Below are 922,746 nucleotides of genomic sequence, written 5' to 3' on the forward strand. Positions count from 1 at the left end.
GTTCGAGTCCGACTCCGGGCACCATTTTTATAAGTGGCCGTTTACGAAGGGGAGCGTGAGAACGAGTGGAGCCGAAACAGGCCGACTCCTAACACCATTGCCAACGAGTACGGCACGGTTCGCGTCTTTGTTTAATGCGATTTCCGTCCTCTGCCGATCCTGTTCACGGTGCTCTGGTCGTTCGAATTGATTACACGGATGCGGGCAATTGGGGCTTCTGGTAACAAAGAGCGCAGCCCAATCCTCTTCAACTCGCGTCTGCCCACCCGCGTGTGTCTGGCTTTCTTTTGTATTCGAGGTTTGGGTATGAAGCGGGCGGATTTGAGTCTTTTGGCGCTCCCGCGCTTCGCTGCTTGAGGCTTGGTTTGCTCGGGTAGCAGAGGAGGAATTCATGCGCTGGAGGGGTATTGTGAATTGGTTGAAAAAACCGCTTGCGTCCAACTCGTGCGTCAGGCTTTCTGCACCTTCTTCAGTTCGGGTTGTAGCGTAGCCTGGTAGCGCGCTTGCATGGGGTGCAAGAGGTCGTGAGTTCGAATCTCACCAGCCCGACCATTTTCCCCGCCGCTTATGCGGTTAGATTCAGGGAAATAGCCAGAGGACATAGTGCGCAGCATAGTCCCGGCATTAACCCTCACGTTTACTGCGAGTTGTGGCTGCAGTTACAACCATTGCGCCCCGGGAATTACGTCCGACGGCTGGCACGTCACGCCTAGATTAGCGCGGGCGGTTTGTATGCCGTTGAGGGTCGAAAGGGTCGCGTCCGATTCAGACCTCAGTCGTTGGAAAACTTCTTTTTGCCGCCCCACTTGCGGTCGTCGGCGATTTCCAGGTGTTTGGTCTCAAGCTGCACCCCCGCCACCGCCGGGTGCTGGCGGAGCTCTTGGAACTTGGCCGGGGTCAGCTTCCAGCCAAGCGCCCCGCTCACCTCTGAAAACGCCGTTATGCGGTCCTCAAATACAAAACCGAGGCTCGTTTTGGTTTCGCCAGCCGCCTTGTCGAGCGTCGTTCGCAACGTATGCAGGAACTCGTTTAACTGCGGGTGGTGCGGGTGCAGCAGCCAGATTACGCGCCTCACGTTGGACATCACGTAGGCTTCCAGAGGCCGGCACTCCTTCACGTTGATACGTGGGCCTTCCTGGCCGACGATGATGTTGCCCAAAATCACCACCTGCGCGTTCTCGGCGAGGTTCATGGCAAACTTCGCCGTGGCGTCGGCAAACATGTTGAGCGGCATCGAGGCGCTGCGCGTCGACAGGGTGAACATGTACCAAGGCCGGTTGTCTTTTTTTGCCAGTCGTTTGACCAAGTTGCTTGAGAGGCCGCAGAGGCGGAACTCGACGCGGTCGCCTAGGTTGAGCAGGTCGCCCGGCGCGCAGGTGTCGAGCGCATCGGCCAAGCCGATGTAGGCGTTCATCGGGTGGCCGGTGACGTAGAAGCCGAGCAGCTCTTTCTCAAACTGGAGGCGCTCGGTGGCGGTGAAATCGTCCTCCTCCGCGCTCATCGACGTGAGCTTGGAGGTGGGCGCGGCGACGCGGGTTTTCTTCGGCGCGGGCTCCTCGGCGAGCATGTCGAAAAAGCCGCTCTGGCCGGAGGCGCGGTCGCGGGCGTTGGCGGCGGCGGTGGCCAGCGCGTTGTCGATGTTGTCGAAGAGCTTTTTGCGCGACGCTCCGGAAAAATCGAAGGCACCGGTTTTCACTAGGTGTTCGAGCACGCGCTTGTTGAGCGCCTTGGCGTCCACGCGGGTGACGAAGTCGTTGAAATCGACGAACGGACCGTTGCGTTCGCGCTCCTCGATGACCTTGAGCGCGGCGCCTTCGCCCACGCCTTTGATGCCGGCCATGCCGAAGCGGATTTTATCGCCGACGGGGGTAAACGCATCGCGCGATTCGTTCACGTCCGGGCCGAGCACGACCAGTCCCATGGCCTCGGCTTCGGCGACGAAGTGCGACACCTTTTCGGAGTTGCCCAGCTCGGCGGTGAGCACGGCGGCCATGAACTGCACCGGGTAGTTGGCCTTCAAAAAGGCGGTCTGGTAGGCGACGATGGCGTAGGCGGCCGAGTGCGATTTGTTGAAACCGTATTGGGCGAACTTGTTGAGCAGGTCGAAGATTTCGTTGGCTTTGACCTCGGAGATCTTGTGCAGGCGGCCGGCGCCTTCGACGAACTTGACGCGCTCCTTGGCCATGCCCTCGACGTCCTTTTTACCCATGGCGCGACGGAGCATGTCGGCGCCGCCGAGGGTGTAGCCGCCGATCACCCGGGCGCACTCCATCACTTGCTCCTGGTAGACGATAATGCCGTAGGTTTCCTTCAGCACTGGCTCCAACAGCGCGTGCGGATAAACAATGGTGGAGGGGTCTTTTTTGCCGCGGGCGTAGTCGGGGATGAACGCCATCGGGCCGGGGCGGTAAAGCGCCGAGATCGCGTTGATGTCGTCAATGTTGGAAATACCCACCTGGCGCGACGCGTTTTGCATGCCGCCGGACTCCAGCTGGAACACGCCGACGGTTTTGCCGACGTTGAGCAGCTCGTAGGTTTTGGGGTCTTCGAGCGAAATGGTCTCGATGTCGAAGGTCGGGTTAACGGTGCGGCGGACGTTGTTCACCGCGTCGGAGATGACGGTGAGCGTCTTTAGGCCGAGGAAGTCCATTTTGAGCAGCCCGAGCTTGCCGACGGCGTTCATGTCGAACTGCACCGTGACGTCGCCTTCTTGCAAGGTGAGAGGCACGAAGTCGTCGAGCGGCTGGTCGGTGATGATGATGCCGGCGGCGTGTTTGCCGGTGTTGCGCACCATGCCTTCGAGCACGCGGGCCGAGGTCATAATCTTTTTGGCTACCGGGTTGCGCTCGACCTCGTTGCGCAGATCGATCGACTTGGTGAGGGCGTCCTCCAGCGAGATGCCGATTTCGTCGGGGATCATCGTGGTGAGGCGGGCGGCTTCGGCGTAGGGCAGGTTGTTTACGCGCGAGACGTCGCGGATGACCATCTTGGCGCCGAGCGTGCCGTAGGTGATGATGTTGGCCACGCAGTCGCGGCCGTATTTGTCGCGCACGTAGTTGATAACCTCTTCGCGGCGCCGCATGCAGAAATCGATGTCGAAGTCCGGCGGCGACACGCGCTCGGGATTGAGGAAGCGCTCGAAGAGCAGACCGAAGCGGATCGGGTCGACGTTGGTGATTTCCAAAAGGTATGCGACGAGGCAACCGGCGCCCGAACCACGGCCAGGGCCGACGGGGATGTTCTGGACCTTGGCCCAGGCGATGAAATCCCAGACGACGAGGAAGTAGTCGACGAAGCCGGTGACGTTGATGATGGACAACTCGTAGCCGGTACGCAGGACCAAGAGCTCTTCGGGTGAGAGGCCGGAGTAGTCGGGCGGCTGAGGTTTTTGGCCGGGGGGCAGGTCGACGAGTTTGGCCAGACGCGGGGCAACGTTGGGGTGGACTGCGACGGTGTCGTAGTCGAAGTGGTAGCGTTTTTTTAGACCCTCGATGCAGAGCTGGTGAACGTAACTGGCGGCCGTGTAGACGGACTTAATCTCGGGCGGCAGCGGGTAACGCGGGTAACGTTCGGAGCCTTTGGGGAACGGAATCGCGAGGTCGCACATGTCGGCGACGAGGCGGGTGTTGGTCAGCGAATCCGGGCGCTCGCCGAAAAGCTTAAACATCTCATCGGCGGTCTTCAGGTAGAACTGATCGCCGGAGAACTTCATGCGGCTCTCCTCCTCGATTTTGGCGCCGGTTTGGATGCACAACATGGCGTCGTGGGGCGCGGCGTGTTCGTGGCGCACGTAGTGAACGTCGTTGGTGCAAATCACCTTCAGGCCGAACTCCTCGCTCAGTTTGAGCAGATCAGGGATGATTTTGAGCTGTTCGGGAATGCCATGGTCCTGGATCTCGACGAAGAAATTTTCACGGCCGAAGATTTCGACGAAACGCCCGCAGGCGGCACGCGCCGCATCGTAGCGGTCGTGGAGTAGGTGCTGAGGGACGATGGCGGCCAGGCAGCCGGTGAAGCCGATCAGGCCGTCGGCGTATTTGGCGAGGGTTTCCAGGTCAGCGCGCGGCTTGTAATAAAAGCCCTTGAGGTGGGCGTCGGAGACGAGTTTGAGCAGGTTCTGGTAGCCGGTGAGGTTTTTGGCCAGCAACCCCATGTGGTAATAATTTTTACCATCCTCCGATTTGCCGGCTTTTTCGAGGCGCGAGGTTTCGACGATGTAGATCTCGCAACCGATCAGCGGTTTGATGCCCTTGTACTTGGCGGCGTTGTAGAACTCGATTGCGCCAAACATGTTGCCATGGTCGGTGAGAGCCATGGCGTTCATGCCCAGCTCGCTGGCGCGTTCCATCAACCGATCGATCCGGCAGGCCCCGTCGAGCAGGCTGTAGTCGGTATGAACGTGGAGGTGGACGAAGTCTGAGGCGGCGAACGACACAGCGTTTAGGCAACACGGGCGGGCGCGCCCTTCGCAAGCACGCGTTGGAGCTAAATTTTGGGGCTGAGCGGACTGCGCTGTTTACTTGGCGGGGGCGGTCTGTTCGTGGCGCTCGGGGCGGGCGTCGCGGTTCCAGCGGCGCACGTCGAAGAAGGTCACGTAAATGACCATCGAAAACAGTAGCACCATAAAAACGCTCTGGGCGGCGGCGATGAATTCGTGGGGCAGGGCGCGTCCGCGCAGCTTGCCAATCGTGGCGAAAAGCATGTGGCCGCCGTCGAGCACGGGGATCGGCAGCAGGTTAAACACCGCCAGGTTGATGTTCACCAGGATTGTGAACCAGAGCACGTAGCGGATATCCGACTGCGCGGCCATGTGGAAGACGCGCGCGATGCCGACCGGGCCGCTGAGCTTGGAAATACCCACGTCGGACTGCGGGTTAATCAGGCTGGCGAAGGTGTGGTAAGTCATGCCGAGAACGTCGCCGATTTGTTTGAACGGGTTCGGATACACCAGGCTCGTTTCGGTGGTAAAGCTGAGGCCGATTTCGGCCGCTTCCTTTGCGGAGGCCCTAGCGGGAATGAGCAGCGCGACGGTTGCGGTGCCGCGTTGAACGCTCGCGTTGACGGCACGGTCTGCGGAGCGCGAGAGGATTTCCGCGTAAGTCTGGATGTTGAAAATGGGCGTGCCCTCGAGGGCGACGAGGCGGTCGCCGGGCTTGAAGCCGGCGGTGGCGGCCAGGCCTGCGGGGGTGGTGGCGTGCACGATGAGTTGATAACCGGGGGCGATGCCCACGCGGCGATCCTTGTCGTTGCCAGCAATCACCGGATACACGCGAAGGTCGATTAACGTGCCGTCACGCTCGATGGTGAACGTGGCTTCGCGCCGGCCTTCTAGGGTGCGCCCGGCGCTGGTGAAAAGCACCTGCATGAGTTCCTGCCAGGTCTCGGTTTTACGGCCATCGATGGCGCGGACGATGTCTCCAATGCGCAGGCCGGCTTCGCTGGCGGGGCTTTTAACGCGCTGGCCTTCGGAGGTGGTGAGTTGATCGACTACGTAGCCGATGCGGGTGGTGGCCTGCTCGCTGCTGGTAGGTAGCCCGGTCGTCCAGATGATGCAGGCAAGGGCGAGGGCGAAGAGGATGTTAAAAAACGCGCCTGCGCCGAAGACGATCATGCGGGTGGCGTAGCCGGGAGCCGGGAGTTTTTGCAGGTCGGTGCGGGATTCGCCCTCGATGCTGCGCATGTCGGCGAGTTGGGGCAGGGCGACGTAGCCGCCCAGCGGGAGCCAGGACAGGCGGTATTCGACGCCGTCTTTGCCCTTCCACGAAAAAATCTTGGGGCCGAAGCCGATCGAGAAACGCTCGACGAGCACGCCGCGCCGACGGGCTGCGAGGAAGTGGCCGAGTTCGTGGACGAAGATCGATCCGCCAAAAAAGATCGCGATGAGGAGGATCGACCAGAGGTTGGAGGTGAGGGTGTTGAGGATATCCACGGGGAAATAGGGGATGCGGAGGGAGGCGGGCAGAGGGGGGGCGGTCAGAAGACAGATTTCAGCGGGCAGAGGTCGGACGAGGTCGGAAAGTGGGCGGAGGCGGAAAACGTTCAACGTCCAACATTCAACGTCCAACGCTCAAAGTTGAACGCATGATGTCGGCGCTCTTAGGACAATGCGCATTTCAGGGGGCTCACAGTTGCGATGCGGCGATGCGGCGGGCTTCGGCATCAACCGCTAAGACGGTGGCCAGATCGTCGGGCTCGCTGGAGGGGAGTTTCTCCAGGGTTTGGGCCACAACGCGGGGGATTCCCACAAATGGCAGGCGTGCGTCGAGGAAGGCGGCCACGGCCACTTCGTTGGCGGCGTTATAGATGGCGGGAGCGGTTCCGCCTGCATGCATGACTTCGCGGGCGATCCGCAGCATGGGGAAACGGCTTTCGTCGATGGGGCGGAACTCCAGCGAGAGCAGCCGACTGAAATCCAATGCGGTTTCAACGCCGGGCGCACGCTTCGGGTGGAGCAATGCGTGCTGAATGGGGAAGGTCATCGAGGGCGGGCAAAGTTGGGCGATCATCGAGCCGTCGTTAAACCCCACCAGAGCGTGCACGATGCTTTGCGGGTGGATGACGGCGTGGCATTGCTCAGGGCGCAGGCCGAAGAGCTGCTGGGCCTCGATCAGTTCGAGCCCCTTGTTGGCGAGCGTGGCTGAGTCGACCGTGATCTTCGGGCCCATCGACCAGTTGGGGTGTTTGAGCGCATCGGCCACGGTAGCGTGGGCCAGGCGCTCGGCGGGCCAGTCGCGAAACGCGCCGCCGCTGGCCGTTAGGGTGATGCGGGCGACATCAGCGGACGCGTGACCCTGAAGGCATTGAAAAACTGCGTTGTGTTCACTGTCGACGGGGAGCAGTTGGGCCCCGCTGGCGCGTGCGGCGGCCATGACAAACTTGCCTGCCAACACGAGGATTTCTTTGGACGCGAGGGCGAGGTCTTTGCCGGCGGCGAGGGCGGCGAGTGCCGGGGCCAGGCCGGTCGTCCCCACAACAGCAACCAGCACGGTGTCGGCTTCGGGCAGGCGGGCCAAATCAGTGAGTCCGGCCAGACCACCGTGAAACTGGGTGCCGGGGGCAAACGCTCCGGAGTTACGTGCGGCGGCGAGCGCGGTGTCGTCGAACAGGCCGACGTGGGGCACGCGGAATTGTTGGGCGATGGCGGCGAGTTTCTCCCACTGGCCACGCGCGGCGATTGCAACCAATTCCAGTTTGTCCGGATGGGCCGCGATGACGCGCAGGGTGTTTTCACCGATCGAGCCGGTGGCACCGAGCAGGACAACGCGTTTGCGGGGTGGATTCATTTGGGGCGGGAAATGCGGGATCTTTCTCGTTCTTCTTAATCGTTCTCTTTCGTCACGAGCAGGGGGGCGTTCAGCTCAGGTGGAGAAAGATTAAGATAAAGAGGAACGAGAACGAGTCGGAGTTACAGCAGGCAGAAGATCAGGTAGCCGGCGGGCGCGGTCAGGATCAGGCTGTCCGATAAATCGAACATGCCGCCGATGCCCGGAATGGTGGTGCCGGAGTCCTTGGTGTTGGCACGGCGTTTGATAACTGACTCCACGAGGTCCGAGATGATGCCGAGGCCTGCAACGGGTAACGCGATGGCCGCCGCTACCCACGGCGTGAGTGTGGTCGGGTAATAACTGCCGAAGCCCCAGGCGATTCCGCCACCGAGCGCGGCCGAGGTTAGCAGGCCGCCGACCGCGCCTTCCCAGGTTTTCTTGGGGCTGATGACCGGCGCCATCTTGTGTTTACCCAGAGCCATGCCGGTGAGCAGTGCGCCCACATCGCAGAATTTGGATACAGCGATCAGCCACAGGACGAGTGCGAGACCGTTTTGCGCATGCGGGCCTTCAAGCAGCAGGATGCGCACAAGAAACTGCAGCATGAACGGCACGTAGATCAGGCCGAAGAGCGTCCAGCCGAGGGACTCTACGCGGTTCTCGGAGTTACGCTCGCCGACGATGCGGATGGCAAAAAGAATGGCGGCGAGCGCGAGGATGTTTTCCGGGGTGAACAGCGGGGCGTTCGCCGAGAGCAGGGGGGCGACGGTGATCAGTGCGCCCAAGATCAGGCCCAGCTTGGCGAAGGGCGCGTGGCCCATGCGGGTGACCATCTGGTAAAACTCGCGCTGCGTGAAGGCACTCACCAAGACGGCGAGCACGATGCCGCCGTTGGTCTGGAAAAAATACATGGCCCCAAGGACGATGAGCCAAAGGGTGAGGGTGCTGAAGATGCGTTTGGCCACGTTTGTTTGGGGGTTAGCGAGAGGCGTCGGGTTTGAGTTGTTCGCTGGTCTGGCCGAAGCGGCGCTCACGTTTGCCATAGGCCGCGACTGCGGCCTCCAAATCGGCGGGGCCAAAGTCAGGCCAGAGTACCGGAGTGAATACAAATTCGGCGTAGGCAGCCTGGAGCAGCATGAAGTTGCTGACGCGGTATTCGCCCGAGGTGCGGATGACTAAGTCGGGGTCGGGTAAATCGGCCGTGTAAAGGTGGCGGGCGAAGGTTTCCCAGGAGTTATCGTCAGCTTGTATAGTCCCGGCGGCGATAGCTGCGGAGTAGGCGCGGGCGGCGTCGACCACCTCGGTGCGCGAGCCGTAGTTAAGCGCGAGCACCAGCGTATAATCGGTGAAGTGGGCCGTGGCGGCGATGGTGGCGTCGAGTTGCCGCCGCACCGCTTCGGGTAGTTGGTCGGTGCGGCCGATGGTGCGCAGGCGGATTTGATCGCGCACCAGCGTGGTCAATTCTCGTTTCAGGAAAAACTCAAGCAGGCCCATAAGCGCGCCCACCTCGGATGCCGGGCGTTTCCAGTTTTCGACGGAGAAGGCGTAAAGGGTCAGGTAACGCACGCCGAGCGCCTTGGTGGCGTCGATCATGGTGCGCACGGTTTCTACTCCGCGCCGATGGCCCTCGATGCGTGGCAGGCCGCGTTGTTTGGCCCAACGCCCGTTGCCATCCATGATAATGGCGACGTGGTGAGGGATGGGGCCGGGCGTGTTGGGCATGGGCAAAGGGGCGAGTTAGGTTGGGTCTGGGGGCTTTGACAAGCCGCCTTACAACGCGTTTTGCGATCAGGAGTGGCGGCCGGAAGGGTGAGTGGGCGGGGAGGTGTTCGGTTGTGGCCTTGAGCGTGAGCTCAAGGTCCAGGGCGGGGCCAGCGTTACAGGGCGGCGTTGGGCAGTGATCGGGACCTGTTTCGGGTTAAAACAGGCGCAAGAGCGAACGCGGCCCCACGTCGATGAACGCTCCGGTCGAGTCGCTCGCAGCGAGGGGAAGCGAGCGCTGCCATACCCCTTGGCGGTTAAACACCCCGATCGCCGCTTCTTCTCTCAATCGCAGGTAAAACTCGGCGGCGACAGAATCGTAAGCGAGCGAGCTCCGGTCCACGTTGCGATCAAGCGTAACGCAGCCGAGGCGTTTACCCGTAAGATCGTGGGTGGAAATCTGCGCCGGTTCATCGCTGGCGAGGATGAGAAGGCGGTCCTTTTTCTGGTCGTAGGCGACGCCGGCGGGCGGCCCGGCCAGTGTGTCCAAAGTCAGGGTACGCACGAACTGACCGTAAAGCGTGCTTTCAACCACGGCCGGCAGGGTGGGGTGGGCAAAAAAGAGGTGGCGGTCACTGGAGCGGATCGCCAAGTCGCCGCTGCCCTCGGGCAAACCGGCGACAGAGAAACTGCGTTTAATTTTGCGCGCCGGACGGTCGATGACGCGGATGAAGTTGCCGGGATAAACGCGCAGGAAGAGGTGGTCGGTAAACGGGTCGTAGGCGATGCCGTAAAGGGTGTTGGAGGCAGACAGAAAAGTGGGGACGGGCACCGCGGGGTGAGCGGGTAGTAGGTCCATCACCGGATTTTCGGCCCGACTGGCAACGTAGGTGTGGTTAGGGCCGGGCGTGGCGCAACCGGCTAAACCGAGGACGACGAGCCCGAGTCCGATTTGCCAGGTGCGGCTGATTCGCGTTGTCAACGCGAGGGCGGAGGGCGTGAGTCGATGCATGGGCATCGCATTCATAAGTGGTACGAGCATCGTAAATTCGCCGCTGTTCGCGGCTTGGGAGGTGCGCCGCGTCGAGACAAAATACGGAGTGGTCACGTTTAAAACCGATGGCGCGAGGGTTTTACTCAACCGCCATGGTTTCGGGGTTCCGCTGCCACCGCACGCCATCAACCATCGAGCGCATTTTCGCGCCATCGCAGACCTCGGTTGCCGAGATGTGGTTGCGCTCAACTCGGTGGGCTCGCTGCGTGCGGATTTGCCCCCGGGTTCGCTGGTGTCGTGTTCCGATTACGTGGCGCTGCAGCAGGGGCCGGCGACCTATTTTGACGACGAGCTCAAGGGCGGCGCGCCCGGCATCGCCAACAACTTGGTCCCCCTGCTAGTGGCGGAACTTGCCCCTGAGTTTCTGATTCAGACCGGCCAGGTGTATGTGCAGATGCGTGGGCCGCGGTTCGAGACGCAGGCCGAGATCCGCGTAATTCGCCAGTGGGGCGACGTGGTGGGTATGACCCTCGCCCACGAGGCCGATCTGTGCACCGAACTGGGGCTCAACTACAACTCGCTCGCCATCGTGGACAACTACGCGAACGGCCTAGTGGAGGGGGCTTCTATCGACTTCGCGCGCTTCAAGGACCTGGTGCGCGACAATCAGGCCCGGGTGAATGCCTTGTTTGCCAAGCTGCTGACGGTGTTGCGCTGAGGAATCGCTCCCTTGTTTTTATCGGGCAAAAGTAGCGCAGACTGGAAGTCTTCATCGGCCGGATTCAATCCCTCCAAGCAGACCGAAAGTCTCCGCTACTTTTTCTGCCCTTCACCTGTTTTCCATTCCGACACGACCACGGCCAGGATCAGCAGCGCGAGACTGATCAGCAGCCGAGGAATACTGGCTGGTTGATCGCCAAAAAAGATCAGCGAACAGGCAACTCCGAGGGGAACCTTGGCGTTGTTAAATACCGCCAGGGTGCCGGTGTTGACCCGTGTCGCCCCGTAATTCCATAGGAAAAAACCCACGCCCGACGCCAGCATTCCGAGGTAGGCGAGCACGCCCCATTGGCTCGCGGTCGGCTGAAACGCGCTCCAATCCGTCATGAAGCCGGAGGTTAGCGCGGTTGCCACCAACGCACCGGCGCAGGGCCAGAAAAAGATGCCAGCGTCGCTCACGCCGGCCGGCAGGGTGGGGCGGATGCGTTTATAGGCGATCTGGCCTGCTGCGAAGCAGAGGTTGGCGCCCTGCACGATCAGGAAGCCGGTGATGATGGTGTCACTGGTGCGGTTTTTCCAAAGCAGCACCGCTGCGCCGAGCACCGCCAGCGCAGCCGCGATAAGGTGCCGCCAGCGGGTGCGGTTTTCCACCGCAGCATCGAGCAGAGCCACATATACGGGCGTGAGGATCGTGGCCAACGCGACCTCATGCGCCTTCAAGTACCCGAATGCCGTGGTGTAGAGCACGTACATGAGGCCAAACTGAAAAACGCCGATCAGCGCCAGGGTGACCACGTCGCGCCGGGGCAGCGCCCTCGGCCGTAGAAAGGGGAGAAAAACCAGGGCCGCGAAGGCAATCCTGATGGTGCTCACCGCCACCGGATCAAGCCCCGCCAAGCGGCCCTTGATCAGGCCAAACGAAAACGCCCACAGTAGCGAAACACTCAGTAGCGGGAGCATGGAAAGGGGGCGGTTTTCAGCTGATCAACCGTTGCGCACTGCGGCGGCGGATTCGATGGCGGCCTGCACCTCGGTGATTGAGCGAAGTTGGTCTGCGGGAAACAGGCTGTTTATCCGGGTAATCACCTGTTGGATGACGCCGTCGGGGCACGATGCGCCCCCGGTAATCAGGATGCGTCTCGGCACCGGACTTACGCCTTCCGGCCAGAGTGCTTTAACCTCGCTGTGCCCGCCTTGCGCCGGGCCGGATGCAGGGAAAACAAAATGATCCACTTCAGCCAGCGAGAGGATGTCCGTTTCGCTTTGGATGAAGAACGCTTTGTCACCGAGTTTTTGCGCGCACAGGCGATACAGCTGGTAGGTGTTGGAGGAGTTTTTACCGCCGATAATGAAGGCCGCGTCGAGGGGCTCTTCGAGGGCGCGAGCCAGGGCGTCTTGGTTGACCTGCGTGGCGTAGCACAGGGTGTCGTTGCGACCGCTGCCGCCGATACGGGCCGGTGCATCGGGCTGGTCCGGGCCGAAGACGTTGGCGTAGGTCGCGCGCAGGTGGGCGATGATCGCCTGCGTCTCGTTCATGAGCAGGGTCGTTTGGTTAACCACCGCAACGCGGTCCAGCTCGACGACCACGTTGAGGCCTGGCGTGTGACGCTCGGCAAAAACGGTCTCGAATTCCCGCTGCGCCTTCTCGGCGTCGTGGCGGCCGAGGGCGATGATTTCGCCCAGTCGGCGGGTCTCGGCGAGGTCGCGCACGATCACGGCGGGGGCGTAGCGGCGGGTATTGGAAAAGGTTGCCTTGGTTTCCTCGTGCTCGTGTTTGCCGTGGATCACCACAGTGTACCCAGCCCGACCATAGGCGCGGGCCGCCTTCCAGACTTTTTCCACCAGCATGCAGGTCGCGTCGTACTGGCACACCGCGAGGCCCTTGCGAACCAGGCGTTTTTTATCTTCATCGGTCGCGCCGAAGGCGGGGATAATCACCACGTCGTCAGGTGTCAGGGTATCCCAAAGCAGCGGCAGTCCGGGGGACGCGCTGGCCTTCTGGCCGTTAACCGCGAAGGGCACGCCTTTCTCGGTTTGTAGATAACGCAGGCCGCGGCGCAACAGGTCCTCGTTGACGAAGGGATTATGGATCAGTTCGGAGAGCATAAACACGCGCCGACCGGGATTGGCGGCGAGTGTTTCGTAGGCGCGGTCGATGGCGTTTTTAACCCCAAGACAAAAACCGAAATGACTCGGGATGAGGTAATGCACGGAGCCGAAATCGAGCGGGATCGGCGCTGCCGCAATGCCCTCGCGGCGCCGCGCAATGGCCTTGATGGCCGTGCACAACGCCGACTGGTACAGGGCGCTGGTGTGACCGTCTTGCGAATACAGCGTGAGGTTACGGTCCTTCTCCGGGCGGAACTTGTAGATGAAGTCGTGCTCGCCGAGCTGCAGGTACGGAATGTGAATCAAATGCGGCTCAAGTGCAGGCAGCAGAGCGGCGAGTAGCGGGAACAGGGTGGACGGCGCCGATGCCAGCCATTCCAGCGAACGAAAAACCGCCCCGCCCGACTCGGGAGCGGCGCTCGAAAAAACGCGCCCGCTCTCGGCTGAGTCAGCGGTTTGGGCGAAAAACACGCGGTGCTGCACCTCGCCGTGTGCGAGGAAAAAAAACTCCCGCGGCTCGGTGTGGCCAACGAAGGCGGAGGCGGGCGCCGGTTCCCAACCGGCCGCGCGCGCCTGGACCGCGAGGCGGTTGTTGGAGTCAAAAACGAGCGTGAGGGAAACGCTCACGGTCAGTCCTCTTGGTCTTCGGCGTCGACTTCGACCTCCGCTTCAGCTTCGTCGGCGAAGGAGTGGCCTGCGAAGCCGCCCTCAAATACGTTTTCTTCCTCCAAAAACGCCATGACCGCATCCGTCACAATTTTGCGGTCAGCCGGAATGATCCCGGAGTACTCGATAGCGATAAACTCGGTGAGCTCAGCCCGCGCTCGTGTGCGGTCGGTGATGCCTTTTAAGAAGTCTTCCGCCTGGCTGGCGATTTCGTCGATGATGGGCCTGAGATTCATAGCAAAAGTCGATAGGTGGTTTTGGTGGGGAGCTATCCAGAAAGAGAAAACTCCCCGGCGGCAAGACGGCGACCGTTGATCTGCAATTCCACGCGGTGGCGCCCCGGGTGGTGGCGCCTTGTGGAGAAGTCGCGGATCACCTGCCGTTTGCTCAAAGTGACGCTTTCACCGGCGGCCAAGGTGAGTTGTTTCCACTTAAACACCTTCTCGGCCGAGGCTCCACCGGGCCGGGCGTAATGAAGCACGTAGTCGACAATCAACGACTGCGTGCGCGCGTGGGTGGAAACGAGGCTGGCGGTTAATGTCAGTGTGCCACCGAGCTTTAGGCGGGCAGGGCCGACTTTGAAGTGGGCATCAAGTTTGGGCGTGGCACCGGCGCCCATTAAAGCCAGCGCCTTGGGATGGCCGCGTTTGATCAGGGTGCGCAGGGCGTGGCGAACGATCCAAGCGGTGCGCGCGTCGGTGCGATCCCAGTTGGTCACGAAATCCAGCACCAATTCAGGGTGGTTTTTGGTGATGTCGTTGAGGTGGTTGGCGACCGACTTGCGCACGTAGAGGCTGGGATCGGCGCGCAGCGCAGTGAGAATCGGCAGGGTGGGGGACGGATCGGCGATGAGCGCGGGCAGGTTTCCGCCCCACGGCAGGCGCGGACGCGAGCCCTCGCTGGCAAGGCGGCGTACGTGTTCATCGGCGTCACTGGCCCAGCGACGCATTACCGCAATCGTTGCCTCCGGCGCGAGGATGATGAAGGGGCGAATGGCGAACTCAGCCGAACCGAACCGAGTGAAAAATTTGAGGGCGTCGAGTGCCGTCGCCGGGTCGTTAATACCGTGGGTGGTGACGTGAGCGCAGGGCCAGATTGCGACGAAACCATGGCCGATCTGAGGTGCGTGGGTGCGCAGGACGACGAGTTGCTCGGCGAACGGAACGGGCAATGCGAGGTGGAAAGCCTCAGCGGTGCGGTGCAGGCGGGCGAGCAGTTCACGGTCGGAAAGGCCGTCTAGTGCGTGGGTCAAAAAACGGACGGAGTCGAAGCGCGGGTGCAGCGCGGCGAGTTGCGCGGCGGTTTGGCGGTACCGCCCGGCGTCGAACAGATCCTTGAGCGCGTCGGCCATCGGAGGGACGGAGTTTTTTTACCGCTAATGGCCGCTAATAGACGCTAATTCAGAACAAGCCGATTTCCGTAATTAGCGTCCTTTAGCGTTTATTAGCGGTTAAAAACTCGGTTCGGCGGTTACCCGAGTACCTCGGCCAGCTTGGCAACGTCTTTGCCGCCACCCATGGCGAAGTCGGGTTTGCCGCCGCCTTTGCCTCCGAGTTGCGCAGTCAGCGCCGAGATGATCTTGCCGGCCTGGTGGCCGGCCTTGATCGCCGCCGGCGAGGCGAAGGCGACCAGCGAAACCTTGTCGGCACCAAACGCAGCACCGAGCACCACCACGCCTTCACCCAGCTTGGCTAAAACCTGCGAGCCGAGCTCACGTAGCGTCTCCGGCGCATCGACCGCGACCACGGCGGAAACGTAGGGCAGGCCATCTTTCTGGCCGGCCTTGGCTGCGAGGTCGGTGGCGAGAGCGGCGGCGGCGCGCTGTTCGTGGGCTTTGAGCTTTTTCTCGGACTCGGCCTTTTGGCTGAGGATCGAGTCGAGCTTTTGCTCCACCTGGGCCAACGGCACGCCCACTTTGACGGCGAGGGCGTTGAGCTTTTCTTCGTGCGAACGCACGTAGTCGTAGGCGGCCTGTCCGGCAACGGCTTCGATGCGGCGGGTGCCGGCAGCGACACCACCTTCGGAGATGATTTTAAAGAAGCCGATCTCGCCGGTCGTATTCACATGGGTACCACCGCACAGCTCCAAGCTGTAGCCGCCGATATCGACCACGCGCACGCGTTTGCCGTACTTTTCGCCGAAGAAGGCGAGGGTGCCCTTGGGCTTGGCGTCGAAGTCGGTTTCGTAGCCCTTGACCTCGGCGTTATCCAAAATGCGCCAGTTAACGATGCTCTCGATTTCGTGGAGTTGGGCCGGGGTGATCGCTTCGAAATGAGCGAAGTCGAAACGCATGCGGTCCGTGGCGTTGAGCGAGCCGGCCTGGCGCACGTGGGTGCCGAGCACGCGGCGTAGCGCAAAGTTGAGCAGGTGGGTGGCGGTGTGGTGGCGCTGGATGGCGCGGCGGTGAATCATGTTCACGCCCGCTTCGACCGTCTGGTTGACCAGGGAGTAAATGAACTCGTTGGTGACCGTGCGGGCTCCTCGCGGCGCATCGGGCAACAGGTTGCCTTCTACGTTGGAAACCTTGTGCAGGTAACGCCCGGACTTGTCCTTAATCGTGTCACTGATCTGCACGGCTTCACCGTGAGCCAGCAGCACGCCGCAGTCGCCCAGTTGGCCGCCCATCTCGGCGTAAAACGGGGTCTGATCGAAGACTAAGTAGGTGTCGGTTTCGGTGCGCACCACCTCGGTGACGACCACGCCAAAGGATTGGGATTTCCCAATAACGTAGCCGATAAACGGCGTGGGTTTGGCCTCGGCGGCTTCGGCACCCTCGGTGGCGGCGACGACGATTTCTTTCTTGGTGGAGGCGCGGCCGCGGTTGCGTTGTTCCTCCATCAGGCGCTCGAACTCGACGTTGTCCACGGTCAGGCCGCGCTCGGTGGCGAGCAGTTGGGTCATGTCGAGCGGGAAGCCGTAGGTGTCGTAGAGTTCGAAGGCGAGTACGCCGCTGATTTGCTGGGCGCCTTGGGCGGCTTTGGTGAAAAGGCCCAAGCCGCGGTCGAGCGTGCGGCCGAAGGATTCCTCCTCGCTCTTGATCACGCGGCGGACGATTTCCTGGCGCTCTTTTAGCTCGGGGAAAACGTTGCCCAAGCTCTCGACGACGGGCGTGACGAGTTGCTCAAAGAAGCCGGTTTTGAGGCCGAGTTTGGTGCCGTAAAGAATGCCACGGCGCAGGATGCGGCGGATAACGTAGTTGCGGCCGTCGTTGCCCGGCATGATGCCGTCGGCAATGGCGCAGCTGATGGTGCGGGCGTGGTCGGCCAACACGCGGAAGGCGATGTCGGTGTTTTCCTGCTCGGTGAGGCCTTCGCGTTTGGTGGGAACCGTGCCGGTGTAGGTCTTGCCGGACAGCGCGGTGACCGTGGCGAACAACGGGGCAAAAACGTCGGCGTTGTAGTTGGACGGCTCAGGGGAAAAATCGGTGAAATTCTTCGTCGTGGCCATGATGCCGGCGACGCGCTCGAAACCCATGCCGGTGTCGACGTGTTTGGCGGCCAGCGGCGAGAACGTGCCGTCGGCATTGGCGTTAAACTGGATGAAAACGTGGTTCCAGATCTCGATGCAGCGCGGCGAGGAGCTGTTCACACCCTTGCGGCCCTCGGCCTCGTCGTCGTTTTCCAAAAGATTAAAATGGATCTCGGAGCACGGGCCGCAGGGGCCGGTGTCGCCCATTTGCCAGAAATTGTCCTTACGATTGCCGTGGACGATGTGGAGCGCGGGATCGAGGCCCTCGGCCTTAAAAAGCTCGGTCCAAATCGCGGCGGCTTCGTGGTCGAATTCGGACGGATCGCCGGGTTTGGGGGCGTAAACGGTGGCGTAGAGGCGCTTGGCGGGAATGCCCCAGACCTTGGTCAACAGGTGCCAGCCCCAAGTGAGCGAGTCTTTTTTGAAGTAATCGCCGAAGGACCAGTTGCCCAACATTTCGAAGAGCGTGTGGTGGTAGGTGTCGTAGCCGACGTCCTCTAGGTCGTTGTGTTTACCACCGGCGCGAATGCACTTTTGGGTGTCGGCGGCGCGGGTGTTCGATGCGGCGCGGACACCGGCCCACTTGGAGACGTCGGCTTGTTTATCACCGAGGAAGATCGGCACGAACTGGTTCATGCCGGCGTTGGTGAAGAGCAATCCGGGTGAGTCCGGCAGCAGCGACGACGAGGGCACGATCGTGTGCTGCTGGGCGTGGAAGAAATCGAGGAAGGACTGGCGGATTTCGGCGGAGGTCATGGAGCAAAAATAAAGGGGATGACAACAAGGCGAGGGAGCAGCGTTAGCAAGGCGTGAATCGGCCCCTCGGCAGGTCGGCAGCGCCGATTCATAGCGGGAAGTTTACCGAGGTAAGTGCGCGGAGCGCGCGACGGTCATGATTTTCGGACATGTGGGCGATAAAGTCGGAGGTATAAAGGTGGCGTTTTTTAGTTCGTTGACCGCGCCAGTGCATGAACAGGCTGTTGGCCCAGCGGTTGAACATGCCGTGGATGCGCACCGCGTTCGGGCGGCGTAATCGGCAGCGATCATCCTGGCGCGAGGCGTCGAGGCGGGCATGCAAACCGGTCTTGATTCCCCAGTGCGCAATGTTGACCTCCAGCCATTGGGCGGGAGTCAACTCGGCGGCGGGGCGACTGGTGATCAGCGCCACGGTCTCGGTGGGCTTGCCGTGGCGTTTTCGGCAGATTCTCGCGGCTTGCGCCACCAGGGGGAAGCAGGCGCTTTCCGCGCTCAACTCGCGCGCCACCAGGGTGCGCGTCACGGGGTGCTTCTTTTCCTGGGTGGTACGTTGCTCGGCAGCGGGATCTTTTAACGGGTCAAAAAAGGGGCGCCCGGATCGGGCACTTGCGCTGCTACGATTTTCTGCAAGCCGGGCTGATTGCCTTTGACGGTGAACAGGTAGTCGCCGCCATGCTCCAGTACGATCGCCCGCGCGGTGTCCGCCTGGGTATGCAGGGCATCAAGGCTCACGAGTTTATCGACCAAATCGAGTCTCTCACACAGGGCGCGGGCGGCGGGAATCTCGTTACTTTTTTCGGCGACGACCTCGCTGCCGAGATAAAACAAGCTCGGCGAGGTAACCGCGGTCACGACGTTTTGTCCGCCGCTGTGCTTGGGGACTTTGCCGTCGATGACCACGATCTCGGTGGCGGGAGGCTCGCCTCGCACCTGGCGTTGGTGGGCGAGTAAAACCTCCTCGATGCGCGCGGCCTGCACACGGGCGAACAGACGGCTGAAGGTGGGCTGGCTGGGAGCGCCGTATTTGCCGCGGCGGCGGATCACCCCGAGGGCTTGGCGTTGGACCGGGGAGAGCCGGCGGGCGAAAGCGGCCAGGTCACGTTGGCCGCGGGGTGCTCCGGCCAGATAGGCCGCCGCCGTGATCGCCAGCAGCGCGTGCAAGGGATAGGCCCCGATGTAGGCGCGGTATTCAGGCACTTGCCGGAAGGCCTCCGCCAGGCTGATTAAATCGGGGGCCTTCAGGGTACTTCGCACCGGAACTTTCGCCTCCACCGCAGCCAGCGAGGGTTTGATCTGCCCTGCCTGAAGAGCTCTCCGGGCCCGGGGCTCCAGCTCGCGCACAAACAAGCGCTTGGGCTTGGCGTGGTGCTCGTAGTAATCGCGCGACTTACGCGTGTTGCCCTTGGTCAGGCCCAACTCGGTCCACCCGGATGCCTTGTATACACTTCCCGTAAAACGCTCGGGGTCGACGAAGGTTTCCACGACGAGCACGGGGTGCTCGTAACGCGACTGCCAGTCGGCACTGAGCCGGCCGAGCACCCGGCTCAAAACCGCCGAGCCCAAGTTGGGCACCGCCGGCTTGGGCAGCAGCAGGAACCGCACGTTGTTGACCACCAGCGCCAATCGGCGTCGGCGCTGTTCTCCACTCCAGCCAATCCACGCCTCCCGGCCGCGCAGGTGCAGCGCCGCCGCCGCAAACACCAGCACCGCCACCCAGGTGCCCTGCGCATCGCTCACCGCGTACAGCAGCCGCTCGCCCACCGGTTTCACCGCGCCCAGATAGTGATGCTCCTCAAGCAGCCCCTGCGCTCGGGCGTTTAACTCGGGGCTGTCTAGCACCTGCACCTGCAAGTGGCGCAGCGAAATCACCTCCCCTTGGGGGTTCGACGGGTTCGTTTCGGCCGGCATCATTCACCCAGCCAAAATGATTTCCTGGGGCTTGTCCCGCTTATTCCGCTCCTTTGTTAGTATTCAGGTGTTTAGCTGTTCAATGAATCGGCGGTGGCAGGTCGGTTTAATTTGGTGATATACTCGCGCCAAAAACGTCCATTAGCTGCGCCCACCAATGGCCAAGCGTAAGCCCTCCCGTCCCGCACCCAAAAACGTCACTCCGGTTTCAGCTAAACCCACCGTTAAACGTACGCCGGCGGCATCCCGCACTCCTGGCACTGCTGTAGCCCCAGCCAACACGCCCCCGAAGCGTGCCCTGACCCTCATCGGTGTCGGAGCCTCGGCAGGCGGACTTGAAGCGATCGATGCCTTTTTACGGTCAGTTCCCCTTGGCGCTAACTGTGCAATTGTGGTGGTGCAGCACCTTGATCCGACGCACAAAGATTTCCTCCCTGAATTACTCCAGAAAGTGACGCCACTGAAGGTTCAACGTATTCAAGACGGCACCCGCGTCCGGCCTGATAACGTCTATGTGATCCCGCCAAACCGCGATGTCTCGATTAAGGCAGGGGTGTTGAAATTGCATGTTACGGACGGGGCGCAGGCCGTGCGCTTGCCGATCGACTTCTTTTTCAGCTCGTTGGCAGAAGCTCAGCAGGAACAGAGTATTGGGGTTGTCCTCTCGGGCATGGGCAGTGATGGAACGGCGGGGGCCAAAGCGATTAAAGAGCACGGTGGCGTGGTTCTTGTGCAGGACCCCACGCAGGCTAAATTCGCCAGCATGCCGAGCAGTGTTATCAACGCGGGGTTAGCTGATGTTGTGGCGCCCGTGGAGGGGCTGTTCGCGAGCCTAGAGCAATACTTGCAGCATGTTCCCCTGCTGCTTCGGCCCGTGACGGCCTATGAACCTACTGAGGAAAACTCGATGGAGAAGGTGGTGCAAATTTTGCGCAGCCACACCGGCCACGATTTCTCGCTGTATAAACGCAGCACGTTGTATCGGCGTATCGAGCGGCGCATGGCGTTGCACCAGCTTGAAAAGATCGAACGCTACGTGCGGTTCCTGAGCGAAAACCCGCAGGAAGTGGATCTCCTGTTTCGTGAGTTACTCATCGGTGTAACGCAGTTTTTTCGCGACCCCCTGCTGTGGGAAACGCTCAAGAGCCAGACCTTGCCCGGCCTGCTTGCCCGCGACGCTGGTTCGCCGACGTTGAGGGCGTGGATACCGGGTTGCTCGACGGGTGAAGAGGCTTACTCGCTCGCCATGGTGTTTAGGGAAACCCTCGACAGCTTGCCTGGAAAAAGCGCGTTGACCCTTAAAATCTTCGCCACCGACATCGATCCCGATGCGGTCAGTAAAGCCCGACAAGGATTGTTCCCCGCCTCGATTACCGAGTCCGTGTCGGCGGAGCGCCTGAGCCGCTTTTTCACGAAAGAGCCCCGGGGCTATCGAATCGCCAAAGAAATCCGTGAGATGATCATCTTTGCGCCGCACAATCTGATCATGTCGCCGCCGTTCACCAAGTTGGACCTGTTGAGCTGCCGCAACCTGCTGATTTATTTTACGGCTGAGCTGCAAAAGAAACTCATCCCGTTGTTTCATTACTGTCTGAACCCCGGCGGAGTGCTTGTGCTGGGGAGCGCGGAGACAATCGGCAGCTTTACGGATTTGTTTAACCCCTTAGATGGCCCGGCGCGGGTTTTTCAACGACAAGAGAATTGGCTAACAGGACACAGGTTGGAGTTCCCCTCCTCGTATGTAGCGGCCTCTTTAATACCTCCCCACCTGGAGAGTTCAGCGGACGTAGGGCATGACAACCTGCAACACCAGGCGGAACAATGGTTGCTCAAAAATCAGGCTCCCGCCGCAGTGCTCGTGACGACAAAGGGCGACATCCTTTATATCAGTGGGCGCACCAGCCGTTATTTGGAGCCGGTTGCGGGTAAGGCCAATTGGAACCTCTTCGCCATGGTGCGCGAGGGCTTGAGTTACCCGCTCCATCAGGCCTTCGAGAAAATCGCCGGCCAGACCCACTCGATCACCACGCGTTCCTGTAAAGTGGATACCGGGGACTCGACCTGTTTTGTTAAAGCGACGCTGCAGCAGATCACCACCAAGGGTGCCTTGAGCGGGCTGGTGATGATCGTGTTCAGCGATGGGGTAGATCCGGCGCAACCGCAGGTGCAGCGTCGGGTAAAGAACGCCAAAGGCAGTGATCGCTTGCGTGAGCTCACTCAAGAGCTCGCGCACATGCAGCAGCAGTTGCAAACCACGCGCGAGGACATGCAGACATCGCAGGAGGAACTCAAATCCGCCAACGAGGAGCTGCAGTCGGCAAACGAGGAATTACAGTCCACCAATGAGGAGCTCACCACCGCGCAAGAGGAGATGCAGTCGCTCAACGAAGAATTACAAACGGTGAACGGCGAATTGGAGGCGAAGTTAACCGCGCTGGCCTCTGCCAGCGAGGACATGGCCAACCTGCTCAACAGTACGCAAATCGCCACGCTTTTTCTCGATGGTAAGCTGCGGGTGCGCAGCTACACGCCGCACGCCACGGCGCTTATCCACCTCATCCCGAGCGATGTCGGCCGACCGGTCACCGACTTGGCCAGCCACCTGATTTACCCCGAGATGATGGCTGACGCACGCGAGGTCTTACGGACCTTGGTGCCGATTGAAAAGGCGCTGATCACCCAGGACGGCCGCTGGTTTGCGCTGCACGTGATGCCTTACCGCACCATGGATAATCGAATCGACGGCATCGTGATCACCTTCACCGACATGACCGGCGTGCGAAAACTCGAAAAGCAGTTGCGTGAGACGATGGGCAAAAAGAAATCGAAAGCGTAGCGGATGGGGTGGGGCGGTTTATTCCGAAAAAGTAGCGCAGACTTCCAGTCTGCTTTATGCTGATCTCAATCGATCTCCGCTGAAGCAGACTGGAAGTCTGCGCTACTTTTTCGAGCGGTGCCGGAGCCCTTACATTCCATTCATCAACTGGTTCAGGTTTCCGATATAGCCGGCGTAGGCTGAAATCACGATGCAGAGGACGAGACCGGCGACGGCAAAAAAGAGCACGCTGGGGTAGATCGATGCGGCGAGTTTGAGCTGTTTTTGGGCGAGTTCTTGGTGGGTGGCGGCCAGGTGCAGGAGGTTTTGGTCGAGATTGCCGGTGATTTCGCCGGTGCGGTACAGGGAAACGAAGGCCGCAGGGAACACGGGTTGGGCGTTGAGTAAGGTGCTCGGGGCTTCGCCGCGGTCGATCGCCGCGCAAATCGTCGTGGCGGCCGCCGCAATGCGCGGGCTGTTGGCAATCGTCCCCGCTTTGTTCCACGCGTTTCCAATGGGTGCGCCGGCTTCGAGTAGGTGGCCGAGGGCGAAGGCGAAGTCGGCGAGCGCCTGCTGGCGGCGGTACGCACCGATTGCCGGCAGCACGTTGAGCAAGCCGAGCGCAAACGGGTTGCGGCGGCGCACCAGTACGCTCAGCAGCACCACTGCACTCCAAAAGGGCAGGATAATCATCAGCACTCCGGCAATAAATCCGGGCGTGCTCCAGTGCAGGCCGGTTTCCCAATTCAGGAGGCGGAAATAAGCGAAAACGAGCGCGCCAAAATGCAGCACGCCGACCGGATAAAGGCAGGCTTGCACCATGCGGCCTTGCTGGAGCCCGAGTTCCTCGTGTCGCACGGAGAGGTTTTGCAGGATGCGCGGAAGTCGGCCGGTGTCGGCTGCTGCGATGAGAAAGGGGCGATCGTCGGCGGGCAACCAGTCGCCGGCCGCGGTGAGGATGGCGGCGATGGGCTCACCGGCTTCGATGCGCTGCACCAGTTGGGCGCAGTCGTCGGCCGGTGCGGCGGAGCGATCAGCGAGGGCCTGCGCCAGAGTGAGGCCGGCACCGAGCTGCTGGCTGATTTGGAGGTAAAACGAGGCGAGTTTGGCGTGTGATAGGGGCAAGGCGTTAAACCAATGCAGGTGGCCGCTGGATGCGAGCGCGCAAAATGAGGGGGCGTTTCCAGTTCTAAAAAGCCTGCCGACAAGATTGCCGTGGGGGGGAAATCGACCCACAAGGGAGGAATTATGTTCACCCTTGGCACCTTCGCCCCGCCCGCCTCAGCCCGCGCCACGCGCGTCTTGCTCCTCGGCTCAGGCGAGTTGGGCAAGGAGGTTGCCATCGAGCTCCAGCGCTTGGGCTGCGAGGTCATCGCCTGCGATCGCTACGCTGGTGCCCCGGCCATGCAGGTTGCTCATCGTAGTCATGTGTTTTCGATGCTCGACGGGGCCGAGTTGCGCCGCGTCATCACGCTGGAAAAACCCGATCTGGTGGTGCCCGAAATCGAGGCAATCGCCACCGAGGTGTTGGTCGAGCTGGAGGCGGCCGGCCAACGCGTGGTGCCGACCGCCCGCGCCGCGCGTCTGACCATGAATCGCGAGGGCATTCGCCGCCTGGTCGCCGAGGACTTAAAAATGCCCACTTCGCCGTACCGTTTCGTGGGCACCGCCGAGGAGGCTAGCGCTGCGGGCGCACAGTTGGGTTACCCGTGCGTGCTCAAGCCGCTTATGTCGTCGAGCGGGCATGGCCAGAGTGTGGTTAAAACAGCCGCCGACATGGCCGCTGCGTGGACCTACGCCCAGGAGGGCGCGCGGGCCGGGGCGGGGCGGTGCATCGTCGAGGGGTTTATCCGTTTCGATTACGAGATCACCGTGCTGACCGTGGCGGCGAGTAACGGTATCCAATGCTGCCCTGCCGTCGGCCATGTGCAAATCGACGGTGATTACCGCGAGAGTTGGCAGCCGTGCGCGATGTCGCAAAAGGCTTGGGAACAGGCGCAGATCATCGCCAAGTCGGTGGTGGCGAATCTCGGTGGCTGGGGGCTGTTTGGCGTCGAGTGTTTTGTCTGTGGCGACGAGGTGATTTTCAGCGAAGTGAGCCCGCGTCCGCATGACACCGGCTTGGTGACGATTGGCAGCCAGCAGCTGAGTGAATTTGCGCTGCACGCACGGGCGATTTTGGGGCTGCCGGTGCCGCCGGTGGTGCTGCTGCGGCCGGCGCACAGCGTAGCATTACTGGGCCATGGTGAGGGAGTTCCGGTTATCTCCGGAGTTGCCGAGGCGCTGGCCGTGCCCGAAAGCCAGATCCGCTTGTTCGGCAAACCCGAGTGCCGCGGCCATCGCCGCCTGGGCGTCGCCGTGGCCACGGGAAATACCTCTGAAGAGGCCCGCGAGCGCGCCCGCGCCATGGCAGCGGCCATCACCATCACGGTGGGCTGAGGCGGGCGTTGGATAAATCCGGAGCGAAATCCCCCGCGTAGTTCCGCGCCAAATCCGCGACTGGAATCCTCGTTGGGATTCCAGTTGTCCGTCGCTTGGAGTTGCTTCTCCTTAGGGCCGAGCGGGTAAGGGGTTTTTGGCGCGCCCTTTTGGGCGTCTAGCCGTTGGTTTTTTCCCGCGCATTCAGCGGGACTTTAGCTTTTGGGTGGTTTTTTCTTTGGTTTTTTTTGGTCCTGTTTAACCCTATTTTGTCGAACGGGTTAGGGTGATTTCTTGGGGGGTTTGGCCGGCTTTTTCCTGATTATTTTTAAAAATAATTCAACTGCGCGCTAAAGTTTCCGCCGAAAGCGTCGTTATTAAAGGCATCTGAGGGAAACCCCTCAGCTGGATCGGCCCGAATCCTTCTTCGGCCCGTCGCCCTACGGACAGGGTCGTTTAATCAAGGAAGAACATCATGTCTGTCGTCATTAACACCAATTACGCGGCTACGGTCGCTTCGAATAACTTAGCCACGTCCAATAGCATGCTGCAGAAGAGCCTTAACCGGCTTTCTAGCGGCTCGAAGATCGTTTCCCCTTCTGACGATGCGGGCGGTCTTGCTGTATCCATGAAGCTCAGCGCCACGGCCAAGCGCCAGGGTGCGGTGAACAACAACATCGGCAATGCGGTTTCCCTCCTGCAGACGCAGGACGGCGCATTAAAAGTCACCGGCAGCGTCCTGGCCCGCATCAGCGAGCTGAAGGTGCTCAACAGCGATGTCACCAAGAGCTCGAGCGACAAGGATAACTATAACACCGAATTTGTGTCACTGCGCGCTCAGTTGACCGCGCTCACCAGTGAGAAGTTCAACGGTATCAGCCTGTTCGGTACCAGCACCATGGCGATCGCCACCACCGAGGACGCTTCGACCTCCTCCTCGGTCACGGTTGCCGCCCGCGATTTAGGCCATACTTCCTCCGGTGTCGGCGCCGTCGCCACCACCGCCACCAGCTTGACCGGCCTTCTGCTGACCGATGTCACCACCGCCTTGGAAAATGTCGCCAACATGCGCGCTTCCAACGGTGCCGAGCAAAGCCGCCTGGGCTTCGCTTCAGAACTGTTGACGATCAACAAGGCCAACCTCGAAGCCGCCACCAGTCGGATCACCGATGTGGATGTGGCTGAAGAATCTACCAATCTCGCCCGGTGGAATACGCTGGTCTCGGCAGGCACCTCGATGCTGTCGCAGGCCAATCAAAGCGCGCAGACCGCGCTCAAGCTGCTCCAGGGCTAATAGTAACCTCCGCGTCCGCCGCCTTCGCTTCCGGCGAGGTCGAGCCGACGGGTGGATAGAGCGGTGGGTTTCCCACCTTGTCGGTTGCCGTGGGTGGTACCGCCACCCGGCACTATATAAATCCAAAAAAAAGGGCTTTGCCCCTGCATGGCCTGATCCGGACCCCTCCGGTTCCGTGACGACGACGGATGTCGTGTAAAACTATCAAGGAAAGATAATCCCATGGCTGTTGTATTAAATACCAACTATTCAGCGACGATGGCGGCCAACAACTTGGCCACGTCGAGCTCGATGTTACAAAAGAGCCTCAACCGGCTCTCCAGCGGTTCAAAAATAGTAAACCCTTCCGACGACGCCGGCGGTCTGGCCGTCGCAATGAAGCTCAGCGCCACCGCAAAGCGCCAGGGCGCGGTTAATAATAACATAGGTAACGCCGTTTCATTACTGCAAACCCAGGACGGCGCCCTCAAGGTGGCCGGTAATATACTAGCCCGCATCAGCGAACTGAGAACGCTCAATGATGACGTGACCAAGAGCACCGGCGACAAGGCCAATTATAATACGGAATTCACCGCCCTGCAGTTGCAGCTCACCGCGATCACTTCGGAAAAGTTCAACGGGGTTTCAATGTTTGGCACCGCTTCAAATATGACGGTCAACGGCACGGAGGATGGTTCCACCAGCAGCCAGATCGCCATAGCGACCCGTGATTTGGGCAATACAGGCAGCGGCGTGGGGGCGGTTACCGCAGCCGCATCTCTCAGTGCAATCACTTCGGTTACAACCATTACCACCGCTTTGGAGAACGTGGCCAACATGCGTGCCACCAACGGCGCTGAACTCAGTCGACTCGGGTTCGCCTCGGAACTTTTGATTATAAACAAAGCCAACCTGGAGGCCGCGACAAGTCGGATAACCGACGTGGACGTGGCGGAGGAATCCACCCAGTTGGCACGTTGGAATACGATGGTCTCGGCGGGCACCTCGATGCTCTCGCAGGCCAACCAGAGTGCGCAGACCGCACTCAAGTTGTTACAGTAATCAGGTTTTATACAAAAGTAGCGCAGGCTTCCAGCCTGCTGGTTTTAAACTTCGGGCAGACTGGAAGTCTGCGCTACTTTTTCGCACCTCTCGCGTTCAGCGATGATCGCTCCCCCTTATTTTAGATATAATAAAGCCTGATCAGGACTCCTCCTGATCCGTGACGACGACGGATGTCGTTCAAACCATCAAGGAAAGATAATCCCATGGCTGTTGTACTAAATACCAACTATTCAGCGACGATGGCGGCCAACAATTTGGCCTCCTCCAGTTCAATGTTACAAAAGAGCCTTAACCGGCTCTCCAGCGGTTCCAAAATCGTTAACCCCTCCGATGACGCCGGCGGTCTGGCCGTCTCGATGAAACTCAGCGCCACCGCCAAGCGACAGGGCGCGGTTAATAATAACATCGGTAACGCGGTTTCACCCCTGCAAACCCAGGACGGCGGCCTTAAAGTGGCCGGTAGTATTTTGGCCCGCATCAGCGAACTGCGCACCCTCAACGATGACGTCACTAAGAGCACGGGTGACAAGGCCAATTATAATACCGAGTTCGTTGCCTTATCGGCCCAGTTGACGGCCATTGCCTCGGAAAAGTTCAACGGGGTGTCCATGTTCGGCACCAGTTCGAGTATGACCGTCAACGGCACGGAGGACGGCGCAACCACGAGCCAAATTGCCATCGCCGCCCGAGATTTGACACACACCAGCACGGGTGTGGGAGCGGTTACCGCCGCGACCGCACTGAGTATGATCACCTCGGTGACAACGATCACCACCGCACTGGAAAATGTGGCCAAAATGCGTGCCACCAACGGCTCAGAGCTGAGCCGGCTGGGTTTCGACTCCGAACTGTTGACGATCAACAAGGCTAATCTGGAGGCGGCGACGAGTCGGATCACCGACGTGGACGTGGCGGAGGAATCCACTCAGCTGGCGAGGTGGAATACCATGGTCTCGGCGGGCACCTCAATGCTCTCCCAGGCAAATCAGAGTGCGCAGACCGCACTCAAGTTACTGCAGTAAGATTTGGAGATATAAAGTAGCGCAGGCTTCCAGCCTGCTGGTTTTAAACTTCGGGCAGACTGGAAGTCTGCGCTACTTTTTGGCTCTTCTCGCGTTCAGCGATGACCGCTCCCCCTTTTTTCATAGATATACCATGGCCTGATCTGGACCTCTCCAGATCCGTGGCGACACCGGATGTCGTATTAAAAAATCAAGGAAAGATAATCCCATGGCTGTTGTATTAAATACCAACTATTCGGCAACGATGGCGTCCAATAATTTGGCGTCCTCCAGTTCAATGCTACAAAAGAGCCTCAACCGGCTCTCGAGCGGTTCCAAAATCGTAAACCCTTCGGACGACGCCGGCGGTCTGGCTGTCTCGATGAAACTCAGCGCCACGGCAAAACGCCAAGGCGCGGTTAATAATAATATCGGTAATGCGGTCTCACTCCTTCAAACTCAGGACGGTGCACTTAAAGTCACCGGCAATATTCTGGCCCGTATCAGCGAGCTGCGCACCCTTAACGACGACGTCACCAAGAGCACCGGTGACAAAGCCAACTATAATACCGAGTTTGTGGCATTATCGAGCCAGTTGACCGCCATTGCCTCGGAAAAGTTTAACGGGATCGCGCTATTTGGCACCAGTTCCGCGCAAACGGTCAATGGTACGGAGGATGCCGCCACCAGTAGTCAAATTTCCGTGGCGGCACGTGATTTATCGCACACCAGCACGGGTGTGGGCGCGGTTACTGCGGCGACCGCACTGAGCATGATCACCTCGATTTCGACCATTACCACCGCACTGGAAAACGTGGCCAATATGCGAGCCACCAACGGTGCCGAGCAAAGCCGCCTCAGCTTTGCCTTCGAATTATTGACTATTAATAAGGCCAATTTGGAAGCCGCCACCAGTCGAATCACCGACGTGGATGTGGCGGAGGAATCCACCCAGTTGGCGAGGTGGAATACGATGGTCTCGGCGGGCACCTCGATGCTCTCGCAGGCCAATCAGAGTGCGCAGACCGCACTCAAACTGCTCCAGTAATCTGGTTGTATATAAAAGTAGCGCAGGCTTCCAGCCTGCTGGTTTGTGAATTCAGGCAGACTGGAAGTCTGCGCTACTTTTTCGCCCACCGCTCACGGCGGTGACGGCTCCCCCTTATTTTTAGATAAACCCAGGCCTGATCGGGACCTCTCCCAATCCGTGGCGACTCCGGAAGTCGTATAACAAAATCAAGGAAAGATACCACCATGTCAGTCGTACTTAATACCAATCAGACCGCAACGATGGCCTCCAACAACTTGGCCACCTCCAGTTCCATGCTGCAAAAGAGCCTCAACCGGCTTTCCAGTGGTTCGAAAATAGTTAATCCCTCGGACGATGCTGGCGGTTTGGCCGTCTCCATGAAGCTCAGTGCCACGGCCAAACGTCAGGGCGCGGTTAATAATAATATCGGTAATGCCGTTTCATTACTACAGACTCAGGATGGCGCCCTGAAGGTTGCGGGCAAGATCCTCGATCGTATCAGCGAGCTGCGCACGCTCAACGATGACGTCACTAAGAGCACCGGTGATAAGGCCAACTACAATACCGAGTTTACTGCTCTGCAGAGCCAGTTGACCGCGATCACCTCGGAAAAGTTTAACGGGATTGCCTTGTTCGGCACCTCAACCAGTACGGTCAACGCAACCGAGGATGCCAGCACCAGCACCCAGATTACGGTTTCGGGGCGCGATCTCGGTTCTACAACCACAACGGTGGGTGTGGGTAACATCACCGCAGCGGGCTCGCTCAGTGCGATCACCTCGATTGATACGATTAAAAACGCGATCGAGAACGTCGCGACGATGCGCGCCACCAACGGTGCCGAACAAAGCCGTCTCGGCTTCGCTTCGGAGTTATTAACTGTCAATAAAGCCAACTTGGAGGCGGCGACCAGCCGAATCACCGACGTTGATGTCGCGGATGAATCCACGCAGTTGGCTCGCTGGAATACGATGGTCTCAGCGGGCACTTCGATGCTTACCCAGGCCAATCAGAGCTCGCAGACCGCGCTCAAGCTCCTGCAGTAAACTATATATAATGGGTTCGACCGAATAGTAGCGCAGGCTTCCAGCCTGCAGGTTTGAGGTCGGAGCAGACTGGAAGTCTGCGCTACTTTTTCGTGACCCATTAATTTCCTCACTTTCCCAATCCCGCTTTTGGCGGGGCTGGTTCCCACTTTAGGGCTTACGCCCCAAACGGTTTGATCTGAGCCGCTCCTTTTCAGATCCGAGGCGACGACGGACGTCGCATTTATAATCAAGGAAAGATACTACCATGTCAGTCGTACTTAATACTAATCAGACGGCCACAATGGCCTCCAACAACCTGGCCACCTCCAGTTCGATGCTGCAAAAGAGCCTCAACCGGCTCTCCAGCGGCTCTAAAATTGTTAACCCCTCCGACGACGCCGGCGGTTTGGCCGTGTCGATGAAACTCAGTGCCACAGCCAAGCGCCAGGGTGCCGTTAATAGTAACATCGGCAATGCGGTCTCACTGCTGCAAACCCAAGACGGCGCCCTCAAGGTTGCCGGTAAGATCCTCGATCGTATCAGCGAGCTGCGCACGCTCAATGATGACGTGACCAAGAGCACCGGCGACAAAGCCAACTACAACACCGAGTTTACGGCGTTGCAGAGTCAGCTCACGGCGATCACCTCGGAGAAATTCAACGGCGTGGCCTTGTTCGGCAGCACCACCAGCACGGTGTTCGCTACCGAAGATGCCTCCACTAGCAGCCAGATCGTTGTGTCTGGCCGTGACTTGGGGGCCACGGGCAGCGCTGGCGGTATTGGTTCTGTAACGTCCGCCAGTTCGTTGACCGGCATAGCTGCGATTTCAACCGTGACCACAGCGATCGAAAACGTGGCTACCATGCGCGCTCAGAATGGTGCCGAGCAGAGCCGGTTAAGCTTCGCCTCTGAACTGTTAACAGTGAACAAGGCGAACCTTGAGGCGGCGACCAGTCGGATCACCGACGTGGACGTGGCGGAGGAATCCACGCAGCTGGCGCGTTGGAATACGATGGTCTCTGCGGGCACCTCGATGCTCTCGCAGGCCAACCAGAGTGCGCAGACCGCCCTGCGTCTGCTGCAGTAAGTTGGTTCGTTATATAACAGGATCGACCGAGAAGTAGCGCAGGCTTCCAGCCTGCAGGTTTGAGGACGGAGCAGACTGGAAGTCTGCGCTACTTTCGAGCGTTCCATACTATTAAATTCACACACCATTTCGTCCCATTCCCATCGGAATCGGGATACCCACTTTAGGGCTTACGCCCCAAACGGTTTGATCTGAGCCGCTCCTTTTCAGATCCGAGGCGACGACGGACGTCGCATTTATAATCAAGGAAAGATACTACCATGTCAGTCGTACTTAATACTAATCAGACGGCCACAATGGCCTCCAACAACTTGGCGACCTCCAGTTCGATGCTGCAAAAGAGCCTCAACCGGCTCTCCAGCGGTTCGAAAATCGTCAATCCCTCGGACGACGCCGGCGGTTTGGCCGTGTCGATGAAACTCAGTGCCACGGCCAAGCGCCAGGGCGCAGTTAATAGTAACATCGGCAATGCGGTCTCACTGCTGCAAACTCAGGACGGCGCCCTCAAGGTTGCCGGTAAGATCCTCGATCGTATCAGCGAGCTGCGCACGCTCAATGATGACGTGACCAAGAGCACTGGTGATAAGGCTAACTATAACACCGAATTCGTGGCATTATCCAGTCAGTTGACGGCAATTGCCTCGGAGAAGTTTAACGGTGTAGCGATGTTCGGAACCAGCTCTGGTGCCACGGTCAACGCAACCGAAGACGCCTCCACTGCCAGCCAGATATCGATTTCGGCTCGTGACTTGACTAGCACCGCTACGGGTATGGGCGCGGTCACCGCAGCCACCGCGCTGAGTATGATCACGGCGATCTCCACGGTGACAGCCGCGATCGAAAACGTGGCCACCATGCGCGCCTCCAACGGTGCCGAACAAAGCCGTCTCGGCTTCGCCTCGGAACTGTTGACCGTCAACAAGGCCAATCTGGAGGCCGCGACCAGTCGGATCACCGACGTGGATGTGGCCGAGGAATCGACCCAGTTGGCGCGTTGGAATACGATGGTATCGGCGGGTACGTCGATGCTCTCGCAGGCCAATCAGAGTGCGCAGACCGCGTTGCGGCTCCTGCAGTAAGCCGGGTCGTTATATAGTAGGATACGCCGAAAAGTAGCGCAGGCTTCCAGCCTGCATGTTTGAGGACGGAGCAGACTGGAAGTCTGCGCTACTTTCGCCTGTTCTATAATATATAAAACACACCTCATTTCGTCCCATTCCTATCAGAATCGGATTGCCAACTTGGAGTTTATACTCCGAACGGTTTGATCTGAGCCGCTCCCTTTCAGATTCGTGGCGACGACGGACGTCGCATTAATAATCAAGGAAAGATACTACCATGTCAGTCGTACTTAATACCAATCAGACGGCCACTATGGCCTCGAACAACTTGGCGACCTCCAGTTCGATGCTGCAAAAGAGCCTGAACCGGCTCTCCAGCGGTTCGAAAATCGTCAATCCTTCGGACGACGCCGGCGGTCTGGCCGTGTCGATGAAACTCAGTGCCACGGCCAAGCGCCAGGGCGCGGTGAATAGTAACATCGGCAATGCCGTTTCATTACTCCAAACCCAGGACGGCGCCCTTAAGGTGGCCGGCAAGATCCTCGACCGTATCAGCGAGCTGCGCACGCTCAATGATGACGTCACCAAGAGCACCGGTGACAAGGCCAACTACAACACCGAGTTCGTGGCGTTGAAGACCCAGTTGACCGCCATCACCTCGGAAAAGTTCAACGGGGTGGCCTTGTTCGGCACGGGCTCCAATACGGTGAACGCGACCGAGGATGCCAGCACCAGCAGTCAGATCACGCTGTCGGGAAGAGATTTAGGTTCCACCACCACCACCACCGGAGTGGGTAACATCTCGGCTGCGACCTCCCTCAGTGCGATCACCTCGATCGATATTGTGAAAACCGCGATTGAAAACGTGGCGACGATGCGCGCCTCCAACGGTGCCGAACAGAGCCGGCTGGGCTTCGCCTCGGAACTGTTGACGGTGAATAAAGCCAACTTGGAAGCGGCAACCAGTCGGATCACCGACGTGGATGTTGCGGAAGAATCCACCCAGTTAGCGCGTTGGAACACAATGGTTTCTGCGGGCACCTCGATGTTGTCGCAGGCCAATCAGAGTGCGCAAACCGCGCTGCGGTTGCTTCAGTAATAACAGGCCCCGTCCTGGTTGGGTTCAAAGCAACCCCGCCCGCATTATGCGGGTGGGGTTCTTTTTGTTTTTGTGTACCGGGATGGAAAGGCCGAAAAGGCGACGGATGAGAGAACGAGTAGGAGTAAGAGAACGAGAACGATTTTGGACGGGGCGGCACGGCCGCTCTGACTTCAACCGGCGCGGATGTTCAGCTCGCGGACTTGGGCGCAGCCGGGGAGTTTTTGGATGCGTTCAACGATCATCTTGCGGTGCAAAAACAGTTCGTTGCGCACCACGGCGTGTCCCGCCAGCACCGTTAACCGTCCGCGCGGATCGATCTGCACGGCGTGCGAATAGTGTGCATGCGCCGGCCCCACCAGTTCCTTCCAGTTGTCGCGAATCGTCTGCTCCGGCGACTCACGCCCAATTTGGAACTTCATCATCAGCTCCTCGACCAAGCCGGAGAGCTCCTTGGTGGGGCGCTTTTTCATGCGCTCCGGGGTCGTGTCGGGCACGCGGCGCAGCGCGGCGATGAGTTTCTCGGCCTGAAACGAAAAAACGGCGGGCTCCTTCTTCGTCGACATGGTGGGCGGGCGGGGCTGCGCGTGGGGCGACTCAGTCCTTGGCGGCGCGCACGTCCAGTGCGTCGCGCAGGCCGTCACCTAAGAAGTTGAGCGAGAACAAGGTGAGTGAGAAAATGGTGCCGGGGAAGATCAGCATCCAGGGGTATTCTTCCATACGCTCGGCGCCGTCTTTGATGAGCACGCCCCAGGAACTCATGGGCGGTTGCACGCCGAGGCCGAGGAAACTTAAAAACGCCTCCAGGAGCATCACGCCGGGAATGGTCAGCGTGGTGTACACGATGATGGGTCCGAGGATGTTGGGGATCATGTGGCGAAAAATGATGCGCGGGGTGCTCAGCCCGAGCGAACGGGCGGCCTCGATGTAATCCATGCGTTTGATTGACATGATTTGGCCGCGCACGATGCGCGCCATGGTGAGCCATTCGACCGCGCCGATGGCGACGAAGAGCAGCAGCAGGTTGCGCCCAAAAAACACCATCAGCAGGATCACAAAAATTGTGAAGGGCAGGGCGTAAAGGATGTCGACGATGCGCATCATCACGCGGTCGGTTTTGCCCCCTGCGTAGCCGGAAATCGCCCCGTAAACCACCCCGATGGTGAGGGCGACAAAGGTGGCAACCAAGCCCACCATGAGCGAGATGCGCCCGCCGAAAAGCAGGCGGGTGAGCAGGTCGCGCCCGAGTTGGTCGGTGCCCAACCAGTGCTGAAACGAGGGCGGCGAAAAGGTGTTGTAGAGATCGGTTTGCTCGTAGCCGTAGGGGCTGAACCACGGGCCGATGACGCAGAGTAGCGAGAGCGTTATAAGGACGGCGCCGCCGAACACAGCGAGGTGGTTGCGGCGCAGGCGTTGCCAGGCATCGCGCCAGGGCGACACGCCGCGTTCAGGCGCTGCGGACGGAGGCGCGGAGGCGGCGGGGGACGCGGAAGGTTTTTGGACGACGGGGGCGGACATGGTGGGTGGGCGTGGCTTACTCGAATTTGAGTTTGGGGTTGAGCCACACCTGCACCACGTCGACGACGAGGTTCAGGCCGATGATGAGCACGGCGTAGAGGATAACGGTGCCGAGCACCAAGGTGTAGTCGCGGTTAAAGGCGCTATTAACAAATTCACGACCGAGCCCAGGGATTTGGAAAATCGTCTCGATGACAAATGAACCGGTGAGGATACCGGCGATTGCCGGCCCGAGGAACGACACGACTGGCAGCAGGCCGCCGCGCAGGGCGTGGCGGAAGATGATGCGGGCCTCGGAAGCGCCCTTGGCTCGGGCGGTGCGAATGTAATCCTGGTGAAGGACTTCCAACATGCCGCCGCGGGTCAGGCGGGCGATGGAGGCGGCGTAGACAATGCCGAGGGTAAGCGAGGGCAGAATACGGTCGGGCCACTCGTACCAGCCGGAGGCGCTAAACCAGCCGAGTTTTATGGCGAAAATCAGCACCAGAACCGGCCCGAGCACAAAGGTGGGCACACAGATGCCGACCATGGAAAAGGTGGAGGTGAAGTAATCGATCTTGGTGTTGCGGTTCACGGCCGCGACGACTCCGGCGGTTAAGCCCAGGATGAGGGCGATTAACAGGGCAAGTGAGCCGAGTTGGAGGGACGCGGGGAGTTTGTCGGCGATGATCTCGTTGACGGTGCGGCTGGCGTATTTGGTCGAGCGGCCGAGGTCGCCGTGGAGAACCACCGCTTTGAGGTAGTTAATATACTGCTGGTGCAGCGGTAGGTTGAGGCCGTAGTAGGCTTCGAGATTGGCGCGGATTTCCGGGGTGGTGGCTTTCTCGCTATCAAAGGGGCCACCGGGCACGAACCGCACCATAAAAAAGGTGGCCGTGACGATGATAAGGAGGACGGGGATCGTCTCCAGAAGACGGCGGGCGATGAAGCGAAACATGGTAAACTTTTGGGAATGGCGGAACGGCGGGTTAAAGCCAGTGAATCCTTTGTTCCACTCGAATTGTCGGATCGAACTGAGGCAGTTTGGCCGCGAAAGAACGCAAGGAGCGCAAAGAACAAACCCTGTATTTCTATGCGTTCTCTGCGTTCTTTCGCGGCTAAAAGGCTCTAAGTTTTCCGTTGATTTTAGAGGGCCGGCAGATGCGACAACTCAAATGTTACTGGCTGCTTAGATGTAGAGGTAAACGTAAAGGGCGAAGACGATCGCGATCAGGCCTGCGCCTGCGGCGAGGCTCCAGAGCAGGTTGCGCTGCTTGGCGGCCATCGCGAGGGTGCTGATAATCACACCCATTTGGGCGGCCAACATGCCGAAGAAAAAGCGCTTGCTGCGCTGGTGGTGGCGCTCCGCAGCGACATTGCTTTTTTGCACTTGCAGCTCGTACAGGCGGGCAAGGGTGGAGTTGAGCTGGGCTTCGTTATCGTAGCGGCTGGCGTTGAACCGCAGTCGCGCCACGGCGGGGGCGGTTTTCGCGATCTGTTTGATCAACGGGGAGGTGACCGCGTCGTAGGCGGCGGTTTGCGCTTTGGCGGTGCGTTGGGCGGCCAGAATATCGTCGAGCTTTAACGCGTTGAGGAGCGGGTTGAGGGTCTCGGCGGGGGCCTCGTCATGCAGCGCTTTGAGGGCGTTGGCGATGGCTTCGGGCAGGGGCGGGGCGGGGGCCGGGGCGGGCGCCTCTTCGGTGGAGGTGACGCCGCTCTGCGCCGAGAGCAGTTCATAGGTGTCGCGCTGCATCTGGCCGCGCAAGCGCTTGGCCTGGAAGAACGACCACTGGTCGCCCGCCTTGGATTGGATCTGCGCGGCGTAGGAGCGCTCATATTGCGCTTTGGTCATTTCGCTGGAGGCGAGGCCGGCCAACAGCGTGGCAATCACCGTCATGACGACGGGCGTAAGGCCGAGCATTTTGCCCCATTGGTTGTGCGGGAGATCGGCTTTGACGGATTCGGGAATTTTAACGGCCATAGGTTTTGGAACGGAGAGTGGGTTTTGGCGGACTTAGGCCGCGACGGTCGGGACGCTCAGGCTGAGGCCGTTGTCCTTGGCACCGAGTTGGAGGATGAACGGGGCGGCAACGCGGGCCCAAGCCTCGGCTTTCGGGTAATGGGCGGCGTCTTCGCCGCAACATTGGCGGAGCATGTCGGTATCGGTCGCGCAGGGGTTAAGCGGCACCGCCGCCATACCTGCGGGCAATTCCTTGGCCAACGCCTGGGTCAGGCCCTCGATGGCCCATTTACTGGCGCAATACGGCGCGACCTCGGGAGACACTCCGCGGCCCCAGCCGGAGCTCATGTTAACAATCACGCCCTTTTGGGCGGCGACCATCGCGGGCACGAACTCGCGAATGACGTTGGCCACGCCCGTGATGTTGACGTTGACCAGATTGGCAAACTCCTCGGCCGGCACCTTCCAGAGTGGCGCTGGGGTGTTCATGACGGCGGCGTTGTTGATGAGCAGGTCGGGGGTTTCACTGAAGGCGAGGGCGCGGGCGCCCCACATGCCGACCTTGGTGGCATTGGCCACATCGACCACGTCGAAACTGTGCGGCGCGCCGAATTTCATGCGCAGGTCGAAAATCCCCTCCGAGCCGCGCCCGCAGCCGATCACGGTGTGCCCGAGCCGGATAAACTCAGCGGTGAGCGCACGCCCCAAGCCACGGGTAACGCCAGTGATGATGATTTTCATGGGGTGGAGATGGGGCGGTGCTTCAGCGATATTTAAGCGCGTAAAAGCGGCTATCGTTTAGCCGATTTTGAGCAGTTCGACGTCGAAGATCAAAGTGGCGTTGGGCGGGATGGCGCCGGGGTAGCCGCCGGCTCCGTACCCCAACTCGGGCGGCAGGGTGAGTTTGACCTTGTCGCCGATCTTCATTGTGGCGACGCCGATGTCCCAACCGGAGATGACTTGGCCGGCGCCCAGAACGAAGGAAAACGGCGATCCGCTGTCTACGGAGGAGTCGAACTTCTTCCCCGTGGTTAACCAGCCGGTGTAGTGGACGGTAACGAGTTCGCCCTTTTTGGGGCTGCGACCGCTACCGACTTTGAGTTGCTCAATCTTGATTTCAGGTTTGGCCATAAAGACCGCATAGTCAGTCGGTCAAACGCGCCGGGTCAAGGGGCGGGGTGGGGGAAGGAGAAATGACCAAGGACCAATGCCCAATGCCCAAGGACCAATGCCCAATGCCCAAGGACCAATGCCCAATGCCCAATGGCCAATGCCCAATGTCCAATGCCCAAGGACCAATGTTCAATGCTCAAGGGCTAAGGTCCGACTAACGAGGACCACGGTTCAATAGGGGCCAATGGCTATCCGATCATTGGGCCTTGGTCATTGGGAATTGGTCATCCCCCCACCTTCACCAGCAGCGTCTCATCGGCAAAACTCACGCGGTCGCCGCCCATCACCTTTTTGCGCTTCTGCGTCTCGACGACGCCGTTGAGCAGCACTCGGCCTTCGCTGATAAACGCTTTGGCGGCACCGCCATTGCTGGCTAGTCCGGAGAACTTTAACAACTGGCAGAGCTCGATCGGCTCGGCTTTGACAATAATGGTGCGGGGTGCGGTTTCGGCAGCAGACATGGTGGTTTTAATGGATTGTTAAATTATTTCTTGGCAGCGGGTTTGGTCGCGTCCGCTAGTCGGATGCCGTGCTGCGTGATGACGATGCGGCGGTCTTTGAAGAGCGAGCCGATGGCTTGCTTAAACGCCTTTTTGCTCAGGCCGAAAGCGATGCGGATCTCCTCGGGCGAGCTGTTGTCGTGGAAGGGCAGGCGGCCGCCCGCTTTGGTCAGCGCGTCGATGACCGTGCCGGTGTTGGGCTCGATGCGGCGGTGGCCGGCTTGGTCGAGGCTCAGGTCGATCTTGCCGTCCTCTCGCGCCGCACGCACGTAGCCGTCCACGCGCAAGCCGGTGCCGAGAGGCGAACCGAGGTCGCTGTGATAAAGCAGGCCGAGGTGGGCGTTTTCCACGATGGCGTTGTAGCCCAGCGGCGACTCGCCGGTGATGAGCAAATTGACTTCTTGGCCCTCGGTGTAGGTCGGCAGCTGGGTGCTGAGGTGGCGTTTGAGACGCATGCTGGCGACGATGCGGTCGGTTTTGGCGTCGAGCATGACGTAAACCACCAGCCAATCCCCTTGCTGCACGCCCTCTTTTTTGAGTTCGCGGATGGGTAGGAACAGGTCTTTCGCCAGCCCCCAGTCGAGGAACACGCCGAGGCCTGGGGCGACACTGACAACGCGCAGGTAGGCAAACTCACCGACTTGGGCGTCAGGGGTTTCCGGGGTGGTGACGAGGCGGTCCTCGGAGTCGCGGTAGAGGAACACATCGAGGGTGTCGCCGATCTTGGCCCCTTCCGGGATGAGCACGCCGGGCAGCAGCAATTCGCCCAACGGGCCCCCGTCGAGGTAGAAGCCGGGCGGGGCGCTTCTGAGGACTTTGAGCTGATTGCGTTTACCAATAATGGCCATGTTGCCCACACCGTGACGATGCGGCGGCGGCGCGCAACCGAGGATTGCAGCGCGTGCAATTTCAGTCGTGGATGAGGGTTTTAATGAAAGCCCGCGCCCGTATTCTCCTCGTCCTGTTTGCCTGTGCGTTGCTGTCGGGGTGCATGTCGCTGGAACGTAAAGTCGCCGCGCCCGGCCGTGATTTTAAGGGCGAGAAGCGGTTTTTCGTTCTGCGTAACCTCAAGGACAACCACGGGATCGAGGACCGGCTGGTGCGCACGCTGATAGCGCGTGGGTTCGAGGTTACGAGTGGTCCGGCGACGATGCAGCCAGACTCGGCGCAAGTGGTCATTGGCTATGACGACTACTGGGCGTGGGATTTTGGCGAGCACATGGTGATGCTGAAACTGACCGCGCGCGACCCACAGGCGGCGTTCCCTTACGTCACGGCCTCTTACGTGAAACACGTCGCGTTCTCGACCGATGCCGATCGCGTTGTCGGCCAGGTGGTCGACGAGCTGCTCGGCACGCGGAAGAAATAGGGGGCGGGGCGTCTTTTCCTACTCCTGCGCTTACGCATTCTCTTACCTTTACGCCTGAGGTGATCGGAACGAGAGCGAGTAGGAGTAAGAGAACGAGAACGATTCAATCCATCGGTCCGCAGGCCTGAACTCCGTGGCCACCTCCGAAGTCCGCATCGTTCTCCTACTCTTGCTCCTACTCTCTCCCGATGCCTTTTGCTCGCGTCCTGGTCTCGTGCATTCCCGATCGGACAACGCCCGCCCCAACGCCCACGCCACGCCCGGCCTTGCGCCCGGCCCCGGGCCGTGACTAACGTCCGCCCCCATGCACCCCCTTTGGCTCGCCAATCAAGACCCCGCGTCCTCCTGGGCCCATCAAACGTGGAGCGATCTCGCCGCGCGCCACGATAAGGCCCTGACGGTCGTCGTGTTGCCCGTCCATGGGTTCGCCGATCACGCGCTGGGGCTGCCGCTCGACGTCGAGGAGGCGGTAGGTTCGGCGGTGCTGGGCGCCGCTCTCACAGCGGGCGCATTGCAACCGTACGCCCTCGTGCTGCCCCCGTTTTGCCTAGGCGCGGCGCCCTACGGGCATTGCCACTTCGGCGTGGATTGTGAAACCGCCCTCGATGCCTTGGCCGAGATCGCCGCCAGCGTGAAGGCCGCGGGCTTTTCCCGCCTGCTTTTTTTTAACACCAGCCCGTGGAACGCCGAGCTCGTCGCCACTGCCGCCATCGATGCCCGCACCGCCCTCGATCTGCGCACTTACGTGATCGCTTCGGCCAACCTCGGCCTCGGCTTCCATCCGGCTGAAGCCCAACGGGTTCAGACCCAGGCCGTCGCCGCCCGTTTGTTGGGCCGCACGCCCGTGCTGAGCGCGGCCAGCGCCGACGTGCGCGACACGGACTTCCGCCCCGGTTTTTTTGGCCAACCTGCACCGGTTGCCCCGGATTTTTCGTTGGACGCAACGGCCGTGTTCAGCGCGGCGGCACGCAAACTGGCCGGTTTACTGGGAGAAATTGTCCTCCACGAGACCTCGGCCGCAGACGGCACGGGGGCGGTTAACACCCCCACGCTTCCGCCGGTGGCCACGGCCATCGCGTTTCCTCAACCCGGCGAATCCTCCGCCGCTCTCCCGCGCGCCCTGACTGCGCTCACCGCCGCCGAACTCGCGGCGCTGCCGGACAAGGCGCGTGCGCTGGTCATCCTGCCCACCGGTGCCATCGAACAGCACGGCCACCACCTGCCGCTCGGCACCGACGCGATGCTCGGGCGGCTTTGGCTGACCCACGCGTTGCCCCGACTGGCCGCGGATGCGCCCGTGTTTGTGGCCCCGCCGATCGTGTTTGGGAAAAGCAACGAACACCTCAGGTTTGCCGGCACGGTATCGATCTCGGCGCGCACCTTGCGTCGGCAGTTGCTCGCCCAGGTCGCCCACCTGCAGGCGCTCGGTTTCCGGCAGTTCGCGGTGTTAAACACCCATGGTGGCAACACCCCGGTTGTCGTGACCACGCTGCGGGAGATTCAGGCCATGGCTGGCGTGCGCGCCGGCATGTTGAGTGGGTATTATCAACCCGTGCAGGAGCCGCAGGAGGCGGCGTTTGGGTTTCATGCCGGCGAGTGGGAAACCTCGCTCATGCTGGCCGGCGCGCCCGAGTGGGTGCGTATGGACCGCGCAGTCTGCGAATACCCGGCTCAACTCGATGCGCCCGGCGGCCTGCGACCTGAAGGCGGGGCGGCGGTGTTTGCGTGGAAAACCGCGGATATTTCCAAAAGCGGCGTGATGGGTGACGCCACCCGCGCGACGGCCGAAAAAGGCGCCCGTTGGCTCGACGAAGCCGCGGCGGCTCTCGCCCGCAAACTCACGGCGCTACTCGCCGGGTAGGTGTTACCCGTTGCCGCCATTAACATTCAAAAATCACTGGGATACTTCGATCCTTTTAGCCGCGAAAGAACGCAGAGATCGCATAGAAATACATGGTTTGTTCTTTGCGCTCCTTGCGTTCTTTTGCGGCTAAACTGCCTTGGTGGAGTCAGGTTTGCCGTTACTACTCGCTCGGCTTATTTCCAGATCGGGTCGGTCTGGTAGTCCTTGGGCTGGTTCAACAGCGGCCACACCTCGGCGACGGTCGGGGCGACGGCGAGCAGTTCGGCCAAGCCGTGTGACTTGAATTTCTCCTCCACCATGCGCTCGAAGAAGCGCAGCAAGTCATCGTAAAACCCATCCTGATTGAGCAACACCAACGGCTTCTGCGTGAGGTTGAGGTAACGCTCGCTCATGATCTCGGTCATTTCTTCGAGTGTGCCGATACCGCCAGGCAGGGTGAGGAACGCATGGGCGCGTTCCGCCATGATGCGTTTGCGCTCCCGCATGGTGGGCACGATCACCAGTTCGGTCGATTCGGCGTAGGCGAGTTCGCGCAACTGCATGAAGTCAGGGATCACGCCCACCACGACTCCGCCAGCCTCCTTCACGCTGCGGGCCACCGCGCCCATGAGCCCGACGTTGCCGCCCCCGTAAATCAAGCCCCAGCCCTCCGCCACCATTTCGCGCCCCAAACGTTCACCGACCTCGTAATACTTCGGGTCGAGCCGGGCGCTGGACGAACAGTAAACACACAGGAGCTTGGTCATGGCTTTTTCTAACCTTTTTCAATCCGCCTTGGATAGCAATTAAGGCTGTTTTTTTTAACGAATTCGTGCCCAGTAGGCGTTCTTCGTGGTGAACTCCCGCTCCAGTTACCTTGGCCGTTTGGCACCTTCGCCAACTGGTCTCCTACACCTCGGCCATGCGCGCACCTTTTGGGTCGCCCACCAACGCGCCCAGGCCGCCGGGGGCCGTCTCCTCCTGCGCAACGACGACCTCGACGCCGTACGCATCCGCCGTGATTTCGTCGCCGCGATGCTCGAAGATCTGCGCTGGCTCGGCCTCACTTGGGAGGAGCCGATGATCACCCAAAGCGAGCGCCTGCCGCATTACCGCGCCGCCCTCGTTAAACTGCATGCAGCGGGGCTCATTTTCCCCTGCGCCCATTCGCGCCGCGAACTCGCCGAGGCGTCCGTCTCCGCGCCCCACGAAGGCGCGAACCTCGACGAGCCGCTGTATCCGCCCGCGTTTCGTCCGGCCGTGGGCGAGCCATTGCCACCCCTTGACGCCGCAGGGTGGGGCACCAATTGGCGTTTTCGTGTCCCCGACGGCGAAGTTTTATCGTTCACCGACGGGCATTTCGGCGCGCAGGAGGCGGTGGCAGGGCGGGATTTTGGCGACTTCTTGGTGTGGCGCAAAGACGGCGTTCCCAGTTACCAACTGGCCTGCGCGGTGGACGACGCGGAACTGGCCATCACCGAGGTGGTGCGCGGCGCCGACCTGATAAAATCCACCTTCCGCCAACTGCTGCTGATTCGCGCGTTGGGTCATGAGGTGCCAGCGTATCATCATTGTCCGCTGGTGTTGGACGAGCGCGGTGAGCGCCTAGCGAAGCGCCACGACGCGCTGGCCTTGCGAACGCTGCGCGCCCAAGGCGTCGCGCCCGCTAAGCTGCTCGCATGAAGGCGGGAGGGTGACCGCAAAGAGGCGCAACCGGCGCAAAAAGTAGCGCAGACTTCCAGTCTGCTCACTGGAGTTTGGCCCCAAAACGAGTTGAGATCCCCCCCCCAGCTAAGGTAGAATCGTACCGCAGGTAGCAACGGCATGGGTTTCGATGAGTTCGTTGACGTGAGGGTGGCTGTTGCGAAGTCTGCGAAACTCTCCGGAGTGATCAGCTCAGATCGCCATACATGATGCGCAGCACCTGTATGGTTCTTGGCACGAGTTAAACCCGAACGCCGAAGTTTTAACCACGGAATTCACAGATGAGCACAGATAACAGAGTGTTACTGAATTTGAAGACAGGATGAAAAAAAGGGAATCAAGCTGAGTCCGTTTACCTCCTAAGGGATTGTATCTGTGCAATCTGTGTAATCTGTGGTTGGTTTGAACTTCGGAATTCAGGTGTGCGACCATGAAACTAACAACCATAACAGTGAAAGTCTGTTCGACCGAATTTAACGATTCGCGGTCGAAGGGCCCGGTCACGGATGCAGGCCGCGAGGCCTCGCCGGAAAGCACGACCGTGTGCCCGAACCAGTCAGCCGCAACGAAGGTGAACCCCATCCAATGAGCTCCGTTACCGAAACAACCGACGAGTCCAGCCGCTACCTGAACGGTGAAGCCTGCAAGGATCGGAAAAGGCAGTCTCGCAAAGACGTAGGACCTAAATCGTTGATTTCCGATCAACACGTCGGCGGAGTCAGCGGGGGCGGCGGGGTGGGAAAGGTCGTTAGGTTAAGTGGTGAGACCTGCGGCGGTGGGGCGTCTTGCGATGCCTCAACCACCGGCACAAGCGCGGCAAAACCTCGTAAGGCCGGACGGGCCGTGGCAGGAGTCGGAGACCTCCATAGTAGTGATGATCTAGCGGACATTAAAACCGCCGGGGAGCGAAGGGAGGGCACTTGTTCCCACGCATCACAGAGCGGCAAAGGACCCGACGATGGCTGGGGTGATGAACTCTGGATAAAAACGTCACCGAAGGTTCGGAAGCTGCAACGTGTGCTATATCGGAAAGCAAAAGCGGAGCCGCATTGGCGGTTCTATAGTTTGTATGGAGAGCTGTATCGGCAGGACATTCTGTCGGATGCGCTCGATCAGGTGATCGCCAATGACGGCGTGCCGGGAGTGGACGGGTTCGAGGTGGAAACGCTCGTAAAGAACGAAGCCTATCGGGCGGCATGGCTGCTTGCGCTGGCGGAGGAAATGCGAACGAAAACCTACCGACCCAGTCCGGTCCTGCGCGTCTATATATGGAAGGATCAGGCCAGGACCAAACGTCGTGCGCTGGGCATCCCCACGGTAAAAGACCGTGTGGTGCAAAGTGCGGCGGCGATCGTGTTGCAACCCATCTGGGAGGCGGACTTCCATGACCACTCCTACGCCTACCGGCCGAAACGCCGGACCCATCAGGCGATGGACAAAGTTAAAGAGGCCCTGCTGAGCGGAAAGGTGGAGGTGGTGGACGCGGATTTATCGAGCTACTTCGATATGATCCCGCACCGCGAACTCCTGCAATTGGTGGCCAAACGGGTGAGCGATGGGAGCGTGTTGCGTTTAATAAAAACGTGGCTGCGCGCACCCATCGTGGAAGAGGACCGGGACACGGGGTGCCGCAAGGTGAGCGCGAACCGGTGTGGCACGCCACAAGGCGGAGTTATATCGCCTCTGCTGGCGAACCTCTACCTCAACGACCTCGATCATGCGGTGAATGAGAAGTGCGAACAAAAGCCGACGATGGTGCGTTACGCCGACGACCTCCTGATCCTGTGCAAACCGGGTCAAGGGGCGGGGCTGCAAACGCGACTGAAACGGTGGCTGGAGGCACGTAAGTTAAAGCTCAACGAAGAGAAAACCCGACTGGTGGATACACGAAAGGAAGGCTTTGAGTTCCTCGGTTTTTCCGTCGCATGGCGGCAAGGCATGAAGAGCAAACGAAGGTATCCGCACGTGGAACCCAGTGCGAAAAGTCTGGCCAAGTTACGCGACAAAGTGCGGATGGAGCTAGATGTGCGAACGCGCAACCAACCGGCGGTGGCGGTGGTCCGCAAGGTCAACCAAATCACTCGCGGTTGGGCGACGGCGTTTCATTACGGCAACAGCACGCACGTGTTTAGTAACCAGCAGGCTTTTGTGCGCAACCGGTTGCGGCGGTGGCTGTGGCGAAAGTATAGCCGCACCCACGGACTCTTCGAGTTCTTCACCGACGACCGTTTGCATGGTCAATACAAACTATGGCACTGGCCGCTTGCGGCGGCTTGGAAGCAATGAACTCCGCTGAAACCAAACCGAAAGAATGGGGACTCGGTAAGCCGTGTGCGGGAAAACCGCTTGCACGGTTTGACGAGGGGGAGGGTCGCGCTGACGGGTTACCGACGCGCGGCTCTCTCTACTCTACTAAACGGCCAAACTCCAGACCTTGAGCTCACGCTCAAGGCCACAAGGAGTGTGTTCGCGAAGCGTGTGGCCTTGAGCGTGAGCTCAAGGATTCGGCTGATCTGCGTTCGACTAGTCAGGGGCCAAACTCCAGAGCGCAGACTTCCAGTCTGCTCAGGGTTTCCGAGCTGGGATTGAGTCAAAGCAGACTGGAAGTCTGCGCTACTTCCTTCGCGAGCCTTCGCGGTTAAAGGGATCATTGCCCTCGTTTTGTGTCATTTGGTGTTTTTTGTGGCCAATGGATTGGCGGTCGTCCCACCGAAATCGTCGCGGGCTCGTTTTGCGACTCCTGCGCTTTTTTGCGGCTAAATCATCCGGTTTTTATCCTGAAGGTACGCATTTTAAGGCCTGCTCCCCGCGAAAAAAAAGGCGGGCCAGCCCTCAAGGGCCTGCCCGCCTTCGCTGGATCGCTGAGCGGTTTGTCTCCCACACGCCTACGCCTGCGGCACTCTTTTCAGGGTTAACTTTAACAACACCTTGCCCGCTGGTGCGGGGTCGTCGGTTGCGGCATTTCACGGGCTTCGCGTCCGTTGGTGGGGTGGGGGGGCGGGGGACACTCGCGTCGACCGGACGTAATCAGGCGGCTTTGACGTCGATCTGTTTGGGCTTGGACTGTTCGGTCTTCAGCACTCGCACGTGAAGGATACCATTCTTGAAGTCCGCCGAAACGTGCTCGCCATCGGCATCATCGGGTAGGGTGAAACTGCGAACGAACGACCCGTAGGAGCGTTCAATCCGGTGGAACCGTTTTCCCTTCTCTTCTTTTTCGGCCTTACGCTCGCCGGAGATCGTCAGAACACTGCGCTCCAGCGTAACCTTGATATCATTTTTCTCCACCTCGGGCAGTTCCGCCTTGATGAGGTAGGCTTTGTCATCCTCGGCGATGTCGACCAACGGGGCCCATTCGCTACTGGTCATCAATTCGGACGACTCATCTTGTATCGCAGGCAGGACCGACCGGCCAAAAAAAGGCGCTAGTCGATTCTGGAACTCATTCAATTCCCTCACGGGATCCCAACGGGTAATCGTTCTCATGGTGCGTGCTTCCTTGTCCGGGTAATCACTGGCTTTTCTCTGCTTCCGTTACCCGAGCCGGAGGCCGAGAGCGGCCGCGGGGTGCGGCCTGATCACAAGCTTGCATGGACAGTGCCACCGCCCCGCGGCAGGTGGGCGCGCAGTGCTTGTTATTTTTGCGCAAAGGGTAGCGGATTTCAGGGCTAAAGAGGCTCGCGCGGGGCTGCGCCGAGCTGCCACCTTTTGGCGCTAATCGGCGCCGCGCTGTCGCGCTTTGCGTCTCATTTTAGTGTGCCACCGCACGCGTTCACACCCCGGAGGGACGACCTCCGTCAAGTAGCGCAGACTTTCAGTCTGCCTCAGCTGCCTGCGTGTGCCGGCCCCAAAGCAGACTGGAAGTCTGCGCTACTTTTCCCGAGCCAGCCCACACGGAGGTGGGCCCTCCCTTGGTCGGCGAAACGGCCTCCGTGTCGTCCGAGTCTGCGTTCCTAAAAAAACGCGACGCTCCCCCTCGCCAACGGCGCCACAACCTGTCCATCGTCTGCGCATGCCATTTTCCAAACTCGGTCTTTATTCCAGCCTCGTGCGCGGCGCCCAGGCCTTAGGTTACACCGAGCCCACGCCCATTCAAACCAAGGCGATCCCCGCCGTGCTCTCCGGCCGCGACCTGGTGGCATCCGCCCAGACCGGCACGGGTAAAACCGCCGCGTTTGCCCTGCCCATCCTCAACCGGCTAGGCCCCCACCGCGATTCCGGCCCTCGGGTGCTCATCCTTGAGCCCACCCGCGAGCTCGCCATTCAGGTCGAACAAGCATTCATCGCCTTGGGCAAATTCACCGACTTTAAGTCTGTTGTCCTGCACGGTGGCGTAACTGTTGGGCCGCAGCGCAACGCCCTGCGCGCCGGCACAGACGTGGTCATCGCCACCACCGGCCGCCTGCGCGAGTTCCTCGACACCAAGATGCTGCAACTCGACTCCATCGAGGTCCTCGTCCTCGACGAGGTCGATCGCATGTTGGACATGGGCTTCATCGAGGACGTGAAAGCCATCGTCAAAGCATGCCCGGCCCAGCGCCAAACCCTGCTGTTCTCGGCCACGATGCCGCCTAAGTTGGCCGAAGTCGCCCGCTTCGCCCTGCGCGACCCCCAACGCATCGCCATCGCCAGCACGCAGCCGGTGACCGATTCGGTTAACCACGCCATTCACGCGGTACTCGACCACCAAAAAATCGAGCTCCTGCTGGAGTTGCTCAAGCGCGACGATTTTAAAAGCGTGATTATCTTCGCGCGCACCCGCCGAGGCGCCGATGCCATTGCCCACCAACTGCGCCTGGAAAACCACCCCGTTGGTGTCATCCACGCCGAGCGCAGCCAGTCGGAGCGGGTGGCCGCGCTGGAAGGCTTCCGCAAGGGCAAGTACGGCATCTTGGTGGCCACCGACATCGCCGCGCGCGGCATCGACGTGGCGGGCATTTCCCATGTGATCAACTTCGACGTGCCCCAGCACCCCGAGGACTACGTGCACCGCATTGGCCGCACCGGGCGCGCCCAGGAAAAAGGCGACGCGATCATGCTGGCGACCCCGCAAGAGGCCAACGACGTCGTGGCGATCGAGAAATTCATCGGGCAAGCGATTCCCCTGCGCACGCTTGACGGCTTTGCCTACGAAGGCGGCCAGCCCCCGCGCATCGATCCGGGCAACGCGCAGGCCAGCTCCCCGCGCCGCGCCGGCCAGCAACGCCTTGGCACGGGTGGGCAACGCAAGGGCGAACGCGGCAAAAACCAGAGTTTTGAATCGAGCGGAAAACCCTTTGGTGGCGGCAATCCGAATTGGCATTCCAAGGGAAAACCCGGCGCCCACTGGCGCGACCGTAAGGGCCGCTAACGGCGCTAACCCCAGCGCCGGAGTCGGCAGTAACCGCTGAAGCGTCTCAAAAAACCGGGATGCGCCCGGCCACAAAGGGCGCCCGAGTTTTCGTTCGACTCGGTCACCATGAGGGGCAGTGTTTTTGTCGGCTTTGACCGGTTCCTGTTCTCTGATCTGACCTTTGTGCAAGGACTTCGCCCCAAGCGATAAATCGCACAATAAACATTATGTCTAATCAGGGTGCGGGGCAAAATCCCGCCGTTTACAGCCCTTGCGCGCCTTGACTCATCCTCTCTTCTCCTGGCTCCAAACACGCTCCTCCGGCGTTCTCCTTCACCCCACCGCGTTGCCCAACGATCAAGGCATCGGCGTTCTCGATGGTTCGGTTAATTCACTGCTCGGCTTCATGAAAGACGCCGGGATTCGCCAATGGCAGATTTGCCCGCTGGGGCCAACGGGTTATGGGGATTCTCCTTATCAGTGCTTCTCGGCATTTGCCGGTAATCCTTACCTGATCGATCTGTACCCGCTTGTTCAGTGCGGTTTGCTCACGGATTCCGACATGGATGACGTGCGCCAACTGCCCCGTGATCACGTGGATTACGGCTGGTTGTACGTCACCAAGTTCCCGCTCCTTTTCAAAGCGTTCAGCGCGTTTGTCTCCCAGGGGCGAAAAGCGGCCCTGCCCTACGGTGACTTTGAAGCGTTTAAACACGCCCATCGGTCCTGGCTTGAGCCTTATGCGCTGTTTTTGGGGTTAAAGGACCACTTTGAGGGCGCCGCTTGGTGGGAATGGCCCGCCGAGGTGCGGTTTTTCGCCAAAGCCAAGAAATCCGCGCTGGCCAAAACAGTCGCCGCACGCGCCGAAGCACATGCCTTTTTCCAGTACCTGTTCTTTGGCCAATGGGCTCGGGTCCGTGACCATGCAAAGTCACTGGGCATCGAGATTATTGGTGATGCGCCTATCTTTGTGGCCCGCGACAGCGCCGATGTCTGGGCTGCGCCACAGCTATTCCTTGTCGATTCCAAGACCGGCGTTCCGCTCGCGGTTGCGGGCGTGCCACCGGACTATTTCTCCGCCGACGGTCAGCTTTGGGGCAACCCGCTTTACGATTGGTCAGCGCATGCCGCAGAAGGCTTCGCGTGGTGGATCAGCCGCTTGAAGGCAAACTTCGCCCTGTGCGATATCGTGCGCATCGATCACTTCCGCGCCTTTGATACCTACTGGTCGATTCCTGCGACGGCCAAAACCGCCAAAACGGGTGAATGGAAACAGGGCCCGGGCCTCAAGTTCTTTGCCGCCGTCCACGCCGCCCTACCCGAGGCGCGCATGATCGCAGAAGACTTGGGCGACTTGTTTCAATCGGTTCGCGACTTGCGCGCCGCCACAGGGTTACCCGGGATGACGATTCTTCAATTCGCCTTCGGGGGCGACGCCAAGAACTGTTACCTGCCGCACAACCTCACGGCTAACTCCGTTGTTTACCCGGGTACTCACGATAATAATACCACACTCGGTTGGTATCGGACGGCCTCCGAGAAGGAGTGCGATCATGTTCGCCGCTACCTGCATGTCACGGGCGACGAAATCGGCTGGGATTTTATCCGCACGTCTTACGCTTCGGTCAGCAATATGGCGATAATCCCGCTCCAGGATCTCTTCAGTTTGGGCTCCGAGGGCCGCCTGAATACCCCTGGGGAAGCGGCTGGCAATTGGCAGTGGCGTTATTCTGAGTCGCAACTTCGAGCGCTTCACTTTGAAGGCGGTGCGGCCTACCTGCGCGATCTCGGCGTCCTCTACGACCGCGTTTGACAACGGGATAAACCACCCAGGAGCTCACCCAGCGGCCTAGCCACAACCGGCTGCCCTGGGTGAATTCCCGTAGATCGCCAAACTCCCCAGCCCAATAACCCGAGGAAAAAAATTGGGAACAATTCAAGATTACGCGCGTCAGACGAGCTCCGAACTTATGTCCACCAAAGCTCAGGAGGTCGCCTTGGATCGTCTGTTGGTTGATCGCTTTAAAAGCGGTGACGATGCCGCGTTTAATGAAATGGTGAGCCGCCACTGGGACCGCATCTATGGAATGGTCCATCAGCTCCTGCGAAACCAGCAGGATGCCGAGGAGGTCACCCAAGACGCGTTTATCCGGGCACATCGCGGGCTGGGGAACTTTCGCGGTGAGGCCGCGTTTTCGACTTGGCTGTACCAAATCGCCACCAACCTGGCGCGCAACCGCTACTGGTATTGGTGGCGGCGTCGGCGCGATCAGACGGTCTCGTTTGATCAACCGGTGAGCGACAGCAACAGCACGCCGCTTTCGGAGGTTTTCTCGACCGACATGGCCACCCCGGGTGACATCACGGTGAACCAGGAACTCGTCGATCACATCGCTTTGGGGATGGAGAAAATTGGTGCCAAGCACCGTGAGGTTTTGATTCTCAGAAACGTCAAAAACCTATCCTACGAGGAAATCGCCGCGGTTCTCGGCATTTCGGTGGGTACGGTTAAAAGCCGGATCGCCCGCGCCCGCGAAAGCCTGCGCGCGGCTATCGGAAAGGACTTCAAATGAACGACCGCCGCTTTACCGAATTGCTCAACCTCTACCTTGATCATCAGATCACTGCAGCGGAGGCCGCTGAGCTCGAAGCCGCCGTGCACAGTAGCCCCGCCCGGCGCCGGACCTACGAAGAATACTGCGCGCTTCAACGCGCTTGCAGTCAACTTGGCAGCAACGCCCGCGCCTGCGCCCCGATTGCGCCCCGCTTTGCCCGTTCAGTACAGGACGTGGAGCGCAAGATCACGGCCCCGCGCCGCGCTCACCGCTGGTATCCGCTTCAACTCGGCGGCCTTGCCACCTTGGCCATGGCGGCGGGTTTCGCGCTGGTCATCATCCTCAACCAAGCGCCCCAATCGGATCCGGCATCCGTGGCACGGAACCCAGCGCTGGCCGCAGTCCAATCGGCACCGGTTTTGGTGGCTGCGGGTTCGCCTAGGCAGCCTGAAGTGGTGGTGGTAACGCCCTTCACTGTTCACCCTTCGCTCGTCGCAATTGGTTTAGCGGCAGCACAGAACGCGGACGATTCTCAAGTCGCCGGGCCTGACCGTGAGGCCCTTGAGTGGATGCAACGGGTTGACCAGCTTCCCCGCAGCACGCTCGTTCTCGACGAACAGGCCTTCACGGCACGCACCATGGTCCCGGTGGATACGCACGTGTTTAAGCGCCCCCATTCTCTGCAAAATTCCGCTGAGTTCACCGGGTTCCAGTTGTCGCGGTGAGGCGAGCCACTCGGGTCGTCGGACGCCGTGTACTAAGCGGCGTCCGGATTTACCGGCTGAAATTTAGCCGTTATACCCAATCGCGTTCCCGACAGCTTAACGATGAAACCGGTTCTTTTTGGGGAGAGGAAAACCTCGACGTAAACTCCTTGAGCTCACGCTCAAGGCCACACCCTGCGCGAACACACTGCTCGTGGCCTTGAGCGTGAGCTCAAGGATGCCCGAAACCTAAATTTGAACGCTGATGAGCATCAGGGCAGTTTGGCCTGGATCAGCTTGCTGACGGCACCGAAATCGATGAGGCCTGCGTCGGGGTGCTGCTTGAGCGCGCCGATCACTTTGCCCATCTCCTTTTTGCTTAACGCACCGGTTGCGGCAATGGCCTCGGCGACGAGTGACTCCAGTTTGCCGGCGTCGAATCCCTTGGGCAGGTACTTTTCGACCAGGGCGATCTCCTTGAGGTTGGCCTCAATCAGGTCGTTGCGACCGCCTTTGGCGAACTCGATGTTGGCAGCCACGAGGTTTTTCACGGCTTTGCGCAAGGTCACCAAGACCAGCTCATCGTCGATGGGCTTATTGAGGTCCATCGCCGCACGCTGAATGGCGCCGTCGTTGGTGCGTAGGATCGTGGCAAGGGCGCTGTCGCGCGCTTTGACTGCGATGATGATGTCGGCTCGGAGGGTTTCGTAAATCGTGGCCATGGTTTGAAGGCGCAGCGTGAACGCCCGCGAGCCCCTGTCGAGCCGACTGATACCGGTTTAACGAAGGAACTGCGTGATGCGCGGGATCGCCTCGGTATTGGCGTCCGCCAGCACATAGTGGCCGGCATCCTCTAGGTAGTAGCTTTGCGCCTGGGGCAGGCGCTTGCCCCACTCCTCGTAAAAATAGTCGTTAAAGCAGAAATCCCTTCCGCCCCACATGATGAGGGCGGGGTTGTTTTTAAAGTTCTTCAGGCCTGCCGCCGTATCGGTGAGCGTGCGCCAGGTCGGATGCGACGGCAGCATGGGAATATCCTTAACGAAGGCGTCCACCGCGACCCGGTTTGCCCACGAATTATAGGGGAGCAAAAACCCGCGTTTCTCGGCGGCGCTCAGTTTGCGGCGGTGCATCGACATCCACACGGCGGGGGCCGCGAAACCGTTGAGCCCACGCACCAGTGCGGAGCCGGGGAAACGGGTTTTGCACAGGGCGATGCGACTGGGGATGTGCGGCGAGGGAAACGCCCCGGTGTTGAGCACGACGAGTTTGCCGATGCGTTGGGGATAACGCGCCGCATAGCCAAAACCGATCGCCCCACCCCAATCATGCACAACTAAATGAATACGCTTAACCCCAAGGTGGGTGAGGAGCGCATCCACGTCCCCTATACGCGATTCCAGCGTGTACGGGTAGTCCTGGGGCTTTTCGGATAATCCCATGCCGATGTGGTCAGGCACAATGCAGCGCATGTTCGGCGCGACCGCCCTCACCAACTCCCGGTAATAAAACGACCAGGTCGGATTACCGTGCAGCATGAGCACGGCCTCATCGCCGTCGCCACCCTCATCGAGGTAGCTCATGCGCGCGCCGCGCGGGGTCGCGAACGAGCGCGGCGTGAAAGGATAAAGGGGCTTAAGCCAGTCGGGTAGTGTTACCATTCGAGTGCGAGCATCAGACAATTTAGACCGCTGCCGATTCCGAGCAGCGCAACCTTGGTTCCGTCGGTCACCGCGCCTGCTTCAACCGCCTTGGCGAGCGTGGAGGGCAGCGCAACTGAACCGGTGTTACCCAGGGTTTCAAACGTGGAAAAATCTTTGGCGAGATCCAGACCCAGCGCCTCATAAAGTTTGCGCCGATGCGTACTGCCAACCTGGTGACAGATAAACCGGTCCGCCGTGTTCGCATCGTAACCGGTTTCGGCGGTGAACGCATCCCAGGTGTCCTTCGCCAGCGCCAGACCCGCGGTGAGCAGAGCCTCGCTGTCGGTTTGCATGGCCAGCGCCTCGGCGCCGTGGTTGTCACCTTGGCAAAGCTCGCTGTGCACGGTAGCCGCGCGGGCGATACCACCCAGCAGGCGATGCGGGCTTGAGTCGCGAGGCAAAACCGATTCGTGGCACACAACCGCACCCACCGCTCCCGAGCCAATGGTGAGATTGGCGAAAAACGGCTTGATGCCGTTTCGATCCAGCGGCGACTCCAGCAGCGTTTTGAGTGTCTGCTGGACAAGCGGGCCGCCGTTTTCGCCGGAGACGATTAGGGCGCATTTGATTTGTCCGCTCTCAATCAGACCCGCGGCGATGGTGAGCGAGTTGAGAAAACCCAGGCAGGCGTTCGACACATCGAAAATCTGGGCGCTGGCAGGCAGGCCGATCTTGCGGTGGGCAAAGGACGCGGTGGCCGGTTCCATCATATCGCGGCACACCGCACTGTGTATAAACAGCTCGACCTGCTCAGCACGCAGGCCGGACTTGGCCAGGGCCGCTTTGCCGGCAGCTGCGCTGGCGTCGGATGGACGCGTGCCAGCTGGCCAGACCCGGCGCTCACGAATGCCGGTCATCAACTCGAGGCGGCCAAAGGGCAGCTTCAGACGCTCGTAGAGCGGACGCAGGCGCTCCTCGATGTCGGTCGTGGTCAGGACCTCGTCGGGCAAGGCGACGGCGAGGGATTCGATGCAGGTGTGGTTGAAACGCATCAGGCTTTGGACTCCATGCGCATGGCCAACCGCACGACCTCTTTGTCGAAGTAGTTACTGCCGAGACCGGCGTCGACGACGAGAGTGGTGCCATTGACGCCACTGCTACGCTCGCTGAGCAGGAAAACCGTGGTGTTGGCCACTTCCTGCGTACTCAGATTACGCTTACGGAAGGTGAGTTTTTCGGCGTAAAGATAACTTTCCAAATAGCCGGGGATGCCGGCCGAGGCGCTGGTTTTAAGCGGGCCGGAACCGACGACGTTGAAGCGCACCTCGCTGTGATCGCTGAATGATTTGGCTAAAAACCGGGAAGCTGACTCGAGGGCGGCCTTAATCGGGCCCATGTAGCCGTAGTTGTCGGGCGTCACCTGCAACGAGGAGATGCCGATGGTCACCACGGAGGCGTTTTTGACCAGCAGGGGCTTGAACGCGTTGGCCACCTCAACAAGCGAAAACGCCGAGATGGCGGTCGCCTGAAGGAAGTCCGCGCGCTTGGTTTCGTGAAACGGTTTAAACCCCTCGCTGTAGTTGGCGAAGGCGATCGAGTGGACGATGCCGTGGATCGCGTTAAACCCAGCGGCGGCGACGTCAGCGGCGAGGCGGGCGGCTGCGCCCTCCTGCTCCACGTCGCACACGAAAACCGGCTTGCCCGCCAAGGTGGTTTCCAAGGACGCCTTTCGGGCGGGACTGCGCACGCTGTAAAGCACGACTGCGCCCTGCTCCTCCAGAGTTTTGGCGGTGAACCAGGCAACGCTCTTTTTGTTGGCGACACCCAGGACCACGAAGGTCTTGCCGGTGAGATTTAAGAAATCACTCATCACTGCTGTTGCTGCTGCTGCTGTTGAGCTGCGGCGGCGCCACCCTCGGGCGTTTTCCAGGCCACGGCGAATTCCACTGTCAGCACCCGGGTGCCATCGGCCTTTTTGATCGCACCGGTCATCATGGTGAAGGCGCCGACCACTTCCTTTTTCTTCACCTCGATGAGAATCGTGTCACCGGGGTAAATGGGGCTGCGGAAGCGCACATCGGCTATCTTGGCCAAAAGCGGCACGCCTTCGCCGGGTTTGGCACCCGCGGCCAGCGCCTGCTTGGCCATGAACAAGGCGCCGGTTTGAAACACCGATTCGCACAGCAGAACGCCGGGCGTGATGGGTGCCGAGGGGTAGTGGCCCTTGTAGAAATCTTCCTCGGCGCGCCAGGTGCGGCGGGCGGTGAGGCTGTCGGCGGTTTCGGCGACGATATCGTCGACAAAAAGAAAGGGTGGCCGGTGCGGGATGAGGTCGGTGACGGCGGTGGACATGGAAAGGCTGAAACCACACCGAGACTCCCCTTGCCCTGCAAGGTCGGAAATGCCCGATTCGGCGCTAGTTTTTTCGTAGCGCGGCGAGGATGGCCGGCACATCGGCCTGCAGGTCGAGGCGGTTCCCACGGGGTTCATGGCGAATCGCATCCGGTCCAGGGGGTATCACGGCGTGGTAATCGAGGGTTTTCAGTTCCGCCAGGCGGCCGAAGCAGGGGTTAACATACGCGCGGTGGAAAAACTCCACCACCCGCGTGCCCGCTGGACTGAAAACCAAGTTGGCCAGCCCCGCTCCATGCGGCGCCACCACTTCGCGGGCATGGGCGAAGGCGTTGATCTGGTCCAGCCAGGAGAGCTCCTCGAGCCGCAATTTCGTGAACCCGCGCGCCTCCAATTGCGGCCACAGCTCGGCTTCGTTGAGCACGCGCCTGCGTTCGGCGTTTTCGCGACTCACGTAAATTTTATCGCCAAAAACAGGCGCAGTCCCCCGCCAGGGTGCGGTGAACTCATACACGCGCTTGACCCCAAGTGGGCTCGGGTTCCCTGCCCTGTCCGTGAGCGGTGGAATCAAAAGCTGTTCGCACTCAAAATGCGTATGGCGCCCAACCGCCAAAATCGGGCCTGAAAAACGGCCCAAATCAAAGGCTTCTCGAATAAACGGCGCGCGCTGACTGACAATAATGCCCGTTCCCGCCGCTCGCTCCAGCGCCAGCAGCCGTGGCAACTCTTCGAGCAACCAGTGGCAATAGCGGGTGCCGAGATTGACCGCGACCACCGCCGTCGCACCGGCAATTCGCACCGGTCGCCGGATCTGGGGGTAACCGAGTAGCCAATGTGAATCGGCCGGCCCGCCGAAATCGGTGGATACATCAATAGCCACGGAGCTTCCATCGGGGGCGAGCACGGTGCCGGAGCCAAAAACCCGGCCGCCTGGCAACTGCGCAACCCAGCTGGCTGCGGACGTTGCGCCTGACTCAGTCTCTACGTTTTTCGAATCAAGATAACTCCCGCCAAAACGCGCGAGCAGGGCGTCCAGCCGCTCGCAGGCGACGGGCGGCGGCAGGTAGCTGGAGGTGCTCGTCTTCAAGGGATTTTAATGCGGGTGAAACCGTCCGCAGGCAGCGACTCCAGCATAGGCTCCATCTTAGGCTCCCGCCTGACGCTTTAGCGGCGGCGCGGCTGCAAACGCGGCGACCACGAGAAATACTCCTTGGGCTCCTCGGCCATCGGCGCAGCGGCCGATTTTCCGGCACTTGGAGGCGGCGTGGTCGGGGGCAAGCCCGCGGCCTCGCGCAGTTTATCCTTTTTGCTTTTGCGCTTACCCTTAACGCCTCCCGTGCCCGGCGCAGTCGGCACGATGACGTCGGTGGGCTCCAGCCCTTCGAGTTGTTCTCGCACAATCGACAGCCGGTTCCGCTTCTCAATGAGGCGGAAATGCGCGTCGGTTTCCGCGCTGATAAAACTCACCGCGACCCCGCTTTCGCCGGCGCGCCCGGTGCGGCCGATGCGGTGAACGTAATCGGCCGGTGAGCGCGGCAGGTCGTAGTTCACCACCACAGGCAGGCTGGCAATGTCGATGCCCCGCGAGGCGACATCGGTGGCGATGAGAACGCGCACCTGGCTCGCCTTGAAATCCGCCAGCGCCTGCGTGCGCGCGCCTTGGCTGAGTTCGCCGTGAAGCGCGGCCGCGTCGATTCCGGCGCGTCGCAGTTTTTCGGCGACGTGCTCGGTGGTGTACTTTGTGGCGACAAAAACCAGCACGCGAGTCCAGCCATTGAGCTCGATGAGATTGCGCAGGAGTTGGGTGCGCAGCGGCGCGTCGACCTCGAAGGCGCGTTGCTGAATGTCGGGCGTGTCGGTGGGCGCCGCGGGCATTTGGATGCGCGTGGGATTAAGCAAAAGATTCTCGGCGAGTTTCCACACCGCCGGAGGAAAGGTGGCGGAAAATAGCAGGTTCTGGCGGCGTGCAGGGAGCAGGGCGATAACGCGCGCGAGTTCATCAGCAAAACCCAGCGAGAAGAGCCGGTCGGCCTCGTCGAGCACCAGTGTGGTCACTGCGGACAGCGACACGGCGTTGTGATCAACCAGATCGAGTAGCCGCCCGGGTGTGGCCACGATGATGTCGGCGCCGCCGCTGAGCGCCATCATCTGCGGATTGATGGAAACGCCACCGGTGACGACCATGGTTTTAAACGACTCGGTGCCGGGCAAATGGCGCCCATAGGCCAAAAGGGCTTCGCCGATTTGCGCGGCGAGCTCGCGCGTGGGAACCAGAATCAGCGCCCGCACAAACCGGCCGCGACCGCGCGGGGTGGCGGCGAGGGTTTGCAGCAGCGGAAAGGTGAAGGCGGCGGTTTTACCGGAACCGGTTTGTGCGGAGGCCCAGACATCGCCCCCGCGCAGGATCGCAGGAATGGCGGCGGATTGAATCGGCGTGGGCGTGAGGTAATTGCGCTCGGCGAGGGCTTGGAGCAGTGGCGCGGACAGGCCGAGAGAAGAAAAAGACATGGCCTAGCGATGAGCGCAGGTCGGGCGGGTGGGAATGCTAAAGATTCGCCCCGCCCTTTCGTCCGTTTCCGGCTACCCGCCCGAAGGCGCACCGAGAGTGTTTTTTTGCGCGAGATCCTTACAGCCCTTGAGGTCGAGTTTGCCTGTGCCCAAGACAGGGATCTGGTCGACGCGCACCACCACCTTCGGCACCCACAGATTCGGCAAACCGGCGGCGGCGAGCGTTACCCTCACCCGCTCCACCGTGAGCTCGTCGCTGGTGGTAAGGATCACGAGTTGTTCTCCCTTGTTCGCGTCGGCCACCCCGATGACAACCAGCGCATAACCCTCGTCCTGGTTGAGCGCGAAGCCCTCGATCAGGGCCTGCTCAACGTTGCCATGTGGCACCATCTCGCCGGCAATTTTAGAAAAACGCGAAAGGCGCCCCTCGATAAAAAGAAAACCGTCTTCATCGAAGCGCCCGAGGTCACCGGTCAGGTACCAGCCGTCGTGAAACACCTCAGCGGTTTTCTTCGGGTTATCGAGGTAGCCGCGAAACAGGTTTGCCCCGCGGAACGCCACCACACCGGTCGCGCCCAGAGGCAATTGCTCCAGCGTCTCGGGGTTAAACACTCGGGCGGTCATGCCGGCCATCATGCGCCCGACCGAGCCAAAGCGCTTGCCCTGCTGCGCGGCTGCGGTGTCGGTCGGCAACAGGGGGTCAGGCTGGTTCACATTGGTTGCCGGCGAGGCCTCCGTCATCCCATAGCCTTGGAGAACGCTGAGGTGAAACTTACCCAGAAATCCCTCGTACAGGTCGATCGGTAAGCGCTCGGCGCCGGAAACAAGAATCTCCAGCGAACGAAGGTCGGCGGGCACCGCTTTTTTTAAGATGGGGCGCATAAACGTGGGGGCGCCCACCATCACGCTGACCGCTTCCTCGCGAATGGCATCGATGATCTTTTGGGTTTCCAGCGGACTGGGAACCGACACCGAGCGGCAACCGCGCAGCAGCGGGTACCACATGTTCACCGTGAAGCCGAAACTGTGGAAAACCGGCAGGCAGCTCAACATCACGGCGGAGGGCGGAAACAGGGAGAGCGTGGAAAATTGCCAGCAGTTGGCCAAAATGTTGCGATGGCTCAGCACCACACCCTTGGGCTCGCCCGAGGTGCCGCTGGTAAAGAGCAGGCCCGCCTCTTCGGTGTCGCCGCGATCCGGCAAACGCAGGAGCCAAGGCAGACATTGGTTGGGCAATATCATGGCGGCCAAATACCAGGGCAACAGCGCGCGCTTGCCGCCGATCTGTTGAAACACCGAGGTTAAATCCAGCGTGGATTCGGGCCACGGAAAGCCGGTGATTTTCGCCCGCATCGCGTCGGCGGAGACGATCGTTTTTAGGCCCGCCATACGCAGGCTCGCCTCGATGGCGGCGCGTCCGGCTGTGAAATTGAGGTTCACCGGAATCTTGCCCGCACAGAGCACCGCAAGGTTGGCGATGGTCGCTCCAGCCCCCGGCGGCAGCACGATGCCCACGCGTCGTTCCGGCACGTTCCGGCGCAAATGAACAGACAGGGCAGCCGCGGCAGCAAAGAGCTGGGCCGCGGTCAACTCACGACGAGCCGCCGTGCGATCAACCATGACCACCGAACGCGGGTTACGGCCCAGGCGGCGAACGATCTCGTTACCCAGATTGCGTTTCAATTGCGGCCGCTCGTCATAGGCCGCGCAGCCCAGGTCCAATAGCGCATGGCGCACTTCACCCGCCTGCGCGCGCTCGGCGGGAATCGGCTCGCCCCAGGCCACACAGACGGCAGAACGCATGAGCCGCGGTGATTTAAAAAGATACTTGTTATCTGAAAACGAAAACACCGAGCCCCAGAGGCCATCGTGCGCCACGGGAATGACGGGCACCCCGGCTTTACGAGCCATTAACTCAAAGCCCCGTTCCAACTTCATGAGTTGCCCTGTGCGCGAAATGCCGCCCTCAGGGAAAACCAGGACCAATTCTCCTGCTTGGAGCGCCAAGGTGACGCGGCGAACCGTTTCGAGCGCACTGGTCGGGGAGACCGGGATGGTTCCGGTGAGCTGAAAAACCAAACGGAAAAACCAGCTTTGTTTTAGGAATGTCTCATGCCCCACGTAGCGAATGGGCCGCGGGCAGGCCACCTGCAGCACGATGACGTCCATGTAGGACAGGTGGTTGGCGACGATGAGCGCCCCACCCGCCTGCGGCACGCGCTCGGCGTTGAGCACGCGGATGCGGTAAAGGAACCGGCAGGCTACGGCTACCGGCCATGCCAACCAGCGGCTCACATGCGCTGGGGGAAACAAAGCGGTTTCATCCATGTGATTAAAGGGGGGGGTAAACAAAACCGGTGCGACGCGGGGACTGGAGTTAAATCAGGCTGAGGATCGGCGGTGTGTTAAGTGGTGGCGGATCAGGATGCGAAGCGTTTAAGCCTTCAGCAGCGCGCGCAACGTGGTGCAAGCGGCGGTATTGCCGGCGACGAACTGGATGCGATCCATTTTGAGGTTAAACACCTTCATCGGGAATTGTTCGCCATTGAGGAACTGGACCTGCCCGCCACCCGCCCAAACCAGCGGGACGGCAGCGGCGATATCCCAAATCCGCACATTGTGGTCGACGGTGGCATCAAGCAGGCCGACCGCCACATAGCCGAGGTGCAAGGTGCTGCTGCCCAGGCCGCGCAGTTTGAAGTTTTCCACCAAGGCGGTGGCGTGATGCGAGAAGGCTTTGTCACAAGGACTGTGGAATCCGAGCATGCTATGGCTGTCGGGCGGCGTGGTTTTAACCGTTGCCTCCAGCTCGCCATCCCACAGCCCAAACGTCGGTCCGCCATGCATCAGAACGCGGCGCGCCATATCGTAAATGATGCCGTAAACTGGGATTCCGTTCTCCAGGAGGGCGAGCGAGATGGCACAGTAGGGAATGCCGGTTGCGTAGTTGTTGGTGCCATCAATCGGGTCGAGTACCCAGGCAAAGCGCTGCGTCAGCGCTGTGGGCTCGTCGGTCTCGGCAAGCTCCTCACTAAAAAAATGGTCGACGGGAAAAAGCGCCCCGAGGTCCTTGAAGATGCCCGCCGAGATGGCCAGATCAGCGGCGGTGACCCGGGTGCCATCGTATTTCCACTCGCTCTTCACCTTGCCGAATTCGCGGTGCATGAATTCGGTTTGGGCGAGCACGGCGGTTTTACCGGCAGCAATACGGGCGAGCAGTTCAGGGGAATGCATACGTTAAGGTCATTCCACGGAAGCCCGGCGAAGGAAAGTCGCGAACGTAAAATTTATCGGCGGCAGGCTTCGTTTTTCAGGCATTGTGAAAGTCACGCCGGTTACTGGGTGCGTGCGAAACCCCGCAGGCCCCGCGCGCGACACCGGCCGCCAAATAAGGCTTCCCCTCCCCGCCCGCCACCTGTTGCGTTGGGGGTTTCTTCATGACGCCCGCCCAGGAAATCGCCCGCCGCCGCACCTTTGCGATCATCTCGCACCCCGATGCCGGCAAAACCACGCTGACCGAGAAATTCCTTCTCTACGGCAACGCCATTCATTTGGCCGGCGCCGTCACTGCGCGTAAAAGCCAGCGCGCCACCACCTCCGACTGGATGGAGCTTGAGAAACAGCGCGGCATCTCCATCTCGTCGACGGTCCTGCAATTCGACTACCAGGGCTACGCGGTGAACCTGCTCGACACCCCCGGTCACAAGGACTTCTCCGAGGACACCTACCGCGTGCTCACCGCCGTGGACGCCGCCCTCATGGTGATCGATGCCGCCAAAGGCATCGAGCCGCAGACCCGCAAACTTTTTGAAGTCTGCAAACGCCGAGGCGTGCCCGTGTTCACCTTCATGAACAAGTGCGACCGCCCCACGCTCAACCCGATCGACCTGTTGGATGAACTGGAGCGTGTACTCGGCCTCACCCCATGCGCCGTCACTTGGCCCCTGGGTAACGGCCCCGGTTTCCGCGGGGTTTTTGATCGCCGTTCCAAGGAGGTCCACCTCTTCGAGCGCACGCCTCACGGTGCTTACCGCGCTCCGGTTGACGTCACCGGATTGAACGACCCGCTCGTGCGCGACCGCCTCGACGACTACACCTTCAATCAAGTCTCCGAGCAAATCGAGATCCTCGATGGTGCCAGCGCCCCGTTCGACCTCGCCGCCATCCAAGCCGGGCAGCAGACGCCCGTTTTCTTCGGTTCGGCGGTGAATAATTTCGGCGTGCAGCTCCTGCTTGAAGGGTTTTTGAAAAACTCCATTCCGCCGACCACACGCTCCTCGGTGAGTATGAGTGTGCCCGGCGCACCGGCGCCCTCCTCCGCTCGCGAGATCCTCGTCACCCACGAAAAATTCTCGGCTTTCGTCTTCAAGATTCAGGCTAACATGGACCCCAAGCACCGCGACCGTATCGCCTTTGTGCGGGTGTGCTCGGGTAAATTCACCCGCGACATGAGTGTCGTTCACCAACGCACCGGCCGCACCGTGCGCCTCTCCTCGTCGCACCGCCTTTTTGGCCAGGAGCGCGAGACCGTTGACGAGGCCTGGCCGGGCGACGTCATCGGCTTGGTGGGCCACGACGCCTTCTGCATCGGCGACACCCTTACTGAGGATCGTACCATCGCTTACGATGAAATCCCGCGCTTCCCGTCGGAGGTTTTCACCTACATCTCGAATCCCAACTCCGGCGATTCCAAAAAGTACCGTGCCGGCCTCGAACAGTTGCTGCAAGAAGGCGTGGTTCAGTCGTTCCAGCCCCGCAACGCGCCGCCTGGCTCAACGCTGCTGGCTGCGGTGGGTAACCTCCAGTTCGAGGTCGTGCAGTATCGCCTCAAGTCGGAGTACAACGCGGAGTCCCGCCTCGAGCCCACGCCCTGGACGCTGCTGCGTTGGCTGGAGCCGCATCCCGCGCTCAAGGACACTAGCACGCTGATCGTGGCGAGCGGAGTGAGCTTCGGCGTAGACAAGTTCGACCAACCCATCGTCCTGTTCCCCAACGACTGGACGATGCGCTACTTCACCGACAAAAACCCCGAGCTTAAACTCCACGAACAGCCCATCGAGCTGACGCGAAAAAACGGGTAAGTGTTTTGGTTATTGGGCCGCGTCAGCGGCCCACCGCGGAGGGGCGCAGGCGTAACAGAACGTGATGCGTCTCCTTCCCAGCGATCGGGCAATGTGGCCGACGTCTCCACAAGCGGCGCCGGCACCAGCCCACGGCAAGCGGCGAATGTTCTCACACGGGGAACTTGCGCTGCCGTGCGCCCGATTTCAGCTTTTGCGATCTTTAAGCATCCACCCCCGATGACCCCCAAACTGACCACCCCTGAACGCCGAGCGCACGTCGTGGAGTTAATTCGTGCCTGTGGCAGCGTGCTGGTTGCCTGCTCCGGTGGCGTCGACAGCGTGCTGCTAGCGGCCGTCGCCGCCCAAACCCTGGGCGACAAGGCCGTCGCCGCCACCGCCGTTTCCCCAAGTCTGGCCACTGGCGAACTCGAAGATGCCCGCGCCGCTGCCCTTGCCGCAGGCATTCGCCACTTGGAGGTCCCCACTAACGAAATCGACAACCCCGCCTACGCCGCCAACGCCCCCGACCGTTGTTTTCATTGCAAGGATACCGCCTACAGCACCTTCGCCGACCTCGCGCTACGCGAGGGCATCGCGGTGGTGATCGACGGCACCAACGCCGACGACACCGGTGACTTCCGTCCCGGTCGCCGCGCCGCCCGCGAGCGCGGCGTACGCAGTCCGCTGGCCGAGGCCGGCATGACCAAACAGGAAATCCGCGACTGGGCCCGCGAACTCGGCCTAGCGGTGTGGGACAAGCCTGCCGCCGCCTGCCTATCTTCGCGCGTCCCTTACGGCTCGCCGGTCACGGTGGAAAAACTCACGCGCATCGACCGCGCTGAGTCCGCCCTCAAACTCCTGGGCTTTCGCCAATGCCGGGTGCGCGACCACGGCACGGTGGCCCGACTGGAAATTGAGCCAGCGCAACTGGACGCCGTGCTCGCGCAACGCACTGCGGTAGTCGCTGCGATTAAAAACGCCGGCTTCGGTTACGTCTCCCTCGATCTTGAAGGCTTCCGTTCCGGCAGCATGAACGAGGTCATCGCCGTAAAACCCCAAACTTAAAAAGGACCCCGCCGCGCATGTCCGCCGAACCCCACAGCACCCTCGATCCCGACCGCCTAGCCCGCCAGGGCTTTCCTGAGATTGTCTATTGCCAGGGCAAGACCGCCCGCCAGATCAGCGACAACCTGCGTGCGTTGGCGCTGGCTCACGGCAACGCGTTCGGCACCCGCTTGCCCGCCGAGCGCGCGCCTGAGGTGCTCGCCGCTTTACCCGAGGCGAACTACGACCCGCTCAGCCGGACGATTTCGCTCGGCCTGCTCCCAGCGGCGGCTGGCCGTGGTGTCGCCGTGATGTGCGCCGGCACCTCCGATCTGCCGGTCGCCGGTGAGGCGGCGGCTACACTCGCTTTTCTAGGCCACCGCGTCACCCGTTTCCACGACATCGGCGTGGCCGGCATCCACCGCCTGCACGCCCGTATCGACGAAATCCGCACGTCCGGGGTGGTGATCGTTGTCGCCGGCATGGAGGGTGCCTTGCCCAGCGTGGTCGGCGGCTTGGTCGCCGCTCCGGTCATCGCGGTGCCGACCAGCGTTGGTTACGGCGCGGCCTTCGAGGGCCTGGCCGCCCTACTCGGCATGCTCAATTCCTGCGCATCCGGACTGACGGTGGTAAACATCGACAACGGCTTCGGCGCCGCCCTCGCCGCCCACCGCATTTTAAAACCCGCTGCTTCCCACTCATGAAAATCGCCTACTTCGACTGCATCGGTGGAGCCAGTGGCGACATGCTGCTCGGTGCCTTGGTCGATGCCGGCCTGCCTGCCGCCACCCTCGAAGCGGAGCTGGCCAAACTCAACCTGGCCGACTTCCACCTGCACGTTTCAAAGGTTTCCAAAAACGGCTTCGGCGCCACCAAGGTCGACGTGCACGCCCACGACAACGCCCCCGAGCGCCACCTGCGTGACATCCGCGCCATCGTGGAAAAATCCGGTGTATCCGAAAAGGTGAAGGAGCGCGCCCTGCGGGTGTTTACCCGGATTTGCGAAGTCGAGGCCGACATACACGGCCAGTCGGTCGACACGGTTCATTTGCACGAAGTCGGCGGGGTGGATGCGATTATTGATGTGGTCGGCGTGCTCGCGGGCGTCGAGTGCCTCGGGCTGGAACGCATCGTGGTGTCCGCACTGCCGATGGGGCGCGGTTTCATCAAAGGCGCGCACGGCCAGATCCCGTTGCCCGCGCCGGCAACGCTCGGTCTGCTCAAAGGCGTGCCGGTCTACGGCTCGCCCATTGAAAAGGAGTTGGTCACGCCGACCGGTGCCGCGCTGTTGGTGGAGTTGGCCGATGCCTGGGGCACGCTGCCAGCGATGACATTAACAAGCGTCGGCTACGGTGCCGGCACCCGCGATTTGGTCATACCCAACGTAGTCCGGCTGATGGTCGGCGAGACCAGCTCCACGGGCCCGTGGTTGAGCGAAACGATCACCGTGCTGGAAACCCACCTCGACAACGACCGCGGCGAAACCCTCGGCCACACCGTCGAACGCCTAATGGCGGCAGGCGCGCTCGACGTTGTCACCCAGCCCGCGCAGATGAAGAAAAACCGGCCGGCCCACGTCTTCACGGTGCTGACACGGGTCGAGGACGCCGACCGTATGGCGGGGATTATCTTTAAGGAAACGTCCACCTTGGGTATCCGCCGAACGGATACCCGCCGCGACGCGCTGCATCGGCACATGGAAACGGTGAACACCGCCTACGGTCCGATCAACGTGAAGGTGGCCCAACTGCCCGACGGCGGCGTGCGGGCGACCCCGGAGTACGAGGACTGCCGCAAAGCGGCCGAGGCCCACGGGGTAAGCCTGCGGGTGGTTACCCAAGAAGCCGAACACGTCGCAGCCCACCGGTTTGGCATCCCGCATTGAGGCGATTCCACGAAGTCGTGCAGGCAAATTAACCCGATTCATGGGGGAGCGACTACCAGAGGGGATACACCTTGAGCTCACGCTCAAGGCCACGACGAGCTTGCACACGAGGAGCGTGTACACGAGGAGTGCGCACATGAGGAGTGCCACACGAGGAGCGTGTACACCAAGGGTGTGACCTTGAGCGTGAGCTCAAGGATACCGTAAGGCTTAACTGGAACGCTGATTAGCCCCCAGACCGGCTGCGGCCTGCTTCAAGGCGAAGAGGTACTTGTCGATCTTGTTCGAGGTGATCACCCCGTAGTTAATCGTGCCCAGCCAGCCCGACATGATGATGCCCACGCTGCCGGCATGGAAAAGGCCGGGCAATTTATCCGATAAGTTCATCGAAACAGGCAGGCCTTCAAATTTGGTGCCGAAGGACGTACCCAACGTATGCGTGGTGTAACGCTCGATGGTCCGCGGGGTGGCGGCCTCCTTCCAGTCGATCTTGGCGCGTACATCGGGGATGTATTTCTCCAACGCCACGATGCTTTCCTCGATCATGCGCGCCTTGTTCTTTTCGTAATCCTCCTCCGACAGGTTGTTCCAGTCGGGGTAGCGCCCGTTGAGCGATGCCACCACCGTGTAGCGGTCGGTGCCAGGACGGGTTTCGGGGTAATACACCGAAAACGTGCGGCTGGTGGTGTTCAAATCGGTGAGCTCCTCGTTGCTGTACGTGGGGGCTTCTGAGGTGAAAACCAGGTCGCCAATGTTGGGGATCGTCTCGCCTTTGCGAATGCCCAGATACACTTGGCACGAGCTGGTGTTGATGCGCACGGCCTTGGCCTGCTCGACAAAGTCGGCGGGGAAGTTCTCCGCCCCGGCCAGGCGGAAAATCGTATTGTGGATATTGGCGTTGGACAGGACTGCCTTGGCGCGGATCACGCGGCCGTTTTTGGCGACGATGCCACAGGCGACTTTTTTGCCGCCACGCTCTTCGACCAGGATCTTTTCAACCAGAACTTTTTTGCGCAACTCGACGCCGTTTTTACGCAGCTCGACCGCCATTTTCTCGATGAGCACGTCGGAGCCGCCTTGAAAGGTGAATACGCCCGAACCCATGAAGTTGGAAAACACGATGCCGAAGGTGATCGCGGGGTCGTCAAAATTGGAGCCGTTGGCGTAGGAAATCGGCTCCATCAACAAGCGATGCACATCGGGGCGGCCGGGGAAAAACCGGTTGAACATTTCACCCGTGGTCTCGGGATTGTTGTCGTAATAGTTCATCGCCCGCAGGTGGTCGTAGAACGCCTCGACCGCAGACGGAGCCAGCTTGAACTGCTCGACCAAAACCCGCGTGTAATCTTCGCGCGTAAACGTGGTCCACACATCCATCTGCGGATTGACGAAACGCACGTCCTTTAACTGGTGAATCGAGTCGGCGATCTCCTTTGTCCAGTATCGCTTGCAGCTCTTGATCATGCCGCTCGGAAAGCCGTGCAACGAGATGTCGAAAATGTGTCCGCCCTTGCGGGTGAACCAGGTGGCGAGACCGCCGAACTGGTAGTGGTGCTCGAGCAAGAGAACCTTGTGGCCAGCCTTGGCCAGCACGTTAGCGCCGGTCATGCCGCCAAGGCCTGAGCCAATGACGATCACGTCGTATTCATCTGCAACACCTTTGAGCCAGTCGTAAGCCATGAGAAAGGTGCGAGTGAAGGCGCGAAGGGCGCGGGCGCAAGGGACTTTTCGCGAGATTCAGGCGGAGGGCGTACCTCGGTTTTGAGCAAAGGCCATTCATCGGCTTTCTTAAACGCGCCGACGCCACGAGAAATCAGCAGTACAGAGGAAAGCCGTGCATCAGGATGGTCGCGTTCGCTCGACTTGAGGGGAGCCGCGAAACCGGTAAGTCTTCAAAAAACACCACCTCCACCCACGCCGACCGAGGGTTGACCGGTGCGGCGGGTTAACGTTAGTACCCCACCCTCATCCTATGAGTCTTCCGCTGCCACACTGCCCGCACCTCCCGCCGCCCCGCAGCCAAATGGATTGGCGGGTGCTGTCCGCCCACGGCGACCTACGCGACGCCGGGTTTTATCTGAGCGCGTTGGAGTACGGCCACTACCTTTGGCAAGGAGGCTTCGCCGCGAGGGCGATTCTGTGCCTGGACCGAGCAATGGGGGCGGATCTGACGGCGGATGATGTTACCGCGAAAACCTGGCCCATCCCCTACGCGGCGATGGCTTGGTTTCTCACCCACACCCCCGAGGACGTTTTTATCGGTAACCCGCGCGTGCACTTCCAGCACTACGCCGATCGACTGAAGGGCCCGCGCCGCGATCAACGCCGCTGGCGGGCGTGGGCCTGCTGGGCACTCACCCGCCGCTTGCACCCCTACCTCCCCAACGACCCTCGCCACCTCGTGACCGAGCCCAGCGAAAACGACATCGCCACCGGCCTCACTGAGCATGGCCACCCCGAAGAGTCTGCCTACTGGTACGAGGTTTTAAGCACCTGCACACCGGTTCGCCCGCGGGCTTAAAAAGAATCCAAAAAAAATCGACTGGACTCTTGACAGAAGCAAATCGGGCCCTACGGTCTGCCCTCTTTCCTCATCCGGGGTGATAGCTCAGCTGGTTAGAGCGTCTGCCTGTCACGCAGAAGGTCGCGGGTTCGAGTCCCGTTCATCCCGCCAGTTTTAATCCCTCATCTCTAACGAGATGAGGGATTTTTTTTGCCCCCTCGGATTCCGGTGATTCGCCTGCGTCGGGCCAACATTGGCCCACTTAAACCTCAGCTACGGTTCTTCGACCGCTCCACTGTAGAGAAAACTGAACAACAGGGGCCCGCATGGCTGCCTCAGAGCCTCGCCCGGGTTAATAACACAGCGGAACACGGCGCCCAACCCAATTTCGTTCTCGTTCTCTTTCACGTTCTCTTTCTGCTCGGTGGTTTTTCCATCATGTCCGCCGCTCCCGATCTCACCGCCGTCAAAGCCTACCTCCTCGATTTACAGGATCGCATCTGCCGCACGCTCGAAGCCGAGGAAGATGGCACCCGCTTTACTGAGGACCACTGGACGCGCGCCGAGGGCGGTGGCGGACGTTCCCGCGTACTGGCCGAGGGCACGGTTTTCGAAAAGGCCGGAGTGGGCTTTTCGCACGTCCACGGCACCCAGTTGCCGCCTTCGGCTACGGCCCATCGTCCGGAGTTGGTCGGCAAACCCTGGCAGGCGCTCGGGGTCTCGTTGGTGATTCACCCGCGCAATCCCTACGTGCCCACCAGCCACGCCAATGTGCGCTTCTTCATCGCCGATCCCGAGGGCGCCAATCCAGTCTGGTGGTTCGGTGGCGGCTTCGACCTCACACCGTATTATGGTTTTGAGGACGATTGCCGTCACTGGCACCGCGTGGCCCGCGACGCCGTTTCGCCCTTCGGCACTGAGCTGTACCCGCAGTGGAAAAAATGGTGCGACGATTATTTTTTCCTGAAACACCGGGGCGAACCGCGCGGCATCGGCGGACTCTTTTTCGACGACTACAACGCCCCCGGTTTTGAGCAAAGTTTCGCCGCTTTCCGCGCCGTGGGCGACGCCTACCTGCCCGCCTACGTGCCCCTCGTTCAAAGCCGCAAAGCCACCCCCTACGGCGAGCGCGAGCGCGACTGGCAGCTGTACCGGCGCGGGCGTTATGTGGAGTTTAACTTGGTCTGGGACCGCGGCACCCACTTCGGCCTGCAAAGCGGCGGCCGCACCGAGTCGATCCTCATGAGCCTGCCCCCATTGGTAACGTTCAAATACAACTACGCCCCCGAGCCTGGCAGCGACGAGGCCCGACTCCACACCGATTTCCTACGCCCCCGCGACTGGACCCATGCATGATGCTCGCTACTCGCTACTCACTACTCGCTACTTCGATCCAATGACTTCCCGCCAACGCTTTCTCGCCGCCCTGGCCTGCCAACCTCTCGATCGACCGCCGCTCTGGGTCATGCGCCAAGCCGGCCGTTACTTGCCCGAATACCGTGCGCTCAAGGCTCAATCCTCCTTCGTGCACATGGTGCAGACTCCCGCGCTGGCAGCCGAAGTCACGCTGCAACCCCTGCGCCGCTTCCCAGGGCTCGACGCCGCGATTTTGTTCTCGGACATCCTCGTGATTCCTGAGGCCCTCGGCCAACCCTACTCCTTCCGCGATGGCGGCGGTATTGAGATGGCACGCCGCATCTCCACCCGCGCCGACATCGAAGCACTCGCGCCCGTCACCGCAGTTCCCGAACGCCTGGCCTACGTCGCCGACACCCTGTCGCTGCTGAAAAAGGAACTCGCCGGTGAGAAAATGCTGCTCGGTTTCGGCGGTTCGCCGTGGACACTCGCCACCTACATGGTGGAGGGCGGCAGCTCGGATGATTTTGAGCGCATCAAGCTGCTGTTTTACACCGACCGCGGGACCTTCGACGCGCTGCTGGAAAAACTCACCGAGTCACTGATCGCCTATTTCCGCATGCAGATCGCGGCGGGGGCCGACGCGATCCAGATTTTTGATTCGTGGGGCGGGCTGGTTGCCGGCCAAGACTACGAGGCCGCCTCGTTAAAGTGGATACGCCGCATTGTCGCCGCTTTGCCCGCCGATTTCCCAGTGATTTTGTACGCCAAGGGCACGGCGCCCCACCTCGTTGATCAAGCGTTCACCGGGGTGCGTGCGATCAGCGTCGACTGGACCAACGACCTTTCGATCGTCCGCCGCACCCTGCCTGCCAACGTCGCCGTTCAGGGCAACTTGGACCCGGTGCTCATGCAAACGACGCCCGAAATCGTCGCGCGCGAGGCCGCCCGCCTGCTGGAGTCAATGCGCGGCACCGCCGGCCATGTGTTCAACCTCGGCCACGGCATCACCCCGCAGGCCAAAATCGAGTGCATGCAGGCGCTGATCGATACCGTGAACAACTGGAAGTAAAGCACCGCCCCTTCATGAACAAAACCGCGATCGCCGACGTGCTCACGCACATCGCCACCCTGCTCGAGCTCACCGGCGAAAACCCCTTTAAAATCCGCGCCTACATTTCGGGCGCGCGCCAACTCCAGTCCCTCGAACAAAGCGAGCTGGAGACCCTGCTGCGTGAAGAGCGCCTGCAGTCGGTTAAAGGAATCGGCGCGGCCCTTGCCCAGCAGATCGGTGAGCTGCACGCCACGGGACGCTCGGCGCTGTTGGAACAACTGCAGGCCTCCATCGCGCCCGGCTTGGTCGAGATGCTGGAGGTGCCCGGCCTCGGACCGAAGAAGGTCAAAGCCATCCACGACCAACTCGGCATCACCACCCTCGCCGAGCTCACCACCGCCTGCAACGAAGGGCGTGTCGCCGAATTGGCCGGCTTCGGCGCCAAAACTCAGGAGAAAATCCTGGCCGGCATCCGCAACCGCGAGGCCTATGGGAAACGCCACTTGTGGTGGGCGGCGCAACAGGTGGCCGAGCCCATCATCGCCGGGCTGCGAGCACTGCCGCAGGTCTCCCAGGCCGAAGCCGCAGGCAGTCTGCGCCGTTGCATGGAGACGGTGGGCGACCTCGATTTCATCGTCGCCGCCACGGATGTTGCCCCCGTGGTCGAATGGTTCGTGACCCAACCCGGGGTCCAGGAAATCACCGCCCGAGGTGACACCAAGGCGAGCGTGCGCTTTGACACCGGCTTGCAGGCCGACCTGCGCCTCGTGCCGCCCGAGCAGTTCGCCTTCGCACTGCATCACTTTACCGGCTCAAAGGATCACAACGTGCAGATGCGCCAGCGCGCCCTGTCGATCGGTCTTTCGCTCTCCGAGTGGGGCTTGGTGCTTTCAACCGGCGAGGGCACAACCAAAGAAAAGGCCGCAGCCGAATCACTGCCGGCCGCCTCCGAGTCGGCGCTGTTCACCGCCTTGGGTCTCGCGTACATCCCGCCCGAATTGCGCGAAGGACGCGGCGAGATTGAGGCGGCCGAAGCCGATGCGTTGCCGCATTTGATCGAACTGGACGACCTTCGCGGGGCGTTTCACAACCACACCACGGCCTCCGATGGTAACAATACCCTGGAGGAGATGACCGCCGCCGCCGATGCACTGGGTTGGTCGTATCTCGGTATCGCCGACCACTCGCCGTCGAGCGTTCAGGCCCGTGGGTTGAGCGAGGCGCGCCTTGCCGAACAGGTGGCGCAGATCCACGCGCTCAACTCCACCGGGCGCTACCGCACCCATGTGCTGACGGGAACGGAGTGCGACATCCTGCCCGACGGGCGGCTCGACTTCGACGACGGCGTGCTCGCCACCCTGGATTACGTGGTCGTGTCAGTGCACAGCGCGTTCACCCAATCGCAGGACGACATGACGGCGCGAATCATCCGCGCGATCGAGCACCCGCGCACCACCATGCTCGGCCACCTCACCGGACGGCTATTGCTGCGGCGGGAATCCTACGCCCTCGACGTGGAAAAAATCATCGACGCGGCGATCGCCAACCACGTGGTCATCGAGCTCAACGCCAACCCGTGGCGCCTCGACATGGACTGGCGCCACTGGCGCAAAGCCTCGGCGCGCGGGCTGCTCTGCGCGATCAACCCCGATGCCCACGACACGGCAGGCTTGGAGTTCGTGGCGGCGGGTGTTAACGCCGCGCGCAAAGGTTGGCTGACGAAAAACGCGGTGCTCAACACCCGCCCGCTGGCAGCGGTGCAATCTTGGCTGGCGCACCGCCGCTCCGGAGGCCACGGCCACGTCGCGCCTGCTCACGTTCACGCCTGATAGACAGTAACATTCAAGATGTAGCATTCTGCCGGCCCTGAAAAAACAGAAACCACTTCGATCCTTTTAGCCGCGAAAGAACGCAGAGAACGCATAGAAATACAGGGCTTGTTCTTTGCGCTCCTTGCGTTCTTTTGCGGCTAAACTGCTGCGGTTTTATTATTTCCGCACGGTTTCCATCAACTCACGTGCACGCCGGGTCGCCGCTTCGATTTGGGCTCGCGAAACGTCCTTCTCCAGTGACTCGCGCCACGCCCGCGCAGGTTCAGAGCCGAACGCACTGGCGACATTGAGCCACGCAAAGGCTTCAACGGGGTCCTTGAGCGCGCCCTCGCCCAGCCAATACGCAATGCCCAGGCAATACTGGGCGCTGGCAACCCCCTGGTCGGCGGCTTTGCGGTACCAACTCACGGCCTCCGATGAATCCTTGATGACGCCAACGCCCGCCCCGTACGCGCAGCCCAGGTTAAACTGCGCCTTGGCGAACCCCTGTTCCGCGGCTTTGCGATACCAGTAAACCGCGTTCACGGGATCCTTGATGACACCTGCGCCAAACCAGTACGCGATGCCGAGGTTAAACTGCGCCTCGGCATTGCCCTGTTCCGCTGACCGGCGGAACCATTTCACGGCCTCGATAGGGTTTTTGTCCACGCCTTGGCCAACATAATAAACCCGCCCCAGGTTGCACTGAGCTTTGGCGTCCCCGCGCTCTGCCAACTTGCGCAAGGCGTCGGGTCGATCCCCAGCCTCCGCGGCCGAAATCAGTGTTAGGAACACCACTAAAAAGCGGATCGTTCTCATGCCGCCGATTAAGGCGAAAAGGGGGCCTCGGCGCAAGCCCCCATCCACTGTACCCAAACGCCCGTGACGCCCCTGAAACATTCTCAGCTCCGATGCTGACAGACGGCCAAAATCCAGCCATTTCCTAGGCGCTCCGCCCCCTACCCTGCACGTGAACAACTCAGCTCAAACCCCAATCGCCGCCCTTGGCTGGGTTGCAGTGACGTTGGCCGCAATCCTCACGCTCGCGCTCTGCTTGCACCTGGCGCCGGAGTGGCTGCACAACCCCGACCTATCGCACGGGTTGCTCGCCCCAATCTTGTTTTTTCTGCTCATCCGCGAAGGCCGTCTGAGCAATCACGCGGGCTGGCACCCCGCCGAAACCGTGGCGTTAAAAGTGCTCCGCGCCGGCACGCTTGCCGCGGGATTGGCGCTGGTGGGGATGGCCGGTCTTTATGCCGCCACCACCGACTGGACGCACCCGCTGGTCGGCTTCTGCCTGGCGGTGGCGTTGTCGGCCTTGCTGCTCGGCGCGCTGCTGTGGTGCGCGACGCCCCGCGTGCGTGTCCTGCCGCTGAATTGGAGCACCCTCGTCGCAGTGGGCTTCTGGCCGCTGTGCGCGCCGATTCCCCCCGGCACTTATGCGCGGATCACCCTTCAGCTTCAGTTGTGGATAACGCAGCTGGTACTCGAGTCGCTGCACGTGCTGGGCATTGCCGCATCGAAAGCGGGTAACATCATCCTGCTCGCCCACACGCAGGTCGGAGTGGAGGAAGCCTGCAGCGGGGTGCGCAGCCTGTTATCGTGTGTCGTGGCGGCGCTGGTTTTCTCGGCCACGCTGGTCACCCGGCCCTGGCGTCGGGTGCTCTTGCTGCTGCTGGCGCCACCGCTGGCCTTCGTGCTTAACTTTGCGCGTTCGCTCGCCCTCACATTGCTGGCCCACAAGGGCGTCGACATCACCGGCCACTGGCACGATCTGACGGGTTTCGCGGTACTGGGCGCCACGGCGCTCATCCTCGGGGCGCTAGCCTTCGCACTCGCCAGCCCTCCCTCCCCACCCGCCCCGACTACGTCCCCGTCCACCGCGTCCCGCGTCACTCTCACCGGAGCCGGAAAACCCTGGGATGTGTTAACCGCCTACGTATTCGCTTTACTCCTACTCACCGGCTTCGTGGTGAACACCCACCGCGCAACCGCCCTTGATCCCGCCCCACCCAACCTGGAAGCGATGCTACCGACCACCGCCGCAACTTGGGACTGGGTTCAAACGGAGAACTTGCAGCCCTTCGCCCCGGTCCTGAAAACCGATCACCTCGTCCAGCGCACGTATGTGCGGCGCCAAGACACCCACCCCGAGGCCGAGCCGGTGCAACTCACCGTTTACCTGGCCTATTGGGCGCCCGCCCAAGTCAGCGTGAGCGCCGTGGCCCTGCACACCCCCGAAGCCTGCTGGCCGGGCAACGGCTGGACAGCGGACCGAGTCGAGTCGAACGCCCCGGTGCGGCTGCCGCAACGCGAGCTCCCGCCGCCGCAGTACCGTAGCTTCACCCAGGCGGGTAATCGCCAGCATGTCTGGTACTGGTACCTCTACGCGGGGCATTCGATCACGCAGACCAACCCGTATTCGGCGGTGGAACTGCTCCGCTTCGCGTGGCGTTACGGCTTCCGCACCGAAGGCGCGCAGGTATTTGTACGGATCTCCAGCAACCGCCCGTGGTCAGAGATAGCCAATGATCCGCTGCTCGCCGGAATCCTCGGCCGGCTGCAACCGTACGGATTGTAACTCGCATGCTCTTTCGACTCACCGCCAGAGAACGTTACGCCCTGTCAATTGTCGCCTTGCTCATCGCCCTAGGCGTACTCGGCTTGGCAGTACTCTGATTCCTCCCCAGGCCCACCCGCAGCTACCGGCCAGGGCCGCTCCTGCGCTAAGCCCCCGCGCCTGTTTTTTCGTTGCCGCGCCCTCGCCGGCCGCAAACATCCCCCGACCGTGCTTCCAGACGCCGACTACCGCATCAAGCTTCCGGCCTTTGAGGGGCCCCTCGATCTCCTGCTTTTTCTGATCAAGAAAAACGAGATCGATATCTACGACATTCCCATCGTCTCGGTCACCCGCCAGTACATCGACGTCCTGCATTCCCTGCGCGATCTCGACTTGGATATCGCCGGCGAGTTTTTCGTCATGGCCGCCACCTTGATGGAAATCAAAAGCCGCATGCTCCTGCCGCGCGGGCTGGCGGCGGTCGACCCCAACGCCACCGATGAGGAAGTGGACCCGCGCTGGGAACTCGTCCACCAGCTGCTTCAGTACAAAAAGTTTAAGGAAGCCGCCGTTAAACTCGACGAGTTGGCCATATTCCAACGCGATTTGCTCGCCCGCCACGTCTCCGAACTGGCCGTGAGCGACTCGGATCGCCCGCTCAAATCCGTCGATCGCATCGAACTGTGGAATGCCTTCAACATCGTGCTGCGCCGCCTCGCCGAAAAACTGGTGGTCGGTCAGATTCAGGACGAACAGATCACCGTCTCCGACAAAATGGAGGAGATTCTTGAGTACATTCGTACCCACAGGAGCTTCGTTTTCACCGACCTTTTTGGCAACGAGCCGGTGACCGTGCGCCTTCTGGTGGCCACCTTCATCGCCGTGCTTGAACTCACCCGACTCGGTAAACTCCGCGTACGCCAAAACGAGGCCTACACCGACATCGAATGCTTCGCGCGTGAGGAAACCGACATCCCGATTTTGCTCGTCCAAGACGAACCGGCGCCGGTGCGCGTGCCCGATTTGCAAAACCCGCTTGAAACACAGGTGGAAGCCCCCACCGTTATTGCGTGAGCAAGAAACCCACCCCAACCACCCGCAAAAAACCGGCCCAAACCGCCGGCCTGCTTGGTCTGGGCCTCGACAACTCAGATGGCCACAAACGCATCACCCAGGGGGATCAATTCGTTCTGGTGGGTGGCTCCGAAGAAACCCACGGTCGCATGACCGAAACCACGCTGAAAACCTTCGAGGAACTCAAACGTCGCGACAAACGACTGGAAACGGTCGACCCGCGTGAGCTCGCAGAGATTGTCCACAAATCCACCCCCCGTTAAAACCTGCGTCCCGTGGAACCAGCCTTGAACGAAACAACCCCGCTGCCCATTCGGGCGTCCACCCTGAAACTTCCGGAACGCCGCCGGTTTGTTTCACCCATGCCCAAGGCCAAAGCCCACACGGACTCCATTCCAACCGTGCTAACCGTGGTCGCCGGCTGCGCGGCCCTTGTCTCACTCACTTTCGCTATCCTCATCTACCTGAAACACTAAAACCCAGACTATGTCCGACAAAATTGCCAATCTGACCGAACAAACATTTAAAGCCGCCGTTGCCGTTGCCGGTCCCGTCCTTGTGGACTTCTGGGCTCCTTGGTGCGGGCCGTGCAAAGCCATTGCTCCTATTCTCGATGAACTCGCCACCGAACTCGACGGCAAGGTGACCATTGCCAAGGTCAATGTGGACGACTGCGGCAGCATTTCATCCGAATTCGGCGTTCGCGCCATTCCCACCATGCTGCTCTTCAAGGACGGCAAAGTGGTGGAAACCCTGGTCGGCATGATGCCCAAGGCCACGCTCAAGGAAAAGCTCCTCGCCAAGGTCTAATACCAACAGCTGAATGCGTTTAGACTCAAATCCCACGGGCGAGACGCCCGTGCCACGTCGGGCGGTTCCGAGCGTGGCTTGGGCGTCTCGCCCATGTCGGGGAAAAGTATAAAACAATCCTATCGTTGGTATAAGCTGCTTCAGGCCGGAACCCTGTGTTTCCAGCCACAAAAAAAACCGCCGCATGATATGCGGCGGTTTTTTTATGCCCGTTAGACAGACAAAGGAATAGAAAGGCTAACGCCGTCACGGCGGTTTAACGGCGGTTGGGGGTGAGTGCACAAACAACTTGCGCATCAAGTCCTTACTTAGATTCCCGTTCCACACGGCGGTTATATTGGCTGCGGTGATACGCGCTGTTTGGCCCGCGTAGGCACGCTGCACGGCACTTGCCTCATGGTTCTGGTAAGCGCGAGGCACGAGGATCGTTTCGACGAGACGGACTCCAGTCGTCTCGTCGAAATCGTTGCCATCAGCGGATAGGCCATATTCAGCCTGCTGGGTGTCGGCGGTAAAGGGTTCTATATGCATAAGGATAAAGAGGATCGGGTGCGAAGGTGGGCGGGCGGGGCCGCGTTGGCGCGGGGTCTAGGCGCCGGCACAACGAGCGTCCGCAGAAAGTCGTTACTCAGACTGCCACTCCAAGCGGCGTCCTTGTTGGCAGCCGAAAGTCGCGCGGTTTGCTCCGCGTAGGCGCTGTAACTAGCAGTCGCCGTAGCGGGACGGTCTCCAGTCGTCTCGCTACGGCGATTTCCATCAACCGATACTACCTGTTCAGCCCGCTGGTTTGCAGCGGGAAGGTGGGTGATATTCATAGGGGAGAGTAATTGTCCGTAGTTTGTCTGCCTGTTCAGCGTGCAGGGGCCGCCAGCGCGACCGGAGTGGCGGTTGTGAGGGCGGAAAGCAGGTGGGGCGCAGTCGGCGACGCATCCGAGTGGAAAGTCGCGTAAACCACGCCGACGAGGTTTTTGGCGGTCACCGGCGTAGTGTCCGCCGAGGGGTTGTTAAAACCACCCGCAGTCCAACCGGCGGGGGTGGATTCGATCAATCCGTGAGCCACGGTTTCGTTGAAGCGGTTGGTGTAGACGGCCACCATGCCCGCCCGAAGCTTTTCGGCGCTCATGTGTTTAACCACCAGCACTGCGCCCGGCCCGAAAAACGGCAGCATCGAGTCGCCCTCGACCCGCAGCACGCGCATATCAGGGCGATTGGCGACCAGCGAGTGGGCGTCGCGCAGGGCGGTATCCAAAGAAACCCCGGTGACTGGATTACGAAAACCAGCCGCTTCGCCCGAATAAATAAACGCGGAGAAAGTGAGCACCAATCCAGCGAGTGTGTGGGCCTTTCTCATGGCTACACTCTAGTCCGATCAGGGCTTTCCCGCTATCGAGCCAACCCCTCAACTGGCCCCAGTACATGCCCTCATTTTGCATTAAGTACACCCCCTGGTCGGAGTCGGATTCACCCGGGCCCCCGACAGGGTGGAATCCCTAGTCCGCCTAGGGGTTATACCCGTGGCTCACGACTGAAAACCCAATTAAACCCGAACCGCCAACACCGGGCGCATCCCGGCTTTTGAGCAAAGGCCGTGCAGCGGCATTTTTACCGCAAAGACACCAAGAAGTAAGGCCAGCAGCTGAATGCGTTTAGACTCAAATCCCACGGGCGAGACGCCCGTGCCACGTCGGGCTGTTCCGAGCGTGGCTTGGGCGTCTCGCCCATGTCGGGCTGTTCCGAGCGTGGCTTGGGCGTCTCGCCCACGTCGGACTGTTCCGAGCGTGGCTTGGGCGTCTCGCCCATGTCGGGCTGTTCCGAGCATGGCTTGGGCGTCTCGCCCATGTCGGACTGTTCCGAGCGTGGCTTGGGCGTCTCGCCCATGTCGGGGAAAAGTCTAAAACAATTCGGTCATTGGTGTAAGATCCCGATCGCAACGCATACCGGCCTTAACGTTGCGGCCTTCGACTACCTCCTCTTGGCAGCTTGTTAAAACCTCCGCTTCGCCGCCGCCGTACCCAGCAGCAACTCCGATGGGGCCCCACGTTGTCCAGACAATGGGACGTCCCACCTGCCACCCTGCGTAAATACGGGCATTGCTTGACTAGGTCGGTTCATTTTACTGGGCTTTTACCATAGGGTGTTAGCCCTATGCGATGTTCGGTCAGGTCCCCACGCCCCACCCCCGCCCACGTTCGGTTACCTCCTTGGGAAGTGACGGGGCGAAGCTGGGTTAACACTCCACCCCATGTGCGGCATAGCCGGTTATCTTAGTCCAAGCCACTCGCCCGAAATCCGGGCCGGGGCCGTGGCGCGCATGAACGCGGCAATGGTTCACCGTGGCCCCGACGACACCGGTGTCACCACCTTCGGCGAAGCCACCTTGGGGATGCAGCGACTGGCGATTTTCGACCCCGCCAACGGCCACCAGCCGATGAGCACCCCGGACGGGCGCTGGCACCTGGTGTTTAACGGGGCGATCTACAACTTCCGCGCCCTGCGCGCCGAACTGGTCGCTACGCACGACTTCAAAACCGAGTGCGACACCGAAGTACTGCTCGCCGCCCTCGCCCGCTGGGGCCGCGACGCCCTGCCCCGCCTGCGCGGCATGTTTGCCTTCGCCTTGTGGGACGCCCGGGAACGCACGCTGCTGCTCGCCCGCGACCCGTTCGGGATCAAACCCCTTTACCTCCACAGCACGGCTGACGGGAGCCTGCTGTTCGCCTCGGAACTCAACGCCCTGCTCGCCTCCGCTTGCGTGCCCGCCGCGATCGACCCGCAAGCGGTGAGCGACTACCTCGCGTGGCTCGCGGTGCCGGCCCCGCGCACCATTTATCGCGGGGTGCGCAGCCTCTGCGCGGGGGAATGCGCAACCTGGCGCGACGGCCGACTCACGATCAGCCCCTACGATAACGCGCGGGATTTGATCACCCCGGCTGCCGGAGCTAAACCCGCCCGTAACCGCGCCGAGTTTACCGCCGGCCTACGTGCCCAACTGGAGGATACCGTCCGCGCCCACGCGGTCGCCGACGTGCCGGTGGGAGCATTTCTCTCGGGCGGACTCGATTCGACCGCCCTGGTCGCACTGATGGGGAAAATCAGCGGCACCCGCATTAAAACCTTTTCGATTGGCTTTGACGACGCCGGCTATTCTGAAGCCGCCGAAGCCGCCGCCAACGCCCGCCACCTCGGCACCGATCATCACGCCACGGTGCTCACCGGCGAACGCGTCGCCGCCGACCTTGGCGCCCTGATCGCCGCACTCGACCACCCCACCGGCGACGGCATCAACACCTACTACGCCAGCCAAGCCGCCCGCGCCGGCGGGGTCACCGTGGCGCTCTCCGGACTGGGCGCCGACGAACTTTTTGGCGGTTACCCGTCGTTCAAAAACACCGCGCTCATCCAGCGCTGGCTTCCGGCGTGGCGAGCCCTGCCGACATCACTACAGAAAAGTTTGCTCAACCGCTGGAGTCACGGCGACACCCGCTCCCGCAAGCTGGCCGACGCTCTCAACCACGCCACCAGTCCCGCCTCACTCGCTCTCCTGCAACGGCGCGTGTTTTGCGAAACCACCCGCCGCTCGCTGCTGGCCCCCGAGTTCGCCTGCGCCTACGCGCCGCACCCGGCAGAAGCCGCCCTCGCCGCCCAACTTGGCGGAGCCGACCTGTTCATGACCACCAGCCTGGCTGAGATGCGCGGTTATATGACCGACGTGCTCCTGCGCGACAGCGATGTGATGAGCATGCGCCACTCGCTGGAGCTGCGCGTGCCCTTTGTCGATCGTCCGCTGGTGCGCTGGCTGGCGGGTCAGCCCACCGCGTTTAAATACACGCCCAAACACCCCAAATCGGCACTCGCCGCCGCTGTATCCGATTTGGTCCCACCGGAACTTCTGGGACGCAAAAAACGGGGTTTCACCCTGCCTTATGCGGTGTGGATGCGCGGGCCCCTCAAGTCGTTTCTCGAGGACACGTTTTCGGCGGCTAGCGTGGGACGCAGCGGGTTGTTCGATCCCGCCGCCGTTCAAGCCTACTGGCGGCACTTTTTGGCTGGCCATGACGCGATTGAATGGTCGCGGGTGTGGTCGCTGGGAATTCTCATCGCCTTCATCAACCGCTCGCGCCCTTTTACCCCATGAACACGCTGCTGCTCGCCCCCGAGCTGTTTACCACCGACAGCGGCATCCCCCGCATCCTGCGCCTTTACCTCAAGGCGCTGTGCGAACTGGCGGGGGAAAAGCAGCGGGTGCGCTTCGTTACGCTCAACGACGTCGAGGTCGATTCCAGAGATCTGCGGCCCTGCACCGACCCGCGCGTGCTCACGCAATGGGCGGCATGTGGCCGCGACAAACGCCGCTTTGTCGCCGCGACCCTGCGACTGAGCGGGAGCACCCGGCTGATCATTTGCGGACACGTCGCCCAATTACCCGTGGCGTGGCTGGCGAGTTGGCGGAGGCCGGGTCTGCGCTACGCACTGGTGGCGCACGGCATCGAGGTGTGGCGACCGTTCACTTGGGTCGAACGCCGGGCGCTGCGCGGGGCATGGAAGATTTTTTGCGTAAGCGAGTTCACTCGAGGGGAAATTCTCAAACAAATCGACCTGAGCCCGGAGCGCCTGGTGGTATTACCCAATGCCCGCGATCCCGGACTGGATAACGCCGGCCCACTGGCGAACGCGGGGGCGACGCCGGTGCCGACGGCCACAGCCGCAGCGATGCCCGACCCAGCGGCGGCAATATCGCCCGAACCGTCAGCTACGCGCCCGGTGATTCTCACCGTTGCGCGGCTGACCTCGTTTGACCGCTATAAGGGCATCGAACACCTGATCGACGCCATGCCCGCGATCCTTGCCCAACAACCGAGCGTCAAACTCCGCATCGTCGGGCGCGGCGATGACCGCCCGCGTCTCGAACAACGCGCCCGCGACCTGCGCCTCGGCGATGCCATTGAGTTCACCGGCTACGTTGAAGACGCCCGGCTCAAGGCCGAGTTTGCTGGCTGCAACCTGTTTGCCCTACCCAGCAAAAATGAAGGGTTTGGGTTGGTGTTTGCCGAGGCGATGGCCTGCGGCCGGCCCTGTTTGGGCGCGCGCGAAGGGGGTATCCCCGAAGTCATTACCCCGGAAAGTGGCGTCCTGGTTAACTACGGCGATGTGCCCGCGCTGGCCACGGCCTGCCTGCACGCACTCGATAAAAACTGGGACAGGGACGCGATTCGCGCGCGCGCCGAGGAGTTTAGTTACACCCGCTTTCGCAGCCGCTTAAAAGAACATCTTTGCGGATCCTCGACGATTTAGAGCCTGTCATGCACTTGAGCCAAAATATGGCATGGTCTCTAGCAGTAACATTCGAGCAGGAAATCCATTTAGCCGCGAAGGAACGCAAGGATCACAAAGAACAATCCTCCCGTTTTTCTATGCGTTCTCTGCGTTCTTTCGCGGCTAAATGGATTTGGCTGAAATCATAAGATTGGTTTCAGCAAAATCTTAAGTTTTGTCGCCTGCCTTCTTCGCTCCCCCAACCAAGTAGTTCATGACAGGCTTTATGTGGGTTGTCTGAGAGGCGCACACCAAACATCAAGCCGGTTAACCACTGATTAGCTCTGATCGCCACTGAAAAAGCCCAACCAGAGGCAACTGCCAGTCAGTTGAGTAAGATATCTTGGTCTCTGCGGATTGATCAGTGGTTATAAGTGTTCATAAGTGGTTAACGTTTTGAATCCGAACCCGCTCTCTTTTACCCACGCCAACGTCAAGGCACCGAACCTCTCTGCATGAGCGCCAAACCATCAACCCCGCCGACCGAACTCGTGATCGAGGCCGGCCGCACCGAACGCCACTACTGGGCCGACCTGTGGCGCTACCGCGAACTGCTCGGCTTCCTCGCCTGGCGCGACATCAAGGTACGCTACCAACAAACGATCCTCGGCGCAGCCTGGGCCCTGGTTCAGCCCCTGGCTTCGGTGGTGATTTTCACGTTCGTGTTCGGGCGACTGGCCAAGATGCCCTCGGGTAATGAACCTTATTTCATTGTGGTGATGGCCGGGCAGCTCGCCTGGCAATTGTTTGCGAACACCCTCGGCAACACCAGCGGCAGCCTGGTCGGCAATGCCCACCTCATCTCCAAAATCTACTTCCCCCGCCTCACCGTGCCCTTGTCCACCGTCGGGGTGGCGCTGGTGGATTTCGCCATCCTGTTGGGGCTTTTTGCCGCCTCGCTGGCATGGACGGGATTGATCCCCACCTACCGCGTGGTGTTTCTGCCGGTATTTGTCCTTCTGACGCTCTTACTCGCGCTCGGCGCAGGTCTGTGGCTGGCGGCGCTCACCGTGCGATTCCGCGATTTCCGCATCGTCGTCCCCTTCCTTTTGCAGATCGGCGTCTTCGCCACCCCGGTCGGTTATCGCACGGATTTCCTACCCAATTGGCAGAGCCTGCTCGCGCTTAATCCGATGACCGGGGTGATCGACGCCTACCGCTGGTGCTTGTTGAGTGAAGGCACCGTCTTTTACTGGCAAAGCCTGCTGTTCACCTTGGCCTGGACGGCGATTTTACTGGCCACGGGAATCTGGTATTTCCGTCACACCGAAAAGTCGTTTGCCGACATCATCTAAACCATGAGCAACGACATCGTCATCCGCGCCGAAGCCATCTCCAAGCGCTACCGCATCAGCCACCAGGCGAGGCAAACCACCCTATGCGAGACCCTGCCTCACTTGGCCCGGCAGGCGTGGCAACGCTTACGCGGCGCGGCGTCCCCCACCTGCGAGGACTTCTGGGCCCTGCGAGACATTAACTTCGAGATCAAACGCGGCGAAGTGGTGGGCATCATCGGGCGCAACGGCGCGGGCAAATCCACCCTGCTGAAAATCCTCTCCCGCATCACCGATCCCACCAGCGGTCGAATCACGCTGAAGGGCCGCGTTGCCAGCCTGCTGGAGGTGGGCACCGGCTTTCATCCTGAGCTGACCGGCCGGGATAACATTTACCTCAACGGGGCCATTCTTGGGATGAGTCGGGCCGAGATCCGCCAGAAATTCGACGAAATCGTGGCCTTTGCTGAGGTGGAGCGGTTTGTGGATACGCCGGTCAAGCGTTATAGCAGCGGCATGTACGTGCGCTTGGCCTTCTCGGTCGCCGCCCACCTCGAGCCGGAAATTCTCATCGTGGACGAAGTGCTCGCAGTGGGGGATTCCACTTTCCAAGCCAAATGCTTGGGTAAACTTCGGGATGTCACCCTGAATCACGGACGAACCGTGCTGCTGGTGAGCCACAACCTGGCCGTGGTAAAAAGCGTCTGCGACACGGCCATTTACCTTAAAACTGGCTGCATGGCCATGAAGGGGGACACCACCGCGACGGTGGATGCCTACATGCGCGCAGCCACGGCCGGTGCCGTTGAGTTCTCGCCAGTGATTGGCGATGAAGTCACACTCACCGACCTTCGGCTGTGCACCCCAGGCAGCTGTGAAGCCATACAGCGGATCACATTTGATTGCCCGTGCGAACTTCGAGTCACCCTGTCAGGTAATGACGCCTCCCTACGCATCTCGCCGGTAATAAAGCTGCACGATGCCTACGGAACGTTGGTCTCCAGCATCTGCGGTGCCGAGGAAGGACTAGATTTTACATCCGTGGAGCAAGCTCGCACCTACATCTGCGAGATATCGCGTTTGCCGCTCATGCCCGGCCACTATTTTATCTCAGTCGCGGCCTACAGCCTCGCCAGCAAAGCCCACTTGAACGCGGAGCAAATTCTCTCATTCGAAGTCGCGCCCTCCATGCTGCCCGGCGCCAACCGATCCTACCGGCAGGACCACGGCCTGGTCCGCGTGATCAGCCACCTGCGGATGGAGCAGGGCGAATCAAGTCGGCATCTTTGAGCGTATGAAGCTGTTGTTTATAATTCCGGAATACCCGCCCGGCTTCGGCGGAGGCATCGCCACGTTCTACGCCACCCTTCTTCCTGCGTTAGTAAAACAAGGACTAAGCGTCACCGCAGTGGTCGGCTCGGCTCTCGCCGCCGGGCCGATCGCCTACACCGATCAAGGCGTGGAGGTCATCCCGCTCGATCAAACGCGAGTCACCCGACTGACCGGACGCTTCACCTCGTTTGCCCTCGCCCCTGATTTCAGCTGCCACCTTGCGGCAGCTTGGACGGCCTGGGAGCAAACCAATGGAGGACGAGGTTTTGATTGCGTGGAATGCTGCGATTGGGGGCTTTCATTCGTCCCTTGGCTAACCCAAAGCGGTGCCCCGCCCACCCGCGTCCGCCTGCATGCCAGTGCCGGTCAGATCGCCCTCTGGGAGCCCCAACCTGGATTTGCGCTCACCGAAAGCCTCTTCCAGCTCGCCGAAACCTTGCTGCTGCCCTACGCCGCAGAATTAGTGACCTTCGGCCAGGGCAACCAGCAGTGGTGGCGCTCGCGGCTGAACACCACGGTTGCTCACCTCAACCCGGCGTTCACTCCGCCGGCCCCGACCGAGCGCAGGCCCCAAACTCCAAACGCTCTGGTGGTCGGCCGCATCCAATCATGGAAAGGGCCAGACACCTTGTGCCGCGCCCTCACAGAACTTGGCTCGGCCGCACCCCAATGCGATTGGATCGGACGCTCCACGGTTGGCCCCGACGGGCGCGACACTACGGCCCGGTTGACTGAACAATTTCCCGAAATCTGGGGCCACCGAGTCAGGCCGCTCGACCCCTTACCCCCGATAGAAATTCGCCAGCGGCAGGCATCCGCCAGTTTCGTAATCGTACCGTCGGACTGGGATGTTTTCAATTTCACCGCCGTCGAAGCGATGAGCGCACATGCGCTGGTCATCTGTTCAAGCGGGGCCGGGGCATCCAGTCTGATCCAACACGGGGTCAACGGCTTTGCCTTCCCCTCCGGAGACCATGGCGCGCTGGCCGAAGCCATCCGGACGATTCACCGACTCTCCCCCGAAGAGCGCCAGCGCATCGGCCAAGCAGCGCACGACACAGTGACAGACGCCCTGTTGCCCGAAAAAATCGCCCACCTAGAAATAGCCCACCTGCAGTCGATCGTGACCGGTCCCCGCCGAGCCAACCAAGGCGCTGAACTCAACTCGATCTTCGCGCCGGTCGAACTGAAAAAGGAAATCCCCGGCCAGTTGGCCTGCTCTGGACTCTCCCGCATTCCGCTCGCAGCTCTCTGTCGCCATGTCGTGAGCCGGATAAGCCAGCGTTTGCTGGGCAAGCCATGAGACCCCAAACGCTCGCCCTGTGTATCCCCGCTTACAATGCGGCGGAATTTCTTCCGCGTTTGCTACAATCGGCGGCCAAACAAACCTCCCGCTTTGACGAAATCCTCGTTTACGACGACGCCAGCCCGGACCACACGGCGGCGGTGGCAAGCCAATGGGGCGCGCAGGTGATTCATGGGGCGGAAAATCGCGGCTGTTCGGAAGGTAAAAACCTCCTCGCCGCCGCCACCGCCTGCGACTGGATTCACTTCCATGACGCCGACGACGACATGGCCCCCGACTTTGTGGAGCGGGCGCGCCGCCGAATGGCCAACCCGACCTGTCCGGACATCGTATTGTTCGACTACGAATACCGGGACATCGCCAGCGGCGAGCTCATCGCGATCCGGCACTTTGACCCCCAGGCGCTGGCCACCGATCCCCTGCGCTACGCGATCACCGAGCAGATCAACCCATTCTGCGGACTTTACCGCAAAGCGGCATTTCTCCGGGCGGGCGGCTACGACACCGACCCAGCGGTGCTCTACAACGAGGACTGTGCGTTTCACCTGCGGATGGCCGTGGCCGGCCTGAGTTTTGGCGCGGAAGACGGGGCCTCGATTATCAATCTACGCCGGCCCGGCTCGATGTCATCGGCCAACCAAGCCAAATGCGTCCTGGCCCGATTGGCGCTTCTGCGAAAAACCGCCCACCGACTCGCCCCGACCCACCACTTGGCGCTGGCTGATGAGCTCTGGCGCACAGCTCGGCACCTCGCCCACCATCAACGCCCCGAACTCACCCATGCCATCGCGCTCGCCCGTCGCCTAGGTCGGCGCTCGCCTCAGACCGAGCCCCGCTGGGTGCGCGCCCTCAGTTTTTTTTTACCCGTCACGACCTTTCGGTTTAGGGCCGGCTATATTCGTCGGCGCGATCACGCATGAGCCCGCTGGTCAGCATCATCATCCCTGCCTACCGCGCCGCCCCGTGGCTGGCCGCAACGCTCGATTCGGCCCTCGCGCAAACCCACCCGCGTTGCGAAATCATCGTTGTCGATGACGGCTCGCCGGACGACACCCTGCGGATCGCTAGCTCCTACGCGGACCGCCACCCTGGACGTCTGCGCGTTTTCACCCAACCCAACGCCGGAGCCTCCTCCGCCCGCAACCACGGCCTGCGCCTCGCCCAAGGCGATTTCATCCAATATCTCGACGCCGACGATCTGCTCGCCCCGGATAAGATCGCCCGCCAGCTCGCCCGTCTGGCCACCGCCCCCACCATTTCCATCGCATCCGGCCCCTGGGGCCGCTTCACCCGTTCGCCCGCCGACACCGTATTCAGCCCCGAAGAAAATTGGCGCGATTCTCACCCACTCGACTGGCTTCGCTTAAACTTTTCCGGCCGCGGCATGATGCCCCCCTCCGCGTGGCTTCTACCGCGTACGCTCACCAACCGCGTTGGCCCTTGGAATGAAACCCTCTCCCTCAATGATGACGGCGAATACTTCTGCCGCGCCCTCCTCGCCGCCTCGAACGTCTACTTCATTCCCGACGCCTACTCTTACTACCGCAGCGGCATCCTCGACAGCCTTAGCCATTCACGGTCCCGCCGTGCATGGAATTCCGCTTGGCATTCCCACGAGGCTTGCGCTTGCCACCTGCTCGCAGCCGACGACACACCCGCATCGCGTCGCGCCTGTGCGGACCTCTTTATTCGCCTCGCCTTCGCCATGTATCCTGACGCCCCCGATCTCGTCGGAGCCTGCGAGCGCCGCGCCGCTGATCTAGGCGGTTCCTCGCTCCGCCCCGCCGGCGGCCGCGCATTCCGCATCGCCTCCACCCTGCTCGGCTGGCGCGCCGCTCGCAGACTCCAAATTCTTTCCGGAAAACGCCCCGCATGAGAGCCAGCCTACTTTATAACCCCGCCATCATCCTAGAACGGCTTGCCCTTTCCCTGCGCCGCCACAACCGACGCCGTCCTCTTCAGGGCACTCCCGCCGCCGCCCTTTCCCTCGGCCATCTCGATTCACTTGAACTGCTCCAACTTCTTTCCAGCCATCCGCCGGCCATCGTCCACGACATCGGAGCTAACGCCGGCACCTGGACCTGCCTGCTAAAAAGCCTCTACCCGGCCGCCCGCGTAGAGGCTTTTGAACCCCTTGATCGCTTCGCCGCTGACTTCGCGCGCTGGACCTGCACTTGGCCCGGCGACATCCGCCTACACCGCCTCGCACTCGGTGACTGCCTCGGGCAAGCAACTCTCCACGTTACCGACTTCGCAGACGCCTCCAGCCTCCTTACGCTATCCGATGCCGGCCGCGCCGAGTTCAAGGTCGTCCCCACCTCCACCGTCACCGTGCCCGTCGCCCGCCTAGACGATCTCCTCGCCTCCGGGGCCGTCGCCCCACCCGACCTCATCAAACTCGACGTGCAAGGCTTTGAGCTCGCCGTCCTGCGCGGTGGCGAAACTGCACTAGCCTCCGCCCGTGCAGTCCTCTGCGAAGTCAGCACTCGCGCCTTCTATGACGGCCAGGCCCTTTTCGGGGATGTCCTCTCCCACCTCGAGGCACGCGGCTTTCGCCTCCACGCACTCGGCGCCAACCTCGAGCCCGGAGCTCCCTTCGCCCAAGCCGACGCACTTTTTCTACGCAGCGCATGAGTCGGCCCCTCCGCATCTGCCTGGTCTCCCAGCAAGACCTCGGTGGCCCGCCCCACCCCGTGCCCGCGTACCGTTTCTGGCGGCGGTATTTCGCCGCTGCTCTCAGTGAAGTGGGCCATGAACTCCTTGAAGCCCCCGGCTGCGACTGGGCCGCCAGTCTTCTGCCCCTCCCTCCGAGCGAACTCGCCGAATGGCGTGAGGCGACTTGGTCACGCGCCCTCAATTGGCTTCGCGCCGAACATAACCGCCGGCCCATCGACCTGTTCTTATCCTATCTCTACCCTGGACAAATCCACCCCGGATCGCTGGCGGATATCCGCCGCCTCGGAATACCTCGGGTTAACTTATTCTGCGACAACGTCCGAGAATTCCGCCGCATCCCCCGAGAGTTCACCCACTTCGACCTGCACTGGGTCCCCGAGTTCACGGCCCTCCCACTCTACCGCCGCGCCGGCCTCCCGTTCATCCACGCCCCCATGCCCTGCTGGATCGAACCCTCACTTCACTCTCCGCTAGTGCTTGAACACCGCCCCGCCTCCTTCATCGGCACCCGCGACCACACCCGAGCGGCACTCTTTGCTGAAGCCTTTTCGATCGGACTCAAAGCGACCGTCTTTGGTCCCGGCTGGAAGGATCCCGCCCCCGCGATGATTCCGTCACCCGCCCTGCCGGGAACCTTTTTTGCCAACCAGCTGGCCTTTTTCCGCCAGCACGGCGTGTCCGCACTCCTGCGCAAAGTAGAGTCCCGACTTCGCCCAGAGCCGCCAATCAACTTCGATTTCGCGCCCTTCGCGGGTCCGCTGCTTTCCGACGATGATTACTGGTCGGTCACGCGAGGCGCAGCCGTGTGCCTCGGGGTCAACCGATACCCAAGCCCCCGCCACCCACTCTCCAAGCCGGACACTTATTCCCGCTTGCGGGATATCGAAGCCCCGATGGCCGGTGCCTGTTACCTCACCGAGTGGACCGAAGGAATCGAGCAACTCTACGAACCCGGCACCGAAATCGAAACCTACCGCGACGCCTCTGAACTAGTGGAAAAAACCCGCGCCTTGGCATCCGATCCAGCCCGGTGCGCCCGTCTGCGCGCCGCCGGCCAGCGCCGCGCACTCGCCGAACACACTATCCCCTGCACGCTGGATCGCCTGGTTCGTCAACTCGGCATCTTATGAGCGACGCCGCACCGTCCACCGCCATCCTCGTGCCGCAGGCCCGCCGCTCTGGGATGATTGACCTCTGGCGCGCCATCGCGTGCCTCGCCGTCGTGCTCTACCACGGATCTGAAACTCCAAATCTACCCACGGACTCCCCGCTGGTTACGGTCATGTCATCCCTCGGTCACCATGGATGGTTGGGTGTGCCCATGTTTTTTGTGATTTCCGGCTTCTGCCTCGCACAGGCGGTGCAAATCCGCGCGGCCCAAACCTGTGGGGTGATCGCATTCTGGAAAGACCGGCTCCTGCGCATCTATCCGGTCTATTGGGCCGCACTTCTGCTCGCACTGCTACTCGCCCTGATCGCTACGCCGTTTAACGGCCTGCCTCCGTCCTCCGCATTCCCCTCATCAACCTCCGCCTTACTATCGAACCTCACCTTGGTCACCAACTGGACCGGTCACCAACCGCAACTGATGGTCAGTTGGAGCCTCGACTACGAAATTGGTTTCTACGTGCTGGTTGGGGCCGCTTTATTTGCACCACTGCGAAGGACCTCGCACCGCCTCTGGCTTTACATGGCGATCACCACCCTCGCCCACATGGATTCGCCAGTCGCTTGGTTCCCCTTGCTGGGCTCCTGGCCCGCCTTCGCCTGCGGGCTCGCCGTTCACTCAGCCCTGCAAACCAAGCTCTCAAGCCCAGTCAGGTTTCTCGCGCTTCTGTATCCCCTCGCTCTCGCGGCGCTCGCCTTATTAACCGAGGTTTCTCTCTCGGCCGCCTTCGCGCCGGCTTTTGCTCTATGCCTGCTCGCCTCGCTAGCGTGGGAGCCTCGCCTACCGCCACCGCCCCGCGCCCTCTGCGCCATTGGACTCGCCTCATATTCAATCTATCTGGTCCATATCCCTTTTATGAGCCCGATGCTAAACCTCTTCCATCGTTTGCTCGCGCCGGATAGCGCCGCTTACACGTGGGTCTGGATCGGCCACCTCATCGTCGGGGTTACCAGTGGGCTGCTGTTTTATCATCTCATCGAGCGTCGTTGCGAAACCCTACGCACCCGTCTCTCTTCCCACTCCAGCAGTCCCTATTCCGTCGCCACCGCGTGATTCAAATGATTTTTTCCCGCATTCGAAAAACCCGCCCCTACGCCTTACTACGCGAAGCACGCTACCTTTGGCGACATCGCGCCCGTCGCGCATTCTACGCTGCGTTCGTGAAGCCCGGTTCGCTGGTATTCGACGTGGGGGCAAACGTCGGCAACTACACGCTGATTTTCCGCAGCCTGGGCGCCCGTGTGGTCGCAATTGAGCCCCAATCCAAGCTTGCCGCCGACCTGGCCCGACGATTTCCGCCCGGACGCAAGGGAGTGCACCTGGAACGGAGTGCAATGGGTGCCGCCCCCGGCCAGGCCGTGCTGCACAAGACCGCCGATTTGAGCGAAGTCGCATCCCTGCGATCCGACATCGGCCAAACCAGCCGTTTCGCCGCCGAACATCCCTACGTTGCCACCGAAACCGTGCCCGTGCGAACCCTCGCCGAACTGATCGCGGTCCATGGCAAACCCGACTTTTGCAAAATCGACGTCGAAGGCTTCGAACATCAGGTATTGGCGGGTCTTGATACTCCGATTCGCTGGCTGTCCTTCGAATTCAACCGCGAATATCTAGACGTTGCCGAAACCTGCCTCGCTCGCCTGCAAAAACTTGGCCCCTACGAGTTCAATTATACTTTGGGTGAAGACAACCACTTCACCAGCTGCCAATGGCTCGACGCCACCGCCCTGCTTCGGATTCTACAAACCTCCCGAGACCCCCTTCTCTGGGGCGATATCCATGCCCGACTGCCTGCTTCCGCACGATGAAGCCGAGCATGATTCCCCGAACGCGCCACCCAGCAGGTTGTGCGAAATGTTTTCGGAGCCGCTCACAAAGGGCAGACTTCGAGCCTTTTAGCCGCGAAAGATCGCAGAGAACGCATAGAACTACAGGGTTTGTTCTTTGCGCTCCTTGAGTTCTTTCGCGGCCAAACTGCCTTGGTTTGATCCGACTCTTTGAATGTTACAGCCTACCCGTTAAATGAAATCGCGTTCGATTCTGATTCTCGGGTCAGGCCAACTCTGCCGTAACCCCCGCGTTCTCAAGGAAGCGATCACCCTGAGCGATGCGGGCTACACGGTCACGGTCATGAACGTGGCCAACAGCGAGCGCTTCGAAGCGCATGACCGGGACATCATGCGCGGGTGCCGCTTCCGCAAAATCAGCCTCGATCAGCTCAGCTCCACTTGGTCGGGCCGTTTGGCCAAAAACTCCGCGCGGCTGCGCAGTTATTTAGCCCGCAGGATTGGACTGCGACTCGGCTTCGAATCGCCCAATGCGCTCGGGCCGGTTTCAGCCCTGGCCCAACTCGCGTTGCGGTACCCGGCCGATCTCACGATTGTGCACACGGAGATGGCCTTTTGTATTGGCGCGGAGCTGATTGCCCGCGGCCGCAACGTGGCGGCCGATTTTGAAGACTGGCATTCTCAGGATTTACTTCCTGAAGCCAGGTCGGAACGCCCGCTCAAACTGCTCGCCCGAGTGGAGCAGCAACTCCTGCAGCACGCGATTTACAGCACCACGACTTCGAAGGCGCTGGCTCAGGCGCTGCAGGTGACGTATGGCGGCCACCGTCCTACGGTGCTGACCAATTCCTTTCCGCTGCAAACCGCACCCGCATTCACGGCCAACACGCCACCGGTGTTTATTTGGTTTTCCCAAACGATTGGCCCGGGCCGCGGGCTGGAGGCGTTCATCGATGCGTGGAGCCTGATGGATTCGCCCAGCTGCCTCCGGCTTTTGGGTGATAGCTGTGAAACCTACCGCACCGCGCTCCAAGCCCGCGTCCCCGCCGGGCGCCGCCAGCAACTCGAATTTAGAACCCTCGTCACTCCAGCGGAACTGCCGGGGATTTTAGCCCATCAGGATATCGGTTTGGCGCTGGAACCGGATTCACCTGTTAGCCGGAGTCTCACCATCACAAATAAAATTCTTCAGTACCTGAACGCCGGCCTCGCGGTACTCGCCACCGCCACAGCCGGCCAGCGCGAGGTGCTCGAACAAGCCCCTGGAGCCGGGGAACTGATCAACCTCACCGATGCGCCGACCCTCGCGCGGCACCTCGATGAATTACTCCGCTCGCCGGGCCGCCTGATGACGATGCGCCGGGCCGCTCGCCGGGCCGCCGAGACAACCTTTTGCTGGGAACAGGAAGCTCCTCGGCTCCTCTCGCTGGTGGAATCCGCGCTCGCGCTCCCCGCTCAATCAGCCGTTCCCCGGGGCAGCACTGAGACGCAAAAGCGGCAGGCATGAGCGGCTGCCACTCAAATATTCCCGGCAGCCCTACCGCGGTCTCAACCCCTGCATCCATGCGCATCCTTCTTGTTGCCGATCCGATGATTCCCGTGCCGCCGGTGGGCTACGGCGGGATTGAGCGGATCGTGGATTCCTTGGTGGGTGAACTACGCGCCAAGGGCCATGTCGTCGCGCTCACCGCCAAGGCCGGCTCCACCTGTCAGGCGGATGCGTTCTTCCCCTGGCCTGGCGAACGCGTCGGCAGCACCCTCGACACGTTGCGCAACGCCGCCGCACTCCAGCGGGCCGTGCGTAAGTTCCGCCCCGACGTGGTCCACAGTTTTGGCCGCCTCGCCTACCTGTTCGCGCTGCTGCCCACTCGTCTGCCCAAAATCATGTCCTACCAGCGGCATGTCACGCCCCGCCCCATTCGCATCGCGCAATGGCTGGCCCGGCCAGGCACCCTACGATTTACCGGGTGCAGTGAGTTTATCTGCCGCCAAGGCCGCAATGGCGGCGGCGACTGGACCGCGATCCCCAATTTCGTGGATCTCACCAAGATTGATTTTGTGCCCAGCGTGCCGGCGGATGCCCCACTCTTGTTTCTTAGCCGGGTGGAGTCGATCAAAGGGCCGGACCTAGCCATCGAGATCGCCCGTCGCTCAGGACGGCGGCTGCTCATCGCAGGTAACGCCCCCACCGCCGGCCAAGAAAAGGATTTCTTCGACCAAAAAGTGGCTCCGCATTTGGGGCGCGACGGCATCGAATGGATTGGCGAAGTCGGCGACGTCAAAAAAAACGAGTTGCTCGGCCGCTCGGCCGCCCTCTTGGTGCCCATCCAGTGGGATGAGCCGTTTGGGATCGTTTTCGCGGAAGCCCTGGCCGCGGGCACGCCGGTAATCACGTGTAATCGCGGTGCGTTACCGGAAATCATCCGCCAAGGAGTGACCGGTATCACCATTCAAAGTGTGGAAGACGGCGTGGCTGCGGTGAAACGCTTACCCCAGCTGGATCGAGCCGCTTGCCGGAAGTCAGCGGAAAATCATTTTAGCACCCAAGTCGTGGCGGCCCGTTACGAATCGCTCTACGGGGTGCAGGTGTGGGTAAAATAACTCAGTGCCATGCCCCACTTCCGTCTACTGTTGCTCCGCTTGCTTCGCCTGATCCTGAGTTGGCGCGCCCGGCCCCTGCTCCTGCCCCCGGGGCCGCTCCTGATTATCGCGCCCCATCCCGACGATGAAACGCTCGGTTGCGGCGGCCTGATCATGCGTGAACGCAAGGCCGGCCGACAGGTTCACATCGCATTTTTAACCGACGGCAGCCAATCGCACCGCGGCCATCCCTCGCTCACACCGACGGCACTCGCCAAACTACGACAGGCCGAGGCGATCGCGGCGACGGCTTGTCTGGGGGTGCCAGCCGACGAGCTCACCTTCATCGATCTGCCCGACGGTGAACTGCCCCGACTTGCGCCAGGCGAACGCGAACGAGCGGTGAACGCTCTTAGCTCGCTCCTTTGCCGGCTACAGCCGGCAACCAAGTTGGTCGCGTACCGGCGAGACGGCAGCTCTGAACATGAGGCCGCCTTCCCGCTGGTCACAGCAGCCCTAAACCATGCCCAGGTTCGCCCCCTACTCATCGAATACCTTGTCTGGGCGGCCTATAGCCCACGCCTGTTTCTGCGCGTCTTGTTTTTGGCGGGACAGGTTCACTGCCTGAGCTTTCACGGAAAGGGTGCCACCAAAACCAAGGCGCTCGCCTGCTACCGCTCCCAGTTCCAGCCAACTCCGCCGTGGACCCAAGCGGTGGTGCCGCCCCAGTTCGCCAACGCCTTCTCGCCCGAGGAGGAATTTTTCCTAAAACTTCGCTCATGAACTCCGTCCCCTCCCGCCCCTCCTTGTGGGCCCGTATTCGCCACCAGATTAGTTTTCGCCTGTACGGTCGCCGCTTGGGCCTCGGGCAACCCATCCACGCCGCCGCGCTCGACCACGAATACGCCTCCGGTGCCTGGGACCACTTTTTCGGGCCCGATGAACTTGCCCGCAACGAACGCCTCGCCGCCTGCATCCACGCAGCCAGGCCTCGCCCCCGCTTGCTGGACCTAGGCTGCGGTTCCGGAAGGCTGGTCAGTTTGCTCAATCCGGCCGCACTCGACGGTTATCTCGGAGTGGACCTGTCAGCCGAAGGAATCCGTTTAGCCAAAGCGCTCGGCCGTCCTGCCCCGCTCGACCAATTTCAACTCCACGACTTCGAAACGTGGACCCCGCAGCCGGGAAGTTACGATGTGATCACGTTCAATGAATGCCTCGGTTACGCGCCCGATCCCCTGCGCACCGCGCTACGTTTCGCCGCCACCCTACCCGCCGACGGCGTCCTCTTGGTCTCGCATTTTCAGTCGGGCAATCACGTCGAATTCTGGCAGCGACTCGCCCGCAATTTCGATTTTTCCGATTCTCAGGTGATCACGAACACCAAGGGTCAGATCTGGGACATTCGATCGTTGCGTCTGCGCGCGTAGAATCACCTCCCATGCGCCGCGTCCTCATCATCAGTCCGCATTTCGCGCCCACCAACGCGCCGGACATGCAGCGCGCCCGCTTGGCGATCCCCTACTTGAAGGCGTTGGGCTGGGAGCCGGTGGTGCTGGCCATTGCACCCGAATTCATCGAGGGCGGTGTGCTTGATCCCCTGATGGAGTCCACCTATCCGGCCGACACGCGGATTGTGCGGGTGCGTGGAATCTCGCCCAAATTCACCCGCTGGGCTGGCATTGGCAGCCTGTGGCTGCGCTGCGGGCGGGCGTTTCGCGCTGCCGGTGATCACTTATTGCGAACGGAGAAATTCGACCTGGTTTTTTTCACCACCACTCAGTTCGACGCCTTCACGCTCGGCCCGCGCTGGAAGCGCCGCTTTGGCGTACCTTACGTACTCGATTACCAAGACCCCTGGGTGAACGACTACTACGCGCGCACCCGCACCCGGCCACCCGGCGGAGCCTTGAAATTCGGCTTTTCGCAATGGTGTGCCAAACGTCAGGAACCAGAGGTGTTGCGACAGGCCTCCGGCGTCATCGCCGTGTCCGATGCCTATGCTAAAACCCTGGCGGCAGCCTATCCGTGGTTTCACACCGCGCGCGTGAAACTGATCCCCTTCGGCGCTGCCGCCCAGGACATCGAAATAGCCCGTCGGCATCGCCCCGCTAACCCGCTGGTCGATTTTTCGGATGGTCTCTTTCACCATATCTACGCCGGCCGATGTGGTCCGGACATGACCATTTCGCTCACCTCGATTTTTCGCGCTTTTAAAGTATTCCTCGCGACCCACCCCGCAGAGGCCAAACGCATCCGCTTCCACTTCATCGGCACCGACTACGCACCACCGCCGCTGGGCCGAGAGTGGGCCCTGCCCATCGCGAAAGCCGAAGGGGTGGCTGAATTCGTTAGCGAACAGTGCTACCGGGTCCCCTATTTCGACGCGCTCTATTACCTTGTTAACGCCGACGCCCTGCTCGCTGTGGGCTCCAATGATCCGACCTACAGCGCGTCCAAGATCTTCCCCTACATTCTGGCCGAACGACCCATGGTGGTAATCTTCAACCAACAAAGCCCGATCCTCGCCATTGCACGTCAGGCCGAGTGCGGACAACGCTTCAGTTTCAAAACCTACGACGACATCGACACCCTTGCTGAGCAAATAAACCTCGCGTGGTTTCAAGGTGGCGGGATGCGCAAAGTCAGTCCGGTTAATCCCGTCGCCTTTGCACCCTTCACTGCCGCCAGCATGACGCAACAGTTGGCTGACTGCTTTGAGTCAGCCGTACGGTCCGGATAATCCCGCCAAGCCCGATGAAAGCGCGCCTGCAAGTCCTCGATCGTTACACCCAAATCAGCGAATTGGGCGGGGTGGTGCGCGGGGTGATCCAGCGAGGGGTAATTCCCTTGATCCTGGCCGCCGTGCTGGTGCCGGCGTACTTTTTTTTCAAAAACGATTCCAGTTGGCTCGCCCTCGCTGCGATGGGGTTCAGCACCGTACTGGCGCTGGGCATCTGGCAGAGTAAGGCGGTTGGGTTACCGCTACTGCCAATGATGGCCGCGCAGCACCTGGCGGCCTATGGCATACCGCTGTTATCCCGAAATGAAACGCTGGAGCGGTATTCGAGCGCGTCCATTACCCAGGCGGGGGTCGAGGTGGGCGTATTCATTGTCACCCTGGCGCTCGCTTGGCGGTTCGGCATGGAGCTTTTTCGCCCGCGTCCAACCCAATGCTACGCACTCAGTGCTTTTGCCAAAAACGAAGACCGAACCCGCAGGGTCGGCGGCATCGTTTTAATCCTGATTGCGACCGGCTACAATGTGCTCAGCAGCCTGCAACTCATCGATTTTATCCTCGGGCTATTACCCGACGGCACTTACTCCATTTTTACCGCCAGCATCAAGTCGGTCACCATGGCGGGTTATTTTGTAGTCGCGATGAGTCTGGGCTCGGGCGAGGGAAAAACAGGCATCCGGCTGTTGTTTTGGGGCACGCTCATCCTCAACGCCGTGATCATGGCGTCAGGCATTCTCCTCTCGACGGTGACCAACCTGTTTGCCGCAGTGGTGCTCGGGTTGTTTTGGAGCTCAGGCCGCCCCCCTTGGCGCTTTTTGATATTGGCAACCCTGCCCTTGGCGCTGCTTCACCTCGGCAAATTTGAAATGCGCGAACGCTACTGGGGCGAACGGGCCCAAGAAACCTTCAACCCCACGCTCCAAAACCTGCCGAAATACTACGGTGAATGGCTCGATTCGAGCCTTAGCAACCTTTCCGGATCTGGAGCCAATCAATCCGGCTTCGTGCAGGAAAAAAAGAGCCCGAGCTCGCTCCTGGCCCGCGTGGACAACCTGCAAAATCTGCTCTTCGCCATCGAAGCCATCGAAGGCCAATCGCTGCCCACACTCGGCGGGGCCACCTACCGTTTGATCCCCCCGTTGCTGATCCCGCGGATTTTATGGCCCGACAAACCGCGCACCCATGAAGGTCAGATCATGCTCAACGTTCACTTCGGACGCCAGGGGATCGCCGACACGTTTAACACGTATATTGCCTGGGGGCTTCTGCCGGAAGCCTATGGCAATTTCGGGTCGATCTGGGGCGGGGTTATTCTCGGTTTAGGCTTGGGACTTTTTTTCGCTTGGGCGGAAGTCATCACCGCCACCAAACCGCTGCTCTCGCTGGAAGGCCTGATCACGTTCGCCCTGTTCATGGAGTTAACTGTCTCATTCGAGAATGTGGCCAGCGTGCTGATCACCGCGCTGTTTCAATCCGGCGTGATTATCGCCCTGGCCTGCATCCCGTTTGTTTACCGGACGTGGGTCATTCGCCCGGAATCGGAGGCGGTGGAATCGTGATGCAGGCTCCGCCCCAGCGACTCGCGGTGGTCGTTTCCCACCCGATCCAATACTATGCCCCGTGGTTCCGGTGGATGACCGCCCGTGGCTGGACGTTGCGGGTATTTTACCTGTGGGACGCCGGTGTCGCCGAGCACAGGGACCGCGAGTTTGGGCGCACCATTGTCTGGGACGTGGACCTGCTCTCCGGTTATGAAGCGGAATTTGTGCCCAACATTGCCCGCGAGCCCGGCACGCACCACCTGCGTGGCCTGAACAACCCCGAACTCGGCGCCCGCCTGCGCGCGTGGCAACCCGACGCCATCCTGCTGTTCGGCTACAAATACCTAACCCACCTGCGCCTGCTGCTGGCCCCGCCGGCCCCCGTGATTTTCCGGGGCGACTCCCACCTGCTCGGTGCCCCCGCGCCCCGTTGCCTCAAACGCTGGGCACTCCGGCTCGTCTATGGTCGCTGCGCGGCGATCACCTACGTTGGCCAGGCCAATCGCGATTACTTCCGCGCCTTCGGCGTGAAACCCGAGAAACTGTTTCACGGGCCCCATTGTGTCGATGCAGACCATTTCACACCCACATCTGAAACCCGTGCGACCGCCGAAACCCTGCGGGCTTCGCTCGGATTGAATGGCAAACGCATCGTGCTGTTTGCAGGAAAACTCATTCCGAAAAAACGCCCCCTCGAACTTCTTCAAGCGTTTCTTGAACTGGCAGACGCGAACGCCGCCTTGGTGATCGTCGGCGAAGGCAGCGAACGGTCCGCCTTGCAACAACTGGCGGCATCTCGCCCGGAGAGTTGCGTGCGCTTTCTACCTTTTGCCAACCAAAGCGAAATGCCCTCCCGCTACCTGCTGTCCGATGTGTTCGTTCTACCCTCGGGTGGTCCCGAAGAAACCTGGGGGCTCGTGGTCAATGAAGCCATGCACGCCGGCGTGCCCTGCCTGGTCAGCGACCGGGTCGGTTGTCAGCGCGACTTGGTCACCGAGGGTGAAACCGGCTGGGTCTTTCCTGCGGACGCGCCCCTCGGCCTGGAGTCGACGCTGCGGCGGGCGTTGCTCGCAACGGCGCGGGACGCCGAGGGCTTTCGCCAGCGCGTAATCAAGCGCATCGCCGGCTACACCTACGCCACCGCCACCGCCGGGCTGGCCCAAGCCGTGCACTCAGTGGGAAACCGCCGGGTGGTTTAACGATTGCCCTGCTCCGAGCCCCTCAAAAAACTTTGCGCGTGGCCCCTCCCCCATCCACCCCCTATCTCGGCGAAGGCAACGTCTGCCCCAACCCCCGCCGCGAAATCGCGCGACGCTACCTGTGGGCCGCCGTGCAACACTCCCTATTCCGCTGGAGTCCGCGCGGGCTGCACTGCTTCCGCATCGCGCTCCTGCGCCTGTTCGGCGCCACCATTCCCGCCAACGGCCAGGTGCGCATTTACCCGACGGCCCAGGTGATTTATCCGTGGAAACTCACCTGCCAGGCCCGCGTGATGATCGGCCCCCATGTTAACCTTTATAATCTCGCGCCCGTGACGCTCGGCTACGGCGTGCAACTGAGCCAGTCGGTCCACCTCTGCGCCGGCACCCACGACTACCTGCGCTGGGCCATGCCTCTGGTGGCGCAACCGATCAAAATCGAGGCCAACGCCTGGCTCGGGGCCGAGGTTTTTGTGGGACCGGGAGTGACCATCGGCGAACTCGCCGTCATCGGGGCGCGCTCCGTGGTCGTCAAAGACCAGCCCGCCCGCATGGTGTGCGCCGGCAACCCCTGCCGCCCACTCAAGCCCCGCCCCGAGCCGCAATGAAGAGGTTCTTCGACACTTTTAGCGGGTGGATTGGCAGCGAAAGCGGCAGCCTGAATGGTATCACAGAGCCAAGCCGGAGCCCTGAAACAGAGGCCACGGAGTCAAACCGTTCAAAATCGGCAACAACCTCACGATTAAGGAACGAGTTTACAGGCCAGGCTGAGTCCGAGCAGTTCGGCGATTTTGAGCCAACGAAGTCGTTAAGGCCTCCCTGTCTGCGCTCTGTGAGCTGGGCTCCGTGGACTCCGTGTAACCTGCTGATGTTTTTTCATCCTGGCAACCCACCGAAATCGTCGAGTAGCCCATGAAGATCGCGCAAGTCGTCCCCAGTCTGCTCGCGCGCCATGGCGGCCCGTCCCGCTCCGTCCGTGGCCTCGCCTGCGGACTGGCCCAGATCGGCCATTCGGTCGACCTGCTCACCACCGGCCCCCTCGAGACAGGCACCCACGCCGTCACCAGCCCGGCGCTCGACACTTTAAAAAACCACGCCTTCGCCCGCGATTTCCCCCAACTGCTGGCGCGTTCCAGCGCGCTGGACCGCCACCTCGCCGCGAACGCCTACACCGTGATTCACAACCACGGTCTCTGGCTGCGGCCCCTGCATTACGCCAACCTCACCGCGCGCAAATCGGCCGTCCCCTTGGTCATTTCACCGCGCGGCATGATGAGTCCGTGGGCCTGGCAACACCGGCGCTGGAAAAAGCGCCTCGCCTCCTGGCTCATCCATCCCGGTGCGTTCGCGGGCGCCGCCGGCTGGCACGCCACCTGTGAGGCCGAGGCCGACGACATCCGCCGCCTCGGCTTCCGCCAGCCAATCTGCGTCGCCCCCAACGGCGTGGTGCCCCCAACGGCTGCGGCCGAGGCTGGCGAGGCTCAACCGTGGCGCGCGCGTCTACCCTCGCTGGCCGGTCGCCGCGTGGCGCTGTTTTACTCCCGCTTTCACGCGAAAAAGCGCGTGATCGAATTGATCGACCTCTGGTTGGCAAAACCCCGTGGCGACTGGGTGCTGCTCATCGCCGGCATTCCCGAAGCCTACTCAGTTGACCAGCTCGACGCCTACGTTCTGCGCCACGGCGGCAGCGGCCGCATTTTGATACGGGACGGTGCCGGGCAACCACCGCCCTACGCCGCCTGCGATCTGTTTTTACTGCCATCGCATTCGGAAAACTTCGGCTTGGTCGTGGCCGAGGCGTTGGTGCGAGGCGTGCCCGTACTCACCACCGATGGAACCCCGTGGCTGGAACTGGAAAAAGTGGGCGCTGGCCACTGCGTTCCCTGGGCTGACTTCGGCTCGGCGCTCGACGCGCTGCTCAACGAGCCACGCGAGGCGTTAACCGCTTCCGGCGAACGCGGGCGCCGCTGGGCCTGCAAGACCTTCACCTGGCAAAAAACCGCGCGCACCCTAGCGGACTTTTACGCCTCACTCACCTAGTAGACCTTAACATGGATTTCATCGTATTAAACCAATTCAATTTGGCCGCGAAAGAGCGCAAAGAGCGCAAAGAAAAACACCCTGTATTTCTATGCGATCTCTGCGTTCCTTCGCGGCTAAAAGGATCGAAATATTCCAATGATATTGGCGGGGCAGACAGATGCGGAAACTCGAAGGTTACTGGCTACTAGCTGCATGACGCATTCCCACGAGTCGCATCGGCTATCTTGGCTGGAAAAAACCGTGCTCGTTCATGTCGGCGCGCTGCTCCTGTTTTCGAGCTGGGCGTTTGGCGGTAACATCTGGTGGGCGCGGCTCACACTGTCGATTTGGGGCAGCCTCGCCCTGCCGCTGTGCATCGCCGCGTTTTTACAGGGCCACGGCCGAGGTCGGCACGCCCGCCGCAAGCTGGGGTGGTTGATCCCGCCCGCCCTATACGCCGGCCTGGTCTTCGCCAGCACCTACAACCCGAGCTTCGCCTCCACGTTCATCGACGGCGGCCTGCTTTTAGCGCATAAGGGGGCCGCCCACCCGCAGTGGCCGAGCACGGTGAGCGCGGCGCAGTCGCTCGATTCGCTCTGGTTCGGGGCCGGCCTTTACCTCTCGGCTTTCAATCTGGCGGTGGTGATCCGCAGCCGGCGCGCGCTGCACTTTTTATTGATTCTCATCAGCGTAAACGCGGTGGCCCTCGCGGTGATGGGCACGGTGCAAAAGCTTTCTGCCGCCGGGTTCTACTTTGGCGCGGCCACTTCGCCCAATGCACGGTTCTTTGCCTCCTTCATTTATTACAACCACTGGGGCGCTTTTATGGTGCTGTGTTTGGCGACAACCGCCGGACTGCTGTTTAACCAAGCGCGGCACCACCACGGGCGGGATATGTGGCAATCGCCCTTCAGCGCGGCGCTGGTCGGTTTCCTGTTCATCGCGATCAGCGGTCCGCTGAGCGCATCCCGGGCCGCCACCGTGATGTCGGCGTTCCTTGTGCTGGTGGCCACCGGGCATGCCCTGCTGCGGTTGGCCGCAGCCCGCCACCGCGCCCACCGCCCGCTCTGGCCCGCCGCCACCACCCTTTTGGCCGTGGTCACCCTGACCATCGCCGCGGTCGCCTGGCTGGGTTTTCGTGGCATCAGCGAACGTTACCACCAAACTCAAATCGCCTTGGCACAGAACCAATCGCTGTGGGGTGAGCGCATGGCCGTCTATGCCGACACGGCCGAATTGGCGCGCCGCCAGCCCGTGTTTGGCTGGGGGCTGAACAGTTACGACATTGCCTTTCAGCTGGTCCGCCCGCGTCCACTACAAGCCAGCCGACAGTACGAAAATCACTATGCCACCGCCCACAACGACTGGCTGCAATCGCTGGCCGAAACCGGTCTGGTCGGCACCACGCTGCTAATACTAACGCTTGCCGTGCCCTTAGCGCATTTAACCCGCCGAAAACTCCGCCACCCGCTGGTCGCCTACCCCTTGCTCGGACTGGCCGTCGTCCTGCTTTATGCGCTGATCGAGTTCCCCTTTTCTTCGGGCGCCTTTCTGATCACCTTCTGGGTTTTGTTTTTCACCGCACTGCGCAAAGCCGAGCTTACCGTCGATACGCCGCCCCCGCCACAAGCCCCATGAGCCATCAGCGGCCTATTTCCATCGTCATCCTGACCCTCAACGAGGAGCAAAATCTCCCGGCCTGCCTCGCCACCACCGCCGGCTGCGACGACGTGGTGGTGCTCGATTCCGGCTCGACCGACCGCACGGTTGAAATCGCGCGTGCGGCCGGAGCCCGGGTTTTTGTTAACCCCTTCAAAAACTTCGCGCAGCAGCGCAACCACGCTCACGACGTGATCGCGTTCCGCCACGAGTGGGTGTTCCACCTCGACGCCGACGAAAAACTCTCGCCCGAGCTCATCGCCGAGTGCTCCGACTGCGCCACTTCGCCGGCGGCGGCGCAACTCGATGGTTTTTATGCCGCGCCCCGGATGTTTTTCCACGGCCGCTGGATTCCTCGCTGCACCGATTATCCGGCCTGGCAGGCGCGCTTCGTGAACACCCGCCGATTTCGCTTCATTGAAGTCGGCCACGGCCAGCGCGAAGCCCCGGGCCTGCGGCTCGGCCGGCTCTCGCACCCCTACGACCACAACCTCTCCTCGCAAAGTGACGCCGAGATCCGCGTCAAACACGCCCGCTACGCCAAGACCGAGGCCGCCGCGTTTATGGCCACGGCGCGCCCGGCCAACACGCTTTGGCGAGATCTGCGCGCACCCGATGCACTGGCCCGCCGCAGAGCGTTAAAAGAGGCCAGTTATCACCTGCCGGCCCGCGGTCTCCTGCGTTTTGTCTACCAGTACCTCCTGAGGCGCGGCTTTTTAGACGGTGCCCCCGGCCTAGTTTACTGCCGCTTACTCGCCGCTTACGAACAGGCGATTTCCGCCGAGCTGCGGGCCCTGCGCTCCGCAGCCCCAAAACGCTGACCGCCCCCCCCGCAACTGTCCCGCCACTCCCCCCTGCCCCCGCCCCGCATGCACAAAAACCGCACCGTCGCCTACCTGCTGCTCTTCCTCGACGTGGGGTTGCTGGTGGCCGCCTTCAACTCCATCGCCTGGCTGCGCGGCATCTTGGCTAACAACGTCTGGATCTACACCCCGCTGCTCGCTCCCGCCGCGCTGTTAGTCACGACGTTTTTCCTCATCGACGCCTACAATTCGAAGACCGACATGATGAGCCTCGACTACACCAGCGAGCACATCATCGCGGTACTTTCGGCCCTCATCTGCACCCTGCTGGTGACCTTCACGATCCTCCCCCAAGGTTATCCCCTCCAGCAGAGCCGCACCGTGATCGTACTCAGTTTTCTGGCCTGCATTCCCATCTCGCTGGCCTACCGCCGGGTCATTTATTCGCGCACCCACGCCTCTCGCAAAGGCCGCTCGCTGCTCTTCATCGGTGACGCCGAAAGCGCCGAAACCTTCGCCCAAGAGTGCACCCGCATGGGCTACCAGCAGCCCGTGATCTACGCCTCGCCCGAGGCTGAAACCGCCAGCGGCCCTGCATCCACGGCCCTTGACGAGGTCCTCGGGCAGATCGAAACCGGTGCCATCGAAATCGAGGCCATCGTGTTACGCGAAAACAACCGCGACCTGCGCACCCGCCTGTCGCTGCGCTTGGTGGACCTCTATTTCCACGCCGTGCCCACCTATACCCTCGAGCTTTTTCATCAGGTGTATTGGCGCAAAATCCCGCTCTACCGCCTCAACCAAACCTGGCTGTTCCAGGAAGGCTTTAAAATCGCCCGTGAACCGGTGTTTAAGCACCTCAAGCGCTTCTCCGACATCGGCTTTTCGCTCGTTGCCCTGACGCTGGGTGCCCCGCTGTTTCTCGCCATCGCGCTGGCCATCTGGTGCGGTGACCGCGGGTCGGTCTTGTTTAGCCAGACGCGCATCGGCCAAAACCGCGTGCCCTTTCGCATCTACAAATTCCGCACCATGCGCCCCAACGACGGCGCCGACGCCTACACGACGGTGGGCGATATGCGCATCACCCGAGTCGGCAAATTCCTGCGCACCTACCGCCTCGATGAACTGCCGCAGATGCTCAACGTGCTGTTTGGCGACATGAGCCTGATCGGCCCCCGCGCCGAATGGGACAAACTGGTCACGGATTACGAGCAACAGATCCCCTGTTACCACTTCCGCCACCTGGTAAAACCCGGCATCACCGGCTGGGCCCAAGTTAACTACCCCTACGGCGCCAACATCGACGACACCCTGCGTAAGTTGGAATACGACCTCTACTACATCCGCCATTTCTCCTTTCAGATCGACGCCTCTATCGTCCTGAAAACCATTCACATCATGCTGTTTGGCAAAGGCCGGTAAGCCTGACGCGGTAAGCTCATAAGCGGCTTAGGTGAATCAAAACAACCTAACACTTCCCCCCTACCTCACCACTCGTAACTTAAAGACATGTAACCCAATTCTTTTAACCACTAATGAGCACTAAAAGGCACTAATAAAACAAGATATACATTTTCCAGATTAGTGCATCTTAGTGTCCATTAGTGGTTGAAAATTCAGTGGATTTAAATTCAGCCGGCTTGCCGTAACTGCTCTATCCAACGCCAATAATAGGGTTTTAGCCGTATGAATTCAACGTGGCACCGCCCCATCAATCTTCCCCTAAATTAATCAAGTTATTTAGCATAGCATCCTAACTGACTTACTCCCGATCCCTTTCCCCATGCCCAAACCCTACGATCTACTCGTCATCGGCAGCGGCTCGGCCGGCTTCAATGCCGCCCGCGTCGCCGTCTCGCTCGGCAAACGCGTCGCCATCGTCGACAGCGCCCCGCAACTCGGCGGGTTGTGCATCCTCAAGGGCTGCATGCCGTCCAAAACGCTCCTCTACTCCACTGAGATCCTCCACCTCGCCCAAAAGGGCAAAACCTTCGGCCTGCGCATCCCCTCCGCCTCCGCGGACATGAAGGCGCTCCACGCCCGCAAAAAGAAGATCATCGGCGAATTCGCCGGCTACCGCTCCCAAGCCCTCGAATCGGGTAAATACGACGTTTACCGCAGCCACGCCCGCTTCGTCGATCCGCACACCATCGCCCTCACCGATGGACGCACGTTAACCGCCGAAAAATTCCTGATCGGCACCGGCTCCAAAGTCAGCGTTCCGTCCGCCATTCCCGGTTTGGCAACCACCCCGTTCTGGACCAGCGACGACGTGCTCGACCTCGATTTTGTCCCCGAGAGCGTCATCGTGCTCGGCGGCGGCATCGTCGCCTGCGAACTCGCCCAGTTCCTCCGGCGCATTGGCTCAAAGGTGATCCAAATTCAGCGCAGTAAAACCATTCTTAAGGACTACTCCCCCGCCGCCAGCGAAGTGGTCCAGCAGGCCTTCCGCGACGAGGGTATCGCTCTGCACACCGACACCCAAATCGAGAAAATATCGGACGACGAGGCGGGCGTAGCGGTTACGTTCACCTGCGGCGGAAAAACCCTCACCCGCCGGGCGCGTCACCTGTTTAACGCGCTGGGCCGCGAGCCCAACACCGACTCGCTGCAACTCGCCGAGGCCGGGGTAAAACTCACGCCGGCCGGCCGGGTAAAGGTCAACCGCTGGCAGCAAACCACCGCCCCGCACATTTACGCCGGGGGCGATGTCTGCGGGCCCTACGATCTGGTGCACCTCGCGGTGGCCCAAGGCGAACTGGCCGCCCGCCACGCCTTTGGGGGCAAAGGCCTAAAACCCATCGATCCTAAGCTCCTCCTGAGCGTGGTTTTCACCGAACCTGCCCTCGCCAGCATCGGTGAACAAGAGCGCGAGCTCACCGCGCGAGGTGAAAAATTCCTCGTCGCAACCTACCCGTTCAACGACCACGGCAAGTCGATCCTGATGGAGGCCAATTACGGCTACGTGAAGGTCATCGCCGAGCCCAAACGCGGCCGCATCCTCGGCGCCGAAATCGTCGGACCGCACGCCGGCGAACTGATTCACATTTTCAGTGGTCCGCTGGCGATGAAGGCCACGGTTTTCGATCTCCTGCGCGCGCCCTGGTATCACCCGACATTGGCGGAAATTCTCACTTATCCGCTGGAGGAAATCGCCGAGCAGATTCACCGCTAGTAGGCAGTAACATTTAAAGTGTCGCATCCAGAGCCCCCTTAAAATCAACGTAAACATCGATCGTTTTAGCCGCGAAAGAACGCAGAGAACGCATAGAAATACAGGGATCTCGGCGGATTGAGTTCTGAGGTAGTGCGGTGCTTTAGCCCGCAGCTTTGATCTTCGCACAATCGCCAATGCGGGCTGAAGCACCGCACTACTTTCGATCCGACACTTTAAATGTTACAGCCTACCAGTGGACAGTGGGATTGGGGCGGGTTGTTTTTGTGGCATTTCGTGTTTTTTGTGGCCAATGGGTTGGGTCCACCCAGTCGGCGCGTTCGCAGCCGCGGGGTTTGTCGGACAGACACCGACAGAGGAATCGGAGATGCTCCGACATTAGTGGGGATTCAAACCCGCTAAGGTTGAGCGATGAATCCCTTCATACGTCTCCCGAGGTGGCTGACACTGGCCGCCTCCCTTGTCCTCGCCGCCGGTTTCGCCTCCAGCGCTTCCGCCCAGCCCACCGTTAACGTGGTCGCCACCGGCGCCTCAGCCGTCATCGGCACCACCGACTACGCGACACTCGCCTTCTCCCGCACCGGTTCGACCGCTGCGGCATTAACCGTCAACTACACCCTCGGCGGCACCGCCGTTAAATGGAACGACTACTGCCGCATCCAGGGCGACATGCCCGTCGCGGTGACCATCCCCGCCGGCGCCGCCTCCACAGTCATGACCATCATGGCCCGGGCCAACTCCACCGGGGCCAACCCGGAAACGGCGATCTTCACCCTGTCGGCCAACTCCGCCTACATCCTCGGCACCCAAAAAACCGCCACGATCACCCTCCTGGCAACCAGTGCGCCACCTCCGCCGACTCCAACCTTGCCGGTAGTCACGGTCAGCGCGACGGACGCCTCGGCCACCATCGGCACCACCGACACCGGCTCGCTGCTGTTCACTCGCACCGGCGCCACCACGGCGTCCTTGACGGTTAACTACACCCTCGGCGGCACCGCTGTCCCCTTAACCGACTACCGCCTGCCCACGGGCACCATGCCGGTCACCGTAACGATCCCCGCCGGCGCCAGTTCCACCGCTCTGACGATCCAAGCGCTCGCCAACAGCACCAACGCCAATCCGGAAACCGCAAAGTTCACCCTTGCGGCGAGTACGACCTACACCCTCGGCACCCCGAGCGTTGCCACGATCACGATCGCTGCGGCAGTCGTGCCGGCCCCCACCCCCACGCCCACCGGCCTGCCGAGCGTCACCGTGACGGCCACCGACGCCACCGCAGTCATCGCCACCACTGATTACGCCGTGCTGACCTTCGCCCGCACCGGCGCCACCACCGCAGCCCTGACGGTTAACTACACCCTCGGCGGCACCGCCGTTAAATGGAACGACTACTGCCGTATCCAGGGCGACATGCCGGTCGCCGTGACCATCCCCGCCGGAGCCGCCTCGACCACCATGACGATCATGGCCCGGGCCAACTCCACCGGTGCCAACCCGGAAACGGCGATCTTCACCCTGTCGGCCAACTCCGCCTACAGCCTCGGCACCCCGAGTACGGCCACGATCACCCTGCTGGCCACCGCGCCCACACCGCCCCCAACGCCGACGCCAACGCCGACGCCGACGCCGACGCCGACGCTCCCCGTGGTCACCGTGACCGCGACGGACGCCTCGGCCGCCATCGGCACCACCGACACCGCCACGCTGACGTTCAACCGCACCGGTGACACCGCCGCGACGTTGACCGTCAACTACACCCTCGGCGGCACCGCGGTCGCGCTCACCGACTACCGGCTCGCCAACGGCACCACGATGCCCGTCTCGGTAACGATTCCGGCCGGCTCCGCCTCGACCGCGCTGACGCTGCAGGCCCTCGCCAACAGCACCAACGCCAACCCGGAGACGATCATCCTCACCCTGGCGAGCAACGCCGCCTACACCTTGGGCAGCACCACCTCCGCCACCGTGACGATCGCCCAGGTTATCGTTACCCCGCCGCCGCCCCCAACGCCGACGTTGCCCGTGGTCACCGTGACCGCGACGGACGCCTCGGCCGCCATCGGCACCACCGACACCGCCACGCTGAGCTTCACCCGCACCGGTGACACCACCGCGTCGTTGACCGTCAACTACACCCTCGGCGGCACCGCCGTGGCGCTCACCGACTACCGGCTCGCCAACGGCACCACCATGCCCGTTTCGGTCACTATTCCGGCCGGCTCCGCCTCGACCACGCTGACGCTGCAGGCCCTCGCCAACAGCACCAGCGCTAACCCGGAGACGATCATCCTCACCCTGGCGAACAACGCCGCCTACACCCTGGGCAGCGCCACCTCCGCCACCGTGACCATCGCCCAGGTCGTGACCCCGCCGCCGCCCACGCCGACGCCCAACCCGGTGCCGACGCCGGTTGTGCTCAACGAGCTGGATTACACCGGGCTGATCATGCCCAAAGTGGGCGAGCAGGCCCTGCGCGTGCTTTCGCCGACCTACCTGGAGCTGCGCAAGCTCACCACCAAGGCCCCGGACCCCGCCACGGTCACGACCTGGAACTTCGTAAACTCCTCCGGCGTGCTCTCCGCCCCGGCGAGCAGCCAGTTCGCCGTGACCGTCAACGGCCAAGCGGTTTCAGTCCTCTCGGTGGGCTTCAAACGCCGCGCCTTCTCCGCCGACCTCGATGTGCGCGACCTGCGTATCGACAACGCGATCTACCTCCAGTTGGCCTCCCCGATCGCCGAGGGCCAAGCGGTCGTCGTGACCAACCCGAGCGCCCAGCTCTGGCCGGCCACCGAGAAGTACGCGGTGACGACCGATCCGCTGCGCTACAGCCCGGCGATCCACGTCAACCAGGAGGGTTATGTGCCCACCTTCCCCAAGAAGGCCATGGTAGGTTACTACCTGGGCAACCTCGGTGAGCTACCGGCCGCAGGGCTGACCAGCTTCACCATCAAAAACGCCGCCACCGGGGCGACCGCCTACCAGGGCACGCTGACCGCGCGCCGGGATGTCGGTTACACCTATGCGCCGCTGCCTTACCAGAACGTGCTCCAGGCCGACTTCAGTGCCCTGACCACGCCCGGCGAATACTACCTATTGGTCCCCGGCCTGGGCGCTTCGCTCCCGTTCCTGATCAATGACGGCATCGCCATGAACTGGGCGCGCACCTACGCACTCGGCCTCTATCATCAACGCTGCGGCAAATCCAAAGCCCTTCCCTTCACCCGCTTCACCCACGACGCCTGTCACGTGGCTAAAGCCGAAGTGCCCTCGCCGCAGTCCTCCTACGCCTTCACCTGGACGACCATCGCCTCCAAGAGCGCGCCCAGTGCCCACCAAACCGCGCCCCAGTTGGCCTCGGAAGCCTCCCAGCTCTATCCGTTCGTCAACAAGGGCACGATCGACGTCTCCGGCGGTCACCATGACGCTGGCGATTACAGCAAGTACACCACCGACGTCGCGTCTTTGGTTCACCTCCTGATGTTCACCGCCGACAACATGCCTTCGGGCAACCTCGACAACCTCGGCATCCCCGAGAGCGGCGACGGCGTCAGCGACATCCTTCAGGAGGCCAAACAGGAGGCCGACTTCGTGGCTAAACTCCAGGACGCCGACGGCGGTTTCTACTTCATCGTCTATCCCAAGACCCGTGAATACGAAGGTGGCCTCTCCGGCACCGCCCCCGGTGACACCCAGGTCGTGTGGCCCAAAAACACCTCGGCCACCGCCGCCTGCGTAGCCGCCCTGGCTCAGTGCGCTTCGTCGCCCAAGTTCAAGCAGGCCTACCCGGCGACCGCCGCGCTCTACCTGCAAAAGGCCCAGCTCGGGTGGACCTTCCTGATGAACGCGATCGCCAAGTACGGACTGGCCGGCTCCTACCAGAAGATCACCTTCTACGGAGACGAGTTCGCCCACATGGACGAGTTGTCCTGGGCCGCCGCCGAAATGTATCTGGCCACCGGTGACGTGAAATACCAGCAGCAGCTCTTCACCTGGTTCCCGAACCCCAACGACTACGCGACCTACCGCTGGAGCTGGATCCGCATGGCCGAGTCCTACGGCAACGCCATCCGCAGCTACGCCTTCGCCGCCCGCTCGGGCCGCCTGGCCGCCAGCCAGCTCGACGCCGCCTACCTGACCAAGTGCAACACCGAGATCATCGGCGCCGCCGACAAAGAGCTCCTGTCCTCGACCCAAAGCTCCTACGGCTCCGCCTTCGCCGCCGAGAACAAATCCTACCGCAATGCCGGCTGGTATTTCTCGATGGACCAGGCCGCCGACATGGCCGTGGCCTACCAGATCGACCCCAAGCCGGAATACCTCGACGCCATCGTGGGCAACTTGAACTACGAAGCCGGCACCAACCCGGTGAACGCATCCTGCGTGACCGGCCTCGGCCTCAAGCGTCAACACACGGTGGTTAACCAGTTTGCCCGCGGCGACGCCCGCCAACTGGCCCCCACCGGCATCCCGATCGGCAACATCCAGGGCGGTTTTGATTACCTCGCCCTCTATGCCAACGAACTGGGCACGCTCACCTACCCCACGGACGGCGCCACCACCGCGCCCTACCCGTTCTATGACCGCTGGTCCGACACTTGGAACACCACCACCGAGTTCATCACCGTGAACCAGGCCCGCAGCCTGCTGACGGCCAGCGCGCTAGTCGGTCAAACCAGCGCCAAGTCCACCCCATGGACCTCCGGCACGGCCGTGATCACCGTGCCCACCGGCGTAGTGGCGCTCAATGCCGTGACCACCCTGAGCGTGTCCGCGCCCGGGATGGACCTGAGCAACGCCCGCATCGTCTGGGAAGGCCGCGACCAGCAGCCCGCCTTCGGCCCCACCTACGCCTTCGTTCCCAAGAACAACGGCACCCAGTGGGTCGAGGTGGAGATCTGCTGGCCGGACGGCCGCCGCGTCTTCGGTGCGGCCAGTTTCACCGCCAACAGTGCGGTGGTGAACTGGATCAATGGGGCCCTGCCCACGGGGGCGGTGGCCAGTGCCGACGGCGGCGACGCCTGGACCTGGGTGACTAGCAACCCGACGCCCTACTCCGCCCCGGCGGTGCACCAGAGCAACGTGGCCGCCGGCATCCACGGCCACGGGTTTGATTCGGCGACAGCCACGTTGGTGGTCGGCACCACCGACAAGCTGTTTGCCTACGTTTACCTCGATCCGACCAATCCGCCCACGGAGGTCATGCTGATGTGGACGGACAGCACGGGAAACAGCGCACACCGCGCCTATTGGGGTGCCAACCAGATCGCCTGGGGCACCAACGGCACCGCCAGCCAATTCCCGGTTGGGGCGCTGCCCACGCTCGGCCAGTGGGTGAGATTGGAAGTGCCGGCCAGCTCCGTCGGTCTGGGCGGGGCGACGATCCAAGGTATGCGCTTCACCCTCTACGGAGGCCGCGCCAGCTGGGACATTGCCGGCAAGTCGAACTAAGCGAATGAAATAAACTATAAACCAGTAACATTTAAAGAGTCGGATCGAAAGTAGTACGGTGCTTCAGCCCGCATCGGTAATTGCAGGAGAGAATTCGCTGCAAACCTGCGGGCTAAAGCACCGCTACCTCAGAGCTCACTCCGACAACTCAAATGTTATACCCATTACACAGCTATTCAGGCCTTTTAACGTAAAAACTCTAAGGCGCGAAGTATGAGATAAGGTTCGTCTTCGCGGTTAAAAAACCGGCGCCTTGGTTTTGCGTAGAGAATCCACCGATTGCCTTCGGCATCAGCGCCGACACCAGCGTCCATTTAAGCGAACGGGAAAAAGTGAAACCAGAGGCCCCGGGCTGGTGTCGGGGAATGGGGTGGTTCTCCACCTTGCAATGCGCGCCCAAGGTCTCATTAGTCACGCCACTTCGTCCTCCGCGCCCATGCTTTCCGTCACCGATCTTTCCGTCACCTATGGTGCGATTCAGGCCGTCAACGGCATCTCCTTCGAGATTCCGCGCGGCGCCATCGTCACACTCATCGGTGGCAACGGGGCCGGTAAAACCACGACCCTGCAGGCGATCTCGGGGCTGATCCGCCCGCGCGCTGGCAGCATCCGCTTTAACGGTGAGGATATTACGCGCCTTGCCTCACACGAGATTGTAGCCCGCGGGCTTTGCCACGTGCCCGAGGGACGCTTGGTGTTCGCCAACTTGACGGTGGCCGAAAACCTCGCGCTCGGCGCCTACCTGCAACACGACACGGAACTGATCGAACGGACCCGCGAACACGTTTTCATGCTCTTTCCCCGGCTTAAGGAACGCCTCAAACAAACCGCCGGCACCCTCTCCGGTGGCGAGCAGCAAATGCTGGCGATTGGCCGCGCACTAATGGGGCAACCGAAGTTCCTCATGCTCGACGAACCCTCGCTGGGCATCGCCCCCCGCCTCGTCTCGACGATCTTCGAAAAAATCGTGGAGATTAACCGCGTTGAAGGCCTGACCATTTTACTAGTTGAGCAAAACGCCCACCTCGCACTGGAAATCTCCTCACACGCCTACGTACTGGAAACCGGGCAAATCACCGTGTCCGGGGCCAGCAGTGAACTGCGCGACGACCCGCGCCTCAAAGCCGCCTACCTCGGCGGCTAACGACTGGAGGCGAGCGTCGGCTTAATGCGAGTGCTCCAAGCTGAGCATCACCACGCCCAGCACGGTAAACACCAGACCGAGCAACGCCGCCTCCCAGTGTTCGATGCGTTTGAGCTCAACTTTTTCGAGCCCCACCAAGGTTAGCCACGTAAACAGTAGCATGCCGCCGAGGGTTCCCACCGCGAGAATACCGCTCAGCACGAAAAAGCCATGCCAACCAAATTGGACGCCCGACAGGTAAATGGGCAAAAAACCCTCGCACGGCGAGAGTGTCAGCATGACAAAAAGGCCGCTTATCGCCGCCCAATCACCCTGGCGGGTGGAGACGAGCGGACTGCCCTCCAGTTCAGCTTCGAGGTGGCTGTGGGCTTTGTCATGGCCGCAATGCGAACTCGGTTCGTGGCGACCGCCCGGAGTGTGGTGATGCATGAGCCCCTGCCCCCGCCACTGGCGCCAAAAGTAAAAGGCCGCGACGGCGAGCAGGACAACACCGGCAACTTGGGTGAATGCATGACCGAAGTGCTCATCGAGCTGAAAACCGAACCACGCGATCGCCAGACCGAGCAAGCTGGTCAGGCCCACATGCCCCAAGCCGGCAAAAACGGCCACGCCCAAAGCCTTGGGCCGGCTCCAGCGACGGGCACGCGCCACGAGTACGAAGGGCAGCCAATGCGTGGGGATCGCCGCATGAAAAAACGCCACGGTAAAACCGGTCATTGCGATCGTGGCTAGGGCTGTTGAATTCATGCGTTAAAAAAAGACGTAAGCAGACATCAAGCCACCAGGCTCGGTCCGCTGTCGAATGTGAACTGTAGCAAAGTCGTCAAGCCCACCCCCAGCTCTGGCGCGCCAGCAGCCCGCGCGCCTTCTGCGGAAGCGCCCCATCCCCTTTCGATCAAAAATAATCTTGGATCAGCCAGAACAATCTCGCCTGAGCCGAAATTTCCCTTTGCGCCTACCCCGCATTTTTGAGCCGATTGGGACACATGGATCGAATTGCCAATGCCTTCTCCCGCGCCCGCGCAGAAAATCGCGCCGCTTTCGTCGCCTACCTCTGTGCCGGCGACCCCGATTTCGACAACTCCCTGGCCGCCTGCCGCGCACTCATTGAAAGCGGTATCGACGTTCTGGAGCTGGGCGTCCCCTTCAGTGATCCCCTCGCCGACGGGCTCACCAACCAACTCGCCGCCCAACGTGCGCTCGCCGGCGGAATGACTGCCTCGCGCGTGTTCGAACTGGTGCGCCGCATCCGCGCCTTCGCGCCCCACACGCCCATCGTTTTCTACACCTACTACAACCTGGTTTTCTCCAACGGCGTGGACGCCTATGTGAGCGACGCCAAGGCGGCCGGAGTCGACGGCATGTTAACCCTCGACCTGCCACCCGAAGAGGCTTCCGACGTACAGATTTCCTGCGCCCAACACGGCATCAAAACCGTGTTCATCGTGGCCCCCACCACCCCCGAGGCGCGCCTCGCCAAAATCGGCGCCGCCGCCACGGGCTTTATTTACTACGTTTCCCGCGAAGGCGTGACCGGGGTGCGCGACTCCGTTGCCACCAACATACTCGAGGCGGTCGCCGCGATCAAACGTCACACCGGCCTGCCTGTGGTGGTGGGCTTCGGCATTGGCCAACGCTCGCACGTCGCCGAAGTTGCCGCCCATGCCGACGGCGTCGTGGTGGGCAGCGCACTGGTCAACGTCATCCGCGACCACCTTGCCGATCGCGCTCAAATCGCCCCCGCACTCGCACGGCGCGCCACCGACTTGGTCGCCGGTACCCAACGCTAAGCTACACCGGCTCGCCCGCCCCCACCCAACGACGCCCACGCGTTTCCATCCCGTGATCCCTGTCAAAAAAATCCTCATCATCGAGGACAACCTTCTGCAATATAAGGTGACAGATCGCATGCTCGCGAACGCCCAAGTCGGCCGCTTTCAATCCGACTGGGCGCAGACCTACGAGGACGGCCTGCGACTCCTGCTTACGGGCGACTACGCGGCGTGCCTACTCGATTACCAACTCGGCGAGCGCAACGGCTTGGACCTGCTTCGGGCTGCACGCGAGGAACGCTGTGAAACCCCGGTGATTTTCCTCACGGCCGATTCCTCCGAGCAGGTGGACGAGGCGGCGATGGAGGCCGGGGCTGCGGATTATCTGGTTAAAGGCGAAATCACCCCACGCATGGTGGAGCGCTCCATTCGTTACAGTTTAAAATTGGCCGGGGCCATGCGAGAGCTGCGTCGACTGGCCACCCACGACGAGCTCACCGGCCTACTCAATCGCCGGGCATTCGACTCACTGCTCAACGAGGAGGTGCTGCGAGCACGCCGCTTCAACCACCCGCTCTCGCTGATCATCGTGGATCTGGATCACTTCAAGTTCGTCAATGATACCTATGGCCATGCGGCGGGTGATGCTGTGCTGGTGGCGGCTGCCCGTCGTATCGAATCGGGAATACGCGGGATCGACCGCGTCGCGCGTATCGGCGGCGAGGAGTTTGCGGTGCTGCTGATGGAAACCCCCGCGCATGAAGCGATCATAGTCGCCCGCCGCTTGGTGGCAGTGATGCAAGCGGCCCCGTTTCATGCTACGGCCGCAGTGAGTTTGCCGATCACGCTGAGCGCCGGCGTGGCGTCGCTGCCCGTATCGAGTCCCCCGCATTTTTCGCTTCAGGTGGCTGCCGACAAAGCGCTCTATGCGGCCAAGCATGCAGGACGCGACCGCGCCGTGCTTGCCTCCTGAACTGCGGGCAACAAACCTGCCGCCATGGCGTTCACCGACTCAGCGACAACCCTGGCCGAAATCAAATCCCGCGTGCTGGCCTTTGCAGTCCAGCGCGACTGGGAGCAGTTCCATTCACCCAAAAACCTGAGCATGGCTCTGGCCGCCGAAGCCGGTGAACTGATGGAGCACTTTTTATGGGCAACGCCCGAGGCATCCCGCAGCATTTCACTCGACGAGGCCAAGCGTAAGAAAATCGAGGAGGAGCTGGCCGACGTGGTGATCTACGCGCTGGAGTTTGCCAACATGACCGGGATCGACGTGGCCGCCGTGATCGAGACCAAGATGGCTGCCAACGCAGCCAAATACCCGGTCGAAAAAGCCAAGGGCCGCTCGGACAAGTACACCGAGTTATAGGGCTAATTGGCGTTCAAGTTGAGGGTTTAGCAGGGGAAGCCCAGAAGCCCATTATGCTGATATGCCATTTTTAACGCCAAGGTTAGCCACAGTGAAATGCGGTTTTCTTGTCCTAATTCGTTAATGGCCGTTCGACATTCGCCCAAAGGCGCAGGATGTTTTTCCCCGTTATGCCTGATCTTGCTGCTACCGACCTACAGTCCGTCTTAGCCGCCACGCCACTGTTCGAGGACAAATCGTGGCAACTCTCGCCCGATGCGTGGGCGTTATCGCCGGCCCAAGCCGCCGAGCTCTCTGACATTGGCACCGCCTGCCTCGACTATCACCAGGCGCTCGAATCGCTTTATCTGCGTTCAGCCGCTGGAAAAAACCTCCTGCGTAACCGCCCCCTTTTCGCACCCTGGGTGGCCGACTACCTTGACCGGGGTAAACCCCCCGCGCTCATCGCCCATGCCCGCGATCCCCGCAACCGGGGGGCATTCCCCACCGTACTCCGCCCCGACTTGCTGCTCACCGACGAGGGTTTTGTGATGACCGAGCTCGATTCGGTGCCCGGAGGTATCGGCCTGACTGCGTTTCTCAACCGCCTCTACTCGGGGGAAATCCCCGAGACCCAATTCCCAAAGAACAACGAAATCCTTGGATCCGGCGACACGATGATCCGCGGGTTTTATGATTCGCTGGCCGCGTTGAGAGCCGACCTGCGCAATCCCCTGATCGCCTTGGTGGTTTCCGAAGAAGCGGCGACTTACCGCCCAGAAATGCGCTGGCTCGCCGAGCAGCTGCAACTGCAAGGGAAACGGGTTTTCTGCCTCAGTCCCGACGAGGTTTTCCCACTAGGAACGACGCTGTGTTTCGACCTCGAAGGCAACCCGGAGAAAATCGACATCGTCTACCGTTTTTTCGAGTTGTTCGATCTGGCGAACATCCCGACTGCGCCCTATTTTTTCGCGGCCTGGGCCGCCGGAGAAGTCGTCATTGTGCCACCCATGCGTCCCTACCAGGAGGAAAAACTTGGGCTGGCGCTGTTTCACCACCACCAGTTGCAAGATTACTGGGCCGAAGCCCTCAGCTCGCGCACCCTAAAACTCCTGCGCCGCCTCATACCGCCCTCCTGGGTGTTGGACTCCACGCCCTTGCCACCGGGCGCAGTGCTCGATGGGCCCAAGGTGGGTGGGCGCGCATTAACCGACTGGCGACAACTCACCGGAGCGTCGCAAAAGGAACGCGATCTGATCATCAAAATCTCCGGTTATCACGAGACCGCCTGGGGGGCGCGCAGTGTCATCTTAGGCAGTGACTGCTCGCGCGATGAATGGCAGGCCGGTATCGACCTCGCCCTCGCCGACTCGCCCCGTAACCCGCATATTCTCCAGCTTTATAAAAAACCCTGCCGGGTGAAACACCGCGTCTACGACCGCGAGCAGCAGGTGCGCGAGGTTGAGGGCCGTCTGCGGCTGTGCCCGTATTACTTCGTGAAGGGGGGAAAAGCGCAGTTGGGCGGAGCGTTGGCCACCTTCTGCCCTCCCGACAAAAAAATCATCCACGGCATGCAGGACGCAGCACTGCTGCCCTGCCGGATCGTTCAGCAGGAGTCGACCGGATGAGGTTCGGCGTCATCGTAACTCCGACGCCCGGCCGGAACGCCTGGAAACCTAGGCATTACACTCATTCGCTTTAAAGGGGTGAATTACGCCGTTTCTCGTACTCACTCCGAGGGTATCAAGGAATGTGGCCCTGCGCGTGCGCGCAGGGCGTTTCCCGCTCAATGGGGCTTTTCCAGAACACAATAAATGTTGTGCGTACAATATTCCTCCAAAAACGATACGCGGCGTAACACAGAGAGCACCCGCGATAGACCGTGCTTACTGCGGTTCACCTCAAAACGCACCACCTTTAAGCCACTGCCATAAATAAAACGCCGATAATCGGCCAAGGAATACATGCTTAATCCAAGATCCCGAATGCTGGCCAGCGGCGCGTCTGAGTACGTAAAAACAGGTTCACCACGGGCGCGGAGTCGGTTCAACCGCTGCACGATTTTCGCCTCGGACTCCCAAAGGTGGGCCCAGGGAAACTGCCTCCACGGCAACCGTGTCGCCACCCGACCGTGGTGGCCGAACGGACTGTTGTAGAGAGGCCCGAACCCCGAGTAAATCCGCCCGCCGGGTTTTAAGTGGAACGCCATTGCTCGGATCATTCCTTCCAGATCCATGATGTGCTCGAAGGAGTCCTTGGAGACGATAATGTCGAACTTCCCTTGGTTGAACCGTGCCAGATCCTCGTCGTAAAACTCCAGTACGGGCTGCAAATCAGGAAAGGCCTGAGCGGTGTGCTGGCGAGCGAACGCGATCAGTTTAGATTCGGTGTCCAACCCGACCACTCGGGCCGCTCCCCCGGCCGCCATGTCCACACACAGCGAGCCCAGCCCGCAGCCCACATCGAGCACGTGTTTTCCAGAAAACTGAGGGCGGCCAACGAGCCGCCACCAAAATTCGGGGTTCTCGTCGGCACCCCGATTAAAATAGTCCACGTCGGCCGGATCCAGCCCCCGCCCCCCCCCGTCCCCGCGCGAGGACGACGAATCCGGGGGTATTTCCGGTGGACGGGCGCCCGGGAGGTGAGCGCTTTCGCCCCCCCACCCCGGTTGCACCCCCGATTGAGTCTGATTTTTACCACGGGGATCACGACTCATCGGATCGTGACGAAACCAAGCCTGACAAAAGCCCTGCCAGTAGGTGTGTGCGGTGCGCAGAAGCGCTTGCGGATTTTGGATCATGGTCTTGAGCGATTCAGGGTGGTGTAAAGTTAACCCCGGCCTGTCGTCCTGCACCGGGACCACCAGTTTCGCACATCACCGTGAGCGGGCCTATGGGGTGGGCCGCGCAGACCCAGCTAAAATCAACCCACCTACGCCAACCCCGAATCCAGCCAAACCCGACACGGGGCACTCCGAGGGGCGATTAAGATCAGCAGTTCTTTCACACGCCACCCGGCTTGCTTTGCGCTCGGCATTGGGCGCACCCTAAAAGCTCAAACTGAACTCACCCGCTGTACGATGAAACCGCTCCGCATCCTTATCCTCGCCCTAAGTTTTTTGGTGCTGCTTTTAGGCTTGATCGTAGCCCTCGCATTTAACCCGGGGGCCCAGACTTGGGCGGCGCGCCGATTCGCGCCCGCCTCCCCTGCCCTCACCGTCACTTTTGACAGCGTCGACGCCGGGCTACAGCGCACACGCGTAAACAATCTTAAAGTCGTCCAACCCGGTCTTGTTTTCACCCTGCCCTCCGCCGAGGTGGACGTTAACTTGCTCGACGCGGCCCGTGAAAAAATCGCCGTCAAACGCCTGGTTGCCCATGGCTGGATTCTGGACCTAACCACACCGGGCACGGCGAAAGCCCCGCTTGCGATCGCCACCCCGCCAACCACGAACGCCTCAAATGTCCCCGCGTCCACCTTGGCACCCCGCGCCGCTTCGGCCGAGCAGCAGGCCCGGGCCGCTTTCAATGGGCTATTCGCCCGCCTGAAACTGCACTTTGACCTCGCAATCGACGGGATTGATCTCGAAGGCGATGTGATCCTCCCCGAAGGCCGTATCCACGTCGCAATCACCGGGGGCGGGCTTAAGGCCGGACATGAGGGCAAGTGGGCCATCATCGCCACGGTGGTCGGGACCGATGCGACTCCCATGACGGTTCAAGGGGAGCTCGTTGCCCGCTTGATGACCCCGCGTAGCTTTGACCGCATCGAACTCGCGCTTAACGTCGCAGCCACTCGCAGCCCCAGCCCCCAACCGTCCGCAGGCGCAAGCCTCTCGGTTAACCTGCGCGCGGCGAGCGAGTCCCAACGTGAAACCTACGCCGCCATTTTGACCTCCGGGCCCCGCGAGCTTCTCAACGTCAACCTCGTCATGCCCACCGGCAGCGAGCCGCTGACCGGCTCGTGGAAACTCGACGTGACCACGGCGGATGCCGCGCCCTTCGCTCTAGGCCATGCGTTGCCGGATTTTGCAGGCAGTGGACACGGGGATTTTTCAACCGACCGCACCTTCACGCAAATGAGGACATCGGGTTCACTGGATGCGTGGGGCGATAAACTCGCCCTGCTGCGACCTGAATTCGGCTCGCTTGGCCGCCTAGATTTGCGCGCCGCCTTTGAGCTCAGCGCCATCGATCAGCTTGTGCACCTCAAGCGCTGCGACCTGCGCCTGAGCGCCGGCACCAAACCGGTGGTGAGCATAACAGCCCTGCAACCCATTGCGTTTAACCGCACCACCGGCGCGCTCGCCGCCACCCCGGACGCAACACCCGAACTGATGAGCCTGGTCATCGACGGCATAGCCCTGGCCTGGGCCCAGCCATTCCTGGGTGAGCTTGAACTCACGGGACAGGACCTGAGAGGGGCGTTTACCGTCCTCGCCAGTAATGGAGGGTTGTCCTTACGAAACTCGCAGCCGCTCACGCTCGCCAACCTCAATGTGGCACAACGGGGCCGCCTACTCGTCAATGGGGTGGACGTAGCCCTCGCCGCTCAGGCCGACTACTCACCCCAAGGATGGAACACCGAAATCACCCGATTGACCGTCTCGCGGGCCCAGGCACCGATTCTGAAACTTTCCGCTAAAGCAGGACAACCCGCCGGCGAGCAGCAACCGCTCACCGCATCCGGAACGTACGAACTGGAGTTACCCGAGATGCTGGCACAGCCACTGGCGAGCGGATCGTTGGCCTTGTCAAAGGGCGTGGCCCGAGGGGATTTCAGCGCATCGTTCGGGGCAGCGAAGACGGCCTCGTTAACCCTGCAACTCACGAACCTCGTCGCCGCCAATGCCGGGGCCACGCGACTGCCATCCGTTGTCGTGCTGGCTAGGGCCGATGTTGATGCAGCCGGGCGCCTCAACGCCCAGATGCCGATTGTCATATCCCAAGGCGCGCGGCGCTCCGAAATCACCCTGAAAGCAGCGCGTAACTCCACTGCGGGAGCGACCCCGCTCAGCGCCCAGGTTACAGCAGGTACGGTCTACCTCGAAGACCTGTTAAGCTTCGCAGCGCTGCTCGCGCCGGCACCGGCCGATTCATTCGCCAGTGCAAAGCCAACCTCGCCGCTTTCGTCCCAGCCCCCACTCAATCCCGCAAAACAGAGTCAGTCCGCGGCCGCGATTTCGGCTTCACCGATTGCGCCAATCTGGGCGGGGGCTTACGGCGACTTCAAACTCGACATCAAGTCGCTGGTTTATTCGCGCGAGTTAAAGATCAATGAGATCAACGCTGGCGTTCAACTCACCCCCGGCGCACTCAAGCTGGACGGGCTACGGGCCACGTTGAGCACCGGCGGTCAGTTTCAGGCTGCAGGCGCACTGCGCTTCGATGCCAAGCAGGCCGAACCCTACGAGCTAAAAGCGGACGTTTCCCTCGATGATCTCGAATCGGCACCGCTGCTGCGCGCGCTCTCACCAGGCCGTCCCTCGCCCCTTGAGGGCAAATTCAAGCTCACCACGCAACTCGCAGGCCGAGCCCCCACGCCCTCGGGCTTTGGCGGCACAGCCATCGGCGACATCGCCTTGAACAGCACGGGGGGAACCTTGCGTATCCTCAGTGTTAAGACGGGCGCCCAGGCCGACACCGTTGCCACGGTCGCTGCGGTTGCAGGACTTTTCGGTGCCTTCACCGGCAGCGATGCGACCGTCAAAAAAGCCGAGCAGGTGCGCGCCGCGGCCGTGGTTGCCAAACAACTCTCGGCGATCGCCTACACTCAGCTCAACGTGGTCGTCGGCCGTGACGACCAGCGAAATCTGGCGGTTAAAGACCTCACGTTGCTCTCGCCGCAAATCCGCTTGGCCGGTTCGGGCCAAATCACCCAAAAGGCGGGCGTGCCGCTATTCCAGCAGCCGCTTCTGTTGAGTCTTAAACTCAGCTCACGCGAGCCGCTCACCAGCAGCCTGCGCAGCCTTAAACTGGTGGCGGAAACGGCCGACGCGCAGGGCTACTCATTCCTACTCGATGAGGTGATTCTCGACGGTTCACTTCAATCGATCGGCACCGGCCAATTACAGCGACTGCTCGACCGGGCTCAGGCTGAGTAAGGCTGCGGCGGAGCTCATCCGTCTCGAAGACCAGGATGAGCTCCTGAGGTGATCATCAGGTGCGCTGACGATCGCTCACCGCCCACGCCAGGTCGCGGGCGAAAAACGGGCCACGGTAAATCATACCCGTGTAAACCTGCACGAGTGTCGCTCCGGCATCGAGTTTCTCGGCCGCGCTCGCCGGGTCGGAGATGCCGCCCACCCCGATGATCGGCAGTTTTCCCTCGGTGGCCCGCGAAATGTAGTTCACCACCTCCGTGGATTTTTTGCGCAGCGGTTTGCCACTGAGCCCGCCCGTCTCGTTGACCTCACTGAAGAAGCCCGGCCGCGCCAAGGTGGTGTTGGTGGCAATGATCCCCGCCAAGCCGAACTCGGCGATCACCCCGAGCGCCGCATCGATCTGCGGCCACGACAAATCAGGGGCGATTTTGAGCAACACAGGCAACAACGCGCAGCCGCGTTTGGCCGCACGCTCTCGGTTGGCCGCCATGATCGCGCCCAGCAACTCGCGCAGCGGTTTCTCATCCTGGAGCTGACGCAGGCCCGGGGTGTTGGGACTGGAGACATTGAGCACGAGGTAATCAGCAAAATCCGCCAGCCGGGAAAAACTGGTCAAATAATCGGCGACCGCATCCTCCAAGGCAGCCGCCTTGGATTTACCCAAATTCACCCCGAGCGGGATGCGGCGCTGGCCGGGGCCGGGTTGCTTCGCCAAACGTGCCGCGACCGCAGCCGAGCCCTCGTTATTAAAACCCATGCGGTTGATCACCGCCTCCTCCGCTGGATAGCGAAACATACGTGGCTTCGGATTGCCCGGCTGCGCCAGCGCGGTGACTGTGCCGATCTCCACATGGCCAAAACCGAGAGCGGCGGCCGCCTCCCAGGCGCGCGCGTTTTTATCGAAGCCGGCCGCCAGCCCCACCGCGTTGGGGAACTTCAACCCGAAGGCCTCCACCGGGCGGTAGCACGAGGCCGGCAGCTGCATGCACGACTCCAGCAAACGGCACACCGGCGTCACACGCCCAAGCAGGGCAAGCGCCTCGACGCCCAGCTCGTGAGCCGGCTCGGAATCCATCTTGAACAACGCCGGACGCAGCACCTTTTCGTATATGAAACCCATAGATGCTCGGCACAGTGGGAAGCTGCCGCCAAAAATCAAGTTCACCGCAGTTTCAACCCACCAGAATCGAGGCCGCTTTTATGCTTGTTATCCCGATCAAAACGCTCGCACGCTGACAACGAAACTACCCCCCTGAGCCGCACGGTAGCAGCGCCTGCAAAATCTTTTTAACTAAAGTCGTTTCGCAGTTTGACTCCACTACGGCGCGCGCTCTTTGCTCCGACTAACTCCCTAGAAAACTGTCATGGCAAAATCATCTGCAACTCTCGATTGGTGTATCGTTCGTCTTGGTGACGACCACAACTGGTGGGTCAACGAAGTCAGCGACTCTGTACGCTGGGACGTCGATGGTCTCAGCATCATCGACCCGCGCCAAATGGCCCACCTCATTGAACTGGTTGAGCCGCTCCGCGACTACGGACTGGACCAGGACCTGATGGAAGCCGCGTTCATCCCTTTCCGCATTGAAAAGGAAGCCGGCGAGCAGCTCGTTCGCCTCAAGCGCGTTAAAGATTCCTTCTTTGAATCCGAAGAAAAGCTATTCGCCCTAGCCGACATCCTCGACGAGGAAAACGGGCCCTACGCCGACCTGCTCGACCATCTCACCCGGTGCCGCGTAAAGATGCTCAACGACCTGTTTAACTTTGAGTCCAAGCTCACAGTGGACGAGGTCGAGGACGAGATCCGCGAGGACCAAAACGCCAGTTTCATCGAGGGTAAGGCCATCCATACCTTCGACGAGCTGAGTGCCATTCTTGACTACGTCCCCGCCGGTTGGGAATCCGAGGAAGGCGAAGAGCGCGCCAGCAAGAGCGATGACGACATCGACGACGAAGACCTGCCCGAACTCGACGAAGAAGACGAAAAGACCCTCGCCGGCGACTCCACCCTCAAATGGGACGAGGAAGACGACGCCAAGGACGACGACGGCGAAAACAAAAAGCCCTCGGACGATGATGATGACGACGAGGATGAAGATGAGGACGACGAGGACGACAAGGATGATGACGACGAGGACGAGAAACCCAAAGCCAAGTCGAAGGCCAAACCCAAGAAGCGCTAAGCTTACGCTCAGCGGTTAGAAAAAAACGGCGCCTGCATGAGCAGGCGCCGTTTTTGTTTTTTTACCCAGGCGTGTGCTAGCCAGCCCTTCGCGTCTTTACGTTAAAATTCCGCCTCAAAATCCCCCTCGCCGCACAGGCCTGCCTGCGCGGGTAACCCCATTCAACAGATAGCAAAATCCGCTGGTGCAGTGAGGCTGCCGCAAGCGTTTGGCGGGCAAATTGGTGCGAGTATGATTTTTTTTCAAAAAAATCACTTAACCCACTAGAGTCGGAGCCGATTCGTGTCGTATTGTAACCTATCTACCATGACTACCACTTCGATTTCCGACGAAAAGATCCTCACCGCAGCAAAGTCCCTCCCCGTCGCGCCCCAAATCATGGCCCGACTGCATAAGATGCTTTTGGACTCCAACTCAGGCCTTCCTGAAATCGCCACCCTGCTCAAACGCGACGTCAGCTTGACCACGCGCATCATTCGCATCGCCAACAGCCCCGCCTACAACGGCGGCGGTCTGGGTACGATCGAGGAGGCGCTGCAACGCGTCGGCTTTGGCGAGGTGTTCCGCCTGGTCGGTGTGGCCGCCAACGCGAGCCTCGCCGACGCCAACTTGGCTTTCTACGGCTACTCGGGGGATTTATTCCGCTCTAACAATCTCTGCACCGCTTTAGTCGCGGAGCGGGTTGCCAATAAAACCAAAGCCGACCCGCGCGTCGCCTACACAGCAGGCCTGCTACGCGGAATCGGCCAGCTCCTGCTGGACCGCATCGCCCGCGATGTCCTCACCCCCGCCGATAAGTTCAAGGAAATCGGTGGCGGCCGGCTCCAAGAATGGGAGAGCAAATGCTTCGGCACCACCCACCAAAAGGTCGCACGCCTGGTCCTTAACCACTGGGGCTTTCCCGAGCTGGTCGTCCAAGCGGCAAGTTATGATCCGGCCGAGGCTACCCCGGCCACCCCGCTTAACAACACGCTGCAGCTGGCTGCTTCTATCGTGCGTCTGGCCGGCTTCGGCCTCGAGGGCGAAGATTCATCATGGGGAATTCCTCACGAGGAGCTGGTCGCCACTGGCCTGAGTATCGACGACACCACGATCATTCGCACCGAGGCACTCGCCGCCATGCAGGCTTTGCAGGAGAGCTAAGGCACGCGGACTCTTTAAGCGGTAAAGGTAGCACGGTGGGCGGTGGCCAAGTCCGCCCCCCACGCTACCGAAGCTCAGACGACGAACGGATTAAAAGTCCGTTCGTTTTTTATTGTCGTTAAAGGTCCATGCCCGGGAGCGACCACGGTGTCGTCCGGCAAAGTCAGCAGGCGCTTAACGTGCAGATTGAGTTTCTCACTGCAAAAAAACGCACAGCCCACCGAGCCGGCAAAAAGAATGTCCCCTGAAATGAGCAGCGCACGGCTCGACCACAGACCGGCCGCCCGCACGAGGTAACAATTATGCGCCTCGGCGTGTCCGGGGGTCGCCAGCGTTTCCACCTCCAAAACGCCCAGCTTCATGCGGGCCCCCTCAGCCAGCGCCAGCGCCCCCGGGATCACCGCCCCGACCGGCCCGAAAACCGGCACCGGCCCGAACCGGCGCTGCACCTCAGCCAAACCACCCACATGCTCGGTTTCGAGGTGGGTAATGAAAATCGCATCCAAATGCCGTATACTGGACGGCCACGCCTGAAGCACCGCGCAGGGATCCGCGCCCGTATCAAAGAGGATGCCGCGCGAAGACCCGCTGTCGGCCAAAATGTAGGCGTTGGCCACCCCGATCCCATGACGGGTGTGCAGGGCATGCAGGCAAAACGGCAGGCCCCCGATTTCGGGCAACGGATAATGGCCGGAGGCCAGCGCGGCCAGGCCCACCTCGTTGAGCCTCAAAACACCCGCCAGCCGCGAAATCTCTTCCAGGCTGAAATCGTAACGATAATCGATGGCATCGCGTATCTTCTCCGTAGCAACACCGGCACGCTCCCCGAGCGATTCTTCGCTGAGCTCGGCGCAACGCATGGCCTTTTCCAGGACGTCGCCCAATTCGTCCTCCAGGGGTGCTGCGGTTTCAATGGCCATGGACACAGAGTTAGCCCCATCGCGCGGACAGGGCAAAAATGTTTTTGTTTTTTTCACGAAGCCCCACAGCGTCGGCGGTTTTAACACCATGGATTCCCAGCAACAGGAAGTGCTCGATATTTTCACCCGTACGAAGGCCCTACTCACCGGCCACTTCGTCCTGCGTTCCGGCCTGCACAGCGGCCATTATTTCCAATGCGCCCAAGTCTGCCAGCGCATGGACGCGGTCACCCGCCTGACCGAGCTGCTCCTGCCCCGGCTGGCTGGGTTTAAGTTCACCACCGTGCTCGCCCCGGCGATGGGCGGCCTGGTGATCGGCCAGGAAGTCGCCCGCCAGACTGGGGCACGCTACATTTTTGCAGAAAAGGAAAACGACCGCCTGGTGCTGCGCCGCGGCTTCAAATTCGCTCCCGGCGAAGGCGTCCTGATTGTCGAGGACGTGGTCACACGCGGCGGACGCGTGCTGGAGTGCATCGAGATCATCAAACAAGGCGGCGGCGTGCCGGTGGCCGTGGCCATGCTGGTGGACCGCAGCGCCGGCACCCTGCGCTTCGAAATCCCCGCCCTGTCACTGCTGGAGTTGAGTTTCCCCACCTACCCCGCCGACCAAGTTCCCGCAGCCCTGGCCGCGATTCCCGTCGAAAAACCGGGCAGCTAAACCGCAGTCGCGGTCAACGTGAGCTGAATTGGCCGAGGACGGCCAACGCTGGTACATCGCACACTCAGTGCCACACTCCCCGTGGCCTTGAGCGTGAGCTCAAGGTCTGGAGTTTGGCCCCTGACTAGTCGAACGCAGATCAGCCGAATCCTTGAGCTCACGCTCAAGGCCACACGCTTCGCGAACACATTCCCCGTGGCCTTGAGCGTGAGCTCAAGGTGTTTAGCCCCGCCCCCGTTCCGCCGTCGTGGGCCCAACACCCGCCACGACCGCTTCGGCACCCGCTTTTACCGCTCGCGAAGCGCGCAATTTGCGCATGAGTTTTTTTCGTCACCGTCGTATTCACCGTGGGCCGACGGTTGCTGCAGCGTATCGCCGCCTACGCCGAACGCGGGCCCGACGCCGACCAAGCCATGTTTGGCGTTGTGCTCATGCTGTGAGCGGCGGCGCGAACACCGTCTATTTCTGGCGGTTACAAAATCACCTGTCGTAAAAGCCGATGACCGGCCCCGCCAGGGGCCGATCATCAGGCCCGGTCAGCTTGCAGGTTCGTCGGCCAGGCGGTCTTTCATGCGGTAGGATTTGCCCTCGATGACGACGGTCTGGGCCCGGTGCAGTAGGCGGTCCAGGATCGCCGCGGTGATGCCAGCGTCGTTGTTAAAGATCCCTGCCCAGTGTTTGTAGGCCTTGTTGGTGGTGACGATCAGCGAGCCGCGTTCGTAGCGTTGGCTGACGATCTGGAAGAGCAGGTCGGCCCCCGACTTGTCGAGCGGCAGGTAGCCGACCTCATCGAGCACGAGCACCGCAGGGGTCATGTAACGCTTCAACTCGGCTTGCAACCGGTGCAGGGACTGGGCGGTGACCAGGGCGTTGATCGCGTCCACCGCCGTCGTAAACAGCACCGTGTAACCCGCCTGGCAGGCCGCGTAGCCCAACGCGCTCGCGAGATGTGTCTTCCCAAGCCCCACACCACCGCAAAACACCGCGTTGGTGCGCTCCTTGACAAAGCCCAGTTCGAAGAGGTGCCGCACCTGCGCTTCGTTCAACTCCTTGGGCCAGTCCCACTGGAACTGGTCGACGGTTTTCTTGACCGGGAAGCGCGCCGCCTGGATACGCCGCTCCAGCGCCCGGATCTGGCGGTCCTGGGTCTCGGCCTGCACCAGTCGGCGTAAAAATTCGGCGTGCGAACAGCGCGCCTTGGCCGCCTCGGCCGTCAGTTCGCCGTGGTGACGCAACAGGTAACCGAGTTTCAGATACTTGAGCTGGTCTTTTAATAAATCGGGTTTTTCGGGTTCTGTTTTCATTGGGTATAGGGGCTTAAATCCGGGGGACGCAGTTCGAGTTCCAGTGCGGCCAACGCGTCGGCGCGGGTGAGGTGGATCGGCCCGGCTTGCGGCAAGGCCCGCGCGCGTTGTTCGAGCAAGTTGAGGATGTAATCGCTGGAGTAGGCGCCGAGTTCATGGGCGCTTTCGATCGCCCGGCCGACTGCCTCCGTTCCATACAGGGCCACCAAACCCACGATAGTCGCCAGGTGGTGTCCCGCGTTGAGCCGGCGCTCCTCCAGCCCCCGTTGGTAGGCGGGTGCCGCCGGGCTCAGTTCCAAAAACCGTAGCCGCAGGCGCTGCCGCGCCCCCTGCCGTTTGCGCTCCTCGAGTTCGCGCACATGCTCGGGGTTTTCCACATCGGCGCGGCGGGCAAAACTGCGGGCATGCTCGGCCACCAGGGTGCGGTCCGCATAAAACCTCACCTGCGCCCCCTCGATCTGCGCGGTGAGTAGCGCCCCGGCAAACTTCGTGGGCACCGAGTAGCGGTTCGTTTCGATACTCACCCGGCACCGCCGCGACGCCCGCACGCTTAAGGTGCGCACCGCCGGACTGGCCACCGGGTTAAGCGGCAGGAGCGCAGCGCGCTCCTCGGGCAGCCGGTCCACCGGCCGGCCCTGGGTTTCAGCGTGCACGCGCACGTTGGCCACCGTTTCCAGCCACAAGCTGGCGGCCGGCCCCAGCTCGGTAAACCCATTCATCTGCCTCCCGCCAAGGAAGCTTTTTTTCACGTAACCCACCGCGTTTTCCACCATGCCCTTGGACTGCGGATGCCCCGGCCCGCACGCTTTTATCGTAAACCCGTAGTGCCGGGCAAAGTCCAGGTACTGGGCGTTGTACACCGGGTCGGTCCCGGGCACATGCGAGAGGACGGCCGTCTTGCAGTTATCGACCATCACCTCGCGCGGCACCCCGCCGAGTTTTTCAAAGGCGCGCCGGTGACAGCCCAGCCACCACTCCTGGCCCTGCCCGAGGGTAAATTCCACATGCAGGAACCGGCTGTAGCCCAAAACCATGACGAAAAAACTTAAAGCCCGCCGGGTGCCGTCCACCTCCACCGAGCCAAAGCTGCCCCAGTCCACCTGCGCGGTCTGGCCGGGGGCAAACTTGAGGGTAAGAAACGCCTCCAGGTTCCTCGGCCGCACCCGCCGCACGTAGTCTTTCAAAATTGAATACCCGCCCGTGTACCCCCGCTCGCGCACCTTTTGCCAGAGCTGCATGGCGGTGAACGGATGGGCCTCCAGCCACCGCGCGATCGCCGGCTTGTGCACGTCGAGCTTGCTTGGCCTAGGCACCTGCGCGGCCTGGCTGCGCGCGTACTTTTCCTGCGCCTGCCAGCGCCTCACCGTCTGCACGTGCAACTGGAGCGAGCGGGTGATTTGCGGCGCACTGTGACCGGCAGCCTCCGCCTGTTTTATCCGGCAATACAGTTCGTAATTGATCACGCCCCCACCTCCCGGCTCGGCGACGGCGTTACCGCCAGCGTGTGCGATGGCCTGCCCCGGTCCAAGGAAAGCACCTGGTAAAGTGGCGCGGCGTAGGCGATCACCCCGGCCTCGATTAACTGCCGACGCGCCTCGACCAGGCCGTCCTCGCTGAGCGTGAGCAGCCGGGCCAGGGTGCGCGTGGCGTAGTAACTCAGCCCGTCGGCGTCACCCACGGTTACCAGGACCAGATAAAGTCCCCAGGCGGGGGCACTGGCCCGCCCCAGGTAATTGCCCCGCACCAGCCGGTGGTCCAGCCAGCTAAACTGGGCCGGCGTGCGCCGGAGTTGTTCGCGATCGATCGGTTGTTTTTGCATAATCGGGCGGCTGGACGTCGATGCCCAGGATCACCCGCCCCCGGGATTGCAGGTGTCGCAGCATGGGTTCGAGGTCCTCTTGTAACGTCACTCCGGCGAACTGCGCGATAAGCCCCACGAGCACAGGGTTTTGCGACTCCCAGCTGTCTTGTAACGCCGCGCAGGGATTCGGTAACGCCACCTCGGCGACCGGCTCGGCTTTAGGCTGGTGCACAACGGATTGCGTAGTTGGGATGTCTTGTAACGCCACCCGCCGTCGCGGCCCCCTCCGCCTTGAGTACCCCGGATTGGCCTTCCGCCACTCCTGCACCCGTTGGACATTTTCTGGGCCTTTCCAGTGGTCGAGGTTCTCCGGCTTCGCCAACCATTTGGCCTGACTGGCCGCCCGGCTCGCCCGTCGGCATCCCGGCTTCCCGCAGTAGCGCTGACGCTCGCGGTTATGCGCGTCGGGCAGAAAGAAATCGGCACAGTGCAAACACTTGCGTGAACCGGTTGGATGCATCGCTGTGCATCCGCCAAGCGTCCCGCCGGTTCAATCTCCACCCATTCGCACCCCTCATATCCCCAGCCGGACAGGGAAGAAAACCCACCCACGGAAGAAGAGTATTACTCTTTTTAAGGGGAAGAAGATCCACCGAAGAAGAAGTGCATTCCTAACCGCCAGAAATAGACGCTTTCCCGCTCGCCGCTCACACTCATGCTGCTGCTCCTGGCGGCCTGGTACACCGACAGCATCGGCATCTACGCGGTGTTCGGCGCCTTTGTGCTGGGGGCCGCCGTTCCGCGCGGGCCCTTCGCCGACCGGATGAGCGCTAAAATCGAGCCGCTCACCGTGCAACTTCTGCTGCCGTTGTTCTTCATTTATTCGGGACTCAACACCCGCTTCGACCTTTTGACCGATCCCAGCCAATGGCTAATCGCGGCTGTCATCCTTATTGCCGCCGTGCTCGGTAAAGCCGGGGCCTGTTACCTGGCCGCGCGCCTGTGCGGCGAAAACCACCAGGAGGCCCTCGGCGTGGGTTCACTCATGAACGCTCGCGGACTCATGGAGTTAATCATCCTCAACATCGGGTTGGAACGCGGCCTGATCACCCCGGCGCTTTTTTCGATCATGGTCTTCATGGCGGTGGCCACCACGCTCATGGCCACCCCGATGTTTAACCGGTTCTACCAAAAGGCGGCCGCCTAAGCTGGGTCCAACCTCCGCCCCGCCCCCACTCATTCTCGTTCCTCTTTATCTTAATCTTTCTCCCTCCGATTCCGATCCCCAGACCCCTGACGAACGAGTAAGAGAACGAGAACGAGCCGAATTTCGCAAACCACTGTCCCGCCGTTCCGCATCTTTCTCGTTCTCCTACTCCTACTCCTACTCGTTCCGTTACCGCTGCCGCTTCTTCCAGCAGCCCTCCGATCTTCACGGCCACCACTCACAAAAAAACCGCCCCGTTGCGGGAGCGGCTTTTTAAAAAGCGGGACGCGGCGACGCGTTACTTGATTTCCTTGTGGAGGGTGTGGCGCTTGAGGAAGGGGTTGTACTTCTTCTTCTCGATGCGCTCGGTGACGGTCTTCTTGTTACGCTTGGTCAGGTAACGGGAGACGGGTTTACCCTCTTTACGGGCTTCGGTGCATTCCAGGGTGACGGTTTCTTGGGCCATGATGTTTAAAAGTTAAAGGGTCAGAGCAAAGGCCCGTGCCCAGTCCGTGCAACCTCAAAATCACCCTTATTCGCCTTCGCCTGAAAATAACCGCAGAATCCGGCCGTGCGACCTCCGCAAAACGTCATCGCCCGCCGCGCGCCGCCTCCGCCAATTCCACCGTGCGCTGGTACTGGTTGCGGAATTTTTGGGCCAACTCCTTAGCCAAAAGTAGTTCGTCCACCTTGTTCGATGCTCTCAACGCGCCGCGGATCCGCCCCTGCGTCGCCGCGTAATCCACCGCCGTCAGCTCCTGAAAAACCGCCAGCGCCTCCACCGGCATCCCCGCGGCGATCAGCGCCTGCCACGCCTGTTTTAGCTCCGGCTGGGTGTCCAAACACATCACGCGGATAACAAAAGCCATTTCCCGAAACAGCCGTCCGGTGCGTTCCGCGTGGTAAATCAGCCGGTCCTGGGGCCCATAGGGATTCTCGTCTGGGTCGCTGCGCAGCGCCGCGATTCCGGGCTGAGTATAAAAATCGCGCCGCACCGGCAGGCGTCGGAGCGCGAAATACGCCGGCCCGTCCGCCTCGCCCGGCTTCAGGTTCCAGAGTTTCTGCCCCTCCAGCGAAAGCGAAAACTCGATGAACGCCTCCGCTACCACGCGGTGCGGAGCCCCGCGCAGCAGACCCACCGGATCGACCGAGGCCACCGCCCCGCCCTCCGGCGACACATAACTCACACGGTCATCAGCCCCGCGCCGCCACACCGCCTCCTGTTGCTGGCGCCCAAAAAAATCGATGCCCATGCCCACCGCACAATCCCCCGCCGCCACGTCGATCGGCACCTTCTGCGCGGAGTCGGTAAAGTAACGCGCGTTGGCGCCGATCTGCTGAATCAATTTCAAGCCCTCGTTCCACCCGGCCGCCACCGCCTCTTGCTCGGCCGAGCGCCGCGTCGCTTCGTCCACCGCGCCCAGCGCCGCCAAGCGCTTCGCGACCACCCGCTGCATCTGCTGCTGAATGACATTTTCAAACGCCTTGGCCATCGAACCGCTCTTGGTTGGATCGGCCAGCGCCACTTCGCCAAAAAACCGTGGATCCCCCAAGTCGGCCCAAACGCGCGGCGGCGCGGTTACGCCCAGACGGCGCAGCGCGTCGCGGTTGGCGATGATACCAAAGGAGCTCAGCACCGTGCCCACCCAGCGCCCCTCGCGGTCCCAAAACGCCTCACCGGCAAAGGACGGCGGAATGACCGCCTCGGTGAACCACTCGGGGTGTTTTTTAAAAACCTCGCTGGCCACCAAGCGCCCCGCCTGCGCCTGGCGGATAAAATCGTAACTTCCTCCGCCAAAAAACAAGTCGATGCCGCAGCCGACGTTGGACGCGAGAAACGCCGCCCGCGCTTCTTTTGCGAGGGCGGGCGCATCGTTCGCCAGCGCGCCGTTGGCGAAGGCGTTAAGCACCGCGTTGCTCCACGGGCGGCCCAGCGTGTTGACCCAGTGGTTTTGAAACGCCGCAGTGTATTCACCTTCCAAATAGCGGGCGATCTCACTGGTGCCGCCAATCAAGCGCCAATCGATCGCGACCGCACGACCGGTGCGCGCCTGATACCAGCGGGCAAAGGCCAGGCCGAATTCTTGGCGGATCGCCTCGTTATGCGGCGTGATGATGACGAGAGTTTCCTCGACGTGGCCGGTAGTCTGGCCGCTGGGGCGCAGCGCAAACGGCAGCACCAGGGTGGCCAGCAGGGTTAAAACGATGATCGCCTGCTTGAACATGCTCACACTTCTGCGCGTTCAGGCTGCAGACTCCAGCATCCCTGAGCTCACGCTCAGAGCCGCACTCGGAGTGTTAACGCGTTTCAGGGCAACAGGGCGGGGAGGGCCCTTCCCCGTGGCCTTGAGCGTGAGCTCAAGGTGTTTCCTCCAGAGATATCCGCCCCGTCCTCGAACTGATTTCGTTATACTCATCGTGAAAGACTTCTGCGCGTTCAGGCTGCAGACTCCAGCATCCCTGAGCTCACGCTCAGAGCCACACTCGGAGTGTTAACACGTTTCAGGGCAACAGGGCGGGGAGGGCCCTTCCCCATGGCCTTGAGCGTGAGCTCAAGGTGTTTCCTCCAGAGATATCCGCCCCGCCCTCGAACTGATTTCGTTATACTCATCGTGAACGCAAATTGGACTCACTCGGCCAACACCACCACGTCGTCCGGCTCGACACTCGCCCACAGCTCCGAGGCGCCGGCCGCGTCGACAAAGCGGGGGTTCAACTCGTAGACCTTCAACAATGCGCCGGCGGCGATAAATTCGTACTGCGCCACCTCGCCGAGGTACACCGCAGCGCCAATACGGCCCCGCACCGAATTGACCGGGCGTGCCTCGCGGCCCAGCGACCAACACTCGGGGCGGATCGACAGCGTCACCGCCGTGCCTGCGGGCGGATTAAACCCAGGCGCGCCGACCACACCCAGGAAACGGCCCAGTGCGGTTTCCACCGCGAGGTAAGCGCCTTCCGGCCCCAGCACCCGCCCGGCAATAAAATCGGTCTCACCAATAAAATGCGCCACCGCTTTACAGACCGGGCGGCGGTAAACTTCACGCGGAGCCCCCACCTGGAGGATTTTGCCGCCGTCGAGGATGGCCATGCGATCGGCGATGGAGAGCGCCTCCTTCTGGTCGTGGGTCACGTACACGGTGGTCAGTTTAAACTCCTTACACACGCGGCGGATTTCCGCACGCATCTCCAAGCGCAGTTTGGCGTCGAGATTGGACAGCGGCTCATCAAGCAGCAGGCAGCGTGGGCGCACGACCAAGGCGCGGGCAAGGGCCACGCGTTGTTGTTGCCCACCGGAAAGCTGGTTGGGTTTGCGCTCGGCGTAGGCCTCCATGCGCACCGACGCCAGAGCCTCGGCGACCCGGCGCTTGATCTCGGGTTTGGGCACCTTGCGCTCCTCCAGCCCGAAGGCGACGTTCTCGGCCAGGGTCATGTGCGGCCAGAGCGCGTAGCTCTGAAACATCATGCCGGTGTTGCGCTTGTGGGGGGCCAGACGAGTCACGTCCTCCGCGCCGAACTGAATGGAGCCCTCCTCGGGAAAATAAAACCCGGCCAAGCTGCGCAACAACGTGGTTTTGCCGCACCCGCTCGGGCCGAGCAGGAAAAACAGCTCCCCCGGTTCGATCACCAGATCGAGGTTGCGCAGGGCCACGGTGGAGCCGAAGCGCTTGGTGAGGTTTTGGATGCGAATCGAAATCATTCGGGAAAACCGAGGAGGGCGGCCGCCCAGAAAGCTTTCGGCGGTGGCTTAAGTCAAAAGAATAGGCCCCCGGCTGAATTGTTACAGTTACGAGAGACGACCAAGAAGCTGTTGCGCTCGACCGAAGCGAAGGGCAAGTTCGCCGACTCTTTCCCCATGACCAAGGCCAAAAAATCACCGCTGCACGCTGATCTGGAAACCGTTTTGGTATCCGCTACGGACATCAAAAAGCGGGTCAAAACCTTGGGCGCGGAGATCGCCGCTGCCTACGGCGACGAGGAGATCACGGTGGTCTCCATCATCAACGGCGCCATTTTCTTCACGGCCGATCTGCTGCGCGAAATCCCCAATCCCGTCCGCCTGGACTGCATCCGCATCTCCAGCTACCGCAACGACACCAAATCCGTCGGCCAGCCCAAGCTCCTGCAAAGCCTCACCCTCGACATCAGCAACCGCCACGTGCTGCTCATCGACGATATTCTGGACACCGGCAAGACCTTCTCGGCCGTGGCCAACATGTTAAAAAAGCTCAACCCGGCCAGCCTCCACACCTGCGCTTTGTTGAACAAACGCGGCCGCCGCGAGGTCGCGTTTGAGGCCGACTTCGTGGGATTCCAAATCCCCGACAAATTCGTGGTCGGCTACGGCCTGGATTTCGCCGAGCGCTACCGCAACCTGCCGTGCATCGGCGTGCTCCGTCCCAACCTGCAAAACCCGCCCGAGTGGGCTTGAGGCAGGGCTTCACGGCCAATGTCGGCGGCACCGCGCGCGGTCGGCAAAACCTGCGCAGTCTAGGGCAAGCCCTGCGCAGTCGGAATCGGCGCAGGCAGGTTAAGGTAGGCTTACCGCATCAATTCGATGCGCTCATCGTAACCCTGACCACATGCAAAACCTCCGCTTCGCCACCATCGCCGCACTTCTGTCCGTCGGCGCTTCACTGACTGGATTCAGCCAAAGCGCCCCGGCCGTCGCTCCGGTCTCCTGCTGCCCCGCCACCAGTCCCTGGTCGGTCCGTTTGGCCGCCACCTACATGAAAACCGTCGATAAGTCCGACCTGGACATCGACGTGGAAGACATCGTTCTGCCCGAATTCGACATCACCTACGCCTTCAATGCGCACTGGTCGGCCGAACTCGTCCTGACGGTCCCGCAAGAGCACACCGTCAAACTCAGCGGCAACAAGATCGGCACCTTCCGCCATTTGCCCCCCACCCTGCTCGCCAAGTACACCTTTAACCCCGCCGACAAACTCAGCTTCTACGTCGCCGCCGGTGTTAACTTCACCCTGATCTTCGACGACAGCCTCTCGACCTCCGGCACCGCCATCAAACTCGAAGATTACAGCTTCGGCCCGGCCGGCCAGATCGGCGCCGACTACAAGGTCAACGAACGCTGGACGCTCAACGCCGACGTCAAACGCGTCATGATCCGCACCGATGTGATGACCAGCAGCGCCACCCTGACCGAGCTCCAGCTCGATCCGTGGCTGTTCTCGCTGGGTGCCCGCTACAGCTTCTAATACGCCAACGCGCTTCATATGAACGCTGCACCTTGAGCTCACGCTCAAGGCCACATCCACGCTCAAGGCCACGTCCATCCCAATGCCACGTCCATCCCAAGGCCACGTCCCAACACACGGCCCCACCCGACCGCCACACTCCCCGTGGCCTTGAGCGTGAGCTCAAGGTCTTCACCATCGCCCCGCAGTCCGCCCCGGACGCGGGGCTTTTTTGTGGGTAAAACTTCAGTTGTACTTACGACCCACGCGCTCGTTGCGCCCCCCCCCCCCCGCCACAGCGCACCTCCCACACCTACCGCCGCCGTTTCGCTTTCGGGTACGCCCGGCCCTTGCTCGCCGTCTGCGCCGCCTTGCGATAATCGCCCGATTTCAACGCCTCGATCTGGTCGCGCAGCAACGCCGCTCGCTCAAACTCCAAGCGCCCCGCCGCCGCCGTCATGTCCTCCTCCAACTCGGCGATGACCGCCTTCACGTCCTCCTCGCCACCCTCGGCGGCGAGCGCCGCATCCTCGGTCTTCCCGCTGCCGTCGTAGACGTGCAAACTCGACTGCGCGGTGCGCTTGGTGCTGCGCGGGGTGATCCCGTGCTCCAGGTTGTAGGCGATCTGTTTGGCGCGCCGCGCCGAGGTGATTTCCTGCGTGCGGCGAATCGATTCGGTGATCTTGTCAGCGTAAAAAATCACCCGGCCGTTTTCGTGGCGGGCCGCGCGGCCGGCGGTCTGAATGAGCGAGGTTTCGCTGCGCAAAAACCCCTCTTTGTCGGCGTCGAGAATCGCCACCAGCGCCACCTCGGGCAGGTCGAGCCCTTCGCGCAATAAATTGATGCCCACCAAGACGTCGAAGTTGCCCAGGCGCAGGTTGCGCAAAATCTCCACCCGCTCGATCGCGTCGATGTCACTGTGCAGGTATTCCACGCGGATCTTCGCCTCGCGCATGAAACTGGTGATGTCTTCCGACAACCGTTTGGTCAGCGTAGTCACCAGCACGCGCTCGCCCTTTTCCACCGCCCGGTTGATCTCGCCGATGAGGTGCTCGACCTGGCCCTTGGTTGAATGAATCACGATCTCCGGGTCGAGCAGCCCGGTCGGGCGGATCACCTGCTCGGCGATCACGGCGGATTTCTCCAACTCGTAGGGCGCTGGCGTGGCCGAAACGAACAGCGTCTGGCCGGTGATCGACAAAAATTCCGCAAAGGTCTGCGGGCGGTTGTCCAACGCCGAGGGCAGGCGAAAACCGAAGTTAACCAGGTTCATTTTTCGCGCCTTGTCGCCATTGGACATGCCGCCGATCTGCGGGATGGAAACATGGCTCTCGTCGATCATCAGCAGCGCGTCCTTGGGGAAAAAGTCCACCAGGCACACCGGGCGCTCGCCGGGTTTGCGGCCGGCGATGACGCTGGAGTAGTTCTCGATGCCGTTGCAGAAGCCCATTTCCTGCAGCATCTCCAAATCGTAGTTCGTGCGCATGCGGATGCGCTGGGCTTCGAGCAGCTGGCCGTTTTTCTCAAACACCGCCACGCGCTCATCCAGCTCCGTCTTAATCGCCTGAATGGCACCGGCGAGCTTGTCCTTGCTGGCGACGTACTGGGTGGCCGGGTACAGGTCGAACTGGTCGAGGGCGCGCGTAACCGTGCCGGTGGTCGGATCGAACTCGCTCAACGCCTCGATCTCCTCGCCCCAAAATTCCACACGCAAACCGAGTTCAAGGTAGGCCGGCATGATGTCGACGACGTCGCCGCGCACCCGGAACGAGCCGCGCTTGAGCTCGTAGTCGTTGCGCTCGTAGAGCACGTCCACGAGCTTTTGTAGCAGCACGTTGCGGCCAAGCGCCTCGCCCTTGCGCAACGCGATGCGCATCGACTGAAAATCTTCGGGCGAACCCAAGCCGTAGATACACGACACCGAGGCGACCACGATCACGTCGCGGCGCGAGACGAGCGAACTCGCCGTGGCGATACGCATGCGTTCGATTTCTTCGTTAATCGACGAGTCCTTTTCGATGTAGGTGTCGCTGGAGGCGACGTAGGCCTCGGGCTGGTAGTAATCGTAATAACTGACGAAGTATTCGACGGCGTTCTCGGGAAAGAAATTTTTGAACTCCGAGTAAAGTTGGGCGGCGAGGGTCTTGTTGTGTGAGATGATCAACACCGGCCGGTCGCACTGGGCGATGACGTTGGCCATGGTGAAGGTTTTCCCCGAGCCGGTGACCCCGAGCAGCGTCTGGTAACGGTTACCCGCCTGGATCGACGCCATGAGCTGCGCGATCGCCTGCGGTTGATCCCCCATGGGCTTGTAGTCGGCGTGAAGTTTAAACAGCGAAGACATGGCTCGATCCGGCAAAAATCCACCATGGCCCGAGTCGGGCCCGCGATGCAATCGCAACCCCGCCTACAACCCAAAGAGTTTAAGCAGCTTCACCGCCGGCCCTTCGTTACCGCGCATCCGCTGGCGCGCCTGACCGCCGGACTCACTGGCTAAAAACACCCCCGTGCCACTGATCTCCACTTCATAGAGCGGGCGACGCTCGGTGTAATAACGCCAAAAGCTCACGCAGCGCACCGGCTTGAGCGCGAGCTGCGGGCTGAAGCCCACCACACCCGCCTGCGCCACCCAGCGCGAAGGCTGTTCTCCGGTCTCATCGGCCGCCCGCATCACCTCGACGCTCACTGCGCTCACGCACGAAACAATCAAGCGGCACGGGCCAAAGAACTCCCAATAACCAAAGCGGCCCGACACCCACGACTGCCAATGAAACAGGCGCAAGTGGCGGCGGATCGCCACGGATTTACCGCCCGAGGTGATCACTCCAACGAGGAAACCCGCGCGCAAAATAAACGAGCCGCCCTCCGGCACCGAGACGATCGAGAGATCGGCAAAGGGATCCGCGCTGCTAGCAAAGGTCACCCGCCGCTCGCCTGCGTTGCGTTCATTGCGCAGCTCCACCAAGCCGGTCAATCCAGAGGCCAGACACGAGAACGCGCGGCGCCAGTTTAACACCAGACACCGCCGGCGAGTGAGCCCCTCTTCGCTGGACTGCAGGAAGTGCGGCCGCACCCGCAGCACCTCGCCCGGCCACAGCTCATCGGCGACCGACAAGGCGCTCTCCTGCACCGCCGGCAGCACCACGTCGCCCTGCACCAGTTGAACGGCCCTACCGCGCGCAATCCACGGTGCCACCCCGTAAAACAGCGCCAAATCCACGAAAAAACGCCCGATCAAATAAGCGCCGACCACCGCCGCAACCAGCCAGCGCGCCTCCGCCCATGCCATACGCAGGTAATGAAAAACCGCCTGCTGCTCGGCCACTAGCGCCTGCTGATTTTGCTCCACAAGCGGGAGTCGCTCGCTCACCACCGCCAGCCGCGCCTCGGTTAACGCCAACTGCTTTTGCAACTCCACGACGCGTTTGGCCGCTTCGATCCTGATCGTAGCCAGTCGGGTGATTCGCTCCGCGTGGGCTTTCTGCTCGTCCGCATCACCCAAGACCCGATCAAGCAAACCGGGATCGAGCTGGTGCAGGGTTTTAACCGTCTTTTCGGCCTGCTGCTGGCGCGATTGTTGAGCCGTGAGCGCTGCACTGGTTTCGGTTTTGGCGTTGGTCAACTGGGCTAATTCCCCCTGCAAACGGGTTAATTCCAGTTCATTGGCGGCGACGAGCGTTTCACGTCTAACAGTGAAGCTGGCAGGCTCCTGCACGTACAGCCACAGGCTGTAGGCGGCCAGGGTTAACAGCCCGACCACCAGGGCCATAACCCACTTACGCAGCAGTTTCCCTAAAAAATTTTTAACCAAATTTGCCATGACGATGACTCGTTCAAACGGGTATTGCGGCGGATTTCAACGCCCATGCGTGCGCGCACTCAAATTCGCCCGCCCGCTTTAGCCTGCGTAGGTTTGTGCCGATTACCCCTAGAACCTCCGCCCCGCTCGCCAGCCCCCCTTCCCCGCCATGTCCAAAGCCATCGTTTCATCCCTCTACGACTCCGACGTATTTAAGATGGCCTGCCGCCAGTTCGACCTCGCCGCCGACGCCATCAATCTGCCCGAAATCATCCGCGATCGCACCAAGTATCCCCGGCGCTGCCTGGCCGTCGCCCTGCCGATCAAACGCGACAACGGCAGCGTCACCGTCTTCGAGGGCTACCGCGTCCAACACAACCTCACGACCGGCCCGGCCAAGGGCGGCATCCGTTTTCACCCCGACGTCACCCTAGGCGAGGTTGCCGCGCTCTCCATGTGGATGAGCTGGAAATGCTCGCTGGTGGGCCTGCCCTACGGCGGCGCCAAGGGCGGCGTGATCGTTGATCCCGCGCAGCTCTCAGAGCTCGAACTTGAGCGGCTTTCGCGCCGCTACATGCAGGAGATCGCCCCGTTCATCGGCCCGCATGTCGACGTGCCTGCACCCGATGTCGGCACCAACGAAAAAATCATAGGCTGGATGATGGACACCTACTCCAGCCACGTGGGCCACAACGAGCCCGCCGTCGTCACCGGCAAACCGATCGCCCTCGGTGGCTCGCACGGCCGCCGCGAAGCCACCGGCGTGGGCGTCGCCTACCTGATCAAACGCTACCTTGAGGACCTGCAAATCCCCCTCGTCGGCGCGACCGTCGCCATCCAGGGTTTTGGCAACGTCGGCAGCGAGACCGCACTCGCGCTGGCCAACTACGGGGCCAAAATCATCGCCATCTCCGACTACACCACCGGCATCTACAACGCCGCCGGTATCGACATCAAAAAAGCGCTCACCTTCCTGCAATGCCAGAAAGTCCTGCGCGACTTCGATGGCGGCGAACCCATCACCAACGAGCAGTTGCTCACCCTCGATTGCACGGTTCTGGTGCCGGCCGCTCTCGAACGCGTCATCACCCCTGAGATCGCGCAAAAACTGCGCTGCCGCGTGCTCGCCGAGGCGGCCAACGGGCCCACCACCTTCAGCGCCGACAAGATTTTAGAGCAGCGCGCCGACATCGAGGTGATTCCTGACGTGTTGTGCAACTCGGGCGGGGTGATCGTCTCCTATTTCGAGTGGCTGCAAAACCTCCAAAACTTTTATTGGGACCGCGAAGAAGTTTTCCAAAAACTCTTCGTCATCCTCGACCGGGCCAAAAGCTCGGTGGACTACCAAAAGCGCAAATTCAAATTCAGCCGCCGCCTCGCCGCGCTCACCCTCGGCATCCAACGCGTCGCCGATGCCAAACAAAGCCGCGGCCTGTTCCCCTGAGCTCAAACCACGCCCGTCAACGGCGTATCACCCTGCGCTCACGCGCAAGGCCACGATGATTTTAGTCAATCGGAGCGTGGCCTTGAGCGTGAGCTCAAGGTCTGGATGGAAACCTAACCGTGAATGCGAATGGGCATGCGACCAGACTTTGCCCAACGCCAAAGTTAACCCGACTGTCGCCCCCGCATATAACCAAAAAACATCACACATTCTGCGACTTGCAAAAGCAGCCCGCCGTGATTCGATCCGCGCGACTATTCAGCCCATGATTTTCAACCCAAGGGATATAACCGGACTCAAGCCCGTTTCACTCACAGTGGACGGGCTCACTCCGGCATTACCCCCCTCTGCCGCCCCGCGTCGCGGCCTGTGAAATTTCCAGCCATAAAAAAGTCCAAACAGCGCCCCGAAACCGCCGCTGCGCTCCGCCGCAGGGCTCAGCAGCAGTTGCCCACGCAGGGAAAGGACGTGGCAACCGCAGATCCTGCCACGCTCAACACGCAGCGACTGATCCACGAACTCCGGGTTCACCAAGTAGAACTGGAGCTGCAAAACGAGGAGCTCAAACGCAGTAAAGCCGAGGCCGAAACCTATCTCGAAAAACACACCTCGCTCTACGATTCCGCCCCGTTGGGTTATTTCACCCTGTCGGCCGAGGGTTTGATCAAACAGGCCAACATCACCGGTGCCGGACTCGTGGGTATCGAGCGCAGCAAACTGATCGGGCAACCCTTCCTGCGGCTGGTGAGCCCGGTGTTGCAACCGAGCTTTCAGGACTTTCTCCAGCAGGTGTTCGCTGGCCCGTCCCAGCGCTCGGCCGATTTTGAAATGATGACCGGCTCCATCGAGCAGCCGCCGCGTCAGGTCAACATCAAGGCCAAGCGCTTGCCTAATGGCCAAGACTGCCAAGTGGTGGTTGCGGACATCACCGAGCGCAAACGCGCGGAGACGGCCCTCGTCCACAGCAAGGCAGTGCTTTCCACCCTCATTGCGCAGGCGCCTTTGGGTATATTTGTGGTCGGTGCCACCTTTTGCCTCCAACAGATCAACCCGGCTGCGTTGCCCGTTTTCCGCGCGGCCCATCCGCTCATTGGCCGCGACTTCGCGGAAGTCTTGCACCTGGTCTGGTCGCGGGCCGAAGCGCACCCGATCATCGAAGCGGTGCTGGAACGCTTCCGCCACACGCTAAAAACCGGCGCCCCCTATCACTCGCCTGATTTGGCCCACCACCGCTGCTATGACCACCGCAAGCAGGTCTACGAGTGGCAAATCCAGCGTGTTACCCTACCCAGCGGCGACATGGGCGTGGTTTGTTTTTTCAACAATGTCACCGAACGCCTCCGCGCCCAACAGGCCATGCAGCGACTCGATTTGGTCACCGCCGCCAACAAGCAACTCAAGCAGGAGATCGTGCGGCGCAAAGCGGTCGAAAAGGCCCTGACCAGAAGCGAGCGCAAGACCCAAAAACACCTGGAGGATGCGCGCCTGCTTCAGGAAAAACTCCGCCAACTCTCCCACAAGATCATCCGCATGCAGGAGCTGCAGCGGAAGGAAATCAGCACCGAATTGCACGACGGCATCAGCCAGTTGCTCGTCGGCATCAACGTGCAACTGGCCACCTTCGCCAAAAAGGCCGCGATCGAACCCAAGAGTATTCCCGAGGGCCTCGCGCCGGTTTACAAATTGGTCACCAAGTCCGTGCACGTCCTGCACCACTTCGCCCGTGAACTGCGCCCGGCCATGCTCGACGAGCTCGGCCTGATCCCGGCCCTGCGCTCCTACCTCGAGGACTTCCCCAAGGAGAACGGACTGCGAATCGCATTCACGGCCGACTGCGATTTGACCGAATTGGACAGCGATCGGCGCACGGTACTCTACCGCGTTGCCCAAGAATCGCTGACCAACATCTCCCGCCATGCGCAGTCCAGCCAGGTGCGCATCGCCGTGGCCAAGGCGCGCGGCCAGGTCACGCTGGTGGTTGCCGATGACGGCATCTCCTTTGACGTCCAGAAAATCGCCTCCAAGGACTGGATTAACCGCCTCGGTTTGAGCAGCATGAGAGAACGCGTGGAGATGGTCGGCGGACGCTTCACGGTGACCTCCACCGCCGGAATCGGCACCACCATCCGCGCCGTGGTTCCGCTGCGCTAAGCGCGTTAAAAAAACACTAGCCGGCAGATCACGGCAGCTAACAACATGGAATGCAGCTTTTTAACGTAACGATCGCCATATCCTCGCAAAGATCGAGACACCAAGCCCGGGGCTGCAATCCTCAACCCCCAAAGACGAGAGGTGGCCGCAAAGAGGCGCAAACGGCGCAAAAAACGGAGGGTCTTCAGATGAATTCCCCTTTGCGAATCCTGCGCTTTTTTGCGGCTAAATCATCCGTTATTATCCCTGAAGGTACGGCAATGGAGGGGGGCTTTTTTTGTGTCATTTGGTGTTTTTTGTGGCCAATGGATTAGGGTGCTAGCCCCCCTATAACTCTCAGGCCCACTGCCGCTCCATGCCCAAGCCCATCCACCTCATCGTCGCCTGCGCCGAGAACCGCGTCATCGGGCGCAACGGCGGCCTGCCCTGGGCGATTCCCGAGGACACCCGCTTTTTTCAGGAAAAAACCCGCGGCCAGACCGTCATCATGGGTGCGCGCTGTTTTGCCGAGTGGCCCAGTTGTGTGCACACGCGTGATGTCGTTGTACTCAGCCATGAACCCCAGTCGCTGCCGCCCTTGGTTCACGGTGCCACCAGCCTCGCCGAGGCCATCGCGCGGGCCCAATCCCTTCGCGGCGAAATTTTCCTGTGCGGCGGCCAACGCGTTTACGAGGAAGGCATGGCGCTTGGCGATTTCCTCCACCTCACGCTCGTCCATGCCCACATCGAAGGCGGCGACACGTTTTTTCCCGAGTGGCGCAGTCAATTCCCCCGTGAGCTCTCGCGCCGTGAAAGCCACGACGCGAACTGGCGCTACACCTTTCTGTGCCTCGGCAAGTAGACGCCGCCCGGTAAAGCCTGTGGCCTTGAGCGTGAGCTCAAGGATGCCGTAAACCTCAACTTGAACGCCTTCGCGCTTACCGGCGTGCGGCGTGGGCCTTGGCCACCTCGACGTATTTGGCGGAGAGCCGCCGGCCCGACTCGCGCTGCTCGGGAGCGAGCGCGCGCACCACCTTGGCCGGCGCGCCAAACACCAGCGATCCGGGTGGGCACGTGAACCCCTGCGGCACCAAGGAATTTGCCCCCACCAGACTGTCCGCACCAATGTGCGCCTTGTCCAAAATCGTCGCCCCCATGCCGATCAGGCAGCCGTCATCGATCGTGCAGCCGTGGATAATCGCCGCATGCCCCACGGTCACATGTTTGCCGATACGCACCCCGGCGTCGTCGGACAGGTGAACCACCACGTTATCCTGGATATTACTGCCCTCGCCCACCTCGATGGTGTTGATGTCACCGCGCAGTACCGCCCCGTAGAACACGCTGCTGTTTTTGCCCAGCCGCACATCGCCCACCACCGTGGCGGTCTTGGCGATAAATAGGGCTCCGCTCACGTCAGGAGCGGCACCAAGAAACTGGGCGAGTTGATCGTGGATAGTCATGTTGAAACCGATCGAGGTAGCCGAGTCTAAGCGCTCCGGCAAGCCATCCGGCACGCCGCACTAGTAGGCAGTAACATTTAAAGTGTAGGATTCCGAATCGGAGTTTTAACGCTAAGGCGCAAAGGGACGCAAAGTTCGCCAAGCAATTCAGGGCCTTACTTGGCGTACTTCGGGCCGATCTTAGCGTCTTTGCGTTAAAACTCTGCCGTATGCCCTCTGTGAACTTTTTTAACCCTGCGACAACTCGAAGGTTACTGCCGCACTAGGCGCCGCTTTCATGGGCGCCGCCCCGGCTCACTGATCGAAGCGGAAGATAAACTCCTCGGGTCGGGCGTAGCCCAGGCGCTGGCGAATCTTCATCTCCACATAAGCCGGGTCGGTGCGCAACCGATGTAACATGCGCTCCTGCTCACGCAAACGCTCCTCGGCCTCCAACAACCGCCGTTGGGTCGCCAGTTCGACTTGCCGCAACTGGTTGTACTCCTGCCGCGTCTGCCAAAAAAACATCGACGAGGCCGCCCCAAAACTCAGGAAGAGCACCAAGTAAAAAACGACGATGATCTGACGAATGGGCATGGCGAAAACGCAGCCATCACACAGAGCAGATGCCGGCCTTAGCGAAAGCTTTTTCCAAGCTATTTTCGCGATACTCGCGCCCGCCCCGCCGGCCGAAAAATTATTTCACGCCCACTCCGCTCTTTCAGCGTGCGTTCCACGACGGCCTCGGCTACTTCCATCCCCATGTATCAGAGTTACTACGGGCTGAACGAAATGCCGTTCAACATCACCCCCGACCCCAAGTTTCTCTACCTCAGCCCCACGCACCAGGAAGCCCTCCAGCACCTCAAGTACGGGGTGCACGAGCGTAAAGGCTTCATCGTGCTGATCGGCGAGGTCGGCTGCGGCAAAACCACCCTCTGCCGCCGCTTCCTCAACGAGCTCGATCCGGCCCGCTACGACACCGCTCTCATCCTCAACCCCCGCGTCACCGAGACGCAGATGCTCAAGGCGATCCTCACCGAGCTGGGAGAAACCAAACTCGGGCGCAGTCAAAACGACTTGGTTGCCCAAATGAATCGTGTGCTGCTGGAGCGCATCGCCCGCGGCCGCGACATCGTGCTCATCATCGACGAGGCCCAAAACCTCTCCTTCGAGGTGCTCGAGCAGATCCGCCTGCTCTCCAACCTGGAAACCGACCAGCAAAAGCTGCTCCAAATCGTGCTCATGGGCCAAACCGAGCTCAAAGCCGTCCTCGCCCGCGAAGAGCTCCGCCAGCTCCGCCAACGCATCCTCATTCACTACGAACTGAACCCGCTGACCCTCGGCGACGTGGAGCACTATGTGCAGCACCGCATCACCCTCGCCGGCGGCATGGGCCGGCCCGCCTTCACCCGCCGCGCGCTCAAATCCGTCCACCACCACAGTCGCGGCATTCCGCGCATCATCAACAACCTCTGCGACAAGGCCATCCTCGCCGCCTTCATCCGCGACTCCGACGAGGTCAACTGGTGGGACGTTCGCCGCGCCCAGAAAGACGTCCGCCGCCTCACGCAATGAGCCCCCATTGCGCAAGCCTGCTAGTGGGCGGTAAAACCCCAAGTTTCGCATCCCGAGCCCCCTTAAAATCAACGTCTAACATCGATCTTTTTAGCCGCGAAAGAACGCAAAGAGCGCATAGAAATACAGGGCTTGTTCTTTGCGTTCTCTGCGTTCTTTCGCGGCTAAACTGCATTGGTTTTATCCGACACTTTAAATATTAATGCCCATCCCGGCTCGTCACCGCGCACAAGTTAAGTTGCCTGCCCGCCCCGCCCCCGCCCAATCTGCCCCGCCACGCCACCTACCCCGCGCCCATCCCCAGCCATGAGCCTAATCAATGAAGCCCTAAAAAAGGCGCAAAACCAGCGCACGGTGGAATTGACTGCGGCCCCCTCGCCCGCGTCGCCCTCCGCCACCACCGGCGCCCAACCGCAGGTGCGCATCGCCAAGCGCCCGCCCCCCCTTTCCGCGCGCACCCTCATCGGCCTGATCGGCGGCGGCCTGTTCGGCCTTTTGGCCGTCGGAGTGGTGAGCTTTTTTTATTTTTCCGCCCCTGCAAATCCCCCCGCAACGCCGCCCGCAGCAGTCGTCGCCAAGCCCTCCGCTTCCGCGCCTGGGCCCGCGCCCGCGCCGGGAGTCAACTCCCCCCCTGCCGCACTCGCCACCGCCGCCCCGGGCGCAGGGCCGTCCCAAGCCGCACCGATCACACCGGTCGTACCCGCCGTAACGCCCCAGCCAATGGTTACCGTTACGCTGCCGCCCATCCCCGGCGCCGCCCCCACCGGCGTGGCCCCCGCGGCAAGCTTCACCCCTCCCCGCCCCACCCCACCACCGGCGCCCGCCGTCCCCACAACAAACCCCACAATCAGCGATTTCGTTGACGCCCTGCGCATCTCCGTGGTCCGCCTGACGCCCACCGATCCCAAGGTGGTGCTCAACGGCCAAGTTTTCCGCATCAACGACGTGGTGGATCGCGGCCTCAAGGTGCGCCTCCTCAAGATCGAGGCAGCCCGCCTCGTTTTCGGCGACGCCAACGGCTTCGAATACGTCAAAACCTACTAATCCTAAAAACGCCCGCCACCGTGTCGCTCCCCCGCTCCTTCCACCCGACCCACACACGACATCAAGCCGCCGCCCTGCGCTCGTTCCGCGGCGACATGCGCGCCAGCGCCGCCCTACACCCGCTGGAAAACGCCCTGATTATCATCGCGGGCAGCCTGCTCTGTTTTATGCCGTGGGCGCTCGGCACGATGCACGTCTGGAGCCAGTTCATCAGCCTGGGGCTGGCCGCCCTGGCCTTCGTCGTGGCGATGCCCAACCGCCATTACCGCGACGAACTCGCGCCCCAAGGCGACTTCAAGCTGATCATGTGGCCCAAGCTGGTGCGCTTCCCCCTCTTTTGGCTCGGGCTGATGCTGCTCGGCTACATCCTCATTCAGGCGCTCAACCCGGCGTGGACCTACATGCGCGACGGCACGTCCTGGTGGCTGCAACGCGTCGAACACATCGCTTGGCTGCCCGCCGGCATGGAGACCCCCTTCGAAGACATGAACCCGTGGCGCGTACTCCTCTTCTACGGCGCGGCGTGGTTGCTGACCTGTGCGCTATGGGTGGGCGTCACACGCCGGGCCGCCGTGCAGCGCCTCTTTACCATCATCATCGCCAACGGCGTTTTGCTGGCGATCATCGGCATCCTGCAACGGGTCACCCACGCCAAGTACGTCCTGTGGGGACTTAAAGACGTCAACACCGCGGGGAATTTCTTCGCCACCATCATCTACAAAAACCACGCCGGCGCCTATTTTAACCTGGTGCTGATGCTCGCCGTGGGCCTGTTGTATTGGCACTTTGCCCGCGCCGAACGCCGCCTTGAACGCGCCAGTCCCGCCCCGGTGTTTGCCTTTGGCTCCGTGGTGCTAGGCCTCGGGGTGCTGCTCAGCTTCTCGCGCGCCGGAACCCTGTTGATGCTCGCCTTCATGCTGATAGCCTTCATCGGCTTTGTCATTCGGTGCACGCTGACCGAAGGCGAAGGCCGCAGCCCCTGGGTAACCGCCCTACTCTGCCTCGGCTTTTCCCTATTTATCGGCCTCGGAGCGTATTTCCTCAACACCGACCAATCCTTCAACCGCCTGGGCAAACTCATCCAAGACGGTAAGACAGACAGCTCCGTGGCCACGCGAGTATTAGCGCGCACGGCGACCCTCGAAATGGCCAAGGATAATATAGTGACCGGCTGGGGCGCGGGCAGTTTCCGCCACTATTTCCCCGTTTATCAACGCCACTACCCGGACATCTATAATGTGTCTTGGAACTCCAAGCTAAAGATGCGCTGGGAATTTGCGCACAATGACTACGTACAAGTCCTGGCCGAACTCGGCCTGATTGGTGTTGCCCTACTCCTGGCGATGGTGGGAGCTGCGATACGACACCTACGCAAACAAAAAGCCCACCTACGCCCGCACCTCATGTTTATGATATTGGCGCTGGTGATTACCGCAGCGCACGCGTGGGTGGATTTCCAATTCCACAACCCGGCTATATTAGTACTCTGGTGCGCGTCCGCCGCCCTAATCGGCCGCTGGGCCGAGTTCGAAAACCAGCGAAACTAAAACGCGTGCCGTTAAGGCTTGTTAACCAAGAAACCCAGCCAACAAGCTCAAATAAACCAAACCAGTTAACCGCAAAAGTCGCGAAATCACGCAAAAACGAACCACCTCAATTCTGATGCTCCCACTTTCGCGACATTTTGCGTTTTTTGTGGTTCAAAATGCTGGATCAGGAATTAACATCGTTACGCGAAGTTATAATCCCCAATCCGATTCTCCGCTTCGCGAGTCTATGGATCGACTTCGCGGTTAACCAATCAGTAAAGAGTAGCGGGTAGTTCAGAGCTAGGAGCTCATAGCTATTAGCTTATAGCTCAATCTCGTGTAATTTCGTGTTTGTCGTGGGCAAAAATCCATCTGCCGTTTCTTCCGTGTATTCAGTGTTTTCCGTGGGCAAAACACCGCTACTTCGCACCCTTCGCTGCTAAACAATCCATAGCAAACCGTGGGCATGAGCATGCCTGAACCCTTAGCACGCCTTCATTCAATTGAGTAACCCTATTGACGGCACTCCACCGCAAGGTAATTTGTGCGCATGGGGCCATCCTATGCTAAGTTAACACTGCGGAATCCGAAGAACTCCGAACTTGCGGGCGTTACCGTCGAAGCTCTAGCAGACACCGGTTCAGTTTATTTGATTATACCTGAACATGTTAGACTACAACTAGGCCTTCAGGAGCAGTCAAAAAAAGAAGTTGAACTGGCGGATGCATCTAAGCGGATGGTGCCCTATGTCGGGCCGATTGAGGTATCATTTAAGAACCGAGTGGCCTTTGTTGGTGCAATTGTCATGGGTGACGAAGTTTTGCTCGGTGCCATTCCGATGGAGGATATGGATTTGGTCATTATGCCCCAGCAACGCCGCGTGGATATAAATCCACAGAACCCCAATTACGCGGCCGCCAAAGCCAAGTAATTTCCGGAATTCGCGTCCATCGTTCAGATCGAGCTTCGTGACCCTTCGCGTACTTCGCGGTTAAAAAACTCCATTTTCCTACTTCCGCCTTTCGTGTCATTTCGTGTGTTTCGTGGGCCAAAATCCATCTGCCGATTCTTCCGTGTATTCAGTGTATTCCGTGTATTCCGTGGGTAACTCTCTGAAATCCTAATTCAACCTAAATCCGGCATTAGAATTTAACCACGGATTACACAGATTGCACGAATTTAATAACTTACATGCTATTACGCATTAAAATGTAATTCGACCCGTGGTGTGCATTAGGATTCTTTTATTCGTTAGTAATCTGTGGATTCCGTGCAATCTGTGGTTCTAATGCTTTTTCTCGGTTAAAACGACCAAGCCGCTTTAACCGCGAAGACGAACCAGAGACTCGCAAAGTATAATCCCCAATCAGATTCTCTGCTTCGCGAGCCTATGGATCGAGTTCGCGGTTAAAAACTCCGGTTGGTTCGCTGGGGTGGCGCCAAGCTCCATATCGTGTTCCCGTGTTGGAACAAATCCGGTCACTTACCATGAAAATTCGATGTGTCACATCGAGAATTCAATGATGCTACCACCGTCCGCTGCCTTAAGGTGGTCACAAAATAGGCGAATGCTGCTCAAAGCTAATAGCTCATGGATTTTAACTTGAAAATCCGCAACATGGTTGCATGATTTCAACCATGATCGACCGCCCCAGCTACCACCACGCCGTAGAACGGGCCTTAGCGAGGAGTCCAATTGTCGCGCTTTTAGGGCCACGCCAATGCGGAAAAACCAGTTTAGCCCGGCGGTTTCTCCCCGTCGAGCATCCCCAGTATTTCGACCTTGAGGACCCAGTGGTCGCTTCCTTGATGGAGAATCCCCTCACCGCCCTGCGGCACCTCAAGGGACTGGTGGTGATCGATGAAGCCCAGCGCCAACCGGGGCTGTTTCCGGTCCTGCGGGTGCTGGCCGATCGCTCAGAACAACCGGCCACGTTTTTGATTTTAGGCAGCGCTTCGCCGGAATTAGCCCGTCAATCCTCCGAGTCGCTGGCTGGGCGGGTTGAAATCATCGAAATGCGCGGCTTTGACCTCAGCGAGGTCGGCCCCACAGCACAAGAAAACCTTTGGCTACGCGGAGGCTTCCCCCGCTCCTTTTTAGCGGCGACCGACGAAGACAGTACTGTTTGGCGCAAGCAGTTTATCGGCACCTTCCTAGAGCGGGACTTGGCGGCCCTGGGCTTTGGTTTGTCACCCGCCCTGATGCGCCGTTTCTGGCTGATGTTGGCCCACTACCACGGCCAAATTTGGAATGGGACCGAAATCGCCGCCTCGTTGGGGGTGGCCCCGAATACCGCCCGCGCTTATTTGGATGCCCTGGAGCAAACTTTTATGGTGCGCCGGCTCCTGCCATGGCACAATAACTTGGGCAAACGCCTGGTTAAAACCCCCAAGTTGTATTTCCGCGACACCGGACTGCTGCACACCCTATTGGGGGTTGGCACAGGCATGGAATTATTAACACACCCCAAGTCCGGCGCATCCTGGGAAGGTTTTGCGCTGGAAGAGCTCATCCGCGCGGAGGCTCCGGACGAGGTCTATTTTTATGCCGTTCATAGCGGCAGTGAGCTCGACCTATTAATGATCAAAAAAGGTCGACGGATAGGGGTGGAGTTTAAGCGCGCCGATGCACCGAAGTTGACCCGATCGATGGAAATATCTTTAACCGACCTAGTATTGGACGAACTCTGGGTAATCTATCCAGGAACCCGCAGCTACGGTCTCGCCGATAAAGTCACAGCGCGTCCTTTAATAATTAAGGGGGAGAGCTAGGAGCTGGGAGCTAAGAGCTAGGAGCTAGGAGCTAGGAGCTGGGAGCTAAGAGCTAGGAGCTAGGAGCTGGGAGCTAAGAGCTAGGAGCTAGGAGCTAAGAGCTAGGAGCTAGGAGCTAAGAGCTAGGAGCTAGGAGCTAAGAGCTAGGAGCTAGGAGCTAGGAGCTCCAATTATTCCGTGGGGCACCAATCCGACTTTTGTGTACTTGGTGTGTTTCGTGGTTAAAAATTTAAACCCACAGAGTTGTTAACCGCAAAAGATGCAAAAGGACGCAAATATACGCTCCTAGATATATAACTTCACTACTCGCGAGTTTGTGCGCAATTTGCGGTTAATAAATTCGGGATCCGCGAGCACCGCAACCAATCCGTTTTAACCGGGAAGATGAGCCAAAGACTCGCTAAGTGAGGAATGGGATTATCGAGATCTACTTCGCGAGCCTATGGATCGACTTCGCGGTTGCCAAAACAGTAGTGAGTAGTGGGTAGCGAGTAGTGAGTAGATCAATCCCCTTCGCGAGCCTATGGATCGACTTCGCGGTTAAAAAAATCAGTAGCGGGTATTAGTCGTTGCGTAAGTTTCGGCAGTTGACTCAAATTGCAGCATACTTCGTGTTTTTCATTTGGAAAAACGATTTTATCAACATGGAGGTGCTCTTTATGTCCTTCATTATTTGAACGATCGAGCGCTTAAATTCTTTTTTAGTAATGATAAATAGTTTTGAGAGTCGAGCCTTGGCGTGATTCCAGACCTGTTCATCGGGGTTTACCTCTGGTGAGTATCGTGGTAGGTTAGCGATGGTGATTTCACCATTTTGTGTTGCAACAAAGCTGTTTACCTCAGCTGAATTGTGGTAGCTTGCATTATCAGCAATCACGATAATCGGACACTCGGCGTCTTGAAGTAGTTTTTTAAGGAACTCGATAAATCGGGCTGAATTCATAAAGCCCTCAAAGCATGTGAAATGCATGTCGCCTCGGGGGCTGACGGCACTGATCAGCTTTAGGCTGAATCTATCGCCGCTGTCCTCTACTTCTGGAGTCTCCCCTATTTTACCCCAAGTTGTTCCCCTGTGCGAATCGGAGCGAATGGCACTCTCATCAACAAAAAAGATCTGTGCGCCGGTTTTTAGAGCCAATTCCCTTAATCCAGGGAAGGTCGTATTCAGGTAGCACTTCATTTCATCCGGATTTCTCTTATAGCTTTTATAGATAGGGCGTTGCGGGCTTAATCCGAGGTGTCCGAGTAAGCGGCTGACGCCGCTTTTGCTCAGCTCAACTTTATGCTCCTTCTTCAATACGGCCCGAATTATATTTAGCGTCCACAAGCAAAACGGTAGTTGAAATTGGCGAGGATCGCCTAGCGTTATTGCTTTATAAAGCCACTCCATCACTTCCCCATTCACCTTTCTTGGCCGACCGCTTCGGTCAGACTCCAGTAGCGCGTGGTGCCCGCCGTGCCGATAAGCCGATAGCCAGCTAAACAGTGTCCGGTGTGGTATACTCAGCATGCGGGCAACATCGGAGATGGCCTCCCCCGACTGGATTGCATCTACGGCCATTTTCCTCTTTGCGTTACGCACCTGTATCTTTACGCCTGATTTTGTGGTCTTAATTTCGGTCATTACGAAATTTATACAATTAAGCTATACTATGCAATGACTTTCGCAACGATTAATAGTGAGTAGGTTCGAGCCTTTCGCGCCGCTTCACGTAACTTCGCGCCCTTCGCGGTACAAAAATCAGAAGCTCCCAGCTCATAGCTCATAGCTCCCAGCTCTCAGCTCCCTGCTCGCCGCTCCCAGCTCCCATCCCTAAGCGGCAACCGCGAGAGGCTCCACCTCCGCTTCGATTTTATCCATCTCCAAGGTTTCTAGGTCATAAAGGGACTGCAGTCCTAGCCAGAACTGGGCGCTATTCCCAAAAAAACGCCCCAGCCTTGCCGCAGTGTCGGCGGTGATGCTGCGACGGCCATTAATAATCGATGAAAGCCGACTCTGCGGAATATGCAAAGCCTTAGCTAAGGCATACTGAGTGAGTCCATAGTCAGCCAAAAAATCCTCTTTGATAATTTCCCCCGGATGCCAAGGGCGTAGAGTTTTTACGTTCATAAAATAAGTGTGTCGATTAAAATGAAAGTTAATGATAATCCTCAAAAAGCACATCGCTGGGACCGGCGGTTGACCAAATAAAAGTGATGCGCCACTGCATATTTAGAGCCTGTCCCGAAAGCATAAAAACCTAGCAGTGAACTATTAGCATAAGTTTAATGATGCCTAAAGAGGGGTAATTCCCTGGTTTTGGTCAAAAAAAAGCCGCTATAATCGGCCATGAAGTCAAAACCCGTATCCGCCACCTCGGCCATTGCCCTGCAACGCTGGTTGCGTCCGGCGCTAACGCCAGTCGGTGCCAATAAAGATTACGCCGAGTTTCGCCAGCAATTGGAAGGACTCGACGCGTTGTTGCGTGGCAGCCACTTGGAGACGATGGCGATGGACTTTGCCAAGGCGGGGGCAGGCCAAGCCAGTGTCGCACAACTACGCCAGCGTATGGAGTTTGCGCTCAAAGCGTTACGCTTTGAAGTGTTGCGGGTGCATTTGGGCAACATATCCTTTCGCGAGCTTTCCCGTAGCATTGCCTCAAGTGATTTACTGGCGGATTTTTGCGGTGTTCGCACGCTTGAGGGAATCAAGGGGGCGTCCAAAAGTGTGCTGGAGCGGGCCTCGAAGTTTTTCACCGCCGAACAGGTGCGCTGGATGGGGCAAGTGTTGGTGGAGATGTGCGGCGAGAAGGATCGCGCCACTGAACTCGGGTTGAGCGCGCCGCTGGACATGGATGTTTGCCTCATCGACGGCACGTGCTTGGAGACCAACATCCACTTCCCGGTGGACTGGGTGCTGTTGCGTGATGTGTCCAAGACTTTGCTCAAGGCCATGATTTTAATCCGCCGCGCTGGACTGCTCCACCGTATGCCTGAAGAGCCGGAGTGCTTTGCCAAGCAGATGAACAAGTTGTGCATGTCAATGACCCACGCAGGCCGCCGCAACGACGCCAAGCGCGCGCGTAAACAGATCCTGCGCAAGATGAAGACGCTGTTACGCACGATCGGAGAACATGCCCGCCGCCACCGCGACCTGTTGGCGCAGAAGTATAGCCAAACCCATTACAGCCAACGCCAAACCAAGCGGATAACCACCCGCATCGACGCTATGCTCGGCCAACTGCCCGCCGTCATCAAGCAGGCCCACGAGCGCATCATCGGCGGACGCCCGGTGCCCAACGACCAAAAGATCCTCAGCGTGCATGAACTTGATGTGAACGTACTGGTTCGCGGCAAAGCAGGGAGCCAAGTCGAGTTTGGCAACTCGTTGCTGTTGAGCGAGGCGCTCTCCGGTTTAATCACCGACTGGCAACTCTACCAGGGCGCGGCTCCGGCAGAATGGTGCCAACTCGAGGAAAGCCTGGCGCGGCAGAACCGCTTTGACCTGAGTGCGCCGATTAGCGCGGTCGGCACCGACCGCGGCTTCGCCACCAAAAAAACTTCCGCAATGCTCAAGCAACAAGACGTTTACGATGCGGTATGCCCGCGTGATCCGCACGCGCTCAAGGAGCGTTTGAGCGAAAAACGCTTCGCCCAATTGCAGCGGCGCCGTTCGGCGACCGAAGCGCGCATTGCGATCCTCAAACAACGCCTCGGCGGACGCTTGCGCTGTAAAGGGTTTGCCAACCGCTACCGTTCGGTGGGTTGGAGTGTACTCGGTCACAACCTCTGGCTGGTGTCACGAATCCTTGCCGAGGAAATAACACTTCCGCTGGCCGCTTAATTCAATTTTCCGGCAAAAATGTGAATAACCCTGGGGCTCGCCCCGGCTTTGCCGTACCTTACTACCGCGCTTGGGGGCGGGAAAAATCGATTCGGGCCGCCGTTTAACGTCGCTGGGGTGATTCGTGCCACCTCGTTCGCCCGCAATCCCAATGGACCTCTGCGCACTTTTTAAAAATCCGGAAATTTGGGACAGGCTCTATTTACCCGTATTGCGTAGCGACCTTTGCCGCTGAGCGCATGAAAATGATTGGAGGGTGGAATATAGAGATCGTCGAGTCGCTGAGCGAGTTTGAGGAAATTTAGTCGTTTAAGCGCTTGGCGCTGGATTTCAACGGGGAGTTTGCGGACGAAACACCCATTAGCCAACTGCTCGGTGATTTCGTCAGCGAAACTCTGGATCATTCCGGACAATGTGAACCCCAAAATACTTACGTCAAGCGGAAACCCAAGTATTGAATCAGCCCGTCCCTAGTCTAGTTCGTCATTCACACTTCGTGCCCCCTCGCGTACTTCGCGGTAAAAAAACTCCGGTTTCCTACTGCCGCATTTCGTGTTTTTCGTGGGCCAAAATCCAACTGCCGATTCTTCCGTGTATTCAGTGTATTCCGTGGGCAACCTGCTCCACTTCGCGAGCCTTCGGATCGACTTCGCGGTAAAAAACCCGAATTAATACATGTGTTAACCGCGAAGAACGCCAAGTCACGCTAAGTTAAAAAAAACGAATCTTCGTGCCCCTTCGCGTACTTCGCGGTTAAAAAAACTCCGGTTTCCTACTGCCGATTTTCGTGTCATTTCGTGTGTTTCGTGGGCACCAATCAGAGCTCCCAGCTCCTAGCTCCTAGCTCCAAGCTCCACTAGCTCAAACCCCGCCTAAGCTGCAATCGCTTCGTGGGGGGTGATGTGATCAAGCTCTCGGGCAATTCTCCTTTTAGCAGCTCGAATGTCGCAAGCAAGCTGGACTCGAAGCCAATACCCTTCAGATAATCCAAAATAGCGATCAAGCCGCAACCCGGTATCTGCGGTGATGCCCCTCTTCCCATTTATAATTGATGAAATTCTTGAGAGTGGAACGCCTATGTCCTTGGCTAGGCGGTAAGAAGAAATTCCCACAGGCTTGAGGAAGTCCTCAAGAAGAACTTCTCCAGAAAAAAGTAGCGGGAGGTTTTTCATATTAATGGTAGTCTACGATTTCGACTTGGGTTGAGTCACCCCCGACCCAATTAAAGCAGATGCGCCATTGGTCATTTATTCTAATTGAATATTGCCCCTTACGGTCACCTTTCAGTACTTCCAGTTTATTTCCTGGAGGAATGCGAAGGTCCGACAACTACTGGGATGCATTTAATTGAATGAGTTTACGGCGTGCTGTTTTTAGAATAGTGGGAGGAAGTCCGGGATAACTGAAGTCATTAAAAATGGCTTCAGCGCGTTCGTCGCTGAACGAGAGGATCATGAGATAAGAAACCTAAAACGTGGTTTTGGTAACGTCAAGCGTAACCATTTCACTACCGGATGCCGATTCGTCCGCGTATTCAGTGTATTCCGTGGGCAACACCGCTCTACTTCGCTAGCCTATGGATCGACTTCGCGGTTAAAAATTCCGGTTTCCTACTGCCGATTTTCGTGTCATTTCGTGTGTTTCGTGGGCACCAATCAGAGCTCCCAGCTCCTAGCTCCAAGCTCCTAGCTCCCAGCTCCATCCGCCGCTTCGCCGCCCAAGCCGAGTCCCCATTGCGTAACACCACAATTCACATCAAACATCAAAGTTTTATATAAATTCAATTTTAGCGGGCTAATTTCAAAGCGTATTAAAAACTACAAACGACCTGCTATTGCTTCATACCTCCGTTTGATCGCCGACGCGACTGCTGTTGGCGAATACAATGCCTCAATCGTCGCCTTAGCCGCCCCACCTATTTCAGACCGCAGTTTGGGATTGGCCGCCAAAGCCACTATATACTCAGCAGCATGTTCAACTCTCGGCTCCGCCCACACCTGTCCTTTTTCGTAAGGTCCGATTGTCTCCACCAACTCCACCAACGTGTAATTCACAGGGCAGGAGTTCTCAGAATTCATATAGTCCACATTGGCCGACCAATTCGTAGCTATGATCGGCTTCCCCAGCGCCATACACTCCGCCAAGTTAAGCCCAAAGCCCTCCGAACGATGCAATGAAATAAAAACATCACAAGTGGCCTGCAGCCTCGTTAGGGTGGCACGAGGTAGTACATCTGTAATTAATGTGACGGCCTCTAACCCTACTAAATGTTCTTGAAGGATTTTATGTGCCTGCGGGTTCCGAACAGCATTGTTAACTTTTAACACCAAATGCAGATCTTTATTTTTCTTATGCGCGAGTTTGAACGCCGCGATTGCGGCCTCAGGGTTTTTCCGCTGTCGATATGAATTCAGATCAAAAACAGACAAAACACATAATTTATCAACGGGCAGACCAAACTCACTTTGAGTGACTACGCCGGGAGCGACTACGGAAACAACGGGCGGAATGATATAAACGGGGATTGGTGAAACCGCATGAACCGCATCATAAACAAACCGACTAGCAACCCAAACCTCTTTAAGGCCATTAAACCCTTCACACCAAGAAACCGGCAACCGAGGCAACTCATAGTACCAATATCCAATATTGTACTGACCATTACTAAAAACTCGCGACCACCGCTTGCGGACAAGCGACATATCTGGCGCGTTCAGATTAAATAAATTAATTTTATATTCCAGTGCTCGGCCGATTCGTGTGTAGTCGAAATCGTTGCACTTGACTGAATTCCTAACCATTGGCGCTAAAATGGCGGCATTAGGTATACCAGTACGTTGCACTGCCTGGACCATCCCGCGCGCAGCCTCGCCCAACCCGAACTCATAGTTGAGCGAACCAATGACATTGATTCCATTCGGAAGGTTTTTCGCGTTCCGCGGTATGCTGACCCGCGGGCCAATATCCTCATTCCGGACGATTATATAGCGAATGCCGATCACCGTCTCAATACCGGTATCGTCAAAGGCTACAAACACGAATCGCTTAAGTCCAAAACCAAGTCGATATTGAGCCGTTGCTTTAAAACCATGGGCACTGGTGCAATGCCCATCAGGGGCCACCTCAAGGGGAATGATGCGGTCACCCACACGGGCGTAGAGCGCCTTGGGAGGCAATTCAGTGAGGGGAATCACGAATTGAACACAAAGTTCAACAAACTCACTAGCCCGATAGACCCCAAAATTTTTCGGGCTGAGGATTTTCATGAAAAAGCGATAGGAGTTAGGAACTTAGAGCGAATACTAAATAGCTTTAGGGATTAATTGGCCAGGAAGGCCAACCCTAGAGCGGAAAGCATGTGTCGTGTTGGCAGTCCACGGCCAAAGGGTTCTCAGATTGTAGCTTCCAAGCTCCCTGATTTAAGTGCTAAGCTCAACGCTCACAGCGCCTAGCTCACAGCTCCAAGCTCATTCAAACCAACTTATCCGCTTCGGATTTCACCAAGCGCTCAACCATCTCTTCGAACTTCACGGTGTTTTGCCAGCCGAGCAGCCGTTGAGCTTTGCTAGGATTTCCACAGGGAGAGATTGGCTCCACCGTTGTAACCAAGTTCGGGTCAAACTTAACATGGTCGCGCCAATTAAGCCCCAAACTGGCAAAGGCCTGCTGAACCAATTCTTCAACGCTATGCAGTTTTCCCGTGGCCAGAATAAAATCATCGACCGTGTCGGCTTGGAGCATAAGCCACATACCCCGGACATAATCCGGCGCCCATCCCCAATCACGCAAGCCACTCAGACTGCCTAACTCCAAGTCCTTTTGCAGGCCTTTTTTGATCCGTGCCGCAGCCCGGGCAACCTTCATGGTCACAAAGTGTCCACCCCGCCGAGGTGATTCGTGATTATATAAAATAACCGAACATGTGGGCAGTTTATAGGCGATGCGATAAATGCGGGCCATCTGCTGCGAAAACGCCTTAGCCGCACCGTAGGGCGTCGTCGGATTAAGGGGAGTGAGTTCGTCCTGGGGAGAGTATGATGGGGAACCGAACACCTCACTGCTGGAGGCATAGAGAAATTTAGTTGGACTATCAAGATCGCGAAGGATTTCCAATAAACGGAGCGTTGCCATACCCACGCTTTCAACCGTGGCTTCTGGAAGCTCTAGGCTGATGCGGGGACTGGATTGGCCGGCAAGATGGTAAAACTCCGTTGGTTTGGCGCGACTAATTACACGGCGGAGATGAGTGGCGTCCTCAAATGAACCGTTGTGCAAAAAAAGACGTTTGCCCATGATCACCGGATCAGAAACGAGGTGGCGAATATTGCTGCTGCCGACCGAATCAGGTCGATGAACGAGACCGTGGACGATGTAATCTTTAGATAAAAGAAGGTCGGCGAGGTATGAGCCGTCTTGGCCGGTGATTCCTGTGATAAAAGCGATTGGAGTGGGCATGGGAATGAGCGATGAGCTAGTAGCTAAGAGCTGGGAGCTTCAGAGGTTGTGTCGAGGCAGGTGTTTGAGGCTGAATTAGCTGTGAGCGATTAGCTGAAAGCTTCTGACCGAAGGCTCCAAGCTCATAGCTCCTAGCTGAAGGTTTTTGTTTCCTAGAACGAAAAACCTAGCTCATTCCGACGTAAGTCGGAAGCCACCATCATTTGACAAAGTTCTTCAAGGGTAGTCTTAGGCTCCCAGCCGAGGACTTTTTTGGCTTTGGCTGGATTGCCAATTAACAACTCGACTTCGGCCGGGCGGTAGAACTTGGGGTTGATTCGCAACACGAGCTTACCCGTGGCTGCATCTTCAGCAATTTCTTGCTCGGCGTGCCCCTTCCATACTAGTTCGAGACCAACGGCCTTAAACGCCATGATCACGAAGTCGCGTACCGTCTCGGTACGATTGGTGGCGAGGACAAAGGTATCGGGTGCATCTGCCTGTAACATGCGCCACATGCCTTCGACATACTCTTCAGCAAAGCCCCAATCCCGCTTGGCGTCGATGTTGCCTAGCTCAAGTACATCAAGCTTACCCAATTTTATTTTGGCAACTGAGTCGGTAATTTTACGAGTTACAAACTCGCGACCTCGTAAAGGGGATTCATGATTAAACAAAATCCCGCTACAGCCAAAAATATCGTAGGATTCGCGATAGTTAATCGTGATCCAGTGGGCGTAAAGCTTGGCCACACCGTAGGGACTTCTTGGCCAAAAGGGAGTCTCCTCAACCTGAGGAATTGCCTGTACCTTACCGAACATTTCGGAAGTGGATGCCTGATAAAAACGGATCTGAGTATTTACGGTGCGGATGGATTCAAGTAGATTGAGTGCTCCAACGGCAGTAATCTGAGCGGTGGTTTGAGGTTGATCAAACGAAACGCCGACAAAGCTCTGTGCGGCTAAATTATAGATTTCGGTTGCCCCGGTATTCTGAAGTAGGCGGATGCAAGTCCCCAGATCAGTGAGATCAAACTCCACTAGGTGTAAATCGGGGTGTTGGGCGATCCCGAGTTCCTCAATCCGCCAAAAATTAACGGAGCTTGTTCGTCTATATGTGCCGTAAATTTTGTAGTTTTTATTTAAGAGGAGCCTAGCGAGATATGCACCGTCTTGTCCTGAAATACCAGTAATGATGGCCGTTTTTTTATACATGAATTTGTGGACGATCTTAAGTTCGGCTGCGAAAATTAATGGGCTTCAGGCGTGCTCCCTAGTGTGTATTTTAGAATCTGTAAGCCATTTCGACTGGGTCAAATTGGGTGGGGGCATGCTGTGGTTCCGGCCCTTCTTGCTTCCCGCCCAATTTAAGTTTATTGATGTGTTATATTAAGGTTATATACCCCAAAGACAATTTTTCGTGGATCTCCGTTTGGTATCGGCAAGCTATCTGATTTGAACAGGATTTCAGTTATTCCGGGTTGAAGTCGGATATTTTTAATAGTTTTTTGGAGCGCACTATTAAGTTTTAATTCTTCGGTTTCACCATTAACGTTGATTACGAGGTGGGGTGCGTTAGCTCCTGGTGTGGCTAACTCCATGGAAATTGATGCGGACTTAGGTTGATCCGATAAATTATAGAGCTTCAGGGTGAAATTCCCTGAAGACCAGCGGACGTTGCTTTGCGCATTACCTTCTTTCTGGAAAATCCCCCCAGACCATACGACTTCCACTTCCCCGGCTTTATAGAAATCGTCGTCGAGTGGTTTTATTTTTGATATATCGAGTGTTTGAATCGACAAGATCTTCATGAAGTCAATGGGGCGTTCATTAAATTCATACAATTTAATTGTGTCGGACCTAAGGTCATACATTTTCACTTCACTGACGATAACTTGAAGTGGTTTTTGCGGGCCCGTGCTTTGGATAATGCGATTTATTCTACTTAGGAAGACACGCCCATTGTCTCCGGTTTTAATTGAAATGTTGTACGATGATATCCATGCACTTTGGTTGCCTAGTTCTATGACTTCTATACCCAGGGACGAGCGCTTACTTTTAGCTGAAATTTCAATTTTGGATATACCGGCGGCATAAGCCGCTGGATCGGTGATCTCGCACACGTCATATACCTTGCCGGTATGGGGTGTGTAGAAGGTCGTGTAATCAGAGGGGACTTGCATGGCACGTATTAAGAGTGCCCTGTCAGGGATTTCACTTAACAAGCCTTTGTGTAGGGCTGCTTTTAGTAGCTCGGAGGGATACTTGAACGTTGCATTTGTGTTAAGTGCAACGGCGCGGTTGAGTCCGAGATTTAGTCCCGCCATAACTGTAAGTGCGCCACTTAGTGTAATTGCCAACAAAGTTAGGTGGCGTGGCTTGATTTTAATGACAATCAAGTATAGTGTTCCGACTGCTATAGCGGCTAAGCCGAAATATTGCATGTAGACTGTTATGTACCCAAAACCAGGCCCAGCTTGGATGATTTCAGCTTGGTGGCCTGAAACACTGCTCAGTGCTGCTGGAATAATTAGCATGATGGATCCACATATCATCCAGCTTTTGTATTTTAGGTCTGTTTTACCGCGGCCGATTTGGTGTATCAAGTATGCAGTGCCAGCCCAGAATAGTGCTAACGCTATTAGGTCTATTGGCTGGTATAGCGATTTGAGGTGAGCAGTGTTGAAGAAAAAGAAACTCAGGGGGAATGTGGAATAAACCTGAATGATAAGCGCATGTATAAATTTACCGACATGTAGGTTGAGTTCGGTTCCTGAATAAAGTGCTTGCGGTGTGGTTCCTTCTTTTGCGGAGTGCCTTATAATGAGGGAAGCGCCTATTAGTGATAGGCTTGCGAGGGTGAATGGCAAGCTCACGACAATTGCATTTATTAATTTGCGTCCACGTGCAATGGCGATGGCTATAAATAGAATAAATAAGAAGAGGGTGATCTCGTAAATTTGCAGGGCCAGTAAGTGGATAACTGATGCTGCAACAAGGTATCGAGTTCTTCCGTTATCAAGGTATTTTTGGAAGAGAACTAGGGCTCCAATGATAAGCGCAAAGCAAGTGGGAATTAAGAATGTGAAGAAGAGTATCGGGTCATGCCACTGGCGGAATTGAAACAATATGGGGAGGGTGAAGCAGGCCAGCAGTGCTAAAAGCTGAGATCCGGTTTCTCGTTTAGAGAAAAAGTAAAAGAGTGTGACTCCGCTTAGAATTAATAGTATGTTTACGGATTTTACGATTATCGGGTTTTGGGTTACGCAGTATGTTCCGTATGACATGTACCATCCTAATGCAGTAAAACGGCCTTGTTCTTTCGTCCATGCTTGGACTTCAGTCATGATCGCTTGATTTACAGAGACTCCCTTTTGGATAGATGATCCTACAATTTGTGAATTGTAGGCGTCATCGCCGATAAATCCGGTTTTTAGTAGGACGATGATGTTGTAGAGCACCCAAATTAGCAGAATCGTCAGTGCTATTTTTTCGTGTTTTTTTTTCATGACTCCGGTTGGGTGTGAGGTGCTTGCGTACCGATAATATTCGGCGTACTTATGCTTTTAAGCTGAGCTTATTTCGATTCTGCTGTAATCTTAAACCCAATTAATTTAATGGATAGTTTACGCGGATCTCCGTTTCCTGGGTTGATAGCCTTGGCGTCGGTTTCAAGTATTAGTTTTGTTTTTCCTGATTTAAGTGTGATTGGAGTCTCGTAGGCAATGACTTCTCCGGGAGATTTAATGGTTATGGTAGTCATTAGCTCTCCGTTGAGCATCACCCTGATAACTCGAGGCGTTAATGCTGAAAGTGAAAAATTAATTTTATAGGACGTGGGTTTTATGTCGAATGTTGATAGACTGATCGGCACGCGGCATGCCTCAGACCACCTGTGAGTACCTTCATCGGGTGACCATCCTGAGCCAAAGGCAATCATGGGGAGGCGAATCAAGGAATTGGGACTTAATTTAATGGCAATCAGGTCCCTGCTGTCTGCAATTATTGAGTGGCCGCTTTCGGTTAAATTTTTTATTATAGTTTCCCCTGAGTCTAAAAACCCCTTTTTATTTATCATGATCACACTAAATCCCATGGACTCCAGTTGTTCAGCCATCTGACTTGGGGGGAGTTTTGCTGTTTCTGCCTGCCAGTCATTGTCGCCTCGACCTCTTTCACCGCCATAAGAATAGTGAAGCGTTTTAGTGTAAAGAAATGGCCTAAAGTGTTCATAATCACACATTTTATTGATGGGCCCAACTTCAGGGAACCCAGCTACAGGAAGTTGGAAGACACGACTATTTGGCAACTGGCGCTCGATTGATTGTGCAAATTCACGGTCCGAATTAACCTCCACTTCGATAGTGTTCACCCCTGTTTTCGGCCCTCTATAGGGAGCGTATTGCTCTCCTAGTGCAACAGCCACAATCAAAACCGCAAAAAAGGCAGTCCATAATCTATTGCATTGTTTCGTCAAAAACCTTATGAGAAACAATAAAACTACAACTAATATAAATATGCTGTAACGATTGGTGGCGCGAAATAGGGAAAAGCCCAGCACTCCGATTACTAGATTGACACCCCCTATAAGTGAATACAGCAATATCCACAGGACGTGCCAAAAGTGAACAGAGATAAGTTTTATTTTCCCGCTAAAAAAATGGCGTAATGAAACCGAAACCATTAAGGCTGCGGCTGCTATTCCAACTAAGCCAAGAAACGGACTCCAAAGTTCTCCTTTAACGTAGGAAGGAATATAGTAATTTCCCTGTGCAAAACGCATGAACCAGTGCCAGGGGTGATAGCCGGCTGGAAGCAATAATTCTGGAATTTTTAAACCATAAACTTCAAGTGCCGCAAGATTTCGTCCTGCGAATTGTACATTTGCCCCATTTAACCGTGAAAAAATCATTGTATTGGCATTCATTGATAGGAATGCCAATATGGATATTGCTATTATGATAGCTGGTGTTATCGCATTTTTATAATTCCTTCTGCTTGCATGGAAAATGATGGAGAAAATCAATAACTGAATGAACATCCCCGTGTAATACGGATTTAGCACGCCGCAGGCAGCGGCACTAATCGCTGACAGCCAGAATTTTCTTGAGTATATTACGGTGCAGTCCTTCGAGTATGACCAACCTGAAACCATGACGAGTAGCGGTATATGCCAGGCATATGTAAGGGTAATGTGTCCCAGTCCACGCGCGAAAATATATGGACAAAATGCAAAAGCCAAACCACCCGCCAATGAAAGAATGGGGCTATATTTCAATTCACGGCAAACAAACCAAAAGGAGAGTCCCGCCAAAACATGGGCCAATGCGAGCACCAAATTTGCCGCAGCAAAAATACCTATAATTCTACCCAGCCAACCGATTGCTGCAAAAATAAAATCTTCGGTAATTGGATAGTCGTTCCAACTTGCTGTAAATGGAGCATTTAGTGTCGGAATAAACTTAAATAAAAAGGGATCTATGATTCCATCCATGTAGGCTTTTGCTATGCCGAAACTAAACCAAGCATCACCTTGGTAACCCAGGGGCACAGCCCATGCGTGGATTTTCAGCAAATTAAAGATCCAAGCCCATATAAATAGTATGCTTATTCCCAATAAAATGCCTGAGATTTTTTTCTCATTTTGCTTAATTCGGCTGATTGTCTTGTTTCTCATTAAATTCAATTTATTGTTTTGCGGGGCCAGGCATTCTCTAAGTTTGAAACGGTTGACCTCAAATCAGCATTTTCGCGCTTGAATTATTTAAGCCGTAAAGCGAAAAACATTATTTAGAACTGTCTAATCAAGTCCCCAATAGCAATCGATAGAGGCTGAAATGTTTTGCCATTTGGAGGGGACGATTTCGCTGTTTTCACTACAGCGCAAAGCCATTGCATGTGGACCGCCCGTTTAAGTCTTTATCAGATTATTTTAATCGAATAAAACTTCTTGAGAATCATGATAAGTTCATGGTTTCTGCAATGATATAAAGGGGGCGATTTTTGCCTTGTCGATAAATTCGCCCCACGTACTCCCCAATTATACCAAGGAACAAGGAATTTAATCCCACCAGAAAAAGCGCTAGAATAATCAGGGTTGTAATACCAGGCGGGGGCGCATTCAAGAAACTGGGTCTTATAAAATAGAGGGCCGCATATACAATAGAGCCCAAAATCGAAAAGCTGGTTAAACCCAATCCAAAGAACATGCTCAAATGCATGGGTTTGGAGGAGAAGCAAGTGATAGCATGGAGTGCAAATTTAATACAATATAAAATACCCGCGTTTGATTTGCCTGCCACTCTCTTATGCCGATCATACACAAATGAATCCTGTTTGAACCCAACCCAATGAACCAGCCCACGAAAATACCGATCGGGCTCCCGCAAAGTTTTCAGGGCATCCACCACTTTCCTGTCCAATAATCTAAAATCTGTAGCGTTAGGCGGAATTTTTGATTCAGTTAGTCTATGTATAAGAAAGTACGCAATTTTAGCCCCGATTGTTTTCAAGGGATTTGAATCATTTCTTTCGTTAATTACACCGTAGACAACCTCAGCACCTGCATGCCACTTTTCCAGCATGATAGGAATGTTTTCAGGCGGGTCTTGCAGGTCGGAGAATATGATTATGGCCGCATCACCCTTAACGTGGTCAAAACCTGCAAGTACTGAGGCTTCCGCACCAAAATTACGGGAATAGCGCAGAAATTTCCATCGCGGATCGATTTTACACTGAGCTAAAACAAGTTCTCGTGTCCGATCAGTGCTGCAATTGTCCATCACCAGGAACTCAAAGTCATACAAGTGCCCAAGATTGAGCGCCTGCTTAGTCAGTCGCTCGATTACACTTGGAATGTTTCCCTCCTCATTATACGCAGGCACTAACAAGCTTACTAATTTCTTTTGATCGTTCATGTAATAAACTCCGATTCTCTTTCAGTAATTCTTTGTGAATCTAATGCGGCTGATAATGGACGGTCCGTTAAAGCTTAATCATTTCTGATTTCTGCAGAATCGGCACCTGTATATTTTCTGCTAATACCGAGCGCGGCAAAAACGGGGACAAGTCCTCGAGTGGAGGCGAAATGAGCGTACCATCAGGTTGCACCGCAACTCCAAGCTTGGGGTGAAAAAATTGTTCGGGGTGCATGAATACCTCACAGATGACCGGCCCCTCATGCGCTTGCACCTTGGGGATTTCGCGATCAAAGTCCGCCCATGTGCGAATTTGATAAGCAGGAATATCAAAGGCTTTGGCCACTTTACTATAATCGGGGCAGGATACCCCTGTTTTTTTATCGGTTCCTGCGTAGCGACCCTTTAGCACTGCCTTCTGGGTGTGTTTGATCATAAGATACCCATCATTATTAAATATGATCAGCTTAATCGGCAATCGATAGTGAACTACGGTCTGCAGTTCTTGAAGGTTCATCATTAGACCTCCGTCACAATTTAAGCAAAGCACCTCGCCACGATTTCGGGCAATGGAGGCACCAATCGCGCCTGGTAGGCCAAAACCCATTTCGCCTAAACCTTGGGAAGTAAGTAGCCGTTGCGGGGGGGTAATAGGAAGGGCTTGGTGACCACTCAGCAGCGCGGTGCCCATGTCGGTAACTACTATCTGGTCTGGCTTCATCAAACCCGCCAACTTGTCCAAGAACCGGTATGAATTTATAAATCCCGCCTTATCATCGTGTTCTGGGCCAATCCACGGGAAGCGTTTCTTGACTTGGCTGCACCAGCCAACCCATTCCGCTTTATCTGGTAGCGGCATGCAGGCGACCTGCTTGAGCATTTCTGCAATAAAGTCCCCTGCATCTGCGCATATAGGGTGATTAAAGCGCTGCGGATATTTTTTAAGCTCAGTTGGATCAATATCCACTACGGTTATATCCTTTGCCGCACGTGCTAGTTCCGAGATATCATACCCGACTTGGGGGATGGCCATTCGGGTTCCAATCGTGACGAGGCAGTCGCAACTTTGCAGAATGAAATTAGCGGCGCGCTGTCCGTAAACACCCGCGCTTCCCATAACCAGTGGGTGGCCCGAAGGCAAAAGATCAATTGCCGACCAAGTCACCAAAACGGGGAGACCGAGTGACTCAACAAGACGAGCGACCTGCGTGGCGGCACCGGACATACGAATACCTACGCCGAGCCATAGAAGCGGCCTGCGGCCTGCACGAAGATGTTCTAGCGTTGTGTTTACCGCAATGGAGAGCGCGTCCCCTTGCAGTTTATTGCCTCCAAGTGCAGGTAGGGCTGTTTCGGGTTCGTAGTGGGGCAAGGTGTCCTCCTCGACCATTGCTGCCTGCAAGCTCATGGGAAGATCCAGCCAACAGGGACCAGGTCTACCGCTCGTTGCGTAATGCCAGGCCTTCTCCAACTCGTAGAGTATTTGCTCGGGTTGCAGCAGCGTTGCGCCGTATTTGGTCATCTTGCTGACAGCAAATGGGCTGTCATAACCCTGAATCCCATACATACGTAGATCGTGGTCAGGCGGAATGTAACGAGCGTTTTCTTGCCCAGAAATCACAATGCAAGGAATTGAATCGGCCCAAGCCGACAAAACCCCTGTTATTGCGTTGCTTGAACCGGCACCGGCAGTTACGAGTGCAAATGTAGGAACACCAGTAATTTTCCAATACGTCTGCACTGCCATCGTACAGGCCTGCTCGTGATGATTGCAGACCATTTCAATGGAGGAATTATAAAAAATTGAATCAAAGATATGGGCATTCGCTGAGCCTATGATGCCGAAGGCATGCTTAACGCCTTTCTGCTCAAAAAAACGTACGATAAGGTCGCTGACTTTGGTTTTCATGAAGATTGAGTGTAACGATTCCAATTGATGGTGCGTTGTATTGCCTCAGCGAGTGGCACGGTGACCTCAAGATTGAGGTCTCGTTTTGCCTTACCGATATCCGGAATGAGACGATTTCGCTCGTGTCCCTTTTGACCCAAACCGGTGCGTATTTCTGGGCTGGGATTAAATGACTGAGTTATCATTTTAGCCAATGAAGCCAAGTCCACGGGTTCAGCGCTACCAATGTTATAGGTTTCACGTGGGCGCCCTTTGGCCAAGGCGGCCAATACCCAAAATGCGTAATCACTGGCGTACATAAGACTGCGTACGGTGGTGCCATCACCCATAATACGAATCGGGCCACCAGTAAAACTGTCTCGGATGAAATCCGTTACCGCCCAGGGTAATTGCAGGGATTGATACGGCCCAACAAATGCGAATGGTCGTAACGTAACTATAGGCAGCTTCGTTTCGCTTATGGAACTTTGCGCCACGACTTCCGAAAATCGCTTAGACTCGGCGTAGACTGCATTGACATCGTCGCAACGCATGGGGCCAGCAAAACTTTCATTGATACTAGGGAGGTCCCACGGTTGAGCACCGTAAACTAGTCCGGAACTGAGCAGGACAAATTTATGGAGGTCTTCCAGTAAGTTGGCGGCTTTCAGCAACCGCTGGATCCCAATGCTGTTAACCTCCGCTACCGCGCTGGGTTGGGAGGCAAGTAGCCGGCGATCTGTTAGTGCGGCGGCATGAATTATGTAGCGTACATCTCTAGGTAGTTCGGTGAAATAACGGATGTCGCCTTCCTCAAAGCGTACTCCGTCCATTTGTCCTAGGTGAGGTAATTTGGCTGCGAACGAACGGGCATGACGACTGTAAACTGTAACTCGCAGACCAAAGGAATGGCGCTCATTGAGCACTTTGATTAATTCCAGCAACCATGTGCCGAGAAAGCCCGTGCCACCTGAAATAAAAAGGTGTTGGCCTCGCAGGGAATCAAGAATTTGGGTGCGGCCGCCGACTACGGCTTCTGCATCGGATCGAACTAGGGCTAGGGCGCGATTCATGGCGTTATAACTGGGGTTGGGTTGATTTGCGACGAGCCAACTCGGCCGCAACCTCGATAATAAGGTCCTCCTGGCCACCGACTACCTTACGTTTACCGAGCTCGAAAAATACGTCACGGGGATCAACCGCCATTTGTTTGGCGGCACGCTGCACGGGTTTGGCGAAGCCAGAAAAGACCCCTGCTAATCCACTCACAATGGTGATGCCGGTTGAATCGGGCAATGAGCCGGCAAATAATTCCCCGGCCAACTCGGCTGCATCAAGGGCTTTATAGAGATCCACCGAGGTCGTGTAACCTTGTTGCGTTAAAACAGCAGCCAGCATTTCTAGCGGAGCGTTGCCCGCACCTGCGCCGAATCCTTTGGCTGTGCCGTCGATGATGCGGGCTCCAGCCTCAAGGGCGGCAAGTGAATTAGCTATGCTTAAACCGAGATTGTTATGGGCGTGAAAGCCTATTGGGACTTCTAGTTTGGATGCGAGTAAACCAATCTTTTCTGATACCTCTTTGGGTAGATAGGCACCAGCGGAGTCCATGAGCACTATGCCCTGAGCTCCGTAGGACTGCATTTTTTTCGATTCTTCAAGGAGTACATCGGCCGAAGCCATATGGCTCATCATGAGCACTCCCCACACTTCGCGGCCTGCTGCCCGTACGTAACCGATGTGGCGTTGTGAAATATCGGCCTCAGTGCAGTGGCAGCCAATACGAAACAGGTCCACGCCGGATTCCAATGCATTGACGATCTCGCGTTTGATGGTGGCAAAGCCCGGGATCACGTGGACGCTTAACTTGGTTCTGTTAAGGCACTTTTTGGCAGCACGCAGCATTTCGTCTTCAGGCACGAGACTCTCGCCGACCTGGAGTGAAGACGCGCCTAAGCCATTGCCATGGCCAACTTCCAGAAATGAGAAACCGGCTGCCTCGGCGGCGGTGGCATATGCCGTTACTTGCTCAATTGTAATTTGGTGACTGTAGGCGTGTGATCCGTCGCGTAAGGTTGCATCACAAACGGTGATGAAGGGTTTAGTTTCCATAGTTGCGGGATTAAGCGTTACGGCGGCGGGCATAGGCTTCGGCAAAAGCCACGGCTGCACAATTAATAATATCAAGATTACCCGCATATTTGGGCAAATAATCACCCAGTCCGTCAACCCGCACCATGGTAATCAAGCGACCGTTTTCTATGATGGGCTCGAGGATCAATTGATACCCCGGCACATATTGTTTAATTAATGTGACCACCTCGGCTATTTTTTCGCGGGTTTTCGCCAAATCAGGGTTGGTGATTTTGGCCATCACCGTGGTCTGCATGTGAACACAGGGCTGGGCCGGGTTAAGATTTATAATCGCTTTGGTGTGCTTACAACTCGAAAACAGGGCCAAGCCGGTTTCTGTAGTATATAGATATTCGTCGAGGTTGATGCGTGTTGCCGGCCCAGCGCTGCGCGAGGCTATACTGGAAACGGTTTCTATGTACTCCACCTGTTTATTGGCTTGGGCTATGGCGTAGGCCAAGGGTATCGAGGCCTGGCCACCGCAAGTGATCATGTTCACATTTGGCAGATTCAGACATGCATCTAAATTAACAGCTGGCACGCACATTTGTCCCACCTTAGCGGGGGTCAAATCTACCGCGACAATACCCGCTTTTTCAAAGAGAGGGGCGTGCTTAAAATGATCCTCTGCGCTTGTGGCATCAAAGACTAAAGCGATTTCATTTTTTAATTCGAGAATACTTTCAACTCCTTTGGCAGTGACGGCGACACCCAGAAGACTCGCTTTGGTCATACCGGGTGAAGCTAGGTTTCGACCGGCAAATATGCGGCATTCAAGAACGGGCGACCGGTGGATCTTCATGAGAAGATCCGTGCCGATATTGCCGGTGCCTAGTATCGCCACTTTTAGCTTATTGGATGTCATGGTCGTATGAGTGAAGGCTTTTTTGAAATCAATTTAGCCTGAGCACGGTATTTCAATCAACTCTCGAGATCGGTGTTAAAATTAAGAATCAGGCAGGTAAAGGATCTTGAAGCCAAGCAGCAGTACGTTGCAGAGCTGCAGGTAGGCTAACCCTTGCAACTAACCCGAGTTCCTCTTGGGCGCGGTTAGCAGCGGGCACATACCTGGAAACGGGCGCATTAGGTGTCGCCTGTCGTGCAATGGTAACTGCCCCCCCACCACTCAAAGTCGTCGCTACCAATGAAGCGAGTTGTTTGATACTCAGGTCGTCTGCTGAGCCTACATTATAAGCGCGAGCCGAGGGGGCGCGGAACAAGAGTGTCCACAACCATATCGCTAGGTCCGAGGCATAGAGATAACTGCGCATGGGAGTGCCATCCCCAGCGATCTGAATTGGGTGGTCTCGCAGCGCATCGCGGATGAAGTTGCCGATCGCGAAATGACTGTCGAGCGGTAGATGGGGGCCGACGAAGGCAAAGCAGCGGGCGATTTTCACCGCATAACCGTGTTGGCGGGCATGGACTGCGCAAAGGTGTTCGGATACCCGCTTGCCTTCGCCGTAAGCTGAACTGGGTAAGAGTGGGTCTGGGGCGCCTTGATAATCTTCAGAGACGTGTGTAATTTCTGAGGGCTGTTTACCGTAAACGGCTCCTGAACTCGTGAGCAGGAATTTTTTTACGCGACATTGCGCAGCCAAGTCCAACACTTGGCGGGTGCCGCCTATGATCGCGTCGAACATCTCCTGCGGGTCCTCTTGGTTCAGTTTGACGCTAGCTTCCGTGGCAGCGTGCACAATGTAGTCGAAGTGCCCCGTCGGAAGCGTAAAGGAGCGCACATCGCCTTGGATAAATCGCAGATCTGAACGACTCGTCAGGTGCGGAGCTTTGCGAGCGAATGCCGCTGGGTCGCGGCTGAGCACCACGGCGAGCATATTTAAGCCGAGTGAGTCGTTTATATAGGCAAAGCTCTCCAGCAGCCACATGCCAAAAAAGCCGGTACCACCTGTTACGAAAAAAGAGCGATCGCGTGCTTCCGCCCATAGCTCGCGGGTGTGCTCAAGCACGTGGGCGAGGTCTTCGGGCGGAAGTGGTTTTACTGACATGACTGGAGGTACACCTGATCTGCGGTCCCTAATCAGGCGCGTTTAGACTTCACGAAATCGAGAATGACTTCGATCTCGTAGGCAAGCATCGCAGGGGTGAGACCGGGATAAGTGCCGAGGAAAATCGCCTCGTTCATGATGGCGTCGGCGCCGGGGAAAGCCGCTCCAATTGTTTCGCTGGTGACCGGGGTAATCGTCGCACCATTGGCACCAACCAAACGGATGGCCGCAGGGCGGTCCTTGCGAAGTTGCACGAACACAGGCTGACGAAGCAGATTGCCGCCGAAGAACATACGGTTGCCAATATTTTTTTCGTTAAGGTGGCGGGCAAAGTCTGAGTGGCTGAAGGGCGCGGTGGGTTTGACCCGGAGCATGAAGCCAAACCAAGATGTGTCCACCCGGCACCCAGTCGCGTCCCACTCGAAACCTTTGGGCGTCCAGCGCGTAGCATGGGTGGGTAAAGTAAAGTCGAAGCTGTCTTCTAGGTCGGCCAAACCGGCACGTAGGGTTTCCCAATTTTGCTTACGCGCTTCGATGAATGAGGGTAACTTTTTGAGTTGTTGACGACCGATGGCAGCCTGGGGGTCGAGGGGTTTTAAATTATAACCCAGATGGCTATAGATATACTTGTGGTCATAGCCTTTGGGCAGTTCACCAAGTTGCCAGCCAAAGCGCTTGCAGCAGGTATCGTCCTTCCCGGAGGGACACCAGCAATCGCGGCCCCAATCGCGGAAGCTTTCCGCGTAGGTTTTTAAGGGGGGCTTACTGATGATGTTAACCGCCCCACCCTCGCCCATGGTTAAGTGGTGCGGGGGGTAGAAGGATTGGGTGGAGATATCGCCGAAGCTGCCGGTGTAAGCGGTCAAAATGCCATTCTCAACGAATGGAATTTTAAGCTGGGAGCTGTGAGCTGTGAGCGTTGAGCTGGGAGCTTGGAGCTGGGAGCTGCTAGATCCTATCTCAGAGCTCTTAGCTCCTAGCTCTAGGCTACTAGCTCGTAGCTCTAGGCTACTAGCTCGTAGCTCTAGGCTACTAGCTCGTAGCTCTAGGCTACTAGCTCGTAGCTCTAGGCTACTAGCTCGTAGCTCACCGTTCGCTTCCGCGAGCTTGAGCAGGTGATCGAGACCCAGTGCTTTGGCGCGGGCAATGGGCAGCGAATAGGTGCAGCCAAGGGCGTCGCAATTGTCCTCGATTAACCAAAGGTCGTGGGTTTTGCAGAACTCCAAGACCGAACCTAGATCGAACGGATTACCCAAGGCGTGGGCGATCATCACGGCTTTGGTTTTTCCTGCGACGTAGGCGGACTCAAGTTGCCCGGTGCAGATGTTGCCGGTGACCGGATCGTTATCAATAAAAACGGGGACCGCACCGAGTTGCAGGATGGGCGAGACTGTGGTGGGGAAACCGGCCGCAACCGTAATGACCTCGTCACCAGGCTGTATGCGTTTATGTGCGGGCAGTTTATGGGTGGTCAGCGCGGCGAGGGCGACCAAGTTGGCCGAGGAGCCGGAGTTGACCAACAGGCTGTATTTAACGCCTAGCAAAGAAGCTAATTCGCGCTCAAAGGCTTCACCTTCGGGGCCGAGCGTAAGCCAAAAATCAAGCGTGGACCCGACGGCGGCCTCGACTTCGTCTTGGTTAAATAGAGCCTGTCCCAAATTTCCGGATTTTTAAAAAGTGCGCAGAGGTCCATTGGGATTGCGGGCGAACGAGGTGGCACGAATCACCCCAGCGACGTTAAACGGCGGCCCGAATCGATTTTTCCCGCCCCCAAGCGCGGTAGTAAGGTACGGCAAAGCCGGGGCGAGCCCCAGGGTTATTCACATTTTTGCCGGAAAATTGAATTAAGCGGCCAGCGGAAGTGTTATTTCCTCGGCAAGGATTCGTGACACCAGCCAGAGGTTGTGACCGAGTACACTCCAACCCACCGAACGGTAGCGGTTGGCAAACCCTTTACAGCGCAAGCGTCCGCCGAGGCGTTGTTTGAGGATCGCAATGCGCGCTTCGGTCGCCGAACGGCGCCGCTGCAATTGGGCGAAGCGTTTTTCGCTCAAACGCTCCTTGAGCGCGTGCGGATCACGCGGGCATACCGCATCGTAAACGTCTTGTTGCTTGAGCATTGCGGAAGTTTTTTTGGTGGCGAAGCCGCGGTCGGTGCCGACCGCGCTAATCGGCGCACTCAGGTCAAAGCGGTTCTGCCGCGCCAGGCTTTCCTCGAGTTGGCACCATTCTGCCGGAGCCGCGCCCTGGTAGAGTTGCCAGTCGGTGATTAAACCGGAGAGCGCCTCGCTCAACAGCAACGAGTTGCCAAACTCGACTTGGCTCCCTGCTTTGCCGCGAACCAGTACGTTCACATCAAGTTCATGCACGCTGAGGATCTTTTGGTCGTTGGGCACCGGGCGTCCGCCGATGATGCGCTCGTGGGCCTGCTTGATGACGGCGGGCAGTTGGCCGAGCATAGCGTCGATGCGGGTGGTTATCCGCTTGGTTTGGCGTTGGCTGTAATGGGTTTGGCTATACTTCTGCGCCAACAGGTCGCGGTGGCGGCGGGCATGTTCTCCGATCGTGCGTAACAGCGTCTTCATCTTGCGCAGGATCTGTTTACGCGCGCGCTTGGCGTCGTTGCGGCGGCCTGCGTGGGTCATTGACATGCACAACTTGTTCATCTGCTTGGCAAAGCACTCCGGCTCTTCAGGCATACGGTGGAGCAGTCCAGCGCGGCGGATTAAAATCATGGCCTTGAGCAAAGTCTTGGACACATCACGCAACAGCACCCAGTCCACCGGGAAGTGGATGTTGGTCTCCAAGCACGTGCCGTCGATGAGGCAAACATCCATGTCCAGCGGCGCGCTCAACCCGAGTTCAGTGGCGCGATCCTTCTCGCCGCACATCTCCACCAACACTTGCCCCATCCAGCGCACCTGTTCGGCGGTGAAAAACTTCGAGGCCCGCTCCAGCACACTTTTGGACGCCCCCTTGATTCCCTCAAGCGTGCGAACACCGCAAAAATCCGCCAGTAAATCACTTGAGGCAATGCTACGGGAAAGCTCGCGAAAGGATATGTTGCCCAAATGCACCCGCAACACTTCAAAGCGTAACGCTTTGAGCGCAAACTCCATACGCTGGCGTAGTTGTGCGACACTGGCTTGGCCTGCCCCCGCCTTGGCAAAGTCCATCGCCATCGTCTCCAAGTGGCTGCCACGCAACAACGCGTCGAGTCCTTCCAATTGCTGGCGAAACTCGGCGTAATCTTTATTGGCACCGACTGGCGTTAGCGCCGGAAGCAACCAGCGTTGCAGGGCAATGGCCGAGGTGGCGGATACGGGTTTTGACTTCATGGCCGATTATAGCGGCTTTTTTTTGACCAAAACCAGGGAATTACCCCTCTTTAGGCATCATTAAACTTATGCTAATAGTTCACTGCTAGGTTTTTATGCTTTCGGGACAGGCTCTAAATACGCGGCCGGCATAGGGAATCGTCTGGCCTGGGGCCCAGGGGGCGTGGGCGGCATCATCACCGGGGCGTTGGCCTGTGTGAACAAGGGCGGAATAGTGGCGGGTATCGCTGAGGATGATGCGCTTGCGGACGCTGGCAAGAAAGGCTGGGGTTACGCAAGCTGCCAGGGGGACGAGACGATCTAAGTTTACCCGAATGGATCGTCCCACCCGTACGGAGGAATCATGGGGTAGCGGGCCATCTACGTAATCCCCTTGGTTGATGGGAACTGAATCGGAGTGATATTGACGACTGGTCACCATGAGTAACTCAACGTCGCCACGCGAATCTTCAGCGGAAATCGCTAGGGCGGGTCGATTCTTGGCGTTGGAGGCATCGGTAAACGGCCAGTCGGCAACAAATAACTGGCCTGGTTTGACAAGGGATTCGGGCATGGAAACTTATTTCTGCGGTTGAAATTTAAAAGGGGGAAGGCGCAAGGAGTCCAAGGTATCACCCCAATCCTCATCGTCCTCGTTAAACACGGATTCGAGTTGAGCAAGATCCCAGGCATCGGGAGATTTTACTTGAAGCTCCAGAGGCGTGTTTTCCGGAATCGGTTCAGAGGAACTGAGGATGCGTAAGACGTTACCTTCTTTGATGACGGTGATACTCATAAAACAGGATGTTTAATTAGGGAATGAAGCGGCGGTCAACAGCCCAGCTGACTCCAGCGGTTTTCGCAGCTTTGGTGTATGCCGCAATCTGGCCCGTGGTGAGGGCGTTGAGATCGGTGGGGGCAGCATTGGCCTCACGGTACCAGCGTACTGTTTGGGCTATGGTTTCGGCAAACGACCAAGCGGGTGACCAACCGAGGAAATGGTGGGCTTTGTCTGTCGCTAGGTTAAGCAGCTTGGCTTCGTGAAGGGCGTGAGGATCGCTTTGATCATCCCACTGCCCCGGCCAGTGTTTGAGGATTTCTTGGACCAGTTCGGCAACGGTGCGGTTGGAGGCGAGGGCGGGGCCAAAGTTGAAGGCACCCGGAAGCTGAGAGCTAAAAGCTGAGAGCTGGGAGCTACTTAAACAGGCACCTAGCCAGAGGTAGCCGGAGAGGGGTTCAAGTACGTGCTGCCATGGGCGCGTGGCGATCTTGTTGCGCACCGGAATTGTTTCGCCGCGGGAGAGGGCACGGATGCAGTCCGGCACGATGCGGTCCAGCGCCCAGTCGCCGCCGCCGATCACGTTGCCGGCGCGGGCTGAAGCCAGCTTGACCGGGGAGTCGGGGGACGAAAAATAGGAGCGACGGTACGAGGCGATGACCAACTCGGCGGCGCCTTTGGAGGAACTGTAGGGGTCGTGGCCGCCCATGGGATCTTCCTCACGGTAACTGTGGACCCACTCTTTGTTCTCGTAGCATTTATCGGTGGTGATAGCTACGACACTACAAGGTAAACCAGCCAAGCGTATCGCTTCCAAAATGTTTACCGTACCCATCACATTGGTCGCATAGGTTTCGACAGGCTGTGAATAAGAAAGCCGAACCAAGGGTTGTGCGGCGAGGTGGAAAACGAAGTCGGGCTTACAAGCATAAACAGCGGCCTGTACTGCAGGCAAATCACGAATATCTCCTTCTATGTGGCGTAGGCGGGAGCTGAGCCCAAGTTGATCAAACAGTGATGGCGTGGTGGGAGGAGGCAGCGCAAAACCGGTTAACTCGGCGCCAAGCGATATGAGCCACTCGGCTAACCATGCGCCTTTAAATCCCGTATGGCCGGTCAATAATACCCGCTTACCTTGATAGATCTGGGCGAACGACATGGCGTGCTTATTTCCAGGTTTTCCACGGAGCCTGCCCCGAGGACCAAAGCTCCTCTAAGTGCTGCCGATCGCGCAGAGTGTCCATAGGTTGCCAGAACCCAAAGTGTTTATGAATGCTGAGTTGATTTTGGCGAGCGAGCGCTTCCAGCGGCTGACGCTCCCAAATGGTACTATCACCCTCGATCAAATTAATGACCTCGGGATTGAGCACAAAAAAACCCCCGTTGATCCAACTCCCATCCCCCTCAGGCTTTTCTTGAAAACTGTTGACCGAATGGCCATCGATATTGAGTGCTCCAAACCGCCCCGGGGGCTGTACGCCTGTCAAGGTGGCTTGACGACCTTCGCGCTGGTGGAAGGCGATCAGTTCGGTGATATTGACGTCGCCAACACCGTCGCCGTAAGTCAGGCAAAAGGGCTTCTCGTCTAGGTAGTCGCGGACCCTTTTAAGACGGCCCCCGGTCATGGTGTTTTCTCCGGTATCGACAATCGTAACCCGCCAAGGATCAGAACGGCGGTGATGAACCTCCATGGTGTTACCCGTCATGTCAAAGGTGACATCCGACATGTGCAAAAAGTAGTTAGCGAAGTACTCTTTGATGATGTACCCTTTATAGCCAGCACAGATAACAAAATCATTAATTCCGTGGGCGGAATAAATCTTGAGCACATGCCAAAGGATCGGCCGACCACCGATTTCGACCATAGGCTTGGGTTTGAGGTGCGTCTCTTCACTGATACGCGTGCCGAGACCGCCGGCGAGAATAACTGCTTTCATTTTAATTAATTTTGATGGAGTTGAGAATCATCGGTAGAAAATCGGGGAGGAAAATAATGAGGGACGGCTAGCCAGCAAAGAATGAGGCTAAATTAACACTGCGGCGATAAATACATGATCTGGGCCAATAGTTCTTGGCTGCTCTCTTTCCACGTCAACCATTTTAAATTTTCAGACTTTGGGTGACACCCCATCGAATAAAGCGAAAGCCAGTCTTCAATCGAGGAAGCGATACCTTCGATCGATCTACTATTGAAATAATGCACATGGTCACCTGCAACTTCACGAAACACCCTGATGTCTCGCGCAATTACAGGCATTTTCTTCTGGGCTGCCTCAACAATAGGAAGCCCAAAGCCTTCATCATAAGAGGCAGCTATTAAACAAGTCGCATTCGAATATATTAACTCAAGAAATTCATCACTTACATTAGTGAGGTGATGAAAGTGCTGCCCCAACTCGGGATGCGCTTTAACTGAAAGCATCAGCGAGTTAACCGACCACCCGGTATTTCCGATAAAAACAAGATTAATATCATGACGTTTAGCCCACAGTAAACTGAATGCGGCAAGAATATCGGCGTGCCCTTTTCTCGGTTCGAGCATCCCGACCATGATAAAAGTAGGCGCAGATTTTATTTTTTCAATAAACTTAACGGCATCTGGAGGAACGCCTGCGCTGGGAATTGAGTTCTTAATATCCGAACCCAGGCGAAAAGAACCCAGAAGAGGAACTGCCCCCCCAAGAGGGACATTCGAAGCAAACCAAGCCGACAAATTACACTTAACGGTATTCGAGATACAAATCATGAAATCGGCTGAGCGGGACGCACTTTTCAGCCAATCAATAAATGCGGAATGCGTCTCAGCGGGGAAAAAATGAGGATAATGAATTGGAAGGATGTCATAGGCGATAAACCCAACAGAGACCCTGGCGGCACGAAGTTTATTATACAAACCAGCCCGCTCGGCCTGCACAACCAACCCCCCGGTCAAGTCGGCGACAAGATAGACGTCACCAGCCTGAAAAGTGACCAACGTGTCTTCTATGACGGCCCTAGCGGCCCCTTCCGTACTTACAAGCAACCAATTATTCGCCTGTTTGTAGTGCCAATAATAACCGTCTCCGGCCTGGTATATTGGAACAACGGTAAAACCATGTTCGGTCGAATTCATTAATTCGTGCGTGAGGGCACGAACAACCCGTTGAATTCCTGTCTTATAGTCATTATGACAAGTAATGGAAACATCAATAAACAAAGATTTAGGCCTCCGCTCACCTTCATTAATATTAAAAGGTTCCGGATCGACATTTGTCGGACGTGTATTATCAATCGCAGAAATGGAATTGTCGGGCCTTTGGTCGCGCCCCCAAACAAGAGTCTTTAATGCGCGCCCCAAATGAACAAACACAGGGGCCTTCCGAAACGTCGTAATATCAACCACACTCCGATACAAATGGGTGTGCCAAGGTACATTTAAATCATGGTACGTCCGCCAAACCTGTTTATCGCGAAACTCTTTCAACGCAAAATCGAAACGCTGAATCGACTGATTCAAAAGAACATTGAACTGTTTTTGTTCGGCGATGGTGACATTAAGTGTTTGGAGCAAAACCTTACCCTCCAATATTGCCGCAATGTTTTTATCCTCATACCGCAACGCCATTGAAACCACGTCAAAACCAGAATTTCCAGATAAAATCGCATTAAACTCATATTCCGTTAAACCCATTGCCGTTTTTTGGGCAATAATGGCATAGTCTGCACTTGAGCCAATAAGAACATCAATAAGTGTTGGCGCCCCCGCAATGGCGTTATTACTGCTGGCCTGCAATCTCAATAATTTAACCCGACTAAAGCCATGATATTCACATAAAAATGAAAGTAGATTCGGCGGGATCGGTTTTACGTGTGTAGGGTCGAGATGGAAAGTATGCGCACCGACATTAAGATTCTCAGGATTGGGCGTTTCGAGTATTAGCAGGCCACCGGGCAAAAGAGCCTTGAGCGCATCAGCAATCAACGACTGAAGTTTCTCGAAACTAATATGCTCAACGACATGAAGTGCTGAAATAATCGCATGACTGCTAGGGGCTAAATTCTTTAAATAATCCAGCGCATCCCCATTTTTAGTAGGCAACCCGTGCTCAATACAGGCAGAAAGCATACCTTCATCTTGATCAATGCCGAGTGGGCTAAAGCCTGATTCTTGGAGCAGTTCCAACCACTCACCTCGACCACACCCTAGATCTAACGCACTGGAACCGGGATAAAGTATATTTATCGACGCGAGGAGGGGGCGGTATACCTCCAATCGAGCTTTAACCGTTTCGCGTGAACCACGAAAACGCTCTTCAAATGCTCGGTAAAAGTTTTTATCCATAAAACAAGATTCTCGCGCAAATATTAAAGCTTTATTGCCGAAAAGCTACAGGGCAAAGACACACAACCAACAAAGTTCCTGCCATTTTGTGGGATAATCTGAAAAATTAAAGCATGATCAATCCAATCGTAACTTTCCCCAAGGTGGTCACGCTCGGAGTGTAGTGCTGCAGTGAGTGAATATGACCCAATGCCTAAACTTAACTCAATTTGTATATCAATTTGCAGCCTCGATCCTGCCTGTGTTTCAGGCAGGGGTTGTTTTTGGTTAAAAGTATTGGTGCCAAAAATATCCATTCCAAGTCGGTCACGAATTAAAATACCGAGGGTCGGACAGACAATTTTTTCATTAAAAGTGACCGTGCAACGAATCGTTGCTCTAGCCCCACTGGTAAAACAAAGAGTCGGCCGCTCTTTATCATCGAAAATAACGATCGATTCGATGAATGCCTTACCATTACCCGACCTTGTTTTCATTTTCCCCGCTTCACCTTGTTGTTGAACAATCAACATGCCGTCTTGTTTCTTGGCAATCAATGAATTATAATAATCCAGCACGGAATCAGCCGGGCCATCTTTAATAATAACACCCTGATCAAGTAGAATGGCTCGACTACAAATCAACTTAACGGCGCCCGGATCATGAGACACAAACAGTAGCGTGCCACCTTGCTCCTTAAATTGGCGTATGCGAGCGACACATTTATGCTGAAAGTAGGCGTCACCTACCGCCAATGCTTCATCAACAATCAATATATCGGGATCAACTTGGGATATAGCTGAAAACGCCAGTCGCACTACCATACCGCTTGAATAAGTTCTGACTGGTTGGTCAATAAACTCAGCCAGTTCCGAGAAGCTAATGATCGACTCTAAACGTTTATCGATTTCATCTTTTGAAAGCCCGAGTACCGCGCAATTAAGGTAAATGTTTTCGCGCCCGGAGAATTCAGGATTAAATCCGCTACCGAGTTCAAGTAGAGCTGCGATTCGGCCTTGAGTGGAGGCATGCCCATTGGTGGGTGAGAGGGTGCCAGCTAATATCTGCAATAGAGTCGATTTCCCTGATCCATTCATACCAATGATGCCCAGCGCTTCGCCTTTTTTGACTTCAATGGAGACGTCCTTGAGTGCGTAGAAGTCCTTGTAATAAGGGCTTAAACTGTACGCTGGGAGCTTGGAGCTGTTAGCTCCTATCTTCAGTCTCTTAGCTATAAACTTCTGCCATGTGCTCCAGAGCGGTGCTTTGAGCCGGGCTGCTGGGTCGCGCCAGATGCGGTAGGCCTTGCTAACGTTTATGACTGAAATTGCGATGTCGTCTGACATTGATTTATTTACCACGAAGAAAGGCTGGCAGAAACTAAGAAGTTAGGAATTTTGCCCACGAAATTCACGAAATGAAACGAAAAAGGGGAAATGGGAAACCGGATTTTTAACCGCTAATGGGCGCTAATTGTCGCTAATGGTTTGGATCTAACCACTACCCGCTACTCAGTACTCGCTACTGATTAGTTCGCCTGGAATGCACAGGTTCTTCCCGTTTTGTTGTGGGTTCGGGCATAAAAGCAGCTAAAAAGTAAAGATGAGCATAAGCGCACATGAACATTACCGGCGGTTGCTGTTGCTGCCGGAACCGTGGGAAGTAACCAAAGTGGAGGAAGACATTCTCGGACTAAACGTGACGGTCTGGTTACGATGGCCAGACGGGGCCAAGGTGCCGTGCCCAGTGTGCGGTCAGTTGATGCCTATTTACGACCGAATGAAGGAGCGGAGTTGGCGTCACCGTGATGTGATGCAATATCGACTCGAACTGCGGTGCGCGGTGCCCCGCTGCGATTGCGAGGAGCATGGTGTTAAAACGATGCACGTGCCGTGGGCCGAACCAGGCTCGCGGTTCACCTCGCTTTTTGAAAGCTTTGCCGTGGCCGTGATCGCCTCTAGCCGATCGCTAAGCCAAGCCGCCGAGTTGCTGGGACTTCATTGGGATAGTGTACAACGTATAATCGATCAGGCTGTTGAGCGAGGCTTGGCGCGGCGAAACCTCGACGGCATCACCCGAGTTGGCTTAGACGAAAAGAGTTTTTTGCGCGGTCAAAGCTACGTTTCATTGATGACCGATCTCACCGGTCGGCGGGTACTGGACGTGGTTCCAGGCCGGGATACAGGGAGTGGGTTAAAGCTTTGGGCATCATTATCAAAGGAGCAAATTGACGGGATTGAAGCCGTCGCGATGGACATGGGTGCATCCTTCATCGCCGCCACCCACCAGGCCGCGCCCAACGCTGACATCGTTCACGACCGCTTTCATGTTTCAAAGCCTATGAACGAGGCGGTCGATCATACCCGCCGGGATGAGGCCGCTGAACTCGCTGCCAAAGGCGATGACATCTTAAAACGCACTCGCTTTCTTTGGCTGCATGGCATCGTTCCTGATGACCGCAAAGAGCACTTCGAGGCGCTGCTGGAGTCCAATCTTCGTACGGCCAAGGCATGGGCTTATAAAGAGCAGCTGGTCGAGTTTTGGGGACAACCCAACGCCGATGCGGGTAATACTTTCTTCCAGCTGTGGTATCGCTCGGTTATGAGTAGCCGCCTGCCCAGAGTCAAAAAAGTAGCAAAGTCACTAAAAGCCCATCTGGCCGGATTACTGACTTACTTTAAGCACCGTATTTCGAATGCACTCACCGAGGGTTTTAATTCAAAAATCCAAGCAATTAAAGCCGATGCTCGTGGCTTCCGTAAGTTCGAAAACTATCGCACCCGTATTCTTTTCTTTTGTGGTAAACTCGACCTCGAGCCTAATTTCCCCCCAGCCCTAACCCACAGTATTCCGTGAAGAACCAATGCACAGTGCACACGGAAGAACCGGAGTAACGCTTTGAACTTAGGATTAAGGGGGTTATTCTACTCACTACCCGCTACACACTACTCGCTACTGTTTTGTGCCCACGGATTGCACGGAGCACACCGAGGAACCGAAGTAAGGTTTTAAATTTAAGTATAACGGTGATTTTTATACTCACTACTCGCTACTGTTTCATCAAACGCTTATAGGCACGCATAAACGATATTAAATCGGAGCTATAAGCTAATATCTTGGAGGAGTAACCAACACTACGAACTGGAATAAATTGCTTTTATTTCAACTGTTTTAAGCTCGGACTGCCAAGGATTGATTTAATTTGGGTAATTGCCACACGATTGAGAATTTCAAGGCGTTCTGCTTGGCTTAATCCTTGCCGAATAAGTTCTGCATTCATGCTTTCCAAATTAGATAAGACCACGAGTTGCTCTACAGCTGCATGGTCACGCATGTTTCCCTCTTTTTGTGGATTTTCTGCTTTCCACGCCTTTGCCGTTGTGCCAAGGTTCTTCACGGAATACTGTGGGTTAGGGCTGGGGGGAAATTAGGCTCGAGGTCGAGTTTACCACAAAAGAAAAGAATACGGGTGCGATAGTTTTCGAACTTACGGAAGCCACGAGCATCGGCTTTAATTGCTTGGATTTTTGAATTAAAACCCTCGGTGAGTGCATTCGAAATACGGTGCTTAAAGTAAGTCAGTAATCCGGCCAGATGGGCTTTTAGTGACTTTGCTACTTTTTTGACTCTGGGCAGGCGGCTACTCATAACCGAGCGATACCACAGCTGGAAGAAAGTATTACCCGCATCGGCGTTGGGTTGTCCCCAAAACTCGACCAGCTGCTCTTTATAAGCCCATGCCTTGGCCGTACGAAGATTGGACTCCAGCAGCGCCTCGAAGTGCTCTTTGCGGTCATCAGGAACGATGCCATGCAGCCAAAGAAAGCGAGTGCGTTTTAAGATGTCATCGCCTTTGGCAGCGAGTTCAGCGGCCTCATCCCGGCGGGTATGATCGACCGCCTCGTTCATAGGCTTTGAAACATGAAAGCGGTCGTGAACGATGTCAGCGTTGGGCGCGGCCTGGTGGGTGGCGGCGATGAAGGATGCACCCATGTCCATCGCGACGGCTTCAATCCCGTCAATTTGCTCCTTTGATAATGATGCCCAAAGCTTTAACCCACTCCCTGTATCCCGGCCTGGAACCACGTCCAGTACCCGCCGACCGGTGAGATCGGTCATCAATGAAACGTAGCTTTGACCGCGCAAAAAACTCTTTTCGTCTAAGCCAACTCGGGTGATGCCGTCGAGGTTTCGCCGCGCCAAGCCTCGCTCAACAGCCTGATCGATTATACGTTGTACACTATCCCAATGAAGTCCCAGCAACTCGGCGGCTTGGCTTAGCGATCGGCTAGAGGCGATCACGGCCACGGCAAAGCTTTCAAAAAGCGAGGTGAACCGCGAGCCTGGTTCGGCCCACGGCACGTGCATCGTTTTAACACCATGCTCCTCGCAATCGCAGCGGGGCACCGCGCACCGCAGTTCGAGTCGATATTGCATCACATCACGGTGACGCCAACTCCGCTCCTTCATTCGGTCGTAAATAGGCATCAACTGACCGCACACTGGGCACGGCACCTTGGCCCCGTCTGGCCATCGTAACCAGACCGTCACGTTTAGTCCGAGAATGTCTTCCTCCACTTTGGTTACTTCCCACGGTTCCGGCAGCAACAGCAACCGCCGGTAATGTTCATGTGCGCTTATGCTCATCTTTACTTTTTAGCTGCTTTTATGCCCGAACCCACAACAAAACGGGAAGAACCTGTGCCAAAGAGAGGGTTCTTCACGGAATACTGTGGGTTAGGGCTGGGGGGAAATTAGGCTCGAGGTCGAGTTTACCACAAAAGAAAAGAATACGGGTGCGATAGTTTTCGAACTTACGGAAGCCACGAGCATCGGCTTTAATTGCTTGGATTTTTGAATTAAAACCCTCGGTGAGTGCATTCGAAATACGGTGCTTAAAGTAAGTCAGTAATCCGGCCAGATGGGCTTTTAGTGACTTTGCTACTTTTTTGACTCTGGGCAGGCGGCTACTCATAACCGAGCGATACCACAGCTGGAAGAAAGTATTACCCGCATCGGCGTTGGGTTGTCCCCAAAACTCGACCAGCTGCTCTTTATAAGCCCATGCCTTGGCCGTACGAAGATTGGACTCCAGCAGCGCCTCGAAGTGCTCTTTGCGGTCATCAGGAACGATGCCATGCAGCCAAAGAAAGCGAGTGCGTTTTAAGATGTCATCGCCTTTGGCAGCGAGTTCAGCGGCCTCATCCCGGCGGGTATGATCGACCGCCTCGTTCATAGGCTTTGAAACATGAAAGCGGTCGTGAACGATGTCAGCGTTGGGCGCGGCCTGGTGGGTGGCGGCGATGAAGGATGCACCCATGTCCATCGCGACGGCTTCAATCCCGTCAATTTGCTCCTTTGATAATGATGCCCAAAGCTTTAACCCACTCCCTGTATCCCGGCCTGGAACCACGTCCAGTACCCGCCGACCGGTGAGATCGGTCATCAATGAAACGTAGCTTTGACCGCGCAAAAAACTCTTTTCGTCTAAGCCAACTCGGGTGATGCCGTCGAGGTTTCGCCGCGCCAAGCCTCGCTCAACAGCCTGATCGATTATACGTTGTACACTATCCCAATGAAGTCCCAGCAACTCGGCGGCTTGGCTTAGCGATCGGCTAGAGGCGATCACGGCCACGGCAAAGCTTTCAAAAAGCGAGGTGAACCGCGAGCCTGGTTCGGCCCACGGCACGTGCATCGTTTTAACACCATGCTCCTCGCAATCGCAGCGGGGCACCGCGCACCGCAGTTCGAGTCGATATTGCATCACATCACGGTGACGCCAACTCCGCTCCTTCATTCGGTCGTAAATAGGCATCAACTGACCGCACACTGGGCACGGCACCTTGGCCCCGTCTGGCCATCGTAACCAGACCGTCACGTTTAGTCCGAGAATGTCTTCCTCCACTTTGGTTACTTCCCACGGTTCCGGCAGCAACAGCAACCGCCGGTAATGTTCATGTGCGCTTATGCTCATCTTTACTTTTTAGCTGCTTTTATGCCCGAACCCACAACAAAACGGGAAGAACCAAAGAGAGCGATATTGAGTAGGTCTGCCTCCGTGGCATAAATTAAACCCGCTTGCCCTGAGACGATTTCTGCTGGGATCAGGGTTTGAGCTATCGCGTCCGTATGAATACGGTAATTTATTTTGCTCAAACTTCGGGTGAGATTCCATTCCAGTGCCTGCTTCTCATTTTCGTTGGATTTTAATCTCTGGAACTCACGAATCAAAAACAATTTGAATTCGGCTGAAATCCAGGCGGCAAACTCGAATGCTATATCGGGGTGGGCATGGGTGCCTCCATTACGCCCCACGGTGCTTCGTAGTCCTATCGAATTTGTGGCTTCAATCCACTTATTTGGAGACAACGTAAAACTATTGGTTCCTGCCGCTCGAAGAAAGGAGTCGAATTCGACCCCTTTAAAGTCGGGGTTGTTGATTTTTTCCCAAAGCCCTAAAAATTCAATGGTTGAGCGGCTTCTTAACCAGTTCTTAACCACATCTTTAGGTTCATCTGGGTTTTTAAATCGGGCGATATCGGTCAGCGAAATGAAATCACGACCGTTTATGCGCATGAGCGCGACCACGGTTTGTTGCACCCTGATTTCACTTTTTGACATGGTTTCCTGTATTTCGATTTAGACAAACGGGCGCTTGAGGAGGGCCGAGGGGGCGCGCCAGATGCGGTGGGCTTTGCTGACGTTTTGGACGGAAATGGCGATGTCTTGCATGAACTAGGAGCGGTGAGCGAGGAGCTAGGAGCTGGGAGCTAGGATGGGTTGCCCGCGAAACACACGAAAAAACACGAAAACGGATCGGGCCGAGGGTTTTGAGCCCATAGCTTTAGGCTTCAAGCTCATAGCTCATTTGTACCCACGAAATACACTAACTACACGAAACTCTGATTGGGCTGGCAGCACGGAGCTTTTCGAAATTGTCTTAAGCTCCTAGCTAATAGCTCTTAGCTCTAAGCTCGCTGCTAATCGTTACTCGCTCCTGTTGAGTGCCCACGGAAAAAACGGATACCGGATTTGTGAACCGCGAAGCCGATCCATAGGCTTGAAGCCATTGTTATTTTTGGAATATACTTCGGAAACCTAGCTAGGTTTTGAGCGACTCAACCATCGGTTTACTTTCCAGATAAAGCATATCCGGGCAGAAGTCCTGGCCTTCTGGCCAACACGCCGTACCGTCCTTCGCCCTTACTTGATTGAAGTAGGACTCAATTTTTAGTTTTTTAAATACCCCTATGTCTAGGAGCCTGTCGGACTTGGAAAAATAAACGCATTAAATATTTGTTTTATATTGACTACCAATTAAAAGCGTAACTAAGTAGTTCCATGGCAACCAAGTTCGTTATAATTGATCGGCGCACTCCGTTACTGCTGCCGCCCGACCTGCGGGATTGGGTGAAGCCGGATCACTTGGTGCATTTTATCATCGATGCGGTTGACTTGATCGACGTCAGTTCGGTGTCCGTAAATCAGCGTGGGAGCGGCAGTGCGCAATACCCGCCGTCGATGCTCCTGAGTTTACTGACTTACAGTTACGCGACGGGAGTTTTTTCCAGCCGCCAAATTGAGCGCACGACCTATGAAAACGTGGCAGTGCGCCTGCTCTGTGCCGACACGCACCCCGACCACGATACGATTTGCACGTTCCGCCGGGAGAACCGGGAATTGGTGCAAAAAGCTTTTGCTCAATTACTTCAGATGTCTGCGGCGTGCGGAGTGTTAAAGGTCGGCAACGTCACGGTGGCCGTCGATGGCACCAAAATACTTGCCAACGCCAGCAAGCACTCGGCGGTGAGTTATGCCCATGCGGTTAAGACGATGGAAGTCCTTGATCTGGAAATCGCTGAACTGTTGCGCAAAGCCGACGCTGCGGACGCGATCCCGCTGCAAGACGGGTTGACGATCCCCGCAGAGATCCAGCGGCGCGAGGAGCGCAAGGCGACGTTGGCCAAGGCCAAGGCGGAAATCGAGGCCCGGGCGCATCTGCGGTTTCAGGCGGAACAAGCTGAGTATGAAGCTAAAATGGCAAAACGCTCCGCGTCCGAAGCCGACACGGGTAAAAAACCGCGTGGCCCAGTTCCCGTTCAGCCCGACCCCACTCCGGGCACGAAAGACCAGGTCAACCTGACCGATGAAGTCAGCCGGATTATGAAAACGGGCAACGGCTTCCAGCAGTGTTATAATGCACAAGCCGGGGCCGACACCGACTCGCGCCTGATCGTCGGTGCGCGGGTCTGTAATGCGCCCAATGATAAACAGCAGCTTGAGCCAAACCTGGCGGCCATCGCGCAACATATTGAGGTGGCGAACGTACTGATTGACAGTGGTTTTGTGAGTGAAGCGGCGGTGACAAAGGCCGAGTCCGCACCGGACGCAACCACAACGGGCGTAACTGTATATGCAGCGATGAAACGGGAGCCGCATGGCCGCACGATCGCCCAACTCGAACAGCACGAAGACCCGCCGCAACCGGGCCCCGAGGCGAGCTTCGCCGAACGCATGATCCACCGCACCGCTACGGCCACCGGACGAGCGTTATATAAACTACGGCAAGAAACCATTGAACCGATTTTTGGTATTATAAAAGAGGCGCTCGGCTTCCGACGTTTTTTAATGCGCGGACTGGAAAAAGTATCCCTCGAATGGGAGCTGGTGTGCCTGGCCTACAACTTTAAGCGTCTTCATCGCCTCAACGCCAAACTGCGGCCGGCCTAACCTCGCCAACGCAGGAAAACCAACCCTCAAACACCAAAAAAATCCGGACGCGCCATTGATTAACCGCCCTAATCCAACGGGCCACAGCCCGAAGGAGTATTTTAGGCCCCAAAATCTATCCGCCACACTCAAAGTTGGCGCGCGGGCCGGGGACTTGGCCCGAACCCGCTTTTTTCAGTCCGACGGGCTGCTAGGTAGTGGGAGCAATCAAATATCCGTTCTTCTTGATTATTAAATTTGAGCCGCAACTGATAGTTCGGCATGGGAGACACCTGTTGTATGCGTGGCAACATCGCTTTAACGGAGTGGGTCGATTTTAATCCCAAATACCGAAGTTTTAACCACAGATTTCACGGATTGGCATAGATATCAGAATGTTACTGAATTTTAAGAGAGGCTGAAAAAAGGGGGATAAAGCCGGGGTTGATTACCTCCTAATGGATTGTATCTGTGCCATCTGCGTAATCTGTGGTTGGTTTGAACTTCGGAGTTCGGGTTAAATGGATCGGTGCCCACTTTTGTGTCATTTTGTGATTTTTGTGGCCAATGGATTGGGGGCCACCCAGCGAAAACGCGGAGTACCTAATCGGATTAGGGCATAGGAGCTAAGAGCTAGGAGCTGGGAGCGATAGGTCGGGAGGGTTAACCACGAGAGACACTGGCTGCCCGAAATTCGGATGCGGCCCTGAGCCAGGGGGATTCTGCGTTGGCTTTTAGCTCATAGCCCCAAGCTCATAGAGCTATAAGCTATAAGCTCTTAAGCGGTAGCTGAAAGCGGCCGGCTAGGATTCCGGGGACACTAATGTCTTCGTCGAGTTCTTCCCAGCGTAAGGCATACCCATTGACCTGGACTTCCACCCGCTTCAGTTGCTCTTCGGTGGCCGCTGCCAACAAACGGAAACGATCAGCAGGGAATCCAATGGTGCGTCCGTCATGCAGTTCGATGTAAATCGTTCGGCCGTTGGCCCAGGCGCGTAAGGCGACGCAGTCCGTAAGCAAACTTGATTCAACGCGTAAGGTGTTCATTATATGCCTTTTTCAATAAGATCTGATGTTCAAACACAAGTTGCTCAATTAGCCGAAGGTCATGACCTCGAACACCTTTGTTTTCCGCCAAACGAATGGTGGGCTCAAGCCAATATTTGCATTCGCCGTCGGGTGTGCGAATGTGGATGTGCGGCGGCTCGGTGCCTTCGTCTGAATAAAAATGAAACCTGAATGACCCTATGCGGAGTATGGTGGGCATTTTGTAAAGGCCAGTGATTTAACGACGAAGGAAGAGGCCTGATAACAAGGGTGCAGTTGGAGGTATTTCTCTCAACGCTGTTGAGAGTTTTACTGGGGAGGATTTCGGAGGGTTACACAGAGACGATCTTGCGGGCTGACTGGGAGCTTAGAGCTGGGATCGATGAGCTAGGAGCTAGGAGCGGTGAGCTAGGAGCTAGGATGGGTTGCCCGCGAAACACACGAAAACGGATCGGGCCGAGGGTTTTGAGCTCATAGCTCTAGGCTCCAAGCTCATAGCTCATTTGTGCCCACGAAATACACTTACTACACGAAAATCAGAGTGGGATGAGAGTACGAAGCTTTCCGAGATAGTTTAGAGCTCCTGGCTAATAGCTCAAAGCTCCCGGCTCGTATTTACCCGCTACCCACTACTCGCTACTGATTTTGTAACCGCGAAGTCGATCCATAGACTCGCGAAGGGGATCGATCTACTCGCTACCCGCTACTCACTACTCGCTACTGATTTTGTAGCCGCCAACAATCAGATACTTAACGCGTTTTTGGTTGAGTAACCGTATAAAATCTTGGAAGTCTTGCGGTATCGGGATCATACTTGGGATGGTTAAGTTGGCGCATAAGCTCCAGTGCCCGAATGCGCTGAATGGGTTTCATGTTATGCCATGAGGTAGTTTCAGCTTTTTGCGCATCCGCAAAATTAGCGTAGACTGATAACGTTCGAACCACCCTGGCAGAATTGTATATTTTTCTACTCATGGATTTTGGCGAGTTTTGTATTGTTGTGTGTGTCGCGCCAGATGCGGTAGGCGTTGCTGACGTTTTTGACGGAAATGGCGATGTCTTGCATGAGCTAGGAGCGATGAGCTTGGAGCTGGGAGCTAGGAGCTGGGAGCTAAGAGCTAAGAGCTTTCGGAGGGTTACACAGAGGCGATCTTGAGGGCCGACTGGGAGCGGTGAGCTTGGAGCTGGGAGCTAAGAGTTGGGGGCTACTGAATTTCAACCACGAAACACACTAAATACACGAAAGCCGAATTAAGATAACGGAGCTTTTAACCACGAAGTACGCGAAGGGATCAAATCTACTCATCATTTAATACGGTTGGCTGCCCACGGAATACACTGAATACACGGAAGAGCTGGAGATGGATCACCTTTAGCAGATTGCACTTAGCGTAACTTCGCGGTTAAATCGGATTGTGGCTTGTTGTATTGAATGCGAAATTGAAAATCTCCACAGACATCATGGTTTTTAACCACAAATGGCCGGGCAAAAGATCGCTAAAGTCGACGGCTCGGAAACAACCTATTTTCGGCGTATATTTTCGTCATTTGCTGTTACCCGGTTTGTTGAATTAATTTATTTCGTTCCTAAAAATACTACCGATGTTCGTCTAAAGGAGTCGATATCGACCCCTTCTAAATCTGCTGGAACCCTAATTGTCTCAGCAGTGCTGAGACAATTTTAAGAAGCACTCCCCACAGCATTCCATGAAGAACCTAGTTTAGGTTGTTGTTGTTGGCGAGCCGGGACTGTTTTTTCATTGGCTTTTTGAGTGGCCCGGGCTGTCGCGATTTCTTTGGCTAAAAGGGCCTCGTCGGGCAGGGCTAATTTATATTCCCTCGCTAAAATTGGATTGGCTAGATTTTCCAATGTATAATGAACAAGATTTTTTCCTGCTTCCGAACAAAGAATCAGTCTGATGGGCGGGTTTTCATCCGAATGCGTCCAGTGTTCTTTTGCGTAATTAATATAAAGGTTCATCTGCCCGGCGTCGGCATGGGTAAACTTGCCGAGCTTTAAATCTATAATCACTAAACAGCGTAAGCGTCTATGATAAAAGAGCAGATCTACCCGATACCATTCGTCGTCAATTCGCAGGCGTCTCTGGCGCCCAACAAAGGCGAAGTCGCTGCCGAGTTCGAGAAGAAAGGTCTCAAGGTGCCTGATAAGGGCGGCTTCAAGATCCGACTCTGCATACTCGTCACGGAGGTCGAGAAACTCCAGAACCAGTGGGTCGCGAATCGCAGTTTGCGCGGTTGGGTTTCACCCGTTAGCGAGTTCTGCCCGCTCCGAAGCAGAGATGCCTTGTTTTTGGAGAGGGCGATGCGCTCGTAAAAGAGTGAAGTGATCTGGCGGTCTAGTTGGCGGACGCTCCATCCGCCGCGAAGGGCTTCACAATGGTAGAATTCGCGGGCATGAACCGAGGCTACGCCGAGCAGGCGAACATAGTGATACCAAGGTAGGGGAAAGCTGGGCTTGGCCGATTGTTGTAAGCTGGCTGTAAATTGATTAACTGGCTTTGAATCATTCGTCTGCGAGGGTGTCTCCATGGATTTTGCAGACGCTGTCTGTAAAATCTCAGGGTAGCTGAGATAGAAGGCACGCATGTGCGCCAAGTTGCGCTGGCCAAATCCATTGCCCATACTTGCGGTTAAATCCTTGGATAAATTAGCGATAAGCTCTTTCCCGTAGGAAGCGCGTTTTTCACCTTTTTGCTCGAACTCCACGATACGGCGTCCGATTTCCCAGTAGGTTGCCGTCATGAGACTGTTTAGGGATCGGGCGGCAACCTGGCGACTGCCTTCAACGAGCAAACCAATGCCCCCGATTAGGGCGTTATAGGCCTTGTCGGGAGTTATTGATTTGGCTTTAGGTTTAGGCATTGAAGCTGTTGGACTAAAAAGGTGCCCGATTGACCGAATTTATTGGCCGCGAAACACACTATAACTGAAAGTCGGATTAAGAAATCGGTGTTTTTTTTCCACTAATCTACACTAATAGACACTTAGACCCCTAACTTACTCAATGCCGCCACTGATTATTTGCCTGCGGGCCAAGGTCGTTTTTCCTGCTTGGCGTGGACCGGTGATCACCACCACCGGGTAACCGGCTGCAATCGAAGGAAGTTGCTCCATTAAGCTCCTGTTAATCATGGGCTTTACTCCTGTTCCCGATCTTATGGAATGCAATTCCCGTTTTTACGGAATGAGGGGGCGTCACGGGGATGCGCTAGAAGCTAGTGCTTACTTGCAATAATAAGTGATATTGTATCCGCTTTGTAGATGGGACGAAAAGCCGTGCGAATCACTTGTAGCGAGGGGGATCAGCAATCCCTAGAAAAACGGGCAACCAGCCGGATTGAGTCGAGGCAGCGAGTTGAGCGCGCCCGGATGATCCTTGGGTGCGTGAGTGGCGAGCAGGTGCAAGAGGTGGCGCGCCGCTGCAACACCAGGCCGAACACCGTAATAAAGTGGAGGGATCGCTTTGTGCTGCTTGGCATGAAGGGGCTGGATGATGCGGCACGGCCGGGCGCGAAGCGCACCTACGGTGAGGACTTTCGAGATCGGGTGCTGGCTTTATTGGAAGGGCCACCCCCTCCGGGGCAGGCGCGCTGGGATGGTCCAGCGGTGGCCCGTGTGCTCGGCGGCTCGGTGCACGCGGTCTGGCGAGTGCTGCGCAAGGAGGGCATTTGCCTGCAGCGCCAGCGCTCGTGGTGCGTGAGCACTGACAAGCAGTTCGCAGCCAAGGCAGCCGATATCGTCGGGCTCTACCTGAGCCCACCGGAAAAGGCATTGGTGATAAGTGTGGATGAAAAGCCTGGCATCCAAGCCCTAGAGCGCGCCACCGGTTACGTGGAGACCGACAATGGTAAAATCGTCCAGGGACTCAAAAGCACCTACAAGCGCCACGGTACACTCAACTTGTTCGCTGCCCTTGATGTGGCCACGGGCTTGATCAAGACGCAGAAAACCACCCTTAAGCGCCGGGAGGAGTTCCTGCTGTTCATGGACCAAGTGGTGGCGGATCACCCGCCCGAGAGAGAACTCCACGTGATTTTGGATAATTATTGCACCCACAAAAAGTGCGACGCTTGGCTCGCTCGGCACCCCAATGTCCACTTCCACTTTACCCCAACCTCGGCGAGTTGGCTCAATCAAGTTGAAATCTGGTTCGGCATACTAACAAGGAAGGCGCTACGGGGCGCGAACTTCAGAAGCGTCGCCGAACTTAGTCAGGCCATTGACGCTTTCGTCGCCGCCTACCTGCCCAATGCCAAGCCGTTCAAGTGGCGCAAGCGCGAGGTCAAGGGAAGCCAACTCAGAAATACTATCATTAATCTACGCAATTAAGCACTAGGAGCTGGGAGCTGGGAGCTGGGAACGATGAGCTGGGAGCGGTGAGCTATGAGCGATGAGCTGGGAGCTGGCATGGCTTCGCCCCGTCACTTCCCAGTGACGTTCGCTCTTAGCTCCAAGCTCCTGGCTAATAGCTCAAAGCTCCCAGCTCGTATCTACTCGCTCTTCGTGATTTCAGTAATGATGCGTGGGAGTTCACACATGGGAACGATTTCGATGTCGTCACCGATGCTGAATGATTTCTCTCCGGGATAGACTACATATAACTTCTTTAGTCCTAGTGATTCAATCGATGCGGTCATTGCCCGGGTTCGAGTCGGGGCGGCACTTGCCTTACATTCAATCCCAAATAGCTGTCCGTTGCTTCGTACCACCAAATCTACTTCGGCTCCACTTTGAACCGACCACGTGAACACATCTTGCTCGGGGAGTCGGGCGAGGGTTAAAAATTGTTCTATAACAAATCCTTCCCAGGAGGCTCCAAGTTGCGGGACACCATATAGGGTCGTGATGTCCCGTATTCCGAGCAGTGCATGAAGCAGTCCGCTATCTCGCCAGTAGAGCTTCGGCGCCTTACGCAGGCGTTTACCCAGATTTTCGTGATAGGGGGCCAGTTCCCGGAGCAGGTAGAGACCCTTGAAAACTTCTATATAGCGTTGTACTGTCTTGCCTGTGATACCGAGAACGCTGGCGATTTCTGAATGATTCCAATATTGACCGTGGTGATGCGCCAATAGCAGGGCTAGGCGGCGTAACTGCTCAGGACGTAGGCGGGTGTCAACGAGTGCGGGGATGTCCCTCTCTAAAATTTGGCTAAGGTAATGTTGGCGTCTTTCCCATGAAAGGCTGTCCGGGTCGTCAAGGTAGAAGCGGGGAAATCCGCCGCGCAGCCACAAGCGCTCCCAATTTGAGGTGCCTGCTTCTTCCACGTTAAATCCATTCAGCGAGAGCAGTCGGGCTCGGCCGGTGAGACTTTCGGCGGTTTCCTTGGATAGGTGGGGTGAGGCGCTGCCGGTGAGGAGAAAGCGGGTGGTGCGCCCGGGGCGATCCGCGAGCACACGCAGTTGCCTTAAAAGTTGGGGCATTTCCTGGGCTTCGTCGATGACCACCACGCCTTCGAGGCCATCGAGGATTTTGAACCCGGTATCTTCGAGTCGAGTGCGATCGATCAGGGCGTGCAGATCGAAATAATGGTTTAGCGAGGTGGCGAAGTTGCGAACGAGGAAGGTCTTACCGCACTGGCGCGGGCCGAGGAGAACGGTTACCGGCCAATGAACCAGGCCTTCACGAATACGGGTGAGTTCCTGGGTACGATCGATGACGCCGTTATTCATCCCCGCAAATTAGTCGCTGGAAGTCCTAATCCGCAAGGATAATTGGATTTGAGCTTGGTTTTAGGCCCACGGGGAGGTCGGAGGCGCGGCCAGATGCGGTAGGCTTTGCTGACGTTTTTGACTGAAATGGCGATGTCTTGCATGAGCTAGGAGCGATGAGCTTGGAGCTAAGAGCTAGGAGCTGGGAGCTAGGAGCTGGGAGCTGGGAACTAGGAGCTAAGAGCTAGGAGCTAGGAGCTGGGAGCTGGGAACTAGGAGCTAGGAACTAGGAGCTTTCGGAGTGTTACACAGAGGCGATCGTGAGGGCCGACTGGGAGCTAGGAGCGGGGAGCTTGGAGCTGGGAGGGGAGGGTTAACCACGAAAAACACTAACTACACGAAATCAGAGTTGGCTCAGAGGGCCGTTCCGAGATTGTTTTGATCTTTTAGCTAATAGCTCCCAGCTCCAAGCTCCCTGCTCATTTTAACGGCCCAACCGTTCTAGTTTATATCCACCGCTTAAGATATTCGCGGTCCACTCGTTGTTATCTAAATACCACTGCACCGTTTTACGGAATCCGGAGGTGTGGTCTTGTTTCGGAATCCAGCCTAATTCAGTTTTGATCTTGGTAGCATCTATCGCGTACCTCAGATCATGCCCGGGACGGTCTTTCACAAAGGTGATCTGCTCGGCATAGCTTTTTCCATCAGCGCGGGGTCGGAGTTCGTCTAGGAGAGTACTGAGTAATCGGACTAGGTCGATGTTTTGGCGTTCGTTATTTCCACCTATATTGTACGTTTGTCCAATTCGTCCTTTGGCTATAACCGTATGCAGGGCTTCGGCGTGATCGCCAACATACAGCCAGTCGCGGATGTTTTCGCCTTTGCCGTACACCGGGATCGGCTCACCACGCAGGGCTTTGAGGATAACCACCGGGATGAGCTTTTCCGGGAACTGATACGGGCCGTAATTATTGGAGCAGTTGGTCACCAATACAGGCAGTTTATAGGTGTCAGCCCAAGCCCGGGCGAGGTGATCGCTTGCCGCTTTGCTCGCCGAATAGGGGGAATGCGGGTCGTAGGGAGTTTCTTCGGTGAACAGGCCCTCGACGCCTAAGCTTCCGTAAACTTCGTCGGTGGAGACGTGCAGGAACCTGAAACGGTCCTGCGCGGATCCGGTTAGGCTTTCGTAATGGGCGCGGGCAGCTTGTAGTAGGGTAAAGGTGCCGGTGATGTTGGTTTGGATGAAGGCGCCGGGGCCGTCGATGGAGCGGTCAACGTGGCTTTCAGCGGCGAGGTGCATGACCCAGTCGGGTTGGAACTCGGCGAAGAGGCGGGCCATTGCGGGGGCATCGCAGATGTCGGCTTGAGTGAAGCGGTAACGCGGGTGGGATTGAATATCCGCTAAGGAGTGGACATTACCTGCATAGGTGAGCGCGTCGACGTTGAGAACCGAGCTGGGAGCTAGGAGCTGGGAGCTAGGAGCTTGCGTCAGCAGGTGCCGAACAAGGTTGGAGCCGATAAAACCAGCTCCTCCGGTGACTAGAATTTTCATGAATACAGATTCGGAATTTTTAACCGCGAAGTACGCGAAGGGGCACGAAGTTTAGAAAGGTCGGACTTAGCGAGACTTGGCGTTCTTCGCGGTTAACAAATCCTTTATCTAGGCCTTCAAGTGCGATTAGTTCAGCCATGGGAGAGAATAATACGTTCCCATTCAAGGCGGCCATGAGATCCGAAATTGACAAGTAGGCCGATCTGAAGGCCTGTGACTTTTAAATAATTGATGACTTGCGCCCGATGCTCTTCAGCCAGCGATTTTGCAGCTTTGAGTTCAACGATGATTTTATCATAACACAACAAGTCTGGAGTGTAGGGTTCTTCCCGTTTTGTTGTGGGTTCGGGCATAAAAGCAGCTAAAAAGTAAAGATGAGCATAAGCGCACATGAACATTACCGGCGGTTGCTGTTGCTGCCGGAACCGTGGGAAGTAACCAAAGTGGAGGAAGACATTCTCGGACTAAACGTGACGGTCTGGTTACGATGGCCAGACGGGGCCAAGGTGCCGTGCCCAGTGTGCGGTCAGTTGATGCCTATTTACGACCGAATGAAGGAGCGGAGTTGGCGTCACCGTGATGTGATGCAATATCGACTCGAACTGCGGTGCGCGGTGCCCCGCTGCGATTGCGAGGAGCATGGTGTTAAAACGATGCACGTGCCGTGGGCCGAACCAGGCTCGCGGTTCACCTCGCTTTTTGAAAGCTTTGCCGTGGCCGTGATCGCCTCTAGCCGATCGCTAAGCCAAGCCGCCGAGTTGCTGGGACTTCATTGGGATAGTGTACAACGTATAATCGATCAGGCTGTTGAGCGAGGCTTGGCGCGGCGAAACCTCGACGGCATCACCCGAGTTGGCTTAGACGAAAAGAGTTTTTTGCGCGGTCAAAGCTACGTTTCATTGATGACCGATCTCACCGGTCGGCGGGTACTGGACGTGGTTCCAGGCCGGGATACAGGGAGTGGGTTAAAGCTTTGGGCATCATTATCAAAGGAGCAAATTGACGGGATTGAAGCCGTCGCGATGGACATGGGTGCATCCTTCATCGCCGCCACCCACCAGGCCGCGCCCAACGCTGACATCGTTCACGACCGCTTTCATGTTTCAAAGCCTATGAACGAGGCGGTCGATCATACCCGCCGGGATGAGGCCGCTGAACTCGCTGCCAAAGGCGATGACATCTTAAAACGCACTCGCTTTCTTTGGCTGCATGGCATCGTTCCTGATGACCGCAAAGAGCACTTCGAGGCGCTGCTGGAGTCCAATCTTCGTACGGCCAAGGCATGGGCTTATAAAGAGCAGCTGGTCGAGTTTTGGGGACAACCCAACGCCGATGCGGGTAATACTTTCTTCCAGCTGTGGTATCGCTCGGTTATGAGTAGCCGCCTGCCCAGAGTCAAAAAAGTAGCAAAGTCACTAAAAGCCCATCTGGCCGGATTACTGACTTACTTTAAGCACCGTATTTCGAATGCACTCACCGAGGGTTTTAATTCAAAAATCCAAGCAATTAAAGCCGATGCTCGTGGCTTCCGTAAGTTCGAAAACTATCGCACCCGTATTCTTTTCTTTTGTGGTAAACTCGACCTCGAGCCTAATTTCCCCCCAGCCCTAACCCACAGTATTCCGTGAAGAACCGAGTGTAGGTGTGCCTGAGCGTTATGTTGCGATATGTAATTGGGAAGTTACGTTGCGCATCGAATGGGATGCCAAGATGACTGAGTTCAATCTCCATGCAGTCTTGATAAACGGGCTCCGCGTAACCGTTGCCTTTGTTAGAGTGCACCGCAATACAGGCACCGATGATCTGGAAAACCTCGGTTTTGTAGATAATCGGATCGTGCATCGGATCGGACTTTTTAACCGCGAAGTTCGCGAAGGGGCACGAAGGTTCGGAGGGATTGGACTTCGCTCAACTTAGCGTACTTCGCTGTTAAACCTGCTGCCAGTTATGAAGGGCCGATTTGATCGCTTCGCGGACCGGGGCCATCGCAATACCCACTGAGGCCAGTTTCGATGAATTCATCACACAGTTGCTACGGCGGGCTTTGGCGGCTTTTTGCATGAAATCGGTTTCATCCGTAAAAAACTGATACTCTTTCCGGCACACGCCACTCTCTTGAATTAGCTCAACCACTTCGCGGGTGGTCACGTGCCCGGGATTGGTCACATTATAAATCCCAAACGGGACTTTTTTCTCCCAGCAGGCCAGGGTCGAGGTTACAAATTCATCCAGTTGCGAGACGCTGTTGGTTGCTTCCAACAGGCTCTGATAACGCATCAACTTGGTCAGATAATTGCGCGGACTTTCGCGGTGATCGAAGGGGATACGCAAGCGCCAGATGTAGATATTTGGACGTCCGGCGAGGATTTCTTCACCGAGTGCTTTGGTGCCGGAATAAAACGAGCAGTTGTTTTGGCGAAAGGTGAAATTAGGTTCGTCTTCTTCTGTAAACCCAGCGCCGTCGGAGCGGGTTCCCGTATATATACAGCCGGAGGAAACGTGGCCCCAGGGGACGCCGGCGGCGGCACAGGCTTCGGCGATGCGTCCGGGGAGGATGGCGTTGCCAAAAAGGCAGTTGGTCTTGTCGGTTTCGCAGGCGTCAACGTTGGGTTTCCCGGTGTAACCGGCGGCGTTGATCAGGAACGATACTTTGTCGGCGCGCAGAGCGGCGGTCAGTGCGGCGGGATTGGCGTAGTCGAGATCGGCGCGGGCGATGCTTTTAAAAGCGATGCCTTTGATGGTGAGAAATTGTTGATAGGCCTGGCCGACATAGCCGGAACCGCCGAGAAGATAGATCATGGTGAATGAGCGATGAGCTAGGAGCTGGGAGCTAAGAGCTTGGAGCTAGGAGCTGGGAGCTAGGAGCTAAGAGCTAGGAGCTAGGAGCTAAGAGCTAGGAGCTGGGAGCTAAGAGCTAGGAGCTGGGAGCTAAGAGCTAGTGCTTACTTGCAATAATAAGTGATATTGTATCCGCTTTGTAGATGGGACGAAAAGCCGTGCGAATCACTTGTAGCGAGGGGGATCAGCAATCCCTAGAAAAACGGGCAACCAGCCGGATTGAGTCGAGGCAGCGAGTTGAGCGCGCCCGGATGATCCTTGGGTGCGTGAGTGGCGAGCAGGTGCAAGAGGTGGCGCGCCGCTGCAACACCAGGCCGAACACCGTAATAAAGTGGAGGGATCGCTTTGTGCTGCTTGGCATGAAGGGGCTGGATGATGCGGCACGGCCGGGCGCGAAGCGCACCTACGGTGAGGACTTTCGAGATCGGGTGCTGGCTTTATTGGAAGGGCCACCCCCTCCGGGGCAGGCGCGCTGGGATGGTCCAGCGGTGGCCCGTGTGCTCGGCGGCTCGGTGCACGCGGTCTGGCGAGTGCTGCGCAAGGAGGGCATTTGCCTGCAGCGCCAGCGCTCGTGGTGCGTGAGCACTGACAAGCAGTTCGCAGCCAAGGCAGCCGATATCGTCGGGCTCTACCTGAGCCCACCGGAAAAGGCATTGGTGATAAGTGTGGATGAAAAGCCTGGCATCCAAGCCCTAGAGCGCGCCACCGGTTACGTGGAGACCGACAATGGTAAAATCGTCCAGGGACTCAAAAGCACCTACAAGCGCCACGGTACACTCAACTTGTTCGCTGCCCTTGATGTGGCCACGGGCTTGATCAAGACGCAGAAAACCACCCTTAAGCGCCGGGAGGAGTTCCTGCTGTTCATGGACCAAGTGGTGGCGGATCACCCGCCCGAGAGAGAACTCCACGTGATTTTGGATAATTATTGCACCCACAAAAAGTGCGACGCTTGGCTCGCTCGGCACCCCAATGTCCACTTCCACTTTACCCCAACCTCGGCGAGTTGGCTCAATCAAGTTGAAATCTGGTTCGGCATACTAACAAGGAAGGCGCTACGGGGCGCGAACTTCAGAAGCGTCGCCGAACTTAGTCAGGCCATTGACGCTTTCGTCGCCGCCTACCTGCCCAATGCCAAGCCGTTCAAGTGGCGCAAGCGCGAGGTCAAGGGAAGCCAACTCAGAAATACTATCATTAATCTACGCAATTAAGCACTAGGAGCTGGGAGCTTCTGGTTTAGGCTAAAGTTTAAGTCTGACTGTATGCTTATTAGTGAGCACGGTCGGTGGTCATTAGCTCATAGCTGGTAGCTCTAAGCTCCTAGCTCATGCAACTAGGTTGCGTAGGTAGGTTCCGTAGTTGGATTTACCTAGGCGCTTGATTTGGGACTCCAAACCCGCGCGGTCCAGCCAACCTTGGCGGTAACCGATTTCTTCTAAACAGGCTATTTTCAATCCTTGGCGGTTTTCAATCACCGCTACAAATTGTCCGGCGTCTATCAAACTGTCGTGCGTTCCCGTATCCAACCAGGCCGTGCCTCGACCTAGGAGCTCAACTTGGAGTTGGTTTTTTTCCAAATACAGGCGGTTCAAATCTGTGATTTCCAGTTCGCCTCGGTGAGAGGGTTTTAGGCTGCGTGCAAGAGCGACCACTTGGGCGTCGTAAAAGTATAAGCCGGGAACGGCGTAGTTCGACTTGGGTTTTTCAGGCTTTTCCTCCAACGAGAGCACGCGGCCGTCGGGGGCAAACTCGACCACGCCGTAGGCTTTGGGGTCGGCAACATGGTAGCCGAAGATTGTGGCGCCGGTGGTGGAGGCCGCCGCGGCCATGACCGACTTAGCGAAATCGTGGCCGTAGAAAAGGTTGTCGCCGAGCACGAGCGCGGCCGGTTCCTCGCGGAGGAAGCCGACGTCGGCTGCGATGGTAAAGGCTTGGGCGAGACCGTCGGGGCTTGGTTGCTCGGCGTAGCTGAGGATTAGGCCGAACTGGCTGCCGTCGCCGAGTAGGCGTTTGAACAGGGGGAGATCGGCGGGGGTCGAGATGATTAATATTTCCCTAATTCCTCCGAGCATGAGCACGGAGAGGGGATAATAAATCATCGGCTTATCATAGATCGGCATCAGTTGTTTACTGATGGCAATAGTCAGCGGATAAAGGCGGGTGCCGGAGCCGCCAGCAAGGACGATGCCTTTACGGGTTTGCATTGTTATACGGTTGTTTAACCGCGAAGTGTGCGAGGTGGCACGCAGGAAAACTGATTACTATCCACGAAATGCACGGATGTAGGAGTTTTTAACCGCGAAGTGCGCGAAGGGGCGCTAAGTTCAGGAGTGGTTGAACTTCGCAAGACTTAGCGTTTTTCGCGGTTAACAAATGCTTTATTTCGTATTTTTTACCGCTAAGTCGATCCATAGACTCGCTAAGATCGCAATCGGATTCGGTATTATACTTCGCGTATCTTCGCGCACTTCGCGGTTAATAATGATTTCAGATTACATCCGCGAAGGCGGGTTTTAGTTTTTTGAAGGTCACTAGACCTACTGCTAGGAGCACCAACCCAAAGGCGAAACTGTAGGCGAGTCCGTGCCACTGTAGGGGTTGGTGCCAGAGCAGTACCCCTCGCGCTTGTTCGATGATATGAATCAGGGGGTTGTACTTAATAAAAACCCAGATCGCCGGGGGGATCATATTGGCGGAATAAAAGACCGCACTCGCATACATCAATACCATACAGAGGGGGCCTACTGCATATTGGATGTCACGTAAAAAGACGCCTAGGGATGATAAGATTAGCGCCGCACCCAGCGCCAAAGGAATGAGGGGTAGAAACGCCACGAAAAAGAGTAGCGAGTGAAAGCTCAGTCCGTTACCGAGGGTCGCCACTCCGAGGAGGACGAGGATCAAACTGACGCCAAATTGATAAAAGGCGGCGCCTAGATTGGCCAGCGGCAGGATTTCGAGGGGGAAAACTACTTTTTTGACTAGATTGGGTTGTGCTACAATCGCGGCGGCCGAACTGCTGATTACTTCGGAGATGGTTTGGAAGATGGTGATGCTTAAAAATATTCCGAGTGCGTAATCCATCGTGGACTGGTTTTCCACGCCTTTATAGCGGCCTTTAAAGATCAGACCGAAGACGACTGTATAAATAGCCATCATCGCCAGTGGACTGAGCACGCTCCATATCATTCCCAGTGCACTACCGCGGTGGCGTTGCTCGATCTGGCGCTTGGTGAATTGCCAGAGGAGATAGCGATGCTGGGTGAAAACTTTTAACATGGAATGAGCTGTTGAGCTGGGAGCTTAGAGCTTAGAGCTAGGAGCTAGGAGCTTAGAGCTTAGAGCTAGGAGCTAGGAGCTTAGAGCTTAGAGCTAGGAGCTAGGAGCTTAGAGCTAGGAGCGGATTGACTTGATTAGGCCGGTTATCATTTTGGAGATTTCCTCAAGTTCTTGATCGTAGATCTTCGTTTTATCGATAGGTAGTAATTCCAGCTCTGCTGCGATTTCTAATTGGGTTTGCAGCTCCGCTAGCGATCCTTTGGCAATGATTAGAAAATGGCAGCGGTCCGGTGCACTCTCGCGGTTATACCCTTCCGCAATATTTGAGGGAATGGAAACAGCGGAGCGTTGGATTTGATCGCGTAATCCAAAGTCTTTCGCTAAAGGGTAAATCCGGATTGTACGATATAACTCAACGGTGAAATCCTTGGATCGCCGCCAGACTTCAAGTTTTCGAAAATGCATGGTCCGATTGAGCTATGAGCTGCTAGCTATGAGCTAGAAGCTGTTAGCTCAACATGGCTTCGCCCCGTCACTTCCCGGGTGACTTTCTTTGTAAATATTTTAGCTCCCAGCTCCCAGCTCCCAGCTCCCAGCTCCCAGCTCCCAGCTCCCAGCTCCCAAGCCCTAACTCGCGAAGGTCTTAAGCAAAGCGAGTAGCGGGGTGGTTTTGGCGCCCCAACGGTCCAGTTTCTCAAAGCGGGCAATAAGGTGATCCGCTCCGCTTTGCTGGGCTTGCGCAGCCAAGTCGGCGCGGCGACGGGAGAGCTCTTCAATGCGTGGGAGCATGCGGCTGTTGAGAAACAGACGCATCAATACACCGAGGTCTGTCTGCAGCTCATAGTGGTCTTTGCGGCTTTGCACCCCGGTGGACGGCCGGATGGCGCCCATTTCGGACAATTGCTTGAGCGCTTGGCCGGCTCCGCTTCGGCTCACCCCTAGCTTTGCAACGATGTCGTCGGCGTTGAGGGGTTGCGCGGCGAGAAAAATAACCGCGTAAGCTTCTGCTATGGAATGTGAAACACCGATTAAATCAGCCACTTCCACCCAAAACGCGAGGGTCTCGCGATCGAGTTCGGGGTTGGTGGTGGCGTCTGTCATTTGCCGAATTTACAATTTTTTTTGCAAACTTCGTCAAGTGTCCTTTTTGGGTAGGGGCGGCGCATGGCGGAGAAGTGGTGCCCACGGAACACAAAATTGAGCTCTGAGCTATCAGCTTGTAGCCCTAAGCTTGAAATTACCCGCTATTCACGACTCGCGGTGGATGGGTTAACCGCGAAGAACGCGAGGGATCACGAAGCTAAGGATTATTGCCCACGAAACACTCGAAATGACACGAACGGAAGGCATCCGCAAAACGTGAAGGGTTAATTCGTGTGGAATACCCACTACTGCCCACATCGCTGCGGACGGGGTAATGCGAAGAGCGCCCTGCGGTCGAAACTCGGCTTGCATCGGCGCGGGTCGGTCGCCATCCCCTTGCGCCTATGGCTAGTCTTCCCACCCAATTCGCCGGCGTCACGGTCGTGACCAAGGCCAACGTTTACTTCGACGGCAAAGTCGTCAGCCACACCGTGCTTTTCGCCGATGGCTCCAAGAAAACCCTCGGCCTGATCTACGCCGGTTCCTACCACTTCGGCACCGATGCGGCCGAACGCATGGAGATCGTCGCCGGTGAGTGCAAAGTCACCCTCGATGGCCAATCCGAGGTCAAAACCTACGCTGCTGGCACCTACTTCGATGTCGCCGCCAAGTCCGGCTTCACCATCGAGGTTTCCGCAGGCATCGCCGAATACATCTGCTCGTTCATTACGGCGTGAGTGAGCTTGGAGCTGGGAGCTATGAGCTTGGAGCTATGAGCTTGGAGCTTGGAGCTATGAGCTTGGAGCTATGAGCTTGGAGCTATGAGCTTGGAGCTATGAGCTTGGAGCTTGGAGCTTGGAGCTTGGAGCTTGGAGCTACATGCCCCAATCTTCTAGCTCTCAGCTCCTAGCTCTTAGCTCCTAGCTCCGCCCCCCATGCGCTCATTTTTCATCCTGCTTTTTTTAGGTGTCGTGCTCGCCTGCATCGCCTTGGTGGTGCGTTCGGGGATTTTGGCGCGTAAAAATCCCGGCCAACCGATCAATGCGGCCATGCGCGCCGCACTCGCCGGCGAAATCCAGCCTTGGTCGGAGCGCGACATTCACCTTATCTCTTTGCGCTACAACGGTGCCCGCGACACGCCGTCCGGTGTGCGTTACCTTGTCCGCACCCCCGGGACCGGCGAAGCCTCTCCGCAAAAGGGGCAGGTCGTGACGGTTAACTACGAGGGTCGCTTCCTCGAAACCGAAAAGGTCTTCGACACCTCCGCCAACCATGACGGCCCGTTTAACTTCCGCATCGGCGAAGGCGCGGTCATCCCCGGTATGGATGCCGGAATCATTTCCATGAAAAAGGGCGAAAAACGCACCGTGCTCGTCCCCTACGGGCTGGCCTATGGGGACAAGGGGGTTTTGGGGCGGATTCCCGTGCGCGCGGCGCTGGTTTTTGACATCGAGCTGCTCGATTTTAAGTGAGGGGCCAGTTGGCGGTGTCCGTATTCGGCGTGGTGGGCGGGTGACGCACGCCCCCGACAAACGTGGCCTTGAGCGTGAGCTCAAGGTTTCGGGTCCGCATCCGCCGCAAAAAAACAATTCACCCCGTGCTCACGCACGAGGCCACGCAGAATGCTAGCGCCTCTGCGCACGAACCCACACCCCGTGCTCACGCAGAATGCTCGCGCCTTTGCTCACGCACCCACACCCCGTGCTCACGCACGAGGCCACGCAGAATGCTCGCGCCTCTGCTCACGCACCCACACCCCGTGCTCACGCACGAGGCCACGCAGAGTGCTCAGGCATGCGCACTTGCCCCCCACCCACCCCGTGCTCACGCACGAGGCCACACGGAGTGCTCGGGCACGCGGCCTCGCCTGTTTCCGCACCTACGAGCGGAAAAGGACGCTTTCGCGGCGGAACATCGCCACACACGCCGCTAACGCCACGCCTGCATACACGCAGGTTGACCCGAAAATCAGCGCCAGTTGTCCCCACGGCCAGACTCCGGATACGAGCGCCTTGCACGCCAGCGCCACGTTGAGCACCGGCACCAGCGCGAGCAGGCCGTCCAGCTCCACCCCAGGTAGCAATCCCGCCGCCGCCGGTAACAACACCACCATACTGAGCGGTGCCAGGTAGGTTTGGGCCTCTTTTTGCGAGCGGGCGAACGACGAGATCGCCAGCGCCGCCGCCGCAAACAACACGGCCAGCGGCACCACCAGTCCCACCACCCCGAGCAGCCCCACCGGATCGAGCGTCGGCAGCGTCGCGACGCTTGCCCCCCCTGCCCCGCTGACACCTCCACCGCCCGCCAGCCCCGCCGCGAGTCGCCCCGAACCCACCAACGCCAGACCGCCCGCAAACAGCGCCCCCGCCATCGACGCCAGCGAACACGCCACCGTCGTCAGCGAAACGGTCAGCACCAAGAAAAATTTCCCCAAAACCAGATCGCTGCGCGCCGCAGGACTGCTCAGGAGCGTTTCGAGGGTGCCGCGCTCCTTCTCGCCCGCCATCAGGTCGATCGCCGGGTAAATCACGCCGGCAAAACTGAGCAGAATGAGCACGTAGGGAATAAACCCGCCAAAGGTGTTGCCGCCGACCTTTTCGGGCGGAGCGACGTTTTCGGTGCTGATTTCAAAGGGGCGCGCAAAACCCGCCGGCAGGTCGTGCGCCACCAGTCGCGCCGCCAGCGCCTGCTCGCGTTGCTCGACGAAAAACCGCCGCAACTCAGCCACCGCGAACCCCGACTTAAACTCGCCCTCATAAAAAAACAAATTCACCTGCGCGGGCCGCTGGTCGGCCAGCGCCGCCTCGAAGCCCGCCGGAATCTCCACTACGGCACGCAGGCGTTTTTGCGCGATCGCGTCGCGCCAGTCCGCCGGCGCGGGCTGCACGGCGAGCCCGCTGTGGGCCTGCAAGGCGGCGCGCACGAGCGGCGAATCGTCGCCACCGAGCACCGCCACCACGGGGGTTTCCTCGCGGGCCTTTTGGGCGATTTTGTGCGTCGCCGCGCCGAACAAAAACACGATCGCCGGCATGATCACCGCCGGCACCAAAAACATGGAAATCAAGGTGCGCCGGTCGCGCAGGGCTTCGCAAAGCTCCTTGCAGTAAACCACCCAAATGGTGCGGGCGTTCATCGCGGTTCGCCTCCGCCGTTATCAGAATTCGCGTTCAAGATGAGGTGAATAGCCGGTTGCAAACGCTTGAACTGGGAGGGACGACCTCCGTGTCGTCCGTAAGTCCACACGGAGGTGGACCCTCCCTCGATCACCTCAGCAATTACAGATAGGTTCATCTTGAACGTAAATTGGTATCATCCCCGCCGGCCACTTTGACGAAAATCTCCTCCAGATCGTGTTCACCGTGGTGCTCGCGCAACTCCCCCAGCGTGCCCTCGGCGAGCAGGCGCCCGCCATGGATAATGCCCACCCGGTCGCAGAGTTTTTCCACTTCGCTCATGATGTGCGTCGAGTAAATCACCGTCTTTCCCCGGTCGCGGCACTCGCGCACAAAGCGCACGATGCCGCGCGCCGCCATCACATCGAGACCGAGCGTGGGCTCGTCCAAAATGAGCACGTCAGGATCGTGCACGAGGGTGCGCGCGATGGAGGTTTTCTGCTTCATGCCGGTGGAAAAGGTGCCCACGCGCCGGTCGAGAAAGTCGTCCATGCCGAGCTCGGCGGACAATTGAGCGGTGCGCTCGGCGATGCGGGGGGCGTCGAGCCCGTGGAGGCGGCCGAAATAGGCGATGGTTTCGCGCGCGGTAAGACGTGCGTACAGGGCGGTGCTGGCGGCAAGAAAGCCGACCCGCGCGCGCACCCGATCGGGGTGGGCGACGACGTCACAACCGGCGATTGTTGCGGAGCCGCTGGAAGGCGAGAGCAAGGTGGCGAGCAGACGCAAGGTGGTGGTTTTGCCCGCGCCGTTGGCACCGAGTAGGCCGTAAATGCGCCCCGCTTCGCAGGTAAAGGAAACGTCATCGACGGCCCGGACCTCGCCGCGTTTGCGGTCGCGAAAGATTTTGGACAGATGGCGCGCTTCGATCATCAGGAGGTGGACAACCCAGGCAGAGTTTCAAGTTATCCGAAGCGCATCAAGGCCGCATAGGCGGGCCGGGCGATGGAACCGATGCGGGCTGAAGCACCGCACTACTTTCGATCCGAAAACTCGAAGGGTACTGCCCACTGGTTGGTAGTAAGATTTAAAATGCGGCATCCCGAACCGCCTTAAAATCAACGCCGAACATCAATCATTTTAGCCGCGAAAGAACGCAGAGAACGCATAGAAATACCTGGCTTGCTCTTTGCGTTCCTTGCGTTCTTTTGCGGCTAAAATGCCTTGGTATTTATCCGACACTTTGAATGTTACTGCCTTCCTACTGGGCGCAAAAAACTGGAAACCGCACCGTTACCGCTCACGGTAGCCGCCATGTTGTTTTGGTTAAAAAAAGTCGTCGGCTTTTGGCTCATGCCCCTCCCCTTCTCGATCGTGCTGATCGTAACGGGGCTTTTGCTCCTGCGCTTCAGCCGCCGCCGCACCCTGGGGCGGATCTTGGCCGTTTGCGGCGGGGTTTGGCTGCTGGCCTGCGGAAACGTCGGCTTTGGCACGTGGCTGGTGCGCGGCCTCGAAGGCCAGTTTCCTGCGCAACCGGTGCTCACCGCCGAATCGCCGCCACCCCCGGCGCTCTCGCGCTGCCACTTTGTCGCCGTTCTTGGCGGCGGGCATTGCGTTCAGCCGGGGTGGTCGGCCAACCAGCAACTGAGTGCCTCGGCGTTGGCGCGCATCGTCGAGGGCGTCCGGCTGGTCCGGCAGTTGCCCCACGCCAAATTGGTCGTCAGCGGGCCGCGCGACGACCGCGAGGGAGGTCCGACCCACGCTGCGCTCCTGCATGAGGTGGCGGTGGCTCTGGGCGTGCCCGACGAACGCATTGTCAAAATTGATACCGCTCGGGATACCGAACAGGAGGCACTCACGTTGCGCGGCGTGGTCGGCGGGGGGCCGGTGGCGTTGGTCACCTCCGCCTGGCACCTGCCGCGGGCGATGGCGTTGTGCCGCGTGCAGGGCCTCGACGTGCTCGCCTGCCCGACCGATTACGCGGCCCGCCCACCCCGCCTGCGGCCGGTGGATTTCCTCAGCTGGAACCTCGGCGGGCTCGAGCGGAGCACCAAGGCGGTTTACGAATATATCGGGGCAAGCTGGTCACGGTTGCGGGGCCGGGCCTGATGCGTTTTTAACAGGCCCCCCCCTAACAGCCCACCGTACTTTCAATATGCACCCGTCGATTAAATCCACTGGGTTGAGCCCCGCACACGCCAAATGCCTGGTGCGCAGTTACGCCCACTTCACCGGCCGGAAGCTCATTCAGGATCAAGCGTCCGACGCAGAACTGGTGCAGGCACTCGACGAGGCGCCGTTTGTTGTCGTTTCCCACGGAACGGAGGCCGATCCGGTTTTGAATTATGGCAACGCCACCGCGCTGGCGCTCTGGGAAATGAGCTGGGCTGAGTTTACCCGAACGCCGTCTCGCCTGACTGCGGAAGCGCCCAACCGCGAAGAACGCGCGCGGCTTTTGGCGGCGGTGAGCGCCCACGGTTTTATTGATAACTATTCGGGGGTTCGCATCTCCAAAACCGGCCGCCGCTTCCTCATCACGCAGGCCACCGTTTGGAACCTGCTCACCGATGACGGGCAGCCCTGCGGCCAAGCCGCCAGTTTCAACTCGTGGACGTGGCTGTAGGTTCGGAGTTTTGGTGACGCGACGAGTGCCGTGGGTCGCCCCTCAATCCATTGGCCACAAAAAACACGAAATGACACAAAAACGGTCCCCCATCCGTTTACCCCGCCAACTGCGGAGCTCCGTTTAACCTAAATCCGGCAATAGAAACTAGCCAAAAATCACGCAGGTGATTGTTTGGCTGTCATATGCCGCCGTTTTTACCGCCGGAAAAAGCTCACCCCGAGGGTGAGTCAGAAAACCCTGATCACAAGGCAACGCCAAGCGATGCCGCCGAGGTGTTGATTGTGGATACACCCGGAGGACGTTTTCGTGCGCAGTTCGCCCCAGAGTTGCCGGTGAGCCCCTTGGGGGCACTGGTGTTTTTCACGCAGTACTTGTGTGCGACAGGAGGCTTCGAGGCACTGGTTGCGGACACGCCGCTTTGTTACAGCAGCAACCGCGCACACCGCCCTCGCGACGTGATTGGAACCCTGCTTTTGGGGATGCTCTCCGGGCACTATCGCTACGCGCACCTCGCGGCCCTGCGCGGCGACGACATTGCCCCGAGCCTGCTCGGACTTAAGTCGATTGTCAGCGAGGATTGTGTGCGCCGGGCGCTGGCTCGCATCGGTGCCGAGCAGGGGCAGGACTGGTTGCGGCGTCACCTCGACCAAACCTGTCATGGGTTTTTGGATAACCAGTGGATCCTCGACATCGATGTCACCATCAAGCCCATCTATGGACGTCAGGAAGGTGCCAGCATCGGCTATAACCCGCAAAAGCCCGGACGCCCCAGCCACGCCTACCACACCTACTGGATCGCCACCTTGCGCCTGTGTCTGGACGTGGAGGTGCACCCCGGCGATCAATCCGCCGCCGGACATGGTTTTGCGGGGCTGTGGGCGCTCATCGACCGACTGCCAGCCGAGCGCCGGCCCCATCTTTTGCGCGGTGACTGCGCCTATGGCCAGGAGGCGCTGCTCAGTGAAGCTGAAGCGCGTAAACTCAACTATTTGTTCAAACTGCGCCGCACCGCCAAGGCCCGCGAGCTGGTGGCCGCGCTTGAACGCACCACCACCACCGCTTGGACCGACGCCGGACAAGGCTGGCAGGGCTGCGAAAGCTGCCTGCGCCTGCAAGGCTGGAACCGGGCCCGACGTGTGGTGGTCTTGCGCCGTCGCCTCAACGACCAACGCCACCCCCGGGCCCGCCGCCGCCTCGTGCGCGAGCAAGCCGACCACGCTTTGCTGCTGAACATCCCCGACGCGGCCGCCTGCGAGCCGATCATCTACGAACATCAGATCCTCGTTACGAGCCTGCCCTACGAGATCCTTACCCTTGCCACCCTGTATCGGGAACGTGGGGGCGCGGAAAACCCCTTCGACGAGCTCAAGAACCAGTGGAGCTGGTCGGGGTTTACCTCCCAGGAGCTAAACTCCTGTCAGCACGCCGCGCGTTTGGCCGCACTGGTTTACAACTGGTGGACGCTCTATCACCGCCTGCTTCAACCCGGTCAGCACCACGAGGCGGTGAGTACACGTCCCCGTCTGCTCTGCGGAGCGACCCGGCAGAGCGAACACTCCGGTCAACGCCGCCTGGACGTGCGCTTGAGCCATGCCGAGGCACCTCGCCTGAGTGAACTCATCACAAAGCTGGCCAGATGGTTACATGGTATCCTTCATAATGCGGAGCAATGGAGTGTCGCCCAGCGCTGGGGGCAAATCGTAGCGAGGATTTTACAGGAAAACTTCCCTGTACTCGGCCCTGAACCGCCTTTGGCCACCGCCCCAAGCTGATCGCGCTTCCGTTCAGCCTGCCGCAGCACTCTCCACCCTCATCTATCCGACGGGCAACGCCCGCCGGCCGCACTTTCTATTGCCGGATTTAGGCTTAACCGCGAGGGCTCCTGAAGTTGCGCGAAGACTAACGCCATCACTGGTTCATCCATTGCCGCCAGCGGTCAGGCCCGGGAGCGGGGCAGTTTACGGGTGATGCGGCTGCGAATCCACTCGCCGAGCACGTCGAGGGTCGTCACCAGCACCAGGATAAACAGGAGCACCGTGGCGAACTTTTCCCATTGGTAATATTCTTGGTATCCGGCCAGTTGCACGCCGAGGCCACCGGCGCCGACATAACCGATGATCGCAGCCGAGCGCAGATTGTACTCGATCATCCACAGCACGTAGCTCCAGACCAGCGGCTTGGCGTGCGGCCACACACCGTGCTGGAAGGCCTGCAGGCGACTGGCACCAATCGCGCGCAGTCCCCGGGCGACCTCCAAATCCACCGACTCAAACGCGTCGCTGAAAAATTTCCCCAAATACCCCACGCTGTAAAACGTCAGCCCGATCACCCCAGCCAGAGGATTGGCCCCCACGATGGCCACGCCGATGAGCGCCCAGATCAGGCTGGGCACCGTGCGGATAACATTGAGCAGCATGCGCGAGACGCTCACCAGCCAACGCGGGGCGAGTGTGCGGGCGCCGGCCACCCCGAGCGGGAGCGCGAGCACAATGGCAAAGGCCGTCGCCATGACCGCGATCTGCGCGGTTTCACCGAGCGCGCGCAGGGTCTCCGGCCAAACCGAAAAATCCGGCGGCACAAAGTAACCGAGGAAACGTCGCAAGTTGCCCACATAGTCGAGCTGACGGCCGGACCCACGCAGCGCCGGGGTCGAGGCGGCGCAGGCGAGCAGGAAAATGATCAGGGAAACCCCCAGCACATTGAGCCGTTCATACCAGCGAAGTTCGGGTAACCGAGGCGGCTCGGGCGGACTGGCTAGGGACGCACTGCCGGACGGACCGTGGACGGGTTCGAGACCCGCCAACGGGGAGGAAGACGGGGCGTTCGAAGGGGGCGGAAGGGACGGGTCGCGGGCGTTCATCGGGAGGCCACTTTCCGGAGTTTCCACGCGCCGTCGCCGGACGGGTCAAAGCTGAGGACGAGCTCGGCAAAACGGTCCACCAGCTGGGGGTTGTGGAGCACGCAAAAAACCGTGCGGCCATGTCGGGCGGCTTCTTGGCGCAAGATCCCGAGGACACGCCCGGTCAGGTAGGTATCGAGGTTGGAGACGGGTTCATCGGCCAAGTAGAGTGCCGGTTCTTGAAACAAGGCGCGCGCGATGGCCGTGCGCTGTTGTTCACCGCCGGAGGTTTCACAGACCCAGCGGTGCACCTTTTCGCCTAGGCCGAGATCGCACAGGATGCGGTAGGCCAATTCGCGCTCGGCCCGTGGCAGGCCGAACACCGTGCGCCACCACGGATAGCGCCCTAGGCGGCCACACAACACATTGGACAACAGGGAACTGGTGGGCACCAGCAGGTTATTTTGAAACACCACGCCAGTCGCCCCGGGCACGCCACCGGGGGCGTGACTACGGCCGGCCGCATCGTGGATTTCAAGCTGCCCCTCGGTCGGGGCGAGCAGGCCGGCCAGGCAGGCAAGGAAACTGGATTTACCGATGCCGGAGGGCCCGACCACGGCGACAAAACTGCCGCGCGGCACACTCAAATCGAGACCGCGAAACAGCCAGCGCTCACCGCGCTTAAGCCCGAGTCCGCGCGCGACCACATGCGGCGAGGTCGGCTTGGCTGTTAATGCGGAAGTGAAGTCGGCTGAATTCACTGGCGGAGCGCACGACCAGCCAACGCAAGTCCGTCGGCAAGAGGAGCCAGGTGGGCGGCCTCGTCAACGGGCACCAAGCGGGTGGTGAAAAGTTTGTCGCGCAGGACGGATTGCTCCGGGGTGTTGAGCCCAAGAACGGCGGAGCGCAGCAGCGCGATATCGGCGTCGCCGAGCGAGGCGCGCACGGCGATGACGTGACTGGGCACGGGTCCCTGTTTTTGCAACACGCGCAACTGCGAACGTTGGTCGGCGGAGAGGTGCTTATCCCGATCGAGCACGTAGTAACTCACTGCGGCGGCCTCGGCGTCACCGGCCAGAACGCGCTCGATGGCGGACACATAACCGACACCGAAATAGAGGTTGCCCCGGCCAAAAAACGCCTCGGCGTTACCATCCTCGCCGATCAGGCCACGACTGCGCAGGTCGAGCAGCGGGATGACGAACCCGGAGGTGCTGGTCTTACTGGCAAACGCCACGGGGCGGCCGCGAAGGTCGGCGATCGAGCGGTGCGGCGAATCTTTTTTCACCACCCAGTAGCTATCGTAAGCGGTACGGCCATCGGCGAACTCGCCCGCCAGCAACACGCGGGCGATACTGCGGTTACGGGCGTTGACCATGTCAGTGGCACTCAGATAGCCGAGGTCGATTGAACCATTGGCCAAGCCTTCTAAAATCGTAGCGGCAGACAGCGGAATCACCACCTCGACCGGACGGCCCACCTCGCGTGTAAGGAAGCCCTCCAGCGCGCGCTTTTCCTGAAGCATGAGCTCGGGGTTTTTATCGGGCTTGAGGGCCACGACGAGCTTGGCGAGCGACAGCCCGGACGCAGCGTCGGGTGCAGCTACCGCGACCGGGGTGAGCGCCGCGCCCCCCAAAGCCAAACCGATCCAACATGCCAAAGCGAGAAAGCGGCGACCGGTAAAAAAGCGGAATGATTTCATGAGAATGATACCCATGAGCGATGCCACCGCCTCAACTGAGAGCAAGTCTCAATTCATATCTTTGACGGGAATCTAGGGAAAAGAGCAGGGCAAAAAACGCGTAGGCTGCGTGGATTTACGGGTAAACTGCGCGCTTTTCAGACGTAGCACGGTTTATGTCGACCAAAGGAGTTGAGGGCGGGAATTCCGTAACTTCTGCTGAGAGGGGCGAACGGTTCTACACTTCCCCATTTTTTAATTGCCACTTTCCGCGCCCCGAAAGAGAACCGTAACCTTATAGGCTACAGTGTTATGCTTAAAATGAAGCCTCTGCGTAAGCTAAATAATCAAAGTCGGCAGTGATGCCGTCGCCCGTCAAATCTTGGGCATAAAGGCCGATCATGGTTCCCGTGAAACGCAGTGCCCCTCCCGCTTCGTCGGAGAGTTCGGCGGCGGCGAACGCAGGGCCGATTGGCTGCCACAAGACGGCGTCGAGCGAGTAGATAAATTGAAGGGTCGACTCGCGCCACTCGACGGCGAGGTAAACGGGGCCGTCAGCCGGTTCTGCGTGACTCCCTCACGGCTCCTTCTACACCCTTCCGCCGTGAAAGCCCCCGCCCACCCCTCCCCTGCTTCGGAGCGAGGACCGCTCGTTAAACTCATTCTTCCGGTGGTCTTGGGGGCTATCACCGTGTTACTGGTGTTGCAAACCCTCGCGCCCGGCCCCCATTGGCGCAGCTCCTTCGGACTGGCCGTCTTAGACTGGGTGCCGTGGATGATTCTCGCCCCCGCCGTCATTTGGCTGGGCCACCGCGTGCAGATCAACGCCCGCACTTGGCTGTGGTCCCTTCCTCTGCACCTCGTGATCGGCCTAGGCATCGCCTTTTCACTCGGTGTGCTGGCCCAACACGCCCTCCTCGCCGGCCTGATTAAGTTTCCGATTCTAACGCCTTCGGACAACCCGAACGTGCCGTCGCTCGATGTCACAAGCTTATCTCCGACGAGATGTTTCGCGGCGTGGTCGCTCGCTTTGCCTTTCCCATCTACGCCGTCCTCATCGCCGCCAGCCACGCGCTCGCCTATCACGAAAAAAGCATGGAGCGTGAACGCCGCGCACTCCTCGCCGAGGCCCGTGCGGCCGAGAGCCGCCTCATGGCGCTGCAAATGCAGCTCAACCCCCACTTCCTCTTCAACTCCCTCAACGCCGTCTCCAGCCTCATCCACGAAAACCCGCGTCAGGCCGACGCCATGCTGTGCTCGGTGTGCGACCTGCTCCGCTCTGTCCTCGACTCCGGCGAACGCCGTGAAGTCACCCTCGCCGAGGAGCTCGCGCTGGTCGAACGTTACCTCGACATCCAGCGCATTCGCTTCGCCGACCGTCTCACCCTCAAACTCGAGATAAACCCCGACACCCTCACCGCCGCCGTGCCCACGCTGCTCCTCCAACCCCTGGTAGAAAACGCCATCGTCCACGGCATCGCGCCCCACACCCGACCGGGCCTCGTCACCTTGCGCGCCCGCCTCCACGGCCATCGCTTGCACCTCGAAGTCGCCGACGACGGACCCGGCGCGCAAACCCAACATCACCTCGACCCGCGCCCTACACCCTCCGCCTCCTCGGTCGCTTCCTCCGGCAGCATCGGCCTTAACAACACTCGCAACCGCCTCGCCGCGCTTTACGGTGACGACCACTCCTTCTCCCTCAAAACCGGCCCCGGCGGTGCTCTCGCCACCGTCGAACTTCCTTTACGAGCCGTCGCCGTATGAACCTGCGCATCCTCATCGTTGACGACGAGCCTCCCGCCCGCGCTCGCCTTCGCCGCCTACTCGCCGCCGAGACCGACGTCGAACTCGTCGGCGAAGCCGGCGACGGCACCGAGGCCATCCGCCTCATCGGCGAACTCCGCCCCGACCTCGTATTTCTCGATATCGAGATGCCCGCCCCCAACGGAATCGAAGTTCTGCGCGCCGTGCGCGACGAATGGATGCCCCTCGCCATCTTCCTCACCGCACACCGCGAACACGCCCTCGACGCCTTCGCCGTCGAAGCCTTCGACTACCTTTTAAAGCCCTGCCCCCCCGACCGCTTCGCCGACGCCCTCTCTCGCGCCCGCGCTCGCCTCGCCGCCCGTGCCGCCAACGCCGAGGCGGCCGAAACCAAACCGCTCCCGCCCTACACCGCTCCGCTGGAACGCTTCCTCGTAAAAAATAACGAGCGTTACCACGTCGTGCGAGCCGACGAGATCGACTGGATCGATGCTGCCGCCAACTACGCCATCCTCCACACCGCCGGCGGCAACCATGTGCTGCGCCGCACTCTAACCGTGCTCGAGACCGAGCTCGACCCGCGCCACTTTTTCCGCACCAGCCGCTCGACTATCGTCAACCTGAACCAAGTGCACGAGATCCAGCTCATAGCAGGCGACGAATACGTCGTCATCCTCAAGTCCGGCGCCCGCCTTCCCCTCACCCGCAGCTTGCGGGATTTGCAGCAGCGCCTGCGTTGAAGCGTGCCTTTCAGGGTCGGAGCCAAGCGGCGTCTATCCCCAAATTCCGGTACCTAGCGGCAAATTCCCCCTGCTTTATCCCTAAGTCTTGGCGGGGCACGCCCGGTTCTCCGCAAGATGGATAAATGCCCTCCGTCCCTTCCGTTTTTCGCCGCTTTTTGCTCCTGGTTTTGCGCCCGCTCCTCGCTCACACCCTCGCCGCCGCCAGCGACACCTGGGCCGTCACCACCGACCAAATCGGCGTCTAAGTCCCCATGGTCGACATCGCCCTCAAGATGCTCTTTGGCGACCGCGCCAGATACGCCATGCTCATCAGCGGCATCGCCTTCGCCACCATCTTGATGACCCAGGGCTTCGCCCTCTTCTTCGGCATCCTCAGTTTCTCCTACGCCACGCTCGCCAACGTCCGCGCCCCCATCTGGGTCTTCGATCCGCTCGTCCAGCAGATCGCCGACAACCAACCCCTCCGCGACACCGACGTGGACCGCGTCCGCTCCGTCGAAGGCGTCGCCTGGGCCGCCCCTCTCTACATCGGCGGAGCCACCGCCAAACTCCTCGGCGACGGCGGCTCCTCCCAACAGGTCACCCTCATCGGCATCGATGCCAACACCCTCGTCGGTGCACCCAACACACTACTCTCGGGTAACGTGCTCGACCTCCGCATGGCCGAAAGCGTCATCGTGGACGCCAACTTCATTTTGCAGGTCAAAGCCCTGCGCGGAAAAGAACTCAAACTCGGCGACATCTTCGAGATGAACGACCGTCGCGCCCGCATCGTAGGTGTAGCCTCCCTCAGCCAGGGCATAGTCGGAGCCACCTCCATCTACACGACCTGGGACCGCGCCAAAGACTACGCCCCCAGCCAGCGTAAAATGCTCACCCACGTCCTCGCTGCTCCCCAGGTCGGCCTCTCCACGCCCGAGGTCTGCCGCGCCATCACCCAAGCCACCGGCCTAAAAGCCGTCTCCGAAGCCGAGTTCAAACACATGAGCGAGCTGTTCATGCTCAAATACAGCCCCATCCCCTTCGTCGTTGGCCTCATAGTCGTCATCGGCTTCGTCATCGGCGTGGCCATCTCCGGCCAGACGTTTTACGCCTTCGTCCTGGAAAACACCCGCTACCTCGGCGCCCTCAAAGCCATGGGCTCCAGCAACGGCACCCTCGCCGCCATGATCCTCGTCCAAGCATTGATCGTTGGCCTCACCGGCTTCGGCCTTGGTGTCGGTGTAATGAGCGCATTCTTCGCCGCTCTCCCCGTCGGTCGCGTTCCCCTCCTTCTGCTCTGGCCCGTGCCCGTGTGCGTGCTCTGCGCCGTTCTCTTCATCTGCATGGGGGCCGCGCTCCTGAGCGTCCTTCGCGTCTCCCGCATCGAACCCGCCATCGTCTTCCGTTCATGAGCATCACAACTCCCGCCGAAACCACCGCCTTCCCCACCCCGGGCCTCCCCGCCGTCCACCTCCGCGCCGTGGACAAATCTTTTCGCAATGGCGACCAAGTCACACCCGTCCTTAAGCAAGTCGACTTAACCGCCTTCGCCGGCGAGATGATGCTCCTTGTCGGGCCCTCCGGTTGCGGCAAGACCACACTCCTCTCCGTCCTCTGCGGCACCCTACAAGCCGACGCCGGTCACATCGAAGCCTTCGGTCAACCCCTATCCCTCCTCCCTCCTGACCGCGTCACCCGTTTTCGCGCCACCCACGTCGGCTTCGTTTTCCAGCAATTCAACCTTCTTCCTACCCTCACCGCCGCCGAAAACGTCGCCGTCCCCCTCCGTATCCAGGGCCTCTCTGCTGCCAACTCCCTTCCTCGCGCCCGCGAGATGCTCGCCCGCGTCGGCCTCAGCGACAAAGCCGGCGAACTCCCCAATCGTCTCTCCGGTGGACAACAACAACGCGTCGCCATCGCCCGTGCTCTCGTCCACGACCCCGCCCTCATAGTCTGTGACGAACCCACTTCCGCCCTTGATTCCGTCACCGGCCACCAAGTCATGGACCTCCTCCGTGGCATCGCCCGGGACGGCCGCCGCACCATCATCGTCGTGACCCACGACCCCCGCATCTACCGCTACGCCGACTGTATGGCTGAGATGGAGGATGGCCGAATCATCCGTGTGCTCCACACCCCTGCCGCGATCGCCGCCGCCCACCGCTACTCCCACGCCTGAGCACGACCCTTTTTGCGCATGTTTCTCCTCAAAAAAATCACCCTCTGGCTCGCCCTCTTTGGCATCGTCGGCGTCATCCTCCTCGTCCGTAAGACCACTACGGAAGCGCCCATGCCCCAGCCCCCGCTTGCCCCTGCCGTTAAAGCCATCCCCCGCGGCATCAGCGCCTCCGGCATGGTCGAAGCCCTCCTCGAAAACACCGCCATCGGCGTCCCCGTCGCCGCCCTCGTCACCCACGTCCACGTAAAAGTCTGGGACAAGGTCAACGTTGGCGCGCCTCTCCTCCAACTCGACGACCGCGAACTCCGCGCCCAACTCCCCGCCCTCGACGCCGAACTCCGCGTCCAAGAAGCCCAACTCGCCTCCACCCGCCGGCAATCCGCCCTCACCGAAGCCCTCCGCGCCAACCGAGTCATCTCCGCCGACGAAGCCGACACCCGTCTCGACGAGCTCGCCATCCAGGAAGCCCGCGTCGCCTCCGCCCGCGCCAAACTCACCCAAACTCAGACACTCCTAGAACGCCTCACCGTCCGCGCCCCTGTCGCAGGCACCATCCTCCAGCTCAACACCCGCACCGGCGAATACGCCACCCCCGGCTCCGCCACCCCGCCCCTCCTGCTCGGTGCCATCGACCAACTCCAACTCCGCGCCGACGTAGACGAACAACTCGCCACTCGCGTACACCCCGGCGGCCCCGCCACCGGCTACCTTAAAGGTGATACCCAAAGGCCCATTCCCCTCACCTTCCTCCGCATCGAGCCCTACGTCATCCCCAAGCGTAATCTCACCGGCTCCAGTTCCGAACGCGTGGACACCCGCGTCCTCCAAGTGATCTACACCTTTCCTGTCGACCCCGTCCGGCCCCTCTACGTCGGCCAGCAGATGGACCTCTTCATCGAGGAAACTACCCTGCCGCCAGCCGCCGCCACGCCATAAATCCCCCTCTGCAGCCCCGCTTCGCACTCGCCCAGCGCTATGCGCAAAGCGAAGAGCCCTGGGCACCACAGCGAAGAGCAACGCCGGCAATGTGTGCGCTCACGGACTGCCCTTATCCTGATAGCCATTCTGAACGGCATAACTCAATTTACCTCCCCCCTCTCGGAGACGGGTGAGGTTCCGCAGTCACCCGTATTCAAGCGCGGCTGGGTTCGGCGAGCGCCGCGCAAACACCGGCAGTCCACCCCATCATCGCGGGCATCTTGTACTCGTTGCGCACCTGAATATCGCCGGTGTCGGCGTTGTACTTTTCCCACAGATCGCCGGTCGTCGCGAGGTTTCGCGCCACGGTTGAAATAAACGCATGGGCCACGCGATGGGCGTCGTCGAAGCGCCCACAGACTTGGAGGGCGCGCACGGTGGGAAACCGCAAAGACATTTTCACGCGTCAGCGCCAGCCCAAGCAAGCAGCCCGGCTGCTCCGTTCACGTTGGACACGCTCGATATAGTGTGGCCAGCCGTAGCGATTGTTCACCCGTGAATACGGCCGATTTGTAAAAGCAAAATCCAGTTTATTGAATTGATACAATTGTTTTGAACTCGGCCTGACGACTGAGCTGTTGTCTCACGATGCAAACGCGCGATCATCCCGCCACGCCCCTCCAGCGCCTGTGGACGCTAATTCGTTTTGATGATGGCCTACTCCGCGCCGCAGTCGTTTTCCAGATCCTGCAATCGCTCAGCTACCTGCCGTTCTATGCAGGCGTGGGCATCTTGGTTGACCATATTTTACAGAACACTGCGTTGACCTCGGAGGAACGCATCAGATGGATCGGAATTTACGCGTTAGCCAACCTCGCGCTTTGGCCGTTGCACGCATGGTTTACCGTGAAGGCGTTCGCCTTCAGCCAACGCTTGGTGCGAGCCTCCACCGCTCGCCTGCGTCGCTTGCTCGTCGATCAGCTCCAACGCATGTCGCTCGGGTTTTTCACCCGAAGGGGCGCCGGTGCGCTGGCCAATCAAGTCACCGTAGATTTGGGCCGGGTGGAGGCGTTTTTGGTTAACTTGTCCGGGTACTTGATTGTTTCCATCACCCTGGGACTAGGCGCGCTGGTCTATCTGGCCTGGCTGAGTCCGCTGCTGGCTGCGATCACCCTGTTGGCCGTACCAGCGCAAGTGCTTGTAATCCGCGGCGTACGTCGGCGACTGGAGCGGCTGAACCAGAGAGTACAGCAGACCGGCGAGGATTTTTCCGCCCGCGTGGTCGAGTTCATCGGCGGAATGAGGGTGACCAAGAGCTTGGGCAACGAGGAGATCGCCGCCGCCGAGTTAGCCGAGGTCATCGAGCGCGTGCGCGGCAGCGGCATCGAAGCAAGCGTGACGATGCGCTGGGTGATGATGGGCATGCAAATGATCGGTGAATACCTGGGCGTGGTCGTGTGGTGCGTAGGCGGCCTACTTTATCTGAACAACTCGCTCCCGTTGGGCTCGCTGGTCGCCTTCGCCGGCATGTTGGGTTTTGTACGTGGAGGGTTTCAGTCATTCTTCGGTGCCTACGACGCGTGGATGCAGGCCAAGCCCGGTTTGGAGGCTATGTTGGCCATTCTCGACTCGCAGGAATTGGAAGGCTACCGGCCCGACGGCCAGAGCGCGCAACCGCCCGTCCTGCGCGGTGAGCTGACCCTGCGCAACGTCTCGTTCCGCTATCCCGGCGCTGATACAGGCACACCCACGATGGTCGACATCAACCTCCACATCCCCGCCGGCCAGCGCATCGGTTTGGTTGGAGAGACCGGTGCAGGCAAGAGCACACTGCTCGACCTATTGATGGGCTTTTATCAGCCTGATAAGGGAGACATTCGTTACGACGACCAGCCGATCGCCGACATCGGCCTGCGTGCGTTACGCCGCTCGGTTGCGATCATGGGACAAGATGCGTTTATATGGAACACCAGCGTCCGTGAAAACATCCGCTTTGGCCGACCGACCGCCACCGATGCCGAAATCGAAATGGCCGCCACGAAGGCGCAAGCCGACGACTTTATCCGTAAACTGGAGCGCGGCTACGACACCCTTTGCGGCGAACGCGGTGGTAGGTTATCGGGTGGTCAACGCCAGCGCATCGCCTTGGCCCGGGTCTTTCTGCGCGATCCGCGTATTGTCATCCTCGACGAGCCGACCAGCGCCCTCGACTTGGAGACAGAAGCGCGCCTTCAGGACGACCTCGATATACTCTGCCAAGGCCGCACCACCTTCATCGTCGCCCACCGACTTTCAACGCTGCGCGGGGTGGACCGCGTCTTGGTGTTCCAACGCGGCCGAATTATCGAAGATGGTTCAGTGTCGGCCTTGCTAGCTAGACCCACTGGCCATTTCGCGCGTCTGATGGAATTGCAAACCCGCGGCTTGCCCAAGCTAGCGTAACCACGAGCAACCATTACTTTTCTCGAATCTACAAAACACCTGATGTGAACGGCAAAATCGTGCCGTTGAGATTGTAAAACGAGCGCAAGGGCGCGGGCGTATTTTTTCCTGTTTCCTCGCTCCGGCCGTCTTCGACCATCTCGGCCTCACCCGCCGGGCTTTTTCGTGCCCCGACGGGGCGACGAGGGGTTTTGTCGGTTCTGGCGGGCATTCCCTCTACACACGGGGACGGGGGAAGCGTCGGGCAAAAATTCGTAACACTAGGGTTTCGTCAGTTCTGTTGGGGGGGGCCTCATCAGTAATAAGGGTATCGGTGGGCCCGACCACCAGCTTCATCAACGAGTTCGTCTGGTTTGCGCCTTTTCGCGTGGAGGCGAACTATGGTTCGTTATGGCAGATGGCTCCGGTCAGCCATCGTTCTGCAACGAACGAGAAGCCTTAGGACCTGTTTTGGCCCTCACTGATTCTCTGCGTTCAATGGCGGACTTTTAGGAGCGCAGGCACGCTTTTTTAGGAGTGAGCCAGCATCCAGAAACAAAAAGCCCTGTAACCTTTTGGGTTACAGGGCTATCCCTTAAAATGGAGCAGGCGAAGAGACTCGAACTCTCGACGTCCACCTTGGCAAGGTGGTGCTCTACCAACTGAGCTACGCCTGCGTGAGAGAGGTGGAGAACAAGAATTTCCTACCCGTTCGTCAATAGCTTTTTTAAAAAATCTTAAAGCACCTCCAAATCGAAGATCCGCTGGTTGCGAATGCGCAGCGGCAGGGGCACCAACTGCGCGCTCTCCCAGAGGGGAACGGCGTCTTCACTCAACAAATAATGCACCGTCGACTGCAGGCGCTTGGCCGCATCTTTGCGAAACACCAAATACACCGGTAAGCGAACCGGGTAGTCGCCCGTGTAAAGATTGTCGGCCGTCGGCCCAAAGGCCACGTCGGCCCCGCCCTTGGCAACCAAAAGCGCCTTTAACTGCGGCTGGTTGGCCGGGAGCAGCGGTAGCACCGCCACCCCGCCCTCCTCGCCAAGAATACGCGTCATGCTCTCCGCCATGCTCGACTGCACCCCCACCGTGGGCCGCAACGAAGGAGCGGCCAAGACCGTGTAACGAAATAAATCATACGTCAGCCCGCCGCTCGCCCCAAGCAGGTTGGGCAGGATGTTGCGATGCGCCCAATCGCCGGCAACCCCGAGGTCCTTCCAGCGCTTCAGCCCCGATTGCGCGCTGTCGCCATAAATCATGTTCAGCTGCTCAAAGGTGATCTGCGTGAGCGGCAACGCCGTCGGCACCACCACCACCGCCGTCTGGTACGCTACCGGCCAGGCAACATAAGGCGCCTCGGGGAGTTTCTCGCTGGGTGAAAAAAACACCAGCGCCAGGTCGGCCTGCCCGCTTTCAAGTTTCTCCATGCCAGCTCGACTCCCCTCGAGCTTCAGCTTAAGCCCGAGGTCGTTGCGCTGCGAATACGCCTCCAGCGCAGGGGCAAATTCCTTACCGAATAGGTCGGAGCCAACGAGTCGCACCTCGGCGCGACTCACCGACAAACTCAGGGCAGTAACCAGTAATAACGAGAGGGGTCGCATGGTTTTAGTAATTGGGAGGAAATATCGCCCCCCTGCTGAGGCAACCCCTAAGCCAGTCGCACCCCACCCACCCTGCGCTCACGCGCAAGGCCACGGGCACTCGTTCACTCGACCGCGTGGCCCTGAGCGTGCGCTCAGGGATTCCCCAAAATACACCCTGCGCTCACGCGCAAGGCCACGGGGGCACGTGGATACTCGACCGCCCGTCTCAGCCGTCGATCACGTCGAGCTCGGGCCACTGCGCGAGTTTGCGGTGCAGCGTGCGCCGGCTAATCCCCATCAATTCCGCTGCCTGAGTGCGGTTTCCTCGCGCCTTATTAAGCGCCTCCCGCAGCAACCGCTTCTCGTTTTCTTCAACCGAAAGGGAGGCGCCATTAAAGGGACGCGTGGTCACCACACCGGAGCCCGCACCCGATGGATCGGCGGCGACAACAGGGCCAACTGCTGGCGCCGGCAACGCGAGCCGTTCGCCCCGAAAACGCGCGTCCAGGTCGTATTCGGTCAACTTGGCGCCCCGGTGCAGCACCACCGCGTTCTCAGTGAAATTGCGCAGCTCACGGATGTTACCCGGCCAGGGATAAGCCTGCAGATAACGCAGCGCGCCGGGCTCGATGGAGAGCGAGGGAACACCGTTTTCCTGCGCGAAATGCTGAAGGTAATGCGCCAGCAGCAGGGGGATGTCGTCGGGGCGTTCCCGCAGCGGCGGCAGGGTAACACGCACCACGTTGAGGCGGAAAAACAGGTCTTCGCGAAACTTCCCCTCCCTAACCATTTTTTCCAAATCGCGATTGGTCGCCGCCACCAGCCGCACATCCAGCGCGATCGGCTTGGAGCCGCCCACCCGCTCGATCGATTTGGTCTCCAAAAAACGCAGCAGCTTGACCTGCGTGGACGCCGAGATCTCGCCGATTTCATCAAGGAAAAGCGTCCCGGTATCCGCCGCCTCAAACCGGCCCACTCGCTTCTCCATCGCGCCGGTAAAAGCCCCGCGTTCGTGACCAAAAACCTCGCTCTCCAGCAGGTTCTCCGAAAGCGCGGCGCAGTGTACCGCAATGAACGGTGCCCGAGCCCGCGGGCTGGCCTGATGAATCGCCTGGGCGATCAGCTCCTTGCCCGTGCCCGATTCGCCGTCGATGAGGATCGTGGCCTTGGAGGGCGCCACCAGGCGCACCCGCTCAATCACGGTTTTCAACTTATCGGAGTGCCCGATGAGCCCCTCGATGTTGAACTTTTCGTCCAGCCGCTCGTTAAGCTGTTTGACCTCCACCTCCAGTGTGCGGGCCTTGAGCGCGCGCAGAATGAGCACCTCTAGCCGCTCAATATTCACAGGCTTGGTCAAAAAATCGACGGCGCCGCGCTTCATTGCTTCGACAGCGGTATCGATGCTGCCGTAAGCGGTCATCATGATGACCGCCGGCTTGTTGGGCAGCGCCAGCGCCCGGTCGATGACCTTTAGACCGGACTTGCCGGGCATGCGCAGGTCGGTGAGCACGACATCGAACTCCTGTGATTCGAGTTGGTTAAACGCCTCCTCGGCGCTGGCGGCCACGGACACGTCATAGTCCTCCTCGAGGGCTTGGCGGAGCCCGTCGCGGGTGTGTTTCTCGTCATCGACGATGAGCACGCTGGAAAGCATGGCGCTATAACACGCGTAAGCGCGGCTTGGTCAAGGCGCCGGCGCAATCCTTCGCGCGCCTGTGGCCCCGGACGTGAGCGCAGGGGCATCCCACCTGTCAGCCAAGCCCCGCCAACTCGACATCCCTGCGCTCACGCGCAAGGCCACGCCGACGAATCCAGCCTCACATCCGTCGCGCCCCCCATTACTGCAAGAGGCGTACGCGGCGGTTTTTGAGCGGGAACTGCAGGGTGACCACCGTGCCCACCCCGGGGTTGCTCTCCACGCCGACCTGGCCGCCGTGCTCGCGCATGATGCGCTGGACGATCATCAGCCCCAACCCGTTGCCGCCCTGCTTGGTCGTGTGGTAGGGCTGAAACAGTTTCACCAGATCGGCCTGTTTGATGCCGCTGCCCGTGTCCCCGCACAGCAAGTACACGCTGTCATCGTCAGCGTAGGTTTTGAGCCGCAGCACGCCGCCGGGCTGCATGGCCTCCATCGCGTTTTTAATGAGGTTAAAAAACACCTGCTTGAGCTGATTTCGGTCGGCCATGATCGCCGGTAAATCCCGCGCGATGGCCGCCTCCACGCGGATCGAGCGATCGGCCAATTCACGTTCTTGGAACCGCACCACTTCCTCAATGACCTCGCCCAGATTAGTCTCGGCCAAATCGGGCGCACGCGGCCGAATCGCCTCCAGAAAATGCGTCACGATGCCGTCCAGCCGCAGCACTTCGTCCTGGCAGATGCGAATCGACTCGGCGAGCGAGGCGGTCTCCTGGTCGCGGGCGCTGATCTTGAGCTTTTTCAACCGGCGCTCGATCAACTGCAGGTGAATGGTGAGCGAATTGAGCGGATTGCCCAACTCGTGAGCGACCCCCGCAGCCAGCAACAAAATCGACGACGTACGCTCATCCTCGATACGCGCCTCGGTGGTCTTTTTGTCGCGGGTGATGTCGGTGAGGATAACCGTAAAGCGCCGCTCCGGCCCGTCGCCCTCGCTGGAAAACGGCACCATGTACAGGCGCACCGTGCGCAGCTCGGGGTAAGTCAGTTCGATCTCGCGCGTCACCACTGGCAACGCGGGCGAGGGGTCGGCCAACGATGCCTCCAGGGAGGGCCGCAACCCCGGCACCAGCCGCCAAAGCACCTTGTCGGTGAGGTCGTCGGAAGTCTGACCGATGAGGCGATGTGCCGCGGCGTTGGCGTAATCGATCACTCCGTCGGCGTCGATGACCAGCACGCCTTCCTGCAGAGTGTTAAACACGTTTTCGAACTGGCTGCGCTCGCGCGCGAGGCGCTGCACCAGATTGGCCAGATTGGTCGGATCGAGTGAGTCGAGCCGCCCCAGCACACGATCAAGCGAGGTGTTTTTTATGCCGGCCATTGGGATAAAAGTTTCAACACTGCGGGAGGTTAATCGGCGAATAAATCGACCTGACCCGGGTCCACCCGGGTCGCCAGCAGTTTGCGCAGGAACATCTCGCGATGCTGCGGGCAACGCCCCTGCCGGAGCACGGCCTCACGGTGCTCCTCGGTACCGTAGCCCTTGTGTTGGGCAAAACCATAACCGGGAAAACTGCCGTCCAGTTCGGTGAGCATCCGGTCCCGCGTGACCTTGGCGATGATCGAGGCCATCGCGATACACAGCGAGCGCCCATCGCCGCCGACTAGGCCCTGGTGCGGATACGGGAAATGCTTAAGCGGCAACCCGTCGACGAGGATGCGCGCCGAAACCATCGGTTGATAAGCGGCGACCTCGTCAGGCGTAGAAAACAGATCGGGCTCCTTGGGCGATGCAGCAAAAGCCTGCGGGGGATAAATGCCCTCCAGCGCCCTGCGCATGGCCAGTTTGGTGGCGCCAAGGATGTTGCACTGCTCGATCTCGGCCACGTCAGCGACGCCATAGGTGGCATGAATCGCGCCCTCGGCCATCAGGGCATCAAAATCCATCCAGAGCGCGTCACGCTCGCTGGCGCTGAGCTGCTTGGAATCATTGATGCGACGCACGTTTTCGTCCGCCCAACGGCTCTCCAGAAACGCCGGGGTCACCATCACCGCGCCGGCCACGACGGGCCCGGCAAGCGCGCCGCGCCCAGCCTCATCCACCCCGATCAACTGGGAAAAACCCGCGATCTGCTTAAGATCGAAAGCGCGGAGTTGGCGTCGTTTTACTGGCATACGAAGGTCGAGTGCGATGAGGATTTATTCGCGACCGAAACCGAAGCGTTCCTTCGGTTCAGGCAGCGGGAGTTCGTCGAGTTTACCGGCATCCTTGACCACCTCGTAGGCCGTGCGGAAATGGAGTTTGGCCACGTCCTTGAGAGCATGGACGCCGAGCTGGTTGATGATGTCGAGGGCCTGCTTTTTCACCAGCGGGCCAGCGCCCTTTTGGAGTTTAAAACCGACGTGCTTGGACAGCTGGTTCATTTGGCGGACAAACTCGGCGCGGGCCACGATCGAGGCGGCGGCGACCACCGGGTCGGACTCGGCCTTGGTGCGCATGCGCAACTCGAAGTTTTCCACCTTCTTTTTGACCAACTCGCGCTGCACCAGCGGCTGTTCGGTGAACTGGTCGAGCAGGCCCCACTTGACGGGTTTTTCGGCCAACGCCTGCGAGAGCGCGGTGCCGTGCAGCCAAGCCAGCAGCAAGTTGAGATTGGCACGGGGGCGGGCCATCAGCTCGTTGTACTTGGGCATGCCGCAAAAACAGACCTTCACCGCGACACCAGGCGTGGTGCGAATGAGGTGGTCGAGCTCCAGAATCTTACCCTCGGTCATTTTTTTAGAGTCCTGCGCGCCGGCCTTGCGCCAGGCCTCGATCATCGACTTCTGACCAATCACGGTGGCGGCAATCACCGGGCCGAAAAAGTCCCCCTTGCCGCTTTCATCAAGGCCGGCGTGGGCCTCGAACCAATCGGGATTGAGCACCTCGTCGTAGCCGAGTTTGGGCGCCTGGGTCACCTCGGGTTCGAGCACATCGCGCACGAAGTCCTCGGTGCCCTTGCCGGCGAGGACGAGCTTGCCGCTGGTGTATGCGGTGAGGTTGAGCTTAAGGGCCTCGGCCTTGTAGGCAAAGCGGGTGTAAGCGACCGGGAAAGCGGTCCAGTGGCGCGCCTCGCAAATCGCCCGCAACCGCTCCATCTGGGTGTCATCCAGTTTGATCGTGTAACTGCTAAGCTTCTTGGGTTGGTCGGAGTCGGCGTCCGGCTTTTTGAACATGGCAGCATTGGCCACCAAAAGCGGCCAAAGGACAAAAAGAATCTTCGCTGGCTTAGCGCGGGGTTTTGCTCCTTCTGAAAGCTTTCCCGTGCCCGACTCCCTGATACCGCAAACCACCGAATTTCAACGCGAGCTGCTCGGCTGGTATCGCCACCACCGGCGCTCCTTGCCGTGGCGGGACGCGCCCTCGCTCTACAAAACCGTGGTCAGCGAGTTCATGTTGCAGCAAACGCAGGTGAAAACCGTGCTGCCGTACCTCGCGCGGTGGCTGGAAATTTTCCCCGACTTCGCCGCGCTGGCCGCAGCGAGCGAGGATCAGGTGGTGAAAAATTGGGAAGGCCTCGGTTACTACACCCGCGCGCGCAATCTCCACAAACTGGCGCGCGCCTTGGTCGCCCGCCCCTCTCCGCCCCGCACCCGCGAAGCCTGGCTGGAGCTGCCGGGCATCGGCCCGTACACCTCGGCGGCCATCACCAGCATCAGCTTCGGCGCGCCGGCGGCGGTGGTCGACGGCAACGTGGTGCGTATCCTCACGCGCCTTACCGCCGACGGCACCGCGTTTCGCGACAGCGCGGCGGCCTCGAAGGCGCTCGCCCCGCTGGCCGACGCCTTGCTCAACCGCGCCGAGCCCGGCGACCACAACCAGGCGATGATGGAACTCGGGGCCACCGTGTGCCACCGCCGCACCCCGCTGTGCACGGTGTGTCCGGTGCGCCCGTATTGCGCCGCCAACCGGCGCGGAGAGCCGGAGCTTTACCCGCGACTCGCGCCAAAGCTGATAGAACACCTTGCGGTGACGCGGTTGTGGTGCCGCCACCAAGGTAAACTCCTGTTGCACCGCACCGCAGGCGACGCCCGTCGCTTGGCCAATCTGCACGAGTTACCCGCGCTCGAACACGCCGGGCTGGGTGAGTTTTTTTTCGCTGGCGCCACGCCGATCGCCACGAAAAAACGCGGCATCACCCGCTTCGCCATCACTGAGAATATCTACGCGGTTCCGGCGGCCAAACTGCCGCTCGGCACGTTGGAAAGAACAGGGTTGGTGTGGGTGACGATGGAGGAACTGGCAACGATAACGCTCTCGGGTCCGCACCGCCGCTGGGTCTCGGAACTGTTGGCCACAGCGCCGTAGCGAGCGCCGCGTGGCTACAGTCACCACTATTAGTCAGTAGCATTTAAAGTGTCGGATCGAAAGTAGTGCGGTGCTTCAGCCCGCATCTGCGATTGTGTGAAGAATGCGATACAAACCTGCGGGCTAAAGCACCGCACTACCTCAGAGCTCAATCAGACAACATCAAGTTTACTTCCTGCCCAATCCGAACGGGCTTAACCCTCAGGCGCCGAAACGCGCCGCGATCAACGCCTCGATCTTGGCCTTGGAGGAGACAACATCCGCGGCCTGAACGCGCGGACTCAGCTCCAAGGTAAGGAGGTGCTCGGGACGCCAAAAACCACTGATCATGTTAAAGTCGATACGACCCGCCCCGATCGGTTGATGGTCCTTACCGTCGGCGGTGACATCGTGCAGGTGGAAGCCGAGGAGTTGCGCCGCGTTTTTCTCCAAGTGGGTACGCTGCTCGAGCATGCCCATGCTTTGTTTGATGTCAGCGTGGCCGGTGTCGTGCCAGTAGCCTGCTGAGTGCGGCGTAGACAACCCGGCAAGCAATGCGCCGAAATCGTCATCGAGGGGTAACTCTTCAAACTTTTCACGATTCTCAAACCCGAGCTTGATGCCGCGCTCCAGAGCGTAGGTGCGAATCCCCTCAATGCTCCGTTGAACCTGTTGCCAAAAGGGCCCCATTTTCGAACGCAACCGCGCGCATGACTTGGCCAAAACGTACTGGTAATGCCTGTCGTCGGGAACCGAGGCAGTCGGATTGTCGCGGACGAAGTTCTTGAGTTTGTGCGCCGGATTGAACCAGAAAAACTTCACGCTCCCCAGGTGCAGAACGAGCACACGGGATTTCACCTGTTGGGCGAAATCAATGGAGCGCTTGGTGTGGCGTAACCACTGCTCATGCTCGCGGCGATCGCTCACGGAGGGCTCAAACAGATTGGGGGCCGCCTGCGTGATCCCCGTCGGTAAGGGACAAAAATTGTGCGTGGAGCTGATTTTGATGACGCCCTCCTCGACCGCACGAATCACCCCTGGCAACAAAACGATGCGAATGCCATGGCTTAGTTCGGCATGGGTGAACCCCAGATCCGCTATCTCGCGCAGCATCGCGTAACCATCGGTGTGACGGTACGAATTCCAGCATGTTGAAAGTGCTAGCGAGGATTTTTCCACGAGGAGTTAATAACGGCACAAATCAGTCGCGCCTGAAGCAAAAAATTGTGCGCAAAAAAACCGCGCAGACCGAAAGAATTCGGCCGACGCGGTTTTTAAAACAGCCGCCCGGAGGCAAACTTTTACTTGGAATGGCGGTCGCGCAGCATCTGGGTGAAGGCCATGACCTTCACCTTGCGACGACGGCGCTCGGTGGGCTTTTCGTTATAGCGCTTAGCACGGACATCTTTGATGATGTTTTCGCGCTCGAGCTTCTTTTTCAGACGGCGCAGGGCGCGGTCAACCGGCTCGTTTTTGCGGATCTTGATTTCGATTGGCATGATGAAATTGGCGTGGGTTTTAGCGGAAAAGTCGAGGAATAGGTCAAACGCAGGCGGCGGCGTCAATGGCTTTTTTCACGGAATGCATTCTATTCTATTTAAGGGCTGGTTTTATTCGGGCAGGAGTTGATTTCCCTCACGTCCGCCGCACGCTCGCCGCCATGGACATGGAAATCGTAATCCCCGAGGAACTCCCGCTGATGACGCTCCCGCGCATCGCGTTTTTTCCCCAAGCGATGCTCCCTCTCCACATTTTCGAGCCGCGCTACAGGGAAATGCTCCGCGATGTGCTGGCCACCAATCGGCTCTTCGCGGTTGCAGGCCTCGATTCGGGAAAATCCGGTGTGTTTGAACCCCCGCACCGCATCGCCACTCTCGGCATAATACGGGCCTGCCAGGAAAGCAAAGACGGCACCGCCAACTTGCTTTTGCAGGGCCTGAGCCGGGTTGAAATCCATGAGATCGTGCGCAACGAGCCGTATCGCGCCGTGCGTATCCGTGCTTTGGATAGTGATCCCGGCGCCATGTTCGAAGAGAACATCAAATTGCGTGCGCGCCTCTCGCGCCTGATCGCCACCCGCCTTCGCCTGAGCGGTGAACCGACCAACCAACTCACCCGTTTCGAAAAGACCGTAGAAGACCCTGCGACATTCGTCGACTTAGCGGCCTTCAACTTCTGTGAAAACGTGCGCTTGAAACAAAAGCTGCTCGAAACGCTCAGCGTCCACCGCCGACTTGAGTTACTCAGTGAAGAGATCCGGGCCAACATCGACCTGATCAAACTGCGGCTAAAACTTCAGGGCGGCCTGGCCGACGACGGCATAGCGAACAACTGAAGCGCGGCAATTAGCCAATCGGCACCACGAATACCGCACGGGGTGCAGAGGCTACCAGCTAAAACACTGGAGCCGATGGTCGGGATTGAACCGACGACCTGCGGTTTACGATACCGCTGCTCTACCACTGAGCTACATCGGCTAACATGAGTTGCCCCGACCTTTGGTTTACGCCCTGAATTGCCCTTATCGCTCGGTTAAATTGATCAACCGGCCAAAAGAAAAACTCAGTGAGTTAACACTACAAACGAGGCAAAGAACTTCCCTTTCGCCAAAGAAGGCAGGAGGGAGTTCGCTACTAGGGGCGGTTTTCCAACCGCAGCAAGACGAAATTCACACCATACGGCCAAAGTCTAACAACGGCGCATCCCTGTTTCAGCGCAAACGCCATACATCGTTATTGTTTTTGGTGGGATACAGAGTGCCGCGAAGCAGCGTACCGTAGCGTTCATCAGCGGGTGATAATTCTACTGCCTTAATAGCACTCCACCCTCTAGTCGGAGCACCCCATCACCGTCAGAGCCGAGACGGAAAAAGTGCATCTCTGCCGCGGGGCAGAAACCATCCGCGGAAATCAACGCTCAAGTTACTACTAATCTGGTGGCCGTGCCTCGACAGATCTTGGTGGAGCAGATGAGGATCAAACTCACGACCTCGTCATTGCGAACGACGCGCTCTATCAACTGAGCTACTGCCCCAAGAACCAAGTAAGCTTTTTCTGCACAGCCTGCATTCACGAGTAAACATCATTTTTGGGAAGCGGCTCCTTCTTTCATGCTTAAGAACCAGTTAATTCTGCGCGTGTCTGCCAATTGGTCCTTAATTTGCTATTGAAGCGGGATCACGGTCGTGAACAGTCCACCTTCGAATTTCAATAACCTTCACTCAATCATCATCATGAAGAAAGCCTCGCCCAAAACCACCAAAGCAACGGCAACTGCGCCTAAGGCCAAGCCCGCCAAGACGAAGGCCCCAGTTGTGATCGCCAAGGTCGTCGTCGCCAAAAAAGCGCCAGCCAAAACTGTCGCAAAACCCGCGGTCACAGCCGCTAAACGTCCCGCTGTTGCAGCGGTCAAAGCGACGGCACCCAAGGCCGCTGCCGCCAGCGCCCCTGGTGTTAAAGCCCCGGCCAAGAAAGCCGCTGGCACCGTGATCACCGCTTTGGTCGATGTCGGTTTCGGCAACACCCTGTATGTCCGCGGTGAAGGCGCCGGCCTGAGCTGGGATAGCGGCATTCCCCTCGCCAGCGTCGCCGATGACAAATGGGAAATCGCCTTGCCCGCCGCCTCCAGCCCCATCGTCTACAAATTCCTGATCAATGACTTTAATTGGTCCGTGGGCGAAGACTTCCAATCGAACTCCGGTTCCAGCGTGACTGTCACCCCCGCGTTCTAATCTGAGTGGATTAGCTCAGCGATTATCCAAACCGCCGCAAACACGGTTAACCCCGCTGGCCCCACGTAACGGGAATTAACACTGCTTCACGTCGTTAATCCGCCGTACGTCTAAAACCCCAATTGAGGCCCGCCTCACTTGGGGTTTTTAATGGGCGGAATTTAACACTGCCGCGTCCAACAGGTAAGCGTCAGGGCCCGCCATTGATTCGTATCGCCCGCACCATTACGCCCCCCCGCAGCTCGGCTATTCGACGCCTAGAATCCGGGCCGCGTTGCCGCCTAAAACCGCTTCCTGCGCCTCGCTCGTCACGCGCGCTCGAGCCTCGGCCAAGAACCCTGGCAGCGTTTCAATTCCGCTCGTTTGCGGATATAAAACCAAGGGGTAATCGGTCCCCCAAAGCACTCGCCCGGCACCAGCCGTAGCCATGCTTTCGGACCAGATTCCGGCATCAGCAGCGTAGAGCAAGGGCGCCGCTGCGGTATCCACCCAGACGTTGGCCGGCCACGCTCCGCCGGCACGCCACAGCCGCCCGCCCCAGTGAGCTAGAATGAATTTCACCTGAGGAAACGCGGTCGCCAGGGCGATAAAATCAACCAGCGGAGTCTCCACACGCCCCGGGTAGGTGCGGGACTCCGGCTCGGTCACGTGGAGGTTCACCGGCCAGCTCCACTCGCCAGCCAACCCGAGCACAGCCCGCCAGCGCGGATCATCGAGCCCAATGCCCTGCGCATGCGACGAGAGTTCACCCAAGCCGATCAGCCCCGCGTCCCGCGCGCGGTGCATCTCGGCCAATGCATCGGCCCCTGCCGCCGGGTGCACGGTAGCGAACGCCGACAAGCGGTCTGGGTGGGCGCGCACGCACTCGGCGTAAAACCGGTTTTGCGCGACGCAGTTCGCATTGTTTTCCCAATACCAACCCAGTAAGACGGCGCGGTCCACGCCCGCTTTATCCATATCGCGCAACAGCTCGGCAAGCGAGGGAAACCCCTGCACCGGCAGGCCGCTCGCTTTGCGCACGCGCGTGCACATCAGCGACCACTGCGGTTCACCGCGCGCGATGGCCCACCCCGCCGGATCGCGGTTCACTTCAGGCGGATACAAATGCACATGGGCGTCGATCACCGGCATGGGGGTAAAAATCGTTCGTTGCTCCGCCAAGGACAACCTGCAAGTTATCCGCTCACTCGCATCGAACTCCGTTATGCCCAAGAAAAACCCGGTTGATTCCGCCCTGCCCCACACCCCCGAGCCCGATTTCACGGCGCTCATCGCGCAGCTTCAGCATGCAATCGGCAGCGTGGCCAATCCGCAAATGATCGACGAGCGCCCGCTTTACGGGACGACGCTATTTTTGGCCACCTGCCCGCTGGCCACGCGCTTCGGCCTGTTCCGCGCCTACATTTTCCAAGACCTGATCGACAAGCACTACATCATCGCCCTCAGCCACGGCGATATCCTGCAGGCCAAGACGCTCCACACCCGCATCCACTCCTCGTGCGTGACCAGCGAGACGCTGCGCGGCTGCGACTGCGATTGCGTGCAGCAGCTGGAGGGGGCCTTTAAAGTCATCGCCGAAAAGGGCCGTGGCATCCTGTTTTATCTCATGCAGGAAGGACGTGGTGTGGGCTACGTCGGTAAGTCACGCGACCGCATGCTCGTGCAGGCATCGCTCGACCAGCTGTCCACCTTTGAGGCCTATGCGGCAATGGGGCTCAAAAAGGACCATCGCAACTACGAGAGCATTTCCCACATCTGCCACCTTTTAGGGATCAAGGCCGCCTTCACCGTCCTGACCAACAATCCCGATAAAGTCGACGCGCTGCGCGCCCAGGGACTCGAAGTGGCCGGCACCGAGGCGCTGGAATTCGAGCCTGGCCCATTCAACCTGGCTTACCTCACCTCCAAGGCCGCCGGTGGCCACATCCTCAAGCGACCTTCGGCCACCAAGGTCAAACGCGCCCTGCCGCCCGAGCCCGTCGTGCCGTTTAAACCCTACGCACTTCCCGAAGCCCGACGCTTCATCTATTCGGCCAGTTACTTCCTGCCAATGAAACCGGTGGACAACGACATTTTGCTCACCGAGGCGCAGTTCCAAACGCTCTTCAAACACCACGCCATCGAGCACTACATGTCGGGCCCGCGCCCCATCGTGCTCGGTTACCAGCGCATCCGCGACCAGCGTTACCTGGTTAAAATCTCCGTCGACCACCTCACTGCTTTCAAAAAGCAGCACCCCCACGATCCGATGGTCGACCTGCTGACTACGCCCTACTGGTTCCGCGTCCACGTGTATTACGACATCGTCACGAGTGAGGACGTCGTCGTGCTGACCCACGGCAAACCCACCCCCGCCGACAGCCCGGTGGTGCGCATCCACAGCGAGTCGCTCTTCAACCGTTTCCCGCTGTGCACGATGGAGAACCGCGACAAACTCAAGCAGTCGGTTAAACACATCATCAATTATGGCAGCGGCGCGCTTTTACTCCTGCACAACGACGGGCGCGGGGCCGGCTTCGGCGCTTTTGCAACCGACGCGATGATGGCCGAAACCCATCAGGCCTGCTCCTCGGACGACGCCTACCGCAAGCTTGGCATCGCCTACGACAGCCGCGACTACGATGCCTCGCTGGTGCTGCTCAAGCACCACATCCCCAACGATCGGATACAGATGGTGATGAACTCGCCCGACAGCTTGGTCAAAAAACCTGAATACGCCGAGGCGCTCAATCGTCACAAAGTCGAGGTGGAGCGCTGGATTTTCCTCGATAACGAGACGCCGATTCACGCTGCAAACGCAGGCCACAGCTCCTGACATCGGCGGTGCGCCCGCCCATGTATACGCGCCCCTACATTCGTTGTTTCGTCGTCGCATCTCGACATCAAGACAAATTCGACAATCTTTGGCCAAATTCCAGCGCCGATTCATAGCGGGAAGTTTAGCGAGGTAAGGGCGCGGAGCGCGCGACGGTCATGATTTTCTGACATGTGAGCGAGAAAGTCGGAGGTATAAAGGTGATGTTTTTGGGGGCGTTGGCCGCGCCAGTGTATGAAAAGGCTATTGGCCCAGCGGTTGAACATACCGTGGATAGAAACCGCGTTCGGGCGGCGTAATCGGCAGCGATCATCCTGGCGCGAGGCGTCGAGGCGGGCATGCAAAGCGGTTTCGATTCCCCAGTGCGCAAGGTTGACCTCCAGCCATTGGGCGGGAGTCAACTCGGCGGCGGGGCGACTGGTGGTCAGCGCCACGGTCTCGGTGGGCTTGCCGTGGCGTTTTCGGCAGGTTCTCGCGGCTTGCGCCACCAGGGGGAAGCAGGCGCTTTCCGCGCTCAACTCGCGCGCCACCAGGGTGCGCGTCACGGGGTGCTTCTTTTCCTGGGTGGTACGTTGCTCGGCAGCGGGATCTTTTAACGGGTCCAAAAAGGGGCGCCCGGATCGGGCACTTGCGCGGCTACGATTTTCTGCAGGCCGGGCTGATTGCCTTTGACGGTGAACAGGTAGTCGCCGCCGTGCTCCAGTACGATCGCCCGCGCGGTGTCCGCCTGGGTATGCAGGGCGTCAAGGCGCACGAGTTTGTCGACCAAATCGGCCTCTCGCACAGGGCGCGGGCGGCGGGGATCTCGTTGCTTTTTTCGGCGATGACCTCGCTGCCCAGATAGAACAGGCTCGGCGAGGTCACTGCGGTCACGACGTTTTGTCCGCCGCTGTGCTTGGGGACTTTGCCGTCGATGACCACGATCTCGCTGTCGGGGGGGCTCGCCTCGCACCTGACGTTGGTGAGCGAGCAAAACCTCCTCGATACGCGCGGCCTGCACACGGGCGAACAGCCGGCTAAAGGTGGGCTGGCTGGGTGCCCCGTATTTGCCGCGGCGGCGGATCACCCCGAGGGCTTGGCGTTGGCTGGAGGAGAGTCGGCGGGCGAAGGCGGCCAGGTCACGTTGGCCGCGTGGCGCTCCGGCCAGATAGGCCGCCGCCGTGATCGCCAGCAGCGCGTGCAAGGGATAGGCCCCGATGTAGGCGCGGTATTCAGGCACTTGCCGGAAGGCCTCCGCCAGGCTGATTAAATCGGGGACCTTCAGGGTACTTCGCACCGGAACTTTCGCCTCCACCGCAGCTAGCGAGGGTTTGATTTGCCCTGCCTGAAGAGCTCGCCGGGCCCGGGGCTCCAGCTCGCGCACAAACAGCCGCTTGGGCTTGGCGTGGTGCTCGTAGTAATCGCGCGACTTACGCGTGTTGCCCTTGGTCTGGCCCAACTCGGTCCACCCGGATGCCTTGTATACACTTCCCGTAAAACGCTCGGGGTCGACGAAGGTTTCGACCACAAGCACGGGATGCTGGTAACGCGCTTGCCAGTCGGCGCTGAGCCGGCCGAGCACCCGGCTCAATACCGCCGAGCCCAAGTGGGACACCGCCGGCTTGGGCAGCAGCAGAAAACGCACGTTGTTGACCACCAGCGCCAGTCGGCGTCGACGTTGTTCGCCGCTCCAGCCAATCCACGCCTCCCTCCCTCGCAGGTGCAACGCCGCCGCAGCAAACACCAGCACCGCCACCCAGGTGCCCTGCGCATCGCTCACCGCGTACAGCAGCCGCTCGCCCACCGGCCTTACTGCGCCCAGATAGTGATGCTCCTCAAGCAGCCCCTGCGCTCGGGCGTTTAACTCGGGGCTGTCTAGCACCTGCACCTGCAAGTGGCGCAGCGAAATCCCCTCCCCTTGGGGGGGGGGGGGGGGGCGACGGGTTCGTTTCGGCGGGTATCATTTAGGCCAGCCAAAATGATTTCACGGGGCTTGTTCCGCTTATTCCGCTCCTTTGTTAGTATTCAGGTGTTTAGCTGTTCAATGAATCGGCGGTGTGATGAATTCTGTCGCTTCATGCGATTTAAAAACGGTATCGATTTTAAAGAATAGCGACTGGCAACAAAACCGCGAAGGGATGCGTGGATGCCCCACATTGGAGAGCTGAAAGAGCCGACGAGAAATTCCCAAAACTCACGCTTGACGACGGCCCAGAAAACTAAACTCTTCACCGCTCCAACAGACGCCCTCATCGTCTATCGGTTAGGACAAGGGATTCTCAATCCTTAAAGCGGGGTTCAACTCCCCGTGGGGGCACCACTTTCAGCGGTAATTGGCCTAAGAGTTAGGCGTATTACACCATTTCGCTTTCTAAGATATAATGACCAAGCCTTCTGAGGGTGCCCCAGAAGGCTTTTTTATGCGCCCACCTAAAGATTTTCCGGCAGATACCGCCGGAGAGGATACGGGTCTTGCTTCGCCGAGCCAAGGACGTGCCGGAGCAGCGGCGCATCCAAACGGTTTTGATGCGAGCTTCGGACGCATTGCCCCCGGCCAAGATCGCCGAGTTGCCGGTACCAGAGCGACTTCGCCTCTGGCACCTGCCTGCCTATTGCCCGGAATGTAATCCGCGCCGAACACATCAGAGGCGAAATCAGCGAAAAGGGCTGTGCAAACCAGCTTTTCGCTACCCTTGCCGATGTTGAAGTTCGGCTAAAAGCCCTACGAGAGGAACTCGCGGCGGCCGATCGTCCGAAGGCCAAAGAACTCGCCGAAATCAAGGCTGCCCAACTGGCCGCTGGGTTGAGCGAGGGGCAGTACCTCAATCAATCAATCCGACGTATTCGACTTCATTAGGTGGCAGCGCCATCGTCGGCAATATTTCGAATCTGACCGCGCTCAATTCGGTGCCATCACTCAATTACATGAGTTGCACGGTTGATTAACCGGTTCGACGCCCGCAGCTCTTTTGTTTTTGAGTGCCCGTTCGTTCCGCGTTTATCGCCGACAGGATCGCTTCAACTCGGCCCCGGCGCAGACACGAACCCCGCGCTATTTTTCCATCCCCCATTTTTCATTCATTTTTTTCGTGCCCCTTTGCGCAGTGCCCCTGAATTTCCCCAAATCATGAAACCCACGCCCGCTTCCGACTCACCCGCCGTCTGGCGGGGCATTCCCTGGATTATAAAAATGCCCTCGTGGCTGTCGTTCCTCGGCTGGCTACTGGTCGCCCTCACCGGCGCAGGCACGCTCGCCCACCTCGCCTTCTTGCACGGCGAGCGGGTCAACGCCGTCTGGATGGTCGTCGCCTCGCTGTGCGTGTTCACCCTGGCTTACCGGTTTCACTCGGCCTGGCTGATGGCCAAGGTGCTCACGCTCGATGACCTGCGGGCAACTCCCGCGAAGACTCACGCCGATGGCAGGGATTTCGTGGCGACCAACCGCTGGGTGGTGTTCGGCCACCATTTCGCGGCGATCGCCGGGCCCGGCCCGCTGGTCGGCCCTGTGCTGGCGGCCCAATTCGGCTATTTACCCGGCATGCTGTGGATCCTGGTCGGCGCGACCCTGGGCGGCGCGGTGCATGACAGCGTGATTTTATTCTGTTCGATCCGGCGCGGCGGCAAATCGCTTGGGCGCATGGTGCGCGACGAGGTGGGTTCGTTCGCCGGCAATGTCGCCTTGGTGAGCATCGTCGCCATCATGGTTGTCCTGCTGGCGGTGCTGGCGCTGGTGGTCGTTAAGGCGCTGGCGGAAAGCCCGTGGGGCTTATTTACGATTCTCGCCTCGATCCCAATCGCGATGGTCATGGGCGTGGCCATCCAGTACGGCCGCGTTTCGGTGGGTTGGGCGAGTGTGTTCGGGGTCATCGGCTTAATGGGGTCGGTCGTCGGCGGTCACTGGATCGAGGGTTCGGCCTGGGCCGCGCCACTCACCCTCGACGGCACGTCCCTGGCTTGGGCGATCATGGGCTACGGGCTGCTCGCCTCGGTGCTGCCGGTGTGGCTGCTGTTGGCACCGCGCGATTACCTCAGCGCGTTTTTGAAAATTGGCGCGGTCGGGGTGTTGGCGGTGGCGATCGTGATCCTTGCGCCGACTTTGGAAATGCCCGCGCTAACCCGGTTCATCGACGGATCGGGGCCGGTGTTCGCCGGGCCGGTATTTCCCTTTATTTTTATCACCATCGCCTGCGCGGCGGTTTCGGGCTTTCACGCCCTGATCGCTTCGGGAACCACGCCCAAACTGGTGACCAGCGAGCGCGACATCCGGGTGATCGGCTACGGCGCGATGGTCACCGAAATGCTCGTCGGCATCATGGCGCTGATCGCCGCCTGTGCGATGCCTCCGGGTGAGTATTTTGCCATCAACATGAAGGGCCTGCCAGCCGACGTGACCCACGCGGTTACCGCCCTGGGTTTTCCTGTGACCGAGACGCAAATGGCCGATCTGGCCACGTCGGTGGGCGAGAAAAACATGGTCGGCCGCACCGGCGGGGCGCCGACCTTTGCTGTGGGCATGGCGCAGATGTTTTCCGGAGTGCTCGGCAGCGGCATGGCGGTGTCGATCTGGTATCATTTTGCTATCATGTTCGAGGCTCTGTTCATCCTGACCACGATCGACGCCGGCACGCGGGTCGGCCGCTTCCTCGTCCAGGATTTGCTCGGTAGCCTGTGGAAACCGCTCGGGCGCACCGAGTCCACCGGCGCCGCGTGGCTGGCGAGCGTACTGTTCGTCGGCGCATGGGGATACTTTTTATACCAAGGCATCGTCGATCCGCTCGGCGGGATCAATTCGCTCTGGCCGATCTTCGGGGTGGCTAACCAGCTGCTGGCGGTGATCGCCTTCGCGCTCGGCACCACCGTGCTGTTAAAAATGGGTCGCGTGAGGTACATCTGGGTAACGGTGGCCCCGCTCGCTTTCCTGCTGGTGGTGACGCTCTCGGCCGGGTGGATGAAAATCTTCAGCGCCAACCCGAAGCTGGGCTTCTTGAGTGCGGCCGATTCCTACCGGCGCCTGATCGCCGGCGGCGGCACGGCCACGCAAATGGACGCTTGGAAGCACCAGTTATTGAACAACCAAATCAACGCGGCGGTGGTGGCGATTTTCATGATTCTGGTACTGCTGGTGGTCGGAGCTTGCGCGCGGGTGTGGTGGCGGCTGCTGGCGGGACGCAGCGTGCCGGCGCTCACCGAAGCGCCCTACGTGACGGCGGCGGCGAAGTGAGGGGAGTTCAAGGAATTGAACCGCAGCCTTTCACGAACGTCCTCTAGCGGTTAGTCGCCCCTCACCGTTTTAGATGGGTCGCCCCCACCCCAAACCATGGGCCACCAAAAAACACCCTATGACACCGAGTCGGGACTGCGGCACGGCTCTTTAATACCACTCAGGCTGCCGCTGGGTTTCGTAAAGTCATTGCCCCGTGGCGAGCATTCGGGGCAGGGTTTCACCCCATGACGTGGAAATTCTGGAAGTGGTCCGGCGCTGCCCTGATTTTGTGTGGACTGGTTCTGGGTGTGGTGGCCGGCATCATCGTCAATCAACGCGTGGTTACACCCGAGGGTTTGGCGCGCTTGTCGTGGTGGCTTACAAACGCGGTCCAGCCCCTGGGGAAGCTGTTTATTAGGATCATTTTCATGATCGTGATCCCGCTGATTTTTTCCGCGATCGTGCTCGGTGTGGCCGAGATGGGCGATGTGCGAAAACTAGGGCGCGTCGGCCTGAAATCGCTCGGATTTACGTTGCTGCTCACCAGCACGGGCGTGCTGGTCGCCTTGGGAGTAGTTAATGTGTTCGCGCCGGGGCACCACATGACCGAGGCGACGCGCGATACGCTCCGGGCGCGTTATCTCGGCGCCGCCGCCGAGAAGGTCGCGCAGGGGGTCAAGGAGACCCCGCTGGCAGACACGCTACTGGGATTGATACCGCAAAATCCACTGGCTGAAGCCGTCAATGCCTTCACGCCCAACTACACGGGAGGTGGCTTGATCGCGGTCATGGTCTTCAGCCTGTTTTTCGGAGTGGCGCTGGCCATGTTGCCGCAGGAGAAAAGCGCGCCCCTCACCGCTGTGTTGAAGGGGGTTTTTGAGGTCTGCATGGTCATTATCAGTTTTGCCATGAAATTGGCGCCGCTGGGCGTGGCTTGCTTAGGTTTCGCCCTCACCGCACAAATCGGCGCCGATGTTTTGCGCAGCCTCGGGTTTTATACCGCCGTGGTGATCCTCGGTCTCGGCATCCAGCAATGCGTAACCTACCCGCTAGTCCTGAAGTTTATTGGAGGTGTGTCTCCGCTTGCGTTTTTTAAAAGCATCAAAGAAGTCCTGCTCACGGCGTTCAGCACCTCGTCGAGTAACGCCACGTTGCCGGTCTCATTGCGGGTGGCGGAGACCAACCTAAAACTCCCGGCGCGGATCAGTCGATTTGTGCTCACGGTGGGCGCGAGCGCCAACCAGAACGGCACCGCGCTATACGAAGGGGTGACCGTGTTGTTTCTCGCGCAGGTCTTCGGCGTGGATCTGTCGTTGGGGCAGCAGGGGGTGGTAGCGTTGATGTGCATCATGGCCGGACTCGGTACGGCGGGCGTTCCAGGCGGTTCACTGCCGCTGGTGGTGGGGGTATTGGTGACCATTGGTGTGCCGGGCGAGAGCATTGCGATCATCCTCGGTATCGACCGGTTGCTCGATATGTGCCGAACGACACTCAACGTGACCGGCGATCTCGTTATCGCGGTGCTGGTATCCAAGAGCGAGGCGGACGCAAGCGACGGGGAGCGGGCGGCACCTTCGTTGACCTGAAGTCGCGTCGGCCCGCGCGGAAAACGGGTGTAGCACTCTCGAGATAATGATTGGGTGTTTGCCCACTGACTTCCGGCCCCAAGAAGCGACTTCGTGAAGATCATCTAAAAACACGAATTGGGATGCGCGTTCAACGCGGCGAGAGAGGCGGGCGAGTGATAGGTCGATTTTCTAGATGAGAGAACGGAGTTTCCGAGGTTTACCGCGCCATCGGCGGCGAGCAGTTCGGCGCGGAACGCGGGCGGCGTGGCCTGGCGACTGGCCAAAAACACCCCAAGGCTTAGGTAGTAAATGGCACTGAAGGCGAAGCCTTTACACGATTTTTTCAAGGTCAGGCCGGCCGCGAAACTCACCTCCCCGCTAGTGTAGTGGACGATAAATAACATTACTTATTATTGATCGATGAGCGGGCGCGCTGAACCTTGGCGAGGATGTCGGAGGCCTTGGCAGTCCAGATGAAGGGTTTGGGCGAGCGGTTATGATCGGCCAAGTAGGTTTCGATGGCAGCGAGCAGTTCGTCGAGGCTCCTGAAGATGCTGCGGCGGAGGCGATTGACGGTAAGATCACGGAAAAAGCGTTCGACCATGTTCAGCCAGGAAGCCGACGTTGGGGTAAAGTGGATCGTGAAACGAGGGTGCTTGGCCAGCCAGCGGCGGACCTTCTCGTGCTTGTGGGTGGCATAGTTGTCGACGATGAGGTGCAGGGGCTTGTCGGGCGGGGTGCTCGCGTCGATCAGGCGCAGGAACTTCAACCATTCCTGATGGCGGTGGCGTTTTTGGCAGGTACCGATGACCTTTCCGTCGGCCATATTGAGGGCGGCGAAGAGTGTTGTGGTGCCGTGACGCTTATAGTCGTGGGTTTGGGTTGCCACCTTGCCTTGTCGCAAAGGCAGGCCGGGTTGGCTGCGGTCCAGAGCTTGGATCTGGCTTTTTTCATCGCAGCACAAAACCAAGGCGTGCTCGGGGGCGTTGAGATAGAGCCCGACGATCTCCTCGAGCTTCTCCACAAAGCGCTTGTCCTTCGATAATTTGAAGCCCCGCACCAAGTGCGGTTTCACTCCGTGGTTGCGCCAGATCAAGCCTACGCTGCTGGCGGCCAGTCCGCTGACTGCCGCCATGCGCCGCGTGCTCCACTGTGTCGCCATGGGAGGTGTTTCCGCCAGTGTGCGCCGTATCAGTTCGGCCTTGTCCTCCGGCTTGATCTTGGCGCGACGACCTCGCCCGGCACGGTCCCGTAGCAGTCCCGGCAACCCCGACTCCAAATAACGCCCCCGCCAGCGCGCCACCTTCTGCCGACTCATTCCCAACTTATTGCCGATCCATTCGTTGCCGTTGCCTTCAGCGGCAAGCAGCACGATCCGGCACCGCTGGGCATGCTTCTGCGGTGTGCCGCCTCGTTTCGCCCATGCGCTCAATTCGGCCTTCTGCTCCTCCTTCAAATTAACTGGGGCTGCTTTTCTCATTCAGCTACAGACGCTCGGCCGTTAATTTAGTTACACTATTTCTCGCACACTACACTAGGTTTCGGATGCCAATACAGCGCTTGCTGGCCGGACATGCGAAACAACCTGGCTCAGGTCGCCCCGCCCGTCCTTGAATTCGACGCCCGCCAGTGGCTTAGGCCCGTCGAAATCGTAGAGCAATTCCCATTCACCCTGAAATAGCAGGGCGTCGCTGGCCTCGTCCCTGGCCACGCCGAGGCGCTCGGGCAGGTAGGTGTCATAGTGCGAAGCCGCTCAGTTGAAGGAGACTGCGCCTAGGGTCGGAAGCGGGAGCAGTAAAAGCAGGGATTTTAGATTACAATGAAAGGTGGACCGGAGAATTAGGGAAAGTGCATGCCAAACGGACTCCTGGAGCGCAGGCGGCTAATAGCCACGCACGGTGTAAAGGGGCGTTACTGTGAGCGGCGGCGCGAACACCGTCTATTTCTGGCGGTTACAAAATCACCTGTCGTAAAAGCCGATGACCGGCCCCGCCAGGGGCCGATCATCAGGCCCGGTCAGCTTGCAGGTTCGTCGGCTAGGCGGTCTTTCATGCGGTAGGATTTGCCCTCGATGACGACGGTCTGGGCCCGGTGCAGTAGGCGGTCCAGGATCGCCGCGGTGATGCCAGCGTCGTTGTTAAAGATCCCTGCCCAGTGTTTGTAGGCCTTGTTGGTGGTGACGATCAGCGAGCCGCGTTCGTAGCGTTGGCTGACGATCTGGAAGAGCAGGTCGGCCCCCGACTTGTCGAGCGGCAGGTAGCCGACCTCATCGAGCACGAGCACCGCAGGGGTCATGTAACGCTTCAACTCGGCTTGCAACCGGTGCAGGGACTGGGCGGTGACCAGGGCGTTGATCGCGTCCACCGCCGTCGTAAACAGCACCGTGTAACCCGCCTGGCAGGCCGCGTAGCCCAACGCGCTCGCGAGATGTGTCTTCCCAAGCCCCACACCACCGCAAAACACCACGTTGGTGCGCTCCTTCACAAAACCCAGTTCGAAGAGGTGCCGCACCTGCGCTTCGTTCAACTCCTTGGGCCAGTCCCACTGGAACTGGTCGACGGTTTTCTTGACCGGGAAGCGCGCTGCCTGGATGCGCCGCTCCAGCGCCCGGATCTGGCGGTCCTGGGTCTCGGCCTGCACCAGTCGGCGTAAAAATTCGGCGTGCGAACAGCGCGCCTTGGCCGCCTCGGCGGTCAGTTCGCCGTGGTGACGCAACAGGTAACCGAGTTTCAGATACTTAAGCTGGTCTTTTAATAAATCGGGTTTTTCGGGTTCTGTTTTCATAGAGTGTAGGGGCTTAAATCCGGGGGACACAGTTCGAGTTCCAACGCGGCCAACGCGTCGGCGCGGGTGAGGTGGATCGGCCCGGCTTGCGGCAAGGCCCGCGCGCGTTGTTCGAGCAAGTTGAGGATGTAATCGCTGGAGTAGGCGCCGAGTTCATGGGCGCTTTCGATCGCCCGGCCGACTGCCTCCGTTCCATACAGGGCCACCAAACCCACGATAGTCGCCAGGTGGTGTCCCGCGTTGAGCCGGCGCTCCTCCAGCCCCCGTTGGTAGGCGGGTGCCGCCGGGCTCAGTTCCAAAAACCGTAGCCGCAGGCGCTGCCGCGCTCCCTGCCGTTTGCGCTCTTCGAGTTCGCGCACGTGCTCGGGGTTTTCCACATCGGCGCGGCGGGCAAAACTGCGGGCGTGCTCGGCCACCAGGGTGCGGTCCGCATAAAACCTCACCTGCGCCCCCTCGATCTGCGCGGTGAGTAGCGCCCCGGCAAACTTCGTGGGCACCGAGTAGCGGTTCGTTTCGATACTCACCCGGCACCGCCGCGACGCCCGCACGCTTAAGGTGCGCACCGCCGGACTGGCCACCGGGTTAAGCGGCAGGAGCGCAGCGCGCTCCTCGGGCAGCCGGTCCACCGGCCGGCCCTGGGTTTCAGCGTGAACGCGCACGTTGGCCACCGTTTCCAGCCACAAGCTGGCGGCCGGCCCCAGCTCGGTAAACCCGTTCATCTGCCGCCCGCCAAGGAAGCTTTTTTTCACGTAACCCACCGCGTTTTCCACCATGCCCTTGGACTGCGGATGCCCCGGCCCGCACGCTTTTATCGTAAACCCGTAGTGCCGGGCAAAGTCCAGGTACTGGGCGTTGTACACCGGGTCGGTCCCGGGCACATGCGAGAGGACGGCCGTCTTGCAGTTGTCCACCATCACCTCGCGCGGCACCCCGCCGAGTTTTTCAAAGGCGCGCCGGTGACAGCCCAGCCACCACTCCTGGCCCTGCCCGAGGGTAAATTCCACATGCAGGAACCGGCTGTACCCCAAAACCATGACGAAAAAACTTAAAGCCCGCCGGGTGCCGTCCACCTCCACCGCGCCAAAACTGCCCCAGTCCACCTGCGCGGTCTGGCCGGGGGCAAACTTGAGGGTAAGAAACGCCTCCAGGTTCCTCGGCCGCACCCGCCGCACGTAGTCTTTCAAAATTGAATACCCGCCCGTGTACCCCCGCTCGCGCACCTTTTGCCAGAGCTGCATGGCGGTGAACGGATGGGCCTCCAGCCACCGCGCGATCGCCGGCTTGTGCACGTCGAGCTTGCTTGGCCTAGGCACCTGCGCGGCCTGGCTGCGCGCGTACTTTTCCTGCGCCTGCCAGCGCCTCACCGTCTGCACGTGCAACTGGAGCGAGCGGGTGATTTGCGGCGCACTGTGACCGGCAGCCTCCGCCTGTTTTATCCGGCAATACAGTTCGTAATTGATCACGCCCCCACCTCCCGGCTCGGCGACGGCGTTACCGCCAGCGTGTGCGATGGCCTGCCCCGGTCCAAGGAAAGCACCTGGTAAAGTGGCGCGGCGTAGGCGATCACCCCGGCCTCGATTAACTGCCGACGCGCCTCGACCAGGCCGTCCTCGCTGAGCGTGAGCAGCCGGGCCAGGGTGCGCGTGGCGTAGTAACTCAGCCCGTCGGCGTCACCCACGGTTACCAGGACCAGATAAAGTCCCCAGGCGGGGGCACTGGCCCGCCCCAGGTAATTGCCCCGCACCAGCCGGTGGTCCAGCCAGCTAAACTGGGCCGGCGTGCGCCGGAGTTGTTCGCGATCGATCGGTTGTTTTTGCATAATCGGGCGGCTGGACGTCGATGCCCAGGATCACCCGCCCCCGGGATTGCAGGTGTCGCAGCATGGGTTCGAGGTCCTCTTGTAACGTCACTCCGGCGAACTGCGCGATAAGCCCCACGAGCACAGGGTTTTGCGACTCCCATCTGTCTTGTAACGGCACGCAGGGATTCGGTAACGCCACCTCGGCGACCGGCTCGGCTTTAGGCTGGTGCACAACGGATTGCGTAGTTGGGATGTCTTGTAACGCCACCCGCCGTCGCGGCCCCCTCCGCCTTGAGTACCCCGGATTGGCCTTCCGCCACTCCTGCACCCGTTGGACATTTTCTGGGCCTTTCCAGTGGTCGAGGTTCTCCGGCTTCGCCAACCATTTGGCCTGACTGGCCGCCCGGCTCGCCCGTCGGCATCCCGGCTTCCCGCAGTAGCGCTGACGCTCGCGGTTATGCGCGTCGGGCAGAAAGAAATCGGCACAGTGCAAACACTTGCGTGAACCGGTTGGATGCATCGCTGTGCATCCGCCAAGCGTCCCGCCGGTTCAATCTCCACCCATTCGCACCCCTCATATCCCCAGCCGGACAGGGAAGAAAACCCACCCACGGAAGAAGAGTATTACTCTTTTTAAGGGGAAGAAGATCCACCGAAGAAGAAGTGCATTCCTAACCGCCAGAAATAGACGCTTTCCCGCTCGCCGCTCACAGTCGGCCATGTGAAGGTTGCCACGTCAACTGGCAACCTAGGAGCCTGTCGGACTTGGAAAAATAAACGCATTAAATATTTGTATTATATTGACTACCAATTAAAAGCGTAACTAAGTAGTTCCATGGCAACCAAGTTCGTTATAATTGATCGGCGCACTCCGTTACTGCTGCCGCCCGACCTGCGGGATTGGGTGAAGCCGGATCACTTGGTGCATTTTATCATCGATGCGGTTGACTTGATCGACGTCAGTTCGGTGTCCGTAAATCAGCGTGGGAGCGGCAGTGCGCAATACCCGCCGTCGATGCTCCTGAGTTTACTGACTTACAGTTACGCGACGGGAGTTTTTTCCAGCCGCCAAATTGAGCGCACGACCTATGAAAACGTGGCAGTGCGCCTGCTCTGTGCCGACACGCACCCCGACCACGATACGATTTGCACGTTCCGCCGGGAGAACCGGGAATTGGTGCAAAAAGCTTTTGCTCAATTACTTCAGATGTCTGCGGCGTGCGGAGTGTTAAAGATCGGCAACGTCACGGTGGCCGTCGATGGCACCAAAATACTTGCCAACGCCAGCAAGCACTCGGCGGTGAGTTATGCCCATGCGGTTAAGACGATGGAAGTCCTTGATCTGGAAATCGCTGAACTGTTGCGCAAAGCCGACGCTGCGGACGCGATCCCGCTGCAAGACGGGTTGACGATCCCCGCAGAGATCCAGCGGCGCGAGGAGCGCAAGGCGACGTTGGCCAAGGCCAAGGCGGAAATCGAGGCCCGGGCGCATCTGCGGTTTCAGGCGGAACAAGCTGAGTATGAAGCTAAAATGGCAAAACGCTCCGCGTCCGAAGCCGACACGGGTAAAAAACCGCGTGGCCCAGTTCCCGTTCAGCCCGACCCCACTCCGGGCACGAAAGACCAGGTCAACCTGACCGATGAAGTCAGCCGGATTATGAAAACGGGCAACGGCTTCCAGCAGTGTTATAATGCACAAGCCGGGGCCGACACCGACTCGCGCCTGATCGTCGGTGCGCGGGTCTGTAATGCGCCCAATGATAAACAGCAGCTTGAGCCAAACCTGGCGGCCATCGCGCAACATATTGAGGTGGCGAACGTACTGATTGACAGTGGTTTTGTGAGTGAAGCGGCGGTGACAAAGGCCGAGTCCGCACCGGACGCAACCACAACGGGCGTAACTGTATATGCAGCGATGAAACGGGAGCCGCATGGCCGCACGATCGCCCAACTCGAACAGCACGAAGACCCGCCGCAACCGGGCCCCGAGGCGAGCTTCGCCGAACGCATGATCCACCGCACCGCTACGGCCGCCGGACGAGCGTTATATAAACTACGGCAAGAAACCATTGAACCGATTTTTGGTATTATAAAAGAGGCGCTCGGCTTCCGACGTTTTTTAATGCGCGGACTGGAAAAAGTATCCCTCGAATGGGAGCTGGTGTGCCTGGCCTACAACTTTAAGCGTCTTCATCGCCTCAACGCCAAACTGCGGCCGGCCTAACCTCGCCAACGCAGGAAAACCAACCCTCAAACACCAAAAAAATCCGGACGCGCCATTGATTAACCGCCCTAATCCAACGGGCCACAGCCCGAAGGAGTATTTTAGGCCCCAAAATCTATCCGCCACACTCAAAGTTGGCGCGCGGGCCGGGGACTTGGCCCGAACCCGCTTTTTTCAGTCCGACGGGCTGCTAGGCAGCGGATTTTCCTCTTGAGAGGAGAATTTTGGCGGAGAGGGAGGGATTCGAACCGCCCTTGGGCAAACAACCGAAAGCCTTCGTTTAGTGTGCTTTATGTTGGTAGTTAATATTTTGAGAAAGGAAAGAAACTAACCCTAACTGCGCCTAAGTGAAGCCAGAAACACCTTTGCTGGCAAATCGCTGACAAATAATTTGGGACTGAATGAGGGAGGGCTCAGATCCCGCGACGGAGATCAGCGGGCAATACACGGTGGCCCTCCGCTTTGGCACTTCCACTTTCGAATACGGAAGGCCCGACACCGTTTCACTCCTCGCCGTGCTTTTCGTGCTCACAAAATCACTCAGGCTTTTTGATCGTCGCCTGCAACGCCTTCGCCCGCTTGGTTGCCTCGGCGATTTGTTCTTTTGTCATCTTCCCTTCGAGCTCATGACTGAATGTCCGCGCATCTTCATCACCAGCAGCACTGGCTAGGTTGCACCACGCGTGGGCTTCAATTAAATCCTTTAACACTCCAGTGCCTTTGCTATATGAGAAACCGAGGTTATACTGGGCAGTGGGGTCGCCCTGCTCTGCGGCTTTGAGATACCACTTCACTGCCTCCACCTTGTCCGTGAGCACTCCTTGACCGTTGGCGTAAGCGCAACCGAGATTATACTGGGCATCAGCATAGCCCTGCTCTGCGGCGTTTTGATACCACTTCGCTGCTTCCGCATGATCCGTCAGCACTCCTTGACCGTTGGCGTAAGCGCAGCCGAGGTTATGCTGAGCAGGAGCATAGCCCTGCTCAGCGGCTTTGAGATACCACTTCGCTGCTTCCGCCTGATCCGTCGCTACTCCATGACCGTTATCGTAAGCGCAACCGAGGTTATACTGGGCAGAAGCCTTACCCTGCTCTGCGGCTTTGAGATACCACTTCACTGCTTCCACCTTGTCCGTGAGCACTCCCCTGCCTTCATCGTAAACTAAACCGAGGTTAAACTGTGCAGTGGCATCGCCCTGCTCAGCAGCTTTACGATACCATTTCACTGCCTCCACCTTGTCCGTGAGCACTCCTTGACCGTTGGCGTAAGCGCAACCGAGATTACACTGGGCATCAACATAGCCCTGCTCAGCAGCTTTACGATACCACTTCGCTGCTTCAACCTGATCCTTCGACACCCCTTCGCCCTTAGCGTAAGCACAACCGAGGGCAAACTGTGCTCCAGCGTGCCCCTGCTCAGCAGCTTTGCTAAACCACTTCACGCCCTCCACCACGTCTTTCTTCACTCCATCGCCAAAGAAATAAGCGAATCCGAGAAAAGACTGTGCATCAGGTAATCCATTCTCGGCATTCTTACGCACATCATCGGGAACTTCATCAGCCAAAAAGTTCGACATCAGCCCAATGGACAGAAATAGGACTTCAAAAAAAATCATTTCGCGAAATAGAGCAAACGGGTAACGCTAGGCAAGACGACTCTCTTCGGTTAAAACTAAAGCCGTGCGAAAAACGATTCTGTTATCATTCTTCCTGCTCGCTTCGCTCTGCAAAGCTGACCCCATTTCAGGCCGCCTACCGAAACCATAAAACTCACAAAACACGGCCAGGCCCCTTTGTGACGCTTTCCGACGTTCTGGTTTGCGGCCGACTTATCCACTGACATCACGAGTGGCCATCAGCGGACTGCGAAATACGCAGCCCGCCCCGATCACCCCAATAAGGGGGACATCCCCTTAGCTATATAATTATAATTCGTGACTATTTAATGTTTCAGGCAGGCGATAATTCCATTCGCCAGATCCAGCAAGGGACCTCCTGTATCAATAGGTATAACCCCGTCGGCAATCAGCTCCTCAACTTGGTGAACGAAGGCAGTGGTCAAGTTGATGGTTGCTTTGGGATTCTTGGGCAGTTTGGCGAGCGCCTGCTCCAGTTTAACCGTCAAGGCCTTGCCTTGGGCACACGTTAATACTCCGTTTTTTACCAGGTTTTTGACTGCTTTTTCAAGTTCGGTGAAGACTTGCCCCAAGGGCTTCGCAAAAACTTGGATGATGTCAGCGGTGCTGCAGACGTGGCCATCGTTGACGACAAGCTTTATAGTATACAGGCCGATTTGGTCGGGCACGAATGAGGGGAACGCCGTTGTCCGGTTGCGTAATTTAGCCTCACTGCACGCTGGTTTGCCGATCAATTCCCATGAATAGGTAAGCGGATCACCGTCGCAGTCGAAGGAATTGGATCCATCCAGCTTGACCAGGCAGCATTTTACGACGGCTTGATCGGGGCCGGCGTTGGCCACCGGCGGAGTGGTGTAGCCCCACACTTTGAGTTCATCTATGACGCCATCTACATTCGGTTCCCAATTATGCCGCTGCCAGTCTTCCGGATAGGGCCGCGAGCCAACATACAAGTTCATCGGTTCATTCCAAACAAAGCCGCCCCCGTTTCCCTCAGCGAAGTTCTCGGAGGGATCCATGCCAAAGGGAGTCGTGTCATTAAAAAGCAGTTGAGTTTTAATCGTGCCATCCGGCAGCCCGCCATCCCACTTCATCGTTATTTTTATCGGCTTATTGAGGGTCCATTGCGGTTCAAAGGCGGGGTAATAGTATGCGCCTGAACGGTTCGCTGTATCATAGTCGATTGCCAAAAAAGCTCCTCGGTCCTGCCAGTCATTGAATGTTAATGACATGGATATCTTGTCTGGGGCTGCCTTGAGGCCATAATAGAGGAGGTCCACCACATGGCCGACGCGATAATCGCTCCAGGATGGGGTGTACCAGAATTCGATTTCCCCCTTGGGCGCTAACTGTAAATCACGAAACTCGATGTAGTTATTGGGGATGTCGAGGTTTCCCGTTCTGGGCGCCGAACGGAAGCCATTGCCCGCATGACCGGGTTGATAATAAAGATCACCAATCTTTACGCCTGGCACTCCCACTTTACTCTTGGCCACCTCACAGTCGGACCCCAGTTTATTCCATAGTTGCAGGTATTTAACGGGTTCCGGGCATTGAACTGGTTCAGGGCATTGGTTGGCTTCGCAAATCGAGGGTAATCCGAGTTGGGCCATGATCAACAGCCCGAGAGAACTGGCACGCCATGTCTTTTTCATATGGTTCCTGCGGTTGGGGGTATTATAGTATTTGGGGGACTTTACGCCCGAGGTAAAGCGGGTGCCTAATATTTTGCATGGTTGCCCAATTAAATCAACCGCGGTGGCATCTTTATTGAGTTGAGTTTTGTCTGCGGGGTTGGCCTCCATATTACTGATAGGAAACTGGATTTTGTAGACCATGAGCCGGACGTGGTTTTAAAGCGTGAATGGTGCATTAAACCTAAATCCGGCAATAGAAACTAGCCAAAAATCACGCAGGTGATTGTTTGGCTGTCATATGCCGCCGTTTTTACCGCCGGAAAAAGCTCACCCCGAGGGTGAGTCAGAAAACCCTGATCACAAGGCAACGCCAAGCGATGCCGCCGAGGTGTTGATTGTGGATACACCCGGAGGACGTTTTCGTGCGCAGTTCGCCCCAGAGTTGCCGGTGAGCCCCTTGGGGGCACTGGTGTTTTTCACGCAGTACTTGTGTGCGACAGGAGGCTTCGAGGCACTGGTTGCGGACACGCCGCTTTGTTACAGCAGCAACCGCGCACACCGCCCTCGCGACGTGATTGGAACCCTGCTTTTGGGGATGCTCTCCGGGCACTATCGCTACGCGCACCTCGCGGCCCTGCGCGGCGACGACATTGCCCCGAGCCTGCTCGGACTTAAGTCGATTGTCAGCGAGGATTGTGTGCGCCGGGCGCTGGCTCGCATCGGTGCCGAGCAGGGGCAGGACTGGTTGCGGCGTCACCTCGACCAAACCTGTCATGGGTTTTTGGATAACCAGTGGATCCTCGACATCGATGTCACCATCAAGCCCATCTATGGACGTCAGGAAGGTGCCAGCATCGGCTATAACCCGCAAAAGCCCGGACGCCCCAGCCACGCCTACCACACCTACTGGATCGCCACCTTGCGCCTGTGTCTGGACGTGGAGGTGCACCCCGGCGATCAATCCGCCGCCGGACATGGTTTTGCGGGGCTGTGGGCGCTCATCGACCGACTGCCAGCCGAGCGCCGGCCCCATCTTTTGCGCGGTGACTGCGCCTATGGCCAGGAGGCGCTGCTCAGTGAAGCTGAAGCGCGTAAACTCAACTATTTGTTCAAACTGCGCCGCACCGCCAAGGCCCGCGAGCTGGTGGCCGCGCTTGAACGCACCACCACCACCGCTTGGACCGACGCCGGACAAGGCTGGCAGGGCTGCGAAAGCTGCCTGCGCCTGCAAGGCTGGAACCGGGCCCGACGTGTGGTGGTCTTGCGCCGTCGCCTCAACGACCAACGCCACCCCCGGGCCCGCCGCCGCCTCGTGCGCGAGCAAGCCGACCACGCTTTGCTGCTGAACATCCCCGACGCGGCCGCCTGCGAGCCGATCATCTACGAACATCAGATCCTCGTTACGAGCCTGCCCTACGAGATCCTTACCCTTGCCACCCTGTATCGGGAACGTGGGGGCGCGGAAAACCCCTTCGACGAGCTCAAGAACCAGTGGAGCTGGTCGGGGTTTACCTCCCAGGAGCTAAACTCCTGTCAGCACGCCGCGCGTTTGGCCGCACTGGTTTACAACTGGTGGACGCTCTATCACCGCCTGCTTCAACCCGGTCAGCACCACGAGGCGGTGAGTACACGTCCCCGTCTGCTCTGCGGAGCGACCCGGCAGAGCGAACACTCCGGTCAACGCCGCCTGGACGTGCGCTTGAGCCATGCCGAGGCACCTCGCCTGAGTGAACTCATCACAAAGCTGGCCAGATGGTTACATGGTATCCTTCATAATGCGGAGCAATGGAGTGTCGCCCAGCGCTGGGGGCAAATCGTAGCGAGGATTTTACAGGAAAACTTCCCTGTACTCGGCCCTGAACCGCCTTTGGCCACCGCCCCAAGCTGATCGCGCTTCCGTTCAGCCTGCCGCAGCACTCTCCACCCTCATCTATCCGACGGGCAACGCCCGCCGGCCGCACTTTCTATTGCCGGATTTAGGTTAAAACCTAGAAACGGTGCTCCGTCCGGCAGGTTTTCTGACGACCAGCACGGGCAAAGCCTTCATCGCGGGCGACGACATCGCATTACTGATAGGAAACTGGATTTTACTGATAGGGCTTCGGAATCCGTCGAGCTGAGGTTGCTCCGGGTGCCGCTTTCACGCTTTCTCGCTTCTGGGCTTACGTAGTTCGGCCAAAATGTAGCCATGAAACGGCCTCCTTTTCAGTGGAGTAAGACTTCGATTCGGTTTCAACCAATCGAGTGGAATAGAACTTGAGTTTTATTCCCGATGGGACGATGTTCTCGTCACCGCAGACAAAACTCGGCCCCGTGCCGTGAGAACCGCAAGGTTCCTATATCTGCGGTTTTTTCGTTTTTAGGCCAGTGAACCGCTCCGCCAGACTGAGCGGGCGCGCATGAGTCCAACGAACACCCGGCGCTTCCCCGAAGTGCAAGTCGTGGATTTCCGTGATTTGGGGCCAAAGTGCGTTGAGGAATCGGTCTTCACGCATCGGTGCCCCGGTTGATTTGTCCACCACCGGTTGTTGGGTAGTACCGTCGAAGCGTATTTCGAAAAAGCGTTGCACGGCCCATAGAAAATAATCGGCCGCCTGTAGGCAGACGCGGCGAGTGGGATCGGAGACTTCGACGACCCATTGACCTTTGCGACGATAGCCAAAGCGGCTTTCAAAAGCGGCATCGGCCTCAGCCAAGGCCGTGCGGATGAGAACGAGTAGGAGTAGGAGTAGGAGAACGAGAACGATTGCGGATGGGCATAAAAAGGGGCGGCGGTCTTCTTGGACCGGCCGCCCGTGGGGCTCTCTATAATAAGAGAGGCGTTAGCTGGCGGTGAGTTTGCGGGCGCAGACGGGGCTGGTGACTCGGATGTCTTCGCTCCAGTCGACCGCCAGAATATCGGACCGGGCGGCGTCGTCGCGGTAGGTGCGGACCACGTCCACTCCGCCACGGCGGAGGCGGAAGGTTTTCATGAAGCTCGGATCGTAGAGCGTGGGGCTGGCGTTGGCGTGGAAGATCACCAACTGCTGGCCGATGATGTTTACGTTGGCTTTGGTCAGGCCGAGTTTGGTCGTGTCCCGGGCCAAGATGCCGACGCGGATGTCGATGCTGGGGTTGAGCAACAACGAGCTGAATTGGGCCATGCTCACACCGATCGAGGCCGCACCGGGGAAGCGGGCGATCACTTTGGCGTTGTTGCGCAGTTTATTCCAGAGGGGCAGGCCAATTACCAGGCGGTTGGGCATGCGGCCGGTGTCGGTGGCGAGGGCTTCGATTTGTTCGTCGAGTTTGGCGATGGGGTCGTCACTCGCCAGGGTGATGTTGGCGGCGGCCGCGAGCGCGGTCAGGGCGGCGAACACTTTGGCTTCGTGGGAGGTGACGGCAGAGGAGACGAGGGTCTGCGTTTTGGCCTCTTCGAGACGGAGGGGATCGCCTTCGCCTGCCTCGTCGCGTTCGTGGTCGTCGATGGCGATTTCGAGTGCCTGGGGGAGACAGTTGTAGGTGGGATCGCTGGCGGCGAATTCGAGGCGTTTGGCGGGGCCACCGACGGCGCGGGAGGTATCGATCACCTGGAAGGTGTTCTTGTCGTCGAAGTTTTTATACTGGCCGGTGGCGGCGGGGACGACGACCTCGGGGGCGAGGAAGTTGGCAAGGGTGGCGGAGATGTCTTGCGACAGGCCGCGGGCGTAGTTGGTCAGGGTGACGTTGTATTTGGAGGAGCTCATGAGAAGAAAGATGACAGAGGTCAGGGGGCAGATGGCAGAGGTCGGATTTCGGAACGGGAGAACGAGTAGGAGTAAGAGAACGAGAACGACTCGGAGGTTAGGCGGCGGGGGTGTAGGTCGGGACGTAGAGGGCGGCTTCGATCAGTTCACCGGTTTTCCCTGATTCGAGGGCCACACCCATCACCATCTGAGGGAATTCGTTGCTATAGCCTTCAACGCAGCCGGTGGCGGTGAGTTGCAGCAGTTCACCAAAGCTGACCGTGCCGTTGATTTTCACTCGGACCGTGCCAGCGAGGCCGCCGGGAATCGCCACGGTGACGCGTTCGTAGGCTTTGCCGCCGGTAAGAAGCAGTCCAAGGGGTTTTTCGAGGGCGTAATCAACCAGGCAGATGCTTTCGTTGTTACTAAGCCGAACGAACCGGCCTTCTTGGCCGGTCAGATCGACGTCGGCCATAACCGAGATAATCGCGTTGGTGCGGGTGAGGTGCATGGGAATGAGCTGGGAGCTATTAGCTATGAGCTGTGAGCCTGGAGCCGGGATTAGGTGAGGGATTGGGGGGCGATGAGGATGGCTTCGACGAGTTCGCCGGTGACGCCGGTTTCGAGGGCTTGCGCAACGAGGGTGCGGGCGCCGGTGCCGGCGTCGGTTTGAACGCGGCCGTCAGCGGTGGTCTGCAGGTAGGCGCCGATGGTCGAAACCGTTGCTGCGAGTTTGACGCGGACGGTGCCAGCGAGGCCGCCGGCGCCGAGGGCGACTGTGACGCGTTCATCGGCTTTGCCGTCACAGAGGAGGACGCCTAGGGGTTTGACGGTGGCCGAGCTGAGGAGGGCGGCTTTGCCTGCGGTGAGGACGATGAAGCGGCCAACGTAGCCGGTGAGGTCGGCGTTGGCCTCGAAAGAGAGGATGGCGTTGGTACGGGCGAGGGAGGTTTTCATGGGGAGCGAGCTGGGAGCTTAGAGCTGTGAGCTAGGAGTTGGGTTAGCGGAAGAGGTCGGGGCTTTCGGCTTTGGCCTTGGCGTAGATGGATTGGAAATCGGCGCTGGGGTGAGCGGCGCGGATGGTGGCTAACTTCTGCTCTTGGCGGGTGATCTGGCTGGCGGGAGTGGCGGTGTCATCAGTGCCGGTGGTGAGGCGGGCGAGCACGGGGTTGATCGTCAGGGATTCGAGGGCTTTCACTGCTTTGGTTTCGTCGCGGAGGAGTGCATCGACCCAGAAGCCGCGGGTGTCGGTGTCCTTGGCGGGGAGGCGACCGGCGCGAACAGCGGCGTCAACGTGGGCTTCGGCGCGGTGGCGGGCTTGCGTCGCCATGAGTAATTGGAGGCCGGCGAGTTCGCTTTTGAGCGCGGTGGCGTGGCGGGTGAGCTGGGCTACGAGGTCGGCTTCGTCGGTGGCAGAGGCTTCGACGAGCGAAAGAGAACGGAGGGTGGCGATGAGGTTTTGCATGGGCATCGCTTCGGGCGTGGTGTCAACCGGTGCGGCCGCGAACAGGGGCGCGATGCGCTTGAACGCGGCGCGATTGACCAGGCCGCCCATGTTGATTTCGGAGCCGGTCACTTGGCCGGAGGCGTCCAGGTGGAAGGTCGGGGAAAATCGGCGGAAGGTGCGGCCTTCGACCGACTTTTTACCGGCGTCGGACCAGTCGAGGCGGGCGCGGACGCCGCCGGTCTGCGGCTCGCCACCAGCCCAATAAAATTCGGTCGGCCAAGCGGAGGCTTCGCGGTCCTCGTGGTTAAAATCGAAAAAGGGCCGGTCTTCGCGGCCTTCGGCGGCGGCGGTCAATTTTGCGGCGAGGAAGGTTTGCAGCACGGCGGCGGTGGCTGCGTTCACGGCCACTTCGACCGAGACGGGTTTGCCGCCCTGGGACGCCCGGATGCGGTGGCGACCGGGCGGCATGTACTGGATGTCGGTGGGGAGCGCGGCGCCTTCGGTCAGGGCGTTGGCGAAGGCGGCGTGTAGCGGTGCGTTTTTGTTGTTGGTGGCGAGGTCCATGCCATCGCCACGGTGTCAACGGTGGGCGCTCACTTGGGCGGCTGGTAACTGGCCTTAGGTACGCGGATCAGGGAGCTGCGGCAGTTGTAGTGGGCGGGTGGTGGCGAAAACCAGCCGTCGCCCCAGCGGTGACCGTGGCGGCCGAGACACACCTCGGTGGTGCGGCCGTCGAGGATCGCATCCCAAACCAGATAATCACCGGCGGCTTCGGCCTGGGCGAGTTCTTGGGGGAAGGCCGCCTCGGCAGCGGCTTGGCGGCCGGCGAGGGATGACGCGGATTCGCTGGCGGCGTCGATCGGCGCACCACAACCGCAGGCGCAGGCTTTGGCGGTGGTGGGCGCGGAGGTCGCTGGAACTGTTGAGGCGATAGGTTTGGCCGGTTGAAACAGTGCTTCGCTTGGGGCGGGTGACGGGACCTTGTGGCGTTCGTAAAGGTACTGCAGGGAAACCGGTAGGCCCATGTCGACGAACAGAGTTTTATCGCGGGTGGCCATTTCCTGCTCACGCTCAGGGCGGGTGATTTCTACTTCGACGAAGGGGACCTCGTCTGCGGTGCCCCAGTTTTGGGCGATCAACTGGGGGATGAGTTGGTCATTGAGGATGGCGACGATGTATTCGGCGTAGGTTTCGAAGAGATCCAGCTCGACCTCTCGGTGCACCTCGGTGGCGGCGCGGCTGCCTTCGCCGTTGTGTTCAACGGATAGATTTTGGCCCAAAAGCATGATGTCGCAGGCGCGGTCTGCGATACCCATGAGGCGTTCGCTGGGATCGTTGGGACCGGACACACCCGGCGTGGTGCCCTGCATGATTTGCAGGTTGGTGCCTTGTGGAAACGCACCCCATGAGGCGGTGCCCATGTTGCGGAGCGCCGAGGTTATGGCGTCGATTTCAAGCTGGGTAGCGGTCGCGGGATAGTTAGCCCAACGTAACGGCGTGCCGAATAGCTCTGCCTTTTGCACCAGCCATTCCCAGCCGAGCATGTGACCGAGCCAGAGCGGTGCGAGGGCGCGGAGCTGGGCGGCTTCACCGAGGGCGCCGGACTTCGACTGGAAAATGCCGGTGAGAAATTTGCCGGGGTATTTGGCAAAGGGGACGAGCTTCCTATCTGAAGTGGCGACGTTGTTCCCGTTGAGGCGGAGTGCGAGGGTGCCGTCGGTGTCGATGCCGAGGTAACGAGTCGGCACGCGGCGGAACCCGACCGGAACGACGTAACCGGTGGTGTCGGTCGTCCAGTCGATTTCGACCACGGATAGACCGCGGGCAACGGCGTCCATCAGTTCGTAAACAGCCGAACCGAGGGGGGCGCGCGTGGTGTCCACGTAACCGCGTTGCAGGTGCAACGCCGACTCCACGAAGGCGGCTTTCTCCTGCGCTGTGGCTGACGGTTTGCCGTTTTTCGGTGTGTAGGGCTGGACGTTGAGCGGCAGCTTGCGAATGGCGTTTTTAAGTTTTTGCAGGTTGGCGCGGAGGCGCGGCCAGGTGTCTTCCATCAGGTTAAACAGGTCGCTTTGAGCGGCGAGGTCACCGCGGGCGCCGGCGTCGAGGAGTTCACCAATGGCGTCGGGCGAGAGGCTGCGGCCGAAGAGTTGCGGTTCAAAGTCGCGGGCGGTGGGTCGGATGATGGGGGATGGGGACATGGGGGATTCGGATTTCGGCGTGGTTACACAGAGACGGACGGGAGATCGGATGAGGGCACGGAGTTCGGAGTCGGATTTCGGACCGAGAGAACGAGTAAGAGTAAGAGAACGAGAACGATTGCGGAGGTTAACGGGTCCAGGCGCAGCGGTAGCGGGTGAGCGCGGGGCGGTGGCGGGCGTTGAGTCCGGTGGGGACGCGTTCGGCGGCGAAGGCACCCGTTCCGGCGGAGGGGTTGCGTTGGGCGGCGTGGATCGCGAGGGCCAACGCGGTGGAGCGGTCAGCGTGGCCGTCGGCCGTGCGAGCTGCGGCGTAACGGATCGTTCCGCCCGGGCTGACGATGCGTTGCATGCTGCCGAGGTCGTCACGGATCACTGCGGCGGCGGGTAGCCCAACGGTGCGGGCTTGGAGGACTTTTTTGAGCCGCTCGAAGAGTTCTCGTTTGCGGTCGCCGGTGAAGGTCACGCCTTCGAAACGGGTTTCGTCGAGCGCTGCCGCAAGGTGTTCGCTCACCGGTCCACCGATGCCGGTGGCGTCGATCGCCGTGAATGCCGCCGCCATTACACGCGGGAGTAGGATTTCCTCCTGCTGCGGGAAAGGGACGCGGTCGAGGACGAGGACTTCGCGGGTTATCAGTTGGCCCCCGTGTAGGCGTTCGAGGGTCCAAGCTACGGTCAGATCCCGTTTTCGACCGACGTCGATGCCGATAAACAAGGCCGGTCGCGGCCGGAGGGTTCGAGAATAGAGGTCCGCAAGCGGATCGAGTGTTGCTTCCTCACATTCGCAGCCTCTGACGAGTTCGGCGGGGAAAACCTGCGACGAGTGCTCCATAAACTGGCACTCGAACTCCTGCGCCCAGCCTTCGGGATCGGCCAAGTTGGCCCGCAGTTCGTCCACGTTGAGGGCGAGACCCTGCGATACTGCGTCATACACACTGGTCTTGTGGCGCGAGAAAGCAGGCGCGTGCTCCCACAGGTCGAAATACTTGTTGTTCCGCCCGGCCGGCGTGGAGATGACGCGCAGTTTCAGCGCACCGCGTAGCGGGTTGGAGATGATCGGGTAAACGGCCCGCCAGATTTCCTCGGGGTTTTCGTGGAAGGCGAATTCGTCGAGCACCAGGTTGGCGGAATAACCACGGGCCGTGGAGGGATTCGCGGGCAACGCGAGCACGCGGGCACCGTTGGGAAACCGTAGTTGGGATTTCTGGATTTCGGGTCGGTATTCGGAACCGGTGGAATAGCTGACCGCGTCGCAGAAAATCCCGGCTGCCCGATTGACCTTGTCCATGAACTCTAAGGCCTGCCGTTCACCGGCGCTCAGGATGACCCAGTCGCCACCCGTCTCGATGGCGTCCGCCACCACCTCGAAGGAGGCCGCGAGGGAACCGCCGATTTGGCGGGATTTGAGCCAGATTTTGAAGCGGGCTTTGTCCTGCACCCAGGCGCGTTGGTACGGCAAAAGGAGGTCAAGCGGCGTGACCGCGAGGCGGCGGTCGGGCTTGTAGGTTTTTTTAGGGGCGGAGCGGCTCATGGCGTGGGCGTCGTCACAGCGGGTAACGCAGGCGCTTCGCTGGCCCCGAGGCGGGAACGCCACTCGCGCATGATGTCCTTTTCGCGGTCGGGCGTGATGTTGACCTGCGTGGCCACCACGGTGGTGGGTTGGTCGCGGTACACGTCGGGCTTATGCGCCTTCAGGAAAAAGATTAAGCAGGCGTCCGAGTAGCGTCGGCGCTCACCGCATTGCTGGCCTTTGGCGTCGAAAACCGGCTCGCTCCAGCCGTCGATGCCACGGCGTTTCAGCTCGAGCTCGGCTTCTTCGATGCGGGATGAATTCCGCACGCGGTCACGCTCCAACTGAGCCGACTGGAGCACTGGCACGAGGTCGGGTTTGCGCTGCAGGTGGCGGTAGAACGTGGACTGGTCGATGCCTTCTTTCTCGATGGCGTTGAGCGACGGCGAACCGTCGCGGATAGCGGTCCGGGTCTTTTTGTAGGTGCTTTGGATTTTTCCAAAGGAGCCAGTTTTGGCTATCGCGTGTTCGGGGCCAATGAAACGAAGCGGCGCCTCAAAGGCACCGGCCGGCACCTCTTGGTCATCGAGGAAGGCTTGCAGGCGCTGGAGGTAGGCCCACTCGGACTCTCCTTCGCAAACGATGATGTGGCGCGTGGTGGTCATCGACAGGGATCAGAGTGCCGGGTGCGGCACACCGGAGTAGAAGCCGGCGAGGTATTGTTTGCGGAAGTTGGTGACGTTACGGATGTCTTCACCGTCTTTTTTGGCGTCCACCAAGCGGCGCACGAGGGTGCCGTTGGCTACGGTTTTGCGCACCAGGGCGATCTCAGAAAGACGAAGGATGGAATCGTCGAGGATGTCGGTGTTGTGGGTGGTGAAGATGAGCTGTGCGCCCTTGTCATTGTAGCGGCGTTTTTTAAATAGGAGTACAATCTCACGCATCAGCAGCGGATGCAGGGAGCACTCCAGCTCGTCCACGAGGAAGATGCCGCCGGTCTTGAGTGCGTGCAGGATCAGCCCGATCAGCCCGGCGAGGCGTTGTGTGCCAGCGGACTCGTGTTTGATGAAATTAAGGGGGACATGGCTGCCTGCTACGTTCTTGTGTGTGGCGGTGATGTTGATCGCGTGCCGCGCGCCAGTATCGTGATTCTGCTTGAGCAGGTCTCCAAGGTGCAGGCGATCTTCCGGTCCGAGTTCGGTTTCGGTGATGTTGATGGCCGCGATATCGATGTCCAAGCGGCGAACAAAGTCGGTTATTTCGCGCAGCGCCGCTTCTTTATCTCCACCCATAGCTTCGGCCAATATCTGCACTGAGACGGGAAGCAGCATGGCACCTTCGTTGGTGAAGAACCTCACGCCGTCCTGAAAATAGGCGAAGGCGTTTTTAAGATCCGGATTGAGCCCCTGATAGGCTAGGCCAATGCGGTGCAGAAAGGCCTTGGTCTGACGCCCTTCGCCGTCGGAGCACTCCACGCGAATAATGTCGGAAAGCTTCTCTTTCGTATAGGTTGTGGAGTGAACTTTTGGACCGAACTCGGCTTGGAGCTGCCGGACGGTGAAAAGGGGCTCCCCGTTTTTCAGCAAAGACTCCTCCCCGATGGCGGTCGCTGAGTAAGAGATGCGATAGTTGAATTGATCGGCACCCAAGATGAACTCGGTCTCGAAGGTGGTCTCGGTGAACTTGCGGTTGAGCAGATTGGGTTCAAAAACGTCCGCTAGCTTTCCGCCCTCACGAAGCAGCGTCTTGATCGTGGCGAACGCTTTAAGGATGTTGGTTTTGCCGGCGGCGTTGGATCCAAAGAAAGCCGCGCAGGGTACGAGACGCTTTTTATTTCCGGCTTCGAGGAAGGGCATGATTTCCTGCCCGTGGTAGCCATTGGGGGCTTTTCCCTCGCCGTAGGAAAAGTCCAACTTGAGTTCCAGAATGGAGCGAAAGTTCTGAATGTAGAATGAAGATAGCATGATTATTGCCGGGGTTTGCTAATCTTCGGCCCATATTCGGCCCTAGTAAAGCAATGATGTGCAGATTTCATGTTTATCTTTGCTTTGCCTCAGTGCGCTGACGGCGTGGCGCGGGCGAGCAGCTCTCCAAGGTCGTAGTTGATCGAAGAGACGCCCCAGTCGGGTTCTTTGGTAAACGGGGTGGCGAGATAGAAGGGACCTTCGGTGGCGTCGTCCGGGCCGATGGTGACGATGGCCAAACGGAATTTCTCCGCCTGGTTGAGCGCGTAGAGGATTTCGTTGCGGGTGATGGTGACCGTAGTCGCACCTTGCACCCGGCCTTTGACCTCGATGTGGCGGGGCTGCGGCTGGCGTCTATCCGGCCCAGTAGCCGGGTAGGAGGTAATATCCCAACCGCATTTCTGGGCGGAGACATCCACCACGCGGCAACCACGCGACTCCTCGGCGCGGCGGACGGCGTCCATTGCCAGGCGTTCGATGCGGGCGCGGGCGGCGGCATCAGCGGCGAACGCGGCGGTAACCGGATCGAGGGAGGGCTCGCCACGCAGGCGGTTGAGCAGACCCACAGGGATAACAAGCGCCCCACCGAGGGCAACGGGGGTGCCGTTGACGATGTGACGCATGGATTGAAGCTCTTTACGGCGATTCTCCAAGCGGCCTTCTAGGTCGGATACGGTGCGCCGGGTGTTTTCGAGATTCAGGCGCACGTCTTTGCCGGCGTCTTGGTCTTCCTTGAGCTTGAGCCAGCGGTCGGACCAGAAGGCGATTTCCTGGGTCAGGCGTTCATGGACGGCGGCGAGGGTTTTATCGACGTGGGCGATGCGGCGGCTGGCGACTTCCTCGTAGTGCTGGGGAACGAGGGCACCGGCGGCGAGACCGAGGGCACGTTTTTCCTGGTCGGCGCAAATCCATGGCGCGTCCAGAATCGCGGTGAGAAGCGGTCGGTCTGCTGGGGCCAGCGGCTCCAGGTCGAGGTGAGGTGCCCAGCCGGCGAAGGTGGCCGAGCCGTCGGGAGAGACGCGGACGAATTGGAGGCGCTTGGACAACACCTGGCCATCACCGGAGGTGATTTCGTGGGTGAGGAGAAACAGCAGGTGGGGCTCGGTGCCCTCGTCGGCGGGGTCCACTAGGAGCGCGCCTTGGCGGAGCAAGTTGCCGTTTTGCTCCAGGATGAGGTCGCTCATCGAGAGCAGCAGCGGGTGTCCGGGATGAAGCAGTTGGGCGAAGGCTACGCCGGGGCGATCAAGCGGGCGGACGGCTTCCTTGGTGAAGCACACGCGCTCGTAGCGCTTGAGCACGGGGGCGAAATCGCGCCGGTTGCGGCCGGTGATGAGGCGGTCGCGCTCGCGGATGGTGGCGGGAACGTGGGTGATTTCGAAGCGGTTGGCCTCGCGGGTGTGAATCGATCCGCCCAACGCGGCGAAGGCGTTTTGGAAAAAGGAGCGGACGAAATAGGGTTGGAGGCGGCGGGCCTCGGCTTTTTCCATCTCCTCTTTCACGGCAAAAAGGCGTTCGCCGCTCATGGTTTCCTGTGAGAGGGCGTTGCGGTCGAGGAGCGAGCGCAGGTGCGACTGGTCGAGCGCGTTGTCGATTTTTTGGAGCAGGCGGGCGCTGACCTCGGGCTGGTCACCGTAGCGAACCGCGTTGATGAGGAGATCTTTGAGGCTGTTGTCCTCGAACACTTCGCCGAGGATGTCGAAGACGCGGCCCTTGAGCGCATCGGACTCGGTGGCGAGTTTTTCAAGGAGGCGGTGGTAGACGTCGCCCTCCCGGGTCTCCTTGGCGACGAGGTTCCAAAGGTGGCAGACCTCCTGCTGGCCGATACGGTGGATGCGGCCAAACCGTTGCTCCAGCCGGTTGGGGTTCCACGGGAGATCGTAGTTCACCATCAGGTTGGCGTTTTGGAGGTTAACGCCCTCACCGGCGGCGTCGGTGGCAATGAGCACGCGCACTTCGGGATCGGAGCGGAACAGGTTCTGTACCTTGCGGCGTTCGTCGCGGTGGGTGCCGCCGTGGATGGTGACGATGGCGTCGGGCGTGCCAAGGACACCGGCGATCTTGGCCTGGAGGTAGTTCAGTGTGTCGCGGTGCTCGGAGAAGATGATGAGCTTGCGCAGGCGGTGGCCCTGGCCGTCGCACATGCGTTCGTCGTGCTGGAGAATTTTGGACAGCTCGTCCCACTTGCGGTCTTGGCCGGAGGCAACGAGGGCGGCAGCCTGGATTTCGAGGCCGCGCAGGATGAGGATTTCCTGTTCGAGCTCGGCAATGGTGCGGGCTGCGGTGGCCTGATCGACCAGCGTCTCCTCCAAGTTTTCCTGCTCGTCGGCGGTCTGATCATCGTCGTCGTCCGGCGGGATCAGCGAGGCGGGAAGATCGGCGAGGGCCTGCTGGCCGCGAACACCGAGCTTTTCTTCCCGGGTGCGGCGTTCGAGTCGTTCACGACGACGTTTGAGCGACTGGAAAATAGCTTCGGGCGAGGATGCGAGACGGCGTTGCAGTGCGGTGAGGGCGAAGCCGACCGAACCCTTGCGTGAACCCTCCAGTTGGTCGGCCTTGCCCATCTCGGTCTGCACGTAGGCGGTGACGGACTGGTAGAGGGCGGCCTCGATGTCGGAGAGCTTGTAGTTGACGGTGTAGGCCTTGCGCTCCGGGAAGAGCGGGGTGCCGTCGAACTTGACCAGTTCCTCTTTGACCATGCGGCGCATGAGGTCGGAGGCATCGACTTTGTGGGCACCGTCCTTTTCCCGGTTGCGGCCGTAAAAACGGTCGGAATCGAGAAGGGAAAGGAATAGCTGAAAGTCTTCGTCTTTGCCGTTGTGCGGCGTGGCCGTCATAAAGAGCAGGTGGCGGGTGTGTTTACCTAGTTCCTCGGCAAAGCGGAAGCGCCCGGTCTTTTCGAGTTTGGCGCCGAAGTAGTGGGCGGAGAGCTTATGAGCTTCGTCAAAAACCACGAGATCCCAACCGGCGGCGCCGAGCTTAGCCTGGAGTTCCTCGTTGCGAGCCATCTGGTCGAGGCGGACGACGACCTGCGGGTGATCCTCGAAGGCGTTGCCGTTGGGCGAGGCCGCTTCGAGGTCGGAAGAGAAGACACGGAATTCTAGGCCGAACTTTTCAAACAGCTCATCGCGCCACTGCTCGACTAGGCTGCCGGGAGAGACGATGAGGATCCGGCGGGCGTCGGCCCGCATGATGAGTTCGCGGATGTAGAGGCCGGCCATGATCGTCTTACCCGCGCCGGGGTCGTCGGCGAGGACATAGCGCAACGGCTGGCGGGGGAGCATGGACTCGTAAACCGCCGTGATCTGGTGCGGGAGCGGGTCCACGTTGGACGTGTGGACCGCCATCATCGGATCGAACAGGAAGGCGAGGTCGATGCGCTTGGCCTCGGCGGTGAGCTTGAAGGCCTCGCCATCGCCATCGAAAGACCAAGGGCGCTCGACGGTGGCGACGGACAGCGTGCCGATGTCAGCGGCGGTGACTAAGCGCTCGCGGATGGTGCCGACGGGGAGCTTGTAAATGACCTGAACCGCGCCTTCGCCGATGGGCACGGCGGCGATGACGGCCACAATCACGCTGGGTTCTAAACCAACGAGGGAAAGGCCGGGTTTTAGGTCAGAGAGCTGCATCGCACTAGTTCTTAGGCTGTTCCGGTTTGCTGGAGCGGGATTTCTCGATTCCCCAGGTGGCTTGCGCGAGGTCTTCGATCTTGCCGATAAACTTATCGACGTTGAGGCCGGCGATAAACGCCAAGGCATAGAAACCAAGCTGGTTGCCCTCGGAGTTTTGGGTCGCGTCGAGAACGAGCAAACCGGCTTTCAAAAACAGATAACTGACAAGACCGCACAGGATGCTGACGACGGGACGGAGCACATACCACGGCCACCATTTCAGATCCCAACGGCTGTGGACGCAGGCATTCAGGTAGATGCCTCGAAAACAATAAACGAGTCCACCCATACCACCGATGATGACACACAAGAAAGGAACGGCATGTGGCATCAACCACTCGGGCAGCTCACCGCGCAGATAAAGAGACGCCAAGTAGCCGAGCCCAAACAAGAGGGCGAAGAGGTAGGCCATAATGCGCTTCATGTGGCACCTCCCGAGGCAGGCGCACGCAACGCGGCGGCGAGGTCTTGGACGCTGACAATGGATGCGGAACGCGATGCGAGGGCCTTGATAGCGTCTCGGGCCAGATCGTTAAAATAAGGAACGACTACTAAGACGCGGTCACAAGGTAGGTAGGTGCGTAAAAGCTGAGCCGTGCCCACCTCGCGCTCCCAATCGCGATTCACGTTAAACTTGCACTCGATGGCGGTGCGAACAGGCCCGCTGACCAAGAAATCGGTAACAACGTTGCCATTGCGAGCATAGGACTCGCAAGCAATGCCGCTCTCGCGAAGTGCACGAGCAACCGACTCGCGGAAGTCGATGCTGAGGGTTTTCAACTCAAGGTAACGGGCAATGCGGTCGAGTTCGCCAGTGGGTAAATCGCCGGATGCAACGAAGGACGAAGGCTCCTCCTCCACCACGTCGGGAAGCCCTGAGTAGGCGCGGAGGATGATCTGTTGATCCTCGGGCGTTTGGCAAAGCACCTCGATCAACTTGGTGAGGGTGCCTTGGCGTGGACGGGAAACACCATTGAAGATACGACTGACAGAGGTGGGAGAAATTCCAACACGTTCGGCCAAAACCAAACCGGTCAAATCGCGCTGCTCCATCAGGGTACGTAAAGATTCGCCCAGAGATGGACGTGAAGGCGTGTTGAGCGAGTTCATGTGAAAGGCAAAAACATGACGTTTAGAGACGGTGATGATCAGTCAATGATGAGCTGTCGAGGCGATGTGTTATGAAATAGCAATAAAACTACAATATTTAACATTTCTGAGTGGCGTTTTGAAAATGAGAAGCCCCGACGCGTGAGCGGCCGGGGCTGTGGGAAGCGGAAACTATGACGGTGGGTCAGGGTTTGAAGGAGTCGTTGGGTTTACCGTCATCGGCGAGGTCGCCGAAGTGGTTCACGGCATCTTTGAGGAGGGAGGCTGCGGCGAAGACCGTCAGGCCGATGGGTGTGCCGGAGAGGGGGCCGGCGATGGTGAGGGCGAGGCCAGCGGCTTTGCCAATGGCGTCGCGGCCGGTGAGGTTGCCCTTGGGAAAGTGGGCGGCGATGAGGACGGCTGCGTCGGTGTCCTTCGCGAGCTTTTCGAGCTCGTTCAAGACCTGTGCCATCTCGGTGTTCGAGTTCTCCTCGCGGTCACCGTAGGTCTTGTAGATCGGGTCAATGATGATGAGTCCCGCGCCGATCCGTGCGGCCTGACGCCGGATGCGTTTGGCAAGTTGGGTGATCTCGTTGTCTTTGCCGCGCCGATTCCAGAAGCAGACGCGAGGGTTGGCGGTCATGTTGAAACCCCGTGCGATGCATAGCATGCGCAGGCGCTTGCGGTAGCTGAACCGAGCGATCTCCAAGTTAACGTAAATGACCGTTGTCGGCTGGGTCTGATAGCCACACCACGGTTGGCCGTAGGCGACGGAGAGGGCCAGGTCGGTGAGGTTCCACGTCTTGCGGGCTTTCGATGGACCGGCGATGACCATTTTGGCACCACGAAACAGAATACCCTCGATGATCTGGGGCGGATCGACCTCTTCCTCGCCACAATAGGGCGTGAGGAAGTCGATGTCGCGGGCGTCTTCATACTGGGCATCCCAGTCGGCGAACGAGGCCGCGCCGACGTTGACCGCGATGAGTCGTTGCACGCCGTTGTTGCGCAGGCCGCCGGGACAACGGGAAAAGCGCGACGGGTTTTTATTGGCCTTGTCGATTTGGAAGCCGGGTAAGGATGCCCACACTTTCTCGCGGCGGGCGTGGTATTCCTCGCGATTCTTGGCGTCGATCCGCACCCATGCGTGCACCGAGTTACCGGCCGAGTCTATCAGCGCGGCGATGGGCAAACCGGAGGCGCGCAGTTGACGCTCCTGCTCGGGCTTGGAAATCACGTCGCTTTCAACCAGTACGTGACGCAGGGCGGTGACATCTTCGTCGGTGCCCTCGGCGCCGTGGCGCACCGGATTGATGCGGATGAACAGGCCGTGATGCCCACTGAACACGTGGGCGATGCCTCCGCGTGAAGAGGCGCGTTCGATCCAGGCGTCACGGGTGAGGATGTTGACTCCGCCGTTTTCAGGGATGGCGCGCTCGGCTTCGGGATGGAGCGTGCCAGGGGCGATGGACAAGACATCGGCCGGCTCGAAACAGGCGCGGAGGAAGGTGCCGAAGGAGTCGGCTTCGGAATGACCAATGTCCAATGACGAATGACCAAGGGGCGGAGTAGGAGAATGAGGAGACATGGTGGATGAGGGGCCGGTGGAGCGGGCGAGGTGGCCGCGGCCTTCGGTGGGGGGTGCGGCGCGGTCGGCGTCGGTCAGTTTGTGGGTGAGGTCAGGCTCGGACCACGGGGGCGAGCAGCGGCCGTTATACTCGGCAAAAAGCGGGGCGGCATCGGCCACCCCTAGGCCGAAGCCCTGCACCAAGGTGCAGGCAACGGCGAAGGTCTGGTCGTGGCCATGCTGCCCCGAAACGGCGGGCGGCATTTTGGCGAGATAACGCCGGGCGCGCTCGATCAGGTCGAGCGGCCCGGCGCTAGCGGAGGGCGAGGTGTAGCGCAGGGACATTAGGCGGCCCTCCGGTTGGTGTTTTTGAAACGCTCCGTCATCCACACACCGGCGTCGACGAAGCTGACGAGGTCGGGGCGGGCATGGCCGTTGCGACGCAGACAGGCCACCTGTTTGGGCGTGGCCAAACCGAGGTTACGCCGCGCGAGGATGCGGTCGATGATCGCCGCCGCGTGACCTTTGTCACGGATTGCGGACGGATCGAGGCCGTTGCGTTCGAGCAGGCTGAGTTGCTTGAACGAGGGCGGCTGGTGGTGCCAGGCCATCGTTGGCGCGTATTCGGCGAGGTCGATTTCGTGCAGGGAGAGCGCGAATTCGACCGGATCGAGCTGGCGCTCCGCCCGCTTGGCGTTGGCGGCCAGCTCTTCAGCCAAGACGGCTTCACGTTGGGCCTTGGCGTCGATTTCCGTCTCCAACAGGTCGTGCTCCTCGTCGTCGGCCTCTTCGGACTGGGCGATCATCGCATTGGCGATTTCAGGCGTGGAGGCCACCAGATGCGCTGGACGCACAATGGAGTGGCGGCCGGTCATCCATAGGAAATCCAGCACCAGAAGATTTTCTTTGCCGGGGTGCAGGCGTGTACCGCGGCCGATGATCTGCGCGTAGAGAGCGCGCACCTTGGTTGGTCGCAGGCAGACTACACACTCGATTGAAGGCTCGTCGAAACCCTCGGTGAGGAGCATGGAGTTGCTCAGGATCTGGAAATCACCGGCGGCATAGCGGGCCAAGAGTTCGGCCCGGTTCTCGCTCTGACCGTCGATGTGGGCAGCGGTGAAACCGACCTCATGACAGAGTTCTACGAATAACTGTGACGTGCGGATCAACGGCAGGAAGACGAGCGTTTTACGGTCCCCAATCGACTCGCGCATTGCTTCGACGATTTCTCGCAGGGCGGGCTCGATGACGTCACCCAGGTCGGCGTCGTTGTAGTCGCCGGCCACGGTGCGCACGTCGGTCAGGTTGATCTCCACCGGCAGGGTACGCACCGAAATGCGGGAGAGATAACCGTCCTCAATGAGTTCGTGTAGACCGACCTCGAAGGCGATGTCCTCGAAATAGGTGCCGAGGTTTTTCTTGTCACCGCGGTCGGGCGTGGCGGTGACTCCCAGCACCTTGGCGTGTCCATCGAAGTGCCGGAGCACGCGCTGGTAACTCTCGGCGAGGGCATGATGAGCCTCGTCGACCACAACCAAATTAAAATGGTCGCGGGGCCAACGGCTGAGACGCTTTTCGCCCATCAGGGTTTGCACCGACGCGACCACCACCTGGGCGTTGAGACTGGCTTGGCGGGTGCCGCATTCGGTTTCGGCGACGATACCGGTGGCGCGGGTGAGTTTGTCGGCCGCCTGGCTGAGCAACTCCTCGCGGTGGGCAAGTATCAGGGTGCGGCCGGGCGCGAATTTTTCTGCCGTGTGGGAAAAAATCACGGTTTTACCGGCGGCGGTGGGAAGAACGGCCAACAGTTTGCCGTGCTGGCGAAACTTTGTGAGCACGGCATCGACGCAGTCCGTTTGGTAGGGGCGTAGATCAAAACGGCTCATTGGCAGCTCCTTCCTTTTTGGCAGCGTTGGCGGGTGCGGTCGCGGTGGTGCGGATGACCGGGGCGAGCCAGGCGTCGACCTTGTTGTTGGCGCGACCGTTATAGTCCTCGACCTTGAGGCGGACGCGCAGGGTGCGGCCGGGCAGGTTTGCGGCGTCGAGCTCAACCGGCTCGCCCGGGACGATGGTCTGTCCGAGGGCGAGGCGGAAGGTGTCGATTTTCCAGGCTGAAGAGGCCGAGGCGACGAGGTAGTCAAAAAGTTTGCACGAGGCCCCATCGGCGGCCTCGGCCTCTAGGGTGAGTTTGATCATGTCCGCGCCAGTGGAGCGCGAAACAGTTTCGGAGGCCTCTAGGATGGTGACCGCGTAGTCACCGGCGGGGAGGTGGTAGGTTTTAGGGGCGTCGGCGGAAGAAGTGTATTTCATGGGAATTAGCGGGAGGGTTGGGAGGCGGAGGGTTGAGCGAGGAGGCCGAGCGCGACGGCGCAGCGGCGGGTGAGGCGGAGGTCGTTGGCGAGGTAATCGAGGGCACCGGCGGAATCGGTGGCCCACTGGGAGGCGAAGTCGGCCCCATGGCCGGTTTTACGGCCGACGCCGAGGAACTGGGCGAGGCGATCGAGCGAGACGGAGTCCTCGCGGTTACCGCAGCGCCAGCAGTCGAGCAGGTCACGGCACTGGGAGGGCAGAAACCGTCCGGAAACGAGCTCGGTCGGAACCGGCACGCGCAGGTGCCAGGAGCGGCGGATCAAAAACGGCAGGTCGAAACGGTTGCTGTTAAACCCGATTAGCTCGGCCTGCAGGTAGCCGGTGGGGGCGATCAGTTGCCAAAAGGCGGCGATGTCGGCGGCCTCATTGTTGGAGGCAAAGAAACCGATTTCGCCGGTCGCCTCGTTGGTGTAACCAATCGCGAGCACCCGGCCGGTAAGGGCAGAAAGCGCGCCGGACTGGAACCACTCAGCCTCCTTTTCGGCGACGTAAGCGCGGATCTTTTCGGGGTCCTTCCAGTTGGCCGGTGCATCGAAGTGCGGCACGCACTCGGCGAGTTCGGCGCGGGAGCGCGGGCCGGTTTCGATGTCGAAAATGTAGGTGCTCATCGGGCACCTCCGTTCTGGCGCGAGGCGGCTTTGGCGGCGGTCGAGGTGGAACCCTCGGCGATCTTATTCATCTGGTCCTGCAGCTTGCCGATTAACCGGTCAGCCTGCTCGGCGGTGAGCTCGTTCCAGTGCAGGTCGATGCTATCGCAGCCGACCCAAGCGAAGGCCTTGGCGCGGTCCTCGTGAGTTTTGTTGAGTGTGGCCCAGTAGAGGGTGAGTTTCTCGACCTGCTCGCGGGTGATCAGGATCACCGGTGCGGCGGTGCGAGTGGTCTGGGCCGTGGGCGACGCCGGGGATGACGGGGCGGCCCGTGCCGGGATAGGTGCCGGTACGGGTGAGGGGTGGATGCCGGGTTTGGCGAACGCACCGAAGATCGGCACAAAACTGGCCCAACACAGCGGCATGGACTCGGGCAGGCCGTGGCGGTTCTTGGCGTCGTAGGCTGCCGAGTGGGTCGTGTGGATAATCCGCTCCCTGCCACCAATAGCGCGTTTTTTACCGTCGGTGGCCTCGACCACCTTAGTGTGGAAATTTCCAAACAAGACGGCGTCGGACCACTCCTTAAGCAGAGCCGAGCATCCCTTGGAGAGTTTGAGTTCGAAGCGATCGTAGGAACCGGCGGCGTCGGGCTGCTCAAACTTTTTGACCGTGGAATGGGCTAGGAAAACGATGTTCAGCCCGGTGGCACGCAGCCGGTCCAAGCGGGCGAGGAAGGCCGACCAACGCTCGGTGACGGCGATCCAGCCCTTGCCGTATCCAAAATCCTCAATCGAGGTTTTGTGGGATTTTTGGCAGATGTCCTCGACCAGGAGCTTTTCGATCCAGTCGGCGGTATCGATGACCAGGAAGCGGAAGGTGTGTTGGCCCGCATCGAGAAAGTCGATGGCGGCTTCGACGTCCTGCCAGCATTTGGGGCGTGGGAAACGGGTGACGTTGAGGTGTTCGGTGCCGCCCTCGGCATCGAGATAAATGGTGTCGGTCGTGTCCTTAAAACAGGACGACTTTCCGAGTCCGGAAGGTGCGTAGAAGGTGATGCGCTGCGCCGATTGAAGCGGGCCGCGCACGAGTTCGAGGGTGTTGGTTTTGGTCATGGTGTTGGTTTTTCCTGAGGGGAAATTTTTAACGCGTGACCGTGTCGGGCTGTTCGAGCCGAACGGTCAGGTTGCGGGTGCGCAGGTCGAACGCCGGTTCGAGGCCGTGGGCAGTCACGGGGCCGGGGTTACGGAAAGGGCCGGTGTCAAATGGACGGCGACTCGGCGCGAGGTGGGTGGAGGTCAGGTGCTGCATGGCGTTGCGTGGCACCCCCCTTTGGGAACAAGTGCTTCTGTTCCGGAACAAGTCGGCCCGTTTTCGGGCACAAAAAAACCCGAAGCAGCTCAATTGGAGCGGCTTCGGGTGTTGGCTAAGAAAACTTAAAAAACTCTAAAATAGGCGTTTTTTACAAAACGATTTGTTCCAGCTGGGGCCGGGAAGGGGCGGTTTTCAGCCTATTGCAGGCTGATGGCGAAGTTTGAGGCCCAGCAGTTTTCGGCTTCGGTCCAGTCCACCGGGTCGCCTGGAATGCCGAAGGTTGCCCGCAGGGCTTCGTTAAGGCGCAGCTTGTGGTGCTTGCCGGCCGTGAACTTCATGCGCGCGGCCAGTTGGCGGTCGAAACGCCCCTTCCCTCCGGCCAAGCCCAGCAGCAACGTCCATTGGTCGTTGGGCTTTTTGGTGCGTTTATCCTCCATGCCGAAATCGGCCGCGGTGAGCGTGCGCACCGGCGATCCTCGAACGGAAACTTTGGCCTGGTAGGTGTCGGTGGTGAAAAAGGTGATCTGCACATCGGTCCACCGCGCACCGGTCGGCGTGGGAAAACGCGAGCGCGGGGCCTGCCCGAGCAACCCCTCGGCGAGGGCGTCCAATTCATCGCGTGCGGAGCTGGTCACCTGAATACCCTGCGGTCGGAAGAACAGGTGTTCGTCCAAAATGAAGAACGGCCACCGGCGTTTTTCGGCAAAATCACACGGCACCTGCCCCAGACTGGAATCGGTCGGCAGGAGTAAAATCAGGCCGCCCTCGCGGCGGTCATAGCTCAGTTTTTGGAGGTACTGGAGCAACTGAACGGGACAACTCGCGCGGATTAGGATGACCGGCACGGCCAGACCTGCGGAACCCAGCAGGGTGGCAATGTGCAGCACGGCGGGCGTGCCGTGGAGCGGTTCGGCAACCGGGGAAACAGCGAGCGCACGGGCGATGTCGGTGGCGAGTTTACGGTCGTTCAAACCGTAAAGAACCAGTTCGTCGGCGGTAAAAACGCGTTTCTCACAACGGCCCTCGTCACAGACGCCGACGAGGGTGTCGTCGTCGTGTTCAACGATGCGATACCGGCACCCGGCCCCGCGGTCGGTCCGCTCGCAGCGGTGGGTGGTGGCCCGCTCCGCACTGGGGGTGAGGTAAGGGCGCAGCAAGGCGAGGTCGGCGGGCGCGAGGCCTTTTTGCCAACGCGCAATGCCCCGGGCACCGGCCCCGACGATCTCAATCGCCTGCCAGATGGGCGACATCTTGAAAATCCTTCGGCGGGAGAAAGGGGAGCAGAAAACCCCGTTTATCGAGCCAGCTGATGAAGACGGCACTGTCCTCGTCGTGGTCGTAGTTGGACTGGTTTTCCGGCTTGATGGTCACCTTGCGAGGCTGAGCGGCGTTCTTAAACCCGACCGAAAAGACCGCACGCAGCAGGCGATGCTGACGGGTGAATTTGACTTCTTCGGCGTCCAAGGTCGCGAACACGTCCCCGGACTTGTAGACGAACTTACTCACGTTTTTTTTCGCCGTGTTCGACGTTCAGCTCGATGAGCCGAATCCAGGTGATGCCGGGCACGTCGGCGCAGACCAAGGCACCTCGGCCCAACTCGCGCAGGGGATCGAGGGTGAAACGAGCACAGTCCGCGAAGTGTGTTTCGCGGCCGTAGAAGGCGAAACCAAAGTGGGCACCATACATGCGGGTGGTGCGGACGCCCTCGGCGTGGATGTGAATTTGTTCGCTGATCGGATCGACCACGACCACGTCGAACACCTCGGGGTAGTATCCGGCGGTGTCGCCACGACCGTCGGCGGTGAGGGTGGGTACACGCTTAAACCCGTCGCCGTGGCGGATCATGAACCAGTGCTCGTGGCCGCGCTCGTAGTGAAATATCAAGCAGCCGGCGGGCCGGTTGTGCTTTATGAAAAACAGTTCGATGCCCTGGCGGAGCTGGTTGAGCAGCGCCTCGCCGACCGGCTGCATGGCGGTGGTTTTTCGGAACGAACCAGCCGCGTGGGTTTCGAAGGCACGGGTGCGAAGTTGCACTCGGTGAATATAAAGGTGGCGCGCCTTGTCCGGTGCCCGCAGCCAGAGGGACAAAGCCAGGTCGGCGAGGCAGGCGTCCGGCGGGATCGGGATGCCGGCCTGGGTGAGCGTGTGCCAGAGCTCCTCGGTCGGCTCGGGTTCGGCCAACACCGACACGGTGAACAGCGCCTCCACCAACGGTGTCGGTGTCGTTGGGCCGTTTTTCAGCAGTTCGGTAATCAGCGGTTGGCAGGCGGCGTAACGTTTTTCGTTTGAGCCAAGGGCATCGAGGTCCAGTCCGGCGGTGGTCAGGAACGCGGGGAAGCGTTCGAGAAGTTCGCGAAGCAGCTCGGGGGCAAGGGAGCGGAGCAGCTCGGGGCGGGTGAACCGGATGGGACGAGGGTCGGACATTGCAGAAGTAGTGGGTAGCGAGTAGGCCGGAGGCGGAGGAGCCAGGGGCGGGACGCGCCACACGCGAGTAGGAGGGATAACCCTCAAACCCGCGTTGCCGTTAGCCCAGACAAGCCCCAAGCGGTTGTGGGGTGTGGACCCTTGTTGGCGTGAATCAATGGATTACGTATTTTTAAAAGTTTTAATAATAGGTAGTTAAGTTGTTCAGTTAATTTGCGATTAACTTGGTTTTTGAGGGAACCGAGGGCGGTGAATAGGTTACTGTGGTTGCAAAAAAAGCCCGCCACTAAGGGCGGGTTGGAGGGCGGCACGGGCGGCGCCGGAAATCGACGCAATGCGATTCAGGCGCGGGCGGGGATTTTCAGTTTGGTGCGGATGTGGAGGGCGACCTCGGAGACGTCGTAATAGACGAAATGCCCGATGCGGTGGTAGGGAATGCGGCGGAGTTTTGACCATTCGCGTAGAGTGCGGATGGAGGGCTCTTTACCGGCGGGAAAAATCCCGCTGGTGCGTAGGCCGACGATGTCGGTGAGTTGCGAGCTGATGCAGGGCGCAGAAACGGTGGTTGGATTCATACTCACAAGGCGGGGTGTCAACGTGGCGGCGGCGCGTGACCGCGTGGGGATGGAAGGGCTCGGAGTCGTGCACAAGGCCAGCAACCCCTAGCAGTGAATGTCCCCAGGCAGCCAAGCGGAGGTTCAATCTTGACTGTAGGGCCGCAAACTCACATTGGTGAGCGGTCATCAATTTAACGGCGTGGGCTTACTTTGTCCCAAAGCACGTCACGATTAATCATCCATCGGTCATTTTCTATGAGCACTACAGCTACTCCTTCCCCCAAAAAATGCGGTTGTGGCAAAACCGCCAATCATCAAGGCAACTGCGACGGTTCACACGCAAAGCCAGAACCCAAAAAGTGCGGTTGTGGTAAGACCAAGAATTCCAAAGGCCATTGCGACGGTTCGCATGCAAAGTAAGGCGCAAGGCCTGAGGACACTATAATGGGTTCACCCGCCGTTCGGCGCGATCCGGCGGGATACTTCGTGAGACTAATGCTGTCCGTGCCCTAATGGGCAAAACGGACACATGTGTCCGTTTTGCGGTTGGGGGGGCTGACTAGGCGGCGATTGGCAGATCTATACACGGTTGCATTGGATCGGCCGCCAGGTTGGTAGATGCGGTCGGAGCGATGTGCACAACGTAGGCGGCAACGACCGGCGTCGGCAAGATGGCGAAGAACTGCTCGGCTTCAGCGGGAGTTTTCAGGTCGAGGTAGTGCTTGCGGATGATGCTTTCCGAGTTGCCCGCCTGGAGCGCCGCCTCGCCCATCGACCGGTATTTGGCCACGTGCATGGAAATGAACGTGTGCCGCATGATGTCGTGGGAGAGGCCGAACTTTTCGGCGATGCGCGCCCGCTGGTGTTGCAGGTTTTTAGGTATGATCGGGAAGCGGCTGATTGGGTATGCGGTTAACCAGGCGGCGAGGTTGGGCGAGATGGTGACGTTGCGCTTCATGCGGACCTTCGAAACCTCGGGCTCGATTAGGATGACGCCGGTATCGAGGCGGACGTGCTCGGGCTTGAGCTTGAAGATTTCACCGGTGCGCACACAGGGGCGGATGCCGGCAAACAGCGCGAGGGCGAAGAACGGCACCAAGGCCCCGCCGTCGATCTGCTCAACGTGGCGCATGAGGGCGGCGGACTGCTCGGCGTTCAGGGTTTTGGCCGAACCGCGACGATGGGCGATGCGCAGGTGGGGCACCTTTTCCAGCGGGTTGGCGGCGACCCAGTCCTGACAGAAGGCGAACTTGAAAAAGGTAAACAGGATGCCCCGCCGGTTGTTAAAGGTCTTCGGCTTGGGGGTGCCGCGCTGACAATGGGCGGCGAGGGTTTCACGGGAGAGCACCGCGAGCGATTTGCCGCGGAACCACTTTATGAGGTCTTCGAGTCGAACGCGGATGTCCTTCAACTGGCACTCGGACAGCATGCCGTTGGCGTGCTCTTTTTTCTTGGTGGCGAGGTAGACGGCGACGGCGTCATCCACGGTGATTTCACGCTCAGGGGCGCGGTAGTTGGCCAGCGCGTACTCTAAATAGAACTCAAGCGACTTGGGCGCGTCGGCCAAACGACGGAACGCGGCCTCGGCTTCGTGGAGCTGTTCGTCGGTTAAACGGGTGGCGGTGCTGCGGATGCCGGTATCGGACTGAGCCGCCTTAATATCTAGAGCGTCTTTCTCGGCGCCGGCCTCGACGCGGGTTTTGAAGTTCTTGCGAATGCGCAGGCCATGGAGGCGGCCATCGACTCGCCAGGAGGTGATGCCGTTGCGGTTTACGAAGCGGGAAACGATGAATGCGGACGGGGACATGTTTAGGTTGCCATGTCAATTGGACAACCTAGTTAGCCCGTTTTGTTAAGTTGCTCAATGTGAGCGATATAACTGGCGGAGAGGGAGGGATTCGAACCCCCGGGAGCTTGCGCCCCAACGGTTTTCAAGACCGTCGCGATAGACCACTCTGCCACCTCTCCGTGAAACGTAACAAGGGGCGAAATTTTCTGCCTGCGGCGCGTTTGTCGAGCTTTCTCGCGCCTCGTTTCGGCCCACCGGTTTGCCTGCCGCTCCCTCACCCCGTCGGGCAATCATTCGACCCACCGGCTCACCACCCCGACAATCAGTTCCACTGCTGCAGTTAATCGCCCCATTCCCAAAATACTTAAACCTAAATCCGGCAATAGAAAGTGCGGCCGGCGGGCGTTGCCCGTCGGATAGATGAGGGTGGAGAGTGCTGCGGCAGGCTGAACGGAAGCGCGATCAGCTTGGGGCGGTGGCCAAAGGCGGTTCAGGGCCGAGTACAGGGAAGTTTTCCTGTAAAATCCTCGCTACGATTTGCCCCCAGCGCTGGGCGACACTCCATTGCTCCGCATTATGAAGGATACCATGTAACCATCTGGCCAGCTTTGTGATGAGTTCACTCAGGCGAGGTGCCTCGGCATGGCTCAAGCGCACGTCCAGGCGGCGTTGACCGGAGTGTTCGCTCTGCCGGGTCGCTCCGCAGAGCAGACGGGGACGTGTACTCACCGCCTCGTGGTGCTGACCGGGTTGAAGCAGGCGGTGATAGAGCGTCCACCAGTTGTAAACCAGTGCGGCCAAACGCGCGGCGTGCTGACAGGAGTTTAGCTCCTGGGAGGTAAACCCCGACCAGCTCCACTGGTTCTTGAGCTCGTCGAAGGGGTTTTCCGCGCCCCCACGTTCCCGATACAGGGTGGCAAGGGTAAGGATCTCGTAGGGCAGGCTCGTAACGAGGATCTGATGTTCGTAGATGATCGGCTCGCAGGCGGCCGCGTCGGGGATGTTCAGCAGCAAAGCGTGGTCGGCTTGCTCGCGCACGAGGCGGCGGCGGGCCCGGGGGTGGCGTTGGTCGTTGAGGCGACGGCGCAAGACCACCACACGTCGGGCCCGGTTCCAGCCTTGCAGGCGCAGGCAGCTTTCGCAGCCCTGCCAGCCTTGTCCGGCGTCGGTCCAAGCGGTGGTGGTGGTGCGTTCAAGCGCGGCCACCAGCTCGCGGGCCTTGGCGGTGCGGCGCAGTTTGAACAAATAGTTGAGTTTACGCGCTTCAGCTTCACTGAGCAGCGCCTCCTGGCCATAGGCGCAGTCACCGCGCAAAAGATGGGGCCGGCGCTCGGCTGGCAGTCGGTCGATGAGCGCCCACAGCCCCGCAAAACCATGTCCGGCGGCGGATTGATCGCCGGGGTGCACCTCCACGTCCAGACACAGGCGCAAGGTGGCGATCCAGTAGGTGTGGTAGGCGTGGCTGGGGCGTCCGGGCTTTTGCGGGTTATAGCCGATGCTGGCACCTTCCTGACGTCCATAGATGGGCTTGATGGTGACATCGATGTCGAGGATCCACTGGTTATCCAAAAACCCATGACAGGTTTGGTCGAGGTGACGCCGCAACCAGTCCTGCCCCTGCTCGGCACCGATGCGAGCCAGCGCCCGGCGCACACAATCCTCGCTGACAATCGACTTAAGTCCGAGCAGGCTCGGGGCAATGTCGTCGCCGCGCAGGGCCGCGAGGTGCGCGTAGCGATAGTGCCCGGAGAGCATCCCCAAAAGCAGGGTTCCAATCACGTCGCGAGGGCGGTGTGCGCGGTTGCTGCTGTAACAAAGCGGCGTGTCCGCAACCAGTGCCTCGAAGCCTCCTGTCGCACACAAGTACTGCGTGAAAAACACCAGTGCCCCCAAGGGGCTCACCGGCAACTCTGGGGCGAACTGCGCACGAAAACGTCCTCCGGGTGTATCCACAATCAACACCTCGGCGGCATCGCTTGGCGTTGCCTTGTGATCAGGGTTTTCTGACTCACCCTCGGGGTGAGCTTTTTCCGGCGGTAAAAACGGCGGCATATGACAGCCAAACAATCACCTGCGTGATTTTTGGCTAGTTTCTATTGCCGGATTTAGGTTAAACCGCTGACACCTGAGCTTTCGGGTGCGCGGGCTCCCACTCTGGCGTTGCCGCTCCACAAACCGGCCAGCAGCCTGCCGACGTGGCGGTTTCTCAACACCTACTCGTCGATGCCGCCAACGTTCTCCACGCTTGGCCGGAAACGCGCGCGTTGCTCAAACGCGATCGTGCGGCCGCTCGCGCACTGCTGATCCAGCGACTCCTCGCTCTCCACGACGCCGAGTCGGTGCGCGTCACGGTTGTCATCGATGGGCGCGGTCCGGATCTGGTGGTCGAACACCCTTCACAGCAGGCCACCTTTGCAGTTATCCATACACCCCGATCGCTCTCCGCCGACGACGTGATCGAACAGATGGTCGGCCGCTCGGCAGTACCCTCGGCCTGCGAGGTGGCCACGGGGGATCAGGCTCAGCGCAACACCATTGAGGCAACTGGCGCAGTCTGGTTGCCCACTGCCGACCTGCTGGCGCGCGTCGAACGGGCCGAACGGCGCGTCCAAACCCAAGTCAGCGGAATTAATCGCACCACGGCACGCGAATGGGGTCGGCGCTAAGCGCCATGCGTGAAACCCACTCCGAACCGACTACACTCAAACCCAGCGCAGTAGCCGAATTGCAGGGCCTCTATGGGGCGTTCACCTTTCCCGAGCGGCTCCTGCAGCAGATTTGGCAACGCAGTGACTACGACACGACCCACGCCCATACGGCGGATGGACGTCCCCTGAAAATCCGCTATCCGGGCCGATGGAATCATTTAGGCGGCCCCGATTTCGCCGGCGCCCGGCTCAACATCGGCGGGCAAGAAATCAGCGGCGACGTCGAATTGCACCTCAACGCCCAGGACTGGTACGCCCATGGGCACGCCTCCAATCCGACCTATGACAACGTGATCCTCCACGTGGTGCTTTTCCCCTGTGAGGAGGCCTGCACCGCCGGCGCACACGGGCGAATGATCCCGATCCTGTGCCTGCTACCACGCCTACATCACGGGTTGGAGGAATACGCCGCCGATGCAGCAATCGAGCAACTGGCCGGCCGGCCGCTGCACCGGGCCCAAGAAAAACTCGGGCTTTTGAGTAACATTGAACTGGATACCGTCTTACGCGACCACGCGCAATGCCGGTGGCGCAGCAAGGTTTACTTTGCCCAAAAGCGCATCGCTCGGCTGGGGTGGGAGTCGGCTTGCCACCACGTGGCACTGGAAATTCTCGGCTACCGCTTTAACCGCGCGCCGATGCTCAGCGTTGCCTCGGCCCACCCCTTGGCACAGTGGACGCAGGGGCAGGTCGCGCCCGATCAAATTTTCAGCGAAGATCCGGAGCGATGGGTACTGCAAGGGGTTCGCCCACTCAATCACCCCCGGTTACGGCTGAATCAATACGCCCAGTGGTGCCGTGAGCGGCCAGACTGGCCTGAGCGGCTGCAAAACGGTCGGGCGTGGCGAGCGCTTCAGGGTGATGGCGGTTCCGCCCCCCCGACAGGACAGGGAAAATGGCGGCGCAGGGTGCGCTTAACCGCCATTCGCGCCCAAATGATGGATGAGTTATGTGCAAACAGGGTGAGCGGAAGCCGATTCGACAATCTGACCGGCGACGGCTTTATGCCCCTGCTCGCAGCCCAAACGGGGCTCAATTTAGCCGGGGCGTGGCTGGGGTGGTTTGCCGGAGACGCGCCGGAATCGGCGGTGAAGGTCCTCAAAGCGCTGGGGGCAGTTGATGGCCGCGACAGGCCGGTGGCGCAGGGGCCAATCCAGGGATTGTTGGGCTGGATGATGGAGCAGGAAAGGTGTGCCGAAGGCGTGAAGCGCACGATGGATGGGCGCGGGACTTGACAAAAAATTACCGCGCAAGCTACCCTGCCCCTTTCTAACAACGTTCACTTTCCAAAAGGTGGGCCCTATGGCCCGCCTTTTTTTTACTAAATACATATCCTATGAGCAGCGAAATTCTTTCAGTTCTCGAATACATGGAGAAGGAAAAGGGCATTGGCCGCGCCGACATGATCGACGCGATCGTAAATGCCATCAAAACTGCTGCGCTCAAGAGCGTTAATGCGGGTCAAGAGATCAAAATCGATATCAACCCCAAAAACGGCCAGCTCCACGCTTGGCTGCTGCTCAAGGTTGTTGATTCTGTGAGTAATCCACGTTCTGAGATCCACATTGAGAAAGCTCAAGTGATCAAGCCTGGCGCTCAATTGGGCGACATCTTGGAAAAGGAAATGGATCCCGCTTCGTTGGGCCGTATCGCCGCCCAAACCGCCCGCCAGGCGGTCATGCAGAAGCTGCGCCAATTTGAAAAGGACCGTGTGTATGACGATTTCAAGGACGTCATCGGCAACATCGTAACCGGCACCGTGCGTCGCAAAGAGCGCAACGATATCTACATCGATTTGGGCAAGGCCGAAGCGGTCTTGTCCGTTAAAGAACAGGTTCCCGGCGAAGAATATCAGCCCGGCGACCGCATTCGTTGCTTGTTGCTGGCCATCGAGAGCACCCCGCGCGGCCCCGAGCTCATGCTCACCCGCGCCAGCCCCAAGTTTGTTCGTCGCCTGTTCGAAGTTGAGGTTGGCGAAATCGCTGACGGCACAGTGAAGATCGAGGCGTTCGCCCGCGAGCCGGGTTACCGCACCAAGATCGCCGTGGTCAGCACCGACCCGAAAGTCGATCCGGTCGGCGCTTGCGTCGGCGCCCGTGGTGCACGCGTCAAAACCATCGTGCGCGAGCTCAACGGTGAGAAGATCGACATCATCAACTATTTCGCAGACCCGAAGCAGATGGTGATCGAGGCGCTCAAGCCGGCCATGCCGCGCGAGATCGTTCTCGATGAAAAAAATCATCGCATCCTGCTGAAGGTGGCGACCGAGGATTTGGCCATCGCAATCGGGCGCAAGGGGCAAAATGCCCGCCTGACCTCGCGCCTGATCGGCTGGCGCCTCGATATCGAGGAGTTCCACGCCGTCTCCACGGATCCACGTGCCGTAGCCACTAGCACCCTAGTTAAGACCTTTGACCTCGATCCGGTTCTCGCCGAGCGCCTCGTTGCCATCGGTATCAATTCGCCCGCCGCCTTCGAGGGCGTAGGAGCAGACGACTTGGTCGACGCCGGTTTCACCAGCGAAGAAGCTGCCACCATCATCAGCACCGTCGGCAGCGTATAATAACACGCCCAGCTTAGTTTTCCCGTCCCGTCACTTTTCATCAGCCGACAATTATTTAATGAGCATCCGCATTCACGAACTCGCCAAACGACACAACATGGAGGCCAAAGACATGTTGGCCTTGCTCAAGGAGCGTGGCTTCGTGACCGCAGACACCAAGTCGGTTTCCAGCACGCTCAACAAGATCTACGAAGAGGAGATCGAAAAGGAGTTTGCTGCAAAGGCTCCGGCGGTAGTCCCAGCGGCCGCCCCAGTGGTTCTTGAGGCGGCACCCGAGCCGGTGCCTGAGCCGGTGGTGCACAAGGTCCCGAGCGTGAAAAGCGCCGAGGATGTCGTGCGCGAAAAAGAAGTCGCCAAGGCCGCACAGTTGGCCGCATCGGCACCTGCGGTGGCGAGTGCTCCCAAACCCGCGCCGGCAGTACCGACTCCGGTTGTATCCACTTCATCCCCACGTCCGGTCTCGGTTCCACAGCCGCTGCCTCCCCGCCCCATGGCATCGCCTGCACCCGTACCGCCCATTTCACGGCCAGCAGTGGTTTCGGCCCCGGCTCCGGCCCCGCTGCGCCCTCCCGTAGTCGCCCAGGCTTCACCCGCTTTTGCCTCAGCCCCTCGACCTGCCCCTGTATTAGCCCCGCAGGCCCCCCGTCCGGCACCGGTTGTGTCCGCCCCGGTTTCGGCACCGCGCGCCCCCATGCCGCTTCCGGGCGCCCCGCGTCCGGCTCCAGCCGTAGTGTCCGCCCCCGGCACCCCGGGCATGCGCGCCACCCCGCCCGCCCAGACGGTCACCATCACCACCGAGGGCGACGTTAAGGTTATCCACCTTAAGCCGCCGATCATCGTGCGTGACTTCGCGACCGCGTTGAGCATGAAGCCCTTCAAGCTGATCTCCGAACTCATGGAGATGGGCATCTTCTCCTCGATGAACCAGGCGATCGATGAGGCCGTAGCCGTAAAGGTCGCGGCGAAACATGGCTTCATGCTCGAGATCAAGCACCGCGGCGAAGCCGCGCAGCAGATCCAGCAAACCGCCAAGGAAAAGGCGACCCACAAGGCAAAGGCGGCAGCCGAGGCCGAGGTGCAAAACCTCGCCCCCCGCCCTCCCGTTGTTTGTATCCTTGGCCACGTTGACCACGGTAAAACCTCGTTGCTCGACGCCATCCGCAAGGCCGACGTCTGCGCAGGTGAGGCCGGTGGCATCACCCAGCATATCGGTGCCTACCAGATCGAACACGCGGGCAAAAAGATCACCTTCCTCGACACCCCTGGCCACGCCGCTTTCAGCAAAATGCGCGCCCGTGGTGCCGATGTCACCGACATTGCCGTGCTCGTGGTTGCAGCCGACGACGGTTTCATGCCGCAGACCGACGAGGCGCTTAAGCACGCGCAAAATGCAGGCGTAACCCTGATGGTTGCCGTCAACAAGATGGATGCTCGCGGCGCCAACATCGAGCGCGTCAAACAGCAGATGCAGGAGCGCAACATCGCCCCCGAAGACTGGGGTGGCGAAACTGTCACCGTGCCCGTGTCCGCCCTCAAAGGCACCGGTATCAGCGACCTGTTGGACATGATCCTGCTCCAAGCCGACGTGCTTGAGCTCAAGGCTAATCCCAAGACCGAACCGTCGGGCATCATTATCGAGTCCCAAATCGAAGTCGGGCGCGGTCCGCTGGCCACGGTCATCGTTCAGCGTGGCACACTGCGCGTCGGTGACGCCATCGTGTGTGGTCCGCACTGGGCAAAAGTGCGCGCCATGTTTGATGACGCGGGCAAGAATCTCAAAGAGGCCCCGCCCGCCACACCGGTGCGCGTCATCGGTTGGTCCGGAGCGCCCGACAGTGGCGCCGAGTTCCGTTCCACCAAGAATGCCCGTGAGGCTGAACAATTGGCCGAAGAGGCCGAGCACCTCATTCGCAAGACCACCGGTCAGGCCGACGCCGCGCCGAAGGAAGTCTCCGTCGAGAGCCTCTTTGCGAACATCGCCGCCACCCAGGCCAAGGTGCTCAAGTTGATCATCAAGACCGATGTGTTCGGCTCAACCGAGGCCGTTCGCAACGTCTTGGAAAACATCAAGAGCAACAAGGTTTCGCTCGAAATCGTGTCCGTCGAAGTCGGCTTGGTGTCCAAGACCGACGTGCTGATGGCCAGCGCCGCCGGTGCGGTCGTTGTGGGCTTTAACACCAAGCTGGAAAACGGTGTCACTGCAGTCGCCAAACACCACGGCGTGCGCATCGAAACCTACGGCATCATCTATGAGTTGGCCGACAAGGCTCGCGACATGATGGCCGACCTGCTCGACCCCGACCTCAAGGAGACCAAGACCGGCGCCGCAGAAGTGCGCGCGACGTTCCCGCTCGCCAAGGGTTTTGTGGCCGGCTGTTTGGTCACCGAAGGCAAGATCACGCGCAACGCCTCCGCCCGTCTCCGCCGCAAGAAGGAGATGATTTTCGAAGGCAAGGTCACCACGCTCAAGCGCTTCAAGGACGACGCCACCGAGGTGCGCGCCGGCATCGAGTGCGGTATCAAGCTGGGTGATTTCAACGGCTACGAGCCCGGTGACGTCATCGAGTGCTACGAGATCACCAAGGTTCGCGCTTCGCTCTGATTGCCTGCTGCGACTCGCGAAAACCACGCGAGTCGCTCACTTTAAAAAATGTCCACCCGCACCCTTCGTGTTAACGAGCTGCTTCAGCGCGAGCTAAGCGCCATTCTGCGCACCATCTACAAGGACGAGGCGGTGGCGATCACCCTCACCGGCGTCCAAGTCTCGCCCGATCTCCACGAGGCCCGCGTGTTCGTCGCTGTCACCGGAGACGAGGAAGAGACCGAGAAATGCCTGCGCTGGCTCAAGCACAACTCCAAGGACTTCCGCTTTGAGTTGGGGCGGCGCATTGTGCTCAAGAACATGCCTCACTTCACCTACGTGATGGACGTGTCGACCGATCGCGGTAATCGAATCCTCTCGGTGCTCGATGACATTGCGGCGCAGGACAAGGCCCGTAACGCCGCTCAACCTCCGCCTCCGGGCAAGGAGTAACGCGTGGAGTTGATCTATCCTGAGTTCTACGACCGGTTCGCGGCCTTCCTGCGCTCGCTGGAAGATAAACGAGTAGTGGTCATCGCACATGCCCGGCCCGACGGCGACTGTATCGGCTCTCAGGTGGCGCTCACCCGTGTGCTGCGCGCTTTGGGCATCGACGCCATCTGCGCCAATCCCGACCCCACGCCCCGCCGCATTCAGTTTGCCGTGGGCGATACGCCTCTGGTGCGTTTCGACGGCCTGCCGACCGGCGAACTCACCGCCATTTACGTCGATTGCGCCGACCAAAGCCGGGCCGGCGTGAAGTTTAAGACGCGCTTCCCCGCCCCGTTTGCGAACATCGATCACCACCTCTCCAACGACGGGTTCGCGACGCATAACTTTATCGATGTGGGCTCAGCCGCTACGGCCGAAATCCTCGCCGGCCTTTTTATCGACCACCACCTCCCGGTTGACGCCCAGGCCGCCCAAGCACTTTACACGGGCATCGCCACCGACACCGGCCAGTTTCGCTTCAATTCGACCTCGCGGCGCACCTTCATGATCGTCGGCGAGTTGATGGCCCGCGGCGCCCAACCTGCGGCCGCCGCCGCCGAGCTCTATGAGCGCGAGACCCCGGGTAAACTTGAACTGCTGCAACGTTTTCTCGCCTCCCTGCGCTACGAGTGCGACGGGCGCGTATGCATAGGCAGTCTGCCCGACGGCATCTACGCTGCCACCGGAACCAGTCAGGAAGACGCCGAGGGCCTGGTTGATTATGCACGCTCCATCGAAGGCGTGGATATCGGCGTGCTCATCGAGGAACAGGCCGGCTCCATCAAAGCCAGCCTGCGCGCCAAAGACCCCGTATATCGCATGGATCTGATCGCCGCGCATTTTAACGGCGGTGGCCATGCCTGTGCGGCCGGTCTTAACCAAACCCACGTTGCGGTGGATTTGTTTCGCTCCCGCCTAGTCGCCGCACTCGGCGACCAGATCGCTGCCGTGGATAGACTTAAGAAACCAACAAGCTGATGCTCGCACCTACCAAAGAATTCGATGGAGTGCTCCTGATCGACAAGCCCGGCGCACACACCTCCCACGACGTGGTCGCCCGACTCCGCGGCATCCTCAAAATGAAGCGTATCGGTCATGCCGGCACACTCGATCCGATGGCGACCGGCCTGCTGGTGATGTTGGTGGGTAAAGCCACTAAGCTCTCGCAGTACCTCATGAGCGTGGAAAAGGAATACACCGGCACCATCGAACTGGGCAAAGTGACCAACACCCAAGATGCCGAGGGTGAAGTGCTGAGTTCTGCCCCCGTGCCCGTCCTCACCGAAGCCGACGTGCGCAAGGCACTCGCCGGATTTCTTGGCGACCAATACCAGATCCCGCCGATGTTTTCGGCCATCAAGATCGCCGGAAAGCCCCTTTATAAAAGTGCCCGCGCAGGCGAGGAAGTGGAACGCGAACCGCGCTTCATTCGGGTGATGAACTACGAGCTCACCCGCTGGGAATCCCCCGAGCTCGATTTCCGCGTCCTTTGCACCAAGGGCACCTACGTGCGAACGCTCGCGCACGACCTCGGCCAACGCCTGGGTTGCGGCGCCCACTTGAAGGCGTTGCGCCGCATTTCCTCGGGATCCCTCAACATTTCGAAGGCCGTAACACTCGAGCAGTTGCAAAAAATGACGCCTGCCGAAATCGACCAGGTGCTCATTCCCGCTTACGAGGCCGCGCCCAGCGTGGCATTCGGTTAACAACTGAGATCGCCGGAGCTTTCCGCCCCGGCCATTTTAACCCCTTGCTGCGCCGTGGCTACCCGCTGCTACAACTCCATCGAAGAGGCCGCCCCCGAGCTCCCCTCCGGCCCGCTGCACCTAGCAATCGGCATGTTCGACGGCGTCCATTTGGGGCACCATGCGGTCATTGAGTCGGCAGTGCATTCAGCCCAGCGCAGCGGCGGGGTTGCCGCCGTCCTCACGTTCTGGCCGCACCCAAGCCGCCTATTCCGCCCGGATTCGCCCGTGCAGTTGATCATGACTCCGGCCCTAAAAAACCGGCAGTTAACCCGACTCGGGGTGGACGCGGTCATCACCCAATTATTTGACCGTCCGTTCGCCAGCATCGAGGCAGAAGAGTTCCTGCCGCGGCTCAAACGGTTGTTACCCAACCTAGCGACTATCTATGTGGGCGAAAACTGGCGCTTCGGCAAAGGCCGACTGGGTGATATACACCTGCTCGTAAACTCGGCCCGGCACTTGGGCATCAACGTGGTGAGCGCCGAGCGGATTAAGCAAAACGAGGAGCCGATCAGCAGCACCCGTATCCGCACCTACCTGGCGGAGGGAAAAATGGAAGAAGCCAATGCGCTGCTGGGCTACAGCTACTTTGCCGAGGGCGTAGTCGCCCCCGGCAAGCAACTCGGGCGCAAACTGGGGTTTCCCACCCTCAACGTGGTGTGGGAACCCGACCAGCGCCCCCGCTTTGGCGTTTACACCGTGCGCGTGTCAGGCCCCAAAACCGCAGTCCCGCTGCCCGCCGTGGCCAACTACGGCCTGCGCCCCACGGTGGAAAACTCAAGTATTCCCCGTCTGGAAATTCACCTGCTAGCCCCCTGCCCCTTTGACGCTGGCGACGCGTTACTCATCGAATGGCTCAGCTTCCTGCGCCCGGAACAGCGCTTCGACGGAGTGGAGGCCCTGCGCACGCAAATCGCCGCTGACCGCGCCGCTGCCTTGAGCTGGTTTGCCCACCACCCCAATCTGCGGCCGGCGTAAAAGCACTCACCGCACGTGGTGGGCCGTGAACGATTTACGGGCCACGCTGAGCAGTTGGTCATCGCTCATATGATGCTCATTGACCCCGAGGGTGCCGATAATGCGGCCCGCCAGATCGGGATGGTGGGATTTCACCCAACCGACAAATTGCAGCATGCAACTGCTCGTACCGGTGCCGTTTCCCAAAATCAGGATATTGGGGGCCTCCGTTAATGCCTGGGCGACCGAGGCGAAAAAAGTGTTCTGCCCGTGGGGCTCTTTGCCATGCGAAAAGTCGACGGAATCAACCGTGTGCCGAAAGTGATCGGTCGGCTCTGGGGGCTTAACCAGGAGTGCTTGGGTGCCGTGCTGATCTGAATTAAAAATCCGGGCCTGATGGTGGTCGATCACGAGGACCCAATGCGCCGTGGGTTCGCCGGTTTCGGGCGGAAGCTCCTCGGTGCTAAGCAGAAAATCGCGCAGGGCGTTGAGTTCATTGATATCGCTGACCTCTTTGGTCAAAGGCTCGCGCAGAACCAGCGTCTGGCCGCGCCGGGTGCAACGCAGGCTCCCGTTCGGCTTTTCTTCGACGTGGCAGAGGTCGCGGAGCATGGCGATCACCTCGCGCCACTCGATGTTATACAAAGTCGGATGCTGGAAGATGCGATTGTAGGTCTGCAGATGACTATCAGTCAGGGACATAATTGTGTTCATGGGGTATATAACGGGGGCATTAAGTTGATCAATCGGGGCGTCCGCATAGGGCAAATTGCGGGTGCCATAATAATGCCATCACCGGCGCGTCCGGGCCATGGGGTGTATCCCGAACTTGGCGACTCAGCAGACCTCGTTCACCTCATTCTCGGCGGGCCCGAAGGTGGCCATGCAGGAAACCCCACAAGGCGGTTCTCCGTGGTGGTTGGCTCGACACTTACAGCGAAAGCCGCAGGCCGTCGTAGGCAAACTCCACGCCCAAGGGCAACTTCTCGGCCCATTCGACATGGCCGGTGAGGTGGGTCAAATGCGTCAAATAGGTCCGCGGCGAGCCGATTGCCTCGGCGGCCTGCAGCGCCTCCGCGATGCTCATATGCGTGGGGTGCGGATCGGGGCGCAGGCCGTCCAACACCACCACGGCCGAGCCCTTGGCCAAGGCCACAGCCTCGCTGGTAACCAGCTTACAGTCGGTATAATAAGAAAACTTAACCCCGCTGCTCCGCTCGGTGAAAACCAGCCCAAGGGTGTTGACGCCGCCGTGCGGCAGCAGGGTGGATTCGATGGTCCCCTGAGGCAACTCGATGCGCGCGGGCATGGACTGCAGTTTAAAGGCGACGTAGCCCTTGGAAATAGGCTTATCGGCGATCGCGTAGGGGTACATGGCGCGAATGCGCGTCATGCCCTCCTCGGTCGAATACACCGGCATCGCGGCATTGCCGAGCAGGTCACAGTAACGGCGCAGGTCGTCCATGCCGGCGATATGGTCGGCATGACCGTGGGTGAGCACGAAAAAATCGATCCACTCGATTTTCTCACGCAGGCACTGGAGCCGAAACTCGGGGGCTGCGTCCACCTGGATACGCAACCCGTCCATGATCAAATGGATGGAGCAACGCGTGCGCTGGTTGCGTGGATCCGTGGACGTGCAAACGGCGCAGTCACAGGCGATCATGGGAACGCCTTGCGAAGTGCCGGTGCCGAGAAAGATCACGTCCATGGTGGTTTAAACGAATACACCGAGCGCAGGCGGAGCAAGCGGAAGAAAAACTTCCGCAGCGGGGGTAAGGGACAATTCTCTCAACGTGTTGTTGTGCCTCGTCACCCTCGCGTCCATCGGCTCCCGCGTTTTCACACGCGGGATGATGCGCGGCCCACGGCGTTACCCGGCTTCGAACGAGGAAATCGTTTTGAATTCCAAACGATAGCGCTCCGCTCTTCCGCCACGTCGAGGTTACCCGTTTATATAAAACGTATATTCGCCTTAAAAACCGCCCGCCCTGTTGATTTCATCGCTTATATCATTAGCCTAAGCGGTGCCGCACGCAGTTCGGCACGCCGTCCAGAAACCACCTCACTACTCCAGAAGGGCGTTATATGAAAATGACTCACTACGGTCGGTCTATCGGGCTAGCCATGCTGGCCCAACTCGGGTTAGTCGCCTTATCCAATGCGGCCCCACCCCCAGAAACAGTTAAATACATTCAACTTTGGAATAAACTCGGATCTCCCTATGAGGTTACCCACAGCGAAGTGGGCCCCAATGGTGAAATTATAGGCGCTATTTATTATCAAGCCGGCCATGACGGCAACGGCTTCCGCTCAGCAGTCCGAACGGGGGACCTTAATACCCCGAACAATTACGTTGTTTTTAAGGACTTACAATTAGCCCCGAAAGGCGAGCTGGAGTTTTGGTATACCCCCTTCTGGAACAGCCCGGCCGTGGGGCATGTGGTCGACCTCATGTATTACACCGCAAAGGGCTACACCTCAAACGATGTCTGCATGTCATTTGCCTACAATGATTGGCAAAATCGAGGGGGCACTTGGCTGGCGGATAAACCCGGCGTGGACGGTTCGATTTGTTATTTTTATCCAGGCAGCGACCCCAAGTGGACGGTGTCCACACCCATCAAAATCACCTTGAAATGGGATGGGGCATTGCCGGCGTTCACGCCCAAACTGGATTTACTCTTTAACAACAGTACGCCCGCCCCCTATGAACAGGCAATTTGGGGCAATGGTGGGACTATGGTGTGGAGCACCCCGATGGACTTGCTGGTGGGCTGCCGCCCCTACCCAACGACCTGGGTGAACCACCCATGGGAACCCAACGTCGATGGGGTCATCGATGAACTCAAAATTTGGGCCTTCACCACCCGCCCCGTTGCCAACGCCGGCCCGGACCAGGGCGTGATCAAAAACGACTGGGTCCAACTCGATGGCTCCGGTTCCTTTGATTTTGATGGAGAAACGATTACCTATGCATGGAACCTCGCCAGCAAGCCGCTAGGAAGTTCCGCAACCCTATCCAGCCCCACCTCGCCCACGCCACAATTCCAAGCAGATCTAATTGGCGCTTATAAGGTGGAATTAATCGTCAGTGACGGCCATGTCACCAGCAGCACGGACAGCGTAATAATAAACGCGATAACCACCGAGGCAGCGTTTCTTTCGCTTGAGAAATCCGTGCATAATTTGGTGAACAACGAGTCATTAAACTCCGGCCAGGAGACAGCCTTAATAACAAAACTGGAACACGCGCTAAGCAAACTCCCCAAGAATGAAAAAGTGGCGATTAACATGACCCAAGCCTTCATCCAGCAAGTTATGGATTTGATTGCCGATGGGGTTCTTACCCTGGAAGAAGGCGCCCCATTGATCAAACTTGCCGAAAACATCATCACCAACCTGAAAAACAATTAAGTGGGTATCCGCTTCACTCATGTAGCCCCAAGGGGTTGTGGTTTGTGCGGTTCGATATCTGGGGGGTGGTCTGATCGACAATCATGCGGTAGGTTAATGGCTCTACCATAGTTGATTGCTGAACTAAGCGATAAAAGAGCATTCCTCGGCTTTTCGAAGTGCGGCGGTTAAAACGGAATGTGAATTCGTCGAGATAGTAGTCGAGGTGCTTGTACCCAACGGATCCTTGGTGAGTCCCTAGAAGCCAACGCTTTAAAAGTGAGATAACTCGGTGTGCACGGGGCAAAAGGTCGTGTGCCTTACTGGTGCGTATCACGCTTACTTCGTGAGTGTAGCCAAGTTTACTCAAACCCGAGTACCCCTTCCATCCATCGGTGTGCACCGTGCTTCCTGGGGCGATGTTCGCCTGAATGAACCCCAGTAAATTTTCGGCGGATGCGCTCTTGATGACGCTTAATCTGATACGTCCGCTGCGCTTCCCAACTTTTTCGACAGCAACCACAATCAATGCCTTATTTTGCGTTCCTCTGCCTGGATGGCCCTCCTCTAATCCGCCGAGATAAGTTTCATCAACCTCAACTCTTCCGTTCAGTAAGTCTCTGCCCGGTCGCACCATCGCACTCCTCAGCTTGTGCAACCAAGTCCACGCAGTCTGATACTTCCTCAGCCCCAAAACTCGCTGTAAGCCAAGTGCACTGGCCCCATTTTTCTGGGTCGTCAGCCACCACATCGCTTGAAACCACACCCGCAACGGCGTGCGTGTGTCTTGAAATACGGTACCGACGGTAACAGATACCTGCCTTTTACAAGCACAACATTGCCAGAGTATTACCCTAATCTTCCATGCCTTAGTGCCGCCGCAATACGGACACACGAAGCCTTTCGGCCACCTCAGCTTTACAAGATAGGCCCGGCACGCCTCTTCAGTTCCAAACCACGCATCAAACTCCTGTAAATCATGCGGGTACTCGTCCATTCACTGTGACCACAATTGGTTGTGCCTACATGAGTCAAGCGGATACCCACTAACAATTAATACCACCCACCCGAAACCTTTAGGCAGTGGTTTAATCCAAGCCCGAACGTCGGTCGGGCTTTTTCATCGGAGGGATGACCTCCATTTCGTCCCAGCCCGAACCAACCCAAACGGAGGTGAGCCCCTCGGACTGCCGGCCTGTAATCAGGCGCAACCCGCTTTTCTGATTGGGCCCCTTTTAACCCCAATGCCTGTAAGGCATGGCCAAGATAGATTTAATCACCTCTAAATCAAGACCATGGGCGAGACGCCCATGCCACGTTACGAGCCGATGAAAGGGCGGGACGCCCAAGGCACTCGGCCCCGTCCGGACGTAGCATGGGCGTCCCGCCCATGGGATTGCTGCTGTGTCGGTTATGGTACTTTTAGGAATGCCTTACAGGCATTGCTTTTAACCCCAAATTAATATCAGGCGTTCTGATTAAGGGTGCCCAAGCACTCGGCATTCAGAGTGATACTACAGAGGAAATCTGGCCGCCGGAGCAACGGCCTGAGCCGCCACGCCCTCCCCCCGGGCGGCAGTTTGCCCGGTCTGCCGACACGCACCACCGCCCACCGCGAGCACCAATTGATCCGCAACTCCCGAAAGGGCCATCGATTGGCGATGAAGATCAGCCGCCGTCACCGCCGACTCCTCGGCACTGGAGGCGGCGCGCTGCTCAAATCGTATCCATTTGCGCCACCGTGGACGTAATCTGCGTGATCCTTTATTTTTCCAGACAAGGAACCGATCGCGATAGTCGGCTCCGGAGTTCGGAGCTAAACGACGACCGCCCGCCCGCCTACCACTTTCGTGAGCTCCCCAACACTTTGACGCAGTGAGTCAGCTTGCACGCTGAGCGATTCGGCGACTTTGGTGTGAGCGGCGGCGCGAACACCGTCTATTTCTGGCGGTTACAAAATCACCTGTCGTAAAAGCCGATGACCGGCCCCGCCAGGGGCCGATCATCAGGCCCGGTCAGCTTGCAGGTTCGTCGGCCAGGCGGTCTTTCATGCGGTAGGATTTGCCCTCGATGACGACGGTCTGGGCCCGGTGCAGTAGGCGGTCCAGGATCGCCGCGGTGATGCCAGCGTCGTTGTTAAAGATCCCTGCCCAGTGTTTGTAGGCCTTGTTGGTGGTGACGATCAGCGAGCCGCGTTCGTAGCGTTGGCTGACGATCTGGAAGAGCAGGTCGGCCCCCGACTTGTCGAGCGGCAGGTAGCCGACCTCATCGAGCACGAGCACCGCAGGGGTCATGTAACGCTTCAACTCGGCTTGCAACCGGTGCAGGGACTGGGCGGTGACCAGGGCGTTGATCGCGTCCACCGCCGTCGTAAACAGCACCGTGTAGCCCGCCTGGCACGCCGCGTAGCCCAACGCGCTCGCGAGATGTGTCTTCCCAAGCCCCACACCACCGCAAAACACCGCGTTGGTGCGCTCCTTGACAAAGCCCAGTTCGAAGAGGTGCCGCACCTGCGCTTCGTTCAACTCCTTGGGCCAGTCCCACTGGAACTGGTCGACGGTTTTCTTGACCGGGAAGCGCGCTGCCTGGATGCGCCGCTCCAGCGCCCGGATCTGGCGGTCCTGGGTCTCGGCCTGCACCAGTCGGCGTAAAAATTCGGCGTGCGAACAGCGCGCCTTGGCCGCCTCGGCCGTGAGTTCGCCGTGGTGGCGCAGCAGGTAACCGAGTTTCAGGTACTTGAGTTGATCTTTTAATAAATCGGTTTTTTCGGGTTCTGTTTTCATTGGGTATAGGGGCTTAAATCCGGGGGACGCAGTTCGAGTTCCAGTGCGGCCAACGCGTCGGCGCGGGTGAGGTGGATCGGCCCGGCTTGCGGCAAGGCCCGCGCGCGTTGTTCGAGCAAGTTGAGGATGTAATCGCTGGAGTAGGCGCCGAGTTCATGGGCGCTTTCGATCGCCCGGCCGACTGCCTCCGTTCCATACAGGGCCACCAAACCCACGATAGTCGCCAGGTGGTGTCCCGCGTTGAGCCGGCGCTCCTCCAGCCCCCGTTGGTAGGCGGGTGCCGCCGGGCTCAGTTCCAAAAACCGTAGCCGCAGGCGCTGCCGCGCCCCCTGCCGTTTGCGCTCCTCGAGTTCGCGCACATGCTCGGGGTTTTCCACATCGGCGCGGCGGGCAAAACTGCGGGCATGCTCGGCCACCAGGGTGCGGTCCGCATAAAACCTCACCTGCGCCCCCTCGATCTGCGCGGTGAGTAGCGCCCCGGCAAACTTCGTGGGCACCGAGTAGCGGTTCGTTTCGATACTCACCCGGCACCGCCGCGACGCCCGCACGCTTAAGGTGCGCACCGCCGGACTGGCCACCGGGTTAAGCGGCAGGAGCGCAGCGCGCTCCTCGGGCAGCCGGTCCACCGGCCGGCCCTGGGTTTCAGCGTGAACGCGCACGTTGGCCACCGTTTCCAGCCACAAGCTGGCGGCCGGCCCCAGCTCGGTAAACCCGTTCATCTGCCGCCCGCCAAGGAAGCTTTTTTTCACGTAACCCACCGCGTTTTCCACCATGCCCTTGGACTGCGGATGCCCCGGCCCGCACGCTTTTATCGTAAACCCGTAGTGCCGGGCAAAGTCCAGGTACTGGGCGTTGTACACCGGGTCGGTCCCGGGCACATGCGAGAGGACGGCCGTCTTGCAGTTGTCCACCATCACCTCGCGCGGCACCCCGCCGAGTTTTTCAAAGGCGCGCCGGTGACAGCCCAGCCACCACTCCTGGCCCTGCCCGAGGGTAAATTCCACATGCAGGAACCGGCTGTACCCCAAAACCATGACGAAAAAACTTAAAGCCCGCCGGGTGCCGTCCACCTCCACCGCGCCAAAACTGCCCCAGTCCACCTGCGCGGTCTGGCCGGGGGCAAACTTGAGGGTAAGAAACGCCTCCAGGTTCCTCGGCCGCACCCGCCGCACGTAGTCTTTCAAAATTGAATACCCGCCCGTGTACCCCCGCTCGCGCACCTTTTGCCAGAGCTGCATGGCGGTGAACGGATGGGCCTCCAGCCAGCGCGCGATCGCCGGCTTGTGCACGTCGAGCTTGCTTGGCCTAGGCACCTGCGCGGCCTGGCTGCGCACGTACTTTTCCTGCGCCTGCCAGCGCCTCACCGTCTGCACGTGCAACTGGAGCGAGCGGGCGATTTGCGGCGCACTGTGACCGGCCGCCTCCGCCTGTTTTATCCGGCAATACAGTTCGTAATCGATCACGCGCCCACCTCCCGGCTCGGCGGCGGCGTTGCCGCCAGCGTGTGCGTTGGCCTGCCCCGGTCCAAGGAGAGCACCTGGTAAAGTGGCGCGGCGTAGGCGATCACCCCGGCCTCGATTAACTGCCGGCGCGCCTCGACCAGGCCGTCCTCGCTGAGCGTGAGCAGCCGGGCCAGGGTGCGCGTGGCGTAGTAACTCAGCCCGTCGGCGTCGCCCACGGTGACCAGGACCAGATAGAGGCCCCAGGCGGGGGCACTGGCCCGCCCCAGGTAATTGCCCCGCACCAGCCGGTGGTCCAGCCAGCTAAACTGGGCCGGCGTGCGCCGGAGTTGTTCGCGATCGATCGGTTGTTTTTGCATAATCGGGCGGCTGGACGTCGATGCCCAGGATCACCCGCCCCCGGGATTGCAGGTGTCGCAGCATGGGTTCGAGGTCCTCTTGTAACGTCACTCCGGCGAACTGCGCGATAAGCCCCACGAGCACAGGGTTTTGCGACTCCCATCTGTCTTGTAACGGCACGCAGGGATTCGGTAACGCCACCTCGGCGACCGGCTCGGCTTTAGGCTGGTGCACAACGGATTGCGTAGTTGGGATGTCTTGTAACGCCACCCGCCGTCGCGGCCCCCTCCGCCTTGAGTACCCCGGATTGGCCTTCCGCCACTCCTGCACCCGTTGGACATTTTCTGGGCCTTTCCAGTGGTCGAGGTTCTCCGGCTTCGCCAACCATTTGGCCTGACTGGCCGCCCGGCTCGCCCGTCGGCATCCCGGCTTCCCGCAGTAGCGCTGACGCTCGCGGTTATGCGCGTCGGGCAGAAAGAAATCGACACAGTGCAAACACTTGCGTGAACCGGTTGGATGCATCGCTGTGCATCCGCCAAGCGTCCCGCCGGTTCAATCTCCACCCATTCGCACCCCTCATATCCCCAGCCGGACAGGGAAGAAAACCCACCCACGGAAGAAGAGTATTACTCTTTTTAAGGGGAAGAAGATCCACCGAAGAAGAAGTGCATTCCTAACCGCCAGAAATAGACGCTTTCCCGCTCGCCGCTCACAACTTTGGCGCCTTCCTCAGTTTGGACTACACTCGCTTGCACAATCGCGTCCATCTGGGTGACCGAGTTATTGAGCATCACAATGCCTTGGGTTTGCTCGTCCGAAGCGAGTGATATCTCGGCGACCAAGTCATCGACTGCGCGTGATTTTTCGGCGATATCGCGTAACCGACTCGAAACTTGGCCACAAATCTCGACGCCACGGTTACTCTTATCCAAAGAATCGGCGAGTTTGACGGCGGTCTCCTTGGACGCACTCGCACTGCGTTGGGCGAGCGCACGAACCTCATCGGCAACCACCGCAAAACCAGCCCCCGCTTCACCGGCACGGGCAGCTTCAACCGCTGCATTGAGCGCCAAAATATTGGTTTGGAACGCAATTTCGTCGATGGTTTTGATGATTTTTGAAATTCCCATGCTGGACACCTTTATCGCCTCCATCGCCGTGTTCATCGATTCCACTTCGCCCGTGCCAGCTTCGGCGGCGGTGCGGGATTCACTGGCGATACGCTTGGCCTGCTGCGCCGATTCAGTGTTCCGCTTAGCCATACTGGCAATCTCTCGGAGCGCTGAGCTGGTTTCCTCCAGCGAGGCGGACTGAGTGGATGCGCCTTCGGCCAACATACGCCCCGATTCCGACATTTGCGTGGCGGCGGATAAGACAGAGTCCGAGCTGACATGCAGTTTTTGAGTAATATTCGAAATGCGACGACTGATACGACGAGCAATCATGAACGCTACAGCGCCACCCACCAGAATACTCAAAGCCGAAACCCCCAAACTGACCTTCGAGGTTAAATTAATCTGATGCGCAATGGTGTCTTGCCCGGCGGCAAATTCGGTCTCGGCAAAATAACGCAACTTCCCCACCTGCTTCTCAACCAATATGATACGATCTTCAAAGAAATCGGTGTCGGTACCGGCTGCCGCGTTGGCTAGAGCAAGGTCACAGGACTTGTCGAACTGCACGACCAGCGCGCTCAACAACTCTTGGGCAGCGGCATCGAGTTCGCGTTTCTTTAATGCAGCGACCCCCGCATTAAACCGGGCCCGACCAATGAAATTCAAATCGGCCACCGACTCCGAAAATAAAACGAGCAGAACAGGCCGCCCCAGCTCAGCGAAAGCCTTGGCGTCAATTACGCCCAGGGCACTGGAACGTCGGTAGACTTTGGAAAGAGCTTCACGCTCTTCTGCCAAGCGTTTCATCGTGCCGAGGCGGGTATTCGCCAGATCAAAAGCCTTATCAGCGGCCCCACCTAGTTCAACCATATCGGTGGCAAGTTTACCCACCAATTCGCCTACCGTGAGCGGAGCCGCCGCCTCTTCGGTCTTAACCTCGTCCGCTTTCGGCTTTGTCTCGTCTGCTTTTAAGGCTGTAACGGGAATCACGCTATTGTGCAGCGACTTATAATTATCCCCGGCAAACTCCTTAATAATGACATTGACCGCAGTCAGCTTGACTCGACTGGCCGCCTGAAGGGTCGCGATGTCACTGAGTTGCTTCGCTGAAAACGCCTTAAACACGTCTTGTCGAAGCCCTCCCGTCAGCTCAACGACTTGCACCGTCGACTGTAGTAAAGGGATATGAACACTACCGGCCTGGTTTACCGAGCGCTGGACCCCCCCCAACTCGAAATACACTAAAGCCACGACTAAGACGAAGCCTATGGCCACTACACCAACCGCACCAAGAATTTTACGGAGCATGGGGGGGGGGGGGAATCGGATGATTGAGACGATGCGTTGTGCTTACTGGGGCATTTAGGTAACACGCTTACAAAAAACAGGAGCCGACCTCTACAACAGCAGGCCTATTTGGTTAACCTTTCGGCGCTGGAGAAGGCCCCGGTAATACCGAGGAACTCATCAACTGCGAAACGAACATCACTATATATATAGTAAGCCTGAACGAAAAAGCCGGCAGAACGCCGATCGCCATCGACCGGCGCCATCAACCGAAGCTTATTTCGACAGATGAGTGACGAGTGCATTGGACTGCTCAATGCCCTCACTCATTTCCTCTTTCATATCTTTAAGATAGGACTCTTTTTTATCCTTATCGTAGGATTGGGCGGCCTTGAGAACCAACAAGGGATGTACGATAGCGTGAATCGGATCGGTGAAATGCTCATTATCCTCACTCTTCAGATCTAATCCGACCTCATGGCCAGGCTTTGCGAAATAGCCAAGGTCATGCCACTCGGTCAACAACTCGTCGTAACCGAGTTTTTTCATTTCAGGGATATTCGCAATAACCGCATTAAGCAGCTTAGCCCCAGCTGGATAAGCTTTAATATAAGCCTGAGCTAGAACCGTGCCTTCAGCGACCAAGATATCAACTTTGGCAGTGACGGTGGCGAGATCGACTTTTTGGGCGATCACCATGTCGACGACCGATTTACCTGCCACTTGATATTTGGCTCCGGCAGCGACAACCGCTGGATCAGCGGCACCCCAAAGCGAGGTGGTAGCAATTGAAACTAAACAGGTGAGGAGAACTTTGATGTATTTCATGGGGGTATAAGGGAACAGGAGTGGACGGAAAAGAAGTAGAGCTGGATTGGAGTGCGTTTAGTAGCTGGCGCTCAGGCGGAGCAGGAACATCAGGGCGTTATCCCGCGTGGAATCACTGGCGGGATGGCGAATGTACTGCAGGTCAGGTTGCAGGCTCAGGTGATCGTTGAGAACGATCGTGTAACTGAGCTCGTGCTTAATTGCGTAGATTAATGATAGTATTTCTGAGTTGGCTTCCCTTGACCTCGCGCTTGCGCCACTTGAACGGCTTGGCATTGGGCAGGTAGGCGGCGACGAAAGCGTCAATGGCCTGACTAAGTTCGGCGACGCTTCTGAAGTTCGCGCCCCGTAGCGCCTTCCTTGTTAGTATGCCGAACCAGATTTCAACTTGATTGAGCCAACTCGCCGAGGTTGGGGTAAAGTGGAAGTGGACATTGGGGTGCCGAGCGAGCCAAGCGTCGCACTTTTTGTGGGTGCAATAATTATCCAAAATCACGTGGAGTTCTCTCTCGGGCGGGTGATCCGCCACCACTTGGTCCATGAACAGCAGGAACTCCTCCCGGCGCTTAAGGGTGGTTTTCTGCGTCTTGATCAAGCCCGTGGCCACATCAAGGGCAGCGAACAAGTTGAGTGTACCGTGGCGCTTGTAGGTGCTTTTGAGTCCCTGGACGATTTTACCATTGTCGGTCTCCACGTAACCGGTGGCGCGCTCTAGGGCTTGGATGCCAGGCTTTTCATCCACACTTATCACCAATGCCTTTTCCGGTGGGCTCAGGTAGAGCCCGACGATATCGGCTGCCTTGGCTGCGAACTGCTTGTCAGTGCTCACGCACCACGAGCGCTGGCGCTGCAGGCAAATGCCCTCCTTGCGCAGCACTCGCCAGACCGCGTGCACCGAGCCGCCGAGCACACGGGCCACCGCTGGACCATCCCAGCGCGCCTGCCCCGGAGGGGGTGGCCCTTCCAATAAAGCCAGCACCCGATCTCGAAAGTCCTCACCGTAGGTGCGCTTCGCGCCCGGCCGTGCCGCATCATCCAGCCCCTTCATGCCAAGCAGCACAAAGCGATCCCTCCACTTTATTACGGTGTTCGGCCTGGTGTTGCAGCGGCGCGCCACCTCTTGCACCTGCTCGCCACTCACGCACCCAAGGATCATCCGGGCGCGCTCAACTCGCTGCCTCGACTCAATCCGGCTGGTTGCCCGTTTTTCTAGGGATTGCTGATCCCCCTCGCTACAAGTGATTCGCACGGCTTTTCGTCCCATCTACAAAGCGGATACAATATCACTTATTATTGCAAGTAAGCACTCGTAAACCTGTTCGAAATCCAGACCGTCGACGTTGGTGGCCCGATCTGCATGCACAAAACCGACCGCCAAAGTGTCCGCATCGCGGCCCGGCAGCAGGCCGATGGCGGCAACTCCGGTGTCGAGCGTCCAGCCAAAGGCGTTGCGATCCTCGGGGGCAAAGCCGGCACGCACATGCGCCTCGATATTGCCCTTCTCGCCGGTTTTCCCAGCCAAGGTGCGCTCCACTGCGGCGTAAGACCCGTAGTTGCCCGAATGCAACGTGCCGGTGCCGTCCGTATCCTCAAAGTCAGCGGTGTGCATCCAAGCGCCGACTTGGTAGCGGAAGGCCGAATTCGTCGGTGCCCAGTTCAGCTCCGAGATGATAAACGCGCCTTGGTCGTTATTAATTTCGTAGTGGGTGCCGTGGCGATTGGTCCGGTCACCGCCGTCGGGGTCGTCAAAACTGTCACCGTCATAAACGCCGAGTTTCCAGGTGGTGGTTTCACCGGTGAAGGCAAGGCGAGTGCCGAGGGCCGCCGCATAGTAGGAAGGTCCTGCATTCAGCGTGTTAGCGGAAATAAACGCAGGCCAGCCGAAGGCACCGTTGATCAAGGAGCCCCCGGGGGTGGTGCAGCAAAATTCAGTATCGGCCAACAGCGCTCCTAAGCGTACCGACCAGGCGCCGGCGGTGGCCTGCCCCCACCACTCATAAAGGCGCAGGCTCTCGTAGGCCTCGCTGTTACTGGCCGCCATATCGTCGCTCAAAAATTGATCACTCGGCCCATGGCCCTCGACCCAGAGCACGCTGGCGAACGCATTAAAACTGACCGGACGCCCCTCGACGGGTTTTTGATCCCAGGCCACTCCGGCCACCAGCGCGCCATGCAAGGAGTCACCGCCATTGGTACCGGACAAGCCGTAGGCGTTGTCCACCGAAGCATCGGCATTCACCTTGATTTCACCACCGGCCAATTCCTTGGCGCCAACGGTTAAAAGGCTGCCAGCAAACACACTCGAAACCGCCAACGCGCGAACAAATGAAGGATAGGTCATGCGCTTATGAACGGAACAACTTCGAAAAACTTAAACGATTTTAAAAAAAAAGCGGTGAAAGCAGCGAAAAATCTCCCATTGCCCCTGCATAGAACGCAAAAATTGAGCAAAGGAGTAGGCTAGACTGCCCATAAGGCGGACCTGTGCAGGGATGCTACCTACCCTAGCCCATTCGCCCCCCTCGCTAATACTCATTCGCGATCAAGATTGGCCAGGGACGGCCAACGCTACAAATGCTCGGAAAATGTAGGGTTGGCCGTCCCTGGCCAATTCAGCTACCCGGGATCGGAAGTAGCCATTTCACGCTCACCTCAAAAACGATTCGCCCTCAATGCGTCGCGGCAGGCGCCAGGCGCTGGACTTTGACCCGGCGCACCCGTTCGGCGTGCACGTCCACCACGGTCACCACGTAGTCGCCCAGCGTCACCGTCTCACCGCGCTTGGGCAGGGTGGCAAAATGCCGCTGCGTCCACACCGCCACCGTCTCCTTCGGCTGCCACTCAAAAGTCCAGCCGGTCTCCGCCTGCAACTCGCGCATCGTCAGCATTCCGCTCACCACGATAAACTGGTCGGTTAACTCGAAAATGGGCCCGTGCTCGATGTCGAATTCGTCACGGATATCGCCAACAATCTCCTCCAAAACGTCCTCAAAACTGACGATACCCGCCGTGTTGCCCTCGTCATCGAGGACCAGCGCCAGGTGGTTACGCGAGGAGCGGAACAATTCGAGCATCGAGTGAATCGGCGTTTTTAAGGTAAAGGTCAGCACCGGGCGCAACAGGGGCTCGAAGGAGGTCTGCGGCCCCAGTTGCTGGATCTGCCAGAGCCATTCGCGGACCAGCAGCACGCCCTCGACCTGATCGAACGAGCCGTCGCGGCAGACGGGGAACCGGCTGTGGCCGCTCATTTGGGCAATGCGCAGGTTTTCATGAATTGGGCGGTCGATCCACAGGGCGACGATCTGCTCGCGCGGGCGCATGATCTGAAAGGCGCGAATCTCGCGCAGGCGCAAAGAGCGGATCATGAGCTTGTTGATCAACGAATCCCCGGGATGCGAATGGTGCGCGTGGCTGAGCACGTATTCGAGTTCCTCCGAGCTAAACGCGCCCTCGCCTTCGCCGGCGGGCCCGAGCCCTGCCCACTTCAGAAACAAGTTGGCGGTGCCATTGAGCGCCCAGATGAACGGGTACAGCAGGTAATAAAACCCCATCAACGGGGCGGCGGTGAATAGGGTAACCGCCTTGGGCCGCTGAATCGCCAAGGACTTCGGCGCGAGTTCGCCAAAAATGATGTGCAAAAACGTGATCACCACGAACGACACGGCAATGGACACCGAGGAGACGGCGGTCGGATCGGTCACCCCAAACGCACCCAACAGAGGGGCGATGCGGTGGGCGATAAACGGTTCTCCCACCCAGCCCAAGCCGAGGCTGGACAACGTGATGCCGAGCTGGGTGGTCGACAGAGCAGCATCGAGTTTATGGGTGGCCGCCAGGGCAAACTTGACCCGCCAGCCGCCCGTTTTGGCCATGGGCTTGAGCTGGCTGGCGCGCACTTTTACCAGCGCGAACTCAGCGGCCACGAAAAACCCGTTCGCCGCCACCAGTAACAGAACGACTAAAATCTCGAGCGTGATGCCGAAAAAAGGATGCATGAAGTGGCCAAAGGGTTGGAGGCAACCCGCCGCGGCGTCGAGAGCAACCTCTCAGGGCCCGGTCCGCAGGAGGTGCCATTTAGAGGCCCAAATCCTGCGCCCCTGAAAAACCATCGAAGTTTTAGCCGCAAGACATAGCGCAGACTTCCTGTCTGCTTATGCGGAAAGCAGGCTAGAAGCCTGCGCTACGTCGAGCCGATTGCAGCTATACCACTATGTGAAATGCTCTAGCGCGGTGGCTTTTCCAGCGTGACCTCACCGGCGCGGAAGCGCTCCGTGCGACCGCTGGGGGTGCGCACCAGAAATGACCCTTCGTCGTCGATTCCGAGCGCGATGCCTGCAACCCGCTGCGTATGCGTCAACACCGCCACAGGCCGGTTGCGCAGCACGTCGTAACAGTTCCACAGGTCCGCAAACGTGGCCTTGTAACTGCCGTCCACAAACCGCTCGTAGGACTGCCGCACGCGGCCAATCAGCGCCGCCGTGAGTTTGTTTAAATCAACCGGCTGGCGGGTGTGTTCGGAAAGCGACACCGCGCGGTCGGCCAACTCCGCCGGCCAGCCTCCGGGCGGCGCCATCACATTGAGCCCCAGCCCGAAAACCAAGTCGCGGATCTGATCGGCGTCGATGCGCGCCTCGGTCAGCATACCACCGGCCTTACGACCATCGAAAAGCAGGTCGTTGGGCCATTTCAGGCCAGGTGAGGTGCGGCAAAAGCTGGCGATCAGGTCGCAGATACTCGCGCCCATCCACAGGGTAAACATCTGCATGCGCGCCGGCTCAAGGCACGGGCGGAAGGCGAAACTCGCGTAGAGGTTGCCGTTCGACTCACTGTGCCAGGGCCGCCCAAAACGACCGCGGCCCTTGGTTTGCCGCTGCGCGATGATCGCAAAAGGTGCCTCTTTGCCGGCCGCCAGTTGGCGCGCGGCCTCGTCGTTGGTGCTATCGATCTCGGCAAGCACCTCCAGCGGGAAAGCGCCCACGCGGTCACGCCGGTAGGACTGAATCAGCGTGGCGCTGAGTCCCTCGGGGCGCGTGAGCAGCCGGTAGCCGCGGGCACGCACCGCTTCAAAGGTGAAGCCCTGCTCGCGCAGTTTTTCCATGTATTGCCACACCGCCACCCGGCTGATGCCCAGCTTCAGCGCCAGCGCACTGCCGGACACAAACGCCGGATCCGCAGCGCTTAACTCGGCGAGTATCACCATCTCGGGCGGAGCTGATGCAGGGGCTTTTTTCATACGCGCCAATCCAGCCCGATATCCACCCACACACTCTGGTGGACGAGCGCGCCAGTGGAGACAAAGTCGAGCCCGAGCCCGGCGAAACGCGGCAGGGTTTTTAAGGTGATGCCGCCGCTCGCCTCGGTGAAGGCGCGGCCGGCGATCAGCGCCACGGCCTTTTTGATTTTAGCCGGCGTAAAGTTGTCCAAGAGGATCACGTCGGCGCCGGCGGCGAGGACCGGGGGAATCTGCGCGAGTTCATCGACCTCGACCTCCACCGCCAGATCAGGGGCGGCCTTTTTGGCCCGGGCGACCGCTGCGGCGAGCCCCTCGGTGGAGCCCAGCAGCGCGAGGTGGTTATCCTTGAGCATCACGCGGTCGAACAGGCCGAGGCGATGGTTCCAGCCACCACCGCAGGCGACCGCGTACTTTTCCAGCATACGGTAGCCGGGCGTGGTTTTGCGGGTATCGAGCAGGCGGGTACGGCCCTCGCCCAAGGCGGCGACGTAGGATTGGGTTTGGGTGGCGACACCGGACAGGCGCTGGAGGAAATTCAGGATAACGCGCTCGGCGGCCAGCAAGGTGCGCGGGTCGCCGGAAAGGGTAGCGATGACCTCGCCCGGGGCGATGGTACGGCCGTCGCGAGCGCACAGTTGCACGGAGGCATTGCCGCCGTAGGCAGAGAGAATGAGAGGGATCAGCGGCAAACCGCAGGCGACCAGTGATTGGCGGGCCACGAGATCAGCCGAGCCCTGGCGGGGAGGCGCGGGCAACGCGGCGGTGGAACGGTCGCCGGTGACAGTGGGTTTTACGCGCAGGCCCAGACCGGCGAGGTCCTCGTCGCGGGCGAGTTCGATGAGTTTACGCAGAGAGGCGAGGTCGAGATCGTCCCAGTTGAGGCGTTTAAGCAAGGTGTCGGCGGGTGCGGGCATCGGATGATTTAACCAATGAGCCAACACCCTCGGGGCAGGCAAGGCAGCAACTGGAGCCGGGGTGGTTTAAATGCAAAGAAGCTCCTGCCACCGGCAGCACCTTGAGCTCACGCTCAAGGCCACAGCCGAACCCCAGCCCACCCCAACCGACCCGCCTTCCCTTTAACACCGTGGCCTTGAGCGTGCGCTCAAGCCTGCGCAAACATCTGAGCGCCTCCCGCGTCCCAAAAAAGAAAAAACGCACCTCGTGAAGCCACCAGCCACCTTGGGCTTGCGGACGCGCCTTCAGCCGCAATTACTCGGCCACGCGGCATGATTCATTCTTTTATTTTCAGCGAAGGTAGACTCGTCGGCCAGGACCTTGAGGTCGAAGCCCTGCGCCTTGTGCGCGCTGACAAGGGCCTGGTTCTCTGGGTCGACTTGGAAAACCCCACCGAGGACGAAATAAAATTGATTCTAACCGACGTCTTTCAATTTCACCCGCTCGCCATCGAGGACTGCGTCACCCCCAGCCCGCTCCCCAAGATCGAGGACTTCGATGACTACCTATTTTTCGTCACCCACGCAGTCGACTTCACCCGCACCGAAAAGTTCAACACCACCGAACTCGACCTGTTCCTGGGCAAAGACTACCTGGTCAGCTTTCACCGCAACCCGTTAAAATCGGTCACCTCGGTCATCGACCGCTGCATCAAAGCCACCGGCATCGTCGCGCGCGGCCCCGACCGGATTGCCCACTTCCTGCTTGATGCCATGGTGGACAACTTCCAGCCGATCATCGACGAGATGCGCGGCGAACTCGAAGAGATCGAGGAAACCGTGCTGTCCAAAAACTCTGACGGCCTCATTCCCGACCTGATGCACGTGCGAGCCGACATCACCTTGCTGCGCCAAATCATCCGCCCGCAGCGCGAACTGGTCACCCGGCTGGCACACGGCGAAAACAAGCTGATACGCGCCCTCATGCAGCCCTACTTCCGCGACCTGCGCGACAACCTCATTCGCATCGAGGAAACCGCCGCCGGTTTCGCCGACCAGTTGCTCATCTCGTTCGACCTGTACCTGAGCAAATCCGACTACGAGGCCAATCAAGGCATCAAAACCCTCACCGCGCTCACCGTGCTGACCCTTCCGGCCACGCTGATCAGCACCTGGTACGGCATGAATTTCGAGCACATGCCCGAGCTCAAGTCCGCCTACGGTTACCCGATCATTGTCGGGCTGACACTCGTCTTGACCGCTTGCACCTGGGCGTGGTGCAAACGCAAACGCTGGATCTAGTACCTCCCGCAATCCACGAGTGCAAAAACCCAAAAGATCAAAGGGCCAAAACGCAAAAAAACGCCTCTCGGCCTCACTTTAAAATGCCCGCCGCCCTGCCCACCTATTGCCCGTCCGCTCCCTCGCTGCCCTGTTGGAATTTGACCGCTTGGGATTTGGGATTTACGGCGCAGCCGTCGTTATGATCACCACGCTCGTTTATCGTGACCACAAACTCACCCCCCTGAGGCCCGGGGTCGAGTCGCTGGCCGCCCTGCGCCAGGAACCCGGGGTTTTGCTCTGGGTCGACCTGAACCAACCCAGTACCGAGGAAGTCACCGCGGTGCTCGAAACCGTGTTCGGCTTTCACCCGTTGACGATCGAAGACTGCGTCGCCGACAGCCCCCTGCCCAAAATCGAGGATTATGGTGATTACCTCTATTTGGTGGCGCATTCCATCGCCTACGAAGCCGGCAACGGCTTCACGACCTCGGAGCTCGATCTCTTTTTGGGGCCCAACTACCTGGTTACCTATCACCGCACGCCGCTCAAAGCCGTGCAGGCCGTCATCGAGCGCCACCAACGCACCCCGTCCACCCCAGTGCGCGGCCCCGACCGCTTCGCCCACGGGCTGCTCGATGGCTTGGTCGAAAGTTGCCAGCCCGCCCTCGCCGCACTGCGTGCCGAAGTGGACAAACTTGAAGAAGGCGTGCTGATCAACATCTCGGCCGAAGAGCTGTTCCCCCAAGTCGTCGCGTTGCGCAAAGACCTCTCGCGCCTGCGACAGTTAATCCGCCCCCAGCGCGAGGTGCTCATGGCCCTGACCCACGGCAAGTCAAAGCTGGTTCGCCCCACCATCGTGCCTTACCTGCGCGACGTCGGCGACGACCTGGTGCGCATTGAAACCCAAGCGGCAACCTGGGCCGAGCAACTGATCCTCTCATTCCGTATTTATTTAAACAAATCGGGCTACGAGGCCAACCAAGGCATCAAGATCATCACCGCGATCACGGCGATGACCATCCCGCCGCTGCTCATCGGCGGGTGGTTCGGCATGAATTTCCGCCACATGCCCGAACTCGCCTCAATCCACGGTTACGCAATCTCGGTGGCACTGATGCTGACGAGCATGGCGGGCATGCTGGTGTTCATGCGCAAGCGGCGCTGGATCTGAGCGCAGAAGCGGCTTCACACTGCCAAAACCGGCCACAAAAAACCCCGAGTTACTTCTAAAAGTAATGCGGGGGAAAAAGAGTGCCCGGGGCCGGAGTCGAACCGGCACGTCCTTGCGAACAAGGGATTTTAAGTCCCTGGTGTCTACCATTCCACCACCCGGGCGGGAAGCAGGCGGGAAGATTGAGCGGGCTCACAGGCGTTGGTCAACGCTTACGCTTCAACTCCCCTAAAATCGCCGCGCGTCCCAATTTCTGGACAGCGACCTGTTCATTTGACGGTTTAACCAACTCGGTACGCGGGTCCGTGGCCCTGAGCGTGCGCTCAGGGTCTGGATGCGCAAGTACAGTGTAATCCCTGAGCTCACGCTCAAGGCCACAGGTCGGGTTCACCCACTTTAGTACTCAAAAAAAAACCGCACCAGGCCCGACGGATGGTCGGGCGCAGTGCGGACAATCGGTTAATACCTGGTCGAACTTTTCGGGTGATGCCGTGCGCTTAAACCTTCTCGACCGGAACCGGCGAGGCCGACTTTTCCGTCTCCTTCACCGCAAAACTGCGGCCGGTTAACTTCTCAATGAGGCTGATGCCAAAGAAGCCGTTCATCATGTCGGCGCCGCCTCCACCCGCACCGCCGCCACCCCCGATTACGAGGTTTTCGGGGATGAGCTTGAGGGTGCCCGTGGCGATTTTTTCGACCACGCGGATCTGGCCAAACACGTCCTGGCCCATCGCCTGAACTTCGAGCCGGTAGGCTTCGGCGGTGGATTGGCCCTTGGCGAGAATGACCTCGGCCTCGGCGTTACCCACCTTAGAGGTCGCTTCGGCTTCGGCCACGGCCGTCACCTTGGTCGCCTCGGCTTGGGCGTTGGCGCGCAGCTTGATCGCCTCAGACTCACCGGTGGCTTGCAGAATGGCCGCAGCCTTGGAGCCCTCGGCCTCCTTCACTTTACCCTCGGCCAAGTTCTTTTGGATTTCCACGTTGCGCTCGGATTCCACCACCTTCGGCTGCATGGCGGCCTGGGCGGTCGCATTTTCGAGGGCGCGGCGCTCGTCCTGCGCCTCTTTCTGCGTGGCGTAGGTTTTTTTCTCCTGCTCGGCGATCTGGCGGTCGGTCACCGTTTTGGTGAGCTCGGGCGGCAGCACCACGTCGGCGATGAGCGTATCCTTGGAATCGATATGGTGAACGCGAAGCACGTTATCGATGTGCATCTTGGCCTTTTCCTGAAGCTGCTTGCGCTCGGTGTACAGGTCGAGGGCCTTGATGTACTGGGCGGCGTTGCGGAAGTGCGAGCTGATGGCCGGCTCAAGCACCTGCGAGATCATGTTTTTCACCGAGCCCAGGTTGGCGATCACCTTGGGCGCGTTTTTCATCGGGATGTGGATGATCACACTCACGTCCATGTTGACGTTAAAGGCGTCTGCTGTGCGCAGGGTGATCGTCTTGAGGCTGGAATCGAGCTCGTGGGCGCTGGAACGGTTGTCGGCCCAGTTGAGCAGAATCTGGGTGGTGGGCACGATATCGACCTTGAGGATCTTGGTGTTGAGCGGGTGTTTGCCGGGCTGGAGCGAGTCGGCCCAGATGCCCTTATAGCCGTTGGCGACGATTTTGGCGTTCACGGCTTCGTCGGTCAGGTCGGCGCCCTCGGCACCGACGTAGCTGGTGACCACGCCGCAGAAGCCGATGTCGACGCGGATCATCGGGGCTTTTTCGACCGAGGCGAACCACGGGTTGATGGCGTAATTGCCGGCGCGCAGCACGGGAATTTGCAGGCCCTTTTGACCGCCGGCGGAAAGGAAGGCGGCGGGATCTTGGAAGTTGTTATGCGTGCCTAGGGGCAGTTCTTCGGCGGCGATCTTCGAGGAGTCGACGATGGGTTTACCCTCCAAGATGGTGACGATGCCGACCTGATCGGCCTCGATGTTGGTCCAGTCGACCACGCTGATGACCTTGAAGAGCGCCGGATTGATGCGGTAACGGCCGGGCATGAGCACGTCGAGTTGGCGGCCCTTTTCGCCACCGTTTTTAATAAACGCCTCGCCGTCGTAAAAGCTGTTATGGCCGTGAACCTTCAAGGCGAGCAGGCGGCCCTCGGGAATGCGGGCGCCATCGGTGGCCTCGACCAAGCCGATCTGGCCGCCCTTGATCTCGGTGATGGGGCGCTTTTCGATGTGAAACAGGATGGTGTTGATGCGGTAAAAACCGGGCGTGAGAAACGAGATCTGCGGGCCCTTTTGGCCACCGTTGTCGATGAAGGCCTGGGCGTCCTGAAAGCTGTCGCAAACGACGGGCGAGCCAAAGTTGCCGCCGGCGCGAGTGACGGGCTGGCCGGCGATGGCCTCGACGTAGCCGACCTCGTTGTCGTCGATCATGATGGCGTCGACGATGGTGATCTCGAAAAGGGCGGGGTTAATCTTGTATTCGCCCTCGGGCAGGATGGCCAGCTGCGGGCCCTTTTCGCCGCCATTGCGCAGGAACGCTTCGCCGTCCTGGAACAGGTCGCAGGCGATGCTTTTCGCCATGTAATTGCCCGAGGGAATGGGCGCGCCGGTGATGGCGCGCACCACGCCGACTTGGTTGGACGGAATCACCAAAAAGCGGTGTTTGCGGGTAAGGTAAAGAAACGGGATGAGGAGGTGAAAGCCGGGCCCGAGCACGCGTGCCTGCACGCCGACCTCGCTGCTTAACGCAACGGTTCGACCATCGGGCATCTGGCGGCCGAACCAGCGGCGCTCCAGCGTGACGATCTCGTCGCCACCAGCGATGGTGATCGAGTTGTAGAGCAGAATGAGCAGCGGAATGGCCAACAGAATGTAGCCGAGGTTTTCTTCGATATAGGTGGGCATGGGAGGGGACGGATGGGAGCTGGACTCAGCGGAAAAGAACGACGCGGGAACATGCACGAGCCGGGCAACCATCGGCAATAGGGTTTTGATGGAGTGGAATTTAACCGGCCGATTCCGCGCAAGAAGCCGGGACCTGCTGAGAATGACATGCCAAGGGCTAGATTGACGCATGCCGGTGATACCGAAGCGATCGGTGCCACGCGGCTGGTGGCCTTGCGCGTGAGCGCAGGGAGGGGGCCCCACCCGTTTCCCTGAGCTCACGCTCAAGGCCACCACCTGAATGCCCCTCATCGTAGCCTTGCGCGTGAGCGCAGGGTGTTTTGCCCCACCCGCATCCCTGAGCTCACGCTCAAGGCCACAAGGACTGTGTTCCCGAAGCGGGTGGCCTTGCGCGTGAGCGCAGGGAGGTGTTAAACTAAAGGCCTCCGCTCGCCCGCTCGAACCCGATTTTACCGCCACTAAGACGCGCTCGAACGCGGCGCGGCATTACCAGTCTTTTCGGACCTTGGCGGCGTGGCCAGCGTTTGACGGACCATCATCTGCGTGACTGCGGCGCGCGGTCGGGTAAAGGCCCAGCACCGCGTCCGCGCTTCCTCGAACACCGTCACCACCGTCTCAACCAAGGGGCAGCCCGCATCAACACACGGCGTCTCGGAAACGGTAACCACCGTGTCGTCACCCAGGCCGAGCGCGGCACGGGCCCAGCGTTTGACTGCGGCGGCCTGTTCGGGGTCAAGCGCCGCCTCCGGCGCACCCAATTCAGGGATAAAGCGGTGCATAGTCAGGCAAGCTCAACGCCACTATATCCATTAGACGAGTGGGTAGTAACATGGATTTCATCGAATCCGACACATCGCCAACAGCAACGCCACACATCGGATTTTTAGCCGCGAAAGATCGCAGAGATCGCATAGAAATACAGTGATTGTTCTTTGCGCTCCTTGCGTTCTTTCGCGGCTAAACTGCCGTGGTTTTATCCGGCACGTTAACTGTTACTGCCTGCTAGGTGCGCCGATCACGCCTCGCACTTGAGCACGTAAACCACGCCCTTTTCGCTGCCGACGGCGAGCAGCGTGTCGTCGGGGGACCAGGATAACTTGGTGGCGGGGGTGGGCATTTTTATGGTGGCGCGCAACGGCTTGGGCCGCTCGGGACTCCAGATTTGCACTACGCCGTCGACGCTCGCCGTCGCCAACAGGCCGTGGGAGTTCTGAAACGCCACCGCGCAGACCTTGGCGTCGTGCGGCAACATCACGGGCTCGCGCCCCTCGGGCCCCCCACCGGTGCAATCCCACAAGCAGGCGTCCTCGCCGCCGCCGGTGGCCAACCAGTGCGATTCACGGTCAAAGGAGAGCTCTTTCACCTTGCTCTCGTAGCCACTCATGTGGAACTCGTCATTCTGCTCGGGCAACCACAGGTGGACGCTCGGATCCTGGTTGCCGGAAACCAGCCAGCGGTTGTCGGGCGACCACACCAAAGCGTGGATACCGTTAGCATAAGCGAATTCCTTTTGGGCGATAAAATCGTCGGCATCCCATAGGCAAACGCCGCCAAAATAGGCTGACGCGAGGCAACCGCCTGCGGGTTGCCAAGCGATCGCGCTCAGGGTTTTGGGCGCGGGGGCGAACGCATGCAGCGTGGAGCCATCGGCGCGCAGCAGCGTGAGCTGACGGCCGGCGGCGACGGCGAGGATAGGCGCAGCGGACGGCAGACCTTCGACATTGGCCGACTGCTTCGAAACGGGCCGCCAAGCGAGGTGCTCAATCCAGGCCCCGCCGACCTCGGCCGAAGCGGTGTGTTGCCCGCTCGCGGCGTCCCAAAATTTGACCTTCGAGTCCTGGCCACCGGTGGCGAGCAGCGGCTGCGAGGGATGCCAGGCGAGGCAATTGGTGCCGTCGTCATGGCCGGGCAAATCGGTGCGTGCTCCCGCGGCGGCGGTGAACAGGGAAACTGGGCCGGAGGAGGCAGCGGCGGCGAGCAGGGAGCCATCGGCGGCCCAAGCGAGGTCGATCACGTAGTCGTCGAGCTGTGCAGCCCAGTGTTTGGTAAGTTGCATGAGATGAACCCAAGTGAGCGCGGCGCGCCCGCACGTGCAAGGACGGAAGCCCCCGGCCCTTGGGTTGCATGAAGCTGCGCCACTTGGGGCGCGAAGGGCCCGGCTCGCTGTTTTTCCGCTTTGCCTCGCTGCCTTTGCCGGTGTGGCATGCAGCCATGTCGAACTACAAAGCCCCGTCGTTTCTCGTCGATTTGCTCCACGCCCGCTCGCCCTCCGGGGCTGAATTCGAGGCCCAAAAGGTGTTCGATCATTACGTCAAACCCGCCGCCTCGACTTATGCCAAAGACGCCATGGGCAATCGTATCGCCACGCTCAATCCCAAGGGCGATCCGGTGCTCATGCTCGCCGGCCACATGGATGAACTCGGCCTCATCATCACCTACGTCAACAAGGACGGTTTTATCTATTTTGACACCATCGGCGGCCACGACCGCACCGTCATTTCCGGTCGCCGGGTGGTTATCCAGACCGCCAATGGCCCGATCAAGGGCGTAACCGGCAAACGGGCCATCCACCTGATGGACGACGCCGACCGCAAGAAGGTCCCCGAGATTCATGAGATCTGGATCGACATCGGGGCGCGCTCCAAAAAAGAGGCGCTGGAACGCGTCGAGATCGGCGACACGGTGACCTACGACCACGAGTTCGAACTGATCCATGGCAGCGTTGGAACCGCCCGCGCCTTTGACAACAAGGTGGGCGCCTACGTCGTCGGCGAGACGCTCATTCGCCTCGCTGCGGCCAAGAAAAAACTGGCCGCTAAACTGGTTGCCGTGGCAACCGCGCAGGAGGAAATCGGCACGCGTGGGGCCATCACGGCAGCCTATGCGGTTAACCCGCACATCGCGCTCGCCGTCGATGTCGGCCATGCGACCGACCACCCCGATTGTGACCCGCGCAAGTTTGGTGAGACCAAACTCGGTGGCGGCCCGATCATCTGCCGTGGACCCAACATCAACCCGCTGGTTTACGAGCGCTTGGTGAAGGCCGCCAAAAAACTCAAAATCCCCTATCAACTCGAGGCCGACCCGCGCCCCACCGGAACCGATGCGCGCGCGATCCAGGTTGGCCGCTCCGGCATCGCCACGGGTTTGGTGAGCATCCCGCTGCGCTACATGCACACGCCGAGCGAAGTCGTGGACCTCGAAGACGTGGAGCGCACGGTGCAATTGTTCGTCGAGTTCGCCCTTGAGTTGAAAGCCGGCGAGTACCTGCACTGGTAATGCGCCGTGGCAAAGTGACCGCTACGGCGGCGGCCACTTGGGGAGAGAGGAAGTGACACCCCACCTGTGCCGTGCGCCCAAAGGCTCGAGAACCTTTTGCGATTAGGTGGGCTCCTCCGGATGGCTTCGTGCTTTCCGATTTACGGCCTAGCACTCTCCCACCCGTTCCGGATCCCGTATTTTATCAAAGGCAAAGAGCAGTTATTGAAAGCACCTCGAACACTGCAGGGTGTCACGGCCCAACGTAGGAGCCACCACCGCTCCGTCAATGGCCATCCCCGGTGCCCCGCCGAAAGCCCATAGGCCTTCGATCTTGTGTCATTTTGTGGTTTTTGTGGCCAATGGCGACGAGCCGATTAACGCAGGATCTAACCTGTTTTTAACTCAAAGATCGCCAATCCACGCAGTGCAGAGCCATCCACCTCGCCCCCAACAACGGAGGGTGGCCGCAAAGAGGCACAAACGGCGCAAAAAACGGAGTGCCCCCTTTTTGCGACTTATGCGATTTTTTGCGGCTAAATCCCCCGTTTTTTAACTCCCGGGGTGGGATTGGGCGGGTTGGTTTTGTGTCATCTCGTGTTTTTTGTGGCCAATGGGTTGGGGGCTACCCACCGATAACGTCGAAGAACCCGCAGGAGGCTCTGAACATTAAGGTGGCTGCGGCGTTCGCCTTTTTCCTTACTCGGTGCACCCCACACCGCCGCAGCCGTTTAAAACTCGATGCTACCGCCCCCTACCCCGCCCGATCCCATCGGCCATGCCCTGCTAGCCGAGCGCCTCGCCGCCCTGCCCCACGTGCTGGCCGCCATGATCAGGCGCGGCCCCGCGCCGTTGCGCCCGGCCACCCGCGCCTCCCGGCGCTTCATCATCACCGGCACCGGCAGCTCGGAAGCGCATGCGCGTTACCTGACGATGCTGCTTAACCTCCACACCGACCGCGCCGCCGCTTACCTACCGCTTTCGGGTTTCACCCTGGCCGAGCCGGCCTGCTTCGCGGGCGCAACCCTGGTGGTATTTTCCCAGGGCGTTTCACCCAACGCCCAAATCGCGCTGCGACGCCGGGGGGATTTCGCCCATTGCGTACTGTTCACCGCCACCACGCCCTCCGCCGCACGCGCGGCCGGAAAACCCGACCGCGCCGCACTGCTCCAGTCCATCCTAGATGCAGGCGGCGAAATCATCGAATTCCCCCTGGCCGAGGAATACACCACCTTGATCCGCTTTGTCGGCCCCATGGCCGGCTACCTGGCCGCCCTCCAATTCGCCGCAACCCTCGACGGCAGCCGCCTGCAACTGCCCACTCTGGGCGAAATTCTTCCCCTGCTGGAGGAACGCCCGCCGACGGAGCTGCTGACGGCGATGAAGCGCTTGCCCAGCGCGTTCTCGGCCGGCTTTAACTTGGTCACCGCCGCGCCCATCTCTGATTACGCCCAAAACCTGGCCTGCAAGTTTATGGAAGGCGTGTACTGGCCGTGCCCGCCGATCAGCGATTTTTTGCAATTTGCCCACGGCCCCTTTCAGGAAATGAACGCGCACCCCAAGCCGGTGGTCATCCTGCAAGGCGGCGCGGCGGTTGAGTCCGAGATGGTCGAACGCAGCGTGCGCATGCTGCGCGAAGTGGGGCTGCACGCGTTTGTGATCCGCGTGGAGGGCGCGGCGTTGCACTCCATTTTCGGTTTTGAAGCGGCGCTCAATGCCCTGGTTTTCGAGGTGATGGTCCACCTGCGCGTGGACCAAATCAACTGGCCCGGCAAAGGCCGCGACGACCTGCTCTACGGCTTCTGCCCCGATCTGGCGCAGCCTAACCCCTGAGCCGCCCCAAGGACAAAACCCGGCGTTACCTTCGCCACTTGCCTCACTTGGAGAAACCCACGAACCTCCGCATCCACTTGTTTTAACTAGGAGTTACCCGTTAACAAACTGCCCGTCTCCCCCTTTTTTGCATATGAGTTCTCACTCCGCCAACGACTCCGCCCAGACCCACGATGCCCAGCTGCTGGCACGCGTCGCCCAAGGCGAACAAACCGCCCTCGGCGAACTCTACGACCGCTGGAGCCTGCCACTGCAAGCCCTCGCCGCCCCAGTGCTTAAAGACCCCGCCCAACTCGAAGACGTCCTGCATAACACGTTCATCACCCTCTGGGAAAAAGCAGGCGACTTCGATCCTACCCAAGGGTCGGCCTACGACTGGGCGGCCACCTGGGTTCGCGCCAACTCGGTTCCTGCAAACGCGGGGCCCGATGCCGCCACCGCAGCTCGCCCGCAACTCACCCCATCCCTCGATCTCGCGCCGCCCTCAGCAGCCCTTCGCGCCCGCATCCTCAACTCTGCGGTGCCGCTCCCTGCCGAGGTTCGTCACCTGCTCCCCTTCCCCACTCCGCCCGCGTGGCTTGGCTGGGGCTTCGCCGCCGTGTTCAGTTTGGCCGCCATTTTCTTTGCCGCCAAAAGCTTCAACGTCCGCAACGAGCTGCAAGCCGCGCTTGAGTCAGAGCGCATGGCCCGCCTCGAGGCGGGCACGCTGAAAAACCTGCTCGAGGCCGAACGCATCCTTTCACGCGCCCAACTGGAGCGCCTGCTCGCCGCCGACCGGCTTAACGCCGAGTTGCGCGCACAGGTCAATCGGGGCGCACAACCCGCGCCGCGCTAGAGCGCGCTTAAATTTGATCTGTAGCCGTTTAAAGTAGCGCAGACTTCCAGTCTGCTCCGAGCACGAATGCAGACTGGAAGTCTGCGCTACTTATACTGAAATTGAACGCGCCCCGTGCGCCCCGCGCGCAGCGGGGCCTCAAGCGCGAATCACTTGGGGTTTAACGGGCTGCGCAGCCCGCGTTTGATCGTGCTGGCGGTGGGCTTGTCCAGCTTGCGCAGGCCCTTGAGCATCTTGTCGAAATCCTTCGGCAGGGGCGCCCGCAGATCGAGAACTTTGCCGGTCACCGGATGGGTCACCACGAGGTGCTCGGCGTGCAGCAACATGCGCGTGGGCTGCGCGGGGAGGCGCGGACTGGGCTTCCAACCATAAATCACGTCGCCCAGCAGGATGTGGCCGAGCGACTTCATGTGAACACGGATCTGGTGCGTGCGCCCCGTGTGAATTGTGCAACGCATAAGCGCGGCGAGGTTACCACCAAAGGCCTCAACGCGCACCCAATCCGTGTGCGCATCTCGCCCGCCCGGCCCCTCGACCACGGCCATTTTGTGGCGCTGGGTGGGATTGCGCCCGATGGGCTTGCGCAGGCTCCCGCTCAACAGCCCAGGAACCCCGTCCACCAGCGCCAAATACTCTTTGTGCGAGGTGCGCGCTGCAAATTGCTCCGAAATCCCGCGATGCGCCGCATCGGTTTTTGCAACCAACATGATGCCCGAGGTGTCGCGGTCGAGCCGGTGCACGATGCCGGGACGCTCCACCCCACCGATTCCGCTCAACTCGCCCTCGCAGTGGGAAAGCAGCGCGTGCACCAGGGTGTCCTCACCGGTGCCTGCACCCGGGTGAACCACCATGCCCGCCGCCTTGTTAATGGCCAGCAGGTGCTTGTCCTCAAAAACCACCTCGAGGGGAATATCCACCGCGCGCAACTCGGTGGGCTTGACGTCAGGAAACGTGAAAATGAGTTCGTCACCCGCCACGACTTCGGCACTGCGGTCGATGACCTTGCCATTGAGCGTGACCAGGCCGGCATCGAGCGAGCGCTGAAACGCCACGCGGCTGTGCTCAGGAAATGCGGTCGCCAAAACCTTGTCAGCGCGGGCACGAGAGGAATCAGGCGGAACGGTGTAGCAGGTGTTTTCCATGGAGCAGGCCTTTTATGGGAGAGGAGCGCAGCAGATAGCAACCACCGCCCCGAGGTTCGCAAATAAATGGGCGCTCCCACCCACGCCCTGCCGCTCATGCCTAGGACTCCCCCTCACCGTGGCCTTGCGCGTGCGCTCAAGGATTGCCCCCCGTGCCGCAGCCTGCGAAATCCACGGGCTCCGCAATGAGTTTTTCGACTTTTACCCGCAGCATCCGTATCGCCCGTCCCGCCGCCGAGGTGTTCGCTTGGCATGAACGCCCGGGCGCGTTCGAGCGTCTTGCCCCACCGTGGCAGAAGCTCCAACTCATCTCCCGTTCCGGCGGTATCCGCGACGGCGCGACCGTGAGCCTGCGCACCAAAATCGGCCCGCTTTGGGTGCGCTGGGACGTCGAACACCGCGACTACCGCGAGGGGGTGCAATTTCGCGACGTGCAGCGGCGCGGCCCCTTCGCCCACTGGGAGCACCTGCACAGGGTCGAACCCGTCGAGGACGGCCGCGCCTGCGTGCTCACCGACGCCATCACGTATCAATTGCCCTTCGGCGCCCTCGGCCGGTGGTTTGGCGGCGCGCTGGCTCGGCGCGAGTTGTCACGACTCTTTGACTACCGCCATGCGCTCACCCAAGCCGATATCGAGGGCGCGGCGCGGCACATCGCGGTGCGGCCCATGACGTTTCTCGTCGCCGGTGCCTCCGGTTTGGTCGGGCAGGCGCTGACTGCGTTTTTGCAAACCCAGGGGCACACCGTGCTCCGGCTGGTGCGTCGCACGACCAGCACGGCCGACGAGGTGTTTTGGAATCCCGCCACGGGTGAAATGCCCGCCCAGGCCCTGCGCGGGGTGGATGTCGTTGTTAACCTCGCCGGTGAAAACATCGCCGAGGGGCGCTGGACTGAGGAACGCAAAACCGCTCTCCGCAGCAGCCGTATCGATTCAACGCGCACGTTGGTCAAGGCGATGGCGGCGATCAAAAGCGAGCGCCTGCGACCGTTCGTGTTCATCTCGGCGTCGGCCACCGGTTTTTACGGGAGCAGGGGCGATGAACAACTCGACGAAGAGTCGGCGGCGGGCGGCGGATATCTGGCCGGGGTGTGCGCGGATTGGGAGCGCGAAGCCGGGGCGGCCGAGGAGCTGGGCGTGCGCGTGGTGCGCTTGCGAACCGGGGTGGTGCTCACGCCCGCAGGCGGCGCGTTGGCCAAGTTGCTGCCGGTGTTTGCCGCCGGGCTGGGCGGGCCGCTCGGCTGCGGCAAACGCTGGATGAGCTGGATCTCGCTGGAGGACCTCGTCGGCGCAATTTACCACGCGGTGCTCGACTGGCGCTGCTACGGGCCGGTCAACGCGGTCGCGCCGCAACCCGTCACCAACGCGGAGTTCACCGCCACGCTGGCGCGGGTGTTGCACCGTCCCGCCGTTCTGCCGGTGCCGCCGTGCGCGTTGAGGCTGGCGCTGGGCGAAATGGCCGACGAAACGCTGCTATCGAGCGCGCGCGTGTATCCGGGGCGGTTGCAGGAAGCCGGCTACCGGTTCCGCCACGAAAACGTGGAGGCCGCCTTGCGCTCGTCGTTGGGCCATGCACCTTCCGCCCCTTAAATCATGAATCACCCCACGGTTGTCATTGGCGCAGGAATCGCCGGTTTGTTGCTCGCACGCGGGCTCGCCGCGGCGGGCGCGTACGTCGTCGGGGTTGAGAAAAGCCGGGGCTTTGGCGGGCGCATGGCCACCAAACGCGTGGGCGAGGCGAGCTTTGACTCCGGCGCGCAGTTTTTCACGGCGCGCGAGCCGGACTTTGCCGCCGTGGTCGCGGGCTGGCAGCAGCAGGGCTGGGTAAACAACTGGCCGGCCTCGCCGCATCGCCGCTGGGTGGGACGCCCGTCGATGACCGCCGTGCCCAAGGCGCTGGCCGAGGGGCTGACGCTGTTGCGCGAGCACAAAGTCACTGCGGCACGGCGCACGGCGAACGGCCACTGGGAGCTGGAGATAGAAAACCAGCCGCTGCTGCACGCCGAACGGGTGTTGTTCACCTGCCCCGTTCCGCAAGCGCTGGCCGTGTTGGCGGCGGGCGGCGTCCGTCTGCCGGAGTCGGTCGCCCCCGCATTGGAGGCGATCAGTTACCACCCGTGCCTGGCGTTGCTGGTGATGCTGGCGGGCCCCAGCGCGGTGCCGGCCGATGGCGTTGCGCTGACCGAAGGCCCGGTGCGTTGGCTGGCCGATAACGTTAAAAAAGGCCTCACGCAAAACGCGCCTGGGGCGGTCACGATTCACGCATCGGCGGAGTTTTCGGCGGAAAACTACGGGCGTCCCGAGGCGGAAATCGCCGCGCTGCTGCTGCCGGAGGTCGAGCGCTGGTTGGGCGCTGCGGTGGTGTCCACGACCCTGCACCGGTGGAAATTCAGCGAGCCCAAAACCACGCACCCCGAGCGCTGCGTGTGGTTGCCCGAGCTCGGACTTGGCTTTGCGGGCGACGGGTTTGGCGGCCCCAAAATCGAAGGCGCGGCGATGTCGGCCTTGGCGTTGGCCCAAATGGTGGCGCAGCACCCCCAGTCGGCGTCATGAGCAACGAGGTCATCATCGTGGGCGCAGGTCTGGCGGGGCTGACCTGTGCCCGCCGACTGCAACAGGCCGGGCGCACCTGCGTGATCCTTGAAGCGGCCGAGGCGGTCGGCGGGCGCGTGCGCACCGACGTGGTCGAGGGATTTCGGCTCGATCGCGGCTTTCAGGTTTTGCTCACGGCATATCCCGAGGCCCGGCGCTGGCTCGATTACGCGGCGCTAGATCTGCGCGCGTTTAACCCCGGGGCGCGGGTGCAAACGGCGACGGGTTTACACCGGGTTGCCGACCCGTTCCGGCAACCTGAGCACCTCTGGGCGACGCTGCGCGCGCCGGTGGGTTCGCTCTTCGACAAGCTGCGCATCGCCACCCTGCGCAGCCGCGCCCGCCGGGGCTCGCTGGCGGAGGTGTTGCAACGCCCCGAAACGACGACCCTCGCCGCGCTGCAGGCGCACGGCTTTGGGGCGGACATGATCGAGCGGTTTTTGCGCCCCTGGCTGGGCGGGATTTTCCTGGAACGCGAGCTGACGACGTCCAGCCGGATGATGGAGTTTGTGTTCCGCATGCTGGCCGAGGGCGACGCGGCGGTGCCCAGCCGAGGCATGCAGGCAATCCCGGATCAACTGGCGGCGGGACTGTCCGCCGGTACGGTGCGACTGAATACGCCGGTGGCCTCAATCGCGCCGGACGGCGTGCGGTTAGTCTCGGGCGAACACCTGCGCGCGGCCCACGTCGTGATCGCCACGGATGGCGCGGGCGCTGCGGCCCTTTTGCCCGAAGTCACGGCACCGGCCTGGCGCTCGACGGTGACGGTCTATTTTCAGGCGCCGCACAGCCCGGTGAACGAAGCGACGTTACAGCTCAACGGCCAGGCCGGCGGACGAGTTAACCACGTGGCGGTGATGAGTGATGTTGCCCCCGATTACGCTCCTGCCGGCAAGGCCCTGCTGGCGGTTTCAATCCTCGGCGCGGCTGAGGAAAACGACGAGGCTCTGGCCACGCAGGTGCAGACCGAATTGACCGCGTGGTGGGGCAAGCAGGTGAAGGAGTGGCGGGTGTTAAAAACGGTGCGCGTACGCCACGCTTTGCCGGTGCGTTTGCCGCTGGTGAGCGAGCTGGCGCGGCCCGTTCACCCCGGAGTCTGGGTGTGCGGGGATCACCGTGACACCGCTTCGATTCAGGGCGCGATGCAGAGCGGCCGGGCGACTGCGGATGCGATTATCTTGCCCGCCTAGGCGCGTGCCGCTTTGAGTCGGCTCATGTCCGCAGCCCTTTACCCCGACATCGTTGCCACCATCGGCCAGACCCCGTTGATCAAACTCAACCGCATCGCCGCCGGTTTGCCCGCGACGATTTATTTGAAGGCGGAGTTTTTCAACCCGCTGGGGAGCGTGAAGGACCGCATCGGCCGGGCGATGATCGAGGCGGCCGAGCGCGAGGGGAAACTCACGGCGGGCACGGTGGTCATCGAGCCTACGTCGGGCAACACCGGCATCGCGCTGGCCTTCGTGTGTTCGCAACGCGGCTACAAGTTGATCCTCACCATGCCGGAGACGATGTCGCTTGAGCGGCGCGTGCTGCTGCGCATGTTGGGAGCGGAGATCGTACTGACGCCGGGAACCGAGGGCATGCCCGGGGCGATCCGCAAGGCCGAAGAACTGCTGGCGCAGCACGGCGGCCGCGGGTTCATCCCGCAGCAATTCGAGAACCCGGCCAACCCCGAGGCCCACCGGCGCACCACGGCTGAAGAAATCTGGGCGGCCACCGGCGGCAAGATCGACGCCTTCGTGGCTGGGGTGGGCACCGGTGGCACGATTACCGGAGTTTCCGAGGTGCTGAAAACGCGCTGCAATCTGCGCAGCATCGCGGTGGAACCGGCCGCCAGCCCAGTGTTATCCGGAGGCAAGCCGGGGCGGCATTTGATTCAAGGGATTGGCGCGGGCTTTATCCCCAAAAACTGCAATACCGCGATCATCGACGAGGTGATCACGGTGAGTGACGACCAGGCGCTGGAAACGGCCCGTGAATTGGCGCTCAAGGACGGTATTTTGGGAGGGATTTCGACCGGCACCAACGTCTGGGCGGCACTGCAAGTTGCCAGAAGATCGGAGTTTGCCGGAAAGGTGATCGTGACCGTGGGGTGCAGCTGCGGTGAGCGCTACCTGTCGACCGTCTTGGCCGACAAGGCGCGCCTCGAGGTTGCGGTTTAAGCCAATTTGAAACCAACAGGATTGGGCTGCGCGGAGTCCGGGCTTAAGCAACCAATCCGTGCGATTTGGCGCCCAAAGCGACACGCGCGTCGCACAAGTTATTCCAGCACCCAGTCGGGCAAGTCGGCGCGCATCGCTTCGGGGCGCTGGCAGGTGGTGGTGAGGAGGATGTGGTGGCCCGCGTCACTCGACTCGTGAATCGCCTGCATGATGTCCAACGCGTGCAGGGCGATGGCGTCGTTGGCGCGGTGCGGCCGCCCTTGGGCGATCGCGCGGGCCATGTCCGCCACGCCGACCCCGCGCGAGCCCTCGGCATACGGGTGGGTGTGACGCAGCGAAACCCAGTCGGCGAACCGCGCCGTCTTCAACTTAGGGATACCGCCGGTGCCGTTCGGGTCCGGCACCGAGAGCGAGCCAGCCGAACCGTAGATTTCGATATTCGGTGAGGCGTGGCCGTGTTTGACGTCAAAGGAGGTGGTTAACTGGCCGATCACCCCGTTGTGAAATTCCAGCAACGAAACGATGTGCGTGGGCACTTCCACCGGGACGACCGTGCCGCGTTTTGGCGCGCTGGTGATGGTGCGCGACGGGAAGCTGGCCCGAGTGAGGCCGGCGACGCGTTTCACCGGGCCGAGCAGGGTGATCAGGGCGTGCAGGTAATAAGGGCCCATGTCGAACATCGGGCCGCCCCCGCGTTGGTAATAAAATTCCGGTGACGGGTGCCAGTGCTCGTGGCCGCCGCAAATCATGTTAGCCTGGAAGGAAAGCGGAGTGCCGATTTCGCCGTCGTCGATTACTTTGCGGGCGGTCTGTATCGCCGCGCCGAGGCAGGTGTCGGGCGCGCAGCCTACGCGCAGGCCGGCTGCAGCGGCGGCGGCCACCACCGCCTCGCCCTCGGCGCGGGTCAGGGCAAAGGGTTTTTCGCTAAAAACGTGTTTACCGGAGGCGATGATCCGCAGGTCAATTTCGGCATGGACCCGGGGAATGGTGAGGTTGACGACGATGGCGATTTCGGGGTCGGCCAGCAGCGCCTCCACGGAAAGCGCCCGGCAGCCGTGCTCTTGGGCCTTGATTTCGGCGGCGGCAAAGTTCAGGTCGGCGCAGGCGCTGACCCGCAAAAAGGGAAAGCGTTTGCAGGCAGTGAAGTAGGCCTGGGAGATGGTCCCGCAGCCGATAATGCCGACGGCGAAGGTTTTTTCGATTTGGCTCATGATGTTCAGGGTGAAGGTGGGGAGAGCGAGTTAGGGCGCTGGGTTGGGTTTATCCACGCGGTGCGGTCAAAGATCACCGGCCGCCCACAGTAGGCCGCGCACGGTGAGGTCATGGACGAAGGGGTATTTGGTGAATTCCTCCGGCTCGTGGCCCAGGGCGTGATAAAACACCCGGCCCTTGCCCCAGTGTTTGACCCAGGCGACGGGCATCGTGCAGGACCGGCCTTGGTAGGTGTAAACGGTGTCGGCCAGCACCTCGATCGCCGGGTCCACCATCATATAATATTGCTCGGAATGGTAGGCGAACGACGCCGGCAGTCCGGCCGTGAGCGGGCTCGACAGCGAGCGCAGGTTGACCACGTAGTCGCCGACATGCGGGTGCCCCAAAAAATGTCCGCCGACCATCCACTCGTAGTCGAGGTCACCCCGGAAGGCGTCGCCCATGCCGCCATGGATGCCGGCCAACCCCACGCCGGCGTGGACCGCAGCGCGCAGCCCGGCGCTTTGTTCTTTGGTCAACGCGCCCATCGTCCAGCACGGGAAAATCACCGCGAAGTCCTGCAGCCGCGCCGTATCGGCGAGGATGTCCAGCGACGTCTCGATGACGGTGGAGAAACCCTTGGCAGCGAGGGCGGAACTGAAGAGATGGACGATTTGCTCCGGTTTGTGACCGGCCCAGCCGCCGCAGAGAAAGAGTGCTCGTTTCATGGTTTTAAGGTGAAGGGTTGATTCAAACTACCTATCGACCATACTTGGATTTGCGCCGTTGGTGAATGGACGGCGTTTTCAATAACATGGATTTTAGGATCAAGCACTGGCTGGGTTATACGCGACGCTTCCCGTCGCCCTATCCGGTCGCTTCCGCCAATTTGGTTAACCAGAAAGATCACTGGGTTCGTACGGTGTTCGATACCTGTAACTTCTCCCTAATCCTGCGTGGTCACGGGCTATTTAACCGGCTCGGCCGATCGTGGGAGGTGGTGGCGCCGTGTGTGATTACGCAGTGGCCCGGCGAGCAGTTGGAGTACGGGCCGAACCTACAGGATGAGACGTGGGACGAGTTTTATATTATCTACGGACGGGAGTTGCGGCCGCGCTTTATGGCGTCCGGATTAGTCGATACGGCGCGCCCGGTTTGGCCGATCCAGGATCTCGGCCGGGTGCAGGCACTGATCGCCGAATATGGGGCTCTGGCGGATTCGGCTAATCCGGAGGCGGTGGTCGATCGCGTCGATCGAGTGTGCGAACGGCTGGTATTGGAGACGCTGCTCGACGTCGATGCGGACAATTCAGGTGATACGCCACTGGGCCGACTGCTGGGCGAGGTGCGGCGGGAGTTCGCCGGTCCGGTGGATTTCGACGCGCTGGCGAGTCGGCACGGGCTGTCGCGGGCGACCTTTCGGCGGCGCTGGGCCGAGATAATGGACAAGCCGCCGGCGCGGTACTTGCAGGAGCTGCGGATGCGCGAGGCATGCAGGCTGCTAGCAGAGACGACCCGTCCGATTCGGGAAATAGCTGCGGCGGTGGGGTTCGAGGACGAGTTATATTTCTCGCGACGGTTCCGGCTGGAGCAGGGGCGTCCGCCGAGCGACTACCGCAAAATCTACGCCCTGCGTTCCCAGCGTCAGGCGTGAGGGATCGAAAGTAGTGCGATGCTTCAGCCCGCCTCGGCGAGTCTGGAAGGAATTCAATAAACCTGCGGGCTGAAGCGCCGCGCTACGTCAGAGCTCAACCCGCCACCTTGAATGTTACTGCCTAGTGTCCCCGTCAGAGCAGCACGAGGTTGTCACGATGCACGACTTCGAGGCGCTTACGGCCAGGGAAACGCGGCTTCAATTCGTCGCTGCTGTGGCCAGCGATGGCGTTGACTTCGTGATCGGCAAAAGCCGACACACCACGAGCGAGGATTTTACCGTCGGGGCCGAGGATGTTAACGATGTCGCCTTCGGCAAAAGCGCCTTTGGCTCCCGTTACCCCAATGGCCAAAAGGCTGCGTCCCTGATCGCGCAAAATGGGGACAGCGTCAGCCTTCACCGTGATGTTTCCGGTGGGGCGCTGGAAATAGGCGAGCCAGCGTTTCTTGGCTTCGAGCGGAATACCGCTCGGTACAAAAAAAGTCCCGGGGCCGGTGCCGCCGAGCAGCCGCGAGATGATATCGGGCTCGGCGCCACTGGCGATAAACACCCCGCAGCCGGCGCGCAGGGCGATCTTGGCGGCTGAGATTTTGGAGATCATGCCGCCGGTGGCGGTCACATCGGTGGTGCCGCCCGCCATTGCCTCGATCTCGGGGGTGATCTTTGCGACCACGGGGACGATTTTCCCCGTGCCCTTCATGTCGATCAAACCGGGGGCGGTGGAGAGGATTAAAAGGTGCTGCGCCCCCGTGAGACTGGCTACCATCGCCGAAAGCGTGTCGTTGTCGCCGAACTTGATTTCGGCGGCGCTGACCGTGTCGTTTTCATTGATGACCGGAATGGTTCCGTAGGCGATGAGCTCCTCAAGACAGGCTTTAACGCCAAGGTGGCGGTCACGGCTGCGCAGGTCTTCGTGGGTGAGCAAAACCTGGGCGGCGGTGAGGCCGTGGGGATCAAAACCACGCTGCCAAGTTTGCATGAGCAGCGACTGGCCAATGGCGGCGCAGGCCTGCTTTTTGGATACGTCGGCGGGTTTCTTTTTAAGGCCAAGCCGGCCCATTCCCAGACCGACCGCGCCGGAGGAGACGACGATGACCTCGGTGCCGGAAGCGCGCAGTAACGCCACCCCCGCCGCCAGTGCGGCAATGCGCGCGGTATTCAACTGGCCAATGCCGGAAGTGAGCACACCGGTGCCCAGTTTGATGATGACGCGGTGGGGCGCGGTGGTTTTCACGTGAGCGCGGGGGGATGATGACGAGGATGCGACTGAGTGTACCGGTGCGAGGATGAGTCACATGAACCCGGTGGGCGGGCAGGATTAGACCGTAAGCAGGTCTTTTTCCTTGGCGGCGAGGTTCTTATTTACCTCTTCGATAGACTTGTCGGTGAGCGTCTGAATCTCCTTTTCGGTACGCTTGGCCTCGTCTTCCGGAAGCTTGGCTTTTTTGAGGGCCTCAAGGCAGTCGCGACGGGCGTTGCGCACATGAACGCGGCCTTCCTCGGCCAGGCGGTTGGCAACCTTCACGAATTCTAGGCGGCGTTCGCGGCTCATATCCGCCAAGGGAATACGCACCAGTTGACCATCGACAGCTGGGTTAAAGCCGAGGTTGGCAATCATGATGGCCTTGGAAATGGCTTGGGTGAGCCCCTTGTCCCAGGGCTGGATGACGATCTGGCGAGCATCGGGGGTGGAGATGGCGGCGCAGTCTTTGATGCGCATCATCGTGCCGTAGGACTCGACCATGATGTTTTCCACCATGGAGGGCGAGGCCTTGCCGGTATGGATATTGGCAAACTCGTGGAGCGTGTGGTCCACGGCCTTCTTCATCTTGAGCTGGGTGTCGGAGAGGATCGATTGAGACATAACGTTAAAAATTAAAGCGGTAAAAGAAGCTCAGGCCGCCGGCAAGCGCGCAGCGAGCGGGTCAGGAATTTTGGGGAAGATGTGGGGCGCCTAGACCTCTTTTTGCGCGAGGCAAAGGATGTGCGTGGTCACGATCACCCGGAGCTGTTCGTGCTCCAACGACTCCACCCAGTGCAAGCGCTCGATCAGCGGTTTGGTGCGAATCAAGCACAGCGGACAATCAGGCGGGTTGGATTGATCGAAGGGGCACGCCATCGTCAAACCGACCACCCATGCCTTGAGCCGCTCACGGTCTTCATTGGCGGACAAGGGCATGGTATATTGAGTGGGGAGGGCGACTCGATGAGTGGAACGGAGGGGACCAGCTACACAGCTTAACCGTGAACGAGAGTACCGACCTTTTGACCAGTGACGGCTTTTTCAATGGCGTGCGGGTCGTTCAAGTCGAACACGAGGATCGGGACGTTGTTGTCCAAACAAAGGGAGAACGCGGTCGAATCCATGACGTTGAGGCGCTGGCGCAGGGCGTCGATGAAGGTGATCTCGTCGTACTTGACGGCATCAGGGTGCTTCTTGGGGTCCTTGTCGTAAATGCCGTCAACCTTGGTGGCCTTCATGATGATGTCGGCGTGCATCTCGGAGGCGCGCAGGGCGGCCGTGGTGTCGGTTGAGAAATAGGGATTGCCGGTACCGGCGGCGAAGATCACCACGCGGCCCTTTTCAAGGTGGCGCATGGCGCGACGAAGAATGAACGGCTCGGCAACCTGGTTCATGGGAATCGCGCTTTGAACACGGGTAGAGACACCCATTTTTTCCAAGCAATCCATCAGCGCCAATGAGTTAATCACCGTGGCGAGCATTCCCATGTAATCGCCCGTGGTACGATCCACCCCACGCTGCTCGCCCTGCAGGCCACGGAAAATGTTACCGCCGCCGATGACCACACAAACCTGCACCCCTTTTTCATGGATTTCCTTAACCTGGGAGCAGATGCGCTCGAGAACGCCTGCGTCGATCGGGTTGCTGGATTTCCCGCTCAGGACTTCGCCGCTCAGTTTGAGCACGATGCGTTTATACTTGGTCTTGGGCTTGGCCGCTTTGTCACTCATAGGGCAGAGGAAAGGTTTCGGTAAACTCGGCGTCAATGCGCGAGATGAATTAGCTGCATCCCTACCCGATGGTGCTCGCAAGCCCTAGTCGGTTAACCCGACCCGGGCGCCTCACCCACAAAGTAAAAGGTGCAGGTATTGTCTTCTATTCTTTCGGACTCGGGTTTAGGGATAACCGCGACGCCCCCAGTCCCCGCCCCCATGCCTAATTCGCCCATTCGCCAAAATTTGCGCTACTGCACGTATGATGCATTGGTCGCAACCCCGTTCTGCTATTTGCTGCAACCCGGGAATTTCATCGTCGCTGCGCTGCTGGTGTCGCTCTTCAAACTGCCTCCCGCGGTTTATGGGTTGATCTCAGCACTCCCGTTTTTGGCCAACTTTGCCCAGGTGTTTTTGATGCCGCTAATCAGCCGGTCCTATTCGACGAAAACCATCTCCGTTGCCACGGTTTCTTTGCAAGCCCTGTGCTGGCTCACGATGGCCGCACTGATGCCATTCCTACCCATCGATAAGCCCGAGATTAGCGGGAAATGGTGGATTACCCTTTATATGATCTCCGCCGCCCTGACCGCCATGGCCGGAGTGAGCTGGATTTCATGGATCCGCGAGTGGGTGCCCCAAGGGCTTCTCGGCAAATACTTTGGGTTACGCAATCGCCTCGCCCAGTTCTCGCAGATTTCCTTCCTCCTCATCACCGGTTGGCTCATCAACCGACTCGGCAACTCGATCCTCGCATTCCAATCTATCCTCATCGTCAGCAGCCTATTGCGGCTGTTATCGGCGTGGTACCAATGGAAAACAACAACGGAAACACCCCTTCACAGTCACCCTCGGACGAGTCTAAGCTGGCGTGAGCAACTGGCAGTTTTACTCCAAACCAAACCCTGCCTGTGGTTCATCGCCTACGGCGCGGCATGGGGGTTTGCAGCCAGTTTGTTCGGCCCGTTCGTATCCATTTTTATGTACGAGGATCTAAAGCTTTCTGTGCAGCAGGTCAGCACCATCGTTATCGTGGCCAGCGTTGGCGGAGCGGTTTCAGCGACCGCATGGGGCAAGTTGGCCGATCGCTTTGGCAATAAACCGGTGATGCTTTTCTGCATGATTCTCTGGCAGGCCCAAAACTTTCTGTGGTGCATCGTTACGCCCGCCAACCACTGGATTCTTTACCCGATGTGGGTTTTTGGTGGGGTAATGGGAGCGGGCTTCACCCTCAGCCTTTTTAACCTCCAACTTAAAATCATTCCCGCCCAGGCCAAAACCCTGGCCATTAGCGTCAACATTGCCGTCGCCTCCCTGCTCACCGCCAGCGGCCCGATCCTTGGAGGCAAAATCCTCCAATGGGCGCTGTCTGGTAACACTCCGGCCATTGACGTTTATCACCGTGTTTTTTTCTTCACCCCTGTACTGTCCCTGCTCGCCTGCCTCCTGCTCATCCGAGTACGCGAATCCTCGGCCAGCCCTCTGTCCAGCGTCGTGGGTGCAATGCGCAACATCCGCACTCTTAGCAGTATCTTCGGCGCTAGTTTTCTAGCCGACTACATGTTCGTAAAAACGCAAAAGCGCACCACCCCGGGCTCGCCCCGCTAAAAAACAAGTCGGTCGAAACCGCCCCCATTAAGTTCGGGCGGAGTCGGCATGCGCCCCAGTTAACACCTCGGGAAAAACGCCTCGTAGCCTTGCGCGTGAGCGCAGGGTGCCCTTACCCCAAAAGGCATCCCTGAGCTCACGCTCAAGGCCACAAGAACTGTGTTCGCGTAGCGGGTGGCCTTGCGCGTGAGCGCAGGGTGTTTTGGCCCACCCGCATCCCTGAGCTCACGCTCAAACCCACCACCTGAATGCCTCTCCTCGTGGCCTTGCGCGTGAGCGCAGGGTGTTTTGCCCCACCCGCATCCCTGAGCTCACGCTCAAGGCCACCACCTGAATGCCCCCTCCTCGTGGCCTTGCGCGTGAGCGCAGGGGGCTTTGCCCAAACGCTAAACATTCCGCCTCTGTGAGCGGCGAGCGGGAAAGCGTCTATTTCTGGCGGTTAGGAATGCACTTCTTCTTCGGTGGATCTTCTTCCCCTTAAAAAGAGTAATACTCTTCTTCCGTGGGTGGGTTTTCTTCCCTGTCCGGCTGGGGATATGAGGGGTGCGAATGGGTGGAGATTGAACCGGCGGGACGCTTGGCGGATGCACAGCGATGCATCCAACCGGTTCACGCAAGTGTTTGCACTGTGTCGATTTCTTTCTGCCCGACGCGCATAACCGCGAGCGTCAGCGCTACTGCGGGAAGCCGGGATGCCGACGGGCGAGCCGGGCGGCCAGTCAGGCCAAATGGTTGGCGAAGCCGGAGAACCTCGACCACTGGAAAGGCCCAGAAAATGTCCAACGGGTGCAGGAGTGGCGGAAGGCCAATCCGGGGTACTCAAGGCGGAGGGGGCCGCGACGGCGGGTGGCGTTACAAGACATCCCAACTACGCAATCCGTTGTGCACCAGCCTAAAGCCGAGCCGGTCGCCGAGGTGGCGTTACCGAATCCCTGCGTGCCGTTACAAGACAGATGGGAGTCGCAAAACCCTGTGCTCGTGGGGCTTATCGCGCAGTTCGCCGGAGTGACGTTACAAGAGGACCTCGAACCCATGCTGCGACACCTGCAATCCCGGGGGCGGGTGATCCTGGGCATCGACGTCCAGCCGCCCGATTATGCAAAAACAACCGATCGATCGCGAACAACTCCGGCGCACGCCGGCCCAGTTTAGCTGGCTGGACCACCGGCTGGTGCGGGGCAATTACCTGGGGCGGGCCAGTGCCCCCGCCTGGGGCCTCTATCTGGTCCTGGTCACCGTGGGCGACGCCGACGGGCTGAGTTACTACGCCACGCGCACCCTGGCCCGGCTGCTCACGCTCAGCGAGGACGGCCTGGTCGAGGCGCGCCGGCAGTTAATCGAGGCCGGGGTGATCGCCTACGCCGCGCCACTTTACCAGGTGCTCTCCTTGGACCGGGGCAGGCCAACGCACACGCTGGCGGCAACGCCGCCGCCGAGCCGGGAGGTGGGCGCGTGATCGATTACGAACTGTATTGCCGGATAAAACAGGCGGAGGCGGCCGGTCACAGTGCGCCGCAAATCGCCCGCTCGCTCCAGTTGCACGTGCAGACGGTGAGGCGCTGGCAGGCGCAGGAAAAGTACGTGCGCAGCCAGGCCGCGCAGGTGCCTAGGCCAAGCAAGCTCGACGTGCACAAGCCGGCGATCGCGCGCTGGCTGGAGGCCCATCCGTTCACCGCCATGCAGCTCTGGCAAAAGGTGCGCGAGCGGGGGTACACGGGCGGGTATTCAATTTTGAAAGACTACGTGCGGCGGGTGCGGCCGAGGAACCTGGAGGCGTTTCTTACCCTCAAGTTTGCCCCCGGCCAGACCGCGCAGGTGGACTGGGGCAGTTTTGGCGCGGTGGAGGTGGACGGCACCCGGCGGGCTTTAAGTTTTTTCGTCATGGTTTTGGGGTACAGCCGGTTCCTGCATGTGGAATTTACCCTCGGGCAGGGCCAGGAGTGGTGGCTGGGCTGTCACCGGCGCGCCTTTGAAAAACTCGGCGGGGTGCCGCGCGAGGTGATGGTGGACAACTGCAAGACGGCCGTCCTCTCGCATGTGCCCGGGACCGACCCGGTGTACAACGCCCAGTACCTGGACTTTGCCCGGCACTACGGGTTTACGATAAAAGCGTGCGGGCCGGGGCATCCGCAGTCCAAGGGCATGGTGGAAAACGCGGTGGGTTACGTGAAAAAAAGCTTCCTTGGCGGGCGGCAGATGAACGGGTTTACCGAGCTGGGGCCGGCCGCCAGCTTGTGGCTGGAAACGGTGGCCAACGTGCGCGTTCACGCTGAAACCCAGGGCCGGCCGGTGGACCGGCTGCCCGAGGAGCGCGCTGCGCTCCTGCCGCTTAACCCGGTGGCCAGTCCGGCGGTGCGCACCTTAAGCGTGCGGGCGTCGCGGCGGTGCCGGGTGAGTATCGAAACGAACCGCTACTCGGTGCCCACGAAGTTTGCCGGGGCGCTACTCACCGCGCAGATCGAGGGGGCGCAGGTGAGGTTTTATGCGGACCGCACCCTGGTGGCCGAGCATGCCCGCAGTTTTGCCCGCCGCGCCGATGTGGAAAACCCCGAGCATGTGCGCGAACTCGAGGAGCGCAAACGGCAGGGGGCGCGGCAGCGCCTGCGGCTACGGTTTTTGGAACTGAGCCCGGCGGCACCCGCCTACCAACGGGGGCTGGAGGAGCGCCGGCTCAACGCGGGACACCACCTGGCGACTATCGTGGGTTTGGTGGCCCTGTATGGAACGGAGGCAGTCGGCCGGGCGATCGAAAGCGCCCATGAACTCGGCGCCTACTCCAGCGATTACATCCTCAACTTGCTCGAACAACGCGCGCGGGCCTTGCCGCAAGCCGGGCCGATCCACCTCACCCGCGCCGACGCGTTGGCCGCACTGGAACTCGAACTGCGTCCCCCGGATTTAAGCCCCTATACCCAATGAAAACAGAACCCGAAAAAACCGATTTATTAAAAGATCAACTCAAGTACCTGAAACTCGGTTACCTGCTGCGCCACCACGGCGAACTCACGGCCGAGGCGGCCAAGGCGCGCTGTTCGCACGCCGAATTTTTACGCCGACTGGTGCAGGCCGAGACCCAGGACCGCCAGATCCGGGCGCTGGAGCGGCGCATCCAGGCAGCGCGCTTCCCGGTCAAGAAAACCGTCGACCAGTTCCAGTGGGACTGGCCCAAGGAGTTGAACGAAGCGCAGGTGCGGCACCTCTTCGAACTGGGCTTTGTCAAGGAGCGCACCAACGCGGTGTTTTGCGGTGGTGTGGGGCTTGGGAAGACACATCTCGCGAGCGCGTTGGGCTACGCGGCGTGCCAGGCGGGCTACACGGTGCTGTTTACGACGGCGGTGGACGCGATCAACGCTTTGGTCACCGCCCAGTCCCTGCACCGGTTGCAAGCCGAGTTGAAGCGTTACATGACCCCTGCGGTGCTCGTGCTCGATGAGGTCGGCTACCTGCCGCTCGACAAGTCGGGGGCCGACCTGCTCTTCCAGATCGTCAGCCAACGCTACGAACGCGGCTCGCTGATCGTCACCACCAACAAGGCCTACAAACACTGGGCAGGGATCTTTAACAACGACGCTGGCATCACCGCGGCGATCCTGGACCGCCTACTGCACCGGGCCCAGACCGTCGTCATCGAGGGCAAATCCTACCGCATGAAAGACCGCCTGGCCGACGAACCTGCAAGCTGACCGGGCCTGATGATCGGCCCCTGGCGGGGCCGGTCATCGGCTTTTACGACAGGTGATTTTGTAACCGCCAGAAATAGACGGTGTTCGCGCCGCCGCTCACACGCCTCAAACCGAATTCGCGCGTCCCTGCTTCAACACAATTAGCCCCCCACGTTACGGCCGATTCGGCACTAGGCTGGATTGGGTGGCCCGCCGGACGAGGATTTCCGTGGTGCGTTGGACTTCGAGTTCGGCGTTGCGCTTGGCGATGCGCAACAACTCCACCTCGCGGGCCAGTACCAAACCCTGCCCCGCAGCATCAATCCGCGCATGACGAACCGCACTCAACTGCTGTTCAACTCCCGCCAGTTCAGCCCGCAGAATCGTTGCCTGCTTCTGATAACCCTCCGTTTCGGCGGCGATCCGAGCTGTTTCAGCCGACCATTGCTCGTGCAACATCTCCTGTTTTTTCCGCTCCGCCTCGACCCGGGCAGCGGCGCGCGAAGCGACCTCAGCGCGCGCCTTGGCTTCAGCGGCCGATTGCTGCGCCTTTGCGGCCGATTCGGCCGCCGCAACGGCGGCGGCCCGCGCTTGGGCGTCCGCGTCGCTTTGCTGGCTGTGGTACCAATAAACGCCGCCGAACAGGGTCAAAAAAACGATTGGGATGATCAGGTAAAAACGATTCATGGCGTGCTTAAAAAAGGAGGCTTACTGCTTTTTCTTCGAGCTCAGGTCGGGGGCGGCTTCGAGGCGCGGCGTACCCTCGCCGGACGACAATTGGGCAATGACCCCGGCAAGGGCTTTTACGTTGGCCTCGGACTGGACGACGATTTTCTTCAGAAACTCCTGCTCAACGAGCGCGGCGTTGCGGTTCACGGTCAGCTGCGCGAGCGCGCGCTGTTCGGCCGACAGCTCTTTTTTCAGGACCTCAAGCTGGCGCGCGAGACGTTGCTGTTCGTGCAAGGCCTGCTCGCGATCCGTTACAGCCTTCTGGCGTGACTCCAGTCGTGCCCGTTCAATCGCCTCGCGGGCCTCCTGCTTTTTTTGCAGCTCCGCCTGCACGCGCACGGACTCAATCACCGCCAGCCGACGCGCTTCGGTCTCGGCTGCAAGCTTGGCCTTCAGGTCGGCCTGAGCCCGCGCGCTGCGGGTTTGCTCACGGGTGCGTTCGGCGCTGCTGAAAGCCAAAAACAGGGCGGCAAAAACCAGCAGGGCAACCAACGGGGCGATCCAGTAGGATTTTTTCATGGGTGAAGACTTAATACGCTTCGCCAGCAGTGGCGGTTGCAGGGGAATCCAGCGCCGCGCGAAGGGCGAGCAGGGTCGCCTGATCTTGGGCGGTCGTCAGGTGACCGAGGACCTGAGCGCGTTCAAAAGAGAGCAGAGCGCAAAGTTGATAACGGGATACGCTTACGGGGTCGGGCGCATCGGACGCGAGCGTGAGGTAGGTGCCGACGAGTTGTTGCCAATACACCGCAGTGGCGGAATGGGCTTTGACGAGCAGCTCCAGCGTGTCGGCTGAGGCCTCGCGCTGGCCGAGTTGCTGCTGGCTGGCGAGCAGCAGGACATAGCTGGCTTCACGCGGAGTGTTTTCCAAAAGCAGGGATTCGGCGGCGGCTAGTCGGGCGAGCTCGAGTTGGGCCAAATCGGGTTTGGCGGGATCCAGCAGCGCGCTTTGGTAAAGCGTCGAGGCGATGAACAGCTGCACCTCGGCACTCGGCCGGGGTGACTGAGCTTGCCAGCGCCGGGCGTAGTCGAGAGCGCTGGCCAGGTTGCGCTGGCGGTTCACTCTCGTACCCGGGGTGGCGGCGAGTTGCGCGTGAAGTTGCCCTAACAGAAACAGCGTATCGAGGCGGGTGTTCTCATCGAAAAACCCGTGGCGCTCGCCGAGCTCCACGGCGAGCTGCAGGGGCGCAAGGGCCTGTTCGTAGCGCGCCTCGGCAAGGAAAATTTGGCCTTTAACCTGCGAGAGCACCGCGAGGTCAAAGCTGGGATTGGCGGCGTGCGCCAAAAGTCGCTCGATTAAGGAGAGCGCCGCTGGGTAAGCGCGGCTGTCGGTCAAAGTCCGCAGCTGATCCAACTCGGCGGCGACGGTCGCGGAGAGCACCTTGGGGGGCGACGGGGCCGCCTGAACTAGTGCCAAGGACACGATGGCCCCGATCAACAGGAGCACGTGGCGGAGGTGACGCGAAGGAGCCATGGTTCAGTTCGCCTGAAGATTAAACACTAGGGGAACCTGCATGCGGGTGTTGACGGGCACACCGCTTCGTCGCCCAGGGCTGAATTTCCACTGAAGCACCGCACGCACCGCTTCGTCGGCGAACTCTCGACGAGTGGAGCTAACGACATGGGCGTCTCGCACTTGGCCCTTCGTATCGACGATAAAACTGACCAACACCTCCCCACTCACTCCGGCTCGACGCATTTCGTAAGGGTAAACCGGAGACACACTTACCGCAGAAGAAGGCAGCTGATCGAGATCGGCCAGGTTAAACAGGTTAGCCAGGCCTTGCCCGATGCCGGAACCTGTACCGCCAGGGCCTCCGCGTGCACCGGGTATCGCAATCACCGAGCCACGTGCGGCCATCCCCGGGGGCTGCGGCTGGATCGGTTGGACAAAGGGGGCATCAACGGCTGCGGAAATCAGTTCAGGGGACGTTTCCGGTGCGGGAGAGGTCACCGCGGAGGACTCCCCTCCACCAGCGGGAGCGGAGGGCATACTGGGAGCGGCTGATTCCCCCGAGGGTAACGGCACGAGTTCGATCACCGGGATCGGCTCAACGGGAGCGACGGTGGGCGTGGACGCGGGGGATTTAAACCATTGCCCGCCGGCAAAAAAAGCGACGTGCAAAAGCAGCGCGACGAGAAGGGCGATGAGGGTGTCGCGTTTCATGTCAGCGGCCGGTGGCGCGGTAGGCGGTCTCGATGGAAACCTGGGTGATGCCCGCCTTGCGGACCTCGTCGAGGGCGCGAACTGCGTCGCCGTAGCGGGCGTGATCGTCGGCGCTGATGAGCACGCGCGGCAGCGGTGAAGTGGCGCGGTAGTGCTGTAGGCGCGGGGAAATGTCGGCCAGGCCGATGAGTTCTTTGTTCCAGTAGGCGCTTCCAGCGCTGGAAATTTGCAGGATAACAAGGTCGTCATCAGCAGCGGAAACCAAGGCAGCGGACGCCACCGGAAGATCGACCGGCAGGGACTGGATTTTACTTAACGAGAGGGTAAAGAGCACGAAGGTCGCCAGTAGGAAAAAGATCACATCGATCAAGGGAATGATTTCGATGCGGGCTTTTTTGGGGGCGCTGGGACTGGTCGCCGTTACCCCGAACGGATCGGAGAAGCGCTTCATGGGTTGGCAGGACGCAGTCGCGTCTCGATGAGGATTTTGCCGATGCCCGCCTTGCGAATCTCATCAATGACGCCACGCGCGATGGAGAACGGCGCGTTTTCATCGCCGTTAAGCAGGATGCGTGGGTTGGGCTCCATCTGCTGGTAAGCCTGCAACCGGGCGGTCAATTCGGAGACGGTCACCCGCTCTTGATCCCAAGCCAGATTCCCTTCGGCGGTGATCGACACGGTGACGGCCCCGTCGGCCTCACGCGCCAGGCTGGTTTCGACTGCGGGCAACTCCAACCTGAGACCGCCGGAGCGGTTAAGCGAAAGGGTGAACAGGACGAAGGTCGCCAGCAGGAAAAAAATCACGTCGATCAACGGGATGATTTCGATGCGGGCGCGCTTGGGCGGCGAGGTAAACAGGTTGTTGTGTGAACCGGTCATGGGGCCAAAGGCAGGGCGAACTCAAAGGCCTTTGGGCTCTGCTGATTCCGATTTCTGGATGATCACCTCAAGGGCGTGCGAGGCATCGGCGATATCGTGTTTGGCGGTTTCGACGGTGGCGCTGAGGATGTTGTAGGGGAACAGGCCGAGGATCGCGATCACCAGGCCGCAGGCGGTGGCAATGAGTGCCTCGCCCACCCCGCCGGTGATCTTACCGGCACTGGCGCCCAGATCGCCTTCGCCCAACGCGCCGAAGGTCGCCATCATTCCGGTGACCGTGCCGAGCAGACCCAGAAGCGGAGCTGCGGTGATGCAGGTGTCGAGGACCGCGATGCCCTGCTGGAAGCGGGCCAGTTCCTTGTTGGCGGCGCGCATGAAGGCGTTGCTCAACGAGTGTTCCCGGTGAGTGAGCGCATACACCAAGATGCGCGCCACGTAGTCGGAACTCTGCTGACCCAGGACGAGGGCGCGCTGGGGTTCGCGGGCCTCGACGAATTCGAGCATTTTTTCAACCACCTCGGGTTGGCGGGCGGAGCGCTCGCGCAGCAAAAAAATAACCCGCTCGATCACCACGGTGATCGCCAAAAACGATACGAGCAGGATCGGCCACATGATGGGGCCGCCTTTTGCGAAAAGCTCCAGCGGCGTCTGGCCGAGGAGGAAAGCGAGTGGAGCGAAGAGCATCATATAAAATCAGCGGACACGTTAGCGGGATGTCTTCAGCCGAAGGAAGTTTTTTAACGAAATCCAGGGGCTACGATGGGAATTTGGGCATAAAAAAACGCACCCCCCGGGTTAAGGGAGTGCGTTTTGGAACCTACTGCTGGTCGTAGCCGAGAACGGGTGACCACCTAATAGGGATGCTCAGTGGCCGAGCATCCACGGGCGATTACCCTTTCGCGGCGCGTGCAACGCGGGCGTGCCATCGCGCTTGACCGCAGCTTTGCGCTTGCTGGGTTTGCACCCGCAGCCGGTGCCGCAGTTGTGGCCACTGCGGCTGTCGCTCACTCGCGGTTCGTAGCGACTGCGTTCGTTAATCGAATGAGCTTTGCGGGTACTGGCACTCATCAACGCCAAGTTAGGCGCGGAAACGACTCGCTTGGCCGCCCGCTGGCAGTCCGGGCACGCGGTGGGCGTGTTGCGATCGTCCATGAGGTGGAAGCTCATGAACGGGCCGCAGGCCTTACACTCGTAGTTATAGAGTGGCATGGAATGCTGGTTTGGGGAGCGGTAAGGCTCAGGGCGTCGAGGTGCGCGCCAAGTCGGCGGTGCCCGTGATGTGCTTGGTGGGACCATCGGCGTTGGGCATGATGTCGAACGCGAAGATCTCGGTGGGCAGGTAGAGCGTAGCGCAGGCGTTGGGGATATCGACGATACCGCTGATGTGGCCTTCCACCGGAGCGGTGCCGAGGATGGCGTAGGCCTGTTCGCCGGTGTAGCCGAATTTCTTCATGTACTCGATGGCGTTAAGGCAGGCGCGGCGGTAGGCGATGGTGGCGTCGAGGTAGTGCTGCGTGCCCGACTCGTCGACCGAGATGCCCTGGAAGATGAGGTGGCGCGTGTAGTGCGGCTCGACCGGGCTGGGCTGGAAGATCGGGTTTACGATGCCGTACTTGCGCATGCCGTCCTTGATGATGTTCACCCGCAAATCGAGGAACCCGGCCATTTCAATGGCGCCGCAGAAGGTGATTTCGCCGTCGCCCTGGGAGAAGTGAATGTCGCCCATGGAAAGACCGCCGCCTTTGACGTAAACGGGGAAATAAACCTTGGAGCCACGACTCAGGTTTTTGATGTCGCAATTACCGCCGTGTTCGCGGGGCGGGACGGTGCGGGCGCCCTCCATGGCGGCGAGCTTGGCGGCTTCGCCTTTCATGCGGCCCATGTGCGCGGTCTCGGCGTAGGGCAAGGTGCACAGCGGGGGCGTGCGGTTGGGATCGGTGGCGAAGAGCGCGGCTTCGCGCTTGTTCCAGATATCGAGCAACTCGCGAGACGGCAGACAGCCGATGAGGCCGGGGTGGATAATACCCGCGAATTCGACGCCGGGAATGTGGCGGGAATTGGCGTAAACACCGCTGAAGTTCCAACAGGCCTTGCGAGCCTCGGGATAGTGTTCGTCGAGGAAACCGCCGCCGTTCTTTTTGTCGAACAGGCCAGTGAAACCCCACGCCGAATCCGGCAGAATGCCGACGTCGAGCAGGTCCACCACGAGCAAATCTCCGGGCTCGGCTCCTTCAACGCCGATGGGGCCGCTCAGGTAATGGACCTTGGTGAGGTCAACGTCGCGGATGTCGTTGGCGCTGTCGTTGTCAAAAATCTGACCACCGGTCCAGTCCACGCACTCGACGCGGAACTCGTCACCGGGTTTCACATACGCGACCATGGGAAGGTCGGGGTGCCAGCGATTATGGATACAATCCTGCTGGGTCGGAGGAGTATTGAGATCTATTTTGATGAGCGTTTTAGCCATGATGCGTGTGGTGATTTAGGATGAGCAGTGACGGTTGGGTACAGGCGGGGAAAGGGTGTTGGTCCGAGTCGCCCGAATCGGGCCGGGCGACTCGGGAGTGGTTTTAAACGGCGAGCAGTTTTTTAACCTTGTCGGCGTCGAGATCGGAGCGCGGGGCCTCGTGCACAAACCGGCCGCGTTCGATGACGATGGCGCGGTCGCAGGAATCCATCATGAAGCTCACCACCTGCTCGGTGACCAGGATGGAGATTTTGCGCATTTTACGGATTTCGCGGAGCGCGCGGGCGATGTCCTTGATGATGGAAGGCTGGATACCCTCGGTTGGCTCATCGAGGATCAGCACCTTCGGGTTGGTGATGAGTGCCCGGGCGATGGCGAGCTGCTGCTGCTGGCCGCCGGAGAGGTTACCGCCCTTTCGTTTGCGCATTTCGTGCAGGACCGGGAAGAGCGTGTAGATCTCATCATAGGTGGATGGGTCCACCGGGCCACGGGCGCCGGTGAGCATGTTTTCAACCACCGTGAGGTAGGGGAAAATCATCCGGCCCTGGGGCACAAAGGCGATGCCCTGACGCACCCGCTCGAAGGAGGGCGCGTCCTGCAACTCCACGCCGTCGATCATGATGCGCCCGGACTTGGACGGGTGCATGCCAACGAGGGCCTTGAGCAGGGTGCTTTTGCCCATGCCGTTGCGCCCCATAATGGCCAAAATCTCCTCGTCACCGACGGTGAAGGAAACGTCTTGGATCACCCGACTCAGGCCATAGCCCACCTGAAGATTTGAAACGGTTAGCATAGTGTTTGAGTTTAATGGCCGAGATACACTTCGATGACTTTTGGATTGTGCTGAACCTGCTCCATTGAGCCTTCGGCGAGGATTTTCCCCAGGTGCAACACCGTGACGCGGTGGGCGATCCGGGATACGAACTCCATGTCGTGCTCGATGATGATAATCACGCGACCTTTGCTGATGCGGTTGAGCAAGGCGGCGGTCTGTTCGCGTTCCGCCGGGCTCATGCCCGCCACCGGCTCGTCGAGCATGATGAGCTGAGGCTCCTGCATGAGCAGCATGCCGATCTCCAGCCACTGTTTTTGCCCGTGACTTAAGATAGCACCTTCGGCGTCCAGCAGGTGATCGAGGTAAATCTCCTTGGCGACCTCATTGATCCGAGCGACCACATCGGCAGATCGCGAGAAGGCCAGACACCCCAACACGCCACGGCCCCGAGGGAAGGAAACCTCCAGGTTTTCATACACGGTGAGGTTTTCGTAGATGGAGGGAGTTTGAAACTTCCGCCCCACCCCTTCGCGCACAATCTCGTGTTCGGATAGCCCGATGAGCTCCTTGCCGTTGAATAGAACACTGCCGGCGGTGGGCTGGGTTTTTCCGCAAATCAGATCCAACACGGTGGTTTTACCGGCACCGTTGGGACCGATGATCACACGCAGTTCGTCTTTTTCCACGTAGAGGTTGAGCCCGTCGACGGCTTTGAACCCATCGAAGGAGACCGTGAGGTCTTCGATATAGAGGATAAATTCTTTTGGGTTACTCATGGTGTTTTGCTGGTTTCAGTTTCCAAGGCGACAGGAGCGATGACTTCGGTTGCGACAGCGACTGGCGCCTTGCGGCGGGCAGCAGACCAGCCGGAGAACTTTTCAGTTAAATTCTGCCAAATGCCGGCGATGCCATTGGGGAAAAGCACCACCACGGCGATGAACAGACCGCCCATCATGAACAGCCACAGCTGCGGGAAGTTTTCCGAGAAGAGACTCTTTCCCGTATTCACCAACAGGGCACCGTAAACCGCTCCGTAGAGTGACAGTTTTCCGCCCACCGCGGTGAAAATCACCATCTCGATCGAGGGTACGATGCCAACCAGTGAAGGCGAGATAAAGCCGACCTGGACGACGAAGAGCGCGCCACCGAGTCCGCTGAGCGCGGCAGCCAGGCTAAAGATGAAGATTTTGTAAGCGGACACGTCGTAGCCCGAGAAGCGGACCCGATCCTCGCGGTCGCGCATAGCGAGGAGAATCTTCCCCATTTTACCGGAGAGCATCCACTGCAGCAGGAGAATGACCCCGATTAACAGTACACACGTCGTGAAGTAGAGGACATATTGGGCGTGCTGCGAGCGGATGTCGTGGCCGAGAAGTGTGCGCAAATCGGTGATTCCATTGCGCCCACCGGTGAGGCCCTGATTACCATCGATGGCCAAGGAGATGATGAGAGCGATGGCCTGGGTGATAACCGCAAAGTAGACACCGCCGACGCGGCGTTTGAACATCGCAAGACCTATAAAGAAGGCCAGCAGAGCGGGAACTACGAAGACCGCAGCGGAGGCGAACGGGAAACTGTGAAACGGAACCCAGAACGAAGGGAGCGCCTTGAGCTGATTCCAGTCCATGAAATCAGGGATGCCCGGCGTGGACTGGATCTTGGTGCTGATCGGATCCGACGCCTCCAATTTGAGGAACATCGCCATACAGTAGCCTCCGAGTCCGAAGAAAACACCCTGACCGAGACTGAGCACACCGGCCTTGCCCCAGAGGAGAACCAAACCGACGCCAACAAAAGCGTAGGTGAGGTATTTACCCACCAAATTCAGCCGGAAAATATCCAGCGAAAGCGGCAGAATAACCAGCAGGATGAGACCGAGTACGAGCAAATTTCTCGCCCCGTGTTTACCTGCAAACAAACGATCAAATAAAATTTTCATTTTAGGTAGGTTACGAGCGCACCTTGTTAGCAAATAGCCCCTTGGGCCGAATCATCAGGATGATCACGATGGTCAGCAGCACCGCGACTTTACCCATGGTTCCCTCTAAAAAGAACTCGAAGATCGACTGGGCCTGGGCGATGCCGAAGGCCGATGCGATCGTGCCGGCCAGACTCGCCGTGCCACCAAAAACCACGACCAGGAACGTATCCACAATGTAACGCGATCCGCTGTCAGGCCCCGTTGAGCCAATTGTCGTAAATGCGGCTCCGGCTACACCGGCGATTCCACACCCCAGTGAAAAGGTCATGCGATCCACCCAGCGCGTATTGATGCCCACCGCACCACTCATGGAGCGGTTTTGCACGGTGGCGCGCATCCGTAGTCCAAGTCGCGAGCGGTACATGAACAACCAGACTCCACCGGTCAGGGCGAGCGTGAGGGCCATCACGAAGACGCCGTTGATGGGAATGTCGATTGATTCGGACGGCTTGAACGAACCCATCAGCCAATCGGGCAAGGTGGGCGTCACTTCGCGGGCACCAAAGATGGTGCGGAAGAGCTGCTGCATGATCAGGCTCAAGCCCCAAGTGGCCAGCAGCGTGTCGAGGGGGCGCTTATACAGGAAGCGGATGAGCGACCATTCGACGAACAACCCAGCTAATGCCGAGGCGAGGAAGGCGGCCACGATGGCGACCAAAAAGTAAATCGGAACTAGGGCAGGTGCGTAGGTGTGCGCCAGTTGAGAGCAGAGGTAAACGGTGTAGGCACCGAGGGCCATAAACTCGCCATGGGCGAGATTCACCACCCCCATCTGCCCGAAAATGATAGCGAGACCCAGAGCCATGAGCAGCAGCACGCTGAACAGGCTGAATCCGGCAAAACTCTGCATGGCCGTAATCGACCACAATTCGGAAGCGGTATATTGACCCATGTTACAAGAAATCGATTGGCTAAAAAAAGACTGAGAGGAAAACCCCGCCGACCACCGCTAAGCGGCAGGCGGGGTTGATTAACGACGTAACCGATGGCGGCTTATTGATAGCCCTTAGGGAACGGGTTGGGCTCAATCAGGCCGGACTCATAGAGGACCTTAACTTGACCATCCATCTTCCACTGGCCGATGCGCAGTTTGCTCCACAGGTGATGATTGGGGTGGAGTTTCACGTAACCTTCCGGCGCGGTGGTCAGCTCCAACTCAGGGGAGGCGGCGACAACTTTATCCACATCAAAGCTACCGGCTTTTTCGACAGCGGCCTTGTACAACCATGGCCCGAGATAACCGGCCTGGGTGACGTCACCGATGACCGATTTGTCGCCATACTTGGCCTTGAAGGCTTTGACGAAAGCGGCGTTGTTCGCGTTGTCGAGGGACTGGAAGTACTTCATCGCCGAGTAGAAACCAACGAGGTTCTCACCGCCAATGCCGAGGGCTTCATCCTCAGTGACCGAGATGGTGATCAGCGTGGTGTTTTCACCCGTGATACCAGCGGCCTTGAGCTGCTTGTAGAAGGAGACGTTACTGCCGCCAACGATGATGGCATAAATGACGTCCGGCTTCTTCAATTTGATCTTGTTGATCAAGGAACCGAACTGGGTGTGGCCGAGGGCGTAGAACTCTTCGCCGACAACTTTGCCGCCGAGAACGTTCTCGATGTGCTTGCGGGCGATTTTCGCGGACGTACGCGGCCAGATGTAGTCAGAGCCGATCAAATAAAAGGTCTTTGCGCCCTTTTCTTTGGCGATCCAATCCAAGCCGGCGAGGATCTGCTGAGTCGCCTCTTGGCCCGTATAAATCACGTTCTTGGACTGCTCCAAGCCTTCGTAGAAGGTCGGGTAGTAAAGGAGACCGTTCTCCTTTTCGAAGACGGGCAACACGGCTTTGCGGGACGCCGAGGTCCAGCAACCGAATACGGTGGCAACCTTGTCGTTAACGAGAAGTTTTTTGGCCTTCTCGGCGAAGGTGGGCCAATCGCTCGCACCGTCCTCAGGGATCACTTTGATCTGACGACCGAGGATGCCGCCCATGGCGTTGATTTGATCGATAGCCAGCTGTTCGGCCTGAATCGAACCGGTTTCACTGATCGCCATCGTGCCGGTGGCGGAGTGCAACTGGCCAACGGTCACCGTGGTATCGGTGACGGCCAGACCCGTTGTGTTAACTTTCGAGGTCGGATAGTCAGCCGCCTGCAGAGACAAACTAGCCGCCAACATCAGACCCGGCAGTGCACGCCGGAGCGTGTGGAGTGGAGCGAACGTTTTCAGTTGAGACGTATTCATGTGGTTATTCTGCTTTTTGTTATCCCGTGGAAGCGGGGGAAATGGGCTACTTCACCAAGGCCGAGGGCCTCAGCCCCTGACATGCGACCGGCAGTGCTGGAGTGGATTTACCGATACGCATGGGAGGGATTTAGCACAGGTTGTGCCAAGGCCCTAAAACGCGCCGATTACGCCATGCTGAAAATAATGCACAGCCCCATGACTCGAATTCATAACCCCACTACACGATATCTGGGGGGATGTCCCTGAATTGGACCTTTCTGTGCTACAGGCAGCGGACCGCAGCGCGCCATGAAGCCCTACATAGAAAGCCAATACCTGCATGTGTTCGTGACCTTGGCACGCACGCTGAACATGAGTGAGGCGGCCCGCGAACTCGGCCAGACGCCATCCGCGATCAGCCATGCACTTAAGGCGCTAGAAACCAATCTAGGGTGCCGCATTTTCGAGCGTAGCCCCAGACACATGAACCTTCTGCCTACGGGCCACACCCTGCTTCCCGAAGCGATTGCCGTTTTAGATCACCTGCGACTGCTGCGCGCCAACGTGGATGCCTTGACCGGGAAACAGGAATCACGGGTCAGGCTGAGCGCCAACACCGACATTTTAAACTTCCTGCTACCGGCGGTACTCAAAAAATTCCGGGGGCTTTATCCTGACTGCCCGGTGCAGATCGAAGGCCTCCCCACAACCAAAGGGTCGTCCCCTCTCACCGATGGCCAAGTCGATCTGGCGGTCCTGCTGGAGCCGGCAAGCAACCCGCAACTCGATATGACGCTGCTCGGTGCGGACGAATTGCGGCTGATCGTGAATTCCCGCCACGAGTGGGCATCTAAAAGCCGCGTCCCGCTTGGCGAGATCCTCGCTCGAAAGCCCCTGGTCACCGACTGCGGAGAATCCCACAAGTGGATCACGGATTACTTTAAAAATGAAACGCGGGGGACCCCATCGCGTTTTGAGTTTGAAAACGAGCAGGCGATTAAAGTCAGGCTTACCGACAACACCGGCATCGCCCTGCTGCCCTCATGGGCCGTGGCGGCACATCTAAAGGCGGGCAGCCTGACCCAGATTTCCCTGGGCCGGGTGCCACTTAAACGGCGGTGGATGCTGGCATGCAGGAAAGCCTACACGCTCAATCCCGCTGAAACCCTGTTTGTTAATCTGACCAAAGCGGCCATCCAGAAATGGGGAAATTGATACGGTGCGGGCTCGCACGTTAAGCGACCGCTTTGGGCCACGGCCAAAGCTGGAACTCGCCGAGGCTAGCAGCCCGTCGGACTGAAAAAAGCGGGTTCGGGCCAAGTCCCCGGCCCGCGCGCCAACTTTGAGTGTGGCGGATAGATTTTGGGGCCTAAAATACTCCTTCGGGCTGTGGCCCGTTGGATTAGGGCGGTTAATCAATGGCGCGTCCGGATTTTTTTGGTGTTTGAGGGTTGGTTTTCCTGCGTTGGCGAGGTTAGGCCGGCCGCAGTTTGGCGTTGAGGCGATGAAGACGCTTAAAGTTGTAGGCCAGGCACACCAGCTCCCATTCGAGGGATACTTTTTCCAGTCCGCGCATTAAAAAACGTCGGAAGCCGAGCGCCTCTTTTATAATACCAAAAATCGGTTCAATGGTTTCTTGCCGTAGTTTATATAACGCTCGTCCGGCGGCCGTAGCGGTGCGGTGGATCATGCGTTCGGCGAAGCTCGCCTCGGGGCCCGGTTGCGGCGGGTCTTCGTGCTGTTCGAGTTGGGCGATCGTGCGGCCATGCGGCTCCCGTTTCATCGCTGCATATACAGTTACGCCCGTTGTGGTTGCGTCCGGTGCGGACTCGGCCTTTGTCACCGCCGCTTCACTCACAAAACCACTGTCAATCAGTACGTTCGCCACCTCAATATGTTGCGCGATGGCCGCCAGGTTTGGCTCAAGCTGCTGTTTATCATTGGGCGCATTACAGACCCGCGCACCGACGATCAGGCGCGAGTCGGTGTCGGCCCCGGCTTGTGCATTATAACACTGCTGGAAGCCGTTGCCCGTTTTCATAATCCGGCTGACTTCATCGGTCAGGTTGACCTGGTCTTTCGTGCCCGGAGTGGGGTCGGGCTGAACGGGAACTGGGCCACGCGGTTTTTTACCCGTGTCGGCTTCGGACGCGGAGCGTTTTGCCATTTTAGCTTCATACTCAGCTTGTTCCGCCTGAAACCGCAGATGCGCCCGGGCCTCGATTTCCGCCTTGGCCTTGGCCAACGTCGCCTTGCGCTCCTCGCGCCGCTGGATCTCTGCGGGGATCGTCAACCCGTCTTGCAGCGGGATCGCGTCCGCAGCGTCGGCTTTGCGCAACAGTTCAGCGATTTCCAGATCAAGGACTTCCATCGTCTTAACCGCATGGGCATAACTCACCGCCGAGTGCTTGCTGGCGTTGGCAAGTATTTTGGTGCCATCGACGGCCACCGTGACGTTGCCGATCTTTAACACTCCGCACGCCGCAGACATCTGAAGTAATTGAGCAAAAGCTTTTTGCACCAATTTCCGGTTCTCCCGGCGGAACGTGCAAATCGTATCGTGGTCGGGGTGCGTGTCGGCACAGAGCAGGCGCACTGCCACGTTTTCATAGGTCGTGCGCTCAATTTGGCGGCTGGAAAAAACTCCCGTCGCGTAACTGTAAGTCAGTAAACTCAGGAGCATCGACGGCGGGTATTGCGCACTGCCGCTCCCACGCTGATTTACGGACACCGAACTGACGTCGATCAAGTCAACCGCATCGATGACAAAATGCACCAAGTGATCCGGCTTCACCCAATCCCGCAGGTCGGGCGGCAGCAGTAACGGAGTGCGCCGATCAATTATAACGAACTTGGTTGCCATGGAACTACTTAGTTACGCTTTTAATTGGTAGTCAATATAAAACAAATATTTAATGCGTTTATTTTTCCAAGTCCGACAGGCTCCTAGGGTAAGCAAACACGACCATAGCGGCCGCCAAAACTCCTCGATATGACGCTGGGTAAACCGACGGAAGAAGTCGCGCACCGTGTCGTCGCCCGGGAATCGCGGGATGCCGAGCAGCGCATGCAAGGCCCTGTCCCCGCGCAACCAATCGACATGCGCAAAGCGACTGGCCCCGGTCACCACTGCGAAGAGAAACGCCGTCAAGGTATGCTCCAACGGGATACCGTTGGGGGAAGTCAGCGCCGGGAACGGCATGGCCTGCGCCACGCGGGCCCCGAAGCCGATCTGCTGCAAATAAACGATGAAGCTGCACAACCCTCCGAAAGGCGTCACTGCCTTGGCGGTTTCGTCCACGACCACTTTCGCGCCCCCAAACAATGGGGTGACTGGAGTGGCGTCTGTTTTGTGGGCATCTGTGGTTGTGGTTTTTGTCATTCAACCACCCTACAATGAAGCGCTTTCGTGATTCCACTCCTGACTCAACTTCGGAGTTCAGGTTAAAAGATCCCGCTGCCGAGCAACGTACCACCCAGGAAAAGAAGCACCCCGTGACGCGCACCCTGGTGGCGCGCGAGTTGAGCGCGGAAAGCGCCTGCTTCCCCCTGGTGGCGCAAGCCGCGAGAACCTGCCGAAAACGCCACGGCAAGCCCACCGAGACCGTGGCGCTGATCACCAGTCGCCCCGCCGCCGAGTTGACTCCCGCCCAATGGCTGGAGGTCAACCTTGCGCACTGGGGAATCGAAACCGGTTTGCATGCCCACCTCGACGCCTCGCGCCAGGATGATCGCTGCCGATTACGCCGCCCGAACGCGGTTTGTATCCACGGTATGTTCAACCGCTGGGCCAATAGCCTTTTCATGCACTGGCGCGGCCAACGCCCCCAAAAACATCACCTTTATACCTCCGACTTTCTCGCTCACATGTCAGAAAATCATGACCGTCGCGCGCTCCGCGCCCTTACCTCGCTAAACTTCCCGCTATGAATCGGCGCTGAGTCATCCCGTCCCCTTCATTTAGGGATCGATTGGGACGGGTTAATGGTTTTGCTCGGTCCAGCTTCATGCGCAACCCGACCTCAGCCCGCTTGCTTGGCATCCATTTCTTTACCGGCTCCGTCGCGGTAGCCGTCGAGCGGGTCATCGACCAGTCCAACGCCTTTCAGCGCACTACCTCGGGCGCCCCCCCGCGCACTCCCGCAGCGGTACTCGCCGGCACCCATGAGCAGCGCGGAAGCGCTGTAGCCGGCGCCGCCGTACTGACCGCCCCCAGCGGCACCGAGGGCGCGTTCCCCTCGATGCTCGTCGTCGCCCCATCCGCGCCAGGCTTGGCGGCCGATTTGGTCAAATCCGCCTCCTATCGCGAGGCCCTGACCACGGCCGACCTGGCCATCACCGATTCCGGCTTCATGGTCCTGCTCTGGCGCGCGTTTACGGGTGTAAAGCTCCCGCGGCTCTCCGGGCTTAAATTCATGGTCGCCGTGCTCGCCCGGCCCGAACTCAAGCAGCCGGGTGCCGTCTTTTGGGTAATGCCCTCGTCCGAGGAGGATCAACGCAATCGCGCTTGGCTCGTCAGCAAGGGTTTTCCCGTGACTGAGGCCGACGTTTACCTCGCCCCGCACTATCCACTCGGGGCCATTCAGGATGCCGAGTTGCTTCGCCGCATCGAGGCGCGCAAACCGCGTGTCGTGATGCTAGCAATCGGTGGCGGCGTCCAGGAGCGACTCGGGCTGATGTTGCGAGCCCAACTCCAGGTGCCGACATCCATCCTCTGCCTCGGTGCAGCCATCGCGTTTCTCTCCGGAGGACAGGCCAATATCCCGCCTTGGGCCGACCGCATGGTGCTTGGCTGGCTACTACGTTTGGCGTCCAACCCGCGTAAATTCTGGCGGCGTTACTGGGAGGCGCTCGCGTTGGTTTCGCTGCTGTGGCGGCACCGCGACCGCCTGCCGCCGTTGGCTGCGCCGAAGCGCGCCCGCTAAACGGCCATCGTCAGTCCGCAAACCAACGCAAGGCCGCCACCAAACCAGCGTTGGGCAGTCAGCAAATCCGCTCCGGCCGAATTAACCTGTGCAGGTAACAATCAGGAAAACCGTGGATTCCTCCTTGATGTATTGATTAAACGACTAACTGTCAGCCGCCTCATTGTTCCCGCTCCCGCACCACGCCCGCCCAAACTCACCAGCCCGCTCCCTCACTTCCCGCATGCAACGCCTCGTTCTCAAAGACCTGCCCCGCTACGAGTGCCTGGTGGCGGCGTCCAAGCAGTTCCCCGACCTCAATCCCTCGGCTTGCGAGGCGTTCATGCACCTGATTCGGGCCAGCGACGAGGTTTGTCGGGTGATGAACGGGCATTTTGCCGCACACGATATCACCCAGGGGCGTTTTTTGGTGATGATGCTCTTGCTGGAGAAAAAGGACACCGAGTGCCCGCGCCCCAGCACGCCGGCCGCGTTGGCCGAGCTCGCCTCCGTCTCACGCGCCACCATCACGGGCCTGCTCGACACCCTCGAACGCGACGGCTTTGTCCGCCGCGAGCCCGATGCGGCCGACCGCCGCCAAATCTCGGTCTACCTCACCCCGGCGGGCCAGTCCTTCATGCACGGCCTACTGCCCACCCACTTTCAGCTCATCAACGGCCTGATGGGCAACTTGAACGAGGCGGAGCGCAAAACCCTCGTTAACCTGCTCCACAAAATCGTCGAGCGCACCAACCCCGATTCTCCCGCCGGCGACCCCGCCCCACGCTGAACCGCAGCCCCGCCCCCACCCTTTCGAATTAGCCTTAACCGCCACTCAATTTCCACAAAACCATGATCAAGAAAATCGCCTTCACCTGCCTGGCTCTGCTGCTCGTTCTCGGCGCCATCGCCGGCGTCAAAGCCCTGCAGATCCGCGCCCTCATCGCCTCCGGCAAAACCATGGTGCCGCCACCCGATGCCGTGACCACCGCCGTCGTCCGCGCGGAGACCTGGGAGACCACCCTCAACGCGATCGGCTCATTCGCCGCCGTGCAGGGCGTGACGCTGAGCGCCGAAGTCGCCGGCACCGTCAGCAAGATCGACTTCGAATCCGGTGCCAGCGTCGCCGCCGGCGCCGTGCTCGTCGAACTCGACACCTCGGTCGAGCAGGCCCAACTGCGCTCCGCCGAGGCCACCGCCGAACTCGCCCGTCTTAACCTCACCCGTGCCCGTGAACTGCGCCTGCAGAACACCAATTCGCAAGCCGACCTCGACTCCGCCGACGCCCAGGCCAAACAGGCCGCCGCCCAGGCCGATAACCTCCGCGCGATCCTCGCCAAAAAACTCATCGCCGCCCCCTTCACCGGTCGAGCCGGCATCCGTTTGGTTAACGTCGGCCAATTCCTCCCCGTGGGCACTCCGATCGTTTCGATTCAGGCGCTCGACCCGATTTTCCTCAATCTGTCCCTGCCGCAGCAGCAACTCGGGCAAGTCTCCGAGGGACTGACCGCTCGCGTCGTCACCGACGCCTATCCCGGCCAGCTTTTTGAAGGCAAGGTCACCGCGATCAACCCCGACCTCGATCCCACCACCCGCAGCGTGAAGCTCCAGGTCACCCTGCCCAACGCCGATTCGCGCCTGCGCCCGGGCATGTTTGGCACCGTTTCGATCGTGCTGCCGGTGACCGCGCCGGTCATCATTATCCCCGCCACCGCCGTGCTGTATGCGCCCTACGGCGACACGGTTTTTGTCGTCGAAGAGAAGAAAAACGAGGCCACCGGCGAAACCCAGCAAGTCGTGCGCCAGCAGTTCGTGCGCTTGGGCACGGCGCGCGGCGACTTCGTGGCTGTAACCTCCGGCCTCAAAGTCGGCGACACCGTGGTGAGCGCGGGCGTTTTCAAACTGCGCAACGGCTCGACGGTTTCCGTCAAAAACGAGTTCGCCCCCAACGCCCAGCTCGCCCCCAAGCCTTCCGATTCCTGATCAACCGCATCGCTTGGCAGGCGCTTAACCGCCCCACCCGGCCACCACCATGAAATCTTTTACCGACATCTTCATCCGCAAGCCCGTGCTGGCGATCGTGATCAACCTGGTGATCATCATCGCCGGTTTGCAGGCCTATCGTTCGCTCAACGTGCGCCAGTATCCGCGCAGCGAGAACGCCTCGGTCACCGTCACCACCGCCTACGTGGGCGCGAGCGCCGAGCTGGTGCGCGGGTTCATCACCACGCCGCTGGAGCGCGCCATCGCCGAGTGCGACGGCATCGACTACGTCCAGTCCAACAGCGCCCAGAGCGTTTCCACGATCACCGCCCGCCTGAAACTCAACTACGACGCCAACAAGGCGCTCTCCGAGATTAGCAGCAAGGTGAACAAGGTCCGAGGCGACCTGCCGCCCGAGGCCGAGTTGCCCGTCATTAACATCATCTCGGCCGACAGCCAATTCGCCGCCGCCTACCTCAACTTCCGCTCGGACGTCCTCCAGCAAAACGAGATCACCGACTACTTGGTGCGCGTGGTGCAGCCACGCTTGACTGCCGTGCCCGGCGTGCAACGCGCCGAGGTGCTCGGCGCGCGCACCTTTGCCATGCGCATCTGGCTCAAACCCGAGCGCATGGCCGCCCTCAACCTCAGCCCAGCGCAGGTCCGCTCCGCGCTGGCAAAAAACAATTACCTAGCCGCCGTCGGCCAGACCAAGGGCGCACTCATACAGGTCAATCTCACTGCCAACACCGACCTGCGTTCGGTCGAGGAATTCAAACAACTCGTTGTATTGGAATCGGGGGGTACCATCGTGCGCTTGCAGGACATCGCCGACGTCGTCCTCGGCGCCGAGGACTACGAAACCGAGGTGCGCTTCTCCGGTCAGACCGCCGTGTTCATGGGCATTTTTGTGCTGCCCAACGCCAACTCGATCGACGTGATCAAACGCATCCGCACCGAGATGGTCGGCATAGCCAAAGACCTGCCCACCGGCTTGGAAAACCGCGTCGCCTACGACTCCACCGCCTACATCAACGACGCCATTCACGACGTGGTCAAAACCCTCGTGGAAACCCTCTTAATTGTCGTCATCGTCATCTTCCTGTTCCTCGGCTCATTCCGCTCGGTGCTCGTGCCGGTGGTGGCCATTCCGGTGTCACTGATTGGCGCGATTTTTCTTATGCAGGCCTTCGGCTTCACCATCAACTTGCTGACCCTCCTCGCGGTGGTGCTGGCGGTCGGTCTGGTGGTCGACGACGCCATCGTGGTAGTGGAAAACGTCGAACGTCACATCGGCGAGGGTAAAACCCCGCTCGATGCCGCGCTGCTCGGCGCACGCGAATTGGTCGGCCCGGTCATCGCCATGACCATCACCTTGGCGGCGGTTTACGCCCCCATCGGCCTGCAAGGTGGTCTCACCGGCGCGTTGTTCCGTGAGTTCGCCTTCACCCTAGCCGGCGCCGTCACGATCTCCGGCGTGGTTGCGCTGACCCTTTCGCCGATGATGTCGGCCAAATTGCTCACCGCCGACATCGAGCACCAGGGTTTGCCGGCCAAGATCAACGCCGGTTTTGAGCACCTCAAACGCGGTTACGCCCGCCTGCTCGACGGCACGCTGGGCAACCGCCCCTACGTTTATGCGGTGTGGATTTTCGTGAGTTTGCTCGCGCTGCCGCTGTTTAAAATGTCGCCCACCGAACTGGCCCCGGCTGAGGACCAAGGCGTTATTTTCGGCATCATGAACACCGGTGCCAACAACACCCTCGACCAAACCAGCCTCTACGCCGCCGCCGCCGGAAAAGAGTTCCGCAGCCTACCCGAGACCGACTTCACCTTCCAAATCACCCGGCCGACCTCCGGCTTCGGCGGCCTCGTGGTAAAACCCTGGACCGAGCGCGACCGCAGCGTGTTTAAGATGATCCCCGAGGTGCAGCAAAAGCTGGGTGCCGTTCCCGGCATCCAGATGTTTGCGGTGACCCCGCCCGCGCTGCCAGGCGGCGGCCAATTCCCGGTCGAGTTCTACATCGCCTCCACCGCGCCCAGCGACCAAGTGCTCACCTTCGCCCAGGAGCTGCAAAAGCGCGCCATCGCCAGCAAGAAGTTCGCCTTCCCGCCGATTATCGACGTCAAGGTGGACCAACCCCAGTCCGAGATCGTGATCGACCGTGACAAGGTCGCCGCGCTCGGCCTGAACCTCACCCAAATCGGTGCCGACGTGAGCGCGGCGGTGGGCGGCAACTTTGTTAACCGCTTCAACATCGACGGTCGCAGTTACAAAGTGATCCCGCAGATCAAACGCGTTGACCGGCTCACCGCCGAGCAGATCAAGGATCTCCACGTGACCGGCCCGGGCGGAAAACTCATCCCGCTGAGCACGGTGGCCGAGATCAAAAACAGCACGGTGCCGCGCACGCTCAACCGCTTCCAGCAGCTCAACGCCGTGTCGCTGTCCGGAGTGTGCATCGTGCCGCTCGACGAGGCGCTGCGCTTCCTCGAAGACGAGGCCGCCAAGATCCTGCCCAAGGGCTATGTCATCGACTACACGGGCGAGTCCCGCCAACTGCGCGCCGAGGGCAACAAGTTCCTGCCCTCGCTCGGTCTGGCCGTGGTGCTGATTTTCCTCGTGCTGGCCGCGCAGTTTAACTCCTTCCGCGACCCGTTCGTGATCCTGTTCGGCTCGGTGCCGCTGGCGATGTTTGGCGCGTTGCTCTTCACCTTCCTAAAAATGCCCAACCCTAACTTGCCGTTCTGGACCGACGGCTGGACCACCACGATGAACATCTACGCCCAGATCGGCCTGGTGACCCTGGTCGGTTTGGTTGCCAAAAACGGCATCCTGATCGTCGAGTTTGCCAACCAGCTGCAAGCCCAGGGCCGCAGCAAATTACAAGCGGTGCGCGAGTCGTCGATCACCCGTTTGCGCCCCATCCTGATGACTTCGGTGGCGACCGTGGTCGGTCACTTCCCGCTGACCTTGGTGAGCGGCCCGGGCGCATCGGCGCGTAACTCAATAGGCCTGGTGCTGGTCGGCGGTATGACCATCGGCACGCTGTTCACGTTGTTCATCGTGCCCTCGCTCTACGTCCTGCTCGCCAAAGACCACAAAGCCAAGCCCTCCATCCCACCCGCTCCGGGCGTGCAGCCGCAGCCCGTTCCCGCCAAGTAATTCATCCTTTCGAACTCGTCCCATGAAAAGCTCCTCGTTCCTCGCGCTTCTAGCTCCCGCCGCTCTGTTGATCGGCGGCACGGCCCAGTTAGACGCTCAGCCGGCGGCCGCACCGGTTGAGACCGTTAGCCCAGCGCCCGACGTCCCCCCACGCCTCGATCTGCGCAACGCCATCGCCTACGCACTGGAGAACAATTACTCCATTCAACAGGCCCGCGAGCGCATCAAGGAGCAGGAAGGCCTAATCGTTGAAGTGAAGGCCAAGACCATTCCCCAACTCGGCCTGGGCAGTTCGTATAAGAAAAAGGATCAGGAGCTCGTCCAAGGTGGTGGCAGCGACCAGGACTGGAGCATCGCGCTCGAAGCCCGCCAGGTGCTCTACGCCGGCGGCGGCATCTCGGCGGCGCTCGAAGCCCAAAAGGTCAGCCGCGAAGCGGCCCTGCTCGACCTCAAAGCCACGATTAACAACGCGCTGCTGGAGGTGCGCACCCGTTACTACGACGTGCTGCTGGCCCGTGAGCAGATCACGGTGCAGGAGCAGAACGTCCAACTACTCCGCCAGCAGTTGCAGAACGCCAAAAACCGTTTCGAGGCAGGCACCATTTCCAACTTTGAGGTTCTCCGCGCCGAGGTGGAATTGGCCAACGCCCAGCCCGAGTTCATCAAGGCGCGCAACCGCAAGCGCACCTCGGTCGACCAACTCCGCCAAGCCATCGGCTACACCAACACCACGCCGGAAAACCTACACAAAACCCCCGAGTTTTTGGGCACCTTGGACTTCCAGCCCGTGAGCTATGATTTGCAAAAATCCCTCGACGCCGCGCGCACCAACCGCCCCGACCTACTGCGGCTCGATCGTCTGGCCAAGGCCCGTGAGGCCGGCGTGCGTATCGAGCAGGCCGGTAACCGCCCGACGGTCGACCTGATCGGCGGCTACCAGGTGGTTAAAAAAATAAGCTCGAACAGTTTTAACGACTCGCCCGAAGGCTGGGTTGTCGGCGTGCAGTCGAACTGGGCGATTTTTGACGGCCGGGCCACGGCGGGCAAAGTCGCACAGGCGCGCTCCCGCCTGCGCCAGTCGCAGTTGAGCGCGCGCGAGCAAGAGCTCGCCGTCGAGGTCCAGGTGCGCACCGCGCTGTCCTCGTTACAGGAAGCCGCCGAGTTGGCCGAAGCCGCCCAGAAGGTCGTCGCCCAAGCCGAGGAGTCGCTGCGCCTGGCTGATGCGCGCTATGCAGCCGGCAGCGCCACCCAGCTCGACGTGTTGCAGGCCCGCGTCTCGCTGACCCAGTCGCGCACCAACCAGTTGGCGGCCAATTACAGTTACAACGTTGCCCTGGCCACCGTGCGCCGCGCCCTCGGCGAACCCGACGCCTACGCGCCGGAAGCAGCCCAGTGAACATCAGGCCCACCCCGGAAACCGGCGGTGGGCTGGGTAGGCCGTCAGGTGAATATCCCTGCTCGAAAGTAGGCCGATCCGACGTAGTGCGGTGCTTCAGCCCGCAGGTTTGCAGCGACAAGTTTTGCTATACCAATAGCTTAAACGAATGGGGCTATTTTTAACGCAAAGTCGCCGAGGCGCAAAGTTCGCAAAGCATTAAAAAGGAGTGATTTCCTTGCGCTTCTTCGCGTCCTTGTGCCTTTGCGTTAAAGCCTAAAATCGAAACGTGTAGGGTGTAACTCTGTTTTTATTGCCCGAACCCTGAAGTTTTAACCGCTGATGAGCACTGATTAACACTGATGAAATCGGTGGCAAAGAACCCTCTGCCTTAACCCGATTCGATTCCTACTTGGTTTGTTACGGAAGGACTGAAAAAGGGGTCGGGACGTTACATGGATACAAGATGAAGGCGAGGACTGAAAAAGGGGTCGGGACGTTACATGGATACAAGATGAAGGCGAAAGAGTTTAACCTTGAGGGAGTGAGGGTTGGGAAACCCAAGGGTTCCTGCGAGCCAAGCGTAGGGAGCGCCGGAGGCATGGAGTTTAGCTGCGATGGCCAGGCGCCAGATTTGGTCGCAAGCCTGCGGGGGCAGAGGAGTCAGATCGTTGATGGATTTGCCCTCGGTGGTGAGCGCGTCGTCGAGTACGGCCAGCCAGCGGGCCTCTCGCAGGGCGCCGGCTTCGGATTGGGCCAGACCAATCAGCGAAGTGTTTTTCAATTCCTTGGCCAGGGCCCGCTTCCAGCCGGTTGTGCCAATAGCCCAGCCTCGGCAGAATTGATCAAATCCGAGGCGTTTTTGTTCGGCCTCATCCCCCGCCAAAGTCTGCAAACGCTGCACATACTGCGCCCAGCTGGCGACGGTATCGGGCAAATCCCACTGGCCGAGCAACAAATCGGCGATCAAGCCGGGAGGGCGATTCCCGTCCACAAACCGGCGCAAACTGCTCCAGCGAAACCCATCCAAGTCAGCTACCGATATGAGTTTGGCCCTCACAGGGTTGAGGTGAATGTAATCCACGACCCGCGCCAAGGCGGCACTGTTTTCGATGCGCAGGGCCTGAAACCGGCCCTGAAACACATGTCCGCATTCGGACCGAAACCGATTAAAGCGCGTGGCGTAGGTGCATTCGAGCCAATGCATACCAGCGGAAAGATTGGCCATGGGAGTCTCCACGGCCAAGTGGAAGTGATTGGGCATAAGGGTATAGCCATGCAAGTGCCACTCGAACCGGCGGAGGGTGGACCAGAGCGTTTGTTCAAAGGCCGAGGCCGCTCCGACGGAATTAAAAACAGGGTGCCGGTAGTTCCCCCGATTGATGACGTGGTACAATCCCCCGGCCTCTTCCAATCTTAATTTCCTTGGCATCAGGCACCACTACCCAATCGCATGAAAAACGCAAAGTTGCAGCCATGTATCCATGTAACGTCCCGACCCCTTTTTCGGTCCTTCCATGTAACGTCCCGACCCCTTTTTCGGTCTCCTTTTTCGGTCCTGCGCGACAGGCCGCGGGCGTAGTTGGTCAGGGTGACGTTGTATTTGGAGGAGCTCATGAGAAGGAAGATGACAGAGGTCAGAGGACAGATGGCAGAGGTCGGTTTTCGGAGGGGTTACACAGCGACGGACGGGAGGTCGGATGAGGGCACGGAGGACGGAATCGGATTTCGGATCGAGAGAACGAGTAGAAGTAGGAGAACGAGAACGATTGATGAGGTTAGCCGGCGGGGGTGTAGGTGGCGGTGCAGAGGGAGGCTTCGATGAGTTCACCGGTCACTCCGGCTTCGAGGGCCACGCCTACAATGATTCGGGGGAATTCGTTGTCGTGGGCCATGACGCGGCCGTCGTTGGTGAGTTGTAACCGGCTGCCGATGTAAGCCTCGCCAGCGAGTTTCACGCGGACGGTGCCAGCGAGCCCGCCGGGGATCGCCACGGTGACGCGTTCGTTGGTTTTGCCGCCGATAAGCAGGAGTCCGAGGGGCGTATCAAGACCGCTATCCATCAAGGCGACGGCGGTGTTGCTGCTCATGCGGACAAATTGGCCTTCTTTGCCGGTGAGGTCGTCGTCAGCAAAAATGGAAATAATGGCGTTGGAGCGGGCGAGGTGCATGGGGATGAGCTATGAGCTTGGAGACGGGATTAGGTGAGGGATTGGGGGGTGATGAGGATGGCTTCGACGAGTTCGTCGGTGACGCCGGTTTCGAGGGCTTGGGCAACCAGGGTGCGGGCGCCGGTGCCGGCGTCGGTTTGAACGCGGCCGTCGGCGGTCGTTTGCAGGTACGCGCCGATGGTCGAAACGGTTCCGGCGAGTTTGACGCGGACGGTGCCAGCGAGCCCGCCGGCGCCGAGGGCGACGGTGACGCGTTCGGCGGCTTTGCCGTCACAAAGGAGGACGCCCAGGGGTTTGACGGTGGCCGAGCTGATGAGGGCGGCTTTGCCAGCGGTGAGGACGATGAAGCGGCCAACGTAGCCGGTGAGGTCGGCGTTGGCCTCGAAGGAGAGGATGGCGTTGGAGCGGGCGAGAGCGGTTTTCATGGGGAGCGAGCTGGGAGCTAAGAGCTAGGAGCTGAGCGCTGAGTTAGCGGAAGAGGTCGGGGCTTTCGGCTTTGGCCTTGGCGTAGATCGTCTGGAAATCGGCGCTGGGGTGGGCAGCGCGGATGGCGGCCAGTTTCTGTTCTTGGCGGGTGATCTGGCTGGCGGGCGTGGTGGTGTCGTCGGTGCCGGTGGTGAGGCGGACGAGGACGGGGTTGATCGTGAGCGATTCGAGGGCTTTCACCGCTTTGGTTTCGTCGCGCAGGAGCGCATCGACCCAGAAACCGCGGGTGTCGGTGTCCTTGGCGGGTAGGCGGCCGGCGCGGACAGCGGCGTCAACGTGGGCCTCGGCGCGGTGGCGAGCCTGCGTCGCCATGAGTAATTGGAGGCTGGCGAGTTCGCTTTTGATCGCGGTGGCGTGGCGGGTGAGCTGGGCAACGAGGTCGGCTTCGTCGGTGGCGGAGGCATCGACGAGCGAAAGAGAACGGAGGGTGGCGATGAGGTTTTGCATGGGCATCGCTTCGGGCGTGGTGTCAACCGGTGCGGCGGCGAACAGGGGGGCGATGCGCTTGAACGCGGCGCGATTGACCAGGCCGCCCATGTTGATTTCGGAGCCAGTGACGTGACCGGCGGCGTCGAGGTGGAAGGTCGGGGAAAAGCGGCGGAAGGTGCGGCCTTCGACGGACTTTTTGCCGGCTTCGGACCAGTCGAGGCGGGCGCGAACGCCGCCGGTCTGCGGTTCGTCACCGGCCCAGTAAAATTCAGTCGGCCAGGCGGAGGCTTCGCGGTCCTCGTGGTTGAAATCGAAAAAGGGCCGGTCTTCGCGGCCTTCGGCGGCGGCGGTGAGTTTACCGGCGAGGAAGGTTTGCAGGACGGCAGCGGTGGCGGCGTTCACTGCCACTTCTACCGAGACGGGTTTGCCGCCCTGGGACGCCCGGATGCGGTGGCGGCCGGGCGGCATGTATTGGATGTCGGTGGGGAGCGCGGCGCCTTCGGTCAGGGCGTTGGCGAAGGCGGCGTGTAACGGTGCGGTTTTGTTATTGGTGGCGAGGTCCATGCCATCGCCAAAGTGTCAACGGGTACGATCCGACAAGGCAGGTATCACAGAGCCCAGCCGGAGCGCCGACACGGAGTCCACGGAGGACGGAATCGGAGGGGGATTCAGAGTTGAGAACGAGTAGGAGTAGGAGAACGAGAACGAATACTGAGGGCGCTTACGTGGGCGGTTGGGCACAAAAAAGCCCGCCTGGACGGGGGCGGGCTTTGGATTACTTGCCGAGCAATTTTTCGGCGCGGCGATAATCATCGCTGCGGTCGTCGAGGAATTCGGCGCAGAGCTCAGTGCCATGCCAGCGGTGGATGATTCGCCAGCGGCCTACGCGTAGAGTTGAAAATCCATCCAGCGGCGGACGCAGGGCGTGCACATCGCGGGCGATACCGGCCTCCACGTCTTTCAAGGCGCGGCGGATCGTCTTCTTGACGTCAGGCGACATGAGGGAGAGCGCCTGCTTAAACTGGTCGGATTGGATCACGCCTTGAGCTTTGAATACTTAACTTCGCCGCGTTTCATCCGGCCGAGGTGGCGAAGGAAATCGGGGGTATCTAAAAGCTCGGCGGTTTCGTCCACATAAACGGGAAAGGGCAAACCTTGGCGGGCGACGACTTGGGAGAACAGCATGTTGACCGCATCGGCAGGTTTTAGACCCAGAGCAGCTAGGACTGTCTTGGCTTGTTTGGCGCGGGCTGACTCTACGCGCAGTCGGAGAAGTGTGGTTGCCATGCATCAAAAGTGCTCACTTGTGCCCTAGGGTCAAGGGAGTAGCGGGGCCGGATTTCTGAGTGTTTACAAAGAGGCGAGCCGGAGCGCCGCCCACAGAGGGCACGAAAGACGGAATCGGAGGCAGATTCGGCAGGGAGAACGAGTAGGAGTAAGAGAACGAGAACGATTACGGAGGGGAGCCATCACTTAGGTGGTTGGTAGCTGGCCTTGGGGACGCGGATCAGGGAGCTGCGGCAGTTGTAGTGGGCGGGTGGCGGCGAAAACCAGCCGTCGCCCCAGCGGTGGCCGTGGCGACCGATAACCGAGGGCCATTGGGGGGGGGGGGCGCCATGATCGGGCAAAGCACGATGAATCTAGAATCCGGTGGCCGGGGCCGCTTCTCGGGGATCGTGCAAGCGCTGTGTATTCTGGGTTATATTCTGTTTGCCTCAGCATTGATCGGCATGGTTCCGATGGCGGCTCCGGCGGGGGTGATGTGCGTGGTGGTTTTCCACACCTTCGCGTGGTCGAGCCTGCGCATCCTTCATAAAATCCCCCGTTCCGATGCGCTCATCCTCATGTTGGTTTCAGCGATCACGGTGTTTTCCAATCAGGCGATTGCGGTGGCCATCGGGGTTCTCATTTCGGCGCTCAAATTTGCTTGGGCAATGGCCAGCAAAACCGGCGCCCACCGGTATACGGATGAGTTCGGCAATCTCGTTTACGAAATTCATGGGCCGGTCTTTTTTGGCTCCACTCATAAGTTTATGGCCCAATTCAGCCCCAAAAACGATCCCGCCGAAGTCGCCATCGATTTCGCCCACGCCCAGCTTTATGACCATTCCTCGATCGAGGCCTTGAGCGTCGTGATTCGGAATTATCAAAAGGTCTGGAAAAAGCTCCAATTACGCCACCTGAGCCCAGGTTGCCAGACTCTCCTAAAAAAGGCCGGATCGATGCTCGATGTTGAACTCAGCAATGCCCCCCACCGGCATTATTCCACGGACCGACTCGCCTAGGGTTTTCGGCTCAAGGCCGGTCCATTGAACCTAAAAACGGCAGTAGGAATTAATCGCAGGCTTTCCCGGATCGAAACGACTCCGTCGTCCCGCTACGCGCTTTCGAGCCTCGCCCACGCTCCAAACGCAGCGAGATCGCGGAGCGATTTTGATCCGCATCACGGATTACAGATGGCCCCAATAGATTGAGTTGAGCATCGAATTTTGCCGATTGGGAAGTCACCCGCAGGGTGAATGTAAAAAGAACTGTAAGCAATTATAAACAAAGGATTACTGGTTAAATCGGTGATCCCAATGCCGGATTTAGGTTGAATTCAATCCGCCGGCCCGGGCTGCGTCTACAGCCGCACCGCTGAAAGCGGGGGCGGGCGTCACGGGGATACATTACCAGCCCGATTGCATGCTTTTGGGTTCTGTTATTGGCTTATGCATCCATTTAACAATTGGCCCCTTATGCCGAGTTCTTCCGGTCTTGCCACGGCGTTGGGTTTTTGAAGTGTGCCCGCATGTCATTGCATTCATCGGTCGTCGCGCCTGAGCGAGAAGCCAGCCGCCTGTCTGAGCTAACACCGCACCAACGTAAGTCCGGCTTGGCTGCATGGTTGGGCTGGCTCTTCGACGGCCTCGATCTGCACCTCTATACGTTGGTGGCCATGGTGTTTGTCGCCGAACTGCTTGGCACTACGGATAAAACCCGCCCCGACGTCGCGCACCACGCTTCAATTATCCAAGCCGCCTTTCTGGTGGGGTGGGCCTGCGGTGGCGCGATTTTCGGCATGATCGGGGATCGTTTGGGGCGCAGTCGTACGCTGGTGTTAACGATTCTTACCTACGCCTTGTTCACGGGGCTCTCCTATTTCGCCCACGAATGGTGGCACCTCATGGTCTTTCGCTTCCTTGCTGCGCTGGGTATCGGTGGCGAATGGGCCGTGGGCGCGTCGCTACTGTCAGAGACCTGGCCCAAGAAATGGCGACCGTGGATCGCTGCCGGCCTTCAGTGCGCGGTGAATTGCGGCATCTTGCTGGCGGTATTCGCCGTCTTTGTTTTGCAGCTCTTCCCCAGCTATGAACCGCGCTGGGTGTTTCTCGTCGGTCTATTGCCTGCGCTGGTGACGTTATGGATTCGCAAAGCCGTGCCCGAGACCGACGAATGGAGTGCGGCGCAACAAGGCCGCACGGTACCGCCGCTATCCGCGCTGTTCGGGCCGGGCATCCGGCGTACGACGTGGATTACACTCTCGATCTGCGCGATTTCGCTCACGGGCCACTGGACGTTTATGTTTTGGCAGCAGGGTTTTATCCAAAATCACCCGGAGGTGCTCGCGCTTCCAGAAGCGCTTCGCAAAAGTATCCCGTTAACAGCCTTGTTCTGGATTATGGTGGGTTCGCTGATCGGCAATTTTGGTGCCGGGGCGCTGGCGAGTCGTGTGGGTTACGCCCGGGCTTTGGCGATTCTGTTTTTTGCGTATGCAGGGTTGATGGTGGTGGCATTTGCGCAGGAGTGGAGCCTTACGGTGACGTATGGTTTTTTTACGGCGATCGGGTTGGTGCAGGGGGCATTTGCGCTTTTTACGATGTGCCTGCCGCCCCTGTTTCCCACGCTGCTGCGCACCACCGGTGCGGGTTTTTGTTATAACATCGGCCGTGTTTTTGCGGCGGGTGGCACGGTTTTTTTCGGCCTATTTGCCAAGGTGGGCGACTATCGGCTGTGCCTGTTTTACGCAGCGTTTTTATTTGTTCCGGCCGCCCTGTTGTCCTTCAAGTTGCCGCAAGAAAATCGGTGATCGAAAACGTCCGCACCGCTTGGTCTGCCACCACTCCGGTTTGCCCACGAAACCCAAGGAAAACACAGAACTCGGCGGTCAATTCGTGGAGCTCGGACGATCTGGCGTGCGGGCGATCAGGCGGTGCGGCACCGATGGGACAATCGGGTTGACGCTGCGTTTAGCTCACCGACTTTACTGACTTCGTTCTTGTTAGTGACGGTTCCGCTACGGCGGCAGGTCTCACCCCTTCAATTCACCTAATCCCATGGCATTAATTCTCTTCTTTACGGTGCTCTCGATCATCGCGCTAGGCGCCTCGGTTGTGGTCACCCTACCGGCCGCGGGTCGCACGGCGTTGGTCGTGTTGGCCCTCTCGTTGTTTGGATTCGGGCTCGTGGTGGGCTCATCGGTGGTGATCAGCGAGAATGAGGTCGGCATCATTCACCGGCAATTTTTCGGCAAGCCGCTGCCCACCGGCCAAATCATCGCACGCGATGGCGAAATGGGCCCCCAGGCCGAGATCCTCGGCCCCGGCTGGCACTTTGGTTATTACCCGTTCACCTTTCAGGTCCGCACCGACCGTGTCATTTCCGTGCCGTCTGGCCAAGTGGGCTTTGTTACCGCACGCGATGGCGAACCGCTGCCCGAGAATGAGATGTACGCGCCCGTGTGGACCAGCGCGCAGGACATGCTCAATCCCACCACATTCCTCGCCAAGGGCGGTCGCCGCGGCCCCCAAACCACCATCCTCACCCCTGGAACTTATCGCTATAATACCGCTCTGCACGAGGTCACCGCCATCCCTGCGCTGCAGGTTGAAGCCGGAACCGTGGCTGTCATCAAAAGCAACTCCGGCTTGCGCTGGACCTCTGCCGACGGCAAGGGGGACATGGTTAACGGCGTACCGTTGGTCCCGCGTGACCACATCGGCGTATGGGCTGAACCCCTCACGCCCGGTGGTTATTATCTAAACTCGCGCGCCTACGTACCCACGATCGTCAAAACCACCCAGCGCACGTACACCTATCAGGCCGCTAACAAACCCCGGCCGACCACTCCCGCAGCGGCACGGATGACGAAGGCCAACGCCAGTGCTGCTCCGGACTCCGGTAACAACGACTGGTCGGTCTCCGTTCGCTCCAAGGACGGTTTTTCCTTCCCTGTCGACGTCCGCGTAGCCTGTGCGGTTGAAGCCAAAAACGCCCCTTACCTCGTCGCCTTACTCGGGAATCCCGACGCGGTGGTGCAGGACGAGCAAGAAGACGAGAAACTCGAGGTCCTTGAAGCCCGCGTGATCCTGCCCGCCGTCCGCGCCATTTTTCGCAATGTGGCGGAAACCATGAATGCGCTGGAGTTTGTTAATCGCCGGAGCGAGATCGAGGCGATCGCCACACAGCGCATTACGGCTGAACTGGCCCGCTATCGGGTGAGTTGCGATGGGGTTTACGTTGGCAACATCCACCTCGACGCCAACCCCGCTGGCCAGCAGTTACTCGCCACGCAGACGGATCGCGAGGTGGCCGTGAACCAGCAGAAACTTTACGACCAGCAGAAACAGGCCGAGGAATCGCGCGCTCGGTTGGTTCGTGCCCAGGAGGAGGCCGAGCAGCAACGCCAACTCGCAGCCGCCGAGTACAAGGTTCGCGTTGAAGGTGAAAACGCCAAATCCCAAGTCGCCCGCGCCAAGGGTGAAGCCGAGTCGCAGATCATCATCGGCGAAGGTCGGGCCAAAGCCTACAAGCTGCTCGTTGAAACGCTCGGCCGCGACCAAGTCGCGCAGCTCGAACTCCTCAAGCTCGTCGTGGAAGGTAAGGTCCAAATCACTCCCCAGGTGATGGTCTCGGGCGCCAGTGGGGGTGGCGCGATGGACGCTCTAGCTGGCACGATTTTACGCCAGTCGGTCACTCCCGTGCCCCCAGCCAAATAAACCAACCCCGTTAACCCGAGACTATCCCCATGCGCCTACTCTTATTCGTTTCCGCCTTTGGCATACTCATCAGTGTGGCCGTCCTCATTCTGGTCATTATGAAGACCAAGAAGGATTCAATCGCTCCGAAGCGGAAGCCGTCTCAGGAGGAGTAATCGGAACTCCCTCTCCCAACTCGCCGCGGATCACTCGCTGCGGGATGGAGGAGTGGGGGCGTTTCGCTAAATCCGGCTGTGTGAACGCCGTGAAGCGGAGCCGCCTCCCGCCGCCTCTGTGAAACCACTCCGAATCCGATGCGCTCCACGGACGAGGGGTGATCCGATAAGGGTTAGTGTTTAGGGCTGAGCGCCGATGGACGCACGCTTCTCGACCATGACCCCGTTGGCTCGAACGCTCGGGGTTTCTGACCTGACGAGTCGATACGGAGTCGGAGAACGCGAACGATTGCGGAGGGTAGTTTACTTGAGTGGCTGGTAGAGTAGCCGGCCAATAGGGACGCGAATCAGGGCGCGTTGGCAGTTGAGGGAGGGGCGAGGCGCTGAAACGCGGTCTCGTGCCACTGCTCGTGCTGAGGCGGGTAGGGGGAAGTTCTTGCGGAAGCGCAGGCCGTGAAGCCAACCGGAGACGCGCCACGAGGTGACGCCGTTACGATTTACGAAGCGAGAAACACTGAATGAGGTGTCGGCTGTGAGCGGCGGCGCGAACACCGTCTATTTCTGGCGGTTACAAAATCACCTGTCGTAAAAGCCGATGACCGGCCCCGCCAGGGGCCGATCATCAGGCCCGGTCAGCTTGCAGGTTCGTCGGCTAGGCGGTCTTTCATGCGGTAGGATTTGCCCTCGATGACGACGGTCTGGGCCCGGTGCAGTAGGCGGTCCAGGATCGCCGCGGTGATGCCAGCGTCGTTGTTAAAGATCCCTGCCCAGTGTTTGTAGGCCTTGTTGGTGGTGACGATCAGCGAGCCGCGTTCGTAGCGTTGGCTGACGATCTGGAAGAGCAGGTCGGCCCCCGACTTGTCGAGCGGCAGGTAGCCGACCTCATCGAGCACGAGCACCGCAGGGGTCATGTAACGCTTCAACTCGGCTTGCAACCGGTGCAGGGACTGGGCGGTGACCAGGGCGTTGATCGCGTCCACCGCCGTCGTAAACAGCACCGTGTAACCCGCCTGGCAGGCCGCGTAGCCCAACGCGCTCGCGAGATGTGTCTTCCCAAGCCCCACACCACCGCAAAACACCACGTTGGTGCGCTCCTTCACAAAACCCAGTTCGAAGAGGTGCCGCACCTGCGCTTCGTTCAACTCCTTGGGCCAGTCCCACTGGAACTGGTCGACGGTTTTCTTGACCGGGAAGCGCGCTGCCTGGATGCGCCGCTCCAGCGCCCGGATCTGGCGGTCCTGGGTCTCGGCCTGCACCAGTCGGCGTAAAAATTCGGCGTGCGAACAGCGCGCCTTGGCCGCCTCGGCCGTCAGTTCGCCGTGGTGACGCAACAGGTAACCGAGTTTCAGATACTTGAGCTGGTCTTTTAATAAATCGGGTTTTTCGGGTTCTGTTTTCATTGGGTATAGGGGCTTAAATCCGGGGGACGCAGTTCGAGTTCCAGTGCGGCCAACGCGTCGGCGCGGGTGAGGTGGATCGGCCCGGCTTGCGGCAAGGCCCGCGCGCGTTGTTCGAGCAAGTTGAGGATGTAATCGCTGGAGTAGGCGCCGAGTTCATGGGCGCTTTCGATCGCCCGGCCGACTGCCTCCGTTCCATACAGGGCCACCAAACCCACGATAGTCGCCACGTGATGGCCCGCGTTGAGCCGGCGCTCCTCCAGCCCCCGTTGGTAGGCGGGTGCCGCCGGGCTCAGTTCCAAAAACCGTAGCCGCAGGCGCTGCCGCGCCCCCTGCCGTTTGCGCTCCTCGAGTTCGCGCACATGCTCGGGGTTTTGCACATCGGCGCGGCGGGCAAAACTGCGGGCGTGCTCGGCCACCAGGGTGCGTTCCGCAAAAAACCTCACCTGCGCCCCCTCGATCTGCGCGGTGAGTAGCGCCCCGGCAAACTTCGTGGGCACCGAGTAGCGGTTCGTTTCGATACTCACCCGGCACCGCCGCGACGCCCGCACGCTTAAGGTGCGCACCGCCGGACTGGCCACCGGGTTAAGCGGCAGGAGCGCAGCGCGCTCCTCGGGCAGCCGGTCCACCGGCCGGCCCTGGGTTTCAGCGTGCACGCGCACGTTGGCCACCGTTTCCAGCCACAAGCTGGCGGCCGGCCCCAGCTCGGTAAACCCATTCATCTGCCTCCCGCCAAGGAAGCTTTTCTTCACGTAACCCACCGCGTTTTCCACCATGCCCTTGGACTGCGGATGCCCCGGCCCGCACGCTTTTATCGTAAACCCGTAGTGCCGGGCAAAGTCCAGGTACTGGGCGTTGTACACCGGGTCGGTCCCGGGCACATGCGAGAGGACCGCCGTCTTGCAGTTATCGACCATCACCTCGCGCGGCACCCCGCCAAGTTTTTCAAAGGCTCTCCGGTGACAGCCCAGCCACCACTCCTGGCCCTGCCCGAGGGTAAATTCCACATGCAGGAACCGGCTGTAGCCCAAAACCATGACGAAAAAACTTAAAGCCCGCCGGGTGCCGTCCACCTCCACCGCGCCAAAACTGCCCCAGTCCACCTGCGCAGTCTGACCGGGGGCAAACTTGAGGGTAAGAAACGCCTCCAGGTTCCTCGGCCGCACCCGCCGCACGTAGTCTTTCAAAATTGAATACCCGCCCGTGTATCCCCGCTCCCGCACCTTCTGCCAAAGCTGCATGGCGGTGAACGGATGGGCCTCCAGCCACCGCGCGATCGCCGGCTTGTGCACGTCGAGCTTGCTTGGCCTAGGCACCTGCGCGGCCTGGCTGCGCGCGTACTTTTCCTGCGCCTGCCAGCGCCTCACCGTCTGCACGTGCAACTGGAGCGAGCGGGCGATTTGCGGCGCACTGTGTCCGGCCGCCTCCGCCTGTTTTATCCGGCAACACAGTTCGTAATTGATCACGCCCCCACCTCCCGGCTCGGCGACGGCGTTACCGCCAGCGTGTGCGTTGGCCTGCCCCGGTCCAAGGAGAGCACCTGGTAAAGTGGCGCGGCGTAGGCGATCACCCCGGCCTCGATTAACTGCCGGCGCGCCTCGACCAGGCCGTCCTCGCTGAGCGTGAGCAGCCGGGCCAGGGTGCGCGTGGCGTAGTAACTCAGCCCGTCGGCGTCACCCACGGTGACCAGGACCAGATAGAGGCCCCAGGCGGGGGCACTGGCCCGCCCCAGGTAATTGCCCCGCACCAGCCGGTGGTCCAGCCAGCTAAACTGGGCCGGCGTGCGCCGGAGTTGTTCGCGATCGATCGGTTGTTTTTGCATAATCGGGCGGCTGGACGTCGATGCCCAGGATCACCCGCCCCCGGGAGTGCAGGTGTCGCAGCATGGGTTCGAGGTCCTCTTGTAACGTCACTCCGGCGAACTGCGCGATAAGCCCCACGAGCACAGGGTTTTGCGACTCCCAGCTGTCTTGTAACGCCGCGCAGGGATTCGGTAACGCCACCTCGGCGACCGGCTCGGCTTTAGGCTGGTGCACAACGGATTGCGTAGTTGGGATGTCTTGTAACGCCACCCGCCGTCGCGGCCCCCTCCGCCTTGAGTACCCCGGATTGGCCTTCCGCCACTCCTGCACCCGTTGGACATTTTCTGGGCCTTTCCAGTGGTCGAGGTTCTCCGGCTTCGCCAACCATTTGGCCTGACTGGCCGCCCGGCTCGCCCGTCGGCATCCCGGCTTCCCGCAGTAGCGCTGACGCTCGCGGTTATGCGCGTCGGGCAGAAAGAAATCGGTACAGTGCAAACACTTGCGTGAACCGGTTGGATGCATCGCTGTGCATCCGCCAAGCGTCCCGCCGGTTCAATCTCCACCCATTCGCACCCCTCATATCCCCAGCCGGACAGGGAAGAAAACCCACCCACGGAAGAAGAGTATTACTCTTTTTAAGGGGAAGAAGATCCACCGAAGAAGAAGTGCATTCCTAACCGCCAGAAATAGACGCTTTCCCGCTCGCCGCTCACACCAATGGGGAGTTCGGGCGTAAGTAAGGTTTATAATCGTTCGAGTTTTAACGATGCAGTGCTCGGGCCACCCTGAGCTTACGCTCAAGGCCACGAGGAGCGTTTTAGCAGATAGTGTGGCCATGACTTCTCCCAAAGTTCGCGTGGCCTTGAGCGTGAGCTCAGGGTGTTGGGCCAAAGGCCCAAAGCGCGCCTTTGCTGTGCGCAATCACCAAAAAAGCCCGGTCGACCCTCAGGGGTCGACCGGGCTTGGACGCCAAAGCGCCAATCGCTAAATCAAGTCACCGCGTTGGTCCCAGCCGAGGGCTGGGTCGGGTTCTTTTGCTTAAACTCAAGCACCTCGCCATTGCGAAGCACCAGGATCGTATCGCCGTCCTTTACGTCGCCGCGCAAAATGGCCTCGGCCAGCGGATCCTCGAGAAAGTGCTCAACGGCCCGGCGCAGCGGTCGTGCGCCGTACTTTTCGTCGTAGCCCTTGTCGATCAGCAGCAACTTGGCGTCCTCGGCAAATTCGAGCTCGATCTTTCTCTCCACCAACCGCTTGGCGAACTTAACCACCTCAAGATCCACAATTTTAACCAAGTCGGTCTTCTCCAGTGGACGGAAGAACACGATATCGGAAATACGATTAAGGAACTCCGGCTTGAAGATGCGCTTGGCCTCCTCGAGCACCTTTTCGCGCATTTTCTCGTTGTCACTGAAGCTGGTGGCCGCAGCGGCAAACCCCATCGAGGTCTGGCGCATCAGCAACTGCGCTCCTACGTTGGAGGTCATGATGATGATCGTGTTGCGGAAATCCACGACGCGACCCAGTGAATCGGTCAGGCGTCCATCTTCGAGGATTTGCAGGAGGATCTGCAGCACGTCGGGATGCGCCTTTTCGATTTCGTCGAACAGGATCACCGCGTAGGGCTTACGGCGCACCGCTTCGGTGAGCTGGCCACCCTCGTCGTAACCGACGTAGCCGGGAGGCGAGCCAACCATGCGCGAGACGGCGAATTTCTCCATGTACTCGCTCATGTCGATCTGGATGAGCGCCTCCTGATTACCAAACATCTGCACGGCGAGCTGCTTGGCCGTCTCGGTCTTACCGACGCCGGTGGGCCCAACAAACAGGAACGAACCGATCGGGCGGCGCGGGTCCTTGAGGTCGGCGCGCGAACGGCGCAGAGCACGGGCAATGGCGCTGGCGGCGAGATCCTGGCCGATGACGGCGCGTGAGATCTCTTTTTCCAGACCGAGGAGTTTCTCGCTCTCCTTTTTCTCCATGCGGGAAAGCGGAATACCGGTCCAATCGGCGACCACCTGCATCATGAGGTCTTCGTCGATGGTGATGCGGTGCTCCTCACGGGCCTTTTTCCACGCCTCAGTGGCCTGCTCCTGTTTTAACCGGAGCTGTTTCTCGGTGTCGCGGAACTTAGCGGCCTCCTCAAAATGCTGCTTGGTGATCGCCTCTTCTTTTTGTGCGCAAACCTGCTCGATTTCCTTGGACAGGTCTTCGATGTCGGTTGGCCGACTCAGCGAGGAGATGCGGGCGCGGGAACCGGCTTCGTCCATCACGTCGATGGCCTTGTCGGGCAAGAAACGCCCGGTGATGTAACGGTCGGAGAGTTTGACCGCGATTTCCAAGGACTTGTCGGTGAAGATGGCCTTGTGGTGATCCTCATACTTGGAGCGGATGCCCTTAAGAATGGTGATGGTATCCTCGACCGACGGCGGCTCGATTTTCACGGACTGGAAACGGCGATCCAAAGCGGAGTCCTTTTCGATGTACTTGCGGTACTCGGTGAGGGTGGTCGCACCGATACACTGAAGCTCACCGCGGCTGAGGGCGGGTTTGAAGATATTGGACGCGTCCATCGCGCCCTCGGCGGCACCCGCACCGACGATGGTGTGCATCTCGTCGATGAAGATGATCACGTTCTTGGCGCGCTTGATTTCGTCCATCACGGCCTTGATGCGCTCTTCGAATTGGCCGCGGTATTTGGTGCCGGCAACCATCAGGGCCAGATCGAGGGTGATGACCTTCTTATCCAAGAGGATTTCGGGCACGATACCGCTGGAGATTTCCTGCGCCAGACCCTCGGCGATAGCGGTCTTGCCGACGCCGGCCTCACCGATGAGCACCGGATTGTTTTTGGTGCGGCGGCAAAGGATTTGGATGACGCGGCGGATCTCGTTTTTACGACCGACAACCGGGTCGAGTTCGCCCTTGCGAGCCAGCTCGGTGAGGTCGCGACCAAAGGCCTTGAGGGCGGGCGTTTTGACGTCCTTTTTGCTACCTTCCTCGCTTGCCGAACCCCGTTGTGCAGCTCCGGCAGAAGCCTCTTCACCCGGGCTACTGCCACCAGAACCGGACTCGCTTTCGTTGCCGGAAAACTGCGGATCGAGCTCGCGCAGGATTTCGTTACGCGTGCGCTCGATGTCCACGTCAAGGGACTTGAGGACACGTGCCGCCACGCCTTCCCCCTCGCGCAGCAGGCCGAGAAGGATGTGCTCGGTGCCCACGTAGGAGTGGTTAAGCGCCTTCGCCTCCTTGCCAGCGAGGGCGAGGACTTTCTTCACCCGCGGCGTGTACGGGATGCTTCCCTGGGTTTTGGTTTCCTGGCCGATGCCGACCTGTTTTTCGACGGCGTTACGCACCGTCTCTAGGTCGAGGCCCATCTTCTGCAACACGCTGACGGCCACACCTTGGCCCAGCTTGATCAAACCCAGCAGGAGATGCTCGGTACCCACGTAATTATGGTGAAAGCGGTCGGCTTCTTTGCGCGCCAGTGCGAGGACCTGTTGCGCGCGGGGGGTGAAGTTATTCATGGGTTCCATAGGGAGTGGGGAGTTATGGGTTAATTCTGTCCGTTGATCGTGAAATTGGGCTTGGCGAACTGGGCGAACTCGTTGCGGAGGCGTTCAGCGCGGAGGATGTCCCGCTGATTCGACTCCAAGTCATGTTGGGCACTGCGCTGAATGTGGCCCGGCTGCGACTCGATAAAGAGCCGGTCGATGATGGCGCGTCCGTCAGCCGGAAACACACCGAGATCGATGCCCAAGCGCAACAGCGAGAGCAGGTTCATCGACTCCGTCGAGGTGAGCTGATGGCTGTTTTGCAGGATGCCGTAGGCACGACCTATTTTATCAAACAGTTTGGTGGCGTCGGTCTCCAGCAACTTGGCCCGGGCGTTGAGCTCGTGCTCAATGATGGACTCCAGCACGCTGCCGAGGCGCTTGATGATCGCCTCTTCGGATTCACCCAGCGTGGTCTGGTTGGAAATCTGGAAAATGCTGCCGCTGGCATCAGAGCCTTCGCCAAACAGCCCGCGCACCACCATGCCGAGCTGGTTAACCGCGCGGACGATCTTTTCCATCTGGCCGGCGATGACCAACGCGGGCAGGTGCATCATGGCCGAGGCGCGCATGCCGGTGCCGAGATTCGTGGGGCAAGCCGTGAGGTAACCCAGCCGAGGCGAAAAGGCGTAGTCGAGGCGCGACTCCAATTCGGAGTCGAGGGCGTTGATAAAATTCCATGCTTTTTTGAGCTGAAAGCCGGATCGCAACACCTGAATGCGCAGGTGATCCTCCTCGTTGATCATCACCGAGACGGTCTGGTCCTTGTTGATGACCACGCCAGAACCGGCAGGCGAACCACTGAGCTCGCGGGAAATGAGGTGGCGCTCGACCAGCATCTGCTTTTCCAACTCGGTGAGCTCAGCGACGGCGGCGTGCGCCCCACGCTTCATCGGCGTGCTGGCCAGCAAGGCCTCCTGACAAGCGGCGAGGACTTCGGCGCGCTGAGCCTCGCGGGCCCAGCCGGGAAAAGGCTTGCCGGCAAGGTTACGCGCCAAGCGAATCCGGGTCATCAGCACGACAGCCGATTTGCTGCTCGCCGTATCGGTGAGCTCAGACGGAGTGGCTAAAAGGGAGGCGATGGTCATCGGATTAAAGGGCGCTCTTCGGGTGTTCGAAGGCCTGCTTGAGTTGGTTGATTTCATCGCGGAAACGGGCGGCATCCTCGTAAAGCTCCGACCTCACCGCTTTGTCCAGGCTGACCTCCAGCTCCGTGATGCGTTCGTGGATGGACTTACGTTCCAGCGCGTGCTCGGGAACTTTACCCGCGTGAGCCGTACCCTTGTGCATGTTATCGAGCATGGGATCAACCAACGAGGAAAACGTCGAATAGCACTGGGGGCAGCCAAAGCGTCCGAGCTTCTTGAAATCGTTCTGGGTAAACCCACATTGCTCACACTTCACCCCTGCGGTCGGTGCCTCGGGATTGAGCGAGGCCTTCAACAGCAGATCGGCCAGCGAGAAGCCGCTGGGATCGGTCACACCCTTGGCTTGGGCGCACGCCTCGCACAGGTCCACCTTATGCACCTTATTGTTCACGATTTGCGTGAGGTGCACGGTGGCGGGATTAGAGCAAAGATCACATTTAAGCGGGCTGGCCATGAGAATAGTTTATCACTTCTAAGCAGAACTTCGACTCGATGTCGTAGAATTTAAGCCGAATGCGGATAATTTAGCTAAATAGTTAAAGTTTTAATCCTTGCACTCCACGTGCCAAGTCAGGTCGCCCGCCCTGCGCAAGGCCTCAACGGACGAAAAAAACGTCCTGCTTGCCTCGGTTAAATCACCGCTGAAACCGATGGGCCCGAGCGCCCCACCGCCACTGCCTGGGCCGGCGTCAACCGGCCGCAGGCTGCGCGGGTTCGGGCTGGATTGGGCGCAAATCAAAGGCGGGTGCCCTCGATCAGAACCCGGCGACGGAAGGCCTCCAGAACGCGCAGGGTGATAGGGCCCGGCTTGGCCGTGCCGATCTCGCGACCATCCAGCTTGACCACCGGAATGACCTCGGCGGCGGTGCCCGTCAGGAAGCACTCGTCGGCGTTCCATACATCGTAGCGCGTCATGTCGGCCTCGCGCAGCGGGATGCTCAACTCGGCGGCGATGTCCACGATGGCCGAGCGGGTGATGCCCTTAAGCGCTCCCTGCGAAGCAGCGGGAGTAATGATGCAGCCCTTGTGGACAATGAAGATATTGTCGCCAGTGCACTCGGCCACGTAGCCCTGATCGTTGAGCATGATCGCCTCCAAGGCGCCCGCCTGGCGGGCCTCGATCTTAGCAAGGATGTTGTTAAGGTAGTTGAGCGACTTAACGGCTGGCGGTAGAGCGGCGGAGTTGATGCGGCGCGTTGCCACCGTCACGATGGCCAAGCCGGTCGTGTAATGCTCGGCGGGATAAAGCGCGATCTTGCTGGCGATAATAAAGATCGAGGGCACCGGGCACAGCCAGGGCGACAGCCCGAGGTCACCCACACCGCGCGTCACCACCAAGCGGATGTAGCCGTCGGTCAGGCCGTTCTGGCGGCAGGTTTCGAGGGTAGCGTCGGAGATTTCCTTGCGCGACCACGGCATCTTGAGGAGCAGCGCCTTGGCGGAATACTCCAAGCGCTCGAGATGCTCCTCGAGGCGGAATACGTTGCCGCCATAAAGACGGATGCCCTCAAAAATACCGTCGCCATAGAGCAGGCCGTGATCGAACACGGAGACCTTGGCTTCAGACTCGTCCACGAATTTCCCATCGAGGTAAATTTTCATTGGCGCGTAGCGTAGAAAGCCTCGCCCGATTTTGTCCAGCCTCGGAGGGAATTTCTTCTTGAGTCCCCGCAACTCCGCGCGCAACTCTTTGTCATACCCAGTTCAACTACCCTTCTGATCATTCCCCATGCTTAAAACCACCCGTCGTTCCACCGCAGCGTTTACCCTGATCGAGCTTTTGACCGTCGTCGCGATCATCGGTATTCTTGCCGCTATTGTTATTCCCTCCGTCGGCAAAGCACGCGAAAAGGCCCAGCGCGTCGTCGACATGAGTAACATCAAACAGCTCGTCCAATCGGCGATCATGTATGCCAACGACAACAAGGACAAATTCCCGACCGTCGCTGCATCTACCAGTGCCGCCCAATGGGGATACTTAGTCGCCTCCAGTGCTGATATCAACGACCCGTACTTCTTTATCGCCAAAAACGACATCGTCGACATCGCGCCCCCCGCAACCATCTATAAGGTTGAAAACGGGTCTAAGAGCGTTGATACAGCATTCACGGGCTTAAGCGATCTCAGCGTGGCGGTTGTCGCCGGCGGAAAACTCGGGGATAGCTCAACCACTCCATTGGTATTTACCCGTGGCTTGAACAAAAGCGGCACATGGGAACCCACCAAAGGTGTCTATAAGGATGACGGCGGCTACATCGGCTTTATCGGCGGCAACGTCTCTTGGTTCAAAACCACCGCCGGTTCACTCTCGCAACCTAGCGGTTCAGCAACGGACAGTATCAAGGATACGATCACCTCAGCGAAAAAGATACTCTCCACCGCGAATGCGGGTGATGCTGTTGGCAATGGCTCCGGCACCTAAACCCCACTACTTCACGTGATTCCGGCCCAGCAAATAATTGCTGGGCCTTTTTTTTCGTAGTGACTCGACCAAGTGGTCCATGCACACCAAACCTCACGCCATAATCACTCAATATCTCCCACTTTTAACGCATGAGCACCGCTGCCGCCGCCAACCCCACCTACATCATCGGACACAAGAACCCCGATGCTGACTCCATTTGCGCGGCCATCGCCTACGCCTCCTACAAAGAGGCCAAGGGCGAGAGCGGATTCCTCCCCGCGCGCTGCGGTAATTCCAACGCCCGCATCGACACCATTCTCACCCGATTCCACCAACCCCTGCCGGTTTACATCAGCGATGTCACCCCACGCGTACGTGACCTGATGGTGCGCGACGTCATCTCAGTTTGCCAAACTGCCACTTGCGCCGAGGCCCTCGAAATCATCGACCAACACGATGTGCGTACCCTGCCCGTGGTCGCCGAGGACAACCGCGTCATCGGTTCGGTCTCCGTGTTCCAACTGGGAAGTTTTTTCGTCCCCCAACTCCGCGAGCCGCGCGAGATGCGCAAGGTGTTCACCTCACTGGCCAACATCTCCCGCGCCCTTAAGGCCGTGACCATCCACGTCGACCGCCCTGATTTTGCCGAGGAACTCTTCGTGCGCGTCGGTGCCATGGACGTAAAGTCCTTCGGCACCGTTTCCGCCGGCGAAGGCATTCCCTTCAACAAGACCATCATCATCGTGGGCGACCGCCGCGATATTCAGCAGCGTTCCATCGAACTGGGCGTACGCGTGCTCGTCGTCACCGGCAACCTGCCGGTCGATGCCGATGTTATTCTCGCGGCTAAGGCCGCCGGCGTTTCCCTGATGGTGAGCCCCTACGATTCGGCCACCACCGCCTGGATCATCCGCAGCGCCACCACGCTGGAGCGACTCGTCGACCGCAAGTTTGCCTCGCTCAGCGCCGACCTGCGCATCGGCGAGCTGCGCAAGAAATTATCCACCTCGACGATCCCCTCCTACATGGTCGTCGACGACGAAGGTAAACTGCAGGGAATCCTCACCCGCACCGACGTGCTCAAACCGGTTAAAACCCGCCTCGTGCTCGTCGACCATAACGAGATGACGCAAGCGGTGAGCGGCGCCGACCAAGTGACCATCGTCGAAATCATCGACCACCACCGCCTCGGCTCGCTCAACACCCAGCACCCGATCCTCTTCATCAACGAGCCGGTTGGCTCCACCTGCACCATCATCGCCGATTTGTTCCGCCGCGACGGACTCGTGCCCTCCCCCGACATCGCCGGCATCATGATGAGCGGCATCATCTCCGACACCCTCCACCTCAACAGCCCGACCACCACGGAAAAGGACGGCATCATTCTCACCTGGCTGTCCAAGATCGCAGGGGTCAACTCGCGCGAACTCGCCACTGAACTCTTCAACTCCGGCTCGGTGATCCTGGCCAACCCGCCCGAAAAAGTCATCCGCTCCGACTTCAAAATCTACGAGGAAGACGGCACGCGCTTCGCCGTTTCCCAGATCGAGGAACTCGGATTTGGCAACTTTTGGAAGCACTCCCGCGAGCTCGCCGATGCACTGCAAGCCCTGCGCACGGAGGAGTCGCTCTTGTTCGCCTGCGTGCTCATCACCGACATCAACACCCAAAACTCTCTGCTACTGGTCAAGGGTGAGGCCGAGTTCATCAGCCGAATCAATTATACGGCGGTGCAAAAGGACGAGATTTTCGACACCCCGGGCATCGTCAGCCGGAAAAAACAACTCATCCCCTACATCGGCAGCATCCTCAAAGAAATGAATTCCGACGGGGTCATGCCAACGGGCTTTTCCAAGTCCGCCGTTGCCGTCGAATCCTGAGCCGCCGTACTGGTTAACCCGCCTCGTGGCCTTGCGCGTGCGCGCAGGGTGTTTTCCACCCAAAAGCCATCGCCCACCGTCATCCCGGCCCGGTTCCGTCAAACTCGGCTCAAACGGCGCATGGCCCTTACTTCAGCGCGCCATCCGTGGCGAAGGACGCGTAGACCACGCCGATCAGGTTGTAACGCGTCACCCGCTCGCGGTCCTCGGACTCGTTGTTTAACCCCTGCACGCGCCAGCCGTCGTTGCCGGGCGCGAGTAACACGTGAACGACCCGTCGCCCGTGGCGGTTAACGTAACCGATCTGCATTCCGGGCTTAAGATTGGCGTAATCGATCGGGGCCAACACCAACACGGTGCGATCCCCGTAAATGGGCCGCATCGAATCCCCGCTGCCGATCACCGTCTCCCGGCCGGATTGGCGGGCCGAAACCTGCTCCGCGTCCTGCCAGGCCTGCAGCCGGCCCACATCCGACGAAGGCACCGGCTTGAGACTGGGCGTGTGCTCCGGCGTGCTCACGCAACCGGTCAGCAACAAGCCTGCCCCCATCAGCCACCCGTGGATGCGCAATTGATCTCCTTTCATCGTGTTATGCTACTTGTTATCGGCCCACCCTCGAAATTATTAACAAAAAAATTTGTCGTGTAATTCTAATCTACGACTTCAGATTTATTACTTCGGACCGATGTTAGTAAAACCCCCGCCCTGTTTTATTCATTCCGCCCCTTCTGTATGAAACGACTCGTCATCATTGAAGATCAGACCGCCATCCGTGAGATGTCAGTGGAAATTCTTCGCCTCGACCCCAACTACAAACTGGTCGGCGAAAGCGGTGAAGGCCAAAACGCCCTTAACCTGTGCATGGAGGTAAAACCCGATCTTTTGGTGCTCGATGCCAAGCTGCCCGGCCTCAATGGCGTGGACCTGCTCCGGCGTTTGTCCAAACAGCTCAAAAACGTGCGCGTACTGGTTTTTTCTGGACACGAAAATCCGGTGCTGGTTCGCGAGATGCTCGAGGCGGGCGCCCACGGGTTTGTCGAAAAAACCGCCGGCCTCTTCGAGTTCAAAAAAGGCCTGGAAACCGTCGCCAATGGCGGCACCTATTTCGGCCCGGCGGTTGCCTCTCTGCTGCGCAACGTGGTGGCCAACCCCGCCTCCAGCGCCACCGCGGACTTCCTCACCGATCGCGAACGCGAAATCCTCCAACTGGTCGCCGAGAGCAACAGCACCAAGGAGATCGCCTGCAAACTCGATATCAGCGTGAAGACTGTGGACAACCACCGCACCAATCTCATGCGCAAGCTCAACCTCCACGATGTCGCCAGCCTCACCCGCTACGCCCTCGATGTCGGCCTCATTGAGCCCAATAAAGCCAAGGCTTCCTGATAGATCACGGTGTTGCACACCTAGGCGCTCGCTTGTGACTATCGTTTAACTTAAACGCCCTCCGAAGGTACACGACTAATACCAATTCGTGTTCAAGATGAGCTTAAAGAACCTGGTTCTTGGGGGCGCGGATACCTTTGGGTAAAGACCTTGAGCTCACGCTCAAGGCCACGAGGAGTGTGTTCGCGAAGCGTGTGGCCTTGAGAGTGAGCGAGCTAAGGGATGCCGTAGAACGCTATGAGTATAACTGGCCACCAGGGCGAGTTGCCTCCCACCGTAAAAACGCATCGCTTCGCCCGCGGCGGGTTGTCCATGTTGAGCGCGTGTCAGACTCTCTTACGCTCAAGCCGATCGGCTTCATCCGCACCGGCAAACAGGTGAAATTCCACGCGCGCCACCAACCCACCGATGGTGACGCGGAGTGCAACGTCTTGGAATTACTGCCTGGGGTAAACTTCGAGCAAGCGCTGCAGGACGTTGCCGGCTTCGACCGGGTGTGGCTGTTGTGGTGGTTTCATCGCAACGAGACGTGGCGGCCCCTGGTGCTGCCCCCACGCGGCCCTTCACAGCGCCGGGGCGTTTTTTCCACCCGCTCACCGCACCGCCCCAACCCGCTCGGCATGACTCCCGTGCGTCTCCTCGGCGTCGAGGGGCGCAGGCTGCTGCTCGGCGCCTGCGACTTGGTCGAAGGCACGCCGGTCTTCGATGTAAAACCCTACGTGCCCGCCTACGATTCGTTCCCTGCGGCAAAGGCCGGCTGGATCGACGAAGTGGATACCCTGGTCAACGCCCCAGCTCCATTCACGGTTACCTTCGCCCCCCTCGCCGAAGTCCAGGCGCAGTGGTTGCGCGCGGAGCACAGAGTCGATTTCACTCCGCGGCTCATCGAACTGCTTTCGCGTGATCCCTCGCCGCACCGCACGCGACGAATCCGCAAACGGCCGTCGGGCGGCTTTGAAATCGGCTGCGGTGCTTGGCGGGCCGCATTTGCGCTAGAAGCCGAGAGCGTGACCGTAACCGCACTGGAAACGGGGTATCCGCTGCGATTTTTAACCCGTGAAGGTTACGAAGCGGTGCCCGACCGCGAAGCCCAGTTGGCGTTTCTCTCCCGCTGGCCGGAGACGCAGGCGGAAACTACGGGGGAAAGCCAAACTTCGGAATTTTAACCGCTAATGAACGCTAATTTACGCTAAGTTCAGAGATCGTTGCCTCGTTTTTTTAGCGTCCATTAGCGTTCATTAGCGGTTAAAACGGTTCGCTTGTATGGCGTTGAACGGGAAACCGCCTCAGATCTGGAAGTCGCCCCGGCCCGAGCTCTCGTGCAGCCCGCACTCGCGCTTGAGTCCGCCGAAGCGCGTCTGCTCCTCGGTCATACCGGCCTCGAGTTTCGAGGTGCTGTGCCAGTCGCCGACCGACACATAACCCTCTTCCCACAGCGGGTGATAATTGAGCCCGTGCTCAGTCAGGTACTGGTGGATCGTACGGTTGTCCCAATCGATGATCGGGTGGACTTTGGTGACCTTGTTTTGATGCTGCACCACCGGCAATTGGCCACGGGTACTGGCTTGCGTGCGGCGCAACCCGGCGAGCCAAGCGGTAGCGCCCAGTTCGCGCACAGCGCGGTCCATCGGCTCGACCTTGTTGAGGTGGTTGTAGCGCTTCAGCCCGTCGAGACCGAGCTCCCACTGTTTGCCGTACAGCGCCTCCTGCTGCGCCGCAGTCTGTGCCGGCACGTAACTCTTGAGGTTGAGATTAAGCTTCTTGGTCAAATCAGCGGCGAACCGATACGTCTCGGGAAACAGGTAGCCGGTATCGATAAAAATCACCGGAATCTGCGGCACGATCCGAGTCACCAAATGCAACATCACCGCCGCCTGGATGCCAAAACTGGTGGTCAGCACCAAACCGTCTCCATAGGTGTCCACCGCCCAGCGCACCCGAGCCTCCGCCGTCGCACGTTCAAGATCAGGGGTGTCGGCGGCGGGCACAGCAGTGGGGACAACGGAATTCATTAAGGGTCAAAACCTGATTACTTTATGTCCTAAGTAAAGTTAAAGGTGGATAAATAAAATAACCCGCTCTTTTGGAGTGGGTTAAATCCACCTTTCGACAGGGGATTTAGCTTACAACGAGGCCAGTAGGCGGGCGATTTCGTCACGTTTCGCCTGCAACTCGGCCAGTTGCTTGCGCGCGCCGTCGAGCACCGCCACCGGAGCTTTGCTCGTGAAGGTCACATTGCCCAAACGCGCCTCGGTGCCCGCGATGTGTTTGCCCACCGTATCGAGCTCCTTGGTCAAACGCACCCGTTCGGCCGCCGCGTCGACCTTCACCCCGGTATCGACGAAAAGCGTGCCGAAGGGCGTGACAATCGCGGGCAACGCGAGCTCGGCGGCAGTCCGGGTAATCTCGGCCGCGCCAACCAACCGCGTGAGCTTCGCCGACGCGGCGGACAACGTGCTCCAAGCCGTGTCCGTGCCGAGGGCGAGGAATTTAACGTCGCGCTTTTGGCCGACGTTTTGGTCGGTCTTCAACTGGCGCGCAAGGGTCACGAACTGCTTGAGCGTTTCCACGCGGCCGGAGGCATGCGCGTCGAGTTGAATGCCGCGAACGTGGAGCGTGGCGACCAAGTCGGCGGGCGACTCGATGCGGGCGTCTTGCACGAAGGGTTTTCCGGGGGCCGCGTAGCCGAGTAGCGACCAGAGTTCTTCGGTGATGAACGGCTCGAACGGTTCAAACAGGAGCAGGAATTGGCGAATCACCAAGTCCTGCATCGCGAGCGCGTGGTCTTTGACCGCCGGGTCCTGCACTCGGGATTTGGCAACCTCGACATACCAGTCGCAAAAATCGTTCCAGAAAAACGAATACAGGCGCTGGGTGGCGCCGGCGAATTCGAAGTCGGTGAACCCGCGCTCGACGGTCTTCATCGTGTCGAGCAGCGCAGCGATCAACGCATGGTCGTCGTCGTCGAGCTTGGTCGCGTCTAGGCGGGCGAGGATGACACCGAGCGAGGAGTTGTCGCTCATGGCACCGTTCATCTGGCGGAAACGGCAGGCGTTCCAGAGCTTGTTGCTGAAGTTTTTACCGCTCTCGATGCGGTCTTCGTCGAACTTCACGTCCTGGCCCAGCGGTGCCATTTGCAGCAGGCCGAAGCGCAGGCCGTCGGCGCCGTACTTTTGGATGAGGTCGAGCGGGTCGGGCGAGTTACCTAGGGTTTTCGACATCTTGCGGCCCTGCTTGTCGCGCACGATGCCGTTAAAATAAACGTGTTTGAACGGAATGCGTTCCTCCACGGGCGCGCCGGGTTTGGCGAATTCGAGGCCAGCCATGATCATGCGAGCGACCCAGAAAAAGATGATGTCGGCACCGGTCGCGAGCGTGGTGGTCGGGTAGAACTGGGCGAAGTTGGCCTTGGCCTGCGCCTCGGCGTCAGGCCAGCCGAGGGTGGCAAAAGGCCACAGCCAGGACGATGCCCAGGTATCGAGCACGTCGTCTTCCTGCATCCAGTTATCGGGATCGGCGGGGCCTTCGAGCGAGACGTGGATTTTCTTCGGATCGCGCAGGTCGGCCTCGGTGAGTTTTTCGCGGTCGACGCCCTTGGCGTACCAAACCGGAATGCGGTGGCCCCACCAGAGTTGGCGGGAGATGCACCAGTCCTGAATGTTATCGAGCCAGTTGAGGTAAACCTTCGACCAGCGCTCGGGGTGCATCTGGATGAGGCCGTCGCGCACAACCTGCTTGGCCTCCTCGACGCGCGGATAACGCAACCACCACTGCTGGGTGAGGCGCGGTTCGATCGGCACGCCAGCACGCTGGGAATAACCGACGTTGTTTTCGTAGGCCTTGGCCTCGATGAGATTGCCGCTGGCTTCGAGCAGCTCGGCGGCCTTTTTGCGGGCGGCGAAACGCTCCATTCCGGCCAGCTCGGGACCGGCGAATTCATTCATCGTGCCGTCGGCGTTGAGCGCGTCGATCACGGGGAGTTGGTGGCGCTGGCCGATCTCGAAATCGACCTTGTCGTGGGCCGGGGTGACCTTGAGCGCACCGGCGGCAAAGGCGGGATCGACCGCCTCATCGGCAATGATCGGGATCTGCACGCGCTCGCCGAGGGGACGCCAGACCTTTTTACCCACGAGATGGGTGTAGCGGGAGTCGTTGGGATGGACGGCCACGGCGACGTCGGCGGCGATGGTCTCGGGGCGCGTGGTTTCGAGGATGAGGTGGGTCAGCGGGGTGACGTTACCCTCGGCGTCGGTGGTGGTGGACGGCTCGACCAGCTCGTAGCGCAAACGGTACATAAAACCCTTGGTCGGGCGCATCTCGACCTCCTCGTCGGAGAGCGCGGTGAGCGAGGCGGGGCACCAGTTGACCATACGTTTGCCACGGTAAATGCAGGCGCGGCCCTGTTCGTCGGTGCTGTTAAACAGCTTCACAAACGAGGTGAGCACGGCCTTCGAGTAGCCGGGGTCCATGGTGAAATGGGTGCGGTCCCAGTCGCAGGAACAGCCGAGTTCGCGCAGTTGTTTTAAGATATGGTCGCCCTTCTCGTCGCGCCACGTCCACACGCGTTTGAGAAACTCCTCACGGCCGAGATCGCGGCGGCCCTTGCCCTCGGTTTTTTTGAGGTGTTTTTCCACCATCGTCTGCGTGGCGATGCCGGCGTGGTCGGTGCCGGGGATCCAGCAGGCGGCCTTGCCCTCGAGGCGGGCGCGGCGGATGAGCGCGTCCTGCAGGGTGTTATTGAGGACGTGGCCCATGTGCAGGATGCCGGTGACATTGGGCGGCGGGATGACGATGGAGTAAGTCTCCTGGCCGGGGGCGGCATGGCCGGCGAAGCACTTGGCTTCCTGCCAGGCGGCATACCATTTGGCTTCAACGTCGCGGGCTTCGTAGCTCTTGGTGATCTCGGGCATGGTCGTAAAAAATTAAGCCCGCGAGCCAACCGGCGCCCGCGAGCGCTGGCAAGCGTCGGTATTTGGGACCGGCGAAACCATGCGCGTGCGCGCATAGTTAAACATCAAGAGGTCCCCCTGCCCAAATAAGAGCCGCAACTCTTTCGCCGCTCCCAACCTCCATCCAACGCCACGATGGGTGGGCTGGGCGCGATTTATCCAAACCTGGGGCCGCCTAGGTGAAGGGCCCGTTTCAATCCGCGCCCCGATCCGAAGACCGGCACCGCCGATTCATTGAACAGCTAAACACCTGAATACTAACAAAGGAGCGGAATAAGCGGGACAAGCCCCAGGAATTCATTTTGGCTGGGTGAATGATGCCGGCCGAAACGAACCCGTCGAACCCCCAAGGGGAGGTGATTTCGCTGCGCCACTTGCAGGTGCAGGTGCTAGACAGCCCCGAGTTAAACGCCCGAGCGCAGGGGCTGCTTGAGGAGCATCACTATCTGGGCGCGGTGAAACCGGTGGGCGAGCGGCTGCTGTACGCGGTGAGCGATGCGCAGGGCACCTGGGTGGCGGTGCTGGTGTTTGCGGCGGCGGCGCTGCACCTGCGCGGCCGGGAGGCGTGGATTGGCTGGAGTGGCGAACAGCGCCGACGCCGATTGGCGCTGGTGGTCAACAACGTGCGGTTCCTGCTGCTGCCCAAGCCGGCGGTGCCCAACTTGGGCTCGGCGGTTTTGAGCCGGGTGCTCGGCCGGCTCAGTGCCGACTGGCAGTCGCGTTACGAGCACCCCGTGCTCGTCGTGGAAACCTTCGTCGACCCCGAGCGTTTTACGGGAAGTGTATACAAGGCATCCGGGTGGACCGAGTTGGGCCTGACCAAGGGCAACACGCGTAAGTCGCGCGATTACTACGAGCACCACGCCAAGCCCAAGCGCTTGTTTGTGCGCGAGCTGGAGCCCCGGGCCCGGAGAGCTCTTCAGGCAGGGCAGATCAAACCCTCGCTGGCTGCGGTGGAGGCGAAAGTTCCGGTGCGAAGTACCCTGAAGGCCCCCGATTTAATCAGCCTGGCGGAGGCCTTCCGGCAAGTGCCTGAATACCGCGCCTACATCGGGGCCTATCCCTTGCACGCGCTGCTGGCGATCACGGCGGCGGCCTATCTGGCCGGAGCACCCCGCGGCCAACGTGACCTGGCCGCTTTCGCCCGCCGGCTCTCCCCGGTCCAACGCCAAGCCCTCGGGGTGATCCGCCGCCGCGGCAAATACGGCGCTCCCAGCCAGCCCACCTTCAGCCGTCTGTTCGCCCGTGTGCAGGCCGCGCGCATCGAGGAGGTTTTACTCGCCCACCAACGCCAGGTGCGAGGCGAGCCTCCCGCCACCGAGATCGTGGTCATCGACGGCAAAGTCCCCAAGCACAGCGGCGGACAAAACGTCGTGACCGCGGTTACCTCGCCGAGCTTGTTTTATCTCGGCAGCGAGGTCGTCGCCGAAAAAAGTAACGAGATTCCCGCCGCCCGCGCCCTGTGTGAGAGACTCGATTTGGTCGATAAACTCGTGAGCCTTGATGCCCTGCATACCCAGGCGGACACCGCGCGGGCGATCGTACTGGAGCATGGCGGCGACTACCTGTTCACCGTCAAAGGCAATCAGCCCGGCTTGCAGAAAATCGTAGCAGCGCAAGTGCCCGATCCGGGCGCCCCTTTTTTGACCCGTTAAAAGATCCCGCTGCCGAGCAACGTACCACCCAGGAAAAGAAGCACCCCGTGACGCGCACCCTGGTGGCGCGCGAGTTGAGCGCGGAAAGCGCCTGCTTCCCCCTGGTGGCGCAAGCCGCGAGAATCTGCCGAAAACGCCACGGCAAGCCCACCGAGACCGTGGCGCTGATCACCAGTCGCCCCGCCGCCGAGTTGACTCCCGCCCAATGGCTGGAGGTCAACATTGCGCACTGGGGAATCGAGACCGGTTTGCATGCCCGCCTCGACGCCTCGCGCCAGGATGATCGCTGCCGATTACGCCGCCCGAACGCGGTGCGCATCCACGGCATGTTCAACCGCTGGGCCAACAGCCTGTTCATGCACTGGCGCGGTCAACGAACTAAAAAACGCCACCTTTATACCTCCGACTTTATCGCCCACATGTCCGAAAATCATGACCGTCGCGCGCTCCGCGCACTTACCTCGGTAAACTTCCCGCTATGAATCGGCGCTGGAAGACCGGGGCGATCGGGGATGTAAGGTTGCATGGAGCCCGTGCCGAGGTTTCAATCCGCGCCCCGATCCGAAGACCGGGGCGATCGTTAGGCGTTGGCTCGCTGTTGTAAGATTTACGGTTTCAATCCGCGCCCCGATCCGAAGACCGGGGCGATAACAAGCAGCCAAGCACAGGCCCCCTTAAACCACGGTTTCAATCCGCGCCCCGATCCGAAGACCGGGGCGATTGTTTATATGTCTGACGGCTCATCTCGTAATTCAGTTTCAATCCGCGCCCCGATCCGAAGACCGGGGCGATATCGTTTTGATTGCTACCGCTTCACCTGATAACCAGGTTTCAATCCGCGCCCCGATCCGAAGACCGGGGCGATACGGCCAACGACATCGCCACCAATCTCAGCCAGTGTTTCAATCCGCGCCCCGATCCGAAGACCGGGGCGATATTCGGTTCCTGCGCCTTGATTGGGTTTTTGCTTGTTTCAATCCGCGCCCCGATCCGAAGACCGGGGCGATTGGATCGAGTACAGCAGCCTCAGTAATAGTAAAAGTTTCAATCCGCGCCCCGATCCGAAGACCGGGGCGATAATTTCCGTCAGAAAATCAACACACAACACACAGGTTTCAATCCGCGCCCCGATCCGAAGACCGGGGCGATTTCCAACATGTTGATGCGGTCCCCGATGACTTGAGTTTCAATCCGCGCCCCGATCCGAAGACCGGGGCGATGCATCCGCCTGTGTGTTCCCTTCGAGCACACCACGGTTTCAATCCGCGCCCCGATCCGAAGACCGGGGCGATGGTCTGCACGGTGGCGGCGCCTGAGTTCATCGTGGGTTTCAATCCGCGCCCCGATCCGAAGACCGGGGCGATGGATAGATGGGAAAAACACTCAAACCGATCCTCGGTTTCAATCCGCGCCCCGATCCGAAGACCGGGGCGATATTAAAGAGCCATGAGACCCGCCGCCATCAATATCGTTTCAATCCGCGCCCCGATCCGAAGACCGGGGCGATGGGCCGCCACCCGTACCGGAATCGGCCTTTGGGAGTTTCAATCCGCGCCCCGATCCGAAGACCGGGGCGATGCAGCAACGCGAGAACGACCGGCGGAATCGCCACGGTTTCAATCCGCGCCCCGATCCGAAGACCGGGGCGATTCCACTAGCACAAGACCCCACACGCCTCGTAAAAGTTTCAATCCGCGCCCCGATCCGAAGACCGGGGCGATCAGCGCACCACGCGCCTTATCGCTCACCGTGTCGGTTTCAATCCGCGCCCCGATCCGAAGACCGGGGCGATTGTGACCACGTTGTAATCAGGGCTCATTGCAACAGTTTCAATCCGCGCCCCGATCCGAAGACCGGGGCGATGTGCCATCGACAGACGCACGCGCCAACCAGTCAGTTTCAATCCGCGCCCCGATCCGAAGACCGGGGCGATGCTCTTATCGACGCCACCGTGCAAGGCTACTGATGTTTCAATCCGCGCCCCGATCCGAAGACCGGGGCGATATCCGACGGCGCGAGTATCCCCGCCGATCCGCTCGTTTCAATCCGCGCCCCGATCCGAAGACCGGGGCGATCGCGAACCAGTTTTCAGGCTGATTGCTAAGGAGTTCTGAGTCGATTTTGCGAACATGTCAAAGAACAGAAAGACGGAACGGTATTCATCTGCGCTGGAAGAGTTCATTTCTCCTCTAAAGTTCACCCCCATGCGAAAGGGTGCGGGCCCCGGCGAGGCGACCGGTTCGCTCAACCACACTACAACACGAGCGTGTCCTCCACCACATTCACCGGCTGAAGCGCTCCATGGTGTTCAATCCGATCCTTGGCTGATTGGTCGATAAAATAGATCCGCAGCGAGTCCTGCGTGACATCGATTTCGGCCAATAGCCGCGCCCTTAACTCCACCCATTCTTTTTGGCCGAGCTGCATCTCGAAAACCGATTTTTGCACCCGCACCCCAAACGAAGTGCAGGCCTTGGCCACACGCCGCAATCGACGGGCCCCGGCGCGTTCGTCGCGCGTACAAACATCGTAGGTGATGAGTAAAAACATGACGGGGTTTAACTAAAAAGATGCGGGGCGTAGTCGATCTCGGCACGCAATGCCCGGGCCAATAACTTCGCCTGGATAAACACCAGTTGCCCGTGCCTTACTTTTTCCAGAAACAGGGGGTGAACGGCCTCTTCTTGTTTACGCTGCTGGTAAGCCGACACCAGGATTTTACGCGCCGCCTCGGTCAAATCCACAGCCCCGCCATCGCGTTCGACAAAATGAGCCGCCTTGAGTTCGCCGCGATTGAGCAAGGTGAGTCCCAGTCGCTCCACCCAAGGGCGAAACTCCTCCATCAGGTCCAGCGCCAGCGACTCCCGCCCTGCTCGGTCGGTGTGAAGAAAACCTACAAAGGGATCGAGGCCGACGGCTGTAAGTGCTGTAACGCAGTCATGGCGCAACAACGCATACAAGAACGACAGCAAGGCGTTGATCGCATCGCGTGGCGGCCGCCGATTACGCCCGTCAAAGGGAAATACCTCGCGCAGCGCCGGCCGCAGGTGACGGGAAAACACTTCAAAGTGCAGTGCCGCCGCCCGGCCCTCCAGCCCGCGAATAACATCGGGGTCTTCAATCGTGCGACCGAGTTCACGCAACAGGTGGGCATGGGCATCGGCCGCTGTGCGCAGCAGCTCACGATCGTCGTCACTTGCGGCGTCGCGGGCACTACGGGACAACAACCAGCGCACGTTATGCAGCTTCCCCGCAACGAAACTTCGCGCCAGCCCAGCCGACCGGGCGGGGTTACTGGCCGCCGTATGTTGCGCCCGGCGCAGCATCATTGATCCCTGCGGCACACCCTCGACCCGTGCCTCCAGCCGCCCCCAATCGGTAAAATAACAGACACTGGCTCCGTGCTCCCAACACAGGCGCATAGCCGAGGGCGATACATAGATGTCAGCCCCAAAGACGAAGACCGACTCCAGATTATGGACCGGCAACGAGAGCTTGAGCTGCTTGTCCTGTTCGACACGGAGGGCCAAGCCGTCGCGGCGCAACGAGAGCCCTGGGGTGAGCAGGTAGAGAACATTTTGTAGCGTTTGAGCCATGAGCGGTGCGGCCTCGGGTGAAAGAATTAAGCGTAATCGCGTGGTTCGTAGAGCCATACTCGGCGCAGGGCCGAGGCTTCGGGCAGACAGACTCCGCGCAGTGAACAACCGTCGCACTGGGGCCGCAGGACCGCTGGCGGGGAGCAGGACTGGGAGAGAGTAGTGCGGAGGGCGGCCAACGTCGCCACGGTGAGGGCGCGCAGCCCTTCATCGAAGACCACTTCGGTACGCTTGGCGGAAGCGACATGGAAAATAAGGCCGGACTCGATATGAAGGCCGAACATTTCTTCGAGGCAGAGGGCCTGGGCGCAAAGCTGCGCCTGGTCGTTGGCCCAGCGACGGGCCGGACCTTTTTTGTACTCCACCGGTCGAATTTCAACAACGCGGTCGCTAGACGGGTCGCGGCGTACCTCCACCAGATCGGCTTTGCCGGAAAGCCCGAGACGGTCGGAGAACAGCGGCAAGGCGCGCAGCAGTTCCCAGCCAGCGCGGTGTTCATAGCCGGGCGTGTCCACCGCCTCGTGGGCGAGGGTGCCGAGGAGCGTGTGTTCGTTGTCCACAAATACGCGCTCGGTGTGGATCAAGTAGGCGCGGCGCGGGCAGTAAAGAAACTGGTTGAGCGCACTGATCGGTACTTTTTCCAACGTGATCATTAGCATCGGGTCATGGAAACCGCGTCGCTGTCACCATAAGGTACGAATGCCGAAAGACGCGAAGGCGGGATCCCAGGTGATGAGCACGGCGTTTTCGATCTCGGCCTGAGCGGCCAGTAGCCGGTCGAAGGGGTCGCCATGCTCCAGTGAATAACGACCTGCCTGGCGGGCATGCCCATGGTCAACCGGGAGCATCGACCACCGCTCGGCTTTGACGGTGTTATCCCATCCCAACTGGAGTCCCGACGGCAGGGCGAGCTTACCCAAGCGGTGCTTGGTTTCGACTTCGAAGACCGTGACGGCGCTCAGCCAACACCGATTGGCAGGATTGCGAATGGCCTGACGGGCTGCACGACTTAGCCGGGGGTGGTCATCGAGCCACCACAGCACCACATGGGTATCGAGCAGCAGGTTCACGCCAAGTTCAGGGGGTCGGTCGGGCTCGTCATGAGTCCGGTGCACTCAGCCGGTAACGGAGCCAATGCCTCAGCCGGGGGCAGCGCGCCGAACATCCCTTTAAAGCGGCCCGGTTGACGCGGTTCATCGGGCGCATGGGCCGCCAGCGGTACGAGCCGGGCGAAGGGGTGCCCGGCGCGGGCAATGATGATTTCCTCGCCGGCCTCGACCCGGCTGAGCAGTCGGGACAGTTGGGTCTTGGCCTCATGGACATTGACCACGTTGGCCAGCGAAACGAGGCGGGCCTGCGTCCCACCCCGTTTTGAGGATGATCGCTGAACTCCATTTTTGGAGGGGAGGCGCGGCTTGGTTACGGGCATGGAGTGAGGTTAGCTAAGTGCTTAGCTAGGTCAATGACTGGATCGCTGATGCCCCCACTGTACCACCCCGCAACTGCCGGAGTGAGAGAACACGGACGTCAGCGCGTGGGCTAGCTTTGACGCGGCCCGATGGCGATGTCCTGCCCTTCGTGGCGAAGGTGGAGTTTAACGCCCTTGGGCAGGTTGTCGGTCGTCCACGTGTTCACCACGCTATAGTCGGCAAAGGACTCGGGGAAGCATTTACCCGAGGCTTTGGCCTCGTCGGAAAGCGAAACCTGGACGCCTTCGATGAGTTTATGGGCATGGGCGCAGCCGAGACGGGCCTCGCGGCGATTTTGGTCGGCGTTATTGGCGTGTTGGGTGCCGACGTGTTCAAAATCGTAGAGGCCGCGCACGATCATTTCGCCACGGGCGGCGGAGCGGTCATGCTCAAACATGGAGAGCAGCGCCTGGAAAAGAACATCGAGGTCGGCTTGGGTGAAGCCGGTTTTCTCGGCGAAAGCCGGGGAGACATAGCCCTTGGCCGCATAAAGGCCGTAGGGAACGATGTGTTTGTTGCCCATGGTGCGCTCTTTTTTGGCGTCCTCTTCTTTAGTCACCGCACAGCGAGTGATGGTCACCTCCAGCGGCGTGATGGGGTGCAGGGATTGGCCAAAGGTGAATTGCACGGGCCCACGCACCTGACCAAAAGCAGAGCCTTTGAGCACGCCGTCGCCAGTGGAGATGACACCGCCAAAAGTGCGCACGTCGAAGAACTCGCGGCACAGCCAGTTTTTGGCGGCTTCGGCTTTTTTGGAATCGCTGGCATCTTTGGGGAGGCTTTCGGCTGCGGCGAGTTCCCCCTTCTTTTGCTCCGTTTCGATGACCGCTCCTTGTTTGATCAGGATGTTGAAGCCGTTGTCGGTGGCGCTGTCGCGGGTGGCGGGAAAAAGTTCGAGGAAGTTGCGGACTTTGCGTTTGAGGCAGACATCGGTGACGAGGCCGCGGTTGGTATTGGGGTCGAGGCGCGGCATGTTGCCGGCATCGGGGTCGCCGTTGGGGTTGCCGTTGGTGACTTCAAACAGGAGGAGGAAATCGTGACGATTGGTGAGGATGCTGGAGCTCATAGTGGTGGGTTGATTTTAACGAAAAAGGGAAAGAGGCGGGGCTTAGGCGGTGACGGGGTTTTCTTTCTTGTTTGCGTGGCGGGCGGCCGCGTCGGCGGCGTGTTGCTGGTAAAAACCGAGGGCGAAGCGGCCTTGGGCTTGGAGGTCGAGGGTGCGAGGGAAAGAGGGCGGTAAACCGGCGCGGGCCGGCTTGAACAGGGTCAGGACGGCTTCGATCTGCTGCTGGATAAACCGCTCGTGGCCACCGAAGCGGGGCGACTTGCGGATTTTAGTGATGTGATGTCGATTCAACCGAATGAGCAGGGGCAGGACGCTCGATGGCGACACGCCGGCGGTGCCGAAGTAGCGTTCGGCCACGCCGGCACCTTCGAGCTTGAACTCGTGGGCTTTGGCTTGGGCGTCGGAAAGGATGGCGAGGAGGCGGCCGCAGTTGTAAGCGGCGTCCTCGGTGTCGGCGGTAAGTGACGGTTGAATTTCCATGATGTCGGGGGTGCGGTTGCGATTGAGAATGAGTTTAATCAGGGCGAAGCGGCTTTCGTCGTAGAGCAGGTTGTAGGTGTCGTCGCGGACGAGACGGGAGTGGAGCTGGTTGAGGATGGGCTGGAGCAGCGAAGGAGACGGCGCGGTGCCTTCGAGGGCGGCGCGGTAGAGCTGGGCAGGAATATCGGGTGAGAGGTCTTTGGCTTCGCGCACCGTAGTGCAGGAAAGCCAGTAAATGGAGAGCGGATGGTAGTCCTTTTCCTTGGCCACCGCTTTGGATGCTTTCTTGGCGGGACGGGCCGGCAGCTCGATTTCGAGCGCCTTAAACCAGGCGTGCAGATTTTCGACCGCCCGCTCCAAGCTAATATCCATCCAGTGGCGGACGACGATGCGGCCGGAGTTACCCGCCAGCGTGACGGCGTAGAAGCGGTCACGACGGGCGATTTCACGCTCGATTCCGGAAAAGGGGGCGAGCACGAAATCTCGCACTGTTTTGGGATCGGGCCGGTTTAAGAATGCAAAGGGAGTTTGGGCGACCGCCGTTTGCGCAGGCCAAAAACAAAGGCAGGTTTGGCCGATACGAATTGAGTGATTGGTGTGTCCGATCAGGTGATTCAGGGCGACGCTATACGCCGTAGCCGCCTCATCGGATGTCGGTGAATTGAGGCTTTGATCGAAGCCGTAGGATGAAAAAGCCGGTTTATCAAAGGAGACGATGGCGGCCCCGAATGACTGGGTGTTGGGCACCCCTTGAATTTTCGGGTTATGGGTCGGGGCAAGTTTCTGGTCCTCCATGCCGGTAACCAGGCAACGCCCAGTGACAAAACCGCTGCGCGCCGCAGCCACTTCGTTACCGTGACGCTCCCGCCAAAAGTGCCGGAGCGATTCATTTTCCACCAAGAGCTCGCCATTAACGCGGAAGGTGAAGTTTTCTGGACCAAGCCGCGCAACCGAGCCGCTGGCCGTTGTGAGCCACCAAGCCGACTTATCAGATTTACCATCGGTGGCTTTACCCCAGCGAAGGAAGCTCGGGGGCCGGGCCGCGAGTTGTCGGCCGAACAGGAGGAGTGCGCTTAACTCAGACGAGGGCCGGGCTAGTTGGGCTGCCTCAATTTGAGCCCAGAAATCACTGCGCTTGGCCGCATTGTTGGCATCGCGCCCCGTTCTTTTCGCTTCGGGCATAGGCGCGTCCGGATCGGCGTCCAAGCCAAACACGGCTGTAAGTCCATCGGCCATAAACTCGGACACGCCCCCGGCCACCTTGGGGCGGGTGGTTTGTGGGCAACTAAACTCCTTGCCCCGCTTGTCATCGCCGGTGGCTTGTGGTCCAGCGCCGAGGAGATTGCCGTTATTGTCTAGTTCGATGATCCATCGCACGGCCTTCGGTGAAAAGGCCAGATCGTCCAGCAGGTTCCGCGAGACCGCAAAGTCGTAGAGGTGTTTGAGCAGCATGGTCAGTTGCCTCCTTGGATGGGACCGAGGACGCGGTCGGGGTGGCAGTCGAGGCGGGAGTTTTTGAGGTTGGCCTGGAAGAAAAGCGGATGGGGTTTGATCACCGCTGCGGTGGAGCGCTGCCGGTTAGCGCCGAACTCTTTGCGGCGCTTGGTCTGCTCGCCTTTTTTCAGTTCAAGCAGGGTTTGATCGAAGTCGCTCGCTTGGCGGGCCTCTTCGTCGGGCGTCAACCAGCGAAAACCAGCGGCACGGGCCCGGTGATCGAAGAGGTCGTAGAGCATGAGGCCGAGGGGCTCGTTAATCGGGGCGGCAGATGGCCCGAGTTCGGCGGTGCGGCGAGCGAGTGCAGCGTCGGCGTCCGGCTCCCAGTCGAAGTCGGCGGCGAACTCCCGCATGCCGAGACCGGGGCGATGGAAGCATTTACCTGCGCGGGCGCGTCCTTCGATTTCGCGGAGGTATTTGGCCAAGTTGTCGCGCGGGGGCTGGGCCAGGGGGGTGAGTCGCACCTCGGCGGTGATGAGGTATTCGACGTCTTGCAGGGCGAGCATGTTGCGCTGGGTGCCATCCTCGGCGCCACCGCCGGCGTGAATGGGCGAGACTTTATCCGGCGAGTGCATCCAGGTCTTTGCGCTGTCCAAGCTGATCACGCGGGTGACTTCGTTGCGACGAATGGAAATCCATCGGCCACGTTTCACCACGCGGATCGAGTCGATCAGGTAATACATCTGCGGCTCCCAGAAGACGGCTTCGAGAATGCCGCGTGCGGCCGAAGGCGTCAGCACGGGGTAGCTGACGCGCTCCACCTTCATCTCGGGGCGGGTGAAGCAGGCGAAATCCCCCCAAATGCGGAGGGTGATCAGATTGGCAGTGTTCATACGGTAAAATCGTCGGGAGGGAGATTGTCCAAGAGCAGGCCGAGCGCCGGATGGTAACAGGCGGTGTCGAGGACGTAGAGTTCGAGGTTGGGCAAAAGGGGGCGGACGAGTTGACGGGAAAGGAGCAACTGAAATTTGTGGTGGCGCACGTTGACCATAAAGCGCTGGAGCCGACGCAGGTCATCGCGCTCGAACCGTCGTTGGCCGGGGGCAAGGATGCGCGTGCGGATCTCCTCAATGAGTGGAGCCGCCCACTCGCCGCCGCGAAGGTCACCGGCGACAATAACCGGGGTGCCGGAGTCCTCGATGACGTGGGCTTTGCGGGCGACATCACGGTAGCGCAGGTAACTGCGGTCCTCCTGGATGGTCGCTTCACCGGGCTTGGCGTGGTCGGTGTTCACCACCTGATAGAGCGACTGAAAATAACCGGGGAAAATGTCGCCGGAGGTAGCGAGTCGCTCGGCGGCGGTGGCCGTGTCACCCAAAGCAGCCAAGGTGAGCGCCGCTTGATCGGAGGCGGCGCGATAGACGCCGGGAGGCTGTTTGTGGTCGGCGGGGCAAAAAACATGAACGTTGCCGGTCGGACGACGGCCCTCGCGGTTGCAACGACCGGCAACTTGCACGATCGAATCCAACGGCCCAAGCGCACGCCAGACTTCAGGGAAGTCCACATCGACGCCCGCTTCGATGAGCTGGGTGGAAACGACCCGGCAAGGTTGGCCGCTGCGCAGGCGCTCGCGAATGCGGTCGATCAGCGCGAGCCGCTGCTGGGCGCACATCGATGAGGAAAGATGAATCGGCGCTTCCTCGGGCTGCTGGTCAAAACCGTGGAGTTCACGCAGGCGCAAGCTGAGTTGCTCCCAGAGCTCGCGGGCATGGCGGGTGAGGTTGACGACACAGAGCACCTGTGGAGTAGAGGAGAGACGGGCGGCGAGCGCGGGCCAGTCCACGGTTTCTCCGGGAGCGGGGAGCCGGTAGGTAACCCGGCGCAGTTGAGTGAAAAGCTCGTCAGGGTCGGGGGCGATTTCACGCAATTCAGTCGGCAGAAACCCGTCCGGTAGCGAGGCACAGCGGCGAAAGGCGGGCTGGGTGGCCGAGCAAAAAACGAAGCTGGTTCCGTAGTTCGTGGCCAGCTCACGCAGGACATTAAAGGTCGGCGCGAGCAGGTGGGCGGGCAGCGTTTGCACTTCGTCAAAGATGACCACCGAGCGCGGGATACGGTGAAGTTTGCGGCAACGCGTTGGGCTGGCGGCAAAGAGCGATTCGATGAACTGAACTGAGGTGGTGACGATAACCGGGGCATCCCAGTTTTCCGCAACGAGTTCGAGACGGGAGCGCTCTTCCTCGCTGGCGTCGTCGGCAGGGGTCACGCCGGAGTGGTTTTCCAGAACGACGTCAGCGCCGAAGATGCGCCGGTATTCAGCCGCATTTTGCTCAATGATGGAGAGATAAGGAATGACGACGATGATGCGCCGCAGCCCGTGCTGGCGTGCATGGGCGAGGGCGAAGGCCATCGACGCCAGAGTTTTCCCGCCGCCGGTAGGCACGGTGAGTGAGAAAAAGCCCGTGGGGAGAACAGCACGGTCGATAGCGGTCTCGAAAATGCGATTACGGGTGGGGGCAAGTGGACTGTGCGGGTTTTCCGAGCCCTTTCGGGTGCGCTCGGCCTGCACAGCAGCCATTAGAACGGCAGCTTCCAGCGGTGCATCGGCGGGCGGCAGAGCCGGCCAATACGCGCTATCGAGTCGGTCAGCATCCACAATACAGGAGAAAAGCAGGCGGGCGTAAAACTCGGCCGCCATCGCATCACCCTTGGCGAGTGCCGCCAGCACCCAGGGTGGTGGTGCAGGCAGGACGGGCAGCGGGCCGAGTTCTTTTTCGATACGGGTGATGAGGGCGGGTATCGTCTCGGGAATAGCCAGACCTCGTTTGCAGCACAGGCCCTCGATATCACACTGGTTGTGTAGCCCCGCGTGGTGGCCCGCGATAGCCAGTGCTGTGCAGGGAATTTGATTCTGTTCGGCGGCAGCCCAAGCAGCACCGAAGATGGCATGCTGTGTTTCCGCGCTGCTGGAGCGTTCACCGCATAAGTAGGACTGAAACTCTGCGCGATATTTCCCCAAATCATGCAACAGACCCGCGAGGCGGGCCTCGTCGCTGGCCCCAAACGGGGCGGCGAAGGTGGCCGCCAGTTCGGCGACGTTGCGCAGGTGGTCGGCCAAGGGCTGCCATTTACCCGAGCTTTCCGGCAACCGCTTCCCCAGCGCATCCTCCGCCGTGTGCGCGTAGTAGCGCTGGGATGCGGCGGACCAAGGATGCGATACAGGAGAACTCATACGAGATACCGACTTTAGTGGAGGGGGTTGGACATCTACGGGGGTGCACCCTCGTCATGCGCGTTTTTTTTGAGTTAGTCGCAGTCTCTTGTGTAAACCAAGTACGGAATACATATTTAAACATGAACAACCGACTCATCGCTGTTACTTGAACGTCATTACGAGTAGGCATGTTGCCGATGCTCGTGTCGCCGACCTATCTTCATAGGCGGCGCGCGCCACTGCACAGGTGCATCGCCTCTCTCTCCGAGTGCGGCCGTTGAAAGCAAGTCGCCCGGACGTATCGACCACGACACCTGCAAAGGCGGCATAGTCTAACAGAGACACCGAGTAAGCCCGTGAAGGTTTGCTTGATGAGGCGGTCGGGTTGCAACCCGGCCGCCTTTTTCGTCTCGGGCGACTGCGCACACCGTGGCCCCTTTAAACTTCTAATCAAGACGAGGCCGTCAAACCCCGTGCGGATTCATCCCCTTGTCATTCGCCACATAAAAGCCGCAGGCTTCCACCCACGCGCGGCTTGCCAAGCCCACCGCTCACCACTGAGGATCGGCTCAATAAACCGAGATGGGCCGCATACATAAACACGCGCGTGAGCGCCTTAACTTCGTCGGCGAAGTCCCTACCCCCACGCGGCTTTCGGCCTGCAAGACTTTCTTGCGCCTCGAAAGCGCCATGATCCGGATGCGCCACGACGCCGGCGAATCAGGCCTGCCTGTGGCCAGCGCCCGCAGTGCCATGATCGACGTGATGCTGTCGCATTTATTCGACTACGCCATCGCCTCCTACGAGCGGCTTAACGGCAAATTGCCCGCACCCGTTTCGCTGCTCGCCATCGGCGGCTACGGGCGCAGCGAATTGAGCCCGCACAGCGACATCGACATCATGTTCCTGTTTCCGTCCAAGGTGAAGGAGGCGGTCATCAAACCGCTTCAGGCGCACCTCACCAACGACATTTTGTACATCCTCTGGGATTGCGGTCTTAAGGTGGGGCATTCCACGCGGACCATCGACGAGGTCTTCATCGAAGCCCGCAAGGACATCCAAAACAAAACCGCCCTGCTCGAAGCCAGGCTGGTGGCGGGCTCGACCACGCTGTTCGAGGGCTTTGTGCAAAGCTACCGGGCCTATTACACGATCGAAGACCCCAAGGGCTACATCGGTTCCCGGCTGGAAGACCAGCGCAGCCGTCGGGCTAAACATGGCGACTCGGTTTTCCTCCAGGAACCCGACATCAAAAACGGCGTCGGCGGCATGCGCGACTACCAGAACGTGATCTGGATGGCGCGGGTGAAACTGGGCATCAGCGAACTCAAGGAGTTGGCCGATCAGCAGTATTTGAGGCAAAATGAGCTGCGGGATTTCCGCCGCGCCTACGAGTTCTTGCACCGCGTCCGCAACGAGCTGCACCTGCAGAAAAAACGCCCCACCGACGTGCTCGACCTAGAAGCGCAACCACGCATTGCCCTCGGGCTGGGTTACACCAACAGCAACATGCTCGGACGGGTCGAGCAGTTCATGCGCGATTATTACCGCGCCGCGCAGACCATTTACCGCATTTCGCGCACCGTGGAGAGCCGTCTTGCCCTCACGGTTGAAAAACCCAGCCGGTTCCAATCCTTCCGCGACTTGGTGCGCTCGCGCCGCTATGAGCGCGCCAAGCACCTCGACGGCTTCGTCCTGCGTAACCAAGAACTGAGTGCGGAAACCCCCAATGTGTTTCGCGACGACCGCGCACGCATGATCCGCGTTTTCCGCCACTGCCAAAGTCTCGACGCGCAAATGGACCCGGCACTGCAGGCCTTGATACGCGAATCGCTCCCGCTGATCACGCGCAAGGTCTCGGAGTTGGCCGATGCGAACATCAGTTTCAAGGCGATCCTCGGCGAGTCGGGTAACGTTTATCCGACGCTCGCGCTCATGCACGAGTTGGGGGTGCTGGGGCGCTTCATCCCCGAATTCGACGGGCTGACCTGCTTGGTGCAGCATGAATATTATCACCGGTACACGGCGGACATTCACACGCTCAACGCCATCCGCGAGCTGGACCGCATTTTCACCGAGGCCGAGCCGATCACGCTCAAGTACCGCGCCGCGCTGCATGAAACCGGCGAGCCCACGCTGCTTTATCTGATCTTGCTGCTGCACGACATTGGCAAGGCCCGGGGCATCCAAGGCCACGCGGAAAGCGGCGTCGTGATTGCCCTGCCGATCCTGAAACGCCTCGGCGTCAGCCCTGAAAGCAGCGAATTAGTCACCTTCGTCATTAAAAATCATCTCATCATGGCACGCTTTTGGCAGAAGCGGGATGTAGATGACCCCAATACCGCCGCCGCATTTGCCGAACTGGTTCCCGACACCGACAAGCTCCGTCAACTCTACGTGCACACGTTTTGCGACGCCCGCGGCACTGCCGAAGGACTCTGGAACGGCTACAAAGACGCGCTCCACACCAGCCTCTATGCCGCCACCCTCGATCACCTGGTCCACGGCCCCACACTGGTCACGCGCAACTCGGAACGCCTGCAAATGACCTTCCAAAAACTAGTTTCGCAAAAACTGGGCGACCTCAGCGAGGACGAGATCTCAGCGCACTTTAACCTGCTGCCCGAGCGGTATTTCATCCACACCGACGAGGCTGAGATCACCCTACACCTGCGCATGGTTAACCGCCTGTTGAAATCCATCAACGAGGCCAACTCGATGGCCAGCTTGCGCCCCGTCATCGAGTGGAAGGACGACCTCAACCGCTCCCTCACCGTGGTCAATATCGTCACCTGGGACCGCGCCGGGCTGTTCTACAAATTGGCCGGTGCCTTCAGCGTGGCCGGACTCTCGATTCTCGGCGCCAAGGTGATTTCGCGCGCCGACCACATCGCCATCGACACGTTTTACGTGGTCGAACCCAACCGCGGCATCGTCCAGAACGCCAAGGCTCAGGAAATTTTTGCGCGCACCGTTGAAGAGGCATTGGTCAGCAACAAGGACCTCTATCCCGACATCGTTGCGCAGGCCCGCAAGCTGCCTGCTCCGCGGTATATTGCTGTCACTAAAGGCGATCTCCACCACGGCTCGTTCCCTCCCACCGTGGAGGTTTACCACGAGCTTTCGATGCAGCGCACCATCGTCGAAGTCCAAGCCCGCGACCAGATCGGCCTGCTTTTCCGTCTGGCCAAAACCATCAGCGATCATGGCTACGATATCACCTTCGCGCGCATCGGCACGGAACGTGGCATCGCCATTGACACCTTCTACATCGACAACACCCCAGCCGAAGCCGACGCGCCCTCCGACACCGCTCGCCTGCATGGCCTGCGCGACGCCCTCGCCGCGATCATAGCCCCAGCCGAGCCCGTCGAACCCGGCGCCTCTGGTCATACTCCGGCAGCCATTACGTTCTGAGTTTGCCCGTCGCCTTTTCGGCGGGATACTCACTCCCCAACCATGGACGCCGTCACCGATCCGCGCGCCGATCGCGCCCTTTATCGCATCAGTAGCCTAGCCGGACGAATCGATGATCCGCGTGAGGCGCTCAATGCCATTCTCACGGTCACCATCGAAACCCTGCACGCCTTCTCCGGCTCGATTTCCCTGCTCAACCCCGACACCGGGAAACTCGAAATCGACGTCCAACAAGGCCTGTGTAGCGATGCCGACGAGATTACGCTTCGCTTAGGACAAGGCATCACCGGCTGGGTCGCCTTTCATGGCCGCCCCCAACTCGTGACCAACGTGGCCGCCGATCCGCGCTACGTCTCCATTCGCAAAGAGGTGCGCAGTGAAATGGCCGCGCCCATGGTCGAAATCGGCGGGCAAATTCTCGGGGTGATTAACGTGGACAGCGACCGCTTGGGCGGCTTCGACGAAGTCGACCTCGCTCTGCTTATTCGCATCAGCGAAGAAGCCACGGCGGTCATGCAGCGGCTCTGGCAATTGCGCCACCTTAAGGGCAAGGCCCGCCAGCTCGAATCCCTCATCACCATAGGCCAATCGTTGGTGGGTAAATTAGAGCAGCAGGAGCTTTTTGATACGATCACCCGTGACGCCCGCATTATCACCAACACCTGCGCCTGCGCCTTTTACCTGTATAATGCGCCCCGCGACACCCTCAGCCTGATCTCGTTAACCACCACCGCAGCCCCCCCCCTGCCCGCTCCCGAGCTGCCCGTCGCCTCCTGCCTGCTGTCCGCCGCCCTGCACACCCGCCGCCAGATCGAATTCCTCAACATCCAATCCCCCGAGTTTCGCGACGTGGTCGATATGCCGGCGGACCCCACGCTGCGCTCGCTGCTCGCCGCTCCCGTTATTTACGAAAACGAGGTCATCGGCGTACTCGCCGTGTTCACCGACCACATCCACCGCTTCAACAACGACGAAAAGCGCCTGCTCGCCGCCCTCGCCTCCCTCGGTGCCGTGGCGCTGCAAAACTCACGCCTCTACTCCCGTGTTTTCCAAAGCGAGGAGTCGCTGCGCAAAAATGAGCAGCTCACCACCCTCGGCCTGCTCGCCGCCGAGATCGCCCACGAAATCCGCAACCCCCTCACGGTCATTAAACTGCTCTTCGGCTACCTCGACCTGGATTTTCCCGCCAACGACCCCCGCCGCACCGATGTTAGAGTTATCAGCGAAAAACTCGACCAGCTCGAAGCCATCGTCTCGCGGGTGCTCAATTTCGCCAAGGCCCCCTCCAGCCTCCACTCGCGCTGGGCCCTGACCGATATGGTCGGCGACACCATCGTGCTCATCCGCCTCAAACTCGCACAGAGCAAGATCCAGCTCCGCTTCGAGCCACCGCCACGTCCCTTGGTCGTCGAAGTCCACAAAGGCCAGATCCAGCAGGTGCTGCTCAACCTGCTCATCAATTCTACTCAGGCGATGCACGATGGGGGCAAGATCACCATTCGCTGCACGACTGAAACACGCAGTGAAACCGAGTTTGCGCTCATCGATATCACCGACACCGGACGCGGTATACCCGAGGAATTAAGGGCGCACATTTTCGACTCGTTTCTCTCGGGCCGCACAGACGGCACGGGGCTGGGCTTGGCCATCGCCAAACGGATTATGCTTTCCCACTACGGCGACATTACCTTGCTCGAATCCGGCCCGACTGGCACCACCCTGCGGCTCTCACTCCCACTCGTTACTTAAGCTCTCATGGCATCCTTTTCCGAAAACCGCCCCGTCCTGATCACCGCCGCCATCGGCCTATTAATCGCCGGAGTCCTGGTGCTGTGCCTGGCCCGCTTACCCCTGCAGGTCCGCCTAATCGTTTGCGTGGTTAACGTGATCTCTGCCTGCGTGCTTGCCGTAGCCGTGCGCCAGCTCCCGCCGCGCTGAACCACTTCGACTAAAATCCGCCGCGAATCGCCGGCTCGATAAAGCGCATTAAAAGTCGCGTAACGCTTCAATTGACGAGCACGCCAAACCCCTCCTTAGATGTCCAATTCCCATGAGCGTCCCCTCCATTAACATCGGCATCTGCGGCCTCGGTACCGTCGGTCAAGGCGTGTGGAAACACATCGAAGCCAACCGCGCCGCCCTCGAATCCCGTCTCGGCGTTACGCTCAATCTCGCCCGCGCCTCGGTCCGCGATCTCAAGAAAAAGCGCACCGTGCGCGTCGCCGCGACCAAGCTCACCCTCGATCCGCTGTCCATCGCCACCGATCCGGCGATCCACATCGTGTGCGAGCTCATTGGCGGCACCACCTTGGCCCGCGAGATCACCTTGGCCGCCCTGAAGTCAGGCAAGACGGTCGTCTCCGCCAACAAAGCCCTGCTCTGCAAACACGGTCCCGAGCTCTTCGCCGCCGCCCGCAAACATGGCGGCCACTTCCTGTTCGAGGCATCGGTCGCCGGTGGCATTCCCATCATCAAAGCCCTGCGCGAGGGCTTGGTCGCCAACCGTTTCAAGCTCATCTACGGCATCCTCAACGGCACCTGTAACTACATTCTCACCCGCATGGAGCGCGAGGGATTGCCGTATCCCCAAATCCTCGCCGAGGCCAAGGCGCTCGGTTACGCCGAGGCCGACGAATCCCTCGACGTCGAGGGCTGGGACACCGCCCACAAGGCCTCCATCCTCGCCTTCCTTGCTCACGGCATTTGGGTGCCCACCGAAAAAATGCTCGTCGAGGGCATCACCCACATCACCCAGACCGACCTCGCCTACGCCCGCGAAAACGGTTTCGCGATCAAGCTGCTGGCGATCATCTCCTGCGAGGCCGACACCGGCGAGGTGTTTGTGCGCGTTCACCCGACGCTCATCCCGCGCACCAAGGTGTTGGCCAACGTCAACGAGGTTTACAACGGCATCTCCGTCACCGGCGACGTCGTGGGCGAGACCGTTTACATCGGCCGAGGCGCCGGCCAGGACCCGACTGCCAGCGCGGTGATCAGCGACATCGTTGACGCCGTGATTCTCCTCAAGCGGGGCAACGGGCAACTACCCGCTCCTGTCGAGACCCATGCCACCCTCACGCCGCTGCAAAGCATCACCGGCAGTTACTACCTGCGCCTTGAAGTCAAAGATGAGCCCGGTGTACTCGCCAAGATCGCCAGCGCCACGGCCACGCTCGACGTGAGCATCGCTAGCGTTCTCCAGCGCCCAAGCGAAACCGCCGGAGCCGCCTCGCTCATCCTCACGACTCATCAGTCCAACGAAAAGGCGATCCGCGCCACGGTTGCCCGCCTCAAGAAATTGTCCTGCGTAGTCAGCGAGCCTGTACTCCTGCGCATCGCCGACTTCGCCGCCTGATCTTTTTTTCAACCCACCTCTTTCCAAAATCCATGGCTAGAATTGTCCAAAAATATGGCGGCACCTCAGTTGGTGACGTCGAACGCATCCGTAAAGTCGCCGAGCGCATCAAGGCGATCCGCGAAGAGGGTAACGAGCTCGTCATCGTCGTCTCGGCGCGTGCCGGCGTAACCAACGAGCTCATTGCCCGCGCCAAAGCCGTGTGCGCCAACCCGAGCGAGCGCGAGATGGACCAACTGCTCTCCATCGGCGAGCAGGAGACCATCGCCCTGACCGCCATGGCGCTGCACGGCGTCGGTGTTCCGGCGGTCTCCTACACCGGCGCACAAGCCGGCATTTTAACCGACACGGTTCACACCAAGGCCAAAATCACCACGATCAACGCCAAGCCCATCGCCGACGACCTCAAGGCGGGCAAGGTCGTGATCGTCGCCGGTTTTCAGGGCATCAACGGCGAAGGCCAAACCACCACGCTCGGCCGCGGCGGTTCCGACCTCACCGCCATCGCCTTGGCTGCCGCGCTTCAGGCCGACAAATGCGAGATCTATACTGACGTTGACGGCGTTTACACCGCTGACCCGCGCGTGGTTAAAGACGCCAAAAAACTCCAGGAAATCTCCTATGACGAGATGCTGGAGTTGGCCTCGTCCGGCTCGAAAGTCATGCAGTCCCGCTCAGTCGAATTTGCCGCCAAGTACGGCGTCGTTTTCGAAGTCCGCTCCTCCTTTAACTACAACCCAGGAACCATCGTGAAACAGGAAATCGCTTACATGGAAAAGGTCGTCGTGCGCGGTGTCGCCGTCGACAAAGACCAGGCCAAGATCATCGTCTCTAACATCCTCGACAAGCCCGGCTCCGCCGCGAAGGTCTTCCGCGCCTTGGCCGACGCCAGCATCATCGTCGACATGATCGTGCAGAACGTGGGCCGCAACGGCATCGCCAACCTCACCTTCACCGTTCCGCTCACCGACAGCCAGAAGGCCATCAAGACCTTGGAGCCCGTGCTCGACGCCATCGGTGGCGGCCAAGTCGCGATCCACGAAAACATTGCCAAGCTCTCCGTTGTTGGCGTGGGCATGAAGACCCACTCCGGCGTGGCCGCCACGCTGTTCCAGGCGCTGGCCGACGCTTCGATCAACATCGAGCTGATCAGCACCTCGGAAATCAAAATCTCGGTGGTGATCGACCGCGACAAAGCCGACGAGGCCGCCCGCGTCGCCCACGCCGCCTTCGAGCTGGAGAAGCTGTAAAGGCAGTACTCAGCAGTCAGATGCCAGACGACAGAAATCAGTCCAAACCAGCCGCGATCCGGCATTTTACTGATCTTGTCGTTTGGCGTAAGGCCCACGAGCTGAGCCTAGGAGTTTTCATGCTATCCAAAACCTGGCCGATAGAAGAGCGCTACGCATTAACGGATCAAGTCAGGCGTTCAACCCGCTCAATTGGGGCGAACCTAGCTGAAGCCTGGGGCAAACGCCGCTACGAGGCTGCGTTTGTCGCCAAGCTCACAGACTCTGACGCCGAAGCTCACGAAACCGAGCACTGGCTCATCAATGCGCAAGCGCACGGCTACATCACCGTCAACGAACTCACCCACTTACGCTCCCTACTCGATGAGGTCGGACGGATGTTAGGCTCGATGATCGCTCGCCCAGAGTCCTTTATCACCAAACCCGTTACGGGGAGTAGGAGAGATGTCAGATGAGAGATGTCAGACGTCAGCGGTCAGACGTCAGACCTCCGACTCCTGACCTCCGACCTCTGATAGCTGACCTCCGACCTCTGACCTCTGACCGCTGACCTCCGATAGCTGACCTCTGACTTCTTCACCTATGCTCTTCACAAGCACCCGCGGACAGACTCCGCCCCTCAGCTTCTCCGACGCCGTTGCCACAGGCCTAGCGCCCGACGGCGGGCTCTACCTGCCCGAGACGCTGCCCCAGTTCACCGCCGCCGACCTAGCGCGCTTCGAGCCGCTGCCCTACGCCGAGCTGTGCTTTGAGTTTCTAAAACACTTCGCCACCGACATCGAGCCGGCGACCCTGCGCACGCTCATCGCGCAAAGTTACACCACGTTCTCGCACCCCGACATCGCGCCCATCGTCCGCCTCGACGAACGCACCTCGGTGCTGGAGCTTTTCCACGGCCCCACCCTCGCGTTCAAAGACTTCGCCCTCCAGCTGCTGGGCAACCTTTACGGCCACCAATGCGCCGTGCGCGGGCAGACGATCAACGTGCTTGGCGCCACCTCCGGCGACACCGGCTCGGCGGCGATTCACGGACTGCTGGGCAAACCCGGCACCGCGATTTTCATCCTTTATCCCGACGGCCGCACCTCGCCGCTCCAAGAGCGCCAGATGGCCTGCACCGGTGCGGACAACGTGTACGCCATCGCCGTCGATGGCTCGTTTGACGACGCCCAGGCCTCGCTCAAGGAGATCTTTGCCGACCAAGATTTCCGCATGCGCCACCGGCTCTCGGCGGTAAACTCGATTAACCTAGCGCGCGTGTTGGCGCAGTGCGTTTATTATCTCTACGCGTATCTGCGTCTGCCCGCAGCGACGCGTGCCGAAACTGAGTTCGTGGTCCCCACGGGCAATTTTGGTAACGTACTTGCCGGCTGGATGCTCCAGAAAATGGGCGTGCCGATCCACAGTTTCAAGGTCGCCACCAACCAGAACGACATCCTCTACCGCCTGTTCACCACCGGCGATTACCGCGTTTCATCGGTGGCCCCCAGCCTCGCACCTTCGATGGATATTCAGGTTTCGAGCAACTTTGAGCGTTTCCTCTACCTGAGTCTGGGCCGTGACGCCGCCAAGGTCCGCGAGGTCATGGAGACGTTTAAGACGACGGGCGGGTATAAATTCCAAGCCTTCGACCGCGACACGTTTAGCGCCTCGCGCTGCACCGACGCGCAGATCCCCGGGATCATCCAGTCGGTTTATCAGCGCTACGGTTACGTGGTTGATCCGCACACCGCCTGCGGTTTCGCCGACTTGGCGAAAGATCGTCCCAGCCTGATCCTAGCGACGGCCAGCCCGGCTAAGTTCCCCGACACGATTATTTCCGCGATCGGGGTAGAACCGAAAGACCCGAGCTTGGAGACGTTAAAACAACGCCCGTTGAAGAAACATTTACTCAAAGCCGACGCGGTCTCGATCCGCGCCTTTATCGACGCCCACGCGGTGTAAACTTAGGCAGACCGCGCAATCACAACCGTCCGCGCCCTGAGCCTGGCAATCGGCAAAAAACCCAAGAGGCGCCTCAACCTAAGTGTCACCTAATAGGTGACACTTGGCCTGACGAACCGACACGGGAAAGTTAAATACGGGGGCCAAGGCGAAGGCATCGCAGTTTTTGGACAACGGTAAGTGAAGCGGCGGTGGCTCGACGTATTGCAAAAGCAGGTGGGCGTTACGCTACAGGGATGCACGCATGACCATCCTTCAGTCTGCATAGCTCGAAAACGACTGCCGGAGCAGACTGGAAGTCGCTCGCCAAACTCTAGGAGAAGACTGGCAGTCTGCGCGACTTTTCAGCCGTTCAATGGCCGATTCGCCCGAGACGATGCACGGGGTTCGCACTCACCCGCTGCGACGACCTCCGGGGTAACGAACGACAGGCAAACCCCGCTTGCCAGCGAAGGGCTGAGCCGCAAGCTTCGTCCTTTCTCATGAGTTCCGCCGTTAAAATCTACGACACCACCTTGCGCGATGGCACGCAGGGCGAAGGCATCAGCTTCTCGGTCACCGACAAACTGCTGATTACGGAGAAACTCGACCAGTTCGGCGTGGACTACATCGAGGGCGGTTTCCCCGGCTCCAATCCCCGCGACATCACCTATTTTCAGGAAGTCCGTTCGCTTAAACTCAAACACGCACGCTTGGCCGCCTTCGGCTCCACCCGGCGCGCGGGCATCAAGGCCTCCGAGGACGCCCAGCTCAAAACCCTGCTCGATAGTGGCATGCCGGTCATGACCATCGTCGGCAAAACCTGGACCCTGCACGTCACCGAAATCATCCGCACAACCCTTGAGGAAAACCTCGCGATGATCGAGGACTCCGCCCGCTACCTCACCGCCCAGGGCCGCGAGGTGATTTACGACGCTGAACACTTTTTCGACGGTTACCGCGCCAATCCCGACTACGCGATGCAGACCCTGGCAGCGGCGATCCGCGGCGGGGCGAGTAACCTCTCGTTGTGCGACACCAACGGCGGCACGATGGTGGATGATTTTAAGACCATCGTCGGCCGGGTGGTGAGCGAGTTCGGCGGAGATAAAGTCGGCGTGCATTGCCACAACGACAGCGGTCTGGGCGCGGCACTCACGTTGGCCGGTATCGGCGCTGGCGCTACGCTCGTGCAAGGCACCGCCAACGGCTACGGCGAACGCACCGGTAACGCTAATTTGTTCACCGTGCTGCCGAGTCTGTTTCTTAAGATGGGCCGCACCGCCCGCTGCGCCGCCAACTTGGATCAGCTGCGCGAGTTGTCGCTGTATTTTGACGAGCTGGCCAACCTCAAGCCCGACACCAAGTCGCCCTACATCGGTGCCTCGGCCTTCGCGCACAAAGGCGGCCTGCACGCCAACGCGGCGCAGAAGGTGAAATCCTCCTACGAACACATCGACCCGGCGTTGGTGGGTAACCGCACCCGGGTGCTGGTGTCCGACATGGCCGGCCGCTCCAGCATCGCCATGAAAGCGAAGGAGCTCGGCCTCGACCTCGACGAGAAATCCCCGGCGATGAAGACCCTCATCGACGAGCTCAAGGACCTCGAGTTCCGCGGCTACGAGTTCGAGGCGGCCGACGCCTCGCTCAAATTGCTCATCGCCCGGGCGATGGGCCAGGCGCAGGCATTTTTCGAGGTCGAGGGCTACCGCGTGAGCGTCGAGCGTCGGGGCAACGAATCGGTTTCCGAAGCCACGGTGAAGTTAAAACTCAACGGGCTGTCGTTGCACACGGTCGCCGAATGCTCCGGCCCGGTCGGCGCGCTCGACAAAGCCCTGCGCCTCGCACTTGAGGGCGTTTTCCCGAAAATCAAAGTTCTGGAGCTACGCGACTACAAGGTGCGCATCCTCGACAGCCGTGCGGGGGCCAACGCCCGCACCCGCGTTTTTATCGAAAGCGGCGACGGTAAAAGCATCTGGGGTACGGTTGGGGTGAGCGACAACGTGATCGACGCCTCCTGGCAAGCGCTCATCGACGCGGTGAATTACCAGTTGCTACAGGGTTGAACGGGACACGCGTTGACGAACGCCGGAACTCGCCTAGCTAAATGAAAACTCCTTCGATTTACCGTTTTGTACTTGGGCTGCTTTCTTTTGGCGGGCTACTCATGGGACTGAGCGCCTGCAAACCCACGGCACCAGCAGACCCTGGGGTTACGCATAAAGGCACCGCGTTAAATTCGACCTCCTGCGCCCAATGCCATGCCGAGCAATTTGAGGCGTGGAAAGACTCCGACCACGCGCTCGCCAACCGTCTACCGCGTCCCGAACACAAAGCCGCCCTCGCCTCTTTCCCCGGCGGCCTTCCCGACCACGATAAAGCTGTCGCGCTGATGATCCTCGGCCACAAACCGATCTGGCAGCCGCTTATCCCTGCACCCGGCGGACGCTGGCAATCCCACGAGCTCGCCTACGAAACGGCGACAGGCGAGTGGTTCAATGTCTTCGGCCAAGAGAACCGCCAGCCTGGCGAATGGGGCCACTGGACCGGCCGTGGCATGAACTGGAATAGCATGTGCGCCCAGTGCCACATGACCGGCTATAAACCCAACTACGACGTCGCCACGGACAGCTTTCACTCCACTTGGATTGAGCAGGGCATCGGCTGTATCCAGTGCCATGGCAAACCAGCGGCAGGCCACGGCCAAAGCGCCCCCGGTAAGTCCACCCCGCTCGACCCGTTTAAGGGCGACCGTACCCGGATGATGCATACGTGCGTCCCCTGCCACGCGCGCAACGAAGCGCTCACCGACTCTTTCAAACCGGGGGATAATTACGACGACCATTACCGCCTTACCCTTCCCACCGTCGCCGCCACCTTTTACCCCGACGGCCAACAACGGGATGAGGACTTTAACTGGACCTCGGTTTCCCTCAGCCGCATGGGCCACGCCGGTGTGACCTGCCTGGACTGCCACGACCCGCACACCACCAAAACGATCCTGCCTGCGCAAAACAACGCCCTGTGCATGCAGTGCCACGACGCGCCCGGCCGCGTCATGCCCGGCGGAGCCCGCGCCACCCCCATAGACCCGGTCGCCCACTCCCACCACGCCATCGGCAGCACCGGCAACGCCTGTATCGCCTGCCACATGCCGACGACCAACTACATGCAGCGCTCGCCCCGTCACGACCACGGCTGGCTCAAGCCTGACCCGCTTCCCACCAAGGAGCTCGGCATTCCCAACGCCTGCAGCAAATGTCATGAAAAAGAAGGCATCGACTGGGTGATCGCCAAGGCCGATGCATGGTATGGCAATAAACTCGACTCGCGCCAACGCGCCCGCGCCCGCGCCGTGTCCGCCGCCCAAGCCGAACAGCCGCTGTCGACCGCCGCCCTGCTTAAACTGCTCTCCGAAGACGACATCCCGGCTTGGCGAGCGACCTACCTCGACCTGCTCGCCCCCGTCGCCCAACAACCTGAAGTGCGCGCCGCAGCCGTGCGCGCACTAGGGGCCAACGCTCCCGTCGAACGTGCCGCCGCCGTGCGCGCCCTCCGCCCGCTCGCCGACGCCAAGCCGCTCATTCGCCCGCTCCTCCAAGACCCGGTGCGCGTCGTGCGGCTCGACTCCGCCCTCGCGCTCACCGACGAACTCCCCGCCGACTCCGCTTCGCGCCGTGAGCTCGACGCCTACCTCAATCTGACCCGCGACCAACCCGGCGGCTTACTCCGCCTTGGTCTGGACCACGCCAACCGTGGGCAACTCGACCAAGCGGTTAACGTAATTGAAAAGGCGACCGCCTGGGAAACGCAGTCCCCCCAATTCCCCGAGTATTTGGGGCAAATCCAGATAAACCGCGGTCGCCCCGCGGAAGCAGCCGTACGCTTCGCCGAAGCCGCCCAACGCGACCCCACGCAGGCACAACCCGCTTACAACGCCGCCCTCGCCTACTCCGAAGCCGGTATGCGCGTCGAAGCCGAACTCTGGCTGCGCAACACGGTGAAACGAGATCCATCCTATGACCGAGCGTGGTATAATCTCGGGCTATTACTCGCGCAAAAAGGCGACCCCAGCGGCGCACTCAACGCCCTGACCACAGCCGAATACCGCAACCCACGTTCGGCCGATTACCCCTACGCTACTGCCACCCTGCATTTGCAAGCAGGTCGTCGTGACGAGGCCCGCAACGCCGCACTTCGAGCCTTGGCCATCGATACGACGCATGCTCCTGCACGCCGTATTTTATCCGAGATAAAGTAACGAACCCGTGAGCCCACTCCACTGTGGGTCGCCTCTGCTCCTTTTGCGTCAGAGTGAACTGTCCCGGCGGCAATGGCTAAGAGCACCTAAAAAAATCAAAACTGCTACTGATGGAGTATATTGCGCCTTAAAAATGTGTGGCAGCGAGCCGGCGCGCCGACGCAGAGGCAAACACCGAAGAGGCCGCACCGCCTTCGTTGGCCAGTAACCAGTCAAACCTCAATTCGAACTCCAGCTGGTCCGTTCTGAGCGGAGACGGACGTGTTCCCGGCACCCGCGCCACCCCCGGCACGAAGTAGGCAAAAACCCCATAACGGTAAAGCCGGTGGTGGCGTATCTTGGGCCCATCACCCGATGAAACCCCTAAAGACCTTAAATCCACCGATTCGCGTGACGCCCCTGACCCGCCGCAGCCGCGGCCCGCAGCCGATTACCTTGCCACGCCAACCGCCGCGCTCCCGTCACGATCGGAGGCGCACCTTGGTCCAACCCCGCTTCCCCTCACCCGGGGAATAAACGACAGTACCGTCCGCAACCCCAGCCCCCAAAAACACCCCCACCATGAGAACGCTCACTGAACCCCACGCCCAGTCGCCCAAGGACCTGCTCGATGACCTGCACACGCTCGTCACCGAGGCCGAAAAAGTCCTCTCCGAGTCCAACTCCACCCACACCGGCGAAACCATGGCCGCACTGCGCAGCCGCTTGGACGCCGCTCAGGCCCGCCTCGGCGAGCTTTATTCCACCGCCAAACAACGCACCATCGCCGGTGCCAAATTCACCGACGAGACCATCCGAGCTAACCCCTACCAATCGATCGCGATCTCTGCTGGCGTCGGCCTGCTGGTAGGCTTTTTGTTCGGCCGCCGTAAAGACTAGCCTGCACCCCGGCCGTCACCATGGACTCTGCTCCCCCGCCCTCCTCTGGTTTTATGAGCAGCTTACGCCTGCTCGGTGACGGCATTTTTGAAAGCATACAGGACCGGATTCGTCTGCTTGCCCTAGAGCTCCAAGAGGAAAAATACCGCCTGATCCAGATCTTCGTCTGGATCAGTGCGGTCATTTTCACGGGGATTTTAGCCGCCATTTTCGCCAGTTTGACCTTGGCGTATTACTTCTGGCAGTCCGGCCCCTTGACGGTCCTGGGCAGCTTGACCCTTTTTTATAGCCTGAGCCTAGGGGCGGCTATCCTCCGACTGCGGCACCATATTTCCCGCCACCCCAAATCCTTCGCAGGTACACTTGAAGAGCTGGAGTCAGACCGCGCATGTATCCACAACCCGAATTAGCCCGACTGGCAGCGCGCAAATGTGCGCTTCGAACCCGTATCCGCAGTCAACGTGCGAGCTGCGCCGAAGCTGTAACGCGGGTCACCCAGCCCTTGCGATGGCTAGACGAGTTGATGGCGTTATGGCGCAGCCTCGCGCCCTTTGCATGGGCAAGCGCTATTCCACTCGGTCTGCTTGCCCACCAAGCGATCGCCCCGCGTATCAAGAGCCTGCGCACGTTGCTGCACTGGGGGCCCGCGCTACTATCGGTCGTGCGACGTCTAGCAGGCTAGTGCTTAATTGCGTAGATTAATGATAGTATTTCTGAGTTGGCTTCCCTTGACCTCGCGCTTGCGCCACTTGAACGGCTTGGCATTGGGCAGGTAGGCGGCGACGAAAGCGTCAATGGCCTGACTAAGTTCGGCGACGCTTCTGAAGTTCGCGCCCCGTAGCGCCTTCCTTGTTAGTATGCCGAACCAGATTTCAACTTGATTGAGCCAACTCGCCGAGGTTGGGGTAAAGTGGAAGTGGACATTGGGGTGCCGAGCGAGCCAAGCGTCGCACTTTTTGTGGGTGCAATAATTATCCAAAATCACGTGGAGTTCTCTCTCGGGCGGGTGATCCGCCACCACTTGGTCCATGAACAGCAGGAACTCCTCCCGGCGCTTAAGGGTGGTTTTCTGCGTCTTGATCAAGCCCGTGGCCACATCAAGGGCAGCGAACAAGTTGAGTGTACCGTGGCGCTTGTAGGTGCTTTTGAGTCCCTGGACGATTTTACCATTGTCGGTCTCCACGTAACCGGTGGCGCGCTCTAGGGCTTGGATGCCAGGCTTTTCATCCACACTTATCACCAATGCCTTTTCCGGTGGGCTCAGGTAGAGCCCGACGATATCGGCTGCCTTGGCTGCGAACTGCTTGTCAGTGCTCACGCACCACGAGCGCTGGCGCTGCAGGCAAATGCCCTCCTTGCGCAGCACTCGCCAGACCGCGTGCACCGAGCCGCCGAGCACACGGGCCACCGCTGGACCATCCCAGCGCGCCTGCCCCGGAGGGGGTGGCCCTTCCAATAAAGCCAGCACCCGATCTCGAAAGTCCTCACCGTAGGTGCGCTTCGCGCCCGGCCGTGCCGCATCATCCAGCCCCTTCATGCCAAGCAGCACAAAGCGTGTGAGCGGCGAGCGGGAAAGCGTCTATTTCTGGCGGTTAGGAATGCACTTCTTCTTCGGTGGATCTTCTTCCCCTTAAAAAGAGTAATACTCTTCTTCCGTGGGTGGGTTTTCTTCCCTGTCCGGCTGGGGATATGAGGGGTGCGAATGGGTGGAGATTGAACCGGCGGGACGCTTGGCGGATGCACAGCGATGCATCCAACCGGTTCACGCAAGTGTTTGCACTGTGTCGATTTCTTTCTGCCCGACGCGCATAACCGCGAGCGTCAGCGCTACTGCGGGAAGCCGGGATGCCGACGGGCGAGCCGGGCGGCCAGTCAGGCCAAATGGTTGGCGAAGCCGGAGAACCTCGACCACTGGAAAGGCCCAGAAAATGTCCAACGGGTGCAGGAGTGGCGGAAGGCCAATCCGGGGTACTCAAGGCGGAGGGGGCCGCGACGGCGGGTGGCGTTACAAGACATCCCAACTACGCAATCCGTTGTGCACCAGCCTAAAGCCGAGCCGGTCGCCGAGGTGGCGTTACCGAATCCCTGCGTGCCGTTACAAGACAGATGGGAGTCGCAAAACCCTGTGCTCGTGGGGCTTATCGCGCAGTTCGCCGGAGTGACGTTACAAGAGGACCTCGAACCCATGCTGCGACACCTGCAATCCCGGGGGCGGGTGATCCTGGGCATCGACGTCCAGCCGCCCGATTATGCAAAAACAACCGATCGATCGCGAACAACTCCGGCGCACGCCGGCCCAGTTTAGCTGGCTGGACCACCGGCTGGTGCGGGGCAATTACCTGGGGCGGGCCAGTGCCCCCGCCTGGGGCCTCTATCTGGTCCTGGTCACCGTGGGCGACGCCGACGGGCTGAGTTACTACGCCACGCGCACCCTGGCCCGGCTGCTCACGCTCAGCGAGGACGGCCTGGTCGAGGCGCGCCGGCAGTTAATCGAGGCCGGGGTGATCGCCTACGCCGCGCCACTTTACCAGGTGCTCTCCTTGGACCGGGGCAGGCCAACGCACACGCTGGCGGCAACGCCGCCGCCGAGCCGGGAGGTGGGCGCGTGATCGATTACGAACTGTATTGCCGGATAAAACAGGCGGAGGCGGCCGGTCACAGTGCGCCGCAAATCGCCCGCTCGCTCCAGTTGCACGTGCAGACGGTGAGGCGCTGGCAGGCGCAGGAAAAGTACGTGCGCAGCCAGGCCGCGCAGGTGCCTAGGCCAAGCAAGCTCGACGTGCACAAGCCGGCGATCGCGCGCTGGCTGGAGGCCCATCCGTTCACCGCCATGCAGCTCTGGCAAAAGGTGCGCGAGCGGGGGTACACGGGCGGGTATTCAATTTTGAAAGACTACGTGCGGCGGGTGCGGCCGAGGAACCTGGAGGCGTTTCTTACCCTCAAGTTTGCCCCCGGCCAGACCGCGCAGGTGGACTGGGGCAGTTTTGGCGCGGTGGAGGTGGACGGCACCCGGCGGGCTTTAAGTTTTTTCGTCATGGTTTTGGGGTACAGCCGGTTCCTGCATGTGGAATTTACCCTCGGGCAGGGCCAGGAGTGGTGGCTGGGCTGTCACCGGCGCGCCTTTGAAAAACTCGGCGGGGTGCCGCGCGAGGTGATGGTGGACAACTGCAAGACGGCCGTCCTCTCGCATGTGCCCGGGACCGACCCGGTGTACAACGCCCAGTACCTGGACTTTGCCCGGCACTACGGGTTTACGATAAAAGCGTGCGGGCCGGGGCATCCGCAGTCCAAGGGCATGGTGGAAAACGCGGTGGGTTACGTGAAAAAAAGCTTCCTTGGCGGGCGGCAGATGAACGGGTTTACCGAGCTGGGGCCGGCCGCCAGCTTGTGGCTGGAAACGGTGGCCAACGTGCGCGTTCACGCTGAAACCCAGGGCCGGCCGGTGGACCGGCTGCCCGAGGAGCGCGCTGCGCTCCTGCCGCTTAACCCGGTGGCCAGTCCGGCGGTGCGCACCTTAAGCGTGCGGGCGTCGCGGCGGTGCCGGGTGAGTATCGAAACGAACCGCTACTCGGTGCCCACGAAGTTTGCCGGGGCGCTACTCACCGCGCAGATCGAGGGGGCGCAGGTGAGGTTTTATGCGGACCGCACCCTGGTGGCCGAGCATGCCCGCAGTTTTGCCCGCCGCGCCGATGTGGAAAACCCCGAGCATGTGCGCGAACTCGAGGAGCGCAAACGGCAGGGGGCGCGGCAGCGCCTGCGGCTACGGTTTTTGGAACTGAGCCCGGCGGCACCCGCCTACCAACGGGGGCTGGAGGAGCGCCGGCTCAACGCGGGACACCACCTGGCGACTATCGTGGGTTTGGTGGCCCTGTATGGAACGGAGGCAGTCGGCCGGGCGATCGAAAGCGCCCATGAACTCGGCGCCTACTCCAGCGATTACATCCTCAACTTGCTCGAACAACGCGCGCGGGCCTTGCCGCAAGCCGGGCCGATCCACCTCACCCGCGCCGACGCGTTGGCCGCACTGGAACTCGAACTGCGTCCCCCGGATTTAAGCCCCTATACCCAATGAAAACAGAACCCGAAAAAACCGATTTATTAAAAGATCAACTCAAGTACCTGAAACTCGGTTACCTGCTGCGCCACCACGGCGAACTCACGGCCGAGGCGGCCAAGGCGCGCTGTTCGCACGCCGAATTTTTACGCCGACTGGTGCAGGCCGAGACCCAGGACCGCCAGATCCGGGCGCTGGAGCGGCGCATCCAGGCAGCGCGCTTCCCGGTCAAGAAAACCGTCGACCAGTTCCAGTGGGACTGGCCCAAGGAGTTGAACGAAGCGCAGGTGCGGCACCTCTTCGAACTGGGCTTTGTCAAGGAGCGCACCAACGCGGTGTTTTGCGGTGGTGTGGGGCTTGGGAAGACACATCTCGCGAGCGCGTTGGGCTACGCGGCGTGCCAGGCGGGCTACACGGTGCTGTTTACGACGGCGGTGGACGCGATCAACGCCCTGGTCACCGCCCAGTCCCTGCACCGGTTGCAAGCCGAGTTGAAGCGTTACATGACCCCTGCGGTGCTCGTGCTCGATGAGGTCGGCTACCTGCCGCTCGACAAGTCGGGGGCCGACCTGCTCTTCCAGATCGTCAGCCAACGCTACGAACGCGGCTCGCTGATCGTCACCACCAACAAGGCCTACAAACACTGGGCAGGGATCTTTAACAACGACGCTGGCATCACCGCGGCGATCCTGGACCGCCTACTGCACCGGGCCCAGACCGTCGTCATCGAGGGCAAATCCTACCGCATGAAAGACCGCCTGGCCGACGAACCTGCAAGCTGACCGGGCCTGATGATCGGCCCCTGGCGGGGCCGGTCATCGGCTTTTACGACAGGTGATTTTGTAACCGCCAGAAATAGACGGTGTTCGCGCCGCCGCTCACACAAAGCGATCCCTCCACTTTATTACGGTGTTCGGCCTGGTGTTGCAGCGGCGCGCCACCTCTTGCACCTGCTCGCCACTCACGCACCCAAGGATCATCCGGGCGCGCTCAACTCGCTGCCTCGACTCAATCCGGCTGGTTGCCCGTTTTTCTAGGGATTGCTGATCCCCCTCGCTACAAGTGATTCGCACGGCTTTTCGTCCCATCTACAAAGCGGATACAATATCACTTATTATTGCAAGTAAGCACTAGAAGCCTGCGCTACGTCGAACCGATCTCGGCTATAACATTATTTCAAATGCTTTAGTAGGTAGTAACATTTAGAGTGTCGCATCAAAGGTAGCGGTGCTTCAGCCCGCATCTGGATGGTAAACCTGCGGGCTAAAGCACCGTACTCCCCGGAGGCGGGCGGAAGCACCGCTACTTCGGAGGGCGCTACTCCACCCCGGCTCGCGCCGGAGCATCATGGAAACAGATGCGCTCCACCGCTTCGTCGAAGTCGGCCGCCCCTCGAATGATGTCGATCTCCAGCCGTAGGTAATAAATGGGCACCGCACAGGGTAGGCCTTCAGGCAGGCGCACGGCGTCTTTTTCCGTGGTCACGATGAACTCGACCTTTTGCTCAATGCCCTCGGTGAACAGTTCAACGAAGTCCTCCGAGGTGAACCGGTAGTGGTCGAGGAAGCGGCGGGTAAACTGGATACGGCCGCCCAAATCGCGCACGAATTTCTCAAAGCTCTCCGGCACGGCGATACCGCTAAACGCCCCCACGCGTTTGCCGTCCAGCCAATCGAGCGGCTGGCGTTCGTCGCTACCCACGCGTTGCAGGTATTGGGGACGGTGCGCACACTCGATCAGGTCCACGCCCGGGTTGTGCGTCTGAATGAGTTCTTCGAGCTCCAAATCGCGCTCGCCATCGGACTTGGTCAGGAAAACGTAGCTGGCTCGTTTGAGGTGCTTAATCGGCTCGCGAAGGATACCGCGCGGCAGCAGGTGGCCGTTGCCAAAGGGATTGGTCTTGTCGACCAGCAGCAAATTGAGCCGGCCCTTGAGCGGCAGGTACTGAAAACCATCGTCCAGGATGAGCGTGTCGCAGCCGAATTTTTTAATGGCGTAGGCACCGGCTTTGACGCGGTTTTTATCCACGATGACGAGCACGCCAGGGAGATTGCGCGCCAGCATGTAGGGCTCGTCACCGGCGGTTTCGGAGTCGAGTAACACGCGCTTGCCGTCGCTGACGATGCGCGGCGGCGGCTCTTCGGTGTGCGAGAGCCGGTACCACCACTTTTTCCACATCGGGGCGGATTTACTGCGGTAACCGCGCGAGAGGATGGCGACTTTGCGACCGCGGTCGCGCAGGGCTGCGGCGAATTTTTCCACCACCGGAGTCTTGCCGGTGCCGCCGACGGTCAAGTTACCCACCACCACGACGAGGCAACCCAGCGGTTGATCGTGGAGGATGCGTTTCTGGTAAAGCCACAGGCGCGCCTGGGCGATGCCGCTAAAAAGGTAAGATAATCCCTGCAAAAACCCCGCGAAAACGGTCGCGCGCACCCCTTCGCGCCGACCGAAAATGACATCGATCGTGTAGTGTTCGAAGGTGTTGAGTTGGCGTTTGAGCCAGGACGACATGCGGACGGATTAGGGAGTTGACGGAGGGCGGGCGGGGGCGATTGGCTCACTGTTCTACCACGCCGCAAGCCGGGTCACGCAACTTAATCCTCTGCAAGTTGCCGACATCCTCCGGGGCGCGTCGCCGGTGGACATCCACACACGCCCATGAGCTACAAACTCTTCATCCCCGGTCCGATTGCCGTCTCCGACAAGACCCTGCGCGCCATGGCTCAGCCCATGATCGGCCACCGCAGCACCGATTTCGTGGCGCTCTACAACTCCATTCAACCGGACTTGCAGGCGCTCTTCTACACCAAGGATCCGGTGTACCTGTCCACCAGCTCCGCTTGGGGCGTGATGGAAGGCGCCCTGCGCAACGTCTGCCACAAGAAGGTGCTCAACTGCATGAATGGCGCGTTCTCCGACAAGTGGAACGACGTCGCCCTGCGCTGCGGCAAACAGGCCACCGCCCTCAAGTTTGACTGGGGCCAGCCCGTCGATCCCGAGGCCGTCCGCAAGGAGCTCGCCACCGGCGCCTACGACTGCGTCACCATCATTCACAACGAGACCTCCACCGGCACGATGAGCGACATCAACGCGCTCGCCGCCGTCCTGCGCGAGTTCCCTGACGTCATCTCGATCATCGACACGGTCAGCTCCTTCACCGTCGTTCCGATCAAGAAGGACGAGCTCGGTATCGACATCGTCATCACCGGTTCGCAAAAGGCCCTCGCCATGCCCCCGGGCCTGGCGCTGATCACCGTTTCCAAGAAGGCCCTGGAGCGCTCCGCTCTCGCCAAGGACCGCGGGTATTATTTCGACCTGATCGAGTTCCAGAAGAACCACGAGGCCGGCATGACCCCGAGCACCCCGTGCATCGCCCTGATCTACGCGCTCAAGTCCAAGCTCGAAGACATCATGGCCGAGGGCATCGAGGCCCGTTACGCCCGCCACGCCCGCCTCAACAAGATGGTGCAAGACTTCATCTTCTCGAAGGGTTTTAAGCTGTTCCCCAAGGAGGGCTACGGCTCGGTCGCGCTGAACTGCTTTGCCAACACCCAGAACATCGACCTCGGCGTGTTGAACAAGGTCCTCAAGTCCAAGCACAAGCTGGTGATCGACGGCGGTTACGGCAAGTTGAAGGGCAAGACCTTCCGCATTTCCAACATGGGTGACGAAACCGACGCGACCATCGCCGAGCTGATCAAGGCCCTAGATGCCGCCTTGGCCGAGACGCCCAAGGCAGCCCCGGCCGCCTAAGCGAACGCCACCTAGCGTTAAAAAAAACAAAGCCGACCGGTCCTGGTCGGCTTTTTTATTGATGAGATTCGTAGGGGCCCCGTTCAGCCACCCACCCCCTAGAAACGCTAGTACGTTTCAAATAAATCTGTAGCCGCCTGAAGTAGCGCAGACTTCCAGTCTGCTCATCATAAAAGCAGTCTAGAAGCCTGCGCTACGTCGAGCCCGATCCCGGCTATAACATTATTTGAAATGCGCTATTTGAAGGCCTATAGGCGCTCGATCCGCGAGGTCGCACCGACCACCAACTTCGAGGGCAACAGGATCGTCTGACGCGATTCGCCGGGGGCTTCCAGCCGATTGATCAGCCGGCGAAGGGTGGCCGCCCCCATCTCTTCATCCACCACCTCGGAGGTGGTGACTGGAGTTTGGCCTCTGACTAGTTGGCCCGGAGAAGGCCGTAGAGATAAATGGGGCGTCGGGCCCATGGGAAAAAGCGTGGCCATGAACGATGGTGTCGGACCATGAGCACCACCACCAAAGTTCAGCGCATCATCCGCAAAAACAGTGAGCAGTGGTATGTGACATTACCCGCTTCCATCGCCCAGACGATGGGGTTCGCCAAGTCGGAGGCCGTCGAGTGGACCGTCACCGACGCGCATCATTTGGTCCTCTCACGCAGTCTGGTCGCGCCCGTTATGCCGGTCACGCCCGAGCTGGTGGACGTAGGCGTTAAAAAAAAGTCCAGTTGGGTTTATCCGATCGGCTGGGACGACTTATGAAACGGGCTTGTGCTGCGGCTTGCGCCGCCCCCGAGTGCGCCCGGAGACTGCAGGGGCATCTCATGGCGGCACTGGTTTCACCGTGCCGGGGGACTCTTACCAACCTGATTTGTCTGTGCGGGCGTGCCCAGCAGGACTGGACGGCCGACTACCGGTTGTATTCGCGTGACCGGGTGAAGCCGGCGGGGCTTTTCCGCACGGTCCTCCATGAGCTTGAGGTAAACCTGCCGGCGCTTACCCCGTTGGTGGCCGCCATCGATGACACCCTGGTACGCAAAACCGGGGTCAAGATCGACGGCGTCGGCTGGAAACGCGATCCGCTCGGCCCCGCGTTCCAAACCAACCTGGTGCGCGGCCAGCGCTATGTGCAACTCTCTGCGGCCTGGCCTGGTTCCGACGGACACGCCCGGATGATTCCGGTGGATTTCACCCACGCGCCGACGCCGCCAAAGCCGGGTAAAAAAGCCACTACCGACGAGGTTCAGCAGTACACGGAGAAGAAAAAACAGCAGCGGCTTAATGTCGTCGCGCTCGCCCGCATCCAGCAGCTTCGCCAGGCGCTGCCAGACACGCGCAAACTGGTGGTCGCCGGCGATGGCAGTTACACCAATGCGGTCGTACTCAAGGGCCTGCCCGCCAAGACCGTTTATATCGGCCGGATCCGCCGGGACGCCGTGCTCAACGCCCTGCCTGGACCACCCGCGGCCACCGGTCGCCCGCCGGTCTATGGCGCGCCGGTCCAGACCCCGGAAGAGCTGCGCACCGACGACACCGTGGCCTGGCAAAGCGTCGAGGCTTATGCGGCCGGAAAAAAGCACACCTTTAAAATCAAGACCCTCGGGCCGGTGCTGTGGCGTAAAGCCGGGGCGACGCTCCCGTTGCAAGTCATGGTGATCGCCCCGGTGGGCTACCGATTGCGCGCAGGCTCGAAGCTGCTCTATCGCCAGCCTGCCTTCTTGGTTTGCACCGACCCGGATATGCCCGTGGGTGACCAACTCCAGTATTACCTCTGGCGTTGGGGCATCGAGGGAAACTTCCGGGATGAGAAAACCCTGATCGGCACCGGCCAGGCACAACTGCGCACCGCCGCCTCCAACCGCAACCAACCCGCCGCCACCGTCGCCGCCTATGCGCTGTTGTTAATCGCCGCCCTGCTCTTCGGCGATCCTGCGGGGCAAACCCCTGATCCGCCGCCGCATCTTCGCCCGCCCAAATGGCGCACGCACTCTTCGGGCGCCTCGCCTGCGACCAGTTCCACGGGGGACCTCTTGCGCACCCTGCGCAGCGAATGCTGGGCCGACCAGATCGCCCCAGAGAGTTTCTCCGACTTCACGTCGACCGACCCTCCCTCCACGAACTCATCAAAAGCGCCACCCTTCTTGGCTGAAGCACTCTTCCGCGCTGCGTAACCGGGCCTCCGGCCGCTTCGCATCCACCTGCTTTTGGGGCCAAACTCCAGCCACCACCCCACCACCTCGGAGGTGGTGACTGGAGTTTGGCCCCAAAACGAGTTGAGATCCGTCCCCCCCAGCTAAGGTAGAAGCGTACCGCAGGTAGCAACGGCATGGGTTTCGATGCGTTCGTGGACGTGCGGGTGGCTGTTGCGAAGTCTGCGAAACTCTCCGGAGTGATCAGCTCAGATCGCCATACATGATGCGCAGCACCTGTATGGTTCTTGGCACGAGTTAAGTAGAGTAGAGAGAGCCGCGCGTCGGTAACCCGTCAGCGCGACCCTCCCCCTCGTCAAACCGTGCAAGCGGTTTTCCCGCACACGGCTTACCGAGTCCCCATTCTTTCGGTTTGGTTTCAGCGGAGTTCATTGCTTCCAAGCCGCCGTAAGCGGCCAGTGCCATAGTTTGTATTGACCATGCAAACGGTCGTCGGTGAAGAACTCGAAGAGTCCGTGGGTGCGGCTATACTTTCGCCACAGCCACCGCCGCAACCGGTTGCGCACAAAAGCCTGCTGGTTACTAAACACGTGCGTGCTGTTGCCGTAATGAAACGCCGTCGCCCAACCGCGAGTGATTTGGTTGACCTTGCGGACCACCGCCACCGCCGGTTGGTTGCGCGTTCGCACATCTAGCTCCATCCGCACTTTGTCGCGTAACTTGGCCAGACTTTTCGCACTGGGTTCCACGTGCGGATACCTTCGTTTGCTCTTCATGCCTTGCCGCCATGCGACGGAAAAACCGAGGAACTCAAAGCCTTCCTTTCGTGTATCCACCAGTCGGGTTTTCTCTTCGTTGAGCTTTAACTTACGTGCCTCCAGCCACCGTTTCAGTCGCGTTTGCAGCCCCGCCCCTTGACCCGGTTTGCACAGGATCAGGAGGTCGTCGGCGTAACGCACCATCGTCGGCTTTTGTTCGCACTTCTCATTCACCGCATGATCGAGGTCGTTGAGGTAGAGGTTCGCCAGCAGAGGCGATATAACTCCGCCTTGTGGCGTGCCACACCGGTTCGCGCTCACCTTGCGGCACCCCGTGTCCCGGTCCTCTTCCACGATGGGTGCTCGCAGCCACGTTTTTATTAAACGCAACACGCTCCCATCGCTCACCCGTTTGGCCACCAATTGCAGGAGTTCGCGGTGCGGGATCATATCGAAGTAGCTCGATAAATCCGCGTCCACCACCTCCACCTTTCCGCTCAGCATGGCTTCCTTGACCTTATCCATCGCCTGATGGGTCCGACGTTTCGGCCGGTAGGCGTAGGAATGGTCATGGAAGTCCGCCTCTAGGATTGAGCCTCCTCGAAAAGCCTTTCGCAACGGGCGTATTCCCGCCCCGGCCGGCCACTGGGGGCGCAAACAGCCCTGAACGAACTCGGTTTACGTGTTCACGAAGGGGCGGCGGCCTAAAAACAGCCCCGGCCCCATCACCAAGGTCGCTTTTCCAACGGCGAAGTCCACGGCGGTTCGCTCCGGGGCTTTTGCACCGAACTAATTGAACCGATTTGGGTTAGCCGCGACGAGCGAAGCGACTCAGGCCGCCAAGGGCAGCGGCTTTTCCTGAGACTTCCTCGCGCGCACCAAAATCATCCGGTCAAAGTTGTGCGCGAGGATCTTCAGGGTCAGTTCGCTGCGCACCGCCGCCAACCCGCGACGACCCGGCCGGCCGAACCCGTGGTTGAACTTGAGCGTAAACATCAGCGACTCGATCGCGCTGCGCTCGGCGCGAAGCGTGATATAATCCTGGTGGTTCCACAGTTCCTCGCCGAGCAAGGCGCGCCCCTTGGCGCCGGAGATGCTCACCTTGGCCACCTTCAGCTCGTATGCCTGCGCCAGCCCTTCGGCGCTGGAGTAGCCGTCGTCGACGTTCGCGCTCGCCGGCACCAGGCCCGTGTTGGCGATATTCTGGATCAGCAGGGGCACCAGTTGCTTGCAATCAGCCACGTTGCCCGCGTCGAGAATCAGCGCGGTGACAAAACCGCCGCGGCTGCGGGCCAATTGCGGCTTGTAGCCAATCACCGGTTCCCGCCCGCCTTTTTCAATAAAAGCAGCACTGCGATCGGCCAGGCTGAGGACCCTTTCCCTCGACTTGGTCTTCACCCCATCATGCACCCGCGCAATGCTTTGCTGGATCGTCGTAATCACCGCGACCACGTCCCCGTGGATGCAGTCCAGTAGGTCTTCCGCGATCCGGCGCTTGGAGGGCCGCAGCTTGGCCAGTTTAACATTTGCTTCGGCCTCTGCGGCTTCTACTTGGGTGAGCAACTTGCCGCCCAACTTGCAGGCGATTTGGTAAAACTGGTCGTAGAGCAGCCGGAGTTTTTGGGCTCGGCGGGGACCACCACCCAGCAGGGCGATGGCGCGGGCGCTCTTTCGCAACTCCTCCAGCCAGTGGTCTTTGAAGCCATCCTGCAGCGAGTTAAGCCCGACCTGGTCGAGCTTGCCGCCCATGCGGTAGGCTCGCTCAAAGAGGCGGTAAATGATACCGGAGTCTGTTGGCCAGCAACTGGATGCCTTGATCGCCGTGCTGTCCAGGGTGATATCGGTAAACGAATCGAGCCCTTCGGCCAAAATATCGGCCAATTGGGCCCGGTGGATCAGGGCGAGAGTACTCTCACTCAGGCGATTTATCAGGGGGCCAACGGTATTAGGTGCAGGCAGCGTGTACCCCAAATCATCGAGCAAGGTGCGCAACGATGCCGATTCAAGCAGCACCATCCGGGGGCAGGCACTGTATTGCGACCCCAAGTAACCGGTGGCCATGGCCGTGATAAAAACCACAACAGCGGGGGTGCGCGGACGCCCTGCGGCGAGGAACTCGGCTTGCGTTTTTTCCGCCGTGCCTGACGCCGGCACGGCGAACAACGCCTCGGTCTGCGCCAGTTCGAACTCCCGGTCCTTCCGCCGTTCGCGCTTTTCCGCCATGGCGTGGGCGTCGAGATCGGCGGTCATGGCCACTTCGATTTCGGGGTGGGACCGCCAAAAGCGCTGTAATTGCAGTAAGAAATCACCAAAATCACTGCGCGCCGGGGTTGAAAAGAAGTCGCCGGAGGGATAAACGATCGATTCGTTACTTGATAATTTAACGCCGCTACTTATTTTGTTTCCTGTTTTCATGCAGTATAATACGGCACTTTTACAGTAAACTTAAATCACATAAGTTGTTTTTACTAGAAAAAACCAAAAACCTTTTCGAGGAGGCTCTAGGATTGGCTGCAACACGATCACCGCCGCGCTTTGCACCACCCGGTCTTTCACCGTAGGGATGCCCAGCGCACGACGTTTGGTCCTGGCCTGATCCTTCCATATATAGACGCGCAGGACCGGACTGGGTCGGTAGGTTTTCGTTCGCATTTCCTCCGCCAGCGCAAGCAGCCATGCCGCCCGATAGGCTTCGTTCTTTACGAGCGTTTCCACCTCGAACCCGTCCACTCCCGGCACGCCGTCATTGGCGATCACCTGATCGAGCGCATCCGACAGAATGTCCTGCCGATACAGCTCTCCATACAAACTATAGAACCGCCAATGCGGCTCCGCTTTTGCTTTCCGATATAGCACACGTTGCAGCTTCCGAACCTTCGGTGACGTTTTTATCCAGAGTTCATCACCCCAGCCATCGTCGGGTCCTTTGCCGCTCTGTGATGCGTGGGAACAAGTGCCCTCCCTTCGCTCCCCGGCGGTTTTAATGTCCGCTAGATCATCACTACTATGGAGGTCTCCGACTCCTGCCACGGCCCGTCCGGCCTTACGAGGTTTTGCCGCGCTTGTGCCGGTGGTTGAGGCATCGCAAGACGCCCCACCGCCGCAGGTCTCACCACTTAACCTAACGACCTTTCCCACCCCGCCGCCCCCGCTGACTCCGCCGACGTGTTGATCGGAAATCAACGATTTAGGTCCTACGTCTTTGCGAGACTGCCTTTTCCGATCCTTGCAGTCTTCACCGTTCAGGTAGCGGCTGGACTCGTCGGTTGTTTCGGTAACGGAGCTCATTGGATGGGGTTCACCTTCGTTGCGGCTGACTGGTTCGGGCACACGGTCGTGCTTTCCGGCGAGGCCTCGCGGCCTGCATCCGTGACCGGGCCCTTCGACCGCGAATCGTTAAATTCGGTCGAACAGACTTTCACTGTTATGGTTGTTAGTTTCATGGTCGCACACCTGAATTCCGAAGTTCAAACCAACCACAGATTACACAGATTGCACAGATACAATCCCTTAGGAGGTAAACGGACTCAGCTTGCCCCCCTTTTTTCATCCTGTCTTCAAATTCAGTAACACTCTGTTATCTGTGCTCATCTGTGAATTCCGTGGTTAAAACTTCGGCGTTCGGGTTAAACCGGCCAAACTCCAGACCTTGAGCTCACGCTCAAGGCCACAAGGGGTGTGTTCGCGAATCATGTGGCCTTGAGCGTGAGCTCAAGGATTCGGCTGATCTGCGTTCGACTAGTCAGGGGCCAAACCCCAGCCACCACCTCGGAGGTGGTGATCACCGGCAGGTCGGCGGAACTGGGGCACGAATTGCCATGGTAACTCACCAGCGACAGGTCCTCGGGAAGGCGCACGCCATTGGCCAAAAGGTAGCGACAGAGCGACTGATTCGTCATGGCGCTGGGACAAACCCACGCATCGACACCTTCACTTAGGAGGGTTTTCACCTGGTTAAAGGCGACTTCATCCCGAAACTCGGTCCCGGAAAGCGCGGCGGACAGGTCGATGCGCACAGCGAGGCGGGAGTCGATTTCCAGACCGTGCCGAGTCATGGCTTCCAGGTAAGCGCCGTAGCATGAGCAGGACCACGTCACCTCGGGGCACAGCCCGAAAAAACCGATCCGCCAATGCCCGCCTGCGTAAAGGTGGTCGACTAGGTCACCCACGCCCCGGCGATCATCGCTGTTGATCAGATCAATGTTTGTTCCAGGGTAATCATGCGCGAGGGAAGCGGTCGGGAATTTTTCCCCAATGGAAGCCGCCACTGCCGCCGGCCAGAGCAACAAAGCGCTCGGTCGCTGGCAGAAACTCGGCCTGGCCGACAAACCGATCCAGCACCAACCGGGCAAATTCGCGTACAAAGCCAACCGCGACGGCTCGGTGACGGTGATGGTCTCCCACGCCGCCTCCGGCCGGGAAAAGTGGAGCGATTGCCCCCACACGCACAGCTACGCCCTGCATGCCGACGCTCGCCTGGTGGTGGACAACGTGATCGCGTTCACCGGGGCCAACATGACCGACCTACCGCGCGCCGGGGTGCGTTTTGACCTGGTAGCCGGCTACGAAAACCTCGCCTACTTTGGGCGTGGCCCGGTGGAGAATTATGCCGACCGCAAGACCGGCAGCCTGCTCGCCCGCTACGCGACCACCGTCGCGGCCGAGTATGTGGACTACGTGATGCCGCAGGAACACGACCACCACACCGAAACCCGCTGGCTGGAGTTGTCCGCGGCCGACCGCAAGGCGCCCACCGTGCACATCGCCGCCGCGCCGCTGCTGGAGTTCAACGCGACGCATTTCACTGTCGAAGACCTCTACGCGGCCAAACACACGACCGACCTGCCCCCCCCGGGCAGAGACGATTGTTTACCTTGATGCGGCCGACCGCGGACTCGGCAGTCAAAGCTGCGGACCCGACACCCTGGACCGCTACAAGGTGTCGGCCAAACGCTACGCCTTCAGCTACACCCTGCCGGCACGGTAAACGTCCAACACTCAACATTGAACTTGTCGGATTGAGTTCTGAGGTAGTGCGGTGCTTTAGCCCGCAGGTTTGTACCGTATTCTTCTCACAATCGCCGATGCGGATTGAAGCACTACTTTCGATCCGAAACTCTAATTAGTCGGCTCTGAAAAAGGCACCTTACGACATCACCGCCAAAAACTGATCCCGGGATGCTGGGGTGAACAACGAACGAAGGAGGTGGAGTAGATTGCGCTCCAATCGGTGTTCGACCTTGAGGTGTCCGATGGTCGGTTCGATGGCGGCGCGGCGTTTCATCCATTTCCAAACTCGTTTGGGGATCGTTCCCCGGCGGCGTTTATCGACGATGATGGTCTCATACCCCTTTGCATTCATACGCATAAAAACTTGGCTACAGTTCAGGCTCACCGCACCAGCAACCCAGCAGCCAAACATAAAAACACGGAATTTTAACCGCTAATCAACAAGAAGATACGCTAATTCAATGATCACATTCCTATCGCGGCTCAACTTCAGCCTACTCGCTACCCGCTACTCGCTACTGTTATTAGCGGCTATTAGTTCATTAGCGATTAAAATCGGTTCGTTTGTATTTTTTTGAGTGCGAAATGGTATCAATCTGCGCGGGCGTGATCACCTTCATCTTTAGTCCCGTGTCGATCGTTGTCTTGAGCATCGCCTCCGCCCCGGCTTCCCCGAGCCGCTTGCGCCACCGTGACATGCTCGAGGGATGGATCGGAATCTCATGCTCAAAAAACTGCCGTCCGCTAAAATGCTGCCAGTAGGGATTCTCCACCCACTGGGCCAGCACGACATCGTCACTCAGATCATACCGATACTTCAAATAGTGCAGCGCCACCATCAGCCTCGTGCTCCCCCCGGGCGCCCCGTTGCTCGGGTCGTACGTCTGCCCCAATTGCCTGTCGAACACGGCCCAGTTCATCTGCCGTCCCATCGTCACTAGCGCATGGCCCGCATCCACCAAACCCTCCAACTCGGTTCGGAACAGTTCCCGCTGCGCTTGGTGGACGGGGCCTTTTGGCTTCATCGATTTCCCCAGTTTTTGTTGGTGTGTTTAGACTTAGCCAGAAAAACAGGAGCCAAATAAAAACCTCAAATAAATATTAGAAAGCAGGTTATGATTTATTCATGGGCGACTAAGTACCATCAGCACCGAAAAGCATGCAATGACCCCATGGCCTAAAATCTAGGGCGGGGCAGATTTTCCTGCGGAAGGATTTGTCAAACCCGCCGGGGTGGGTACTGGTTGCGCCTTTGGCGGTGTCCAAGCACAGCCTGAAGCCACTCCTCATGACCTCTTTTCGCACCGCTAGCTATCGACCCGTCATCGCGTGGTTCGCCGCGCTCAGCTCACTGTGGGTGTTTGGCGTAGTCACCCTCGGAGCCTTCACCACGAGTATCCACGCAGGTATGGCATTCCAAGACTGGCCATTGTCCAATGGTTCGATCAACCCCGAGGGCTGGCTGAGCGAAATCGATAAATTCGCCGAGCATTCGCACCGCCTCTTCGGCATGGTCATGGGTTGGCTCGCCATCGGGCTGGTGGTGGGGTTGCACCGCTACGAAGCGCGGGGCTGGTTGCGCAACCTTGGCTGGGGGTCGCTCGGCATTGTGGTGATCCAAGGCGTGTTAGGCGGCACCCGTGTGCTTCAGGACGAGGTCATGGTGCCCGGTTTCGCCATGTCGCTGGGAGAAATGCTGCGCATTCCCCACGGTATTTTGGCCCAGGTTTACGTGTGCACCTTGTTCGCCATCGCTGCGTCGCTGTCGCGCCCGTGGATCGAGGGCATCAAAGCGGAAAAGACCTCCCGTACTGCCTCGCCAGGCGCCGACACGGGCGACCTTAATTCCGCCAGCCTGCGTCGCCTGGCCCTGGGTTCGACATTACTCATTTTTGTTCAGCTGGTGGTCGCCGCCCTGATGCGCCACAACAACGCGGGGCTGGCGATTCCGACTTTCCCGCTCACACCCGAGGGCGGTTTGATTCCCTCGCACTGGGATTTCCGGGTGGCGATCCACTTTACCCACCGGGTGATGGCGCTGGTTTTGACCGGCGTTCTGGTCGCTCTCGCGGTAGCGCTCTGGCGTTCGGCAACGACGGGGAGTGCGCATAAACTCGCCGCAGGACTCGTCGGCGGCCTGCTTTTTGTGCAGATTTTGCTCGGCGCCATCACGGTTTGGTCGACGCGCAATCCCTACGCCGCCACCGCCCACGTGATCGTGGGAGCGTTTTTACTGGCCACAGTCTTCACGGTAACGTGGTGGACGTACCGGAATTCCTTCGTTAGCACCCGATCCGCTTCGCTCGCCGCATGACCACCACCGATACTTCCAGCATGGACGACACACCCTCGAAGGCCCGCTTTGGGGATTACCTTGAATTAACCAAGCCACGCCTGAGCCTGCTCTCGGTGATCACCACGCTGGTGGGTTATGCCGCCGCCCGCCCCGGCTGGCACCCGGTGGAATTCACCGCGTTGGTTGCGGGTACGTGCGCGTGCGCCGGCGGCGTGGCGGCGCTCAACCAATGGATGGAAAGCGACACCGACGCAGTCATGCCGCGCACGGCAGACCGGCCGATTCCCTCTGGTAAAGTGGCGACGGGTTCGGCCTTTGTAATCGGCGTGGGGCTCTGCGCAGGTGGGCTCGGTGTGATGTTTACCTATATGCATGGCGGGGCGGCTTTTTTCGCTCTGCTGACCATCATTTCGTATCTGGCCATCTACACGCCGGCCAAACGCTGGTCGCACTGGTCAACCGAGATTGGGGCGGTCGCAGGGGCGTTTCCCCCGCTCATCGGCTGGGCGGCGGCAACCGGTGGCGTCACGGCACTGGGGTGGATTCTGTTTGCGGTGCTGTTTTTTTGGCAAATCCCGCACTTCATGGCGGTGGCGTGGACCTACCGGAAGGACTATGGGGCAGTTAACTTCCCGATGCTGCCCGTGCGCGATAGCGAAGGCGGCAAGGTTGCCCGCTGGTCGTTTATCAACTCCGTGGGGCTGATCCTCGTCTGCCTGCTGCCTCAGGCACTGGGGCTGGCGAGTCCCTTTTATACGGTGGTGACCGTGGTGCTGGGCACGTGGTTTCTGACGAGAGCCGGTGCGTTCCTGCGCACAACCCAACGCGACCAGAACGCCCGCCGGTTGTTCTTCACGACTATAGGATGGCTGCCCCTACAACTGGGCGCGTTGGTGGCCGACCGGTTTATTTTCTGAGAGGAAAGCGCAAAACAGTTAACCGATGCCTGAAAACCGATTTTTCACCCAATGACCCTTAACGACATCCCCGCGTTCAACGCCGGACTCAACGCCTTCGCCACAGTACTCATCACTGCGGGCTTCATCTGCATCAAAACCGGCCGCAAAATTGCGCACCGCGCCTGCATGCTGGCGGCCGGAGTCGTCTCGGCTATTTTCTTGGTCGGCTACATCGGCCACAAAATCCTCAAGGGCATGGCGGTGGGCGCCGGCGAGGCAGTCCACACCCAGTTCGGCGGCGAAGGTCCCATCCGCACGGTTTATTTCGTGATGCTCATCAGCCACATTCTGCTGGCGATCAGCATCGCCTACTTGGTACCCAAGACGTTTGCCCTCGCCCTCAAAGGCGATTTCGAGCGCCACCGCAAATGGGCCCGCGTGGTCTTCCCCATTTGGTATTACGTGAGCATCACCGGTGTATTGGTTTACTTCTTCCTCTACCAATGGTGGCCCTCGACCCCATAAAACCGACCTGCAGCTGTGCTTCACCGGCCACATCGTTTGCTTATGCTGTTCAGCATGTGAGTTTATGGCTTGAAATGCCCCGCTGCTTGCGGACGCTGACTCGAATTATTGATTTTTTTTCCAACTGTTTGACTCGACCGCCCTCCCGACTTTTCGACAAATGACCTTAACGTCTATTTATCAGTTCATTAAACACCGTGCCCTTCCCTGCGCGGCCGTTTCTGTTGTACCGCTGTTCACCGGCGGGTGGTTCAACTGGCTCACAGGCCCCCAATCCACCTTCGATACGCATGGTCCGGTCGCGCGCTCGCAGCTCGATGTTTTTTACGTCACATGCTGGGTAACCGGCATCACCTTTGTGATCGTTGCTAGCATCTTGGCTTATGCCATGATCCGGTTCCGCGCCCGCAAAACCGATGACCCCAAGGCACTCCCGCCTGACCCTGGCCATGGCAACCCGCTTATCGAGCTCAGCCTCATCGGCCTGTCCGTGCTCGCCCTAGTTTTTATCGCGGTGCCCACGCTCAAAGCCATCTGGTACACTTACGACGTACCAGCCGAACAAAAAGCCAACGCCTACGAAGTCACCGCAACCGGCCTCCAGTGGTGGTTCCGCTTCGACTACCCCAAGGAGCAGATCGACGGGGTCGGTACCCTCTCGACCGCCAACGAATTGGTCATCCCTGCCGGTCGCCCCGTGCGCGTTAACCTCCGCACCGCTGACGTCATTCACTCATTCTGGGTTCCAAAACTCGCCGGCAAGGTCGACATGATTCCCAACCGCGGCAACCACCTTTGGTTGCAGGCTGACGCCCCCGGATATTTCTGGGGCCAATGCGCTGAGTTCTGTGGCGAATCCCACGCTGTCATGCGTTTCCGCGTGATCGCCTTGGCCGAAGCCGACTTCGCCGCTTGGGTCGCCCACCAAAAGAGCGCTGCTCGCAGCGTGCCCGCCGATGCAACTCCCGCGTCGCCTCCCGCTGCTCCTTACGCCTACACCAATCCAGGTCGTAACGCCCCAGGTTATACCGCCGAATTCGACGCCAATCCGTTTGAAGGCTGGAAAAAACAACAGGTGATCAACGCTGGCGAAAATCCCGCAGCCATTGCTCAAGGTCGCCAAATTTTTCAACAAAAAGGCTGCGTCACCTGCCACGCCGTGCGTGGTAACGAAGGCCTGGGCGTAACGGGTCCCGATCTGACACACGTGGGCTCGCGCAGCACTATTGCCGCCGGTCTCTTGGAAAACAACCAGGTTAACCTCCATCATTGGCTTACCCACCCCAACGAGCTTAAACCCGGTAACAAGATGTATGTGGGTGTTCCTACCGGTGGCGGCAACGTCATGGCTGGGTACCTCAACATCGACCGCGCGACCGGTGAAACCACCGGCCACAACATCGTGGTCAGCGACGACGAAGCCCGTAGCCTCGTCGCCTACCTACACAGCCTGAAGTAAACTTTTCAATTTAACGAACGCCGCCGCCACCATGTCTGCCCAATCCCAAACCCAATCCGCCGGCCACGCTGGCCACGCCGCCGCTCCCGTGGAGAAGCGTTCCTGGCTACTCACCCGTCCCACTGCCAAGACCGGTATCATCAGCTGGTTAACCACCGTGGACCACAAGAAGATCGGCCTGCTCTACGGCATGTCCGCGCTGTTTTTTTTCCTGGTCGGAGGGTTCGAGGCGCTGCTAATCCGCCTGCAACTCGCGGTGCCCAACAACACCCTCATCTCGCACCAGCTCTACAACGAGCTGTTCACGATGCATGCCACCACCATGATCTTCCTGGCGGTCATGCCCCTGTCGGCGGCGTTTTTCAACTACATGATGCCACTGCAGATCGGTGCCCGCGACGTCGCCTTCCCGCGGCTCAACGGCTTCGCCTTCTGGGTGTTTTTGGTCGGGGCCATCGTCCTGAACATCGGCTGGTTTGTTAAATCCGGAGCACCCGACGCAGGCTGGTTCGGGTACGCACCACTCACCTCGACTGCCTACTCCAACCAGTTCGCCAAAGACATGTCCACCGACCTGTGGGTCATGGGCCTGCAAATCTTGGGTGTTTCCTCTGTGGTCGGCTCACTCAACTTCATTGTGACCATCATCAACATGCGCGCGCCCGGCATGACCATGATGCGCCTTCCGGTGTTCACCTGGATGACGTTGATCACCGCCTTCCTCATCATCCTGTCGTTCCCCGCCATAACCATCGCTCTCGTCGAGTTGATGATGGACCGCTCGTTCGGCACCAGTTTCTTTGACGTTTCCAACGGCGGTTTACCGATCCTGTGGCAGCACTTGTTCTGGATCTTCGGTCATCCTGAGGTGTACATCTTAATTCTTCCCGCGATGGGCATCGTTTCGGAAATTCTCCCAACCTTCGCGCGTAAGCCGCTCTTCGGCTACCCGATCATCGTGTTCTCGGGTGCCACCATCGGGTTCCTTGGTTTCGGCGTATGGTCGCACCACATGTTCACCACCGGCATGGGTACGGTTGCAACTGCCGCCTTCTCGTTGCTAACGATGGCGATTGCGGTTCCCACGGGTGTTAAAATGTTCAACTGGATCGGCACCCTCTGGGGTGGCACGCTGCGCATGACGACTCCAATGATGTTCGCACTCGGATTCTTGTGGATGTTCATGATGGGCGGCTTCTCCGGCGTGATGCACTCTGCCGCACCGGCGGATGCCCAACAGCAGGACAGTTACTTCGTGGTGGCCCACTTCCATTACGTGCTAATCGGCGGCTCTGTTTTCGCCCTTTTGGCAGGTATCCAGTACTGGTTCCCCCTGATCTTCGGCCGCAAAGTTTCGGAAGCCTGGGGCAAGACGTCGTTCTGGGTCATTTTCGCGGGCTTTAACATCACGTTCTTCCCGATGCATTTTCTGGGTTTGAACGGCATGCCCCGCCGCACTGCGGTTTACGACGGCAACATGGGCTGGAATGAGGCAAACATGATAGCTACCATCGGCGCGTTGATCCTCGGTGTTGGCGTGGCAATCTACTTCTGCGTAATGGTTTATACCTATTTTAAGGGTGAAAAAACCACCCACGACGAGTGGGGTGCGCGCACTTTGGAGTGGACCGTGCCGAGCACGCCCCCGCCCGAGCACAACTTCGATGTTATCCCAACTGTTCATGCCCGCGACGCCTTCTGGTATGAGAAAACCCACGTTGAGCAGACCGCCAAGGACAAGGCTGCGAGCGCTCTGGCTGAGCAATCCCACGGCGGCATCCACATGCCCAGCCAATCCTGGTTTCCGCTGGTGGCCGCTATCGGCCTGTTGATTGGAGCAATCTTCTTTGTTAACCACATCATGATCGGTGCCATCGCCGGCGGCGTTGTGATGTTCCTCGGTGTTTACCTCTGGGCCGCAGAAGGCCCAGGCGGTTACCACATCCACCTCGACGACAAAAACTCGAAGAAACACTGATCCTCCCCAAGGCTGGTATCTGTATAGTGGCATTATATTAACGCCCTAAATGGAAACCAGCCCGACAACTTTATTTCACTTTTTTAGCCAATGAGCACACACGCGGCCGCCGGGGCCATTGATCACCACCACGACCACACCACCACGACCGGCATTCCCAACAAGAAGCTGTTCATGTGGGCGTTTCTCGCATCGGACTGTATGTTTTTCGGCGCGCTCATTTCGACGCACCTGATTTACCGTCTTCACCCTACACCCAACCAGCCCGACATTCTAGGCCTGTTCTCCCTTGAACTGACGTCGTTCTCGACGTTCATCCTGCTCATGTCGTCGCTGCTGATGGCGTTGGCGGTTAACACCTGCCAAAAAGGCAAAGTCGGCGCTACCCGTAAGATGCTGCTCGGCACCATCGTCTTCGGCCTGATCTTCCTAGCCTGCCAAGTCTACGAATTCAGTCACTTCGTGCATGCGAAAGGCCTCACGCTCAACAGCAGCATGTTTGGCTCCACCTTCTATACCTTAACTGGTACCCACGGCTGCCACGTAGCCATTGGTGTATTATGGCTGGTGCTCATGTATATTCGCACGTTCAAACCGGCTGACGGCAGCCCGTGGATTCTCAAGTCCGTCATTCACCTGCTTGTTTTCGCTGTCGTGACGGTCGCTTCAATCAAAGCGCTGTTGGGCGGCGTTCACGCGATCCAAGACCATGGTGCCACCGCCGAGGCCTTCTCGACTCTGCTGCACCACGAACTGCCAGCACTCATTGCCACCGCAGTGGGTTTGATTGCACTGGTTGTATTGGCTCGCCCTAGCAAAGCAGTCGAATTTGGCGAGGCCAATGCGGTCGATGTGGAGTCCATGGGGCTTTACTGGCATTTTGTTGATATCGTTTGGATCGTGATCTTCACCGTCGTATACTTGCTCGAATACCTTTGATTAATTTGCCCATGAGCGCCCCCATCCAATCCTCCGTTTCGGCTGACCACGGTCATACCGAGAGCAGCAAGTTTCATATTTTTGTTCAGCTTGCCATGATTCTCGCCGTTATCACCGGTGTGGAGATCGTGTTGATCTACCTGCCACTGGTTAAATGGTTGATTGTCAGCAGCCTTGTCATCCTCTCGGTGGTGAAGTTCATGCTGGTGATCTTCGTCTTCATGCACCTGAAATGGGACAAACTTTTCTGCACGATCCTGTTCTTTATTGGGTTGATACTTGCCGCCGGCACAGTAGCGGCTCTGATGGCTATTTTTTCAGCAACAGACAGCGTTCCGCTAAAAGCCTTAGAAATCTACGCAGAGAAAGCGCAGGCCGCAAAATAAGCGGTGCAGACGACAATAAAAAGGCGGCTCCATTGAGAGCCGCCTTTTTTATACCCACCAATAAAGGAATGCATGGCTTGATACCATGTTCTACGTTGCCAACACAATTTAATCACTAATCATCCCTTCATCATGAATCAAAACATCAAAGGCATCCTCAAATACTACATACAGCCGACTGTATTATGTATTGGGCTGGCCTACGCACTCGGCTCCACCCCGTGGATTCAAAGACTGGACTATGTACCACTCGATCTCATCACCCAATATCGGGTGCGCTATCAAAAACCAGCTGACCCAAGGGTAGTGACTATTGGTATTGATGATGGCAGTATCGAATATAACGGCCGCTGGCCTTGGGACCGTACCGTACATGCCAAGTTTTCGGAAAGTATCTCATTTGGTAAACCGGCCTGCGTATCATGGGATATTTTATTTCCTGAAAAATCCAAAAACGAAAAAGACGACACAGCATTTCAAGAGGCCGCCGCTAAACTCAATGGGAGAATGGTATTCAGTGCCTACCATGAAGACGTAGATCCGCGCCAGGACCCACTGATTGAAGCCTCCAATCAACCGATACTTCGAATCGAGGGCGATTTAACCCAACTGCCGAGTGCGGGGTTTGCCATGCGCCCGATCACTAAACTGCAATCGGTGGGGTTAACCGCGTTTGCCGACACCCCTCCCAGTGCGGACGGAGTACGCCGTCACGTGCCAATGTTGCAAAACATAAACGGCCGAATTCAGCCCAGTTTATCCCTGCAAACCTTAATGGTTTATGGCCAGCTCGAGCCCAGTCAGGTACGCGTAGTTTTGGGGGAGGCCATTTATCTGGAAGGCACGTCATTTCGCCGGAAAATCCCAATTGATAAAGCAGGGCGTTATTTAATTAATTACCGCTTTGCGTTCGAGGGTGCCCAAGATGCCGAAACCATTTTGGGGTATTCAGCGATAACCTATGGCTACCATCAACAATATCAGCAAAACGACCCACAGGAAGGACTGCCTTCGGTCAAAGACAAGATCCTGCTTGTGGGGCAGATTGCGACAGGATTAAGCGACATGGGATTAACCCCTTACGGGGCTGAAACTCCTCTCGTCCTAGTGCATGCCAACGCAATCGATAATATTCTCAACGAGGACTACTCGACCTATATAGCTAACTGGAAAGTGCTAATTGCAACTTTGGCCGTTGGGTTAAGCGGCATGATTTTATTCAGTAAAAAATCACTCAAGCGAAAGGCTGTTTTTGCCTTGGGTGTGCCGACGATCTACCTTGGGATCGGTTTCTTTTGCTGGACCTTTTGGAGCATCTGGCTCCCCCTGATTTGGCCACTGGTTGGCTTTGGTAGTTTGCAGGTTTTTATGATTGTGCGACAATTAATTAATGAACAACGCGCCGCACAACGCATCAAAGGCATGTTCGGTACCTATGTATCACCGGAACTCGTCAATCGAATGATCAACTCAGGTCAATCACCTGAACTGGGTGGCCACCAGGAAGAAATCACCGCCTACTTCTCAGATATTCAGGGATTCTCCGGTTTTTCCGAAAAACTTTCGCCAGCCCAACTCGTGGTATTAATGAATGAATACCTCAGCGCCTGTACTAATATTATTCAAGAAGAAGGCGGTACGTTGGATAAATACATCGGTGATGCAGTAGTCGCCATGTTTGGCGCCCCCCTACCGCTTCCTGACCATGCCCTGCGCGCCTGCGTTGCCAGCCAGCGCATCCATATTAAGCTGCTTGAGCTTCGAGAAATATGGAAATCTCACGGGCACACCTGGCCCCAAATCGTGCTAGAGATGCAATCGCGTATCGGACTCAATAGCGGGCCTGTAATCGTTGGCAATATGGGCAGCACCACGCGTTTCAACTACACGATGATGGGTGATAATGTGAACCTCGCGGCCCGTATGGAGTCCGGCGCTAAAAGTTGGGGTGTTTATTCAATGTGCACGGATGCCACCAAAAATGCCTGTGAAGAACATGGAGGCGACCGGGTCGTTTTCCGCGCTCTTGGCAGAATCGTGGTCAAGGGCCGCTCCACCGCAGTGCCCATTTTTGAAATCGTAGGTCTCAAGGAAGCCGTCTCCGAGACTACGCGGCAATGCCTGCGTATCTTTGAGCAAGCTTTGGCGCTACACTACAAACGTGATTGGGATGGTTCGCTGGCGCTGTTGCGACAAAGCGCGTCACTGGAGCCCAATCAACCTGGTGTTACTGCGGGCGTCACCAGTAACCCATCGCTTATCTATATTGATATCGTTCAACGGTACCAAGTTTCACCGCCGCCTGCGGACTGGGACGGAGAATACGTGATGTCGGTTAAATAAGGGTACCAAAATCAACATATAAAAAATCCGTGGCTGAAATGAGTTCAGTCACGGATTTTTGATGTTTTGACATGACGACACACAGGAGTCTCAAAAAAATTCCCTAAAAAGAGCATATAAGCGAACGGCAGGGTGATTAGCCCACCATTCTAATTAGAGCCTGTCCCGAAAGCATAAAAACCTAGCAGTGAACTATTAGCATAAGTTTAATGATGCCTAAAGAGGGGTAATTCCCTGGTTTTGGTCAAAAAAAAGCCGCTATAATCGGCCATGAAGTCAAAACCCGTATCCGCCACCTCGGCCATTGCCCTGCAACGCTGGTTGCGTCCGGCGCTAACGCCAGTCGGTGCCAATAAAGATTACGCCGAGTTTCGCCAGCAATTGGAAGGACTCGACGCGTTGTTGCGTGGCAGCCACTTGGAGACGATGGCGATGGACTTTGCCAAGGCGGGGGCAGGCCAAGCCAGTGTCGCACAACTACGCCAGCGTATGGAGTTTGCGCTCAAAGCGTTACGCTTTGAAGTGTTGCGGGTGCATTTGGGCAACATATCCTTTCGCGAGCTTTCCCGTAGCATTGCCTCAAGTGATTTACTGGCGGATTTTTGCGGTGTTCGCACGCTTGAGGGAATCAAGGGGGCGTCCAAAAGTGTGCTGGAGCGGGCCTCGAAGTTTTTCACCGCCGAACAGGTGCGCTGGATGGGGCAAGTGTTGGTGGAGATGTGCGGCGAGAAGGATCGCGCCACTGAACTCGGGTTGAGCGCGCCGCTGGACATGGATGTTTGCCTCATCGACGGCACGTGCTTGGAGACCAACATCCACTTCCCGGTGGACTGGGTGCTGTTGCGTGATGTGTCCAAGACTTTGCTCAAGGCCATGATTTTAATCCGCCGCGCTGGACTGCTCCACCGTATGCCTGAAGAGCCGGAGTGCTTTGCCAAGCAGATGAACAAGTTGTGCATGTCAATGACCCACGCAGGCCGCCGCAACGACGCCAAGCGCGCGCGTAAACAGATCCTGCGCAAGATGAAGACGCTGTTACGCACGATCGGAGAACATGCCCGCCGCCACCGCGACCTGTTGGCGCAGAAGTATAGCCAAACCCATTACAGCCAACGCCAAACCAAGCGGATAACCACCCGCATCGACGCTATGCTCGGCCAACTGCCCGCCGTCATCAAGCAGGCCCACGAGCGCATCATCGGCGGACGCCCGGTGCCCAACGACCAAAAGATCCTCAGCGTGCATGAACTTGATGTGAACGTACTGGTTCGCGGCAAAGCAGGGAGCCAAGTCGAGTTTGGCAACTCGTTGCTGTTGAGCGAGGCGCTCTCCGGTTTAATCACCGACTGGCAACTCTACCAGGGCGCGGCTCCGGCAGAATGGTGCCAACTCGAGGAAAGCCTGGCGCGGCAGAACCGCTTTGACCTGAGTGCGCCGATTAGCGCGGTCGGCACCGACCGCGGCTTCGCCACCAAAAAAACTTCCGCAATGCTCAAGCAACAAGACGTTTACGATGCGGTATGCCCGCGTGATCCGCACGCGCTCAAGGAGCGTTTGAGCGAAAAACGCTTCGCCCAATTGCAGCGGCGCCGTTCGGCGACCGAAGCGCGCATTGCGATCCTCAAACAACGCCTCGGCGGACGCTTGCGCTGTAAAGGGTTTGCCAACCGCTACCGTTCGGTGGGTTGGAGTGTACTCGGTCACAACCTCTGGCTGGTGTCACGAATCCTTGCCGAGGAAATAACACTTCCGCTGGCCGCTTAATTCAATTTTCCGGCAAAAATGTGAATAACCCTGGGGCTCGCCCCGGCTTTGCCGTACCTTACTACCGCGCTTGGGGGCGGGAAAAATCGATTCGGGCCGCCGTTTAACGTCGCTGGGGTGATTCGTGCCACCTCGTTCGCCCGCAATCCCAATGGACCTCTGCGCACTTTTTAAAAATCCGGAAATTTGGGACAGGCTCTAATTAGCGATAAAGTGCCGTTGTCGGAGTCAGTGTGAGCACGTTATATTGGCGGATTGCCAAGCGCCACCACTCTGCCAACGCAGAACTGGGCTGCTTCCACAATTCCTCGTGGAGAAGAATCATCGACTCCGCATCGAGCAAGAGGGCTAGTTTCTCTTTCGTTGTTAGCTGAGCGGGGCCTTCGCTCAATAAGCGCTGACGCAAAGTGACAAACCAATCCCGGGACTCCTCGCTTGGACGCCGCTGGCGCAACATAGCCACATGCACTGCATTTACATACGGGTCTAGTACAGCCTGAAGAAGACCATAGTCGTTACGTAAAACCTCGATTGGGCGCATGTGCTTATAACATTCAACCAAGTTCTGGGTCAAGCGACTCAACTCATGGGGCGGCTGAGTTTCTTCCGGTGTGAGAAATACCCCCAACTTACGAGCTCTTTGTCCGAGGGAGTTTTTGCTCAGTATAATCGAAACTGGAATGGACAACACCAATCCTGCAAGCACGGGGCTCAGCCACCAGAAGAAGGCAGGCAGCAATATAAACGATGATACCCCCCAAACCAGTCCGAATAAGGCTTGGCCACCGTGAGTGATAATTGCTTCTCGCCAGTCAGTACCATCTTCGGCCCCACGGCGTTGGGTGACCCACGAAACCCCCTGACCCAGCAAAATTGAGAGCACAAATTTACTATTAAACATCATATGCACGGGGGCCAACAAGCCGGAGCAAATGATCTCCATCAATGCAGATAAAACCAACGCCCCCCGGCCGCCAAATTTAGCGGCATCCGAGGACTTTTGCATGACTGTCACCACACTAATGATCTTGGGAAGAAACAAGAGAAGCATGGTGAAAATGAAGAGTATAAACGCTTCAGGGATTTCAAGAATATGGCCAAACACCCGCGTATAAGTCTCGAACGCGACCGCGCCCGTAACCGGGGAGAGCACCTGATTAAACACGTGTATGGTGCTAAACACGAGGAATAGAAGCCAAAGCGGACAGGAAACATAGGCCATCACACCCATCAAAAGATGAAACCGGTTGGCAGGCCGGAATCCACGAGCGGCAATTAACCAGGCGTGCTGAAGGTTTCCCTGGCACCAACGCCGATCACGTTTGGCACTATCAATCAGAGTGGGTGGGCCCTCTTCATAGGTGCCCTCAATGTCATGCGCTAGCCAAACCTGCCAACCCGCCTTGCGCATGAGTGCAGCCTCAACAAAGTCATGCGAAAGGATGCGACCGCCGAATGGCTCAGTGCCAGGCAGGTCGGGCAATGCGCAATGGTCAATGAAGGGTTGTACACGAATAATCGCGTTGTGCCCCCAATAATTGCCATCCTGCTGCTGCCAATAATTTAAGCCCGCCAAAAAAATCGGACTATAGAGTCGATTGGCGAACTGCTGCATACGCGCATAGAGCGACTCGCCGTAAGCTAGACGTGGGGCGGTTTGAATCAAACCAGCCTGCGGGTTTTTCTCCATCATAGCCACCAGTTTAACGATGGCCTCGCCGGTCATGATCGAGTCAGCATCAAGCACCAACATATAGCGGTAGCGCTTGCCCCAACGGCGAAGAAAATCAGCCACATTACCCGATTTTTTATTAATTTGATGACGGCGCTTACGGTAGAAAATCCGCCCGAAGCCATTCACCTGCTTACACAATTCAACCCAAGCGATTTCCTCTTGGATCCATTGGTTGGGTTTATTGGAATCGCTAAGAATAAAAAAATCGAAGTGCTCGTTTTTTTTGGTCTCCTGCAAAGAGCGGTAAATGACGCGTAAACCTTCGAATACCCGACTGACGTCTTCATTGAATACCGGCATCACAATCGCCGTGCTGGCCAACGGCACATCCTCATGATCCCAATCCACTGTACGCGTGATACACTGGCGATCCCCCCCACGATTGATCACATACAGGCCTAGCATTGCGGTGACAAAACCCACTGCAATCTGCGCGAATAAAATCACGAACAGCACCAAGAGAACCCACTCGATGCCGTTTATCTTGTCATTACGCCACAACAGATCGGCCATGAACCAAGTGGCAATGCTGGTCAGCAACAGCACGGTTGAATAAAACCACGCCCTGCGTCTAGAAAGGCGCTTTTGACTGATGAATTGATGCAGAGTCGGAGACGGGGATTTCATACGCTTTTAGCGTGTAACAAAGAAGATACCAAGCAGGGCCCCGAGGAATAAGGCCCACAGCAAAACCATACGCAGCAAAGGCCATTTCTCCATCCGTTCCAGCGTCTCGCCGGCCGCCTCAGTGATCGTACCGAGGTCGATGTCACGCGGCACCATGCTCGAAACGGTCATGTCAGGCCCGGCTTTGATCGAACTGGCGAGCATGGTGGTGGCGAAGTCAGCGGGAATATTACTCCGATCGAGAAATGCATACGGCCACTGCTGAGGACCATCGCAAAGCAGCATCGCCACGCGACCATCGATCGCAATGCGTTGATGTTCACGATCCTTAATTCCGAGAACATCAGCAAACCACTGGTCCATCATTTCCTCAACTGCCTCGGCTGCCAGAGTGGTTGGATCGAGGACCGGGTTCTCGGCGTGACGTTGTGCGGCACGCTCTAAAACAGCCTGAATTAAGCGACTCTGGTGAAGTCGGTTATGAATTCGGTGCGCACGCAGGTAGTCTTCCACCCGTACATACGCCGCATTCCATGCTTCCATCGTCCCTGTGAGGGGACGGAACGTCGACAAGGGCTGGTCTATGGAGTCCATAGATAGCTCCACGTTTCGGAAAGAATGTGGGGAGGCTTTTTAAGGGAGCAGCGAAGTTCGACCGGTCGACCAGAGCCGTCGGGCTTGATCGCAAAGGCGGCGCGCCAACTCCCATTATAGGGATTTTTTTCTAGGCTCTTATGAACTAATTTCGCCCCTACGCCTACCTCGACCTCGGCATCAATATCGGGCAGTGGGCGTTGATTGATTAAATAAGTACCGGTGAAATCCACCCAAAAACGGACCAAGTCAGACTCTTGTGTAGCGGAGCGCCCGCTGCGTGTTGCGGTAACATAACCAGCAGGAGGCGTGCGTGCACCGGGCTTACCCTCTTGGAACCAATGCAATTTATATTCAGCAAGTACAGGCTCACCCAAAGGCGGAAGTTTAGCCGGAACCCAAAAAGCCACTATATTGTCTTCGGTTTCATTCGGGGTGGGCAACTCAACCAACCGAACGTCACCAGGGCCCCAAGCCCCAATCGGCTCAACCCAGATACTCGGGCGCTCATGATAATGAGCCTCCAAATCCTCGTAAGAAGAAAAACTACGGTCGCGCTGGACCAAACCGAAACCCTTTGGATTTTCATCACCAAGAGCTGCTACGCGGACGGACTTAGGATTGGTGAGCGGCCTCCAGAGCCATTCGCCATTCCCACGCTGCATCAGTAAACCATCCGAATCATGCACCTCGGGACGCAGGTCATCGTTTTTATGGGACCCGTTTTCACCAAACCAGAACATGCTCGTCAAAGGCGCCACACCGAAAACGGTCACATCCTTGCGTCGATAAATCGCACTCTTGACCTCCATCACCGTGGCATCGCCAGGGGTGATGATAAAGCGAAATGCCCCGCTCACGCTCACGCTGTCCATCAGGGCGTAAACGGTAATCGACTTTGATTTAGCTAAAGGGCGCTCAATCCAAAACTCTTCAAACACGGGAAACTCCTCGCCGCCAGGCTCGGCGGTGTTGAGGGCCAAGCCGCGTGCCGAAAGACCGTAGCGCATGCCCTTACCCAAGGCGCGGAAGTAGCTCGCGCCTTGAAATACCGCCAACTCGTCGAGGTACTCGTTGTTATTAAGCGCGGTGTGTATCCGGAAACCGGTGAATCCCATGTCGCCCGGGATACTACCAAGATCCTTATTGGCACCAAAGTTAAACAGATCCTTGTCATACTTGATCATGTCAACTTGGCCGTTCATCACCTCGGAGATGAGCACGGTACGGTTGTAAATGAATCCGGGATGGAAAAACTGGAGCTGGAAGGGAAGGCGCTCACGCCGTCCCCAAGCCTCGTTGGGATTAAAGCGCAGGTCGCGGTACTGGTCGTACGAAAGCTTGCGCAAGGCCTCTGGCACCCGATTGGGTCGTTCGGCGAAGGGCTTGGAAGCAAGCACTTTGGCTCGATATTGCAGCACCTCGAAGTCGAACGGTACATCGTTCGCTCGGCTGGCGGTGCCACCCAATACAGTAAGGCTAATCCCCAAAAGTAGGAGTCGTTTCATTTGTCTAAGAAATAGGCATGTTGCTTAGCCGTGATCGTCAGTCCAGCACGTTCCATGACTTTGAGGAGATCTTCCCAGGTCGCGCGCTTAGCCTTACGTGCTGCCGTGGGCCCGGATGTTTCCTGCCGCAGCAAATAACTGGGGTGATAACTCACGATCAACGGTTTACCCAAAAAATTTTTCCACTGCCCGCGGACCTCAGGCAAGGTTTTGAAACTGCTCGCGCCAAGCAGACCTCGCGCAGCCGTTGCCCCCAAAACCACGATAAGATCGGGTTTAACCACTTCGATTTGAGCGCGCAAAAACGGTAAGCTAAACGCCATTTCCTCCGCCGTGAGGTCGCGGTTGGCGACCTGCTCCATGCCCGCTGCGGTCGGGGTCTGCGGACGCCACGCCATGAGATTAACGATGTAGACGTCCTCACGCTTGAGGCCCATCGCCAGAATCATCTTGGTCAGTAATTGGCCTGCTGGCCCAAAAAACGGCTCACCTTGCACCTCTTCTTCAGGCCCCGGCGCATCGCCCACAAAGAGGATTTTGGCGTCGAGCGACCCCACGCCGAACACGACTTTTTTACCTGGCCGCACATTCGCAAGGCAGACCGGGTGGTTGAGAACCTGCTCGCGCAACCAAGCCCAGCGCGTTGCTTTGTCGCCAGCGGGAAGGTTCACGACGGGCGGGGGCGGAAGCAAGGGGGCCGGCGCAGGCTTAACTTTAATCGGCGTCGTCGGTGCAGACGCCGCCAGGGGTGCGGACATGGGCGCCGCCGCGGGAGCTGGGGACTGCGCAGGCGCGGTTCTCGCGGTTGCCACAGGCGGATTAACCGCTGCGGCTGTCGGTGAAAACTCGCGCACGGCTGATCCCGAAGCGGACGCAGCCTTCGACGGGACTTGCGGCTTAACGGGTTCAACCAAAACAGGGTAACCCACCGCCGCGCCCAACGACTTGGCGGCCCGCGCCGCCACCACGTTGCGCAATGCCGCAAGGCTCTCCGCCGAGACCGAAACCGTCGAAACACCTGTGGTTTTCAGGCGCTTAAGTTCTTCCGTCAGTGCTGTGAGCGCGGTGCGCATGTGGGGTTCAGCTCCGTGGAGCGACGAGCAGCTTTTCGACATACTTGCCCAGCAAGTCGAACTCCAAGTTAACCGGTGAGCCGACCTGCTTTTCGCGTAGATTCGTGACTTGAATGGTGGTCGGGATCAGCCAAACCGCAAAAGTGTCGCCCGAAACCTCGGCCACGGTGAGAGAAATGCCGTCGATCGTGATGCTGCCCTTGTGAATCAGGTAACGCCCCTGCCCGGCCGGCCCGCGCACGCGCAAATAATGATCCGCCCCACGCGGCTCAAACACCTCAATCACGCCCAAACCATCGACGTGCCCGGTGACAAAATGCCCGCCGATCTTCCCGCCAAAGCGCAGCGCCCGCTCCAGGTTAACCGCCGCACCCGCCGTGATCGTCGAAAGACTGGTCACGCGGCGGGTCTCCTCCAGCACGTCGAACCACAGCGAGTGCGCGTCGAATTGGGTGACCGTGAGGCAGCAGCCGTTGACGGCGATGCTGTCGCCCAGCGTCACATCCTGCAACGCGGCGGAGGCGGCGATTTGCAGTTTCCATGAATCGGTGCCGCGCGTGAAGGCGACGACTTTGCCTGTTTCTTCAACAATTCCGGTGAACATAAAAAGTGATAAAGGTCGGTGCGGATTAAGCGGGCGGTCGATACAGGCAACCGTCTACTTGAGCTTAACGCGCAGCACGGCGGTTTCGCCGTTGCGACTGGTGAGGAGCACAAACTCGGCTCGGGCGGTGTCCGCCTCGATCGCGGCCAACTTGGCCACGGCCTCGGCGTAGGTTTTCACCTCGGTGCCGTCAACCTCCTGAATCCAGTCGTCGGGCTGAAGTCCTGCGGTGCCGGCGGGGCTGTTGTTTTTAACAAAATTGGCGATCACTCCTTTGCGCCCGGCGAGCTTCACGCGCCGCAGGATACCGTCGCCATAAACAAACTCACGCGCGGTGAAACCAATGCGCTCAAAATACGTGCGGTCGGCTTCGCGCAACAATTTCGGCTGCTCGACCAGGGTGGACTTGAGCTCCAGCCGCTCGCTGCCGCGCAACACCGTCAGCGTCACTGTTTCGCCCGGCTTGCGCATGGAAATGTCGCGGTCCACGAAGCCGACTACGACGCGGTCGGGCTTGAAGCGCGGCAGCGGCTGACCGTCGATAGCCAGAATAATGTCGCGGTTTTTCACCCCGGCGACTTCGGCCGGACTGCCCTCCAACACCTCGCTCACGACGCAGCCGGACTGTTGATCCAACTTCAAAAAAGTCGCGACCTCCGGGTCCATCGGCTGCAAGCCATAGACGCCCAACCAAGCGATCGGCCGCCCCGACGGACTCGCCGGAATCCGCGTGAGCCACGGGGTCACATCGGCGGAGATTTGAAACACACTGCTCTCCTCGGGATTGACCAACAAGATCGATTGGCCGCGCTCGTTACGCGCATGTTGGATAAACGACTGGCCAAAACCACCCACCGCCACGCCCGCAAACCCGCCCTCGCGCGAAAACACCGGCAACCCAGGGGCGGCCACCTCGGTTTGTGCCACCACCGTGCGCTCTGGCATCTGCTGCAAATGCGAAACCCGGCCCGCCATAAAGTAGGGCTTAAAATCCTCATCTTTGCCGCGCAGCCCGATGCCCCAAAACTCCTCGCCAATCGCGGGCTCAGCGGCAGCCGTCGCGGCTGCGAACGTCGTCACTGGCACCAGGCTCGCGCGCAGTTTCGCCTCCACGCGGACGAAGTGCCAACCGCTCACCGGGTCCTGTCCGAGGTATTCGCCTTGCGCGTAATCGCTCACCGGGCGGCCCGGCAGGTAGACGCGAAAATCCTTCAGTTTGGACGGCGGCAGAAAGGTGTTAATGGCCGCGCGTGGCAGCACCAGCGTGCCGTTAACATCCGCCACAAAAGCGGCCGTGATCGACGGCCGCCGGTCCAATTCGCTCTCGGTGAAAAACTCGACCGCCACCACGGATTTTGCCCGCTCGGCAAAGAGCGCGGGAAGGTCCGCCGCCCTCGCCACGGCGCACGCCAGCAGCGACACGGTGAGCGGCAACAGGAACAGGCGAAGGGACTTTATCATGGCTTGAGAATAAAAAGGGAGACGCGCCGGTCGGTTTCGGTCTCGAACAAGGTCGGTGCCGGTTTGGCAACAAAGTCGGCATGCATCGTCTTGGCGAGTTCCAAGGAGGCGACGCGCTCGCGATTGATTTTGGTGATAATATCCCCTCGGCCCACCCCGGCGACAGCGGCGGGAAAGCCCGGTTGCACGCCGATCACGAGCAGGCCGGTGTCGTCGTCGAGCTGGTTTTCGCGGGCGTAGGCGCGCGAAACTTTGCGCACGGTTAAACCCCACTTTTCAAAGGCCCACTCCTCGCCCTGGCGGCTTTCGAGTTTTTCGGTCACCACCACGGAGGTGGTGGTTTGCTCGCCGCGTTTAACCACCAACTTCACCGATGAACCCACCGGCAGGCTGGCGATGATGTTCAAAATAGGCGGCAGCTGTTCGGGAAAGCGACCGTCCACCGCCGCGCCGTTAATCGACAGCACGATGTCGCCGCCGCGCAGACCGACCTTGGCCGCGGGCGAGCCCGGATCCACGCTGTTGATGAGCAGGCCGGTGTTTTGTTTGAGCGCATAAAACCCCTCCAGATCGAGCAGGGCGCCCGGCACGATGCCAATGTAGCTGCGCGTGATGGCACCCTCGGCCGTGAGGCCGGCGACGACGCGCTTGGCGATGTTCGCCGGGATGGCGAAGGCGAGGTTATCGGCCCCGAGGTAGCCGCGCGAATTGATGCCCACCACGCGTCCGTCTTCATCGACCAACGGGCCACCCGAGTTACCCGGATTGATGGCGGCGTCGGTTTGCAACCAGGTGTTAAAGAGCCCCGTTTCGTAGCCCTTCACGCCGCGATTATCGGCAAAAAAGCGGCGGTTATTGGAGATAATCCCGCGCGTCACCGTGCGCGTGAGTCCGTGCGGCGTGCCAACCGCGTACACGGACTGACCCGGCGAGAGTTTATCCGAGTTGGCAAAATCAGCGTGGGTAAACGTGAGCCCGCGGCGCTTCACTTCGGCGAGGTCGATGCGCAGCAGCGCAAGGTCGGTCCAGTGATCCCAGCCGACCAGCGTGGCGTTCACCCGCTCCAAACTGGCAAGCGTCACCGACAGCTCGACGGAGCGCGGGCTGGCGACATGGGCGTTGGTTAAAATGAGCCCGTCCGAGGAGACAATGACCCCGGAGCCGATCCCCGCCGAGAAGCGACGGGCCCCGGTATCGAAGGACTCCTCGCGTACATCGATGCGCACGACGGCGTCGAGCAGGTGGTTAAAGCCGCGCGAAACGGCGGCCTCGGCAACGGCGCTCCAGGTCAAAAAGACGACGGAGCAGACGAGTAGTTTTCGAGTGATTGACGGGAGTAGAGAATCCTTCACGGTGGCGGGTTTAATCCGATGGCAACGCATTGCAAAGACTACGACTTCCTCCAAATCGAACCGCATTGGCAAACCTTCTGGGAGGAAAACCACTCATTCCGCACGACTAACGACACGTCGAAGCCGAAATACTACGTGCTCGACATGTTCCCCTACCCGTCCGGCGCGGGTCTGCACATCGGCCACCCCGAGGGCTACACCGGCACCGACATCATCGCGCGCTACAAACGCGCCAAGGGCTTTAATGTCCTTCACCCGATCGGCTGGGACGCGTTCGGCCTGCCCGCCGAGCAGCACGCGGTGAAAACCGGCACGCACCCGGCTTCGAACACCCAGAACAACATCACCAACTTCCGCCGTCAGATCAAAGCCCTGGGCTTTTCCTACGACTGGGAGCGCGAGGTCGACACGACCGATCCGAAGTACTTCCGCTGGACGCAGTGGATCTTCCTCCAGCTCTTTAAAAAGGGCCTGGCCTACGTCGACGAGCGCCCGGTGTGGTGGTGCCCCGAGTTGCGCACCGTGCTGGCCAACGAAGAAGTCATCGACGGCAAATCCGAGGTCGGGGGCTTCCCCGTCGAGCGCCGCAACCTGCGCCAATGGGTTTTGCGCATCACCGCCTACGCCGAGCGCCTGCTCGCCGACTTGAAAGACGTCGACTGGCCCGACTCCACCAAGCGTATGCAAGAGGCGTGGATTGGCCGCAGCGAAGGTGCCGAGTTGTTGTTTAAACTCGAAGGCGCCGACCTCGGTGATTTGAAGGTGTTTACCACCCGCCCCGACACAGTTTTTGGCGTCACCTACATGGTGATCGCGCCCGAGCACCCGCTGGCCAACGCCCTCACGACGCCCGCCCAACGCGACGCCGTCGACGCCTACAAAAAGAAGACCGCCGGTAAGAGCGACCTGGAGCGCACCGATTTGGCCAAGGACAAGAGCGGTGTTTTCACCGGCTCCTACGCCGTCAATCCCGCCAACGGTGCCCGCGTTCCCGTCTGGATCGCCGACTACGTGCTGATGGGTTACGGCACCGGCGCCATCATGGCCGTCCCCGCCCACGACGAACGCGACTACGAGTTCGCCGTGCAATACCAGTTGCCCGTCATCCAGGTCATCGAACCCGCCGCCGCCCCGGCTGCGGCAGGCGCGGAGCCGGTCGCCGTGAAACTCCCCTACTCCGGCGACGGCCACCTCGTGCGCTCCGGCGCCTACAGCGGGCTGCCCTGGGCCGAGGCCAAACAAAAGCTCACCGCCGATCTCGCCGAGCAAGGTCGCGGCAAGGCGACGATTAACTATAAACTGCGCGACTGGCTGTTCTCCCGCCAACGCTACTGGGGCGAACCGTTCCCCGTGCTCTGGGTCACCGAGGCCGACTACCGCAAAGCCGCCGCCGTGCGCGCCGCCGACCTGCCGCCCGCGCCGGTCACCTACCGCGACGCCGCGACGAACCTCACCTGGTTTGCCTTGCCGCTTCCCACCGCCGCGCTTCCGCTCACGTTGCCCGAAGTGCAGTCCTACCTGCCCAGCGGCAACGGCGAAAGCCCGCTGGCCAACGTCACCGAATGGCTCGAAGTCTGGGTCAACCTCACGACCGGTGCCGCCGTCCCCGCGACCCAACCGCAACCCGCCGGCAACGACTGGATTCGTGGTCGCCGCGAAACCAATACGATGCCGCAGTGGGCCGGCTCGTGCTGGTATTACCTGCGCTTCATCGACACGAAGAACGACCAGGCCTTCGCCGACCCGAAACTGCTCGCCTACTGGGGCGTTCCCGACCTCTACGTCGGCGGCGCCGAACACGCCGTCTTGCACCTGCTCTACGCGCGTTTTTGGCACAAGGTGCTCTTCGATCTCGGCGTCGTGCCGCAGTCCGAACCGTTCACCAAACTCTTCCACCAAGGCATCATCTTGGGCGAAGACGGCGAAAAGATGTCCAAGAGCCGCGGCAACACCGTTAACCCCGACGACATCATCGCCACCCACGGCACCGACACGCTGCGGCTTTATCTGATGTTCCTCGGCCCGCTCGAGGCGATGAAACCGTGGAATCCCAACGGCATCGAAGGCGTGCACCGCTTCCTGCAAAAAGTCTGGCGCGAGTGCCTCGGCCGCGAAGGCGAAGTCAACCCCAAGATCTCCGACGACGCCGCCGTTGACTCGGCCGAGATGGTTAAACTCCTGCACGAAACCATCAAAAAAGTGGGCGAGGACATCGAGGCCCTCCGTTTCAACACCGCGATTTCGCAGATGATGATCTGCATAAACGCGATTCAGAAAGCCGAGCGCGTCAGCCGTGCGACGCTGCAACAGTTTCTGCAAATCCTCGCCCCGCTGGCCCCGCACATCGCGGAGGAACTTTGGGAGCGCTTGGGCGGCACGCAGTCGATCCAGCTCGCCCCGTGGCCGACCTACGACCCGGCGAAACTGGTCACCACGGAGCAAAAGGTTGTCGTGCAGGTGAACGGCAAACGGCGCGCCGAGCTGACGGTTGCCGTGGGCACTGGGCAAGAGGCCGCCATGGCACTCGCCCTAGCGCATGCGGACAGCGCGCCGTATCTAGCAGGTAAAACCATCAAACGCGTCGTCTTCGTCCCGGGCAAAATCCTCAACATTGTGGTTGAGTAAAACCCCGTACGGCCTCCAACTCCTAGGGTGTAGACCCTAGGAGCCCCCCCCCGCCAATCGTTCTGCTCAAAAAAAACGATCGGTGTTCCGCAGGGCTGCAGTTTAAAACGCGTAACCTCCAGCCATGAAAACCGTTAACGCAACTCGCGCCACCGCCGGACTCGGATACCTCACTGCGTTCATCGGCCTGTTTGCCACCGGGTTAATCCATGCGGCCAACGAAAACGCACCCAACCCGACGGGCAAAATCTTTATAGCTGAAACAGACGGCGCCAGCACGATTCATATCGACGATAAAATCGTGGAGCTGACCCCCAAGAGCGTACATTTGGCGAAGGGGAGCATCTTGGAAACCCAACCCAACGCGAGTTTGGCCATTGTGTACTCCAATGGCACAGGGGTTTCACTTGAACCCGGCACCCAACTGCAAATCGTGCAGTTTCAACAAGCCCCCTTCCCGCCCAATCGCCCCGACCTGGAACTGGAGCCCTCCATTTCGACCACCCAGGCGCTTTTGATGCGCGGCACGATAGGGATAAGCACCAGTAAATTGGCCGCAGGTAGCACGATGAACTACCAAACGCGGCACATTGATATAGCCATCCACGGCAGCAAGGTGGTCATAGATACCAATGATCAGCGCACGACGGTTTCAGTGCTCGACGGCAGCACGACACTTCGCGACCGCAGCCGGCCGGGAGGGCAATCACTGCTTGTCGGCCAACAGGCTTATATTACCCGCGAATCCATCATCACGCAACCCACGATAACAATTCGCCAGCTCAATGAAAACGAACAGCAAGGGATGGAAAGAAAGGCGGCTCTCGCCTCCATGGCCCGGCGCACCGTATACTTTGAAGTCGCCGATCGAAATAATCAGAACAACGGCACAGCTCGTACTCAGAATGTATTTAACCGGAGCGATCTCGAAGAGGATGTATTGATTCCTGTAACCGTTTTGCCCGGGGCAATTCCAGGGCCCAATACGGTCAGCCCGTTTAGAATAACCCGGACGGTCATTCGCTAAGGCCGCTGGGCTACGCCGCAACGTTTCGCATGCTTCACGGGCTAATAAGGCGCGCATTTATCCTATCGGGAACTTGCATTTATCTCGTTGGTAATAATGCCGTAGCACTGGTAAAGTCAGCCGAAGGTCGGGATGAACTCTCCGTTACCGGGACACTGGCCACCGGTTACGATTCCAACATTAATTCAGCCCACGAGGGCAAAAGTGACATCATCACCTCCACGACCCTTGCGGTGGATTATGCACGCAATGCGGGAATGATCGGCGTTAACGCGGAACTGTCCTGGACCCGCGCAGATTTCGCGGAAAACGCAGCGGAAAGTTTTTCCGACCCGACACTTAATCTGGAATTCAACAAAACAACAGGACGCGCAACCGGCTCCATAACGTTCTCGGCCGCTCGTCAAAGCCAAGCGGACCCGGCCATCAATCAGCGAACCGTATCTTGGAATTATAGCACTGGATTTAATTGGAAATACCCGGTGATTGATCGTTATAGTCTGGGCGGAACCTTAAGCCACGGCATGGTCGATTATACAGGCCCAACCACTGCACTCACGGATCTCACCACCAAAAGCGCCAGTACCGACTTGTTTTATAAATACAATTCGCAGCGCGAACTCCTGGCCGGCTATCGAATCCGCCAAAGTGACACCTCCGCCAATAATCAATCCATCGACCACGCGATCACCACGGGCGTTTCGGGGAAAATCCTCGCAAAACTCAAAGGCGAAATTCGCGCCGGTTATCAACTTCGCCAAGACGACGCGTCGGGCCAGTCCTTTGGCAGCACAACAGCGAGCGCGGCAGTGACCTGGGCGATCAATCGCCGCTTCAATTTGACCGCAACGGTGGACAAGGACTTCAGCACCACGGCGAACGAATCGAGCGTGGATAACCTGAGCTTTAACCTTGATGCCCAATACGCACTCACCTACCAATGGTCGCTATTTACCGGCCTGGGCACAGGCCAATCCCAATTCCTTAACGGCAGCGAACTCGACCGCAGCGATTACTATGCAACCTGGCGCACGGGAACCAGCTACACACTCAACCAGCACCTACGCATTTCACTCAGCTACAGCTACTTCGTAAATCAATCAAATCGATCGATTTCCAGCTTTGACCGCAACACGCTCACCTTGAATTTAGGCTCCCGCTGGTAACCCCCCATGATTCGGCGCGCACTTCTCTTTTTCATCGTATTTCTCACCATTGCCGTGGGGTCTTTACGCGCGCAGTCTAAAACAGCAACTGCCCCCAATCAGGCGGCCATCGCCTACAAAATAACGCTCACGGACCTGCTCCGCATCGATATTTACCAAGAAGATGACCTGCGCACCATGTCGCGGGTCGATGCCAAGGGTAAAATCAACCTCCCGCTCGTCGGCGAAGTGGTCGTTGCCGGACTCTCCCTGAGCGAAGCCCAAAAGTCGGTTGAAACCGCCTACCGCGAAGGCCGCTACCTTCGCAACCCGCAGGTCACTATAAATATAGAAACTTATGCGGCGCGCGAGGTGTCGATTCAGGGCCAGATTCGTTCCCCGGGGCGGTACCCGCTACCGATTGAAACCTCCATGACGGTGTTGGAACTGGTGTCGCGTGCCGGTGGCTTTACCGATACGGCAAAGGGAACTGCGGTGAATATAACGCGAGTTTCCCCAGATGGGAAAAAACAGGTTTTTACGATCGACGTGGACAGCCTGCTCAAAGGCAAAGACCGCGCCAATATTTCGGACAACTCCCTTATGCTTGAGCCGGGAGATATTGTCTTCGTACCCGAGCGGATTATATAAAAATGTCCGAGGCGAACAAATCTTCATCTGCGCATAAATCCTCCCATAAAGAGGATGATGCCATTGAGCGGCGCACACTGCGGGATTACTACATCATCCTGCGGGAGCGATTCTGGATAGCCCTGCCGCTGGCTTTGGTGATATCGATTGGCATGGCCTATTACCAATCCAGGGCCGTACCCCTGTACCGCAGCTTTGCGACGCTGCAAATCGAGAAACCCGAAAAAGTCGTCACCAGTCAGGAGGTCGTCGACACCGGTATCAATAGTGATATCGAGCTCAATACTTACATCAAAGTAATCGAAAGCGGCAAGATGCGCGCCCGTGTGCAGGCATCCCTTTCCCCCGCCGAGCGCCAAGTCTTACAGCGGCCCTATATAAAAGACCTCCCGCCTGGCGCAGCCCCGCCGCAATGGATTGATATGGGCAGCATGTCCGTCCAGTCGGTCCGCAGCACCTTCCTCATTAGTATTGGCGTATCGCATCGGGACCCGGAAGCCGCCGCCATTCTGGCCAATCGATACATTGAACAATTCATCGAGAGCCTTCTCGATAATGTCAGCGGCGGGCATGATTACGCGGTAAAATACTTACGTGACCGATCCGGCCAACTCATGGAGGAGGCCCGCGTCGCCGAGCAGCGCCTGCAAGATTACATGCGCGCGCAGAATTTGGTATCGTTAGACAACAGCACCAATATCGCCCAGTCCCGCTTGAGCTCGGTGAATGCGGCACTGCAAACCTCCCGTATTGAGCGCCTCACCATCGAGGAGCAGTACCGGTTGGTGGACCGCTATTTAACCGACAAGCGCAACCTGTTCGAAATTGCTTCGGTCGCTAATTACGGATCAATCCCCGATCTGCGCAAGCAACTCGAAGGGCTTAACCGCGACCGCTCGTTGCTTGAGGAACGCTACCTTGAGCGCCACCCGAAGATGATCAATGTGGTCAATGCGCTCACCATCGTCCAAACCCAGCTAGATACGGCCGTAAAACTCGCCGTCGCCGACCTCAAAACGAGTCTGGAGCGCGCCTCGGCAAACGAAAAATCCTTGGAGCATGAATATGCGGCCCAAGAAAAGGAACAACTGCGCCTGCGCGACTTATCGATTGAGTTCCGCAGCTTGGAGAACCAGGCGCAGGTGGCCAAAAACAACTACTCGCAGATCCTTGACCGGCTCACCCAGGCAACCACCAGCAAGTACCTGGAAAAAATACCGGTCCGCCCGCTTGATTCAGCGCAACCCGCCGACAGTCCTTATACACCCGACCTGGGGCGCATCACCAAAACCTCAGTCGGCGTGGGCATATTGGTCTTTCTTGGCGTAGCCATTGGACTCAGTTTCATTGATGACCGGATCAAGAGCGCTTGGGACATCGAGCACTTCATCGGCGTAAACCTGCTGGGAATTATTCCCGACCTCGCAAATCTCAAGGACTCCGAGAAGTATAAGATCATACTCGATAACAAAAAAACCGCCGGAGTGGAGCCATTTTTGGGTGTATATAGTTCGGTCAAAATCCATTCCAAACTGGATTTCCCCAAGTCAATCCTCGTCACCAGCACCATCCCCGGTGAAGGCAAGACCCTGGTTTCATCCAACCTTGCGGCCAGCTTTGCCCGGCATGGTAAATCCGTGCTGCTGATCGACTGTGACCTCCGCCGCCCCATGTTGCACCGGCATTATGACCGGACCAATGAGTCGGGACTGATTAGTTGGTTTGAAGCAGGCAGCCCGCTTGAGGGTGACCCGGCGCTGAACCCTATTTTGGGCATCGCTACGATTGAGGAAAACCTCGCCCTGCTGACTTCGGGCGGCCGCTCCAAATCGCCCACCCAGCTTCTGGAAAGTGATGCCTTTGGCCAACTGCTCGAAAAGCTCAAGAAACACTACGATCTGGTCATCGTCGATTCGCCCCCGTTGGGCGCCGTAACCGATGCCTTGCTCATCGCCGAGCGCGTAGATGAAGTGGTTTATGTGTGCCGTTTTAACCGCGCTTTAAGAAAACATATTCGCCTCTATATAAAGGCGCTGCGGGCCGGTAAAAACGAGGTTTTGGGAATCGTACTCAACGGCCTGACCCCGCGCCGGATCGAATATTATTCGAACTACCGTTATTACCGGAGTTATAAAAAATACTACGGGACGCAGGACTGAGCTGGAATGCAGTGAGCTCTGAGCCGCATTCGCGCTCAAGATGAGCATAAATAAATCGACTCTTGGGGGAAATCGGAACGCTTTGGGCAAAACCCCTGAGCTCACGCTCAAGGCCACGAGGAGTGTGTGCGCCGAAAAGAGTGGCTTCGAGCGTGAGCTCAAGGATGCCCGTAAACCTCACTTGAACGTAATTGAGTAGGGGCAGACTGGAAGTCTGCGCTACTTTGGCCGGACTCCATCAACTCGAAAACGTTAACGGCTTTGCAGACTGAAGCGGTTGAGCCCGCTTTTGCGGCAGGTATCCATCACAAAGGTCAGGGTTTTCAGCGGCGTGGTTTCGTCGGCGCGGATTAGCACCGGCGTGTCCTTATCCAATTCGCGCACCTGCCGGAGTAAATCGGCCAACTGCGCTTCGGTGGTCGCCTGCCCATTGAAGGAGAGTCCGGCGTCTTTGGAAATGCCGATAGTCACCGGGCCCTTGAACTCGTTTTTGCCGGCGGTTTCCACCTTTGGAAGCGTGATATTCAGCGTCGCCGAGGAGCGGAACTGCATCGTCACAAAGGCAAAGAAAACCAGCATCACGAGCACGTCGATCAGCGGCACGAGGTTCAACTCGGGGCGCTTGCGGCGGCGTTGGTAGAGTCCGCTCATAGCCGATTATTTGGCGTTGGCCCGGGCGAGGATTCGCTCCAGCAGCACATCGAGTTGCGCGGCGTACTTTTCCACCCGGCGTTGCAGGATACCGCCACCAACCAGGGCCGGCACGGCGATAATCAGGCCGATCACCGTCGCGGAAAGCGCCAGCGACACGCCGCTGGTGAACTTGGCCGGATCGGGCATGCCGGTGGAACCCGAAATGCTCGAAAACACCCGGATGAGCGACCACACCGTGCCGGTCAGCCCGATCAGCGGCGCACCGGCATAAATCACGTCGAGATACGGCAACCCGCGCTCCATGCGCACGATTTCCAGGCGGGCAAAGGCCTTGGTCGCGTCGGGATCGGCGGGATGCTGTTCGGCAAAGGTAATAATGCGGGCCAACACCGAGTGTTGTCCGCCCGTGACCGGCTTGCCGCCCACCACCGCATCCACGAGGTCGTCGGGTAAAATGATCGAGCTGCGCAGCCCGTAGGTCCGCTCGGCCAGAATATAGACCAGCGCGACCGAGCACACCGCGAGCGGATAGATGAGGACGTCGGCCCCTTTAAAGATGTCGATGACAGCGAGGATCATGTGGAGGAGGCGAGGTTCAGTTAGAGCGTTTTACGCGGAAGTGTAGCCGCAAAAGAACGCATAGAGCGCAAAGAGGAATCGGCTTTGGCTTAGCTTTGCGATCCTTGCGTTCCTTTGCGGCTAAAAATCCGATTCCGCTAGGGCCTTTTGTAGGCGAATCGGGGTGAACGGAATCAGTCGGGCGGTTACTCGTTCTCTTAATCGTTCTCGTTCGTCAGCGGATCGAAGACGGCGGGAGAACGAGTAGGAGTAAGAGAACGAGAACGATGCGGAAGGGTCCCCAACTCAGGCCGTCATGTAGGCGTGCTTGGCGGCGGTGGTCTGCACATCGGCCTTGCCGTCGATCAGCTCACCGATCGCGTCCCAACGGCCGTTGACCAGGGCGTCGCGGGCACTCTCACGCTGCGCGATCTTGACCGCCTGGCCGGCGAAACGGACTTCGAGTTTCACCAGATCGATGACGACCTCGGTCTGCGGATTGGCCGTCACGGCGGCGGCAATCTTGGCGATGTCTTCACGCGAAGCAGTCACGCAGGGCATGCCGAGCGTGGTGCTGTTGCCAAAGAAGATCTCGGCGAAGTTTTCGGCGATAATCGCCTTAAAGCCGTACTTGGCGATGGCCTGGGGGGCGTGCTCACGGGAGGAGCCGCAACCGAAGTTGGCACCGGAGAGCAGGATGGTTGCCCCAGCGAAACGCGGTTCGTTGAGCGGGTGCTCCTTCGGCGTGCCGTCGAGCTGCTTGCGCACGTCGTTGAAGAGGAATTCGCCCAGACCGTCGAAGGTCACGCACTTCATGAAGCGCGCCGGGATGATGCGGTCGGTGTCGATGTCGTTGCCGGGAACGTTGACGGCGCGGCCGGTGACGGAGGTGATTTTTGCGAGAGCCATGGTTTTTTAAAGTAGCGAGTAGCGGGTAGTGAGTAGCGAGTAGGCGGAATTGCGGAGGCCAGCAGAATGCTCGCTACTCGCTACCCGCTACTCGCTACTTTTTAGTTTTAGTTATTGGCGACAGAGAACACTTCGCGGGCGTCGGCGATGTGGCCGGTGACGGCAGCGGCGGCCACCATGACGGGGCTCATCAGGACGGTGCGGCCCGTGGTCGAGCCTTGGCGGCCCTTGAAGTTGCGGTTGGAGGACGAGGCGCAGAGCTGGTCGCCCACAAGCTTGTCGGGGTTCATCGCCAGGCACATCGAGCAGCCGGCGGCGCGCCACTCGAAACCGGCCTCGGCCAGGATCTTGTCGATGCCGAGTTTTTCGCACTGAAGGGCGACGATCTGGGAACCGGGGACGGCGATGGCTTTGACGCCAGCGGCGACCTTGCGGCCCTTGATGTACTTGGCGACTTCTTGGAAGTCAGAGAGGCGGCCGTTGGTGCAGGAACCGAGGAAGGCGACGTCGATCTTGGTGCCCTTGATCGCGGCGCCAGCGGGGAGTTTCATGTACTCCAACGCCTCGATGATGCCGGCCTTGTCGTCGGCCGAAGTGGCGGTTTCGGGGCTGGGAATGTTTTCCGTAATGGCGATGCCCTGCGCGGGGTTGATGCCCCAGGTGACGGTGGGCGCGATGGAGGAGGCGTCGATCTTGACGATATCGTCGTAAACGGCGCCGGCGTCGGACGCGTAGGACTTCCAGTTGGCGACGGCGGCATCCCAGGCGGCACCTGTCGGCGAGTAGGGACGTCCCTTGAGGTAGGCAAAGGTCGTCTCGTCAGGGTTAACATAACCCACGCGGGCGCCGCCCTCGATGGACATGTTACACACGGTCATGCGCTCCTCCATGGTGAAGCCGTCGAAGGTGGAACCGGCGTATTCGTAGGCGAAACCGGTGCCGCCGTTCACGCCGAGCTGGCGGATGATGTGGAGGATAACGTCCTTGGCGTAGACGCCCGGGGGCAATTTACCGGTGACCTCGATGCGGCGAACCTTGAGCGCGCCTAGGGCCATGGTCTGGGTGGCGAGCACGTCGCGCACCTGGCTCGTGCCGATACCGAAGGCGATCGCGCCGAAGGCACCGTGGGTGGAGGTGTGCGAGTCGCCGCAGGCAATCGTGGTGCCGGGCTGGGTGATGCCCTGCTCAGGCCCGACGATGTGCACGACGCCCTGCTTGCCGGAGGCGCGGTCGAAGAACGTCACGTTGTTTTCGGCGCAGTTTTTACGCAGCTCGTCCATCATGGCCTGCGCGAGCGGGTCGGCGTAGGGCTCGACGAACTGGTCGGTGGGCACGATGTGGTCAACCGTCGCAAAGGTGCGGTGCGGGTAGGCGACCTTCAGGCCGAGATCGCGCAACATGCCGAAGGCCTGGGGCGAGGTGACCTCATGGATGAGGTGCGTGCCGATGAGCAGCTGCGTCTGGCCGTTGGCCAGCTTGCGGACCGAGTGGGAGTCCCAGACTTTTTGGAAGAGCGATTTAGCCATGATGAAGGTGAGCGAGGGTGCGGTTAAAAGCGTCCGTTGAACGGAAACGAGCCACTACTTTAGCAGAATCTTGCATACCGGGGAAATACTTGTTCCGTCATCAGTGATGCCTCGCGAGTATCAGTTCAATTTCGAGTTGCGCCACCTGGTTTACTTCCTGGAGGTGGCCCGCCAGCTGCATTTCCGCAAAGCCGCCGAGACGCTCGCCATCGCCCAACCCGCTCTGAGCCGACAAATTGCCCAACTTGAGGCCGCCCTGGGTACGCCGCTGTTTACTCGTTCGCGGCGCAAGGTGGAGCTGACGGCGGCGGGGCGGGCGTTGGCCGAACGGGTCGAGCCGGTGCTGCGCGGGCTGGCCAAAATCCCCGCCGAACTCCAATCGCTCGCCCAAGGCGTGCGCGGGCACATCAAGACCGGCTTCACCGGCCTGGCCATGGCCACGGTGCTGCCGGCGATTTTACGCGAGTTTCACCGCACTTATCCCGGCATCCGGCTGGAACTCAACGAATCGCCCACCTCGGCCCAAGTCGCGGCGTTGCAGGCGGGCGAACTCGGCTGCGGTTTTTTCCACCCCGAGGCCACGCCGACTCCCGGGCTCAAAACCAAGCTCCTGCTGCGCGAGAAAAACGGCGTGCTCCTGCCCGCCGACCACCCGCTCGCCCCCCTGCCCTCGCTGCACCTGCGCGACTTGGCGGCGACCCCGTTTGTGCTGTTTCCCCGCGCGTACAACCCCGGGTTTTACGACCGGGTGCTGGCGGCCTTCGCCAAGGCGGGAGTCACCCCGCACATCGCCGAGGAAGTCTGGCCGCGCGCCAACGGCGTGGGCCTGGTCCGCGCGGGCATCGGCGCGACCTTCGTGTGCCCGTCCGAAGCGCGCCAGCTCCCGCCGGAGGTGGTGTTTCGCCCGCTCGACGGACCCGCGCCGGAAAGCAGCCTCGTCATCGGCTGGAAAGCGTCCGCCGATCTCGATCCGGCGCTGGCCTCGTTTTTGTCGGTGGCGGTCGCCGCCGCCGAGACGGCCGAAACCTGACACCCATTCGCCTTCAATTTGAGGGTTACGGCATCCTTGAGCGCACGCTCAAGGCCACACGCTTCGCGAACACCCTCCTCGTGGCTTTGAGCGTGAGCTCAATGTGTTTGCTCACACACTTCATGCGCACACTCCCCGTGGCCTTGAGCGTGAGCTCAAGGGGTTTGCACAAAGGTTTCCAAAAAACCTAGAGCCAATTTCGCCACGTTCATTTTGAACACACCGGTGTCATCACCGCGGCGTGGCAGCGAGCGCCGTCAATTCACGGTCAAACTGGCTGTTGGGCTCGGGGTTAAACGCACTGCGCGTCAACGTGATCACCTGCCGCGCCTCGGGCAGGCGCTTTTCGTTGACCAATTGCGTCACCAGCGGGCGGGTGACGCGGTCGTAAAAATCGATGCCCGCGCCACGCCCGTATTTTTGCAGCATTTGCTTATACGTGGTCAGCCGCGCATCCGGTTTGGCCGCTGCCAACTGGGCGACCGCTTGGTCAACTCCCATGTCGCTGCGTCCGCCGCGCTCACCGCGACGAACCAGTGTGCGCTCCTCAAACTCTGCAGCGCTGGTCTCGCCGCGGGCGCGTAAACTCACGACCAGTTCACGCACAAAGCATGCATTTAAATCAGGGTAACGCTGGAGCGCCTGCGCGGCCTCGCGCAGCAGCGGCTCGCGAACCGCGGGGAGCGCCTTGTCGTTGGCCGCCAGCAATAGCTGCCACGCATCGAAGTTACGCCGCTCAAATTGCACGGCCTTGCGGGCGGCGGCGGCGGCTGCGGGTTTTTGCCCCAAGTGCAAATAAAGCTCGGCGAAGACCTGGTGTTGGCGCGACTGCCGGTAGGGCGGCAGTCTGCGAAACCCCTCGCTGAGGAAACTCAACTCATGGTCCGAGAGCTCCCCCCAGGACTGTGGATCGTAGGCTGTCCCCGTGACGTAGCGCTGCTCGGCGTAGCGGCCGCCATCTAGAATCCATTTCTGCCCCACCCCCAGATAGCCAAACCAAGCGTGCCGGCCATCGACGCCCGCCCCCGAAAACAGCAGCGTGGGCACCCCGCGCGCCTTACCGGTCTGCGTGGCGAAATAGGCCTGATCGACACAGATGCCGCCCTCGCTGCGTATGTCGTCGAGCGCGTAACTCGTGCCCGGCCACGTGTACTGCTGCGCGTCGATCCGGTCCGTGCGGTAGCGCACCGCTTCGTAGCTCTTTACCAAATCAGGCAACGAAAACTTCACCGATTTCTGCGCCCACACGAGCTCGGGGAACGGTGCGGCCAGATCGACCAGGAACTTGAGTTCGGCCGCCGAGATGGCCGTGAGCTTATGCAACCCCGCGCCGGCCTGATCCCAATCGGCCAAAAACTTAAACGCCTCCACCGGCGAGGGTAACCGCCGAGGCAAGGCCGCCGCCGTGACCTGATGATGCGGCCAATGGGGCGGCGGCGGGGCGTCGTAAACCAGCGCCAGGGCCAGCGCCAGTTGCCGGTAAGTCGCGAAGCGGCGGCCATCGGCCTCGCGCAACGATTGCAGAATCGACAGCACGCGCGGCAGGCAATCGGTGGGCGCGAGCAGATCAAAAAACGCCGCGGAAAAAGCCTGATCCTGGAGCAACCAACCGAGGGTCTCGTCGGTGAGCAGCCGCGCCACCGGCTCGTCCGGCCAGGCCTGAATGGCGCGCTGGTCGATGCCGGCATGGATACCGCCGGCCTTCGACACCGTTTCCAGCCACTGACGGCCAAGGTGGCGCTGGGATTGACCCAACAGGTCGCACCACCGGGCGACCAGATACCAGGATTCGGCGGCCCCCTCCTGCCGCAGTTCGTAGGCCTTGAGCGAGCCCTGATACAACCGTGCGGCCACCGTTTGCCAGCCCCCGCTGACGGCTTGCGAGCGCACCTGCGTGAGGCGCTCAGGAGTCGGGGCGCGCGTGAACCAATCGTTAGGCATCGCCGTCGCCAAGTCGGCGCGGGCGGGAATCGAAGCCAGCAGGAAAAACACGCCAACCCAAATGCAGCTACGGAAACTCAACATGCGCGTAACGGTGCGAAACTCGCGCCCATGAAACCAGTTCAAAGTAGCGCCGAGAAACCGGCCGGGCGCGCCCTGTTATACCAAATCGCGATCAAGATGAGCTTAATTAACCTGGTTCCTGGGGAGCGAATACCATCGGGAAACACCTTGAGCTCACGCTCAAGGCCACGGGGATTGTGTTCGCGAAGCGTGTGGCCTTGAGCGTGAGCTCAAGGATGCCGTAACCTCCGCGCCTTCGCTGGGCACGGCGGTGCAGCAGCGTGTGGCCTTGAGCGTGAGCTCAAGGATGCCGTAACCCTCAACTTGAAAGCTAATGAGTATTAGCGCGCAGCGCTTTGCGCGAATCAAGGCAGCGGAACCGACGTGCGGGTGGCGACTCCGCGAAGCTTAAGCCCACGTGTAGTTAAAGCTGATACTAATGCGCTCCTCGTCGACGCGGTTGGCGGCGACTTCGTGGCGCAGCCAGCTTTCGAACAGCACGACATTGCCCGCCTCGGCCGGATAGGTGGTGTAGGCGCGGTTTTCGGCGCGCGCGTTGGACAGCTTGGGCGGGGCCGCCATAAACTTGCTCAGGCGCGGGTCCTCGAATTTCAGGCCCGAGCAGCCCACCGGTGTGCGCACATAATAGGTGCCGCTGATAAACGAATTCGGGTGCAAGTGGAGCGAATGGGCGGAAGTGGGGGGCATGATGTTCACCCAGCAATCACTCATGCGGATTTCGCGCCCGCGCAGGTCCATGTCGAGGTGCTTGGCGTAGGCGCGCACGTGTTTGGTGAGTTTTTTCTCCAAGGCGCCGAAGCTGCTGGAGAACTCGTGGAGGCGGTTCATCGAGGCGTAGCTGGTGTAGCCACCGGGGTAGTTGCGCAGCGACCAGGCGCGGCCCGCGTCGTCAAAGTCGCGCAACTGGTGGCACTCGCCGGCAAGGTCGTCGTTGAGGCGCGCGATGCCCTTGGGCTGAAGCGGCTCGCAGTAAATAAAAGTGGGAAACCAGGCTTGGATAGGCATGAGGCGAACTGTGCGAGGGCAAGGCGCGACGGCAAGCGTTTCGCCGCTGGAGCCTCCGGTGATGGTGCCGCCACCCGTCCGTCCCGACAGCGGAGGAGACAAAAACCCTCAGCGGGCGTGTTTGACCTCGCCGGGACGCTGAGCGCTGTAAATGCCAGTGTGCCCGCTGAAGTGGTAACTCACCCAGCACGCCACCGCCAACAGCACCGCGTGTTGCGCGCCAAACAACTCGATTCCCATCAGCGTGCAGGCCAGCGGGGTGTTACTCGCGCCGGCAAACACCGCGACGAAGCCCAGCCCCGCCCCCAAATCCACCGGCAGCCCGAGCAGGCCGGCAAGGGTGTTGCCCAGCGCTCCGCCGATGAAAAACAGCGGCGTGACCTCCCCGCCCTTGAAGCCCGCCCCGAGGGTAATCGCGGTGAACAACAGCTTCCAAAACCAGCTCCACGTATCCGCGCCGCCGTCACTGAAAACCGTGGTCGTGGTGACATCGCCCGAGAACGGGCTCCAGGCGCCGAGGCCGAGGTATTCACGGGTTCCCAGGGCGTAGGTCAGCGCGATCACCGCCAGCCCGCCGATCGCCGGGCGCAACCAGTAGCGGGGAACGAAACGAGTTAACCCAGCCTGCAGCCCGTGCGTGGTGGCGGTGAACAGGCGCGCACATAAGCCAAAACACGCCCCGGCCAGCGCGACTTTGGCCAGCACCAGCAGGTCGAGTTTGCCCCACGTAAAGAGACCCGCCGTCAACGGGCCGCTGATTACCAATTCTGTGTGGTGAATGCCCCAGGCTGCACAAGTCATGTCACCGATGACGGCGGCCAAAAGGCACGGGATGAGCATCGTGTACTGCACCCGGCCCAGCGTGAGCACTTCTAGGGCAAACACCGCTCCAGCCAGCGGGGTTCCAAATACCGAGCCGAAGCCCGCCGCCACTCCCGCCATGAGCAACAAGCGCCGATGCTCGGCCGGGATGCGGCAGAGCTTGGCAAACGTACTGGCGAGGCCGCCGCCCATCTGCACCGCCGTGCCTTCGCGACCGGCCGAACCGCCGAACAAATGCGTGACCAACGTGGCTCCCAGGATGAGCGGGGTGATGCGCGCGGGCACCCCGCCGCCCGGCTCGTGAATTTCGTCGATGATGAGATTATTGCCGCGCACCGCCGACTGGGCGTGGTGGTGGTAAACCCACGCCATGGCGACACCCACAACCGGCAGGAAAAATAGCAGCCACGGGTGGTCGAAGCGCACCTGAGTTACCCGGTCGAGCGACCAGAGAAAAAACGCGCTGGCCGACCCGCACAACACCCCCACCGGAGCGACCAGCAGCAGCCAAAGGCCGAGCGGGCGAAGGCTGTCCGAGTAGGTGCGCGGGCGAAGGAGGTCGATGGCGGGCATGAGGAATCGGAAAAAATTGTGGACGCGTGGTGGCGTTGGCAACGCAGCTTCCGCGCCAATTCCCGCTACACATTGTCATCCCCGAATCTAGGATTGGCGCACGGGAGTTGGCTGGGCAGCGTTGCCCGAAATGTGTGCATGCATCCGGCTTCTTGCGGTTTTCACGGTGCTCGTGGCGCTGGCCCGTGCCGACGAACTGGCTTCGCGCGTCGTTATCCTGGCGAATTCCGACGACCCCGAGTCCGTGCAGTTGGCGAATTATTACGCGCAAAAACGCGGCATTCCCTCCGCCAACATCCTCGCGCTGGCGATGCCGGCTACGGAGGCCCTCTCCTGGCGCCAGTTTGTCGACACGGTATTTAATCCGCTACAGGCCGAGCTGGTCCGGCGGCAGTGGATTGACGCCATCGGCATGGACCTGACCGACGGGGTCGGGCGCAAAAAGTACGTGATCGCCGGCCACAAGATTTCCTACCTGGTGGTGTGTCGCGGCGTGCCGCTGAAGGTGGTCAACGACCCGCTGTTGCCCGCCGAGGCCATTCCTGCGGCGACCAACCCCGCGTTCAAAACCAATGCCGCATCCCTCGATGGTGAACTCGCCCTAGCCGCGCTGAGCAACCCGCCGCTGATCGCATTCGTGCCCAATCCGCTGTTTAACAACGACCACCCCTCGGCGCTACAGTTAAACCAGATCATCAAAGTCAGCCGGCTTGACGGCCCGACTTTGGCCGATGCGCGCCGACTGATCGACCAAGCCATCGAGGCGGAAACCACGGGGTTAATCGGCCGCAGCTACGTGGATATCGGCGGCCCGCACGCGGCCGGTGACCGCTGGCTGGAGGAGGCGGCCAAGCAGCTCGCGGCGCTGCAGTTTGACGGCGATGTGGACCGCGCCGGCGGCACGCTTCCGGCGTGGGCGCGCTGCGACGCCCCGGCGCTGTATTTCGGCTGGTACACAGGGGCGCTCAACGGCCCGTTTGCCCAGGAGGGGTTCAAGTTCCCGCCCGGCGCGGTGGCGCTGCACATCCATAGTTTTTCGGCGGATACCCTGCGCTCGACCACCCAAGGCTGGGTGGGGCCGCTGGTGGCCCGAGGGGTCACGGCAACCTTTGGCAACGTGACCGAGCCCTACCTCGAACTCACCCACCAACCGCAGCTCGTCCTAAAAGCCCTGGCGCGCGGAGACACGCTGGGCGACGCGGCGGCGTACGCGGTGCCGGTTTACAGCTGGCAGGCGATGGCGGTGGGCGACCCGCTTTATCGGCCCTTCAAAATCACCCTCGACGAGCAATGGGCACACCGCGACCGGCTCCGCCCCGAGCAGCGCGCTTATGTGGTGCTGCGGCACATGCGCCGGCTTGCGGCCGCAGGCCAACGCGAGGCGGCGATCTGGGCGGGCCTGGGCGCGCAAGAAAAGGGAGTTAACCTGGCTGTCGCTCTGCTGATTGCCGACCTCCAGCGCGCCAGCGGTGATGTAGCCGGAGTGAGGACGACCCTTGAAATGACGGCCAAGCTGCGCCGCTACACGCAGGCCGAGACCCCAGTTGCGGTGCTGCTGGCGCAACGCCTGCTGGAGGCGGGGGACGCCAAGGCGGCGCTGACGGTGTGGCGGCAAGTGCTCGGTGAACGCGAGCGCACGACGGAGCAGCGCATCCAGTGGCTGCCGCTGGCGTTGACGGCCGCGCGGGCGGTTCCTGATACGGTACAAGCCCAACGCTGGGACACCGAATACAAGGTGTTAACCGCGCCGCCACCGGTTGCCGCTACAACGGAAGTGAAGTAACCGGCACGGCGTCTTCGGCGCGTCGGGTGACGAGCAGTTTGCAACATTACCCTGTTACTCGACGTGCTCGGTGGGTGAGCCGGGTACAACTCCGCCGTGGCGAAGCGATACGAGCACCGCGAAGGGGCCGCCGTTAAGACCTCCCTCGACGCCTTTCCCCACGCATCACCTCAAAACCCGCCGTCGCCGTACGAGTCCCGACGGCCTACAACTCGGCGCAAAACGCTTCGATGCTCACGCCCGCCTGTTCGATCAAACCGGCGAGCGTGCCCGGCTTGATTGGCTTGTGCATCGGCACGATCACCGAGCGTGAGTCCTTGCGCATGATCAGGTGCGAGCCGGTTTGCCGCTTCACCTCGAAGCCGAGCCGAAGCAACGCCTTCGCCGCATCCGTGCCGTTTACGCCCCGATGGATTTTCACGCGACGGCCAACACCGGATCCTGTGTGAAGTGAAGTCGAAGCCGGTCGGGCATCGCGGCCCCCTCGAAATATTGAACGAGTCGTTGGATTTACCGTCGTCGGCGAGGTCGCCGAAGTGGTTGACGGCGTCTTTAATACCATTTCGCGTTCAAAGACATACAAACAAATCGTTTTAACCACTAATGGACGCTAATAGCCGCTAATAAAAACAAGGAATTCGCCGCTTCTGGATTAGTGTATCTTAGTGGTCATTAGTGGTTAAAAACCACAGTTGTTTTAAGGTTAGATGATGGACCGCTACTGACGTGATCACGATGGTGGTCGGGTTTTAATGCGTTTGAATGCAAAATGGTATAAGAAGGGAGGCGGCGGCGAAAACCGTCAGGCCGATGGGCGTGCCGGAGAGGGGGGGGCGGGAGCCCTGCTCATGCGCCAGTGATATCGTGAGATTCCTCTTTGATAGGCTCATTTCGGCCTCATCAGATTACCGCAACCACCGGATCATTTCCTAAAACCACTCCTTAGCGTGCCAGAGTTGGAAATTGCCCCTTCCGCACCCTCCGCACCAAGGACACCGGAAGGCCTTTGCCCTGAGTGCTGGGCAAGGCGCATTGCCGCGCCGATCAACGGGCCGACGTGTTCCTGTAAGCCTTACGAATGGCCGGAGTGGACACCGGAGCAACTATCTACCAGATGAGGGCGAACCAAAGGGGGGATTGAAGGTCAAGTCCGCCGAACATCGCCCTGTAGGGAGTTGTTCACTTAACCTATAAACAACAGAAAATAAGACAGCTATGGCTACGATCATCGATCCCAGTAACATCCGCTACGAAGCGGTTGAAATCATCAAAATACACCAACGCACCGCCGACCTTAAAATGAAGGTCGACAGTGAATTCTACACTGCCACCGATCTTGCGCTGCTGGACCTCGCGGTCGCCTCAGCCGATAAAGCGGTCGCCGCCAAGCGCGCCGAACTGGTGCGCTTGCAAAATGCCCGTAACAACCAAGCCAGCCAACTCAACGCCGTATTATTGAAGTTCGCAAGGTCATCGCCGGTTACTTCGGTGAGGGTTTCGACGAGTAGGAACTCGCCGCCGGCACGCGCAAGAGCGAGCGCAAATCCCCGGGCCTACGTCTTGTCGCCAAACCCGTGACGGCTTAACCGCAATGCCTGTAAGCCTAAATCCGGCAATAGAAAGTGCGGCCGGCGGGCGTTGCCCGTCGGATAGATGAGGGTGGAGAGTGCTGCGGCAGGCTGAACGGAAGCGCGATCAGCTTGGGGCGGTGGCCAAAGGCGGTTCAGGGCCGAGTACAGGGAAGTTTTCCTGTAAAATCCTCGCTACGATTTGCCCCCAGCGCTGGGCGACACTCCATTGCTCCGCATTATGAAGGATACCATGTAACCATCTGGCCAGCTTTGTGATGAGTTCACTCAGGCGAGGTGCCTCGGCATGGCTCAAGCGCACGTCCAGGCGGCGTTGACCGGAGTGTTCGCTCTGCCGGGTCGCTCCGCAGAGCAGACGGGGACGTGTACTCACCGCCTCGTGGTGCTGACCGGGTTGAAGCAGGCGGTGATAGAGCGTCCACCAGTTGTAAACCAGTGCGGCCAAACGCGCGGCGTGCTGACAGGAGTTTAGCTCCTGGGAGGTAAACCCCGACCAGCTCCACTGGTTCTTGAGCTCGTCGAAGGGGTTTTCCGCGCCCCCACGTTCCCGATACAGGGTGGCAAGGGTAAGGATCTCGTAGGGCAGGCTCGTAACGAGGATCTGATGTTCGTAGATGATCGGCTCGCAGGCGGCCGCGTCGGGGATGTTCAGCAGCAAAGCGTGGTCGGCTTGCTCGCGCACGAGGCGGCGGCGGGCCCGGGGGTGGCGTTGGTCGTTGAGGCGACGGCGCAAGACCACCACACGTCGGGCCCGGTTCCAGCCTTGCAGGCGCAGGCAGCTTTCGCAGCCCTGCCAGCCTTGTCCGGCGTCGGTCCAAGCGGTGGTGGTGGTGCGTTCAAGCGCGGCCACCAGCTCGCGGGCCTTGGCGGTGCGGCGCAGTTTGAACAAATAGTTGAGTTTACGCGCTTCAGCTTCACTGAGCAGCGCCTCCTGGCCATAGGCGCAGTCACCGCGCAAAAGATGGGGCCGGCGCTCGGCTGGCAGTCGGTCGATGAGCGCCCACAGCCCCGCAAAACCATGTCCGGCGGCGGATTGATCGCCGGGGTGCACCTCCACGTCCAGACACAGGCGCAAGGTGGCGATCCAGTAGGTGTGGTAGGCGTGGCTGGGGCGTCCGGGCTTTTGCGGGTTATAGCCGATGCTGGCACCTTCCTGACGTCCATAGATGGGCTTGATGGTGACATCGATGTCGAGGATCCACTGGTTATCCAAAAACCCATGACAGGTTTGGTCGAGGTGACGCCGCAACCAGTCCTGCCCCTGCTCGGCACCGATGCGAGCCAGCGCCCGGCGCACACAATCCTCGCTGACAATCGACTTAAGTCCGAGCAGGCTCGGGGCAATGTCGTCGCCGCGCAGGGCCGCGAGGTGCGCGTAGCGATAGTGCCCGGAGAGCATCCCCAAAAGCAGGGTTCCAATCACGTCGCGAGGGCGGTGTGCGCGGTTGCTGCTGTAACAAAGCGGCGTGTCCGCAACCAGTGCCTCGAAGCCTCCTGTCGCACACAAGTACTGCGTGAAAAACACCAGTGCCCCCAAGGGGCTCACCGGCAACTCTGGGGCGAACTGCGCACGAAAACGTCCTCCGGGTGTATCCACAATCAACACCTCGGCGGCATCGCTTGGCGTTGCCTTGTGATCAGGGTTTTCTGACTCACCCTCGGGGTGAGCTTTTTCCGGCGGTAAAAACGGCGGCATATGACAGCCAAACAATCACCTGCGTGATTTTTGGCTAGTTTCTATTGCCGGATTTAGGGTAAGGCTTCTTAACGGGTATTGCACCTTTTGCACCGCATAGTTCTGCCATTCCAAGCCCCTTACTGTTAAAGTAGGGGGCTTTTTCATGAAAGCGGACTGAAAATCAGCCACCACCGCGCCGATCAATGGCCAACGTCGCCCTGTCCGGCAACCCACGAGTGAAAGCGCAACGAACGTGAAAAGCGCAGCACAAACCGAGTTTTTGAAGATGGAGGAGCGGTTCATTTTAGTTACAGCGAAAGTTTTTTACGTTTCAGGGGTTTCTAGTACCATGTACCACAAATAATTTCGCATTGTAATATACAATTTAAATGTGTCTGATGAGGCATGGCCAACCGATACAAAGTGACCCTAACGCAAGCAGAGCGCGATCAACTCACCGAGCTTGCCCGCAACGGGAAATCGACGGCGGTAAAGTTTATTTACGCCCGCGCGCTGTTACTCTGCGACGCAGGGGAGTTTGGGCAGCGGTGGACGGTGGCGGACACGGCGGCAGGGATGGGTGTGAGTACACGTACCATCGAGCATCTTAAGCAGCGCTTTGTTGAAGGGGGATTGGATGCGGCGTTGGCGCGCAAGCCATTGATTAAGAGCAAAGCGGCTGTTTTTGACGGTGAGTTCGACGCCCGCTTGACTGCACTGGCCTGCTCGCAAGCGCCGAGCGGCTACCAGCGGTGGACAGTACGGCTCTTGGCCGACAAGCTCGTTGAGCTAAAGATCGCCGAGGCCGTCTCCCCGATGACCGTTCATCGTTCTCTAAAAAAAACGAACTGCGGCCTCATTTAAGCAAATACTGGAAGATCCCACCCGATGCTGACGCGGCCTTCGTTGCCGCCATGGAAGATGTACTGGAAGTATATCGTCTGCCGCTTGATCCGCGCTTCCCTGTGATTTGTATGGATGAGTCTAGCAAGCAATTGGTTGGAGAGGTTAATGCGCCAATCCCGATTGCTCCAGGCCATGGCCAAATCATCGACTACGAATACGTGCGCAACGGAGTGGTCATGCTTTTTGTTGAGGTCGAGCCGCTGACGGGACGCCGCCACGTCGAGGTGACTGAGCGACGCACCCGCAAGGATTGGGCCTGCTTTATTAAGGGCATGCTCGATGAACGCTACCCCGACGCGGTCAAGGTCCGCCTGGTCATGGATAATCTCAATACGCACGCCATCGCCTCACTCTGCGAAACCTTTGCGCCGGCTGAAGCCCGCCGCTTAGCCTGAATTCCGAAGTTCAAACCAACCACAGATTACACAGATTGCACAGATACAATCCCTTAGGAGGTAAACGGACTCAGCTTGATCCCCTTTTTCTCATCCTGTCTTCAAATTCAGTAACACTCTGTTATCTGTGCTCATCTGTGAATTCCGTGGTTAAAACTTCGGCGTTCGGGCTTAGCCGAGCGGCTGGAAATCCACCATACTCCTAAGCACGGCAGCTGGCTAAACATCGCCGAGATCGAACTGAGCGCACTCAGTAGCCAGTGCCTGTGCCGACGTATTCCCACCCTCATCGACTTGCGCCATGAGGTTGCCTCTTGGCTCCACCACCACCGCAATCAGCGCGCCGCCCCCATTAACTGGCACTTCACAACTGAAAAAGCTCGGATAAAACTAGTGAGACTTTATCCGAAACTTTTAGTGGTACATGGTACTAGGGAAATACTAATCGTTCGGACCAGCTTCAGCGGATCGGATTGGTCACGTGGATCAGCGATGGGCGGCGTTGAATTTTTGCCAGCGGCGTTTGAGGGCTCCGGGGTCGGGTTGATGCGTCTCCTCCTTGGGGAGAGTTATTTTCCGCCCCTGCCATTCGGTATAACCGCCTTTTTGCTGAGCCATCGGCGCTACATGGATGACGTGGGTGTCCGGCTCGATTGCGATGAGGTGGGCGTCAAAGAGGGCGTGAATATCGCGGCGCAGCAGGATGCCGTTGCTCGGATGGTTGGAGTCCGGGGCAATATAATCGTCGATGTGCGCGGCCTCCAAGACCTGGTCGACCATACACCCGGTTACGCTGCACGCCTGACCATACGCCAACCCCAGGGTCTTTCGAAATAGCGCCTGGTCCGGTCGGGGCCGCACCAACTGCGACTTCTTGGGCACGGCATTTTGGGGCGGGATGTAAGCGCCGGCCGGCGGCAGTGCGTAGGTGAACGTTCCACCGTCCTCGAACGAATTATCCTCCTCGCCCTTCCATTCCAGTTTACTGAGTTCGGTTCTCCCTCTGTCAGTGAAGGTCAGGCGCGCGACGCCTGGGAAGGACTTCATGCCTATCGTTGGGTTTTTTATAGGGGAGGTAATCCAAGGTGGCGACCAAGCCCTCTTTGCTGACATCGCATTGGGCTTCTTCTCCGCTCAGCTTTCCGCGCCCTTCGCTCATCGGGTGTTTGACGCCCTTTAAGGGTAAATCGTCTTGAAACCAGTCGAGCGGAATGACGTCGCTCACGTAGGCACCGCTCCACTTGAGAACGATGACGGCGGCCGTGTTCGTTGGGAGCGGCGAGGCGGCAGATTTGATGCGTTTGCGAGCGGTCGTTGGGGACATCGTAGAGCCTGTGGTGGCGAGTTGGGGGTGAGCGTGGAGACGGCTTATGCGGATTTGCGGGGGCGGCCGCGGCGGCCGGTGCTGGGGGCGCTGGTCGGGGTGGCGGCGGGGGTCGTGCTCGCGGTGCCGGTGAGCTCGGCGACCAGGGCGCTGAGCAGGTTCGCCCCGCTCGCCCGCGCCTCCGCCAACTGACGCTCCAAGCCGTCCACCAACCCCATCAGTTGCTCCACCTTGGCCACGATCCGGCGTTGTTCGCCCAAGGGAGGGAGTGGCATGACGAAGTCCTGCAAGAACTCTGTCTTCAGTTTGCATGTGCCGTGCGACGAATGCTCGATTGCGGCGAGGACGTCCGGCTCAAAGGCGCGAAGCGCCACGAGGAGGTATTCGTTTGTCTTAGGCTCGTAAGACAGCAGCGCCTTCATGTCTTGGTTAATGGTCACTTCTCGCGTTGTGAGCGCGACCGGGAACGCACGTGCGAGAATCATGCCTCGAACAACCATGAGTAAACTACCGGGCGGAATGAGTCTAACGGACGAACCCTCAACCGCTGCCGGAGAAATGTGGTCCTGCGCATCTGCAATATGCAGCACCTTCATGTCCTTCGGGCTCACCCAAGGAAGATCGCCCTTCCAAAACTCAGGACGGGATTTTGAAGGGGTTCCACCGCCGCGCCACTCCCCCATTTTTGCGAGAGGCACGCGGAGCCAATGTGCCGGAAAGCTGTCTTTGTCCGATTCAACTCCAGATGAAGCCAGTTCCGGAAACGTCTCCTCCGCCGGTTCGTCGTTGGGGTCTTGGGGGACGAGTTTGCCTTGGACGGCGAGGGTGAGGATGGCTTTGCGCAGGTCGGCGGGGGGGATGGCGTAGGACCGGTGGAAAATGAAGTCGAGATTGGCCGGGGTGGGCGCGTCGGCAAAGCGGGCCAGCGCCGCCCGCCCCAGCGCCGCCTGCCCCTCCGCCCGCACCGCCTGCTCCGCCTCCAGCCGATCACACAGCCCCAGCAACTCCTCCACCTTCGCCACAATCCGCTGCTGCTCGGCCAGCGGCGGGAGCGGGAAGGGCTGAACCTCGAACTCCTCGTATTTCAAGCTCTGCACCGTCATCCCTGTTTTAACGAGAGATGTAAGGATAAAGTTAGTCATGCCTCGCAGCATGATCTGAATATAACGCTCAAGTCCTTCGACGAAGGGCGACAAGACCTTCAAGTCTTGGTTTACCGTGCCACTAGCACGGAGTATCGAAACGGGAAATGTCCGTTTTAATATTCCGCTTCTCGCAACCATGACCAGACAGCCTGGGGAATAAATTTGGAGTCCCGTCGCTTTCGTCGCCTCGTGGGTGATTTTGAGTTCAGATTCGGTCAATTCATCTGACTTAATATCCTTCGAGGAAAACCAATTAACGTCGCCATCCCAGAATACAGACTTGTCTTTCGACGGCGTCATTCCGCCCGACATCGAGCCAATTTTATTTAACGGAACCCACGCCCAATGCGCTGGAATAACGATGGGGCGATCTTGAGATGAAACTGCCGCCGTAGTGCGATTTCTGTTTTTAACACGCCGGGCTTTTGCGGCCGCTAGAGTGTCGACTAGTTCGCTGACAGGAGCGTCGCCTTCATTGTGATTTGAGAGCCGTCCGCTAACCGCCAGCTCCAGCACTAGCTCACGCAGTTTCCCCACCGCGCCGGGGGTATCAGCTAACTGGTCGAATTTCTGAAAAAAGGTATCGAGGGTCATTTCGCCGTCTCCTTCTCAGCGCTTCCAGCGAGTTCTTCCGTGTCTTCGCTGTCCCACATTTCGCGGTAGGCACCAATGTAGTCGGCGGTAGCGGCGGGGTTGAGGGTGAAATAGTAGCGGCAGAGGGTGCGAAACAGGACGAGGCCTTCCGGGATGCAGGCGCAGTCCAGGAGGCGGTCGAGCAACTGTTCAAGGTGCTGGTGATCGCGGGATCGGCTCTGGATGATGGATTGGACGAGGGGAGCGCAGGCGGCGGCCATCTGCCGGTGGTGTTCGTTCAAGGAGGCGGCCAGCGCGCGAATGCCTTCGAACTCAGGGGTGGCTGAGGGCGGGGATGACGGCCGACGCTGGCTCGCGGCCGGTCGGTGGGATTTCGTTTTAGGGGGCATGGCCGATTTCCTTGCCGATCTGTTTGAGGAAGGACTGCATGACGGACTTTTTGGGCATTTCCACGGCGTAGCGGGAGACGAACAGCTGGTTGGGCATATCGCCCAGGGCGAACTCGACGAGCGCCTCGTTTTTGCGGGTGCAGAGGAGAATGCCGATCGGCGGCTGGTCGCCGGGGGTCATTTCGTGGTGTTTGTAGTAGGCGACGTAGGTGTTGAGTTGGCCGAGGTGTTCGTGGGTGAAGGCGGCCGTCTTGAGTTCCACCAAGACGTGGCACTTGAGGACGCGGTGGTAGAAGACGAGATCCACAAAAAAATGCTCGTCGCCGATGAGGATGCGTTTTTGCCGGGCCTCGAAGCAGAAGCCGTGGCCCATCTCCAGGAGGAATTCCTGCAAGCGGTCGAGGAGGGCGTCCTCCAGGTCCGACTCGCCCATAGCCTCCTGCGCACGGAGCCCGAGGAATTCGAAGACGTAGGGATCGCGGATGATTTGGGCGGGGTGGAGGGTTTCCGCTTTGGCGTGGGCCAGGGCGGAGAGCTTGGCTTTGTTTTTGGAAAGGCCGCTGCGTTCGTAGTAGAGGCTGGCGATCTGGCGGCGTAGCTCACGGACGGACCAGTTACCGCGAATGCACTCCAGCTCGTAGAAGCGGCGTTGGGTGGCGTCGGTGAGTTGAATCAACTCAGAAAGGTGGGTGAAGGATAGGCGGTGGATCAATTCGGGAGACACTGTCTCCACAATTGGAGATTCGGCAGTCAGTGACTCCCGAATTGGGATTGGCAGGAAATCACTCAGCGGAGGAAGCGCGTTAGCACCCGTATCCGAGGGAGATTTGGCAGTCACTGACTGCCAAATCCGGGGATACACGTGGTAGAGCTGCCTGTAGCGGCGAAGTTCGCGGGGGGTGACCTGTGGCAAACCGTGAGCCGCAAGACGTTGAGAAAGGGTGGTCATGAGGTCCTCCCCATAAGCCGCGCGATCCGCACCGTTCTGCTCAAACTCGACGATGCGGTATCCGATAAACCAGTTTCGCAGCGTGAGCCCGACGTTGACGGCTTTGGTGGCAAATTCCTGCGCCTGGCGATGGATCTGGGCAATCGAAGCAACCAGCGACTCAAAATTGCCGGTCAACTCCGATGGCTTGGGTGATTTCTTACGTGCCGCGACGGTTTTAGCGGGAGCCTTCTTTTTCATCGGCTGAGCGCCTCCAGGAGCTGGGCTTTTAACTGGCTGCGGGTTTCGGCGATCTGGGCGAGCAGCTTTTCGTATTCGGGCAGGAGGTGGTCGACGTCGCCGGGGCCCTCGTCGGTGGAGTGCGGGTTTTTGAGGTCGAGGTTGAAGCCACCGGCGCGGATCTGGTCGATGGAGACGCGCCAGGCCTGGGCGTTTTCCACGCGGGAAGCGAAGCCGTCGGACTCGTTGCCCCACCACTCACGCTCGGCGGCAAACTCCTCGATGCGGATGGGTTTGCCCTTGTTGTAGCTCTTGGCCCCGGCCGGATAGGGGTGCTCGTAATACCAGACCTCGCGGGTGGGCGCGCCCTTGGTGAAAAAGAGCAGGTTGGTGCGGATGCCGGTGTAGGGGTTGAACACGCCGTTGGGCAGACGGACGATGGTGTGCAGGTTGCACTCGGTGAGGAGGGATTCCTTGATGCGGGTTTTGACGCCTTCGCCAAACAGGGTGCCGTCGGGTAAGACCAAGCCGGCGCGACCACCGGGCTTGAGGATCTTCATGAGGAGCACGAGGAAGAGGTCGGCGGTTTCGCGGGTGCGGAACTCGGCCGGGTAGTTGGCCTCGATGCCGTCCTCTTCCATGCCGCCGAAGGGCGGGTTGGTGACGATGACATCGACGCGCTCCGAGGGACTCCAGTCGCGCAGGGGGCGGGCGAGGGTGTTGTCGTGGCGGACGTTGGCGGGCACGTCGATGCCGTGGAGCAGCAGGTTGGTCATGCACAGGACGTGCGGGAGGTGCTTTTTCTCAATGCCGGCGAAGCAGTCCTGGATGATTTTCTCGTGGGCCTCGGTTTTGGCCTGGCTGCGCAGGTGCTCGATGGCGCAGGTGAGGAAGCCGCCGGTGCCGCAGGCGGGGTCGAGGAGGGTTTCGCCGAGGCGGGGGTTGACCTGCTCGACGATGAACTGGGTGACGGCGCGCGGGGTGTAAAACTCACCGGCGTTACCGGCGGATTGGAGGTCTTTGAGGAGCTGCTCGTAGATGTCGCCGAAGAGGTGGCGGTCCTCGGAGGCGTTGAAGTCGATGCCGTTGATCTTGTTGATGACTTGGCGCATCAACGTGCCGTTCTTCATGTAGTTGTTGGCACCGTCGAAGGCGGCGCGGACCAGCACGACGATCTTGCCGCTACCGCTGAGGGTTTTGAGTTTGGGCAGGAGGGTGTTGTTGGTGAAATCCAGGAGGGCGTCGCCGGTGATGCCTTCGGCGTCGGTGGCCCAGGTGCGCCAGCGGAGGTGCTGGGCGAGGGGGGATTTGTAGGCGTCGTCGAAAAGTTCGAGCTGGGTTTCGCGGTCGTCGAAGATTTTGAGGAAGAACATCCAGCCGAGCTGGGCCAGGCGCTGGGCGTCGCCATCGACACCGGCGTCTTTGCGCATGATGTCCTGGATGGTTTTGATGAGATTGGAGACGTTGGCCATGGGTAGTGACTGCTTGACTAAGTGGGAGCGTAAGGGAAGAGTACAAACAAGTTGGACTGGAAATTTCCGGTCGGCGCTAGGCTTCTGGGATTTCCCGGAGGCCTTTCGCATTTCTAGGGCAGATGCTTGATGCCCCAGCCCTCGATTTTGCCGGACGGACTGCGCCAGAGCTTGGACTCGATGATGTCGAAGGCGCGGTTTGGCTGGGTGGGGCGCAGGTGTTTTAAGCCAACGGGGCGGGCCATGAGATCGGTGAGTTGCAGACCGGAGGAATTGGCGGACTTTGGAACCATGGCTAAGGAAAAAGGCAGCGGGCGGTGAAGCGCGTTGGCCCCATCGCAGACGCGACGAAAAGCCAACTCGAGTTCGCAGTCTTCCTTCCGGCCCCGGCATTCGACAATCACCGGGGTGGTTTTGCCGCCTTGGCCACGATCATCAAGTTCACGAAAGACGCGCTCGAGCCCGACTTCCATGGCGTAGTCGTAGGGGCCGATATGGGTGTGGTAGCTTGCAACCAGGGCTGGTTTGTCGATGACCACGGCGACGACCGTGGCGGGGAGCGCCACCATAAGATCGCTTAGCCGCGAGAGGAACCGCTCGCGAAGGGGTTTTTGCAGGAGAAAGAGAAAGTGGCCGTGGGGTTTGCGAATCTCATGCTCATGGAGGACAACCTCGTCGTGCCCCCAGAACTCGAATTTGAACCGCTGGAGGTCGGGGCAGACCTGTGCGAGGTAGTCGTCCTTGCGAATGATACAGAACAGGAGAACGAAGACGGGGTATTGGGGGTCGATCTTGGTGAGTTCGTGGTCGCCACTTTCGTCCACATAAACGAGGTAGTCGCCGTAGGGAATAGGCGATGCCGCAGGGGTGTTCATGTTAGGCCGCTTTCTGGTAGAGGGCGGTTTCGAGTTCGCGGATGGCCGCGAGGTAGGCGGGCTTGCCGCCAAAAAGGGTGACGATTTCGATCGGCGTGCCGAACTTGGAGAGCGGATCGACTTTGAGGATTTCGAGGGACTCCACGCTGGTGATGCCGCTATCGGCGTATTTCTGGAGGAGCGCGTCGAGGACGGCGCGGGCCTTGTCGCCGTACTTGCCGAAGACGTTGCGCTTTTTTACCTGGGTGGCGCGTTCCTTCCGGGTGAGCGGCGGCTGGTCAAAGGCGACGTGGCAGACGAGGTCGAAGGCGTCGTAATCGCGGCCGACGGCGGCGGCGAGTTCGTCGAGGAAAACACCCTGGGTTGCGAGCTCTTCCAGGATGGCCTGCTTTTTGTCGGCGTCGCGCCAGATGGCGAGGAAGGCGTCGAGGGAGGCGTAGGTCTGGCGGAGGGTTTTGCGGGAGTAGTCGCGGAGGGACTCGGTGATCAGCTTGCCGTTGGCGTCGAGGTATTGGACGCGCTCGGTGGCGACGCGGACCTCGACATCATGGACGACGTAACGGGTGGGTTTGCCGCCGGTCGGGCCGGTGGTGCCGGTGAAGGGATCGGAGCCGAGGCCGGTGGAGGACGGGTCTTCGGCGCAGGTGTCGTCGAAGGGAGGCGGCGGGGTGTCGGCGGGCGGGACCACGGGATCGTCGGCACCGGGTTCGTAGATTTGCACGGGATCACCATCGAAATCGGGATCGGCAAAGAGGGCGGTGGCCCGTTTGAAATCCATGATGGTGAAGAAGAGTTTTTGGTAGTCCTCGTTGATGCGGGTGCCTCGGCCGATGATCTGCTTGAACTCGGTCATCGAGGCGATGCGGCGGTCGAGGACGATCAGTTGGCAAGTCTGGGCATCGACGCCGGTGCTCATCAGGCGGGAGGTGCAGGCGATGACCGGGTAGGTGGACTCGGGGTCGATGAAGTTATCGAGCTGGGCCTTGCCCTCGTCATTGTCGCCGGTGATGCGCATGACGTATTTGGGGTTGGCGGCGGCGAGGTCGGGGTTGGCGTTGACCAGGGCTTGGCGCATGCGCTCGGCGTGGTCGATGTTCTCGCAGAAAATGATGGTCTTGGCGTACCGGTTGGTGGCGCGGAGGAACTCGGTGACCTTGGCGGCGACCAGGGCGGTGCGTTTTTCCAGGATGACGGTGCGGTCGAAGTCGCGGTCGTTGTACTCGCGGTCCTCAATGAGTTGGCCGTGTTTGTCGGTCTGGCCGGACTCGGGACGCCAGCCGTCGAGGTCTTTGTCGATGCCTATGCGGACCACTTTGTAGGGGGCGAGGAAGCCGTCGGCGATGCCCTGGCGCAGCGAGTAAGTGTAGATGGGCGCGCCGAAGTATTCGATGTTGGAGACGTCCTTGGTCTCCTTCGGCGTGGCGGTGAGGCCGATCTGGGTGGCCGAGGTGAAGTAATCCAAAACCTTGCGCCAAGCGGCATCATCGGCGGCGCTGCCACGGTGGCACTCGTCCACCACGATGAGGTCGAAAAAGTCGGGGGAGAATTGGGTGTAGATGTTCTGCTCCTCCTCGGTGCCGGTGACGGCTTGATAGAGGCAGAGGTAGATCTCGAAGGCCTTGTCGACGGTGCGATTGGTGATCTTGGTCATCGCCTGACCGAACGGTTTGAAATCGTTGGTCTTGGTCTGGTCGGCGAGAATGTTGCGATCGACGAGGAAGAGGATGCGTTTCTTGGCCCCGGACTTCCACAGCCGCCAGATGATTTGGAAGGCGGTGTAGGTCTTGCCGGTGCCGGTGGCCATGACCAGCAGGATGCGTTTTTCGCCGCGAGCGATGGCGTCCACGGTGCGGTTAATGGCGACCAGTTGGTAGTAACGCAGGGACTTGCGGGAGCCGTCGTCGTAGTAGTCCTGGGTGGCGATGGCGGTCTGGTCGGCGGAGTAACCCTTGGCGGCGCGGTAGCGGGTCCAGAGTTGCTCGGGCGAAGGGAACTGGTTGAGGGGGATTTCGCGGGTCACCGGGCCGCTGGTGACGGTGCGGTCGTGCTCCAGGAAGGCGTCGCCGTTGGAGCTGTAGGCGAAGGGGACATCGAGGGTTTCGGCGTAATCGAGGGCCTGCTGCATGCCCGCGCCGACGGTGTGGGTGTTGTCCTTGGCCTCGATGACGGCGAGCGGGAGGTTCGGTTTGTAGGAGAGGATGTAGTCGGCCTTCTTGGCCTCACCGCGTGAAACCAGTTTGCCGCGAACAATGACGCGGCCCTTGGTGAAATAGGCCTCCTCGCGGATTTGGGTCATCAGGTCCCAGCCGGCACCGGTGGGCGCAACCAGCGCCGGGGTGATGAACTTGGTCCGGATGTCCGTTTCCGTGAGGGCTTTTTTGTTCATGCGGCGGACGGGCGGGCGGATGGATTGATGTGGAGGGGCGTGGCGCGAGCCGGGGCGGAAGCGGCGGGGGACGGGGTGGTGGAAGACTTAGCGCGCGCCATGGATGCGGAGGTTTGTGAGTAGGGGGAGCGCGGTGAGCAACGCTGGGGTTGGGGGAAATGCGCGGGGGATTTACAGGTGAGGAATCGGTCGCCCCAACGAAACTTCATGACGCCACGCGGGCTGCTGCTTCGCTGAAGCGTGGTTGTGTCAGTTCTGTCGGGCACTACCCTATCGGCCAGAACTGTTGCAGGTGATGTCGCTGGCATGAAAAGCAAGCGGCAGGATTTCGCCCCTTGCATATGGGCACCAAAAAAGTTGAGAGAGGGAACGTTAGTGTATTTCGGCTGGGTTGGAGAAAACCCCAAACAGTTCTCACTTTACCCCGTTTCCGTTCTCACTTTCTACGCATCTGGAGAACAAAAAAACCCCGCATCTCGAAGGAGAAACGGGGTTTATAAAAGAATGGCTGCCCGACTAGGGATCGAACCTAGACTAAGCGAGTCAGAGTCGCTTGTGCTACCATTACACCATCGAGCAGTAAGGAAAATCGTGCGGGGGCGGGAACGCACCCAAGTTGGAGCCGGCGATGGGATTCGAACCCGCAACCGCCTGTTTACAAAACAGGTGCTCTACCATTGAGCTACGCCGGCAAAAGGAAAACCGACACGACAAAGAGATTTAAAGAACAATGCCTGACAACTAAAACCGCCCTCGGCTTGCGCCTCGGGCGGAAAATTTGGTGGTTCCCCCGGGACTCGAACCCGGAACCAATTGATTAAGAGTCAACTGCTCTACCATTGAGCTAGGAAACCTAAAAACGAAAGATCAGACACTCGAATTACCCAGCTGTTTGTCAACGACCTTTTTGTTTTTTTTAACGCCCCTGTTCGCACCCACCCCACCCGAGGAAACGAAGTCGCCCGAACGCGAAATCCCAAGGGCCCAGCGGCGTTTTTTCTTCAGGAAAAACCGCCTCCGCGCCATGCGCTGTTCGCCTCCACCTCAATCACCCAAAAAACGCATCATCGCCCCCACCCTGTCGCAGGGGCGCAACGACACCGCTCATTCCAACCCGAGCGCTTGTCGCCCAGCCGGGGAGATCATCTGCGGGGTCCAAATCGGATCCCAGACGATGTGCACCTTGGCCGACTCGACCGTCGGCAGCGCCGCAATTTTCTGCCGCGCATCTTCCGCAATCACCGGCCCCATGCCGCAACCCGGCGCGGTCAGCGTCATCTTCACCTCCAGCACGTGTCCGCCCGTCGCAGTCGACTCCACGCTGAGATCATAAATGAGGCCCAGATCAACGATGTTCACGGGGATTTCCGGGTCGAAACAGGTCTTCATTGCCGCCCATACCGCCGCCTCACTGAACTCGCCGGTAGCCACCGCAGTCACCTCGCCGCCCAGCTTCGCCAAATCAAAGCCGCTGAGCGCGTCCGCATGCTCACGGTTGATGCGAAAAAGCCCCCGGTCGGTGCGCACCGTGACGCTCCCGCCCAACGTCTGCATGACGTGGGCGTGGGTGCCTTCAGCCAATGTCACGGCGTCACCGGCAGGAATCAGCGTGGCCGGAATGGCGCGAGTCAGAGTGTAGTCAGATTTCATAAGAATGGTTAAAATGGTTCAGCGGACGTTTATCTCCAGCGGCAAACGCGCGTAGATCCCGCGCGGGTCATTGAACTGTCCCAACACCTTGGCCTCCGACTTCAGGCCCTCGATGACCTGCGAAATCAGGCCCCGATGGGAACTCTCCATCGGCCGCACGTTCTCCAGCCAACTCTGCAACATCTCAGGAAAAGTCAGCGACTGCGGAAACTCGGTGAGTTGATAATCCGCCTCCACCGCCGCAGCCTTTGCCGCGTATGCAATCGCGGCGTCGAGTCCGCCCAGTTCATCGACCAGGCCGAGCTTAAGCGCCTCGCGCCCCGACCACACCCGCCCGCCCGCGATGCGGCGGACCTCGGCCGGCTCAAGTTCGCGCCCCTCGGCTACCTTGCGGATGAACTCCCCGTAGATCCACTCCACCATGCCCTGAAAAACCGCCAGTTCACCTTCGGTTTTGGGCCGCGAAATGGTGAAAATATCCGCGTAGCGCCCGGTCTTCACGCTGTCCCACGTCACGCCCAACTGGTTCGCCATTTTTTGTACGTCAAAGTGGATACCCACCACGCCAATCGACCCGGTTATGGTGGTCGGCTCGGCAAAGATCCGGTCGCCGTAAGCGGAAATCCAATACCCTCCCGAGGCTGCGTAACTGCCCATGGAAACGATCACCGGCTTGTCCTCCGCCGCGAGCCGTAGCTCGCGCTGAATGTGCTCCGAAGCCGTGGCTGAACCGCCGGGGCTGTTCACGCGCAAAACGATGGCCTTCACGTCGTCGTCCTGGCGCAGCGCACGCAGCTCGCGGGCAAAACGCGCCCCGCCGACCTCGTCCCCCTCACCTTCACCGTCGACGATGGCGCCTTCCGCATAAATAACCGCGACCTGATGCGCGGGGCTGGACTTGGGCGCCGGCAAAGAGCGGGCATAGTCCGTGAGCGTAACCTGTTTAAACGCATCAGCCGGATCGGTCACCCCAGTGGCTTTTTTGAGCTGCTCCAACACCTCGTCACGATAGGCCAGCCGGTCGACCAGATGCGCCTTTAGCGCGGACTCGGGCCGGATCACGCCCTCGGCATCGATTAACTCCTGCAACTTGGCCGCAGGCTGTTTGCGGTCGGCGGCGATATCCCCGCGCAGATCACCCCAGAGATCGCCAAGCAGTTTCTCCATCTGCTCGCGATTGGCCGGGCTGAGATCCTTGCGCACGAAGGGTTCGGCGTAGGATTTGTAATCGCCCACCTTGGTCACCTGCACGCCCACCCCGAAACGCTCAAAGGCCCCTGCATAAAAAGTCGGTTCGCTGGCCAGACCGGGCACCACCAGCGAGCCATAAGGATCCAGCACCAAGTCGGTGGAGCCGGCCGCCAAATAGAGGTCGCGAGTGGTCGCGAAATCCAAGTAGGCAACCACCGGTTTACCCGAGGCCCGAAAGGTCGCCAATGCCGCACGCACCTCAGACAACACCGCAAAACCCGTGCCGTAGCCGCTGGGCGAAAGGCTGCCGAGCATGACCACCCCGGCGATATGCGGGTCGGTGGCCGCCGCCTTCAATGCGCGGGTCACCGTGCGCAACTGGACCGACTGGGCTTTGTCGCTGGCAAACAGCGAGCCGAGCCCCGCGCCATCAAACTCGGGCGGGGCATCCGTGATGTTGGCGCCAAGATCGAACACCAGATAAGTGCCAGGGGCCACGGCGACGGCCTTTTCTTCAAACGCAGAGGCCAAAAACAGAATGCCGCACGACACCAGCAGAAGACCCGTGACCGCGAAGGCCAAGCCCGCCAGCGTGCCAAGGAAGGAGGCAAAGAAATTCTTCATAAAAAAGCACCTTAACTAGCCGCTCGGGGCACTGCCAAAGCTTTTCGCGTCAGCCAGCTATATGAGGACGGGGCGCCGCCCAACTGGCGTGCGGCGCCCCGATTTCCCCCCACCCGAGTTGAGTGCATTATACTCAGTAGCATTCAAGTTGAGGCGGCATTCTTGAACTCACGCTCACGGCCACACTCGTTGTGAACACACGCCTTGTGGCCTTGAGCGTGAGCTCAGGGTGTTTGCCCAAACGCATCCACCCCAGGAACCGATTGAGTTAAGAGCATCGTGATCGCGAATGAGTATTCCCATGCATGCGATCAAGCGGGCATTCGCCCCCCCGCGCTACAGGGGATAAACACTTGCACTAGGGCTTATTAAAACCAGAAACAAAGGCACCGAAAGCACCCAGCCGTCAGGCCCCTGGGTTTATTGCAGTCATTAGCCCGCCCACCGTATCACCGCGTTGCCGCTCATTTAATCCGATCCAAAGATGCCCAACTCCACTGACAAGCCCACTCCCAGCCGCAAGGCGCTCAGGATCAATCTCGACGAACTCAAATACGGCACGTTCGCCGAAATCGGCGCAGGTCAGGAAGTCGCACGGGTGTTCTTCCAAGTGGGGGGAGCCGCCGGCACCATCGCCAAATCGATGTCGGCCTACGACATGACGTTTAGCGACATGATCTACGGCAAGGCCCCGCGTTATGTCTCACATGAACGGCTCGAGCTGATGCTCAGCCATGAGTACAAACTGCTCAACGAACGCCTGGGCGAAAAACGCGGCGCCACCACCACCTTCTTCGTGTTTGCCGACACCGTTGCCGCCCGCAATTTCCGCGGGACCAACGAATGCCACGGCTGGATGGGCGTTCGCTTCCAGACCGAGCCCTTTGGCCCCCCCAGCGACATCATGATCCATGTGCGCATGTGGGATAAGGACAACCTGCTCCAACAACAGGCGCTGGGCATCGTCGGCACCAACCTCATTTACGGGGCATTTTACCTTCGAGATCAGCCCGAGGAGCTCATCAAGTCGCTGCTCGATTCAGTCGGAGCCGACCGCATCGAGGTGGACATGCTGCGTATGACCGGCCCCGCATTTGGCGACATTGATAACCGCCTCATGTCGCTGCACCTGGTGCGCCATAAACTCACCAACGCGGTCATGTTTGGCAATGGCGGCCGGGTGCTCCAGCCCTCCGAGTTTCTCTACAAAAAGGCCGTGCTCGTGGAGCGCGGCAGTTTCCGGCCGGTCACCTTGGTCAACGCGGACATGCTCGCCTGCGCGTGTGCCCAATTCACGCAGGAGCCCAAGGTGCAAAACCAGGAGTTGGTCCTGCTCATGGAAATCACCATGAACAACCTGCTCGCCTCGGGCGAACTGGATGCCACCGACTTCCTTTCCCGCGTCGATTTACTCGGGGCCATCGGGTTCAATGTGCTCATCTCGGACTACTCCGAATACTACCGCCTCATCGCCTACTTCCGGCGCTACACCCAAGAGATGATCGGCGTGGCGCTTGGGGTCAGTTCACTGCAGGCGATCTTCAACGAGAAATACTACGAGGAACTCCCCGGCGGAATTCTGGAGAGTTTTGGCCGTCTGTTTAAAAACGGGGTGAAGCTCTACATCTACCCGATGAATCCGCACGCCTATGACTACCACCGCGCCGTAGAAAACAGCGGCGGTGCAGGCGTAAACGTGCCGGTGCCGATCGCGGCTACCGAAGACCTGATCACTGCGGAAAACATGCAAGTTGAGCCGCACCTGCGCCACCTTTACAGCCACTTGATCGAAAACCACTACATCGAAAGCATCAAAGGCTTCTCGCCGGCGATCATGAGCATTTACTCCCGCGATGTCTTGCAACGCATCAGTCGCGGTGACGCCAGCTGGGAAAAAATGGTTCCGCGTCCCGTGGCGGACGCGATCAAGGAGCGCCGCCTGTTCGGTTACGTTCCACCGAAGTCGCCCTGAGTGGCGTTAGCGGATTCCCGCCCCGGAAGTGTAGCCGCAAAAGATCGCAGAGAGCGCAAAGAGGCGTCGGGATCGAGATTGTCTTTGCGATCCCTGCGTTCTTTTGCGGCAAAAATCCGATTCCGCTATGGCTATAGATACACCCAGACCGGAATGGCGCTTAGTTAAGGGCGCTATCGTCCGTCCTGATTAGATCGCCCCTTCAGGGCTTGTGCACTTTACACCATGATTCCTAGGGCGTTGCCCTAGGCTGTGGTAGAGAGCCCCGTTGGGGCGGTCGGGCCTAACTCAGTGCCATTCCACCCAGACCGCGTTATCGGCCCCCGATGGGCGCTTCATCCAGCGCCAGCTTCTCGGGATAAGTGACACGCCCCCGCATCAGGGAGTCGTCGCCAAACGTCGCATGGCGCACGTCGGCCAGGCGCACCGCTTGCGCCACCACGTCCGGGCGTAACCCCGTGAACATGCCCTTGGCCTTTTCGTCGGCAAACAACACCGGCGCCCGGTAGGCGAACAGGTAGTCGAGTTGCCTCGAACGCAGCAGCTCACTGATTAACTGTGCGCCACCTTCGAAATAGACCCCCGCCACCTTTTGCTCGGTACAGCGGCGGCGAAAATCAGCGAAATTCACCCGCTGCGTCGGGGTATCCATCACCCAAACCTGCACGCCCAGATCCCGGAGTTTTCGCACGTAGCCCATGCCGCCGTGGGGCGTAGTCACAACGATGGTACGCGACCGGTACTCATCAGTATAAACGTGCGGCAGGTGGGCGTTGCTCACCGTGCGCAAAAGCCCATCGAAGACAAAACGCAGAGGGCACCAGATCGAACCATCGGGCGCGCGGGCCGTCAGGCGGGGATTGTCCTTCAAAACGGTCATCGCCCCAGCGGCGATGCCGGGAAAATACCGGCGCCAATGATGCACATCGGCCCGCGCCGCTTCACCGGTTATCCACTTCGATTCCCCCGACCTGCAGGCGATCTTACCGTCGAGGGTGCTCGCCACCTTGGCCGCCAGCAACGGGCCGCCCGTCACAATCGTGTGGTTGAAAATCAAATTCAGGTCCGCGCACTCGGCAGCCATCACGCCGGTGAGCACCTCTACACCGGCCGCCCGAAGCAGCTCAAAGCCCTGCCCCGCATGGGCCGGGTTCGGATCGGTCGCGCCCACCACTACGCGGCGAATTCCGGCAGCACGAATGGCGTCGCAACACGCCCCGGTGCGGCCGTGGGTCGAGCACGGCTCCAAGGTAACATACAAGGTTGCCCCCGGGGCCGGAGGTCGCCCCAGCGCGGCCAACGCCACGCGCTCGGCATGGGGGCCCCCGTCCTGCGCGTGAAACCCCTCGGCCACTACCTGGCCGTTCTCGACGATTACCGCGCCCACCAGCGGATTGGGATGCGTACAACCCCAGGCCTGCCGAGCCACGCTAAGCGCGCGGAGCATGAAAAACTCATCGAGATTAAGCGCGCTCATCATTGAACCAGGGAAGAAACGTCAGCCGCGGGTATTTTAAACTAATGCGGGCAAAACTTAGCCGCGCACGTGCGGGTTGGTGCGTTTTTCGGTGCCCACGGTGGTGGCAGATCCGTGCCCCGGATACACCGCGGTCGCATCCGGCAACGTATAAATCTGCGTGCGAATGGAGTTGAGCAAAATTTCAAGCCCGCAGCCGGGGAAGTCGGTGCGCCCGATGCTGCCTGCAAACAGGGCATCGCCCACAAACGCCGCACCTTCTTTGGCGAAGTAAAACAGCACGTTGCCGGGGCAATGCCCGGGCACATGACGCACTTCGACGGTTCGCCCCAGTGCCTCAAAGCGGTCGCCTTGGGCGACCCAATGGTCGATCTGCAAGGGCTCTAATTTGATGCGACCGCCCAAAAACGCCGACATCATTTGCGGCGTCTCAAACATCGCTTTATCGGCCAGGTGGCCGCGCGTCTTGGCGCCGCTAGCCCGCACCACTTTTGCGGCATCCTGCGTGTGGTCCCAGTGCCCATGGGTGAGCCAAAGCTCCACCAAGCGGCATTTTTCCTCGGCCAAAATAGGTTCAACCAAGTCCCAAATATCACCAGGAGCATCGATCAAAACAGCCTCACCCCGGGCGGAGGCGGTCAGCAAAAAGGCGTTCGTCTCAATCGGACCAGAGGGCAACACATGCAGTTTCATATCCCGGCAAAAACAACCGGAATCCCCCCGGCCGCAATCCGATAAAACCTCGGACGACGCGGGCGGGTGCCGCCCTGTGCTCAAAAGCTTGGAAGCGCCCGCCAGCACTCGCCCCCACTTCCCCACTTGCCAGCGCCGCGTCGCCCTTGCTTAGTCGTCCCCCTTTATGCCGACCCTTAAATTCGCCGTTCTTCCTGGAGACTACATCGGGCCCGAGGTCATGACCGAGGCCCTGCGCGTGCTCGACCACGTCGCCAAACAGGAAAACCTGACCCTTTCCTACCAAATCGCCGATGTCGGCGGCGCGGGTATCGACAACCACGGCAAGGCCTTGCCCGACTCCACCCTGGCGATCTGCCAACAGGCCGACGCCATCCTCTTCGGCTCGGTCGGCGGTCCGAAGTGGGAAAAACTCCCGCCCAAGGAACAGCCCGAGCGCGCCGCCCTCCTGCCCCTGCGCAAGGCCTTCAACCTGTTCGCCAACATCCGCCCCGGCCTGCTCTACTCCGACTTGACCGACGCCTCGCCGCTCAAGACCGAGCGCATCCCCAACGGCATCGACATCGTTTGCATCCGCGAGCTGACCGGCGGCATCTATTTCGGTCTGCCGAAGACCACCACGGTCCTCCCCAACGGTGAAGAGCAGGCCGTCGACACGATGGTTTACAAAACCTCCGAGATCGAGCGCATCGCCGAGGTCGCCGCCGTCACCGCCAAGGCCCGCGGGCGCAAGGTCTGCTCGGTGGACAAGGCCAACGTGCTGGAAACCTCTGTGCTGTGGCGCAAGGTGGTCACCGCCTATTTCGCCAAACACCACCCCGACATCGCTCTCAGCCACATGTACGTGGACAACGCCGCGATGCAGCTCGCCCGCGATCCGAACCAGTTCGACGTGCTGTTCACCGAAAACATGTTCGGCGACATCCTCTCCGACGAGATGGCGGTCATCTGCGGCTCGCTCGGCATGTTGTCCTCAGCATCGCTCGGGACGGGCAAAAACTCGCTGGGCTTGCCCTACGGCCTGTTTGAACCCGCCGGTGGCACCGCGCCTGACATCGCAGGCAAAGGCATCGCCAACCCCTGCGCTCAGGTGCTCTCGGTTGCGCTGATGCTGCGTTACAGCTTCGGCCTCGACGCCATTGCGACCCGTATCGAAAAAGCCGTGCGCAAGACCGTCGCCACCGACGGCATTCGCACCGGCGACATCGCCTTCGGCAAGCCGGTCGTCGGCACCAAGGCGATGGCCGACGCCATCATCGCCAACCTCTGAGTTGGCGCATAAACTGCCGGCTGGCGCGTATCGGGGTGGTCGCAGTTCCGACCACCAAGATCGGCCTGAACTGTGGTTTCGATCCACGCCCACTCCGTCGCCCGTTTCGTGAACACGCCGAGGGGGCGGAGTGGACTACGAGGTTTGCGGCAGCCTTGAGCTCACGCTCAAGGCCACACTCTTCGTGGCGTTTTAATTTAACATGTAGCCGATTGAAGTAGCGCGGACTTCCAGTCTGCTCCGAGAGAGAAGGCAGACTGGAAGTCTGCGCTACTCCAAGCGCCCGCCGCTGCCACTAAAGCACTAGCGCAGAGGAGCGAGATCGTCGTCCGTTTGCGCCAATTTCACGAAGGCCTTGTCGAGACCGCAGGCAGTTTCAAGAAACGCCCGCGCGTCCTCGAGGTTGCCCAACTGCGCCTCATAACAGGCGAGGTTGAAGTGCAGCATCGGCTCAAGCGGATGAAGACCGAGCCCGTGCATTAAAATCGTCCGTGCATCCAAAATCCCACTATGCCGGCGGGTGGCGTAGGCCCACTGGATCCAGTGCCCCGCTTCCTGCGGCTCACGGCCACACACGACGGCCCCGACGCGGGCCGCGTTTGCCCAATCGGCCCGCTCGGTGTGCACCGTCAGCGCCATGACCAACACCGGCGTCGCGTCGCGCTCAGGTTGGGTGATTTCGCCCAACGCTTCGGCCGCCTCGGTCTTCAAACCGAGGAGCAAATAACCCTCGGCATAGCCCAGTTGCCTGCGGGTGTGGATGGACAGCGTCATGCGGCCGCTATCGGAACCGGACACCCGGCACCTGACAAGCTTCGGGCCCCGGCCTTTCGGATTGAAGGAGATCGGCGTAGCGAGGGCTCGACTCGTTCTCATTCGCTTAATCGCAATGCCTGTAAGGCATGGCCAAGATAGATTTAATCACCTCTAAATCAAGACCATGGGCGAGACGCCCATGCCACGTTACGAGCCGATGAAAGGGCGGGACGCCCAAGGCACTCGGCCCCGTCCGGACGTAGCATGGGCGTCCCGCCCATGGGATTGACGTGGCATGGGCGTCTCGCCCATGGGATTGCTGCTGTGTCGGTTATGGTACTTTTAGGAATGCCTTACAGGCATTGCGCTTAATCGTTCTCGTTCGTCAGGAGCTTGTAGCGGCAGATCGCCTTTGCGGGAGAACGATTAAGATAAAGAGGAAAGAGAAAGAGTTGGGGCCGCGCCCCCCCTCAGCGCCACTCGTGGCGCGGGTAACGCCGCGAGAGTTCGGCTTTCACCTTCGGGTACATGTCGCGCCAAAAACTCGTCAGGTCGTCGGTGACCTGAATCGCGCGATGGTTGGGCGCGAGCACCTCAAACTTCACCGCCACCCGCCCGTGGGCGATGGTGAAGCGGCCATCGACGCCGAACAGTTCCTGAATCCGCGCGCTCAATACCGGCGGGCCTTCCTTGTGGTAGGTCAGGCGCGCTTTGCGCCCGTTGCCCATCGTCAGTTTTTCCGGCAGGTAATCGTCGAGCACCGCGAGTTGCTCGGGGCGCAGCCAGTCGCGCAACGCCGGCATGACCGGCTTGTCCTTCAGCTCGCGCGCCCCGTAGCTGCCATAACACACCTGCTCGACCAACGTGGCGCGGTCGGCCTCGGTGATCGGCGTGACTTCCAGCTCGGGAAACCACTCGGCGAGGCGGTTCACCCGCACGATCCACTGGTCCACCGCCTCGTTCCACTCGGTGAGAATGATGTTACCCGCCAACACTTCGCGGGCCAGCAGCGCCGCCGCATCACTCGGCGGCGGTTCGTCGGCGGTGAGCTTCGACTCCAACACGAGGTCGCGAAAGCGCCGCTCACGCCGCGCGATCACCCGCCGCGCTGACTCATCATAGACCACGCCGACCGCGTCGCGGTAATCCGCCGGGAATAGCTCCTTGAGCCACGCTTCCTCGATGGCGGTGCCGAGGGAGAGCAACACACTGACCTCGCCGCCGCGCCCCTCGACTTCGCTGATCTCGGCAGCCACCAGCAAGGCGGCCTTTTGCACCGCGCTTTCACGGGCGAGCATGCCGCGGCGGTTGTGCACCAAGTCGCAGCGCAGCGTGCCTGCATCGAGACGCTTGGCGAGCTGGTCGGAAAAGCCCGCCAGCACGCACTTGCGCACCGCCGTGCTGTCGAGGGCCGGCTCGCTCACGTCGAGGCCCTCCTTGGCGGCGATTTCCAAGAACTGTTTGAACAACGGCCCCACTTGGCGTGCGCCCTGGGCGTGGATGCCCAACCGCCGGCAGGCATCGACGGAGTAGCTGGCGTGTTCGGCGTAGCGCCACGCCCGCATCAGCAGGAAAAAGTCGCTCTCGGTTTCCTCGCCCAAAAGGTCGTCACGGGCTTCGTCGACATCCCGGGTTGCCCCACGCATCAGAAACGAGCGGCCCTGGGTCAGCGAGGCCATCAACGCCACCGTGCGCACGCAACCGCGCGCGTCCGCCTCCAGCAGCATGCGCGCATAACGCGGGTGCACCGGAAAGCGCAGCATGCGCCGGCCGGTCTCGGTGATCGACAGCGACGAAGTGGCATGGGCGTCCCGCCCATGGGCTTGGTCCGTGAATCGGGCGTCCCGCCCATGATTACGTCCGCCTACTCCTCCCCTTCCGAGCGCACCCAAATCAGCCAGCAACATCTCGGCGCGCTCGAGCGCCTTCGGCTCCGGCTTTTCCAGCCAGGGAAACGCCGCGATGTCGTCGATGCCGCTGGCTTTGAGCGTCAGCACCACTTCGGACAGATCGAGGCGGCGCACCTCGGGCAACTCCTGCAACGCCCGCTGCGCATGCTCGCGCTCGGTCCACAGGCGCACGCACACACCCGGCGCGGTGCGACCGGCACGACCGGCGCGTTGGTCGGCGCTGGCCTGGGAGACTTTTTCGATGAGCAGGGTGTTGATCCCGCGGTTGGGATCGAAGCGCGCGACGCGGGCCAGGCCGCAGTCGATCACCACGGTGACGCCGTCGATCGTCAGCGAGGTTTCCGCGACGTTGGTCGAGACGATGATCTTGCGCTGCTCGTAGCGCGACACGGCGCGGTCCTGCTGCTCGGGCGGCAATTCGCCGTGCAGCGGGAAAATCACGAAGTCGCGCAGATCGCGCTGCACCTGCAACGCCTGCAAGGTCCGGTTGATCTCGTAGGAGCCGGGCATGAACACCAAAAAGTCGCCCTCGGTTCGGTTGGCGATGCGGACGCACTCGCGGGCGGCCGCCTCCCACACTGGTTCTTGATCGAAGTTAACCGCCTTCGGCTGGTATTCGATGACCACCGGGAAACTGCGTCCTTGCGAAGTGAGTACGTCGCACGGGGCGAGGTACGATTTTAACACCACGGCGTCGAGCGTCGCCGACATGACCACGATTTTCAGGTCGGGGCGGGTGGTTTGCTGGATCTGCAAAGCGCGCGCCAGCGAGATGTCACCGTACAGGTGCCGCTCGTGAAATTCGTCAAAAATGAGCGCCGAGATGCCCTTGAGCGTGGCGTCGAAGGACATCTGCCGCAGGAGAATTCCCTCGGTGACAAAGCGGATCTTGGTGCGCGCCGACACCCGCGATTCCAGGCGGATTTGGTAACCGACCTCTGCGCCGAGCTCGCAGCGCATCTCCTCGGCCACGCGTTTGGCCAACATGCGTGCGGCGAGCCGTCGCGGCTGGAGGACGACGACCTCGCCCTTTTCCAGAAACCCGTGGGCGTGGAGCATCTGTGGCAGCTGGGTGGATTTACCCGAGCCGGTGGGGGCCTGCACGATGATCCGGCCCTGCGCGCGCAGACTCGCCAGGAGGGCGGATTCGAGTTCGTAGATGGGAAGGTCGCGCGGAGAAACAGGCATTTCGTTTAGATTCTTGTTTTCCGGCTACGCCCCCATGTCCAGCTTCGGCGCATGTTGATTCGTACCCTGCTGGCCACCGCCGGTCTTTTCTTGATCAACGCCCTCCCTATGCACGCCGCTCCCCTGCCCCTCTGGCCCTCCGCCGCTCCCGGTGCCCTCGGTGACAAACCGCAGGACATCCCCACGCTCACCGCCTTCCTGCCGACCGCCGAAAAACGCAACGGCGCGACGATGTTGATCCTTCCCGGCGGCGGCTACGGCGCCTTGGCACCCCACGAGGGCAAAGGCTACGCCGAGTGGTTGGTGGCCCAAGGCGTCACCTGTTACGTTTTGCAATACCGCCTCAGCTCCCACGGTTATCGCCACCCGGTCATGCTCAACGACGCCGCGCGCAGCCTGCGCACCGTACGCGCATGGGCACGCCGCGACGGACTCGATCCCACCCGCATCGGCATCATCGGTTCCTCGGCTGGAGGCCACCTCGCCTCGACCCTGCTCACCCACTTCGACGACGGCCAAGCCGACGCCACCGATCCGATCGAACGGGAAAGCTCCCGCCCCGATCTCGGCATTTTGTGTTACCCAGTGATCACCTTGGAGACCTACACGAACCAAGGATCTAAGAATAACCTGCTCGGTAAAAACCCACCCGCAGACCTCGTTAAATTTCTGTCCAACGAGCAGCAGGTCACCGCGCAAACCCCGCCTTGTTTTATCTGGCACACGGCCGAAGACCAAGCCGTGCCGGTGGAGAACTCGCTGCTGTTCGCCTCGGCACTCAGCCGAGCCAAGGTGCCCTTCGACCTGCACATCTACCAAAAAGGTAAACACGGCCTCGGCCTGCCGGCGCATGGCTCGGGCGCCCCGCCCTGGGACACCGCTTGCCTCAATTGGTTCGGCCAGCGCGGGTTTTTGAGTGCACCCGCACGCTGAGTAAATCGGTTGGCCGGTCTGCACGGGCGGCATATGCCAGTTTACAGCGGGGACGCCTAAGCGTGAGTGGAAGGTAAGTAATACGGTGCTTTAGCCCGCAAGTTTGCGGGCATTTCTGGCTCGATCGCCGATGCGGGCTGAAGCACCGCACTACTTACGATCAGACACTTTAAATATTACTACCTACTAGTGCACCCCACACGGCGCACGGATGCCGTGAAACGCACGGCATCCGCGGTAGAATATCACCCTATTCGCGATTTCCATCGGCGGTGAGAAGATGCGTCATGTTCGGCACATTCAGACTCGCGCTCGCGTTATTGGTCGTCGATTTCCACCTCACCGGACGCCATGTGATCGGCTGGTATTCGGTTTATGCTTTTTACACGTTGAGCGGTTTCTTGATGACGCTGGTCATCACCAAGAAATACACGCTGTCACCGGCCGGCCTAGCCGACTTTGCGACCAACCGCTTTTTACGCATCTACCCGCCCTACCTTGCCATGGTGGGTTGCGCGGTGGTCATGCTGCAGTTCCCCATCCTCAGCCAACGTGCCGATGCGCTTACCAAGGGTGATTTAGGCATGCCCGTCGGCGTCATGGACTGGTTTGAAAACATCTTCATTTGGGGTTGGCACATGCGGACGCCCAAACTGGTGCCCCAAGCGTGGACCATCTTCCGTGAACTGTTCTTCTGCGTGCTGATATTTTTCCCGTTCGCCCGTTACCGTTGGCTCACCCTGGGGTGGTTCGCTTCCGGAGTCGTGTATGCGCTCTCTCATGTCGTGCGCGGCGTGGGGTTGATGGAGGTCTACACCACGTTCCAGAATGCGGCGATCTGCTACGGTGCTGGCTGCTGCCTGTTCCATTTCCAAAAACAACTGCGTGGTTTCACCCGCCTGCGCATCCCATTGGTGTGCGTGCTGTTGGTTGCTCCCTTCGTATTCGAAGCCATCCGCCCCGCGCTTTTTAAAGACCACTCAGTGGTACCGCTCTACATCAATACGATTTTCTCCAGCTACCTGATTCTCGCCCTCGCCGGCCTGCGCAGCTCGCCTCGCTGGGTCGAGTGGGACCGCCGACTCGGCAACCTGTCCTACCCAATCTACCTGTGCCACTACCATGTTGCCGTGGTGGTTGCGGCCTGCCTGGGCTGGTCAGGGGCAAGCGACGACAGGCTCTTGTGGGCATCGTTTCTCCCCATCTTGGCCGTTTCGTGGATGATGAACCGGTATATCGAACAAACCATCGGCTACGGCTATGATCAGCGCCGCCCGCTGTGGTCGAGCCGCTGGCCGCAGACCAAATCCAACAGCGCGACCGAACAGGCGGCCGCCAGCCAACCGACCTCGGCATCGCCTTAACCTCTCAATCCGGCAGTTGAATTTAACCACGGATTGCACAGATAGCACGGATAGATAAACTTGCATACTATTCCCCGCTAGAATGCAACTCACCCCTGTGGTGTGCATGAGGATGCTATAACGCCTTGGTAATCTGTGCATTCCGTGCAATCTGTGGTTCAAATACTTTTTCTCGGTTTAATCTGGAACGCCTGAGTGGGTCGGCGCGATCTTGCGCAATCTACTGGGCATCTTCTCGTTCGCTCATCCACTCGCTGCATTATTCAGTGCAACTTGCCCGATTATTTCGGGGGGGGGGGCGTCAAGTGTTATTCATCAGGTTCCTCGACGATTTAGGTAGGTAGCCTGAGGGCGACCAAGCATCGAGCTGGTTGTAATCATTCGCGATCAAGAAGAGGCAAATTGGCCAGGGACGGCCAAAACCCTACATTACCAACAAGACAAATGGATGGATTCTTTTGTGTTGGCCGTCCCCGGCCAAAAAATCGGCGAAGCGCTCATGGGGTGGGCACTTCCGTACCAGATTTAGCAAAGCAGAATTAGGGCCCAGAAGGGGTTAACGGATTGAGTCCGTGACCGTCGCTTTTACCCACCGGAAACCTCGATGAGGCAAAAAATTAAGAATAAATGTTTATGGTTCCTCAAGATGTGACGATTTAAGATCTACACCCCCTTGGCCAACGGTGCACAGTCGGCTACCTTTAATCTGGACCAGCCCTTTTTCACGTGTCTACCCCAACCCTAATCACCCGACTCAAAACCTTCTGGGGGTTAGCGCGTCCTTTCTGGATAACCTCGGACGAGCGAAAGCATGCCTGGCTGCTCATGGGCATCGTTTTGTTGTCCTCCATCGCCCAAAACTGGATCGGCATCCGTCTCTCGTATTGGAATCGCTCCTTTTTCGACACGGTGCAACGCGGCGACTATGGCTACTTTGTCCACCTCGGCGGCGTGATGATAGGCCTCATATTCCTATCCATAACATTCTGGCTTGTAGAGGACTACGTTTTCTCGTCGCTCAAAATCCGCTGGCGACGCTGGATGACATCGCGGCTGCTCGATCAATGGCTGGGAGACCGCGCCCACTACCTCGGCCAACTCGACTCAATCCACGGCGATAACCCCGACCAACGCATCAGCGAGGACATCCGCAACTTCGTTTTTACCTCCCTCGATCTGCTCATGCAGGCGATCTCAGCGGTGATCGGCTTCATAGCCTTTGTGGTCATCCTATGGAACCTCTCCGAGGGTCCTCCCACCCCGCTAGGCATTCCCCCTCCGGTGAATTTACCCGAGACACTCGCCTGGCTCACCCCGGCGTATGTCATTTTATGGCGGGCGTATGAAACCACCATGGCGTTCATCACCTCCATTCCGGGTCACCTGGTCTGGTTTTGCTTCCTGTATTCCTGGCTGGGCAGCTGGCTGGTAAATCGCGTGGGGCGGCCGATCATCGGCCTCGCCTACGAACAGGAAAAGCTGGAGGCCGATTTCCGCTTCGGCCTGGTCCGTCTGCGCGAAAACAGCGAGAGCACCGCACTCATTGAGGGCGAGCCGGCCGAACGCCGTACCCTCGGCGCAAGTTTTTCGCTGATCGTGGGCAACTTCAACGCCCGGCTCATCAAACAGGTTCACCTCAACGCCTTTAAGTCGGTTTACTTCCGCCTGTCCGACTCCGTCCCCCTAGTGCTGTCCGCCCCTCGGTTTTTCGCCGGCACGATCTCTCTGGGCCAACTCACGCAGTTAACCGGTGCGTTTGGACGCGTGCAGGGCTGCCTGAATTTTTTCATCAACAGCTACGAAACCATCGCCGGATGGTGGGCGGTCACCGAGCGACTCGACGGCTTTATGCGCGGCATCGAGCACTCCCATGAGCTGCGTGCCACCCAAAGCCGCATCTATTCCACCGGCAAGGTCGGCCATGAGTTGGTGGTAAAAAATCTAGCGCTGTTTCGGCCGGATGGAGAACCCCTGCTCGCCCCGGTGAACTTCACCCTCACCCCAGGCGATTCAGTCCTGATCACCGGCCCCTCGGGTTGCGGCAAAAGCACGCTCTTGCGCGCCCTCGCCGGCCTCTGGCCCTACGAGCAGGGCTTCGTCCACCTCCCGGCGCCGTTCCGCTGCATGGTTATGCCCCAGCGACCTTATCTGCCCATCGGTAAACTGCGCAACGTGGTCACCTACCCCGAGCCACCTGAAAAATTTACCGACGAAGCCGTGCGCACCGCGCTGGCGTTGGCGCAAGTGCCCTCGCTGGCGGGGCGCCTCGACGAAAGTGCCCATTGGTCCCAGTTGCTCTCGGGCGGTGAGCAGCAACGCGTAGCGCTGGCGCGGATCTTCCTGCTCAAGCCCGACTGGCTCTTTCTTGATGAGTCTACCTCCGCCATGGATGAAGCCGCCGAACACGCCTTTTATCTGAGCCTGCGCGCGACCCTGCCCGAGGTGACCTACTTGACGATCGCCCACCGTAGCACCCTGCGCGCGCTGCATGCCCGCCACTTCATCGTCGTCACCCAACAGGACAACAGCCACCACCTGACTGAATCGACGACCGGCATGGCCAATTGGTGAGGCGGCTCAGGGTGGATACACGCGCACGCAGCGCACCCTTTCCAACTGATCAAATAACCAAAACCCGTTGATCAACAGGTGATCGGGTGACTACCCCATGTTCACCGGGGCGGCGCGGGCTAAATAACGTCGACGAAACCGTGGATTTTCTAAACGGTAGACCCGTTCTTATCCCCAGCATGATGAAACCTCGATTACTCCTTGTGTTAGGATTACTCCTACTCAACGCAGTGCGCGCAGAGGAAACGGTCTCCCTGCTCAAGCCCGGTGAAGCCCTGACGTATAACGTCGGCTGGGGCCCTGTGAGCCATGCCGGTGAGATCAAAATCAGCGCCCAGTCCGAGGTGGTCGATGGCCAGTCGCAACTCCTAGTCCAAACCCAAACACGCACCCGCGGCGTCATCCGCAAGCTGCTCCGTTTTGACGGCACGGCACAGTCGCGCTTCGATGCCCTCAGCGGCCGCCTGCTGAGCGCCACCGCCGCCACGCTTTCGAAAAAGAAAAATACCCAGGCGTCGATGACCCTCGACTACGCCAAACGTGAAATCGGCTACGTCGACTATCTCGAACCCAAACGTTCCTCCACGCTGCCGCTGCCCGAAGGCGCACCGATGGACATGATCACCGCGCTGATCCAAAGCCGGGCCTGGGACCTCGAATTAGGCCAATCGCACGATGCGCTGGTGATGTTTGATAACGAGTTTTACCCGCTGCGAATCACCGCCGAGCGCGAGGAAACCATCTCCACGGCGAATGGCCCGCGCAAGGCCCTCCTCCTGGTCCCCCGCATGGTCGGTAACCCCAAAGGCATGTTCCGCAAAGGCGGCCAGGTGCGCGTCTGGGTTTCCACCGACCGCGAACGCCTGCCCCTGCGCTTTGAAGTCAGCCTGAAAGTCGGCACCGCCTACGCCACGCTCAGCGATTACCAGGCTCCGGCCGTCCTGTTGACGCGCCGCTGAGGCGTTTCTGCGTTCACCGGCAGCCGCCTTAAAGTAGCGCAGACTCAGACATCCTGACGCCCCTACGAGGCGAGAGACTGGATGCGGAACGTAGGTGAGACCATCCCCGACGAATCCAGTAGGGGCTCCGTGTCTTTCTCTTTCCTCTTTATCTTAATCTTTCTCCCTCTGAATCCGTATTAGTCCGACAAATAAATTTCATAAAAACATGTAGACTATATGTTTATGTCGTTAACAACGATTAGCGCAAGACCCTGACGAAAGAGAAAGATTAAGAGGAACGAGAACGAGTCGATCCCCTCGACCACGCCTTTAAACGGAATACTGGCGTCACGAAGATTCCACTCAGGCGTCAGGAAGTCTGCGCTACGTCGGTCGCTGGGCCGCTCACAACAAGCTGAGCTGGTTGTCGTCTGCCGGGGCGACGGTGATCTTTTTCTTCGGCTTGGCCTTGGGCGCACTCGCCGCGCTGGCAGGCAACTCCACGCTGGAGTCGTCGCTTTCCAGCTTTTGCAAAATCACCTTGGCGCGATCGATGACGCTGATCGGCAGACCCGCCAGACGGGCCACTTGAATACCGTAGCTGCGGTCGGCCGCTCCAGGGATCACCCGGCGCACGAAGACGATCTCGTCGTTCCACTCCTTCACCGCGACCGAAAAGTTGCGCAGGCGGGCGAGGTGTTTTTCGAGCTGGGTTAACTCCTGGTAATGGGTGGCGAACAGCGTGCGTGGGCCGCGTTCAGCGTCGCGGTGCAGGTGCTCAACCACCGCCCACGCGATGGACAAGCCGTCGTAGGTCGAGGTGCCGCGACCAATCTCGTCCAAAATAATCAGCGAGCGGTCGGTGGCGTTGTTGAGGATGTTGGCCGTCTCGTTCATCTCGACCATGAAGGTCGAATTGCCCCGAGCCAGGTCGTCGCTCGCGCCCACACGCGAAAAAATCCGGTCCACCAGCCCGACTCGGCAGCTCTTGGCGGGCACCCAGCAACCGACCTGAGCCAGAAGGGTGATGAGCGCGACTTGGCGGATGTAGGTCGATTTACCGGCCATGTTCGGGCCCGTAATCAGCGCAAGCTGGGCGTCAGTGGAGGTGAGCAACGTGTCGTTAGGCACGAATGCGGTGGTGCCACGACCGGCGGCGACCGCAGGGTTTTTGAGCATCTGCTCGACCACCGGATGACGGCCTTCGTTGATCTCCAACGCATCGCCGTCATCGAGCACAGGCTGGCAATAATCCCACTCCCGGGCCAGCACCGCCCAACCGGCCAGCACGTCAAGTTCCGCCAAGGTGTCGGCGGTCTGAGCCAAGGCGATGGACTCGTCGAGCACCTTGGCCACCAAGTCGGCAAACAAAGATTGCTCGCGGGCGAGGGCGTTCTCCTCGGCGTGGAAAATCTCCTTTTCCTTGGCGCGTAAATCTTCCGTGACGTAACGCTCGCCATTCACCGTGGTCTGGCGGCGGATGTAATCGCCGGGAACCAGGTGCAGGTTGGCCTTGGTGATCTCGATGTAGTACCCAAAATTATTGGTGAACTTGATCTTTAAACTTCGGATTCCGGTGCGCTCCTGCTCGGCGCGTTCGAGGTCGGACAACCAGGTTTTGTTGTCGCTGGTGAGCGAACGCAGGCGATCAAGCTCAGCGTCGTGGCCAGCGCGAATGTAGTTACCATCCGCCAAATCTGCGGGCAATTCGTCGGCCAGAGCCACCGCCAACAGTTGTCCAAGCTCGGGCAGCTCCTGAATGAGCGCGCGCAGGGAAGCAAGTCGGGAGTCCGGCCCGAACGCGGCGAGGGTCGCGCGAATGGCGGGCAGTTGCGCAAGGGTATCGCGGATTCCGCCCAATTCGCGCGGGTTGCGCAGTCGGTTTTGCAGGCGGCCGAGAATGCGCGGGATGTCGCGGACTTGGCCGAGGCCTTCACGCAGTTCGCCCAGATGCATCGGGTCGCCCAAGAGTTCGCCGATCAGGGCGGAGCGGCGCTGGATCTCCGTCAAATCGAGGGTCGGGGCGGCGAGCCAACGCTCCAGCATACGGGCGCCGGCGGAGGTGCCGGTGCGGTTGATCGCGGCGAGCAAGGAGCCCTCGCGTGTGGCCCGGGCGGATTGGAAAACCTCCAAGTTGCGCAAGGTCGCCGGATCGAGCAGGAGCGTTCGGGCGCTGCGGTATTCCTGAAGCGAGCGCAGGTTCTCCGGTTTGGCGCAGAGGTTTTCCGTGGCGTAGTGGACCAACGCGCCGGCCGGCCCGAGTCCAGGGTGGTCGTGGGCGAGACCGAAGCCTTGCAAGTTGAGCACGCCCAGCGTCGCCATGACGGTGCGCACCCCCTCGGAGGTTTCAAAGTGGTAACCCGGCAAATCGGTGCACAGGCGCGGCTCGCAAAAGGCATGAAGAGCGTGAGTGGCGGTCTGGTCGTGCGGAGCGGTTTTCCAACGTTCGATTTCTCCCTCGATGACGATCAACTCGGCTGGATCGAGTGCGGTTAGAACGGGCAGGAGGTTTTCGGGGCGGGAGTCAGTGGCGACCTTGAATTCACCCGTGGATAGGTCGAGCCAGGCGGCGTGCAGACCGGCTTTGTCCAAGGAAAGGGCGCACAGGTAGTGGTTGCGCTGGGCGTCGAGCTGGTTGGCGGCGAGGGTTGTGCCCGGCGAAAGGATACGCGTGACGGCGCGTTTGACCAGTTTACCGGGTTTTGCGGGCTCGGCCTGGTCGCAGATCGCGATCTTTTTACCTGCGGCAAGCAGCTTGGAAATGTAGTTATCGGCCGCGTGGTGAGGGATGCCCGCCATGGGCGTTTCGCCGCGCTTGGTCAGGGTGAGCCCGCACAATTTGGAGGCGGTGGCGGCGTCATCGAAGAACATCTCATAGAAATCGCCCAGCCGGAACAGCAGGATCGTGTCGCGCGGAAGGCCGCGTTTCACCTCGAAGTATTGCTGCATCATCGGCGTGAGTTTCTCGGGAGCGGAAGACATGGGGTGCGATGGGAACGGGGAACGCAGCGGAAGACACGAAAAAATCACAGGCAATTTTCACGCCCCTAAGCACAAGGAAAGGCGCCCACATCGGCTTGTCGGCATCCCGAAATGAGCCCTTCGGACTACTCCATAAAACCAGTGTTGAAACTAGGCCGTCCGACGAATTTCCTCTCGTGCGCAGCGCCATTTTAAATCAATTACTTAACTTATGATCTCCCGTTTTCGCCAGATCGCGGTCTTCAGCCTGTTAGCCCTCCTTTCCAGCGTTCTCCACGCCGCCGAAGCCGACCCGATCAAGATCGGTGAAATCACGTCACTCACCGGCAAAGAGGCCGCCTACGGCCAGTCCGCTCATAAAGGTACTCTGCTCGCCATTGAAGAACTCAACGCCGCCGACGGCGTTCTCGGCCGCCAGCTCAAACTGATCACCGAGGACAACCAAACAAAGGCCGGCGAGTCTGCTACTGCCGCGAGAAAACTGATCTCCCGCGACAAAGTCGTGGCGCTGCTAGGAGAGGTAGCCTCCAGCCGTTCGCTGGAAATCGCACCCATCGCCCAAAGTTCCAAGATCCCGATGGTCTCGCCCGCCTCGACCAACCCGAAAGTAACGGCCGTGGGCACTTACATTTTTCGCCTCTGCTTCATAGACCCGTTCCAAGGACCGGTGATGGCAAAGTTTGCCCACGAAGACCTCGGTTTGCGCCGCGTCGCCGTGCTGACCTCCGTCTCCTCAGCCTACAGCGTGGGCCTATCCAAGTTCTTCAAAGAACGATTTCTTTCCGAGGGCGGGGAAATCGCCATCGAGCAAAAGTACTCCGAGGGAGACAAAGACTTCCGCTCTCAGCTCACCGCGATCAAGGCCACCGGAGTGGGCGGCATCTTTATCCCCGGCTACTACAGCGAAGTGGCATTGATCGCCAAACAGGCCCGCGAGCTCGGCATCACCGCTGTGCTATTCGGTGGCGACGGCTGGGATGCCCCCCAACTGATGCAAATCGGCGGTGCTGCACTGGAAGGTTGCTACTACTCGACGCATTATTCACCCGAAGACACGTCGCCCGCCGTCCAGAATTTTGTCAAAAACTACAAAGCCCGATTCAACGACGAAACACCCGACGCCATAGCCGCGCTCGGCTATGACTCCGCCCTTGTGCTTGCCGATGCAATAAAACGCGCGGGCAGCACCGAGCCTGATGCGGTGCGAGGGGCACTCGCCGCCACACGTAATTTCATGGGCGTGACTGGCAACACCAGCATCGATGCTGATCGCAACGCCGCCAAACCCGCCGTGGTCTTGGCGATCAAGTATGGGCGGATTAACTTTTTCAAATCCGTGGTGCCTTGATGGAGTTTGCCCAACAGCTCCTCAACGCGCTTTCCTTGGGCGCAATCTACGCCCTAATCGCGCTCGGTTTCACGATGGTTTACGGCGTGCTGCGCTTCATTAACTTCGCGCACTCCGACGTCTTTATGATCGGTGCGGTGGTTGGCAGCCTGTTGGGCAACCACCTGCCGATGGGAACGTGGTGGGGCGGGCTCGCCTGCCTGCTGGCGGCCATGGCTGTGTGCGCCCTGCTGGGCGTGGTCATCGAGCGCGTCGCTTATCGCCCCCTGCGAGACGCCCCGCGGCTCAACGTCCTGATCACCTCCATCGGCGTGTCCCTGCTGATCGAATACCTATTTCAAAACGAACACGTTTTCGGTGCCGCCCCCCGCCCCTTCCCGCCCGTATTCCCCTCTGTGCTCTGGCAGTGGCAAGGGCTGTCGATCTCAAGCAACCAGCTAATCGTCATCGGCGTTGCCCTTGTGCTCGTGGTGGCGCTGGAGCTCATTGTGTACCGCACCCGGATTGGCACCGCCATGCGGGCTATCTCGCTCAATCCGCGCGCCGCCCAGCTCGTCGGCATCAACCCTGACGTCGTGGTCGCCTTCACCTTTGCGCTCGGCTCGGCCTTGGCCGGGGCTGGCGGGGTGCTCTACGCACTCAACTACCAATCGGTCGAGCCGCTCATGGGCGTGATGCCCGGCCTGAAGGCCTTCGTCGCTGCGGTGCTGGGCGGCATCGGCAGCATTCCCGGCGCGGCGCTTGGCGGACTTCTGATTGGTGGAATCGAGACGTTCATCGGCGGCAGCCAATTCTCCACCTACAAGGACGCCATCGCCTTCGCGCTGCTCATCCTGATTTTACTCTTTCGTCCGACCGGCCTGCTGGGCCGCCGCATCCCCGAAAAAGTATGACCCCGCGCCGTTTCGGCCCACCGTGGCCCCACCTGCTTCTCGGCGGCGCACTGCTAGCCGCCTTCCTGCTCACGCGCTGGGTGACCGATCCCTACGCCAACGACGTGCTCACGACTATTGGCATCAACGTCATCCTCGCCGTCTCGCTCAACCTGGTTAACGGCTACACCGGCCAATTTTCGCTCGGCCACGCGGGCTTCATGTCAGTTGGCGCGTACCTCTCGGCGGCGATCACGCTGTTGCTCGGCCCCAGCATCCTCGGCGAAGACGGCGGCACTCCCTGGGCGCAAAACGCGCTGTTTTTCGGCGGCCTGCTGGTCGGTGGACTCAGCGCCGCAGCAGCCGGCTTGCTCGTGGGCATTCCCTCGCTGCGGCTGCGGGGCGACTACCTCGCGATTGTCACCCTCGGCTTCGGCGAAATCATCCGGGTGATTTTCCAAAACATCGAGCCCCTCGGAGGCGCGCTCGGCCTTAACGGTATCCCCAATTACACCACGGTAGGCTGGACCTTCGCCATCGCCGCCCTAACCGTTTTTGTCGTCGGGTGCTTGATCAACTCGACCTACGGACGCGGTTTTATCGCCACGCACGACGACGAAATCGCCGCCGAAGCCATGGGCCTGAACACCACCCGCTACAAGGTAGTAGCCTTTGTCGTGGGCGCGTTTTTCGCCGGTCTGGCCGGAGGGCTCTACGGCCACTTCAAGATGAGCATCACCGCCGCCAGCTTCGATTTCACCCGAAGCATTGAGATCGTGGTCATGGTGATCCTCGGCGGCATGGGTAACACCCTCGGCGTGATCCTCGCGGCAATCCTACTCACGCTCCTGCCCGAAGTGCTATGCCCCATCGCCGAGTTCCGCATGATTCTCTACGCACTGCTGTTGATCGTGCTGATGCTCCTGCGTCCCCAAGGCCTGTTCAACTTCCGCCGCAGCCACCGCTGATGCCTCCGCTTCTTCACCTCGACCAAGCCACGCTGCGATTCGGCGGACTCACCGCCGTCAACGCAGTCGATCTGAGCCTGCCCGTCGGCCAGCTTCACGGCATCATCGGCCCCAACGGCGCCGGCAAAACCACTCTTTTTAACCTCATCACGGGTGTTTACGCGCCGTCATCGGGTGCCTTGAGTTTCAACGGTAAAAATCTCGCCGGCCTAAGGCCCGACCAGATCACCGCCTTGGGAATCGCGCGCACATTTCAAAACATCCGGCTCTTCCGGCAGCTGAGCGTCTTCGACAACGTGCGCGTCGCCTGCAACCTGCACCGCGCCAGTTCGCCGCTGCACACGCTCATTCGCGGAGCGGCATTTCGCGCTGACGAAGCGGCCATCGCCGCCCGTGTCGATGAACTGCTCGCGCTCTTCAACCTGGAGCGCTTCCGCGACAAACCCGCCACCGCCCTTCCCTACGGCGAACAACGCCGGCTGGAGATCGTTCGCGCACTCGCCACCCGCCCCCGCCTGCTGCTGCTCGACGAACCCGCCGCAGGCATGAACCCGTCGGAAAAGGTCGAACTGGTCCGGCTCATCAAAGAAGTCCACCACCGCTTCGACCTCACCATTTTACTGGTTGAACACTCCATGCGGGTCGTGATGACGCTGTGCGAGCGGATCACGGTGCTGGATTACGGGGTGAAAATCGCCGAAGGCGCGCCGGGCGAAATCCAAAAAGACCGCAAGGTGATCGAAGCCTATCTGGGCGAAGATCACACCAACAACTCGGCCCACCACTAATAGGCAGTAACCTTCGAGTTGTCTCTTTCTGCCGGCCCTTAAAAACCAGAAAACACTTCGATCCTTTTAGCCGCGAAAGAACGCATAGAACGCATAGAAATACGGATCCTATTCTTTGCGATCCTTGCGTTCTTTTTCGGCTAAACTGCCTTGGCTTCATCTGTCTCCCTAAATTTTATCCACCACGAAGCCCCGCGTTCGTCCCGGATACGTTCATCCCGCTAATTTTCCCGCGCCGATATTGCATCGTCCGCGCTGAGCGCTTGTCCTGTTCGATCCTCCATGTCGGCACCTTTGAATCCCCCGCAGCCCCCCGCCAACGACGACACCTTTGTCGCCGATCAAGCCCTGCTCGGCCGCCTGCAGGAGGAACTCGCCGCCCGCCGCGAGGAACGCATCACCCTGCAGGCCCGCCACCGCGACCGCCTCGAGGATGCCCTCGACCACCTCGATTCTCTCCGTAAAAACACCCGCGATCGTCAGTCGGAAATCGCCGCCATCGGCCAACCAGCCGAGGTCTCCGCAGACGACGAATCCGGTGAGGTTGCCCGCGCCAAAGCCGACGCCAAGGAGCAGGCTGAACTGGCCGAAGCCGCCCGCCTCGCCGCTGCCGCCCCCTTTGCCCCCGAGGACCTCGCCGCCTACCGCCTGCCCTCCCTCGATTTACTCCGCTCCGCCTCCGCAACCGAACATGAGCTGGTGCCGCCTGAGGAGGTCGCAGCCAACCGCCAAATTCTCCAGACCACCCTCGATAGCTTCGCCGTCGATGCGTTTGTCTATGATTCCATCGTCGGCCCGCGGGTCACCCAATTCCGGGTAAAACCAGGCTTCGGGGTGCGCGTTGAGGCGATTGCCAGCCTTGAAAAAAACCTCGCCCTGGCCCTGTCCGCCAACGCCGTGCGCATCCAGGCGCCGATTCCGGGCGAAAGTTTTGTCGGCATCGAAACCCCCAATCGCCACGCCGTCCCGCTCGCCCTGCGCAGCGCCTTCGAATCGGCCGCCTGGCGCGACACCACGGCCGACCTGCCCATTGTCCTGGGCGTCGATATCACGGGCAGCCATGTGATTTGCGACCTCGCCAAAGCCCCCCATGCCCTCATCGCCGGCGCCACCGGTTCGGGCAAATCGGTTTGTATCAGTAACATCATCCTTTCGCTGCTGTATCGCTTCCGGCCCGACGAACTGGAGCTCGTGCTCATCGACCCAAAAATCGTCGAATTCGCCATTTACCGCGATCTGCCGCACCTGATTCACCCCGTGGTCACCGACCCGAAGCAAGCCTGCCAAGCGCTCAAGTGGCTGGTTCGCGAAATGGAGCAGCGTTACCAGACGCTCGCCGAGAAAAACGTGCGCAACCTCGCCGGCTACAACGCCAAGGCCGAAGCCGAGGGTTTTGCCAAACTCCCCTACATTGTCCTCATCATCGACGAGCTCGCCGACCTCATGATGACGGCCGCCCAAGAGGTCGAAACGCCCGTCGCGCGCCTCGCCCAGATGGCGCGTGCCGTCGGCATGCACACGATCCTCGCCACCCAGCGCCCCTCGGTGAACGTGATCACGGGTGTCATCAAAGCCAACTTCCCCACCCGCGTCGCCTTCCAGGTCGCCTCGCAAATCGACAGCCGCACGATCCTCGACGGCAAAGGCGCCGAGGCGCTCCAGGGGCGTGGCGACATGCTTTACAGCCCGCCCGGTCTCGGGCGGCTCCAACGCCTCCAGGCGCCCTTCGTTGACGACGCCGAGGTCGAGCACGTCGTGGCCGCACTCAAATCCCAGTTGCAACCGCGTTATCGCGTCGAACTGCGCGCCGAGGATGCGCCCGGCGGCGGCGAAGACGTCCTCGGTGATTCGGAAACCAACGCGGGACTCGACCCGCTTATTAAGGAGGCGCTTGAAATCATTTCGGCCCACGGACGTGCCAGCACCAGTTACCTGCAACGCCGCCTGCGCATCGGTTACAACCGTGCCGCGTGCCTCATCGAGGAGATGGAAAAACGCCGCTTTATCGGCCCTCAAATCGGTAACAACCCGCGCGAGATTTACGTCAAACCCGGCGACCTGCACGTCGACTAAAACGCTGCGTCGCTCCCCTCCCATTCCACAGCCCTCCCGTGTCCGCCGCTGAACCTCTTTCCCCCGACGCCCTGCTTGCCCGTATCCGGCAAGACGGCGTGCGCCGCACCGCCCAAGCGCTGCGAAAGCCCCCGCTGCCCTCCTCGCTGCTGCAAGCCCTCGCCGATCTGCCCGTGGACGAGGCTCCCGAGGCCCGCGCGTTCGTTGCCGCCTACCCACTCGCGCCCAGCCACCTGCTCGAAGCCCTCGCGGCCCAGTCGCCCTCGACCACCGTCCTCGCGTTGCTCGCCTCCAACCCGCGCACCCCGCCCCACCTGCTGATTGAAATTGCCGCGCACCCCGATGCCGAGGTTCGCGCCCAAGCGGCGATTCATCCGCAGCTGCCCGCCCGCGAACTGCTCACCCTGGCCGACGACCCCGACGCCCGCGTGCGCCGCGCCCTGGCCACCAACTCCGGCCTGCGCCTGCCGCAGCAGGCCCTTCTGGTTTGCGATGCCGATCCTGCCGTGCGCGTCGCCCTCGGCGGCCAGTCCGGACTCGCCACACCGGCCGCGCTGGCCCTCGCCATCGACGATAGCGCGCTGGTGCGCCTTCACACCGCCGCCACCGCCCCCGCCGACGACGAGATGCTGTGCGGCTGGGCCACGACCGATGAAGAGGACCTGCAACTCGCCTTGCTCCAACGCCGGAGTTTGCCCAAAGCCGCCGAACGCCTGCTCCTGCAATCGCCCCACGCCTCCGTGCGCCGCGCGGTTCGCGACCGCGTGCAACCCGACGAAATCGATCTGCTGAATCTGGCCACAACTGGCGACGCCGAGGAGCGCGGCTGGGTTGCCGCACGCCGGAACCTTCCGCGCGCCGTGCAGCGTCTCCTGGCTCAAGATGCGGATCCGGCGGTGCGCACCGCACTCGCCACCAACTCCCACCTCGATCCCGCCATTGGCGTTTACTTCATTGATCTCGGTGACGAGCCGGCGTGCGTCGCATTAGCAGGCAACCCCGCGCTCGCCCATGAACAGGTGCAAGCGCTCGCGGCCACCCGTTACCCGGCGGTTCTCGCCGCCCTGGCCTACCGCGAAAACCTCGACCCAGGGCTGGCCCGCGTGCTGGTGACCTGCAGCCCGGTTTTCCGCCGCCACTGGGCGATCCAAGACCGCGCACTTCCCGGCCTCGATGCCGCCACGGCGCGAGAGCTCCTGGCCGACCCGTTGCCCGCGATTCGTCGCCTCGCGGTGAGCGGCCACGCCTGGCGCCGCGCCGACCTCTACGACCTGGTGCGCGACCCCGTTGCCTCCGTACGCCTCGCGGTCGTCCAACACCCCAACGCCCCCGACGAGCTCATTGCCGACGCCCGCGCCGATGTCGCCCCCGAGGTAGCCGCCGCCGCCAGCGCTGTTCAAAGTGCTCGTCTACGTCCGCCCCAACCCGCCACCATCGCACCGATCAACGTCCCCTCGCCCGCTTCAGCACCACGCCCCGAACCCACTGTCGTCGCCCCCACCCTTTCACCACCGCAAGCCACTCCGGCGGCGGGCAACCTGCTCAATAAACTCGCCCGCCTCTTTCGTTAATTAACCTGCGATCCCTTTACCGTCATGGCCAAGAAACCCACCCTCACCGCCCTCACCTTTCGTGATCTCGTCCTCGTTGCGGACGCCGAAACCCTGCGCCAGGCGCTCGACGCCCGCGTCCGCATCGACGCCCTCATCGCCGAGCGCCATGCCGCCTATGAACGCATCTCCGCACTCGAAACCCAAATCGAGGAGGTCATCGGCGAGCCGGGCGTTTTCCCGTTCCCGCCCCCGCCCCTGCCCGTAGCGGGGCTTGACCCCAAGTCGGAAACGCTGACCCGCGCCGCCGGTGTCGCCAAAAAGAGCACACCGCGCGAAACAACGGCACCTGCGACCAACCCCGCCGACACGGAAGCAGCCGGCGCTGAACCGACCGCGACCGACGACGCTACGGACGCCTAAGCCCGTCGATGCGCAGGGACCAACAAATCAAGGTCAACGAGATGCTCCTCGAACGAGAGGAGCTCTTCCTGCGTATCCATGCTGCGGAGAAAGAGGTCATGCGGATTATGGGTGGCGATTACCCGTTCACGACCGTCGAACTCCTCTCCAACCGCCGCACCAAACGCAAAACCGTCCCCGCTCGTGCCGCGACTGCGAATGCGCCAGCGCCCGCTGATGCGAGCGAACGCGCGACGATTACCCTGCGCCGGCTAGAACCCGGTGAGGCCCGCTACCGGGTAACGTACCGGCAATTCGCCCAAGTGGTGGTCGAGGAACACGGAGATTTCGAGGCCGTGCGCACCCTATTGGCCTGCCAAAGCAGCCAGCTCCAGGTGCAAAAACTAGAAACGCTGCGCGCGGACGGCAGCGTCGGCGTGAACCTTGACTGAGCCGCCCTCCGGTCGGAAAGCGCCTTACGTCCGGTAGCGCGCCCCATGTGCTCCATTGCAGACCAGCAAAGACAACAGCAGACTTGCCCGACGGCGCGAAACCAACACAGTCCGCCTCATGAGCGCTCTTCTTGACCGAATCACCGTCGAGCCCGGCAAATGCGGTGGAAGGCCCTGTATCCGCGGCTACCGGCTGCGGGTGAAGGATGTCTTGGAACTACTCGCTCACGGCGCGAGTTGGGCGGAGATTTTGACCGATTACCCGTTCCTTGAGGAAGATGACCTGCGAGCGTGCCTAGCGTTTGCTGCCGCGCAAAACGACCACGTTTTGCTGCGCGCCTCGTGAGTCGCTTCCTCATCGATAACCAGTTGCCAGCCGCGCTTGCGCACTGGCTGCGGGCGCAAGGCCACCAAGCCCAGCACGTGTAGGAGCCCAACCTCGGTCAGTCGCCCGACTCGCTGATTTGGCATGAGGACGCATTCAGTATCACCGGATATGCGCAAACGGCCCCGGACAAAAATCCCCCTTGTCGCCCCCGCTGATTTCACCCTTGGTTGTCAGCTTATTTTCCCTGCTCAGCGCCTTTCCCCGCTTTAAACTCATGTCCTCCCCCGTCGAAAACGTCGTCATTGTCGGCACCGGTTGCGCCGGTCTCACCGCCGCCATCTACACCGCCCGCTCCAGCCTCAACCCGCTGGTCATCGAGGGCCCGTTACCCGGCGGCCAGCTCACCACCACGAGCGAAGTGGAAAACTTCCCCGGTTTCCCGCACGGGGTGGACGGTTTTCAGCTCACCCAAAACATGCGCGAGCAGGCCACCCGTTTCGGCACGCGTTTCGAGCAGGCGCTGGTCAACGCAGTCGATTTCACGGTGAACCCGCGCAAGCTCATCCTTGAGGGCGGCCGCGTCGTGTTGGCCAAGTCCGTGATCATCGCCACCGGCGCCTCACCGCGCATGACCGGAATTCCCGGCGAAAAAGAGCTCTACGGCGGCAAGGGTGTGACGACATGCGCGACCTGCGACGGTGCGTTTTACCGCAACATGGAAGTGGCCGTGCTGGGTGGCGGCGACAGTGCCGCCGAGGAGGCGCTGTTCCTGACCCGTTTTGCCAGCAAAGTTTACTTGGTTCACCGCCGCGACAGCCTACGTGCATCCAAGATTATGGCTGACCGTGCCGTCGCCCATCCCAAGATCCAGATGGTTTGGGACAGCGTGCCGACCGAAGTTTTAGGCGTGGCCGCGGGCTCCGTCAGCGGACTGAAAGTGAAAAACATCAAGACCGGCCTCGAGTCGGTGCTGCCGATTAAAGGTGTGTTTGTGGCCATCGGCCACGTGCCCAACACCGGCCCGTTTACCCCGGCGATCACGGTCGACGAAGGCGGTTATTTTAAGCCCGCCGTCGGTTCGCAAGTGCAGACCAACGTGGCCGGCGTCTACGTGGCGGGCGACTGTTCCGACCACGTTTATCGCCAAGCGATCACCGCAGCCGGCATGGGCTGCCAAGCGGCAATCGAAGCCGAGCGCTGGTTGGCCGAGCACGGCGGTTGAGCCACGCCTCCTGACGGGCACCGACCGTTGGCCCAAAAGTGCCCTCCTTGAGCTCACGCTCAAGGCCACACTCGGGAGGGCCGCGACCCAGCGGTAAAGTGCATGTCCGGAAAGTAGCGCAGACTTCCAGTCTGCTCTGGGGTTGCTGGACAGGGATTACGCGTAAAAGCAGACGCGGCGTCCACATTGGTTAACAATGACTTGCCGATTCAAGCAGACTGGAAGTCTGCGCTACTTTGCGGAGGTGCGTCGTCCCCCCCCTTTTTCACACGCTTTTCCTGTGTTTTAGGACTTATGCGCTAAATTAACCGCGCTTTGTGTCGATAAGACACGCGTGGCTGGATTCGTTCATCGTTCATCGCTACCGACAACGCCTTCTAGACAGGGTGATTTTGTGGAGCCAGAGAGCGGCAAACTCGCCTTGGTCCTAGCTGGTGGAGGCGCGCGCGCGGCCTATCAAGTCGGCTTCCTCCGGCAGATGTCTCGGCATTTCCCCGAGCTCAATTTCCCGGTTTTAACCGGCGTGTCGGCCGGCGCGATCAATGCCGCCCACCTCGCCAACACCGCGGATGACTTTCCCGTGGCGATGGAAAAACTCGTCAACTTGTGGGAGGGCCTGACCATTGATCAGGTTTTCCGCACCGACCTGCCGGCGATCGCCTCGATCATGTCGAAATGGGCGCTGCGCCTCGTTTCCGGCGGCATGTACCTGTCGCCCCCCGCCCGCGGAATGGTGGACAACACCCCGCTGCGCCGCTTTTTGGAAAAGGCCCTCGGTTCGACTGACGGACATCTGCCGGGCGTGGAGGAAAACATCCGCACTGGCCGGTTGAGCGCACTCGGCCTGACCACCACCAACTACACCAACGGCGAATCCAACACGTGGATTCAGGGCTCCAACTTGAGCGATTGGGAGCGTCCCGGCCGCCGTAGCATCCAGGACCGAATCTCCATCGATCACATCATGGCGTCGAGCGCCCTGCCTCTGTTTTTCCCGGCCGGCCAGATCGGCAACGACTGGCACGGCGACGGCGGCGTGCGCCTGACCTCGCCCCTCTCACCCGCGATGCATTTGGGCGCCAACCGGATGATCGCCATTTCAACCCAATATACCGGATTCCACCGCCCGAGTGCCCTCAGCCAGTCGCCCCACGAATACCCGTCTCCGGCCACCCTCATTGGCCTGATGCTGGACTCCGTTTTTTTGGACATGCTCGACTACGACGCGCTCAACACCCGCCGCGTCAACGCCCTGCTCGAAGCCCACTCGCATCCGCAGGACACCGGCCTGCACCCGGTGCAACTGCTGCTCGTCCGTCCGTCCGTAGACCTCACGGTACTCGCCAACGAGTACGAATCGCGGCTGCCGCGCACCTTCCGCTTCGCGACCCGCGGTCTGGGTACCCGTGAAGCCCGCCGTTCGGACATGCTCGCCACCCTGCTTTTCGAACACGGCTACATCCGCCGCATGATCGCCATCGGTGAAAGCGATTGCACCAAACGCCTCGACGAAATCGCCGCCTTCCTCGCCCTCACCCCCGCTCGGATTAACCACTAAGCGGCACGACTGCCCCCCACCACCGATCCCGTTTAACCACTGATGAGCACTCATAAACCCTCATCCAATCCCAACCGGCCTTACTCCGTGCCCTCCGTGTCGGCGCTCCGGCTCGGCTCGGTGATATCCTCCTAAATTTCGCCTCTGTTTCCGCCCACCTTCCTCGCGCTTACCCCAACACTGGCCAAGGTTTAACCCCCTCAGCAACGTTCTCTTATCCCCTCAGTAACGTTCTCTTAACACCTCCCCATGTCCGCATTCTCCAATAAGGACTCCTGGCAGCACTTGGATCGGGAAAAAACCCAAGCCGCCCAAGGTCAACGCCTCCACCGTTACCTGCGCGACTGCGTGCTGCCCTTCTCGGTGCAGTACCAACGCGTTTTTAAAGAACACGGGCTCACCGCCGACGACATCCGCAGCGTCGCCGACCTGCAAAAGATCCCCTTCACCTCGAAGGAAGACCTGTTGCCCACGACCGAAAACCCGCGGCGCACGCTGGACTTCGTGCTCAAGCCTGACCCCAAGGTTCTGGCCCGCCGCCCGTCCACGATCCTGCGCGCGTTGCTCAAAGGCCGCGACCGGGTGAAGGCCGAACTGGACCGCGAATGGCGGCCTATTTTTATGACCAGCACCACCGGGCGCTCCACCGAGCCGGTGCCGTTTTTGTACACCCAGTACGACATCGCCAAAATGGGCCTGGGCAGCGGACGCATCGTCGAAATCGGCAACGTCCAACCTGACGAGCGCATGGTGAACATGTTCCCGTTCGCCCCACACCTGGCGTTTTGGTACATGTATTATGCGGGCATCGATCGGAACGTGTTTTCGTTGTCCACCGGTGGCGGCCGGGTGATGGGAACCGAGGGCAACATCCGCGCCATCCTGAAGCTCAAACCCCAGGTGATCGTCGGCATGCCGACGTTCCTTTACCACGTGTTGCAACAAGCCGTGGAGCAGAAGACCCAGCTCCCCGGTATCCGACTTTTGGTGCTCGGCGGCGACAAAGTCCCGGCCGGCACCCGCCGCAAACTCGGGCAGTTGTGTGCCCAGGTCGGCTCGCCCGACGTGAAGGTCATGGCCACGTACGGCTTCACCGAAGCCAAATTCGCCTGGACGGAATGCCCGATCACCCCCGGCACCCCGCCACCCGGCTACCACCTGTACGCCGACCAAGGAATTGTGGAAATCATCGACCCGGAGACGGGCAAAGTTTTGCCCGACGGCCAGGGTGGCGAGATCGTGTGGACCCCGCTCGACCAACGCGGAACTGTCGTGTTGCGCTACCGCACCGGCGACCGCTGCGAACACGGCACCACGTGGGAACCGTGCCCGTGCTGCGGCCGCCGCCTTCCGCGCCTAGTGGGCAATATTTCGCGTGTTTCCGACGTCCACGCCCTGCGCTTTCAGAAAATCAAGGGTACCATCGTCGACTTCAACGAACTGGAACGCGCCCTCGACGACCTGCCCGGCCTGGGTGCGTGGCAAATCGAACTTCGCAAGGCCCATGACGACTTCCTCGATCTCGACGAAATCAACGTCCACGTCACCGCCACCACGGCGGCCGACGAAGATCACCTGCACCACACCGTGCGCGAGCTGTTACACGCGCACTTCGAAATCAGCCCGAACAAAATCCTCACCCACACCGCCGAGGAGATGCGCACCTTGCAAAAGGTGGGCGTCGCCCTGAAGGAACAAAAGGTCGTGGACAACCGCCCGAAAACGGAAGCCCGCACATGAAAACACCCCTCTACATTGTCGCCGGAGCCCGCACCCCGTTCTGCAAAATGGGCACCGAGTTGGCCTCCTCCGACGCGGTCGAACTCGGCCGCACCGCCGTCGCCGCCGTGCTCGCCAAAACCGGCATCGACCCCGCGCTCATCAACGAGGTCATCTTCGGCTGTGTCGGCCAACCCCTGGACGCGGCGAATGTTTCCCGCGTCATCGCCCTGCGCGCCGGCATTCCCTCGCAGGTCACCGCCATCACCGTGCACCGCAACTGCGCCTCGGGTTTCGAGGCGATCACCCAAGCAGCCGAGAAAATCGCCGCCGGCCGGGGTGACATTTTTCTAGTGGGTGGCGCAGAAAGCATGAGCAATTACCCGCTTATTTATAACGCAAGCGCGGTGCGCAAATTCTCCGTCCTTTCCCGCGCCAAATCGCTGCCGCAAAAACTCGCCGCCTTCCTGCGTTTCCGCCCCGCCGATTTTTCCCCGCAGATCAGTCTTATGCTCGGCCTCACCGATCCCGTGTGCGGCCTCAACATGGGCCAGACCGCCGAACTGCTCGCCCGCGATTGGCGCCTGAGCCGCGAGCAGCAGGATCAGTTCGCCCTGCGTTCCCACCTCAACGCAGGAGCCGCCCGCGACCGCCACGTCGCCGAAATCACGCCCGTTTACCCACGCAACTGCCGTGCGCCCACCCCCGCCGCCATCACCCAGGACAACGGCGTGCGCGCCGCCCAGACGATTGAAGCCCTGCAAAAGCTGCGTCCGCTCTTTGACCGCCTCGGCGGCACCGTGACGGCCGGCAACGCCTCCCAAGTCACCGACGGCGCCTGCGCGCTACTGGTGATGAGTGAGGCAGGTCTCAAACGCACCGGCCTGACGCCCATCGGCCGGTTGATCGACTACGCCTACGCTGGCTGCGAACCCGCGCGTATGGGCTTGGGCCCGTTGTACGCCATCGCCAAAGCCGAAGAACGCAGCGGCCTGACTATGGCTGACGCCGACCTGATCGAAATCAACGAGGCCTTCGCCGCGCAGGTTCTCGCCTGCCAAGCCGGGGCCAAATCCGCCGACTATGCCCGCGCGCACCTCGGTCGCACCACCGCGCTGGGCGAGATCCCCGACGCCAAACTCAACGTCAACGGCGGCGGCATCGCGTTGGGCCATCCGGTGGGTTCGACCGGTGCGCGCCTGGTGCTGACGTCGCTCCTGGAACTGCAACGCCGCAAAGCCCGCCGAGCGCTGGTTTCGTTGTGCATCGGCGGCGGCCAAGGCGGCGCGCTCTGGCTCGAAGCCGCCTAAATACTGAACGGAATTTTTAACCACTAATGACCACTCATTTTCACTAATAGGGAAATACGCCGAATCAAACTGCCGAAAATTTCCGACCTCCGGATTAGTGCCCCTTAGTGGCCATTAGTGGTTACCCCCTCCCCGCCCCAACCCACCCCGCCATGAATATTACCCGCCAAATCGATGCCGACGGCGTTTGCACCCTGCTGTTCGACCGCGCTGGTTCGTCGGCCAACGTTTTTGACCGCGCCACGCTCGAAGAACTCGACGGCCACCTCGCCGCCTTGGAAAGCCACGCGGGGTTGCGCGGGGTCATCCTCGCCAGCGCCAAGGACAAAATCTTCATCGCCGGCGCCGACCTCCACGAGTTCGTGACCAACCCCGACCCCAAAATTTTGGGCGACATCGTCGATCTCGGCCACCGCGTCTTTAACCGCCTTAATCACCTCACCGTGCCCTCGGTCGCGGCCATCCATGGCATCTGCCTGGGCGGCGGCTGCGAACTCGCGCTGGCCTGCGACTGGCGCGTCGGCTCCGACGGCAAAGAAACCAAAATCGGCCTGCCCGAAACACAACTCGGCATCCTGCCAGCATGGGGCGGTTCGGTGCGCCTGCCCGCGCTCATCGGTTTGCCCGCGGCGTTGGGCCTGATTCTCACCGGCCGCCAACTCGCCGGCGTTCCCGCCAAAAAACTCGGTGTGATCGACGAACTTGCTCACCCCGAATACCTGCGCGAAGCCGCCCGCAAGCAGCTCGCCCAGGGCAAACGCCCCGCACCCGCCTTCCGCGCTGCCCATCTGCCGATCGCCCGCCACCTCATCGCGTCCAAAGCCCGCCGCGACGTTTTGGCCAAAACCCACGGCCACTACCCCGCCCCGCTCAAAGCGATCGAGGTCTGCACCGCCGCCCTCGGACTCGCCGCCGACGCCGGTTTTGATCTGGAAAAAGAGGCGTTCCTCGCCCTCATCCGCACCCCAGCGTGTCGTAGCCTGCTAAGCATTTTCTTCCTGCAAGAACGCGCCAAAAAACTGCCCTGCCCGCTCCCCGCCGAACCCCTGCCGGTGCGCCGTGTCGCGGTGGTGGGCGCCGGCGTCATGGGCGCGGGCATCGCGCAATGGGCCAGTGCGCGCGGCCTGCCCGTTATCCTCAAAGATGTCGCCCCCGACGCCCTCGCCCGCGGCCTGCGAACCATCGAAACGCTGTTCACCGAAGCCGCCAAAAAACGCGTCTTCACCCCGGCCGAAGCCGCCGCCGGCATGAACCGCGTTACCCCGGTCTGCACCAGCGTGCCGCTGACCGGCGTGGATCTGGTGATGGAGGCGGCGCTCGAAAAACTCGAAGCCAAGCAGGCGATTTTCCGCGATCTGGAAAAGCACGCCCGCCCCGACACGGTGCTGGCCACCAACACCTCGGCGTTGTCCATCGACGCGATCGCTGCGCCGCTGGAACACCCCGAGCGCGTGGTGGGAATCCACTTTTTCAACCCAGTTAACCGCATGCAACTCGTCGAGTTGGTCCGAGGTCCGCGCACCTCGGCGGCCACGCTCGCCACCGCGCTGCAGTTCACCAAGGCGATCGGCAAGCTGCCGGTAATCGTCAACGACTCGCCCGGCTTTTTGGTTAACCGCATCTTGATGCCTTACCTGGTCGAGTCGGTGCGATTGTTCCGCGAAGGCCACGCCCCCTCCAAAATCGACCGGCTGATGCTCGCCTTCGGCATGCCAATGGGCCCGCTGCGTTTGGCCGACGAGGTCGGTTTGGACGTGGCCCAACACGTGGCGCAGGACCTCGCCAAACGCCTCAAAAACCCCATGCCGACCGACGACACGCTGCCGCAGATGATTGCGAAAGGCTGGCTCGGTAAAAAGTCCGGCTGCGGGTTTTATACGCACCCCAAAACCAAGGGAGCCAAGTCGGGTGCAAACCCCGGTCTGAGCACCTTGTTTATCCCCACAGCCGACTGCCGACGCTCCACCGACGAAGAGATCGTCGACCGCCTGGTGTTGATCATGATCAACGAAGCCGCGCGCTGTTTGGCGGAAGGCGTGGTGGCGGCCCCGGAAGACGTCGATTTCGGCATGATTTTGGGCACCGGTTGGGCGCCGTTCCGCGGCGGCCCGCTGCGGCACGCCGACACCGTTGGCACCACCGAAGTGGTGGCGCGGCTAGACAGTTTGGCCAAGGACGTGGCGCCACATTTCGCCCCCTGCGACCACCTGCGAGCGCTGGCGAAGGCCGGCAAGGGGTTTTACCCCAAGAGCTGAGGACCGGTGGCCAATGACCAATTCCCAATGTCCAATGCCCAATGTCCAACCGGGGCCCAACCCCTGCGCCAATTGAACGGTCAACGTTGAATGTTGGATGTTGAACGTTCGCCGCCGCTCCGAAACTCCGCCCTCTTTCTCTTTCTTCTTAATCTTAATCTTTCTCTTTCGCCCCTCCTTTACCGACTCAGACCAAGCCCCTGACGAACGATTAGGATAAAGAGTAACGAGAAAGATTTAATACCCCAAAAACCCCAATGAACCCCACCGACGACACCCCTAGCAATATCGACACCTCAAAGATGACGCAGGGCCAACGTGAGGCCCTCGAAATGACAGAGTCGGCCCGTAGCGAATCCACCTACCGCAGCTACGTCGGCGACTTGTTCATGGGCCGCTTTTCCCTCGAACACATTTACCCCTTCCCGCTGCAATCCGCCGCCGATGCCACCGCCGGCCGCCCGTTCCTCAGCGAACTCGAGCATATCTTAAAAAAGGAGGTCGACGCGGACCGCATCGACACTGAGGGAGAAATCCCCGACGCCCTGATCAAACGCCTCGGCAGTCTCGGCGCTTTTGGCATCAAAATCCCCAAGGAATACGGCGGCCTGGGCCTGTCCCAACTCAACTACTCCAAGGCGGCCGTGCTGCTGGGCAGCGTTGATGGTAACCTCACCGCGCTGCTCTCCGCCCACCAATCCATCGGCGTGCCTCAGCCGCTCAAAATGTTCGGCACCCCCGAGCAGAAAAAAAAGTACCTCCCGCGCGTGGCTCGGGGCGAGATTTCCGCCTTCGCGCTGACCGAAAACGGCGTCGGCTCCGACCCCGCGCGAATGGAAACCCGCGCCGAACCCACCCCCGACGGCAAAGACTTCATCATTAACGGCGAAAAGCTCTGGTGCACCAACGGCGTCAAAGCCGGCGTGATCATCGTCATGGCGCGCACGCCCGACAAGGTGGTTAACGGCAAACCGCGTACCCAAATCACCGCCTTCTTGGTCGAGATGAACGAGCCGGGCGTTGAGGTGGTGACGCGCTGCCGCTTCATGGGCCTGCGCGCGCTTTACAACGGCGTGGTCCGCTTCACCAACGTGCGCATCTCGCGCGACGCGATCGTCGGCGGCGAGGGTCGCGGCCTCAAGGTCGCCCTCACCACGCTCAACACCGGCCGCCTCACGATTCCGGCCGGTTGCGTGGGTTTTATGAAACGCTGCCTCGGTTATTCGCGCGAATGGGCAGCCAGCCGCATCCAGTGGGGCGCGGCGGTGGGCCAACACGAGGCGATCGCCAGCAAACTCGCCCGCATGGCCGCCAACACCTTCGCCAACGAGGCCATGGTCATGCTCACCTCGGCGCTGGTCGACCGCGACAAGGCCGACATCCGCCTGGAGGCCGCGATGTGCAAACTCTGGGGCTCGGAAGCGGCCTGGCAGGCGGTCGACGACACCATGCAAATCCGCGGCGGGCGCGGCTACGAAACCGCGTCCTCGCTCAAAAACCGCGGCGAAGAGCCCGTGCCGGTGGAGCGCATGATGCGCGACAGCCGCATCAACCTGATTTTCGAAGGCTCCACGGAAATCATGCATCTGTTTTTGGCCCGCGAAGCGCTCGACCCGCACCTCAAGGTGGCGGGCACCGTGCTCGATTCGCGCCAACCGCTGGGCAAACGTGCGGCGGCGGCGGTCAAAGCCGGTGCGTTTTACGCGCTCTGGTACCCGAAGTTATTTCTCCCCAGCGGCGGCGTGCCCTCCGACCTGACGCCCGCCTGTAAACCAGCGCTCGCCTATGTGTCACGCACCTGCCGCCGACTCGGGCGCACACTTTTCCACGCAATGGCGCTCAACGGCCCGAAACTGGAAAAACGGCAGGTGTTGCTGGCGCGCATTGTGGACATCGGCACGGAGCTCTTTGCGATCTCGGCAACCGCGCTGTATGCGGATGCATTGATCAAACAAGGCGCCCCAGGCCATAACCGCGAGGATGTGGAGAACCTGATGAAGACCTTCACGACGCAGTCGCAGCGGCGGATCGGTCTGGCGTTTGCCGGTATCGGCAAAAACCACGACCACGGCGACTACGCTCTGGCGCAGAAGATCCTCGACCCGGCCCACCACACCCAGTTGCGCGAAGGGATCGTTGGATAACGATGCCGTTGATACCACCTCGACGACCGAGGCATAGAACCGAACCGTTTTTTACCGCTAATGGGCGAGACGCCCATGCCACGCCAAGCCCACGGGCGGGACGCCCGTGCCACGTCGGATGAGTCTGAGCGCCTTGGGCGTCCCGCCCCGTTTTTGGTTCGCAACGTGGCATGGGCGTCTCGCCCATAAGTTTGACTTAAAAGTGGTTATGCCTGCGCGCCCCATGCCTTGCAGACATTGCGGTTAAGCCAGATCGATCCGACCTTCGTGTCATTTCGTGGGTTTCATGGGCACATCTCTGCCGCTTAATTCACGAACCGCTGCGCGGGGCAAAATTTCGCTTGCTCACGCCGTGGGGTTTATAGAACTTGGCCGCCTGCGTTAGTGTCGCTCCGTCGGTTACGGGGTGGCACCACGACTGGTCTGGCATTCCGCCAGATTAGAACGGTGACGCCGGCAAACGCCGTGGTGCAAACCATGACGGGCGCGGGTGGCACGGAACCCTCACCGGTTCCCTACAGTTGTGTAACTTATTCAAATAAAACCATGTCCACCGTCGTTAAGCCCGAAATCATCTCCGCCTACAAAATTCACGATACCGATACCGGTTCGTCCGAAGTTCAGGTTGCCCTGCTGACTGCTCGCATCAATCACTTGACCGAGCACCTGCGCACGCACCGCAAGGATTTCCACAGCCGCCGCGGCCTGTTGCAGATGGCCTCCCGCCGTCGCAAGCTGCTCGACTACTTGAAGCGCCACAATCTGCCCAAGTACAACGAGTTGCTCCAGCGCCTGAGCCTCCGCAAGTAATTGCCCCCTTCAGTCAAAGGGCGACCCTTAACCGGGTCGCCCTTTGTTTTTTTAGACAATCCGCTGAAGCCTGACCAACGTTCAACATCCAACATTGAACGTCCAACATCCAAAAAGCCTGCAGCGTTGAACGTTAGAAGTTAGTCATTGGACATTGAACATTGGTCATTGGTCCTTGGTCATTGGCCCTTGGTCATTGGCCATTGGTCCTTTCCCTCCCGCCCCCTCCCCTTTCAGCCGAACCTGCCGCGTGTCGCAGGCCGGCTTTTCTATCCGCGACGCGCAACCGAAGTACGAAATAACACATGTCCCTGAAGCAGAAACACTCCGTCACGATCGCCGAACTCGGCATCACCTTCTCCACCGGCACTTACGCCGCCCTCGCCAATGGCGCGGTCAACGTCTCCGTGGGTGAAACCAACGTCTTTGTCACCGCCTGCGTCGCGCAGTCGATGAAGCCCGGCCAGGACTTCTTCCCCCTCACCGTCGATTACCGCGAAAAGTACGCCGCTGCCGGCCGCTTTCCTGGCGGTTACTTCAAACGCGAGGGCCGTCCTTCCGAAAAGGAAATCCTCACCTCGCGCCTCTGCGACCGTCCTTGCCGCCCCCTCTTCCCCGAGGGTTTCCTCAATGAGGTCCAGATCATCGGCCAGCTCATGTCTGCCGACCAGTTGAACGAGGCCGACATCCCCATGGTCAACGGCGCCTCCGCCGCTCTCGCCATCTCCGACATTCCCTGGAACGGGCCGATCGCCGCCGTGCGCGTCGCCGAAATCGACGGCGTGTTTGTCGCCAACCCGACCATCGAACAGATGTTCCAGTCCTCCCTCGACCTCATCTACGTGGGTAACGAGAAGGACATGCTCATGATCGAGGGTTCCGCCGACCAGATCCCCGAGGCCCGCTTCATTGAGGCCCTCGAATTCGGTCACAACGCCATCCAGCCGATCATCCGCGGTATCCGCGAACTCGTTGCCCTCGTCGGCAAGCCCAAGGCTCACTTCGCCTTGGTTGGCGCCAGCGCCGAGGCCCGCGCCATCATCGAGCGCGTGGTGTCCACCGAGCGCATCGTCGCCGCCATCTTCGGTCACGAAAAAGCCGTCCGCTCGGCCAACGTCAAAGGCCTCAAGGCCGAAGCCCACGCCGCGCTCTCCCTCGAACTCGGCGCCGGGCGTTTCAGCGACGTGGACCTGAACGTCGTCTTCGAAGACCTCCAGTACAAAGCCTACCGCAAGGCTGTGCTCGAGCGCGGCGTGCGCGCCGATGGCCGTGATGCCAAGAGCCTGCGCCCCCTGCACTCCGAGGTCGGTATTCTCCCCCGCGTGCACGGTTCCGCTGCGTTCAAGCGTGGCGACACCCAGAGCATCGTCCTGACGACCCTCGGGCCGACCAAGGAAGCCCAAGACCTCGATGCCCTCACCGGCGGCGTGAAGTCCAAGAGCTTTATCCTTCATTATAACTTCCCTCCCTTCTCCGTGGGTGAGACCGGCCGCTTCGGCTCCCCCGGTCGCCGCGAAGTCGGCCACGGTGCCCTCGCCGAGCGTTCTCTCGTGCCGGTGCTGCCGCCCGAGGACGTGTTCCCCTACTCCATCCGCGTGGTCTCCGAGATCATGGCCTCCAACGGCTCGACTTCGATGGCTTCTATCTGCGGCGGCTGCTTGTCGCTGATGGACGCCGGCGTTCCCCTGATCGCCCCCGTGGCCGGCATTTCCTGCGGTCTGATGACCGAGATCGACGCCTCCGGCACGATCACCAAGTGGTCCACCATCACCGACATCCTCGGTGAGGAAGACCATTTCGGCGACATGGACTTCAAGCTCGCCGGCACCACCAAGGGCATCACCGGCTTCCAGCTCGACCTGAAGATCAACGGCCTGCCCTTCGAGATCGCCAAGGTTGCGATTCACCAGGCCCGCGAAGCCCGCGTCGAAATCCTGCGCAACATGCTCAGCGCCATCCCGGCCCCGCGCAAAGAGCTCAGCAACTTCGCCCCCCGCATCCAGACGATCCAGATCGATCCCGAGAAGATCGGCCTGCTGATCGGGCCCGGCGGCAAAACCATCCGCCGCATCGTGGAAACCACGGGCGCGCAGATCGACATCTCCGACGACGATTCGGGCAAGGTGTTCATCTATTCGAACAACGCCGAGTCCTCCAACCGTGCACTCAAGGAAATCGACAGCCTCTGCGGCGGCGGTTCCGGCGGTGGCGGTGGTGGTGGCGGCGGCGCCCCGATCGAGAACGGCAAGATCTACACCGGCCGCGTGACCGGCGTGAAAGAGTTCGGCGCGTTCGTCGAGTGCCTGCCCGGTAAAGAAGGCCTTTGCCACATCAGCGAGCTGGCCGACTTCCGCGTGCGCCGCACCGAAGACGTGGTCAAGATGGGCGACAGCATCACGGTGAAGTGCATCGGCATCGACGAGAAGTCGGGCAAGGTACGCCTGAGCCGCAAAGCCGCCCTCAAGGACCTTGAAGGCCAAGCCCCAGTCGCCGAAGACGCGCCGGTGGTCGCCTAAACGGTTAACCGCCTCTGCGAAGCCGGCCCACTCATGGTGGGCCGGCTTTTTTGTGCATCACAACCGAGCCTTTGGGTGAAAATCGCCACTCGTAGCGCTCTGAGGTAGTGCGGTGCTTTAGCCCGCTGGTTTGAATGGATGTATCGTTCAATCGCCGATGCGTGCTAAAGCACCGCACCACTTTCGGTTTAATCCGGAGCAGACTGGAAGTCTGCGCTACTTTTTAACGCACTTCGCGCATGCGATGAATGTGGTGCGCCGGAACCCGCGCTTCTGCCCCATGCGCACTGCACAGCCGCACCGCTCCCTGCGTATCGATTCCACGGAAAAAACCGCCGGTGACCGACAACGCCACCCCGCCAGCCGGCTCCAAAACCACCTGCCGCGCTTCACCCCAGCAGCGGTCCAACACCGGGGCCAAGCCCGCCAAGCGGCGCCGCGCAAACATCCGCTGCGCCAGCCGAATCGCCCTTAACAAAGCAGCAACGAGTTCAGCCGGTTCCGGCACGGCCCCCACGCCCAGATAATCCGCCAAGCGCCCCGCCACGCCCTGCAACGTGGGATCACTCACCCAGGGACGATTGGTGACATTGAGCCCCACGCCGACCAACAGCGTGCGCGGCCCACCCTGCTCCACCAAAATTCCGCCCACTTTGGCCCAGCCCACCATCAGGTCGTTGGGCCAACGCAAACGCACGTCGGTCACCCCGACCCGCCGCAGCGTCACACACAGCGCCCAGCCCACCGCGAGGGCAAAACCCCGCGACGCGAGGGCATCGCCGTCGTAGGGCAACACGGCGGTCAAATACAGCCCGCCTGGATCGGAAACAAAGGTGCGCTCCGCTTGGCCGCGTCCGGCGGTTTGTTCCTCGGCCCAGACCGCTGACCACGCGGATAACTCCCGCGCCAGCGACTGGGTTGACCCCACTGTTGCGTGGTGAGTGACCGACCAAACCGGACAGAGAGAGGACTTCGGCTGCATTTAAGGAGCCAAAAAAAAACCGGCCGCGATTGCGAGGCCGGCTTTGGCTTTAGCGGATTTGGTGGGAGGCAAAGATCTGCCGCCGACCTTCGTGGGCCCAATCGTGGCCGGCCACCGGTACGATGGCGTGGATGCGATAGGCGTCACGCAGGGTTAACTGCACGGCTGCGGCGATCACGGCGACCAGCTCGGGCGGCAGGTCGGTGATGGGCGCTGGCGCCGGGGCTACGGGGGCAATCGGGGCGGGAACTGCTGGCGCAGGAGCGGCCACCGGGACGACCGGTGCCGCAGGCTGCACCTTGGCTGCGGCTGCCGTGGCTGCGGCCGAGGCCGCGGCTACGATCGCCGCCCGCTTGAAATAAACCCCTAACACCGCGATCGCCGCCCAAGTAAGGCCCAGGGCGATGAACACGAATGCCAGTCCGTCTAACTGGAAGACGACCGAATCACCGAATCGTAGGGTGGCCGAAATCGTCTTCTGTTCGGCGACTTCGGCGAGGAGGAGGGAGTACATGATGAGTGGTGGATTAAGGCTTCACACAAAGGAGTGAATCAGCCGACTCACTCCAAGGTAACCAATGCGGCGCCTTCCTCGACCCCATCGCCAGCGTTCACCAAAATGGCGGACACTTTACCGGCCTTGGGCGCATACACGAAGGTGTTCATCTTCATCGCTTCCAAGGTCACCAGCTGGGTGCCCTCGGTTACGGTCTGGCCGACTTGGACGTCGACCGAAACCACCTTGCCCGAGAGCGGGCTCGGCACCGAACCCGCCCCGCCGGCAGCCGGTGCAGCGGCAGCGGGACGCGCGGCGGCCACCGGGGCTGACACCGACGCTGAGGTGATCACCGGTGCCGAATAAACGGGCACGGCGGATACGGGTGCATCGAGCATCTCAACGGAGACCTCGAAGGTTTTTCCATCCACGGTTACGCGGAGCTTTTTCATAAATTAGGTAAGTAAAAAATCAGGTTAGGGTCGTATTTTGGCGGATGCGTGGCGGAAAAGTAGCGCAGACTTCCAGTCTGCTCGGAGTAAATAAGCAGACTGGAAGTCTGCGCTACTCACAATCAGCAGGCTGGAAGCCTGCGCTACGCCGGTACGCGAGCGGATATAGTTTAACCATTTAGAGCGGGATGTTGCCGTGCTTCTTAGGCGGACGAGTCTCACGCTTCGACAAGGTATTACGCAGGGCCATGCCGACAACGGCACGGGTCTGGGCGGGCTCGATCACGTCGGTGATCATGCCTTTGCGCGCGGCGGCGAACGGCGAGGAGAACTTGGCACGGTACTCGGCGGCGAGTTCGGCCTCCTTGGCCTTCGGGTCGGCGGCGGCGGCGATCTCACGCTTGAACAGCACCTTGACGGCACCATCGGCACCCATGACGGCGATTTCGGCCGTGGGCCAAGCATAGACGGCATCGGCACGCATGTCGCTGCTGCACATGGCGAGGTACGCACCACCGTAGGCTTTGCGCATGATCACCGTGATCTTCGGCACAGTGGCGGAGGCGTAAGCGAACAGCATCTTGGCACCGTGACGAATGATACCGCCGCGCTCCTGGGCCAGACCGGGCATGAAACCGGGGATGTCCACCAAGGTGACCAACGGAATACTGTAAACGTTGCAGGTACGGATGAAGCGCGCGGCTTTGTCGGAGGAGTCGATGTCGAGCGTACCGGCTTTGACGCAGGGCTGGTTGGCGACGATGCCGCAAACGATGCCGTGGATGCGGGCGAACCCGATCACGATGTTCTTGGCCCAATCGCGCTGCACTTCGAGGAAATCGCCGTCGTCGACCAGGCGATTGATGACCGTCAAGACGTCGAACGGCGCTTTGGAATCGGCCGGAACCAGCTCGTTAAACACCAGATCGGGGGAGAGTTCGAGCTCGGCGGTGACCTTGTGCAGGGGATCGCCAGCGTTGTTGTTGGGCAAAAAGGAGAGCAACTTACGCGACAGCTCCAGGGCGTGCGCATCGGTCTCGGCGACAAAGTGAATGTTGCCGTTGACCGAGGCGTGCACGGCAGCGCTGCCGACCTCGTCCATGGTGACGGTCTGGCCGGTGGCGGACTTGATCACATCCGGGCCGCAAATAAACATCTGGGCGTTGGTCTTCGTCATGATGATGAAGTCCGTGAGCGCAGGGCTGTAGGCGGCACCACCAGCGCACGGGCCGGCAATGATCGAGATCTGGGGCACCAAGCCGGAAGCGAGCACGTTGTGGAAAAACACCTGGCCATAACCGGAGAGCGAATCATCGCCTTCCTGAATACGTGCGCCACCCGAGTCGTTGATGCCAAGGATGGGCATACCGACCTTCATTGCGTAATCCATCAGGTCGCAGATTTTCTTGGCGTGAATACGCCCAAGCGAACCACCGCAAACGGTGAAGTCCTGGCTGAAGGCGGCCACCGGGCGGCCGGCCACATAGCCCACACCGGTAATGACGCCGTCACCGGGGAAGGACTTATCCTCCAGGCCGAAGTCGTGACAGTCGTGATCAACGTGCATGCCCCACTCCATAAAAGTGTTGGCATCGAAGAGCGCGAGCAGGCGCTCGCGAGCGCCCATCAGCCCCTTGGCGTGGCGGGCTTCGAGTTTGTCGAGTCCGCCCGCTTCGTTGGCGATGCGGCGCTTTTCAGCGAGTTGGGTGAGGAAATGGGGAGCAATGGCCATGGTCGTGTTTCTCCAAAAAAGGTTAGTGAGCGGCTTCGGCGCCGGGCTTAACGGCGCAGAACTCGGTGAGCACTCCGCGGGTGGACTTGGGGTGCAGGAAGGCGACCAGTTTGCCCGCTGCGCCTTCAAAAGGTTCGGCGTGGATCAGGCGCACGCCGGTGTCGGCGGCCTGCTTGAGCTGGGCGGCGATGTCATCGGTGCGGAAGGCGATGTGGTGAATGCCCTCGCCTTTTTCCGCGATGAACTTGGCGATCGGGCTCTCGGGCGAGGTCGGCTCCAGCAACTCAATGTGCACGCCACCCGCGTCAAAAAACGCGGTGCGCACGCGCTGGGAGGCGACTTCCTCGCGACCTAAGCAGGTCAGGCCGAAGGATTTTTCGTAGAGCGGAATCGCTTCGTCGAGCGAACGGACTGCGATGCCGAGATGGTCGATGGATTGGATCATGGGAGGGAAAATGTTGAGTGGCGGCACTACTTTAACGAAATCACGGAAATTGACTGCGCGCATCTTGTCCTGCTGTGCGCATGCAGGGATTTTTTTACGCGCTAAAGCCGGCGGCGGCCAACAAACGCCGGGCTCCCTCCGGCGCGGGCAACTCGCCCGAACGCACTTGGGCATCGATCTCGGCGTGCAGGGGAAGGTGGCCGATTTTCTGCTCATAAGCCTCGCGCAGTCCCTCGGTAATCAGGGACTCGAGCCAGGCCTGCGCCTGGTCACGACGGCGGGCTTTAAAATCACCATAAGCACGGGCTTGGTTAAAAAACGCCTCCACGGTGGACCAGGTTTCGGCGATGCCTGCGCCCGTCATCGCTGAGCACGTTAAAACCTGCGGCTGCCACTGTCCGTCGGGCACTGCCAAGTAGTGCAGCGCCCGGCCGAACTCCATGCGCGCGGCCTCGGCGCGCGTCAGGTTGTCGCCGTCGGCTTTGTTCACCACGAGGATGTCGGCCAGCTCGATGATGCCTTTTTTGATACCCTGCAATTCGTCGCCCGCGCCGGCGATCATCAGCACCATAAAACAGTCGACCATGCCGCGCACCAGCACCTCGCTCTGCCCCACCCCGACCGTCTCCACAATCACCACATCGAAGCCGGCCGCCTCACACAGCACGATTGATTCACGCGTGCGGCGGGCAACCCCTCCAAGCTCACATTCGCTGGGCGAGGGGCGGATAAACGCAGTTGCACACCGCGAGAGTTTTTCCATGCGCGTCTTGTCGCCCAAAATACTGCCATGGGTGATCGGACTGCTGGGGTCGACGGAGAGCACCGCCAAGCGTAAGCCCGACTCGCATAAGCGCACGCCGAGCGCATCAATAAACGTGCTTTTTCCCGCGCCCGGTGCACCGGTGATTCCGACCCGCATCGCCCCGCCCGCCAAGGGCGTCAGTATCTTCAAAAGCTCGTCGGCCAACACGCGGTGGGCGGCTGCATGGCTCTCGATGAGCGTGATGCCGCGCGCCAACGCCCCGCGGTCGCCCGCACGAATCGCGGCGGCCAACACCTCCGGCTTATCCACGGGGCGGCGGCGAAGCGGGGTGGACAGCGGCGCGGGCATGACCTGGCCGGCTACGACATGCGTCGTAAATTCCCGGCCGGCATCAGGCGGCACCCAATCAGGGCGGCAATCTTGTGGGTTCATCACAACGCTTAAGCGGTTTTTAAGGGTGAGCCGTAGCCGAAAAAGTAGCGCAGACTTCCAGTCTGCTCCGAAAAAAAACCAGCAGGCTGGAAGCCTGCGCTACGTCAGAACAGCAGGCTGGAAGCCTGCGCTACGTCAGAACAGCAGGCTGGAAGCCTGCGCTACTTTTTCGCTACTTCAGGCAAATATCGGCATGGATGATTTCCGTCCGCTTAGACCTCCAACTGCGCGGTCAGCTTTTCCAGTACGATGGTGGCCGAACGCGGTACGGGCGTACCCGGGCCGAACACGGCAGCCGCACCGTTGGCGTAAAGGAACGCGTAGTCCTGCGCCGGAATCACGCCACCGGTCACCACCATAATGTCGTCGCGACCCAGCGCCTTCAGCTCGGCGATCAACTGGGGCAGCAGGGTCTTGTGACCACCGGCAAGCGAACTCATGGCGACGACATGCACGTCGTTTTCAACCGCATCCCGTGCGGCCTCGGCAGGTGTCTGGAACAGCGGCCCGATATCCACGTCGAAACCCATGTCGGCCATGGCGGTGGCCACCACCTTGGCACCCCGGTCGTGGCCGTCCTGGCCCAGCTTGGCGACGAGGATACGTGGGCGACGGCCTTCGCGAGCGGCGAAGTCATCGGCCAACTCGCGCACCTTCGTGACCTCGGACTGGCCCTCGGAATAAGCGCGGTTGTACACGCCCGAGCAGGTGCGGATCTGCGCCTGATAACGGCCATAAACCGCCTCCAGCGCGTCGGAGATTTCGCCCAACGTGGCGCGGGCCTGAGCGGCCTCGATGCTCAGGGCGAGCAGGTTGCCTTCGCCGGACTTGGCGGCGGCGGTGAGCGCGGCCAGGCAGCGAGCCACGGCGGCGCTGTCGCGCTTGGCCTTGAGCTCCTCCAGCTGCTTGATCTGAGCGATGCGCACAACGGAGTTGTCCACCTCCAGAATCTCCATCGGAGCTTCCTGTTCGAGGCGGTGTTTGTTGACGCCCACAATCGTCTCCTGGCCGGAGTCGATCATCGCCTGACGGCGGGCGGCGGCTTCCTCGATGCGCAGCTTGGGCAAGCCCGTCTCGATGGCCTTGGCCATGCCGCCGAGTTTTTCAACTTCCTCGATGTGCGCCCAAGCCTTTTCGACGAGATCGGCGGTGAGCTTTTCGACGTAGTAGCTGCCGCCCCACGGATCGACCACGTTGCAGATGCCCGACTCGGCCTGCAGAAACAGCTGGGTGTTACGGGCGATGCGTGCCGAGAAATCAGTGGGCAACGCAATGGCTTCGTCGAGCGAGTTGGTGTGCAAACTCTGGGTGTGGCCCAAGGTGGCTGCCATGGCCTCGACGCAGGTGCGGGCGATGTTGTTGAACGGATCCTGCTCGGTGAGCGACCAACCCGAGGTCTGCGAATGCGTGCGCAGCGCCATGGACTTGGCGTTCTTGGGGTTGAACTGCTTGACCATCTTGGCCCAGAGCAGACGACCGGCGCGCATCTTGGCGACCTCCATGAACAGGTTTTTACCCTGCGCCCAGAAGAACGAAAGGCGCGGCGCAAAGGCGTCGATGTCGATGCCGGCCTTGATGCCGGTACGCAGGTATTCGAGACCGTCGGCCAGGGTGTAGGCCAACTCCAGGTCGGCGGTGGCGCCGGCCTCCTGCATGTGATAACCCGAGATCGAAATGGAGTTGAACTTGGGCATCTTCTTCGAGGTGAACTCGAAGATGTCGGCGATGATCCGCATCGAGGGCAGCGGCGGATAGATGTAGGTGTTGCGCACCATGTATTCCTTCAAGATGTCGTTCTGGATCGTGCCCGCGAGCTGCTCCAGTTTCACGCCCTGTTCGAGCGCGGCGACGATGTAGAAGGCCAGCACGGGAAGAACCGCGCCGTTCATCGTCATGGACACGCTGATACGATCGAGCGGGATGCCGGCGAAGAGCGCCTGCATGTCGACCACCGAGTCGACGGCGACACCGGCCTTGCCGACGTCACCAACGACGCGCGGGTGATCGCTGTCGTAGCCACGGTGGGTGGCCAAGTCGAAGGCGACCGACAAGCCCATCTGGCCGGCGGCGAGATTGCGCTTGTAGAAGGCGTTGGACTCGGTGGCGGTGGAGAAGCCCGCGTACTGGCGGATCGTCCAGGGTTTGAGCACATACATGGTCGCGTAGGGACCACGCAGGTACGGGGCGATGCCGGCGGTGAAACCGAGGTGGTCAACGGCGCGCAAATCGCCGGGGCCGTAAACCGGCTTGAGCGGGATCTGCTCGATGGTTTTCCAGTCGGCGAGCGCCTTGGCGCCGGCCGCCGTGCTGGCAGCGCTCGCCCATTCGGCGGCAGTGCGAACAGCGGGCGCGGCGGGATCGAAAGCAAGTTTTGTGTAATCAGGGAAGTTCATGGCGTGTGTATGGGTCGGTCGGTCGATCGCTCAGAGGCCGAGTTTGTCGATGAAACCGGCGAGGACTTTCGCGCAGTTGGCTCGCACGTGGATGAATTCATCGACACCGGCTTCGGTGAATTTTTTCTGTAACTCGGGCGTGGCGGGCATGCCTGCGAGCACAACCAGCGGCGGATTCACAGAGGTTTTTAATAACTGAACGGTGGCCGGAACCAGTGCCGGGTAGGTGTCGTCGGTCGAGCACAGCACGACCACACGGGCACCCGAGTCGAGTGCGGCCTGCGCTGCGGCTTCGGGGGTTTCGGAGCTCTTGCCCGAGACGGCCTCAAAGCCGCCTGCGGCGAAGAAGCCGGCCGAGAACTCGGCGCGGGGCGCGTGCTGTTTGCGCGGGCCAAAGGTGGCCAAAAACACCTGCGGGCGCACACCGGTTGCGGTGAGGGCGGCCTCGGTGCGGCGGCGCAGTGCCTCGAAGGCCTCGGCGCGGCGGCGCGGGACAAGGCGCTTAACCGTGATCGAACCCTCTACGGCGACGGCCGGGGCTTTTTTGCAGCACCCGCAGGTGCCCGAGGCGCAGGCCTCGGCGGCGGGCAACTTCTCGCGCAGGTTCGGGTGCAAGTTGGTGCCGATGATGGCATCGCGCCGCGTCTCGACGGCGTTCATCTTCTCAGTGGCGGTCTTCTCGACGAGCGACTGCGGATAACCGGCGGTGAGCGCGGCGGCCAGGCCGCCTTTGCCCTCGATATCCTGGAACAGCGCCCAGGCCTTGGCGGCGAGCTCGTTGGTGAGCGTTTCCACATAGTAGGAGCCGCCGGCCGGATCGACCACGCGACCGAGGTGGCACTCTTCGTCGAGGATGATCTGGATGTTGCGAGCCAGACGGCGCGAGAAGTCGTCGCCGGGGCGAATGACTTCGTCGAAGGTACCGACCTGCAAGCCAGCGCAACCGCCCACGATGCCAGCGAAGGCCTCGGTGGTGGTGCGCAGGAGATTGGCGTGCTGGTCGAGCACGGTTTTGTTCCAGCGCGTGGTGCGACCATGGCAGACGAGGCGCTGGGCGGCGGCGGCACCACCGGCAGCCTCGACAGCGCGTGCCCACAGCAGGCGAGCGGCGCGCAGCTTGGCAATTTCCATGAACAGGTTGGAACCGAGCGCGTAGGTGAACAAGAAGCGCGGCGCGGCCTGGTCGGCGGTGAGCCCGCGTGCATTCAGCGCACGCAAGTATTCAACGCCACTGGCCAAACCGAAGGCGAGCTCCTGCACCGCATTGGCACCGGCCTCAGCCCAGAGTGCGGCATTGACGCCAACGGTGCGCAACGCGAGCCCGTCGGTGCGGACCTTGAGTTCGAGCTGAGCCATCTCGTCGTAGGCTTTTTCTAGCGAGACAGGCAAGGTGCCAGCGTTGACCAGTTCGCCGAGGGGATCAGCTAAAATGGCGCCGTGCAGATCGGTCGCGGGCCGCCCCTGAATTTTTAGCCAAGCTGTGAGCAACGCGGTCACCGCACCTGCGGCGACACCCGCGTGCGCAAACACCGGCACGGCAGACAAGTCCACCCCGCGCAGAGCACGATCGACGTCGTTGACACTCGTCAGCGCCAGACCGCGCTCGGTAGGCAGGCCCGCTTTGACCGGATCGAGACCGAGGCGCACGGCGGGTTGCAGCGGCAGGCTGACGGCGTTTTGCCCACATTTAAGATCGCTGAGAAGCGCGGCGTTAAACGCAGTCGCATCCGTGCCATCCGCTTCCTGGCAAATGGACCAGCCCTGGGCGCGTTGACCAAGCGGGTCGCTACCGCGGGTGTAGGGCGGCAAACCCGGCCAGCTCTCGGGCAGCGTGGCGGTGTCTTCGCGAGTGTAGATCGGGCGCAGGTCGATGCCTTCGTAGGTGCGCGTGATCAGTTTTTTCTCAAACGGCGCCCCGTCGAGAGACTCCTCGGCGGCCTTGCGCCAATCGGCGGGAGTGGCGGCCGCGAAATCGGCGAATAACGAGGTGGGCTTGGTGGTGATTGGGCTAGCGGTGGCGGTGGTACTCATGGCGATGCGGAACAAGGACTCAGTTCAAGATTTCAACCGTGGCGTCGTAACGGCGCTCATTCACGGTGAGGGAGTAACGCGCGGTTTTGCCGGCTGGGACAGCGAAGGGCGGCTTAGACCCGGCGGCGGCGGGCGCGCTCACGGCAGCGGCCGGTTTGGCGGCGGCCGGAGCTGCCGAGGTGACCGCCACCGGCGCAGTGGCGGCGGCAGCGGGCTTGGGCTTATAGAACGCCTCGGTCTCACGCGGGAACATCGCGAACAACACCGCGTTTTCGTCGGTGGGGGCGAGGCCCTTGGCGGTGAGTTCCTCGCGAAGCTTGGGCATGCGCGGGGCGAGCAGATCGGCAGGACGGCAGGTTACCGTGTCCTGGCCGGATTGTTTGCGGGCGAGGGCCAGCACTTCGGGGCTGACGACGCCCGGAGGACGGCCGTATTTGCCCAAGGCGATGTCGATGGAGGCCTGGGCGAGGTTCTTCCAACGGCCGAACTTAACGTTGAGCATGGCTTGCGTGCCCACGATCTGCGAGGTGGGCGTGACCAGCGGAATCCAACCGAGCGCCTCACGCACGACCGGAATCTCGGCCATCACCTCGTTAAAACGATCAGTCATCTTCATCTCGACGAGCTGGGTGCGGAAGTTGCTCAACATGCCGCCGGGCACCTGGTAACAGAGCGCATCGCTGTCGACGCGGTCGTTGGCGGGGCTCATGAACTTGGACAGTTCGCCGGCGACGCCCTCGAAGTATTGGCGCAGCTCGAAGAGCACCCGGGGGCTGTACAAGCAGGCGCGGGGGTGGCCGGCCAAAGCGGCCTGCATACGCACGGTGTCGGGCTGACCGGTACCGTTGGCAAAAGGCGTGATCGAGGTGTCCACCGAGTCCGCGCCGGCATCGATCGCCGCCATATAGGAGGCGAGCGCCAAACCGGCAGTCTCGTGACTGTGGACGACCACCGGGATGTTGTGGCGGGACTTGATGGCTTTAACCAAATCGTAGGCGATACGCGGGCTCAGCAGACCAGCCATGTCTTTGATGCAGATGGAGTCGCATTCCATCGCAACGAGTTCGTCGGCCAGCGCCGTCAGGTTGTCGGGGGTGTGTACCGGGCTGGTGGTGTAACAGATGGCGCCCTGCGCGTGTTTGCCGGCGGCCTTCACGGTGCGCACGGCGGTGAGCAGGTTACGAGAATCGTTGAGGGCGTCAAAAACCCGGAAAATGTCCATGCCGTGCTTGGCCGAGCAGCGCACGAAAGCCTCGACCACGTCGTCTGGGAAGCTGGTGTATTGCACGATGTTTTGACCGCGCAGCAGCATGCTATGCGGGGTGCGCGGCGCGGCAGCCTTAAGCGCGTCGAGGCGGTCGAAGGGGTTCTCGTTAAGATAACGCAGGCACGAATCAATCGTGGCCCCACCCCAGGTTTCCAGAGCGCCGAAGCCTAGGCCGTCGAGCGTGGGCGCGACGGGCAACATCTGAGCAGTGGTCATGCGCGTGGCGGCGAGGGACTGGTGTCCGTCGCGCAGCACGGTGTTGTTAAATACGATAGGTTTCATGAGAGAAATTGACCTGAAGTTCGTGTAGCGGTGACTGGGTATTTAGCGGGGTGTGAGCCCACCAAAATCCAGCCGCGAAGAACCTAGTCGGTTTCCGCCCCGCCCTCTCCGTGCATTTTGTTGAGCGCTGCGCATCACTTGGCGCGAAGGCCTTGGAAAATGTGTAAAAACGCACAAAAAGCGCAGGATTTACGCTGAAATGAGGTTTGCCTCGGTGCGGCGCTCGGCCAGCCCTAATGCCCTATGAATCTGTTGGTCACCAACGACGACGGCATCGACAGCCCCTTCCTCCACGCCCTCACCCACGCGCTGCGCGCCGAAGGCCACACACTCTACGTCGCCGCGCCCAAAACAGAGCAAAGCTGGATCGGTTGCGCCAAGTCCCGCCTGCGCCCCGTTGCTTCCGCCTTGTCGTCGCGCGACCTCGGCTGCCACGCCTGGACGATCGACGGCACGCCCAGCGATTGCGTCAGCATCGCGCTGGCGCACCTGCTACCCAGCGAAGTGAAAATCGACGCGGTGGTCGCGGGCATCAACATCGGCCGCAACGCCTCCCTCGGCTTTATTCTGGCCAGCGGCACGATTGCCGGAGCCTGGGAAGGGGCGGTGCACGGGTTGCCTGCAATCGCCTTTTCCCAAGACCTCACGTCCGCCCAGTTTGAGGCCCTGCGCGCGTCGGGCCACCACGTCAGCGCCGAGTTACAACACACCCTCGACGCCTCGGCCCGCCACGCCGCCCGACTCGTTCCCGAACTGGTGGCCGCCACGCCCGCACGCCGCTTTATCGTCCACAACGTCAACTTCCCCACCCCGTGCACTGCGACGACTCCGCTACGCCGCACCGTGCCCGCCCGGGTGATCGTGCCGGGCTTGTTTGGCCCGGCCGACGACGACGGCACCCACCGCTTTATTTTCAAACTAGGCGAAGATATCTCGCCGGCCGGGCCCCTCACCGACCGCGCCGCGATCGAGAGCGGTTTGATTAGCCATACGGTGCTCGACTACTCGGCACTAGGGGAAGACCCCAGGTGAAATGAAGGTGGCGCCGGTTGACGCAAGTGCCCGAGGGATTTCGTTACTGGAGATGAAAACCCCTATTACCCCAATCACCGCTCCGCTTGCAGCCGGACTACTGGTCTTCTCGTTGTTAGGCTCGTTACCCTTTAGTGGCTGTCGTAGCACGCCAGCCAAGAGCAACCAGGCCGAGATTAATAAAGCGGCATCCATGACCCAGCTCCGTGACGATTTACGCGCCACCCGAGCCTCGCTCAACCGCACCACCGAGGCCCTGAACCGCATCCAAGCCGCCCCCAACGCACTTGGCGAATACAACAATTATTCTAAGGAGCTGAATGTCTTGCAGAAGCATTCGGCCAATTCGCTCATCAACGCAAATAACGTGCGCGAGACCGGCGCTACCTTTTTCTCCTACTGGGAACAGGAAACCCAATCCATCCAGGTCGCCGAAGTGCGTGAAATCGCCGATCAGCGCCGCACCTCGGTGCAATCGTCTTTTAACGCCCTGAGCACCCCCTTGGCAGCCGCACGCACGCGTTTAACCGAGGTCACCACCATGCTCACCGACCTACGCAAGGCGCTCTCCCTCGACCTCACGGCGGCAGGCATCTCATCACTGCGCAAACAGACCGAAAAGGCTACGGCTCAGTCGGCGGAACTCGCCACCTCGCTCGATAGCCTCGCCACCGAAGTCGACAAAATCGCCAACGCGCTACCCCGCCCGGCGCCCGCTGCGGCCAAGTAGGCGGGCCCACCCTGTTCGCATCCCGCGTCCAGTCCCTGAGCGCACGCTCAGGGCCATGGAGTTTGGCCTCTGACTAGTCGAACGCAGATCAGCCGAATCCTTGAGCTCACGCTCAAGGCCACACTCTTCGCGAACACACTCCTTGTGGCCTTGAGCGTGAGCTCAAGGAGGGCGGGCCCCAATGGCCCGTTGGACCTGGGGTGCTTCCGCTCAACCCGTTCGCGGCCCTGAACCGAGAATGAGCCCAATAGACTGACCGTCTCACACAATCCCCTTTGCGTCCGGCCGACTTTGCGTTTCTTTGAGCGGCCCTTCGCAACCATGATCGCAGTCCGTAATCTCACCCGCGTTTTCCGCACCTACAAAAAACAGCCCGGATTCTGGGGTGGCGTTAAAGGCCTGCTCAAGCGCCAGTACGAAGAGACGGCTGCCGCCCGCGACATCAGTTTCGACATCGAGGAAGGCGAGTTCGTGGGCTTTATCGGCCCCAACGGCGCGGGTAAAACCACGACGTTAAAAATGCTCTCCGGCCTGATTTATCCGACCAGTGGCACGGCACGCGTCGCCGGCTTCGACCCCACCAAACGCGAGAACGCCTACCGCCGGCTCTTTGCGTTGGTTCTGGGCCAGAAAAACCAACTCTGGTGGGATCTGCCCGCGCAGGAATCGTTTCTGCTCCTGCGGCACATCTACGGCATCCCGGCCCAGCAATACCAGACCACCCTCGATGAGCTGGTCGATCTGCTCGACGTACGGGCCAAGCTCAACGTCATGGTGCGCGAGCTTTCTCTGGGCGAACGCATGAAAATGGAGCTCATCGCCGCCCTACTCCACCGCCCTCGAGTCCTGTTTCTCGACGAACCCACGATTGGGCTAGATGTGATTTCCCAAAAAGCCGTGCGCTCGTTCCTGCGCGACTACAACCGCAAGTACAAGGTGACGATCCTGCTCACCAGCCACTACATGGCGGACATCAAAGAGCTCTGCGAACGCGTGATCGTTATCCACAAAGGAGCGAAGATCTACGACGGTGCGCTTAAGCAGCTCGAATCGACCTCCGGAACGCGCAAAAAAATCATCACCTTTCTACCCGAGCCCGGCCCGGCGTTCCCAGCCAACTGGCAGTCCAGTCACGGTGAAACCTCCTATGACAGTACCGCCGGTAAGTTCACCGTACGCGTGCCCAGTGAAAACCTCGTCGCCGTGGCCCAGGAAATCCTCACAGCCGGTCCCGTGGCGGACATCTCCATTGAAGACGTGCCGCTCGAAGACGTGATCGCCGAGCTGTTCAAAGCCCAGTAAACTCGCCTCCGGATGTGGCCTTGAGCGTGAGCTCAAGGTTTTAATCACGCCGCACCTTGCACGCGAATGAGTCTAAACGCCCCCACCCCGTAAACGCTCATCCCCAGCCCACCGCACCGGGCTCAGGCCGTTCCTTGACGACTCCGCTCTGCCCCGCACGCTCGGCCGCGTGACTGAGTCCCTACTGATTACCTTCCTCGGCGCCATCCTCGGCGCCTCGGCCGCTTGGCTTTTCCTAAAAACCCAACTCGGCGAACGCCTGCGCTCCCGCGAGACCGAACTCGCCCGGCTTTCAGCCGCCCTCAGCGCCACCGAAACCGAACGCTCCAAGCTCCAAGCTCTTAGCTCCCAACTTGACTCCACGCTCGCAGCCGAGCGCGCCGCCACAGTCGAAAAACTCGCCGCCGGCGAACAACGCCTCGCCGAACGTGACGCCCTCGCCGCCCGTTACCTTGCCGACGCCGAAAAACTCCGCGCCACCCTGCAAACCGAGTTCCAAGCCGTCGCCGCCAAAATCCTTGAAGAAAAAACCGCCCGCTTCACCGATCACAATAAAACCCAGGTCGAATCCCTACTTCATCCCCTGCGCCAACAACTCACCGATTTTCGCCAGCGCGTGGACACCGTTTACAAAACCGAGAGCGACGACCGCGCCGCTCTCAAGGCCCAGATCGAACAACTGCGCCAACTCAACACCCACATCACCGCCGAGGCCCATGCCCTCACCACCGCCTTAAAAGGCCAGTCGCAGGCCCGCGGCGCTTGGGGCGAACTCATCCTCGAGCGCCTGCTCACCTCAGCAGGCCTGATTAACGGCCAGGATTACCTAACCCAGGAATCCCTCACCACCGACGACGGCCGCCGCCTGCGTCCCGATGTGATCCTTCGCCTGCCCGATGCCCGCCACCTGATAATCGACTCGAAAGTCTCCCTCATCGCTTACGAGCGCGCGGTTAACGCCCCCGACGACTCAGTCCGCCTCGCCGCCACCACCGAGCACGCGCGCGCCGTGCGCACCCATGTCGACCAGCTCAGCGCCAAACGTTACGAGGACACCGGCAAACTGATTACCCCCGATTACGTGCTCATGTTTGTCCCGCTCGAACCCGCCTTCACCCTCGCGCTCGAAACCGATCTGGCGCTCTACGAATGGGCCTTCGATCGCCGCGTCATCCTCTGCACCGCACCCACGTTATTGGTCACCCTGAAAACCGTGGCCACCTTGTGGAAACAAGATCGGCAGACGAAAAACGTGCAAGCCATCGCCGATCGTGGCGGCGCGCTCTACGACAAATTCGCCGGACTGTTTGACGACCTCGAAACCATCGGATTGCAGCTTGGTAAAACGCGCGAAAGTTACGACGCCGCCATGAACAAACTCAAAACCGGCAAGGGCAACCTGCTCGCCCAAGTCGAAGACCTCAAAAAACTCGGAGCCAAGGCAAAAAAAAGCCTGCCCGCCCCCACCCTCGAAGAACTCACATGAACCTCCACGGCAACTGGCGCCCCGTGCGCGCCGAACTCGACGGCCAAGAAGCCCCCGCCATGGCGCTTGATCGCATGGAACTCATTATCACCGAGCAAAGCTACGTGGTGCGCTTTGCCGACGAAGTCCACGACCGCGGCGTGTGGAGCGTCACCGAATCCACCCTGACGCTGACCTGCCAACACGGCGCGAACGACGGCAGACAGATTCCCGCAATTTACCAACTTGCCGGCGAACGCCTACGGGTCTGTTACGGACTCGATAACAACGTGCCCGTCGAATTCAAAACCAGCGCCAACAGCCAACGCTACCTGGTGACCTATCGACGCCTGTCGGGTACTTAACCACTTTATAAACAAGGACATTAGGTCGAAAAGCAAACCGACGAAGGACACCCAATAGTTCCTCATTCCGTTGTTGCTAAAGGGTTTCAACCTAAATCCGGCAATAGAAAGTGCGGCCGGCGGGCGTTGCCCGTCGGATAGATGAGGGTGGAGAGTGCTGCGGCAGGCTGAACGGAAGCGCGATCAGCTTGGGGCGGTGGCCATAGGCGGTTCAGGGCCGAGTACAGGGAAGTTTTCCTGTAAAATCCTCGCTACGATTTGCCCCCAGCGCTGGGCGACACTCCATTGCTCCGCATTATGAAGGATACCATGTAACCATCTGGCCAGCTTTGTGATGAGTTCACTCAGGCGAGGTGCCTCGGCATGGCTCAAGCGCACGTCCAGGCGGCGTTGACCGGAGTGTTCGCTCTGCCGGGTCGCTCCGCAGAGCAGACGGGGACGTGTACTCACCGCCTCGTGGTGCTGACCGGGTTGAAGCAGGCGGTGATAGAGCGTCCACCAGTTGTAAACCAGTGCGGCCAAACGCGCGGCGTGCTGACAGGAGTTTAGCTCCTGGGAGGTAAACCCCGACCAGCTCCACTGGTTCTTGAGCTCGTCGAAGGGGTTTTCCGCGCCCCCACGTTCCCGATACAGGGTGGCAAGGGTAAGGATCTCGTAGGGCAGGCTCGTAACGAGGATCTGATGTTCGTAGATGATCGGCTCGCAGGCGGCCGCGTCGGGGATGTTCAGCAGCAAAGCGTGGTCGGCTTGCTCGCGCACGAGGCGGCGGCGGGCCCGGGGGTGGCGTTGGTCGTTGAGGCGACGGCGCAAGACCACCACACGTCGGGCCCGGTTCCAGCCTTGCAGGCGCAGGCAGCTTTCGCAGCCCTGCCAGCCTTGTCCGGCGTCGGTCCAAGCGGTGGTGGTGGTGCGTTCAAGCGCGGCCACCAGCTCGCGGGCCTTGGCGGTGCGGCGCAGTTTGAACAAATAGTTGAGTTTACGCGCTTCAGCTTCACTGAGCAGCGCCTCCTGGCCATAGGCGCAGTCACCGCGCAAAAGATGGGGCCGGCGCTCGGCTGGCAGTCGGTCGATGAGCGCCCACAGCCCCGCAAAACCATGTCCGGCGGCGGATTGATCGCCGGGGTGCACCTCCACGTCCAGACACAGGCGCAAGGTGGCGATCCAGTAGGTGTGGTAGGCGTGGCTGGGGCGTCCGGGCTTTTGCGGGTTATAGCCGATGCTGGCACCTTCCTGACGTCCATAGATGGGCTTGATGGTGACATCGATGTCGAGGATCCACTGGTTATCCAAAAACCCATGACAGGTTTGGTCGAGGTGACGCCGCAACCAGTCCTGCCCCTGCTCGGCACCGATGCGAGCCAGCGCCCGGCGCACACAATCCTCGCTGACAATCGACTTAAGTCCGAGCAGGCTCGGGGCAATGTCGTCGCCGCGCAGGGCCGCGAGGTGCGCGTAGCGATAGTGCCCGGAGAGCATCCCCAAAAGCAGGGTTCCAATCACGTCGCGAGGGCGGTGTGCGCGGTTGCTGCTGTAACAAAGCGGCGTGTCCGCAACCAGTGCCTCGAAGCCTCCTGTCGCACACAAGTACTGCGTGAAAAACACCAGTGCCCCCAAGGGGCTCACCGGCAACTCTGGGGCGAACTGCGCACGAAAACGTCCTCCGGGTGTATCCACAATCAACACCTCGGCGGCATCGCTTGGCGTTGCCTTGTGATCAGGGTTTTCTGACTCACCCTCGGGGTGAGCTTTTTCCGGCGGTAAAAACGGCGGCATATGACAGCCAAACAATCACCTGCGTGATTTTTGGCTAGTTTCTATTGCCGGATTTAGGTTCAACTACTTACTGAGCGCACGTCTTAGCCTATTTCTCAATGGATCCAAGGGCCCAAGGGCGTTTAGGTCCGTACCGTTCTGTGCCCGTTGTGCAGGGGGAACTTCTCCTGACCTTACTCGGAGTGGCAGGAATGCATACTGCGACCATCAAAACCTAAATTCCTGTACCAACAAATAAACCCAATTAAACATTTAGCGGTTTTCATCGGTAAATCCGAAAGGTGGTTTCTCTTAAACTACGAGTTACAGAACTCCCGATTTTTTATATAACCTATGCCGACTGTTCGGTTGGTTCATTAATTACACATCTAACAGACTAAAAGGAAATCCAATAAAAGACAGGCATAATTACATGCATAAACATGCAGAAGTAAACGGAAGTAAACTTATGTGCATTATGGTGGAAAATAAATTTCATTGAGCAGGTTGCCAAAGCACATAAATTAACTTTTTTACCGTTATGAGCTATTCCGGAGGCCTTTACCTAGATGACGATCTCGAACCCTATGTTCGCAAGCGGGCAGATGAATCCTTTAACGGGAAAATCAACACCTACATCACCGCCTTGGTGCGCGCTGATCGTGAACTGACCCAGCAGTTAACTGAAAACGTATCCGCCTCAGAGATCGCACGTTGGCGCCAATGTGAAATCACACTTCTGCGTGCAGCGCAGGATGCCCTCAACCTCCTCAACGCCGAAACCCCCGAGGGCCGCGACCGACTCGCCAAAGCACTGGCCAATAGCATTCTGCGTGCTTCCATGCGGGAAAGCGCCCCGGCAAAATCACAGGCAGTCACGACTCCAGAGCTCGGCACGGCGGAATAAGCCCAGTCCACACGGAGGTGGCCCCGCCCTCCATCCCCCGCCAACCCGGGGGGACGACCTCCGTGTCGTCCGTGCTGAATCCCGGTTCAAGGTCAGTGCCTAAGAGGTATTTTAACTTCGTCCTGATCCCTTAGCCCAAGACGGTCAGCACGATTCCGGCGACAATCCCGAGTACAGCGGGCAACTTTTGGCGACCGTTGCCCTCGTGAAACAGCCAAAGGCTGCCGGCAAACGCAACCAACGTGCTGCCACGTCGCAGGCTGGAGACCAGTGAGACGAGCGCCTCGGGATTGCGCAGCGCGTCGAAGTACAGGAAATCCGCAACCAAGAGCCCGGCCGAAATCCCCAAGATGCTCCAGCGCCAATGGAAAACGTGGCGTGGCCACCAGCGCAGTTTCCAGCCCACCGCCAGCGGCAGGAAAATCACCGCCAGGTAGATCGAGAACCAGCACTGCACTGTCGAGGCGCGAAACCCGACATGCCCCATGAGAAACTTGTCGTAAAGGCCGCTGCACGCGCCGAGCAGGGTCCCGCCGAGCAGCCAGCCGAACCAGCGGTTTTTATGGAAATGAATCCCCTCCTTCGCCCCAACCACGGAGAGGCTGATAAAGGAGCCCACCGTGATGACCACCCCGAGCAATTCCAGCCACGACGGGCGTTCGCCGAGAACCAGCAGGGCGCCAAACAGCGTCCACATTGTGAGCGGCGGGGCGAACACCGTCTATTTCTGGCGGTTACAAAATCACCTGTCGTAAAAGCCGATGACCGGCCCCGCCAGGGGCCGGCTTTCGAGACTGGTCAGCTTGCGGGTTCGTCGGCCAGGCGGTCTTTCATGCGGTAGGATTTGCCCTCGATGACGACGGTCTGAGCGCGGTGCAGCAGGCGGTCCAAGATCGCCGCGGTGATGCCAGCGTCGTTGTTAAAGATCCCTGCCCAGTGTTTGTAGGCCTTGTTGGTGGTGACGATCAGCGAGCCGCGTTCGTAGCGTTGGCTGACGATCTGGAAGAGCAGGTCGGCCCCCGACTTGTCGAGCGGCAGGTAGCCGACCTCATCGAGCACGAGCACCGCAGGGGTCATGTAACGCTTCAACTCGGCTTGCAACCGGTGCAGGGACTGGGCGGTGACCAGGGCGTTGATCGCGTCCACCGCCGTCGTAAACAGCACCGTGTAACCCGCCTGGCAGGCCGCGTAGCCCAACGCGCTCGCGAGATGTGTCTTCCCAAGCCCCACACCACCGCAAAACACCACGTTGGTGCGCTCCTTCACAAAGCCCAGTTCGAAGAGGTGCCGCACCTGCGCTTCGTTCAACTCCTTGGGCCAGTCCCACTGGAACTGGTCGACGGTTTTCTTGACCGGGAAGCGCGCCGCCTGGATACGCCGCTCCAGCGCCCGGATCTGGCGGTCCTGGGTCTCGGCCTGCACCAGTCGGCGTAAAAATTCGGCGTGCGAACAGCGCGCCTTGGCCGCCTCGGCGGTCAGTTCGCCGTGGTGACGCAACAGGTAACCGAGTTTCAGATACTTGAGCCTAAATCCGGCAATAGAAACTAGCCAAAAATCACGCAGGTGATTGTTTGGCTGTCATATGCCGCCGTTTTTACCGCCGGAAAAAGCTCACCCCGAGGGTGAGTCAGAAAACCCTGATCACAAGGCAACGCCAAGCGATGCCGCCGAGGTGTTGATTGTGGATACACCCGGAGGACGTTTTCGTGCGCAGTTCGCCCCAGAGTTGCCGGTGAGCCCCTTGGGGGCACTGGTGTTTTTCACGCAGTACTTGTGTGCGACAGGAGGCTTCGAGGCACTGGTTGCGGACACGCCGCTTTGTTACAGCAGCAACCGCGCACACCGCCCTCGCGACGTGATTGGAACCCTGCTTTTGGGGATGCTCTCCGGGCACTATCGCTACGCGCACCTCGCGGCCCTGCGCGGCGACGACATTGCCCCGAGCCTGCTCGGACTTAAGTCGATTGTCAGCGAGGATTGTGTGCGCCGGGCGCTGGCTCGCATCGGTGCCGAGCAGGGGCAGGACTGGTTGCGGCGTCACCTCGACCAAACCTGTCATGGGTTTTTGGATAACCAGTGGATCCTCGACATCGATGTCACCATCAAGCCCATCTATGGACGTCAGGAAGGTGCCAGCATCGGCTATAACCCGCAAAAGCCCGGACGCCCCAGCCACGCCTACCACACCTACTGGATCGCCACCTTGCGCCTGTGTCTGGACGTGGAGGTGCACCCCGGCGATCAATCCGCCGCCGGACATGGTTTTGCGGGGCTGTGGGCGCTCATCGACCGACTGCCAGCCGAGCGCCGGCCCCATCTTTTGCGCGGTGACTGCGCCTATGGCCAGGAGGCGCTGCTCAGTGAAGCTGAAGCGCGTAAACTCAACTATTTGTTCAAACTGCGCCGCACCGCCAAGGCCCGCGAGCTGGTGGCCGCGCTTGAACGCACCACCACCACCGCTTGGACCGACGCCGGACAAGGCTGGCAGGGCTGCGAAAGCTGCCTGCGCCTGCAAGGCTGGAACCGGGCCCGACGTGTGGTGGTCTTGCGCCGTCGCCTCAACGACCAACGCCACCCCCGGGCCCGCCGCCGCCTCGTGCGCGAGCAAGCCGACCACGCTTTGCTGCTGAACATCCCCGACGCGGCCGCCTGCGAGCCGATCATCTACGAACATCAGATCCTCGTTACGAGCCTGCCCTACGAGATCCTTACCCTTGCCACCCTGTATCGGGAACGTGGGGGCGCGGAAAACCCCTTCGACGAGCTCAAGAACCAGTGGAGCTGGTCGGGGTTTACCTCCCAGGAGCTAAACTCCTGTCAGCACGCCGCGCGTTTGGCCGCACTGGTTTACAACTGGTGGACGCTCTATCACCGCCTGCTTCAACCCGGTCAGCACCACGAGGCGGTGAGTACACGTCCCCGTCTGCTCTGCGGAGCGACCCGGCAGAGCGAACACTCCGGTCAACGCCGCCTGGACGTGCGCTTGAGCCATGCCGAGGCACCTCGCCTGAGTGAACTCATCACAAAGTTGGCCAGATGGTTACATGGTATCCTTCATAATGCGGAGCAATGGAGTGTCGCCCAGCGCTGGGGGCAAATCGTAGCGAGGATTTTACAGGAAAACTTCCCTGTACTCGGCCCTGAACCGCCTTTGGCCACCGCCCCAAGCTGATCGCGCTTCCGTTCAGCCTGCCGCAGCACTCTCCACCCTCATCTATCCGACGGGCAACGCCCGCCGGCCGCACTTTCTATTGCCGGATTTAGGTTGAGCTGGTCTTTTAATAAATCGGGTTTTTCGGGTTCTGTTTTCATTGGGTATAGGGGCTTAAATCCGGGGGACGCAGTTCGAGTTCCAGTGCGGCCAACGCGTCGGCGCGGGTGAGGTGGATCGGCCCGGCTTGCGGCAAGGCCCGCGCGCGTTGTTCGAGCAAGTTGAGGATGTAATCGCTGGAGTAGGCGCCGAGTTCATGGGCGCTTTCGATCGCCCGGCCGACTGCCTCCGTTCCATACAGGGCCACCAAACCCACGATAGTCGCCAGGTGGTGTCCCGCGTTGAGTCGGCGCTCCTCCAGCCCCCGTTGGTAGGCGGGTGCCGCCGGGCTCAGTTCCAAAAACCGTAGCCGCAGGCGCTGCCGCGCCCCCTGCCGTTTGCGCTCCTCGAGTTCGCGCACATGCTCGGGGTTTTCCACATCGGCGCGGCGGGCAAAACTGCGGGCATGCTCGGCCACCAGGGTGCGGTCCGCATAAAACCTCACCTGCGCCCCCTCGATCTGCGCGGTGAGTAGCGCCCCGGCAAACTTCGTGGGCACCGAGTAGCGGTTCGTTTCGATACTCACCCGGCACCGCCGCGACGCCCGCACGCTTAAGGTGCGCACCGCCGGACTGGCCACCGGGTTAAGCGGCAGGAGCGCAGCGCGCTCCTCGGGCAGCCGGTCCACCGGCCGGCCCTGGGTTTCAGCGTGAACGCGCACGTTGGCCACCGTTTCCAGCCACAAGCTGGCGGCCGGCCCCAGCTCGGTAAACCCATTCATCTGCCTCCCGCCAAGGAAGCTTTTTTTCACGTAACCCACCGCGTTTTCCACCATGCCCTTGGACTGCGGATGCCCCAGCCCGCACGCTTTTATCGTAAACCCGTAGTGCCGGGCAAAGTCCAGGTACTGGGCGTTGTACACCGGGTCGGTCCCGGGCACATGCGAGAGGACGGCCGTCTTGCAGTTGTCCACCATCACCTCGCGCGGCACCCCGCCGAGTTTTTCAAAGGCGCGCCGGTGACAGCCCAGCCACCACTCCTGGCCCTGCCCGAGGGTAAATTCCACATGCAGGAACCGGCTGTACCCCAAAACCATGACGAAAAAACTTAAAGCCCGCCGGGTGCCGTCCACCTCCACCGCGCCAAAACTGCCCCAGTCCACCTGCGCGGTCTGGCCGGGGGCAAACTTGAGGGTAAGAAACGCCTCCAGGTTCCGCGGCCGCACCCGCCGCACGTAGTCTTTCAAAATTGAATACCCGCCCGTGTACCCCCGCTCGCGCACCTTTTGCCAGAGCTGCATGGCGGTGAACGGATGGGCCTCCAGCCACCGCGCGATCGCCGGCTTGTGCACGTCGAGCTTGCTTGGCCTAGGCACCTGCGCGGCCTGGCTGCGCACGTACTTTTCCTGCGCCTGCCAGCGCCTCACCGTCTGCACGTGCAACTGGAGCGAGCGGGCGATTTGCGGCGCACTGTGACCGGCCGCCTCCGCCTGTTTTATCCGGCAATACAGTTCGTAATCGATCACGCGCCCACCTCCCGGCTCGGCGGCGGCGTTGCCGCCAGCGTGTGCGTTGGCCTGCCCCGGTCCAAGGAGAGCACCTGGTAAAGTGGCGCGGCGTAGGCGATCACCCCGGCCTCGATTAACTGCCGACGCGCCTCGACCAGGCCGTCCTCGCTGAGCGTGAGCAGCCGGGCCAGGGTGCGCGTGGCGTAGTAACTCAGCCCGTCGGCGTCACCCACGGTTACCAGGACCAGATAAAGTCCCCAGGCGGGGGCACTGGCCCGCCCCAGGTAATTGCCCCGCACCAGCCGGTGGTCCAGCCAGCTAAACTGGGCCGGCGTGCGCCGGAGTTGTTCGCGATCGATCGGTTGTTTTTGCATAATCGGGCGGCTGGACGTCGATGCCCAGGATCACCCGCCCCCGGGATTGCAGGTGTCGCAGCATGGGTTCGAGGTCCTCTTGTAACGTCACTCCGGCGAACTGCGCGATAAGCCCCACGAGCACAGGGTTTTGCGACTCCCATCTGTCTTGTAACGCCGCGCAGGGATTCGGTAACGCCACCTCGGCGACCGGCTCGGCTTTAGGCTGGTGCACAACGGATTGCGTAGTTGGGATGTCTTGTAACGCCACCCGCCGTCGCGGCCCCCTCCGCCGTGAGTACCCCGGATTGGCCTTCCGCCACTCCTGCACCCGTTGGACATTTTCTGGGCCTTTCCAGTGGTCGAGGTTCTCCGGCTTCGCCAACCATTTGGCCTGACTGGCCGCCCGGCTCGCCCGTCGGCATCCCGGCTTCCCGCAGTAGCGCTGACGCTCGCGGTTATGCGCGTCGGGCAGAAAGAAATCGACACAGTGCAAACACTTGCGTGAACCGGTTGGATGCATCGCTGTGCATCCGCCAAGCGTCCCGCCGGTTCAATCTCCACCCATTCGCACCCCTCATATCCCCAGCCGGACAGGGAAGAAAACCCACCCACGGAAGAAGAGTATTACTCTTTTTAAGGGGAAGAAGATCCACCGAAGAAGAAGTGCATTCCTAACCGCCAGAAATAGACGCTTTCCCGCTCGCCGCTCACACGCTGGCCATAACTTTCCTTAATCAAGCTGAGGTAGTGGGCTACAAAACCCCATTCCTCGTCGGTTACGTCCGTCGGATAACTCCGTCGTGGTTCAGTTTCCACCCTCCACTATACCCATCTTTGGCTTCATGACAGGCTCTAGGCCCGTTACTTTGGAGTTCGACGGGAGTTCCGTCAATCACGCGGCCTTGAGCGGCTGAACGGTTGCCTTGATCTTGTCACCAACGGTATTGATCGCTTCACGAAGATCATAGGCTAACTGAACGCGGAGCCAGTAACCCGGATTGAGGCCAAAATAAGCGCATAGGTGGAGGTCGGTTTCCGCAGAGATGCCGCGTTTCTCGTTTACGATTTCATTGACGCGCTGTTGCGGGAGCTTGGCGTCCTTAGCCAAGCGATAGGGTGTGATTCCCATCGGAATCAAAAAATCTTCACGGAGGAGTTCACCGGGATGGACGTTGAGGTGTTTGCTCATATTTTTTAATGATAATCGGTTATTTCTACGTCGTGGGCGCTTTGAGCGTCCCACCGAAAGCAGACTCGGTATTGATCGTTTACTCGGATGCTGTGTTGGCCGATTCGGTTGCCCTTTAATGGCTCCAGTCGGTTGCCGGGCGGAATACGGAGTTCGTCGAGAGCGGACGCACCGTGAAGCTGGGTGAGCTTCTTGAGTGCGGTTTTATGGATTACGGGTGGCAGTTCGGGCGGGCGGCGTCCGAACCATAGGGATTCGGTTGGTTTATCTGCAAAGGATTGAATCACTGGCTTGTATTGCTACTATTCCTGCATCGCGTGCATCTCGTCAAGCGTGAACAATGATGGCGTACTTGAAGTATTGGCTATAGATGAAAACTTCCGCTTGCTGACGCCGAGGGCCGCGCCCAAGACTGGGCCGAACCCACATTGGCCCTGCATGTAACCCCGGCTTGTGAACAAGATTGTGCTCAAGCTGGACTGCTTGACGCACGAGCCCAAGAGGCGGCCGGAAAACCTGAAAGTGTCGAGGAACCCTGCCTCACCTCGCTGCGCTTGGCGTCCCCTTCCACACCGAGGAAGCGGATTTCGTGCGTACGCAACCGTCTAAGAGTCGTGCGTTTGCCCTTCTTGGCTCAAGCGACTGGGTCGGGGCGTTTTTATGTTCCCCAACAACGAGTTTGCGCTCGACGCGTCGTTAAAAGTACTGGCCCGCGACGTCCCCCGGCCTAAACGTAGTGGGGGGGGAACTGCGCTGGCGTGGCCCGGTGCACCCCACCTGTGTGCAGCCGGTTGGCCGCCACAAAGTGCGGCTTATCTGCATTCCATCAGTGCTAATTCACCCCCACCCCACTGATCAACCGGGGCTGTAAAGGCCTTAAAAACCTCAAGTCGGCCCCCCCCCTGAAAGGGGGCCGGCCTGTGGTTTTCTATTGTGAAAATCGCAGTGGAAATGCTCAGTGACTGGGCGCACCCGAGGGATTAGGCGAAATGCCGGGATCGCTTAGCGGAGGCCTTGTTTGGTGGCCATGTGGACCACGCCGATCCTGCTCTCGTCGGCCCAATTCAGCTAGCACCCACTCCCTCAATTCGGAGTCCGTCATTTCATCGACCCAATCAGCTACAACCCCATCCTTGCGCATATTAATGGAGCACTTCAGAGACTCATTTTCGTCCTTCAATTCCTGAACGTGTACACCCAAATCGCGCGCCTCCTGATGCAGCGCAACATTAGCTTTGAGGGCATCACTAAGCTCCGCGTCAAGCCGCTGATTCCGATCACCGAGTTCAGCGCGAGACTCTCGCTCCACCTCCAGCTGCACGCCCCGTGAGGCGAGCTCTACCAGGGGCTGGATGACACCAACAAAGGAGGCCTGAATCAAAGTCTTCGTCTGCTCGATAACCACCTTGAGCCCGGCTTCGGGGCTCAGTGAAGGATCTACTTTGAGTGCTTCGATGCCTCGGATAAAGTCGACCTGCGCCATGCCCGCCATGTCATGAATGGCCGCGGTTTGCATTTGCACGTCCTTTATTGGGAGTACGGTTCTTTTGCACGGAATTCCCCTCCGGTAATCATGGTCTGACCACACATGGGCCCAGTGAGTTTGCCACGCTTTCATTGTGGTATTATGAGCCTCAACGGGCCCTGCCCCCTTCCGCATCATCCGCTTATACGACCCCGAAAAGCGGTTCCAACTCACTACTGAAACCACCTTTGGGGCTGCACCGAAAGTGGGTCGACCACGTGGCAGTCCCTCCGCAATTGGTACGACGATCGCATGGATATGGGGGGACTTTTCATCGCGATGAAACCAAACCGAAACCACATTTTCGGTGCCAAATTCAGCGTCTAAAAACGCCAACGAACGAGCAGAAAACACCTCATCAGAGGGCGCCAAAGGCGCGTTTGGACTCAACGAAACGATCACCTCAAAGGCGACATAACAGTTATGACTTGGCAACTTTGCCCCCGCTTGCGCTACGCGTTTTGCAACAGCCTCACTGGTAGAATTACCCCGGAATCGGAGAATCCGAACGCCGTCGACCATGCTCATGTCCGCGTTGGGTGTAGGCACGGATCGGGCGTTGTGCTGGTCGACTTTTGAAAGGTTGTCGCCGCGCTGTTTTTTGATGATCAAGATGCAATAATGTGGATTGGCCATATCCCCAATTATGGGGGGATGAGCAGGCACTAACCTCTATCCCCCAGCTCCAGCCCGATAAATGCCATAGTGTGTGTATGATATTTATCCCGGCTATTTCCCATGCCTCTATCCAGCAAGCAGTTTCACCCCCGCAGCGCATAAAACCCGCTCCGCCCACTACCCACTACTCGCCGCTCCCCCGCCCACGTTGCATTCACCTGGTTGGGCATCGTTTAAAATCAGATGGCGCTAAAACTCGACTACCCTCACGGCGATCTCACGGGCCTCCGGATAACGCGTCCCGTGCAGCGTTCTTAGTGATCGCGCCAGCTTACCGATAACCCGCTCGCTGCGCCGTAGGTTGGCGTCCCGGCAAGCGCATGAGAGTCGCGCAGAGTCAGGTGACTTTTGAGCAGGCGGTTCAAGTGGCCGTTGTCCGGCTCGATGAGGCCTTTTTTTTACGGACAGGTCTTGGTGATCAAGACCGGCTTGAGTGAGCCGTAAATAGGCGAACGGGTGAGGTGCCTGTTGCCCTCCCCTGACCCGCCCCGCCATGCTTGAGTTGACTGGTGTCGGAGGAACTTTGGTGGAGCCGGATTACCCGAACAGCATTCCGAGAAAGACATGGGGCAAGTCGTCGCTCAACCTGACCTTCAGCGACAGGCACGGCACCGCAATCTGCACGTGGCCAAGCGGTGTAGCCCGAGCGGCACAACAAGTGGTCCTTCGGCGTCCTCATTACCACAACGCTGAGCGCGGGGGCGGGCGTCCAATCCACCAGTCTACCCTCCGTGTTTAGGCACCTGCTGAGCTAAACCACCCCGCTCGGACAGTGGCGAAGTCACCACGCCTGCAACCGTGTATTGAATCGTGCGACTTCGCCCACGTTGCCCATTTTTGTCGGGCCCTCACGCGGCCCCAAACCACCCCCGAGCCGAGAGGGACAATTCAGCTAGAATCGGTCCCTTTGCGCTTGGATCGCCGAAAACAGTTTTGGATCTGAGTCACGGGTCCGGTGGGGTGCGAGACACGACACGGCCAAAAGTTCAAACGAGGGGAAATCAACCGATGCCGAAATGGGCCCGGAGGCGACCGACCGTTTCGCCGGCCTCGCGGGCGATCCGGGCAAACCCCGGCGACACCCGCTGATCGGTCGCGACCCGTTGCCAAAAATCTGCGGCCCAGCCTGCGGCCGGCCGCCACCACTCAAGTTCGGCGGGCAAGGGGAGCGCGGGTGCAAACACGGGGAGCGGCGTGGCGTTGCCGGCGACCGGTGCCCACAACATGGGCAACATGTCGTAAGCGGGCGCGAGCCGCAGGGGCAGCGTATCTTCAAGCCAGAAGGCGAGGTTCCCCAAATGCATGTCGCTATTGCCGGTCAGCATCCCGAACGCGTGGCGCAGGCGGATCGAGCGTAGCGCTGCGGCATCAATTAAGCCGCTCGCCATGAGGTTCGCGGCGACGGGCAGCCAGGCGTTCGCATCGGGTCCGGGGAAAGCATCGTGCAACGCTCGCAGGGATACGACGCCGCGTCGTCCGTGCGCACCAACGCGGTCGAAGCGGGGGGCTTCAAAAAAAAGCCGTTCACCCGCGTCAAGCAGTCGGGGGGCCGCATGGCTTTCGCCGTTTTCATGAAGCACGGCCAGCGCATGCGCCTCGCCCACGAGCAGGTCGGCCCAACGGCGGCCTGTTGGGGTGGACAGCGTATCGGTGAACTTGACGATGACGTGCTCCGGGGCATTCGCACCGGCCAACGTCGCGAGAAACTTGGGCTGTTCGCCTTCAACGGAAGAGCCGCCGCGCGGAGCGAGCACGGATATGGCGTTGAGCGGATAGTGTTCCGCCCGATCCGCCGCGCCGAGGTGGTACGGTGCGGGTTGCAGCATTCGTTCTTGAATCCTGCGCAGCGGAAAATCGCCCACAACAAGATCGCCTGGCAGGTCTTCGCCTTCGGATTGAAGGTACACGAGTGTATCGTCGTCGCCCCAATTGCGTGGATCGGTATCGAGGCCGAGCGCCTGCGGTAGCCCGCGACCTAAGGCGCGGCCGAGGTAGCCTTGTGGGCGGATGTCGCTCAGGAAGAAGGGAAAACCCTCGCTCCATCCCCCGAGCGAAAGCAGCCGGGCGTCCGCCCAAGCGGGTACGTTTTGCGGATGGGCCCAAGCTACGCGCCACCCACCATGCAGTGTGGTGAGTTCGGCCCAGTCTTGGGCGCGGCCCTCAGCGTCGATACGCCGAATCAAAAACGTATCGCCGAGGCCGCGCACAGGTCGGCGCAGCGCATAACGGGCACCGCGCGTAACGCCGAGTCGCACGATGGGCGCGCCCAAGGCCGTGAGCCCCCGAGAAACGCGGGAACGATCAACCCCGACGGCGTCGGCGAGCGCCTGCGCCGTTAGCGGCCCCTGTGACTGGAGCCGGAGCAAGAGGGCGTTGGGATCTAGTTGAAGAGGCCGGGGCATGCCTCAATAACGCACAGATACTTTTTGTTATCTGCAATTGCTAATTTAACCAGAAAAGCTATTTATGTGAAAATGTTGGTTTTTTTCGCACAAATATAAATCTTAATTATTTTTTGCTGGGCTTAACTGGTGCGGCTAATGGAGCTTTAAACTTACGTTGCTGTTTGCGGTACAGATCCACCGACGACCGGGTGACCGATCTGTGCCTAACCTCCATCCCCCACCCTGCTCGGAAATAACTGCCATAGTGTGTGTATGTTATTTAGAGCCTGCCCCAAATTTCCGGATTTTTAAAAAGTGCGCAGAGGTCCATTGGGATTGCGGGCGAACGAGGTGGCACGAATCACCCCAGCGACGTTAAACGGCGGCCCGAATCGATTTTTCCCGCCCCCAAGCGCGGTAGTAAGGTACGGCAAAGCCGGGGCGAGCCCCAGGGTTATTCACATTTTTGCCGGAAAATTGAATTAAGCGGCCAGCGGAAGTGTTATTTCCTCGGCAAGGATTCGTGACACCAGCCAGAGGTTGTGACCGAGTACACTCCAACCCACCGAACGGTAGCGGTTGGCAAACCCTTTACAGCGCAAGCGTCCGCCGAGGCGTTGTTTGAGGATCGCAATGCGCGCTTCGGTCGCCGAACGGCGCCGCTGCAATTGGGCGAAGCGTTTTTCGCTCAAACGCTCCTTGAGCGCGTGCGGATCACGCGGGCATACCGCATCGTAAACGTCTTGTTGCTTGAGCATTGCGGAAGTTTTTTTGGTGGCGAAGCCGCGGTCGGTGCCGACCGCGCTAATCGGCGCACTCAGGTCAAAGCGGTTCTGCCGCGCCAGGCTTTCCTCGAGTTGGCACCATTCTGCCGGAGCCGCGCCCTGGTAGAGTTGCCAGTCGGTGATTAAACCGGAGAGCGCCTCGCTCAACAGCAACGAGTTGCCAAACTCGACTTGGCTCCCTGCTTTGCCGCGAACCAGTACGTTCACATCAAGTTCATGCACGCTGAGGATCTTTTGGTCGTTGGGCACCGGGCGTCCGCCGATGATGCGCTCGTGGGCCTGCTTGATGACGGCGGGCAGTTGGCCGAGCATAGCGTCGATGCGGGTGGTTATCCGCTTGGTTTGGCGTTGGCTGTAATGGGTTTGGCTATACTTCTGCGCCAACAGGTCGCGGTGGCGGCGGGCATGTTCTCCGATCGTGCGTAACAGCGTCTTCATCTTGCGCAGGATCTGTTTACGCGCGCGCTTGGCGTCGTTGCGGCGGCCTGCGTGGGTCATTGACATGCACAACTTGTTCATCTGCTTGGCAAAGCACTCCGGCTCTTCAGGCATACGGTGGAGCAGTCCAGCGCGGCGGATTAAAATCATGGCCTTGAGCAAAGTCTTGGACACATCACGCAACAGCACCCAGTCCACCGGGAAGTGGATGTTGGTCTCCAAGCACGTGCCGTCGATGAGGCAAACATCCATGTCCAGCGGCGCGCTCAACCCGAGTTCAGTGGCGCGATCCTTCTCGCCGCACATCTCCACCAACACTTGCCCCATCCAGCGCACCTGTTCGGCGGTGAAAAACTTCGAGGCCCGCTCCAGCACACTTTTGGACGCCCCCTTGATTCCCTCAAGCGTGCGAACACCGCAAAAATCCGCCAGTAAATCACTTGAGGCAATGCTACGGGAAAGCTCGCGAAAGGATATGTTGCCCAAATGCACCCGCAACACTTCAAAGCGTAACGCTTTGAGCGCAAACTCCATACGCTGGCGTAGTTGTGCGACACTGGCTTGGCCTGCCCCCGCCTTGGCAAAGTCCATCGCCATCGTCTCCAAGTGGCTGCCACGCAACAACGCGTCGAGTCCTTCCAATTGCTGGCGAAACTCGGCGTAATCTTTATTGGCACCGACTGGCGTTAGCGCCGGACGCAACCAGCGTTGCAGGGCAATGGCCGAGGTGGCGGATACGGGTTTTGACTTCATGGCCGATTATAGCGGCTTTTTTTTGACCAAAACCAGGGAATTACCCCTCTTTAGGCATCATTAAACTTATGCTAATAGTTCACTGCTAGGTTTTTATGCTTTCGGGACAGGCTCGAGTTAATGTTTTGAGACAGGAAAGAAACTAACCCTAACTGCGCCTAAGTGAAGCCAGAAACACCTTTGCTGGCAAATCGCTGACAAATAATTTGGGGCGTTCTGTGGCGGTTTCATTCGTGTTGGGGACGCGCTTCACACGCGGTCCTGGCTTTCCGGTCTATCGCGATTCGGCAAGGGGGGGGAATTGGGGTTGCATTCGCCATTCGCGAATAGAGAATATGCACACATGAAAGCTCAGGATGTCATGGTCGCACTCAAGTTGCTCAATCCCGACGCGCCTCAGGGTTATGCCCTTTTGGGGCAATCGGTGGGTTTGAGCGCTTCGGAAGCCCATGCGTGCGTGCGCCGGTTGGTCGAGTCTCGGTTGGTCGAGCCGGTTTCGCGGCGGGTTAATCGCCAGGCGTTGCTGCGTTTTTTAATCAACGGGCTTCCCTTTGTTTTTCCGGCCAGTCTGCAGGCCAGTACCCGGGGCGTGCCGACCGCTTGGGCGGCCCCGGTGCTCAGCCAACGACTGGTGGCCAACGAGCCGCCGCCGGTTTGGCCCGACCCCGAAGGCACCGTGCGCGGTCAAGCGGTCAAGCCTCTCTATCCGAGCGCCGTCGCAGCAGCCGGGCGCGATCCGCAGTTTTATGACTTGCTCGCTTTGGTCGACGTGCTGCGCCTCGGTCGGGCTCGGGAGCGTAAAATGGCCGAGGAGGAATTGGAGAAACGGCTAAAGGAGGCCGTGGCATGATTCTGCCCTCCATTCTGGCCGAGGTGGCCGCGCAGCTCGATCCGCTCGAACTCAACTACGCGTTCGTGGGCGGCTCCATCGTGGAATTTTTGGTGGACCACCGCGGACTTTCGCCGGTGCGGCCCACCGACGACCTGGACATCATCGTCGAGGTGGTCACCCAGCGCCACTACGCCGAGGTGGAGCGCAAGCTCCGGGCCGCCGGGTTTGAACATGACACCTCGCCGGGTGCGCCAATTTGCCGGTGGCTTTATCGCGGGGTGATCGTGGACATCATGCCGACGAGCGGCGCCTTGATGGGGCTCAACACCCAGTGGTTCGCGGAGGCGCTCGCCTCAGTCCAATTGGAATCGATCAACGGGGTGCCGCTGCGGCTGATTTCGCCGGTGGCTTTTATCGCGACCAAGTTGGCGGCGTTTGCGGACCGCGGCCGGGGTGATTATTACGGCAGCCATGATCTGGAGGACATCGTGGCCGTGATCGACGGGCGGGCGCGCATCGTGGAAGAACTGGCGGAAGCGGAAACCAGCCTGCGAGCCTTCGTGCAGGAAGGTGTCGCACGGCTGATGGGTGCAGCGGATTTTCAGGAATCACTGGCGGGGCATCTGCCGTTTGATGAAGCCAGCCAGCGCCGACTGCCGGGGTTGAGGAAAAAGCTACAGGCCCTAGCCGCTATCGAACCGAAACCGTAAAACCGCCCCAGAGAAGGGATCTTAGTAAGTCTGCTCTACTACGATCAACAGCCTCGAACTGCGATTATCTCGTACCAACCGCACACATAATTTGCGCGGTTGGGGATCAAACTATATTGTCTAGCAGCCCGTCGGACTGAAAAAAGCGGGTTCGGGCCAAGTCCCCGGCCCGCGCGCCAACTTTGAGTGTGGCGGATAGATTTTGGGGCCTAAAATACTCCTTCGGGCTGTGGCCCGTTGGATTAGGGCGGTTAATCAATGGCGCGTCCGGATTTTTTTGGTGTTTGAGGGTTGGTTTTCCTGCGTTGGCGAGGTTAGGCCGGCCGCAGTTTGGCGTTGAGGCGATGAAGACGCTTAAAGTTGTAGGCCAGGCACACCAGCTCCCATTCGAGGGATACTTTTTCCAGTCCGCGCATTAAAAAACGTCGGAAGCCGAGCGCCTCTTTTATAATACCAAAAATCGGTTCAATGGTTTCTTGCCGTAGTTTATATAGAGCCTGTCCCGAAAGCATAAAAACCTAGCAGTGAACTATTAGCATAAGTTTAATGATGCCTAAAGAGGGGTAATTCCCTGGTTTTGGTCAAAAAAAAGCCGCTATAATCGGCCATGAAGTCAAAACCCGTATCCGCCACCTCGGCCATTGCCCTGCAACGCTGGTTGCGTCCGGCGCTAACGCCAGTCGGTGCCAATAAAGATTACGCCGAGTTTCGCCAGCAATTGGAAGGACTCGACGCGTTGTTGCGTGGCAGCCACTTGGAGACGATGGCGATGGACTTTGCCAAGGCGGGGGCAGGCCAAGCCAGTGTCGCACAACTACGCCAGCGTATGGAGTTTGCGCTCAAAGCGTTACGCTTTGAAGTGTTGCGGGTGCATTTGGGCAACATATCCTTTCGCGAGCTTTCCCGTAGCATTGCCTCAAGTGATTTACTGGCGGATTTTTGCGGTGTTCGCACGCTTGAGGGAATCAAGGGGGCGTCCAAAAGTGTGCTGGAGCGGGCCTCGAAGTTTTTCACCGCCGAACAGGTGCGCTGGATGGGGCAAGTGTTGGTGGAGATGTGCGGCGAGAAGGATCGCGCCACTGAACTCGGGTTGAGCGCGCCGCTGGACATGGATGTTTGCCTCATCGACGGCACGTGCTTGGAGACCAACATCCACTTCCCGGTGGACTGGGTGCTGTTGCGTGATGTGTCCAAGACTTTGCTCAAGGCCATGATTTTAATCCGCCGCGCTGGACTGCTCCACCGTATGCCTGAAGAGCCGGAGTGCTTTGCCAAGCAGATGAACAAGTTGTGCATGTCAATGACCCACGCAGGCCGCCGCAACGACGCCAAGCGCGCGCGTAAACAGATCCTGCGCAAGATGAAGACGCTGTTACGCACGATCGGAGAACATGCCCGCCGCCACCGCGACCTGTTGGCGCAGAAGTATAGCCAAACCCATTACAGCCAACGCCAAACCAAGCGGATAACCACCCGCATCGACGCTATGCTCGGCCAACTGCCCGCCGTCATCAAGCAGGCCCACGAGCGCATCATCGGCGGACGCCCGGTGCCCAACGACCAAAAGATCCTCAGCGTGCATGAACTTGATGTGAACGTACTGGTTCGCGGCAAAGCAGGGAGCCAAGTCGAGTTTGGCAACTCGTTGCTGTTGAGCGAGGCGCTCTCCGGTTTAATCACCGACTGGCAACTCTACCAGGGCGCGGCTCCGGCAGAATGGTGCCAACTCGAGGAAAGCCTGGCGCGGCAGAACCGCTTTGACCTGAGTGCGCCGATTAGCGCGGTCGGCACCGACCGCGGCTTCGCCACCAAAAAAACTTCCGCAATGCTCAAGCAACAAGACGTTTACGATGCGGTATGCCCGCGTGATCCGCACGCGCTCAAGGAGCGTTTGAGCGAAAAACGCTTCGCCCAATTGCAGCGGCGCCGTTCGGCGACCGAAGCGCGCATTGCGATCCTCAAACAACGCCTCGGCGGACGCTTGCGCTGTAAAGGGTTTGCCAACCGCTACCGTTCGGTGGGTTGGAGTGTACTCGGTCACAACCTCTGGCTGGTGTCACGAATCCTTGCCGAGGAAATAACACTTCCGCTGGCCGCTTAATTCAATTTTCCGGCAAAAATGTGAATAACCCTGGGGCTCGCCCCGGCTTTGCCGTACCTTACTACCGCGCTTGGGGGCGGGAAAAATCGATTCGGGCCGCCGTTTAACGTCGCTGGGGTGATTCGTGCCACCTCGTTCGCCCGCAATCCCAATGGACCTCTGCGCACTTTTTAAAAATCCGGAAATTTGGGACAGGCTCTATATAACGCTCGTCCGGTGGCCGTAGCGGTGCGGTGGATCATGCGTTCGGCGAAGCTCGCCTCGGGGCCCGGTTGCGGCGGGTCTTCGTGCTGTTCGAGTTGGGCGATCGTGCGGCCATGCGGCTCCCGTTTCATCGCTGCATATACAGTTACGCCCGTTGTGGTTGCGTCCGGTGCGGACTCGGCCTTTGTCACCGCCGCTTCACTCACAAAACCACTGTCAATCAGTACGTTCGCCACCTCAATATGTTGCGCGATGGCCGCCAGGTTTGGCTCAAGCTGCTGTTTATCATTGGGCGCATTACAGACCCGCGCACCGACGATCAGGCGCGAGTCGGTGTCGGCCCCGGCTTGTGCATTATAACACTGCTGGAAGCCGTTGCCCGTTTTCATAATCCGGCTGACTTCATCGGTCAGGTTGACCTGGTCTTTCGTGCCCGGAGTGGGGTCGGGCTGAACGGGAACTGGGCCACGCGGTTTTTTACCCGTGTCGGCTTCGGACGCGGAGCGTTTTGCCATTTTAGCTTCATACTCAGCTTGTTCCGCCTGAAACCGCAGATGCGCCCGGGCCTCGATTTCCGCCTTGGCCTTGGCCAACGTCGCCTTGCGCTCCTCGCGCCGCTGGATCTCTGCGGGGATCGTCAACCCGTCTTGCAGCGGGATCGCGTCCGCAGCGTCGGCTTTGCGCAACAGTTCAGCGATTTCCAGATCAAGGACTTCCATCGTCTTAACCGCATGGGCATAACTCACCGCCGAGTGCTTGCTGGCGTTGGCAAGTATTTTGGTGCCATCGACGGCCACCGTGACGTTGCCGATCTTTAACACTCCGCACGCCGCAGACATCTGAAGTAATTGAGCAAAAGCTTTTTGCACCAATTTCCGGTTCTCCCGGCGGAACGTGCAAATCGTATCGTGGTCGGGGTGCGTGTCGGCACAGAGCAGGCGCACTGCCACGTTTTCATAGGTCGTGCGCTCAATTTGGCGGCTGGAAAAAACTCCCGTCGCGTAACTGTAAGTCAGTAAACTCAGGAGCATCGACGGCGGGTATTGCGCACTGCCGCTCCCACGCTGATTTACGGACACCGAACTGACGTCGATCAAGTCAACCGCATCGATGACAAAATGCACCAAGTGATCCGGCTTCACCCAATCCCGCAGGTCGGGCGGCAGCAGTAACGGAGTGCGCCGATCAATTATAACGAACTTGGTTGCCATGGAACTACTTAGTTACGCTTTTAATTGGTAGTCAATATAATACAAATATTTAATGCGTTTATTTTTCCAAGTCCGACAGGCTCCTAGATCCCGCAGTTGAAGTTCAGGATGCGGGTTTGGGGAGCCAGTCGTCGGGGTTGAGAGGGTTAAGCCAACAGAGATAACGCTCGAATGTTTGCTGTGGGTTCAACTGCGGCGCAATTGAGCCAATTGCCAACGTTCGAGCCTTTGATAGGAAAGACTTATCGCAGCCCACCATTTTTCGCCGACACTCAGTTTGAGGGTTTTCTGTCGGCCGCTTTCAACGAGTTTAGCAGGCATGACCAGTAGGTCGTCACGGCTGGTGATCGCCTCGCGGTGACAGCCTTCTTCCTTGAGCACCCGCACAAACAAGCTCCACAGGTTGTAGGTGAGAAGCAGCAGGCGGGCGGCCGTTTCGCTGACCACGCCTTTGCCGCTGCAAAAGCCGCTGAAGCCCCACTGGTTTTTGAGTTCATCAAAGACGTTCTCCGCGTCGCCGCGTTTGCGATACGTGAGTACGATCTGTGGGGGCGTGGCTTGCTGCACATCCAGATTGGTCACATAGGCGCAAAATTCCTCTTGGTCCAAGCCCCAGAACACATCCTGCGGCGTTGGGTTGGCGGGCTTGAGTATGCGGGTAACGATGACCCGCCGCTCACAGCTCCAGCCGTCGAGCTTTACGCGGATCTCGGCGTATTGCTCCATGCCAATGCTAGGCTGTCCGTCCCACTCCGGCCACGGCACGTTGGCGATGGCTCGGCGCACGTTGGCTGTTAGCTTCAGCTTGAACAGATAGCGCGGGCGGGCGACCCCAGGCATCTCGTGCCAGGCCATTATTTTTTCCTGCGCAAAGCCAATGTCGCCCCGGTTGAGTTGCAGGCGGCCAGGCACATCGGGATGCGACCAGACTCGTTCCATCGCCTCGATCCAGTGGCCCGCGCTGACCTCGTTTCCGGGCCGCCACTCCATGTAAAGGGCAAGGCGTGTGCCCGCGACCACACACAGCAAGGGATGATGACTGCCCCGCCCCGGTTTGTGCGGATTATAGCCGCGTGCGACGTCCTCTTGCTTTCCGTAGCGGGTGTTCACGGTCGAATCCCAATCGCCGACGAACGCTGTGGGCAGGGCTGCGTAAAGATCACCTTCACTCCACGCAAGCCACGTGCGGGCCTGTTCACGAGGCACCTTTTCCATCATCCGATAAAGCGCATCTTCACCGCACAGGCGGCCCTTTTTCATACCCAAGATCACCGCCAAGGCTTGATCGTCTTGCACGCGTCGGGCGTGGGCGAAGCGTCGACCGCCCATGAGGCAATTGAACATGAATGCCTGCACCACATCGCCCACCGGCGTCGCGTTCGGGCTGCTGCGCTCAAGCGGGAATCGTCGCGCCAAATCGGCGACCACTCCGAGCTGCTCAAGGTAGTGACTCCATGCCGCCGCACCACCATAGGGCGTGAATCGGTCGGTCGAGTCCGTCACCGCCACCGCGCCTCCCGCACACTCAAACCGGAACCGATCCTCCCTTTCACCCTGCGGGTGAAGGCCAATTACTGCCGTTAGGTTGCTCATAGATCCCTCTTATAAGCAACTTACGTTCCCACCTACTCATGCGAACTGCGGCTTATAGGATTATACGGGTAACGCCGATCTGAATCCATTGAGCATCGGAGATCTCGTTACAGTTACGTGCATGGATGGATTTTTCCGCTAGGCCGGCCAACGGAGCGAAGAACGATTCACTCGGGATTAGTGATGATAAAGATGTTGCCATTATGGGGCCCCAAGACCCCCTAAACAGCAATATCAAGCATTTATAAAATCTTTTTTGCCGGGCATCCCGACTCAATATAAGCCTTCAGCGCCGTTCGGCGTAACCGCATCCCACACCCATTTTTCCAGCCTCCAAGATCACCCTGTATTGCCCGCGCGGGGCATCTGCCTACGTCAAATCACCCCAAAAACTGAACACCGTTGTGCGAATCAATGGAGTGCCGCCCAGCGCTGGGGGCAAATCGTAGCGAGGATTTTACAGGAAAACTTCCCCGTACTCGGCCCTGAACCGCCTTTGGCCACCGCCCCAAGCTGATCGCGCTTCCGTTCAGCCTGCCGCAACACCATTATACCGACTGGCAACGCCCGCCGGCCGTACTTTCTATTGCCGGATTTAGGTTCAACGCAACCCGCGCACTCTCGCGCGGCCCTTGTCCATACTCCTGCACGTAGATTTTATAGAACTGCGCGTAGCTCCCAAAACCCGCCTCATACGCCAGCTCCGTCAGCGTCCGCGTGCCCCCCGCCGCACGCCGCAACTCCAAAAACCGCCCCAACCGCGTCGAGTTACGATAACGGCTCAGCGGCACACCCACTTGCCGCGCAAACACCCGGCTCAGATACGCCTCGCTCACCCGGCAGCGTTTCGCGAGCCCCGCTAGATCATCCTCCCACGTGCCGTCGCCCAGCAGCTCCAGCGCATGCCGCACCGCCGGATGCAGCTCCACCGCGCCGTCCGTCGCCAACCCGCCGCGCTGACACCGCCAGCAGAGCAACAATAGGTGCCGCAGCGCCGCGTTGAGCGCGTCCGGATCACCGTGCTCAAACGAAAAATCCGACCCTACCCCGAAGCCCGCCTCGCGGTTGAGTACATCGCCATCCAGTCCGTCCACCACGGTCACCTCCATCGTCTTCCGGATTAAATCAAAAGTCGCCGGCTCCAGCACCGTGTTCAAAACCCCGTCCACTTCCGTCTGTTTACGCTTCAGCCCTTCATAACCCGCCCCGCGCGCCGCCTCCGCGATCAAGGCCGGCTTGAACACCGCGACGTAATTCTGCGCGTCGTCCGAGCGGTTCACCAACTGGTGTTCCTGCGCAGGATACATCCACAATAGCGACCGATTCCCAAACGTGAACCGCCGCCCGCCGACCACATAGGTTATCGTCCCGCGCACCACCACGTTCAGCTCCAGCTCCACATGATGATGCGGCTTCAGCACAGGCGGATTCCGCGCCGATTCCGCCAAAAAAAGAAATCCATCATAACGCGGACCCAATTTCAAATCCTCCAACATATCGGACAAATAATGATAACTTTAGGCCGCGTAGCAAGAAGACACCCCGCCCAAGACCTAGTATAAATGATAACTCTCATTGCCTCTGCTTATGTCTTCACCCCGCTTTTTCGGTTCATTACCCACCGGTGAATCGGTCCATGCCTATACCTTGACCAACCCCTCCGGCGCGACCGTAACCATCCTCACACTCGGCGGTATCGTCACCTCCCTCCGCTTGCCCGACCGCCACGGAGCCTTCGCCGACGTCGTTCTAGGTTTCGACAACATCGCCGCCTACGTCACCAACCTTCCCTACTTCGGCGCCATCGCCGGCCGCGTCGCCGGCCGCATCACCGCCGGACGTTTCACCCTAGACGGCGTCACCTACCCCCTTGCGATTAACAACGGCCGCAACCACCTTCACGGCGGCGTGCGCGGTTTCGATAAACACGTCTGGTCCGCCACGCCCGTTACTCGTCCTGACGGCGCCGATTCCCTCCTCCTCTCCCGCCTCAGCCCTGACGACGAAGAAGGCTACCCGGGCAACGTCTCGGTCTCCGTCACCTACACGCTCACCGCCGACAACGCCCTCGTCATCGACTCCGAGGCCTCCACTGATCGCGCCACTCCCTTAAGCCTCACCCACCACAGCTACTTTAATCTGTCCGGCCACGACGCCGGCTCCGTCGCCGATCACACCCTGCAAATTAACGCCGACGCCTTCGCGCCCGCCGACGCCACCATGACCCTTCTCGGCCTCCGCGAACCCGTCACCCCCGCCAACGATTTCCGCCAACCCCGCCGACTCGGCGACGCCATCCCTCACCTCCACCAGCGCCACGGCGACCTCTACTTCCTCCCCGCCGCTTCCGGTTTGCGCGAAGTCGCCCGCCTCAGCGATCCCGCCAGCGGCCGCGTCATCACCGTCCGCACCACCGAGTCCTGCCTGCAACTCTACGTCGGCACCGCACTCAGCAACCCGCACACCGGCCTCTGTCTCGAATGCGAAGGCTACCCCGACGGACCCAACACCCCCGCCCTCGGCGACATCATCCTGCGCCCCGGCCACCCCCAGCGCCACACCACCCGCTACGCCTTCACCACCGCCCCTTAAACTTAATCTTACCCCTTAAACTTTTAGAATCATGTCCGACCACGCCGTCCTCCCCGTTCCCACCAAGCTCGACTACTCCCTCACCGGCGAAAGCGCCACCCGCGCCATCGAGCGCGGCCTCGCCGAGGCCGAGTGGTATCAATGCCCCATCCCCCGCGAAACCATGCGCAAGCTCCTCGAGCGCCGCGACGGCCCCGCCCTGCGCGACACGCTCCTCTGGTTCGTCCTCATCCTTGGCTCCGCCTACGCCACCTACGCGCTCTGGGGCAGCTGGTGGGCCGCCCTGCCCTACGCGTTCTACGCTGTCCTCTACGCCTCGACCTCCGACTCCCGCTGGCACGAGGCCGGTCACGGCACCGCTTTCAAAACCGATTGGATGAACAACGTCCTCTACGAGATCGCCTCCTTCATGGTCATGCGCGAGTCCACCGTCTGGCGCTGGTCCCACACCCGCCACCACTCCGACACCATCATCGTCGGCCGCGACCCCGAGATCGCCGTCCCCCGCCCGCCCGACCTCAAAGCACTCCTCCTCGGCTTCTTCAACGTCAACGTCTATCCCTGCTACTTCAAAAAAATCTTCCGCCATGCCTCCGGCCGCATGTCCGCCGACGAGAAGACCTACATCCCCGAAACCGAGTTCTCCAAAATTTACCTCAAAGCCCGAGTCTCCGTCGCCATCTACGCCACCGCCATCGCCACCGCCATCGTCACCCGCAGCATTCTCCCGCTGCTATTCGTCGGCCTCGCCAACATCTTCGGCTCCTGGCTCATGGTCGTTTACGGCCTCACCCAGCACACCGGCCTCGCCGAAAACGTTCTCGACCACCGCCTCAACTGCAGGACGGTCTATATGAATTTCATCCACCGGTATCTGTATTGGAATATGAACTACCACGTGGAGCACCATATGTTCCCTCTGGTGCCCTACCACAACCTGCCCCAGCTCCACGCCGCCGTGAAGGACGACTGCCCGACGCCCTACCCGAGCCTCTTCTCCGCCTGGCGCGAGATCATCCCCTCCGTCCTCCGCCAGGTCAAAGACCCCGCCTACCACGTCAAACGCGTCCTCCCCGCGCCGAAGTCCCGCGCCGCCTCTAACTCCCCGCTACCCGCCCCTCGCTCCCCGCTACCCGACGCCCAGGGCTGGATCGAAGTCTGCGCCGCCGCCGACCTCGGCCCTTCCGACGTCATCCGCTTCGATCACGGCAAAAAAACCTACGCACTCTACCGCGACGACGAACGCAAGCTCTACGCGACCGACGGCATCTGCACCCACGGCAACACCCACCTCGCCGACGGACTCGTGAAGGGCAAAATCGTCGAGTGCCCCAAGCACAACGGTCGCTTCAACCTCGCCGACGGCTCTCCCGCGCGAGCCCCCGTCTGCCGCGGTCTCGCCACCTATCCCCTAGAGGAACGCTCCGGCCGCCTCTGGCTCAACGTCGCCCACTCGGGCGGCTCCGGCGCCCGCTCCGAAAAAACCTACCACCTCCGCGTCGTCTCCAACCGCAACGTCGCCACCTTCATCAAAGAACTCGTGCTCGAGCCCATCGACACCTCTGAAAAAATTGCCTTCACCCCCGGCGACTACCTCCAACTCGACATTCCCGCCTACGCCGAAATCCGTTTCGCCGACTTCGACATCCCCGAGCCTTACGCCTCGGTCTGGCGCACCCAGCACGTCTTCGACCTAGTCGCCAAAAACCCCGAGGCCGTCCGCCGCAACAACTACTCCCTCGCCTCCAACCAAGCCTCCGAGCGCGTCCTTCGCTTCAACGTCCGCATCGCCACCCCGCCCCCCGGCCAGGCCTGCCCTCCCGGCGTCGGCTCCGCCTACGTGTTTAGCCTCAAATCCGGCGACACCGTCACCGCCATCGGCCCGTTCGGCGACTTCCACCCCAAACCCACCCAACGCGAGATGGTCTACATCGGCGGCGGCGCCGGCATGGCCCCGCTTCGCGCTCACCTCTCGCAACTCTTCGAGACCGAGCACACCGCCCGCCGCGTTTCCTTCTGGTATGGAGCCCGTTCCAAACAGGAAATTTTCTATGAAGACTACTTCCAAACCATCGCCGCCGCACACCCGAACTTCGCCTTTCACCTTGCCCTCAGTTCTCCGCTTCCCGAAGACGCCTGGACCGGCCACACTGGCTTCATCCACGACGTCGTACTGGAAAAATACTTACGCGCCCACGCCAACCCAAAGGCAGTCGAATACTATCTCTGCGGCCCGCCCATGATGATCAAAGCATGCGTCAAAGTCCTCACCGACCTCGGCGTCCCCGCCCACCAAATCGCCTACGACGAGTTCTAATCAGACCCCAGAGTTCTACCACGAAACACACCAAACACACGAAAACCGATCAACTGAAACCAAGGCCATGCGCATCCCCTGCCACACCTCCTACTTTCGTGTATTTCGTGGTTAACCCACCCATGTATCTCAACGACCGCACCACCGACGCGCCCAAGCTCCGTGTTTACCTCAACCTCGACAACCTGTTCGACCTTCGAGCCGACTCGATTTTTCCGCCAGCGCTGGTCGCAGACACCACCGCGCGCGACGCCCGTCTCGCCGCCGACGGTTTCGAGGGCGTGCAACTCACCACGCCCGCCGGCACTCCCGCCGACACCACGCTGCCCTTCTGCGGTCTCGCCCGCATCAACACCCCCGCCGAGGCCGATCCCATCGCGCAAAAACACGCAGAGCGCGGTGACCAGTGTCTCACCGTCCACATCGCCTGGGGCATCGAAAACGACGACGAGGTCGCCCGCCTTGTCGAGGCCACCCTCGCCGCCTCCGCCCGCCACCACCTCCCCATCTTCATCGAAACCCACCGCGCCACCATCACCCAGGACATGTGGCGCACTGTGGAGCTCACCAAACGTTTCCCCGAAATCCGCTTCAACATCGACCTCTCCCATTACTACTGCGGCCAAGAGATGGTCTACGGAGATTTCGACCACAAGCTCGCATTCATCCAACCCATTCTGGACCGCACCGGTTTTATGCATGGCCGCATCGCCGCTCCCGGTTGGATACAGGCTCCCATCGAGAACCTGCACGACAAACCCCGTCTCGCCCACGGTGCCGACTACCTCGCCGATTTCCGCCAAATGTGGACGCGCTCCATGGCCGGTTTCCGTCGTCACGCCGGCCCGGGCGACGTGCTCATTTTCGCCCCTGAGCTGCTCACCAGTCTCTACTACTACGCCCGCAAATTCTCTCCCGATCACCACAAGCCAACCGAAGAAACTGACCGCTACGCCCAAGCGCTGCTTTATCGCGATCTCGCCCGCGATTGTTTCGCCGCCGCCGGCTGAGGACTTCGATTGCGCCGACAAGCCTAAGGGCGACAAGCCGAAGGGGCCAAGCCGAAACATGTTAACATTTGGGCGTGACGCAGGGTCTTTTGTTTTAGCGGGGATGGGAGCAAGCAAGGGCGAGACAGCGAGCCGGATTTGAGTGGAGGGTTTCGAGGATGACAGGGGTGGAGGCCGAAGGAAAGTGGGAGGCAAACAGACGCAGGACGGCGCTACGAAGCAGAGCTAGGTTGGCTAAGGCATTGACATTGCGGGTGCGAGAGTGGTCCTCGCCAAAGAGGGCGTCGCGTCGCCAGTGGTTGCGATTTTCAACCCCGGCCCAGTGGCCGCGGATCAAGCCCAACCATTGGGCCGGGGTGTGCGCATCGGGCAGGCGGCTCGATAGGTAGTAGCGTGTGAGCGGCTTACCCTCACCGGTATGTTTGACCACGCGGTGGGACCGGACGATGACCAGCGTGCGCACGAAAGGGTGCCCGATCGTCTCGGGTTCGATGGCAAGGGCCTTCAACTCCCACTGGTTGATGCGTCCTTGGCCGGGTTCGGTGTGGGCAAAAAAAAAGGGGGCGCAAGCGGCCCCTCGCAGGCCTGGGCGTAGGCATGCATCTTGGGCTGGTTGCCTTTGAGCTGCAGGAGATAATCACCGCCGCGCTCGACGATCGCCCGGGCGGTGTCTTTTTGACAGTGCAGGGCATCGGCTGTGACCACTTTTTCGTCAAGGGCTGGGCCGTTGATTATCGCTTGGGTTGCGCTGGGTTGTTCGCTGCGAGAAGGGCCCTCTTTTTGGTCGATTACCACCACGGTAAACGGCGTGCCGTCTTCGTGGTCGGCCAGGGTGAGCAGTCCCACTTGATCACGGATCATCTTGCCGTCCATGGCCAGGGCTGCGGGTAAACTGCCGACTTGGGCGGCCAGCCAGCCGCTGAGTTTCTCGGCGAAGGCTGCCGGATCGAGCCGGGTGAGGACCTGATAAAAAACACTGTATCCAGGCACCGTCCAGAAGGCCTTCGTCCCGACCTTGCGCGGCAGGCACAACTCGCGGCGCTGGGCTTGGCTGAGGGTGGTGGCGAAGCGCGCGATCTCGGCGATTTCACGCCGTCCGGCCATCAGCGCCATCGCCACCAGTGTGAGCACCGGGGCGATGCGGTATCGGGTGTTGGCCCCACGCGGATCAGGCACCGTGCGCAAGAGCTCCAGCAGGCTGCCTCGCTGCACGGCGAGCAGCGGCATCGTGCCCGATGGGGCCGCCCGCAGCCCCGCCCGGTGCACCTCGGGTAAATCCGCCTCGCGCAAGCAGCGGCGAGCCCCGCTCATAAGTTCGCGCAGCCACAACTTTTTGGGACTGTCGTTGGCCACATAAAAGTCCGCTCGGTGCCGACTGTAACCCGCCGTGGTGCCCGCCGCCGTCCAGTTGCTCGCCTTGTAACAGGTTCCCTCGAAGGACTCTGGATTAGTAAAAGTTTCGGCGAGTAGCGGGGTGTAACCAAACTGGGTATGCCATTGGTCGGCGAGTTCGCGCAGCACCAACCCGAGCACCTGCGAAGCCAGGTTCGGTTCGCCTCCCTTGGGGGTGAGCAGGAGGAACCGGCGGTTTTGCACGATCAGGCTGAGGCACTCCACCCGCGTAGTCGCACTCCAGCCAATCCACTGGTCGCGGTCCTTGAGTGCATAACAGGCCGGCCCCCACACCAACAGCGCGACAGCTTGCCCGCCTCGTTCGACCACCTGCCGCAGGTAGTCGCCCACAGGCTGCCCAGGCCCAAGATAATGCCGATCTCGAAGCTGTTGGTCGAACCACTCATGCTCTTGGGTTGCGGCTACCCTGTGAGCGGCGGCGCGAACACCGTCTATTTCTGGCGGTTACAAAATCACCTGTCGTAAAAGCCGATGACCGGCCCCGCCAGGGGCCGGCTTTCGAGACTGGTCAGCTTGCGGGTTCGTCGGCCAGGCGGTCTTTCATGCGGTAGGATTTGCCCTCGATGACGACGGTCTGGGCCCGGTGCAGTAGGCGGTCCAGGATCGCCGCGGTGATGCCAGCGTCGTTGTTAAAGATCCCTGCCCAGTGTTTGTAGGCCTTGTTGGTGGTGACGATCAGCGAGCCGCGTTCGTAGCGTTGGCTGACGATCTGGAAGAGCAGGTCGGCCCCCGACTTGTCGAGCGGCAGGTAGCCGACCTCATCGAGCACGAGCACCGCAGGGGTCATGTAACGCTTCAACTCGGCTTGCAACCGGTGCAGGGACTGGGCGGTGACCAGGGCGTTGATCGCGTCCACCGCCGTCGTAAACAGCACCGTGTAACCCGCCTGGCAGGCCGCGTAGCCCAACGCGCTCGCGAGATGTGTCTTCCCAAGCCCCACACCACCGCAAAACACCGCGTTGGTGCGCTCCTTGACAAAGCCCAGTTCGAAGAGGTGCCGCACCTGCGCTTCGATCAACTCCTTGGGCCAGTCCCACTGGAACTGGTCGACGGTTTTCTTGACCGGGAAGCGCGCCGCCTGGATACGCCGCTCCAGCGCCCGGATCTGGCGGTCCTGGGTCTCGGCCTGCACCAGTCGGCGTAAAAATTCGGCGTGCGAACAGCGCGCCTTGGCCGCCTCGGCGGTCAGTTCGCCGTGGTGGCGCAGCAGGTAACCGAGTTTCAGGTACTTGAGTTGATCTTTTAATAAATCGTTTTTTTCGGGTTCTGTTTTCATTGGGTATAGGGGCTTAAATCCGGGGGCCGTAGTTCGAGTTCCAGTGCGGCCAACGCGTCGGCGCGGGTGAGGTGGATCGGCCCGGCTTGCGGCAAGGCCCGCGCGCGTTGTTCGAGCAAGTTGAGGATGTAATCGCTGGAGTAGGCGCCGAGTTCATGGGCGCTTTCGATCGCCCGGCCGACTGCCTCCGTTCCATACAGGGCCACCAAACCCACGATAGTCGCCAGGTGGTGTCCCGCGTTGAGCCGGCGCTCCTCCAGCCCCCGTTGGTAGGCGGGTGCCGCCGGGCTCAGTTCCAAAAACCGTAGCCGCAGGCGCTGCCGCGCCCCCTGCCGTTTGCGCTCCTCGAGTTCGCGCACATGCTCGGGGTTTTCCACATCGGCGCGGCGGGCAAAACTGCGGGCGTGCTCGGCCACCAGGGTGCGTTCCGCAAAAAACCTCACCTGCGCCCCCTCGATCTGCGCGGTGAGTAGCGCCCCGGCAAACTTCGTGGGCACCGAGTAGCGGTTCGTTTCGATACTCACCCGGCACCGCCGCGACGCCCGCACGCTTAAGGTGCGCACCGCCGGACTGGCCACCGGGTTAAGCGGCAGGAGCGCAGCGCGCTCCTCGGGCAGCCGGTCCACCGGCCGGCCCTGGGTTTCAGCGTGAACGCGCACGTTGGCCACCGTTTCCAGCCACAAGCTGGCGGCCGGCCCCAGCTCGGTAAACCCGTTCATCTGCCGCCCGCCAAGGAAGCTTTTTTTCACGTAACCCACCGCGTTTTCCACCATGCCCTTGGACTGCGGATGCCCCGGCCCGCACGCTTTTATCGTAAACCCGTAGTGCCGGGCAAAGTCCAGGTACTGGGCGTTGTACACCGGGTCGGTCCCGGGCACATGCGAGAGGACGGCCGTCTTGCAGTTGTCCACCATCACCTCGCGCGGCACCCCGCCGAGTTTTTCAAAGGCGCGCCGGTGACAGCCCAGCCACCACTCCTGGCCCTGCCCGAGGGTAAATTCCACATGCAGGAACCGGCTGTACCCCAAAACCATGACGAAAAAACTTAAAGCCCGCCGGGTGCCGTCCACCTCCACCGCGCCAAAACTGCCCCAGTCCACCTGCGCGGTCTGGCCGGGGGCAAACTTGAGGGTAAGAAACGCCTCCAGGTTCCTCGGCCGCACCCGCCGCACGTAGTCTTTCAAAATTGAATACCCGCCCGTGTACCCCCGCTCGCGCACCTTTTGCCAGAGCTGCATGGCGGTGAACGGATGGGCCTCCAGCCAGCGCGCGATCGCCGGCTTGTGCACGTCGAGCTTGCTTGGCCTAGGCACCTGCGCGGCCTGGCTGCGCACGTACTTTTCCTGCGCCTGCCAGCGCCTCACCGTCTGCACGTGCAACTGGAGCGAGCGGGCGATTTGCGGCGCACTGTGACCGGCCGCCTCCGCCTGTTTTATCCGGCAATACAGTTCGTAATCGATCACGCGCCCACCTCCCGGCTCGGCGGCGGCGTTGCCGCCAGCGTGTGCGTTGGCCTGCCCCGGTCCAAGGAGAGCACCTGGTAAAGTGGCGCGGCGTAGGCGATCACCCCGGCCTCGATTAACTGCCGGCGCGCCTCGACCAGGCCGTCCTCGCTGAGCGTGAGCAGCCGGGCCAGGGTGCGCGTGGCGTAGTAACTCAGCCCGTCGGCGTCGCCCACGGTGACCAGGACCAGATAGAGGCCCCAGGCGGGGGCACTGGCCCGCCCCAGGTAATTGCCCCGCACCAGCCGGTGGTCCAGCCAGCTAAACTGGGCCGGCGTGCGCCGGAGTTGTTCGCGATCGATCGGTTGTTTTTGCATAATCGGGCGGCTGGACGTCGATGCCCAGGATCACCCGCCCCCGGGATTGCAGGTGTCGCAGCATGGGTTCGAGGTCCTCTTGTAACGTCACTCCGGCGAACTGCGCGATAAGCCCCACGAGCACAGGGTTTTGCGACTCCCATCTGTCTTGTAACGGCACGCAGGGATTCGGTAACGCCACCTCGGCGACCGGCTCGGCTTTAGGCTGGTGCACAACGGATTGCGTAGTTGGGATGTCTTGTAACGCCACCCGCCGTCGCGGCCCCCTCCGCCTTGAGTACCCCGGATTGGCCTTCCGCCACTCCTGCACCCGTTGGACATTTTCTGGGCCTTTCCAGTGGTCGAGGTTCTCCGGCTTCGCCAACCATTTGGCCTGACTGGCCGCCCGGCTCGCCCGTCGGCATCCCGGCTTCCCGCAGTAGCGCTGACGCTCGCGGTTATGCGCGTCGGGCAGAAAGAAATCGACACAGTGCAAACACTTGCGTGAACCGGTTGGATGCATCGCTGTGCATCCGCCAAGCGTCCCGCCGGTTCAATCTCCACCCATTCGCACCCCTCATATCCCCAGCCGGACAGGGAAGAAAACCCACCCACGGAAGAAGAGTATTACTCTTTTTAAGGGGAAGAAGATCCACCGAAGAAGAAGTGCATTCCTAACCGCCAGAAATAGACGCTTTCCCGCTCGCCGCTCACATGGGAGTGAGCAGGGCGGCGACGATGCTCTCGGTCGGTGCAACGAAGTCGGTGCAGGCTGCGAGACTTAGCAGGTAGGAGGCGTCGCCTACCCCGGGCGAAAGATCACGCTCGATGATCCGAGGGAAGCCGGGGCCGACGCGAAAGGTGTCGGCTTGGCGCACCGCGTAGCCGGTCGCGGCGTAGCGATGGGCATGCAGATCGAGATAGCGGGCAGCGAGTAATGCGTCCTCGAAGGCCTCTCGCGCCGCCGGCAACTCCCCGAGGGCGGCGCGTACCTGTGCCACAAGGGCTGGTAAGGTGGCCAAGCCTCCCTCTTGTGCCTCCAACATGAGCACATAAAGGAACAGGATTGGGCCATGACTATCGTCGAGTTGACGCTCACTAGAGCCTCCTCGAAAAGCCTTTCGCAACGGGCGTATTCCCGCCCCGGCCGGCCACTGGGGGCGCAAACAGCCCTGAACGAACTCGGTTTACGTGTTCACGAAAGGGCGGCGGCCTAAAAACAGCCCCGGCCCCATCACCAAGGTCGCTTTTCCAACGGCGAAGTCCACGGCGGTTCGCTCCGGGGCTTTTGCACCGAACTAATTGAACCGATTTGGGTTAGCCGCGACGAGCGAAGCGACTCAGGCCGCCAAGGGCAGCGGCTTTTCCTGAGACCTTCTGGCGCGCACCAAAATCATCCGGTCAAAGTTGTGCGCGAGGATCTTCAGGGTCAGTTCGCTGCGCACCGCCGCCAACCCGCGACGACCCGGCCGGCCGAACCCGTGGTTGAACTTGAGCGTAAACATCAGCGACTCGATCGCGCTGCGCTCGGCGCGAAGCGTGATATAATCCTGGTGGTTCCACAGTTCCTCGCCGAGCAAGGCGCGCCCCTTGGCGCCGGAGATGCTCACCTTGGCCACCTTCAGCTCGTATGCCTGCGCCAGCCCTTCGGCGCTGGAGTAGCCGTCGTCGACGTTCGCGCTCGCCGGCACCAGGCCCGTGTTGGCGATATTCTGGATCAGCAGGGGCACCAGTTGCTTGCAATCAGCCACGTTGCCCGCGTCGAGAATCAGCGCGGTGACAAAACCGCCGCGGCTGCGGGCCAATTGCGGCTTGTAGCCAATCACCGGTTCCCGCCCGCCTTTTTCAATAAAAGCAGCACTGCGATCGGCCAGGCTGAGGACCCTTTCCCTCGACCTGGTCTTCACCCCATCATGCACCCGCGCAATGCTTTGCTGGATCGTCGTAATCACCGCGACCACGTCCCCGTGGATGCAGTCCAGTAGGTCTTCCGCGATCCGGCGCTTGGAGGGCCGCAGCTTGGCCAGTTTAACATTTGCTTCGGCCTCTGCGGCTTCTACTTGGGTGAGCAACTTGCCGCCCAACTTGCAGGCGATTTGGTAAAACTGGTCGTAGAGCAGCCGGAGTTTTTGGGCTCGGCGGGGACCACCACCCAGCAGGGCGATGGCGCGGGCGCTCTTTCGCAACTCCTCCAGCCAGTGGTCTTTGCAGCCATCCTGCAGCGAGTTAAGCCCGACCTGGTCGAGCTTGCCGCCCATGCGGTAGGCTCGCTCAAAGAGGCGGTAAATGATACCGGAGTCTGTTGGCCAGCAACTGGATGCCTTGATCGCCGTGCTGTCCAGGGTGATATCGGTAAACGAATCGAGCCCTTCGGCCAAAATATCGGCCAATTGGGCCCGGTGGATCAGGGCGAGAGTACTCTCACTCAGGCGATTTATCAGGGGGCCAACGGTATTAGGTGCAGGCAGCGTGTACCCCAAATCATCGAGCAAGGTGCGCAACGATGCCGATTCAAGCAGCACCATCCGGGGGCAGGCACTGTATTGCGACCCCAAGTAACCGGTGGCCATGGCCGTGATAAAAACCACAACAGCGGGGGTGCGCGGACGCCCTGCGGCGAGGAACTCGGCTTGCGTTTTTTCCGCCGTGCCTGACGCCGGCACGGCGAACAACGCCTCGGTCTGCGCCAGTTCGAACTCCCGGTCCTTCCGCCGTTCGCGCTTTTCCGCCATGGCGTGGGCGTCGAGATCGGCGGTCATGGCCACTTCGATTTCGGGGTGGGACCGCCAAAAGCGCTGTAATTGCAGTAAGAAATCACCAAAATCACTGCGCGCCGGGGTTGAAAAGAAGTCGCCGGAGGGATAAACGATCGATTCGTTACTTGATAATTTAACGCCGCTACTTATTTTGTTTCCTGTTTTCATGCAGTACAATACGGCACTTTTACGGAAAACTTAAATCACATAAGTTGTTTTTAATAAAAAAACCAAAAGCCTTTTCGAGGAGGCTCAAGCCTAGGGCAACGCCCTAGGAATCATGGGCTAAAGTGCACAAGCCCTGAGGGGGCGATCTAACCAGGACTGACGATTACACGCCTTAACCAAGCGCCATTCAGGCTGACCCCGTTAGAATTATTCGTTATAAATAGCCGCTTAAGATAAAGGGTAAAACATGGCCCCTTCTGCCAGACGCCAAATAAACTAACAAAACACGGCCAGACCCCTTTTGAATTAGCCTAAGGTAAAGGGTAAAACATGACCCCTTCTCAATCCCTCTCCAATTCCAAAATTTTAGAATGGATGATGAAATATTGGCCGCGAATGGATTTGGCCGATGCCTGCGTGCTAAGTTTAGCAGAACGAAACCCCCAGGCGCGAATTATCACTACCGACTTGAGGGACTTTGGAGTTTATCGGATTAATGGCAAACCATTGCCTCTTATAGCTCCTCATTTACCCGTTTGAACCGTGCGGGACTCTTAAGCTCGGAAAAACTAGAAGAGTCGGCGATTACTAATACTCCGCACATTTGGGGCAATGTATCCATGTAACGTCCTGACCCCTTTTTCTGTTCCTCCCTGACCCCTTTGGAAATCACCTGAGTTAGGCCCGACCGCCCCAACGGGGCACTCTACCACAACCTAGGGCAACGCCCTAGGAATCATGAGGTAAAGTGCACAAGCCCTGAAAGGGGCGATCTAACCAGGTCTGACGATAATACCCCTTAACTAAGCGCCATTCCACCCTGACCCCTTTGGGTTTATTTTCTTTGGGTTATCTCTTTGCCGCCGATGTATCCATGTAACGCCCCGACCCCTTTTTGTGACCCGCGCTGGTGGCTCGGGGCTCGGGTGGTTCGGGGTTTGGGGTTCGAGGTACGGGGCGGGCGTAGCCCGGCCCTCGGGCGCGGAGTCGGGCCGCGGCGAGGCTGGGCGAGCACGGCACGACGTAGCCGCGTGCCAGAGGCACGCAAGGCGCGCCGAGTCGCCAGCGGAGCGTCGCGGCGAGGACGCGCGGGGCCACCGCGCCGGCTGGGCGGCGGGGGGAAGCTCCCCCCGTGAACGAGCTTGCGAGTGAACTTGGGGGGGCGCCTGGCGGCCGGCCGGACCAGCGATGGCTTTGTGCCAACCCGCCCAGCGACGTGACGCGTTAGAAAAGGGACGGCCCGGGCGGGGGCGGGGGGTATTCCATTCGCGCGGTAGCGCCGCTAAAAGACGTTCTACCGGCGAAGCCGAGTGATATTTCTGGGTGCGCGCGCATACTGACAACGCACCGTAGTGAGCCCCGAGGGTGGAGCGTGTAATACGACATTATGACCACATGCCGGAGGCTCGGCGGAGGGAAGGTGCCGCCCCGATGGAATGCTTGGACTGAGGGGCGGATCGGCACCCATTGGCCATAATGTCCTATTACACGCGGAACCCGCGCAGCCGCTGTGCCAGATCAGCCCGGACGTGGGACGTGGACGGCTGGACACGACGTCGGACGTGACTCGGGGAACGCCGTCGCGTGCCTGCCGCCGTCGCCCTCGCCGGGCCTGGCACTGCGGGTGCCGGGGCTCACGGAGGTGCCGCCCGCGTTTTTCGCGCGCGTTCCATTGTGGGCCGTGAGTGAGCTTGCGAACGAGCCGCTGTCGTTGGTTGGCCGTGGGGCGTTGTCGCCCCGCGCATCAAAGCCTTCCGGCGCATGAGGTGGGCCGTAGCGAGTCCGCGAGCGGTGGTCCCAAATCGTTGAGGCCGGGCGAGTCGGCGGCTCTCGGTGAGCACCTGGCTCGGCAGGCGCGGAATCGAGGGCCGCTGTCTCGCACCGCTGGAATTGGTTCGTTGAGGGCGTTAGCAGCCGGACAGGCGAGCAGGCGCTGGCGGTCGGGCGACCGGAATGGAGCGGAGTGCGGGAGTGGAGACGGAGGGGCACAGGGGCCGCCGGGCCGGGGGTTTGTGGCCGTCTCGGCCGTAGCCCCGTTTCGACGACGCGGTTCCTGGCTCGGCAGGATCCGTGGCGTGAGGGGCGAAGGACGTTGCGGCCACCCGGCTGGGCGGCCCCTGGGACCCGCAGGCGGAACGCACGTACGTAGCGGAATGGAGGGCGAACGACCACCAGCGTCTGCGGGCGGATTATCGTGCGGCTTACGCCGGAGCGCGTTAGCGGGTTCGCCAAGGGAGCGGAGCGAGCGCAGGCGTTGCGACCCCCGAAGTCGTGGGGGCAGACGAAATCCATTGAGGCCCCCCGCCCACATCGCTCGCAAGCGAACTCCTACCTGCTGAGGGTGATCAGAGACGACCGGCTTCGCGCTGTTCGATCAGGAATTGGCCGGGACTGCGGACCTGGAGACTGTAAACCTGCGACCCAATCACCTTCTGGAAATCAGCTTCGTCGAGTGTGAGTAAAACGTCGGCCTCGGCGCCCAATGCGGAAAGCAGTACGGGCCGATCCTTAGCCTTTGGGAAAACCAACACCTTGTCGTAGGCGAGCTCGATGGGGACAAGGGTGAGTCGAGGGAGGAGGGATGATCGCCAGTAAGGCAAGGCTTTGGGCCCAAGCTTACGGGCGTTGCGATCGGTCTCCTCGACGCAATAAAGCGACGAGAGCAATTCCCACCCATTGGTTTCGGCGTGGGTAAACAGGTAGCGCGAGGCACCTTTGGCCGAACCTGCGGCCGCCAGCAGGACGCTGGTATCAATGAAAAGCTTCACTTCTTCGACTTGGCTTTTCCGAGGCGGGTGAAGGCGGCCATTTCGGTTTCATCACGGGAGATCCATCGGGCTAATTTCTCGCGCGGGATGTTGCGCACCGGCACGGCGGCGGCGGCTTGCAGAAAAAGCCCCCCATCCCGCTCCTCCACGATCACCAACGGGCTATCGATTCCATCAAGCCCCAGCTTACGGCGAAGAGCGGGAGGAAGGGTTAGGCCGCCGCGTTTGCTAATGGGAAGGGTGAGAGTCATGCCGTAATGCTGCATGGCGGCATCGCGGATGGCAAGCATCACCCCCAAGCGTTTGCGATGTGGGCCCATCTGCATTCTAGGCGGCGAGGTCGTCGTGGAGTTTTTTGAACCAGGTGAGCTCTTGCCGGAGCAGACGGCGGGCTTCGGGCGTCCACTTGGCCAATGGGGTGTCGTCGGTGCGGCGGTGATACCAGCGGCGGAATTGATCCAGTCCCTTCGTGAATTTGATCACCGGCGTATTCGCGTCGGGCTGGACGGCTTCGCGGGGAGCCGGTTCGGGCAATACCCCCGTGGTGAGGTAAGCCTGGCGCAACGACTGGGCATCATTGAAAAACGACACATGTGTCGTTTTTGATAATCGAATGTAGCGTTGGGCCGTTCGTGCCGAGATTTCAGGACAATTCGCGGCAAGCCAATCTGTCCAGGCCCCATGGGGAAGACTGCCTTTTTGGCGTTCGAGCAATCGCCCGCAGTCGATGGCCGCAACGATGGCGTGCTGGGCCTTTTCTCGGGCCGAACCGGCTAGGGTTTGGGCCGTGGTGAACGCGGCATTGATCGCCAGCGCGAGGTCAATGGAGAGAACAATCCCCCCGCCGGTAGCGACGGAGGGAATGATTTCGAGGGAGACGGGCTTAGTTTTGGGCGCGGTCATGTTTCGAGGTGTGCGATGTCAATTGGGCGAGGCGGTAAATGCGGCGGGCGCGCTTGGAACGCATCCCCCGCGACGGTGGCAGGCCGAAGGTTTCGGACCACTGGACGACCAGTTTGGAAAACCCCGCGCGTGTCACCCCGTGGCGTTCGGCGAGGGCGGCTTCGCTCAGGCCTTCGATGTCCATCAGGCCGGACGCGAAACAGGCGGCATCGAAGGCGAGCATCGGGTTGGGGTGCGACCGAATGCGGGCACAGAACGAGGCGAGGATCGCCGATGCTGAGGCCGCGACCTGGTCGGCAGTCGGGTCGGCTGGGTTGGTTTCATCGGCGTCCTCAGCGACGGCGTCGGGTGTGGGTTCGGGCGCAGCGCGACGTTCGAGCAAGGTGTCGTCGTGCTGGGGCGTGTTGGTGTGACGCGATGCGTCGGGTTGCGCCAGTCCCCCCGCCGCGAGTTGAGCTCGTTCGGCGGGGGGCAGGCTGGCCACCCACGTTCGATAGGCCTCCGAGTATTGGGCATCGCGGACTGCTTGGCGGTCGGCGCAGGTCATGGCGAGGGCGTGGGGGTTGAAGCGGCCGCAAAGGGCAAGGAATCGGCGTCGGGTGACTCGATTGCGACGACGTGGTCGCTTTGCCGGATGAGGGTCAGCCAGTCGTCGGCTCGCATCGTCACGAGCCAGCCTGAGCGGTTGCGGGTGTGGGCCACCACCGGCGTCTTGCGCACACCGGCGTCACGAATGGACTGGTCCATCGCTCGCCAGATGTTGAGCGCTTCGACGGCCTTCACCTCGAAGTGGATGCCTGGCAGCTCGGGGCAGGCCACGTCGGGCGAGTCGGTGCCGCCCGAGTACTGCACGCCGCGATGGGCTTTGAGGAAGCCGGCTTCGCGTAGCACGTCACGCCAGCGGCGTTCACCGCGTTTGCCTTTTTCGCGTGAGTTCATCGGGCACCTCCTTTGGCGAAAGTAGCGAGTAGTCGGAGCGGCGCGCGCGGTTTGTCCGTCCCGTCGAAAGAAGAGAGGCGAGCGTTAGCGTAGCTCGCTCTCTTCTTCTTTAGAAGAATAGTGTCATGCGCTAGTGTCACACTTAGTGTCACCGGTCGAAAATCGACTCTTAGAGTCAGGGTGACTCCGAACGAAAAGGCACCTAGGTGAAGGGTGATTTCAGGCGACATGGTTGACTCCTTTCCACGTCTTGCTCGCTCGATCAAAGACGAGAATTTCGCGCTCCGGGCGGCGGATGGTGGTGAAAACTGAAGCGGCTTTAGATGAGTCTTTACCGGCATCGGACAGCTTCTCGGCAATGTAAGCGATCACCGCGCTTTCCTCAGGGTTGGCTGAGTTGGCGAGCGGCGGCATGGTCGAAAAAAGGGCGCGGTAACTGCCCGGCATGAAGGCCGGCTCGTTGCGGCTGGATCCTGGCTTGTGATCGCGACCTTGGATGGACTTCGGATCGGCGGCGATGCGTTGAAAACATCCCTGCGTCCATTGGATCACGACCTCTGGTTGGGGCGGATGGTCTCGCAGGATGGGAGACAGGGTAAAGGCGTCGGGATGCTCGTGCGGGGTCATGATGAGCAAGGCGTCTGGATCGCGACCGAACACCGAAGCACCGGCGACACGGTCGATAGCATCGCGGCCGGTCAGGTTGCCCTTGGGAAAATGGGCGGCAATGAGGACGGCCGCGTCCGTGTCCTTCGCGAGCTTTTCGAGCTCGTTCAATACCTGTGCCATCTCGGTGTTCGAGTTCTCCTCGCGATCGCCGTAGGTCTTGTAGATCGGGTCGATGATGATGAGGCCCGCGCCGATGCGTGCCGCCTGACGCCGGATGCGTTTGGCAAGCTGGGTGATCTCGTTGTCTTTGCCGCGACGATTCCAAAAGCAGACGCGGGGGTTGGCGTTGATGTTAAAGCCCCGCGCAGTACAGATCATGCGCAGACGCTTGCGGTAGCTAAACCGGGCGATCTCCAGGTTAACGTAAATGACCGTCGTCGGCTGGGTTTGATAGCCGCACCACGGTTGGCCGTAGGCGACGGAGAGGGCAAGGTCAGTCAGGTTCCAGGTCTTCCGAGCTTTCGATGGACCGGCTATGACCATCTTGGCGCCACGAAACAGAATGCCCTCGATGATCTGGGGCGGATCAACCTCTTCCTCGACACAATAGGGCGTGAGGAAGTCGATATCGCGGGCGTCTTCGTACTGGGCTTCCCAGTCGGCGAATGAGGCCGCGCCCAGGTTCACGGCGATGAGGCGTTGCACGCCGTCGTTGCGCAGGCCACCGGGACAACGGGAAAAGCGCGACGGGTTTTTGTTGGCCTTGTCGATCTGGAAGCCGGGCAAAGACGCCCACACTTTCTCGCGGCGGGCGTGGTATTCCTCGCGGTTCTTGGCGTCGATCCGCACCCACGCGTGCACCGAGTTGCCGGCTGAGTCGATCAGGGCGGCGATGGGCAAACCGGAGGCGCGCAGCTGGCGCTCCTGCTCGGGTTTGGGGATGACGTCGCTTTCAATGAGTACGTGGCGCAAGGCGGTCACGTCTTCATCAGTGCCCTCGGCACCGTGGCGCACTGGATTGATGCGAATGAAAAGACCGTGATGCCCACTGAACACGTGGGCGATGCCTCCGCGTGAGGATGCGCGTTCGATCCAGGCGTCGCGGGTGAGGATGTTAACGCCGCCGTTTTCAGGGATGGCGCGCTCGGCTTCGGGGTGCATCGCTCCGGGGGCAATGGAGAGGACATCAGCAGGCTCGAAACAGGCGCGGAGGAAGGTGCCGAAGGAGTCGGATTCGGAATGACCAATGTCCAATGACGAATGACCAATGGGCGGAGAGGAGGAATGAGTGGACATCGGGGAACGAGGGGATGATGGGGCGGTGGAGCGGGCGAGGTGGCCACGGCCTTCGGTGGGGGGTGCGGCGCGGTCGGCGTCGGTCAGTTTGTGGGCGAGGTCAGGCTCGGACCAAGGGGGTGAGCAACGGGCGTTGTACTCGGCAAAAAGCGGGGCGGCGTCGGCCACCCCTAGGCCGAAGCCCTGCACCAAGGTGCAGGCAACGGCGAAGGTCTGGTCGTGGCCATGCTGCCCCGAAACGGCAGGCGGCATTTTTTCGAGATAACGCCGGGCGCGCTCGATCAGGTCGAGCGGCCCGGCGCTGGCGGAGGGCGAGGTGTAGCGCAGGGACATTAGGCGGCCCTCCGGTTGGTGTTTTTGAACCGCTCCGTCATCCAGACACCGGCGTCGGCGAAGCTGACGAGGTCGGGGCGGGCATGACCGTTGCGACGCAAACACGCCACCTGTTTTGGCGTAGCCAAGCCGAGGTTACGCCGGGCGAGGATGCGATCGATGATCGCTGCCGCGTGACCTTTGTCCCGGATGGCGGACGGATCGAGGCCGTTGCGCTCGAGCAGGCTGAGTTGCTTGAACGTGGGTGCCTGGTGGTGCCAGGCCATGGTCGGGGCGTATTCGGCGAGTTCAATTTCGTGCAGGGAGAGCGCGAATTCGACCGGGTCGAGCTGGCGCTCCGCCCGACGGGCATTAGCTGCCAGTTCGGCAGCCAACACCGCCTCGCGCTGGCCCTTGGCATCGATTTCTTCTTCCAGCAGATCGCGCTCCTCGTCGCCGGCCTCTTCAGCCTGGGCAATCATCGCATTGGCAATCTCTGGCGTGGAGGCCACCAGATGCGCCGGCCGCACAATGGAGTGGCGGCCGGTCATCCATAGAAAATCCAGCACCAGTAGGTTTTCCTTGCCTGGGTAAAGCCGGGTGCCGCGACCAATGATCTGCGCGTAAAGAGCGCGTACCTTGGTCGGGCGGAGGCAAACCACACACTCCACCGAGGGCTCGTCGAAACCCTCAGTGAGGAGCATGGAATTGCTCAGTATTTGGAAATCACCGGCGGCGAAACGGGCCAGCCGGTCGGCCCGGTCCTTACTTTGGCCGTCGATGTGGGCAGCGGTGAAACCTACCTCTTGGCAGAGTTCTACGAATAACTGGGACGTGCGGATTAGCGGCAGGAAGACGAGGGTTTTGCGGTCCCCGATCGACTCGCGCATGGCTTCGACGATTTCACGCAATGCGGGCTCGATGACGTCACCCAAGTCGGCGTCGTTGTAGTCACCGGCCACAGTGCGTACGTCGGTCAGGTTGATCTCCACCGGCAGGGTGCGCACCGAAATGCGCGAGAGATACCCGTCCTCGATGAGTTCGTGCAGACCGACCTCGAAGGCGATGTCCTCAAAGTAGGTGCCGAGGTTTTTCTTGTCGCCGCGGTCCGGCGTGGCGGTGACGCCCAGCACCTTGGCGTGTCCATCGAAGTGCCGGAGCACCCGCTGGTAACTTTCTGCCAAGGCATGGTGCGCCTCGTCGACCACGACCAAGTTAAAATGGTCGCGGGGCCAACGGCTGAGGCGTTTTTCGCCCATCAGGGTTTGCACCGAGGCGACCACCACCTGGGCGGCGAGGCTGGCTTGGCGGGTGCCGCATTCGGTTTCGGCGACAATGCCGGTGGCGCGGGTGAGCTTGTCGGCCGCCTGGCTGAGCAATTCCTCGCGGTGGGCTAGGATGAGGGTGCGGCCGGGCGCGAACTTTTCCGCCGTGTGGGAAAAGATCACCGTTTTACCGGCGGCGGTGGGGAGGACGGCCAACAATTTACCGTGCTGGCGAAACTTGCTGAGCACGGCCTCGACGCAGGCCGTTTGGTAGGGGCGTAGGTTAAAACGGCTCATTGGCGGCTCTTTCCTTTTTAGCGGCGTTTGCGGGTGCGGTCGGAGCGGTGCGGATGAGCGGCGCGAGCCAGGCATCGATCTTGTTATTCGAGCGACCGTTGTAGTCCTCGACCTTGAGGCGGGCGCGCAGGGTGCGACCGGGCAGATCGGCGGCGTCGAGCTCGACCGGTTCGCCCGGGGCGATGGTTTGCCCAAGTGCGATACGGAAGGTATCGATCTTCCAAGCGGAGGAGGCAGAAGCCACGAGGTAGTCGAACAGCGTGGACGTGGCCCCGTCGGCGGCCTCGGCTTCGAGGGTGAGTTTGATCATGTCCGCGCCGGTGGAGCGCGAGACGGTTTCAGAGGCCTCAAGGATGGTGACCGAATAGTCACCGGCGGGGAGGTGGTAGGCTTTGGGGGCGTCGGCGGAAGAAGTGTATTTCATGGGAATTAGCGGGATGGTTGGGTAAGGAGGCCGAGCGCGACGGCGCAGCGGCGGGTGAGGCGGAGGTCGTTGGCGAGGTAGTCGAGGGCACCGGCAGGATCGGTGGCCCACTGGGCGGCGAAGTCGGCGCCGTGGCCGGTCTTGCGGCCGACGCCGAGGAACTGAGCGAGGCGGTCGAGCGAGACGGAGTCCTCGCGGTTACCGCAGCGCCAACAGTCGAGCAGGTCGCGGCACTGGGAGGGCAGAAACCGGCCGGAAACGAGTTCGGTCGGCACCGGCACGCGGAGGTGCCAGGAGCGGCGGATCAAAAACGGCAGGTCGAAGCGGTTGCTATTAAACCCGATCAGCTCGGCCTGGAGATACCCGGTCGGCGCGATCAGTTGCCAAAAGGCGGCGATGTCGGCGGCCTCGTTGTTGGAGGCAAAGAAACCGATTTCACCGGTCGCTTCGTTGGTGTAGCCGATCGCGAGCACTCGGCCGGTGAGCGCGGAGAGTGCGCCGGATTGGAACCACTCGGCCTCCTTTTCGGAGACGTAAGCGCGGATCTTTTCGGGATCCTTCCAGTTGGCCGGGGCCTCGAAGTGCGGCACGCACTCGGCGAGTTCGGCGCGGGAACGCGGGCCGGTTTCGATGTCGAAAATGTAGGTGCTCATCGGGCACCTCCGTTTTGGCGCGAGCCGGCTTTGGCGGCGGTCGAGGTGGAACCCTCGGCGATGCGGTTCATTTGGTCCTGCAGCTTGCCGATTAACCGGTCGGCCTGCTCGGCGGTGAGCTCGTTCCAGTGCAGGTCGATGCTATCGCAGCCGATCCAGGCGAAGGCCTTGGCACGGTCTTCGGGCGTTTTCTTGAGGGTGGCCCAGTAGAGGGTGAGTTTTTCGACCTGCTCGCAGGTGATCAGGAGCACCGGTGCGGAATGGGAGGGCTGGGAGGAAGGGGATTTATGGGACGATGGGGCGGCCGGTGCTGGGACTGGTGCCGGTGCTGGTGCCGTGGCTGGGGCGGCGGGGATAGCGGCTCGGATGAAAAGAGGCACGAGGCTCGCGACGACACAGGGGACTTTGTCGTCAAGGCCGTAGCGGTTTTTGGCATCCCAGGCGGCGGTGTGGGTCGTGTGGATGACCCGCTCGCGGCCACCGACGGCGCGCTGCTTGCCGTCCTTTTCGGTGACCTTGGTCACGAAGTTCACAAACAGGAGGGCATCGACCCACTCCTTCACCAAGGCGGCGACCTGCTTGCTCAGCTTGAGCTCGAAGCGGTCGTAGGCGCCGACCGCGTCGGGGGCCTCGAATTTACGGATCATCGAGTGTCCGACCAGGACCACATGAATCCCGCGGTCGCGGAGCTTTTCGAGCGGGGTCAAAAAGCGGGCGAACTCCTCGGCCAAGTAGACGTTACCCTTGCCGTACCCGAAGTCTTCGAGGCTCTCTTTGTTGGCCTTGCGGCAAACTTCCTCGATGAGGAGCTTTTCGGCCCAGTCGATGGAGTCGATGACTAGGGTTTGAAACCCATGGTCGGCGGCGAGCAGGTGGTTGATGGCGGCGAGCAGCTCGGCCCAGGCGCGGGGCCGGGGGAAACGGGCAACGTCAAGGTGGGCGGAGCCACCCTCGGTATCGAGGAACACCGGTGAGGGGAAACCGGCGGTGAGGGAGGTCTTGCCGACGCCCTCGGGCCCGTAAAGGGCGAGACGGGTGGCGCTCGGGATCAGGCCGCGCGTGATGGTCACGGGGGCGGCGGGTTTACTGACGGCTGAAACAGACATGTTGTTGGCAAATCACCAGAGCGCCGAACGGGAGGCATAACCCGGAGCCTCCCATCCGGCTCCGCTGGTGGCGGAGGTTTTGCGGATGTTTTGGGTTACGAAACCACGGGGGTAATTACCCAAATTACCCAAAAACGGCCCCGCGACTGAGGCACAAAAAAGCCGCCTGCGGTGCGCAAGCGGCTTTTGTAGAGCGGGTTAATCTGAATCTGGTGGCTCGTCCGGATCCGCGGTGAGGTCGAGGGCGGGGACTGGGTAATTACCCACCGGCGGGGTAAAACGGGCGGATTGGGGCCGTAATTTGAAAAGCGGCCAGTAACCAGGCACCGGAACGCAACCGGGGGTTTCGTGAAAAGGCGAAGTGGCTTTTTCGAAGCCGTTTTTTGGCAATACCAGCACGCGCTCGAATCCGGCGGCGATTTCACGCATGCGGTTGCGAGCGGTGTCATCCCGTTTACCTGCTTTTGGAGTAATCGGGATGCAGCCGTGCTGGGCAGCGAAATCGAGTAACTGCCACGCCTCGGTTTCGGCTCCGGCCTTGTTTTCGAAGCCGAGTTCGGCGCGGGTGTAGGAGCGTTCAGGCGAACCCGACCTGTGGGCTATGTTGATTTTGCCGTTGGTCAGCAGTGTCACCACCAGATGCGCCCAGGTTGCACCGATCGGCAGCGGGAGCTTTTCCAAAACACGGGCGGGCTCGCGGTCGAGATCGTGCCAGCGTTCGGCCAGTTCGAGGGTCGCGAACAGCCGATTTTTGCGGTCCATTTCTAGGAAATCGGCCAGCACTCCGAGGCGGCCGCCGGACATTGTGAGGGCGGTATCCACGGGATGGAGCGCTGCACTGGCGGTCGGCACGAAAAAGACCGGCCGCTCGTGCTTTTGGGCGGCGACGAAGGCGACGTTTTGGGCGTGGCCGACCACCGAGGTGGCGAGGGAAACGAAGACTGGGATGCGGCGTTTGGTGGCAGTGCCGAGCCGCCAGCAGGTTGGCGCCACCGCCTCGGGTGGGCCGTCGAGTGTCAGAGTCGAGGCTATGTCGGCCAAGACGGTGGGCAGGTCGATGCGCCAAACCAGCCGATCGGCAGCGGTGATTTCAAAATGTGGGCAAGCCTCGCCCGGCTGCGCGTAGGCAAACAGCCGGCCGTCACCGGCCTCGTCGATCCGGTGCAGCCGCCGGCAGGAGCGTTGGGCATGCCGACAAGGCACCCACCGCGCGGCCCGGCGGGTGTTAACGAGGTAACCGGTGGGCAGCGAAGAAAAGCAGTCTTGGCCAAGGTGGTGGAGCCACTCGGACGGGACCGCGCAAACTTCGGCCAGCACCGGCAACCGCTCAAGCAACCGAAACAAGAGAGCATTCGACATCAACGTAGTCGGGAGTTGGCGACGTTTCGCTAAGGATGAAGCCCGCGCTGCGCAGCCATTTTTCGACCAACAGGCCTTCGTTATCGCGCTTAAAACTGGCCTTGTTCGGAGTCTGCACGGTGACGAAGCGGGTGCGGCGCGAGTGGCTGAAGGTCACCTCGAAACAAGCCGCCTGGATGGTGCGCCCGTGGATGACGTTGGCCTCATTCATGGCCCTGCTGGCGAATAAATCGTCGGCCCGGTAAAGGACGGACTCGGCCAACTCGCCACCGATGTGAACATCGAGTTCGATCAATGTGATCGATTTGAGGCCAACGATGTCGGCGCACACCAGCGACTGTTCGCGGGCGGTGCGGAGCGGTTCGAGGGTGTATTTGTCGGTGTCGGGAAAGGCGTCGGCTTTGTCGAGAAACTGCAAACCGCAGGCGTGGGTGTAGAGGTCGCAGTCGCGCTTTTTGGCGTGGATGCGCACCTCGTTATTTTGCGGATCGTAGACGATCACGTCGAAGACCTCGCGGCGGAACAGACAACTATCGGACTCGCTCGGGGCGTCGGCTTTGACGATGCCCTCACGGACCAACGGGCCGCCGTGGCGGACGATGAAGCGAAGAGTTTCGCTGCCGTCGTTTTCAGGAAACTGGAAAACTTTAACGCTCTCCGGCGGGTAAAACGGGGCGAGGAGTGTGGCGATTTGTTCCTGAAACGCAGCCAACTCGACTGCATCGAGCCGACCGGTAGGCAGGTTCAACGAGGTGCGGTAGGAACGGAAAGTACGGTTTTCACGGGCGTAGCGGCGGGCATTGGTGTTCTCGACCAGTTCGGGGTCGATCAGCCAACGGGTCATGACGAAGACCACGTTTTCCAAGTTTCGGTCGCGGTTGAAATTGGGTTCGGTCTCGCGGATCGCCTCGACTAAGGCGGCGACGCCGGCCTCGTCGGACATTTCGTCGACCACGAACATGGCCTGGGCGAGCCGTTTGTCCGGCATGGAGGCGAGCGGCTTCATCAACGTCGCGTGAAGCGCACGGTAATCGAGATTTTTAGGGCTGTCGGGCCAGTCGAACTGCAGGGATTGAAGGAATCCCTGATGCGGAAGAAAAAACCGGTGGAGCAGAGCGGCCGGGATGGAGCGCAGGAGACCGAGGGAGGTGAACGTGCGAGGATTGTAGTTCGACATTAGTGGGTGTGCAGGGGTGTACGGGCGCGCACCTGGCGAGAAGGAGGGAAAACCCTCGAACCCGCGTTGCCGTTAGCCCATACAAGCCCCAAGCGGTTGTGGGGTGTGGACCTTTATTGGCCTGGCTCAATTGATTACTAATTGTTAAAAGTTTAAATAATAGGTACTTAAGTTAATCAGTTAATTTTCGATTAACTGAGTTTTTGAGGGAACCGAGGGCGGTAAATGGGTTACTGTGGTTGCCAAAAAAGCCCGCCGGTAAGGGCGGCGCCGGAAATCGACGCAATGCGTCGGGATGCGAATCAGGCGCGGGCGGGGATTTTTAGTTTGGTGCGGATGTGAAGGGCGACCTCGGAGACGTCGTAATAAACGAAATGGCCGATTCGGTGGTGGGGAATGCGGCGGAGTTTTGACCATTCGCGCAGCGTGCGGATGGAGGGCTCTTTACCGGCGGGGAAAATCCCGCTGGCGCGCAGGCCGACGATGTCGGTGAGTTGAGAGTTGAGGCAGGGAGCGGAAACGGTGGTTGGGTTCATACGCACAAGACGGGGAGTCAACGTGGAGGCGCAAAAAAGCCCGCACCGGTGAAAGTGCGGGCGGTGATCAAAAACGACACCTGTGTCGTTTTTGGCTTGGGGTTAAAGGCTGGCAGGGTTGGGCGAGGTCAAATCGGTCAACATTGACTGATTTGTCCCCCGCTTAGCGCGGGCAGGTGGTGTGGGTTGGGTGCCGACTACGCGGCGATGGGTAGGAAATCAGACGGTAACGAGATAGGTAGGAGGGGTGCAGCGGATGTGCAGGCGGTCGGCAAGATGCCAAAAAACAGCTCGGCTTCAGCGGGAGTTTTGAGGTCGAGGTAGTGCTTGCGGATGATGCTTTCCGAATTGCCTGCCTGGAGTGCCGCCTCTCCCATCGACCGGTATTTGGCGACGTGCATGGAAATGAACGTGTGCCGCATGATGTCGTGGGACAGGTCGAAGGCTTTGGCGACGGCCGCACGGGTGTGTTGCAGGTTTTTGGGGATGATAGGGAAACGGTCGAGAGGGTAAGCGGTTAGCCAGGCCGCGAGGTTGGGCTGAATGGTGACGTTGCGCTTCATGCGAACCTTGAAGACCTCGGGCTCGATCAGGATGACGCCGGTATCGAGACGGACATAGTCGGCTTGGAGTTTCAGGATTTCGCCATGCCGGACGCAGGGGCGAATCCCGGCGAAGAGGGCGAGGGCGAAGAACGGCACCAGACTGCCGCCGTCCACCCGTTCGACGTGGTGCATGAGCTTGGCGGCCTGCGCGGCGCTGAGGGTCTTGGCGGAACCGCGCCGGTGGGCGATGCGGTGGTGGGGGATTTTTTCGATGGGATTGGCTGCCACCCAATCGTGCTGGAACGAGAACTTGAAAAAGGTGTGTAAGATGCCGCGACGGTTGTTAAATGATTTGGGCTTAGCGTTGCCGCGCTGGCAGTGCTCGGCGAGTTGGCGGGTGGTCAACTGAGAGACGAGGCAACGAGGGAAAGCCGCGATCAACACCTTGAGTTGGCGGCGGATGTGGTCGAGTTGGGAGATCGAAAGCAGGTTATGAGAGTGCTCTCGCTCTTTGCTGACGATGTAGGTCGCCACCGCTTCGGCGAGTGGGTGCTCACGGTCGGGCGCACGGTAGGTGGCCAGAGCAAATTCTAGGTAGAACGAGAGCGACTTGGGGGCGTCGGCGAGGCGCTGAAAAGCGGCCTCGGCTTCATGTAACTGCTCTTCACTGAGGCGGGTTGCGGTGGCACGGATGCCGGTTTCGGCTTGGCACTGCTGAATCTCCATCGATTGGCGCTCAGCAGCGGCCTCGGCGCGGGTGGAGAAGTTCTTGCGGATGCGCTTGCCATCGAGCCAGCCGGTGAGGCGGAAAACGATTTCCCCGGAGGGATTCGTGAATTCTGAAATGACGAACTGCGGAGCCTGGGACATGTAGGATTTGCCACGTCAACTGACAAATCGGGTGGTCGCTTCCACTAAGCAACTCAATAAGAGCGAGTTAACTGGCGGAGAGGGGGGGATTCGAACCCCAAATCCTCGTGCTGACTAAGTTGCTTCAAAGCACGGACTTAGTTGATGGTTAATTATTTATGACGTGAATAGCGAAGCAGATGAATGCAGCTAAAGGAAGCCTAAAACAGAAGTTTGGTCAACCTCTGGGCAACCTAACCGAGGGGCTGCCTTACGACCTGTTCTGATCGACTGCACCAGGTAAAAGCGCTCCAGTTCGTATGGGCTCTTTCATTGATCCTCGAATGCGTGTCCAGTCGAAGAGCGGGCCGGGGTCTTTTTTGCGGTCTGGTGCAATCTCGTCGTGCCCTACGATTTTCTTGATGGAGTATCGGGTCGTGAGTCGCCCCACGAGCTTCGTCAGGGCGAGGTATTGGGCTTCGGTGTAGGCCTGCTCTCGATGCGTGCCGATGCGTTCGTCGTCGGGGTGCACGGAGGTCAACTCGATGCCGATGGAGAAATAATTCACACCGGTGCGGCCGTCGCCGTCGGGCATGGTGCTGACGCCCGCATGATAGGCCATGTCGTTATCTTCGACTAGTTGGATGACTTCACCTTTGCGGCCAATCAGGTAGTGCGGTGCGACGCCGTAGGTGCGGAAAATTTGAATAATGAGATCAATGTCGAAGCGGTGGGTTTGAATGTTCTCCGGTGTGATGCCCTGGGCGTGGACGCGGTCTTTGACCTCTTGGGTGAGCAGGGCTTGGAACTCGGGATCGAACCAGTAAACCGCGCTGGAATGATGCAGGACGATAACGTTGATTTGCCGTGGCTCGGCGTAGGGGCGAAAGCAGGGATTCACCGGCAGTGGATCACGTGCGTGTATGAGTCGTTTCTCGATTGTCAGTGGCTCAACGAGAGTATCTGCCGAGGCTGCCGATAGGGTCCCGGCGATGAGGGCACTCGCGAGAACAAGGGTTATTCTTCGTCGAACCATGACCAGGAGGGAATGAATAGATTTACCCCGCCCATAAGTTTGATGCGGGTGGTTTCGGGGTGCCGGTCACTCCAGTTGAACCAGTCATCGCAACGCAACTCACGGCATAGGCTGTCGCTCAACGTCACGCGGACTGAGGCAGGCGCTTGCCGGTCGAGCCATGCAATGGTTTCTGGTATGGCGGGGAGATTGAAGAGGTGCACCCGCGATTTGGGAGGTAGGTTTGCGGGCAGGTCTCCTGAGACAATCCATAGGGCGTCCGGCGGAAAGTCGGCGGGGAGGGTTGCTCCTGAGCGCAGTACAAGGGCACTCACAGCGGATGAGCGAATATCTTGGCCCCACTTTTCACCGAGTACTCCAGGATTGGGTGCGTAAAGGACAACACGCGGTAGCTGGTCGCCCCAGCGGATGGAATCGGAGCCTGTGGAGAGTTGCGGTAAGCTGAGGTACCAGCCAATGCCGTGCAGGGTGAGTAGGGAAAGCAGGGCAACTCCCCCGCCTAAGCAGGCCACGCGAGCCGAGGCGAAGGAGCGATGGCAGATGCGCCAGGCGGCGACAAGCACGAGCCAGACGAGAGCTAACGCCCAGACCTGCCAGACGTTGGCCGTGGTGCTGAAAATCGCGGTGACAAAGAAGGTGAGCCAGACTGCCGCTGCTGTGGTTAACAGGGGCACGGAACTACGCGGCCAGACGAACCATGACAGTGCTGCCCATGACAGGGCGTAGCCTAGGCGGGCAGCGAGGCCATGCTCGGCAAGCCAATTGAGGTGATAGTTAATGAGCGAGAGGTAGCCGCGCCGGTCGCCGATTTCCTGGTACCACTGGGCGAAAAAGCTGGAGGCGTTGCCCGTGCCCACTCCGTTGGGCGCATCCCAGAGCATCGCGAGGCCGGCTCGCCATAGATCGCTGCGGGAGTCGTCGCCGTAGGTGAACCGAAACCAGACTCCGCGAAAAGTGCCATAAACAGCCACGGCGAGAATCGCAACGGCACCGCCGATGATCAGGCTGCGCGAAATACGTGGGCGGTGGATCAGCGCAACGAGGCCCATACCGCAACCGGCGGCGATGAGGCCACCGCGTGATTTGGTGGCGATGAGTAGAACCGAAAAGCCAAGACCGAGGATCAGCCCGAGCCATTGCCAACGGCGGCGGGTCTGGAGGAAGCACCAGGCGCACGAAACCAGCGCACACGCAAGGATCGCCGCGCTGAGGTTACTGCTTGCCGGGCCGATCCCTAAAAAATCGAAACGATCACCGAATAACAGGTTCATCGTATAACCCTCATCGGAATCGTCTGCACGCAGGCTCCGTCATTCGAGACTGTCCTAAAAACGATTGTGCCCACTTCATTTCTCCAACAACGGCCCCCAGGCGACCGCGATTTCGCGGGTAGGAAGCGCGGTTTGGTAGAGGCCTTGGATCAGGTGGCGCTTTTCAAAGGGCACTGCCTGCTGGTTAAGCCAATCGCCGATGTAACGGGGTTGGCGCATGAGTTTATACGGATCGCCTTTGGGTTGAGGGTCTTTTTCCCGGTAGTCGGGCAAGAAGGGCAAAAGGTAGTCGAAGAAGGCGACGGTGAGTTTGTCGATCTCGGGGCTGCCGGAGTGGCCGAGGCCTTCACCGGCTTTGTAGATCATGGGATAGCCCAACTCCAATGCTCCGTAGTAGAAACGTTGGGAGGCTTGGTAGCCGAACTCGCGTTCGCCGGTGGTGACTAGCCAAGCGATGTTTTTACCGCCGGGAGTGAGGTCGTCGTAAGAGCTGTTTACGTGGATGTGAATGCCGGCGAAATACTCGGGCTTGCGTAACGCGAGGCGATGGGCGGTTTGGGCACCGCCGGAAATGCCGTCGATTAAGAAGTCTTTGCTGGGGAGCTTGTATTTGCGGGTTAGCTCTTGGATGGAGTATTCCCACTTGCGGGCGGCGATGTCGAACTGGCGGGACCACTCGCGGTCCGCCTTATCGTCCATCTCGTCGTTGCTGGTGCCGGTGGTGTAGAACTTGAGGCGGGACCAACTCAGGAGGGCGAAGCCGTTCTTTTGCGCCCAGTTGACGAGGGGGCCGGAGCGCAGGTTGCCCATGACACCGTCGGGGGTGTCTTTCCAAGTGCAGACGCAGAGCACGCCCCGCACCGGGTCGCCGTCTTTGTGGCCGGGAGGAAAACGAAGGGCGAAATTGATCCAACTGTCCTTACCGGTGCCGAAATTGACGAACTGCTTATGGAAGATAACGCCATTTACCACTTGGCCGGATTGGTAGCTTGGCTCCTTGGCAGGCGGCGTCTGGGCATGGGCGGCAAGCGAGACGAACCAGAGTGCCGAGATGGCTAGGACTATACGGGAAGACATTGTGCCAGTGCGCCTAGGGATGATGGAGTCTTAGCCACAGGTCGGCCACTTCGGGTGTGGGCAACCAAGCGGAGAGGGCAGGATTTAAAAGCCGCTCGTCCTCGGAGGTGGGCTGCTTGGTTTCGGCGTCCAACCATTGAGCATGGTCGAACTTTCCATCGAGCACGGCGGCGAAGTAGGCGCGGACAAACTCCTCGAAGCGTTTGTGGCGCATGTGGCCGACGTTGCCGATGCTTACCCAAGTCCAGCGGGCATCCTTGCGACGGCCCTGTTGGAAATAGGCGAAGGAGGGGCCGTAGCGCTCGGCATCGAATTCGGCACAGGCGACAATGCCGGGCGCAGTGGTTAGCGTGGCTGAGTTCGGTGCTTTCCAGAATGAAGCGGAGTAAGCAGCCCAGCTCAGCATTCGATTGGGATAGAGTTCGGCAAAGCGACTGCCGAACTGCGCACCTCCCGAAAATCCATACAATAAAATCTTAACGTCCTTCCCGTAGATTTTGTTGAGACCTGCTAGCAAGGCTGCTCCTGAACCCTGTTCTGGGTAATAGTAGCCCTTGGCTGGATTACTATAAAGAAGAGCAGGTGGAGATGAAAACGACACTCCCATTAAACCGAGACCTTGATTCTTGGCAAAATCCAACCAAGCTTTTTCTGTAATGAGAATTTTGCCGTCGCCATTCATTCCAGGCAAAAGGATAAGCACACCGTGAACGGGAATCAAACTAGCTTGGTGATGGATCTCCGCTGTGGTGACGTAACGAGGTGCTTCCAGTTTTGTTGTTACTAAATCGGCATAAGAAAGTGAGGCTAGTCCTAAGCTTAATATCGAAACGATGGTAAAATTAATCATTGTGACTCCACGAGTTCCCCTGACTCTGACTGATAACTCTGCCATGCCTTAAACCCATTGCTCAGTATTCTTATTTTAGCCTCGGGCAAATCAGTAAGTAGCTTGATGGCTATCTGCTTACTTAGACCGCAAGATCGACTATCACAATATATAACCACAACACGCTCTGGCGACCATCGCTCTAAGAAGTCTAATAGTGCATGATCCCAGTTAAGCGAATTCATCAATAAGGCATTAGGTATGTGGTTTATATTGTATTCATCAACAGAGCGCGCATCAATAAATAAAGAATTAAGTTTTAGCGCGTGTTGCACGCCCAACTCCTTGATTCGCCAATTTTCCACTACATAATGACTTCTTTCAAATGGCAGGAATAAGCACACAACGCCCGGTATAGTGCCGATTAGGATAAGAACGAGAAGCCTAAGGAGCATATTTTGTGATTACCATAAACTGATTGCACCTCAAGTGCCCACTCTGTCGAGAGAGGAGAGAGTTTACTTAATAACTAAATGGCAAGAAAACCTGAGTGGTTTTGGAAAGGCATCAACAGACTCGAGCACGATAAGTGCTTGAGTGGATTCCGAAGTCGATTGTGGTCGAACTACTATATCATAAGCTCGACCCTCGAAAATGGGCTCAATAGTAGCGGTAAAGTTTGGGTTAGTTATTTCCTGAATCTTTATTTTTAACGGTTGCTCCTGCTTAACTTCTAAGCGAATGCGCTTTTCTAATGGCTCTGAATTCAAACGCCAAAATGTGATCCCCGGTGTTACTCCAACTATCTCAGGAATAAATACTGATAGCGTTAGATTTTGTTCAAAAGGCACAATCTCCTTTTCCTTAATATATTCACCCTTTATAATAATGGAAACTGTGTTTAACCCTCTGCGTGATCCAGGGGTATAGACTCCGCTCAAAACACCTTCTTCATCAGGAGCGTATTCGGATTTTTCTGTCTTGGGGATTGTGCATCCACAACTTGCTTGAGCAGAAATCAGCCTTGCCTTTAATTTTGTTTGGTTTTGGAATTTAAAGATGAAATCGACAGCAGTGGCATGAGGGGGGGCATCAATTTTCTTGCTTTTGTCTTCCCAAGTGAATCCGTCCGCCCAAGCACAATTTATAGCAAAAGTTAAGATTATAAATAAAACGCCGATTATTTTCATTGTATAGAACGTAATCAATTTACCCAAACAAAGAACCATATAACGGTTATAAAGATTGTAAATAAAGCGGATGCGACAATTATTTCAATACTTCTTCGCCGATCTCTTAGGTGGATATACTTATGTCCAGGAAGATGCATCACCTCTACGCAGGATCCAACCTTAGCTGCTGAATAATACGATCCAAAGCGTTCCTTTAGCGTGTGTGTTTTACCTTCAATATTAAATTGGAACCAGACAGTGCAGCCATCTTCCGGCGTGGCTTGTTTAACCTCATTTATGCGCGCGATGTAGATAACGCCTTTCTTATAATGCTGGTGTAAATCCACTAGGATTACGAAAGTGGCCACCCAAGAAATGCATACCACTATTGAAAATATGATTAGCGCAATGCTCAAATTTTTTGAAAAATAAATTTTGATAGCTCTCCTGATGGCAGGGCATTAAAAAAATTTACTATTAAAGGATCTTCAATATTTGAACAATCTAGCAGGTATACAGGCCCTCGCTTGACTAAAACCTTTACGAGGTAGTCGCGAGCTTTGGGCTTATCTTTGTTCAATAGATAAAAAACATAGACCTTGTTTCCCTTTGTAATTGAATGTAATAACAATACTTCATCAACGTTTTCAAAAATTCGCTTTGTAGCTTCGTTGAATGCGAAATCGCAATATTCCGTTAGAGTTGGGATACACTCAGGAGTAGAAAGCAGAAACCTGTCTGAGTTGGATGCGATCTTATCTGCATAGATTGAGAAAACGGTTGTTAGATAGGGATTCTCGATAAATGAAGAAACTTCATTGGGAGTTGGTAATTCTTTGGGTATAGAAACTTTTGTCCTCAGTAAGTCTTGATAAATGCACTCGTCGAACGCTAAATCACCTGAATCAGGCTTTGGACCTTGAAACCCTCTTATTGTAATTGGAACACCTATTTTGTAGGTTTCCGCTGAATATTTGGGCAACGTGTTTGTCGCGTCAGCTGCTGAGCTAAATGATGCGCCCAATAAAAATAACGGAAGGATTAGAGATAATTTCATAGTGGCTCAATTCTTCATTACATGCAAAGTGCGGGAGCGTCATGGCGTCCTGAGACAAGGTTGATTACACCTGCGAGCTTGATATTCCAAGCGAGATATGGAGTAACACATAAAGCTCCTACCTTCTCAATTGAGCCCTTGTCTGTGCAGTATTGAAAGCCTCCAGACGTTTGTCCTCCAAATCCTCCGCTGATCGAAACTAATTCATAACCTTCATTTCCAATATATCCGGTTATGCCCCCGTATACGTTTAAGTTACCTGTAAGATTACTGCAACTTTTAGGGTTTGTGCATGTTTGAGCGTAATCAACACTTATGCCCATGCTGAGGTTGGCGCGAAGATCTGCCCGAATACCTGCGACTTGGGGGGGGACCCACGCCGCAGTCATTGGGACATTTACGCTAACACCAGCTCCGGTTATGTTTCCACTGAATTTAAAAGAACCAAGTTCAGTTACAGTATTGTTACAACATTCATTCCATTTTTTTCCAGTTCCGGAAAAGGTAGCGGGCCCTGACATTGCAAAATTAACGCCAAAAGCACCGCCAATCTTACCTGCAGTATCATTGTATATTTTCGTGAGTGCGGATAGATCTATTGTTTGAGTTAGTGAAATCTCATTCTTCTTATAAACTGTGCTCCCTCCGCAGCAAAGTTCGTCGGATTTGGCAATTAAGGCTTCGTCACATACTGGTTTTTGACATGCATCAAAACCCACAGAGGGCTCAGTCCCGCCGGCACATGGACACTCATCTTGTGCCATTAGAGCCGAGCAGGAAATCAGCACTAGCATCGATACAATAAACCTATTTTTAATATTGGTAGTCATAATGGAAAATTATTTTAAAATGCTTTTTAGCCCTAATTCATTAATTACTTCAATTGCTTTGTTGTCACCTTGATCTTTATAATTGAAACTATAGCGCTCACCTGTAGATTTTACGTATTCTACAATACCTAATCCTTCTATGTATGTTTTGCGCCATGACTCGATGTCATTTTCGAGAAACACGGCAATCTTGCGATTGTTTTCGTAGGTGTATCTGTATTCTTCTGTTCCGGTTGCCTTGAATATGACATTTTTAACGAGTTTCCCCTGTTCGTAGATCAACTCTTGAGTGATTTTGCCGTTGGCAATCTTTCTGGTAAAATCGCCATTGTTTAAGTATTCCCAGATTATTACATTTCCGTTCAAATCTATCTGCCTGATTCTCCTGCCGAGTTCATCGTAGGCATTTCTCTCTACTATCAAAATCTTGTTATCCTGTATTCTTTCAATCTTTCTAATTTTTCCATGCATTGCACCAGGTGTGAGCAAATAATGCGTTACGGTCTTAATGCCGTCCTTGGACATCTTTGTTGATATACCCTTTGCCCGATCATAGTAGGTGTATTCTGATTTGCCTTCACGATCCGTTCTCGTTACTTTTGCCTCATCGGGGCGCCAATTATAGTCGGCTACCTTTGTCGGCCCTCTCTGCCCCTCGGGAATTTCCGCTGGTTTGGCTTCCGGGTCGAGAACTGGTCTTCCCGCGTTTGCTAGGCTAGGGTTTTCGATTTTGTAGGTTGATCCTTGGTCGTCGCGAATAAAACCGGAAGGCGCATGCCAAGTTAGGTAACTTATTTCCGTTGAGTTGATCCGTTCAAACTGAATGCGGTTAGCATCGCCGCCTTGCGGGGCGTAGGAAATAGCCAAGGGAGTGAGCGCCGCGTCACCAAGCTTACTGAGATAGGGCCCGGTAGGGAATTTGTTTAATGATGCTTCGGCATATTCAAACGAAATTACCTTGGACAAAGGATCGCCAGCATCTCCGATGCGAAACTCTTTGGCGCGGTTGGCGTCATCATAAACAAATTCGGCAATAACTTTTCCGGAGCCCCGCAGAGTAAGGCGAGTAGGACGGCGAAGCCGGTTGTAACTGATTAAGTATTGATCAGTGTCAGTGGTTGATTTGGCGAAAGTGAATCGGGTCAATAATCCTTCTTCATAGACCAATTCAGCCCCGCTTTCTTGATGACGTAGCGTGACAAGGCGCTTTCTAGGCGTTTTTAAGGCCAGCCAAGTGTCGTCTTTGGATTTGAAGACGATGGGTGCATCGGGATTAGGTTTTTTGGTCGAGGCATTTCCCCGTTCTAAAATGAAGTAAAAAATCCGGCCATCGGGTCGGTGCCAGCGGATGCTGTCTTGATCGACCTCCACCAAGGCACTCGCAAACAGATTTACCGACCAACCTTTACCCAAAGGGCTGGGACTGGGCTCGGGTCTGGGATCAGTCGTGAATTCGGCACGCAGGGGGATGTTGGTGCCATTTAGCGATAGGGAAGCCAATGGGACATGCCAGACCGCATAACCATAACGATCAGCGGCGCCCAAGGAACGAGATTCATATTTCCAAGTGAAGGCTGATTGACCGCTAACCGACGCAGTGCCCGCCAGCGCAAAGAAAAGCGCTACGGCACTACGTCGAGAAAGGCAGACCGGAAACTTGAACCCAAGGCAACGCACTTGCTTTAATCCTTGGCGAAAACTGAAGTGGGCATATCGTCAACGATTACACCCTCGGGCATGGAATCGCCGTTGTTATTATCATCATCGTTATTGCAGGATTCGGGAGGATTGGGTCCATCGCACTCATCGCCACAAGTGGCTTGAACGGTGACAGCGCTGAGCCCCAAACTTAGCGCGAGGAGGAGGAGCTTGATTTTCTGGTTCATAGGTGAAATTGATTAGCTGAACGGTGGAGCTGAAAGTGACTAGCGAAGGGCACTGCAACACAAATCTGCATTAAAATCAAAAATTCATCTGTTCGTAACATGCTGGGGGGGGGGGGGTTACGGCGATGAACTTATGACGGTGATTAGTGAAGCACATGCGTAAATTGGCTTGCTTGGTGATGGGCGTTTCGGTCGTTTACAACAGATTTGCCAAGCAAGTTCTCTGCCATGTCGCCTCGACCAAGCTCAATCACCTCTGAACACTCTGCTCGCCTTGGCGGAGACCAACCGGCGTCCACTGACCGCCGCGCGGGATTGTTTCGCTGGGTTGGCTGGGGTGCCCGGATTACGCTGGCAGGTCTATTTCTCTGGGCTGGTATCCGAAAGGCGATGGAGCCGGAGCTGTTTTTACAGGACATCGAATCCTACGAGCTTCTGCCCTACCGCTGGGCTTGGTTGATGTCGATTTGGCTGCCGTTTTTGGAAATCACCGCTGCGGTGGCGCTGTTGATGACGCTTAAATGGGCTCAGGCTGGGGCGCTGGTGATCGGCGGGCTATTGCTCGTATTCCTTGGTGCTATCATCTCAGGGTGGGTGCGGGGGCTCACTCTGTCGTGTGGGTGTTTTGGGGCATCGACGGAACCAGCCAATTACTTGTGGCTGGTTGTGAGGGATGTGCTGATGTTGGGGCTGGTGGCGGTGGTGGTGAAAACCTCTGGCGGGTTGCCCACGAAACACACGAAATGACACGATAATTCATGAATCAGAAAACTACTAAAAAAAACAACGGTCCGGTGATCGGGATGATCGTGGCTGGGGTGGTCGTGCTGGGGCTGGCGGGCTTTTTTGGCTGGCACGCGTTTATGCCCAGTGCGCCCAAGCTGCCGATTGAAACTTATTTGACCAATGCGCGGGGACTCGCAGGCAATCGCTACGAGTTTTCTGCTCGTATCGAGCGCCAACTCGATACGAAAGCTGGCGCGGGACGAATCATTCTCGCCCGCGACACGGCTTCGGGTCGACCAGTGCCATTTCTCGATGGAGGTAAGGTGCAGGCGTTTAACCCCGAGCCGGGCCAGCTTTATACGCTCACCGTGCTGGTGGCGATGGACGGGCTGATGGAACTGACTGAGGCGCGGAAACTGTGAGCCGGACTGGCCACAAAAAGCACAAAAATGCACAAAAAGAATCAAACCCTGGCGATTTTCATCGCAGGAATCGTGGCTAGCGGGACCTGGCTGCATGGACAAACGCAACCCGAGGCGACGAAGTCGGCGGAGGGCGCGGGAGCTTCAGCTGCCACCGCTCCGACGTCGCCGAATGGCAGTACTAGCGGCGGGGGGCTTAATTTGCTCAAGATGTTTGACCCGCAATCGGGCAACGTATCGTGGCAGGGGAAAACCTTCGGGATGGGTGAATCCAAGGTACTGCTCGCGCGCTTCGAGCGCTACTTGGTGACACCGGAGGCCAATGGTGCCGCCGATATAGCCTACAACCAAACCCTCGAAGACATCTCCGACACCCTTAAGGGGCGCAAAGGGGGCTCCGTAGAACAGCGTTTGGCTGAGGCTTGGCGGTTGCTTTACAAGGCGGCGGACTACGAGGGCGATTCACGCCTGAGCGAAACCCTCGCGAACAGCTTGATTAGCCATTGGCAAACCAACGCCAAGGTGAAGGACATCCTGCAAACCAATAAGGAGTTGGAGAAAAAGCGTGCCCAGGCGGAGTCGAACGTCGTGCGCACAAAGGACAGCGACCGTAACGAGGTACTGAATTCGATCAGGGCCAATACTGCGGCCACGGCTGCGCCCCCCACGCGAGATTACGCGTCGAGTCCGTTTCAAAAGCGCCTCGAAGAGGCCGAGCGGCGCATTGCCGATAACGAAAAACTAGAAACCTCCTCAAGGCTTAACCAGAAGCTGGAGTTTCAGGGTATGATTTTCCAACTTTTTGCCCAGCGCCGGTTTCAGCATGTTTTTATCGCGTTGGACTTTTACCGTTACCTTTTCCCGGGCGAGCAGGGCAACATGGAGGGCGGCGACGGCCTCAAAAAGCAACTGCTGGGGGACATCGATGTGAAGTTAACCACCTCGGGCATCGAGGCGCTGACCCGCGAGGCGGTGCGGGAGGTGGACGCGGGGACCAAGGCGGTTAACCATCTTTTGAGCAAAGGGGAAATCTACGGGTCGTCACTACGCCTGATGGAGGTTTTTCACCTTGGGGAATTCCTGCCTGTGGTAAAAACCTTCCCGATCGACCAAAAGGATAAGTTGCGCACGTCGGTGCAGGGCATGGGCGATCTGGCGACGGCGCTGGAGGCCAAGGATTTCGAGCGGGCGACGACGCTGATCACCGAGATCAAGACCAAGGTGCCGGACTTCGACGCGGTTAAGCCAAACGCGCTGATCGTGGCGGCCAAGCAGGTGAGCAGCCTTGCGCTGCAAAAAGCCGGGCTGGCGGCGAAGAGCGGCGACATGAAGGGTGCCGAGGAGGCAATCAAACTGGCGATGGAGACTTGGCCATCGAACCCGGCGATCACCAAATTTTCCAACGGGGTGGAGCAACGCTCCGACGTGGTGGATGTGGCGGGCAAGGATTTTGACCGCCTGCTGGCGAACGGGGAGTTGCGGTCGATTTTCAACGACCGGTTCCGTTTCGCAGCGGCGCTGCATGCTGACGCGGAGCGAACCAAGAAGTTCACCGACATCATGAAGCGCATGGAGCAGATCGAAACGGCTATCGCGCAGTCGCGGGAGCTGGAGCGGACCAAAAACGAACTCGGTGCATGGGAAATCGTCGAGCGCGCCTACCGTGCGTTCCCCGACGACCTACAAATCAACCGGGCGCGTTCGGACCTCGCGGTGAAAGCGTCGGCCTTTGCCTCGCTGATCGCCAAGGCGGACGTGGAGGAACGTCAGGGGCAGCGAGTAGGTGCACTCCTCGCGTACCTGGACGCTAAAGAAAAATACCCGGCCAGCTACTTTGCGGATGACGGCATTGTCCGGTTGACCGCCGACATTTTGGACAACCGCGCCAGTGGGAGTGGTCTCGCCAAAGCCGCTGGCGGCACTGCCGATGCGGCGGTGGCGAGTGGCGAGGCGAAGAAGTAGCCGCTCACGATGTTTCGCACTCAAGATCTGACGGTCACCACCCCGGACGGGGCTAAAACCCTGCTGGCTGGGGTGGCGGCGGAATTTCCGCGTGTGGGCCTGCACGCGGTGGTCGGGCCATCCGGTTGCGGCAAAACCACGCTCGTCAAGGCGCTGCTCGGACTGGTGCCACGCACCGGCCGGGTGGAATTCGACGGGGCTGAGGTGGCCGAACCGGGAGATCTGGTGGGGCGGGTGGGATTTGCGCCGCAGTTCAGCATCGCCAACCCCAAGCTTACGGTGGAGGAAAGCCTGGCCTACGCGCTGGATTTACTGGTCGCGGACGACTCGGCGCGAAAAGAGCGCCTCGATGCGATTTTGACGACGGTGGGCCTCGATGCGGCGCGATCCACTCGGGTGGAAAACCTCTCGGGTGGACAATTGCGGCGGCTGGGACTCGGGCTGGAGTTGGTCAACGATCCCGATTGGCTGGTGTGCGACGAAGTCACCTCGGGCCTCGACCCACGCTCGGAGGATCAAATCTTGGACGTGCTGCGCGGGCTGGCGACGGAGCGCGGCAAGTCGTTTATCTGCATCATCCACAACCTGGCGAAACTACGCAGTTTTGACCGGATCACGGTGCTAGGCCAAGGGGCCATGCTGTTTCAAGGGAGTTATCCGGAGTTTTTGGCGCATTTTAAGATCGAGGACCCGCTGCAGCTTTACGAGCGGTTGAACGAAAAGGTATTGGACTTGTGGAAGGCGCAGTGGGTGGAGGCACAGCAATGGAATGCGCGGGCGAAGGCGGCTGCCGAGCCCCATGGCATGGGCGCAAGCGGATCCACTGCTTCAGTGGATCAACGTCGTCCGAGCGTGGTGGCGCAGACGTGGACGCTGTTGCGGCGGCGGTGGCAGCTTTTTTGGAGAGACCGGGGTAATCTGATGTCGGTAAGCGCGATCACCTTTGGGTTTCCGGTACTCGTCGCGATCTTCGCTTTGGGGGGACTACCGCAAATCAGCGCCATCGCCCTCGACTCGAACGCGGGATTTCTGGAGTCGCTGCAACAAAGCATCCGCCACCAACGCGAGGCAACCCAGGCGGCCAACCTGGTCGTCGGACTGGTGTTGTTTCAGGTTATCTTGCTCGGGCTTACCGGCACGAACAACGGGGCTCGGGAAATAGCGGGCGAGCGCATGGTTTTTGAGAAGGAGCGGATGAACGGGCTGCGCGCCTCGGCCTATGCACTCTCCAAGGTGATCTTTTTTACCGGCCTAGCTGGGGCGCAGGGCGCGTGGATGGCAATATTCGTCAAGTCAGTGTGCCGATTTCCGGGGCAATGGTGGGTGCAGATTTCCACGCTGGCGTTGTCGTGCGTGGCGATGACCCTCGTGAGCTTGGGGATATCGGCGGTGGCACGGACGGCGGAGCGGGCGTCGTTCTCCGCCGTGTTTTTAGTCGGCATGCAACTGCCGTTGTCCGGAGTGGTGCTGGCGCTGCCGAGTTATTTGCTTTGGATCTGCCGCCCTTTCGTGAATGCCTTTTGGGCCTGGGCGGGATATTTTAACGCGATGACGAACACGCGGATTTATGACGCGTTCCGGCTGAACAACGAACGCTGGTTACCCACGGCGGAGCTGGCGTTGGTGGTGCTCGCGCTGCAAGCGCTGGCGGGTGTGGGGTTGGTTGTTTATGGCTGCCGCCGACTGCGGTGGGGCGAGGCGTGAGGCCGTCGGATGATTATGGCTTGGAGCCGGGAGCTGGGAGGGTGATTTTTTCCAATTCCGCGAGCCAAACCTTTGGTCCACCCTTTTCGTACCCGAGTTGCCCGATTTGTTTACCGGCGGGATCGAGCACGATAATCGTGGGATAGCCACGCACTCGATAATTACGGGCGAGTTCTTTGTTTTTGGCTGCCTGCGCTTCTGGAAGCGGAGTCTTTCGAGGGAAATCCACCTTGAGCAAAACTAGCTTTTGGCCGGCGTAGCTCACGAAGGCGGGTTGGGAAAACACTTCCTTATCGAGGCGGATGCACCAACCGCACCAATCGGAACCAGTAAAGTCGATCACGAGAGGTTTTTTCTCAGTTGAGGCCTGCTTGAGGGCGACTTCGTAGTTGGTTTGCCATTTGGCTTCGGCGGAGAACAGAGGAAGCGAAGTGAGGGCCAAAAGAGCGAAGAAGGGGAAAATGCGGCGCATGAAAAAGAGATACACGGTGGATCGGGTGGCGGCAAGATCGGGGTGGATCGCAGGAGGGTAAATAGAGCCTGTCCCAAATTTCCGGATTTTTAAAAAGTGCGCAGAGGTCCATTGGGATTGCGGGCGAACGAGGTGGCACGAATCACCCCAGCGACGTTAAACGGCGGCCCGAATCGATTTTTCCCGCCCCCAAGCGCGGTAGTAAGGTACGGCAAAGCCGGGGCGAGCCCCAGGGTTATTCACATTTTTGCCGGAAAATTGAATTAAGCGGCCAGCGGAAGTGTTATTTCCTCGGCAAGGATTCGTGACACCAGCCAGAGGTTGTGACCGAGTACACTCCAACCCACCGAACGGTAGCGGTTGGCAAACCCTTTACAGCGCAAGCGTCCGCCGAGGCGTTGTTTGAGGATCGCAATGCGCGCTTCGGTCGCCGAACGGCGCCGCTGCAATTGGGCGAAGCGTTTTTCGCTCAAACGCTCCTTGAGCGCGTGCGGATCACGCGGGCATACCGCATCGTAAACGTCTTGTTGCTTGAGCATTGCGGAAGTTTTTTTGGTGGCGAAGCCGCGGTCGGTGCCGACCGCGCTAATCGGCGCACTCAGGTCAAAGCGGTTCTGCCGCGCCAGGCTTTCCTCGAGTTGGCACCATTCTGCCGGAGCCGCGCCCTGGTAGAGTTGCCAGTCGGTGATTAAACCGGAGAGCGCCTCGCTCAACAGCAACGAGTTGCCAAACTCGACTTGGCTCCCTGCTTTGCCGCGAACCAGTACGTTCACATCAAGTTCATGCACGCTGAGGATCTTTTGGTCGTTGGGCACCGGGCGTCCGCCGATGATGCGCTCGTGGGCCTGCTTGATGACGGCGGGCAGTTGGCCGAGCATAGCGTCGATGCGGGTGGTTATCCGCTTGGTTTGGCGTTGGCTGTAATGGGTTTGGCTATACTTCTGCGCCAACAGGTCGCGGTGGCGGCGGGCATGTTCTCCGATCGTGCGTAACAGCGTCTTCATCTTGCGCAGGATCTGTTTACGCGCGCGCTTGGCGTCGTTGCGGCGGCCTGCGTGGGTCATTGACATGCACAACTTGTTCATCTGCTTGGCAAAGCACTCCGGCTCTTCAGGCATACGGTGGAGCAGTCCAGCGCGGCGGATTAAAATCATGGCCTTGAGCAAAGTCTTGGACACATCACGCAACAGCACCCAGTCCACCGGGAAGTGGATGTTGGTCTCCAAGCACGTGCCGTCGATGAGGCAAACATCCATGTCCAGCGGCGCGCTCAACCCGAGTTCAGTGGCGCGATCCTTCTCGCCGCACATCTCCACCAACACTTGCCCCATCCAGCGCACCTGTTCGGCGGTGAAAAACTTCGAGGCCCGCTCCAGCACACTTTTGGACGCCCCCTTGATTCCCTCAAGCGTGCGAACACCGCAAAAATCCGCCAGTAAATCACTTGAGGCAATGCTACGGGAAAGCTCGCGAAAGGATATGTTGCCCAAATGCACCCGCAACACTTCAAAGCGTAACGCTTTGAGCGCAAACTCCATACGCTGGCGTAGTTGTGCGACACTGGCTTGGCCTGCCCCCGCCTTGGCAAAGTCCATCGCCATCGTCTCCAAGTGGCTGCCACGCAACAACGCGTCGAGTCCTTCCAATTGCTGGCGAAACTCGGCGTAATCTTTATTGGCACCGACTGGCGTTAGCGCCGGACGCAACCAGCGTTGCAGGGCAATGGCCGAGGTGGCGGATACGGGTTTTGACTTCATGGCCGATTATAGCGGCTTTTTTTTGACCAAAACCAGGGAATTACCCCTCTTTAGGCATCATTAAACTTATGCTAATAGTTCACTGCTAGGTTTTTATGCTTTCGGGACAGGCTCTAAATAAAAGCCCCGGCGCGGTGAAGCGGTCGGGGCTGCTGGATCGAACTGATGCCGTAGGGTTAGGGCTTGAAGGAGTCGTTGGGTTTGCCGTCGTCGGCGAGGTCGCCGAAGTGATTGACCGCATCTTTGAGGAGTGAGGCGGCGGCGAAGACCGTCAGGCCAATGGGTGTGCCGGAGAGGGGGCCGGCGATGGTGAGGGCGAGGCCAGCGGCTTTGCCAAGGAAGGAGAGGATGCGGAGGAGTTTGGTGGGCATACGCCTAGGGAGGCGTGTCAACTCGGATGATATTGCTCTAGCAAAAGCTTGCCCCAACGGCCACAACCCAGCGCCTGCCATGGAACCTGACAACTTCGCCAACCCTCTACCGTCCTCTATTGACGCTCCTTATGTAGTAGAGACAATTGGTGCTGAGGATAAGCGGTTTCAAGAGGTTATAGCCATGTGGGGAATTGAGCGTAAGACGCTCGGCTTATTCCCCGTAGGTGCGTTTGAGGCACGTGCGCAGGCCGGTCATCTACTGGTTGCTTCAACCCCAGCCGGTTCGGTCTTGGGTTACCTTACCTACCGCGCGCAGCGACGGTTAAACTGCGCAGTCATCATTCACCTATGCGTGGCACGAGACGTACGGGGGCGAAGTGTTTCGGATTCCTTGTGGGGCGCCCTGAAGCGGGAATCGATAAGATTGGGCTGGGACAGTGTGCGGCTGAAATGCCGTCGGGATTACCATCATACGCATAAGCTGTGGAAACGCCTCGGCTTTGTTGCACGGACAGACGTTGACGGTCGCAGTCGTGCCGGAAGCGAGTTGACCCTGTGGGTTCATGCCTTGCGGCCGGAAAATCTTCTTCAATTTTCGGGCGGTGAAGATGACGACCGATTAAAAGCAGTCATCGACGCCAATGTATTTTACGATCTGCGAGGGAATAAGGGAAATCGTGACGAAGAGTCCACCGTGTTGCTAGAGCCGTGGCTTGAGGAGTCAGTGATGCTGTGCGTGGTGGATGAGTTGCACAATGAAATTGACCGGCGCGAAGAGCGCGAAGACCGGGATTATTTCCATCGTGAAGCGCAGCAATTCAAGGAACTGAATGGTTTTTCGGAGGAATACGATAAAGCCTATGGAATTGCAGTGGAACTCCTCGGGGAGCCGGGGAAATCTGAGAGCAAGCGCTCTGACCGAAAACAATTGGCCAAGGCCGCTACAGGAAAAGCGGATGTATTCATAACACGAGATACGCAAATCCTCGATGCGGCGGCGGATATTGAACGACGCTTGGGATTGCGCGTGATGACCCCAGGGGAATTGAGTAGTAAATTGGATGAAGCCGAAAGGGCTCACGTTTATCAACCGGCACGGCTGTCAGGCACGACCTTGATCCAGCGGGTAATACGGGCCGATGACCTTGATCTTGTCGTTTCGGTTTTCCAGGCATCGCAAGCAGGAGAAACGAAGAGCGAATTAACGAGGGCAATGCGGGCTAATCTGGCCCAAATACGGGGTGTTTGCCCGCCGGAGATGTTGGTTGTCTGGCAAGACGAGAACAGTCCCCTCGCATTTTTTGTCAGGACTGTGGATCGTCAAAACAACCGTGTGCTGGTCGATTTTTTGCGCGTAGCGCCTGGCGGCATGGAGCGAACGCTGCTCCGCCATATCCTGCTCTCGTTGGTGCGAGAAAACAGCGATGGCGGGTTAGCTGAATTGAGAATTTGCGATCCGTATCTCGTGCCGGCTGCAAACGAGGCATTGAGGGAGTTGCATTTCGAAAGCGACACCGATGGATGGCGACGCCTGACTCCCGCAATAGTTGGTGACCGAGGCCAACTGTGCCGTCTTCTTTCGGATCGGGAGGGCGATGCTGCGAACCGCGATGATGAGATCGCCAAGGTGGAACTGCCAGCGCCAGTGATGGAGGAGCGGTATTGGCCTGCAAAGGTTTTGGGTGAAGGAGTCGACACTTACATCATTTCGATAAAGGCGACGTGGGCAGCCCAGCTCTTTGACAAACATCTTGCCGAAGAAGAGCTTTTTGGGGCCTTTGCACGCCTCGCGCTGAATCGGGAGCAGGTGTATTACCGTAGTGCGAGGGCGGCAGGCCTTTCTGCACCGGCCCGCATTCTTTGGTATGTATGCAAGGATGACGGCACCGATGGTGCGATGGCTATCCGTGCATGCTCCCGCCTCCTTTCATTTGAAACCGGAACCGCCAAGGAGCTATTCAGGCGGTATCAGCGCATCGGCATCTATCAGTGGCGCGAGATTCTGGCGGCGGCGGATAACAAGCCATTCGCGGACATCATGGCCATACGCTTTGCAGACACAGAGTCGTTTACGCAGCCGGTGCCGGTAGCCGTAGTGCGCAGCCTTGGCATAAAGTCACAATTCCAGTCGCCAACCAAGATCACCGAGGCTCAATTTGCGGCGATTTACAAATTCGGCATGAACCGCTCGCAACCATGAACCCCACCGCACTGCTGATATCGGTCAAACCTCGTTACGCGGATGCTATTTTCAGCGGATCAAAGACGGTAGAACTGCGTCGTGTTCGACCGCGTGTTGTTAGCGGGGATCTTGTGATGGTGTATGTCAGTTCCCCTCGATGCTCGTTGGAGGGGGCATTCGAGGTCGCCGAAGTAATCGAAGCTTCTCCCGCTCAACTCTGGAAGAAGATGTCTACTGAAACCGGCATTACGCGGGAGGAATTTGATGTGTATTTCTCCGGACGTGAGATCGGCTATGGCATCCGGATCAGGAAAGCGTGGAAACTTGTGCCGGTGTCATTGGCGCGACTTCGAGCATCAAAACTACGTCCGCCCCAAAGTTATCATTATGTACGGAGGGATCATCCGGCTTTTGCCAAGGCAGGTAAATGGACCAGGACGGTTCGATAGGGCTTCAATCGGATTTTGTGTTTACCGTATTGCGAACTCGCCATTCGCGGCGAATGCGGAGGCAGAGGTAGACCAAGGTCGCCATGCCGACCATGAGGCCGACGTAGGCGTTGAGGCGTTCGAGGGTCGTGAAGGCGAAAAAGCCTACCGCGCCGTGGTACGGTACGGGGTCGCGGAGGATGGAAAGTGTGGCGGGGAGCATTTCGGAGAGAGGTCGGAGGTCAGAAGTCAGGGGGCAGGTGGCGGAAGTCTAAGGTCTAAGGTCGGAGGGCATAAAATCGGGCGGCGGTCGTGGTGACCGGCCGCCCGTGGTGCGCTCTTTTTGGGTGGCGGTTAGCTGGCGGTGAGCTTGCGGGCGCAGACGGGGCTCGTGACACGGATGTCTTCGCTCCAGTCGACCGCTAGAATATCCGAGCGGGCGGCGTCGTCGCGGTAGGTGCGGACGACGTCCACACCGCCTCGGCGCAACCGGAAGGTTTTCATGAAGCTGGGATCGTAGAGCGTGGGGCTGGCGTTGGCGTGGAAGATCACCAACTGCTGGCCGATGATGTTTACGTTGGCTTTGGTCAGGCCGAGTTTTGCCGTGTCCCGGGCCAAGATGCCGACGCGGATGTCGATGCTGGGGTTGAGCAGCAGTGAGCTGAACTGGGCCATGCTCACACCGATCGAGGCCGCCCCGGGGAAGCGGGCGATCACTTTGGCGTTATTGCGCAGTTTGTTCCAGAGGGGCAGGCCGATCACCAGGCGGTTGGGCATGCGGCCGGTGTCGGTCGCGAGGGCTTCGATTTGTTCGTCGAGTTTGGCGATGGGGTCGTCAGTCGCCAGGGTGATGTTGGCGGCGGCAGCGAGGGCGGTCAGGGCGGCGAACACTTTGGCTTCGTGCGAGGTGACAGCGGAGGAGACGAGGGTCTGCGTCTTGGCCTCTTCGAGACGGAGCGGGTCGCCTTCGCCTGCTTCGTCGCGTTCGTGGTCGTCGATGGCGATTTCGAGGGCTTGCGGGAGACAGTTGTAAGTCGGATCGCTGGCGGCGAATTCGAGGCGTTTGGCGGGGCCACCGACTGCGCGCGAGGTGTCGACCACCTGAAAGGTGTTCTTGTCGTCGAAGTTTTTGTACTGGCCGGTGGCGGCGGGGACGACCACCTCGGGGGCGAGGAAGTTGGCGAGGGTGGCGGAGATGTCTTGGGACAGGCCGCGGGCGTAGTTGGTCAGGGTGACGTTGTATTTGGAGGAGGACATGGGGGGAATGAGCTGGGATTATGGAGGTTAGACGCGGGGTGTTAGCACCGGGGTGTAGAGGGAGGCTTCGATGAGTTCACCGGAAACTCCGGCTTCGAGTGCAATCCCGACGACCATCCGCGGGGCGTCGTTGCTGTAGCCTTCAACGCAGCCGGTGGCGGTGAGTTGCAGCTGCTCGCCAAAGCTGACCGGGCCGGTGATTTTCACCCGGACTGTGCCAGCGAGGCCGCCGGGAATCGCCACGGTGACGCGTTCGTAGGCTTTGCCGCCGGTAAGAAGCAGGCCAAGGGGTTTTTCGAGGGCGTAATCAACTAAGCAGACGGTGTCGGCATTACTCATTCGAACGAAACGGCCTTCTTGGCCGGTCAGATCGTCGTCGGCCATAACCGAGATAATGGCGTTGGTGCGGGTGAGGTGCATGGGGATGAGCTGGGGGCTATGAGCTTGGAGCCGGGCTTAGACGAGGGATTGGGGCGCGATGAGGATGGCTTCGACGAGTTCGTCGGTGACTCCGGTTTCGAGGGCTTGTGCAACGAGGGTGCGGGCGCCGGTGCCAGCGTCGGTTTGAACGCGGCCGTCGGCGGTGGTTTGCAGGTAGGCACCGATGGTCGAAACGGTGGCGGCGAGTTTCACGCGGACGGTGCCAGCGAGGCCGCCGGCGCCAAGGGCGACGGAGACGCGTTCGGCGGCTTTGCCGTCACAAAGGAGGACGCCGAGGGGTTTGACGGTGGCCGAGCTGAGGAGCGCGGCTTTGCCTTCACTGAGGACAATGAATCGGCCGACGTAGCCGGTGAGATCGGCGTTGGCGTCGAAGGAGAGAATGGCGTTGGGACGGGCGAGAGAGGTTTTCACGGGAAGTAGCGAGTAGCGGGTAGTGAGTAGCGAGTAGTCGGAGGGGGGCCGATTAGCGGAACAGCTCGGGGGATTCGGCCTTCGCCTTGGCGTAGATGGTCTGGAAATCGGCGCTGGGGTGGGCGGCGCGGATGGCGGCGAACTTTTGTTCTTGGCGGGTGATCAGGCTGGCCGGGGTGGCGGTGTCGTCTTGGCCGGTGGTCAGTCGGGCGAGCACCGGATTGATCGTCAGGGATTCGAGCGCTTTTACGGCTTTGGCCTCGTCGCGCAGGAGCGCATCAACCCAGAAACCGCGGGTGTCGGTGTCCTTGGCAGGCAGGCGACCGGCGTGCACCGCGGCATCGACGTGGGCCTCGGCGCGGTGGCGGGCCTGCGTCGCCATGAGTAATTGTAGGCCGGCGAGTTCGCTTTTGAGCGCGGTGGCGTGGCGGGTCACTTGGGCAACGAGGTCGGCTTCGTCGGTGGCGGAGGCTTCAACCAAGGAGAGTGACCGGAGGGTGGAGATGAGGTTTTGCATGGGCATCGACTCAGCCACCGTGTCAACCGGTGCGGCGGCGAACAGGGGCGCGATGCGCTTAAACGCGGCGCGATTGACCAAGCCGCCCATGTTGATTTCCGAACCCGTCACCTGGCCGGCGGCGTCGAGGTGGAACGTTGGCGAAAACCGGCGAAAGGTGCGGCCTTCGACCGACTTTTTACCGGCGTCGGACCAGTCGAGGCGTGCACGGACGCCGCCAGTCTGCGGTTCGTCACCGGCCCAATAAAATTCAGTCGGCCAGGCGGAGGCTTCGCGGTCCTCGTGGTTGAAATCGAAAAAGGGCCGGTCTTCGCGTCCCTCGGCGGCGGCGGTCATTTTTGCGGCGAGAAAGGTTTGTAGGACGGCGGCGGTGGCGGCGTTCACCGCGACTTCGACCGAGACGGGTTTGCCGCCTTGGGAAGCCCGGATGCGGTGGCGGCCGGGCGGCATGTATTGGATTTCAGCGGGGAGTGCGGCGCCTTCGGTCAGGGCGTTGGCGAAGGCGGCGTGGAGCGGTGCGTTTTTGTTGTTGGTGGCGAGGTCCATGCCATCTCCACGGTGTCAACGGTGGGCGCTCACTTGGGCGGCTGGTAGGCGGCTTTGGGGACGCGGATCAGGGAGCTGCGGCAGTTGTAGTGGGCGGGCGGCGGGGAAAACCAGCCGTCACCCCAGCGGTGACCGTGGCGACCGAGACACACCTCGGTGGTGCGGCCGTCGAGGATCGCATCCCAAACCAGATAATCACCGGCGGCTTCGGCCTGGGCGAGTTCTTGGGGGAAGGCCGCCTCGGCAGCGGCTTGGCGACCGGCGAGGGATGCGGCGGACTCGCTGGTGGCATCGATGGGCGCACCACATCCGCAACCGCAGGCCTTGGTGGTGTTGGGCGCAGAGGCCGCTGGCACTGATGGGGCGGTGGGTTTGGCCGGTTGAAACAGGGCTTCGCTTGGGGCGGGCGACGGGACTTTGTGGCGTTCGTAAAGGTATTGCAGGGAGACGGGCAGGCCCATGTCCACAAACAGGGTTTTGTCGCGAGTGGCCATTTCCTGCTCACGCTCGGGGCGGGTGATTTCGACTTCGACGAAGGGGACTTCGTCGGCAGTGCCCCAGTTTTGGGCGATCAGTTGAGGGATGAGTTGGTCGTTGAGGATCGCGACGATGTATTCGGCGTAGGTTTCGAAGAGATCCAACTCCACTTCTCGGTGAACTTCCGTGGCGGCACGGCTACCTTCGCCGTTGTGTTCAACGGAGAGGTTTTGCCCCAGCAGCATGATGTCGCAGGCGCGGTCTGCGATTCCCATGAGGCGTTCGCTCGGGTCGTTGGGACCGGATACGCCCGGGGTGGTGCCCTGCATGATTTGCAAGTTGGTGCCTTGGGGGAACGCACCCCAGGAGGCCGTGCCCATGTTGCGCAGGGCGGAGGTGATGGCGTCGATTTCCACCTGGGTGGCGGTCGCGGGATAGTTGGCCCAGCGCAGCGGCGTCCCGAAGAGTTCGGCTTTTTGGACGAGCCACTCCCAGCCGAGCATGTGACCGAGCCAGAGCGGAGCCAGTGCACGGAGTTGGGCGGCTTCACCTAGGGCACCGGATTTGGACTGAAAGATGCCGGTGAGGAATTTGCCGGGGTGTTTGGCGAAGGGGGTTAGCTGGGAGCTTGAAGCTGAGCGCTTGGCGCCAGACGGACGGAGCGCGAGGGTGCCGTCGGTGTCGATGCCGAGGTAACGGGTCGGGACGCGACGAAAGCCGACCGGCACCACGTAACCGGTGGTGTCGTTGGCCCAGTCGATTTCGACCACGGAGAGGCCGCGGGCAACGGCGTCCATCAGTTCGTACACGGCGGAACCGAGCGGGGCGCGAGTGGTGTCCACGTAACCGCGTTGGAGGTGCAAAGCCGATTCAACGAAGGCGGCCTTTTCTTGGGCCGTGGCGGAGGGTTTGCCGTTCTTTGGGGTGTAGGGCTGGACGTTGAGGGGCAGCTTGCGGATGGCGTTTTTGATCTTCTGGAGGTTGGCACGCAGGCGCGGCCAGGTGTCTTCCATCAGGTTGAACAAGTCGCTTTGGGCGGCGAGGTCGCCACGGGCACCGGCGTCGAGGAGTTCACCAATGGCGTCGGGGGAGAGGCTGCGGCCGAAGAGTTGGGGCTCAAAGTCGCGAGCGGTGGGGCGGATGATGGGTGATGGGGACATGGGAGATTCGGATTTAGGAGGGTGTCACAGAGCCGAGCCGGAGCGCCGACACAGAGCGGCACAGAGTAAGGCATCGGCAACGGAGGTGGATTTGGGTTTCGGATTTAGAGGCTGAGAGAGATCGGAGCGTTACCGCGTCCACGCGCAGCGGTAGCGGGTGAGTGCGGGGCGGTGGCGGGCGTTGAGGCCGGTGGGCACGCGTTCGGCGGCGAAGGCGCCCGTGCCAGCGGAGGGGTTGCGTTGTGCTGCGTGGATCGCGAGGGCCAGCGCGGTGGATCGGTCGGCGTGGCCGTCAGCGGTGCGGGCGGCGGCGTAGCGGATCGTGCCACCGGGGCTGACGATGCGTTGCATGCTGCCGAGGTCGTCGCGGATCACCGCTGCAGCCGGTAGCCCCACGGTGCGGGCTTGCAGCGCCTTTTTTAAGCGTTCGAACAGCTCACGCTTGCGGTCGCCGGTGAAGGTCACGCCTTCAAAGCGGGTTTCATCGAGTGCTGCGGCGAGGTGTTCGCTCACGGGTCCACCGATTCCGGTCGCATCAATCGCGGTGAACGCTGCCGCCATTACCCGAGGCAGGAGGATTTCTTCCTGTTGGGGAAATGGCACGCGGTCCAAGACGAGGACTTCGCGGGTGATGAGTTGGCCGCCGTGCAACCGTTCGAGGGTCCAAGCTACGGTCAGGTCCCGTTTTCGACCGACGTCGATGCCGATAAACAAGGCCGGTCGCGGCCGGAGGGTTCGACAATAGAGGTCCGTAAGCGGATCGAGTGTAGCTTCCTCACATTCACAGCCTCTGACGAGTTCGGCTGGGAAAACCTGCGACGAGTGCTCCATAAACTGGCACTCGAACTCCTGCGCCCAGCCGTCTGGATCGGCCAAATTGGCCCGCAGTTCGTCCACGTTGAGCGCGAGTCCCTGCGCCACCGCGTCGTAAACACTGGTCTTGTGGCGAGAAAAGGCCGGTGCGTGCTCCCAGAGGTCGAAATACTTGTTATTCCGCCCCGCTGGTGTGGAGATGACTCGCAGTTTCAACGCACCACGCAGCGGGTTGGAGATGATCGGGTAAACGGCGCGCCAGATTTCCTCGGGGTTTTCGTGGAAGGCGAATTCGTCCAGCACCAGGTTGGCGGAGTAACCGCGCGCCGTGGACGGATTGGCAGGGAGTGCCAGCACTCGCGCCCCGTTGGGAAACCGTAGCTGTGATTTCTGGATCTCAGGGCGGTATTCTTGGCCAGTCGAGTAGCTGACTGCGTCGCAGAAAATCCCAGCGGCGCGATTCACCTTGTCCATGAACTCCAGCGCCTGCCGCTCACCGGCGCTCAGGATGATCCAGTCGCCACCCGTCTCGATGGCGTCGGCTACCACCTCAAACGAGGCAGCGAGCGAGCCGCCAATCTGTCGCGACTTGAGCCAGATTTTGAAGCGGGCTTTGTCCTGCACCCAGGCGCGTTGATAGGGCAAAAGGAGATCAAGCGGCGTGACCGCGAGGCGGCGGTCGGGCTTGTAGGTCTTTTTAGGGGCGGCGCGGCTCATGGCGTGGGCGCCGTCGCAGCTGGCAACGCGGGGGCCTCAGTCGCACCGAGGCGTGAGCGCCATTCACGCATGATGGCCTTTTCGCGGTCGGGCGTGATGTTGACCTGCGTCGCCACCAACGTCGTTGGTTGGTCGCGGTACACGTCGGGCTTATGGGCCTTCAAAAAGAAGATTAAGCAGGCGTCCGAGTAGCGTCGGCGCTCACCGCACTGCTGGCCTTTGGCGTCGAATACGGGTTCGCTCCACCCGTCGATACCGCGCCGTTTCAGCTCAAGCTCGGCTTCCTCGATGCGGGAGGCGTTGCGCACGCGGTCGCGCTCGAGCTGGGCCGATTGGAGCACGGGCACGAGGTCGGGCTGGCGCTGCAAGTGGCGGTAAAACGTGGACTGGTCGATGCCCGCTTTCTTGATGGCGTTGAGCGACGGGGCACCGTCACGGATGTCCTGCACGACGCGGTCGAAGAGCGCTTGGCTGAACTTGGGCGAGCGACCGAGCTTGGCGGCTTTGGGTACGGCGATGGGCATTGTGATGGGCGACGTGTCAACGGGCGGGCGCTCGCCCAACGGGGCGAAAGGGAGGGCGGAATAAGCGCGCGCAGGCGGATTTGGCGGTGGTTCGAAAACGCGCTGGTGGTTCGGGGCTCGGGTGGTTCGGGGCGGGCGTAGCCCGCCTCGGGCGCGGAGTCGGGCCGTCGCGAGGCTCGGCGAGCCCGGCCTGACGGAGCCGCGTGCCAGAGGCACGCAAGGCGCGCCGAGTCGCCAGCGGAGCGTCGCGGCGAGGACGCGCGGGGCCACCGCGCCGGCTGGGCGGCGGGGGGAAGCTCCCCCCGTGAACGAGCTTGCGAGTGAACTTGGGGGGGCGCCTGGCGGCCGGCCGGACCAGCGATGGCTTTGTGCTCAACTCGCCCAGCGACGGGACGCCTTAGAAAACGGACGGCCCGGGCGGGGGCGGGGGGTATCTATTCGCGCGGTAGCGCCGCTAAAAGACGTTCTACCGGCGAAGCCGAGTGATATTTCTGGGTGCGCGCGCATACTGACAACGCACCGTAGTGAGCCCCGAGGGTGGAGCGTGTAATACGACATTATGACCAGTGGCCGCCGCCCCGAGGGAATGCTTGGACTGAGGGGCGGATTAGCGGCCATTGGACATAATGTCCTGTTACACGCGGAACCCGCGCAGCCGCTGTGCCAGATCAGCCCGGACGTGGGACGTGGACGGCTGGACACGACGTCGGACGTGACTCGGGGAACGCCGTCGCGTGCCTGCCGCCGTCGCCCTCGCCGGGCCTGGCACTGCGGGTGCCGGGGCTCACGGAGGTGCAGCCCGCGTTTTTCGCGCGCGTTCCATTGTGGGCCGTGAGTGAGCTTGCGAACAAGCCGCTGACCTTGGTTAGCCGTGGGGCGTTGTCGCCCCGCGCATCAAAGCCTTCCGGCGTATGAGGTGGGCTGTAGCGAGTCGGCGAGCGGTGGGCCCAAATTATTGAGGCCGGGCGAGTCGGCGGCACTCGGTGAGCACCTGGCTCGGCAGGCGCGGAATCGAGGGTCGCTGTCTCGCCCCGCTGAAATTGGTTCGTTGAGGATGTTAGCAGCCGGACAGGCGAGCAGGCGCTGGCGGTCGGGCGTCCGGAATGGAGCGGAGTGTGGGAGTGGAGACGGAGGGGCACAGGGGCCGCCGGGCCGGGGGTTTGCGGCCGTCTCGGCCGTAGCCCCGTTTTGACGCTGCGGTTCCTGGCTCGGCAGGATCCGTGGCGTGAGGGGCGAAGGACGTTGCGGCCCCCCGGCTGGGCGGACCCTGGGACCCGCAGACGGAACGCACGCACGTAGCGGAATGTAGGGCGACAGAGCGCCTGCGTCTGCGGGCGGATTATCGTGCGGCTTACGCCGGAGCGCGTGAGCGGGTTCGCCAAGGGAGCGGAGCGAGCGCAGGCGTTGAGGCACACGCATCACGGGGGCGGACGAAAACCGTTGAGGCCCCACTGCCCCGCTCTTCTCGCCTGCAAGCGAGCGCACATCGGAGGTGGTCAGAGGAGGCCTGCTTCGCGCTGGTCGATCAGGAATTGGCCAGGACTGCGAACTTGGAGACTGTAAACCTGCGACCCGATTACCTTCTGGAAATCGGCTTCGTCGAGCGTGAGTAAAGCGTCAGCCTCGGCACCCAAGGCGGAAAGCAGGACGGGGCGATCTTTGGATTTGGGGAAAACCAGTACCTTGTCGTAGGCGAGCTCGATGGGGACAAGGGTGAGCCGAGGGAGGAGCGATGAACGCCAATACGGCAAGGCTTTGGGGCCGAGCTTGCGGGCGTTGCGGTCCGTCTCCTCGACGCAATAAAGCGATGAGAGCAACTCCCACCCATTGGTTTCGGCGTGGGTAAACAGGTAACGCGAGGCCCCCTTGGCCGAACCTGCGGCCGCCAGCAGGACGCTGGTATCAATGAAAAGTTTCACTTCTTTGACTTGGCTTTCCCTGCGCGAGTGAAGGTGGCCATTTCGGCTTCATCACGTGAGATCCAGCGGGCTAGTTTTTCACGGGGTATGTCACGCACCGGGACGGCGGCGGCGGCTTGCAGAAAAAGCCCCCCGTCCCGTTCCTCGATGATCACCAGGGGGCTGTCGAGACCATCAAGCCCCAGCTTACGGCGGAGAGCGGGAGGAAGGGTGAGGCCACCGCGTTTGCTAATGGGAAGTGTAAGCGTCATGCCGTAATGCTGCATTGCGGCATGACGGTTGGCAAGCATCGCGCACAATGAAGCGCCGAGCTGCGTCCCCCTCGGCATTTTAGGCCGCAAGGTCGTCGTAGAGGTTCTTGAACCAGGTGAGTTCTTGCCGGAGCAGGCGGCGTGCTTCGGGGGTCCACTTGGCCAGCGGGGTGTCGTCGGTGCGGCGGTGGTACCAGCGCCGGAACTGATCCAGCCCTTTCGTGAATTGGATGACCGGTGTATTCGCATCGGGCTGGACGGCTTCGCGTGGAGCCGGTTCGGGTAATACCCCCGTTGCGAGGTAAGCCTGACGCAACGAGTGGGCATCATTGAAAAACGACACATGTGTCGTTTTTGATAATCGAATGTAGCGTTGGGCCGTTCGTCCCGAGATTTCGGGACAATTCACGGCAAGCCAATCCGTCCAAGCCCCATGGGGCAAACTGCTCTTTTGTCGTTCGAGTAACCGCCCGCAGTCGATGGCCGCAACGATGGCGTGCTGGGCCTTTTCTCGGGCCGAACCAGCAAGGGTTTGGGCCTTGGTGAAGGCGGCATTGATCGCCAGCGCGAGGTCGATGGAGAGAACAATCCCCCCGTCGGTAGCTACGGCGGGAAGGATTTCGAGTGAGACAGGTTTAGTTTTGGGCGCGGTCATGTTTTGAGGTGTGCGATGTCAATTGGGCGAGGCGGTAAATGCGGCGGGCTCGCTTGGTGCGCATCCCCCGCGACGGTGGCAGGCCGAACGTTTCGGACCACTTCACGACGAGTTTGGAAAACCCCGCGCGTGTCACCCCGTGGCGTTCGGCGAGCGCGGCTTCGCTCAGGCCTTCGATGTCCATGAGGCCGGACGCGAAACAGGCGGCGTCGAAGGCGAGCATGGGGTTGGGGTGCGACCGGATGCGGGCGCAAAACGAAGCGAGGATCGCCGAAGCTGAGGCTGCCACTTGGTCGGCAGTGGCGTCGGTTGGGCTGGGATCATCGGCGTCTTCGGCAACGGAGTCGGGCGTAGGATCGGGAGCAGCGCGACGTTCGAGCAAGGTGTCGTCGTGCTGGGGCGTGTTGGTGTGACGCGTGGCGTCGGGTTGAGCCAAGCCCCCCGCCGCGAGTTGAGCTCGTTCGGCGGGTGAGAGGCTGGCCACCCAAGCGCGATAGGCCTCCGAGTATTGGGCATCGCGGGCTGCTTGGCGGTCGGCGCAGGTCATGGCGAGGGCGCGGGGGTTGGAGTGGCCGCAAAGGGCAAGGAATCGGGCCGATGGGGCGGAGGCAGGCTGGAAGCCTGCGCTACTTCGCTTGCGGCGACGTGGTCGCTTTGACGGATGAGGTTGAGCCAGTCGTCGGCGCGCATCGTCACGAGCCAGCCGGAGCGGTTACGGGTGTGGGCCACTATCGGCGTCTTGCGCGCACCGGCGTCGCGGATTGCCTGGTCCATCGCTCGCCAGATGTTGAGCGCTTCGACGGCCTTCACCTCGAAGTGGATGCCGGGCAGCTCCGGACAAGCCACGTCGGGCGAGTCGGTGCCGCCCGCGTACTGTACGCCTCGATGGGCTTTGAGGAAGCCGGCTTCGCGCAGCACGTCACGCCAACGGCGCTCACCGCGTTTACCTTTTTCGCGTGAGTTCATCGGGCACCTCCAGCGGCGAAAGTTGCGAGTGGTGAGTAGCGGGTAGCGAGTAGTCGGAGCGGCGTGGGCGGTTGGTCCGTCCCGTCGAAAGAAGAGAGGCGAGCGTTAGCGTAGCTCGCTCTCTTCTTCTTTAGAAGAATAGCAGCAGGGGCTAGCGTCACGCTTAGCGCCACCTGTGAGCTAGTGACGCTAAGGAGGGGGGTGGCGCTGACCGGCGTCACCGTGGCGCGCAAGGTGGCGCGGGGCGAGCAATGGAGGTTATTCTGCGGCGACATAGTTGACTCCTTTCCACGTCTTGGAGGCACGGTCGAAGATGAGCATGCCCCTGTCAGGGTGGCGGATCGTATGGAAGACCGATACCGCCTTGGTGGGGTCTTTCCCCGCTGCCGTCAGCTTGGCGGAAATGTAGGCGATCACGGCGCTTTCCTCGGGGTTTGCCGAGTTGGCCAGCGGTGGCATGCTGGAGAACATGGCGCGGTGGCTGCCGGGTATGAAACTAGTCTCACGACGGGCGGAGGCAGGTTTGTTGTCGCGCCCCTGAATCGCCTTCGGGTCGGCGGCGATACGCTCGAAGTGATGGGTGGTCCACTGGATCACGAACTCGGGTTGCGGGGGTAGGTCGCGCAGGATCGGTGTGATGGTGAACGCCTCCGGCTGTTCATGGGGTGACATGATCAGTAAGGCGTCTGGATCACGGCCGAAGACTGATGCACCGGCAACGCGGTCGATGGCGTCGCGTCCGGTGAGGTTACCCTTGGGGAAATGGGCCGCGATCAGAACCGCTGTATGGGTGTCGTGGGCCAACTTTTCGAGCTCGTTCAAGACCTGCGCCATCTCGGTATTTGAATTCTCCTCACGGTCCCCGTAGGTCTTATAGATTGGGTCGATGATGATGAGTTCGGCTCCGACTCGCGCGACCTGCTGGCGAAGTCGGGTAGAAAGTTCAGTGATTTCGTTGTCCTTGCCGCGCCGATTCCAGATGTGGAAGCGAGACAGGTCATCGGGCATGAACTCGCGACCGGCACAGACTAGGCGGATGCGCTTCCGGTAGCTGAATTTGGCAATCTCCAGGTTCACGTAGAGGACGGAGGCGGCACGGGTTTGAAAGCCGCACCATGGACGCCCCAAAGAAACCGAGATGGCGAGGTCAGTTAGATTCCAGGTCTTCCGGCTCTTGGACGGTCCGGCGATGATCATCTTCGCGCCTTGAAACAGGATGCCTTCGATGAGCTGGGGTGGATCCGGTTCGTTCTCAGCGCAGAACGTGTTACCGGTGACAATGTCGCGGGCGTCTACATGCTGGGCTTCCCACGCAGAGAACGAGGAGGCCCCGAGATTCACGGCGAGGAGGCGTTGCACGCCCTCATTGCGCAGGCCGCCGGGGCAACGGGAAAAGCGCGACGGGTTTTTATTGGCCTTGTCGATCTGGAAGCCGGGCAAGGATGCCCAGACTTTCTCGCGGCGGGCGTGGTATTCTTCGCGGTTCTTCGCGTCAATCCGCACCCACGCGTGCACCGAGTTACCGGCTGAGTCGATCAGCGCAGCGATGGGCAGACCGGAGGCGCGGAGCTGGCGTTCCTGCTCGGGCTTGGAGATCACGTCGCTTTCAACCAGCACGTGACGCAGGGCGGTTACATCTTCGTCGGTGCCCTCGGCTCCGTGGCGCACCGGGTTGATGCGGATGAACAGACCATGATGCCCACTGAACACGTGGGCGATGCCTCCGCGTGAAGAGGCGCGTTCGATCCAGGCGTCACGGGTGAGGATGTTGACGCCACCGTTTTCAGGGATGGCGCGCTCGGCTTCGGGGTGAAGCGTGCCAGGGGCGATGGACAAGACATCGGCCGGCTCGAAACAGGCGCGGAGGAAGACCTCGAAGGCTTCGCCTTCGGAATGACCAATGCCCAATGACAAATGACCATTGGTAGGATTGGGAGAATGATGGGACATGGGGGATGAGGGGCCGGTGGAGCGGGCGAGGTGGCCGCGGCCTTCGGTGGGTGATGCGGCGCGGTCGGCGTCGGTCAGTTTGTGGGTGAGGTCAGGCTCGGACCACGGGGGCGAGCAACGGGCGTTGTACTCGGCAAAAAGCGGGGCGGCGTCGGCCACCGCCAGGCCGAAGCCCTGCACCAATGTGCAGGCAACGGCGAAGGTCTGGTCGTGGCCATGCTGGCCCGAAACGGCGGGCGGTATTTTGGCGAGATAACGCCGGGCGCGCTCGATCAGGTCGAGCGGCCCGGCGCTGGCGGAGGGCGAGGTGTAGCGCAGGGACATTATGCAGCCCTCCGGGTTGGCTGGTTTTTGAACCGATCCGTCATCCACACACCGGCGTCGGCGAACGTGACAAGATCAGGGCGGGGATGACCGTTGCGGCGCAGGCAGGCGACTTGCTTGGGCGTAGCCAAACCAAGGTTACGCCGGGCGAGGATGCGGTCGATAATCGCCGCCGCGTGACCTTTATCCCGGATGGCGGCCGGATCGAGGCCGTTGCGTTCGAGTAGGCTGAGCTGCTTGAACGAGGGCGGCTGGTGGTGCCACGCCATGGTCGGGGCGTACTCGGCCAAGTCGAGTTCGTGCAGAGAGAGCGCGAATTCGACCGGATCGATCTGGCGCGCCGCCCGCTTGGCGTTGGCAGCCAGCTCGGTGGCAAGCGAGGCTTCGCGCTGGGACTTGGCGTCGATTTCCGCCTTTAGTAAGTCGAGCTCCTTACCGACAGCCGCTTCGACGGACTGGGCAATCATGGCATCGGCGATCTCTGGCGTGGATGCCACCAGATGAGCAGGCCGCACAATGGAGTGGCGGCCGGTCATCCAGAGGAAGTCCAACACCAGCAGGTTTTCCTTGCCTGGGTGAAGCCGCGTGCCGCGACCAATGATCTGCGCGTAGAGGGCGCGGACCTTGGTCGGGCGGAGGCAAATCACACACTCGATTGAGGGCTCGTCAAAACCCTCGGTGAGTAGCATCGAATTGCTCAGTATCTGGAAATCACCGGCGGCAAAACGGGCCAGCAGCTCGGCTCTATCCTCGCCTTGACCGTCGATGTGGGCGGCGGTGAAACCGGCCTCTTGGCAAAGTTCGACGAACAACTGGGAAGTGCGGATCAGTGGCAGGAAGACGAGGGTTTTTCGGGTGCCGATCGACTCGCGCAGGGCGGTGACGATGCCGCGTAATAGCGGCTCGATGGCGATACCCAGGTCGGCGTCGTTGTAGTCACCGGCCAAGGTGCGCACTTCGGTCAGGTTGATCTCCACCGGCAGCGTGAGCACCGAAATACGCGTGAGGTATCCTTGTTCTATCAGCTCGTGCAGACCGACCTCGAAGGCGATGTCCTCGAAGTAGGTGCCGAGGTTTTTCTTGTCACCGCGGTCGGGCGTGGCGGTCACGCCCAGCACTTTGGCGTGACCGTCAAAGTGCCGGAGTACCCGCTGGTAACTCTCGGCGAGGGCATGGTGCGCCTCGTCGACCACGACCAAATTAAAATGGTCGCGGGGCCAACGGCTGAGACGCTTTTCGCCCATCAGGGTTTGCACCGAGGCGACCACCACCTGGGCGTTGAGGCTGGCTTGGCGGGTGCCGCATTCGGTTTCGGCGACGATGCCAGTGGCGCGGGTGAGCTTGTCCGCCGCTTGGCTGAGTAATTCCTCGCGGTGGGCGAGGATCAGGGTGCGGCCGGGCGCGAACTTTTCTGCCGTGTGGGAAAAGATCACGGTTTTACCGGCGGCGGTGGGGAGGACGGCCAGCAGTTTACCGTGCTGGCGGAACTTGCTGAGTACGGCCTCGACGCAGGCCGTTTGGTAGGGGCGGAGGTTAAAACGGCTCATTGGCGGCTCCTTCCTTTTTGGCGGCGTTGGCGGAGGCGGCCGGAACGGTGGGCAGAAGCGGGGCGAGCCAGAATTCCACTTTATTGTTAGCCTTGCCGTTGTAGTTCTCGACTTTGAGGCGGACGCGCAGGGTGAGGCCGATCAGCTCTTCGGCTGTGAGTTCAACTAATTCTTCAGGATCAATTTCATGGCCTAGCGCCCGGCGGAAGGCGTCGATTTTCCAGGCGGAGGAGGCGGATGCGACCAGGTAATCGAAAACCTTCGCGCTGGCTCCGTCGGGCGTTTCAGCTAGGAGTGTGAGCTTGATCATATCCGCGCCGGTGGCGCGCGAAACGGTTTCGGTGGCCTCGACGATGGCGACCGTATAGTCACCGGCGGGTACGTGGTAGGATTTGGGGGCGTCGGCGGAAGCAGTGTATTTCATGGTAATTAAAGGGAGGGTTGGGAGGCGGAGGATTGAGCGAGGAGGCCGAGCGCGACGGCGCAGCGGCGGGTGAGGCGGAGGTCGTTGGCGAGGTAGTCGAGGGCACCGGCGGGGTCGGTCGCCCACTGGGCGGCGAAGTCCGCGCCGTGACCTGTCTTGCGGCCGACGCCGAGGAACTGAGCTAGGCGGTCGAGCGAGACGGAGTCCTCGCGGTTGCCGCATCGCCAGCAGTCGAGCAGGTCGCGGCAATGGGAGGGCAGAAACCGGCCGGAAACGAGTTCGGTCGGCACCGGCACGCGGAGATGCCAGGAGCGGCGGATCAAAAACGGCAGGTCGAAGCGGTTGCTGTTAAACCCGATCAGCTCGGCCTGCAGGTAACCGGTGGGGGCGATCAGTTGCCAAAAGGCACCGATATCAGCGGCCTCATTATTGGAGGCAAAGAAGCCGATTTCTCCGGTCGCCTCGTTGGTGTAGCCGATCGCGAGCACCCGACCGGTGAGCGCGGAGAGGGCCCCGGACTGGAACCACTCGGCCTCCTTTTCGGCGACGTAGGCGCGGATCTTTTCGGGGTCCTTCCAGTTGGCCGGGGCCTCAAAGTGCGGCACGCACTCGGCGAGTTCGGCGCGGGAACGCGGGCCGGTTTCGATGTCGAAAATATAGGTGCTCATCGGGCACCTCCGTTCTGGCGCGAGGCCGCTTTGGCTGCGGTCGAGGTCGACGCCTCGGCAATCTTGTTCATCTGGTCCTGTAGCTTGCCGATTAACCGTTCGGCTTGGTCGGCGGTGAGTTCGTTCCAGTGCAGGTCGATGCTATCGCAGCCGATCCAAGCGAAAGCCTTTGCGCGGTCCTCGTGCGTTTTGTTGAGGGTGACCCAGTAGAGGTCGATTTTTTCGGCCTGCTCGCGGGTGATTAGGAGCAACGGTGAGGCTGGCGTGGTTGCAGCAGGCGATGAGGAACGGACCTTGGGCGACGCCGGTGCTGGTGTGGCGGGGGTTGCTGCGCGGGTGAAGAGCGGGGCGAGGCTCGCGACGACGCAGGGGACTTTGTCTTCGAGACCGTAACGGTTTTTAGCATCCCAGGCTGCTGTGTGAGTGGTGTGGATGACCCGTTCACGGCCACCGACGGCACGCTGTTTACCGTCCTTTTCTGTGACCTTGGTGACGAAGTTCACAAATAACAGGGCATCGACCCACTCCTTCACCAAGGCGGCGACCTGTTTGCTCAGTTTCAGCTCAAAGCGGTCGTAGGCACCGACCGCGTCGGGAGCCTCGAACTTGCGGATCATCGAGTGTCCAACGAGGACCACGTGAATACCGCGGTCGCGGAGCTTTTCGAGCAGGGCCAAAAAGCGGGCGAACTCCTCGGCAAGGTAGACGTTACCTTTGCCGTAGCCGAAGTCTTCCAGGCTCTCCTTGTTGGCCTTGCGGCAGACTTCCTCGATGAGGAGCTTTTCGGCCCAGTCGATGGAGTCGATCACTAGGGTTTGAAACCCATGGTCGGCGGCGACCAGGTGGTTGGTGGCGGCGAGCAGCTCGGCCCAGGCGCGGGGCCGGGGGAAACGGGCGACGTCGAGGTGGGCGGAGCCTCCCTCGGTATCAAGGAACACCGGTGCGGGGAAACCGGCGGTGAGGGAGGTCTTGCCGACGCCCTCCGGCCCGTAAAGGGCGAGGCGGGTGGCGCTCGGGATCAGGCCGCGCGTTATGGTCACGGGGGCGGCTGGTTTATTGACGGCGGAAACAGACATTTGTTTGCAAATCACCAGAGCGCCGAACGGGAGGCATAACCCGGAGCCTCCCATCCGGCTCCGCTGGCGGCGGAGGTTTTGCGGATATTTTGGGTTACGAAACCACGGGGGTAATTACCCAAATTACCCAAAAACGGCCCCGCGACTGGGGCACAAAAAAGCCGCCTGCGGTTCGCAAGCGGCTTTTGTAGAGAGGGTTAATCTGAATCTGGCGGTTCGTCGGGATCGGCGGCGAGGTCGAGGACGGGGACTGGGTAATTACCCACCGGCGGGGTAAAACGAGCCGATTGGGGCCGTAATTTGAAAAGCGGCCAGTAACCGAGCACCGGCACGCATCCGGGGGTTTCGTGAAACGGCGAAGTGGCTTTTTCGAAGCCAGCGGTGGGTAAATTCACCACCTGTTGCAACCCACTGGCGATTGATCGCATGCGATTGCGGGTGGAGTCGTCCCGTTTGCCCGGTGTTAGGGTAATCGGGATGCAACCGTGGTGTGCCGCGAAATCGAGCGCCCTCCACGCTTCGGTTTCAGCGCCGGCCTTGTTTTCGAAGCCAAGTTCGGCGCGGGAGTAGGAGCGTTCAGGCGAACCCGTCCTGTGAGCGATGTTGATTTTGCCGTTGGTCAGCAGTGTCACCACCAGATGCGCCCAGGTGGCCCCGGCTGGCAGGGGGAGCTTTTCCAAAACGCGGGCGGGCTCGCGGTCGAGATCGCGCCAGCGTTCGGCCAGTTCGAGAGTCGCTGCTAGCCGGTTTTTGCGGTCCAGCTCCAAAAAATCAGCCAGCACCCCAAGGCGGCCGCTGGCCATGGCGAGGGCGGTATCCACGGGTTGGAGCGCGGCACTGGCGGTTGGCACGAAAAAGACGGGCCGCTCGTGCTTTTGGGCGGCGACGAAGGCGACGTTTTGGGCGTGGCCGACCACCGAGGTGGCGAGGGAAACGAAGACCGGGATGCGGCGTTTGGTGGCGGTACCGAGCCGCCAGCAGGTCGGTGCCACCGCCTCGGGTGGGCCGTCGAGGGTTAGAGTCGAGGCGATGTCGGCCAACATTGCAGGCAGGTCGATGCGCCAAACCAGCCGGTCTGCGGCGGTGATTTCAAAATGTGGGCAAGCCTCGCCGGGCTGCGCGTAGGCTATAAGTCGGCCATCGGCATCTTCGTCGATCCGGTGCAGCCGACGGCAGGAGCGTTGGGCATGTCGACAGGGCACCCACCGCGCGGTTCGGCGGGTGTTGACGAGGTAGCCGGTCGGCAGCGAACGAAAGCAATCTGCGCCGAGGTGGTGGTGCCACTCGGACGGGACCGCGCAAACCCCCGCCAGCAACGGCAACCGCTCAAACAACCGCAGCAAAATCAAATTCGACATCAGCGTAGTCGGGAGTTGGTGACGTTTCGCTGAGAATGATGCCCGAGTTACGCATCCATTTTTCGATCAACTGGCCTTCGTTATCGCGCTTAAAACTGGCCTTGTTCGGGGTCTGCACGGTGACAAAGCGAGTGCGGCGCGAGTGACTGAAAGTCACCTCGAAACAAGCCGCCTGAATGGTGCGACCGTGGATGACGTTGGCCTCATTCATGGCTCTGCTGGCGAATAAATCATCGGCGCGGTAGAGGACCGACTCGGCCAACTCGCCACCGATGTGAACATCGAGCTCGATCAACGTTATCGATTTGAGGCCGAGGATGTCGGCGCACACCAGCGACTGTTCGCGGGCGGTGCGGAGAGGTTCGAGGGTGTATTTGTCGGTGTCGGGAAAGGCGTCGGCTTTGTCGAGGAACTGCAAACCGCAGGCGTGGGTGTAGAGGTCGCAGTCGCGTTTTTTGGCGTGGATACGCACCTCATTATTTTGCGGGTCGTAGACGATCACGTCGAAGACCTCGCGGCGGAACAGGCAACTGTCGGACTCGCCCGGGGCGTCGGCTTTGACGATGCCCTCACGGACCAACGGGCCGCCGTGACGGACGATGAAGCGGAGGGTTTCGCTGCCGTCGTTTTCGGGGAACTGGAAAACTTTAACGCTCTCCGGCGGGTAAAACGGGGCGAGCAAGGTGGCGATTTGGTCCTGAAACGCAGCCAACTCGACTGCATTGAGCCGACCGGCAGGCAGGTTCAACGACGTGCGGTAGGAGCGGAAAGTACGGTTTTCGCGGGCATAGCGGCGGGCATTGGTGTTCTCGACGAGCTCGGGGTCGATCAGCCAGCGGGTCATGACGAAGACGACGTTTTCCATGTGGCGGTCACGGCTGAACGTGGGTTCGGTCTCGCGGATCGCGTCGACCAAGGCGGCGACGCCGGCCTCGTCGGACATTTCGTCGACCACGAACATGGCCTGGGCGAGACGCTTGTCCGGCATGGAGGCGAGCGGCTTCATCAACGTCGCGTGAAGCGCACGATAATCGAGATTTTCAGGGCTGTCGGGCCAGTCGAACTGCAGGGATTGAAGAAATCCCTGATGCGGAAGGAAAAACCGGTGGAGCAGAGCGGCCGGAATGGAGCGCAGAAGGCCCAGGGAGGTGAACGTGCGAGGATTGTAGTTCGACATTAGGGGGTGTGCAGGGGTGTGCGGGCGCGCACCTCGCGTGAAGGAGGGAAAACCCTCAAACCCGCTTGGTCGTTAGCCCAGACAAGACCTTAGCGGTTGTGGGGTGTGGACCTTTCTTGGCTTGGATCAATTGATTACTAATTATTAAAAGTTTAAATAATAGGCACTTAAGTTACCCAGTTAATTTTCGATTAACTGGGTTTTTGAGGGAACCGGACGCGGTGAATGGGTTACTGTGGTTGCCAAAAAAGCCCGCCGATAAGGGCGGGCAGGGGCGCGGCAAGGGCGACGCCGGAAATCGGCGCGATGCGACGGGATGCGAATCAGGCGCGGGCGGGAATTTTTAGTTTGGTGCGGATATGGAGCGAAACCTCTGCCGGATCATAATAAACGAAGTGGCCGACGCGGTGATGAGGAATGCGGCGGAGTTTGGACCATTCGCGCAGAGTGCGGATGGAGGGTTCACGACCGATGGGGAAAATGCCACTGGCGCGAAGACCTACTACGTCGGTGAGTTGCGCGTTGATCGAGGGTTGAATACAGGGAGCGGAAACGGTGGTTGGGTTCATGCGTCCAAGGCGGGGTGTCAACGTGGCGGCGGAAAAAAGCCCGCACGGGTGAAGGTGCGGGCGGTGATCAAAAACGACATCTGTGTCGTTTTTGGGGAGGGGTTGAAGGCTGGCAGGGATGGGCGAGGTCAAATAGGTCAACATTGACTGATTTGACCCCGGATTAGCACGGGGTGGTGGAGTGGGTTGGGTGCCGACTAGGCGGCGATGGGTAAGGGGATCGCGGCGGTGGCGGGGACCGGCGTCGGCAGGATTCCGAAGAACTGCTCGGCCTCGGCAGGGGTTTTGAGGTCGAGGTAGTGCTTGCGGATGATGCTCTCTGAGTTGCCCGCCTGGAGTGCTGCCTCGCCCATCGATCGGTATTTGGCGACGTGCATGGAAATGAACGTGTGCCGCATGATGTCGTGGGACAGGTCGAAGGATTTGGCCACAACGGCGCGGCTATTTTTAAGGTTTTTCGGGATGATGGGGAAGCGATCGAGCGGGTAGGCGGTCAGCCAAGCCGCGAGGTTGGGCTGGATGGTTACGTTGCGCTTCATGCGCACCTTGGACACTTCGGGCTCGATCAGGATGACGCCGGTATCGAGACGGACATGGTCGGCTTGGAGCTTCATGATTTCGCCATTCCGTACGCAGGGGCGGATGCCGGCAAACAGCGCCAAGGCGAAGAACGGCACCATGACACCGCCGTCAATCTGCTCAACGTGGTGCATGAGCTTGGCGGCTTGCTCGGCGCTAAGGGTTTTGGCAGAACCTCGCCGGTGAGCGATGCGGTGGTGGGGCATCTTTTCGACCGGATTGGTGGCGACCCAGTCCTTCTGGAAGGCGAACTTAAAAAAGGTATGCAGGATACCTCTGCGATTATTGATCGTTTTGGGGCAGGCGTTGCCACGCTGACAAACCTCGGTGAGTTGCAGGGTGGTGAGTTGGGAAACAAGCACGCCCGGAAAGCTTTTCATGAGAACTTCCAGTTGGCGGCGGATGTGGTGGTGTTGGGAGATCGAGAGCAGATTCTGGTCATGCTCCCGTGTCTTAAAAGCGATGTAGGCGGCTACAGCTTCGGCTAGGGTTTGTTCGCGATCAGGCGCACGGTAGTTGGCCAAGGCGAAATCGACGTAAAACACTAGAGACTTAGGGGCCTCTGAAAGGCGGCGAAAGACGGTTTCGGCGTCATGGAGCTGCTCGTCGGTCAGGCGTGTTAAAGCAGTGCGAACGCCTGCCTCGGTTTGAGCGGCCTTGGCTTCGAGGGATGCCTTTTCGGCTCCGGCCTCGGCACGGGTTTTGAAGTTCTTGCGAATGCGAAGACCGTTGATGCGGCCATCGACTCGCCAAGAGGTGATGCCGTTGGGATTTATGAAGCGGCTAACGGTGAATGCGGACGGGGACATGTTTAGGTTGCCATGTCAATTGGACAACCTAGTCAGCTCGTTTTATTAAACCGCTAATTAGTAGCGGCTTAACTGGCGGAGGGGGGGGGATTCGAACCCCCGGTAGGCTTTTACACCTACGGCGCTTTAGCAAAGCGCTGCTTTCGACCACTCAGCCACCTCTCCGTTAAGCAGAAGCGAAAACCAAAGGTGCCCAACGCAAAGTGCAAGGTCTTTCTCTAGCGTTTATCCGCAACCTGCAACTTACCCCGTTTTGTCTCCGAGGATCCCTGTCCATCCCGCGCCCTCAGCCCCTTCTCGCACCCGCCGAAATCAGCTTTCGTCGTCGTCCGGGCGCTCGATCGCATCACGGCACTCGCTCATCACCCGCAGCCAGATCTCGCGCAGGTCAAACAAACGCGGCTGGGCATCAGCCCTGAATTTCACCACCGCTGCCTGCTTGCCGGCCGCAGCCGTGTTCAGCAAAGCAAAGGTGCGATTGAGCTCGGCCATCGAGCGCTTAAACAGGCTGATCGCCATCGCATAATCACCAAAGTCGAGGGCCTGAATCGCCAACATGGCTTGCTCCTCGCCCCGGTAAATCGAGGCATGTACGTCGATCGCCAGCGACTGGGGGACTTTGGCGCTGGTGTGGGCAATCTGCTCCCATCCACGCTTAAGACTCAGATAAATCGCCTTCGTGGAGATAAAAATCGGGTTCTTGTGAAGCGTGTAGGGATCGTCCGCGCCATCATCGATCTCACCCGTGGCAACCGCGTCCAAATCCTCTTCATCCAAGTCGTCGTCGGAATCGTCGTCGGTGACGTCCGAACTCCAAGCGTCTTCATCCCAACCCATCAAATGAGCGGTTTCGTCAATGCGGTCTTCCTTGCCATTAAGCTGCTCGTAATAGGCGAGGTAGCGATGAATCACGTCGTCTTGGGCGCGCAGGTACTTTTCCCAGTCAAATTCATTCCATGCGAGCTCTCCACGATCATCCCACTCGTTGTCGGAGGGGCCGTTGGATTCGGATTTGCTCATTTTTTTGGGGTCCGAGGACCTTGGATTTGGAGGCTGTTCCAATGCCCCAAAAACGCAAAGCAAATTCCACTTTTGCAAAGAGCGCCGCCCCCTTTCCGAGCTGGAGCTCAGCGCTCCTTAAACCAAAAGAGCGCACTTTGCGTTTAACCCATGAATTTCGTGCGGTTCACTTTGCAGATTGAATCCGCTCCGATCGAACCGCTATTTTTTGCCATCTTTATCCCATGGCTGACGTACATCACGAGACCGTTTACTTCTCAGGGCATGTCCAGGGCGTGGGCTTTCGCTACACCACCCTGTCCGTCGCCAAGGAATTCGAGCTGACGGGGCGCGTCAGCAATCTGGCCGATGGCCGCGTGCTGCTCGAAGTCGAGGGCGCCCCCAAGGAGATCAACGCCTTCCTCATCGTTCTAGAAGAGCGCATGCACGGCTACATCCGTAAGGTGGAGCGCAGCTCCTCTCAGGGCCCGGCCCAATACCAAGATTTTTGCATTCAATGACCGCCGCCCCCGTGCCCCCTGCCCTGCCCCAGGCCGCGATCACGATCACCGGCCTGACGAAGGACTTTTCGCTTAATCTGCGCGGCGTAAAATTGCGCGCGGTGGACAACCTCAAGCTCTCCGTGCCCGAGGGCCAGGTTTTCGGCCTGCTCGGCCCCAACGGCTCCGGCAAAAGCACCACCATCAAAATCATCCTCGGTCTGCTCGAACCCACGGTGGGCGAATGCCAGGTGTTTGGCGTGCCCAGCGGCCGGGTCGATTCGCGCCTCAACGTCGGCTACCTGCCCGAGGCACCCTATTTCTATCGCTACTTAAGCGGCACCGAGCTGGTGCGTTTTTACGGGCGGATTTGTGGCGTACCGAAGGCCCGACTCGCGGACCGGGTGCGCGAGGTCATCGACTGGGTTGGACTGAGCGCCGCCGCCCACCGCCGCGTCGGAACCTACTCGAAGGGCATGTTGCAACGCATCGGCCTGGCCCAAGCACTCGTGCATGACCCGCGCCTGATTATCCTCGATGAGCCCACCGCCGGCGTCGACCCAGTCGGCTCGGCGGAGATTTCCGAGCTCATTTTAAAACTTAAAACCCAGGGCAAAACCGTGCTGATCACCTCGCATCTGTTGGCGCAGATCGAGGACATCTGCGACCGCGTCGCCATCCTTGACCGCGGAAAACTAATCCTCGAAGGGGCGGTCACCGAGCTGGTCGGCCGTCAGGACCAACAGGCGCTGATCGTCGACGCGCTGCCGCCGGCGGAGTTGGCGGAGTTGCGCGGTTGGCTGGCGGCGCGCGGACATACGCTCAGCGCCGTGGAGCAACCGCGCACCCGCCTCGACCAGCTTTTCCTGAGCAAGGTCGCCCGCGGCCCCAAGAACGGAGGCCAGGCATGAGCACCGCGACGCGCAGCGTGCCGTTTTCCTTCGGCCGCCTCGGTATCGTGGCCGGCAACACCTTCCTGGAGGCCGTGCGCCAGAAGCTATTTAACTTCCTGCTCCTGCTAGCGGTCGCGCTGGTTGCGAGCGCCCAGCTATTTCGCGAGTTCAACTTCGGCTCCTCGGAGCTGAAGTTCATCGCCGACTTTGGCTTCGGCGCGATGGTATTTTTTGGCTCCACCCTGACGATCGCCGCCACCGCCCAGCTGTTTTTCAGCGAGATCGAAAACCGCACCGCGTTGACCCTTTTGGCCAAGCCGATCTGGCGCACGGAATTCATCTTCGGGAAACTTCTGGGCGTGTTCGCGGTGGTCGGCGTGTTTTGCGCGCTCACGACGGGCCTGTTGCTGGCGCTGATCTACAACCGCGAGACCGCGCTCATGGACGCCAATCCGGAGGCGTTTGAGGCGGGCCGGCTGATTCATTACGGCGACCTGCTGATGATGGGCGTGCTGCAATGGCTAAAATTCGGCGTACTCGCGGCGATCACGCTGCTGGTGGCGAGTTTCTCCAACACCAACCTCTACACCGTGGTCATGGGTTTTTTTATGCTGGTGATCTGCCACCTGCAGTACCTGGCGCGCGACGCCTACAGCCACGTGACCGCCCTGCCCCTGCGCCTACTGGTGCAGGGACTCGGCTACGTGTTCCCGAATTTCCAGGTCTTTAATTTGGCCGACCAAATCGGTATCGGCCAAGCGATCGATCCCCTCGTGTTTGTGCGGGTGGGCGGCTATGCACTCACCTACATCGTAGTGTTTGGTGCCCTGGCGGTTTACAGTTTCAGCCAACGTGAAATTTAACCTCGCGCGCCTTCGCCCGCTGTTAACCGGGTTCGTGGTCGTCGCCGTGTTGGCCGTGACCGGCCTGGCGGTGCGCCCGTTGGAAGCGCCGGCGTGGGAGTGGGTGCGCGCTCGGCAACCGGCACTAAAACTGGACTCGCTCCAGGGCGCGCTCGGCCAGGGCGTCACCGTGGGACTGCTCGGCGGCTTCCGCGCGATCGCGGCGGACTTTTTTTGGATTCAAACCCACACGGAGTGGGAAGACCGCAACCTGCCGGCCACGCAGACGTTCATCAAATTGGTCACCGCCATCGATCCGCGCCCGCTGTTTTTTTGGCTTAACGGCTCGCGTATGATCGCCTACGACATGCCCAATTGGCGCATCGTCGACGCCGGCGGCTACAACGCCGTGCCGCAGGCCAAGCAGCGCCTGATCGACGAGGAGCAGGCCAACGTTGCGCTGAAGTACCTCAACGAGGCGTTTAACCACCACCCGGATTCCGCGCTGCTGCACGTGGAAGTCGCCAATGTTTACCTCAACCGCCTCAAGGACAAAGCCAACGCCGCCGAGGCCTACCGCCGCGCTGCGCTTCGTCCCGACGGGCCCTTTTATGCCGGACGGATTTATGCTGAATTGTTGCGCAAACTCGGCCGCAACCAAGAAGCCTACGATTGGCTGAAACAGACCTACACGAAGCTCCCCAAAACCGTGGATCGGGCCCGCGGGATCAGCGAATTCACGGTGGAGTCCGCCATGGCCCCGCTGGTCCTAGCGCGCATTCGTGAGCTCGAAGCGGAATTAAATCTTCCTGAAGAACAAAGGTTTAACCCCTGATTTAACCGGGCTCGCAGGCTTTTCTCTTGCGCCGAACCGCCTACTTTCAAAAGTTCATCAGTTTACTAAACATATGGCTGCCTCCACGCCCGACAACCTCTATCCCATTTTCGACCGCGTCCTCGGACGGGCGGACAAAGAGGCCAAGTTGAAACAACGCGGCCGGGTGATCTGGTTGTATGGTTTGTCCGGGTCGGGCAAGAGCACCCTCGCGATCGCCTTGGAGCGCCGCCTCCACGCCGAGGGTTTCACCACCCACTTGCTTGATGGCGACAACGTCCGCAGCGGGCTCAACCGTGATCTCGGGTTCACCGACGCGGATCGGGCTGAAAACATCCGTCGCATCGCGGAAGTGGCGAAACTCTTTGTACAGGCCGGCGTGGTGGTGATCGCGGCGTTTATCACCCCGCAACGCGCCCACCGCCAGTTGGCGCGCACGATCATCGGGGCGGACGATTTCTCCGAGGTGTATGTGGCGGCCTCGTTCGACACCTGCGCGGCGCGCGACCCCAAAGGTCTTTACGCCAAGGCGAAGGCGGGCAACGTGCAGCAATTCACCGGACGCGACTCGAGCTTCGAGGCGCCGCTCGCAGAAGACCTCGAGGCCCAGATCATCGACACCGAGGCGGGCACCGCCGCCGACTCGCTCAACCAGTTGCACACCGCCATCTTGCCCCGCATCACTTTCCAATAACCCGATATGAGTTCCTACAACCTTACGCATCTCGCCCAGCTCGAACACGAGGCCATCTTCATCATGCGCGAAGTCGCCGCGCAGTTTGAGCGCCCCGCCCTGTTATTCTCTGGCGGCAAGGATTCCATCGTCATGGTGCGCCTCGCCCAGAAGGCGTTTGCCCCGGCCAAGATCCCCTTCCCGCTCGTGCACGTGGACACCGGCCACAACTTCGAGGAGACGATCGCATTCCGTGATTGGTTGGCCAAGGACACCGGCAGCCGTCTGGTGGTGCGCTACGTCGCCGACTCCATCAAGGCTGGTCGCTGCCAGGAAGAAAAAGGCCCGAACCCCTCGCGCAACGGCCTGCAAACCGTGACCCTGCTCGATACGATCGAGGAGTTCCGCTACGACGCCTGCCTCGGTGGCGCACGCCGCGACGAGGAAAAAGCCCGCGCCAAGGAGCGGTTTTTCTCCCACCGCGACGAGTTCGGCCAGTGGGACCCTAAAAACCAGCGCCCCGAGCTTTGGAACCTGTTTAACGGCCGCAAAAACCAGGGTGAGCACTTCCGCGTGTTCCCGCTCTCCAATTGGACCGAGATGGACGTGTGGCAGTACATCGCCCGCGAGAAACTCGACATCCCCTCGATCTATTTCACGCACCAGCGCGAAGTGGTGAATCGCAACGGCGTGCTGCTGGCGAAGTCGCCCTACATTACGCTCATCGGTGACGAAAAGTACGAAACCCGCACGGTGCGCTACCGCACGGTGGGCGACAGCACCTGCACCGGTGCGGTTGAGTCGGATGCGGCCGATCTCGCCGCGGTCATTCAAGAAGTCGCCACCGCCCGCCAGACCGAGCGTGGCACCCGCGCCGACGACAAGCGCTCCGAAACCGCAATGGAAGACCGCAAAAAGGCGGGCTATTTCTGAGAACCGGATTTTTAACGCAAAGACGCGAAGACGCAAAGGACACGCCGCATGGAATTAGACGAAAACGCCCTCAGTCGCATCATCGTGGAATCCGCGATTGAGGTGCACCGTGAGCTGGGAGGGCCAGGGTTGTTGGAGAGCGTATATGAGGAAGCCCTCGTATTTGAACTCATGCTCCGTGGTCTGTCCGTTGAACGTCAGCAGCCGGTCCCTATTTTTTACAAGGGCCACGTCCTCGCAACGCCTCTGCGGCTCGATCTCTGCGTGAACAAGCGCGTGATCGTCGATCCGAAGGCGGTCACCGAATGGAATCCGATCTTTGAATCCCAGATGCTGACTTATCTTCGACTCACTCAGCTGAAGTTAGGACTCGTCATCAATTTCGGCGAACGTCTGGTGAAAGACGGTCTCCATCGCGTGGTTAATCGGCTATAAACTCCCGCGTTCCCCCCCCCCCCCCCAGTTAATCTCCACCCAAATCCAATCCTTTGCGGACTTAGCGCCTTCGCGCCTTTGCGTTAACTCCGTCCCTTTTTCAATTTTCAACGCATGAACGCTCCTGCCCACACGCACACCGACCAGCATTACCTAGCCATGGACCTGCTCCGCTTCACCACGGCGGGCAGCGTTGACGACGGTAAATCCACCCTCATCGGCCGCCTGCTTTACGACTCCAAGGCGATTTTCGAGGACCAGCTGGAAGCCATCGAGCGCGCCACCGAACAGCGCGGCGAGGACCACCTCAACCTCTCGCTGCTCACCGACGGCCTGCGCGCCGAGCGCGAGCAGGGCATCACCATCGACGTGGCCTACCGCTATTTTGCCACCCCGCGCCGCAAGTTCATCGTCGCCGACACACCCGGCCACATCCAGTACACGCGCAACATGGTGACGGGCGCCTCCACCGCCAACCTCGCCATCATCTTGATCGACGCGCGCAAAGGCGTCATCGAGCAAACCTGCCGCCACTCCTTCATCGCCTCGCTGCTGCGCATCCCGCACGTGGTGGTCTGCGTCAACAAGATGGACCTCGTCGACTACTCCGAGGCCCGGTTCAACGAGATCGTCACCGCCTACACCCAGTTCGCATCCCGCCTGGAAATCCCCGACATCCAGTTCATTCCGATCTCGGCTCTGCACGGCGACAACGTCGTCGATCGCTCGCCCAAGATGCCATGGTATCAGGGCAGCGCGCTGCTTTACACCCTGGAAACCGTCTACATCGGCAGCGATGTTAACCACATCGACGCGCGCTTCCCGGTCCAAACCGTGATCCGTCCCAACACCGATGAGCACCACGATTTCCGTGGTTTCGCCGGCCGCGTGGCGGGCGGGGTGTTCAAGCCCGGCGACGCGATCGTCTCGCAACCCTCCGGCCTGACCTCGCGCATCAAAACCATCCACGGCCCGTCTGGCGAACTCACCGAGGCCTTCGCGCCGATGTCGGTGGTGATGACGCTCGAAGACGAGATCGACGTCTCCCGTGGCGACACCATCACCAAGGCCAACAATCCCCCGGAGGTCACCCAAGACATCGAGGCGATGATCTGCTGGTTCTCGGACAAGAAACTGGTGCCCAACGGCAAATACATCATTCGCCACACCACCCGCGAGGCCAAGTCGGTCATCAAAGCCGTGCGCTACAAGGTGAACATCAGCACGCTGCACAAGGTCGAAGGTGACCTGGACATTGGCATGAACGACATCGGCCGCATCCTGTTGCGCACCGCCTCGCCGCTCATTGCTGATTCTTATCAACGCAACCGCGCCACGGGGAGTTTCATCCTGGTTGATGAATTCACCAACGCGACGGTCGCCGCCGGCATGATCCTCTGATTACTCCAGGCTGCCGCCTTGGCGTGCAGACTGCTTTGAGCTTCGCCATTACATGATCGTTAATTATTGGTTACTGCCCTTCGCCCTGCTGCTGCTCTGGTTCCCTCGGCAGTGGCTACGGCTCGGCAGAAAAGTCATCCGCAGTTCGGCCCCGCGTAACCTGGGCCAACCGGTGGTGGAGCGCGATGCGCAAGACGCCTCCATCAGCCTCACGTCTGAAATCGGCAAGGCGCGCAACTGGGTGGATTTGGCCCGTGCGGCAGCGGGGGCGGTTGCGGTTAATTACGCCTGCTTCGCCGTTGAACTCGGGGCCGCCAAAAGCATCGCGCCCACGGTTTTTGCCCTCAAATGCGTCCTGCTCGTGATCGCCGTGCTGGTGCAGGCAATTCGACTCGAGTCGCGCGTCCGTCTGGTCGCCCCGATCTTCTTTATTTTGGGGCTTAGTTTTGGACTCATCGGCTGGCAGTCGGCCCTTTTCGCTTTTGTAACGGTCTGGACCTGCAACCGAGCTATCCCCAGTGCAGGAGTCTTTCTTTTTGCCGCCGCCAGCTTTCAAATCGCCTTCGGCATCCTACTAGCGCGAGAGCTGTTCGATTACCAATTATTAAGCGCTGGGCTGGCGATTCTGCCGCTGATTTTAAGCGGCATGCTCAAGCGCCCCCTGGTGCAGCTCAATAAACCGTCGCGGCGAAAAAACCGGTAGTCCCCATCGTGATACCGGCAACTTCCTCCACGCGCTTTTCGGTTTGGCTGGAGGCCACGCGCCCACGCACCTTGCCGGCGGCAGTCGCCCCGGTGGTCGTGGCTTCGGCGTTGGCGTGGCGCGATGGGAGTTTTAACGCGCCGGCTGCGATCCTCTGCCTTGCGTTCGCCCTGCTCATCCAGATCGGCACCAATTTCGCCAACGATTACTACGACTTCATCAAAGGCGCGGACACCGCCGCGCGAATCGGCCCGCGCCGGGCCGTCGCAGCGGGACTCATCATCCCCGCCACGATGAAGCGAGCCATGATCGGGGTGTTCATCGCCGCCTTTTTGACCGGACTGCCGCTGCTGACCTACGGCGGCTGGCCGCTGCTGGTGATCGGCCTGGCCAGTATCGCGTGCGGCTACGCCTATACCGGCGGCCCGTATCCACTGGGGTACAATGGGCTGGGCGACGTGTTCGTCTTTGTTTTCTTTGGGCTGGTAGCGGTCGGGGCGACCTACTTTGTGCAAACCGAGGTCTTCACGGCCGACGTCTGGCTGATCGGCAGCGGCATCGGCGCGCTCGCCGCCAATATTCTGGTGGTTAACAACTACCGCGATGCCGACACCGACGTGAGTGCGGGTAAACGCACGCTGGTGGTGCGGTTGGGGCGGCGCTTCGCTCGGGCGCAGTTTGTGGCGGCCCATGCGCTTGGGGTGGCGGTGATTTTCGCGATCGGCGTGGACGACTGGAACCCGTTCGTTCTGGCCGGCGCCCTGGGGCTCTGTAGCGCGATCGGCTGGCGTCAATCGCGCCGCCTCGCGCAGGCTACGACGCCAGCGGAGTTAATTCGTCTCTTGGGATCGACCGGCCTGTATTTGGCCGGCTACGCACTCATCGTATCAATCGGGCTGATCTGGGGCTGATACCAATTCGCGTTCTAGATGAGTTAAGAAGCGGATACCTGTGCGTAAACACCTTGAGCTCACGCTCAAGGCCACGGGAAGTTTGTTCAGGAAGGGTGTGGCCTTGAGGGTGAGCTCAAGGATGCCGTAAGCCTCAACTTGAACTCTAATTAGTATGAGCCGCGGAAGCCGCTAGAGGTCGGTCACGTCACCCCAGCCATCACGAGAAGGATGGTGTGCAGATTGAACAAGGCGTGGGCGATGATCGGCACGCTGATGCGGCCGGTTTGTTCGTAGGCGATCGCAAAAAACGCCCCGAGCGCACAGAGCGGAACCACGGCCACCAGATTGCCGTGGAGAAGAGCAAAAACCATCGCTGGAATAATTAAGGCGAGTCCTCTCGGCAGGCGGTTGCGCAGGAAACGAAACAGTCCGGCGCGGAAAACCAGTTCCTCGGTCAAGGGCGCAATCACGGTTGCGAGGGCCACCATGAACAGCCAACGCTCCGGATCGTCGCAGTCACGGAACAGGCCGACCATGTCCTGTTCGGCGGCGGAAAACCCCAGCGCCTCGACGAGTGTTTTCCATAAAAAACCGATACCGTTGATCACCGGAATGGAGATCAGGAAAACCGTGACGCCGGCCACGACGGGGTAACGCGTCGGTTCTGGCCGAAAGACCTCGGGGGGGACGGCCAACGCAGAAATCCGGGCGGATTTATTGAAGCGCAAGCAAAGGGCTGCGATGAACAGACCCGCCAACAAACCGAGTTGAAAGGCGGCCGCTTGGACGGCCTGCCACCACGCACCATCACGCGCGGCTGCACCCAGCCAACGGTCGCCGAGATGGGTGACTGAGTACGGAAGCGCAAGTGCGCCGCCCACGGTGAGCAGCACGCCGAGGGCAAACCCTTCGACCGTCACCGGCCAGGGTGCAAGGGAGGGGGACGCAAACACCCGCCGGGCCGCCACCACCCGCCACAGCGCGACCAATCCCGCCAACCAGATCACCACTTCCAAACCAATAACAAGGGAAAGCACGAGTTAGGAGAAGACGGGCGTTGAGGGATAAAAGAGTAGCGCAGACTTCCAGTCTGCTCCGAGAGGGAGTGCAGACTGGAAGTCTGCGCTACTTCGATACACGTGAGGCTATGGCTTGAGTTAAAACGCTCCAGGCTGGCATGGGCGAAGTCGCGCGTTAAGAAATCTTGCCGTGGTTAAACACCACTTTGCCGTCGACGATCGTGGTTTTCACGCGGCCTTGCAGGGTCTGGCCGTGCCACGGGCTGTTGCTGGATTTGCTAAACCCGGCTTTGGCGTCGTACACCCACTTCTCGTCGGGATCGAACAGGCAGACGTCGGCGGGAGCGCCGACGGCGAGCGTGCCGGCTTCGAGCTTGAGCAGGTTGGCGGGCTTGCGCGTCAACAGATCGATGACGTAGGGCAGCTTGAACTTGTTTTTGCGCACGAGGATTTCGAGCGAGATGGGCAGCGCGGTTTCGAGGCCGAGGATGCCGTTGGGGGCGTAGTCGAACTCCTTGTCCTTTTCGTAATCGGTGTGCGGGGCGTGGTCGGTGGCCAAAATGTCGAGGGTGCCGTCGCGCAGGCCTTCGATGATCGCCACGCGGTCCTCCTCGGTGCGCAGCGGCGGGTTCATCTTAAAGTGCGTGTCGTAGGTGCCCAGCGCCTCGTCGGTGAGCGCGATGTGGTGCGGGGTGGCTTCGGCGGAAACCGAAACGCCACGGGCCTTGGCCCGGCGCAGGATCTCGACGGAGTTTTTCGAGGAGATGTGCTGCATGTGGATATGCGCACCGGTGTAGGTCGCGAGCACGACATTACGCGCCACGATGATGTCTTCGGCCGCATTGGGCCACCCCTTGAGGCCGAGGCGGGTCGACACCACGCCTTCGTTCATGACCGCGCCGACCGTCATCGAATGGTCCTGGCAGTGGTCCATGAGCGGCAGGTCGCACATTTTTGCGTACTCGCAGGCCCGGCGCATGAGTTCGTTGGACTGGACGCAGTCGCCGTCGTCGGTGATGGCGATGACGCCGGCTCGTTTGAGCGAGCCGATGGGCGCAAGGGCCTGGCCCTTCATACCGACGGTGATGCAACCGGTAGGATAGACTTTGATGCACGCGGTGCGGGCGATGGAGTCTTTGATTTGCTGAATGGTGCCGGCGGTGTCGGCGACCGGGGCGGTGTTGGGCATGCAGACGACCGAGGTGAACCCACCGGCGGCGGCGGCGCGGGAGCCGGTCTCGATGGTCTCCTTGTGCATTTGGCCGGGCTCGCGGAAATGGACGTGGATATCGACCAAGCCGGGGCAGGCGACGAGGCCCTTGGCGTCGATTTTTTTGGCCTTCTTGAGCTCGGCGGCCGAGAGGGAGGCGACGAATTTACCGTCTTTAATGAAAAGGTCGCCGACCGAGTCGCGCTTGGCGGCGGGATCGATGACGCGGGCGTTGGAAATCCAGAGTGAAGGCATAGGAGGGTTGGCCACAAAAAACACAAAATGACACAAAAAATCAGGCGACCGGATCGGTCATCAGATATTTTTTAACATGCAGAGTAGGTGCACCGAAATTGATGAGTAAGCCGGTTTCGACCCGACTGGATTTGAGGTAGCCGAGGAGCTGGGCGACATGCTCATCGAGCACACACTTCGTGGCTTTGAGCTCCACGATCAGTTGGTCTTCAATAAAGAGGTCGGCAAAAAATTCGCCGAGCAGCGTGCCGTCCTCATCGTAAACGTGAAGCGGGTACTGCTGGTGCACTTTAAGCCCCTGCTTACGCAGCCGGTGGACAAGACCGTTTTCGTAGATTTTCTCAGCGTGGCCGTGCCGGTGGTAGCGATGGAGAGCAAAACTCGTTTCCCTGACGACGTCACAGAGTTGGTTAATATGCGCGAATTTCACGGTTCAGTTTTTTGTGTCATTTCGTGTTTTTCGTGGCCAAAAACTCCGCCGCCTCACTCCGCCGGAACGACGCTTTCGGGTTGGCCGCCGGAGCACAGGTACAAGACCGCCATGCGCACGGCGATGCCGTTGGTGACTTGCTCCAAAATGACGCTGCGCTCGCCGTCGGCCAGTTCGCTATCGATCTCGACGCCGCGGTTGATCGGGCCGGGGTGCATGATGATCGCCTTGGGGTTGAGCCAGCCGGCGCGGGTTTTGTTGAGCCCGAACAGGCTGGTGTACTCACCGAGCGAGGGGAACATGCCGCTGGATTGGCGCTCGTGCTGGATGCGCAGCAGCATGACCACGTCGGCATCGGAGAGCGCGCTGCGCAGGTCGTGCGACACGGTCACCCCCATCGGCTTGAGCGTGTGCGGCACCAAGGTGGACGGCCCCACAACGGTGACGTTGGCACCGAGTTTGTTAAGGGCGTGGATGTTGGAGCGGGCAACGCGGCTAAACAAAATGTCGCCGAGGATGACCACCTTGCGTCCCTTGAGGGAACCGAGGTGCTCACGCATGGTGAACGAGTCGAGCAGGCCCTGGGTCGGGTGCTCGTGGGCGCCGTCACCGGCGTTGATCACCGGGATTCCCAGGATTTTGGACAGGTACAGGGGAGAGCCGGCGGCGGCGTGGCGGATAACAATCAGGTCGGCCCCGAGCGCCTCGATGTTCTGCGCGGTGTCGCGGAGGGTTTCGCCCTTGGTGGTCGAGGAACTGGAGCCGTCCATCGAGATCACGTCGGCGCTGAGGCGCTTGGCCGCCATGTCGAAGGCCATGCGCGTGCGTGTGCTGGGTTCGAGGAATAGGTTGACGATTGTCTTGCCGCGCAAGGCGGGGACTTTCTTCACACTGCGCCCGAGGATTTTTTTAAACGCGGTGGCGGTGGCGTGGATTTGGTTGATCTCGTCGAGGGAGAGTTCCTCGAGCGTGATGAGGTGGCGGCGGGTCCAGGGCATAGAAAGAATAACTGATTTTAACTGAACAAAATCCGGAGCGGATTGCGCAGCAGCATTCAGTGGAAGTTAGGCGGCGGGTTTAAAGGGAATGATGGTGACCGAATCGCGCGCGGGTTTGGCGGAATCGAGCTTCACAACGATCTTTGCCGAGGCGGGAACTTCGAGGGCCAAGCCGGTGTAATCGGCGGCGACCGGCAGCTTGCGGCCTGCGCGATCGATGAGAACGGCCAACTCGACTTTGGCGGGGCGGCCGTAGTCAAACAGCTCGTCGAGCGCGGCTTTGACGGTGCGTCCGGAAAACAGCACGTCGTCAACCAAGATGACGGTCGCGCCGGTGACATCGACGGGGATGCGCGTGGGGCTGAACTCCTTGGGAATCGGGTGGCGATCGATGTCGTCGCGGTGAAACGAAATATCGAGGGTGCCGGACTGCACGCCAAGGGACGCGGCAAGGCGGCTGGCGAGTTCGATGCCGCCGTTGGCGATGCCGAGGAGGATCAACCGGTTGGGCGACGGGTGGCGTTCGCGAATGGCGTGGGCCAGCCGATCGATGGCGGCGTGAATCTCGGCGACGGGAAAGCTTTTAGGTGCGGGCACGAGGGTTGTTTGTGCCGCCCGACACAGGTGCGGACAAGCGGGAAATAAGCGAATGGAAAACTCGCGGGCGGAAGCGGTTTCAGGCCCGCCTCAAGCCCCCCTGAACACCGTTAGGCGGAGGGCAGTTTCGGGCTCGCTGGGCGGGCTTCCGAAGCCTGGTACCACTTGTAGAACGCGATGACAAAAACAATGAACGTCACGCCCATGCCGCCCATTTTCATGATGACAGACCCGAGTAGCTGGTCCTCGGCAGGGCCAAAAGTGGCGAACAGGCGCGGGGCGTATTCGTAGGTCGGGTAAAGGATGTCTTTGGAGAAGGCGATGAAGGCAAAAACCGGTGTCATGGCGATGACCACCCCGGTTAGATAGAGCATCTGCGCGCCGTAGGAAATGCGCGGGAACTCCGTGGACGGGCTAATAATGGGCCACCAGTAAAACAGCGCCGCCGCGAAAAACATGACGTGTTCGGTGATGTGCACCCAGCGGTTTTGCAGCGCCCAATCGTAGAGTGCGGGCACGTGCCAGACGGAGTAAATGAGCGTGTAAATGAGGCCGCAGATTAACGGGTTTGAAAAAAAGCCCAGAACAGATCTTAGTTCGGGGCGGGCGGTGACCTTGGCCACCAGCCAACTCGGCAACCCCAACAAGAACAGCACGGCGGCCACATACATGATCAACTGGTGTTGCACCATGTGCCCGCTGAGCAAAAAACGCTCGCCGATCTGGTCGAGCGGCGAGCCCACGGCCAAATAGAAAACGGTTAACCCCAGGTAGAACCGAATGGCCTGGGCACGCGGGTAAACGGCACCGGGGGCGATGCGTTCACGCAAGGGGCCGGTCAACAGGGCGTAAAGCCAGCCGAGTAGGATAAGCCCGCCGACGAGGTGCGGTTCGTTGTGCCAGTGGGACCAGTTGATCATGGTAAAATCAGCGTAAAACCGGGCGATGCTTAAACGAATTCAGCGGCGACATCCTTCCCGAAAGAGGCTTTGTGGCGGCCGGGGCAAATCTATAATCAGCAGAACGCGTCGCGCCGGGTTTTCGCTGGGCGCTCGGGGGCATACGAGCGGAAACGGGGCCCCGAAAGCGGCCTCTGTCCGAAGCCCCGGTCATTTTATCCCTATCCAGCCCGGCGGCGGTCGCCCCCATCAAAGCGCGGCTGCGGGCGACTTTCGGAATCGACTAATCCAACCAAAACCAGCGTCATGCGCTCCGCTCCGAAGCCATGCTCTACGCCAATCCCACCACTAAATTCATTTTGGCCGCGGCTAAAAACCACCATGAGAGCGCCTACTCGTCGTCCGCCTTCGGGCTAATAGAAAACGCCACCGCGTTGGTGTCCGATCTCTTCGCCGGCAGGCACGCCAATTACCAGGAGGCCGACCTAAGCTACCATAATTTCGACCACACGTTGCTCGCCACCCAGTGCTTTATCGATCTGGCCGCCGGTCGCATTAACCATGGCGCACAGCCAGCCTTTAACGGCCGTCAGTTCTCCCTCGGCTATGCCGCCATCATGCTCCACGACTGCGGGTATCTGAAAACCCGCGATGACCAGTCGGGAACGGGGGCCAAGTACACCGCCACGCATGTGGAGCGGAGTTGCGCGATGGCGGCTTCGTTTTTACCCGCGCTGGGCTGCGCTGAAGGAGAAATCGAGGGAGTGTTAAACGCCATCCGCTGCACCGGCCTGACCAGCCAGATAGAACTGCTGACCTTCCGTAGCGACATCGAGCGGTTAACCGGGTGCATGGTCGCCACGGCGGATTACCTTGGCCAAATGGCCGACCCCGCCTACCCCGCCAAACTCCCCGGCCTGTTTGCCGAGTTCGAGGAGTCCAACGACTTCAACAACGTCCCAGCCGAGAAACGGCTCTTTAAGTCAGCTCAGGAGCTGATGGCAAAAACGCGCGGCTTTTGGAGTTTCTTCGCGTTGCCCAAATTGGAGAAGGATTACGAAGGGGTTTACCGCCTGCTGGCGCAGCCCGACGGCCGAAACCCCTACCTGGAATCGGTGGATTTGAACCTGTCGAAAATCGACGCAGGGGTTTCTAAGTAAGCGTTAAGCCGACCGCAGCCCCTTGGTCCAATCCCTTTTAATTAACCGCCAGCGCTTTTTGCCATGCCCTTTGCCTACCACCGCACGGTTCACTTTCCCGATACGGACGCCGCCGGCGTGGTGTTTTTCGCCCGCTACCTGTCGATTTGCCATGAGGCTTACGAGGAATCCCTGGCGGCGTTTGGCGTGCCGCTCGGCTCTTTTTTTGCCGACAATGGCGCCGTGATTCCGGTGGCCAAGAGCGAGGCAAGCTACTTGCGCCCACTCGCTTGTGGTGACCTCTTGCGCATCGACGTGTCACCGCGCTCCCTGAGCGAGAACAGCTACGCGATCGACTACGTTATCTGGAAGAAGGGGGCCGTGGACAAACGCGCTGCGGTGGTACGCACCGAACACGTCTGCATTTCCTCAAAAAACCGCGAACGCCTCGTCTTGCCCGGCAATCTGTTGGCTTGGGTCCAAGCGGGCTGATGGGTCAAGTCGTCCGCTGGAGTACGGGCGTGGCAGGCGAGCGGACGCTTACTTCTTGGGCTTGTTAACGGGCAGCAGTGACGACGGTTTTTTGCCGCGGGCTTTTTGGACCTGTTTATTCAGGAAGCGCTCGCTGGCTTTCAGGTCGCGCGTGGTGGGAAGGTATTTGGATGCCATGTCCTCAAAACCGCCCAGACTCGCGCGGCCATGCAATCACAATTTCCGCTCTGGGATCGCCGAACGCGCATTACATTTAGGTTCCTTCGCCCACCACCCCACCCTGCGCTCACGCGCAAGGCCACATAGATCCCCCCTGAACCCACTCGCGCCCCCACCGTGGCCCTGAGCGTGAGCTCAGGGATGGCGTAAGAACTCGACCAGCCCCCGAGTTCTTTAAGCCACTGCACGCCACCGCGCCAACCGAGCTTAAACGGCTACATCGGCAAACTCAGCCAAACTTTTCACCGACCAGGCTTTGTCAGTGCGTTTGGCAAGGCCGGCGAGAACGCCACCGGGCCCAAGCTCAAGGAAGCTGGTCACCCCGGCCGCAACCGCTGAGCGCATGCAATCTTCCCACAGCACCGAAGAGACGACCTGCTTAACCAACGCTTCGCGAATAGCGGTCGGTTCAGCCACCGCCTGGCCGGTCGTGTTGGTGAACACGGTCAGCTGCGGCGGGTTAAACACAACACCTTGCAGGTAAACGGCAAAAGCGGCACGCGCGGGCTCCATCAGGCGGCTGTGGTAGGCGCCAGCGACATTGAGCGGGATGACCTTCTTGATGCCGCGGTCTTTGGCGGCGGCGACAGCTGCGTCCACCTTGCTCTTGTCACCCGAGACGATGATCTGACCGGGGGCGTTGAAATTGGCCGCCTCGATATCGAAGGCAGCGCAAAGATCATAAATGGTCTGGCGCTCTTCGCCCAGAATCGCCGCCATGCCGCCCGTGGTGCTTTCGCAGGCGACCTGCATGAGGCGACCGCGTTCGGCCACCACCTGGAGCCCCGTCGCAAAATCAAACACACCGGCGACGGTGAGCGCCGTGACCTCGCCCAGACTCAGGCCAAAAGCAAACCGCACGTCGTCGAGTTTACCCTGCTCTTTTAATATAGCGTGGACGGCCATGCCGTGCACAAACAGCGCAACTTGGCAGACCTTGGTTTGCGTGAGCTCGGCATCCGGACCCTCGAAACAGATTTTGGCGAGATCCCAGCCGAGCACGCGGTTGGCCTCATCGTAGAGAGCCCGCGCGGTGGCGGAGTTTTCGTAGAGCGACTTGCCCATGCCGACCTTTTGGGCGCCTTGTCCGGAGAAAATAAGTGCGGTTGCCATATTTGGAAAGGTAGACGGGTAAGCCTCCCAGCCCTCAAAACCAAGCCCGAAAACACCACCCGCCTGCGCAGCATCGCCAAGTCGGGTCGCGGTTTTCAGGGCGGCACGCGGGGTGAACCGCGCTGCGACCAAAGCGGTTGCAATGCCGCCCGCACTGGGTTGCTTCAAGCCCGTGATCGCCTCCCTTGCACTTCCCGGCCTGACCGCCCGCCTCGACAAGCTTGTCTACCACCACGGTGGCAAGAGCCTGCCACCGGACAAGCCCCACGCCTTCGTGTATTTCATCACCATTCACAACGGCTCCGAGCGCACCGTCACCCTGCTCGGGCGCAAGTGGGTGGTCACTCACGCCAACGGCAGCCAACTGGTGGTCGAGGGCGACAAAATCGTAGGCGAAACCCCGCGCTTGGCCGCCGGCGAACAGTTTTTCTACAACAGTTACCACGTCACCGCGGAATCCGCCCGCTCGCAGGGCAGTTTCCATGGTGTCGACGATCTCGGCCGTCGGGTTCACGTCGTCTTGCCCGCCTTTGAGCTGATCGTACCCGATGAGGATACGCGCGCCGGATCCGGCGACATTTAAGTCAGGCAAAACGGGGATATTTAATGGGGCCGGATGGCGGTTTGCTCCCGTCCGCCCGCGTGCTCGGGCTTGAATGAATGAGGCCGGCTATTGGTGCCAAAAAACCAACACGCAAAAGGGAAAACTTGCGCCTTGCGCATGCCGCTCGGGTTCGTCTCGATCTCACGTTTAAGAAATGAAGTTAATTGATTTAAATCCTGTAGGTGGCATCGGTGCCAACTGTATGTTCGTGCAAATTGGGGACTTGAAGATCCTCATCGACTGCGGACTCAATCCCAAGTTAGCGGGCCGCAATGCCACGCCTCGCCTGGACTTGATCCGTGATGTCGAGCTCGACTTTATCATCATCACTCACTGCCACTTAGACCATATCGGCAGCCTGCCCGTGGTGATGATGCAGCACCCCAATACCCCGGTCATCATGACGCAGTCCAGCCGGATGCTCATCGAGCGCATGCTCCACAATTCGGCCAACGTGATGATGCGCCAAAAAGAGGAGTCCAACATCCCCGATTACCCGCTGTTCACGCACAATGACATTGATCGCTGCGCCGGCCGCATTCTCGGCCTGTCCTTTAACCAGGTGAAGAAATTCCAGGGCAAGACCGACGAGCTCGAGTTGTTGTTCCACCGCGCCGGCCACGTCGCGGGTGCCGCCGCCGTCGAAATCCACCACAAGAACCGCCACTACTTCTTCAGCGGCGACGTGCTGTTCGAAAACCAACGCACGCTGCTCGGCGCCCAGTTCCCCGCTGGCCAGTTCGAGACCGTGGTCATCGAGACCACCCGTGGCACCACCGAGCGTTCGGTGGGTAAAGAACGCCTCAACGAGGTCAACCGCCTGATCACCTCGATCAACGACACGATCAACCGCGGCGGCTCGTTCCTCATCCCCGTGTTCGCCCTCGGGCGCATGCAGGAAGTGCTCTCCATCATCCATGACGCCCGTAAATTCGGCCGCTTGGTGGAGTGCCCCATCTTCGCCGCCGGTCTCGGCATGGACCTCGCCGATTATTTCGACGAGATTTCGCGCAAGACCCAGGACGTCCAATTCAGCCGCTCGGTCATCAAGGAGCTCAACATCAAGCCCGCCCCGCGCAAGCTGGTCGCTGGCGAAGATCCCAAGCAAAACGCCCTGTACATCATCAGCTCCGGCATGTTGGTCGAGCGCACGCCCAGCTACACGCTCGCCTCCGGCCTGATCGGCCACGCGCGCAACACCATCGGCTTCGTGGGTTACTGCGATCCGGAAACCCCGGGCGGCGCGCTTCTGCAGACCAAACACGGCGAAGAGTTCGTCTTCAAGACCGCCAACGTCACCTCCAAGCTGCTCGCGCGCGTTGAGCGCTACGAGTTGAGCGGCCATGCCGACCGTGAAGAACTCCTCGAGTTCGCCATTCAGACCCAGGCCAAATCCGTGATCCTGACCCACGGCGACCCCCTCGCCCGTGCTTGGTTCCAGGAACAGCTCACGGCCAAGATGCCCGGCACCCGCGTCATCGACCCGGTTCCCCTCGAGTCCTACGAGATCTAAACCTCGTTCGCCTTCCCCAAAAAGCGCTCCCTGTAACGGAGCGCTTTTTTTAGGCCCCTGCGCCGACGTCCGACCATGTGGCCTTGCGCGTGAGCGCAGGGTGATCCCCCCAATGTATATCCGCCCGAAACCGGGGAGCCCCCGATAGGCTTTCCTGCTCAGTTTGACGCGCGAATGCCCCTCAGCGCCGCGCCCAGCGGCCGGCCAGCACCCCGCAAATGAGCAGTTGCATCGGGTGATAAATAAGCAGCGGCAGCAGAATCAGCCCAAGCCTTGGGTCGCCGCTGAAAATGACCTGCGCCATCGGCACCCCTGCGGCGATGGATTTCTTTGATCCGCAAAAAACCACCGCGATCCGGTCTTCGATGGGGAATCGCAGGGTTCGGCAGACCAGCTGAAGCAGGCCGAAAACCACCGCGAATAACACCGCGCCGCCCACCAACGCCGTACCGACCGTGGCCCACCCCTGCCCTGTCCACACCCCACGCAGAATCGAATCGCAAAAGGAGGTGTAGATAATGAACAGGATCGTCATGCGATCGACCCGTTGCAGCCCGACCCGATGACGCAGGGCCCAAGCCCCGAGGTGCGATCGGCACAACTGCCCGAGCACGAGTGGCAACAGTAGCCACAGGACCAAGTCGCCAATCACCCGGCCCAAGTCCACCGAGCCGACTCCGCCGACATCGCTTGGGCCGGGGTTCCACCAGCTGAGCAATAGCGGCGTGACGAACACCCCGATCACGCTGGAAAGCGTGGCGTTAAACAGGGCTGCGGGCACATTGCCGCGCGCCGCCGAGGTCAGCGCAACCGATGACGACACGGTCGAGGGTAGCGCGCAGAGGAAAAAAAAGCCCAAGGCGAGTGCCGCAGGCAGCCAAAACCCGATCAGCGCCAGCAGCCCCAAGCCGATAAGCGGGAAGAGTAAAAACGTGCCCAGTTGCACCACCAGATGGAGCGGCCAGCGGAGCATGCCGGAGCGCATAGACGCGAACGACAGCGACAAACCGTTGAAAAAAAAGATGAGCGCTACGCCTAGTTTATTGAGTAAATCGGGGTGCAGCGGGCCGTCTTTTCCGCCCACCGGGGGCCAACCCCACGCAAGACCCACGGCCGCCAGCATACCCAAGAGAAACCAATCGACTTTGAGACGCATGTGAGACGGCGAAGTTATACTAATGGGCGTTCACGTGGAGGCGTTCGGCCGACCCTGAGCTCACGCTCAGGGCCACGGGGCGGAGGTGATGCCGAAGGCCGGAGGTGGCCTTGAGCGTGAGCTCAAGGTGCAGCGGCGTGCACAGGCGATCGCCTGTCGCCCTGAGCTCACGCTCAGGGCCACATTTCTCATTGGAAAAATCCTCGTGGCCACACTCCCCGTGGCCTTGCGCGTGAGCGCAGGGCGTTCGCCTCAAAGGATACGCTCCCCCAAGAACCGATTTCGTTGGGCTCATCGTAAACGCGAACAGGGGTTAACCCGCCCCCAAAGCCGCTGCCAGGCGCGCTAGTTTGGCGTGGTCTTTCACCCCTGGCGACGTTTCGACCCCGCTGTTCACATCGACAAAAAGCGTTCCGCTGCGCATGACGGCGTCGGCGAGGTTTTCTGGGCTCAGCCCGCCGGCAAGAATCCAGTTTTTTTGGGGAAACGCCTGCTGGTGCCGGGCGAACTTGGCCCAATCACCCGTTTTGCCGGAACCGCCAAACCCTGCGGCATGAAAAGTATCCATCAAAAACGTGTCCGCCAAAGTTAACACCGCCGCTGGCACCTCGTCGGCTGGCGGGAGTTTGGGTGCCAGCCAGAGCCGCCGTGGGCCCACCTGCGCCGACCAGCCCGCAACGGTCTCCACCGGAGTCGCGGGCGCGTAGTGGATTTGAAAGAAATCGAACCCGGCGTCGGCGGCTTGCGCGAGTTCATCGGTGGAGGGTTCCACCATCACCGCCACGCGGCGCGGCCCGACCTGCAACGACGAAGCCAAGCCCCGATACGACGCGAGCGGAAGGTAGCGCGGCGATTTCCGGTACAGGATGAACCCCAAAAAGTCCGCGCCGATCCCCGCCGCCACGGCCGCGTCGGCCAGCGTGGTGAGACCGCAGATTTTAAGCTGAATGGCGTTGATCATGATTCGGGATTTTTCTTCTCGGGCGGGCACCGAGACTAATTAGCGTTCAAGTTGAGAGGTAACGGCATCCTTGAGCTCACGCTCAAGGCCACACGCTTCGCGAACACACTCCTCGTGGCCTTGAGCGTGAGCTCAAGGTGTTTACCCAATGGTATCCGCACCCCAAGAAACAGGTTAATTAAGCTCAGCAGCCCCCCGAGCGGAATCGCGCTACGGTTAAAATGCATTGATGACTGCGATCACGTGATCGACCTGAGCGTCGGTGAGCTCGGGGAAAATCGGCAAACTCATGCAGGTGGCGGCGGCTTTTTCAGCCACCGGGATCGAACCCGGTTGATAGCCAAGCGAGGCATAACAGGTCTGCTGGTGCAAAGGCACGGGGTAAATCAAGTCGGTGCCGATGTCGTTCTTGGTCAAATGCTCACGCAGGGCGTCGCGCCGCGGATGACGGATCGTAAACTGGTGATAAACGCTCTCCCCGTAAGACACCGTCGTCGGCAGGATCACGTCGGCGAGTTTAATGCCGGCGAGGTAACGCGCGGCGATTTCTTGGCGGCGGGCAGTCCAGCTGGCAAGGTGCGGCAGCTTCACGTTGAGCAGCGCGCCCTGGAACCCGTCCATGCGGAAGTTGAAACCGACCAGGTCGTGGTAATAACGGCGGCCCATGCCATGGACACGCAAGAGTTTGGCGTGCTCGAAGTGGGCGTCGTTTTTCGAAACCAGCGCCCCACCCTCGCCGCAACCGCCGAGGTTTTTGGTAGGATAAAAACTAAAAGTGCCGATATCGCCCAACAGGCCCACCGGAGTGCCCTTGTAACGAGCCTCGACGGCCTGCGCGCAATCCTCGACCACGAACAGATTGTGCTTTTTGGCGATGGCGAGCAGCTCGTCCATGGGGGCGGGCTGGCCGAACAAATGCACGATCACGATGCCCTTAGTTTTGGGCGTAATGGCGGCCTCGACGGCGGCCGGATCCAAGTTAAAAGTCTTCGCGTCGATATCGACGAACTTGGGCGTTGCCCCGACATAACTCACGCCCCAGGCCGAGGAAATGAAGGTGAAGGCCGGCACGATGACCTCGTCGCCAGGGCCCCAACCGGCGATGACGGCGGCGAGGTGGAGCGGCGAAGTGCCGCTGTTGAGCGCGAGGGAGCGCGGATAACCGAGGGTTTTGGAAAAATTGGCCTCGAACGTCTCCACGTCCTTGCCGAGGCAGAAGCGAGTGGCGTCGTAGGTCGCCGCAAGTGCGGCGAGAGCCTGCTCGCGAAGAGCCTGATGCTGAAGCGAAAGGTCGAGGAACGGGACTTTCATGGGTTTTTTGAGAAAACCAATATGCGGGCGAAAACCAAACCTGTTTTACGGCTCAATGGCGTGGATAGGAAAAAACCCTGTCGCTGCGCAAAAATAGGACGCGTTTCAGGCGGGGGCCCCGCGCGGCGTAGAATCGGCGGAACTTTCGCTTGGCGGCACGCCCCCTAGCCCATCTTAATGGGTTGAAATGTCTTCTTCTGGTCAACCTCCCGTGGTGCACGGACTGCGTGGCTGGCGCCCCTTGGCGCTGTGGCCACTGGGGTTGCTCATGCGCTTATGGGGCCGTTCGCTTCACTTTGAGGCGTCGCCGGAAACTGTCCGGCGTCTCAGCAAGACCGACCAGCCCGTGGCGTTCACGCTGTGGCACAACCGGCTTTTTATCACCGCGGAGATATTCCGCCGTTATCGGCAGGGTCGGTCGGTTTATGGGTTGGTGAGCCCGAGCAAGGACGGCGCTTGGCTGGAGGCGTTTTTTTCGCTCGTCGGCATTCGCGCGGTACGTGGCTCCAGCAACAAACTGGGACGCGAGGCCGTCACCGCCTTGGTCGAGGTCATGAAATCAGGCCACGATATCGGCATCACCCCGGACGGACCGCGCGGGCCGATCTATGAATTCAAGGCGGGCGGGCTGATCGTCGCCCGCCGCGTTCAGGCCCCGATTCTGCTGGTCGGCTGCGCCTATGCGTCATCGTGGCAGTTCAAAAGCTGGGATCGTTTCCACCTGCCGCACCCGTTCTCCTCGCTGCGCGTTTACTGCGTGGAGGTGCCCAGCGCCGAGCTCGCCGACCGCGAGGCCTGTGCGCTGGAGCTCCAAGCGCGCCTGCGCGAGATGAGCCCTGATTACGCGGTCAAAATGACCGTGGTTTGAGCCGCAGCCGACGTGCGGATTGACGGTGTCATCGGGCACCGCCACACACACCCGTTTACGGAGTAATCGCAGGATAACTCCCCAGCCATTTCACGAGCGGGCAAAACTGTTTCAGCTCGGCAATCGCCTCTTTCATCGCGGGGTCGTCGTAGTGGCCCTTAACATCGATAAAAAACAGGTAATCCCAGGGCCGGCGTTTGCTCGGGCGGGATTCGACTTTGGAGAGATTAATTCCCCGCTCACCGAAAGGCGTTAACATCTTCAACAGCGAGCCGGAGTGCGCCGCAGCTTCATCACCGAGCGAGATCACCAGGCTGGTGAGGTCGCGTCCGCCGCCCACGGGGCCGGAGGCTTTTTTTCCGATCACAAAAAAACGCGTGGTGTTGTCAGACTGGTCTTGGATGCCACGAGCAAGGACGGCGACGTCTTGCTGTTGCGCCGCCAGTTCGGAGGCGATGGCAGCTGCGCCCGGGGTGTCTTTGGCGATTTGCACGGCGCGGGCCGTGCTGGAGGTGTCGATGAGTTGCGCGTGCGGCAGGTGGCGTTGCAGCCAGTGGCGACATTGGGCAAGCGCTTGGTCTTTGGAGTAGACCTTGTCGATTTGCGCCAGCGGGGAGGCTGATATCAGCGCGTGGTTAATCTCCAGAACCACTTGAGCCACCACTTTGAGGTCGCTCTCCACAAAGCTGTCGAGCGCCTCGCGCACCGAGCCTTCGGTGGAGTTTTCAATCGGGATGAGGCCGTAGTCAGCTTCACCTTTTTCCACCGCAGTGAAAATGTCGGCGATGGTCGCAATCGCGGCGTAATCCACGCTGGCGCCGAATTTCTTCATGGCCGCAGCATGTGTGTAGGTCGACTCCGGCCCGAGGTAGGCGATCAGCAGGGGCTTTTCGAGCGCGATGGCCGCCGACATGATCTCACGGTAAATGGCGCGCAGTGCTTCGGGCTTGATGGGGCCTTGGCTCAGCCCGGTGACCTTGCGGAAAACGGCGTCCTCGCGCTCGGGCACGTAGATCTGGCCACCGGAGTCGCGTTTGAGTTTACCGATCTCGGCGGCAAGGGAGAGGCGGCTGTTGAGCAACTCCACGATTTGGCGATCGTGGGCGTCGATTTGATCGCGGATGGGTTGAAGCGGGTCGGACATGGGTTAGGCGGATGCGGGTTGGCCGGCGTCGGATGCCGGTGCGGCGGGAGCAGCGGCGTGCGGTTCAACGTGAGCGACCTCGACGGGGAACAGGCTGGGCGAATCGCCTTCACCGTCTTCCAACGGCAGGCCCATTTCGTTGTCGGTGGGAGGCGTGGCGTTGATGGCGTTTTTGAGCCATTCGTCGATCTGGCGCGGGGTGAGCACGTCGGAGGCGGGCAGTTCAACGAGGGATTTCACCCCGAGGAATTCCAAGAATTGATCCGTGGTGCCGTATTGCAGGGGGCGACCCGGAAGATCCGCGCGACCGACGATATAAACGAGTTCGCGTTCGAGGAGTTTGTTCAGGCCGGCCTCGGCCGAAACGCCACGAATCGTCTCGATTTCGGTGCGGGTGACCGGCTGGCGGTAGGCGATGATCGCCATGGTTTCGAGCGCCGACTGGGTGAGTTTGGTCGGGGCAGGTTCGTCGCGCAGGATTCGAATCCAGCGGGCAAAACGCGGGTGTGTCACCAGGCGGTAACCGCTGGCGCCGTCGATGAGAAGGTAAATGTCGTCGGAGGCGCGCAATTCGGCGGCGAGTTGATCCATCGCCTCACGGATCTGGGTGGCGGTGATGAGCGAAGGGACGTTTTGGTAAAGGTCGGCGTCGGTTTCGCTGGGGGCGACGAGGAGCACCTCGGCGGCTTCGTTGCCGCCCGGAGCGGGTGCGTCGGAGTCGGCTGCGGCGCCCTCGGCCGTGGGGTCAACGATCGCGGTGGTCACCGTGGCTTGGTCATGGAACCGCGCGAACGCGGTCTGGATGTCTTTGACCGTGAGGGGTTGGCTCGACGAGAAGAGCAGTGCCTTGAGCACTTTTTGGAGTTGGAACGCCATGCGAAATAAAAGCCGAGAGTGAGGGGGCCGCCGAAAGCCGAGGCAACCCTGAATCAGCAGCGCGTCGCGGGCTGCGACTCCGCACTCCGAGTTGAACGTTGGATGTTCAATGTTGGATGTTGAACGTTCTCCGTTCCGCTCAGTGCCTCCGGAGCAAAGCCACCCCGAATCAACGTCCAACATCCAACATCCAACATTGAACCTTCAACCAACCAGCCGAGGTCTGCGAAAGCGGCTTCCGGCCGGGTGAACCGCTCGATGTTTTAACTCAAATCGCGCAACGAGCCGAAATCGGGGTCGTTGAGCCGCTTGTAGGTGCGCACAATCATGCCGTCGGTCAGCCCAGCCAGCCAATCGCAGATGCGCCGGGCCTTGCCGTCGACGGTTGTCTCCGCCTCGACCAACCGGCCGACCCGGGGAGGCAGGATGTTGATCACGCGCGGGCCTTTTTCGACGTAGTTGCGCCAGCACGAATCCCACAGGCTGAACAAAACATTGCGCGCCTTGTGCTCGATTTGCTGAAGCTGCGGGCTCTCGAAAATAAGGTCGTTGGCCATCTGCTTGTAAAACTGCGCCTCGCGCAGCGCGGCCGGTGCCACCACCAGTTCAAAGGCGTAGCGGTGGGTAAGCCCCGCCATAAAATTACGCCGGGGGCGCAGTCGGCAGGACGTGATAAAGCCGCCGATTTTCTCCGAAAACACCGCTTCAAGGCGGTCGCTGCGGATCACGTTGATCAAGGTTTCCAGATGCTGCTGCCCTTCGGTATCGACGCCCACCTTGGCCGCCCAGCTTTCGATGCGATCGCTGGTGAGAAACCCCGCCTTCGCCCCGTCGACGATGTCGTTGAGCGAATACGCGGCGTCATCCGCCCAGTCCATGATCTGGCACTCCACACTCTTAAACCCGTTTAACTCCTCGTCACCGTGCAGCTCCGCAGGAATCGCCGCGTCGCCAAAGACAAAATCCCGGTAAATCGACTGCGCGTCGTAGAGGAAATGGTTGCTCGGGGGCCGGGTGAATTCGCGGTGAAGCTTTTTGTATTTCAACACCCCGTCGAGGAGGGCGCGGGTGGGCTGCATGCCGCGCACGCTGGACTCGTCCTGATAAAGCGTCTCGGTGAGCAAGTGCAGGGTCTGTGCGTTGCCCTCGAACCCGCCGTGCGGCTTCATTAACTCCTGCAAGGTGCGCTCGCCCGAATGGCCAAACGGCGGGTGACCCAGATCGTGTGAAAGACAAACGCCCTCAACCAGGTCGCTATCAATAAAAAAGTCCGGCCCGAGCGGCCCGCCTAGGGTTTGCAAATAGTGGCAAATCGAGCGGCCGATCTGTGCAACCTCCATGGAGTGCGTCAGCCGGGTGCGGTAAAAATCGTACTCGCCCGAAAGGAACACCTGCGTCTTCGACTGAAGTTTGCGAAAAGCCTGGGCATGGATGACCCGGTCGCGGTCGACCTGAAACGCGGTGCGGTAGTCGCTTTTGCGCGCGCCGCCCCAGATTTCCTGATCAAAGGCGGTATAAAAACGGTTGGTCATACGTGTGATTTTCCAAAAATTCTCACCCGTTTCGGCGGGCGGAAAAACCCTTGAGGCGGGCTTTTCATCCCGCCGCATTCATCAGAACTTCAGCCCCAATTCGTCGACGCGTTTGCGCAGGGTGGCGCGGGTCATGCCGAGTTTCTCCGCCGCTTTGAGCAAGTTGCCGCCAGTCGCACCCAACACGCGCACAATCATCTCGCGTTCAAGGCGCGTTAAAATCGGCTCGGCGTGCTGGCTTAACTCAACGTGCAAAAAGTCCAGCGCCCGCTCGACACTCAGCGGCGTGTCGCCGGCGGCGATGCTTTCGGCAACCACCTGGGCGGTGACCAACGCGGCGCTTTCCGCTGCCGCAGTGCGGGCAACTTCAAAGGGAGCTGCCGAGCCGCCACTCGTCGCCGCCAACGCCGCCGAAACCGTCGATCCAGCGGACTCACGCACCTCCACGGGCAAATCCTTGAGCAAAATCGTATCGCCCTGGGCGATCACCGCGCTGCGATACACCACGTTTTCCAGTTCGCGCACGTTGCCCGGCCAGCGGTAACGCGTGAGCACCTCCATGGCCTCGGGCGCGACCTTGCTCGTGCGCGCCTTTTTCTGCTTCACCAGGTTTTGCAGGCAGAAATCCACGATCTGCGGGACGTCGGTGACGCGTTCGCGCAACGACGGCATGCGGATGCGCACCACGTTGAGCCGGTAATACAGGTCTTCGCGGAAGGTTTTTAACTTCACCATCTCCTCGAGATCCTTGTTGGTCGCCGCGAGGATGCGCACGTCGACCTTGATCGTTTCGGTACCGCCCACGCGCTGGATTTCGCCCTGCTGAAGCACGCGCAAAATCTTGGTCTGGGTGGCCAGCGCCATGTCGCCGATTTCATCGAGAAAAATGGTGCCGGCATCGCACAGTTCGAACTTGCCCAGGCGCTGGCCGGTTGCGCCGGTGAACGAGCCCTTTTCGTGGCCGAAGAGTTCGCTCTCAATCAAGTTGTCGGGAATCGCCGCACAGTTGACCGCGATGAAGGGTTTTCCGGCGCGGTGCGAGTGCTTCCAAATGGAGCGGGCGACCAGTTCCTTACCCGTGCCGCTCTCGCCGGTGATCATCACCGTCACGTCACTGGCCGTCACCTGGCCGATGGTTTTAAACACGTCCTGCATCACGGGCGAAGAGCCGACGATGCCCTCCTTGTAGTCATCGCTGTTGATGGTCGGCTTGTAGTTCACCACCGCGCGCATGTCGGCGTGGGCCTTAAGGGCGGTCTCGGCGATGGTCAGCACCTTGGCCGGGTCAAACGGCTTCATGAGGTAGTCAAACGCCCCGTATTTCATCGCCTCGATGGCGGTCTGGGCGGTGCCGAAGGCGGTCATCAACACCACGAGCTGCTTGGGGTTAACCGCACGGATATGCTGGAGGGCCTCGATGCCGCTGATGCCGCTCATGCGAATGTCCAAAAAAATCAGATCGGGGGCAGGTCCTTTTTTAACCGCGGCAACGCCGAGTTCGCCGCTGGCGGCCTCGCTCACCTGGTACTTTTTCGAAGACAGCACGCGTCCCAGCGAGTAACGCACTTCGGCGTCGTCATCGATGACAAGAATGGAGGGAGGTCGGCTTGCGAGGTCGGACATGCGCCTAGGTGTACGAGATTGAGGCCCGCTGACAAGAACACTGGCGAAACAGAAGAAAGCAGTGTTGCTTACCGCTCCCATGCTCAGCTGGTCCATGAATTTATTTCGTATTCGCGGCATCCAACTTTCAGTGCACGTGAGTTTCATTCTGATGCTGGCTTACGTGGCGTGGGAGGGCTGGAGCAGCGCCGCTTGGCCGGGCGCGGTCTGGAGTGTGGCCTACATGCTCACGCTTTTTACCTGCGTCACCCTGCATGAACTCGGCCACGCAGCCGCCGCCCGCTACTTTGGAGTGCGGGTCCCACGCATCCTCCTGCTGCCCATTGGTGGCATGGCCGAAATGGACTCGATACCGCGCCGCCCGCGTGAAGAAATCATCATCGCCCTGGCCGGACCGGCGGTGAATTACCTGATCATCGGTCTGCTGATGATCGTCGTGCGTTTTCCCGAAAACTGGGAGCCACTGGATTTTTCATTCAGCTTTATGGAAATGGGCCGACACCTGATCGTGGTGAACCTGATCATGGGCGTGTTTAACCTGCTACCGGCCTTCCCCATGGACGGCGGACGGGTGTTCCGCGCGTTGCTCGCCATGAAACTCAGCTACCTACGCGCCACCCAGATTGCCGTGGGCGTGGGCAAAGTCGTGGCGCTGGCGGGGGCCAGCTACCTGATTTACCACGGCCAATACATGGGCGGCGTACTGTTTGTGTTCATCATCTACGCCGGCGAAACCGAGCTCAAGTCGGTCGTCCGCCTGGAACGGGCCGCGCAACACTGGCGCGACCTGCAGGCCCGCGCCTTCCCGCCCCCACCGCTTCGCCCCGACGAAAACGAGCCGCGCGGGATTTTTTGAGTCCACCTCGGCCTGCCGCCGGTACTGCGCCCCCCCCCTTTTCATGTGGAGTTAACCGTTACCGCGTTCGCTCACCGAACCCGCTTGGCCCGCATTTTCTTTTTCAACTCCCCTGATTCCGATTCGCTGATTACGGCCTCGTAGCCCTGGCTAGAGGCGTTTGTTGCGATCAGTTTCCCCCCGACAAAAATCTGAACCAAAGACCCATGCGGCAACACCCCTTTGGCCGACACCACTTTATCCCGCCCTTTGGCCGTCGTTGATGGAACCCTTTTTTCGGGAGCGTAAATGAACTCTTCGGATTTAAAATTGTAGGTGTTGCCGGCACCGGACACCGCTTCGCCCTCCCGCGTCAGGGCTGTATTCAGAGTGATTTTCCCGTTAGCCACACTTTGGCCAAAAAAACAGGCCTTGATCGTTACCTTGCCATCGCAGTCACCGATTTTTTTTAACGTCACGGCAAGCGAGTTCATCCGGTTCGTTCCGCGTAATGGAACACCCGACTGAACCACAGACAGGCTCAACTGCAGGGTGTTAATTGGCGGGAGATCAGGCCGAGATTCGCTCCGTTTAGGCTCAGCCACAGCAGGCAAACCACACAGCAAAAGCAGCAGCAGAAAAATCATGGGGATCATACATGAAAAGTCCGTGGGAACCGCCTTTGGTTCCGCCCCAGGTGAGGCGGCTTGAGCTCGGGCCAAACCTATCTGCAACAAATCGCCCGGTAATCCCTAGCTGAAATCTGCGGCAACAGCCCTCCCGCCGATGGTCGACAACGGAAGGGGGAATGGGAATCGGGCGGGATATTTCATTCGGCGGCTGGCGTTTTTCGGGAACCGCCTTTTCCTCCCGCCATGCCGTCCACCCCCGCCACACCGGTTTTCTCGGTCACCGACGTCAGTAAAAACTACGGTGCGCGCCGGGTCCTCGATGCCGTCTCGTTTACGGTCGCCGCCGGCGAGCGCCTGGCGCTGACCGGGCCCTCCGGCAGCGGTAAAACCACCCTGCTCAACTGCCTGGGCGGCGTGGACCGGCCCGACGCGGGCGAAATCACCCTCAACGGCCTGCGCATCGACCAGCTCGACAGCGACGGGCTGGCCCGGTTGCGCCGCGAACACGTCGGCACCGTCTTTCAGTTTTTCCACCTCCTGCCCACCCTCACCGCCGAGGAAAACATCGCCCTTCCCCTGCAACTGCTCGGCGTCGCCGCCCCCGAACGCCGCCTGCGCGTCGAGGTTATTCTTGAGCGCATCGGCCTGACTCACCGCGCCTCCGCCCTACCCGCTCAGCTCTCCGGCGGCGAACAGCAGCGCGTCGCCATCGCCCGCGCCCTGATTCACAAACCCGACCTAATTTTAGCCGACGAGCCCACAGGCAACCTCGATTCCGCCAACGGTGCCAACATCCTCGAGCTCCTGCGCGAATTGACCGACGAAACCCGCACCGCGCTGATTTTGGTTACCCACAGCGACGAGGCGGCTGCCATCTGTCAAAACCGCATCCACCTGCGCGACGGCCGCATCGTTGCCCGCACATGAACCTCGGGATCCCTCCAGTTTCCGGACGCCCCTTGCGTAGCCTCCGTGAGCTCACGCTCAAGGCCACACGCACCTCATCTCCCGTGGCCCCGAGCGTGAGCTCGGGATGTCGGCCCATTTCCGGACGCTCCTCACTTCGCCTCCTTGAGCTCACGCTCAAGGCCACATGCACCTCATCTCCCGTGGCCTCGAGCGTGAGCTCGGGATGTCGGCCCATTTCCGGACGCCCCTTGCGTAGCCTCCTTGAGCTCACGCTCAAGGCCACACGCACCTCATCTCCCGTGGCCCCGAGCGTGAGCTCGGGATGCCGGCCCATTTCCGGACGCTCCTCACTTCGCCTCCTTGAGCTCACGCTCAAGGCCACATGCACCTCATCTCCCGTGGCCTCGAGCGTGAGCTCGGGGCGTCTTAACCGAGCGGACCTCCTTTTACGGCGAAAAGCCCTTCAATGCCTCAACCGCGAGGTGCGCACATGAACGTGCCGCTGCTCACGTTTTTGCTGCGCCACTTCACGCTCCGCCACTGGCGGTTGGCGCCGAAGCAAAGCGCCCTGCTCGTCCTCATCCTCGCCCTCGGGGTGTCGGTTTTCGTCGCCGTGCGCCTGGCCAACCGCGCCGCCGTCAGCAGTTTTGCCAACTTCACCGACACCCTCACCGGCCAGAGCGACTGGGTGATCGAGTCGCCCACCGGCAGTTTCCCCGAAAGCGTTTTGCCCGAACTGCGCGCCGCCCTCGGGTCTCGCCCGGTCCACATTATTCCATTGGTCGAAGTCACCGGCGCAACCCCGCCCGAGGCGACCGACACCACCAAACTCGGCCGCACCACCTACACCCTGCTCGGGGTCGATCTGCTCGGCGTGGCCAACCTGGCGCGGGCCCAGGACCGCTCGTTTTTCCCCAGCGGTAACCAGGCGTTTTGGGAAACCTTTAACCGTGGCCCGCAGATCTGGATCAGCGCCGACTATGCCCCCACCCCGCCGACCGAAATCGCGCTCGTCATCGACGAAACCATCCGCGTGCTACCGGTCGCCGGGCTGATTCCGACCGCGCCCGACGCGCCCCGCGCCCCGGCCACGTTGATGATCGCCGACCTCGCCGCGCTGCAAAAAATCAGCGGCAAAGTCGGTCGCATCGACCGGGTCGAATTCGTGGTCGAAGCCGGCCCGCGCCTGGAGCAACGCCGCGCCGAGGTCCGCGACGTCTTGGAAACCCTCGCACGCCCAGCCCCCGGCGCCGGTGAAACCACCCGCTGGACGGTCGCCCCGCCCGGCGCGCGCCGCGAGGCCGCCGAGGCGATGACCCGCGCCTTCAGCCTCAACCTCACGATCCTCTCGCTGATCGCGCTGCTCACCGGGTTGTATTTGATTTTTCAGGCTCTCGACGGTGCGGTGGTCCGCCGCCGGCCCGAGATCGCCATCCTGCGCTCGCTCGGCGTGGAGGAACGTGCGATTCGCCGCTTGTGGCTGGTCGAGTCCGCGCTGCTTGGGCTGGCCGGCGGAGCGCTTGGACTGGTGCTCGGCTGGGCTGGCGCGCAACTGGCGGTGCGCGCCGTCGCGCAAACCATTAACGCCCTCTATTACGCCACCACCGTCGCGTCGGCCCAGCTCACGGTGGCCGAGATTTTCCTCGGCCTCGTGCTCGGCGTGGGCGCGGCACTGGTCGCCGGTTTTTGGCCGGCCCGCGAAGCCGCCCGCACCCCGCCCGCCCAGGTTTTACAACGCGGCGCGCGCCCCGCCGCCGGCCCGCGCCTCGGTAGCAATCTCGCACTCGGCCTCGGGTTTGTCGCCGCCGGCATCCTCTGCGCGCAACTTCCGCCCTTGCCCTTGGCCGGCGGCGGACGCTTCCCCCTGGCCGGATATGCGGCGGCGTTTTTATGGATTTTTGGCGTCGGGGTCGTCGCGGCCTTTCTCTTGCCTCCGCTGGCTCGGTTGGCGCGCGGACTGGGCGAGCGCTCTGTGAGCGTTAAAATCGCCCTCGGTCACCTTCGCCTGCCCTCGGGACGGCACCGGTTGGCGGCGGCCGCCTTGGTGTGCGCCATCGGCATGACCGCCGGCATGACCATCCTGGTGGCGAGCTTTGAACAGACCATGCAGGGCTGGGTGAAACGCGCGTTGCAGGCCGATCTCTACATCAGCAGCGCTGGCGCCCAAAGCGCCTCGGCCCAGAACCGGATCTCCGCCGCCACTGCCAATGCGATCGCCGAACACCCGGCTGTGGCGCGCTCGGCGGTGTTGATTGCGCACTTCATCGAATTGGACGGCATTCCCACCCTGCTCTCGGGCGCCGATTTGGAAAACCCGGCGGTCCGCCCGGATCTGCCGTGGATCACCGCGCCGCGCGACGACGCGATGTTTGATCCGGCGCGCAACGCCCATCTCGCCTTGGTCAGCGAAAGTTTCACCGCGCGCTTTCATGTCAGCGTGGGCGACACCCTGCGGTTGCCCACTCCGGCAGGCGTGCGCCCGGTGATGGTCGCCGGAGTGTTTGCCGATTACGGCAACGAGCGCGGTTCCATTTTAATGACCCGCAGCCAGATCCAGAGTTGGTTCGCCGAGGACTCAGTGAGCAATGTCGCGCTCTACGTGCAACCCGGCATCGAGCCCGAAGCCCTGCGCGCCGAGTTGCTTAAGCGATATCCGGGGTTGTCGATTTTCACCAATGCCAAGCTGCGCGCCGAGGTGCTGCGGGTGTTTCGGCAGACCTTTGCCATCACCCACGCGCTGGAGGTGATCGGGGTGGCCGTGGCGATGACCGGACTGGCACTGACCTTGATCAGCGTGCTGCTCGACCGACGCGATGAACTGACTACGTTGCGCGCGCTCGGGTTTCAGCGGCAGCAAATCGCCAACGCCGCAGCGGTCGAAGGCCTGGCGGTGTCGGCCTGCGCGGTGATCAGCGGACTCGCGCTCAGCGTCGCGCTGGGCTGGTTGCTCATCCATGTGATCAACAAACAATCCTTCGGCTGGACGCTCTCGTCCGCGTTCCCGGTCGGCGCGCTACTGCTGCTGGGGGCGGCAGTAACGGTGACCGGCGGGCTGGTCGGTTATGCGGTCGGCCGCTGGGGCGCCGACTTGCCCGCGGACAGGGAGGAATAAGGCAACAAACCTTGGCCACAAAAAACACGAAATGACACGAAAACCATGACCCGCAGCCTTCTCCTTTTTTGTGCTCTTTGTGCTTTTTGTGGCCATTTCGTTCAGGCGGCCGCCGAGATGCCGCTGACCACCGCCGAGGGCTTTGCGGTGCCGCAACCGGGGCGGGTTTTCACGTTCCCCCGCGACCACGGTTCGCACCCCGAGTTCAAAATCGAATGGTGGTACGTGACGGGCCACCTGTTCACCGCCGACCGCGGGCGGCGCTTTGGGTATCAGGCTACGTTTTTCCGCAGCGCTTCGCCGGACAAAACCGTCCAGTTTCACCTCGCCCACATGGCCCTGATCGACGGAAAAAGCGGTCAATTTTACCACCAGGAACGGCTTAACCGCGAAGGCTGGGACGCCGGTGCGGCCACCGCCACCCTCGCGGTCCACAACGGCCCGTGGAGCCTGCGCCTGCTGCCCGACACGACCAGCGGCGAACGCCTGGAGCTGCGCGGCGCGGTGCGTGGCGAGGTGGGATTTGCGCTCAACTTGGCGCCGACCAAACCGCTGGTGGTGTTTGGCGAAAACGGGATCTCGCGCAAAGGCGCGGCCCCGACCGCCGCGAGTTATTATCTAACCTTTCCGCGTCTTCGCACCGAGGGCGTGCTGACCGTCGGCGAGGAAACCCTTGCGGTGGCTGGGGAGTCGTGGATGGACCACGAAATCAGCAGCAGCCAACTCGACGAAAACCAGGTCGGTTGGGACTGGGCGGGTATTCACCTTAACGACGGCCGCGAGCTGATGTTTTACCGGATGCGGCTGCGCGACGGCTCGGCGGATCCGGCTTCGACCCTGACCTGGGTAGATGCCGCCGGCGTGCCCCGAAAGAGCGATTTCAAATGGGAAGTGCTGGAGCGATGGACCAGTCCGGCAACCGGCGCGATTTACCCGGTGCGGGTGCGCTTAACCAGCACCGACCCGGCGAGCGGTCAACGCGTGGCGCTCACCTTGGTGCCGCTGGCCAAAAACCAGGAACTCGGCGGAAAAAGCGACGGAATCTCTTATTGGGAAGGCGCCTGCCGAGTGCTCGACGCCGACGGACGCGAGATCGGCTCGGCTTATTTGGAACTCACCGGCTACGCCAAAGACCTGAAAATTTAACCAACCACGCTCATCATGATTACTCCGGAATCCGCTCCTGAAACCACCTGCCTCGACCAACCGGTTGTCCTCATTGCCGGGGTGACTGGCGGCATCGGCTCCGATGTTGCCCGCCGCCTAGAACGCGCCGACTGGCAAGTCGCCGGTTATGCGCGCGGAGTGGACAAACTCGCCTCGTTGCAAACCGAGTTGCCCGCGCTGCACACCGTGGTGGCCGACGCCACCCAGCCCGCCGAAGTTGAGGCCGCCGTGAAATCGACGCTCGAGCGCTTCGGTCGGCTCGATGCCTACATACACGCGGTCGGCTCGATCCTGATGAAACCGGCGCACCTGACCTCGCTCGATGATTGGCAGCGAGTCATCGACCTGAACCTCAACTCGGCGTTTTACGGGTTAAAAGCTGCGGTGCTGCCAATGCAGGCGCAGGGGGGTGGTTCCATCGTCTTGATCAGCTCGGTGGCGGCGCAGGCTGGGATTCCCAACCACGAAGCGATCGCGGCAGCCAAGGGCGGCGTCAATGGCCTGGTGCTCGCGGCGGCGGCCAGTTACGCGAACAAAAACGTGCGCGTGAACGCGGTCGCCCCCGGTTTGGTCGACACGCCCATGGCGGCGGCGCTACTCGGCTCGGAGCAGGCGCGGCAGTTTTCCGAAAAAATGCACCCGCTGGGCAAAGTCGGGCGGGCAGCCAATGTAGGCAGCCTGATTGCATGGCTGGTGTCGGCCGATGCCGACTGGGTAACCGGCCAAATCTGGTCGGTTGACGGCGGCATGGCCCACCTGCGGCCCAAGCCGAAGGTGTAGCATGGCGGGAGGCGGACGTTGGCCACGGGGTGGCGGAGGAGGAACCGGAACGGGGAGGAGAACGAGTAGGAGTAAGAGAACGAGAACGAGTTCGGATCCGGCAACCGGCGTTCCGACCTTTGGTTTGAAGGCTCGAATCGTTCTCGTTCTCCTACTCCTACTCGTTCTCTCGTTCCGCAAAACCAGCCGACACCAAGGACGGCCTCAAGCCGATTGCACCCACGCCCGCCCCCCGCGCTACTTCTTAACCGGCTCCTCCAGCGGCTTGTCGCCGACGTAGATCACGTAGGCGCTACGTTTGGCGGTCGGAAACAGTTTTGCTGGAATCGCCTGCGCCACGAAGCCGGCGGTGCGTAGGCGTTTTTCAAAGGTGTGGTCGGGGCTGGCCGACCAAATCGCCAGCCGCCCACCCGGACGCAATTTGGACTTAATCGCTTCCAACCCGCGCGGGCCGTAGAGGCGGAAGTTTCCCGCGTGCACCATCGGGATCGGGCCGTTGTCCACATCGAGCAGGATCGCGTCGTAGGAATTGGGGCGGGCCTTTTGGATCGTAATCACCACGTCGCCGAGGCGCACCTGCACGCGTGGATCGTCCAAGAGTTTGCCATTGAGATTGGCCATGAACGTGCGGTTCCACTCGATGACCTCGGGCATGAGTTCACCGACCTCGACCACCGCCTTGGGACCGGCCTTGGCCAGCACCGCCTTGAGGGTGTAACCCAGCCCCATGCCGCCGATGAGCGTGCGGGTGGACGCTTTGGTGTCGATCAAGGTGTGGGCGAGTTCGCCGAGCAGCACCTCGGAGGCACTGGTCGACGAGTGCATGAGGTCCTGGCCATTGAGGCGCACGCAATAGCTGCCGTCGTGCTCGTGAAGCGAGAGACGGGCCCCGTCGGGCGTGCGGGTTTCGGCGAGATTGTAGTGCGGTTTCATGGCGTAAAACCCGCAGACCATGCGCGCCGCCCGCCCACACGCAAGGCCGCTGCAACGTCCCCTTACGTTCGGCCGTGTTCCACTCTAATACTAATTCCCGTTCAAGTTGAGGGTTACTGCATCCTTGAGCTCACGCTCAAGGCCACACGCTTCGCGAAAACAGTCCCCGTGGCCCTGAGCGTGAGCTCAGGGTGTTTTCCAAAAGGCATCCACTCTCCCCGGGAACTTGGTTAGTTCAACTCATCTTGAACGCGAATTGGAATAAGGAGCGCACCGCAGTTTCAGTACAAACGTGTCGGCTCCAGCGAGTGCAGGCGGTTGATCGAATTGAGGTCCGCACAGGACAGCCGACAGCGTGCCCGCCCGCAGGTCCGTAAGAACGGGCTACGCACCCCATTGGGCGGCGGGGTGGCTTCGAGTATCAAAGCGGTCCGACTGCGACGGCCCGTTCGCGCCGTAGACCCACGCCCCCATGCTCACCGCTCCCGACACGGCAGACCGCCGCTCTCCCACCCTGGCACGCACGTGGCACCCCGGCCGCTCACTCCCGCTGGATATGCTCCGCGGGCTCGCCATCCTCTTGGTGTTGGGTCGGCACGGTGTCATGGCCACCACCGACCTGGGCGCGCTCACGCCGTTCGCAAACGCGTGGAAGACGATCGGCTGGGCGGGGGTTGACTTGTTTTTTGTGCTCAGCGGCTACCTGGTGAGCGGATTGTTTTTTGCCGAATACCGGCACAGCGGAAACGTCAATGTGCGGCGCTTTATGATCCGCCGCGGGTTTAAGATTTGGCCGCCCTACTTGGTTTACCTCGGGGTGGTCGCGCTCTGGCTGGGCTGGCGGCACCACGCGGGGAATCCGGCGGCAGTCTGGGGCGACCTCTGGCCTAACTTTCTCCATGTCCAAAACTATTTTCACTCCCCGCGCATTCACACGTGGAGCCTGGCAGTGGAGGAGCACTTTTACCTAGGTCTGGCGCTGCTGTTTTTGGTGATGCTGCGCGTGCGCGGCCTGGCTGGCTTCCTGCGTTGGCTACCGGTTTTGATCGTGGGCGGAGTCATTACGGCCGCTGTTTTGCGCCATGCCGCCTTCCTGAGTTTGGGCCCGGCCCAGATGAACCTCTATGCGACCCACCTACGCTGGGACGGTCTACTAGTGGGTACACTGCTGGCGTACAGTACCCACTTTCACCCGGTGCGTCTCGCCCCACTAAGCCGCCACCCGCTCGCCTTGATCCTCACCGGCGTGCTGTTGGCCGCCCCCACGCTCAGCCTGTCGCCGGAAGCGAGCCCCTGGCTGGCTAGCGTCGGCTTGGTTGGCGTTTATGCCGGCTTCGGACTGATCCTGCTCGGCGTGCTGAATCTGCCTTCGTCCCACGTGCGCTGGGAAAAGCTCTTCGCCACCCGCCCGGCAGCCCTGTTGGGCCAGGTCGGGTTTTATAGTTATTCGATTTACCTGTGGCACATCGACCTCGTGCAAATCCCCCTGCAAAAACTCGTACCCCACCTCGCCGGAACGCAGGTTTCAGCCGGGGTTTTATGGGCGGGGATCACCACGGTTTACGTGGTGGCGGCGGTGGTCTGCGGCCGTTGGCTGGCTCACCTGGTGGAGCGCCCCTCGCTGCGGCTACGCGACCGCCTGTTCCCGTCGCTCGCACCCGCCACCACCCCATCCACCCCATGAATTCCGCAATCGCATTCGCCCGCTTCGGTCTGCTCCTCGGTCTAATCTGGGCCTCGCTGCACGCCTGCTCACCCTTGCACGCCGCGAGCGCTCCGCTCGGCCCAACCTCGGAAGCCCCACTGCGATTAATCCCCCCGGCCGTGGGTGACCACAGCCTGCGCGCGTTAACCCCGACCTGGTTGGAGCTGCGGCTTATCACCACGCAGGCCCCGCCCCCGGCCGGCGTGGAGCGCTGGAACTTCGTCACGCCCGATGGCCGTTGCGCCACGCCCGAGCCAGGCTCGTTTCAAGTCACCAGCGATGGCCAAATCATCCCAGTGGTGACCGTTGGGTTTAAACGGCGCGTCAGCTCGGCCACGCTGCTCGAACGCGATCTGCGGGTGGAGAACTCACTTTACCTGCAACTCGTCCACCCGTTGACCGCAGGCCAAACGGTGGTGGTCACGCAAGCCGCGGGGCTGCTCGGACCCGCCAAGGAAACCTTCGCCGTCACTCTGGAGCCGTTACGCACCAGCCCGGCGATCCATGTTAACCAGGAGGGCTACGCGCCGGCCTTCCCCAAGCAGGCGCGCCTCGGCTACTACCTGGGCAACCTCGGCGAATTGCCCACCGCCGAGTTCACCGAGTTTTCGATCCGCAACGCCACCACCGGTGAGACGGTCCACTGGGGCAAGCTAACCGCCCGCCGTGATGTGGGCTACGATTACAGCCCAAAACCCTACCAACAGGTCTTGTTGGCCGATTTCAGTGCGCTCACCACACCTGGCGACTACACCCTGGTGGTGGCCGAATTGGGCTCGTCGCTACCCTTCCGCATCGACGACGGGCTGGCGATGAACTGGCTGCGCACCTATGCCCTCGGGCTCTACCATCAACGCTGCGGCCAAGCCCTCGACTTGCCCTTCACGCGGTTTACCCACGCCGCCTGTCACGGCGCCCCCGCCTCGGTGCCGATACCTCAGGCGGCCTACGCCGCGACCTGGACCACGATTGCCTCCAAGAGCGCCCCGGGCCCGCTCCAAACCGCCCCGCAGCTCATCGATGAAACCACGCAGCTTTACCCCTTCGTCAACCAGGGTAAAATCGACGTCGCCGGGGGCCACCACGACGCCGGCGATTACAGCAAGTACACGATCAACGTGGCCACGCTGGTTCACCTGCTGATGTTCACCGCCGACGCCCTGCCGACGGCCGGCGCGCTCGACAACCTTGGCCTGCCCGAGAGCGGCGACGGCATCGGCGACATTCTGCAAGAAGCCAAAATCGAGGCCGACTATCTGGCCAAGCTCCAGGACGCCGACGGTGGGTTTTACTTTTTGGTCTACCCGGAAAACCGCGAATACGAGGGCGATGTCACGCTCCAGTCTGGCGACACCGGAGACTCGCAGGTGGTTTGGCCCAAAAACACCTCAGCCACCGCCGCCGGGGTGGCGGCCCTCGCGCAATGCGCCTCCTCCCCGGCGTTTAAACGCCACTACCCGGAGATCGCGGCGAGTTACCTGGAAAAGGCCCGGCTGGGCTGGAGATTTCTGCAAACCGCCATCGCCCGCCACGGACTGGAAGGCTCCTACCAAAAGATCACTTTTTATGGAGACGAGTTTGGCCACCTCGACGAACTGACGTGGGCCGCTACGGAACTGTATCTGGCCACGGGTGACGCCGACTACCAGCGGCAGCTTTTTTTGTGGTTTCCTGATTCCGCCGCCCCAACCACCCGCCGCTGGGGTTGGACGCACCTGTATGCTTCCTACGGCCACGCCATCCGCAGCTACGCCTTTGCCGTGCGCACCGGTCGCCTGCGCCCCGAACAACTCGATCGCCTGCACCTCGCCAAATGCCGTACCGAGCTGGCGGCGGCGGCTGACGACGCCGTGCGCTGGACCCGGCAGAACGCCTACGGGTCGGCGTTCCCCGAGCCGGTGAAACGCTTTCGCGCCGGCGGCTGGTATTTTTCGCTGGATCAGGCCGCCGATCTAGCGGTGGCCTACCAACTCTGGCCGCGCGCAGACTATTTTGAGGCCATCGTGAGCAATTTGAATTACGAGGGCGGCACCAACCCGCTCAACCTGTGTTTTCTGACCGGACTGGGAAGCAAACGCCCGCAGGTGATCGTGCATCAATTCGCCAACACCGACCACCGCGCGCTCCCGCCCACCGGTTTCCCTTTGGGCAACATCCAGGCCGGCTTCGACTGGTTGCCGCTCTACGGCCGCGAACCGGGCGAACTGACCTTCCCTGCCGACGACGCCCCGATCGCGCCCTACCCTTTCTACGACCGCTGGGCGGACCTATGGAATACCTCCGCCGAATTCATGACCGTGAACCACGCCCGCAGCCTGCTTGCGCTCAGCGCACTACTCGACCCGAAGGCCGCCGCGACTCCCTGGCGCTCCGGCACCGCCCGTATCCGTGTACCGACTGCGCCCGTGCCGGTCGGCACTGAGGTCACACTGGAAGTGAAAGTTGACGATCTCGACCTGCGCCACGCCCGGATCGTTTGGGATGGCCTCCAGCAAGCACCGGCGGGAGGGGTAACTTACCGCTTCACGCCGGTGAAAGAAGGCCCCCAGTGGGTCGAAGTCGAGGTCGCCTGGCCGGATGGCCGCCGGGTGTTTTCCAAAGCCACGTTCACCTGTGTTGCCCCAGGTGCAGCGGCGATGGCCGCGGCAGCCGGCACGGAAACTCCGCCGCGTTAACCGCCGCCGGTGCGTCGTCAACGCGGGCAAGTCACTCAATTTTTGCCGGATGACAGTGAGCTCGAGCCCGTTGGAGCGAGGACAAAGCCGCTCTGCTCACAGAGGGCTTTGGTCGCCGTCGTAATCTCCTGACTGAGTTTCAGGATGTCCAATTGGGGAAGGCCCGCGTCGACAAAAACGCCCTCCGAAATCGGCCACGAGTCGCTGGTGACGCCCAGGCCGAACTCGGTGCCCGCGACTACCGAGGCGGTGAGGTGTAACAGGGCGCTCCAACGGCGCACCTCGGGGTCCGCCGCCTTTTGGATGTCGTGCTGATGCGTTAAAACCTGGGTAAACAGGGGATTCATTCCCCACAACGCGAGAACCGCGCCGCCCAGCTCGCCGTGGGCGTAGCCAAAGGTTTCGCGCTCCCAGTTGATCACCGCTTGGATGTTAGGCAGGTCGCCGGCTCCGGCCGGAATCTCCATTTGCAAGGCGAGTCTTTGGAGTAAAATCCGCCCCAGATTATGCATCAAGCCGATGGTGTAAGCAGCTTTATGATCGAGGCTGGTTTGTTTTGCGATCACCTCCATGCCCACCGCCATGGCGATGGAATTGGCGAGCAGCCGGTCAGCGGAAATATGATAAACGGGCAGGTTTTGCTCACAGAGTTGGGCTGATACCGTGATGCAGGCGACCCGGTAGGCCTGAAACGCCCCCAGCCAGACGAGGGCTTGGTCCAAACTGGTGACGGTCTCGCCGCGCGTGTAACAAGCGCTGTTGGCCATGCGCAACAGGCGGCCCGTGATGGCGACGTCCATCGAAACTAGGCGGACAACGTGGTCGATATCGACATCGGGCTGTTGGATGGCGCGGTAAAGCGTATCAATAAGCTTGGAGGAGGAAGGAAGGCGGGCGGAAGCGGCCTTCAGCCAGTTGATGTCAACCTGGGTGAAATGGGTCATGGGATCAGTTAATTGGAAAAGTTACGGGATTGGTTGAGGGCACCGCGGCTGATTTCGACCAGTTGCACGGATTTAATCCCGAGGGCGTCGAGCCGGTCCTTGCGTAGCATAGAGCCACTTTGCAGGGCGTGGAAAGTCGCCCGGTTGCTTTCGGCCAAAGTCTCCGCCGTTTGCAAAATCAGGGACATCGGCGACTCGTTAACACAGGCGAGTTGGTCGGTGGATTTCTCGATGCTGTCGCTGACCGAGGCGGGGAAGCCCCACTTGCGCGTGATGAAACTGGAGACCTCGATGTGGTTAAGCCCAAAAGTGTTATGCTCCCACTGCAGGAGTGACTCGGCGCCACCCCACTCCAGTTTATCGACGTGAGAAAACTGCTGTTCTGCCCATTTATTGAGCACCAGAATACCGAGCGGGCGCATCAGGCCGGCGAGGTAAGCCACGTTGGGATCCATTTTAACCTCCGCTGCAATGAGTTGGCTGGCGGAGGCGGTAAACAGGACGCTTTTATTGTACTGGTCGCCGGAGATGCCGTAGGCGCGCAGCCGAGGCGGAGCCATGCCCTGCATGGTAGCCGTGGCGATGAGGCGGGCAATCTCGCGCATGCCGACACGCTGCAACGCATCCTCGATGGTTTTACAGATATTCGAGGTGCGCACAAAAAACGCTGAATTGGAGATGCGAATGATCCGCGCCGAGAGCATCACGTCGCGCCGCAGAATCGTGGCGATTTCGGGGATCGTGGTGCGCGGGTTACTGATCGCCAAGTTGAGCAACCCGAGGATTTGCCCCGAAGCATTCAGTGAATCAGTAATGGTCAACAGGCACTGCTGGTCATTGGTCAGCCGCTTCACGTTGCCGTGTGGATGGGAAGTTTCACTCAAAGTCATAATGATGGTGCTTGGGGTTGAGTGTACCCATCGGCGCATTCAGCGGATACTTAAGCCGGTTTCGGCTTTTACCTTTTTTTGATGAAGTCTCTAATCCACTGAAAACTAGATATTAGCAAAACGCCTAAGGGAAACACCCTAGACGAACACCCCAAGCGGGCCGGTGATTATCGGACGACACAGAGGTCGTCCCTCCCCCGCGCCGACATGCAGGCGCCGTGTTTCGGCCATCAAGCCGGGCTTGATAGCCGAAACACCGGCTCAAAGCTGCACGGGCAGGCCGATCTCGATGATCTGCGTGGGCAGGATTTGGTAATAATCCTTGATCGGGCGGGCGTTGCGACTGAGGAAGGCGTAGAGCGATTTCTGCCACTCGAACATCTTGGCGTTACCACCGGTGATGATCATTTCGCGGTTGAAATAATAGGTGGTGCCGTGCGCGGTGACCGGCACGCCTTGGCCCCGGATGCGATCCACCAGCTTGTTGACCGAGGGCGACTCCATGTAGCCGTAGCGACCTACGGCGCGCCAAATCCCCTCGCCCAAACACTCGAGTGTCATGCGCTCCTCGTCATTCACGTTGGGCACCTCTTCGGTCACAATGGTCAGCAGCACAACGGTTTGCTGAAGGCATTTGTTGGCCTTGAGGTGGTGCAGCAAGGCCAACGGTGTGCCTTTGGAAGTGGCCACCATAAACACCGCGCTGCCGGGCACGCGCACGATGTTTTTACTTTTCGCAACTTGCGACAATTCCAGCTCGTTGATGGCGCCACCATAGACCTTTTCCTGTATCTCGTTACGCCCGCTTTTCCACGTGTGCATGACAGCGAGCACGGCGAGGGCCATGCCCACCGGCAGCCAGCCGCCGTCCTCGAATTTATGGGCGTTGGCCCCCAACAAAGTCAGATCCACCACAATGAAGAGCCCGCACAGCCCCAGGGCTTTTCCGCGTGACCACTTCCAGCGCACCCGGCTCGCCCGATAAAAAGCAAAGGTGGTCACGGCCATCGTGCCAGTGACCGCGATGCCGTAGGCGGCAGCCAGGGCCTCGGAGGACTTAAACTCAAAAACAATCCAGATCGAGCCGAGCGCCAGCGCCCAGTTGATCAACGGGATGTAGATTTGCCCCTCGTGTTCGGCATTGGTGTGCAGGATCTTAAGACGCGGAAAGTAGCCCAATTGGATGGCTTGGCGGGTCAAAGAGAACGTGCCTGAGATCAAGGCCTGGCTGGCGATGATGGCCGCGAAAATCGATAGGATCACGAGCACGAACTGAATCGGGCCGGCGGGGGCCAACTGAAAAAACGGATTCTCGGTGCTGAGCGGATGGCTGATGGCCCAGGCGCCTTGACCGAAATAGTTGAGCAACAAAGCCGGGCAGGCCATTCCATACCAAGCAATTGCGATGTAACGCCGGCCGAAGTGGCCCATGTCGGCATAAAGCGCCTCGGCCCCGGTGACCGTCAAAACGATCGCGCCGAGTATGGCCGCGGCAAAGCCCGGATTGTTGGCCAGCAGGCGATAACCATAAAGCGGGTTGATCGCCCTGAGAACCGTCGGGTCTTGCGCCAGATGCCACGTGCCAAGCGCCCCGAGAGCGAGAAACCACGCCAACATCACCGGCCCGAAAATGCTCCCAATGAGCTTGGTGCCCTTACTCTGACTCACGAACAGCAGTGCGAGAATGACCACCGAAATAATCACAATGGAGTGCTGCGTCAGATCTGGAACAAAGTTTTTTAACCCCTCGGCTGCACCAAGTACCGAAATAGCGGGCGTAATTACCCCGTCGCCGTACAGCAAGGCTGCTCCCAGCAAAATCAGCACCGTTCCCCAGCCTAACCCGCGCCGATCGCCATAAATGGTCGGAGCATCGCCGCGAGCATGGCCAAGGGCGAGCAAGGCAAAGATACCACCTTCACCGCGGTTGTCCGCCTTGGTGACGTAATGCAGGTACTTAAAACTGACAATAAAAGTGAGCGCCCAAAACATCAGCGACAAGACCCCGAGCACCCCGTCGGCGCGCGCCATGGTTGGCGGCAGGTGCACCAAACACTCGCGCATCGCGTAAAGCGGACTCGTGCCGATGTCGCCAAAAACCACCCCCAACGCCCCCAAACAGAGACTGGCTTGTGCAGCTTTTGACACCGACGCTTGGTGATTATGCATATTAGGAACGGTCTAGTTCACACAAAAAATTGTCCCGCACCAGCCCATTCGTTGTCCCTAAAATCCGCATCTCGTACGCGCCCGATTGACGCGCACCCGACGGCCTGCATGGTGCTGGCTTCATGAGTCTCCCTGATTGGAAAGTCGCCAAGACCTACACCGACATCCTCTACCACAAGGCCGAGGGTATCGCCAAAATCACCATTAACCGCCCCGAGAAGCGCAACGCCTTCCGGCCCGAGACGGCCATGGAGTTGCACGACGCGCTGATTGACGCCCGCGAGGACCTGTCGGTGGGCGTGGTGCTGCTCACCGGAGCCGGTCCGCACAGCGACGGCAAGTACGCGTTTTGCTCCGGCGGCGACCAAAGCGTGCGCGGTCACGCCGGCTACGTGGGCGGCGACGGCGTGCCGCGCCTCAACATCCTGGATGTGCAAAAGCTCATCCGCTCCATGCCTAAGGTGGTCATCGCGCTGATCGCCGGGTACGCCATCGGCGGCGGCCACGTGTTGCACCTGGTTTGCGATCTGTCGATCGCGGCCGACAATGCCATTTGCGGCCAAGTGGGGCCCAAGATGGGCAGCTTCGACGGCGGCTTTGGCTCCAGTTATCTGGCGCGCATCGTCGGCCAGAAAAAGGCCCGCGAAATCTGGTACCTGTGCCGCCAATATAACGCGCAGCAGGCCCTCGACATGGGACTGGTTAACACCGTCGTTCCGCTGGCCCAACTCGAAGCCGAGGGCGTGCAGTGGGCCCGCGAAATCATGGGGCACAGCCCCCTGGCGATTCGCTGCCTCAAGAGCGCCTTTAACGCCGATGTGGATGGCCAAAGCGGTCTGCAGGAACTCGCCGGTAACGCCACCCTACTCTATTACATGAGCGAGGAGGCCAAGGAATTCCACGGCGCCCAACGTGAGAAGCGCAAACCCGACGCGCGCAAGTTCCCCTGGCTGCCGTAAGCCGGTGCCGCGTTCAGGCCGAGGTGCGCACGTGCACGTCGGCCTGCGCAGCTGCCACACGGGCGGCCAACTCGGCCGCAACCTGGCCCCGGCGGGTCTTGTAAAACAGGGCAAGCCCGCCCTGAAACAACAGGGTGCCGCCCATCATGAGCAGGTAGACGGCGAAATACATCGGTTTCAAAAGCGGCTCCAAATCCGTGGGTAAAACCCCGTATTGCTCCAGCATGCCACGCATCTCCGGCGTAAGACGCGCCATCAACGCGGCCGCGTCGTAGGCACGCAGGTTTTCCATCACATAGAGAAAAACAATCGCCAGCACGGCGAGTTGCGCCCGCAGCAGCCAAACCATGCCGCTCGCATCGCCGCTTATCAGGCGCTTCCTGCTGCACAGCGTCGTGATGCCGCAGGACATAACAATAGCCCCAACTGCGGCCCCAGGCCACTGCCCAAGCCACAGCGACAGGGACGTGCAAAAACCCGAGAACAACGTCATGCACCAGCCGTCCATCAAGGAGAGTGCGAGTACGCGGCGTAAGGTGGGTTCGGGGAGAGAATCAGGCATACGTTTCAAGTTTTGCCCGAGCGTCACCGACGCACGCCCTTTCAGCAAGTCCGCACCCAGGGAATCGCGCGTTACCCAAACTCACCGCAGCCAACGCCAAGCAGCGCTAACCGCAGCGATCAGGCGGCGTCCAGAGTGCTCTCGCCTTTACCTGATTTGCGCAGGATAGGCCGGCGTTTGCCGGCCACCACGGAGCAGTCGATCACCACCTCGATCACGTCGTCGCGACTGGGGAGCTCGTACATCACCTCCAACATGAGATTTTCCATGATCGAACGCAGCGCCCGCGCGCCGGTCTTCAACTCGACCGCCTTAACCGCGATGGCCTTGATCGCATCGGGGGTGAACTTGAGTTTCACACCGTCCATAGCGAAGAGCTTGGAATACTGCTTCACCATGGCGTTCTTGGTGCGCACGAGCACCTTTTCGAGGTCGGCCACCTGCAGCGGCTCCAAAACCGTGACGACCGGTAAACGACCGATGAATTCCGGGATCATGCCAAAGCGCACCAGGTCGCCCGGCTCGATCGACTTCATGATGTTTTCGGCGCTCATGGCGTCGCCATTATCCTGCTGCGACTGAATGGAACCAAAGCCGAGCCCGCGCTGCCCCAGACGCTTACTGATAATGCCCTCCAGGCCGACGAACGCCCCGCCGCAAATAAAGAGGATATTGGCGGTGTTGATCTGCACGTATTCCTGATTTGGATGCTTGCGACCGCCTTGGGGCGGCACGTTGCACACCGAGCCCTCCAGAACCTTGAGCAAAGCCTGCTGAACACCCTCGCCGGAGACGTCGCGCGTGATAGAAACGTTCTCGGTTTTACGGCCGATTTTATCGATTTCGTCGATGTAGATGATGCCGCACTCCGCGCGTTTCACATCAAAGTTGGCGGCCTGAAGCAGACGCAAAACGACGTTCTCAACATCTTCGCCCACGTAGCCGGCCTCGGTGAGCGTGGTGGCGTCGGAAATGGCAAAAGGAACATCGAGAATCTTGGCGAGCGTGCGGGCGAGGAGCGTCTTGCCGGAGCCGGTCGGGCCGGTGAGCAAGATGTTGCTCTTTTCAACCTCCACGTCGGTGAACTCGGAGGAGAACTCATCGCTGTGAACAGGCGAGTGTCCGGCGCCAAACATGAGGCGCTTGTAGTGGTTGTAGACGGCAACCGCCAAGACCTTCTTGGCGTGATCCTGGCCGATCACAAAGTCATCGAGGGCCGCCTTAACCGCGGCGGGCTTTATGAGCCGGAAAGCGGGTTTAACGGCGGCGGGAGCGGCGTGCTGATTCAGCTCACGATCAACGATCGTCTTGCACACGTTGACGCACGCATCGCAGATCTGCACCCCGGGACCGGCGATGATTTTCCGCACCTCTGCCTGTGATTTGCCGCAGAACGAACAGAGGGTCACGCGAGACGGTTTGGCCATGGTTTTACTCTGCGTTTCACCGGGTGCCTGTCGAGTACGCAAAAGCTCAAAAAAAACGGCGACCCGAAGGTCGCCGTTTTGGAGGGTGTTTTGCGCTAGTCCGAATCAGGCGGCGCCGGGAACCGGCACCGACAGCTTCACTTCGCGCGTCGACTCGACCACGTGGTCAACCAGGCCGTAAGCCTTGGCCTCGTAGGCGCTCAGGTAGTAATCGCGATCGGAATCCTTCTCAACCTGCTCGGCGGTTTTGCCGGTGTGTTTGGCAATAACTCCGTTGAGCGTCTGGCGCCAACGCAGGATTTCCTTGGAGGCGATCATGATGTCGGCGGTCTGGCCACCGGCGCCACCGCTGGGCTGGTGGATCATCACGCGGCTGTTGGGCAACGCGTAACGCTTGCCGGGGGTGCCGGCCGTGAGCAACACCGTCGCCATGCTGGCCGCCTGGCCGATGCAATAGGTGACGATGTCACACTGCAGGAAGTTCATCGTGTCGTAGATGGCCATGCCACCGGTGACGACGCCACCCGGGGAGTTGATGTAGAAATGGATGTCTTTCTTGGAATCTTCCATCTGCAGAAAAAGCATCTGCGCGATCACCACATTGGCGACCATGTCATCGATCGGCGAACCGATGAAAATGATGCGATCTTTGAGCAGACGGCTGAAAACATCCCATTGCCGCTCGCCGCGGCCGGTGTTCTCCAGAATGGTAGGGACGTAGTAACTCACGGGTTTTTCCTTGGTTTACGGTGAACTGATCACGCCTTCGCAGGGGCGGTCGTCACGGTAGCCTTGGACACCAGCAAATCAAGGGCCTTGTCGAAAATGATCGACTGCTGGATGGAGCGCAGCTTCTCGCGGTCCTTGGTCAGCTCTTTGACCAGCTTCTCGGGCTTCTGCTGGGTCATCATCGACTCGCGGTAGATGAAGGTGTCGATGTCGCGCTCGTTGACGGTGATCTTTTCCTGCTCGGCGATCTTGGCGAGGAGCAGCTGGGTCTTGACGCGGGTGCGGGCGGCAACGCTGGCGCTCTGGTGGAGGGCGGCCTTATCCTTCTCGAACTGCTCGGCGGGGACGCCGCGGCGCATGTTTTCCTCGATGAACTGGCGTAGCACGGACTGGGTCTCGGACTCGACCAGGCTCTCGGGGATGGCGAACTCGACCTTGGCGTTAAGCGCCTCGGAAACCTGACGGCGCTGGGCCTGGCGGTTCTCGTACTCCTTGCGGCCCTTCAGATTGTTGCGGACGTTAACCTTGAGGCTGTCGAGGTTGTCGGACTGGTTGGCTTTGAAGAAAGCCTCGTCCATGGGAGGCAGAACGCGCTCGCGGATTTCGAGGATCTCGACGGCGTAGACAGCGGTTTTACCAGCCAAGGCCGGCACTGCGGCGAACTCGGCGGGGAACGAAATGGTGATGTCCTTCTTGTTGCCCTTGGACAGGCCGGCGAGCTGCTTGCCCAAACCGGGGATCAGCCCTTCGTTTTCGCCTTCAACCTCTTCCCACGTCTGGGGAACTTTGGCGTAGATCTGCTTATCGGCGACGATTTCGAGAATGGATTGGCCATCAATGGTGCCTTCGTAGGCGAGTTTCACGTAGTCGGCCTTGGCGGCGGCGCGCTCGGCGACCTTGAAGTCGGCACGCTCGGAGCGCATGCCCTCGATGACCTTCTCGACCTCGGCATCGGTGGACTCGACGGACTGGATCTCGGTGGAGAGATTGGAGTAGTCGGGCAGCGTGAAGGTGGGGCGCACGTCGAGCGTGATGGTGATGGTGGCCGGTTGATCGACGGCGATGGTGCCCTCCTGAACATCGGTGATGTTGAGTGCTTCGAGCTTGGACTGCTCGAGGCCGCCACGGTAGGCCTTGGACATGACCTTCTGTTTGAACTCTTCGCTGATCTCCTTGCTGTAGCGCTTGATGATCATAGCGGCAGGAGCCTTGCCGGGACGGAAGCCGGGCAGACGGGCCTGCTTGGAAATCTCTCCGACCACGGCTTTGTGTTCGGCAGCGACTTCAGCTTGGTCGAGGGTAACGACTAGGCTTTTACGGGTTTCGGAGACGTCTTTGATTTCGATGTTCACAGTAGGAAAAAGTCGGAGGGTTTTGTTGGTAGAATTGGCCAAAATACGCGGCGCCCTTCGTCGCGGTCAATGCCTGATTCTCCGCGCTTGAAAGCCGCGCCCAGGGCCAGCTTGATGCCACGCTCATGCCCAGCCTCCGCCAACTGCTCGCCGCACACCCCACCCTGCTCCTGATCGATTCCGCCTCGGCGCGCGTTCAGGCCGGGCTCTGGACTCCGGGCGCCGCCGCACCCGTTTGGCAACACAGCGACACCGAGGCCGGCACCGGCATCTTCGCCTGTGTCGAGGCGCTGCTCAACCAGGCCGGCCGGCGTATCGCCGAAGTCGATGCGTTTGTTTTTTGCGAAGGCCCGGGATCGGTCCTGGGCATCCGCACCGCCGCCGTGGCGCTGCGCACCTGGCGCGTGATCAACCCCAGCGCCGCCACCTACACCTACCAGAGTCTCGACTTGGTGGCCCGTTCGCTTGGCCGCCCCGAGCTCAGCGTGATCGCCGACGCCCGCCGCGACACCTGGCACGTTGCCCAACTTGGCCAAGCGCTGCGCCGCGTGCCATCGGCCGAGTTGGCGGGCGAATGCGTCATGCCGGAGTTTTTCCGCCACTGGACGCCGCTGCCGGCCGGGCTAGGAACAACCCGCTACGACGTGGCCGCATTGTTGAAAAACCTGCCGAACGAGGACCTGTTTCGCGCTGTGACCGAGCCCGATGCGTTTTCGCACGAGGAACCGAGCTACGTAACGTGGACTCCGCAAATCCACCAAGCCCCGGCGCCACGCCCGGCTTCAATTTAACATGTCCACTGCTTCCCGTTTACCGCTGCGTTGCTGGGCCGAGATCGATCTCGCCGTGCTGGAGCGCAACCTGCGCCTGATCCGCGCCTCCCTGCCCGACCACATGCGTTATGTGGCGGTGATCAAGGCCGACGCCTACGGCCACGGCCTGCCGCAAACCGCCGCCCGACTCATGCACGCAGGCGCCGACCTGTTTGCCGTGGCCAACTTGGCTGAAGCCGCCGCCCTGCGCGAAATCGGCCCCGGCTGGCCCGTGCTTCTGCTCAGCCCACTGCTACCTGAAGAAGACCGCCACGTGCTCGATTACGATGTCGCCGTTACCATTTCGTCGGAGGCCGAAGTCACCCGGCTCGACAACGCAGCCCGCGCCGCCGGACGCTCCTTAACCGTCCACCTTAAAATCGACACCGGCATGGGCCGCCTCGGCGTGTGGTACGAAAAAGCCCCGGCGCTGTATCTAAAAATCCGTGAAGCCACGCACCTGCGTTTGGCGGGGGTTTTCACTCATTTTTCTAGTTCCGACGATGACGCGGTCTTCACCGCCGAACAGCGCCGCCGCTTCCTTAACGCGCTCCAAGCATGCCCCGGCATCGATCTCGGAGCGCTGCTGATCCACGCCGACAACAGTGCCGGACTGGAAACAATTGAAGTCGCCGGGCCCTTCAACGCCGTGCGCGTGGGACTGCTCCAATTCGGCATCATGCCCCACGCCGACTCGCTGCTCGCGCAAGTTCAAGCCGAGCCCGTATTCAGTTTCCACACTCGCATCGCCTTGGTGAAACAACTCCCGGCCGGCACCGCCGTCAGCTACGGGCGCACGTGCTCACTCAAACGGGATTCCACAGTCGCGATCCTCGCCGCTGGCTATGGCGACGGCGTCGCCCGCGCCGCGAGCAATCGGGGCCACGTGCTCATTCGCGGAAAACGCTGCCCGATTCTCGGCCGCGTCACCATGGACCAGACCATCGTCGACGTGACCGATGTCCCCGGTGTCGAAACCGGCGACCCGGTCGTTCTTGTGGGTCGCCAGCAGGACGAGCAGATCGGCCTGACCGAGTTCAGCCGTTGGGCGGACACGATACCCTGGGAAACACTCACCTCGGTGACCAAACGCGTCCCGCGCCTCTACCGCACCTCGCTCGGGCTTTGATCCCAGCCGTCCGCATAACAGCTCCGTCCGCCCTTCGCTCACCGCAATGCAGCCCTTCACCGCCACCCCCGCCGAATCCGTCCGCTCGCTCGGCGAACTCGGGTTGATCGCGGCGATTCGTCGCTGGCTGGGAACCGCCTCGCCGCCTGAGCCCTTTGGGATCGGTGACGACTGCGCGGTGCTACCGGCCTCGCGTCACCGCCAATTGGTGACAGTCGACCCGGTGGTTTACGGCGAACATTTTGATGACTCCATTCCGCCGCGCGCCGTCGCCGCCAAATTACTCAAACGCAACCTGAGCGACATCGCCGCCATGGGTGGCCGCCCCCGCGCCGCCGTCATCGCCCTCGCCCTCGATGAAACCGTGAGTACGCGCTGGCTGGAGCAATTTTACCGCGGGCTCGCCGCCACCGCCCGCACCTACGCGGTGAGCATCGTTGGCGGCGACATTACCCGGCAAAAAGGCGGACTCGCCGCCACCCTCACGCTGATCGGCGAGGTCAATGGCCCGCGTGTCCTCACCAGAAAAGGCGCGAAAACAGGTGACTGGATTTTCGTTACCGGCACGCTCGGCGGCAGCATCCTCGGCCACCATCACCGGTTTACGCCCCGCCTAGCCGAAGGCGCTTGGCTGGCCGGACGCCGCGAAGTCCGCTCGCTCATGGATGTGAGCGACGGGTTGGCCAAAGACCTGCCTGCGCTCACGCCAACGGCTGCGGTACCCTCGTTGTGCCCCCCCGCCATTCCTATCAGCGCTGCAGCTCGAACCCTCGCGCGACGCGACGGCCGCTCGGCCTTGGACCACGCACTGAGCGACGGCGAGGACTTTGAACTGCTCTTCACCGTCGCGGCCCGCGCCGATCGCGCCGCACTCGAAACGGCGTGGCGCAAAAAATTCCGCACGCGACTCACCTGCATCGGCCGTTTCACTCGAACCCTCGAAGCGGGCGCGCTGCCGCTCGAAAACTTTAAAGGCTATGAACATCTTCGCTAAACTGCGCGCAGGCGTTGTGACCACCTCCGCCGACGAAAGCCACGCGCTGGCGCTGGAGTTAGCTGCGGCACTGCCGCCCGACACCACCTTGGCGCTGCACGGCGATCTCGGCGTGGGCAAAACCACTTTTGTTCAAGGCCTCGCCCGTGGCCTAGGAGTGACCGCACCGGTGACGAGCCCGACGTTTAACATTTTTACGCTCTACCGAGGCGAGTCGCGCACGCTGGTGCACATGGACGCCTACCGCCTCGAAAACGACCGGCAAATCGACGCCTTGATGCTGGAGGATTTTTTGGTGAGCCCGTGGTGTTTGGCGGTGGAGTGGCCGGAAAAAATCGCCGGCTGGATCCCGGCCAACGCGCTGCACCTCGACCTCGGCATCACTTCAGAACAGCACCACACGGTGCGGCTGCGGTAGTCGCAACAGGGCGCTCAAAACCGGGGCTGCTTGGCCCCTGTTTTGCCGGCTGCATCCACCCGCGCGCGCAACGCAGCACGGTTGACCTTGCCCTGCGCGTTACGCGGCCAGTCGGGTACGGCGACGTAACGCTTGGGGCGCTTGTACGCGGCGAGTTGCCCCAACTCAGGCTCCGCAGCCAACGCGCCATCGCACGCCGGATAACAAGCCACCACCACCTCACCCCAAACTGCATCGGCCACGCCGACCACCATCACATCCGAAAAAAAGTTGTCCTGCCGCAGGGCCGCCTCCACCTCCGCCGGATCCACTTTCTCGCCACCGCTGATAATCAGCGCATCGCGCCGCCCGAGCACCCGCAGGCTGCCCTGGCTGTCGAATCTCCCCAAATCCTCCGTCGCCCATGACTCGCCTGTGCGTGTTTCCGGCCAGTACCCACGAAACAACGACGCCCCGCCGAGCACGATCCGCCCGTCCTCGTCAGCGGCCAACGCCAGCCGCGCATGAGGCAACACCGTGCCGCAACCGCGTCCGCCTGCCAATAATTCCTCCGGTCGCAGCGCAGTGATCATCGCGGCGGTTTCCGTCATCCCGTAGGCAAACGCCAGGGGCAACCGCGCGCGCGCACCTGCTTCGATCAACTCCGGCCAGGCCGGCCCGCCGCCCACAAACACCGCCCTAAAACCGCGCAACCATGCCTCTGCTTCAGCGTTGCCCAACAGGCGCTGCAACTGCGTCGGCACCAGCGACAGAAACCAATCGCCCTTCCCCAACGGCAGCACCGGACGCTCGCCCGCCTCCACCGCTTTCCAACTCCACGGCAGATAAGTTCCCCCGGTCATCACGGTGCGCATCCACGCCATCAGCCCGCTCACGTGATGAAGCGGAAGCAACCCAACGGCGTTCACTTGAGTGACGCCAAAATATGTGCAAAAACCGCGCACAGCCGCCGCCAACGTAACCGAGTCGTGACGGGCGAGACGCAGGTTTCCCGACGAACCGCCCGTGGGAATGCATAACCAGCCGCGGTCCAACTGCGCCAGTTGGCCACCCGCCGCCTGCAACCCCGCCTCCGTCGACTCAGGCAACGGCGTCTGCGCAATGATCGCCTGAAACTGCGCGCGTTCGACTTCGCCCCAATTTGGGTCGGCCAAAAACACCGACCCGCGTGCGGCCACCGCCTCGGCAAAGCGCGCGATAAACCGAGCTGGTTCACGCTCCGCAACCACCACGCCCATCGCCGCCGATCCCTCGGTAAACGGCGGCGGGATCGCACCGAGCAAGCGGATCAATTCAGCGCGTTCCACACGGCCTCCGGGTCGAGTCTCGCCACATCTTCGGCGCGGAAAAACGGCGCGGAAAACGGACCGTTAAACGCGTTATCGGCAAACAGCGGCCAGACCCCGCAACCGAGCGCACGCGGCTTTTCCACGGGCCAAGCGAACGCACGCCGCAGGATGGCTTGCGCGCCCACCGCCGTCTCCAGCGCCGTGGAAAACACCACATCGGCGCGCGCCGCAGCGAGACGCGCCAGCATGACTTCCGCATCGCCCAGCAGCGCGGGTTTGATCACCCACACGCCCCGCCAATCGGCCGCCAACCAGCGCTCAATGTCGCTCGCCCCCACCAGCGATTCATCCAGCGCAATCGGGGTCGGGTAATCCGCCGCCAAGCCTCGCAGCACGTCTTCCATGCGCCGCACCTCCGTCACGCCGTATTTAGACGGAGCGAAACACGGCTGCTCGATAAATTCGATGGGGCAGTCGGCGGCACGGTTTAACCAGCGAGCGGCGACCTTTGCCTCCCACGCCCCATTGGCGTCGAGGCGGAGTTTCGCGCCGTCGGGCAAGGCGGCGATCACGTCGTCGAGCAGCGCGAGTTCGTCGGCGGGATCAGCGACGCCGACCTTCCACTTAAACGTACGAAAACCGAGTTCCGCTTTGGGTAAAATCGCCGCCAGGGCCGCGCGTCCGGCCGGGAGCAAGGCGGCGACCGGCAAATAGGGGGCGGAGGGCGACGGGAGTGGCACGGGCGTCCCGCCCGTGTTGCCTGATTGCTCCTGCAGATCGCGCGCCCCCGCCACCCGCGCCAACGCTTCCGCCAGCGCAAAGCGCAGGCAGCCCAACCGCACCGGAACGGCGGCGAGTTGCTCCGGCGTGACCCATTCACCGAGGGCTGCGAGTGATGCGGTGATCTCGTCGAGCGACTCGGTGCCAAACCAGGGAATCGGCGCGGCCTCCCCCAGACCGGTTTGTCCCGACTCGGTGATGAGGCGCACGATCAGACCTTCGCGCACCGCCCAAAAGCCATGCGCCGTTCGCAACGGCGTGCGAAACGGCAAAGCATAGGTGCGAAAAGAGAGGCGCAGGCGCATGGCGTGAGTTAATGGAACACGGCTGAAATTTTCGTGATTAAGAGCTGCAGCTGAACAAAGAAAAGCCTCCAGCGTCGTTTTATTCCCCAGCGGTTGCGCCGCAATCAAGCCGCCATGCGCCGCCTGATTTCACCGACACCTCGCATAGTGCCAAAAAAACTTTGCGCTTTGGCGGGCGGGGCCTACTCCCTTCTCGGCAACTTATGACAATGGTTGCCACGTCCCTAGCTCACGCGTTCGACGCCGAATTTTATCAGCCCGCCGACATCTTCTTTCGGGCCAATCTGCCCGTCGCACTCACCTTCGACGACGTCTCACTGGCAACGCTTTACTCGGAGATTCTGCCCAAGGACGCCGACACTTCGACCGCCCTGTCCGACGCCCTCCGGCTTTCCATTCCGGTTATCTCGTCCGACATGGACACCGTCACCGAGGCACGCATGGCCATCTCTATGGCGCTTAACGGCGGCCTTGGTTTGATCCATTACAACATGCCCGCGCGCGACCAGGTGAAGGAAGTCGCCCGCGTCAAACGCCACATTCACGGGCTCATTCAAGACCCGATTACCGTCTCGCCGCACCAGTTGGTCGGCGACGTGCTCGCCCTCGTCGAGAACCGCAAATTCGATTTCCGCACCTTCCCTGTCGTCGATGAGGCCGGTAAACTCGTCGGCCTGCTCTCCGGCAGCACCGTGCGCGACCGCTACAAAACCAAATCGGTGGCTGAGGCGATGACTCCCCGCCGCGACATCCTCACCATCCACGAAAAAGCCCTCCAGCCCGACCCGATCAAGGCGGCCGACGCCTTCTTCAGCGAGCACATGGGCATCCACAAAATGCTCGTGGTGGATGACAACGATCGGCTCCGGGGCTTGGTCACGTTCTCGGATATCGACCGCATCCTCTCTGAATCGAAATCGCGCCGGAAGCCGTCCCGCGACAATGATTTTCGCCTCGTAGTCGGGGCTGCAATCGCCCCGGTGCGCCTGCCGGACGGCTCGCTCGATCGCGACAAAATCATCACCCACGTCGGCCAATTGGTGGACGAGCACATCGACGCGGTGGCGGTTTCCACTGCCCACGGTCACACCGCCGGAGTAGGCGACATCGTTAAACTGGTGCGCGAAGCCTTCCCGCACCTGACGATCATCGCGGGCAACGTGACCAGCGCCTCCGGCGTCGATTACCTCGCTTCATGCGGCGCCAGCGCGATCAAAGTCGGCCAGGGGCCCGGTTCTATCTGCACCACCCGCGTCGTCGCCGGCGTGGGTATTCCGCAGCTGACGGCGCTCTACGTGGCCGCCCAAGGAGCCAAAGCCCGTGGCGTTAAAATCATCGCCGACGGCGGCATCACCAAGTCGGGAGACATCGTCAAAGCTCTCACGATCGCCGATGCGGTAATCTTGGGCGGACTGTTGGCGGGTTGCCGCGAGGCGCCGGGCGAAATCATGGAGATCAACGGCAAGCTCTTTAAACAGTACCGCGGCATGGGTTCGATCAGCGCGATGAAGGCCGGCAGCGCGGCGCGTTACGGCCACGACAAAACCGACACCTCCCGCAAACTCACCGCCGAGGGCATCGAGGCGCTTAAGGAAGTCTCCGGTTCGGCTGACGAGGTGCTCGCCACCTTGGTCGGCGGCGTGCAAAGCGGCATGGGTTACCTGGGGGCCAAGGATCTCGCCACCCTGCGCTCAAAGGCCCGCTACATCCGCGTGTCACCGGCCGGCCAGAAAGAAGCCGCACCTCACGACGTAGTGGAAATTAAGACACAGACCAAGGGGTAAGCCGAAAAAAAGGGGCGGAGGAGGCTCTCGCCCGCTCCGTCCCCACTGCCGTTTTACCGAACTGGAAGCGCACTGAACCCGGCAAAGAAACTCGCGTACAGCGGGTGGTCGCGCAACGAGGTCTCGATTCCCTGCCCTGCCCCTTTGTCGAAATCATCCTCGATGATTTCGGTGAACAAAACCGCGAGCTCCGTGCCGCCCTCCGCAGTAGCAACAAGGCGAACCTTGATCGTCTGCTGGCGACTCCCGCGGAGCCGATCATCGCTCGTCAACCGACTCACCCCGTCGAGTACACCTTGAGCGGCCCCGGCCCGGGTAATCCGGAACCCAAGCCGCTCGGCGTTTGCACGGGCAACGTCGAACACCGAACGAAGGTCGGCGGCATAAACCCGCCGAACATAGGTCGGTCCGGTGAACTTTTCCTTCACGCTGGCGGCCACTTCATGGCGCGTGGATTCGCAGCCGCCGAGGGCCAGACAAACAGCGGCAAGTAAGAAACGGACGGTCGATTTCATTGAAAAAAAGACGGACTTTAGGCGGGCTGCTGCTGGGAAATGCAATGCAAGGTACCCAGGCCCCAGATCAAATCGTAGCAATCAATTGGAATGATCTCACGACCAGGGAAGCAGGACGCGATGATGGCATTGGCCTCGGCGTCACGTTTCTTTTGGCGGAAGTTGGGCACGAGCACCGCGCCATTAATGATGAGGAAATTCGCGTAGCTGGCCGGCACCGGCTGGCCTTGGAAGGCGAACGGCTTGGGCATGGGCAACTCGACGATGTCGAATTTTTTACCCTTGGGGGTTCGGAAGGCTTTTAGCCGCTCCAGGTTTTCGGCCAAAATTTTGTGATTGGCGTCGCGTTTGTTCGACTCGACCACGGTGATGAAACCGTCGGTTTTGTAGAAGCGCGTGATGTCGTCGATGTGGCCGTCGGTGTCGTCACCGATGATGCCGTCGCCGACCCAGAGCACCTGCGTCACCCCGAGGTAATCCTTCAGATTTTGCTCGATCTGCTCACGGGAGAGATGCGGGTTACGGTTTTTGTTGAGCAGGCATTGCTCGCTGGTGAGGAGCAGGCCCTCGCCATTGACGTCAAGGGAACCGCCCTCGAGCACCATGCCGTTTTCAAACCGGCGCAGCTTTAGCTTTTTGGCGACGAGCGGCGGGATGGTGTTATCGAGGTCGTAGGGCGGGTATTTGCCACCCCAGGCGGTGTGAACCCAGTCGGTCACGGCCACTTCGCCCGTGAGCGGGTTTTTAACAAAAATCGGCCCGTGATCGCGGCACCACGCATCGTTGGTGGGATGATCGTAGAAGGTGACCTTGGTGAGATCGGCACCGGCCTTGGTGATTAGCGACCAGGCGCGTTTCTGCAACGGCGCGGCGATGTTGATTCGCACCTGTTCGAAGCGGCTGATCTGGGCCACGATCCCGGCAAACACATACGGGATGGGGCGGAACTGGCCGGGCCAGGATGCGCGCTTGTGCGGCCACGATAGCCAGATGGCCGTTTGCGGAGCCCACTCGGCGGGCATGCGGAAGCCGAGTTCGGCGGGCGTTTGTTTCGTTAATTTAGCCACAATGAAATAGGTCGGGAGGCTGGAGCCCGTAAGGGGCGAAAAAACCCGAGGTGGGGGCGGTTTAAATCACGCCCACCAAGGGCTCCTGCCAGTTAGAATCAGTCGATAAAACGCTTGGTGAGGTCCCCGTAGGCGTCGATGCGCCGGTCGCGCAGGAAAGGCCAATGGGTGCGCGTCACGTCGACTTTGCCCAACTCCACGGGAACGAGGAGAATTTCCTCCTTGTCGACGCTGGCCTTGGCGAGGATCTGCCCGCTGGTGCCGGCCACGAAACTCTGGCCCCAGAACTCCAGCCCGTCGCCACCGATGGGCTGCTCAAGACCGATACGATTGATCGCCGCAACGTAGCAGCCATTGGCCACCGCGTGCGAACGCTGAATGAGCTCCCAGGCGCCATGCTGATTGACGCCGTATTCGGATTTCTCGGACGGATGCCAGCCGATGGCGGTCGGATAAAACAGGATTTCCGCTCCCTGCATCGCCGTGAGGCGGGCGCCCTCGGGATACCACTGATCCCAGCAGATGAGCACGCCGATCTTGCCGAACTTGGTATCCCAAGCCTTGAAGCCGGTGTCGCCGGGCGTGAAGTAAAACTTCTCGTAAAACAACGGGTCGTCCGGAATGTGCATCTTGCGGTAAATCCCCAGCAACGAGCCGTCGGCATCGATGATGACGGCGGTGTTGTGATAGAGACCGCTGGCGCGCTTTTCGAACAGCGAGGCGACGATCACCACCCCGTGCTTCTTGGCGATTTTTTGAAACGCCTCGGTGCTGGGGCCGGGAATCGACTCGGCTAACTCAAAGTACTTATGGTCCTCGGCCTGACAGAAATACTGCGAGCGGAAGAGCTCCTGCGTGCAGATGATCTGGGCGCCTTGCTTGGCGGCCTTCTCAGTGAGGGCGAGGGTTTTCTTGAGGTTGGCCTTCGGGTCTGCTGCGCAGGCGTGCTGCAGCAGACCGAGCGTGACGAGCTTGGGCTTGGACATGAGGAGGACGGAGAAACCGAAACGTTAGTAAACGACCTTGTTGAGCGGATACTCGACGATGCCTTCAGCCCCGAGCTCTTTGAGTTGCGGGATGATTTCGCGCACCACGCTCTCATCGATGATCGTCTCGACGGCGACCCAATCAGGCGAACTGAGTGGGGAGATCGTCGGGTTACGCAAGGAAGGCAGTGCTTTAAGAAGGGCGTCGAGCGAGGCTTTGGGCAGGTTCAGTTTGAGGCCGACCTTGCTGCCCGCTTCCAGGGCTCCACTAAGAAGAAGGGCGATGGTTTCGATCTTCTTGCGCTTAGCTGGATTTGCCCAGCTGGCCTTGTTGGCGATGAGCTTGGTGTTGGTGTAAAGTAGAGTGTCGACGATGCGCAGCTTGTTGGCGCGCAGCGAGGAACCAGTCTCGGTAATATCCACAATGGCATCGACGAGGTCAGGCACCTTAACTTCGGTGGCTCCCCAGGAAAACTCGATTTCGGCGGCGATGCCCTTTTCGGCAAAGTAGCGCTTGGTGGTGTTCATCAGCTCGGTGGCCACGCGCTTACCGGCGAGATCCTCGGGCTTATAAATTGACGAGGACTCTGGCACGCACAGCACCCAGCGGGATTTCAGCGTGGACGCACGACTGTAAACCAAGTCGCAGACCTCGATGACGTCGGAGTTGTTTTCCTGAACCCAGTCGTAGCCGGTCAGACCACAGTCGAAAAAACCATGTTCGACATAACGGCTCACCTCTTGGGCGCGCACGAAACGTCCATCGAGCTCCGGGTCGTCAATCGACGGCTTGTAGGAGCGCGAACTCGTAGTGATCTTCCAGCCCGCCTTGGCGAACAGGTTCTTGGTGGATTCCTCAAGGCTGCCCTTGGGCAGCCCGAGCATGAGCAGGGGAGCGTTTGCAGACACGCGGCGAAGGGACACTTCGCAAACCGAGCGTTCAAGTTTATTCGCAACTCCGGCCCTCCGCGAGGGACGTTTCTTTTGACAAAGTAGTTTAATTGTAAAAATTAGCTAAGTTAGTCGCACCGCCATGCCCCCATTATATGCGAGCTGAACCTAAGCCCCTTGTACTAGTCATCGAAGACGAGCCTGCCCTTTCCGAGCTGATCTGCGTGCATTTGGAGGCGGCCGGCATGCAAACCCAGGCGTACAACCGGTGTTCACTTGCCCAGCGTTTTCTAAAAAACAACTTTGCCAACCTGTTGTTACTTGATGTCAACCTGCCCGACCAGACGGGCTTTGCCTTTCTAGCCGAACTCCACGCCCTAGACATTCACGTTCCCACCATATTTTTAACCGGGAATACGTTGGAGGAAAACAAGGTCCGCGGCCTTGAACTCGGTGGCGACGATTACATCACCAAGCCGTTTAGTTTCCCTGAATTGGTAGCACGCATCCGCGCCGTTTTGCGCCGTGCCGAGTCGAACCAAGACCTCAATCTCACCAAAAACGTCCGCACGGGTGACACCGCCTTTGAATTATGCGGCGCGCTAGTGTCCCCCCTACGCCTTGAAATCACCTTTGCCGGCGAGAAAAAGGAAGGCATTGGCCGTAAAGAATTGGGGATTCTCGCTTTCCTTAATGAACATCGCGGCTCCGTGATTACGCGCAAAGAACTCATCCACGCCGTTTGGGGCATCCACGCCGACGTACAAAGCCGCTCACTGGACCAATACATCGTCAAGATCCGCGATCTATTTAAGCGTAACGGCCATAGCCTCGACTCGTTCCGCACCGTCCATGGCGTGGGTTACTGCTTTGGCCCGGACGATGATACGGCACCGGGCTCTACGTCAGCTTAACGCAAGCGGAGCCTGCTTGGCCGAAGCTAAGGCAAGCCAGGCCTTGTAGCCACCCTGCAGGCTGCGAAGAGCGGTAAAACGATGTAACGAGCGCAGCGATACAAGCGCCTTCATACTGCGCACGCCCCCAGCACAAAACACCACCGTTGGTCGACTGGGATCAAGCGCCGCGAGCACAGCGCCAGCCCCGTCCGTGCCCAACAGCCCAAGCGGTACATGTACCGAGGGTTCAATCATCCCGAGCACGCGCTCCCAGTATTCGCGCACGTCGATGAGTTGCAGCGGTGAAGCGCCACCGGCGGTCGCTGCGCGTTGCTCGGCATGGAACTCGGCGAGAGTAACTTCATCGACGTTGCCCTCACCCGCCAGGGACAGCGCACAGGTTTCCCCATAGCCTTCAGGCGGTAAACCCGTGATCGCCCGACTGGCGGGATCGGCGTCGAAACGCAGCGTGCGCGACGTCATGGTGAGTGAATTCCACAGCAGCAGTCGGCCCGAGAGCGGCTCACCGATCCCGGTGAGAATCTTGATCGCTTCCGTGGCCTGCACCGTGCCGATGAACCCGGGTAACACGCCGAGTACGCCCGCTTCCGCGCAGTTTGGAACCGTACCGGGTGCGGGTGGCTCGGGGAAAAGACAGCGGTACGTCGGCCCGTTTTTATAGTTAAACACGCTGGCTTGACCCTCAAACCCCTGAATCGCCCCGTAAACCAACGGCCGCTCGGCGAGCACACAGGCATCGTTAACCAGGTAGCGCGTCGCAAAATTATCGGACCCGTCAACCACTAGGTCGTGGGCGCGAATCAGCTCAAGTGCATTGGCGCGATTGAGGCGGGCTACGAGGGGAGTGATCGCGATACAGGGATTGAGAGATCGCAGACGCTGGGCAGCCACCACCGCCTTGGGTTGTCCGGCGTCGGCGGTCGTAAACAAAATCTGTCGCTGAAGATTGGAGACGTCGACCGTGTCGGCATCGATAATCGTGAGTTGCCCGACCCCGGCGGCGGCGAGGTAGAGCAGTATCGGGCAACCGAGTCCGCCGGCGCCGATCACCAGCACGCGGCTGCGCTGAAGCGACGCCTGCGCCTCGGGGCCGAAGCCGGCGAGCGACAGGTGGCGTTGATAGCGGGCGAGTTCGTCGGCGGTGAAGGACATTGTACGGATTTTAAGCGCGAATAACCATCAATTGGCGGCCACCACGACAGGCGCGTTCGCCCCGTCATAGCTGGCGTCCCAGTCCTTCCAGACGGGTTCGTAGCCGACTGATTTAAGGAAAGCGGCGACTTCTGCGGGGGGGCGGTCGTCGTTGATGGCAAACTGTTCCAACGACTCCGGTTCACTGGCGTAACCGCCCGGATTGGTGCGAGAACCCGCGCTCATGGAGGTGAACCCGAGTTGGTAGGCGTGGTTGCGGAAATGCGGGCTTTCACGGGTCGAAAGCGACAACTCGATCTCTTGGCTAAAGAGACGGAAGGCGCAGGCCGCCTGGACAAGTTCCCTTTCGTTAAACGGCGTAACCGGGATCTCGTTACCCTCATGCGGGCGTAATCGGGGAAACGACAGGCTGTAGCGGGTGCGCCAATAGTATTTCTCCATGTACTGCAGGTGCAGTCCCAAAAACCAGGACTCAGCTCGCCAATCGGAAAGACCGTAGAGTGCACCCAGCCCGATTTTTTTAACGCCGGCGCGGCCGAGCCGGTCAGGCGTATCGAGGCGATAGGCCATGTCGGCCTTTGGCCCCTTTAGGTGATGCTTCGGGTAGACTGCGGGATCATAGGTTTCCTGATACACCAACACCGCGCTCAGTCCTTCAGCGGTGAGCGCTGCATATTCGGCTTCTTCCAACGGCTGAACCTCCATGGAAAGACTGGAGAAATGGGGGCGCAGGAGGCGAAAGGCGTTTTGCAGGTAGTCGAAGCCGTAGCGGGAGGACTCGCCGGTCACGAGAAGAAGGTGGTCAAACCCGTAGGCCGCGACCGCCTTGCCGTCTGCGAGAATTTCGGCGTCGTCGAGGGCCTTGCGAGGGATGCGGTTTTGCGCACTAAAGCCGCAGTAGCTACAGATGTTCGCGCAGACGTTGGTCAGGTACATCGGCGCATAAAGCTGCATCGTGCGACCAAAGCGGGCGACGGTCAGCCGGTGGCTCAGGGCGGCCATCTCCTCGAGAAAGGGCGCGGCAGCGGGTGAGAGCAACGCGGCGAGGTCGTCGAGGTTGAGCGCCCTGCCCTGCTTGGCTAGGGCGCGGCTCACATCGTCGGCGGTACGCATGGTTATGGACGCGGACACGGCGGAGAAGTCGTGTTGTTTCCAGGTGTCGACGAAGGTCATGGGCGGTCGGGATAAATCAGGCGAGGTGGCGACGCCAGCGAGGGGCTAAACGCCCGAAAGGAATGCGGTGAGCGGCGAGGTGCCGTGGGCTTCGGGAGCGACTTTGGACGCGCGTCCGGCCAGCCCGGCTTCGTAACCAAGACGGCCGGCTTCGACCGCCAGCTTGAAGGCCGCGCCCATCGCAACCGGGTCGGTGGCAGCGGCAATCGCGGTGTTAACCAGGACGGCATCGGCCCCCATCTCAAGGGCGGCGGCGGCATGCGAGGGCGTGCCGAGTCCGGCGTCGATGACAACCGGCACGCGCGACTGGGCGATGATGATTTCCAAAAACGCGCGCGTCTCCAGTCCGAGGTTACTGCCGATGGGGGCACCCAGCGGCATCACGGCGGCGGCACCGGCTTCTTCGAGCTGTTTGCACAGCACCGGGTCGGCGTGAACGTAGGGCAGCACCACGAAGCCGCGTTTCACCAGCTCGCGGGTGGCGAGCAGCGTCTCGATCGCGTCCGGCATGAGGTATTTCGGATCGGGGTGAATTTCCAGCTTCAGCCAGTTCGTGCCAAGGGCTTCGCGCGCCAGTTCGGCAGCTAGGATAGCCTCCTTGGCGTTGCGCACGCCTGAGGTGTTGGGCAAGAGCCTGTACTGCTGGGCATCGAGGTGGTCGATGATGTCGTCGGGCGCGCCGTCGGTGCGCACCCGGCGCAACGCCATGGTGACAAGCTCGGCCCCCGAGGCGGCCAGGCTCGCGGCCATCACGGACCCGGAGCTGTATTTACCCGTGCCGAGAAAAAGGCGGGAGCGGAGCGTGACACCGGCAATGACGAGGGGGGATGTTTTCATGGTGAATACGGATCAGGAGGACTCGGACCAAGCGGCGAGGAAGGCGGCATGGTTGGCGGAGACCTGGGTGTTAACGTAGAGGGACGACGAGACGGCGACGCCGGCCAGACCGGCGCGGCGCAGGGCGGGTAGGTCGGCGGGTTGGACTCCACCGATGGCCCAGGCCGGCAAACCGCCGAGGAGCGGCAGCAGGCTGGCGATGCCGTCGAGGCCAAGGACGGGGGCCAGTTTTTGTTTGGTCGCGGTGAAACGCAGCGGGCCGATGCCAACGTAATCGAGCACGTGAGCGGCAGCTGCACGGCGGGCCGCATCGGCGTCGTTGACGGTACCGCCGAGGAGTTTTTCGGGGCCGAGGCGGGCGCGGGCGGCGATCCAATCCTCATCGTGTTGGCCGAGGTGAACCCCGTCGGCCTCGGCGGCGAGCGCGATGTCCAAGTTGTCGTTAATGGTGCAGAGCGCCCCACCCTCGTGGCAGATGGCCACGACCTCGCGGGCGGTGGCCAGCCAAAGGTCGGCAGCGGTGTTTTTGACCCGGAGCTGGATCCAGCCGGCGCCGGCGGCGACGAGCGCCCGGGCTTGGTCGGCATGGGACAGCGGCAGACCGTCCAAAGTGAGGGCCATGACCGGAGGAAAGTGGGCGGGATCAAGCGGCATGGGCGTAACGACAGGCGTGATTGAGTTGATTGAACGCGCGCACTGGATCGGCGGCCTGCCAGACGGCGCCGAGCACGGCCACACCATCGAAACCGTAGTCGCGGCAGGATGGAATCCGGTCGGCGTCGATGCCGCCGAGGGCCACGACTTCGGCGCGGCGCGGGAGCGAAAGGAGCGCCTTAAGATCGGTAAAAACGAAGTCCGCCGAAGGACCATGGCCGGTCTTGGAAATGGAGTTAAACACCGGGCTAACCAGCAGTCGGTCGTAGTCGCCGAGAGAATCTCGCAGCGTGGACAACGTGTGCACCGCACGACTACGCAGCCGGACTGACGACCGCAAAGTGTCACCTATTAGGTGACACTTTGGCTGGGTTGGCTGGTCGCGGTCGTGGATGCCACCCACGGCGAATTCACCTGCGAGGTCGTGGTGCGTGTGTAACACGATGCGTGCATGCACCGATTCCGGCAGCGCCCGGAGCCACGTGGCGAGTTGCGCACGGCTCCAAGCTGGCTTGCGCAGGTGATAATGCGTCAGCCCGGCACTGAAGAGTTCCGCGAGCACGGCGGGCTCGCGGGCGTCTTCAGCTTCGGGGGAGATGACAATCAGGCGCACGGGAGCTTTTAACCGCCTTGAGTGGCTTGGATGACGAGGACGCGGTCCCCCTCAATGAGCTTGCGCCCCGCCCAAGCGGCGCGCGGCACCACCTCGTCGTTGAGAGCGATAGCCACGCCTTTGCGCTCGCCCAAGCCGAGCACACGCGCCAACTCGGCGAGTGCGGTGTCGGCCACGACCTCGCGCGGCTGATCGTTGACGCGAATGTTCATGAGCGGGAGACGGGGACTGCGGCGGATTATTTCTTTTCCTCGAGATAGATTTCCCCGCCGGCGGCATGGAACTCCGCGGACTTGGCCTTCATGCCGGCCTCAATCGCCTCGGAGGTGTTCAGGTTGTTCTCGTCGGCGTAGCGGCGAATGTCGTCGCTGATGCGCATCGAGCAGAACTGAGGGCCGCACATGGAGCAAAAATGCGCGGTCTTGGCGCTATCCTGGGGCAGCGTTTCGTCGTGGTATTCACGGGCGCGATCCGGATCGAGCGAGAGGTTAAACTGGTCCTGCCAGCGGAACTCGAATCGCGCTTTGCTGAGAGCGTTGTCGCGGTATTGGGAAGCAGGATGGCCTTTGGCCAAATCGGCGGCATGGGCGGCGATCTTGTAGGTGATCACACCGGTGCGCACGTCGTCGCGGTTGGGCAGGCCGAGGTGCTCCTTGGGCGTCACGTAACAGAGCATCGCGCAACCGTGCCAGCCGATGATGGCCGCACCGATGCCGCTGGTGATGTGGTCGTAACCGGGGGCGACATCGGTTGTGAGCGGCCCGAGGGTGTAGAACGGCGCCTCGTCGCACCACTCCAACTGCTTTTCCATGTTCTCGGCGATCATGTGCATGGGAACGTGGCCCGGGCCTTCGTTCATGACCTGCACGCCGCGAGCCCAAGCGCGTTTGGTGAGTTCACCCTGCGTTTTGAGTTCGCCGAACTGGGCCTCGTCATTGGCGTCGGCGATGGAGCCGGGGCGAAGTCCGTCACCGATGGAGAACGACACGTCGTAAGCGGCCATGATGTCGCAGATGTCATCCCAGTGGGTGTAGAGGAAGTTCTCCTTGTGATGGGCCAGGCACCACTTGGCCATGATCGAGCCGCCGCGGGAAACAATGCCCGTCATGCGGCGCGCCGTCATCGGAATGTAGCGCAACAGCACCCCGGCGTGGATCGTGAAATAATCCACGCCCTGCTCGGCCTGCTCGATGAGCGTGTCGCGGAAAATCTCCCAGGTCAGCGCCTCGGGACGTCCACCGACTTTTTCCAGTGCTTGATAAATGGGTACGGTGCCCACGGGGACCGGGCAATTACGCAGAATCCATTCGCGGGTCTGGTGAATGTTTTTGCCGGTCGAAAGATCCATCAAGGTGTCGCCACCCCATTTGACCGACCAGCGCATTTTCTCGACCTCCTCGTCGATCGAGGACGCGACGGCGGAGTTACCAATGTTGGTGTTGATCTTAACCAGGAAGTTGCGGCCGATGATCATCGGCTCGAGCTCGGGATGGTTGATGTTAGCCGGAATGATGGCACGGCCCCGGGCAATCTCGGAACGGACAAACTCAGGGGTAATTTCCTTGGGGATGGCGGCGCCGAAGGACTGGCCACCGTGCTGGCGCCAAAGGGAGTTGCGCGGGCCCTGCTCGGTCATCTCCAACAGGTCACGCGAGCGCTGCAGCTTCATGTTCTCACGGATGGCGATGAACTCCATCTCGGGGGTGATGATGCCCGCCTTGGCATAGGCGAGCTGGGTGACAACCTTGCCCGGCTTGGCGCGCAGGACTTTGTTGGCGCCACGATCGAAGAACTTGATCGGATTGCGACGGCCCTCGGCCTCGGCTTGGGCGCGGTGGCCTTCGGAGAGATAACCGTCGTCGATCGGCTTGATTTCACGGCCGTCGACCTGATCCACATCACCGCGTTCGGTGATCCAGGCGTGGCGGATCTTGGGCAGGCCCTGGGAGGAATCACCGTGGAAAGCGGCATCGCCCCACGCCCCGGAGGTGTCGTAAACGCGCACCGGCTCGTTGACCACCTCGGTGCCGTTGGGCAACTGAGTGGGCGACAGAGCGATCTCGCGCATGGGCACGCGCAAGTCGGGACGACTGCCGGTGACGTAAACGCGGGTGGACGCGGGGAACTCGCGGCGGTTGGCCGATGAATCGGCGGGCTCGGTCTTGGTGGCGGAGGTGGACATGATGGTAAGGAGGTGAGTTGCGTGCGGTCACCAAGGCCATCAGGAGCGTAAAACCCAACGCCTGCGCGGCGGGTTCCGTTTTCCCTTCGACGGTGCTAACCGCATCAGGTTCGAAGGCTTGAGGGGCGGATCGTGCCCCAGTCTCAGCCCGACGCCTCGGGTTCGCCTAAACAAATGTGCCGTGAACAGACGGGGTCCGCGCGGAAGTTTCAACTTAATTTAACGCTCGCGCGATGAGCAGTCACAGCAGGTTGAGCAACCGGTTACTTTAAACCCTTGGCATGCGAGCCACCCGCTGTTTGATGCAACTTCCTTTCATGTTTGAGACCCTACTCAACTTTTTTCAGAACTCCCCTCTTTCACTTTGGGGCCCCTTTTTTGTTCTGCTGTTATGCGGGCTGGGACTACCCATCCCGGAGGATATTGTCTTGGTCACTGCCGGCGTGCTTGCACAGGACCAAGGGCGATCATGGATCGAAGTGGCCCTGTTAATGTATGCCGGTGTACTTGGAGGCGACTGCATTACCTTTTTTGCCGGTCGGCATGTCGGCGGCTGGGTGCTCACATCCCGTTGGTTTCAGCGGATTGTATCGCCCCAGAAACAGGCAAAGGTCGTCGATTTTTTTGACCGCTACGGGCCGATGGGATTGTTCATCGGCAGGTTCTTACCGGGATTACGTGCACCCATCTTCTTTTCCGCCGGTTCGATGAAAGTCCCGTTTTGGAAATTACTCCTTTTCGACGGGGGCGCGGCATTGATCAGCGTTCCCGTCTTTGTGTGGCTGGGCCACTGGCTTTGGGGGAAGTTCAAAGATGACCTTGAGCAATTTAATCAGACCTTGGGAAAGTCCCAAGGCTATGCGCTCTGGGCCGGTATCGGAATCGTGCTCATCGGCATAACTGTATTCATCATGTGGCGGCAGCGTCGCAGGACCGCCCTTGCGACTCCGAAATCCTGATACACTTGGCGTCCCCGGCCAAATCAGGACTTCTAAACTACGGGTTCGACTGCGGACTGATCGTTGAAGCGGGACGGCTGGAAATAAAGCTGGGCAACACACCCAGTGGTCGGGCTTTTTTCTGCTCGTCCCATTTCCGTAAAATCGCAGCGGCAACCGGTACGGCGTAACGTCCACCGGCCGTTTCCTCACCTGGAGTGTCCCCTTCCATCACTACGGCAATAGCAACCTGTGGGTTTGTGATCGGCGCAAAACAAATGAACCAGGCAAAGTTAATCGCCCCTTTGGGCGTCTGCTTCTGCGCCGTACCGGTTTTCCCTGCAATGCTGAGCCCTGGTATCTTCATGAAGGGCGACTGTAACACCTTCGCCGTCCCTGTTTGAGCGCAGGCCTCCATTCCGGCCACCAAGGCGGCGTACTGTTCACGCGTAAGCCCACTCGGGGCGCTGTGCTGCGCACCGCGATTATCCTCATGAAGAATAGTGGGGCGGGTGGTTCGCTCATCACGTGCAACCGAGGCCATAAAAGCCGCCATCTGCAGAGGTGTAACGAGCAGGTCGCCCTGTCCAATGGAGAGGTTGGCGGTGTCGCCTGGATACCAACGCTCGGAGCGACGCTCCAGTTTCCAATCGGGGTCGGGAACCAGAGAGCCGCGGGTCTCCGCGATTTCAATCCCGCTGGCGCGACCAAACCCGTATGCACGGGCCTCGGCGGCGAGTCCCGCTACACCCATGTCGAGCCCCTGCTTGTAATAATAAACGTTACAGCTCTTTTCGATGGCAGTGACTAAGTTGATGGGCCCATGGGCGTGACCGTCGTGGCAGGGAAACTTGCGGCCGCCCACCTGATAGTAACCGGTGCAAGTCACCAAGGCATCAGGGTCGATCGTGCCGGCGCGTAGGCCGGCTATGGTCGTGAGGATTTTAAAGGAGGATCCAGGTGGATAAAGACCGTGGGTTGCACGATTAAGCCAAGCACCCCGTTCATTGATGTCGCGGGCTGCAACATGCCCGAGGTGCGGCACAAAATCCAAAAGACTGTAATCGGGCTTGCTCGCCAAAACCAACACCTCTCCGGTGCGCACATCCAACGCTACAGCAGCGCCTGCGAGTTCGGTTTCCGCCATGGCCTTCTCAGCGGCAGCTTGCAGTTCCGCATCGAGCGAAGTGTGAAGGTTGTGCCCGTGAACCGGCTGCCGCTTGGATAAGGGCGGGTTAACCCGGTAGCCGGCCGGATCGACACGGTAAATCGCCCCGCCGGTTTCCCCCTGTAAATGCGCATCGAAACGAGCCTCAAGCCCCTGACGGCCAATGGTGCCCTTCATCTTGAACGTGGTGAGCTCAGCGCCCGGAAAATCATCGGAAGCGTCCGGGGCATCATTACTGGTCACGTAACCCAGCGTATGAGCTGCGATGGAACCGCGCGGATAGTCACGAATACTGGAAGCGTAAACTTGAAGCGGTGAAGTCACCGGCAGGTGTTCAATCAGGCGCGCATACTCAGAAGTTTTGAGGTCGTCGACCAACAGGTAGGGCAAAAGCAGTTGCCGATGGAAGTGCTTATCAAGGTCGTCGGCGTCGAGCTCCGTAGTCCGACCCAGAGTGCTGTTTATCTGATCAAGGTAACGGTGCACGACGGTAAAGCGGGCGATGCGCTCCATCTGGGAACCCGAGGGCACGTCCTTGTCGCCGGCGGCACGATAGGCTTTTCGGATACGGATGTATTCAGCTCGAAAGTCTTTGCGCAACTCGCCCAGATAGAGGGTTACGGCGAACCGGGGCCGGTTGGCCACGAGTGGCCGTCCCTCGCGATCGTAGATATTGCCACGCGGCCCCGGCACGAGAATGCGCCGCTGATTTTGCTTTCGTTCACTTTCGTGAAAACGCTCGGTGAGCCATAGTTGCTGATAAGCCAGGCCACCCGCAAGAATGAGCAGCAGCACGGCAATGACGGGATAAAAAACAATCACCCTCGGGTCGTACCCCTTGTGTGTTTCAACCAAATTCCCGCGATCTTTACCATTTGAGGGCATGACTCAAATCGAGCGGCTCGAATACGTACGCGTGGTGCCTGCGGTGCGCTCTAGCACTCTTTGTTGAATGGCAAAAAACCAAGGGGCGATCACCGCAAGCACGACCTGCGAAAAAAGCAGATCAGCAAAGCTGCGCATCCAAGCGCGGGCAGACTCGCCCCCCTCATCAATGCGCAAAAAACCCATGGCAAGAAAAAGCCCTAAATTGGCCAACAAGGAGACCACCACGCCGACTGCGACCTCACCGCGTGGAGCCCTTGCGCGCAGAGTAAATACAACTGCATGAGCAGCGAGAAAAAGGAATCCCTGCGTGCCGAAGGCAACCGGCGCATTGGCATCAAGTAACAAGCCGGCAAGGAATGCGGCCGACGCCCCAGGCCCATAGGCCATACGCAGCCCAGCAAACGCGACGAATAAGCCGCCACACCATACGTGTACCTGCCAGGTGGCGAGCTGGTGGTTGAGTTGCCCCAGCAATAGCGCGAGTAACAGCGAAGCCGATACAAGGATTAACACCCGGCGTTTCATACGGTTAATCGCGCTGCGCCGTGGCCTCCGGCACCAGCACTGTCACTTCACTCAGATCGGATAGGCCCGCGTCTAGTTTAACATCCCCTGATTTGAATAGGCCATCGGTGCTGGGCTCAACGCGGGTCAAATAGCCGATGGTGAGATTGGGCGGAAACACCCCGCCCAGTCCAGAGGTGACCAACCGACGGGGTGTGGCGGGGGTCACAAAAACATCAAGAGGCACGTATTCAACCGTTGCGAAAGCAGGCCCATAGGTGGGATTGATACCGCCTTGATAGCTTACGGGGCGGGTATCGCCCTCTGCAGCAGCGGCGATGCGAACACCCGGGCTGCTGACCAAATCCACCACCGAGGTGTACGCATACACTTCGCGAATACGCCCCACCACTCCACCTTCGTAGATCACGGGCGCACCCTCGACGATTCCGTAGTTGCGCCCCTTGCGGATGGTCAATTGCTGCCACCAGGAGGAGAAATCCCGCCGCACAACACGCGCCACTTCGGAGCGATATCCGGGAGTAGGCGGCATCTTGAGCACCCGCTCCAGGCGATCGAGTTCGGCGCGCAGGTTGGCATCCTGCTGCAAGCGTACTTCATAGGATGCGTTTAGATGCGCCAGATCCCGACCAGCCTCAATTAACTCGTTTTTTGGCCTGGTTTTGAGCGACCAGAACGTTTGCAGGTCGCGGATGTAAGAGGCCGTGGTTTCAAACGGAGCCTGAAGTTCGAAAAAACTAACTCTGGCCATGCGCTTGATCGCGGTGGGCAGCAGAATCCACGCAAGCAGGACGAGGCCGAGCGTGACAAACGGTTTAGCCTGGTCGAAACGCTGAGGGGGCACGGGGCGGCGGTAATCGCAGAGTAGCTATCGCAACGGCTCAGACGTTCTGAAGCACCCAATTGAGATCGTTAAGGACTGCGCCCGTGCCGTTAGCGACGGCAGAAAGCGGATCGTCAGCGACAATCACCGGAAGACCGGTCTTGTCGCTCAGCAAGCGATCGATGCCACGGATCAGCGCACCGCCACCCGCCATTACAAAACCGCGATCCACTAGGTCAGCGGAAAGCTCAGGCGGGCAGCGCTCCAAGGTGGAACGGACTGCATCCACGATTGCCGAGATGGGGTCGTTGAGCGCCTCGCGGATTTCCTGCGAGGTGATGTGAATCGTCTTGGGCAAACCGGCCACCGAATCGCGTCCCTTGACCTCCATGGTGAGCTCTTCCTCGAGCGGGTAAGCCGAACCGATGCGAACCTTGATCTCCTCCGCCGTACGTTCGCCGATGAGCAAGTTGTACGCGCGCTTCATGTAGTTAACGATCGCGCTGTCCAGTTCGTCACCTGCAACACGTATCGACTTGGAGAACACGATACCTGAAAGAGAAATGATCGCAATTTCCGTGGTTCCACCGCCGATATCCACGATCATATTGGCTGCGGGTTCATCGATAGGCAGACCCACGCCGATAGCGGCGGCCATAGGCTCTGGAATGGTGATGACATCACGCGCACCGGCATGAGTGGCTGAGTCCTTCACTGCGCGCTTTTCAACCTCAGTGATGCCCGACGGGATGGCGATTACGACACGTGGGGCCACTCGCAGAGCGTTATTGTGCACCTTTCGAATGAAATAGCGCAGCATCTCCTCGGTCACATCGAAATCGGCAATGACGCCGTCTTTCATTGGACGGATGGCGGTGATATTACCGGGAGTACGCCCGAGCATCTTCTTGGCTTCTTCGCCCACGGCGCGGACCTTACGGGTGACGGTGTCCAGGGCGACCACGCTGGGCTCACGCAAAACGATGCCCTTGTCTTTAACGTAAACGAGGGTGTTTGCGGTGCCGAGATCGATGCCGATGTCGTTGGAGAAGTAGCCGAAAAGATTCGATGCCATGTGCTGTAAAGATACGGCGACGCTTGCGCCGTTAAGATTACAAACGAGCGAAGCGAGTGAGTGTCAAAGGGGAAAACGGATGCCGCCCCTTAAGCCAAAAAAACGCCCAATGCGTTGGGTGTACTCGGGCTTGGGTTTAGCAAAAAAAAACGCGCCCCAAGGGCGCGTTTGCAGGAAAGAACTTAATCTTAAAATCAGTTAGAACCGTGGGTCTTGGTGGCTTCAGGCTTAACGGCGGCCTTTTTATCAGAGGAATCGGCGGAATCCGCTTCGCCTTCTGCGGAAGCCTTTTTAAACTCCTTGATCGATTTACCCAAGCCTCTCGCCAACTCAGGTAATTTTGCTCCACCAAAAAGGAGCACGACGATGGCCAAAATGAGAAGGAGTTCAGCTCCACCTAAACCAAAGGCAGCGATAGGAAAATAGAGGCTATTCATAGTACGACAAAAAGTGTTGGGGCTGTCAGGATTCGACGCAAGGGGGAAAGTGAAATCATGGATTAGAGGGTGCACACATCACTTCGTCTCCGACATGAGGAGCACCCGCGATGAGCCGCGTGCCGAGGATACGCCCCCTAAGATACGATGAAGACTGGAGGCGTGCCGTAGGTCTCAGGTCATCAGTCCGCGAAATCAGGATACGCGTAGCAAAATCAGGAGGCAAAACGGTGAAGGCCCTTACTTCGACCAGTACTGATTTACTCGATGGCTCGATTGCAATTACCCGCCCCACGACAAGCGACGAACTGAATGCCATGGTCATGGCATTCACCTTTGCCCCCGTGGCTATGTCGGCGGGGGCTTTACGCCCTAGGGAAGCACAACCCGCCAAAAGCAGGCAGCCAAGCGCTAGGGCGCAAGCGCGAAGCATAACGGCCGCAGCTCAGGGGGTCTGAGGGATGACCGGCTTGTTCGCTTGAACCTGCTTGAGCAGGTTCTGCGCATTGTCGATCTGCTCGGCGTCGAAGAAACCGTGCAACTGACGAATGCGCGTCGGGTGACGCATTTTGCGCAGTGCTTTGGCCTCGATCTGACGAATGCGCTCGCGGGTCACCTTGAACTGCTTGCCAACCTCTTCAAGGGTGCGGCTGTAGCCATCGACCAAACCGAAGCGAAGGGAGAGAACTCTGCGTTCGCGCTCGGTGAGGGAATCGAGCACGTCGATGATCTTCTCGCGGAGCAGCGAGTACGCGGTCATGTCGTAGGGGTTCTCGGCGGATTTATCCTCGATGAAATCACCGAAGGAGGTGTCGTCACCGTCGCCCACCGGGGACTGAAGCGAGATGGGCTGCTGGGCCATCTTCATGATCTGCTGCACGCGCTCGACGGGCAGGTTCATCTCATCGGCGACCTCTTCAGGGGTGGGCTCATGGCCGAACTCCTGAAGGAGCTGCTTCTGCACCTGCATGACCTTGTTGAGGGTCTCAATCATGTGCACCGGAATACGAATGGTGCGGGCCTGATCGGCGATGGAGCGGGTAATGGCCTGACGGATCCACCACGTGGCATACGTGGAGAACTTGTAGCCGCGGCGGTACTCAAACTTCTCCACGGCCTTCATCAGACCCATGTTACCCTCTTGAATGAGGTCGAGGAAGGAGAGGCCTCGATTGGTATACTTTTTCGCGATTGAGATCACCAAGCGCAAGTTGGCCTCGACCATTTCAGTCTTGGCCTTGTGCGCCTCACGAACGTGGACGTTGGTCTGCTGAACCACTGCCAAAAATTTATCGGGCGCGATACGGTTCTCGGCCTCAATCTGCTTGAGCCGGACATTGATCGCCTTCGAGTCGATTGCAGCGTCCTTCTTGGTCTTCGGGTGCTTGGCGCGGTCGAGCTGTTGATCGAGCTGCTCGATCTCGCTGAGCACGGGCTGAAGCTGCTCGAGCCACTCCTCATAAACTTTCAGTTTGAAGTAGAACTTGGAGAAATTGGCGCGGAGGGTGGCCTCACGCTTGGTGTGCTTGGCGAGGATTTTTTTACGGTCCGCCTCAGAACGTGCCTTGAGGAACTCCTCCCATGAATCGGCGACGGCCTCTTCGTTTTTCTGCGTCAACTCAACGAGCTTGGGAAGGCCCTTGAAATAGATGTCCCGGCTCTCGATCTTTTTATCGATAACGACACGGTCAAAACGCTCCTCGCGGGTGATCAACTTGGCTCCGAGCGTCGCAATGTATTTGCCGATCACGGCAGCCTCAAAAAGGGCGCTCTGGGCCTTGAGCTCGGCATTTTCGATGCGCTTGGAGATTTCAACCTCTTGTTCGCGGGTAAGCAGGGGAACTTGGCCCATCTGCTTGAGGTACATGCGAACCGGGTCGTCGAGGATGTCGTGTTGCGAGGAACGCGATTCCTCCTCCTCAGCCTCTTCCTGGCGCTGCTTGTAATCCTCCACTTGGTCAGGCTCAAGAATCTCGATCTCCAAATTCTGGAGAATGGAGAGGACGTTATCGATCTCCTCTTGGTTTTCGACCGAGTCAGGCAAGGCCTCATTGATGTCGTCGAACGTGAGGTACCCCTGCTCTTTGGAGAGACGAATGAGGTTGCGAATCTTGTCATTGATACCGCCGGCGGGAAGATCAACGCCAGGGGACGCCGCATCACCCGAACTTGGGCGAATACGTTCAATGGCAGCCTCGACGGCTTCGGAATGGGTATCGGAATCTACGGACTTGGCTTTACGCGGCATAGTATGAGGCGGGATCGGGAAAATGATTAAGCTGCGGGCAGCCTCAAAGGCGCGCGCAGCTGTCGCTTAATATCGAGGAGTTCTTTAAAGAGAGAATTTGCGTCAAAGTCACTGTCCGCAGAGCCCTTGGCTAGGGCAAGTTCTATTTGCCGAACGCGCGGATCGAGTGCGCGGGACTGGATGAGTCGAAGAGCCTCATTGCCAACTTTCACGGGGTCATCGATTTGCGGCGACTCAAAGAGCAGTGACGCCACCAAGGTGCGCTCCGCTTCGGTTTCAATCAAACCATCAAGATGATCACGACCCGGCCAAGCATCCTGCTCGAATTCAGCAAGAAAGCGGTTGAGCAGGGCCCCGGCCGAGTGACTCAGGTCGATCCAGTCGTGCGGCAGTGTGCGGCTAAGCGGGCTGCCCACGGTTTCAAAATGGAGGATCAAAACAAGCAGGTGATGCTCAGGCGTATCCTTGGTTGGTATGAGCGGAGCGGGCACGACAACCGAAGCCTCCGCAGCTGCGGCGGAGGGCGGTCGGGATGACTGAAGCCGATCGTGGCGGAGTCGCTGCTGGTCGAAATCTTTTTGCACAGCCGAGAGCGGCAGCCGCAACAGCCCGGCTGCTTCAGCGAGGAATTGGGATCGGGCAATCTCGGACTCGGCATTGAGAATGAGCGCGTGCAGCTCGGCGGCGACCCGTGCCTTTTGCTCCGGGGTGGCGGTTTCCGGCGACGGCAGAAAAGCCCGGCAGGCGAAACCTATGGCTGAAAGGGATGCCTTACTCACCGCATCATAGCCGGAGAGCCCGCGCTCAAGGAACAGGAGATCCGGATCGATTTTTGTGTCGGTCGCACCGCCGAGAAAACGCACCTCAAGACCGGCCTTCAGTGCCATGGGCAGGAAGCGCAACGCGGCCTTCTGGCCTGCGCTATCGCCATCGAAAAAACACTCCACTTGCGTGTGGTAGCGCCGCAACAAAACCAGTTGCCCCTCGGTGATCGAGGTGCCTTGCGGTGCAATGGCCGTCTTCAGGCCGACACTCCAACTGCGAAGGGCGTCCAACTGACCTTCAACCAGCACAAACGGTTTGCCTTCGCCAACTTGGCTGCGCGCTCGATCGAGGTTAAACAACAGGTTGCCCTTGGTGAAAATCGGCGTCTCGGGGGAGTTAACGTATTTGGCCTCGCGGGCCGGGTCGTCTTCCGGGGTGAGGTCGGTCTGCCGAGCGGTAAAGGCAACCACTCGCCCTTGATGGTCGCGAATGGGGATCATCAGCCGGCCGCGAAATCTCGGCTTGAGCGAGTTGAGCCCGAGCAGGGCGCCCTCACGCATAAAAAAAAGGCCGCACTGCCGAAGCGCTTCCTCGGAATGCATTTTCTTGAGCAACACGGCTGCAAGCGAGGTGTCGGATGGCTCGGTCGCGCCTATTTTAAATTCCTCGGACAGTTCCAGCGAAAACCGGCGCTTGCCCGTCCAATACTCGCGCATCCAAGTGCCCGTGGAGGTGGAAGCACGGAAGGTTTGGTGAAAATGTTCGGCTGCGGTTTCGTGGATGTCGAAGATCTCCTGTCTGAGCGAACGCTCCTCACGACTGGGCCCGCCGGAGCCCGCCTCGTACTCAATCGGCACACCAAAACGCTGGCCGAGCGCCTCAATCGCCTCGGTAAAATTCAGCTGCTCGGTCTCCCGGACAAACGTGATGATGTCGCCGGCCTTGCCGCAGCCAAAGCACTTGTAAAACCCCTTGTCAGGATCGACATGAAAAGAGGGCGATTTTTCGTTATGAAACGGGCATAGCCCCTTGAACCGCGAGCCCGCCTTTCGCAGGGTCGCCACCCGCCCCACCACATCGACTATGTTCACGCGAAGCTTAAGATCGCGAAGACAGGTAGGCTTAATGGCGGGCATGAAATAGGAACGAATTAGGGGAGACGAACTTTGCACTTTTACCCCGACGCCGGGTGTGTCAAGAACTGCACGCCTGCGCGCCCACAATGGTCTCATTGGCGGCCGCCACGCGCTTCATGCTCAACTTCCGCTTCGCCATTTTACGCCTGCTCGTGCTCGCCACCTGGACCACCGGTTCACAGGCGGCCGACGCTTTGCCTCGCCCCCCACCTCCGCCTGCATCCCCAGTGATATGGCAGGCAACTTTGCCCAACTTCTCCGACTCGACCTACGCAGCGCGTGTCGAACAATTGATCTCTCAATTCGAGGTTTCCTTGGGGCAAAAAATCGCCCCCGGTGAAAAAGGCCGGGTGGGGATTAAGATTTACGCCGACTCAGGCCCAGGGCTCGCCACGCCACTGGGACTCACCAAGGCGGTGATCGCAGCGCTGCAAAAACGCGGCTACGCCAAGGACAAGATTTTCCTCGTTGGCCTCAACCAACAACGCCTGCGTTACACCGGCTACTTGCCTTCTCTGTCCACAGGAAAATCCGCCTTCGACGGGCACCAAATCTACGTGCTCGAGTCAGGCCGCTACTTCGACCCGGTGTGGTTTTACGACAGTCCCCTGCCCTCGCGCTTCGATCCGATCCTTGTGCAAAAAAGCACCGAGGCCTTCGATCCGGAGACATCGCTGGAGGAAGATCGTAAAAGTTTCCTCGCCACGCCGCTGTTCGTGGACGCCGATTTCTGGATAAACCTTCCCGTTTACACAGACCATGCCGTGCTCGGAGTGAACGGCGCGCTGGTTAACGCCACGCTTTGGAACGCCTCCAACACGGCGCGATTCTTTCGCAGCCCCGCCAGCGCTCCCGCCGCAGTTGCCGAGATGAGTGCGATCCCCGAGTTGCGCGGAACTTGGATGTTCACCCTCGCCAGCTTGGAGCGATACCAGTTTATCGGCGGCCCTTGGTTCAACTCACTTTACACCGTCTCCGAACCCCTGATCTGGCTTGGAACAGACCCGGTGTTACTCGACGCACTCATGCTCGAACGGATTAACCGCTACCGAACACAAGAGGGGTTTAAACCAGTTTCAGAGGACATCCGAACCCTCGAGTTTGCATCGATCCTCGGCGTGGGTTCACGCAAGACCGCCGACGCAAAGTTTGTGCCGGTTGGCAATTGATTGAAAATGCCCTTGTCTCACACGGTATCCTCCACCCACTTTTAACAACTTTTCTTATGTCCGACGCGTATCTCCCGCTTCTCATCCAACTTATCCTCGCCGCTGGCTTGGCTATTCTCATTGTCGGCGTCAGCCACCTGATGGGTGAGCGCCGTAAAAAACAGACAGCCATCACCGACACCGCTTATGAGTGCGGAGTTAAAAACGACGGGCTGCTGCACTCGCGGTTTTCGGTTAAATTCTACGTCACCGTCATGCTCTTCATCCTCTTCGACATCGAAGTGGTGTTTATGATTCCATGGGCCTTCATTTATCGGGATTTTCTAGCCAACAACCTGTCCATTCTCGGCCCCATTCTGTTCTTCTTCGGCGTACTCGTGCTCGGCCTTTTTTACGAAGTGCGCAAGGGCGCTCTCGACTGGGAAAAGTGAGCCCGACGGGCGAGGCTTGAACGAGACTTATCCTGATGAAACTCGACAAGATCATCGCCCGGAATCGGATCGTAGATTTACGCAGCACGGACATGCGCGGTGCGCTGACCGAGCTGATTGCGGTCGCCGCCAATAAGTTCCCCGACCTCAAGCAGGAGTCTTTGCTGCGCGGCTTGATGCAGCGTGAAAGCACGATGACGACGTACTTGGGTGAAGGTGTCGCCCTGCCTCACGTGCGGGTAAAAATGAGCCGCAATTACGTGCTCGTCATCGGTCGCAGCCAAGGGGGCATCCATAACGAAAACACGGTCGAGGAGGAAAAAATCCACCTCATCTTCATGTTGCTGGCGGACGAAAAGGCCCGCGACTACCTCCAGTTACTCGCCTCCATCGCCCGCTTGCTCAAGGACCATGAACTCGTCCAGGCGGTCCGCCATGCGGCCACCACCGGCGACGTGTTCAATCGACTGGTGGCCGGCTTTGGCGGTATCCTCGCCAAGCCGGTCCAAGCCCAGCAAAACCGCATCAACCGGCTCATGATCCGCGAGGCCGACCGCGTTGCTAAGGGCGCCGGCTGCGGGGCCATCATGGTTTTCGGCGACGCCTTTGTTGGCGGGATCGAACCGGGCGCCTGGTTCCCCAAAAGTAAAACCATTCTCGTCACCCGTAATCTCGTCGAGTTTGACGAGTCGGACGGAAACTCAGTCGGCGTCATCCAAGTTCGCTCCTATTCGCCTCGCCGCCTGGCCCAGTTGCGCAGCGCCATGTTTGTGGCGCTCACCCGAGGTATGATTTCCTTCAATGACCGGGTATGCTGCGTCGGCGGCATCGCCGGTAGCAACCAATTCGATACGGTCGTCATCGTGGACGTGGAGCGCGAGTTTCAAACGCTCCTCACCGGTCATGCCGATCTGATGCCAGACGACGTAAAGCCCGAGGTTCTGGAGCGCGTAATCGCGATTGCCACCGAGCTGGCGGTCGAGGGCCGCGAGGGTAAACCCGTTGGATGCCTTTTTGTGGTGGGCGACGCCCCCAAGGTAGAGCGATTGATCAAGCCACTCGTGCTGAATCCGTTTTACGGCTACAAAGAGGAGGATCGCAACATCCTCAACCCCTTTATGGATGAGACGGTTAAGGAATTCTCTTCGATCGACGGCGCCTTTATTATTCGTGGCGACGGGGTGGTCTCATCGGCGGGCAGCTTGATCCAGGCAGCTGATGTCGAACACGTCCTGCCTAGCGGACTGGGTAGCCGTCACGCGGCGGCGGCGGCGATTACCGTGGCAACCGAGTGCATATCGATCGTGGTCTCATCGAGCACCGGCCAGGTCACGCTCTTCCGCCGCGGGGTGATGCTGCCGCTGACGGAAAAGAAGTTCGGCCCCGCCGGTTAAGGAGAGTCGAAGGTAAAACCACAGACATGAACGGCTGTGCCACAGTCCCAATAAGCTCATTCTCGTTCTCTTAATCGTTCTCGTTCGTCAGCATAGTTGAAAAAACGAACAGGGACGGAGCGAGAATGATTAAGCGAAAGAGGAACGAGAACGAATTGGCTCAAGGCCGCTCAGAACAGCTCGTCCTGGACACCGCCGGTCGGCTTCACTCCAAGAAACCCGCCGTAACGCTCCAGCCAGTCGTCGAGTTTCTCTTGGTAGTAATCCGGATCGTAGGGCGCCTGCACGGCGTCATAGAGCTCCACCGGCCGAGCCCTCTGCCAGTCGCTGGTTTTGCCCGTTTGCTTCGGAGTGATGTAATAATTGACCCGCTCGCCCATGCGCGGCTTGGGCTCCATCAACAGCGCCGCTTCGGCTGATGCGCGCCTCGGTTTCCCTCCGCCTTCGATGAACCGCTCGTAGGCGTCGGGGTTCATACTGAGCACTTCGCCCTTGGCCACTTCCGTCACGGGCAGGGTCCGCGCCGCCAGCTCGGCGCGGTAATAGTTCAATAACTCCAGCGGCGACTTCTCGCTCGCCCCCAAAAGAAAATGAATGAGTTGGGTGCCCAGTTTTTTCAGATACGGTTCGATCCCGCGTGAGCGCAGCGCACTCCCGCGGATGACGACCTTCTTGCCGTCGTACAGCGCGTAGTTTTTCGCCTTGTAGCAGAACATCCCCTCGTAGCGTCCGTCATAATCCAACTCGATACCTGCCGGCAGCACCCCGCTGACTTTTTCCAGCAGCACCTCGGGGCGGTTAAAAAACGCCTCTGACGACAGGTAAATGCCGTCGGTGTCGGCCTCAAGGATCGTGCAGTCGTGGCGGCCGAATTCATCGATGAGGGCTTGCAACAATTCACGCCCGCGCCGCGTCACCTCTGCGGCCAGCACTCCGTCGCCGAAGCGCGCGCCAGAGAATCCAAGGTAGCCGTAAAACGAGTTGATCAGGATCTTGAAACTGGCCTGCCGCGCCTGGGCCTCGGCGCGTTCGTCGGCGGTCGGCGCGGTGCGCGCGAGTTGTTTGTAGCGCAGGCGGTACTCGCGCAGCGTGGTGAGCAACGGGATGAAAACGCCCAGCGTATCGTTGGCCGGGTTACGCCCGATCGCCATCAGCAAGCTCGGGTAAAGCGAGGCCACATCAAAGTGCAGGACGTGGCGAAAGACGCCTTCCTTAAAGCTGCGCGAGTACCCGCCCTCAAAGGCAGCCATCTCGGGAGGCACCGGGCATGCCTGCCGGGCATGGTAATAGTGCTCGAGAAACAGCAGGTCGATCTTGCCTGTGGTGCCACGCAGCGTGGCCTCTTGCAGCAGAATCGGAAACGTACGCACCTGCTCGAAATACGTCGGTAGCAACAAATCGGCTACACCCTTGGTTTCACGCAAGTCGTCGGCCAGGTAGGCGAGGAATTGCGCCCTGTTTTCCGTGAACGCGGCGTGAATCTTGTCGCCGGCCAAATAAGTCCGCTCGCTGGCCTTGTCCGTGATGCCGAAGTACACCGCAACCTCCTTCAACCGGTACGATGCCAACTCGCGCGTGGTGATATCGTACTGTTGCACCAACAGGTAGGTGTCGACGACCGTGCGCCCCGGCAGATCGCAACGCGGAAAGTCGATCCAGCGCTCGGCAACTTTTAGGCGGCTGTTGCGAAACGACGCCTTCTGCCCGAAGCGTCCCCACGCGCAGGGCACCTTCAGTTTTTTCGCCCGCTGACGCAGGTAATCGAGGTCGAATTTGAAGATATTATGCCCCTCGATCACGTCAGGATCCTCTTCGGCCAGGACGGTGTTTAACTGCTCCAACAAACGTCGTTCACCGGCCGGACTCACCTCGTCAAGCACGAGAAGGCGGGTGCGCTCACCGAAGCGCAGTCCGATCGCCAGCACGCAGTCGGAGGCTTTGGTTGCGTCACTAAATTCCCCGTCACTCGAAGCCGTTTCGATGTCGAGCTGGCAGCGCCGCAGTTGGCCGAAACTCAAATCGCTGAAAAGCCGCGCGCGGTTTTGCAGGAGAAACTGACTCTCCAGCGGTTTCACCACGTCAACGGCACCGGTTTCCTTGGCTGCCCCCACAAATGCCTCAAAGGCCGCCAGATTTTCCGCGTGGGCCAGCCGGTTAAAAGGCCCGGGGCCGGCCAACGCTTCAATCGTCACGCCCTCAGCTGGAGTGGAGGCGACAGCTGCGTTGAGCCAAGCAAAGGGCCGGAGTCGCTCGGTGCGGGTTGCGCGCGCGCCATCCGGCGTCGCCACGCACACCTGCACGTTGCCCTCATCGTCAACCCACACGCCACACAGCGGCTCAGTCATGGCGTCGGATACAAATGATTAGAACTGCTTAACGTACACAGCCAACACAGCGGCAAAGGTCAGCGCGATGGCGACGGCGGCAAAGATTCCGACCGAACCCCGGCGACGAAAGCCCAGGCCTGCCAGCGCGGAGATACCCAGCCAGGCGACCAGTTTCACGATCATCCAGGCGGCGAACTGATTGTTGTAGAGTTTGGACATGAGACCAAAGCCGCTGATCAGCACTAGGAGACTGGCGATGCCGGTGATCATGAGGACTTTTTTGCGCGTCTCGGCCGGCGCCGCGAAGGCGTAAAACGTGTAGCCGAACAACACGAAGAGGGAAACAAGATGGAGGATGTGGTAAACGGTAGGAGACATAATACAGGAGGGAGGATTATTGGATTTGAAAATAAGAGGACGCCATGCGCCCCCTAGACAGTCCGGAAAAGAGGCGTCTCTTAATCGAAAAGTCGGCAACAGAGTTCCATTCAGAGGGATTTGGTCAAACCCAACCAGTCACCACGGGCGCATCCCGCTACCGAAACTGCGATGCGCTGCCTGATAAGACGCATTCGCAAGGCCGCCTCGACAAACCGCCCCGGCGGTGCAACCTGCACGACACAAGGACTGCGCAAAAAAGCCGGGGCAGCGCGTCAACGCTCCCCCGGCTCGTGTGGGCCTTAACTGAGCTGTTAGTTCACACCGACCGTGCTGGTCACGGTCGGTGTTTTTTTGCGACTGCCCGCGTTGCGCTCCGATTTAAGCCTGCCGCCCGCCTTGGCGTAGGACTGGCTGTTACGCCCGTAAACCGCACCCACCGCCGCCAACATGCGGTCGTTGAGATCGGCTAACTCGTATTCAGCCTCATCGAACTCTCGACGCGCAATCTCGGCCTCGCTGAGCAAGGCGTTGTAGCGCGAGAGCTTCGCACGGGTGGCATCAATCGCTGCGTTATAGGTAGCGACACTGAGGTCGCCGCCCAAGGGGCGCACGTCCCCGACGGTGCCGATCGCCGCAGAGCGGGTTTCAGCAGTTTCCAACGTATCTGACCGGGTTCTTTGTCTAGGCATGGTAGTACAGGTTTTCCGCCGACTCATTCCGCAATTTATTGTGAGATGGTTCTCGATCATGGAATGGCCGCCGGATAGCTCACACTAATCGAGAAACGGGATGGTTACCACAACCGTATAATTCTAAACTTATAACAAACTTTCAGAACCAACTTATATTCATGCCCTTAATTCCTGATTATTTTCTAACTAAAAGACCGAAACCGATTAAAACTACTGGACAACCTGAACAAAAAGGCCGCCTTTAGGCCATATCAGGGCGAGCCGGGTGAACAGGCGGGTTACCCAGAGCATCACCGGCAGGACCTGTCGCCCGCCGGCAACCGGCCGCATCACCGAGGCCAGCACGGCGGTGATCGGCACTCCAACCCGGAACCTCGGCGTTCGAACCGGCATCACCAACGTTCGAGTCCGGAGGCTGGCCGCTCGAACCCGGAGGCTCAGCGTCCAGACCCCGCTCGCCACCGTTCGAACCGGGAGGTCCAGCGTTCGAACCGCCATCACTACCGCTTGAACCGGGCTCACCGGCGCTCCAACCCTGATGATCGGCATTCGAACCGGGGTGATCGCGGTTCGAGTCCGGGTCGGCGCGGCGATCGCTCAGCTCGGGCGTATACAGTCGGTGGTGATCAGGGCATCACGCTCGACGGCGCTGAGTCCCGACGGCAAGCCGGGCGCGGTGACCGCTTCGCCCCGGGCCTGCCGGGCGGCGACCTCTTGGTTGAGGGCGAGCAACTGGGCCAACAGGTCGCGACCAGGATGGAAGCCGTAGGCGACCAACACGGCGGCATCGAGCGCGGCTTGAGCGTCCTTGAGCGAGTTCGTACCGGGCAGTTCGAGGGTGCGATAGAGTTCGCGCAGGCCGCCTTTGAGCGTCGGCAACACCTCGGCGCGGATGCGCCGGACTTCGCACCCGGCCGCCGCCACCGCCTTGAGCGCCTTCTTCGTCGGCGCCTGCGGCCAGGGGAAGGTGCCTCAACACAATGCAACTAGGACGCAAATACCGATTATACCATGAAAACACTTTTTGAAGAAAAAATTACTAAACGCCAAAACGAAAAATTAGCAAATGACGATGAATATTGCTTTTCCGTCGACTTGCCTGCGTTTCGAGAAATCGAACGTATCCTCGCTGCACCCGCTTCCGAAGCTCTCATTAAGTTTATGAGAACACCCTCAGTTTTCGAAAACGGGAAAATCGACGAAATCCTTAGGGCTCGTCAGCAGATAAATTAAACCAGTTACCCAAAGCCTCCTACAAAGGAGGCTTTTTTTACGAACGGTCACTTGGCAAACAGAGCAAAAAAGCACATACCAAGACAACCGAACCCGCGTTGAGGCCCCTGAGCTTCGCTCATCCCCAACGCCCCCATTTTTCTTTCCTGCATGAAAACCCTTACGATCCTCTCCCATGCTTTCGCCCTTGTTCTTGGCGTGACCTCCGCCCGTGCGGAAACCCGTACCTGGACCTCTGTTACCGGCACCAAAGTTGAAGCCACTTTGGTCGACCAGAATTGTACCACGTTAACTTGAAGCGATAGACACCTAAAATCTTGACATTTTGAGCCGATAAGCTCAGTAGTGACATATGCCAATTTCAGCGAAAATCGTTGCCTCTGCACTGCTTTACGAAGCTAAGCAGATGGGTATAAACGACGTATCCAATATGAAGCTCCAGAAACTGCTTCATGATACGCAAGGCTACCACTTGGCCCTCTTTGAAACCCGAGCATTCACAAACGAAATCGAGGCCTGGCCACACGGTTCCGTAATACCAGCCGTTTACCACGAATATAAAGCCTACGAAAATGCGGCAATACCCGCACCCACTTTTCAACAAATCCCTGAAACAACACGTACAGCCATTATCTACGCCTTAACCGGCCGAGGAGAAAAATCAGCCATAGAATTGAGGCAAGAAAATCACGACGAAGCTCCTTGGAAAGAAGCTTGGCCGATAACACTGTGGCACCGAATGACAAACCGGTTCAAAGCTGCGAACATAAACGAAAATACCATGAAAACACTTTTTGAAGAAAAAATTACTAAACGCCAAAACGGAAAATTGGCAAATGACGATGAACATTGCTTTTCCGTCGACTTGCCTGCGTTTCGAGAAATCGAACGTATCCTCGCTGCACCCGCTTCCGAAGCTCTCATTAAGTTTATGAGAACACCCTCAGTTTTCGAAAACGGGAAAATCGACGAAATCCTTAGGGCTCGTCAGCAAAAAACCGTGTAACTCATGTCTGGCATAAAACTGGTAACACCAAAACATTGCGCCAAGAATTTTGATTGCGGAAATCTAGAACTAAACGAATTCATTAAAAAACGCGCAGTCGAATACGCAAATCTAGGTATTTGTAAAACTTACGGACTAATAGACGACAACGATAAGATTTTAGGCTACTACACCTTGTCGTCTTGGTTGATAACCTTAAATGACGCCACCCAAGGCGTGCTCCAAGGCTTTGTTGATAAATTCAGTATTCCAAGTGCCCTTATGGGCAAATTGGCGGTATCAACAGAAATGCAAAAAGTCGGTGTAGGTTCCGGACTCATTAAAGACGCAGTTAAAAATGCGGCCTTGGCCTCTGAAATATTAGGAATCAAAGCCTTAGCCCTACACGCCAAAGACGCTCAACTTGCAACATACTACAAAAAATTTGGATTTATAGCCTGCACTAAAAAGCCATTATACTTAATGGCCTCTCTGGACCAACTCAGGATAAATTAAAACAGTTGCCCAAAAAGCCTCCTGCAAAGGAGGCTTTTTTTACGAACGGTCACTTGGCAAACAGAGCAAAAAAGCACATACCAAGACAACCGAACCCGCGTTGAGGCCCCTGAGCTTCGCTCATCCCCAACGCCCCCATTTTTCTTTCCTGCATGAAAACCCTTACGATCCTCTCCCTTGCTTTCGCCCTTGTTCTTGGCGTGACCTCCGCCCGTGCGGAAACCCGTACCTGGACCTCTGTTACCGGCACCAAAGTTGAAGCCACTTTAGTTCACCAGAACTCTACCCACGTCGACCTGAAACTGGCGGACGGTCGTATTATTCACTTGAGTAAAGACCAGCTTAGTTCCGACGATAAAACCTTTTTAGTCGAAGCCGGGCGTAAAGTTGTAAAAGTTGCCGAAGTTGTAGAGAAAGTAAACTATGTCACGCTCGCCACTGGTTTGCGCGTAGTTCAATTAAAGAAACCCTTAAACATCGAAACAATCCCCAAGCGCCGCTGGATGATCAATAAACAAGAGAAGAACTGCGGACTTATCGCACGCGGTAAAGAAGGCGTAACCCTATATTGGATTGAAAGTAAAAGAACCAGAAACGTCAAAAACGAAGAACTTAGCGCCGCCGATCTAAAATATTAGTCGTTGCGTAAGTTTCGGCAGTTGACTCAAATTGCAGCATACTTCGTATTTTTCATTTGGAAAAACGATTTTATCAACTCGGAGGTGCTCTTTATGTCCTTCATTATTTGAACGATCGAGCGCTTAAATTCTTTTTTAGTAATGATAAATAGTTTTGAGAGTCGAGCCTTGGCGTGATTCCAGACCTGTTCATCGGGGTTTACCTCTGGTGAGTATCGCGGTAGGTTAGCGATGGTGATTTCACCATTTTGTGTTGCAACAAAGCTATTTACCTCAGCTGAATTGTGGTAGCTTGCATTATCAGCAATCACGATAATCGGACACTCGGCGTCTTGAAGTAGTTTTTTAAGGAACTCGATAAATCGGGCTGAATTCATAAAGCCCTCAAAGCATGTTAAATGCATGTCGCCTCGGGGGCTGACGGCACTGATCAGCTTTAGGCTGAATCTATCGCCGCTGTCCTCTACTTCTGGAGTCTCCCCTATTTTACCCCAAGTTGTTCCCCTGTGCGAATCGGAGCGAATGGCACTCTCATCAACAAAAAAGATCTGTGCGCCGGTTTTTAGAGCCAATTCCCTTAATCCAGGGAAGGTCGTATTCAGGTAGCACTTCATTTCATCCGGATTTCTCTTATAGCTTTTATAGATAGGGCGTTGCGGGCTTAATCCGAGGTGTCCGAGTAAGCGGCTGACGCCGCTTTTGCTCAGCTCAACTTTATGCTCCTTCTTCAATACGGCCCGAATTATATTTAGCGTCCACAAGCAAAACGGTAGTTGAAATTGGCAAGGATCGCCTAGCGTTATTGCTTTATAAAGCCACTCCATCACTTCCCCATTCACCTTCCTTGGCCGACCGCTTCGGTCAGACTCCAGTAGCGCGTGGTGCCCGCCGTGCCGATAAGCCGATAGCCAGCTAGAGCCTCCTCGAAAAGGTTTTTGGTTTTTTTATTAAAAACAACTTATGTGATTTAAGTTTTCCGTAAAAGTGCCGTATTGTACTGCATGAAAACAGGAAACAAAATAAGTAGCAGCGTTAAATTATCAAGTAACGAATCGATCGTTTATTCCTCCGGCGACTTCTTTTCAACCCCGGCGCGCAGTGATTTTGGTGATTTCTTACTGCAATTACAGCGCTTTTGGCGGTCCCACCCCGAAATCGAAGTGGCCATGACCGCCGATCTCGACGCCCACGCCATGGCGGAAAAGCGCGAACGGCGGAAGGACCGGGAGTTCGAACTGGCGCAGACCGAGGCGTTGTTCGCCGTGCCGGCGTCAGGCACGGCGGAAAAAACGCAAGCCGAGTTCCTCGCCGCAGGGCGTCCGCGCACCCCCGCTGTTGTGGTTTTTATCACGGCCATGGCCACCGGTTACTTGGGGTCGCAATACAGTGCCTGCCCCCGGATGGTGCTGCTTGAATCGGCATCGTTGCGCACCTTGCTCGATGATTTGGGGTACACGCTGCCTGCACCTAATACCGTTGGCCCCCTGATAAATCGCCTGAGTGAGAGTACTCTCGCCCTGATCCACCGGGCCCAATTGGCCGATATTTTGGCCGAAGGGCTCGATTCGTTTACCGATATCACCCTGGACAGCACGGCGATCAAGGCATCCAGTTGCTGGCCAACAGACTCCGGTATCATTTACCGCCTCTTTGAGCGAGCCTACCGCATGGGCGGCAAGCTCGACCAGGTCGGGCTTAACTCGCTGCAGGATGGCTTCAAAGACCACTGGCTGGAGGAGTTGCGAAAGAGCGCCCGCGCCATCGCCCTGCTGGGTGGTGGTCCCCGCCGAGCCCAAAAACTCCGGCTGCTCTACGACCAGTTTTACCAAATCGCCTGCAAGTTGGGCGGCAAGTTGCTCACCCAAGTAGAAGCCGCAGAGGCCGAAGCAAATGTTAAACTGTCCAAGCTGCGGCCCTCCAAGCGCCGGATCGCGGAAGACCTACTGGACTGCATCCACGGGGACGTGGTCGCGGTGATTACGACGATCCAGCAAAGCATTGCGCGGGTGCATGATGGGGTGAAGACCAAGTCGAGGGAAAGGGTCCTCAGCCTGGCCGATCGCAGTGCTGCTTTTATTGAAAAAGGCGGGCGGGAACCGGTGATTGGCTACAAGCCGCAATTGGCCCGCAGCCGCGGCGGTTTTGTCACCGCGCTGATTCTCGACGCGGGCAACGTGGCTGATTGCAAGCAACTGGTGCCCCTGCTGATCCAGAATATCGCCAACACGGGCCTGGTGCCGGCGAGCGCGAACGTCGACGACGGCTACTCCAGCGCCGAAGGGCTGGCGCAGGCATACGAGCTGAAGGTGGCCAAGGTGAGCATCTCCGGCGCCAAGGGGCGCGCCTTGCTCGGCGAGGAACTGTGGAACCACCAGGATTATATCACGCTTCGCGCCGAGCGCAGCGCGATCGAGTCGCTGATGTTTACGCTCAAGTTCAACCACGGGTTCGGCCGGCCGGGTCGTCGCGGGTTGGCGGCGGTGCGCAGCGAACTGACCCTGAAGATCCTCGCGCACAACTTTGACCGGATGATTTTGGTGCGCGCGAGGAAGTCTCAGGAAAAGCCGCTGCCCTTGGCGGCCTGAGTAGTTTCGGTCGTCGCGGCTAACCCAAATCGGCTCAATTAGTTCGGTGTAAAAGCCCCGGAGCGAACCGCCGTGGACTTCGCCGTTGGAAAAGCGACCTTGGTGATGGGGCCGGGGCTGTTTTTAGGCCGCCGCCCCTTCGTGAACACGTAAACCGAGTTCGTTCAGGGCTGTTTGCGCCCCCAGTGGCCGGCCGGGGCGGGAATACGCCCGTTGCGAAAGGCTTTTCGATGAGGCTCCACCTAGCAACGATTTCATTAAAGTAGACAAAAAGATAACACTATGCGAGATGGTGATTACCCATCTGTTGAAACCCAAGGATGGTAAATTTATCAACGGTGTCCAAGTTTTAGATCTATGGGTTGGCATAGAGCAGTTTAAGTTGCGGCAGCAGAGCTGAAATAGGGCAAGAAGAGAACCAATGTGAGCGCAACCAGCGGAGAAGTTTCACACTGCGCTGAAGCGGTCGCAATACGGTTGTGAGTAAGGAGCAAAGAAGCCGGTCATTTTTTTTGGCGGTCGCGATTTGGTCGTCTAATCGTTTTTGTTGCCGACGGAGGCCCGCCTCATTTTTGATTTGATAATCTCGTTCTAATTTTTGCTCAAACAGGACCAGTAGGTTATGGGTTAGGCAAAGAAAATGGGCCTGTATTTGCTTGGCGGTTGAGCTCGACGCCCACGCCTTGGATTCCTCCAGCTTGTTTTTAAATTGATCGAAAACCTTTTCAATCTCCCAGCGTTTTTTATAAAGCCAGGCGAGAAGCCCTGGCGGTAAGTCAAAAACGCTGGTGATGAACTCATACACCTCACCACTGACTGGATCGCGGTATCGTATTAAGCGCACACGCACCTGATGGGCGGCGATGACTATTTCATCCGCTATGACGCCATGATTAATGGGATCAGCACGATCAAACAACTTCGAAGCGAAGGGCTCAAACAGGAGATTTTCTTTGGTGCGTGAAAGAAAATAGACGCCGGCAGTTTGCTTCCAGTTATGCCAGAGAGGAAAATCAAGGCCTGCGCGATCCCAGATCCAAAGAACTTTCTTGCCGGTCGGCTCCCCCATACGCAAAGCATTAGAGCCGAGTCGCTTGATCACGCTCATATCGTGTTCTTTTTTGCCCTCAGTGAGTGCAAGATGTTGCATGGCATGAGTTCGAATATTAAGGGCATATAAATGTCCTACCGGCCAACGGCGTTCATCAATTTTCTGATCGTGCGAAGCCGCCCCATGCCAATGACCGTCGCCGGCATAGAGGGCATAATTATCAACGGCAGCGGGCAGTTCGGTAAAGTTTTCGAGCAGGGCGGTGGCCTGCACCGAAACATCCATTAATAAAGCCAACCTGCGTTCGCTTTTCAGTACTTCAAAGAAGTGCCCCGTAGCGGGACAAGACTCGAACAAGGAACCGACTTGTTGAAGAAAACCGCGACCGCTTCGAGGATCCGATAGAGCTCTGGCAATACCAAGCCGAAGGAATGCATCGTCAGTCAATTCCGGGCATTGACGCGCGTACCTAGAAGCGGACGCGAGTCCGGTAAGCGGCCCGAAAAATACTTCGTTTAAAGCGAGGGGATGAAGTGTAGCCATGAGGCCCAAAAAAATTTTTACATGTGCCTCGTAAAGCCTTATATTGAAGTATTTTAGAGCCTGCTCCGAAAGCATAAAAACCTAGCAGTGAACTATTAGCATAAGTTTAATGATGCCTAAAGAGGGGTAATTCCCTGGTTTTGGTCAAAAAAAAGCCGCTATAATCGGCCATGAAGTCAAAACCCGTATCCGCCACCTCGGCCATTGCCCTGCAACGCTGGTTGCGTCCGGCGCTAACGCCAGTCGGTGCCAATAAAGATTACGCCGAGTTTCGCCAGCAATTGGAAGGACTCGACGCGTTGTTGCGTGGCAGCCACTTGGAGACGATGGCGATGGACTTTGCCAAGGCGGGGGCAGGCCAAGCCAGTGTCGCACAACTACGCCAGCGTATGGAGTTTGCGCTCAAAGCGTTACGCTTTGAAGTGTTGCGGGTGCATTTGGGCAACATATCCTTTCGCGAGCTTTCCCGTAGCATTGCCTCAAGTGATTTACTGGCGGATTTTTGCGGTGTTCGCACGCTTGAGGGAATCAAGGGGGCGTCCAAAAGTGTGCTGGAGCGGGCCTCGAAGTTTTTCACCGCCGAACAGGTGCGCTGGATGGGGCAAGTGTTGGTGGAGATGTGCGGCGAGAAGGATCGCGCCACTGAACTCGGGTTGAGCGCGCCGCTGGACATGGATGTTTGCCTCATCGACGGCACGTGCTTGGAGACCAACATCCACTTCCCGGTGGACTGGGTGCTGTTGCGTGATGTGTCCAAGACTTTGCTCAAGGCCATGATTTTAATCCGCCGCGCTGGACTGCTCCACCGTATGCCTGAAGAGCCGGAGTGCTTTGCCAAGCAGATGAACAAGTTGTGCATGTCAATGACCCACGCAGGCCGCCGCAACGACGCCAAGCGCGCGCGTAAACAGATCCTGCGCAAGATGAAGATGTGAGCGGCGGCGCGAACACCGTCTATTTCTGGCGGTTACAAAATCACCTGTCGTAAAAGCCGATGACCGGCCCCGCCAGGGGCCGATCATCAGGCCCGGTCAGCTTGCAGGTTCGTCGGCCAGGCGGTCTTTCATGCGGTAGGATTTGCCCTCGATGACGACGGTCTGGGCCCGGTGCAGTAGGCGGTCCAGGATCGCCGCGGTGATGCCAGCGTCGTTGTTAAAGATCCCTGCCCAGTGTTTGTAGGCCTTGTTGGTGGTGACGATCAGCGAGCCGCGTTCGTAGCGTTGGCTGACGATCTGGAAGAGCAGGTCGGCCCCCGACTTGTCGAGCGGCAGGTAGCCGACCTCATCGAGCACGAGCACCGCAGGGGTCATGTAACGCTTCAACTCGGCTTGCAACCGGTGCAGGGACTGGGCGGTGACCAGGGCGTTGATCGCGTCCACCGCCGTCGTAAACAGCACCGTGTAGCCCGCCTGGCACGCCGCGTAGCCCAACGCGCTCGCGAGATGTGTCTTCCCAAGCCCCACACCACCGCAAAACACCGCGTTGGTGCGCTCCTTGACAAAGCCCAGTTCGAAGAGGTGCCGCACCTGCGCTTCGTTCAACTCCTTGGGCCAGTCCCACTGGAACTGGTCGACGGTTTTCTTGACCGGGAAGCGCGCTGCCTGGATGCGCCGCTCCAGCGCCCGGATCTGGCGGTCCTGGGTCTCGGCCTGCACCAGTCGGCGTAAAAATTCGGCGTGCGAACAGCGCGCCTTGGCCGCCTCGGCCGTGAGTTCGCCGTGGTGGCGCAGCAGGTAACCGAGTTTCAGGTACTTGAGTTGATCTTTTAATAAATCGGTTTTTTCGGGTTCTGTTTTCATTGGGTATAGGGGCTTAAATCCGGGGGACGCAGTTCGAGTTCCAGTGCGGCCAACGCGTCGGCGCGGGTGAGGTGGATCGGCCCGGCTTGCGGCAAGGCCCGCGCGCGTTGTTCGAGCAAGTTGAGGATGTAATCGCTGGAGTAGGCGCCGAGTTCATGGGCGCTTTCGATCGCCCGGCCGACTGCCTCCGTTCCATACAGGGCCACCAAACCCACGATAGTCGCCAGGTGGTGTCCCGCGTTGAGCCGGCGCTCCTCCAGCCCCCGTTGGTAGGCGGGTGCCGCCGGGCTCAGTTCCAAAAACCGTAGCCGCAGGCGCTGCCGCGCCCCCTGCCGTTTGCGCTCCTCGAGTTCGCGCACATGCTCGGGGTTTTCCACATCGGCGCGGCGGGCAAAACTGCGGGCATGCTCGGCCACCAGGGTGCGGTCCGCATAAAACCTCACCTGCGCCCCCTCGATCTGCGCGGTGAGTAGCGCCCCGGCAAACTTCGTGGGCACCGAGTAGCGGTTCGTTTCGATACTCACCCGGCACCGCCGCGACGCCCGCACGCTTAAGGTGCGCACCGCCGGACTGGCCACCGGGTTAAGCGGCAGGAGCGCAGCGCGCTCCTCGGGCAGCCGGTCCACCGGCCGGCCCTGGGTTTCAGCGTGAACGCGCACGTTGGCCACCGTTTCCAGCCACAAGCTGGCGGCCGGCCCCAGCTCGGTAAACCCGTTCATCTGCCGCCCGCCAAGGAAGCTTTTTTTCACGTAACCCACCGCGTTTTCCACCATGCCCTTGGACTGCGGATGCCCCGGCCCGCACGCTTTTATCGTAAACCCGTAGTGCCGGGCAAAGTCCAGGTACTGGGCGTTGTACACCGGGTCGGTCCCGGGCACATGCGAGAGGACGGCCGTCTTGCAGTTGTCCACCATCACCTCGCGCGGCACCCCGCCGAGTTTTTCAAAGGCGCGCCGGTGACAGCCCAGCCACCACTCCTGGCCCTGCCCGAGGGTAAATTCCACATGCAGGAACCGGCTGTACCCCAAAACCATGACGAAAAAACTTAAAGCCCGCCGGGTGCCGTCCACCTCCACCGCGCCAAAACTGCCCCAGTCCACCTGCGCGGTCTGGCCGGGGGCAAACTTGAGGGTAAGAAACGCCTCCAGGTTCCTCGGCCGCACCCGCCGCACGTAGTCTTTCAAAATTGAATACCCGCCCGTGTACCCCCGCTCGCGCACCTTTTGCCAGAGCTGCATGGCGGTGAACGGATGGGCCTCCAGCCAGCGCGCGATCGCCGGCTTGTGCACGTCGAGCTTGCTTGGCCTAGGCACCTGCGCGGCCTGGCTGCGCACGTACTTTTCCTGCGCCTGCCAGCGCCTCACCGTCTGCACGTGCAACTGGAGCGAGCGGGCGATTTGCGGCGCACTGTGACCGGCCGCCTCCGCCTGTTTTATCCGGCAATACAGTTCGTAATCGATCACGCGCCCACCTCCCGGCTCGGCGGCGGCGTTGCCGCCAGCGTGTGCGTTGGCCTGCCCCGGTCCAAGGAGAGCACCTGGTAAAGTGGCGCGGCGTAGGCGATCACCCCGGCCTCGATTAACTGCCGGCGCGCCTCGACCAGGCCGTCCTCGCTGAGCGTGAGCAGCCGGGCCAGGGTGCGCGTGGCGTAGTAACTCAGCCCGTCGGCGTCGCCCACGGTGACCAGGACCAGATAGAGGCCCCAGGCGGGGGCACTGGCCCGCCCCAGGTAATTGCCCCGCACCAGCCGGTGGTCCAGCCAGCTAAACTGGGCCGGCGTGCGCCGGAGTTGTTCGCGATCGATCGGTTGTTTTTGCATAATCGGGCGGCTGGACGTCGATGCCCAGGATCACCCGCCCCCGGGATTGCAGGTGTCGCAGCATGGGTTCGAGGTCCTCTTGTAACGTCACTCCGGCGAACTGCGCGATAAGCCCCACGAGCACAGGGTTTTGCGACTCCCATCTGTCTTGTAACGGCACGCAGGGATTCGGTAACGCCACCTCGGCGACCGGCTCGGCTTTAGGCTGGTGCACAACGGATTGCGTAGTTGGGATGTCTTGTAACGCCACCCGCCGTCGCGGCCCCCTCCGCCTTGAGTACCCCGGATTGGCCTTCCGCCACTCCTGCACCCGTTGGACATTTTCTGGGCCTTTCCAGTGGTCGAGGTTCTCCGGCTTCGCCAACCATTTGGCCTGACTGGCCGCCCGGCTCGCCCGTCGGCATCCCGGCTTCCCGCAGTAGCGCTGACGCTCGCGGTTATGCGCGTCGGGCAGAAAGAAATCGACACAGTGCAAACACTTGCGTGAACCGGTTGGATGCATCGCTGTGCATCCGCCAAGCGTCCCGCCGGTTCAATCTCCACCCATTCGCACCCCTCATATCCCCAGCCGGACAGGGAAGAAAACCCACCCACGGAAGAAGAGTATTACTCTTTTTAAGGGGAAGAAGATCCACCGAAGAAGAAGTGCATTCCTAACCGCCAGAAATAGACGCTTTCCCGCTCGCCGCTCACAAGAAGGATCGCGCCACTGAACTCGGGTTGAGCGCGCCGCTGGACATGGATGTTTGCCTCATCGACGGCACGTGCTTGGAGACCAACATCCACTTCCCGGTGGACTGGGTGCTGTTGCGTGATGTGTCCAAGACTTTGCTCAAGGCCATGATTTTAATCCGCCGCGCTGGACTGCTCCACCGTATGCCTGAAGAGCCGGAGTGCTTTGCCAAGCAGATGAACAAGTTGTGCATGTCAATGACCCACGCAGGCCGCCGCAACGACGCCAAGCGCGCGCGTAAACAGATCCTGCGCAAGATGAAGACGCTGTTACGCACGATCGGAGAACATGCCCGCCGCCACCGCGACCTGTTGGCGCAGAAGTATAGCCAAACCCATTACAGCCAACGCCAAACCAAGCGGATAACCACCCGCATCGACGCTATGCTCGGCCAACTGCCCGCCGTCATCAAGCAGGCCCACGAGCGCATCATCGGCGGACGCCCGGTGCCCAACGACCAAAAGATCCTCAGCGTGCATGAACTTGATGTGAACGTACTGGTTCGCGGCAAAGCAGGGAGCCAAGTCGAGTTTGGCAACTCGTTGCTGTTGAGCGAGGCGCTCTCCGGTTTAATCACCGACTGGCAACTCTACCAGGGCGCGGCTCCGGCAGAATGGTGCCAACTCGAGGAAAGCCTGGCGCGGCAGAACCGCTTTGACCTGAGTGCGCCGATTAGCGCGGTCGGCACCGACCGCGGCTTCGCCACCAAAAAAACTTCCGCAATGCTCAAGCAACAAGACGTTTACGATGCGGTATGCCCGCGTGATCCGCACGCGCTCAAGGAGCGTTTGAGCGAAAAACGCTTCGCCCAATTGCAGCGGCGCCGTTCGGCGACCGAAGCGCGCATTGCGATCCTCAAACAACGCCTCGGCGGACGCTTGCGCTGTAAAGGGTTTGCCAACCGCTACCGTTCGGTGGGTTGGAGTGTACTCGGTCACAACCTCTGGCTGGTGTCACGAATCCTTGCCGAGGAAATAACACTTCCGCTGGCCGCTTAATTCAATTTTCCGGCAAAAATGTGAATAACCCTGGGGCTCGCCCCGGCTTTGCCGTACCTTACTACCGCGCTTGGGGGCGGGAAAAATCGATTCGGGCCGCCGTTTAACGTCGCTGGGGTGATTCGTGCCACCTCGTTCGCCCGCAATCCCAATGGACCTCTGCGCACTTTTTAAAAATCCGGAAATTTGGGACAGGCTCTATTTTAAGGCCAATTAACACCCGCCGCAACACACGTAATTGGCATGGCTCGACCCCCAGTCCGTGCTGGTTCGCGACGGCCCCAAAGGGGCGCTTCCGAGCGCTGTGTGACGCCCCCCTGCACAGAAAATACTTCAAAACTTGGACACCGTTGAAATTTATAGAAATTACGGCTATCCGTCTCTACCGAGTAAAACTGTAAACCCTAAATATTTTTTGTGCAGGCTTGGTAACTCAAGCCTGCACAAAAAATTAAAGCCAAAATGAAAAACATATTTTTATTCTTACTTTTAACCGCAGCCGGATTTGCTGAGGGAGAAAGCCCTTCTTATTCAGCTGAAACTACATGTAATGCTTCAAGCCCGTGCATAGAAGGCAATCTTTGCGGCGGCACCAAATCCGAGGCCCCAGATTGCTCACCACAGCAATGCACCCAACCAACACCACAATGCCAGTGTGAAAAGCTAAACGGCGGTTATTGGGACACAAGTGGCATCGCCAACTGCAGTCAATGCGGACCAGATGATGGAGGCCAACTATGCCCATCATCCGGCGGAGCTTACTGTAATCATGGGGCAGGACATCCGGTATGCCCGTATAACAACCCAAACCCAGACGGAGGCGGAGGTTGCCCATTAGGGCAAACCGATCACGGATGCGGTTGCGGTAATCCAGGCCCAAGCGGATGTGATAACCAATGCGGCAGCACAAAAGTCAACGATTGTGCCGGAGTATGCGGCGGTTCAGCCCAATACTACAGCCACAACGCTTGTAGCGGAACAAGCTGCACAAGCACAAGCACGTGCGCTAACTCTAAACCCGCAGATACTTGCTCAACAAATCAACAATGTGAGTGCCCAAGCGGACAAACCAAAGGTTGTGACGGGGTTTGCGCCCCAACCGGCACCCAAGCCACCAATCAAATAGTGGCTGGTTGCGTTGGAACAACCTGCACAGCAGCCTCAGCCACCGTTTGCAAAGCAGGCACAGCAACACCGCAATGTAACTCCAACACCGACTGCGGAGGCTGTCCATCCGGCCAAGTAAAAGGCTGTGACGGCGTTTGTATGCCTACGGGAACCGAAGCCACAAAAGGTTGCGACAATATCTGTAACAGCGGAAAAATATACGACTGCAATCATAGCTGCGGAGGCACCGCAAAACTGGATTGTAACAATGTCTGCGGTGGACCAGCAACAGCCCAACTCGTGTCAAGTTGCCAAGGAACTACCTGCACGGGAACAACCACAGTTTGTCAATCAGGCACGGCCTCACCGCAATGCGCCACAGATATAAACTGCGGTGTGAGCGGCGAGCGGGAAAGCGTCTATTTCTGGCGGTTAGGAATGCACTTCTTCTTCGGTGGATCTTCTTCCCCTTAAAAAGAGTAATACTCTTCTTCCGTGGGTGGGTTTTCTTCCCTGTCCGGCTGGGGATATGAGGGGTGCGAATGGGTGGAGATTGAACCGGCGGGACGCTTGGCGGATGCACAGCGATGCATCCAACCGGTTCACGCAAGTGTTTGCACTGTGCCGATTTCTTTCTGCCCGACGCGCATAACCGCGAGCGTCAGCGCTACTGCGGGAAGCCGGGATGCCGACGGGCGAGCCGGGCGGCCAGTCAGGCCAAATGGTTGGCGAAGCCGGAGAACCTCGACCACTGGAAAGGCCCAGAAAATGTCCAACGGGTGCAGGAGTGGCGGAAGGCCAATCCGGGGTACTCAAGGCGGAGGGGGCCGCGACGGCGGGTGGCGTTACAAGACATCCCAACTACGCAATCCGTTGTGCACCAGCCTAAAGCCGAGCCGGTCGCCGAGGTGGCGTTACCGAATCCCTGCGTGCCGTTACAAGACAGATGGGAGTCGCAAAACCCTGTGCTCGTGGGGCTTATCGCGCAGTTCGCCGGAGTGACGTTACAAGAGGACCTCGAACCCATGCTGCGACACCTGCAATCCCGGGGGCGGGTGATCCTGGGCATCGACGTCCAGCCGCCCGATTATGCAAAAACAACCGATCGATCGCGAACAACTCCGGCGCACGCCGGCCCAGTTTAGCTGGCTGGACCACCGGCTGGTGCGGGGCAATTACCTGGGGCGGGCCAGTGCCCCCGCCTGGGGCCTCTATCTGGTCCTGGTCACCGTGGGCGACGCCGACGGGCTGAGTTACTACGCCACGCGCACCCTGGCCCGGCTGCTCACGCTCAGCGAGGACGGCCTGGTCGAGGCGCGCCGGCAGTTAATCGAGGCCGGGGTGATCGCCTACGCCGCGCCACTTTACCAGGTGCTCTCCTTGGACCGGGGCAGGCCAACGCACACGCTGGCGGCAACGCCGCCGCCGAGCCGGGAGGTGGGCGCGTGATCGATTACGAACTGTATTGCCGGATAAAACAGGCGGAGGCGGCCGGTCACAGTGCGCCGCAAATCGCCCGCTCGCTCCAGTTGCACGTGCAGACGGTGAGGCGCTGGCAGGCGCAGGAAAAGTACGTGCGCAGCCAGGCCGCGCAGGTGCCTAGGCCAAGCAAGCTCGACGTGCACAAGCCGGCGATCGCGCGCTGGCTGGAGGCCCATCCGTTCACCGCCATGCAGCTCTGGCAAAAGGTGCGCGAGCGGGGGTACACGGGCGGGTATTCAATTTTGAAAGACTACGTGCGGCGGGTGCGGCCGAGGAACCTGGAGGCGTTTCTTACCCTCAAGTTTGCCCCCGGCCAGACCGCGCAGGTGGACTGGGGCAGTTTTGGCGCGGTGGAGGTGGACGGCACCCGGCGGGCTTTAAGTTTTTTCGTCATGGTTTTGGGGTACAGCCGGTTCCTGCATGTGGAATTTACCCTCGGGCAGGGCCAGGAGTGGTGGCTGGGCTGTCACCGGCGCGCCTTTGAAAAACTCGGCGGGGTGCCGCGCGAGGTGATGGTGGACAACTGCAAGACGGCCGTCCTCTCGCATGTGCCCGGGACCGACCCGGTGTACAACGCCCAGTACCTGGACTTTGCCCGGCACTACGGGTTTACGATAAAAGCGTGCGGGCCGGGGCATCCGCAGTCCAAGGGCATGGTGGAAAACGCGGTGGGTTACGTGAAAAAAAGCTTCCTTGGCGGGCGGCAGATGAACGGGTTTACCGAGCTGGGGCCGGCCGCCAGCTTGTGGCTGGAAACGGTGGCCAACGTGCGCGTTCACGCTGAAACCCAGGGCCGGCCGGTGGACCGGCTGCCCGAGGAGCGCGCTGCGCTCCTGCCGCTTAACCCGGTGGCCAGTCCGGCGGTGCGCACCTTAAGCGTGCGGGCGTCGCGGCGGTGCCGGGTGAGTATCGAAACGAACCGCTACTCGGTGCCCACGAAGTTTGCCGGGGCGCTACTCACCGCGCAGATCGAGGGGGCGCAGGTGAGGTTTTATGCGGACCGCACCCTGGTGGCCGAGCATGCCCGCAGTTTTGCCCGCCGCGCCGATGTGGAAAACCCCGAGCATGTGCGCGAACTCGAGGAGCGCAAACGGCAGGGGGCGCGGCAGCGCCTGCGGCTACGGTTTTTGGAACTGAGCCCGGCGGCACCCGCCTACCAACGGGGGCTGGAGGAGCGCCGGCTCAACGCGGGACACCACCTGGCGACTATCGTGGGTTTGGTGGCCCTGTATGGAACGGATGCAGTCGGCCGGGCGATCGAAAGCGCCCATGAACTCGGCGCCTACTCCAGCGATTACATCCTCAACTTGCTCGAACAACGCGCGCGGGCCTTGCCGCAAGCCGGGCCGATCCACCTCACCCGCGCCGACGCGTTGGCCGCACTGGAACTCGAACTACGGCCCCCGGATTTAAGCCCCTATACCCAATGAAAACAGAACCCGAAAAACCCGATTTATTAAAAGACCAGCTCAAGTATCTGAAACTCGGTTACCTGTTGCGTCACCACGGCGAACTGACCGCCGAGGCGGCCAAGGCGCGCTGTTCGCACGCCGAATTTTTACGCCGACTGGTGCAGGCCGAGACCCAGGATCGCCAGATCCGGGCGCTGGAGCGGCGCATCCAGGCAGCGCGCTTCCCGGTCAAGAAAACCGTCGACCAGTTCCAGTGGGACTGGCCCAAGGAGTTGAACGAAGCGCAGGTACGCCACCTCTTCGAACTGGGCTTTGTGAAGGAGCGCACCAACGTGGTGTTTTGCGGTGGTGTGGGGCTCGGTAAAACACACCTCGCGAGCGCGTTGGGCTACGCGGCCTGCCAGGCGGGTTACACGGTGCTGTTTACGACGGCGGTGGACGCGATCAACGCCCTGGTCACCGCCCAGTCCCTGCACCGGTTGCAAGCCGAGTTGAAGCGTTACATGACCCCTGCGGTGCTCGTGCTCGATGAGGTCGGCTACCTGCCGCTCGACAAGTCGGGGGCCGACCTGCTCTTCCAGATCGTCAGCCAACGCTACGAACGCGGCTCGCTGATCGTCACCACCAACAAGGCCTACAAACACTGGGCAGGGATCTTTAACAACGACGCTGGCATCACCGCGGCGATCCTGGACCGCCTGCTGCACCGGGCCCAGACCGTCGTCATCGAGGGCAAATCCTACCGCATGAAAGACCGCCTGGCCGACGAACCTGCAAGCTGACCGGGCCTGATGATCGGCCCCTGGCGGGGCCGGTCATCGGCTTTTACGACAGGTGATTTTGTAACCGCCAGAAATAGACGGTGTTCGCGCCGCCGCTCACACTGCGGCAGCGATTGCGCAGGCGGACTAACAAAAGGGTGCGACGGCGTGTGCGGCAGCGGTAAAAAATTCGATTGTAACAATAATTGCGGAGGAACCGCAACCGTTCAATCGGTAGGATAGGCACGTCGACTCACCGCCTAAAAATTCATCCCGATTACAAGTCGTGCGGTGGGCTGCAGGAATGCTAACATTAGAAGCGTTCGATTTGAGTGTTACGGCATCCTTGCGCTCACGCTCAAGACCACGCGCGTCATGAATACACGCCTCGTGGCCTTGAACGTGAGATCAGGGAGTTTGCCCAACGGTACGCATCTACTCATCCACCAACGCGATATGGGGTTGGCGCGGGCGGTAATAAGCCCCCTTGTGGCGACGCAACAAGTGGTCGAGGGCGATGCCATCGCCCGCAGGCACATAAAACAGCGACGTGAGCCCGCTGTCACCGTTCGCCCCAATAACGCGGCGCACAAAGGCGGGACTGATGGAACCGCTCTCGATAAAACCTTGGAGCACCTCCGCTTGCTCCTCGGTCAGGGGCGTTTTCTCCGAGCGCAGGGCGGCGCGGAGCACGTCAAACTCACGCATGATTTCAACGCCTTCCTCAGGTTGGGAAAACACGGCAATCCCCTGACGGCAGTCGAGTACCTCCTTCGGGATGGGCATGCGCGGACCGTTTTCATCGCAACGGGGGCTCGCGGCGGTCTCGCCTCGCTTCAGCCCGAGGGCGGCGGCACGGGTTTTGTTGTACTGGCGCATCCGGCGCTGTTCGGCCGCAGCCACCGCCAGACCGTCGGGGAAAACGACCAGGTCGGTGCCGTGAAAGCGCACAAAGTCGGCGTGTTGCTCGCCCCCAAACTGCCGCGCTTTGGCCGCCCGCTCCGGGCAGTAACGGTAGGCGATCTGCGCGTTGGTTTGGAAAAAACCACTCCGGATCGGGGCGAAATCGGCCGGCACCTGGGGCCAGCGCTTTTGTGTTCCGGACCAATACCACTCGCCGCGCCAAGGCACCAGACTCCCAAAAACCATCTCCCCGACCTGAAACGGGGCGTTCGCCCGAGGCACTTCAATTCGCACATGGTAGGGCCGCTCTCCGATAAGATTGAGCAGGTCCATGGTCATAAGCACCCCGCCTTTCACGGCCACGGCGTCGACGCGGTAAAAGGCCGCATGCCGGGCCTGCCAGCTTAATAGGTCGGCGCGCTCCGCCCCCTGAAATGCGAGCCGCTCCGCCAGCAACTCCAACGCGCCGAGTCCGGACCAGCCGGTGCACTCCTGCGCAAGAAAATCATCGGTGATGGCAATGTCCGGTGAGTCGTTGCGCTTCCCCGTTTCACGATGGACATAAGCCTCATAGTCGAAACGCAGGAGAAACGAGCGCGTACCCAGCCAGACGAGTTTTTGCTTCAACTCCCAGCCCCGTTCATGGCTGGAATCGAGCAAGCTGGCGACCGAGCTGGAGCCCACCCGATCACTGAGCCGTGAGGTGAAAAACGTCTCAGCCGCCTGCGAGATCCGCAGAAAGCCGAGATGGCGGGGAGAGACGATCGCGTCGGGCTGAAAGTGACGCCAGACGCCTTCAAGGAAGAACTGGAAGCGGCGGGCATCAAACCGGATCAAGGACGAATCAGCTGGACGGAAAAGCCCGGGCAACGGGGTGCCGAAAAGCGTGGTGTTGCAGGATTCCAAGGACCACCACAGGCCGGAGTCGGCGTGCAAGTCGTCGGCCATTTCTGTCATGGCCAGCGCGAGCTCGCTTAACTGGATTTCATTCAGGTCGAAGACATCCGAGTCGATTTCGCCTAGGGTTTGGGCGAGCTGGTCAAGCCAAGGGCTGGCAAGTTTAGCCAGCCGGGTGAGTTCGGCAGAATGGGCGGAGTCCGGGCGATAGTGGGCGAGAAGGGACTTGAGCTGGCTGGCGACACTCATGGGTTGCGGCTTTTAATCAGACTGGGAGGCAGAAGCGTGAAAAAAGGAGGGAAGAAAATCCAGATAGCCGCGCGAACCGGGCGCTGAAGTGGTGCGGAGCGCGCAGGAGCTTTTGACGGTTTCCAATGCGACAATCCATTCTGCGGCCGGAAGGGACTGGGGGGCCGCCGGCACGCCTTCCGACGTGAGTTCGGTGTCTTCATCCGCGACCTCGATGGCGGCGCGCACCAAAGCCAGTTGCCCGAACGCCTCGTGGAGAAATTGATCCTTGGGCGATGAACCCGGCGCGGTCTTGGCGGGCTTGCCCTGGGCCTCGTTGATGGCCCGCACCAGCAGGGAGCGAATCGCCGAGTCGGTCAGAACGATCCCGCGTGAAGCCGCCAGACGGTCAGCTTCGAATAGTTTTCTTTCGATGGAATAGAGGATGGGGGCGTAAAACGGATCCCGCATGGCGTCATGGCGTGACATGATGGTTGGATTTTCAGGTTAAATTCAGGTCTGCAGGTGAACGGTTCGCCCCGTGTGATGATGCCAGAAAGAGGGCGACCTCAAGCGCATTGGCGGCGAATGACCAAAAAACAGTTACCCGCCCCGTCAGACCGGTGTGCGCGAGGCCGGTTCCGTCAGCCCGAAACAGGGCGCCAAGGGGCGCACCCGCTTTTTTGCTATTTTCGAGCACTTGCAGGGGCGTGCGCTACTTCGGGAACGTGGAACCGTTTTCAAAAACGCGGATGCGCCTGCGCCAAGCACCAACAACAAAAGCGCAAAACCCAGTTAGCCTGCGCGGCCGTTTTAGTGTATCAACTCAGCTCAACGTGGGCACTTCCTCTTCACAACTTCCCGTCGCCATCCTTGGCGGCGGCATCACCGGGCTGGCAGCGGCACACCGTTTGGCCCGCCAAGGCCGCGCCTTCCGGCTCTTCGACGCCGCACCGCGCCTCGGTGGCAACATCCGCAGCGAGCGCGCCGGCGACTGGCTGCTCGAAGCCGGCCCCAACTCCCTGCAACTCACGCCCGCACTGGCCGCTCTCTGCGCCGAACTCGGGCTGAACCCGCTCATCGCTTCGCCTGCCGCAAAAAACCGTTACCTCGTCCGCAATGGCCGCGTCCTCGCCGCCCCCGCATCGGCCCCGGGTTTTGTTAAAACTCCGCTGTTCAGCGCCCGCGCCAAAATCCGGCTTTTCGGCGACCTTTTTCTACGTCCCCGCCAACGCCCCGCAGATGTCTGCCTAGCTGACTTTGTCGCCGAGCACTTTGGCACCGAGCTGGTCGACTACGGCCTGCGCGCCTTTGTTGCCGGGGTCTACGCCGGGGACGCCAGTCAGCTCTCCGCGCGCCTGAGTTTTCCGTCGCTGTGGGAAGCCGAGCGCAGCCACGGCTCGATCATTCGCGGCATGATCGCCTCCGCTAAAGCCAAAAAAGCCCGTGGCGAAGCGCGGGGGCCGACTCCACTGATCAGCTTCCCCGAGGGTCTCGAAGCACTGCCTCTCGCCCTCGCCGCCCGCCTGCCCTCGGGCAGCGTTGCGTTGCAGGCCCGCGTCACCGCGCTGGTACCCGACACCGAGCCCGCCAAAACCTGGACCGTGCACTGGACCAGCCCTGATCAGGCGAGCCACTGTGAAACCTTCGCCTCCGTCATCCTCGCGCTGCCCGCGGCGGCCCTCGCCGCTTTGCTGATCGGGGCTGCGGGAGCACTAGCCACACGCCCCCTGGCCGGTCTCGAGCCGATCACCTACCCGCCGGTGTCCTCGCTCTTTCTGGGCTACCGACGTGAGCAGGTCCGCCATCCGCTTGATGGTTTCGGCATGTTGATTCCGCCTGCGGAAAAACGCGACGTGCTCGGCGTGTTGTTTAACTCCACTCTTTTCCCCGGTCGCGCCCCAAACGGCCACGTCGGCATCACCGTGATGACCGGCGGGGCGCTCCGGCCGGAGATGGCGTTGGTTGATGACCAAACGCTACTCGCCCGCGTGAGTACCGAGCTTGGTTCACTGCTCGGGGTGAGCGGCGCACCGGTGTTTATGCGCCGCAACGTCTGGCCTAAGGCCATTCCGCAATACAACCTCGGCTACGAGCGTTTCCTCGACCAAATCATCGGTGTGGAAACCGCGCACCCGGGCTTATTGATCGGGGGTCATGTACGCGACGGCATCGCGGTCCCCCAATGCCTCGCAGCAGGCGAAAAACTCGCGGCACGAGCTTTGGGTGGAGTTGAAAAATAACCACAGGCAATCTGCAGAGCACTGGAATGGGGCGGTGGCAGTTCCCATCCCGCAAAAAAAAGACCCGACGCACGCGTCGGGTCTTTGGTCAGTCGAGCCCAGAGGGCGTTGAACTCAGTGTTTAAAGTGGCGGATGCTGGTGAACACCATGGCCATGCCGCGCTCGTCGGCGGCGGCGATCACCTCGGCGTCACGCACGCTGCCACCGGGCTGGATCGCGGCGGTCGCACCGGCTTCGGCGGCGGCAATCAGGCCGTCGGCAAACGGGAAAAGCGCTTCCGAAACCACCACCGAACCGTGTAGGTCGAGCTTGGCTTCGCCGGCTTTCCAGACTGCCACCTTCGAGCTGTCCACGCGTGCCATCTGGCCGGCGCCGACGCCGAGGGTCTGCTCATTTTTAACGTACACAATGGCGTTGGATTTGACGTGTTTGCACACGCGCCAGCCGAACATCATCGTATCCCATTCTTCCTGGGTGGGCTGGCGTTTGGTGACGACCTTGAAGTCGCGCGGGTTGCCCAAAAGCTTGTTGCGGTCCTGCACCAGCAGACCACCGACCACCGAGCGCACGTCTTGCAGCGAATCGGCACCAAGGCCGTCCTTGGCGATCATCAGGCGCAGGTTTTTCTTTTTGCCGAAAATCGCCAGCGCTTCGGCGCTGAAAGACGGGGCGATAATGACCTCGGTAAAAATGTCGGCGATCTTGGCGGCGAGGCTGGCCTCCAGCGTGCGGTTGACGATGATGACGCCGCCAAATGGGGCCTGGCGGTCGGTCGAGTAGGCTTTTTCCCAGGCGGTATCGAGATCGTCGGCACAGGCGACGCCGCACGGGTTGGTGTGCTTGAGGATCGCGAGCGTGGGTTTCTCGAACTCACCGATCAAGTAGGTGGCCGAGGTGATGTCCAAAATGTTATTATAGGACAGTTCCTTGCCCTGGAGTTGCTGGAAGTGGTCGTTGAACGTACCGTAAAGGGCGGCCTGCTGGTGGGGGTTTTCGCCGTAACGCAGCGATTGGGCCTTTTTGTAGGTGAGCGTGAGGGTTTCGGGCAGACCGCTGAGGGCGTCGAGGCTGGGCTCGTCGGCCTGGGATTCGAGGTACTTGGCGATGGCGGTGTCGTAGGCGCCGGTGCGCTGGAAAACCTTGAGAGCGAGCTTGCGGCGTAGGGCGGCCAGCGCGGCGGGTTCGGCGAAGGCGGCGAGTACGGCGGGGTAATCGTTGTGGTCAACCACCACGGTGACGCTCTCGTGGTTCTTGGCGGCGCTGCGCAGCATGGAGGGGCCGCCGATATCGATGTTCTCGATGGCCTCTTCAAAATGGACGCCCTTCTTGGCGACGGTTTGCTCGAACGGGTAAAGGTTAACCACCACGAGGTCTATCAGGTCGATGCCGTGGGCTTGGGCAGCGGCGAGGTGGTCGGCCTTGTCGCGGCGGCAGAGCAGGCCACCGTGGATCTTGGGGTGCAGGGTTTTGACGCGCCCCTCCATCATCTCGGGAAAGCCGGTGTGCTGGCTCACCTCGGTGACGGGCAAGCCCTTTTCGGCGAGCAGTTTGGCGGTGCCGCCGGTGGAGAGCAGCTTATAGCCGTGCTGCTGGACGAGGGCGGTGGCGAAGTCCACCAAACCGGTTTTGTCGCTCACTGAAAGAAGGGCCAGTTTTTGCATAAAAGAGGGGCTTTGTGCGGCCGACTAAAAGCAGAGGCAAGCCCGCAGTCATGTCGCAACGACGACGACTCGGGGCGCAACGGGAATGCCGTAGGATCGCAACGGTGGCGCTTCGGGGTTTTCGTTAACCCCTTTGATTGAACAGGAGCGAAAGGCGCCGTTAACGATATTTAGAATTATTCCAATTTGGACTTGCGCCTTAGAATCATTCCAATTCGTTGTGGCCTCGTTTTCCTGAACCATGTCCACGCCCACGATACACTCCGACGCCCTTGCGCAAAAGCTCGCTGACAGCGGCCTGCGCAACACCCCGCAGCGCGAGTTCGTCTACGACGCGCTGCTCACCAAACGCGACCACCCGACCGCCGACGAGGTTTACGCCCGGGTCAAAACCCAGCTTCCCGGCATCTCACTAGCCACGGTTTACAACTGCCTGGAAACCTTGGTGCAGTGCAACCTGGTGCGCGTCGTGAACTTCGAACGCGCGCCGACGCGTTATTGCCCGCACCTGCACCCGCACGCGCATTTCCACGACGAGTCCACCGGGGCCACCCACGACATCGAGTTGCCCGACCAGCTTTTGAATTCGATCAAAGCCGTGCTGCCGCCCGGTTACAGTGCCGACGCCGTCGAAATCACCTTTCGAGGGAAACTTCCCTCACCGCGCTGAACCGCTCACGACCTTACGACTCTAACTCATTAAACTTCCCCGCCATACTTTTCCAACCATGTCCTCACTCGAAATCCGCGATCTGTTCGTTTCCCTGGCCGCCACTCCCGAAAAACCCATCGTCAAGGGTCTTAACCTGACGATCAAAACCGGCGAGGTTCACGCCATCATGGGGCCCAACGGCACCGGTAAATCCACCCTGTCCAAGGCTATCGCCGGGCACCCTGACTATGTGATCACCTCGGGCGACGTCCTTCTCGACGGCAAATCGATCTTGGAAATGGAGCCCGACGAGCGCGCCCGCGCCGGCCTATTCCTGGCCTTCCAGTACCCGTCCGAAATCCCCGGCGTTTCCATCGCCAACTTCCTGCGCGCCGCCGTCCAGGCCCGCATGGCCGAGGGCGAGGAGCTCGACGCCACCGGTTATTACAAGCGCCTCTATTCCAAGATGGACCTGCTCAAGATCGACCGGAAGTTCACCTCCCGCTCGGTCAACGAGGGTTTCTCCGGCGGCGAAAAGAAGCGCTGCGAGATCCTCCAAATGGCCATGCTCGAGCCCAAGTTCTCCCTGATGGACGAGACCGACTCCGGCCTCGACATCGATGCCCTAAAGATCGTTGCCGAAGGTGTTAACGCCATGCGCGGCGACAAGCTCGGCGTGCTCCTGATCACCCACTACCAGCGCCTGCTCGACTACATCGTGCCCGATTTCGTGCACGTCATGTACGACGGCCGCATCGTCAAATCCGGCGACAAGTCCCTCGCTCTCGAACTCGAAGCCAAGGGCTACGACTGGATCAAAACCGAGCTCGCCGCCGTCTAAACAAAACCTCGATCCGTTAACGCAAAGACGCCAAGTCGCAAAGTCAGTTCAAGCCTAGCCCGCGCCCGACTTTGCTCCCCTAGCGTCTTCGCGACTTAGCGTTAAAATCTGATCCCTCAACCACCTCCTCCCACCATGTCCGACATCGACACCCTTATCGCCGACGTAAACGCCGTTGAAAACCCAGCCGTTGGCATTGACCAGGCCGCCGGCGATTTCACCTACGACGTGAAGTATGAATTCGACGCGGGCACCGGCCTCTCGGAGCAGACCGTGCGTTACATCAGCTCGGTTAAAAAGGAGGCACCGTGGATCCTTGAATTCCGCCTCGCCGCGCTGAAGAAGTTCCTCTCGATGCCCATGCCGACGCATTGGGCGACGACGGACCTCAACAACATCGATTTCGACAAGATCCGTTATTACCTCTCGCAGGGCCAGAAGCCCAAGCGCACGTGGGACGAGGTGCCCGACGACATCAAAAAGACCTTCGAGCGTCTCGGCATCCCCGAGCAGGAGCGCAAGTTCCTCGCCGGCGTCGAGGCCCAGTTCGACTCCGAGGCGGCCTACTCGAACATCAAGGACATCGTCGCCAAACAGGGCGTCATTTTCTGCAACTCCACCGAGGCCCTGCGCGAGCACCCGGAGATTTTCAAAAAATTCTTCGGCAAGGTCATCCCCACCGGTGACAACAAGTTCTCCGCTCTTAACAGCGCGGTGTTCTCCGGCGGTTCGTTCATCTACGTTCCAAAGGGCGTCAAGGTCGCCCAGCCGCTGCAGGCCTACTTCCGCATCAACGCGGAAAACTTCGGCCAGTTTGAGCGCACCCTGATCATCGCCGACGAGGGCTCCGAGGTCACCTACATGGAAGGCTGCACCGCCCCCAAGTTCTCCACCTCCACGCTGCACTCGGCGGTGGTCGAGCTGGTCGCTCTCAAGGGCGCCAAGATCCAGTACATCACGGTCCAGAACTGGGCCAACAACGTGTTCAACCTGGTCACCAAACGCGGCGTTGCCCACGAGGACGCCGAGATCAAGTGGATCGACTGCAATATCGGCAGCCGCCTGACGATGAAGTACCCGGGTGTTATCCTGAAGGGCAAGCGCGCCCGCGGTGAGGTCATCTCGATCGCCCTGGCCAACGACGGCCAGCACCAGGACACCGGCGCCAAGATGATCCATGCCGCCGACGACACCACCTCGGTGATCGTCGCCAAGTCGATCAGCGTCGGTCAGGGCCGCAGCACCTACCGCGGTGTGGTCCACATCCCGAAGCACCTCAAGGGTTGCAAAAACAACACCGAGTGCGACGCGCTGTTGATCAACTCCAACAGCCGCACCGACACCTATCCGGCCATCGTTGTCCGCGGTGACACCCACTCGGTGCAGCACGAAGCGAGCGTGTCGAAGGTCAACGAGGAGCAGATCTTTTATATGCAGCAGCGCGGTCTGACCGAGGCCCAGGCGATGAGCCTTGCGGTCAACGGCTTTGTTAACGACCTGGTGCGCCAATTCCCGATGGAATACTCGGTCGAGCTCAAGCGCCTCATCGACCTTGAAATGGAAGGCTCGGTCGGCTGATCCATCCCAATCCACGATCCAGTAACACAGAGGGCACACGAGGAAACACAGAGAGCACCGAGAACCAGCACTTTTCTCATAAAGCTCCACTCCGTGCCCTCTGTGCCACCTCTCGTGTCCTCTGTGTAACTCCGCCGAAATAGTCCCTCAACTTTCCCTAGCATGTCCGCCACCGCCACTGTCCTCTCCGCTCCTCCCATCACCGGCCTTGATGCCGCGCGCTTCGCGCTGCACCTCTCCCAGCGTGGCTACCTGCCCGCTTGGTGGTTAGAGACCAAGAAGGCCGCCTGGAACCAGTTCAACGCCCTGCCGATGCCCTCGCGCACCGACGAGACTTGGCGTTTCTCCAGCCTGGCCACCCTCGACCTGACCGGCTTTGAGCTGCCCGAGGATGCGTCCCAACACATCCCCCACCTCTCGGATTTCCCCCACGTCGCCGAAATCATTTTCTCTAATCGCCAGCTGGTCGCGCGTAGCACGGTGCCCGCCGATCTGGCCGCCAAGGGCGTGATCTTCGCCCCGCTCGACGAAGCCCTCACCCAGCACAGCGAGCTGGTGCGCAAGTATTTCCAAAAACACCCCGCCAACCTCGGTTCGGAAAAGTTTGTTGCCCTCAACACCGCCTTCACCGGCGCCGGCGCCCTGCTCTTCGTTCCCAAGGGCGTCGAAATCGCCACACCATTTGTGCTTCAGCACACGCTCTCCGGAGCCAATAAGGCGACCTTCCCCCACACCATCGTCATCCTCGAAGACAACGCCAAGGCCACCTTGGTTGAATACTTCGTCTCCGCCGACCAGTCCCGCCACCTCTGCTCGGGCGTCAACGACCTACTTGCCGGTCCCGGCGCTCAGCTCACCTACGTGGGCGCGCAAAACTGGTCCAAGGACACCCTCGCCTTCCAGACCAACTCAATCGCCGTCGAGCGCGACGCCAAAGTCCTTTCGCTCAACGTCCACCTAGGCGGCCGCCAGGCCCGCCACGAGTCGCACTCCCGCCTGCTCGGCCCCGGCGCGCACTCCGAGATGCTCGCGCTCACCGTCGCCAACGGCGCCCAGGAGTTTGACCAACGCACGCTGCAGACCCACATCTCGCCGAACACCACGTCGAACCTGCTCTACAAAAACGCCCTGCTCGACACCGCGAAGACCATTTTCTCCGGTCTGATCATCGTCGAACCCGACGCGCAGAAGACCGACGCCTACCAGAAGAACCGCAACCTGATGCTCTCCGACGAGGCCGAGGCACACAGCCTGCCCGGTTTGGAAATTCAGGCCAACGACGTGAAGTGCAGCCACGGCAGCACCAGCGCGCGCATCGAACCCGAGCAGGAGTTTTATTTGCAAGCCCGCGGCATCAAACCGGCCAACGCCAAGGAGATGCTCGTCTTCGCCTTCTTTGAGGAAGTCCTCAACCAGCTCTCCAACGACGAGCTCCACGCCTCCCTGCGTGGCCTGATCGAGTCGAAGTTCGCTAAGCGCTAACACATCAATCCAGTTACACAGAGAGCACGAGAGTTAACACAGAGGCGACTGAGAACCCGTCCCCGGCTTTACTCCGTGATCTCCGAGCCACCTCCTGTGCCCTCTGTGTAATATCCGTCTCCGACATTCCCCCACCTTTCATGTCCTCCAAAGAACGCACCCTATCCCGCGACGTCGTTGTCACCCAAATCCCGTCTGGCGATAAGCACACCCTGTTTGCCGGTGCGCAGGTGTTCATTCACCAAGTCCTGGGCGGCACTTACACGGTGCAGGGCGACAGCGGGCTGTACCGTATCGACGGCAAAGATGCCGATGTGATCGGTGAGCAAATCGTGACCGACACGGTGGAAGCGGCGACCTTGGCCGACGGCGCGCCTGATCCCGAGGCGGTCTGGGACCAGCTCAAAAAAGTCTACGACCCTGAAATCCCGGTAAACATCGTCGATCTTGGGCTGGTTTATTCGATGGATGTTTCGGTCAACACGGCGCCAGAGGCCGGCTACAAGGTGGATGTCGCCATGACGTTGACCGCGCCTGGCTGCGGAATGGGTCCGGCCATCGCCGAGGACGCCAAAACCAAAATCCTGCTGGTACCCGGTGTGGCCGCCGCCGACGTGCGCATCACCTGGGAGCCGGCTTGGAACCAGTCGATGATCAGCGAAGAGGGTAAAATGAAGCTCGGGCTGATCTGAGACGCCGAAGTTCTGGGGCCAACACTGTTGATTCGGACCACGGGTATTGCCGCCCAGCCAGCACTTCCGCATGGGATAAGGCCGTGTTCCACGCAAACACCCTGCGCTCACGCGCAAGGCCACAAGGGATTTTCTCCCGAGCGTGTTCAATCACCAGTCAGCGGAAAACGCCCGGCACCTGCGGACGCCAACCGCCCGGGGTGCGATTGTTTTCATGAATGGGCGATTGAAGCCCGGACGCGACCCTTGCAGCGTCGCGTATCTATCGAAACGCCCTCAGTGGGCGCCTATCGCTTAACATCATATTATGAGAATCATCGTCATGGGGGTTTCTGGCTGCGGAAAAAGCAGCATCGCCGCAGATCTAGCCAAGTCGCTTGGTGGCACTTTTTTGGACGCCGATGATTTCCATCCAGCGGCCAACAAAGCAAAAATGGCCGCCGGCATTCCCCTCAATGACGAGGACCGCGCGCCTTGGCTGGAGCAATTGCGCCATGAATTGGCGAGCCGCCCCAGCGTGGTGCTGGCCTGCTCCGCCCTCAAACGCCGCTACCGCGATGTCCTGCGCAAGGCGGGCAACATCCGCTTTGTCTACCTCGACGGTTCATTCGAGCTGATCGAGCGCCGCATGCAGGCACGCGCAAATCACTTCATGAAGCCGGGTATGCTGCGCAGCCAGTTCGACGCACTCGAAATCCCTGCCGCTGATGAAACCGACGTAATCGCTGTTTCCATCGAAACGCCGATGGCGACGGTCGTCGAACAGGCGCGTCACCTTCTCCAAATGAACACCTTCACCCTCACCGACGGTGCCCCCGACCGCACCCTTTCACAACCCGAGCTCGAAGCGCACTTGGCGACGATGCTCGCGCACATTCTGGCGCGCCACCCCAAGCGCATCCTCCTGCTGCCACCCGACCACACCCGCCTGTATTCGATGGCTGGCCCCATCTCCGCATGGCTTTATCCCCGCCTGATCGCTGCGGGCGTCGAAGTCGTGGTCATGCCCACGCTCGGCACCCACGCGCCGATGTCGCGCGAGCAATGCGAAAGCATGTTCGGCGACGCCATCCCGTTTGAGAAAATCCTCCCCCACCGCTGGCGCGAAGACCTGGTCACACTCGGCGAATTGCCGGTCGAGTTCATGCGTGAAATTTCAGGCGGGCGCTTTGACCAACCCCTGCCCGTTCAGGTTAACAAGATCCTCGTTGAGGGTAACTTCGACCTCGTGATCTCGCCCGGCCAAGTGGTGCCGCACGAAGTGATCGGCCTGGCCAACTACACCAAAAACATCTGCGTCGGCCTGGGCGGCCGCGACACCATTCACCGGTCCCATTTCCTTGGCGCCGTGTGCAACATGGAATCCATCATGGGCCGGGTCGACACCCCCGTCCGCCGCGCCCTGGACGAGGCCTTTAACCGCTTCATCGCCCACCGATTGCCTTTCCTGTTTATCCTCACCGTCATGCAGGACACCGCCGACGGGGTCGTGCACCGCGGCCTCTTCGCAAGCTACGATCGCAGCGGCTACGAGGCGGCCGCAGCGCTCTCCGTCAAGGTGAATTTCACCCAGGTGGACCGCCCCATTGACCGCTGCGTGGTGTGGCTCGACCCGCGCGAGTTTCACACCACTTGGCTGGGCAACAAATCCGTCTACCGCACCCGCATGGCCATGGCCGATGGCGGCACCTTGTATGTCTTGGCGCCCGCCTTGTCCGGCTTTGGCGAGGATCCGACCATCGACGCCCTGATTCGGCGTCATGGCTATAAAGGCACCCCGGCGACGCTTGCCGCGATGAAGCACGACCCTGAACTGGCATCAAATTTGTCAGCTGCAGCGCATCTGATCCACGGCAGCAGCGAAGGCCGCTTCCGCATCGTTTATTGCCCCGGCCCTGGAGTGACCCGCGACGAAATCGAAAACGTAGGCTTTGAGTACATGCCGTACGAAGAAGCACTTAAACGCTGGAACCCCGCAGGACAACCCACTGGTTGGCACACCGATTCGGTGGACGGAGCCACCTACTATTCCATCTCCAACCCGGCGCTGGGGTTATGGGCGCACCCCGAGCGACTCAAAGGCTAAGATCCGCGCCGGGGGTTCAACCGGCTGCGAATATTCAGCGCCGGTTGTATTTTCATCCGGCTCTGCCTCAGCCACTTTGAGGATTACCGGGCCGCCTAGGTTTTAAAGAAGATACCCTTCAGATTCATGTCCAGGGCCTGCGGATTGGGCGAGTAACGCAATGCCTCCGCCTTGCTGATCGTACCAGCCTTCACCAGACGGTAAATGTCCCGGTTGAAAGAGAAACTGGCCGAGTCGGTCCCGCCCTCGAGCAATCCTTGGATTTTCTCGAACTGGCCCTCGATGATCAGGCTGCGAATCACACTATCCGAACAGAGAATCTCGTTGGCCGGAACCCGCCCGCCACCCTCCATGGTTGGGATCAGCTTTTGGCAGATAAATCCGCGCAACGAACCGGCGACTTGACGGCGCGCTTGGACCTGCTGCTCGGGCGGGAAAAACTCGAAAAGTCGGGTGAGCGACTGGGCGACCGTGGCCGCATGCATCGTGGAAAACACCAAGTGACCGGTTTCGGCCGCCGAAATCGCGGTTTCAAACGTCTCCTTATCACGCATTTCACCGATGAGAATGATGTCTGGATTTTGCCGCAGCACCGACTTGATCGCCAATTCGAACGAGGGCACGTCGAGGCCTATTTCGCGCTGCTGGAAAACCGACTTGTCGTCTTGAAAGGTGAACTCAATCGGGTCTTCCAGGGTGACGATGTGCTTGTCCATGTTTTCGTTAATCCACCCGAGCATGGCAGCCATGGTCGAGCTCTTGCCCGAACCGGTCGCCCCGCAGACCAAAACAATGCCGTCTTTGGCCTTGGCCATGTTCAGCAACGGCTCCGGATTCAGCCCCAAATTGGCAAACGTCGGCACGCGATTTTTAATGTGACGCATGACGATGCTGGGCGTGCCGCGCTGGTGAAACCCGTTCACACGGAACCGGCCCACGTCAGGTGCCGAGTAGGCAAAGTCCACCTGCCCGTCATCTTCCCATCGCGACTTAAACACTTTAGGCACGTGGGTATCCACAAACTCAGTTACCTCGGGGCCTGAAATCGGATCCATGTCGACCGGCTTGAGACGGCCCGACACCCGCACATACGCGGGTTTGTCAGACTTGATGACAATGTCGCTCGCGCCGCTTTCGACTGCCAATTTAAGTAACTCGTTAAAAATATCCGTGGTTTGCGACATGGGGTAAGAACAATGAAAAACGTTGCGGATTTGCTAAAGTGGGGTGCTCTGCTGTGCAAGTTATCTTCCGCAAAACAGCCATGAAACTCCGTCCCCTTACCGGCACGATCACAGCCCTTGTGACGCCATTCAAGCCCGACCAATCCGTCGCCTATGACGACCTGCGCAAGCTGGTGGAGTTTCAGATAAAATCCGGCATCAACGGGATTGTCCCCGTCGGCACCACCGGCGAGTCCCCCACGCTTTCCCACGAAGAACACCTCGATGTCATCCGCGCGGTAATTGAAACCACGCGCGGACGTGTTCCCGTCATCGCCGGAACCGGCTCCAACTCGACCAAGGAGGCCGTTGAGCTCACCACCCTCGCCACCGAGGCCGGCTCCGATGCCGTGCTGGTTGTCGCACCTTACTACAACAAGCCGTCGCAGGAGGGCGTTTACCGCTATTTCGCCGCGGTCGCCGAGGCCACCGACAAACCGATCATCCTTTATTCCATCCCCGGTCGCTGCGGGATCGAGATCGGCGTGCCCGTCATCGAACGTCTTCGCGCCAAATACCCGCACGTGCGCTTCATCAAAGAGGCCGGCGGTTCCGTCGATCGCGTTGACCAAATCAAACACGCGCTTGGCAAGGACATGACCGTACTCAGCGGCGACGACAGCCTCACGCTTCCCTTCATGGCCGTCGGCGCCGAGGGCGTGATCAGCGTCGCCTCCAATCTGTTCCCCAAGGAGGTCGTTCAATTGGTCAACACCTGCTTGGACCACGATCTAGCCAAGGCCACCAAGCTCCACCGCAAGCTTTACCCCGTCTTCAAAACCCTGTTCATCGAACCGAATCCGGTGCCGGTTAAATTTGCTATGGCTCGTGCCGGCATCATCCGTGGCGACCTCGTGCGCCCCCCCCTGACTGAGCTCACCAAGCCGAACGAGCAGACGCTTCTGGCTGTGCTTAAAACCTTCGGTAAATAATCACCATGCCTCTGCGTATCGCTCTCATCGGGGCAAAGGGCCGTATGGGCCAAGCCATTACCGCCGCCGCCCAAGAATCCGGCGCTATCATCGCCGCCGCTCTGGATTCGGGTGACGATCTGGCTGCCGGCATCGCTCAGGCCGATGTCATTATCGACTTCAGCTCGCATCACATCACCGAGGAGGTGATTCGCCTCGCCCAAGCGGCCGGCAAGCCGCTGGTCATCGGCACCACGGGCCATGCCGCCGATGCGAAAAAGCTGCTGCTCGCCCAGGCCGCCCAGATCCCCACGGTTTGGTCGGGTAACTATTCGGTGGGCGTGAACCTGCTCTTCGCCCTCACCCGCCGCGCCGCCGCCGTGCTCGGCTCGGACTACGATTGTGAAGTCGTGGAAATGCACCACCGCTTCAAAAAGGACGCGCCCAGCGGCACCGCCGCGCGCCTGCTCGAAATCATTTTGGAGGAGCGCAAGCTCACCGCCGAGGCCCTGCGCCACGGCCGCGAAGGCATCACCGGTGAACGCACCGCCACGGAGGTGGGTATCCATGCGTTGCGCGGTGGTGACGTGGTCGGCGACCACACCGTGATGTTTGCCGCTCTCGGCGAACGCATCGAGCTGACGCACAAGGCATCCGACCGCGGAATTTTCGCCCGTGGCTCGATCCGCGCCGCCCTTTGGCTCATCGACCGCCCCGCCGGTGTTTACGATATGCAGGACGTGCTCGGGCTGCGCTAGTCCCAGCACCCAGCTTCGGCCTATTTCCACATGATCACCTCCATCCACGGCCTGCTCACGGCGGCAACACCCCTGCACGCCATTATCGAGCTCAATGGGTTCGGCTACGAGGTGAACATCCCCGTGACCACGGCGGAAAAACTTCCCGTCACCGGCTCGACGGTGAAACTGCACACCCACGTGATTTATCGTGAAGATGCGCAGACGCTCTATGGTTTCGCGACCCCGGCGGAGCGTGATTTTTTCCGCCTGATGATCGAGCATGTGACCGGTGTGGGCCCCAAGATGGCACTGACCATCATGAGTAAGCTTTCGCTTCCCTCGCTGCAGAGCGCGATCGGCAGCGGCGACATCGCAACCCTAGCCAAATGCCCCGGCATTGGCAAAAAGACCGCCGAACGCCTGGTAATCGAATTGCGTGCCAAGGTGGGTGTCACCGGCTCAGCCGAGACCGTACTTTCGGCCAGTGGAACCGGCAGCGAGGTGCCAGCGGCCAAGGCCGACACCAAGATGCGCGACGCGGTGCTTGCGCTCGGTGCACTCGGCTACAAGACCGCCGATGCCGATGAAGCCATTCGCCGCGCGATGCTGGCTCTGGGGCCAAAGGCGACGACCGAACAGCTGATAAAGAAAGCCCTCAGTGCCTAAGGCCAAAAGACAGGGATAATCGACCGCTTCGCGGGGCACTAAAACCGTCGATACGTCCCGGCCTTATACTCATTCGCGTTCGTGTTGAGATTTACGGAATCCTTGAGCTCACGCTCAAGGCCTGGAGTTTGGCCTCTGACTAGTTGGCCCGGAGAAGGCCGTAGAGATAAATGGGGCGTCGGGCCCATGGGAAAAAGCGTGGCCATGAACGATGGTGTCGGACCATGAGCACCACCACCAAAGTTCAGCGCATCATCCGCAAAAACAGTGAGCAGTGGTATGTGACATTACCCGCTTCCATCGCCCAGACGATGGGGTTCGCCAAGTCGGAGGCCGTCGAGTGGACCGTCACCGACGCGCATCATTTGGTCCTCTCACGCAGTCTGGTCGCGCCCGTTATGCCGGTCACGCCCGAGCTGGTGGACGTAGGCGTTAAAAAAAAGTCCAGTTGGGTTTATCCGATCGGCTGGGACGACTTATGAAACGGGCTTGTGCTGCGGCTTGCGCCGCCCCCGAGTGCGCCCGGAGACTGCAGGGGCATCTCATGGCGGCACTGGTTTCACCGTGCCGGGGGACTCTTACCAACCTGATTTGTCTGTGCGGGCGTGCCCAGCAGGACTGGACGGCCGACTACCGGTTGTATTCGCGTGACCGGGTGAAGCCGGCGGGGCTTTTCCGCACGGTCCTCCATGAGCTTGAGGTAAACCTGCCGGCGCTTACCCCGTTGGTGGCCGCCATCGATGACACCCTGGTACGCAAAACCGGGGTCAAGATCGACGGCGTCGGCTGGAAACGCGATCCGCTCGGCCCCGCGTTCCAAACCAACCTGGTGCGCGGCCAGCGCTATGTGCAACTCTCTGCGGCCTGGCCTGGTTCCGACGGACACGCCCGGATGATTCCGGTGGATTTCACCCACGCGCCGACGCCGCCAAAGCCGGGTAAAAAAGCCACTACCGACGAGGTTCAGCAGTACACGGAGAAGAAAAAACAGCAGCGGCTTAATGTCGTCGCGCTCGCCCGCATCCAGCAGCTTCGCCAGGCGCTGCCAGACACGCGCAAACTGGTGGTCGCCGGCGATGGCAGTTACACCAATGCGGTCGTACTCAAGGGCCTGCCCGCCAAGACCGTTTATATCGGCCGGATCCGCCGGGACGCCGTGCTCAACGCCCTGCCTGGACCACCCGCGGCCACCGGTCGCCCGCCGGTCTATGGCGCGCCGGTCCAGACCCCGGAAGAGCTGCGCACCGACGACACCGTGGCCTGGCAAAGCGTCGAGGCTTATGCGGCCGGAAAAAAGCACACCTTTAAAATCAAGACCCTCGGGCCGGTGCTGTGGCGTAAAGCCGGGGCGACGCTCCCGTTGCAAGTCATGGTGATCGCCCCGGTGGGCTACCGATTGCGCGCAGGCTCGAAGCTGCTCTATCGCCAGCCTGCCTTCTTGGTTTGCACCGACCCGGATATGCCCGTGGGTGACCAACTCCAGTATTACCTCTGGCGTTGGGGCATCGAGGGAAACTTCCGGGATGAGAAAACCCTGATCGGCACCGGCCAGGCACAACTGCGCACCGCCGCCTCCAACCGCAACCAACCCGCCGCCACCGTCGCCGCCTATGCGCTGTTGTTAATCGCCGCCCTGCTCTTCGGCGATCCTGCGGGGCAAACCCCTGATCCGCCGCCGCATCTTCGCCCGCCCAAATGGCGCACGCACTCTTCGGGCGCCTCGCCTGCGACCAGTTCCACGGGGGACCTCTTGCGCACCCTGCGCAGCGAATGCTGGGCCGACCAGATCGCCCCAGAGAGTTTCTCCGACTTCACGTCGACCGACCCTCCCTCCACGAACTCATCAAAAGCGCCACCCTTCTTGGCTGAAGCACTCTTCCGCGCTGCGTAACCGGGCCTCCGGCCGCTTCGCATCCACCTGCTTTTGGGGCCAAACTCCAGTCCTTGAGCTCACGCTCAAGGCCACAGTCTTCTTGAACACATTCCCAGTGGCCTTGAGCGTGAGCTCAAGGTGCTGCCAAAGGGGCATCCGCGCCCCCCGTTGAGCTCATTTTGAACGCGAATTGGAATTAGCCTGACTCGGTTACTCTGCGCCGCCGGATAAAAAGTCGCGGACCACGGCGGAAACCTGATCGCGAGGCACTTCCATTTCGGTGCGTGCGGCGAGATCACGAACTTTGACCACGCCCTTGGCCAACTCCTCGCCACCGTAGATCAACGCCAACTTGGCGCCCGACTCGCCGGCAGCCTTAAACTGCTTACCGAAGGCGACCTCTTTAAGCGGATAATCAACGCGGAAACCATCGGCCCGCAGCGACTGGATGTCGGCAAACGCCGCAGCCCGCTCCGCTTCGCCACCAATCACCACATACACGTCGGTTGACTGCGAAACAACGGGAGTAAGCCCGCGTTGCTCAAGTAGCAGAGCGAAGGTCATGTCACCCATGCCAAAACCGACCGCCGGCATGTCGTTATAGCCGAGCTTACCAATCAACGTGTCGTAACGGCCGCCGCCGGCCAGAGCCCGCAGTTCACCCTTGCGGTCAAACGCCTCAAACACGAAGCCCGTGTAATAAGCCAGCCCCCGGACCACGCCGAGGTCCACCTCGACAAATTTACCAAGGCCCATCGCAGAAAGGTTGCCCAAAAGCTTTCGCCAATCGGCCAAACGCGAACCGAGCTTGTCCCCGGGAATTGAGGCAACGGCGGATTCAAGCGCCGCCAGTGTTTTGATCTGCAGAAACGCCAGCACCTGGGCTTTGAGTTCCGGGGCGATTTCGCCAAACGCGGCGGTGTAATCCTTGAACGCGTCGTCGCCGAGTTTTTCAAACCGATCCACCGCACCGAGGATCGCACGGGTGCGCGGCTCATCGAGGCCGAGCGCCTCAAGGTAATAAAACCAGAGATTACGATCGCTCAGGCGCACATAGAAATCCTCAGCGGTTAACCCGAAGGAACCGAAGCACTGGATGAGCAGGGCGATTAACTCGGTCTCGGCCTCGACGCCCGGCTCCCCGAGAATGTCGGCGTTGAGCTGGAAAAAGCAGCGGCCTCGGCCCTTTTGCATGCGCTCGTAGCGATAGAATTCCGCGATGCTGAACCACTTGATGGGACGCTTGAGCGAGTTGGCTTTTTCACCCACCAAGCGGCACACGGTAGGAGTCATTTCCGGGCGCAAAGCGACCTCGCGTCCGCCCTTGTCGGTGAAGCTAAACAACTGGCCCTCGATCTCGTCGCCCGACTTGGTTTTGTACAGCTCGAGCGGTTCGAGCACCGGCGCGTCGTATTCTTGAAAACCGTAGGTCGACGCGGTCTGTCGCCAGAGGCGAAAAATGTGATTCCGACGCGCCAGCGCATCAGGATAGAACTCACGGAAACCGGGCAATGATTGGAACTGGGCCATGGAAGCGAAGACGTTGGAAACCGCCGAAGCCAAGGGCGATTCTAAAAACGCCCCGATTCCGACGTTATGTCACCGGACCGTAACGAAGCGACTTTGCTGCGCTTAGATTTCAGGGATTTTAACCTTGATGAAGCTTGATTGGGCCAACCGCGCTCGCCAACTTTTCAGCCTTTATGAAGAAAGCACTTATCACCGGTATCACAGGACAAGATGGCTCATACCTCGCCGAGCTCTTGCTCGCTAAGGGCTACGAGGTTCATGGCGTCATTCGTCGCTCGTCGACGTTTAACACCAGCCGTATCGACCACCTTTACAGCGATCCGCATCTGAACGGCGTGCGCCTTTTTCTGCACTACGGCGACCTCGCTGATTCGGTCCAGATGGTGAAACTGCTTTACCAGCTCCAGCCCGATGAGGTCTACAACCTCGGAGCCCAGTCGCACGTGCGTGTCTCGTTCGATGTTCCTGAATACACCGGCGACGTGGTCGGCCTCGGCGCCCAACGCATCCTTGAGGCAATCCGCGAAGCCGGACTGGTGAAAAAAGTGCGCTACTACCAAGCCTCGTCCTCGGAGATGTATGGTAAAGTCCAAGAGGTTCCTCAGACCGAAAAAACCCCATTCTGGCCGCGTTCGCCCTATGGTTGCGCCAAGATGTACGCCTACTGGCTCACGGTTAACTACCGCGAGTCTTACAATCTCCATGCCTCGAACGGTATCCTCTTTAACCACGAATCCCCTCGCCGCGGCGAGACGTTCGTCACCCGTAAAATCACCCGCGCCGTTGGCCGCATTAAACTCGGCCTGCAAGACTCCATCTACCTTGGCAACCTCGACGCTCAGCGCGACTGGGGTTACGCCAAGGAGTATGTCGAGATGATGTGGATGATGCTCCAGCAGGACCAGCCGGACGACTACGTGGTCGGCACCAACGAAACCCACAGCGTCAAAGAATTCTGCCAAGTCGCCTTCGCCCGCGCTGGATTGGATTGGGAAAAATACGTCAAATACGACGCCCGTTATGAGCGTCCGGCTGAAGTGGAGTTGCTCATTGGCGACCCCGCCAAGGCCAAGAAACAACTCGGCTGGGAGCCGAAGGTTCGCTTCAAGGAACTCGTCGAGTTGATGGTCGACCACGACATCGAACTCGCCAAGCGGGAGTCCCAGATCTCCAAGCTGCCCCCGCTCTGATTTCCACCGCCGCGCCGCGTCATGAAATACTACATCGCAGGACATCAAGGAATGGTGGGTTCGGCGCTGGTTCGCCGCCTGCAAAGTGAACCCGGCGCAGAGATCGTGGGGCGCACGCGGCGCGAACTCGATCTCACGTCACAGGCGGCCGTAGAGGCATTTTTCGCCCAGGAGAAACCCGACGTGGCCATCATCGCGGCAGCCAAAGTCGGGGGCATTCACGCCAACAACACCTACCCCGCCGACTTCATCTTCGAGAACCTCATGGTGGCCGCCAACACCGTGCACGCCGCCTATCGGCACGGGGTTAAAAGACTGCTATTCCTTGGCAGCTCGTGCATCTACCCCAAGCTTGCGCCGCAACCGATGCGTGAGGATTGCCTGCTCACCAGTGCGCTGGAGCCGACCAACGAAGCCTACGCCATCGCCAAAATCGCCGGCCTGAAGCTGTGCCAGTACTACCGCAAGCAGCACGGTGTCCTGTTTCACTCGGCGATGCCCACCAACCTCTACGGGGCCGGTGACAACTACCACCCGCAGAACTCCCACGTATTGCCCGCGCTGATTCGTCGCTTCGACGAGGCCCGTGCCACAGGTAAATCCGAGGTGGTCGCTTGGGGAACCGGCACGCCTATGCGTGAATTTCTCCACGTCGACGACTTGGCCGACGCGTGCGCATTCCTGCTTAAACAGGACAACCCGCCCGACTGGATCAACGTGGGAACTGGTACCGACGTGACCATCAAGGAACTCACCGAGTCGGTCGCTGCCGCCACAGGTTTTAGCGGCAAGATTACCTGGGATTCATCCAAGCCCGACGGCACGCCGCGCAAGCTCATGGATGTATCCAAGCTCTCCGGACTGGGATGGTCGGCGCGCATCGCCTTACGCGACGGATTGGCTCAAACCTACGCGTCGTTCCTCGCCGAACGCGCCGCCGGCACGCTGCGTAAGTAAGCGGGCGAACCTTACCCGTCAGGATCTTGTGGCCCCGAGCGTGAGCTCGGGGATGTTCGCCCCACCGAGTTCACGCTCGGAGCCACGAACCCTCGGCTCACGCCTCAGGCCACTCCGATTCTTAAAGCATTACAACTTCGCCGCCGCCGCCTCGTCCACCAGCCAAACCACACGATCGGCGCAGGTTTTAAGGATTTGCGACGGTACGTTCGTAGGGTCGTAAGGCCCACGCATGACACGGTGCAATGCATCGGCTTTACCCGCACCGAGCGTCATGACGACAATCAATCCGCACTGGCGCAACCCGGTCGGTGTAATGGTCAGGCGCCAACCTTTTCCGGGGACTTCCTGACCGCCGAAGGGCAGGCCGCCATCATCACTTAGCAGCGGCGTGCCAGGGAAAAGCGACGCGGTGTGGCAATCGTCACCCATGCCGAGAAAACACACGTCGTAGGCGCGCCCGGGGCCGGCAAGAATCAACAAGGTGCGGCGGTAAGCCTCAGCCGCTTCAGCAACGGGCCAGGCGACCATCCACGGGTGCCGACGATCGGTGGGCACTTCCAGCGGCGCGAGAAACTGCTGCTCGGCATTACCGAAATTGCTGTCCGAACTGCTCAGCAGAACATGGCGCTCGTCGCTCACCGTCCACTCAATCGCAGCCGCCTCAGTCGGGGTGATCTTTTGTCCTGAAACCAGCCACTGATACCATTCCTTGGGTGTGCCGCCTCCGGTGAGCGCCCAAAGGAAGCGAGAACGCGCGGTCTGTGCGCGCGCCTTGAGCCCCAAGTCCAGTGCCTGCTGAAATAGCTCCTCTTTGGTGCCGACGATGACTTGGCCGTAATCAGACTTAATTTCGCGCATGGTGTGTTTTAAGAAAATCGAACTGAGCGGGCGGCGATTTTTCGATTAGAAGAACATCGCCTCCCCGAGAGCGGCCTCGGGGTTGAGCAGGCTGACAGTAGTCGGTAAATGGGTCGTACCGGTGCCAAAATCCGCCGTGAAGGAGCCACTTCCATGCCCCAAATCGCCGCGCCAATTAAACTGATGCGCATTGCTGTAGTTGAAAACCAACTCAAATGAAACGCCCTTGGCGCATTCCTTGAGTTCAACCCGGATGTCATTGGCTCCGCAATTACCCAAGCGGTTTTGCAACCACGTTGCTAAAACGCGGGCTTCGGCCGCAACCGAGGGCTGGTAGATCAAGCTCACTGCGCTAAGCCCGTCGATGATGGCGGCCGGCGTATAGGCGCTGAGGAACTGGGCGATGGACTGGCGCACGGGCAGCAAACGAGCGTAGGCGAGGTCGCGAACCAGCTCGGGCTTGGGCCAAGCGAATGTCAGGGCGTCGGCAGGTGTAATCGCGCTGTCCAGGATGACCCGCTTCGAGCGGTTGAGCAGGTACTTGAATTGGCTGATGCGCGCGCTGGAGATGAAGCGATGGGGCCAGTAGTAGAGCGGCAGGTCGGAGGACAGGCAGATGGAAACCTGATTCTCGACGAAGGGACGGGCCGAAAACGGGTAGTTGAGCATCACGAATTCGCAGCAACGTGTGTCCCCCTTAGACTTCCCCAGATGACACTCGCCGTAAATTTTGGCCCGCATTTCAGTCGTGGTGGCCTCGTCGGGCATCGGACACAGCACGACCACGCGACAGGGATACCGGCGTGAAAAACGCACCGCGATCTGGAACTGTTCCAGCGCGTCTTCAACCGTGGTGTGCAGTCCAAGTTGGACGACAAAGTTGACCTGAGTGGCCTTGGCGTTGTCGTGCGCAGGTGCCGCCCCACCCTCGGCAGCCACATCGCTCCACATGCGCGTCATGCTCTTCTTGATCGTTCCGACTGGAACTTCGATACCAGGCAAGGCGTTGAAAATTTCAGACATCGTGAGGGTAAGCTGCTGCTCCCGATTGTGCGCCACGCCGGATCACCCGGCTAGGCGCACACAAGAGGAGAACTGATTTTGTTCGTTTTAAGTTTGGGGTATGGAATTTCCCGCCGCGGGGCCCTTATGGCTGGCGCCAGAGGTGATTATTCTTGGCCAAGAGGGCGTCGGCATCGGCCGGTCCCCATGAACCAGCGGGATAGTTGTCCATGCCCACCCGACCTGCGGCGGCCCATGCCTCAAGAACCGGAGTATAAAGTTTCCACGAAGTCTCCGCCTCGTCGCCACGGATGAACAAGGTGCCGTCACCGGTCATGGCATCGAGCACGAGCCGCTCATAGGCCTCCGGTGTGTTGGAACCGAAGGTCGTCGAATAATGGAAGTTCATCTTCACGGGCTGGGTGCGGGTTTCCAGTCCGGGCACTTTGCCGTTGAGCACCAAACTCAAGCCCTCGTCGGGCTGGATTTGGAATGCCAGGGTGTTGGGTGCCAGATTGAACCGCTCGCTCTCGGCAAACAAGGTGCCAGGCGGGCGTTTAAACTGCACGGCGATCTCGGTAACGCGACGGGACATGCGTTTGCCCGAGCGAAGATAGAAGGGCACTCCCTGCCAGCGCCAGTTATTGATCGAGAGCCGGATGCCCGCGTAGGTCTCCGTTCCCGACTCGGGATGGATGCCGCCCTCTTCGAGGTAACCCTTGGCCGGTTTGCCGCCCATCATGCCGGTCGCATATTGGGCCCGCACCACATCGCCGCCAGGGCTGAGGTCCAGCGGCTGAATCGCCCGGAGGAGTTTAACCTTCTCATCACGGATGGCCTCGGCGTCGAGCGACACCGGGGGTTCCATCGCGGTGAGTGCGACGAGCTGCATCGTGTGATTCTGGATCATGTCACGGAGCGCGCCGCTTTGCTCGTAGTAGCCGCCGCGGGTTCCCACGCCGACCTCCTCGGCCACGGTGATCTGCACCGAGTCGATGTAGTTGCGATTCCACAACGGCTCGAAAATCGAGTTGGCGAAACGCTGCACCAAAAGGTCCTGTACGGTCTCCTTACCGAGATAGTGGTCGATGCGATAAACCTGGTGCTCCTCGAACACCTGGCGAATCGTTTGATTGAGCTCGAGGGCGGTGGTCAGGTCCTTGCCGAACGGCTTTTCGATGATGACCTTGGAGTGGTGCGGCTGCCCGAGGTATTTTGCGGCCAGTCCACTAGCACCCAGGTTGAGCAAAATCGGCGCGAAAACCGAAGGCGGGGTCGAGATGTAGAACAACGCCTGAACCTCGCGGCCGAGCGTTTTCTCGATGCCGGCGATGTGCTCCGCCAGGCGGACGAAGGCAGCGGGTTCATCGTAGCCACCGGCCACATACGTGGTGCGCGAGGCCACCCGGCCCCAGACCTCCTCGTTCAACTCGCGCCTGGAAAACTCATTGATCGCATCGGTGGCGTCCTGACGGAATTGCTCGTCGGCGATCGCCTTGCGGCCGTAACCGATCAAGAAAAAATCGGCGGGGAGCAGGTTGTCGTAACTGAGATTGTAGATGGCAGGAATGAGCTTGCGCGCGGTGAGATCGCCCGAGGCGCCAAAAATGACGACCACAGTAGGCGGACTGCCGCGATGTTTGCTGAGACCTTGCAGGAAGGGGTGACGTTGAGCTTCGGCCATGGAAGGGCAAATACCGCCCAGCCAAAGGCGAGCAAGCAAGGCTAATGAGGTGAATAATGCGCATGCTTTAGGCGAGTTTCCCTCATGGTCGAAAGTGCTTGGGAAACAGCTCGATATTCTCGAAGTGGCGAACCTCGGTTGAACCCGAAGACGACACGGCGACCTCGATCACATCGAAGCGAAAGGTGCGAGGGCGTGGTTGCAACGTGCGCAGGTAAGCGGTGGCGGCGCGGCGGACCACTGTCTTTTTGCGTTTATCCACAGCGTAGTAGCCCGCAACCAGGGCGCCGGCGGCGCGAGTCTTGACCTCGACGAAAACCAGCACCTCGCCATCGCGGCAGACCAAGTCGAGTTCGTCGCGCCGATCATTGGGGTCGCGCCAGTTGCGCGCCACCACGGCATAGCCCTGATTTTGCAAAAAGACCGCAGCAAGTCGTTCACCCCGCTCGCCGGTTTTTTCATTCATGGAAAACAGCTTTGGGCCTAACCAGGATTTGAGTCGTTGCCACATGGTGTACCGCGTCACCGAAACGGGGATTGAATTGTCATTGCGACCCCACGTGGTGGCTGGCAGTTCCATTATCCCTCGCATCTGCTTGTACCCCTGAACCATGGCTTCGACTTCATCCATTGCCTCCACCCTTCGTCGCGCGCTCCTCGTTAAGGTCATCTCCAAGCCCACCCCGTCGCGTGATGACGTCACGGCGGTCATCGAATTGACCTCCGCAAAAGTCGTCGAAGCCCTGCAGTCGCAGTCGATGACCCTTTACCTGGTTGAGGGTAACCAGATTGTATTCCGCCACGTTTACTACTCGCCCTCCCTTTGGGCGGCAAATCCGTCCAAGGCCGAGGGGTTCAAAGCGAACGCCGCCAAGCTCCTCGAACTCAAGCTGCCCCTAGGTCAAGGCATCGTTGGTAAGGTCATCGCGGAGGGTAAACCGATATTCTTCCAGAACACCCAAACGCAGGCGCCAATGATGCTGTCCATGGCGCAGACCACCGGGTTCGAGGTGTGCTCCATGCTCACCGTTCCTCTTCGAGTCGGCAGCCTCACCATCGGCGCTATCCAGGTTCTCAACAAGGAGCCCATCGTCGGCACGCAGGGGATTTTTTCAACCGGTGACGTGGTGCTCCTGCAAGAGGTCGCCGAGTACTCGGCCGCACTGATCCAACGCATGTTGGACCCGAAGTTCCAACCTAACCCGGACGACACCGCCAAGTTCATCGCCCGCCTCACCGACCACCCGCTCGTCACCAAGATCGAGGAGCTCACCATCGACGAGAATCTCGTCACCGCCATCGGCGATGCGATCATCCGCCGTGAACAGATTTTCCCGTGCAGCCGCACTTCGCCCAACTCGATCAGCGTGCTCATGACCAACCCGCTGGATTACGCCCGTCGCGAGGCTTTCCAGCAGGCCACTGAACTGGTCATCGACGAGATTTCCATCGCCTCAGCTCCGTTCATCGAAGCACTCGTCAAAAAGCACTTTAAAAACGACCCGGCTGCGACCACCACCGACGTCGACATCTCCAGCGTAGCCGAGGTCATCAGCTCCGCTTACAGCGGTGACGGCACCGGTGAAATCAAGGTCGAAGATCTGGAAAACGAGGACTCTGCACCCGTCATCCAGCTCACCAATCGAATCATTGAGGACGCCTACATTTGCGGCGCTTCCGACATCCACATCGAGCCGATGGAAAAGGATCTCGTCATCCGTTACCGCATCGACGGCCTCTGCCAGGAAAAGCTGCGCCTGCCCAAACAGGTGGCCAACGGCTTGGTCACGCGCCTGAAGATCATGTGCAACCTCGACATCGCCGAGCGTCGCCTGCCGCAGGATGGACGCATCGTTTTCAAAAAATACACCAAGAAGAACATCGATATCGACCTGCGCGTCGCCACCGGTCCGATGAATCATGGCGAGAAGGTCGTCATGCGCATCCTCGACAAAACCAAGAGCACCCTGCCCTTGCCCGCACTCGGTTTCTCGGATGAAAACCTCGCCCGCTACCGGGAGTGTATCCGCATGCCTTATGGGATGATCCTGCACTGCGGTCCCACCGGTTCCGGCAAATCGATGACGTTGTATTCCGCCCTCGGCGAAGTGAACACGCCCGACGTGAACATCCAAACCGCCGAAGACCCCATTGAGTACACTCTGCCTGGGCTCAACCAGATGCAGATGAACCGCCAAATCGGGCTGACCTTCGCCCGCGCCTTGCGCTGTTACCTGCGCATGGACCCCGACATCATCCTCGTCGGCGAAATCCGCGACGAGGAGACCGCCCAAATCGCCGTCGAAGCCGCGCTCACCGGCCACTTGCTCGTCTCAACCCTGCACACCAACGACGCGCCCTCGACAATCTCCCGCATCGGCGAGATGGGCGTAGAACCGTTCAACATCTCGGCCTCCCTAGTTTGCGTGTGCGCCCAGCGACTCCTGCGCCGCGTCTGCAAAAACTGCAAAATGCCCTACGAGCCCGAGGGGCGTGAAAAGAAAATCCTCGAAGAAGCCATCGGCTGGAGCGGGCCCATTTTCAAGGCCAACGCCCAAGGTTGCCCTACGTGCAACGGCGCCGGCTACAAGGGCCGCGTCGGTATCCACGAATTGATGATCAACAACGAGGAGCTGACCAACGCGATCAACAAGGAAGTCGAGGTCGCCGAGCTCAAACGCATCGCGATGCGCACTGGAATGAAGACGCTGCACCAAGACTCGATGCTCAAGGTCAAGATGGGCCTCACCACGATCGAGGAAGCCCTGAGCAACGTCCCGCCCGACCTGATCAAGTAAGCGCCGCACCGGCGTAGACTCTGCAGCCCCGATTACCCCCGCATCGCCTTAACCTCGGACATTGGTCCTTGGTTCGTGAACCGTAGGCATCGCGCCGTGGCCATTGGAGCTTGGTCATTGCTCATTGGTCATTATTCCGTGTGCCCCCTCCCCCGCCTCCGCGCTGGACAGCTCCCCGCCTCCGCGTAACGGTCAGCCCCTTTATGACCCTGATCGAAGACCTCCAATGGCGCGGACTCCTCGCCGACTGCACCGACCTTGATGCGCTCACCAAGCGCCTGAACGAGGGCCCCATCACGCTCTATTGCGGCTTCGATCCCACCGGCGACTCGCTCCACGTCGGTCACCTCATGGGCCAACTCACGCTCAAACGCTTCCAGTTAGCCGGTCACCACGTCATGGCCTTGGCCGGTGGCGCCACCGGTATGGTCGGCGATCCCTCGGGCCGTTCCTCCGAGCGCAACCTTCTAACCCGCGAGCAGCTCGCCCACAACATCGCTTGCATCAAAGAACAGCTCGCCCGCCTGCTCGATTTCACCGCAGCCGCCAATCCCGCCCGTCTCGTCGACAACGCCGAATGGACCGCTCCCATCAGCCTGCTCGATTTCCTACGCGACGTGGGAAAACATTTCCCAATCAACGTCATGTTGGCCAAAGACTCGGTTAAATCCCGCATGGAGGGTGACTCCGGAATCAGCTTCACCGAGTTCAGCTACCAGCTCCTGCAGGCGCACGACTTCTACCACCTGCGCAAGACCGCCCAGTGCGAACTGCAAATCGGCGGCTCCGATCAATGGGGCAACATCACCGCTGGAACCGACCTCATCCGCAAAAAACTCGCCGCCACCGCCTGGGGCTGGACCTTCCCGCTGATCACCAAAAGCGACGGCACTAAGTTCGGCAAAACCGCCAGCGGCGCAGTCTGGCTGGATGCGACCAAGACGAGCGCCTACAAGCTCTACCAATTTTTCGTCAACACCGAGGACGCCAAGGTCTCCGAGTACCTGCGCAAGTTCACTTTTCTCGCCCGCCCCGAGATCGAGGAGCTTGAGGCGAAACACGCCGCCAACCCCGGCCCGCGCGAAGCCCACAAGGCGCTCGCCCGCGAGGTCGTTCGCCTCGTCCACGGTCAGGCCGCACTCGACGCCGCGCTCAAGGCCAGCGAGATCCTCTTTGGTGCTGAAATTGGCGATACGACGGAAGAAGTTTTCCGTGACGTCGTCGGCGAAATCCCCACCCAGGCGGTCACCGCCGCTCAGTTAACCGCCCCCGGCTGGGCGTTGACCGAGGCACTCGTGCACGCGGGGCTGTCCCAGTCCAAGGGGCAAGCGCGCAAGGACATCGAGGGCGGCGGAGTTTATATCAACAACGTGAAGTGCGCCGACATCGCCCGCGCCCTCACGACCGCCGACCTGCTTTTTGGAAAACACGTGCTCTTGCGCAAAGGCAAACGCACCTACGCCGTCCTCAACCTCGCGGATTGAACGCCCCGAGGCAAAGACCTGAAACCCAAGTGTCGGTTATAACCGACGCCGGTTTCAGGTTTTAGCTCAGCCGCGTTTGCGGGCGAAAATCAAGCCCGGCGGCAGGCGATCGCCGGCAAGGGCTTGAGCCTCGGCGGCTTCATCACGGGCAACCACCGTGCGCACCCGCTCAAGCTGCGCGGCGGTTGCACCCCACCGTTCCAGCAGAACGAGGGCTGCGGTTTGAACCTCGGCAGACGCATCAAGGGTGCGCTCACCGGTGCAGCGCACGGCTTGCGTCAGCGCGGCGCATGCCGCCAGGGCATGCGCGCCGAATTTGAGGCCGCCAAAGGTGGCGATTAACTCGTCCAGGATTGCGGGCGGCAGTACGTCAGCAGGGTCACCTGAAAGCGAATACCGCGAACACAGTCGCCCGAGGGCCCAAAGCCAGGCTTCGAGTTGGCCCGGTGACGTGGCGGTGATGCGCGGCAGCCGGGAAAGCAGGCGCCGGGTCAGGTCAAGCCGGGTGGCTTGCGGCAGACGCTCCAGCGTGGCGGCGGCGCGTATCAACTCGGCGGGCACCTCGGTGCCACGCAGCGGGTTTTCCCAGCGCCGCCACAGCGCCGCTTGTCGAGTCGCGTCGAGGCCGCCGGCAACCCTGCGCCACAGAATCCAGTCTTGGGCTTGAACACGCGGATCGCGGGGAAACGCCAGCCCGAGTTCACGCACACGCCAAAGTTCGTTGAGGCGGGCGTCATCGTGAGGCCAACCGCAACCGGGGCGCAGGCAATAGCCGGCCAAGCTGAGCCACACCGCTTCGTGATCAGGCGAGCGCTGCCGCCGCGTTAGGGTGGAGGCAAGCGCCGGCCAGAGACCACGAAGCGTGGCGGGCGACCAGTCGGCGCGGGGCTGGCCAAGAACACGCTCCAGCTCGGGGATCAGGGAGCGCGGTGGGTTGAGTTTTGCCGTGGCAACAGTGCCGAAAAAAACGGCTTCGATCGCCGCAAGCGCCGCTGGCAATGCGGACGCAGTCGACTCGGAGTTGAGCGGCGCGTCCGACTGAGAAGCGGCAGAAGCGGCTAAGGACGGTGATACCAGTGGACGCGCTGGAGTCGCAGGATCCTGTCGCAGCGTAAAGCGAAGGTCCCAGGCTTCGGGATAACCGGGGAGCTGATTAAGCGGAATACAACGCACGCGGAGCAGTCCGACGGCGTTGAGCGAGGCTTCGACGGCCACCGGAAGCAGGCCGTTGGAGGGAAGCGGCGCCCCGGGCGGAAGCTGTAAAATGGCCGTGAGTTCAGGCAGGGCGATAAAGTCAGCGCTGGCCGTGCGGACTTCACCGGCGACTTCGGCGGCCGAGCGGGCGGCGGAGTAAAGACGGAAAGAAATCGGCTGGTTAACCCGCGCCAACAGGCCGTCAGGCGAAACGCGTACCGGATGATCCAGCGGCGTACCGTGGGGCAGAATACAGAGGAGCTGGGAGCTTGGAGCTGATAGCTGGGAGCTCTTAGCTGATAGCTTGGAGCTCCTAGCTGATAGCTCGGAGCTCTTAGCTGATAGCTCGGAGCTCCTAGCTGATAGCTCGGAGCTCCTAGCTGATAGCTCGGAGCTCCTAGCTGATAGCTGGGCGCTTGCCGCCCTGGTCGTGCCCGTTTCGATCCAGAAGGAGTGGGCGGCATGGCTGGCGATGAGCGACGTGCCGCGGCGAAGTTGCGCACCATACCACGCCGCCCCAAGGGCCACGGCCTGAGCGGGGCGCGGGTTATCGAGTTCCACGACGGGATGCCCCTGCCACTCGCTCAGCAGTCCGGTGAGCCGTTCGCGCAGGAATGCGGGGGCAAGGGTGCCGCCGTTGTAGAGCACGGCATCGACGTGATGCCCGCGCAAAAATGCGGCCAAATGGCGCGTGATGGCGGAGTCTGCGGCGTAGGGCAGCCCGAGTTCGCGCAGGCCACTGGAGGGTTTTTGCGGGTTTGCGTCAGCAGAGCAGGCGGAAAAAAAACCGTCGACAACGAGTTTGCGGACTTCCTCCGGGTCCAACGTGAGTGAGCGCGTGCCCCCCCAAAGTCCGCCGCTAGGAAGGACGATGCCAACGGTGTGCGGGGTGGTGTCGGCTGCATCCCGAGTGAGTATCGCCTCCTTGGCGTCGCGGGCGGCGGCAACCAGCCCGGGCCAGGCGCGGGCGTCCGGCGCCACGCCCAATGCGCGTTCAAGGTGATGGGCGAGCGCGGCATCAATGTTGTCCCCGCCCAGCAGAAGGTGCTCACCGACCGCGATGCGTTCGAGCTGCGGCAGCCCGGTCGCGTCATCGGGTCCAGCAAGACGCGCGGTAAAAAGACTGAAATCAGAGGTGCCTCCACCGAGGTCGCAAACCAGCAGGTTGAGCGAACGGGGCGCTGAGGTTTTCGCGCCAGAGACGGCGGGCGTGAGGTCTTTCAGCCAACAATTGAGCCCTGCGGAGCCGCCGTGACGCGCGAGCCAATCGTAAAAAACGGCCTGCGGTTCTTCGAGCAGGCGCACACAAGCGGGCAGACCGGCTTCACGGGCAGCGGCGAGGGTGAGCTCTTGAGCATCGGGCGCAAATGAGGCCGGCACCGTCAGGATAACGGGGGGAGCGTCTTCGGCATGGGGATCCAGCGATGTCGAAAGCAGCGGACGGGCGCTGGCCCAGATTTGGCGCAGGAGCTGGGCAGAGGCGGACACCGGCGAAACCCGCTCGGTTTCTGCAACCTCGGTGCTGCCCCAAGGAAGAATCAGGCGGGTGCGGTCGACGAGGCGGTGACTGAGCCAGGATTTTGCGGCGTGGGTCACGCGGCCCGGGGTGCGCGGGGCGGCGCGGCGTGCGAGGTAGCCACAAACGGGCGACGGGCCGAGCGTTGCCTGCTCGTCGGGCCGGGGGTGATACAGGAACGACGGAAGCAGGTCGGCGAGGAGCGTTGTGCCCCCTTCTTCGATCTGGGCGATCGGCACGATTTCCGGTGGCAACACGGCGCCGTCGGCCGCAGCAGAAACGATGGCGAGGGCGCAGTTACTCGTGCCCAGATCGATGCCGATGCTCAGCGTGCAGGGCGGCACAGGCGCGACGTTGGAGGAGGCGAGATCAGACACGGGCGAGCGCGGGCTCAGGCGGTGCGGACCTTGAACTCCAGCCGCCAAGTCCGATCGGTCTCGGCGTGGCGTAGGTGGAGTTCAAGTACGCCGAGTTCGTTCACCCGCGAAACCAACCGCACGGGAATGACGTCGCCCTCGGCGAGGCCTTTACCCGGGGGGAGCACGGTTTCGACGCGCGCACTTTCCTCAAGATCACGCAGCGCATCGGCGACGAGCGTGCCGGTACGATCACCGGCGCGGGCGGTGCTGCTGAAGAGGCGGAATTCCACGGGTTCGCCGACGACCAGGCCGAACTCGCGTTCGGCGAGGGTGGCGCTGGTGCCCTCCTCCATGCCTTGGGGCGCAACGCAAAGGGCTTTGATCGCGGGCTTGAAGCCGGGCACGGCGAGCACCGTGGATTCAAGACCGACGTAGTAGGAACGGGCCGTGCCGGCGCGGATGCGCACACCCGCGCCGGAGTTGAGCAAACGACCGTAGGCTGCGGCCCCGCGTGCAACCGCGAGATCGTAGTCGGCTCCGGCGAGTTCGACGGGAGCAGCGCCGAACCAACCCGCGAGCAAATCGAGGACGCGGCGGCGCATGGGCGCGGCCTTAAACACCCCTCCATTGAACAACACATGGGTCGGACGCAGCAGGCCGTGCGCACGGGTGGCGAGTGCGTTGCCCACACGGGCCTGCAAGTCGGAGGAGGAGGCGACGTTTTGCTCGCTGCGTTGAAGGAAACGGGCGAGGTGGCGGCTCAGCGCGGGATCGGCGGCGTAGTTGAGCCCCAATTCGCGCAACCCACCCGCGCTGCGCCCGGTAGGGAAATCCGTGGGCGCGGTGAGGGGCAGAAAGCCGTCGAGTGCGATGGCTTCAAGCAATGGGCGTTCGAGTCGGGTCGAAACGGTGCTGGCAAAAAGCCGGGCGCTGCGAGTGGGGACGGCCACGGGAACGCCTGGCAAAGCGGGGTCATTAAAGAGCGCTTCTTTGGCGTCACGCGCGGCCTGCACCAGGGCGAGAAACTGCCATTCGTCCACCGCTTGGCCGGCTTCTTCGAGTTGGGCGCGCAACGCATGGGCAAGGGCCAAATCGAGGTTATCGCCGCCAAGCAGGATGTGTTCTCCCACGCTGATGCGGTCGAGCGCCAAGGCCCCAGCGGTTTCACCGACGGCGATCAGGCTGAAATCGGCGGTGCCGCCGCCGACATCGCAAACCAGCACGACGTCACCCGGGCGCACGTGGCGGCGCCAGTCGGTGCCGGCGGTTTCAAGCCAGGCGTAAAACGCAGCGAGGGGTTCTTCGAGCAGGAGGGGTTCGGTAAAACCGGCGCGGCTGGCGGCGTCACGGGTGAGGTTGCGCGCCGCCTCGTCGAAGGAGGCCGGAACGGTGATCACCACGCGGGTGGCGGCCCAGTTGAGTTCGTCGGCGTGACTCACCGCCGAGCGCAGGTGGGTGAGAAACTGGGTGGTGGCGTCGAGAGGGGAAACTTTGGCGGCGGCAGGCACCGACTCGGATTGCCAGGGGAGGATGGCCGCCGTGCGGTCGATGCGGGAGTTGCACAGCCAGGATTTGGCGGAAGTCACGAGCCGATCCGGGGCGAGGGCGCCGCGACTGCGAGCAAAGCGGCCGACCACCGGAGCGTCCTTGCCTGCGGTCCAAGGCAAGGTGAACGAGCCGGCGACTTGTTCGTCCGGATGCGGCAAATAAAGTGCGGAGGGCAACAGCGGCAGCGACTCGATCGCGCCGGGGCCGGCAGCCTGGATGAGCGGAACAATACGCGCAGGCTCGGGGCCCGTGACGAGTGCTACGGCCGAGTTACTGGTGCCCAGGTCAATGCCGAGGGCGAGAGTGCAGGCGGTGTCCATGATGAAACAAAGGGGCGGTTAAGCGAAAAATGAGGGATCGATGCAGCTGAGAGCAGGCGGAGGCGACAACGCATGTGCCGTCTCAGCGGAGTTCGATTTCGGCGGGAGCAATGATGCCGGAGTGCGGTTTCGCCGCATCGCTGGCATGGGGGAGTTTAACCGCACCGGTGTTGCGCCAACCGCGATGGAGGAGTTTGCCGGTAAACGGGGCTGCACCTGCGACGCGCCCCAGCAAACGGTGCGCCTCAGGGTCAAACCCGGGGGCAAGTGTGACCGTTGAACCTTCCTGGGCCGCTTGCAGGGGCTCCAGTGTGAAGGTGCTTTGCAGCGCCTCGCGGCACCCCGTGTGCACCACACGCGCGACGGCGGCGACCTGCGCGTCGGGCACGGTGCGGATGTCCTCCATCGCGAAGTCCAGCAGGCGGCCCTGTTCTTGGAGTTTGGCGAGCAAACGCAGCGCGCCTGAATCGGCGAGCATCACCGGATCAAGCGCTGGGGTGTGCGGAACGGGGGCCGGCACGGGGATCGGCGCGATGGGCGCAGGGATCGATACCGGCGGCGCGGGCACGGGAGTCGACTCGGGGGCCGCTGAGGTGCTCCGAAAGAAAATAGACGCGAAGGCCAAGCCCGAGCTCGCGAGAGCCGCGTAAACGGCGAAACGCACGGGCGGCTCGACGTTTAGCCAAAGCCAAATGCCCAGCCCGGCACTGAGCGCCGAAGCGGTGAGCGATAACACGGTGCTGACTCGGAACTCAGAGGAACGCGTGGACATACAGGGCCCAAGACAACGATCCCAGTGATAAAGTTCACTCCAAAAATAAACGAGGGCGCAGAAGGCGGAAATTCCCAGCGGAGTATCCCTACACCGCACGATTCAGGTTGGGCCGGTGGAGCTTTTTCTTGGCAGACGCGGCGGTTCATGGGTAACTGCGCCTTTTAACGCCATGCTCACTTGCCGCAAAACTTACGCCGACATCCCTTTTGCCCACCGGCAGCACCGGCATGACGGGCACTGCGCGCTCATCCACGGGCACAATTGGGCCTTTACCCTCACCTTCGGCTGCACCGTCCCGGATGCGAACGGCTTCGTCGTGGATTTCGGCAAGCTGAAGTTTTTGCGTGAGTGGATCAACCTCCACCTGGACCACGCCTGTGTGTTCAATGCCGAAGACCCGCTGCGTGATACGCTGGTCGCCGCAGCCCCCGAGGCATGGAAAACCTACGTGGTTGAAAGCTGCTCGTGCGAAGGGCTCGCCCGTCACCTCCACGGAGTGTTTGACACGCTCGTGCGCCAGCATACCGGTGGGCGCGCGTTCGTCACCGCAGTCGAGGTGGTCGAGGACTCCAAAAACGCCGCATCCTGGACCGTTTGATTTCGCGTTCCTATTTGGCGGCCGCGAAGCAGTCATCGGCTTTTATGCTGATTCGCCGTTCAATTTGAGGTTTACGGCATCCTTGAGCTCACGCTCAAGGCCACACGCTTCGCGAACACACTCCCCGTGGCCTTGAGCGTGAGCTCAAGGTGTTTACCCTCAGGTATCCGCTCCCCCGGGAACGTGCTTATTTCAGCCCCCCCGGGAACTGGTATAAAACCACAAAAAAGCCGGCGCACTGTGAAGTGCGCCGGCTTTGCGATGTTTCGCTTTGTTGAAGCGACTCGGCTTAGCCTGGGACCTTAGTAGTCCATGCCGCCGCCACCGCCCTGGGGCATGGAGGGAGCAGGGCTCTTGTCCGGGGCATCAGTGATGATGCACTCGGTGGTCAACAGGAGGCCGGCGATGGACGCGGCGTTCTGCAGGGCAATGCGGGAGACCTTCGTCGGGTCAACCACGCCAGCCTTCACCAAGTCTTCGTAAACGCCGGTAGCGACGTTGTAGCCGTTGGCACCCTTGCTGGCGAGCACCTGCTGGACGACGACAGCGCCTTCGACGCCGGCGTTGAAGCAGAGCTGCTTGAGCGGGGCCTCGACGGCACGGCGGATGATCTGGGCACCGAGCTTCTCGTCACCTTCGAGGGTGGCGATAGCGGCGTCGATGGCCTTGGCGGTGCGCAGGAGAGCGACACCACCGCCGGAAACGATACCCTCTTCAACGGCCGCGCGGGTCGCATGGAGAGCGTCTTCGACGCGCTGCTTCTTTTCCTTCATCTCGGACTCGGTGGCTGCACCGACGTTGATGACGGCGATACCGCCGGCGAGCTTGGCGAGACGCTCCTGTAGCTTCTCCTTGTCGTAGTCGCTGGTGGTCTCTTCGATCTGGCGGCGGATTTGCTTCACGCGGGCCTGGATCTCGGAGGCTTTGCCCGAACCCTTGACGATGGTGGTGTTTTCCTTGGCAACCACGATACGGCTGGCGCGACCGAGGTCGGCGACCTGCACGTTTTCGAGCTTGATGCCGAGGTCCTCGGTGAGGAGGCGACCGCCGGTGAGCACAGCGATGTCTTCGAGGATGGCCTTGCGGCGATCGCCGAAGCCAGGAGCCTTGACGGCAACGACGTTGAGCGTGCCACGGATCTTGTTCACCACGAGGGCGGCAAGGGCTTCGCCCTCGACGTCTTCAGCGATGATCAGGAGGGGCTTACCGGTCTTGGCGGTGGCCTGGAGGATCGGGAGGAACTCCTGCAGGTTGGCGATCTTCTTCTCGTGGATGAGAACGTAGGCGTCTTCGAGGAGGGCCTCTTGGCTCTCGGCGTTGGTCGCGAAGTAGGGCGAGAGGTAGCCCTTGTCGAACTGCATGCCCTCGACGACGTCGAGGGTGGTTTCGATGGACTTGGCCTCTTCGACGGTCACGGTGCCGTCCTTGCCGACCTTGTCCAACGCGTCAGCGATGATCTCGCCGATCGTGTTGTCCCAGTTGGCGGAAACGGTGGCAACCTGGCGGATCTCTTCGCGGTTGTTCACCTTCTTGGAGATTTTGGCGAGCTCGGCGACGGCGGCCTCAACGGCCTTGTCGATACCGCGCTTGAGGTAGATCGGGTTGGCACCGGCGGTGACGTGCTTGAGGCCCTCTTTGTAGACGGCTTCGGCGAGCACGGTGGCGGTGGTGGTGCCGTCGCCGGCAGCGTCATTGGTCTTGGAAGCGACTTCCTTAACCAGCTGGGCGCCAATGTTCTCGTAGGCGTCGGGGAGCTCGATTTCCTTGGCGACGGTCACGCCGTCCTTGGTGACGGCGGGCGAGCCGAACTTTTTGTCGATGACGACATTACGGCCCTTGGGCCCGAGGGTGACTTTGACAGCGCGGGCAAGGAGCTCGACGCCACGGAGGATCTTCTGACGAGCAGCCTCGTCGAACAGGAGTTGTTTAGCAGCCATGTGTATTAAATATGTGTTTTAGAGTTCGGAATTCAGATTTGAGTTAACGCTCAACACGTTAGCAAACGACGCCCAGGATGTCGTCTTCGCGAACGATCGTGTACTTCACGTCGTCGATCTTCACTTCGGTGCCGCCGTATTTGCTGATGAGGACCTTGTCGCCGACCTTGACCTCGAAAGCGACAGCCTTGCCGTTTTCGTCCTTCTTGCCGGTGCCGATAGCGATCACTTCGGCCTCCTGCGGTTTTTCCTTGGCGGAATCAGGGATGATGATGCCACCGCGAACTTGTTCTTTGGTGTCTTCGAGATGCTTCACGAGGACGCGATCGCCGATGGGCTTAATCTTAGCTTTGGCCATATGGATTTTTGGTTTTTGGGTTTGGGTTGGGAGGTTGTTTTTTCGTTTTTTAACGACGCCCGCCCTACGACCCTAAGTCGGAGGGCGGGCGAAATTGAAAAGAAGGATTACTTCTTGGAGTTCTTGTCGTCGTCGACGACTTCGAAGTCGGCATCGACAACGTCGGCTTTCTTCTCGGCTTTTTTGCCGGAAGCGCCGGCCTCAGGGGCCGGTCCGCCTTCAGGTGCAGCACCCGCGGCCGCACCGGCCTTTTCAGCAGCAGCGTAAAGCTCGGCGCCAACCTTCTGCAGGTTTTCCATGGCGGCCTTCTGCTTATCGGTGTCGCCGCCTTCGAGGTCCTTCTTAGCGTCAACCAAGGCAGTCTCGATCTTGGCCTTCACGTCAGCTGGGAGTTTATCGCCGCTTTCCTTGAGGGTCTTTTCGAGTCCGTAGATGCTGCTGTCGAGCTGGTTACGGGTCTCAACGCCTTCCTTGCGCTTCTTGTCTTCGTCGGCGTGGAGTTCGGCATCCTTGGTCATCTTCTCGACCTCTTCTTTAGAGAGACCGGAGGAACCCTGGATGGTGATCTTCTGCTCTTTACCGGTGCCCAAGTCCTTAGCGGACACGTGAAGGATACCGTTGGCGTCGATGTCGAAGGTGACCTCGATCTGCGGGGTGCCACGGGCGGCGGGCGGGATGCCGTCGAGCTTGAAGGTGCCGAGGTTCTTGTTGTCGCGGGCCATGGAGCGCTCGCCCTGAAGGACAACGATTTCCACACCGGGCTGGTTGTCCGAGTAGGTGGAGAACACCTGCGACTTCTTGGTGGGGATGGTCGTGTTACGGGCGATCATCGGCGTGGACACGTCACCAGCGGTCATGATGCCGAGGGTGAGCGGGGAAACGTCGAGCAGGAGCACGTCTTTAACGTCACCACGGAGCACGCCGCCTTGAATGGCTGCGCCGATCGCGACCACCTCGTCGGGATTCACGCCCTGGTGGGCAGGCTTGCCGGCGAGCTTGTTTGCGATCTCAACGACCTTGGGCATACGGGTCATACCGCCGACCAAAACGAGTTCGTCGATGTTGGCGGAAGTTAGCTCGGCGTCCTTCAAGCAGTTCTGGAAGGGGCGCAGGGTACGCTCGAACAGGCTGTCGCAAACCTGCTCCATCTTGGCGCGGGAGAGCGTTACATTCATGTGCTTCGGGCCGGAAGCATCGGCGGTGATGAACGGCAGATTGATGTCCACCGACTGGGTCGAGGAGAGGGCGATCTTGGCCTTCTCGGCCTCTTCCTTCAGGCGCTGAAGAGCCATCGGGTCTTTACGCAAGTCGATGCCCTGCTCTGCCTTGAAGCTGTCAACCAGCCAGTTAATCAGGGTCTCGTCCCAGTTGTCGCCGCCGAGGTGGGTGTCGCCGTTGGTGGCCTTGACCTCGAACACGCCGTCACCGATTTCGAGTACCGACACGTCAAAGGTGCCGCCGCCCAAGTCGAACACGGCGATCTTTTCGTCCTTCTTTTTATCCAAACCGTAAGCGAGCGAGGCGGCGGTGGGCTCGTTGATGATACGCAGCACCTCGAGACCGGCGATCTTGCCGGCATCCTTGGTGGCCTGGCGCTGGGCATCGTTGAAATAGGCGGGGACGGTGACGACGGCCTGGGTGATCTTCTCACCAAGGTAGGACTCGGCGTCGGCCTTGAGCTTACCGAGGACCATGGCGGCGATCTGCTGGGGAGCGAACTGCTCGGTCTTGTCGCCGACCTGAACCTCGATGGCGGCGTCGCCGTTTTTGCCGGCTACGACCTTATAGGGGAGATTCTTGGCCTCTTCGCTGCACTCGCTGAACTTGCGGCCGATCAGGCGCTTGGCAGAGAAAATGGTGTTCTTCGGGTTGGTGACGGCTTGGCGCTTGGCGGCTTGGCCGACGATGCGCTCACCGGTTTTGGTGAAAGCGACCACCGAGGGGGTGGTGCGTGCGCCTTCAGCGTTAGGGATAACAACAGGCTCCCCGCCTTCCATAACGGACATGCAGGAGTTAGTGGTTCCGAGATCGATTCCTAGGATATGGCTCATAGTGAACATCGGCTAAGCAATGCACAGGCCGATAACCGAATAAAAATCACTAGTTATTAGCTAGCATTAATTTAAAAATAATAAGGCGCATCCGCATACTTTATCAGCCAGGCTAAATAGCGTCACATTGACACACATTGGCGCACTTTAGAGCCGGAGACAGACTTGAGTTGGCACAAGGCTTGCGTCGGGTGCCACACCTAGAGATTTCAATGACCGCGAATGCGGGCGAGCGATTACACCCCCTGTTTTGCGCCACGCTTAGTCGTCATTCGATTTCCGCTTCCGCCGCCTCCTTCGCCGCTTCTCCTGCTGCCGCTTCTTCCCCTTCCGCGCATGCCCCCAGTGCTTAAAAAGCCCCACTCGCTGCCAGTCTCCCCCTTTTTTTGCCTGCCTTTTTAGCGTTACCCCTCGCCCATGAAACTCCTTCGTCCGCCCGTTTTGATCCCCTTCGTTTTGCTGCTGCTTGGCGCGGGGTGGCTGCTGTTGCGCCACAAGACTCCTGCGGCCGCCGCCGCGCCGCGCGCGATCGCTGTTAGCACCTTTACCGCCGAAGCCCGCGACGTCCCGCTGTGGCTCTCCGGCCTCGGTGCCGTGCAGGCCAACCAAACCGTCACCCTTCGCCCGCGTGTCAGCGGGGAACTCGCCTCGGTTAACTTCACCGAGGGCCAAGAGGTGAAAGCGGGCGACTTGCTCGCCCAGATCGACCCCCGCCCCGCCCAAACCGCGCTGCAACTTGCCCTCGCCCAAAAGTCCCAAGATGAGGCGCGCCTCGCCAACGATCGCCGCGAACACGACCGCCTGTTCGCCTTGGTCGCCGCCCGCACCGCGAGCCAGCAACAACTCGACCAAAGCGCCTCCACCCTCGCCCAGTCCACCGCCCAAGTGCAGGCCGCCCAAGCCGCCGTCGACAATGCCCAACTCCAACTCGATTTCACGTCCCTGCGCGCCCCCATCGATGGCCGCACCGGCGTGCGCCTCGTCGACGCCGGCAACCTCGTCACCGCCAACCAATCCGCCGGCTTAGTCGTGCTCACCCAGACGCGTCCCATCCACGTCAATTTCACCCTCCCCCAACAAGCGCTTCCCGCCCTGCGCCACCGCCTTGGCGCTCCCGCTGCCGGTCCGTTAAGCGTCGAAGTTCTCAACGACCAAGGCCTGCCGGTGGCGAGCGGCAAACTCGACTTGATCGACAACCAAATCGACGCCGCCACCGGCACCCTCCGGCTCAAGGCGACTTTTGCCAACGACGACCAAGCGCTCTGGCCAGGCCAATTCGTCAGCGCCCGCGTTCTCGTTAACACCCTCGATCGCGCCATCGTCGTACCCACCGAAGCCGTGCAACCCGGCATCGCTGGCCCCTTCGTTTACGTGGTCAAAACCGACGCCACCGTGGCGGCGCGCCCCCTCCAGCTAGGGCCTACCGTCAGTGGCTACACCGTGGTAACCTCAGGCCTGACCACGGGCGAACAAGTCGTGCGCGAAGGCCAAAATAAACTCCAACCTGGCAGCCGAATCGAAGTTCTAAACCCAGCGATTAATCTGCCCTCCACGCCCCTCTCGCCCGTAGCCACCACGCCACGGCCTGCCGCTTCCCCTCCCGCTTCCGCCGCGATGCCAGCCTCCTCCGCTTCGCCAGCAACAGCCGCCGCCCGATGAGCCTGTCCACCCCGTTCATCCGGCGGCCGATCGCCACCACCCTGCTCACGCTCGGAATTTTCCTCGTCGGCCTGCTCTCGTTCCCGTTCCTGCCGGTCGCCCCGCTTCCGCAAGTCGAAGTCCCGACCATCGAAGTCTCCGCTTCTCTGCCCGGTGCCAGCCCCGAAACCATGGCCACCGCGGTGGCCACGCCACTGGAAACCCAGTTGGCCCAAATCGCCGGCGTCACCCAGATGTCCTCAAGCTGCTCGCTCGGCTCGACCTCGATCACGGTGCAATTCGATCTCGACGTCTCCATCAATACCGCCGCCCAGGACGTGCAATCCGCCCTCTCGGCCGCAGGCGGACAACTCCCGCTCGACCTCCCCTCCCCGCCAACCTACCGCAAAGTTAACCCCGCCGATTCGCCGGTGATGCTGGTGAGCGTTCTCTCCGACGTACTCCCGCTCACGGCGCTCACCGACTACGCCAACAACGTCGTCGCCCAGCAGATTTCCCAAATCAGTGGCGTTTCCTTGGCGCGAGTCAGCGGCCAACAAAAACCCGCCGTGCGCGTGCAACTCGACCCCGCGCGCCTCCCCGCCCTCGGCCTCGGCATGGAAGACGTGCGCACCCTCATCGCCCGCTCCACCAGTAACGCCCCCAAAGGCAGCCTCGATACCCCACGCCAAAACCTCGCGATCTACGCCAACGACCAACTCACCACGGCCGAGCCCTATAACGACCTCATTCTCGCCTACCGCCAAGGCGCCCCGATCCGCCTGCGCGACATCGGCCGCGCCATCGACGGCCCGGAAAACGTGCGCTCCGCCGCCTGGGTCAACGGCCAACGCGGCATGGTCATCGTCGTGTACAAACAAAGCGACGCCAACGTCCTCGCCACCGTCGCCCGCATCCGAGCGCTCATCCCTGAGCTCCAAGCCGCCCTGCCTCCAGCCGTAAAAGTCGCAGTCCTCTCGGATCGCACCCGAACGATCCGCGCCTCGGTCGACGAGGTGGAGCTCCACCTCGTGCTCACCATGGTATTGGTCACGTTGGTGGTGTTTTTATTTCTGCGCGACCTGCGCGCCACGCTCATTTCCAGCGTCGTCGTGCCGGTGTCCATCGTCGCCACCTTTGCCGTTATCCACCTGCTCGGCTACAGCCTCAACAACCTCTCGCTGATGGCCCTCACGATCTCGGTGGGCTTCGTCATCGACGACGCCATCGTGATGCTAGAAAACATTTACCGACACATCGAAGAGGGCATGAAGCCCATGGACGCCGCACTCAAGGGAGCGCAGGAAATCGGTTTCACCATTCTCTCGATCACGGTGTCGCTCATCGCGGTGTTTATCCCCGTGCTGCTGATGGGCGGAATCATCGGCCGACTGTTCCGTGAGTTTGCCGTCACCGTCACGGTGGCGGTCCTGATTTCGGCCTTCGTCTCGCTCACCTTGGTGCCAATGCTCAGTTCGCTTTTCCTGCGGCCGCACCGCCCGCCCGCGGCCACCACCTGGCGCGGCCGCTGCGACCGCCGGCTCGAAGGATTCCTTCTCGCCATGGAAACCAGCTACGCGCGAGGCCTGAACTTCGTCCTGCGCCACCAACGCGCCACCTTGGTCTCGTTAGCGGCCACCTTCGCCCTGACCGCTGCGGTGTTCATGGCGATCCCCAAAGGTTTTTTCCCTCAGCAAGACACCGGCTTCATCACTGCCACGATCGAGGCGTCGCCAGACATGTCGTTCGCCGGCATGTATGACCGCATTATCCAGGTCAACGCCCTCATCGCCGCCGACCCCGCCGTGGAGTCATTCGGCACGTTTACCGGAGGTAGTTTCAACTCCGCACGGTCGTTCATTAACCTCAAATCTCGCCACGCACGCGATTCGGCGGCGGTGGCGATGAACCGCCTTCGCCAAAAAACTGCGGCCATTCCGGGAATCACTCTGTACCCGCAAGCGCGGCAAGATTTGAACGTCGGCGGCATCTCCTCGAAAACCCAGTACCAGTACACACTGCGTGACGCCAACGCGGCCGAATTGGGAAAATGGGCCCCGCGCTTACTGGAAAAACTCCAACAACTTCCCGAGTTGCGCGACGTCACCTCCAACCAAGATGCCAGTCCGCCGGCCCTTTCCCTCGAAATCGACCGCACCGCCGCAGCCCGTTTTGGCATCCAGGCGGACACCATTAACCGCGCTCTCTATAACGCCTTTGGCCAGCGCCAAGTCACCCAGTTCTACACCCAAGTCAGCCAGTACAAGGTCATCATCGAGGTATTGCCCGAGTTGCAAAGCGACGCCGCCACGCTCGATCAATTGTTCATCCCCTCACCTCTCACCGGCGGACAAGTGCCGTTGTCCGCATTGGTGAAGGTCGATTCCCACAGCCCCAAGCCGCTCACCGTGACGCACCTTGGCCAATACCCCGCGGTCACGATTTCATTTAACCTAGCCCCCAGCGTGGTCCTCGGTGACGCCGTGAGGGCAATCGAGCGGGCGAGTGAAACCATCGGCCAACCTGCATCCCTCACCGGAGGCTTCCAAGGCGCAGCGAAAGCCTTCCAAGACTCATTAAGATCCCAACCGTTGCTGATTCTGGCGGCGATCGGAGCGATCTACATCATCCTCGGCATGCTCTACGAGAGCTTCATCCACCCCCTGACGATCCTCTCCACGCTCCCCTCGGCCGGACTAGGTGCGCTGCTCACGCTCTGGGCTTTTGGTTTCGACCTCGGGGTGATCGCCGTCATCGGCATCTTACTGCTGATCGGCATCGTGAAAAAGAACGCGATTATGATGATCGATTTCGCCATTGAGGCGGAACGCGTGCAGGGGAAAAGCGCCTACGACGCGATCCACGAAGCGTGTATTAAACGGTTTCGGCCAATCATGATGACCACGCTGGCGGCGATGATCGGCGGCATCCCCTTGGCGCTGGGCCACGGCGACGGCTCGGAGCTACGCCAACCCCTCGGTTACGCGATCGTGGGCGGCTTGATTTTAAGCCAACTGCTGACCCTGTTCACGACCCCAGTGGTGTACCTGTATTTCGACCGGTTGGTCGGCCGCAAAGCCAAGTCTCCCGAAAAAGCCTAACCCATTCGGTTAGGCTTTGTCGGGGCGGGTTCGGCGCGGAGCAGCGGAAGTATGCAGGCAGACCAAGTGTGGCTGTTGGTGTGGCTGTCACGGAGGGGCAGAATTACTGCCTCAAGGGCAAAAAAACGGTTAGTATAACCCTCGTAATCAATGCGTTCCGGTGGTGGGTCGACCGGGATTCGAACCCGGAACCAACAACTTAAAAGGATGCTGCTCTACCATTGAGCTATCGACCCCCTACTCACTCGGAACTCATTACTTAGGTCTTATCACTGAACTGCTTTTCACGGTCATTTTCACGGTTTTATCGACTTAACGAAAAACCTGAGCAACGAAGCGAAAAAGAAGATGTGGCTAAGAACTAAAACCCGGAAGCGTGTTACAGCTCGGGGGAGGGCGTTACTACGTCGGCTTTTCTTCCGGCGGCAAGACGAATTTCACGCCACGTGAAACTGAGTCGCGCAAAACCACCCAAACCCCTTTTGCCGCGCCTCAAGCCGCCCCTTCTCCCAGGCCTGCATCCAAGGTCTTTTGCGTTCTTGGTCACGCGGTAAGTAGCCCATCGCTCCGTGGCTCGATTCCCGTGGCCTTGAGCGTGAGCTCAAGGTGTTTTCCGCTAAAACCCCGATCAGCGTGGGCCCTCCAGGCTTCGACGTTGCCCACCCCAAATTATCCATCCGGCGTTATTAACCCTACGCTTTCCACGCAGCATAACCACGTCGCCCCCTTTTGGGCTTTCGCACGCCCGCCAACCCTGCAACCTGCGCCTGTGCTGTCCGCATTCCTTCCTCCCGACTTTAATCCAAAGCGCCCCATCGCGCTCATCGCCGGCCAAGGCATTTATCCGGTGCTCATCGCCCAGTCCATTCGCCGCGCCGGCGTCCCCCTTCGCCTCATCGCCATGGAGGAGGAAACCCGTGCCGATCTCATCGACTCCGTCCCCGCCTCCGAGCGCCGCATCATCAAGGTCGGCCAACTGGGTAAAATGCTCTCCACCCTCAAGGATTTCGACGCCGGTTACGCACTCATGGCCGGCCAAATCACCCCGCGCCGCCTCTTTAAAGGCCTTCACCCCGACCTCAAGGCCGCCCGCATCCTCATGTCGCTGAAGCGCCGCAACGCCGAAACCATCTTCGGCGCCATCGCCGAAGAGATCGAAAAACTGGGTGTTCACCTGCTCGACGCCCGCAGTTTTATCGACGAACACCTCGCCTCCCCCGGCTGCATGACCGGCCGCAGTTTCCCCATCGACGCCGACTACGTGGCCCACGGCGTGCAAATCGCCAAAGAATCCGCCCGCCTCGACATCGGCCAAGGCTGCGTGGTGCGCAAAGGCACCGTCCTCGCCGTCGAGGCCTTCGAGGGCACCGACGCCATGCTGCGCCGCGCCGGCGAATTCAAAACCGACGACGCCCTCTTTGTTAAAACCGTAAAAGCCCGCCAAGATTACCGTTTCGACGTCCCTTGTTTCGGCCTCAAAACCCTCGAAACCATGCGCGAAGCCGGCCTCAAAGCCGCCGCCCTTGAGAGCCAGCGCGTCATCCTCATCGATAAACCCGCCGTCATTGCCCAGGCCAAATCCTGGGGCATCCACCTTCTCGGTTTCGAGTAATTCTATGCGCACACTTGCAGCCTGCCGCCACCACCACCACGTTTCCTCCCCATGAAAAACGACGTCGTACCCGTTATTGTTAAAGGTGTCATGCCCACCTCCAACGGCTGCGCGGTGTTCCTCGGCGACGATCACAAGACCTTCGTCATCTACGTCGACCACTCGGTGGGCAACGCCATTCAGATGACCCTCGACGGCATCAAAAAAGAGCGCCCGCTCACCCACGATCTCATCGGCCACATCCTCACCGGCCTGGGCGCCTCGCTCGACCACGTGGTGATCAACGACGTCAAAGACGGCACCTTTTTCGCGCGCATTCTCATCCGCATGGAAAACGAGTTGGGCAAAAAAATCGTCGAACTCGACGCTCGCCCCAGCGATTCCACCGTGCTCGCCCTCCAGCACCGCCGCCCGCTCTTCGTCGCCAAAAAAGTTTACGATTCAGTCGAGGACATGACGGAAATCCTCCAGCGCGTGCTCAGCCAGCAAAACGAAGATCCCGAGTCAGCCGAGGGCGAAGACGAAGATGACAAGTAAACCCGGCGCCCCAGTGCGCGCCTCCTTTTCGGCCGTCCTGCCTGCAGTTAGTCCGTCCTCCGGCCTTCCCCTGCCCGCATCGATCCTCCCCGGCACGCCTCTCACGGCCCTTGCGCCGATGCAGGATGTCACCGATCTGGCCTTCATGGGTGTGATCGCCCACTACGGCGCGCCCGATTACTTCTTTACTGAGTTTTTCCGTGTCCACGCCCAGTCGCGCCTCGAAAAACACATCCTGCGCGCCATCGACGAGAACGCCACAGGCCGCCCCGTCTTTGCCCAGTTAATCGGCGAAGATCTCCAGCACCTCGCCCGCTCCGCCATCGAGTTGCTCGCCCATCCCGTGGCCGGCGTCGACCTCAACATGGGCTGCCCCGCACCCAAAGTTTACAAGAAAAACGTCGGTGGCGGCCTGTTGCGCGATCCCGCCAAGATCGACGAAATTCTCGGCACCTTGCGCCAAGCCATTCCGGGCCGCTTCACCGTCAAAATGCGCATCGGTTTCGAGGACACCACGCACTTCGAGCGCATCCTCGATCTGATTAACAAACACGACGTCGACCTGCTCAGCTTGCACGGTCGCACGGTCAAAGAAATGTACCGCAGCGAGGTGCACTACGACTACATCACCCGCGCCACCGAACGCGTAAAATGCCCCCTGCTGGCCAACGGTAACATCACCTCCTCGACCACCGCTGTGCGCGTTCTGGAGCAGACCCGCGCCGCCGGCGTGATGATCGGCCGCCACGCCATCCGCAACCCGTGGATTTTCCGCCAATGTCGTGAAGCCTTTGCGCAACAACCCGTGACCGCGATCACGCTAGGCGATGTACGTGAGTACGTGGAACGCCTTTACCGCGCCACCCAAGTCGTCGGTTTGGACGAGCGCATCCACGTCAACAAGATGAAGAAATACCTCAACTTCGTCGGCCAAAGTGTGGACGGAACTGGCGAGTTTTTACACGACATGCGCCGCACCGAGTCCGAAGCACAGTTGTTCGCAGTGTGCGACCAGCACCTGCTGAAGGAGCCGCACAAGCTCTTTGCGCACGAACCGTATCCCGGAGTGATTGCGCGCCCCAACTGCGAAACCCCCGCGGGTGACGCCGACGGGTGTTCACTGTAAAGCGTACTTATTAAAAAAAACGGGCTATACACCGCAGGCAAGTAGCGAACCGAATTAAGCAGAATCAGGAGGGCAATAACGGGCTGTAACCGGGCAACGCGGTTACCTCAACGGCATCGATCTGCTCCGGTGGTAAAAAGCGTTTGGCATAGTCCAGCCACACGCCTTCGCCGATGAAGATATCGAACAAATCCGGGTCAATGTGCCCCTCGAGCTTCATTCGGCCAAGAATGGTCAGCGCCTGCGACAAAGGCATCGCTTTTTTGTAGGGGCGGTCACTGGCAGTCAGCGCCTCAAATACGTCGGCAATTCCGAGGACTCGCGCCTGAACGGACATTTGGTCGCGCGTCAGCCCTTTTGGATAACCCTTGCCGTCCATGCGCTCATGATGACCACCGGCAAACTCAGGAATTCGCCGCAGGTGCTTAGGAAACGGCAATGCCTCGAGCATGTTAATCGTCACCACAATATGGTGGTTAATGATGTCTCGTTCTTCGTGGCTAAGGGTCCCCTTGCTGATCGTAAGGTGCTTCACCTCATCGGGACTCAAAATCGGTAGCGAGCTGCCATCCGGGGCAAGCCACGTCCGTGCAGCAATGTCATGCACGCGCCGTTGATCTTCGGGCCGCATGAATTCGCCCCCTGTATTGGCACGACGCAGAAAGCCGATCTCGTCATCGAGATTCGCACAGATACGCCCATACTCAATCTCGGCTACGCTGCGATCTCCTCCACTCATAACAGCCCTCAACATGTCGATCTCCGCGTCACGTTTGAGCACCGAAAATCGCGTTTCAATTAATCCAATACGATCGAAAACTCCTGATAACTTGGTTGCTTTATCCATCACCCATTCAGGCGTGGTGATTTTGCCGCAATCATGGAGCCAACCCGCCAAGCGCAGTTCGTGCCGATCCGCCTCAGTCATAGAGAAATCCTTAAGCGGACCGTGATCACAACGTGCCGCCGCATCCGCCAACATCATGGTGAGTTCGGGAACGCGTTTACAGTGACCGCCAGTATAGGGCGATTTTTCATCAATCGACGTAGCGATCAAACGAATGAACGCCTCCAACAGGTTTTTCATTCCATCGATAAGGGCATGTTTGGTCAGCGCTGTGGCGGCTTGGGAAGCCAAACTCTCGGTCAAACGCTGATCGGTTTCGCTAAACGGCACGATATTGCCCGACTCATCCCGCGCATTGAGCAACTGAAGCACCCCAATGATCTCCGCCTCATGATTGCGCAACGGCACCGTTAAAAACGAAGTGGAACGATATCCCGTCTGGAGATCGAAGGCGCGCGTTCCAGAAAAATCAAAACCCGGCGCATGGTAGGCATCTGGGATATTCACCGTTGTGCCATCAAGCACGGCACAGGCGACGATCGAACTTCGATTGGGCGCACCATCAGGCAGGTACAGAGGAACAGGTTTAAACGGAATCGGCTTACCCGTGGTGCCGCCCAGGCACATCTTCAGCGAGTCTGAACTCAAGGTCTCAAAGTATAATTGGCCGCCTTCACTTATCGAATAAATGGTGCCGCCATCCGCGTGCGTGATGGCTTTGGCTCCGTGCAAAATCTGCTCCAGCAATTTAACCGGATTTTTCTCCGCCGATAACGCGATACCAATAGAGTTCAAACGCTCGATACGTTGCGTGAAATCATCTGCGCCGTGCGACATGGAGGGTGACGTTAGCCAAGGTGGACTGAGTGACAATGATGCAATGTGGACGACTGGAAGAGGATGTGCTCGCGAGCATGGATATTAATAGAGCCACGAGAGCTGCGTTAAGTGGTCGGCGAGAAACGACGGCGGCAGAGCGGTGGACTGGACGTGGCCGCCGCTTTTGAATTCGATGCGGTGGACATGATTATCCATCCAGAGGCACCACCTGCGCGGTCTGAGGCCCGAACCGTTTCTGACGGTGGCGGAGTTTGAGCGGGCGCGGGTAACGGTGAAGTTGGGCGTTTAGACGTAAGCCCCAAGCTGTCGTTTTTTTATCAACCGCTTCCGGTCTAAAAATCAAAAAATGCGGAAGAACCAATAAACTACAATTACCCCAAACGAAATGAGTCTGTCATTGCACTCAGCACGGCAAACGTAGCGGAATCGCGGAGTGCCTTCGGTTCTAGTTGTTAAACACTGAACACATCCTCCGATTGAAATGATATCCTATGCACAACTGCCCCGTTTTTAGCCATTATTGGCGACACCTGCGTTTAGCTGCACTTCTACTCATGCCTATCTTGGCTGAGGCAACGACAACGCCTCCGCTAATCGATCAAGCCTATGTTGTTGGTGGTGGTCCCAGCCAACGTTTAGACCTATTTGTACCAGCACAAATTACCCACACGCCGCCTCCCCTATTGGTGTGGATTCATGGCGGAGGCTGGCGCGAAGGCGACAAACGTTCGCATCCATTAAAGCCCTTTTTTGCGCAGGGATATGCCGTAGCGAGTATCAACTATCGATTAAGTGGAGAGGCACCATTTCCGGCACAAATCGACGATGTACGCACGGCCATTCAGTGGCTTCGTTCGCACGCCAGCACCTACGGCTTTGATCCTAAACGCATAGGAATAATCGGGCATTCAGCCGGAGGTCATTTGAGTGCTCTTTTTGCCGTCACGACGAATGGGGGAAATGCCGTGCAAGCCGTGTGTAGCCTTTCGGGTCCGAGCGACATGGAGCGCTTGTTCGAGCAGGCGCAGGATAAAAAACGTCAAGAGGCGCTGGTGGCTTTATTCGCAGGCTCACTTAAAGACAAACGCACTCAGGTAAGAGCCGCGAGCCCGCTTCAATATATAACTCGAAACGTTCCGCCCCTGCTACTCGTCCACGGAGTCCGCGACAACATCGTTCCAGTTGAGCAGGCGCAACTTTTTGCCGATGCGCTGAGAGCCAAGGCGGAGCACCCACCGCAGTTGGTAATTCTAGCGGAAACGACGCACGACATTTTCCGCAATCCCCGGTGGCTCATCGAGGCACAGGTTTTTTTCGCACTGCATTTACGCCCCTCAGCCGCTGATCCCCGTTAACAGCAGGGTCTTTTGTTTTAGCGAGGAAGGTTTGAGGCAAGGGAGAGACAGCGAGAGGGATTTGAGTGGAGAGTTTCGATGATGGAAGGAGTCGAGGAGGAAGGAAAAAAGGAGGCGAACAGGCGCAGGACGGCACTACGAAGCAGGGCCAGGTTGGCTAGGGCATTGACGTTGCGAGTGCGAGACTGGTCCTCGCCGAAGAGGGCGTCGCGGCGCCAGTGGTTGCGGTTTTCAACTCCGGCCCAGTGACCGCGGATCAAGCCGAGCCATTGTGCCGGGGCATGCGAGTCGGGCGGACGGCTCGACAGGTAGTATCGCGTAAGCGGTTTACCCTCACCGGTGCGCTTGATCACGCGGTGTGAGCGCACGATGAGCAGCGTGCGCACGAAGGGTAGCCCGATCGTGGCGGGCTCAAGGGCCAGGGCCGTCAACTCCCACTGGTTGATGCGTCCGTGGCCAGGTTCGGTGTGGGCAAAAAAGGGGAGCCAGGGAGATCGCAGGCCTGAGCGCAGGCGTGCATCTTGGGCTGGTTACCCTTCAGTTGCAGCAGGTAATCGCCGCCGCGTTCGACGATGGCACGAGCCGTGTCTTTTTGGCAGTGCAGGGCGTCGGCGGTGATCAGTTTTTCGTCCAGGGCCGGACCGTTGAGGATCGCCTGGGTAGCGCTGGGTTGTTCGCTGCGAGCGGTACCCTCTTTTTGGTCGATGACCGCCACCGTATACGGCGTTCCGTCCTCGTGGTCGGCCAGGGTCAGCAGGCCCACTTGATTGCGGATCATCTTGCCGTCCATGGCTAGGGCCAGGGGTAAATTGCCGGCCTGGGCGGCCAGCCAGCCACTGAGTTTTTCGGCGAAGCAGGTCGGATCGAGCCGGGTGAGGACCTGATAAAAAACACCGTACCCAGGCACCGACCAGAAAGCTTTCGTCCCGGCCTTGCGCGGCAGGCACAGCTCGCGGCGCTGGGCTTGGCTGAGGGTGGTGGCAAAGCGCGCGATCTCGGCGATTTCGCGCCGGCCGGCCATCAGTGCCATGGCCACCAGCGTGAGCACTGGGCCGATACGAAACGTGGTGTTGGCCCCGCGCGGGTCGGGCACCGTGCGCAAGAGCTCCAGCAGGCTGCACATTTGCGCGACTCGCAGTGGCATCGTGCCCGAGGGGGCTGCTCGCAGCCCGGCCCGGTGCTCCTCGGGTAAATCCGCCCCGCGCAAGCAGCCTCGCGCGTTAGCCTTGAGCTCGCGCATCCACAGCTTCTTGGGACTGTCGTTGGCCACGTAAAAGTCCGCCCGGTGCCGACTGTAACCGGCACTCGTGCCCACAGCCGTCCAGTTGCTCGCCTTGTAGCAGGTCCCCTCAAAGCACTCCGGATCGGTAAAGGTTTCGGCGAGCAGCGGGGTGTAACCAAACTCGCCGTGCCAATGCCCTGCGAGTTCTCGCAGCACCAACCCGAGCACCTGCGAAGCCAGGTTCGGCTCGGAACCCTTCGGGGTGAGCAGAAGGAATCTCCTGTTCTGCACAATCAGACTGAGCCGCTCCACCCGCGTGGTAGCACTCCAGCCAATCCATAGATCCCGGTCTTTGAGTGCATAGCTCGCCGGGCCCCACACCAACAGGGCCACCGCCTGCCCGCCTCGTTCGACCACCTGCCTCAGGTAGTCTCCCACCGGCTGCCCTGGCCCTAGATAATGCTTCTCGCGCAGCTGCTGGTCGAACCACTCCTGCTCATCGGTTGTGGCCACCCGCACCTGCAATTGCCGGTCCCCCGTTTTTGCGCTCTTCGCTTCGTCTGGTTCAGAGTTCATCCCACCCAAGCAGAAGCAAAATCGCCTCTTTCGTCTAGCCCAAAGTTACTCCGCTCATCCCCAATCACTTCCAATTGATGAGGAAAAGCCCCTGCCGTTAACAGTCCGAGCTTATACGCGATTTCAACGTCGGAAAATCAGGCCAACTGGGGCCAGAGTTAACGGGTACGAATTCAATCCACCCGTTCGGCTTCGAAGCGGTAAAACACCCAGGTCGCAGGCACGCCCCGCTCGTCGCGGTGGCGCGCCTCGTACTCGCGCAACACACTCCGCAACCGCCCTGGGGCGAACTGCGTCACCGGAGCCGCGCCCACCCCGTGCAGGCTGCGCAACTGGTCCAACGCCGTTTTTTGATAAAACACCCGGGTGCTCTCCTCGCTGCGCACGCGCCGCAGCCCGCCGCGTTCGAGCGCTTCGTCCCACACCGCCGGAGTGCGCCACGTCAACGGGCTCGACCCCGGGGTCAGCGCCCGCAGTTCGGACAAACTGCCTTCGACGAATAAACCGGCGAGCACCCGTCCGCCGGACTTGAGGGCTTCGCGCCAGGAGGCGAAAACCGCCCGAGGATCCTCCATCCATTGCAGCATGCTGCTGCTAAAAATCCAGTCGCACGCCAGCTCACGCTCCGGTGCCTCGGCGCGCATCACCCGCCACGGCACCTGCGGCAACGCGGCGCGGCCTTCGTTGCACATCGCTTCCGCCATATCGGTGGCCGTCAACGCGCCGGTCCAGGGCAACAGCCGCCGGGTAAACACGCCCGTGCCTGCACCCAGCTCCAGCGCCCGACCGCTGCGTTCCGTCGGAAGCCACTCGGCCAGCCACTCGGCCATCGCCACCTGCACCGCCGCGTGTCCGGCATAGGTGCCGGCCGCACGGCCAAAACTGTCGCGCACGTGCGCGAGAGAGGTCGTCGTGGGGGAGGTGGGCGCGGGGTTCATTGGTAATCACGCGCCCACGCGTGCAACAATGCTTCCGGGTGGTGGCTGGCGCCGTCCACCGCGTTAAGCGCTGGCTGAATCCGCACCAACATCCCCGCGTCCAGCAGCGCATCCTCGTCACCGACGTAACCCGTCCAGCCCTGCGGCCACGGCGCGTCACAGCGGTCCTGAGCGAGTTTATCCAACCCCCATTGTAACTCCTCGGCGGACACGAGTGGTCCCGCCCTCTCACAGCCCAGCAGCCCGGCGCGCGTATAAAAATCCGCCAACGCCGCGACCGGATCACGCCGCACCCAGCGCGCCAGATAACGCACCTGAGTGCGTGGCGCTTTCCCGCCCAATGCCTCCTCCTGTGCAAACGCCAGCACCGGCGCGAGCAAGACGACACGCGGCGTCAGTTGCGCCACCGCCGCAGCCTCCTGCAACAGCAGCAGCGAACCCAGCGAATAGCCCGCCACCGAATCCCACGGCCCGCCCGCACGGAGGTGCTCCAGCCAATTCGGCTCAGCCGAAAAAAAGTGATGTTCGTCGTCGGGAAATGCCGCCTGTACCAGTGGCGCAAACCAGCCCGCCGGCACCGCCCAGCCCAGTATCCAAGCGATCCTCACGACAACTCCCGTCCGGCGGCCAACGCCACCAGCAGGCGCGTTTCGTCCGCCTCGTTGAACGTGCGTTGCAACGACAGTCGCAGTCGGCTCGTGCCTTCGGGAACCGTAGGCGGCCGCACCGCCGCCACCCCGATGCCCGCCGCGCGCAGGTGCGTGGCCAACGCCACCGTCCGCCCCGCGTCGCCGATCATAATGGGCACGATGGGCGCGTCGCCTTCGGGCGCGTCCCAGCCCGCCCCGCGCAGCCGCTCACGCAGGCGCCGGGACGCGTGTTTCCACCCGACTTGGTCGGCGGCCGCCAATTCGCGCACACGCCCGACCGCCGCCCGCGCCGCCGCAGCCGAGGGCGGTGGCAAAGCCGTGGAGTAGATAAATTCACCAGCTTCGTTAATCAGCGCGTCGCGCCACAGCTCGTGGTGAAACAGGGTGTAGGCACCGCCCGAGGCGAGAGTCTTACCGCAGGTGCCGACCAGCACATCGACGTCGGCCACCACGCCCTGTTCCTCGGCCAAACCCGCGCCCGTCATACCGTACCAACCGAGGGCATGGGCCTCGTCGAGAATCCAGCAAAACCCGTGACGATGGCGCAGCTCGGCGATCCGCCGCAGATCTGGGTAATCGCCGTCCATGCTGAATACGCTTTCCGTCACCACAAACACGGTACGGCCCGGTTCGGCGGCGAGCAGTTCGCGCTCCAATGCATCGAGATCGAGATGCGGATAACGGCGCAATCGCGCCCCGCTGCGCAGGATGCCCGCCACCATGCTGTGGTGGATCAAGCGATCGGCCAGCACCAGATCGCCGGGCTTGGGCAGCGTCCCCAACACCCCGCCATTAGCCGCGTAACCGCTGCTCCAAATCAGCCCGTGGGCAAACCCGTGCCAGGCGCACAAGGTCGCGCTCAACTCGGCGTGGGCGCGCCGCCAACCTGTGATCAGCGGCGAGGCGGCCGCCGACGTGCCTTCGTCCCAGGCGGTGCGTGCCGCCGCCGCCGCCACCACCGGATCATGGGCGAGTGCGAGGTAGTCGTTACTCGATAAATTCAAAACAGCGGCGTCTCCCGAATAAACCCGCAGCGAGCGTCGCAACCCAGCTTGGGTGCGCTCCGCCAAGCGCTCCCCCACCCGCTCGGCCAGCGCTCCGGATGGTAACGCACCGGCTAACGGTAAACTCACCGGCGCGCCCGATGGTAATGGGGCCGCCAGTACGTCTGCCGAAAATTGCGTAGGGGTAACCGCTCCATAGGCCAACTCGCCCCAGACCGGCAGACCAAGGACGGCCAGGGTTTTCCGCGTGGAGGTGGCGACTTCTGGCGACGGCGGACCGCCGACTTGGTTTAACCAAATACCGGCACGCAGGCCACGCGACCGGGCGTAATCCAAAACGAGACGGGACTGGTTAATCGCACCGAGTCGGTCGGCCACGACCAACACCACGGAATCAGCGCCAATCGCGCGGGCGAAATCGGCCCAGTCGCGCCCGCTCGCGTCCAGCGGCACGGCCAGCCCGCCTGCGCCCTCAACCAGGCGCCAATCGCAGTCCGGCAGCCGGCGATAATCCGCCACCACGTCATCCCACGCCAGGGCGCCGCCCTCGGCTGCGGCCGCATCAAGCGGGTTGATCGCCGCCGCGTACCGGCGCAGCGTCACCGCGACCGACGCCGGCAGTCCGGCAAGCGCAGCCGCGCACTCAGCGTCCCCCAGATACGCCGCATCGCGCACTCCGCTTTCAACCGGCTTGACGATCTGCACGCGCCCGCCGCGCGCCGCCAAAGCACGCGCCAGCGCTGCGGTGACGCGCGTCTTGCCGATCCCGGTGTCGGCACCGGAAATAAGAATCGTCTGCATGCGGCGAGTGGAGTGATTAACCCCGGACCGTCAGGCTCAGTGGTGATGATGATGACCCGCGCCCTCGTGGGAATGGTCATGGCCGCAGCCCTGCGAAGTGCAGGCTTTCGCCCACGTGCCGTCTTCGCCGGCGCGATCGTCTTCGACCGGCATTTCGCCGCCGAGCGGGTGCATGCCGAGACGACGCAGCAGGGTGAAATCTTCACCGCGGCCGGGATTGGGCGTAGTGAGGAGTTTTTCACCAAGGAAAATGCTATTGGCGCCCGCCGAGAAACACAGCGCCTGCAGCTCATCGCTCATGTGGGTGCGCCCAGCCGAGAGGCGGACCATCGTCTTCGGCATGAGGATACGCGCGACCGCGATCACGCGGACGAACTCGATCGGATCGACCGGGTCGTTTTCCGCCATCGGGGTGCCTTCGACGGGGACGAGGGAGTTAATCGGCACCGAGTCGGGATGGGGGCTGAGGCTGGCGAGTTCGTGCAGGAGCTTGATGCGGTCGTCGAGGGATTCACCCAGGCCGATGATGCCGCCGCTGCACACTTCGAGGCCGGCGCGGCGCACCGTTTCCAGGGTGGTCAGGCGGTCGTCGTAGGTGCGGGTGGTGATGATCTCGGGGTAAAACTCGCGCGACGTATCCAGGTTGTGGTTGTAAACCTTGCAGCCGGCCTCCTTGAGGCGAACAGCCTGGTGTTCTTGGACCATGCCGAGGGTGCAGCACACCTCGAGACCGAGGTCGGCCACGCCTCGAACGGTGTTCAGCACGGAGTCGAATTGGGCGCCGTCGCGCACTTCGCGCCAGGCCGCGCCCATGCAAAAGCGCGAAGCCCCGCCGGCCTTGGCCGCGCGGGCGGCGACGAGAACTTGCTCGGTAGCCATGAGCGGCTCGGGCAGCAGCGCGGCGTCGGGATGGTGAGCGGATTGCGGGCAGTATTTGCAGTCTTCCTGGCAGCGGCCGGTCTTGATCGACTGCAGGGTGCAGAGCTGCACCGCGTCTGCGTCGTGGTGCGTGCGGTGCACCTGCATGGCGCGGAACAGCAGCTCAGGGAATGGCAGGTCGTAGAGCGCTCGAATGGCGCGCAAGTCGGGCGTGGCGGAGGTCGTGGCGGTGGTGGAGTTCATACGAGGAAAGGGAGGGTGTCGTCGATGGAGCGACGGGTGCGGTTAACCAGTTCGCCGAGCTCGGCCTGATCCAGGCAAAGCGGCGGCACGAGCAGAAGAGAATCACCGAGTGGGCGCAGCAAAAGCCCGTGATCACGGGCGCGCAGGCAGACCTGCAAACCCGCGCGCAACGCCACCGGATACACCCCGCCGCCCGCGGGCGCGAGGTCGATGGCAGAGGTCAACCCGCGCTGGCGCAGGTCTGACACATGCGGGTGCCCGGCAAACGCCTCGGTCAGCAAGCGCCCAAACACCTCGGCGCGCGCCGCGATCACGCCGCTCTCGATGAGCGGGCGCAGTTTGCGAATGTTGGCTAAAGCGACGGCCGCCGCCAGAGGGTTGCCGGTAAACGTATGCCCGTGGAAAAACGCCCTCCGGCTTTCGTAGGCGCCAAGGAAGGCGTCGTAAATTTCACCGCGCACCAGGGTCGCGGCCAGCGGCAGGTATCCGCCGGTGAGCCCCTTGGCCAAACACAGAAAATCGGGCGTCACCCCTTCTTGGGTACAAACGAGCATCGGCCCGAGGCGGCCAAAGCCGACAAACACCTCGTCCATGATCAGGTGCACCCCGTGGGCCCGGCACAGTTCGGCCACCGCGCGAATAAACCCGGGAGGTTGCAGGCGCATTCCGGCGGCGCCTTGAACGGAGGGCTCAATGATGAGGCAGGCCGTCTCGTCGGCCTTGGCCTGCAACAACGCGGCGAGCGCCGCCAAGCTGGCGGTCGCGTCATCGGCCGCAGGAGCCGGAAAGTGATCGGCCCCAAAACACCAGGGGCGAAAGCGGTCGTGAAAAAAGCCACTGTCGCCCACCGCCATGGTCCCGAACGTGTCGCCGTGATAACCCCCGGCCATACCGATGACCCCGCGCTTTTCGGGGCGACCGGCGAGTTGCCAAAATTGAAACGATTGTTTGAGGGCGACCTCAACCGCACCGGAACCGTTGTCGGTGTAAAAAACATGCTCGAGCCCGCGCGGGGCGAGGCTGACCAACTCCGCGGCCAAATCCGCGCCGGGGGCGTGGGCAAGGCCGAGCAAAGTAGCGTGGGCAACGCGGCCGAGCTGGTCGATCAACGCGGCGTTAAGATCAGGGTCGTTGTGGCCGTGAACATTGGTCCAGATCGAGGCGGTGCCATCGAGGTAGGTGCGCCCCTCGGTATCGGTGAGCCAGCCGCCCCGACCCGAAGCGATCACCAAAGGAGGTAAGGAAGCGTATTCGCGCATCTGGCTAAACGGATGCCACACATGGCGCCGATCCGTCTCAACGGTCGAAGCGGTGGTGGGTGTGGCGAGTGTCATGGCGCGGCGCGGTTTCGCTACACCTACCGAAGCGCCCGGGTGAGAACAAGTCCATTGTTAGCCAACCCACGAAAACGTGTTAACAAGACTCGTACTTACCGACAAAAGAAGCCGCCAGACGGCGCACAGCTGTCGCGGCTGCCCAACAAAAAACCCGCCGGTTAAGGCGGGTTTAAAAAACCAGGTTATAAGACCAATGGTCTAATCAGGCGTCGCCGTCGTTACCGATGGCCTCGACTGGGCAACCCTCTAGAGCTTCCATGCACAGGGCGACATCATCCTCGGTCACCGGCTGCTTGTGCACGAAAGAATAACCGCCCTCATCGTGACGGCTGAAAAACTCCGGTGCGGTTTCGCGGCAGAGGTCGCAGTCGATGCATTGCTGATCGACGAAGAATTTACCGGCGATGTTTTGCTCCCACTTGTCTGCTTTGTTAGCCATATTTCGCACGAAAACCGAATGCCTAAAACTGTCAAGCGGCCAAACCGACCGCCACCAACAATTAACCGGGGTCCGTAAGCCCGCCCCACCTCGACGGACCAAAACACAGGAGACCGTGGTTGGCGGCTTGTGTTTCTCGCCCCGCTTTACATGTTTTGGGCCAGCATGATTTTCGATCGACCCTACATGCGCGACCAAGATGAGCGCCCCCCCCTTTCGGCCCTTAAATGGCTGATGGGCACCCTTGTGGCCGCTTTTGTCATCGAAAACATCTGTCTCGGCTGGTTCGGCGGCGACTTTGCCGCCCTGTTTTTTCGCAGCCTAACGCTTTCGCCTGAATGTATTAAAACCGGCTTCGTCTGGTCGCTTGCCACTCATGGCCTGTTGCACGACCCGAAAAACCTCTTCGATCTCCTTTTTACCCTGCTGGCGATCTTCGTTTTCGGCCGCGCGGTCATCCCCGAAATCGGCCCCAAACGTTTTTTACAGGTCTTTGTCGCTGCCGTGATTTTAGGCGGCGTGACGTGGCTGGCGGTCAACTGGACAGGTGCCGAACGGCTGTTTGGTGCCTCCGCCGGCGTCAGTGCGCTGATCGTGCTGTTCGCCTGCCTCAACCCGGAGCAGCCGATCGCCATTTTCATGGTGGATGTCGGAATGAAGGCTAAGCACCTTGCCCTTGGTTTGTTGTGCATCGACGTCCTCGGCTTGGTTTTACTCGAAATTCCCGGCCGTACCTCCTGGTTTACCATGGCGCATTCTGCCCACCTCGGCGGAATGGCAGCGGGTTGGCTCTATTTCAGAGCGACGCGTCTTAATGAAGCGCCCTTGTTTAACAGCAAACCCGCCATCGAACTGCCTCGCTGGTTCCGCCGCAGCCGTAAAACCACCAGCCCTGCCCCGGCCTTTAAAATCAACCTAGGCGGCGTCGCCGACTTCAAAGCGGAGGTCGATCGCATCCTCGACAAAATCAACAGCCACGGATTCCAATCCCTTAGCGCGGAAGAAAAACGCCGGCTCGACCAAGCCCGCGACCACCTTAACCGCCGCTGAAACCTGGGCTTTGACCGTTCGCGACGATCCCCCTTCTTTACCTGTTATCTTTACCCCTAGAACCGCCTAAGCGATCCCCCCATTTTAATGCACCTGCTCACCCGTCTCGCGCGCCTCGCCTGCTTTGCCCTGCTGCCGTTCCTTTTCACAACTGGGGCCTGCGCCGAACAGGAATCACGATTCCGCGCACCACCCCTGCTCGACATTGAGGCCCGAACCCTGATCAAGCTGCTCGAAGAGGTTCATTACAATCGAGATGCCGTTAAAACAGCGACCTATGCAGAGGTGATCCCCGATTACCTAACCGCCTTGGACGGACAGCGCCTCTTTTTTCTCGAAACCGACAAAGCCGATTTCGTCGAACGCTATAAGCCCGACTCGCTTTATTGGACCCTCACCTCGATGGGCAAAATCGATGCGGCTTACGCCATTTTCACGGTTTACCAAAAACGCGTCACCGAGCGGGTCGAATGGATCCAACAGGTATTAAAAGGGAAATTCGACTTAACCACCAACGACAGCTTTCTGATCGACCGCTCCAAGGCTGCGTGGCCGGCCACGGTGGACGACGCCGACAGCCTATGGAACCAACGCCTGCGCTTCGAATTGATCAAGGAGGTCCTCAATAAAAAGTCTCTTGAGGAGGCCAAGAAAAACGTCGGCAAACGCTACGCCCGCCTCCTCAAAAACATGAGCGACATCGAGAGCTCCGACATCTCCGAGATGTTCCTCGGCTGTATCGCCCGGCTTTACGACCCTCATTCCACCTACTTCTCGGCCGACACCTACGAGGATTTCGGCATCCAAATGCGCCTGCAACTGGTGGGCATTGGCGCCCTGTTGAGCATCGATGATGACCAATGCGTGATCAAAGACGTCATACCCGGCGGCCCCGCCGACTTGGACAAACAGATCAAGGCCAACGACAAGATCATTTCCGTCGCCCAGGATGGCGGAGAACCCGTCGAGGTCATCGGCATGAAACTGCGCAAGATCGTTGACATGATTCGCGGAGCCAAAGGCACGCGCGTGCACCTGCTGATCGAACCGGTGGACGGAGCCACCTCCGCCACCCGTAAACAAATCGTGATCACCCGCAACGTCGTAAATCTGGACTCGTCCCGCGCCCACGGTGCGATTTTCGAGGTGCCTGACGCCGAAGGTAAAATCACCCCCATCGGCGTCATCACCTTGCCCACGTTTTACGGGCCCGACATGTCGGGTGAAGGCAAGGCCCAGAACAGCGCCACCAAGGACATCGAGGACATCCTTACCCGTATGAAAACTGCCCGGATTCAGGGTCTCGTTCTGGACCTGCGCCGTAACGGCGGCGGTCTGCTCAGTGAGGCGATCTCACTGACCGGATTGTTCATCAAAAACGGCCCCGTTGTCCAGGTGCGCGCCTATTCAGGCGAAATCAAGGTCGATGATGATGATGATCCCTCGATTGCCTACGACGGCCCCCTAACCGTGCTGGTTTCCCGCTTCAGCGCCTCGGCATCCGAGATCGTCGCCGGCGCCCTGCAAAACTATGGTCGCGCCGTTATTGTTGGCGACAGTTCCACGCACGGTAAAGGCTCCGTCCAAACCGTATTAGAATTGCGCAACCTGGTCCCCCAACTCGCTCGCGGCGGGGCCAAGAGCGGCGCCACCAAGCTCACCGTCCAGAAATTCTACCTGCCCAACGGCGCCTCCACCCAGCTCAAGGGCGTCGAACCCGATGTCGTTCTCCCCTCGGTCAATAATTTCCTGCCCATCGGTGAATCCGATTTGCCCCATGCGCTGGCCTGGGACCACATCGCTTCGAGTCGGTTTAACGGTCAACCGCTGTCTCCTGCTCAACTCTCCCCACTGGTCACTGCCAGCGCACAACGGCAAAGTCATCTCGCTGAATTCGACTACCAACGCCGGGCGATCGAGTGGTTCAAAACCCGCCAGGAGCAAAAGTCGGCCTCGCTCAATCTGGAGCAGCGGCAGCTCGAAAAGGTGGCCGACGAAACCTTCAAAAAGAACATGAAGGCGGAACGAAAACAACTCGCGGCGGCCGACTACAAATTTGCCGAAGTATTACTCGCCCCTCCGGCGCCCCCGCGCGCCAAATCGGCCAAAAAAGACGAAGATTCCACCTCCGAGGACGACGAACCCGAGGACGATGAAAACGAACGCTACCCATCTGCCGACATCCCGCTGCGCGAAGCGCTTCGCGTGGTGCAAGACCTGATCAAGCCACCCGTTGCCACCACGATCGTGACCATAACCACCACCCCATAATCGCCCCACCGCGCCCGTTGAGGTTTACTTCATCCTTGAGCTCACGCTCAAGGCCACGCGCTTAGCGAACACACTCCTTGTGGCCTTGAGCGTGAGCTCAAGGTGTTTACCCAACGGGTCTCCCCATCCCTTCGTCATTACCGTCCAAAAACCGGGACTTCCCAGCCCTGCCCACCGCCGGCCTACAGCCAAAGAAAACAAGCCGCCATCACCACCGTTGGAGCGAGTGCTCCGAGGAATAACCCAAGCGGTGAAATGCCCTCGGGAAAGAACGGCTGTAAGATCGACTGGCCCGCCGGATTGGGCGCGTTGGCAATGACCGTCAGCCCCCCACCCGTCACAGCACCTGCGACCACCATGTACTTAAGCGGATCGGTAAAACCAGGGACCAAGGTGGCGAGGTAGGTAATCGCCGCATTGTCGTTAAAGGCCGTGAGCACCGTGGCCGTCAGGAACAGCGGCACCTCACCGAGGCTCTTGAGCACGGGCTCGATCCACCACCCCTGCAGCCCGCCGTGGATCACCAAGCCCGCGAGGAAAAAGCCCACCAACAACGAGGGCTTGAGATCAAGCGTGCGCTGGTGATGCGCGGTCGCCTGCGTGAACGCCAAAAAGAACAGGAATCCGCCGATAAACAGCGCCGGATAGTGCGCAAAATAAACCGTGCAGGCCAAAAAACCGAGCTGCACCAGCGTCACCCATGCCGGAATCGCCCGCTCCTTAGTGCGGTTAGTACCCTCTGACTGCTGATCGCGACGGGCTTGCAAGACCGAAAACTCCTTTCGGAACACGAGGTAAAAAGCCACCGTGGAAACCGCGATACCCACGACCGCTTTCCAGCCAAAATGCTGCAGCATGTGCAGCATGTCCCATTTCCAAGGACCGGCGACCATCAGCACGGGCGGTGCCGCAAAATGCGTCAGCGTTCCGCCCACTGAAATGCTCACAAACAACAGCCCAAGCGTCGCATAGGAAAACCGAATCGAGGGCTTCAGGGCGTAAAATTGGCGCGCCAGCAGGAGTGCCGAAATAGTCATCGCTGCAGGCTCGGTGATAAAAGAGCCCAAAATCGGGCCGATGATCAGGATGGCCAACCACCAGGCCGCGACCGTCCCGCGCCCCAAAGCCGCCACCGCGCGCATGCCCTGCTCGGCCACGCTCAGCACGGGCCGTGTTGAGGCAATCGCCATGATCACCACCACAAACATCGGCTCGGTGAAATTCACTTTTTTGCCGATATAATCCACCAGCGTGGGCCACCCCTTAAACGCGGTGACCGCAGCCGCGAGGGCGATTACCCAGATTCCGAAAATCGCTTCGATCTCCCCAAAAAAATGCAGGATCTGCCCCTTAAAACTCACCTCGTCAGGATAACCGTCCTCGTCGCTGTCCTTAACCGTTTCGCGACGCAGCTTTATCTGCTTCGCATGAGCTGCCTCCGCTTCATGCGCCCAATGCCGGAACTTCCCCGCTACAAACGTATGCAGGATCGCCATCAAAAAGATCGCTGTGGCCACGCCGTTAAACGGCTCGGCTTGCAAACGCCCCAGCAACACCTCCACCACACCGCCGTTGGCCGGATCGGCGTAAGCTGACAGCGCACGCGGGAAATCAGCTATCAGGGCGTCTGCGGGCGTGCTCATGGTAGAATTTCAGCCAACGAGGATAGTCTATAAATAAACTGCGCCGCTTCGCGTTTCACTTTGTCACGCGCCGTATAGCGGCCAAAACCGACAAACAGGTCGACCACCGGCTTGGCCTCCAAGTCACTGGCGCCGTCGCCCACCATCACGACCTTGGCAGGAGAAAGCTCACACTTGAGGCGCTCAATCACCTCCGGTTTGCCGCCTGAACGCGTGGTCGGGTAGACCTCGTCGAAACCGGTGTAATTGCCCGCCTCGTCAAAAAACAAGTCCACCGCCTCGATTCGCTCAATGCCCAGATAATCGGCCAGTGGGCGGATCGCATTACGAAAACCGCCGCTGATGATCATCGGTGTCCAGCCCGCAGCGCGCGCGGCGGCAATGGCGGCCAAGGCTTCAGGCTCAACGGTTTCTATGTAACGGCGCCCGATGGCGGCGACGTCGCTCGAACTCGGGCGAATGATCTCCAAGCGGCGGCCGAAGACGGCTTCGACGGCGATTTTGCCATCCATTGCCTCGTTGGTCATTTCCTCGACGCGCTTAAACACATCCGGGCCACGCAAGCGCCCGAGTTCGTCGATTCCTTCAATCGCGCTCAGGGTGCTATCGCAGTCAAAAATCAGGAGTTTGAGTGAAGACATCGCGCCACGAAAAGGGCCGTTTTGGCCCCATGCAATGCCTTAAACCCGAAATCCATCCGAGCCGCTTGGGCGCACAGACGCCAAGGTAAGACGCAGATCTGAAGATAAGGTTTTTTCGGACGATTCCATCACCCAAGCCACGCACCAACGGTGCAAAGGATTGCAAAACCATCATCACCCAGGAATCTTGCCAGTTTTCCCCATGCCTAATCCCGCCGCCCCCCCGCGCATTGCAAAACCTGTCGCCGTCATCGGGTCACTACCGCTGGCTCATTTGCATCCTGCTGTTTTTCGCCACCACGATCAATTACGTGGACCGCCAGATCCTCTCTTTGATCAAGCCGATCCTGGACGAGAAAATCGGCTGGACGAACGAGCAATTCGGTTGGGTTAACTCCGCCTTTCAAGCCGCTTACGCCATCAGCCTGCTCGGCTTTGGCTGGTTGATCGATCGCTACGGGACCAAGATCGGTTACGCCGTTTCCATCGCCTCGTGGAGCGTGGCCGCCATGGCGCACGCGGCAGTGCATAGCCTGAGCGGCTTTTTTGGCGTGCGGGTCTTCCTCGGCCTGGGCGAAGGCGGCAATTTCCCTGCGGCCATCAAGGCGGTCGCCACGTGGTTCCCCAAACGCGAGCGGGCCCTCGCCACGAGCCTGTTTAACTCCGGCTCCAATGTCGGCGCCATGCTCGCCCCCGCGATCGTCCCTTGGCTGGCGCTCACCTATGGTTGGCAAAGCCCGTTCGTCATCGCCGGCCTAGCCGGTTTTGTCTGGCTGCTGTTTTGGATCCCGCTCTACGGCAACCCAGCCAACTCGAAACGGGTGAACGCGGGCGAACAGGCTTGGATCACCCAGGATGAAGCCGCCGCCGGTGCGCCGGCTGATACCGCCAAAATCCCGTGGAAAAGCCTGCTGCGTTATCGCCAGACCTGGGGCTACATTGCGGCACGGTTTTTGACCGACCCCGTATGGTGGTTCTTCCTGATCTGGCTGCCGGATTACTTTAAGAAAACGCGTCACCTCGACATCAAAAACAGCTGGGTTCACCTGGTGACGATCTATGCCATCGTGACCGTGCTGAGCATCTTCGGCGGTTGGGTCACCGGCCACCTCACCGGACGCGGCTGGACGGTCACGCGGGCGCGCAAAACCTGCATGCTCATTTTCGCCTTTGCGGTGGTTCCGATCGCCTTTGCAACCCATTGCGGCGACTGGACGGCCGTGGTGGTCATCGGTCTTGCCGGTGCGGCGCACCAGGCGTGGTCGGCCAATCTATTTTCCACGGTTTCGGATATGTTCCCCAACCGGGCAGTAGCCTCGATGGTCGGCTTGGGCGGCATGGCGGGCTCGGTAGGCGGCATCCTGTTTCCCGTGGTGTCAGGCCGCCTGCTGGACCATTTCCAAGCAGCGGGTAACATCACCCTGGGTTACGGCATGCTCTTCGGCTTCTGCGGCGGCGCCTACCTGCTGGCCTTTATCATCAATCACCTGCTCACCCCCCGATTCGAACCGGTTAAACTGATCGAGAACTGATAGTTGAGAGAGTCCTGATGGCCGCCGTCCTGCACCGCATCGCGGTGCAGGACGGTGTGAAGTGCCCTAGGAGAACACTCTATTAACAACCTAGCGGTTATTAACGTAGAGCTGTGGTTATGGCTTATTACGTCCGAGGCTTAGCCGCATGAAGTAGCGCAGACTTCCAGTCTGCTGCTGGAGTTTGGCCCCAAAACGAGTTGAGATCCGTCCCCCCAGCTAAGGCAGAGCCTGTCCCGAAAGCATAAAAACCTAGCAGTGAACTATTAGCATAAGTTTAATGATGCCTAAAGAGGGGTAATTCCCTGGTTTTGGTCAAAAAAAAGCCGCTATAATCGGCCATGAAGTCAAAACCCGTATCCGCCACCTCGGCCATTGCCCTGCAACGCTGGTTGCGTCCGGCGCTAACGCCAGTCGGTGCCAATAAAGATTACGCCGAGTTTCGCCAGCAATTGGAAGGACTCGACGCGTTGTTGCGTGGCAGCCACTTGGAGACGATGGCGATGGACTTTGCCAAGGCGGGGGCAGGCCAAGCCAGTGTCGCACAACTACGCCAGCGTATGGAGTTTGCGCTCAAAGCGTTACGCTTTGAAGTGTTGCGGGTGCATTTGGGCAACATATCCTTTCGCGAGCTTTCCCGTAGCATTGCCTCAAGTGATTTACTGGCGGATTTTTGCGGTGTTCGCACGCTTGAGGGAATCAAGGGGGCGTCCAAAAGTGTGCTGGAGCGGGCCTCGAAGTTTTTCACCGCCGAACAGGTGCGCTGGATGGGGCAAGTGTTGGTGGAGATGTGCGGCGAGAAGGATCGCGCCACTGAACTCGGGTTGAGCGCGCCGCTGGACATGGATGTTTGCCTCATCGACGGCACGTGCTTGGAGACCAACATCCACTTCCCGGTGGACTGGGTGCTGTTGCGTGATGTGTCCAAGACTTTGCTCAAGGCCATGATTTTAATCCGCCGCGCTGGACTGCTCCACCGTATGCCTGAAGAGCCGGAGTGCTTTGCCAAGCAGATGAACAAGTTGTGCATGTCAATGACCCACGCAGGCCGCCGCAACGACGCCAAGCGCGCGCGTAAACAGATCCTGCGCAAGATGAAGACGCTGTTACGCACGATCGGAGAACATGCCCGCCGCCACCGCGACCTGTTGGCGCAGAAGTATAGCCAAACCCATTACAGCCAACGCCAAACCAAGCGGATAACCACCCGCATCGACGCTATGCTCGGCCAACTGCCCGCCGTCATCAAGCAGGCCCACGAGCGCATCATCGGCGGACGCCCGGTGCCCAACGACCAAAAGATCCTCAGCGTGCATGAACTTGATGTGAACGTACTGGTTCGCGGCAAAGCAGGGAGCCAAGTCGAGTTTGGCAACTCGTTGCTGTTGAGCGAGGCGCTCTCCGGTTTAATCACCGACTGGCAACTCTACCAGGGCGCGGCTCCGGCAGAATGGTGCCAACTCGAGGAAAGCCTGGCGCGGCAGAACCGCTTTGACCTGAGTGCGCCGATTAGCGCGGTCGGCACCGACCGCGGCTTCGCCACCAAAAAAACTTCCGCAATGCTCAAGCAACAAGACGTTTACGATGCGGTATGCCCGCGTGATCCGCACGCGCTCAAGGAGCGTTTGAGCGAAAAACGCTTCGCCCAATTGCAGCGGCGCCGTTCGGCGACCGAAGCGCGCATTGCGATCCTCAAACAACGCCTCGGCGGACGCTTGCGCTGTAAAGGGTTTGCCAACCGCTACCGTTCGGTGGGTTGGAGTGTACTCGGTCACAACCTCTGGCTGGTGTCACGAATCCTTGCCGAGGAAATAACACTTCCGCTGGCCGCTTAATTCAATTTTCCGGCAAAAATGTGAATAACCCTGGGGCTCGCCCCGGCTTTGCCGTACCTTACTACCGCGCTTGGGGGCGGGAAAAATCGATTCGGGCCGCCGTTTAACGTCGCTGGGGTGATTCGTGCCACCTCGTTCGCCCGCAATCCCAATGGACCTCTGCGCACTTTTTAAAAATCCGGAAATTTGGGACAGGCTCTAAGGTAGAAGCGTACCGCATGTAGCAACGGCATGGGTTTCGATGCGTTCGTTGACGTGCGGGTGGCTGTTGCGAAGTCTGCGAAACTCTCCGGAGTGATCAGCTCAGATCGCCATACATGATGCGCAGCACCTGTGTGGTTCTTGGCACGAGTTAAACGGCCAAACTCCAGACCTTGAGCTCACGCTCAAGGCCACGTTCGGGCGGGTGCGGCCTGGAGTGTGCCTTTGCCTGGGTGGCTTTGGCTCGGTGTGGCTTCGTGCGTGAGCACGAGGTGTTTTTTCTGGCTGCGGTGCGCCGAATCCTTGAGCTCACGCTCAAGGCCACAAGGAGTGTGTTCGCGAAGAGTGTGGCCTTGAGCGTGAGCTCAAGGATTCGGCTGATCTGCGTTCGACTAGTCAGGGGCCAAACTCCAGGAGCAGACTTCCAGTCTGCTGTGTTTCAATCCCGGCGCGGCAAACCGGAACAGACTGGAAGTCTGCGCTACTTTTCAAAGGCTTAACCGGCGAAGAACTTCAGAATGCGGCGCATCGATTTCACCAGCAGCTCGATCTCGGCCTCGGTGTTGTACACGTAAAAACTCGCGCGCGTGGTGCTGGGCAGCCCGAACTTGCGCATCAGCGGCTGGTTGCAGTGGTGGCCACCACGCAGGGCGATGCCGTCTTGGTCGGCAAAGGTCACCACGTCGTGGGCGTGCGCTTCGGCAAAGGCGAAGCTCACCAAACCGCCGCGCGGCTGCCCCGGCTTGGGGCCGAGAACCCGAATGCCTGGCAACTCGCTCAGGGCCGCACAGGCATGTTGCGCAAGCGCATGGTCGTGCGCACTGATCGCCGGCCGCCCAAGGGCGTCGAGGTAGTCAAACGCCGCGCTCAGCCCGATCGCATCGGCGATATTGGGCGTGCCCGCCTCAAACCGCTCCGGGGACGGCTTCCAGGTCGCGCCTTCGTAAGTCACCGACACCACCATGCCGCCGCCGGTCTGGTAAGGCGGCATAGCGTCCAGCAGCGCCCGCTTGCCATACAACACACCGATGCCCGTGGGGCCGGCCATTTTGTGCCCGCTGAAGGCTAGAAAATCGCAGCCAAGTGCCTGCACGTCGATGGGTTCGTGGCCGATGGATTGCGCGGCGTCGATCAGCGTCAGCGCACCGACCGCGCGGGCTTTGGCGCAGAGCGCGGCGGCATCGTTGAGCACGCCCAAGGTGTTGGACAGGTGGGTGAAGGCGAAGAGCTTCACCTGCGGGGTGAGCAACCGGTCGAGTGCATCCAGGTCGAGCCCGTGCTCGCCGTCCGCCCCGATGACCGGAACGTAGCGCAGGGTCGCACCGGTGCGACGGGCCAGTTCCTGCCACGGCACGAGGTTGGAGTGGTGCTCCATTTCGGTTGTCAGGATAACATCGCCGGCGCGCAGATTGGCGTTACCCCAGGAATGAGCGACCAGGTTGACCGACTCGGTGGTGCCGCGCGTAAACACGATCTCGGCGGCGTGGGCCGCGTTGATGAAGCGTGCCGCACGCGCGCGGGCGCCCTCAAAGCCATCGGTGGCGCGCATGGACAGGGCGTGAAGACCGCGGTGAACGTTCGAGTTGTCGCGTTCGTAAAAGCGCGACATCGCGGTGATCACGCTACGCGGCTTGTGGGTGGTGGCACCGTTATCGAGATAAACGAGGGGCTTGCCGCCAACGAGTTGATCAAGCGCTGGGAAATCGAGACGAAGGTCGGGCGAGAGGGACATGGCGGTGAGGGGTCAATTCGACGGCGGGCGTTACGGAAAAGATTAATCGTTCTCGTTCTCCTACTCTTACTCCTACTCGTTCCTGTTGATCCAAAGCGCTCGCTCTGCCCTGAGATTTCGGAATGAGAAAGTTTAGGATAACGAGAAAGAGAAAGATTAAGAGAACGAGTAAGAGTTTATGCGGAGGCGGGCTGCTTGAGGGCTTCGAGCGTGGCGTGCCAGCCGAGGGTGGCGCATTTAATACGCGCCGGGAAGGCATGCACGCCGGCGAAGGCCGCCAGATCACTGATCTCTTCGGGCGCTTGGCCGGTGGTGACGATGGATTTAAAATCGTTAAAAAGCGCCTCGGCTTCGGCGGGCGTTTTGCCTTTGACTAGGGTGGTCATCAGCGAGGTGCTGGCCTGCGAAATGGCGCATCCCGAGCCCTCAAAACCAATCGCATCGATCCGGCTACTGGGGTCGAGGTGCAGGTAAACCGTGCAGTTGTCGCCGCAACTCGGATTGTCTCCGGTGGCCACCCGGTTGGCGGTGGGCGGCTTGCCCCGGTTGCGGGGGCGCTTGTTGTGGTCAAGGATCACCGATTGATAAAGGTCGCTGAGGTCGGACATGGGAGGGCGCAACCAGTAACCCAGCTTCCCGCTCCATTGAAGCACAATCTGGGGTGGGTTTTTTACTAGGGCCCAAACCCACTTGCCCGACCTCGCACAATCGGCCCAAAACCCACGCCGGTTAGCCCAACCTAATTAGCTCGCGCCGGAGAAATTACGCCGGATCACCTCGTCAACATCGCCCAGCTTGATGGGTTTAGTGATGAAGTCGTTCATGCCAGCAGCTAGGCACGCGTCGCGGTCGGACTGCAGCGCGTTGGCGGTCAGCGCGATGATGCACGGCTGCGGGTGGGCTGACTCTTTTTTGCGGATAATCCGCGCCGCATCGAAGCCGTCCATCTCGGGCATTTGCAGATCCATGAACACAAGCTGGTAGGGGTGCCGAGCGACGGCTGCGACCGCCTCAAGCCCGTTGGCGACAGCGTCGGCCTGGTAACCCAGGCGATCGAGCAGGCGGAGCGCGACGCGCTGGTTAACGAGGTTGTCCTCGACGAGCAGCACACGCAGCGGAATTTGGGCGGCAAGCAGGGGTTCCTGCGAGGACAGGCTAAAGGTCGGCACGGAGGTACTCGACGGGAAGAGCGCGTGTAGCGCCCGGTTCAGCGCGAAGTTGCGCAGCGGCCGGGACACGGCGGCGAAGCGCGCCTGCGCCGTCCAGCTTGGAGCAGCCACGCAGCTGCTGATGAGCAGGCCAACAAGCGGAATTCCGCCGCCCACCAGGGCTTCATGCAGCGGCGGCGTACCGGCAATTTCGGGCAGTTCCAAATCGAGTACGGCCGCCACCGGGCTGCATTCTTTGAGTAAGGCGGCGGCGACTTGCGCGTTGGCCGCAGGCAAAACAGCCACTCCATGCGAGCGGAAAAAGGCGCTCAAGCGGGCGAGGTTAACCGGGTTGTCGTCGACGCACAGGACCGGCCCCGAGGCCAATTCCGGCGGCAGGCTGGGAGCTGAAAAACCGCCCACCACCGGCTCGACTTGAACCGTGAAGGTGAACGTAGAACCTTTATTGAGCTCACTGGTGACGCCGATGCGCCCACCCATGAGCAGGCAAAGACGCTGGCAAATCGCCAACCCCAGGCCGGTGCCACCATACTTGCGGGTGGTCGAGGAATCGACCTGCGAGAACGGCTTAAACAGCCGGTCAATGCCCTCGGCGGAAATGCCAATTCCGCTATCACGCACCGCGATCGCAAGGCGCAGGTGGTTGGCGCACAGCGGCGGCTGGGCAACGTCCGCTTCGGCCAAGCCCACCGTGACGTTAATGCTTCCCGAGGGGGTAAACTTGACTGCGTTGTTGATCAGGTTGGAGAGAATCTGCCGGATCCGGTTCACGTCACCGATAACCATCTGCGGCACCGCAGGATCGATGTACGAAGCCACTTCAAGGCGGCGGTCCGCGGCTTGGCCGGAGAACAGATCGAGCGTTTCCTCCACACAGGTCCCGATCTCAAAGGCATCCTGGTCGAGCTCCAGTTTACCCGACTCAATTTTGGAGAAATCCAGCAGGTCGTTGATAATGGACAGCAGGGCCTCGCCGCTGGTGCGAATCGTGTTAACCGAGTCGCGTTGCTCCGGGTTGAGCGGCGTGTCCAGCAGCAGACTGGTCATGCCAATGACGCCATTCATCGGCGTGCGGATCTCGTGCGACATCGAGGCGAGGAACTCGCTCTTGGCCCGCGAGGCGGAATCGGCCTCGGTTTTGGCTCGGCGTAGCGCGTTTTCAGTTTCAACGCGCACGGTGATGTCGGAGGCAATCGCGATGAAGTTTTCCAGCACCCCGCTCTGGTTGCGGATGGGCTGAATCTCGATTTGCACGTGGTACTTCCGCCCCGACTTGGAATAAATAACGATGTCGGTGGAAACACCCTGGCCGCGTCCGAGTGCGCAGCGAATGCGCCGCAGCGTGTGCGCACAGGTTTCCGGCCCCGCGGTAAAGCCCACCGGGTTGCGGCCGACAACTTCCGCAAAACTGAACTCCGTGACCCGCTCAAAGGAGTCGTTGACCCACTCGATGAGGCCATCGGGTTTGATGATAAACACGGGATTGTCCGTGCGACTGGCGACCAGCGAGAGTTTGCGCGCGGCGGCCTGGCTCGCGAGCAAGGCCTGCTCGGCTTCGCGCCGGAAGGTCACGTCCTGCAGGGTTCCGACGATACGATCCGGTTCGCCCGAGGTGGAATAGGCCACGATCTTGGAGCGCATGTAGAGCCAGCGCCACACCCCGGTGTCGGTGCGCACCCGATACACGGGGTCAATAAAGGCGTTCAAGCCGTTGAGCTGCGTCTGCAGCGTGGCCTCATAGCCAGCCAAATCCTCGGCATGAATCAGCGCCTGCCACGCCGCCGGGGTGGTGTACTCATTGCCGGTCAATTGGCCGAGCATCGCCCATACGCTTCTACTGAAATGAAGGGTGTTCAAGCGGCAGTCCCACTCGAAGATACCCACGACGGTTGCATCCAGGGTGAGACGCAAACGCTCATCGGACACCTTCAACATCGCCTCGACCCGGCGCCGTTCATCGTTTTCGGAACGAAGGAGTTGGTTGCTGGTTTCGGCGGCCACCAAGCCGGCCCGCGCCGTGCGCGCCAAGTGGATACTCAAACCGAGCAACAGGGTGATACCCATGCCAGCGAAGAGGGATAACTCGGGCAGGTAGCGGCGATTTTTTCGCACCGATTCCTCGTTGGGCTCCATGGCGATGCGCAGCCGCCGGTTCTGCACGGTAAACACGGACTCCAACGAGAGCTGACCATCGGTGCTGGGCGCACCAAGTTTAGCGGAGGCGTAAAGACGGTCGTCGCCCAGATAAACCGCACACCGGTGCTGCGTACTTAACTGCAGGCGCTGGTTGAGCTCCTCGAAAAAGCGTTGGTAGGTAAACTCGGCTGCGATGTAGCCGACCAGCATGCTCGAGCGATAAATGGGCGCGTACATAACGAAACCAGGGCCGTGGCCGTCGATGGCCAACGTGCCCGTCGCCATTGGGCCCCCGCTCAGAGACACTTTGTTGAGGGTTGCACGCCGCTCGTACACCACAAACTGGTTGAACGCGATGAGGTGCTCGTTGCCCGCGCGTGGATAATACCAGACCGTCGCTCCCGTGGGCGCGACTCGCGCCAAGGAAAGCGCCCCGGGTGCCTCGCCCAACCAGGTGACCGCATCGGCTTCCCATAACCCGTCAGCCGTATCCGCAGTCCAACGCCGGGCCATACGCTCCAGACTGCCGGCGTGGCGCTCAAACTCGGCATTGATCGTGCCCGCGAGGCTGTTGATGGCGAGCTGGGCATTGGCCCCCAGATACGCGGTTTCCCGCTCACGCAGTCCCGCCCATAGAATAACCGTGAACATCGCACAGGTGATAATCACCGGAACGGGCAACCAGGCAGGCGGGGCGACCTTGCGCTGACTATGCTCGGCCCACGCGAGCAGCAGCCCCGCGCAGCCACTCAACAACATGATCACCGCCACCACCGGTGGCAGATTGAGGCTCGAGCCCCAGCGATAGCCCACCGAAAAATTCAGCGAATAACCGATCAGCGTGGTGATGCCGATTGCGCCCAAGAGCGAACCGCCGATGGCCAGGGCGAGCAGTCGCCGCATTTCGCTATAATTGCTGACCAGCCACGGCAACAAACCCCCGATCAAAATAAGGGTAATGGCGGCGACCAGCGGCATGTGCCCGACGGCGCGCACGCTCTCGCCTGTCAGCGCCGAGGTGATCCACGCCTCCAGCCCGGAAACCTGCCCCAACTCATTTTCAACCAATGAAACCAAACCCAGCAGCGCAGGCCCCAGCGCCAACCACGCCGCATTGCGATACCCCTGCTCGATGGCGATCAAGACACACCCCAACACCCCCAGCCCCAAGACGACCGGCACCGTCTCGATGCTGCGAATGTCTCCGGAGCCAAAGGGGTCGCCCCCGAGAAACAGCACCCCCGCTGCCAAGGCCACGGCGAGCCCCGCCAGGCCGAGCACCAGACGCCGGATCAATGAGGCCGAAGGACTCGTGTTAAAGGGATGAATCATCGCGTTAGGGCACTCCCCTGCCCTCCCGACCGGAATGCGCCACAGCCTGAAATCAGATGCATTTCCATGATGAATTCCAGCTTAACGATGGCACGCCTAGGGGGCAGTAACATGAAAATTGTCGGATTGAACTCTGAGGTACTGCAAAAACAACGGAATACTTCGATCCTTTTAGCCGCGAAAGATCGCAGAGAACGCATAGAAATACAGGGGTTGTTCTTTGCGCTCCTTGCGTTCTTTCGCGGCCAAACTGCCTTGGATTGTTGATCCGACACTTTAAATATTACTGCCTAAGGGCATTTGGCGTCGCAGTGTCTACGTTTGGCGGCGTGCTGGGCGTGCTGGGCGTGCTGGGCGGGCTTGGCGGTGCGGTGGAGACACTCGGAGAAGCATTGTTTTTTTCGCCGCCGATCAGCGAATTGAGCAGGCGACTGGGGCCGTAGGCAAAGATCCACGACGGGCTGTTCAACATGCCAGTCAGCTTCACCTCCAACGCCCGCGAGAAGGGCGTCAGCACAAAGCCAACAGCATTGCCCACCACCGACGAATTTTCGTCGAACGGGAAAACCTTCGTCGTGAAATCCAGCGTGCCGTCCCGCAACCGATAAAAACCCTTGGCCTGGATCAACGCGCTCGGCCCGGTGATACGCAGCTCGTCGAACCGCAACCGCTCTCCCTGCAGCGCGAAGGGCGCCTCGACCCGGTTGAGCGAAAAGCTCCCTAAATTAATCAAGGTCCCACTCAAGGCCTCGGACAGCGGCCCGAACAAATTCAACTGCCCCAGTTCCGAGCCATGGATCACCGCGCGTCCGTTGCCGTTAAAACTAAAAAAGTCCGTGTACATGCCCTCCGCCGCGAGCGTGAGATCCAGTTTCCCCTGGTCATAAAGCGTCTGCCGGGCCCGCGCGGCCTTGCCGGATTCGCTCACCGCGGGGACCGCGGCAGTATTCGGCTGCAACTGCGCCACCGCCTGCATCGCGGCGCCAAGATTGGCGTCGGCCAGAGCGATATTAAACGACAACCGGCGCGCGTCCGCCGGCCCCTGCACGAGCGCCGTGCCTTTGGCACCGCCCCGGGCGAAAACCACCGCCAGCTCGGGCAACTCAATGCGTTCGTCGCGCAAGAGCGCTTTGACCTTCAGGTCGGCCAGCGGGAAACCGTGGTAGGTCATCGCCCCGGTCGAACTCAAATCGATGTCGATGTGCTCATGTTTGCCGCCCACCGCAGCCGCGCTGTCGACCCGGCCGCTTAATTTCAACTGCGGTGGCACCGTGAAGGCATAGGGCGCGAGCAACTCAGCGGACTCCTGCTTAAACAACTCCCCAATCGTCTCCAACGGCAGCGTGGAATCGACCTCGAACTCCATCGTCGTCCACGTGTTTTTATCAAGATTGAGCGTGCGCGAGAGCCACCCTTGCGCCCCGTGACCCGCACGGGTGACGTCGAAGTGGCGGATGTCGAACCAGTGCGGCCTCAGGTACAGCCGCGTACGCACGCGCTCGAAAGTCACGCCCTTTAGCCCGGTATCGGCGCAGTCCGCCTGAACAAAAACCTGTGTCGCCGTCAGATCGCCCCAGCGCCCCAGCACATCCACATCAGCCACGGGCAAGGAGGCATTAAAGGTAAACGTGCTCCAGAAATCGCTCCACCAACTATGAAACCACTTATCGATGCCCATCGGCCGCAGCCCACCGGTGAGCAAGAAGCGAAAGTCCAACGTCTGTGCGTCCATCTCATAGCTGCCGTGAGCCAAACTATCGCCCAGCCGCAGCACCAGATTGTCGCAGAAAACCCGCTTGCCGTCGTAGGTGAACTCCGCGCCCGTCTCAGCGAGCGGCACCCCGCCCACCAACACGTGCCCACTGTGCAAGCTCCCCTGCGCCTGCGCGAGTTTCCAGCCCGGCGCGAACGATGCCTTTACATGCAGCGGGGCCGGCTGCGCGGGGATGAGCAAATTCCCCAACTCTCGCCCGATCTGGCGCCCCGCGAAGGTGAGCGTGGCCGCATCGACGAAGCCATCCAGCGCCACCTCGGCCGTCCCGGTTTTGGGCTCCACCGTGCCTTGTACCCGCCAGGGCGCGCCCGCCAGCGTCAGGGAAACGTCGACCGCAAAACGGCCGTCCTCGGGTTGGCTGGCCGTACTGGCAAGCGGCCCGATTTCGATCTCGCGCCACCGCAACGAGGCGAACTCCATTTCCAGCAGGCTCGGCGCAAATCCATACGCCCCGCCGGGCGCCCCACTGAGCCGGAACGCCAGCCCCTGCGCCGTGATTTCCTTCGGCAGTTGCAGCGACGCAACCGCACCTTCGATGTCCAAGGGCACTCGGCCCAGTTCGCTTAGCGGCAGCGTGCTGTCGGCGCGTACCCCGAACAGAAAACCGGTCGCCCCGCCTGGCAATTTACCCAGATCGATCCCTACTGCGCGGAACTCCACCTTCGCCTGCGCCCCCGCATTGCCCATCGCCGTGAGTTTAATGTCCACGCGCGGGGTATCAAAGGCCCCCAGCCAGCTGTCGGCGGCCTGAATCTGCCGGGCAACTCCCAGCCACGCCGCGCTAAAGGTTTTAACCTGCTCCTGGAGGCTCGCACGCTGCGCCCCCTCCTGCCCGCGCGGAGTCGGAAACCGCCCGTAAACTTGCACCGGGACTTGGCGAATGTAACCAGCCAGGTGCGACAAAACGATTTCGCGTCCAGACCGGTGTAGCTCCAGGTCCACGTCACCCACCATCACTTCGTCCACTCCCGACAGCGATTGCATCCCGGGTAAATGCAGATCCATCCCACTGACCCGCACCTCACTCAGACTCAGCTCACCGACGAGCAGACTCCAAAGATCGATGTTGGTATAAACCGAACCGGCCGTAACCAAGGGGTCCTCCATCGAAATGGGCCCAACGCGTACATCCTCGCAGCGAACATCACCGGAAAAATCGATGCGAACCAGGCCCAGCTTCACCCTCAGCCCGTGCTCGGCCAGCCGCGTTTCGATGGCATGCCGGGCAGACTCGGGCAGCAAGATGTGCCGCGAGGACAACACATACAGCTGCGCGGCAAGGACGCTGAGCAGCAGCAGCCAACCCGCCCAAAGGACCGCGCGGGCCCCGAGGCGAGTCACCCACCAGCTCACTTTCCATGCCTGCCGAAATGCCATACTTAAGGAGCGGCGACGGGGACCACGGGGACTGAAGCAGGCACCACAGGGGCTTCCGTGGCTGCAGGAACGGCGGGCGCCGCAGGAACTGAAGGGTCTGCTGGAACCACAGGCGCCGTTGTGGCGGCTGGGGCCGCAGGGACGACAGGAACCAAAGGCGCCGCAGGCGGGCCGGGATCACGTGCGCCGTAGGTCAGCAGCCACAGGGCATCGAGCAGGGTTTGCTCGACGGAAAAGACCACCCCAAATTCAGCCGATCCGGCCAACTGGGCGCCACCGCCCGAGCGTTCGGCGATCTGGAGTGTGGTGACGCTTTTTTGCGGCGCATCGGTCGCACCGCCAAGCGCGAGTGTGGCCTCCAGCGCGTATTTCCAAGGTGTGGGCTGTCCATCGACGAGCGTGGTCGGCGTGAACGCATCACTCACGAATTGTTTGGCGCGCAGGGTCGTCAGCCCTTCCATCACGGTCTTCAGGGCGGCACGGCGCGCCTCAGGTTCGGCAGCGAGTGCGGCCTCCCACGTCTGTCCTTCGGCCAGGCTCAGGTTGACGAGCGGCTGCTCGGGTGAGGCGTTGGCCACGAGTTTGAGCCCGGTGATGCGGGCGCCCTCGGGAAGGGTGCGAACCGTGCGGTCACGGTAAAACAACGGCGCGACCGGCAGGCCGTTAAGCGTATCAGCGGCCACTGCGTAGATAAACGATTGCCCCAATACGCGCGCCTGCAAGGTGCCGCCCTGCTGGCTGCTCACCCCGATTTGCACCGTCAGTCGACGAGGCGCAGCCAGCCCGCCATTGGCGGCGGCGACAGGCGCCAGGGTCAGCGTGATTTCACGCTGGGGCAGGTTAAACCCGAAATTCTCGATCTCGGCATCCGACGGCGCATCGCGCAGGTAACCCGACTCACCCGGCACCGGGGAGGCCACCGTGAGCAGCGCAAGGCGCTGGAGCAGGTGGGTAATCAGCGTGGTGTCGGCCGCGAGGGCTGGGCCGCCAGCAGCGGACACGATCTGCCAACCGGTGGTGTCGTTGCGACGCAGCACCAGCGGCTCACGCTGGCCAGGCGCGCCAAGGGTTACGGTGGTCACCAAGCTCGGGTCAAAGTCCAGAATACGCGGCTCGCGCAGGGTCTCTTGGGCGCGGCGCAGGGTTTCAAACAGGCTGTCCGGAATCGTGGTCACGAAGACTTGGGTGCGATCCTCCATCCGCGCGTAGTACGCGGTGGCGGGCGCCGGATCCTTCTTTGCGTCGTCCTTTTTCACGGCGATTTTAACCGGATAAACACGCCCCACCAGCAAGGTTTCGCGGCGGCTGTTGCCCTCCACCGTCACCCGCATCACCGGCTTGTCCAAACCGCTCTCCGACACGGGCGCAGCCGCCAGGAAATCAACCGCGCGCAGCCGGTTCAGTCCGCTAATCACCACTTCGGTGGGCGCCTTGTTGGCGCGGGTCACAATCGGTGCCTCAAAGGCCCACTGTGCCCCATCGCGGCGCAGGCGCACCCGCGGGGCGGGCGCCGCATTCTGCATCCCCAGCGAGCGCACTTCAAAAACCGGGATCGTAAACAACGTGTCGGTTCGCAGCTCCTCCATGCCCACGACCAAACTCTCCGCCAGACTCCGCCCCACCACGTGGACCTTCTTGCCGTCGGGCGAGAGCACATACAGGCGATTACCCACCTTCGTGGTGTCGCCAATTTCCAGCCGCGTGGACAGCGCCGGCGCCCCAGGCACGGCGGACGGGCGCGTGAAGGTCAGCGTCAGCTTCGACGGCTTGAGCCCGTAGTCGGCCAACGACTGGCCGTTGGCCGCCAATCCCTCGACGGCGAAACTCGTCTCCGCTTCCAGGAACTCGAGTTCGTGAATGATGCGCCGCACGGCAAAATCGTTGGCCGGCCAGTTGATGGGGTCCTTGAGCTCCCACGGCGCGTTGTCGCTAGGGCGTTCCAGCCGAATGCGCTGGGTCTTGCCCTCCGAGGTGATTTCCAGGGAGTTCGTGCCGATGGCCTCATTGCCGAGGACGCGTTTGCTGAACCGGGCGGATTCTTGCTCCGCCTGCCACTCGCGGCGGGCGTAGATGATCACCGCCAGCAAAGCGACATTCAGGAGGAGCAGGACAAGCGTGACTTTGGTGCGCATGGGGAGGTCGGCGAAAAGTTAGTTGCGACGGGTAATGTAAACGACGATCCCGAGGGTGGCAGCGAGGCCGGGCAGGATAAAAATAAGGCTGAAGCGCAGGCGCTGCAGCTGCTCCTGGCTCAGGGCGAGCTGGAACTTCTCGATCGGCCGGGCCGGTACATTCAGGTCGATGTCGCGGTCGGTCGTCCAGTTGATCGCTGCCATGAAAAACGTGAGGTTACCGATCACCCCGAGTCGCCCGTTGGCGATCCAGTCCGCGCTGCCAAAGGTGACCAACCGGCCACCGGGAACGGTGAACGGCAGGTTACTGCGGGCCGTGCGGCGCTCGGAAGCAGTGACCACCATGATGCGCCCCGGCATATCGACGCCGACGTCGTACTTGGGCGTGCCGCGCTCACGGTAGTTACGCTCGCCCCACGCCTGCTCAGAGGTGGCGACCAGCGGCTTCACCTCCAGATTGGTGTCGAGGGTACGGCCCGGATCGGGGCGCACTGAGCGCGATAACCCGAAGCGCAGGGGGATTTTATAACTCAACAGCGAGCTGGTGATCGGGTGGTCTTTTTCCAAAGCGGGCAAGATCAGGTCGCCCGTCTCGCTCTGCGCGGAGGTCCCTGAATCAAATACCACCACATCGTCCACCAACACGCCCCAGTCAAAGAAAAGGTCGTCCAGCCCGGTCGGATAACCGGGTGCCAGCAACGCCAGGATGCGCCCCGCTCGGTTCGAGAGGTACTGGCGCAGCAACTCCTGCTCGGCGGCATCAAAGCGCCCCTGCTGCCCAACAATCACCAGCACGGCGGCGTCGTCTGGAATTTTGCGCGACAGCGATAAATCCAGCGAATCGACCGCGAAGTTGCGCGCCTTCAGCTCCGCATCGAGCGCCGACAGCCCGCGCGCCGGACTCACGTCATCCACGGCCATCTCGCCATGGCCGGTGAGGAAATAGATTTTTTTCTTCGTCGGGCTGGAGACATCGAGGATCGCCGCAGTGAACGCCTGTTCGCCTCGGAACGCCTTTTTCTCCTGGTTTTCCACGCGGTAAAGCTCGTCGAGCCCCACCACCCGGCGCCGGTCCCCGCAGAGCACAAGAATGGTGTTGGGCTGGTCGATCCCGAGCAGCTCCGCCTCGCGCCGCCGCTGGAACACGTCGATAAACTCGGTGGTGACCTTGCCACGGGCGTTACCCGCTGTGGCGAAACCGTACTCCCTCAGCAATCCCGTCACATCGCGGTGCGCGTGGTTCACCTGCTCGTTGTCACTGTCGGCATTGAGCGTGACGATAACGCGCACAGGCTCCGTCAGGTTTTTCAGGTACGCGCGTGTCTCCGGCGAGAGCGAGTGGCGGTGATTCGTCGTGAGGTCAAAGCGCCAGCCGTAGTGAATGGCTAGGTAGTTGAGACCGGCGAACAACGACACAAAAAGCACGACCTGCGCGAGCAGGTTAAAGGTGCGCACCCAGCGGACCGTGCGGAAGGAGGTTATCTTGGCCATGATCAGCTGTGGAGGAGTTTGGCTTCGACGCCGAGGATGCTAAAAATCAGCGCGAGCACGGTGCCGCTCACATAAAAGAGGATCTGGCGGGTATCGACCACCCCTCGGGTAAAGTCTTCGAGGTGACGGAAGACCATCGTGTAGTCGATGGCGGCACGCAGCGGGTGCATCGACTCAAGGTTGAGCACCTCCACGGTGCTCACAAAACGCACCCCGATGATGATGGCAAAAAGCAGGGTGAAAGAGAGTATGCCGGCCACCGCCTGGTTGCGGGAGAGCGAACTGGCAAACACCCCGAGCGCCACGTAAAGCAGCCCGGACACCGCAATGAACAAATAACCGCCGACCAGCGGCCCGCTGTCGAGAAACCGCGCGTCCCCGGCGAAGCGGTGCAGAATATAAAAAAAGCCCCCGGTCGATGCCCACAGCAGCAGGTACAAAAAGTACGCGGCAAAATACTTGCCGAGCACGACTTCGGTCGTGGAAACCGGCGACGTAAGCAACGTTTCCAACGTGCCCAGCCGGCGCTCCTCCGCCAGGCATTTCATGGTGAGCAGTGGCACCATAAAAAACACCGGCAGCCAGAACAGTTGAAAGAAAACTGCGGCCGGGGAGGTTTCCTGTGCCGAGGCGCTGTAGCTCTCCAGTACCCCGGAAAAGATAAAGCCCATCACCGTGAGAAAAAGCACGGCGGCGATGTACGTGCTGGGGCTCACCAGCAACATTCTGATCTCGTGACTGAGGATGGTCGTAAAGTGCTTCATGGGGTGCTTTTTTGAGTCTTGGTGGGTAGGGCGGCCGGTGCATCCACTTTTTCCCAGCCGCGCCGGGTGGCGGCGAGGAACACGTCTTCCAGCGTGGGCTGGATCCGGCTGAGCGAGCGCACGCGGAAACGCATGTCCGTAGCGAGTGCACCCAGCACGGCTTCACCGAGGTCTTCGTCGCGCGTGCTGGTGAGCATGAGCTTGCAAAATCCTGCCGCATCAGGCGCGCCGCTTTCAGCGATTTGGAGCGTGGCATCAACGTCGCTGAGGGCCTTGGGCAACGCTGTAACCAGTTCGCCAGCCACCACCAATTCGTAGCGCGCCTGCCCAAAAACTTCCCGCCTCAAGTCCGCCGGTGTACCGGCTGCCACGACGCGGCCCTGATTGATAATCAACACCCGGTCGCAGGTCATCTCGATCTCGGGCAAAATGTGCGAGGAAATGATCACCGTCATGCGCCCGCGCAGGCTCGCGATGAGGTCGCGCACGATCAAAATCTGGTGCGGGTCGAGCCCGATGGTCGGCTCGTCCATGATGATTACCGGCGGCTCGGCGAGGATCGCATCGGCAATGCCCACGCGCTGGCGAAAACCCTTGGACAGTTTACCGATGATGCGGTGGCGCACCCGCGTGAGGTCGCACAACTCCAGCACCTCGTCGATGCGCGGCCCGAGCTTGCGGCGCGAAATCTCCTTAAGGCGCCCCCGGTAGTGCAGGTACTCGGCCACCCGCATATCCTCGGGCAGCGGGTTATTCTCCGGCATGTAGCCGATGAGCTTTTTAACCTCGTCGCCGCGCGAAGCCACCGGCACCCCGCAGACGTTAACCTCGCCGGCGGTCGCGGGCAGGTAACCGGTGAGAATGCGCATCGTCGTGCTCTTGCCCGCACCGTTGGGCCCCAGGAAGCCCAGAATCTCGCCCCGGGCCACGCTAAAACTGATCTTACTGACGGCGGGATGGCCGGAGTAGATTTTTACGAGGTCGCGGACTTCGATGGCGGGAGTTTCGGCGGACATGGTTGGGCGGGGCAGTGAAGGCTGTGGGTGGAGCAAATGCGATGGTTTATCGCAGGTTTAAGCGATATGTCGTTGAGGGCTTTTTTAAGGCAAAACCAATCTCGATACCATTTCCCAATTAAAGAAATACAAACGAACCGGTTTACCGCTAATGAACGCTAATGGCCGCTAATGAAAACCAGTGATCCAGCGCTTCTGAATTAGCGTATCTTAGCGTTCATTAGCGGTTAAAAATTCCGTTGTTTGTTGCTGGATTGCTGGTGCGTTGGTTACCTTTGCGACTTCTGCGCTTTTTTGCGGCTAAATCATCGGTTCGTTACCCCAAGCTGAGTTCGCTCATTTTTTGTGTCATGTAGTGATTTTTGTGGCCAACGGATCGATTAATTCCGCCTTAAAATAGGCCATATCATGAGTTTAAATCATTGAATTCAAGCGATATGCTGTAGCGAGGCCGAGCAACGTCAAATCGGGGACAACCCGCACTGTTTGGCGCAGGCGCGATTCCAAGAAACTTGCGTTGCCCCCGGTGATAAACAGATACGGCCCCATTTCCCCCCGGCAGGCCAGCTCCGCGAGCACCCCGTCGAGCAGCGCCTGAATCAGGCCCGGGAAACCCACCACGGTGCCGATGCGCATGGCCTCGGTGGTGGATTTGCCGATCATGCCGGTGATTTCCAGCGAGTCGTCGAGCAACGGCAGTTGCGCGGTACGCTCGTGTAAGTAGCGCCGCGTGACCTCCAAGCCCGGCGCGATAATCCCGCCTTCGTAGCCCCCGAGCTGCGTGATCACGTCAAAAGTCACCGCCGTGCCCGAATCGATCACCACCGCTGGACTGCCCCCAAAGGCATGGGCGGCGGCGGCATTGGCCAGCCGATCCTGGCCGATTTCTGCGGGATTGGGGTAGGTAATGGGCACGCCAAGCCGACACTCGTGCGTGAGCTGAAAAACCGGCAAAGCCGAATGGGCGGCCAACACGGCACGCAAGCGCGGGTTGGCGGCCGGCACCACCGAGCAGAACGCGACGCCGACAAGGAGCGGGCAGTTGCGAGCGAGCGCGTTGATCACCTGCGGAAGACCGGTGGCGGGATCTTCGAGAGTAGCGGTGTTAACCACGCCCAAGTCGGTGGTGGTGTCGTCGTCGCCGACCACCCCGAAGTGCGTGTGGGTATTACCAATGTCGATGCAGAGAAGCGCCATGAATGGAAAACCAACACTGTCCAATGCCGAAGCGCACCGGTGCAAGCGCTTAGAGCCAAAACCTGAAAGGCTTGTTAAAGGATTGGGCGCGGAAATAGGCCGCACGGTCTACTCGGTAGTAACATTTAAAGTGTCGGATAAAACCAAGGCAGTTTAGCCGCGAAAGAACGCAGAGAACGCATAGAAATACAGGGTTTGATCTTTGCGCTCCTTGCGTTCTTTCGCGGCCACATCATCCGGTCCCCCCATCAGTCACGTCCGTGCTGGCTCGTTTTTGTGTCATCTCGTGATTTTTGTGGCCAACGGATCGGGTGCCATCCGCCTACCTCCCGCTTAAAGCGCTCGATTTTCTCCGCCCAATCAGGCTTCCTGATAAAAATCGCCATGTCCCAACCTTCCTTAGATGACGACGAATCCCCCGCTGCGGGTGACAGAAAGACCTTCTGGGCACACCTTGACGACCTTCGCAAGGCCTTGATCCGCTCTGCGATAGCCGTTTGCATCGCCCTCTTCCTCTGCCTCTTCATCAGCGACAAACTGATGAATATCCTAGAGTACCCGATTCGGCACATGAACATGTTCGAGAAGCCCAAGCCGACGGTCACCTTTCAAATCGGTGACGCCAAAATGGGCCCCTACACCGTCGCCCCCGAACAATTCAAAGGACTACCTGAAGGAACTGCGCCCCAGGTGGTATTTAACGTCGGCTCCGCCGTGATCGACGGCAAACAAGTCGCCACGCTTGAGTTGGACACCCAAACCCCCATCAGCACCGAAACAACGCGGGTAAAACTCCACAACTTTGGCCCAGCCGAAGGCTTTTTTCTGGCCTTTCGTATCTCGATTTATGGCGGGCTAATCCTCTCCTGCCCGTTTTGGGCCTACTTCATGGGCTCGTTTATTTTCCCCGCCTTCAACCTGAACGAAAAAAAAATCATCTTTCAATGGGTCGGCTGGGGCACGCTGCTGTTTTTAGCTGGCATTTCATTAACCTATTTCCTGCTCCTACCGATCGCCCTACGCGCGTCCATTGAATACTCGCAGCTCATGGGCTTCGATGCCTACACTTGGCGGGCCGACGAATACATCAAGTTCGTCACCCACTTCCTCCTCGGCATGGGGCTGGGATTTCAATTCCCGGTCATCGTCTTAATATTGGTGAAAATCGGGGTCCTGACCCACCACCAACTCGGCAAGTATCGCCGCCATGTGGTGGTCCTCTCCCTGATCTTGGGCGCCCTGCTCACCACCCCCGAAGTGATCACCCAGATATCGATGGCAGTCCCGCTCTATATACTCTACGAAATCTCCATCTGGATCGCCTGGTATTGGGACTGGAAAAAACGCAAAGCCGCGCGCCTGGCCGGCGACATCGACATCTGATCTGGCTGAGTCATTGCCCACGAAACACACGAAATGACACGAAACTAAGTCTGTCGATCTACAGCCTATTGGACCACGGAACACACGGAATACACGGAAGAACCAATCCGTTTGAACCACTAATGAACACTAATAGTCGCTAATAACACAAGGCATCAGAATTCGCCAGATCCGCCATAAGTAACAATCACTGCACATGAGTGGTTAACGGCTCGATCCGAATTTTCGTAGCATTTAGTGTATTTGTGAGCGGCGAGCGGGAAAGCGTCTATTTCTGGCGGTTAGGAATGCACTTCTTCTTCGGTGGATCTTCTTCCCCTTAAAAAGAGTAATACTCTTCTTCCGTGGGTGGGTTTTCTTCGGTTCTTCCCGTTTTGTTGTGGGTTCGGGCATAAAAGCAGCTAAAAAGTAAAGATGAGCATAAGCGCACATGAACATTACCGGCGGTTGCTGTTGCTGCCGGAACCGTGGGAAGTAACCAAAGTGGAGGAAGACATTCTCGGACTAAACGTGACGGTCTGGTTACGATGGCCAGACGGGGCCAAGGTGCCGTGCCCAGTGTGCGGTCAGTTGATGCCTATTTACGACCGAATGAAGGAGCGGAGTTGGCGTCACCGTGATGTGATGCAATATCGACTCGAACTGCGGTGCGCGGTGCCCCGCTGCGATTGCGAGGAGCATGGTGTTAAAACGATGCACGTGCCGTGGGCCGAACCAGGCTCGCGGTTCACCTCGCTTTTTGAAAGCTTTGCCGTGGCCGTGATCGCCTCTAGCCGATCGCTAAGCCAAGCCGCCGAGTTGCTGGGACTTCATTGGGATAGTGTACAACGTATAATCGATCAGGCTGTTGAGCGAGGCTTGGCGCGGCGAAACCTCGACGGCATCACCCGAGTTGGCTTAGACGAAAAGAGTTTTTTGCGCGGTCAAAGCTACGTTTCATTGATGACCGATCTCACCGGTCGGCGGGTACTGGACGTGGTTCCAGGCCGGGATACAGGGAGTGGGTTAAAGCTTTGGGCATCATTATCAAAGGAGCAAATTGACGGGATTGAAGCCGTCGCGATGGACATGGGTGCATCCTTCATCGCCGCCACCCACCAGGCCGCGCCCAACGCTGACATCGTTCACGACCGCTTTCATGTTTCAAAGCCTATGAACGAGGCGGTCGATCATACCCGCCGGGATGAGGCCGCTGAACTCGCTGCCAAAGGCGATGACATCTTAAAACGCACTCGCTTTCTTTGGCTGCATGGCATCGTTCCTGATGACCGCAAAGAGCACTTCGAGGCGCTGCTGGAGTCCAATCTTCGTACGGCCAAGGCATGGGCTTATAAAGAGCAGCTGGTCGAGTTTTGGGGACAACCCAACGCCGATGCGGGTAATACTTTCTTCCAGCTGTGGTATCGCTCGGTTATGAGTAGCCGCCTGCCCAGAGTCAAAAAAGTAGCAAAGTCACTAAAAGCCCATCTGGCCGGATTACTGACTTACTTTAAGCACCGTATTTCGAATGCACTCACCGAGGGTTTTAATTCAAAAATCCAAGCAATTAAAGCCGATGCTCGTGGCTTCCGTAAGTTCGAAAACTATCGCACCCGTATTCTTTTCTTTTGTGGTAAACTCGACCTCGAGCCTAATTTCCCCCCAGCCCTAACCCACAGTATTCCGTGAAGAACCTTTTCTTCCCTGTCCGGCTGGGGATATGAGGGGTGCGAATGGGTGGAGATTGAACCGGCGGGACGCTTGGCGGATGCACAGCGATGCATCCAACCGGTTCACGCAAGTGTTTGCACTGTGTCGATTTCTTTCTGCCCGACGCGCATAACCGCGAGCGTCAGCGCTACTGCGGGAAGCCGGGATGCCGACGGGCGAGCCGGGCGGCCAGTCAGGCCAAATGGTTGGCGAAGCCGGAGAACCTCGACCACTGGAAAGGCCCAGAAAATGTCCAACGGGTGCAGGAGTGGCGGAAGGCCAATCCGGGGTACTCAAGGCGGAGGGGGCCGCGACGGCGGGTGGCGTTACAAGACATCCCAACTACGCAATCCGTTGTGCACCAGCCTAAAGCCGAGCCGGTCGCCGAGGTGGCGTTACCGAATCCCTGCGTGCCGTTACAAGACAGATGGGAGTCGCAAAACCCTGTGCTCGTGGGGCTTATCGCGCAGTTCGCCGGAGTGACGTTACAAGAGGACCTCGAACCCATGCTGCGACACCTGCAATCCCGGGGGCGGGTGATCCTGGGCATCGACGTCCAGCCGCCCGATTATGCAAAAACAACCGATCGATCGCGAACAACTCCGGCGCACGCCGGCCCAGTTTAGCTGGCTGGACCACCGGCTGGTGCGGGGCAATTACCTGGGGCGGGCCAGTGCCCCCGCCTGGGGCCTCTATCTGGTCCTGGTCACCGTGGGCGACGCCGACGGGCTGAGTTACTACGCCACGCGCACCCTGGCCCGGCTGCTCACGCTCAGCGAGGACGGCCTGGTCGAGGCGCGCCGGCAGTTAATCGAGGCCGGGGTGATCGCCTACGCCGCGCCACTTTACCAGGTGCTCTCCTTGGACCGGGGCAGGCCAACGCACACGCTGGCGGCAACGCCGCCGCCGAGCCGGGAGGTGGGCGCGTGATCGATTACGAACTGTATTGCCGGATAAAACAGGCGGAGGCGGCCGGTCACAGTGCGCCGCAAATCGCCCGCTCGCTCCAGTTGCACGTGCAGACGGTGAGGCGCTGGCAGGCGCAGGAAAAGTACGTGCGCAGCCAGGCCGCGCAGGTGCCTAGGCCAAGCAAGCTCGACGTGCACAAGCCGGCGATCGCGCGCTGGCTGGAGGCCCATCCGTTCACCGCCATGCAGCTCTGGCAAAAGGTGCGCGAGCGGGGGTACACGGGCGGGTATTCAATTTTGAAAGACTACGTGCGGCGGGTGCGGCCGAGGAACCTGGAGGCGTTTCTTACCCTCAAGTTTGCCCCCGGCCAGACCGCGCAGGTGGACTGGGGCAGTTTTGGCGCGGTGGAGGTGGACGGCACCCGGCGGGCTTTAAGTTTTTTCGTCATGGTTTTGGGGTACAGCCGGTTCCTGCATGTGGAATTTACCCTCGGGCAGGGCCAGGAGTGGTGGCTGGGCTGTCACCGGCGCGCCTTTGAAAAACTCGGCGGGGTGCCGCGCGAGGTGATGGTGGACAACTGCAAGACGGCCGTCCTCTCGCATGTGCCCGGGACCGACCCGGTGTACAACGCCCAGTACCTGGACTTTGCCCGGCACTACGGGTTTACGATAAAAGCGTGCGGGCCGGGGCATCCGCAGTCCAAGGGCATGGTGGAAAACGCGGTGGGTTACGTGAAAAAAAGCTTCCTTGGCGGGCGGCAGATGAACGGGTTTACCGAGCTGGGGCCGGCCGCCAGCTTGTGGCTGGAAACGGTGGCCAACGTGCGCGTTCACGCTGAAACCCAGGGCCGGCCGGTGGACCGGCTGCCCGAGGAGCGCGCTGCGCTCCTGCCGCTTAACCCGGTGGCCAGTCCGGCGGTGCGCACCTTAAGCGTGCGGGCGTCGCGGCGGTGCCGGGTGAGTATCGAAACGAACCGCTACTCGGTGCCCACGAAGTTTGCCGGGGCGCTACTCACCGCGCAGATCGAGGGGGCGCAGGTGAGGTTTTATGCGGACCGCACCCTGGTGGCCGAGCATGCCCGCAGTTTTGCCCGCCGCGCCGATGTGGAAAACCCCGAGCATGTGCGCGAACTCGAGGAGCGCAAACGGCAGGGGGCGCGGCAGCGCCTGCGGCTACGGTTTTTGGAACTGAGCCCGGCGGCACCCGCCTACCAACGGGGGCTGGAGGAGCGCCGGCTCAACGCGGGACACCACCTGGCGACTATCGTGGGTTTGGTGGCCCTGTATGGAACGGAGGCAGTCGGCCGGGCGATCGAAAGCGCCCATGAACTCGGCGCCTACTCCAGCGATTACATCCTCAACTTGCTCGAACAACGCGCGCGGGCCTTGCCGCAAGCCGGGCCGATCCACCTCACCCGCGCCGACGCGTTGGCCGCACTGGAACTCGAACTGCGTCCCCCGGATTTAAGCCCCTATACCCAATGAAAACAGAACCCGAAAAAACCGATTTATTAAAAGATCAACTCAAGTACCTGAAACTCGGTTACCTGCTGCGCCACCACGGCGAACTCACGGCCGAGGCGGCCAAGGCGCGCTGTTCGCACGCCGAATTTTTACGCCGACTGGTGCAGGCCGAGACCCAGGACCGCCAGATCCGGGCGCTGGAGCGGCGCATCCAGGCAGCGCGCTTCCCGGTCAAGAAAACCGTCGACCAGTTCCAGTGGGACTGGCCCAAGGAGTTGAACGAAGCGCAGGTGCGGCACCTCTTCGAACTGGGCTTTGTCAAGGAGCGCACCAACGCGGTGTTTTGCGGTGGTGTGGGGCTTGGGAAGACACATCTCGCGAGCGCGTTGGGCTACGCGGCGTGCCAGGCGGGCTACACGGTGCTGTTTACGACGGCGGTGGACGCGATCAACGCCCTGGTCACCGCCCAGTCCCTGCACCGGTTGCAAGCCGAGTTGAAGCGTTACATGACCCCTGCGGTGCTCGTGCTCGATGAGGTCGGCTACCTGCCGCTCGACAAGTCGGGGGCCGACCTGCTCTTCCAGATCGTCAGCCAACGCTACGAACGCGGCTCGCTGATCGTCACCACCAACAAGGCCTACAAACACTGGGCAGGGATCTTTAACAACGACGCTGGCATCACCGCGGCGATCCTGGACCGCCTACTGCACCGGGCCCAGACCGTCGTCATCGAGGGCAAATCCTACCGCATGAAAGACCGCCTGGCCGACGAACCTGCAAGCTGACCGGGCCTGATGATCGGCCCCTGGCGGGGCCGGTCATCGGCTTTTACGACAGGTGATTTTGTAACCGCCAGAAATAGACGGTGTTCGCGCCGCCGCTCACAGTGTATTTCGTGGGCAATAATTCTGTAGCTCGAGCCTCCTCGAAAAGCCTTTCGCAACGGGCGTATTCCCGCCCCGGCCGGCCACTGGGGGCGCAAACAGCCCTGAACGAACTCGGTTTACGTGTTCACGAAGGGGCGGCGGCCTAAAAACAGCCCCGGCCCCATCACCAAGGTCGCTTTTCCAACGGCGAAGTCCACGGCGGTTCGCTCCGGGGCTTTTGCACCGAACTAATTGAACCGATTTGGGTTAGCCGCGACGAGCGAAGCGACTCAGGCCGCCAAGGGCAGCGGCTTTTCCTGAGACCTTCTCGCGCGCACCAAAATCATCCGGTCAAAGTTGTGCGCGAGGATCTTCAGGGTCAGTTCGCTGCGCACCGCCGCCAACCCGCGACGACCCGGCCGGCCGAACCCGTGGTTGAACTTGAGCGTAAACATCAGCGACTCGATCGCGCTGCGCTCGGCGCGAAGCGTGATATAATCCTGGTGGTTCCACAGTTCCTCGCCGAGCAAGGCGCGCCCCTTGGCGCCGGAGATGCTCACCTTGGCCACCTTCAGCTCGTATGCCTGCGCCAGCCCTTCGGCGCTGGAGTAGCCGTCGTCGACGTTCGCGCTCGCCGGCACCAGGCCCGTGTTGGCGATATTCTGGATCAGCAGGGGCACCAGTTGCTTGCAATCAGCCACGTTGCCCGCGTCGAGAATCAGCGCGGTGACAAAACCGCCGCGGCTGCGGGCCAATTGCGGCTTGTAGCCAATCACCGGTTCCCGCCCGCCTTTTTCAATAAAAGCAGCACTGCGATCGGCCAGGCTGAGGACCCTTTCCCTCGACTTGGTCTTCACCCCATCATGCACCCGCGCAATGCTTTGCTGGATCGTCGTAATCACCGCGACCACGTCCCCGTGGATGCAGTCCAGTAGGTCTTCCGCGATCCGGCGCTTGGAGGGCCGCAGCTTGGACAGTTTAACATTTGCTTCGGCCTCTGCGGCTTCTACTTGGGTGAGCAACTTGCCGCCCAACTTGCAGGCGATTTGGTAAAACTGGTCGTAGAGCAGCCGGAGTTTTTGGGCTCGGCGGGGACCACCACCCAGCAGGGCGATGGCGCGGGCGCTCTTTCGCAACTCCTCCAGCCAGTGGTCTTTGAAGCCATCCTGCAGCGAGTTAAGCCCGACCTGGTCGAGCTTGCCGCCCATGCGGTAGGCTCGCTCAAAGAGGCGGTAAATGATACCGGAGTCTGTTGGCCAGCAACTGGATGCCTTGATCGCCGTGCTGTCCAGGGTGATATCGGTAAACGAATCGAGCCCTTCGGCCAAAATATCGGCCAATTGGGCCCGGTGGATCAGGGCGAGAGTACTCTCACTCAGGCGATTTATCAGGGGGCCAACGGTATTAGGTGCAGGCAGCGTGTACCCCAAATCATCGAGCAAGGTGCGCAACGATGCCGATTCAAGCAGCACCATCCGGGGGCAGGCACTGTATTGCGACCCCAAGTAACCGGTGGCCATGGCCGTGATAAAAACCACAACAGCGGGGGTGCGCGGACGCCCTGCGGCGAGGAACTCGGCTTGCGTTTTTTCCGCCGTGCCTGACGCCGGCACGGCGAACAACGCCTCGGTCTGCGCCAGTTCGAACTCCCGGTCCTTCCGCCGTTCGCGCTTTTCCGCCATGGCGTGGGCGTCGAGATCGGCGGTCATGGCCACTTCGATTTCGGGGTGGGACCGCCAAAAGCGCTGTAATTGCAGTAAGAAATCACCAAAATCACTGCGCGCCGGGGTTGAAAAGAAGTCGCCGGAGGGATAAACGATCGATTCGTTACTTGATAATTTAACGCCGCTACTTATTTTGTTTCCTGTTTTCATGCAGTATAATACGGCACTTTTACAGTAAACTTAAATCACATAAGTTGTTTTTACTAGAAAAAACCAAAAACCTTTTCGAGGAGGCTCATGCTAGGCGTGGTTGCCCACGGGATAGATGGTCTGCACGGAAGAATTGGAGTGTATGGCGGTAAGCGAATACATTAATTTGCTTCACCTGTAAAACTAGCGGTTTGAAAAAGGTTTGTTTCTTCCGTGTATTCGGTGTGTTCCGTGGGCAATAAATCAGTGGTGAGTAGCGGGTAGCGAGCAGTCATATCCTGCATTAGGGATAGCTTCATCTTAAACACCCCACTTCAACGCCACCTGATACTAACGACAGAAACACTTTAGACTTTTCCCCGACATGGGCGAGACGCCCAGGCCACGCTCGGAAACGCTCGACGTGGCACGGGCGTCTCGCCCTTGGGATTTGAGGCTAAACGCATTCAGCTGCTGGTATGTGGCCACGAATGACGGAGTGATTTCCCGCGGCACACACGGACGACTTCGACGTCGGTCGGCCGGGGAATAGGGGGTCGGGCGCGAAAAAGAGAGCAGCGTCCAGTCTGCTTTTACGCGCCGCCCGTTCCATAACCTTGAGCAGACTGGAAGTCTGCGCTACTTTTTCGCCCGCGTTACGAGTCGGCGGTGCTCGGGTGGCCTGAGGGCTGGAACGGGGCAGGGCGGAAAAATTCATTTTTTCCTTTCATGAGTGGGGCTCAAGTGGTTGAGTGAATGCGCCCCTAAATAGAAATCATGATCGCAAATCGTCAACAGGGCTTGGTTAATGCCTACGCAGTTATTGCGGCATTGATCGCGGTGTTCTTTTTGTTGGTTTACTCAGGGCTGGTCGGGTATTTGCCCTGGATCCACCTTTCCCCGCCGGAACGTTTAGTCCCCTACTGTGTGGCAGTTTTCGTGGGCATGTTGATCAGTATGAGTGGGCTGCGTAAACGCGGCTACAACCTGCATCTGATGGGGCGGTTTGGTGGGATTAGCCTGGCGCTACGGCAGGTGTTACATGTCTCGGCCTGCCTCTTCGGATTGATGTTTGTCCTTAAGGACCATGCCATTAGCCGACTTTTTTTGGTTCCTACCTACTTTTTTTGGGCGTTTATCTTGCACAGCTGCACCGGGCGTTTCCGGCGAAACTAGCCAGCTGGTTTTTCGGGAGTTCCTCGCAGATGCCTACGTTGTTTATCGGCAGTGGGCGTGACTAGTTTGACTTGGATGATTGGATCAGCAACCGCGGGCATTTGGGCATTCGCTCGGTCGGATTGGTGTCGGATGAGCCCCCGACGCGGGCCGACGCCGCTATTGCGCCCTATTTGGGCAAAGTGGACCAATTGCGCGAGGTGATCCGCAGCGCGAAGGTGCGCCAAGTGGTTTTGTTGAAGTGGATGGCGGATACCGAGGCCTTGGAGCGGATTATTGAGGACTGTGAGGCGGAGGGGTGTCGGTTCTTGATTCACAATGACTTGCAGTCCCGCTTCGCGCGTCCGCTGATACCAATTAAGGAAGGGGGGCGGGATTTTTTGTCGCTCAAAGAGGAGCCGCTGGAGGATCCGATCAATCGGGCGACGAAGCGCTTGATGGATATTGCGATTTCGTTACCCGTGGTGCTGCTGGTGTTGCCGCCGCTGTGTTTGTTCGTTTGGGCGGTGCAGTGCATTCAGGCGCCGGGGCCGTTGTTTTTTGTGCGGCCGCGTGGGGGGAAAAACCGCACTGAGTTTAATATGCTCAAATTCCGTTCGATGTATGTGTCGAACCGGAATGTGAACCAGCAAGCAACGGCCAACGATAACCGGATTTATCCGCTGGGGCGTTTTTTGCGTAAAAGCAGTTTGGATGAATTCCCGCAGTTTGTGAACGTGCTTTTTGGGGAGATGAGTGTGGTGGGGCCACGGCCTCACCTGCCGCAACACGACACCGAGTTTAGTTTAATTAGAGCCTGTCCCGAAAGCATAAAAACCTAGCAGTGAACTATTAGCATAAGTTTAATGATGCCTAAAGAGGGGTAATTCCCTGGTTTTGGTCAAAAAAAAGCCGCTATAATCGGCCATGAAGTCAAAACCCGTATCCGCCACCTCGGCCATTGCCCTGCAACGCTGGTTGCGTCCGGCGCTAACGCCAGTCGGTGCCAATAAAGATTACGCCGAGTTTCGCCAGCAATTGGAAGGACTCGACGCGTTGTTGCGTGGCAGCCACTTGGAGACGATGGCGATGGACTTTGCCAAGGCGGGGGCAGGCCAAGCCAGTGTCGCACAACTACGCCAGCGTATGGAGTTTGCGCTCAAAGCGTTACGCTTTGAAGTGTTGCGGGTGCATTTGGGCAACATATCCTTTCGCGAGCTTTCCCGTAGCATTGCCTCAAGTGATTTACTGGCGGATTTTTGCGGTGTTCGCACGCTTGAGGGAATCAAGGGGGCGTCCAAAAGTGTGCTGGAGCGGGCCTCGAAGTTTTTCACCGCCGAACAGGTGCGCTGGATGGGGCAAGTGTTGGTGGAGATGTGCGGCGAGAAGGATCGCGCCACTGAACTCGGGTTGAGCGCGCCGCTGGACATGGATGTTTGCCTCATCGACGGCACGTGCTTGGAGACCAACATCCACTTCCCGGTGGACTGGGTGCTGTTGCGTGATGTGTCCAAGACTTTGCTCAAGGCCATGATTTTAATCCGCCGCGCTGGACTGCTCCACCGTATGCCTGAAGAGCCGGAGTGCTTTGCCAAGCAGATGAACAAGTTGTGCATGTCAATGACCCACGCAGGCCGCCGCAACGACGCCAAGCGCGCGCGTAAACAGATCCTGCGCAAGATGAAGACGCTGTTACGCACGATCGGAGAACATGCCCGCCGCCACCGCGACCTGTTGGCGCAGAAGTATAGCCAAACCCATTACAGCCAACGCCAAACCAAGCGGATAACCACCCGCATCGACGCTATGCTCGGCCAACTGCCCGCCGTCATCAAGCAGGCCCACGAGCGCATCATCGGCGGACGCCCGGTGCCCAACGACCAAAAGATCCTCAGCGTGCATGAACTTGATGTGAACGTACTGGTTCGCGGCAAAGCAGGGAGCCAAGTCGAGTTTGGCAACTCGTTGCTGTTGAGCGAGGCGCTCTCCGGTTTAATCACCGACTGGCAACTCTACCAGGGCGCGGCTCCGGCAGAATGGTGCCAACTCGAGGAAAGCCTGGCGCGGCAGAACCGCTTTGACCTGAGTGCGCCGATTAGCGCGGTCGGCACCGACCGCGGCTTCGCCACCAAAAAAACTTCCGCAATGCTCAAGCAACAAGACGTTTACGATGCGGTATGCCCGCGTGATCCGCACGCGCTCAAGGAGCGTTTGAGCGAAAAACGCTTCGCCCAATTGCAGCGGCGCCGTTCGGCGACCGAAGCGCGCATTGCGATCCTCAAACAACGCCTCGGCGGACGCTTGCGCTGTAAAGGGTTTGCCAACCGCTACCGTTCGGTGGGTTGGAGTGTACTCGGTCACAACCTCTGGCTGGTGTCACGAATCCTTGCCGAGGAAATAACACTTCCGCTGGCCGCTTAATTCAATTTTCCGGCAAAAATGTGAATAACCCTGGGGCTCGCCCCGGCTTTGCCGTACCTTACTACCGCGCTTGGGGGCGGGAAAAATCGATTCGGGCCGCCGTTTAACGTCGCTGGGGTGATTCGTGCCACCTCGTTCGCCCGCAATCCCAATGGACCTCTGCGCACTTTTTAAAAATCCGGAAATTTGGGACAGGCTCTAATTAGCAATGCGTACCGGGTGCGCGCACTGGTCAAGCCGGGCATCACCGGTTTGGCCCAAGTCAACGGTTACCGGGGCGAAATCACCGAGCCGGAAAAACTACATCGGCGGGTGCACTGGGATTTGGTGTATGTGAGCGAGTGGTCGCTGGGGTTGGATTTGCATATCGTGCTACGCACGGCATTGCAGGTGGTTAAGCCGCCGGAGGCAGCTTATTAGTAGGCAGTAACATTTAAAGTGTCGGATTAAACCAATGCAGTTTAGCCGCAAAAGAACGCAGAGAGCGCAAAGAACAAGCACTGTTTTTCTATGCGATCTCTGCGTTCTTTCGCGGCTAAAAGAGGCTCGAAGTATTTCGTTCATTTTACAGTGCCGGCACATCCTACAACTCGAAGGTGACTGCCATAGGGTGGGGACCGGCGGTTGGAGGTGCTGCACACTTTGAGTACCGGGGCAAGGGAGGTCGTAGCTGGCTCCCTTTTGGGTCAAGACCCACTCACTTTGACAGTCAATGGGCGCTACAGTGGGGGCCAAGTTAGTCCTATCCCCCAACCCCTCCAAGGAGCCCCCAAACTGTGAAAATTCTTTTTGTCCACGAGCGCTTTGGCGCACTCGGCGGCGCCGAAGTCAACATCTTGGCCACCGCGGAAGCGTTTCTTAATCACGGTCATGAAACCGGGCTGCTGCACGGCCCCGGCACCGGCAAGGAGGAGTCCGCCTGGTTGCAGACGTTTCCCTCTCGCTTTCAGTACGACACGGCCAGCAGCGGAGGGGCGGCCCTCTCGCTCGCTCTTCGCCAGTTCAAGCCCGACGTTATTTTTCTGCATAAAATGGGCGACCCGGTTTTGATGGCCGCGCTGGTCGAAAACCCCGTGCCCGTGGTGCGCATGATTCATGATCACGACCTGATCTGCATGCGCAGCTACCGCTATAATCCGCTCAACCGAAGCATTTGCACCCGGGCGACATCGGGCTGGTGCGTTTTCCCCTGCGGTGCCTGCATCACGCGTAACCACGGCCCGGGCCTGCCACTTAAATGGGGCAGTTATTCGGCCAAGCGCCAGGAAATCGAGCTGAATCATAAACTCGCCGCCTTGGTCGTCGCCAGTCGCTACATGAAGGGTGAATTGGTGAACAATGGCTTCCAGTCTGATCAAATTTCGGTTCACGCACCCGTGCCTCGCCCTACCGGCGGTACCTTCGAAAGCTCCTTTGATTCCCGTAACCTAGTGGTTTATTCGGGCCAAATCATCCGCGGCAAGGGGGTCGATGTCCTGCTCGAATCTTTGGCCAAAATCACCACCCACTTCGAGGCGGTCATCATCGGTGATGGCAGCCACAGGGCTTACTGCGAGCGGCTGAGCCGACGCCTCGGGCTGAGCCACCGGGTGCATTTTACGGGATTTGTGCCCCAGGCCGAACTGAAGATTTATCACCGCAACGCCAGTGTCGCGGTGGTCAGTTCGGTTTGGCCCGAGCCGTTTGGTGCGGTGGGGCTGGAGGCCATGCGCTGCGGTCTGCCTGTGGTGGGTTTCGATTCCGGCGGGATCGGCGAATGGCTTATCGATGGCGAGACGGGCTACCTTGTGCCTTGGATGGATCGCCAGCAGTATGCCGGCCGCATCGAGGTGCTGCTGCGCAATAAAAAATTGGCGCGAACGCTGGGGGAAAATGGCCGCGAGTTGTCCGAGCGGCGCTTCAGCTTCGCAAGCTACATTCGTGATCTCGAGGGTCTGCTCGCCCGCACCGCGCATGCGCGTCCTGATCTGATTGAATCGAACTGACGAAAAACCTAGTCCGCATTCAACGAGCTACCAACGAGCCGTTTTAACCGCGAATGAACGCGAAATTCCGCTAATCAAACCAATGCTTCATTGCTTCTGGTGACTCCGCTGCGGGATCGGGGGCGCCCGCCCGATCCATTTGCCACAAAAAACACAACATGACACAAAAACGCGGCCCCCAATTGATTTAACCGCGAAGGCTCGCGAAGTTGCGCGAAGAATAACTTAAATAGTTGTTATCCAATTGAATTTATCCCCTTCGCGAGTCTCTGGTTCGTCTTCGCGGTTAAAAATCCGGCATCTTGGTTTCGCATTTACCTACCTAATCGAACGGTCGAGGAACTAAGTAACAAATCGAAGGCGCGGGAAGTAGCGCAGACTTCCAGTCTGCTTTGATTCAATCTCGGCCCTGTAACCCTGAGCAGACTGGAAGTCTGCGCTACTTCTCGAACCGTTAAGCAGACTGGAAGTCTGCGCTACTTCTCGAACCGTTACTTTCCTGCTTCTTCCGACCTCCGACTCAGGCGAATCGCCGGGGCTGCCTAAACCCAAAAAAATCCCGAACTCCCATGACCACTCATACCAAACTTTTACGCCAGCAGCGCCACTTTGATCACCTCGCCTCGTTTGAATCGGCCCGGGGACGTTGGTGGCTGTTGACTCGCCTGCGCGGGCAGCGTCTCGCCTGGCGCTACGCCCTGAATAGTGGGGCTTGCATTAAACGAGTCCTAGATCTCGTCGGTAGCCTGGCCGCCTTGATTTTGCTCAGCCCCCTTTTTGTGTTCATTATCATCGCAATTCGTTGCGAGGACCGCGGGCCGACGATTTTCACCCAGACGCGCGTCGGCCGCCACGGGCGGTTGTTTAAAATCTATAAATTCCGCTCCATGCACCTGGATGCCGAGGCGCGCCTGCAAGGCCTGCTCGCAGCCAATCACCACAGCCACGGGGTGACTTTTAAGCTCAAAAACGACCCGCGGATTACCTGCGTGGGGCGCTGGCTGAGGAAGTTGTCGCTGGATGAACTGCCCCAGTTTTTCAATGTGTTGAACGGCGACATGTCGCTGGTTGGGCCGCGCCCGCCGATTCCCCGCGAAGTCACCCGCTACACCTTGGCTGACCGGCGGCGTTTGGCTGCGGCACCCGGCATCACGTGCATTTGGCAAGTCAGTGGGCGAGCGGAGATCGACTTTCCCCAGCAGGTCGAACTCGACGTGCGGTACATCGAAACCCAGAGCCTTTGGCAGGACCTGCGAATCCTGGCGAAAACCCTTCCTGCCGTCATTTTTGGCGGCGGCGCGTACTAATGAACGCCCTGCTCATTTGCCCTGGTCCGCGCCCGGCCGTTGCGTTACTGGCCGAAGCCACTCCGTTGGCAACCGCGCCAATGTTGGGAAAATGCCTGGTTGAATACTGGATCGAGTACCTGGTGGGGCGCAGCGTGACCGATATTCGAATTCGTGCTGCCGACCGCCCTGAGCAAATCGCTGCGCTGGTGGGGGACGGCTCCCGCTGGGGAGTTCACATTGTCGTGGAATCTGAATCCCATGAGTCGAGCCCCGCCCAGGCCGCCGCGAATTATTGCGCGCACTGGAAGGATCGACCCGAGTTCATCGTGCAATTGGACCACTTGCCCGGCCGGCCGGGGCGTCTGCTCTTCGAGAGCTATGCCGCGTGGTTTAATGAGCTGTACGAGTGGATACCCCGGGCGCAAACGGACGATCGGATCGGGCAGTGTGAGATCGAGCCTGGGGTGTGGGTGGGGCTGCGCGCGCGCATCAGCGATTCGGCGCGTTTCCTGCCACCGTGTTGGCTGGGCGACCATGTGGCGATCAACCGTGACGCGGTAATCGGGCCTGGGGCGATTATCGAGCCGGGGGCCATCGTGGGGGAGGGGGCGCACGTCACTCAAAGCATCATTGGTGCGGCCACCTTCGTTGGCGCGCAGATCAAGATCGAGAACTCGATTGCCAGCCGGCACACGTTGATCGACTGGACGAACAATTCGAGCCTGCGGGTTCCGGATGCGTGCTGGCTGAGCTCGCTGCGCGGTCCGCTCTGCGCCCAGCGCCCCGCGGTTGGCCGGGGGGCCATGAAAATTAAGACCGACGGCAACCGGCTTCACATCTCCCAGCTCGGTGAGTTGAGTGCGGTGAACTCAACGCCGTTTATGGATGCCATTCGTGAAACGCTGACCACGGCGGCTTCACTGATTGAGGTCGATCTCACCAGCACGCACTTCATGGACAGCTGTGGTTTGGCCACCTTGTGCAGCCTGCATCGCATCACCAGTGCATTGGGAATCCGGTTGCGCCTGCTGCATCCCCGGCCGCCGATTCAGCAGTTACTCAAATTGACGCAGCTGTACGAGTTTTTCGACATCGACGGGGTAGGAGCGGGGAGCTGAGAGCTGGGAGCTGAGAGCTGGGAGCTGAGAGCTGGGAGCTATGAGCTGGGAGCTGAGAGCTGAGAGCTGGGAGCTATGAGCTGGGAGCTATGAGCTGGGAGCTGAGATATGGGAGCTGGGAGCTATGAGCTGAGAGCTTGGAGCTGAGAGCTGGGAGCTATGAGCTGGGAGGGACGACCTCCGTGTAAGTTCACGCTCAAGGCCACGAGGAATAGAATGCGAGGCTGGGTTCGCGGGCCGTCTTTGAGTTTGCGTTGAGCACGCTGACGGGCAGTTTTTCATCCATTACCCTATGAGCCGTGCTGAAGCCCTTTCTCCTGCGTCGGATCCCGCCCTTGACGCCGTTTTGGTGGTCGATGACGAGGTTCCTCTGCTTGAGGTTTTTGCCGAGGCTCTCGGTACTCGCTTCGAGGTGACCACGGCGACTTCCGCCCGCGAGGCCGAATTCATTTTGCGCAAGAAAAAATTCAAGGTGGTCGTCGCGGATCATCTCATGCCCGGTGGTAACGGGATGAGTTTTCTGGTGCGGGCCCGTGAGGAGTACCCGTACATGCAGCGCGTGTTGGTGACCGGGTACATGAAGCCCGAAATGCTGCTGCGGAGCGTGAACGAGGCGGCGCTTTTCCGCTACCTGCTAAAACCGGTCGCGGTGATGGAGTTGGTCACGGTGGTCGCTGATGCGGCCAAACTCCATGACGCGGTGAAATCCGCAGGAGCAGTGGGCGCCACCAACTGATCGCCGCTGAGTGTTTAACCGCGAAGTGCGCGAAGGGGCGCGAAGTCGGTAGAGGAATACGGATTGGTATCACAGAGCCGAGCCTGAGACCAGACACAGCGGCCACGGAGCAAGACAATGACGAGTTTAAGATCGAAGCTTCCAGCTCATAGCTCTTAGCTCCCAGCTCATTATTGCCCACGAAACACGCGAAATGACACGAAAAGGCGGCCCTTAATCGATTTAACCGCGAAGGCGCTATTCAAAGCGTCGGATTCGGAAGTAGCGCGGTGCTTCAGCCTGCATCAGTAATTGCAGGAGTGAATTCGTTGTAAACCTGCGGGCTAAAGCACCGCACTACCTCAGAATTCTATCCGTAAAATCGAAGGTTCCCGCCTGCTCGCCATTGGAAGGGGTGAAAACCCTTAATTTCTCGAATTTTTGACAGTTTTGCGTTGAAGAGGCCGATGCGGATGCGTTCCATCGGGCGTTTCCCCCTATGTTTACCCGAGCACGACCCCCCGTGCGTGAGGCCCGCCTTAAGCATCAGGCACCTGCACGAGCGTTTACCCTAATTGAATTGCTGACCGTGATCTCGATCATCGCGATCTTGTCCGCCATCAGCCTTAACGTGGTGAAAGGCGTCAAGGAGCGCTCCGCAGTTGGCCTGGCGAAGGCCGAGCTCGCCGCCCTCTCGCAGGCGCTGGAAATGTATAAACTGCAGTACGGCGACTACCCGCAGACGGGTGGCGCTACGAACGCTTCTCTGTCGTCAACGACAGCTTCGGCCACGGACGCCCAAGGTATTCTATTTAACGCGCTAACCGGTAAGCGGGGGCCATTACCGGCCGAAACCAAAATCGACGGCAAGGCCTACGTGGACTTGGCCCGATTCGTATTACAGTCTCCGACAACTATGCCGGCATCAGGGGCGAATACTGTGGCCAACGCGTTTGTTGATCCTTGGGGGAATCGTTATTTGTATTATTACAAAACGGGCACTTCGGCCCAATGGAACACGACCCCGTCTTATGTCTTACTTTCAGTCGGGATGGATGATGCACCAACGGGCGTGGATACGGCACCAACGGTAACAACGGCCGGAGTTGTGACGCCTAATACCACTTACGGAGATAATGATATTTACGCTAATAAATAATACAATGAATCCAGTTTACATGAATAAATATAGCCGGAGTGGTTTTACGCTCATTGAGCTTTTGACCGTCATTGCGATTATCGGTATTCTGGCCGCGATCATCATTCCTGCGGCGGGCGGGGTGAAGACGTCTGCCAACAAGGCCAAGACCAAGGCGATGTTCAGTCAGTGGTCGCTCGCCATGGATTTGTTTAAGAGCGATTACGGCTATTATCCGGCGATTGGGTCGACCACACCAACCGGTTCATCGACTAAATTGGTTGTTGCGACAAGTTTCTTTGCTGCCTTGACCGGCAAAGATTACTTGGGGACTGCGATTACACCAGCCGCCAATCTTTACGGTAATACGCGCAAGCTCTCCTTTTATTCACCTGCGAGCGCCGATGTGGATAGCACGGGAAAGTTAGTGGATGCTTTTGGTAATACCGAATTTGCTGTATTTACTGACACCAATGGTGACGGAATTATCAATAATGTGACTCCTTCTGGTGGGGTGGCTGATAGTCCTGTGTTGTCGCTGCAGGCAGTTAAAAACATCGACGGTGTTTCCATTCTACCAACAATATCCGCAAACTTCGATCCTGCTGTGGGTGTACGTGCTGGTGTGATTTTTTATTCGGCAGGTAAGGGGACGAACGAAAAAGATATCGTCACCAGTTGGTAATCAACGCGGGTTTATATAAAAATGAAAACGCATAACGCAGTACGATGCCGGTCTTCGGCTTTTACCTTGATTGAGTTGTTGGTGGTGATCGGCCTGATCGGCCTGTTGGCGGGTGGTTTGGGCGTGGCGATGAAGAACAAGAACCCCGGTTCGGGACTACGCTCCGCTCAAAGTGTTTTGGTCAGCCTCCTATCGTCGGCCCGAGGCCAGTCCGCACTCAATCAAGTGGATGCAATGATGTTGGTACAAGCTGACCCGGCCAGAGATAATTTTTTGCGTTCGGTGAGAGTAGTGGTGCAGACTGCTTCAGGGGCCACTACATGGCAAGAGGTCGGCGGCGAGGTTGTGTTGCCAGAGGGAATTTATGTTGTTCCTCCTGTAACTTCCGTGGCGAACGCAACCTTATCACTGCTCAATAATAGCGATACCAAACGTCGCTCCCTTTTTGTTAACACTGGAACTGTTACAGGTGGTACATCTGGACTTGGCATTCTTGTGCCTGCGGGGACTTATTTTCAGTCACTCCGGCTTACTTCTCTCGGCAGCGTATTAGATGCCACCAGTACAACTGCAACAAACTCTGGAATTAAGGTTACGGGCGGCCGACTTTTAGTGGCGGCTGGCCGCCAGACCGGACCGACCGCGTGGGAGTTGGATAATGTCAGCGCGATTCGTGGTTTTGTGGTTAGCACCTACGGGGTCGCCACTTTGATCAATGACACAGCAACTTTAGATAACTAATTTATATGAAACAGAATAAACGTAAATCGGGTTTTTCTTTGGTAGAAGTGGTGGTATCGGTGGGCATTTTCGCCGTGGCAATTGTGGGCATCATTGGTTTGTTTGCGCCCACCACCAAAAATGTGGCCGCTGTGGCCGATTCTGATGGCTCCACCCGTGCGGTGGCGGCGATTCAGTCGTATTTGAAAGAGCAGGGTTTTACTGGGACGCAAGCAATCGTCGATGCCGGCACTAAGTATTACGCCAATAAAGGTGCGAATGTGATCGGGGATGCTAACTTGGCTACATTTTCAAATAACGATAAGTTTTTCGAATTTACGTTAACGCGTAACACGGATCTATCGCCATCAACTGCTGCTGATGCTACAGCTGGTTTTCTCGCCTTTACCATTACTTTAAAGTGGCCTGCCTACACTCCAACGGCTGATGGGGTTGGTGCGGTGGTAGCGGACAGCCAGAAAAGCAGCCTGATCGTTCCTGCGGCAGTCACCCGTTAATACTATGCCTACCATCGATTTTAAATCTACAGGGCGGAAGGGGTTTACTCTGGTTGAGTTGATGGTCGCCATCGGGGTGACCGCGTTGCTGGTGAGCTTGATGTTGACCATCACGCTCAACGTCATGGGGGGGTGGAACAAATCCTCCGGTTCGCTCACCTCCGGAAACCAAGCCCGCTTGGTTTTGGATATGATCGCCCGCGATTTGCAGGGCGCGGTGATCAAGAAAGATGGCAACGCCTGGCTGGCGGCAAGCATTCAGCAGAATCAAACTCTTGGTGGTGATGCAGGTATGGCGAACGATGCCAGTTGGGCTGCGACCGGAACGATTAAACCGGCGGCGGCGGATTCACTAAGTATTCCAACCATGAGTGGGTCCATTCCGCCCGATGTTGAGGGGTATCGTTTTGGTCAGGCTGGAACTTGGCTACGTTTTTTTACGTCCATTACAGACACCAATACGGCGGATACCAGCGGTGGGAGCACGACCGACACCCATGTGTCGGCGCCACGCGCAGTGTCATATCAGATTATTCGTGCACCCGTTGTATTCGGAAGTTTGGAATATCGTTATCAACTGTTCCGCGCAGAGGTCAGTTCGGAAAATTCTTTTTCTGCCGGCTATGATTTATTTGCAACGGCATATAACAGTATCGCTCCGGTCACCGAAACCTCCGTTTCGACCACGATTAAAGGAGCCGGAATTATTCGTAGGCCTGAAACGGCTGCGAATGATCGCCGTTTAGTCATTGCCAATAATGTAATTGATTTCGGTGTTCGTATGTATACACGGAACACATCGAAGTATTCTGTACAGTTGGCGTTTCCGTTGACTACGGCAAAGCTGGGGTTTGCCGCGACTATTCCGTCTGCTACTGTACCTGCCCCCGTGCCGACACCAGCACCGACCAGCGGTGCGATTGCATACGACTATGGGATACCGATTGTTGTTGAGGTATTCATGCGCGTTTTGACCGACGAAGGGGTGCTGCAGATTGATAATTTGGAGAATGGGCGGATCACCGGGGATTGGTGGGACATTGCTATCAAAAACTCGAAGGTGTTTACCCGGCGGGTTGAGCTCAACTCGGCTGGGCTTTAGTTTTTATTGTTCGCAGTTTCGAAAACGGGGCTCCATTTGGGGCCCCTTTTTTTTGCCCACGAAACACACGAAATGATACGAAAGGCAGATCAATACGATTTTAACCGCTAATGTACGCTAATTGGCGCTAATGGAGGATCCTCCGAGCACGAGCTACAGAATTTTTGCTCACGGAATACACGAAATGACACGAAAAGTCGGATCGATCCGGTAACCACTCATGGGCACTGATTGTCACTGATATAGGATCCGGATAACCGCTGCCGTTTTGTTGCCCACGGAACACACGGAACACACGGAATACACGGAAGAATAGGATCTATCCGGCTTTAACCGCTAATGTACGCTAATTAGAGCCTGTCCCAAATTTCCGGATTTTTAAAAAGTGCGCAGAGGTCCATTGGGATTGCGGGCGAACGAGGTGGCACGAATCACCCCAGCGACGTTAAACGGCGGCCCGAATCGATTTTTCCCGCCCCCAAGCGCGGTAGTAAGGTACGGCAAAGCCGGGGCGAGCCCCAGGGTTATTCACATTTTTGCCGGAAAATTGAATTAAGCGGCCAGCGGAAGTGTTATTTCCTCGGCAAGGATTCGTGACACCAGCCAGAGGTTGTGACCGAGTACACTCCAACCCACCGAACGGTAGCGGTTGGCAAACCCTTTACAGCGCAAGCGTCCGCCGAGGCGTTGTTTGAGGATCGCAATGCGCGCTTCGGTCGCCGAACGGCGCCGCTGCAATTGGGCGAAGCGTTTTTCGCTCAAACGCTCCTTGAGCGCGTGCGGATCACGCGGGCATACCGCATCGTAAACGTCTTGTTGCTTGAGCATTGCGGAAGTTTTTTTGGTGGCGAAGCCGCGGTCGGTGCCGACCGCGCTAATCGGCGCACTCAGGTCAAAGCGGTTCTGCCGCGCCAGGCTTTCCTCGAGTTGGCACCATTCTGCCGGAGCCGCGCCCTGGTAGAGTTGCCAGTCGGTGATTAAACCGGAGAGCGCCTCGCTCAACAGCAACGAGTTGCCAAACTCGACTTGGCTCCCTGCTTTGCCGCGAACCAGTACGTTCACATCAAGTTCATGCACGCTGAGGATCTTTTGGTCGTTGGGCACCGGGCGTCCGCCGATGATGCGCTCGTGGGCCTGCTTGATGACGGCGGGCAGTTGGCCGAGCATAGCGTCGATGCGGGTGCATAGCGTCGATGCGGGTGGTTATCCGCTTGGTTTGGCGTTGGCTGTAATGGGTTTGGCTATACTTCTGCGCCAACAGGTCGCGGTGGCGGCGGGCATGTTCTCCGATCGTGCGTAACAGCGTCTTCATCTTGCGCAGGATCTGTTTACGCGCGCGCTTGGCGTCGTTGCGGCGGCCTGCGTGGGTCATTGACATGCACAACTTGTTCATCTGCTTGGCAAAGCACTCCGGCTCTTCAGGCATACGGTGGAGCAGTCCAGCGCGGCGGATTAAAATCATGGCCTTGAGCAAAGTCTTGGACACATCACGCAACAGCACCCAGTCCACCGGGAAGTGGATGTTGGTCTCCAAGCACGTGCCGTCGATGAGGCAAACATCCATGTCCAGCGGCGCGCTCAACCCGAGTTCAGTGGCGCGATCCTTCTCGCCGCACATCTCCACCAACACTTGCCCCATCCAGCGCACCTGTTCGGCGGTGAAAAACTTCGAGGCCCGCTCCAGCACACTTTTGGACGCCCCCTTGATTCCCTCAAGCGTGCGAACACCGCAAAAATCCGCCAGTAAATCACTTGAGGCAATGCTACGGGAAAGCTCGCGAAAGGATATGTTGCCCAAATGCACCCGCAACACTTCAAAGCGTAACGCTTTGAGCGCAAACTCCATACGCTGGCGTAGTTGTGCGACACTGGCTTGGCCTGCCCCCGCCTTGGCAAAGTCCATCGCCATCGTCTCCAAGTGGCTGCCACGCAACAACGCGTCGAGTCCTTCCAATTGCTGGCGAAACTCGGCGTAATCTTTATTGGCACCGACTGGCGTTAGCGCCGGACGCAACCAGCGTTGCAGGGCAATGGCCGAGGTGGCGGATACGGGTTTTGACTTCATGGCCGATTATAGCGGCTTTTTTTTGACCAAAACCAGGGAATTACCCCTCTTTAGGCATCATTAAACTTATGCTAATAGTTCACTGCTAGGTTTTTATGCTTTCGGGACAGGCTCTAATTAGCGCTAATACTATTTCTATGCCAAAACGGGTCTATAGCGTTTGAAGGAACAGTTTGTTTTAGCGAGAAGCCAACCCTCGCCGATCAATTTTCGAACGCGCTCTGGACCGTGCCAGATGGGATGGAGTTTCTCGCTGATGGCCGCTTCGATGTCGCCAAGGGTGTCGTAAAGAATGTTGCCGATGCGGTCCTTGATCAGATCACCAAGTTTTTCGACCGGGTTAAGTTCAGGGCTATAGGGAGGCAGCGAGATAATGCGTACGTTCGGGGGCAGTTGATCGAGCGAGGTGTCGGTGTTCTGGTGGAAACCAGCCTGATCCCAGATGATGACGTGGACTGCTTCGGGATCACGGGTGCTGATTTGGCGAAGAAAGGCGTGGCTCATGTCCAGACTTACTCCATCGGCGAACATGGCTTCGGCCAAACCATCGCCGGCTACCTCGAGCGCGGAGTAAAGATAGCCCCATTGGTAACGAGTGCGGTAAGGCGCAGTGGGGCGGTGCCCCCTTAAAGTCCACACGCGGCGCAAGACACTGATCAGTCCGTAGCGGTGTTCGTCGGCCACCCAAACCCTTACCTTCGTTCCTTTTGGTAAACCCAGCGCGGCTAGGCGAGTGTCCAACTCCCGCTTGAACGCATCGGCTTTGGCAGGATCCTTTTTCGCGTGACTTTTGCGCGGCAACTTCAGCTTCGCCCCCACCCGCCGCAGCCATCCATACACCCCGGGCCGTGACAAGTTCACCCCCTGGCTCTTCGCCCAACGTTGGACTTCTTCGGCCCGCTTCCATCGGCCCTCTTTGAGCCCTTCGATCAACCCGGATTCAGCGCTCGGGGTCACTTGGGTGCTACCCGCCTTCGCGCCCCCTCTGGGCTTATTCTTGAGCCCCTGTACTCCCTCTTTGCGGAAACGTCCGATCCACTCGATCACCCGACTGCGTACCATCCCCGTCAACTCCGCAATCTCCTCCAGGCTATGCTGTCCAGTAAACGCCAACCTCACGGCCATCAACCTGGCCTTTGGCAATCCTGCCTGCTCCTCCCCGGCCAACAGCGCCTTCACCTCTTTTCGCCCCTGCTCATCCACCAACTTGATTTTCGGTTTCATTGGTTTCCCCTAAAGCAGCAATCATTCCAATAGACCTGTTTAGCTAAATAAACGGTATAATAGAGGATCCTCCGCGCACGAGCTAGAGCCTCCTCGAAAAGGTTTTTGGTTTTTTCTAGTAAAAACAACTTATGTGATTTAAGTTTACTGTAAAAGTGCCGTATTATACTGCATGAAAACAGGAAACAAAATAAGTAGCGGCGTTAAATTATCAAGTAACGAATCGATCGTTTATCCCTCCGGCGACTTCTTTTCAACCCCGGCGCGCAGTGATTTTGGTGATTTCTTACTGCAATTACAGCGCTTTTGGCGGTCCCACCCCGAAATCGAAGTGGCCATGACCGCCGATCTCGACGCCCACGCCATGGCGGAAAAGCGCGAACGGCGGAAGGACCGGGAGTTCGAACTGGCGCAGACCGAGGCGTTGTTCGCCGTGCCGGCGTCAGGCACGGCGGAAAAAACGCAAGCCGAGTTCCTCGCCGCAGGGCGTCCGCGCACCCCCGCTGTTGTGGTTTTTATCACGGCCATGGCCACCGGTTACTTGGGGTCGCAATACAGTGCCTGCCCCCGGATGGTGCTGCTTGAATCGGCATCGTTGCGCACCTTGCTCGATGATTTGGGGTACACGCTGCCTGCACCTAATACCGTTGGCCCCCTGATAAATCGCCTGAGTGAGAGTACTCTCGCCCTGATCCACCGGGCCCAATTGGCCGATATTTTGGCCGAAGGGCTCGATTCGTTTACCGATATCACCCTGGACAGCACGGCGATCAAGGCATCCAGTTGCTGGCCAACAGACTCCGGTATCATTTACCGCCTCTTTGAGCGAGCCTACCGCATGGGCGGCAAGCTCGACCAGGTCGGGCTTAACTCGCTGCAGGATGGCTTCAAAGACCACTGGCTGGAGGAGTTGCGAAAGAGCGCCCGCGCCATCGCCCTGCTGGGTGGTGGTCCCCGCCGAGCCCAAAAACTCCGGCTGCTCTACGACCAGTTTTACCAAATCGCCTGCAAGTTGGGCGGCAAGTTGCTCACCCAAGTAGAAGCCGCAGAGGCCGAAGCAAATGTTAAACTGTCCAAGCTGCGGCCCTCCAAGCGCCGGATCGCGGAAGACCTACTGGACTGCATCCACGGGGACGTGGTCGCGGTGATTACGACGATCCAGCAAAGCATTGCGCGGGTGCATGATGGGGTGAAGACCAAGTCGAGGGAAAGGGTCCTCAGCCTGGCCGATCGCAGTGCTGCTTTTATTGAAAAAGGCGGGCGGGAACCGGTGATTGGCTACAAGCCGCAATTGGCCCGCAGCCGCGGCGGTTTTGTCACCGCGCTGATTCTCGACGCGGGCAACGTGGCTGATTGCAAGCAACTGGTGCCCCTGCTGATCCAGAATATCGCCAACACGGGCCTGGTGCCGGCGAGCGCGAACGTCGACGACGGCTACTCCAGCGCCGAAGGGCTGGCGCAGGCATACGAGCTGAAGGTGGCCAAGGTGAGCATCTCCGGCGCCAAGGGGCGCGCCTTGCTCGGCGAGGAACTGTGGAACCACCAGGATTATATCACGCTTCGCGCCGAGCGCAGCGCGATCGAGTCGCTGATGTTTACGCTCAAGTTCAACCACGGGTTCGGCCGGCCGGGTCGTCGCGGGTTGGCGGCGGTGCGCAGCGAACTGACCCTGAAGATCCTCGCGCACAACTTTGACCGGATGATTTTGGTGCGCGCGAGAAGGTCTCAGGAAAAGCCGCTGCCCTTGGCGGCCTGAGTCGCTTCGCTCGTCGCGGCTAACCCAAATCGGTTCAATTAGTTCGGTGCAAAAGCCCCGGAGCGAACCGCCGTGGACTTCGCCGTTGGAAAAGCGACCTTGGTGATGGGGCCGGGGCTGTTTTTAGGCCGCCGCCCCTTCGTGAACACGTAAACCGAGTTCGTTCAGGGCTGTTTGCGCCCCCAGTGGCCGGCCGGGGCGGGAATACGCCCGTTGCGAAAGGCTTTTCGAGGAGGCTCTAGCTTATACGGGAACGTTGGATGTTCAATGTTGGATGTTGAACGTTGTCCCGTAATGAGCGCGCATCAGTGACCATCAGTGGTTAAACCGGATCGATCCACCTTTCGTTTTATTTAGTGTGTTTCGTGGGCAAAACTGCCGTTGCCGGCGCCGCGCTCCCTAGCCGTACGATACGTGCCCCCTTTACCTCAAACACCGTCGGCACTTCCGCCGCACGCAGAAAAAACACCAGCGCCACCGGCTTGTTCTCGAAAAACCGCCAGGGCAACTCCGCCCGCCCAAAAAAACCCATCGTAAAGTTTCCCAAACTCTCCGCATACCCCTCCCACGTCCCCGTCACCCGCAACCGCGGCCAAGTCTGATACAAATTCCCGTTTTCAGTCCGGAAATACACATCCATCATCGCCCCCAGTTTCCCCCCGTTGGGCCGCGGCGCCCCCGCCCCTGGATTCAACTGGGCCGCCTTCAGCCGCCGCTCCAACACCAGCAGCATCTCCCGATCGACCTTAAACCCCTCCGGCAGGGCCAACTCCACCATCGCCGGCCGCAACGGCTCTGCCGGCAACGTGTCGATATGGAAGCGCCACAGCCCACCCGCTTCCTCCACCCGCACCCCCGCCGTCGCCAGCCACCGCCCTTGCTCAACTAGAGCCTGTCCCGAAAGCATAAAAACCTAGCAGTGAACTATTAGCATAAGTTTAATGATGCCTAAAGAGGGGTAATTCCCTGGTTTTGGTCAAAAAAAAGCCGCTATAATCGGCCATGAAGTCAAAACCCGTATCCGCCACCTCGGCCATTGCCCTGCAACGCTGGTTGCGTCCGGCGCTAACGCCAGTCGGTGCCAATAAAGATTACGCCGAGTTTCGCCAGCAATTGGAAGGACTCGACGCGTTGTTGCGTGGCAGCCACTTGGAGACGATGGCGATGGACTTTGCCAAGGCGGGGGCAGGCCAAGCCAGTGTCGCACAACTACGCCAGCGTATGGAGTTTGCGCTCAAAGCGTTACGCTTTGAAGTGTTGCGGGTGCATTTGGGCAACATATCCTTTCGCGAGCTTTCCCGTAGCATTGCCTCAAGTGATTTACTGGCGGATTTTTGCGGTGTTCGCACGCTTGAGGGAATCAAGGGGGCGTCCAAAAGTGTGCTGGAGCGGGCCTCGAAGTTTTTCACCGCCGAACAGGTGCGCTGGATGGGGCAAGTGTTGGTGGAGATGTGCGGCGAGAAGGATCGCGCCACTGAACTCGGGTTGAGCGCGCCGCTGGACATGGATGTTTGCCTCATCGACGGCACGTGCTTGGAGACCAACATCCACTTCCCGGTGGACTGGGTGCTGTTGCGTGATGTGTCCAAGACTTTGCTCAAGGCCATGATTTTAATCCGCCGCGCTGGACTGCTCCACCGTATGCCTGAAGAGCCGGAGTGCTTTGCCAAGCAGATGAACAAGTTGTGCATGTCAATGACCCACGCAGGCCGCCGCAACGACGCCAAGCGCGCGCGTAAACAGATCCTGCGCAAGATGAAGACGCTGTTACGCACGATCGGAGAACATGCCCGCCGCCACCGCGACCTGTTGGCGCAGAAGTATAGCCAAACCCATTACAGCCAACGCCAAACCAAGCGGATAACCACCCGCATCGACGCTATGCTCGGCCAACTGCCCGCCGTCATCAAGCAGGCCCACGAGCGCATCATCGGCGGACGCCCGGTGCCCAACGACCAAAAGATCCTCAGCGTGCATGAACTTGATGTGAACGTACTGGTTCGCGGCAAAGCAGGGAGCCAAGTCGAGTTTGGCAACTCGTTGCTGTTGAGCGAGGCGCTCTCCGGTTTAATCACCGACTGGCAACTCTACCAGGGCGCGGCTCCGGCAGAATGGTGCCAACTCGAGGAAAGCCTGGCGCGGCAGAACCGCTTTGACCTGAGTGCGCCGATTAGCGCGGTCGGCACCGACCGCGGCTTCGCCACCAAAAAAACTTCCGCAATGCTCAAGCAACAAGACGTTTACGATGCGGTATGCCCGCGTGATCCGCACGCGCTCAAGGAGCGTTTGAGCGAAAAACGCTTCGCCCAATTGCAGCGGCGCCGTTCGGCGACCGAAGCGCGCATTGCGATCCTCAAACAACGCCTCGGCGGACGCTTGCGCTGTAAAGGGTTTGCCAACCGCTACCGTTCGGTGGGTTGGAGTGTACTCGGTCACAACCTCTGGCTGGTGTCACGAATCCTTGCCGAGGAAATAACACTTCCGCTGGCCGCTTAATTCAATTTTCCGGCAAAAATGTGAATAACCCTGGGGCTCGCCCCGGCTTTGCCGTACCTTACTACCGCGCTTGGGGGCGGGAAAAATCGATTCGGGCCGCCGTTTAACGTCGCTGGGGTGATTCGTGCCACCTCGTTCGCCCGCAATCCCAATGGACCTCTGCGCACTTTTTAAAAATCCGGAAATTTGGGACAGGCTCTATATAGACGCGCAGGACCGGACTGGGTCGGTAGGTTTTCGTTCGCATTTCCTCCGCCAGCGCAAGCAGCCATGCCGCCCGATAGGCTTCGTTCTTTACGAGCGTTTCCACCTCGAACCCGTCCACTCCCGGCACGCCGTCATTGGCGATCACCTGATCGAGCGCATCCGACAGAATGTCCTGCCGATACAGCTCTCCATACAAACTATAGAACCGCCAATGCGGCTCCGCTTTTGCTTTCCGATATAGCACACGTTGCAGCTTCCGAACCTTCGGTGACGTTTTTATCCAGAGTTCATCACCCCAGCCATCGTCGGGTCCTTTGCCGCTCTGTGATGCGTGGGAACAAGTGCCCTCCCTTCGCTCCCCGGCGGTTTTAATGTCCGCTAGATCATCACTACTATGGAGGTCTCCGACTCCTGCCACGGCCCGTCCGGCCTTACGAGGTTTTGCCGCGCTTGTGCCGGTGGTTGAGGCATCGCAAGACGCCCCACCGCCGCAGGTCTCACCACTTAACCTAACGACCTTTCCCACCCCGCCGCCCCCGCTGACTCCGCCGACGTGTTGATCGGAAATCAACGATTTAGGTCCTACGTCTTTGCGAGACTGCCTTTTCCGATCCTTGCAGGCTTCACCGTTCAGGTAGCGGCTGGACTCGTCGGTTGTTTCGGTAACGGAGCTCATTGGATGGGGTTCACCTTCGTTGCGGCTGACTGGTTCGGGCACACGGTCGTGCTTTCCGGCGAGGCCTCGCGGCCTGCATCCGTGACCGGGCCCTTCGACCGCGAATCGTTAAATTCGGTCGAACAGACTTTCACTGTTATGGTTGTTAGTTTCATGGTCGCACACCTGAACGCCGAAGTTTTAACCACGGAATTCACAGATGAGCACAGATAACAGAGTGTTACTGAATTTGAAGACAGGATGAAAAAAAGGGGATCAAGCTGAGTCCGTTTACCTCCTAAGGGATTGTATCTGTGAAATCTGTGTAATCTGTGGTTGGTTTGAACTTCGGAATTCAGGATAAACCGAGCATCGAAGTCACCTCGTTTGACCTCAAATGCATCCGACAACTCGAAGGTTACTGCCTACTAGGTTAACTTAATGTCTAACCGTGAGCATTTATGGTACGTCAGCCTCATTTGCCCCTTTCATCGGGACTTTAAACGACGTTTGACCCACCTTTTTGATCGATATGGGTAATTGTTGGATCGGTCCCGCAGCAATTGCCCCCGGAATACCCTTATCTCTACCGAGGTTTGACCCATGGATTAAAGACTTTTCACCCAAGAAACCACGATAGGTGACCCACATCAGTCGTAACGCTGACGATGTCTGGCCCATCAATGCCTGACAGTTCACCCATGATTTACCGACTTCTGGCCCACATAAAACCCTTCTTTATGTTGATTATCAGATGTTTAATGGTAGTAGAACAGATAGGAACTTGTTTGCTAAGATAAGAAGAACAACAGGTGATCGTGATTTGCTGCTGTTTTTTTAAATGTTATTTATGATTAAGCAGTTAAATGCCCCCTGATTAAGCATACCGACTTTTGGCCCACAATTTACCGGTTTTTGACCCACCGAATCCCGACATCTGACCCAGTTCGTCCAAAGGGTTCCCGACGTCTGACCCACGAACTACCGATATTTGAACCCTGTTATGCCGACTATTGACCCACATAAATAGAGGGTTATCATTTGTAATCAAGTACTTAAATTAAGTAGAACAGATATGACTTTGTTTGCTCAGATAAGATAAAGAAAGCAGAACAGGCACACGATCTGTTGGTGCTGTTCTTTTTTGACTCTTTTGATCGTGCCGAAATCACCGATTGGCTAACCCCGTAGCCTGCTACGCTACCGGGCCGTGACTCGTAAAATGGAAGTTGCTCTTAACGAGCTACTTTTAACGGTGAACGCGGGCTAGGACGGCGTTAGCCGATCTTCGGTTGGATCGTAAGCGCTCACCACGAAGGCATCGTTCGCGCCCCTCTTGCCAAGCTTGTTGAGTAAAATTCGACCAGAGAAACGATCCTTTCACGCATAATGCCTTGAAAAACAAATTCATCACATTAAATATTCAAGGATGATAGCCCGTCGCCGGCTCACCGCCCAACTGGAATGCAGCGTAGCCGAGAGCCGAATCACCGCGATTTTAGGCCCTCGCCAATGTGGTAAAACCACTTTGGCCCGAGCTTTTTACACTCAAGAACAAACCGCCGGACGTGCGGTGGCATGGTTTGATTGCGAAAATCCTCGTGATGTCTCCCGCTTGGTCAACCCGCTGCTCACGCTCGAATCCCTCACTGGCATAATCATCATCGACGAGTTTCAACGCCTACCCCAACTGGCCGAAATCCTGAGGGTTTTGAGCGACCGCATCCCCCTGCCGGCCAAGTTTATTGTGTTGGGCAGCGCCTCGCCGGAGATCATCCGCAGTTCCTCCGAGTCTCTGGCCGGTCGGGTACGATTCCTTGATATGCCCGGACTCACCTTGGAGGAAGTCGGGATCTCTGCCGTTCCAAATTTATGGGTACGAGGTGGATTTCCCGAGTCCTATTTGGCCACCCGTGAAACCGCTTCGTTACAGTGGCGGGAAAATTTCATCCGCACCTTTTTGGAGCGTGATGTGCCCCAACTCGGTTATCGTATGCCTGCAGAGCGGTTACGCCGCTTTTGGTCGATGTGCGCCCATTACCACGGACAGACTTGGAATGGATCGGCTATCGCCAGCTCTATGGGCATGTCCTCCATGATGATGGGTGATTATCTCGACCTCCTCACAGGTGCTTTTGTCATGCGCCGACTGCCTGCGTGGCACGGCAACCTAGGCAAACGCCTGGTTAAATCGCCCAAAGCCTACGTGCGTGACAGCGGCCTGGTTCATTCCCTCCTTGGCATTCCCGATCTGGCCGCCCTGCAAGGTCACCCCAAACTCGGGGCCTCGTGGGAAGGTTTTGCCTTGGAGCAAATTCTGGCGTACACCGGTGATCGGCATGCGTATTTTTGGGGAACTCATGGCGGAGCCGAAGTCGACCTCGTCCTTGAATCCAAGGGGAAGCTGTGGGGAGTAGAATTTAAATACGCGGACGCCCCGCGCCTGACGCCCTCAATGCGCAGCGCCATGACCGACTTGGAATTGGAACGCCTCTGGGTCGTCCACCCAGGAACCGACACCTACCCCCTCGCCGAGCGCGTCGATGCATTGGGGATCGGTAATCTTTCAACCCTTATCAGTGCTGTTGCATGATCGCCCTGGCTTGTGGGTGCAGTTTATACCGCTTTAAGAGCTGTAGCGGCGGCGGAGCTCCACCATGACATACTCACCGAGGATGCAAAAGGGGATGACAGGAAGTGGCCGTCAGCTTTAAATCGGTTCTTCGACAGTTTGAGTGGGTGAAAAGACAAACAACGAACGAGGAAACGATGGGTATCACAGAGCCTAGCCGGACGCAGCGTGGCAGCGCGAAGATGGCCTATCCAGCAGGATTGGCCCCAAAGGGGGGTCACTGAGGCGGGTGCCCCTGTGGGCGGCCGAAGGAACAACGCCGACACAGAGAGCACAGAGTTCGATCCGCAGCAGCGGGGAAATCGTTAATGTCAATACACGGAGGGAGTAAGGAAACCAGCCGGAAGGGCGTTCGAATGCTTCAGAACCAACGAAGTCTATGAGGTCTTCATGTCTTCAAACTCTGTGTCGGCGCTCCGGCTTGGCTCTGTGATACACTCCGGCGGGCTGTTTTTCTGCATCGCAATCCACCGGCAACGTCGAGGAACCTTTAAAGCGTGTCCAAATCGATCTTCTTCACCAGCTTCTTAAGTTCCTTGCCGAACTTAAATTTTACCACAGCTCGTTCAGGAATAACGACCGTAGCCGATGGATTATTAGGGTTACGCCCTACCCGGGACTTGCGCCGCTGAACTTCGAAAACCCCGAAATTCCTCAGTTCAACATTACGCCCCTCAGCGAGTGCATTTTGAATGATGTCGAGCGTTTGCTGCACGGTCTCCACCACTTCCTTTTGTGGGAAGCCCGTTTTTTCGTAAATTTCCAGTACGATTTCGCGCTTAGATAGGTTGGTCGGCATGGTGGTAAACCACTTGTTAGCTTAAACGTTAGGTCAATTAAATTTTTACAAAATATCGTCGAAGGGGGAATATATTCGACAAGGTGCAGCAGTCAGCACGCCACCGTTAAACTTAGATGCCTTATCGTGACCTACTGTGATGCAAGCGTCGGAATGTGCCGAATTCAACCCGTCACAACCTTCACCGCCGCCGCCAATCCGACGGCCTCAATTCCCTTTCCGATAGGAAACGACTGCTGAATAGGTGCGACTACATAGGCTTCTGTGATTTTCAAATCATCAAGCGAAGTCCAGAACCCGCGCGTGACCGAAGGGGATGAGGACGCCTTGCATTCAGTAGAGTAGAGAGAGCCGCGCGTCGGTAACCCGTCAGCGCGACCCTCCCCCTCGTCAAACCGTGCAAGCGGTTTTCCCGCACACGGCTTACCGAGTCCCCATTCTTTCGGTTTGGTTTCAGCGGAGTTCATTGCTTCCAAGCCGCCGTAAGCGGCCAGTGCCATAGTTTGTATTGACCATGCAAACGGTCGTCGGTGAAGAACTCGAAGAGTCCGTGGGTGCGGCTATACTTTCGCCACAGCCATCGGCGTAGCCGGTTACGAACAAAGACCTGCTGGTTACTAAACACGTGCGTGCTGTTGCCGTAATGAAACGCCGTCGCCCAACCGCGAGTGATTTGGTTGACCTTGCGGACCACCGCCACCGCCGGTTGGTTGCGCGTTCGCACATCTAGCTCCATCCGCACTTTGTCGCGTAACTTGGCCAGACTTTTCGCACTGGGTTCCACGTGCGGATACCTTCGTTTGCTCTTCATGCCTTGCCGCCATGCGACGGAAAAACCGAGGAACTCAAAGCCTTCCTTTCGTGTATCCACCAGTCGGGTTTTCTCTTCGTTGAGCTTTAACTTACGTGCCTCCAGCCACCGTTTCAGTCGCGTTTGCAGCCCCGCCCCTTGACCCGGTTTGCACAGGATCAGGAGGTCGTCGGCGTAACGCACCATCGTCGGCTTTTGTTCGCACTTCTCATTCACCGCATGATCGAGGTCGTTGAGGTAGAGGTTCGCCAGCAGAGGCGATATAACTCCGCCTTGTGGCGTGCCACACCGGTTCGCGCTCACCTTGCGGCACCCCGTGTCCCGGTCCTCTTCCACGATGGGTGCGCGCAGCCACGTTTTTATTAAACGCAACACGCTCCCATCGCTCACCCGTTTGGCCACCAATTGCAGGAGTTCGCGGTGCGGGATCATATCGAAGTAGCTCGATAAATCCGCGTCCACCACCTCCACCTTTCCGCTCAGCATGGCTTCCTTGACCTTATCCATCGCCTGATGGGTCCGACGTTTCGGCCGGTAGGCGTAGGAATGGTCATGGAAGTCCGCCTCTAGGATTGGCTGCAACACGATCACCGCCGCGCTTTGCACCACCCGGTCTTTCACCGTAGGGATGCCCAGCGCACGACGTTTGGTCCTGGCCTGATCCTTCCATATATAGACGCGCAGGACCGGACTGGGTCGGTAGGTTTTCGTTCGCATTTCCTCCGCCAGCGCAAGCAGCCATGCCGCCCGATAGGCTTCGTTCTTTGCGAGCGTTTCCACCTCGAACCCGTCCACTCCCGGCACGCCGTCATTGGCGATCACCTGATCGAGCGCATCCGACAGAATGTCCTGCCGATACAGCTCTCCATACAAACTATAGAACCGCCAATGCGGCTCCGCTTTTGCTTTCCGATATAGCACACGTTGCAGCTTCCGAACCTTCGGTGACGTTTTTATCCAGAGTTCATCACCCCAGCCATCGTCGGGTCCTTTGCCGCTCTGTGATGCGTGGGAACAAGTGCCCTCCCTTCGCTCCCCGGCGGTTTTAATGTCCGCTAGATCATCACTACTATGGAGGTCTCCGACTCCTGCCACGGCCCGTCCGGCCTTACGAGGTTTTGCCGCGCTTGTGCCGGTGGTTGAGGCATCGCAAGACGCCCCACCGCCGCAGGTCTCACCACTTAACCTAACGACCTTTCCCACCCCGCCGCCCCCGCTGACTCCGCCGACGTGTTGATCGGAAATCAACGATTTAGGTCCTACGTCTTTGCGAGACTGCCTTTTCCGATCCTTGCAGGCTTCACCGTTCAGGTAGCGGCTGGACTCGTCGGTTGTTTCGGTAACGGAGCTCATTGGATGGGGTTCACCTTCGTTGCGGCTGACTGGTTCGGGCACACGGTCGTGCTTTCCGGCGAGGCCTCGCGGCCTGCATCCGTGACCGGGCCCTTCGACCGCGAATCGTTAAATTCGGTCGAACAGACTTTCACTGTTATGGTTGTTAGTTTCATGGTCGCACACCCGAACGCCGAAGTTTTAACCACGGAATTCACAGATGAGCACAGATAACAGAGTGTTACTGAATTTGAAGACAGGATGAAAAAAAGGGGATCAAGCTGAGTCCGTTTACCTCCTAAGGGATTGTATCTGTGCAATCTGTGTAATCTGTGGTTGGTTTGAACTTCGGAATTCAGGTTAAACGGCCAAACTCCAGACCTTGAGCTCACGCTCAAGGGCACAAGGAGTGTGTTCGCGAATCATGTGGCCTTGAGCGTGAGCTCAAGGATTCGGCTGATCTGCGTTCGACTAGTCAGGGGCCAAACTCTAGGCCTTGAGCGTGAGCTCAAGGTGTTGAGCGTTAAAATCCCGTGCGACGCTTACTTTACGGCGGCATTCGGGGTGCCCGGGGCCTGCGCAGCATTCGGGGCCGGCGGGTTACTGGCGGCGGGCAGCACCGCGGTTTCACCTTGGCGAACGCGCAGCAGTTGCACCTGCCCCATGCGCGCCAGATCACACGCCTCCCCCAGTAGCCGGGCCGACTCTTGCGGCGCATGGAAACCCGTGGAGTTCTCCGCCCCCACAAAATCGATACGCCAGGACGCCTGCCGCTGATACTGGCGCACGGGATCGAGTTGGGCGTCGGTCAACCCATCGGCGCGGGCTTTTTTGAGGTCGGTTATCAAGTCGCTGAGCCCGTTGAGGCCGCGGCTCATGAGCTTGTCGGTGCGATCCTGAATGGTGGCGACGCGCTGGCGCAGCGATTCCTCGTCGGTGCGATGGCAGGTTTGGCAGGCGCGGGCCACGTCGAGCATGGGGCTGCGCACGTGGTGGCTGCTGACCTTAACCGCGCCGTCGCGAACGTAGGGCATGTGACAGTCGGCGCAGGAAACCCCGGCGCGGGCATGGGTGCCCTGGCTCCACAATTCGAATTCGGGGTGCTGGGCCTTGAGCATGGGCGCGCCGGTGTCCTTGTGCGTCCAGTCCTTGAACGGGTTGTTGTCCTTAAACTGAGGCTGGTCGTAGTACTCGATAATGGAGTCGGCCTTCAGGCCCTTTTGCCACGGGTAAGTGAGCAGTTTCCCCTCGCCCTTGAAGTAGTACTCCACGTGGCACTGGGCGCAGACCAAGGTGCGCATCTCCTGGCGCGAGGCGTCGATGTTGGGGTCGTAGGGCTTGGCTTTGTCGCCTTTGCGCCAGCGCTCCAAGCTGGGCAGGTGCGGCAGCGGCTCGGGGCTTTCGGCGAGCGCCTTAAGGCCGTTGAGCAGGCCCGGCTTGGTGATGCGCAGCATGGAATTGGACGGGTCATGGCAGTCGATGCAGGACACCGGATGCGCCACCTTTTTCACCGCCTCCGAATAGGGCTGGGCGCACAGTTCGACGAAGCCCTTGTTGAGCTGTTCCAGACCGTGGGCGGAGAGTAGCGGCTCCTTGAGTTCACCGGGAGCTCCGGCGTCGATGCCCGCTTGGCGGTAGGGAACGGTGGTCGAGGCGTGGCAATGCAGGCAGGCGCCGGGTTGCTTGACCACCTGCTGGCGCTTGGTGTCGATTTGGTCCTGGAGCATGTAGGCGTGACCGCGCTCCTCGCGGAAATCGACGGCGAAGGCGTAGCCGTTCCACATGGTTTTCATGCGAGGATCGGCCTCGATCTTACTGGTCGTGAAACCGGGGGCGGCGGGGTCGGCCTCGGAACCGCCAAACTTGGTGCGGACCATGTCCACGGTACGCCGGTAGGTGTCGTACTGGCGGGGGAAATTGGCGCCCCATACCGCTGGGTCGCTGATGGTCTCGTTTAATTCCACGACCTTAAAATGGGTCTGCTCAGCCTCGAACTGGCGGTGGTTGATGTTTTGCAACAGCAAGGCGATCCCCGTGCCGATCACGGTGCAGACCGCGAAGCCGAGGATAATGGTTTTTTTGGTGGTCATGGGTGGCGACGAGTTTTGAAAAAAGGGCTGAAAATTGAGACGGGGGCGACGTGTGGGCGCCTGACTTAAAACGGGCCGCGGGCGCTGTGGCCGACGTTACTGTGACAGCGCAAGCAGTTGAGCGGGTCCTTGTCGCTGAGGGTTTTGTGGTCGGCGATTTCCGTGGTGATCTCGCCGTGGCAGCTCATGCAGTTGTCCTGCAAATCCCTAAAACTCTTCGGTTTCACCTCGATGGGCTCATGGAAATTCATGGTGGTGAAAGCAGAGGAGTGCTTCCAGCCGTGTTCGGCCTTGGCCAGCCACTTGGGGATAAAGGAATGGGGCACATGGCAGTCATTGCAGGTGGCGACCGCGTGGTGGCTGCTCTTTTGCCAGGAGTCGTACTGGTCACGCATCACATGGCAGTTCACACAGGCCTTGGGGTCATTGGAGAGGTAGGAGGTGCCCTTGGCGGTATGAAAGGTGAAGGCGGCCATGCCGACCAATACGCCGGCCAGACACGCGGCAACGAGGACGAGGCGGCGGAAATTGGCGTTAGCGGGGGGGCGGGGAACGGCCGGCTTCATGGATCTTGGATAGTGGTCTGGCTGTCGCCTTGGTTCGGGTGCTGCAGACAAGAAGCGGAAATACCCCGGATTGAAAACAAGAAAAGCAGCTCTTTTAATCCATATCAGACCAAGCAAAGACGGGTATTAGAATTACCCCCGAACGCCTGAACGGGTCGTAGCGCTCAAGTGGTGCGCAGAAGCAAACCCGTGGTCGCGACACAAAAAAGCGCCGGGCGATTTTGCCCGGCGCTGGGTATCTCCCATAATCCAGGTCTTACCTCGCCAACAACCACTCGCCCAAGGCCCCTTGGTAGAAACCCAGAACGATGGTGGCGGCGGCCAGTAAACCGAGGGTCATGCCGGCGGTAAGGCTCACCGGGGTGCGGGCGGGGCGGGTGTCGGTTTCGCCTTCCAACAGCGGTGCAGTCCAAGTCGAGAAGTAGGCCGCTTTGATCCAGCCGAAGTAGTAGTAAATCGAAACCACCACGCCGACGATGGCGACAGCCAGCAGGGTGTAGAGGCCGGCCTTGAACGCGGCGATGAAGATGAAGAGTTTACCCATGAAACCAGCCAGCGGGGGGATACCGGCTAGCGAGCCCAAACCAATCGCAAGGATCGCACCGAGGAACGGGTGGGTTTTGGCCAGACCGGTGTAGTGATCGAGGTCTTGGTCGGCGTCGTTGGCGCCAGCCACATGGGTCATCACGCCAAACACAGCGAACGAGGCCAAGAGGTAGGCGAAGAGATAGAAATAAACCGCACCGGCCGCCAACGGCTGGGTGGCGGAGGCGATCACGGCGATCAGCAGGTAGCCGGCATGGGAAACGCCAGACAGGCCGATGAGGCGCTTAACGTTGTGCTGGGTGAGAGCCGCCAAGTTACCAAAGAGAATCGTGGCGATGGCCATGACGGAGAGTACCGGCACGAGCAGAGTTTGATAAGAGCCGAATACGTTCTTGGTGAGGATCAGCAGAACCGAGAAACCGGCGGCCTTGGAGGCAACGGCAAGGAATGCGGTGACGGGGGTCGGCGCACCTTGGTAAACGTCAGGGATCCAGATCTGGAACGGAACCGCACCAATCTTGAACGCGACGCCGGCGAGCACGAAGACGATGCCCACGCTGGCGAGGAAGTTATCGGGATTGGCCTCAAGGAACACGCGCAGGGCGTTGAAGTTCATCGACTCGCTCGACGAGCCGGGGAGCGTCGGGTTGCCGGCCACGCCGTAAAGCAGCACGATGCCGAACAACAAAATGGCGGAACTGAGCGCGCCGGTGATCAGGTATTTGAGGCCGGCCTCCAGCGAGAGCGGGCTGGTGCGGAAATAACTGACGAGGATGTAGAAACCGACGGTGACAGTTTCGAGGGCGACGAAGAACAGGACAAAGTGGTTGCTCTGGGCGAGCAGCATCATCGCGGCGGATACAACCAAGGTGATCGCAAAGAACTCGACCTTGGGCAGCTTCTGCTTGGCCAGGGCGATGACGCCGAGGATGCACACCAGAATGGAGGTGAGCATAAAGAAGCCGCGCATGAACTGGCCCTCCTGCGTGTGGCGCAGCAGGCCGTTAAATGTCTCGTAGGCCACGAACGGGCCGTAGCGCAGATTCCACACAAACCCGAGCAGCAGACCAATCTGGCCGGTGATGGCGACGGTTGGGATAATCGACTGCCGGTTTTTTGGCAGGAAGATCTCCAGCACGAGGAGAAACAAGGCGAGACAGCCGAGCGAAAGCTCGGGGGCGATGGCCGCCCAGCGGTTGTCGGCAGCGGCCTGGATGAGTTCGGGTGACATGGGCGGATTGCTAAATTATTGGCCGACGGCCGCGGTTACGACTTTGGCGGGATAGACGGATTCAAGCGCTTCGTTGAGCGGGGTGGACAGTGACTTGGGCCAGAAGCCGATGAAGAACAGCGCGGCGATCAGGATGAGGGCCGGCAGTTTTTCCGACCAACGCAGGTCGGTGGCGGGCTGTGCGGCCAACACCTTGGTGAGCGCCTCGGTGGGCTGGCCGAAAAACACCTTGGCAGCGGCGCGCAGGCCGTAGATCGCGGAAATAATCACGCCGGAAATGGCCAAGGCGGTGAGCAGCGGGGAGAAGGTCCACGCGGCAACGAAGATCGTGAGTTCGCCCCAGAAGTTGGCCAAGCCGGGAAGCCCGATGCTGGCCATGGTGGCGGTGACAAAGAACGCGGCGAGCACCGGAGTTTTCTGTGCGAGGCCGCCCATTTCATTGAGATCAAAGGTCTGGGTGCGGTGATAGATGCTGGTCGAAAGCAGGAACAGCAGCGCAACCGAAAGGCCGTGCGCGACCATCATTAATACGACGCCGCCGGCACCAACCGACGAGAGCGTGGCGACACCGAGAAACGCGTAACCCATGTGCATGACCGAGCTGTAACCGACCATCTGCTTGAGGTCGCGCTGGGCGATGGTGATGAAGCCGATCACCAAAATGTTGCCGGCGACGGCCAGCCAGGCCAGCGGTTGCACCCAGTGTGCGGCGCCGCTCGGAAGCAGCGGAACGGCGATTTGGACGAGGCCGTAGAGTCCGAACTTTTTCAATACGCCGGCGTGCAACATGGCAGCCGAACTGGGGGCGGCTCCGTAGCCGAGCGGCGCCCAGGTGTGCAGCGGCCAGAGCGAAACCAGAATGCCGAACCCGAACATCAGCAGACCAAAGATGTAGGTCTGCACACCGGCGGCTATACCGTTGGCCAAGACAGCCTCACGCAAGGTGATGAGATCGAAGTTCTCCGCACCGCTTTTTACGTAGATGGCGATCAGGCCGAGCAGTGAAAGCATCGCGCCAGCCGTCAGGTAGATGGTCATCTTCATGGCCGCATAACCGCGGTCTTTACCGCCCCAAATGCCGACCATGATGAACGTCGGGATCAGCGCGAGTTCGTGGAAGAAATAGAAAAAGAAAATGTCCACGCTGGCGAACACACCCATGAGGCCGGCCTGCATGACCAGCAGCAGCGCCAGGTAGGTTTTGAGGCGCTCGGCCCCGGATTGAATGGCGTAGAGACCGGCGGCAAGGCCGACCAGGCCGGCGAGTACGAAGAGCGGAAGCGCGATGCCATTAAGGCCGAGCGAGAGGTTGATCCCGAGATCATGCAGGCCGGTATTGTAAGTGGTCAGGTAGGCGTAATCGGCACCGATACCGACGGGAAAACGGTACCAGGCGTGCAACGCGATCAGCGCGGGCAACGAGAAGCCGAAGACGGCGACGGACTTGGCGAAGCGCACCGGAATTCCGGAAGCGATCACCGCGGCCGCCAACAGGGGCGCTGCGATGGAGAGCAGAAGAAGATGGGAGAACATGACGTTGTTGAACGAAAATTGCTTTAGTTAAGCCAACCACCAGCGAAGGCCCAAAGGACGGCCGCACCCGCTAGGAACCAATAAACGTAGGCGTGCAGGCTGCCGACATGGAGAGCGCGGGCTCCGATGCCCACCAAGCCGACGACTCCCGAGAGCCCGCGGACGATCAGGCCGGAGAGGAAAATGCGCTCAAGGAAATCGAGCAGCATGGCGAAGCGCTGCTGAACCTTGGCGACATACCAGTTGTAGGCACCGTCGAAGGACGCCTTGAGGACGACCAAGAAACCGAAGACTGCGGGAGCCTTGGTTTGCAGCGTGTCGACGCTGCCCGGCTTGTAGAAGGCGAAGGCTGAACCCGCGCCGACCAAGAGGATGGTCAAGCTCATCACCAACACGCCAGGGCCCTCGGCATGAGGAATCTGCGACCACACGCCGTCGAAAGCGTGACCATAAATGCTGAGGGGACCGTGGGTGTAACCTGCCACCACCGCCAGCACGGCGAGAACCACCAGGGGCAAGGTCATGCTGATGCCGCCCTCGTGAGCGTGGGCGGCGTGCTCGCTACGGGCGGTCCCCAGAAACACCAGCTTCCACATGCGCACCATGTAAAAGGAGGTCAGGATCGCCGTGATGAACAGGATCACGAAGACTGGGAAGTTATTCAGCTCGGCGAGATGAAGGATGGCGTCCTTGGAATAAAATCCGGAGAGGAACGGCAGGCCGGCAATGGCGGCGACGCCCAGCGTGAAGGTGACAAAGGTCAGCGGCATCTTCTTCGAGAGACCACCCATTTTGAAGATGTCCTGCTCGTGGTGGCAGCCGTGGATGACGGAGCCCGAACCAAGGAACATCAGCGCCTTGAAGAAGGCGTGCGTGGTGAGGTGGAACATCGCAGCGGCGGCGCCAGCGAGGAGCGGCGCCGAGGTGGGCAGGCCATCGTGGCCGATGTTCAGGCGGCCCAAGCCGAAAGCGGCGACCATGTAGCCGAGCTGGGAAAGCGTCGAGTAAGCCAACACCTTTTTGATGTCGCTTTGGGTGATGGCGCAGAGAGCGGCGTAGAGCGCAGTGCCGGCACCAATCCAGGTGACGACCTCGAGAGCCAGCGGCGAAATCGCGAAGAGCGGCTCAAGGCGGCAGAGCATAAAGATACCCGCGGCCACCATCGTGGCGGCGTGGATCAGGGCCGACACGGGCGTCGGGCCTTCCATCGCGTCGGGCAACCAGACGTGAAGCGGAACCTGTGCGGATTTACCGACCGCGCCGCAGAACAGGAGCAGCGCGATGACATTGGTATTCACCCCGGAGATCGAAACCGTGGCGGCGGCGATGTCGGAGAGGTTAACCGTGCCGAAGGCATAGTAGCAGGCGATGATACCCAGCAGGAAACCGAAGTCGCCCACGCGATTGGCGATGAACGCCTTCTTGGACGCGTCGGCGGCGGACTGCTTCTCGTGATAGTGGTTGATCAGCACGTAGGAGCTGAAACCCACCAACTCCCAGAAGATGAAAATCATGAACAAATTGTCCGCTAGCACGATACCGAGCATCGAGAACATGAAGATCGAAAGGCCGCCGAAGTAGCGGGCCTTGGCCGCGTCATCATGCATGTAACCGAGCGAGAACACATGGACGCACAGGCCGACTACACCGACGATGGAGATCATCAGCGCGGAGAGATCGTCGAACTTGATGCCGAGCGACAGCGTGAAGTTGCCCAACGTCAGCCAGTCGGCCGAGTCAGTGAAACGCGCGCCAGTGTAAGCCAGCGATAGGCCGCCCGCCGCAATAAGCGCGGCGGTGAACGTCGACACCAGCGAGGCGATGGAGCCCTGACGACGCAGGAACAGCGCGATCACGGCGGCCGAAGCCAGCGGCGTCAGCAGGGTTACGAGGGCGACGAGAAGGGGCGAAAAGCCAAAAACGGTGGTAGGCACGGTGACGTGGGTAGAGGCTTAGTTTTTCAGCGCGTTGAGCTCTTCGACCTGGATGGTCTGGCGACGGCGGAAGAGAGCCACAATGATGGCAAGACCGACTGCCACCTCGGCAGCGGCGACGGTGAGGATAAAAAACACAAAGACGTTGCCGTCCATGGTGCGGTTGAAGTGCGAGAACGCGACGAGCGCGACGGTCGAGGCGACCAGCATGAGCTCCAAGCACATGTAGATCACGAGCGTGTTCTTGCGCAGCAAGACGCCAAAGAAGCCGATGGCGAAGAGCACAGCGCTCAGATAAAGATATTCGTTAATTCCTACGTTCATTTAACGTCCTCCAGGCCTTCAAACTTTTTGCTGAGCACGATCACGCCGAGCATGGCGATGAGCAGAAGAAAACCCACAATCTGCACGGGCAGCAGGTAGGTCGTGAAAAGTTGTTCGCCGTAAGCGCGCAGACTGGCGCCGACAGGAACAATCGATGCTGCGGTTACCGCGAACTCAGGGGTCGCGATCGATCCGCGCTGAGCGAGGGTCGCGAGGCCGGTCACCAGCAGAGCCAGCGCCAAACCGGAGGCGACGATCGTCGCCTTTTTGAAGGGCTTACGCACCCCACCGTAGGTATCGATGAGCATCACGATAAACAGGAACAGCGCCACGACCGCGCCGGCGTAGACGAACACCATGAGCGCCGCCAAAAGAAAGGCGTCGAGCAGGATAAACAGCGCGGCCACGCCCACCAGGCTCACCAGCAGGCTGAGCGCGGAAGCGACGGTGTTTTTGCAAAGCACCACCGCGAGCGCGGAACCTGCAGTAAGGGCCGAGAAAAGATAAAAGAAGATGTCGGGCGACATGGTTGAATAATTCGAAAGGGATTACGAAGCGGCCTGAACTCAGTGCTCGTTGCCGTGGGCTTCGGCGGCCTTTTTCTTGTCCCACTTGTGATGCTGGTCGGGCAAGGTGCCGCCGAGTTCGTAGAGCTTAGCCTTGTTGTTGACCATCTCGGCGCGGGTGTAACCGCTCATCGAGAACTGGTTTTGCAACCAGATCGCCTCCTCGGGGCAAACCTCTTGGCACAGGCCGCAGTAAATGCAGCGCAACATGTCGATGTCGAAGGCCTGCGGGGCCTTCTCGACGTGGGCGTTGGCCGAATCTGCGGGGATTTCGCCAGGCGTGATGCGAATCGCCTTGGGCGGGCAGACGAACTCACAGAGTTGGCAAGAGACGCACTTTTCGCGGCCGTTGGGATCCATGACCAACGTGGGCACGCCACGGTAGTTTTTGGAAATCTCGGGGCGTTGCTCAGGATACTGGAGCGTGACGGTGGGCTTGAAAAAATGCCTCAGCGTGGTCCGCAGACCACCAACGATCTGAGGGATATAGGTGCGCTCAAGGAAGGAGAGCGGTTTACGTTCGACTTGAATGACGGCCATGGTGCGGGAGAGTTGTGATCGGTTACTTTTGCAGCAGGGCGATGCCGATCGTGTAGGCGATCAGGTTGGCGATTGACAGCGGCAGCAGCTGTTTCCAGCCGATGTTCATGACTTGGTCGTAGCGGAAGCGAGGGAGCGTCCAGCGCACCCACATGAAGAAGAAGATCGAGAGGCAGATCTTCACGAGGAAGATGCTGATGCCGAGTACGCCCATGAACAGCGGGTGAGTCGCAACCGGAATGATGTGAGCCAAAGCCTGCACCGTGTCGGTGAGGGTTACCCACGGCAGCGGATTCCAACCGCCGAAGAACAGCAGGATGAACACAGCCGAGCCGATGACCATGTGGCAGTACTCGGCGACGAAGAACAGCGACCACTTGAAGGCACCGTATTCGGTATGAAAACCGCCGACCAAGTCGGACTCGGATTCAGGCATGTCGAACGGCTGGCGGTTGGTCTCCGCAAAGAGCGCGACCAAGAAGATGAAGGCCGACAGCGGCATGGTGAACACGAACCAAGCCCCGCCCCAGAAACCAGGCTGGCTTTGGCTTTGCACCACGTCGAACAGGCTGAGCGTGCCTTGACCACCGGGAGCGTTAATCCACAGGAATACCGGCAGCACGGACAGCGTCATCGACAGCTCGTAGGAGACCAACTGGGCCGAGGCGCGGACAGCACCCAGGAACGGATACTTCGAGTTGGACGCCCAACCAGCGAGGATCACAGCGTAAACGCCGAGCGAAGAAACGGCGAACACCGCGAGCAGGCCGATATCGACGTTGGCCAGAACCAACGGGACCAGTTTACCGGCGGAATCCAAATACGCGCCAAAAGGCACCACGACCACCGTGGTGAGCGCGGGGATCATGGCCAAAATCGGCGCGGCGATGAAGTAGAGTTTATTAACGTGGCCGGGAACCGGGTCCTCCTTGAAGACGAATTTACCACCGTCGGCGGCGAGCTGGAAGATACCGAGCTTTTGCAGTACCCAAATGCCGGGTACCCAAGCGAGCAGCGGAGGCAGGGTGCGGTTGGGGCCAGGACGACCCTGGAGCCAAGCGGAGATTTTGCGCTCGGCCATCGAGCACGCGGCTGCGATGGGAAAGAGCACAAGGATCACGGCGGTGCCTTGCAGAACAAGACGGATCCAGAGCGGAATTTCGAAGTAGAGGTCGAACATGGCAGCGCGGCTTGGTTAGACGGTCGCGGCGGCGAGCGCAGCGGGCTTGAAATGAAGGGTCTGGTCTTCGACGAACGGAAGTGCCCGCCACGTTGTGGCATCGAGAAGCACACCCGTATCGGGAATGGTTTTGTAGAGCACCGAAGACAGAACCGGAACCTCGGCGGCAATCAGAGGCCAGAGCGTGCCGATCTGATCAGCAGGTGCAGCGGCTCCGGCGGCGGCGATCAGCTTGGCAAGCACAGATAGGTCGTTGTGCGCGCCAGCCAAAGGCGGAATCGCTTGAATGAACTTCTGAATACGGAACTGCTGATTCACGAACGAGCCGGCTTTTTCAAACACGGTGACGGTCGGAATCACCGTCTTGGCGGCGGCACTGGTCGCGTTGGCGTGCGTGCCGAGGTAAACGATGGAAACCTTGGCGAGTTGCGCGGCGGTGAGGCCGGCGGCGATCAGGTCTTCACCGATCGAAACCACGGTCTTCACCTTGCCCGAGTCGATGTCGGCGGCGAGCGAGGTGAGCTGGGCGGCCGGTAACGCGGTGATGAGCCCGGTCACGAGCGCGCCACGGACGTTCGGATTGCGGTCAGCTGAGATGAGCAACTTGTCGCCTTGGGCGGTGCGGCTGACGAGAGATACGGAAGCGTTGAGCGCGGCGGCGAGTTTCTTGGTGAGGAACTGCTCCTCGACCGAGCTACGACCCGAACCGACCACGGCGATTGCACCAGCGGACGCCTTAAAGCTAGCGGCGGCTTGGGCGATGAGGGCATCGAGCGCGGTCTCCGACGTGAGGCGATCCGTAGCCTGAACCTGCTTGTAGAGCACGCGGCCGGAATCGGCCATCCAAGTGTCGTTAACCTCGTCGTTACGGCGCGGGGTGATGCGGTAGAGCGTGCCTTCGCGGGACCAAGCGACCGAGTTCACGCCGACCGAGGACTCGGTGCAAATCGTGTTGGTCTGCTTGAGGAACCAGACGCGCATCTTGAAGCGGAAATCCGTCGAGGTGAGCGCGCCAACCGGGCAGATATCGACCGTGTTGAGCGAGTAATTGTGATCGAGCTTTTTGTCGGGGTGGCAGGTCAGCGTGGAGTAGCTGCCGCGATCAACAAAACCGAGGACATCGGCGCCGGCGACGTCGCGGGAGAAGCGGATGCAGCGTGAGCAGAGCACGCAGCGCTCGTCGTCGAGGGTGACACGCGGCCCGAGCTGGGTGCGCTTGGGTTTCACGTTCTTTTGCTCAATGAAGCGCGAGTAGCCACGGCCGTAACCGGTGGCCTGTTCTTGGAGTTTACACTCACCGGCTTGGTCGCAGATCGGGCAATCGAGCGGGTGGTTAATGAGAAGGAACTCCATCACGCCCTCACGAGCGTCCTTCACCATCGGCGAGGTGGTCTTGACGTGCAGGCCGGGGGAAACGGTGGTGCCGCAACCGATCTGGGGGCGCGGTATCCAATTGATCTTTTGTTTGCCGGTGGCCGGGTCCATGACCGCAGCCTTGGTGGCGGGATCGACGGCAGGCATGCCCATTTCGATCAGGCACATGCGGCAGTTGCCGACCACCGCGAGCTTCGGGTGGTAGCAGTAGTGAGGCACGTCAACGTTCACGAGGCGGGCAGCTTCGATGACGTTGGTGCCCTTGGGCACGGCGATCTCCTTGCCGTCGATGTTGACGGTGACGAGGTCGGGTTTGGCTGGCTGGATCATTGAGAAAAAGGAGAAGGATGTTTAGCCCACGAAACACACGAAAGACACGAAAGGATCTAACGGCGGATGGGCGGATGGGTTTCGTGTTAATTCGTGTGTTTCGTGGGCAACAAACGGTTCAAACGAGGACGTTGGCGGCGGCGGGTTTGGGCTGTTTTTTGGCCTCGTGGTAGTTGTTAAACTCGTCGGTGAACTTCGCGATGAAGCTCTGGGTCGGCCATGAGCACGCTTCGCCGAAGGCGCAGATCGTGCGGCCAGGAATCTGGTCGGCCACGCTCTTGAGCAGCGCGCCGTCTTGCGGGCGGGCATCGCCGTGGACCATGCGGCTGGAGATTTTCTTCATCCACAGGGAGCCTTCGCGGCACGGTGTGCACTGGCCGCAGGACTCGTGCGAGTAGAAGGCGTTAATGTTGGCGAGGGCTTCGACCATGTTGACGGTGTCGTCCATGACGATCACGCCACCGGAGCCGCCCATCGTGCCGATCATGCCGAGGGAGTCGAAGTCCATGGGAACATCCTCCACGCCCCAATCGTAATCGACCATCTCGGTGCCGACCTTGCGCTTCCCTTTGAAGCGCTCGCCGAAGCGCAGGATCTTGGCGGACGAACCGCCGGGGATCACGGCCTTGAAAGTGCGACCGGGTAGCGGGCCGCCGCAGACGTCGTTGAGCAGCTGGCCCATGGTGATGGTGCCGGCGGGGAACTCGTAGTAACCCGGGCGCTGCACGTGGCCGGAGACGCAGAAGATGCGAGTGCCGGTGTTGTTGGGCGTGCCGATCTTGGCGTAGGCCTCGCCGCCATGCTCGGCGATGTACTTAACGTGGCAGAGCGTCTCGACGTTGTTGACGATCGTCGGGCACTGGTAAAGCCCAAGCACGGCCGGGAAATACGGAGGCTTGATGCGCGGGTTGGCGCGCTTGCCTTCAAGCGACTCGATGAGACCGGTTTCCTCGCCGCAGATGTAGGCACCGGCACCGCGGTGGACGTAGATTTCGCAGGAGTAGCCGGTACCCAGAATGTTGGGACCAACGAAATTCTTGGCGCGGGCCTCAGCGATGGCTTTTTCCAAAATGCGGGCGCCCTCAGGCATCTCGCCGCGGATGTAGATGTAGGCCTGCTTCACGTTGTTGGCGAAACAGCTGATGATCGTGCCCTCGATCAGCTGGTGCGGATCCTGGTGCATGATGTAGCGGTCCTTGAAGGTGCCGGGCTCGGACTCGTCGGCGTTGACGATGAGGTAGATCGGCTTGCCGCTCTTGCGGTCAACCAGACCCCACTTCACGCCGCAGGGGAAACCCGCGCCGCCACGACCGCGCAGGCCGGACTTTTTGACCTCGTCAATGAGCTCCTCGGGTTTGCGACCGACGGCTTTTTTGAGGACCTCGTAACCGCCGTTGCGCAGGTAGCAGTCGATGTCGTTGGTATAACCGGGCTCGTCGATGTGCTGGAAAATGATGCGACGTTGTTCAGGAGCGGGCATGGCGATGAGCGTAAGGGTTACTTGCGGGCGGCGGCCTCGGCTTTGATCTGCGCGGAGAGCTGCTTGGCTTTGGTGACGTCCACTTTTTCGTGGAGGATTTCGTCGATCATGACGACGGGCGCGGTGCCACAGGAAGCGAGGCACTCGACGAACTCGACGGTGACTTCACCATCCGGTGAAATCTCACCGCGGTGGGTGCAGAATTCTTTTTCGAAGGTGTCGCAGGTTTTGTAGCCGCCACTCAGCGCGCAGGACAGCGTGCGGCAGACCTTGATGTGGCGGCGGCCAATGGGTGCGCGGCGGAACATCGGGTAAAAGGTGACGACTTCCAGCACGTTGATCGGCTGCAGCTCGAGTTTTTGGGCGATCCAGGTGATCGCCTCCTCGGAGATGTGGCCGACGTCCTCTTGGATGAGGTGCAGGAGCGGCAGCGTGGCGCTGCGCTTCACCGGGTAGTGCGTGATGACTTCGTCAATACGCTGGTAGGTTTCGGGCTTGAGATTCATTGCTGGCGAAAAAGGGAGGGAGGGTTGCCCACGAAACACACGAAATGACTCGAAAAGTCGGATCGGCGGATTGGGCGATTGGGTTTCGTGTAAGTTCGTGTGTTTCGTGGGCTAAAACTCGGGGAGCGTTTACCGGTCGCACTCGCCCATAACGAAGTCGAGGGACCCGAGGATGGAGACGGTGTCGGACACCAAGCTGCCGACGCAGACCTTGGGGAGGATGGAGAGATTGCAGAAGCTGGGGCTGCGGATCTTCATGCGGTAAGGCACGCCGCCGCCCTTGCTGACGATGAAGAAGCCGAGCGCGCCCTTGGGGTTTTCGGCCTCGAAATACACCTCGCCGGCCGGCATCTGCGGGCCCTCGGTGGTGATCATGAAGTTGTTAATCAACTCCTCCATGCTGGTGAGAACCTTGTCCTTGCGCGGGGCAAAGATCTTCTTGGCGTCCTCGTTGTAGTACGAGCCGGCGGGGAAGTTGGCGAGCACCTGACGGACGATGCGCACGGACTGGCGCATCTCTTCGCCACGGCAAAGGTAACGATCGTAGCAGTCGCCCGTGGTGCCGACCGGAACATCGAACTCGTACTTTTCGTAACCGGAATAGGGACGGTCTTTGCGCAGGTCAAACGCCACGCCGGAGCCGCGCAGGTTGGGGCCGGTTAGGCCGTAGCTGATGGCATCGGCCTTGGAAATGATGCCCACGCCCTGGGTGCGACCGGTAAAAATTTTATTGCGGGTGAGCAGGCTGAGAATCTCTTCGAGGATCGGCAAGAATTGGTCACAGAACTTGCCGACGCGCTCGTTCCAACCCTCGGGCACGTCGCGGGCGACGCCACCGATGCGGGTGTAACTGGTGGTGAAACGCGCGCCGGTGAGCTCTTCGAACAGCTTGTAGAGTTTTTCGCGCTCTTCGAAGGAGTAGAGGAACACCGACCATGCGCCGACATCGATGCCGTAGGCGCCTAGACCGAGCAAGTGAGCCGAGATACGGGCGAGCTCGCAGCAGATGACGCGAATCGCTTCGCAGCGGGCCGGCACCTGGAGATTGGCGAGCTTTTCAACGGCGATGGCGTAAGCGACGTTGTTGGCCAAGGGGGCGAGGTAGTCCAAGCGGTCCGTGTAGGGCACGAACTGGTTGTAGGTCATGTTCTCGGCGATCTTTTCGTCGCCACGGTGCAGGTATCCGAGAATCGGATCGCACTGGGTCACGACCTCGCCGTCGAGCTCGAGCTGGAGGCGGAGCACACCGTGGGTGGACGGGTGGGACGGCCCCATGGCGAGGGACATTTTTTCGGTCTGGAACTCCTGCGCGGCGGCATCGGCGTTCTTGGCGGCGCTATCGGGAAAGGCGTATTCGGTGGCCATCGGAAAGTGGTGCGGTTTGGGCTAGGTTCGGTGCGATGGTCGCAGATTAGGCAGTGGCGGGTTTTTCGCTGCGCTCGTTCCAGCTCTCGTCTTTGGCGCTGGGCTCGGCATCGGTCATATTCATCTCGCCCGAGGAGGCCACAAAGGGCCCACCCATCATTGGTGCCGGTTTAACTGAGGCACCGGTGAGTTCGCCGACCTCGATATCGGGCAACGGAGTCTGAATGCCGGCCAGAGGGAAATCCTTACGCAGCGGGTGGTAGGGATAACCGTCCCACATCAAAATGCGGCGCAGGTCGGGGTGGTTTTCAAACACGATGCCCATCAAGTCGAACGCCTCGCGCTCGTGCCAGTTGGCCGTAGCCCAGAGCGAAACCACGCTGGGTGCCACGGGCTTTTCGTCCTTCAAGCAATCGGCGGCCAAGCGCACATAGCCGTGCCCAGTGGTCGAATACACGTGCCAAACCGCGGTGAAGCGAGGGGAGGCATCGACGCCGTTGTCGATGGCGGTCACGTCCACCAGAAAGTCGTAGGCAAACTCGTCGCGCAGGTACTTGAGCGCAGCGAACACCTCGGCGATGGGCAAGTTGAGCGCCGGGTGATCACCACTGGGGCGCAGCGTGGCTAGCGGGAACTTGGACTGAAGGGCGGCGGTGACGTCGGCGGGCGCGGTCATGAGAAAAAGGGCGGTGAACGAGGCGGAGGCGCGTGTTTTTAAATTAAGCCGAGGTCAGCAGCTTGGTGGCGGAGGGCTCGGTTTTGATCTTGGCCTGGAGCTTGAGCAGAGCGTCGAGCAGGGCCTCAGGGCGGGGCGGGCAACCGCTGATATATACGTCCACCGGGATGATTTGATCGACGCCCTGGAGGGTGGCGTAGCTGCGATACATGCCGCCCGAGCTGGCGCAGGCGCCCATGGCGATGACCCACTTCGGCTCGGCCATCTGATCATAGATGCGGCGAACGTGCGGGGCCATTTTGTAGGTGACCGTGCCGGCGACGATCATGCAATCGGCCTGGCGCGGGGAGAAGCGGAACACCTCGGCGCCGAAGCGGGCGATGTCGAAGCGCGAGGCGGCGACGCCCATTAACTCGATGGCGCAGCAGGCCAAGCCCATGGGCATCGGCCACACCGAGGAGCTGCGCAGCCAGTTAATAACCGCGTCGGCACGCGTGACCACAATGTCGCCCTCGATCTTTGTGTTGTAAGCCAGTTCGTTGTTAGCGGAAACCATGGTCGTAGGTCGGTTGAAAAAGTCGTAAAAGGTCGGAACCCTAGCGGTCGAGTCCTGTCGCGCAAGACGCATTTCGGTAAAGGTTGCAGGGATAGAGCACGCGCCGCGCCGAGTTAGCGGAATATCCCAATTTTCGCCATTGACCCGCGCCAACGAACACCTCTTTCTCTGCCCCTTCGCTCATCGGTTGTGCTGACGCAAGGAAGCAACCGAGACACTCAGGAGGGGTGGCAGAGTGGTCGAATGCGCATGATTGGAAATCATGTGTTGGCGCAAGCCAACCGGGGGTTCGAATCCCCCCCCCTCCGCCAGTTAAGCCGCTACTAATTAGCGGTTTAATAAAACGAGCTGACTAGGTTGTCCAATTGACATGGCAACCTAAACATGTCCCCGTCCGCATTCACCGTTAGCCGCTTCATAAATCCCAACGGCATCACCTCTTGGCGAGTCGATGGCCGCATCAACGGTCTTCGCATTCGCAAGAACTTCAAAACCCGTGCCGAGGCCGGAGCCGAAAAGGCATCCCTCGAAGCCAAGGCCGCTCAAACCGAGGCAGGCGTTCGCACTGCTTTAACACGCCTGACCGACGAGCAGCTCCATGACGCCGAAACCGTCTTTCGCCGCCTTTCAGAGGCCCCTAAGTCTCTAGTGTTTTACGTCGATTTCGCCTTGGCCAACTACCGTGCGCCTGATCGCGAACAAACCCTAGCCGAAGCTGTAGCCGCCTACATCGCTTTTAAGACACGGGAGCATGACCAGAATCTGCTCTCGATCTCCCAACACCACCACATCCGCCGCCAACTGGAAGTTCTCATGAAAAGCTTTCCGGGCGTGCTTGTTTCCCAACTCACCACCCTGCAACTCACCGAGGTTTGTCAGCGTGGCAACGCCTGCCCCAAAACGATCAATAATCGCAGAGGTATCCTGCATACCTTTTTTAAGTTCGCCTTCCAGAAGGACTGGGTCGCCACCAATCCGGTCGAAAAGATGCCCCACCACCGCATCGCTCACCGGCGAGGTTCTGCCAAAACCCTTAGCGCCGAGCAAGCCGCCAAGCTCATGCACCACGTTGAGCAGATTGACGGCGGTGTCATGGTGCCGTTCTTCGCCTTGGCGCTGTTTGCCGGCATCCGCCCCTGCGTACGGAATGGCGAAATCATGAAGCTCCAAGCCGACCATGTCCGTCTCGATACCGGCGTCATCCTGATCGAGCCCGAAGTGTCCAAGGTGCGCATGAAGCGCAACGTAACCATCCAGCCCAACCTCGCGGCTTGGCTGACCGCCTACCCGCTCGATCGCTTCCCCATCATCCCGAAAAACCTTAAAAATAGCCGCGCCGTTGTGGCCAAATCCTTCGACCTGTCCCACGACATCATGCGGCACACGTTCATTTCCATGCACGTCGCCAAATACCGATCGATGGGCGAGGCAGCACTCCAGGCGGGCAACTCAGAGAGCATCATCCGCAAGCACTACCTCGACCTCAAAACCCCTGCCGAGGCCGAGCAGTTCTTCGGAATCCTGCCGACGCCGGTCCCCGCCACCGCCGCGATCCCCTTACCCATCGCCGCCTAGTCGGCACCCAACCCACTCCACCACCCCGTGCTAATCCGGGGTCAAATCAGTCAATGTTGACCTATTTGACCTCGCCCATCCCTGCCAGCCTTCAACCCCTCCCCAAAAACGACACAGATGTCGTTTTTGATCACCGCCCGCACCTTCACCCGTGCGGGCTTTTTTCCGCCGCCACGTTGACACCCCGCCTTGGACGCATGAACCCAACCACCGTTTCCGCTCCCTGTATTCAACCCTCGATCAACGCGCAACTCACCGACGTAGTAGGTCTTCGCGCCAGTGGCATTTTCCCCATCGGTCGTGAACCCTCCATCCGCACTCTGCGCGAATGGTCCAAACTCCGCCGCATTCCTCATCACCGCGTCGGCCACTTCGTTTATTATGATCCGGCAGAGGTTTCGCTCCATATCCGCACCAAACTAAAAATTCCCGCCCGCGCCTGATTCGCATCCCGTCGCATCGCGCCGATTTCCGGCGTCGCCCTTGCCGCGCCCCTGCCCGCCCTTATCGGCGGGCTTTTTTGGCAACCACAGTAACCCATTCACCGCGTCCGGTTCCCTCAAAAACCCAGTTAATCGAAAATTAACTGGGTAACTTAAGTGCCTATTATTTAAACTTTTAATAATTAGTAATCAATTGATCCAAGCCAAGAAAGGTCCACACCCCACAACCGCTAAGGTCTTGTCTGGGCTAACGACCAAGCGGGTTTGAGGGTTTTCCCTCCTTCACGCGAGGTGCGCGCCCGCACACCCCTGCACACCCCCTAATGTCGAACTACAATCCTCGCACGTTCACCTCCCTGGGCCTTCTGCGCTCCATTCCGGCCGCTCTGCTCCACCGGTTTTTCCTTCCGCATCAGGGATTTCTTCAATCCCTGCAGTTCGACTGGCCCGACAGCCCTGAAAATCTCGATTATCGTGCGCTTCACGCGACGTTGATGAAGCCGCTCGCCTCCATGCCGGACAAGCGTCTCGCCCAGGCCATGTTCGTGGTCGACGAAATGTCCGACGAGGCCGGCGTCGCCGCCTTGGTCGACGCGATCCGCGAGACCGAACCCACGTTCAGCCGTGACCGCCACATGGAAAACGTCGTCTTCGTCATGACCCGCTGGCTGATCGACCCCGAGCTCGTCGAGAACACCAATGCCCGCCGCTATGCCCGCGAAAACCGTACTTTCCGCTCCTACCGCACGTCGTTGAACCTGCCTGCCGGTCGGCTCAATGCAGTCGAGTTGGCTGCGTTTCAGGACCAAATCGCCACCTTGCTCGCCCCGTTTTACCCGCCGGAGAGCGTTAAAGTTTTCCAGTTCCCCGAAAACGACGGCAGCGAAACCCTCCGCTTCATCGTCCGTCACGGCGGCCCGTTGGTCCGTGAGGGCATCGTCAAAGCCGACGCCCCGGGCGAGTCCGACAGTTGCCTGTTCCGCCGCGAGGTCTTCGACGTGATCGTCTACGACCCGCAAAATAATGAGGTGCGTATCCACGCCAAAAAACGCGACTGCGACCTCTACACCCACGCCTGCGGTTTGCAGTTCCTCGACAAAGCCGACGCCTTTCCCGACACCGACAAATACACCCTCGAACCTCTCCGCACCGCCCGCGAACAGTCGCTGGTGTGCGCCGACATCCTCGGCCTCAAATCGATAACGTTGATCGAGCTCGATGTTCACATCGGTGGCGAGTTGGCCGAGTCGGTCCTCTACCGCGCCGATGATTTATTCGCCAGCAGAGCCATGAATGAGGCCAACGTCATCCACGGTCGCACCATTCAGGCGGCTTGTTTCGAGGTGACTTTCAGTCACTCGCGCCGCACTCGCTTTGTCACCGTGCAGACCCCGAACAAGGCCAGTTTTAAGCGCGATAACGAAGGCCAGTTGATCGAAAAATGGATGCGTAACTCGGGCATCATTCTCAGCGAAACGTCACCAACTCCCGACTACGCTGATGTCGAATTTGATTTTGCTGCGGTTGTTTGAGCGGTTGCCGTTGCTGGCGGGGGTTTGCGCGGTCCCGTCCGAGTGGCACCACCACCTCGGCGCAGATTGCTTTCGTTCGCTGCCGACCGGCTACCTCGTCAACACCCGCCGAACCGCGCGGTGGGTGCCCTGTCGACATGCCCAACGCTCCTGCCGTCGGCTGCACCGGATCGACGAAGATGCCGATGGCCGACTTATAGCCTACGCGCAGCCCGGCGAGGCTTGCCCACATTTTGAAATCACCGCCGCAGACCGGCTGGTTTGGCGCATCGACCTGCCTGCAATGTTGGCCGACATCGCCTCGACTCTAACCCTCGACGGCCCACCCGAGGCGGTGGCACCGACCTGCTGGCGGCTCGGTACCGCCACCAAACGCCGCATCCCGGTCTTCGTTTCCCTCGCCACCTCGGTGGTCGGCCACGCCCAAAACGTCGCCTTCGTCGCCGCCCAAAAGCACGAGCGGCCCGTCTTTTTCGTGCCAACCGCCAGTGCCGCGCTCCAACCCGTGGATACCGCCCTCGCCATGGCCAGCGGCCGCCTTGGGGTGCTGGCTGATTTTTTGGAGCTGGACCGCAAAAACCGGCTAGCAGCGACTCTCGAACTGGCCGAACGCTGGCGCGATCTCGACCGCGAGCCCGCCCGCGTTTTGGAAAAGCTCCCCCTGCCAGCCGGGGCCACCTGGGCGCATCTGGTGGTGACACTGCTGACCAACGGCAAAATCAACATCGCTCACAGGACGGGTTCGCCTGAACGCTCCTACTCCCGCGCCGAACTTGGCTTCGAAAACAAGGCCGGCGCTGAAACCGAAGCGTGGAGGGCGCTCGATTTCGCGGCACACCACGGTTGCATCCCGATTACCCTAACACCGGGCAAACGGGACGACTCCACCCGCAATCGCATGCGATCAATCGCCAGTGGGTTGCAACAGGTGGTGAATTTACCCACCGCTGGCTTCGAAAAAGCCACTTCGCCGTTTCACGAAACCCCCGGATGCGTGCCGGTGCTCGGTTACTGGCCGCTTTTCAAATTACGGCCCCAATCGGCTCGTTTTACCCCGCCGGTGGGTAATTACCCAGTCCCCGTCCTCGACCTCGCCGCCGATCCCGACGAACCGCCAGATTCAGATTAACCCTCTCTACAAAAGCCGCTTGCGAACCGCAGGCGGCTTTTTTGTGCCCCAGTCGCGGGGCCGTTTTTGGGTAATTTGGGTAATTACCCCCGTGGTTTCGTAACCCAAAATATCCGCAAAACCTCCGCCGCCAGCGGAGCCGGATGGGAGGCTCCGGGTTATGCCTCCCGTTCGGCGCTCTGGTGATTTGCAAACAAATGTCTGTTTCCGCCGTCAATAAACCAGCCGCCCCCGTGACCATAACGCGCGGCCTGATCCCGAGCGCCACCCGCCTCGCCCTTTACGGGCCGGAGGGCGTCGGCAAGACCTCCCTCACCGCCGGTTTCCCCGCACCGGTGTTCCTTGATACCGAGGGAGGCTCCGCCCACCTCGACGTCGCCCGTTTCCCCCGGCCCCGCGCCTGGGCCGAGCTGCTCGCCGCCACCAACCACCTGGTCGCCGCCGACCATGGGTTTCAAACCCTAGTGATCGACTCCATCGACTGGGCCGAAAAGCTCCTCATCGAGGAAGTCTGCCGCAAGGCCAACAAGGAGAGCCTGGAAGACTTCGGCTACGGCAAAGGTAACGTCTACCTTGCCGAGGAGTTCGCCCGCTTTTTGGCCCTGCTCGAAAAGCTCCGCGACCGCGGTATTCACGTGGTCCTCGTTGGACACTCGATGATCCGCAAGTTCGAGGCTCCCGACGCGGTCGGTGCCTACGACCGCTTTGAGCTGAAACTGAGCAAACAGGTCGCCGCCTTGGTGAAGGAGTGGGTCGATGCCCTGTTATTTGTGAACTTCGTCACCAAGGTCACAGAAAAGGACGGTAAACAGCGTGCCGTCGGTGGCCGTGAACGGGTCATCCACACCACTCACACAGCAGCCTGGGATGCTAAAAACCGTTACGGTCTCGAAGACAAAGTCCCCTGCGTCGTCGCGAGCCTCGCCCCGCTCTTCACCCGCGCAGCAACCCCCGCCACACCAGCACCGGCGTCGCCCAAGGTCCGTTCCTCATCGCCTGCTGCAACCACGCCAGCCTCACCGTTGCTCCTAATCACCCGCGAGCAGGCCGAAAAAATCGACCTCTACTGGGTCACCCTCAACAAAACGCACGAGGACCGCGCAAAGGCTTTCGCTTGGATCGGCTGCGATAGCATCGACCTGCACTGGAACGAACTCACCGCCGACCAAGCCGAACGGTTAATCGGCAAGCTACAGGACCAGATGAACAAGATTGCCGAGGCGTCGACCTCGACCGCAGCCAAAGCGGCCTCGCGCCAGAACGGAGGTGCCCGATGAGCACCTATATTTTCGACATCGAAACCGGCCCGCGTTCCCGCGCCGAACTCGCCGAGTGCGTGCCGCACTTTGAGGCCCCGGCCAACTGGAAGGACCCCGAAAAGATCCGCGCCTACGTCGCCGAAAAGGAGGCCGAGTGGTTCCAGTCCGGGGCCCTCTCCGCGCTCACCGGTCGGGTGCTCGCGATCGGCTACACCAACGAGGCGACCGGAGAAATCGGCTTCTTTGCCTCCAATAATGAGGCCGCTGATATCGGTGCCTTTTGGCAACTGATCGCCCCCACCGGTTACCTGCAGGCCGAGCTGATCGGGTTTAACAGCAACCGCTTCGACCTGCCGTTTTTGATCCGCCGCTCCTGGCATCTCCGCGTGCCGGTGCCGACCGAACTCGTTTCCGGCCGGTTTCTGCCCTCCCATTGCCGCGACCTGCTCGACTGCTGGCGATGCGGCAACCGCGAGGACTCCGTCTCGCTCGACCGCCTAGCTCAGTTCCTCGGCGTCGGCCGCAAGACAGGTCACGGCGCGGACTTCGCCGCCCAGTGGGCGACCGACCCCGCCGGTGCCCTCGACTACCTCGCCAACGACCTCCGCCTCACCCGCCGCTGCGCCGTCGCGCTCGGCCTCCTCGCTCAATCCTCCGCCTCCCAACCCTCCCTTTAATTACCATGAAATACACTGCTTCCGCCGACGCCCCCAAATCCTACCACGTACCCGCCGGTGACTATACGGTCGCCATCGTCGAGGCCACCGAAACCGTTTCGCGCGCCACCGGCGCGGATATGATCAAGCTCACACTCCTAGCTGAAACGCCCGACGGAGCCAGCGCGAAGGTTTTCGATTACCTGGTCGCATCCGCCTCCTCCGCCTGGAAAATCGACGCCTTCCGCCGGGCGCTAGGCCATGAAATTGATCCTGAAGAATTAGTTGAACTCACAGCCGAAGAGCTGATCGGCCTCACCCTGCGCGTCCGCCTCAAAGTCGAGAACTACAACGGCAAGGCTAACAATAAAGTGGAATTCTGGCTCGCCCCGCTTCTGCCCACCGTTCCGGCCGCCTCCGCCAACGCCGCCAAAAAGGAAGGAGCCGCCAATGAGCCGTTTTAACCTCCGCCCCTACCAAACGGCCTGCGTCGAGGCCGTACTCAGCAAGTTCCGCCAGCACGGTAAACTGCTGGCCGTCCTCCCCACCGCCGCCGGTAAAACCGTGATCTTTTCCCACACGGCAGAAAAGTTCGCGCCCGGCCGCACCCTGATCCTCGCCCACCGCGAGGAATTACTCAGCCAAGCGGCGGACAAGCTCACCCGCGCCACTGGCATCGTCGCCGAAACCGAATGCGGCACCCGCCAAGCCAGCCTCAACGCCCAGGTGGTGGTCGCCTCGGTGCAAACCCTGATGGGCGAAAAGCGTCTCAGCCGTTGGCCCCGCGACCATTTTAATTTGGTCGTGGTCGACGAGGCGCACCATGCCCTCGCCGAGAGTTACCAGCGGGTACTCCGGCACTTTGACGGTCACGCCAAAGTGCTGGGCGTGACCGCCACGCCCGACCGCGGTGACAAGAAAAACCTCGGCACCTACTTCGAGGACATCGCCTTCGAGGTCGGTCTGCACGAGCTGATAGAACAAGGATACCTCACGCGTATTTCGGTGCTCACGCTGCCGGTGGAGATCAACCTGACCGAAGTGCGCACCTTGGCCGGTGACTACAACGACGCCGACCTGGGTATCGCCATCGAGCCGCTATTACGCGGCATCGTCACCGCCCTGCGCGAGTCGATCGGCACCCGAAAAACCCTCGTCTTCCTGCCACTGATCCGCACTTCCCAGTTGTTCGTCGAACTTTGCCAAGAGGCCGGTTTCACCGCCGCCCACATCGACGGTCAAGGCGAGGATAGAGCCGAGCTGCTGGCCCGTTTTGCCGCCGGTGATTTCCAGATACTGAGCAATTCGATGCTACTCACCGAGGGTTTTGACGAGCCCTCAATCGAGTGTGTGATTTGCCTCCGCCCGACCAAGGTCCGCGCCCTCTACGCGCAGATCATTGGTCGCGGCACGCGGCTTCACCCAGGCAAGGAAAACCTGCTGGTGTTGGACTTCCTCTGGATGACCGGCCGCCACTCCATTGTGCGGCCTGCTCATCTGGTGGCATCCACGCCAGAGATCGCCGATGCCATGATTGCCCAGTCCGTCGAAGCGGCTGTCGGTAAGGAGCTCGACTTACTAAAGGCGGAAATCGACGCCAAGTCCCAGCGCGAAGCCTCGCTTGCCACCGAGCTGGCTGCCAACGCCAAGCGGGCGGCGCGCCAGATCGATCCGGTCGAATTCGCGCTCTCTCTGCACGAACTCGACTTGGCCGAGTACGCCCCGACCATGGCGTGGCACCACCAGCCGCCCTCGTTCAAGCAGCTCAGCCTACTCGAACGCAACGGCCTCGATCCGGCCGCCATCCGGGATAAAGGTCACGCGGCGGCGATTATCGACCGCATCCTCGCCCGGCGTAACCTTGGTTTGGCTACGCCCAAGCAAGTCGCCTGCCTGCGCCGCAACGGTCATCCCCGCCCTGATCTTGTCACGTTCGCCGACGCCGGTGTGTGGATGACGGATCGGTTCAAAAACCAGCCAACCCGGAGGGCTGCATAATGTCCCTGCGCTACACCTCGCCCTCCGCCAGCGCCGGGCCGCTCGACCTGATCGAGCGCGCCCGGCGTTATCTCGCCAAAATACCGCCCGCCGTTTCGGGCCAGCATGGCCACGACCAGACCTTCGCCGTTGCCTGCACATTGGTGCAGGGCTTCGGCCTGGCGGTGGCCGACGCCGCCCCGCTTTTTGCCGAGTACAACGCCCGTTGCTCGCCCCCGTGGTCCGAGCCTGACCTCACCCACAAACTGACCGACGCCGACCGCGCCGCATCACCCACCGAAGGCCGCGGCCACCTCGCCCGCTCCACCGGCCCCTCATCCCCCATGTCCCATCATTCTCCCAATCCTACCAATGGTCATTTGTCATTGGGCATTGGTCATTCCGAAGGCGAAGCCTTCGAGGTCTTCCTCCGCGCCTGTTTCGAGCCGGCCGATGTCTTGTCCATCGCCCCTGGCACGCTTCACCCCGAAGCCGAGCGCGCCATCCCTGAAAACGGTGGCGTCAACATCCTCACCCGTGACGCCTGGATCGAACGCGCCTCTTCACGCGGAGGCATCGCCCACGTGTTCAGTGGGCATCATGGTCTGTTCATCCGCATCAACCCGGTGCGCCACGGAGCCGAGGGCACCGACGAAGATGTAACCGCCCTGCGTCACGTGCTGGTTGAAAGCGACGTGATCTCCAAGCCCGAGCAGGAACGCCAGCTCCGCGCCTCCGGTCTGCCCATCGCTGCGCTGATCGACTCAGCCGGTAACTCGGTGCACGCGTGGGTGCGGATTGACGCGAAGAACCGCGAAGAATACCACGCCCGCCGCGAGAAAGTCTGGGCATCCTTGCCCGGCTTCCAGATCGACAAGGCCAATAAAAACCCGTCGCGCTTTTCCCGTTGCCCCGGCGGCCTGCGCAATGAGGGCGTGCAACGCCTCCTCGCCGTGAATCTCGGGGCCTCCTCGTTCTCTGCGTGGGAAGCCCAGCATGTAGACGCCCGCGACATTGTCACCGGTAACACGTTCTGCGCTGAGAACGAACCGGATCCACCCCAGCTCATCGAAGGCATCCTGTTTCAAGGCGCGAAGATGATCATCGCCGGACCGTCCAAGAGCCGGAAGACCTGGAATCTAACTGACCTCGCCATCTCGGTTTCTTTGGGGCGTCCATGGTGCGGCTTTCAAACCCGTGCCGCCTCCGTCCTCTACGTGAACCTGGAGATTGCCAAATTCAGCTACCGGAAGCGCATCCGCCTAGTCTGTGCCGGTCGCGAGTTCATGCCCGATGACCTGTCTCGCTTCCACATCTGGAATCGGCGCGGCAAGGACAACGAAATCACTGAACTTTCTACCCGACTTCGCCAGCAGGTCGCGCGAGTCGGAGCCGAACTCATCATCATCGACCCAATCTATAAGACCTACGGGGACCGTGAGGAGAATTCAAATACCGAGATGGCGCAGGTCTTGAACGAGCTCGAAAAGTTGGCCCACGACACCCATACAGCGGTTCTGATCGCGGCCCATTTCCCCAAGGGTAACCTCACCGGACGCGACGCCATCGACCGCGTTGCCGGTGCATCAGTCTTCGGCCGTGATCCAGACGCCTTACTGATCATGTCACCCCATGAACAGCCGGAGGCGTTCACCATCACACCGATCCTGCGCGACCTACCCCCGCAACCCGAGTTCGTGATCCAGTGGACCACCCATCACTTCGAGCGTATCGCCGCCGACCCGAAGGCGATTCAGGGGCGCGACAACAAACCTGCCTCCGCCCGTCGTGAGACTAGTTTCATACCCGGCAGCCACCGCGCCATGTTCTCCAGCATGCCACCGCTGGCCAACTCGGCAAACCCCGAGGAAAGCGCCGTGATCGCCTACATTTCCGCCAAGCTGACGGCAGCGGGGAAAGACCCCACCAAGGCGGTATCGGTCTTCCATACGATCCGCCACCCTGACAGGGGCATGCTCATCTTCGACCGTGCCTCCAAGACGTGGAAAGGAGTCAACTATGTCGCCGCAGAATAACCTCCATTGCTCGCCCCGCGCCACCTTGCGCGCCACGGTGACGCCGGTCAGCGCCACCCCCCTCCTTAGCGTCACTAGCTCACAGGTGGCGCTAAGCGTGACGCTAGCCCCTGCTGCTATTCTTCTAAAGAAGAAGAGAGCGAGCTACGCTAACGCTCGCCTCTCTTCTTTCGACGGGACGGACCAACCGCCCACGCCGCTCCGACTACTCGCTACCCGCTACTCACCACTCGCAACTTTCGCCGCTGGAGGTGCCCGATGAACTCACGCGAAAAAGGTAAACGCGGTGAGCGCCGTTGGCGTGACGTGCTGCGCGAAGCCGGCTTCCTCAAAGCCCATCGAGGCGTACAGTACGCGGGCGGCACCGACTCGCCCGACGTGGCTTGTCCGGAGCTGCCCGGCATCCACTTCGAGGTGAAGGCCGTCGAAGCGCTCAACATCTGGCGAGCGATGGACCAGGCAATCCGCGACGCCGGTGCGCGCAAGACGCCGATAGTGGCCCACACCCGCAACCGCTCCGGCTGGCTCGTGACGATGCGCGCCGACGACTGGCTCACCCTCATCCGGCAAAGCGACCACGTCGCAGCACTCGTTGCGTCCGACGTAGCGGAAGCGCGGAGCGATTTCGACTCAGCCCCCGCCACCGCCAAGCCACCTGACGCCGATTCCTTGCCCCTTGCAGCCACCCCACCCCCCAAGCCCTTGCCATGACCTGCGCCGACCGCCAAGCAGCCCGCGATGCCCAATACTCGGAGGCCTATCGCGCTTGGGTGGCCAGCCTCTCACCCGCCGAACGAGCTCAACTCGCGGCGGGGGGCTTGGCTCAACCCGACGCCACGCGTCACACCAACACGCCCCAGCACGACGACACCTTGCTCGAACGTCGCGCTGCTCCCGATCCTACGCCCGACTCCGTTGCCGAAGACGCCGATGATCCCAGCCCAACCGACGCCACTGCCGACCAAGTGGCAGCCTCAGCTTCGGCGATCCTCGCTTCGTTTTGCGCCCGCATCCGGTCGCACCCCAACCCCATGCTCGCCTTCGACGCCGCCTGTTTCGCGTCCGGCCTCATGGACATCGAAGGCCTGAGCGAAGCCGCGCTCGCCGAACGCCACGGGGTGACACGCGCGGGGTTTTCCAAACTCGTCGTGAAGTGGTCCGAAACGTTCGGCCTGCCACCGTCGCGGGGGATGCGCACCAAGCGAGCCCGCCGCATTTACCGCCTCGCCCAATTGACATCGCACACCTCAAAACATGACCGCGCCCAAAACTAAACCTGTCTCACTCGAAATCCTTCCCGCCGTAGCTACCGACGGGGGGATTGTTCTCTCCATCGACCTCGCGCTGGCGATCAATGCCGCCTTCACCAAGGCCCAAACCCTTGCTGGTTCGGCCCGAGAAAAGGCCCAGCACGCCATCGTTGCGGCCATCGACTGCGGGCGGTTACTCGAACGACAAAAGAGCAGTTTGCCCCATGGGGCTTGGACGGATTGGCTTGCCGTGAATTGTCCCGAAATCTCGGGACGAACGGCCCAACGCTACATTCGATTATCAAAAACGACACATGTGTCGTTTTTCAATGATGCCCACTCGTTGCGTCAGGCTTACCTCGCAACGGGGGTATTACCCGAACCGGCTCCACGCGAAGCCGTCCAGCCCGATGCGAATACACCGGTCATCCAATTCACGAAAGGGCTGGATCAGTTCCGGCGCTGGTACCACCGCCGCACCGACGACACCCCGCTGGCCAAGTGGACCCCCGAAGCACGCCGCCTGCTCCGGCAAGAACTCACCTGGTTCAAGAACCTCTACGACGACCTTGCGGCCTAAAATGCCGAGGGGGACGCAGCTCGGCGCTTCATTGTGCGCGATGCTTGCCAACCGTCATGCCGCAATGCAGCATTACGGCATGACGCTTACACTTCCCATTAGCAAACGCGGTGGCCTCACCCTTCCTCCCGCTCTCCGCCGTAAGCTGGGGCTTGATGGTCTCGACAGCCCCCTGGTGATCGTCGAGGAACGGGACGGGGGGCTTTTTCTGCAAGCCGCCGCCGCCGTCCCGGTGCGTGACATACCCCGTGAAAAACTAGCCCGCTGGATCTCACGTGATGAAGCCGAAATGGCCACCTTCACTCGCGCAGGGAAAGCCAAGTCAAAGAAGTGAAACTTTTCATTGATACCAGCGTCCTGCTGGCGGCCGCAGGTTCGGCCAAGGGGGCCTCGCGTTACCTGTTTACCCACGCCGAAACCAATGGGTGGGAGTTGCTCTCATCGCTTTATTGCGTCGAGGAGACGGACCGCAACGCCCGCAAGCTCGGCCCCAAAGCCTTGCCGTATTGGCGTTCATCGCTCCTCCCTCGGCTCACCCTTGTCCCCATCGAGCTCGCCTACGACAAGGTACTGGTTTTCCCCAAATCCAAAGATCGCCCCGTCCTGCTTTCCGCCTTGGGTGCCGAGGCTGACGCTTTACTCACGCTCGACGAAGCCGATTTCCAGAAGGTAATCGGGTCGCAGGTTTACAGTCTCCAAGTTCGCAGTCCTGGCCAATTCCTGATCGACCAGCGCGAAGCAGGCCTCCTCTGACCACCTCCGATGTGCGCTCGCTTGCAGGCGAGAAGAGCGGGGCAGTGGGGCCTCAACGGTTTTCGTCCGCCCCCGTGATGCGTGTGCCTCAACGCCTGCGCTCGCTCCGCTCCCTTGGCGAACCCGCTCACGCGCTCCGGCGTAAGCCGCACGATAATCCGCCCGCAGACGCAGGCGCTCTGTCGCCCTACATTCCGCTACGTGCGTGCGTTCCGTCTGCGGGTCCCAGGGTCCGCCCAGCCGGGGGGCCGCAACGTCCTTCGCCCCTCACGCCACGGATCCTGCCGAGCCAGGAACCGCAGCGTCAAAACGGGGCTACGGCCGAGACGGCCGCAAACCCCCGGCCCGGCGGCCCCTGTGCCCCTCCGTCTCCACTCCCACACTCCGCTCCATTCCGGACGCCCGACCGCCAGCGCCTGCTCGCCTGTCCGGCTGCTAACATCCTCAACGAACCAATTTCAGCGGGGCGAGACAGCGACCCTCGATTCCGCGCCTGCCGAGCCAGGTGCTCACCGAGTGCCGCCGACTCGCCCGGCCTCAATAATTTGGGCCCACCGCTCGCCGACTCGCTACAGCCCACCTCATACGCCGGAAGGCTTTGATGCGCGGGGCGACAACGCCCCACGGCTAACCAAGGTCAGCGGCTTGTTCGCAAGCTCACTCACGGCCCACAATGGAACGCGCGCGAAAAACGCGGGCTGCACCTCCGTGAGCCCCGGCACCCGCAGTGCCAGGCCCGGCGAGGGCGACGGCGGCAGGCACGCGACGGCGTTCCCCGAGTCACGTCCGACGTCGTGTCCAGCCGTCCACGTCCCACGTCCGGGCTGATCTGGCACAGCGGCTGCGCGGGTTCCGCGTGTAACAGGACATTATGTCCAATGGCCGCTAATCCGCCCCTCAGTCCAAGCATTCCCTCGGGGCGGCGGCCACTGGTCATAATGTCGTATTACACGCTCCACCCTCGGGGCTCACTACGGTGCGTTGTCAGTATGCGCGCGCACCCAGAAATATCACTCGGCTTCGCCGGTAGAACGTCTTTTAGCGGCGCTACCGCGCGAATAGATACCCCCCGCCCCCGCCCGGGCCGTCCGTTTTCTAAGGCGTCCCGTCGCTGGGCGAGTTGAGCACAAAGCCATCGCTGGTCCGGCCGGCCGCCAGGCGCCCCCCCAAGTTCACTCGCAAGCTCGTTCACGGGGGGAGCTTCCCCCCGCCGCCCAGCCGGCGCGGTGGCCCCGCGCGTCCGCGCCGCATCGCTCCGCTGGCGTCTTGGCGCGCCTTGCGTGCCCCTGGCACGCGGCTCCGTCGTGCCGTGCTCGCCCAGCCTCGCCGCGGCCCGACTCCGCGCCCGAGGGCCGGGCTACGCCCGCCCCGAACCCCGAGCCAAAAAACCCGAACCGCCCGAGCCCCCAACCCCCCAGCGCGTTTTCGAACCACCGCCAAATCCGCCTGCGCGCGCCTATTCCGCCCCTCGTCATCGACCGTCCACCGGCCTCCGCCAACCGTGCTCCGACTTCCGCCGCGCCCGTTGACACGGGCTCCTCCTCAATGCCCATCGCCGTCCCTAAAGCCGCCAAGCTCGGTCGCTCGCCCAAGTTCAGCCAAGCGCTCTTTGACCGCATCGTGCAGGACATCCGCGACGGTTCGCCGTCACTCAACGCCATCGAAAAAGAAGGCATCGACCAGTCCACGTTTTACCGCCACTTGCAGCGCAAACCGGACCTCGTGCCGGTGCTCCAATCGGCCCAGCTGGAGCGTGACCGCGTGCGTAATTCTTCGCGCATCGAAGAGGCCGAACTCGAACTGAAACGCCGTGGCATCGACGGCTGGAGTGAGCCGGTGTTCGACGCCAAGGGACAGCAGTGCGGTGAGCGCCGCCGCTACTCCGACGCGTGCTTAATCTTCTTTTTGAAGGCCCACAAACCCGACACCTACCGCGACCAGCCCACGACCGTGGTGGCCACGCAGGTTAACATCACGCCCGACCGCGAGAAGGACATCATGCGCGAATGGCGTTCCCGCCTCGGTGCCAGCGAAGCGCCGACCCTGCCCGCTGTGACGACGCCCACGCCATGAGCCGAGCCGCCCCTAAAAAACCCTACAAGCCCGACCGCCGCCTCGCGGTCACGCCATTGGATTTGTTGCTGCCCTACCAACGCGCCTGGGTGCAGGACAAAGCACGCTTCAAAATCTGGCTCAAATCGCGGCAGATTGGCGGCTCGCTGGCCGCGTCCTTCGAGGTGGTAGCCGACGCCATTGAGACGGGAGGCGACTGGGTCATCCTGAGCGCCGGTGAACGGCAGGCATTGGAGTTCATGGACAAGGTGAACCGCGCTGCTGGGATTTTCTGCGACGCGGTCAGCTACTCGACCGGCCAAGAATACCGGCCCGAAATCCAGAAATCGCAGCTCCGGTTTCCCAACGGGGCGCGGGTGCTCGCGCTCCCTGCCAATCCGTCCACCGCGCGTGGTTACTCCGCCAACCTCGTGCTGGACGAGTTCGCGTTTCACGAAAACCCCGAGGAAATCTGGCGTGCGGTTTACCCGATCATCTCCAACCCGCTGCGTGGTGCGCTCAAGCTGCGGGTGATCTCCACGCCTGCTGGGCGTAACAACAAGTATTTTGACCTGTGGGAGCACGCACCTGCGTTCTCTCGCCACAAGACCAGTGTGTACGATGCGGTGGCGCAGGGCCTAGCCCTCAACGTTGACGAACTTAGGGCGAACCTCGCCGATCCCGAAGGCTGGGCGCAGGAGTTCGAGTGTCAGTTCATGGAGCACTCGTCCCAGGTGTTCCCGGCCGAACTCGTCAGAGGCTGTGAATGTGAGGAAGCAACACTCGATCCGCTTACGGGCCTTTTTTCTCTAGTTTCAAGACCACGACCTGCACTTTTTATCGGCATCGACGTCGGTCGAAAACGGGACCTAACCGTAGCTTGGACCCTCGAACGCCTCCACGGCGGCCAACTGATCACCCGCGAAGTCCTCGTCTTGGACCGCGTGCCTTTCCCGCAGCAGGAAGAAATCCTCCTCCCCCGGGTCATGGCGGCGGCGTTCACCGCCATCGACGCGACCGGCATCGGCGGCCCGGTGAGCGAACACCTCGCCGCAGCATTGGACGAAACCCGCTTCGAAGGCGTGACCTTCACTGCCGATCGCAAACGAGAACTGTTCGAGCGCCTCAAGAAAGTCCTCCAAGCCCGCACCGTTGGAATACCGGCGGCCGCCGTGATCCGCGACGACCTCGGCAGCATGCAACGCATCGTCAGCCCCGGCGGCACGATCCGCTACGCCGCCGCCCGCACCGCTGACGGCCACGCTGACCGCTCCACCGCGCTGGCCCTCGCGATCCACGCCGCCCAACGCAATCCGTCCGCTGGCACCGGTGCCTTCGCCGCTGAGCGCGTCCCCACGGGCCTCAACGCTCGCCATCGCCCCGCACTCACCCGCTACCGCTGCGCCTGGACGCGCTGATCCCTAAAAACGCCTTAATCCGTGCCCTCATCCGATCTCCCGCTCGTCTCTGTGTAACACTCCTAAACTCCCATGTCCCCATCTCCCATCATCCGCCCCTCCGCCCGCGACTTTGAGCCGCAACTCTTCGGCCGCAGCCTCTCTCCCGACGCCATTGGCGAACTCCTCGACGCAGGCGCCCGTGGCGACCTCGCCGCCCAAAGCGATTTGTTTAACCTGATGGAAGACACCTGGCCACGCCTGCGCGCCAACCTGCAAAAACTCAAAAACGCCATCCGCAAGCTGCCCCTCAACGTCCAGCCCTACACTCCAAAGAACGGCAAACCGTCCGCCACAGCGCAGGAAAAAGCCGCCTTCGTCGAGTCGGCGTTACACCTGCAACGCGGTTATGTGGACACCACGCGCGCCCCTCTCGGTTCGGCTGTTTACGAACTGATGGACGCCGTTGCCCGCGGCCTCTCCGTCGTCGAAATCGACTGGGCCAACGACACCACCGGTTACGTGGTGCCGGTCGGCTTCCGCCGCGTGCCAACCCGTTACCTCGGCATCGACAATGACGGCACCCTCGCACTCCGCCTCAACGGGAACAACGTCGCCAATTCAGATCGGAAGCTCACCCCCTTCGCCAAACACCCCGGCAAATTCCTCACCGGAATTTTTCAGTCCAAATCCGGCGCCCTAGGTGAAGCCGCCCAACTCCGCGCTCTCGCTCCGCTCTGGCTCGGTCATATGCTCGGTTGGGAATGGCTCGTCCAAAAGGCCGAACTCTTCGGCACGCCGCTACGCTGGGCCAACTACCCAACGACCGCCACCCAGCTTGAAATCGACGCCATCACCTCGGCGCTCCGTAACATGGGCACCGCTTCATGGGGTGCGTTCCCGCAGGGCACCAACCTGCAAATCATGCAGGGCACCACGCCGGGCGTGTCCGGTCCCAACGACCCGAGCGAACGCTTGATGGGCATCGCTGACCGCGCCTGCGACATCATGCTTTTAGGCCAAAACCTATCCGTTGAACACAACGGCGAAGGCAGTCGCGCCGCAACCGAGGTGCACCGCGAAGTGGAGTTGGATCTCTTCGAGACCTACGCCGAATACATCGTCTCGATTCTCAATGACCAACTCATCCCCCAACTGATCGCCCAAAACTGGGGCACCGCCGACGAAGTCCCTTTCGTCGAAGTCGAAATCACCCGCCCCGAGCGTGAGCAGGAAATGGCCACCCGCGACAAAACCCTGTTTGTGGACATGGGCCTGCCCGTCTCCCTGCAATACCTCTACGAACGCCACAAAGTCCCGTCGCCCGCCCCGAGCGAGGCCCTGTTTCAACCGGCCAAACCCACCGCCCCATCAGTGCCAGCGGCCTCCGCGCCCAACACCACCAAGGCCTGCGGTTGCGGGTGTGGTGCGCCCATCGATGCCACCAGCGAATCAGCAGCATCCCTCGCCGGTCGCCAAGCCGCCGCTGTGGCAGCCTTCCCCCAAGAACTAGCCCAAGCCGAAGCCGCCGGTGATTATCTGGTTTGGGATGCCATCCTCGACGGCCGCACCACCGAAGTGTGTCTCGGTCGACACGGCCACCGCTGGGGCGACGGCTGGTTTTCGCCACCGCCCGCCCACTACAACTGCCGCAGCTCGCTGATTCGGGTCTCCAAGGCCGACTACCAGCCGCCCAAGTGAGCGCCCTCCGTTGACACCGTGGCGATGGCATGGACCTCGCCACCAACAACAAAAACGCACCGCTACACGCTGCCTTCGCCAACGCCCTGAACGAAGGCGCCGCACTCCCCACCGACATCCAATACATGCCGCCCGGCCGCCACCGCATCCGGGCATCACAGGGCGGCAAACCCGTTTCCGTCGAAGTGGCAGTGAACGCCGCCACCGCTGCCGTGCTGCAAACCTTCCTCGCCGGTAAACTCACCGCCGCTGCCGAGGGCCGCGAGGACCGGCCCTTTTTCGATTTCAACCACGAGGACCGCGAAGCCTCCGCCTGGCCGACCGAATTTTACTGGGCCGGTGACGAACCGCAGACCGGCGGTGTCCGCGCCCGCCTCGACTGGTCCGACGCAGGAAAAAAGTCCGTCGAAGGCCGCACCTTTCGACGGTTTTCACCGACCTTCCACCTCGACGCCTCGGGCCAAGTGACCGGCTCTGAAATCAACATGGGCGGCCTGGTCAATCGCGCCGCGTTTAAGCGCATCGCGCCCCTGTTCGCCGCCGCGCCGGTTGACACCACGCCCGAAGCGATGCCCATGCAAAACCTCATCGCCACCCTCCGCTCGCTCTCCCTCGTCGACGCCGCTGCCACCGACGAAGCCGACCTCGTTGCCCAGCTTACCCGCCACGCCACCGCGATCAAAAGCGAACTCGCCGGTCTCCAATTACTCATGGCGACGCAGGCCCGCCACCGCGCCGAGGCCCACGTTGACGCCGCTGTTCGCGCCGGTCGTCTCCCCGCCAAGGACACCGACACTCGCGGCTTCTGGGTCGATGCGCTCCTACGCGACGAAACCAAAGCGGTGAAAGCCCTCGAATCCCTCACGATCAACCCGGTGCTCGCACGCCTCACCACCGGCACCGACGACACCACCACGCCCGCCAGCCTGATCACCCGACAGGAGCAAAAATTAGCCACCATTCGCGCCGCTCACCCCAGCGCCGATTTTCAATCCATCTACGCCAAGGCCAAAGCCGAAAGCCCCGACCTCTTCCGCTAACCCAACTCCTAGCTCACAACTCTAAGCTCCCAGCTCGCTCCCCATGAAAACCTCACTCGCCCGTACCAACGCCATCCTCTCTTTCGAGGCCAACGCCGACCTCACCGGCTACGTTGGCCGCTTCATCGTCCTCACCGCTGGCAAAGCCACGCTCCTCAGCTCGGCCACCGTCAAACCCCTGGGCGTCCTCCTTTGTGACGGCAAAGCCGCCGAACGCGTCAGCGTCGCCCTCGGCGCTGGCGGCCTCGCTGGCACTGTCCGCGTCAAACTCGCCGCAACGGTTTCGACCATCGGCGCCTACCTGCAAACCACAGCTGACGGCCGCGTTCAGACCGACGCCGGCACCGGCGCCCGCACCCTCGTTGCCCAAGCCCTCGAAACCGGCGTCACCGACGAACTCGTCGAAGCTATCCTCATCACCCCCCAATCCCTCGTCTAATCCCGGCTCCGAACCTCCGCCCTCCGACTACTCGCTACTCACTACCCGCTACTCGCTACTTCCCAAAAATGCACCTCACCCGCACCAACGCGATTATCTCGGTTATGGCCGACGTCGATCTGACCGGCCAAGAAGGCCGGTTCGTTCGGCTTAGTAACAACGAAAGCATCTGCCTGGTTGATTACGCCCTCGAAAAACCCCTTGGACTGCTTCTTACCGGCGGCAAAGCCAACGAACGCGTGACCGTGGCGATTCCCGGCGGCCTCGCTGGCACAGTCCGGGTGAAAATCACCGGCCCGGTCAGCTTTGGCGAGCAGCTGCAACTCACCGCCACCGGCTGCGTTGAAGGCTACAGCAACGACGCCCTGCGGATGGTCCTCGGGGTTGCACTCGAAGCCGGCGTTTCCGGTGAACTCATCGAAGCCGCCCTTTATACCCCGGTGCTAACACCCCGCGTCTAACCTCCGCCCGCCGTCCTCCGTGCCCTCATCCGACCTCCCGACCGTCTCTGTGTAACAACTCCTAAACTCCGTCCTCAGTCCTCCGTCCCACCGTCCTTCCTCCGATTCTCATGAGCTCCTCCAAATACAACGTCACCCTGACCAACTACGCCCGCGGCCTGTCCCAAGACATCTCCGCCACCCTCGCCAACTTCCTCGCCCCCGAGGTCGTCGTCCCTGCCGCCACCGGCCAGTATAAAAACTTCGACGACAAGAACACCTTTCAGGTGATCGACACCTCGCGTGCCGTCGGCGGCCCCGCCAAGCGCCTCGAATTCGCCGCCAGCGATCCGACCTACAACTGTCTCCCCCAGGCACTCGAAATCGCCATCGACGACCACGAACGCGACGAGGCCGGCGAAGGTGACCCGCTCCGACTCGAAGAGGCGAAAACGCAAACCCTCGTCTCCTCCGCCGTCACCTCGCACGAAGCCAAAGTGTTCGCCGCCCTGACCGCGCTCGCGGCCGCCGACAACATCACCCTGGCGAGCGACGACCCCATCGCCAAACTCGACGAGCAGATCGAAGCACTCGCGACCGACACCGGCCGCATGCCCAACCGCCTGGTGATCGGCCTGCCGCTCTGGAACAAGCTACGCAACAACGCCAAAGTGATCGCCCGCTTCCCCGGTGCGGCCTCGATCGGTGTGAGTATGGCCCAGTTTAGCTCGTTGTTGCTCAATCCGAGCATCGACATCCGCGTCGGCATCTTGGCCCGGGACACCAACAAACTCGGCCTGACCAAAGCCAACGTAAACATCGTCGGCCAGCAGTTGGTGATCTTCCACGCCAACGCCAGCCCCACGTTGTACGACCCTAGCTTCATGAAAACCTTCCGCCTGCGCCGAGGTGGTGTGGACGTCGTTCGCACCTACCGCGACGACGCCGCCCGGTCGGATATTCTGGCGGTCGACTGGAGCGAAGACATCCGCGTCACCAGCCCCGTCTGCGCCCGCAAACTCACCGCCAGCTAACGCCCTCTATTATATATACAGCACACGGGCGGCAGGTCGAAAACGACCGCCGCCCCTTTTTATGCCCTCCGGCTCCGACCTACTCACTACCCGCTACTCGCTACTCACTACTTCCGCAGATGCTCCCCGCAACCCTCTCCATCCTCCGCGACCCCGTCCCGTATCACGGTGCGGTAGGCTTTTTCGCCTTCACCACCCTCGAACGCCTCAATGCCTACGTCGGCCTCTTGGTCGGCATGGCGACCTTGGTCTACCTCTGCCTCCGCATTCGCCGCGAATGGCGAGTTCGCAATACGGTAAACCCAAAATCCGATTGAAGCCCTATCGTGCCGTCCTGATCCATTTACCTGCCTTGGCAAAAGCCGGATGATCCCTCCGTACATAATGATAGCTTTGGGGCGGACGTAGTTTTGATGCTCGAAGTCGCGCCAATGACACCGGCACAAGTTTCCACGCTTTCCTGATCCGGATGCCATAGCCGATCTCACGTCCGGAGTAATACACATCAAATTCCTCCCGCGTAATGCCGGTTTCAGTAGACATCTTCTTCCAGAGTTGAGCGGGAGAAGCTTCGATTACTTCGGCGACCTCGAATGCACCCTCCAACGAGCATCGAGGGGAACTGACATACACCATCACAAGATCACCGCTAACAACACGCGGTCGAACACGACGTAGTTCGACCGTCTTGGATCCGCTGAAAATAGCATCCGCGTAACGAGGTTTGACCGATATCAGCAGTGCGGTGGGGTTCATGGTTGCGAGCGGTTCATGCCGAATTTGTAAATCGCCGCAAATTGAGCCTCGGTGATCTTGGTTGGCGACTGGAATTGTGACTTTATGCCAAGGCTGCGCACTACGGCTACCGGCACCGGCTGCGTAAACGACTCTGAGTCTGCAAAGCGTATGGCCATGATGTCCGCGAATGGCTTGTTATCCGCCGCCGCCAGAATCTCGCGCCACTGATAGATGCCGATGCGCTGATACCGCCTGAATAGCTCCTTGGCGGTTCCGGTTTCAAATGAAAGGAGGCGGGAGCATGCACGGATAGCCATCGCACCATCGGTGCCGTCATCCTTGCATACATACCAAAGAATGCGGGCCGGTGCAGAAAGGCCGGCCGCCCTCGCACTACGGTAATACACCTGCTCCCGGTTCAGCGCGAGGCGTGCAAAGGCCCCAAAAAGCTCTTCTTCGGCAAGATGTTTGTCAAAGAGCTGGGCTGCCCACGTCGCCTTTATCGAAATGATGTAAGTGTCGACTCCTTCACCCAAAACCTTTGCAGGCCAATACCGCTCCTCCATCACTGGCGCTGGCAGTTCCACCTTGGCGATCTCATCATCGCGGTTCGCAGCATCGCCCTCCCGATCCGAAAGAAGACGGCACAGTTGGCCTCGGTCACCAACTATTGCGGGAGTCAGGCGTCGCCATCCATCGGTGTCGCTTTCGAAATGCAACTCCCTCAATGCCTCGTTTGCAGCCGGCACGAGATACGGATCGCAAATTCTCAGTTCAGCTAACCCGTCATCGCTGTTTTCTCGAACCAACGAGAGCAGGATATGGCGGAGCAGCGTTCGCTCCATGCCGCCAGGCGCTACGCGCAAAAAATCGACCAGCACACGGTTTTTGTGACGCTCCACCGTCCTGACAAAAAACGCGATGGGGCTGTTCTCGTCTTGCCAGACAACCAACATCTCCGGCGGGGAAACACCCCTTATTTGGGCCAGATTAGCCCGCATTGCCCTCGTTAATTCGCTCTTCGTTTCTCCCGCTTGCGATGCCTGAAAAATCGAAACGACAAGATCGAGGTCATCGGCCCGCATCACCCGCTGGATCAAGGTCGTGCCTGACAGGCGTGCCGGTTGATAAACGTGAGCCCTTTCGGCTTCATCCAATTTACTACTCAATTCCCCTGGAGTCATCACGCGCAATCCCAAGCGTCGTTCGATGTCCGCCGCCGCATCGAGGATTTGCTTATCTCGTGTTATGAATACATCCGCTTTTCCTGTCGCGGCCTTGGCCAATTGCTTTCGATCAGAGCACTTGCTCTCAGATTTCCCCGGCTCCCCGAGAAGTTCCACTGCAATTCCATAGGCTTTATCGTATTCCTCCGAAAAACCATTCAGTTCCTTGAATTGCTGCGCTTCACGATGGAAATAATCCCGGTCTTCACGCTCTTCGCGCCGGTCGATTTCGTTGTGCAACTCATCCACCACGCACAGCATCACTGACTCCTCAAGCCACGGCTCTAGCAACACGGTGGACTCTTCGTCGCGATTTCCCTTATTCCCTCGCAGATCGTAAAACACATTGGCGTCGATGACTGCTTTTAATCGGTCGTCATCTTCACCTCCCGAAAATTGAAGAAGATTTTCCTGCCGCAAAGCATGAACCCACAGGGTCAACTCGCTTCCGGCACGACTGCGACCGTCAACGTCTGTCCGTGCAACAAAGCCGAGGCGTTTCCACAGCTTATGCGTATGATGGTAATCCCGACGGCATTTCAGCCGCACACTGTCCCAGCCCAATCTTATCGATTCCCGCTTCAGGGCGCCCCACAAGGAATCTGAAACACTTCGCCCCCGTACATCTCGTGCCACGCATAGGTGAATGATGACTGCGCAGTTTAACCGTCGCTGCGCGCGGTAGGTAAGGTACCCCAAGACCGAACCGGCTGGGGTTGAAGCAACCAGTAGATGACCGGCCTGCGCACGTGCCTCAAACGCACCTACGGGGAATAAGCCGAGCGTCTTACGCTCAATTCCCCACATGGCTATAACCTCTTGAAACCGCTTATCCTCAGCACCAATTGCCTCTACTACATAAGGAGCGTCCATAGAGGACGGTAGAGGGTTGGCGAAGTTGTCAGGTTCCATGGCAGGCGCTGGGTTGTGGCCGTTGGGGCAAGCTTTTGCTAGAGCAATATCATCCGAGTTGACACGCCGCCCCAGGCGTATGCCCACCAAACTCATCCGCATCCTCTCCTTCCTTGGCAAAGCCGCTGGCCTCGCCCTCACCATCGCCGGCCCCCTCTCCGGCCCCCCCATCGGCCTGACGGTTTTCGCCGCCGCCTCCCTCCTCAAAGATGCGGTCAACCACTTCGGCGACCTCGCCGACGACGGTAAACCCAACGACTCCTTCAAACCCTAACCCTACGGCATCAGTTCGATCCAGCAGCCCCGACCGCTTCACCGCGCCGGGGCTTTTATTTACCCTCCTGCGATCCACCCCGATCTTGCCGCCACCCGATCCACCGTGTATCTCTTTTTAATGCGCCGCATTTTCCCCTTCTTCGCTCTTTTGGCCCTCACTTCGCTTCCTCTGTTCTCCGCCGAAGCCAAGTGGCAAACCAACTACGAAGTCGCCCTCAAGCAGGCCTCAACCGAGAAAAAACCTCTCGTGATCGACTTTACTGGTTCCGATTGGTGCGGTTGGTGTATCCGCCTCGATAAGGAAGTGTTTTCCCAACCCGCCTTCGTGAGCTACGCCGGCCAAAAGCTAGTTTTGCTCAAGGTGGATTTCCCTCGAAAGACTCCGCTTCCAGAAGCGCAGGCAGCCAAAAACAAAGAACTCGCCCGTAATTATCGAGTGCGTGGCTATCCCACGATTATCGTGCTCGATCCCGCCGGTAAACAAATCGGGCAACTCGGGTACGAAAAGGGTGGACCAAAGGTTTGGCTCGCGGAATTGGAAAAAATCACCCTCCCAGCTCCCGGCTCCAAGCCATAATCATCCGACGGCCTCACCCCTCCCCCCACCGCAGTCGGCGGCAGCCGTAAACAACCAACCCCACCCCCGCCAGCGCCTGCAGCGCGAGCACCACCAAAGCCAGCTCCGCCGTGGGCAACCAGCGTTCATTGTTCAGCCGGAACGCGTCATAAATCCGCGTGTTGGTCATCGCGTTAAAATACCCCGCCCAGGCCCAAAACGCGTTCACGAAGGGGCGGCAGATCCAGAGCAAATAACTCGGCAGCGCCAGCACCACTCCGGACAGCGGCAGTTGCATGCCGACCAGAAACACCGAGGAAAACGACGCCCGCTCCGCCGTCCTCGCCACCGCCGATATCCCCAAGCTCACAAGGGTCATCGCCACGCACGACAGCGCCAGCGTGGTAATCTGCACCCACCATTGCCCCGGAAACCGGCACACCGACTTGACGAATATCGCCATCCACGCGCCCTGCGCCCCCGCTAGGCCGGTAAAAAAGATCACCTTGGATAGAGCATAAGCCGAGGCGCGCAGCCCGTTCATCCGCTCCTTCTCAAAAACCATGCGCTCGCCCGCGATTTCACGGGCCCCGTTATTCGTGCCGGTAAGCCCGAGCAAGATCACCTGAAACAACACCAACCCGACGACGAGGTTGGCCGCCTGGGTTGCCTCGCGTTGATGCCGGATGCTTTGTTGCAGGGACTCTAAAAAACCAGCGTTTGAGTCTAGGGCGATGGCGCTGATTTGCGGTAGTCCGCCCAACGCGAAAATCGCGACGAGCACCGGAAACCCAAAGGTGATCGCGCTTACTGACATCAAATTGCCCCGGTCGCGCCAAAAAAGCTGCCACCGCCGCCGCAACAGCGTCCACGTCTGCGCCCAGCAGCCCGGTGCCAGAGTAGCGCAGACTTCCAGTCTGCTTCGGCGTCCGCGGAAGGTGAAAGCAGACTGGAAGTCTGCGCTACTTTTTACCTCAACCCACTGCGCCTTCCACAAGTCCAATGCCTTTTCGTTCAGCCGCTCGTAAAGCTGCAGCGGGTCTTCGATCTTAAAATGCGCCAAAAACTCCGGATAACTCCCTTGAAACAGCATGGCCCCTTGGCCCAGCACCGTGATCCGGTCAAAACTGCGTAGCTTCGACAGGTTATGGATGATGCAGATAAACGACTTGCCGCGCTCCGTCGCCAGCCCGCGCAGCACCTCCAAAATTTGATCCTCCGAGCGCGGATCGAGCCCCGAGGTGACTTCGTCGCACACCAGCCAATCGGGGTCGTTGACCAACTCCAGCCCGAGTCCCAGCCGCCGCAATTGTCCTCCCGAGAGGTTTTCCACCCGCGTGGATCGCGCCGCATCGAGCCCCACCGTCGTCAAAATCGCATCGAGGCGCTCGTTTCGCGCCGAGTCGTCCGCGACCAGCAAATCCAGCGCGTAGGCTAAACTTTCCTCCACCGTGAGCTTGGGGTTGGCGATGCTGAACTGCGGCGCAAATCCCACCCGCCCCACCAGATCCCCCGGTTCGTCCACCTCCGCCCCGTCGAACTCCACCCGGCCGGTGCTCGGCACCAATCCGAGCAGCGCCTTGACGAGCGTCGTCTTGCCGCAACCGGATGGCCCAACCACCGCGTGCAGGCCCACACGGGGGAATTCCGCCGCCACCCCCGCCAGCAGGGTTTTAGCCCCGTCCGGGGTGGTGACCGTCAGATCTTGAGTGCGAAACATCGTGAGCGGCTACTTCTTCGCCTCGCCACTCGCCACCGCTGCATCGGCGGTACCGCCAGCGGCTTTGGCGAGACCACCTCCGCCCGCGCGGTTGTCCAAAATATCGGCGGTCAACCGCACAATGCCGTCATCCGCAAAATAGCTGGCCGGGTATTTTTCTTTGGCATCCAGGTAGGCGAGGAGTGCACCCACTCGCTGCCCCTGACGTTCCTCCACGTCCGCCTTGGCGATCAGCGAGGCAAAGGCCGACGCCTTCACCGCGAGGTCCGAGCGCGCCCGGTTGATTTGTAGGTCGTCGGGGAACGCACGGTAGGCGCGCTCGACGATTTCCCATGCACCGAGATCGTTTTTGGTCCGCTCCAACTCACGCGACTGCGCGATGGCTGTCTCGATCTGCTCCATGCGCTTCATGATGTCGGTGAACTTCTTGGTCCGCTCGGCGTCACCATGCAGCGCCGCCGCGAAACGGAACCGCTCGTTGAAAATCGACCTCAACTCCCCGTTCGACAGCAGTCGGTCGAAATCCTTGCCCGCCACATCCACCACGTCGGAGCGTTGCTCCACCCCGTTGGAAAATTTCGTGATCGCCGGGTTCGATGGCCAAGTCTCCATCGCCAGTTTGATCGCCTCCTCGGCACCCTTCATGTCGCCGGTCTTTGCCGCCAGCCCGGCTTTTTGCAGCGCGAGGCTGCTCACCTGCTTGGCCGCCACGATCAGCGCGTTGGGCTTCACCGCATCGAAGTCCGGCACCTTGGCCTTGATCTCGGTGATCAGCGTCGTTGCCCGTTCGAAATCCTTGGCCTCCAGCGCCGTCGCCAGATCGCCCATGCCCTGCACCGACGTGCGCAACTTATCCTTTTGGTCGATCGGGAAGGTTTTTACCACCGGCAGGAATTCCCCAAGGTGAAAAACTTCCATCAGGCGTAGCGACGACCCGTAGATTTCCCCTTTGCTCAAAAGATGGTTAACCGCCTTGGTGCCCGCATCCACCTCCCGCACCGCCTCGCGGGTCAGCGCCTCGATGCCCGAGGTGGTCAACTTCACATCGATGTCCCCCAGCAGTTGCTTTTTGAGGCCGTCGCCGCCCTCCATGTTACCCTGCTCGCCCGGGAAAAGGTAACGGTAAAAGTCCAACGCTATAAAAACATGCTGAAACCGGCGCTGGGCAAAAAGTTGGAAAATCATGCCCTGAAACTCCAGCTTCTGGTTCAGTCGCGAAGAGGTTTCCAGTTTTTCGTTATCGGCAATGCGCCGCTCGGCGTCTTCGAGCCGCTTTTGAAACGGACTCGACGCGTAATCTCGGCTGGGGGGCGGCGTAGCCGTGGCCGCAGTATTGGCCCTGATCGAATTCAGTACCTCGTTACGGTCGCTGTCCTTTGTTCGCACGACGTTCGATTCCGCCTGGGCACGCTTTTTCTCCAAATCTTTATTGGTTTGGAGGATATCCTTCACCTTGGCATTGGTCTGCCAATGGCTGATCAAGCTGTTCGCGAGGGTTTCGCTCAGGCGTGAATCGCCCTCGTAGTCAGCCGCCTTATAAAGCAGCCGCCACGCCTCAGCCAAACGCTGTTCTACGGAGCCACCCTTACGCCCCTTGAGCGTATCAGAGATGTCTTCGAGGGTTTGGTTGTAGGCAATATCGGCGGCACCATTGGCCTCCGGCGTCACCAAGTAGCGCTCGAAGCGCGCGAGCAGTACCTTGGATTCCCCCATGCCGAAGGTTTTACCCTGCCACGACACATTACCCGATTGCGGGTCAAACATCTTGAGCAAGTTAAGCCCCCCGCCGCCGCCACCACCAGGGTTTGGCGCCTCAGGGGCACTCTTGCTCTCACCGCCTGGCCTTGATGCCGCGGGAGCAGTCCCGCCGTCGGGTGGCTGTGTCGAACCGAATGGCGCCTGGGCGAAGACAATCGCCCCGCTGGCGATAAAAACTCCGATAAAAATAGTCCGCTTCTGTTTTTGCATTTTGTTTCGTATGTAGCGTTGGCCGTCCTCGGCCAATTTCTCAGCCGACAACGACCGATTGTCGTCCCGTAAGTGGCTTAGTTTTGATGGCTTCACAGTTTCCGCGCTTCGGTCAATTCCATCAGCCCGTCCATCGCCACCAGCACGGTGAGCGTATAAAGCTGGCCCGGCTCAGGGTTAAACGCCTGCACCTTACCGCCATCGAGAAACGGCACTGGGCGACCCGAAGCCGTGTCGCGGGCGAGGATGATTCGCCCGGTGCCTGCCTTCGTATCGAGTTGGCGCTCGATACGAGCAGAAAACTCGTAGCGATTGCCCGCGAGCCCCCGCGCATTGGCCAAATACGTTTCAATCGGCAGCTTAGGCGCACTGGGCATAAACGCGTGCCAGCCAAAAAAGCCCACCAGCCCCAGCACGACCAACCCAGCCACGATCCCCCCGACCACTGGACCGTTGGATTTTTTTGTAGTTTTCTGATTCATAGATTTTCGTGTCATTTCGTGTGTTTCGTGGGCAAATAAAACCTAGGACCGTTTAACGCCAAGTCATCGCCAAGGCCCTGCGTATTTTCTTTGCTTTCTTTAATCCCTTTAGGCCTTTGCATTAAAAGCTCCGTATTCTTCCGTGTCATTCCGTGTGTTCCGTGGGCAACTCTCCGGTGGTGTTCAAAATCACTTTCAGCGGGTTGTTTTTTGCGACTTCTGCGCATTTTTGCGGCCAAATCATCTGTTTTAAAATTTTGAAGGTGGGTGAAGGGATCCCTTTTAGTGTCATTTCGTGTTTTTTGTGGCCAATGGATGGTGGCTAGCCAGCGAAAACAGCGATGAACCTGTTTTCCTCGCGTGCTTTGCGCCCTTCAAACCTTTGCGTTAAAAACTCCGAATTCTTCCGTGTCATTCAGTGTATTCCGTGGGCAACTCTCAGGAGGTTTTCAAACTCACTTTCAGCGGAGTTGGTTTTTGCGACTTCTGCGCATTTTTGCGGCCAAATCATCTGTTTTTAAATTTTGAAGGTGGGTGAAGGGATCCCTTTTCGTGTCATTTCGTGTGTTTCGTGGGCACCCCGCCGGAGGTTTTCACCACAACCGCCACCAGCCCCAACATCAGCACATCCCTCACCACCAGCCACAAATAGTTCGCCGGTTCAGTCGATGCCCCAAAGCACCCACACGACAGCGTAAGCCCGCGCGCCCACCCCGATATAATCGCCGCAAGAAACACCATCAACAGCCCGCCAATCACCAACGCCCCGGCCTGCGCCCATTTGCGCGTCAACAGCAGCGCCGCCGCAGCGGTGATTTCCAAAAACGGCAGCCAAATCGACATCAACCAAGCCCAGCGGTAGGGCAGCAGCTCGTAGGTCTCGATGTCCCGCAAAAACAGCTCCGGCTCAATGGCCTTAAGGATACCGGCCCAAAGGAACAAACCGGCCAGAGCCAGCCGCGCACCCCAGTTCGCCCATCGCATAACCTTGCCTTCGTAGCGGAGCGGCGGAGCCGTTTCTTCCCCGCTGAGGTGAGCGGAGGTTTCAGCGTTGGATGAGGTGGGTTGCGGCAACATGGCTGGGAACTTGCTAGAACAAAAAAAGGGAAAACGACGGCAAGCGGCACTCCCAAGCAAGTTAATTTACGTCAGTTCACGATAAATACACCGCCACAACATATGTTTCGTATCCCCCCCCCCCACCAGTAAGTTACAAATCGGTGACATCAAAAAATTAAATGCATATTTATGTTGCAACCCCCAACACCACCACCTTTCAGGTACGCCGCTTAAATCGAAATTCAACTTATGAAAAAACACATCAAGCTCCTCCTCCTCGCGCTCGGCTTCGGGCTGAGTCTTTTCTCGGTCGCAGCTCATGCCTCTTGCGACCCGTGCAATGATCCAAATCCGCCGCCGGAGTGTGATGATGATGACGACGACGATGACGGAGACTCCATGCCCGAAAGCGTGGTCATCGACGACATGCAGATCTTAATCTTTGCAGACGAAGTCGCTTTGGCTACCGCGCCCTCTGGATCCGCTTCTTCTGAGGTCAAGTAATCGAACGTGCTAGTATCGTTTTTCCAGTTTCAACGTTGGCTCGCTTGCTGGGCGTTTGTCTGCTTGGGCTCACTTCATGTGAACGCTCAGGCAGACTTTACTTGGAAATATGAGCCGCGTTCTCTCGGGTCTGCTGATCGCTATGGATATGCTATCTGGACGGTGCCGCTCGCGAAACTAACCTTGGACGGGAAAGATATTCCCCTACGAGCAGAATTTTCTACCGACCCTCGCCCCGATCCTTCTCCAAGCCCGCTAGGCCGTGGATGGGCGATCAACTTCTTCTCCAGTGCCTTGGTGGAAGTCGATCAAGACAGTATGCGTTGGCACCGGCCAGACGGACGCGTTTTCTTCTTCATTTTGGAACGCGGCAACACTGCGGCTCAAAAGCGCGGACCGAACGACCCTATTACCTTCAGCTCGAAAAACGATTCTTGGACTGCAGTTAAAATACCGAAAAAGCGGATTATCACCCTTTCCGACAACGACACTGGAGCCGAATTCGTTTATGAGGACGGACTCTTAGTTCGTTTCGCATTTCGCAATGTAACTAAGGGAGCTAAACGGTATTCCATAAGCTACAATCGCTCGCGACGTCCTGTTCGTCTAACTGTCTTTGATTCAGGCAAAATACTCGCCGAGTTTTCATACGACAATCCCGAGCGTGCAAAATCCCTAAACTTGGGAGAAACGAATAGCCTAGCCGCTAAACCCATTGAATTCGAGTATGCGACTGCGGCGTTGAACCAGTTTGATGCAGGACCCTATTTAAGTAAAATCAGTGATACCCTACTGACGCCGCTGAATATAACCTACCAAGCGGAAAACGCGGAAGCCAATCGTATCAGTTTGGGACGATCGGCCTTCGGCGGCACCAGCAGCTTAGTTTGGAAAGCGAAAACAGGATTTATCGTCGAAGATGAAGGAGCGTCCTATAAAATAGAAAATCCGAGCCTCGCCAATCGTGGCAAGCCTGAGGTTGACCCTAAAACCAAAAGCCAAGTCACGGACTATAACTGGCGACCCGACGAAGCGAAGGTGACAAGAACAGACAAAGAGGGGAAGTCGGAGTTCAGGTTTTATGATCGAGCCAAAGGTGTTCTAACCGAAAAAAATACAGATGGGGTAACGACGGTCACAAGTTACCTATTAACCCCTGGAACCATGTATGGCAAGGTTCGGAAAATCGAGCAACTCCAAGGTAAAGATCGTAAGGTGATAGCAAGAAACGCCTATAACGACGCCGGGCAAATGATCCGTAATATCAATGCTACTGGCGATATTTCATTGTGGGAATATGCCACGGAAGGAGAAAACTCAGTTTCACGTCATTACATTAACAACCAGCCGGTTTCCGAACGATTCCAAAGTACTAATGGCGATGTCATTACACGCAATTTTACCAGCGATGGAATCCGCGAGTTCAAGCGAACCCAAGCTGGTGACAATTCCGTCATTCAAGTAAGCCTCAACGGTATTCTTGAGTCTGAAAAAACAATTTCGCCAGAAGGTAACCTCATCAAATATTTAAAGGCTGATGGCACCCTAATGGAATGGGTGAAGGCAGGGGGCGAAGTCAGACAAATAATTTCACAGAACGGAACACACCTGCGAACACTTTCCGCGACTGGAAAAACAATTTGGACTCATAGCCGAAGCGCAAAATAGGGGCACGAAAAATTTCCTTGTAAAAATCAATATGAAAATAAAATATACGTCACTAATAATTCTAGGTCTGCTGCCTATACTCTCTTATGCACAGGATTGCCCGTGTGATGATGGCACCAGTGAATATACCGTCGATTGCGATGGTGACGGTGTTAATGACGCGTGTAGCGTTGAGGATTGTGGGCCGTGTGTTGCCGGCAATGAAGCGTCTGAGGGAAATGAATGCTGCGGGACAACAGAATATGATCCCGAAACGGACTGGGAATTTACCCCTTATAGCGTCGACTTACAAGCGTTACAGGAGGCGTATGGAGCAGCCAAGAATATTTTTGAAAGCGTCGGCCCTTGTGAACAGTCTGCGGGCGGCTTACCTACGGTGTCTGTTGAGCTAGGCGTGAAGGACGTCTGCTGCAACGAAACTCTCGTCTCCAAAGATAAATATCAGGGCACAGCCTCTTGGAACTTTGGGAGTATACAATGCGAGTGGCCACTATTTGGAATTCCCATAATTGGTAGCGTCAATGGTGTTGGCAATCTCGGAGCTAATGTTTCATTCAGCATTTCAGGTGAGCAAACATGTGATGAAACTGAGATTTGCTCAACGGGCACATTCGGAGTATCTGCTGGTGGCGGAGCCAGTCTGTCAGCCGTTGGCGACATCATTTCTTTTACTGGTACACTTAATGTTGCAATCGAAGCCCAGGCCGAATGGTGCCCGCCAGAGGAGCCGACTGGTGAAGTTGGCCTGCAATCAATTACGCTAGTAGGAGAGGCTGAATTGGTTTGGATTTCGCAGGGCGTTAGCTACACAGTCTGGGAGGGTTAACCATGAACAAAGCTATTTTAGTTTATTTTATTGCGTGCATTAACGTCTTTGGGAGCGATCTATTCATCCCCGAGCCTATTACCATAGAGGTGCCGAAAGTTGTCATGAAGCGGCCCGAGGGCAAGGCCGAAGGAACTGTAAAGCACACAATAATAGGAGCGTTATATGACTCCAATCAAATTGTATTGACCGGTGTAAGAGCACAAGAGCCCGAAAAGGCTTTTTTGAATCCTTATGCACTACTCGATGAATTAGTGCTGCATTACAAAAACAAGGATTTCGAAGCATTAGTAAACCTATTCTCGCCTAGTTCACGACCTGAAATGCAGCTTCGCCTGAATCATCCCGAAAGGGGCGATAAAATAAAGGCTCATTTGGCCGGCATAAAGCAGTTTGAGATTATTGCTTCATGGATTGTTGTTCCGAATAAATTAATCGTATTAGCAAAATCATCGCCCTCAGGCCTCCCCATGCCGCAGTTATTGGTGTTTGAAGGAGGGAGATGGTATATGATCGCAGGCGAAAAAATCACGTCGGACGTATCCAATTCACTTGGCGCATTATATGCAGCTGGTCGCAATAATTCCGAGGTGAAAATTTCGCAGCCATCTCCCGAGGAAATCCTTCTTTTAACATCTTCGGGGTTAGCTGAGCTTGCAGATAAACTCAAGCCTCGGATCAATAACTAGTCAACATAACGGATACTAGGTTTTCACGTGCCTACTCTCCATGCCTGCCTCTATCAAGCGGCAGGCATTTAATTTGCGATAACCTAGGGTAAAAGCGCACGATTTTATATAATGGCAAACATTAAGCGCCCGAGCATTATTTTAGTATTAGGGATTAGCCTAGCACTAACAATTATAGCTACTTTCGTTTATTATACCTACATTAGGCCCGCTCACTTCCCTGTGGTAAGCGGCAAAATTGTTGCGCACGATGTTGAATATCGTATTAGAAAAAAACGAGCAGTGCTGGCGTGCGTAAAAGTTGAATTCGAATTTCAAGGGGCTAGTCACTTGGAAAGCGATTGCAGCGTTGCCGGACGCAAGTTTGCGGACAAAGAAACAGCCCTATCCTACTTGGTAGCGCATTACCCTATTGGGCCGGTTAGAATACGTGTTAATCCGCAAAACCCTTCCGAGATAACTCTAGTTTCACCTTAATTAAATAGCTATGACTTCAAGAATATTAAATTGCGTCGTGCCACTATGCATGCTTGCCTTGACCTCGGCAGCATTCGGTCAAATCAAGTGGGCAGAAGAAAATCCTGAATTTTCAATTCAGGCAGAAGATGCTTCTTTTAACTTTAAGCTGAATGTACAAAACACGTCCGATCGTGATATTCAAATAACTAAGGTTACTGCTAGTTGTGGCTGCACATTAGCCGCCGCAGAGCCTTCTCTAGTCCATCCTGGTGACATAGCTACTATAAACGGTATCTACAAGCCGGGAAATAGAACTGGAATGAATTTCGTGACTGTGACTGTGAGTGGGCGATTTGACTCTAATTCATCTAAATTAGGAGGATCAGTTGAGAAATCGGACTTCGCCTCATCCGTTAAGATCAAATTTAATATAGCGCAGTCTGTGTCTATTAAGCCGGGCATATTAATGTGGCGGAAGGACGCGGCGCCTATTGCAAAGCATGTAAGCATTGTAACTAAAGGCCAATCCACCATTCGGATAGCGGATATTAAACTGAATGATGAGCTTTATAGTTATGAACTTATTAATGAAACCGCCTCCGGCTCTTTCAAAATTGTCGTATCCCCCATCTCTACACAAAGTTTTTCACGGGAAACGGTTAGCTTTCAGGTCGTTAATGATTCAGGCAAAGCCCGCACTTATTATGTCCAGTTGATCGTTCGATAAAATTTCTCGGAGTAAGGCCTAAAAGCCCCCCCCCTAGTTCGTTGTGGTCACTTGTCCTTTTACTACGTTCATGATTCGCTACAAATCATTTCAAATTTCAATTATGTAGCTGGGGTGGGGGGCCAATCCGAAGGGGGCAATTCGTTTTTTGTTAGTTTTAAAGGCAGCAAAACTTACTTGAATCCATTTGCCTTTCCCCAAATCCTTTAAGCACACATTGAACTCGTTCCATCGTCCTAATGCTTTAAGGTGCTAAAGACAGTTTTTCCAGTAATTATTAATGCCCTGAGACAGATATTGCCTTAAATGATAAAGCATGCCCGGTTCCTTTCCTTGAGGCTAAACGCCTTGCCTGTAATGTTCGGAGTAATTGTGTTGGGCTCCACAGTTTTACCGCTTTTAGTTTCCTGCTTTCTCAAACAATCGAATCATTATAGCCTTGGGCATTGGTCAATTAATGAATTATCGGCCACCGATCTCTCGCTTGCTCAGTCGAGCACCCTAATTGTTGATGCTCGCGCCTTCGCTGACTATCAAAAAGGCCATATAGCTGCCGCGCTTTCACTGAGCCCCGAACGCTGGGACGAGTCGCTTGGGGATTTCTTATCAGCTTGGTCGCCTGAGCGACCGGTGGTTGTTTACTGTGGCGGTCAAGCCTGCGGACTCAGTAAAGACGTCGCCCTAAAAATATTAAGTGATTTACCCGACGCCAAAGTTTTTGTGCTCAAGGGCGGCTATCCCGCATGGCAAACTTATCAGGCACAAAAAAATCCCGCTGCACTATGATTTTTCGCTATAACCTGCGGGTTTATTTTGCATTACTGTTATTAGGCTCGCCGTTAGCTCGGGCTGAATGGGTAACGACTTCGTTACCCAGGGTTAATGATTTGACCAAAGCCGAACTGTTTCACGAAACGAGCCTAACACCGACCAACGGCGTGGTGGTGTTGTTGCCTGGCATGAACGGGGATGGTAAAGTTATGCTCGGCGAAACCCCGTGGCGCGATTTTGCCAAAACTCATGGACTGGGTTTAGTCGGCGTGTCCTTTTCCTCCCCCCCGGCGCTGCTTTATGGCAATCCCGCCAAGGGTTACTATTATCCCGAACAAGGTTCAGGTGAAGCGTTGATCAACGGTCTGCATAAAATCTACGGAAAAAACGTTAAGATTTTATTATATGGCTTTTCCGGCGGGGCCCAGTTCGGCAGCCGCTTCGCCGAACTCTATCCCGAAAAAATGCTGGGTTGGGCCGCGTATTCTGCTTCCTTCTGGAAGAACCCTAACTCTGCAGGACCCAACTCCGCACCAGGCATTGTCGCATGTGGTGAATTCGACGCCGAGCGATACGGACCCTCCTTCGCCTACTTCCAGCAAGGACGCCGCAAAGATGCCCGCTTGACGTGGGTGAGCATTGGCAACGTCGGCCACATGCGGCATAAACGCTTTGAAGAGTTCGTGCGCGCCTACTTTGTCGCCGTGCTCAACGGAAAATTCGACCACGCCAAATGGCTGGATGCCGAAACCAAACTCCCGACGACCGAAGACGACCGACTCTTGAATCCGGCCCTTTCAGTTTGGCTACCAACGTCCGAGATCGCCGACTCGTGGCTAAAACTCCACCACCCGTGACTTTCGGATTTTTAACGCAAAGGTCGCCAAGCCCTCGCATAGATCGCCAAAGCCCCAAGTGTTTTCCTTTCGTGCTTAGCGCCCTCCAAATCTTTGCGTTAAAAATCCGCTCCTTTGCCGTTCGGGCTGATTCTTGCCGCCCCTTTCGTGTCATTTCGTGTTTTTCGTGGGCAAAGAAACTTCAAGACCGTTCAACGCAAAGGTCGCCAAGCCTTCGCGAAGATCAACAAGGCCCTTCTTGGTTTTCTTTGCATCCTTTGCGTCCTTCCCCTCTTTGCGTTAAAAAAATCCCCTTTCTCTTAGTCGTTCTTTTTGGGGTCTTATCTCTACAAGCGCAAACTCCTCCCGCCAAGGAGCCAAGCTATCAATCGGGCCAGGTGGTCGACGGGGTGATTTACTATAAACAGTTCGTCAATTTCGGCCCCGGTAAGGACAGTTGGATCAATTTTGCCCTTCGTTTTCCACCCGGACACAAAGACGGCGACCCGGTACGCGGCGTTCTCTGTGTTTGCACCTGGAAAGATACGCCCGATGGCGTGATGGGCAATCTACGCTCCGGCCCTCTCGTCAAATGGGCACAGAAAAACGAGTTCGCCCTTTTGAGTTGGTCTCGCCTCAAGTTTTATACAATCGGCACCAGTAATGACGAGATGGACGACAAGGAGAATCGCGAATGGGACCGTCAGTTCGACATCGCCGCCCGGAAGTGGGAATATTCCATCGGGGAGCTAACGAGAAAGTATAAGCTGCCCGCCAAGGGTTTCCTGATCGATGGCATTTCAGGTGGAGCCCAAACCGCGCACCGCCTCGCCTTGCGCAAGCCGGAGTATTTCGCGGGCATCCATATCCACATCAACAGCTCTTACGACGACTTGACCCCAGGTGCTAAAAATATGGCGTGGTTAGTCACCACCGGCGAACGGGAATTCGGCTACACGGCGTCTCATCGTTTTTATTATAACGCATTGGAGCTGGGATATCCCATGATTTATAAAGCCGGGGAAGGGCTTGGGCACTCCGGCAGCCCTGAGATCGATAAACTCACCGTAGCCTTTTTCGACTATCTTTTGCCTTTTTTACCCGACTACCGCGACAAAGACCCGCAAGCCAAAGGCGATCCGTATAAACTCATGCGACAGCCGCGTTACATCGGCGATTGGCTCAACCAACAAGCCGTGCCCTTTGAAAAACGCCACCTGATCCAAGGCCGCTACCAAACCGCGCTTCCTACCCGTGATATCGCAGTCGCCTGGGGGCCGTTGTTAGAGAGATGAAGCGGTCTCAATCGCTTTTAGGACAGTCCCGAATGAAGGAGCCTGCGTGCCGACAATTCCGATGAGGGTTATACGATGAACCTGTTATTCGGAGATCGTTTCGATTTTTTAGGGATCGGCCCGGCAAGCAGTAACCTCAGCGCGGCGATCCTTGCGTGTGCGCTGGTTTCGTGTGCGTGGTGCTTCCTCCAGACCCGCCGCCGTTGGCAATGGCTCGGGCTGATCCTCGGGCTTGGCTTTTCGGTTCTGCTCATCGCCACCAAATCACGCGGTGGCCTCATCGCCGCCGGTTGCGGTATGGGCCTCGTTGCGCTGATACACCGTCCACGTATTTCGCGCAGCCTACTCATCGGCGGAGCCGTTGCGATCCTCGCCGTGGCTGTTTATGGCACTTTTCGCGGAGTCTGGTTTCGGTTCACCTACGGCGACGACTCCCGCAGCGACCTCTGGCGCGCCGGCCTCGCGATGCTCTGGGACGCGCCCAATGGAGTGGGCACGGGCAACGCCTCGAATTTCTTCGCCCAATGGTATCAAGAGATCGGCGACCGACGCGGCTACCTCTCGCTCATTAATTATCACCTCAATTTGCTGGCCGAGCATGGTCTCGCTGCCCGCCTAGGCTACGCCATGTCATGGGCCGGACTTGCATGGTTTGTTTGGCCCCGGCGAACCACGCCGTTGTTAACCACCGCCGCCGCAGTCTGGTTGTCCTTTTTCGTCGCCGCGATTTTTAGTAACACGGCCAAAGCGTGGCAGGTCTGGGCGTTGCCTCTCGTTTGGCTTGTGCTTGTCGCCGCCTGGCGCATCCGCCATCGCTCCTTCGCTCCCGCTCGCACGGCCTACCTCAGCGCGGGAGTTGCCCTGCTTTCCCTACTCAGCCTACACGCCATCGGATGGTGGCTCAGCTCACCGCAACTTTCCACCGGCTCCGATTCCATCCGCTGTGGCGACCAGCCACCGCGTGTCATCCTTTACGCGCCCAATCCCGGAGTACTCGGTGAAAAGTGGGGCCAGGATCTCCGCGCATCCGCTGTGAGTGCCCTTGTATTGCGCTCAAGCGCAACTCTCCCCGCCGACCTTCCACGCGATACACTTTGGATTATCTCAGGAGACCTGCCCCCAAATCTACCGCCCAAATCTCGGGTGCACCTCTTCAATCTCCCCGCCACGCCTGAAACCCTTGCATGGATCGACCGGCAAGCGCCTGCATCCGTCCGCGTGACGTTGAGCGACAGCCTATGTCGCGAGTTGCGATGCGATGACTGGTTCAACTGGAGCGATCGGCACCCCGAAACCACCCGCATTAAACTCATGGGCGGGGTAAATCTCTTCATTCCCTCCTGGTCATGGTTCGACGAAGAATAACCCTTGTCCTCCTGAGTGCCCTCATCGCCGGGACGCTATCGGCAGCCTCGGCCGATACTCTCGTTGAGCCACTGAAAATCGAGAAACGACTCATACACGTTCGCGATCCACTGCCGGAGAATCCCTGCTTTCGCCCCTACGCCGAGCAACGGCAAATCAACGTCATCGTCCTACATCATACCAGCGCGGTTTACTGGTTCGATCCTGCGTTCCAAGCCCTGCTCACCCAAGAGGTCAAAGACCGCGTCCACACCCAAGGCATCACACTGGAGAACATTCAAACCCACCGCTTCGACCTTGATCTCATTATCCAAATTTTCCGCACCTACGGCGTCGCACCTCACTACCTGATTGGCCGCAAAGGTGAAGTCATCCAACTGGTCGAAGATAACGACATGGCTTATCATGCGGGCGTCAGCACCATGCCCGACGGCGACGGCCGCACTGGGGTGAATTATTTCTCCATAGGCATCGAGTTGACCTCCGTGCACCCCGACAACGAACGCATCGGCACGCATCGAGAGCCAGCCTACACCGAAGCCCAATACCTCGCCCTGACGAAGCTCGTGGAGCGACTCACGACCCGATACTCCATCAAGAAAATCGTAGGGCACGACGAGATTGCACCTGACCGTAAAAAAGACCCCGGCCCGCTCTTCGACTGGACACGCATTCGAGGATCAATGAAGGAGCCCATACGAACGGGAGCGCCTTTACCTGGTGCAGTTGATCAGAACAGGTCGTAAGGCAGCCCCTCGGTTAGGTTGCCCAAAGGTTGACCAAACTTCTGTTTTAGGCTTCCTTTAGCTGCATTCATCTGCTTCGCTATTCACGTCATAAATAATTAACCATCAACTAAGTCCGTGCTTTGGCGCAACTTAGTCAGCACGAGGATTTGGGGTTCGAATCCCCCCCCCTCCGCCAGTTTTTGAGTCTAGTGAGGAAGGACAGGAGCTTTGATAAATAGATAAATCAGCGCGAATCAGGCCGAATGACCGCGAAGGATAGGCACTTATAGAATAATCAGCGCCAAATCTCTGTTTGATAAGAATCCGGCGAAAAACCGCAAAAATGACAAAGGTTTGATAAGTCCCGCGCCGCCAGCAGCGCTTCTGTCGACACCCTGCCGACCCGCTGCAACCTCAGAGCAGCGACATTGTCTGATCGCCTGCATTCGCTTTTTTCGGGCGACCTACAGGCTTGGTTACCGGGACGTGGTTTGTAACGATCTCCACCATGCTTTCAGCCTTGGGCGTTGCCCTCCGGTCAAGCCCCAGACCAGCCATCACCGCCGCCATCGATTGCGCCCCTTCATCCCGACCAGTGCGGCGGGCCAAAGCTTGTAGATCCTCGGCATGCGCGCCGACGTACCGACGCACGGATGACCGAAAGTAGGCGAAGAAGTCATCCACCTTCCCCTTGCGCTGATAGACACCGATAGGATCCAGGCACGACTTCACCTCTTGAGCCAACCCCGCGCCATCCAACAGCCAACCCCGTCCCCGCAGTTGGCGGACCATGACCGTGATCTCGGCGGCACATTGGCCCAACAGCTTTTCGCGGCGGGCGCGATCCTCGGGCCAAGTCAGCGTCTTGAGAAGCGTTGCCTTTACCCAGCGATTAAAACTCGCCCGGCGCTCCTCGGGGTCGATTCCGCCCCGCTCACGCAGCCAGCGGTCATCGGCCTCGGCTTCACGCTGGGCGTGGTCTTCTCGGTGATCAGCGATATTTTGAAAAACGTTCATTTGTTGCGGGCGATCCACTGGTCAATGGCTGAAACGAAGTCCGCCCGCCGCTGATCGGCCTCCGGATCCACCGGCTTGGGCTGGCTGACCGTCATTTGTTTAAGGTAGCCCTGATTCCACGCCCGCACCCGCTCAACCGCCCGATATGGGCACACGGACCGAGCTTTGCCGACCAAGTCGCGTTCATCCATCAAGCGAGCGAGCTTGCCCTCGTGGAACGCAGTTTCTTCCAAGGGTGTCATTTTAGAGAAAAGTGATCTGTCCCTGACTCGGTTTCAGCTCTGGTGCTGGCCGATCAAAATTCGCCGGATATTGCCGGTGCAGGCGCATCCTATATAGATCCCGCCGCCGCCGCATTTCGTCGGCCTGTGACGTATAAGCCGCAACGCAGGCGTGGAGCTCATCCACGGTGCAGCGCGTCCACAGTTTATACCCCGGACTTCCAGGATAACTCACCACGCCCGCACCGGCGGCGCTGGCGATGGCCCGGACACGGCGCTTATTGGCCTCGCTGTCCCGCGACCATAACGCCACCGCGACCTCGGCAGCGATCATCCAGCCGGTCGCGCCGTCGAGCACCTCGACCAAGCGCTTTACATCGGCGGCAGTGATAGTGGGCGCGCTCATCCTTAAAATGGATCGCCGTCATCCCCAGCCTCGGCCTTGGCGGCCAGCTCCTTGGCGCGCTTTTCCATTACGAAAACCAGCTTGCGCAACGTGTCCGCGCCCAGCTGGCAGAGCTTCTTGTTCGCCAAAAATTTCCAGTAGTAACCCTCGACCCCACGCCGTCCGTCCTTGATGCCGCACAACGGTGCGAGCACCTCCACGCGAGCTCGGTAAGCAGCGATCCGCTGCTCCGGCTCCTCCTCGGCGTGCATCTGAGCCTTCAGATTACCCGGCTCCGACCAGGTGCGGAACTTCGCCAGCACCTTGGTCAGTTCACCATTTGTCAGCACCTTCGACGACTTCACCGCCCCGCCCAGCGCCTCTTTCTGCAACACCTTGCGCACCGCGTCATCATGGGCACGCCCCAGCTCGGCGAGCGCCTTACGGCACGCGCCCCACTCACGGAAATACAGGCTCTGCTGGGCGGGATTCATCGTGTTCGTTTTTAAAAACTACCAGCCGATCAGGATCCCCTTAAACGGGAGCCCGTAGTTGGCCCGGAACCAGTCCTGCATTGCGGCCCAGCTGGTAAAACCGTCCTCACGCGCCAGCAGTTCCAGCCCGAGCAGGTTCTGCGTATTTCCGGCGACCTTCGCGCCCTCCTCGGTGACCTCGATCGGTGCTGCTTTGGTGCACAGCACCGCGTCGATCCCCACTTGCTTCGAGCGGTAGGCTTGAGCCTCCCACTGACGCAGTTCCAAACAATCGCCGACGTAGATCACGGCTTTCCGATCACGGCGTATCGTCTGCTTCTTAGTCTTAGCCAGGATGGCGGGGGCAAACTCCGCCGCGAACATGATCACGTGGTTTTTCATGCACCCTCCTTCTGCTTTTCGGTAAACGCCCGGATCATAGCGACCGCACCTGCGTGCGCCGGATGTAACTCGCCAGTCGAAGGAGCCGATGGCGTGAAATTCACTTTCACGTTTAAAGCCCCATCTTTGTGAGTGATCGTGATGACTGCTTCAGGTTCTTTGAAGCAGCAAAGCGCCTTTGTAGACGGGATGGTATCAACCGTTTTCCCCTTTGGGAAGTTGGCCTTAGGCTCGCTCATACCGCCCCCTCCTCGATCTTCGGCTCGACGAAAAACGCTTCATCCTGGACAACCTGCACACCCACCGTGCGCAGCACCGCAGCCGTAATCTCTCCGCGCGAGTACGCGGCGAGGAGCAGTTCCTTGTCCGTTTCGCTCTTGGTACGAACGAAGGTCGAATCGAGCACGCCTTTGACTTTATCCCACGTCCACCCCGCGAGCGTCTTGAGCTTCGGGGTTCCGGTGCGGAAACCGATCCGCCCGTGCAAAAACTCGATGGACTTCTTGCCCGCCGGAAACTCTTCAGGCGAGGCCTCGGCCCACTGCTGAAGAAGACCGGTCTTTTGCTCGATGTCCTTGCCCAGCGAATCGATATCGCCTTCGAAGCGTTGGCGGACGGCGGTAAGCTCGCAATCGAGCGCGGCGCGCAGGCCGTTTTGCTCGGCCTTGGCGGCGGTGATCTGACCGAGAATAGATTCAGCGGCGGCGCGCGAATCGAC

The 922,746-nt window shown here is 59.8% G+C and carries 788 protein-coding genes, 15 tRNA genes, 1 other RNA gene, 8 pseudogenes, 1 CRISPR repeat array and 1 riboswitch (2 of these 814 running past the window's edge); of the genes and pseudogenes, 352 read left to right on the top strand and 460 right to left on the bottom strand.

The features are described from left to right. Positions 1-24 (top strand) — tRNA-Leu (locus H2170_02705); it begins 64 nt to the left of the window's first position. 451 nt (positions 25-475) lie between these two features. Beyond that, positions 476-552, top strand: a tRNA-Pro gene (locus tag H2170_02710). Between the two features lie 220 nt (positions 553-772). Here the strand turns inward: H2170_02710 and dnaE are convergent. From dnaE to H2170_02740, 6 genes are all read right to left on the bottom strand, one after another. Continuing rightward, positions 773-4,435 carry a DNA polymerase III subunit alpha gene (dnaE, locus tag H2170_02715; GenBank protein MCS6299001.1) on the bottom strand — a complete coding sequence of 1,221 codons (3,663 nt, stop codon included), beginning with the start codon at positions 4,433-4,435 and terminating at the stop codon, positions 773-775. An 81-nt stretch (positions 4,436-4,516) separates the two neighbouring features. Then, positions 4,517-5,923, bottom strand: coding sequence for an RIP metalloprotease RseP (rseP, locus tag H2170_02720; GenBank protein ID MCS6299002.1), 1,407 nt, complete (start codon positions 5,921-5,923; stop codon positions 4,517-4,519). Between the two features lie 199 nt (positions 5,924-6,122). Then, positions 6,123-7,283: a 1-deoxy-D-xylulose-5-phosphate reductoisomerase gene (locus tag H2170_02725; GenBank protein MCS6299003.1), complete on the bottom strand. Its 1,161-nt coding sequence runs from the start codon at positions 7,281-7,283 to the stop codon at positions 6,123-6,125. A 122-nt stretch (positions 7,284-7,405) separates the two neighbouring features. After that, positions 7,406-8,230, bottom strand: a complete 825-nt coding sequence (locus H2170_02730) for a phosphatidate cytidylyltransferase (GenBank protein ID MCS6299004.1) — start codon at positions 8,228-8,230, stop codon at positions 7,406-7,408. 13 nt (positions 8,231-8,243) lie between these two features. After that, positions 8,244-8,987, bottom strand: a complete 744-nt coding sequence (locus H2170_02735) for an isoprenyl transferase (protein ID MCS6299005.1) — start codon at positions 8,985-8,987, stop codon at positions 8,244-8,246. Between the two features lie 196 nt (positions 8,988-9,183). After that, positions 9,184-9,978: a hypothetical protein gene (locus tag H2170_02740; protein MCS6299006.1), complete on the bottom strand. Its 795-nt coding sequence runs from the start codon at positions 9,976-9,978 to the stop codon at positions 9,184-9,186. Between H2170_02740 and H2170_02745 the strand changes: the two genes are divergently transcribed. Then, the gene (locus tag H2170_02745; GenBank protein ID MCS6299007.1) at positions 9,977-10,678 is read left to right on the top strand and encodes an MTAP family purine nucleoside phosphorylase; all 702 of its coding nucleotides are present in this window, start codon (positions 9,977-9,979) and stop codon (positions 10,676-10,678) included. The genes H2170_02740 and H2170_02745 overlap by 2 nt on opposite strands. Positions 10,679-10,773: 95 nt before the next feature. Here the strand turns inward: H2170_02745 and H2170_02750 are convergent, their stop codons facing one another. The 7 genes from H2170_02750 to H2170_02780 form a co-directional block, all read right to left on the bottom strand. Then, positions 10,774-11,640, bottom strand: coding sequence for an EamA family transporter (locus H2170_02750; GenBank protein MCS6299008.1), 867 nt, complete (start codon positions 11,638-11,640; stop codon positions 10,774-10,776). A gap of 24 nt (positions 11,641-11,664) precedes the next feature. Then, positions 11,665-13,416, bottom strand: a complete 1,752-nt coding sequence (gene ispH / locus H2170_02755; protein ID MCS6299009.1) for a 4-hydroxy-3-methylbut-2-enyl diphosphate reductase — start codon at positions 13,414-13,416, stop codon at positions 11,665-11,667. Positions 13,417-13,418: 2 nt separating this feature from the next. Beyond that, the gene (locus tag H2170_02760; protein ID MCS6299010.1) at positions 13,419-13,691 is read right to left on the bottom strand and encodes a hypothetical protein; all 273 of its coding nucleotides are present in this window, start codon (positions 13,689-13,691) and stop codon (positions 13,419-13,421) included. Positions 13,692-13,723: 32 nt separating this feature from the next. Next, complete coding sequence (locus tag H2170_02765) at positions 13,724-14,806, bottom strand: DNA alkylation repair protein (protein MCS6299011.1); 1,083 nt, start codon at positions 14,804-14,806, stop codon at positions 13,724-13,726. 119 nt (positions 14,807-14,925) lie between these two features. Continuing rightward, on the bottom strand, positions 14,926-17,679 hold the full coding sequence (gene alaS, locus H2170_02770; protein ID MCS6299012.1) for an alanine--tRNA ligase: 2,754 nt from the start codon (positions 17,677-17,679) through the stop codon (positions 14,926-14,928). A gap of 88 nt (positions 17,680-17,767) precedes the next feature. Continuing rightward, positions 17,768-18,202: a hypothetical protein gene (locus H2170_02775; GenBank protein ID MCS6299013.1), complete on the bottom strand. Its 435-nt coding sequence runs from the start codon at positions 18,200-18,202 to the stop codon at positions 17,768-17,770. A gap of 47 nt (positions 18,203-18,249) precedes the next feature. Continuing rightward, positions 18,250-19,590, bottom strand: a complete 1,341-nt coding sequence (locus H2170_02780) for an ISAs1 family transposase (protein ID MCS6299014.1) — start codon at positions 19,588-19,590, stop codon at positions 18,250-18,252. A gap of 154 nt (positions 19,591-19,744) precedes the next feature. Here H2170_02780 and H2170_02785 point away from each other — a divergent pair, with 154 nt between their 5' ends. After that, positions 19,745-22,423, top strand: a complete 2,679-nt coding sequence (locus H2170_02785; protein ID MCS6299015.1) for a PAS domain-containing protein — start codon at positions 19,745-19,747, stop codon at positions 22,421-22,423. A gap of 129 nt (positions 22,424-22,552) precedes the next feature. Here H2170_02785 and H2170_02790 read toward each other — a convergent pair whose 3' ends face one another. Further along, positions 22,553-23,527 (bottom strand): type II secretion system F family protein, encoded by a 975-nt coding sequence (locus H2170_02790; protein MCS6299016.1) that lies wholly within the window; start codon positions 23,525-23,527, stop codon positions 22,553-22,555. Positions 23,528-23,650: 123 nt separating this feature from the next. Between H2170_02790 and purT the strand changes: the two genes are divergently transcribed. The 9 genes from purT to H2170_02835 all read left to right on the top strand — a co-directional run bounded on the left by purT (position 23,651) and on the right by H2170_02835 (position 33,464). Beyond that, positions 23,651-24,841, top strand: coding sequence for a formate-dependent phosphoribosylglycinamide formyltransferase (purT, locus tag H2170_02795; GenBank protein MCS6299017.1), 1,191 nt, complete (start codon positions 23,651-23,653; stop codon positions 24,839-24,841). A 454-nt stretch (positions 24,842-25,295) separates the two neighbouring features. Continuing rightward, the gene (locus H2170_02800; GenBank protein ID MCS6299018.1) at positions 25,296-26,114 is read left to right on the top strand and encodes a flagellin; all 819 of its coding nucleotides are present in this window, start codon (positions 25,296-25,298) and stop codon (positions 26,112-26,114) included. A gap of 222 nt (positions 26,115-26,336) precedes the next feature. Next, complete coding sequence (locus tag H2170_02805; protein ID MCS6299019.1) at positions 26,337-27,155, top strand: flagellin; 819 nt, start codon at positions 26,337-26,339, stop codon at positions 27,153-27,155. A 206-nt stretch (positions 27,156-27,361) separates the two neighbouring features. Continuing rightward, positions 27,362-28,180: a flagellin gene (locus tag H2170_02810; protein ID MCS6299020.1), complete on the top strand. Its 819-nt coding sequence runs from the start codon at positions 27,362-27,364 to the stop codon at positions 28,178-28,180. Positions 28,181-28,388: 208 nt separating this feature from the next. Then, positions 28,389-29,207 (top strand): flagellin, encoded by an 819-nt coding sequence (locus tag H2170_02815; protein ID MCS6299021.1) that lies wholly within the window; start codon positions 28,389-28,391, stop codon positions 29,205-29,207. Between the two features lie 206 nt (positions 29,208-29,413). Then, entirely contained in the window at positions 29,414-30,235 is an 822-nt protein-coding gene (locus H2170_02820) for a flagellin (GenBank protein MCS6299022.1), read from the top strand. 247 nt (positions 30,236-30,482) lie between these two features. Continuing rightward, the gene (locus tag H2170_02825) at positions 30,483-31,304 is read left to right on the top strand and encodes a flagellin (GenBank protein MCS6299023.1); all 822 of its coding nucleotides are present in this window, start codon (positions 30,483-30,485) and stop codon (positions 31,302-31,304) included. A 260-nt stretch (positions 31,305-31,564) separates the two neighbouring features. Beyond that, complete coding sequence (locus tag H2170_02830; GenBank protein ID MCS6299024.1) at positions 31,565-32,383, top strand: flagellin; 819 nt, start codon at positions 31,565-31,567, stop codon at positions 32,381-32,383. Positions 32,384-32,642: 259 nt separating this feature from the next. Continuing rightward, the gene (locus tag H2170_02835; GenBank protein ID MCS6299025.1) at positions 32,643-33,464 is read left to right on the top strand and encodes a flagellin; all 822 of its coding nucleotides are present in this window, start codon (positions 32,643-32,645) and stop codon (positions 33,462-33,464) included. A 173-nt stretch (positions 33,465-33,637) separates the two neighbouring features. Here the strand turns inward: H2170_02835 and H2170_02840 are convergent, their stop codons facing one another. From H2170_02840 to H2170_02875, 8 genes are all read right to left on the bottom strand, one after another. Beyond that, positions 33,638-34,030, bottom strand: a complete 393-nt coding sequence (locus H2170_02840) for a DUF721 domain-containing protein (protein ID MCS6299026.1) — start codon at positions 34,028-34,030, stop codon at positions 33,638-33,640. A 31-nt stretch (positions 34,031-34,061) separates the two neighbouring features. Beyond that, a complete protein-coding gene (locus tag H2170_02845; protein ID MCS6299027.1) occupies positions 34,062-34,982 on the bottom strand; it encodes an ABC transporter permease in 921 nt (306 codons plus the stop codon). 16 nt (positions 34,983-34,998) lie between these two features. Beyond that, positions 34,999-35,919 (bottom strand): ABC transporter permease subunit, encoded by a 921-nt coding sequence (locus H2170_02850; GenBank protein MCS6299028.1) that lies wholly within the window; start codon positions 35,917-35,919, stop codon positions 34,999-35,001. A gap of 231 nt (positions 35,920-36,150) precedes the next feature. After that, the gene (locus tag H2170_02855; GenBank protein MCS6299029.1) at positions 36,151-36,942 is read right to left on the bottom strand and encodes a DUF4337 family protein; all 792 of its coding nucleotides are present in this window, start codon (positions 36,940-36,942) and stop codon (positions 36,151-36,153) included. A gap of 33 nt (positions 36,943-36,975) precedes the next feature. Further along, positions 36,976-37,662, bottom strand: a complete 687-nt coding sequence (locus H2170_02860; GenBank protein MCS6299030.1) for an SDR family oxidoreductase — start codon at positions 37,660-37,662, stop codon at positions 36,976-36,978. Between the two features lie 57 nt (positions 37,663-37,719). Further along, positions 37,720-38,052 carry an FKBP-type peptidyl-prolyl cis-trans isomerase gene (locus H2170_02865; GenBank protein MCS6299031.1) on the bottom strand — a complete coding sequence of 111 codons (333 nt, stop codon included), beginning with the start codon at positions 38,050-38,052 and terminating at the stop codon, positions 37,720-37,722. 266 nt (positions 38,053-38,318) lie between these two features. Next, on the bottom strand, positions 38,319-38,555 hold the full coding sequence (locus tag H2170_02870; GenBank protein MCS6299032.1) for an RNA-binding S4 domain-containing protein: 237 nt from the start codon (positions 38,553-38,555) through the stop codon (positions 38,319-38,321). A 23-nt stretch (positions 38,556-38,578) separates the two neighbouring features. Next, positions 38,579-39,442 (bottom strand): GntR family transcriptional regulator, encoded by an 864-nt coding sequence (locus H2170_02875; GenBank protein MCS6299033.1) that lies wholly within the window; start codon positions 39,440-39,442, stop codon positions 38,579-38,581. An 83-nt stretch (positions 39,443-39,525) separates the two neighbouring features. Between H2170_02875 and H2170_02880 the strand changes: the two genes are divergently transcribed. From H2170_02880 to H2170_02890, 3 genes are all read left to right on the top strand, one after another. Then, positions 39,526-39,963: a hypothetical protein gene (locus H2170_02880; GenBank protein MCS6299034.1), complete on the top strand. Its 438-nt coding sequence runs from the start codon at positions 39,526-39,528 to the stop codon at positions 39,961-39,963. A gap of 133 nt (positions 39,964-40,096) precedes the next feature. Beyond that, a complete protein-coding gene (locus H2170_02885; GenBank protein ID MCS6299035.1) occupies positions 40,097-40,252 on the top strand; it encodes a hypothetical protein in 156 nt (51 codons plus the stop codon). Positions 40,253-40,267: 15 nt separating this feature from the next. After that, on the top strand, positions 40,268-41,824 hold the full coding sequence (locus H2170_02890; protein ID MCS6299036.1) for a creatininase family protein: 1,557 nt from the start codon (positions 40,268-40,270) through the stop codon (positions 41,822-41,824). 176 nt (positions 41,825-42,000) lie between these two features. On the opposite strand, the gene H2170_02895 is transcribed toward H2170_02890, so the two are convergent. Next, positions 42,001-42,573 carry a TIGR00730 family Rossman fold protein gene (locus tag H2170_02895; GenBank protein ID MCS6299037.1) on the bottom strand — a complete coding sequence of 191 codons (573 nt, stop codon included), beginning with the start codon at positions 42,571-42,573 and terminating at the stop codon, positions 42,001-42,003. An 85-nt stretch (positions 42,574-42,658) separates the two neighbouring features. Here H2170_02895 and gluQRS point away from each other — a divergent pair, with 85 nt between their 5' ends. Continuing rightward, the gene (gluQRS, locus tag H2170_02900; GenBank protein ID MCS6299038.1) at positions 42,659-43,489 is read left to right on the top strand and encodes a tRNA glutamyl-Q(34) synthetase GluQRS; all 831 of its coding nucleotides are present in this window, start codon (positions 42,659-42,661) and stop codon (positions 43,487-43,489) included. Between the two features lie 606 nt (positions 43,490-44,095). Then, positions 44,096-45,796 (top strand): group II intron reverse transcriptase/maturase, encoded by a 1,701-nt coding sequence (gene ltrA / locus H2170_02905; protein MCS6299039.1) that lies wholly within the window; start codon positions 44,096-44,098, stop codon positions 45,794-45,796. 741 nt (positions 45,797-46,537) lie between these two features. On the opposite strand, the gene H2170_02910 is transcribed toward ltrA (H2170_02905), so the two are convergent. After that, positions 46,538-46,996 (bottom strand): Hsp20/alpha crystallin family protein, encoded by a 459-nt coding sequence (locus H2170_02910; GenBank protein MCS6299040.1) that lies wholly within the window; start codon positions 46,994-46,996, stop codon positions 46,538-46,540. A 526-nt stretch (positions 46,997-47,522) separates the two neighbouring features. Between H2170_02910 and H2170_02915 the strand changes: the two genes are divergently transcribed. From H2170_02915 to H2170_02930, 4 genes are all read left to right on the top strand, one after another. After that, positions 47,523-48,860 (top strand): DEAD/DEAH box helicase, encoded by a 1,338-nt coding sequence (locus H2170_02915; protein ID MCS6299041.1) that lies wholly within the window; start codon positions 47,523-47,525, stop codon positions 48,858-48,860. A 262-nt stretch (positions 48,861-49,122) separates the two neighbouring features. Beyond that, complete coding sequence (malQ, locus tag H2170_02920) at positions 49,123-50,655, top strand: 4-alpha-glucanotransferase (protein MCS6299042.1); 1,533 nt, start codon at positions 49,123-49,125, stop codon at positions 50,653-50,655. Positions 50,656-50,812: 157 nt separating this feature from the next. Then, positions 50,813-51,415, top strand: a complete 603-nt coding sequence (locus tag H2170_02925) for a sigma-70 family RNA polymerase sigma factor (protein ID MCS6299043.1) — start codon at positions 50,813-50,815, stop codon at positions 51,413-51,415. Next, the gene (locus H2170_02930; GenBank protein ID MCS6299044.1) at positions 51,412-52,122 is read left to right on the top strand and encodes a hypothetical protein; all 711 of its coding nucleotides are present in this window, start codon (positions 51,412-51,414) and stop codon (positions 52,120-52,122) included. The genes H2170_02925 and H2170_02930 overlap by 4 nt, the downstream gene beginning before the upstream one ends. Positions 52,123-52,373: 251 nt before the next feature. Here H2170_02930 and H2170_02935 read toward each other — a convergent pair whose 3' ends face one another. The 9 genes from H2170_02935 to H2170_02975 all read right to left on the bottom strand — a co-directional run bounded on the left by H2170_02935 (position 52,374) and on the right by H2170_02975 (position 61,835). After that, positions 52,374-52,823 carry a GatB/YqeY domain-containing protein gene (locus H2170_02935; GenBank protein ID MCS6299045.1) on the bottom strand — a complete coding sequence of 150 codons (450 nt, stop codon included), beginning with the start codon at positions 52,821-52,823 and terminating at the stop codon, positions 52,374-52,376. Between the two features lie 57 nt (positions 52,824-52,880). Next, complete coding sequence (locus H2170_02940) at positions 52,881-53,759, bottom strand: alpha/beta fold hydrolase (protein ID MCS6299046.1); 879 nt, start codon at positions 53,757-53,759, stop codon at positions 52,881-52,883. Further along, complete coding sequence (locus tag H2170_02945) at positions 53,753-54,793, bottom strand: 3-oxoacyl-ACP synthase III (GenBank protein ID MCS6299047.1); 1,041 nt, start codon at positions 54,791-54,793, stop codon at positions 53,753-53,755. Before H2170_02945 ends, H2170_02940 begins: the two co-directional genes overlap by 7 nt. Continuing rightward, positions 54,793-55,611, bottom strand: a complete 819-nt coding sequence (locus H2170_02950) for an SDR family oxidoreductase (protein MCS6299048.1) — start codon at positions 55,609-55,611, stop codon at positions 54,793-54,795. The genes H2170_02945 and H2170_02950 overlap by 1 nt, the downstream gene beginning before the upstream one ends. Next, a complete protein-coding gene (locus H2170_02955; GenBank protein MCS6299049.1) occupies positions 55,611-56,093 on the bottom strand; it encodes a beta-hydroxyacyl-ACP dehydratase in 483 nt (160 codons plus the stop codon). Before H2170_02955 ends, H2170_02950 begins: the two co-directional genes overlap by 1 nt. Positions 56,094-56,157: 64 nt before the next feature. Then, a complete protein-coding gene (locus tag H2170_02960; GenBank protein MCS6299050.1) occupies positions 56,158-57,180 on the bottom strand; it encodes a glycosyltransferase family 61 protein in 1,023 nt (340 codons plus the stop codon). A gap of 77 nt (positions 57,181-57,257) precedes the next feature. Beyond that, on the bottom strand, positions 57,258-58,601 hold the full coding sequence (locus tag H2170_02965) for a DEAD/DEAH box helicase (GenBank protein MCS6299051.1): 1,344 nt from the start codon (positions 58,599-58,601) through the stop codon (positions 57,258-57,260). A gap of 72 nt (positions 58,602-58,673) precedes the next feature. After that, positions 58,674-60,929, bottom strand: a complete 2,256-nt coding sequence (locus H2170_02970; protein MCS6299052.1) for an AMP-binding protein — start codon at positions 60,927-60,929, stop codon at positions 58,674-58,676. Positions 60,930-61,037: 108 nt separating this feature from the next. Continuing rightward, a complete protein-coding gene (locus tag H2170_02975) occupies positions 61,038-61,835 on the bottom strand; it encodes an inositol monophosphatase (protein MCS6299053.1) in 798 nt (265 codons plus the stop codon). 203 nt (positions 61,836-62,038) lie between these two features. Between H2170_02975 and H2170_02980 the strand changes: the two genes are divergently transcribed. From H2170_02980 to larC, 4 genes are all read left to right on the top strand, one after another. Then, positions 62,039-63,682: a peptide chain release factor 3 gene (locus H2170_02980; GenBank protein ID MCS6299054.1), complete on the top strand. Its 1,644-nt coding sequence runs from the start codon at positions 62,039-62,041 to the stop codon at positions 63,680-63,682. Between the two features lie 219 nt (positions 63,683-63,901). Then, positions 63,902-64,729 carry an ATP-dependent sacrificial sulfur transferase LarE gene (larE, locus tag H2170_02985; protein ID MCS6299055.1) on the top strand — a complete coding sequence of 276 codons (828 nt, stop codon included), beginning with the start codon at positions 63,902-63,904 and terminating at the stop codon, positions 64,727-64,729. 17 nt (positions 64,730-64,746) lie between these two features. Then, entirely contained in the window at positions 64,747-65,412 is a 666-nt protein-coding gene (larB, locus tag H2170_02990) for a nickel pincer cofactor biosynthesis protein LarB (protein ID MCS6299056.1), read from the top strand. After that, positions 65,409-66,593 (top strand): nickel pincer cofactor biosynthesis protein LarC, encoded by a 1,185-nt coding sequence (gene larC / locus H2170_02995; protein ID MCS6299057.1) that lies wholly within the window; start codon positions 65,409-65,411, stop codon positions 66,591-66,593. The genes larB and larC overlap by 4 nt, the downstream gene beginning before the upstream one ends. A 210-nt stretch (positions 66,594-66,803) precedes the next feature. Here the strand turns inward: larC and H2170_03000 are convergent, their stop codons facing one another. After that, positions 66,804-68,273 carry an NAD(P)/FAD-dependent oxidoreductase gene (locus H2170_03000; protein ID MCS6299058.1) on the bottom strand — a complete coding sequence of 490 codons (1,470 nt, stop codon included), beginning with the start codon at positions 68,271-68,273 and terminating at the stop codon, positions 66,804-66,806. 343 nt (positions 68,274-68,616) lie between these two features. On the opposite strand from H2170_03000, the gene H2170_03005 reads away from it, so the two are divergent. The 5 genes from H2170_03005 to polX all read left to right on the top strand — a co-directional run bounded on the left by H2170_03005 (position 68,617) and on the right by polX (position 73,335). Continuing rightward, positions 68,617-69,114: a hypothetical protein gene (locus H2170_03005; GenBank protein ID MCS6299059.1), complete on the top strand. Its 498-nt coding sequence runs from the start codon at positions 68,617-68,619 to the stop codon at positions 69,112-69,114. A 76-nt stretch (positions 69,115-69,190) separates the two neighbouring features. Next, positions 69,191-69,267: transfer RNA gene (locus H2170_03010), tRNA-Asp, on the top strand. Positions 69,268-69,534: 267 nt separating this feature from the next. Next, on the top strand, positions 69,535-70,452 hold the full coding sequence (hemF, locus tag H2170_03015; protein ID MCS6299060.1) for an oxygen-dependent coproporphyrinogen oxidase: 918 nt from the start codon (positions 69,535-69,537) through the stop codon (positions 70,450-70,452). A 40-nt stretch (positions 70,453-70,492) separates the two neighbouring features. After that, positions 70,493-71,524, top strand: a complete 1,032-nt coding sequence (locus tag H2170_03020) for a uroporphyrinogen decarboxylase (protein ID MCS6299061.1) — start codon at positions 70,493-70,495, stop codon at positions 71,522-71,524. A 14-nt stretch (positions 71,525-71,538) separates the two neighbouring features. Then, positions 71,539-73,335, top strand: coding sequence for a DNA polymerase/3'-5' exonuclease PolX (gene polX / locus H2170_03025; protein ID MCS6299062.1), 1,797 nt, complete (start codon positions 71,539-71,541; stop codon positions 73,333-73,335). Positions 73,336-73,494: 159 nt separating this feature from the next. Here the strand turns inward: polX and H2170_03030 are convergent, their stop codons facing one another. After that, positions 73,495-74,136 carry a sel1 repeat family protein gene (locus H2170_03030; GenBank protein ID MCS6299063.1) on the bottom strand — a complete coding sequence of 214 codons (642 nt, stop codon included), beginning with the start codon at positions 74,134-74,136 and terminating at the stop codon, positions 73,495-73,497. 151 nt (positions 74,137-74,287) lie between these two features. Here H2170_03030 and H2170_03035 point away from each other — a divergent pair, with 151 nt between their 5' ends. From H2170_03035 to trxA, 5 genes are all read left to right on the top strand, one after another. Beyond that, a complete protein-coding gene (locus H2170_03035) occupies positions 74,288-75,898 on the top strand; it encodes an archaeosortase/exosortase family protein (GenBank protein ID MCS6299064.1) in 1,611 nt (536 codons plus the stop codon). A 207-nt stretch (positions 75,899-76,105) separates the two neighbouring features. Beyond that, positions 76,106-76,951: a segregation/condensation protein A gene (locus H2170_03040; protein ID MCS6299065.1), complete on the top strand. Its 846-nt coding sequence runs from the start codon at positions 76,106-76,108 to the stop codon at positions 76,949-76,951. Beyond that, on the top strand, positions 76,948-77,214 hold the full coding sequence (locus H2170_03045) for a hypothetical protein (protein ID MCS6299066.1): 267 nt from the start codon (positions 76,948-76,950) through the stop codon (positions 77,212-77,214). The genes H2170_03040 and H2170_03045 overlap by 4 nt, the downstream gene beginning before the upstream one ends. Positions 77,215-77,238: 24 nt before the next feature. Continuing rightward, positions 77,239-77,427 (top strand): hypothetical protein, encoded by a 189-nt coding sequence (locus H2170_03050; GenBank protein MCS6299067.1) that lies wholly within the window; start codon positions 77,239-77,241, stop codon positions 77,425-77,427. A gap of 10 nt (positions 77,428-77,437) precedes the next feature. Then, on the top strand, positions 77,438-77,761 hold the full coding sequence (trxA, locus tag H2170_03055; protein ID MCS6299068.1) for a thioredoxin: 324 nt from the start codon (positions 77,438-77,440) through the stop codon (positions 77,759-77,761). Positions 77,762-78,007: 246 nt separating this feature from the next. Here trxA and H2170_03060 read toward each other — a convergent pair whose 3' ends face one another. Both H2170_03060 and H2170_03065 read right to left on the bottom strand, forming a co-directional pair. Beyond that, positions 78,008-78,292, bottom strand: a complete 285-nt coding sequence (locus tag H2170_03060; protein MCS6299069.1) for a hypothetical protein — start codon at positions 78,290-78,292, stop codon at positions 78,008-78,010. 319 nt (positions 78,293-78,611) lie between these two features. After that, the gene (locus H2170_03065) at positions 78,612-79,112 is read right to left on the bottom strand and encodes a hypothetical protein (GenBank protein MCS6299070.1); all 501 of its coding nucleotides are present in this window, start codon (positions 79,110-79,112) and stop codon (positions 78,612-78,614) included. 891 nt (positions 79,113-80,003) lie between these two features. On the opposite strand from H2170_03065, the gene asnB reads away from it, so the two are divergent. From asnB to H2170_03195, 26 genes are all read left to right on the top strand, one after another. Then, positions 80,004-81,896: an asparagine synthase (glutamine-hydrolyzing) gene (asnB, locus tag H2170_03070; GenBank protein MCS6299071.1), complete on the top strand. Its 1,893-nt coding sequence runs from the start codon at positions 80,004-80,006 to the stop codon at positions 81,894-81,896. Then, complete coding sequence (locus H2170_03075) at positions 81,893-83,053, top strand: glycosyltransferase family 4 protein (GenBank protein ID MCS6299072.1); 1,161 nt, start codon at positions 81,893-81,895, stop codon at positions 83,051-83,053. Before asnB ends, H2170_03075 begins: the two co-directional genes overlap by 4 nt. A 476-nt stretch (positions 83,054-83,529) precedes the next feature. Beyond that, a complete protein-coding gene (locus H2170_03080) occupies positions 83,530-84,369 on the top strand; it encodes an ABC transporter permease (protein ID MCS6299073.1) in 840 nt (279 codons plus the stop codon). A 3-nt stretch (positions 84,370-84,372) separates the two neighbouring features. Then, the gene (locus H2170_03085; protein MCS6299074.1) at positions 84,373-85,638 is read left to right on the top strand and encodes an ATP-binding cassette domain-containing protein; all 1,266 of its coding nucleotides are present in this window, start codon (positions 84,373-84,375) and stop codon (positions 85,636-85,638) included. Between the two features lie 4 nt (positions 85,639-85,642). Beyond that, positions 85,643-86,983: a glycosyltransferase family 4 protein gene (locus tag H2170_03090; protein MCS6299075.1), complete on the top strand. Its 1,341-nt coding sequence runs from the start codon at positions 85,643-85,645 to the stop codon at positions 86,981-86,983. Further along, the gene (locus tag H2170_03095; protein ID MCS6299076.1) at positions 86,980-87,906 is read left to right on the top strand and encodes a glycosyltransferase family 2 protein; all 927 of its coding nucleotides are present in this window, start codon (positions 86,980-86,982) and stop codon (positions 87,904-87,906) included. The genes H2170_03090 and H2170_03095 overlap by 4 nt, the downstream gene beginning before the upstream one ends. Further along, positions 87,903-88,862, top strand: coding sequence for a glycosyltransferase family 2 protein (locus H2170_03100; GenBank protein MCS6299077.1), 960 nt, complete (start codon positions 87,903-87,905; stop codon positions 88,860-88,862). Before H2170_03095 ends, H2170_03100 begins: the two co-directional genes overlap by 4 nt. Next, positions 88,859-89,620, top strand: coding sequence for an FkbM family methyltransferase (locus H2170_03105; GenBank protein MCS6299078.1), 762 nt, complete (start codon positions 88,859-88,861; stop codon positions 89,618-89,620). Before H2170_03100 ends, H2170_03105 begins: the two co-directional genes overlap by 4 nt. Continuing rightward, positions 89,617-90,792: a glycosyltransferase family 1 protein gene (locus H2170_03110; GenBank protein ID MCS6299079.1), complete on the top strand. Its 1,176-nt coding sequence runs from the start codon at positions 89,617-89,619 to the stop codon at positions 90,790-90,792. Before H2170_03105 ends, H2170_03110 begins: the two co-directional genes overlap by 4 nt. Then, a complete protein-coding gene (locus tag H2170_03115) occupies positions 90,789-91,883 on the top strand; it encodes an acyltransferase (GenBank protein MCS6299080.1) in 1,095 nt (364 codons plus the stop codon). Before H2170_03110 ends, H2170_03115 begins: the two co-directional genes overlap by 4 nt. Before the next feature lie 5 nt (positions 91,884-91,888). Continuing rightward, positions 91,889-92,638, top strand: a complete 750-nt coding sequence (locus tag H2170_03120; GenBank protein MCS6299081.1) for an FkbM family methyltransferase — start codon at positions 91,889-91,891, stop codon at positions 92,636-92,638. A gap of 214 nt (positions 92,639-92,852) precedes the next feature. Beyond that, entirely contained in the window at positions 92,853-94,124 is a 1,272-nt protein-coding gene (locus tag H2170_03125; GenBank protein MCS6299082.1) for a glycosyltransferase, read from the top strand. 56 nt (positions 94,125-94,180) lie between these two features. Then, positions 94,181-95,218 carry a glycosyltransferase gene (locus H2170_03130; protein MCS6299083.1) on the top strand — a complete coding sequence of 346 codons (1,038 nt, stop codon included), beginning with the start codon at positions 94,181-94,183 and terminating at the stop codon, positions 95,216-95,218. A 9-nt stretch (positions 95,219-95,227) separates the two neighbouring features. Further along, on the top strand, positions 95,228-95,980 hold the full coding sequence (locus tag H2170_03135; protein ID MCS6299084.1) for a PIG-L family deacetylase: 753 nt from the start codon (positions 95,228-95,230) through the stop codon (positions 95,978-95,980). Next, on the top strand, positions 95,977-96,624 hold the full coding sequence (locus H2170_03140; protein MCS6299085.1) for a class I SAM-dependent methyltransferase: 648 nt from the start codon (positions 95,977-95,979) through the stop codon (positions 96,622-96,624). Before H2170_03135 ends, H2170_03140 begins: the two co-directional genes overlap by 4 nt. Positions 96,625-96,635: 11 nt before the next feature. Beyond that, positions 96,636-97,937, top strand: coding sequence for a glycosyltransferase (locus H2170_03145; GenBank protein ID MCS6299086.1), 1,302 nt, complete (start codon positions 96,636-96,638; stop codon positions 97,935-97,937). Positions 97,938-97,951: 14 nt separating this feature from the next. Further along, on the top strand, positions 97,952-99,493 hold the full coding sequence (locus H2170_03150) for a hypothetical protein (protein MCS6299087.1): 1,542 nt from the start codon (positions 97,952-97,954) through the stop codon (positions 99,491-99,493). Continuing rightward, positions 99,493-100,674, top strand: a complete 1,182-nt coding sequence (locus H2170_03155; protein MCS6299088.1) for a glycosyltransferase family 4 protein — start codon at positions 99,493-99,495, stop codon at positions 100,672-100,674. Before H2170_03150 ends, H2170_03155 begins: the two co-directional genes overlap by 1 nt. Before the next feature lie 104 nt (positions 100,675-100,778). Beyond that, a complete protein-coding gene (locus tag H2170_03160; GenBank protein ID MCS6299089.1) occupies positions 100,779-101,282 on the top strand; it encodes a putative colanic acid biosynthesis acetyltransferase in 504 nt (167 codons plus the stop codon). 304 nt (positions 101,283-101,586) lie between these two features. Further along, positions 101,587-102,714, top strand: a complete 1,128-nt coding sequence (locus tag H2170_03165; GenBank protein MCS6299090.1) for a glycosyltransferase — start codon at positions 101,587-101,589, stop codon at positions 102,712-102,714. 195 nt (positions 102,715-102,909) lie between these two features. Beyond that, positions 102,910-104,334, top strand: a complete 1,425-nt coding sequence (locus tag H2170_03170; protein MCS6299091.1) for an O-antigen ligase family protein — start codon at positions 102,910-102,912, stop codon at positions 104,332-104,334. Next, a complete protein-coding gene (locus H2170_03175) occupies positions 104,331-105,176 on the top strand; it encodes a glycosyltransferase family 2 protein (protein MCS6299092.1) in 846 nt (281 codons plus the stop codon). The genes H2170_03170 and H2170_03175 overlap by 4 nt, the downstream gene beginning before the upstream one ends. A gap of 48 nt (positions 105,177-105,224) precedes the next feature. Next, on the top strand, positions 105,225-106,580 hold the full coding sequence (locus H2170_03180; protein ID MCS6299093.1) for an exopolysaccharide biosynthesis polyprenyl glycosylphosphotransferase: 1,356 nt from the start codon (positions 105,225-105,227) through the stop codon (positions 106,578-106,580). Positions 106,581-106,941: 361 nt separating this feature from the next. Further along, complete coding sequence (locus tag H2170_03185; protein ID MCS6299094.1) at positions 106,942-108,333, top strand: NAD(P)/FAD-dependent oxidoreductase; 1,392 nt, start codon at positions 106,942-106,944, stop codon at positions 108,331-108,333. 1,656 nt (positions 108,334-109,989) lie between these two features. After that, complete coding sequence (locus H2170_03190) at positions 109,990-113,784, top strand: glycoside hydrolase family 9 protein (protein ID MCS6299095.1); 3,795 nt, start codon at positions 109,990-109,992, stop codon at positions 113,782-113,784. A 436-nt stretch (positions 113,785-114,220) separates the two neighbouring features. Beyond that, positions 114,221-114,928, top strand: a complete 708-nt coding sequence (locus H2170_03195) for an ABC transporter ATP-binding protein (protein ID MCS6299096.1) — start codon at positions 114,221-114,223, stop codon at positions 114,926-114,928. 21 nt (positions 114,929-114,949) lie between these two features. Here H2170_03195 and H2170_03200 read toward each other — a convergent pair whose 3' ends face one another. Further along, positions 114,950-115,675: a hypothetical protein gene (locus H2170_03200; GenBank protein MCS6299097.1), complete on the bottom strand. Its 726-nt coding sequence runs from the start codon at positions 115,673-115,675 to the stop codon at positions 114,950-114,952. Positions 115,676-115,914: 239 nt separating this feature from the next. Here H2170_03200 and H2170_03205 point away from each other — a divergent pair, with 239 nt between their 5' ends. The 4 genes from H2170_03205 to H2170_03220 all read left to right on the top strand — a co-directional run bounded on the left by H2170_03205 (position 115,915) and on the right by H2170_03220 (position 119,676). Continuing rightward, positions 115,915-116,718, top strand: coding sequence for a tryptophan synthase subunit alpha (locus tag H2170_03205; GenBank protein ID MCS6299098.1), 804 nt, complete (start codon positions 115,915-115,917; stop codon positions 116,716-116,718). Between the two features lie 52 nt (positions 116,719-116,770). Further along, on the top strand, positions 116,771-117,673 hold the full coding sequence (locus H2170_03210) for a GGDEF domain-containing response regulator (GenBank protein MCS6299099.1): 903 nt from the start codon (positions 116,771-116,773) through the stop codon (positions 117,671-117,673). Between the two features lie 24 nt (positions 117,674-117,697). After that, entirely contained in the window at positions 117,698-118,069 is a 372-nt protein-coding gene (locus H2170_03215) for a nucleotide pyrophosphohydrolase (GenBank protein MCS6299100.1), read from the top strand. Between the two features lie 170 nt (positions 118,070-118,239). After that, positions 118,240-119,676, top strand: a complete 1,437-nt coding sequence (locus H2170_03220) for a hypothetical protein (protein MCS6299101.1) — start codon at positions 118,240-118,242, stop codon at positions 119,674-119,676. A 158-nt stretch (positions 119,677-119,834) separates the two neighbouring features. On the opposite strand, the gene H2170_03225 is transcribed toward H2170_03220, so the two are convergent. Beyond that, positions 119,835-120,848, bottom strand: a complete 1,014-nt coding sequence (locus H2170_03225; protein ID MCS6299102.1) for a class I SAM-dependent methyltransferase — start codon at positions 120,846-120,848, stop codon at positions 119,835-119,837. 279 nt (positions 120,849-121,127) lie between these two features. On the opposite strand from H2170_03225, the gene H2170_03230 reads away from it, so the two are divergent. Continuing rightward, entirely contained in the window at positions 121,128-124,151 is a 3,024-nt protein-coding gene (locus H2170_03230; GenBank protein MCS6299103.1) for a hypothetical protein, read from the top strand. A 55-nt stretch (positions 124,152-124,206) separates the two neighbouring features. Here H2170_03230 and H2170_03235 read toward each other — a convergent pair whose 3' ends face one another. Beyond that, complete coding sequence (locus tag H2170_03235; GenBank protein MCS6299104.1) at positions 124,207-125,271, bottom strand: quinone-dependent dihydroorotate dehydrogenase; 1,065 nt, start codon at positions 125,269-125,271, stop codon at positions 124,207-124,209. Positions 125,272-125,515: 244 nt separating this feature from the next. On the opposite strand from H2170_03235, the gene H2170_03240 reads away from it, so the two are divergent. Continuing rightward, positions 125,516-126,334, top strand: coding sequence for a hypothetical protein (locus H2170_03240; GenBank protein MCS6299105.1), 819 nt, complete (start codon positions 125,516-125,518; stop codon positions 126,332-126,334). Between the two features lie 306 nt (positions 126,335-126,640). Continuing rightward, positions 126,641-127,477, top strand: coding sequence for an HDOD domain-containing protein (locus tag H2170_03245; GenBank protein ID MCS6299106.1), 837 nt, complete (start codon positions 126,641-126,643; stop codon positions 127,475-127,477). Between the two features lie 74 nt (positions 127,478-127,551). Here the strand turns inward: H2170_03245 and H2170_03250 are convergent, their stop codons facing one another. Continuing rightward, entirely contained in the window at positions 127,552-128,397 is an 846-nt protein-coding gene (locus H2170_03250; protein MCS6299107.1) for an MBL fold metallo-hydrolase, read from the bottom strand. Positions 128,398-128,485: 88 nt separating this feature from the next. On the opposite strand from H2170_03250, the gene H2170_03255 reads away from it, so the two are divergent. Continuing rightward, positions 128,486-129,055, top strand: coding sequence for an orotate phosphoribosyltransferase (locus tag H2170_03255; GenBank protein MCS6299108.1), 570 nt, complete (start codon positions 128,486-128,488; stop codon positions 129,053-129,055). Positions 129,056-129,591: 536 nt separating this feature from the next. Here H2170_03255 and H2170_03260 read toward each other — a convergent pair. Genes H2170_03260 through H2170_03270 form a run of 3 tightly spaced genes read right to left on the bottom strand, consistent with a single transcriptional unit; the run spans position 129,592 to position 132,178 of the window. Beyond that, positions 129,592-130,359, bottom strand: coding sequence for an ATP-binding protein (locus H2170_03260; GenBank protein MCS6299109.1), 768 nt, complete (start codon positions 130,357-130,359; stop codon positions 129,592-129,594). Beyond that, positions 130,356-131,822 carry an IS21 family transposase gene (locus H2170_03265; protein ID MCS6299110.1) on the bottom strand — a complete coding sequence of 489 codons (1,467 nt, stop codon included), beginning with the start codon at positions 131,820-131,822 and terminating at the stop codon, positions 130,356-130,358. The genes H2170_03260 and H2170_03265 overlap by 4 nt, the downstream gene beginning before the upstream one ends. Further along, a complete protein-coding gene (locus tag H2170_03270) occupies positions 131,819-132,178 on the bottom strand; it encodes a hypothetical protein (GenBank protein MCS6299111.1) in 360 nt (119 codons plus the stop codon). The genes H2170_03265 and H2170_03270 overlap by 4 nt, the downstream gene beginning before the upstream one ends. Before the next feature lie 697 nt (positions 132,179-132,875). Here H2170_03270 and H2170_03275 point away from each other — a divergent pair. After that, positions 132,876-133,367, top strand: a complete 492-nt coding sequence (locus tag H2170_03275; GenBank protein ID MCS6299112.1) for a cation:proton antiporter — start codon at positions 132,876-132,878, stop codon at positions 133,365-133,367. Between the two features lie 298 nt (positions 133,368-133,665). On the opposite strand, the gene rpmG is transcribed toward H2170_03275, so the two are convergent. From rpmG to H2170_03290, 3 genes are all read right to left on the bottom strand, one after another. Then, positions 133,666-133,833 carry a 50S ribosomal protein L33 gene (rpmG, locus tag H2170_03280; GenBank protein ID MCS6299113.1) on the bottom strand — a complete coding sequence of 56 codons (168 nt, stop codon included), beginning with the start codon at positions 133,831-133,833 and terminating at the stop codon, positions 133,666-133,668. Positions 133,834-133,957: 124 nt separating this feature from the next. Further along, positions 133,958-135,592: an extracellular solute-binding protein gene (locus tag H2170_03285; GenBank protein MCS6299114.1), complete on the bottom strand. Its 1,635-nt coding sequence runs from the start codon at positions 135,590-135,592 to the stop codon at positions 133,958-133,960. Positions 135,593-135,996: 404 nt separating this feature from the next. Beyond that, positions 135,997-137,067 (bottom strand): ABC transporter ATP-binding protein, encoded by a 1,071-nt coding sequence (locus tag H2170_03290; GenBank protein MCS6299115.1) that lies wholly within the window; start codon positions 137,065-137,067, stop codon positions 135,997-135,999. 156 nt (positions 137,068-137,223) lie between these two features. Between H2170_03290 and hpt the strand changes: the two genes are divergently transcribed. Then, positions 137,224-137,799, top strand: a complete 576-nt coding sequence (gene hpt, locus H2170_03295; protein MCS6299116.1) for a hypoxanthine phosphoribosyltransferase — start codon at positions 137,224-137,226, stop codon at positions 137,797-137,799. 151 nt (positions 137,800-137,950) lie between these two features. After that, on the top strand, positions 137,951-138,586 hold the full coding sequence (locus H2170_03300) for an OmpW family protein (GenBank protein ID MCS6299117.1): 636 nt from the start codon (positions 137,951-137,953) through the stop codon (positions 138,584-138,586). 292 nt (positions 138,587-138,878) lie between these two features. On the opposite strand, the gene uvrB is transcribed toward H2170_03300, so the two are convergent. Together uvrB and H2170_03310 are read right to left on the bottom strand one after the other, a co-directional pair. Beyond that, positions 138,879-140,909 (bottom strand): excinuclease ABC subunit UvrB, encoded by a 2,031-nt coding sequence (uvrB, locus tag H2170_03305; GenBank protein ID MCS6299118.1) that lies wholly within the window; start codon positions 140,907-140,909, stop codon positions 138,879-138,881. A 63-nt stretch (positions 140,910-140,972) separates the two neighbouring features. Continuing rightward, positions 140,973-142,385, bottom strand: coding sequence for a hypothetical protein (locus tag H2170_03310; protein MCS6299119.1), 1,413 nt, complete (start codon positions 142,383-142,385; stop codon positions 140,973-140,975). A 148-nt stretch (positions 142,386-142,533) separates the two neighbouring features. Between H2170_03310 and H2170_03315 the strand changes: the two genes are divergently transcribed. From H2170_03315 to H2170_03325, 3 genes are all read left to right on the top strand, one after another. Beyond that, entirely contained in the window at positions 142,534-143,808 is a 1,275-nt protein-coding gene (locus H2170_03315; protein MCS6299120.1) for a Glu/Leu/Phe/Val dehydrogenase, read from the top strand. 369 nt (positions 143,809-144,177) lie between these two features. Continuing rightward, positions 144,178-145,959 carry a PAS domain-containing protein gene (locus H2170_03320; GenBank protein MCS6299121.1) on the top strand — a complete coding sequence of 594 codons (1,782 nt, stop codon included), beginning with the start codon at positions 144,178-144,180 and terminating at the stop codon, positions 145,957-145,959. A 355-nt stretch (positions 145,960-146,314) separates the two neighbouring features. After that, positions 146,315-146,800 (top strand): dihydrofolate reductase, encoded by a 486-nt coding sequence (locus H2170_03325; GenBank protein ID MCS6299122.1) that lies wholly within the window; start codon positions 146,315-146,317, stop codon positions 146,798-146,800. Positions 146,801-146,876: 76 nt separating this feature from the next. On the opposite strand, the gene H2170_03330 is transcribed toward H2170_03325, so the two are convergent. Further along, complete coding sequence (locus tag H2170_03330; GenBank protein ID MCS6299123.1) at positions 146,877-147,401, bottom strand: gamma carbonic anhydrase family protein; 525 nt, start codon at positions 147,399-147,401, stop codon at positions 146,877-146,879. Positions 147,402-147,695: 294 nt separating this feature from the next. Beyond that, positions 147,696-147,977: a septum formation initiator family protein gene (locus H2170_03335; GenBank protein ID MCS6299124.1), complete on the bottom strand. Its 282-nt coding sequence runs from the start codon at positions 147,975-147,977 to the stop codon at positions 147,696-147,698. Positions 147,978-148,142: 165 nt separating this feature from the next. Here H2170_03335 and H2170_03340 point away from each other — a divergent pair, with 165 nt between their 5' ends. The 5 genes from H2170_03340 (at position 148,143) to H2170_03360 (ending at position 154,303) form a co-directional block, all read left to right on the top strand. Continuing rightward, positions 148,143-148,958, top strand: coding sequence for an AAA family ATPase (locus tag H2170_03340; GenBank protein MCS6299125.1), 816 nt, complete (start codon positions 148,143-148,145; stop codon positions 148,956-148,958). A 306-nt stretch (positions 148,959-149,264) separates the two neighbouring features. Continuing rightward, entirely contained in the window at positions 149,265-150,002 is a 738-nt protein-coding gene (locus tag H2170_03345) for a hypothetical protein (GenBank protein MCS6299126.1), read from the top strand. Positions 150,003-150,022: 20 nt separating this feature from the next. Then, positions 150,023-151,549 carry an O-antigen ligase family protein gene (locus H2170_03350; GenBank protein ID MCS6299127.1) on the top strand — a complete coding sequence of 509 codons (1,527 nt, stop codon included), beginning with the start codon at positions 150,023-150,025 and terminating at the stop codon, positions 151,547-151,549. 532 nt (positions 151,550-152,081) lie between these two features. Beyond that, the gene (locus tag H2170_03355) at positions 152,082-152,462 is read left to right on the top strand and encodes a clan AA aspartic protease (protein MCS6299128.1); all 381 of its coding nucleotides are present in this window, start codon (positions 152,082-152,084) and stop codon (positions 152,460-152,462) included. A 707-nt stretch (positions 152,463-153,169) separates the two neighbouring features. Next, on the top strand, positions 153,170-154,303 hold the full coding sequence (locus tag H2170_03360; GenBank protein ID MCS6299129.1) for an ATP-binding protein: 1,134 nt from the start codon (positions 153,170-153,172) through the stop codon (positions 154,301-154,303). A gap of 592 nt (positions 154,304-154,895) precedes the next feature. On the opposite strand, the gene H2170_03365 is transcribed toward H2170_03360, so the two are convergent. Both H2170_03365 and H2170_03370 read right to left on the bottom strand, forming a co-directional pair. Next, positions 154,896-155,927, bottom strand: coding sequence for an IS630 family transposase (locus tag H2170_03365; GenBank protein MCS6299130.1), 1,032 nt, complete (start codon positions 155,925-155,927; stop codon positions 154,896-154,898). A 189-nt stretch (positions 155,928-156,116) separates the two neighbouring features. Then, positions 156,117-156,413 (bottom strand): HigA family addiction module antidote protein, encoded by a 297-nt coding sequence (locus H2170_03370; protein MCS6299131.1) that lies wholly within the window; start codon positions 156,411-156,413, stop codon positions 156,117-156,119. A gap of 219 nt (positions 156,414-156,632) precedes the next feature. On the opposite strand from H2170_03370, the gene H2170_03375 reads away from it, so the two are divergent. Continuing rightward, the gene (locus H2170_03375) at positions 156,633-158,126 is read left to right on the top strand and encodes a hypothetical protein (GenBank protein MCS6299132.1); all 1,494 of its coding nucleotides are present in this window, start codon (positions 156,633-156,635) and stop codon (positions 158,124-158,126) included. 170 nt (positions 158,127-158,296) lie between these two features. On the opposite strand, the gene H2170_03380 is transcribed toward H2170_03375, so the two are convergent. The 23 genes and pseudogenes from H2170_03380 to H2170_03490 all read right to left on the bottom strand — a co-directional run bounded on the left by H2170_03380 (position 158,297) and on the right by H2170_03490 (position 185,241). Further along, positions 158,297-158,539 carry a type II toxin-antitoxin system RelE/ParE family toxin gene (locus H2170_03380; protein MCS6299133.1) on the bottom strand — a complete coding sequence of 81 codons (243 nt, stop codon included), beginning with the start codon at positions 158,537-158,539 and terminating at the stop codon, positions 158,297-158,299. A 459-nt stretch (positions 158,540-158,998) separates the two neighbouring features. Beyond that, positions 158,999-159,298, bottom strand: coding sequence for a HigA family addiction module antidote protein (locus tag H2170_03385; GenBank protein MCS6299134.1), 300 nt, complete (start codon positions 159,296-159,298; stop codon positions 158,999-159,001). A 1-nt stretch (position 159,299) separates the two neighbouring features. Continuing rightward, positions 159,300-159,581: pseudogene (locus H2170_03390) on the bottom strand (type II toxin-antitoxin system RelE/ParE family toxin). A gap of 362 nt (positions 159,582-159,943) precedes the next feature. Next, positions 159,944-161,392, bottom strand: a complete 1,449-nt coding sequence (locus H2170_03395) for a glycosyltransferase family 4 protein (protein MCS6299135.1) — start codon at positions 161,390-161,392, stop codon at positions 159,944-159,946. A 205-nt stretch (positions 161,393-161,597) separates the two neighbouring features. After that, entirely contained in the window at positions 161,598-162,581 is a 984-nt protein-coding gene (locus H2170_03400) for a GDP-mannose 4,6-dehydratase (protein MCS6299136.1), read from the bottom strand. Positions 162,582-162,733: 152 nt separating this feature from the next. Continuing rightward, a complete protein-coding gene (gmd, locus tag H2170_03405) occupies positions 162,734-163,774 on the bottom strand; it encodes a GDP-mannose 4,6-dehydratase (GenBank protein MCS6299137.1) in 1,041 nt (346 codons plus the stop codon). A 158-nt stretch (positions 163,775-163,932) separates the two neighbouring features. After that, complete coding sequence (locus tag H2170_03410; protein MCS6299138.1) at positions 163,933-166,068, bottom strand: hypothetical protein; 2,136 nt, start codon at positions 166,066-166,068, stop codon at positions 163,933-163,935. Between the two features lie 68 nt (positions 166,069-166,136). Then, positions 166,137-168,236, bottom strand: a complete 2,100-nt coding sequence (locus H2170_03415; protein ID MCS6299139.1) for a hypothetical protein — start codon at positions 168,234-168,236, stop codon at positions 166,137-166,139. Positions 168,237-168,516: 280 nt separating this feature from the next. Next, positions 168,517-169,476: a glycosyltransferase family 2 protein gene (locus tag H2170_03420; GenBank protein ID MCS6299140.1), complete on the bottom strand. Its 960-nt coding sequence runs from the start codon at positions 169,474-169,476 to the stop codon at positions 168,517-168,519. 67 nt (positions 169,477-169,543) lie between these two features. Continuing rightward, positions 169,544-171,385, bottom strand: a complete 1,842-nt coding sequence (locus tag H2170_03425; GenBank protein MCS6299141.1) for a thiamine pyrophosphate-binding protein — start codon at positions 171,383-171,385, stop codon at positions 169,544-169,546. Then, a complete protein-coding gene (locus tag H2170_03430) occupies positions 171,382-172,437 on the bottom strand; it encodes an NAD(P)-dependent oxidoreductase (protein ID MCS6299142.1) in 1,056 nt (351 codons plus the stop codon). Before H2170_03430 ends, H2170_03425 begins: the two co-directional genes overlap by 4 nt. A 4-nt stretch (positions 172,438-172,441) precedes the next feature. Continuing rightward, positions 172,442-173,473, bottom strand: a complete 1,032-nt coding sequence (gene dmpG / locus H2170_03435) for a 4-hydroxy-2-oxovalerate aldolase (GenBank protein MCS6299143.1) — start codon at positions 173,471-173,473, stop codon at positions 172,442-172,444. A gap of 10 nt (positions 173,474-173,483) precedes the next feature. Beyond that, the gene (locus H2170_03440) at positions 173,484-174,359 is read right to left on the bottom strand and encodes an acetaldehyde dehydrogenase (acetylating) (protein ID MCS6299144.1); all 876 of its coding nucleotides are present in this window, start codon (positions 174,357-174,359) and stop codon (positions 173,484-173,486) included. A gap of 88 nt (positions 174,360-174,447) precedes the next feature. Next, positions 174,448-175,500, bottom strand: a complete 1,053-nt coding sequence (locus H2170_03445; GenBank protein MCS6299145.1) for an NAD-dependent epimerase/dehydratase family protein — start codon at positions 175,498-175,500, stop codon at positions 174,448-174,450. Between the two features lie 32 nt (positions 175,501-175,532). Then, positions 175,533-176,726: a DegT/DnrJ/EryC1/StrS family aminotransferase gene (locus H2170_03450; GenBank protein MCS6299146.1), complete on the bottom strand. Its 1,194-nt coding sequence runs from the start codon at positions 176,724-176,726 to the stop codon at positions 175,533-175,535. Continuing rightward, positions 176,655-177,158, bottom strand: a pseudogene (locus H2170_03455) (DegT/DnrJ/EryC1/StrS family aminotransferase). The gene H2170_03450 and the pseudogene H2170_03455 overlap by 72 nt, the downstream one beginning before the upstream one ends. A gap of 186 nt (positions 177,159-177,344) precedes the next feature. After that, positions 177,345-178,838, bottom strand: a complete 1,494-nt coding sequence (locus tag H2170_03460) for a hypothetical protein (protein MCS6299147.1) — start codon at positions 178,836-178,838, stop codon at positions 177,345-177,347. Positions 178,839-178,923: 85 nt separating this feature from the next. Then, a complete protein-coding gene (locus tag H2170_03465) occupies positions 178,924-179,391 on the bottom strand; it encodes a hypothetical protein (GenBank protein ID MCS6299148.1) in 468 nt (155 codons plus the stop codon). Between the two features lie 6 nt (positions 179,392-179,397). Further along, positions 179,398-179,613, bottom strand: a complete 216-nt coding sequence (locus H2170_03470) for a hypothetical protein (GenBank protein ID MCS6299149.1) — start codon at positions 179,611-179,613, stop codon at positions 179,398-179,400. 16 nt (positions 179,614-179,629) lie between these two features. Beyond that, entirely contained in the window at positions 179,630-180,754 is a 1,125-nt protein-coding gene (rfbG, locus tag H2170_03475) for a CDP-glucose 4,6-dehydratase (protein MCS6299150.1), read from the bottom strand. Between the two features lie 7 nt (positions 180,755-180,761). Further along, entirely contained in the window at positions 180,762-181,532 is a 771-nt protein-coding gene (gene rfbF, locus H2170_03480) for a glucose-1-phosphate cytidylyltransferase (protein MCS6299151.1), read from the bottom strand. 92 nt (positions 181,533-181,624) lie between these two features. After that, a complete protein-coding gene (locus H2170_03485) occupies positions 181,625-183,916 on the bottom strand; it encodes a glycosyltransferase (protein ID MCS6299152.1) in 2,292 nt (763 codons plus the stop codon). A 23-nt stretch (positions 183,917-183,939) separates the two neighbouring features. Further along, complete coding sequence (locus H2170_03490; protein ID MCS6299153.1) at positions 183,940-185,241, bottom strand: ABC transporter ATP-binding protein; 1,302 nt, start codon at positions 185,239-185,241, stop codon at positions 183,940-183,942. 256 nt (positions 185,242-185,497) lie between these two features. Between H2170_03490 and H2170_03495 the strand changes: the two genes are divergently transcribed. Then, positions 185,498-186,751 carry an ISL3 family transposase gene (locus H2170_03495; GenBank protein ID MCS6299154.1) on the top strand — a complete coding sequence of 418 codons (1,254 nt, stop codon included), beginning with the start codon at positions 185,498-185,500 and terminating at the stop codon, positions 186,749-186,751. A gap of 301 nt (positions 186,752-187,052) precedes the next feature. On the opposite strand, the gene H2170_03500 is transcribed toward H2170_03495, so the two are convergent. The 5 genes from H2170_03500 to H2170_03520 all read right to left on the bottom strand — a co-directional run bounded on the left by H2170_03500 (position 187,053) and on the right by H2170_03520 (position 191,147). Beyond that, on the bottom strand, positions 187,053-187,292 hold the full coding sequence (locus H2170_03500; GenBank protein MCS6299155.1) for a hypothetical protein: 240 nt from the start codon (positions 187,290-187,292) through the stop codon (positions 187,053-187,055). Beyond that, complete coding sequence (locus H2170_03505) at positions 187,289-188,542, bottom strand: ISL3 family transposase (GenBank protein MCS6299156.1); 1,254 nt, start codon at positions 188,540-188,542, stop codon at positions 187,289-187,291. Before H2170_03505 ends, H2170_03500 begins: the two co-directional genes overlap by 4 nt. A 73-nt stretch (positions 188,543-188,615) precedes the next feature. Further along, positions 188,616-189,869, bottom strand: a complete 1,254-nt coding sequence (locus H2170_03510) for an ISL3 family transposase (protein MCS6299157.1) — start codon at positions 189,867-189,869, stop codon at positions 188,616-188,618. 2 nt (positions 189,870-189,871) lie between these two features. Then, positions 189,872-190,516 (bottom strand): KilA-N domain-containing protein, encoded by a 645-nt coding sequence (locus H2170_03515; protein ID MCS6299158.1) that lies wholly within the window; start codon positions 190,514-190,516, stop codon positions 189,872-189,874. Positions 190,517-190,997: 481 nt separating this feature from the next. After that, complete coding sequence (locus tag H2170_03520; GenBank protein MCS6299159.1) at positions 190,998-191,147, bottom strand: DUF2442 domain-containing protein; 150 nt, start codon at positions 191,145-191,147, stop codon at positions 190,998-191,000. 89 nt (positions 191,148-191,236) lie between these two features. Here H2170_03520 and H2170_03525 point away from each other — a divergent pair, with 89 nt between their 5' ends. After that, complete coding sequence (locus tag H2170_03525) at positions 191,237-192,625, top strand: transposase (GenBank protein ID MCS6299160.1); 1,389 nt, start codon at positions 191,237-191,239, stop codon at positions 192,623-192,625. Positions 192,626-193,372: 747 nt separating this feature from the next. Here the strand turns inward: H2170_03525 and H2170_03530 are convergent. The 3 genes and pseudogenes from H2170_03530 to H2170_03540 form a co-directional block, all read right to left on the bottom strand. Then, positions 193,373-193,651, bottom strand: coding sequence for a DUF2442 domain-containing protein (locus H2170_03530; protein ID MCS6299161.1), 279 nt, complete (start codon positions 193,649-193,651; stop codon positions 193,373-193,375). Next, complete coding sequence (locus H2170_03535) at positions 193,632-193,871, bottom strand: DUF4160 domain-containing protein (GenBank protein ID MCS6299162.1); 240 nt, start codon at positions 193,869-193,871, stop codon at positions 193,632-193,634. The genes H2170_03530 and H2170_03535 overlap by 20 nt, the downstream gene beginning before the upstream one ends. Positions 193,872-195,332: 1,461 nt before the next feature. Then, positions 195,333-196,534 (bottom strand): annotated as a pseudogene (locus tag H2170_03540) (DUF1016 domain-containing protein). Between the two features lie 399 nt (positions 196,535-196,933). Between H2170_03540 and H2170_03545 the strand changes: the two are divergent. Then, on the top strand, positions 196,934-198,001 hold the full coding sequence (locus H2170_03545; GenBank protein ID MCS6299163.1) for an IS630 family transposase: 1,068 nt from the start codon (positions 196,934-196,936) through the stop codon (positions 197,999-198,001). Positions 198,002-198,162: 161 nt separating this feature from the next. Here H2170_03545 and H2170_03550 read toward each other — a convergent pair whose 3' ends face one another. From H2170_03550 to H2170_03560, 3 genes are all read right to left on the bottom strand, one after another. Next, entirely contained in the window at positions 198,163-199,341 is a 1,179-nt protein-coding gene (locus tag H2170_03550; protein ID MCS6299164.1) for an ATP-binding protein, read from the bottom strand. Between the two features lie 463 nt (positions 199,342-199,804). Continuing rightward, on the bottom strand, positions 199,805-200,875 hold the full coding sequence (rfbB, locus tag H2170_03555) for a dTDP-glucose 4,6-dehydratase (GenBank protein MCS6299165.1): 1,071 nt from the start codon (positions 200,873-200,875) through the stop codon (positions 199,805-199,807). A 131-nt stretch (positions 200,876-201,006) separates the two neighbouring features. Beyond that, positions 201,007-201,273 (bottom strand): GxxExxY protein, encoded by a 267-nt coding sequence (locus tag H2170_03560; protein ID MCS6299166.1) that lies wholly within the window; start codon positions 201,271-201,273, stop codon positions 201,007-201,009. On the opposite strand from H2170_03560, the gene H2170_03565 reads away from it, so the two are divergent. Then, positions 201,250-202,503: an ISL3 family transposase gene (locus H2170_03565; GenBank protein ID MCS6299167.1), complete on the top strand. Its 1,254-nt coding sequence runs from the start codon at positions 201,250-201,252 to the stop codon at positions 202,501-202,503. The genes H2170_03560 and H2170_03565 overlap by 24 nt on opposite strands. Here the strand turns inward: H2170_03565 and H2170_03570 are convergent. Together H2170_03570 and H2170_03575 are read right to left on the bottom strand one after the other, a co-directional pair. Then, positions 202,466-202,717: a GxxExxY protein gene (locus H2170_03570; protein ID MCS6299168.1), complete on the bottom strand. Its 252-nt coding sequence runs from the start codon at positions 202,715-202,717 to the stop codon at positions 202,466-202,468. The genes H2170_03565 and H2170_03570 overlap by 38 nt on opposite strands. An 87-nt stretch (positions 202,718-202,804) precedes the next feature. Further along, positions 202,805-203,674: a sugar nucleotide-binding protein gene (locus H2170_03575; protein MCS6299169.1), complete on the bottom strand. Its 870-nt coding sequence runs from the start codon at positions 203,672-203,674 to the stop codon at positions 202,805-202,807. Between the two features lie 182 nt (positions 203,675-203,856). Between H2170_03575 and H2170_03580 the strand changes: the two genes are divergently transcribed. After that, positions 203,857-204,924 (top strand): IS630 family transposase, encoded by a 1,068-nt coding sequence (locus tag H2170_03580; protein ID MCS6299170.1) that lies wholly within the window; start codon positions 203,857-203,859, stop codon positions 204,922-204,924. Positions 204,925-205,038: 114 nt separating this feature from the next. Here H2170_03580 and rfbA read toward each other — a convergent pair whose 3' ends face one another. The 4 genes from rfbA to H2170_03600 form a co-directional block, all read right to left on the bottom strand. Then, positions 205,039-205,917 carry a glucose-1-phosphate thymidylyltransferase RfbA gene (rfbA, locus tag H2170_03585; GenBank protein ID MCS6299171.1) on the bottom strand — a complete coding sequence of 293 codons (879 nt, stop codon included), beginning with the start codon at positions 205,915-205,917 and terminating at the stop codon, positions 205,039-205,041. Positions 205,918-206,200: 283 nt separating this feature from the next. Then, a complete protein-coding gene (locus tag H2170_03590; GenBank protein MCS6299172.1) occupies positions 206,201-206,992 on the bottom strand; it encodes an ABC transporter permease in 792 nt (263 codons plus the stop codon). Positions 206,993-207,106: 114 nt separating this feature from the next. Next, positions 207,107-207,457 carry a four helix bundle protein gene (locus H2170_03595; GenBank protein ID MCS6299173.1) on the bottom strand — a complete coding sequence of 117 codons (351 nt, stop codon included), beginning with the start codon at positions 207,455-207,457 and terminating at the stop codon, positions 207,107-207,109. 162 nt (positions 207,458-207,619) lie between these two features. Next, positions 207,620-208,093: a transcriptional regulator gene (locus H2170_03600; protein MCS6299174.1), complete on the bottom strand. Its 474-nt coding sequence runs from the start codon at positions 208,091-208,093 to the stop codon at positions 207,620-207,622. 386 nt (positions 208,094-208,479) lie between these two features. On the opposite strand from H2170_03600, the gene H2170_03605 reads away from it, so the two are divergent. Both H2170_03605 and H2170_03610 read left to right on the top strand, forming a co-directional pair. Next, positions 208,480-208,812, top strand: a complete 333-nt coding sequence (locus tag H2170_03605; GenBank protein ID MCS6299175.1) for a pyrimidine/purine nucleoside phosphorylase — start codon at positions 208,480-208,482, stop codon at positions 208,810-208,812. Positions 208,813-209,010: 198 nt separating this feature from the next. Further along, positions 209,011-209,547 carry an FKBP-type peptidyl-prolyl cis-trans isomerase gene (locus H2170_03610; protein ID MCS6299176.1) on the top strand — a complete coding sequence of 179 codons (537 nt, stop codon included), beginning with the start codon at positions 209,011-209,013 and terminating at the stop codon, positions 209,545-209,547. A 407-nt stretch (positions 209,548-209,954) separates the two neighbouring features. Here H2170_03610 and H2170_03615 read toward each other — a convergent pair whose 3' ends face one another. Both H2170_03615 and H2170_03620 read right to left on the bottom strand, forming a co-directional pair. Continuing rightward, positions 209,955-211,208, bottom strand: coding sequence for an ABC transporter permease (locus tag H2170_03615; protein ID MCS6299177.1), 1,254 nt, complete (start codon positions 211,206-211,208; stop codon positions 209,955-209,957). Positions 211,209-211,362: 154 nt separating this feature from the next. Further along, entirely contained in the window at positions 211,363-212,118 is a 756-nt protein-coding gene (locus H2170_03620) for an ATP-binding cassette domain-containing protein (protein ID MCS6299178.1), read from the bottom strand. A gap of 420 nt (positions 212,119-212,538) precedes the next feature. On the opposite strand from H2170_03620, the gene H2170_03625 reads away from it, so the two are divergent. The 3 genes from H2170_03625 to H2170_03635 all read left to right on the top strand — a co-directional run bounded on the left by H2170_03625 (position 212,539) and on the right by H2170_03635 (position 215,583). Continuing rightward, positions 212,539-213,294 carry a YdcF family protein gene (locus tag H2170_03625; GenBank protein ID MCS6299179.1) on the top strand — a complete coding sequence of 252 codons (756 nt, stop codon included), beginning with the start codon at positions 212,539-212,541 and terminating at the stop codon, positions 213,292-213,294. 46 nt (positions 213,295-213,340) lie between these two features. Continuing rightward, a complete protein-coding gene (locus H2170_03630; protein MCS6299180.1) occupies positions 213,341-213,808 on the top strand; it encodes an MEKHLA domain-containing protein in 468 nt (155 codons plus the stop codon). Positions 213,809-213,993: 185 nt separating this feature from the next. Beyond that, positions 213,994-215,583, top strand: a complete 1,590-nt coding sequence (locus H2170_03635) for a transposase (protein ID MCS6299181.1) — start codon at positions 213,994-213,996, stop codon at positions 215,581-215,583. 164 nt (positions 215,584-215,747) lie between these two features. Here the strand turns inward: H2170_03635 and phnE are convergent, their stop codons facing one another. From phnE to H2170_03655, 4 genes are all read right to left on the bottom strand, one after another. Continuing rightward, the gene (gene phnE, locus H2170_03640) at positions 215,748-216,671 is read right to left on the bottom strand and encodes a phosphonate ABC transporter, permease protein PhnE (protein MCS6299182.1); all 924 of its coding nucleotides are present in this window, start codon (positions 216,669-216,671) and stop codon (positions 215,748-215,750) included. Further along, the gene (locus H2170_03645; GenBank protein ID MCS6299183.1) at positions 216,668-217,411 is read right to left on the bottom strand and encodes an ATP-binding cassette domain-containing protein; all 744 of its coding nucleotides are present in this window, start codon (positions 217,409-217,411) and stop codon (positions 216,668-216,670) included. Before H2170_03645 ends, phnE begins: the two co-directional genes overlap by 4 nt. Beyond that, complete coding sequence (locus H2170_03650) at positions 217,408-218,352, bottom strand: phosphate/phosphite/phosphonate ABC transporter substrate-binding protein (protein MCS6299184.1); 945 nt, start codon at positions 218,350-218,352, stop codon at positions 217,408-217,410. The genes H2170_03645 and H2170_03650 overlap by 4 nt, the downstream gene beginning before the upstream one ends. A gap of 295 nt (positions 218,353-218,647) precedes the next feature. After that, a complete protein-coding gene (locus H2170_03655) occupies positions 218,648-218,836 on the bottom strand; it encodes a hypothetical protein (protein ID MCS6299185.1) in 189 nt (62 codons plus the stop codon). Positions 218,837-219,336: 500 nt separating this feature from the next. On the opposite strand from H2170_03655, the gene H2170_03660 reads away from it, so the two are divergent. The 5 genes from H2170_03660 to H2170_03680 all read left to right on the top strand — a co-directional run bounded on the left by H2170_03660 (position 219,337) and on the right by H2170_03680 (position 223,938). After that, positions 219,337-220,098 (top strand): histidine kinase, encoded by a 762-nt coding sequence (locus H2170_03660; protein MCS6299186.1) that lies wholly within the window; start codon positions 219,337-219,339, stop codon positions 220,096-220,098. After that, positions 220,095-220,838: a response regulator transcription factor gene (locus tag H2170_03665; protein MCS6299187.1), complete on the top strand. Its 744-nt coding sequence runs from the start codon at positions 220,095-220,097 to the stop codon at positions 220,836-220,838. Before H2170_03660 ends, H2170_03665 begins: the two co-directional genes overlap by 4 nt. Positions 220,839-221,092: 254 nt before the next feature. Next, a complete protein-coding gene (locus H2170_03670; GenBank protein ID MCS6299188.1) occupies positions 221,093-222,235 on the top strand; it encodes an ABC transporter permease in 1,143 nt (380 codons plus the stop codon). Beyond that, the gene (locus H2170_03675) at positions 222,232-223,002 is read left to right on the top strand and encodes an ABC transporter ATP-binding protein (protein ID MCS6299189.1); all 771 of its coding nucleotides are present in this window, start codon (positions 222,232-222,234) and stop codon (positions 223,000-223,002) included. Before H2170_03670 ends, H2170_03675 begins: the two co-directional genes overlap by 4 nt. An 18-nt stretch (positions 223,003-223,020) precedes the next feature. Next, a complete protein-coding gene (locus tag H2170_03680; protein MCS6299190.1) occupies positions 223,021-223,938 on the top strand; it encodes an efflux RND transporter periplasmic adaptor subunit in 918 nt (305 codons plus the stop codon). Between the two features lie 196 nt (positions 223,939-224,134). Here H2170_03680 and H2170_03685 read toward each other — a convergent pair whose 3' ends face one another. Then, complete coding sequence (locus tag H2170_03685; GenBank protein MCS6299191.1) at positions 224,135-224,377, bottom strand: hypothetical protein; 243 nt, start codon at positions 224,375-224,377, stop codon at positions 224,135-224,137. A gap of 191 nt (positions 224,378-224,568) precedes the next feature. Between H2170_03685 and H2170_03690 the strand changes: the two genes are divergently transcribed. Next, positions 224,569-226,362 (top strand): ABC transporter ATP-binding protein, encoded by a 1,794-nt coding sequence (locus tag H2170_03690; GenBank protein MCS6299192.1) that lies wholly within the window; start codon positions 224,569-224,571, stop codon positions 226,360-226,362. A 580-nt stretch (positions 226,363-226,942) separates the two neighbouring features. Here the strand turns inward: H2170_03690 and H2170_03695 are convergent. From H2170_03695 to H2170_03720, 6 genes are all read right to left on the bottom strand, one after another. After that, positions 226,943-227,018 (bottom strand) — tRNA-Gly (locus H2170_03695). 60 nt (positions 227,019-227,078) lie between these two features. Next, positions 227,079-227,945 carry a substrate-binding domain-containing protein gene (locus tag H2170_03700; GenBank protein MCS6299193.1) on the bottom strand — a complete coding sequence of 289 codons (867 nt, stop codon included), beginning with the start codon at positions 227,943-227,945 and terminating at the stop codon, positions 227,079-227,081. Positions 227,946-228,153: 208 nt separating this feature from the next. Next, on the bottom strand, positions 228,154-229,581 hold the full coding sequence (locus tag H2170_03705) for a sigma-54-dependent Fis family transcriptional regulator (GenBank protein ID MCS6299194.1): 1,428 nt from the start codon (positions 229,579-229,581) through the stop codon (positions 228,154-228,156). A gap of 184 nt (positions 229,582-229,765) precedes the next feature. Continuing rightward, on the bottom strand, positions 229,766-230,947 hold the full coding sequence (locus H2170_03710; protein ID MCS6299195.1) for a PAS domain-containing protein: 1,182 nt from the start codon (positions 230,945-230,947) through the stop codon (positions 229,766-229,768). Positions 230,948-230,976: 29 nt separating this feature from the next. Continuing rightward, complete coding sequence (locus H2170_03715; protein MCS6299196.1) at positions 230,977-231,741, bottom strand: ribonuclease HII; 765 nt, start codon at positions 231,739-231,741, stop codon at positions 230,977-230,979. Positions 231,742-231,765: 24 nt separating this feature from the next. Beyond that, positions 231,766-232,782 (bottom strand): ribonuclease HIII, encoded by a 1,017-nt coding sequence (locus H2170_03720; protein ID MCS6299197.1) that lies wholly within the window; start codon positions 232,780-232,782, stop codon positions 231,766-231,768. On the opposite strand from H2170_03720, the gene H2170_03725 reads away from it, so the two are divergent. Then, on the top strand, positions 232,781-233,914 hold the full coding sequence (locus tag H2170_03725; protein ID MCS6299198.1) for an A/G-specific adenine glycosylase: 1,134 nt from the start codon (positions 232,781-232,783) through the stop codon (positions 233,912-233,914). The genes H2170_03720 and H2170_03725 overlap by 2 nt on opposite strands. 201 nt (positions 233,915-234,115) lie before the next feature. Here the strand turns inward: H2170_03725 and H2170_03730 are convergent, their stop codons facing one another. Both H2170_03730 and rpsU read right to left on the bottom strand, forming a co-directional pair. Further along, positions 234,116-235,006 (bottom strand): sugar phosphate isomerase/epimerase, encoded by an 891-nt coding sequence (locus tag H2170_03730; GenBank protein MCS6299199.1) that lies wholly within the window; start codon positions 235,004-235,006, stop codon positions 234,116-234,118. Positions 235,007-235,194: 188 nt separating this feature from the next. After that, a complete protein-coding gene (rpsU, locus tag H2170_03735) occupies positions 235,195-235,392 on the bottom strand; it encodes a 30S ribosomal protein S21 (GenBank protein MCS6299200.1) in 198 nt (65 codons plus the stop codon). Positions 235,393-235,559: 167 nt separating this feature from the next. Between rpsU and H2170_03740 the strand changes: the two genes are divergently transcribed. After that, positions 235,560-236,228 (top strand): LON peptidase substrate-binding domain-containing protein, encoded by a 669-nt coding sequence (locus H2170_03740; protein ID MCS6299201.1) that lies wholly within the window; start codon positions 235,560-235,562, stop codon positions 236,226-236,228. Positions 236,229-236,295: 67 nt separating this feature from the next. On the opposite strand, the gene H2170_03745 is transcribed toward H2170_03740, so the two are convergent. Continuing rightward, a tRNA-Thr gene (locus H2170_03745) sits at positions 236,296-236,370 on the bottom strand. A gap of 480 nt (positions 236,371-236,850) precedes the next feature. Next, positions 236,851-236,926: transfer RNA gene (locus tag H2170_03750), tRNA-Ala, on the bottom strand. 199 nt (positions 236,927-237,125) lie between these two features. Between H2170_03750 and H2170_03755 the strand changes: the two genes are divergently transcribed. Further along, positions 237,126-237,623, top strand: a complete 498-nt coding sequence (locus H2170_03755) for a hypothetical protein (protein ID MCS6299202.1) — start codon at positions 237,126-237,128, stop codon at positions 237,621-237,623. Positions 237,624-237,869: 246 nt separating this feature from the next. On the opposite strand, the gene H2170_03760 is transcribed toward H2170_03755, so the two are convergent. Beyond that, complete coding sequence (locus H2170_03760; protein MCS6299203.1) at positions 237,870-238,754, bottom strand: amidohydrolase; 885 nt, start codon at positions 238,752-238,754, stop codon at positions 237,870-237,872. A gap of 73 nt (positions 238,755-238,827) precedes the next feature. Between H2170_03760 and H2170_03765 the strand changes: the two genes are divergently transcribed. Beyond that, positions 238,828-240,438, top strand: a complete 1,611-nt coding sequence (locus H2170_03765; protein MCS6299204.1) for a GTP cyclohydrolase — start codon at positions 238,828-238,830, stop codon at positions 240,436-240,438. A 110-nt stretch (positions 240,439-240,548) separates the two neighbouring features. Here H2170_03765 and H2170_03770 read toward each other — a convergent pair whose 3' ends face one another. After that, positions 240,549-241,043 carry a hypothetical protein gene (locus tag H2170_03770; protein MCS6299205.1) on the bottom strand — a complete coding sequence of 165 codons (495 nt, stop codon included), beginning with the start codon at positions 241,041-241,043 and terminating at the stop codon, positions 240,549-240,551. Next, positions 241,031-242,311 carry a DUF4338 domain-containing protein gene (locus H2170_03775; GenBank protein ID MCS6299206.1) on the bottom strand — a complete coding sequence of 427 codons (1,281 nt, stop codon included), beginning with the start codon at positions 242,309-242,311 and terminating at the stop codon, positions 241,031-241,033. Before H2170_03775 ends, H2170_03770 begins: the two co-directional genes overlap by 13 nt. A 351-nt stretch (positions 242,312-242,662) precedes the next feature. Here H2170_03775 and H2170_03780 point away from each other — a divergent pair. The 3 genes from H2170_03780 (at position 242,663) to H2170_03790 (ending at position 247,206) form a co-directional block, all read left to right on the top strand. Further along, positions 242,663-242,737 (top strand) — tRNA-Glu (locus tag H2170_03780). 870 nt (positions 242,738-243,607) lie between these two features. Continuing rightward, on the top strand, positions 243,608-245,638 hold the full coding sequence (locus H2170_03785; GenBank protein ID MCS6299207.1) for a carbon starvation protein A: 2,031 nt from the start codon (positions 243,608-243,610) through the stop codon (positions 245,636-245,638). A 227-nt stretch (positions 245,639-245,865) separates the two neighbouring features. Continuing rightward, complete coding sequence (locus H2170_03790; protein MCS6299208.1) at positions 245,866-247,206, top strand: dicarboxylate/amino acid:cation symporter; 1,341 nt, start codon at positions 245,866-245,868, stop codon at positions 247,204-247,206. Positions 247,207-247,310: 104 nt separating this feature from the next. Here H2170_03790 and H2170_03795 read toward each other — a convergent pair whose 3' ends face one another. The 5 genes from H2170_03795 to H2170_03815 all read right to left on the bottom strand — a co-directional run bounded on the left by H2170_03795 (position 247,311) and on the right by H2170_03815 (position 251,791). Next, complete coding sequence (locus H2170_03795; protein ID MCS6299209.1) at positions 247,311-247,592, bottom strand: hypothetical protein; 282 nt, start codon at positions 247,590-247,592, stop codon at positions 247,311-247,313. Further along, positions 247,592-248,668, bottom strand: a complete 1,077-nt coding sequence (locus H2170_03800; protein ID MCS6299210.1) for an IS630 family transposase — start codon at positions 248,666-248,668, stop codon at positions 247,592-247,594. Before H2170_03800 ends, H2170_03795 begins: the two co-directional genes overlap by 1 nt. 536 nt (positions 248,669-249,204) lie before the next feature. Next, on the bottom strand, positions 249,205-249,972 hold the full coding sequence (locus H2170_03805) for an ATP-binding protein (GenBank protein ID MCS6299211.1): 768 nt from the start codon (positions 249,970-249,972) through the stop codon (positions 249,205-249,207). Then, a complete protein-coding gene (locus H2170_03810; protein MCS6299212.1) occupies positions 249,969-251,435 on the bottom strand; it encodes an IS21 family transposase in 1,467 nt (488 codons plus the stop codon). The genes H2170_03805 and H2170_03810 overlap by 4 nt, the downstream gene beginning before the upstream one ends. Further along, positions 251,432-251,791: a hypothetical protein gene (locus tag H2170_03815; protein MCS6299213.1), complete on the bottom strand. Its 360-nt coding sequence runs from the start codon at positions 251,789-251,791 to the stop codon at positions 251,432-251,434. Before H2170_03815 ends, H2170_03810 begins: the two co-directional genes overlap by 4 nt. Positions 251,792-252,608: 817 nt before the next feature. Here H2170_03815 and H2170_03820 point away from each other — a divergent pair. Next, positions 252,609-253,997: a transposase gene (locus H2170_03820; GenBank protein ID MCS6299214.1), complete on the top strand. Its 1,389-nt coding sequence runs from the start codon at positions 252,609-252,611 to the stop codon at positions 253,995-253,997. A gap of 536 nt (positions 253,998-254,533) precedes the next feature. On the opposite strand, the gene H2170_03825 is transcribed toward H2170_03820, so the two are convergent. Both H2170_03825 and H2170_03830 read right to left on the bottom strand, forming a co-directional pair. Then, on the bottom strand, positions 254,534-255,613 hold the full coding sequence (locus tag H2170_03825) for an SEL1-like repeat protein (protein MCS6299215.1): 1,080 nt from the start codon (positions 255,611-255,613) through the stop codon (positions 254,534-254,536). Between the two features lie 326 nt (positions 255,614-255,939). Continuing rightward, positions 255,940-257,472: a hypothetical protein gene (locus H2170_03830; protein ID MCS6299216.1), complete on the bottom strand. Its 1,533-nt coding sequence runs from the start codon at positions 257,470-257,472 to the stop codon at positions 255,940-255,942. A gap of 97 nt (positions 257,473-257,569) precedes the next feature. Between H2170_03830 and H2170_03835 the strand changes: the two genes are divergently transcribed. Then, positions 257,570-259,159, top strand: a complete 1,590-nt coding sequence (locus H2170_03835; protein MCS6299217.1) for a transposase — start codon at positions 257,570-257,572, stop codon at positions 259,157-259,159. 448 nt (positions 259,160-259,607) lie between these two features. On the opposite strand, the gene H2170_03840 is transcribed toward H2170_03835, so the two are convergent. The 25 genes from H2170_03840 to H2170_03960 form a co-directional block, all read right to left on the bottom strand. Next, positions 259,608-259,967, bottom strand: coding sequence for a hypothetical protein (locus H2170_03840; GenBank protein MCS6299218.1), 360 nt, complete (start codon positions 259,965-259,967; stop codon positions 259,608-259,610). Between the two features lie 126 nt (positions 259,968-260,093). Next, positions 260,094-260,996 (bottom strand): hypothetical protein, encoded by a 903-nt coding sequence (locus H2170_03845; GenBank protein MCS6299219.1) that lies wholly within the window; start codon positions 260,994-260,996, stop codon positions 260,094-260,096. 97 nt (positions 260,997-261,093) lie between these two features. Then, complete coding sequence (locus tag H2170_03850) at positions 261,094-261,486, bottom strand: hypothetical protein (GenBank protein MCS6299220.1); 393 nt, start codon at positions 261,484-261,486, stop codon at positions 261,094-261,096. Between the two features lie 50 nt (positions 261,487-261,536). Continuing rightward, positions 261,537-261,932, bottom strand: coding sequence for a hypothetical protein (locus H2170_03855; protein MCS6299221.1), 396 nt, complete (start codon positions 261,930-261,932; stop codon positions 261,537-261,539). 43 nt (positions 261,933-261,975) lie between these two features. Next, the gene (locus H2170_03860) at positions 261,976-262,986 is read right to left on the bottom strand and encodes a hypothetical protein (GenBank protein MCS6299222.1); all 1,011 of its coding nucleotides are present in this window, start codon (positions 262,984-262,986) and stop codon (positions 261,976-261,978) included. Between the two features lie 29 nt (positions 262,987-263,015). After that, the gene (locus H2170_03865) at positions 263,016-264,623 is read right to left on the bottom strand and encodes a DUF935 family protein (protein MCS6299223.1); all 1,608 of its coding nucleotides are present in this window, start codon (positions 264,621-264,623) and stop codon (positions 263,016-263,018) included. Between the two features lie 127 nt (positions 264,624-264,750). Continuing rightward, positions 264,751-266,151 (bottom strand): hypothetical protein, encoded by a 1,401-nt coding sequence (locus H2170_03870; GenBank protein MCS6299224.1) that lies wholly within the window; start codon positions 266,149-266,151, stop codon positions 264,751-264,753. Next, a complete protein-coding gene (locus tag H2170_03875; GenBank protein MCS6299225.1) occupies positions 266,148-266,795 on the bottom strand; it encodes a hypothetical protein in 648 nt (215 codons plus the stop codon). Before H2170_03875 ends, H2170_03870 begins: the two co-directional genes overlap by 4 nt. A gap of 9 nt (positions 266,796-266,804) precedes the next feature. After that, positions 266,805-268,094 carry an ATP-binding protein gene (locus tag H2170_03880; GenBank protein MCS6299226.1) on the bottom strand — a complete coding sequence of 430 codons (1,290 nt, stop codon included), beginning with the start codon at positions 268,092-268,094 and terminating at the stop codon, positions 266,805-266,807. A gap of 89 nt (positions 268,095-268,183) precedes the next feature. Beyond that, positions 268,184-271,720 carry a DUF3883 domain-containing protein gene (locus tag H2170_03885; protein MCS6299227.1) on the bottom strand — a complete coding sequence of 1,179 codons (3,537 nt, stop codon included), beginning with the start codon at positions 271,718-271,720 and terminating at the stop codon, positions 268,184-268,186. Positions 271,721-271,724: 4 nt separating this feature from the next. Then, complete coding sequence (locus tag H2170_03890) at positions 271,725-272,186, bottom strand: hypothetical protein (protein ID MCS6299228.1); 462 nt, start codon at positions 272,184-272,186, stop codon at positions 271,725-271,727. Further along, positions 272,183-272,872 carry a helix-turn-helix transcriptional regulator gene (locus H2170_03895; GenBank protein ID MCS6299229.1) on the bottom strand — a complete coding sequence of 230 codons (690 nt, stop codon included), beginning with the start codon at positions 272,870-272,872 and terminating at the stop codon, positions 272,183-272,185. Before H2170_03895 ends, H2170_03890 begins: the two co-directional genes overlap by 4 nt. Positions 272,873-273,056: 184 nt before the next feature. Then, positions 273,057-274,763: an AAA family ATPase gene (locus H2170_03900; GenBank protein MCS6299230.1), complete on the bottom strand. Its 1,707-nt coding sequence runs from the start codon at positions 274,761-274,763 to the stop codon at positions 273,057-273,059. Further along, positions 274,763-276,304 (bottom strand): DEAD/DEAH box helicase, encoded by a 1,542-nt coding sequence (locus H2170_03905; GenBank protein ID MCS6299231.1) that lies wholly within the window; start codon positions 276,302-276,304, stop codon positions 274,763-274,765. The genes H2170_03900 and H2170_03905 overlap by 1 nt, the downstream gene beginning before the upstream one ends. After that, positions 276,291-276,728 (bottom strand): DUF669 domain-containing protein, encoded by a 438-nt coding sequence (locus tag H2170_03910; protein MCS6299232.1) that lies wholly within the window; start codon positions 276,726-276,728, stop codon positions 276,291-276,293. Before H2170_03910 ends, H2170_03905 begins: the two co-directional genes overlap by 14 nt. Positions 276,729-276,733: 5 nt before the next feature. Then, positions 276,734-277,396: a ribonuclease H-like domain-containing protein gene (locus H2170_03915; protein MCS6299233.1), complete on the bottom strand. Its 663-nt coding sequence runs from the start codon at positions 277,394-277,396 to the stop codon at positions 276,734-276,736. Beyond that, positions 277,393-278,487, bottom strand: a complete 1,095-nt coding sequence (locus H2170_03920; protein ID MCS6299234.1) for an ATP-binding protein — start codon at positions 278,485-278,487, stop codon at positions 277,393-277,395. The genes H2170_03915 and H2170_03920 overlap by 4 nt, the downstream gene beginning before the upstream one ends. Before the next feature lie 28 nt (positions 278,488-278,515). Next, a complete protein-coding gene (locus H2170_03925) occupies positions 278,516-278,698 on the bottom strand; it encodes a hypothetical protein (protein ID MCS6299235.1) in 183 nt (60 codons plus the stop codon). 185 nt (positions 278,699-278,883) lie between these two features. After that, positions 278,884-279,936, bottom strand: a complete 1,053-nt coding sequence (locus tag H2170_03930; protein MCS6299236.1) for a hypothetical protein — start codon at positions 279,934-279,936, stop codon at positions 278,884-278,886. After that, entirely contained in the window at positions 279,911-280,192 is a 282-nt protein-coding gene (locus H2170_03935; protein ID MCS6299237.1) for a hypothetical protein, read from the bottom strand. Before H2170_03935 ends, H2170_03930 begins: the two co-directional genes overlap by 26 nt. Continuing rightward, positions 280,185-281,111, bottom strand: coding sequence for a hypothetical protein (locus tag H2170_03940; GenBank protein ID MCS6299238.1), 927 nt, complete (start codon positions 281,109-281,111; stop codon positions 280,185-280,187). The genes H2170_03935 and H2170_03940 overlap by 8 nt, the downstream gene beginning before the upstream one ends. A 341-nt stretch (positions 281,112-281,452) precedes the next feature. Then, positions 281,453-281,686 (bottom strand): hypothetical protein, encoded by a 234-nt coding sequence (locus tag H2170_03945; GenBank protein ID MCS6299239.1) that lies wholly within the window; start codon positions 281,684-281,686, stop codon positions 281,453-281,455. Between the two features lie 541 nt (positions 281,687-282,227). Next, positions 282,228-283,475 carry a site-specific integrase gene (locus H2170_03950; GenBank protein ID MCS6299240.1) on the bottom strand — a complete coding sequence of 416 codons (1,248 nt, stop codon included), beginning with the start codon at positions 283,473-283,475 and terminating at the stop codon, positions 282,228-282,230. Between the two features lie 73 nt (positions 283,476-283,548). Further along, positions 283,549-283,636 (bottom strand) — tRNA-Ser (locus tag H2170_03955). Positions 283,637-283,919: 283 nt separating this feature from the next. After that, positions 283,920-285,509 (bottom strand): transposase, encoded by a 1,590-nt coding sequence (locus H2170_03960; GenBank protein MCS6299241.1) that lies wholly within the window; start codon positions 285,507-285,509, stop codon positions 283,920-283,922. A gap of 143 nt (positions 285,510-285,652) precedes the next feature. Between H2170_03960 and H2170_03965 the strand changes: the two genes are divergently transcribed. The 8 genes from H2170_03965 (at position 285,653) to ribF (ending at position 294,527) form a co-directional block, all read left to right on the top strand. After that, positions 285,653-286,123: an NYN domain-containing protein gene (locus H2170_03965; GenBank protein MCS6299242.1), complete on the top strand. Its 471-nt coding sequence runs from the start codon at positions 285,653-285,655 to the stop codon at positions 286,121-286,123. Between the two features lie 5 nt (positions 286,124-286,128). Then, positions 286,129-287,400 (top strand): DUF2851 family protein, encoded by a 1,272-nt coding sequence (locus H2170_03970; GenBank protein ID MCS6299243.1) that lies wholly within the window; start codon positions 286,129-286,131, stop codon positions 287,398-287,400. A gap of 101 nt (positions 287,401-287,501) precedes the next feature. Then, on the top strand, positions 287,502-288,728 hold the full coding sequence (gene nusA / locus H2170_03975) for a transcription termination factor NusA (GenBank protein ID MCS6299244.1): 1,227 nt from the start codon (positions 287,502-287,504) through the stop codon (positions 288,726-288,728). Positions 288,729-288,786: 58 nt separating this feature from the next. After that, positions 288,787-291,330, top strand: a complete 2,544-nt coding sequence (gene infB / locus H2170_03980) for a translation initiation factor IF-2 (protein MCS6299245.1) — start codon at positions 288,787-288,789, stop codon at positions 291,328-291,330. Positions 291,331-291,378: 48 nt separating this feature from the next. After that, the gene (gene rbfA, locus H2170_03985) at positions 291,379-291,762 is read left to right on the top strand and encodes a 30S ribosome-binding factor RbfA (protein ID MCS6299246.1); all 384 of its coding nucleotides are present in this window, start codon (positions 291,379-291,381) and stop codon (positions 291,760-291,762) included. 3 nt (positions 291,763-291,765) lie between these two features. After that, entirely contained in the window at positions 291,766-292,779 is a 1,014-nt protein-coding gene (locus H2170_03990) for a bifunctional oligoribonuclease/PAP phosphatase NrnA (protein MCS6299247.1), read from the top strand. Beyond that, a complete protein-coding gene (truB, locus tag H2170_03995) occupies positions 292,779-293,507 on the top strand; it encodes a tRNA pseudouridine(55) synthase TruB (GenBank protein MCS6299248.1) in 729 nt (242 codons plus the stop codon). The genes H2170_03990 and truB overlap by 1 nt, the downstream gene beginning before the upstream one ends. A gap of 132 nt (positions 293,508-293,639) precedes the next feature. After that, entirely contained in the window at positions 293,640-294,527 is an 888-nt protein-coding gene (gene ribF, locus H2170_04000; protein ID MCS6299249.1) for a riboflavin biosynthesis protein RibF, read from the top strand. Positions 294,528-294,533: 6 nt separating this feature from the next. Here ribF and H2170_04005 read toward each other — a convergent pair whose 3' ends face one another. Beyond that, positions 294,534-295,220: a hypothetical protein gene (locus tag H2170_04005; GenBank protein MCS6299250.1), complete on the bottom strand. Its 687-nt coding sequence runs from the start codon at positions 295,218-295,220 to the stop codon at positions 294,534-294,536. A 217-nt stretch (positions 295,221-295,437) separates the two neighbouring features. After that, entirely contained in the window at positions 295,438-296,217 is a 780-nt protein-coding gene (locus tag H2170_04010) for an MBL fold metallo-hydrolase (protein ID MCS6299251.1), read from the bottom strand. A gap of 416 nt (positions 296,218-296,633) precedes the next feature. Here H2170_04010 and H2170_04015 point away from each other — a divergent pair, with 416 nt between their 5' ends. Next, the gene (locus tag H2170_04015) at positions 296,634-297,923 is read left to right on the top strand and encodes a hypothetical protein (protein ID MCS6299252.1); all 1,290 of its coding nucleotides are present in this window, start codon (positions 296,634-296,636) and stop codon (positions 297,921-297,923) included. Between the two features lie 13 nt (positions 297,924-297,936). Here the strand turns inward: H2170_04015 and H2170_04020 are convergent, their stop codons facing one another. The 12 genes from H2170_04020 to nadC all read right to left on the bottom strand — a co-directional run bounded on the left by H2170_04020 (position 297,937) and on the right by nadC (position 311,861). Beyond that, positions 297,937-298,899: an IS1595 family transposase gene (locus tag H2170_04020; GenBank protein MCS6299253.1), complete on the bottom strand. Its 963-nt coding sequence runs from the start codon at positions 298,897-298,899 to the stop codon at positions 297,937-297,939. Between the two features lie 1,018 nt (positions 298,900-299,917). After that, positions 299,918-300,685, bottom strand: a complete 768-nt coding sequence (locus tag H2170_04025) for an ATP-binding protein (protein MCS6299254.1) — start codon at positions 300,683-300,685, stop codon at positions 299,918-299,920. Continuing rightward, entirely contained in the window at positions 300,682-302,148 is a 1,467-nt protein-coding gene (locus H2170_04030; protein MCS6299255.1) for an IS21 family transposase, read from the bottom strand. Before H2170_04030 ends, H2170_04025 begins: the two co-directional genes overlap by 4 nt. Beyond that, positions 302,145-302,504: a hypothetical protein gene (locus H2170_04035; protein ID MCS6299256.1), complete on the bottom strand. Its 360-nt coding sequence runs from the start codon at positions 302,502-302,504 to the stop codon at positions 302,145-302,147. Before H2170_04035 ends, H2170_04030 begins: the two co-directional genes overlap by 4 nt. A gap of 615 nt (positions 302,505-303,119) precedes the next feature. Then, a complete protein-coding gene (locus H2170_04040; protein ID MCS6299257.1) occupies positions 303,120-304,907 on the bottom strand; it encodes a hypothetical protein in 1,788 nt (595 codons plus the stop codon). Positions 304,908-305,162: 255 nt separating this feature from the next. Continuing rightward, positions 305,163-305,714: a hypothetical protein gene (locus H2170_04045; protein ID MCS6299258.1), complete on the bottom strand. Its 552-nt coding sequence runs from the start codon at positions 305,712-305,714 to the stop codon at positions 305,163-305,165. A gap of 57 nt (positions 305,715-305,771) precedes the next feature. Beyond that, a complete protein-coding gene (locus H2170_04050) occupies positions 305,772-305,990 on the bottom strand; it encodes a carbohydrate porin (protein ID MCS6299259.1) in 219 nt (72 codons plus the stop codon). Beyond that, positions 305,911-306,978 carry an IS630 family transposase gene (locus H2170_04055; GenBank protein ID MCS6299260.1) on the bottom strand — a complete coding sequence of 356 codons (1,068 nt, stop codon included), beginning with the start codon at positions 306,976-306,978 and terminating at the stop codon, positions 305,911-305,913. The genes H2170_04050 and H2170_04055 overlap by 80 nt, the downstream gene beginning before the upstream one ends. Beyond that, positions 306,979-308,055 carry a carbohydrate porin gene (locus H2170_04060; protein MCS6299261.1) on the bottom strand — a complete coding sequence of 359 codons (1,077 nt, stop codon included), beginning with the start codon at positions 308,053-308,055 and terminating at the stop codon, positions 306,979-306,981. Between the two features lie 328 nt (positions 308,056-308,383). Beyond that, entirely contained in the window at positions 308,384-309,709 is a 1,326-nt protein-coding gene (locus H2170_04065) for an HlyC/CorC family transporter (GenBank protein ID MCS6299262.1), read from the bottom strand. A gap of 227 nt (positions 309,710-309,936) precedes the next feature. Next, on the bottom strand, positions 309,937-310,947 hold the full coding sequence (locus tag H2170_04070) for a biotin--[acetyl-CoA-carboxylase] ligase (protein ID MCS6299263.1): 1,011 nt from the start codon (positions 310,945-310,947) through the stop codon (positions 309,937-309,939). Continuing rightward, positions 310,944-311,861 carry a carboxylating nicotinate-nucleotide diphosphorylase gene (gene nadC, locus H2170_04075; protein MCS6299264.1) on the bottom strand — a complete coding sequence of 306 codons (918 nt, stop codon included), beginning with the start codon at positions 311,859-311,861 and terminating at the stop codon, positions 310,944-310,946. Before nadC ends, H2170_04070 begins: the two co-directional genes overlap by 4 nt. Before the next feature lie 312 nt (positions 311,862-312,173). Between nadC and corA the strand changes: the two genes are divergently transcribed. Both corA and H2170_04085 read left to right on the top strand, forming a co-directional pair. Continuing rightward, positions 312,174-313,142: a magnesium/cobalt transporter CorA gene (corA, locus tag H2170_04080; GenBank protein ID MCS6299265.1), complete on the top strand. Its 969-nt coding sequence runs from the start codon at positions 312,174-312,176 to the stop codon at positions 313,140-313,142. Positions 313,143-313,323: 181 nt separating this feature from the next. After that, positions 313,324-314,295 carry a magnesium transporter CorA family protein gene (locus tag H2170_04085; protein MCS6299266.1) on the top strand — a complete coding sequence of 324 codons (972 nt, stop codon included), beginning with the start codon at positions 313,324-313,326 and terminating at the stop codon, positions 314,293-314,295. Positions 314,296-314,376: 81 nt separating this feature from the next. Here H2170_04085 and H2170_04090 read toward each other — a convergent pair. From H2170_04090 to H2170_04105, 4 genes are all read right to left on the bottom strand, one after another. After that, positions 314,377-314,459 (bottom strand) — tRNA-Leu (locus H2170_04090). Positions 314,460-314,792: 333 nt separating this feature from the next. Then, positions 314,793-317,141: a flotillin family protein gene (locus H2170_04095; GenBank protein ID MCS6299267.1), complete on the bottom strand. Its 2,349-nt coding sequence runs from the start codon at positions 317,139-317,141 to the stop codon at positions 314,793-314,795. 458 nt (positions 317,142-317,599) lie between these two features. Continuing rightward, positions 317,600-317,920, bottom strand: a complete 321-nt coding sequence (locus tag H2170_04100; GenBank protein ID MCS6299268.1) for a hypothetical protein — start codon at positions 317,918-317,920, stop codon at positions 317,600-317,602. Positions 317,921-318,156: 236 nt separating this feature from the next. Beyond that, positions 318,157-319,197: a WD40 repeat domain-containing protein gene (locus H2170_04105; protein ID MCS6299269.1), complete on the bottom strand. Its 1,041-nt coding sequence runs from the start codon at positions 319,195-319,197 to the stop codon at positions 318,157-318,159. 155 nt (positions 319,198-319,352) lie between these two features. On the opposite strand from H2170_04105, the gene H2170_04110 reads away from it, so the two are divergent. Next, on the top strand, positions 319,353-320,420 hold the full coding sequence (locus H2170_04110) for a M20/M25/M40 family metallo-hydrolase (GenBank protein MCS6299270.1): 1,068 nt from the start codon (positions 319,353-319,355) through the stop codon (positions 320,418-320,420). A 53-nt stretch (positions 320,421-320,473) separates the two neighbouring features. On the opposite strand, the gene ssrS is transcribed toward H2170_04110, so the two are convergent. Continuing rightward, a non-coding RNA gene (ssrS, locus tag H2170_04115) (6S RNA) lies at positions 320,474-320,654 on the bottom strand. 486 nt (positions 320,655-321,140) lie between these two features. On the opposite strand from ssrS, the gene H2170_04120 reads away from it, so the two are divergent. Next, the gene (locus H2170_04120) at positions 321,141-322,232 is read left to right on the top strand and encodes a creatininase (GenBank protein ID MCS6299271.1); all 1,092 of its coding nucleotides are present in this window, start codon (positions 321,141-321,143) and stop codon (positions 322,230-322,232) included. Between the two features lie 133 nt (positions 322,233-322,365). After that, a complete protein-coding gene (locus tag H2170_04125; GenBank protein ID MCS6299272.1) occupies positions 322,366-323,067 on the top strand; it encodes a hypothetical protein in 702 nt (233 codons plus the stop codon). 149 nt (positions 323,068-323,216) lie between these two features. Here H2170_04125 and H2170_04130 read toward each other — a convergent pair whose 3' ends face one another. Continuing rightward, the gene (locus H2170_04130) at positions 323,217-324,209 is read right to left on the bottom strand and encodes an RluA family pseudouridine synthase (protein ID MCS6299273.1); all 993 of its coding nucleotides are present in this window, start codon (positions 324,207-324,209) and stop codon (positions 323,217-323,219) included. A 185-nt stretch (positions 324,210-324,394) separates the two neighbouring features. On the opposite strand from H2170_04130, the gene H2170_04135 reads away from it, so the two are divergent. Genes H2170_04135 through cysK form a run of 4 tightly spaced genes read left to right on the top strand, consistent with a single transcriptional unit; the run spans position 324,395 to position 328,965 of the window. After that, entirely contained in the window at positions 324,395-325,798 is a 1,404-nt protein-coding gene (locus H2170_04135) for a TIGR01777 family protein (protein ID MCS6299274.1), read from the top strand. Positions 325,799-325,801: 3 nt separating this feature from the next. Continuing rightward, positions 325,802-326,761 (top strand): FAD-dependent oxidoreductase, encoded by a 960-nt coding sequence (locus H2170_04140; protein ID MCS6299275.1) that lies wholly within the window; start codon positions 325,802-325,804, stop codon positions 326,759-326,761. Beyond that, the gene (locus tag H2170_04145; protein ID MCS6299276.1) at positions 326,758-327,990 is read left to right on the top strand and encodes an FAD-dependent oxidoreductase; all 1,233 of its coding nucleotides are present in this window, start codon (positions 326,758-326,760) and stop codon (positions 327,988-327,990) included. The genes H2170_04140 and H2170_04145 overlap by 4 nt, the downstream gene beginning before the upstream one ends. A gap of 24 nt (positions 327,991-328,014) precedes the next feature. Next, complete coding sequence (gene cysK, locus H2170_04150; GenBank protein MCS6299277.1) at positions 328,015-328,965, top strand: cysteine synthase A; 951 nt, start codon at positions 328,015-328,017, stop codon at positions 328,963-328,965. Between the two features lie 98 nt (positions 328,966-329,063). Here the strand turns inward: cysK and H2170_04155 are convergent, their stop codons facing one another. Next, a complete protein-coding gene (locus H2170_04155; protein ID MCS6299278.1) occupies positions 329,064-330,176 on the bottom strand; it encodes a Gfo/Idh/MocA family oxidoreductase in 1,113 nt (370 codons plus the stop codon). 66 nt (positions 330,177-330,242) lie between these two features. Next, on the bottom strand, positions 330,243-330,884 hold the full coding sequence (locus H2170_04160) for a ThuA domain-containing protein (protein MCS6299279.1): 642 nt from the start codon (positions 330,882-330,884) through the stop codon (positions 330,243-330,245). A 65-nt stretch (positions 330,885-330,949) separates the two neighbouring features. On the opposite strand from H2170_04160, the gene H2170_04165 reads away from it, so the two are divergent. Further along, positions 330,950-331,810: a helix-turn-helix transcriptional regulator gene (locus tag H2170_04165; protein ID MCS6299280.1), complete on the top strand. Its 861-nt coding sequence runs from the start codon at positions 330,950-330,952 to the stop codon at positions 331,808-331,810. A 133-nt stretch (positions 331,811-331,943) separates the two neighbouring features. On the opposite strand, the gene proB is transcribed toward H2170_04165, so the two are convergent. The 4 genes from proB to H2170_04185 all read right to left on the bottom strand — a co-directional run bounded on the left by proB (position 331,944) and on the right by H2170_04185 (position 334,783). Further along, positions 331,944-333,044 (bottom strand): glutamate 5-kinase, encoded by a 1,101-nt coding sequence (proB, locus tag H2170_04170; GenBank protein ID MCS6299281.1) that lies wholly within the window; start codon positions 333,042-333,044, stop codon positions 331,944-331,946. Between the two features lie 84 nt (positions 333,045-333,128). Next, the gene (frr, locus tag H2170_04175; protein ID MCS6299282.1) at positions 333,129-333,674 is read right to left on the bottom strand and encodes a ribosome recycling factor; all 546 of its coding nucleotides are present in this window, start codon (positions 333,672-333,674) and stop codon (positions 333,129-333,131) included. A 90-nt stretch (positions 333,675-333,764) separates the two neighbouring features. Then, positions 333,765-333,989, bottom strand: coding sequence for a hypothetical protein (locus tag H2170_04180; protein ID MCS6299283.1), 225 nt, complete (start codon positions 333,987-333,989; stop codon positions 333,765-333,767). A 59-nt stretch (positions 333,990-334,048) separates the two neighbouring features. Further along, positions 334,049-334,783, bottom strand: coding sequence for a UMP kinase (locus H2170_04185; GenBank protein MCS6299284.1), 735 nt, complete (start codon positions 334,781-334,783; stop codon positions 334,049-334,051). A 201-nt stretch (positions 334,784-334,984) separates the two neighbouring features. On the opposite strand from H2170_04185, the gene H2170_04190 reads away from it, so the two are divergent. The 4 genes from H2170_04190 (at position 334,985) to H2170_04205 (ending at position 340,056) form a co-directional block, all read left to right on the top strand. Continuing rightward, the gene (locus H2170_04190; GenBank protein MCS6299285.1) at positions 334,985-336,373 is read left to right on the top strand and encodes an MFS transporter; all 1,389 of its coding nucleotides are present in this window, start codon (positions 334,985-334,987) and stop codon (positions 336,371-336,373) included. A gap of 1,096 nt (positions 336,374-337,469) precedes the next feature. Further along, positions 337,470-337,829 (top strand): hypothetical protein, encoded by a 360-nt coding sequence (locus tag H2170_04195; protein MCS6299286.1) that lies wholly within the window; start codon positions 337,470-337,472, stop codon positions 337,827-337,829. Further along, positions 337,826-339,292, top strand: a complete 1,467-nt coding sequence (locus H2170_04200) for an IS21 family transposase (protein ID MCS6299287.1) — start codon at positions 337,826-337,828, stop codon at positions 339,290-339,292. Before H2170_04195 ends, H2170_04200 begins: the two co-directional genes overlap by 4 nt. Next, a complete protein-coding gene (locus H2170_04205) occupies positions 339,289-340,056 on the top strand; it encodes an ATP-binding protein (GenBank protein ID MCS6299288.1) in 768 nt (255 codons plus the stop codon). The genes H2170_04200 and H2170_04205 overlap by 4 nt, the downstream gene beginning before the upstream one ends. 153 nt (positions 340,057-340,209) lie before the next feature. On the opposite strand, the gene H2170_04210 is transcribed toward H2170_04205, so the two are convergent. The 14 genes from H2170_04210 to urtA all read right to left on the bottom strand — a co-directional run bounded on the left by H2170_04210 (position 340,210) and on the right by urtA (position 351,202). Beyond that, entirely contained in the window at positions 340,210-340,722 is a 513-nt protein-coding gene (locus tag H2170_04210) for a hypothetical protein (protein MCS6299289.1), read from the bottom strand. 21 nt (positions 340,723-340,743) lie between these two features. Then, positions 340,744-341,283 (bottom strand): hypothetical protein, encoded by a 540-nt coding sequence (locus H2170_04215; GenBank protein MCS6299290.1) that lies wholly within the window; start codon positions 341,281-341,283, stop codon positions 340,744-340,746. 10 nt (positions 341,284-341,293) lie between these two features. After that, a complete protein-coding gene (locus H2170_04220; GenBank protein MCS6299291.1) occupies positions 341,294-342,235 on the bottom strand; it encodes a hypothetical protein in 942 nt (313 codons plus the stop codon). A 3-nt stretch (positions 342,236-342,238) separates the two neighbouring features. Next, entirely contained in the window at positions 342,239-342,928 is a 690-nt protein-coding gene (locus H2170_04225; GenBank protein ID MCS6299292.1) for a TonB family protein, read from the bottom strand. A gap of 1 nt (position 342,929) precedes the next feature. Then, positions 342,930-343,379, bottom strand: coding sequence for a biopolymer transporter ExbD (locus H2170_04230; GenBank protein MCS6299293.1), 450 nt, complete (start codon positions 343,377-343,379; stop codon positions 342,930-342,932). After that, positions 343,376-343,807, bottom strand: a complete 432-nt coding sequence (locus H2170_04235; GenBank protein ID MCS6299294.1) for a biopolymer transporter ExbD — start codon at positions 343,805-343,807, stop codon at positions 343,376-343,378. Before H2170_04235 ends, H2170_04230 begins: the two co-directional genes overlap by 4 nt. Positions 343,808-343,828: 21 nt before the next feature. Further along, a complete protein-coding gene (locus tag H2170_04240) occupies positions 343,829-344,494 on the bottom strand; it encodes a MotA/TolQ/ExbB proton channel family protein (GenBank protein MCS6299295.1) in 666 nt (221 codons plus the stop codon). Positions 344,495-344,671: 177 nt separating this feature from the next. Continuing rightward, a complete protein-coding gene (locus H2170_04245; protein ID MCS6299296.1) occupies positions 344,672-345,016 on the bottom strand; it encodes a zinc ribbon domain-containing protein in 345 nt (114 codons plus the stop codon). A 28-nt stretch (positions 345,017-345,044) separates the two neighbouring features. Next, on the bottom strand, positions 345,045-346,274 hold the full coding sequence (locus tag H2170_04250) for an acetamidase/formamidase family protein (GenBank protein ID MCS6299297.1): 1,230 nt from the start codon (positions 346,272-346,274) through the stop codon (positions 345,045-345,047). A 103-nt stretch (positions 346,275-346,377) separates the two neighbouring features. Further along, the gene (gene urtE, locus H2170_04255; protein MCS6299298.1) at positions 346,378-347,067 is read right to left on the bottom strand and encodes an urea ABC transporter ATP-binding subunit UrtE; all 690 of its coding nucleotides are present in this window, start codon (positions 347,065-347,067) and stop codon (positions 346,378-346,380) included. 11 nt (positions 347,068-347,078) lie between these two features. Further along, the gene (urtD, locus tag H2170_04260; protein MCS6299299.1) at positions 347,079-347,825 is read right to left on the bottom strand and encodes an urea ABC transporter ATP-binding protein UrtD; all 747 of its coding nucleotides are present in this window, start codon (positions 347,823-347,825) and stop codon (positions 347,079-347,081) included. Continuing rightward, positions 347,822-348,988 carry an urea ABC transporter permease subunit UrtC gene (urtC, locus tag H2170_04265; GenBank protein ID MCS6299300.1) on the bottom strand — a complete coding sequence of 389 codons (1,167 nt, stop codon included), beginning with the start codon at positions 348,986-348,988 and terminating at the stop codon, positions 347,822-347,824. Before urtC ends, urtD begins: the two co-directional genes overlap by 4 nt. A gap of 10 nt (positions 348,989-348,998) precedes the next feature. After that, positions 348,999-349,922: an urea ABC transporter permease subunit UrtB gene (gene urtB, locus H2170_04270; GenBank protein ID MCS6299301.1), complete on the bottom strand. Its 924-nt coding sequence runs from the start codon at positions 349,920-349,922 to the stop codon at positions 348,999-349,001. A gap of 101 nt (positions 349,923-350,023) precedes the next feature. Beyond that, positions 350,024-351,202, bottom strand: coding sequence for an urea ABC transporter substrate-binding protein (urtA, locus tag H2170_04275; GenBank protein MCS6299302.1), 1,179 nt, complete (start codon positions 351,200-351,202; stop codon positions 350,024-350,026). A 357-nt stretch (positions 351,203-351,559) separates the two neighbouring features. On the opposite strand from urtA, the gene H2170_04280 reads away from it, so the two are divergent. Beyond that, a complete protein-coding gene (locus tag H2170_04280) occupies positions 351,560-352,465 on the top strand; it encodes a LysR family transcriptional regulator (GenBank protein MCS6299303.1) in 906 nt (301 codons plus the stop codon). 259 nt (positions 352,466-352,724) lie between these two features. Here the strand turns inward: H2170_04280 and H2170_04285 are convergent, their stop codons facing one another. Continuing rightward, positions 352,725-354,113 carry a transposase gene (locus H2170_04285; protein ID MCS6299304.1) on the bottom strand — a complete coding sequence of 463 codons (1,389 nt, stop codon included), beginning with the start codon at positions 354,111-354,113 and terminating at the stop codon, positions 352,725-352,727. 12 nt (positions 354,114-354,125) lie between these two features. After that, on the bottom strand, positions 354,126-354,632 hold the full coding sequence (locus H2170_04290; GenBank protein MCS6299305.1) for a hypothetical protein: 507 nt from the start codon (positions 354,630-354,632) through the stop codon (positions 354,126-354,128). A gap of 14 nt (positions 354,633-354,646) precedes the next feature. Between H2170_04290 and H2170_04295 the strand changes: the two genes are divergently transcribed. The 6 genes from H2170_04295 (at position 354,647) to H2170_04320 (ending at position 362,699) form a co-directional block, all read left to right on the top strand. Next, positions 354,647-355,180: a hypothetical protein gene (locus H2170_04295; protein MCS6299306.1), complete on the top strand. Its 534-nt coding sequence runs from the start codon at positions 354,647-354,649 to the stop codon at positions 355,178-355,180. A gap of 77 nt (positions 355,181-355,257) precedes the next feature. After that, positions 355,258-356,175 (top strand): WecB/TagA/CpsF family glycosyltransferase, encoded by a 918-nt coding sequence (locus H2170_04300; GenBank protein MCS6299307.1) that lies wholly within the window; start codon positions 355,258-355,260, stop codon positions 356,173-356,175. Between the two features lie 223 nt (positions 356,176-356,398). Next, positions 356,399-356,944: a MarR family transcriptional regulator gene (locus H2170_04305; protein MCS6299308.1), complete on the top strand. Its 546-nt coding sequence runs from the start codon at positions 356,399-356,401 to the stop codon at positions 356,942-356,944. A gap of 62 nt (positions 356,945-357,006) precedes the next feature. Then, the gene (locus tag H2170_04310) at positions 357,007-358,137 is read left to right on the top strand and encodes an efflux RND transporter periplasmic adaptor subunit (GenBank protein MCS6299309.1); all 1,131 of its coding nucleotides are present in this window, start codon (positions 357,007-357,009) and stop codon (positions 358,135-358,137) included. Positions 358,138-358,186: 49 nt separating this feature from the next. Continuing rightward, on the top strand, positions 358,187-361,303 hold the full coding sequence (locus H2170_04315; protein MCS6299310.1) for an efflux RND transporter permease subunit: 3,117 nt from the start codon (positions 358,187-358,189) through the stop codon (positions 361,301-361,303). A gap of 22 nt (positions 361,304-361,325) precedes the next feature. After that, complete coding sequence (locus tag H2170_04320) at positions 361,326-362,699, top strand: TolC family protein (GenBank protein ID MCS6299311.1); 1,374 nt, start codon at positions 361,326-361,328, stop codon at positions 362,697-362,699. A gap of 478 nt (positions 362,700-363,177) precedes the next feature. Here H2170_04320 and H2170_04325 read toward each other — a convergent pair whose 3' ends face one another. From H2170_04325 to H2170_04350, 6 genes are all read right to left on the bottom strand, one after another. Beyond that, on the bottom strand, positions 363,178-364,110 hold the full coding sequence (locus H2170_04325; GenBank protein MCS6299312.1) for a transposase: 933 nt from the start codon (positions 364,108-364,110) through the stop codon (positions 363,178-363,180). Positions 364,111-364,456: 346 nt separating this feature from the next. Next, positions 364,457-364,849: a hypothetical protein gene (locus H2170_04330; protein MCS6299313.1), complete on the bottom strand. Its 393-nt coding sequence runs from the start codon at positions 364,847-364,849 to the stop codon at positions 364,457-364,459. Between the two features lie 29 nt (positions 364,850-364,878). Beyond that, positions 364,879-365,274, bottom strand: a complete 396-nt coding sequence (locus H2170_04335; protein MCS6299314.1) for a hypothetical protein — start codon at positions 365,272-365,274, stop codon at positions 364,879-364,881. A gap of 43 nt (positions 365,275-365,317) precedes the next feature. Then, complete coding sequence (locus tag H2170_04340) at positions 365,318-366,328, bottom strand: hypothetical protein (protein MCS6299315.1); 1,011 nt, start codon at positions 366,326-366,328, stop codon at positions 365,318-365,320. Positions 366,329-366,539: 211 nt separating this feature from the next. Beyond that, a complete protein-coding gene (locus H2170_04345; GenBank protein ID MCS6299316.1) occupies positions 366,540-366,803 on the bottom strand; it encodes a cytotoxic translational repressor of toxin-antitoxin stability system in 264 nt (87 codons plus the stop codon). After that, positions 366,800-367,051: a type II toxin-antitoxin system RelB/DinJ family antitoxin gene (locus H2170_04350; protein MCS6299317.1), complete on the bottom strand. Its 252-nt coding sequence runs from the start codon at positions 367,049-367,051 to the stop codon at positions 366,800-366,802. The genes H2170_04345 and H2170_04350 overlap by 4 nt, the downstream gene beginning before the upstream one ends. 347 nt (positions 367,052-367,398) lie before the next feature. Here H2170_04350 and H2170_04355 point away from each other — a divergent pair, with 347 nt between their 5' ends. From H2170_04355 to H2170_04365, 3 genes are all read left to right on the top strand, one after another. After that, positions 367,399-368,049: a SulP family inorganic anion transporter gene (locus tag H2170_04355; GenBank protein ID MCS6299318.1), complete on the top strand. Its 651-nt coding sequence runs from the start codon at positions 367,399-367,401 to the stop codon at positions 368,047-368,049. Positions 368,050-368,555: 506 nt separating this feature from the next. Further along, complete coding sequence (locus H2170_04360; GenBank protein MCS6299319.1) at positions 368,556-369,833, top strand: MFS transporter; 1,278 nt, start codon at positions 368,556-368,558, stop codon at positions 369,831-369,833. A gap of 247 nt (positions 369,834-370,080) precedes the next feature. After that, positions 370,081-371,742 carry a hypothetical protein gene (locus H2170_04365; GenBank protein MCS6299320.1) on the top strand — a complete coding sequence of 554 codons (1,662 nt, stop codon included), beginning with the start codon at positions 370,081-370,083 and terminating at the stop codon, positions 371,740-371,742. Positions 371,743-372,529: 787 nt separating this feature from the next. On the opposite strand, the gene H2170_04370 is transcribed toward H2170_04365, so the two are convergent. The 7 genes from H2170_04370 to ilvE form a co-directional block, all read right to left on the bottom strand. Then, a complete protein-coding gene (locus H2170_04370; GenBank protein ID MCS6299321.1) occupies positions 372,530-373,297 on the bottom strand; it encodes an ATP-binding protein in 768 nt (255 codons plus the stop codon). Further along, on the bottom strand, positions 373,294-374,760 hold the full coding sequence (locus H2170_04375; protein ID MCS6299322.1) for an IS21 family transposase: 1,467 nt from the start codon (positions 374,758-374,760) through the stop codon (positions 373,294-373,296). Before H2170_04375 ends, H2170_04370 begins: the two co-directional genes overlap by 4 nt. Beyond that, positions 374,757-375,116: a hypothetical protein gene (locus H2170_04380; protein ID MCS6299323.1), complete on the bottom strand. Its 360-nt coding sequence runs from the start codon at positions 375,114-375,116 to the stop codon at positions 374,757-374,759. Before H2170_04380 ends, H2170_04375 begins: the two co-directional genes overlap by 4 nt. A gap of 969 nt (positions 375,117-376,085) precedes the next feature. After that, on the bottom strand, positions 376,086-378,632 hold the full coding sequence (locus H2170_04385) for an ATP-dependent Clp protease ATP-binding subunit (protein MCS6299324.1): 2,547 nt from the start codon (positions 378,630-378,632) through the stop codon (positions 376,086-376,088). Between the two features lie 20 nt (positions 378,633-378,652). Further along, on the bottom strand, positions 378,653-379,738 hold the full coding sequence (locus H2170_04390; GenBank protein MCS6299325.1) for a protein arginine kinase: 1,086 nt from the start codon (positions 379,736-379,738) through the stop codon (positions 378,653-378,655). A gap of 4 nt (positions 379,739-379,742) precedes the next feature. Further along, the gene (locus tag H2170_04395) at positions 379,743-380,252 is read right to left on the bottom strand and encodes a UvrB/UvrC motif-containing protein (protein ID MCS6299326.1); all 510 of its coding nucleotides are present in this window, start codon (positions 380,250-380,252) and stop codon (positions 379,743-379,745) included. Between the two features lie 281 nt (positions 380,253-380,533). Beyond that, positions 380,534-381,400, bottom strand: a complete 867-nt coding sequence (gene ilvE / locus H2170_04400) for a branched-chain-amino-acid transaminase (GenBank protein MCS6299327.1) — start codon at positions 381,398-381,400, stop codon at positions 380,534-380,536. Between the two features lie 127 nt (positions 381,401-381,527). Here ilvE and H2170_04405 point away from each other — a divergent pair, with 127 nt between their 5' ends. Together H2170_04405 and H2170_04410 are read left to right on the top strand one after the other, a co-directional pair. Then, a complete protein-coding gene (locus H2170_04405) occupies positions 381,528-382,220 on the top strand; it encodes a type II secretion system protein (GenBank protein ID MCS6299328.1) in 693 nt (230 codons plus the stop codon). A gap of 131 nt (positions 382,221-382,351) precedes the next feature. Further along, positions 382,352-384,082 carry a putative manganese-dependent inorganic diphosphatase gene (locus H2170_04410; GenBank protein MCS6299329.1) on the top strand — a complete coding sequence of 577 codons (1,731 nt, stop codon included), beginning with the start codon at positions 382,352-382,354 and terminating at the stop codon, positions 384,080-384,082. A 127-nt stretch (positions 384,083-384,209) separates the two neighbouring features. Here H2170_04410 and H2170_04415 read toward each other — a convergent pair whose 3' ends face one another. Next, positions 384,210-384,668, bottom strand: a complete 459-nt coding sequence (locus H2170_04415; protein ID MCS6299330.1) for a S24/S26 family peptidase — start codon at positions 384,666-384,668, stop codon at positions 384,210-384,212. Between the two features lie 147 nt (positions 384,669-384,815). Here H2170_04415 and H2170_04420 point away from each other — a divergent pair, with 147 nt between their 5' ends. Beyond that, a complete protein-coding gene (locus tag H2170_04420; protein MCS6299331.1) occupies positions 384,816-385,469 on the top strand; it encodes a response regulator transcription factor in 654 nt (217 codons plus the stop codon). 323 nt (positions 385,470-385,792) lie between these two features. Continuing rightward, a complete protein-coding gene (gene tsaA, locus H2170_04425) occupies positions 385,793-386,635 on the top strand; it encodes a tRNA (N6-threonylcarbamoyladenosine(37)-N6)-methyltransferase TrmO (protein MCS6299332.1) in 843 nt (280 codons plus the stop codon). A gap of 120 nt (positions 386,636-386,755) precedes the next feature. Here tsaA and H2170_04430 read toward each other — a convergent pair whose 3' ends face one another. Both H2170_04430 and H2170_04435 read right to left on the bottom strand, forming a co-directional pair. Continuing rightward, positions 386,756-387,481, bottom strand: coding sequence for a phosphoadenylyl-sulfate reductase (locus H2170_04430; GenBank protein MCS6299333.1), 726 nt, complete (start codon positions 387,479-387,481; stop codon positions 386,756-386,758). A 111-nt stretch (positions 387,482-387,592) separates the two neighbouring features. Further along, complete coding sequence (locus H2170_04435; protein ID MCS6299334.1) at positions 387,593-390,379, bottom strand: valine--tRNA ligase; 2,787 nt, start codon at positions 390,377-390,379, stop codon at positions 387,593-387,595. Between the two features lie 353 nt (positions 390,380-390,732). Between H2170_04435 and H2170_04440 the strand changes: the two genes are divergently transcribed. After that, on the top strand, positions 390,733-392,073 hold the full coding sequence (locus tag H2170_04440) for an ISAs1 family transposase (protein ID MCS6299335.1): 1,341 nt from the start codon (positions 390,733-390,735) through the stop codon (positions 392,071-392,073). A 470-nt stretch (positions 392,074-392,543) separates the two neighbouring features. Then, positions 392,544-394,148: a CRISPR direct-repeat array (repeat unit 37 nt; unit sequence GTTTCAATCCGCGCCCCGATCCGAAGACCGGGGCGAT). Between the two features lie 178 nt (positions 394,149-394,326). Here H2170_04440 and cas2 read toward each other — a convergent pair. From cas2 to H2170_04485, 9 genes are all read right to left on the bottom strand, one after another. Then, entirely contained in the window at positions 394,327-394,623 is a 297-nt protein-coding gene (gene cas2, locus H2170_04445; protein ID MCS6299336.1) for a CRISPR-associated endonuclease Cas2, read from the bottom strand. An 8-nt stretch (positions 394,624-394,631) separates the two neighbouring features. Next, positions 394,632-395,669: a type I-C CRISPR-associated endonuclease Cas1 gene (gene cas1c, locus H2170_04450; protein MCS6299337.1), complete on the bottom strand. Its 1,038-nt coding sequence runs from the start codon at positions 395,667-395,669 to the stop codon at positions 394,632-394,634. A gap of 26 nt (positions 395,670-395,695) precedes the next feature. Then, positions 395,696-396,328, bottom strand: coding sequence for a CRISPR-associated protein Cas4 (cas4, locus tag H2170_04455; protein MCS6299338.1), 633 nt, complete (start codon positions 396,326-396,328; stop codon positions 395,696-395,698). Positions 396,329-396,352: 24 nt separating this feature from the next. Then, positions 396,353-396,739, bottom strand: a complete 387-nt coding sequence (locus H2170_04460; protein MCS6299339.1) for a type II toxin-antitoxin system VapC family toxin — start codon at positions 396,737-396,739, stop codon at positions 396,353-396,355. After that, entirely contained in the window at positions 396,736-397,008 is a 273-nt protein-coding gene (locus tag H2170_04465) for a type II toxin-antitoxin system Phd/YefM family antitoxin (GenBank protein ID MCS6299340.1), read from the bottom strand. The genes H2170_04460 and H2170_04465 overlap by 4 nt, the downstream gene beginning before the upstream one ends. Positions 397,009-397,208: 200 nt before the next feature. Further along, the gene (gene cas7c / locus H2170_04470; protein ID MCS6299341.1) at positions 397,209-398,204 is read right to left on the bottom strand and encodes a type I-C CRISPR-associated protein Cas7/Csd2; all 996 of its coding nucleotides are present in this window, start codon (positions 398,202-398,204) and stop codon (positions 397,209-397,211) included. 42 nt (positions 398,205-398,246) lie between these two features. Beyond that, positions 398,247-400,136: a type I-C CRISPR-associated protein Cas8c/Csd1 gene (cas8c, locus tag H2170_04475; GenBank protein ID MCS6299342.1), complete on the bottom strand. Its 1,890-nt coding sequence runs from the start codon at positions 400,134-400,136 to the stop codon at positions 398,247-398,249. 2 nt (positions 400,137-400,138) lie between these two features. Next, positions 400,139-401,011, bottom strand: coding sequence for a type I-C CRISPR-associated protein Cas5 (gene cas5c / locus H2170_04480; protein ID MCS6299343.1), 873 nt, complete (start codon positions 401,009-401,011; stop codon positions 400,139-400,141). Beyond that, entirely contained in the window at positions 401,008-403,347 is a 2,340-nt protein-coding gene (locus tag H2170_04485) for a CRISPR-associated endonuclease Cas3'' (protein MCS6299344.1), read from the bottom strand. Before H2170_04485 ends, cas5c begins: the two co-directional genes overlap by 4 nt. A 564-nt stretch (positions 403,348-403,911) precedes the next feature. Here H2170_04485 and glnD point away from each other — a divergent pair. The 11 genes from glnD (at position 403,912) to H2170_04540 (ending at position 418,824) form a co-directional block, all read left to right on the top strand. Further along, positions 403,912-406,746 carry a [protein-PII] uridylyltransferase gene (gene glnD / locus H2170_04490; protein MCS6299345.1) on the top strand — a complete coding sequence of 945 codons (2,835 nt, stop codon included), beginning with the start codon at positions 403,912-403,914 and terminating at the stop codon, positions 406,744-406,746. 42 nt (positions 406,747-406,788) lie between these two features. After that, complete coding sequence (locus tag H2170_04495; GenBank protein ID MCS6299346.1) at positions 406,789-408,495, top strand: GAF domain-containing protein; 1,707 nt, start codon at positions 406,789-406,791, stop codon at positions 408,493-408,495. Positions 408,496-408,501: 6 nt separating this feature from the next. Beyond that, positions 408,502-408,684: a hypothetical protein gene (locus tag H2170_04500; protein MCS6299347.1), complete on the top strand. Its 183-nt coding sequence runs from the start codon at positions 408,502-408,504 to the stop codon at positions 408,682-408,684. Positions 408,685-408,796: 112 nt separating this feature from the next. Next, the gene (locus H2170_04505; protein MCS6299348.1) at positions 408,797-410,101 is read left to right on the top strand and encodes a homoserine dehydrogenase; all 1,305 of its coding nucleotides are present in this window, start codon (positions 408,797-408,799) and stop codon (positions 410,099-410,101) included. Positions 410,102-410,133: 32 nt separating this feature from the next. Then, positions 410,134-411,351, top strand: a complete 1,218-nt coding sequence (locus H2170_04510) for an aspartate kinase (protein MCS6299349.1) — start codon at positions 410,134-410,136, stop codon at positions 411,349-411,351. Between the two features lie 20 nt (positions 411,352-411,371). Next, positions 411,372-411,806 (top strand): four helix bundle protein, encoded by a 435-nt coding sequence (locus H2170_04515; GenBank protein ID MCS6299350.1) that lies wholly within the window; start codon positions 411,372-411,374, stop codon positions 411,804-411,806. A gap of 127 nt (positions 411,807-411,933) precedes the next feature. Next, positions 411,934-413,295: a threonine synthase gene (locus H2170_04520; protein MCS6299351.1), complete on the top strand. Its 1,362-nt coding sequence runs from the start codon at positions 411,934-411,936 to the stop codon at positions 413,293-413,295. A 482-nt stretch (positions 413,296-413,777) separates the two neighbouring features. Then, on the top strand, positions 413,778-415,340 hold the full coding sequence (locus H2170_04525; protein MCS6299352.1) for a citramalate synthase: 1,563 nt from the start codon (positions 413,778-413,780) through the stop codon (positions 415,338-415,340). Between the two features lie 41 nt (positions 415,341-415,381). Continuing rightward, the gene (locus H2170_04530; protein MCS6299353.1) at positions 415,382-417,535 is read left to right on the top strand and encodes a hypothetical protein; all 2,154 of its coding nucleotides are present in this window, start codon (positions 415,382-415,384) and stop codon (positions 417,533-417,535) included. Positions 417,536-418,096: 561 nt separating this feature from the next. Beyond that, a complete protein-coding gene (locus H2170_04535; GenBank protein MCS6299354.1) occupies positions 418,097-418,414 on the top strand; it encodes a DUF883 family protein in 318 nt (105 codons plus the stop codon). A gap of 20 nt (positions 418,415-418,434) precedes the next feature. After that, complete coding sequence (locus H2170_04540) at positions 418,435-418,824, top strand: phage holin family protein (GenBank protein MCS6299355.1); 390 nt, start codon at positions 418,435-418,437, stop codon at positions 418,822-418,824. Positions 418,825-419,099: 275 nt separating this feature from the next. On the opposite strand, the gene H2170_04545 is transcribed toward H2170_04540, so the two are convergent. Continuing rightward, positions 419,100-419,951 carry an IS630 family transposase gene (locus H2170_04545; protein ID MCS6299356.1) on the bottom strand — a complete coding sequence of 284 codons (852 nt, stop codon included), beginning with the start codon at positions 419,949-419,951 and terminating at the stop codon, positions 419,100-419,102. Between the two features lie 712 nt (positions 419,952-420,663). On the opposite strand from H2170_04545, the gene H2170_04550 reads away from it, so the two are divergent. Genes H2170_04550 through H2170_04560 form a run of 3 tightly spaced genes read left to right on the top strand, consistent with a single transcriptional unit; the run spans position 420,664 to position 423,250 of the window. Next, positions 420,664-421,023 carry a hypothetical protein gene (locus tag H2170_04550; GenBank protein ID MCS6299357.1) on the top strand — a complete coding sequence of 120 codons (360 nt, stop codon included), beginning with the start codon at positions 420,664-420,666 and terminating at the stop codon, positions 421,021-421,023. Next, positions 421,020-422,486 (top strand): IS21 family transposase, encoded by a 1,467-nt coding sequence (locus tag H2170_04555; protein ID MCS6299358.1) that lies wholly within the window; start codon positions 421,020-421,022, stop codon positions 422,484-422,486. The genes H2170_04550 and H2170_04555 overlap by 4 nt, the downstream gene beginning before the upstream one ends. Next, entirely contained in the window at positions 422,483-423,250 is a 768-nt protein-coding gene (locus H2170_04560; GenBank protein MCS6299359.1) for an ATP-binding protein, read from the top strand. Before H2170_04555 ends, H2170_04560 begins: the two co-directional genes overlap by 4 nt. A 535-nt stretch (positions 423,251-423,785) precedes the next feature. On the opposite strand, the gene lpxK is transcribed toward H2170_04560, so the two are convergent. Beyond that, entirely contained in the window at positions 423,786-424,982 is a 1,197-nt protein-coding gene (gene lpxK, locus H2170_04565; protein ID MCS6299360.1) for a tetraacyldisaccharide 4'-kinase, read from the bottom strand. A 147-nt stretch (positions 424,983-425,129) separates the two neighbouring features. On the opposite strand from lpxK, the gene H2170_04570 reads away from it, so the two are divergent. Continuing rightward, the gene (locus H2170_04570) at positions 425,130-426,224 is read left to right on the top strand and encodes an alanine--glyoxylate aminotransferase family protein (GenBank protein MCS6299361.1); all 1,095 of its coding nucleotides are present in this window, start codon (positions 425,130-425,132) and stop codon (positions 426,222-426,224) included. Positions 426,225-426,472: 248 nt separating this feature from the next. Here H2170_04570 and H2170_04575 read toward each other — a convergent pair whose 3' ends face one another. Then, positions 426,473-426,709, bottom strand: a complete 237-nt coding sequence (locus tag H2170_04575) for a hypothetical protein (GenBank protein ID MCS6299362.1) — start codon at positions 426,707-426,709, stop codon at positions 426,473-426,475. An 18-nt stretch (positions 426,710-426,727) separates the two neighbouring features. Between H2170_04575 and H2170_04580 the strand changes: the two genes are divergently transcribed. Continuing rightward, complete coding sequence (locus H2170_04580) at positions 426,728-426,985, top strand: hypothetical protein (GenBank protein MCS6299363.1); 258 nt, start codon at positions 426,728-426,730, stop codon at positions 426,983-426,985. 62 nt (positions 426,986-427,047) lie between these two features. After that, entirely contained in the window at positions 427,048-428,394 is a 1,347-nt protein-coding gene (locus H2170_04585) for a transposase (GenBank protein MCS6299364.1), read from the top strand. A 407-nt stretch (positions 428,395-428,801) separates the two neighbouring features. On the opposite strand, the gene H2170_04590 is transcribed toward H2170_04585, so the two are convergent. The 4 genes from H2170_04590 to H2170_04605 all read right to left on the bottom strand — a co-directional run bounded on the left by H2170_04590 (position 428,802) and on the right by H2170_04605 (position 433,300). Next, on the bottom strand, positions 428,802-429,749 hold the full coding sequence (locus tag H2170_04590) for a hypothetical protein (GenBank protein ID MCS6299365.1): 948 nt from the start codon (positions 429,747-429,749) through the stop codon (positions 428,802-428,804). Positions 429,750-429,962: 213 nt separating this feature from the next. Continuing rightward, positions 429,963-431,546, bottom strand: a complete 1,584-nt coding sequence (locus H2170_04595) for a transposase (protein ID MCS6299366.1) — start codon at positions 431,544-431,546, stop codon at positions 429,963-429,965. Between the two features lie 30 nt (positions 431,547-431,576). Further along, a complete protein-coding gene (locus tag H2170_04600; GenBank protein ID MCS6299367.1) occupies positions 431,577-431,939 on the bottom strand; it encodes a hypothetical protein in 363 nt (120 codons plus the stop codon). Positions 431,940-432,820: 881 nt separating this feature from the next. Further along, on the bottom strand, positions 432,821-433,300 hold the full coding sequence (locus H2170_04605) for a substrate-binding domain-containing protein (protein ID MCS6299368.1): 480 nt from the start codon (positions 433,298-433,300) through the stop codon (positions 432,821-432,823). A gap of 85 nt (positions 433,301-433,385) precedes the next feature. Here H2170_04605 and H2170_04610 point away from each other — a divergent pair. After that, a pseudogene (locus H2170_04610) lies at positions 433,386-434,118 on the top strand (hypothetical protein). Positions 434,119-434,277: 159 nt separating this feature from the next. On the opposite strand, the gene H2170_04615 reads toward H2170_04610, so the two are convergent. Together H2170_04615 and H2170_04620 are read right to left on the bottom strand one after the other, a co-directional pair. After that, positions 434,278-434,499: a hypothetical protein gene (locus tag H2170_04615; GenBank protein MCS6299369.1), complete on the bottom strand. Its 222-nt coding sequence runs from the start codon at positions 434,497-434,499 to the stop codon at positions 434,278-434,280. A 184-nt stretch (positions 434,500-434,683) separates the two neighbouring features. Beyond that, positions 434,684-435,166, bottom strand: a complete 483-nt coding sequence (locus tag H2170_04620; GenBank protein MCS6299370.1) for a transposase — start codon at positions 435,164-435,166, stop codon at positions 434,684-434,686. A 263-nt stretch (positions 435,167-435,429) separates the two neighbouring features. Here H2170_04620 and H2170_04625 point away from each other — a divergent pair, with 263 nt between their 5' ends. The 9 genes from H2170_04625 to H2170_04665 all read left to right on the top strand — a co-directional run bounded on the left by H2170_04625 (position 435,430) and on the right by H2170_04665 (position 446,730). After that, positions 435,430-436,455 (top strand): COX15/CtaA family protein, encoded by a 1,026-nt coding sequence (locus H2170_04625; protein ID MCS6299371.1) that lies wholly within the window; start codon positions 435,430-435,432, stop codon positions 436,453-436,455. A gap of 20 nt (positions 436,456-436,475) precedes the next feature. Further along, positions 436,476-437,354 carry a protoheme IX farnesyltransferase gene (cyoE, locus tag H2170_04630; GenBank protein ID MCS6299372.1) on the top strand — a complete coding sequence of 293 codons (879 nt, stop codon included), beginning with the start codon at positions 436,476-436,478 and terminating at the stop codon, positions 437,352-437,354. A 51-nt stretch (positions 437,355-437,405) separates the two neighbouring features. After that, a complete protein-coding gene (locus tag H2170_04635) occupies positions 437,406-437,861 on the top strand; it encodes a DUF420 domain-containing protein (GenBank protein MCS6299373.1) in 456 nt (151 codons plus the stop codon). Positions 437,862-438,021: 160 nt separating this feature from the next. Further along, positions 438,022-439,320, top strand: coding sequence for a cytochrome c oxidase subunit II (gene coxB, locus H2170_04640; protein MCS6299374.1), 1,299 nt, complete (start codon positions 438,022-438,024; stop codon positions 439,318-439,320). A gap of 31 nt (positions 439,321-439,351) precedes the next feature. Beyond that, on the top strand, positions 439,352-441,298 hold the full coding sequence (gene ctaD / locus H2170_04645) for a cytochrome c oxidase subunit I (protein MCS6299375.1): 1,947 nt from the start codon (positions 439,352-439,354) through the stop codon (positions 441,296-441,298). 90 nt (positions 441,299-441,388) lie between these two features. Then, on the top strand, positions 441,389-442,237 hold the full coding sequence (locus H2170_04650; protein MCS6299376.1) for a heme-copper oxidase subunit III: 849 nt from the start codon (positions 441,389-441,391) through the stop codon (positions 442,235-442,237). 11 nt (positions 442,238-442,248) lie between these two features. After that, complete coding sequence (locus H2170_04655; protein MCS6299377.1) at positions 442,249-442,623, top strand: cytochrome C oxidase subunit IV family protein; 375 nt, start codon at positions 442,249-442,251, stop codon at positions 442,621-442,623. Positions 442,624-442,755: 132 nt separating this feature from the next. After that, positions 442,756-444,966, top strand: coding sequence for an adenylate/guanylate cyclase domain-containing protein (locus H2170_04660; protein ID MCS6299378.1), 2,211 nt, complete (start codon positions 442,756-442,758; stop codon positions 444,964-444,966). Between the two features lie 270 nt (positions 444,967-445,236). Continuing rightward, positions 445,237-446,730 carry a hypothetical protein gene (locus tag H2170_04665; protein ID MCS6299379.1) on the top strand — a complete coding sequence of 498 codons (1,494 nt, stop codon included), beginning with the start codon at positions 445,237-445,239 and terminating at the stop codon, positions 446,728-446,730. Positions 446,731-446,932: 202 nt separating this feature from the next. Here H2170_04665 and mdoH read toward each other — a convergent pair whose 3' ends face one another. Genes mdoH through H2170_04700 form a run of 7 tightly spaced genes read right to left on the bottom strand, consistent with a single transcriptional unit; the run spans position 446,933 to position 455,699 of the window. Continuing rightward, on the bottom strand, positions 446,933-449,092 hold the full coding sequence (gene mdoH / locus H2170_04670) for a glucans biosynthesis glucosyltransferase MdoH (protein MCS6299380.1): 2,160 nt from the start codon (positions 449,090-449,092) through the stop codon (positions 446,933-446,935). Positions 449,093-449,098: 6 nt separating this feature from the next. Further along, on the bottom strand, positions 449,099-449,686 hold the full coding sequence (locus tag H2170_04675; protein MCS6299381.1) for a hypothetical protein: 588 nt from the start codon (positions 449,684-449,686) through the stop codon (positions 449,099-449,101). Continuing rightward, positions 449,674-451,194: a glucan biosynthesis protein gene (locus tag H2170_04680; GenBank protein ID MCS6299382.1), complete on the bottom strand. Its 1,521-nt coding sequence runs from the start codon at positions 451,192-451,194 to the stop codon at positions 449,674-449,676. The genes H2170_04675 and H2170_04680 overlap by 13 nt, the downstream gene beginning before the upstream one ends. Then, complete coding sequence (locus H2170_04685) at positions 451,191-452,267, bottom strand: uracil-DNA glycosylase (protein MCS6299383.1); 1,077 nt, start codon at positions 452,265-452,267, stop codon at positions 451,191-451,193. The genes H2170_04680 and H2170_04685 overlap by 4 nt, the downstream gene beginning before the upstream one ends. 7 nt (positions 452,268-452,274) lie before the next feature. Next, positions 452,275-452,871 carry a riboflavin synthase gene (locus tag H2170_04690; protein ID MCS6299384.1) on the bottom strand — a complete coding sequence of 199 codons (597 nt, stop codon included), beginning with the start codon at positions 452,869-452,871 and terminating at the stop codon, positions 452,275-452,277. A 54-nt stretch (positions 452,872-452,925) separates the two neighbouring features. Next, positions 452,926-454,332: a PDZ domain-containing protein gene (locus tag H2170_04695; GenBank protein MCS6299385.1), complete on the bottom strand. Its 1,407-nt coding sequence runs from the start codon at positions 454,330-454,332 to the stop codon at positions 452,926-452,928. Next, a complete protein-coding gene (locus tag H2170_04700) occupies positions 454,329-455,699 on the bottom strand; it encodes a trypsin-like peptidase domain-containing protein (GenBank protein ID MCS6299386.1) in 1,371 nt (456 codons plus the stop codon). Before H2170_04700 ends, H2170_04695 begins: the two co-directional genes overlap by 4 nt. A gap of 3 nt (positions 455,700-455,702) precedes the next feature. Between H2170_04700 and H2170_04705 the strand changes: the two genes are divergently transcribed. The 5 genes from H2170_04705 (at position 455,703) to H2170_04725 (ending at position 463,291) form a co-directional block, all read left to right on the top strand. Further along, entirely contained in the window at positions 455,703-458,309 is a 2,607-nt protein-coding gene (locus tag H2170_04705; GenBank protein MCS6299387.1) for a leucine--tRNA ligase, read from the top strand. 124 nt (positions 458,310-458,433) lie between these two features. Next, entirely contained in the window at positions 458,434-459,336 is a 903-nt protein-coding gene (locus H2170_04710; GenBank protein ID MCS6299388.1) for a FecR domain-containing protein, read from the top strand. A gap of 29 nt (positions 459,337-459,365) precedes the next feature. Beyond that, positions 459,366-460,502 carry an outer membrane beta-barrel protein gene (locus tag H2170_04715; GenBank protein ID MCS6299389.1) on the top strand — a complete coding sequence of 379 codons (1,137 nt, stop codon included), beginning with the start codon at positions 459,366-459,368 and terminating at the stop codon, positions 460,500-460,502. Between the two features lie 6 nt (positions 460,503-460,508). Beyond that, the gene (locus tag H2170_04720; GenBank protein MCS6299390.1) at positions 460,509-461,132 is read left to right on the top strand and encodes a polysaccharide biosynthesis/export family protein; all 624 of its coding nucleotides are present in this window, start codon (positions 460,509-460,511) and stop codon (positions 461,130-461,132) included. Positions 461,133-461,134: 2 nt separating this feature from the next. Next, positions 461,135-463,291 carry a polysaccharide biosynthesis tyrosine autokinase gene (locus H2170_04725; protein MCS6299391.1) on the top strand — a complete coding sequence of 719 codons (2,157 nt, stop codon included), beginning with the start codon at positions 461,135-461,137 and terminating at the stop codon, positions 463,289-463,291. 252 nt (positions 463,292-463,543) lie between these two features. Here H2170_04725 and H2170_04730 read toward each other — a convergent pair whose 3' ends face one another. The 4 genes from H2170_04730 to leuC form a co-directional block, all read right to left on the bottom strand. Next, positions 463,544-463,942: a biopolymer transporter ExbD gene (locus H2170_04730; protein ID MCS6299392.1), complete on the bottom strand. Its 399-nt coding sequence runs from the start codon at positions 463,940-463,942 to the stop codon at positions 463,544-463,546. Between the two features lie 6 nt (positions 463,943-463,948). Further along, the gene (locus H2170_04735) at positions 463,949-464,524 is read right to left on the bottom strand and encodes a MotA/TolQ/ExbB proton channel family protein (protein ID MCS6299393.1); all 576 of its coding nucleotides are present in this window, start codon (positions 464,522-464,524) and stop codon (positions 463,949-463,951) included. A 285-nt stretch (positions 464,525-464,809) separates the two neighbouring features. Continuing rightward, the gene (leuD, locus tag H2170_04740; GenBank protein MCS6299394.1) at positions 464,810-465,412 is read right to left on the bottom strand and encodes a 3-isopropylmalate dehydratase small subunit; all 603 of its coding nucleotides are present in this window, start codon (positions 465,410-465,412) and stop codon (positions 464,810-464,812) included. 107 nt (positions 465,413-465,519) lie between these two features. Then, complete coding sequence (leuC, locus tag H2170_04745; GenBank protein MCS6299395.1) at positions 465,520-466,938, bottom strand: 3-isopropylmalate dehydratase large subunit; 1,419 nt, start codon at positions 466,936-466,938, stop codon at positions 465,520-465,522. 106 nt (positions 466,939-467,044) lie between these two features. Here leuC and H2170_04750 point away from each other — a divergent pair, with 106 nt between their 5' ends. Continuing rightward, complete coding sequence (locus H2170_04750) at positions 467,045-467,968, top strand: LysR family transcriptional regulator (protein MCS6299396.1); 924 nt, start codon at positions 467,045-467,047, stop codon at positions 467,966-467,968. A gap of 231 nt (positions 467,969-468,199) precedes the next feature. Here H2170_04750 and H2170_04755 read toward each other — a convergent pair whose 3' ends face one another. From H2170_04755 to H2170_04765, 3 genes are all read right to left on the bottom strand, one after another. Then, positions 468,200-469,993, bottom strand: a complete 1,794-nt coding sequence (locus H2170_04755) for a hypothetical protein (GenBank protein MCS6299397.1) — start codon at positions 469,991-469,993, stop codon at positions 468,200-468,202. A 387-nt stretch (positions 469,994-470,380) separates the two neighbouring features. Then, the gene (locus tag H2170_04760; GenBank protein MCS6299398.1) at positions 470,381-470,998 is read right to left on the bottom strand and encodes a hypothetical protein; all 618 of its coding nucleotides are present in this window, start codon (positions 470,996-470,998) and stop codon (positions 470,381-470,383) included. A gap of 108 nt (positions 470,999-471,106) precedes the next feature. Further along, positions 471,107-472,393 (bottom strand): voltage-gated chloride channel family protein, encoded by a 1,287-nt coding sequence (locus H2170_04765; GenBank protein ID MCS6299399.1) that lies wholly within the window; start codon positions 472,391-472,393, stop codon positions 471,107-471,109. Positions 472,394-472,565: 172 nt separating this feature from the next. On the opposite strand from H2170_04765, the gene H2170_04770 reads away from it, so the two are divergent. After that, entirely contained in the window at positions 472,566-474,176 is a 1,611-nt protein-coding gene (locus tag H2170_04770) for a TIGR03790 family protein (protein MCS6299400.1), read from the top strand. 205 nt (positions 474,177-474,381) lie between these two features. Here H2170_04770 and H2170_04775 read toward each other — a convergent pair whose 3' ends face one another. After that, on the bottom strand, positions 474,382-474,738 hold the full coding sequence (locus H2170_04775; protein MCS6299401.1) for a type II toxin-antitoxin system HicA family toxin: 357 nt from the start codon (positions 474,736-474,738) through the stop codon (positions 474,382-474,384). A 653-nt stretch (positions 474,739-475,391) separates the two neighbouring features. Here H2170_04775 and H2170_04780 point away from each other — a divergent pair. After that, positions 475,392-475,754, top strand: coding sequence for a hypothetical protein (locus H2170_04780; GenBank protein MCS6299402.1), 363 nt, complete (start codon positions 475,392-475,394; stop codon positions 475,752-475,754). A 117-nt stretch (positions 475,755-475,871) separates the two neighbouring features. Here H2170_04780 and H2170_04785 read toward each other — a convergent pair whose 3' ends face one another. Continuing rightward, on the bottom strand, positions 475,872-477,461 hold the full coding sequence (locus tag H2170_04785; protein MCS6299403.1) for a transposase: 1,590 nt from the start codon (positions 477,459-477,461) through the stop codon (positions 475,872-475,874). 387 nt (positions 477,462-477,848) lie between these two features. Here H2170_04785 and H2170_04790 point away from each other — a divergent pair, with 387 nt between their 5' ends. Both H2170_04790 and H2170_04795 read left to right on the top strand, forming a co-directional pair. Further along, complete coding sequence (locus tag H2170_04790) at positions 477,849-478,307, top strand: helix-turn-helix domain-containing protein (protein MCS6299404.1); 459 nt, start codon at positions 477,849-477,851, stop codon at positions 478,305-478,307. A gap of 50 nt (positions 478,308-478,357) precedes the next feature. Next, entirely contained in the window at positions 478,358-478,744 is a 387-nt protein-coding gene (locus tag H2170_04795; GenBank protein ID MCS6299405.1) for a transposase, read from the top strand. Between the two features lie 486 nt (positions 478,745-479,230). Here H2170_04795 and H2170_04800 read toward each other — a convergent pair whose 3' ends face one another. The 13 genes from H2170_04800 to sppA form a co-directional block, all read right to left on the bottom strand. Then, positions 479,231-479,791, bottom strand: coding sequence for an HNH endonuclease (locus H2170_04800; GenBank protein ID MCS6299406.1), 561 nt, complete (start codon positions 479,789-479,791; stop codon positions 479,231-479,233). Continuing rightward, entirely contained in the window at positions 479,751-480,068 is a 318-nt protein-coding gene (locus H2170_04805) for a hypothetical protein (protein MCS6299407.1), read from the bottom strand. The genes H2170_04800 and H2170_04805 overlap by 41 nt, the downstream gene beginning before the upstream one ends. Positions 480,069-480,112: 44 nt before the next feature. Continuing rightward, positions 480,113-481,729 carry a restriction endonuclease subunit S gene (locus H2170_04810; protein MCS6299408.1) on the bottom strand — a complete coding sequence of 539 codons (1,617 nt, stop codon included), beginning with the start codon at positions 481,727-481,729 and terminating at the stop codon, positions 480,113-480,115. A gap of 74 nt (positions 481,730-481,803) precedes the next feature. Beyond that, positions 481,804-482,196: a hypothetical protein gene (locus tag H2170_04815; GenBank protein MCS6299409.1), complete on the bottom strand. Its 393-nt coding sequence runs from the start codon at positions 482,194-482,196 to the stop codon at positions 481,804-481,806. Beyond that, positions 482,186-483,385, bottom strand: a complete 1,200-nt coding sequence (locus tag H2170_04820) for a DUF1016 family protein (GenBank protein ID MCS6299410.1) — start codon at positions 483,383-483,385, stop codon at positions 482,186-482,188. The genes H2170_04815 and H2170_04820 overlap by 11 nt, the downstream gene beginning before the upstream one ends. Continuing rightward, a complete protein-coding gene (locus H2170_04825; protein ID MCS6299411.1) occupies positions 483,382-484,836 on the bottom strand; it encodes an SAM-dependent DNA methyltransferase in 1,455 nt (484 codons plus the stop codon). The genes H2170_04820 and H2170_04825 overlap by 4 nt, the downstream gene beginning before the upstream one ends. Positions 484,837-484,949: 113 nt before the next feature. After that, a complete protein-coding gene (locus H2170_04830) occupies positions 484,950-485,687 on the bottom strand; it encodes a DUF3800 domain-containing protein (GenBank protein ID MCS6299412.1) in 738 nt (245 codons plus the stop codon). A 25-nt stretch (positions 485,688-485,712) separates the two neighbouring features. Next, complete coding sequence (locus H2170_04835) at positions 485,713-488,097, bottom strand: DEAD/DEAH box helicase family protein (GenBank protein MCS6299413.1); 2,385 nt, start codon at positions 488,095-488,097, stop codon at positions 485,713-485,715. Positions 488,098-488,602: 505 nt separating this feature from the next. Next, positions 488,603-488,676 (bottom strand) — tRNA-Gln (locus H2170_04840). 38 nt (positions 488,677-488,714) lie between these two features. After that, positions 488,715-488,789, bottom strand: a tRNA-Thr gene (locus H2170_04845). 87 nt (positions 488,790-488,876) lie between these two features. Next, a tRNA-Lys gene (locus H2170_04850) sits at positions 488,877-488,951 on the bottom strand. Between the two features lie 250 nt (positions 488,952-489,201). Further along, a complete protein-coding gene (locus H2170_04855) occupies positions 489,202-489,747 on the bottom strand; it encodes a DUF59 domain-containing protein (GenBank protein ID MCS6299414.1) in 546 nt (181 codons plus the stop codon). Between the two features lie 18 nt (positions 489,748-489,765). Further along, positions 489,766-491,562 carry a signal peptide peptidase SppA gene (gene sppA, locus H2170_04860; GenBank protein MCS6299415.1) on the bottom strand — a complete coding sequence of 599 codons (1,797 nt, stop codon included), beginning with the start codon at positions 491,560-491,562 and terminating at the stop codon, positions 489,766-489,768. Between the two features lie 484 nt (positions 491,563-492,046). Between sppA and H2170_04865 the strand changes: the two genes are divergently transcribed. Further along, positions 492,047-493,534, top strand: a complete 1,488-nt coding sequence (locus H2170_04865; GenBank protein ID MCS6299416.1) for a TonB-dependent receptor — start codon at positions 492,047-492,049, stop codon at positions 493,532-493,534. Positions 493,535-493,847: 313 nt separating this feature from the next. Here the strand turns inward: H2170_04865 and ribD are convergent, their stop codons facing one another. Together ribD and H2170_04875 are read right to left on the bottom strand one after the other, a co-directional pair. Next, positions 493,848-494,981 carry a bifunctional diaminohydroxyphosphoribosylaminopyrimidine deaminase/5-amino-6-(5-phosphoribosylamino)uracil reductase RibD gene (gene ribD / locus H2170_04870; GenBank protein ID MCS6299417.1) on the bottom strand — a complete coding sequence of 378 codons (1,134 nt, stop codon included), beginning with the start codon at positions 494,979-494,981 and terminating at the stop codon, positions 493,848-493,850. A gap of 87 nt (positions 494,982-495,068) precedes the next feature. Beyond that, positions 495,069-495,704: an MBL fold metallo-hydrolase gene (locus tag H2170_04875; GenBank protein ID MCS6299418.1), complete on the bottom strand. Its 636-nt coding sequence runs from the start codon at positions 495,702-495,704 to the stop codon at positions 495,069-495,071. A gap of 166 nt (positions 495,705-495,870) precedes the next feature. Between H2170_04875 and leuB the strand changes: the two genes are divergently transcribed. Beyond that, complete coding sequence (leuB, locus tag H2170_04880; protein ID MCS6299419.1) at positions 495,871-496,974, top strand: 3-isopropylmalate dehydrogenase; 1,104 nt, start codon at positions 495,871-495,873, stop codon at positions 496,972-496,974. 303 nt (positions 496,975-497,277) lie between these two features. On the opposite strand, the gene H2170_04885 is transcribed toward leuB, so the two are convergent. Further along, positions 497,278-497,748, bottom strand: coding sequence for a hypothetical protein (locus H2170_04885; protein MCS6299420.1), 471 nt, complete (start codon positions 497,746-497,748; stop codon positions 497,278-497,280). Between the two features lie 452 nt (positions 497,749-498,200). Next, positions 498,201-500,828, bottom strand: a complete 2,628-nt coding sequence (locus H2170_04890) for an ATP-dependent RNA helicase (GenBank protein ID MCS6299421.1) — start codon at positions 500,826-500,828, stop codon at positions 498,201-498,203. 51 nt (positions 500,829-500,879) lie between these two features. Here H2170_04890 and H2170_04895 point away from each other — a divergent pair, with 51 nt between their 5' ends. The 4 genes from H2170_04895 to H2170_04910 all read left to right on the top strand — a co-directional run bounded on the left by H2170_04895 (position 500,880) and on the right by H2170_04910 (position 506,655). After that, positions 500,880-501,761 (top strand): alpha/beta hydrolase, encoded by an 882-nt coding sequence (locus H2170_04895; protein MCS6299422.1) that lies wholly within the window; start codon positions 500,880-500,882, stop codon positions 501,759-501,761. Positions 501,762-502,048: 287 nt separating this feature from the next. Beyond that, complete coding sequence (locus H2170_04900; GenBank protein MCS6299423.1) at positions 502,049-503,125, top strand: acyltransferase; 1,077 nt, start codon at positions 502,049-502,051, stop codon at positions 503,123-503,125. 726 nt (positions 503,126-503,851) lie between these two features. After that, the gene (locus H2170_04905; protein MCS6299424.1) at positions 503,852-505,696 is read left to right on the top strand and encodes an ABC transporter ATP-binding protein/permease; all 1,845 of its coding nucleotides are present in this window, start codon (positions 503,852-503,854) and stop codon (positions 505,694-505,696) included. A 230-nt stretch (positions 505,697-505,926) separates the two neighbouring features. Next, entirely contained in the window at positions 505,927-506,655 is a 729-nt protein-coding gene (locus H2170_04910) for a DUF3108 domain-containing protein (protein MCS6299425.1), read from the top strand. A gap of 387 nt (positions 506,656-507,042) precedes the next feature. Here the strand turns inward: H2170_04910 and mutS are convergent, their stop codons facing one another. Continuing rightward, complete coding sequence (gene mutS, locus H2170_04915; protein ID MCS6299426.1) at positions 507,043-509,619, bottom strand: DNA mismatch repair protein MutS; 2,577 nt, start codon at positions 509,617-509,619, stop codon at positions 507,043-507,045. Between the two features lie 211 nt (positions 509,620-509,830). On the opposite strand from mutS, the gene H2170_04920 reads away from it, so the two are divergent. From H2170_04920 to pnp, 17 genes are all read left to right on the top strand, one after another. Further along, the gene (locus H2170_04920) at positions 509,831-510,967 is read left to right on the top strand and encodes an ABC transporter substrate-binding protein (protein ID MCS6299427.1); all 1,137 of its coding nucleotides are present in this window, start codon (positions 509,831-509,833) and stop codon (positions 510,965-510,967) included. Beyond that, positions 510,967-511,860, top strand: coding sequence for a branched-chain amino acid ABC transporter permease (locus tag H2170_04925; GenBank protein MCS6299428.1), 894 nt, complete (start codon positions 510,967-510,969; stop codon positions 511,858-511,860). The genes H2170_04920 and H2170_04925 overlap by 1 nt, the downstream gene beginning before the upstream one ends. Next, positions 511,857-512,807: a branched-chain amino acid ABC transporter permease gene (locus H2170_04930; GenBank protein ID MCS6299429.1), complete on the top strand. Its 951-nt coding sequence runs from the start codon at positions 511,857-511,859 to the stop codon at positions 512,805-512,807. The genes H2170_04925 and H2170_04930 overlap by 4 nt, the downstream gene beginning before the upstream one ends. Then, positions 512,807-513,595, top strand: coding sequence for an ABC transporter ATP-binding protein (locus H2170_04935; GenBank protein ID MCS6299430.1), 789 nt, complete (start codon positions 512,807-512,809; stop codon positions 513,593-513,595). The genes H2170_04930 and H2170_04935 overlap by 1 nt, the downstream gene beginning before the upstream one ends. Before the next feature lie 282 nt (positions 513,596-513,877). Continuing rightward, the gene (locus H2170_04940) at positions 513,878-515,668 is read left to right on the top strand and encodes a DNA translocase FtsK (protein ID MCS6299431.1); all 1,791 of its coding nucleotides are present in this window, start codon (positions 513,878-513,880) and stop codon (positions 515,666-515,668) included. A gap of 38 nt (positions 515,669-515,706) precedes the next feature. Then, entirely contained in the window at positions 515,707-517,239 is a 1,533-nt protein-coding gene (locus H2170_04945) for a hypothetical protein (GenBank protein ID MCS6299432.1), read from the top strand. Between the two features lie 24 nt (positions 517,240-517,263). After that, positions 517,264-517,641: a hypothetical protein gene (locus tag H2170_04950; GenBank protein ID MCS6299433.1), complete on the top strand. Its 378-nt coding sequence runs from the start codon at positions 517,264-517,266 to the stop codon at positions 517,639-517,641. Positions 517,642-517,649: 8 nt separating this feature from the next. Then, complete coding sequence (locus H2170_04955) at positions 517,650-518,072, top strand: hypothetical protein (GenBank protein MCS6299434.1); 423 nt, start codon at positions 517,650-517,652, stop codon at positions 518,070-518,072. Positions 518,073-518,190: 118 nt separating this feature from the next. Further along, complete coding sequence (locus tag H2170_04960; GenBank protein ID MCS6299435.1) at positions 518,191-518,418, top strand: DUF433 domain-containing protein; 228 nt, start codon at positions 518,191-518,193, stop codon at positions 518,416-518,418. Positions 518,419-518,674: 256 nt separating this feature from the next. Next, complete coding sequence (gene trxB / locus H2170_04965) at positions 518,675-519,622, top strand: thioredoxin-disulfide reductase (protein MCS6299436.1); 948 nt, start codon at positions 518,675-518,677, stop codon at positions 519,620-519,622. Positions 519,623-520,016: 394 nt separating this feature from the next. After that, positions 520,017-521,180, top strand: a complete 1,164-nt coding sequence (locus tag H2170_04970) for a patatin-like phospholipase family protein (protein ID MCS6299437.1) — start codon at positions 520,017-520,019, stop codon at positions 521,178-521,180. 249 nt (positions 521,181-521,429) lie between these two features. After that, on the top strand, positions 521,430-522,920 hold the full coding sequence (locus H2170_04975) for an AMP-binding protein (protein ID MCS6299438.1): 1,491 nt from the start codon (positions 521,430-521,432) through the stop codon (positions 522,918-522,920). After that, positions 522,917-524,209: a thiolase family protein gene (locus H2170_04980; GenBank protein MCS6299439.1), complete on the top strand. Its 1,293-nt coding sequence runs from the start codon at positions 522,917-522,919 to the stop codon at positions 524,207-524,209. Before H2170_04975 ends, H2170_04980 begins: the two co-directional genes overlap by 4 nt. Before the next feature lie 152 nt (positions 524,210-524,361). After that, a complete protein-coding gene (locus tag H2170_04985) occupies positions 524,362-526,464 on the top strand; it encodes an enoyl-CoA hydratase/isomerase family protein (protein ID MCS6299440.1) in 2,103 nt (700 codons plus the stop codon). 257 nt (positions 526,465-526,721) lie between these two features. Then, the gene (locus H2170_04990) at positions 526,722-528,608 is read left to right on the top strand and encodes an acyl-CoA dehydrogenase family protein (protein ID MCS6299441.1); all 1,887 of its coding nucleotides are present in this window, start codon (positions 526,722-526,724) and stop codon (positions 528,606-528,608) included. A gap of 546 nt (positions 528,609-529,154) precedes the next feature. Further along, positions 529,155-529,418 carry a 30S ribosomal protein S15 gene (rpsO, locus tag H2170_04995; protein MCS6299442.1) on the top strand — a complete coding sequence of 88 codons (264 nt, stop codon included), beginning with the start codon at positions 529,155-529,157 and terminating at the stop codon, positions 529,416-529,418. 311 nt (positions 529,419-529,729) lie between these two features. Continuing rightward, positions 529,730-531,934, top strand: a complete 2,205-nt coding sequence (pnp, locus tag H2170_05000) for a polyribonucleotide nucleotidyltransferase (protein ID MCS6299443.1) — start codon at positions 529,730-529,732, stop codon at positions 531,932-531,934. 223 nt (positions 531,935-532,157) lie between these two features. On the opposite strand, the gene H2170_05005 is transcribed toward pnp, so the two are convergent. From H2170_05005 to H2170_05045, 9 genes are all read right to left on the bottom strand, one after another. Further along, entirely contained in the window at positions 532,158-532,862 is a 705-nt protein-coding gene (locus H2170_05005; protein ID MCS6299444.1) for a biotin--[acetyl-CoA-carboxylase] ligase, read from the bottom strand. 103 nt (positions 532,863-532,965) lie between these two features. After that, entirely contained in the window at positions 532,966-533,430 is a 465-nt protein-coding gene (locus tag H2170_05010) for a hypothetical protein (protein MCS6299445.1), read from the bottom strand. Between the two features lie 47 nt (positions 533,431-533,477). Beyond that, positions 533,478-533,864 (bottom strand): acetyl-CoA carboxylase biotin carboxyl carrier protein subunit, encoded by a 387-nt coding sequence (locus H2170_05015; GenBank protein MCS6299446.1) that lies wholly within the window; start codon positions 533,862-533,864, stop codon positions 533,478-533,480. Positions 533,865-534,042: 178 nt separating this feature from the next. After that, entirely contained in the window at positions 534,043-535,596 is a 1,554-nt protein-coding gene (locus tag H2170_05020) for an acyl-CoA carboxylase subunit beta (protein MCS6299447.1), read from the bottom strand. A 22-nt stretch (positions 535,597-535,618) separates the two neighbouring features. Next, positions 535,619-536,041, bottom strand: a complete 423-nt coding sequence (gene mce, locus H2170_05025; GenBank protein MCS6299448.1) for a methylmalonyl-CoA epimerase — start codon at positions 536,039-536,041, stop codon at positions 535,619-535,621. Positions 536,042-536,135: 94 nt separating this feature from the next. Further along, positions 536,136-537,239, bottom strand: coding sequence for a methylmalonyl Co-A mutase-associated GTPase MeaB (gene meaB, locus H2170_05030; protein MCS6299449.1), 1,104 nt, complete (start codon positions 537,237-537,239; stop codon positions 536,136-536,138). A gap of 212 nt (positions 537,240-537,451) precedes the next feature. After that, complete coding sequence (gene scpA / locus H2170_05035; protein ID MCS6299450.1) at positions 537,452-539,632, bottom strand: methylmalonyl-CoA mutase; 2,181 nt, start codon at positions 539,630-539,632, stop codon at positions 537,452-537,454. Positions 539,633-539,662: 30 nt separating this feature from the next. Beyond that, complete coding sequence (locus H2170_05040) at positions 539,663-541,636, bottom strand: acyl-CoA mutase large subunit family protein (GenBank protein ID MCS6299451.1); 1,974 nt, start codon at positions 541,634-541,636, stop codon at positions 539,663-539,665. 46 nt (positions 541,637-541,682) lie between these two features. Next, on the bottom strand, positions 541,683-543,212 hold the full coding sequence (locus tag H2170_05045; GenBank protein MCS6299452.1) for a pyruvate carboxylase subunit B: 1,530 nt from the start codon (positions 543,210-543,212) through the stop codon (positions 541,683-541,685). A 243-nt stretch (positions 543,213-543,455) separates the two neighbouring features. Here H2170_05045 and surE point away from each other — a divergent pair, with 243 nt between their 5' ends. The 5 genes from surE (at position 543,456) to H2170_05070 (ending at position 548,106) form a co-directional block, all read left to right on the top strand. After that, positions 543,456-544,244, top strand: a complete 789-nt coding sequence (gene surE / locus H2170_05050; GenBank protein ID MCS6299453.1) for a 5'/3'-nucleotidase SurE — start codon at positions 543,456-543,458, stop codon at positions 544,242-544,244. 52 nt (positions 544,245-544,296) lie between these two features. Then, positions 544,297-544,974: a DUF2959 family protein gene (locus H2170_05055; GenBank protein MCS6299454.1), complete on the top strand. Its 678-nt coding sequence runs from the start codon at positions 544,297-544,299 to the stop codon at positions 544,972-544,974. A gap of 321 nt (positions 544,975-545,295) precedes the next feature. Beyond that, on the top strand, positions 545,296-546,276 hold the full coding sequence (locus H2170_05060; protein ID MCS6299455.1) for an ABC transporter ATP-binding protein: 981 nt from the start codon (positions 545,296-545,298) through the stop codon (positions 546,274-546,276). 169 nt (positions 546,277-546,445) lie between these two features. After that, on the top strand, positions 546,446-547,762 hold the full coding sequence (gene rmuC, locus H2170_05065) for a DNA recombination protein RmuC (protein ID MCS6299456.1): 1,317 nt from the start codon (positions 546,446-546,448) through the stop codon (positions 547,760-547,762). After that, positions 547,759-548,106 (top strand): TIGR03067 domain-containing protein, encoded by a 348-nt coding sequence (locus H2170_05070; GenBank protein MCS6299457.1) that lies wholly within the window; start codon positions 547,759-547,761, stop codon positions 548,104-548,106. The genes rmuC and H2170_05070 overlap by 4 nt, the downstream gene beginning before the upstream one ends. A gap of 183 nt (positions 548,107-548,289) precedes the next feature. On the opposite strand, the gene H2170_05075 is transcribed toward H2170_05070, so the two are convergent. Next, positions 548,290-549,879, bottom strand: a complete 1,590-nt coding sequence (locus H2170_05075; protein MCS6299458.1) for a transposase — start codon at positions 549,877-549,879, stop codon at positions 548,290-548,292. 520 nt (positions 549,880-550,399) lie between these two features. Here H2170_05075 and H2170_05080 point away from each other — a divergent pair. Beyond that, positions 550,400-550,765 carry a hypothetical protein gene (locus H2170_05080; protein MCS6299459.1) on the top strand — a complete coding sequence of 122 codons (366 nt, stop codon included), beginning with the start codon at positions 550,400-550,402 and terminating at the stop codon, positions 550,763-550,765. A gap of 130 nt (positions 550,766-550,895) precedes the next feature. Here H2170_05080 and H2170_05085 read toward each other — a convergent pair. Together H2170_05085 and H2170_05090 are read right to left on the bottom strand one after the other, a co-directional pair. Next, positions 550,896-551,462: pseudogene (locus tag H2170_05085) on the bottom strand (hypothetical protein). Positions 551,463-551,563: 101 nt separating this feature from the next. Continuing rightward, on the bottom strand, positions 551,564-552,304 hold the full coding sequence (locus tag H2170_05090; GenBank protein ID MCS6299460.1) for an ATP-binding protein: 741 nt from the start codon (positions 552,302-552,304) through the stop codon (positions 551,564-551,566). A gap of 43 nt (positions 552,305-552,347) precedes the next feature. On the opposite strand from H2170_05090, the gene H2170_05095 reads away from it, so the two are divergent. Then, a complete protein-coding gene (locus tag H2170_05095) occupies positions 552,348-553,937 on the top strand; it encodes a transposase (GenBank protein MCS6299461.1) in 1,590 nt (529 codons plus the stop codon). 136 nt (positions 553,938-554,073) lie between these two features. Here H2170_05095 and H2170_05100 read toward each other — a convergent pair whose 3' ends face one another. The 4 genes from H2170_05100 to H2170_05115 form a co-directional block, all read right to left on the bottom strand. Then, positions 554,074-555,540, bottom strand: coding sequence for an IS21 family transposase (locus tag H2170_05100; GenBank protein ID MCS6299462.1), 1,467 nt, complete (start codon positions 555,538-555,540; stop codon positions 554,074-554,076). Continuing rightward, complete coding sequence (locus tag H2170_05105) at positions 555,537-555,896, bottom strand: hypothetical protein (protein ID MCS6299463.1); 360 nt, start codon at positions 555,894-555,896, stop codon at positions 555,537-555,539. The genes H2170_05100 and H2170_05105 overlap by 4 nt, the downstream gene beginning before the upstream one ends. 874 nt (positions 555,897-556,770) lie before the next feature. Continuing rightward, complete coding sequence (locus tag H2170_05110) at positions 556,771-557,067, bottom strand: HigA family addiction module antidote protein (protein MCS6299464.1); 297 nt, start codon at positions 557,065-557,067, stop codon at positions 556,771-556,773. Between the two features lie 5 nt (positions 557,068-557,072). Further along, positions 557,073-557,354 carry a type II toxin-antitoxin system RelE/ParE family toxin gene (locus tag H2170_05115; GenBank protein ID MCS6299465.1) on the bottom strand — a complete coding sequence of 94 codons (282 nt, stop codon included), beginning with the start codon at positions 557,352-557,354 and terminating at the stop codon, positions 557,073-557,075. A gap of 373 nt (positions 557,355-557,727) precedes the next feature. Here H2170_05115 and H2170_05120 point away from each other — a divergent pair, with 373 nt between their 5' ends. After that, a complete protein-coding gene (locus H2170_05120) occupies positions 557,728-557,922 on the top strand; it encodes a hypothetical protein (GenBank protein ID MCS6299466.1) in 195 nt (64 codons plus the stop codon). A 100-nt stretch (positions 557,923-558,022) separates the two neighbouring features. On the opposite strand, the gene H2170_05125 is transcribed toward H2170_05120, so the two are convergent. The 3 genes from H2170_05125 to H2170_05135 form a co-directional block, all read right to left on the bottom strand. Beyond that, complete coding sequence (locus H2170_05125) at positions 558,023-559,228, bottom strand: plasmid recombination protein (GenBank protein ID MCS6299467.1); 1,206 nt, start codon at positions 559,226-559,228, stop codon at positions 558,023-558,025. A 1,043-nt stretch (positions 559,229-560,271) separates the two neighbouring features. Beyond that, entirely contained in the window at positions 560,272-561,672 is a 1,401-nt protein-coding gene (yjjJ, locus tag H2170_05130) for a type II toxin-antitoxin system HipA family toxin YjjJ (GenBank protein ID MCS6299468.1), read from the bottom strand. 464 nt (positions 561,673-562,136) lie between these two features. Beyond that, a complete protein-coding gene (locus tag H2170_05135; protein MCS6299469.1) occupies positions 562,137-563,630 on the bottom strand; it encodes a hypothetical protein in 1,494 nt (497 codons plus the stop codon). 343 nt (positions 563,631-563,973) lie between these two features. Here H2170_05135 and H2170_05140 point away from each other — a divergent pair, with 343 nt between their 5' ends. Together H2170_05140 and H2170_05145 are read left to right on the top strand one after the other, a co-directional pair. Continuing rightward, positions 563,974-564,480 carry a hypothetical protein gene (locus H2170_05140; protein MCS6299470.1) on the top strand — a complete coding sequence of 169 codons (507 nt, stop codon included), beginning with the start codon at positions 563,974-563,976 and terminating at the stop codon, positions 564,478-564,480. Next, entirely contained in the window at positions 564,477-565,172 is a 696-nt protein-coding gene (locus tag H2170_05145; protein MCS6299471.1) for a hypothetical protein, read from the top strand. The genes H2170_05140 and H2170_05145 overlap by 4 nt, the downstream gene beginning before the upstream one ends. 314 nt (positions 565,173-565,486) lie before the next feature. Here the strand turns inward: H2170_05145 and H2170_05150 are convergent. Beyond that, positions 565,487-565,678 (bottom strand): annotated as a pseudogene (locus H2170_05150) (transposase). Between the two features lie 101 nt (positions 565,679-565,779). On the opposite strand from H2170_05150, the gene H2170_05155 reads away from it, so the two are divergent. Then, entirely contained in the window at positions 565,780-567,273 is a 1,494-nt protein-coding gene (locus H2170_05155; protein MCS6299472.1) for a hypothetical protein, read from the top strand. A gap of 170 nt (positions 567,274-567,443) precedes the next feature. Here H2170_05155 and H2170_05160 read toward each other — a convergent pair whose 3' ends face one another. The 3 genes from H2170_05160 to H2170_05170 all read right to left on the bottom strand — a co-directional run bounded on the left by H2170_05160 (position 567,444) and on the right by H2170_05170 (position 571,681). Further along, the gene (locus H2170_05160; protein ID MCS6299473.1) at positions 567,444-568,688 is read right to left on the bottom strand and encodes a transposase; all 1,245 of its coding nucleotides are present in this window, start codon (positions 568,686-568,688) and stop codon (positions 567,444-567,446) included. Between the two features lie 186 nt (positions 568,689-568,874). Then, complete coding sequence (locus tag H2170_05165) at positions 568,875-570,281, bottom strand: transposase (GenBank protein MCS6299474.1); 1,407 nt, start codon at positions 570,279-570,281, stop codon at positions 568,875-568,877. Positions 570,282-570,829: 548 nt separating this feature from the next. Then, positions 570,830-571,681, bottom strand: coding sequence for a helix-turn-helix domain-containing protein (locus tag H2170_05170; protein MCS6299475.1), 852 nt, complete (start codon positions 571,679-571,681; stop codon positions 570,830-570,832). Between the two features lie 187 nt (positions 571,682-571,868). Here H2170_05170 and H2170_05175 point away from each other — a divergent pair, with 187 nt between their 5' ends. The 3 genes from H2170_05175 (at position 571,869) to H2170_05185 (ending at position 576,200) form a co-directional block, all read left to right on the top strand. Then, the gene (locus H2170_05175; GenBank protein MCS6299476.1) at positions 571,869-572,873 is read left to right on the top strand and encodes a galactose mutarotase; all 1,005 of its coding nucleotides are present in this window, start codon (positions 571,869-571,871) and stop codon (positions 572,871-572,873) included. A gap of 31 nt (positions 572,874-572,904) precedes the next feature. Then, on the top strand, positions 572,905-575,190 hold the full coding sequence (locus H2170_05180; protein MCS6299477.1) for an NADH:ubiquinone reductase (Na(+)-transporting) subunit F: 2,286 nt from the start codon (positions 572,905-572,907) through the stop codon (positions 575,188-575,190). A 122-nt stretch (positions 575,191-575,312) separates the two neighbouring features. Continuing rightward, positions 575,313-576,200 (top strand): hypothetical protein, encoded by an 888-nt coding sequence (locus H2170_05185; GenBank protein MCS6299478.1) that lies wholly within the window; start codon positions 575,313-575,315, stop codon positions 576,198-576,200. 94 nt (positions 576,201-576,294) lie between these two features. Here the strand turns inward: H2170_05185 and H2170_05190 are convergent, their stop codons facing one another. From H2170_05190 to H2170_05340, 31 genes are all read right to left on the bottom strand, one after another. Beyond that, positions 576,295-576,708 carry a hypothetical protein gene (locus H2170_05190; protein MCS6299479.1) on the bottom strand — a complete coding sequence of 138 codons (414 nt, stop codon included), beginning with the start codon at positions 576,706-576,708 and terminating at the stop codon, positions 576,295-576,297. Beyond that, positions 576,705-578,048, bottom strand: coding sequence for an ISAs1 family transposase (locus H2170_05195; protein ID MCS6299480.1), 1,344 nt, complete (start codon positions 578,046-578,048; stop codon positions 576,705-576,707). The genes H2170_05190 and H2170_05195 overlap by 4 nt, the downstream gene beginning before the upstream one ends. Positions 578,049-578,121: 73 nt before the next feature. Beyond that, complete coding sequence (locus H2170_05200) at positions 578,122-578,889, bottom strand: ATP-binding protein (protein MCS6299481.1); 768 nt, start codon at positions 578,887-578,889, stop codon at positions 578,122-578,124. Next, positions 578,886-580,352 carry an IS21 family transposase gene (locus tag H2170_05205; GenBank protein MCS6299482.1) on the bottom strand — a complete coding sequence of 489 codons (1,467 nt, stop codon included), beginning with the start codon at positions 580,350-580,352 and terminating at the stop codon, positions 578,886-578,888. The genes H2170_05200 and H2170_05205 overlap by 4 nt, the downstream gene beginning before the upstream one ends. Beyond that, complete coding sequence (locus tag H2170_05210) at positions 580,349-580,708, bottom strand: hypothetical protein (protein MCS6299483.1); 360 nt, start codon at positions 580,706-580,708, stop codon at positions 580,349-580,351. Before H2170_05210 ends, H2170_05205 begins: the two co-directional genes overlap by 4 nt. A 689-nt stretch (positions 580,709-581,397) precedes the next feature. Then, positions 581,398-581,814 carry a PD-(D/E)XK motif protein gene (locus tag H2170_05215; GenBank protein ID MCS6299484.1) on the bottom strand — a complete coding sequence of 139 codons (417 nt, stop codon included), beginning with the start codon at positions 581,812-581,814 and terminating at the stop codon, positions 581,398-581,400. A gap of 213 nt (positions 581,815-582,027) precedes the next feature. After that, positions 582,028-583,611: a transposase gene (locus H2170_05220; protein ID MCS6299485.1), complete on the bottom strand. Its 1,584-nt coding sequence runs from the start codon at positions 583,609-583,611 to the stop codon at positions 582,028-582,030. A gap of 2,345 nt (positions 583,612-585,956) precedes the next feature. Beyond that, complete coding sequence (locus H2170_05225; GenBank protein MCS6299486.1) at positions 585,957-586,379, bottom strand: PIN domain-containing protein; 423 nt, start codon at positions 586,377-586,379, stop codon at positions 585,957-585,959. Then, the gene (locus H2170_05230; GenBank protein MCS6299487.1) at positions 586,376-586,669 is read right to left on the bottom strand and encodes an AbrB/MazE/SpoVT family DNA-binding domain-containing protein; all 294 of its coding nucleotides are present in this window, start codon (positions 586,667-586,669) and stop codon (positions 586,376-586,378) included. The genes H2170_05225 and H2170_05230 overlap by 4 nt, the downstream gene beginning before the upstream one ends. A gap of 37 nt (positions 586,670-586,706) precedes the next feature. Beyond that, entirely contained in the window at positions 586,707-587,282 is a 576-nt protein-coding gene (locus H2170_05235; GenBank protein ID MCS6299488.1) for a DUF3102 domain-containing protein, read from the bottom strand. Then, positions 587,263-587,829, bottom strand: coding sequence for a hypothetical protein (locus H2170_05240; protein ID MCS6299489.1), 567 nt, complete (start codon positions 587,827-587,829; stop codon positions 587,263-587,265). Before H2170_05240 ends, H2170_05235 begins: the two co-directional genes overlap by 20 nt. After that, positions 587,826-588,221: a hypothetical protein gene (locus H2170_05245; GenBank protein ID MCS6299490.1), complete on the bottom strand. Its 396-nt coding sequence runs from the start codon at positions 588,219-588,221 to the stop codon at positions 587,826-587,828. The genes H2170_05240 and H2170_05245 overlap by 4 nt, the downstream gene beginning before the upstream one ends. A 219-nt stretch (positions 588,222-588,440) precedes the next feature. Then, positions 588,441-590,459, bottom strand: coding sequence for an AAA family ATPase (locus H2170_05250; protein ID MCS6299491.1), 2,019 nt, complete (start codon positions 590,457-590,459; stop codon positions 588,441-588,443). Beyond that, positions 590,459-592,000, bottom strand: a complete 1,542-nt coding sequence (locus H2170_05255) for a DEAD/DEAH box helicase (protein MCS6299492.1) — start codon at positions 591,998-592,000, stop codon at positions 590,459-590,461. Before H2170_05255 ends, H2170_05250 begins: the two co-directional genes overlap by 1 nt. After that, positions 591,987-592,424: a DUF669 domain-containing protein gene (locus tag H2170_05260; GenBank protein MCS6299493.1), complete on the bottom strand. Its 438-nt coding sequence runs from the start codon at positions 592,422-592,424 to the stop codon at positions 591,987-591,989. Before H2170_05260 ends, H2170_05255 begins: the two co-directional genes overlap by 14 nt. A gap of 5 nt (positions 592,425-592,429) precedes the next feature. Next, positions 592,430-593,077 (bottom strand): ribonuclease H-like domain-containing protein, encoded by a 648-nt coding sequence (locus H2170_05265; GenBank protein MCS6299494.1) that lies wholly within the window; start codon positions 593,075-593,077, stop codon positions 592,430-592,432. Continuing rightward, entirely contained in the window at positions 593,074-594,183 is a 1,110-nt protein-coding gene (locus tag H2170_05270; protein MCS6299495.1) for an ATP-binding protein, read from the bottom strand. The genes H2170_05265 and H2170_05270 overlap by 4 nt, the downstream gene beginning before the upstream one ends. A 198-nt stretch (positions 594,184-594,381) precedes the next feature. Next, positions 594,382-595,542 (bottom strand): hypothetical protein, encoded by a 1,161-nt coding sequence (locus tag H2170_05275; GenBank protein MCS6299496.1) that lies wholly within the window; start codon positions 595,540-595,542, stop codon positions 594,382-594,384. Continuing rightward, complete coding sequence (locus H2170_05280; GenBank protein ID MCS6299497.1) at positions 595,511-596,719, bottom strand: hypothetical protein; 1,209 nt, start codon at positions 596,717-596,719, stop codon at positions 595,511-595,513. Before H2170_05280 ends, H2170_05275 begins: the two co-directional genes overlap by 32 nt. A 302-nt stretch (positions 596,720-597,021) precedes the next feature. Continuing rightward, the gene (locus H2170_05285) at positions 597,022-597,255 is read right to left on the bottom strand and encodes a hypothetical protein (GenBank protein MCS6299498.1); all 234 of its coding nucleotides are present in this window, start codon (positions 597,253-597,255) and stop codon (positions 597,022-597,024) included. Between the two features lie 197 nt (positions 597,256-597,452). Beyond that, positions 597,453-598,670, bottom strand: a complete 1,218-nt coding sequence (locus tag H2170_05290) for a site-specific integrase (GenBank protein ID MCS6299499.1) — start codon at positions 598,668-598,670, stop codon at positions 597,453-597,455. Positions 598,671-598,920: 250 nt separating this feature from the next. Next, a complete protein-coding gene (locus H2170_05295) occupies positions 598,921-599,550 on the bottom strand; it encodes an N-acetylmuramoyl-L-alanine amidase (GenBank protein MCS6299500.1) in 630 nt (209 codons plus the stop codon). 116 nt (positions 599,551-599,666) lie between these two features. Beyond that, positions 599,667-600,956, bottom strand: a complete 1,290-nt coding sequence (locus H2170_05300; GenBank protein ID MCS6299501.1) for an O-antigen ligase family protein — start codon at positions 600,954-600,956, stop codon at positions 599,667-599,669. A 75-nt stretch (positions 600,957-601,031) separates the two neighbouring features. Further along, positions 601,032-602,033: a hypothetical protein gene (locus H2170_05305; protein ID MCS6299502.1), complete on the bottom strand. Its 1,002-nt coding sequence runs from the start codon at positions 602,031-602,033 to the stop codon at positions 601,032-601,034. A gap of 13 nt (positions 602,034-602,046) precedes the next feature. Beyond that, positions 602,047-602,883 carry a hypothetical protein gene (locus tag H2170_05310; GenBank protein MCS6299503.1) on the bottom strand — a complete coding sequence of 279 codons (837 nt, stop codon included), beginning with the start codon at positions 602,881-602,883 and terminating at the stop codon, positions 602,047-602,049. Further along, positions 602,880-603,317 carry a rhodanese-like domain-containing protein gene (locus tag H2170_05315; GenBank protein ID MCS6299504.1) on the bottom strand — a complete coding sequence of 146 codons (438 nt, stop codon included), beginning with the start codon at positions 603,315-603,317 and terminating at the stop codon, positions 602,880-602,882. Before H2170_05315 ends, H2170_05310 begins: the two co-directional genes overlap by 4 nt. A gap of 63 nt (positions 603,318-603,380) precedes the next feature. Then, entirely contained in the window at positions 603,381-604,052 is a 672-nt protein-coding gene (locus tag H2170_05320; protein MCS6299505.1) for a DUF1573 domain-containing protein, read from the bottom strand. Positions 604,053-604,446: 394 nt separating this feature from the next. After that, on the bottom strand, positions 604,447-605,091 hold the full coding sequence (locus H2170_05325; protein MCS6299506.1) for a hypothetical protein: 645 nt from the start codon (positions 605,089-605,091) through the stop codon (positions 604,447-604,449). Positions 605,092-605,108: 17 nt separating this feature from the next. After that, positions 605,109-605,921, bottom strand: coding sequence for a hypothetical protein (locus H2170_05330; protein MCS6299507.1), 813 nt, complete (start codon positions 605,919-605,921; stop codon positions 605,109-605,111). A 9-nt stretch (positions 605,922-605,930) separates the two neighbouring features. Then, positions 605,931-607,466 (bottom strand): hypothetical protein, encoded by a 1,536-nt coding sequence (locus H2170_05335; protein ID MCS6299508.1) that lies wholly within the window; start codon positions 607,464-607,466, stop codon positions 605,931-605,933. 137 nt (positions 607,467-607,603) lie between these two features. Further along, positions 607,604-607,807, bottom strand: coding sequence for a hypothetical protein (locus tag H2170_05340; protein MCS6299509.1), 204 nt, complete (start codon positions 607,805-607,807; stop codon positions 607,604-607,606). 228 nt (positions 607,808-608,035) lie between these two features. Between H2170_05340 and H2170_05345 the strand changes: the two genes are divergently transcribed. From H2170_05345 to H2170_05360, 4 genes are read left to right on the top strand one after another with little or no spacing between them, the layout of a single operon-like run. Next, positions 608,036-608,554, top strand: coding sequence for a DoxX family protein (locus H2170_05345; GenBank protein MCS6299510.1), 519 nt, complete (start codon positions 608,036-608,038; stop codon positions 608,552-608,554). 11 nt (positions 608,555-608,565) lie between these two features. Beyond that, entirely contained in the window at positions 608,566-608,955 is a 390-nt protein-coding gene (locus tag H2170_05350; GenBank protein ID MCS6299511.1) for a hypothetical protein, read from the top strand. Positions 608,956-608,982: 27 nt separating this feature from the next. Beyond that, positions 608,983-610,917, top strand: a complete 1,935-nt coding sequence (locus H2170_05355; protein ID MCS6299512.1) for a hypothetical protein — start codon at positions 608,983-608,985, stop codon at positions 610,915-610,917. A gap of 9 nt (positions 610,918-610,926) precedes the next feature. Continuing rightward, positions 610,927-612,621: an ATP-binding cassette domain-containing protein gene (locus H2170_05360; GenBank protein ID MCS6299513.1), complete on the top strand. Its 1,695-nt coding sequence runs from the start codon at positions 610,927-610,929 to the stop codon at positions 612,619-612,621. 13 nt (positions 612,622-612,634) lie between these two features. On the opposite strand, the gene H2170_05365 is transcribed toward H2170_05360, so the two are convergent. The 3 genes from H2170_05365 to H2170_05375 all read right to left on the bottom strand — a co-directional run bounded on the left by H2170_05365 (position 612,635) and on the right by H2170_05375 (position 615,221). Next, complete coding sequence (locus H2170_05365; GenBank protein MCS6299514.1) at positions 612,635-613,093, bottom strand: thioredoxin family protein; 459 nt, start codon at positions 613,091-613,093, stop codon at positions 612,635-612,637. A 263-nt stretch (positions 613,094-613,356) separates the two neighbouring features. Next, positions 613,357-614,850 (bottom strand): hypothetical protein, encoded by a 1,494-nt coding sequence (locus tag H2170_05370; GenBank protein MCS6299515.1) that lies wholly within the window; start codon positions 614,848-614,850, stop codon positions 613,357-613,359. A 176-nt stretch (positions 614,851-615,026) separates the two neighbouring features. Next, positions 615,027-615,221: a hypothetical protein gene (locus H2170_05375; GenBank protein ID MCS6299516.1), complete on the bottom strand. Its 195-nt coding sequence runs from the start codon at positions 615,219-615,221 to the stop codon at positions 615,027-615,029. A 79-nt stretch (positions 615,222-615,300) separates the two neighbouring features. Here H2170_05375 and H2170_05380 point away from each other — a divergent pair, with 79 nt between their 5' ends. Both H2170_05380 and H2170_05385 read left to right on the top strand, forming a co-directional pair. After that, positions 615,301-617,424 carry a GNAT family N-acetyltransferase gene (locus H2170_05380; protein MCS6299517.1) on the top strand — a complete coding sequence of 708 codons (2,124 nt, stop codon included), beginning with the start codon at positions 615,301-615,303 and terminating at the stop codon, positions 617,422-617,424. Continuing rightward, positions 617,421-617,855, top strand: a complete 435-nt coding sequence (locus H2170_05385) for an ASCH domain-containing protein (GenBank protein ID MCS6299518.1) — start codon at positions 617,421-617,423, stop codon at positions 617,853-617,855. Before H2170_05380 ends, H2170_05385 begins: the two co-directional genes overlap by 4 nt. A 4-nt stretch (positions 617,856-617,859) precedes the next feature. On the opposite strand, the gene H2170_05390 is transcribed toward H2170_05385, so the two are convergent. The 24 genes from H2170_05390 to H2170_05505 form a co-directional block, all read right to left on the bottom strand. Next, the gene (locus H2170_05390; protein ID MCS6299519.1) at positions 617,860-618,057 is read right to left on the bottom strand and encodes a hypothetical protein; all 198 of its coding nucleotides are present in this window, start codon (positions 618,055-618,057) and stop codon (positions 617,860-617,862) included. 131 nt (positions 618,058-618,188) lie between these two features. Next, positions 618,189-619,091, bottom strand: coding sequence for a hypothetical protein (locus H2170_05395; GenBank protein MCS6299520.1), 903 nt, complete (start codon positions 619,089-619,091; stop codon positions 618,189-618,191). A gap of 27 nt (positions 619,092-619,118) precedes the next feature. Continuing rightward, a complete protein-coding gene (locus tag H2170_05400) occupies positions 619,119-619,511 on the bottom strand; it encodes a hypothetical protein (protein MCS6299521.1) in 393 nt (130 codons plus the stop codon). Between the two features lie 36 nt (positions 619,512-619,547). Further along, positions 619,548-619,943 (bottom strand): hypothetical protein, encoded by a 396-nt coding sequence (locus H2170_05405; protein ID MCS6299522.1) that lies wholly within the window; start codon positions 619,941-619,943, stop codon positions 619,548-619,550. Between the two features lie 52 nt (positions 619,944-619,995). Beyond that, positions 619,996-621,006 (bottom strand): hypothetical protein, encoded by a 1,011-nt coding sequence (locus H2170_05410; GenBank protein ID MCS6299523.1) that lies wholly within the window; start codon positions 621,004-621,006, stop codon positions 619,996-619,998. Positions 621,007-621,035: 29 nt separating this feature from the next. Beyond that, complete coding sequence (locus tag H2170_05415) at positions 621,036-622,643, bottom strand: DUF935 family protein (protein ID MCS6299524.1); 1,608 nt, start codon at positions 622,641-622,643, stop codon at positions 621,036-621,038. Positions 622,644-622,772: 129 nt separating this feature from the next. Beyond that, positions 622,773-624,173 carry a hypothetical protein gene (locus H2170_05420; protein ID MCS6299525.1) on the bottom strand — a complete coding sequence of 467 codons (1,401 nt, stop codon included), beginning with the start codon at positions 624,171-624,173 and terminating at the stop codon, positions 622,773-622,775. Continuing rightward, on the bottom strand, positions 624,170-624,697 hold the full coding sequence (locus H2170_05425; GenBank protein ID MCS6299526.1) for a hypothetical protein: 528 nt from the start codon (positions 624,695-624,697) through the stop codon (positions 624,170-624,172). The genes H2170_05420 and H2170_05425 overlap by 4 nt, the downstream gene beginning before the upstream one ends. 1,496 nt (positions 624,698-626,193) lie before the next feature. Continuing rightward, positions 626,194-626,616, bottom strand: a complete 423-nt coding sequence (locus H2170_05430; GenBank protein MCS6299527.1) for a PIN domain-containing protein — start codon at positions 626,614-626,616, stop codon at positions 626,194-626,196. Further along, positions 626,613-626,867, bottom strand: a complete 255-nt coding sequence (locus H2170_05435; GenBank protein MCS6299528.1) for an AbrB/MazE/SpoVT family DNA-binding domain-containing protein — start codon at positions 626,865-626,867, stop codon at positions 626,613-626,615. The genes H2170_05430 and H2170_05435 overlap by 4 nt, the downstream gene beginning before the upstream one ends. A gap of 79 nt (positions 626,868-626,946) precedes the next feature. Then, positions 626,947-627,522 (bottom strand): DUF3102 domain-containing protein, encoded by a 576-nt coding sequence (locus tag H2170_05440; GenBank protein ID MCS6299529.1) that lies wholly within the window; start codon positions 627,520-627,522, stop codon positions 626,947-626,949. Further along, a complete protein-coding gene (locus H2170_05445; GenBank protein ID MCS6299530.1) occupies positions 627,503-628,069 on the bottom strand; it encodes a hypothetical protein in 567 nt (188 codons plus the stop codon). Before H2170_05445 ends, H2170_05440 begins: the two co-directional genes overlap by 20 nt. Then, positions 628,066-628,488, bottom strand: coding sequence for a hypothetical protein (locus H2170_05450; protein ID MCS6299531.1), 423 nt, complete (start codon positions 628,486-628,488; stop codon positions 628,066-628,068). Before H2170_05450 ends, H2170_05445 begins: the two co-directional genes overlap by 4 nt. Before the next feature lie 258 nt (positions 628,489-628,746). Continuing rightward, positions 628,747-630,762, bottom strand: coding sequence for an AAA family ATPase (locus H2170_05455; protein ID MCS6299532.1), 2,016 nt, complete (start codon positions 630,760-630,762; stop codon positions 628,747-628,749). Next, the gene (locus tag H2170_05460) at positions 630,762-632,309 is read right to left on the bottom strand and encodes a DEAD/DEAH box helicase (protein MCS6299533.1); all 1,548 of its coding nucleotides are present in this window, start codon (positions 632,307-632,309) and stop codon (positions 630,762-630,764) included. Before H2170_05460 ends, H2170_05455 begins: the two co-directional genes overlap by 1 nt. Further along, positions 632,296-632,733, bottom strand: a complete 438-nt coding sequence (locus H2170_05465) for a DUF669 domain-containing protein (GenBank protein MCS6299534.1) — start codon at positions 632,731-632,733, stop codon at positions 632,296-632,298. Before H2170_05465 ends, H2170_05460 begins: the two co-directional genes overlap by 14 nt. Positions 632,734-632,738: 5 nt before the next feature. Beyond that, positions 632,739-633,401 (bottom strand): ribonuclease H-like domain-containing protein, encoded by a 663-nt coding sequence (locus tag H2170_05470; GenBank protein ID MCS6299535.1) that lies wholly within the window; start codon positions 633,399-633,401, stop codon positions 632,739-632,741. Beyond that, positions 633,398-634,477: an ATP-binding protein gene (locus H2170_05475; GenBank protein MCS6299536.1), complete on the bottom strand. Its 1,080-nt coding sequence runs from the start codon at positions 634,475-634,477 to the stop codon at positions 633,398-633,400. Before H2170_05475 ends, H2170_05470 begins: the two co-directional genes overlap by 4 nt. 197 nt (positions 634,478-634,674) lie before the next feature. Further along, on the bottom strand, positions 634,675-635,835 hold the full coding sequence (locus H2170_05480; GenBank protein ID MCS6299537.1) for a hypothetical protein: 1,161 nt from the start codon (positions 635,833-635,835) through the stop codon (positions 634,675-634,677). Further along, on the bottom strand, positions 635,804-637,012 hold the full coding sequence (locus tag H2170_05485) for a hypothetical protein (GenBank protein ID MCS6299538.1): 1,209 nt from the start codon (positions 637,010-637,012) through the stop codon (positions 635,804-635,806). Before H2170_05485 ends, H2170_05480 begins: the two co-directional genes overlap by 32 nt. 323 nt (positions 637,013-637,335) lie before the next feature. Continuing rightward, positions 637,336-637,581: a hypothetical protein gene (locus H2170_05490; GenBank protein MCS6299539.1), complete on the bottom strand. Its 246-nt coding sequence runs from the start codon at positions 637,579-637,581 to the stop codon at positions 637,336-637,338. A gap of 197 nt (positions 637,582-637,778) precedes the next feature. Beyond that, positions 637,779-638,969: a site-specific integrase gene (locus H2170_05495; GenBank protein MCS6299540.1), complete on the bottom strand. Its 1,191-nt coding sequence runs from the start codon at positions 638,967-638,969 to the stop codon at positions 637,779-637,781. Positions 638,970-639,042: 73 nt separating this feature from the next. Further along, positions 639,043-639,134: transfer RNA gene (locus H2170_05500), tRNA-Ser, on the bottom strand. A 147-nt stretch (positions 639,135-639,281) separates the two neighbouring features. Beyond that, positions 639,282-639,989 carry a hypothetical protein gene (locus H2170_05505; GenBank protein MCS6299541.1) on the bottom strand — a complete coding sequence of 236 codons (708 nt, stop codon included), beginning with the start codon at positions 639,987-639,989 and terminating at the stop codon, positions 639,282-639,284. A 224-nt stretch (positions 639,990-640,213) separates the two neighbouring features. Between H2170_05505 and H2170_05510 the strand changes: the two genes are divergently transcribed. From H2170_05510 to H2170_05555, 10 genes are all read left to right on the top strand, one after another. Continuing rightward, positions 640,214-640,489 carry an acylphosphatase gene (locus H2170_05510; protein MCS6299542.1) on the top strand — a complete coding sequence of 92 codons (276 nt, stop codon included), beginning with the start codon at positions 640,214-640,216 and terminating at the stop codon, positions 640,487-640,489. Further along, positions 640,486-641,379: an ABC transporter ATP-binding protein gene (locus H2170_05515; protein ID MCS6299543.1), complete on the top strand. Its 894-nt coding sequence runs from the start codon at positions 640,486-640,488 to the stop codon at positions 641,377-641,379. Before H2170_05510 ends, H2170_05515 begins: the two co-directional genes overlap by 4 nt. Further along, positions 641,376-642,224 (top strand): ABC transporter permease subunit, encoded by an 849-nt coding sequence (locus H2170_05520; GenBank protein ID MCS6299544.1) that lies wholly within the window; start codon positions 641,376-641,378, stop codon positions 642,222-642,224. Before H2170_05515 ends, H2170_05520 begins: the two co-directional genes overlap by 4 nt. After that, positions 642,214-643,038 carry a hypothetical protein gene (locus H2170_05525; GenBank protein MCS6299545.1) on the top strand — a complete coding sequence of 275 codons (825 nt, stop codon included), beginning with the start codon at positions 642,214-642,216 and terminating at the stop codon, positions 643,036-643,038. The genes H2170_05520 and H2170_05525 overlap by 11 nt, the downstream gene beginning before the upstream one ends. A gap of 73 nt (positions 643,039-643,111) precedes the next feature. Then, on the top strand, positions 643,112-643,732 hold the full coding sequence (gene cysC / locus H2170_05530) for an adenylyl-sulfate kinase (protein MCS6299546.1): 621 nt from the start codon (positions 643,112-643,114) through the stop codon (positions 643,730-643,732). Positions 643,733-643,738: 6 nt separating this feature from the next. After that, complete coding sequence (gene cysD, locus H2170_05535) at positions 643,739-644,644, top strand: sulfate adenylyltransferase subunit CysD (GenBank protein ID MCS6299547.1); 906 nt, start codon at positions 643,739-643,741, stop codon at positions 644,642-644,644. 48 nt (positions 644,645-644,692) lie between these two features. Continuing rightward, positions 644,693-645,079 carry a GxxExxY protein gene (locus H2170_05540; GenBank protein ID MCS6299548.1) on the top strand — a complete coding sequence of 129 codons (387 nt, stop codon included), beginning with the start codon at positions 644,693-644,695 and terminating at the stop codon, positions 645,077-645,079. A gap of 114 nt (positions 645,080-645,193) precedes the next feature. Further along, on the top strand, positions 645,194-646,480 hold the full coding sequence (locus tag H2170_05545) for a GTP-binding protein (protein MCS6299549.1): 1,287 nt from the start codon (positions 645,194-645,196) through the stop codon (positions 646,478-646,480). Between the two features lie 52 nt (positions 646,481-646,532). Beyond that, a complete protein-coding gene (locus H2170_05550; GenBank protein ID MCS6299550.1) occupies positions 646,533-647,183 on the top strand; it encodes a hypothetical protein in 651 nt (216 codons plus the stop codon). A gap of 5 nt (positions 647,184-647,188) precedes the next feature. Then, complete coding sequence (locus H2170_05555) at positions 647,189-648,094, top strand: 1,4-dihydroxy-2-naphthoate polyprenyltransferase (GenBank protein MCS6299551.1); 906 nt, start codon at positions 647,189-647,191, stop codon at positions 648,092-648,094. A 182-nt stretch (positions 648,095-648,276) separates the two neighbouring features. On the opposite strand, the gene H2170_05560 is transcribed toward H2170_05555, so the two are convergent. The 6 genes from H2170_05560 to H2170_05585 all read right to left on the bottom strand — a co-directional run bounded on the left by H2170_05560 (position 648,277) and on the right by H2170_05585 (position 653,505). Next, positions 648,277-649,113 (bottom strand): CPBP family intramembrane metalloprotease, encoded by an 837-nt coding sequence (locus H2170_05560; protein ID MCS6299552.1) that lies wholly within the window; start codon positions 649,111-649,113, stop codon positions 648,277-648,279. A gap of 157 nt (positions 649,114-649,270) precedes the next feature. Continuing rightward, positions 649,271-650,560: a dihydroorotase gene (locus H2170_05565; GenBank protein MCS6299553.1), complete on the bottom strand. Its 1,290-nt coding sequence runs from the start codon at positions 650,558-650,560 to the stop codon at positions 649,271-649,273. Positions 650,561-650,600: 40 nt separating this feature from the next. Next, positions 650,601-650,990 (bottom strand): GxxExxY protein, encoded by a 390-nt coding sequence (locus H2170_05570; protein ID MCS6299554.1) that lies wholly within the window; start codon positions 650,988-650,990, stop codon positions 650,601-650,603. Positions 650,991-651,043: 53 nt separating this feature from the next. After that, on the bottom strand, positions 651,044-651,988 hold the full coding sequence (locus tag H2170_05575; GenBank protein ID MCS6299555.1) for an aspartate carbamoyltransferase catalytic subunit: 945 nt from the start codon (positions 651,986-651,988) through the stop codon (positions 651,044-651,046). A 66-nt stretch (positions 651,989-652,054) separates the two neighbouring features. Beyond that, on the bottom strand, positions 652,055-652,585 hold the full coding sequence (pyrR, locus tag H2170_05580; protein MCS6299556.1) for a bifunctional pyr operon transcriptional regulator/uracil phosphoribosyltransferase PyrR: 531 nt from the start codon (positions 652,583-652,585) through the stop codon (positions 652,055-652,057). A gap of 110 nt (positions 652,586-652,695) precedes the next feature. Next, complete coding sequence (locus H2170_05585; protein MCS6299557.1) at positions 652,696-653,505, bottom strand: cytochrome c oxidase assembly protein; 810 nt, start codon at positions 653,503-653,505, stop codon at positions 652,696-652,698. Between the two features lie 305 nt (positions 653,506-653,810). Here H2170_05585 and H2170_05590 point away from each other — a divergent pair, with 305 nt between their 5' ends. Both H2170_05590 and H2170_05595 read left to right on the top strand, forming a co-directional pair. Continuing rightward, positions 653,811-654,644 carry a hypothetical protein gene (locus H2170_05590; GenBank protein ID MCS6299558.1) on the top strand — a complete coding sequence of 278 codons (834 nt, stop codon included), beginning with the start codon at positions 653,811-653,813 and terminating at the stop codon, positions 654,642-654,644. Between the two features lie 63 nt (positions 654,645-654,707). Next, complete coding sequence (locus H2170_05595; protein MCS6299559.1) at positions 654,708-655,115, top strand: acyl-CoA thioesterase; 408 nt, start codon at positions 654,708-654,710, stop codon at positions 655,113-655,115. A gap of 426 nt (positions 655,116-655,541) precedes the next feature. Here H2170_05595 and fabD read toward each other — a convergent pair whose 3' ends face one another. Continuing rightward, positions 655,542-656,447 carry an ACP S-malonyltransferase gene (fabD, locus tag H2170_05600; protein ID MCS6299560.1) on the bottom strand — a complete coding sequence of 302 codons (906 nt, stop codon included), beginning with the start codon at positions 656,445-656,447 and terminating at the stop codon, positions 655,542-655,544. A gap of 142 nt (positions 656,448-656,589) precedes the next feature. Between fabD and H2170_05605 the strand changes: the two genes are divergently transcribed. Together H2170_05605 and H2170_05610 are read left to right on the top strand one after the other, a co-directional pair. Further along, positions 656,590-657,030, top strand: a complete 441-nt coding sequence (locus tag H2170_05605) for an ApaG domain (protein MCS6299561.1) — start codon at positions 656,590-656,592, stop codon at positions 657,028-657,030. Positions 657,031-657,205: 175 nt separating this feature from the next. After that, positions 657,206-658,564 carry an MBL fold metallo-hydrolase gene (locus H2170_05610; GenBank protein MCS6299562.1) on the top strand — a complete coding sequence of 453 codons (1,359 nt, stop codon included), beginning with the start codon at positions 657,206-657,208 and terminating at the stop codon, positions 658,562-658,564. Between the two features lie 181 nt (positions 658,565-658,745). On the opposite strand, the gene H2170_05615 is transcribed toward H2170_05610, so the two are convergent. The 3 genes from H2170_05615 to H2170_05625 form a co-directional block, all read right to left on the bottom strand. Further along, a complete protein-coding gene (locus H2170_05615; GenBank protein ID MCS6299563.1) occupies positions 658,746-659,720 on the bottom strand; it encodes a bile acid:sodium symporter in 975 nt (324 codons plus the stop codon). 313 nt (positions 659,721-660,033) lie between these two features. Further along, entirely contained in the window at positions 660,034-660,681 is a 648-nt protein-coding gene (locus tag H2170_05620; GenBank protein MCS6299564.1) for a phosphoribosylanthranilate isomerase, read from the bottom strand. Positions 660,682-660,897: 216 nt separating this feature from the next. Then, entirely contained in the window at positions 660,898-661,992 is a 1,095-nt protein-coding gene (locus H2170_05625) for a DegT/DnrJ/EryC1/StrS family aminotransferase (GenBank protein ID MCS6299565.1), read from the bottom strand. A gap of 187 nt (positions 661,993-662,179) precedes the next feature. Here H2170_05625 and H2170_05630 point away from each other — a divergent pair, with 187 nt between their 5' ends. Further along, on the top strand, positions 662,180-662,860 hold the full coding sequence (locus H2170_05630; GenBank protein ID MCS6299566.1) for a lysophospholipid acyltransferase family protein: 681 nt from the start codon (positions 662,180-662,182) through the stop codon (positions 662,858-662,860). A gap of 55 nt (positions 662,861-662,915) precedes the next feature. Here the strand turns inward: H2170_05630 and pheA are convergent, their stop codons facing one another. From pheA to H2170_05650, 4 genes are all read right to left on the bottom strand, one after another. After that, complete coding sequence (pheA, locus tag H2170_05635; protein ID MCS6299567.1) at positions 662,916-664,004, bottom strand: prephenate dehydratase; 1,089 nt, start codon at positions 664,002-664,004, stop codon at positions 662,916-662,918. Positions 664,005-664,007: 3 nt separating this feature from the next. Beyond that, a complete protein-coding gene (scpB, locus tag H2170_05640) occupies positions 664,008-664,880 on the bottom strand; it encodes an SMC-Scp complex subunit ScpB (protein MCS6299568.1) in 873 nt (290 codons plus the stop codon). 263 nt (positions 664,881-665,143) lie between these two features. Further along, positions 665,144-666,412, bottom strand: a complete 1,269-nt coding sequence (dgt, locus tag H2170_05645; GenBank protein ID MCS6299569.1) for a dNTP triphosphohydrolase — start codon at positions 666,410-666,412, stop codon at positions 665,144-665,146. An 81-nt stretch (positions 666,413-666,493) separates the two neighbouring features. After that, positions 666,494-668,035: a sigma-54-dependent Fis family transcriptional regulator gene (locus H2170_05650; protein ID MCS6299570.1), complete on the bottom strand. Its 1,542-nt coding sequence runs from the start codon at positions 668,033-668,035 to the stop codon at positions 666,494-666,496. Between the two features lie 136 nt (positions 668,036-668,171). On the opposite strand from H2170_05650, the gene H2170_05655 reads away from it, so the two are divergent. Continuing rightward, positions 668,172-668,891: a M50 family metallopeptidase gene (locus H2170_05655; protein ID MCS6299571.1), complete on the top strand. Its 720-nt coding sequence runs from the start codon at positions 668,172-668,174 to the stop codon at positions 668,889-668,891. 71 nt (positions 668,892-668,962) lie between these two features. On the opposite strand, the gene H2170_05660 is transcribed toward H2170_05655, so the two are convergent. Next, entirely contained in the window at positions 668,963-669,517 is a 555-nt protein-coding gene (locus H2170_05660; protein ID MCS6299572.1) for a hypothetical protein, read from the bottom strand. Positions 669,518-669,745: 228 nt separating this feature from the next. On the opposite strand from H2170_05660, the gene H2170_05665 reads away from it, so the two are divergent. The 4 genes from H2170_05665 (at position 669,746) to H2170_05680 (ending at position 675,470) form a co-directional block, all read left to right on the top strand. After that, positions 669,746-670,429: an ABC transporter ATP-binding protein gene (locus H2170_05665; GenBank protein MCS6299573.1), complete on the top strand. Its 684-nt coding sequence runs from the start codon at positions 669,746-669,748 to the stop codon at positions 670,427-670,429. A gap of 472 nt (positions 670,430-670,901) precedes the next feature. Continuing rightward, complete coding sequence (locus tag H2170_05670) at positions 670,902-673,523, top strand: FtsX-like permease family protein (protein MCS6299574.1); 2,622 nt, start codon at positions 670,902-670,904, stop codon at positions 673,521-673,523. Between the two features lie 117 nt (positions 673,524-673,640). Continuing rightward, positions 673,641-674,669 (top strand): carotenoid 1,2-hydratase, encoded by a 1,029-nt coding sequence (locus H2170_05675; GenBank protein MCS6299575.1) that lies wholly within the window; start codon positions 673,641-673,643, stop codon positions 674,667-674,669. 15 nt (positions 674,670-674,684) lie between these two features. After that, positions 674,685-675,470, top strand: a complete 786-nt coding sequence (locus H2170_05680; protein ID MCS6299576.1) for an SDR family oxidoreductase — start codon at positions 674,685-674,687, stop codon at positions 675,468-675,470. Between the two features lie 237 nt (positions 675,471-675,707). Here H2170_05680 and H2170_05685 read toward each other — a convergent pair whose 3' ends face one another. Continuing rightward, a complete protein-coding gene (locus tag H2170_05685; GenBank protein ID MCS6299577.1) occupies positions 675,708-676,403 on the bottom strand; it encodes a spermine synthase in 696 nt (231 codons plus the stop codon). Positions 676,404-676,875: 472 nt separating this feature from the next. Between H2170_05685 and H2170_05690 the strand changes: the two genes are divergently transcribed. Then, positions 676,876-678,087 carry an acyltransferase gene (locus H2170_05690; protein ID MCS6299578.1) on the top strand — a complete coding sequence of 404 codons (1,212 nt, stop codon included), beginning with the start codon at positions 676,876-676,878 and terminating at the stop codon, positions 678,085-678,087. After that, positions 678,084-680,783, top strand: coding sequence for a glycoside hydrolase family 9 protein (locus H2170_05695; GenBank protein MCS6299579.1), 2,700 nt, complete (start codon positions 678,084-678,086; stop codon positions 680,781-680,783). Before H2170_05690 ends, H2170_05695 begins: the two co-directional genes overlap by 4 nt. Before the next feature lie 35 nt (positions 680,784-680,818). Here the strand turns inward: H2170_05695 and H2170_05700 are convergent, their stop codons facing one another. The 3 genes from H2170_05700 to H2170_05710 form a co-directional block, all read right to left on the bottom strand. Continuing rightward, positions 680,819-681,727, bottom strand: coding sequence for an HDOD domain-containing protein (locus tag H2170_05700; GenBank protein ID MCS6299580.1), 909 nt, complete (start codon positions 681,725-681,727; stop codon positions 680,819-680,821). Between the two features lie 8 nt (positions 681,728-681,735). Then, a complete protein-coding gene (locus tag H2170_05705; protein ID MCS6299581.1) occupies positions 681,736-682,617 on the bottom strand; it encodes an HDOD domain-containing protein in 882 nt (293 codons plus the stop codon). Positions 682,618-682,878: 261 nt separating this feature from the next. Then, positions 682,879-684,786, bottom strand: a complete 1,908-nt coding sequence (locus H2170_05710; protein ID MCS6299582.1) for a KUP/HAK/KT family potassium transporter — start codon at positions 684,784-684,786, stop codon at positions 682,879-682,881. A 122-nt stretch (positions 684,787-684,908) separates the two neighbouring features. On the opposite strand from H2170_05710, the gene menB reads away from it, so the two are divergent. Further along, on the top strand, positions 684,909-685,745 hold the full coding sequence (gene menB / locus H2170_05715; GenBank protein ID MCS6299583.1) for a 1,4-dihydroxy-2-naphthoyl-CoA synthase: 837 nt from the start codon (positions 684,909-684,911) through the stop codon (positions 685,743-685,745). A 13-nt stretch (positions 685,746-685,758) separates the two neighbouring features. Here menB and H2170_05720 read toward each other — a convergent pair whose 3' ends face one another. The 4 genes from H2170_05720 to tig form a co-directional block, all read right to left on the bottom strand. Next, a complete protein-coding gene (locus H2170_05720) occupies positions 685,759-686,307 on the bottom strand; it encodes a hypothetical protein (GenBank protein MCS6299584.1) in 549 nt (182 codons plus the stop codon). Between the two features lie 119 nt (positions 686,308-686,426). After that, the gene (clpX, locus tag H2170_05725) at positions 686,427-687,734 is read right to left on the bottom strand and encodes an ATP-dependent Clp protease ATP-binding subunit ClpX (protein ID MCS6299585.1); all 1,308 of its coding nucleotides are present in this window, start codon (positions 687,732-687,734) and stop codon (positions 686,427-686,429) included. 105 nt (positions 687,735-687,839) lie between these two features. Further along, positions 687,840-688,463: an ATP-dependent Clp protease proteolytic subunit gene (locus H2170_05730; protein MCS6299586.1), complete on the bottom strand. Its 624-nt coding sequence runs from the start codon at positions 688,461-688,463 to the stop codon at positions 687,840-687,842. 29 nt (positions 688,464-688,492) lie between these two features. Further along, positions 688,493-689,815, bottom strand: coding sequence for a trigger factor (gene tig / locus H2170_05735; GenBank protein ID MCS6299587.1), 1,323 nt, complete (start codon positions 689,813-689,815; stop codon positions 688,493-688,495). 125 nt (positions 689,816-689,940) lie between these two features. Between tig and H2170_05740 the strand changes: the two genes are divergently transcribed. The 4 genes from H2170_05740 to tsaE are packed head-to-tail and all read left to right on the top strand — an operon-like array spanning position 689,941 to position 693,168. Continuing rightward, positions 689,941-690,606 (top strand): peptidase M22, encoded by a 666-nt coding sequence (locus tag H2170_05740; protein ID MCS6299588.1) that lies wholly within the window; start codon positions 689,941-689,943, stop codon positions 690,604-690,606. A gap of 1 nt (position 690,607) precedes the next feature. Beyond that, positions 690,608-691,756: an alanine racemase gene (gene alr / locus H2170_05745; GenBank protein MCS6299589.1), complete on the top strand. Its 1,149-nt coding sequence runs from the start codon at positions 690,608-690,610 to the stop codon at positions 691,754-691,756. A 46-nt stretch (positions 691,757-691,802) separates the two neighbouring features. Next, entirely contained in the window at positions 691,803-692,750 is a 948-nt protein-coding gene (locus tag H2170_05750; protein ID MCS6299590.1) for a thiamine-monophosphate kinase, read from the top strand. Beyond that, positions 692,734-693,168: a tRNA (adenosine(37)-N6)-threonylcarbamoyltransferase complex ATPase subunit type 1 TsaE gene (gene tsaE / locus H2170_05755; protein MCS6299591.1), complete on the top strand. Its 435-nt coding sequence runs from the start codon at positions 692,734-692,736 to the stop codon at positions 693,166-693,168. The genes H2170_05750 and tsaE overlap by 17 nt, the downstream gene beginning before the upstream one ends. Positions 693,169-693,182: 14 nt before the next feature. Here the strand turns inward: tsaE and H2170_05760 are convergent, their stop codons facing one another. After that, complete coding sequence (locus tag H2170_05760; protein MCS6299592.1) at positions 693,183-694,406, bottom strand: AMP-binding protein; 1,224 nt, start codon at positions 694,404-694,406, stop codon at positions 693,183-693,185. Between the two features lie 50 nt (positions 694,407-694,456). Further along, positions 694,457-695,542, bottom strand: coding sequence for an o-succinylbenzoate synthase (locus H2170_05765; GenBank protein MCS6299593.1), 1,086 nt, complete (start codon positions 695,540-695,542; stop codon positions 694,457-694,459). 203 nt (positions 695,543-695,745) lie between these two features. On the opposite strand from H2170_05765, the gene H2170_05770 reads away from it, so the two are divergent. Continuing rightward, a complete protein-coding gene (locus tag H2170_05770) occupies positions 695,746-697,326 on the top strand; it encodes an IMP dehydrogenase (protein ID MCS6299594.1) in 1,581 nt (526 codons plus the stop codon). A 53-nt stretch (positions 697,327-697,379) separates the two neighbouring features. Here H2170_05770 and H2170_05775 read toward each other — a convergent pair whose 3' ends face one another. The 4 genes from H2170_05775 to H2170_05790 all read right to left on the bottom strand — a co-directional run bounded on the left by H2170_05775 (position 697,380) and on the right by H2170_05790 (position 700,779). Further along, entirely contained in the window at positions 697,380-697,841 is a 462-nt protein-coding gene (locus tag H2170_05775) for a hypothetical protein (protein MCS6299595.1), read from the bottom strand. 17 nt (positions 697,842-697,858) lie between these two features. Then, positions 697,859-698,863, bottom strand: coding sequence for an agmatine deiminase family protein (locus tag H2170_05780; GenBank protein MCS6299596.1), 1,005 nt, complete (start codon positions 698,861-698,863; stop codon positions 697,859-697,861). A gap of 143 nt (positions 698,864-699,006) precedes the next feature. Beyond that, on the bottom strand, positions 699,007-699,894 hold the full coding sequence (locus H2170_05785; protein ID MCS6299597.1) for a carbon-nitrogen hydrolase: 888 nt from the start codon (positions 699,892-699,894) through the stop codon (positions 699,007-699,009). A gap of 24 nt (positions 699,895-699,918) precedes the next feature. Further along, complete coding sequence (locus H2170_05790) at positions 699,919-700,779, bottom strand: ATP phosphoribosyltransferase (GenBank protein ID MCS6299598.1); 861 nt, start codon at positions 700,777-700,779, stop codon at positions 699,919-699,921. Between the two features lie 161 nt (positions 700,780-700,940). Here H2170_05790 and H2170_05795 point away from each other — a divergent pair, with 161 nt between their 5' ends. Next, the gene (locus H2170_05795) at positions 700,941-701,699 is read left to right on the top strand and encodes a response regulator transcription factor (GenBank protein ID MCS6299599.1); all 759 of its coding nucleotides are present in this window, start codon (positions 700,941-700,943) and stop codon (positions 701,697-701,699) included. Here the strand turns inward: H2170_05795 and moeB are convergent. The 7 genes from moeB to thiC are packed head-to-tail and all read right to left on the bottom strand — an operon-like array spanning position 701,691 to position 708,313. Further along, a complete protein-coding gene (gene moeB / locus H2170_05800) occupies positions 701,691-702,854 on the bottom strand; it encodes a molybdopterin-synthase adenylyltransferase MoeB (GenBank protein MCS6299600.1) in 1,164 nt (387 codons plus the stop codon). The two genes, H2170_05795 and moeB, sit on opposite strands and share 9 nt — an antisense overlap. Before the next feature lie 27 nt (positions 702,855-702,881). Continuing rightward, a complete protein-coding gene (gene thiH, locus H2170_05805) occupies positions 702,882-704,027 on the bottom strand; it encodes a 2-iminoacetate synthase ThiH (GenBank protein MCS6299601.1) in 1,146 nt (381 codons plus the stop codon). A gap of 45 nt (positions 704,028-704,072) precedes the next feature. Then, complete coding sequence (locus H2170_05810; protein MCS6299602.1) at positions 704,073-704,864, bottom strand: thiazole synthase; 792 nt, start codon at positions 704,862-704,864, stop codon at positions 704,073-704,075. A gap of 12 nt (positions 704,865-704,876) precedes the next feature. After that, on the bottom strand, positions 704,877-705,518 hold the full coding sequence (locus tag H2170_05815) for a thiamine phosphate synthase (protein MCS6299603.1): 642 nt from the start codon (positions 705,516-705,518) through the stop codon (positions 704,877-704,879). Next, positions 705,508-706,131 (bottom strand): thiamine phosphate synthase, encoded by a 624-nt coding sequence (locus H2170_05820; GenBank protein MCS6299604.1) that lies wholly within the window; start codon positions 706,129-706,131, stop codon positions 705,508-705,510. The genes H2170_05815 and H2170_05820 overlap by 11 nt, the downstream gene beginning before the upstream one ends. An 8-nt stretch (positions 706,132-706,139) precedes the next feature. After that, on the bottom strand, positions 706,140-706,343 hold the full coding sequence (gene thiS / locus H2170_05825) for a sulfur carrier protein ThiS (GenBank protein MCS6299605.1): 204 nt from the start codon (positions 706,341-706,343) through the stop codon (positions 706,140-706,142). Between the two features lie 26 nt (positions 706,344-706,369). Beyond that, the gene (gene thiC, locus H2170_05830; GenBank protein ID MCS6299606.1) at positions 706,370-708,313 is read right to left on the bottom strand and encodes a phosphomethylpyrimidine synthase ThiC; all 1,944 of its coding nucleotides are present in this window, start codon (positions 708,311-708,313) and stop codon (positions 706,370-706,372) included. A gap of 64 nt (positions 708,314-708,377) precedes the next feature. Further along, a riboswitch (TPP riboswitch) is annotated at positions 708,378-708,491 on the bottom strand. A 139-nt stretch (positions 708,492-708,630) separates the two neighbouring features. Here thiC and H2170_05835 point away from each other — a divergent pair. Continuing rightward, positions 708,631-709,272, top strand: a complete 642-nt coding sequence (locus H2170_05835; GenBank protein ID MCS6299607.1) for a DedA family protein — start codon at positions 708,631-708,633, stop codon at positions 709,270-709,272. Positions 709,273-709,309: 37 nt separating this feature from the next. Here the strand turns inward: H2170_05835 and H2170_05840 are convergent, their stop codons facing one another. The 7 genes from H2170_05840 to dnaG form a co-directional block, all read right to left on the bottom strand. Further along, on the bottom strand, positions 709,310-711,304 hold the full coding sequence (locus H2170_05840; GenBank protein MCS6299608.1) for a peptidoglycan glycosyltransferase: 1,995 nt from the start codon (positions 711,302-711,304) through the stop codon (positions 709,310-709,312). Between the two features lie 3 nt (positions 711,305-711,307). Beyond that, on the bottom strand, positions 711,308-711,832 hold the full coding sequence (locus tag H2170_05845) for a hypothetical protein (protein MCS6299609.1): 525 nt from the start codon (positions 711,830-711,832) through the stop codon (positions 711,308-711,310). A gap of 4 nt (positions 711,833-711,836) precedes the next feature. Further along, complete coding sequence (locus H2170_05850; protein MCS6299610.1) at positions 711,837-712,607, bottom strand: rod shape-determining protein MreC; 771 nt, start codon at positions 712,605-712,607, stop codon at positions 711,837-711,839. Between the two features lie 106 nt (positions 712,608-712,713). Further along, positions 712,714-713,730 (bottom strand): rod shape-determining protein, encoded by a 1,017-nt coding sequence (locus H2170_05855; GenBank protein MCS6299611.1) that lies wholly within the window; start codon positions 713,728-713,730, stop codon positions 712,714-712,716. A 194-nt stretch (positions 713,731-713,924) separates the two neighbouring features. Then, positions 713,925-714,167, bottom strand: coding sequence for a twin-arginine translocase TatA/TatE family subunit (gene tatA, locus H2170_05860; GenBank protein ID MCS6299612.1), 243 nt, complete (start codon positions 714,165-714,167; stop codon positions 713,925-713,927). Positions 714,168-714,612: 445 nt separating this feature from the next. Then, positions 714,613-716,415 carry an RNA polymerase sigma factor RpoD gene (rpoD, locus tag H2170_05865; GenBank protein ID MCS6299613.1) on the bottom strand — a complete coding sequence of 601 codons (1,803 nt, stop codon included), beginning with the start codon at positions 716,413-716,415 and terminating at the stop codon, positions 714,613-714,615. A gap of 26 nt (positions 716,416-716,441) precedes the next feature. Then, positions 716,442-718,316 (bottom strand): DNA primase, encoded by a 1,875-nt coding sequence (dnaG, locus tag H2170_05870; protein MCS6299614.1) that lies wholly within the window; start codon positions 718,314-718,316, stop codon positions 716,442-716,444. An 86-nt stretch (positions 718,317-718,402) separates the two neighbouring features. Between dnaG and H2170_05875 the strand changes: the two genes are divergently transcribed. The 3 genes from H2170_05875 to H2170_05885 are packed head-to-tail and all read left to right on the top strand — an operon-like array spanning position 718,403 to position 721,310. Then, positions 718,403-719,485, top strand: a complete 1,083-nt coding sequence (locus H2170_05875) for a DUF362 domain-containing protein (GenBank protein ID MCS6299615.1) — start codon at positions 718,403-718,405, stop codon at positions 719,483-719,485. 56 nt (positions 719,486-719,541) lie between these two features. After that, positions 719,542-719,916 (top strand): NADH-quinone oxidoreductase subunit A, encoded by a 375-nt coding sequence (ndhC, locus tag H2170_05880; protein MCS6299616.1) that lies wholly within the window; start codon positions 719,542-719,544, stop codon positions 719,914-719,916. Between the two features lie 35 nt (positions 719,917-719,951). Further along, positions 719,952-721,310 (top strand): DNA integrity scanning protein DisA nucleotide-binding domain protein, encoded by a 1,359-nt coding sequence (locus H2170_05885; GenBank protein ID MCS6299617.1) that lies wholly within the window; start codon positions 719,952-719,954, stop codon positions 721,308-721,310. 170 nt (positions 721,311-721,480) lie between these two features. Here H2170_05885 and H2170_05890 read toward each other — a convergent pair whose 3' ends face one another. From H2170_05890 to H2170_05905, 4 genes are all read right to left on the bottom strand, one after another. After that, positions 721,481-723,655, bottom strand: a complete 2,175-nt coding sequence (locus tag H2170_05890) for a DNA polymerase (protein ID MCS6299618.1) — start codon at positions 723,653-723,655, stop codon at positions 721,481-721,483. An 18-nt stretch (positions 723,656-723,673) separates the two neighbouring features. Beyond that, complete coding sequence (locus tag H2170_05895) at positions 723,674-724,015, bottom strand: hypothetical protein (protein ID MCS6299619.1); 342 nt, start codon at positions 724,013-724,015, stop codon at positions 723,674-723,676. 314 nt (positions 724,016-724,329) lie between these two features. Beyond that, on the bottom strand, positions 724,330-724,677 hold the full coding sequence (locus H2170_05900; protein ID MCS6299620.1) for a hypothetical protein: 348 nt from the start codon (positions 724,675-724,677) through the stop codon (positions 724,330-724,332). Between the two features lie 630 nt (positions 724,678-725,307). Beyond that, positions 725,308-725,634, bottom strand: coding sequence for a hypothetical protein (locus tag H2170_05905; protein MCS6299621.1), 327 nt, complete (start codon positions 725,632-725,634; stop codon positions 725,308-725,310). An 87-nt stretch (positions 725,635-725,721) separates the two neighbouring features. On the opposite strand from H2170_05905, the gene H2170_05910 reads away from it, so the two are divergent. From H2170_05910 to H2170_05930, 5 genes are all read left to right on the top strand, one after another. Next, a complete protein-coding gene (locus H2170_05910) occupies positions 725,722-725,943 on the top strand; it encodes a hypothetical protein (protein MCS6299622.1) in 222 nt (73 codons plus the stop codon). A gap of 150 nt (positions 725,944-726,093) precedes the next feature. Then, the gene (locus H2170_05915) at positions 726,094-726,240 is read left to right on the top strand and encodes a hypothetical protein (GenBank protein MCS6299623.1); all 147 of its coding nucleotides are present in this window, start codon (positions 726,094-726,096) and stop codon (positions 726,238-726,240) included. Between the two features lie 55 nt (positions 726,241-726,295). Further along, the gene (locus tag H2170_05920; GenBank protein MCS6299624.1) at positions 726,296-726,949 is read left to right on the top strand and encodes a DUF4065 domain-containing protein; all 654 of its coding nucleotides are present in this window, start codon (positions 726,296-726,298) and stop codon (positions 726,947-726,949) included. Between the two features lie 3 nt (positions 726,950-726,952). Continuing rightward, a complete protein-coding gene (locus H2170_05925) occupies positions 726,953-727,444 on the top strand; it encodes a GNAT family N-acetyltransferase (GenBank protein ID MCS6299625.1) in 492 nt (163 codons plus the stop codon). 152 nt (positions 727,445-727,596) lie between these two features. Further along, a complete protein-coding gene (locus H2170_05930) occupies positions 727,597-728,082 on the top strand; it encodes a hypothetical protein (protein ID MCS6299626.1) in 486 nt (161 codons plus the stop codon). Positions 728,083-728,108: 26 nt separating this feature from the next. Here the strand turns inward: H2170_05930 and H2170_05935 are convergent, their stop codons facing one another. Then, positions 728,109-728,954 (bottom strand): IS630 family transposase, encoded by an 846-nt coding sequence (locus H2170_05935; protein ID MCS6299627.1) that lies wholly within the window; start codon positions 728,952-728,954, stop codon positions 728,109-728,111. Between the two features lie 129 nt (positions 728,955-729,083). On the opposite strand from H2170_05935, the gene H2170_05940 reads away from it, so the two are divergent. After that, complete coding sequence (locus tag H2170_05940; GenBank protein ID MCS6299628.1) at positions 729,084-730,667, top strand: transposase; 1,584 nt, start codon at positions 729,084-729,086, stop codon at positions 730,665-730,667. Between the two features lie 355 nt (positions 730,668-731,022). Here the strand turns inward: H2170_05940 and H2170_05945 are convergent, their stop codons facing one another. Continuing rightward, positions 731,023-732,336 carry a transposase gene (locus H2170_05945; protein MCS6299629.1) on the bottom strand — a complete coding sequence of 438 codons (1,314 nt, stop codon included), beginning with the start codon at positions 732,334-732,336 and terminating at the stop codon, positions 731,023-731,025. Positions 732,337-732,431: 95 nt separating this feature from the next. On the opposite strand from H2170_05945, the gene H2170_05950 reads away from it, so the two are divergent. After that, complete coding sequence (locus tag H2170_05950; GenBank protein MCS6299630.1) at positions 732,432-733,196, top strand: hypothetical protein; 765 nt, start codon at positions 732,432-732,434, stop codon at positions 733,194-733,196. A gap of 96 nt (positions 733,197-733,292) precedes the next feature. Here the strand turns inward: H2170_05950 and H2170_05955 are convergent, their stop codons facing one another. From H2170_05955 to H2170_05965, 3 genes are read right to left on the bottom strand one after another with little or no spacing between them, the layout of a single operon-like run. Beyond that, positions 733,293-734,060 carry an ATP-binding protein gene (locus tag H2170_05955; GenBank protein MCS6299631.1) on the bottom strand — a complete coding sequence of 256 codons (768 nt, stop codon included), beginning with the start codon at positions 734,058-734,060 and terminating at the stop codon, positions 733,293-733,295. After that, positions 734,057-735,523 carry an IS21 family transposase gene (locus H2170_05960; protein MCS6299632.1) on the bottom strand — a complete coding sequence of 489 codons (1,467 nt, stop codon included), beginning with the start codon at positions 735,521-735,523 and terminating at the stop codon, positions 734,057-734,059. Before H2170_05960 ends, H2170_05955 begins: the two co-directional genes overlap by 4 nt. Next, entirely contained in the window at positions 735,520-735,879 is a 360-nt protein-coding gene (locus H2170_05965) for a hypothetical protein (protein MCS6299633.1), read from the bottom strand. The genes H2170_05960 and H2170_05965 overlap by 4 nt, the downstream gene beginning before the upstream one ends. Positions 735,880-736,599: 720 nt before the next feature. Here H2170_05965 and H2170_05970 point away from each other — a divergent pair. The 4 genes from H2170_05970 (at position 736,600) to H2170_05985 (ending at position 742,393) form a co-directional block, all read left to right on the top strand. Continuing rightward, positions 736,600-737,610, top strand: coding sequence for a hypothetical protein (locus H2170_05970; protein ID MCS6299634.1), 1,011 nt, complete (start codon positions 736,600-736,602; stop codon positions 737,608-737,610). A 2,196-nt stretch (positions 737,611-739,806) separates the two neighbouring features. Next, a complete protein-coding gene (locus tag H2170_05975) occupies positions 739,807-740,166 on the top strand; it encodes a hypothetical protein (protein MCS6299635.1) in 360 nt (119 codons plus the stop codon). Then, complete coding sequence (locus H2170_05980) at positions 740,163-741,629, top strand: IS21 family transposase (GenBank protein ID MCS6299636.1); 1,467 nt, start codon at positions 740,163-740,165, stop codon at positions 741,627-741,629. Before H2170_05975 ends, H2170_05980 begins: the two co-directional genes overlap by 4 nt. Continuing rightward, a complete protein-coding gene (locus tag H2170_05985; GenBank protein ID MCS6299637.1) occupies positions 741,626-742,393 on the top strand; it encodes an ATP-binding protein in 768 nt (255 codons plus the stop codon). Before H2170_05980 ends, H2170_05985 begins: the two co-directional genes overlap by 4 nt. A 414-nt stretch (positions 742,394-742,807) precedes the next feature. Here H2170_05985 and H2170_05990 read toward each other — a convergent pair whose 3' ends face one another. Further along, positions 742,808-744,421, bottom strand: coding sequence for a hypothetical protein (locus H2170_05990; protein ID MCS6299638.1), 1,614 nt, complete (start codon positions 744,419-744,421; stop codon positions 742,808-742,810). Between the two features lie 12 nt (positions 744,422-744,433). Then, positions 744,434-744,889, bottom strand: coding sequence for a hypothetical protein (locus H2170_05995; GenBank protein MCS6299639.1), 456 nt, complete (start codon positions 744,887-744,889; stop codon positions 744,434-744,436). 263 nt (positions 744,890-745,152) lie between these two features. On the opposite strand from H2170_05995, the gene hemG reads away from it, so the two are divergent. Beyond that, positions 745,153-746,643 carry a protoporphyrinogen oxidase gene (gene hemG / locus H2170_06000; GenBank protein MCS6299640.1) on the top strand — a complete coding sequence of 497 codons (1,491 nt, stop codon included), beginning with the start codon at positions 745,153-745,155 and terminating at the stop codon, positions 746,641-746,643. Positions 746,644-746,757: 114 nt separating this feature from the next. Here hemG and purH read toward each other — a convergent pair whose 3' ends face one another. After that, positions 746,758-748,305 (bottom strand): bifunctional phosphoribosylaminoimidazolecarboxamide formyltransferase/IMP cyclohydrolase, encoded by a 1,548-nt coding sequence (gene purH, locus H2170_06005; protein ID MCS6299641.1) that lies wholly within the window; start codon positions 748,303-748,305, stop codon positions 746,758-746,760. Between the two features lie 241 nt (positions 748,306-748,546). Between purH and H2170_06010 the strand changes: the two genes are divergently transcribed. From H2170_06010 to H2170_06035, 6 genes are all read left to right on the top strand, one after another. Beyond that, a complete protein-coding gene (locus tag H2170_06010; GenBank protein MCS6299642.1) occupies positions 748,547-748,975 on the top strand; it encodes a transcriptional repressor in 429 nt (142 codons plus the stop codon). A 58-nt stretch (positions 748,976-749,033) separates the two neighbouring features. Continuing rightward, entirely contained in the window at positions 749,034-749,798 is a 765-nt protein-coding gene (gene sufC / locus H2170_06015; GenBank protein MCS6299643.1) for a Fe-S cluster assembly ATPase SufC, read from the top strand. Between the two features lie 135 nt (positions 749,799-749,933). After that, complete coding sequence (gene sufB / locus H2170_06020; protein ID MCS6299644.1) at positions 749,934-751,376, top strand: Fe-S cluster assembly protein SufB; 1,443 nt, start codon at positions 749,934-749,936, stop codon at positions 751,374-751,376. Positions 751,377-751,538: 162 nt separating this feature from the next. Next, complete coding sequence (sufD, locus tag H2170_06025) at positions 751,539-752,858, top strand: Fe-S cluster assembly protein SufD (protein ID MCS6299645.1); 1,320 nt, start codon at positions 751,539-751,541, stop codon at positions 752,856-752,858. Positions 752,859-752,998: 140 nt separating this feature from the next. Beyond that, positions 752,999-753,550: a DUF59 domain-containing protein gene (locus H2170_06030; protein MCS6299646.1), complete on the top strand. Its 552-nt coding sequence runs from the start codon at positions 752,999-753,001 to the stop codon at positions 753,548-753,550. 307 nt (positions 753,551-753,857) lie between these two features. Next, positions 753,858-755,636 (top strand): DUF2088 domain-containing protein, encoded by a 1,779-nt coding sequence (locus H2170_06035; GenBank protein MCS6299647.1) that lies wholly within the window; start codon positions 753,858-753,860, stop codon positions 755,634-755,636. A gap of 95 nt (positions 755,637-755,731) precedes the next feature. Here H2170_06035 and H2170_06040 read toward each other — a convergent pair whose 3' ends face one another. Continuing rightward, positions 755,732-756,820 carry a PilT/PilU family type 4a pilus ATPase gene (locus tag H2170_06040; GenBank protein MCS6299648.1) on the bottom strand — a complete coding sequence of 363 codons (1,089 nt, stop codon included), beginning with the start codon at positions 756,818-756,820 and terminating at the stop codon, positions 755,732-755,734. An 80-nt stretch (positions 756,821-756,900) separates the two neighbouring features. Between H2170_06040 and H2170_06045 the strand changes: the two genes are divergently transcribed. The 5 genes from H2170_06045 to H2170_06065 all read left to right on the top strand — a co-directional run bounded on the left by H2170_06045 (position 756,901) and on the right by H2170_06065 (position 761,067). Then, a complete protein-coding gene (locus H2170_06045; GenBank protein ID MCS6299649.1) occupies positions 756,901-757,791 on the top strand; it encodes a 4-hydroxy-tetrahydrodipicolinate synthase in 891 nt (296 codons plus the stop codon). A gap of 5 nt (positions 757,792-757,796) precedes the next feature. Further along, positions 757,797-758,528 carry a 4-hydroxy-tetrahydrodipicolinate reductase gene (locus H2170_06050; GenBank protein MCS6299650.1) on the top strand — a complete coding sequence of 244 codons (732 nt, stop codon included), beginning with the start codon at positions 757,797-757,799 and terminating at the stop codon, positions 758,526-758,528. 30 nt (positions 758,529-758,558) lie between these two features. Then, entirely contained in the window at positions 758,559-759,176 is a 618-nt protein-coding gene (gene ruvA / locus H2170_06055) for a Holliday junction branch migration protein RuvA (protein MCS6299651.1), read from the top strand. 224 nt (positions 759,177-759,400) lie between these two features. Then, positions 759,401-759,658 (top strand): hypothetical protein, encoded by a 258-nt coding sequence (locus tag H2170_06060; GenBank protein MCS6299652.1) that lies wholly within the window; start codon positions 759,401-759,403, stop codon positions 759,656-759,658. A 62-nt stretch (positions 759,659-759,720) separates the two neighbouring features. Next, positions 759,721-761,067: a transposase gene (locus tag H2170_06065; GenBank protein ID MCS6299653.1), complete on the top strand. Its 1,347-nt coding sequence runs from the start codon at positions 759,721-759,723 to the stop codon at positions 761,065-761,067. Positions 761,068-761,259: 192 nt separating this feature from the next. Here the strand turns inward: H2170_06065 and H2170_06070 are convergent, their stop codons facing one another. Further along, positions 761,260-762,579: a histidine--tRNA ligase gene (locus H2170_06070; protein MCS6299654.1), complete on the bottom strand. Its 1,320-nt coding sequence runs from the start codon at positions 762,577-762,579 to the stop codon at positions 761,260-761,262. Between the two features lie 173 nt (positions 762,580-762,752). Between H2170_06070 and gmd (H2170_06075) the strand changes: the two genes are divergently transcribed. Continuing rightward, positions 762,753-763,769 (top strand): GDP-mannose 4,6-dehydratase, encoded by a 1,017-nt coding sequence (gene gmd / locus H2170_06075; protein MCS6299655.1) that lies wholly within the window; start codon positions 762,753-762,755, stop codon positions 763,767-763,769. A 21-nt stretch (positions 763,770-763,790) separates the two neighbouring features. Next, positions 763,791-764,726, top strand: a complete 936-nt coding sequence (locus tag H2170_06080) for a GDP-L-fucose synthase (protein MCS6299656.1) — start codon at positions 763,791-763,793, stop codon at positions 764,724-764,726. Between the two features lie 129 nt (positions 764,727-764,855). Here H2170_06080 and H2170_06085 read toward each other — a convergent pair whose 3' ends face one another. The 4 genes from H2170_06085 to H2170_06100 all read right to left on the bottom strand — a co-directional run bounded on the left by H2170_06085 (position 764,856) and on the right by H2170_06100 (position 768,784). Then, positions 764,856-765,587, bottom strand: coding sequence for a 6-phosphogluconolactonase (locus tag H2170_06085; GenBank protein MCS6299657.1), 732 nt, complete (start codon positions 765,585-765,587; stop codon positions 764,856-764,858). A 45-nt stretch (positions 765,588-765,632) separates the two neighbouring features. Further along, positions 765,633-766,610, bottom strand: a complete 978-nt coding sequence (locus H2170_06090) for a glucose-6-phosphate dehydrogenase assembly protein OpcA (GenBank protein ID MCS6299658.1) — start codon at positions 766,608-766,610, stop codon at positions 765,633-765,635. Between the two features lie 124 nt (positions 766,611-766,734). Further along, positions 766,735-768,273 (bottom strand): glucose-6-phosphate dehydrogenase, encoded by a 1,539-nt coding sequence (zwf, locus tag H2170_06095; protein ID MCS6299659.1) that lies wholly within the window; start codon positions 768,271-768,273, stop codon positions 766,735-766,737. A gap of 82 nt (positions 768,274-768,355) precedes the next feature. After that, positions 768,356-768,784, bottom strand: coding sequence for a YraN family protein (locus H2170_06100; protein ID MCS6299660.1), 429 nt, complete (start codon positions 768,782-768,784; stop codon positions 768,356-768,358). 100 nt (positions 768,785-768,884) lie between these two features. Here H2170_06100 and tadA point away from each other — a divergent pair, with 100 nt between their 5' ends. After that, on the top strand, positions 768,885-771,071 hold the full coding sequence (tadA, locus tag H2170_06105) for a Flp pilus assembly complex ATPase component TadA (GenBank protein ID MCS6299661.1): 2,187 nt from the start codon (positions 768,885-768,887) through the stop codon (positions 771,069-771,071). Between the two features lie 203 nt (positions 771,072-771,274). Continuing rightward, positions 771,275-772,555 (top strand): tyrosine--tRNA ligase, encoded by a 1,281-nt coding sequence (locus H2170_06110; protein MCS6299662.1) that lies wholly within the window; start codon positions 771,275-771,277, stop codon positions 772,553-772,555. Between the two features lie 66 nt (positions 772,556-772,621). Here the strand turns inward: H2170_06110 and H2170_06115 are convergent, their stop codons facing one another. The 3 genes from H2170_06115 to H2170_06125 all read right to left on the bottom strand — a co-directional run bounded on the left by H2170_06115 (position 772,622) and on the right by H2170_06125 (position 778,264). Continuing rightward, a complete protein-coding gene (locus H2170_06115; protein ID MCS6299663.1) occupies positions 772,622-775,642 on the bottom strand; it encodes an Hsp70 family protein in 3,021 nt (1,006 codons plus the stop codon). A gap of 14 nt (positions 775,643-775,656) precedes the next feature. Beyond that, positions 775,657-777,492 (bottom strand): Hsp70 family protein, encoded by a 1,836-nt coding sequence (locus H2170_06120; protein MCS6299664.1) that lies wholly within the window; start codon positions 777,490-777,492, stop codon positions 775,657-775,659. An 82-nt stretch (positions 777,493-777,574) separates the two neighbouring features. After that, positions 777,575-778,264: a DUF2760 domain-containing protein gene (locus H2170_06125; GenBank protein MCS6299665.1), complete on the bottom strand. Its 690-nt coding sequence runs from the start codon at positions 778,262-778,264 to the stop codon at positions 777,575-777,577. A gap of 172 nt (positions 778,265-778,436) precedes the next feature. Here H2170_06125 and H2170_06130 point away from each other — a divergent pair, with 172 nt between their 5' ends. Continuing rightward, complete coding sequence (locus tag H2170_06130) at positions 778,437-778,865, top strand: 6-carboxytetrahydropterin synthase (protein ID MCS6299666.1); 429 nt, start codon at positions 778,437-778,439, stop codon at positions 778,863-778,865. 302 nt (positions 778,866-779,167) lie between these two features. Here the strand turns inward: H2170_06130 and groL are convergent, their stop codons facing one another. The 3 genes from groL to dnaK all read right to left on the bottom strand — a co-directional run bounded on the left by groL (position 779,168) and on the right by dnaK (position 783,211). Then, on the bottom strand, positions 779,168-780,802 hold the full coding sequence (gene groL, locus H2170_06135; GenBank protein MCS6299667.1) for a chaperonin GroEL: 1,635 nt from the start codon (positions 780,800-780,802) through the stop codon (positions 779,168-779,170). A gap of 58 nt (positions 780,803-780,860) precedes the next feature. After that, complete coding sequence (locus H2170_06140) at positions 780,861-781,160, bottom strand: co-chaperone GroES (protein ID MCS6299668.1); 300 nt, start codon at positions 781,158-781,160, stop codon at positions 780,861-780,863. Between the two features lie 107 nt (positions 781,161-781,267). Continuing rightward, positions 781,268-783,211 carry a molecular chaperone DnaK gene (gene dnaK, locus H2170_06145; GenBank protein MCS6299669.1) on the bottom strand — a complete coding sequence of 648 codons (1,944 nt, stop codon included), beginning with the start codon at positions 783,209-783,211 and terminating at the stop codon, positions 781,268-781,270. Positions 783,212-783,628: 417 nt separating this feature from the next. Between dnaK and H2170_06150 the strand changes: the two are divergent. Both H2170_06150 and H2170_06155 read left to right on the top strand, forming a co-directional pair. Next, positions 783,629-784,729 (top strand): annotated as a pseudogene (locus tag H2170_06150) (efflux RND transporter periplasmic adaptor subunit). Between the two features lie 137 nt (positions 784,730-784,866). Continuing rightward, positions 784,867-787,950 carry an efflux RND transporter permease subunit gene (locus H2170_06155; protein ID MCS6299670.1) on the top strand — a complete coding sequence of 1,028 codons (3,084 nt, stop codon included), beginning with the start codon at positions 784,867-784,869 and terminating at the stop codon, positions 787,948-787,950. Positions 787,951-788,111: 161 nt separating this feature from the next. Here H2170_06155 and H2170_06160 read toward each other — a convergent pair. Beyond that, a tRNA-Lys gene (locus tag H2170_06160) sits at positions 788,112-788,186 on the bottom strand. Positions 788,187-788,722: 536 nt separating this feature from the next. Between H2170_06160 and lpxI the strand changes: the two genes are divergently transcribed. The 3 genes from lpxI to H2170_06175 all read left to right on the top strand — a co-directional run bounded on the left by lpxI (position 788,723) and on the right by H2170_06175 (position 791,225). Further along, positions 788,723-789,562, top strand: a complete 840-nt coding sequence (gene lpxI / locus H2170_06165; GenBank protein MCS6299671.1) for a UDP-2,3-diacylglucosamine diphosphatase LpxI — start codon at positions 788,723-788,725, stop codon at positions 789,560-789,562. 51 nt (positions 789,563-789,613) lie between these two features. Continuing rightward, positions 789,614-790,099, top strand: coding sequence for a bifunctional nuclease family protein (locus H2170_06170; GenBank protein ID MCS6299672.1), 486 nt, complete (start codon positions 789,614-789,616; stop codon positions 790,097-790,099). 118 nt (positions 790,100-790,217) lie between these two features. Further along, a complete protein-coding gene (locus H2170_06175; GenBank protein ID MCS6299673.1) occupies positions 790,218-791,225 on the top strand; it encodes a tRNA-dihydrouridine synthase family protein in 1,008 nt (335 codons plus the stop codon). Between the two features lie 64 nt (positions 791,226-791,289). Here H2170_06175 and H2170_06180 read toward each other — a convergent pair whose 3' ends face one another. Then, positions 791,290-792,909 (bottom strand): GAF domain-containing protein, encoded by a 1,620-nt coding sequence (locus tag H2170_06180; protein ID MCS6299674.1) that lies wholly within the window; start codon positions 792,907-792,909, stop codon positions 791,290-791,292. A gap of 557 nt (positions 792,910-793,466) precedes the next feature. Between H2170_06180 and H2170_06185 the strand changes: the two genes are divergently transcribed. Continuing rightward, positions 793,467-794,267 (top strand): alpha/beta hydrolase, encoded by an 801-nt coding sequence (locus H2170_06185; protein ID MCS6299675.1) that lies wholly within the window; start codon positions 793,467-793,469, stop codon positions 794,265-794,267. 17 nt (positions 794,268-794,284) lie between these two features. Here the strand turns inward: H2170_06185 and H2170_06190 are convergent, their stop codons facing one another. From H2170_06190 to H2170_06225, 8 genes are all read right to left on the bottom strand, one after another. Continuing rightward, positions 794,285-794,713, bottom strand: a complete 429-nt coding sequence (locus H2170_06190; protein ID MCS6299676.1) for a hypothetical protein — start codon at positions 794,711-794,713, stop codon at positions 794,285-794,287. After that, positions 794,695-796,065 (bottom strand): ISAs1 family transposase, encoded by a 1,371-nt coding sequence (locus H2170_06195; GenBank protein MCS6299677.1) that lies wholly within the window; start codon positions 796,063-796,065, stop codon positions 794,695-794,697. The genes H2170_06190 and H2170_06195 overlap by 19 nt, the downstream gene beginning before the upstream one ends. A 173-nt stretch (positions 796,066-796,238) precedes the next feature. Next, positions 796,239-797,003 carry a methyltransferase domain-containing protein gene (locus H2170_06200; protein ID MCS6299678.1) on the bottom strand — a complete coding sequence of 255 codons (765 nt, stop codon included), beginning with the start codon at positions 797,001-797,003 and terminating at the stop codon, positions 796,239-796,241. Next, complete coding sequence (locus tag H2170_06205; protein MCS6299679.1) at positions 797,000-797,611, bottom strand: hypothetical protein; 612 nt, start codon at positions 797,609-797,611, stop codon at positions 797,000-797,002. Before H2170_06205 ends, H2170_06200 begins: the two co-directional genes overlap by 4 nt. Next, positions 797,608-799,458, bottom strand: a complete 1,851-nt coding sequence (gene bioD / locus H2170_06210) for a dethiobiotin synthase (protein MCS6299680.1) — start codon at positions 799,456-799,458, stop codon at positions 797,608-797,610. The genes H2170_06205 and bioD overlap by 4 nt, the downstream gene beginning before the upstream one ends. A gap of 36 nt (positions 799,459-799,494) precedes the next feature. Then, entirely contained in the window at positions 799,495-800,580 is a 1,086-nt protein-coding gene (gene bioB, locus H2170_06215; GenBank protein MCS6299681.1) for a biotin synthase BioB, read from the bottom strand. Then, positions 800,577-801,914 carry an adenosylmethionine--8-amino-7-oxononanoate transaminase gene (bioA, locus tag H2170_06220; protein ID MCS6299682.1) on the bottom strand — a complete coding sequence of 446 codons (1,338 nt, stop codon included), beginning with the start codon at positions 801,912-801,914 and terminating at the stop codon, positions 800,577-800,579. Before bioA ends, bioB begins: the two co-directional genes overlap by 4 nt. Before the next feature lie 205 nt (positions 801,915-802,119). After that, positions 802,120-802,356 carry a ferredoxin gene (locus tag H2170_06225; protein ID MCS6299683.1) on the bottom strand — a complete coding sequence of 79 codons (237 nt, stop codon included), beginning with the start codon at positions 802,354-802,356 and terminating at the stop codon, positions 802,120-802,122. Between the two features lie 150 nt (positions 802,357-802,506). Here H2170_06225 and H2170_06230 point away from each other — a divergent pair, with 150 nt between their 5' ends. Together H2170_06230 and H2170_06235 are read left to right on the top strand one after the other, a co-directional pair. Continuing rightward, complete coding sequence (locus H2170_06230) at positions 802,507-803,406, top strand: rhomboid family intramembrane serine protease (protein MCS6299684.1); 900 nt, start codon at positions 802,507-802,509, stop codon at positions 803,404-803,406. An 87-nt stretch (positions 803,407-803,493) separates the two neighbouring features. Next, a complete protein-coding gene (locus H2170_06235; GenBank protein MCS6299685.1) occupies positions 803,494-805,677 on the top strand; it encodes a carboxy terminal-processing peptidase in 2,184 nt (727 codons plus the stop codon). A gap of 182 nt (positions 805,678-805,859) precedes the next feature. Here the strand turns inward: H2170_06235 and H2170_06240 are convergent, their stop codons facing one another. After that, positions 805,860-807,320: a putative Na+/H+ antiporter gene (locus tag H2170_06240; GenBank protein ID MCS6299686.1), complete on the bottom strand. Its 1,461-nt coding sequence runs from the start codon at positions 807,318-807,320 to the stop codon at positions 805,860-805,862. After that, positions 807,317-807,961, bottom strand: a complete 645-nt coding sequence (locus H2170_06245; GenBank protein MCS6299687.1) for an HAD-IB family phosphatase — start codon at positions 807,959-807,961, stop codon at positions 807,317-807,319. The genes H2170_06240 and H2170_06245 overlap by 4 nt, the downstream gene beginning before the upstream one ends. Before the next feature lie 239 nt (positions 807,962-808,200). Here H2170_06245 and H2170_06250 point away from each other — a divergent pair, with 239 nt between their 5' ends. Then, positions 808,201-809,493: an MFS transporter gene (locus H2170_06250; GenBank protein ID MCS6299688.1), complete on the top strand. Its 1,293-nt coding sequence runs from the start codon at positions 808,201-808,203 to the stop codon at positions 809,491-809,493. Between the two features lie 341 nt (positions 809,494-809,834). Next, positions 809,835-811,328, top strand: coding sequence for a hypothetical protein (locus H2170_06255; protein ID MCS6299689.1), 1,494 nt, complete (start codon positions 809,835-809,837; stop codon positions 811,326-811,328). 697 nt (positions 811,329-812,025) lie between these two features. Here the strand turns inward: H2170_06255 and sufS are convergent. The 9 genes from sufS to H2170_06300 form a co-directional block, all read right to left on the bottom strand. Beyond that, positions 812,026-813,261, bottom strand: a complete 1,236-nt coding sequence (gene sufS, locus H2170_06260) for a SufS family cysteine desulfurase (GenBank protein ID MCS6299690.1) — start codon at positions 813,259-813,261, stop codon at positions 812,026-812,028. Positions 813,262-813,437: 176 nt separating this feature from the next. After that, positions 813,438-813,869 carry an SUF system NifU family Fe-S cluster assembly protein gene (locus H2170_06265; GenBank protein MCS6299691.1) on the bottom strand — a complete coding sequence of 144 codons (432 nt, stop codon included), beginning with the start codon at positions 813,867-813,869 and terminating at the stop codon, positions 813,438-813,440. Positions 813,870-814,004: 135 nt separating this feature from the next. Continuing rightward, positions 814,005-817,898, bottom strand: a complete 3,894-nt coding sequence (locus H2170_06270; protein MCS6299692.1) for a response regulator — start codon at positions 817,896-817,898, stop codon at positions 814,005-814,007. Positions 817,899-818,181: 283 nt separating this feature from the next. After that, entirely contained in the window at positions 818,182-821,049 is a 2,868-nt protein-coding gene (locus H2170_06275; GenBank protein MCS6299693.1) for an AsmA-like C-terminal region-containing protein, read from the bottom strand. A gap of 2 nt (positions 821,050-821,051) precedes the next feature. After that, positions 821,052-823,181, bottom strand: coding sequence for a DUF4340 domain-containing protein (locus tag H2170_06280; protein MCS6299694.1), 2,130 nt, complete (start codon positions 823,179-823,181; stop codon positions 821,052-821,054). 18 nt (positions 823,182-823,199) lie between these two features. After that, positions 823,200-824,672, bottom strand: coding sequence for a GldG family protein (locus tag H2170_06285; protein ID MCS6299695.1), 1,473 nt, complete (start codon positions 824,670-824,672; stop codon positions 823,200-823,202). 2 nt (positions 824,673-824,674) lie between these two features. Then, positions 824,675-825,436 (bottom strand): ABC transporter permease, encoded by a 762-nt coding sequence (locus H2170_06290; GenBank protein ID MCS6299696.1) that lies wholly within the window; start codon positions 825,434-825,436, stop codon positions 824,675-824,677. Next, complete coding sequence (locus H2170_06295) at positions 825,433-826,452, bottom strand: ABC transporter ATP-binding protein (protein ID MCS6299697.1); 1,020 nt, start codon at positions 826,450-826,452, stop codon at positions 825,433-825,435. The genes H2170_06290 and H2170_06295 overlap by 4 nt, the downstream gene beginning before the upstream one ends. A gap of 414 nt (positions 826,453-826,866) precedes the next feature. Continuing rightward, on the bottom strand, positions 826,867-827,649 hold the full coding sequence (locus H2170_06300; protein MCS6299698.1) for a type III pantothenate kinase: 783 nt from the start codon (positions 827,647-827,649) through the stop codon (positions 826,867-826,869). Between the two features lie 384 nt (positions 827,650-828,033). Here H2170_06300 and tatC point away from each other — a divergent pair, with 384 nt between their 5' ends. The 5 genes from tatC (at position 828,034) to H2170_06325 (ending at position 833,878) form a co-directional block, all read left to right on the top strand. Beyond that, entirely contained in the window at positions 828,034-829,032 is a 999-nt protein-coding gene (gene tatC, locus H2170_06305) for a twin-arginine translocase subunit TatC (GenBank protein MCS6299699.1), read from the top strand. 414 nt (positions 829,033-829,446) lie between these two features. After that, positions 829,447-830,700: an ISL3 family transposase gene (locus H2170_06310; protein ID MCS6299700.1), complete on the top strand. Its 1,254-nt coding sequence runs from the start codon at positions 829,447-829,449 to the stop codon at positions 830,698-830,700. 591 nt (positions 830,701-831,291) lie between these two features. Continuing rightward, entirely contained in the window at positions 831,292-831,651 is a 360-nt protein-coding gene (locus H2170_06315; protein MCS6299701.1) for a hypothetical protein, read from the top strand. After that, positions 831,648-833,114, top strand: coding sequence for an IS21 family transposase (locus H2170_06320; GenBank protein MCS6299702.1), 1,467 nt, complete (start codon positions 831,648-831,650; stop codon positions 833,112-833,114). Before H2170_06315 ends, H2170_06320 begins: the two co-directional genes overlap by 4 nt. Beyond that, positions 833,111-833,878, top strand: a complete 768-nt coding sequence (locus H2170_06325) for an ATP-binding protein (GenBank protein ID MCS6299703.1) — start codon at positions 833,111-833,113, stop codon at positions 833,876-833,878. Before H2170_06320 ends, H2170_06325 begins: the two co-directional genes overlap by 4 nt. 371 nt (positions 833,879-834,249) lie before the next feature. Here H2170_06325 and H2170_06330 read toward each other — a convergent pair whose 3' ends face one another. Further along, positions 834,250-835,833 (bottom strand): transposase, encoded by a 1,584-nt coding sequence (locus tag H2170_06330; GenBank protein MCS6299704.1) that lies wholly within the window; start codon positions 835,831-835,833, stop codon positions 834,250-834,252. A gap of 756 nt (positions 835,834-836,589) precedes the next feature. Here H2170_06330 and H2170_06335 point away from each other — a divergent pair. From H2170_06335 to H2170_06395, 13 genes and pseudogenes are all read left to right on the top strand, one after another. Continuing rightward, complete coding sequence (locus H2170_06335; protein MCS6299705.1) at positions 836,590-836,988, top strand: hypothetical protein; 399 nt, start codon at positions 836,590-836,592, stop codon at positions 836,986-836,988. Positions 836,989-837,059: 71 nt separating this feature from the next. After that, on the top strand, positions 837,060-837,809 hold the full coding sequence (locus H2170_06340) for a sugar transferase (protein MCS6299706.1): 750 nt from the start codon (positions 837,060-837,062) through the stop codon (positions 837,807-837,809). An 85-nt stretch (positions 837,810-837,894) separates the two neighbouring features. After that, entirely contained in the window at positions 837,895-839,388 is a 1,494-nt protein-coding gene (locus H2170_06345) for a hypothetical protein (GenBank protein MCS6299707.1), read from the top strand. Between the two features lie 186 nt (positions 839,389-839,574). Further along, entirely contained in the window at positions 839,575-839,808 is a 234-nt protein-coding gene (locus H2170_06350; GenBank protein ID MCS6299708.1) for a sugar transferase, read from the top strand. Positions 839,809-840,164: 356 nt separating this feature from the next. Beyond that, positions 840,165-841,373: a glycosyltransferase family 4 protein gene (locus H2170_06355; protein ID MCS6299709.1), complete on the top strand. Its 1,209-nt coding sequence runs from the start codon at positions 840,165-840,167 to the stop codon at positions 841,371-841,373. A 569-nt stretch (positions 841,374-841,942) separates the two neighbouring features. After that, on the top strand, positions 841,943-842,680 hold the full coding sequence (locus H2170_06360; GenBank protein ID MCS6299710.1) for a sugar transferase: 738 nt from the start codon (positions 841,943-841,945) through the stop codon (positions 842,678-842,680). Further along, positions 842,680-843,780, top strand: coding sequence for an STAS domain-containing protein (locus H2170_06365; GenBank protein ID MCS6299711.1), 1,101 nt, complete (start codon positions 842,680-842,682; stop codon positions 843,778-843,780). Before H2170_06360 ends, H2170_06365 begins: the two co-directional genes overlap by 1 nt. A gap of 292 nt (positions 843,781-844,072) precedes the next feature. Further along, complete coding sequence (locus H2170_06370; protein ID MCS6299712.1) at positions 844,073-844,516, top strand: response regulator; 444 nt, start codon at positions 844,073-844,075, stop codon at positions 844,514-844,516. Positions 844,517-844,994: 478 nt separating this feature from the next. Continuing rightward, positions 844,995-845,120: pseudogene (locus H2170_06375) on the top strand (prepilin-type N-terminal cleavage/methylation domain-containing protein). 553 nt (positions 845,121-845,673) lie between these two features. Then, positions 845,674-846,318 carry a prepilin-type N-terminal cleavage/methylation domain-containing protein gene (locus tag H2170_06380; GenBank protein ID MCS6299713.1) on the top strand — a complete coding sequence of 215 codons (645 nt, stop codon included), beginning with the start codon at positions 845,674-845,676 and terminating at the stop codon, positions 846,316-846,318. 21 nt (positions 846,319-846,339) lie between these two features. Further along, positions 846,340-847,059 carry a prepilin-type N-terminal cleavage/methylation domain-containing protein gene (locus H2170_06385; GenBank protein MCS6299714.1) on the top strand — a complete coding sequence of 240 codons (720 nt, stop codon included), beginning with the start codon at positions 846,340-846,342 and terminating at the stop codon, positions 847,057-847,059. A gap of 5 nt (positions 847,060-847,064) precedes the next feature. Then, positions 847,065-847,556 carry a prepilin-type N-terminal cleavage/methylation domain-containing protein gene (locus tag H2170_06390; protein MCS6299715.1) on the top strand — a complete coding sequence of 164 codons (492 nt, stop codon included), beginning with the start codon at positions 847,065-847,067 and terminating at the stop codon, positions 847,554-847,556. A gap of 4 nt (positions 847,557-847,560) precedes the next feature. After that, a complete protein-coding gene (locus H2170_06395) occupies positions 847,561-848,658 on the top strand; it encodes a prepilin-type N-terminal cleavage/methylation domain-containing protein (GenBank protein MCS6299716.1) in 1,098 nt (365 codons plus the stop codon). 552 nt (positions 848,659-849,210) lie between these two features. Here H2170_06395 and H2170_06400 read toward each other — a convergent pair. The 3 genes from H2170_06400 to H2170_06410 form a co-directional block, all read right to left on the bottom strand. After that, positions 849,211-849,825, bottom strand: coding sequence for a hypothetical protein (locus H2170_06400; GenBank protein MCS6299717.1), 615 nt, complete (start codon positions 849,823-849,825; stop codon positions 849,211-849,213). Further along, entirely contained in the window at positions 849,728-850,723 is a 996-nt protein-coding gene (locus H2170_06405; GenBank protein MCS6299718.1) for a hypothetical protein, read from the bottom strand. The genes H2170_06400 and H2170_06405 overlap by 98 nt, the downstream gene beginning before the upstream one ends. Positions 850,724-850,858: 135 nt before the next feature. Continuing rightward, positions 850,859-851,947, bottom strand: coding sequence for an IS630 family transposase (locus H2170_06410; GenBank protein MCS6299719.1), 1,089 nt, complete (start codon positions 851,945-851,947; stop codon positions 850,859-850,861). Between the two features lie 172 nt (positions 851,948-852,119). On the opposite strand from H2170_06410, the gene H2170_06415 reads away from it, so the two are divergent. Further along, the gene (locus H2170_06415; protein MCS6299720.1) at positions 852,120-853,703 is read left to right on the top strand and encodes a transposase; all 1,584 of its coding nucleotides are present in this window, start codon (positions 852,120-852,122) and stop codon (positions 853,701-853,703) included. 349 nt (positions 853,704-854,052) lie between these two features. Here the strand turns inward: H2170_06415 and H2170_06420 are convergent, their stop codons facing one another. Further along, positions 854,053-854,610: a hypothetical protein gene (locus tag H2170_06420; GenBank protein MCS6299721.1), complete on the bottom strand. Its 558-nt coding sequence runs from the start codon at positions 854,608-854,610 to the stop codon at positions 854,053-854,055. A gap of 95 nt (positions 854,611-854,705) precedes the next feature. Between H2170_06420 and H2170_06425 the strand changes: the two genes are divergently transcribed. Further along, on the top strand, positions 854,706-856,199 hold the full coding sequence (locus H2170_06425; protein ID MCS6299722.1) for a hypothetical protein: 1,494 nt from the start codon (positions 854,706-854,708) through the stop codon (positions 856,197-856,199). Positions 856,200-856,302: 103 nt separating this feature from the next. Here H2170_06425 and H2170_06430 read toward each other — a convergent pair whose 3' ends face one another. Next, on the bottom strand, positions 856,303-856,602 hold the full coding sequence (locus tag H2170_06430) for a hypothetical protein (protein MCS6299723.1): 300 nt from the start codon (positions 856,600-856,602) through the stop codon (positions 856,303-856,305). Positions 856,603-858,490: 1,888 nt separating this feature from the next. Here H2170_06430 and H2170_06435 point away from each other — a divergent pair. Continuing rightward, on the top strand, positions 858,491-859,654 hold the full coding sequence (locus H2170_06435; GenBank protein MCS6299724.1) for an ATP-binding protein: 1,164 nt from the start codon (positions 858,491-858,493) through the stop codon (positions 859,652-859,654). Between the two features lie 529 nt (positions 859,655-860,183). Here H2170_06435 and H2170_06440 read toward each other — a convergent pair. The 18 genes from H2170_06440 to nuoB all read right to left on the bottom strand — a co-directional run bounded on the left by H2170_06440 (position 860,184) and on the right by nuoB (position 879,432). After that, on the bottom strand, positions 860,184-860,492 hold the full coding sequence (locus H2170_06440; protein ID MCS6299725.1) for an integration host factor subunit beta: 309 nt from the start codon (positions 860,490-860,492) through the stop codon (positions 860,184-860,186). Positions 860,493-860,656: 164 nt separating this feature from the next. Then, positions 860,657-860,959 (bottom strand): hypothetical protein, encoded by a 303-nt coding sequence (locus H2170_06445; protein ID MCS6299726.1) that lies wholly within the window; start codon positions 860,957-860,959, stop codon positions 860,657-860,659. Continuing rightward, the gene (ltrA, locus tag H2170_06450; GenBank protein MCS6299727.1) at positions 860,956-862,656 is read right to left on the bottom strand and encodes a group II intron reverse transcriptase/maturase; all 1,701 of its coding nucleotides are present in this window, start codon (positions 862,654-862,656) and stop codon (positions 860,956-860,958) included. Before ltrA (H2170_06450) ends, H2170_06445 begins: the two co-directional genes overlap by 4 nt. Positions 862,657-863,177: 521 nt before the next feature. After that, a complete protein-coding gene (locus H2170_06455; GenBank protein MCS6299728.1) occupies positions 863,178-864,725 on the bottom strand; it encodes an ammonia-forming cytochrome c nitrite reductase subunit c552 in 1,548 nt (515 codons plus the stop codon). Positions 864,726-864,790: 65 nt separating this feature from the next. Further along, positions 864,791-865,291 (bottom strand): cytochrome c nitrite reductase small subunit, encoded by a 501-nt coding sequence (gene nrfH / locus H2170_06460; protein ID MCS6299729.1) that lies wholly within the window; start codon positions 865,289-865,291, stop codon positions 864,791-864,793. A 256-nt stretch (positions 865,292-865,547) separates the two neighbouring features. After that, entirely contained in the window at positions 865,548-867,068 is a 1,521-nt protein-coding gene (locus tag H2170_06465; protein MCS6299730.1) for an NADH-quinone oxidoreductase subunit N, read from the bottom strand. 15 nt (positions 867,069-867,083) lie between these two features. Next, positions 867,084-868,601 (bottom strand): NADH-quinone oxidoreductase subunit M, encoded by a 1,518-nt coding sequence (locus tag H2170_06470; protein ID MCS6299731.1) that lies wholly within the window; start codon positions 868,599-868,601, stop codon positions 867,084-867,086. A gap of 23 nt (positions 868,602-868,624) precedes the next feature. Further along, positions 868,625-870,481: an NADH-quinone oxidoreductase subunit L gene (gene nuoL / locus H2170_06475; protein MCS6299732.1), complete on the bottom strand. Its 1,857-nt coding sequence runs from the start codon at positions 870,479-870,481 to the stop codon at positions 868,625-868,627. 72 nt (positions 870,482-870,553) lie between these two features. Continuing rightward, entirely contained in the window at positions 870,554-870,859 is a 306-nt protein-coding gene (gene nuoK, locus H2170_06480; protein MCS6299733.1) for an NADH-quinone oxidoreductase subunit NuoK, read from the bottom strand. Continuing rightward, positions 870,856-871,386, bottom strand: a complete 531-nt coding sequence (locus H2170_06485) for an NADH-quinone oxidoreductase subunit J (protein MCS6299734.1) — start codon at positions 871,384-871,386, stop codon at positions 870,856-870,858. The genes nuoK and H2170_06485 overlap by 4 nt, the downstream gene beginning before the upstream one ends. Positions 871,387-871,425: 39 nt before the next feature. After that, positions 871,426-871,965 (bottom strand): NADH-quinone oxidoreductase subunit I, encoded by a 540-nt coding sequence (locus H2170_06490; protein ID MCS6299735.1) that lies wholly within the window; start codon positions 871,963-871,965, stop codon positions 871,426-871,428. A gap of 22 nt (positions 871,966-871,987) precedes the next feature. Then, the gene (locus H2170_06495) at positions 871,988-873,145 is read right to left on the bottom strand and encodes an NADH-quinone oxidoreductase subunit H (GenBank protein MCS6299736.1); all 1,158 of its coding nucleotides are present in this window, start codon (positions 873,143-873,145) and stop codon (positions 871,988-871,990) included. Positions 873,146-873,160: 15 nt separating this feature from the next. Beyond that, positions 873,161-874,849: a (2Fe-2S)-binding protein gene (locus H2170_06500; GenBank protein MCS6299737.1), complete on the bottom strand. Its 1,689-nt coding sequence runs from the start codon at positions 874,847-874,849 to the stop codon at positions 873,161-873,163. A gap of 118 nt (positions 874,850-874,967) precedes the next feature. Then, the gene (nuoF, locus tag H2170_06505; protein MCS6299738.1) at positions 874,968-876,329 is read right to left on the bottom strand and encodes an NADH-quinone oxidoreductase subunit NuoF; all 1,362 of its coding nucleotides are present in this window, start codon (positions 876,327-876,329) and stop codon (positions 874,968-874,970) included. 17 nt (positions 876,330-876,346) lie between these two features. Then, positions 876,347-876,835, bottom strand: a complete 489-nt coding sequence (locus H2170_06510; protein MCS6299739.1) for an NAD(P)H-dependent oxidoreductase subunit E — start codon at positions 876,833-876,835, stop codon at positions 876,347-876,349. Between the two features lie 129 nt (positions 876,836-876,964). After that, a complete protein-coding gene (gene nuoD, locus H2170_06515) occupies positions 876,965-878,200 on the bottom strand; it encodes an NADH dehydrogenase (quinone) subunit D (protein ID MCS6299740.1) in 1,236 nt (411 codons plus the stop codon). Between the two features lie 46 nt (positions 878,201-878,246). Then, positions 878,247-878,876, bottom strand: coding sequence for an NADH-quinone oxidoreductase subunit C (locus H2170_06520; GenBank protein MCS6299741.1), 630 nt, complete (start codon positions 878,874-878,876; stop codon positions 878,247-878,249). A 43-nt stretch (positions 878,877-878,919) separates the two neighbouring features. Then, positions 878,920-879,432: an NADH-quinone oxidoreductase subunit NuoB gene (nuoB, locus tag H2170_06525; GenBank protein MCS6299742.1), complete on the bottom strand. Its 513-nt coding sequence runs from the start codon at positions 879,430-879,432 to the stop codon at positions 878,920-878,922. Between the two features lie 221 nt (positions 879,433-879,653). Between nuoB and H2170_06530 the strand changes: the two genes are divergently transcribed. The 23 genes from H2170_06530 to H2170_06640 all read left to right on the top strand — a co-directional run bounded on the left by H2170_06530 (position 879,654) and on the right by H2170_06640 (position 901,042). Further along, a tRNA-Ser gene (locus tag H2170_06530) sits at positions 879,654-879,743 on the top strand. 73 nt (positions 879,744-879,816) lie between these two features. Further along, complete coding sequence (locus H2170_06535; GenBank protein ID MCS6299743.1) at positions 879,817-881,007, top strand: site-specific integrase; 1,191 nt, start codon at positions 879,817-879,819, stop codon at positions 881,005-881,007. 197 nt (positions 881,008-881,204) lie between these two features. Next, positions 881,205-881,450, top strand: a complete 246-nt coding sequence (locus H2170_06540) for a hypothetical protein (GenBank protein MCS6299744.1) — start codon at positions 881,205-881,207, stop codon at positions 881,448-881,450. A gap of 323 nt (positions 881,451-881,773) precedes the next feature. Further along, a complete protein-coding gene (locus H2170_06545) occupies positions 881,774-882,982 on the top strand; it encodes a hypothetical protein (protein MCS6299745.1) in 1,209 nt (402 codons plus the stop codon). Beyond that, on the top strand, positions 882,951-884,111 hold the full coding sequence (locus tag H2170_06550) for a hypothetical protein (protein MCS6299746.1): 1,161 nt from the start codon (positions 882,951-882,953) through the stop codon (positions 884,109-884,111). The genes H2170_06545 and H2170_06550 overlap by 32 nt, the downstream gene beginning before the upstream one ends. A gap of 197 nt (positions 884,112-884,308) precedes the next feature. Continuing rightward, complete coding sequence (locus tag H2170_06555; GenBank protein MCS6299747.1) at positions 884,309-885,388, top strand: ATP-binding protein; 1,080 nt, start codon at positions 884,309-884,311, stop codon at positions 885,386-885,388. After that, complete coding sequence (locus H2170_06560) at positions 885,385-886,047, top strand: ribonuclease H-like domain-containing protein (protein ID MCS6299748.1); 663 nt, start codon at positions 885,385-885,387, stop codon at positions 886,045-886,047. Before H2170_06555 ends, H2170_06560 begins: the two co-directional genes overlap by 4 nt. A gap of 5 nt (positions 886,048-886,052) precedes the next feature. Further along, the gene (locus tag H2170_06565; GenBank protein ID MCS6299749.1) at positions 886,053-886,490 is read left to right on the top strand and encodes a DUF669 domain-containing protein; all 438 of its coding nucleotides are present in this window, start codon (positions 886,053-886,055) and stop codon (positions 886,488-886,490) included. Continuing rightward, the gene (locus tag H2170_06570; protein ID MCS6299750.1) at positions 886,477-888,024 is read left to right on the top strand and encodes a DEAD/DEAH box helicase; all 1,548 of its coding nucleotides are present in this window, start codon (positions 886,477-886,479) and stop codon (positions 888,022-888,024) included. The genes H2170_06565 and H2170_06570 overlap by 14 nt, the downstream gene beginning before the upstream one ends. After that, positions 888,024-890,039, top strand: a complete 2,016-nt coding sequence (locus H2170_06575; protein MCS6299751.1) for an AAA family ATPase — start codon at positions 888,024-888,026, stop codon at positions 890,037-890,039. The genes H2170_06570 and H2170_06575 overlap by 1 nt, the downstream gene beginning before the upstream one ends. 258 nt (positions 890,040-890,297) lie before the next feature. After that, positions 890,298-890,750: a hypothetical protein gene (locus tag H2170_06580; GenBank protein MCS6299752.1), complete on the top strand. Its 453-nt coding sequence runs from the start codon at positions 890,298-890,300 to the stop codon at positions 890,748-890,750. Then, positions 890,747-891,313: a hypothetical protein gene (locus H2170_06585; GenBank protein MCS6299753.1), complete on the top strand. Its 567-nt coding sequence runs from the start codon at positions 890,747-890,749 to the stop codon at positions 891,311-891,313. The genes H2170_06580 and H2170_06585 overlap by 4 nt, the downstream gene beginning before the upstream one ends. Next, complete coding sequence (locus tag H2170_06590) at positions 891,294-891,869, top strand: DUF3102 domain-containing protein (GenBank protein ID MCS6299754.1); 576 nt, start codon at positions 891,294-891,296, stop codon at positions 891,867-891,869. Before H2170_06585 ends, H2170_06590 begins: the two co-directional genes overlap by 20 nt. A gap of 79 nt (positions 891,870-891,948) precedes the next feature. Further along, positions 891,949-892,203, top strand: a complete 255-nt coding sequence (locus H2170_06595) for an AbrB/MazE/SpoVT family DNA-binding domain-containing protein (GenBank protein ID MCS6299755.1) — start codon at positions 891,949-891,951, stop codon at positions 892,201-892,203. Then, entirely contained in the window at positions 892,200-892,622 is a 423-nt protein-coding gene (locus H2170_06600; GenBank protein MCS6299756.1) for a PIN domain-containing protein, read from the top strand. The genes H2170_06595 and H2170_06600 overlap by 4 nt, the downstream gene beginning before the upstream one ends. A 1,545-nt stretch (positions 892,623-894,167) precedes the next feature. After that, positions 894,168-894,695 carry a hypothetical protein gene (locus tag H2170_06605; protein MCS6299757.1) on the top strand — a complete coding sequence of 176 codons (528 nt, stop codon included), beginning with the start codon at positions 894,168-894,170 and terminating at the stop codon, positions 894,693-894,695. Beyond that, complete coding sequence (locus tag H2170_06610; protein MCS6299758.1) at positions 894,692-896,092, top strand: hypothetical protein; 1,401 nt, start codon at positions 894,692-894,694, stop codon at positions 896,090-896,092. Before H2170_06605 ends, H2170_06610 begins: the two co-directional genes overlap by 4 nt. Positions 896,093-896,164: 72 nt before the next feature. Next, positions 896,165-897,772, top strand: coding sequence for a DUF935 family protein (locus H2170_06615; protein MCS6299759.1), 1,608 nt, complete (start codon positions 896,165-896,167; stop codon positions 897,770-897,772). A gap of 29 nt (positions 897,773-897,801) precedes the next feature. Then, positions 897,802-898,812, top strand: coding sequence for a hypothetical protein (locus tag H2170_06620; GenBank protein ID MCS6299760.1), 1,011 nt, complete (start codon positions 897,802-897,804; stop codon positions 898,810-898,812). A 43-nt stretch (positions 898,813-898,855) separates the two neighbouring features. Next, positions 898,856-899,251 (top strand): hypothetical protein, encoded by a 396-nt coding sequence (locus H2170_06625; protein MCS6299761.1) that lies wholly within the window; start codon positions 898,856-898,858, stop codon positions 899,249-899,251. Between the two features lie 68 nt (positions 899,252-899,319). Continuing rightward, a complete protein-coding gene (locus H2170_06630) occupies positions 899,320-899,712 on the top strand; it encodes a hypothetical protein (GenBank protein ID MCS6299762.1) in 393 nt (130 codons plus the stop codon). 110 nt (positions 899,713-899,822) lie between these two features. Continuing rightward, on the top strand, positions 899,823-900,725 hold the full coding sequence (locus tag H2170_06635; GenBank protein ID MCS6299763.1) for a hypothetical protein: 903 nt from the start codon (positions 899,823-899,825) through the stop codon (positions 900,723-900,725). A gap of 119 nt (positions 900,726-900,844) precedes the next feature. Continuing rightward, a complete protein-coding gene (locus H2170_06640) occupies positions 900,845-901,042 on the top strand; it encodes a hypothetical protein (protein ID MCS6299764.1) in 198 nt (65 codons plus the stop codon). A gap of 4 nt (positions 901,043-901,046) precedes the next feature. On the opposite strand, the gene H2170_06645 is transcribed toward H2170_06640, so the two are convergent. Further along, positions 901,047-901,481: an ASCH domain-containing protein gene (locus H2170_06645; GenBank protein MCS6299765.1), complete on the bottom strand. Its 435-nt coding sequence runs from the start codon at positions 901,479-901,481 to the stop codon at positions 901,047-901,049. Next, a complete protein-coding gene (locus H2170_06650) occupies positions 901,478-903,562 on the bottom strand; it encodes a GNAT family N-acetyltransferase (protein MCS6299766.1) in 2,085 nt (694 codons plus the stop codon). The genes H2170_06645 and H2170_06650 overlap by 4 nt, the downstream gene beginning before the upstream one ends. A 118-nt stretch (positions 903,563-903,680) precedes the next feature. Between H2170_06650 and H2170_06655 the strand changes: the two genes are divergently transcribed. Then, positions 903,681-903,875 (top strand): hypothetical protein, encoded by a 195-nt coding sequence (locus H2170_06655; GenBank protein MCS6299767.1) that lies wholly within the window; start codon positions 903,681-903,683, stop codon positions 903,873-903,875. A gap of 120 nt (positions 903,876-903,995) precedes the next feature. Continuing rightward, positions 903,996-904,454, top strand: coding sequence for a thioredoxin family protein (locus tag H2170_06660; GenBank protein ID MCS6299768.1), 459 nt, complete (start codon positions 903,996-903,998; stop codon positions 904,452-904,454). A 13-nt stretch (positions 904,455-904,467) separates the two neighbouring features. Here the strand turns inward: H2170_06660 and H2170_06665 are convergent, their stop codons facing one another. From H2170_06665 to H2170_06680, 4 genes are all read right to left on the bottom strand, one after another. After that, on the bottom strand, positions 904,468-906,153 hold the full coding sequence (locus H2170_06665) for an ATP-binding cassette domain-containing protein (protein ID MCS6299769.1): 1,686 nt from the start codon (positions 906,151-906,153) through the stop codon (positions 904,468-904,470). A gap of 9 nt (positions 906,154-906,162) precedes the next feature. Beyond that, entirely contained in the window at positions 906,163-907,917 is a 1,755-nt protein-coding gene (locus H2170_06670; protein MCS6299770.1) for a hypothetical protein, read from the bottom strand. 296 nt (positions 907,918-908,213) lie between these two features. Then, positions 908,214-908,603, bottom strand: a complete 390-nt coding sequence (locus tag H2170_06675) for a hypothetical protein (GenBank protein ID MCS6299771.1) — start codon at positions 908,601-908,603, stop codon at positions 908,214-908,216. A gap of 555 nt (positions 908,604-909,158) precedes the next feature. Beyond that, a complete protein-coding gene (locus H2170_06680) occupies positions 909,159-909,680 on the bottom strand; it encodes a hypothetical protein (GenBank protein MCS6299772.1) in 522 nt (173 codons plus the stop codon). 231 nt (positions 909,681-909,911) lie between these two features. Between H2170_06680 and H2170_06685 the strand changes: the two genes are divergently transcribed. The 10 genes from H2170_06685 to H2170_06730 all read left to right on the top strand — a co-directional run bounded on the left by H2170_06685 (position 909,912) and on the right by H2170_06730 (position 919,548). After that, complete coding sequence (locus H2170_06685; protein ID MCS6299773.1) at positions 909,912-910,166, top strand: hypothetical protein; 255 nt, start codon at positions 909,912-909,914, stop codon at positions 910,164-910,166. Between the two features lie 78 nt (positions 910,167-910,244). Continuing rightward, complete coding sequence (locus H2170_06690; GenBank protein ID MCS6299774.1) at positions 910,245-911,834, top strand: hypothetical protein; 1,590 nt, start codon at positions 910,245-910,247, stop codon at positions 911,832-911,834. Between the two features lie 31 nt (positions 911,835-911,865). Continuing rightward, a complete protein-coding gene (locus tag H2170_06695) occupies positions 911,866-912,660 on the top strand; it encodes a hypothetical protein (GenBank protein ID MCS6299775.1) in 795 nt (264 codons plus the stop codon). A 2-nt stretch (positions 912,661-912,662) separates the two neighbouring features. Beyond that, positions 912,663-913,349: a hypothetical protein gene (locus tag H2170_06700; protein ID MCS6299776.1), complete on the top strand. Its 687-nt coding sequence runs from the start codon at positions 912,663-912,665 to the stop codon at positions 913,347-913,349. Positions 913,350-913,875: 526 nt separating this feature from the next. Then, positions 913,876-914,535 (top strand): DUF1573 domain-containing protein, encoded by a 660-nt coding sequence (locus tag H2170_06705; GenBank protein ID MCS6299777.1) that lies wholly within the window; start codon positions 913,876-913,878, stop codon positions 914,533-914,535. A 357-nt stretch (positions 914,536-914,892) separates the two neighbouring features. Next, on the top strand, positions 914,893-915,321 hold the full coding sequence (locus tag H2170_06710; protein ID MCS6299778.1) for a rhodanese-like domain-containing protein: 429 nt from the start codon (positions 914,893-914,895) through the stop codon (positions 915,319-915,321). After that, positions 915,318-916,163, top strand: a complete 846-nt coding sequence (locus H2170_06715; GenBank protein MCS6299779.1) for a hypothetical protein — start codon at positions 915,318-915,320, stop codon at positions 916,161-916,163. The genes H2170_06710 and H2170_06715 overlap by 4 nt, the downstream gene beginning before the upstream one ends. A gap of 71 nt (positions 916,164-916,234) precedes the next feature. Then, a complete protein-coding gene (locus tag H2170_06720; GenBank protein MCS6299780.1) occupies positions 916,235-917,437 on the top strand; it encodes a hypothetical protein in 1,203 nt (400 codons plus the stop codon). A gap of 75 nt (positions 917,438-917,512) precedes the next feature. Next, complete coding sequence (locus H2170_06725) at positions 917,513-918,802, top strand: O-antigen ligase family protein (GenBank protein ID MCS6299781.1); 1,290 nt, start codon at positions 917,513-917,515, stop codon at positions 918,800-918,802. Next, positions 918,784-919,548 carry an N-acetylmuramoyl-L-alanine amidase gene (locus H2170_06730; GenBank protein MCS6299782.1) on the top strand — a complete coding sequence of 255 codons (765 nt, stop codon included), beginning with the start codon at positions 918,784-918,786 and terminating at the stop codon, positions 919,546-919,548. The genes H2170_06725 and H2170_06730 overlap by 19 nt, the downstream gene beginning before the upstream one ends. 396 nt (positions 919,549-919,944) lie before the next feature. On the opposite strand, the gene H2170_06735 is transcribed toward H2170_06730, so the two are convergent. The 6 genes from H2170_06735 to H2170_06760 form a co-directional block, all read right to left on the bottom strand. Further along, the gene (locus tag H2170_06735) at positions 919,945-920,547 is read right to left on the bottom strand and encodes a hypothetical protein (protein ID MCS6299783.1); all 603 of its coding nucleotides are present in this window, start codon (positions 920,545-920,547) and stop codon (positions 919,945-919,947) included. Continuing rightward, positions 920,544-920,789, bottom strand: a complete 246-nt coding sequence (locus tag H2170_06740; GenBank protein ID MCS6299784.1) for a hypothetical protein — start codon at positions 920,787-920,789, stop codon at positions 920,544-920,546. The genes H2170_06735 and H2170_06740 overlap by 4 nt, the downstream gene beginning before the upstream one ends. 1 nt (position 920,790) lies before the next feature. Beyond that, complete coding sequence (locus H2170_06745) at positions 920,791-921,174, bottom strand: hypothetical protein (GenBank protein ID MCS6299785.1); 384 nt, start codon at positions 921,172-921,174, stop codon at positions 920,791-920,793. A gap of 2 nt (positions 921,175-921,176) precedes the next feature. Then, the gene (locus H2170_06750; GenBank protein MCS6299786.1) at positions 921,177-921,647 is read right to left on the bottom strand and encodes a hypothetical protein; all 471 of its coding nucleotides are present in this window, start codon (positions 921,645-921,647) and stop codon (positions 921,177-921,179) included. A gap of 18 nt (positions 921,648-921,665) precedes the next feature. After that, positions 921,666-922,028, bottom strand: coding sequence for an ASCH domain-containing protein (locus tag H2170_06755; GenBank protein MCS6299787.1), 363 nt, complete (start codon positions 922,026-922,028; stop codon positions 921,666-921,668). Between the two features lie 235 nt (positions 922,029-922,263). Further along, on the bottom strand, positions 922,264-922,746 hold the 3' portion of the coding sequence (locus H2170_06760; protein ID MCS6299788.1) for a host-nuclease inhibitor Gam family protein. 54 nt of this gene lie beyond the right edge of the window; the window shows 483 of its 537 coding nt (coding positions 55-537); its start codon lies off the right edge, out of view; its stop codon occupies positions 922,264-922,266.

Origin of the sequence: Opitutus sp., assembly GCA_024998815.1 — a bacterium.
Taxonomy (GTDB): domain Bacteria; phylum Verrucomicrobiota; class Verrucomicrobiia; order Opitutales; family Opitutaceae; genus Rariglobus.

Coding starts and splice junctions, on each gene's coding strand:
- H2170_03930 (MCS6299236.1), bottom strand. CDS start 279,936: ATGTCGCCCATCTGGCAGGCGATTGAGATCGTCGGGGCCGGTGCCCGG.
- H2170_06750 (MCS6299786.1), bottom strand. CDS start 921,647: ATGAATCCCGCCCAGCAGAGCCTGTATTTCCGTGAGTGGGGCGCGTGC.
- H2170_05235 (MCS6299488.1), bottom strand. CDS start 587,282: ATGACCGCGCCCAAAACTAAGCCCGTCTCCCTCGAAATCATTCCCTCC.
- H2170_04920 (MCS6299427.1), top strand. CDS start 509,831: ATGATCTCCCGTTTTCGCCAGATCGCGGTCTTCAGCCTGTTAGCCCTC.
- H2170_04825 (MCS6299411.1), bottom strand. CDS start 484,836: ATGGCCAACGTCTCCAATCTCATCAAAACCATCCAGGACATCATGCGC.
- H2170_05910 (MCS6299622.1), top strand. CDS start 725,722: ATGAAAACACTTTTTGAAGAAAAAATTACTAAACGCCAAAACGAAAAA.
- H2170_02745 (MCS6299007.1), top strand. CDS start 9,977: ATGGGCATCGCATTCATAAGTGGTACGAGCATCGTAAATTCGCCGCTG.
- H2170_04105 (MCS6299269.1), bottom strand. CDS start 319,197: ATGCAACTTACCAAACACTGGGCTGCACAGCTCGACGACTACGTGATC.
- H2170_05370 (MCS6299515.1), bottom strand. CDS start 614,850: ATGAAGTCAAAACCCGTATCCGCCACCTCGGCCATTGCCCTGCAACGC.
- H2170_04985 (MCS6299440.1), top strand. CDS start 524,362: ATGAATATTACCCGCCAAATCGATGCCGACGGCGTTTGCACCCTGCTG.
- H2170_06445 (MCS6299726.1), bottom strand. CDS start 860,959: ATGAACTCCGCTGAAACCAAACCGAAAGAATGGGGACTCGGTAAGCCG.
- H2170_05470 (MCS6299535.1), bottom strand. CDS start 633,401: ATGAGCACCTATATTTTCGACATCGAAACCGGCCCGCGTTCCCGCGCC.
- H2170_05750 (MCS6299590.1), top strand. CDS start 691,803: ATGCAGCCCTTCACCGCCACCCCCGCCGAATCCGTCCGCTCGCTCGGC.
- H2170_06125 (MCS6299665.1), bottom strand. CDS start 778,264: ATGTCCACGCGTTCCTCTGAGTTCCGAGTCAGCACCGTGTTATCGCTC.
- asnB (MCS6299071.1), top strand. CDS start 80,004: ATGTGCGGCATAGCCGGTTATCTTAGTCCAAGCCACTCGCCCGAAATC.
- H2170_04750 (MCS6299396.1), top strand. CDS start 467,045: ATGCCTCGCGAGTATCAGTTCAATTTCGAGTTGCGCCACCTGGTTTAC.
- purT (MCS6299017.1), top strand. CDS start 23,651: ATGTTCACCCTTGGCACCTTCGCCCCGCCCGCCTCAGCCCGCGCCACG.
- H2170_03125 (MCS6299082.1), top strand. CDS start 92,853: ATGAAATCGCGTTCGATTCTGATTCTCGGGTCAGGCCAACTCTGCCGT.
- scpA (MCS6299450.1), bottom strand. CDS start 539,632: ATGAACTTCCCTGATTACACAAAACTTGCTTTCGATCCCGCCGCGCCC.
- H2170_05210 (MCS6299483.1), bottom strand. CDS start 580,708: ATGCAAAAACAACCGATCGATCGCGAACAACTCCGGCGCACGCCGGCC.
- H2170_04890 (MCS6299421.1), bottom strand. CDS start 500,828: ATGCCTGTTTCTCCGCGCGACCTTCCCATCTACGAACTCGAATCCGCC.
- H2170_05605 (MCS6299561.1), top strand. CDS start 656,590: ATGCCGCCCGCACTGGGTTGCTTCAAGCCCGTGATCGCCTCCCTTGCA.
- H2170_04485 (MCS6299344.1), bottom strand. CDS start 403,347: ATGAGTTCTCCTGTATCGCATCCTTGGTCCGCCGCATCCCAGCGCTAC.
- phnE (MCS6299182.1), bottom strand. CDS start 216,671: ATGAACGCCCGCGACCCGTCCCTTCCGCCCCCTTCGAACGCCCCGTCT.
- H2170_02765 (MCS6299011.1), bottom strand. CDS start 14,806: ATGGCCGACGCGCTCAAGGATCTGTTCGACGCCGGGCGGTACCGCCAA.
- H2170_03345 (MCS6299126.1), top strand. CDS start 149,265: ATGAGCCTAATCAATGAAGCCCTAAAAAAGGCGCAAAACCAGCGCACG.
- H2170_03065 (MCS6299070.1), bottom strand. CDS start 79,112: ATGAGAAAGGCCCACACACTCGCTGGATTGGTGCTCACTTTCTCCGCG.
- H2170_05390 (MCS6299519.1), bottom strand. CDS start 618,057: ATGCTCCCCGCCACACTTTCCATCCTCCGCGACCCCGTACCGTACCAC.
- cas4 (MCS6299338.1), bottom strand. CDS start 396,328: ATGCTAATGATCACGTTGGAAAAAGTACCGATCAGTGCGCTCAACCAG.
- H2170_05380 (MCS6299517.1), top strand. CDS start 615,301: ATGGAACCTGACAACTTCGCCAACCCTCTACCGTCCTCTATTGACGCT.
- H2170_05330 (MCS6299507.1), bottom strand. CDS start 605,921: ATGACTACCAATATTAAAAATAGGTTTATTGTATCGATGCTAGTGCTG.
- H2170_06565 (MCS6299749.1), top strand. CDS start 886,053: ATGAAATACACTGCTTCCGCCGACGCCCCCAAATCCTACCACGTACCC.
- H2170_05740 (MCS6299588.1), top strand. CDS start 689,941: ATGCCCAGCCTCCGCCAACTGCTCGCCGCACACCCCACCCTGCTCCTG.
- H2170_06385 (MCS6299714.1), top strand. CDS start 846,340: ATGAAAACGCATAACGCAGTACGATGCCGGTCTTCGGCTTTTACCTTG.
- ilvE (MCS6299327.1), bottom strand. CDS start 381,400: ATGAAAATTTACCTCGATGGGAAATTCGTGGACGAGTCTGAAGCCAAG.
- H2170_04540 (MCS6299355.1), top strand. CDS start 418,435: ATGGACTCTGCTCCCCCGCCCTCCTCTGGTTTTATGAGCAGCTTACGC.
- H2170_05045 (MCS6299452.1), bottom strand. CDS start 543,212: ATGAAACCTATCGTATTTAACAACACCGTGCTGCGCGACGGACACCAG.
- H2170_05765 (MCS6299593.1), bottom strand. CDS start 695,542: ATGCGCCTGCGCCTCTCTTTTCGCACCTATGCTTTGCCGTTTCGCACG.
- H2170_05160 (MCS6299473.1), bottom strand. CDS start 568,688: ATGGCAACCAAGTTCGTTATAATTGATCGGCGCACTCCGTTACTGCTG.
- H2170_05305 (MCS6299502.1), bottom strand. CDS start 602,033: ATGTCTTCCCGTATAGTCCTAGCCATCTCGGCACTCTGGTTCGTCTCG.
- H2170_03845 (MCS6299219.1), bottom strand. CDS start 260,996: ATGAGCTCCTCCAAATACAACGTCACCCTGACCAACTACGCCCGCGGC.
- H2170_03795 (MCS6299209.1), bottom strand. CDS start 247,592: ATGTTATTTATCGTCCACTACACTAGCGGGGAGGTGAGTTTCGCGGCC.
- H2170_02955 (MCS6299049.1), bottom strand. CDS start 56,093: ATGTCCACCGCCGTCACCGACCTCATCCCGCACCGGCCACCCTTTCTT.
- H2170_04975 (MCS6299438.1), top strand. CDS start 521,430: ATGTCCGCATTCTCCAATAAGGACTCCTGGCAGCACTTGGATCGGGAA.
- leuC (MCS6299395.1), bottom strand. CDS start 466,938: ATGGCTAAATCGCTCTTCCAAAAAGTCTGGGACTCCCACTCGGTCCGC.
- H2170_04705 (MCS6299387.1), top strand. CDS start 455,703: ATGGCAACGCATTGCAAAGACTACGACTTCCTCCAAATCGAACCGCAT.
- H2170_06245 (MCS6299687.1), bottom strand. CDS start 807,961: ATGTCTTCACTCAAACTCCTGATTTTTGACTGCGATAGCACCCTGAGC.
- H2170_05540 (MCS6299548.1), top strand. CDS start 644,693: ATGGAATTAGACGAAAACGCCCTCAGTCGCATCATCGTGGAATCCGCG.
- H2170_05675 (MCS6299575.1), top strand. CDS start 673,641: ATGCCGCTGACCACCGCCGAGGGCTTTGCGGTGCCGCAACCGGGGCGG.
- bioB (MCS6299681.1), bottom strand. CDS start 800,580: ATGAACTCCACCACCGCCACGACCTCCGCCACGCCCGACTTGCGCGCC.
- H2170_05410 (MCS6299523.1), bottom strand. CDS start 621,006: ATGGACCTCGCCACCAACAACAAAAACGCACCGCTCCACGCCGCCTTC.
- H2170_03100 (MCS6299077.1), top strand. CDS start 87,903: ATGAGCCCGCTGGTCAGCATCATCATCCCTGCCTACCGCGCCGCCCCG.
- cas1c (MCS6299337.1), bottom strand. CDS start 395,669: ATGGCTCAAACGCTACAAAATGTTCTCTACCTGCTCACCCCAGGGCTC.
- H2170_05495 (MCS6299540.1), bottom strand. CDS start 638,969: ATGTCCCCGTCCGCATTCACCGTTAGCCGCTTCATAAATCCCAACGGC.
- H2170_03535 (MCS6299162.1), bottom strand. CDS start 193,871: ATGCCCACCATACTCCGCATAGGGTCATTCAGGTTTCATTTTTATTCA.
- H2170_04145 (MCS6299276.1), top strand. CDS start 326,758: ATGAGCAACGAGGTCATCATCGTGGGCGCAGGTCTGGCGGGGCTGACC.
- H2170_05175 (MCS6299476.1), top strand. CDS start 571,869: ATGTCTTCACCCCGCTTTTTCGGTTCATTACCCACCGGTGAATCGGTC.
- H2170_05710 (MCS6299582.1), bottom strand. CDS start 684,786: ATGCATAATCACCAAGCGTCGGTGTCAAAAGCTGCACAAGCCAGTCTC.
- H2170_04440 (MCS6299335.1), top strand. CDS start 390,733: ATGATGCCGGCCGAAACGAACCCGTCGAACCCCCAAGGGGAGGTGATT.
- H2170_03230 (MCS6299103.1), top strand. CDS start 121,128: ATGAAACCGCTCCGCATCCTTATCCTCGCCCTAAGTTTTTTGGTGCTG.
- H2170_03470 (MCS6299149.1), bottom strand. CDS start 179,613: ATGAGTATCACCGTCATCAAAGAAGGTAACGTCTTACGCATCCTCAGT.
- H2170_04385 (MCS6299324.1), bottom strand. CDS start 378,632: ATGGAACCCATGAATAACTTCACCCCCCGCGCGCAACAGGTCCTCGCA.
- H2170_06585 (MCS6299753.1), top strand. CDS start 890,747: ATGACCTGCGCCGACCGCCAAGCAGCCCGCGATGCCCAATACTCGGAG.
- H2170_03545 (MCS6299163.1), top strand. CDS start 196,934: ATGGGACGAAAAGCCGTGCGAATCACTTGTAGCGAGGGGGATCAGCAA.
- H2170_04535 (MCS6299354.1), top strand. CDS start 418,097: ATGAGAACGCTCACTGAACCCCACGCCCAGTCGCCCAAGGACCTGCTC.
- H2170_06550 (MCS6299746.1), top strand. CDS start 882,951: ATGTCGAATTTGATTTTGCTGCGGTTGTTTGAGCGGTTGCCGTTGCTG.
- H2170_04695 (MCS6299385.1), bottom strand. CDS start 454,332: ATGATAAAGTCCCTTCGCCTGTTCCTGTTGCCGCTCACCGTGTCGCTG.
- H2170_03445 (MCS6299145.1), bottom strand. CDS start 175,500: ATGTCAGTAAAACCACTTCCGCCCGAAGACCTCGCCCACGTGCTTGAG.
- H2170_05095 (MCS6299461.1), top strand. CDS start 552,348: ATGCCGCCGTTTTTACCGCCGGAAAAAGCTCACCCCGAGGGTGAGTCA.
- H2170_03710 (MCS6299195.1), bottom strand. CDS start 230,947: ATGGCCGGCATAAAAAACACCTCGCTTGATCGTGTGCTGGGGCGGCTC.
- H2170_03600 (MCS6299174.1), bottom strand. CDS start 208,093: ATGACAGACGCCACCACCAACCCCGAACTCGATCGCGAGACCCTCGCG.
- H2170_03525 (MCS6299160.1), top strand. CDS start 191,237: ATGGCAACCAAGTTCGTTATAATTGATCGGCGCACTCCGTTACTGCTG.
- H2170_03670 (MCS6299188.1), top strand. CDS start 221,093: ATGGTCGACATCGCCCTCAAGATGCTCTTTGGCGACCGCGCCAGATAC.
- thiH (MCS6299601.1), bottom strand. CDS start 704,027: ATGACCTTCGTCGACACCTGGAAACAACACGACTTCTCCGCCGTGTCC.
- H2170_03235 (MCS6299104.1), bottom strand. CDS start 125,271: ATGGGTTTCATATACGAAAAGGTGCTGCGTCCGGCGTTGTTCAAGATG.
- H2170_03245 (MCS6299106.1), top strand. CDS start 126,641: ATGACTACCACTTCGATTTCCGACGAAAAGATCCTCACCGCAGCAAAG.
- H2170_04580 (MCS6299363.1), top strand. CDS start 426,728: ATGAGCACCACCACCAAAGTTCAGCGCATCATCCGCAAAAACAGTGAG.
- H2170_04215 (MCS6299290.1), bottom strand. CDS start 341,283: ATGAAAAAATCCTACTGGATCGCCCCGTTGGTTGCCCTGCTGGTTTTT.
- H2170_05795 (MCS6299599.1), top strand. CDS start 700,941: ATGCGAGCTGAACCTAAGCCCCTTGTACTAGTCATCGAAGACGAGCCT.
- H2170_04165 (MCS6299280.1), top strand. CDS start 330,950: ATGGACGGCGTTTTCAATAACATGGATTTTAGGATCAAGCACTGGCTG.
- H2170_03705 (MCS6299194.1), bottom strand. CDS start 229,581: ATGCTTTCCAGCGTGCTCATCGTCGATGACGAGAAACACACCCGCGAC.
- H2170_05285 (MCS6299498.1), bottom strand. CDS start 597,255: ATGAACCCAACCACCGTTTCCGCTCCCTGCCTCAACTCTCAACTCACC.
- H2170_03175 (MCS6299092.1), top strand. CDS start 104,331: ATGAGCCATCAGCGGCCTATTTCCATCGTCATCCTGACCCTCAACGAG.
- H2170_03180 (MCS6299093.1), top strand. CDS start 105,225: ATGCACAAAAACCGCACCGTCGCCTACCTGCTGCTCTTCCTCGACGTG.
- H2170_06315 (MCS6299701.1), top strand. CDS start 831,292: ATGCAAAAACAACCGATCGATCGCGAACAACTCCGGCGCACGCCGGCC.
- H2170_05165 (MCS6299474.1), bottom strand. CDS start 570,281: ATGAGCAACCTAACGGCAGTAATTGGCCTTCACCCGCAGGGTGAAAGG.
- H2170_04340 (MCS6299315.1), bottom strand. CDS start 366,328: ATGGACCTCGCCACCAATAACAAAACCGCACCGTTACACGCCGCCTTC.
- H2170_03400 (MCS6299136.1), bottom strand. CDS start 162,581: ATGCCCACTCCAATCGCTTTTATCACAGGAATCACCGGCCAAGACGGC.
- H2170_04285 (MCS6299304.1), bottom strand. CDS start 354,113: ATGGCAACCAAGTTCGTTATAATTGATCGGCGCACTCCGTTACTGCTG.
- rfbF (MCS6299151.1), bottom strand. CDS start 181,532: ATGAAAGCAGTTATTCTCGCCGGCGGTCTCGGCACGCGTATCAGTGAA.
- H2170_04805 (MCS6299407.1), bottom strand. CDS start 480,068: ATGTCCCCAACGACCGCTCGCAAACGCATCAAATCTGCCGCCTCGCCG.
- H2170_05155 (MCS6299472.1), top strand. CDS start 565,780: ATGAAGTCAAAACCCGTATCCGCCACCTCGGCCATTGCCCTGCAACGC.
- H2170_03075 (MCS6299072.1), top strand. CDS start 81,893: ATGAACACGCTGCTGCTCGCCCCCGAGCTGTTTACCACCGACAGCGGC.
- H2170_04735 (MCS6299393.1), bottom strand. CDS start 464,524: ATGATCCTCGCTGTCATCGACATCTTTAAAGGGGCCGACGTCCTCATC.
- H2170_03715 (MCS6299196.1), bottom strand. CDS start 231,741: ATGCCAGTAAAACGACGCCAACTCCGCGCTTTCGATCTTAAGCAGATC.
- H2170_03825 (MCS6299215.1), bottom strand. CDS start 255,613: ATGATTTTTTTTGAAGTCCTATTTCTGTCCATTGGGCTGATGTCGAAC.
- H2170_03765 (MCS6299204.1), top strand. CDS start 238,828: ATGCCCAAGAAAAACCCGGTTGATTCCGCCCTGCCCCACACCCCCGAG.
- H2170_05840 (MCS6299608.1), bottom strand. CDS start 711,304: ATGCCCTCAAATGGTAAAGATCGCGGGAATTTGGTTGAAACACACAAG.
- H2170_03610 (MCS6299176.1), top strand. CDS start 209,011: ATGCGCTCATTTTTCATCCTGCTTTTTTTAGGTGTCGTGCTCGCCTGC.
- leuD (MCS6299394.1), bottom strand. CDS start 465,412: ATGGCTCTCGCAAAAATCACCTCCGTCACCGGCCGCGCCGTCAACGTT.
- tatC (MCS6299699.1), top strand. CDS start 828,034: ATGTCCCAACCTTCCTTAGATGACGACGAATCCCCCGCTGCGGGTGAC.
- H2170_04120 (MCS6299271.1), top strand. CDS start 321,141: ATGCTACCGCCCCCTACCCCGCCCGATCCCATCGGCCATGCCCTGCTA.
- H2170_05760 (MCS6299592.1), bottom strand. CDS start 694,406: ATGGGCGTGGTGGTTGCGGAGCGTGAACCAGCTCGGTTTATCGCGCGC.
- H2170_06685 (MCS6299773.1), top strand. CDS start 909,912: ATGAAAAAACACATCAAGCTCCTCCTCCTCGCGCTCGGCTTCGGGCTG.
- alaS (MCS6299012.1), bottom strand. CDS start 17,679: ATGACCTCCGCCGAAATCCGCCAGTCCTTCCTCGATTTCTTCCACGCC.
- H2170_05350 (MCS6299511.1), top strand. CDS start 608,566: ATGAATCAGAAAACTACTAAAAAAAACAACGGTCCGGTGATCGGGATG.
- H2170_03790 (MCS6299208.1), top strand. CDS start 245,866: ATGACGTGGAAATTCTGGAAGTGGTCCGGCGCTGCCCTGATTTTGTGT.
- H2170_05700 (MCS6299580.1), bottom strand. CDS start 681,727: ATGACCCATTTCACCCAGGTTGACATCAACTGGCTGAAGGCCGCTTCC.
- H2170_03440 (MCS6299144.1), bottom strand. CDS start 174,359: ATGACATCCAATAAGCTAAAAGTGGCGATACTAGGCACCGGCAATATC.
- H2170_06615 (MCS6299759.1), top strand. CDS start 896,165: ATGTCCCCATCTCCCATCATCCGCCCCTCCGCCCGCGACTTTGAGCCG.
- H2170_02925 (MCS6299043.1), top strand. CDS start 50,813: ATGTCCACCAAAGCTCAGGAGGTCGCCTTGGATCGTCTGTTGGTTGAT.
- surE (MCS6299453.1), top strand. CDS start 543,456: ATGAATCTGTTGGTCACCAACGACGACGGCATCGACAGCCCCTTCCTC.
- trxA (MCS6299068.1), top strand. CDS start 77,438: ATGTCCGACAAAATTGCCAATCTGACCGAACAAACATTTAAAGCCGCC.
- H2170_04190 (MCS6299285.1), top strand. CDS start 334,985: ATGCCTAATTCGCCCATTCGCCAAAATTTGCGCTACTGCACGTATGAT.
- H2170_02845 (MCS6299027.1), bottom strand. CDS start 34,982: ATGTCCGCCCCCGTCGTCCAAAAACCTTCCGCGTCCCCCGCCGCCTCC.
- H2170_04040 (MCS6299257.1), bottom strand. CDS start 304,907: ATGCTCCGTAAAATTCTTGGTGCGGTTGGTGTAGTGGCCATAGGCTTC.
- H2170_05930 (MCS6299626.1), top strand. CDS start 727,597: ATGAAAACCCTTACGATCCTCTCCCTTGCTTTCGCCCTTGTTCTTGGC.
- H2170_06140 (MCS6299668.1), bottom strand. CDS start 781,160: ATGGCCAAAGCTAAGATTAAGCCCATCGGCGATCGCGTCCTCGTGAAG.
- H2170_04595 (MCS6299366.1), bottom strand. CDS start 431,546: ATGAAAACAGGAAACAAAATAAGTAGCGGCGTTAAATTATCAAGTAAC.
- larE (MCS6299055.1), top strand. CDS start 63,902: ATGACCCCCAAACTGACCACCCCTGAACGCCGAGCGCACGTCGTGGAG.
- H2170_06255 (MCS6299689.1), top strand. CDS start 809,835: ATGAAGTCAAAACCCGTATCCGCCACCTCGGCCATTGCCCTGCAACGC.
- H2170_03340 (MCS6299125.1), top strand. CDS start 148,143: ATGTATCAGAGTTACTACGGGCTGAACGAAATGCCGTTCAACATCACC.
- H2170_06120 (MCS6299664.1), bottom strand. CDS start 777,492: ATGGACACCGCCTGCACTCTCGCCCTCGGCATTGACCTGGGCACCAGT.
- H2170_05360 (MCS6299513.1), top strand. CDS start 610,927: ATGTTTCGCACTCAAGATCTGACGGTCACCACCCCGGACGGGGCTAAA.
- H2170_06425 (MCS6299722.1), top strand. CDS start 854,706: ATGAAGTCAAAACCCGTATCCGCCACCTCGGCCATTGCCCTGCAACGC.
- H2170_05145 (MCS6299471.1), top strand. CDS start 564,477: ATGATTCTGCCCTCCATTCTGGCCGAGGTGGCCGCGCAGCTCGATCCG.
- H2170_05140 (MCS6299470.1), top strand. CDS start 563,974: ATGAAAGCTCAGGATGTCATGGTCGCACTCAAGTTGCTCAATCCCGAC.
- H2170_04875 (MCS6299418.1), bottom strand. CDS start 495,704: ATGAAACTGCATGTGTTGCCCTCTGGTCCGATTGAGACGAACGCCTTT.
- H2170_03800 (MCS6299210.1), bottom strand. CDS start 248,668: ATGAGAAAAGCAGCCCCAGTTAATTTGAAGGAGGAGCAGAAGGCCGAA.
- H2170_06300 (MCS6299698.1), bottom strand. CDS start 827,649: ATGGCGCTTCTCTGCATCGACATTGGTAATACCCACACGCACTTCGGG.
- bioD (MCS6299680.1), bottom strand. CDS start 799,458: ATGCAGACGATTCTTATTTCCGGTGCCGACACCGGGATCGGCAAGACG.
- H2170_05415 (MCS6299524.1), bottom strand. CDS start 622,643: ATGTCCCCATCACCCATCATCCGCCCCACCGCTCGCGACTTTGAGCCC.
- H2170_03130 (MCS6299083.1), top strand. CDS start 94,181: ATGCGCATCCTTCTTGTTGCCGATCCGATGATTCCCGTGCCGCCGGTG.
- H2170_06500 (MCS6299737.1), bottom strand. CDS start 874,849: ATGATCCAGCCAGCCAAACCCGACCTCGTCACCGTCAACATCGACGGC.
- H2170_03625 (MCS6299179.1), top strand. CDS start 212,539: ATGCCCCTCCCCTTCTCGATCGTGCTGATCGTAACGGGGCTTTTGCTC.
- H2170_03720 (MCS6299197.1), bottom strand. CDS start 232,782: ATGTTCAAAAAGCCGGACGCCGACTCCGACCAACCCAAGAAGCTTAGC.
- glnD (MCS6299345.1), top strand. CDS start 403,912: ATGGGCCGCATACATAAACACGCGCGTGAGCGCCTTAACTTCGTCGGC.
- H2170_06050 (MCS6299650.1), top strand. CDS start 757,797: ATGCCTCTGCGTATCGCTCTCATCGGGGCAAAGGGCCGTATGGGCCAA.
- H2170_05545 (MCS6299549.1), top strand. CDS start 645,194: ATGAACGCTCCTGCCCACACGCACACCGACCAGCATTACCTAGCCATG.
- H2170_03760 (MCS6299203.1), bottom strand. CDS start 238,754: ATGCCGGTGATCGACGCCCATGTGCATTTGTATCCGCCTGAAGTGAAC.
- H2170_04655 (MCS6299377.1), top strand. CDS start 442,249: ATGAGCGCCCCCATCCAATCCTCCGTTTCGGCTGACCACGGTCATACC.
- H2170_03875 (MCS6299225.1), bottom strand. CDS start 266,795: ATGACCACCACGCGCCACATCATCGTTTGCGAAGGAGAGTCCGAGTGG.
- nrfH (MCS6299729.1), bottom strand. CDS start 865,291: ATGAAGCCGGCCGTTCCCCGCCCCCCCGCTAACGCCAATTTCCGCCGC.
- H2170_04280 (MCS6299303.1), top strand. CDS start 351,560: ATGAAGCCCTACATAGAAAGCCAATACCTGCATGTGTTCGTGACCTTG.
- H2170_03000 (MCS6299058.1), bottom strand. CDS start 68,273: ATGGCTTACGACTGGCTCAAAGGTGTTGCAGATGAATACGACGTGATC.
- H2170_05520 (MCS6299544.1), top strand. CDS start 641,376: ATGAGCACCGCGACGCGCAGCGTGCCGTTTTCCTTCGGCCGCCTCGGT.
- nuoD (MCS6299740.1), bottom strand. CDS start 878,200: ATGGCCACCGAATACGCCTTTCCCGATAGCGCCGCCAAGAACGCCGAT.
- H2170_05425 (MCS6299526.1), bottom strand. CDS start 624,697: ATGCCCATCGCCGTACCCAAAGCCGCCAAGCTCGGTCGCTCGCCCAAG.
- H2170_02975 (MCS6299053.1), bottom strand. CDS start 61,835: ATGCATTCCCCTGAACTGCTCGCCCGTATTGCTGCCGGTAAAACCGCC.
- cysC (MCS6299546.1), top strand. CDS start 643,112: ATGGCTGCCTCCACGCCCGACAACCTCTATCCCATTTTCGACCGCGTC.
- H2170_05785 (MCS6299597.1), bottom strand. CDS start 699,894: ATGTCCAAGCCCAAGCTCGTCACGCTCGGTCTGCTGCAGCACGCCTGC.
- H2170_03105 (MCS6299078.1), top strand. CDS start 88,859: ATGAGAGCCAGCCTACTTTATAACCCCGCCATCATCCTAGAACGGCTT.
- H2170_05780 (MCS6299596.1), bottom strand. CDS start 698,863: ATGCCCGCCGAGTGGGCTCCGCAAACGGCCATCTGGCTATCGTGGCCG.
- H2170_04570 (MCS6299361.1), top strand. CDS start 425,130: ATGAGCTACAAACTCTTCATCCCCGGTCCGATTGCCGTCTCCGACAAG.
- H2170_03660 (MCS6299186.1), top strand. CDS start 219,337: ATGTTTCGCGGCGTGGTCGCTCGCTTTGCCTTTCCCATCTACGCCGTC.
- meaB (MCS6299449.1), bottom strand. CDS start 537,239: ATGAACCCACAAGATTGCCGCCCTGATTGGGTGCCGCCTGATGCCGGC.
- H2170_02800 (MCS6299018.1), top strand. CDS start 25,296: ATGTCTGTCGTCATTAACACCAATTACGCGGCTACGGTCGCTTCGAAT.
- H2170_04660 (MCS6299378.1), top strand. CDS start 442,756: ATGAATCAAAACATCAAAGGCATCCTCAAATACTACATACAGCCGACT.
- H2170_03860 (MCS6299222.1), bottom strand. CDS start 262,986: ATGGACCTCGCCACCAACAACAAAAACGCACCGCTACACGCCGCCTTC.
- H2170_04370 (MCS6299321.1), bottom strand. CDS start 373,297: ATGAAAACAGAACCCGAAAAACCCGATTTATTAAAAGACCAGCTCAAG.
- tatA (MCS6299612.1), bottom strand. CDS start 714,167: ATGAATAGCCTCTATTTTCCTATCGCTGCCTTTGGTTTAGGTGGAGCT.
- H2170_05485 (MCS6299538.1), bottom strand. CDS start 637,012: ATGTCGAACTACAATCCTCGCACGTTCACCTCCCTGGGCCTTCTGCGC.
- H2170_04550 (MCS6299357.1), top strand. CDS start 420,664: ATGCAAAAACAACCGATCGATCGCGAACAACTCCGGCGCACGCCGGCC.
- cysD (MCS6299547.1), top strand. CDS start 643,739: ATGAGTTCCTACAACCTTACGCATCTCGCCCAGCTCGAACACGAGGCC.
- H2170_03855 (MCS6299221.1), bottom strand. CDS start 261,932: ATGAAAACCTCCCTCGCCCGTACCAACGCCATCCTCTCTTTCGAGGCC.
- H2170_03090 (MCS6299075.1), top strand. CDS start 85,643: ATGAAGCTGTTGTTTATAATTCCGGAATACCCGCCCGGCTTCGGCGGA.
- H2170_02760 (MCS6299010.1), bottom strand. CDS start 13,691: ATGAATCTCAGGCCCATCATCGACGAAATCGCCAGCCAGGCGGAAGAC.
- H2170_04690 (MCS6299384.1), bottom strand. CDS start 452,871: ATGTTCACCGGAATTGTTGAAGAAACAGGCAAAGTCGTCGCCTTCACG.
- H2170_06455 (MCS6299728.1), bottom strand. CDS start 864,725: ATGACCACCAAAAAAACCATTATCCTCGGCTTCGCGGTCTGCACCGTG.
- ribF (MCS6299249.1), top strand. CDS start 293,640: ATGTTCGACGGCGTCCATTTGGGGCACCATGCGGTCATTGAGTCGGCA.
- H2170_06625 (MCS6299761.1), top strand. CDS start 898,856: ATGAAAACCTCACTCGCCCGTACCAACGCCATCCTCTCTTTCGAGGCC.
- H2170_06740 (MCS6299784.1), bottom strand. CDS start 920,789: ATGACACCCTTGGAAGAAACTGCGTTCCACGAGGGCAAGCTCGCTCGC.
- ruvA (MCS6299651.1), top strand. CDS start 758,559: ATGATCACCTCCATCCACGGCCTGCTCACGGCGGCAACACCCCTGCAC.
- H2170_06735 (MCS6299783.1), bottom strand. CDS start 920,547: ATGAACGTTTTTCAAAATATCGCTGATCACCGAGAAGACCACGCCCAG.
- H2170_05245 (MCS6299490.1), bottom strand. CDS start 588,221: ATGAACTCACGCGAAAAAGGCAAACGCGGTGAACGCCGCTGGCGTGAC.
- H2170_02915 (MCS6299041.1), top strand. CDS start 47,523: ATGCCATTTTCCAAACTCGGTCTTTATTCCAGCCTCGTGCGCGGCGCC.
- gmd (MCS6299655.1), top strand. CDS start 762,753: ATGAAGAAAGCACTTATCACCGGTATCACAGGACAAGATGGCTCATAC.
- H2170_05810 (MCS6299602.1), bottom strand. CDS start 704,864: ATGAAAACATCCCCCCTCGTCATTGCCGGTGTCACGCTCCGCTCCCGC.
- H2170_05990 (MCS6299638.1), bottom strand. CDS start 744,421: ATGAGTGTCGCCAGCCAGCTCAAGTCCCTTCTCGCCCACTATCGCCCG.
- H2170_05110 (MCS6299464.1), bottom strand. CDS start 557,067: ATGAGCAAACACCTCAACGTCCATCCCGGTGAACTCCTCCGTGAAGAT.
- H2170_03890 (MCS6299228.1), bottom strand. CDS start 272,186: ATGAAGCGCATTATGGCCTACCTCTTCGCCCTCTTGTTTGGGCTCGGC.
- H2170_03635 (MCS6299181.1), top strand. CDS start 213,994: ATGCCGCCGTTTTTACCGCCGGAAAAAGCTCACCCCGAGGGTGAGTCA.
- H2170_05985 (MCS6299637.1), top strand. CDS start 741,626: ATGAAAACAGAACCCGAAAAACCCGATTTATTAAAAGACCAGCTCAAG.
- H2170_04675 (MCS6299381.1), bottom strand. CDS start 449,686: ATGGACTCCATAGACCAGCCCTTGTCGACGTTCCGTCCCCTCACAGGG.
- H2170_04855 (MCS6299414.1), bottom strand. CDS start 489,747: ATGAAATCTGACTACACTCTGACTCGCGCCATTCCGGCCACGCTGATT.
- lpxK (MCS6299360.1), bottom strand. CDS start 424,982: ATGTCGTCCTGGCTCAAACGCCAACTCAACACCTTCGAACACTACACG.
- H2170_03785 (MCS6299207.1), top strand. CDS start 243,608: ATGCCCTCGTGGCTGTCGTTCCTCGGCTGGCTACTGGTCGCCCTCACC.
- tsaE (MCS6299591.1), top strand. CDS start 692,734: ATGAACATCTTCGCTAAACTGCGCGCAGGCGTTGTGACCACCTCCGCC.
- H2170_06665 (MCS6299769.1), bottom strand. CDS start 906,153: ATGTTTCGCACTCAAGATCTGACGGTCACCACCCCGGACGGGGCTAAA.
- H2170_04885 (MCS6299420.1), bottom strand. CDS start 497,748: ATGACGCTGTCCATCCACACCCGCAGGCAACTGGGCTATGCCGAGGGT.
- H2170_04240 (MCS6299295.1), bottom strand. CDS start 344,494: ATGATGCTCTTCGCTCCACTCGCTTTCCTCCTCGGCCAGACGCCGCTG.
- H2170_05230 (MCS6299487.1), bottom strand. CDS start 586,669: ATGCTTGCCATCCGCGATGCCGCCATGCAGCATTACGGCATGACTCTC.
- H2170_05610 (MCS6299562.1), top strand. CDS start 657,206: ATGAAGTTAATTGATTTAAATCCTGTAGGTGGCATCGGTGCCAACTGT.
- H2170_02965 (MCS6299051.1), bottom strand. CDS start 58,601: ATGTCTTTTTCTTCTCTCGGCCTGTCCGCGCCACTGCTCCAAGCCCTC.
- H2170_03460 (MCS6299147.1), bottom strand. CDS start 178,838: ATGAAGTCAAAACCCGTATCCGCCACCTCGGCCATTGCCCTGCAACGC.
- H2170_04680 (MCS6299382.1), bottom strand. CDS start 451,194: ATGAAACGACTCCTACTTTTGGGGATTAGCCTTACTGTATTGGGTGGC.
- H2170_03255 (MCS6299108.1), top strand. CDS start 128,486: ATGGATTCCCAGCAACAGGAAGTGCTCGATATTTTCACCCGTACGAAG.
- coxB (MCS6299374.1), top strand. CDS start 438,022: ATGACCTTAACGTCTATTTATCAGTTCATTAAACACCGTGCCCTTCCC.
- H2170_03005 (MCS6299059.1), top strand. CDS start 68,617: ATGGATTGGCGGGTGCTGTCCGCCCACGGCGACCTACGCGACGCCGGG.
- H2170_05080 (MCS6299459.1), top strand. CDS start 550,400: ATGAGCTATTCCGGAGGCCTTTACCTAGATGACGATCTCGAACCCTAT.
- H2170_04390 (MCS6299325.1), bottom strand. CDS start 379,738: ATGACCATCGCCTCCCTTTTAGCCACTCCGTCTGAGCTCACCGATACG.
- H2170_04940 (MCS6299431.1), top strand. CDS start 513,878: ATGTCGGCACCTTTGAATCCCCCGCAGCCCCCCGCCAACGACGACACC.
- H2170_06185 (MCS6299675.1), top strand. CDS start 793,467: ATGCCTATCTTGGCTGAGGCAACGACAACGCCTCCGCTAATCGATCAA.
- H2170_06230 (MCS6299684.1), top strand. CDS start 802,507: ATGTTTTGGGCCAGCATGATTTTCGATCGACCCTACATGCGCGACCAA.
- H2170_05945 (MCS6299629.1), bottom strand. CDS start 732,336: ATGCTTTCGGAGCAGGCTCTAAAATACTTCAATATAAGGCTTTACGAG.
- H2170_02910 (MCS6299040.1), bottom strand. CDS start 46,996: ATGAGAACGATTACCCGTTGGGATCCCGTGAGGGAATTGAATGAGTTC.
- H2170_06180 (MCS6299674.1), bottom strand. CDS start 792,909: ATGTCGCACGGCGCAGATGATTTCACGCAACGTATCGAGCGTTTGAAC.
- H2170_06405 (MCS6299718.1), bottom strand. CDS start 850,723: ATGAAGTCAAAACCCGTATCCGCCACCTCGGCCATTGCCCTGCAACGC.
- H2170_06650 (MCS6299766.1), bottom strand. CDS start 903,562: ATGGACGCTCCTTATGTAGTAGAGGCAATTGGTGCTGAGGATAAGCGG.
- H2170_03515 (MCS6299158.1), bottom strand. CDS start 190,516: ATGTCAAAAAGTGAAATCAGGGTGCAACAAACCGTGGTCGCGCTCATG.
- pheA (MCS6299567.1), bottom strand. CDS start 664,004: ATGTCCGACCCGCTTCAACCCATCCGCGATCAAATCGACGCCCACGAT.
- H2170_02750 (MCS6299008.1), bottom strand. CDS start 11,640: ATGCTCCCGCTACTGAGTGTTTCGCTACTGTGGGCGTTTTCGTTTGGC.
- H2170_03570 (MCS6299168.1), bottom strand. CDS start 202,717: ATGCACGATCCGATTATCTACAAAACCGAGGTTTTCCAGATCATCGGT.
- cas7c (MCS6299341.1), bottom strand. CDS start 398,204: ATGAGCTCCAGCATCCTCACCAATCGTCACGATTTCCTCCTCCTGTTT.
- H2170_06545 (MCS6299745.1), top strand. CDS start 881,774: ATGTCGAACTACAATCCTCGCACGTTCACCTCCCTGGGCCTTCTGCGC.
- H2170_06270 (MCS6299692.1), bottom strand. CDS start 817,898: ATGATTCATCCCTTTAACACGAGTCCTTCGGCCTCATTGATCCGGCGT.
- H2170_06345 (MCS6299707.1), top strand. CDS start 837,895: ATGAAGTCAAAACCCGTATCCGCCACCTCGGCCATTGCCCTGCAACGC.
- H2170_06325 (MCS6299703.1), top strand. CDS start 833,111: ATGAAAACAGAACCCGAAAAAACCGATTTATTAAAAGATCAACTCAAG.
- H2170_06200 (MCS6299678.1), bottom strand. CDS start 797,003: ATGAACCCCGCGCCCACCTCCCCCACGACGACCTCTCTCGCGCACGTG.
- H2170_05220 (MCS6299485.1), bottom strand. CDS start 583,611: ATGAAAACAGGAAACAAAATAAGTAGCGGCGTTAAATTATCAAGTAAC.
- H2170_03690 (MCS6299192.1), top strand. CDS start 224,569: ATGCAAACGCGCGATCATCCCGCCACGCCCCTCCAGCGCCTGTGGACG.
- H2170_06595 (MCS6299755.1), top strand. CDS start 891,949: ATGACGCTTACACTTCCCATTAGCAAACGCGGTGGCCTCACCCTTCCT.
- ctaD (MCS6299375.1), top strand. CDS start 439,352: ATGTCTGCCCAATCCCAAACCCAATCCGCCGGCCACGCTGGCCACGCC.
- H2170_03085 (MCS6299074.1), top strand. CDS start 84,373: ATGAGCAACGACATCGTCATCCGCGCCGAAGCCATCTCCAAGCGCTAC.
- H2170_04685 (MCS6299383.1), bottom strand. CDS start 452,267: ATGCGCACCGCGCTCACAGCACTGACGGAAGAACTTAAGCGCCTGAAA.
- H2170_05445 (MCS6299530.1), bottom strand. CDS start 628,069: ATGACCTGCGCCGACCGCCAAGCAGCCCGCGATGCCCAATACTCGGAG.
- H2170_06440 (MCS6299725.1), bottom strand. CDS start 860,492: ATGCCGACCAACCTATCTAAGCGCGAAATCGTACTGGAAATTTACGAA.
- H2170_03120 (MCS6299081.1), top strand. CDS start 91,889: ATGATTTTTTCCCGCATTCGAAAAACCCGCCCCTACGCCTTACTACGC.
- H2170_03495 (MCS6299154.1), top strand. CDS start 185,498: ATGAGCATAAGCGCACATGAACATTACCGGCGGTTGCTGTTGCTGCCG.
- H2170_05200 (MCS6299481.1), bottom strand. CDS start 578,889: ATGAAAACAGAACCCGAAAAAAACGATTTATTAAAAGATCAACTCAAG.
- H2170_03165 (MCS6299090.1), top strand. CDS start 101,587: ATGAAGATCGCGCAAGTCGTCCCCAGTCTGCTCGCGCGCCATGGCGGC.
- H2170_03910 (MCS6299232.1), bottom strand. CDS start 276,728: ATGAAATACACTTCTTCCGCCGACGCCCCTAAAACCTACCACCTCCCC.
- H2170_04760 (MCS6299398.1), bottom strand. CDS start 470,998: ATGCCTATCCAAGCCTGGTTTCCCACTTTTATTTACTGCGAGCCGCTT.
- H2170_05365 (MCS6299514.1), bottom strand. CDS start 613,093: ATGCGCCGCATTTTCCCCTTCTTCGCTCTTTTGGCCCTCACTTCGCTT.
- H2170_06010 (MCS6299642.1), top strand. CDS start 748,547: ATGTCCACGCCCACGATACACTCCGACGCCCTTGCGCAAAAGCTCGCT.
- H2170_05720 (MCS6299584.1), bottom strand. CDS start 686,307: ATGCCTGATTCTCTCCCCGAACCCACCTTACGCCGCGTACTCGCACTC.
- H2170_04350 (MCS6299317.1), bottom strand. CDS start 367,051: ATGGCAACCACACTTCTCCGACTGCGCGTAGAGTCAGCCCGCGCCAAA.
- H2170_04990 (MCS6299441.1), top strand. CDS start 526,722: ATGAACCCCACCGACGACACCCCTAGCAATATCGACACCTCAAAGATG.
- H2170_04355 (MCS6299318.1), top strand. CDS start 367,399: ATGAATCTAGAATCCGGTGGCCGGGGCCGCTTCTCGGGGATCGTGCAA.
- H2170_05310 (MCS6299503.1), bottom strand. CDS start 602,883: ATGATTAATTTTACCATCGTTTCGATATTAAGCTTAGGACTAGCCTCA.
- H2170_03275 (MCS6299112.1), top strand. CDS start 132,876: ATGCTGCTGCTCCTGGCGGCCTGGTACACCGACAGCATCGGCATCTAC.
- H2170_06035 (MCS6299647.1), top strand. CDS start 753,858: ATGAGAATCATCGTCATGGGGGTTTCTGGCTGCGGAAAAAGCAGCATC.
- H2170_05615 (MCS6299563.1), bottom strand. CDS start 659,720: ATGCGTCTCAAAGTCGATTGGTTTCTCTTGGGTATGCTGGCGGCCGTG.
- H2170_04195 (MCS6299286.1), top strand. CDS start 337,470: ATGCAAAAACAACCGATCGATCGCGAACAACTCCGGCGCACGCCGGCC.
- H2170_06575 (MCS6299751.1), top strand. CDS start 888,024: ATGTCCCTGCGCTACACCTCGCCCTCCGCCAGCGCCGGGCCGCTCGAC.
- H2170_05890 (MCS6299618.1), bottom strand. CDS start 723,655: ATGACTGAGCCGCTGTGTGGCGTGTGGGTTGACGATGAGGGCAACGTG.
- sufD (MCS6299645.1), top strand. CDS start 751,539: ATGTCCGCCACCGCCACTGTCCTCTCCGCTCCTCCCATCACCGGCCTT.
- H2170_03140 (MCS6299085.1), top strand. CDS start 95,977: ATGAACTCCGTCCCCTCCCGCCCCTCCTTGTGGGCCCGTATTCGCCAC.
- H2170_06175 (MCS6299673.1), top strand. CDS start 790,218: ATGCAGGATGTCACCGATCTGGCCTTCATGGGTGTGATCGCCCACTAC.
- H2170_03420 (MCS6299140.1), bottom strand. CDS start 169,476: ATGAACGATCAAAAGAAATTAGTAAGCTTGTTAGTGCCTGCGTATAAT.
- H2170_05055 (MCS6299454.1), top strand. CDS start 544,297: ATGAAAACCCCTATTACCCCAATCACCGCTCCGCTTGCAGCCGGACTA.
- H2170_05020 (MCS6299447.1), bottom strand. CDS start 535,596: ATGGCCATTGCTCCCCATTTCCTCACCCAACTCGCTGAAAAGCGCCGC.
- H2170_03080 (MCS6299073.1), top strand. CDS start 83,530: ATGAGCGCCAAACCATCAACCCCGCCGACCGAACTCGTGATCGAGGCC.
- frr (MCS6299282.1), bottom strand. CDS start 333,674: ATGTCTCAATCGATCCTCTCCGACACCCAGCTCAAGATGAAGAAGGCC.
- moeB (MCS6299600.1), bottom strand. CDS start 702,854: ATGTCCTTCACCGCCGACGAACTCGCCCGCTATCAACGCCACCTGTCG.
- urtC (MCS6299300.1), bottom strand. CDS start 348,988: ATGAAAATTTTATTTGATCGTTTGTTTGCAGGTAAACACGGGGCGAGA.
- H2170_04415 (MCS6299330.1), bottom strand. CDS start 384,668: ATGAAAGGAGATCAATTGCGCATCCACGGGTGGCTGATGGGGGCAGGC.
- H2170_03375 (MCS6299132.1), top strand. CDS start 156,633: ATGAAGTCAAAACCCGTATCCGCCACCTCGGCCATTGCCCTGCAACGC.
- groL (MCS6299667.1), bottom strand. CDS start 780,802: ATGGCTGCTAAACAACTCCTGTTCGACGAGGCTGCTCGTCAGAAGATC.
- H2170_04575 (MCS6299362.1), bottom strand. CDS start 426,709: ATGGCCACGCTTTTTCCCATGGGCCCGACGCCCCATTTATCTCTACGG.
- H2170_04495 (MCS6299346.1), top strand. CDS start 406,789: ATGGACGCCGTCACCGATCCGCGCGCCGATCGCGCCCTTTATCGCATC.
- H2170_06065 (MCS6299653.1), top strand. CDS start 759,721: ATGGCGGCACTGGTTTCACCGTGCCGGGGGACTCTTACCAACCTGATT.
- H2170_03250 (MCS6299107.1), bottom strand. CDS start 128,397: ATGGCCATTGAAACCGCAGCACCCCTGGAGGACGAATTGGGCGACGTC.
- H2170_03815 (MCS6299213.1), bottom strand. CDS start 251,791: ATGCAAAAACAACCGATCGATCGCGAACAACTCCGGCGCACGCCGGCC.
- H2170_02840 (MCS6299026.1), bottom strand. CDS start 34,030: ATGTCGACGAAGAAGGAGCCCGCCGTTTTTTCGTTTCAGGCCGAGAAA.
- H2170_02970 (MCS6299052.1), bottom strand. CDS start 60,929: ATGGATGAAACCGCTTTGTTTCCCCCAGCGCATGTGAGCCGCTGGTTG.
- H2170_05375 (MCS6299516.1), bottom strand. CDS start 615,221: ATGCCCACCAAACTCCTCCGCATCCTCTCCTTCCTTGGCAAAGCCGCT.
- H2170_05120 (MCS6299466.1), top strand. CDS start 557,728: ATGTTCCCCAACAACGAGTTTGCGCTCGACGCGTCGTTAAAAGTACTG.
- rbfA (MCS6299246.1), top strand. CDS start 291,379: ATGTCCACCCGCACCCTTCGTGTTAACGAGCTGCTTCAGCGCGAGCTA.
- H2170_04180 (MCS6299283.1), bottom strand. CDS start 333,989: ATGCCCTTGTCCGCCAATGAAGACCGTGAGCGGCTCAAGGCATGGGTG.
- H2170_06395 (MCS6299716.1), top strand. CDS start 847,561: ATGCCTACCATCGATTTTAAATCTACAGGGCGGAAGGGGTTTACTCTG.
- H2170_03615 (MCS6299177.1), bottom strand. CDS start 211,208: ATGAACGCCCGCACCATTTGGGTGGTTTACTGCAAGGAGCTTTGCGAA.
- H2170_05550 (MCS6299550.1), top strand. CDS start 646,533: ATGATCGTTAATTATTGGTTACTGCCCTTCGCCCTGCTGCTGCTCTGG.
- uvrB (MCS6299118.1), bottom strand. CDS start 140,909: ATGTCTTCGCTGTTTAAACTTCACGCCGACTACAAGCCCATGGGGGAT.
- H2170_03355 (MCS6299128.1), top strand. CDS start 152,082: ATGGGGCCATCCTATGCTAAGTTAACACTGCGGAATCCGAAGAACTCC.
- H2170_04045 (MCS6299258.1), bottom strand. CDS start 305,714: ATGAAATACATCAAAGTTCTCCTCACCTGTTTAGTTTCAATTGCTACC.
- scpB (MCS6299568.1), bottom strand. CDS start 664,880: ATGGCGTTCCAACTCCAAAAAGTGCTCAAGGCACTGCTCTTCTCGTCG.
- H2170_06435 (MCS6299724.1), top strand. CDS start 858,491: ATGATAGCCCGTCGCCGGCTCACCGCCCAACTGGAATGCAGCGTAGCC.
- H2170_06275 (MCS6299693.1), bottom strand. CDS start 821,049: ATGGCATTTCGGCAGGCATGGAAAGTGAGCTGGTGGGTGACTCGCCTC.
- H2170_03650 (MCS6299184.1), bottom strand. CDS start 218,352: ATGAAATCATTCCGCTTTTTTACCGGTCGCCGCTTTCTCGCTTTGGCA.
- H2170_05515 (MCS6299543.1), top strand. CDS start 640,486: ATGACCGCCGCCCCCGTGCCCCCTGCCCTGCCCCAGGCCGCGATCACG.
- H2170_04050 (MCS6299259.1), bottom strand. CDS start 305,990: ATGCCAAGCCGTTCAAGTGGCGCAAGCGCGAGGTCAAGGGAAGCCAAC.
- H2170_04785 (MCS6299403.1), bottom strand. CDS start 477,461: ATGCCGCCGTTTTTACCGCCGGAAAAAGCTCACCCCGAGGGTGAGTCA.
- H2170_04900 (MCS6299423.1), top strand. CDS start 502,049: ATGTTCGGCACATTCAGACTCGCGCTCGCGTTATTGGTCGTCGATTTC.
- H2170_04290 (MCS6299305.1), bottom strand. CDS start 354,632: ATGACAAAAACCACAACCACAGATGCCCACAAAACAGACGCCACTCCA.
- H2170_05320 (MCS6299505.1), bottom strand. CDS start 604,052: ATGAAAATAATCGGCGTTTTATTTATAATCTTAACTTTTGCTATAAAT.
- H2170_06560 (MCS6299748.1), top strand. CDS start 885,385: ATGAGCACCTATATTTTCGACATCGAAACCGGCCCGCGTTCCCGCGCC.
- H2170_04130 (MCS6299273.1), bottom strand. CDS start 324,209: ATGGAAAACACCTGCTACACCGTTCCGCCTGATTCCTCTCGTGCCCGC.
- H2170_03730 (MCS6299199.1), bottom strand. CDS start 235,006: ATGCTGCGCGAGATAGCGGATCTGGGGTTCACCCATGCCGAACTAAGC.
- H2170_03150 (MCS6299087.1), top strand. CDS start 97,952: ATGAAAGCGCGCCTGCAAGTCCTCGATCGTTACACCCAAATCAGCGAA.
- H2170_03270 (MCS6299111.1), bottom strand. CDS start 132,178: ATGCAAAAACAACCGATCGATCGCGAACAACTCCGGCGCACGCCGGCC.
- ltrA (MCS6299039.1), top strand. CDS start 44,096: ATGAGCTCCGTTACCGAAACAACCGACGAGTCCAGCCGCTACCTGAAC.
- H2170_04545 (MCS6299356.1), bottom strand. CDS start 419,951: ATGAAGGGGCTGGATGATGCGGCACGGCCGGGCGCGAAGCGCACCTAC.
- H2170_04060 (MCS6299261.1), bottom strand. CDS start 308,055: ATGACCTATCCTTCATTTGTTCGCGCGTTGGCGGTTTCGAGTGTGTTT.
- trxB (MCS6299436.1), top strand. CDS start 518,675: ATGTCCTCCCCCGTCGAAAACGTCGTCATTGTCGGCACCGGTTGCGCC.
- H2170_05240 (MCS6299489.1), bottom strand. CDS start 587,829: ATGACCTGCGCCGACCGCCAAGCAGTCCGCGATGCCCAATACTCGGAG.
- fabD (MCS6299560.1), bottom strand. CDS start 656,447: ATGGCAACCGCACTTATTTTCTCCGGACAAGGCGCCCAAAAGGTCGGC.
- H2170_05925 (MCS6299625.1), top strand. CDS start 726,953: ATGTCTGGCATAAAACTGGTAACACCAAAACATTGCGCCAAGAATTTT.
- H2170_03510 (MCS6299157.1), bottom strand. CDS start 189,869: ATGAGCATAAGCGCACATGAACATTACCGGCGGTTGCTGTTGCTGCCG.
- H2170_05185 (MCS6299478.1), top strand. CDS start 575,313: ATGTATCTCAACGACCGCACCACCGACGCGCCCAAGCTCCGTGTTTAC.
- H2170_06700 (MCS6299776.1), top strand. CDS start 912,663: ATGAACAAAGCTATTTTAGTTTATTTTATTGCGTGCATTAACGTCTTT.
- ndhC (MCS6299616.1), top strand. CDS start 719,542: ATGTCCGACGCGTATCTCCCGCTTCTCATCCAACTTATCCTCGCCGCT.
- alr (MCS6299589.1), top strand. CDS start 690,608: ATGTCCACTGCTTCCCGTTTACCGCTGCGTTGCTGGGCCGAGATCGAT.
- H2170_04430 (MCS6299333.1), bottom strand. CDS start 387,481: ATGAATTCCGTTGTCCCCACTGCTGTGCCCGCCGCCGACACCCCTGAT.
- H2170_04365 (MCS6299320.1), top strand. CDS start 370,081: ATGGCATTAATTCTCTTCTTTACGGTGCTCTCGATCATCGCGCTAGGC.
- H2170_04250 (MCS6299297.1), bottom strand. CDS start 346,274: ATGGCTAAAACGCTCATCAAAATAGATCTCAATACTCCTCCGACCCAG.
- H2170_05895 (MCS6299619.1), bottom strand. CDS start 724,015: ATGTCTCCTACCGTTTACCACATCCTCCATCTTGTTTCCCTCTTCGTG.
- H2170_03155 (MCS6299088.1), top strand. CDS start 99,493: ATGCAGGCTCCGCCCCAGCGACTCGCGGTGGTCGTTTCCCACCCGATC.
- H2170_05270 (MCS6299495.1), bottom strand. CDS start 594,183: ATGTCTGTTTCAGCCGTCAGTAAACCCGCCGCCCCCGTGACCATCACG.
- H2170_03970 (MCS6299243.1), top strand. CDS start 286,129: ATGCGTGAAACCCACTCCGAACCGACTACACTCAAACCCAGCGCAGTA.
- H2170_04435 (MCS6299334.1), bottom strand. CDS start 390,379: ATGCCCGAGATCACCAAGAGCTACGAAGCCCGCGACGTTGAAGCCAAA.
- H2170_03215 (MCS6299100.1), top strand. CDS start 117,698: ATGGCGTTCACCGACTCAGCGACAACCCTGGCCGAAATCAAATCCCGC.
- H2170_03945 (MCS6299239.1), bottom strand. CDS start 281,686: ATGAATCCAACCACCGTTTCTGCGCCCTGCATCAGCTCGCAACTCACC.
- zwf (MCS6299659.1), bottom strand. CDS start 768,273: ATGGCCGAAGCTCAACGTCACCCCTTCCTGCAAGGTCTCAGCAAACAT.
- H2170_03115 (MCS6299080.1), top strand. CDS start 90,789: ATGAGCGACGCCGCACCGTCCACCGCCATCCTCGTGCCGCAGGCCCGC.
- H2170_05180 (MCS6299477.1), top strand. CDS start 572,905: ATGTCCGACCACGCCGTCCTCCCCGTTCCCACCAAGCTCGACTACTCC.
- H2170_03135 (MCS6299084.1), top strand. CDS start 95,228: ATGCCCCACTTCCGTCTACTGTTGCTCCGCTTGCTTCGCCTGATCCTG.
- H2170_06040 (MCS6299648.1), bottom strand. CDS start 756,820: ATGTCGCAAACCACGGATATTTTTAACGAGTTACTTAAATTGGCAGTC.
- H2170_04795 (MCS6299405.1), top strand. CDS start 478,358: ATGGAAGATGTACTGGAAGTATATCGTCTGCCGCTTGATCCGCGCTTC.
- bioA (MCS6299682.1), bottom strand. CDS start 801,914: ATGACACTCGCCACACCCACCACCGCTTCGACCGTTGAGACGGATCGG.
- H2170_04505 (MCS6299348.1), top strand. CDS start 408,797: ATGAGCGTCCCCTCCATTAACATCGGCATCTGCGGCCTCGGTACCGTC.
- H2170_06030 (MCS6299646.1), top strand. CDS start 752,999: ATGTCCTCCAAAGAACGCACCCTATCCCGCGACGTCGTTGTCACCCAA.
- H2170_04070 (MCS6299263.1), bottom strand. CDS start 310,947: ATGAAAAAAGCCCCTGCATCAGCTCCGCCCGAGATGGTGATACTCGCC.
- H2170_03835 (MCS6299217.1), top strand. CDS start 257,570: ATGCCGCCGTTTTTACCGCCGGAAAAAGCTCACCCCGAGGGTGAGTCA.
- H2170_06370 (MCS6299712.1), top strand. CDS start 844,073: ATGAGCCGTGCTGAAGCCCTTTCTCCTGCGTCGGATCCCGCCCTTGAC.
- H2170_04955 (MCS6299434.1), top strand. CDS start 517,650: ATGCGCAGGGACCAACAAATCAAGGTCAACGAGATGCTCCTCGAACGA.
- H2170_06755 (MCS6299787.1), bottom strand. CDS start 922,028: ATGAAAAACCACGTGATCATGTTCGCGGCGGAGTTTGCCCCCGCCATC.
- H2170_04515 (MCS6299350.1), top strand. CDS start 411,372: ATGCCAGACGACAGAAATCAGTCCAAACCAGCCGCGATCCGGCATTTT.
- H2170_04085 (MCS6299266.1), top strand. CDS start 313,324: ATGATCACCACGCTCGTTTATCGTGACCACAAACTCACCCCCCTGAGG.
- H2170_06465 (MCS6299730.1), bottom strand. CDS start 867,068: ATGTCACCCGAACTCATCCAGGCCGCTGCCGACAACCGCTGGGCGGCC.
- H2170_03575 (MCS6299169.1), bottom strand. CDS start 203,674: ATGATCTATCTTCTCGGCGGTTCCGGCTATGTCGGCCAGGCCTATCAA.
- H2170_05695 (MCS6299579.1), top strand. CDS start 678,084: ATGAATTCCGCAATCGCATTCGCCCGCTTCGGTCTGCTCCTCGGTCTA.
- H2170_05480 (MCS6299537.1), bottom strand. CDS start 635,835: ATGTCGAATTTGATTTTGCTGCGGTTGTTTGAGCGGTTGCCGTTGCTG.
- H2170_02780 (MCS6299014.1), bottom strand. CDS start 19,590: ATGATGCCGGCCGAAACGAACCCGTCGAACCCCCAAGGGGAGGTGATT.
- H2170_04820 (MCS6299410.1), bottom strand. CDS start 483,385: ATGAAAAAGAAGGCTCCCGCTAAAACCGTCGCGGCACGTAAGAAATCA.
- H2170_02895 (MCS6299037.1), bottom strand. CDS start 42,573: ATGACCAAGCTCCTGTGTGTTTACTGTTCGTCCAGCGCCCGGCTCGAC.
- H2170_05770 (MCS6299594.1), top strand. CDS start 695,746: ATGACAATGGTTGCCACGTCCCTAGCTCACGCGTTCGACGCCGAATTT.
- H2170_03940 (MCS6299238.1), bottom strand. CDS start 281,111: ATGTCCGACCCTCGTCCCATCCGGTTCACCCGCCCCGAGCTGCTCCGC.
- H2170_05105 (MCS6299463.1), bottom strand. CDS start 555,896: ATGCAAAAACAACCGATCGATCGCGAACAACTCCGGCGCACGCCGGCC.
- sppA (MCS6299415.1), bottom strand. CDS start 491,562: ATGAAGAATTTCTTTGCCTCCTTCCTTGGCACGCTGGCGGGCTTGGCC.
- H2170_02785 (MCS6299015.1), top strand. CDS start 19,745: ATGGCCAAGCGTAAGCCCTCCCGTCCCGCACCCAAAAACGTCACTCCG.
- H2170_03885 (MCS6299227.1), bottom strand. CDS start 271,720: ATGCAGCTCTCTGACCTAAAACCCGGCCTTTCCCTCGTTGGTTTAGAA.
- H2170_04500 (MCS6299347.1), top strand. CDS start 408,502: ATGGCATCCTTTTCCGAAAACCGCCCCGTCCTGATCACCGCCGCCATC.
- H2170_02890 (MCS6299036.1), top strand. CDS start 40,268: ATGCACCCCCTTTGGCTCGCCAATCAAGACCCCGCGTCCTCCTGGGCC.
- H2170_06265 (MCS6299691.1), bottom strand. CDS start 813,869: ATGTCCGACCTCAGCGACCTTTATCAATCGGTGATCCTTGACCACAAC.
- H2170_03675 (MCS6299189.1), top strand. CDS start 222,232: ATGAGCATCACAACTCCCGCCGAAACCACCGCCTTCCCCACCCCGGGC.
- H2170_04110 (MCS6299270.1), top strand. CDS start 319,353: ATGTCGAACTACAAAGCCCCGTCGTTTCTCGTCGATTTGCTCCACGCC.
- H2170_05590 (MCS6299558.1), top strand. CDS start 653,811: ATGCTCTACGCCAATCCCACCACTAAATTCATTTTGGCCGCGGCTAAA.
- H2170_04585 (MCS6299364.1), top strand. CDS start 427,048: ATGGCGGCACTGGTTTCACCGTGCCGGGGGACTCTTACCAACCTGATT.
- urtA (MCS6299302.1), bottom strand. CDS start 351,202: ATGTTGGCGGCTAGTTTGTCTCTGCAGGCGGCTGACTATCCGACCTCG.
- H2170_05775 (MCS6299595.1), bottom strand. CDS start 697,841: ATGAAATCGACCGTCCGTTTCTTACTTGCCGCTGTTTGTCTGGCCCTC.
- H2170_06490 (MCS6299735.1), bottom strand. CDS start 871,965: ATGGCCGTCATTCAAGTCGAACGTAAACCGCTCTCCTTCCTTGAGCGC.
- H2170_04310 (MCS6299309.1), top strand. CDS start 357,007: ATGATCAAGAAAATCGCCTTCACCTGCCTGGCTCTGCTGCTCGTTCTC.
- H2170_02855 (MCS6299029.1), bottom strand. CDS start 36,942: ATGGCCGTTAAAATTCCCGAATCCGTCAAAGCCGATCTCCCGCACAAC.
- H2170_03430 (MCS6299142.1), bottom strand. CDS start 172,437: ATGAATCGCGCCCTAGCCCTAGTTCGATCCGATGCAGAAGCCGTAGTC.
- H2170_05670 (MCS6299574.1), top strand. CDS start 670,902: ATGAACGTGCCGCTGCTCACGTTTTTGCTGCGCCACTTCACGCTCCGC.
- H2170_05260 (MCS6299493.1), bottom strand. CDS start 592,424: ATGAAATACACTTCTTCCGCCGACGCCCCCAAAGCCTACCACCTCCCC.
- nuoF (MCS6299738.1), bottom strand. CDS start 876,329: ATGCCCGCTCCTGAACAACGTCGCATCATTTTCCAGCACATCGACGAG.
- H2170_02870 (MCS6299032.1), bottom strand. CDS start 38,555: ATGTCTGCTGCCGAAACCGCACCCCGCACCATTATTGTCAAAGCCGAG.
- H2170_04320 (MCS6299311.1), top strand. CDS start 361,326: ATGAAAAGCTCCTCGTTCCTCGCGCTTCTAGCTCCCGCCGCTCTGTTG.
- H2170_04625 (MCS6299371.1), top strand. CDS start 435,430: ATGACCTCTTTTCGCACCGCTAGCTATCGACCCGTCATCGCGTGGTTC.
- H2170_03870 (MCS6299224.1), bottom strand. CDS start 266,151: ATGAGCCGCTCCGCCCCTAAAAAAACCTACAAGCCCGACCGCCGCCTC.
- H2170_02860 (MCS6299030.1), bottom strand. CDS start 37,662: ATGAAAATCATCATCACTGGCGTTACCCGTGGCTTGGGGCGTGCGCTC.
- H2170_03850 (MCS6299220.1), bottom strand. CDS start 261,486: ATGCACCTCACCCGCACCAACGCGATTATCTCGGTTATGGCCGACGTC.
- H2170_03185 (MCS6299094.1), top strand. CDS start 106,942: ATGCCCAAACCCTACGATCTACTCGTCATCGGCAGCGGCTCGGCCGGC.
- H2170_02865 (MCS6299031.1), bottom strand. CDS start 38,052: ATGGCCAAACCTGAAATCAAGATTGAGCAACTCAAAGTCGGTAGCGGT.
- H2170_04835 (MCS6299413.1), bottom strand. CDS start 488,097: ATGAACAAAAAAGCCCTCACGGAAACGGACATCCGGACCAAGTTCATC.
- H2170_02940 (MCS6299046.1), bottom strand. CDS start 53,759: ATGGTAACACTACCCGACTGGCTTAAGCCCCTTTATCCTTTCACGCCG.
- H2170_03425 (MCS6299141.1), bottom strand. CDS start 171,385: ATGAAAACCAAAGTCAGCGACCTTATCGTACGTTTTTTTGAGCAGAAA.
- H2170_05510 (MCS6299542.1), top strand. CDS start 640,214: ATGGCTGACGTACATCACGAGACCGTTTACTTCTCAGGGCATGTCCAG.
- H2170_06485 (MCS6299734.1), bottom strand. CDS start 871,386: ATGTCGCCCGACATCTTCTTTTATCTTTTCTCGGCCCTTACTGCAGGT.
- H2170_05075 (MCS6299458.1), bottom strand. CDS start 549,879: ATGCCGCCGTTTTTACCGCCGGAAAAAGCTCACCCCGAGGGTGAGTCA.
- H2170_03260 (MCS6299109.1), bottom strand. CDS start 130,359: ATGAAAACAGAACCCGAAAAACCCGATTTATTAAAAGACCAGCTCAAG.
- H2170_02820 (MCS6299022.1), top strand. CDS start 29,414: ATGTCAGTCGTACTTAATACCAATCAGACCGCAACGATGGCCTCCAAC.
- H2170_04015 (MCS6299252.1), top strand. CDS start 296,634: ATGCTGGCCCAACTCGGGTTAGTCGCCTTATCCAATGCGGCCCCACCC.
- H2170_06295 (MCS6299697.1), bottom strand. CDS start 826,452: ATGTCCGCCGAAACTCCCGCCATCGAAGTCCGCGACCTCGTAAAAATC.
- H2170_05630 (MCS6299566.1), top strand. CDS start 662,180: ATGTCTTCTTCTGGTCAACCTCCCGTGGTGCACGGACTGCGTGGCTGG.
- H2170_05015 (MCS6299446.1), bottom strand. CDS start 533,864: ATGAAAAAGCTCCGCGTAACCGTGGATGGAAAAACCTTCGAGGTCTCC.
- H2170_06705 (MCS6299777.1), top strand. CDS start 913,876: ATGCTTGCCTTGACCTCGGCAGCATTCGGTCAAATCAAGTGGGCAGAA.
- H2170_05585 (MCS6299557.1), bottom strand. CDS start 653,505: ATGATCAACTGGTCCCACTGGCACAACGAACCGCACCTCGTCGGCGGG.
- H2170_06130 (MCS6299666.1), top strand. CDS start 778,437: ATGCTCACTTGCCGCAAAACTTACGCCGACATCCCTTTTGCCCACCGG.
- H2170_05315 (MCS6299504.1), bottom strand. CDS start 603,317: ATGCTCCTTAGGCTTCTCGTTCTTATCCTAATCGGCACTATACCGGGC.
- thiS (MCS6299605.1), bottom strand. CDS start 706,343: ATGAACATTCGCGTCAACGATCAGCCGCGCGAGGTCGTGGCCGACACC.
- H2170_05875 (MCS6299615.1), top strand. CDS start 718,403: ATGGTCTCATTGGCGGCCGCCACGCGCTTCATGCTCAACTTCCGCTTC.
- H2170_06240 (MCS6299686.1), bottom strand. CDS start 807,320: ATGAGCACGCCCGCAGACGCCCTGATAGCTGATTTCCCGCGTGCGCTG.
- H2170_05955 (MCS6299631.1), bottom strand. CDS start 734,060: ATGAAAACAGAACCCGAAAAAACCGATTTATTAAAAGATCAACTCAAG.
- cysK (MCS6299277.1), top strand. CDS start 328,015: ATGTCCGCAGCCCTTTACCCCGACATCGTTGCCACCATCGGCCAGACC.
- H2170_03060 (MCS6299069.1), bottom strand. CDS start 78,292: ATGCATATAGAACCCTTTACCGCCGACACCCAGCAGGCTGAATATGGC.
- H2170_03370 (MCS6299131.1), bottom strand. CDS start 156,413: ATGAACGTAAAAACTCTACGCCCTTGGCATCCGGGGGAAATTATCAAA.
- H2170_06495 (MCS6299736.1), bottom strand. CDS start 873,145: ATGTTCGACCTCTACTTCGAAATTCCGCTCTGGATCCGTCTTGTTCTG.
- hpt (MCS6299116.1), top strand. CDS start 137,224: ATGACCAAGGCCAAAAAATCACCGCTGCACGCTGATCTGGAAACCGTT.
- cas8c (MCS6299342.1), bottom strand. CDS start 400,136: ATGCTGCTCAAACACCTCTACGACTTTGCGGTCTCGCGGAACCTGCTG.
- H2170_05885 (MCS6299617.1), top strand. CDS start 719,952: ATGAAACTCGACAAGATCATCGCCCGGAATCGGATCGTAGATTTACGC.
- H2170_05125 (MCS6299467.1), bottom strand. CDS start 559,228: ATGGCCAATCCACATTATTGCATCTTGATCATCAAAAAACAGCGCGGC.
- H2170_02950 (MCS6299048.1), bottom strand. CDS start 55,611: ATGAGTGATTTCTTAAATCTCACCGGCAAGACCTTCGTGGTCCTGGGT.
- H2170_06420 (MCS6299721.1), bottom strand. CDS start 854,610: ATGCTTTCGGGACAGGCTCTAGTTGAGCAAGGGCGGTGGCTGGCGACG.
- H2170_03820 (MCS6299214.1), top strand. CDS start 252,609: ATGGCAACCAAGTTCGTTATAATTGATCGGCGCACTCCGTTACTGCTG.
- H2170_03110 (MCS6299079.1), top strand. CDS start 89,617: ATGAGTCGGCCCCTCCGCATCTGCCTGGTCTCCCAGCAAGACCTCGGT.
- H2170_05855 (MCS6299611.1), bottom strand. CDS start 713,730: ATGGCATCGAATCTTTTCGGCTACTTCTCCAACGACATCGGCATCGAT.
- H2170_05665 (MCS6299573.1), top strand. CDS start 669,746: ATGCCGTCCACCCCCGCCACACCGGTTTTCTCGGTCACCGACGTCAGT.
- H2170_04140 (MCS6299275.1), top strand. CDS start 325,802: ATGAATCACCCCACGGTTGTCATTGGCGCAGGAATCGCCGGTTTGTTG.
- H2170_05950 (MCS6299630.1), top strand. CDS start 732,432: ATGAAGTCAAAACCCGTATCCGCCACCTCGGCCATTGCCCTGCAACGC.
- H2170_06110 (MCS6299662.1), top strand. CDS start 771,275: ATGACCCTGATCGAAGACCTCCAATGGCGCGGACTCCTCGCCGACTGC.
- H2170_05705 (MCS6299581.1), bottom strand. CDS start 682,617: ATGACTTTGAGTGAAACTTCCCATCCACACGGCAACGTGAAGCGGCTG.
- H2170_06620 (MCS6299760.1), top strand. CDS start 897,802: ATGGACCTCGCCACCAACAACAAAAACGCACCGCTACACGCTGCCTTC.
- hemG (MCS6299640.1), top strand. CDS start 745,153: ATGCGCCTGCGCCAAGCACCAACAACAAAAGCGCAAAACCCAGTTAGC.
- H2170_04185 (MCS6299284.1), bottom strand. CDS start 334,783: ATGAGTGACAAAGCGGCCAAGCCCAAGACCAAGTATAAACGCATCGTG.
- H2170_06645 (MCS6299765.1), bottom strand. CDS start 901,481: ATGAACCCCACCGCACTGCTGATATCGGTCAAACCTCGTTACGCGGAT.
- larB (MCS6299056.1), top strand. CDS start 64,747: ATGTCCGCCGAACCCCACAGCACCCTCGATCCCGACCGCCTAGCCCGC.
- gmd (MCS6299137.1), bottom strand. CDS start 163,774: ATGTATAAAAAAACGGCCATCATTACTGGTATTTCAGGACAAGACGGT.
- H2170_04300 (MCS6299307.1), top strand. CDS start 355,258: ATGCGCAACCCGACCTCAGCCCGCTTGCTTGGCATCCATTTCTTTACC.
- H2170_04510 (MCS6299349.1), top strand. CDS start 410,134: ATGGCTAGAATTGTCCAAAAATATGGCGGCACCTCAGTTGGTGACGTC.
- H2170_05915 (MCS6299623.1), top strand. CDS start 726,094: ATGAAAACCCTTACGATCCTCTCCCATGCTTTCGCCCTTGTTCTTGGC.
- H2170_04135 (MCS6299274.1), top strand. CDS start 324,395: ATGAGTTTTTCGACTTTTACCCGCAGCATCCGTATCGCCCGTCCCGCC.
- H2170_06225 (MCS6299683.1), bottom strand. CDS start 802,356: ATGGCTAACAAAGCAGACAAGTGGGAGCAAAACATCGCCGGTAAATTC.
- dnaG (MCS6299614.1), bottom strand. CDS start 718,316: ATGCCCGCCATTAAGCCTACCTGTCTTCGCGATCTTAAGCTTCGCGTG.
- H2170_03290 (MCS6299115.1), bottom strand. CDS start 137,067: ATGATTTCGATTCGCATCCAAAACCTCACCAAGCGCTTCGGCTCCACC.
- H2170_06675 (MCS6299771.1), bottom strand. CDS start 908,603: ATGAATCAGAAAACTACAAAAAAATCCAACGGTCCAGTGGTCGGGGGG.
- H2170_06080 (MCS6299656.1), top strand. CDS start 763,791: ATGAAATACTACATCGCAGGACATCAAGGAATGGTGGGTTCGGCGCTG.
- H2170_02880 (MCS6299034.1), top strand. CDS start 39,526: ATGAAAGCCCGCGCCCGTATTCTCCTCGTCCTGTTTGCCTGTGCGTTG.
- H2170_05345 (MCS6299510.1), top strand. CDS start 608,036: ATGTCGCCTCGACCAAGCTCAATCACCTCTGAACACTCTGCTCGCCTT.
- H2170_04235 (MCS6299294.1), bottom strand. CDS start 343,807: ATGACCGGTTCACACAACAACCTGTTTACCTCGCCGCCCAAGCGCGCC.
- H2170_02930 (MCS6299044.1), top strand. CDS start 51,412: ATGAACGACCGCCGCTTTACCGAATTGCTCAACCTCTACCTTGATCAT.
- H2170_03560 (MCS6299166.1), bottom strand. CDS start 201,273: ATGTTCATGTGCGCTTATGCTCATCTTTACTTTTTAGCTGCTTTTATG.
- H2170_05455 (MCS6299532.1), bottom strand. CDS start 630,762: ATGTCCCTGCGCTACACCTCGCCCTCCGCCAGCGCCGGGCCGCTCGAC.
- H2170_06060 (MCS6299652.1), top strand. CDS start 759,401: ATGAGCACCACCACCAAAGTTCAGCGCATCATCCGCAAAAACAGTGAG.
- H2170_05300 (MCS6299501.1), bottom strand. CDS start 600,956: ATGAACCTGTTATTCGGTGATCGTTTCGATTTTTTAGGGATCGGCCCG.
- H2170_05475 (MCS6299536.1), bottom strand. CDS start 634,477: ATGTCTGTTTCCGCCGTCAATAAACCAGCCGCCCCCGTGACCATAACG.
- purH (MCS6299641.1), bottom strand. CDS start 748,305: ATGCAAAAACTGGCCCTTCTTTCAGTGAGCGACAAAACCGGTTTGGTG.
- H2170_03900 (MCS6299230.1), bottom strand. CDS start 274,763: ATGTCCCTGCGCTACACCTCGCCCTCCGCTAGCGCCGGGCCGCTCGAC.
- H2170_06510 (MCS6299739.1), bottom strand. CDS start 876,835: ATGAATCTCAAGCCCGAAACCTACCAGCGTATTGACGAAGTCATCACG.
- urtD (MCS6299299.1), bottom strand. CDS start 347,825: ATGAGTAACCCAAAAGAATTTATCCTCTATATCGAAGACCTCACGGTC.
- H2170_05435 (MCS6299528.1), bottom strand. CDS start 626,867: ATGACGCTTACACTTCCCATTAGCAAACGCGGTGGCCTCACCCTTCCT.
- H2170_03365 (MCS6299130.1), bottom strand. CDS start 155,927: ATGACCGAAATTAAGACCACAAAATCAGGCGTAAAGATACAGGTGCGT.
- H2170_03590 (MCS6299172.1), bottom strand. CDS start 206,992: ATGTTAAAAGTTTTCACCCAGCATCGCTATCTCCTCTGGCAATTCACC.
- cas5c (MCS6299343.1), bottom strand. CDS start 401,011: ATGAACACTGCCAATCTGATCACCCTCCGCATTTGGGGGGATTTCGCC.
- H2170_06090 (MCS6299658.1), bottom strand. CDS start 766,610: ATGTCTGAAATTTTCAACGCCTTGCCTGGTATCGAAGTTCCAGTCGGA.
- H2170_03240 (MCS6299105.1), top strand. CDS start 125,516: ATGGCAAAATCATCTGCAACTCTCGATTGGTGTATCGTTCGTCTTGGT.
- H2170_02815 (MCS6299021.1), top strand. CDS start 28,389: ATGGCTGTTGTATTAAATACCAACTATTCGGCAACGATGGCGTCCAAT.
- H2170_05460 (MCS6299533.1), bottom strand. CDS start 632,309: ATGAGCCGTTTTAACCTCCGCCCCTACCAAACGGCCTGCGTCGAGGCC.
- H2170_03830 (MCS6299216.1), bottom strand. CDS start 257,472: ATGGTCTACAAAATCCAGTTTCCTATCAGTAATATGGAGGCCAACCCC.
- urtB (MCS6299301.1), bottom strand. CDS start 349,922: ATGGGTCAATATACCGCTTCCGAATTGTGGTCGATTACGGCCATGCAG.
- H2170_05565 (MCS6299553.1), bottom strand. CDS start 650,560: ATGCCTTCACTCTGGATTTCCAACGCCCGCGTCATCGATCCCGCCGCC.
- H2170_06605 (MCS6299757.1), top strand. CDS start 894,168: ATGCCCATCGCCGTCCCTAAAGCCGCCAAGCTCGGTCGCTCGCCCAAG.
- H2170_05690 (MCS6299578.1), top strand. CDS start 676,876: ATGCTCACCGCTCCCGACACGGCAGACCGCCGCTCTCCCACCCTGGCA.
- H2170_04530 (MCS6299353.1), top strand. CDS start 415,382: ATGAAAACTCCTTCGATTTACCGTTTTGTACTTGGGCTGCTTTCTTTT.
- hemF (MCS6299060.1), top strand. CDS start 69,535: ATGTCCGCCGCTCCCGATCTCACCGCCGTCAAAGCCTACCTCCTCGAT.
- H2170_04615 (MCS6299369.1), bottom strand. CDS start 434,499: ATGCGTATGAATGCAAAGGGGTATGAGACCATCATCGTCGATAAACGC.
- mutS (MCS6299426.1), bottom strand. CDS start 509,619: ATGTCTTCCGCTCCCGAGAAACTCACGCCGATGATGCAGCAATACTTC.
- H2170_06590 (MCS6299754.1), top strand. CDS start 891,294: ATGACCGCGCCCAAAACTAAACCTGTCTCACTCGAAATCCTTCCCGCC.
- corA (MCS6299265.1), top strand. CDS start 312,174: ATGATTCATTCTTTTATTTTCAGCGAAGGTAGACTCGTCGGCCAGGAC.
- H2170_05650 (MCS6299570.1), bottom strand. CDS start 668,035: ATGTCCGACCTCGCAAGCCGACCTCCCTCCATTCTTGTCATCGATGAC.
- H2170_06235 (MCS6299685.1), top strand. CDS start 803,494: ATGCACCTGCTCACCCGTCTCGCGCGCCTCGCCTGCTTTGCCCTGCTG.
- H2170_05265 (MCS6299494.1), bottom strand. CDS start 593,077: ATGAGCACCTACATTTTCGACATCGAAACCGGCCCGCGTTCCCGCGCC.
- nusA (MCS6299244.1), top strand. CDS start 287,502: ATGAGCAGCGAAATTCTTTCAGTTCTCGAATACATGGAGAAGGAAAAG.
- H2170_02830 (MCS6299024.1), top strand. CDS start 31,565: ATGTCAGTCGTACTTAATACTAATCAGACGGCCACAATGGCCTCCAAC.
- menB (MCS6299583.1), top strand. CDS start 684,909: ATGAGTCTCCCTGATTGGAAAGTCGCCAAGACCTACACCGACATCCTC.
- H2170_06635 (MCS6299763.1), top strand. CDS start 899,823: ATGAGCTCCTCCAAATACAACGTCACCCTGACCAACTACGCCCGCGGC.
- H2170_04650 (MCS6299376.1), top strand. CDS start 441,389: ATGAGCACACACGCGGCCGCCGGGGCCATTGATCACCACCACGACCAC.
- H2170_03895 (MCS6299229.1), bottom strand. CDS start 272,872: ATGAACTCGCTCAACACGCCTTCACGTCCATCTCTGGGCGAATCTTTA.
- H2170_04560 (MCS6299359.1), top strand. CDS start 422,483: ATGAAAACAGAACCCGAAAAAACCGATTTATTAAAAGATCAACTCAAG.
- H2170_06365 (MCS6299711.1), top strand. CDS start 842,680: ATGAACGCCCTGCTCATTTGCCCTGGTCCGCGCCCGGCCGTTGCGTTA.
- H2170_06715 (MCS6299779.1), top strand. CDS start 915,318: ATGATTTTTCGCTATAACCTGCGGGTTTATTTTGCATTACTGTTATTA.
- H2170_03200 (MCS6299097.1), bottom strand. CDS start 115,675: ATGAATTCAACAGCCCTAGCCACGATCGCAATGACCGGTTTTACCGTG.
- H2170_04360 (MCS6299319.1), top strand. CDS start 368,556: ATGTCATTGCATTCATCGGTCGTCGCGCCTGAGCGAGAAGCCAGCCGC.
- dgt (MCS6299569.1), bottom strand. CDS start 666,412: ATGACCAACCGTTTTTATACCGCCTTTGATCAGGAAATCTGGGGCGGC.
- H2170_04335 (MCS6299314.1), bottom strand. CDS start 365,274: ATGAAAACCGCTCTCGCCCGCTCCAACGCCATCCTCTCCTTCGAGGCC.
- H2170_04950 (MCS6299433.1), top strand. CDS start 517,264: ATGGCCAAGAAACCCACCCTCACCGCCCTCACCTTTCGTGATCTCGTC.
- urtE (MCS6299298.1), bottom strand. CDS start 347,067: ATGCTAACCGTTTCAAATCTTCAGGTGGGCTATGGCCTGAGTCGGGTG.
- H2170_03865 (MCS6299223.1), bottom strand. CDS start 264,623: ATGTCCCCATCCCCCATCATCCGACCCACCGCCCGCGACTTTGAACCG.
- H2170_04710 (MCS6299388.1), top strand. CDS start 458,434: ATGAAAACCGTTAACGCAACTCGCGCCACCGCCGGACTCGGATACCTC.
- H2170_03805 (MCS6299211.1), bottom strand. CDS start 249,972: ATGAAAACAGAACCCGAAAAACCCGATTTATTAAAAGACCAGCTTAAG.
- H2170_06655 (MCS6299767.1), top strand. CDS start 903,681: ATGCCCACCAAACTCATCCGCATCCTCTCCTTCCTTGGCAAAGCCGCT.
- H2170_06695 (MCS6299775.1), top strand. CDS start 911,866: ATGAAAATAAAATATACGTCACTAATAATTCTAGGTCTGCTGCCTATA.
- H2170_04720 (MCS6299390.1), top strand. CDS start 460,509: ATGATTCGGCGCGCACTTCTCTTTTTCATCGTATTTCTCACCATTGCC.
- H2170_05575 (MCS6299555.1), bottom strand. CDS start 651,988: ATGCCCTGGACCCGCCGCCACCTCATCACGCTCGAGGAACTCTCCCTC.
- H2170_03700 (MCS6299193.1), bottom strand. CDS start 227,945: ATGCGACCCCTCTCGTTATTACTGGTTACTGCCCTGAGTTTGTCGGTG.
- H2170_05280 (MCS6299497.1), bottom strand. CDS start 596,719: ATGTCGAACTACAATCCTCGCACGTTCACCTCCCTCGGTCTCCTGCGC.
- H2170_06745 (MCS6299785.1), bottom strand. CDS start 921,174: ATGAGCGCGCCCACTATCACTGCCGCCGATGTAAAGCGCTTGGTCGAG.
- H2170_04205 (MCS6299288.1), top strand. CDS start 339,289: ATGAAAACAGAACCCGAAAAAACCGATTTATTAAAAGATCAACTCAAG.
- H2170_03630 (MCS6299180.1), top strand. CDS start 213,341: ATGCACCCGTCGATTAAATCCACTGGGTTGAGCCCCGCACACGCCAAA.
- mce (MCS6299448.1), bottom strand. CDS start 536,041: ATGATCCAATCCATCGACCATCTCGGCATCGCAGTCCGTTCGCTCGAC.
- H2170_04410 (MCS6299329.1), top strand. CDS start 382,352: ATGAGCACCGCTGCCGCCGCCAACCCCACCTACATCATCGGACACAAG.
- clpX (MCS6299585.1), bottom strand. CDS start 687,734: ATGGCCAAACCGTCTCGCGTGACCCTCTGTTCGTTCTGCGGCAAATCA.
- H2170_03960 (MCS6299241.1), bottom strand. CDS start 285,509: ATGCCGCCGTTTTTACCGCCGGAAAAAGCTCACCCCGAGGGTGAGTCA.
- H2170_05385 (MCS6299518.1), top strand. CDS start 617,421: ATGAACCCCACCGCACTGCTGATATCGGTCAAACCTCGTTACGCGGAT.
- H2170_04780 (MCS6299402.1), top strand. CDS start 475,392: ATGGCTACGATCATCGATCCCAGTAACATCCGCTACGAAGCGGTTGAA.
- H2170_03095 (MCS6299076.1), top strand. CDS start 86,980: ATGAGACCCCAAACGCTCGCCCTGTGTATCCCCGCTTACAATGCGGCG.
- H2170_04960 (MCS6299435.1), top strand. CDS start 518,191: ATGAGCGCTCTTCTTGACCGAATCACCGTCGAGCCCGGCAAATGCGGT.
- H2170_06330 (MCS6299704.1), bottom strand. CDS start 835,833: ATGAAAACAGGAAACAAAATAAGTAGCGGCGTTAAATTATCAAGTAAC.
- H2170_02825 (MCS6299023.1), top strand. CDS start 30,483: ATGTCAGTCGTACTTAATACTAATCAGACGGCCACAATGGCCTCCAAC.
- H2170_03905 (MCS6299231.1), bottom strand. CDS start 276,304: ATGAGCCGTTTTGATCTACGCCCCTACCAAACGGACTGCGTCGATGCC.
- H2170_05835 (MCS6299607.1), top strand. CDS start 708,631: ATGTTTGAGACCCTACTCAACTTTTTTCAGAACTCCCCTCTTTCACTT.
- H2170_02980 (MCS6299054.1), top strand. CDS start 62,039: ATGACGCCCGCCCAGGAAATCGCCCGCCGCCGCACCTTTGCGATCATC.
- H2170_05010 (MCS6299445.1), bottom strand. CDS start 533,430: ATGTACTCCCTCCTCCTCGCCGAAGTCGCCGAACAGAAGACGATTTCG.
- H2170_05355 (MCS6299512.1), top strand. CDS start 608,983: ATGCACAAAAAGAATCAAACCCTGGCGATTTTCATCGCAGGAATCGTG.
- H2170_06630 (MCS6299762.1), top strand. CDS start 899,320: ATGCACCTCACCCGCACCAACGCGATTATCTCGGTTATGGCCGACGTC.
- H2170_03300 (MCS6299117.1), top strand. CDS start 137,951: ATGCAAAACCTCCGCTTCGCCACCATCGCCGCACTTCTGTCCGTCGGC.
- H2170_04520 (MCS6299351.1), top strand. CDS start 411,934: ATGCTCTTCACAAGCACCCGCGGACAGACTCCGCCCCTCAGCTTCTCC.
- H2170_03020 (MCS6299061.1), top strand. CDS start 70,493: ATGACTTCCCGCCAACGCTTTCTCGCCGCCCTGGCCTGCCAACCTCTC.
- H2170_05845 (MCS6299609.1), bottom strand. CDS start 711,832: ATGAAACGCCGGGTGTTAATCCTTGTATCGGCTTCGCTGTTACTCGCG.
- H2170_06195 (MCS6299677.1), bottom strand. CDS start 796,065: ATGAACTCTGAACCAGACGAAGCGAAGAGCGCAAAAACGGGGGACCGG.
- dnaK (MCS6299669.1), bottom strand. CDS start 783,211: ATGAGCCATATCCTAGGAATCGATCTCGGAACCACTAACTCCTGCATG.
- H2170_04095 (MCS6299267.1), bottom strand. CDS start 317,141: ATGCCCACCTATATCGAAGAAAACCTCGGCTACATTCTGTTGGCCATT.
- H2170_06470 (MCS6299731.1), bottom strand. CDS start 868,601: ATGTTCTCCCATCTTCTTCTGCTCTCCATCGCAGCGCCCCTGTTGGCG.
- cyoE (MCS6299372.1), top strand. CDS start 436,476: ATGGACGACACACCCTCGAAGGCCCGCTTTGGGGATTACCTTGAATTA.
- H2170_02725 (MCS6299003.1), bottom strand. CDS start 7,283: ATGAATCCACCCCGCAAACGCGTTGTCCTGCTCGGTGCCACCGGCTCG.
- H2170_04525 (MCS6299352.1), top strand. CDS start 413,778: ATGAGTTCCGCCGTTAAAATCTACGACACCACCTTGCGCGATGGCACG.
- rfbB (MCS6299165.1), bottom strand. CDS start 200,875: ATGAAAATTCTAGTCACCGGAGGAGCTGGTTTTATCGGCTCCAACCTT.
- H2170_04635 (MCS6299373.1), top strand. CDS start 437,406: ATGACCCTTAACGACATCCCCGCGTTCAACGCCGGACTCAACGCCTTC.
- H2170_05660 (MCS6299572.1), bottom strand. CDS start 669,517: ATGATTTTTCTGCTGCTGCTTTTGCTGTGTGGTTTGCCTGCTGTGGCT.
- H2170_03310 (MCS6299119.1), bottom strand. CDS start 142,385: ATGGCAAATTTGGTTAAAAATTTTTTAGGGAAACTGCTGCGTAAGTGG.
- H2170_03220 (MCS6299101.1), top strand. CDS start 118,240: ATGCCTGATCTTGCTGCTACCGACCTACAGTCCGTCTTAGCCGCCACG.
- H2170_05275 (MCS6299496.1), bottom strand. CDS start 595,542: ATGTCGAATGCTCTCTTGTTTCGGTTGCTTGAGCGGTTGCCGGTGCTG.
- H2170_02835 (MCS6299025.1), top strand. CDS start 32,643: ATGTCAGTCGTACTTAATACCAATCAGACGGCCACTATGGCCTCGAAC.
- H2170_06310 (MCS6299700.1), top strand. CDS start 829,447: ATGAGCATAAGCGCACATGAACATTACCGGCGGTTGCTGTTGCTGCCG.
- H2170_03740 (MCS6299201.1), top strand. CDS start 235,560: ATGGAAATCGTAATCCCCGAGGAACTCCCGCTGATGACGCTCCCGCGC.
- H2170_04765 (MCS6299399.1), bottom strand. CDS start 472,393: ATGCCCGCCATCGACCTCCTTCGCCCGCGCACCTACTCGGACAGCCTT.
- H2170_06580 (MCS6299752.1), top strand. CDS start 890,298: ATGAACTCACGCGAAAAAGGTAAACGCGGTGAGCGCCGTTGGCGTGAC.
- H2170_03285 (MCS6299114.1), bottom strand. CDS start 135,592: ATGTTCAAGCAGGCGATCATCGTTTTAACCCTGCTGGCCACCCTGGTG.
- H2170_03145 (MCS6299086.1), top strand. CDS start 96,636: ATGCGCCGCGTCCTCATCATCAGTCCGCATTTCGCGCCCACCAACGCG.
- H2170_06280 (MCS6299694.1), bottom strand. CDS start 823,181: ATGCGCACCAAAGTCACGCTTGTCCTGCTCCTCCTGAATGTCGCTTTG.
- H2170_02805 (MCS6299019.1), top strand. CDS start 26,337: ATGGCTGTTGTATTAAATACCAACTATTCAGCGACGATGGCGGCCAAC.
- H2170_05255 (MCS6299492.1), bottom strand. CDS start 592,000: ATGAGCCGTTTTAACCTACGCCCCTACCAAACGGCCTGCGTCGAGGCC.
- H2170_04405 (MCS6299328.1), top strand. CDS start 381,528: ATGCTTAAAACCACCCGTCGTTCCACCGCAGCGTTTACCCTGATCGAG.
- leuB (MCS6299419.1), top strand. CDS start 495,871: ATGCCGACCCTTAAATTCGCCGTTCTTCCTGGAGACTACATCGGGCCC.
- H2170_06535 (MCS6299743.1), top strand. CDS start 879,817: ATGTCCCCGTCCGCATTCACCGTTAGCCGCTTCATAAATCCCAACGGC.
- rfbG (MCS6299150.1), bottom strand. CDS start 180,754: ATGTCGTTCGCCCAGATCTATCAAGGTAAGCGGGTATTATTGACCGGC.
- H2170_03550 (MCS6299164.1), bottom strand. CDS start 199,341: ATGAATAACGGCGTCATCGATCGTACCCAGGAACTCACCCGTATTCGT.
- H2170_04210 (MCS6299289.1), bottom strand. CDS start 340,722: ATGAATCGTTTTTACCTGATCATCCCAATCGTTTTTTTGACCCTGTTC.
- yjjJ (MCS6299468.1), bottom strand. CDS start 561,672: ATGCCCCGGCCTCTTCAACTAGATCCCAACGCCCTCTTGCTCCGGCTC.
- cas2 (MCS6299336.1), bottom strand. CDS start 394,623: ATGTTTTTACTCATCACCTACGATGTTTGTACGCGCGACGAACGCGCC.
- larC (MCS6299057.1), top strand. CDS start 65,409: ATGAAAATCGCCTACTTCGACTGCATCGGTGGAGCCAGTGGCGACATG.
- nuoB (MCS6299742.1), bottom strand. CDS start 879,432: ATGGTTTCCGCTAACAACGAACTGGCTTACAACACAAAGATCGAGGGC.
- H2170_06285 (MCS6299695.1), bottom strand. CDS start 824,672: ATGGCCAAGATAACCTCCTTCCGCACGGTCCGCTGGGTGCGCACCTTT.
- H2170_02935 (MCS6299045.1), bottom strand. CDS start 52,823: ATGGCCACGATTTACGAAACCCTCCGAGCCGACATCATCATCGCAGTC.
- H2170_02875 (MCS6299033.1), bottom strand. CDS start 39,442: ATGGCCATTATTGGTAAACGCAATCAGCTCAAAGTCCTCAGAAGCGCC.
- H2170_06155 (MCS6299670.1), top strand. CDS start 784,867: ATGAGCCTGTCCACCCCGTTCATCCGGCGGCCGATCGCCACCACCCTG.
- H2170_04730 (MCS6299392.1), bottom strand. CDS start 463,942: ATGAGCGGACTCTACCAACGCCGCCGCAAGCGCCCCGAGTTGAACCTC.
- H2170_04005 (MCS6299250.1), bottom strand. CDS start 295,220: ATGAACACAATTATGTCCCTGACTGATAGTCATCTGCAGACCTACAAT.
- polX (MCS6299062.1), top strand. CDS start 71,539: ATGAACAAAACCGCGATCGCCGACGTGCTCACGCACATCGCCACCCTG.
- H2170_04620 (MCS6299370.1), bottom strand. CDS start 435,166: ATGAAGCCAAAAGGCCCCGTCCACCAAGCGCAGCGGGAACTGTTCCGA.
- H2170_05920 (MCS6299624.1), top strand. CDS start 726,296: ATGCCAATTTCAGCGAAAATCGTTGCCTCTGCACTGCTTTACGAAGCT.
- H2170_03620 (MCS6299178.1), bottom strand. CDS start 212,118: ATGATCGAAGCGCGCCATCTGTCCAAAATCTTTCGCGACCGCAAACGC.
- H2170_04930 (MCS6299429.1), top strand. CDS start 511,857: ATGACCCCGCGCCGTTTCGGCCCACCGTGGCCCCACCTGCTTCTCGGC.
- H2170_06335 (MCS6299705.1), top strand. CDS start 836,590: ATGATCGCAAATCGTCAACAGGGCTTGGTTAATGCCTACGCAGTTATT.
- H2170_06670 (MCS6299770.1), bottom strand. CDS start 907,917: ATGTTTGACCCGCAATCGGGTAATGTGTCGTGGCAGGGTAAAACCTTC.
- H2170_04380 (MCS6299323.1), bottom strand. CDS start 375,116: ATGCAAAAACAACCGATCGATCGCGAACAACTCCGGCGCACGCCGGCC.
- H2170_03505 (MCS6299156.1), bottom strand. CDS start 188,542: ATGAGCATAAGCGCACATGAACATTACCGGCGGTTGCTGTTGCTGCCG.
- H2170_05625 (MCS6299565.1), bottom strand. CDS start 661,992: ATGAAAGTCCCGTTCCTCGACCTTTCGCTTCAGCATCAGGCTCTTCGC.
- H2170_03195 (MCS6299096.1), top strand. CDS start 114,221: ATGCTTTCCGTCACCGATCTTTCCGTCACCTATGGTGCGATTCAGGCC.
- H2170_03950 (MCS6299240.1), bottom strand. CDS start 283,475: ATGTCCCCGTCCGCATTCATCGTTTCCCGCTTCGTAAACCGCAACGGC.
- H2170_04980 (MCS6299439.1), top strand. CDS start 522,917: ATGAAAACACCCCTCTACATTGTCGCCGGAGCCCGCACCCCGTTCTGC.
- H2170_02735 (MCS6299005.1), bottom strand. CDS start 8,987: ATGCCCAACACGCCCGGCCCCATCCCTCACCACGTCGCCATTATCATG.
- sufS (MCS6299690.1), bottom strand. CDS start 813,261: ATGTCCCTCTCGCCCGACCTTCGTCTCGATTTCCCAGCGCTTGATCAA.
- H2170_05340 (MCS6299509.1), bottom strand. CDS start 607,807: ATGAACCAGAAAATCAAGCTCCTCCTCCTCGCGCTAAGTTTGGGGCTC.
- rpsO (MCS6299442.1), top strand. CDS start 529,155: ATGTCCACCGTCGTTAAGCCCGAAATCATCTCCGCCTACAAAATTCAC.
- H2170_03205 (MCS6299098.1), top strand. CDS start 115,915: ATGGATCGAATTGCCAATGCCTTCTCCCGCGCCCGCGCAGAAAATCGC.
- H2170_06400 (MCS6299717.1), bottom strand. CDS start 849,825: ATGCTCGGCCAACTGCCCGCCGTCATCAAGCAGGCCCACGAGCGCATC.
- rpoD (MCS6299613.1), bottom strand. CDS start 716,415: ATGCCGCGTAAAGCCAAGTCCGTAGATTCCGATACCCATTCCGAAGCC.
- H2170_04065 (MCS6299262.1), bottom strand. CDS start 309,709: ATGCATCCTTTTTTCGGCATCACGCTCGAGATTTTAGTCGTTCTGTTA.
- H2170_03725 (MCS6299198.1), top strand. CDS start 232,781: ATGGCAGCATTGGCCACCAAAAGCGGCCAAAGGACAAAAAGAATCTTC.
- H2170_06415 (MCS6299720.1), top strand. CDS start 852,120: ATGAAAACAGGAAACAAAATAAGTAGCGGCGTTAAATTATCAAGTAAC.
- H2170_04295 (MCS6299306.1), top strand. CDS start 354,647: ATGAAGCGCTTTCGTGATTCCACTCCTGACTCAACTTCGGAGTTCAGG.
- H2170_03465 (MCS6299148.1), bottom strand. CDS start 179,391: ATGCCCGAATCCCTTGTCAAACCAGGCCAGTTATTTGTTGCCGACTGG.
- H2170_06290 (MCS6299696.1), bottom strand. CDS start 825,436: ATGAAGCACTTTACGACCATCCTCAGTCACGAGATCAGAATGTTGCTG.
- rpsU (MCS6299200.1), bottom strand. CDS start 235,392: ATGCCAATCGAAATCAAGATCCGCAAAAACGAGCCGGTTGACCGCGCC.
- H2170_04305 (MCS6299308.1), top strand. CDS start 356,399: ATGCAACGCCTCGTTCTCAAAGACCTGCCCCGCTACGAGTGCCTGGTG.
- H2170_04125 (MCS6299272.1), top strand. CDS start 322,366: ATGAGTTCTCACTCCGCCAACGACTCCGCCCAGACCCACGATGCCCAG.
- H2170_05975 (MCS6299635.1), top strand. CDS start 739,807: ATGCAAAAACAACCGATCGATCGCGAACAACTCCGGCGCACGCCGGCC.
- H2170_05395 (MCS6299520.1), bottom strand. CDS start 619,091: ATGTCCTCCTCCAAATACAACGTCACCCTGACCAACTACGCCCGCGGC.
- H2170_05620 (MCS6299564.1), bottom strand. CDS start 660,681: ATGATCAACGCCATTCAGCTTAAAATCTGCGGTCTCACCACGCTGGCC.
- H2170_04155 (MCS6299278.1), bottom strand. CDS start 330,176: ATGAGCCAAATCGAAAAAACCTTCGCCGTCGGCATTATCGGCTGCGGG.
- H2170_03565 (MCS6299167.1), top strand. CDS start 201,250: ATGAGCATAAGCGCACATGAACATTACCGGCGGTTGCTGTTGCTGCCG.
- H2170_05400 (MCS6299521.1), bottom strand. CDS start 619,511: ATGCACCTCACCCGCACCAACGCCATTATCTCGGTTATGGCCGACGAC.
- H2170_04055 (MCS6299260.1), bottom strand. CDS start 306,978: ATGGGACGAAAAGCCGTGCGAATCACTTGTAGCGAGGGGGATCAGCAA.
- H2170_05995 (MCS6299639.1), bottom strand. CDS start 744,889: ATGTCACGCCATGACGCCATGCGGGATCCGTTTTACGCCCCCATCCTC.
- H2170_06045 (MCS6299649.1), top strand. CDS start 756,901: ATGAAACTCCGTCCCCTTACCGGCACGATCACAGCCCTTGTGACGCCA.
- H2170_04790 (MCS6299404.1), top strand. CDS start 477,849: ATGGCCAACCGATACAAAGTGACCCTAACGCAAGCAGAGCGCGATCAA.
- ltrA (MCS6299727.1), bottom strand. CDS start 862,656: ATGAGCTCCGTTACCGAAACAACCGACGAGTCCAGCCGCTACCTGAAC.
- H2170_05465 (MCS6299534.1), bottom strand. CDS start 632,733: ATGAAATACACTGCTTCCGCCGACGCCCCCAAATCCTACCACGTACCC.
- H2170_05450 (MCS6299531.1), bottom strand. CDS start 628,488: ATGAACTCACGCGAAAAAGGTAAACGCGGTGAGCGCCGTTGGCGTGAC.
- H2170_06380 (MCS6299713.1), top strand. CDS start 845,674: ATGAATAAATATAGCCGGAGTGGTTTTACGCTCATTGAGCTTTTGACC.
- H2170_04755 (MCS6299397.1), bottom strand. CDS start 469,993: ATGTTGAGTTTCCGTAGCTGCATTTGGGTTGGCGTGTTTTTCCTGCTG.
- H2170_04935 (MCS6299430.1), top strand. CDS start 512,807: ATGCCTCCGCTTCTTCACCTCGACCAAGCCACGCTGCGATTCGGCGGA.
- H2170_06100 (MCS6299660.1), bottom strand. CDS start 768,784: ATGTGGCAACGACTCAAATCCTGGTTAGGCCCAAAGCTGTTTTCCATG.
- H2170_04315 (MCS6299310.1), top strand. CDS start 358,187: ATGAAATCTTTTACCGACATCTTCATCCGCAAGCCCGTGCTGGCGATC.
- H2170_03755 (MCS6299202.1), top strand. CDS start 237,126: ATGAAGAAAGCCTCGCCCAAAACCACCAAAGCAACGGCAACTGCGCCT.
- H2170_03485 (MCS6299152.1), bottom strand. CDS start 183,916: ATGGATAAAAACTTTTACCGAGCATTTGAAGAGCGTTTTCGTGGTTCA.
- H2170_03410 (MCS6299138.1), bottom strand. CDS start 166,068: ATGAAAAAAAAACACGAAAAAATAGCACTGACGATTCTGCTAATTTGG.
- H2170_03680 (MCS6299190.1), top strand. CDS start 223,021: ATGTTTCTCCTCAAAAAAATCACCCTCTGGCTCGCCCTCTTTGGCATC.
- H2170_04725 (MCS6299391.1), top strand. CDS start 461,135: ATGTCCGAGGCGAACAAATCTTCATCTGCGCATAAATCCTCCCATAAA.
- H2170_04925 (MCS6299428.1), top strand. CDS start 510,967: ATGGAGTTTGCCCAACAGCTCCTCAACGCGCTTTCCTTGGGCGCAATC.
- H2170_05790 (MCS6299598.1), bottom strand. CDS start 700,779: ATGCTCGGGCTGCCCAAGGGCAGCCTTGAGGAATCCACCAAGAACCTG.
- rpmG (MCS6299113.1), bottom strand. CDS start 133,833: ATGGCCCAAGAAACCGTCACCCTGGAATGCACCGAAGCCCGTAAAGAG.
- H2170_05490 (MCS6299539.1), bottom strand. CDS start 637,581: ATGAACCCAACCACCGTTTCCGCTCCCTGTATTCAACCCTCGATCAAC.
- H2170_05685 (MCS6299577.1), bottom strand. CDS start 676,403: ATGAAACCGCACTACAATCTCGCCGAAACCCGCACGCCCGACGGGGCC.
- H2170_03225 (MCS6299102.1), bottom strand. CDS start 120,848: ATGATCCAAAATCCGCAAGCGCTTCTGCGCACCGCACACACCTACTGG.
- truB (MCS6299248.1), top strand. CDS start 292,779: ATGCTCGCACCTACCAAAGAATTCGATGGAGTGCTCCTGATCGACAAG.
- H2170_03415 (MCS6299139.1), bottom strand. CDS start 168,236: ATGAGAAACAAGACAATCAGCCGAATTAAGCAAAATGAGAAAAAAATC.
- H2170_06390 (MCS6299715.1), top strand. CDS start 847,065: ATGAAACAGAATAAACGTAAATCGGGTTTTTCTTTGGTAGAAGTGGTG.
- H2170_03915 (MCS6299233.1), bottom strand. CDS start 277,396: ATGAGCACCTACATTTTCGACATCGAAACCGGCCCGCGCTCCCGCGCC.
- H2170_02945 (MCS6299047.1), bottom strand. CDS start 54,793: ATGCGTTTCAACCACACCTGCATCGAATCCCTCGCCGTCGCCTTGCCC.
- nadC (MCS6299264.1), bottom strand. CDS start 311,861: ATGCCCGCACCCGCCGACACCTTGCTTAAACGCCTCAACTGGGACGAT.
- H2170_02740 (MCS6299006.1), bottom strand. CDS start 9,978: ATGCATCGACTCACGCCCTCCGCCCTCGCGTTGACAACGCGAATCAGC.
- H2170_05965 (MCS6299633.1), bottom strand. CDS start 735,879: ATGCAAAAACAACCGATCGATCGCGAACAACTCCGGCGCACGCCGGCC.
- H2170_06070 (MCS6299654.1), bottom strand. CDS start 762,579: ATGGCCCAGTTCCAATCATTGCCCGGTTTCCGTGAGTTCTATCCTGAT.
- H2170_03595 (MCS6299173.1), bottom strand. CDS start 207,457: ATGCATTTTCGAAAACTTGAAGTCTGGCGGCGATCCAAGGATTTCACC.
- H2170_04815 (MCS6299409.1), bottom strand. CDS start 482,196: ATGCCCCCTAAAACGAAATCCCACCGACCGGCCGCGAGCCAGCGTCGG.
- H2170_06520 (MCS6299741.1), bottom strand. CDS start 878,876: ATGACCGCGCCCGCCGACGTCACCGCCGCCCTTCAGTCCAAGTTCCCG.
- H2170_04420 (MCS6299331.1), top strand. CDS start 384,816: ATGAAACGACTCGTCATCATTGAAGATCAGACCGCCATCCGTGAGATG.
- H2170_05250 (MCS6299491.1), bottom strand. CDS start 590,459: ATGTCCCTGCGCTACACCTCGCCCTCCGCCAGCGCCGGGCCGCTCGAC.
- H2170_03530 (MCS6299161.1), bottom strand. CDS start 193,651: ATGAACACCTTACGCGTTGAATCAAGTTTGCTTACGGACTGCGTCGCC.
- dmpG (MCS6299143.1), bottom strand. CDS start 173,473: ATGGAAACTAAACCCTTCATCACCGTTTGTGATGCAACCTTACGCGAC.
- H2170_04330 (MCS6299313.1), bottom strand. CDS start 364,849: ATGCACCTCGCCCGCTCCAACGCCATTATTTCCATTTTTGCTGACGAC.
- H2170_05815 (MCS6299603.1), bottom strand. CDS start 705,518: ATGCCGCTTGATCCCGCCCACTTTCCTCCGGTCATGGCCCTCACTTTG.
- H2170_05440 (MCS6299529.1), bottom strand. CDS start 627,522: ATGACCGCGCCCAAAACTAAACCTGTCTCACTCGAAATCCTTCCCGCC.
- H2170_04100 (MCS6299268.1), bottom strand. CDS start 317,920: ATGCACCGCTTTATCCCTGAATTGGGTGCGCCGGAGGCGGCGCTTGAC.
- H2170_04665 (MCS6299379.1), top strand. CDS start 445,237: ATGAAGTCAAAACCCGTATCCGCCACCTCGGCCATTGCCCTGCAACGC.
- H2170_05505 (MCS6299541.1), bottom strand. CDS start 639,989: ATGAGCAAATCCGAATCCAACGGCCCCTCCGACAACGAGTGGGATGAT.
- H2170_03325 (MCS6299122.1), top strand. CDS start 146,315: ATGCCCAAGCCCATCCACCTCATCGTCGCCTGCGCCGAGAACCGCGTC.
- H2170_05135 (MCS6299469.1), bottom strand. CDS start 563,630: ATGAAGTCAAAACCCGTATCCGCCACCTCGGCCATTGCCCTGCAACGC.
- H2170_06660 (MCS6299768.1), top strand. CDS start 903,996: ATGCGCCGCATTTTCCCCTTCTTCGCTCTTTTGGCCCTCACTTCGCTT.
- H2170_05290 (MCS6299499.1), bottom strand. CDS start 598,670: ATGTCCCAGGCTCCGCAGTTCGTCATTTCAGAATTCACGAATCCCTCC.
- H2170_04715 (MCS6299389.1), top strand. CDS start 459,366: ATGCTTCACGGGCTAATAAGGCGCGCATTTATCCTATCGGGAACTTGC.
- H2170_05940 (MCS6299628.1), top strand. CDS start 729,084: ATGAAAACAGGAAACAAAATAAGTAGCAGCGTTAAATTATCAAGTAAC.
- H2170_05595 (MCS6299559.1), top strand. CDS start 654,708: ATGCCCTTTGCCTACCACCGCACGGTTCACTTTCCCGATACGGACGCC.
- H2170_04225 (MCS6299292.1), bottom strand. CDS start 342,928: ATGAAACGCGACACCCTCATCGCCCTTCTCGTCGCGCTGCTTTTGCAC.
- infB (MCS6299245.1), top strand. CDS start 288,787: ATGAGCATCCGCATTCACGAACTCGCCAAACGACACAACATGGAGGCC.
- H2170_04020 (MCS6299253.1), bottom strand. CDS start 298,899: ATGGACGAGTACCCGCATGATTTACAGGAGTTTGATGCGTGGTTTGGA.
- H2170_03030 (MCS6299063.1), bottom strand. CDS start 74,136: ATGAGAACGATCCGCTTTTTAGTGGTGTTCCTAACACTGATTTCGGCC.
- nuoK (MCS6299733.1), bottom strand. CDS start 870,859: ATGAACGTAGGAATTAACGAATATCTTTATCTGAGCGCTGTGCTCTTC.
- H2170_04895 (MCS6299422.1), top strand. CDS start 500,880: ATGTTGATTCGTACCCTGCTGGCCACCGCCGGTCTTTTCTTGATCAAC.
- H2170_05420 (MCS6299525.1), bottom strand. CDS start 624,173: ATGAGCCGCGCCGCCCCTAAAAAGACCTACAAGCCCGACCGCCGCCTC.
- H2170_04865 (MCS6299416.1), top strand. CDS start 492,047: ATGCCCAACTCCACTGACAAGCCCACTCCCAGCCGCAAGGCGCTCAGG.
- H2170_05060 (MCS6299455.1), top strand. CDS start 545,296: ATGATCGCAGTCCGTAATCTCACCCGCGTTTTCCGCACCTACAAAAAA.
- H2170_06640 (MCS6299764.1), top strand. CDS start 900,845: ATGCTCCCCGCAACCCTCTCCATCCTCCGCGACCCCGTCCCGTATCAC.
- H2170_03685 (MCS6299191.1), bottom strand. CDS start 224,377: ATGTCTTTGCGGTTTCCCACCGTGCGCGCCCTCCAAGTCTGTGGGCGC.
- H2170_05680 (MCS6299576.1), top strand. CDS start 674,685: ATGATTACTCCGGAATCCGCTCCTGAAACCACCTGCCTCGACCAACCG.
- H2170_04245 (MCS6299296.1), bottom strand. CDS start 345,016: ATGCCACTCTATAACTACGAGTGTAAGGCCTGCGGCCCGTTCATGAGC.
- thiC (MCS6299606.1), bottom strand. CDS start 708,313: ATGTCCACCTCCGCCACCAAGACCGAGCCCGCCGATTCATCGGCCAAC.
- H2170_06410 (MCS6299719.1), bottom strand. CDS start 851,947: ATGAAACCGAAAATCAAGTTGGTGGATGAGCAGGGGCGAAAAGAGGTG.
- H2170_06555 (MCS6299747.1), top strand. CDS start 884,309: ATGTCTGTTTCCGCCGTCAATAAACCAGCCGCCCCCGTGACCATAACG.
- sufB (MCS6299644.1), top strand. CDS start 749,934: ATGTCCGACATCGACACCCTTATCGCCGACGTAAACGCCGTTGAAAAC.
- H2170_04025 (MCS6299254.1), bottom strand. CDS start 300,685: ATGAAAACAGAACCCGAAAAAACCGATTTATTAAAAGATCAACTCAAG.
- H2170_04010 (MCS6299251.1), bottom strand. CDS start 296,217: ATGGACGTGATCTTTCTCGGCACCGGCACTTCGCAAGGCGTTCCCATG.
- H2170_04160 (MCS6299279.1), bottom strand. CDS start 330,884: ATGAAACGAGCACTCTTTCTCTGCGGCGGCTGGGCCGGTCACAAACCG.
- H2170_04325 (MCS6299312.1), bottom strand. CDS start 364,110: ATGCCAAGGAAATTAAGATTGGAAGAGGCCGGGGGATTGTACCACGTC.
- H2170_03920 (MCS6299234.1), bottom strand. CDS start 278,487: ATGACCAAAACCAACACCCTCGAACTCGTGCGCGGCCCGCTTCAATCG.
- H2170_03580 (MCS6299170.1), top strand. CDS start 203,857: ATGGGACGAAAAGCCGTGCGAATCACTTGTAGCGAGGGGGATCAGCAA.
- H2170_04800 (MCS6299406.1), bottom strand. CDS start 479,791: ATGAAGTCCTTCCCAGGCGTCGCGCGCCTGACCTTCACTGACAGAGGG.
- mdoH (MCS6299380.1), bottom strand. CDS start 449,092: ATGAAATCCCCGTCTCCGACTCTGCATCAATTCATCAGTCAAAAGCGC.
- H2170_03315 (MCS6299120.1), top strand. CDS start 142,534: ATGTCCAAAGCCATCGTTTCATCCCTCTACGACTCCGACGTATTTAAG.
- H2170_03665 (MCS6299187.1), top strand. CDS start 220,095: ATGAACCTGCGCATCCTCATCGTTGACGACGAGCCTCCCGCCCGCGCT.
- H2170_06570 (MCS6299750.1), top strand. CDS start 886,477: ATGAGCCGTTTTAACCTCCGCCCCTACCAAACGGCCTGCGTCGAGGCC.
- tadA (MCS6299661.1), top strand. CDS start 768,885: ATGGCTTCGACTTCATCCATTGCCTCCACCCTTCGTCGCGCGCTCCTC.
- ribD (MCS6299417.1), bottom strand. CDS start 494,981: ATGCTCCGCGCGCTTAGCGTGGCTCGGCAGGCCTGGGGTTGTACGCAT.
- H2170_03330 (MCS6299123.1), bottom strand. CDS start 147,401: ATGACTATCCACGATCAACTCGCCCAGTTTCTTGGTGCCGCTCCTGAC.
- H2170_03395 (MCS6299135.1), bottom strand. CDS start 161,392: ATGAAAATCCTCAGCCCGAAAAATTTTGGGGTCTATCGGGCTAGTGAG.
- H2170_06610 (MCS6299758.1), top strand. CDS start 894,692: ATGAGCCGAGCCGCCCCTAAAAAACCCTACAAGCCCGACCGCCGCCTC.
- H2170_04220 (MCS6299291.1), bottom strand. CDS start 342,235: ATGGCTCCTTCGCGTCACCTCCGCCACGTGCTCCTGTTGATCGGGGCC.
- H2170_06360 (MCS6299710.1), top strand. CDS start 841,943: ATGACCACTCATACCAAACTTTTACGCCAGCAGCGCCACTTTGATCAC.
- H2170_03880 (MCS6299226.1), bottom strand. CDS start 268,094: ATGCTATCTTCATTCTACATTCAGAACTTTCGCTCCATTCTGGAACTC.
- H2170_04395 (MCS6299326.1), bottom strand. CDS start 380,252: ATGGCCAGCCCGCTTAAATGTGATCTTTGCTCTAATCCCGCCACCGTG.
- H2170_03335 (MCS6299124.1), bottom strand. CDS start 147,977: ATGCCCATTCGTCAGATCATCGTCGTTTTTTACTTGGTGCTCTTCCTG.
- H2170_03360 (MCS6299129.1), top strand. CDS start 153,170: ATGATCGACCGCCCCAGCTACCACCACGCCGTAGAACGGGCCTTAGCG.
- H2170_03170 (MCS6299091.1), top strand. CDS start 102,910: ATGACGCATTCCCACGAGTCGCATCGGCTATCTTGGCTGGAAAAAACC.
- sufC (MCS6299643.1), top strand. CDS start 749,034: ATGTCCTCACTCGAAATCCGCGATCTGTTCGTTTCCCTGGCCGCCACT.
- H2170_03385 (MCS6299134.1), bottom strand. CDS start 159,298: ATGAAAAACCTCCCGCTACTTTTTTCTGGAGAAGTTCTTCTTGAGGAC.
- H2170_04230 (MCS6299293.1), bottom strand. CDS start 343,379: ATGAAGCGCTTCTCCGATCCGTTCGGGGTAACGGCGACCAGTCCCAGC.
- H2170_06710 (MCS6299778.1), top strand. CDS start 914,893: ATGTTCGGAGTAATTGTGTTGGGCTCCACAGTTTTACCGCTTTTAGTT.
- H2170_02850 (MCS6299028.1), bottom strand. CDS start 35,919: ATGTTTCGCTTCATCGCCCGCCGTCTTCTGGAGACGATCCCCGTCCTC.
- H2170_05070 (MCS6299457.1), top strand. CDS start 547,759: ATGAACCTCCACGGCAACTGGCGCCCCGTGCGCGCCGAACTCGACGGC.
- H2170_06170 (MCS6299672.1), top strand. CDS start 789,614: ATGAAAAACGACGTCGTACCCGTTATTGTTAAAGGTGTCATGCCCACC.
- rfbA (MCS6299171.1), bottom strand. CDS start 205,917: ATGCAAACCCGTAAAGGCATCGTCCTTGCTGGCGGCTCCGGCACCCGC.
- H2170_04035 (MCS6299256.1), bottom strand. CDS start 302,504: ATGCAAAAACAACCGATCGATCGCGAACAACTCCGGCGCACGCCGGCC.
- H2170_06730 (MCS6299782.1), top strand. CDS start 918,784: ATGGTTCGACGAAGAATAACCCTTGTCCTCCTGAGTGCCCTCATCGCC.
- H2170_03490 (MCS6299153.1), bottom strand. CDS start 185,241: ATGTCAGACGACATCGCAATTTCAGTCATAAACGTTAGCAAGGCCTAC.
- H2170_05325 (MCS6299506.1), bottom strand. CDS start 605,091: ATGAAATTATCTCTAATCCTTCCGTTATTTTTATTGGGCGCATCATTT.
- H2170_04775 (MCS6299401.1), bottom strand. CDS start 474,738: ATGGTATTAAAGACGCCGTCAACCACTTCGGCGACCTCGCCGACGACG.
- H2170_06725 (MCS6299781.1), top strand. CDS start 917,513: ATGAACCTGTTATTCGGAGATCGTTTCGATTTTTTAGGGATCGGCCCG.
- H2170_06085 (MCS6299657.1), bottom strand. CDS start 765,587: ATGCGCGAAATTAAGTCTGATTACGGCCAAGTCATCGTCGGCACCAAA.
- H2170_06680 (MCS6299772.1), bottom strand. CDS start 909,680: ATGTTGCCGCAACCCACCTCATCCAACGCTGAAACCTCCGCTCACCTC.
- H2170_06540 (MCS6299744.1), top strand. CDS start 881,205: ATGAACCCAACCACCGTTTCCGCTCCCTGTATTCAACCCTCGATCAAC.
- H2170_03605 (MCS6299175.1), top strand. CDS start 208,480: ATGGCTAGTCTTCCCACCCAATTCGCCGGCGTCACGGTCGTGACCAAG.
- H2170_02810 (MCS6299020.1), top strand. CDS start 27,362: ATGGCTGTTGTACTAAATACCAACTATTCAGCGACGATGGCGGCCAAC.